Origin of the sequence: Lysinibacillus sp. FSL P4-0201 (assembly GCF_038593425.1) — a bacterium.
In the GTDB taxonomy this organism is placed as follows: Bacteria; Bacillota; Bacilli; order Bacillales_A; family Planococcaceae; genus Lysinibacillus; species Lysinibacillus capsici.
The window spans coordinates 230,687-1,153,432 of sequence record NZ_CP151995.1; the positions used below are offsets into that span (position 1 = coordinate 230,687).

850 protein-coding genes, 17 tRNA genes, 3 rRNA genes, 1 other RNA gene, 5 pseudogenes, 9 riboswitches and 4 other annotated features (2 of these 889 only partly in view) are annotated in these 922,746 nt (G+C 37.3%); of the genes and pseudogenes, 674 read left to right on the top strand and 202 right to left on the bottom strand.

Annotated features, from left to right (window positions below; genetic code table 11):
• A protein-coding gene (locus tag MKY76_RS01110) for a sensor domain-containing diguanylate cyclase (protein WP_257962155.1) crosses the window boundary here: on the top strand, positions 1 to 365 show its 3' portion. The gene continues 1,204 nt to the left of window position 1, outside the view; only the last 365 of its 1,569 coding nucleotides appear in the window; the start codon falls outside the window, past its left edge; the stop codon is at positions 363 to 365.
• A gap of 340 nt (positions 366 to 705) precedes the next feature.
• Here MKY76_RS01110 and MKY76_RS01115 read toward each other — a convergent pair whose 3' ends face one another.
• The gene (locus tag MKY76_RS01115) at positions 706 to 1,062 is read right to left on the bottom strand and encodes a helix-turn-helix domain-containing protein (RefSeq protein WP_048390751.1); all 357 of its coding nucleotides are present in this window, start codon (positions 1,060 to 1,062) and stop codon (positions 706 to 708) included.
• A gap of 125 nt (positions 1,063 to 1,187) precedes the next feature.
• Here MKY76_RS01115 and MKY76_RS01120 point away from each other — a divergent pair, with 125 nt between their 5' ends.
• Entirely contained in the window at positions 1,188 to 1,814 is a 627-nt protein-coding gene (locus MKY76_RS01120) for a nitroreductase family protein (RefSeq protein ID WP_342557268.1), read from the top strand.
• 307 nt (positions 1,815 to 2,121) lie between these two features.
• Positions 2,122 to 6,489 (top strand): S-layer homology domain-containing protein, encoded by a 4,368-nt coding sequence (locus MKY76_RS01125; RefSeq protein ID WP_342557269.1) that lies wholly within the window; start codon positions 2,122 to 2,124, stop codon positions 6,487 to 6,489.
• 350 nt (positions 6,490 to 6,839) lie between these two features.
• On the opposite strand, the gene MKY76_RS01130 is transcribed toward MKY76_RS01125, so the two are convergent.
• From MKY76_RS01130 to MKY76_RS01150, 5 genes are all read right to left on the bottom strand, one after another.
• Complete coding sequence (locus MKY76_RS01130; RefSeq protein ID WP_319839821.1) at positions 6,840 to 7,640, bottom strand: alpha/beta hydrolase-fold protein; 801 nt, start codon at positions 7,638 to 7,640, stop codon at positions 6,840 to 6,842.
• Positions 7,637 to 8,635 carry an ABC transporter substrate-binding protein gene (locus MKY76_RS01135; protein WP_342557270.1) on the bottom strand — a complete coding sequence of 333 codons (999 nt, stop codon included), beginning with the start codon at positions 8,633 to 8,635 and terminating at the stop codon, positions 7,637 to 7,639. Before MKY76_RS01135 ends, MKY76_RS01130 begins: the two co-directional genes overlap by 4 nt.
• Positions 8,636 to 8,680: 45 nt before the next feature.
• A complete protein-coding gene (locus MKY76_RS01140) occupies positions 8,681 to 9,865 on the bottom strand; it encodes a helix-turn-helix domain-containing protein (RefSeq protein WP_342557271.1) in 1,185 nt (394 codons plus the stop codon).
• A 32-nt stretch (positions 9,866 to 9,897) separates the two neighbouring features.
• Positions 9,898 to 11,532, bottom strand: a complete 1,635-nt coding sequence (locus MKY76_RS01145) for a helix-turn-helix domain-containing protein (RefSeq protein ID WP_342557272.1) — start codon at positions 11,530 to 11,532, stop codon at positions 9,898 to 9,900.
• Positions 11,533 to 11,629: 97 nt separating this feature from the next.
• Positions 11,630 to 12,586 (bottom strand): ABC transporter substrate-binding protein, encoded by a 957-nt coding sequence (locus MKY76_RS01150; RefSeq protein WP_181574624.1) that lies wholly within the window; start codon positions 12,584 to 12,586, stop codon positions 11,630 to 11,632.
• Between the two features lie 382 nt (positions 12,587 to 12,968).
• On the opposite strand from MKY76_RS01150, the gene MKY76_RS01155 reads away from it, so the two are divergent.
• Together MKY76_RS01155 and MKY76_RS01160 are read left to right on the top strand one after the other, a co-directional pair.
• Complete coding sequence (locus MKY76_RS01155; RefSeq protein ID WP_342557273.1) at positions 12,969 to 13,181, top strand: MFS transporter; 213 nt, start codon at positions 12,969 to 12,971, stop codon at positions 13,179 to 13,181.
• A gap of 97 nt (positions 13,182 to 13,278) precedes the next feature.
• Positions 13,279 to 13,440: pseudogene (locus MKY76_RS01160) on the top strand (helix-turn-helix domain-containing protein); the annotation flags it as partial.
• A gap of 38 nt (positions 13,441 to 13,478) precedes the next feature.
• On the opposite strand, the gene MKY76_RS01165 reads toward MKY76_RS01160, so the two are convergent.
• A complete protein-coding gene (locus tag MKY76_RS01165; RefSeq protein ID WP_342557274.1) occupies positions 13,479 to 14,435 on the bottom strand; it encodes an ABC transporter substrate-binding protein in 957 nt (318 codons plus the stop codon).
• Positions 14,436 to 14,534: 99 nt separating this feature from the next.
• Between MKY76_RS01165 and MKY76_RS01170 the strand changes: the two genes are divergently transcribed.
• The 4 genes from MKY76_RS01170 (at position 14,535) to MKY76_RS01185 (ending at position 19,247) form a co-directional block, all read left to right on the top strand.
• The gene (locus MKY76_RS01170) at positions 14,535 to 16,100 is read left to right on the top strand and encodes an AraC family transcriptional regulator (protein WP_342557275.1); all 1,566 of its coding nucleotides are present in this window, start codon (positions 14,535 to 14,537) and stop codon (positions 16,098 to 16,100) included.
• A gap of 101 nt (positions 16,101 to 16,201) precedes the next feature.
• Positions 16,202 to 17,146: an ABC transporter substrate-binding protein gene (locus MKY76_RS01175; protein WP_048390736.1), complete on the top strand. Its 945-nt coding sequence runs from the start codon at positions 16,202 to 16,204 to the stop codon at positions 17,144 to 17,146.
• A 177-nt stretch (positions 17,147 to 17,323) separates the two neighbouring features.
• Positions 17,324 to 18,466, top strand: a complete 1,143-nt coding sequence (locus MKY76_RS01180) for an AraC family transcriptional regulator (protein ID WP_342557276.1) — start codon at positions 17,324 to 17,326, stop codon at positions 18,464 to 18,466.
• On the top strand, positions 18,438 to 19,247 hold the full coding sequence (locus tag MKY76_RS01185; protein ID WP_342557277.1) for an iron-siderophore ABC transporter substrate-binding protein: 810 nt from the start codon (positions 18,438 to 18,440) through the stop codon (positions 19,245 to 19,247). Before MKY76_RS01180 ends, MKY76_RS01185 begins: the two co-directional genes overlap by 29 nt.
• Positions 19,248 to 19,432: 185 nt before the next feature.
• Here the strand turns inward: MKY76_RS01185 and MKY76_RS01190 are convergent, their stop codons facing one another.
• Positions 19,433 to 20,710: a hypothetical protein gene (locus MKY76_RS01190; protein ID WP_257962143.1), complete on the bottom strand. Its 1,278-nt coding sequence runs from the start codon at positions 20,708 to 20,710 to the stop codon at positions 19,433 to 19,435.
• Positions 20,711 to 21,391: 681 nt separating this feature from the next.
• Entirely contained in the window at positions 21,392 to 21,577 is a 186-nt protein-coding gene (locus MKY76_RS01195) for a hypothetical protein (RefSeq protein ID WP_342557278.1), read from the bottom strand.
• An 809-nt stretch (positions 21,578 to 22,386) separates the two neighbouring features.
• On the opposite strand from MKY76_RS01195, the gene MKY76_RS01200 reads away from it, so the two are divergent.
• Positions 22,387 to 23,547 carry a response regulator gene (locus MKY76_RS01200; protein WP_342557279.1) on the top strand — a complete coding sequence of 387 codons (1,161 nt, stop codon included), beginning with the start codon at positions 22,387 to 22,389 and terminating at the stop codon, positions 23,545 to 23,547.
• A 58-nt stretch (positions 23,548 to 23,605) separates the two neighbouring features.
• On the opposite strand, the gene MKY76_RS01205 is transcribed toward MKY76_RS01200, so the two are convergent.
• On the bottom strand, positions 23,606 to 25,237 hold the full coding sequence (locus MKY76_RS01205) for an S-layer protein (RefSeq protein WP_342557280.1): 1,632 nt from the start codon (positions 25,235 to 25,237) through the stop codon (positions 23,606 to 23,608).
• Between the two features lie 255 nt (positions 25,238 to 25,492).
• On the opposite strand from MKY76_RS01205, the gene MKY76_RS01210 reads away from it, so the two are divergent.
• The 3 genes from MKY76_RS01210 to thiC all read left to right on the top strand — a co-directional run bounded on the left by MKY76_RS01210 (position 25,493) and on the right by thiC (position 30,726).
• On the top strand, positions 25,493 to 27,592 hold the full coding sequence (locus MKY76_RS01210) for a methyl-accepting chemotaxis protein (RefSeq protein ID WP_342557281.1): 2,100 nt from the start codon (positions 25,493 to 25,495) through the stop codon (positions 27,590 to 27,592).
• A 110-nt stretch (positions 27,593 to 27,702) separates the two neighbouring features.
• Positions 27,703 to 28,632: an AEC family transporter gene (locus tag MKY76_RS01215; RefSeq protein WP_112117077.1), complete on the top strand. Its 930-nt coding sequence runs from the start codon at positions 27,703 to 27,705 to the stop codon at positions 28,630 to 28,632.
• A 60-nt stretch (positions 28,633 to 28,692) separates the two neighbouring features.
• A riboswitch (TPP riboswitch) is annotated at positions 28,693 to 28,807 on the top strand.
• Positions 28,808 to 28,947: 140 nt separating this feature from the next.
• Complete coding sequence (gene thiC, locus MKY76_RS01220) at positions 28,948 to 30,726, top strand: phosphomethylpyrimidine synthase ThiC (RefSeq protein ID WP_004233811.1); 1,779 nt, start codon at positions 28,948 to 28,950, stop codon at positions 30,724 to 30,726.
• Positions 30,727 to 30,849: 123 nt separating this feature from the next.
• Here thiC and MKY76_RS01225 read toward each other — a convergent pair whose 3' ends face one another.
• Positions 30,850 to 32,355: a catalase gene (locus MKY76_RS01225; protein ID WP_048390717.1), complete on the bottom strand. Its 1,506-nt coding sequence runs from the start codon at positions 32,353 to 32,355 to the stop codon at positions 30,850 to 30,852.
• A gap of 296 nt (positions 32,356 to 32,651) precedes the next feature.
• A complete protein-coding gene (locus MKY76_RS01230; RefSeq protein WP_048390716.1) occupies positions 32,652 to 34,106 on the bottom strand; it encodes a response regulator transcription factor in 1,455 nt (484 codons plus the stop codon).
• A gap of 281 nt (positions 34,107 to 34,387) precedes the next feature.
• Here MKY76_RS01230 and hutH point away from each other — a divergent pair, with 281 nt between their 5' ends.
• The 30 genes from hutH to MKY76_RS01380 all read left to right on the top strand — a co-directional run bounded on the left by hutH (position 34,388) and on the right by MKY76_RS01380 (position 53,669).
• Complete coding sequence (gene hutH / locus MKY76_RS01235) at positions 34,388 to 35,902, top strand: histidine ammonia-lyase (protein ID WP_269897473.1); 1,515 nt, start codon at positions 34,388 to 34,390, stop codon at positions 35,900 to 35,902.
• Between the two features lie 165 nt (positions 35,903 to 36,067).
• The gene (gene hutU, locus MKY76_RS01240; RefSeq protein WP_342557282.1) at positions 36,068 to 37,738 is read left to right on the top strand and encodes a urocanate hydratase; all 1,671 of its coding nucleotides are present in this window, start codon (positions 36,068 to 36,070) and stop codon (positions 37,736 to 37,738) included.
• On the top strand, positions 37,735 to 39,012 hold the full coding sequence (gene hutI / locus MKY76_RS01245; protein ID WP_257962136.1) for an imidazolonepropionase: 1,278 nt from the start codon (positions 37,735 to 37,737) through the stop codon (positions 39,010 to 39,012). The genes hutU and hutI overlap by 4 nt, the downstream gene beginning before the upstream one ends.
• Positions 39,013 to 39,164: 152 nt before the next feature.
• Positions 39,165 to 39,965, top strand: a complete 801-nt coding sequence (locus MKY76_RS01250) for an NUDIX domain-containing protein (protein ID WP_048390712.1) — start codon at positions 39,165 to 39,167, stop codon at positions 39,963 to 39,965.
• An 80-nt stretch (positions 39,966 to 40,045) separates the two neighbouring features.
• Positions 40,046 to 40,600 carry an isochorismatase family cysteine hydrolase gene (locus MKY76_RS01255; RefSeq protein ID WP_342557283.1) on the top strand — a complete coding sequence of 185 codons (555 nt, stop codon included), beginning with the start codon at positions 40,046 to 40,048 and terminating at the stop codon, positions 40,598 to 40,600.
• 19 nt (positions 40,601 to 40,619) lie between these two features.
• Entirely contained in the window at positions 40,620 to 42,077 is a 1,458-nt protein-coding gene (locus MKY76_RS01260) for a nicotinate phosphoribosyltransferase (RefSeq protein ID WP_048390708.1), read from the top strand.
• A 25-nt stretch (positions 42,078 to 42,102) separates the two neighbouring features.
• Complete coding sequence (gene nadD / locus MKY76_RS01265; protein ID WP_048390705.1) at positions 42,103 to 42,717, top strand: nicotinate-nucleotide adenylyltransferase; 615 nt, start codon at positions 42,103 to 42,105, stop codon at positions 42,715 to 42,717.
• Between the two features lie 169 nt (positions 42,718 to 42,886).
• Positions 42,887 to 44,740 (top strand): SLC13 family permease, encoded by a 1,854-nt coding sequence (locus tag MKY76_RS01270; protein ID WP_048390703.1) that lies wholly within the window; start codon positions 42,887 to 42,889, stop codon positions 44,738 to 44,740.
• A 388-nt stretch (positions 44,741 to 45,128) separates the two neighbouring features.
• Positions 45,129 to 46,680 (top strand): 16S ribosomal RNA (locus tag MKY76_RS01275).
• 182 nt (positions 46,681 to 46,862) lie between these two features.
• Positions 46,863 to 49,790 (top strand): 23S ribosomal RNA (locus MKY76_RS01280).
• A gap of 70 nt (positions 49,791 to 49,860) precedes the next feature.
• Positions 49,861 to 49,976: ribosomal RNA gene (rrf, locus tag MKY76_RS01285) — 5S ribosomal RNA — on the top strand.
• Together the 16S, 23S and 5S rRNA genes with 17 tRNA genes alongside form the textbook arrangement of a ribosomal RNA operon.
• A gap of 11 nt (positions 49,977 to 49,987) precedes the next feature.
• Positions 49,988 to 50,063, top strand: a tRNA-Val gene (locus MKY76_RS01290).
• A gap of 4 nt (positions 50,064 to 50,067) precedes the next feature.
• Positions 50,068 to 50,143: transfer RNA gene (locus MKY76_RS01295), tRNA-Asp, on the top strand.
• 8 nt (positions 50,144 to 50,151) lie between these two features.
• Positions 50,152 to 50,227, top strand: a tRNA-Thr gene (locus MKY76_RS01300).
• Positions 50,228 to 50,234: 7 nt separating this feature from the next.
• A tRNA-Tyr gene (locus tag MKY76_RS01305) sits at positions 50,235 to 50,318 on the top strand.
• A 4-nt stretch (positions 50,319 to 50,322) separates the two neighbouring features.
• Positions 50,323 to 50,396: transfer RNA gene (locus MKY76_RS01310), tRNA-Trp, on the top strand.
• 48 nt (positions 50,397 to 50,444) lie between these two features.
• Positions 50,445 to 50,520 (top strand) — tRNA-His (locus MKY76_RS01315).
• Positions 50,521 to 50,529: 9 nt separating this feature from the next.
• A tRNA-Gln gene (locus MKY76_RS01320) sits at positions 50,530 to 50,604 on the top strand.
• A 13-nt stretch (positions 50,605 to 50,617) separates the two neighbouring features.
• Positions 50,618 to 50,690, top strand: a tRNA-Lys gene (locus MKY76_RS01325).
• Between the two features lie 18 nt (positions 50,691 to 50,708).
• Positions 50,709 to 50,785: transfer RNA gene (locus MKY76_RS01330), tRNA-Arg, on the top strand.
• A gap of 15 nt (positions 50,786 to 50,800) precedes the next feature.
• A tRNA-Pro gene (locus tag MKY76_RS01335) sits at positions 50,801 to 50,877 on the top strand.
• Positions 50,878 to 50,892: 15 nt separating this feature from the next.
• Positions 50,893 to 50,968, top strand: a tRNA-Ala gene (locus MKY76_RS01340).
• A gap of 13 nt (positions 50,969 to 50,981) precedes the next feature.
• Positions 50,982 to 51,074: transfer RNA gene (locus tag MKY76_RS01345), tRNA-Ser, on the top strand.
• A 6-nt stretch (positions 51,075 to 51,080) separates the two neighbouring features.
• Positions 51,081 to 51,156 (top strand) — tRNA-Phe (locus MKY76_RS01350).
• A gap of 5 nt (positions 51,157 to 51,161) precedes the next feature.
• Positions 51,162 to 51,235: transfer RNA gene (locus MKY76_RS01355), tRNA-Gly, on the top strand.
• 4 nt (positions 51,236 to 51,239) lie between these two features.
• Positions 51,240 to 51,313: transfer RNA gene (locus MKY76_RS01360), tRNA-Ile, on the top strand.
• Positions 51,314 to 51,319: 6 nt separating this feature from the next.
• Positions 51,320 to 51,396: transfer RNA gene (locus tag MKY76_RS01365), tRNA-Asn, on the top strand.
• Between the two features lies 1 nt (position 51,397).
• Positions 51,398 to 51,469: transfer RNA gene (locus tag MKY76_RS01370), tRNA-Glu, on the top strand.
• A gap of 570 nt (positions 51,470 to 52,039) precedes the next feature.
• Positions 52,040 to 53,086 carry a nitric oxide synthase oxygenase gene (locus tag MKY76_RS01375; RefSeq protein ID WP_342557284.1) on the top strand — a complete coding sequence of 349 codons (1,047 nt, stop codon included), beginning with the start codon at positions 52,040 to 52,042 and terminating at the stop codon, positions 53,084 to 53,086.
• Between the two features lie 49 nt (positions 53,087 to 53,135).
• Positions 53,136 to 53,669 carry a hypothetical protein gene (locus tag MKY76_RS01380; protein ID WP_342557285.1) on the top strand — a complete coding sequence of 178 codons (534 nt, stop codon included), beginning with the start codon at positions 53,136 to 53,138 and terminating at the stop codon, positions 53,667 to 53,669.
• Between the two features lie 61 nt (positions 53,670 to 53,730).
• On the opposite strand, the gene MKY76_RS01385 is transcribed toward MKY76_RS01380, so the two are convergent.
• Positions 53,731 to 54,939, bottom strand: a complete 1,209-nt coding sequence (locus MKY76_RS01385) for an MFS transporter (protein WP_048391934.1) — start codon at positions 54,937 to 54,939, stop codon at positions 53,731 to 53,733.
• A 178-nt stretch (positions 54,940 to 55,117) separates the two neighbouring features.
• Positions 55,118 to 55,294, top strand: a riboswitch (Lysine riboswitch).
• An 81-nt stretch (positions 55,295 to 55,375) separates the two neighbouring features.
• Between MKY76_RS01385 and MKY76_RS01390 the strand changes: the two genes are divergently transcribed.
• From MKY76_RS01390 to MKY76_RS01410, 5 genes are all read left to right on the top strand, one after another.
• Complete coding sequence (locus MKY76_RS01390) at positions 55,376 to 56,839, top strand: amino acid permease (RefSeq protein WP_054548681.1); 1,464 nt, start codon at positions 55,376 to 55,378, stop codon at positions 56,837 to 56,839.
• A 150-nt stretch (positions 56,840 to 56,989) separates the two neighbouring features.
• A complete protein-coding gene (locus MKY76_RS01395) occupies positions 56,990 to 57,682 on the top strand; it encodes a response regulator transcription factor (RefSeq protein WP_342557286.1) in 693 nt (230 codons plus the stop codon).
• A 6-nt stretch (positions 57,683 to 57,688) separates the two neighbouring features.
• On the top strand, positions 57,689 to 58,624 hold the full coding sequence (locus tag MKY76_RS01400) for a sensor histidine kinase (protein WP_342557287.1): 936 nt from the start codon (positions 57,689 to 57,691) through the stop codon (positions 58,622 to 58,624).
• A 130-nt stretch (positions 58,625 to 58,754) separates the two neighbouring features.
• On the top strand, positions 58,755 to 59,678 hold the full coding sequence (locus tag MKY76_RS01405; RefSeq protein WP_257962268.1) for an ABC transporter ATP-binding protein: 924 nt from the start codon (positions 58,755 to 58,757) through the stop codon (positions 59,676 to 59,678).
• Complete coding sequence (locus MKY76_RS01410) at positions 59,671 to 60,360, top strand: ABC transporter permease (protein ID WP_048391929.1); 690 nt, start codon at positions 59,671 to 59,673, stop codon at positions 60,358 to 60,360. The genes MKY76_RS01405 and MKY76_RS01410 overlap by 8 nt, the downstream gene beginning before the upstream one ends.
• Positions 60,361 to 60,407: 47 nt before the next feature.
• Here the strand turns inward: MKY76_RS01410 and MKY76_RS01415 are convergent, their stop codons facing one another.
• Positions 60,408 to 61,673 (bottom strand): Nramp family divalent metal transporter, encoded by a 1,266-nt coding sequence (locus MKY76_RS01415; protein WP_257962269.1) that lies wholly within the window; start codon positions 61,671 to 61,673, stop codon positions 60,408 to 60,410.
• 222 nt (positions 61,674 to 61,895) lie between these two features.
• On the opposite strand from MKY76_RS01415, the gene MKY76_RS01420 reads away from it, so the two are divergent.
• The 13 genes from MKY76_RS01420 to MKY76_RS01480 all read left to right on the top strand — a co-directional run bounded on the left by MKY76_RS01420 (position 61,896) and on the right by MKY76_RS01480 (position 82,344).
• Positions 61,896 to 64,439, top strand: coding sequence for a LuxR C-terminal-related transcriptional regulator (locus MKY76_RS01420; protein ID WP_342557288.1), 2,544 nt, complete (start codon positions 61,896 to 61,898; stop codon positions 64,437 to 64,439).
• Positions 64,440 to 64,465: 26 nt separating this feature from the next.
• The gene (locus MKY76_RS01425) at positions 64,466 to 66,982 is read left to right on the top strand and encodes a LuxR C-terminal-related transcriptional regulator (RefSeq protein ID WP_342557289.1); all 2,517 of its coding nucleotides are present in this window, start codon (positions 64,466 to 64,468) and stop codon (positions 66,980 to 66,982) included.
• 194 nt (positions 66,983 to 67,176) lie between these two features.
• Positions 67,177 to 69,996 (top strand): InlB B-repeat-containing protein, encoded by a 2,820-nt coding sequence (locus tag MKY76_RS01430; RefSeq protein WP_342557290.1) that lies wholly within the window; start codon positions 67,177 to 67,179, stop codon positions 69,994 to 69,996.
• Positions 69,997 to 70,146: 150 nt separating this feature from the next.
• Positions 70,147 to 73,167: a leucine-rich repeat protein gene (locus MKY76_RS01435; protein WP_342557291.1), complete on the top strand. Its 3,021-nt coding sequence runs from the start codon at positions 70,147 to 70,149 to the stop codon at positions 73,165 to 73,167.
• Positions 73,168 to 73,261: 94 nt separating this feature from the next.
• Entirely contained in the window at positions 73,262 to 73,546 is a 285-nt protein-coding gene (locus tag MKY76_RS01440) for a hypothetical protein (protein ID WP_048391923.1), read from the top strand.
• Between the two features lie 118 nt (positions 73,547 to 73,664).
• Positions 73,665 to 74,360, top strand: coding sequence for a response regulator transcription factor (locus MKY76_RS01445; RefSeq protein ID WP_342557292.1), 696 nt, complete (start codon positions 73,665 to 73,667; stop codon positions 74,358 to 74,360).
• The gene (locus MKY76_RS01450; RefSeq protein ID WP_342557293.1) at positions 74,350 to 75,645 is read left to right on the top strand and encodes a HAMP domain-containing sensor histidine kinase; all 1,296 of its coding nucleotides are present in this window, start codon (positions 74,350 to 74,352) and stop codon (positions 75,643 to 75,645) included. Before MKY76_RS01445 ends, MKY76_RS01450 begins: the two co-directional genes overlap by 11 nt.
• On the top strand, positions 75,642 to 76,313 hold the full coding sequence (locus tag MKY76_RS01455) for a PepSY domain-containing protein (protein ID WP_342557294.1): 672 nt from the start codon (positions 75,642 to 75,644) through the stop codon (positions 76,311 to 76,313). The genes MKY76_RS01450 and MKY76_RS01455 overlap by 4 nt, the downstream gene beginning before the upstream one ends.
• Before the next feature lie 90 nt (positions 76,314 to 76,403).
• Entirely contained in the window at positions 76,404 to 76,928 is a 525-nt protein-coding gene (locus tag MKY76_RS01460; RefSeq protein ID WP_054548692.1) for a PepSY domain-containing protein, read from the top strand.
• 212 nt (positions 76,929 to 77,140) lie between these two features.
• Positions 77,141 to 77,290, top strand: a riboswitch (cyclic di-AMP (ydaO/yuaA leader).
• Positions 77,291 to 77,408: 118 nt separating this feature from the next.
• Positions 77,409 to 79,232 (top strand): APC family permease, encoded by a 1,824-nt coding sequence (locus tag MKY76_RS01465; RefSeq protein ID WP_342557295.1) that lies wholly within the window; start codon positions 77,409 to 77,411, stop codon positions 79,230 to 79,232.
• Positions 79,233 to 79,396: 164 nt separating this feature from the next.
• Positions 79,397 to 79,498: riboswitch (purine riboswitch) on the top strand.
• Between the two features lie 135 nt (positions 79,499 to 79,633).
• Entirely contained in the window at positions 79,634 to 80,218 is a 585-nt protein-coding gene (locus MKY76_RS01470) for a xanthine phosphoribosyltransferase (protein WP_048391917.1), read from the top strand.
• The gene (locus MKY76_RS01475) at positions 80,218 to 81,516 is read left to right on the top strand and encodes a nucleobase:cation symporter-2 family protein (RefSeq protein WP_288582794.1); all 1,299 of its coding nucleotides are present in this window, start codon (positions 80,218 to 80,220) and stop codon (positions 81,514 to 81,516) included. Before MKY76_RS01470 ends, MKY76_RS01475 begins: the two co-directional genes overlap by 1 nt.
• A gap of 306 nt (positions 81,517 to 81,822) precedes the next feature.
• Positions 81,823 to 82,344, top strand: a complete 522-nt coding sequence (locus tag MKY76_RS01480; protein ID WP_048391915.1) for a DUF2179 domain-containing protein — start codon at positions 81,823 to 81,825, stop codon at positions 82,342 to 82,344.
• Between the two features lie 43 nt (positions 82,345 to 82,387).
• Here MKY76_RS01480 and MKY76_RS01485 read toward each other — a convergent pair whose 3' ends face one another.
• Positions 82,388 to 83,674 carry a DUF2252 family protein gene (locus MKY76_RS01485; protein WP_342557296.1) on the bottom strand — a complete coding sequence of 429 codons (1,287 nt, stop codon included), beginning with the start codon at positions 83,672 to 83,674 and terminating at the stop codon, positions 82,388 to 82,390.
• A gap of 181 nt (positions 83,675 to 83,855) precedes the next feature.
• Between MKY76_RS01485 and MKY76_RS01490 the strand changes: the two genes are divergently transcribed.
• Complete coding sequence (locus tag MKY76_RS01490; RefSeq protein WP_048391911.1) at positions 83,856 to 84,425, top strand: YitT family protein; 570 nt, start codon at positions 83,856 to 83,858, stop codon at positions 84,423 to 84,425.
• A 33-nt stretch (positions 84,426 to 84,458) separates the two neighbouring features.
• Here the strand turns inward: MKY76_RS01490 and MKY76_RS01495 are convergent, their stop codons facing one another.
• From MKY76_RS01495 to MKY76_RS01510, 4 genes are all read right to left on the bottom strand, one after another.
• Positions 84,459 to 85,355 carry a DMT family transporter gene (locus tag MKY76_RS01495; RefSeq protein WP_112117095.1) on the bottom strand — a complete coding sequence of 299 codons (897 nt, stop codon included), beginning with the start codon at positions 85,353 to 85,355 and terminating at the stop codon, positions 84,459 to 84,461.
• A 103-nt stretch (positions 85,356 to 85,458) separates the two neighbouring features.
• Positions 85,459 to 86,619: a PucR family transcriptional regulator gene (locus MKY76_RS01500; RefSeq protein WP_342557297.1), complete on the bottom strand. Its 1,161-nt coding sequence runs from the start codon at positions 86,617 to 86,619 to the stop codon at positions 85,459 to 85,461.
• A gap of 161 nt (positions 86,620 to 86,780) precedes the next feature.
• A complete protein-coding gene (locus tag MKY76_RS01505) occupies positions 86,781 to 88,199 on the bottom strand; it encodes an amidase (protein ID WP_342557298.1) in 1,419 nt (472 codons plus the stop codon).
• A complete protein-coding gene (locus tag MKY76_RS01510; RefSeq protein ID WP_009373346.1) occupies positions 88,189 to 88,374 on the bottom strand; it encodes a hypothetical protein in 186 nt (61 codons plus the stop codon). The genes MKY76_RS01505 and MKY76_RS01510 overlap by 11 nt, the downstream gene beginning before the upstream one ends.
• Positions 88,375 to 88,669: 295 nt before the next feature.
• Here MKY76_RS01510 and MKY76_RS01515 point away from each other — a divergent pair, with 295 nt between their 5' ends.
• The 4 genes from MKY76_RS01515 to MKY76_RS01530 all read left to right on the top strand — a co-directional run bounded on the left by MKY76_RS01515 (position 88,670) and on the right by MKY76_RS01530 (position 92,701).
• Complete coding sequence (locus tag MKY76_RS01515) at positions 88,670 to 89,551, top strand: EAL domain-containing protein (RefSeq protein WP_066038379.1); 882 nt, start codon at positions 88,670 to 88,672, stop codon at positions 89,549 to 89,551.
• Positions 89,529 to 90,479, top strand: coding sequence for a GGDEF domain-containing protein (locus tag MKY76_RS01520; protein WP_112117098.1), 951 nt, complete (start codon positions 89,529 to 89,531; stop codon positions 90,477 to 90,479). Before MKY76_RS01515 ends, MKY76_RS01520 begins: the two co-directional genes overlap by 23 nt.
• A gap of 88 nt (positions 90,480 to 90,567) precedes the next feature.
• Positions 90,568 to 91,011, top strand: coding sequence for a hypothetical protein (locus tag MKY76_RS01525; protein WP_131522400.1), 444 nt, complete (start codon positions 90,568 to 90,570; stop codon positions 91,009 to 91,011).
• 295 nt (positions 91,012 to 91,306) lie between these two features.
• Entirely contained in the window at positions 91,307 to 92,701 is a 1,395-nt protein-coding gene (locus MKY76_RS01530; RefSeq protein WP_342557299.1) for an L-cystine transporter, read from the top strand.
• 47 nt (positions 92,702 to 92,748) lie between these two features.
• Here MKY76_RS01530 and MKY76_RS01535 read toward each other — a convergent pair whose 3' ends face one another.
• From MKY76_RS01535 to MKY76_RS01545, 3 genes are all read right to left on the bottom strand, one after another.
• Positions 92,749 to 93,063 (bottom strand): hypothetical protein, encoded by a 315-nt coding sequence (locus tag MKY76_RS01535; RefSeq protein ID WP_112117099.1) that lies wholly within the window; start codon positions 93,061 to 93,063, stop codon positions 92,749 to 92,751.
• Between the two features lie 100 nt (positions 93,064 to 93,163).
• Positions 93,164 to 93,718, bottom strand: a complete 555-nt coding sequence (locus MKY76_RS01540; RefSeq protein ID WP_066038383.1) for a DUF1273 domain-containing protein — start codon at positions 93,716 to 93,718, stop codon at positions 93,164 to 93,166.
• A 207-nt stretch (positions 93,719 to 93,925) separates the two neighbouring features.
• Positions 93,926 to 95,071 (bottom strand): DUF418 domain-containing protein, encoded by a 1,146-nt coding sequence (locus tag MKY76_RS01545; protein ID WP_048391895.1) that lies wholly within the window; start codon positions 95,069 to 95,071, stop codon positions 93,926 to 93,928.
• A gap of 103 nt (positions 95,072 to 95,174) precedes the next feature.
• Here MKY76_RS01545 and MKY76_RS01550 point away from each other — a divergent pair, with 103 nt between their 5' ends.
• Both MKY76_RS01550 and MKY76_RS01555 read left to right on the top strand, forming a co-directional pair.
• Entirely contained in the window at positions 95,175 to 95,876 is a 702-nt protein-coding gene (locus MKY76_RS01550; protein WP_048391893.1) for a response regulator transcription factor, read from the top strand.
• Positions 95,873 to 97,516, top strand: coding sequence for a HAMP domain-containing sensor histidine kinase (locus MKY76_RS01555; RefSeq protein ID WP_257962283.1), 1,644 nt, complete (start codon positions 95,873 to 95,875; stop codon positions 97,514 to 97,516). Before MKY76_RS01550 ends, MKY76_RS01555 begins: the two co-directional genes overlap by 4 nt.
• Before the next feature lie 106 nt (positions 97,517 to 97,622).
• On the opposite strand, the gene MKY76_RS01560 is transcribed toward MKY76_RS01555, so the two are convergent.
• Positions 97,623 to 98,534 carry a TetR/AcrR family transcriptional regulator gene (locus tag MKY76_RS01560; protein WP_066038385.1) on the bottom strand — a complete coding sequence of 304 codons (912 nt, stop codon included), beginning with the start codon at positions 98,532 to 98,534 and terminating at the stop codon, positions 97,623 to 97,625.
• A gap of 157 nt (positions 98,535 to 98,691) precedes the next feature.
• On the opposite strand from MKY76_RS01560, the gene MKY76_RS01565 reads away from it, so the two are divergent.
• The 12 genes and pseudogenes from MKY76_RS01565 to MKY76_RS01620 all read left to right on the top strand — a co-directional run bounded on the left by MKY76_RS01565 (position 98,692) and on the right by MKY76_RS01620 (position 114,284).
• A complete protein-coding gene (locus MKY76_RS01565) occupies positions 98,692 to 100,206 on the top strand; it encodes a DHA2 family efflux MFS transporter permease subunit (RefSeq protein ID WP_342557300.1) in 1,515 nt (504 codons plus the stop codon).
• A 159-nt stretch (positions 100,207 to 100,365) separates the two neighbouring features.
• The gene (locus tag MKY76_RS01570) at positions 100,366 to 101,385 is read left to right on the top strand and encodes a serine hydrolase domain-containing protein (protein ID WP_048391885.1); all 1,020 of its coding nucleotides are present in this window, start codon (positions 100,366 to 100,368) and stop codon (positions 101,383 to 101,385) included.
• A gap of 17 nt (positions 101,386 to 101,402) precedes the next feature.
• Positions 101,403 to 102,689, top strand: a complete 1,287-nt coding sequence (locus MKY76_RS01575; RefSeq protein ID WP_342557301.1) for an extracellular solute-binding protein — start codon at positions 101,403 to 101,405, stop codon at positions 102,687 to 102,689.
• A 92-nt stretch (positions 102,690 to 102,781) separates the two neighbouring features.
• On the top strand, positions 102,782 to 103,729 hold the full coding sequence (locus MKY76_RS01580; protein ID WP_103117330.1) for a sugar ABC transporter permease: 948 nt from the start codon (positions 102,782 to 102,784) through the stop codon (positions 103,727 to 103,729).
• A gap of 12 nt (positions 103,730 to 103,741) precedes the next feature.
• Positions 103,742 to 104,569: a carbohydrate ABC transporter permease gene (locus tag MKY76_RS01585; RefSeq protein WP_048391881.1), complete on the top strand. Its 828-nt coding sequence runs from the start codon at positions 103,742 to 103,744 to the stop codon at positions 104,567 to 104,569.
• Positions 104,556 to 105,554: pseudogene (locus MKY76_RS01590) on the top strand (BadF/BadG/BcrA/BcrD ATPase family protein). The gene MKY76_RS01585 and the pseudogene MKY76_RS01590 overlap by 14 nt, the downstream one beginning before the upstream one ends.
• A 20-nt stretch (positions 105,555 to 105,574) precedes the next feature.
• On the top strand, positions 105,575 to 106,480 hold the full coding sequence (murQ, locus tag MKY76_RS01595; protein WP_048391877.1) for an N-acetylmuramic acid 6-phosphate etherase: 906 nt from the start codon (positions 105,575 to 105,577) through the stop codon (positions 106,478 to 106,480).
• A gap of 51 nt (positions 106,481 to 106,531) precedes the next feature.
• Complete coding sequence (locus MKY76_RS01600) at positions 106,532 to 107,419, top strand: MurR/RpiR family transcriptional regulator (RefSeq protein WP_181574627.1); 888 nt, start codon at positions 106,532 to 106,534, stop codon at positions 107,417 to 107,419.
• Positions 107,420 to 107,729: 310 nt separating this feature from the next.
• Positions 107,730 to 108,236 (top strand): tail fiber protein, encoded by a 507-nt coding sequence (locus MKY76_RS01605; RefSeq protein WP_342557302.1) that lies wholly within the window; start codon positions 107,730 to 107,732, stop codon positions 108,234 to 108,236.
• A 12-nt stretch (positions 108,237 to 108,248) separates the two neighbouring features.
• Positions 108,249 to 108,749: a tail fiber protein gene (locus tag MKY76_RS01610; RefSeq protein ID WP_112117105.1), complete on the top strand. Its 501-nt coding sequence runs from the start codon at positions 108,249 to 108,251 to the stop codon at positions 108,747 to 108,749.
• A gap of 18 nt (positions 108,750 to 108,767) precedes the next feature.
• Positions 108,768 to 109,292, top strand: a complete 525-nt coding sequence (locus MKY76_RS01615) for a tail fiber protein (protein ID WP_342557303.1) — start codon at positions 108,768 to 108,770, stop codon at positions 109,290 to 109,292.
• Positions 109,293 to 109,337: 45 nt separating this feature from the next.
• Positions 109,338 to 114,284: an S-layer homology domain-containing protein gene (locus tag MKY76_RS01620; RefSeq protein ID WP_342557304.1), complete on the top strand. Its 4,947-nt coding sequence runs from the start codon at positions 109,338 to 109,340 to the stop codon at positions 114,282 to 114,284.
• 175 nt (positions 114,285 to 114,459) lie between these two features.
• Here MKY76_RS01620 and ugpC read toward each other — a convergent pair whose 3' ends face one another.
• From ugpC to MKY76_RS01635, 3 genes are all read right to left on the bottom strand, one after another.
• Positions 114,460 to 115,542: a sn-glycerol-3-phosphate ABC transporter ATP-binding protein UgpC gene (gene ugpC / locus MKY76_RS01625; RefSeq protein ID WP_066038392.1), complete on the bottom strand. Its 1,083-nt coding sequence runs from the start codon at positions 115,540 to 115,542 to the stop codon at positions 114,460 to 114,462.
• A gap of 106 nt (positions 115,543 to 115,648) precedes the next feature.
• Positions 115,649 to 116,512: a helix-turn-helix domain-containing protein gene (locus MKY76_RS01630; protein ID WP_342557305.1), complete on the bottom strand. Its 864-nt coding sequence runs from the start codon at positions 116,510 to 116,512 to the stop codon at positions 115,649 to 115,651.
• 136 nt (positions 116,513 to 116,648) lie between these two features.
• Positions 116,649 to 118,835, bottom strand: a complete 2,187-nt coding sequence (locus tag MKY76_RS01635) for an MMPL family transporter (protein WP_342557306.1) — start codon at positions 118,833 to 118,835, stop codon at positions 116,649 to 116,651.
• A 123-nt stretch (positions 118,836 to 118,958) separates the two neighbouring features.
• Here MKY76_RS01635 and MKY76_RS01640 point away from each other — a divergent pair, with 123 nt between their 5' ends.
• From MKY76_RS01640 to MKY76_RS01665, 6 genes are all read left to right on the top strand, one after another.
• Positions 118,959 to 119,579: a TetR/AcrR family transcriptional regulator gene (locus tag MKY76_RS01640; RefSeq protein WP_016993441.1), complete on the top strand. Its 621-nt coding sequence runs from the start codon at positions 118,959 to 118,961 to the stop codon at positions 119,577 to 119,579.
• A 184-nt stretch (positions 119,580 to 119,763) separates the two neighbouring features.
• Positions 119,764 to 120,060 carry a cupin domain-containing protein gene (locus tag MKY76_RS01645; RefSeq protein WP_112117109.1) on the top strand — a complete coding sequence of 99 codons (297 nt, stop codon included), beginning with the start codon at positions 119,764 to 119,766 and terminating at the stop codon, positions 120,058 to 120,060.
• Positions 120,061 to 120,382: 322 nt separating this feature from the next.
• The gene (locus MKY76_RS01650) at positions 120,383 to 120,514 is read left to right on the top strand and encodes a hypothetical protein (RefSeq protein WP_255349861.1); all 132 of its coding nucleotides are present in this window, start codon (positions 120,383 to 120,385) and stop codon (positions 120,512 to 120,514) included.
• Between the two features lie 83 nt (positions 120,515 to 120,597).
• Positions 120,598 to 121,026 carry a DUF1641 domain-containing protein gene (locus MKY76_RS01655; protein ID WP_004227758.1) on the top strand — a complete coding sequence of 143 codons (429 nt, stop codon included), beginning with the start codon at positions 120,598 to 120,600 and terminating at the stop codon, positions 121,024 to 121,026.
• Between the two features lie 45 nt (positions 121,027 to 121,071).
• Complete coding sequence (locus tag MKY76_RS01660; protein ID WP_004227760.1) at positions 121,072 to 122,256, top strand: NAD(P)/FAD-dependent oxidoreductase; 1,185 nt, start codon at positions 121,072 to 121,074, stop codon at positions 122,254 to 122,256.
• A 132-nt stretch (positions 122,257 to 122,388) separates the two neighbouring features.
• A complete protein-coding gene (locus MKY76_RS01665) occupies positions 122,389 to 123,348 on the top strand; it encodes a methyl-accepting chemotaxis protein (protein ID WP_342557307.1) in 960 nt (319 codons plus the stop codon).
• A gap of 95 nt (positions 123,349 to 123,443) precedes the next feature.
• On the opposite strand, the pseudogene MKY76_RS01670 reads toward MKY76_RS01665, so the two are convergent.
• Positions 123,444 to 124,939: pseudogene (locus MKY76_RS01670) on the bottom strand (alanine/glycine:cation symporter family protein).
• 99 nt (positions 124,940 to 125,038) lie between these two features.
• Positions 125,039 to 126,643 carry a M20/M25/M40 family metallo-hydrolase gene (locus MKY76_RS01675; RefSeq protein WP_342557308.1) on the bottom strand — a complete coding sequence of 535 codons (1,605 nt, stop codon included), beginning with the start codon at positions 126,641 to 126,643 and terminating at the stop codon, positions 125,039 to 125,041.
• A 436-nt stretch (positions 126,644 to 127,079) separates the two neighbouring features.
• Between MKY76_RS01675 and MKY76_RS01680 the strand changes: the two genes are divergently transcribed.
• Positions 127,080 to 127,808, top strand: a complete 729-nt coding sequence (locus tag MKY76_RS01680) for an IclR family transcriptional regulator (protein ID WP_066038399.1) — start codon at positions 127,080 to 127,082, stop codon at positions 127,806 to 127,808.
• Between the two features lie 81 nt (positions 127,809 to 127,889).
• On the opposite strand, the gene MKY76_RS01685 is transcribed toward MKY76_RS01680, so the two are convergent.
• Together MKY76_RS01685 and MKY76_RS01690 are read right to left on the bottom strand one after the other, a co-directional pair.
• Positions 127,890 to 129,134, bottom strand: a complete 1,245-nt coding sequence (locus tag MKY76_RS01685) for an MFS transporter (RefSeq protein WP_342557309.1) — start codon at positions 129,132 to 129,134, stop codon at positions 127,890 to 127,892.
• A 66-nt stretch (positions 129,135 to 129,200) separates the two neighbouring features.
• Positions 129,201 to 129,465: a binding site (T-box leader), on the bottom strand.
• 52 nt (positions 129,466 to 129,517) lie between these two features.
• Positions 129,518 to 130,141 carry an alpha/beta hydrolase gene (locus tag MKY76_RS01690; RefSeq protein ID WP_048393179.1) on the bottom strand — a complete coding sequence of 208 codons (624 nt, stop codon included), beginning with the start codon at positions 130,139 to 130,141 and terminating at the stop codon, positions 129,518 to 129,520.
• 64 nt (positions 130,142 to 130,205) lie between these two features.
• Between MKY76_RS01690 and MKY76_RS01695 the strand changes: the two genes are divergently transcribed.
• Entirely contained in the window at positions 130,206 to 131,174 is a 969-nt protein-coding gene (locus MKY76_RS01695) for a zinc-binding dehydrogenase (RefSeq protein ID WP_103117341.1), read from the top strand.
• 47 nt (positions 131,175 to 131,221) lie between these two features.
• On the opposite strand, the gene MKY76_RS01700 is transcribed toward MKY76_RS01695, so the two are convergent.
• On the bottom strand, positions 131,222 to 132,028 hold the full coding sequence (locus MKY76_RS01700) for an EcsC family protein (protein ID WP_054549038.1): 807 nt from the start codon (positions 132,026 to 132,028) through the stop codon (positions 131,222 to 131,224).
• A gap of 105 nt (positions 132,029 to 132,133) precedes the next feature.
• On the bottom strand, positions 132,134 to 133,495 hold the full coding sequence (locus MKY76_RS01705) for a PLP-dependent aminotransferase family protein (protein ID WP_342557883.1): 1,362 nt from the start codon (positions 133,493 to 133,495) through the stop codon (positions 132,134 to 132,136).
• A gap of 98 nt (positions 133,496 to 133,593) precedes the next feature.
• Here MKY76_RS01705 and MKY76_RS01710 point away from each other — a divergent pair, with 98 nt between their 5' ends.
• Both MKY76_RS01710 and MKY76_RS01715 read left to right on the top strand, forming a co-directional pair.
• Positions 133,594 to 134,181: a GNAT family protein gene (locus tag MKY76_RS01710; protein ID WP_342557310.1), complete on the top strand. Its 588-nt coding sequence runs from the start codon at positions 133,594 to 133,596 to the stop codon at positions 134,179 to 134,181.
• A gap of 115 nt (positions 134,182 to 134,296) precedes the next feature.
• Complete coding sequence (locus MKY76_RS01715) at positions 134,297 to 135,469, top strand: ATP-grasp domain-containing protein (RefSeq protein WP_016991600.1); 1,173 nt, start codon at positions 134,297 to 134,299, stop codon at positions 135,467 to 135,469.
• Here the strand turns inward: MKY76_RS01715 and MKY76_RS01720 are convergent.
• The 4 genes from MKY76_RS01720 to MKY76_RS01735 form a co-directional block, all read right to left on the bottom strand.
• Positions 135,466 to 136,173 carry an ABC transporter permease gene (locus MKY76_RS01720; RefSeq protein ID WP_048393188.1) on the bottom strand — a complete coding sequence of 236 codons (708 nt, stop codon included), beginning with the start codon at positions 136,171 to 136,173 and terminating at the stop codon, positions 135,466 to 135,468. The two genes, MKY76_RS01715 and MKY76_RS01720, sit on opposite strands and share 4 nt — an antisense overlap.
• On the bottom strand, positions 136,170 to 137,018 hold the full coding sequence (locus MKY76_RS01725; RefSeq protein ID WP_048393190.1) for an ABC transporter ATP-binding protein: 849 nt from the start codon (positions 137,016 to 137,018) through the stop codon (positions 136,170 to 136,172). The genes MKY76_RS01720 and MKY76_RS01725 overlap by 4 nt, the downstream gene beginning before the upstream one ends.
• A 145-nt stretch (positions 137,019 to 137,163) precedes the next feature.
• Positions 137,164 to 138,120: a LytTR family transcriptional regulator DNA-binding domain-containing protein gene (locus tag MKY76_RS01730; RefSeq protein ID WP_054549040.1), complete on the bottom strand. Its 957-nt coding sequence runs from the start codon at positions 138,118 to 138,120 to the stop codon at positions 137,164 to 137,166.
• 11 nt (positions 138,121 to 138,131) lie between these two features.
• Positions 138,132 to 138,710 (bottom strand): dienelactone hydrolase family protein, encoded by a 579-nt coding sequence (locus MKY76_RS01735; RefSeq protein ID WP_054549041.1) that lies wholly within the window; start codon positions 138,708 to 138,710, stop codon positions 138,132 to 138,134.
• 297 nt (positions 138,711 to 139,007) lie between these two features.
• Here MKY76_RS01735 and MKY76_RS01740 point away from each other — a divergent pair, with 297 nt between their 5' ends.
• The 3 genes from MKY76_RS01740 to MKY76_RS01750 all read left to right on the top strand — a co-directional run bounded on the left by MKY76_RS01740 (position 139,008) and on the right by MKY76_RS01750 (position 142,789).
• Complete coding sequence (locus MKY76_RS01740) at positions 139,008 to 140,057, top strand: NAD(P)/FAD-dependent oxidoreductase (protein ID WP_342557311.1); 1,050 nt, start codon at positions 139,008 to 139,010, stop codon at positions 140,055 to 140,057.
• Positions 140,058 to 140,477: 420 nt separating this feature from the next.
• A complete protein-coding gene (locus tag MKY76_RS01745) occupies positions 140,478 to 141,992 on the top strand; it encodes an SNF2-related protein (RefSeq protein WP_342557312.1) in 1,515 nt (504 codons plus the stop codon).
• Positions 141,993 to 142,009: 17 nt separating this feature from the next.
• Positions 142,010 to 142,789 (top strand): YqhG family protein, encoded by a 780-nt coding sequence (locus MKY76_RS01750; RefSeq protein ID WP_112117119.1) that lies wholly within the window; start codon positions 142,010 to 142,012, stop codon positions 142,787 to 142,789.
• A gap of 40 nt (positions 142,790 to 142,829) precedes the next feature.
• Here MKY76_RS01750 and MKY76_RS01755 read toward each other — a convergent pair whose 3' ends face one another.
• Complete coding sequence (locus tag MKY76_RS01755; protein WP_048393202.1) at positions 142,830 to 143,150, bottom strand: metalloregulator ArsR/SmtB family transcription factor; 321 nt, start codon at positions 143,148 to 143,150, stop codon at positions 142,830 to 142,832.
• Complete coding sequence (locus MKY76_RS01760; protein WP_048393204.1) at positions 143,150 to 143,572, bottom strand: SRPBCC domain-containing protein; 423 nt, start codon at positions 143,570 to 143,572, stop codon at positions 143,150 to 143,152. Before MKY76_RS01760 ends, MKY76_RS01755 begins: the two co-directional genes overlap by 1 nt.
• A 192-nt stretch (positions 143,573 to 143,764) precedes the next feature.
• Here MKY76_RS01760 and MKY76_RS01765 point away from each other — a divergent pair, with 192 nt between their 5' ends.
• On the top strand, positions 143,765 to 144,403 hold the full coding sequence (locus tag MKY76_RS01765) for a LysE family translocator (RefSeq protein ID WP_066038411.1): 639 nt from the start codon (positions 143,765 to 143,767) through the stop codon (positions 144,401 to 144,403).
• 276 nt (positions 144,404 to 144,679) lie between these two features.
• Here the strand turns inward: MKY76_RS01765 and MKY76_RS01770 are convergent, their stop codons facing one another.
• Together MKY76_RS01770 and MKY76_RS01775 are read right to left on the bottom strand one after the other, a co-directional pair.
• Positions 144,680 to 145,081 carry a hypothetical protein gene (locus MKY76_RS01770; protein ID WP_342557313.1) on the bottom strand — a complete coding sequence of 134 codons (402 nt, stop codon included), beginning with the start codon at positions 145,079 to 145,081 and terminating at the stop codon, positions 144,680 to 144,682.
• 65 nt (positions 145,082 to 145,146) lie between these two features.
• A complete protein-coding gene (locus MKY76_RS01775; protein WP_315059253.1) occupies positions 145,147 to 145,362 on the bottom strand; it encodes a hypothetical protein in 216 nt (71 codons plus the stop codon).
• 241 nt (positions 145,363 to 145,603) lie between these two features.
• Between MKY76_RS01775 and MKY76_RS01780 the strand changes: the two genes are divergently transcribed.
• From MKY76_RS01780 to ytxJ, 5 genes are all read left to right on the top strand, one after another.
• A complete protein-coding gene (locus MKY76_RS01780) occupies positions 145,604 to 146,512 on the top strand; it encodes a LysR family transcriptional regulator (protein ID WP_342557314.1) in 909 nt (302 codons plus the stop codon).
• Positions 146,513 to 146,595: 83 nt separating this feature from the next.
• On the top strand, positions 146,596 to 147,303 hold the full coding sequence (locus tag MKY76_RS01785; protein WP_004229828.1) for a CoA transferase subunit A: 708 nt from the start codon (positions 146,596 to 146,598) through the stop codon (positions 147,301 to 147,303).
• Positions 147,300 to 147,941, top strand: coding sequence for a 3-oxoacid CoA-transferase subunit B (locus MKY76_RS01790; RefSeq protein ID WP_269897438.1), 642 nt, complete (start codon positions 147,300 to 147,302; stop codon positions 147,939 to 147,941). The genes MKY76_RS01785 and MKY76_RS01790 overlap by 4 nt, the downstream gene beginning before the upstream one ends.
• A 70-nt stretch (positions 147,942 to 148,011) precedes the next feature.
• The gene (locus MKY76_RS01795; protein WP_054549048.1) at positions 148,012 to 148,425 is read left to right on the top strand and encodes a VOC family protein; all 414 of its coding nucleotides are present in this window, start codon (positions 148,012 to 148,014) and stop codon (positions 148,423 to 148,425) included.
• 96 nt (positions 148,426 to 148,521) lie between these two features.
• On the top strand, positions 148,522 to 148,866 hold the full coding sequence (gene ytxJ / locus MKY76_RS01800; RefSeq protein ID WP_066038413.1) for a bacillithiol system redox-active protein YtxJ: 345 nt from the start codon (positions 148,522 to 148,524) through the stop codon (positions 148,864 to 148,866).
• Between the two features lie 22 nt (positions 148,867 to 148,888).
• On the opposite strand, the gene MKY76_RS01805 is transcribed toward ytxJ, so the two are convergent.
• Both MKY76_RS01805 and MKY76_RS01810 read right to left on the bottom strand, forming a co-directional pair.
• Positions 148,889 to 149,353 carry a hypothetical protein gene (locus MKY76_RS01805; protein ID WP_232735603.1) on the bottom strand — a complete coding sequence of 155 codons (465 nt, stop codon included), beginning with the start codon at positions 149,351 to 149,353 and terminating at the stop codon, positions 148,889 to 148,891.
• A 575-nt stretch (positions 149,354 to 149,928) separates the two neighbouring features.
• Positions 149,929 to 150,534 carry a stalk domain-containing protein gene (locus tag MKY76_RS01810; protein WP_342557315.1) on the bottom strand — a complete coding sequence of 202 codons (606 nt, stop codon included), beginning with the start codon at positions 150,532 to 150,534 and terminating at the stop codon, positions 149,929 to 149,931.
• 327 nt (positions 150,535 to 150,861) lie between these two features.
• Between MKY76_RS01810 and MKY76_RS01815 the strand changes: the two genes are divergently transcribed.
• The 3 genes from MKY76_RS01815 to MKY76_RS01825 all read left to right on the top strand — a co-directional run bounded on the left by MKY76_RS01815 (position 150,862) and on the right by MKY76_RS01825 (position 151,702).
• A complete protein-coding gene (locus tag MKY76_RS01815) occupies positions 150,862 to 151,143 on the top strand; it encodes an HTH domain-containing protein (RefSeq protein WP_342557316.1) in 282 nt (93 codons plus the stop codon).
• On the top strand, positions 151,133 to 151,324 hold the full coding sequence (locus MKY76_RS01820; RefSeq protein WP_305193759.1) for a hypothetical protein: 192 nt from the start codon (positions 151,133 to 151,135) through the stop codon (positions 151,322 to 151,324). Before MKY76_RS01815 ends, MKY76_RS01820 begins: the two co-directional genes overlap by 11 nt.
• Positions 151,325 to 151,534: 210 nt before the next feature.
• Positions 151,535 to 151,702 carry a hypothetical protein gene (locus MKY76_RS01825; protein ID WP_181574629.1) on the top strand — a complete coding sequence of 56 codons (168 nt, stop codon included), beginning with the start codon at positions 151,535 to 151,537 and terminating at the stop codon, positions 151,700 to 151,702.
• 352 nt (positions 151,703 to 152,054) lie between these two features.
• Here MKY76_RS01825 and MKY76_RS01830 read toward each other — a convergent pair whose 3' ends face one another.
• From MKY76_RS01830 to MKY76_RS01845, 4 genes are all read right to left on the bottom strand, one after another.
• Positions 152,055 to 153,245, bottom strand: coding sequence for a site-specific integrase (locus MKY76_RS01830; RefSeq protein WP_341385424.1), 1,191 nt, complete (start codon positions 153,243 to 153,245; stop codon positions 152,055 to 152,057).
• Between the two features lie 76 nt (positions 153,246 to 153,321).
• Positions 153,322 to 153,732, bottom strand: a complete 411-nt coding sequence (locus MKY76_RS01835; protein WP_322611461.1) for an ImmA/IrrE family metallo-endopeptidase — start codon at positions 153,730 to 153,732, stop codon at positions 153,322 to 153,324.
• 22 nt (positions 153,733 to 153,754) lie between these two features.
• Positions 153,755 to 154,174: a helix-turn-helix transcriptional regulator gene (locus MKY76_RS01840; RefSeq protein ID WP_342557317.1), complete on the bottom strand. Its 420-nt coding sequence runs from the start codon at positions 154,172 to 154,174 to the stop codon at positions 153,755 to 153,757.
• A gap of 497 nt (positions 154,175 to 154,671) precedes the next feature.
• A complete protein-coding gene (locus MKY76_RS01845) occupies positions 154,672 to 154,896 on the bottom strand; it encodes a hypothetical protein (RefSeq protein ID WP_112117128.1) in 225 nt (74 codons plus the stop codon).
• Positions 154,897 to 154,956: 60 nt separating this feature from the next.
• On the opposite strand from MKY76_RS01845, the gene MKY76_RS01850 reads away from it, so the two are divergent.
• The 4 genes from MKY76_RS01850 (at position 154,957) to MKY76_RS01865 (ending at position 156,366) form a co-directional block, all read left to right on the top strand.
• Positions 154,957 to 155,673 carry an ORF6C domain-containing protein gene (locus MKY76_RS01850; protein WP_112117129.1) on the top strand — a complete coding sequence of 239 codons (717 nt, stop codon included), beginning with the start codon at positions 154,957 to 154,959 and terminating at the stop codon, positions 155,671 to 155,673.
• Between the two features lie 16 nt (positions 155,674 to 155,689).
• A complete protein-coding gene (locus tag MKY76_RS01855) occupies positions 155,690 to 155,881 on the top strand; it encodes a helix-turn-helix transcriptional regulator (RefSeq protein WP_112117130.1) in 192 nt (63 codons plus the stop codon).
• A gap of 10 nt (positions 155,882 to 155,891) precedes the next feature.
• Positions 155,892 to 156,077, top strand: coding sequence for a helix-turn-helix domain-containing protein (locus tag MKY76_RS01860; protein WP_328025084.1), 186 nt, complete (start codon positions 155,892 to 155,894; stop codon positions 156,075 to 156,077).
• A gap of 73 nt (positions 156,078 to 156,150) precedes the next feature.
• The gene (locus MKY76_RS01865; protein ID WP_342557318.1) at positions 156,151 to 156,366 is read left to right on the top strand and encodes a hypothetical protein; all 216 of its coding nucleotides are present in this window, start codon (positions 156,151 to 156,153) and stop codon (positions 156,364 to 156,366) included.
• A 238-nt stretch (positions 156,367 to 156,604) separates the two neighbouring features.
• Here the strand turns inward: MKY76_RS01865 and MKY76_RS01870 are convergent, their stop codons facing one another.
• Positions 156,605 to 156,952, bottom strand: a complete 348-nt coding sequence (locus MKY76_RS01870; RefSeq protein WP_342557319.1) for a hypothetical protein — start codon at positions 156,950 to 156,952, stop codon at positions 156,605 to 156,607.
• A 58-nt stretch (positions 156,953 to 157,010) separates the two neighbouring features.
• Between MKY76_RS01870 and MKY76_RS01875 the strand changes: the two genes are divergently transcribed.
• The 25 genes from MKY76_RS01875 (at position 157,011) to MKY76_RS01995 (ending at position 170,879) form a co-directional block, all read left to right on the top strand.
• Entirely contained in the window at positions 157,011 to 157,271 is a 261-nt protein-coding gene (locus MKY76_RS01875) for a hypothetical protein (protein WP_342557320.1), read from the top strand.
• 13 nt (positions 157,272 to 157,284) lie between these two features.
• A complete protein-coding gene (locus MKY76_RS01880) occupies positions 157,285 to 157,491 on the top strand; it encodes a hypothetical protein (protein WP_342557321.1) in 207 nt (68 codons plus the stop codon).
• 16 nt (positions 157,492 to 157,507) lie between these two features.
• The gene (locus MKY76_RS01885) at positions 157,508 to 157,837 is read left to right on the top strand and encodes a hypothetical protein (RefSeq protein WP_342557322.1); all 330 of its coding nucleotides are present in this window, start codon (positions 157,508 to 157,510) and stop codon (positions 157,835 to 157,837) included.
• A complete protein-coding gene (locus MKY76_RS01890) occupies positions 157,837 to 158,067 on the top strand; it encodes a hypothetical protein (protein ID WP_112116255.1) in 231 nt (76 codons plus the stop codon). The genes MKY76_RS01885 and MKY76_RS01890 overlap by 1 nt, the downstream gene beginning before the upstream one ends.
• 86 nt (positions 158,068 to 158,153) lie before the next feature.
• Entirely contained in the window at positions 158,154 to 158,684 is a 531-nt protein-coding gene (locus tag MKY76_RS01895; RefSeq protein ID WP_342557323.1) for an HNH endonuclease signature motif containing protein, read from the top strand.
• Positions 158,681 to 158,953, top strand: a complete 273-nt coding sequence (locus MKY76_RS01900; protein WP_342557324.1) for an AbrB/MazE/SpoVT family DNA-binding domain-containing protein — start codon at positions 158,681 to 158,683, stop codon at positions 158,951 to 158,953. Before MKY76_RS01895 ends, MKY76_RS01900 begins: the two co-directional genes overlap by 4 nt.
• Before the next feature lie 9 nt (positions 158,954 to 158,962).
• A complete protein-coding gene (locus MKY76_RS01905; protein ID WP_320938877.1) occupies positions 158,963 to 159,091 on the top strand; it encodes a hypothetical protein in 129 nt (42 codons plus the stop codon).
• Between the two features lie 80 nt (positions 159,092 to 159,171).
• On the top strand, positions 159,172 to 160,095 hold the full coding sequence (locus MKY76_RS01910; RefSeq protein ID WP_342557325.1) for an AAA family ATPase: 924 nt from the start codon (positions 159,172 to 159,174) through the stop codon (positions 160,093 to 160,095).
• A gap of 2 nt (positions 160,096 to 160,097) precedes the next feature.
• On the top strand, positions 160,098 to 160,685 hold the full coding sequence (locus MKY76_RS01915) for a hypothetical protein (RefSeq protein WP_342557326.1): 588 nt from the start codon (positions 160,098 to 160,100) through the stop codon (positions 160,683 to 160,685).
• The gene (locus MKY76_RS01920; RefSeq protein ID WP_342557327.1) at positions 160,682 to 160,876 is read left to right on the top strand and encodes a hypothetical protein; all 195 of its coding nucleotides are present in this window, start codon (positions 160,682 to 160,684) and stop codon (positions 160,874 to 160,876) included. Before MKY76_RS01915 ends, MKY76_RS01920 begins: the two co-directional genes overlap by 4 nt.
• A 2-nt stretch (positions 160,877 to 160,878) precedes the next feature.
• Entirely contained in the window at positions 160,879 to 161,757 is an 879-nt protein-coding gene (locus MKY76_RS01925) for a RecT family recombinase (RefSeq protein ID WP_342557328.1), read from the top strand.
• A 141-nt stretch (positions 161,758 to 161,898) separates the two neighbouring features.
• Positions 161,899 to 162,099, top strand: a complete 201-nt coding sequence (locus tag MKY76_RS01930; protein ID WP_066036999.1) for a hypothetical protein — start codon at positions 161,899 to 161,901, stop codon at positions 162,097 to 162,099.
• Between the two features lie 15 nt (positions 162,100 to 162,114).
• Positions 162,115 to 162,858 carry an MBL fold metallo-hydrolase gene (locus MKY76_RS01935; protein ID WP_342557329.1) on the top strand — a complete coding sequence of 248 codons (744 nt, stop codon included), beginning with the start codon at positions 162,115 to 162,117 and terminating at the stop codon, positions 162,856 to 162,858.
• A complete protein-coding gene (locus tag MKY76_RS01940) occupies positions 162,858 to 163,082 on the top strand; it encodes a hypothetical protein (protein ID WP_342557330.1) in 225 nt (74 codons plus the stop codon). The genes MKY76_RS01935 and MKY76_RS01940 overlap by 1 nt, the downstream gene beginning before the upstream one ends.
• 15 nt (positions 163,083 to 163,097) lie before the next feature.
• Entirely contained in the window at positions 163,098 to 163,874 is a 777-nt protein-coding gene (locus MKY76_RS01945; protein ID WP_342557331.1) for a replication protein, read from the top strand.
• Positions 163,852 to 165,132: a DnaB-like helicase C-terminal domain-containing protein gene (locus MKY76_RS01950; RefSeq protein WP_342557332.1), complete on the top strand. Its 1,281-nt coding sequence runs from the start codon at positions 163,852 to 163,854 to the stop codon at positions 165,130 to 165,132. The genes MKY76_RS01945 and MKY76_RS01950 overlap by 23 nt, the downstream gene beginning before the upstream one ends.
• Before the next feature lie 39 nt (positions 165,133 to 165,171).
• Positions 165,172 to 165,768, top strand: a complete 597-nt coding sequence (locus tag MKY76_RS01955) for a hypothetical protein (protein WP_342557333.1) — start codon at positions 165,172 to 165,174, stop codon at positions 165,766 to 165,768.
• A 28-nt stretch (positions 165,769 to 165,796) separates the two neighbouring features.
• A complete protein-coding gene (locus tag MKY76_RS01960) occupies positions 165,797 to 166,375 on the top strand; it encodes a hypothetical protein (RefSeq protein ID WP_342557334.1) in 579 nt (192 codons plus the stop codon).
• Positions 166,368 to 166,811, top strand: a complete 444-nt coding sequence (locus MKY76_RS01965; RefSeq protein WP_342557335.1) for a hypothetical protein — start codon at positions 166,368 to 166,370, stop codon at positions 166,809 to 166,811. Before MKY76_RS01960 ends, MKY76_RS01965 begins: the two co-directional genes overlap by 8 nt.
• Positions 166,812 to 166,868: 57 nt before the next feature.
• On the top strand, positions 166,869 to 167,309 hold the full coding sequence (locus tag MKY76_RS01970) for an ArpU family phage packaging/lysis transcriptional regulator (RefSeq protein WP_233436288.1): 441 nt from the start codon (positions 166,869 to 166,871) through the stop codon (positions 167,307 to 167,309).
• Between the two features lie 406 nt (positions 167,310 to 167,715).
• Positions 167,716 to 167,958, top strand: a complete 243-nt coding sequence (locus MKY76_RS01975) for a hypothetical protein (protein WP_342557336.1) — start codon at positions 167,716 to 167,718, stop codon at positions 167,956 to 167,958.
• Positions 167,959 to 168,013: 55 nt separating this feature from the next.
• Positions 168,014 to 168,238 carry a hypothetical protein gene (locus MKY76_RS01980; protein ID WP_342557337.1) on the top strand — a complete coding sequence of 75 codons (225 nt, stop codon included), beginning with the start codon at positions 168,014 to 168,016 and terminating at the stop codon, positions 168,236 to 168,238.
• 145 nt (positions 168,239 to 168,383) lie between these two features.
• A complete protein-coding gene (locus MKY76_RS01985; protein WP_131522512.1) occupies positions 168,384 to 168,896 on the top strand; it encodes a hypothetical protein in 513 nt (170 codons plus the stop codon).
• Positions 168,880 to 170,709, top strand: coding sequence for a phage terminase large subunit family protein (locus tag MKY76_RS01990; RefSeq protein ID WP_342557338.1), 1,830 nt, complete (start codon positions 168,880 to 168,882; stop codon positions 170,707 to 170,709). Before MKY76_RS01985 ends, MKY76_RS01990 begins: the two co-directional genes overlap by 17 nt.
• A 2-nt stretch (positions 170,710 to 170,711) precedes the next feature.
• Positions 170,712 to 170,879, top strand: coding sequence for a hypothetical protein (locus MKY76_RS01995; RefSeq protein WP_322612132.1), 168 nt, complete (start codon positions 170,712 to 170,714; stop codon positions 170,877 to 170,879).
• Here MKY76_RS01995 and MKY76_RS02000 read toward each other — a convergent pair.
• On the bottom strand, positions 170,872 to 171,216 hold the full coding sequence (locus MKY76_RS02000) for a hypothetical protein (RefSeq protein ID WP_131522514.1): 345 nt from the start codon (positions 171,214 to 171,216) through the stop codon (positions 170,872 to 170,874). The two genes, MKY76_RS01995 and MKY76_RS02000, sit on opposite strands and share 8 nt — an antisense overlap.
• Before the next feature lie 59 nt (positions 171,217 to 171,275).
• On the opposite strand from MKY76_RS02000, the gene MKY76_RS02005 reads away from it, so the two are divergent.
• From MKY76_RS02005 to MKY76_RS02150, 30 genes are all read left to right on the top strand, one after another.
• Positions 171,276 to 171,491 carry a peptidylprolyl isomerase gene (locus MKY76_RS02005; protein ID WP_313871612.1) on the top strand — a complete coding sequence of 72 codons (216 nt, stop codon included), beginning with the start codon at positions 171,276 to 171,278 and terminating at the stop codon, positions 171,489 to 171,491.
• A gap of 8 nt (positions 171,492 to 171,499) precedes the next feature.
• Entirely contained in the window at positions 171,500 to 172,999 is a 1,500-nt protein-coding gene (locus tag MKY76_RS02010) for a phage portal protein (protein ID WP_322612131.1), read from the top strand.
• Entirely contained in the window at positions 172,971 to 173,570 is a 600-nt protein-coding gene (locus tag MKY76_RS02015) for an HK97 family phage prohead protease (RefSeq protein WP_139111226.1), read from the top strand. Before MKY76_RS02010 ends, MKY76_RS02015 begins: the two co-directional genes overlap by 29 nt.
• Positions 173,570 to 175,021, top strand: coding sequence for a hypothetical protein (locus tag MKY76_RS02020; RefSeq protein WP_342557339.1), 1,452 nt, complete (start codon positions 173,570 to 173,572; stop codon positions 175,019 to 175,021). Before MKY76_RS02015 ends, MKY76_RS02020 begins: the two co-directional genes overlap by 1 nt.
• 18 nt (positions 175,022 to 175,039) lie before the next feature.
• Entirely contained in the window at positions 175,040 to 175,366 is a 327-nt protein-coding gene (locus MKY76_RS02025; RefSeq protein ID WP_320938711.1) for a DUF2190 family protein, read from the top strand.
• Positions 175,367 to 175,379: 13 nt separating this feature from the next.
• Positions 175,380 to 175,580, top strand: coding sequence for a hypothetical protein (locus MKY76_RS02030; protein ID WP_342557340.1), 201 nt, complete (start codon positions 175,380 to 175,382; stop codon positions 175,578 to 175,580).
• Entirely contained in the window at positions 175,564 to 175,887 is a 324-nt protein-coding gene (locus tag MKY76_RS02035; protein WP_342557341.1) for a hypothetical protein, read from the top strand. The genes MKY76_RS02030 and MKY76_RS02035 overlap by 17 nt, the downstream gene beginning before the upstream one ends.
• Positions 175,888 to 175,889: 2 nt before the next feature.
• Entirely contained in the window at positions 175,890 to 176,450 is a 561-nt protein-coding gene (locus MKY76_RS02040) for a phage tail protein (RefSeq protein WP_193767452.1), read from the top strand.
• Complete coding sequence (locus MKY76_RS02045) at positions 176,451 to 176,948, top strand: hypothetical protein (RefSeq protein WP_342557342.1); 498 nt, start codon at positions 176,451 to 176,453, stop codon at positions 176,946 to 176,948.
• Position 176,949: 1 nt separating this feature from the next.
• Entirely contained in the window at positions 176,950 to 177,306 is a 357-nt protein-coding gene (locus tag MKY76_RS02050; protein WP_342557343.1) for a hypothetical protein, read from the top strand.
• Complete coding sequence (locus MKY76_RS02055) at positions 177,306 to 178,733, top strand: phage tail sheath family protein (protein WP_342557344.1); 1,428 nt, start codon at positions 177,306 to 177,308, stop codon at positions 178,731 to 178,733. The genes MKY76_RS02050 and MKY76_RS02055 overlap by 1 nt, the downstream gene beginning before the upstream one ends.
• A 12-nt stretch (positions 178,734 to 178,745) precedes the next feature.
• A complete protein-coding gene (locus MKY76_RS02060) occupies positions 178,746 to 179,261 on the top strand; it encodes a phage major tail tube protein (protein ID WP_342557345.1) in 516 nt (171 codons plus the stop codon).
• A 14-nt stretch (positions 179,262 to 179,275) separates the two neighbouring features.
• Positions 179,276 to 179,611 (top strand): phage tail assembly protein, encoded by a 336-nt coding sequence (locus tag MKY76_RS02065; RefSeq protein ID WP_342557346.1) that lies wholly within the window; start codon positions 179,276 to 179,278, stop codon positions 179,609 to 179,611.
• Positions 179,612 to 179,777: 166 nt separating this feature from the next.
• The gene (locus MKY76_RS02070) at positions 179,778 to 182,231 is read left to right on the top strand and encodes a phage tail tape measure protein (protein ID WP_342557347.1); all 2,454 of its coding nucleotides are present in this window, start codon (positions 179,778 to 179,780) and stop codon (positions 182,229 to 182,231) included.
• On the top strand, positions 182,224 to 182,448 hold the full coding sequence (locus MKY76_RS02075) for a tail protein X (protein WP_342557348.1): 225 nt from the start codon (positions 182,224 to 182,226) through the stop codon (positions 182,446 to 182,448). Before MKY76_RS02070 ends, MKY76_RS02075 begins: the two co-directional genes overlap by 8 nt.
• A gap of 6 nt (positions 182,449 to 182,454) precedes the next feature.
• The gene (locus MKY76_RS02080) at positions 182,455 to 183,465 is read left to right on the top strand and encodes a late control protein (protein ID WP_342557349.1); all 1,011 of its coding nucleotides are present in this window, start codon (positions 182,455 to 182,457) and stop codon (positions 183,463 to 183,465) included.
• Entirely contained in the window at positions 183,462 to 183,920 is a 459-nt protein-coding gene (locus MKY76_RS02085) for a phage baseplate assembly protein V (protein ID WP_342557350.1), read from the top strand. The genes MKY76_RS02080 and MKY76_RS02085 overlap by 4 nt, the downstream gene beginning before the upstream one ends.
• Positions 183,921 to 183,930: 10 nt before the next feature.
• Positions 183,931 to 184,224, top strand: coding sequence for a PAAR domain-containing protein (locus MKY76_RS02090; RefSeq protein ID WP_342557351.1), 294 nt, complete (start codon positions 183,931 to 183,933; stop codon positions 184,222 to 184,224).
• 13 nt (positions 184,225 to 184,237) lie between these two features.
• Positions 184,238 to 184,627 (top strand): phage tail protein, encoded by a 390-nt coding sequence (locus MKY76_RS02095; RefSeq protein WP_342557352.1) that lies wholly within the window; start codon positions 184,238 to 184,240, stop codon positions 184,625 to 184,627.
• Entirely contained in the window at positions 184,624 to 184,950 is a 327-nt protein-coding gene (locus MKY76_RS02100) for a hypothetical protein (protein ID WP_342557353.1), read from the top strand. Before MKY76_RS02095 ends, MKY76_RS02100 begins: the two co-directional genes overlap by 4 nt.
• Positions 184,947 to 186,068 carry a baseplate J/gp47 family protein gene (locus MKY76_RS02105; RefSeq protein ID WP_342557354.1) on the top strand — a complete coding sequence of 374 codons (1,122 nt, stop codon included), beginning with the start codon at positions 184,947 to 184,949 and terminating at the stop codon, positions 186,066 to 186,068. Before MKY76_RS02100 ends, MKY76_RS02105 begins: the two co-directional genes overlap by 4 nt.
• A complete protein-coding gene (locus tag MKY76_RS02110; RefSeq protein WP_342557355.1) occupies positions 186,061 to 186,762 on the top strand; it encodes a phage tail protein I in 702 nt (233 codons plus the stop codon). The genes MKY76_RS02105 and MKY76_RS02110 overlap by 8 nt, the downstream gene beginning before the upstream one ends.
• The gene (locus tag MKY76_RS02115) at positions 186,756 to 187,058 is read left to right on the top strand and encodes a hypothetical protein (RefSeq protein WP_342557356.1); all 303 of its coding nucleotides are present in this window, start codon (positions 186,756 to 186,758) and stop codon (positions 187,056 to 187,058) included. Before MKY76_RS02110 ends, MKY76_RS02115 begins: the two co-directional genes overlap by 7 nt.
• Positions 187,055 to 187,699, top strand: a complete 645-nt coding sequence (locus tag MKY76_RS02120; RefSeq protein ID WP_342557357.1) for an integrase — start codon at positions 187,055 to 187,057, stop codon at positions 187,697 to 187,699. The genes MKY76_RS02115 and MKY76_RS02120 overlap by 4 nt, the downstream gene beginning before the upstream one ends.
• A gap of 2 nt (positions 187,700 to 187,701) precedes the next feature.
• A complete protein-coding gene (locus MKY76_RS02125; RefSeq protein WP_342557358.1) occupies positions 187,702 to 190,164 on the top strand; it encodes a sialidase family protein in 2,463 nt (820 codons plus the stop codon).
• Complete coding sequence (locus MKY76_RS02130) at positions 190,164 to 190,385, top strand: hypothetical protein (protein ID WP_342557359.1); 222 nt, start codon at positions 190,164 to 190,166, stop codon at positions 190,383 to 190,385. The genes MKY76_RS02125 and MKY76_RS02130 overlap by 1 nt, the downstream gene beginning before the upstream one ends.
• Complete coding sequence (locus MKY76_RS02135; protein ID WP_066037055.1) at positions 190,385 to 190,540, top strand: XkdX family protein; 156 nt, start codon at positions 190,385 to 190,387, stop codon at positions 190,538 to 190,540. The genes MKY76_RS02130 and MKY76_RS02135 overlap by 1 nt, the downstream gene beginning before the upstream one ends.
• 64 nt (positions 190,541 to 190,604) lie before the next feature.
• Complete coding sequence (locus MKY76_RS02140) at positions 190,605 to 190,805, top strand: hemolysin XhlA family protein (protein ID WP_112116168.1); 201 nt, start codon at positions 190,605 to 190,607, stop codon at positions 190,803 to 190,805.
• A gap of 1 nt (position 190,806) precedes the next feature.
• On the top strand, positions 190,807 to 191,064 hold the full coding sequence (locus MKY76_RS02145; protein ID WP_322823699.1) for a phage holin: 258 nt from the start codon (positions 190,807 to 190,809) through the stop codon (positions 191,062 to 191,064).
• The gene (locus MKY76_RS02150) at positions 191,061 to 191,747 is read left to right on the top strand and encodes a M15 family metallopeptidase (protein ID WP_342557360.1); all 687 of its coding nucleotides are present in this window, start codon (positions 191,061 to 191,063) and stop codon (positions 191,745 to 191,747) included. Before MKY76_RS02145 ends, MKY76_RS02150 begins: the two co-directional genes overlap by 4 nt.
• A 39-nt stretch (positions 191,748 to 191,786) precedes the next feature.
• On the opposite strand, the gene MKY76_RS02155 is transcribed toward MKY76_RS02150, so the two are convergent.
• From MKY76_RS02155 to MKY76_RS02165, 3 genes are all read right to left on the bottom strand, one after another.
• Complete coding sequence (locus MKY76_RS02155) at positions 191,787 to 192,950, bottom strand: Ger(x)C family spore germination protein (protein WP_322606252.1); 1,164 nt, start codon at positions 192,948 to 192,950, stop codon at positions 191,787 to 191,789.
• Positions 192,951 to 193,099: 149 nt separating this feature from the next.
• Entirely contained in the window at positions 193,100 to 193,705 is a 606-nt protein-coding gene (locus tag MKY76_RS02160; RefSeq protein WP_112117177.1) for a DUF3862 domain-containing protein, read from the bottom strand.
• Positions 193,706 to 193,795: 90 nt separating this feature from the next.
• Positions 193,796 to 194,005, bottom strand: coding sequence for a helix-turn-helix transcriptional regulator (locus MKY76_RS02165; RefSeq protein WP_112117178.1), 210 nt, complete (start codon positions 194,003 to 194,005; stop codon positions 193,796 to 193,798).
• 167 nt (positions 194,006 to 194,172) lie between these two features.
• Here MKY76_RS02165 and MKY76_RS02170 point away from each other — a divergent pair, with 167 nt between their 5' ends.
• The gene (locus tag MKY76_RS02170) at positions 194,173 to 195,063 is read left to right on the top strand and encodes a helix-turn-helix domain-containing protein (protein WP_112117179.1); all 891 of its coding nucleotides are present in this window, start codon (positions 194,173 to 194,175) and stop codon (positions 195,061 to 195,063) included.
• A 156-nt stretch (positions 195,064 to 195,219) separates the two neighbouring features.
• Here the strand turns inward: MKY76_RS02170 and ssrS are convergent.
• Positions 195,220 to 195,412, bottom strand: a non-coding RNA gene (gene ssrS / locus MKY76_RS02175) — 6S RNA.
• A 247-nt stretch (positions 195,413 to 195,659) separates the two neighbouring features.
• On the opposite strand from ssrS, the gene MKY76_RS02180 reads away from it, so the two are divergent.
• The gene (locus MKY76_RS02180) at positions 195,660 to 195,998 is read left to right on the top strand and encodes a zinc ribbon domain-containing protein YjdM (protein ID WP_342557361.1); all 339 of its coding nucleotides are present in this window, start codon (positions 195,660 to 195,662) and stop codon (positions 195,996 to 195,998) included.
• 52 nt (positions 195,999 to 196,050) lie between these two features.
• Here MKY76_RS02180 and MKY76_RS02185 read toward each other — a convergent pair whose 3' ends face one another.
• On the bottom strand, positions 196,051 to 196,563 hold the full coding sequence (locus MKY76_RS02185) for a zf-HC2 domain-containing protein (protein ID WP_048393231.1): 513 nt from the start codon (positions 196,561 to 196,563) through the stop codon (positions 196,051 to 196,053).
• 103 nt (positions 196,564 to 196,666) lie between these two features.
• The gene (locus tag MKY76_RS02190; RefSeq protein ID WP_081010946.1) at positions 196,667 to 197,305 is read right to left on the bottom strand and encodes a YfbR-like 5'-deoxynucleotidase; all 639 of its coding nucleotides are present in this window, start codon (positions 197,303 to 197,305) and stop codon (positions 196,667 to 196,669) included.
• Between the two features lie 172 nt (positions 197,306 to 197,477).
• Here MKY76_RS02190 and MKY76_RS02195 point away from each other — a divergent pair, with 172 nt between their 5' ends.
• Positions 197,478 to 197,918 carry a hypothetical protein gene (locus MKY76_RS02195; protein WP_112117181.1) on the top strand — a complete coding sequence of 147 codons (441 nt, stop codon included), beginning with the start codon at positions 197,478 to 197,480 and terminating at the stop codon, positions 197,916 to 197,918.
• 417 nt (positions 197,919 to 198,335) lie between these two features.
• Here MKY76_RS02195 and MKY76_RS02200 read toward each other — a convergent pair whose 3' ends face one another.
• From MKY76_RS02200 to MKY76_RS02220, 5 genes are all read right to left on the bottom strand, one after another.
• A complete protein-coding gene (locus tag MKY76_RS02200; RefSeq protein WP_342557362.1) occupies positions 198,336 to 200,177 on the bottom strand; it encodes an ABC transporter permease in 1,842 nt (613 codons plus the stop codon).
• On the bottom strand, positions 200,167 to 200,928 hold the full coding sequence (locus MKY76_RS02205) for an ABC transporter ATP-binding protein (protein WP_342557363.1): 762 nt from the start codon (positions 200,926 to 200,928) through the stop codon (positions 200,167 to 200,169). The genes MKY76_RS02200 and MKY76_RS02205 overlap by 11 nt, the downstream gene beginning before the upstream one ends.
• 103 nt (positions 200,929 to 201,031) lie before the next feature.
• Positions 201,032 to 202,018, bottom strand: coding sequence for a HAMP domain-containing sensor histidine kinase (locus tag MKY76_RS02210; RefSeq protein WP_342557364.1), 987 nt, complete (start codon positions 202,016 to 202,018; stop codon positions 201,032 to 201,034).
• Positions 202,015 to 202,704: a response regulator transcription factor gene (locus tag MKY76_RS02215; protein ID WP_259949243.1), complete on the bottom strand. Its 690-nt coding sequence runs from the start codon at positions 202,702 to 202,704 to the stop codon at positions 202,015 to 202,017. The genes MKY76_RS02210 and MKY76_RS02215 overlap by 4 nt, the downstream gene beginning before the upstream one ends.
• 120 nt (positions 202,705 to 202,824) lie before the next feature.
• Positions 202,825 to 205,692: an ATP-binding protein gene (locus MKY76_RS02220; RefSeq protein WP_342557365.1), complete on the bottom strand. Its 2,868-nt coding sequence runs from the start codon at positions 205,690 to 205,692 to the stop codon at positions 202,825 to 202,827.
• A gap of 458 nt (positions 205,693 to 206,150) precedes the next feature.
• Between MKY76_RS02220 and MKY76_RS02225 the strand changes: the two genes are divergently transcribed.
• On the top strand, positions 206,151 to 207,167 hold the full coding sequence (locus MKY76_RS02225) for a GGDEF domain-containing protein (RefSeq protein ID WP_342557366.1): 1,017 nt from the start codon (positions 206,151 to 206,153) through the stop codon (positions 207,165 to 207,167).
• Positions 207,168 to 207,211: 44 nt separating this feature from the next.
• On the opposite strand, the gene MKY76_RS02230 is transcribed toward MKY76_RS02225, so the two are convergent.
• A complete protein-coding gene (locus MKY76_RS02230) occupies positions 207,212 to 208,381 on the bottom strand; it encodes a response regulator (RefSeq protein ID WP_066038420.1) in 1,170 nt (389 codons plus the stop codon).
• Positions 208,382 to 208,417: 36 nt separating this feature from the next.
• Entirely contained in the window at positions 208,418 to 208,603 is a 186-nt protein-coding gene (locus MKY76_RS02235) for a putative motility protein (RefSeq protein WP_257961692.1), read from the bottom strand.
• A gap of 298 nt (positions 208,604 to 208,901) precedes the next feature.
• On the opposite strand from MKY76_RS02235, the gene MKY76_RS02240 reads away from it, so the two are divergent.
• The 8 genes from MKY76_RS02240 (at position 208,902) to nhaC (ending at position 217,759) form a co-directional block, all read left to right on the top strand.
• On the top strand, positions 208,902 to 209,666 hold the full coding sequence (locus MKY76_RS02240) for a 3D domain-containing protein (RefSeq protein WP_257961691.1): 765 nt from the start codon (positions 208,902 to 208,904) through the stop codon (positions 209,664 to 209,666).
• A gap of 161 nt (positions 209,667 to 209,827) precedes the next feature.
• Positions 209,828 to 210,379: a superoxide dismutase family protein gene (locus tag MKY76_RS02245; protein ID WP_054549059.1), complete on the top strand. Its 552-nt coding sequence runs from the start codon at positions 209,828 to 209,830 to the stop codon at positions 210,377 to 210,379.
• A 279-nt stretch (positions 210,380 to 210,658) separates the two neighbouring features.
• Positions 210,659 to 211,648 carry a TAXI family TRAP transporter solute-binding subunit gene (locus MKY76_RS02250; protein ID WP_048393251.1) on the top strand — a complete coding sequence of 330 codons (990 nt, stop codon included), beginning with the start codon at positions 210,659 to 210,661 and terminating at the stop codon, positions 211,646 to 211,648.
• 124 nt (positions 211,649 to 211,772) lie between these two features.
• Positions 211,773 to 212,288, top strand: coding sequence for a DUF1850 domain-containing protein (locus tag MKY76_RS02255; protein ID WP_257961690.1), 516 nt, complete (start codon positions 211,773 to 211,775; stop codon positions 212,286 to 212,288).
• On the top strand, positions 212,285 to 214,327 hold the full coding sequence (locus MKY76_RS02260) for a TRAP transporter permease (protein ID WP_257961689.1): 2,043 nt from the start codon (positions 212,285 to 212,287) through the stop codon (positions 214,325 to 214,327). The genes MKY76_RS02255 and MKY76_RS02260 overlap by 4 nt, the downstream gene beginning before the upstream one ends.
• 248 nt (positions 214,328 to 214,575) lie before the next feature.
• On the top strand, positions 214,576 to 214,719 hold the full coding sequence (locus tag MKY76_RS02265) for a hypothetical protein (RefSeq protein ID WP_167444843.1): 144 nt from the start codon (positions 214,576 to 214,578) through the stop codon (positions 214,717 to 214,719).
• Between the two features lie 204 nt (positions 214,720 to 214,923).
• A complete protein-coding gene (locus MKY76_RS02270) occupies positions 214,924 to 216,033 on the top strand; it encodes an amidohydrolase (RefSeq protein WP_257961688.1) in 1,110 nt (369 codons plus the stop codon).
• Between the two features lie 277 nt (positions 216,034 to 216,310).
• Positions 216,311 to 217,759: a Na+/H+ antiporter NhaC gene (gene nhaC / locus MKY76_RS02275; RefSeq protein WP_048393453.1), complete on the top strand. Its 1,449-nt coding sequence runs from the start codon at positions 216,311 to 216,313 to the stop codon at positions 217,757 to 217,759.
• A gap of 55 nt (positions 217,760 to 217,814) precedes the next feature.
• On the opposite strand, the gene MKY76_RS02280 is transcribed toward nhaC, so the two are convergent.
• Entirely contained in the window at positions 217,815 to 219,056 is a 1,242-nt protein-coding gene (locus tag MKY76_RS02280; protein WP_319839869.1) for a hypothetical protein, read from the bottom strand.
• Positions 219,057 to 219,136: 80 nt separating this feature from the next.
• Between MKY76_RS02280 and MKY76_RS02285 the strand changes: the two genes are divergently transcribed.
• Together MKY76_RS02285 and MKY76_RS02290 are read left to right on the top strand one after the other, a co-directional pair.
• On the top strand, positions 219,137 to 220,249 hold the full coding sequence (locus MKY76_RS02285; RefSeq protein WP_342557367.1) for a dipeptide epimerase: 1,113 nt from the start codon (positions 219,137 to 219,139) through the stop codon (positions 220,247 to 220,249).
• Between the two features lie 11 nt (positions 220,250 to 220,260).
• Entirely contained in the window at positions 220,261 to 220,944 is a 684-nt protein-coding gene (locus MKY76_RS02290) for a GNAT family N-acetyltransferase (protein WP_342557368.1), read from the top strand.
• 61 nt (positions 220,945 to 221,005) lie between these two features.
• Here the strand turns inward: MKY76_RS02290 and MKY76_RS02295 are convergent, their stop codons facing one another.
• Complete coding sequence (locus MKY76_RS02295; RefSeq protein ID WP_004229768.1) at positions 221,006 to 221,716, bottom strand: Fe-S oxidoreductase; 711 nt, start codon at positions 221,714 to 221,716, stop codon at positions 221,006 to 221,008.
• A 119-nt stretch (positions 221,717 to 221,835) separates the two neighbouring features.
• On the opposite strand from MKY76_RS02295, the gene MKY76_RS02300 reads away from it, so the two are divergent.
• The gene (locus MKY76_RS02300) at positions 221,836 to 222,267 is read left to right on the top strand and encodes a DUF4395 domain-containing protein (protein ID WP_048393265.1); all 432 of its coding nucleotides are present in this window, start codon (positions 221,836 to 221,838) and stop codon (positions 222,265 to 222,267) included.
• Between the two features lie 260 nt (positions 222,268 to 222,527).
• On the opposite strand, the gene MKY76_RS02305 is transcribed toward MKY76_RS02300, so the two are convergent.
• The 3 genes from MKY76_RS02305 to MKY76_RS02315 all read right to left on the bottom strand — a co-directional run bounded on the left by MKY76_RS02305 (position 222,528) and on the right by MKY76_RS02315 (position 225,637).
• Positions 222,528 to 223,490, bottom strand: a complete 963-nt coding sequence (locus tag MKY76_RS02305) for a multidrug resistance efflux transporter family protein (RefSeq protein WP_342557369.1) — start codon at positions 223,488 to 223,490, stop codon at positions 222,528 to 222,530.
• A gap of 176 nt (positions 223,491 to 223,666) precedes the next feature.
• A complete protein-coding gene (gene pepT, locus MKY76_RS02310) occupies positions 223,667 to 224,896 on the bottom strand; it encodes a peptidase T (protein WP_315059314.1) in 1,230 nt (409 codons plus the stop codon).
• 90 nt (positions 224,897 to 224,986) lie between these two features.
• The gene (locus MKY76_RS02315) at positions 224,987 to 225,637 is read right to left on the bottom strand and encodes a lysoplasmalogenase (RefSeq protein WP_279493753.1); all 651 of its coding nucleotides are present in this window, start codon (positions 225,635 to 225,637) and stop codon (positions 224,987 to 224,989) included.
• A 132-nt stretch (positions 225,638 to 225,769) separates the two neighbouring features.
• Here MKY76_RS02315 and MKY76_RS02320 point away from each other — a divergent pair, with 132 nt between their 5' ends.
• Complete coding sequence (locus MKY76_RS02320; RefSeq protein WP_112117199.1) at positions 225,770 to 227,449, top strand: tripartite tricarboxylate transporter TctB family protein; 1,680 nt, start codon at positions 225,770 to 225,772, stop codon at positions 227,447 to 227,449.
• A gap of 41 nt (positions 227,450 to 227,490) precedes the next feature.
• Here the strand turns inward: MKY76_RS02320 and MKY76_RS02325 are convergent, their stop codons facing one another.
• Both MKY76_RS02325 and chrR read right to left on the bottom strand, forming a co-directional pair.
• Positions 227,491 to 227,916: a hypothetical protein gene (locus tag MKY76_RS02325; RefSeq protein ID WP_269897425.1), complete on the bottom strand. Its 426-nt coding sequence runs from the start codon at positions 227,914 to 227,916 to the stop codon at positions 227,491 to 227,493.
• A 204-nt stretch (positions 227,917 to 228,120) separates the two neighbouring features.
• Complete coding sequence (chrR, locus tag MKY76_RS02330) at positions 228,121 to 228,852, bottom strand: class II chromate reductase ChrR (protein ID WP_342557370.1); 732 nt, start codon at positions 228,850 to 228,852, stop codon at positions 228,121 to 228,123.
• A 368-nt stretch (positions 228,853 to 229,220) separates the two neighbouring features.
• Here chrR and MKY76_RS02335 point away from each other — a divergent pair, with 368 nt between their 5' ends.
• Entirely contained in the window at positions 229,221 to 230,744 is a 1,524-nt protein-coding gene (locus MKY76_RS02335; RefSeq protein ID WP_048393275.1) for a succinate CoA transferase, read from the top strand.
• 73 nt (positions 230,745 to 230,817) lie between these two features.
• On the opposite strand, the gene MKY76_RS02340 is transcribed toward MKY76_RS02335, so the two are convergent.
• On the bottom strand, positions 230,818 to 232,299 hold the full coding sequence (locus tag MKY76_RS02340) for a DASS family sodium-coupled anion symporter (RefSeq protein WP_048393276.1): 1,482 nt from the start codon (positions 232,297 to 232,299) through the stop codon (positions 230,818 to 230,820).
• A gap of 195 nt (positions 232,300 to 232,494) precedes the next feature.
• On the bottom strand, positions 232,495 to 233,127 hold the full coding sequence (locus MKY76_RS02345) for a glycerol-3-phosphate acyltransferase (RefSeq protein ID WP_342557371.1): 633 nt from the start codon (positions 233,125 to 233,127) through the stop codon (positions 232,495 to 232,497).
• Positions 233,128 to 233,282: 155 nt separating this feature from the next.
• Positions 233,283 to 233,396: riboswitch (SAM riboswitch) on the top strand.
• A gap of 116 nt (positions 233,397 to 233,512) precedes the next feature.
• Between MKY76_RS02345 and MKY76_RS02350 the strand changes: the two genes are divergently transcribed.
• The 3 genes from MKY76_RS02350 (at position 233,513) to MKY76_RS02360 (ending at position 236,977) form a co-directional block, all read left to right on the top strand.
• A complete protein-coding gene (locus MKY76_RS02350) occupies positions 233,513 to 234,814 on the top strand; it encodes an O-acetylhomoserine aminocarboxypropyltransferase/cysteine synthase family protein (RefSeq protein WP_048393279.1) in 1,302 nt (433 codons plus the stop codon).
• A gap of 332 nt (positions 234,815 to 235,146) precedes the next feature.
• A complete protein-coding gene (locus MKY76_RS02355) occupies positions 235,147 to 235,530 on the top strand; it encodes a hypothetical protein (RefSeq protein ID WP_048393282.1) in 384 nt (127 codons plus the stop codon).
• A gap of 460 nt (positions 235,531 to 235,990) precedes the next feature.
• A complete protein-coding gene (locus MKY76_RS02360) occupies positions 235,991 to 236,977 on the top strand; it encodes a homoserine dehydrogenase (RefSeq protein ID WP_066038433.1) in 987 nt (328 codons plus the stop codon).
• A 59-nt stretch (positions 236,978 to 237,036) separates the two neighbouring features.
• On the opposite strand, the gene MKY76_RS02365 is transcribed toward MKY76_RS02360, so the two are convergent.
• Complete coding sequence (locus MKY76_RS02365; protein ID WP_004229745.1) at positions 237,037 to 237,267, bottom strand: hypothetical protein; 231 nt, start codon at positions 237,265 to 237,267, stop codon at positions 237,037 to 237,039.
• A 157-nt stretch (positions 237,268 to 237,424) separates the two neighbouring features.
• On the opposite strand from MKY76_RS02365, the gene MKY76_RS02370 reads away from it, so the two are divergent.
• From MKY76_RS02370 to MKY76_RS02385, 4 genes are all read left to right on the top strand, one after another.
• Entirely contained in the window at positions 237,425 to 238,288 is an 864-nt protein-coding gene (locus MKY76_RS02370; protein WP_269897420.1) for an EamA family transporter, read from the top strand.
• A 76-nt stretch (positions 238,289 to 238,364) separates the two neighbouring features.
• The gene (locus tag MKY76_RS02375) at positions 238,365 to 239,057 is read left to right on the top strand and encodes a response regulator transcription factor (protein WP_048393287.1); all 693 of its coding nucleotides are present in this window, start codon (positions 238,365 to 238,367) and stop codon (positions 239,055 to 239,057) included.
• Positions 239,035 to 239,190 (top strand): hypothetical protein, encoded by a 156-nt coding sequence (locus MKY76_RS02380; protein WP_155483369.1) that lies wholly within the window; start codon positions 239,035 to 239,037, stop codon positions 239,188 to 239,190. The genes MKY76_RS02375 and MKY76_RS02380 overlap by 23 nt, the downstream gene beginning before the upstream one ends.
• A 16-nt stretch (positions 239,191 to 239,206) precedes the next feature.
• The gene (locus MKY76_RS02385; protein WP_342557372.1) at positions 239,207 to 241,417 is read left to right on the top strand and encodes a HAMP domain-containing sensor histidine kinase; all 2,211 of its coding nucleotides are present in this window, start codon (positions 239,207 to 239,209) and stop codon (positions 241,415 to 241,417) included.
• Between the two features lie 36 nt (positions 241,418 to 241,453).
• On the opposite strand, the gene MKY76_RS02390 is transcribed toward MKY76_RS02385, so the two are convergent.
• Positions 241,454 to 242,602, bottom strand: coding sequence for an acyl-CoA dehydrogenase family protein (locus MKY76_RS02390; protein ID WP_048393289.1), 1,149 nt, complete (start codon positions 242,600 to 242,602; stop codon positions 241,454 to 241,456).
• Positions 242,603 to 242,897: 295 nt separating this feature from the next.
• Between MKY76_RS02390 and MKY76_RS02395 the strand changes: the two genes are divergently transcribed.
• The 4 genes from MKY76_RS02395 (at position 242,898) to MKY76_RS02410 (ending at position 247,683) form a co-directional block, all read left to right on the top strand.
• On the top strand, positions 242,898 to 243,977 hold the full coding sequence (locus MKY76_RS02395) for a metallophosphoesterase (RefSeq protein WP_257961675.1): 1,080 nt from the start codon (positions 242,898 to 242,900) through the stop codon (positions 243,975 to 243,977).
• Between the two features lie 107 nt (positions 243,978 to 244,084).
• Positions 244,085 to 244,918, top strand: coding sequence for an undecaprenyl-diphosphate phosphatase (locus MKY76_RS02400; protein WP_048393460.1), 834 nt, complete (start codon positions 244,085 to 244,087; stop codon positions 244,916 to 244,918).
• Between the two features lie 294 nt (positions 244,919 to 245,212).
• Positions 245,213 to 246,505, top strand: a complete 1,293-nt coding sequence (locus MKY76_RS02405; protein WP_342557373.1) for a globin-coupled sensor protein — start codon at positions 245,213 to 245,215, stop codon at positions 246,503 to 246,505.
• Between the two features lie 215 nt (positions 246,506 to 246,720).
• Positions 246,721 to 247,683 carry a D-glycerate dehydrogenase gene (locus MKY76_RS02410; protein ID WP_112117207.1) on the top strand — a complete coding sequence of 321 codons (963 nt, stop codon included), beginning with the start codon at positions 246,721 to 246,723 and terminating at the stop codon, positions 247,681 to 247,683.
• A 38-nt stretch (positions 247,684 to 247,721) separates the two neighbouring features.
• Here the strand turns inward: MKY76_RS02410 and MKY76_RS02415 are convergent, their stop codons facing one another.
• Positions 247,722 to 248,522 carry a TIGR00266 family protein gene (locus MKY76_RS02415; protein ID WP_004229711.1) on the bottom strand — a complete coding sequence of 267 codons (801 nt, stop codon included), beginning with the start codon at positions 248,520 to 248,522 and terminating at the stop codon, positions 247,722 to 247,724.
• 579 nt (positions 248,523 to 249,101) lie between these two features.
• Here MKY76_RS02415 and MKY76_RS02420 point away from each other — a divergent pair.
• The 4 genes from MKY76_RS02420 to MKY76_RS02435 all read left to right on the top strand — a co-directional run bounded on the left by MKY76_RS02420 (position 249,102) and on the right by MKY76_RS02435 (position 255,209).
• Positions 249,102 to 250,580 carry an aldehyde dehydrogenase family protein gene (locus MKY76_RS02420; RefSeq protein ID WP_342557374.1) on the top strand — a complete coding sequence of 493 codons (1,479 nt, stop codon included), beginning with the start codon at positions 249,102 to 249,104 and terminating at the stop codon, positions 250,578 to 250,580.
• Between the two features lie 26 nt (positions 250,581 to 250,606).
• On the top strand, positions 250,607 to 251,779 hold the full coding sequence (locus MKY76_RS02425) for a saccharopine dehydrogenase C-terminal domain-containing protein (protein ID WP_048393296.1): 1,173 nt from the start codon (positions 250,607 to 250,609) through the stop codon (positions 251,777 to 251,779).
• Positions 251,780 to 251,788: 9 nt separating this feature from the next.
• Positions 251,789 to 252,982: an acyl-CoA dehydrogenase family protein gene (locus tag MKY76_RS02430; protein ID WP_342557375.1), complete on the top strand. Its 1,194-nt coding sequence runs from the start codon at positions 251,789 to 251,791 to the stop codon at positions 252,980 to 252,982.
• A gap of 127 nt (positions 252,983 to 253,109) precedes the next feature.
• The gene (locus MKY76_RS02435; RefSeq protein WP_257961674.1) at positions 253,110 to 255,209 is read left to right on the top strand and encodes a beta-propeller domain-containing protein; all 2,100 of its coding nucleotides are present in this window, start codon (positions 253,110 to 253,112) and stop codon (positions 255,207 to 255,209) included.
• A gap of 427 nt (positions 255,210 to 255,636) precedes the next feature.
• Here MKY76_RS02435 and MKY76_RS02440 read toward each other — a convergent pair whose 3' ends face one another.
• Entirely contained in the window at positions 255,637 to 257,046 is a 1,410-nt protein-coding gene (locus MKY76_RS02440) for a polysaccharide deacetylase family protein (RefSeq protein WP_048393300.1), read from the bottom strand.
• Positions 257,047 to 257,385: 339 nt separating this feature from the next.
• Here MKY76_RS02440 and MKY76_RS02445 point away from each other — a divergent pair, with 339 nt between their 5' ends.
• Positions 257,386 to 258,138, top strand: coding sequence for a threonine/serine exporter family protein (locus tag MKY76_RS02445; protein WP_066038236.1), 753 nt, complete (start codon positions 257,386 to 257,388; stop codon positions 258,136 to 258,138).
• A 21-nt stretch (positions 258,139 to 258,159) separates the two neighbouring features.
• The gene (locus tag MKY76_RS02450; protein WP_175400783.1) at positions 258,160 to 258,627 is read left to right on the top strand and encodes a threonine/serine exporter family protein; all 468 of its coding nucleotides are present in this window, start codon (positions 258,160 to 258,162) and stop codon (positions 258,625 to 258,627) included.
• 46 nt (positions 258,628 to 258,673) lie between these two features.
• Here the strand turns inward: MKY76_RS02450 and MKY76_RS02455 are convergent, their stop codons facing one another.
• A complete protein-coding gene (locus tag MKY76_RS02455; protein WP_342557376.1) occupies positions 258,674 to 260,695 on the bottom strand; it encodes an EAL domain-containing protein in 2,022 nt (673 codons plus the stop codon).
• A 186-nt stretch (positions 260,696 to 260,881) separates the two neighbouring features.
• On the opposite strand from MKY76_RS02455, the gene MKY76_RS02460 reads away from it, so the two are divergent.
• The 4 genes from MKY76_RS02460 (at position 260,882) to MKY76_RS02475 (ending at position 266,614) form a co-directional block, all read left to right on the top strand.
• Positions 260,882 to 261,778, top strand: a complete 897-nt coding sequence (locus MKY76_RS02460) for an EamA family transporter (RefSeq protein ID WP_048393305.1) — start codon at positions 260,882 to 260,884, stop codon at positions 261,776 to 261,778.
• Between the two features lie 66 nt (positions 261,779 to 261,844).
• Positions 261,845 to 263,566: an ABC transporter ATP-binding protein gene (locus MKY76_RS02465; protein WP_048393307.1), complete on the top strand. Its 1,722-nt coding sequence runs from the start codon at positions 261,845 to 261,847 to the stop codon at positions 263,564 to 263,566.
• A complete protein-coding gene (locus tag MKY76_RS02470; RefSeq protein ID WP_066038238.1) occupies positions 263,566 to 265,398 on the top strand; it encodes an ABC transporter ATP-binding protein in 1,833 nt (610 codons plus the stop codon). Before MKY76_RS02465 ends, MKY76_RS02470 begins: the two co-directional genes overlap by 1 nt.
• 346 nt (positions 265,399 to 265,744) lie before the next feature.
• Entirely contained in the window at positions 265,745 to 266,614 is an 870-nt protein-coding gene (locus MKY76_RS02475) for a GNAT family N-acetyltransferase (RefSeq protein WP_233436290.1), read from the top strand.
• 266 nt (positions 266,615 to 266,880) lie between these two features.
• Here MKY76_RS02475 and helD read toward each other — a convergent pair whose 3' ends face one another.
• On the bottom strand, positions 266,881 to 269,106 hold the full coding sequence (gene helD, locus MKY76_RS02480; protein WP_048393309.1) for an RNA polymerase recycling motor HelD: 2,226 nt from the start codon (positions 269,104 to 269,106) through the stop codon (positions 266,881 to 266,883).
• A 157-nt stretch (positions 269,107 to 269,263) separates the two neighbouring features.
• On the opposite strand from helD, the gene MKY76_RS02485 reads away from it, so the two are divergent.
• Positions 269,264 to 269,980: a glycerophosphodiester phosphodiesterase gene (locus tag MKY76_RS02485; protein ID WP_115674303.1), complete on the top strand. Its 717-nt coding sequence runs from the start codon at positions 269,264 to 269,266 to the stop codon at positions 269,978 to 269,980.
• A 91-nt stretch (positions 269,981 to 270,071) separates the two neighbouring features.
• Here MKY76_RS02485 and MKY76_RS02490 read toward each other — a convergent pair whose 3' ends face one another.
• Positions 270,072 to 271,094 (bottom strand): DUF2804 domain-containing protein, encoded by a 1,023-nt coding sequence (locus MKY76_RS02490; RefSeq protein WP_054549082.1) that lies wholly within the window; start codon positions 271,092 to 271,094, stop codon positions 270,072 to 270,074.
• Between the two features lie 182 nt (positions 271,095 to 271,276).
• Between MKY76_RS02490 and MKY76_RS02495 the strand changes: the two genes are divergently transcribed.
• The gene (locus MKY76_RS02495; RefSeq protein WP_004229655.1) at positions 271,277 to 271,771 is read left to right on the top strand and encodes an amidase domain-containing protein; all 495 of its coding nucleotides are present in this window, start codon (positions 271,277 to 271,279) and stop codon (positions 271,769 to 271,771) included.
• Between the two features lie 97 nt (positions 271,772 to 271,868).
• The gene (locus tag MKY76_RS02500) at positions 271,869 to 272,441 is read left to right on the top strand and encodes a nitroreductase (protein ID WP_066038240.1); all 573 of its coding nucleotides are present in this window, start codon (positions 271,869 to 271,871) and stop codon (positions 272,439 to 272,441) included.
• A 57-nt stretch (positions 272,442 to 272,498) separates the two neighbouring features.
• Here the strand turns inward: MKY76_RS02500 and MKY76_RS02505 are convergent, their stop codons facing one another.
• The 3 genes from MKY76_RS02505 to MKY76_RS02515 form a co-directional block, all read right to left on the bottom strand.
• Positions 272,499 to 273,881 (bottom strand): dipeptidase, encoded by a 1,383-nt coding sequence (locus tag MKY76_RS02505; RefSeq protein WP_054549083.1) that lies wholly within the window; start codon positions 273,879 to 273,881, stop codon positions 272,499 to 272,501.
• Positions 273,882 to 274,158: 277 nt separating this feature from the next.
• A complete protein-coding gene (locus tag MKY76_RS02510) occupies positions 274,159 to 274,902 on the bottom strand; it encodes a glucose 1-dehydrogenase (protein ID WP_048393318.1) in 744 nt (247 codons plus the stop codon).
• Positions 274,903 to 274,922: 20 nt separating this feature from the next.
• The gene (locus MKY76_RS02515; RefSeq protein WP_048393320.1) at positions 274,923 to 275,678 is read right to left on the bottom strand and encodes a glucose 1-dehydrogenase; all 756 of its coding nucleotides are present in this window, start codon (positions 275,676 to 275,678) and stop codon (positions 274,923 to 274,925) included.
• A 192-nt stretch (positions 275,679 to 275,870) separates the two neighbouring features.
• Here MKY76_RS02515 and MKY76_RS02520 point away from each other — a divergent pair, with 192 nt between their 5' ends.
• A complete protein-coding gene (locus tag MKY76_RS02520) occupies positions 275,871 to 277,001 on the top strand; it encodes a LuxR C-terminal-related transcriptional regulator (protein WP_342557377.1) in 1,131 nt (376 codons plus the stop codon).
• A 292-nt stretch (positions 277,002 to 277,293) separates the two neighbouring features.
• Positions 277,294 to 277,842, top strand: coding sequence for an RNA polymerase sigma factor (locus MKY76_RS02525; RefSeq protein WP_036078118.1), 549 nt, complete (start codon positions 277,294 to 277,296; stop codon positions 277,840 to 277,842).
• 106 nt (positions 277,843 to 277,948) lie between these two features.
• Here MKY76_RS02525 and MKY76_RS02530 read toward each other — a convergent pair whose 3' ends face one another.
• The 5 genes from MKY76_RS02530 to MKY76_RS02550 form a co-directional block, all read right to left on the bottom strand.
• On the bottom strand, positions 277,949 to 278,395 hold the full coding sequence (locus MKY76_RS02530) for a MarR family transcriptional regulator (RefSeq protein ID WP_009371643.1): 447 nt from the start codon (positions 278,393 to 278,395) through the stop codon (positions 277,949 to 277,951).
• A gap of 23 nt (positions 278,396 to 278,418) precedes the next feature.
• Complete coding sequence (gene spx / locus MKY76_RS02535; RefSeq protein WP_004225558.1) at positions 278,419 to 278,823, bottom strand: transcriptional regulator Spx; 405 nt, start codon at positions 278,821 to 278,823, stop codon at positions 278,419 to 278,421.
• Between the two features lie 438 nt (positions 278,824 to 279,261).
• Positions 279,262 to 280,833 carry an ABC-F family ATP-binding cassette domain-containing protein gene (locus MKY76_RS02540; protein ID WP_342557378.1) on the bottom strand — a complete coding sequence of 524 codons (1,572 nt, stop codon included), beginning with the start codon at positions 280,831 to 280,833 and terminating at the stop codon, positions 279,262 to 279,264.
• A gap of 34 nt (positions 280,834 to 280,867) precedes the next feature.
• Complete coding sequence (locus MKY76_RS02545) at positions 280,868 to 281,053, bottom strand: SE1832 family protein (RefSeq protein WP_004225556.1); 186 nt, start codon at positions 281,051 to 281,053, stop codon at positions 280,868 to 280,870.
• Between the two features lie 192 nt (positions 281,054 to 281,245).
• Positions 281,246 to 282,292 carry a CMP-N-acetylneuraminic acid synthetase gene (locus MKY76_RS02550; RefSeq protein ID WP_066037048.1) on the bottom strand — a complete coding sequence of 349 codons (1,047 nt, stop codon included), beginning with the start codon at positions 282,290 to 282,292 and terminating at the stop codon, positions 281,246 to 281,248.
• Positions 282,293 to 282,608: 316 nt separating this feature from the next.
• On the opposite strand from MKY76_RS02550, the gene MKY76_RS02555 reads away from it, so the two are divergent.
• The 5 genes from MKY76_RS02555 (at position 282,609) to MKY76_RS02575 (ending at position 289,998) form a co-directional block, all read left to right on the top strand.
• The gene (locus MKY76_RS02555) at positions 282,609 to 283,439 is read left to right on the top strand and encodes an oxidoreductase (protein WP_342557379.1); all 831 of its coding nucleotides are present in this window, start codon (positions 282,609 to 282,611) and stop codon (positions 283,437 to 283,439) included.
• A gap of 128 nt (positions 283,440 to 283,567) precedes the next feature.
• Entirely contained in the window at positions 283,568 to 284,122 is a 555-nt protein-coding gene (locus tag MKY76_RS02560; RefSeq protein WP_054549088.1) for an NADPH-dependent FMN reductase, read from the top strand.
• 112 nt (positions 284,123 to 284,234) lie between these two features.
• A complete protein-coding gene (locus MKY76_RS02565; RefSeq protein WP_342557380.1) occupies positions 284,235 to 288,017 on the top strand; it encodes an AAA domain-containing protein in 3,783 nt (1,260 codons plus the stop codon).
• Between the two features lies 1 nt (position 288,018).
• The gene (locus tag MKY76_RS02570; RefSeq protein WP_054549090.1) at positions 288,019 to 288,771 is read left to right on the top strand and encodes a hypothetical protein; all 753 of its coding nucleotides are present in this window, start codon (positions 288,019 to 288,021) and stop codon (positions 288,769 to 288,771) included.
• 156 nt (positions 288,772 to 288,927) lie between these two features.
• A complete protein-coding gene (locus MKY76_RS02575) occupies positions 288,928 to 289,998 on the top strand; it encodes a glycosyltransferase (RefSeq protein ID WP_054549091.1) in 1,071 nt (356 codons plus the stop codon).
• Positions 289,999 to 290,233: 235 nt separating this feature from the next.
• Here the strand turns inward: MKY76_RS02575 and MKY76_RS02580 are convergent, their stop codons facing one another.
• Positions 290,234 to 292,423, bottom strand: coding sequence for a DNA topoisomerase III (locus tag MKY76_RS02580; RefSeq protein ID WP_342557381.1), 2,190 nt, complete (start codon positions 292,421 to 292,423; stop codon positions 290,234 to 290,236).
• Between the two features lie 234 nt (positions 292,424 to 292,657).
• On the opposite strand from MKY76_RS02580, the gene MKY76_RS02585 reads away from it, so the two are divergent.
• From MKY76_RS02585 to MKY76_RS02675, 19 genes are all read left to right on the top strand, one after another.
• Positions 292,658 to 293,527: a MurR/RpiR family transcriptional regulator gene (locus tag MKY76_RS02585; protein WP_004225544.1), complete on the top strand. Its 870-nt coding sequence runs from the start codon at positions 292,658 to 292,660 to the stop codon at positions 293,525 to 293,527.
• A gap of 5 nt (positions 293,528 to 293,532) precedes the next feature.
• The gene (locus tag MKY76_RS02590; RefSeq protein WP_115674310.1) at positions 293,533 to 294,648 is read left to right on the top strand and encodes a M20 peptidase aminoacylase family protein; all 1,116 of its coding nucleotides are present in this window, start codon (positions 293,533 to 293,535) and stop codon (positions 294,646 to 294,648) included.
• Between the two features lie 23 nt (positions 294,649 to 294,671).
• A complete protein-coding gene (locus tag MKY76_RS02595; RefSeq protein WP_342557382.1) occupies positions 294,672 to 295,484 on the top strand; it encodes a GNAT family N-acetyltransferase in 813 nt (270 codons plus the stop codon).
• Between the two features lies 1 nt (position 295,485).
• Positions 295,486 to 296,592, top strand: a complete 1,107-nt coding sequence (gene menC / locus MKY76_RS02600) for an o-succinylbenzoate synthase (RefSeq protein ID WP_342557383.1) — start codon at positions 295,486 to 295,488, stop codon at positions 296,590 to 296,592.
• A gap of 39 nt (positions 296,593 to 296,631) precedes the next feature.
• Positions 296,632 to 297,684: a membrane protein gene (locus MKY76_RS02605; RefSeq protein WP_004225538.1), complete on the top strand. Its 1,053-nt coding sequence runs from the start codon at positions 296,632 to 296,634 to the stop codon at positions 297,682 to 297,684.
• A 305-nt stretch (positions 297,685 to 297,989) separates the two neighbouring features.
• A complete protein-coding gene (locus MKY76_RS02610) occupies positions 297,990 to 298,607 on the top strand; it encodes a TetR/AcrR family transcriptional regulator (protein WP_036078131.1) in 618 nt (205 codons plus the stop codon).
• A 120-nt stretch (positions 298,608 to 298,727) separates the two neighbouring features.
• Complete coding sequence (locus tag MKY76_RS02615; RefSeq protein WP_036078132.1) at positions 298,728 to 299,870, top strand: acyl-CoA dehydrogenase; 1,143 nt, start codon at positions 298,728 to 298,730, stop codon at positions 299,868 to 299,870.
• Between the two features lie 43 nt (positions 299,871 to 299,913).
• Positions 299,914 to 301,548 (top strand): AMP-binding protein, encoded by a 1,635-nt coding sequence (locus tag MKY76_RS02620; protein WP_342557384.1) that lies wholly within the window; start codon positions 299,914 to 299,916, stop codon positions 301,546 to 301,548.
• Between the two features lie 15 nt (positions 301,549 to 301,563).
• A complete protein-coding gene (locus MKY76_RS02625; RefSeq protein WP_342557385.1) occupies positions 301,564 to 302,922 on the top strand; it encodes an acetyl-CoA carboxylase biotin carboxylase subunit in 1,359 nt (452 codons plus the stop codon).
• Between the two features lie 66 nt (positions 302,923 to 302,988).
• Complete coding sequence (locus MKY76_RS02630; protein ID WP_004225532.1) at positions 302,989 to 303,201, top strand: acetyl-CoA carboxylase biotin carboxyl carrier protein subunit; 213 nt, start codon at positions 302,989 to 302,991, stop codon at positions 303,199 to 303,201.
• Positions 303,202 to 303,215: 14 nt separating this feature from the next.
• Positions 303,216 to 304,133, top strand: a complete 918-nt coding sequence (locus MKY76_RS02635; protein ID WP_342557386.1) for a hydroxymethylglutaryl-CoA lyase — start codon at positions 303,216 to 303,218, stop codon at positions 304,131 to 304,133.
• Positions 304,130 to 304,912 carry an enoyl-CoA hydratase gene (locus tag MKY76_RS02640; RefSeq protein ID WP_066037037.1) on the top strand — a complete coding sequence of 261 codons (783 nt, stop codon included), beginning with the start codon at positions 304,130 to 304,132 and terminating at the stop codon, positions 304,910 to 304,912. Before MKY76_RS02635 ends, MKY76_RS02640 begins: the two co-directional genes overlap by 4 nt.
• A gap of 57 nt (positions 304,913 to 304,969) precedes the next feature.
• Positions 304,970 to 306,508, top strand: coding sequence for an acyl-CoA carboxylase subunit beta (locus MKY76_RS02645; protein WP_004225528.1), 1,539 nt, complete (start codon positions 304,970 to 304,972; stop codon positions 306,506 to 306,508).
• Positions 306,509 to 306,553: 45 nt separating this feature from the next.
• Complete coding sequence (locus MKY76_RS02650; protein WP_103117379.1) at positions 306,554 to 307,207, top strand: VanZ family protein; 654 nt, start codon at positions 306,554 to 306,556, stop codon at positions 307,205 to 307,207.
• Positions 307,208 to 307,533: 326 nt separating this feature from the next.
• Positions 307,534 to 308,259: a hypothetical protein gene (locus tag MKY76_RS02655; protein ID WP_313871062.1), complete on the top strand. Its 726-nt coding sequence runs from the start codon at positions 307,534 to 307,536 to the stop codon at positions 308,257 to 308,259.
• A 24-nt stretch (positions 308,260 to 308,283) separates the two neighbouring features.
• Positions 308,284 to 308,778 carry a Cys-tRNA(Pro) deacylase gene (gene ybaK, locus MKY76_RS02660; protein ID WP_313871063.1) on the top strand — a complete coding sequence of 165 codons (495 nt, stop codon included), beginning with the start codon at positions 308,284 to 308,286 and terminating at the stop codon, positions 308,776 to 308,778.
• A 119-nt stretch (positions 308,779 to 308,897) separates the two neighbouring features.
• Positions 308,898 to 309,533 carry a YitT family protein gene (locus MKY76_RS02665; protein ID WP_009371629.1) on the top strand — a complete coding sequence of 212 codons (636 nt, stop codon included), beginning with the start codon at positions 308,898 to 308,900 and terminating at the stop codon, positions 309,531 to 309,533.
• A gap of 101 nt (positions 309,534 to 309,634) precedes the next feature.
• Positions 309,635 to 310,711 (top strand): nucleotide kinase, encoded by a 1,077-nt coding sequence (locus MKY76_RS02670; RefSeq protein ID WP_112117226.1) that lies wholly within the window; start codon positions 309,635 to 309,637, stop codon positions 310,709 to 310,711.
• A 58-nt stretch (positions 310,712 to 310,769) separates the two neighbouring features.
• Positions 310,770 to 311,969, top strand: a complete 1,200-nt coding sequence (locus tag MKY76_RS02675; protein WP_016992223.1) for a glycine C-acetyltransferase — start codon at positions 310,770 to 310,772, stop codon at positions 311,967 to 311,969.
• A gap of 131 nt (positions 311,970 to 312,100) precedes the next feature.
• On the opposite strand, the gene MKY76_RS02680 is transcribed toward MKY76_RS02675, so the two are convergent.
• From MKY76_RS02680 to MKY76_RS02705, 6 genes are all read right to left on the bottom strand, one after another.
• Positions 312,101 to 313,297 carry a CoA transferase gene (locus MKY76_RS02680; protein WP_328012784.1) on the bottom strand — a complete coding sequence of 399 codons (1,197 nt, stop codon included), beginning with the start codon at positions 313,295 to 313,297 and terminating at the stop codon, positions 312,101 to 312,103.
• Entirely contained in the window at positions 313,294 to 314,454 is a 1,161-nt protein-coding gene (locus tag MKY76_RS02685) for an alpha-hydroxy acid oxidase (RefSeq protein WP_103117385.1), read from the bottom strand. The genes MKY76_RS02680 and MKY76_RS02685 overlap by 4 nt, the downstream gene beginning before the upstream one ends.
• A gap of 14 nt (positions 314,455 to 314,468) precedes the next feature.
• Positions 314,469 to 315,248 (bottom strand): enoyl-CoA hydratase-related protein, encoded by a 780-nt coding sequence (locus MKY76_RS02690; protein ID WP_048393368.1) that lies wholly within the window; start codon positions 315,246 to 315,248, stop codon positions 314,469 to 314,471.
• Between the two features lie 13 nt (positions 315,249 to 315,261).
• The gene (locus tag MKY76_RS02695; protein WP_048393370.1) at positions 315,262 to 315,933 is read right to left on the bottom strand and encodes a methionine ABC transporter permease; all 672 of its coding nucleotides are present in this window, start codon (positions 315,931 to 315,933) and stop codon (positions 315,262 to 315,264) included.
• Positions 315,926 to 316,951, bottom strand: coding sequence for an ATP-binding cassette domain-containing protein (locus MKY76_RS02700; protein ID WP_115674319.1), 1,026 nt, complete (start codon positions 316,949 to 316,951; stop codon positions 315,926 to 315,928). Before MKY76_RS02700 ends, MKY76_RS02695 begins: the two co-directional genes overlap by 8 nt.
• Positions 316,952 to 317,058: 107 nt before the next feature.
• Positions 317,059 to 317,889 (bottom strand): MetQ/NlpA family ABC transporter substrate-binding protein, encoded by an 831-nt coding sequence (locus tag MKY76_RS02705; protein ID WP_342557387.1) that lies wholly within the window; start codon positions 317,887 to 317,889, stop codon positions 317,059 to 317,061.
• A gap of 88 nt (positions 317,890 to 317,977) precedes the next feature.
• A riboswitch (SAM riboswitch) is annotated at positions 317,978 to 318,082 on the bottom strand.
• Positions 318,083 to 318,204: 122 nt separating this feature from the next.
• On the opposite strand from MKY76_RS02705, the gene MKY76_RS02710 reads away from it, so the two are divergent.
• Complete coding sequence (locus tag MKY76_RS02710; RefSeq protein WP_112117230.1) at positions 318,205 to 318,708, top strand: PPC domain-containing DNA-binding protein; 504 nt, start codon at positions 318,205 to 318,207, stop codon at positions 318,706 to 318,708.
• Positions 318,709 to 318,750: 42 nt separating this feature from the next.
• On the opposite strand, the gene MKY76_RS02715 is transcribed toward MKY76_RS02710, so the two are convergent.
• Positions 318,751 to 319,920: a pyridoxal phosphate-dependent aminotransferase gene (locus MKY76_RS02715; RefSeq protein ID WP_342557388.1), complete on the bottom strand. Its 1,170-nt coding sequence runs from the start codon at positions 319,918 to 319,920 to the stop codon at positions 318,751 to 318,753.
• A gap of 96 nt (positions 319,921 to 320,016) precedes the next feature.
• Here MKY76_RS02715 and MKY76_RS02720 point away from each other — a divergent pair, with 96 nt between their 5' ends.
• Positions 320,017 to 320,811: a carbon-nitrogen family hydrolase gene (locus tag MKY76_RS02720; RefSeq protein WP_342557389.1), complete on the top strand. Its 795-nt coding sequence runs from the start codon at positions 320,017 to 320,019 to the stop codon at positions 320,809 to 320,811.
• A gap of 52 nt (positions 320,812 to 320,863) precedes the next feature.
• Here the strand turns inward: MKY76_RS02720 and MKY76_RS02725 are convergent, their stop codons facing one another.
• Entirely contained in the window at positions 320,864 to 322,432 is a 1,569-nt protein-coding gene (locus MKY76_RS02725) for a PucR family transcriptional regulator ligand-binding domain-containing protein (protein WP_112117289.1), read from the bottom strand.
• Positions 322,433 to 322,665: 233 nt separating this feature from the next.
• Between MKY76_RS02725 and MKY76_RS02730 the strand changes: the two genes are divergently transcribed.
• The 14 genes from MKY76_RS02730 to MKY76_RS02795 all read left to right on the top strand — a co-directional run bounded on the left by MKY76_RS02730 (position 322,666) and on the right by MKY76_RS02795 (position 338,968).
• A complete protein-coding gene (locus MKY76_RS02730) occupies positions 322,666 to 324,078 on the top strand; it encodes an amino acid permease (protein ID WP_112117290.1) in 1,413 nt (470 codons plus the stop codon).
• Between the two features lie 24 nt (positions 324,079 to 324,102).
• Complete coding sequence (locus MKY76_RS02735; protein WP_305193571.1) at positions 324,103 to 325,632, top strand: CoA-acylating methylmalonate-semialdehyde dehydrogenase; 1,530 nt, start codon at positions 324,103 to 324,105, stop codon at positions 325,630 to 325,632.
• Positions 325,633 to 325,656: 24 nt separating this feature from the next.
• Positions 325,657 to 327,009, top strand: a complete 1,353-nt coding sequence (locus tag MKY76_RS02740; RefSeq protein WP_066037025.1) for an aspartate aminotransferase family protein — start codon at positions 325,657 to 325,659, stop codon at positions 327,007 to 327,009.
• Between the two features lie 482 nt (positions 327,010 to 327,491).
• Positions 327,492 to 329,075 carry a glutathione ABC transporter substrate-binding protein gene (locus MKY76_RS02745; protein WP_103117391.1) on the top strand — a complete coding sequence of 528 codons (1,584 nt, stop codon included), beginning with the start codon at positions 327,492 to 327,494 and terminating at the stop codon, positions 329,073 to 329,075.
• Between the two features lie 66 nt (positions 329,076 to 329,141).
• Complete coding sequence (nikB, locus tag MKY76_RS02750; protein WP_054549113.1) at positions 329,142 to 330,065, top strand: nickel ABC transporter permease; 924 nt, start codon at positions 329,142 to 329,144, stop codon at positions 330,063 to 330,065.
• A 13-nt stretch (positions 330,066 to 330,078) separates the two neighbouring features.
• Positions 330,079 to 330,975 carry an ABC transporter permease subunit gene (locus MKY76_RS02755; RefSeq protein WP_048393395.1) on the top strand — a complete coding sequence of 299 codons (897 nt, stop codon included), beginning with the start codon at positions 330,079 to 330,081 and terminating at the stop codon, positions 330,973 to 330,975.
• A gap of 11 nt (positions 330,976 to 330,986) precedes the next feature.
• Positions 330,987 to 331,979, top strand: a complete 993-nt coding sequence (locus MKY76_RS02760; RefSeq protein ID WP_342557390.1) for an ABC transporter ATP-binding protein — start codon at positions 330,987 to 330,989, stop codon at positions 331,977 to 331,979.
• Entirely contained in the window at positions 331,972 to 332,937 is a 966-nt protein-coding gene (locus MKY76_RS02765; RefSeq protein WP_342557391.1) for a dipeptide ABC transporter ATP-binding protein, read from the top strand. The genes MKY76_RS02760 and MKY76_RS02765 overlap by 8 nt, the downstream gene beginning before the upstream one ends.
• An 18-nt stretch (positions 332,938 to 332,955) precedes the next feature.
• Positions 332,956 to 333,834 (top strand): sugar phosphate isomerase/epimerase, encoded by an 879-nt coding sequence (locus tag MKY76_RS02770; protein ID WP_342557392.1) that lies wholly within the window; start codon positions 332,956 to 332,958, stop codon positions 333,832 to 333,834.
• A gap of 13 nt (positions 333,835 to 333,847) precedes the next feature.
• Positions 333,848 to 334,906 (top strand): Gfo/Idh/MocA family oxidoreductase, encoded by a 1,059-nt coding sequence (locus MKY76_RS02775; RefSeq protein ID WP_326141437.1) that lies wholly within the window; start codon positions 333,848 to 333,850, stop codon positions 334,904 to 334,906.
• Between the two features lies 1 nt (position 334,907).
• Positions 334,908 to 335,789: a sugar phosphate isomerase/epimerase family protein gene (locus MKY76_RS02780; protein WP_103117394.1), complete on the top strand. Its 882-nt coding sequence runs from the start codon at positions 334,908 to 334,910 to the stop codon at positions 335,787 to 335,789.
• A gap of 14 nt (positions 335,790 to 335,803) precedes the next feature.
• On the top strand, positions 335,804 to 336,955 hold the full coding sequence (locus MKY76_RS02785) for an ROK family transcriptional regulator (protein WP_054549117.1): 1,152 nt from the start codon (positions 335,804 to 335,806) through the stop codon (positions 336,953 to 336,955).
• Between the two features lie 18 nt (positions 336,956 to 336,973).
• Entirely contained in the window at positions 336,974 to 337,975 is a 1,002-nt protein-coding gene (locus tag MKY76_RS02790; RefSeq protein ID WP_342557393.1) for an asparaginase, read from the top strand.
• 12 nt (positions 337,976 to 337,987) lie between these two features.
• A complete protein-coding gene (locus tag MKY76_RS02795) occupies positions 337,988 to 338,968 on the top strand; it encodes a BadF/BadG/BcrA/BcrD ATPase family protein (protein ID WP_048393411.1) in 981 nt (326 codons plus the stop codon).
• 56 nt (positions 338,969 to 339,024) lie between these two features.
• Here the strand turns inward: MKY76_RS02795 and MKY76_RS02800 are convergent, their stop codons facing one another.
• Positions 339,025 to 340,191, bottom strand: coding sequence for an FtsW/RodA/SpoVE family cell cycle protein (locus MKY76_RS02800; RefSeq protein ID WP_342557394.1), 1,167 nt, complete (start codon positions 340,189 to 340,191; stop codon positions 339,025 to 339,027).
• Positions 340,192 to 340,434: 243 nt separating this feature from the next.
• Here MKY76_RS02800 and MKY76_RS02805 point away from each other — a divergent pair, with 243 nt between their 5' ends.
• The 3 genes from MKY76_RS02805 to MKY76_RS02815 all read left to right on the top strand — a co-directional run bounded on the left by MKY76_RS02805 (position 340,435) and on the right by MKY76_RS02815 (position 345,219).
• Positions 340,435 to 342,105, top strand: coding sequence for a methyl-accepting chemotaxis protein (locus tag MKY76_RS02805; protein WP_342557395.1), 1,671 nt, complete (start codon positions 340,435 to 340,437; stop codon positions 342,103 to 342,105).
• A gap of 352 nt (positions 342,106 to 342,457) precedes the next feature.
• Positions 342,458 to 343,411 carry an L-threonine 3-dehydrogenase gene (locus MKY76_RS02810; RefSeq protein ID WP_342557396.1) on the top strand — a complete coding sequence of 318 codons (954 nt, stop codon included), beginning with the start codon at positions 342,458 to 342,460 and terminating at the stop codon, positions 343,409 to 343,411.
• 188 nt (positions 343,412 to 343,599) lie between these two features.
• A complete protein-coding gene (locus tag MKY76_RS02815) occupies positions 343,600 to 345,219 on the top strand; it encodes a long-chain fatty acid--CoA ligase (protein ID WP_066037065.1) in 1,620 nt (539 codons plus the stop codon).
• 43 nt (positions 345,220 to 345,262) lie between these two features.
• Here MKY76_RS02815 and trpB read toward each other — a convergent pair whose 3' ends face one another.
• A complete protein-coding gene (gene trpB, locus MKY76_RS02820) occupies positions 345,263 to 346,426 on the bottom strand; it encodes a tryptophan synthase subunit beta (RefSeq protein ID WP_048393416.1) in 1,164 nt (387 codons plus the stop codon).
• Positions 346,427 to 346,484: 58 nt separating this feature from the next.
• Positions 346,485 to 346,684 (bottom strand) — a binding site (T-box leader).
• 68 nt (positions 346,685 to 346,752) lie between these two features.
• Positions 346,753 to 347,235 (bottom strand): QueT transporter family protein, encoded by a 483-nt coding sequence (locus MKY76_RS02825; protein WP_048393417.1) that lies wholly within the window; start codon positions 347,233 to 347,235, stop codon positions 346,753 to 346,755.
• A gap of 6 nt (positions 347,236 to 347,241) precedes the next feature.
• Positions 347,242 to 347,286, bottom strand: a riboswitch (PreQ1 riboswitch).
• Between the two features lie 321 nt (positions 347,287 to 347,607).
• On the opposite strand from MKY76_RS02825, the gene MKY76_RS02830 reads away from it, so the two are divergent.
• The 3 genes from MKY76_RS02830 to MKY76_RS02840 all read left to right on the top strand — a co-directional run bounded on the left by MKY76_RS02830 (position 347,608) and on the right by MKY76_RS02840 (position 350,530).
• Positions 347,608 to 348,630 (top strand): ABC transporter substrate-binding protein, encoded by a 1,023-nt coding sequence (locus tag MKY76_RS02830; RefSeq protein ID WP_342557397.1) that lies wholly within the window; start codon positions 347,608 to 347,610, stop codon positions 348,628 to 348,630.
• Positions 348,631 to 348,714: 84 nt separating this feature from the next.
• Positions 348,715 to 349,743: an ABC transporter permease gene (locus MKY76_RS02835; protein WP_009371612.1), complete on the top strand. Its 1,029-nt coding sequence runs from the start codon at positions 348,715 to 348,717 to the stop codon at positions 349,741 to 349,743.
• Positions 349,736 to 350,530, top strand: coding sequence for an ABC transporter ATP-binding protein (locus tag MKY76_RS02840; RefSeq protein WP_004225432.1), 795 nt, complete (start codon positions 349,736 to 349,738; stop codon positions 350,528 to 350,530). Before MKY76_RS02835 ends, MKY76_RS02840 begins: the two co-directional genes overlap by 8 nt.
• A gap of 519 nt (positions 350,531 to 351,049) precedes the next feature.
• Here the strand turns inward: MKY76_RS02840 and ilvA are convergent.
• Positions 351,050 to 352,312: a threonine ammonia-lyase IlvA gene (ilvA, locus tag MKY76_RS02845; RefSeq protein WP_048393422.1), complete on the bottom strand. Its 1,263-nt coding sequence runs from the start codon at positions 352,310 to 352,312 to the stop codon at positions 351,050 to 351,052.
• A gap of 289 nt (positions 352,313 to 352,601) precedes the next feature.
• On the opposite strand from ilvA, the gene MKY76_RS02850 reads away from it, so the two are divergent.
• Positions 352,602 to 353,345 carry a TerC family protein gene (locus MKY76_RS02850; RefSeq protein WP_004225430.1) on the top strand — a complete coding sequence of 248 codons (744 nt, stop codon included), beginning with the start codon at positions 352,602 to 352,604 and terminating at the stop codon, positions 353,343 to 353,345.
• 41 nt (positions 353,346 to 353,386) lie between these two features.
• Here MKY76_RS02850 and bshB2 read toward each other — a convergent pair whose 3' ends face one another.
• The 3 genes from bshB2 to MKY76_RS02865 all read right to left on the bottom strand — a co-directional run bounded on the left by bshB2 (position 353,387) and on the right by MKY76_RS02865 (position 355,280).
• Positions 353,387 to 354,076 (bottom strand): bacillithiol biosynthesis deacetylase BshB2, encoded by a 690-nt coding sequence (gene bshB2 / locus MKY76_RS02855; RefSeq protein WP_103117403.1) that lies wholly within the window; start codon positions 354,074 to 354,076, stop codon positions 353,387 to 353,389.
• 13 nt (positions 354,077 to 354,089) lie between these two features.
• The gene (locus MKY76_RS02860) at positions 354,090 to 354,440 is read right to left on the bottom strand and encodes a YojF family protein (protein WP_004225428.1); all 351 of its coding nucleotides are present in this window, start codon (positions 354,438 to 354,440) and stop codon (positions 354,090 to 354,092) included.
• A gap of 558 nt (positions 354,441 to 354,998) precedes the next feature.
• Complete coding sequence (locus MKY76_RS02865) at positions 354,999 to 355,280, bottom strand: hypothetical protein (protein ID WP_048393429.1); 282 nt, start codon at positions 355,278 to 355,280, stop codon at positions 354,999 to 355,001.
• A 196-nt stretch (positions 355,281 to 355,476) separates the two neighbouring features.
• Between MKY76_RS02865 and MKY76_RS02870 the strand changes: the two genes are divergently transcribed.
• The gene (locus MKY76_RS02870; protein ID WP_004227610.1) at positions 355,477 to 356,025 is read left to right on the top strand and encodes an acyl-CoA thioesterase; all 549 of its coding nucleotides are present in this window, start codon (positions 355,477 to 355,479) and stop codon (positions 356,023 to 356,025) included.
• A 45-nt stretch (positions 356,026 to 356,070) separates the two neighbouring features.
• On the opposite strand, the gene thiD is transcribed toward MKY76_RS02870, so the two are convergent.
• Positions 356,071 to 356,901 carry a bifunctional hydroxymethylpyrimidine kinase/phosphomethylpyrimidine kinase gene (gene thiD / locus MKY76_RS02875; protein ID WP_315059431.1) on the bottom strand — a complete coding sequence of 277 codons (831 nt, stop codon included), beginning with the start codon at positions 356,899 to 356,901 and terminating at the stop codon, positions 356,071 to 356,073.
• A gap of 175 nt (positions 356,902 to 357,076) precedes the next feature.
• Here thiD and MKY76_RS02880 point away from each other — a divergent pair, with 175 nt between their 5' ends.
• From MKY76_RS02880 to MKY76_RS02900, 5 genes are all read left to right on the top strand, one after another.
• Complete coding sequence (locus MKY76_RS02880) at positions 357,077 to 357,754, top strand: uracil-DNA glycosylase (RefSeq protein WP_054548579.1); 678 nt, start codon at positions 357,077 to 357,079, stop codon at positions 357,752 to 357,754.
• Positions 357,755 to 357,829: 75 nt separating this feature from the next.
• A complete protein-coding gene (locus MKY76_RS02885; protein ID WP_048393435.1) occupies positions 357,830 to 358,006 on the top strand; it encodes a hypothetical protein in 177 nt (58 codons plus the stop codon).
• The gene (locus tag MKY76_RS02890) at positions 358,006 to 358,272 is read left to right on the top strand and encodes a YwdI family protein (RefSeq protein ID WP_048393438.1); all 267 of its coding nucleotides are present in this window, start codon (positions 358,006 to 358,008) and stop codon (positions 358,270 to 358,272) included. The genes MKY76_RS02885 and MKY76_RS02890 overlap by 1 nt, the downstream gene beginning before the upstream one ends.
• A 26-nt stretch (positions 358,273 to 358,298) precedes the next feature.
• Complete coding sequence (locus MKY76_RS02895) at positions 358,299 to 358,679, top strand: DUF423 domain-containing protein (RefSeq protein ID WP_103117406.1); 381 nt, start codon at positions 358,299 to 358,301, stop codon at positions 358,677 to 358,679.
• 163 nt (positions 358,680 to 358,842) lie between these two features.
• Complete coding sequence (locus MKY76_RS02900) at positions 358,843 to 360,018, top strand: M20 family metallopeptidase (protein WP_103117407.1); 1,176 nt, start codon at positions 358,843 to 358,845, stop codon at positions 360,016 to 360,018.
• A gap of 82 nt (positions 360,019 to 360,100) precedes the next feature.
• Here the strand turns inward: MKY76_RS02900 and gerQ are convergent, their stop codons facing one another.
• Both gerQ and MKY76_RS02910 read right to left on the bottom strand, forming a co-directional pair.
• On the bottom strand, positions 360,101 to 360,436 hold the full coding sequence (gene gerQ / locus MKY76_RS02905; protein ID WP_004227629.1) for a spore coat protein GerQ: 336 nt from the start codon (positions 360,434 to 360,436) through the stop codon (positions 360,101 to 360,103).
• A 22-nt stretch (positions 360,437 to 360,458) separates the two neighbouring features.
• Positions 360,459 to 360,884: a cell wall hydrolase gene (locus MKY76_RS02910; RefSeq protein ID WP_004227631.1), complete on the bottom strand. Its 426-nt coding sequence runs from the start codon at positions 360,882 to 360,884 to the stop codon at positions 360,459 to 360,461.
• A gap of 245 nt (positions 360,885 to 361,129) precedes the next feature.
• Here MKY76_RS02910 and MKY76_RS02915 point away from each other — a divergent pair, with 245 nt between their 5' ends.
• Together MKY76_RS02915 and MKY76_RS02920 are read left to right on the top strand one after the other, a co-directional pair.
• Positions 361,130 to 361,300 (top strand): hypothetical protein, encoded by a 171-nt coding sequence (locus tag MKY76_RS02915; RefSeq protein WP_004227634.1) that lies wholly within the window; start codon positions 361,130 to 361,132, stop codon positions 361,298 to 361,300.
• A gap of 236 nt (positions 361,301 to 361,536) precedes the next feature.
• A complete protein-coding gene (locus MKY76_RS02920; protein ID WP_004227636.1) occupies positions 361,537 to 361,719 on the top strand; it encodes a hypothetical protein in 183 nt (60 codons plus the stop codon).
• Positions 361,720 to 361,762: 43 nt separating this feature from the next.
• Here the strand turns inward: MKY76_RS02920 and hemQ are convergent, their stop codons facing one another.
• A complete protein-coding gene (hemQ, locus tag MKY76_RS02925; RefSeq protein WP_004227638.1) occupies positions 361,763 to 362,512 on the bottom strand; it encodes a hydrogen peroxide-dependent heme synthase in 750 nt (249 codons plus the stop codon).
• 156 nt (positions 362,513 to 362,668) lie between these two features.
• On the opposite strand from hemQ, the gene MKY76_RS02930 reads away from it, so the two are divergent.
• A complete protein-coding gene (locus tag MKY76_RS02930; protein ID WP_054548577.1) occupies positions 362,669 to 363,502 on the top strand; it encodes a lipoate--protein ligase family protein in 834 nt (277 codons plus the stop codon).
• A 36-nt stretch (positions 363,503 to 363,538) separates the two neighbouring features.
• Here the strand turns inward: MKY76_RS02930 and MKY76_RS02935 are convergent, their stop codons facing one another.
• Positions 363,539 to 364,189 carry an RsfA family transcriptional regulator gene (locus MKY76_RS02935; protein WP_004227650.1) on the bottom strand — a complete coding sequence of 217 codons (651 nt, stop codon included), beginning with the start codon at positions 364,187 to 364,189 and terminating at the stop codon, positions 363,539 to 363,541.
• A gap of 235 nt (positions 364,190 to 364,424) precedes the next feature.
• On the opposite strand from MKY76_RS02935, the gene MKY76_RS02940 reads away from it, so the two are divergent.
• The 3 genes from MKY76_RS02940 (at position 364,425) to MKY76_RS02950 (ending at position 371,958) form a co-directional block, all read left to right on the top strand.
• A complete protein-coding gene (locus MKY76_RS02940) occupies positions 364,425 to 364,649 on the top strand; it encodes a DUF1450 domain-containing protein (RefSeq protein ID WP_004227652.1) in 225 nt (74 codons plus the stop codon).
• A 202-nt stretch (positions 364,650 to 364,851) separates the two neighbouring features.
• On the top strand, positions 364,852 to 366,159 hold the full coding sequence (locus MKY76_RS02945; RefSeq protein ID WP_175400723.1) for an HD domain-containing protein: 1,308 nt from the start codon (positions 364,852 to 364,854) through the stop codon (positions 366,157 to 366,159).
• A 369-nt stretch (positions 366,160 to 366,528) separates the two neighbouring features.
• A complete protein-coding gene (locus MKY76_RS02950) occupies positions 366,529 to 371,958 on the top strand; it encodes a collagen binding domain-containing protein (protein WP_342557398.1) in 5,430 nt (1,809 codons plus the stop codon).
• Positions 371,959 to 372,013: 55 nt separating this feature from the next.
• Here the strand turns inward: MKY76_RS02950 and MKY76_RS02955 are convergent, their stop codons facing one another.
• The gene (locus MKY76_RS02955) at positions 372,014 to 372,682 is read right to left on the bottom strand and encodes a class A sortase (protein WP_054548575.1); all 669 of its coding nucleotides are present in this window, start codon (positions 372,680 to 372,682) and stop codon (positions 372,014 to 372,016) included.
• A gap of 121 nt (positions 372,683 to 372,803) precedes the next feature.
• Positions 372,804 to 372,989 carry a 2-hydroxymuconate tautomerase gene (locus MKY76_RS02960; protein WP_004231516.1) on the bottom strand — a complete coding sequence of 62 codons (186 nt, stop codon included), beginning with the start codon at positions 372,987 to 372,989 and terminating at the stop codon, positions 372,804 to 372,806.
• Positions 372,990 to 373,155: 166 nt separating this feature from the next.
• Here MKY76_RS02960 and MKY76_RS02965 point away from each other — a divergent pair, with 166 nt between their 5' ends.
• On the top strand, positions 373,156 to 373,674 hold the full coding sequence (locus tag MKY76_RS02965) for a YwhD family protein (protein WP_004231517.1): 519 nt from the start codon (positions 373,156 to 373,158) through the stop codon (positions 373,672 to 373,674).
• A 348-nt stretch (positions 373,675 to 374,022) separates the two neighbouring features.
• Here MKY76_RS02965 and MKY76_RS02970 read toward each other — a convergent pair whose 3' ends face one another.
• Positions 374,023 to 376,077, bottom strand: a complete 2,055-nt coding sequence (locus MKY76_RS02970) for a PBP1A family penicillin-binding protein (RefSeq protein ID WP_103117410.1) — start codon at positions 376,075 to 376,077, stop codon at positions 374,023 to 374,025.
• A gap of 301 nt (positions 376,078 to 376,378) precedes the next feature.
• Between MKY76_RS02970 and speB the strand changes: the two genes are divergently transcribed.
• The 21 genes from speB to MKY76_RS03075 all read left to right on the top strand — a co-directional run bounded on the left by speB (position 376,379) and on the right by MKY76_RS03075 (position 403,114).
• On the top strand, positions 376,379 to 377,251 hold the full coding sequence (speB, locus tag MKY76_RS02975; protein WP_342557399.1) for an agmatinase: 873 nt from the start codon (positions 376,379 to 376,381) through the stop codon (positions 377,249 to 377,251).
• Between the two features lie 164 nt (positions 377,252 to 377,415).
• Positions 377,416 to 377,691: a hypothetical protein gene (locus tag MKY76_RS02980; RefSeq protein WP_342557400.1), complete on the top strand. Its 276-nt coding sequence runs from the start codon at positions 377,416 to 377,418 to the stop codon at positions 377,689 to 377,691.
• Between the two features lie 24 nt (positions 377,692 to 377,715).
• Positions 377,716 to 378,348 (top strand): membrane protein insertase YidC, encoded by a 633-nt coding sequence (gene yidC, locus MKY76_RS02985; protein WP_305193510.1) that lies wholly within the window; start codon positions 377,716 to 377,718, stop codon positions 378,346 to 378,348.
• A 157-nt stretch (positions 378,349 to 378,505) separates the two neighbouring features.
• Entirely contained in the window at positions 378,506 to 378,937 is a 432-nt protein-coding gene (locus MKY76_RS02990; RefSeq protein WP_048393761.1) for a DUF1934 domain-containing protein, read from the top strand.
• The gene (gene argS, locus MKY76_RS02995; protein WP_342557884.1) at positions 378,937 to 380,604 is read left to right on the top strand and encodes an arginine--tRNA ligase; all 1,668 of its coding nucleotides are present in this window, start codon (positions 378,937 to 378,939) and stop codon (positions 380,602 to 380,604) included. Before MKY76_RS02990 ends, argS begins: the two co-directional genes overlap by 1 nt.
• A gap of 232 nt (positions 380,605 to 380,836) precedes the next feature.
• A complete protein-coding gene (locus MKY76_RS03000; protein WP_066037054.1) occupies positions 380,837 to 381,226 on the top strand; it encodes a MerR family transcriptional regulator in 390 nt (129 codons plus the stop codon).
• Complete coding sequence (locus MKY76_RS03005) at positions 381,219 to 382,721, top strand: long-chain-fatty-acid--CoA ligase (RefSeq protein WP_342557401.1); 1,503 nt, start codon at positions 381,219 to 381,221, stop codon at positions 382,719 to 382,721. The genes MKY76_RS03000 and MKY76_RS03005 overlap by 8 nt, the downstream gene beginning before the upstream one ends.
• Before the next feature lies 1 nt (position 382,722).
• The gene (locus MKY76_RS03010; RefSeq protein ID WP_342557402.1) at positions 382,723 to 384,390 is read left to right on the top strand and encodes an acyl-CoA dehydrogenase family protein; all 1,668 of its coding nucleotides are present in this window, start codon (positions 382,723 to 382,725) and stop codon (positions 384,388 to 384,390) included.
• 57 nt (positions 384,391 to 384,447) lie between these two features.
• A riboswitch (cobalamin riboswitch) is annotated at positions 384,448 to 384,631 on the top strand.
• A gap of 136 nt (positions 384,632 to 384,767) precedes the next feature.
• Positions 384,768 to 385,736: an ABC transporter substrate-binding protein gene (locus MKY76_RS03015; protein WP_066036949.1), complete on the top strand. Its 969-nt coding sequence runs from the start codon at positions 384,768 to 384,770 to the stop codon at positions 385,734 to 385,736.
• Positions 385,733 to 386,734 (top strand): iron ABC transporter permease, encoded by a 1,002-nt coding sequence (locus MKY76_RS03020; protein ID WP_066036948.1) that lies wholly within the window; start codon positions 385,733 to 385,735, stop codon positions 386,732 to 386,734. The genes MKY76_RS03015 and MKY76_RS03020 overlap by 4 nt, the downstream gene beginning before the upstream one ends.
• Complete coding sequence (locus MKY76_RS03025; protein WP_103117414.1) at positions 386,731 to 388,191, top strand: adenosylcobinamide amidohydrolase; 1,461 nt, start codon at positions 386,731 to 386,733, stop codon at positions 388,189 to 388,191. Before MKY76_RS03020 ends, MKY76_RS03025 begins: the two co-directional genes overlap by 4 nt.
• A 12-nt stretch (positions 388,192 to 388,203) precedes the next feature.
• Positions 388,204 to 388,767, top strand: coding sequence for a cob(I)yrinic acid a,c-diamide adenosyltransferase (locus MKY76_RS03030; protein ID WP_004231536.1), 564 nt, complete (start codon positions 388,204 to 388,206; stop codon positions 388,765 to 388,767).
• A 359-nt stretch (positions 388,768 to 389,126) separates the two neighbouring features.
• A complete protein-coding gene (locus tag MKY76_RS03035) occupies positions 389,127 to 391,358 on the top strand; it encodes a heterodisulfide reductase-related iron-sulfur binding cluster (protein ID WP_319839901.1) in 2,232 nt (743 codons plus the stop codon).
• Between the two features lie 195 nt (positions 391,359 to 391,553).
• Complete coding sequence (locus tag MKY76_RS03040) at positions 391,554 to 392,759, top strand: acetyl-CoA C-acetyltransferase (RefSeq protein ID WP_259949438.1); 1,206 nt, start codon at positions 391,554 to 391,556, stop codon at positions 392,757 to 392,759.
• Positions 392,759 to 393,610: a 3-hydroxybutyryl-CoA dehydrogenase gene (locus tag MKY76_RS03045; RefSeq protein ID WP_004269435.1), complete on the top strand. Its 852-nt coding sequence runs from the start codon at positions 392,759 to 392,761 to the stop codon at positions 393,608 to 393,610. The genes MKY76_RS03040 and MKY76_RS03045 overlap by 1 nt, the downstream gene beginning before the upstream one ends.
• A gap of 59 nt (positions 393,611 to 393,669) precedes the next feature.
• Entirely contained in the window at positions 393,670 to 394,806 is a 1,137-nt protein-coding gene (locus MKY76_RS03050; protein WP_342557403.1) for an acyl-CoA dehydrogenase, read from the top strand.
• Between the two features lie 167 nt (positions 394,807 to 394,973).
• Positions 394,974 to 396,110, top strand: a complete 1,137-nt coding sequence (locus tag MKY76_RS03055) for an acyl-CoA dehydrogenase (RefSeq protein WP_016993589.1) — start codon at positions 394,974 to 394,976, stop codon at positions 396,108 to 396,110.
• 3 nt (positions 396,111 to 396,113) lie between these two features.
• The gene (locus MKY76_RS03060; protein ID WP_048393737.1) at positions 396,114 to 396,746 is read left to right on the top strand and encodes a TetR/AcrR family transcriptional regulator; all 633 of its coding nucleotides are present in this window, start codon (positions 396,114 to 396,116) and stop codon (positions 396,744 to 396,746) included.
• Between the two features lie 90 nt (positions 396,747 to 396,836).
• Positions 396,837 to 400,085: a fused isobutyryl-CoA mutase/GTPase IcmF gene (gene icmF / locus MKY76_RS03065; protein WP_342557404.1), complete on the top strand. Its 3,249-nt coding sequence runs from the start codon at positions 396,837 to 396,839 to the stop codon at positions 400,083 to 400,085.
• Between the two features lie 449 nt (positions 400,086 to 400,534).
• Positions 400,535 to 401,077, top strand: coding sequence for a DNA-directed RNA polymerase subunit delta (gene rpoE / locus MKY76_RS03070; RefSeq protein ID WP_103117419.1), 543 nt, complete (start codon positions 400,535 to 400,537; stop codon positions 401,075 to 401,077).
• 444 nt (positions 401,078 to 401,521) lie between these two features.
• On the top strand, positions 401,522 to 403,114 hold the full coding sequence (locus MKY76_RS03075; RefSeq protein ID WP_103117420.1) for a CTP synthase: 1,593 nt from the start codon (positions 401,522 to 401,524) through the stop codon (positions 403,112 to 403,114).
• A 51-nt stretch (positions 403,115 to 403,165) separates the two neighbouring features.
• On the opposite strand, the gene MKY76_RS03080 is transcribed toward MKY76_RS03075, so the two are convergent.
• Positions 403,166 to 403,696 (bottom strand): DUF2529 family protein, encoded by a 531-nt coding sequence (locus MKY76_RS03080; RefSeq protein WP_054548562.1) that lies wholly within the window; start codon positions 403,694 to 403,696, stop codon positions 403,166 to 403,168.
• Between the two features lie 153 nt (positions 403,697 to 403,849).
• On the opposite strand from MKY76_RS03080, the gene MKY76_RS03085 reads away from it, so the two are divergent.
• The 48 genes and pseudogenes from MKY76_RS03085 to MKY76_RS03320 all read left to right on the top strand — a co-directional run bounded on the left by MKY76_RS03085 (position 403,850) and on the right by MKY76_RS03320 (position 449,153).
• Entirely contained in the window at positions 403,850 to 404,209 is a 360-nt protein-coding gene (locus tag MKY76_RS03085; protein WP_004269444.1) for a response regulator, read from the top strand.
• A 294-nt stretch (positions 404,210 to 404,503) separates the two neighbouring features.
• Complete coding sequence (locus MKY76_RS03090) at positions 404,504 to 405,358, top strand: class II fructose-bisphosphate aldolase (protein ID WP_004269446.1); 855 nt, start codon at positions 404,504 to 404,506, stop codon at positions 405,356 to 405,358.
• A gap of 149 nt (positions 405,359 to 405,507) precedes the next feature.
• On the top strand, positions 405,508 to 406,158 hold the full coding sequence (fsa, locus tag MKY76_RS03095; protein ID WP_004269447.1) for a fructose-6-phosphate aldolase: 651 nt from the start codon (positions 405,508 to 405,510) through the stop codon (positions 406,156 to 406,158).
• A 62-nt stretch (positions 406,159 to 406,220) separates the two neighbouring features.
• The gene (locus MKY76_RS03100; RefSeq protein WP_048395599.1) at positions 406,221 to 407,507 is read left to right on the top strand and encodes a UDP-N-acetylglucosamine 1-carboxyvinyltransferase; all 1,287 of its coding nucleotides are present in this window, start codon (positions 406,221 to 406,223) and stop codon (positions 407,505 to 407,507) included.
• Between the two features lie 94 nt (positions 407,508 to 407,601).
• A complete protein-coding gene (gene glpX, locus MKY76_RS03105) occupies positions 407,602 to 408,558 on the top strand; it encodes a class II fructose-bisphosphatase (protein WP_004269449.1) in 957 nt (318 codons plus the stop codon).
• Between the two features lie 223 nt (positions 408,559 to 408,781).
• Positions 408,782 to 410,065 carry a transcription termination factor Rho gene (rho, locus tag MKY76_RS03110; RefSeq protein ID WP_016992739.1) on the top strand — a complete coding sequence of 428 codons (1,284 nt, stop codon included), beginning with the start codon at positions 408,782 to 408,784 and terminating at the stop codon, positions 410,063 to 410,065.
• 134 nt (positions 410,066 to 410,199) lie between these two features.
• Positions 410,200 to 412,101 (top strand): helix-turn-helix domain-containing protein, encoded by a 1,902-nt coding sequence (locus MKY76_RS03115; RefSeq protein ID WP_342557405.1) that lies wholly within the window; start codon positions 410,200 to 410,202, stop codon positions 412,099 to 412,101.
• A 76-nt stretch (positions 412,102 to 412,177) separates the two neighbouring features.
• Positions 412,178 to 413,886: pseudogene (locus MKY76_RS03120) on the top strand (ABC transporter ATP-binding protein).
• A gap of 37 nt (positions 413,887 to 413,923) precedes the next feature.
• Complete coding sequence (locus tag MKY76_RS03125) at positions 413,924 to 414,718, top strand: ABC transporter ATP-binding protein (RefSeq protein WP_048395606.1); 795 nt, start codon at positions 413,924 to 413,926, stop codon at positions 414,716 to 414,718.
• A gap of 32 nt (positions 414,719 to 414,750) precedes the next feature.
• Positions 414,751 to 415,803 carry an iron ABC transporter permease gene (locus MKY76_RS03130; RefSeq protein WP_054548709.1) on the top strand — a complete coding sequence of 351 codons (1,053 nt, stop codon included), beginning with the start codon at positions 414,751 to 414,753 and terminating at the stop codon, positions 415,801 to 415,803.
• Positions 415,800 to 416,834, top strand: a complete 1,035-nt coding sequence (locus MKY76_RS03135) for an iron ABC transporter permease (protein ID WP_009371943.1) — start codon at positions 415,800 to 415,802, stop codon at positions 416,832 to 416,834. Before MKY76_RS03130 ends, MKY76_RS03135 begins: the two co-directional genes overlap by 4 nt.
• Before the next feature lie 123 nt (positions 416,835 to 416,957).
• Complete coding sequence (locus MKY76_RS03140) at positions 416,958 to 418,007, top strand: NAD(P)/FAD-dependent oxidoreductase (protein ID WP_054548733.1); 1,050 nt, start codon at positions 416,958 to 416,960, stop codon at positions 418,005 to 418,007.
• Between the two features lie 203 nt (positions 418,008 to 418,210).
• Positions 418,211 to 418,414, top strand: coding sequence for a 50S ribosomal protein L31 (gene rpmE, locus MKY76_RS03145; protein ID WP_004269457.1), 204 nt, complete (start codon positions 418,211 to 418,213; stop codon positions 418,412 to 418,414).
• A gap of 116 nt (positions 418,415 to 418,530) precedes the next feature.
• On the top strand, positions 418,531 to 419,103 hold the full coding sequence (locus MKY76_RS03150) for a thymidine kinase (protein ID WP_048395608.1): 573 nt from the start codon (positions 418,531 to 418,533) through the stop codon (positions 419,101 to 419,103).
• A 173-nt stretch (positions 419,104 to 419,276) separates the two neighbouring features.
• Positions 419,277 to 420,353, top strand: coding sequence for a peptide chain release factor 1 (prfA, locus tag MKY76_RS03155; protein ID WP_342557406.1), 1,077 nt, complete (start codon positions 419,277 to 419,279; stop codon positions 420,351 to 420,353).
• A complete protein-coding gene (prmC, locus tag MKY76_RS03160) occupies positions 420,340 to 421,200 on the top strand; it encodes a peptide chain release factor N(5)-glutamine methyltransferase (RefSeq protein WP_342557407.1) in 861 nt (286 codons plus the stop codon). The genes prfA and prmC overlap by 14 nt, the downstream gene beginning before the upstream one ends.
• Before the next feature lie 44 nt (positions 421,201 to 421,244).
• Positions 421,245 to 421,838 carry a stage II sporulation protein R gene (locus MKY76_RS03165; protein ID WP_342557408.1) on the top strand — a complete coding sequence of 198 codons (594 nt, stop codon included), beginning with the start codon at positions 421,245 to 421,247 and terminating at the stop codon, positions 421,836 to 421,838.
• A gap of 101 nt (positions 421,839 to 421,939) precedes the next feature.
• The gene (locus MKY76_RS03170) at positions 421,940 to 422,974 is read left to right on the top strand and encodes an L-threonylcarbamoyladenylate synthase (protein ID WP_048395614.1); all 1,035 of its coding nucleotides are present in this window, start codon (positions 421,940 to 421,942) and stop codon (positions 422,972 to 422,974) included.
• Positions 422,975 to 423,143: 169 nt separating this feature from the next.
• On the top strand, positions 423,144 to 423,641 hold the full coding sequence (locus MKY76_RS03175) for a manganese efflux pump (RefSeq protein WP_048395616.1): 498 nt from the start codon (positions 423,144 to 423,146) through the stop codon (positions 423,639 to 423,641).
• Between the two features lie 22 nt (positions 423,642 to 423,663).
• A complete protein-coding gene (locus MKY76_RS03180) occupies positions 423,664 to 424,104 on the top strand; it encodes a low molecular weight protein arginine phosphatase (RefSeq protein WP_054548714.1) in 441 nt (146 codons plus the stop codon).
• 8 nt (positions 424,105 to 424,112) lie between these two features.
• Entirely contained in the window at positions 424,113 to 425,396 is a 1,284-nt protein-coding gene (locus MKY76_RS03185; protein WP_004269465.1) for a HAMP domain-containing methyl-accepting chemotaxis protein, read from the top strand.
• 328 nt (positions 425,397 to 425,724) lie between these two features.
• On the top strand, positions 425,725 to 426,162 hold the full coding sequence (rpiB, locus tag MKY76_RS03190) for a ribose 5-phosphate isomerase B (RefSeq protein WP_004269466.1): 438 nt from the start codon (positions 425,725 to 425,727) through the stop codon (positions 426,160 to 426,162).
• 86 nt (positions 426,163 to 426,248) lie between these two features.
• The gene (locus MKY76_RS03195) at positions 426,249 to 426,791 is read left to right on the top strand and encodes a TIGR01440 family protein (protein ID WP_315062391.1); all 543 of its coding nucleotides are present in this window, start codon (positions 426,249 to 426,251) and stop codon (positions 426,789 to 426,791) included.
• Positions 426,792 to 426,849: 58 nt separating this feature from the next.
• Positions 426,850 to 428,091, top strand: coding sequence for a serine hydroxymethyltransferase (gene glyA, locus MKY76_RS03200; RefSeq protein WP_048395620.1), 1,242 nt, complete (start codon positions 426,850 to 426,852; stop codon positions 428,089 to 428,091).
• A gap of 285 nt (positions 428,092 to 428,376) precedes the next feature.
• On the top strand, positions 428,377 to 430,533 hold the full coding sequence (locus MKY76_RS03205; RefSeq protein WP_342557409.1) for an EAL domain-containing protein: 2,157 nt from the start codon (positions 428,377 to 428,379) through the stop codon (positions 430,531 to 430,533).
• 124 nt (positions 430,534 to 430,657) lie between these two features.
• A complete protein-coding gene (upp, locus tag MKY76_RS03210; protein ID WP_004269470.1) occupies positions 430,658 to 431,287 on the top strand; it encodes a uracil phosphoribosyltransferase in 630 nt (209 codons plus the stop codon).
• 157 nt (positions 431,288 to 431,444) lie between these two features.
• Positions 431,445 to 432,566, top strand: a complete 1,122-nt coding sequence (gene wecB, locus MKY76_RS03215; RefSeq protein ID WP_004269471.1) for a UDP-N-acetylglucosamine 2-epimerase (non-hydrolyzing) — start codon at positions 431,445 to 431,447, stop codon at positions 432,564 to 432,566.
• A gap of 537 nt (positions 432,567 to 433,103) precedes the next feature.
• Complete coding sequence (locus tag MKY76_RS03220) at positions 433,104 to 433,475, top strand: ATP synthase subunit I (RefSeq protein ID WP_004269472.1); 372 nt, start codon at positions 433,104 to 433,106, stop codon at positions 433,473 to 433,475.
• Between the two features lie 36 nt (positions 433,476 to 433,511).
• Entirely contained in the window at positions 433,512 to 434,222 is a 711-nt protein-coding gene (atpB, locus tag MKY76_RS03225) for a F0F1 ATP synthase subunit A (protein ID WP_004269473.1), read from the top strand.
• Positions 434,223 to 434,285: 63 nt separating this feature from the next.
• A complete protein-coding gene (gene atpE / locus MKY76_RS03230) occupies positions 434,286 to 434,510 on the top strand; it encodes a F0F1 ATP synthase subunit C (RefSeq protein WP_004269474.1) in 225 nt (74 codons plus the stop codon).
• Between the two features lie 172 nt (positions 434,511 to 434,682).
• Positions 434,683 to 435,204, top strand: a complete 522-nt coding sequence (gene atpF / locus MKY76_RS03235; RefSeq protein ID WP_016992759.1) for a F0F1 ATP synthase subunit B — start codon at positions 434,683 to 434,685, stop codon at positions 435,202 to 435,204.
• Positions 435,201 to 435,737 (top strand): F0F1 ATP synthase subunit delta, encoded by a 537-nt coding sequence (locus tag MKY76_RS03240; protein WP_036076089.1) that lies wholly within the window; start codon positions 435,201 to 435,203, stop codon positions 435,735 to 435,737. Before atpF ends, MKY76_RS03240 begins: the two co-directional genes overlap by 4 nt.
• A 28-nt stretch (positions 435,738 to 435,765) precedes the next feature.
• Positions 435,766 to 437,274: a F0F1 ATP synthase subunit alpha gene (atpA, locus tag MKY76_RS03245; protein ID WP_004269477.1), complete on the top strand. Its 1,509-nt coding sequence runs from the start codon at positions 435,766 to 435,768 to the stop codon at positions 437,272 to 437,274.
• Positions 437,275 to 437,321: 47 nt separating this feature from the next.
• Positions 437,322 to 438,179: an ATP synthase F1 subunit gamma gene (atpG, locus tag MKY76_RS03250; RefSeq protein WP_004269478.1), complete on the top strand. Its 858-nt coding sequence runs from the start codon at positions 437,322 to 437,324 to the stop codon at positions 438,177 to 438,179.
• A 51-nt stretch (positions 438,180 to 438,230) separates the two neighbouring features.
• On the top strand, positions 438,231 to 439,646 hold the full coding sequence (atpD, locus tag MKY76_RS03255; protein WP_004269479.1) for a F0F1 ATP synthase subunit beta: 1,416 nt from the start codon (positions 438,231 to 438,233) through the stop codon (positions 439,644 to 439,646).
• 24 nt (positions 439,647 to 439,670) lie between these two features.
• Positions 439,671 to 440,078, top strand: coding sequence for a F0F1 ATP synthase subunit epsilon (locus MKY76_RS03260; RefSeq protein WP_004269480.1), 408 nt, complete (start codon positions 439,671 to 439,673; stop codon positions 440,076 to 440,078).
• Between the two features lie 81 nt (positions 440,079 to 440,159).
• Positions 440,160 to 440,399, top strand: a complete 240-nt coding sequence (locus tag MKY76_RS03265) for a DUF1146 family protein (RefSeq protein ID WP_004269481.1) — start codon at positions 440,160 to 440,162, stop codon at positions 440,397 to 440,399.
• 463 nt (positions 440,400 to 440,862) lie between these two features.
• Entirely contained in the window at positions 440,863 to 442,173 is a 1,311-nt protein-coding gene (murA, locus tag MKY76_RS03270) for a UDP-N-acetylglucosamine 1-carboxyvinyltransferase (protein ID WP_048395622.1), read from the top strand.
• Positions 442,174 to 442,254: 81 nt separating this feature from the next.
• Positions 442,255 to 443,193 (top strand): stage II sporulation protein D, encoded by a 939-nt coding sequence (gene spoIID, locus MKY76_RS03275; RefSeq protein WP_048395630.1) that lies wholly within the window; start codon positions 442,255 to 442,257, stop codon positions 443,191 to 443,193.
• A 37-nt stretch (positions 443,194 to 443,230) separates the two neighbouring features.
• Positions 443,231 to 443,908: a M23 family metallopeptidase gene (locus MKY76_RS03280; protein WP_048395635.1), complete on the top strand. Its 678-nt coding sequence runs from the start codon at positions 443,231 to 443,233 to the stop codon at positions 443,906 to 443,908.
• Between the two features lie 156 nt (positions 443,909 to 444,064).
• Positions 444,065 to 444,325, top strand: a complete 261-nt coding sequence (locus MKY76_RS03285; protein ID WP_004269485.1) for a sporulation transcriptional regulator SpoIIID — start codon at positions 444,065 to 444,067, stop codon at positions 444,323 to 444,325.
• Positions 444,326 to 444,534: 209 nt separating this feature from the next.
• Positions 444,535 to 445,530, top strand: a complete 996-nt coding sequence (locus MKY76_RS03290; RefSeq protein ID WP_004269486.1) for a rod shape-determining protein — start codon at positions 444,535 to 444,537, stop codon at positions 445,528 to 445,530.
• A 21-nt stretch (positions 445,531 to 445,551) separates the two neighbouring features.
• A complete protein-coding gene (locus MKY76_RS03295; RefSeq protein ID WP_066036934.1) occupies positions 445,552 to 446,385 on the top strand; it encodes a flagellar hook-basal body protein in 834 nt (277 codons plus the stop codon).
• Positions 446,386 to 446,409: 24 nt separating this feature from the next.
• Positions 446,410 to 447,249, top strand: coding sequence for a flagellar hook-basal body protein (locus MKY76_RS03300; protein ID WP_048395638.1), 840 nt, complete (start codon positions 446,410 to 446,412; stop codon positions 447,247 to 447,249).
• A 47-nt stretch (positions 447,250 to 447,296) separates the two neighbouring features.
• Entirely contained in the window at positions 447,297 to 447,587 is a 291-nt protein-coding gene (locus tag MKY76_RS03305; protein ID WP_004269489.1) for a DNA-directed RNA polymerase subunit beta, read from the top strand.
• Between the two features lie 56 nt (positions 447,588 to 447,643).
• A complete protein-coding gene (gene fabZ, locus MKY76_RS03310) occupies positions 447,644 to 448,087 on the top strand; it encodes a 3-hydroxyacyl-ACP dehydratase FabZ (RefSeq protein ID WP_016991806.1) in 444 nt (147 codons plus the stop codon).
• 147 nt (positions 448,088 to 448,234) lie between these two features.
• Positions 448,235 to 448,618, top strand: a complete 384-nt coding sequence (locus MKY76_RS03315; protein WP_048395640.1) for a hypothetical protein — start codon at positions 448,235 to 448,237, stop codon at positions 448,616 to 448,618.
• A 109-nt stretch (positions 448,619 to 448,727) separates the two neighbouring features.
• A complete protein-coding gene (locus tag MKY76_RS03320; RefSeq protein WP_048395642.1) occupies positions 448,728 to 449,153 on the top strand; it encodes a hypothetical protein in 426 nt (141 codons plus the stop codon).
• A 276-nt stretch (positions 449,154 to 449,429) separates the two neighbouring features.
• On the opposite strand, the gene MKY76_RS03325 is transcribed toward MKY76_RS03320, so the two are convergent.
• Positions 449,430 to 449,855, bottom strand: a complete 426-nt coding sequence (locus MKY76_RS03325) for a YwpF family protein (protein ID WP_131520802.1) — start codon at positions 449,853 to 449,855, stop codon at positions 449,430 to 449,432.
• 297 nt (positions 449,856 to 450,152) lie between these two features.
• Between MKY76_RS03325 and ssb the strand changes: the two genes are divergently transcribed.
• Complete coding sequence (gene ssb / locus MKY76_RS03330; RefSeq protein ID WP_048395646.1) at positions 450,153 to 450,551, top strand: single-stranded DNA-binding protein; 399 nt, start codon at positions 450,153 to 450,155, stop codon at positions 450,549 to 450,551.
• A gap of 245 nt (positions 450,552 to 450,796) precedes the next feature.
• Here ssb and MKY76_RS03335 read toward each other — a convergent pair whose 3' ends face one another.
• Both MKY76_RS03335 and MKY76_RS03340 read right to left on the bottom strand, forming a co-directional pair.
• Positions 450,797 to 453,559: a DEAD/DEAH box helicase gene (locus tag MKY76_RS03335; RefSeq protein WP_342557410.1), complete on the bottom strand. Its 2,763-nt coding sequence runs from the start codon at positions 453,557 to 453,559 to the stop codon at positions 450,797 to 450,799.
• A complete protein-coding gene (locus MKY76_RS03340) occupies positions 453,556 to 455,130 on the bottom strand; it encodes a hypothetical protein (RefSeq protein WP_342557411.1) in 1,575 nt (524 codons plus the stop codon). Before MKY76_RS03340 ends, MKY76_RS03335 begins: the two co-directional genes overlap by 4 nt.
• A 204-nt stretch (positions 455,131 to 455,334) precedes the next feature.
• On the opposite strand from MKY76_RS03340, the gene MKY76_RS03345 reads away from it, so the two are divergent.
• Both MKY76_RS03345 and MKY76_RS03350 read left to right on the top strand, forming a co-directional pair.
• On the top strand, positions 455,335 to 455,811 hold the full coding sequence (locus tag MKY76_RS03345; protein ID WP_004269498.1) for an IDEAL domain-containing protein: 477 nt from the start codon (positions 455,335 to 455,337) through the stop codon (positions 455,809 to 455,811).
• A 172-nt stretch (positions 455,812 to 455,983) separates the two neighbouring features.
• Positions 455,984 to 456,814: a flagellin gene (locus MKY76_RS03350; RefSeq protein ID WP_342557412.1), complete on the top strand. Its 831-nt coding sequence runs from the start codon at positions 455,984 to 455,986 to the stop codon at positions 456,812 to 456,814.
• Between the two features lie 40 nt (positions 456,815 to 456,854).
• On the opposite strand, the gene csaB is transcribed toward MKY76_RS03350, so the two are convergent.
• The 5 genes from csaB to MKY76_RS03375 all read right to left on the bottom strand — a co-directional run bounded on the left by csaB (position 456,855) and on the right by MKY76_RS03375 (position 464,354).
• Positions 456,855 to 457,934 (bottom strand): polysaccharide pyruvyl transferase CsaB, encoded by a 1,080-nt coding sequence (csaB, locus tag MKY76_RS03355; protein ID WP_103117433.1) that lies wholly within the window; start codon positions 457,932 to 457,934, stop codon positions 456,855 to 456,857.
• Positions 457,934 to 459,847 carry a DUF5693 family protein gene (locus MKY76_RS03360; RefSeq protein WP_342557413.1) on the bottom strand — a complete coding sequence of 638 codons (1,914 nt, stop codon included), beginning with the start codon at positions 459,845 to 459,847 and terminating at the stop codon, positions 457,934 to 457,936. The genes csaB and MKY76_RS03360 overlap by 1 nt, the downstream gene beginning before the upstream one ends.
• Before the next feature lie 20 nt (positions 459,848 to 459,867).
• On the bottom strand, positions 459,868 to 461,424 hold the full coding sequence (locus MKY76_RS03365; protein WP_319839915.1) for a polysaccharide biosynthesis protein: 1,557 nt from the start codon (positions 461,422 to 461,424) through the stop codon (positions 459,868 to 459,870).
• On the bottom strand, positions 461,421 to 462,161 hold the full coding sequence (locus tag MKY76_RS03370) for a WecB/TagA/CpsF family glycosyltransferase (RefSeq protein WP_233436295.1): 741 nt from the start codon (positions 462,159 to 462,161) through the stop codon (positions 461,421 to 461,423). Before MKY76_RS03370 ends, MKY76_RS03365 begins: the two co-directional genes overlap by 4 nt.
• Before the next feature lie 342 nt (positions 462,162 to 462,503).
• On the bottom strand, positions 462,504 to 464,354 hold the full coding sequence (locus tag MKY76_RS03375; RefSeq protein ID WP_342557414.1) for an S-layer homology domain-containing protein: 1,851 nt from the start codon (positions 464,352 to 464,354) through the stop codon (positions 462,504 to 462,506).
• A gap of 632 nt (positions 464,355 to 464,986) precedes the next feature.
• Between MKY76_RS03375 and MKY76_RS03380 the strand changes: the two genes are divergently transcribed.
• From MKY76_RS03380 to MKY76_RS03390, 3 genes are all read left to right on the top strand, one after another.
• The gene (locus MKY76_RS03380) at positions 464,987 to 468,667 is read left to right on the top strand and encodes an S-layer homology domain-containing protein (protein ID WP_342557415.1); all 3,681 of its coding nucleotides are present in this window, start codon (positions 464,987 to 464,989) and stop codon (positions 468,665 to 468,667) included.
• Positions 468,668 to 469,316: 649 nt separating this feature from the next.
• The gene (locus tag MKY76_RS03385; RefSeq protein WP_342557416.1) at positions 469,317 to 471,209 is read left to right on the top strand and encodes a stalk domain-containing protein; all 1,893 of its coding nucleotides are present in this window, start codon (positions 469,317 to 469,319) and stop codon (positions 471,207 to 471,209) included.
• A 66-nt stretch (positions 471,210 to 471,275) separates the two neighbouring features.
• Positions 471,276 to 473,768: an S-layer homology domain-containing protein gene (locus tag MKY76_RS03390; protein WP_342557417.1), complete on the top strand. Its 2,493-nt coding sequence runs from the start codon at positions 471,276 to 471,278 to the stop codon at positions 473,766 to 473,768.
• A gap of 87 nt (positions 473,769 to 473,855) precedes the next feature.
• Here the strand turns inward: MKY76_RS03390 and MKY76_RS03395 are convergent, their stop codons facing one another.
• The gene (locus MKY76_RS03395) at positions 473,856 to 475,115 is read right to left on the bottom strand and encodes an HlyD family secretion protein (RefSeq protein WP_342557418.1); all 1,260 of its coding nucleotides are present in this window, start codon (positions 475,113 to 475,115) and stop codon (positions 473,856 to 473,858) included.
• Positions 475,112 to 475,789 carry a hypothetical protein gene (locus MKY76_RS03400; RefSeq protein WP_342557419.1) on the bottom strand — a complete coding sequence of 226 codons (678 nt, stop codon included), beginning with the start codon at positions 475,787 to 475,789 and terminating at the stop codon, positions 475,112 to 475,114. Before MKY76_RS03400 ends, MKY76_RS03395 begins: the two co-directional genes overlap by 4 nt.
• A gap of 347 nt (positions 475,790 to 476,136) precedes the next feature.
• Here MKY76_RS03400 and MKY76_RS03405 point away from each other — a divergent pair, with 347 nt between their 5' ends.
• The 4 genes from MKY76_RS03405 to MKY76_RS03420 all read left to right on the top strand — a co-directional run bounded on the left by MKY76_RS03405 (position 476,137) and on the right by MKY76_RS03420 (position 484,692).
• The gene (locus MKY76_RS03405) at positions 476,137 to 480,135 is read left to right on the top strand and encodes a cell wall-binding protein (RefSeq protein WP_342557420.1); all 3,999 of its coding nucleotides are present in this window, start codon (positions 476,137 to 476,139) and stop codon (positions 480,133 to 480,135) included.
• A gap of 200 nt (positions 480,136 to 480,335) precedes the next feature.
• Positions 480,336 to 481,403, top strand: coding sequence for an S-layer homology domain-containing protein (locus tag MKY76_RS03410; RefSeq protein ID WP_342557421.1), 1,068 nt, complete (start codon positions 480,336 to 480,338; stop codon positions 481,401 to 481,403).
• Positions 481,404 to 481,624: 221 nt separating this feature from the next.
• A complete protein-coding gene (locus MKY76_RS03415; protein WP_009371892.1) occupies positions 481,625 to 482,536 on the top strand; it encodes a C40 family peptidase in 912 nt (303 codons plus the stop codon).
• Between the two features lie 233 nt (positions 482,537 to 482,769).
• Complete coding sequence (locus tag MKY76_RS03420) at positions 482,770 to 484,692, top strand: N-acetylmuramoyl-L-alanine amidase (RefSeq protein ID WP_257961596.1); 1,923 nt, start codon at positions 482,770 to 482,772, stop codon at positions 484,690 to 484,692.
• A gap of 415 nt (positions 484,693 to 485,107) precedes the next feature.
• Here MKY76_RS03420 and MKY76_RS03425 read toward each other — a convergent pair whose 3' ends face one another.
• Both MKY76_RS03425 and pruA read right to left on the bottom strand, forming a co-directional pair.
• Positions 485,108 to 487,069, bottom strand: coding sequence for an S-layer homology domain-containing protein (locus MKY76_RS03425; protein WP_342557422.1), 1,962 nt, complete (start codon positions 487,067 to 487,069; stop codon positions 485,108 to 485,110).
• 278 nt (positions 487,070 to 487,347) lie between these two features.
• Positions 487,348 to 488,892 carry an L-glutamate gamma-semialdehyde dehydrogenase gene (pruA, locus tag MKY76_RS03430; RefSeq protein ID WP_066036915.1) on the bottom strand — a complete coding sequence of 515 codons (1,545 nt, stop codon included), beginning with the start codon at positions 488,890 to 488,892 and terminating at the stop codon, positions 487,348 to 487,350.
• Between the two features lie 179 nt (positions 488,893 to 489,071).
• On the opposite strand from pruA, the gene MKY76_RS03435 reads away from it, so the two are divergent.
• Positions 489,072 to 490,409, top strand: coding sequence for a helix-turn-helix domain-containing protein (locus tag MKY76_RS03435; RefSeq protein WP_342557423.1), 1,338 nt, complete (start codon positions 489,072 to 489,074; stop codon positions 490,407 to 490,409).
• Between the two features lie 103 nt (positions 490,410 to 490,512).
• On the opposite strand, the gene MKY76_RS03440 is transcribed toward MKY76_RS03435, so the two are convergent.
• Positions 490,513 to 491,487, bottom strand: coding sequence for a proline dehydrogenase family protein (locus tag MKY76_RS03440; RefSeq protein ID WP_036074906.1), 975 nt, complete (start codon positions 491,485 to 491,487; stop codon positions 490,513 to 490,515).
• Between the two features lie 565 nt (positions 491,488 to 492,052).
• On the opposite strand from MKY76_RS03440, the gene MKY76_RS03445 reads away from it, so the two are divergent.
• Positions 492,053 to 492,652: a TetR/AcrR family transcriptional regulator gene (locus MKY76_RS03445; protein ID WP_112117361.1), complete on the top strand. Its 600-nt coding sequence runs from the start codon at positions 492,053 to 492,055 to the stop codon at positions 492,650 to 492,652.
• A 38-nt stretch (positions 492,653 to 492,690) separates the two neighbouring features.
• Here MKY76_RS03445 and MKY76_RS03450 read toward each other — a convergent pair whose 3' ends face one another.
• Together MKY76_RS03450 and brnQ are read right to left on the bottom strand one after the other, a co-directional pair.
• Complete coding sequence (locus tag MKY76_RS03450) at positions 492,691 to 494,058, bottom strand: S41 family peptidase (RefSeq protein WP_319839933.1); 1,368 nt, start codon at positions 494,056 to 494,058, stop codon at positions 492,691 to 492,693.
• Positions 494,059 to 494,239: 181 nt separating this feature from the next.
• Positions 494,240 to 495,559, bottom strand: coding sequence for a branched-chain amino acid transport system II carrier protein (brnQ, locus tag MKY76_RS03455; RefSeq protein WP_112117363.1), 1,320 nt, complete (start codon positions 495,557 to 495,559; stop codon positions 494,240 to 494,242).
• A gap of 250 nt (positions 495,560 to 495,809) precedes the next feature.
• On the opposite strand from brnQ, the gene MKY76_RS03460 reads away from it, so the two are divergent.
• On the top strand, positions 495,810 to 496,703 hold the full coding sequence (locus MKY76_RS03460; protein ID WP_342557424.1) for a LysM peptidoglycan-binding domain-containing protein: 894 nt from the start codon (positions 495,810 to 495,812) through the stop codon (positions 496,701 to 496,703).
• Positions 496,704 to 496,788: 85 nt separating this feature from the next.
• Here MKY76_RS03460 and MKY76_RS03465 read toward each other — a convergent pair whose 3' ends face one another.
• Together MKY76_RS03465 and secA2 are read right to left on the bottom strand one after the other, a co-directional pair.
• A complete protein-coding gene (locus MKY76_RS03465) occupies positions 496,789 to 497,685 on the bottom strand; it encodes an accessory Sec system S-layer assembly protein (protein WP_103117450.1) in 897 nt (298 codons plus the stop codon).
• Positions 497,685 to 500,048 (bottom strand): accessory Sec system translocase SecA2, encoded by a 2,364-nt coding sequence (gene secA2 / locus MKY76_RS03470; RefSeq protein WP_269897332.1) that lies wholly within the window; start codon positions 500,046 to 500,048, stop codon positions 497,685 to 497,687. Before secA2 ends, MKY76_RS03465 begins: the two co-directional genes overlap by 1 nt.
• 225 nt (positions 500,049 to 500,273) lie before the next feature.
• Here secA2 and MKY76_RS03475 point away from each other — a divergent pair, with 225 nt between their 5' ends.
• Positions 500,274 to 501,341 carry an MraY family glycosyltransferase gene (locus tag MKY76_RS03475; protein WP_004230902.1) on the top strand — a complete coding sequence of 356 codons (1,068 nt, stop codon included), beginning with the start codon at positions 500,274 to 500,276 and terminating at the stop codon, positions 501,339 to 501,341.
• 238 nt (positions 501,342 to 501,579) lie between these two features.
• On the opposite strand, the gene MKY76_RS03480 is transcribed toward MKY76_RS03475, so the two are convergent.
• Entirely contained in the window at positions 501,580 to 502,635 is a 1,056-nt protein-coding gene (locus MKY76_RS03480) for an LCP family protein (protein ID WP_103117452.1), read from the bottom strand.
• A gap of 147 nt (positions 502,636 to 502,782) precedes the next feature.
• Positions 502,783 to 503,418, bottom strand: a complete 636-nt coding sequence (locus tag MKY76_RS03485) for a YigZ family protein (protein WP_103117453.1) — start codon at positions 503,416 to 503,418, stop codon at positions 502,783 to 502,785.
• Between the two features lie 165 nt (positions 503,419 to 503,583).
• On the opposite strand from MKY76_RS03485, the gene MKY76_RS03490 reads away from it, so the two are divergent.
• The 40 genes from MKY76_RS03490 to prfB all read left to right on the top strand — a co-directional run bounded on the left by MKY76_RS03490 (position 503,584) and on the right by prfB (position 542,539).
• Positions 503,584 to 504,732, top strand: coding sequence for a sensor histidine kinase (locus MKY76_RS03490; RefSeq protein WP_048392088.1), 1,149 nt, complete (start codon positions 503,584 to 503,586; stop codon positions 504,730 to 504,732).
• A gap of 35 nt (positions 504,733 to 504,767) precedes the next feature.
• Positions 504,768 to 505,442, top strand: coding sequence for a response regulator transcription factor (locus MKY76_RS03495; RefSeq protein WP_004227590.1), 675 nt, complete (start codon positions 504,768 to 504,770; stop codon positions 505,440 to 505,442).
• Positions 505,443 to 505,727: 285 nt separating this feature from the next.
• Entirely contained in the window at positions 505,728 to 506,273 is a 546-nt protein-coding gene (locus MKY76_RS03500; RefSeq protein WP_004227588.1) for a DUF3225 domain-containing protein, read from the top strand.
• A gap of 268 nt (positions 506,274 to 506,541) precedes the next feature.
• Positions 506,542 to 507,384 (top strand): DegV family protein, encoded by an 843-nt coding sequence (locus tag MKY76_RS03505; protein WP_048392086.1) that lies wholly within the window; start codon positions 506,542 to 506,544, stop codon positions 507,382 to 507,384.
• Positions 507,385 to 507,428: 44 nt separating this feature from the next.
• Positions 507,429 to 508,817 carry a DEAD/DEAH box helicase family protein gene (locus MKY76_RS03510; RefSeq protein ID WP_342557425.1) on the top strand — a complete coding sequence of 463 codons (1,389 nt, stop codon included), beginning with the start codon at positions 507,429 to 507,431 and terminating at the stop codon, positions 508,815 to 508,817.
• Positions 508,810 to 509,400 carry a ComF family protein gene (locus tag MKY76_RS03515; protein WP_342557426.1) on the top strand — a complete coding sequence of 197 codons (591 nt, stop codon included), beginning with the start codon at positions 508,810 to 508,812 and terminating at the stop codon, positions 509,398 to 509,400. Before MKY76_RS03510 ends, MKY76_RS03515 begins: the two co-directional genes overlap by 8 nt.
• Positions 509,401 to 509,478: 78 nt before the next feature.
• Positions 509,479 to 509,892: a TIGR03826 family flagellar region protein gene (locus MKY76_RS03520; RefSeq protein ID WP_066036322.1), complete on the top strand. Its 414-nt coding sequence runs from the start codon at positions 509,479 to 509,481 to the stop codon at positions 509,890 to 509,892.
• Positions 509,893 to 510,013: 121 nt separating this feature from the next.
• Complete coding sequence (flgM, locus tag MKY76_RS03525) at positions 510,014 to 510,274, top strand: flagellar biosynthesis anti-sigma factor FlgM (RefSeq protein WP_115674238.1); 261 nt, start codon at positions 510,014 to 510,016, stop codon at positions 510,272 to 510,274.
• A 27-nt stretch (positions 510,275 to 510,301) separates the two neighbouring features.
• Positions 510,302 to 510,802 carry a flagellar protein FlgN gene (locus MKY76_RS03530; RefSeq protein ID WP_115674239.1) on the top strand — a complete coding sequence of 167 codons (501 nt, stop codon included), beginning with the start codon at positions 510,302 to 510,304 and terminating at the stop codon, positions 510,800 to 510,802.
• A 14-nt stretch (positions 510,803 to 510,816) separates the two neighbouring features.
• Positions 510,817 to 512,409, top strand: a complete 1,593-nt coding sequence (gene flgK, locus MKY76_RS03535) for a flagellar hook-associated protein FlgK (RefSeq protein WP_103117457.1) — start codon at positions 510,817 to 510,819, stop codon at positions 512,407 to 512,409.
• Positions 512,410 to 512,463: 54 nt separating this feature from the next.
• On the top strand, positions 512,464 to 513,378 hold the full coding sequence (gene flgL, locus MKY76_RS03540; RefSeq protein WP_342557427.1) for a flagellar hook-associated protein FlgL: 915 nt from the start codon (positions 512,464 to 512,466) through the stop codon (positions 513,376 to 513,378).
• A 57-nt stretch (positions 513,379 to 513,435) separates the two neighbouring features.
• Positions 513,436 to 513,999, top strand: a complete 564-nt coding sequence (locus MKY76_RS03545; RefSeq protein ID WP_342557428.1) for a DUF6470 family protein — start codon at positions 513,436 to 513,438, stop codon at positions 513,997 to 513,999.
• A gap of 16 nt (positions 514,000 to 514,015) precedes the next feature.
• Positions 514,016 to 514,459, top strand: a complete 444-nt coding sequence (gene fliW / locus MKY76_RS03550) for a flagellar assembly protein FliW (RefSeq protein WP_342557429.1) — start codon at positions 514,016 to 514,018, stop codon at positions 514,457 to 514,459.
• A complete protein-coding gene (gene csrA / locus MKY76_RS03555; protein ID WP_103117461.1) occupies positions 514,459 to 514,677 on the top strand; it encodes a carbon storage regulator CsrA in 219 nt (72 codons plus the stop codon). Before fliW ends, csrA begins: the two co-directional genes overlap by 1 nt.
• A 179-nt stretch (positions 514,678 to 514,856) precedes the next feature.
• Positions 514,857 to 515,669, top strand: coding sequence for a flagellin Hag (hag, locus tag MKY76_RS03560; RefSeq protein ID WP_103117462.1), 813 nt, complete (start codon positions 514,857 to 514,859; stop codon positions 515,667 to 515,669).
• Positions 515,670 to 515,753: 84 nt separating this feature from the next.
• The gene (locus tag MKY76_RS03565) at positions 515,754 to 517,445 is read left to right on the top strand and encodes a 6-hydroxymethylpterin diphosphokinase MptE-like protein (RefSeq protein ID WP_103117463.1); all 1,692 of its coding nucleotides are present in this window, start codon (positions 515,754 to 515,756) and stop codon (positions 517,443 to 517,445) included.
• Complete coding sequence (locus MKY76_RS03570) at positions 517,445 to 517,789, top strand: hypothetical protein (protein ID WP_103117464.1); 345 nt, start codon at positions 517,445 to 517,447, stop codon at positions 517,787 to 517,789. The genes MKY76_RS03565 and MKY76_RS03570 overlap by 1 nt, the downstream gene beginning before the upstream one ends.
• 1 nt (position 517,790) lies before the next feature.
• Positions 517,791 to 518,990 (top strand): 6-hydroxymethylpterin diphosphokinase MptE-like protein, encoded by a 1,200-nt coding sequence (locus MKY76_RS03575; RefSeq protein WP_342557430.1) that lies wholly within the window; start codon positions 517,791 to 517,793, stop codon positions 518,988 to 518,990.
• Entirely contained in the window at positions 518,987 to 519,985 is a 999-nt protein-coding gene (locus tag MKY76_RS03580) for an NAD-dependent 4,6-dehydratase LegB (RefSeq protein ID WP_342557431.1), read from the top strand. The genes MKY76_RS03575 and MKY76_RS03580 overlap by 4 nt, the downstream gene beginning before the upstream one ends.
• Complete coding sequence (locus tag MKY76_RS03585; RefSeq protein WP_103117467.1) at positions 519,982 to 521,136, top strand: LegC family aminotransferase; 1,155 nt, start codon at positions 519,982 to 519,984, stop codon at positions 521,134 to 521,136. The genes MKY76_RS03580 and MKY76_RS03585 overlap by 4 nt, the downstream gene beginning before the upstream one ends.
• Before the next feature lies 1 nt (position 521,137).
• Positions 521,138 to 522,265 carry a UDP-N-acetylglucosamine 2-epimerase gene (gene neuC / locus MKY76_RS03590; protein WP_342557432.1) on the top strand — a complete coding sequence of 376 codons (1,128 nt, stop codon included), beginning with the start codon at positions 521,138 to 521,140 and terminating at the stop codon, positions 522,263 to 522,265.
• The gene (gene neuB / locus MKY76_RS03595; RefSeq protein WP_103117469.1) at positions 522,262 to 523,341 is read left to right on the top strand and encodes an N-acetylneuraminate synthase; all 1,080 of its coding nucleotides are present in this window, start codon (positions 522,262 to 522,264) and stop codon (positions 523,339 to 523,341) included. Before neuC ends, neuB begins: the two co-directional genes overlap by 4 nt.
• Positions 523,334 to 523,957, top strand: a complete 624-nt coding sequence (locus tag MKY76_RS03600; RefSeq protein ID WP_342557433.1) for an acetyltransferase — start codon at positions 523,334 to 523,336, stop codon at positions 523,955 to 523,957. Before neuB ends, MKY76_RS03600 begins: the two co-directional genes overlap by 8 nt.
• A gap of 5 nt (positions 523,958 to 523,962) precedes the next feature.
• Positions 523,963 to 525,006 (top strand): nucleotidyltransferase family protein, encoded by a 1,044-nt coding sequence (locus MKY76_RS03605; protein WP_103117471.1) that lies wholly within the window; start codon positions 523,963 to 523,965, stop codon positions 525,004 to 525,006.
• Between the two features lie 27 nt (positions 525,007 to 525,033).
• On the top strand, positions 525,034 to 525,720 hold the full coding sequence (locus tag MKY76_RS03610) for an acylneuraminate cytidylyltransferase family protein (protein ID WP_233732408.1): 687 nt from the start codon (positions 525,034 to 525,036) through the stop codon (positions 525,718 to 525,720).
• A 6-nt stretch (positions 525,721 to 525,726) separates the two neighbouring features.
• Positions 525,727 to 526,512 (top strand): SDR family oxidoreductase, encoded by a 786-nt coding sequence (locus MKY76_RS03615; RefSeq protein WP_342557434.1) that lies wholly within the window; start codon positions 525,727 to 525,729, stop codon positions 526,510 to 526,512.
• Positions 526,506 to 527,447, top strand: coding sequence for a Gfo/Idh/MocA family oxidoreductase (locus tag MKY76_RS03620; RefSeq protein WP_342557435.1), 942 nt, complete (start codon positions 526,506 to 526,508; stop codon positions 527,445 to 527,447). The genes MKY76_RS03615 and MKY76_RS03620 overlap by 7 nt, the downstream gene beginning before the upstream one ends.
• Positions 527,448 to 527,451: 4 nt before the next feature.
• Positions 527,452 to 528,276, top strand: coding sequence for an SDR family oxidoreductase (locus MKY76_RS03625; RefSeq protein ID WP_342557436.1), 825 nt, complete (start codon positions 527,452 to 527,454; stop codon positions 528,274 to 528,276).
• Between the two features lie 90 nt (positions 528,277 to 528,366).
• On the top strand, positions 528,367 to 530,139 hold the full coding sequence (locus tag MKY76_RS03630) for a DUF1858 domain-containing protein (RefSeq protein ID WP_342557437.1): 1,773 nt from the start codon (positions 528,367 to 528,369) through the stop codon (positions 530,137 to 530,139).
• A gap of 10 nt (positions 530,140 to 530,149) precedes the next feature.
• Positions 530,150 to 531,586: an alkaline phosphatase family protein gene (locus MKY76_RS03635; protein ID WP_342557438.1), complete on the top strand. Its 1,437-nt coding sequence runs from the start codon at positions 530,150 to 530,152 to the stop codon at positions 531,584 to 531,586.
• 305 nt (positions 531,587 to 531,891) lie between these two features.
• Positions 531,892 to 532,557 carry a class I SAM-dependent methyltransferase gene (locus tag MKY76_RS03640; protein WP_103117478.1) on the top strand — a complete coding sequence of 222 codons (666 nt, stop codon included), beginning with the start codon at positions 531,892 to 531,894 and terminating at the stop codon, positions 532,555 to 532,557.
• A gap of 245 nt (positions 532,558 to 532,802) precedes the next feature.
• The gene (locus MKY76_RS03645; RefSeq protein WP_103117479.1) at positions 532,803 to 533,180 is read left to right on the top strand and encodes a flagellar protein FlaG; all 378 of its coding nucleotides are present in this window, start codon (positions 532,803 to 532,805) and stop codon (positions 533,178 to 533,180) included.
• 21 nt (positions 533,181 to 533,201) lie between these two features.
• The gene (gene fliD / locus MKY76_RS03650; RefSeq protein WP_342557439.1) at positions 533,202 to 535,565 is read left to right on the top strand and encodes a flagellar filament capping protein FliD; all 2,364 of its coding nucleotides are present in this window, start codon (positions 533,202 to 533,204) and stop codon (positions 535,563 to 535,565) included.
• A gap of 39 nt (positions 535,566 to 535,604) precedes the next feature.
• Positions 535,605 to 535,964 carry a flagellar protein FliT gene (locus MKY76_RS03655; protein ID WP_103117481.1) on the top strand — a complete coding sequence of 120 codons (360 nt, stop codon included), beginning with the start codon at positions 535,605 to 535,607 and terminating at the stop codon, positions 535,962 to 535,964.
• Between the two features lie 203 nt (positions 535,965 to 536,167).
• Positions 536,168 to 536,578 (top strand): flagellar export chaperone FliS, encoded by a 411-nt coding sequence (gene fliS, locus MKY76_RS03660; protein ID WP_048392059.1) that lies wholly within the window; start codon positions 536,168 to 536,170, stop codon positions 536,576 to 536,578.
• 181 nt (positions 536,579 to 536,759) lie between these two features.
• Positions 536,760 to 537,143, top strand: coding sequence for a PilZ domain-containing protein (locus MKY76_RS03665; protein WP_048392058.1), 384 nt, complete (start codon positions 536,760 to 536,762; stop codon positions 537,141 to 537,143).
• A gap of 91 nt (positions 537,144 to 537,234) precedes the next feature.
• Positions 537,235 to 537,786, top strand: a complete 552-nt coding sequence (raiA, locus tag MKY76_RS03670; RefSeq protein ID WP_004227537.1) for a ribosome-associated translation inhibitor RaiA — start codon at positions 537,235 to 537,237, stop codon at positions 537,784 to 537,786.
• A 144-nt stretch (positions 537,787 to 537,930) separates the two neighbouring features.
• Entirely contained in the window at positions 537,931 to 540,441 is a 2,511-nt protein-coding gene (gene secA, locus MKY76_RS03675; RefSeq protein WP_054549768.1) for a preprotein translocase subunit SecA, read from the top strand.
• Positions 540,442 to 540,769: 328 nt separating this feature from the next.
• On the top strand, positions 540,770 to 541,312 hold the full coding sequence (locus tag MKY76_RS03680; RefSeq protein WP_048392056.1) for a competence protein ComK: 543 nt from the start codon (positions 540,770 to 540,772) through the stop codon (positions 541,310 to 541,312).
• Positions 541,313 to 541,437: 125 nt separating this feature from the next.
• Positions 541,438 to 542,539 (top strand): peptide chain release factor 2 gene (prfB, locus tag MKY76_RS03685; RefSeq protein WP_100069623.1). Its coding sequence is split into 2 segments (ribosomal slippage): positions 541,438 to 541,509 and positions 541,511 to 542,539, totalling 1,101 coding nucleotides; the frame shifts between segments, so codons are not numbered across the junction.
• A 43-nt stretch (positions 542,540 to 542,582) separates the two neighbouring features.
• Here the strand turns inward: prfB and MKY76_RS03690 are convergent.
• On the bottom strand, positions 542,583 to 543,092 hold the full coding sequence (locus tag MKY76_RS03690) for a competence protein ComK (protein ID WP_048392055.1): 510 nt from the start codon (positions 543,090 to 543,092) through the stop codon (positions 542,583 to 542,585).
• A gap of 227 nt (positions 543,093 to 543,319) precedes the next feature.
• On the opposite strand from MKY76_RS03690, the gene MKY76_RS03695 reads away from it, so the two are divergent.
• The 12 genes from MKY76_RS03695 (at position 543,320) to MKY76_RS03750 (ending at position 558,544) form a co-directional block, all read left to right on the top strand.
• Positions 543,320 to 543,568 (top strand): IDEAL domain-containing protein, encoded by a 249-nt coding sequence (locus MKY76_RS03695; protein WP_048392054.1) that lies wholly within the window; start codon positions 543,320 to 543,322, stop codon positions 543,566 to 543,568.
• Between the two features lie 429 nt (positions 543,569 to 543,997).
• Positions 543,998 to 545,977 (top strand): excinuclease ABC subunit UvrB, encoded by a 1,980-nt coding sequence (gene uvrB / locus MKY76_RS03700; protein WP_342557440.1) that lies wholly within the window; start codon positions 543,998 to 544,000, stop codon positions 545,975 to 545,977.
• A gap of 7 nt (positions 545,978 to 545,984) precedes the next feature.
• A complete protein-coding gene (gene uvrA / locus MKY76_RS03705) occupies positions 545,985 to 548,852 on the top strand; it encodes an excinuclease ABC subunit UvrA (RefSeq protein ID WP_112117403.1) in 2,868 nt (955 codons plus the stop codon).
• Positions 548,853 to 549,135: 283 nt separating this feature from the next.
• Positions 549,136 to 550,323 (top strand): DUF4097 family beta strand repeat-containing protein, encoded by a 1,188-nt coding sequence (locus tag MKY76_RS03710; protein ID WP_066036284.1) that lies wholly within the window; start codon positions 549,136 to 549,138, stop codon positions 550,321 to 550,323.
• A gap of 241 nt (positions 550,324 to 550,564) precedes the next feature.
• The gene (ftsE, locus tag MKY76_RS03715; RefSeq protein WP_016991524.1) at positions 550,565 to 551,251 is read left to right on the top strand and encodes a cell division ATP-binding protein FtsE; all 687 of its coding nucleotides are present in this window, start codon (positions 550,565 to 550,567) and stop codon (positions 551,249 to 551,251) included.
• Positions 551,241 to 552,125: a permease-like cell division protein FtsX gene (gene ftsX / locus MKY76_RS03720; RefSeq protein WP_004227513.1), complete on the top strand. Its 885-nt coding sequence runs from the start codon at positions 551,241 to 551,243 to the stop codon at positions 552,123 to 552,125. The genes ftsE and ftsX overlap by 11 nt, the downstream gene beginning before the upstream one ends.
• A gap of 53 nt (positions 552,126 to 552,178) precedes the next feature.
• Positions 552,179 to 553,486 carry a M23 family metallopeptidase gene (locus MKY76_RS03725; protein WP_048392050.1) on the top strand — a complete coding sequence of 436 codons (1,308 nt, stop codon included), beginning with the start codon at positions 552,179 to 552,181 and terminating at the stop codon, positions 553,484 to 553,486.
• A 653-nt stretch (positions 553,487 to 554,139) separates the two neighbouring features.
• Positions 554,140 to 554,772 carry a hypothetical protein gene (locus MKY76_RS03730; protein WP_342557441.1) on the top strand — a complete coding sequence of 211 codons (633 nt, stop codon included), beginning with the start codon at positions 554,140 to 554,142 and terminating at the stop codon, positions 554,770 to 554,772.
• A complete protein-coding gene (locus MKY76_RS03735; protein ID WP_048392048.1) occupies positions 554,769 to 555,356 on the top strand; it encodes a redoxin domain-containing protein in 588 nt (195 codons plus the stop codon). Before MKY76_RS03730 ends, MKY76_RS03735 begins: the two co-directional genes overlap by 4 nt.
• 220 nt (positions 555,357 to 555,576) lie before the next feature.
• Positions 555,577 to 557,019: a S41 family peptidase gene (locus MKY76_RS03740; protein WP_048392047.1), complete on the top strand. Its 1,443-nt coding sequence runs from the start codon at positions 555,577 to 555,579 to the stop codon at positions 557,017 to 557,019.
• Positions 557,020 to 557,141: 122 nt separating this feature from the next.
• Positions 557,142 to 558,323 (top strand): PDZ domain-containing protein, encoded by a 1,182-nt coding sequence (locus MKY76_RS03745; RefSeq protein WP_342557442.1) that lies wholly within the window; start codon positions 557,142 to 557,144, stop codon positions 558,321 to 558,323.
• Positions 558,323 to 558,544, top strand: coding sequence for a DUF2198 family protein (locus MKY76_RS03750; protein ID WP_004227503.1), 222 nt, complete (start codon positions 558,323 to 558,325; stop codon positions 558,542 to 558,544). Before MKY76_RS03745 ends, MKY76_RS03750 begins: the two co-directional genes overlap by 1 nt.
• Positions 558,545 to 558,578: 34 nt before the next feature.
• On the opposite strand, the gene MKY76_RS03755 is transcribed toward MKY76_RS03750, so the two are convergent.
• A complete protein-coding gene (locus tag MKY76_RS03755) occupies positions 558,579 to 558,905 on the bottom strand; it encodes an AzlD domain-containing protein (RefSeq protein ID WP_048392045.1) in 327 nt (108 codons plus the stop codon).
• A complete protein-coding gene (locus MKY76_RS03760) occupies positions 558,902 to 559,636 on the bottom strand; it encodes an AzlC family ABC transporter permease (RefSeq protein ID WP_115673846.1) in 735 nt (244 codons plus the stop codon). The genes MKY76_RS03755 and MKY76_RS03760 overlap by 4 nt, the downstream gene beginning before the upstream one ends.
• Before the next feature lie 124 nt (positions 559,637 to 559,760).
• Here MKY76_RS03760 and MKY76_RS03765 point away from each other — a divergent pair, with 124 nt between their 5' ends.
• From MKY76_RS03765 to MKY76_RS03800, 8 genes are all read left to right on the top strand, one after another.
• A complete protein-coding gene (locus tag MKY76_RS03765) occupies positions 559,761 to 560,312 on the top strand; it encodes an XRE family transcriptional regulator (protein WP_048392043.1) in 552 nt (183 codons plus the stop codon).
• A gap of 11 nt (positions 560,313 to 560,323) precedes the next feature.
• Positions 560,324 to 560,962 (top strand): TVP38/TMEM64 family protein, encoded by a 639-nt coding sequence (locus MKY76_RS03770; protein ID WP_004227497.1) that lies wholly within the window; start codon positions 560,324 to 560,326, stop codon positions 560,960 to 560,962.
• 326 nt (positions 560,963 to 561,288) lie between these two features.
• Positions 561,289 to 564,798, top strand: coding sequence for a helicase-exonuclease AddAB subunit AddB (addB, locus tag MKY76_RS03775; RefSeq protein ID WP_342557443.1), 3,510 nt, complete (start codon positions 561,289 to 561,291; stop codon positions 564,796 to 564,798).
• Between the two features lies 1 nt (position 564,799).
• Positions 564,800 to 568,516, top strand: a complete 3,717-nt coding sequence (gene addA / locus MKY76_RS03780) for a helicase-exonuclease AddAB subunit AddA (RefSeq protein WP_257961523.1) — start codon at positions 564,800 to 564,802, stop codon at positions 568,514 to 568,516.
• A gap of 82 nt (positions 568,517 to 568,598) precedes the next feature.
• Entirely contained in the window at positions 568,599 to 569,765 is a 1,167-nt protein-coding gene (locus MKY76_RS03785; RefSeq protein ID WP_048392039.1) for a DUF418 domain-containing protein, read from the top strand.
• A gap of 124 nt (positions 569,766 to 569,889) precedes the next feature.
• Positions 569,890 to 570,792, top strand: coding sequence for a fumarylacetoacetate hydrolase family protein (locus tag MKY76_RS03790; protein ID WP_048392038.1), 903 nt, complete (start codon positions 569,890 to 569,892; stop codon positions 570,790 to 570,792).
• Between the two features lie 200 nt (positions 570,793 to 570,992).
• Positions 570,993 to 571,361 carry a YisL family protein gene (locus tag MKY76_RS03795; RefSeq protein WP_342557444.1) on the top strand — a complete coding sequence of 123 codons (369 nt, stop codon included), beginning with the start codon at positions 570,993 to 570,995 and terminating at the stop codon, positions 571,359 to 571,361.
• Between the two features lie 184 nt (positions 571,362 to 571,545).
• Positions 571,546 to 573,012, top strand: coding sequence for an alpha-amylase family glycosyl hydrolase (locus tag MKY76_RS03800; protein ID WP_103117489.1), 1,467 nt, complete (start codon positions 571,546 to 571,548; stop codon positions 573,010 to 573,012).
• Between the two features lie 50 nt (positions 573,013 to 573,062).
• On the opposite strand, the gene MKY76_RS03805 is transcribed toward MKY76_RS03800, so the two are convergent.
• Together MKY76_RS03805 and MKY76_RS03810 are read right to left on the bottom strand one after the other, a co-directional pair.
• Positions 573,063 to 573,920: a DegV family protein gene (locus MKY76_RS03805; RefSeq protein ID WP_036076685.1), complete on the bottom strand. Its 858-nt coding sequence runs from the start codon at positions 573,918 to 573,920 to the stop codon at positions 573,063 to 573,065.
• Positions 573,921 to 574,062: 142 nt separating this feature from the next.
• A complete protein-coding gene (locus MKY76_RS03810; RefSeq protein ID WP_066036276.1) occupies positions 574,063 to 574,872 on the bottom strand; it encodes a Cof-type HAD-IIB family hydrolase in 810 nt (269 codons plus the stop codon).
• A gap of 121 nt (positions 574,873 to 574,993) precedes the next feature.
• Between MKY76_RS03810 and MKY76_RS03815 the strand changes: the two genes are divergently transcribed.
• Both MKY76_RS03815 and MKY76_RS03820 read left to right on the top strand, forming a co-directional pair.
• Positions 574,994 to 575,758: a prolyl oligopeptidase family serine peptidase gene (locus tag MKY76_RS03815; protein WP_066036275.1), complete on the top strand. Its 765-nt coding sequence runs from the start codon at positions 574,994 to 574,996 to the stop codon at positions 575,756 to 575,758.
• A 53-nt stretch (positions 575,759 to 575,811) separates the two neighbouring features.
• Positions 575,812 to 576,120 (top strand): metal-sulfur cluster assembly factor, encoded by a 309-nt coding sequence (locus MKY76_RS03820; RefSeq protein ID WP_004227477.1) that lies wholly within the window; start codon positions 575,812 to 575,814, stop codon positions 576,118 to 576,120.
• 60 nt (positions 576,121 to 576,180) lie between these two features.
• Here the strand turns inward: MKY76_RS03820 and MKY76_RS03825 are convergent, their stop codons facing one another.
• Positions 576,181 to 576,867 carry a Crp/Fnr family transcriptional regulator gene (locus MKY76_RS03825; protein ID WP_342557445.1) on the bottom strand — a complete coding sequence of 229 codons (687 nt, stop codon included), beginning with the start codon at positions 576,865 to 576,867 and terminating at the stop codon, positions 576,181 to 576,183.
• Positions 576,868 to 577,136: 269 nt separating this feature from the next.
• Between MKY76_RS03825 and MKY76_RS03830 the strand changes: the two genes are divergently transcribed.
• Complete coding sequence (locus MKY76_RS03830) at positions 577,137 to 579,263, top strand: AAA family ATPase (protein WP_342557446.1); 2,127 nt, start codon at positions 577,137 to 577,139, stop codon at positions 579,261 to 579,263.
• Between the two features lie 49 nt (positions 579,264 to 579,312).
• Here the strand turns inward: MKY76_RS03830 and MKY76_RS03835 are convergent, their stop codons facing one another.
• Complete coding sequence (locus MKY76_RS03835; protein ID WP_004227469.1) at positions 579,313 to 579,507, bottom strand: YjzD family protein; 195 nt, start codon at positions 579,505 to 579,507, stop codon at positions 579,313 to 579,315.
• A gap of 465 nt (positions 579,508 to 579,972) precedes the next feature.
• Between MKY76_RS03835 and MKY76_RS03840 the strand changes: the two genes are divergently transcribed.
• The 3 genes from MKY76_RS03840 (at position 579,973) to MKY76_RS03850 (ending at position 582,511) form a co-directional block, all read left to right on the top strand.
• Positions 579,973 to 580,911, top strand: coding sequence for a beta-ketoacyl-ACP synthase III (locus MKY76_RS03840; RefSeq protein WP_048392032.1), 939 nt, complete (start codon positions 579,973 to 579,975; stop codon positions 580,909 to 580,911).
• 30 nt (positions 580,912 to 580,941) lie between these two features.
• The gene (gene fabF, locus MKY76_RS03845) at positions 580,942 to 582,183 is read left to right on the top strand and encodes a beta-ketoacyl-ACP synthase II (protein WP_048392031.1); all 1,242 of its coding nucleotides are present in this window, start codon (positions 580,942 to 580,944) and stop codon (positions 582,181 to 582,183) included.
• Positions 582,184 to 582,289: 106 nt separating this feature from the next.
• Positions 582,290 to 582,511: a hypothetical protein gene (locus MKY76_RS03850; RefSeq protein WP_016994330.1), complete on the top strand. Its 222-nt coding sequence runs from the start codon at positions 582,290 to 582,292 to the stop codon at positions 582,509 to 582,511.
• Positions 582,512 to 582,513: 2 nt separating this feature from the next.
• Here the strand turns inward: MKY76_RS03850 and trpS are convergent, their stop codons facing one another.
• Positions 582,514 to 583,503 carry a tryptophan--tRNA ligase gene (gene trpS, locus MKY76_RS03855; protein WP_048392030.1) on the bottom strand — a complete coding sequence of 330 codons (990 nt, stop codon included), beginning with the start codon at positions 583,501 to 583,503 and terminating at the stop codon, positions 582,514 to 582,516.
• A gap of 116 nt (positions 583,504 to 583,619) precedes the next feature.
• Positions 583,620 to 583,841 (bottom strand) — a binding site (T-box leader).
• 490 nt (positions 583,842 to 584,331) lie between these two features.
• Between trpS and spxA the strand changes: the two genes are divergently transcribed.
• The 4 genes from spxA to pepF all read left to right on the top strand — a co-directional run bounded on the left by spxA (position 584,332) and on the right by pepF (position 589,010).
• Complete coding sequence (gene spxA / locus MKY76_RS03860) at positions 584,332 to 584,727, top strand: transcriptional regulator SpxA (protein WP_025116803.1); 396 nt, start codon at positions 584,332 to 584,334, stop codon at positions 584,725 to 584,727.
• A 433-nt stretch (positions 584,728 to 585,160) separates the two neighbouring features.
• Positions 585,161 to 585,829 (top strand): adaptor protein MecA, encoded by a 669-nt coding sequence (mecA, locus tag MKY76_RS03865; RefSeq protein ID WP_004227456.1) that lies wholly within the window; start codon positions 585,161 to 585,163, stop codon positions 585,827 to 585,829.
• Positions 585,830 to 586,022: 193 nt separating this feature from the next.
• The gene (locus MKY76_RS03870) at positions 586,023 to 587,141 is read left to right on the top strand and encodes a competence protein CoiA family protein (RefSeq protein WP_103117493.1); all 1,119 of its coding nucleotides are present in this window, start codon (positions 586,023 to 586,025) and stop codon (positions 587,139 to 587,141) included.
• Positions 587,142 to 587,192: 51 nt separating this feature from the next.
• Positions 587,193 to 589,010 carry an oligoendopeptidase F gene (gene pepF, locus MKY76_RS03875; protein ID WP_103117494.1) on the top strand — a complete coding sequence of 606 codons (1,818 nt, stop codon included), beginning with the start codon at positions 587,193 to 587,195 and terminating at the stop codon, positions 589,008 to 589,010.
• A 391-nt stretch (positions 589,011 to 589,401) separates the two neighbouring features.
• Here pepF and MKY76_RS03880 read toward each other — a convergent pair whose 3' ends face one another.
• From MKY76_RS03880 to MKY76_RS03895, 4 genes are all read right to left on the bottom strand, one after another.
• Positions 589,402 to 590,211, bottom strand: a complete 810-nt coding sequence (locus MKY76_RS03880) for a DsbA family protein (protein ID WP_004227450.1) — start codon at positions 590,209 to 590,211, stop codon at positions 589,402 to 589,404.
• On the bottom strand, positions 590,204 to 590,611 hold the full coding sequence (locus tag MKY76_RS03885; RefSeq protein ID WP_004227447.1) for a hemoglobin: 408 nt from the start codon (positions 590,609 to 590,611) through the stop codon (positions 590,204 to 590,206). Before MKY76_RS03885 ends, MKY76_RS03880 begins: the two co-directional genes overlap by 8 nt.
• A gap of 220 nt (positions 590,612 to 590,831) precedes the next feature.
• Positions 590,832 to 591,590, bottom strand: coding sequence for a lytic transglycosylase domain-containing protein (locus MKY76_RS03890; RefSeq protein ID WP_048392027.1), 759 nt, complete (start codon positions 591,588 to 591,590; stop codon positions 590,832 to 590,834).
• A gap of 29 nt (positions 591,591 to 591,619) precedes the next feature.
• Entirely contained in the window at positions 591,620 to 592,207 is a 588-nt protein-coding gene (locus MKY76_RS03895; RefSeq protein ID WP_103117496.1) for a CYTH domain-containing protein, read from the bottom strand.
• Between the two features lie 126 nt (positions 592,208 to 592,333).
• Here MKY76_RS03895 and MKY76_RS03900 point away from each other — a divergent pair, with 126 nt between their 5' ends.
• The 6 genes from MKY76_RS03900 (at position 592,334) to MKY76_RS03925 (ending at position 597,396) form a co-directional block, all read left to right on the top strand.
• Positions 592,334 to 592,717, top strand: a complete 384-nt coding sequence (locus tag MKY76_RS03900; RefSeq protein ID WP_004227440.1) for a hypothetical protein — start codon at positions 592,334 to 592,336, stop codon at positions 592,715 to 592,717.
• 56 nt (positions 592,718 to 592,773) lie between these two features.
• Positions 592,774 to 593,445: a GTP pyrophosphokinase family protein gene (locus MKY76_RS03905; protein WP_004227437.1), complete on the top strand. Its 672-nt coding sequence runs from the start codon at positions 592,774 to 592,776 to the stop codon at positions 593,443 to 593,445.
• Positions 593,442 to 594,236 (top strand): NAD kinase, encoded by a 795-nt coding sequence (locus MKY76_RS03910; protein WP_004227435.1) that lies wholly within the window; start codon positions 593,442 to 593,444, stop codon positions 594,234 to 594,236. Before MKY76_RS03905 ends, MKY76_RS03910 begins: the two co-directional genes overlap by 4 nt.
• Positions 594,211 to 595,146 carry an RluA family pseudouridine synthase gene (locus tag MKY76_RS03915; protein WP_342557447.1) on the top strand — a complete coding sequence of 312 codons (936 nt, stop codon included), beginning with the start codon at positions 594,211 to 594,213 and terminating at the stop codon, positions 595,144 to 595,146. Before MKY76_RS03910 ends, MKY76_RS03915 begins: the two co-directional genes overlap by 26 nt.
• A gap of 418 nt (positions 595,147 to 595,564) precedes the next feature.
• Entirely contained in the window at positions 595,565 to 596,941 is a 1,377-nt protein-coding gene (gene mgtE / locus MKY76_RS03920) for a magnesium transporter (protein ID WP_048392024.1), read from the top strand.
• A 53-nt stretch (positions 596,942 to 596,994) separates the two neighbouring features.
• Entirely contained in the window at positions 596,995 to 597,396 is a 402-nt protein-coding gene (locus tag MKY76_RS03925) for a hypothetical protein (protein WP_257961533.1), read from the top strand.
• Between the two features lie 63 nt (positions 597,397 to 597,459).
• On the opposite strand, the gene MKY76_RS03930 is transcribed toward MKY76_RS03925, so the two are convergent.
• A complete protein-coding gene (locus MKY76_RS03930; RefSeq protein WP_004230953.1) occupies positions 597,460 to 597,984 on the bottom strand; it encodes a CotY/CotZ family spore coat protein in 525 nt (174 codons plus the stop codon).
• 133 nt (positions 597,985 to 598,117) lie between these two features.
• Between MKY76_RS03930 and MKY76_RS03935 the strand changes: the two genes are divergently transcribed.
• From MKY76_RS03935 to MKY76_RS03960, 6 genes are all read left to right on the top strand, one after another.
• Positions 598,118 to 598,522, top strand: a complete 405-nt coding sequence (locus MKY76_RS03935; protein ID WP_257961534.1) for a YhcN/YlaJ family sporulation lipoprotein — start codon at positions 598,118 to 598,120, stop codon at positions 598,520 to 598,522.
• Complete coding sequence (gene spoVAC, locus MKY76_RS03940) at positions 598,523 to 598,978, top strand: stage V sporulation protein AC (protein ID WP_016994343.1); 456 nt, start codon at positions 598,523 to 598,525, stop codon at positions 598,976 to 598,978.
• Positions 598,972 to 599,967 carry a stage V sporulation protein AD gene (locus MKY76_RS03945; RefSeq protein ID WP_036076668.1) on the top strand — a complete coding sequence of 332 codons (996 nt, stop codon included), beginning with the start codon at positions 598,972 to 598,974 and terminating at the stop codon, positions 599,965 to 599,967. Before spoVAC ends, MKY76_RS03945 begins: the two co-directional genes overlap by 7 nt.
• 10 nt (positions 599,968 to 599,977) lie before the next feature.
• On the top strand, positions 599,978 to 600,343 hold the full coding sequence (gene spoVAE, locus MKY76_RS03950) for a stage V sporulation protein AE (RefSeq protein ID WP_016994345.1): 366 nt from the start codon (positions 599,978 to 599,980) through the stop codon (positions 600,341 to 600,343).
• Positions 600,344 to 600,408: 65 nt separating this feature from the next.
• Positions 600,409 to 600,579, top strand: coding sequence for a YjcZ family sporulation protein (locus MKY76_RS03955; protein WP_009374137.1), 171 nt, complete (start codon positions 600,409 to 600,411; stop codon positions 600,577 to 600,579).
• A gap of 130 nt (positions 600,580 to 600,709) precedes the next feature.
• The gene (locus tag MKY76_RS03960; protein ID WP_004230969.1) at positions 600,710 to 600,958 is read left to right on the top strand and encodes a stage VI sporulation protein F; all 249 of its coding nucleotides are present in this window, start codon (positions 600,710 to 600,712) and stop codon (positions 600,956 to 600,958) included.
• Between the two features lie 120 nt (positions 600,959 to 601,078).
• Here the strand turns inward: MKY76_RS03960 and MKY76_RS03965 are convergent, their stop codons facing one another.
• The 3 genes from MKY76_RS03965 to MKY76_RS03975 all read right to left on the bottom strand — a co-directional run bounded on the left by MKY76_RS03965 (position 601,079) and on the right by MKY76_RS03975 (position 602,829).
• On the bottom strand, positions 601,079 to 601,507 hold the full coding sequence (locus MKY76_RS03965) for a GNAT family N-acetyltransferase (RefSeq protein ID WP_026023480.1): 429 nt from the start codon (positions 601,505 to 601,507) through the stop codon (positions 601,079 to 601,081).
• A 3-nt stretch (positions 601,508 to 601,510) separates the two neighbouring features.
• On the bottom strand, positions 601,511 to 602,026 hold the full coding sequence (locus tag MKY76_RS03970; protein WP_036076666.1) for a YjcG family protein: 516 nt from the start codon (positions 602,024 to 602,026) through the stop codon (positions 601,511 to 601,513).
• Positions 602,027 to 602,109: 83 nt separating this feature from the next.
• Positions 602,110 to 602,829, bottom strand: a complete 720-nt coding sequence (locus MKY76_RS03975) for an alpha/beta hydrolase-fold protein (protein ID WP_054549789.1) — start codon at positions 602,827 to 602,829, stop codon at positions 602,110 to 602,112.
• 113 nt (positions 602,830 to 602,942) lie between these two features.
• Between MKY76_RS03975 and MKY76_RS03980 the strand changes: the two genes are divergently transcribed.
• A complete protein-coding gene (locus MKY76_RS03980; protein WP_054549790.1) occupies positions 602,943 to 603,524 on the top strand; it encodes a phosphatidylglycerophosphatase A in 582 nt (193 codons plus the stop codon).
• 60 nt (positions 603,525 to 603,584) lie between these two features.
• Here MKY76_RS03980 and MKY76_RS03985 read toward each other — a convergent pair whose 3' ends face one another.
• The 3 genes from MKY76_RS03985 to MKY76_RS03995 are packed head-to-tail and all read right to left on the bottom strand — an operon-like array spanning position 603,585 to position 608,349.
• Positions 603,585 to 605,396, bottom strand: coding sequence for an ABC transporter substrate-binding protein (locus MKY76_RS03985; protein WP_054549791.1), 1,812 nt, complete (start codon positions 605,394 to 605,396; stop codon positions 603,585 to 603,587).
• A gap of 12 nt (positions 605,397 to 605,408) precedes the next feature.
• Positions 605,409 to 606,905 (bottom strand): ABC transporter permease, encoded by a 1,497-nt coding sequence (locus MKY76_RS03990; RefSeq protein ID WP_048392016.1) that lies wholly within the window; start codon positions 606,903 to 606,905, stop codon positions 605,409 to 605,411.
• 13 nt (positions 606,906 to 606,918) lie between these two features.
• Complete coding sequence (locus MKY76_RS03995) at positions 606,919 to 608,349, bottom strand: ABC transporter permease (RefSeq protein ID WP_054549793.1); 1,431 nt, start codon at positions 608,347 to 608,349, stop codon at positions 606,919 to 606,921.
• A 121-nt stretch (positions 608,350 to 608,470) separates the two neighbouring features.
• On the opposite strand from MKY76_RS03995, the gene MKY76_RS04000 reads away from it, so the two are divergent.
• Both MKY76_RS04000 and MKY76_RS04005 read left to right on the top strand, forming a co-directional pair.
• Positions 608,471 to 610,210: an ABC transporter ATP-binding protein gene (locus MKY76_RS04000; protein WP_054549794.1), complete on the top strand. Its 1,740-nt coding sequence runs from the start codon at positions 608,471 to 608,473 to the stop codon at positions 610,208 to 610,210.
• A 133-nt stretch (positions 610,211 to 610,343) separates the two neighbouring features.
• Positions 610,344 to 610,964: a thermonuclease family protein gene (locus MKY76_RS04005; RefSeq protein ID WP_342557448.1), complete on the top strand. Its 621-nt coding sequence runs from the start codon at positions 610,344 to 610,346 to the stop codon at positions 610,962 to 610,964.
• A gap of 556 nt (positions 610,965 to 611,520) precedes the next feature.
• Here MKY76_RS04005 and MKY76_RS04010 read toward each other — a convergent pair.
• The gene (locus tag MKY76_RS04010; protein WP_054549796.1) at positions 611,521 to 612,396 is read right to left on the bottom strand and encodes a glycine betaine ABC transporter substrate-binding protein; all 876 of its coding nucleotides are present in this window, start codon (positions 612,394 to 612,396) and stop codon (positions 611,521 to 611,523) included.
• A gap of 219 nt (positions 612,397 to 612,615) precedes the next feature.
• On the opposite strand from MKY76_RS04010, the gene MKY76_RS04015 reads away from it, so the two are divergent.
• From MKY76_RS04015 to ssuE, 8 genes are all read left to right on the top strand, one after another.
• Complete coding sequence (locus MKY76_RS04015; RefSeq protein ID WP_048392011.1) at positions 612,616 to 613,188, top strand: manganese efflux pump; 573 nt, start codon at positions 612,616 to 612,618, stop codon at positions 613,186 to 613,188.
• 311 nt (positions 613,189 to 613,499) lie between these two features.
• Positions 613,500 to 614,027 carry a YceI family protein gene (locus MKY76_RS04020; RefSeq protein ID WP_004224534.1) on the top strand — a complete coding sequence of 176 codons (528 nt, stop codon included), beginning with the start codon at positions 613,500 to 613,502 and terminating at the stop codon, positions 614,025 to 614,027.
• A 186-nt stretch (positions 614,028 to 614,213) separates the two neighbouring features.
• The gene (locus MKY76_RS04025; RefSeq protein WP_048392010.1) at positions 614,214 to 615,155 is read left to right on the top strand and encodes an NAD-dependent epimerase/dehydratase family protein; all 942 of its coding nucleotides are present in this window, start codon (positions 614,214 to 614,216) and stop codon (positions 615,153 to 615,155) included.
• Positions 615,156 to 615,249: 94 nt separating this feature from the next.
• Positions 615,250 to 616,527 (top strand): ATP-binding protein, encoded by a 1,278-nt coding sequence (locus tag MKY76_RS04030; protein ID WP_066036265.1) that lies wholly within the window; start codon positions 615,250 to 615,252, stop codon positions 616,525 to 616,527.
• Positions 616,524 to 617,099: an RloB family protein gene (locus tag MKY76_RS04035; RefSeq protein ID WP_048392008.1), complete on the top strand. Its 576-nt coding sequence runs from the start codon at positions 616,524 to 616,526 to the stop codon at positions 617,097 to 617,099. Before MKY76_RS04030 ends, MKY76_RS04035 begins: the two co-directional genes overlap by 4 nt.
• 126 nt (positions 617,100 to 617,225) lie before the next feature.
• Positions 617,226 to 619,307, top strand: coding sequence for a catalase (locus MKY76_RS04040; protein WP_167444833.1), 2,082 nt, complete (start codon positions 617,226 to 617,228; stop codon positions 619,305 to 619,307).
• Positions 619,308 to 619,509: 202 nt separating this feature from the next.
• On the top strand, positions 619,510 to 620,847 hold the full coding sequence (gene lpdA / locus MKY76_RS04045) for a dihydrolipoyl dehydrogenase (RefSeq protein WP_313871342.1): 1,338 nt from the start codon (positions 619,510 to 619,512) through the stop codon (positions 620,845 to 620,847).
• A 162-nt stretch (positions 620,848 to 621,009) separates the two neighbouring features.
• Entirely contained in the window at positions 621,010 to 621,543 is a 534-nt protein-coding gene (gene ssuE / locus MKY76_RS04050) for an NADPH-dependent FMN reductase (protein WP_048392005.1), read from the top strand.
• Positions 621,544 to 621,589: 46 nt separating this feature from the next.
• On the opposite strand, the gene MKY76_RS04055 is transcribed toward ssuE, so the two are convergent.
• Entirely contained in the window at positions 621,590 to 621,745 is a 156-nt protein-coding gene (locus MKY76_RS04055) for a hypothetical protein (protein ID WP_004224556.1), read from the bottom strand.
• A gap of 210 nt (positions 621,746 to 621,955) precedes the next feature.
• Here MKY76_RS04055 and MKY76_RS04060 point away from each other — a divergent pair, with 210 nt between their 5' ends.
• The 7 genes from MKY76_RS04060 to MKY76_RS04090 all read left to right on the top strand — a co-directional run bounded on the left by MKY76_RS04060 (position 621,956) and on the right by MKY76_RS04090 (position 633,744).
• Positions 621,956 to 623,344 carry an aldehyde dehydrogenase gene (locus MKY76_RS04060; protein ID WP_342557449.1) on the top strand — a complete coding sequence of 463 codons (1,389 nt, stop codon included), beginning with the start codon at positions 621,956 to 621,958 and terminating at the stop codon, positions 623,342 to 623,344.
• Positions 623,345 to 623,662: 318 nt separating this feature from the next.
• Positions 623,663 to 625,129 carry a UDP-N-acetylmuramoyl-L-alanyl-D-glutamate--2,6-diaminopimelate ligase gene (locus tag MKY76_RS04065; protein WP_048392003.1) on the top strand — a complete coding sequence of 489 codons (1,467 nt, stop codon included), beginning with the start codon at positions 623,663 to 623,665 and terminating at the stop codon, positions 625,127 to 625,129.
• 135 nt (positions 625,130 to 625,264) lie between these two features.
• Entirely contained in the window at positions 625,265 to 626,842 is a 1,578-nt protein-coding gene (locus tag MKY76_RS04070) for a peptide chain release factor 3 (RefSeq protein ID WP_048392002.1), read from the top strand.
• Between the two features lie 195 nt (positions 626,843 to 627,037).
• Positions 627,038 to 630,091 (top strand): efflux RND transporter permease subunit, encoded by a 3,054-nt coding sequence (locus MKY76_RS04075; RefSeq protein ID WP_342557450.1) that lies wholly within the window; start codon positions 627,038 to 627,040, stop codon positions 630,089 to 630,091.
• Positions 630,092 to 630,110: 19 nt separating this feature from the next.
• On the top strand, positions 630,111 to 631,196 hold the full coding sequence (locus MKY76_RS04080; RefSeq protein WP_269898988.1) for an SDR family oxidoreductase: 1,086 nt from the start codon (positions 630,111 to 630,113) through the stop codon (positions 631,194 to 631,196).
• A 325-nt stretch (positions 631,197 to 631,521) separates the two neighbouring features.
• On the top strand, positions 631,522 to 632,277 hold the full coding sequence (locus MKY76_RS04085; RefSeq protein ID WP_048391999.1) for a TerC family protein: 756 nt from the start codon (positions 631,522 to 631,524) through the stop codon (positions 632,275 to 632,277).
• A gap of 111 nt (positions 632,278 to 632,388) precedes the next feature.
• Positions 632,389 to 633,744 carry a potassium transporter TrkG gene (locus tag MKY76_RS04090; protein ID WP_036075771.1) on the top strand — a complete coding sequence of 452 codons (1,356 nt, stop codon included), beginning with the start codon at positions 632,389 to 632,391 and terminating at the stop codon, positions 633,742 to 633,744.
• A gap of 341 nt (positions 633,745 to 634,085) precedes the next feature.
• On the opposite strand, the gene MKY76_RS04095 is transcribed toward MKY76_RS04090, so the two are convergent.
• A complete protein-coding gene (locus tag MKY76_RS04095) occupies positions 634,086 to 635,825 on the bottom strand; it encodes a radical SAM protein (RefSeq protein WP_048391998.1) in 1,740 nt (579 codons plus the stop codon).
• 260 nt (positions 635,826 to 636,085) lie between these two features.
• Here MKY76_RS04095 and MKY76_RS04100 point away from each other — a divergent pair, with 260 nt between their 5' ends.
• Positions 636,086 to 637,504 carry an ATP-binding protein gene (locus MKY76_RS04100; protein ID WP_231595608.1) on the top strand — a complete coding sequence of 473 codons (1,419 nt, stop codon included), beginning with the start codon at positions 636,086 to 636,088 and terminating at the stop codon, positions 637,502 to 637,504.
• Between the two features lie 122 nt (positions 637,505 to 637,626).
• On the top strand, positions 637,627 to 638,073 hold the full coding sequence (locus MKY76_RS04105) for a MarR family transcriptional regulator (protein WP_004224579.1): 447 nt from the start codon (positions 637,627 to 637,629) through the stop codon (positions 638,071 to 638,073).
• Positions 638,074 to 638,157: 84 nt separating this feature from the next.
• Here MKY76_RS04105 and MKY76_RS04110 read toward each other — a convergent pair whose 3' ends face one another.
• The 3 genes from MKY76_RS04110 to MKY76_RS04120 all read right to left on the bottom strand — a co-directional run bounded on the left by MKY76_RS04110 (position 638,158) and on the right by MKY76_RS04120 (position 639,797).
• A complete protein-coding gene (locus MKY76_RS04110) occupies positions 638,158 to 638,850 on the bottom strand; it encodes a hypothetical protein (protein ID WP_257961544.1) in 693 nt (230 codons plus the stop codon).
• A gap of 61 nt (positions 638,851 to 638,911) precedes the next feature.
• A complete protein-coding gene (locus tag MKY76_RS04115) occupies positions 638,912 to 639,529 on the bottom strand; it encodes a type II CAAX endopeptidase family protein (protein ID WP_004224581.1) in 618 nt (205 codons plus the stop codon).
• Positions 639,530 to 639,608: 79 nt separating this feature from the next.
• Entirely contained in the window at positions 639,609 to 639,797 is a 189-nt protein-coding gene (locus tag MKY76_RS04120) for a DUF2187 family protein (protein ID WP_004224583.1), read from the bottom strand.
• Between the two features lie 123 nt (positions 639,798 to 639,920).
• Here MKY76_RS04120 and MKY76_RS04125 point away from each other — a divergent pair, with 123 nt between their 5' ends.
• From MKY76_RS04125 to MKY76_RS04135, 3 genes are all read left to right on the top strand, one after another.
• The gene (locus MKY76_RS04125) at positions 639,921 to 640,109 is read left to right on the top strand and encodes a hypothetical protein (protein ID WP_048391995.1); all 189 of its coding nucleotides are present in this window, start codon (positions 639,921 to 639,923) and stop codon (positions 640,107 to 640,109) included.
• A 92-nt stretch (positions 640,110 to 640,201) separates the two neighbouring features.
• On the top strand, positions 640,202 to 640,378 hold the full coding sequence (locus MKY76_RS04130; protein WP_004224595.1) for an aspartyl-phosphate phosphatase Spo0E family protein: 177 nt from the start codon (positions 640,202 to 640,204) through the stop codon (positions 640,376 to 640,378).
• Between the two features lie 300 nt (positions 640,379 to 640,678).
• On the top strand, positions 640,679 to 641,545 hold the full coding sequence (locus tag MKY76_RS04135) for an NAD(P)-dependent oxidoreductase (RefSeq protein ID WP_048391994.1): 867 nt from the start codon (positions 640,679 to 640,681) through the stop codon (positions 641,543 to 641,545).
• Between the two features lie 68 nt (positions 641,546 to 641,613).
• Here the strand turns inward: MKY76_RS04135 and MKY76_RS04140 are convergent, their stop codons facing one another.
• Positions 641,614 to 642,006 carry a DoxX family protein gene (locus tag MKY76_RS04140; protein WP_048391993.1) on the bottom strand — a complete coding sequence of 131 codons (393 nt, stop codon included), beginning with the start codon at positions 642,004 to 642,006 and terminating at the stop codon, positions 641,614 to 641,616.
• A 158-nt stretch (positions 642,007 to 642,164) separates the two neighbouring features.
• Between MKY76_RS04140 and MKY76_RS04145 the strand changes: the two genes are divergently transcribed.
• From MKY76_RS04145 to MKY76_RS04170, 6 genes are all read left to right on the top strand, one after another.
• A complete protein-coding gene (locus MKY76_RS04145; RefSeq protein ID WP_016992449.1) occupies positions 642,165 to 642,485 on the top strand; it encodes a helix-turn-helix domain-containing protein in 321 nt (106 codons plus the stop codon).
• 203 nt (positions 642,486 to 642,688) lie between these two features.
• Positions 642,689 to 644,011 carry an MFS transporter gene (locus MKY76_RS04150; protein ID WP_342557451.1) on the top strand — a complete coding sequence of 441 codons (1,323 nt, stop codon included), beginning with the start codon at positions 642,689 to 642,691 and terminating at the stop codon, positions 644,009 to 644,011.
• A gap of 65 nt (positions 644,012 to 644,076) precedes the next feature.
• Positions 644,077 to 644,979, top strand: coding sequence for a chemotaxis protein (locus MKY76_RS04155; RefSeq protein WP_048391990.1), 903 nt, complete (start codon positions 644,077 to 644,079; stop codon positions 644,977 to 644,979).
• Positions 644,980 to 645,144: 165 nt separating this feature from the next.
• Positions 645,145 to 646,692 (top strand): Ppx/GppA family phosphatase, encoded by a 1,548-nt coding sequence (locus tag MKY76_RS04160; protein WP_257961545.1) that lies wholly within the window; start codon positions 645,145 to 645,147, stop codon positions 646,690 to 646,692.
• Positions 646,689 to 648,845, top strand: a complete 2,157-nt coding sequence (locus tag MKY76_RS04165; protein WP_048391988.1) for an RNA degradosome polyphosphate kinase — start codon at positions 646,689 to 646,691, stop codon at positions 648,843 to 648,845. Before MKY76_RS04160 ends, MKY76_RS04165 begins: the two co-directional genes overlap by 4 nt.
• Before the next feature lie 29 nt (positions 648,846 to 648,874).
• Positions 648,875 to 650,881, top strand: a complete 2,007-nt coding sequence (locus MKY76_RS04170; RefSeq protein WP_342557452.1) for an EAL domain-containing protein — start codon at positions 648,875 to 648,877, stop codon at positions 650,879 to 650,881.
• Positions 650,882 to 650,927: 46 nt separating this feature from the next.
• On the opposite strand, the gene MKY76_RS04175 is transcribed toward MKY76_RS04170, so the two are convergent.
• Positions 650,928 to 651,539, bottom strand: coding sequence for a TetR/AcrR family transcriptional regulator (locus tag MKY76_RS04175; RefSeq protein ID WP_342557453.1), 612 nt, complete (start codon positions 651,537 to 651,539; stop codon positions 650,928 to 650,930).
• Between the two features lie 235 nt (positions 651,540 to 651,774).
• Here MKY76_RS04175 and MKY76_RS04180 point away from each other — a divergent pair, with 235 nt between their 5' ends.
• The 17 genes from MKY76_RS04180 to MKY76_RS04260 all read left to right on the top strand — a co-directional run bounded on the left by MKY76_RS04180 (position 651,775) and on the right by MKY76_RS04260 (position 672,375).
• Positions 651,775 to 652,668, top strand: coding sequence for an NAD(P)-dependent oxidoreductase (locus MKY76_RS04180; RefSeq protein WP_112117429.1), 894 nt, complete (start codon positions 651,775 to 651,777; stop codon positions 652,666 to 652,668).
• 15 nt (positions 652,669 to 652,683) lie between these two features.
• Positions 652,684 to 654,204, top strand: coding sequence for a CoA-acylating methylmalonate-semialdehyde dehydrogenase (locus tag MKY76_RS04185; RefSeq protein ID WP_115673823.1), 1,521 nt, complete (start codon positions 652,684 to 652,686; stop codon positions 654,202 to 654,204).
• A gap of 63 nt (positions 654,205 to 654,267) precedes the next feature.
• Positions 654,268 to 655,584 (top strand): Na+/H+ antiporter NhaC family protein, encoded by a 1,317-nt coding sequence (locus MKY76_RS04190; protein ID WP_054549811.1) that lies wholly within the window; start codon positions 654,268 to 654,270, stop codon positions 655,582 to 655,584.
• A gap of 12 nt (positions 655,585 to 655,596) precedes the next feature.
• Positions 655,597 to 656,358, top strand: a complete 762-nt coding sequence (locus MKY76_RS04195; RefSeq protein WP_342557454.1) for a 3-hydroxybutyrate dehydrogenase — start codon at positions 655,597 to 655,599, stop codon at positions 656,356 to 656,358.
• Between the two features lie 15 nt (positions 656,359 to 656,373).
• The gene (locus MKY76_RS04200; RefSeq protein ID WP_269898984.1) at positions 656,374 to 657,558 is read left to right on the top strand and encodes an iron-containing alcohol dehydrogenase; all 1,185 of its coding nucleotides are present in this window, start codon (positions 656,374 to 656,376) and stop codon (positions 657,556 to 657,558) included.
• 151 nt (positions 657,559 to 657,709) lie between these two features.
• Positions 657,710 to 658,477: a 2,4-dienoyl-CoA reductase gene (fadH, locus tag MKY76_RS04205; protein WP_066037225.1), complete on the top strand. Its 768-nt coding sequence runs from the start codon at positions 657,710 to 657,712 to the stop codon at positions 658,475 to 658,477.
• Positions 658,478 to 658,540: 63 nt separating this feature from the next.
• Positions 658,541 to 658,780 carry a hypothetical protein gene (locus MKY76_RS04210; protein WP_048391979.1) on the top strand — a complete coding sequence of 80 codons (240 nt, stop codon included), beginning with the start codon at positions 658,541 to 658,543 and terminating at the stop codon, positions 658,778 to 658,780.
• A 197-nt stretch (positions 658,781 to 658,977) separates the two neighbouring features.
• Positions 658,978 to 659,418 (top strand): cyclic-di-AMP-binding protein CbpB, encoded by a 441-nt coding sequence (gene cbpB, locus MKY76_RS04215; RefSeq protein ID WP_342557455.1) that lies wholly within the window; start codon positions 658,978 to 658,980, stop codon positions 659,416 to 659,418.
• Between the two features lie 68 nt (positions 659,419 to 659,486).
• The gene (locus tag MKY76_RS04220; RefSeq protein ID WP_048391978.1) at positions 659,487 to 660,374 is read left to right on the top strand and encodes a LysR family transcriptional regulator; all 888 of its coding nucleotides are present in this window, start codon (positions 659,487 to 659,489) and stop codon (positions 660,372 to 660,374) included.
• Positions 660,375 to 660,535: 161 nt separating this feature from the next.
• On the top strand, positions 660,536 to 662,929 hold the full coding sequence (locus MKY76_RS04225; protein ID WP_342557456.1) for a hypothetical protein: 2,394 nt from the start codon (positions 660,536 to 660,538) through the stop codon (positions 662,927 to 662,929).
• A complete protein-coding gene (locus MKY76_RS04230) occupies positions 662,929 to 663,864 on the top strand; it encodes an ABC transporter ATP-binding protein (RefSeq protein WP_048391976.1) in 936 nt (311 codons plus the stop codon). The genes MKY76_RS04225 and MKY76_RS04230 overlap by 1 nt, the downstream gene beginning before the upstream one ends.
• Entirely contained in the window at positions 663,861 to 664,706 is an 846-nt protein-coding gene (locus tag MKY76_RS04235) for an ABC transporter permease (RefSeq protein WP_066037223.1), read from the top strand. Before MKY76_RS04230 ends, MKY76_RS04235 begins: the two co-directional genes overlap by 4 nt.
• A 12-nt stretch (positions 664,707 to 664,718) precedes the next feature.
• Complete coding sequence (locus MKY76_RS04240) at positions 664,719 to 666,164, top strand: hypothetical protein (RefSeq protein WP_342557457.1); 1,446 nt, start codon at positions 664,719 to 664,721, stop codon at positions 666,162 to 666,164.
• 11 nt (positions 666,165 to 666,175) lie between these two features.
• The gene (locus MKY76_RS04245; RefSeq protein WP_048391973.1) at positions 666,176 to 667,171 is read left to right on the top strand and encodes a MoxR family ATPase; all 996 of its coding nucleotides are present in this window, start codon (positions 666,176 to 666,178) and stop codon (positions 667,169 to 667,171) included.
• Positions 667,168 to 668,043, top strand: a complete 876-nt coding sequence (locus tag MKY76_RS04250) for a DUF58 domain-containing protein (protein ID WP_048391972.1) — start codon at positions 667,168 to 667,170, stop codon at positions 668,041 to 668,043. The genes MKY76_RS04245 and MKY76_RS04250 overlap by 4 nt, the downstream gene beginning before the upstream one ends.
• An 11-nt stretch (positions 668,044 to 668,054) precedes the next feature.
• Positions 668,055 to 669,800, top strand: coding sequence for a BatA and WFA domain-containing protein (locus tag MKY76_RS04255; protein ID WP_342557458.1), 1,746 nt, complete (start codon positions 668,055 to 668,057; stop codon positions 669,798 to 669,800).
• Entirely contained in the window at positions 669,784 to 672,375 is a 2,592-nt protein-coding gene (locus MKY76_RS04260; RefSeq protein WP_342557459.1) for a VWA domain-containing protein, read from the top strand. Before MKY76_RS04255 ends, MKY76_RS04260 begins: the two co-directional genes overlap by 17 nt.
• A gap of 187 nt (positions 672,376 to 672,562) precedes the next feature.
• Here MKY76_RS04260 and thiW read toward each other — a convergent pair whose 3' ends face one another.
• From thiW to MKY76_RS04295, 7 genes are all read right to left on the bottom strand, one after another.
• Positions 672,563 to 673,063 carry an energy coupling factor transporter S component ThiW gene (gene thiW / locus MKY76_RS04265; RefSeq protein ID WP_342557460.1) on the bottom strand — a complete coding sequence of 167 codons (501 nt, stop codon included), beginning with the start codon at positions 673,061 to 673,063 and terminating at the stop codon, positions 672,563 to 672,565.
• A gap of 93 nt (positions 673,064 to 673,156) precedes the next feature.
• A riboswitch (TPP riboswitch) is annotated at positions 673,157 to 673,264 on the bottom strand.
• A gap of 66 nt (positions 673,265 to 673,330) precedes the next feature.
• Complete coding sequence (locus MKY76_RS04270; RefSeq protein ID WP_048391968.1) at positions 673,331 to 674,527, bottom strand: MFS transporter; 1,197 nt, start codon at positions 674,525 to 674,527, stop codon at positions 673,331 to 673,333.
• Positions 674,528 to 675,018: 491 nt separating this feature from the next.
• On the bottom strand, positions 675,019 to 676,092 hold the full coding sequence (locus MKY76_RS04275; protein ID WP_054549818.1) for an ABC transporter substrate-binding protein: 1,074 nt from the start codon (positions 676,090 to 676,092) through the stop codon (positions 675,019 to 675,021).
• A complete protein-coding gene (locus MKY76_RS04280; protein WP_048391966.1) occupies positions 676,089 to 676,886 on the bottom strand; it encodes an ABC transporter permease in 798 nt (265 codons plus the stop codon). The genes MKY76_RS04275 and MKY76_RS04280 overlap by 4 nt, the downstream gene beginning before the upstream one ends.
• Positions 676,883 to 677,692, bottom strand: coding sequence for an ABC transporter permease (locus MKY76_RS04285; RefSeq protein WP_048391965.1), 810 nt, complete (start codon positions 677,690 to 677,692; stop codon positions 676,883 to 676,885). The genes MKY76_RS04280 and MKY76_RS04285 overlap by 4 nt, the downstream gene beginning before the upstream one ends.
• A complete protein-coding gene (locus MKY76_RS04290) occupies positions 677,682 to 678,788 on the bottom strand; it encodes an ABC transporter ATP-binding protein (protein ID WP_048391964.1) in 1,107 nt (368 codons plus the stop codon). The genes MKY76_RS04285 and MKY76_RS04290 overlap by 11 nt, the downstream gene beginning before the upstream one ends.
• 17 nt (positions 678,789 to 678,805) lie before the next feature.
• Positions 678,806 to 679,348: an XRE family transcriptional regulator gene (locus MKY76_RS04295; RefSeq protein WP_004224674.1), complete on the bottom strand. Its 543-nt coding sequence runs from the start codon at positions 679,346 to 679,348 to the stop codon at positions 678,806 to 678,808.
• A 406-nt stretch (positions 679,349 to 679,754) separates the two neighbouring features.
• Here MKY76_RS04295 and MKY76_RS04300 point away from each other — a divergent pair, with 406 nt between their 5' ends.
• From MKY76_RS04300 to MKY76_RS04335, 8 genes are all read left to right on the top strand, one after another.
• Entirely contained in the window at positions 679,755 to 680,297 is a 543-nt protein-coding gene (locus MKY76_RS04300; protein WP_004224676.1) for a peroxiredoxin, read from the top strand.
• A gap of 149 nt (positions 680,298 to 680,446) precedes the next feature.
• A complete protein-coding gene (locus tag MKY76_RS04305) occupies positions 680,447 to 680,902 on the top strand; it encodes a redoxin domain-containing protein (RefSeq protein WP_004224678.1) in 456 nt (151 codons plus the stop codon).
• Positions 680,903 to 681,043: 141 nt separating this feature from the next.
• Complete coding sequence (locus MKY76_RS04310; protein ID WP_004224679.1) at positions 681,044 to 681,706, top strand: TrkA family potassium uptake protein; 663 nt, start codon at positions 681,044 to 681,046, stop codon at positions 681,704 to 681,706.
• A gap of 6 nt (positions 681,707 to 681,712) precedes the next feature.
• Complete coding sequence (locus MKY76_RS04315; RefSeq protein ID WP_342557461.1) at positions 681,713 to 682,192, top strand: hypothetical protein; 480 nt, start codon at positions 681,713 to 681,715, stop codon at positions 682,190 to 682,192.
• 132 nt (positions 682,193 to 682,324) lie between these two features.
• On the top strand, positions 682,325 to 683,428 hold the full coding sequence (locus MKY76_RS04320; RefSeq protein WP_342557462.1) for a GNAT family N-acetyltransferase: 1,104 nt from the start codon (positions 682,325 to 682,327) through the stop codon (positions 683,426 to 683,428).
• Between the two features lie 17 nt (positions 683,429 to 683,445).
• On the top strand, positions 683,446 to 683,592 hold the full coding sequence (locus tag MKY76_RS04325) for a hypothetical protein (protein WP_175400735.1): 147 nt from the start codon (positions 683,446 to 683,448) through the stop codon (positions 683,590 to 683,592).
• On the top strand, positions 683,564 to 684,079 hold the full coding sequence (locus tag MKY76_RS04330) for a GNAT family N-acetyltransferase (RefSeq protein WP_313871369.1): 516 nt from the start codon (positions 683,564 to 683,566) through the stop codon (positions 684,077 to 684,079). The genes MKY76_RS04325 and MKY76_RS04330 overlap by 29 nt, the downstream gene beginning before the upstream one ends.
• Complete coding sequence (locus tag MKY76_RS04335) at positions 684,076 to 685,056, top strand: LD-carboxypeptidase (RefSeq protein ID WP_313871371.1); 981 nt, start codon at positions 684,076 to 684,078, stop codon at positions 685,054 to 685,056. Before MKY76_RS04330 ends, MKY76_RS04335 begins: the two co-directional genes overlap by 4 nt.
• Before the next feature lie 37 nt (positions 685,057 to 685,093).
• On the opposite strand, the pseudogene MKY76_RS04340 reads toward MKY76_RS04335, so the two are convergent.
• The 3 genes and pseudogenes from MKY76_RS04340 to MKY76_RS04350 form a co-directional block, all read right to left on the bottom strand.
• Positions 685,094 to 685,636, bottom strand: a pseudogene (locus MKY76_RS04340) (GNAT family protein).
• A gap of 96 nt (positions 685,637 to 685,732) precedes the next feature.
• Positions 685,733 to 685,936 (bottom strand): hypothetical protein, encoded by a 204-nt coding sequence (locus tag MKY76_RS04345; RefSeq protein WP_004224696.1) that lies wholly within the window; start codon positions 685,934 to 685,936, stop codon positions 685,733 to 685,735.
• A gap of 176 nt (positions 685,937 to 686,112) precedes the next feature.
• Positions 686,113 to 687,375, bottom strand: coding sequence for a dicarboxylate/amino acid:cation symporter (locus MKY76_RS04350; protein WP_048391960.1), 1,263 nt, complete (start codon positions 687,373 to 687,375; stop codon positions 686,113 to 686,115).
• 395 nt (positions 687,376 to 687,770) lie between these two features.
• Between MKY76_RS04350 and MKY76_RS04355 the strand changes: the two genes are divergently transcribed.
• Positions 687,771 to 689,372 carry a sensor histidine kinase gene (locus tag MKY76_RS04355; RefSeq protein ID WP_342557463.1) on the top strand — a complete coding sequence of 534 codons (1,602 nt, stop codon included), beginning with the start codon at positions 687,771 to 687,773 and terminating at the stop codon, positions 689,370 to 689,372.
• Positions 689,373 to 690,080, top strand: a complete 708-nt coding sequence (locus tag MKY76_RS04360) for a response regulator (protein WP_048391959.1) — start codon at positions 689,373 to 689,375, stop codon at positions 690,078 to 690,080.
• A 366-nt stretch (positions 690,081 to 690,446) separates the two neighbouring features.
• On the opposite strand, the gene MKY76_RS04365 is transcribed toward MKY76_RS04360, so the two are convergent.
• Positions 690,447 to 691,694, bottom strand: a complete 1,248-nt coding sequence (locus tag MKY76_RS04365; protein ID WP_054549827.1) for an MFS transporter — start codon at positions 691,692 to 691,694, stop codon at positions 690,447 to 690,449.
• A 538-nt stretch (positions 691,695 to 692,232) separates the two neighbouring features.
• Here MKY76_RS04365 and MKY76_RS04370 point away from each other — a divergent pair.
• On the top strand, positions 692,233 to 693,801 hold the full coding sequence (locus MKY76_RS04370) for a family 10 glycosylhydrolase (protein WP_054549828.1): 1,569 nt from the start codon (positions 692,233 to 692,235) through the stop codon (positions 693,799 to 693,801).
• Positions 693,802 to 693,862: 61 nt separating this feature from the next.
• Here the strand turns inward: MKY76_RS04370 and MKY76_RS04375 are convergent, their stop codons facing one another.
• On the bottom strand, positions 693,863 to 696,952 hold the full coding sequence (locus tag MKY76_RS04375; protein ID WP_103117526.1) for an efflux RND transporter permease subunit: 3,090 nt from the start codon (positions 696,950 to 696,952) through the stop codon (positions 693,863 to 693,865).
• Positions 696,953 to 697,051: 99 nt separating this feature from the next.
• Here MKY76_RS04375 and MKY76_RS04380 point away from each other — a divergent pair, with 99 nt between their 5' ends.
• A complete protein-coding gene (locus MKY76_RS04380; RefSeq protein WP_269898969.1) occupies positions 697,052 to 697,885 on the top strand; it encodes a TetR/AcrR family transcriptional regulator in 834 nt (277 codons plus the stop codon).
• Positions 697,886 to 697,931: 46 nt separating this feature from the next.
• Here MKY76_RS04380 and MKY76_RS04385 read toward each other — a convergent pair whose 3' ends face one another.
• The 3 genes from MKY76_RS04385 to MKY76_RS04395 all read right to left on the bottom strand — a co-directional run bounded on the left by MKY76_RS04385 (position 697,932) and on the right by MKY76_RS04395 (position 700,891).
• Entirely contained in the window at positions 697,932 to 698,720 is a 789-nt protein-coding gene (locus MKY76_RS04385) for a protein kinase (RefSeq protein ID WP_115673813.1), read from the bottom strand.
• 288 nt (positions 698,721 to 699,008) lie between these two features.
• Positions 699,009 to 700,676 carry a ribonuclease J1 gene (gene rnjA / locus MKY76_RS04390; RefSeq protein WP_004224711.1) on the bottom strand — a complete coding sequence of 556 codons (1,668 nt, stop codon included), beginning with the start codon at positions 700,674 to 700,676 and terminating at the stop codon, positions 699,009 to 699,011.
• Positions 700,677 to 700,681: 5 nt separating this feature from the next.
• Positions 700,682 to 700,891, bottom strand: a complete 210-nt coding sequence (locus MKY76_RS04395) for a DNA-directed RNA polymerase subunit epsilon (protein ID WP_004224712.1) — start codon at positions 700,889 to 700,891, stop codon at positions 700,682 to 700,684.
• Between the two features lie 436 nt (positions 700,892 to 701,327).
• Between MKY76_RS04395 and MKY76_RS04400 the strand changes: the two genes are divergently transcribed.
• Positions 701,328 to 702,098 carry a Cof-type HAD-IIB family hydrolase gene (locus tag MKY76_RS04400; RefSeq protein ID WP_054549831.1) on the top strand — a complete coding sequence of 257 codons (771 nt, stop codon included), beginning with the start codon at positions 701,328 to 701,330 and terminating at the stop codon, positions 702,096 to 702,098.
• Positions 702,099 to 702,156: 58 nt separating this feature from the next.
• Here MKY76_RS04400 and MKY76_RS04405 read toward each other — a convergent pair whose 3' ends face one another.
• Positions 702,157 to 702,918 (bottom strand): DeoR/GlpR family DNA-binding transcription regulator, encoded by a 762-nt coding sequence (locus MKY76_RS04405; protein ID WP_048391953.1) that lies wholly within the window; start codon positions 702,916 to 702,918, stop codon positions 702,157 to 702,159.
• Positions 702,919 to 703,064: 146 nt separating this feature from the next.
• Between MKY76_RS04405 and MKY76_RS04410 the strand changes: the two genes are divergently transcribed.
• The 5 genes from MKY76_RS04410 to phnX are packed head-to-tail and all read left to right on the top strand — an operon-like array spanning position 703,065 to position 708,340.
• Positions 703,065 to 703,817 carry an ABC transporter ATP-binding protein gene (locus MKY76_RS04410; RefSeq protein WP_112117444.1) on the top strand — a complete coding sequence of 251 codons (753 nt, stop codon included), beginning with the start codon at positions 703,065 to 703,067 and terminating at the stop codon, positions 703,815 to 703,817.
• The gene (locus MKY76_RS04415; protein WP_342557464.1) at positions 703,810 to 705,441 is read left to right on the top strand and encodes an ABC transporter permease subunit; all 1,632 of its coding nucleotides are present in this window, start codon (positions 703,810 to 703,812) and stop codon (positions 705,439 to 705,441) included. The genes MKY76_RS04410 and MKY76_RS04415 overlap by 8 nt, the downstream gene beginning before the upstream one ends.
• Positions 705,438 to 706,424: an extracellular solute-binding protein gene (locus MKY76_RS04420; protein ID WP_131521663.1), complete on the top strand. Its 987-nt coding sequence runs from the start codon at positions 705,438 to 705,440 to the stop codon at positions 706,422 to 706,424. Before MKY76_RS04415 ends, MKY76_RS04420 begins: the two co-directional genes overlap by 4 nt.
• A gap of 13 nt (positions 706,425 to 706,437) precedes the next feature.
• Complete coding sequence (gene phnW / locus MKY76_RS04425) at positions 706,438 to 707,538, top strand: 2-aminoethylphosphonate--pyruvate transaminase (protein ID WP_342557465.1); 1,101 nt, start codon at positions 706,438 to 706,440, stop codon at positions 707,536 to 707,538.
• On the top strand, positions 707,528 to 708,340 hold the full coding sequence (phnX, locus tag MKY76_RS04430; RefSeq protein ID WP_342557466.1) for a phosphonoacetaldehyde hydrolase: 813 nt from the start codon (positions 707,528 to 707,530) through the stop codon (positions 708,338 to 708,340). The genes phnW and phnX overlap by 11 nt, the downstream gene beginning before the upstream one ends.
• Before the next feature lie 40 nt (positions 708,341 to 708,380).
• Here phnX and def (MKY76_RS04435) read toward each other — a convergent pair whose 3' ends face one another.
• The gene (gene def / locus MKY76_RS04435) at positions 708,381 to 708,938 is read right to left on the bottom strand and encodes a peptide deformylase (RefSeq protein ID WP_048391947.1); all 558 of its coding nucleotides are present in this window, start codon (positions 708,936 to 708,938) and stop codon (positions 708,381 to 708,383) included.
• Between the two features lie 394 nt (positions 708,939 to 709,332).
• Here def (MKY76_RS04435) and pdhA point away from each other — a divergent pair, with 394 nt between their 5' ends.
• The 5 genes from pdhA (at position 709,333) to MKY76_RS04460 (ending at position 715,303) form a co-directional block, all read left to right on the top strand.
• Entirely contained in the window at positions 709,333 to 710,448 is a 1,116-nt protein-coding gene (gene pdhA, locus MKY76_RS04440; protein WP_004224731.1) for a pyruvate dehydrogenase (acetyl-transferring) E1 component subunit alpha, read from the top strand.
• 3 nt (positions 710,449 to 710,451) lie between these two features.
• A complete protein-coding gene (locus MKY76_RS04445) occupies positions 710,452 to 711,429 on the top strand; it encodes an alpha-ketoacid dehydrogenase subunit beta (RefSeq protein ID WP_004224734.1) in 978 nt (325 codons plus the stop codon).
• Positions 711,430 to 711,476: 47 nt separating this feature from the next.
• On the top strand, positions 711,477 to 712,826 hold the full coding sequence (locus MKY76_RS04450; RefSeq protein WP_048391944.1) for a dihydrolipoamide acetyltransferase family protein: 1,350 nt from the start codon (positions 711,477 to 711,479) through the stop codon (positions 712,824 to 712,826).
• A gap of 5 nt (positions 712,827 to 712,831) precedes the next feature.
• Positions 712,832 to 714,247: a dihydrolipoyl dehydrogenase gene (gene lpdA / locus MKY76_RS04455; protein WP_004224738.1), complete on the top strand. Its 1,416-nt coding sequence runs from the start codon at positions 712,832 to 712,834 to the stop codon at positions 714,245 to 714,247.
• A gap of 273 nt (positions 714,248 to 714,520) precedes the next feature.
• Positions 714,521 to 715,303, top strand: coding sequence for an SDR family oxidoreductase (locus tag MKY76_RS04460; RefSeq protein ID WP_048391943.1), 783 nt, complete (start codon positions 714,521 to 714,523; stop codon positions 715,301 to 715,303).
• 52 nt (positions 715,304 to 715,355) lie between these two features.
• Here MKY76_RS04460 and MKY76_RS04465 read toward each other — a convergent pair whose 3' ends face one another.
• The 5 genes from MKY76_RS04465 to MKY76_RS04485 form a co-directional block, all read right to left on the bottom strand.
• Positions 715,356 to 716,882, bottom strand: coding sequence for a tripartite tricarboxylate transporter permease (locus MKY76_RS04465; protein ID WP_342557467.1), 1,527 nt, complete (start codon positions 716,880 to 716,882; stop codon positions 715,356 to 715,358).
• Positions 716,883 to 716,897: 15 nt separating this feature from the next.
• Positions 716,898 to 717,374: a tripartite tricarboxylate transporter TctB family protein gene (locus MKY76_RS04470; RefSeq protein ID WP_054549838.1), complete on the bottom strand. Its 477-nt coding sequence runs from the start codon at positions 717,372 to 717,374 to the stop codon at positions 716,898 to 716,900.
• Positions 717,375 to 717,466: 92 nt separating this feature from the next.
• Positions 717,467 to 718,486: a tripartite tricarboxylate transporter substrate binding protein gene (locus MKY76_RS04475; protein ID WP_342557468.1), complete on the bottom strand. Its 1,020-nt coding sequence runs from the start codon at positions 718,484 to 718,486 to the stop codon at positions 717,467 to 717,469.
• A 125-nt stretch (positions 718,487 to 718,611) separates the two neighbouring features.
• Complete coding sequence (locus tag MKY76_RS04480; RefSeq protein WP_066037204.1) at positions 718,612 to 719,301, bottom strand: response regulator; 690 nt, start codon at positions 719,299 to 719,301, stop codon at positions 718,612 to 718,614.
• On the bottom strand, positions 719,288 to 720,946 hold the full coding sequence (locus MKY76_RS04485) for a sensor histidine kinase (RefSeq protein ID WP_342557469.1): 1,659 nt from the start codon (positions 720,944 to 720,946) through the stop codon (positions 719,288 to 719,290). The genes MKY76_RS04480 and MKY76_RS04485 overlap by 14 nt, the downstream gene beginning before the upstream one ends.
• Before the next feature lie 291 nt (positions 720,947 to 721,237).
• Between MKY76_RS04485 and MKY76_RS04490 the strand changes: the two genes are divergently transcribed.
• Both MKY76_RS04490 and MKY76_RS04495 read left to right on the top strand, forming a co-directional pair.
• A complete protein-coding gene (locus MKY76_RS04490; protein WP_257961568.1) occupies positions 721,238 to 721,684 on the top strand; it encodes a CidA/LrgA family protein in 447 nt (148 codons plus the stop codon).
• Entirely contained in the window at positions 721,677 to 722,354 is a 678-nt protein-coding gene (locus tag MKY76_RS04495; RefSeq protein ID WP_257961569.1) for an LrgB family protein, read from the top strand. The genes MKY76_RS04490 and MKY76_RS04495 overlap by 8 nt, the downstream gene beginning before the upstream one ends.
• A 233-nt stretch (positions 722,355 to 722,587) precedes the next feature.
• On the opposite strand, the gene MKY76_RS04500 is transcribed toward MKY76_RS04495, so the two are convergent.
• On the bottom strand, positions 722,588 to 724,057 hold the full coding sequence (locus MKY76_RS04500) for an aminotransferase class I/II-fold pyridoxal phosphate-dependent enzyme (RefSeq protein WP_004224764.1): 1,470 nt from the start codon (positions 724,055 to 724,057) through the stop codon (positions 722,588 to 722,590).
• Between the two features lie 145 nt (positions 724,058 to 724,202).
• Here MKY76_RS04500 and MKY76_RS04505 point away from each other — a divergent pair, with 145 nt between their 5' ends.
• Together MKY76_RS04505 and MKY76_RS04510 are read left to right on the top strand one after the other, a co-directional pair.
• On the top strand, positions 724,203 to 725,162 hold the full coding sequence (locus MKY76_RS04505) for a nitronate monooxygenase family protein (protein WP_048394725.1): 960 nt from the start codon (positions 724,203 to 724,205) through the stop codon (positions 725,160 to 725,162).
• A gap of 20 nt (positions 725,163 to 725,182) precedes the next feature.
• The gene (locus MKY76_RS04510) at positions 725,183 to 725,470 is read left to right on the top strand and encodes a UPF0223 family protein (protein WP_054549842.1); all 288 of its coding nucleotides are present in this window, start codon (positions 725,183 to 725,185) and stop codon (positions 725,468 to 725,470) included.
• 102 nt (positions 725,471 to 725,572) lie between these two features.
• Here the strand turns inward: MKY76_RS04510 and MKY76_RS04515 are convergent, their stop codons facing one another.
• Complete coding sequence (locus tag MKY76_RS04515; RefSeq protein ID WP_342557470.1) at positions 725,573 to 726,199, bottom strand: DUF1054 domain-containing protein; 627 nt, start codon at positions 726,197 to 726,199, stop codon at positions 725,573 to 725,575.
• Positions 726,200 to 726,325: 126 nt separating this feature from the next.
• Between MKY76_RS04515 and MKY76_RS04520 the strand changes: the two genes are divergently transcribed.
• Both MKY76_RS04520 and MKY76_RS04525 read left to right on the top strand, forming a co-directional pair.
• A complete protein-coding gene (locus tag MKY76_RS04520) occupies positions 726,326 to 726,523 on the top strand; it encodes a hypothetical protein (protein ID WP_004224768.1) in 198 nt (65 codons plus the stop codon).
• A gap of 212 nt (positions 726,524 to 726,735) precedes the next feature.
• Positions 726,736 to 727,530: an inositol monophosphatase family protein gene (locus MKY76_RS04525; protein WP_342557471.1), complete on the top strand. Its 795-nt coding sequence runs from the start codon at positions 726,736 to 726,738 to the stop codon at positions 727,528 to 727,530.
• A gap of 42 nt (positions 727,531 to 727,572) precedes the next feature.
• Here MKY76_RS04525 and MKY76_RS04530 read toward each other — a convergent pair whose 3' ends face one another.
• Positions 727,573 to 727,758: a DUF5325 family protein gene (locus MKY76_RS04530; protein WP_004224770.1), complete on the bottom strand. Its 186-nt coding sequence runs from the start codon at positions 727,756 to 727,758 to the stop codon at positions 727,573 to 727,575.
• 138 nt (positions 727,759 to 727,896) lie between these two features.
• Between MKY76_RS04530 and typA the strand changes: the two genes are divergently transcribed.
• The 5 genes from typA (at position 727,897) to MKY76_RS04555 (ending at position 732,933) form a co-directional block, all read left to right on the top strand.
• On the top strand, positions 727,897 to 729,741 hold the full coding sequence (gene typA, locus MKY76_RS04535; RefSeq protein WP_054549845.1) for a translational GTPase TypA: 1,845 nt from the start codon (positions 727,897 to 727,899) through the stop codon (positions 729,739 to 729,741).
• 30 nt (positions 729,742 to 729,771) lie between these two features.
• The gene (locus MKY76_RS04540; RefSeq protein ID WP_004224772.1) at positions 729,772 to 730,170 is read left to right on the top strand and encodes a YlaH-like family protein; all 399 of its coding nucleotides are present in this window, start codon (positions 729,772 to 729,774) and stop codon (positions 730,168 to 730,170) included.
• Between the two features lie 214 nt (positions 730,171 to 730,384).
• Complete coding sequence (locus MKY76_RS04545; protein WP_048394717.1) at positions 730,385 to 731,377, top strand: ABC transporter substrate-binding protein; 993 nt, start codon at positions 730,385 to 730,387, stop codon at positions 731,375 to 731,377.
• 1 nt (position 731,378) lies between these two features.
• Complete coding sequence (locus MKY76_RS04550) at positions 731,379 to 732,146, top strand: ABC transporter ATP-binding protein (protein WP_048394715.1); 768 nt, start codon at positions 731,379 to 731,381, stop codon at positions 732,144 to 732,146.
• Positions 732,139 to 732,933: an ABC transporter permease gene (locus MKY76_RS04555; protein ID WP_082148175.1), complete on the top strand. Its 795-nt coding sequence runs from the start codon at positions 732,139 to 732,141 to the stop codon at positions 732,931 to 732,933. Before MKY76_RS04550 ends, MKY76_RS04555 begins: the two co-directional genes overlap by 8 nt.
• A 54-nt stretch (positions 732,934 to 732,987) precedes the next feature.
• Here MKY76_RS04555 and MKY76_RS04560 read toward each other — a convergent pair whose 3' ends face one another.
• Positions 732,988 to 733,191, bottom strand: a complete 204-nt coding sequence (locus tag MKY76_RS04560) for a YlaI family protein (RefSeq protein ID WP_048394712.1) — start codon at positions 733,189 to 733,191, stop codon at positions 732,988 to 732,990.
• 11 nt (positions 733,192 to 733,202) lie between these two features.
• Positions 733,203 to 733,703 (bottom strand): peptidyl-prolyl cis-trans isomerase, encoded by a 501-nt coding sequence (locus MKY76_RS04565; protein WP_342557472.1) that lies wholly within the window; start codon positions 733,701 to 733,703, stop codon positions 733,203 to 733,205.
• 182 nt (positions 733,704 to 733,885) lie between these two features.
• On the opposite strand from MKY76_RS04565, the gene MKY76_RS04570 reads away from it, so the two are divergent.
• From MKY76_RS04570 to MKY76_RS04590, 5 genes are all read left to right on the top strand, one after another.
• On the top strand, positions 733,886 to 734,167 hold the full coding sequence (locus MKY76_RS04570) for a YlaN family protein (protein ID WP_004224778.1): 282 nt from the start codon (positions 733,886 to 733,888) through the stop codon (positions 734,165 to 734,167).
• Positions 734,168 to 734,227: 60 nt separating this feature from the next.
• Positions 734,228 to 735,409 carry an FtsW/RodA/SpoVE family cell cycle protein gene (locus MKY76_RS04575; RefSeq protein WP_048394707.1) on the top strand — a complete coding sequence of 394 codons (1,182 nt, stop codon included), beginning with the start codon at positions 734,228 to 734,230 and terminating at the stop codon, positions 735,407 to 735,409.
• A gap of 12 nt (positions 735,410 to 735,421) precedes the next feature.
• Positions 735,422 to 738,856: a pyruvate carboxylase gene (gene pyc / locus MKY76_RS04580; protein ID WP_048394705.1), complete on the top strand. Its 3,435-nt coding sequence runs from the start codon at positions 735,422 to 735,424 to the stop codon at positions 738,854 to 738,856.
• 135 nt (positions 738,857 to 738,991) lie between these two features.
• The gene (locus tag MKY76_RS04585) at positions 738,992 to 739,612 is read left to right on the top strand and encodes a TetR/AcrR family transcriptional regulator (RefSeq protein WP_342557473.1); all 621 of its coding nucleotides are present in this window, start codon (positions 738,992 to 738,994) and stop codon (positions 739,610 to 739,612) included.
• A complete protein-coding gene (locus MKY76_RS04590; protein ID WP_342557474.1) occupies positions 739,605 to 739,793 on the top strand; it encodes a hypothetical protein in 189 nt (62 codons plus the stop codon). Before MKY76_RS04585 ends, MKY76_RS04590 begins: the two co-directional genes overlap by 8 nt.
• A 62-nt stretch (positions 739,794 to 739,855) precedes the next feature.
• On the opposite strand, the gene MKY76_RS04595 is transcribed toward MKY76_RS04590, so the two are convergent.
• Positions 739,856 to 740,779 (bottom strand): heme A synthase, encoded by a 924-nt coding sequence (locus MKY76_RS04595; RefSeq protein ID WP_048394700.1) that lies wholly within the window; start codon positions 740,777 to 740,779, stop codon positions 739,856 to 739,858.
• A 336-nt stretch (positions 740,780 to 741,115) separates the two neighbouring features.
• Here MKY76_RS04595 and cyoE point away from each other — a divergent pair, with 336 nt between their 5' ends.
• The 7 genes from cyoE (at position 741,116) to MKY76_RS04630 (ending at position 747,722) form a co-directional block, all read left to right on the top strand.
• On the top strand, positions 741,116 to 742,033 hold the full coding sequence (cyoE, locus tag MKY76_RS04600; RefSeq protein WP_048394698.1) for a heme o synthase: 918 nt from the start codon (positions 741,116 to 741,118) through the stop codon (positions 742,031 to 742,033).
• Positions 742,034 to 742,132: 99 nt separating this feature from the next.
• A complete protein-coding gene (gene coxB, locus MKY76_RS04605) occupies positions 742,133 to 743,221 on the top strand; it encodes a cytochrome c oxidase subunit II (protein ID WP_048394696.1) in 1,089 nt (362 codons plus the stop codon).
• 40 nt (positions 743,222 to 743,261) lie between these two features.
• Positions 743,262 to 745,145 (top strand): cytochrome c oxidase subunit I, encoded by a 1,884-nt coding sequence (gene ctaD / locus MKY76_RS04610; protein WP_004224787.1) that lies wholly within the window; start codon positions 743,262 to 743,264, stop codon positions 745,143 to 745,145.
• A complete protein-coding gene (locus MKY76_RS04615) occupies positions 745,145 to 745,771 on the top strand; it encodes a cytochrome c oxidase subunit 3 (RefSeq protein ID WP_004224788.1) in 627 nt (208 codons plus the stop codon). Before ctaD ends, MKY76_RS04615 begins: the two co-directional genes overlap by 1 nt.
• Positions 745,771 to 746,115, top strand: a complete 345-nt coding sequence (locus MKY76_RS04620) for a cytochrome C oxidase subunit IV family protein (protein WP_004224789.1) — start codon at positions 745,771 to 745,773, stop codon at positions 746,113 to 746,115. The genes MKY76_RS04615 and MKY76_RS04620 overlap by 1 nt, the downstream gene beginning before the upstream one ends.
• A 181-nt stretch (positions 746,116 to 746,296) precedes the next feature.
• Positions 746,297 to 747,220 carry a cytochrome c oxidase assembly factor CtaG gene (gene ctaG, locus MKY76_RS04625; RefSeq protein ID WP_342557475.1) on the top strand — a complete coding sequence of 308 codons (924 nt, stop codon included), beginning with the start codon at positions 746,297 to 746,299 and terminating at the stop codon, positions 747,218 to 747,220.
• 40 nt (positions 747,221 to 747,260) lie between these two features.
• On the top strand, positions 747,261 to 747,722 hold the full coding sequence (locus MKY76_RS04630; RefSeq protein ID WP_016992774.1) for a DUF420 domain-containing protein: 462 nt from the start codon (positions 747,261 to 747,263) through the stop codon (positions 747,720 to 747,722).
• Positions 747,723 to 747,736: 14 nt separating this feature from the next.
• On the opposite strand, the gene ytvI is transcribed toward MKY76_RS04630, so the two are convergent.
• Together ytvI and MKY76_RS04640 are read right to left on the bottom strand one after the other, a co-directional pair.
• Positions 747,737 to 748,798 (bottom strand): sporulation integral membrane protein YtvI, encoded by a 1,062-nt coding sequence (gene ytvI, locus MKY76_RS04635; RefSeq protein ID WP_103117536.1) that lies wholly within the window; start codon positions 748,796 to 748,798, stop codon positions 747,737 to 747,739.
• A gap of 146 nt (positions 748,799 to 748,944) precedes the next feature.
• On the bottom strand, positions 748,945 to 749,346 hold the full coding sequence (locus MKY76_RS04640; RefSeq protein WP_004224795.1) for a YugN family protein: 402 nt from the start codon (positions 749,344 to 749,346) through the stop codon (positions 748,945 to 748,947).
• Positions 749,347 to 749,493: 147 nt separating this feature from the next.
• Here MKY76_RS04640 and MKY76_RS04645 point away from each other — a divergent pair, with 147 nt between their 5' ends.
• Together MKY76_RS04645 and MKY76_RS04650 are read left to right on the top strand one after the other, a co-directional pair.
• Positions 749,494 to 750,648 carry a CAP domain-containing protein gene (locus tag MKY76_RS04645; protein WP_048394693.1) on the top strand — a complete coding sequence of 385 codons (1,155 nt, stop codon included), beginning with the start codon at positions 749,494 to 749,496 and terminating at the stop codon, positions 750,646 to 750,648.
• Positions 750,649 to 750,799: 151 nt separating this feature from the next.
• Positions 750,800 to 752,272: a UDP-N-acetylmuramoyl-L-alanyl-D-glutamate--2,6-diaminopimelate ligase gene (locus tag MKY76_RS04650; protein WP_342557476.1), complete on the top strand. Its 1,473-nt coding sequence runs from the start codon at positions 750,800 to 750,802 to the stop codon at positions 752,270 to 752,272.
• Here the strand turns inward: MKY76_RS04650 and MKY76_RS04655 are convergent.
• Positions 752,253 to 752,753, bottom strand: a complete 501-nt coding sequence (locus MKY76_RS04655) for a PaaI family thioesterase (protein ID WP_048394688.1) — start codon at positions 752,751 to 752,753, stop codon at positions 752,253 to 752,255. The two genes, MKY76_RS04650 and MKY76_RS04655, sit on opposite strands and share 20 nt — an antisense overlap.
• An 87-nt stretch (positions 752,754 to 752,840) precedes the next feature.
• Between MKY76_RS04655 and MKY76_RS04660 the strand changes: the two genes are divergently transcribed.
• The gene (locus MKY76_RS04660; protein ID WP_004224800.1) at positions 752,841 to 753,287 is read left to right on the top strand and encodes a YlbF family regulator; all 447 of its coding nucleotides are present in this window, start codon (positions 752,841 to 752,843) and stop codon (positions 753,285 to 753,287) included.
• 104 nt (positions 753,288 to 753,391) lie between these two features.
• Entirely contained in the window at positions 753,392 to 754,444 is a 1,053-nt protein-coding gene (locus MKY76_RS04665; RefSeq protein WP_103117538.1) for a tartrate dehydrogenase, read from the top strand.
• A gap of 90 nt (positions 754,445 to 754,534) precedes the next feature.
• Here MKY76_RS04665 and MKY76_RS04670 read toward each other — a convergent pair whose 3' ends face one another.
• Positions 754,535 to 755,446, bottom strand: coding sequence for a glycerophosphodiester phosphodiesterase (locus MKY76_RS04670; RefSeq protein WP_048394685.1), 912 nt, complete (start codon positions 755,444 to 755,446; stop codon positions 754,535 to 754,537).
• 400 nt (positions 755,447 to 755,846) lie between these two features.
• Between MKY76_RS04670 and MKY76_RS04675 the strand changes: the two genes are divergently transcribed.
• A complete protein-coding gene (locus MKY76_RS04675; RefSeq protein ID WP_004224806.1) occupies positions 755,847 to 756,119 on the top strand; it encodes a YlbG family protein in 273 nt (90 codons plus the stop codon).
• A 2-nt stretch (positions 756,120 to 756,121) separates the two neighbouring features.
• Here MKY76_RS04675 and MKY76_RS04680 read toward each other — a convergent pair whose 3' ends face one another.
• Positions 756,122 to 756,511: a hypothetical protein gene (locus MKY76_RS04680; protein ID WP_036077099.1), complete on the bottom strand. Its 390-nt coding sequence runs from the start codon at positions 756,509 to 756,511 to the stop codon at positions 756,122 to 756,124.
• 56 nt (positions 756,512 to 756,567) lie between these two features.
• On the opposite strand from MKY76_RS04680, the gene MKY76_RS04685 reads away from it, so the two are divergent.
• The 3 genes from MKY76_RS04685 (at position 756,568) to coaD (ending at position 759,120) form a co-directional block, all read left to right on the top strand.
• Complete coding sequence (locus tag MKY76_RS04685) at positions 756,568 to 757,989, top strand: hypothetical protein (RefSeq protein WP_048394682.1); 1,422 nt, start codon at positions 756,568 to 756,570, stop codon at positions 757,987 to 757,989.
• A 71-nt stretch (positions 757,990 to 758,060) separates the two neighbouring features.
• Positions 758,061 to 758,627 carry a 16S rRNA (guanine(966)-N(2))-methyltransferase RsmD gene (gene rsmD / locus MKY76_RS04690; protein ID WP_048394681.1) on the top strand — a complete coding sequence of 189 codons (567 nt, stop codon included), beginning with the start codon at positions 758,061 to 758,063 and terminating at the stop codon, positions 758,625 to 758,627.
• A 1-nt stretch (position 758,628) separates the two neighbouring features.
• Positions 758,629 to 759,120 (top strand): pantetheine-phosphate adenylyltransferase, encoded by a 492-nt coding sequence (coaD, locus tag MKY76_RS04695; protein WP_004224812.1) that lies wholly within the window; start codon positions 758,629 to 758,631, stop codon positions 759,118 to 759,120.
• Between the two features lie 58 nt (positions 759,121 to 759,178).
• Here coaD and MKY76_RS04700 read toward each other — a convergent pair whose 3' ends face one another.
• Positions 759,179 to 760,078, bottom strand: a complete 900-nt coding sequence (locus MKY76_RS04700; protein WP_231595723.1) for a hypothetical protein — start codon at positions 760,076 to 760,078, stop codon at positions 759,179 to 759,181.
• A 118-nt stretch (positions 760,079 to 760,196) separates the two neighbouring features.
• Between MKY76_RS04700 and MKY76_RS04705 the strand changes: the two genes are divergently transcribed.
• Positions 760,197 to 761,243 carry a SepM family pheromone-processing serine protease gene (locus MKY76_RS04705; protein WP_048394679.1) on the top strand — a complete coding sequence of 349 codons (1,047 nt, stop codon included), beginning with the start codon at positions 760,197 to 760,199 and terminating at the stop codon, positions 761,241 to 761,243.
• A gap of 44 nt (positions 761,244 to 761,287) precedes the next feature.
• Here MKY76_RS04705 and MKY76_RS04710 read toward each other — a convergent pair whose 3' ends face one another.
• Positions 761,288 to 762,499 carry a nucleotidyltransferase gene (locus tag MKY76_RS04710; protein WP_103117539.1) on the bottom strand — a complete coding sequence of 404 codons (1,212 nt, stop codon included), beginning with the start codon at positions 762,497 to 762,499 and terminating at the stop codon, positions 761,288 to 761,290.
• 167 nt (positions 762,500 to 762,666) lie between these two features.
• Between MKY76_RS04710 and MKY76_RS04715 the strand changes: the two genes are divergently transcribed.
• The 31 genes from MKY76_RS04715 to ileS all read left to right on the top strand — a co-directional run bounded on the left by MKY76_RS04715 (position 762,667) and on the right by ileS (position 793,090).
• Positions 762,667 to 763,200 (top strand): YceD family protein, encoded by a 534-nt coding sequence (locus tag MKY76_RS04715; RefSeq protein ID WP_004224818.1) that lies wholly within the window; start codon positions 762,667 to 762,669, stop codon positions 763,198 to 763,200.
• Between the two features lie 24 nt (positions 763,201 to 763,224).
• Positions 763,225 to 763,398 (top strand): 50S ribosomal protein L32, encoded by a 174-nt coding sequence (gene rpmF / locus MKY76_RS04720; protein WP_004224819.1) that lies wholly within the window; start codon positions 763,225 to 763,227, stop codon positions 763,396 to 763,398.
• Between the two features lie 163 nt (positions 763,399 to 763,561).
• On the top strand, positions 763,562 to 764,329 hold the full coding sequence (locus tag MKY76_RS04725; protein WP_016992547.1) for an enoyl-CoA hydratase/isomerase family protein: 768 nt from the start codon (positions 763,562 to 763,564) through the stop codon (positions 764,327 to 764,329).
• 111 nt (positions 764,330 to 764,440) lie between these two features.
• Positions 764,441 to 764,818: a transcriptional regulator gene (locus MKY76_RS04730; RefSeq protein ID WP_004224822.1), complete on the top strand. Its 378-nt coding sequence runs from the start codon at positions 764,441 to 764,443 to the stop codon at positions 764,816 to 764,818.
• A gap of 377 nt (positions 764,819 to 765,195) precedes the next feature.
• Positions 765,196 to 766,098 carry a 2-dehydropantoate 2-reductase gene (locus tag MKY76_RS04735; protein ID WP_342557477.1) on the top strand — a complete coding sequence of 301 codons (903 nt, stop codon included), beginning with the start codon at positions 765,196 to 765,198 and terminating at the stop codon, positions 766,096 to 766,098.
• The gene (locus MKY76_RS04740; RefSeq protein ID WP_328023693.1) at positions 766,095 to 766,490 is read left to right on the top strand and encodes a DUF3397 domain-containing protein; all 396 of its coding nucleotides are present in this window, start codon (positions 766,095 to 766,097) and stop codon (positions 766,488 to 766,490) included. The genes MKY76_RS04735 and MKY76_RS04740 overlap by 4 nt, the downstream gene beginning before the upstream one ends.
• Before the next feature lie 398 nt (positions 766,491 to 766,888).
• On the top strand, positions 766,889 to 768,505 hold the full coding sequence (gene bshC / locus MKY76_RS04745) for a bacillithiol biosynthesis cysteine-adding enzyme BshC (protein WP_048394671.1): 1,617 nt from the start codon (positions 766,889 to 766,891) through the stop codon (positions 768,503 to 768,505).
• Positions 768,506 to 768,759: 254 nt separating this feature from the next.
• A complete protein-coding gene (mraZ, locus tag MKY76_RS04750) occupies positions 768,760 to 769,191 on the top strand; it encodes a division/cell wall cluster transcriptional repressor MraZ (protein WP_004224832.1) in 432 nt (143 codons plus the stop codon).
• 62 nt (positions 769,192 to 769,253) lie between these two features.
• Positions 769,254 to 770,204 carry a 16S rRNA (cytosine(1402)-N(4))-methyltransferase RsmH gene (rsmH, locus tag MKY76_RS04755; protein ID WP_048394669.1) on the top strand — a complete coding sequence of 317 codons (951 nt, stop codon included), beginning with the start codon at positions 769,254 to 769,256 and terminating at the stop codon, positions 770,202 to 770,204.
• A complete protein-coding gene (ftsL, locus tag MKY76_RS04760) occupies positions 770,205 to 770,576 on the top strand; it encodes a cell division protein FtsL (protein ID WP_004224836.1) in 372 nt (123 codons plus the stop codon). It begins immediately after the preceding gene.
• Complete coding sequence (locus MKY76_RS04765) at positions 770,573 to 772,795, top strand: penicillin-binding protein (RefSeq protein ID WP_328023690.1); 2,223 nt, start codon at positions 770,573 to 770,575, stop codon at positions 772,793 to 772,795. Before ftsL ends, MKY76_RS04765 begins: the two co-directional genes overlap by 4 nt.
• A 57-nt stretch (positions 772,796 to 772,852) precedes the next feature.
• Entirely contained in the window at positions 772,853 to 774,769 is a 1,917-nt protein-coding gene (locus tag MKY76_RS04770; RefSeq protein ID WP_048394665.1) for a stage V sporulation protein D, read from the top strand.
• 125 nt (positions 774,770 to 774,894) lie between these two features.
• Positions 774,895 to 775,866, top strand: coding sequence for a phospho-N-acetylmuramoyl-pentapeptide-transferase (gene mraY, locus MKY76_RS04775; protein WP_048394663.1), 972 nt, complete (start codon positions 774,895 to 774,897; stop codon positions 775,864 to 775,866).
• Positions 775,866 to 777,215 carry a UDP-N-acetylmuramoyl-L-alanine--D-glutamate ligase gene (gene murD, locus MKY76_RS04780; protein ID WP_048394660.1) on the top strand — a complete coding sequence of 450 codons (1,350 nt, stop codon included), beginning with the start codon at positions 775,866 to 775,868 and terminating at the stop codon, positions 777,213 to 777,215. Before mraY ends, murD begins: the two co-directional genes overlap by 1 nt.
• Before the next feature lie 40 nt (positions 777,216 to 777,255).
• Positions 777,256 to 778,335 carry a putative lipid II flippase FtsW gene (gene ftsW, locus MKY76_RS04785; protein WP_048394659.1) on the top strand — a complete coding sequence of 360 codons (1,080 nt, stop codon included), beginning with the start codon at positions 777,256 to 777,258 and terminating at the stop codon, positions 778,333 to 778,335.
• Positions 778,336 to 778,356: 21 nt separating this feature from the next.
• Positions 778,357 to 779,190, top strand: coding sequence for a cell division protein FtsQ/DivIB (locus MKY76_RS04790; RefSeq protein WP_048394656.1), 834 nt, complete (start codon positions 778,357 to 778,359; stop codon positions 779,188 to 779,190).
• Positions 779,168 to 779,896, top strand: a complete 729-nt coding sequence (locus MKY76_RS04795; RefSeq protein WP_048394654.1) for a DUF881 domain-containing protein — start codon at positions 779,168 to 779,170, stop codon at positions 779,894 to 779,896. Before MKY76_RS04790 ends, MKY76_RS04795 begins: the two co-directional genes overlap by 23 nt.
• Before the next feature lie 123 nt (positions 779,897 to 780,019).
• Positions 780,020 to 780,739, top strand: a complete 720-nt coding sequence (locus MKY76_RS04800; protein ID WP_036077135.1) for a DUF881 domain-containing protein — start codon at positions 780,020 to 780,022, stop codon at positions 780,737 to 780,739.
• 3 nt (positions 780,740 to 780,742) lie between these two features.
• Complete coding sequence (locus MKY76_RS04805; RefSeq protein ID WP_048394651.1) at positions 780,743 to 781,114, top strand: small basic family protein; 372 nt, start codon at positions 780,743 to 780,745, stop codon at positions 781,112 to 781,114.
• A 95-nt stretch (positions 781,115 to 781,209) separates the two neighbouring features.
• A complete protein-coding gene (gene ftsA, locus MKY76_RS04810) occupies positions 781,210 to 782,493 on the top strand; it encodes a cell division protein FtsA (RefSeq protein WP_342557478.1) in 1,284 nt (427 codons plus the stop codon).
• Positions 782,494 to 782,546: 53 nt separating this feature from the next.
• Entirely contained in the window at positions 782,547 to 783,704 is a 1,158-nt protein-coding gene (gene ftsZ, locus MKY76_RS04815) for a cell division protein FtsZ (protein WP_004224858.1), read from the top strand.
• Between the two features lie 182 nt (positions 783,705 to 783,886).
• The gene (locus MKY76_RS04820) at positions 783,887 to 784,720 is read left to right on the top strand and encodes a sigma-E processing peptidase SpoIIGA (protein ID WP_054549862.1); all 834 of its coding nucleotides are present in this window, start codon (positions 783,887 to 783,889) and stop codon (positions 784,718 to 784,720) included.
• A 13-nt stretch (positions 784,721 to 784,733) separates the two neighbouring features.
• A complete protein-coding gene (sigE, locus tag MKY76_RS04825) occupies positions 784,734 to 785,441 on the top strand; it encodes an RNA polymerase sporulation sigma factor SigE (protein ID WP_009373518.1) in 708 nt (235 codons plus the stop codon).
• A 114-nt stretch (positions 785,442 to 785,555) separates the two neighbouring features.
• The gene (gene sigG / locus MKY76_RS04830) at positions 785,556 to 786,329 is read left to right on the top strand and encodes an RNA polymerase sporulation sigma factor SigG (RefSeq protein WP_004227313.1); all 774 of its coding nucleotides are present in this window, start codon (positions 785,556 to 785,558) and stop codon (positions 786,327 to 786,329) included.
• Between the two features lie 131 nt (positions 786,330 to 786,460).
• Positions 786,461 to 786,703: a YlmC/YmxH family sporulation protein gene (locus MKY76_RS04835; RefSeq protein ID WP_225340754.1), complete on the top strand. Its 243-nt coding sequence runs from the start codon at positions 786,461 to 786,463 to the stop codon at positions 786,701 to 786,703.
• Between the two features lie 119 nt (positions 786,704 to 786,822).
• Positions 786,823 to 787,527 carry a YggS family pyridoxal phosphate-dependent enzyme gene (locus tag MKY76_RS04840; protein ID WP_054549893.1) on the top strand — a complete coding sequence of 235 codons (705 nt, stop codon included), beginning with the start codon at positions 786,823 to 786,825 and terminating at the stop codon, positions 787,525 to 787,527.
• Positions 787,511 to 788,008 carry a cell division protein SepF gene (locus MKY76_RS04845; RefSeq protein WP_004227319.1) on the top strand — a complete coding sequence of 166 codons (498 nt, stop codon included), beginning with the start codon at positions 787,511 to 787,513 and terminating at the stop codon, positions 788,006 to 788,008. Before MKY76_RS04840 ends, MKY76_RS04845 begins: the two co-directional genes overlap by 17 nt.
• 20 nt (positions 788,009 to 788,028) lie before the next feature.
• The gene (locus MKY76_RS04850; RefSeq protein WP_004227322.1) at positions 788,029 to 788,310 is read left to right on the top strand and encodes a YggT family protein; all 282 of its coding nucleotides are present in this window, start codon (positions 788,029 to 788,031) and stop codon (positions 788,308 to 788,310) included.
• A 170-nt stretch (positions 788,311 to 788,480) separates the two neighbouring features.
• A complete protein-coding gene (locus tag MKY76_RS04855) occupies positions 788,481 to 789,269 on the top strand; it encodes an RNA-binding protein (protein WP_342557479.1) in 789 nt (262 codons plus the stop codon).
• 95 nt (positions 789,270 to 789,364) lie between these two features.
• Positions 789,365 to 789,889: a DivIVA domain-containing protein gene (locus tag MKY76_RS04860; RefSeq protein ID WP_004227329.1), complete on the top strand. Its 525-nt coding sequence runs from the start codon at positions 789,365 to 789,367 to the stop codon at positions 789,887 to 789,889.
• A gap of 96 nt (positions 789,890 to 789,985) precedes the next feature.
• Positions 789,986 to 790,209 (top strand) — a binding site (T-box leader).
• Positions 790,210 to 790,321: 112 nt separating this feature from the next.
• Positions 790,322 to 793,090, top strand: coding sequence for an isoleucine--tRNA ligase (gene ileS / locus MKY76_RS04865; RefSeq protein ID WP_103117547.1), 2,769 nt, complete (start codon positions 790,322 to 790,324; stop codon positions 793,088 to 793,090).
• A gap of 99 nt (positions 793,091 to 793,189) precedes the next feature.
• Here the strand turns inward: ileS and MKY76_RS04870 are convergent, their stop codons facing one another.
• Complete coding sequence (locus MKY76_RS04870; RefSeq protein WP_342557480.1) at positions 793,190 to 794,395, bottom strand: AraC family transcriptional regulator; 1,206 nt, start codon at positions 794,393 to 794,395, stop codon at positions 793,190 to 793,192.
• Positions 794,396 to 794,597: 202 nt separating this feature from the next.
• On the opposite strand from MKY76_RS04870, the gene MKY76_RS04875 reads away from it, so the two are divergent.
• The 14 genes from MKY76_RS04875 (at position 794,598) to pyrE (ending at position 809,855) form a co-directional block, all read left to right on the top strand.
• The gene (locus MKY76_RS04875) at positions 794,598 to 794,933 is read left to right on the top strand and encodes a hypothetical protein (protein WP_048394642.1); all 336 of its coding nucleotides are present in this window, start codon (positions 794,598 to 794,600) and stop codon (positions 794,931 to 794,933) included.
• 24 nt (positions 794,934 to 794,957) lie between these two features.
• Entirely contained in the window at positions 794,958 to 796,526 is a 1,569-nt protein-coding gene (locus MKY76_RS04880) for a cation acetate symporter (protein WP_004227344.1), read from the top strand.
• A 165-nt stretch (positions 796,527 to 796,691) separates the two neighbouring features.
• Positions 796,692 to 797,171 carry a signal peptidase II gene (lspA, locus tag MKY76_RS04885; protein WP_004227346.1) on the top strand — a complete coding sequence of 160 codons (480 nt, stop codon included), beginning with the start codon at positions 796,692 to 796,694 and terminating at the stop codon, positions 797,169 to 797,171.
• Positions 797,168 to 798,079 carry an RluA family pseudouridine synthase gene (locus MKY76_RS04890; RefSeq protein WP_054549866.1) on the top strand — a complete coding sequence of 304 codons (912 nt, stop codon included), beginning with the start codon at positions 797,168 to 797,170 and terminating at the stop codon, positions 798,077 to 798,079. The genes lspA and MKY76_RS04890 overlap by 4 nt, the downstream gene beginning before the upstream one ends.
• Positions 798,080 to 798,319: 240 nt before the next feature.
• The gene (gene pyrR, locus MKY76_RS04895) at positions 798,320 to 798,868 is read left to right on the top strand and encodes a bifunctional pyr operon transcriptional regulator/uracil phosphoribosyltransferase PyrR (protein WP_103117550.1); all 549 of its coding nucleotides are present in this window, start codon (positions 798,320 to 798,322) and stop codon (positions 798,866 to 798,868) included.
• 14 nt (positions 798,869 to 798,882) lie between these two features.
• Complete coding sequence (locus tag MKY76_RS04900) at positions 798,883 to 800,193, top strand: solute carrier family 23 protein (protein ID WP_054549867.1); 1,311 nt, start codon at positions 798,883 to 798,885, stop codon at positions 800,191 to 800,193.
• A 194-nt stretch (positions 800,194 to 800,387) separates the two neighbouring features.
• Positions 800,388 to 801,266: an aspartate carbamoyltransferase catalytic subunit gene (locus MKY76_RS04905; RefSeq protein ID WP_048394636.1), complete on the top strand. Its 879-nt coding sequence runs from the start codon at positions 800,388 to 800,390 to the stop codon at positions 801,264 to 801,266.
• Position 801,267: 1 nt separating this feature from the next.
• Complete coding sequence (locus MKY76_RS04910; RefSeq protein WP_342557481.1) at positions 801,268 to 802,545, top strand: dihydroorotase; 1,278 nt, start codon at positions 801,268 to 801,270, stop codon at positions 802,543 to 802,545.
• The gene (gene carA, locus MKY76_RS04915) at positions 802,545 to 803,645 is read left to right on the top strand and encodes a glutamine-hydrolyzing carbamoyl-phosphate synthase small subunit (RefSeq protein ID WP_016994256.1); all 1,101 of its coding nucleotides are present in this window, start codon (positions 802,545 to 802,547) and stop codon (positions 803,643 to 803,645) included. The genes MKY76_RS04910 and carA overlap by 1 nt, the downstream gene beginning before the upstream one ends.
• Entirely contained in the window at positions 803,638 to 806,835 is a 3,198-nt protein-coding gene (gene carB, locus MKY76_RS04920; protein WP_112117463.1) for a carbamoyl-phosphate synthase large subunit, read from the top strand. Before carA ends, carB begins: the two co-directional genes overlap by 8 nt.
• A 1-nt stretch (position 806,836) precedes the next feature.
• Positions 806,837 to 807,610, top strand: a complete 774-nt coding sequence (locus MKY76_RS04925) for a dihydroorotate dehydrogenase electron transfer subunit (protein ID WP_004227355.1) — start codon at positions 806,837 to 806,839, stop codon at positions 807,608 to 807,610.
• On the top strand, positions 807,607 to 808,518 hold the full coding sequence (locus MKY76_RS04930; protein ID WP_048394627.1) for a dihydroorotate dehydrogenase: 912 nt from the start codon (positions 807,607 to 807,609) through the stop codon (positions 808,516 to 808,518). Before MKY76_RS04925 ends, MKY76_RS04930 begins: the two co-directional genes overlap by 4 nt.
• Positions 808,518 to 809,222 (top strand): orotidine-5'-phosphate decarboxylase, encoded by a 705-nt coding sequence (gene pyrF / locus MKY76_RS04935; RefSeq protein WP_103117553.1) that lies wholly within the window; start codon positions 808,518 to 808,520, stop codon positions 809,220 to 809,222. The genes MKY76_RS04930 and pyrF overlap by 1 nt, the downstream gene beginning before the upstream one ends.
• 3 nt (positions 809,223 to 809,225) lie before the next feature.
• The gene (pyrE, locus tag MKY76_RS04940; RefSeq protein WP_103117554.1) at positions 809,226 to 809,855 is read left to right on the top strand and encodes an orotate phosphoribosyltransferase; all 630 of its coding nucleotides are present in this window, start codon (positions 809,226 to 809,228) and stop codon (positions 809,853 to 809,855) included.
• A 77-nt stretch (positions 809,856 to 809,932) separates the two neighbouring features.
• Here the strand turns inward: pyrE and MKY76_RS04945 are convergent, their stop codons facing one another.
• The gene (locus MKY76_RS04945) at positions 809,933 to 810,721 is read right to left on the bottom strand and encodes an MBL fold metallo-hydrolase (RefSeq protein WP_103117555.1); all 789 of its coding nucleotides are present in this window, start codon (positions 810,719 to 810,721) and stop codon (positions 809,933 to 809,935) included.
• A 748-nt stretch (positions 810,722 to 811,469) separates the two neighbouring features.
• Here MKY76_RS04945 and MKY76_RS04950 point away from each other — a divergent pair.
• The 5 genes from MKY76_RS04950 to MKY76_RS04970 are packed head-to-tail and all read left to right on the top strand — an operon-like array spanning position 811,470 to position 817,154.
• Positions 811,470 to 812,483 carry an ABC transporter ATP-binding protein gene (locus tag MKY76_RS04950; RefSeq protein ID WP_103117556.1) on the top strand — a complete coding sequence of 338 codons (1,014 nt, stop codon included), beginning with the start codon at positions 811,470 to 811,472 and terminating at the stop codon, positions 812,481 to 812,483.
• Positions 812,480 to 813,415: an ATP-binding cassette domain-containing protein gene (locus tag MKY76_RS04955; protein ID WP_115673211.1), complete on the top strand. Its 936-nt coding sequence runs from the start codon at positions 812,480 to 812,482 to the stop codon at positions 813,413 to 813,415. Before MKY76_RS04950 ends, MKY76_RS04955 begins: the two co-directional genes overlap by 4 nt.
• Position 813,416: 1 nt before the next feature.
• Positions 813,417 to 814,379 (top strand): oligopeptide ABC transporter permease, encoded by a 963-nt coding sequence (gene opp4B / locus MKY76_RS04960; RefSeq protein ID WP_004227362.1) that lies wholly within the window; start codon positions 813,417 to 813,419, stop codon positions 814,377 to 814,379.
• A gap of 35 nt (positions 814,380 to 814,414) precedes the next feature.
• The gene (locus tag MKY76_RS04965) at positions 814,415 to 815,314 is read left to right on the top strand and encodes an ABC transporter permease (RefSeq protein WP_103117558.1); all 900 of its coding nucleotides are present in this window, start codon (positions 814,415 to 814,417) and stop codon (positions 815,312 to 815,314) included.
• A gap of 16 nt (positions 815,315 to 815,330) precedes the next feature.
• On the top strand, positions 815,331 to 817,154 hold the full coding sequence (locus MKY76_RS04970) for an oligopeptide ABC transporter substrate-binding protein (protein WP_103117559.1): 1,824 nt from the start codon (positions 815,331 to 815,333) through the stop codon (positions 817,152 to 817,154).
• A 271-nt stretch (positions 817,155 to 817,425) separates the two neighbouring features.
• Here MKY76_RS04970 and MKY76_RS04975 read toward each other — a convergent pair whose 3' ends face one another.
• The 7 genes from MKY76_RS04975 to MKY76_RS05005 form a co-directional block, all read right to left on the bottom strand.
• The gene (locus MKY76_RS04975; RefSeq protein WP_054549873.1) at positions 817,426 to 818,352 is read right to left on the bottom strand and encodes an ATP-binding cassette domain-containing protein; all 927 of its coding nucleotides are present in this window, start codon (positions 818,350 to 818,352) and stop codon (positions 817,426 to 817,428) included.
• Complete coding sequence (locus tag MKY76_RS04980; RefSeq protein ID WP_048395385.1) at positions 818,345 to 819,400, bottom strand: ABC transporter ATP-binding protein; 1,056 nt, start codon at positions 819,398 to 819,400, stop codon at positions 818,345 to 818,347. The genes MKY76_RS04975 and MKY76_RS04980 overlap by 8 nt, the downstream gene beginning before the upstream one ends.
• A 13-nt stretch (positions 819,401 to 819,413) precedes the next feature.
• A complete protein-coding gene (locus MKY76_RS04985; protein WP_048395384.1) occupies positions 819,414 to 820,334 on the bottom strand; it encodes an ABC transporter permease in 921 nt (306 codons plus the stop codon).
• Positions 820,334 to 821,263, bottom strand: a complete 930-nt coding sequence (locus MKY76_RS04990) for an ABC transporter permease (protein ID WP_004227372.1) — start codon at positions 821,261 to 821,263, stop codon at positions 820,334 to 820,336. Before MKY76_RS04990 ends, MKY76_RS04985 begins: the two co-directional genes overlap by 1 nt.
• Positions 821,264 to 821,395: 132 nt before the next feature.
• Positions 821,396 to 823,057, bottom strand: coding sequence for a peptide ABC transporter substrate-binding protein (locus tag MKY76_RS04995; RefSeq protein WP_048395383.1), 1,662 nt, complete (start codon positions 823,055 to 823,057; stop codon positions 821,396 to 821,398).
• A 907-nt stretch (positions 823,058 to 823,964) separates the two neighbouring features.
• On the bottom strand, positions 823,965 to 825,650 hold the full coding sequence (locus tag MKY76_RS05000; protein ID WP_315055222.1) for a HAMP domain-containing methyl-accepting chemotaxis protein: 1,686 nt from the start codon (positions 825,648 to 825,650) through the stop codon (positions 823,965 to 823,967).
• Between the two features lie 253 nt (positions 825,651 to 825,903).
• On the bottom strand, positions 825,904 to 827,601 hold the full coding sequence (locus tag MKY76_RS05005) for an NFACT RNA binding domain-containing protein (protein ID WP_103117561.1): 1,698 nt from the start codon (positions 827,599 to 827,601) through the stop codon (positions 825,904 to 825,906).
• A 258-nt stretch (positions 827,602 to 827,859) separates the two neighbouring features.
• Between MKY76_RS05005 and MKY76_RS05010 the strand changes: the two genes are divergently transcribed.
• The 15 genes from MKY76_RS05010 (at position 827,860) to spoVM (ending at position 842,281) form a co-directional block, all read left to right on the top strand.
• Positions 827,860 to 828,735 carry a YicC/YloC family endoribonuclease gene (locus tag MKY76_RS05010; RefSeq protein ID WP_103117562.1) on the top strand — a complete coding sequence of 292 codons (876 nt, stop codon included), beginning with the start codon at positions 827,860 to 827,862 and terminating at the stop codon, positions 828,733 to 828,735.
• A 43-nt stretch (positions 828,736 to 828,778) separates the two neighbouring features.
• The gene (gene gmk, locus MKY76_RS05015) at positions 828,779 to 829,396 is read left to right on the top strand and encodes a guanylate kinase (protein WP_004227379.1); all 618 of its coding nucleotides are present in this window, start codon (positions 828,779 to 828,781) and stop codon (positions 829,394 to 829,396) included.
• Positions 829,397 to 829,400: 4 nt separating this feature from the next.
• The gene (rpoZ, locus tag MKY76_RS05020) at positions 829,401 to 829,628 is read left to right on the top strand and encodes a DNA-directed RNA polymerase subunit omega (RefSeq protein ID WP_004227380.1); all 228 of its coding nucleotides are present in this window, start codon (positions 829,401 to 829,403) and stop codon (positions 829,626 to 829,628) included.
• Positions 829,629 to 829,762: 134 nt separating this feature from the next.
• Positions 829,763 to 830,767, top strand: coding sequence for a bifunctional phosphopantothenoylcysteine decarboxylase/phosphopantothenate--cysteine ligase CoaBC (gene coaBC / locus MKY76_RS05025; protein WP_048395374.1), 1,005 nt, complete (start codon positions 829,763 to 829,765; stop codon positions 830,765 to 830,767).
• Positions 830,764 to 833,175, top strand: a complete 2,412-nt coding sequence (priA, locus tag MKY76_RS05030) for a primosomal protein N' (protein ID WP_257961586.1) — start codon at positions 830,764 to 830,766, stop codon at positions 833,173 to 833,175. The genes coaBC and priA overlap by 4 nt, the downstream gene beginning before the upstream one ends.
• An 84-nt stretch (positions 833,176 to 833,259) precedes the next feature.
• Positions 833,260 to 833,754 (top strand): peptide deformylase, encoded by a 495-nt coding sequence (gene def / locus MKY76_RS05035; RefSeq protein WP_004227388.1) that lies wholly within the window; start codon positions 833,260 to 833,262, stop codon positions 833,752 to 833,754.
• A 1-nt stretch (position 833,755) separates the two neighbouring features.
• Positions 833,756 to 834,697, top strand: coding sequence for a methionyl-tRNA formyltransferase (fmt, locus tag MKY76_RS05040; RefSeq protein ID WP_103117565.1), 942 nt, complete (start codon positions 833,756 to 833,758; stop codon positions 834,695 to 834,697).
• Positions 834,694 to 836,055, top strand: a complete 1,362-nt coding sequence (rsmB, locus tag MKY76_RS05045) for a 16S rRNA (cytosine(967)-C(5))-methyltransferase RsmB (RefSeq protein ID WP_257961587.1) — start codon at positions 834,694 to 834,696, stop codon at positions 836,053 to 836,055. The genes fmt and rsmB overlap by 4 nt, the downstream gene beginning before the upstream one ends.
• On the top strand, positions 836,055 to 837,197 hold the full coding sequence (rlmN, locus tag MKY76_RS05050; protein ID WP_342557482.1) for a 23S rRNA (adenine(2503)-C(2))-methyltransferase RlmN: 1,143 nt from the start codon (positions 836,055 to 836,057) through the stop codon (positions 837,195 to 837,197). Before rsmB ends, rlmN begins: the two co-directional genes overlap by 1 nt.
• Before the next feature lie 6 nt (positions 837,198 to 837,203).
• Positions 837,204 to 837,953 (top strand): Stp1/IreP family PP2C-type Ser/Thr phosphatase, encoded by a 750-nt coding sequence (locus MKY76_RS05055; RefSeq protein ID WP_342557483.1) that lies wholly within the window; start codon positions 837,204 to 837,206, stop codon positions 837,951 to 837,953.
• A 2-nt stretch (positions 837,954 to 837,955) separates the two neighbouring features.
• On the top strand, positions 837,956 to 839,944 hold the full coding sequence (gene pknB, locus MKY76_RS05060) for a Stk1 family PASTA domain-containing Ser/Thr kinase (protein ID WP_103117567.1): 1,989 nt from the start codon (positions 837,956 to 837,958) through the stop codon (positions 839,942 to 839,944).
• Positions 839,945 to 839,955: 11 nt separating this feature from the next.
• Entirely contained in the window at positions 839,956 to 840,840 is an 885-nt protein-coding gene (gene rsgA / locus MKY76_RS05065; protein WP_048395362.1) for a ribosome small subunit-dependent GTPase A, read from the top strand.
• Positions 840,841 to 840,842: 2 nt separating this feature from the next.
• A complete protein-coding gene (gene rpe / locus MKY76_RS05070; protein WP_342557885.1) occupies positions 840,843 to 841,511 on the top strand; it encodes a ribulose-phosphate 3-epimerase in 669 nt (222 codons plus the stop codon).
• A complete protein-coding gene (locus MKY76_RS05075) occupies positions 841,508 to 842,161 on the top strand; it encodes a thiamine diphosphokinase (protein ID WP_048395359.1) in 654 nt (217 codons plus the stop codon). Before rpe ends, MKY76_RS05075 begins: the two co-directional genes overlap by 4 nt.
• Positions 842,162 to 842,179: 18 nt before the next feature.
• Entirely contained in the window at positions 842,180 to 842,281 is a 102-nt protein-coding gene (gene spoVM, locus MKY76_RS05080) for a stage V sporulation protein SpoVM (protein WP_099805045.1), read from the top strand.
• 92 nt (positions 842,282 to 842,373) lie between these two features.
• On the opposite strand, the gene rpmB is transcribed toward spoVM, so the two are convergent.
• Positions 842,374 to 842,562 (bottom strand): 50S ribosomal protein L28, encoded by a 189-nt coding sequence (rpmB, locus tag MKY76_RS05085; RefSeq protein WP_004227417.1) that lies wholly within the window; start codon positions 842,560 to 842,562, stop codon positions 842,374 to 842,376.
• A gap of 186 nt (positions 842,563 to 842,748) precedes the next feature.
• The gene (locus MKY76_RS05090; RefSeq protein WP_048395357.1) at positions 842,749 to 843,492 is read right to left on the bottom strand and encodes an IclR family transcriptional regulator; all 744 of its coding nucleotides are present in this window, start codon (positions 843,490 to 843,492) and stop codon (positions 842,749 to 842,751) included.
• 305 nt (positions 843,493 to 843,797) lie between these two features.
• On the opposite strand from MKY76_RS05090, the gene MKY76_RS05095 reads away from it, so the two are divergent.
• From MKY76_RS05095 to MKY76_RS05485, 79 genes are all read left to right on the top strand, one after another.
• Positions 843,798 to 844,670: an arginine deiminase family protein gene (locus MKY76_RS05095; RefSeq protein ID WP_054549885.1), complete on the top strand. Its 873-nt coding sequence runs from the start codon at positions 843,798 to 843,800 to the stop codon at positions 844,668 to 844,670.
• Positions 844,671 to 844,684: 14 nt separating this feature from the next.
• Positions 844,685 to 845,446 carry an arginine deiminase family protein gene (locus MKY76_RS05100; RefSeq protein WP_342557484.1) on the top strand — a complete coding sequence of 254 codons (762 nt, stop codon included), beginning with the start codon at positions 844,685 to 844,687 and terminating at the stop codon, positions 845,444 to 845,446.
• Positions 845,447 to 845,556: 110 nt separating this feature from the next.
• Complete coding sequence (locus MKY76_RS05105) at positions 845,557 to 846,984, top strand: amino acid permease (protein ID WP_066037828.1); 1,428 nt, start codon at positions 845,557 to 845,559, stop codon at positions 846,982 to 846,984.
• Between the two features lie 24 nt (positions 846,985 to 847,008).
• Positions 847,009 to 848,613, top strand: a complete 1,605-nt coding sequence (locus MKY76_RS05110; RefSeq protein WP_103117570.1) for a M20/M25/M40 family metallo-hydrolase — start codon at positions 847,009 to 847,011, stop codon at positions 848,611 to 848,613.
• Positions 848,614 to 848,781: 168 nt separating this feature from the next.
• A complete protein-coding gene (locus tag MKY76_RS05115; RefSeq protein ID WP_342557485.1) occupies positions 848,782 to 849,990 on the top strand; it encodes a diguanylate cyclase in 1,209 nt (402 codons plus the stop codon).
• Positions 849,991 to 850,098: 108 nt separating this feature from the next.
• Positions 850,099 to 850,458: an Asp23/Gls24 family envelope stress response protein gene (locus MKY76_RS05120; protein WP_004269431.1), complete on the top strand. Its 360-nt coding sequence runs from the start codon at positions 850,099 to 850,101 to the stop codon at positions 850,456 to 850,458.
• Positions 850,459 to 850,476: 18 nt separating this feature from the next.
• On the top strand, positions 850,477 to 852,126 hold the full coding sequence (locus MKY76_RS05125) for a DAK2 domain-containing protein (RefSeq protein WP_342557486.1): 1,650 nt from the start codon (positions 850,477 to 850,479) through the stop codon (positions 852,124 to 852,126).
• Between the two features lie 351 nt (positions 852,127 to 852,477).
• Positions 852,478 to 853,140: an L-serine ammonia-lyase, iron-sulfur-dependent subunit beta gene (gene sdaAB, locus MKY76_RS05130; protein WP_048391657.1), complete on the top strand. Its 663-nt coding sequence runs from the start codon at positions 852,478 to 852,480 to the stop codon at positions 853,138 to 853,140.
• Between the two features lie 14 nt (positions 853,141 to 853,154).
• Positions 853,155 to 854,063 (top strand): L-serine ammonia-lyase, iron-sulfur-dependent, subunit alpha, encoded by a 909-nt coding sequence (gene sdaAA / locus MKY76_RS05135; RefSeq protein ID WP_004269428.1) that lies wholly within the window; start codon positions 853,155 to 853,157, stop codon positions 854,061 to 854,063.
• A gap of 160 nt (positions 854,064 to 854,223) precedes the next feature.
• Positions 854,224 to 855,084 carry a LysR family transcriptional regulator gene (locus MKY76_RS05140; RefSeq protein WP_066037825.1) on the top strand — a complete coding sequence of 287 codons (861 nt, stop codon included), beginning with the start codon at positions 854,224 to 854,226 and terminating at the stop codon, positions 855,082 to 855,084.
• 296 nt (positions 855,085 to 855,380) lie between these two features.
• Entirely contained in the window at positions 855,381 to 856,784 is a 1,404-nt protein-coding gene (locus MKY76_RS05145; RefSeq protein WP_112117478.1) for an AbgT family transporter, read from the top strand.
• A 12-nt stretch (positions 856,785 to 856,796) separates the two neighbouring features.
• Entirely contained in the window at positions 856,797 to 857,948 is a 1,152-nt protein-coding gene (locus MKY76_RS05150; RefSeq protein ID WP_054550501.1) for an amidohydrolase, read from the top strand.
• 34 nt (positions 857,949 to 857,982) lie between these two features.
• Positions 857,983 to 859,086 carry a dipeptide epimerase gene (locus tag MKY76_RS05155; RefSeq protein WP_342557487.1) on the top strand — a complete coding sequence of 368 codons (1,104 nt, stop codon included), beginning with the start codon at positions 857,983 to 857,985 and terminating at the stop codon, positions 859,084 to 859,086.
• A 133-nt stretch (positions 859,087 to 859,219) separates the two neighbouring features.
• Positions 859,220 to 861,265, top strand: a complete 2,046-nt coding sequence (gene recG, locus MKY76_RS05160) for an ATP-dependent DNA helicase RecG (RefSeq protein ID WP_048391653.1) — start codon at positions 859,220 to 859,222, stop codon at positions 861,263 to 861,265.
• Positions 861,266 to 861,397: 132 nt separating this feature from the next.
• On the top strand, positions 861,398 to 861,970 hold the full coding sequence (fapR, locus tag MKY76_RS05165) for a transcription factor FapR (protein WP_004269421.1): 573 nt from the start codon (positions 861,398 to 861,400) through the stop codon (positions 861,968 to 861,970).
• Positions 861,971 to 861,972: 2 nt separating this feature from the next.
• A complete protein-coding gene (plsX, locus tag MKY76_RS05170) occupies positions 861,973 to 862,965 on the top strand; it encodes a phosphate acyltransferase PlsX (protein WP_112117480.1) in 993 nt (330 codons plus the stop codon).
• 18 nt (positions 862,966 to 862,983) lie between these two features.
• Positions 862,984 to 863,937: an ACP S-malonyltransferase gene (gene fabD, locus MKY76_RS05175; RefSeq protein WP_342557488.1), complete on the top strand. Its 954-nt coding sequence runs from the start codon at positions 862,984 to 862,986 to the stop codon at positions 863,935 to 863,937.
• Entirely contained in the window at positions 863,930 to 864,676 is a 747-nt protein-coding gene (gene fabG / locus MKY76_RS05180; protein WP_004269418.1) for a 3-oxoacyl-[acyl-carrier-protein] reductase, read from the top strand. The genes fabD and fabG overlap by 8 nt, the downstream gene beginning before the upstream one ends.
• A 58-nt stretch (positions 864,677 to 864,734) precedes the next feature.
• Positions 864,735 to 864,971, top strand: a complete 237-nt coding sequence (acpP, locus tag MKY76_RS05185) for an acyl carrier protein (RefSeq protein ID WP_009371143.1) — start codon at positions 864,735 to 864,737, stop codon at positions 864,969 to 864,971.
• Positions 864,972 to 865,359: 388 nt separating this feature from the next.
• Positions 865,360 to 866,124 carry a ribonuclease III gene (rnc, locus tag MKY76_RS05190; protein ID WP_012293239.1) on the top strand — a complete coding sequence of 255 codons (765 nt, stop codon included), beginning with the start codon at positions 865,360 to 865,362 and terminating at the stop codon, positions 866,122 to 866,124.
• A 3-nt stretch (positions 866,125 to 866,127) separates the two neighbouring features.
• Complete coding sequence (smc, locus tag MKY76_RS05195; RefSeq protein WP_112117481.1) at positions 866,128 to 869,709, top strand: chromosome segregation protein SMC; 3,582 nt, start codon at positions 866,128 to 866,130, stop codon at positions 869,707 to 869,709.
• Entirely contained in the window at positions 869,706 to 870,983 is a 1,278-nt protein-coding gene (gene ftsY, locus MKY76_RS05200) for a signal recognition particle-docking protein FtsY (RefSeq protein WP_257961818.1), read from the top strand. The genes smc and ftsY overlap by 4 nt, the downstream gene beginning before the upstream one ends.
• Before the next feature lie 295 nt (positions 870,984 to 871,278).
• Positions 871,279 to 871,614, top strand: coding sequence for a putative DNA-binding protein (locus tag MKY76_RS05205; RefSeq protein WP_048391643.1), 336 nt, complete (start codon positions 871,279 to 871,281; stop codon positions 871,612 to 871,614).
• Between the two features lie 12 nt (positions 871,615 to 871,626).
• Entirely contained in the window at positions 871,627 to 872,985 is a 1,359-nt protein-coding gene (gene ffh / locus MKY76_RS05210; RefSeq protein WP_048391641.1) for a signal recognition particle protein, read from the top strand.
• A gap of 94 nt (positions 872,986 to 873,079) precedes the next feature.
• A complete protein-coding gene (gene rpsP / locus MKY76_RS05215) occupies positions 873,080 to 873,352 on the top strand; it encodes a 30S ribosomal protein S16 (RefSeq protein ID WP_004269411.1) in 273 nt (90 codons plus the stop codon).
• Positions 873,353 to 873,367: 15 nt separating this feature from the next.
• Complete coding sequence (locus MKY76_RS05220) at positions 873,368 to 873,601, top strand: KH domain-containing protein (RefSeq protein ID WP_004269410.1); 234 nt, start codon at positions 873,368 to 873,370, stop codon at positions 873,599 to 873,601.
• Between the two features lie 371 nt (positions 873,602 to 873,972).
• Positions 873,973 to 874,488 (top strand): ribosome maturation factor RimM, encoded by a 516-nt coding sequence (gene rimM, locus MKY76_RS05225; protein WP_054550508.1) that lies wholly within the window; start codon positions 873,973 to 873,975, stop codon positions 874,486 to 874,488.
• Positions 874,488 to 875,225: a tRNA (guanosine(37)-N1)-methyltransferase TrmD gene (gene trmD / locus MKY76_RS05230; protein WP_066037837.1), complete on the top strand. Its 738-nt coding sequence runs from the start codon at positions 874,488 to 874,490 to the stop codon at positions 875,223 to 875,225. Before rimM ends, trmD begins: the two co-directional genes overlap by 1 nt.
• A gap of 116 nt (positions 875,226 to 875,341) precedes the next feature.
• Positions 875,342 to 875,686, top strand: a complete 345-nt coding sequence (rplS, locus tag MKY76_RS05235) for a 50S ribosomal protein L19 (protein ID WP_004269407.1) — start codon at positions 875,342 to 875,344, stop codon at positions 875,684 to 875,686.
• A gap of 105 nt (positions 875,687 to 875,791) precedes the next feature.
• The gene (gene lepB, locus MKY76_RS05240; RefSeq protein WP_048391637.1) at positions 875,792 to 876,361 is read left to right on the top strand and encodes a signal peptidase I; all 570 of its coding nucleotides are present in this window, start codon (positions 875,792 to 875,794) and stop codon (positions 876,359 to 876,361) included.
• Positions 876,362 to 876,418: 57 nt separating this feature from the next.
• Complete coding sequence (gene ylqF, locus MKY76_RS05245; protein ID WP_048391635.1) at positions 876,419 to 877,294, top strand: ribosome biogenesis GTPase YlqF; 876 nt, start codon at positions 876,419 to 876,421, stop codon at positions 877,292 to 877,294.
• Between the two features lie 164 nt (positions 877,295 to 877,458).
• A complete protein-coding gene (locus tag MKY76_RS05250) occupies positions 877,459 to 878,220 on the top strand; it encodes a ribonuclease HII (RefSeq protein ID WP_328012301.1) in 762 nt (253 codons plus the stop codon).
• A 56-nt stretch (positions 878,221 to 878,276) separates the two neighbouring features.
• Entirely contained in the window at positions 878,277 to 880,166 is a 1,890-nt protein-coding gene (locus MKY76_RS05255; protein ID WP_103117576.1) for a hypothetical protein, read from the top strand.
• Positions 880,163 to 880,465: an EscU/YscU/HrcU family type III secretion system export apparatus switch protein gene (locus MKY76_RS05260; protein ID WP_048391628.1), complete on the top strand. Its 303-nt coding sequence runs from the start codon at positions 880,163 to 880,165 to the stop codon at positions 880,463 to 880,465. The genes MKY76_RS05255 and MKY76_RS05260 overlap by 4 nt, the downstream gene beginning before the upstream one ends.
• A 162-nt stretch (positions 880,466 to 880,627) precedes the next feature.
• Positions 880,628 to 881,788 carry an ADP-forming succinate--CoA ligase subunit beta gene (gene sucC, locus MKY76_RS05265; protein WP_036080495.1) on the top strand — a complete coding sequence of 387 codons (1,161 nt, stop codon included), beginning with the start codon at positions 880,628 to 880,630 and terminating at the stop codon, positions 881,786 to 881,788.
• A gap of 17 nt (positions 881,789 to 881,805) precedes the next feature.
• Positions 881,806 to 882,708, top strand: a complete 903-nt coding sequence (gene sucD / locus MKY76_RS05270; protein WP_004229280.1) for a succinate--CoA ligase subunit alpha — start codon at positions 881,806 to 881,808, stop codon at positions 882,706 to 882,708.
• 198 nt (positions 882,709 to 882,906) lie between these two features.
• Complete coding sequence (dprA, locus tag MKY76_RS05275) at positions 882,907 to 883,803, top strand: DNA-processing protein DprA (RefSeq protein ID WP_103117577.1); 897 nt, start codon at positions 882,907 to 882,909, stop codon at positions 883,801 to 883,803.
• A 91-nt stretch (positions 883,804 to 883,894) separates the two neighbouring features.
• Complete coding sequence (gene topA / locus MKY76_RS05280; protein WP_016994084.1) at positions 883,895 to 885,973, top strand: type I DNA topoisomerase; 2,079 nt, start codon at positions 883,895 to 883,897, stop codon at positions 885,971 to 885,973.
• 19 nt (positions 885,974 to 885,992) lie between these two features.
• Complete coding sequence (gene trmFO / locus MKY76_RS05285) at positions 885,993 to 887,306, top strand: FADH(2)-oxidizing methylenetetrahydrofolate--tRNA-(uracil(54)-C(5))-methyltransferase TrmFO (protein ID WP_016994086.1); 1,314 nt, start codon at positions 885,993 to 885,995, stop codon at positions 887,304 to 887,306.
• A 287-nt stretch (positions 887,307 to 887,593) separates the two neighbouring features.
• The gene (xerC, locus tag MKY76_RS05290; RefSeq protein WP_004229272.1) at positions 887,594 to 888,493 is read left to right on the top strand and encodes a tyrosine recombinase XerC; all 900 of its coding nucleotides are present in this window, start codon (positions 887,594 to 887,596) and stop codon (positions 888,491 to 888,493) included.
• A gap of 21 nt (positions 888,494 to 888,514) precedes the next feature.
• Positions 888,515 to 889,060 carry an ATP-dependent protease subunit HslV gene (gene hslV, locus MKY76_RS05295; protein WP_004229270.1) on the top strand — a complete coding sequence of 182 codons (546 nt, stop codon included), beginning with the start codon at positions 888,515 to 888,517 and terminating at the stop codon, positions 889,058 to 889,060.
• Positions 889,060 to 890,460 (top strand): ATP-dependent protease ATPase subunit HslU, encoded by a 1,401-nt coding sequence (hslU, locus tag MKY76_RS05300; RefSeq protein WP_103117578.1) that lies wholly within the window; start codon positions 889,060 to 889,062, stop codon positions 890,458 to 890,460. Before hslV ends, hslU begins: the two co-directional genes overlap by 1 nt.
• Before the next feature lie 87 nt (positions 890,461 to 890,547).
• Entirely contained in the window at positions 890,548 to 891,327 is a 780-nt protein-coding gene (gene codY, locus MKY76_RS05305) for a GTP-sensing pleiotropic transcriptional regulator CodY (protein ID WP_342557489.1), read from the top strand.
• Positions 891,328 to 892,237: 910 nt separating this feature from the next.
• The gene (gene flgB, locus MKY76_RS05310) at positions 892,238 to 892,630 is read left to right on the top strand and encodes a flagellar basal body rod protein FlgB (RefSeq protein WP_048391621.1); all 393 of its coding nucleotides are present in this window, start codon (positions 892,238 to 892,240) and stop codon (positions 892,628 to 892,630) included.
• A gap of 3 nt (positions 892,631 to 892,633) precedes the next feature.
• Complete coding sequence (gene flgC / locus MKY76_RS05315) at positions 892,634 to 893,095, top strand: flagellar basal body rod protein FlgC (RefSeq protein ID WP_054550512.1); 462 nt, start codon at positions 892,634 to 892,636, stop codon at positions 893,093 to 893,095.
• 26 nt (positions 893,096 to 893,121) lie between these two features.
• Positions 893,122 to 893,427: a flagellar hook-basal body complex protein FliE gene (fliE, locus tag MKY76_RS05320; RefSeq protein WP_004269303.1), complete on the top strand. Its 306-nt coding sequence runs from the start codon at positions 893,122 to 893,124 to the stop codon at positions 893,425 to 893,427.
• Positions 893,428 to 893,547: 120 nt separating this feature from the next.
• A complete protein-coding gene (fliF, locus tag MKY76_RS05325; RefSeq protein WP_048391617.1) occupies positions 893,548 to 895,143 on the top strand; it encodes a flagellar basal-body MS-ring/collar protein FliF in 1,596 nt (531 codons plus the stop codon).
• 15 nt (positions 895,144 to 895,158) lie between these two features.
• Entirely contained in the window at positions 895,159 to 896,172 is a 1,014-nt protein-coding gene (gene fliG / locus MKY76_RS05330; protein WP_008180783.1) for a flagellar motor switch protein FliG, read from the top strand.
• Entirely contained in the window at positions 896,165 to 896,953 is a 789-nt protein-coding gene (gene fliH / locus MKY76_RS05335) for a flagellar assembly protein FliH (protein WP_112117488.1), read from the top strand. The genes fliG and fliH overlap by 8 nt, the downstream gene beginning before the upstream one ends.
• 5 nt (positions 896,954 to 896,958) lie before the next feature.
• Complete coding sequence (fliI, locus tag MKY76_RS05340) at positions 896,959 to 898,284, top strand: flagellar protein export ATPase FliI (protein WP_054550948.1); 1,326 nt, start codon at positions 896,959 to 896,961, stop codon at positions 898,282 to 898,284.
• A complete protein-coding gene (gene fliJ, locus MKY76_RS05345) occupies positions 898,285 to 898,734 on the top strand; it encodes a flagellar export protein FliJ (RefSeq protein WP_103117580.1) in 450 nt (149 codons plus the stop codon).
• 4 nt (positions 898,735 to 898,738) lie between these two features.
• The gene (locus tag MKY76_RS05350; protein WP_009371153.1) at positions 898,739 to 899,347 is read left to right on the top strand and encodes a hypothetical protein; all 609 of its coding nucleotides are present in this window, start codon (positions 898,739 to 898,741) and stop codon (positions 899,345 to 899,347) included.
• Positions 899,348 to 899,373: 26 nt separating this feature from the next.
• On the top strand, positions 899,374 to 900,642 hold the full coding sequence (locus MKY76_RS05355; RefSeq protein ID WP_103117581.1) for a flagellar hook-length control protein FliK: 1,269 nt from the start codon (positions 899,374 to 899,376) through the stop codon (positions 900,640 to 900,642).
• Between the two features lie 2 nt (positions 900,643 to 900,644).
• A complete protein-coding gene (gene flgD, locus MKY76_RS05360; RefSeq protein ID WP_103117582.1) occupies positions 900,645 to 901,337 on the top strand; it encodes a flagellar hook assembly protein FlgD in 693 nt (230 codons plus the stop codon).
• 15 nt (positions 901,338 to 901,352) lie between these two features.
• Entirely contained in the window at positions 901,353 to 901,721 is a 369-nt protein-coding gene (locus MKY76_RS05365; protein ID WP_048391604.1) for a TIGR02530 family flagellar biosynthesis protein, read from the top strand.
• 86 nt (positions 901,722 to 901,807) lie between these two features.
• Positions 901,808 to 902,776, top strand: a complete 969-nt coding sequence (gene flgG / locus MKY76_RS05370; protein ID WP_103117583.1) for a flagellar basal body rod protein FlgG — start codon at positions 901,808 to 901,810, stop codon at positions 902,774 to 902,776.
• Positions 902,777 to 902,869: 93 nt separating this feature from the next.
• Positions 902,870 to 903,091, top strand: a complete 222-nt coding sequence (locus MKY76_RS05375; RefSeq protein WP_048391601.1) for a flagellar FlbD family protein — start codon at positions 902,870 to 902,872, stop codon at positions 903,089 to 903,091.
• A complete protein-coding gene (fliL, locus tag MKY76_RS05380; RefSeq protein WP_004269291.1) occupies positions 903,081 to 903,509 on the top strand; it encodes a flagellar basal body-associated protein FliL in 429 nt (142 codons plus the stop codon). The genes MKY76_RS05375 and fliL overlap by 11 nt, the downstream gene beginning before the upstream one ends.
• Before the next feature lie 31 nt (positions 903,510 to 903,540).
• On the top strand, positions 903,541 to 904,536 hold the full coding sequence (gene fliM, locus MKY76_RS05385; RefSeq protein ID WP_004269290.1) for a flagellar motor switch protein FliM: 996 nt from the start codon (positions 903,541 to 903,543) through the stop codon (positions 904,534 to 904,536).
• Positions 904,529 to 905,752 (top strand): flagellar motor switch phosphatase FliY, encoded by a 1,224-nt coding sequence (gene fliY / locus MKY76_RS05390; protein ID WP_048391599.1) that lies wholly within the window; start codon positions 904,529 to 904,531, stop codon positions 905,750 to 905,752. The genes fliM and fliY overlap by 8 nt, the downstream gene beginning before the upstream one ends.
• A 21-nt stretch (positions 905,753 to 905,773) precedes the next feature.
• Positions 905,774 to 906,136, top strand: coding sequence for a response regulator (locus MKY76_RS05395; protein WP_004269288.1), 363 nt, complete (start codon positions 905,774 to 905,776; stop codon positions 906,134 to 906,136).
• 4 nt (positions 906,137 to 906,140) lie between these two features.
• Entirely contained in the window at positions 906,141 to 906,824 is a 684-nt protein-coding gene (locus tag MKY76_RS05400) for a flagellar biosynthetic protein FliO (protein ID WP_009371154.1), read from the top strand.
• On the top strand, positions 906,821 to 907,486 hold the full coding sequence (gene fliP / locus MKY76_RS05405; RefSeq protein ID WP_342557490.1) for a flagellar type III secretion system pore protein FliP: 666 nt from the start codon (positions 906,821 to 906,823) through the stop codon (positions 907,484 to 907,486). The genes MKY76_RS05400 and fliP overlap by 4 nt, the downstream gene beginning before the upstream one ends.
• Before the next feature lie 13 nt (positions 907,487 to 907,499).
• Complete coding sequence (gene fliQ / locus MKY76_RS05410; RefSeq protein ID WP_004269285.1) at positions 907,500 to 907,769, top strand: flagellar biosynthesis protein FliQ; 270 nt, start codon at positions 907,500 to 907,502, stop codon at positions 907,767 to 907,769.
• Positions 907,770 to 907,773: 4 nt separating this feature from the next.
• A complete protein-coding gene (gene fliR, locus MKY76_RS05415) occupies positions 907,774 to 908,547 on the top strand; it encodes a flagellar biosynthetic protein FliR (protein WP_048391595.1) in 774 nt (257 codons plus the stop codon).
• A gap of 1 nt (position 908,548) precedes the next feature.
• Positions 908,549 to 909,637, top strand: coding sequence for a flagellar biosynthesis protein FlhB (flhB, locus tag MKY76_RS05420; protein WP_048391594.1), 1,089 nt, complete (start codon positions 908,549 to 908,551; stop codon positions 909,635 to 909,637).
• A gap of 23 nt (positions 909,638 to 909,660) precedes the next feature.
• The gene (gene flhA, locus MKY76_RS05425) at positions 909,661 to 911,694 is read left to right on the top strand and encodes a flagellar biosynthesis protein FlhA (RefSeq protein WP_036080453.1); all 2,034 of its coding nucleotides are present in this window, start codon (positions 909,661 to 909,663) and stop codon (positions 911,692 to 911,694) included.
• Positions 911,691 to 912,887: a flagellar biosynthesis protein FlhF gene (gene flhF, locus MKY76_RS05430; protein ID WP_342557491.1), complete on the top strand. Its 1,197-nt coding sequence runs from the start codon at positions 911,691 to 911,693 to the stop codon at positions 912,885 to 912,887. Before flhA ends, flhF begins: the two co-directional genes overlap by 4 nt.
• Positions 912,884 to 913,759, top strand: a complete 876-nt coding sequence (locus tag MKY76_RS05435) for a MinD/ParA family protein (protein WP_054550521.1) — start codon at positions 912,884 to 912,886, stop codon at positions 913,757 to 913,759. The genes flhF and MKY76_RS05435 overlap by 4 nt, the downstream gene beginning before the upstream one ends.
• A complete protein-coding gene (locus MKY76_RS05440) occupies positions 913,760 to 914,914 on the top strand; it encodes a chemotaxis response regulator protein-glutamate methylesterase (RefSeq protein ID WP_081011047.1) in 1,155 nt (384 codons plus the stop codon).
• Between the two features lie 15 nt (positions 914,915 to 914,929).
• Positions 914,930 to 917,002 (top strand): chemotaxis protein CheA, encoded by a 2,073-nt coding sequence (locus MKY76_RS05445; RefSeq protein WP_048391586.1) that lies wholly within the window; start codon positions 914,930 to 914,932, stop codon positions 917,000 to 917,002.
• 27 nt (positions 917,003 to 917,029) lie between these two features.
• Complete coding sequence (locus MKY76_RS05450; RefSeq protein WP_004269272.1) at positions 917,030 to 917,476, top strand: chemotaxis protein CheW; 447 nt, start codon at positions 917,030 to 917,032, stop codon at positions 917,474 to 917,476.
• Positions 917,477 to 917,485: 9 nt separating this feature from the next.
• On the top strand, positions 917,486 to 918,118 hold the full coding sequence (locus MKY76_RS05455) for a chemotaxis protein CheC (protein WP_342557492.1): 633 nt from the start codon (positions 917,486 to 917,488) through the stop codon (positions 918,116 to 918,118).
• Position 918,119: 1 nt separating this feature from the next.
• The gene (locus tag MKY76_RS05460) at positions 918,120 to 918,623 is read left to right on the top strand and encodes a chemotaxis protein CheD (protein ID WP_004269269.1); all 504 of its coding nucleotides are present in this window, start codon (positions 918,120 to 918,122) and stop codon (positions 918,621 to 918,623) included.
• Positions 918,623 to 918,994, top strand: coding sequence for a hypothetical protein (locus MKY76_RS05465; RefSeq protein ID WP_048391584.1), 372 nt, complete (start codon positions 918,623 to 918,625; stop codon positions 918,992 to 918,994). Before MKY76_RS05460 ends, MKY76_RS05465 begins: the two co-directional genes overlap by 1 nt.
• 371 nt (positions 918,995 to 919,365) lie before the next feature.
• Positions 919,366 to 919,767 carry a nucleoside deaminase gene (locus MKY76_RS05470; protein ID WP_257961809.1) on the top strand — a complete coding sequence of 134 codons (402 nt, stop codon included), beginning with the start codon at positions 919,366 to 919,368 and terminating at the stop codon, positions 919,765 to 919,767.
• A 22-nt stretch (positions 919,768 to 919,789) separates the two neighbouring features.
• Positions 919,790 to 921,013: an amidohydrolase gene (locus MKY76_RS05475; protein WP_328016473.1), complete on the top strand. Its 1,224-nt coding sequence runs from the start codon at positions 919,790 to 919,792 to the stop codon at positions 921,011 to 921,013.
• Positions 921,014 to 921,041: 28 nt separating this feature from the next.
• The gene (locus MKY76_RS05480) at positions 921,042 to 922,265 is read left to right on the top strand and encodes an amidohydrolase (RefSeq protein WP_328012281.1); all 1,224 of its coding nucleotides are present in this window, start codon (positions 921,042 to 921,044) and stop codon (positions 922,263 to 922,265) included.
• A gap of 435 nt (positions 922,266 to 922,700) precedes the next feature.
• Positions 922,701 to 922,746, top strand: partial view of a FliA/WhiG family RNA polymerase sigma factor gene (locus MKY76_RS05485; protein WP_036080567.1) — the 5' end (the start) only. The gene runs 725 nt beyond the window's last position; the window shows 46 of its 771 coding nt (coding positions 1-46); it begins with the start codon at positions 922,701 to 922,703; its stop codon lies off the right edge, out of view.

Consider the following 922,746-nt stretch of genomic DNA (forward strand, 5'->3'; position numbering starts at 1 on the left):
AAAGTGTGAATGATACATATGGACATGCAGTAGGTGATAAAGTTTTACAATTTTTGGCTAGACAAATGGAATCAGTAGCTCGTGAAGGCGATGTATGTTGCCGTTACGGTGGCGAGGAATTTGTCATACTTCTGCCGAACACGACGATAGAGGAAGCCACACTAGTCGCAGAACAATTACGAAAAACTTTGGCCGATACGGTCAGTCCATGTGGGAGACCAATAACATTATCTGCAGGAATAGCTGCCTATCCAGCAATGGCACATACAACTGAAGCGCTAATTGAAGCGGCTGATGACGCACTTTACCTTGCGAAACAAGAAGGGCGAAATCAGGTAAAAGTTGGAGTCTCAAAAAAGGAATAAAAAAATATAACAAAAGAGCTTACAACCCTAATTTTTGGGGTAATGATTAATGCAAACATCATTTGGGCAAGCTGTATATAAGTCATCAGCCACATGACTTTTAAATTATGTTCAAATGATATGTAACTCGGGCCACATCTCTTGATCGACTTGACAAGACGTAAGGTTATCCCCCTTTCCCTTATGACACCCCAAGTACGACTAGATGTATGCCTATATATCGTCAAAAGCCAAGCGAGCACCGATGCTCCTTGGCTTTTTAGCATTTTGTGGAATATTCTAACAGAGTAAAAAGCTGTGGTTTTAATAGTGATTAGTACAAAGAGCCTTTAAGGAAAACTTAGCTTTCCTTTTGATGACAACAAATTTGTTGCTCCTTGGCAATTCCCTTTAAACGTGCATAATCATTTCCCCATGTACACATCGTATTTAAAACGGGGATAAATGACTCTCCTAAATCTGTTAAGCTATATTCTACTTTTGGTGGTACTTCTTTAAATATTTCTCTCCGAACAAGTCCGTCTCTTTCTAACTGCTTCAATTGATCGGTTAGAACTTTTTGCGTAATTCCGGGTATTAATTCATAAAACTCTTTCGTCCTTACTGATTGTTGACTCAAGAAAAATAGTATTAAACCTTTCCATTTGCCACCTGCAATATCCATAAAAATATTGATTCCTGTATTATAGTTAACCATGTGCTTCCTCTCCTAAATAGGCACAAAAAAGTGGCTATACCACTTTTTTGTGCGTTATTTTCTTATTTATTATTGCTTACTATAATTAGAGGCGCAATACAATAAAAACTTAGGAGTTGTTCATAATGAATGTAAAAGATATTTTAGAAAAAAGACGTTCAGTTAGACATTATGATTCAAATTATAAAATTAGTTCAGAAACATTGACTGCCTTAGTTGAAAGTGCAAGTAAGTCGCCTAACGGGAATAATATTCAAGCAACGCGATACTTAATAATCGAGGATGCGAACTTAAGAAATTTATTACTACCTATAGCTTTTAATCAGCAGCAAATAGTAGAAGCTTCAACGTTAATCGTCATGTTGGGCGACTATCAGGCATTTAACAAAGGTAATATTATTAAAATTCATGAGGAGGGGTACCAGGCAGGTTATTTTGATGAATCATTAAGAGACTATCTTGCGAATGCTGCAATAAATTATTATGAAAGTAAGACAAAAGAAGATCTAAAGTTAGAGTTAACTAGAGATGTAAGTCTTGCCTCAATGTCCTTAGTTTTGTTAGAGAATGAAGCTGGTTTTGACACAATTACGATGTCAGGCTACGATTCTAAGAAATTGAAAGAGATCTTAAATATTTCTGATAGGTATCTAGATGTTATGCTGATTGCTATTGGTAAAGGTATAAAAGCAGGTCATAAGACTGTTAGGCATAATGTAAACAAGGTAATTTATAAAAATGAAATAATTTAGTGTTTTTAAACTAACCGAACTTTTAAAAGTCCAAAATTAATATCTAATAAAGAGAAGCCAATTATAAATCTATTTTTAATGACTTCTTTTTTATGTATTGCAAACTATGAATTTTTAAATATTCAGTGATGGAAAGCTTATGGACTCGCATAGTAAAGAAATCGTATTTTAGTCTCTAACTCTAGAAGAAATTTACCCTACTATTTTAGATTTATCTATGAAGGTTCACTAGTCTTTGGTCGATATAAAGGATATGAGCAAATGATAGTTGTACATATCAAAATACATAAACGAAAGGAAGAGTGGAATGGATAAATCTAAAATCCAAAAAGTAAATAAAGCCTTGATTGCAACAGTATTTGCTTCAAGTGGGATTGCTGCAGTAGTATCGCCACCAAAAGCAGCAGCGGCTACTTCTCCCTTTACGGATATTAACCAATACTCGGATAATTATAATGAAATATTAAAACTATATTCTCAGGGCGTAATGAGTGGTTTTGCGGATAATACTTTCCGTCCTGATGTCAGTGTAACTCGTGGAGAGGCAGCGAAAATGCTGGCAACTGCGTTAAAATTGGATACAAAAAATATCCAAGATCCTTACTATAAGGATGTTCCAAAGGGCAATCAATATTATAAATACGTAGCAGCATTGCAAAATGCAGGTATTATGTCGGGCTATTCAAATGGCATGTTTATGCCGAATGAAGTGTTGACTAGAGGGGAACTAGCCAAAATGGTTGTAGTTGGATTCCATCTAGAGGTATCCCCTACGTACAATAATATTTTCAAAGATGTGAATAGCAAAACAAACAATGCCATCTATATTCAAACTTTAATCGATTTGAATATTACAAAGGGCACAACTCCTGTTACATTTTCTCCATTTGATCCTGTTACTCGCGGACAGTTTGCTTCGTTTGTAGTGGGTTCACAAGAGAAGAAAAATAATGAAACATCTTACAAAATCACAAATGTGGATGATGACGCAGTTTATATAAATGGCCAGTCATATACAATTCCAGAGAGTCTTGCTCATATTTTTAACGAATATAATGCTCCGGTGTTAAAAGGTGCATTCATTGAGGGAGATTTATCGAGTAAGGGAATTCGCTCCATTTCAAAATTGACCCTTAATGCAAGTGGGACAAGCACACGTTCTCTAGATTTTGATGGAAATTATGGTTCTTTTGGTGCAACGATTGTAGTAAATGGTAATTATATAGAATTCTCGAATATGACGCTGACAGGGACAATGTTTGTCAACGAAACCGTTCGCCCACCATTGCATTTAGGGGCTACTTACAATCAACCATTAGCTCTTGGTCGTGTGGCAAGTAACAATATTTCATTTATTAATTGGTCAAACCCAGATAACAATAAAGGCGATGATTCGTCAAATAACAATTCGAACGATCTTCAAAATTGGACAAAACCAAATACTGAAAATGACAAGCCATTTGTTAACTGGTCTAAAGAAAAAGAGGAAATGAAAAATGTTGAGAAGTATTTAGAATTCTATAACAGCAGTGTATCTCGGCTAGTAGTTTCTCAAACTGGTACAAAAATTGAAACAAATACAAAACTACCACGTGTAGACATCATTGGGAATGTCCGAGAGTTTGAAATTCAAGGCAATATTGGCACGTTAAATTTAAATACTGAAACAAAGCTTACAATTTATGGTTCAGGAAATATCGATTGGATCAATTACAATAGCTACACAGATCTAGAGCTGTATATTGATGGACGAATTGGCACATTATTTGTTGATAATTCATATGGCAAAATTGATATTGGAGATTATACGTATATTGATAAGGTCATCTTACCTAAGGATGGATCACCAAATAATATCTTCGACGATTTCCTCGATGATAAAGATAATATAGGCATTATTACTGATCCAGATGGCAAACCAATTGATAAAGAGGAAAATGAGAATCAAAATCCTGATGATAAAACAAAACCAATCATTAGTATTACGAATGTAAAAGTCCTAAATGGCAGCGAAATTCAAGCAGATTTCACTTCTGATGAAGTCGGTACGTACTATTATATTGTGCGTGAAAAGGGCGCAGAGGCACCAAATAAAAGTGAAATGGTTAACCGTCTCTCAAATAAGAACGTAGCCCATGGAACTGCGGCAGCCATCAAAGGAACAAACTCAATTAAGGTTTCTAATTTAGGTGAGAAAAAAGAATATGTTATCTACATCATGGTTGTGGATGGCTCGAAAAATGCATCGGACATAGTTTCTCAAGAGTTCCAAATGAAAGATGCCTCACCACCAGTAGTGAAATCCCTCCAAGTTACGCCATTACATGGAGGAACACGTGCTGAATTTACTTTTACAGCCAGTGAACCAGGAGACTATTACTATTATATACGTAAGAAAACAACAGCAACTGATCCAACAACGGCTGACATCGTTGCTAACTCTACAGGAAAAGGCCAAGCAAAAGCTGATGAACTTGGCATAAAAGGCATTCTAACGGGATTAGATGCAGAAACAGAATATCAGCTTTACGTTGTGATGAAAGATAATTCAGGTAACTTTTCGATAGACCCTCCTGCGGTAAAAGATTTTAAAACTGGTGCGCTTGATAGTGTTCATCCATATGTAGAACAAGGAAAGTTAGTAAGGAAAAGCAATAATCAGTTTGAACTTACTGTTAGTGAAGCATTAGATCCAGAAAGTGCGAACGATATTAACAATTATTTATTAACGGGTACAGTTATTGTTAACGTAACTGGAGAAAAAGGAATCAAACCATCAGCTGTAGAGTATAAAGCAGGAGATAAAAAAGTTTTATTAACAATACCATCTGATACGGGGTTTGTTAATGGTGATACGTTGCGTGTAACAGTATTACCAGGTGTTAAAGATTTAGCGGATAATGCGTTTGAAAATACTGGCACAGTGAAGCCAGGTGACCCGGTTCGTAACTATGCTGAGTATAAACATGAAGACACTGTGGAACCAAAGATAACAATAAAAGATCCAGTGAATAAAGCGGATGAATCTGATGGTTTCCGTAGAGCTGAAATCGAATTTGAGCCTAATAAAGCGGGAACGTATTACTATATGATACTACCTAATACAGTAATAGATAATGGCGAAACGAAGACCTTCCAACAATATTTAACAGATCATAAAATTACTGAACGAGATTTCATTAATGAATTTGCAGGTGACACTGGTAAATCTGGTTATTTCCAAATTGGTGGAAAAGATATATATATTCAACGTGGCTCAGGGACAGCAGATTTAGAAACAGCTACGCAAAAATTCCCTGTATCTGTGGAACAAAATAAACTCGATCCGTTTAATAGCTATTCTATTTACATGGTACTAAGAGATCGTGGAGGAGAACTTTCTAAAATCGCAGGTCCTAAGACAGTATTCGAAGATACTAAGGCACCTTTAATTCGTAATTTAGAGATTAAGCCAAAAGAGAATGATGATACAAAAGCAACTATTAGCTTTGAGACAAATGAAACAGCAAAAGTTCATTACTGGTTTGTGGAAAAAAGAATTAAAGATAAGGATGGTATATTAATTGATAATCCTGATGCTAATTTAACCGCTCCAGCAGATGAAAAATATTTAGAAACAAAACTCAAAAGTAGTCCATCTGTTGAAAAGATTGGAAAAGGTCTGTCAGGGACGGTTGATGCCAGAGGCGTTACTTTAAAGCCACATACTGAATATGTGGTTTATGTTGGAGCAGAGGACACTCCTGGTAATTTTACAATCTATAAGGCGAATGATTCATATAATGACCATGATAGAACATCAGGTGGTTTGATGAAGCAGAATTTCTATTCGGATGGTACACCTCCTAAGATTGGGATGGTATCGCCTGTGGGCAAGGATCCAAATTCGAAACCGAATGATCCAAAACTAAAGCCAACCTATTATCCTGGTCTAATTTACCGTAACAGTGATGATACGTTTACTATCACATCAAGTGAAACTATCATGCGTGAAGTCGATGGTAAATCAACGATCGTAAGTACAGGGGATACAGTTAGTGTTGAGCTAGATAAGATTCTAACGATTACTGATAGTAGTGGTAAAGATGTAACTGATAAATATGAGCCTGTAAAATATACAGTAGGTTCAGATTCTACCCAAAATAGCCAACTTATTATTAAAGCAATAGATCCAATTGATGCAAACCAAACTATTACAGTGACAATGAAAGATGAAACTAAAGACTTTGTTATCTCTGACTATAAGGATAAGGCACATAAATTTATTAATATTGGTGAATACAAGTACAGAAAATTAGAATCAGCATTCCTTCATATACGACTACAACCAAATGCTAAACAAGTGGAGGCTATGTTCGATTTAAAATCTTCTGTTGGTCAAGAGTATGAACCTGGTGAAGTTTTAAAGTACTATTATTTATCAGAATCAAAATTAAATGACGAAACTGATATTAATAAACGCACACCAGCCGATGTAATTAATATCGTTACTAAGAGCACTGATACTAGTTTGGCTAAAGGTATCGGAATTGTTGAAACTGATGGAGGGCGTACTAAAGCAATATTGGAACATTCAGTTGGATTTGTTGATGGGGACTGGCTGACGATAGTATTAGAAGATAAGTATGGTAACTTGAAAAAGATATATGCTAAAGTTGGTTATGTATCACCATAAAAACCAACCATCATAAATGAAAAGCCTCGTAAAAGTTAGTTATAAACCTAACCTTTACGGGGCTTTTTTTTTTTTAAGCAATATAGACCAATGAGTTCTAGCGGTCCAATTTTATTTAGATGGAAATAAACCATCAAGGAAGGCATCTGAGTAGCAAGAGTCTATAGGTGAATGGGCTAGCCGTAACAAAAGCGAGTATAGAGATTTTATTAAAGTCCTATACAATATATTCTACTGACTAAAAAATAACTGTACTCAATACCTGAACGAAGACAAGCATCCAAATTCTTAGACTTTTTAAGAATGGAAGGCTATAGGAAACCCTCTTGATAATTTTCCCCTTTAGACTTTTACGTATCCAAAAACCGAGGAAGGCGGCCAAGCATACAATGCAGGACGCTCACGTGGTCCTCCTCATTAAACTTCACATAATTAGTATGAATGTTTTGGTCGCTTAAACGCTTCAGTCGTTCAGCCGCTAGATCAGCTCCCTCTAACATATCTGGCAACTCGTTAGCACCTATTGTGAGTAAGAGATTAATAGCATGCTGACCGTTCCAATCATCAAAACATCTGTCTATTACTTTTAGTACGGCATTGTCAGCCCACCAAACAGAGGGACTGCCAGCTACAATGTGACTGAATAAGTGAGGTTTTGCACATAAAGCATATAGTGTGAAAAGACCGCCTAAGGAATGGCCAACAATCGCTTGCTTCTTTTTATTGATAGGCCATTCCTTTGCTATAGCAGGCATGAGCTCATGTTCAATAAAATCTAAGAACTCATTAGCTTTGCCGTTTGGAGGCCAAGGCGTTCCATCTGGACGTGGTGGCAGATGTTCTTTGTTAACAGGTAGTGTAAAATCGAGACAGCGTCGCTCCATATCAAAAGGTTCCTTTGAGGGATAACCGATGCCAATAACAAGAATAGGATCATAGCCTTTTGGTTTACGTGTTTGTAATTTCACTGCCTCTGCAAGTGTCGGAAAAAGGGCGTCCCCATCTAAGGCGTAGATGACCGTATAACCATCTGCTGGTGGTTCATCTGTTGGGCTTGCAATTAAAATGCGATAATCTAGCTGTTGACGAGATGTCATGGCAACTTCAAAGTAGTTTTCTGATGTATAAGGTTTCTTTGTCATTGTTATCATGGCGCTAAAAACTCCAATACATCTTCTATCACTTTTCCTTGAGCATGAATACCGCCATTTAGCCAGTAATCCGCGGATGTCTCAAATACTAGATTGTTTTTGAAGGCTACTGTACTTTGCCAAATTTTACTGTTCTTCAACTCATTTAAAAATTCATCCCCAAGATTACCATCATTGATTAGGAAAATATAATCGGCATCCAGTTCAGGTAGAATCTCCAATGATACTTCGAAGGCACCATTTTTCACGTAGCTGCTTTGTTCAAATCCTAATTCATGTGTTAAGACATACCCACTAAAATACTCATCTGTCATGAAAAACATACCTTTTGCATTAAAGCGAATTAAAGCAATTTTTTTACCCTCTGTTATAGAGGATAGCTTTGTTTTTGCTACATCTACTTTTTCTTGATAATCCTGTATGGCTTGCTCAGCCTTGTCTGTTTCATCAAGTAGTTGCCCTAAAACTTTAATAGAGCCTTCTAAATCACTTGCAGCATTATTAAAAACATAGGTTGGTGCGATTTTTGCATATTTTTCATAGGTGCCATTTTCCATATAAAATGAATTGTGCAAAATAATTAAGTCTGGTTTATCTGCCATAATGGCTTCGGCTGATGGGGGACCGCTTGCAAAGCTAATTTCTGGTATACCCTGTAGCTGATCTTGTAAATAAAGCTGTGGCTTAACACCATTAGACCATTGCATAGTAGGCTTGATACCAAGAGCTAGTAATGAATCCTCCATGACAGGTGCAAAAATTTTAGTAGGCTTAGCTGGTAGTGTTACCTCATTACCAACCTCATCTTTTAGTGTTAACGGATAAATACTTTGCTCCTTTGTACTTTCTGAGGATGCCTGCGTTTCTACCTGTTCCACTTTATTGCTTGATTGGGTATTGCAGGCGGAAAGTATGCCGATAGTTAGCAAAAACATCGCTGATAAATAGGCAGATTTTATAATTGTATGACATTGAATAGGACAATTTTGTTTCATTGTTCATCAAAGTCTCCTTCCAGTGATAATAATTCTCAAATGGAATTATAAATCACTGTCTGATACGTTACCATGGACGGGGACAGGAAAAGGATTTGGATTTTTTCCGGTTAGCATAAGTAACATTTCATCTAGCATTCGGTTTATAGCAATAGCTGAGTATTCGAACCAAGGATTCGAAGGTAAAACATAGACATGTCCATTTTTTACAGCACGGAGCTCTTTCCAACGATCAAGGTATTGTAGAGTAAGCCAATAATTTCGGGTTGGTGAATCGGGACAAATGATAAATAGCAAACGGTCAGGATCTATATTTACTAGCTGATCAAGTGTAATATGCTCATTATATGTTTGTTGGTGAGTATCGACAGAGCGAAGCTGTAAATCTGTATACAGTACATCCTGAATCCCTTTATTACAATACATAAATAATTGATCACCGCATAAACGAAGAACAGCAAACGTATCATTTTCAGCAACTTGATTAATTTCTAATCTCGCCTGTAATACCTTTTGTTCATATGTTTGAATGAAGTGCTCACCTACGCTTTGCTTTTTAACAGCTACAGCTATTTCTCTCAGCTGTGTTCGCCAATCCTTCGCTTGTATAAAGACACTTTTGATGCCAATAGTTTGAAGCCAATTAAGCATGGAGAGGGAGGGTTCCTCTTGAAAAATATGAATATCTGGCTTAGCGGAGGCTAATTTTTTGAAGTTATCCTCTGATTCTGTATCAAATATATTAACATGCACGGGAATTTTCTCTTGATAATGATTGTAATAATAAGGACTCCATTTAGCATTCAGCGGAGCCGCAACTGGTATGATACCAAGCGCTAATAAATTTCCAGTAGCGGAGACGGAAAAAGTAGAAATACGCTGGCGAGCCATCTCACTAAAAGCAGAAGGTGAAATACCAACTTCCTTTTTAAATTTTCGGCTAAAATAAAATTCGTCACTGTAACCTACTTTTCTAGCAATCTCACGAAGTAATAAATCGGTATCACGCAGTAATTGCTTGGCATGTCCGATACGTAGCGCCGTTAAATAATCTGTGGCACTTTGACCGAATGCCTTTTTAAATGCCTCTCCAAAGTAACTGGAACTCAGACCCGAAATGAGTGCTAGATGCTTAATCGTGAGAGGTTGATGATGGTTTTTAGCAATATAATCTCGAATATCCTTTAATGATATTTGAGTTGTTGTATCTGTTATACTTCCCTTTTTCATATAAATGTCACCCCTTATTATAAGTATGAGAATTACTTGGCAGTAACCAATAGTTTTGGTAATGCACCGAGTAACTTCTCTCTTGTAAAGGCATCTCCGTAATTCCACTTTGTTGCATTCACTAAATAAGCATGGTTAGTTTGTACAGCAGGGAGTCCTTTCCACATATCGCTATTAATCAATTCCATCGTAGCCATTTGCGATTCGGGTTTATCAGAAACCAACATAAAGATCCGGTCACCAGCATACTGAGGTAAGTGATCTATTGGTATTTCTCTATACCCTTCGCCTGCTTGAAGTAGCTTTTTGACTTGTGGGTGAGGCTGAAAACCATCTGGATGAAAAAGGGCAGGGGATAGACCTGTACAGCCCATAATAAAAAGGCGTTTGCCATGATCAAAAGTCAAAACAGATGCTGTTTCGCCAGGCTCTATCACTGTTTGTAGCTGCTGCCACATAGTATTTTCTTGGATTTTAAAATATTCTAGCCAATCTTCTGCACGCTGTTGTTGGCTAAGCCACTGCCCTAATAAAAGAACGCGTTCCTCCAATGAATCCCAGGAATTTAGGGTAACTGTTGGTGCAATAGAAGATAGTGCTTGATATTGCTGCTCGTCATTATTTGTAAAGATAATTAAATCAGGGTTCAGCTTCGAAGATTTTTCAAGATTGATTGGAAAGGCAACATCTTGAATATAAGGAACATGGTTTTTATAGAAGGATTTACTAATAGAGTTTTTGTCACCACCTATTGGCTGCACATCAAAAATCAACATATCCCCAAACGTTTCTCCATGATAAATAACACGATGCGGTGAACGAGGAATGGCTACCTCGTGTCCTGTCCAATCTTTTACAACAGTTTTTTGTTTATATTGTCGTGCAAACTGTTTTGGAGGTATTCCAATTACCTGTCGGAAGCGGCGATTAAAATAATATTCATCATCAAATCCCACTTGCTGCGCAATATCTTTTAATGGCTCATTTGTTTGTAGTAATAATTCCTTGGCATTTGTAAGACGTAAATCTGTAATATAATCAAGCGGTTTCTTCCCAGTTAAGGTTTGGAAGATCGTACTATATTGCCATTGAGCTATACGAGCGAGTTCCGCTAGCTTTTTCACTGTTAAAGGCTGTTGAAAATAGTTATGTATATAGTCGATAGTTTCTTCAACCGCCTTTGTCATTGTCAACTGGTAGTTCATATGAAGCTGATGTTCAAATAATAAATTTAAGAGTTCATACAAGACTCCTTGTTGTTTAAGAAAATCCAATTTAGGATTTAAATTATACAGATCTTCGCTAAGACGAATTAATCGTGTATAAGGATAAATTGTATATTCCACTTCATCAGAAAAAATAGATCCTAGATGTGGGGAAGGGTGCTTATGTTTTAGCTGAAAGGCTGAAAAGGCAATTTTATAGAAACGGTAACCATGATTTATATCCGATAAATCAATCATAGAATGGGGCTGAACAAGAAAAATTTTTCCTTTCGTCACCAAATAGGGTATATCATCAATCGTTAATGTCCCACAGCCATTTGTAAAAAGTATCATCGTATGATGAGAAGTCGAGATAAACGGATAGCTCTGCGAAATACAGTCAATATCTTCTAAATGAAATAGTAAATCATTGTTAATAGAAGCTGATTTATTGTCTTCCATCTGTTCACTTCCTTAGTAAATGAAAATGATTATCAATTAACTGTATTGTATAAAAAGTAAAGAGACATTTCAACAAAGATGAAATGTCTCTTGTTAGTTATTTTTTTAACATAGTAGGTAATTGTGATAACAGCCATTCTCTTGTTGAGGCATCGCTATCACTTTTTTCAATATCAAATGTGTAGACATGACCGTTCTTCACTGCCGGTAGGTTCTTCCAAATTGGACTTTCCATCATTTCTTTTGTCGATTGTTTTGCTTCATCATCGACTGGTGTGAGGATGAAAATTCGATCACCAGCATATTCAGGAAGAAGTTCTGTGGAGATTTCAGCAAAGCCTGTTCCATCATCAAGAATTTTTTGTATGTTGTCGCCAGGCTTAAGCACATTTGAATCATATAAAACTTGAGAAAGTCCAGCACGTGCCATGACAAATAATCGATCTCCTGGATAATATGTTAAAACCGATGCCGTTTCATCTGGTTTAATGATGTCATCAGCTACAAGCGACTCCCACATTTTATCCGCTTTTTCTGTATAAGCATCCATCCATTGAGTTGCTTCTTCTTTTTTATTAAGTATATCGCCCAGCTCTGTTAAACGTTGGTTTAAGGGTGCAAAAGTATCAAACACGATAGTAGGGGCGATTTTAGAAAGCTGTGAATATGTTTTTTCATCTGAAGTACCAATAATGATAAGATCAGGCTTTAATGACAATGTTTTTTCCACATTAATAGGAAAACCAACGTCCTCCACATCTTTTACGCGATCTTCCCAAGCGTAATTTGTAATCCAAGAGAAGCCAGCACCAACTGTTTTGATATTCAATGCAAGTAAATCACCGTATCCTTCTCCATGATAAACCACTCTCTCAGGATCTACAGGAATTTCAACCTCATGACCTAAATAATCCTTATAAACACGAGTGGTTGATGCTGATGTTGTTGTCTCTTCCTTCTTCGTTTCTTCATTGGTAGAACCACAAGCAGCTAGTATGATACTAACCAGTAATAATAGGCTATAAATGAGCATATGTCGCTTTAATTTTTTCATGTCTCTTCCTCCGTAAATGATAATCATTATCGATATAGGCTAGCATAAATTAGTCAATGGCCTAGAACAATGGATAAAATGAAAAAGGGCCATTAAGGTTTATCCAAAAATCTAACTGTAACCTTAAAATAAAATCCGTTTTACCGTATAAGTATCCTTCCATTGGTGGAGAATGGACCTTTCATTGGACTAAGATTCGTGTGTAATGAAAGGGGGTAAAAAATGAAAAATTGTTGGATGTTTGTCATAACAGGAATGCTATTAATTGTTACAACTACGGGATTTGGTCACATGGCATATGGAGTTATATTGCCGTTTATGCAGGAGGGAATGAATTTCACGACCACTCAATCTGGTTACTTAGTTAGGGTTAATAGGACTGGTGTTTGTTGCAAATTTCTGGTGGGCTGCCATCACACTATTCCTTGCAGGTGCTGGGAGTGCACTTGTCTATACGCCACTACTATCGATAGCCATTAACCTGTTTCCTAAGAAACGAGGTACTGTCATGGGACTGTTAATGAGTGGAGCCGGGATAGGAATGCTTTTATCAGGTTTGATGGTACCTTTCTTGCTTCATCAACTTCTGAGTTAGGTTGGAGAGGAGCATGGCTAATTTTCGCGGTTTTGACACTAATCGTCGTATTGTTAGTGTTTTGTACAATTAAGCAACCAAGTTCTATACAGAAAAACAACGTTTGGAGAAGGCATGTTATTTGTTACAAATTGGAACAATGAATATTATGGAAGTAGCGAATGCTGTTGGGTATTCTAATCCGAGTCATTTTGCAGAGGTTTTTAAGGAGAAATATGGGCTGAATCCGCGAGACTTTGTCAGATACAGATCACAATAAAACCCTTCAGCTTTTGGACAAAGCTGAAGGGACTTTTTTTACTTCACTATGCTATCCAATACATTTTGAATAATTTGGCGATTGGCAATAGCACCTGAATATAACCAGCTCGAACTTGAATCGAATTCATAAACATGACCATCTTTAATGGCAGGTATATTAGCTAGCAGAGGATCGCTTAGCAATTCAGAGCTACCTGCACTATCACTGTTAATAACAAAAAGATAGTCAGCATCTATTTGAACGAATTTTTCTAAAGAAACTTGCGACCAATCACCAGCAGCAGAAGCTGACATCTCTTTCACAAGGCTTGGAGTTTGTAACCCAAGATCCTCATAAAGAACAACACCGCTAGAAGCTGTGTCACTTACCATATAGATTGAATTATTGATATTCCAGATCACAGTGGCTAAAGGCTTCCCGACTTTGTTGTGAATTTCTTCTTTTGCTTCTTTAGCGAATTGATCATAATCTGCTAGAACTTCCTTTGCCTTATCTGTTTGACCAAAAATTTCGCCCATTTTTAATAGTTTATTGCGCCAATTATTATCCTCCGTTCCCATCACATACGTAGGTGCAATTTTGCTATATTGCTTATATTTTTCACCTTCAGCAATTTCAGGAGAACCGATTACAATTAAATCTGGATTAAAGCTTGTCACAGCTTCATAGGGAAGATCGAATTCAATTGTTGGAATATCCTTTAATGAATCCTGGAGATAGTCTTGGATAGAAGTCCCACCCTTTACGGACCATTGTGCAACGGGCTTTAAACCTAATGCTACAAGGTGATCTTCTAGATAAGGAGCTATGATGCGTTGGGGATTTTTAGGAATGGTCACTTCATGTGCTATTGAATCTGTTAATACTCGATTGGAGTTTTCTTCCTTTGCCTTCTCTATTGTGGAAGAAGATTGAGTTCCGCATGCAGTCAAAAGGATGGAAATAATTAAAATGCCAGTTAAAAAGGCATTCTTTTTTATAAATTTTTTCAAAGCTATAAGCCTCCTATTTCAATTGATTTCTATCATTCTATTTCATTATAATGAAAATGATAATCAATATCAATTTGATGTTTAGGAGATAGAACTAAAATGTACAAAGACAATCAGTTACTGTCCCATCTTTTTTATCAACCTATACAAATAGTGAAATTAAATGAAATGTTAAGTGACAAAGAAACACAATTCATCTACCCATTTATGGTCATAGTATATGAGGGATATATAGAGTGTACACTTCAAGGTAGGCATATTAGGCTTAGTTCAAATTCTGTTATGCTTTTAGATAATACGGACGATTTTCATCTTCTAGAAACATGTGAAAGCAGAGGAATCATCATTCAATATCGTGTTTATGGCTACAAAACTGATCGTTTATTGCAAGCTTCTATCTTAATTGAGCAAGGCTCCTATCGACTGATGAAATTAGCTAAAGAAGTAGAAAAAGAAGCAAACATTGAGAGCAATAATCCGTTTCGTTTACAAAAATTATTTGGTGAAATGCTAGAAGTGCTATACAGCCTTTTACGTGATAAAAATCAAAAAAAAGAAGAACTATGGATTGATAAAGTACTTCATTATATTCATCTACATTTCCGTGAAGAATTAACAAGAGAGCAGATGGCCAAAAAAGCACAAGTAAGTCCAGAGCATTTTTCTCGGACGTTTCATAAGCACACAGGCTATACATATAGTGAATATTTAACATGGCTAAGAATACGAGAATCACAGAAAAGGCTATTGTTTACAATGCCTAAGTTAGATGAGCTTGCCGAGGAAGTTGGCTACAATGAGGGAACTTATTTAAGTCGGAAATTTAAAGAAAAAGTAGGTGTATCACCAACAGTCTATTATCAGAAATCGAAGCGTGTCCTTGCACTCAATACCAATCATACAGCATGCTTACTAGCTCTTGGTATTACGCCGGTGTTGGGTGTATACTCTCCATTTCTAGAGGGTATCAAGCCTGTCCCTAATACGCATAAACTAAAAGGCTATGAGTATGATATTGCTTCAAATTATCAGGCAATCACCGAAGCGTGTCCTGATATCATTATTAACTACAGTGGTGGTGATGAAAAACCATTATTACTGTCAGTAGCTCCTATATTCGAGCTACCATGTAGAGAATTAAGCTGGCGAGAGCAATTTGGGTTGATTGCCCATATCGTTGATAGACAAGAAGTATGTAAGAGCTGGCTCCAGCAATATGATGAACAGATAGCTCAGTGTAACGATATTCTTGACCAACAACATGGAGCAAGAGGGACTGCTATTGTTTGGGAAATAGGTAGTCATCAGGCATATTGTTTAAATAGTAGTCATGGAAGAGGGAGTCATATACTGTACGAAGATTTGGGCTTTAGTCGACCAGCTGCGATTGTCACACGAAATATTGAACAAACAGGTTACTTAACAGTAGATATTGAAGATATTGCTTATTTTCAAGCTGATTATATATTCGTCACTGCTCTTCCTACAAAAGATTTTGGAAAAGAGCATCTCTTGAGGGTATTACATTCGGAAAAATGGCAATCACTTACAGCGGTTCAAAAGAAACAGGTGTACTTTTTGAATCAGTATGAATTATTTTATGGCTATGACCCATTATCTACAGCTATGCAATTACAAAAATTAATGGAAGTATTAACATCATAAATATACAGAGCAACAAATTACTTTCATACATAGACAGTTATTTTACAATCTTCTACAATTGGTGAGAATGATTATCAATTGGTATGTATGGAGGGAAAAAATTGCTGACACAAAATAGAAAATTCATAGCGCCACTATTTCTTTTAATATTACTTCTGTTAACGGCTTGTGGAGAAAAGGAGAAAAATTCTAGTCCGACTACAGTGCAAGATACAAAAGAAGCAGAGGCAAAAACTGTTCAGACGACAAATGGTGAGGTTGTTATTCCGACTAGTCCTCAGCGTATTGTAGCAGAGGAGTATATTGCAAGTTTGCTTGTATTAGATGTGAAACCTGTGGGAGCTCCTGGGTTGGCACTTGAAAACTATTATTTAAAGGATGCATTAAAAGATGTAGAAGAAATCGGTGACTATGGGAAACCGTCGATTGAAAAGATTATCGCGCTCAAACCTGACTTGATTATTACTGGCAATGGGGAAAATTATGATGCTTTAAGTAAAATTGCTCCTACAGTTGTCATTCCCTATGGTGAATTAAAGGATGCGCACGAAGAACTTACTTATTTCGGTGAGTTGCTTGGCAAAGAGCAAGAAGCTAAGGATTGGCTGGCGCAATATGATCAAAAGATTGCCGATGCCAAAGCACAGGTAGATGCGATTATTCCAAAGGATGCAAGCTTCTCTATTATGGAGGACGCAGGCAAAACGTATTATGCATATGGTGATAATTTTGGACGTGGTGGGCAACCAGTCTATCAGGCACTTGGTCGCAAACCACCTGCTAAAGTAGCAGATGAAATGATGGAAAAGCAGTGGGCTGAAATTTCCGAAGAGGTGCTGGCAGATTATGCAGGAGACTACATTATTTTGACTTCAGATGATCGTACAGTTGAAGATTTTAAGAAAGATCCAATATGGGGTAGCTTGCCAGCAGTAAAAAATGATCATCTTTATGTTTGGCCTGAGGAGCGTTCATGGTATTATGACCCAACAGCCGTGTTGGCTCAGGTAGAGGAATTAACAAACTGGCTCACGAATAAAAAATAAGCTAAATAATTAAATGCTAGTACAACATACTAAACAAGATTAAATGAAATTCCATAAAATCACTCAGGCATTGGATTGTTTGAGTGATTTTTCTATGCTTATACAGGTTTATATTGAGAATGATTATCAATTATAATAAACTTGTAGGTAGTGAAGAATTGGAAGGAATGATGTAGGATGCTACCAAAAGAAGAGTTTCTATTTCTTTGGAATCACGCAACGATCAAAGTGCTCGATATAAGATATGAGCTATTCAAACCTGAGGAAATCGGAAAATCATATAAATTGCCTGCAAATATGTTTCTTTATGCCACAGGTGGTGGTGCGGAAGTTCAAATCGATTTAATAAACTATACACTAGAGGGCTTTCATCTTATTCACGGAGGAAAGGGCACCAAACTACAAATAATGGCTACAGACAAAGGCTTTGAATATTTTTTAATATTTTATCGAGCTTCCATTCCTTTAACCTCAAATAAAATGATAGCAAGGGCGTTACAAACAAATAATCCTTTCAACTATCAATACAGTCTTATTCCTAACTCACCTATTACAATGTTTGAAAAAATATATTTTATGTATAAGAAGTGGGAAAATGCCAATAGCCTCAGCAAATTTACTGTTAAATCGCTTTTCTATCAATTATTAAATGAAATTTTCATGCAGTTAGATCAGGACAGTGTCGACATTCAAAAACTAAATGTCTCTAGTCAAATTAAAGCCTATCTAGAGCAAAATTATGCACAGCCATTGACCTTAGAATCCATTGCGAGGGCATTGCGCTATAGTCCATCTCATTTATCCATTCAATTCAAGCAACAATTAGGTTGCAGCCCGATTGAATATTTAATTAAGCTACGTATTGAAAAAGCTTCTATTTTGCTTGAGAAGACAAATGCTAGCTTACGCGATATCGCTATGGGTGTGGGCTATAGTGATGTCTATTATTTTAGTAGACTTTTCAAAAAGAGAGTAGGCGTTTCTCCTACAAAATTCCGTCAAAAGCAAAAAGTAAGTGATCTGATAAAAGATAGTCCTTCAATGTCTGAAAGATACTCCATTGTCGATTGGAGCTTCCAAGATTATATTGAGAATGGTTATCAATATAATGAAAGGAAGTATGAACCAATGAATAAAAGAGGTTTATCAGCTTTTACAACACTCTTTCTATGTCTGACGCTTTTATTAAGTGCTTGCAGTAGTGGGGCCATCAACCAGTACACAGGGCGGGGAAAAACAAGCCTCTACCACTCAAACAGTAAGCGAATCACAAACAAAAACTGTCTCTACTATGAAAGGAGACGTAGAAATACCTGTTAACCCTGAGCGAGTAGTGGTGATGTATTATACAGGTGATGTACTAGCATTTGATGTGACACCAGTGGGTTCTTCTAAAATACAAGAGGGAGCAGCATTTGAGGAAGAATTAAAAACAGTTGAAAGTTTAGGTGAATGGTTTGAACCAAATGTCGAGGCGGTAATCCAATTAAAACCTGATGTCATCATTATCCCAAGTAAGAATGAGCTTTACGATCAAATGGAGAAAATTGCACCTACTGTCATGATCGATTTCTCAACCTCACTAGATGAACGTTTAACAAAGATTGGTGAAGTACTTGGGAAAGAGAAAGAAGCAAAAGAGCTTTTAGCTAATTTCTATACAAAAGTGGAGGATAGCCAAGAGAAGCTAGAAGAGGCAGGTATTTCAGATAGAACGGTTAGTATTATGGAAGGCGGCAAAGGAAAAATGTCTGTTGTAACAAGCTATACCTTTGGACGTGGTTCTCAAGTTATTTATGAGTATTTAGGAATAAAAGCACCAGATATTATTCAAAAGAAAATAGATGATAAAAACAACACCAATGAGGCAATCGATGTTTCTTTAGAAGTATTAACAGATTATGCAGGAGATTATGTGTTCCGCTCATCTTATGAAGGAATGGTAGATTTAACAGATCATCCAGTTTGGGCTAATATTCCTGCCATTAAAGAAGGAAGGCTTATCGAAATGGATTTTGGTTTTTGTTACTACAACGACATTTATTCATTATCAAAACAGCTAGATTTCATTGTGGATCAACTAGTTGCTACAACTAAATAAGTTAAAAAATGGATGGTTTACCCCATAAATGTTTATTGATACATAACATTTATGGAGCGGTTATATTTTTATTTACGATGAGATAAATTTGATTATTTGACTTCGAAGTGCACTTGTAATAATAGAGATTATTTTTCAAAAAGAAAGCACTAAAGAAACCAACATTGTTTCTTTAGTGCTTTAATTTAATTTCTTATGATTTGGAACGTGCCAGGAGTAGTAGTTTGGATAATATGACGATTTCCACTGATGATAAAGTCAGCTGGAACTTGCTTGCCAAAACCATTTGAGCGATTGAAGGAAGAATTGGCTGGTAAGCCTTCTATAATGATTTCCATATTAGCATCAAAAGTTACTGGTTCCTTGTTTAATGTTGCTATAAGTGTAATGCGATTGCCCCTTTTTGTAACTTGAATGTCCATCACCCCTTCATCTTCATTGACAAGTGTATAAAGTGGAGGAATGATAATGGTCATTTTGTCTTTTGTTGTTAGAATAAAACGTTCCGTGTCATTTTCTGATGCGGCTACATTAATTTTGGCTTTATAGATATTTTTATTTTTTGTCATAGCTGTAGTTTTCCCTGGGACAGCTGCTGCATCAGATAAAACAGGTGTTTTAGGGATGTTATCTTTTGTAGGAAGTGTGTGTTTTCCTTGTACAAAATCCACTAAAGTCCATACATTTGGGACGAGTTGCTGCTGAACAGGTGTTAATGCTTCAAAAGAAGTTTTGACTGCCTGCACATCCTGAGCTGTCGATGTTTTTGGTGATAAAGCTGCAATAGCGTTTTCAACTTCTTTAGCTGCTGCCTTATCCTTTACAACCAACTGTTCTGCATCAAGTAATTGTTGCTCAATACCTACAGGTAAAGAAATATTTGAAAACCTACGTAATGCATTAAGCTCTGCTCGGGCATTGGCTACATCTTTATGGAACGAGAGACGAGATGAATTAATCAATTGAATTTTATTAACCACCTTGTCAACAGATGTATTTGGCGCGATATAGGAAGTTAGAATTTTTTGCGCAGATGCACTTACAAAGGTTTTTTGCGCTGCATTCAGGGTATTATACCAATCTTTTGTTTCAATAACATTTTGATAATAATTAGAGGACGTAGAATCCACAGAATACAATTTCTCTTCAATTTGTGCTGCAAGCTTACGATAAGCAATTCTTGTCTGCTGATGTGCTGACAATGTGGAGTAGTTCGTAACATACTGTTTTTCTGTTTCCGTTAAAGCATTGTAAGCCTTCAAAGCTGCCTCTAAATTTGTTTGGAAAGTAGAAGTTGTATTGTTAATGTTGTTAATTAGTTGTACAACATTTGCCACGTTAGCATTGTAGCTAGCGAGTATGTAGGCTGGCTTTAAAATTTCGGTAGCCGATGCTGGTGCGCTGTAAAGAAGGGAGGGAACTGCCACTAAAGACAGTAATACTAATTTTTTTTTATTTTTCATATGATGAGAAACCTCCTATTTCCATAATAATGATAGATAAAATTGGCCTCGGTTCGCAGAGGTTTATCCAATATATGGTGTTGTTTTAATTTTATCATAGCCTAGGATATTTTTAAGCATTTTTAGATGAATAGGTAGATAGTTGATAGTTTTTTGCCTATCTTTCGACTCTAAGTGAAATACTCATTGTGACTTATTGAAACAAATCGTACAGCGAGTTTCATTAAGGGCTTAGAGGATGATAGCTTCAAACCAAATGCATCCTTAACACAAGCCAAGCAGTTGTGGTGATGAACCGTATGTTTGAGAGCGGGTGTGTGAGGAGGCCACAAATTCTCACGTTTATTTTATCAAGATGTGACAGAACAGCTTTCAAAATATTAAATATTAGTGGCAAGAGGTGCTTGTTAATGTTTAGAAATTGTTGAGGAGGTTATGTTAATTTTTTATTGTTGTGATTATTGTGAGAATCATAGCGTACAATTTGAAGAAGAACTAGATATGCTATTATCTAGTTCTTTTATTTTTTAATAAGGGATTGCTAAATTTATGAACGATATCTACAAGTAAGTTATGTTGGTATGGTGGCTGTTTTATTGAATTACTTAACTTGTTCAGGATTTGTTTAGAAAAGTGTAGTAAGCTATTATTTGTAATCTTGTCAATGTCTTAAATCTTAAATTAACCGAGAAAGACTTGGCTTTTTTGTAAGCCTAGTCTTTTTTGGTTACTAAAAATGAATATTATTCTAATTTCAAAAAATGAGCCTCCTTCTTGTAATGGTAAAATGCCATGCTGAATTGCATTTTCCACAAGAGTTTGTATCGACAATGGAGGAACAAACAGATCAATGGTTTGAATTCGCATATTTTCCTTCTCAATTCAGGTAGGAATAAAAATAGAAAAACTAAGCATACTGCTAATTGAGTTCCTTTAGAAAAGTTTGTGGTGCGTTCCATTGTCAGTAAATCTCCTAAAATTATTTCTCTATTAAAGCCACCTTGTATATAGTGATTGGAGCATGAATGCCATAATAATGTCGCTTTCGGTGGTATTTAGCGTAAAATAATATGTAACAGGTCTTTTTATAGGAGCATCCTTCTCATTCTCTAACGTTAAATCTCCCAATCCTCCAACTAATTTACCATTTATATAAAGCTCATAGGGGGATAAGCCCTCAGGTATTGTAACGCCATACATATGTATGTTCTTTTACAATCTTTAAACATAAGAACCATACTGAAGTTCTTCTTGATTTTGAATATACTGATCCCAAGATTCATGTTAATTTGTATAGAATTTATTTTGTGTATTTGGTTTTACACCTTCTGAAGTAAGGAGCAGTTAAGGATATAATTCCCATTTCTTTTGTAGCTTAATTTTAAAATCATGATTAGTATCATTTTCTCTTAAATCAATAGACCCTTGTGTTGCAGCAACTTCTTCTGCAGTATTGGTGAAATCCATCCAAGTAAAACGTAGAAGTGTAAGAAAGCAAAAAACAATCCAGCAACGAGAAGTATGGTAAATTTTTTGAGAATATTTTCTTTTTTATCATAAACAATAAATTTCGATAAATACGCTCTATTCTCCTTCAATAGTAACAGTATCCCTATCAATTCTTTCGGAAAATAAACGATAATAATACAAGGAATAGTTTCTAAGGAGGAGAATGTATGAGAATCGTGCTAGTAGATGATGAATATTTACCATTAACGAGACTAAAAAACTTGCTTGAAAAAAGTAATGTCTCGGGAATTGAAATAGTTGGAGAATACACAGATTCTCTAGAATTACTTAAAGATATAGAGATCCTACAACCAAATGTTGTATTTTTAGATATTGTCATGCCTGATATGGACGGCTTAGCATTGGGCGAAAAGATTCAAGAAAAAATACCTGATGTTGAAATTGTTTTTACTACAGGTTTTGATCAGTATGCTATTGATGCATTTAATCTACATGCTATTGACTATCTATTAAAACCTATACAAATTGCACGTTTAGAAAAAACTTTAGAACGGCTAGAGCAAATCAAGAACAAAGTAAAAGAAATTAAACCTAGACTAACAGTAATCAAGCTTTTTGGTGGCCTTCATGTTGTTTTACCAAATGGTCAGTCACAACCGATTAAATGGCGAACTTCCAAAGCTAAAGAACTGTTTGCTTACATGCTAGAGCATAAAAATGAAATGATTTTCCGTGATACGCTTCTAGAGTTATTTTGGCCAGAGTCTGATATTGATAAAGCATCAAAACAACTTTATACAGCCATTTATACCATACGGAAAACATTAAAAAACTATGGGGTTGAGGGCGTGAAAATTTCAAGTCCATTGCTAAGTTCTGGCTACAAACTAGTAGTTGAAAATATTGTAGTGGATGTAGAACTATGGCTATCTCGCTTAAAATCATTACCTCCAATACAGCAGACAACAGTCGATGAACATGAACAAGTATTCCGGATGTATACGGGTGATTATTTAGGAGACTGTGATTATTTATGGGCGGAAAGTGAAAGAGAACGTTTAAGGAGACTGTGGTTGCACTATGCTCAGCAACTAAGCGAATTTTACATAAGAAATGAAAGTTACAATGCTGCTATAAAGGTGCAGGAAAAAGTGCAAGAACTATATGCTGATGCAGAAGATAACTATTTTACTTTAATGAAGCTTTATGAGCTACTGAGTAATTCAGCTGCCGTTGAGGAGCAATACTGGCTGTTAAAAAAGATGCTTCAAGAGCACTTGGCAGTGGAACCAAGAGAGGAGATTGAGGTTTGGTATCGTAGGTGGAAGCAGGCAAATGCTATAATACAAGTAGATGCTTTTAACTAGATAGTTTTTTAAACAGGACTCTGTAGCTTTCAGAGTCCTGTTTTTAACTTCAAACAGCCTAATTTTTACCTGGCTTATACTGTCCCGTGTAGGTAGAAATCGCACTATTTAATTGATCTACCGCATATGACACATCCGATTGAGTCGAATTGCTATTAACTAAAAGTGATTCAGCGTGTGAAACGGCTGAGTTAAAAATATACCACTCATTGTATGTTGTCCAATTAGTAGTTGATGGTATACCTATCCCATTTTCTGAAACCATCACGTACATATCTTTTGCATGATTTACAAGTGATTGTAGATAAGTTTTATCAACATATTGTCCACTATTTCCAGGTTTATAGGCATTCTTATAAGTCCAAATAGCATTATTTAAATTATTGATAGCGTTGGCAATATCTGCTTGAGTTGCATAATAATTATTTACGACTGCTTGAGCAGATGAAACAGCAGAATCAATTGCATTTTTCTCTGATTGAGTAGTCCATTGAGAATTATATGGAATATTCGATCCATCCCAAGACACTGTAACATATTGAATAGAATTAATTAAAGACTGTAGTGATGCCTTATCACCGTAGCCATACTTTGTGCCATTCTTTTGTGCAGCCTGGTAGACTACCAGTGCATTTTTATATTGAATGATGGCGTTCTTCACTTGTTCTTGAGAGGCGCTATTATTGTTCGCTACAGCTCTTGCAGTCACTACAGCAGAATCAAATACTGCACGGTCTGTATGTGTTGTCCATTTATCCGTATTTAATATATCATAGCCGTTTACAGATACTTGTACATATGGCGGGGATGCAATTAGTGCATTAAGTTCTTTTTTATCAATGACAGGGAGCGTTACTGAGATACGGCTATCGTTCACCTGTACATTATTTACTAGATGCCCTGAATCTAAAGCTACTTTAGCTCCACCTTTTACAACGATTTGCTCAATTTTACCTTCTCCATAAAGGTTGAAATCTTTTGTTACATCAATTGTAAGTTTTTCAATATTAGCCATTGCTCCAAAGGATTCTACTTTGCCTACTACCTCTACTTTGGAAAGAAGTTGATCAGACGATACGTTGACTTTAGTACGGGCTAAATTGATGTTTGATGATTTCATATCGATTAAAGTAACGTATAGCCAACTTACCTTTTTCGTTACAATTGGTTTTAGTGTAATTGTTTCACTTACTACTACATCATCAAGTGTAACAGCTTTTTTTACTCTGTTTGTAATGATAAGCTGACCATCCACACTAACGTTTTGAACTTTTACATAGTCCGCGTTAACAGTGAGGTCTCCAGAGATTTGTGCGTTACCTCCATCAAAATAAACAGATTTTTTGCTGGTACCTGCTTTGTTTAATATTAATGCTGTAATGTCGGTAATTTGTCCGTTTTTCACTACAATAGTTGCTCGGGCATTGGATAATGCTGTTTTATTTGATGTATTGAATAGGGGCTTTAATGCAGATTGAATTCTAAATGTACCGTTAGATGTTATCACAGTATCTTTTGTTATATTTTTGATCGTTACGGATTCACCTATCACCTTTTTGGCTGCTGCCACCTGTGTCTCATATAAATTTGATTGTATTTGAGATGTTGTGGCACTTGCCGTAGACATTGGTAATACTAGTGTCGCTGTAATAGCCGTGACCATTAATGTTGATAGCGCTTTATTTTTCAATTTAAGTCACTCCAATCATTCTATTTAATAGTTAATATATCATATTTTTCTATAATTTAGAATTAGAAGAGGATGTTTTACTATGAATCTCCATTCAAATAAGTCATTAGTCCTTTATATTGAAAAATAAATGTTTGGTGAAGTATCGGTATTTTTCTCTATAATTCTGTAAATTTTCTACTTTATTCGCTAAATATTTTATTGTGATACAATCCTCCATCCATTATTATTAGTATAAAAGTGGGGGTGTTAGTTATGAAAAAATCAAGAGGAATTGCCTTAAAACTTTCTTCCCTTATAATAGGATTATTTCTTATTTTATTTTTATCCTATACTGTCATAACGGGGATTATTATAAAAAAGCAAAGTGTTGAAGACGCAGAGCATGGAACATTACAATCGGCTGAATCTTCTGCAGCTATTATGAGTGAAAGATTTAAGAAAGCCAATACGACATTACAAACAACAAAGCGTATCATAGAAAGCATGGAGAAGAATAATACGTTGTCTACCAAGGGTGTCATAGACGTAATGGAAAACAATTTAGCTAGCAATAATGACATTCTTGGAGTAGGAGCAATCTTTGAGCAAGATTCTATTATTTTAGAACCAACTGAAGCTGCTTTAGTAGATACTAAAAAACGTTTTATCCCTTATTTAAGTAAGAACGGAAATGATATCTCGACTGCTCTAATCGAAGGTATTGATGATAAGAGTATTTCAGAATGGTATTGGGTACCAAAAGAAGAGAGACGTGCAGTTTTGACAGAGCCCTATGATTATAATGTAAACGGCCAATCCGTATTAATGACAACCATTTCAGTGCCATTAATCAATGCTTCCGGGACATTTTTCGGTGTATTGACTGCCGATGTATCAATAGATTTTTTAAATGATTTAACAAAATCGAATGCCCCAGAAGGCGGTTATGCGGCAATTATTACGAATAAAGGTGTGCTAACAGCTAACAGTTTTGGTGATGAGCTAGTTGGGCGCAATATGCAAGAGGATCCTACTTGGACAAGTATTAGTAAGACAATAGAAAATGGTGAACTAACAAGTATGTACGTTGACTCTAATCAACTGAAGGAAAAGGCCTATAATGTTTTTGCTCCAATGATTTTAGAGGGTATTGACGAAACATGGACTGTTCAAGTCGTGTTAGCTGAATCAAAGATTCTAGAAACATATAATCATGTATTTGTATTTACGATTATTGCCTCCATTATTATGGTGGTTTTGATGACAGCTGCAAGTGTGTTATTCATCTATAAACAATTAAAACCACTTAAATTTTTACGTGCATCGATTGAAACTGCAGCCGAAGGGGATTTAACACAAAAGGTAGAAGAGCGATATATTAAGCCTGATGAAATTGGTGCAGTTGCTGTGGCCTATAATAATATGTTAGATAAAACCAATAGTGCGATTCAAACTGTACTAAATTCCACGAGGTTATTGAACCAATCTTCTAATCAGGTAAATGAGGCATTTAATGAGGTAGTTGCTTCTAGTCAGGAGGTTTCCGTAGCTATCAACGAGATTGCACAAGGAGCTTCGAAGCAATCAGAGGATACAGAAGAAACAAATTATCGAATGATGGATTTATCAGATCAGATTGATGCTATTACGGCTCTTTCTAATGAAATGGATGAGCTATCTCATAAAACAGGTGTAACAACGGAAAAAGGATTGCATGAGGTTGAAAGTTTAAGAGAACGTAATATGGAGACAAATGAAATGAATGGGCGTATCCAGCAGCAAATGGAATCATTAGCTTCTAATATTGCCAATATTAATCAGATTATTGCTTCGATTCAAAGCATTACCGAGCAGACTAATCTGCTAGCTTTAAATGCAAGTATTGAGGCTGCACGTGCTGGTGAACATGGTAAAGGATTTGCTGTAGTTGCAGAGGAAGTTAGAAAGCTAGCAGAACAATCTAAGAATGAAACAGAAATTATTAAGAGTACAGTAGAAAGTATTCTTGAAAATTCTCAGCAGACGGTTGCTGTGATTGCATCTAATGCAGATTTAATGCAATCTCAAAATGAGTCCGTACAAAGCACGCAACTAGCATTTAAAGATAGCAGTGACTTGTCGGGTTCAATTGCAAATTCTATTAGTGAATTAATGAATAAACTATCTAGCATGTTAGAGCATAAAAATCAGGCAATCATGGCTATCCAAAGTATTTCGGCTATTTCAGAGCAAACAGCAGCCTCTGCGGAACAAGTAAGTGCTTCTGCAATGGATCAACAAGTAGAATTACAAAAAGTAGCAGAGTCTATTCAAAATATGAACGATATTTCAAACGAGCTACAAGAAGTTGTAAACCGATTTAAGCTTGCTTAAAAAGAAAGGCTGCCTTCAATATAGAGGCAGTCTTCTTTATGGTGAAAGCCGGAGAAATTGACCTAGAAGGAATTCAACACTACTATTAACACTGGAAGGGGGACATTGATATGATGTATCTCGGAATGATTTTCTTTCAAATTGTTGTACCTATTTTAGTGTTACTTGTAATAGGCGCTATACTACAAAAGAAATTTCGCTTTAATTTAAAAGCATTGTCTCAGCTTATTACATATTGCTTTATGCCAGCAGCTGTTTTTGTAAATTTATATGAAACACATGTGGAATTAACTGTACTGGGAGAGGTCGGATTATTTATTGTACTCTTTATCGGTAGTCAAATGATACTCAGTCACTTTATGGCAAAAGTGTTAGGTTTAGCTAGAACAGAGGCAGCTGTCTTTAAAAATAGTGTTGTGCTCATTAACTCGGGTAATTACGGTATTCCAGTGGCTCAAATGATATTTGCGACGCAACCTATTGGAGTAGCCATTCAGGTCATGCTCGTAATCTTTCAAAATATGACTACGTATACATATGGTTTATACAATTTAATTTCTTCTACAAAGTCAGGTATGACAATCATCAAGGATTTCTTTAAAATGCCTATTATTCATGCGCTGATTATAGGTGTCGCTATGAATTATTTTGATATCGGTATTCCACAGTTTATCAAAATACCAGTAGAACATGTGGCAGATGGATTTATTGCTGTGGCTCTAATTACTTTAGGTGCGCAATTATCACAACTAGAGATGAAATCAATGTTTAATAAAACCGTCTTTATCAGCTGTTTGACGCGACTAATTATTGGACCATCTGTTGCATTGGCCATTATTTATATATTGGGATTAGATGGAGTCGTCGCACAATCACTGTTTATAGCTAGTGCTTTTCCAACATCCCGCAATAGTTCTAGTCTAGCATTGGAATATGATGTAGAATCAGCAACAGCCGCGCAAGCTGTTTTATTTTCAACCATTGTAAGCTGTATAACTGTAACCATTGTGATCTATTTTGCAGAAGTATTATTTACCTAGTAAGATAAAAAATAACTTCCATCTCTTAGTATTATCTGCTACACTAGCATCAAACTAAATAGTATTAACTAGGGGAGTCTGATGAGTCAGGCTGAGAGGGAAACGCTACGAAGTTTCTTGACCCTTTGGACCTGATCTGGCTCATACCAGCGTGGGAAAGTTAAGAAGCTATTGCAGAGTATGCAATCAATAGACCTTTACATTCGTGGCCGGATCCAAATAATTATTTTGGATTCGGCCTTTATTTTTTGGATTGTTGGGGTGAGCTAGAATCGGTCCTTATATCAAAATAAATTTAAGGGAGAGAAGTAGCTCATGTCAGCAATTAGTGAAAAGAATATTACCATTATGTCCAGCTTTGAAGGAAGCAAAAAAGTATATGTGGAAGGATCACGCCCAGATATTCTAGTACCTATGCGAGAAATTGCATTAAGTCCGACAACAGGCAGTTTTGGAAATGAAGAAAATGCTCCTATTCGAGTATATGATACAAGTGGGCCCTATACAGATCCAGCCTACCAAGTAGATATTACGAAAGGTTTACCTGCCTTACGAAATGCATGGATTCAAGAGCGAGGAGATGTAGAAGCATATGAGGGACGCTCCATTAAACCGGAGGATAATGGCTTTCGTCATGTTGATGACCCGCGTATTCAAGAAAATGTCTTCCCTGAGTTGGCGAGAAAGCCTTTGCGTGCTAAAAAAGGTAAAAATGTGACACAGCTTCACTATGCACGAAAGGGAATTATAACGCCTGAAATGGAGTTTGTAGCGATTCGTGAAAATATGAATCCTGAATTTGTACGTTCAGAAATTGCAGCTGGGCGTGCTATAATGCCTTCTAATATTAATCACCCTGAGGCAGAGCCAATGATTATTGGACGTAATTTTCATGTAAAGATCAATGCGAATATCGGGAATTCTGCTGTATCTTCTTCCATTGCAGAAGAAGTTGAGAAAATGACCTGGGCAACTCGATGGGGCGCAGATAATATTATGGATTTATCGACTGGTAAACATATTCATACAACTAGAGAATGGATTATTCGAAATGCGGCAGTGCCAGTGGGAACAGTGCCAATTTATCAGGCTTTAGAAAAGGTAAATGGTGTAGCAGAGGATTTAACGTGGGAGGTTTATCGTGATACTCTCATTGAACAAGCTGAGCAGGGTGTGGATTACTTCACCATTCATGCAGGTGTCCTTTTACGCTATGTACCACTAACAGCAAATCGTGTGACAGGTATTGTATCTCGAGGTGGCTCTATAATGGCACAGTGGTGTTTATATCATCATCAAGAGAATTTCCTGTATACACATTTTGAGGAAATCTGTGAAATTATGAAAGCCTATGATGTTGCTTTTTCCTTAGGTGATGGTTTACGCCCAGGCTCAATTGCAGATGCCAATGATGAGGCACAATTTGCAGAGCTTGAAACACTAGGCGAGCTAACACAGATTGCTTGGCAGCATGATGTTCAGGTAATGGTTGAGGGACCAGGTCATGTACCAATGCATCTGATTAAAGAAAACATGGACAAGCAATTAGAGGTTTGTAAGGAAGCGCCCTTCTATACATTAGGACCACTCACAACAGATATTGCTCCAGGTTATGACCACATTACATCAGCCATTGGGGCAGCCATGATTGGCTGGTTTGGTACAGCGATGCTTTGTTATGTGACACCGAAAGAGCATCTTGGTTTACCGAATCGCGAGGATGTTCGTGTGGGCGTTATCACTTATAAAATTGCTGCACATGCTGCTGATTTAGCAAAAGGTCATCCAGGTGCACAACAACGAGACGATGCACTGTCTAAAGCGCGCTTTGAGTTCCGTTGGCGTGATCAATTCAATCTGTCACTAGATCCCGAGCGTGCAGTGGAATATCATGATGAGACACTGCCAGCAGAGGGAGCAAAAACAGCACACTTTTGTTCTATGTGTGGGCCTAAATTCTGTAGCATGAGAATTTCACAGGATATTCGTAATTATGCGAAAGATAAGGATTTGAATACGACTGAAGCGATCCATCAAGGTATGAAAGAAAAGGCTGAGGAGTTTAAAAAAGCAGGCAGTCAAATTTACCAATAATGAAAGAAAAGGCTTATGTCAAAAAAATAGACATAGGCCTTTTCTTAATAAAAAAACTCCATGTGAATAGTGGATTCACATGGAGTAAAAGTTGGATTTGGATATCAATAATAAAGTGGAATATTAAACGTTTGTTGGTTGTTTTACATATGGATTTGTAAGGTCCATACCTTCTAAGGAAAGACCCATCGCTTTAGCGACACCTTCACCATATGCTGGGTCAGCTAGATAGCAGTGAAGGATGTGACGGCGTTTGATGAATTCTTCAACAGAAGCCATATCGTTCGCGGTATTTTCAAATAAGCGTTGCTGCTCTTCCGAAGTCAATAGACGGAATAGTTTACCTGGTTGTTCAAAGTAATTATTATCGTCTTCACGGAAATCATGAATACCTGCATGACCATCAATACGTAATTCAGGCTCTTTATGGTCTAAATTATGCTCCCACTCACCATAGCTATTTGGTTCATAGCTTAATGTCGAACCAAGATTGCCATCAAAGCGCATTGCTCCATCTCGGTGGAAAGTACGGAATGGACATTTTGGTGCGTTGACAGGAAGCATATAGTGGTTTACACCAAGACGATAGCGTTGGGCATCCGCATATGCAAAGATACGACCTTGTAACATTTTATCTGGTGAGAAGCTGATGCCAGGAACAATGTTAGATGGTGCGAATGCAGCTTGTTCAACTTCTGCAAAGTAGTTGTCTGGATTTTTGTTTAACTCGAATTCACCTACAGGAATTAATGGGAAGTCTTTTTTATACCATACCTTTGTTAAATCAAATGGGTTGTATGGTAGCTCACGAGCTTGTTCCTCTGTCATTACCTGAATGTACATTTTCCATTTAGGGAAATCGCCTTTTTCAATTGCTTCATATAAATCACGTTGTGAAGATTCGCGGTCTTGACCAATAATCTCATTAGCCTCGGCACCAGTTAAGTTCTTAATGCCTTGCTCTGTACGGAAGTGGAATTTAACCCAAACACGTTCATTATTAGCATTGATAAAGCTATACGTATGAGAACCAAATCCGTGCATATTACGGTAACCAGCTGGAATACCACGGTCAGACATAACAATTGTCACTTGGTGAAGTGCTTCAGGTAATGAAGTCCAGAAATCCCAGTTAGAGTTGGCATTTTTCATATTTGTACGTGGGTCACGTTTTACCACATGGTTTAAATCTGTAAAGTGTAACGGGTCGCGGAAGAAGAATACAGGTGTATTGTTCCCTACTAAATCCCAGTTTCCATCTTCTGTATAGAATTTAAGGGCGAAGCCACGAATATCTCGCTCTGCATCTGCTGCACCACGCTCACCCGCTACTGTAGAGAAACGTGCGAACATTTCAGTTTTCTTGCCGATCTCGGAGAAGATTTTCGCTTTAGTATATTGTGAAATATCATGCGTTACAGTAAAAGTACCAAATGCACCTGAGCCCTTTGCGTGCATACGACGTTCTGGAATTACTTCACGGTTGAAATTTGCTAGTTTTTCAACTAACCATACATCCTGAAGTAAAAGTGGGCCACGTGGACCTGCTGACATAGAGTCATGGTTACTTACTACTGGAGCACCACCTGCTGTTGTAAAGCGACGGCTACGATCATTTGCGTTTGTCATATTAGTTTACCTCCTGAAAAAAATGTGAGTCAAACTCTTCGTCTATAACTATAACAAATATAAAATAGAATTGCTAGTACATTATAATAATTATCGTTAAAGAATTTTTATATTTAAGTATAAACTATAAATATATGCGCTAGACATAGGGTTTATACATAGTTTTTAACTTAAATTTATTTTATTTAATCTCAATTTTATAGATAATTGTCATATTAAGATCAAGATAATGACATCATGATAAAATCTTTATTGAAAATATAATCAACTAATTGAAAATTATTTTAATCAATCTTTTAATTTTTTCTATATCGGTTAGGCGTAATACCAATTTGTTGCTTAAATAATTTTATGAAATAATTTGGGTCATCAAAACCGTTTAAATGAGCGATTTCGCTAATAGCAAAATCTGTTTCTCGCAGCATTTTTGTGGCATGATGAATTCTTACTTGCTGTAAATAGCGCTTAAATGGCAAGCCTTGTTTTCTTGAGAAAATTGTACTTAAATAATTGGGGCTTATTCCAAGCTTATGAGCGACAAAGGGAAGAGACAGTGCGCTATCTTTAAATTGTTGATCAATTATTTCTATAGCTAGTTCAACATAATCAGCTCGTTTCTCTATTCGAGCTTCCCTTGCTAACTCAATTAATGTCTGCGTGAAAGAAATAATCCCATTGAGTATCGTATAAAATATAGGATGCTCAATGATTAAATGAAATAGCTGACGGTAGTGTTGTTCGATAACCGCTTTTTCATGTAATTTATATTTCAGCATAAAGCGTCTAATTTGTGCTAAGACACTCGTCAAATGAATGCGTAAATCGTCTTGCTCATAATATATGCCTTCATTAGAAAGCCGATATAAAAATGTTTTAACGGCCTCTAGGTTTCCATCTTCCAAACTACTTATTAGTAATTGTTGCTCTTCTGGTGTCAGTAAGGGATCAAAGGGCTGAGTTTCATATTGTTTGCTCGCATAAAAAATATGGCCAAAGCCCTCATAAAAACTTTGATGTAGTGCACGCTTTGTTAATGTATACATAGTTTTAATGGTTGTAGGTGTTCCATCATATATGCCGATATTTAAAGAACTATTACTAATCAAACGCCATTCCTTCATAAGTGTACGTACATCTTTTTCCACAATCCTTATATCATTTGTTTGAAAAAGACATACGATTCTATTAGATAGAGGGTAGGTTTTCATATGAAAGTGAATCGGTGTTTGTTGAAGCCAATTGTAAAGCTTATTGAAGGTTTCAGTATGCTCGGGTTCAATCATTGTGAAATGTAATGTTGTCTCAATTGAACTTGATTTATTATCTAAAAATAATTGATTATAAAAGGAATCGTTTGTAGTCTCTTGAGCATCTTCTGTAATCTGTGGTGTGCGAAGAGAAATGGTTGTGAGTTTTTTCTTTAATAGCTCTAAATCAATAGGCTTCACAAAAAGATGAGCCACTTGTAAATCAATTGCCTTCAAAGCATTTTTAAATAATGGCTCAGTTGTCATTGCTAAAATGGCACCAGAAAGCTTTTGTATATCGCGATAAAGAGCTGCTAAGCGATTATTAGGAAATATATCGATATTTAACAGTATGGCATCAGGTTCAAATTGTCTAATGCTATGAGACACCTCTGAAATACTTGTACACATTTCAATAAAAACATCTCCAGGGAAATATGTATGTAAAAACCACTTTATTCCTGCTAGATCGGTTGGATCGCGATCAATTAATAACAGCTTCATACCATCAGCCCTTCTTAAAATATTCTAGTTTCATATAAAAGTACGGTTATATTAATAAAAATAACATAGTAATCTGAAAAAAGTCTTGTTTTCTCTATTAAAATTCTCTATATTCTGAAAAAGGTAGTTAGTACAATGTAAATAGAGTAATTGATCATCAGCAGAAGCCAACTTTTGTTATGAAAACGCTTAAAAAGTTTGAGACTGATGTTTTCATATTACGAAAATATGAATGAAGATAATTTATTTACATAGCCATATAGGGAATAGGGGGATGTCATGTGAAGTCAATCATCGAGCTTGATGGCAATACATTAACAAGACAACAAATAGAGGAAATCGTGAAGGGGCAAGCAACAGTTGCACTTGCTACAGAGAGTTTGGAACGTATTCGTTTAAGTAGAGAGCGTATCGAAAAGCGTTTAGCTGAAGGCCAAACAATTTATGGTGTGAATACAGGGTTTGGTAAACTCAGCAATATAAAAATTGAAGAAGAAGACATTGAGCTATTGCAGCTAAATTTATTACGATCAGATGCAACCGGTGTTGGTGAACCATTCCCAACAGATGTTGTACGTGCAATGATGGTGCTACGTGCCAATGCTTTGGCCAGAGGATTTTCTGGCATTCGTGAGGAAACTGTCCAACTATTATTGAATCTTATTAATAAAGGTGTTCATCCAATTGTTCCGTCACAAGGTTCAGTAGGAGCGAGTGGTGATTTAGCGCCTTTATCACATTTGGCATTAGTGTTAGTGGGAGAAGGAAAGGCTGAGTTTAACGGAGAAATCATGAGTGGTAGTGACGCGCTAAAGCAAGCAGGATTAACCCCTGTTAGACTTCAAGCTAAAGAGGGGCTAGCATTAGTTAACGGTACACAAGCTATGACGGGTATAGGTGTATTAACGGTCAATGAAGCTGAACGAATCGGTCTTGCAGCGGATATGGCTGCTAGCTTAACACTGGAAGCTTTAAAGGGCATTACCTCGGCATTTGATCCAGCACTTTTAGCAGTAAGACCACATCCAGAGTTAGAACTAGTGGGCGGGCGTATTCGTAAGTGGCTCGATGGCAGTAAACGTGTGACAAAGCAGGGTGAAATTCGCATGCAGGATGCTTATTCACTACGTTGTATACCGCAAGTACATGGTGCTTCTTGGCAGTCATTTTTCTACGCACAGGACCGTGTTCAAACTGAAATGAATGCAACAACTGATAATCCAATCGTTTTAGAAAGCGGGGAGGTTTTATCGGGTGGGCATTTCCATGGACAGCCAATAGCCTTGGCAATGGACTTTTTGAAAATAGGTGTATGTGAGTGGGCCAATATTTCAGAACGACGTACAGAACGTATGGTAAACCCTCAACTTAATGAAGGGCTGCCACCGTTTCTAGCAACAAACCCTGGGATTGAATGTGGGCTTATGATTGCTCAATATACAGCAGCCTCTATTGTCTCAGAAAATAAAGTTTTAGCACATCCTTCGAGTGTGGATTCTATTCCTACATCAGGTAACCAAGAGGATCATGTAAGTATGGGAACAACTTCGGCACGTCAAGTACGTCAGATTGTTCACAACGCTGCTCGCGTTATAGCTATCGAATTGATTTGTGCATCACAGGCTATTCATTTAGACAAGGCAGAAGAGCAATTATCTCCTACTACAAGTAAATTCTTAAAGAAAGTGCGAGAATTTTGCCCACCATTATTAGCCGATCAACCAATTGGCGATGAAATTGAAGCATTGGCGAAATATTTACTATCAAGTAATGATTTAGTAAATGAGTATGTGTAAATTAGTTTAAATTTTGATATGAAAGAGCAAAGGCGTCGCTCGGTTATACACCGAGTAGCCTCTGCTTTGAAAATATTTATATGTATTCAAGTCTGAATATTCAGTTATTAATAGCTTTAGACAGCAACATTCACATTTTTTTATAGGAAAAGGAGCGTGTTTTTAATGGTATTTAAGACAGATATTCGTGCACCACGTGGAAATGAACTAACATGTAAGGGATGGACACAGGAAGCAGCAATGCGTATGTTAATGAACAATCTTGACCCAGAGGTGGCAGAGAATCCAGATGAACTGATAGTTTATGGGGGTATTGGTAAGGCTGCTCGTAACTGGGAAAGCTATGAACAAATCATTGCATCTTTGAAAGAATTAGAGAATGATGAGACTCTATTAATCCAATCTGGAAAGCCAGTAGCTGTATTCCGTACACATGAGCATTCCCCTCGAGTGTTGATTGCCAACTCAAACCTTGTACCAGCATGGGCAAATTGGGATCACTTTTATGAATTAGAAGAAAGAGACTTAATGATGTATGGCCAAATGACTGCTGGGAGTTGGATTTATATTGGTGCTCAAGGAATTTTACAAGGAACTTATCTGTCCTTTGTAGAAGCAGGCAAAAAGGTATTTGGCACTGCTGATTTACGTGGTAAGTTCATCCTTACAGGTGGTATGGGCGGTATGAGTGGTGCACAGCCATTAGCAGGGAAAATGGCTGGTGCTGTAATCTTAGTCGTTGAAGTTGAACGTGCTCGCATTGAACGTAAAATCAAAGAAGGTTACTGTGATTATATTGTAGAAACTGTAGATGAAGCAATTGCATTAGTTAATAAATTACGTGACCAAAATGAGCCAGCATCTATTGGCCTTGTTGGTAACTGTGCTGATGTTAATCGTGAGTTGTTGAATCGTGGAATTATTCCAGATTTTGTGACAGACCAAACATCTGCACATGATCCGATTAATGGTTATGTACCTAATGGTATGACCTTTGAAGAAGCGCTAAAACTTCGCAAAGAGGATGTAAAAACATATGAGCGTAAAGCAAAAGAAACAATGGCAGAGCATGTTCGTACAATGCTAGAGTTCCAAGAGGCAGGCGCAGAAGTATTTGATTATGGGAATAACATTCGTGCCTATGCCAAAGAAATGGGTGTGACAAATGCCTTTGATTTCCCAGGCTTTGTACCAGCGTATATTCGTCCGTTATTCTGTGAAGGAAAGGGCCCATTCCGTTGGGCGGCGCTTTCAGGAAACCCTGAGGATATATATAAAACAGATGCACTGGCAAAAGAGATGTTTGCTGAAGATGAGGGTCTAGTCAATTGGATTGATATGGCACAAAAAATGGTGAAATGGCAAGGGCTACCTGCACGCATTTGCTGGTTGGGTTATGGTGATCGTCATCGTTTTGCATTAAAGGTCAATGAAATGGTTGCAAATGGTGAATTATCAGCACCAATTGTCTTTGGTCGCGATCACTTAGATTCAGGTTCTGTAGCATCACCAAATCGTGAAACAGAAGGGATGCTAGATGGTTCGGATGCGGTATCGGATTGGCCACTTTTAAATGCTCTTGTTAATACTGCGAGTGGTGCAAGCTGGGTAAGCGTACACCATGGTGGTGGTGTAGGAATGGGTTATTCACAGCATGCAGGTCAAGTCTTAGTAGCAGATGGATCAGAGCTTGCCGCTGAAAAAATTGCACGTGTATTAGTTTCAGACCCTGGAATGGGCGTTGCTCGTCATGCTGATGCAGGCTACGATATTGCTATCAATACAGCAAAAAACAAAGGTGTCCATATACCAATGTTAAAGGGTGATGTGAAGTGACCATTCTAATAAAAAATGCAAATGAAGTAATTACCTTGAAAAGTAATGTACAAGGACCACGTACAAAAGAACAAATGCAGGAAATTGCAGTAATAGAATATGGCAGTGTTCTAATTGAAGAAGAGCGTATTGTAGCAGTAGGAGCGTATGAGCAACTAGAAGCTGACTTCCCAGAATTAATAAAGAAGGCAGAAACGATTGATGCTACTGGTAAGATTGTTATGCCTGGCTTAGTGGATTGTCATACACATTTGGTGCATGGTGGAACACGCGAGCAAGAGTTTAATATGAGATTAAATGGTTCTACCTATATGGAAATCATGAATGCAGGCGGTGGCATTCATGCTACAACAAAGCGTACACGAGAAACAAGCTTTGATGAATTATATGTAAAAACGATGCAGCATTTAGATGTATTTTTAAAGCATGGTGTAACAACAGTTGAAGCAAAATCAGGGTATGGCTTAGACTGGGAAACGGAAAAGAAACAGCTAGAGGTCGCAAAAGAATTACAAGCTGCACATCATATTGATGTCATTAGCACGTTTATGGGAGCCCATGCAGTTCCTCGTGATTATAAGGGGCGTGAGGATGAATTTGTGGATGTGGTGGTCAATGAGATGCTGCCAAAAGTAGCAGAACTAGAGCTGGCTGAATTTAATGATGTATTTTGTGAAAAAGGCGTCTTTACACCCGAACAATCCCGACGCATTTTAGAGGCTGGAAAAGCACTAGGCTTAACCCCAAAAATACATGCGGATGAAATCGAACCTTATCAAGGCGCCGAGCTGGCTGCGGAAGTAGAGGCCATTTCTGCGGAGCATTTGTTAGTTGCTTCTGATAAAGGAATTCGAAAAATGGCTGAAGCGGGTACAATTGCTGTATTGCTGCCAGGTACTGCATTCTTTTTACGTGCACCTTTTGCAAGAGGGCGTCTAATGATTGACGAGGGAGTGCCTGTGGCGATATCAACAGACTTTAACCCTGGGTCATCCCCAACAATGAGCCTACCCTTCATTATGAATTTAGCTTGCATGCATATGGGTATGACATTGGAGGAAGTATTAACGGCAACAACAATTAATGCAGCATATGCCCTAAATCGAGGCGAGCAAATTGGTTCCCTTGAAGCACATAAAAAAGCTGACGTACTTATCCTTGATGTTGCTAATTACAAGCAACTGCAATATTTCTACGGCATGAATCATACACATACAGTAATCAAAAATGGGCAAGTTGTTGTACAAAACGGAATTCTGCTGAAAGATCTATAATAATAATGGGCATAAATAAGGCGGAGTAGCTTTATTTATGCTTTTTTTATAAATTAGTTGCAAATGCTTTGATGAAAGATTATAATTCTAATAAATAGTAATTATCGAATTACAAATTACCTGAACCTTGTAATTATAGAAGGGGTTATACAATGACAAAATTTCGTACCGAAGAAGAAGTGCTTGCACATTATGATTCTTCAAAATATCAAACACCTGATGGATATACCGCAGATATTGCTATTTTTACAATTACCTCAGAGAAAACAGAGGAAAAAGCACCGCCAAACATGACGCTAAAGATTATGTTAATTAAGCGTGCTACTAGGGATGCTGAAGGAAATCCCAATATTGAAGGAGGAAAATGGGCACTTCCTGGGGGCTTTGTAGATGCAAATCAAAAAGAAACTGCCTTTATCGCAGCAAAGAGAGAATTAAAAGAAGAAACAAATGTAGAAGGTTTACATGTTCAACATTTTGGTGTTTATGATGAGATCGATCGAGATCCACGTGGTTGGATGATTTCAAATGCATTTTATGCCATTGTTCCTGAGACATATATTGAGCAACGTCAAGCGAATGATGATGCAGACGATGTAGAACTGTTTGATATAGAAAGTGTATTTACGCTTCCATTAGCTTTCGATCACCGAAAAATCATTTCCGATGCGTTGCATTTTATTAAAAGGGATATGATTCAGACAACTGTTGCTAAAAACTTTTTACCACAAGAGTTTACATTATCAGAATTGCAACGAGTACTTCTAACAGTTGGAGAAGATCCACGAATCTCTAACGATTCCGTATTCTTTACAAAAGCACCTAAATTACCATTTATCGAAAAAGCATTGGATGAAGAAGGAAAACCAAAGAAAACAAAAAGAAATTCGTTCCGGCCTTCCCAGCTCTATACATTTAATGATTTCGAAATGGTAGAGTCTATATATCATTAGGAAAGATCCGTCTTTCCTGATTATTTTAAAGAAAGTAATTTGTAATTTAAGTATTACTAATTAAAAACTGGAGTGATGAAATGATGAAAAAGAGTGCATTAATTAATATTGATTATACAGTGGATTTCGTAGCAACGGATGGGGCTCTTACTTGCGGAGAGCCTGGGCAATTGCTCGAACGTGCAAATGTTGATTTAACAAAGGAGTTTATTAAGAGGGGGGATTTTACAGTATTTGCGATAGATGTTCATGAAAAGGGAGATGTTTATCATCCAGAAACAAAGCTATTCCCACCTCATAATATTCGTCATACAGAAGGTAGAGAGTTATATGGTGCATTAAACTCATTATATGAAGAAAATAAAGACCAAGATTTCGTCTATTACATTGATAAAACGCGTTATTCTGCTTTTGCAGGAACAGATTTAGAATTGAAATTGCGTGAAAGAGGAATTGCTGAGCTGCATTTAATCGGCGTTTGTACAGATATTTGTGTTCTTCATACAGCAGTAGATGCTTATAATAAAGGGTTCGATATCGTCATTCATAAAAATGCTGTCGCCTCCTTTAATGAAGCAGGACATGAGTGGGCGTTAAATCATTTCGAGCATACTCTAGGTGCCACTATTATTTGACATGAATGGAGGGGAAAATATGAAATATGTAGATGATAGTTTCATGTTACACACGGATCTATACCAAATTAATATGGTTCAAACTTATTGGCAAGATGGTGTTCATCAACGTAAAGCTGTTTTCGAACTATATTTTAGAAAGCTTCCATTTGGCAATGGCTATGGAGTTTTCGCTGGATTGAAAAAAGTGATTGAGTTTATTAATAACTTTGGTTTCTCTCAAAGCGATATTCAATATTTACGAGAAGAGGGGAAGTATCCCGAGGAATTTCTTGAATACCTAAAAGAACTTAAATTTACAGGGACAATTAAGGGGATGAGAGAGGGAGAATTGGTCTTTGCAAACGAGCCTATCCTGCGAATTGAAGCACCATTAGCAGAGGCTCAATTAATTGAAACGCCGTTGTTAAATATCGTTAATTACCAAACACTGATTGCGACAAAAGCTTCACGTATCAAACAAGTGACGGGTGAGGATGTTGTAATGGAATTTGGAACCCGCCGCGCACATGAATTTGATGCTGCTATTTGGGGAACTCGTGCTGCTTATATAGGTGGATTCTCTGCAACAAGCAATGTAAGAGCAGGAAAATTATTTGGTATTCCTGTGTCAGGAACACATGCCCATGCGATGATTCAAACCTATCGAGATGAATATACTGCGTTTAAAAAATACGCAGCAGCCCATAAAGACTGTGTTTTCCTAGTAGATACTTATGACACACTACGTTCTGGTGTTCCTAATGCTATCCGCGTAGCGAAGGAGCTAGGGAATCAAATTAATTTTATTGGTATCCGTTTAGACAGTGGAGATTTAGCCTATCTCTCAAAACAGGCAAGGAAAATGCTAGATGATGCAGGATTTACTGCAACTAAAATTATGGCTTCGAATGATTTAGATGAATATACAATTATGCATTTAAAGTCACAAGGGGCGCAAATTGATGCTTGGGGAATCGGAACTAAGCTGATTACAGCCTATGATCAAGCAGCTCTTGGTGGAGTATACAAATTAGTTTCGATAGAAAACGAAAGTGGAGAACTAGTTGATACCATTAAAATTTCAGCAAATCCTGAGAAAGTGACTACACCTGGACGTAAACGTGTTTACCGTATTATTAATGCGGAGAATGGTCATGCTGAAGGAGATTATATTGCGTTAGATAATGAAAATATACAGCAAGAAGAAAGATTGAAAATGTTCCACCCTATTCATACGTATATTAGTAAATTTGTTACAAATTTTACGGCGAAAGAGTTACATGAAAGTATTATAGAAAATGGAAATATTGTTTATGAGGAGCCAACTATTCAAGAAATACAAAAATATGTACAGGAAAACTTACATTTATTGTGGTGTGAGTATAAACGAACAATGAATCCTGAAGAATATCCAGTCGATTTAAGTCAAGTATGTTGGGACAATAAAATGGCAAGCATACAGGCAATAAAAGAAAAGGTTTCACAACGTATTTAAAAGTAACTGCTAGGAGGTAGATACGATGGCGAGAATAGGTATTTATGGTTCATCATTTGATCCCATTACCAATGTCCATCTTTGGACAGCAAGCACTGTAGCACATCGGTGTAAGTTAGATAAGGTTATTTTTTTGCCTTGTTCAAATAAACGCAAAGATAAAACCATCAAAACAGCTGATACACATCGTTGGAATATGCTTCAGTTAGCTATTGCTAAGGATGATCGTTTTATCGCAGATTCCTATGAGATGGATCAAGAAGGCTGGAATATCTACACATATGACACTATGAAATACTTTAGAGAGAAGAACCCAGAGGATGAGGTGCATTTTATTATGGGTGCTGATTTACTAGTGGATATTGGTGCAGGTTTATGGAAAAAGGGCGACGCATTAGTAGCGGAGAATAAATTTATTGTAATGGCACGACATGGCATTGATATGCTATCAACCATTAGTCGTTCTCCGATTTTAAGAAATAATGATGATGGAAGATTTCATCTTATAGATAAAGGGCTAGCGATGGAAATTAGCTCTACCTATATTCGAGAAGAATTTGCAATGGGAGGAGAACCGAGATACCTCTTGCCTACTGCTTGTTACAACTATATTAAAGAACATCATCTTTACCAAAAATAAAATAGTGAAGCTATCATTATAAGTGTGGATGACTACCACACTTATTTTAATTTTGAAAAGATGGTGAATTTTATCATATAGAGCTCAGGGTAAGCTATAATAAAAATAGTAATGAAGTACAATTTTTTGCTGTCAATTTTTAATAATGATTAATGTTAGAAAGGAATTCATGAATGTGCAGCTTACATTAACATTTCTTATTTTAGGAGCAACAATTTTCGCATTTGTGACCAATAAAATACGAGCAGATCTTGTAGCAATTGTGTCACTATTAGCATTTGTCATTATGGATATTTTGACGCCCGCGGAGGCATTAGCTGGTTTTTCAAACTCTGTAGTTTTAATGATTGCAGGGTTATTTGTCGTGGGTGCAGGGATTTTACGTACGGGCCTGGCAGGCATGGCGGGGCAACTCTTACTAAAATGGTCAGGCAATAGTGAGCTGAAGTTATTTGTGCTACTGCTTATTATTGTAGGGTCGGTTGGTGCATTTATGAGTAATACGGGTACTGTCGCCTTAATGATGCCAATCGTTGTAAGTATAGCAATAAGTATGAAAGTCAGCCCTTCTAAATTTCTACTACCACTCTCCTATGTAGCAAGTCTTTCTGGTCTGATGACACTGATTGCGTCCCCAACCAATTTAATTGTCAGTCAGTTATTGGTTGATCGAGGCTATAACAAACTTGGCTTTTTTGAAGTAACTCCTATTGGTATCGTGGGGATGATTGCTGGCATTTCCTATTTAGTACTTGTAAGAAATATTTTATTACCAAAGGATCAAAACCGTACACAGACTAATGAAGGCTATAAACTTTCACCGAAAAAAATTATTAAACAATATGATTTAAATAATCGTCTATTTAAAATCTCCGTTCCTGAGGAGTCACCTATTATTGAAACATCGTTAGCGGAATTAAAACTACCAGCTAAGTATATGCTTTGTATGATGAAAATTCATCGGAAATCACAGGAGGGCATTAATTTACTACCGATGACTTATCAAGAAATGGCAGGACCAACTAGTGTCATTCATGCCAAGGATGAGTTATATGTTCAAGGAGAAATAGAGGATATTCGGCGTTTTGTTGAGGATTATCATCTTGAGATGCAAGGATTAGTTGAAGGAGAAGCCGATGAATTAGTATCGAAGCATCTGGGTATTGCAGAGGTATTGCTTACCCCAAATTCGAGCTTTATCAATGAAACGGTTAGTTCCCTTGGGTTCCGGGAAAAATACAATCTAAATATCATTGGTATTAATCGTAAGGGTGGTTACAAGCTTCAGGATATGGTGTCTCACAAATTAAAATTTGGGGACGCAATATTAGTACAGGGAGCATGGGATGAAATTCTTTTGTTAGCAAGAGAAACGCAAGATGTCGTGGTTGTAGGACAGCCGAAAGAACACGCAAGTGTGGCAGCAGCTACAGGCAAAGCTGGAATTGCGGGGATTATTATGTTATTCATGATTATTTTGATGGCATTTGAAGTTTTCCCTGCTGTCATTTCTGTGATGATTGGTGCTGTACTTATGATTTTAACAGGCTGCTTGAGAAACATGGAAGATGCCTATAGCAATATGAATTTTGAAAGTATTGTGTTAGTGGCTGCCATGTTACCAATGGCGACAGCGTTAGAAAAAACAGGGGGCATGACCATTTTATCTGATGGTATTATTAATGCTTTAGGTGGTTTCGGACCATACGGTGTACTCATAGGAGTTTATATTTTGACAGCTATTTTCGGTCAATTTATTAGTAATACGGCAACTGCTGTATTGTTTGCACCCATTGCAATGAGTGCAGCCATTGCAATGGAGGTTAGTCCCACAACATTTATGATTGCAGTCGCAGTTGCAGCAAGTATGGCATTTGCTACGCCAATTGCTTCCCCTACGAATGCACTGGTAATGACGGCGGGGGGCTATAAATTTATGGATTTCGTAAGAATAGGGGTTCCGTTACAGCTTGTTATGTTTATTGTGATGATGATAGCCATCCCGTTCTTTTTCCCATTTTAAAAACTCGGTTTCTTTACCGAGTTTTTTGTTTTTTAAAAGATCTATTATTTTTTTGTAGGAAATTATGATAAAATTATTTTCTAGTTCATGGTCTAATATTGAACTAGCTTGTGAATAGATTTTATAGTTATTAATATAGGAAGTTTTACTCTGGTAATAAAAATAATAAAGTTTTTTATTAAAAAGTGTTGACCTTTTAAAAATAAGGGTGTAGTATTATACAAGTCGCCAGGGTGACACGCTAAAATAAAGCAAAACATGAACCTTGAAAACTGAACAAGCAAAACGTAATCAATAAAGTTTTAAGTAGCTAGTTTTGCTAGTGAACAAAACAAAAATTTTGGACATCAAACATGATGCCAGCAAAATTTGAGCTAATCAAATTTCTTTTATGGAGAGTTTGATCCTGGCTCAGGACGAACGCTGGCGGCGTGCCTAATACATGCAAGTCGAGCGAACAGAAAAGGAGCTTGCTCCTTTGACGTTAGCGGCGGACGGGTGAGTAACACGTGGGCAACCTACCCTATAGTTTGGGATAACTCCGGGAAACCGGGGCTAATACCGAATAATCTCTTTTGCTTCATGGTGAAAGACTGAAAGACGGTTTCGGCTGTCGCTATAGGATGGGCCCGCGGCGCATTAGCTAGTTGGTGAGGTAACGGCTCACCAAGGCGACGATGCGTAGCCGACCTGAGAGGGTGATCGGCCACACTGGGACTGAGACACGGCCCAGACTCCTACGGGAGGCAGCAGTAGGGAATCTTCCACAATGGGCGAAAGCCTGATGGAGCAACGCCGCGTGAGTGAAGAAGGTTTTCGGATCGTAAAACTCTGTTGTAAGGGAAGAACAAGTACAGTAGTAACTGGCTGTACCTTGACGGTACCTTATTAGAAAGCCACGGCTAACTACGTGCCAGCAGCCGCGGTAATACGTAGGTGGCAAGCGTTGTCCGGAATTATTGGGCGTAAAGCGCGCGCAGGCGGTCCTTTAAGTCTGATGTGAAAGCCCACGGCTCAACCGTGGAGGGTCATTGGAAACTGGGGGACTTGAGTGCAGAAGAGGAAAGTGGAATTCCAAGTGTAGCGGTGAAATGCGTAGAGATTTGGAGGAACACCAGTGGCGAAGGCGACTTTCTGGTCTGTAACTGACGCTGAGGCGCGAAAGCGTGGGGAGCAAACAGGATTAGATACCCTGGTAGTCCACGCCGTAAACGATGAGTGCTAAGTGTTAGGGGGTTTCCGCCCCTTAGTGCTGCAGCTAACGCATTAAGCACTCCGCCTGGGGAGTACGGTCGCAAGACTGAAACTCAAAGGAATTGACGGGGGCCCGCACAAGCGGTGGAGCATGTGGTTTAATTCGAAGCAACGCGAAGAACCTTACCAGGTCTTGACATCCCGTTGACCACTGTAGAGATATAGTTTCCCCTTCGGGGGCAACGGTGACAGGTGGTGCATGGTTGTCGTCAGCTCGTGTCGTGAGATGTTGGGTTAAGTCCCGCAACGAGCGCAACCCTTGATCTTAGTTGCCATCATTTAGTTGGGCACTCTAAGGTGACTGCCGGTGACAAACCGGAGGAAGGTGGGGATGACGTCAAATCATCATGCCCCTTATGACCTGGGCTACACACGTGCTACAATGGACGATACAAACGGTTGCCAACTCGCGAGAGGGAGCTAATCCGATAAAGTCGTTCTCAGTTCGGATTGTAGGCTGCAACTCGCCTACATGAAGCCGGAATCGCTAGTAATCGCGGATCAGCATGCCGCGGTGAATACGTTCCCGGGCCTTGTACACACCGCCCGTCACACCACGAGAGTTTGTAACACCCGAAGTCGGTGAGGTAACCTTTTGGAGCCAGCCGCCGAAGGTGGGATAGATGATTGGGGTGAAGTCGTAACAAGGTAGCCGTATCGGAAGGTGCGGCTGGATCACCTCCTTTCTAAGGATTATTTCGGAATACAAACCTTGGGTTTGTAAGATTACGTTTTGCGTTCAGTTTTGAAGGTTCATTCTATCTGAATGAAACACTTCAAAACTTGTTCTTTGAAAACTGGATAAAACGACATTGAAATTGTAACAAACACATTTATTTTTTAAGTTTTTTTATAGGCTTAATAACTTGGTTAAGTTATTAAGGGCGCACGGCGAATGCCTTGGCACTAGGAGCCGAAGAAGGACGGCACTAACACCGATATGCTTCGGGGAGCTGTAAGTGAGCTTTGATCCGGAGATTTCCGAATGGGGGAACCCACTACGTTTAATCGCGTAGTATCTTGACGTGAATACATAGCGTCTTGAAGGCAGACCCAGGGAACTGAAACATCTAAGTACCTGGAGGAAGAGAAAGAAAAATCGATTCCCTGAGTAGCGGCGAGCGAAACGGGAAGAGCCCAAACCAAGAGGCTTGCCTCTTGGGGTTGTAGGACACTCTATACGGAGTTACAAAAGAGCGAGTTAGATGAAGCGACTTGGAAAGGTCCGCCAGAGCAGGTAAAAGCCCTGTAGTCGAAAGTTCGTTCTCTCCTGAGTGGATCCTGAGTACGGCGGAACACGTGAAATTCCGTCGGAATCCGGGAGGACCATCTCCCAAGGCTAAATACTACCTAGTGACCGATAGTGAACCAGTACCGTGAGGGAAAGGTGAAAAGCACCCCGGAAGGGGAGTGAAAGAGATCCTGAAACCGTGTGCCTACAAGTAGTTAGAGCCCGTTAATGGGTGATAGCGTGCCTTTTGTAGAATGAACCGGCGAGTTACGATTACGTGCAAGGTTAAGCTTTAGAAGGCGGAGCCGCAGCGAAAGCGAGTCTGAATAGGGCGAAATAGTACGTGGTCGTAGACCCGAAACCAGGTGATCTACCCATGTCCAGGGTGAAGGTGAGGTAACACTTACTGGAGGCCCGAACCCACGCACGTTGAAAAGTGCGGGGATGAGGTGTGGGTAGCGGAGAAATTCCAATCGAACTTGGAGATAGCTGGTTCTCTCCGAAATAGCTTTAGGGCTAGCCTCGTGATGAGAATACTGGAGGTAGAGCACTGTTTGGACTAGGGGGCCATCCCGGTTTACCGAATTCAGACAAACTCCGAATGCCAGATATTTATACACGGGAGTCAGACTGCGAGTGATAAGATCCGTAGTCAAAAGGGAAACAGCCCAGACCACCAGCTAAGGTCCCAAAGTAATCGTTAAGTGGAAAAGGATGTGGCGTTGCACAGACAACCAGGATGTTGGCTTAGAAGCAGCCATCATTTAAAGAGTGCGTAATAGCTCACTGGTCGAGTGACGCTGCGCCGAAAATGTATCGGGGCTAAACGATTCACCGAAGCTGTGGATTGACATCTACGATGTCAGTGGTAGGAGAGCGTTCTAAGTGCGTTGAAGTCAGATCGGAAGGACTGGTGGAGCGCTTAGAAGTGAGAATGCCGGTATGAGTAGCGAAAGACGGGTGAGAATCCCGTCCACCGTATGACTAAGGTTTCCTGAGGAAGGCTCGTCCGCTCAGGGTTAGTCGGGACCTAAGCCGAGGCCGATAGGCGTAGGCGATGGACAACAGGTTGATATTCCTGTACCACCTCCTCACCGTTTGAGAAATGGGGGGACGCAGTAGGATAGGGTAAGCGCGCCGTTGGTTGTGCGCGTCCAAGCAGTAAGGCGTGTGTGTAGGCAAATCCGCACACTGTAACGTTGAGCTGTGATGGCGAGTCCGTATGGACGAAGTTCCTGATTTCACACTGCCAAGAAAAGCCTCTATCGAGGTGAGAGGTGCCCGTACCGCAAACCGACACAGGTAGTCGAGGAGAGAATCCTAAGGTGTGCGAGAGAACTCTCGTTAAGGAACTCGGCAAAATGACCCCGTAACTTCGGGAGAAGGGGTGCTCTTGAGCGTGCAAGCGCATGAGAGCCGCAGTGAATAGGCCCAGGCGACTGTTTAGCAAAAACACAGGTCTCTGCAAAACCGTAAGGTGACGTATAGGGGCTGACGCCTGCCCGGTGCTGGAAGGTTAAGAGGAGTGGTTAGCGCAAGCGAAGCTGCGAATTGAAGCCCCAGTAAACGGCGGCCGTAACTATAACGGTCCTAAGGTAGCGAAATTCCTTGTCGGGTAAGTTCCGACCCGCACGAAAGGCGTAACGATCTGGGCACTGTCTCAACGAGAGACTCGGTGAAATTATAGTACCTGTGAAGATGCAGGTTACCCGCGACAGGACGGAAAGACCCCGTGGAGCTTTACTGTAGCCTGATATTGAATTTTGGTACAACTTGTACAGGATAGGTAGGAGCCAGAGATCTCGGAGCGCCAGCTTCGAAGGAGGCGTCGGTGGGATACTACCCTGGTTGTATTGAAATTCTAACCCATGCCCCTTAGCGGGGCAGGAGACAGTGTCAGGCGGACAGTTTGACTGGGGCGGTCGCCTCCTAAAAGGTAACGGAGGCGCCCAAAGGTTCCCTCAGAATGGTTGGAAATCATTCGTAGAGTGTAAAGGCACAAGGGAGCTTGACTGCGAGACCTACAAGTCGAGCAGGGTCGAAAGACGGGCTTAGTGATCCGGTGGTTCCGCATGGAAGGGCCATCGCTCAACGGATAAAAGCTACCCCGGGGATAACAGGCTTATCTCCCCCAAGAGTCCACATCGACGGGGAGGTTTGGCACCTCGATGTCGGCTCATCGCATCCTGGGGCTGTAGTCGGTCCCAAGGGTTGGGCTGTTCGCCCATTAAAGCGGTACGCGAGCTGGGTTCAGAACGTCGTGAGACAGTTCGGTCCCTATCCGTCGTGGGCGTAGGAAATTTGAGAGGAGCTGTCCTTAGTACGAGAGGACCGGGATGGACACACCGCTGGTGTACCAGTTGTCTTGCCAAAGGCATCGCTGGGTAGCTATGTGTGGACGGGATAAGTGCTGAAAGCATCTAAGCATGAAGCCCCCCTCAAGATGAGATTTCCCATTACGCAAGTAAGTAAGATCCCTCAAAGACGATGAGGTAGATAGGTTCGAGGTGGAAGTGTGGTGACACATGGAGCTGACGAATACTAATCGATCGAGGACTTAACCAAAAAAGTTTGAAACATTCAATGTATCGTTTATCCAGTTTTGAAAGAGCAAATCTTTCAATTAAATACAAAGTCTAGTGATGATGGCAAAGAGGTCACACCCGTTCCCATACCGAACACGGAAGTTAAGCTCTTTAGCGCCGATGGTAGTTGGGGGCTTCCCCCTGTGAGAGTAGGACGTCGCTTCGCTTATTTTTTGTGGAGGATTAGCTCAGCTGGGAGAGCACCTGCCTTACAAGCAGGGGGTCGGCGGTTCGAGCCCGTCATCCTCCACCATTTTGGTCCCGTGGTGTAGCGGTTAACATGCCTGCCTGTCACGCAGGAGATCGCCGGTTCGATCCCGGTCGGGACCGCCATTATTATTGCCGGTGTAGCTCAGTTGGTAGAGCAACTGACTTGTAATCAGTAGGTCGTGGGTTCGACTCCTATCGCCGGCACCATTCCCTTGGAGGGGTAGCGAAGTGGCTAAACGCGGCGGACTGTAAATCCGCTCCTTAGGGTTCGGCGGTTCGAATCCGTCCCCCTCCACCATTTTAGGGGCATAGTTCAACGGTAGAATAGAGGTCTCCAAAACCTTTGGTGTGGGTTCGATTCCTACTGCCCCTGCCAGGTATTGAGGTACTCGTTCATAATACAGCTAATATAATCTATATAGTGGCGATTGTGGCGAAGTGGTTAACGCATCGGATTGTGGTTCCGACATTCGTGGGTTCGATTCCCATCAGTCGCCCCATTTTAAAATTGGGGTATAGCCAGGCGGTAAGGCAACGGATTTTGATTCCGTCATGCCTAGGTTCGAATCCTAGTACCCCAGCCATTTTTAATTTCACGAGCCATTAGCTCAGTTGGTAGAGCATCTGACTTTTAATCAGAGGGTCGAAGGTTCGAGTCCTTCATGGCTCATCATTTTTTAATTAACATGCGCCCGTAGCTCAATTGGATAGAGCGTCTGACTACGGATCAGAAGGTTATGGGTTCGACTCCTGTCGGGCGCGCCAATAAAATCATGTTTACGGAATGTAGCTCAGCTTGGTAGAGCACTTGGTTTGGGACCAAGGGGTCGTAGGTTCGAATCCTGTCATTCCGACCATCTTTCATGATAAATGGGGCCTTAGCTCAGCTGGGAGAGCGCCTGCCTTGCACGCAGGAGGTCAGCGGTTCGATCCCGCTAGGCTCCACCATTGTAATATTTTTGGAGGTATACCCAAGTCTGGCTGAAGGGATCGGTCTTGAAAACCGACAGGCGGGTAACACCGCGCGGGGGTTCGAATCCCTCTACCTCCTCCATTTTTCGGGTCAGTAGCTCAGTTGGTAGAGCATTAGATTGAAGCTCTAAGTGTCGGCGGTTCGATTCCGTCCTGACCCACCATTATTGCGGGTGTAGTTTAATGGTAAAACCTCAGCCTTCCAAGCTGATGTCGTGAGTTCGATTCTCATCACCCGCTCCAAAATGGGCCTATAGCTCAGCTGGTTAGAGCGCACGCCTGATAAGCGTGAGGTCGATGGTTCGAGTCCATTTAGGCCCATATTATTCCGAAGTAGCTCAGTTGGTAGTAGCACCTGACTGTTAATCAGGTTGTCGCAGGTTCGAGTCCTGCCTTCGGAGCCACGGCCCGTTGGTCAAGTGGTTAAGACACCGCCCTTTCACGGCGGTAACACGGGTTCGAATCCCGTACGGGTCATCAAGCATGTAGCACAGATGTGTGTTACATGCTTTTTTCTATTCTCCTGTTCGTTAAACGATAAAAGATAATGCAATAGCAGAAAAAGATCTATTTGCAAGGTGAGGGACTGAATTTCATTCCCCTAGCATCTTACTATGGGCTCCTATAAACCGTTTCACTTACCACGTACACTTCCATGGTCAATACTTTTGTGAAGGCTGCTTGACTTCTCTAGTATAGCGATACAGGCGAAATCCTGCCCAGAGAATTTGTGAAACTGGTTCTGCTCTATGCGAAAGCGAAGCACCAGCAGCAAGTAAGTAGCCCAGAACGAATAGCTTTTTCACCATTTACAAAAATTCTATTGATTTCTTTGTTCTACAACCCCCTGAAAAAGGCTACATGACTACTGTAGCCTTTTTATAATAATTAATATCTTTCTCCCTTACATTCTCTTACGAAAGAGAGTCTATAGAGTAAATATGAACAAACTATTTCATATATAAAATATGTATGTTTTTTCAATTACTATTTTCATGGTGCTTGTTGTTTTGTTCCTCTAATATGAGGATAAGTGGAGGAATCGATATGAATATACAGGAGATACAGCAATTTTTAAGTCTATATCAGACAGAACAAAATGAATCAGAACTTTGGTTAAAGAATAGATTACAGGCAGTTAAGGATGCAGGTGAATATCACCCAACAACAGAGGAGCTAGTTTTTGGCGCACGGGTGGCATGGCGAAATAGCAATAAGTGTATTGGACGTCTGTTTTGGCAGTCACTGCATGTGGTAGATGCACGTGATGTTTTAGATGAAAAGGCTATTTTTCAAAAATTACTAGAACATATTGATTATGCGACAAATCATGGGAAAATTCGTCCAACTATAACAGTGTTTGCTTCAGATAGAGTACGGATTTGGAATCATCAACTAATTCGTTATGCAGGCTATGAAACAGATGCAGGCATTATTGGAGATTCACAGTCCATTAAATTTACAAAAGTGTGTGAGTCGTTAGGATGGAGAGGTAAAGGAACTGATTTTGATGTATTACCACTCGTTATACAGGTGGATAATCGTGCTCCTCAAATGTTTGTAATTCCTGAAGAAAATATAGTAGAGGTCTCAATCCGTCATCCAGAGTCAATCGATATGGAGAAATTAGGAATGAAGTGGTATGCCGTACCTATTATTTCGAGTATGCGTTTTCAAATGGCTGGAATTGATTTTCAAGCAGCTCCATTTAACGGCTGGTATATGGGAACAGAGATTGGTGCACGAAATTTAGCAGATCATGATCGTTATAATATGTTACCTGCAATTGCAGAGATTTTTAATCTTGATACAACCAAACAAGCGTCTCTTTGGCGTGATCGTGCTTTAGTAGAACTTAATATTGCTGTTCTTCACTCATTTAAAGAAGATGGTGTGAGCATTGTTGATCATCATACAGCAGCTCAGCAGTTTAAATTGTTTGAGGAGGCAGAAAAATCAACAGGAAGAGAAGTTACAGGCAACTGGACATGGTTAATCCCACCACTTTCCCCTGCCACAACTCATATATTCCATAAACCCTATGTAAATATTTATCATACACCAAATTATTTTTATCAAAAACCATGCTATTAGTGTAAAAGAATTGTTTACTTTCGATACTTTTGATGAGAGAGGGCTTACTATGTTAGATCAGCAAATTCCCAATATCCCATGGAGACAATTGACGACACCTTATGGTAGAGGTACAGCCATTCCTAAGCTGATAGAACAGGAGCAATACACACAGCTAGCTGAATTAATTGAACATCAAGGAACACTGTGGCAGGTGACACCATGGGTTTTGCTTGTCCTGCTAAAAAAGCTTACTCGTAAAAAATTAGAGGCTGTCTCCTTACAAGAGGTACAGTTATATTTAGCTGTGGCACATGCTATTACCAAGGATTATCTCGACCCAGTCAATACTGTTAAAAATATGCAGGAGCTATTAGACGTCAACTATTTGTGGATAGAAAATGAGGATAATGATGAACAGGAGTGGGAGAAAGAAACGCCAAAGGGCTATGAGGAGCAAGCTTTTGTAGGCTATTACTATTATAGTTATATGCTTTTACAAGAGGCTGTTCCTATTTTTTCTACTATAACAGCTCGTCATAATGAAGCATCAGAATGCCTTGCTGAATTGCTAACATTACTCCGCAATCCGACAATTAAGTAATGTTTAAACACTATAGAAATAGAGCAGATGGAGGAATCTAATCCACCTGCTTTATTTAATTTTAATGCACATACTCATCCTTAGAGGCTCTCATTGAGCAAAAGAAGAGTAACATTGCTACAACGACAAAGAGCCATCCCGCAATATTCCAGCCACCAAATAAATCATGCAAGTAGCCAAAAAGAATAGGACCGATTGCGGCAAATAAATAACCCAAAGATTGTGCAAAGCCTGATAAATCTGCTGCTTCAAATGCAGTACGAGTCCGGAGAGTGAAGAACATCATTGCTAGGGCGAATGAAGAACCACCTGCTAACCCTAGAAGAACCATCCACAGTACCCCAAGACTTGTCCATTCCATGACAACCCCAACAAAGCCTACTAAATAGAAGGATGTAAACATCAATACAAGTGGGCGTTGAGAAGTCATTTTACCAGCAATAATAGGCACTGCTAAGGCCATTGGTACTTGTGAGAATTGCATGATTGAAAACATCCAGCCAGCTTTATCAGGTGCTAAACCTTGAGCAATATAGATCTCAGGTATCCAAGCTGCTGTTGTGTAGAATAATAAAGATTGTAAACCCATTGCCCCTGTGACAGCCCAAGTAACAGGTGATTTCCATAAAGGTGTACTGGTCTTCTTAGATGTAGTAACTGGTTCCGGTTTATTTGATTTTAGTTGAGGTATCCAAATTAAGATTGTAATTAGAACGAGTATGAGTGCAATGGAAAGTGCACCTTGCCAGCCTAACGATGAATTAGCTATCGGATAGCTAATACCAGCACCAAGGCCAGCAGTAAAATTCATGGACATGGTGAAAAACGCCATTAATAAACCCACATGATAGGGAAATTTCAACTTCAGTAATCCTGGAATTAGTACATTTCCAAAAGAAATGGCTACGCCAATTAACACAGTACCCAATAGAAGTAATTCTGTAGTACCAAGTGAACGTAGGACAATTCCTAAAGCCAAGAGAAAAGTGGATAAAAATAATGTTAGCTCAAGCCCTAGTTTGCGTGCTACAACTGGTGCAAATGGAGATATAACAGCAAAAGCCAGCAATGGTATCGTTGTTAGAAAGCCTGCCAAAACATTAGATATTCCAAGATCTTCACGGATAAAGGATATAATTGGGCCAACAACAGTTAGTGGCATTCGTAATGTAGAGGCTATAAAGATAACTCCAAAGACTAAAAGTAAGGTTGTTCCTTTCCAGCTAATTTTTTTACTTGGAAAACTAGTGGAATGATCATTTGTAGTCAAAATAAAATCCCCCCTAATAATAACCATTCTAATTGAACTACTATAACACTTTATCACACTATTAAAAATAGTAGAAGATTCATAAAATACAGAACATTTGTGGTTGTATTGAAATGTCTATGGTCTTATGTTAGTATAATAAACATCATAAATTTAATAATTATATGCCTCATGTTTGTATTGAGGTAGAGGTCGCGATATTTATAAGTATGCTAATTGAAATGACAAGCATTGATGAAATTAGTTGAAAGGAAATATTGCCGAAGTGTGAGGGGACTTGAAAACCTCATGCTGGGGCTGTCTCCGAAAGGAACAGAACTGTCACGTTTGCACAACGTGTTGAGCTATCATGTAGGAAAACTGAGGATTAACGTAGCCATCACAGTGTATATGTGATGGCATTTTTTTGCCTCATAAATAGGAAGGAAGCTATATCGTGAGTGAAATAAAAGTAAATCAGCTCGGACATAAAGCGCCGAAGCTGAAAAAAGAATTAAAAAGCCGTCATATTACAATGATTTCTTTAGGCGGTACAATTGGTACGGGGCTATTTTTAGCCAGTGGAGGTGCAATTGCTCAGGCAGGGCCTGGAGGAGCATTGCTTGCCTATGCTTTAATCGGTATTATGGTGTATTTTTTAATGACAAGCTTAGGGGAAATGGCTGCCTATATGCCATCCTCAGGTTCATTTAGTACGTATGCAACCAAATTTGTAGATCCTGCTTTGGGCTTTGCATTAGGCTGGAACTACTGGTATAACTGGGCAATCACCATTGCTGCCGAAATTGCTGCTGTGTCATTAATTATGAAATATTGGTTCCCAGATAGCTCATCAGCACTTTGGACAGTATTATTTATTGCTGTTGTATTGACGTTTAATTTACTATCCGTAAAAAGTTATGGTGAAAGTGAATATTGGTTTGCCATGATTAAAGTAGCAACGGTTATTGTTTTTATTATCATTAGCTTACTAATGATTTTTGGTATTTTAGGTGGGCAGGCTCCTGTAGGTTTCACTAATTTCTTTGTTAGTGATGGGCCATTCCATGGTGGCTTCCTTGCTACATTTGGTATTTTCCTAGCTGCAGGATTTTCATTCCAAGGGACAGAATTACTAGGAATTACAGCTGGTGAAACAGATGATCCTGGTAAAAATATTCCGAAGGCTGTTAAATCTGTATTTTGGCGTATTCTTTTGTTCTATATTTTAGCGATTGGTGCAATTGGGATGTTAATTCCATTTACAGACGAACGTTTATTATCAGAAGATATCGCAGTATCACCGTTTACACTAGTGTTTGACCGCCTAGGTATTGCCTTTGCTGCTTCATTAATGAATGCCATTATTTTAACGGCTATGCTGTCAGCAGGAAATTCAGGACTATATGCATCTTCTCGTATGTTATGGCAATTAGCAGTGGATGGACATGCACCTAAATTTTTTGCAAAGCTAAGTCGTAGAGGTATTCCGATTTATGCACTTATGGCAACATTAGCTGTAGGCTGCTTAGCATTTTTGGCATCCTTCTTTGGCGATGGAGTGGTTTATATCTGGCTATTAAATGCTTCTGGAATGTCTGGCTTTATTGCATGGCTAGGTATTGCGTTTAGTCATTATCGTTTCCGCCGAGCGTTTGATGCACAAGGCTTAGATCCAAAGTTATTACCTTATAAAGCCAAATTATATCCGTTTGGACCATTATTTGCTTTTACAGTTTGTATGATCGTAGTCATTGGACAAAATTACACAGCCTTTACAGGCGATAAGATTGATTGGTACGGTATCCTTGTTTCGTATATTGGGATTCCATTATTTTTAGCATTATGGTTTGGCTATAAATTAAAGCACAAAACAAAAATGCTTCCACTTGAAGATTGTGATTTAAAAGTTGAAGATTAAATAATAGAGCTGTTCTATAAACCAAAGAGTGATGGTTTATGGAGCAGCTCTTTTTTCAACACTCATAAACAAATCTCTAATGATACATCATAAATATGGTAATGTAATATACATATGGAAATTGGGTTTTGATAGGAGAGGTGCATCATAGTGCAAAAGCATATTTTACTTGTAGAAGACGATGAAGCCATTCGTGAAATGGTTTCTAATTACTTAACGATGGAAGGTTTCCATGTCACAACAGTGACTAATGGCGAAGAGGCATTACAAAATTGTTTGCAAAATATCTTTGATTTGGTCATCTTAGATATTATGATACCTAAATTAAATGGATTGGAAGTATTAAAGATTATTAGAGAGCAGGCAGCACTTCCTATCATTATTATGTCTGCAAAAGACAGTGATGTTGATAAAGCATTGGGCTTAGGATTAGGGGCAGATGATTATATTGCTAAACCCTTTTCTATGCTGGAATTTTCAGCACGTGTAAAGGCTGTTATCAGAAGAGCTACGAAATACTCTAGTCAAGCTGAACAAAAGCAAGAGGTCCTTGAAATTGATAATTTAAAGATAGATATCGTTAATTTCTCAATAACAAAGAGCGGACAAGAGATAAAGCTGACATCAAAGGAATTTTCCATTTTAAAATTGTTTGTGACAAATCGTCACAGAGTTTTTACCAAAGAGCAAATTTATCAGACGATATGGAAAGATGCCTATTATGGAGATGAAAATATTATAAATGTACATATCAGAAGACTCCGTGAAAAAATAGAAGATGATCCGTCACATCCTCACTATATTAAAACCCTATGGGGAATCGGCTATAAATTTGAAGGGTAAAAATATATGATATTTCTATTATTATTAATCATTGTATTGCTAATCGGCATTCTTATTTTTCAATGGAAAATCAAGAAGGAACAAGAACGTGCTATCCAATATATTCATCGAAAACTACACGTAATTGTGAATGAACAGATGTATGAAAAGATTCTAGTAACAACTACAAATTCAGAAATTCAACAGTTACTTATTACACTGAATACTTTGCTAGATCAACATCAAAAAATTCAGGCTACACATCGTAAAATGGAAAATTCCATGAAAAAGATGTTGGCCAATATTTCACATGATCTTAAAACGCCTTTAACCGTTGTACTTGGCTATATTGAAATGCTTCAACTTCAAAACGGGATTAGTGACGAGGAACAGCAACGTTTACTTACGGGTGTACATGCTAAAACATTAGAAGTATTAAAAATTATTCATACATTTTTTGACTTGGCAAAATTAGAGGCTGGGGACACAGATTATCCAATCACTAAAATCAATGTCAGTGAAATATGCCGAAAAAATGTTTTGTCTTTTTACGATTTGGTTACTTCATTGGGATTAGATATTAAAATTGATATCCCTGAAAGCTCCATATATGCACTTGGTAATGAAGAAGCATTAAATAGAGTGCTAAACAATCTACTGTCTAATGCTATTGCATATGGAGCAGATGGCAATGTAATTGGAATTACTATAAGAAACGATGAAGCCAATATTGATATTGATGTGTGGGATTGTGGCAAGGGCATTGATGAATACCATATCGATCGCGTTTTTGAAAGGATGTATACACTTGAGGATTCTCGAAATAAATCTTTCCAAGGTAGCGGTCTGGGACTAACGATTACAAAGCGGCTTGTAGAAATAATGAATGGCTCGATCCGTTTATCGAGTATTCCCTATGAAAAAACTATTTTTACGATTTCGTTAAAGCGAATGATGTATTGAATCCATTATGCTTGTAGAGCTTTAATGCTTTGCAGGCTTTTTTACTTAAGAAATTTGTAAGAATGCAGTAATAAAATAGAGAGTTTCATTTTTTATAATGAAACTAGTCACAATTGAGGGAGAGAATTACATGACATACATTGTAAAAACAAATCAGCTTACGAAAGTGTACGATGGAAAGGAAGTTGTTTCTGCTGTCAATATGAACGTTAAGAAAGGTGAGATTTATGGATTTTTAGGTCCTAATGGTGCGGGTAAAACGACTGTTATGAAGATGCTAACTAATCTTACGAAACCTACAAGTGGGGATGTAGAAATTTTGGGGGCGAAATTGACGGACAAATCCTATGAAATACTAAAAAGAATGGGGACAATTATTGAATATCCTATTTTTTATGAAAAATTAACGGCTAGAGAGACCCTGGAATTACATTGTGAATACATGGGTTATTATGATAAGAAAGAAATTGCACATGTTCTTAATTTAGTAAAGTTATCGAATACAGAGAATAAGCAGGTTAAAGATTTTTCTCTGGGGATGAAGCAAAGATTAGGCATCGCAAGGGCCATTATTACAAAGCCAGAGTTACTTATATTAGACGAACCAATTAATGGATTGGACCCAGTAGGGATAAAGGAGTTAAGAGAGCTTTTCAAGATGCTTTGTAAGGAGTACGGCATAACTATTATTATCTCTAGTCATATTCTAGCTGAAATAGAACAATTGGTCGATACAATAGGTGTTATTAAGAATGGAAGGCTTATCACTGAGGTAGCAATGGATACTATTAATCGTGATCAGGTCAATTATACGGAAGTGATCGTAAGTGATGGGAAAAAGGCAGCGTTTATTATTGAAACCGAATTAAACATTACGAATTTTAAGCTGATGGATGATAACTCTATACGTATATACGACTCAACAGTATCCCAACAAAGCCTATCGAGAGCATTAATTGAACATGACGTTGAGATTGAAGAGATTAGTAAAAAAACTAGTTCATTAGAGGATTATTTCTTAAAGCTAATCAATGGAGGTGTTGTCCATGCTTAATTTAATGCGTTTAGAAATGAAAAAATTTCATTTAGGTTCATATGTTAAAGGAGCCATTATCGCTAATTTTGTTATTCTTGGTTTTTTGTTTATGATTTTATTTATTTCTAAAGTGGAAGGAGATCCAGGGCTTGAAAATTATGAGGTTGCATTCAGTGTTATTGATTCATTTGTAAGAGCAGTTTTTATGATTTTTGCTTCTACGTTAATAGCTAAGTTAATCATCGGAGAATATAAATTTAAAACCATTACATTAGCCTTTATGTATCCTATAAGTAGAAAGAAATTAATGGTCGCAAAGCTTGCTATTGTCATGCTATTTACTTTCAGTATGATCATTATCTCCAATGCTCTTATTACAACCATTTTTTGTATCATAAGCGATCGATATGAATTAATTCCTGATGTACTATCTAGTTCTTTAATTATCCAGCAAATACCTTCTGTATTGATGAATGCGATTGCTGCCTCAGGTATAGCTTTAATCCCATTGTATTTCGGGATGAGAAAATACTCTATACCGACAACTATCATTTCATCTATTATAATTGTGTCTGTAACTTCGTCAAATTCAGGTAACTTTACTTTAAACGATATTATTATTATTCCAATTACTTTAGCAATCGTGGGTCTTGGTATTGCTTATTTAGCCATTAGAAATATCGAAAAGGTGGATGTTTAATCAAAAAGATACCAGGTGCTCATTGCTATAGAGTACCTGGCTTTTTGTTATCCAAAAATTGTTTCCCACAGTAAGTAAATATTTAACGTAACAACAACGACTACGACAAACCAACCTAAAACAGTTGTAATACGGTGATTAACTAGGCTTCCCATAATGTCTCGTTTACTTGTAAACATAACAAGAGGGACAAGTGCAAAGGCAATACCAAATGATAAAACAACTTGACTAAGAACGAGAGCATAGGTAGCATTCACACCAGAGGCAATGATTGCAAGTGGTGGCACCATGGTAATCGCTCTACGTAAATAAAGAGGTATTTTTCTTTGAATGAAGCCTTGCATCACTACGTCACCAGCTAAAGTCCCTACAGAGGAGCTAGCAAGCCCTGCAATAAGTAAACCAAGACCAAAGGAAATGGCAGCCATTGGGCCGAGCGCAACTTTTAAGCCATTATAGGCAACATCTAAATCTTCAACTACAACACCTTGGGTATGGAATACGGCTGCGGCAATGATGAGCATGCTCATATTGATGGCACCAGCAATAATCATAGCGATGATAATATCGATAAATTCAAAACGGAAAATACGTTTTTTTTCTGCCTCATTTCGACCAATAATACGACTTTGAGTTAAAGAAGAATGTAAGTAAATAGCATGAGGCATAACGGTTGCACCTAAAATACCTGTTGCTAATAATAGTGAATCTACACCTTCAAATTGTGGTGTGAACATGCCAATCGCCACATCGCCCCATGCTGGCTGCGCTAAAAATGTTTGGAAGGCAAATGCCAATACAACAATTAAAACCATTCCAGAAATACCTGCTTCAAAGGCTCTAAATCCTCTTCTTTGCAACTCTAAAATAGCGAATGAACCTACTGCTGTAATCAATGCGGCGGGAAGCATTGGGATATTAAAAAGTAAATAAAGCCCTAATGCTGCTCCGATAAATTCCGCGAGGTCTGTGGCAATGATGACCAATTCTGCCTGTATCCATAAAAAGATAGATGTTTTTTTAGAAAAATGCTCGCGTGCGACTTCAGGTAAATTTTTTCCTGTCGCAATCCCAAGCTTGGCAGACAGGGACTGAATTAACACGGCCATTAAATTAGAAAAGGCTATAACCCAAAGTAGCAGGTAGCCGTATTGAGAGCCTGCTGTAATATTTGTAGCAAAATTGCCAGGATCAATATAGGCGACTGCTGCAATGAAAGCAGGTCCTAAAAATGGCAAGAATCTTCGCCAACCTTTTATATCTCCATCTAAAACCGCCTCTGCAGACGATTTTGTGACTCGTTTGTAAACCATATTGTTCCCTCGTTTCAAAAAGTATCATCAGTGAAATAAAGTTTCCTATAGGAAAATAAGATATTAGTATTCTAACGCTAGGAATAAAAAAAGTGAAGTAGTTTGCTTTATCCTTCTAAAATAAGTATGCTCTTTTGGATGAAGTGAATGAGTAGAAAAATTAAATTGCAGGAAAAATTCGAAATTTATAGAACTAATGAAATGTAGAAGGGAGACAAGGTGATGGATATGGTATGGGTAAAATCAAAAGTAACAATTCCACGTACAGTGCCAAATGTATTAGAGAGGAAGAAATTATTTTCTATTTTATCTAACAATCGAATGAAGAAACTAACCATTATACGGTCAGCCGCAGGATACGGAAAGACGACTCTTTTAAGTCTGTGGTTGAAGCATATTGATGAATCGGTAGCATGGTTTACTATCGATCAGAATGACAATGATCCTGTGAGATTTTTAAAGTACTTAATACATACATTATCTTTTAGCATATTGAATGTAGAACAAAAGTTAAACAATATACTAGATGAAACACCACCTTTTGAAACAATTATAGATACACTGTTAAACGATTTGGATACATATAAAGAAAATATTCATATTGTTTTTGATAATTTTCAAGAAATCCACAACCCTCAAATTCATCAAATTATCAATCGACTTATTGAATATTTACCAGCCAATGCACGGATCTATATAACTACACGAACTAATTTAGAACTTCCACTAGCAAAATGGCGTGTAAAAGGTTGGATACTAGAAGTCGGGACGGGTCAATTATGTTTTGATTTAGAAGAGCTACAATCTTTCTTTAATTCTGTTACTAATGATGAACAGAAGGATGCGCTGAAGCCTTTATTAAAGACTACAGGGGGCTGGATAGCAGGTATCCAACTGATAAAGCTATCAACAGGAGGAATGATAGGTAATCTTAGTAGTGAAGAAATTTTAGCCAAAGCTAGTTCATATATACATGAGTACTTCATGCAAGAAATTCTTTTAATATTACCTCATGAATTGCAAGATTTTCTACTAAGAACTTCCATTTTAAACTACTTAGATCCGAGTGTTTGTGCATCCATCACGAACGGATTAGATAGTTTAACTACATTCTCAGAGCTGGAGAAAAATTGTTTGTTTATCGAACAAGTACAAGCTCATCCACCCGTTTATCGTTACCAAACTTTATTTAGGCATGCCCTACAGGTAGAATTTCAAAGGCAATATTCCTATGAAATGATTACCTCTATTTATTACGAAGCAGCCACTAATTTATGCCAAAGAGAAGACTATGTAGCGGCAATTGAGCTTGCTTTAAATGGCGAATTATACAAGCTTGCACATGAATGGATTCAAAAATATTTAGTCGAAATATTTGCCGAGGGACATACTCTATTATTCGGGCAGTGGATACAGAAATTAAGGAATGCTCAGTTTCCAGTAGATATTAATATGCTTGTCTTATATATTACTACTCTGTTTTCAACCCATGAAATTGATCAGGCGAATAAAATCATAGAGGAACTACTATTTAAACAAAATAAATGGAAATGGATGGATGGTTTTCAGTTCATTGCTGTATCAAAAATCTTTGAAATTATGAATGCTTATATTGGTTATATCAAGGATGGAAATCTTGAAAAAGCAAAAGTAGGTTTACAAACACGCGTAAATGTAAGAAAGAATAAATCATCTTTATATCATATATCCTTAAAATATAATCAATTTGAGCCTAGAATTTTACGTACGTTTGTAGGAGCAAGAGGAAAATTCTTATCAGTAGAAAAAATGGATGAATTGATTCACGTGTTGAATGAAAGTGAAATAAGGGAGCGAAATATTACAGGGGTTACCTATGGGTTACTAGCCGAAATTTTGTATGAGATAAATGATTTAGATAGAGCAAGTAAAGAGCTACAGATCGGTTTACAATACGGTTTACGTTTTCAAGATCCAGGATTATTTATACCAATGTACTTGTTAAAGGCTCGTATTTATATGACTAAAAAACAATTCGAAGAAGCTCATATGTTATTGATTGAAGCTATGAAGGAAACCGATAAACCTTATTGGGTCGGTATGCTTTATATTATGAAAGCACAATCTTATTTATTGGAAGGGAATATTTCATATGCGCAACAGGAATTTTTTAAAGTTACAGATTTTATGAATTATAGAATTGCATCAAGAAATCCCTTTTATTTATTAGTTCAAGGTAAAATCCTATATGCTAAAAATCAACTGGAGGAAGCATTGCAAACTGCTATTCGTTTAAAAGAAGGGGCAACTCAGGAAAAGCAAATCGTTACGCTTATTGAAGCAGGTCTGCTAGAAGCCATTTGTCATTTTTCACTTGGTAAAGAGGATTTTGCTTTAACAGTATTACACGCTACCCTTGAACATGGAGTGTCCTATGGATATTACCGCACATTTATAGAGGAGGATACTATCTGGCCATTACTTAATAAATACTGGCGTCTACGTCAGCATAGTAAGGGAGATACATTTAAGTCAGTGCCATTAGCCTATGTAAATAAACTATTGCAGAATGACAGCTCAGAAGATGAGTTTTTCGCTAACTTTACTGCAAGAGAAAAAGATGTTCTGCAATTACTCGCAGAAGGTGCTTCTAATAAGGAGATTGCACAACAATTGCAGCTGACAGAGGGAACAATTCGTATATATTTAACAGGAATTTATAGTAAAATAGGTGTGAAATCTCGCACGAAGGCCATTTTATGGGCAAAAGAATGGCTAGGCTTTTAAAGTTGTTAAAGAGAAGGGAGGTCTACATGATGCCAAATATTTTAGTAGCCTCAAAAACAACAGTCCCTCAAACGGGCAAGCAAATTATTGAGCGAGAACGATTAAATGCCATTCTACACCAGTCAACAGCAAAACTTATAGTAGTACAAGCGCCAGCAGGGTATGGTAAAACCACTTTGTTAAGTAGTTGGTTTCAGCAACTTGAAACGACAGTTGCATGGTATACAGTGGACCAAACAGACAATGATCCCATTCGTTATTGGAAGTATTTAATTCACGCTATTGGTCATTCCTTGCAGCCTGAAGCTGCCTCACGGATTGATTCTATACTCCATGCTCAACCACAGTTACCATTAGAGTTTTTAGTGGACTCTCTCTTATATGAATTATCGCTATCTACTAAAAAGATTCATATTATGATTGATGATTATCATCATATTCATAATGTTGCTATCCATCAAGCGATGACTCGACTAATTGATTTCTTACCTGAAAATTGCTTTATTTATTTGACTAGTAGATCAACTATTTCATTACCTATTGCAAAGTGGAGATTAAACCATTGCTTGCTTGAAATTGGTTTAGAGCAACTTCTTTTTACATATGAAGAGACAATAAAATTTTATAAAAATTTAAATAATAAGCTGGATGTAAAGGCACTTCAAAGGGTTTTTGAGATAACGGAGGGCTGGCCAACAGGGTTGCAATTAACTAATTTAGCAGGTTTCCACAATGTAGACAAAGAGTTTAGAGAAAGTAATTTATATGTGTTCCAATATTTAATGAGTGAGGTTTTTTCAAAACTAGCACCACCCCTACAAATCTTTCTTCTTTATACTTCACTTTTGGAACAATTAACCGCTGATACATGTAATGTCCTAACAAACCGTACTGATGCTCAAGTAGTCTTATTAGAGCTTGATCAACAAGGATTATTTATTAGCAGAGTAGAAGCAAAAGAGCAGGTTTTTCGATATCACAATTTATTTAGAGAAGCATTGCGCCAAGAATTGAGCAATCGTTTTACTCAGCAGGATATTTTGTATTTATATGAAAAGGCAGCTGTAGCTTTATATAATAATGGGAATTTTTTATCTGCTATAGAGCTTGCTTTAAGCGGCAACGTATTTATGTATGCTGAACAATGGATTCAGGAGCATCTTGTAACATTTCTTTCCTGTGGTCATTCAACATCCTATGTAAAATGGATTGATACATTTTTGTCTAATGGCTATGAGGTACACCCAGAGTTGATGGTAATGTATGCCTATACACTCGCAGCATTACACAATTTAGAAGATGCTTATCGGACGATACTAGACCTAGAACAAAAGCATAGGTCCAATCAATGGATGAATAAAAGTGAGTATGCATCTGCTGTCGATGATTTTCTAGGTGTGAAAGCCTATGTCTTTGTCATGAAAAACGGAGATCTTTCTCAAGCTGGGGAATATATTCGACAAAGACTGGAGAGAAATCCAGTCGGGTCCAAATGGGACGCAATATTTATACAATATAATCAATCAGAGCCTATGTTGTTTAGAACAAATATCGGGTCTCGAGGAAAGTTACTTTCAGATGAACAGGCTATGTCTTATTTTGCTAAGTTTAGAACAGGGAAATTTAAAAACTTAAGTATGACGGGCTATAGCTATGGCGTGCGTGCAGAAAAATTATATGAGTGGAACCAATTTGCTGAGCTATCAACAGAATTAGAGGAAGCTATACGTTCTGGACATCAATTTCAAGATGCAGGATTGTTAGTACCGATGTATATTCTTAAAAGTAAAATAGCCGTGTTAGAACAGCAATATATAGTTGCTCAAGGGGTTTTAGATCATGCAATTGAAGCTGTCAATGAACGCCAGTGGATTGATAGTATAAGAGTAATGAAGGCACTATTATTTTTACGTGAAGACAATGTTGTCCAAGCAGAACAGGAGTTAGCTAAGGTCAAAGTAGGTAAGGATTTTCCATTTTATTTGCTAGTAAAAGCACGTTATTTACTCATGGAAGGACATCTACTAGCAGCGCAGCAATTGATTATAAAGGTGCAATCACAGGCGCAACAACAAGAACAGCTATCTACTCGTATAGAAGCGACAATTTTATTAGCCATATGTTTGGTTGAGCAAGGACAAGCAGATGAGGCGTTAGAAAAATTACATCAAGCCTTGAAATTAGCCGAACCATATCAATATATCAGAACCTTTATAGATGAGCCTCAAACATATGCTTTATTAAAAAAATATGCCGCTATTCGAAAGCAATCTTTTGAAATGGAGTGGAGGGAGGTTTCCATGAGCTACGTTGAGCACTTGCTCCAATGTGTTCAAAAGTATAAGCAAATTTCACCATTGGCGTCCCTTACAACTCGTGAACAGGAAATATTTTTATTATTATCAGAAGGTGCTTCAAATAAAGAAATAGCCGAGCAATTATTTTTATCTGAAGGTACCATACGTGTCTATCTATCGGGGATTTATAGTAAGTTAGGTGTTAAAAATCGAGCGCAGGCAATATTATCAAAACAATCCAAATAAAGCAAACCGCTATCAATTTTTTGATAGCGGTTTGTTTATAGTTAGTGAAAAATTAACATTCCTCAATAGTAGAAGTAAATTGATTTTTTTATGATAAAGAAGAGTGTTTTCCTTATATAGAAGCATTATCGAAAGGATTCACAAAGGAAGGGGACTATGTTGAAGCTGAAAATTTACAGAAGGAGAGAGGATGAATGAAGAAAAACATTACCATTATACTTATGGTATTACTGCTCTTTTTCCAATGGGGGCAACCCCTGACCTATGCGAATGAACAAAATGACATAGAAGAAAAAGTTCAAGAAGCAGGTGGAAATGAAGTAGATAATAAGAGTGAAGTTGAAGATCATGAGGAAATAGATAGCAATCGTCATTTAACCAATTTCAATACAAGCGAATTTGAGATACAACCAAATAGCACCGGTGTAACGATTATAAAATATTTAGGCGCGGGGGGACCTGTGATTATTCCTGAAATTATTGGAGGGAAGCCCGTAACAATTATAGGAAATCTCGCGTTTTACGACTCTAAACTAACAGAAATAGTGATTCCTGAAAGTGTAATAACGATAGGTGATTGGGCTTTTGCAGATAATCTGCTGAGCACGGTGGTGATTCCCGATAGTGTGACGGATATAGGACGTTGGACATTCCACAACAATAAATTAACAAGCGTGGCCATTTCAAAAAGCATCACTACCATAGGATATCAAGCATTTTATGGTAATCAGCTAGTACATGTAGATATACCTGATGGTGTTACTGATATAGAGCATCAGGCGTTTTTTGGAAATCGAATAACAACTGTAAATATTCCTGATAGTGTAACAAAAATAGGTACCCGAGCTTTTACAAGCAATCGGATAACTAATATAAAGATTCCAAATAGCGTAACAAGTATAGGAGATGAGGCATTTGCCTATAATCAGTTAATTAATGTGGAACTTCCAAACAGTATATCAAGTATAGGAAATAATGTATTTGAAAGTAATAAGATAACAACTGTAAACATTCCAAATAGTGTTACAAGTATAGGGAAGGGAGCATTTCAAGCTAATTACTTAACAAATATAGAACTTCCAAATAGTCTTCTTAGTATAGGAAATCTGGCATTTTATAATAATCAGTTAAAAAGTATAGTCATTCCTAATAATGTTACAAGTATAGGGGATTGGGCATTTGGACAAAATCGTCTTACATCTATAGAGCTTCCAGATAGTCTTCTTAGTATAGGAAATCTGGCATTTAATGATAATCAATTATCGAATGTTTCTTTCCCAAACAGTTTAAAGAGCATTGGGGATAGGGCATTTGAAATTAATCGGTTACAATGGGTTCAATTTAATAGCCCATTAATGTCAGGAGCAAATACATTTATCAGCCAAGGTGTTACTTTTGAAGGTTGGTACCAGGATTTATCATGGGTAACACAATGGGATGGGAATGTAACACAGCCATTAAGAATTTATGCCAAGGGAAATGTACAACAGTACACAGTTACATTTGAAACAAATACTGATACCACCATAGAGGTACAGAAAGTACTGGCTGGAGAAAAGGCGGTAGTCCCAGATGCTCCAGTGAAAGCAGGTTTTACATTTGGTGGTTGGTATAAGGATGAAGAATTGAATATACCCTGGAGCTTTGATACAGATGTGATAACAGAGAATATAATCTTGTATGCCAAATGGGAAAAGATAGCCACTCAATATACGGTGAATTTTGAAACAAATGGAGGAAGTACAGTAGTATCACAGAAGGTAACTGAAGATACCTTGGCAACAAAGCCAGCGGACCCAACAAAAGCTGGCTATGAGTTTGCAGGTTGGTATATGGATCCCGCATTCAGTACACCATGGAATTTTGCAACGGATAAGGTAACCGAAAATACAACCTTGTATGCCAAATGGGAAAAGATAGCCACACAATATACGGTGAATTTTGAAACAAATGGAGGAAGTACAGTAGTATCACAGAAGGTAACGGAAGACACCTTAGCAATAAAGCCAGCAAACCCAATAAAGGCAGGCTATGAATTTGCAGGTTGGTATATGGATCCCGCATTCAATACACCATGGAATTTTGCAACGGATAAGGTAACCGAAAATACAACCTTGTATGCCAAATGGGAAAAGGTAGCCACGCAATATACGTTGGATTTTGAAACAAATGGAGGAAGTACAGTAGTATCACAGAAGGTAACGGAAGACACCTTAGCAATAAAGCCAGTAAATCCCACAAAGGCTGGCTATATATTTACAGGCTGGTATAAGGATATTAATCTCACAATACCATGGGATTTTTCCAAAGATGTAGTGAAGGCCAATCTTACATTATATGCCCATTGGGTAACAGGCGGTTCAACGGGTGGTGGAGGAAGTATATCTCCGAATCCAGCCCCAATACCGGAGCCTACCATACCTATAAAACCACAGCCTAAACCTGAAGAGCCAACTGATCCACAGCCAACAGAGTCAGCACCCCAACAAGAGTCAGATATCATCTTCTCAGATATTTCTCAAGAACATTGGGCATGGACGATGATTCAGGAGATGGCAAGACAGGGCATTATTACAGGCTATCAAGATGGCACCTTCAAGCCAAATGCACCAATTCAGCGCCAGCATGTTGCCCTGATGTTAACCAGAGCGTTAGAGCTAGAACCGAAAAAAGAGACGTTTATATTTAATGATATTCCTGAAAGTCATCTCTATTTTGAGGTAATTAAACAAGTGCAACAAGCAGGACTGTTTGATGGCATAGATGGAAACTTCCACCCAAAATCTAATATGACACGTTCACAAATGGCAAAAGTATTGGTCGAGGCTTTAACCTTAACAGCCCATAAGAAAGAAACATTTAATGATGTATCTGCTGCTCATTGGGCATACAATTATATTGCTATTCTTGCGTCAAACGGTATCACAATAGGTGATCAAGGTAATTTTAGACCTAATGATCCTGTTACACGGGCAGAATTCGCAATCTTTTTATATAGAGCCCTCTCTCAATAAGAATAAATCCCATCACTGGTGTGATAAGACTACCAATGATGGGATTTTTGTATTTACCTAAAAATAATTAACATTCCTCAATAGTAGGAGTAAATAATTACCTTTAAGATGAAGAAGAATTATTTCATTTTTAAAGAAAGGAGAGACTATATGAAAGCAAAATGTGTTAGATATGGAATATGGTTTACACTATTTATCTTCCTTATGTTATTGAAAATCCCTTTTACTTTTGCTAATGAAGCTGATTATGATGTGGAAGATAGTCCTGATGGATCGATAACTATAAAGACATACACAGGTACTGGCGGAGATATGGTAATTCCTCATCAAATACAAGGGAAAATAGTTACAGGGATAGACCCTTGGGTGTTTACTAATAAAAAGCTGACAAGCCTCACAATACCAGAAACATTAACAACAATTGGTGCATATGCCTTTTATCAAAATCAGTTAACAAGTGTGACACTGCCAAGTAATCTAACGAACATTAGTGATGGTGTATTTTCCTTAAACCAACTAACAAATGTGATACTTCCAAATAATCTAAGTAGTATCGGAAATTATGCATTTTCCGGAAATTTGCTAGAAAGCGTAGATATACCTAATAGTGTTATTAGTATAGGAGATCACGCATTTTCAACGAATGATATTGTCAATGTGAAAATCCCAGAGGGTGTAAAAATAATAGGGTCAAATGCATTTGCAAGGAATGATATTGAAAGTTTAGAGATACCAGAAAGTGTGAAAAGCATTGGAGATGAAGCCTTTTCAAATAATTACCTAAAGGAAATCATTATATATTCTAAAGATGTTGAAATAGGTGATGATGCTTTTATAGGGCATAGTCCTAACCTTGTTATTTATGCTCCAGAGAATTCTTCTGCAAAAGAGTATGCAGATAGGTTGAATATAAACTTTCAAGGTATAAATTCTCCAGATCCTGTCAATGAAGCGGATTATGAGTGGACAAAAAATAGGGATGGGTCAGTAACGATTAGAGATTACATAGGTACTGATATGGCAATAACCATTCCAAGTCAGCTAGATGGCAGGGTAGTAACAGCAATAGGTAGTGGAGCATTTGGTGAAAAAGGTCTTACGCAGGTAATTATACCAGACAGTGTAACAAGCATTGGAGATGTGGCATTTGCAGAAAATCAATTAACGTATGTGAAACTACCAAATAACCTTAAAAAGATAGGTGAAGGTGTATTCTTTACAAATAAACTTACTGCTATAGAAATACCAGATCAAGTTACTCAAATTGGCTCATATGCATTTTTAGATAATGCACTTGCTACAGTTAAGCTGCCAAATCAACTTAAGACAATTGGGGATTTCGCATTTATGGAGAACCAATTAACAAACATTGAGTTACCAACAACTTTGGAGACTATAGGAGAATGGGCGTTTTCAGATAATCACATAACCTCTTTAGTAATACCTACTAGTGTCGTAAGTATAGGAGCGTATGCATTTGCTACCAATAAACTTTCAAATGTAACGATTCCCTCAAGTATAACAAGTATAGCGGAAAGTGTATTTCTCGATAATCAGCTTACAAGTATAGAGATTCCTAGTAGTGTAACGAATATTGGTAGATGGGCATTTGGCGAGAATAGACTTAGTAGTTTAGAAATTCCTAAAAATGTAATGACTGTAGAGGATAATGCCTTTAATGACAATAATCTTAAACATGTGAAAATATTATCGGATGCAACGATTCTTTTAGAAGATATTTTTAATGCAAATCCAAGTAATTTAATTATTTATGGTCATGATGCATCGACTGCTCAAGCCTATGCCAATCAAAATAATCACCAGTTCGAGTTACTTACTTATCGAATTATCTATCATGGAAATGGCTCTGAACAAGGAAATCCACCAGTAGATATGAATATGTATCCAAGAAATACTCCCGCAACGATCTTAGATAATATAGGATCTTTAGAAAAAACTGGCTATACATTTGATGGTTGGAACAGCACTAACGTGGGAGATGGTATAGATTATACGGTCAATAGCATTGTTGATATTGAAGAATCCAATCTTGCCTTGTATGCGAAATGGAAAGCAAATTCATATGTTGTCACATTTAATACAAATGGGGGGACAGCAATCAATCCTATTACAGTAATTTATGAGACACTAGTAAGTAAACCAGTAATCCCTATAAAACCAGGGTATACATTTTTAGGCTGGTATAAGGATGCTCAATTCACCACACCATGGAATTTTACAACGGATATGATAACCCAAAATACAACCTTGTATGCAAAATGGGAAAACGTCGTCGCACAGTATACGGTGGATTTCGAAACAAATGGAGGAAGTGCAGTAGCATCACAGAAGGTAACTAAAGATACCTTAGCAACAAATCCAGTAAATCCAACAAAGGCAGGCTATACATTTACAGGCTGGTATAAGGATATTGAACTGACGATACCATGGAATTTTTCTAAAGATGTAGTGAAGTCCAATACCACCTTATATGCCCATTGGGTAAAAGACGGTTCATCGGGTGGTGGAGGAAGTATATCTCCGAATCCATCCCCAATACCAGAGCCAACCATACCTGAAAAACAAGAACCTAAACCTGAAGAACAAAAACCTAAACCTGAAGAACCAATTGATCCACAACCAACAGAGCCAGATATCATCTTCTCAGATATTTCTCAAGGACATTGGGCCTGGGCGATGATTCAGGAGATGGCAAAGCAGGGCATTATTACAGGCTATCAAGATGGCACCTTCAAGCCAAATGCACCAATTCAGCGCCAGCATGCTGCCCTGATATTAACAAGAGCATTAGCGCTAGAACCGAAAAAAGATGCGCGCGAATTTAACGATATACCTAAAAGCCATCTCTATTTTGGGGTAATCGATCAGGTGCAACAAGCAGGTCTGTTTGAAGGGGTAGATGGGAACTTCCAGCCAACTACGAATTTGACACGTGCTCAAATGGCAAAAGTATTAGTTCTTGCCTTTAATTTAACTTCATCGAATAAAGATACTTTCGAGGATGTGCCAAAAACACACTGGGCACACAACTTTATCGCTATACTTGCAGGAAATGGGATCACAATTGGAGATAATGGCAACTTTAGACCAAATGATCCTGTAACACGTGCGGAGTTTGTAGCATTTTTGTATAGAGCTTTGCATCAATAATTACCTCACCAATGGCTATCCATAAAGCTTTTGGTGAGATTTTTTTGTTCAAATTATTAACATTACTCAATAGTGCGTAAGGATGTAAATTATTATGCTAATAGAAAAGGAAGTGTTTCTATTGAAAATCGTTCGTCTTGCCTTCTTCATATTATTCTTAAGTTTAGCTTTTGTATCGATTAAACTTTCAATTAAAACGGATGAAAGGAATTATGATTGGCGTAATAACTCTGATGGTACAGTGACAATTATTCATTATAATGGTCCACATATTGAGTTTCCCTTTCCAAGCCGTTTAAATGGCAAAAAAGTTGCTAAAGTAAGCTCAGGAATTTTTGAGAAAAGGGATATTTACAGCTTTTTACCGAAAGTTTATTAGTTAAAGACGTACCCTGTGTCAAAAAAAGAAATGTATTGTCTTTCTCATCATTTTCTAATTAGACTTTCACCACTTGTATCGTATACGATGAAAAGAAAAGGCGAAGGACGGATTCGACATGACACATCGAATTTTAATTATAGAAGATGAAGAGAATATTGCGAGAGTGCTACAACTGGAGCTTCAATTTGAAGGATATGAGGCAGCAATGGCACATACAGGAGCAGAAGGCTTACTACAATACCGTGAGCAACAATGGGATTTAATTTTACTTGATATCATGCTACCTGAGATGAGCGGTATTGATGTGCTAAAGCGTATTCGTGCAACAGAATCCCAAACACCTGTTATCATGCTAACTGCTAAAAGTGAAGTAGAGGATAAGGTAAAGGGCTTGGATTTAGGAGCCAATGATTACGTGACAAAGCCTTTTGAAATTGAGGAGCTACTGGCACGAATTCGCAATGCATTACGGTTTTCGCAGAAGGTAAATCCAAAGCAAGTTGCACTTACATTTGGCCATTTATCGATAAACGAGCAAACAAGAGAAGTTGTATATTTTGATAAGGAAATTCAGCTGACACCTCGTGAGTATGATTTGTTGTTCTATTTACTAAAGCATCCAAAACAAGTACTGACAAGGGAGCAAATATTAGAGGCTGTATGGGGCTATGATTATTATGGGGATACAAATGTTGTGGATGTTTATATACGTTATGTACGGCAAAAGCTTGAGGCTGCTAATCCAACTCCTCTTATCCAGACAATTCGAGGTGTTGGATATGTGCTAAAGGAACATAGTTATGAGACTTAAAACAAAAATTCATCTACTAACAACATTGCTTATGCTAGTTATTATAGTGGCAACAAATAGTGGAATTTATTTGTTGTATGAGAAATTTGCCTATGATACGGAATATAATCAGCTCCAGTCACGGGCAAATGAGTTAAGCTCTACACTGAGTCAGTTAAATGCACAAACCAACCTACAGCAAGTATTAAGAGCTTATATGCCAACAGATGGTGCTGTTTATATTTATGATGGTGAACGCTTGAAAACAAAGGTTCAAGCTTCTCTTGAAATGCAAGAAGTCCCTGCCATTACCTTCACTATGCCTGCTATTTGGATCGACGGAACGGTGGTGGACATAACCTTACAGCAATCTATGGAAGAAGTAGAACGGACATTAGATTTGTTAAAGGTCATCTTAGTTGTTGTATCTTTTGTTGCAACGATTCCAATTTTCCTAGCGAGCTTGGTACTTGGGCGACTTATTTTATTACCGCTAGAACGTTTAAATGAGACCATGCACAAAAGTGCATCTACTGGGAAATATGAAAAAATAGATACTACAGAAAAAGGTGGGGACGAGTTAATAAACATTAACCGCACTTTTAATATAATGATGGAGAAGCTTGAACAGCATTATCAAAAGCAACAAGAATTTGTATCAAATGCCTCTCACGAGTTAAAAACTCCTATAACTGTCATTGAAAGTTATGCAAAACTACTCCTAAGAAGGGGTTTTGATAATCGTGAGGTTGCTCAGGAATCCTTACAAGCCATTGCCAATGAATCATCTCGTATGCATGAAATGGTGTTGCAATTGCTAGAGCTAGCTAAAAACAAAGAGCAATTGGACGTTCATTTCGAACAACTAGAGCTTGCCCCTTTCTTAAATAAAGTAGCTTCACAAATGGAACAGGCTTATCATCGAACATTTAGAATTGATGCGCAGATACCAAAATTTATTTATAGTGATGAAAAAATATTGAAGCAACTACTTTTTATTTTGCTGGATAATGCTAGGAAATATAGTGAGGATGAAGTACGTATTCAAGCCACTGAAACAACCAACCATGTACGTATTACCATCCAAGATTTTGGTATTGGTATTCCAGTCGAGCATATTCCTCATTTGTTTGAGCGTTTCTATCGTGTAACAGAGGATCGTAATCGTAAAACAGGTGGTTCAGGGCTAGGGCTAGCAATTGCACATGAACTGGCACAACAATTAAGTATAACGATAGATGTGAAAAGTAAGCTAGGGGAAGGCTCAAGCTTTACTTTATGTATACCAAAGGAGGGACAGCAATGAAAAAGTGGATGTTAGTAATTGTTGTTATTATCCTTCTTTGTAGTGGAGTAATTTGGTTTGTTCAACATCGTTATTTTTACGTTCAACCTCTTAGTGAAGCGCAGGCTATTCGGCATATTGAGACTATCTACAATGGTCATGTTACACAGGTTGAAAAACAAGGAAATACCTTTGAAATGCTTTTTACGCGTGACGATGTCAAGTATGCAGCTATACTCGATGTTACGACACAACAGGTGACTGATCTAATCCTGAAAGAAGGACATAGTAAATTACTATTAACAGAAAAGCAGATCAGACAAATGGTTAAAAAGGAATATGGAGATGTAGAAAGCGTTATGCTTACAGACTCCATTTACACTGTACGTGTTGAAAATGAGGAAATTCAAAAGGATTTAACGTTTGATGGTTATACTGGCGAACTACTGGCTGAGAAAAAGGTTGAGCCACAAGAACAACCTATCGAAGAGCCTATTATTACTGAGCAACAGGCCATTCAAATAGCCCTTAAGCAATTAAAGGGTGAAGTGGATTCAGTTGATTTTGAAGAAACCTCAGAGGGTGGTTACTATTTAATTGAGATTGAAACGCAGGAGGACGAAGCTACATTTCAAATTCATGCTGTTTCAGGAAAAGTACTGTCTGTAACATGGGATGACGATCATTAAATCATTCTCATGAAATTCTAATGTTCCTCTTATAGTTCTATCATCTTCACTTGGTAAGCTAAGTTTAGATAAAACAAAGGAGAGATGAACATGAAAAAAATGATCATGATTCCAGCACTAGTAATTACACTGGGAGTGGGTGCAGCGATTGGCTCGACGACTTTATTATCAGGAAATGCCCAAGAAAAAAAGGTCTTATCCATGCAGGAAATTGAGAAGAAAGCTCTAGCGGTAGTGGATGGTACAGTTGCCAATATCGAATTTGACCAAAATCAGTTTAGCTCTATTTATGAAGTAGAGGTGTATACAGATACAGAAGAATATGATTTAAAATTTGATGCTTATAGTGGAAAATTACTCAAGCAGAAAAAGGAACGTCTAGATGACGATGATTGGGATGATCATATTCCTGCTACGACTGCTACAACAAAAATAATTACAAAAGAGCAGGCTATCAAGACAGCCCAAACAAAAGCAAAGGGTAAAGTGACAAAAATTAAGCTTGATGATGGTGTATATGAAATTGAACTGAAAGACGGTCAATATGAATACGAAGTAGATGTGGATGCAGTCTCTGGGAACATTATCGACTTTGAACAAGGCTTTGATGACTAATATAATGAGCTGTCTTGAAGGTAGAATATACCTTTAAGGCAGTTTTTATTGTTTATATTGTGGGTATTGACTAGGTATTCAGGAAATTTTCTTTAAGAAGCGATTATTTATATGTTCAAAAAAGCCTATGCTTTTACTCAAAAAAGAGAAAAATTTTCTTCTTTACTTTTTCAATTAGCAGGCGTAATATGACATCATTATAAAAGTTTCAAATTTCTAAATCGCTGAAGCAACTAAACGCGGGGGAACCAATTTTGATGGATGGCATAGCCATTCTTGGGGTGAATCTCTTCCTTGTGGAGGAGTAGGGCTACTCAGGCCCGAATCCGACAGCTAACCTCGTAAGCGTTAAGAGCAGAAAAGTGGAGCTTGGCAGACGGATGAGCGTCTACAAGTCTTATTTAGTGATGACTTGTAGGCGTTTTTTGATGTAATTTAGAAAGGCGAAACACATTCTATGAAACTAGAAGGTGTTTATCAATGAAATCCTCATTCAAACGTTATGTAATCGGCAAACCATTAAGATCCGATGCGTTAGGGGAACAAAAGCTCAGTAAAACAAAGGCACTGGCCATATTATCGTCAGATGCATTGTCATCAGTAGCCTATGGACCAGAACAAATTTTAATTGTCCTAATGACGGTAGGTACAATGGCGTTTTGGTATTCTTTACCTATTGCCGCTGGAGTGGTTATTCTACTCGTGGCACTGATTTTATCCTATCGTCAAGTTATCTTCGCCTATCCACATGGGGGAGGCGCCTATGTCGTATCACGAGAAAATTTAGGCGTGAATGCAGGTCTTGTTGCAGGGGGTTCTTTGCTTGTTGATTATATTTTAACGGTAGCAGTAAGTGTGTCGGCCGGGACAGATGCCATTACATCTGCATTTCCAAGTCTTCATGCTTATAATGTACCCATTACTATTATATTTGTGATTTTCTTAACGATTTTAAACTTGCGAGGTGTAACAGAGTCAGCCTCTATCTTGGCGTACCCAGTTTATCTATTTGTAGGCGTTATGCTGTTGCTAATCGGGATTGGGCTCTATAATGTGGCAACTGGACAGGTGCCTGCAGAGCTACATCCAAAGATTGGCACACCAGTGGCAGGGATTAGCCTATTTATTTTATTAAAGGCATTTGCTTCAGGAAGCTCAGCGTTAACAGGAGTAGAGGCTATTTCTAACGCCATACCTAATTTTAGAAATCCTGCTCCAAATAATGCTGCTAAAACGCTTTTAGCAATGGGTGCCATTTTAGCCGTTTTATTCATCGGGATTGTTAGTCTAGCTTATTTTTATGGCGTTGCACCAACAGCAGAAGCAACAGTCGTTTCCCAACTAGCAGAAGCTAGTGTTGGTCGGAATTTTCTTTATTATATTGTACAGGGCACAACGGCAATGATTTTAGTACTTGCCGCAAACACAGGATATTCAGCATTTCCCTTGCTTGCTGTAAATTTATCGAAGGATGGTTTTATCCCACGAATCTTCCAAATTCGTGGGGACCGTCTTGGCTATTCAAATGGTATTTTAATGCTAGGTATTGCAGCCATTTTTTTAATTATACTTTTTGACGGGGCCACAGAGCATTTAATTCCGCTCTATGCAGTAGGCGTATTTATTCCCTTTACATTAGCGCAAACGGGAATGATGAGAAAATGGTGGCGCGAAAAACCTAAAGGCTGGGTAGCAAGATTTACAATCAATACAATTGGAGCTGCTATCTCTTTCATCGTGGCAATGATGTTTTTTGTGACAAAAATGCCTCAAGTATGGCCAGTGTTTATCTTTTTACCAATTATTATTTTTGTATTCCATCGCATTAAGCAACATTATCAAGCTGTTGGAGAACAGTTAAGATTAAATCATGAGGAACTGGCTACTATTGAGGGGAATGTTTTTATTGTGCCAGTAGCTGGTATAACAAAGGTGGTTGAAAACTCTCTACATTATGCCAAATCACTTAAGGTTGATAAAGTGATAGCCTTTTACGTAGCTTTCGATCAAGCAGATGCAAAAGCTTTTGAAGAGAAGTGGAACGTTTGGCAACCTGATGTACGATTAGTTACCTACTATTCACCATATCGCAGCATTACACAGCCATTAATTAAATTTATTGATAAAGTAGAACATCAATGTACGAAGACAGGTCATAAAGTAACAGTTGTTATCCCTCAATTCTTGCCGAAAAAAGGATGGCATCATATGCTACACAACCAATCGAGTCTTCTCATTCGTACATCACTGTTATTTCACAGAAATGTCGTCATTATGACAGTACCGTTCCATTTATCAAAATAATGCTAGCAAGCTAGAAAATAGTCTGTTATAATCAGTACGTTGATTGAAAACACGAACGTTTACAATTAAAAAGTTCCGAAATACCATTAAATTCCGAAAAATTAAACTTTTTTTGGTGAGAGATAGTAGCCCTTACCGAATAAAGTGATAAATTGGTTATTCTGATAGTTTCATACAAATCCACTCATATAATAGCGAGAATAGGGCTCGCAAGTTTCTACCGATTTACCGTAAATGAATCGACTATGGGTAGCAATGCTTTTAGAGAACTTCAATTTTAATGATGTTTTCTATTCATTTCGACGTTTTTGCGCTGAATGCTTTGCTCCACTCGTAGCAGAATGGAATCAAAGTATTCAGCGTTTTTTTATAATTTTTTACGAAAGAAGGATATGAAAGAAATGAAGTTATTACAAGACAAAATTATGCAAGAGGGTAAAGTATTATCTTCATCCGTATTAAAAGTTGATTCATTTTTAAACCATCAAATTGATCCGATGCTAATGAAGGAAATTGGTCATGAATTTGCAAATCGTTTCTCTGATCAAGTGATTACAAAGATTTTAACAATAGAATCTTCAGGTATTGCCCCATCCGTGATGTTAGGCTTAGAAATTGGCGCGCCTGTCGTATTTGCTCGTAAACGTAAATCATTAACTCTTTCAGATAACCTTTATTCTTCAAAGGTACATTCATTCACAAAAAATGAAACAAATGAGATCTCTGTCTCACGTAATTTCTTAAGCGAAGATGACAATATTTTAATTGTAGATGATTTCTTAGCCAATGGTGAGGCTGTCAAAGGCTTACTTGATATTGCTGCACAAGCGGGTGCGAATGTTGTGGGAGTTGGAATTGTTATTGAAAAGGGCTTCCAAGATGGCGGAAAATTATTGCGTGAGCAAGGTGTTCGCGTTGAGTCATTAGCAATTGTAGATTCTCTTGAAGATGGCAAAGTAACATTTGCTACGGAGGCTCGCGCGTAATGAATACCTTTAAATCGACTGCGCTAGCGATTCAACATTTACTTGCAATGTATGCTGGAGCCATCTTAGTGCCACTGATTATCGGGGGGGCAATTGGCTTCGATTCAACACAAATGACGTATTTAGTAGCGATTGATATTATGATGTGCGGGATCGCTACACTTTTACAGGTTTATTCAGGTAAATTCATTGGTATTGGCTTACCTGTAGTACTTGGCTGTACATTCACAGCGGTAAGTCCAATTATTGCGATTGGTACAAACCCAGAGCAGGGTATTACGGACATTTATGGTTCTATTATTGCCTCTGGTGTAATTGTAATGATAATTGCGGGCTTCTTCGGCAAGCTTGTGAAATTCTTCCCACCAGTCGTAACAGGGTCAGTTGTTTCAATTATCGGTATTTCCTTATTACCAGTAGCATTAAACAATATGGCAGGTGGACAAGGTGCTGAGGATTTTGCCTCTGCTTCTAATGTAGCTTTAGCCTTTATTACATTGGTTGTCATTTTAGTCGTTTATCGCTTTTCTACGGGCTTTGTTCGTGCTATTTCTATTTTAATAGGATTAGTAGTAGGTACTGTTTTAGGTGCCTTCATGGACAAGGTGGATTTCACCCCAGTTGCAGATGCTAATGTATTTCACATGGTACAACCTTTCTACTTTGGCATGCCAACATTTGATGTAACGGCGATTATTACCATGACACTTGTAGCAATGGTATCTTTAGTAGAATCATCTGGTGTCTATTTTGCGCTAAGTGATATTTGTAATAAAAAATTAGATTCAAAAGATTTGGCTCGTGGCTACCGTTCAGAAGGTCTAGCTTCAGTAATCGGTGGTATTTTCAATGCCTTCCCATACACAACATTCTCACAAAACGTGGGATTAACGCGTATGTCTGGCGTAAAAGACCGTAAAGTCATTTACATCACAGGTGGTTTACTAGTAGCACTTGGCTTCCTACCAAAAATCGCAGCATTAACAACGATTATTCCAACGTCTGTACTAGGTGCGGCAATGCTTGCGATGTTCGGTATGGTGATTACACAAGGTATGGGAATGCTTGTACCTGTTATGAATGAATCAGCGGAAAACGCAATGATTGCTGCGATTGCAGTAAGTTTAGGTGTCGGTGTATCAGTGGTTCCTGGCATTTTTGATGCACTGCCAACAAGCGTTTCAATCTTAACGTCAAATGGTATTGTTTGTGGTTCAGTCACAGCGATTATCCTAAATATTTTATTCAACATGATTGGGCCAAAGCATAAAAAAGACCCGATGCACGGGGAAGTATAAAAAGATAATTAAATAATATTCATCTAAATATTTTACATATTTTCATGAAAAGAAAGTGTCACCTACTTTTATCTATTGATTTAGATTTGAGGGGGTGTCACTTTTTTGTTGTTATGGATTGTATGTTTTAAACTATAGATTATGATTTTAGTTAAAATTTGTTCCGTTAAAATAACTTTAGACTGTCATAAGAAATGTTTAACATTAGACTAAAAGGGAATTTAAAATAGAGTTGTTGAAATCGCATGTAACTCTCTCTTTCAACATATACTTATATAAAACTACTCTCAGAAAGGTCTAGCACAAATGCAAAGTATTGTTTTAATTTTAATCCTACAATTAGTATATGTACCTTTTTTAACATTACGAACAATATTTTTGGTAAAGAATATCACATTTCTTGCAGCGATATTTGGTATGCTGGAGATGTTGGTGTATGTATTTGGCCTTTCACTCGTTTTCAGTGGGAAGCAAAGTATGTTATCTATGGTTGTCTATGCAGTTGGGTTTGGATTAGGTATATTTTTAGGAGCAAAAATAGAACGAAAGCTAGCGATAGGCTATGTTTATACAACCATTAATACGCAAAATAAGAATGAAGAGCTTGTGAAATTTCTTCGCCACGAAGGGTTTGCAGTCACGATTTATATAGGAGAAGGGCGAGATAGTAACCGCTATAAATATGAGATCTTAACGAAGAGGAATCGTGAAGGAGAGCTCTTTCAAATAGTAGAGCAATTTGAGCCGAATGCGTTTATTATCTCGTATGAGCCTAAATCATTTAAGGGCGGCTTTTTACTTGCTCGTATGAAGGCCAAGCAAAAATAATATTCAATATGAGAGGACCTTCGCTAAAAGTGAAGGTCCCTTTTTACATTTTTGTTTCAACCCAGTTTTTGAATAAGTCATAATCTGTATAGACGGTTTCTTTGTAACTCATTGCTTGTAAAATTGTATGTTCTATAAATACATTCCGTTCTTTACCGATCGCTTTTAAAATCTCCTCCTCGCTGTGATAGGTAAAAACATGAGAATAATCGATGTCAGCTCGTGCATGTATTTTAGCGGCAATTTTCCCCATAAGTGATGTTGTTGTAAAGTAATCCTCTACATCCTTATAGTTTTTAGGCTTAATCTTCTTTTTATAAGGAGAACGTTCTCGAATATAAAATTCCTGACCATTCATTGTAATAAAGGCTAAATGTGGATCCTCTAAGTGGTGCATGGCTTTTTGAGTTCCAACTACTCGTGCTCCTTGGTGCTCATAATGAGCCCAAAACAGATCCTGATAGGGAAGAAAGTAGGCAGGAATGGCTGTGCGTACTTCTTTCATTTCTAACACTAAATTTTCAACCCCTGATGCACCCTTTTCATCTTCCACTAAAATATAGTAACGTTTTAAACCGATTGAAGCTGTACCAGAGCCATACTTATAAGCTATGTCCCTAATTTTATATGTAGAAAGTGCGTTTGAAATGGCACTGTATTCCTCAGCAGTGACTGGTTGAATTTCTTCATTCCATAAGAAAGCACGCTCGCCGTCTTCATTGAGATACGTAATATCCTGTAAAAAATGGGATCGTTGGCGTTTCTCAAGCTTTTTCAATAACCTCTTTGCGGGTCCTTTGGTATTGTTCTTTGTGAAAATGAGTGTTAGAGGATCATCCTGTTTACGCTCAAATCGTTTTAGTTGATTGATATAACTATTAAGAAAATGTTGAATAGCCGTTTCTTGGGTTGTCTTATGTAAGCCTTGTTCTTCTAAATAAAGTGCAATACTAATACTCATACGAATAATATCGTATAAATATGAACCGACATAGCCCTCATCGAAATCATTGACATCAAAAACAATGGAGCCAGCTTCATTTTGAAAAGCACCGAAGTTATCCATATGCATGTCACCTTGAATCCAAGTCGGTTTTCTATCAGGAGTATGGAAGATTGAAGCGGATTTTGTCATATCAAAATAAAAGAGATAGGCACTTCCACGGAAAAAGCGAAAAGGACTTTCAAGCATTTTACGGTATTTCTCCAAGCGCTGTACCTCTGTTAAGCGCATTCGTTGACCATCAAACTCTTCAAAGATTGTTTCCAATTGTTCTTGTCTTAAAAAAGTTCTAGTATGTTTAACTTGTTCCAATAAAGCATGCTCCATATCATAATCCCCTTTGTTAATTTAAAATTTATCTGTATATACGGAAATAAATTGAATAAGTTTCGAAGAAATTTAGCAAATACACTCGATAAAAATGGCTAATCATCTAAGGTTATTTCATAACATGTTCAATAACCTATTTTCATACTATAAGACATGCATAGACACGGAGGGGGGTTGTATGTATTTCTTTACAAAAAGTCTAGTCATTATAATAGGAAGTATTTCATTGTCGTTAGGAATAAACTTATTTTTAACGCCCTATGAAATTTTAGATGGGGGAGTAGTAGGGTTAGCGCTAATTTTACATTATTTATATAAGCTCCAAATTGGTTTAATGATTATTATCATTAGTATTCCAATTTTTATTATTGCGTGGTTTAAATATAAAACCTATTTTTACAATAGTATACATGGCTTACTAACGTCTTCCTTCATTATCGATTTTTTAAAGCCTGTCCGCAATCTTGTGCAAATTGATGCGCTCTATAGTGCCATTCTTGGAGGAATACTTGTAGGCTTTGGTATTGGTCTAATGCTGCGATTTCAGACAAGCACAGGGGGGACTGACTTGATAGCACAATTTATCTGTGATAAAACGGGTATCAATGTTGGGATATTAATATTTTTTATTGATTCCATCGTGATTGTTATAGGCGGCTTCCTCCTATCAACCTCGACCTTGCTATTATCTATAATTACAGTGCTAGTTGTGGGGATTACGACAAGCATTATTACTAGTCGAGTTTAATAAACATAAAAAAAGTTCCAGTATAAACTGAAACTATTTGGGGATCTGATTATCGAGTGCTTTCATTAGCTTCTTTTTTGGATGTGCGGGTTTCACTTCGGCAATTAGTATAGCTAGTAAAATAAGGACGGCACCAACGACCATACGGCTTGTTAGCATTTCATGCAAGAAGATAACGGATAAAACCATGCCGAAAAAAGATTCCGTTGATAGTATAATCGCAGCCTTTGTGGCAGTTGTATATTGATTGGCCACATTCTGGAAAAGATAAGCTATTGTCGTAGAAAAAATCCCTAAATAAACAAGCGAGTAAATTGCCTCTTTTTCAAGCGACGTAGGAATTTCACCTTGACTAATGACAACGAGAACACCTATAAAGGATGCTGTGAGAAACTGAATAATAGTTAGAGCAATGGCATCTTCTTTTTGAACAAAAAGGTTTGTACAAAAGATATCAAAGGCAAAAGCAACAGCACAAGCTAATGATAGGGCATCACCTATATTCATTGTCAATGAGCCTTGTAATGATAAAAAGCCAATGCCCACAATTGCCATTATCGAACCAATGATTTCGTAGCCATCGATACGCCGTTTATAAACTGCATATGCTATTAAAGGAACAATAATGACATTAACTGCGGTTAAAAAGGCATTTTTAGATGGTGTTGTATATTGCAGTCCGACTGTTTGAAGGGCAAACGCTATATACAAAATCGTACCTAATAAAGCTCCCTTCCAAATCACTGATCTCGAAGCCTTTTTTAAGCGGGCGCCAAATAAAACGGTTAATATGATTGAAGCTAATAAAAATCTGCCAGCCATTACTTGATAAGCTGTTAAATATTCTAGAGCAATGGCCGTTACAACAAATCCACTACCCCACACGATTGCAGTAACTAATAACATGCCATCAGCTATGTAAGTTTTCATGTGTTCTTCCTCCTAACTTCAATAGAATAGCATAAGAGAGAAGAAAAGAATTTGATTTTATTTCTAAATATTCAGGCGTTTTTTTGTACTTATTCCAAAGCGATTAGTCACTGTTCATTTTGCTATGTAATAAGTACAATTTAACGGCTGCAGCTAGGCGTTCATAAAAAACATAATCATTATCTATGGGTGCTACTAGCTGACGTATTTTAGCCATACGATAGCGAATTGTATTTGGATGACAGAATTGTGCTACAGCAACTTCCTTAATATTTCCTTTTTTAATGATATAAGTTATGGCGGTCTCCATTAAGTCTGGATCAGCCTTATCATCAAGTAAAGGGGCTAAAAAGGAGGTAACATAGTCCATAGCGAATGTTGCATCTTTACGGTATAACTCGATTAATAAACAATTAGACGCGAGATTCTTATAATGACAGCTAGGGAGCATATCGATTTCAGCGAAAATATTGGCAAAAAAAGCTTCGCGTAATGCCATTGGGAATCCAGTCTGGGTATCATTACAACTGCTATAGCCGAAAGTGATTGTATCAGTGGGTATGGCATATAATGCTAGCCATTCATGTAAAACCCTTTCAAATTGGAATTGCTGAGATGGATGTGTCATGATGATAAATAGACTTTTTTTATAAGAACAAATCATACCCGATTTTAATAGTGGCTCCAACGAGTAAAAGGGCTGCATCCAGTTCGGATGGATTGTGTCACCAACTCGTAAATTTGCTATAAATACATATCTTTCAAAGGGCTTATTGAGCTGTTGTAAAATGGATTTGATTTGCTCCTGTGTTACATCTTCCTCCATTAACCTTCGTAAAATCGTCTCTAAAAAGTAGGAATAATCCTGTGTCTTAGCATAAGCCATTGTTTCTAAAATGATTTTTTCAAAAAACTCATCTCCACCAAAGCGCAATATAGGGAAATTATGCTGCTCTGCATACGACAAAACTTCTTCAGGTAATTCCTTAAAAATAACAGGCTTATAGGCTAAAGCACTCGCCCCAAGCTCAATTAGATTTTTAACAGCATTGAATAAATACTCAGGCTTTTGCTTTGCAAATAATAAACTACTTAACACAACACTGTTGGGGGTAAAGATAGTATCCCTGACATGGTGGATATCAGGTGAAAATTCAAAGTCTAATATTTCTACATTTTGAACAGCTTTATTTAAGCCGTTGTGACCAGCAATAACAGTGAAGTCTTTTGTAATAGGTAGTTGTAAAAATTTTTCTACATTCATGAATGGATCATTGCCTTTCCTGTAGTAAGCTTCTAGCTTCTATTATAAAATTACTTGTTCATAAAAAACCATTACTATGAATGCTAGCAGGTTTCCCCCACAAAAAAATCTGCTCATTCAGTGGTATACCGTGAAGTGAGCAGATTTCTAGTGCTTATCGTTTAGATATTAGCAAAAATATTTGGTTTTCTATTTCTCTGTGGATTTGCTTGCTCAACAGCATAGCCTACATTTAAAATGCGTCCTTCTTTAAAGGCTGGGCCAATAATTTGTAGACCTATTGGTAAGTTTCCTTTAAAGCCACAAGGAACCGAGAGGGCAGGTAAGCCTGTTAAGTTACTAGGGCCTGTAAAGCGGATAATATTATCAATTAAATCTACTTTTTGACCGTTTAACTCTGCAAAATCATCCCCAATTGTACTAGCTATAACAGGTAGGGTAGGGGAAATGAGCACATCTACCTTATTAAAAATCTCTGTAAACTCCTGCTTGATTTGACGACGTACCTGCTGAGCCTGCAAGTAATCGACTGCAGAAGGCAACTCACCAAGCTCAAATAGCAGACGAATATCGTCACCAAAATCTTGTGGTCTCTTTTGTAAATCTGAATGGTGTATAGCTGCTGCCTCTGAAAGAGACGTCACAAGCTCTGCCCATTCTGCATATTGTAGGGAAGGAATACGCACCACTTCTACTTTAGCGCCTGAATCCACTAAGCTTTGAATACTTGCTCTAACAGCCTTCTCTACATCAGCATCAACATTATTAAAGAAATATTCTTCATTGATACCAATCACTAGATCTTTGATATTGCCAGTAAGCTGCTTTTCATAGTTGTCTACTGGAACATTCACGCAAGTAGGGTCTCGATGATCAAAACCAGCAATGACTTCGAGCAAGCCCGCTGCATCCTTAACTGTCTTTGTCATCGGACCAATATGGTCTAAGCTCCATGCTAGCGGGTAGCAGCCGTATTTACTTACACGACCGTGTGTAGGTTTTAAACCTACAATGCCGCAAGCAGACGATGGAATTCGAATAGAGCCTGCTGTATCTGTCCCTAGTGAAGCAACACTTGCTCCAGCTGCAACAGCCGCACCAGAGCCTCCACTTGAACCACCAGGAATTTTATCTAAGTCCCATGGGTTACGAACAGGGCCGTAATGAGGGTTGTTATTGGTAATTCCCCATGCATATTCATGCATACTTAATTTCCCAGTGAAAATAACACCAGCATCACGTAGCTTTTCAACCACTGTCGCATCATAATCAGAAACGAAGTCCTTATGAATTTTTGAGGACATCGTTGTTATTTTATCTTTAAAATACAAGTTGTCCTTTAAGGCCATAGGTATCCCATGATACATACCCTTATAATGACCTTGGAGAATCTCCTGTTCAACTTCTTTTGCCCTTGCTAAGGCTTCTTCCCGATAAAAAGCCATATAGGAATTAATTTTAGGCTGACTTTCCTCAGCAAAATCTAAAATAGCTTTCGTTAATTCCACGGGAGATAGCGACTTTGATGCAAGTAAAGGTGCCAACTCTTCAACAGATTTTAAATGTAAATCAGTTGTCAATGTGATCACCTCCAGGAATACTACGTACGGCGATGTCTGCATCATCGATCGCAATACCTTCTAAATTGCTGCGAAGTGACTGCATACCTTCCCAGCGTGTTTTTAATAGTTCAAGGTGTTCAGGTTTCGGTGTAATTCCTTTGTTCTCCAATAATTGTTGAATAGACAAGCTCATTAACAGGATCCTCCCTTGAATAATTTTTATCTAAATAGGTTTTCCTATTAAGACCAATACAGTAAAAACACAAAAAAATATAATAGGTAATATAAACCTATTATTACAATCATACACTAATATCATTTTATATCAAATAAATTATTTGTAATAGTTTTAATATTGTGAAATATTAACTAGAAAAGAGTTTTGTTAAAACCTATTACTGGAACTTGCTCTTTTTACATTCGATTCACAGTCTGTTTACAATCAAAGCGTACAATGAACCATAATAACCAATTGAAGAGGTGCAGGGATGGAGTCTGTAGTGGGACAAAGTATAAAAACAAGTAATATATTTTCTTTTTTTAAATATTTATATGGTCAGCATCAAAGTAGTTCGTTATATATGAAACGTTTAAAGGCATTGAAACAAATTATTCAACATAACGATTTACATACATACTTTCAACCTATTGTAGATTTACAGTCACAGCAAACAATAGGATTTGAAGCCTTAAATCGACCATTACCCTCAACATTATTTAACAGTGTGGACCAGTTTTACGAGTTTGTAGGACAAACAGATTGCGTTTTTTTATTTGAATGTTTTTGTAGAAATCTTTCCTTGAAACGTTTCAAGGAACGTTTACACAAAGACTTGGTGAATAAAAACTTTTTAGTGTTCCTTAATATACATCCGAATGTTTTATTAGATAAAAAATATCACAGTGGCGAAACACTACAATTATTGAAGGAGCTTGGAATCAAACCTCAGCAAGTGGTTTTTGAACTAACTGAGCGAAGTGCAGTAATAGATTTTGTGGAGTTTGAACGTGTATTATCGCATTATCGATCACAGGGCTATCGCATTGCCGTAGATGATGTAGGATCAGGTTATAATAGTTTAAAAACGCTCATCTATTTAAAGCCGGAATTTATTAAGCTAGACCGTTCATTAATTCAATTCATAGACCAAAATAGTGAACAACAGCAGCTCGTCACATTGTTAATGAAATATGCTGAACAAGCCAATACTAAAATCATCGCTGAAGGGATTGAAAGACAAGAAGAGCTTGATTATCTCCATCGTATTGGCATTCATTATGCACAGGGATATGCGATAGGAAAGCCTGCAAAGGAAATATATATGGGGAAAATAAGGGTGGGTGACCATGAAGATAGGGGAAGTCATTGAGAAAGTTCCATGTATTGATGAATTTGTGAAAAATAAAGAATTAGATGTACTTTTTACAAGTAATCCATCGTTGCGTAGCGTTGTTGTTGTGCGTGATGAAAAACCAATTGGACATATTACACGCACACATTTCTATCAAAAAATCGGTACTCGGTATGGCTATCATTTATTAATGGAACGTCAAAATCAGCTGATGATAAAGAAAAATCCTTTAATCGTTGATCGTAATACACCGATCACAGAGGTTAGTACATTAGCTATGGCTAGACCTCCTGAGGATTTATATGATGATGTCATCGTTACGAAAAACAATCTTTATTATGGCATGGTTAGTATTCGAGAGTTATTGTTAAAGCTCGTTGATACACAAGTAGCCATTGCAAGCTTCCTGAATCCATTAAGTAGTCTTCCAGGCAATAAATTAATCGATGAAAAATTAGAAGAAGCATTACAGCTATCGCAATATAGTTTAATCTATTTTGATTTAGATCACTTTAAATCCTACAATGACACATATGGCTTTAATAAAGGCGATAAAATTTTACGGTATTTAACAGAAATACTAAAAAGACATATCTGCGGCGTAGAGGATTTTTTAGGACATATTGGTGGAGATGATTTTGTAGCCATTCTACCTTATTACGAGGTAGAAAAGATGTGTCAAAAAATTATTGATGACTTTGATGCCAACATACTTAGTTTTTACGAGTTAGAGGATCTAGCATATGTTCAGGTAGCTAATAGATCTGGCGAACTGGAACCTTTAACATGCACATCTTTATCTATTGCCGTTATTACGAATGAATATCAGTATTTTGACTCTGTGGAACAATTATCCAATGCGGTAACACATGTAAAAAAGCAGTGTAAAAAAATAGCTGGTAGTTGTTACCTCATTAATAAACAACAAAATTATTTTGTTCATTAGCAAACTATGTTAGATTTGTGGAACTAATATGTAAAATATATGAAAATTTAAATAAAATTGATATATATTTTGGTTACAGGAGGTTTAGATGGATTCAAGAAGACTGCACATTTGGCAACCCGTCACTTGCTTAGAAAGAGCCCAAATCATTAATGCCACATTGAATTATACAGATCGAGGGCTCTGCTTAACATTAATAGATCGAAACAATACAGAAGTTGATATTATCTATGATAAGATGTCTCCTATTCAAGATTATGTTTGGTCTTTTCGCTATACTGGAGAAATCCCACGATCTGATTTAGTAGACATGGTCACTGAAGCCATGACCCAAGAACAATCTAAAAATTCTTCAGCAGAATGGTTTTATAAAATGAGCAATTCAGATTATATAGAATGGTTTGATCAACTCCCGTGGATTGGAAGCAAAGAAATTCCTACCGTAGAACATCATATCTACTGCTATAATGACGGTGTGTTTGACATCATTAGTGACTACGAACCAAGATTTGTAATTAGAAATAATGCTTAAAAGGCTGCCCCTGCACTGTTAAAAACTAACAGTATAGGGGCAGTTACTCATTTGTCACCAAATGTAGTGGCATTGATTAAAATAGCTATACATTTACAAACATTTTTTATGAGCTTTTCCGTGATTAATCCATTGCCAGAGGATGATTGTTACGCCATTTTTCGGGGTATAATCCTTAGCAAGAAAGCATTTTGTTATAGGAATTTATTAATCTTAATAAAACATACTTGAATTATAGGGATTATAGGTATATAATTCGATTACATTATTATAAAACATCTTAGGAGGCATTCCATTGTCGAATTTACAAATCATTCTTAACGTAGCAGTGTTACTTGTGTTCGTTGGAATTTTATATGTTATGAATAAAAAGCACGTTAAGTTTTCTAATCGTGTTTTTGCCGGTTTAGGCTTAGGGATTGTACTTGGTCTTGGACTTCATTTTATTTATGGTCTCGATTCTGAAGTATTAGCCAAAACAACATCTTGGTACAATATTATCGGTACTGGGTATGTTAAACTGCTCCAAATGGTAGCAATGCCATTAGTATTTATCTCCATTTTAATTGCATTTACTAAAATGAAGATTGGTAAAAATTTCGGAAAAATGGCAGCACTTATTTTAGCCATTTTAATCGGTACAACAGCCGTTTCGGCAGCTGTAGGTATTCTTTCTGCAACAGTCTTTGATTTAGATGCAACACAAATTTTACAAGGTGACGCAGAAACTGCACGTGGTCAATACCTTGAAGAAAAAACAACGGGCTTAGCAGCTCCTGATTTACCAACACAAATTATTGAGTTATTCCCAGCAAATCCGTTCCTTGATTTAACGGGTGCTCGTTCTACTTCAACGATTGCGGTTGTAATTTTCTCAGCATTCCTTGGTTTTGCTTATTTACGTGTGGCACGTAAGGATGAGGGAACAGCAGCTACAATTAAAAAAGGCTTGGATGCCATCTATGCCCTTGTAATGGGTGTTGTAACAATTGTATTACGCTTAACGCCATATGGAATTCTAGCGATTATGGCTCGTACGGTAGCAACATCTGATTTTGGAGCTATCTATAATTTAGGTAAGTTTGTTATTGCTTCTTATGTAGCTCTATTTATTGTTTTAATTGTACACTTATTAATCATTACAATAAGTGGTTTAAATCCATTTACGTATTTGAAAAAATCGGCAGAAACATTATTATTCGCCTTTACATCACGTTCTAGTGCTGGTACTTTACCGATGAATATTAAAACGCAAACAGGTCGTCTTGGAGTATCTGAGGGGATTGCAAACTTCTCAGGCTCATTCGGATTATCAATCGGTCAAAATGGTTGTGCAGGTGTATATCCTGCGATGTTAGCCATTATGATTGCACCAACAGTCGGCATTAATCCACTTGACCCTGTGTTCATTATTACAGTTATTGCAGTAGTAGCAGTTAGCTCATTTGGTGTAGCTGGTGTTGGTGGTGGTGCAACATTTGCAGCTATCCTTGTATTATCAGCACTTGATTTACCAATTGCTCTAGCAGGTGTATTAATCTCTGTTGAGCCTTTAATTGATATGGGTCGTACAGCGTTAAATGTAAGTGGTTCAATGACTGCTGGTGTTACAACAGCGCGTATTACTAAAGAATTAGATACAGAAATGTATAATAATAAAGAATTAGGTGCTCAAGTAGCAGACCTATAAGATCAAAAAAGCCCCGTTAAAGTTTTAACTTTAACGGGGCTTCAGCTTTATACGATTTTTACATAAAAATCTTTACCGTTGATTAATTCGGATATCTCAATATTATAATTTTGTTTATAGTACTCATAAATATTGTAGGCTAAACCGGAGTGTCCATTCAAATAGGTTCCCTTTTTAATCTCTTTACGTGGATTATGGAAATCAAAATATAAGCGTGAATCATGACTCATTGTATTTAAAATAGCAAGAAATTCTTGTTCTTCAATATGAATTCCCCGTGTATACCGACATTCTCTACGATACGTATCATGTGACACATTTACGGGAGAAGCTTCAAGAATCATTTCAATATGTTTATTCAAATGATGACAGCTCCTTTCAAATTATAGGTAAAAACCATAAGAACAATCAGCTTTTATTACTTCTAGTATATAATTGTCAGAAAATTATATCAATATTTTTCTACCAGTTTTGCTGTTGAATTTCTTCAGCTATTAATTGTAAGTCATAGGCAGTTACTGTTAAAAGATTATAATCATGGGACTCCATATATTTTTCTGCAAGCCGTTTGATATATTTGGGTGAACCCTCATTTTCTTCATCATAAATTAATAAAAGTCCATCTGTATTTTGGATAATAAATTTGTCCTTCTCAATAAATTGCCAAGGAGCTTCATAGGGTTTTTTGGTCACGCTTGTGACAAAATCAGCTTGGGCAATTAATGCTTGATACTTTTCTTTTTTATGATCTTGCCAATTTTTCTCTTGCTCTAAAAAAGGTGTGATCACGGCGTATTTTAAAAGTGGGAATTCTTTTTTTAACATTAAAACAACTTCAGCACTCCAAGTTTCTACGCCCTGCTGACCGCTGATAATAACCCATTCGAGTCCTTCATCAAGCAGTGTACGTAGATGAGCTTCCAGTGCTTTCTTTATGATGACAATACCAGGATGTTTATCATTAAAGATACCAAGCTCATGTGGTTTATAGCCAGTAATCATAATACGATGTAACAACAAAATACCCCCTAGGCTGTATAGTTGTAATACTAGTATACAGCAAGGAGGCAAATGAAATCGATATTGTCTATGAAAAGGCAAATAGTGTTAAAATTACTGCTACAGCTGCACAAATGCCTAAAAACCACCATGAGTCTGTAAAGTCTTCTTTTGTGTCACTATTCATAAAAAATATTCCTTTCTAATTTGCTTGTTTGAGGGGTTTTATTTTACTTGACCAGTCCAAGACCAATTTGTCCATATTCGTAAAATTGTTTCAAATGGACCACGTTTAAATTTCTTTAAATAGGCAAGGCTGAAAACACATTGCAGGCTATAAACAACGATTCCGAAAAGGATTCCGCCAAAGACCCCTAATTTGCCATATAAGCCAAGGCCATAGCCATAAAAAACAGTTGTACAAATGATGGTTTGTAGTAAATAATTGGTTAGTGATAGTTTGCCAACGCTCTCAAATGCAGGAGCCAGTAGTTGAACTGGACGGGTGTTATAAATGTATGCTGCGAGGCAAACATAGCCAATCGCTAATAACTGGGAGCCGCCCATTAATAAAATAGAAGAAAATGCACTTTTACTTTCTATAAAACTTACACTTTTACATACGAGTCCTATAGGTACAAGGAGAGCACCTAGCTTATACCATTTCATTTCCTTATTCATCTCCACGAAGGCTTGCTTCTTAGCAAGCGCCATCCCAAACAGGAATAGTGGTGCGTAGAACATAGGTGCAAAAATTAATATAATGAAAATAAATGAAGAATCATCCATTCCTGGTACTTCGGCATTAGCTCTAAAATCAAAAATTTCTAAGTAGCTGCCGTTAGCGTAAACATCATCCGCTTGCTCGATGTATGTGTCTATCTCTTTTTGTTCTTTTTTAGACGTTTCCATAGAGCCGTATGTTAACGCCGTAGTTAGTACAAATAGGATACCAGCCCAAATAAATAAAGTTTTTGGTTTACGATTAATAAATGGGATTAAAAATAACATCATACAACCATAAGAAAATAGAATATCGCCTTCCCACAATAAAATAGAATGTAATAAGCCAAGGGCAATTAATCCTGTTGCACGACGTAAAATAGACCAACGGCTTTTATTCTTTTTTCTGCGGATGGATTCAATTAATTTAATAAGTGAGAAGCCGAATAAAATAGTGAAGATGGGCATAAAAGAGCCTTCAATCACAACTTTTACAAAATATAAAGCCCCGTTATCTAAGGTAGAAAGATTTTTTAATTCATCTTTGCCATACATCCCGAATTGGAAGATTAGCAAATTTGCCATTAAGATGCCAAATAAACTAAATCCACGCATTGTATCAATGAAAGTAACACGATTAGTTGTCATTGCGTTTTATCTCCTTAATTGGTTATCTTATACATATAATAAATAGGGAAGCTTATGGTGAAATAATGACTACCTTAAAGTAATCTTAAAAGTAGGTGAGGAAATGCAGGAAGCATCAATTTTAGTGTTAGAGGATGAACGTGCCATTGCTGAAATGATTGAAATCATTTTAAGAAAAGAAGGAATTAACAATATTACCTTATGTAATACAATTGAAGAAGCAAAAGATGAAATGAATACTAAAACATTTGATTTTTATCTATTAGATATCATGCTACCAGATGGAAGTGGGTTGGATATTGCGAATAGTATTCGAGAAAAAAGTGATGCCCCTATTTTTTATTTAACCGCAAAAAGTAGTGATGCAGATAAGCTTCGTGGTTTTATGAATGGTGCAGATGATTATATTACAAAACCATTTAACCCCTTAGAGCTTGTAGCAAGAGTAAAGGTGCAGCTAGTCCGTTATATGAAGAAAAAAGGCGTACCAGAAAATCACATATTTACTTGCAGCCGTTTTACATTTGACATTGATGCAGCAGAAATTGAGGTAGACGGTGTAAAGGAAATAATCAGTGGTCGCTTGTTTCATTTATTAAAATATTTATGTGACAATGCAGGGCAAGTGTTATCAAAAGAGCAAATATACGAACGTGTATGGGGTGATTGTTTATTTGATGATAATACAGTGATGGTACATATAAGAAAGCTGCGAGAAAAAATAGAAAAAAATCCTGGAAAACCGACATGCATTATTACTGTCAGAGGCATTGGCTATAAGCTTGTTGGGGACATTTCTTCATGAAGCCTGCAGGAAAATTAACACTCCGCTTTGTTTCGTATTTCATCATATTCTATCTATTGATCATTTCAGGTTTTATTATGAGTTTGGTGTTTTTTGCTATTTTTATCAATGACCGTGTTGGTGACAACATTCATGTGATGAGCTCCTTTGAAATCGAAGATGATGCAGTTGTAGAGCAAGGGAAGACAGTTAAAATTGCTGATTATTTAGTGAAGAGAGCTGAAGAAAATGTTGGACAGCTTTATTTATTTGATCCAACCATGAAGATTGTTGATTATACAGGAGATACATGTGGTCTATGTGGAAAGTCAGATAGTGAAATATTGGCATTGCAGCAACCAGGTATGCATACATGGGAATTGCCAAATTACTACTTATTATTTCTTCCAACTACTCCTGTGCAACCACTTTTTGAGGATGCGCTTGAAAACTGGACAGCGACAGGGGACATTTCAGCTGTAACACGGCAACGTCTAAAAGAAAATAAAGCTAGTGTTGAAATTTATGACGAGCAATGGAATCGGATTGAGGTCATAGGCGAACGTTATGAGAAGCTAAATAAGCCACAATTACTAGAGGAAAAATACGATATTTTCGAGCATGCGGAGCTGAAGCAAAGTACAGCCTTAGCCAACGATAGGACATTTGTTGTAAGAATGCCTAATCCATCGTATAAGCCATTTGAAGAGCCTTTTAATAAGGCAATGGTACTGTTTGTTTCTATCTTCTTTGGGGGACATATTATTTTGCTGTTGGGCGTTATTTTCTTATCTATTAGTATTTCACGTCAATTCGTGCGACCACTTGTCTATGTGATATCGCGCATTGAGCGACTTACCCAATTCGATTACAGTGAGATTAGTGACAAAAAAATCCATCATAAAAAGACAGGTAAGTTGAAAAGAAAATTTAAACTGTTCCAACCTGTAGAAGAGTCACTCAATCACTTATCAGAGCGACTTGATTCAAATGAAAGGCAAATCAAGCATGCAGAGCAATTACGGGAGGAGTGGATAACAGGTTTATCGCATGATTTAAAGACCCCGTTAAGCTCAATTTACGGTTATTCAACGATGTTGGCATCGGAGGATTATGAGTGGACAAAGGATGAGATGCGTATTTTTGCACAGACCATGCAGGAAAAGGCAACCTATATGGATGCACTTATTCAGGATTTGACGTATACGTATCAATTAAAAAATAAAGCCATACAGCTAGAGAAAGTGGTACTGCCGCTAGCAACATGGCTACCACAATTTGCAGACGAACAGGTGTGTGTGAAGGTGTATGGTGATGTGTTGTTACAAGCGGATGAGCTTTTACTCAAGCGAATAATGGATAATTTAATTACCAATGCGAAAAAATATACTCCTGAAGGCACGAAGGTAATTGTGGAAGCACAACATACTGGTAAAGAAGTAATGCTTACCATTGCTGATCAAGGACCCGGTATTCCACAGGAGGAGCTCGATAATCTATTCGAACGCTATTATCGAGGTACGAATACAACAGACGATATAACAGGAACAGGGCTAGGACTAGCCATAACGAAGCAGCTCATTGATTTACACAATGGCACAATTAGTGTCCGTTCAGGTCAGGATGGGACAATCTTTGTGCTAAAATTTCAATGTCATTAAGGTGAATCTCTGAGCTTTCTTAAGACTGTACAAAGGTCTGTCATAGAACTTAATTTCATTCAACAGAGTAAAGAGGTATCAAAGTGTTCATTTGATACCTCTTTTTTTATTTATTTTTCGTACATCGTTCAGCGGGCTGTTCAATTTTTACGTAACGCCATAAGTTATTGGCGATGTCACGGGCCTCTGCGATATGTTCTGTGCCGACGAAAGCCTTACGGAAAGGTGTAAGAAGTGATTCGATGATAAAAAGCTTTGGTTTTTCTTTCTGCAATTCTTCTAATAAGAATTGTGCATACTCCAAACCTTCCATTGTTTCGTTATTCGATAATCCCTTTGTAAATCCTTGTAGTTGTTCAATAACCATTCCTTTTGTAACCGTTTTATAGTTCACGACATTTTGAATGGTATTGATCATTTCAACACTTACGATAATCTCTTTTGACTCAAGCATAGTGGGTATAATTACGCTAATATTGCGCAATGCTACACGTACAATAGCTTCTCGATTGATATATTTATAATCGGCAATAAAGACAGCGCGTAGAGTGAGGTTAATCATTCCAAGTGTTTGAACAGCACATTCATAGCTAATAGGGCTGATCTCTTCTCCAAAGACTTGTACTAGACGATTGGCGAGCCATTCTAGCTCTTGTAAATGGTAATTAATAATAATTTTTTTTAGTTCTTTATCCCTTGATTGGAAGATGGATTCGAATATCTGTACTAAATTATGTTCACGATTGACATACATGAGAACAGCTACTTGCTGCGTCAATACCTCTAAATCTGTAGGGTCTTTGCCATAAATGAGCTCATGGCGACGATTACTAGCTTCTTCGCGACCTTCATCTAAGATGGCGATTAAGCATTCATTTTTCGAAGTAAAATGATTATAAAATGTACCTTTAGAGATTTTAGCGGCATTGATGATGTCATTAATTGATGTATCTAGAAAGCCTTTTTCAATAAAAAGTTCACGTGCTGCTGTTATAATTTGTCTTTTTCTTTTGTTCATAACCTCACCTTTTTTATAATATTATACTCTTATTCTACACTTGGAATGCTTTTATATCAACGTTTATAAAAAATATAAACTTATTTGTTGAAAAAAGTAGACTACGAGTATAAAATAAGTTTTATCGTAAAACACAAGAAAGAATTGAGGGATATAAATGAATAGTGAGCAAACAATGAAAAAGCCCCCTTATGGCATGATAGCTATTCTATTTGTGGGTGCTTTTGTTGCTTTTCTAAATAACACATTGTTGAATGTGGCATTACCAACAATCATGAAAGATTTTGGGATCACCTATTCAAAAGTACAGTGGTTAGCAACAGGGTATATGCTTGTGAGCGGTATTCTAGTGCCTGCTTCAGCATTCTTTGTGACACGCTTTAAAAATAGACATTTATTTATTACAGCGATGTCTATCTTTACAATTGGTACAATTATGGCAGGTTTCGCTCCTAATTTTGGCGTGCTGCTAGCAGGTCGTATGGTGCAAGCAGCCGGAGCTTCTAGTATGTCACCACTTTTAATGAACGTTATGCTAACAAGCTTCCCGAAAGAAAAGCGTGGGGCAGCAATGGGGATCTTTGGTTTAGTTATGATTATGGCGCCAGCAATTGGTCCTACATTATCAGGGTATATTGTGGAGCATCATGATTGGCGTATGCTTTTCCAAATGATTATTCCATTTGCTTTAATTAGTTTATTATTTGGTGTTTGGAAATTAAGAAACGTGATGGAGACACGTGAAGTTCACTTAGATTTCCTTTCAGTACTTTTATCAACAGTTGCATTTGGTGGTATTTTATACGGCTTTAGTACAGCAGGAGATAAAGGTTGGTCAAGTCCATGGGTATATGGCACAATTACAATTGGCTTCATCGCTTTAATTATTTTCGTTGTTAAACAGTTGAAAATGGATGAGCCATTACTGGAACTACGTATCTATAAATATCCAATGTTTGCTTTAGGGTCTATTATCTCAGTTATTGTCTCTATGGCAATGTTCTCAGGGATGATTTTAACACCAGCATATGTACAGTCTATCCGTGGTATCGAACCATTTGAAGCAGGCTTAATGATGCTTCCAGGAGCACTTGTCATGGGGATTATGTCACCAATCACTGGTAAGCTTTTCGATAAATTTGGTCCACGTGTGTTAGCCATTATTGGATTAACGATTACAACAATCGCAACTTTCGGTTTAACAAAGTTAGAAATTGATTCAAGCTACACATATATCGTATCGATGTATACAATTCGTATGTTCGGTATGTCGATGGTCATGATGCCTATTATGACAAACGGTTTAAATCAACTACCGCAAATGATGAATCCACATGGTACAGCGATTAACAATACATTACAGCAGGTATCAGGAGCAATCGGTAGTGCGATCCTTGTAACATTTATGAATAATCGTACAAAAGTTAAAGCGGAAGAATTAATTGCAGAAGCCAAAGCGAATGCTGCACAATCAGGAGCAGCGCCTACAGCAGAGCAAATGCAACAAATGCAAGATCAGATTATGCAAACCGCCTTATTAGATGGTATTACGCATTCCTTCTTAATTGCAGCTGGTATAACAGTGATTGCAGTGGTACTTGCATTCTTCTTGAAACGCGTAAAAGTTGAAAGCGCAGCAGCGTCAATGGATTTAAAAAAACCAACTAAATAATCAAAGTAGCCCTAGCCAGTAAATATTTACTGGCTAGGGCTTTTTTTATTGAGTACACATGAAAAAAAATTTTAGGATTGGTGTTATTTTTCATCATTTTATTTTATATGATAATACTAATTTACAGAAAATTTAGATATTTAATAGTGGGGTGCTTCCTTGGTAGATGCATATATAACTGGCTTAGTGAAAGAACAGAAAATTCCAGGTGCTGTATTAATTGTTCAGCAGCAAGAAAGAAGGCTATTTTCATGCAATTATGGAGCCTATACTGCTGAGGATGGCAGCGAGCAAGCTATTTTAAGTAATACGTTGTTTGATTTAGCCTCCTTAACAAAAGTTGTCGCAACACTCCCAGCTATTTTACTCCTGATGAGTCGAAATCAAGTTTATATAACAGATCCAGTCCAAACCTATTTGCCTGATTTTAATTATCCTCTTATTACAATCCAGCATTTATTGCAGCATTGCTCAGGATTGCCAGCAGATTTAACACCTGTAGTTAAAAGACATCATAAGCGTGACATCCTGCAGGAGGTACTGGCAAGTGATGTAGTATGGCAGCCAAATGAACAAGTGCAATATAGTGATTTAGGTATGATTATTATAGGAAAGGTGATTGAGGAAGTTACTGGCATTTCATTAAAAAGTTTTGTAGAGCAAGAGGTTTTTAAGCCATGGGGCATGCATCATACATGTTTTCAACTGCCTGTGCATACAAGAAGGCTTGCTGCATCTACAGAAATGGTGGCAGGTCAATTTGTACAGGGAATAGTCCATGATGAGAAAGCTTTATTACTAGATGGTATTGCTGGTAGTGCAGGTTTATTTTCATGTGTAGAGGATTTAGCAAAGTATGCGGAAATTTGGTTGGGGATCAAGCAACAAAGTGTAATTCCATATGAATGGTTAGAGCTTGCCTATACGAAAACTTTTAAAACGAGGGGACTTGGGTTTGAAGTATGGGGAGGAGATGAAGCATCATTTTGTTTTGGTAGGAGGTGGAGCAAGGGCTCATTTGGTCATACAGGATTTACAGGCACGAGTATTTGGATGGACCCTGTAAAAAAGGCATTTGTCATTTTACTAACGAATGCTGTGCATTATGGGAGAAATACAAACATGGGAAGGATTAGAGAGAAGCTTCATACGATGATTTATGAAAAATTACTGATATGAAGGGTGGATCTGCTGGTATGAGACAAAAGAGTAAATGGTTATTGTTGCTTCTTTTATTACTGGTTGTGGGTTTGGTAGGCTGTAACACGAACGAGAAAATAACGACCTCAACAACACCTGATAATGAAGAGAAATCGAAAACTGAAGAGGTTTCGCTAACAATAGGGAGTTGGCGCACAGAAGATGTTGCCAAGTATGAAAAAGTGATTGCTTTATTCAATGAACAACATCCTGAAATACATGTTTCATTTAACCCAACTAAAAATACTGAATATAATACAGTCCTCAATACGGCATTACAGGCTGGAGAGGGTCCAGATATTTTTCACTTACGTCCTTATGCAGCTGGATTGAAGCTTGCGGAGGCAGGTTATGTTGAGAAAATAAACGGTTTAAATGGATTGAATGTATTTCCTGAAGAAGCATTACAGGCTTCTCGTGATGACCAAGGGAATCAGTACGGTGTACCAATTAACTTAAGCTCTACACAATTTTTCTATAATAAGAAGATTTTTAAAAATAATAATCTTGAAATTCCTACTACATGGGATGAATTCATAGCATTAAATGACCAATTATTAGAAAAGGGTATTACACCAATTGCAATGGGTACAAAAGAAGGCTGGCTATTATCGTTGCTACACGGTATTGTCGGTCCTGCTGTTTATGAGGGCAATGACTTTTACCAAGCAGTGCTCGCAGGAGAAAAGGATTTTACAGATCCGAAGTTTATTGAATCCATTCAAGTAATGAATGACTTGAAAAAGTATTTTCCTGTCAATTCAGAAGGCTTAGGAATGGATGATATCCGTACTTTGTTTGCACTAGAAGACGCGGCAATGTTTCCGTTAGGTAGCTGGGAAATTCCTGTTGTATTAGAAATGAATCCAGATTTAGATTTAGGTTATTTTCCTATTCCATCTAAAGAGAGTAATACAACAGTGACGACTTGGGTTGATGGCTCATTTGCGATCAATGCTAATTCGAAAAATAAAGAAGCAGCTAAAGTATTTTTAGAATTTTTAACAACTAAGGAGTTTGGCGATTTGTTTGTAAAAGAGTTTTCTATGATCAGCGCTATTCCAGGTATTACCTCTGACGATGCATTGTTAAATGCTATTAGTCATTCGACTGCGAATGAAGCAACGCCATATATGTGGGTAACTAATTTTACTGGTGGGGACCCAACAACAAAGAGCTTGCTTGAAAGTGAGCTACAAGGCATGTATTTAGGTCAAGTAACGCCTGAAGAGGTTGCCACAAAAGTACAGGAAAACGCTAAAACTTGGTTTACGCCATTTTAAAAATAATGAAAGTATCAAGTCAGTAGACCCCTGAAGTGCTATAAGGAGTTTAGGGGTCTTGTTGTTTCATGATTAGTAAAAGGAGGCTGCTCATGATAAGAGAATATACAGCTCCATCAGTAAGAAGGAGGAAATCGAGAGTAAGGTGGACTATCCATCTTTTCCCTATTCCTGCACTAATAATCTATGGGTTGTTTGTGCTTTATCCGATAATAGCGGCATTATCCTATAGTTTTTTTGAATGGAAAGGGATGGCTCGTGGTGATTTTATCGGTTTCCAAAATTTTGTGACGCTTTTTACGACAGAACCCTATGGCTCCATGTTTTGGAATGCCTTTAAACATAATGTCCTTTATTTTGTTGTGCAAATGATTGTTATGAATGGATTAGCCTTCTTTCTTGCCTTTATTATTTATCAAAAAATTAAAGGTGCAGAGTTTTTTAAGGCTGCTTTCTTTCTACCGCGATTATTATCAGTGATTGTTGTAGGTTTCTTATGGAAGCTCATTCTAAATCCGAATTTTGGTACTTTAAATGTCATTTTGGAGAAATTAGGTCTTGAAACTTTACAAAAGGCTTGGCTTGGTGATCCCAACACGGCGTTAATCGCCATTATTTTAGTCAATTGTTGGTTTGGATTAGGTTTTGGTGTCTTAATTTTTCTTGCTGGCTTTCAAGGGATCCCAAGTGAGTTAGTCGAAGCTGCAAAGTTAGATGGCGCTAAGGGTTTTACTTTATTGCGTACGATTTACTTGCCTTTAATGGTGCCATCAATTATGATCATGGGCATTTTAACATTTATCCAGTCATTTGAAGCATTTGAATTAGTATATGCAATGCAGGGCTCCATGGGAGAGCCGTACTATTCTACAGATACGTTAGCTGTGTTTTTCTATCGTTTAGCATTTGGTAGCTCTACCGCTTCTGGGGCAACAGCTATTGGGTTGGGTTCGGCGTTAGCTACAGTACTATTCTTATTTATATTAGTTTGTACCACGCTATTTTTACGCTTTGCCAATAAAAAGAATGTTCAAATGTAAGGGGTGATTATAGTGAAGCAAGGCGCTATTTGGGTTCGACCATTTTATTATCTTGTGGTGTTTACGGTGGCGACCATTAGTTTATATCCAATTTTGTTAATGATTTTATCTTCATTTAAAAAGAGCGTGGATATCTATAAAAATCCATTGGGTTTACCGACTAGCTTTAGCTTAGATACTTATCGTACATTATTAGCAAAAATTCCATTTACCACATACTTTCTAAACAGTCTATTTGTCAGTATTGTATCTGTGATACTAATAGTGGTTGTTTGTTCACTGGCTGCATTTTATATTGCTCGCTTTAAATTTTCTTGGAATCATGCATTGTTCTTTATTTTTTTATTAGGGATGATGATTCCTATAAAATTGGGGATTGTCCCGCTCTTTATATTAATGCGTGATTTAGGACTGATAAATTCCTTATGGTCTTTAATTTTGATGAACATGGCGACAGGTATTCCATTATCCATGCTGATCTTAACTGGCTTTTTTAAAACAATGCCTTATGAATTAGAGGAAGCAGCCCGTATAGATGGGGCGGGGAACTTAAGAGTTCTTTGGCATGTAATGTTACCGTTAATGAGACCTGCCCTTGGAACAGTGGTTATTATTAATTTTATTGCTTCATGGAATGATTTCTTCTTCCCACTTATTTTTATTACAGAAAAAATGAAACGGACGATACCTGTTGGAATGATGTCACTTTTTGGTGAGCATTCGGCAGATTGGGGCTCTCTTTTTGCAGGTTTAACATTAGCTTCATTACCAATGATCCTATTATTCTTTATTGCCTCAAAGCAATTTATGGAGGGGCTGACGGCTGGTGCCATTAAATAGGCAATACATTATTGGGGTCGATGGTGGTGGGACGAGAACTCGTGCAGTGATTGGGACAAGAAAAGGGGAAGTGCTGGCTTTTGTTGAAGGAGCTGGAACGAATATAAAATCAACGCCACCTGACGAGGTAAGGCTACATATTATCAAGCTCCTTGCCACGTTACTACAAAAGATAGATGCAACAAATAATGATATTGCTGCGGTGTGCTTATGTGTGGCAGGGGGCGATCGCCAGTTAGATAAAGAACGCTGGGAGCAATGGATTAGCTTCCTTTTCCCTGCTAGCTCCTGTAAGATAACCATCACCAATGATGCGGTAGCGGCACTTACTAGCGGCACATTTACACAGCAAGGGCTCGTTGTGATAGCAGGAACGGGTTCCATCGTATATGCAGTTGGAAAAAATCATCAAGTTAGTCGTGTTGGAGGATGAGGTTATTTATTAGGAGATGAGGGCAGTGGCTACTATATTGGGCAAGAGGCATTGCGATTGATTACGCGACATTATGATGCTATTGGCGTGAATGAGGATCTGTTTACAGCGACTATTATGGAGCAGCTAGCATTAAAGAATCCTACTGAAATTATTACGCATGTTTATGAGCATCCACAGCCACGTGTACTCATAGCCTCCGTAGCTCGTGTGGTGTTGCGTTTAGCAGAGCAAAATAATGATAGGGCACAAAAAATTATTGAACACGCTGCTCATCATTTAACTCATTTCATCCAAATAATGTTGAAAAAAGAGCCTCAGCTAAAAGGTGACTCTATTGTCCTATGTGGAGGTTTATTCGAAAATTTTTATTTTGTTCAATGCTTTCGAGAAAAATTACAGCTTGCTAAAATACCTAATCGACTAATACAACCAGAGGTGCCACCTGTTATAGGAGCTTTCGTTAATGGACTTCTCAGTGAAGGAATTCCAATCACAGAGGCTTTACAACGAAAGGTAAAAGGAACTTGGATGAGTATCCATGAAAAATAGTGTGGAGGGATTTGATTTCAATGGAACGAATGACAAAACTGACGACTGAAGGCTATCATCCAGATACGACAAATCTAGATTTAATGTCCACTATTGAAATTGTAAAGCTGATGAATGAAGAGGATAAAAAAGTACCATTAGCCATAGCAAAGGTTTTACCTGAAATCGAGCAGGCTGTCACAGCTGTTGTGGATGCACTAAAGAATGGCGGTAGATTATTTTATGTTGGTGCAGGGACAAGTGGGCGAATTGGTTTGCTAGATGCCGTAGAATGTCCACCTACATTTAGTACATCACCAAAGCTTGTGCAGGCAATATTGGCTGGAGGAGCAGATGCAGTAATGATTGCCATAGAAGGTGCAGAAGATGATCTTTCATTAGGAGAGGTTGAACTACAGAAACAACAGCTAACAAACCGAGATGTAGTGATAGGGATTGCAGCAAGCGGTCGAACGCCTTTTGTCAAAGGAGCATTAAATTATGCTCAACAACTAGGGGCAAAAACAATCAGCTTAGTGAGCAACGCTCATTCTATTATTAGTAAGCATGCAGATATTGCAATAGAGGTGATTACAGGACCAGAAATTTTAACAGGTTCTACAAGACTAAAGGCTGCAACAGCTCATAAACAAATATTAAATATGATTACAACGACAACCATGATTAAGCTTGGAAAGGTCTATAAAAATTTAATGGTGGACGTTCATGCTAGTAATTTTAAATTGCGAGAGAGAGCCAAACAAATCGTCTGTGAGGTAACGGGAGTTTCTTATAATCAGGCTGAAAGTGTTCTGGAGCAAAACAATTATCAAGTAAAGCTCGCGATAGTGGTGCTACTGACGAATACAACGATTGAAGAGGCGACGGAATTACTTGCTCAATCAGAAGGGCATGTGCGGAGAGCGGTGTCTCTAAAGAAATATTGATGAAGGAGGTACATGGATAACTTCCTTTTATCTAGAGATGGAGCTGGAAAAATGGAAAAAATAAATGCGGGTTTAATTATGCTTGCTGAAATGTGCGAAAAGCTTCCACTCTCCGAAAAAAAGGTGGCAAGCTATATATTAGCACACCCAACACAGGCAATAAAAATGACAGCGGTTGAACTAGGAGAGGCAAGTCAAACAAGTAGTGCCGCAGTTATTCGGCTGTGTAAATCGTTAAATATTAGTGGTGTTCAAGAGCTGAAATTGCGCATTGCTGGTGATTTACAACATGCTAAAGTTGAAGATCGAGATATTGAGGCGAATGAAGCGCTGCCATCGATTGTAGAGAAGGTAACGATGCAAAGTAGTGAAATTTTGACACAAACAGCTAATTTAATAAATATTGCTGAATTAGAGCGTGCCATAACGGCCTTATCACAAGCTGATAAAATTATATTTTTTGGAGTGGGTGCATCAGGTATAGCAGCAATGGATGCAGATCAAAAATTTTTACGAATCAATAAAAATAGTAGGGCATTTGTGGATTTGCATTTAGGAGCTACAGCCGTTGTCAATACACAGAAGGGGGATGTGGTAGTAGGTATCTCCTTCTCCGGAGAAACGCATGAAGTGGCTAAAATCCTTGAAATAGCTAGCCAAACACCAGCCACTACAATCAGTTTAACGCGCTATGGTAGTTCACTAGTGTCTAGCCTAGCAGACATTTGTTTATATGTATCTCCCAATGTTGAAGCAACTTTTAGAAGTGGTGCCACTTCCTCACGTCTAGCGCAGTTACTTGTCATTGATATTTTATTTATGGGGGTAGTGACGAGTGCCTATGAGCAAACAGTGGATCATTTAGATGAAACACGTTCAGTTATTCAAAGGTTGCATAAAAAAGTGGCTAAAAGAAAAAATAAAATAAAAACATATTAGTGTTAGTATGTTCAGACTGTAGACAAAAGCTATCGAGAAGTTTTCTCTCGATAGCTTTTGACATTTTTATTCTCGGAAATAAAAACGAATTCTGGTATTAGGTATTTAGTTTAGTACTTTTATAGATGTAATATCATTACCCACTTTTCTCTCTTAAATCTTTCTTATAAGCAACAACATTGTATTGATATTTTGGATTAAATGGTTGGTGAGTTAGTCCGTTTTGGAAAAAATATATTTTTTAACCTAATTTTAACCTTGTTATTGTAATGTGCTAGGTAAAGCAATATTTTGTAAGGAGGTTTTAAGAATGGAACAATATGTTGGAGAAATTCGATTATTTGCTGGTGATTATGCCCCAGACGGCTGGGCTCTTTGTAATGGTCAACTATTATCTATTTCCGAAAATGAAATACTTTTTTCTTTGATTGGCACAACCTACGGGGGAGATGGTCAATCAACCTTTGCATTACCAAATTTTCAAGGCAGGGTTATAGTACATCAAGGACAGAATCCAACTACTGGTACTACCTTTGTCAATGGTCAGATGGGAGGGGCGGAAACCGTCACTTTAATCTCTTCACAGCTTCCTGCACATACACATCAGGTAAAAGCTTCTTCTCTTGATGGCACAACCCCTAGTCCAGAAAATGCAGTTTGGGCAAAAAATATACAATATTCGACACAACCACCAAATGGCACAATGAATGCCGCCATTGTTTCAAGTGTGGGAGGAAACGCTTCTCATAACAATGTAATGCCGTTTTTAACAATTAGTTACATTATTGCTCTTTACGGTATGTATCCAACAGAATAGGGGGTATGAAGGATGAGTGAACAATATGTAGGTGAAATACGATTATTTAGCTTTGGGACAGTTCCAAGCGGATGGGCGCGATGTGATGGACAAATATTACAAATTAATACAAACCAAGCGCTGTATTCAATTTTAGGAGCAACTTATGGTGGTAATGGCTCTACGACATTTGCATTACCTGACTTAAGGGGAAGAGTCCCAGTTCATGTAAGCAGTAGTATCACACGTGGACAAAAAGCAGGAGAAGAGGTACATGTATTAACAATTAATGAGATGCCAACTCATACACATATTGTTAATGGTAGTTCAGAAAGTGCTACGTTGAAAGTGGCTACTGGAAATGTGTGGGGTACATCTGCTAATAATATTTATTCTGTCAATCAACCAAATACTAATATGAACACGCAAGCATTGTCAACATCAGGAAATTCGCAGTCACATCAAAATATGCAGCCATACAGTGTCGCTAATTACTGCATAGCTCTAGTAGGAATTTATCCATCAAGAAATTAGAAAAAAGGGGTGGGCAAAGTGTCAGAAGCATATATAGGAGAAATTAGAATATTTGGCGGTAATTTTGCACCAAAAGACTGGGCTTTGTGCGATGGCCAGATAATAAACATTGCCTCGAATAGTGCACTATACGCTATTTTGGGTAACAGATATGGGGGAGATGGAAAAACAACGTTTGCATTACCAAATTTAAATGGAAGAGCAGCTATTCATCAAGGAACAGGTGTAGGATTAACGCCTAGAATTATAGGCAGTACGGGCGGTGCATCCTCTGTAACACTGTTGGAAAATGAGATACCTAGCCATAACCATCAAGCGAATTGTAACAATATTCAAACAACTAATAATGAGCCAACGGGTGCAATATGGACAGATCAGCAAGGGAAAGGCAGCATCCCTGTTTATACACCTCAAGTAAATAAACCAATGAATCTAATGACCGTTAATGCTGTTGGAGGAGGTCAACCACATAATAATATGCAGCCATATTTAGGACTGAACTTTATTATTTGTTTATATGGGGAATGGCCTCCTAAGAGTTAACGATTCATTAAATGAAGGGTGTGAAACCAAGAAGGAGAATATAGAATGGGAAAAAAGATATTAACCATAACCTTGTGTTTGCTGTTAATCGCTTATAGTCAAATGGTAGGAATAGGGTTCGTGTCACCTTTAAAAGTGGAGGCGGCTGCATGCGATTCGCCAGATTTTCCAAGTTGTATACAGGATTTAACTCAAGCTTCGTGGAAAGATGACACAAATAATGGCTTTGTAGTAAGCGGTATTCCTGGTGATAATGGTATTGATTTATTCACGTATAGCAAAGAATCACCATTACCAGCTGGTTATTATTTTGATGCAAATGAAAAATCACCACCAAAATCAATTAGAGTTTCTGCTGGAGAAAGCTTTGCAGGTGGCATCTTCGATTTAAAATCATTAACAATCAATACGATTAATAAACACGACGAAAATGATGCATTGTCCTTATCAATTCAAGGGTATGATGGGGCCGGAAACCCGAAAGGAAATCCTGTAACTTTTAAGACAGTTGCAAATCATGATCCTATATATAACATTCCTATTAATATAGAAGGTATTAACTCATTTGTCATTACTGCGAGTGTACAATATATACCTACTGTACAGGCGGGACTATGGGATTTAACGTTTACCCAATTTACGATTGATATCCCAAATAATAATCCGCCAACAATTACAAATGGTGCTATAACTCCTTCAAATATTACTACCTCAGGCGTACAGCTGGACTGGGCTAAAGCATCTGATGATATATCAACTCAAGGAGATTTAGAATATCAAGTATATCAATCTAGTAGTAACAATATTGATACGGTTAGTACCATAGAATTGAATGGGACACCGTTAGGCGGCTATACCAAAGATAGTAACTCCTTTAATGTTACAGGCCTTGCTGCCAATACTACCTATTATTTTAATATCATTGTCAAAGATACCAATGGCAATAAGAGTGCATATATAATGCAGGAGGTAACAATCCCTGCATTAAATAAACCACCGACATCCAGTAATGGAACCGAAAATGTAAACGAGGGTCAAGTGTATACATTTAATAGTACTTCTTTTGCTTTTTCAGATGAAGATGCAGGAGATACTTTGCAAGAGATTCAAATCTCTACTATCCCAAATAGCGGACAGCTCTTTCTTGATAACAACAATAATCAGCAATTTGATGGTGGGGAAGCGATTACAAATGGTATGACAATCAGTAAGGCTAATTTAGATGCAGGTAATTTAAAATATATTACAGAAAATGGATCTTCTTCATCTTTTACATTTAAGGTAAGCGATGGTATTGATTTTAGTACTGTCTATACGATGAGTCTAGTCGTCAATGCACGTCCAGCAGTGACAATTTCAACAAATAAACCTAGTCCAACAAATAGCCTTCCAATTTTTATAGCTATTGTTTTCAGTGGGTCAGTGACAGGCTTTACGATTGGGGATATAGAGGTTACAAATGGAAATGTGACAGCGCTATCAGGAATTGGTAACACGTATACAGCCCTAGTATCACCTATTACAGATGGAGCTGTGAAAATCAAAATTCCTGAAAAGGTTGTTGCAACTAGTGGAGGTGCTTTAAATAAAGCATCAAATGAATTACAAATATTCTATGATAGTACACCACCTACTGATATTGAGATCAATAATACTACTGTACAAGAAAAGAAACCCATTGGTACAACAGTTGGAGCATTGGCGGCAGTGGATACAGGAAGCTCACAAACATTCACGTATTCATTACAGTCTGGAGATACAAGCTTCTTTACGATTGATGGGAATGTATTAAAGACAAAGGCAATGTTTGAATTCGATACGAAAAATAGTTATAAGATTACGATAAGAGTAACTGATGAGGCTGGTAATACGTTGGATAAGGAGTTTACAATCCAGATTACTAAAAATCATGCACCATCAGGTTCCATCATTGTTAACGGTGGACAAATCTCGACAAGTTCTATAAATGTTACCTTAAATTTGACGGCAACAGATTTAGAAGGAGAAGCGATAGAAATGCGCTTTTCGAATGATGGTATTACTTGGTCCAGTTGGGAGTCAAAAATATCTACGAAAAGTTGGACTTTATCCCATGGAGAAGGTAGTAAAACAGTTTATATGCAACTAAGGGATACTGCTGGCAATATATCAAATACATTCTCAGATACAATTGTTCTAGATACAACTCCACCAGTCATAACAGGGGTTACAAATAACGGTGTTTATAACACTGATGTAACGATTAGTTTTAATGAAGGAACTGCTACCCTGAATGGAGCAACCTTTTCAAGTGGAACTACAGTAAGTACATCTGGAAATTATACTTTGGTAGCAACAGATAGTGCAGGGAATACCACAACCATTACATTTGTGATTGATAAAGCTCTGCCAAAAGCTGTAGAGGTAGAGATCAAATCGAATAATCTGGATCCTACAAAGGCTAAGGTAGGAGATACGATCACCTTAACAATGAAAACAGATAAAAATATACAAGCACCTATAATTACCATTTCGGGGAAAGCTGCTATTGTAACAGGGGCATCCACAAACTGGCAGGCAACATATGTTATAGATAATGGTGATTTAGAGGGAACAGCACCTTTTACAATTAACTTTAAAGATCTGTTAGGTAATTCGGCAATAGAGGTAACGGACGTAACTGATGGAAGCTATGTCATTGTCGATAGCGTAAAGCCAACAGTAAAAAAGGTGACAATGGCTTCAAATAATGCTAACCCAACAGTTGCTAAGGTAGACGATGTAATCACAATCGACTTTGAGACAAGTGAGGACATTCAATCACCGAATGTATCAATCCTAGGACAAACAGCAAATGTCAATGATAAAGGTGATGGGGATGCTAAAACATGGCAAGCAAGCTATACGTTAAAGTCCACAGACTCAGATGGACCTATCAGTTTTACAATTGATTTTCAAGATATAGCAGGGAATGAGGGCTTACAGGTAACAGAGATTTCATCAGGGACAATTGTGATATTTGATAAAATTTCTCCTGAAATAACAACCTATTTCCCAGCGCATCAGGCAATTAATGTACAGCCTGCAGATAATCTTGTATTAACATTTGATGAAAAGGTCTTACCTGTAACTAGTAAAAATATTGTCATAAGAAATGCTGCAGATAACCAAATTGTCGAAACTATTGCTGTTACACAAGCAAATGTTTCTATCACTAATGAAACTGTGATAGTAAATCCTACATTGGATTTAGCCCATAATACTACTTACAGCATTCAAATTGACGCAGGTGCATTTACTGATGTAGCAGGTAATGCGTATAAAGGTATTACTAATAATACTTCCTGGAATTTTACGACTAGTGCACTGCAAACATATACGGTTACGTATGACAGTAACGGGTCTGATGGGGGGATAGTACCAACAGATTCAAAGCAGTATAAAAATCAGGACACTATTACAGTGCTGGGCAATACAGGTAATTTAATGAAAGCAGGCTATACATTTGTAGGATGGAATACGAAGGCTGATGGAAAAGGTGTTACTTATAAAATTGGGCAAACGATTCAAATGGGGAAAGGGAATTTGATATTGTATGCTTTGTGGTCTAAAAACAATGTACCAGGAGATGGAGGATCATCAACGCCTAGTCCTACACCAACACCTGATCCTGTTGCACCAAGTAATCAGCTAAAGATAAATGTTGTAGATCAAAGTATGCCAGATGATGTGCTCCTCCAAACCGTGTTAACACGTGTATTGAGTAACGGTAGCTTTCAAGATACAGTAAACTTTACAGTTGCAAATGCAAACGAGTTTCTTCGGATATTAGGGAATAAGGAAGATAAAAGATCTCGACTTGTGATCCCTAATATGGAACCTCCAGCAAGTGAAACAAAGGTGATACTTGATAGAGATGCTGCTAAGCGATTAATAGAGGGCAAATCACATTTTAGTATAGCTATGGGAATGGTTAAAATAGATGTTCCTTTTACTTCAATGAGTGATTTCAATGAAGACATTTTCTTCCGAATTGTACCGATTAAGGATGCATTGCGGCAAAAAGCTATTGAGGATCGGGCTAAACAAGCTGAAATAGTTTTACAACAGGGTAATGGCGCTAATGTAAAACTCGTTGGTCTGCCAATATCTATCGACACAAATCTACAAAACCGTCAAGTAACATTGCTACTACCATTACCAGCGAATCTCACATCAGCTCAACGAGAAAATATGATGGTCTATGTAGAGCATAGTAATGGAACAGTTGAAATAATACGTGGGCGTTTTGCAGAATTTACGAGAGGGCAAACAGGTATAGTCTTTGATGTAGAGCACTTTTCTACATTTTCTCTACTTTATGTAGAACAAGCGGAGGAAGAAGTGCCACCAGAGAAAGAACCAATAGAGGTAGACAGCACATTTGCTTCCTATATTCACGGCTATACAGATGGCACTTTCCGTCCGAATGTAAATGTCACTCGTGCCCAAATGGCAGCAATGTTGGCAAGAAACCTAAGTGACAATCATGTACCAGAAGCGTCTAACCTATTTTATGCAGATACAGCTACTTCATGGGCAAAAAACGATATTGAATATATTCGTACAGAAGGAATTATGCAAGGACGTCATGATCGTTCATTCGGGCCGAATGAAATGATTACTAGAGCCCAAATGGCGGTTATTGCTGTGAGATGGATTGATAAACAATGTGTAGAAGGGGCTACAGATACCTCGTATTGCGAAATAAATACAAGTGGAGAAACATATCGTGATGTGGCGGTCACACATTGGGCAGCAAAAGAAATCAATCGCATAAGTGCGATAGGTATAATGGTTGGCTCAGGCAATGGTGAATTTAGACCTGAAGAAAAACTAACACGTGCACAGGCAGTAAAGGTACTGAATCGAATCTTTAATCGTCCAATACCAACTGAGGACACAGAACAAATCTTCAAGGATATACCTAAAGAGCATTGGGCTTACTTTGAGATTCAAGCCGCGGCAAAATAAGATTAATAGAATAAGCACGCTAGGTGGATAATGCCTAGCGTGCTTTTAATTCGTTTGAAGAAATCAATTAACTTATTTAAATTACCAGATGTAGAAGTTTGAACATAATTCGATTGCCATCAATAGTATATACAGCTGGCTTTCTCTTCCCGAACTCATGGATTCGAAGCAGGCTTTAAAGACGTTCCTCTGTTTGAGGGTCGAAGAAATGGATCTTTTCTTCCTTCATAAATAGGAAAACCTTGTCGGATGGATGAAAATTGTTATCAGCCTGTACTCGAGCAATAAAATTCTGATTTACTAAAGAACAATAGAGATAAGTTTCTGCTCCTAGTAATTCTGCAACATCAATCGTTGCAGTGAAAGTGTAAGGGGAAATAACATCAGTCATTTGTAAATCCTCAGGTCGTATACCCATAATAATCTCTTTCCCTAAATAATTTTTTTCCTTTAACAATGGTAAATGCATGGATGGGATAGGGAAGCTTTGCTCGCCTAAAAGGATCTCGGTATCTGTTAGACGACAGTGGAAGAGGTTCATGGATGGTGAACCAATAAAGCCTGCCACAAACATGTTAAGTGGTGTATTATATACTTCTTTAGGTGTCCCAATTTGTTGTATAAGGCCATCCTTCATCACTACCAGACGGGTAGCCATCGTCATAGCCTCTGTTTGGTCATGTGTGACATAGATCGTTGTCGTTTGAATTCGTTGATGGAGCTTCTGGATTTCTGCTCGCATTTGTACACGTAATTTGGCATCCAAATTAGAAAGAGGCTCATCCATTAAAAATACCTTAGCATCTCTGACAATTGCTCTTCCCAGTGCTACACGCTGACGTTGTCCACCAGATAGAGCTTTTGGTTTTCTTTTTAAATAATCCTCTAATCCTAAAATCTTAGCAGCTTCTTTAACACGACGATCTATTTCCTTTTTATCAACCTTTCGTAGCTTTAAGCTAAATGCCATATTATCATAGACTGTCATATGTGGATATAAAGCATAGCTTTGAAATACCATTGCAATGCTACGATCTTTTGATTCCACATCATTCATGAAAACATCGTCAATGTATAGTTCTCCCTTTGATATATCCTCTAAGCCAGCAATCATACGTAAAGTTGTGGTCTTACCACATCCAGAAGGGCCTACAAACACAATGAATTCTTTATCATGGATATGCAAATTAAAATCAGTTACGGCCTGGATATTTTTATCGTAAATCTTATAGATATGCTCTAACCGTAATTCCGCCATACATACTGCACCCCTTTACAAGTCATATTTTCATTGTAAATGACTTTAGAATAGAGTGATATGGAAAGCTTGCACAGTGTTGAAGGCATAATTTGTGCAGTTGGTCTTAAAGTGATTCTAAGAAAATAATTGCGAGATAAACTTCTAGCCGATGGGAAAATTGCCGAATATCCTTTTGCGTCATTTGTTGAAATTTTTCTAAGCGATTTTGTAAGGTATTACGGTGCATATACATTTTTTTAGAGGCTAATGTAATGTTTCCATCGCATTCAATCAATTTCTTAATTGTATGGAGTAATTCTGGCTGAGAAGTGGCTTTTTTTAGGATAGAGGAGATAAAAATTTCTTTCTCTTGATAGGCTAGATGCTGCGTTATATAAGGCACTAAAAGCTCTTGCTGTGTGAGTACATGCTTTGGTGTATAAGTCCAAATGGATGGTAGAAGGTGAACATACCAGTTAAATCGTTCCTTGGTCGTGATGATGTTGAGTATAATATCAGAAACAAAAATTTTAAAATGAGTCTCTAAGTCTGCCATTATGGGATTAGCATAATGAGTCAAATCTAAAAACTCCTCATTGTAGTCGATACATTCGATTATGACAAATAATTGTGGCTGAAGCGATAGCAGTATAATATCCTTTCCAAGTAAAGCTTCGAAGACTGAACGCAATAATGTAGGTGTTGTAAAGTCTTTATCAAAATGAAGAAATAACAAACGATGCATAGGAAGATTAGTTGGAGCAATATCTGTTTTATCTGTAAAATAATCAAGCCAAATCATATCATTGTTATCGTATAAGACAGTGGGGCCTGAGAATATTCGCAATAGCTCATATTCATTTTGTGTCATTGTGTGTATGGGAATTTCGTAAAGCTGATTGTCAAAATTAAATACATAATTTCCATCAGTTTTACCTGAGAAGGGGCTTAATAATGGGAAACGTTGCTGTAATTTTTGAAGATCCATACATGCCACTCCTTATTTAATGTAATAAGGTTAATTTACTATAATTATATGATGAAATGCTTATAGTATTAATATAAAAAAACACGGACATGAGCATGCATGACAATCACACCTAGCTAATGTCCGTGTTATCTATTTAGGCATCTTTTTTAAATAACTTACCTGGCCAGAAAGCATATTTACCTAGTACTGTTGTGATGGCTGGTACAAGTAATGGCCTTACAATAAATGTATCGAGCAATACACCAATGGCTGTCACAACACCAAATTGAACAAGCACTTGAATCGGTAATGTTGCCAGTACCGCAAATGTACCTGCTAGGATGAGTCCAGCAGATGTAATAACGCTTCCTGTTCGGACAACACCTTCTTCTACAGCTGATAAATGGTCAGTGGTTTTACGCTTTTTCCAAATCTCTGAGATCATAAAGATATTATAATCCTCTCCGAGAGCTACTAAGAACACAAAAGCATACAATGGAATAGCTCCAGAAATTGCTTCGGCCCCCATGATATGATGTAAGATTAACCATCCAGCGCCTAATGCCCCAAAATAAGAAATAATAACAGTTGCTAATAGATAAACAGTTGCTGTAATAGAACGTAAATAGACAAATAATAATAATGCGATTAAGGCAATCATGGTTGGCATGATTACTGTTTCATCTCGCTTAGTTATTTGTTGTGTATCATATTGACTAGCTGTTTCTCCACCAAGCCAAACATGTTTTTCAGCGTTGTTGAGACCTTGTGCCTCTAGTATTTTAATAACCTCTTTTTGTAGTTCAGGAATATGAGCTAATGACTCCTGTGCATAAGGGTTGGCATTGAAATTGAGTTCATACAAGTGTATATTCTTATTTTTTTCGCCAATTTGTACATCTGCCACACTATCAATATAAGAGATAGCTTCAAGTTGTTGCTGGATATTAATATCAGTACCCTCTGTGTCTATTACTAATTGAACAGGTGCTAGTTCTCCAGGCGAAAAATTCTCTTCTATTAATGTAAACCCTTCTCTAGACGGCATATCTTTTGGGAAGGATGAAAGCAAATCAAATGTATATTGAATTCGCGGAACAAATGCCGCCAACCCTCCAAGTAAGATTACAGTTACAGCGATAACGACCCAAGGTTTATGGGTAACAAAATGACCAATTTTATGACTAACCTTATGTGAAGGCTTATGCTGTTTCTTGCCCTTTTTATTGGCCATTTCCTCCGTTCGAGGAGTGAAGGGGAAGAACGCTACTCGCCCAATAAGGACAAGAATTGCTGGTAGGACAACAAGTGCTGCGACTCCCATGACAAGCACACCAAAACTAAATGGTACGGCAAAGCGTTGAAATGCGCCATAATGGGCAAGACTAAGGGTCGCTAAACCTATAACTACTGTTAGGGCACTCATTAAAATAGCACCACCCGATTCTTTAACAGCTAGCTTCATTGCGACCGTCTTATCCTCAACATCAAAGAGTATTTCTCTATATTTTGAAATTAAAAATAAACAATAGTCAGTACCTGCACCAAATAGTAAAACAGTCATAATGGAGACTGCCTGTGAATCTTTATCTATCCATCCCTGTTCAGCAAAAAAACCAAGTGTCGGGCTAATCACACCATAGGCAAGCCCTACAACAATTAAAGGAATAATAGCTAGCAATGGAGAACGATAAATAATAATAAGTAATACTAAAACGAGTAATACAGTTGCGATCAATAGCTTCACATCTGCTTGTGAAAATAAACTGACAGCATCAGTGGCAATTCCCACTGGTCCAGAATAGCGCACATGGAGTGCATCGCTTGATAATTTATCATCTAATTGGACTTGATAGCCTTCCATTATTTTTGTCAGCTTCTCTAAACTATCCTGTAGCATATCTGTTGCGACACCTTTTTCAAAAAACACAGGTGTAACAATTGTTGTACCATTTTCAGAAGCGGAAGCCATTAAAGCCTGAGGTGGCATTTGATCAAATGGTGGAACCATTGTTTGATGGGCTAAGGGCTTTGCTTGCAGCTCGTTGTATACACCTTGTATAGCCGAAAAATCATCAGGTGTTAAGCCATTTTCACGATGCCACACCAACAATAGAGGTGTTCCAGCATCATTAGGAAATTGCTCTGCAATAATGGACGCAGCTTGCTCAGACATTTCGGTATTAGGTAAGTTTTTGCCTGACTCACTTTCTATACTATTGATTTGTGGCCAAGCAAATGAGAATACAACTACTAATAGCACCCAAAAAGCTAGTGCTAATAATCTTCCCTTTTTACTTGCAACCATTGAGCCCCATTGCTCAAGTGGATGTTTTTTCATCAAAAGACCCCCATTCATGTAAGTGATTTAATTATATATACTAGAAGGTTAATTAATCAATCCATAAATATTAATATGTTATAATATGTGTAAAAAGAATGCTTAATTAAGGAGGCGAACTTGTTGAAACAATCACCGCGTGTTCTCGGGAGACCTCGCCATGATGAAAATGCGAAACCTACAAAAGATATTGTCCTTGAAACGGCCACAAGACTTTTTATTAAAGAGGGCTACAAAAATATTTCAATGGATGATGTAGCAAAGGCTTGTAACGTAACAAAGGCGACTGTCTATTACTACTACCCAACTAAAGGGGATTTATATACATCTGCTTTAATCGCTATGATGGATCGTATCAAGCTATCTATTCTACAAATTTTAGAGCAGCCTAAACCATTTAAAGAACGACTCGAACAGCTCGTTGAGGTTCATTTATCAGCCACTATCGATATTGATATGAAAAATTTTATGAAAGAGGCTACCATTAATTTATCGGAATCGCAGCTGAGACAAGTTCAAGCATCCGAAAATGGTATGTATCAAACAATAGAGCAGGCTATGCAAAAAGAGATGGAAAAGGGCACAATTCGAAAAGGAAATGCAAAGTTTTTCGCTCATAACTTTATGGCATTGATGACTGTAGGGTATTTTAAAGATGGGGATGGTAAAACTTTGCTAGGCTCAGTAGATGTGACGGCAAAGGAAGTAACAAATTTCTTCTGGCTTTCTGTTGAAAAACGTTAACACAAAATAGGTTTGTAAGAGGAGCTATCTCATTCATTTGGGATACTTCTTTTTTAGTGATGTAAGTCACAGACAATTAGAGTGATCCTTCATTATAGTGGGGGGTGTGGCCTAAAAAGTAGTGGAACATCGTAAATCAAAAGAACCTATAATAGCATAAAAACAGTGTAATGGAGGAATGACAATGACAATTATACCAATCCAAGCAATGCTAGAAGAAAAGACAAAACATATTGGTAAATTAGGGAGTATCGCTGGTGCAGATATTTTGAACATTCAATTGCGTGCAGGTGAAAAAATTCCTGAGCATCGTGCGGACAATGAAGTGCTAATTATTGTTCAATTTGGTGAAGTTCGCTTTATTGTTGAAGGTGTGGAAGAAATTTTAACACAAGATACAATTTTAACTTTAAAACCATCTGAAAAGCACAGCTTAGAAGCAGTTACAGACGTTCGTGTTATTGTCATTAAACTAAATTAAAATAAAGAAAAGCTCCTATATTCTAAAATCTGCTTTGTTAGCCAAGAGTGACACATTTCTATTGACACTAACAAAAAAGATTTAGCGTCCTTATTGAATATTACTAGAGAAATCTAAAGCCGTCGTTTATCTGCTCTCCAAAGAGAAGGGGATATAGAGATGACAGGAAAAGGAATTATCAATAAAAATTATGATGCGTTGGAAAATTTATTATAGCAAGACAGTTAATAGCTGATGAAATCAATGAATTTTGAAAAGATTGTCGAAATTGTGATATAGCTCATTGAAATAATGTACAAACAGTCTTATAATGAAGGTTGTAATGTCACCAAGACAAGATAAGGATGGTATTATGATGCGCTTTTTGCGATTTAAAGTAAACATTGTAATAACAAGTCATACGAATCGCTATCCAGCCCTTGTGACTGGTGATTGTGTAAGATATACGCTGTAACGACTGTTAAGTTTTACCTTAATGGTCTTTTTTACATGTAAGCAATAAAAAATAGTACTAGTGATGGCAAAGGAGAGTTCAAAATGTCAGAAACGAATAACCAAACACAGGCTGAACAAGTAACTGTGAGTAAAGAGCAATTAGATGTACTAGATCAATTATTAAAGCCTGAAGTTCAAGAATCACTAACAACTTTAGTTGAGCAATTACCAAAGTTAACTGAAATGATGACATTATTAACGAAATCATATGAGTTTGCTCAAGCTGTTGCAACAGACGAAGTGCTTAAAAACGATACTGTTGGAGCAGTAACAGAAATCGCTGGTCCTGTAGTGGGCTCTGCGAAAAACCTTGCAGCAACTGCAATTGAAGCGAAAGACCGTGCATCTGAAAGCCATGAGGTGATTGGTTTATTCGGTCTTGTGAAAATGTTAAAAGACCCTCAAGTTCAAAATGTTTTCCGTTTTGTTAATGCTTTCTTACAAGTAAGCTCAGAACGCAAAGCCAAATAAGACTCAAGGTAAATTCAATTCGTAAGGACGGAGGATTAATTAATCATGTCAAAAGAAATCGTCATCTTAGGTGCAGGTTACGCTGGCGTTTTAACTGCATTAACAGCACGTAAGTATCTATCAGCTGATGAAGCTAAAATTACTGTAGTAAACCAATTCCCAACACACCAAATTATCACTGAGCTTCACCGTTTAGCTGGTGGTACAATTGCAGAAGGTGCTGTTGCATTACCACTTAAAAAAATCTTTAAAGGTTTAGATATCGACCTACACATTGCGAAAGTATCAAAATTTAATGTAGATACTAAAAAAGTTGATTTAGATAATGGTTATACATTAACTTATGACACACTTGTAGTATCTTTAGGTAGCCAAACTGGATTCTTTGGTATCCCAGGATTAGAAGAAAACTCTATGGTTCTTAAATCAGTAAATGATGCCAATAAAATCAACAAACATATTGAAGACCGCATTAAAGCATATGCACAATCTAAAGATGAAGCAGATGCAACAATCGTTATTGGTGGTGGCGGTTTAACAGGTGTTGAGCTTGTTGGTGAAATCGTGGACAACTTCCCGAAAATCGCTGCAAAACATGGTGTTAATTTTGCTGATCTTAAAATTAAACTTGTTGAAGCTGGTCCAAAAATCTTGCCAGTTCTTCCAGATACACTTATCCAACGCGCTACTGAAAGCTTAACTAAACGTGGCGTAGAATTTATTACAGGTACACCAGTAACAGGTGTTGACGGCAACGTTATTTCTTTAAAAGACCGTGAACCAATTGTTGCAAATACACTTGTTTGGACAGGTGGGGTAGCTCCACTTCCAATCGTAGGCGAATCAGGTCTAGCTGCTGATCGTGGAAAAGCAACTATTAATGAATTCTTACAATCTACGTCTCACGAAGATGTCTTTGTTATTGGTGATGCATCTGTTGCACTACCAGCTGATGGAGGTCGTCCACTATACGCTCCAACAGCACAAGTTGCATGGCAAATGGGTGAATGTGCTGGTTATAATGTATTTGCACAATACAAAAACCAAGACATGAAAGCATTCTCAGCTGTAAACTCTGGCACACTTGCAAGCTTAGGTCGTAAAGATGCTGTTGCTACAATTGGTGCGAGCAACACAGAGCTTAAAGGCCTTCCTGCAACATTAATGAAAGAAGCTTCTAATATTCGTTACTTAACACATATTAAAGCTTTATTTGGTTTAGCCTATTAAAAAACAAAACACTCACTACTATCACGCTATGTCGTTGTTAGTAGTGAGTGTTTGTTTTTTTCTAAAGATGTATATTAATTACTTTAAATCCAGTAAAATAAATACATATTCAATATTCTATTTTCTGAGGTGATGGCTGTGTTAACAATGTTCCAATCAAAAAAAGTAGATATAGAGCAATTTAAGGCTAAAATTGATGAACTGAATGCAAAGCTGGATAAGAAAGATCATGAATTTCAAATTTTTTTAAATGAGTTACATAAGGAAATCATTGAAACTATTGAACAACATAACAAGGTAAATGACCAGCATACTATTTTAGGAGAAATGGTCGCAGATATTGTAGGAGAGTTTAATAAAGTTGAGGATAGCACAATTCACTCCAATAAAATTTCTGACAATGCCCTAGATAAAGGAAATTTATTAATCTCTTCCTCGGATCAAATGATGACATTATCGGTTGAAAGCAAGCAGGCTGTTCAGGAAGTAGAGCATTTGATTGATGCGTTGGGAGAGCAGTCTCAAAAAACGTCTTTAAGCATGAGTAATTTAAGTGAGCGCTCAAAGCAAATAGCTGAAATTGTAAATGTTATTGGAGAAATATCAAATCAAACCAATTTACTAGCTTTGAATGCATCTATTGAGGCAGCAAGAGCAGGGGAGCATGGTAAAGGCTTTTCGGTTGTTGCCGAGGAAGTTCGCAAATTAGCTGAAAATACGAAAACAAGCACAGAAGATATTGCTAATTTAACAAAGAAAATCGAAGAACAAATTGGACTTGCTTACGAGGATAATAAAAATAACATGCAGCTAGTAACGGAAGGCATTGATAAAAGTGCTAAAACATCAGTAAAAATTGATCAATTACTGCACATTATGACAAATGTTCAAACGGGAATAAATGAGCTATTAGCTTCAATTAAAGATCAGAGGCTATCAAACGAAGATGTTATACATAAATTTAATAGGACGACAGCCTTATTCGATGAAACAAATCGCGTTCTAACAAGCCATATTGATGAATCAGAAATTGTAACAAAGAAATTATTAGAGGCAGTTGATCAAGTAAAGCATTTCCCTACTGAAAGATAGAGATTTTAACTCCCTTCTATGGAAATTTAAAAAGCAAGAACCCTGCATAGCAGCAACTTTTCAACTTCTTAGTGACTACTACAGGGTTCATTTAATTATTTCAAGTCGCCAACTTTTTCTTTTAATGCGGCTAATTGATCTGGATAGTTTTTTTCAGTTATTTCATTCCACAATTCAGCATCTTTAATTCCACATCTTTCGGGAATAAAGACTGGGTCAAGCCCCAACTTCTTTTGCTCTTCATAATCTCTTAATGTAGCTATACCTGGCTTTGTTAATAAAATAATAGCAATTAGGTTAACCATGCAAGTGTACCTACACCGATATCAGCAAGATTCCAAGCAGTTGATGAGGAACGAATCGTTCCAAAAAAGATAGAGATAACTAGTAGTACTTTTACGACAATAGCAATAGTAGCAAAGTTTTTATTGTTTCTAAATAAGTAAGCAACATTACTTTCTGTGTATACCCCAAAAGCAAGCATAGTAGTTATTGCAAAGAAAAATACAGCGATAGCAATAAAAGGACTTCCTAAACCAGGAATGAATGAGTTAATTGCTTCTTGTGCAAATGCAGTACCTGCTTCAACTCCTGGTAGATTCTCAACTAAAAATCCCCCATTAGGATGGGCAATATTGTAACTGCCTGTGGAGATGATCATAATGGCTGTAGCTGTACAAACAAGTAGTGTATCTACATAGACCGAGAATGCTTGGACAAGCCCTTGTTTAGCAGGATGAGATACTTCTGCGGTACCAGCTGCCTGTGCCCCAGTACCTTGACCTGCTTCATTTGAATAAGCCCCTCTTTTTACTCCCCACATAATTGCATTTCCAAAAACAGCACCGAATGCAGCATTTAAATTAAAGGCAGAGCTGAAAATTAAAGCAAATATTGCAGGTACTTCTTTTATATTGATCAATAAAATAATGAATGCAAGAAGTATGTAAGCTGTTGCCATAAACGGTACAGCATATTCAGCAACTTTTCCAACCCTTTTAATACCGCCAAAAATAGCAAATCCAAATATTGCAGAAACAATAATACCTGTAATTATTGGTGAAATCCCGAAGGCATTTTTTGTTGAATCAGCAATATTAAAGGCTTGAACACCTGAACCAGTGAAACCAGTTGCTATAATTGTAGCGATAGCAAATAGTATAGCAAATGGCTTATTTTTTAACCCTTTCTCAATATAATATGCTGGCCCTCCACGATACTCTCCAGCGATTTCTTGTTTCCAAACCTGGGCTAACGAGGACTCAATATAGGCAGCACCAGCTCCTAAAAAGGCTATGACCCACATCCAAAAGATAGCCCCTGGTCCTCCAAAATAAATTGCAGTAGCTACACCAGCTATATTCCCAATTCCGACACGTCCACCCAATGCCATTGCAAAGCTTTGAAAAGATGAAACGCCATTTGCCGAAGTTTTTCTATTAAATAATTGTTTAATCATATCTTTGAAGAGACGCAGCTGTGGAAACCTCATAATAAGCGAAAAGTAAACGCCAGCTCCTAAGCAAAGATAAACTAAAGCGTTACTCCAGATAATCCCTGCTATTTTACCTGTTAAAGCGGCAAAATCCATATAACAACCTCTTTCTATTTTGTACTTGTCATCTTAGATTATTAGGTAACAATTTAAATGAGAGGATATGAAAGCTATTTTGAATGAAGTTTCTTTTATTTAAAATAAACTTTTAATCAATGTATCAATCATAATAGGCATCTCTTTAAACGCACTATCCACATGCAATCGTTCTGTTTTTTGATGGGCATCCTTTCCAAATGGACCGACATTTAAGACAGGACCTTGTAATGCCGCCATCTCTTTGAATGGAATATGATACGTATCGCCCCATACAGGTGTGTTCCGTTCAAATGCTAGCCACTCATTGGATGCATCTGAATAATTGACATAGCTTAAATCACAGATTCCGTTAAAGTAGTGGATCTGCTCCACCTCAATATCAAATGTTTGAGCTGTTTGCTTCATTAATTCAATCGACTGTTTCACTAATGGATGGTTGGATGAATTAATGGCTGGATAGTAAGGTGGTGCATATAACAGAACTGTGGCAGGTGCTAATTCCTGACAGCGAATCATGAGCTGATCCACAATACGAATGGATTTTTCACGATCATCCCATGCAGGATGCTGCTGAACCTGGTGCTTAATCGCTTGTACTTCCTCAGCTCCTAACTTATGGATCGCATGCTCCAATAATGCCTCATAGCGTAAGACCTTTACCTTGCCCACACCCTGAACATTTTCGCGTGTACAAATGTCCTGATAGTGCGCATTGCAAGCAGCCATTGCCTGTAACGCAACTTCCTCAAAAATAGCCATCACCTCAGCCGCTGTACGTTTTAACAAAAAGACATTGTAAAGTGCCGCCGCACGGTATGGTGTTTGTGTAGAATACTCCATTTTTAAATCTTTTAATTGTAGAGAGACGGGTAGTGGTGTGCTTTCGCCTAAATCTATTTCACGGAAAAGGGGATTCCACTCCATATGCTGTGTCATATAGGAAGCGATAAAGGGAGCCGTCATCCCTTTTAATGGCTCACCGACATGTGTCTCTTTTCCGTAGAACAAAGCAGCAGGCATAATTTTACCAATTGTACCTGAATAAATATATTCATTCGTATCCGAAGGCCCTTGTGAAAACGATGGCTCACTATTTAAAAATAATTTATAGGTTAAGCCATGCTGTTCCCGCAGTCTCACCAGTTCCACAACAGCCGCTCTCATACCAGCAGAGTTGACTTCCTCATCAGGGACCGTTGTTAAAATCAAATTAATCGGCCATTGCTCAAAGCTTGCCTTTTCGATCAACTGCATGTGTAAGGCAAGACCCATTTTCATATCCATTGTGCCGCGTCCAAATAAATAATTCCCAGACGCCAAATCAATGCGAGCTGCCTCTGGTAAATCTTTTAGGTATTTAGGTTCCATTAGCTTTTTCGTTAGTTCTTCTGGAGAAAAGGCTAACGGCTCTAGTTCACCATATTCCTCTGTATGCACGGTATCGAAGTGACTGATTAACACAACGGTTTCAGTTGCGGTTGGATGCTTATAGAAGGCTGTCACTGCATTTCTGCCAAGTCCTGCATCATGTAATTCAATCAAGTCTGGGTGCTTTTCAAAATATGGAAGCGTTAACAATTTATCTTTTAGTCGAAAGGCAAATGTATTTTCACCCTCCGTTAATGTACGGCTTTCCCAGCTCACAAGTTCACATAATAGGGCACGTAGTTTTTCGGGTGTATCCCACATAAAAGTATTCATGATTTTTTCTCCTTTTATAGAAAAGTTTTTTATTTTCAAGATGATATAAATAGATAATTAGTAGAGAAATACATATTTTTACCGTTATATATTTTTCACTATATGAAATTAAATCTACATAGTGGAATATAAATTCATCGTAAATGCAAAACAACAAATTGTCAATTTGAATTTTTATGAATACTCGTAATTTTCTGCGCTAATTGAGTGGAACTATGTATATATTTCATGTAGCATCTATTTATATGCATAAAAATTAGTTAAAATAAAATGAAACTACATTTAAAAGCAGGGCTACATGTAAAAAATTGAAGGTACATAAAAATTTGATAATTTGCATGAATTTTAATTTCATAATGATCCTAGTTAAAGCTAAATGGATCTATAAAAACCTTAAGATAGTGATTATATGGGGAAATGAAAGGGAGTAATTGTAATGATTCAATCAATCGAAAGAGCAATGTTAGTTATAAATATACTGGCGAAGCATCCGAAGCGTTTTTTTACTGTGCAAGAAATTTTTAATGAAACAGACTTGCCTACTAGCACAATATACAGATTATTATATACATTAGAAAGTTTTGATTTAGTAGAGAGAAATGAGAATAAAAAAGAATTTCGATTGGGGTATACATGGCTGCAACTTGGCATGAAAATGTATCATGAGACGGATATTAGAGAAAAAGCGCATCCTCTATTAGAAAACCTTGCATATAATGTTCGAGAAACAATCTATTTAAGTATTGCTAAACAGTTTGCATCCATTATTATTGATCGAATTGATAGTCCTAAAAATGTCCGTATTATTGATATGATTGGTGAAAAAATTCCATATCCTATAGGAGCTCCCAATAAAGTATTACTTGCGTTTTCTAAAAGCGATGTACAGCAACAATTTTTCCAACAACTTGAGGAGCCTGAGAAAGAAAAATTGATAGAGAGCCTCAATGATGTAAGAGAAAAAGGCTTTGCCATAAGCGTTGGAGAAAAAACAAAGGGGACAGTATCCATAGCAGCACCTATATTTGATTCAAATAAACAAACAATTGCAGCCATTAGTGCAGAGTGCTTTGAATATGATACAGATGCTGAAAAATTAGAAAGTATAACACAGGAAGTCCTTAAAACTGCACAGCAGCTATCCTTTGAATTAGGGTATATATAAAATTGCTTATTTCGATAAAAAACCATCTAGTGTCAGTAATTAGTAGACATTAGATGGTTAATTTTTATATGAAAAGTGAGATTACTGTTGCTTGCTACTTATCAACCTTTTATAATAGTGGCTTTTCGAAGGTTTTATATTTAGCCATAGTAGAATGACAGCTACAAATGCCATCATAAAGGATGCACTAATGACAACTGAGCGTATAGTAATCCATTCAGCGAAAATCCCAAAAATAGTAGTAAAAATAATAATAAAAAGTGCTTCAAAAAATCCATAAATACTTCCTATACGACCCATGCTCTCAGAGGGAATATTATTTTGATAAAATGTATAAAATCCTGTATTCGCAAAGGCAGTTGCAAAGGATAATACAAAGCAACCTATAGCAGCTATAAGAAAGGAAAAGGATGAGGTAAATATTAAATAGCCCAGTGCTGTTACGAGAGACCCCATACCTATTAACCAAGAAGTTGGTATTTTTTCAACAATAACAGAGTTGGTTAGCGAGCCAAATAAAACACCTACCCCTGCGATACTGACTAAAATCCCATATTCTCCTTCGGATAAAGCTAATATCTGTGTTGCAAAGGCAGCCTCCAAAGAATCAGTAGCTGTCATCAAGATGATGATAGCACTAAACAACAAATAGACTACCATAACATAGGAATTTTTTAAGCTAAAGCGTATGACCATTTGCCAATCCAGAAGCAATACTCGAAAAAGGGATGCTTTTTCTGTATGATTAATAAATTTTTCAAGGGCTTCAATGTTCGGCATTTTGAACGTTATACAGGCTGATAGAAATAAAGCAATCGCGTTTAAATATATGGCCATATAGGGTGTTCCGACTGTGAACAAGAAACCTGCGATTGCTGGTCCAGTTAGAAATGCACCAGAGTCGAGTAAGCTGCGTAATGCATTAAAACGTTTCCTTTGTTCGACAGGAATTAACTTAGTGATATAAGTCATAGATGTCGGCTGATACATAGAGCTAGCTACTGTAATGAGAAAAACAAGGACATACATCCACAAGAGGCTAGAAAAGCAGGGGAGTATGACAATGAGTATAGATTGAACCAAATTTAGAAAAATCATTAGCTTTTTCTTATTAAAACGATCGATTAGGCTTCCTGACCAAAAATTAGTGAACAAGGAAGAGATCGCTCTTACAATATATAATCCAGAGACAGCCAGAGCAGATTCTGTGAGGTTTAACACAATTAAATTTAAGGCGATAAAATAAATCCATTCGCCAACACTTGAAACACCAATACTACATAATAGGATGGCAGGATAACGCCAGCTTTCTAAAGCTTTTCTCATATAAATTCCTCCTTAAGCAAAGTGACGATTTGCAAAATAAAAAACCCCACCTCCAAGACGATTAGTCTTAGGGACGAGGTTGTAGAATTTATATACTCACGTGGTGCCACCCTAGTTCACTATTATGTCACCATAATAGCCTTTTCAGTACGGCATAGAGCCTATGCTTATACTGTAACTCTATAACGGGAGTTCCCGTCGCACCATCATTCAAACAAAATCCAATGCGCTACTCCGAGGCTTGTTTCAATAATTCGTTCTTACTCGTTTTCAGCAATCCGAGCTCTCTGGGAAGAACAGCCTTATTTACTCTTCTCTTCAATGTATTTTTGCTAGTGTAGCATATGTACACGATTTTGGTAAATAGTACTATAAAAATATTACTAATTATTTTGTAGGAAGATTTTTAATTGTGTTATCAGCGATTGGCAGTGCTGTATGGATAAAACAGCATTCAAAGGAATTTCAAGTGAATGATTAAGGTCCTCAAAAACAGCAAGCTGAAGGGTAGCAAGTTGCGCTAGCTTCTCCTGTGAATAATGAGGGTCCGCTGTACCAATTGCCAAAAATGCATGTTTGTCTAATAGATTTGTCATTGTATGTTGAAGAGAAAGTAATGGGGTGAAAAGTACATAACGAGCAGGAATAGAAGGAGTCTGCTGCATATAATAATCGACAATAGGCATAGTACCTAAAGATTTTCCTAGATAAACGACTTCTCTATAAGGCTTTGATTGCAAGCTATTTTCTACAATAGGGTTGGCAACACGATAGACCATTTTTGATATGGCTTGGGAGTCCTGTTCGAATTGCTGTTGCTCAAATGTATAATTGATTTGGACGACATCATAGCCAAGTTCTAACAGTAATGCCGTAGAATAATAAAGTATAGGTTTATCATAGGTATAGCCCGTGCCAGAGAGCATAAAACATACCTTATCGCTTGTTCCATCAAAAAAATTGTAGGATATACCATTGTACATGGCGTGCTTAGGTTTGATTTTCATGAATATTCCTCCATCATTTCTATATATAGTATATAATTTTACCATAGCAAGGAGGGAGAAATTTATGAAGGCTATTATTATCAATGAATTTGGTACATCGGATGTTTTAACTTTTATTGATTGTCCAAAACCGACTATTTCTGAGGGTGAAGTCTTAATAAGGACAACCCATACAAGCGTAAATTTTGCAGATATTAAAAATCGCACAGGTAATAAAGCTAAAGCAAATTTTCCGATGGTTCTTGGTTTAGATGTTGCAGGGGTAATTGAAGAAGTTTTTAATGATAGCAGTGGTTTTCAAAAGGGTGACCAAGTTATCGCATTCCCGAAAAACGGTGCTTATGCAGAATTTGTAGTAGCAAAGGAACAACTAGTTTTTAAAATTCCTAGTGGGGTACCAATCGAGAAGGTAGCAGCTGTACCGACAGTTTTATTTTTATCATATATGTTAACACATCAAATAGCGGCCATTGGTCAGCAGGATGCCGTCTTAATTCATGCTGCTTCTGGTGGGGTAGGGACAATGCTTGTCCAAATGGCCAAAAGGCTCGGAGCTAAACAGATTATAGGTACGGTGAGTAATTTAGAAAAAGCCCCAATTGTTTATCAGCTTGGTGCGGATCATGTACTTACATATGATCAATTTAGTACAAATGTCAATGAACTTACAAAGGGTCAGGGTGTTGATATTGTGTACGATTCTATTGCAGGAGCCATCACCGAGGAGAGTTTAACTTGTTTAGCGCCTTATGGCACGCTTGTCCAATTCGGGAATAGTGGAGGAAGAGCAGGAAATATAAAAACAGCAGATTTACATAATAGCTGCCGCAATATAAAAGGATTTAGCTTAGGTACGACAAGAGCTTTGAAGCCAGAACTGTTACAACAGGTGGCGCAGGATATTTTCTCTTTAGTAAACGAAGACAGTTTTCAGGTGCCAATTGCTAAAATATTTGCCTTAGAGGAAATGAAAAAGGCTCATGAATTTATGGAAAGTCGTCAGCACCAAGGAAAAATACTTATTAAAATATAAAGCACAAAAAAGATGACACCCATATTTGGAGTGTCATCTTTTGTCGATCAACAATCTAGTTCAGTAAGTTTTTCATAAATACGTCTTTTACGATAAAGCATAATACCAGTTTCGGCTACATCCTGAATCATGCCTTTATTAGCATAGGCTCCAAAAACCATCCCTGCAATAGGGATCATTTGAAACAGCTTTTTCCAGCCTAGCTGATCACGATATGTGTAAAATACCTCCTGCCATCCTTGAAGCTGAGAAATCATGTTATCTGAAGCTTTTTTTGAGCTATTTATAGTAGAAAGCTCCTGTAAGATTGCTTCTTTACCAACAATATCAGCAGAGGTAAATTGTAGACATTTTACAATAAAAATACGTTCCATTTTATCGTTCGGATCATAGCCATGAATAATTGCTATTTCTTGCAAAGTTTTTAGTGCAGTCCCTAAAATCATTGGAATATCAATAGCTAAAGTAAAGATGCCTCCAAAGCCAGTAGAGGCTCCTTGTACAGTAGCAAATTTCACACGTTCATTTTGTAATTTGTCACTGAGGGAGATCATGTCCTCTAAAGGAATCTGACCAATATCAGATATAGTTATAATATGCTGAGTGGAAGAATGGTCACGAATTTTTTGTATCATGGCTTGTTCATTGATTAAATACTTTCCACCAGACTGAATATAATTGCCTAGTTCATCTACCAATAAAGCAATTTTATTTTGGAGAAAGGCAGGTGTCATTTTATCTAATAATTTAAATGGTATTCTCCCTAATTTCTCCCAAAACCATAAATCTTTTTGATCTTTTTCCCACACTTGAATCTCTTGTAAATGCTGCTCTAATAACTCTCGATTCTCCATTATTGTCTTATCCCCTTATGTGTCCATTTAACTTTAAATACGAAAAAAACTATATAAAGTTTCGCTTTATTTAAATGAGATTTCGACAAACTAATGAATCACATGCTATTGCCAAACGGACGCAAGGAGTGCAATTCCTTCATTTATTTGCTGAAGTGTCAGTCCACCATACCCTATAATGATCATGGTTTCATTTGTTCCATTCTGATAGGAGGTAGAGCATGGATAGACTTGAACCCCTACCTCTTGAGCAAGCTGAATCGCTCTACTCTCGGTGAGATGTTGTGGTAGCTTGATGACTATATGAAGTCCGGATTTTTCACCGATTACTTGAAATTCATTTGAAAAATGTGAAGAGATGGCGGTCAATAATGCTTGTTGTTTTTTACGATAGATTGTTCGCATTTTTGCCAAATGCTTATCGAATAGACCTTGTGCAAGAAAGTCTGCTAAGACAAGTTGGTCTACTTTGGAGACAACCGATTTTTGCTCAGAATGAAAAGTCATAAACGGCACTACTAAAGACTTTGGAAGGATCATATAACTAATGCGTAAGGATGGAAGTAATGTTTTTGAAAATGTTCCGAAATAAATGACACGCTGAAGCTGATCCATTTTTGCTAAAGACGGGATTGGTAGCCCCTTATAACGAAATTCGGAATCATAATCATCTTCAATAATAAGCCCCGCGTTCGAGTTAGCCCATTGTAACAATGCCACTCTTCTTTCTATGGTCATAATCATGCCTAATGGAAATTGATGAGCAGGTGTTGTGTATAACATGTGAATTGGTTTTGCAGGGAGTGTAACCCCTGAATAGTCCACAGGAATCGCCTCTGTGGACAATCCACATTGCTGTAAAACGGCACGCACTCTTTTAAATCCTGGCTCCTCTAACCCAACGCGTATCGCAGACCCAAGAAAATGACAAAGAGCCTGAAGCTGGCTTTGTGTACCACTGTATATAAATACCTGTGAAGCATCACAGCTAACCCCACGAGAACGCTCTACATAGCGGGCAATCTCTGTGCGTAAAGTTGTCTCTCCCTCCCAAGGGCTTGTTGATAAGTTGTTACTATTAAAATGCTTTTTTATAAGCTTGTGCCAAGCAGCATAGGGAAAAGCCTCGTTATCCACATGTCCATTTGTAAAATCAAATTGTATACTGTTAGGGATATTGTTACTTGGAACAGATACATGCCGGGGTACTTGCTGTAGCCAATCAAATTCAAAGGGCGCAATAAAATAACCAGAACGCTCTTTACTATAAATATAGCCTTCTGCGAGTAACTGCTCATAGGCTTCCTTTATGGTGTGTACACTCACATTCAATGTTAGGGCGAGAGCTCGTTTAGAAGGCAGTTGTTCATGAGCAAGTAATTTTTTAGTAATAATCTTATGCTTTATTTCTTCATAGATTTGAATGTATTTCGCTAGATTGCCTGTAAATATAATGGAGAGCTCCAGATAATTTCCTCCTCCTCTGGTATGGTTGATTTTTTAGTAATTGGTTATATATATCATATCAATTTTACCGTTAAATAAGTAAAAAGGAGTGAAGTGTAATGGAATTTATAACATTAGAAAATGAAGTGGTTAAACTAAAGCCTTTAGAATTGAGCGATTTACCAGGAATTTTAGAGACAGGAAGTTATCCAGAAATTTGGTCACATATGTCCACAACCATAGAAAAAAAGGAAGATGTGAATAAATTTGTGGAAAACGCATTAAAGGCAAAAAACGAAAAAACAGAATTTCCATTTGTGATTGTGGGTAAACAATCAGGGGACATTATCGGGTCTACACGTTTTATGGATATTGATGACAAGCATCAGCGATTAGAAATTGGCTATACATGGCTAACACCCGCATACTGGCGTACAGCTATTAATACTAATTGTAAGTATTTGCTATTACGATACTCTTTTGAGCATCTTCATTTACAACGTGTACAAATAAAAACGGATCATGAAAATATTCGTTCTCAAAAGGCAATTGAGCGAATTGGTGCTACAAAAGAGGGAATATTGCGTAACCATATGATTCGCAAAGATGGGACAACTAGGCATACCGTTATGTATAGCATTACAATAGAAGAATGGCCACAGGTGAAAAAGCATTTAGAAAGTCTATTAGTGCAATTGGGATGTTAATAGGTATAAAAAGGGATTTATATAACCCGTAAAACCCTTTTTTCTTATAAAAAGTGTCAAAAAATAAAGGGGAGGGTAGAGTAGAGTACCGAAAAATTGAAAGAGGGTAATCTACTTGAAACCTAAATACACGTTAAGACAAATTTATGGTGATAATGCTGTGTATACACCAAGAACACCGTATAGCGATAATCCGTGGATGATGGATGATCCTCATAAGCTAGATGCTTTAACCTCAAGAGAAGTTGCTATTGCTGATATCCCCGTGCTAGTACATCGAGCAACACAAACAGAAAAGGCGCAAGAGCTTCATCAATTAGCAGGATTACCATGGGTAGAACAGCCTTATAGTTATGAGACTCAAGAGGAATATCTGGCACAGATCCAAACTTGGTGTAAGGAAGGGAAGACCATTGTATGTCAATATATACACGACCTGGAGCATATGGATCGTCAATGTTATTGGATGGATGCGGAGAAATTTAATGAGTTGAATACAAAAGCTTATATTGATCATTTAATCGATAGTAAATATGTGCCAAGTCGTCTAAATGTGGAGACGTATAGACTTTCAGATGCCATTAAAAATTGGCAGCCCCCTGTAGTATTAAAGCCTGGTGATGATTCGCCAACCTCGGGAGGATATGGCGTTACCATTTGTCATAATAAAGATGAATTGACGGAAGGTTTACGACAATTTCGCATGACAGGAACTGAAAGTATAATTATTGAGGAGCTTTTACAGACAAAGGACAACTATAGCTGTCAATTTGTTTACTCAGAGGAGCTAGGGATTCAATACTTAGGAGCTTCCCAGCAAATTACGGATGATAACGGCATTTACGAAGGGAATATCATTGTAGATAAAGTACCCGAAAAAGTAATTGAAGTAGGAAAGCATATTATGGAACGTGGCGTTGAGGAAGGCTTTGTCGGTGTGGCAGGCTTTGATTTAATTGTCACGGAAGCTGGTGATGTTCAAGCAATAGACTTAAATTTCCGCCAAAATGGTTCAACCTCAATGCTGATGTTTCATGATGCTTTAGGAAAGCCCATCAATAAATTTAGCTCCTATTCATCACAAAGCCCACAACAGAATGATCATTTCTATCAAACAATTAAGAAATATATAGAAAAGGGTATGTTATTTCCTTTATCTTTCTATGATGGTGATTATTTTGAGGAGTCCGTCCCTTCAAGATTTGTCGGTGTATGGTATGCAGATACGTTAGAGGAAATTGAAAAACGGGAGAAGGAATTATTACCTGAAGAAAAGAATGGTCTTTAATCGACCATTCTTTTTTTATAGATAATTGCTGCGAAAATCCAAGAAAGAAGAGACCATACAATTATCGTAATCATAGGAATGAGAACATCTGCCATAGAATACTTACCTTCTAACGCCTCTGCTAAAAGTAATAACTGTGAGCTTGGTAGCCATTCAGCTAATTTTAAGATTGGGTATGCCGAAGATAGAGCTAAGGCCAGAGGACCAAATGAGAAGATCACCATTACAGGCAGCACAATAATAGATGCTTCCATAATAGATTTAGCAAATAAACCACATATTGTACCTAGAGCAATATAAAACACAGCAGAAAGCAATAATGCAATTGCTAAGATAAAAAGGTTTGCAGGTTCGTAGCCAACTAGAAAAATAGCCATTGTTACAGATACAATTGTAACAATTAGAACAAACAGGCTTTTACCAATTAAAATATCTCCAAGTGAGGCAGGGGAGAGCATAAGACTGCGAAGAGTGTTTTTTTCCTTTTCTTCTGCAATTAAACTACATTGTACGTAAGTAGTCACTATGGAAAATGTCATGTTAATTGGTAGAAAATACATGCTAATAGTATTTGCACCTAATTGATTATATAAAAACGCCATTATAAGTGGTAGTAATACCATAGTTGATACGGCATAGTTCCGTGAGAATTCCTTATAATCCTTCATCAATATAGCTTGAATACGTGTCATTGAAATATTCATACTAAATCACTCCCTGTTATTTGCATAAAAATGTCACCTAGTGTTGGCTCGTTTGTATAGATACGTGTAACTTGATCGGATTGCATCCATTGCAATAACTTCTCTGCATCTTGAGAACCATTTTCTATAATTTCCTGTTCACCATTTTTAAGCTCTACTGTAATAGTGTCAGAGCCAAATTCTTTTTTTAGATCTTTTGGAGCGCCGATTGCTCGGATCTTCCCTTTATGCAGGAAAGCAACACGATCACAAAGTATTTCTGCTTCGCTCATATCGTGTGTTGTTAAAAAAATTGTTGTACCCATAGCATTTAATTTTCGTAAGCCATTATATATATGTTGGGTATTTACTGGGTCCAAAGCAGAAGTCGGCTCATCTAAAAATAATAATTCGGGCTTGTGCATAATTGCACGAGCAAGTGTAACACGTTGAATCATTCCTTTGGAAAGCTGACTGATCTTTTTCTTACGTTCTGCATATAAATTGACAAAGTCCAAAGCTTCTTTTACAGCAGATTGAGATAGCTGATATAAATTACTATAAAGTATTAAATTTTCTTCAATTGATAGTCTCGTATACAAGCCACTATTATCTGTTAAAATACCAAAACGTTTACGATTTTGACTTTGCTTCATTTCAGATGCATGCTGCCCAAATAATAGAACATTACCAGCCGATTTATCTGTTTGTGCGGTTAATATTTTAATTGTAGTAGTTTTACCAGAACCACTTGGGCCAAGAAAGCCGAATATTTCCCCTTTTTTAATGGTAAAGGAAACATCCTGTAATGCTGTTTCATTATTAAAAATTTTTTTCAAATGTTGCACATCAATCACTGCGTTCATGTGTAACCTCCTGTTTGTTGTTGATGTCTACACTATAAACAACAAGGGTAAGGCTCACAGTAAAAATCATGTGAATGGCAGAAAAAGGACCTTTAATGGAATATTATTAAAGGTGACAGGAGTCGATTATTTCCTGGGAAATCTACTAAATTCCGAGTATTTCCTTTAAAGTTGCCAATTTATTTTTCGACAGTGGAACAACTGTCTTTTCTGTACTGTTGAGTGCTAAGCTATAGCTATTGCGTGTCCAAGTAATAATCTCTCGAACCTTTTGTAGGTTCACAATATAAGAACGATGGCTTCTAAAAAAGCCGAATGGTGTCAATTTTTGCTCTAACTCATTTAGCGATAGAGTACATGGATAAGCTTCACCTGCTACATAAATAGATACTTCTCCTTCAACACTTTCAATATAATCAATTTCGGGTGGATTAAATAAAATAATCTTTTCATTTTTCTTTGTTGGGATTTTATCTAGTCGAATTGGTGCATCTTCAAGAGGCTTTGGAGCTTGCTCAAGGCTACCCTCTTTTACGTCTAAAGTATGTAAGTCTGCCCCATCTAATCGATGTATAGTTGTACTTGCAACCATTAAGTCTTCTAGATTATTTGATAACAAAATGATAATTTTATGCTCTTTTGCAAGATTTTTTAATAACTGTTGGATAGTTTGCTTTGAAAATTCATCTATATTTTGAAAAGGTTCTTCTAAAATTTGAATAGATGCCGGATGTAGGTACATATTCAATAGTTTTAATCGCTGTTTTTCACTATTAGAAAGCTTACTAATTCTATTGTTTTTTTGTTCAGTAAGTTTAAAAAGCTTCAATATGTTCTCTGTTTCATTAGTTGGGCGGTTAAAAAGCTTTAAAATGAACTGGATATACTCGCGCGCTGTGAGTCGCTCATATAACGAGCTTTCACGAAAAGAAGTACACGTATCATCTCGTTTCATAAACCATTGCATTAATGTATGTATTTTGGAAACATCTGTATAGATGCCTATAATCGTGCCAGGTTGTAGAGAAAGATGGAAGCTTGGATAAATAACATTGCCTGCTTCAATATATGGATCAACCTGAATATCAATATTTTGTTCCACGTTTATTCCTCCTATAGCTTGCTAGCTTGTAAAAAGTATTGAATGTCGTTGAGTGCTTGCGAGTGGCTCAACTGACAGTAGTTTGAGTTAGAGGCATCCATAAAGCCATGTAAGCCTTGAAATTGTTTGATTTGAACATTCGGTATGTTTACAAGAGTATCCTTCAATGATTGAATATCAAAACTATCTTCATGGCTAGGTAAAACAACCAAAGTTGGACAAGATGGAATGTTATCAAGGTATTGGCGGATCCGTGAGCCATATACACAAATGACACGGTGTAGGGGGAGTGTAGTTAATCTCCAGGCTAAAGTTGCACCTACACTATATCCAATTAATATTACCTCGTTGTAGTTTTCACAAGCCTCCAATATTTTTGGTGAAAGCAACTCAAGAGGAGCATCAAAGCCAACTGTCTGTAAGAAAAAGTCATAGGCTTGTTTTTCCTGGTCATATGGAAAGGAAAGCCCTTCTGGATAAAGTGAAATAAGGGAAACGGCAGTGTCCTCATCGCTGTATATTTGTATTTGTTCTTCAATAAAATGATTAACTCCATAGATTTCATGTAATATAAAAATTTTTCTTTTCATTGTGCCCTCGATCTTTTTTCCAATAGTGTATCAAAAAGTAAGTAAAACGTATAATCTGCTTTTAGAATGAATAGTGCAAAAGCATAATGATGAAAATTTTTATGGACAAATACATAAATTTAATATCATGATTTGTTATAATTTTATTTGATAATGATTATCATTATCGTATAATGGAGTTAAGGAGGATTTTCCAAAGCAATATTTACATTTAGACATTTACGATTGAGCTGTTATGCAGTATGAGCTAGTCCAATTGTTGAGATAGTAATGACCAAATGAAAGGTGTGTTAGGAATTGTTAGAACAAGAATTGTATGATGTAACCATTATTGGTGGTGGGCCAGCGGGTTTATATTCAAGCTTTTATTGTGGTTTACGTGAAATGAAAACCAAGCTAATTGAATCACAACCACAGCTAGGTGGTAAAATTCATGTTTATCCAGAGAAAATGATTTGGGATGTGGGAGGTGTAACGCCTATATCAGGGGGGCAACTAATTAAACAATTAGTTGAGCAAGCCTTAACCTTTAATCCTTCTATTTATACAAATGAAAAAGTGCTGTCCATTGCTAAAAATGAAGATGGTATATTTGTCATCGCAGCAGAGTCAGGGAATATTCATTATTCCAAAACAGTTATCGTTGCTATTGGTGGTGGCATCCTAAATCCTCAAAAAATTGAAATTAAGGGGGCTGAACGCTTTGAAGTATCTAATTTAAATTACACAATTAAATCCTATGAAAAATTTAAAGATAAGGCAGTTATTATTTCTGGTGGTGGTAACACAGCGGTAGACTGGGCATTAGAATTAACGGAGGTAGCATCCAAGGTCTATTTAACTTATCGAAAAGATACATTGTCTGCACATGAGGCTCAAATTACAGAGCTTGCAAATAGTTCGATCGAATGCCATTTCAATTCTGAAATTACTAAGCTGATTGCAGACGATCAAGCAGGAATGATTAAAGCTATTGCTTTAACAAATCATGAGACTGGGACTGTAACAGAAATTCCTATTGATGAAGTTGTTATTAGTCATGGGTATGTGCGTGATAAAGAATTGTTAGATAATAGTCCATTAGCCATTGAGCGCAAAAATGATTATTTTATCGCTGGTACGATTAATAGTGAATCATCGATCCCAGGCCTTTATGCTGCGGGTGATATTTTGAGCCATGATGGTAAAATTCATTTAATTGCAGCAGCCTTTCATGATGCACTTCATGCAGTGAATAGTGCGAAGAAGTATATTCAACCTGATGCTTCTGAGGGAGGTATTGTTTCTTCACATAATGACATTTTCAAACAACGTAATCGTAAGCTATTACAGGAAAGTTTAAAATAATCAATTTTAGGAGCACTAATATATTGTTGGTGTTCCTTTCTTTTTGTCTTGATGTATATTTTAGAAGAAATACTTCTGATGGACTATCAATATAAAAAAGAAAACATAACGCTGATTATGGAGTATATATAAGAAAATTATACAGAGAATATGATTGTCATGGATATGGCGAAACATTTTAATAAAGAGTCTATCTATTAGAGAAAAAAATGTTCGTCAACTCAAAAAATCTAAAATGTACCTGAGAAACTCTCATTTATCATTAAAGAATTTGCTGAAAAATCTCCAAAACAATTCCGTAAATATATGAATTAACAAATACCTAATGAAAAAATAACTTTCATTAGGTGTTTTTCATCTAGAAATAACATAGCTTTTCCTTTTTTGGACACCCTAAACTAGAAAAAATGACATGGGGTGATGATCATGAAAATAGAAAGGTCGTCCGAGTGGGAAGAGGGCTTTATCGATCGATTAAATCATCTTGAAAAATGGGATAGCTGGACATTGTACAAGATGAACTATGATATTGTGAAAATGAAACTAATTCCTGATTTTACAGGATTGCAGGCTACAAAGTACTTACCTAATTTACAACCTTTGAAACACCAGTTAGAAGCAGCTGAAACAGTTATTGAACGTATGAATGGGAAAGCTATTTTAGCTGATGAGGTGGGGCTAGGTAAAACAATAGAAGCGGGCTTAATCTTAAAGGAATACCTTATTCGAGGTCTTGTGAAAAGAGCATTAATTTTAGCACCTGCTTCTTTAATTAATCAGTGGATTGAAGAGTTAAATATAAAATTTCATATTCCTGCCGTCGCATATAAAAAAAATTGCCCGATAGAGCGCTATGATGTCCTTATTATGAGTATGGATACGGCAAAAAAGAGTCCACATAGAGAGCGCATTTATGAGCAGGATTATGACATGATAATTATTGATGAGGCACATAAATTAAAAAATAATAAAACACAAATTTACGAGTTTGTACAAGGCTTAAAGAAAAAATTCTGCTTATTATTAACTGCCACACCTATTCAAAATGATATCTTTGAATTGTATTATTTAATCTCCTTATTAAAGCCTGGGCATCTTGGTAACTATGATGCCTTCCAATCGGCTTTCTCTGCTAGCAAGCATGATTTAGAACATGATGATTATTTAAAAGAGTTGGTTAATCAGGTAATGGTAAGAAATCGTAGGGAAGATACGGGGATTGATTGGACAAATCGTCGTGTTCAAATTGTACCGATTACATTTACGGACGAAGAAAGAGAAGTTTACGAAATGCTTGGCAACCTTCAAAACACAGGGTCATTTTCATTAATTACGTTGCAAAAAGAAATGTGTAGTAGCAAGGAAGCTACGGCATTAACATTAACGAATATGCTAGATGATCATGTACAACCACAAGAAATAGAAGCAATTATTACTAAATTAATGACCTTGGAAGTGAATTCAAAGGCGGAAAAGACTTTGGAAATTGTTAAACAAGCAAATGACAAGGTTATTATTTTTACAGAATATCGTGCTACGCAAATTTATTTGCAATGGTACTTACATTCTAATAGCATATCAAGTGTGCTATTTAATGGTAAGTTTAATAAAAGTAAACGAGATTATATGAAGCACCTATTTAAAGAAAGAGCACAGGTGCTCATCGCTACCGAGGCAGGTGGAGAGGGGATAAATCTTCAATTTTGTCATCATGTAATCAACTATGATCTACCTTGGAATCCAATGAAGCTAGAGCAACGTATTGGTCGTGTCCATCGTTTGGGACAGGAGCATGATGTCCATATTTATAATCTTGCCATTGAACATACAATTGAAGAGAAAATCTTGGAATTGCTTCATACAAAAATTGATGTGTTCGAGAAGGTGGTTGGCGATTTAGATGCCATTTTAACAAACTTTAAAGAATCTGTATAAGGTAGGGAGGTGCAGCTATGTATCCACAGCAAGTTCACCACTATTTAAAGGAATTTTTTATGGAGAATGACTGTGCAATTTTAGGAGAAGAGAATCATTATCTAACCGTTCAATTAACGATAGACATAGATAAAAGAATTATGAATAGGCCATTTTATTGGCAATATGTTGAAGCAACGAATAGCGAACCAAATCCAGCGCAAGTAACCTTTATTACAAATCAAACAGCAATGGCTGGTAATTTATTTGGGGAAGCTATTCATTACGGCTCTCCACGTTTAAATCAGATATTTTTAGCTACAAGGGAACTAGGAGCTTATGTTCAGTTGTTTGAAAAAGTGGATCGTGATATGGGGCAGGTTATTTTAACACCCTGGTTAGGTGTTAACTTTAAAGTTTCGTATTGCTGTGATCGTACAAAAGAAATGCTTTACTCATTTGGCATTAATTTATTGACGGGCGTCATCAAGGAGGGTTTTCATGAAAGGATTTGTTCTTCGGACTTTAACATAGAACCTGAAGAAAATGTATTTCATGTGCAATATATTATTAAGCCTGCCAGAGCACTGGAAAGATTGAAAGCTACAATTGAGTCAATTATTGAGCAGGATGACCATTCCTGGGCAACGGAAGCACAAAAACGATGGCAACGTGATCAACGTGTATTGGATTATTTTTATGAGGATATAGAGGATAAACCAGAGTGTTATGAAATTGAAAAAAAAGCATTAGAGGAGCAATATGAAGCAAAAATTAAAATAGAAGTCATTAATGGGGGATTATTTTATCTCTTTTAAATGAGGAGCTGTCTGACAAAAAGACAGCTCTTTTTCTGCTTTAATGATCTTCAACCATGCTTTGAAGCTGAGCCAATTTATTATCCCAAAATAAATGAAAGTATTGGAGCCAATCTTCAATCTCCTTTAAACGCTCCCTATGCAACGTATAGATTTTTTCACGACCTTTTTTTTGAGCAGAGATTAGCTCCGCCTGTTCCAATATTTTTAAATGCTTTACAACAGCCGTTCGACTAATCGTAAAATGCTCGGAAATATTGGAAATAGGTCTGTCACTTGCTGCAAGGAGCTGTAAAACACTTCTTCTTGTGGGATCAGCAATTGCTTGAAAAACATCATACTTTATGGCTGCTTCAGTCATTAGAATTCAGCAGCCTCTTTTAATTTATGATTAATAATCATTGTCCATCCGTTATCCATATTAGTACGTACGGCTTCAGTAGCAGTGTTTGCTTTAGGAATAATATGTGAAGCTTCCTTCCAGCCACCATGTGTTAAAGTAAATTCAGTATGCTCGCCTACTTCTTTTAACTCAAAAGTTACGAACCAGCCATCTTGATCCCAAGCAAATCGTAGAAAGTGCGGTGCATCTACACGTTCTACTTTACAGGGTGATGGGCCGAACGGTGATTGAATAGTGAATTCGTATCCTTCGATAGGTTGAAAATCATTTGGCATAAACCAAGCAGCTATTTTGTCAGCTGTTGCGACAGTCTCCCAAACTTTTTCGATAGGGGCATTTAATGTAATTGTTTTGACAATATCCTGTAATTTTTCAGTCATGTTCTATTACTCCTTTTTCAACGTTATTAAGTCCACTAGCAGAGGAATCTGTATAAAATATAACCATAAGGTGTTATGAATATATAACACCCTACGGTTATATGTCAACGGAAAAATTTTGTATCTTTCTGTTGGACTTGGCGTATGTTACAATTACTTTTATAATTTTCTGACAGAAAGGGTGGGCGTAATATGGTCAATATATCTGTATTCTTAGTTATGTGCATTTTACTTATTATTTTACCTGGCCCTGATACAGCAATTGCAACAAAAAACACACTGACTGTAAGTAGAAAGGGCGGTTTACAAACAATCATAGGTTCTTGTTGCGGTTTATTAATTCATACTTGTGCGGCTGTTATTGGACTTTCGGCGATTATTGTAAAATCCGCCTATATATTTGCTGTTTTAAAATATGTTGGTGCGGTTTATTTATGTTATTTAGGAATCAAGACCTTGTGGACACTTCGAACAATTCGAACACAATCTCCAGTTGTAGACGATGTAGGAAGTATAGAACACAAATATTCCCACCAATCTTGCTTTAAACAAGGGTTTCTCACAAATGTGACAAATCCAAAGGTCGCAGTATTTTTCCTAACATTTCTCCCTCAATTTGTAGATGGAAATAGTGGAACATTTTTTCCTTTTTTAATAATGGGTCTAATTTACACAGCATTAACAATGCTATGGTTTATCTTCTACGTGTACCTTTTAGATCGAATTAGTGCATTTATGAAAAAGCCATCAACTAAGGCAGTAATTGAAGGATTAACAGGTGCAATATTAATTGCATTTGGCATTAAATTAGCATTAGAAAAAGCTCACTAAAAAATACACCACCTTATTAGAGTTATTTTTTACTATAAAGGTGGTGTATTTTTTGTTGGCACTTAATAAGATAAGGTCATTTCTCTTTGAAAAATTTTTATTTAAGTTGGCTTATATTTGTCAGTAGAAGGTTTTTAAGTCTTTCTTGTAAAAATTTTTTCTTTTCTGCACGCTTTTTATAGAGAGAAAAAGATTTTATAACAAATAAAGCTACTAGTATGATGACAATCAATGAAATAAATGAAAATAACATCGTAAAATCCTCTATCCAATTAGTTACATAGAAAGTTCGTTAGTAACAAAAATCTTATTCGTAATAACAAACGTTAATAATATATTTAAAGCAATTAATTTTGGTATGCCTTGTTGCTGAATAATAATGTGAGAAAACTTTAAATTAGCTATACGGTTAGCTAATGTATACTCCTCGGCTCCTGTTACTTGTCTACCATCGGGTGTACACCCTAAAACAAAATGCCCAGCATAAGAATTCTTGAGCACATAGGGATGCATGGATTGATAATAAACTTCCATGATCGTATCTGCTTCAATCATATAATGATGAGTTACTAGGAATTTTTTTAATGCGCCTTTTAGGTCAATGGCAATGGCAGTATCAGCTAGAATTGTCCGGAAATAAACAGGCACGATGTTGGCATGTTTAATATAAGGTTTCACTTCAATGCAAATTTCACCAGAATGTTGTACAAATAGCTGAACAATTGCTTGATGAATTCCATCTGTTAAAGTGACATGGTATTTCCGAAGTGAGCACTTTTAAAGAAAATACTGTCATCAGCAATATAGCCAACAGCAATATGACGATTCTCAATATGTAGCGATTTAGCTTTCACTCCTAAAACTTCCTCACAGTTCTTTAATTCATAAACATGTTGCTGAAATGTAAGACCTAAATAATGCCTATTAACTATTCGATTTTCAAGCAATTGCTTCAACATCTGTTACATCTCCAATCTTTGATAAATTATGACAATATTTATAATTGATTGTAGGTCATATAACTCTCAAAAAACTCTCCAAAAGTCGAAAAGATAAGTATAATGGCAGGGGTGAAAATATCTAAATTTTATAGTTCAACACATTGCAAAGGATTAAAAAGAAAGGATGGAGAATTTATTGCTAAAGGGTAGTACTTGTAGATGCTTTTATAACAAATACGAATAAATGGAGAAGATAGTGATGGAATTAAGAGATTTAAAAGCCTTTATGGCTGTTGTTGAGCATAGGAGTTTTACAAAGGCTGCACATGATTCCTTTGTATCTCAGCCTTCATTAAGCAAAAGTATCAAAAAATTAGAAGCATCATTACAAGTTGAATTGTTGAACAGATCAACGCGTAATGTAGAACTTACTGACGCAGGTAGTATTGTTTATCATCAAGGACAAAAAATAATGCATGCTGTCCAAGAACTACATATTTTGCTAGACGATTTATTAAATATTAAGACAGGTGCTATCAAATTAGGAATTCCACCTTTAATTGGAACATTATTTTTCCCAGAAATCGCTAGGGGATTTCATCAGCTATATCCTGAAGTACATTTAGCGCTTATCGAACGTGGTGCAAAAATGGTAGAAATGCTAGTTGAAAATGGTGATGTTGATATGGGCATCGTTGTATTACCAGTAGATGAAAGGAAGTTTGCTGTTCAATCCTTTATAGAAGACCAGTTTTATGTCTTTATGAATGAATCTCACCCCTATGCACACCAGAAATCCATAGCTTTACAAGATTTAAAAAATGAAACGTTCATTATCTTTGCAGAGGAGTTCACGCTTCACGACTATATAATTAAATCCTGTGAAAGTGTTGGCTTTACACCTACAATCGGCTATAAAAGTTCACAGTGGGACTTGATTGTAGAGTTAGTATCCTCCAATCTAGGGGTTACATTGTTACCCCATTCCATTGCAGCTAAGCAAACAAATACCAATGTGAAAATAATTCCATTAGATGATTTTGAAATGCCGTGGCGTTTAGGGATTATTACGAAGAAAAATACCTATCAATCTTATGCATTAAAACAGTTACTTGAAATGATAGGTAGGAATGGGGAAAAAAGATTTATTCCATATAAGAATAAGTAGTATTCTAATTAATTCCTTTACTTGTAAAATAGCAATGATGTAGAATTTTCCTTAATAAACGAGCAATTTAGGGAGGTTTCGAGATGGGGAATGGCAAGGTATGGAGTTCGTTTGAAGAGGCGATTGCGGATATTAAGGATGGAGATACATTAGCTGTAGGTGGCTTCGGGCTATGTGGTATACCCGAAAAATCAATCGCAGCATTAGTGCAACAGGGAACAAAGGATTTAACCGTTGTCAGTAACAACTGTGGTGTAGATGACTGGGGATTGGGTCTACTATTAGCAAACAAGCAAATAAAAAAAATGGTTGCTTCTTATGTAGGAGAAAATAAGATTTTTGAACAACAATTTTTAAGTGGTGAGCTAGAAGTAGAGTTGACACCGCAAGGAACTCTTGCAGAACGTTTGCGTGCAGGTGGAGCGGGAATTCCTGGTTTTTACACAGCTACAGGGGTTGGCACACCAATTGCTGAAGGAAAAGAAGTGAAGGTTTTTGATGGCAAAGAATATATATTGGAAGAAGGTATCGTTGCTGACTTTGCGCTGGTCAAAGCATGGAAAGCCGATAAGCTAGGAAATTTAGTTTACAGAAAAACATCACGCAATTTTAATCCATTAGCTGCTATGTCAGGGAAAATTACAATAGCTGAAGTGGAGGAAATTGTAGAAGTAGGCGAGCTAGATCCTGATCATATTCATACACCAGGGGTTTTTGTACAACGTGTATTATTAGGTGAAAATTATGAGAAGCGTATTGAGCGTTTAACGGTGAAGAAGGGGGAAGCATGATGGATACAAGACAAAAAATTGTTAACCGAGCAGTAAAAGAAATAGCCAACGGTATGAATGTCAATTTAGGCATAGGTATTCCAACACTTGTGGCGAATGCGATCCCAACCGATTATGACGTACTCTTACAATCCGAAAACGGTCTTCTCGGTATTGGTCCTTATCCAGTAGAAGATGCAATAGATCCTGATTTAATCAATGCAGGTAAAGAGACAGTTACGGCAGTTCCAGGGGCATCCTTCTTTGACAGTGCAGAATCATTTGCGATGATTCGAGGTGGACATATTGACCTTGCCATCTTAGGAGGTATGGAGGTATCTGAAACAGGAGACCTTGCTAACTGGATGATTCCGGGGAAAATGGTGAAGGGCATGGGTGGGGCAATGGACCTTGTCGTTGGCGCAAAGAGAGTGATTGTCGTCATGGAGCATGTGAATAAAAATGGTGAATCTAAAATAAAAAAACAATGTGAACTGCCACTAACGGGTAAAGGTGTGGTACATCGATTAATTACAGATTTGGCTGTATTTGATTTTACGAAAGAGGGCATGCAACTGATAGAATTAGCAGATGGTGTTTCTTTAGAGGAAGTAAAAGAGAAAACAGCTGCTTCTTTTAGCGTTGCTCTTATCCAATAACTTCAGACTTAGGACTGTTTCCAGCGTTATGGTCTCATTTTACAATAGTCTAAAAGGGGATTTCATAACAATGGAACAGCAATGGACAAATGAATTAGCAGTCGCTCAGGTGCGTGTGGCAAGACCAACCGATCAGCTAAAGGAAGTAGAACGATTTTACTGTGAAGGTGTCGGATTAAAGAAAATTGGTTCGTTTACAGAACATCGTGGCTATAATGGTTTAATGATTGGTCTTCCAGATGCAGGTTATCACTTAGAATTTACTGAGCATAGTGACGGTAGCCCTTGTCCAGCACCAAGTAAGGACAATCTTCTCGTACTTTATATCCCAAACAGAGATACCATTCGTCATATTGCCGAACGTCTTGCGCTCATGGGATATCCCGAAGTTGAGCCTGAAAATCCATATTGGGCTGAGAAAGGGGTAACCATTGAAGACCCTGATGGCTGGCGTCTAGTATTCATGAATACGGAAGGCATTTAAATAGAAAATTTTAAGCACGAGCACGTATGTAGTCTCGTGTTTTTTTGTAACCTAAAATACCCCTTGTAGTATATAATCTGTTTAGGGGGTTACTAAATGCAACGAATAACGACATTAAACAAATGGTGCGAGGTTTTAGAGCAATCGAAGTTCAAACCTTGTCTTGTGTTAAAAATTAGCATGACATGTATAAGTAGTATTTCAGCATTAAAGGAATATAAAGAATTACAAACGGAATTGCCTAAATATCTTGTCATTGTACAAATGGATCGGGTAATTTCAAATGCTATTGCCTGTGATCTTCAAGTGAAGCACGAATCTCCTCAACTAATAATCCTGCAGGGTGGGAAAGGAATTTGGCAAGCAACTCACTACAAAATAAAGCACTCTCTTTTGGAAAACGCTATAGAACAATATGTAAAAAAAGATACTCCACAATAGGCTATGGGGTATCTTTATGTGATTAATCTTCTAAAGCCTCATCTTCATGATAATTTGTAGCGCTAGACTCGATATCGACCTGTAGATAATTGGCCCAGTCTATTTTGTGAAAATCCTCTTCACTAAAATAAATATTCAAAACCTCGGTCATTGTTTTGTCCCCATCAGGTTCAGTGAGAGGAGCATACCAAGTAATAGCAGGTGTCTTCACATTTTTTAATTTGGACAAATCAGCGAAAATTTTAGTAGAATCCTTTAGCATCTGGCTTTTCGATCCTTCTGTTACATCTGTATCTTGAATGGAAATTGTGACAACACCGTCTTTTGATTCATCCACAGAAAATTCGTTTTTCACAATAGCGCCTACAATATCTTCAACATTCGTATTTTGATCGACTGCCACTTCCTTTGGTTCAGCGCTCTTTCCACAAGCTACTAACAGTAGTGAAGTAAAAACCAATAGATAAATTATTTTCTTCAATGTCATAACCTCCCTTGTTACTCCATCTATGCGCAAAATGGGAGGGAATTATACAAAATACAAGAAGGTTGTCCTTACTTTTTATGAATGGTTAGGAAGTGATTGAATAAGGAGAAGAGGAGAGTAGGTTGAATATAAAAAGCACCTTAACCTAAATAGCTAAGGTGCTGTATCAATCATGTATAAAAAGCCGAATTCTGAAGTTGTCAGATGAAAACAGATTTTGAATTTCTTTAAACAATTTGGAGTAGATCCTACAAAAGAAGCCGAAGTTTGGAGAGCAATCCCCAATAAGGATGGATATGATACTTATAGTGCAGATTATCATTTATAGGTTTTATAGAGGGTACAGATGATATAGATTGGATTCATATAGGAGAAGCTCTTTTGGACTTGCCAATCATGATGGAGATTTGCCAAGTCCCATGATTCCAAGTACTTTCTCAAAACCAATAGTAGAATTAGCTGTAAGGATAACAATGCCTAATTTGGAGATTTAATGTGAAAAAATTTTGTTTATAATTTAAACCATGAAAGCCCAGGTACTCAATTAAGTTTGAGCCTGGGCTTTTTTGCGTTTATTATTTTTGAATCTTTACATCATTAAAACGATAGGATTCCCAACCTGCATTTAATACAACGTTAATTTTATCTGTAGATACTGGTTTGAAAAATATCACTGAACTCTCTGTTACTCCAGGTTCAATGTAACTCGCTGCTTTTGCTACGTCCTTATCATAGTATCTGGCAAAGTTAAAATCAAAGTCATATTCATATTGTTTTCCGTTAGCGATAATCTTAGAGAGACTATCCCCAGTCATAGCTTCTTTTTTTGAGTTATTTATATATGTTACAAAAACTTTAAGTGAATCTGCATCTTGGGTAATTTTATCAACTTTAACTGTAATATTACCAATTGTTTGTGTTAATCCATTCTGAGTGTTAGTTGTTCCAGTGGCATTAGATGTAACAGCATACGTTTTAGTTTTGTTATCGTAAGTCACTTTTCCCCCAAAAAGGTCTGAAACAGCATTTAAAGGTACATATGCTTGATTATTAATTACCTGCACATCGATAGATTGTTTTTTGCCATCAAAAGTAAAATTGTATTTAGTTGCAGCGTAAGCACCCATACTAAAAGTTAAAAGTAAAATTAATACACTAAATAATACTGTTGTTTTTTTCAAATTAAATTCCCCCTTTTTTAACTATAATAGGAAATTTAATGAGATTTGTACATAATAAAAAACAGACAACCAATATTAGTTATCTGTAACTTAAAACTTGCGTCCATCCTCTAAAACGAAATGAGCCTCATATTTTGCATCTAAAGCGTTTGCAATCTCCTCTAATTCATTTTCACTAAAATTAGCAACTTATAAAACATTTGAATCAGTAGCAGACATGGACACAGCAGTTGAGGAACACATTGCGGCTCATTACTATGATTTAACAGAATCAGAACGTGCCATCGTTTTCAAACTTGCTTCTCAGAACATCCAGGGGCTTGTCATTTGAAAGCTGCCACAATTGCAGCAGCATTGGAGATCAGCACAAAGACAGTTTATCGGGCTATTTCAAAACTGGAATCGTTAGGGATCGTTAAGAAAGAAACCACTGTAAAAAGCAAAGGTGGACAAGGAGCAGCATCTACATTATTTGCCTTACAATGTCCCAGCGTGGAAATGCTGAAAAGCCTTGTGAGAGTAAGGTTGAAGCGCAACAATCTGAAAACCAATCATCTAAATCTTTTAAGTTCTAAACAAGCAAATAATATTAGGAGTCTTGGTAAATGAATTAGCTTTGCAAGCTGAAAAGAAAAAGGCATACATGAACGAGTACCAAGTAATGCTACACGATTTCATGCACTCGATGCCAATACAAGATGAATTAAAAGATCAACTTCACAAATGTATCTTGGCTACAAAAATGAACGATATACGTGATTTTGTGAACGGTGTCATTAACTATCAATAGTACATTAAGAGCTGTATTTGTAGGGGCGTTTAACAAAGCTGTAGAACGTTCTAGTATGAAGGTGACTAATTCATCATCTATAGAAGAAACAGCAGATAGAGAGCGTCCAGTACTTTTTATAATTGGCTGAATGAGCGTGATAATCAAACAGAAATATGTAGTAGACCAAACTTAGAAAACTGGCTGGAATGGTGAAAGGGGAAATAGAATATGACTCATTTTGAATATATGGAACTGCAGGGGCATTTAGCAATTTTTGATTTGGAAGATCAATATGAGGAAATGAAATTTAAGAAGGAATCCACAAATGTTAATAAGCCTGTTGATAAAAAAATGTATATTGAGCCTCGCATGAGAGTGTATATTGTGCGGAGATAAACAAGTGTTTAATTTTAATTACCAATAATTATAATGGTTTAACCTCAATTTAACCCCATTGGCTATTTTGGGAAAAAAGCACCTTAACCAATTTGGCTAAGATGCTGTAGAAACCTTGATATAACACTATTTAAGTAAAAGCCGCGTATGCCGTAGTTATTATAGAAAGTTTTAAACCACCACTCCTCAAATGAGTTGTTACACGAAAATTATTTATAAATAATAGCAATAAATGCCGTTAATAAAAGCTTTCTGAAAAGTATTTATCATTAATTATCGTTGATTACAATTATTTATAAACAATTTTAACACCAGTTTAACACCAATATAGCACCAGTTATTTTAACTGGTATTAAGATTGTTTTTTTACTTTAAAGAAGTTATCTAATTTGTCAGCAGCTGCACGATCGGCAGATTTAAAAGCATGTCCATAAGTGTTCATTGTCACTGAAATATCAGCGTGTCCCAAACGTTCACTAATAATTTTAGCATGCACACCTTGTGCGATTAATAATGATGCTGAAGTATGTCTCAAATCATGTAACCTAATGTACTTAAAGTTATGCCCATCGATAAAATTTTTCCAATGTTTAGAAGGGCTTGTTGGATATAAATGAGTACCATCAAATGAATGGAATAGCCATTCTCTATCTTGTTCTATCCATTTACCACCTTTTTTCAATTTTTCTTTTGCCCAATGTATACGATATGCTTTTAATTCTTCCATAACTGACTCAGGTAATGTCACATAACGTTTAGATTTTTTGGTTTTAGTAGCTTTGATATGTGGACCTTGTTTAGTCAAAACAATAGATTGGTGAATGTATATCTGTTGATTCTCAAAATCTACGTCTTTCCACTCTAAACCTAACAATTCTCCTTTCCGTAATCCGGCAGCTAGTGCTAAAGTGAACATCATTTTCCATAGTTCAGGTTCACTTTGTAACATATACATTAATGTTTCAATCTCATCTTCTTCATAAATTTGCATTTCTTTATCAACATCATCAGTATCGCTTGGACGAGGCTTTTCAACTCCATCCATAGGGTTGTTAGATAAAACATTCCACTTCACAGCATACTTAAATATGCTTTTTAATGTTCTATACACATCTTGTTTACTATGATAGGTTACTGGCTCATCTTTGCCATCATATCTTTTCATATCTCTCACAACGGACATAAGATGGAATGCGTTGATTTGATCCATTGGCATATGGCCAATAATAGGATTTATATGAAGTTCTAATTTCCGCTGATGATTCCCATAAGTGGTTAAAGCAAGAGTTGAGGCAAAATCCTTTTCCCATTGTTCTGCAAAATCTTTAAAAAGGATTTTTTCTACCTTTACATAATTTCCTGACAAAACTTCATTTTTGAATTTTAGATACTCTCGATCTAAAAATTCCTTTAACTGCTTTGGAGTCATTTTTTCTTCTATAGTAATAGTTTTTGTCTCACGTGGATACCTACCTTTTGCATCTTTAGGTAAATAAACAGTGAAACGATATGAATTTTCTCCACGTTTTACGATACTTGCCATTTAAAATTTCTCCTTTCGATTTAACTTTCAGATATGCTCTAACTAATCACCACCTTTAATAGAATGCATGTTCTGTTTAGGGTAAAAAATTTTTAAGAAATTGTTCTGGTATTCCGTATGTATTTATTGCTTCTTCATAAGTAATAGGATTGTCATTATCAGAAAATAGTAATTCAACAGCAAATAGATTGGCTTCCGTTTCATATTTATCTGTTGAAAAAAATGTGTTTGCTTTTAAAAAAGCCATGTTGTGCTCAGGATGTTGGATAACGTGACCGAGTTCATGAGCACAAGTTAGCATTTGTTTTTCATAGGATAAATTCTTATTTATATGGATAATAAAGGTTCTGTATAAATTACTGAAATAACCCCACGAACTCCCTAAATCTTCATATACAATCGTTATATCCATAGCCTTGGCAATTTTAAAAGGATTAGATGTGCCGTACTTTTTTATTAATTGTTTAATCAATTTATTTGTATCCATAACATCACGCCTTATCTACTTATCAATACTTTTTAGGAGTGAATTTTTTCTTGGCAAGTCTCTTATGCAATCTCAAAGCATTTCTCAATGAGGTAATGTATAGTTCCCTGTCCTCTTGATCCATTTCATCTAATACTCGACCATCGAATGATGCAAGACCGAGTTCACTTTCCGCACTGTTAAGGATTCGCTCCAGATCTCTTTCGATATCACGTTCATCTTTTTCTGTTAAATCGTAGTAACGTTTTTTATCTGTGCGACCAAGTAAGTAGTCAACAGATACATCAAAATAATCTGCCACCATTTCTAACTTATCTGTACCAGGGGTAGATGTATTCCATCTTCTGATTTGACCATTAGAAATGCCAATATTTCTTTCAACCTCAGCAAAATTAGTTTTTTTCTCGTCACATAAAAGTTTTATTCTTTCAACTAAACCCATTAGTATCAGCCTTTCATGAGCTTATGAAGAAAATATAATAACTTTTAAGTCATTTTAGTTTGACAAATAACTTTTGTGCTATTATACTGTGTTCATAAGCTAAGTTATTCGCTTTAAGACAATAGAAAAGACAACCTATATAAAATCATTTTATCGTTGGGGAACGGTTCAAAATGTTGATTTAACAGGCTTTTTAAAGTCTTATTTAGCTATGCACAAATAATAGCATATAAGTTATTTTAGGTCAATGTCTATAGTCAATTTAGCTAATAATTTAGCTTATATAATAATCAAAGCGCTGTGATACCGAGCCGACGACGGTATGAATTTTTAATAAAGTGAGGTGAGAAGGATTGAGTAAGAAAAAAGAAACCCCTGCATTAGCAGAGGTTAAAGAATTAAGAAAGTTCATCAATGTGAACGATGTAAACGAACACCTAAAGCAAGGATGGAAACTACTTGCAGTCCATCCTCATGGTAACAACTTTTACTATTTACTATTCAAGTGATTCTCTTTCTTTTCTTTGCTGCTCAATTTCACTGTTGATGTAGTCAGCTTCAACGGCGGATTGAGGATAACCTAGAGAATAAACGAATGCAGGGCTGTTATCTTTGATTCCTGGAAGAACCGATAACAAAACCCAGTTTTTATTAAGTAATTCATTTACTTCATGGAAATCAGTTACTTCAATTGTTTTTGTTATTTCAGTAAATGTAGTCATGATATCACCTACCTTTCAGAAATAGTTTAACAGAAAGGTAATCGTAGGGAGGGAAACAATTTGAATTTAACAGTCATTCAACTACGTGGTAAACGTGTTTTAACAACAGCACAGCTTGCAGAAAATTATGAAGCTGAAGAAAAATTAGTTCAGCAAAATTTCAACAATAATAAGGAACGGTATAAAGAAGGTAAACATTTCATTTTGCTACAAGGTGAAGAATTGAAAGCCTTCAAACACGACTTCGAAAATTTAGGAGTGGTTAAAAAGAACACATCCTCGCTCTACCTATGGACAGAAAAAGGTGCGTGGCTTCACGCTAAGTCATTAAATACAGATAGAGCGTGGGAGGCTTATGAATTGCTTGTGGACGAGTATTACAAAGTGATTGAGCAACCGCAATACAATAGTTTAGAACTCGCATTAAAAGCAGCACTTGAACATGAACAGGCTATCAAAGAAATCAAAACAGATGTGGACTACCTAAAAGGCAATATGCGGATAGATGGTCTACAACAACAAGAAATCCAACAAGCTGCCAAACAATCTATTGTACAAGCTTTAGGCGGTAAAGATTCAATAGCTTACCAAGAAATTAGCAAAAAAGTGTTCTCTGCATTTTGGAATGAGTTCAAGCAATATTTTAAAGTTCCAAGGTACGGAGATATACCAAAAGTGAAGCATGAGGAAGCGTTAAGATTTATCAGCCTATGGCGTCCATCCACATCATTACAGATGGAGATTGACAGTTGCAATAGCCAAATGGCTTTTGAGTGAGAAAGGAAGTGTAAGTATGCCAGAAACAATGGAAGCACGCAGAAGAATCCTTGAATACAAGGAAAGTAAAAACATGACCTATGAACAACTAGGGTTAATGGTCAACAAAACACCTGTGTATGTACAGGAAGTTTTAACAGGTAAGAAAACAGGTCCGCGTGCTAATGAGTTGGTACTTAAAATCATACAAGTTTTTGGGATTAGGTGAGGTGAAGCATGTGGAAAAACTCACTATGTCGGTAGATGAAGTTGCAAGTGAATTGGGCGTTAGTAAAACAACTATTTACACTATGGCGCGCGAAAAAGAAATTCCTCATACAAAAGTGAGAGGAAGAATTTTGTTTCACAGACCTACAATTGAGCATTGGTTAATCACTAATACAGAAGGCGGTGAAACCAAATGAACACAACCAACCTAAAATGGCTAGCAATGTCGGATGAGGACAAGCAATTGATGTTGAGAAAGTTGGCGAAGAAATGCGGTTTAGCAAAAAACTCTTTAAGCAACATGCGCCTCTAAGTGTCAAAAAGGCATTAGGAAACCACGTAGATGTATTGGATGGTATGGAAGTGATATTTCCAGTCGCAGGTTCGAGATTTGGAGAAATACCTTTTTATGTGGTTAATGATAAAAACTATTTTTTAGATCCTGTGGACAAAGATTGGTGCGAGGTGAAACCAAATGAAAATTAAACCAGTTCCAGTCGTATTAGTCGGTGAAGCATTAAAGAAAGCAGTATCAGCACGTCAAAAGTAAATCTATCAAACAAAGTAAATATATCAAACTATTTGGAGGTTGATTGAGTGGGAACAAAAATTATGCCTACTGAAACAATGCAATGTAAATGCAACGTGTGCAGTAAAGAATTTCACATACCAGAAGCTAAATACTGCACACGCTGTGGGACAAAACTGGAACTAAATACGGTTACTAAAACGGAATTTCATCCTCTTCACTAATCTTAAATCCAGTTTGTTTAACCATTTCAACTGTTGCATACCGTACTTCAATTAATTGTTCTTGATTGAAAAGAGATGGTGAAGCGCATTTTGGACAATATGCAGCATCTGGTTCTAGAACGAACTCATCTTCACCTTCAAAATCATGTTCTGGTAGTTCATTGATATCTTCAATGAAAGATAATGTTCCAGTACATTCATTACGAATAGGTGAACCACATCGAGTGCAATAAATGTGATCTTCAGTTAAATCAGTAATTTCATGATTGCATCTCAAACAATTTTTTAAGTATTTATTTTCATGTGTTTCTATAGCCATATTAACACCACCTTTCTACCAATAGTTTAACAGAAAGGAAATATAAGGAGGAATAAAAATGAAACTACAACCTGCAGCTGAGATGAAAAAAGTAACTATCAGTAACTTTGACAAATTAAAGGCTGACGCATTGCAAAGTGATGATTTTAAAAACCTTATTAAAGGCATTGAAAATCAAGCTGAGAAAGGTCTTTGTGAGTATACGTATTACCAAAATACCAATAAGCAAATCGTTGCTATTTTCCAACAGACATTACAAGAAAATGGCTATATAGCTAACAAACACTTATCAGGTTTAGGTCTAACTATTAAATGGTAGGGGTGTGATTTAGTTGTTTGAGGACTTATTCAGAGCAGCCGCAGCTAAAGCTATTGAAATGGCTGTAAATGAAGGACATTTGATTAAGGAAGATGGCATTATCTTAAATCCAAATACTATCAATCTTGTAAATGAAATCGAAGAAATGAACCGCCAACATTTGATCGATATGGCTCTTGCTAATAATGATCGTGAGCTGTTCATGAAAATAACTAGTTGAAAGGATGGTGCCTTTAATGGACAAGGTAAAGGTTAGTCGTGATGTTGCAGATGCTCTAGATCATGTTACTAGAACTTTTAGTAATGAAGCGATTATTTATGCTCATGTGACAAAACCAGAAGGATGGTTGTTAGACGAGAATCAAGCACTAAACCGTATCAGTTTAGATATGCTAATTCGCGCATTATACATCGGTTATGAAGTAAATGAAACACCAGTTGAACGATTCAATTACTTCTATGACAAGTATTCTCAATCTGACATTTTGTTTGAAAAATACTTTTTAAGTGGCATGTTAGCTGTTGCTAAGTGGTTTGATCTACCAGTGAAAGGGCGTGAAGAATAATGCGAAACACATTAGGTGATTTAAACAATCATTTATTTGCACAACTGGAACGTTTGAGTGATGAAGATCTAGCTGGCGACAAATTAACAGAGGAAATCGAAAGGGCAAAAGCTGTTACCAGTGTAGCAAATCAAATAATCTCTAACGGTTCCATAGTATTGCAAGCTCAGAAATTTTATACAGAGTACAAGTCAAAAGATCTTCAAAAACCAAAAATGTTGGAAGGGTGAGGTTATTGCGTCATACCTGGACACATGAGCAAAAAGAATTCTTACGTAAGCATTATCCATCAAATAGTCAAAGAGATCTGCTGTTTTTGCTCAATCAAGAATTTCAATTAAATATCAACATGAATCAATTAAAAGCTTGTTTGACAAATCATAACATTAAAAGTGGTCGTACAGGACAATTTGAAAAAGGTAGTACACCTGTTAATAAAGGTACAAAAGGGCTTTACAACGTGGGAGGCAATCGCACTTCTTTCAAAAAAGGGGATACGCCAAAGAATTATAAACCTGTAGGTACTGAGCGTATTGACCGTGACGGTTACGTATTAATTAAAGTTTCTGACTCAGGTACTTGGCATGAAAGATGGAGACATAAACACAAGGTGGTATGGGAAAAGGCAAATGGTCCAATACCAAAAGGTCATGTTCTAATTTTTCTTGATCAAAACAAACTTAATATTTCACTAGAAAATTTACAGTTAATTACTCGAGCGCAGCTAGCAAGGATGAATCAAAATAAATTATTTCATCTAGATCCTGAACTTACTAAGACAGGTGTTGTAATTGCAAATATCTATACAAAAATGGGCGCTCTTAATCGAAAGGAGAAAACAAAATGAAAGCAACAGGAATTGTTCGTAGAATCGATGATTTAGGACGTGTGGTTATCCCAAAGGAAATTCGTAGAACTTTGGAAATTGCAGAAGGGGATCCATTAGAAATTTTTACAGACCGTGACGGTGGAGTAATTCTAAAAAAATACAAGCCTAATATGGCGTGTGCGGTTACTGGTGAAGTCTCAGATGACAATTTCGTTTTACTAGGCGGCAAGCTCATTTTAAGCCCCGAAGAAGCTAAAAAATTAATCACTGAAATTGAGTTGAAGTAGGTGAAAAAAATGAATGATTGTCTTTTAGAAGTCCTGGGCGATTATTTCGTAAAACACGACCTGGCCAATAAAGGTTGGGAGTTTCATGAATTTGTTGCCGAATGGCAGCTTGGCACTATTGTTATGGACAAAAAATAAAGAGCCCATACCGCTAGAACGGTTCAGGCTCAGATACAAGTCTTTTCAAAGACATTATAACACGAAATGAGGTAAAAAATGTGGAAATAAAATTCAATCAATTAACCTTACAGAATTTCAAAAGCCACAAGGATCTAGTAGTTAAGTTTGGCGACATGACTAAGATCCTCGCAGATAATGCAAAAGGTAAAAGCTCCATTGGTGAAGCTGTTACATGGCTATTATACGGCTTTGGTTTATTAGGTGGCAAATTAGAACCATCACCAAAAACGTATCAGGCAGATAATACGCTGGTAACACTACATTTAAGCGTTGATGGAGAAGATTTACTACTGAGTCGCGAAATCGATAAAGGGAGCAATAAATTCTATGTTAATGAAGTTCCCTCAAAGGCTACCGAATATAAAGAGGTTGTAGAGAAACTATTTGACAAACATTTATTTTTGTCATTGTTTAATCCAAATTACTTTTTCACATTTAATTGGAAACAGCAGCGTCAAATGATCTTAAAATACACGACTGCACCTGCAAATAAAGAGGTATTAAAAGAGCTGCCTAAGCCACAATCAGACAAGTTATCAGTATTGGTTAAAAAGCACTCTTTGAGAGATTTGGGAGAGATTCACAAAAAAAATAAGAGCAAATTAAACGAACAATATATCGAAGCTAGGAGTCGTACAAAAACGTTGCAAGAACAATTAGAGCAACAGGCACCAACAGTTCCATTAGACTCACTAAATGTGGAATTAGAGCAGCTTGTTAAAGAACGAAATGCTATAGAAGCTGTGACTGATAAAGCACAAGAAACAAATGGCCGAATAAACATACTTCATAGCAAAATTCATACTTTGACAACTGAGCGTGATCATATCAAAGAAACCTTTAATAAGCTAAAAAACGAACCTATACAAGATACTTGTCGTGTTTGTCACCAAACGTTACAAGATGAAGCTATTGGTGCTGTAGAGGCAGAAAAAGAGCAGAGCAACGTATTCAACAAGTAAAGTTGAAATTCCAAGAAGTTGTAGATGAACGAAAAGAATTAGAAGAAGAACTTAAAACACTTGAATACGTGGACGTATCTGAGCAATTGGAAAAAGCGCGGTCACTTCAAGAAAAGATTAATCCTATAGAGTACGAGATTTCAAAGCATAAGCAGTATAAGCGCTTAGAGGAACAAGTTATTGCTGCAGAAGCCAATGAAAAAGAAACGCTTGAATTACTTAATGAGTCCATTTTTATCTTGGATGCTATTAAAGATTTCGAAGCAAAAGAAGCAGAATTACAAGTCAAGAAAGTGCAAGACTTATTCACAAATCTAACAATTAAATTGTTTGAAGAATTGAAAACAAAGGATGAAGAAAACGCGACTTTTGTTGTCCAAATGGATGGAATAGATTATTCACATTTATCATTTAGCGAAAAAACAAGGGCAGGTCTTGAAGTACGTGATGTACTCTCAACGCAAAGTGGGGTAATTGCACCATGCTTTGTAGACAATGGTGAAACAATTACTAAATTCCAAGAACCAAATGGACAACTCATAATCAGCCAAGTTGTTGCAGGTAAAGAATTGGAGGTCATTTCTGAATGAACGTTAAAGAAATCACAGTCAATTATACGTATTTAAAAAAACTTCCAGACTTTGAAAATATACGAGTCGAAGCAGGTATCACAATTACCGTAGAGCCTGGCCAAGATGTCGATGAGCTTTACAGCAAAGCATATGCAAGTATGAAAAAACAGGTCAAGAATGGCCTAAATAAATTTACGGAGGCACGTTAATTATGAACAGAAACCTACCTACTTTAACACCTGAAATTACAGAAGCTTTTCAACCTGCAGTATTGCAGGTTATTCGAAACTCAATTGCTCCAACAGCCAATGATCAAGAATTTCTATTATTCGCTCACAAGGCGGCATCATATGGCTTAGATCCATTCAAAAATGAAATCTTCTTTATTAAATATGGTAGCCAAGCACGTATACAGTTTGCAGCTGAGGCTTATCTTTCAAAAGCGCGTGAACAAGAGGGCTTTATCCCACCTGATACACAAATGGTGCATGAAAACGATGAATTTAAAATCGCTATGAATAAAGAAACAAAGCAAATGGAAGTGATTCAACACGAAATCGGCTTCCCACGTGGAAAGATTATTGGTGCCTATTCAGTTGCTTACCGAGAAGGCTATCCACCTGTAACAGTAATTATGGACATTGAGGAAGTTGCTCATATGTTCTCAGGTCAAAATAAAGACAACTGGAACAAGTGGACAAGTGACATGTTTGGTAAGCATGTTCAGCAACGCGCCTTGAAAAAGCAATACGGTTTGTCATTCGAGGATGTAACGATTTCCCAAAATGATGTACCTCAACCTGCTACGCAAACACGCAGGGATATTACACCTACCCAGGAGCAAATAGAGGCACCTATTGGACAGCCTGTATTAACTCGCTCAGAAGAATTACTCAAGGAAGTCAAAGCAAAATTTAAACAACTTGGTATTACAACGAAAAAGGCTATGCAAGAATACCTGGATAAAAATGCACCAGGCATTGATCCTACAACAGCTACGGAATCAGAACTAGTTGGCTTAATTGAGCTACTAAATATGAATATCGAAATGCTAGCTTCACAGTCAAACGATGCCGATTTACTAGAGTAAAAACTATGAAACTACCACAAATAATAGTTTATGAGAGAAATAAGGATTGTAAGCTGTGTGGGCGAGAAATGAATGAAAATGAATACAACTTGTACCGTGGGCGAGAAATATGCTCACGGTGCCATAAGGAGTTGAAAAAACGTGCTGGACAAGGGTGATGTATTGATTGCACATACAAGTAATGCTTCATTAGGACTCACTAAAGATGCTGAGTACATAGTGACGTCCATTGGTAAACGATGGGTATTCGGCGTGTTAAATGACAATAACCAAAGTGTACAGTTCACAATGTATCCTGATTCTGATGGAGATTCATACAAAGATTTTTTTATAAAAAAATAGATTAGGAGGTATTGCATGAAAGTTGACATCTTAGCAAGTGGTTCAAGTGGCAACTGTATTGCTTTAACAACCAATGAAACTACCATTCTGATCGATGCAGGCATTGCTAAAACGAAAATAGAGAAACGTCTACTGGAAGTAGGTATAACACCTAATAACGTTAAAGGTATCTTTGTTACACATGCACATAGCGATCATATTAAAGGTCTGCCATTGGCCAATAAATACAAAATCCCTGTGTATGCTGGTGAACGTGAGTGGAAAAACATCACTACTGTTGAAGATGAATTAATTAGGCCAATTGGTGTTGGTGGTATTTTCGGTTGTGGCCAATTCATAGTAAGCCATTTTAATGTTCATCACGATGCAATCGATCCGAGAGGGTACGTTGTATGGAATTTAGATAATTTTAAAGTATCTATTTGCTTAGACACTGGCCTGGTTGATAAAAGCATGTTGAACGCCATGAGGCATAGTGACATTTACATCATTGAAGCCAACCATGAGCCACGAATGGTTGAAGCTTCTGATTACCCTAACAGCGTTAAGGCGCGAATATTGAGTCATGTTGGCCACTTATCAAATGAACAAACGGCAAAAGCCCTCAGAGAGCTTGTAGTGGGCAAAGGGGAACGAATCTATCTTACACATTTAAGTAGCAAGAACAACCTCCCTACGCTTGCGGAAATGACCGTTAAAAGGGAGTTATTAAAAAAGGGATACCAAGCAGGCAATCACTACAAATTGGAGGTCATTTAATGCATCCTTATGAATTAATTTTAACTGCTATGTTGAGATTACAAATTGAAAACATAGAGCTAAAAAGGCAATTAGAGTCCATTCAATCTAAAAGTATTACTGGATCAGTTGCGGATCGCATTGATGATTGGTTAAACAGACCATACACAGGTAGTAGTCGCAAAGATATTGAGGAATTTTCAAAGGAACTCATTGAATACATGAGCAGCCAATTGAAAGCATGAATAGGGTGAGTGATCATGGCAAGTCCACAACTCAAGAATGGGCATACACGGATTGCCAATGAAATCTTCGATCATATCATGAAGACTAATCTCAATGGCACACAATTCCGTCTGGTCTTGGCCATTTGGAGATATACGTATGGTTTTCAGAGGAAAACCAATGAAATGTCTATAAGCTTTTTAGCGAAAGTAGTCAATGTTAACAGAACACAATTAAATAGAGAATTAGTAACGCTGATTGATAGAAACATAATCTCAGTAATTGGGATTGGTTCAAAAGGAGCGAGAATCATGGGATTTAATAAAAATTATAAAGAGTGGGATGAACAGCTGCCGTCTAAAGAGGTAGATCCTGAAATCCCTGATCAAACTAAACAAATAAAAAAACCAAAATATGATGAAGAAAATACTTATTACAAAATGGCCGTCTACTTTCATGAGAAAGTTTCTGCAGTTGCAAATGAGGCTGGCATATCTCATTTAATCAAGAAATCCAATATGCAGTCTTGGGCTGATGATATGCGAAAGCTAATTGAAATAGATCAAGTGGATAAGCACTTGGCCAAACAAGTCATGGATTGGGTAACGCAGGATTCTTTTTGGCGCACCAATGTTTTATCAGCAAAAAAACTTAGAGATAAGTTTGTAGAACTAGCAATAAAAATGAATGCTGATAAGAAACCTGTTCAACCGAAACAAAAGCCTCAATATGATCCGAGAGATAAAGAAATAGAGTTCCAACGTTGGTTACAAGATGGGAATGATCCAAATGACTTTGATTGGAGCAACTGATTACGAACTTGATGCGGAAAAATCGGTGCTAGGCGCAATCTTTCTTGAACCAAGTGTGATCGATGACATTGTTTTTCTTGAATCAAGGGACTTCATTAGTGCGCGTCACCAACAGATTTATAGAGTAATGAAATGGCTAGATAATAAAAATCAGCCTATCGATATTACTACTGTTACTGAGCTGTACATGCAGCATAACAAAATGGATGAGGTAAGCATTTCTTATTTAGCGGAATTAGCCGTTTCCTGTCCTACTGCTGCAAATGTCGTGTCATATGCCAATATTGTTCGTTCAAGGGCAATCAGGCGACGTGGAACAGATATAGGGCAAAAAATTATGAATCTAGTACATGAAGATTTTGAGACTGACGATGATTATTTTGCTGAAATTGAAAGACTAGCCTCAGAAGTAAGGCCCGAAGATGATGGCAAGATGCAAAGTTTAAAAGAGTCACGTCATGGATATTTTGCACATCTTTTAAAACGAGCTGAATTTATACCTACTGGATTTAAACACTACGATAAGTGGGCGCATGGTCTATGGAGAGGTTGGTTGTTCGTTAGTGCTGGACGTCCTAGTGTTGGTAAAACAGCAATGCTTCTCCAAAGAATTATGGGTGTGGCCAAGAGTGGTCCAGTATTAATTTGGTCACAAGAAATGGACAAGTACCAATTGTTTGATCGGATGATTTCAAATTCAACAGGCATTCAATATGGCCGCATAAAAAATAAGGACTTAAAGCCTGATGAATTAGGCGTCATTGAGTTTGCTTATAAAGAGTTAGAAAAGTTACCAATCTTTGTCCAGGATTCATCAGGTGTAACAATCGAGGAAGTAAGGGCTACAGCAAGGCGTTTTAAAAAGCGATATGGACAAATTGCAATGATTGCGGTGGATTATCTGCAGATTATGAAGATTCCCCAACGTAAAAATGAGACCAGAGCGCAGGCTATTGGAAATGTAACCACTACTGCCAAGCAAATAGCGCGTGATATGAATTGTTGCTTCATGATGTTATCGCAAATGACTAGGGAAAGTGACAATGTTAAAAAGCCGCAGCTATCACATCTAAAAGAATCATCTTCCATCGAGCAGGACGCTGATGTTGTGGAATTTTTATGGCACGATCCGGCTGACAAAATGCCGCAAGGGAAAGTCATTCAACAGTTTTTTGCCAAAGGGCGAGACATAGGCATAAATGAGTTTAAATTGCTTTTCATGGGGTGGAAACAGAAGTTTATTGAACTGGATAAATAGTAGGAAATGATTTGTTTAGATTGAAATGGAGGAGTAAATATGAAAATTGAAATTAATGTTCAAGATGCACATTTAAAAGCAGAGGAAATTCAAGAAAACCATGTAACGAGTATTATTGAAGGATTCTTTGGAGTGCTAGGAGTCGCAAAACAGAACGAAAATAATAGCAGTGTTTTTAAGCCGAAAAATAAACCCTTAATAAATCTTGGTGAAGCTCCACCTGATTATGTTCCATTTCAAAATGTTAAAACTTCTGCAGTTGTAGTTCCTCCAAAAATTGAAAAAGAAAAGAATCAGCAAATATCGAAGGTGCTACCAAAGGTAAATGGTGAACGTACTCTTACTACTCCAATTAGTGAAATGGCCAAAATTAATTGTGTTTCTGAAAGTGAATCACTTAACTTTGGGACCAAAGAGTTTGAGGATGGACAAATCAAGTACCAATGTAAATATTGGTGTGATTGTGGACACACAGGGAAACGTTGGGTATCTAGAAGTGCTGTGTATGCACACTGTCATGAATGCAACTCGAAACTTATTGTAGAACCTGCAACTCCAGAATTCCGAGAAGATGGTCTTCCTGTACAGGATAGTTTTAATAATTTTTTCATCGCACGTGAAGTGGAGGGTGAATGATACAAAATAAAAGGTTTGGAGGATCGTTATGAGATTCATAGGCTTAGATCCATCAACTAAAACAGGATTTGTTGCACTAGATGAAAGTGGCCAGGTGCTTAGAGCAAAAGAATTAACTGGCGTAGGTGATAAAGATCCTTTCCGAATGATTACCCTTATTGACGAGGTTATGGCCCATATGCGAAAGGGAGACATCATTACAATTGAGGGATTTGGTTTTGCAACGCAGCAGGGCATCCAGCTTGGCGGCATTGGTTGGGGTATGCGAATGTCTCTAACTAGACGAGGCTTTAAATACTATGAAGTGGCACCTAATGCTGTAAAAAAATTTGTAGGTGTAACAGGCTTCACAGGCGAAGTTGGGGATAAAAAGCGCCTTACTGGTCCAGAAAAGAAAAAAGTCGTTATGAAAGCTGTAACAGATCATTTTGGCTTCTCACATAAAAGCGACAACGTTGTCGATGCATATATCTTAGCTCAAATTGCAAGAATCATGTACCAGTTTAATAGACCTGATTTTATTGGTTGTCCTGTCTATCAAGCAGAGGTAGTTAAATCAATATTAGGAAACAAAACAATTGAAATGGAGAGTGTGAAGAATGGCTAAAGTTGAATTAAATGTCCTTTTTAAAAAAATACAAAAGGATGATAAAAAAGAAGTTTTAGAGTTTCATATCCTGGGTGATGATGTTCAATATAAATCTGAATTAATTGGTATGGCAGGCAGCATTGTAATACTTGAACTAGGTGATGTTAAATTATCTGCAGAGATGAAATCAATTCAGCGTGATAGCAAGAAAGTCGTGTTGAAATTTGAAGCCAAAGGCGATAGTGAGGAAAAGACTATCAAACTATATCCAAAAGCAGGCTTTAATGTGAAGCTTTCACTTGAACAAAGCCAAATGAGCATTGAAGAATTTGAGGAACAGCATGAGGGTATTGAATATCAGGTTGATGGAGATGGTAGCGTATCAGTAGCGCCTGATCAGATGACCATTGAAGATGTCAATGAGACAAAAAATGATGATGATTTACTAGATTGATACTAATTGCCCTGGTAGATGCCAGGGTATCTTTCTTGTAGAAGGGGGAAATCTGTTTTGGATTTTGAATTGCCTGAATTAGATAGAAAAGCAACGCAAGCAGCTGTCGAGCGAGAATTAGAAAAATACCGCATTTTTAAACATTTAACTTTTGAAGAAAAAGAAGCAGCTACAACATCACATATTAATGACATTGGTGGAGGGAAAGGCAATTTAACAAGTGACCAAACAGGCTCAGTGGCCATTTACAACGTTGATGAAAAGAGTATAAGACGTAAATATTGTGAGCGTATAGAACGTGCTGTAAAAAGGCTGCCACCAATGGAAAGATTCTTGATTGAAACAAGATACATGGCTGATGATGCCGAATACTTAACAGATATGAAAGTCTATTGTTTTAAATTTCAACCGCCTATTTCTGCCACTACTTACGATAAAATTCGTTGGAAAGCTTTCTACAAATTAGCCCTGGATCTAAACATCGCTCGCACTATGTAGAAAAAAAGTAGAAAAATAATAGAAAAAAAGTAGAAAAATAAAATGAAAATATTAGCAATTAAAAATGAAGCATTTGGTTTTATTCATGTTAAATTAATAACATCGGGAATTGATTAAGGGAAACCTTAGTTGATTCCTTTTTCATTTCCATAGTGTTGACTATACGCTAATTAGCATACACCTTCACTATACGCTAATTAGCATACAGTAGTGTCGCTAATTAGCATACAGTACTATACGCTAATTAGCATACACCTAAACGAGTTTCTTCTATATATGCAAAATCTCTAAAGAAAACAATAAAGAAAACAATAAAGAAAACTAACTAGCAAATACATTTTGCTAGGAAGGATTCTATCTAATTATTGATAAAAGAAATGAGGATATTTGAAAGGAGGGAAACCTATTGAAAGAAAAGTCCTGGAAAGAGTTTATAGATAGTGGATTCTTGTGGTGGATAAATATGATTTTGCATACATTTGGTTGGGCTATAGTTGTCGAGATTGAAGGTGATGAAATCAATAGAGTTTATCCAGCAAGAGTAAGATATAGAGGTTTTGCTGAGAAGGATAATTCAAATGGCTATATCAATGTGTCCGAATATATCAAGAGAAATGCAGATGATATTTTAAAAGAATCAAAGGAGTAAGTCTATCCTTTATAGGTGGGCTTTTTATTATGCATTAAAAGGTGGTGAGAAGATCATGACCATGATGGTATACATGACACTAGCGTTGGACTTAATCATACGTGCACTCATTGTAATGTTGTTGATTGCTGGTATTGTTCATGCAGTTGTTTCTATTGGAGAGAAAAAGAAAGCAGTTAATGAGCTCACTGTTATATCTAAACGGCTGCACATTCTTATGGACATTCCTATTAAGAAGGCTAGAGAGTTCATGAAGGGTAATGATAGTCATAAAGAGTAACACATGAACCATCATAAACCCAGTGATACCAAGGATTTGGGTCCTTCTTGGGAGGGAGGGGTTATGCGGGGCTAGCGACGCCCGCGGCTTGCCTATTTTTATTTTAAAATTTTTACTTCGGAACTTCGGAATTGAGGTGAACAAATTGGACGGTTTTAAAGAGGAAAAAGGACGAGTGCTTATTCGTACAAATAAGCTTTGTGAACTGATTGAAATCAGCGACAGAACACTAACGGATTGGAAAAGGCAAGGGCTAACACAGCATAGTCGTGGCTGGTGGGATCTGCAACATGTTCTAAAATGGCGAGGCGAAATTTATAACGGTGATTCCGAAACGAGTAAGTCTGTAAATCTACAACAAAAAAAGCTAGAAGCAGAGGTTGCATTCAAAGAATCACAAACAGAGCTTGCACGTATCAAAATGGATATTGCTGAGGGGAAATACATCGAGAAGGAAATTGTTGAAGCTGAACTTACTCGCTTTTTCTTGGTATTTAAAAAATCAGCCATGATGTTGCCTCGAAAATTAATTGGTTTTATCACTGGCTATTTAGATCCTATGGAATTGCGAAAAGTTGAAAAGCAAATTTCAGAGCTTATAAATGATGCATTGAATCAAATGAGTGTGGATGGTGTTTATAATGCCAAGAAAAAGTAAAAATAAATTACCAACCTACTTAAAAAATGCATTACGCCATTTAAAGCCTCCCGAGAATTTGACTGTTAGCCAATGGGCTGAAAAATATAGAAAATTAGATCCAAAAACAAGTGCGATTCCTGGTCCATGGCGAAATGAAATGACACCTTATTTAGTTGAGATTATGGATGAATTTAATAATGCGGAGACAGAAGAAATTGTCTTTATTAAACCAACACAGGTCGGTGGAACAGAAGTTTTATTAAATGTTTTAGGTTATGTAGTAATGCAGGATCCTAATCCAGCCATGGTTGTTTATCCGACTGATGATTTAGCCGAATCTGTATCAGAAAATCGTATTCAACCAATGTTTCAATTATCAGGTGAACTTAAAAGCAAATTCAAAAAAAATGAATCAAGTCGGTTGGAACTACAGTTTGACGGAATGTATCTATCTTTGACAGGCGCTAATTCGCCAGCGTCTCTATCTTCAAAAGCCATGCGGTATTTACTACTGGATGAAGTAGATAAGTATCCTGGTGCTTCTAAAAAAGAAGCCGATCCAATTAAGTTGGCACGTGAACGTACTAAAACTTTTTCAAACAGTAAAGTTTTTATCACATCTACACCAACTATTAGAACTGGCCATATTGCAAAAGCAAAAGATACAGCGGATGTAGTAAAGCATTTCTTTTTACCTTGCTGTCATTGTGGAGAAATGATTGAGCTTAAATTTAAACAAATAAAATGGCCAAAAGAAGAAGGTATGAGTGAAATTGATCGTGCTGAATTCGCCCATTATGTATGCCAAGAATGTGGCTGCATCATTACTGATCAGCACAAAATTCAAATGTTGAGGTTAGGGAAATGGGAAACAGTAGAACAGCGTACTAAATTTCCTCGTAAAGTTGCATATTGGATGAATACTTTGTACTCTCCATTTGTAACATTTGGAGCCATTGCAAAAGAATTTTTAACATCAAAGGATGATCCTGAAGCATTTCAAAACTTCGTCAATTCCTGGTTAGCAGAAGTTTGGGAAGATACCAAATTAAAAACTAATGCAGATATGGTTAGGGAACGACAAACTGATATTCCTGAATTCACAGTCCCAGAATGGGCCGAACTATTAACTGCAGGTGTTGATGTTCAGGAAACAAGTTTATACTATACAATTCGAGCTTGGGGAAAATATATGACTTCTCAATTAGTAGCGAAGGGTCAAGTATCAAGTTTCACTGATATTGAAAACATCATGAATGCAGAATTTTATAAAGAGAATGGCGAAAGAATGATAGTAAATGCAGCTGGAATTGATTCAGGAGACCAAACCGATGAGGTCTATGATTTCTGTGCGCGAAATAGTGAATGGGCTATCCCAATCAAAGGTGTTGGTGATGGACTTCATCACTTCCGCATTAGTATGGTCAATCGAACAACATCATCAGCACATGGTATGCAGTTAATTCTTATTGATGGTGGTAAATATAAAGACATGATTGCATCACGTATGAAAAAGAAAAACGGTACTGGATCATGGATGGTTTATAAAGGCATTGATGATGACTATGCAGAACAAGTGACAGCTGAACATAAAATTAATGAAAAACGAAGTGGCCGAACCGTTTCTATATGGGTTAAGAAAACGTCCCATGCAGATAACCACTATCTCGATTGTGAGGTCTATGATTTTGCTATGGCGGATGTTTTAGGCGTTAGGACGTTGCATTTATTGCAACAGGAATCACCAGTTGAAGACAATGTAAATTCTGATGCTGAAGAATTTAATAATGATTGGTTGGATGGTAAGAAAAAATGGTTGGGGGGGAATTAATAATGAATAAAGAAAATGCCCCTGTTGTAACAGAGGCTCAAAAAAGAGAAGTAAAACTTGCTTTATTTGCTAATAATACGGCAAACGAACTTTTAAAATATAAACTCACAAAAGAAGAATTAAGTTTATTTTTAAAGAGACTACAAATAGTAGATGTGTCAATTAAATAACTAATAGATGCTTAAGGTCGAAATACATTTTTTCTAACTCTTTTAAAAAATTTGTTGGGTGTTGAAAATCATGGTTTCCTTCAAGGGACCATAAAAATTCTCTACTAAATTGGTTGAATTGATAACAGTAATATTCGAATTCTGGAATTTTAAATTCATCTTTATTTTGAAAATAGTAAGCCTGTGCATTTTTAATGCTTTGTGAAGCCAAATTAATGAACTGTGTTGAAACAACTTTGTCTGAATGTTTTTCGTATCCTTCTAATGCATCTTTAGAAAACATCAAACACTCATTAGCAGATTGTATAAGAAATTCTTTATTTAATAACTTTGACATATGTAATCACCTCACTTTCAAAGTGATTATAACAAATTTTGGGAAGGAGTTGAGAGGCTATGAGTATTCTAGAGCAATTACAACAAGTAAATAATGCGATAGCTGCCATTGAAATAGGTGGCCAGGAATATCAAATCGGTTCAAGACGGTTGAAGCGTGCTGATTTATCCTTGCTTTATCAGCGACAAAAGGAATTACAAGGGCAGTTAGAAGCTGAAAAGTCTGATGGTTTTGGCTTGGCCAACACATCTGTTGCTATATTTGATCGAAGGTAGGTGTGCAAATGAATTGGTTAGACCGAACAATTGCCTGGTTATCTCCTGAATCAGCATATAAACGTTTGGATTATCGAAAAGCTGTTAATGACATGCGTTCGTATGACGCAGCAGGTGATGATCATTTAAACGCAGGGTGGCGAGCTGTAAATGCAAAAGCTGAATCTACTGATGGAATGTATCGCGATACAATTCGAGCGAGAAGCCGTGATTTAGAACGAAATAGCGACATTTTAGAAAGTGTTGTCCTAGCATTTGAACGAAATGTCGTTGGTGGAGGCTTTAAGTTGCAAGCGAAAACTGAAAATGAAGATTTGAATACAGCTATAGAATCATTATTCAAATTGTGGTGCCGTCCTAAAAATTGTGATGTCACACAACAACAGAGTTTTTCAGAAATATGTCAAATGCTTGTGCGACGCCAAAAGGTAGATGGTGGGATTATTGTAGTTTTGAGATATATTGATGATGGTGTTGTACCTTTATCATTGCAAATCTATGAGGTAGATGATTTAGATACAATGATTCCTACAACTACGACAAAAAAGATTGTGAATGGTATTGAATACAATGCCTATAATCGGCCAGTTGCCTATTATCTAAAAAAATATGATGCATATGGAAACTATATCGGTACATCTGAGCGAATTGACGCTAAAGATGTGCTTTTTTTATTCAAGAAAAAACGTCCTAGTCAGTTACGGGAAATGAGTGAATTATCGTCTACGCTCCCACGTGTACGCGACATGAATCAATTTATGGAAGCTGTATCTGTAAAAGAACGTGTTGCAGCATTGTTAGCGGTGTTAATTAAGAGAATGACACCTAGTGGTGGAGCTCTTGGACGAGGAAATGGTCAACCCGATAAACGGACTGGATATGCAGGAAAAATGCTTAGTCCAGGGATGATGATGGAATTAAATCCAGGGGACGATGTTCATGTTGTTCAGCCTCCAGCACAGGCTGCTAACTCAGCCGAATTTATTCGTTTACAACAGCGCCTTTCAGGTTCGGCTCAAGGCATTTCCTATGAAGTTGCAGCGCGTGATATGTCACAAGTCAACTATTCATCAGCGCGCCAAGGGCTATTAGAGGACCAAAAAACGTATTTAATGCAGCAACAATATTTAATCGATCATTTTTTTATCCCTGTCTATGAGGCGTTCATTGAATCAGCTGTTTTGGCTGGAAAGATCAGTATTAAAGACTTTCATACAAAAAAAGAGAGCTACCTACAGCATGAATGGATTGCACCAGGTATGAAATGGATTGATCCCCTTAAAGAAGCAAATGCAAATAAAATAGCGCTGGAAACAAATCAAACGACACTTGCAGAGATTGCAGGCAATACGGGGAACGATTGGCGTGAAATCATTGATCAGCGTGCACGTGAAATCGAATATATGAAAGAAAAGGGGGTGATAAATAGTGAATCCGCAACAAAATCCGAAGAAATCGACAAACTCATTGAGGAAACAGATGACGAAAAACCAGAAGATGAATCGTGATTTATCCTTTGATATTCGCTCATTAGATGACGATAAACGGACATTTGAGCTGTCTTTTTCATCAGAAGAACCATATCAACGTTGGTTTGGTCCTGAAATTCTCTCACATGAACCAGGTGCAATTGATTTAAGTCGATTAAATGAAATTGGCGTTCTTTTATATAACCATAATCGTGATAAAGTAATTGGCCGTATTGATAAAGCGTGGACAAAGGATAATCGAGCTTATGCGCAAGTTACCTTTGATGAAGATGATGAATCAGATGTGATTTATCAAAAAGTAAAATCTCAAACTCTTAAAGCTGTATCAGTCGGTTATCAAGTTGAATCATGGGAAGAAGTGGCACCTGGTAAAACTTCTGCAAATGGTCGCCACGTGGGACCATGTAGCGTTGCTTTGAAATGGCAGCCATATGAAATTAGTATCGTTTCTGTGCCAGCTGATGCATCAGTAGGAGTAGGTCGAGATATGGAAGATGAATTTGAGCAAGAAATACAAGAAAAAGGCGACTATTCGTATTATGAACGCCAAATTTTACTTAATGAAAACCTATTTGGAGGGATAAAATAATGAATTTATTACAAATGTTAGCACGCCAAAAGGCGATTGTTGATGCTGCAAAAGCAGAGGGAAATCGTGCATTATCAGTTGAAGAAAAGCGAGAATTTGATGAATTACAAAGTAAAATTGATGCTCTCCGTGCACAAGGTGATCCAAATGAGCCAACACCAGCACCAGTAGATAACTCGGAGCGTGCACTTGCTGCCGAACGTCAACGTGCATTTGAAATTACATCACTTTGCCGAGATTTTGGTTTAAACGCTGAGGAATATATTAAAGATGGCCATTCAATTGACCAAGTTCGTCAATTCATATTGGAAAAGCAAATTAAAGATCGTGCGCCACAACCTTCAGGTATTCAAATGGGGAAAGATGAGCGTGATAAATTCCGTGATGCAGCTGCAGATGGACTAGCTTTACGTGTTGGAATGAACGTTGAAAAGCCGAATGATGGCGCTGGAGAATTACGTAATTTATCATTACGTGAATTAGCAAAAGAATCACTGATTATTGAAGGTGTAAATAACGCTTATCGATTAAGTGATGATGAACTTTTACGTCAACATTTAACACCAACGTCTCTATTTACAAATATTATCGATCAAACAGCTCGTAATGTATTCCAACAAGCATATACAGACGCAGCTACAACATACCAACATTGGACACGTCGTGGAACATTAACCGATTTCCGTCCTACTAAAACATATCAAGTTGGTACTGCAGGGGAACTATTGTTAGTGTCAGAAAATGGCGAATTAAAACATGATGACCCTAATGGCGTTGAAGGTCCAACTCGTCAATTATTAACTTATGGCCGTCAATTCTCCATGTCACGTCAAGCATTTATTAATGATGATGTAAGTTTCATTGAAACTAAACCAGCCCTATATGCTCAATCAGCACGACTTGGTATTAACCGTTTGGTATATCAAACTCTAGCTAAAAATCCAGCTATTTGGGATGGTAAGACACTCTTCCATGCGGATCATAAAAATGTTATGGCCACAGGCGGAGCCCCATCAGTTGATACATTATCACAAGCACGCCAATTATTAAGAAAACAAACAGCAGCTGGTGGAGATGTGAAATTGAATATCCCTGCACGTTTCATGTTGGTACCAACTTCACTTGAAACAAAGGCTGGTCAATTAATTGGTTCAACTGTGGATCCATCTCAAGCAAACCCAAATATCCCTAACCCATTCTACAATCAATTTACAATTGTTTCAGATGCGGAGCTTGATGATGCTAGTGCAAATGGTGAATTAGAGTGGTATGTAACGTCTGATAAATTACGTTCACCAATCCAAGTCGATTTCCTAAATGGGAAAGATATGCCGACGATTGTAATGAAACAAGCACCAGCTGGCCAACTAGGTTTCCTATGGGACATTTATATGGATTATGGTGTAACAGTCGTAGATTATCAAACAGTAGTTAAAAACAACGGTAAATAAGGAAGGGGTTAAGACAAAATGGCGCAAGCAAAATATGTACAACGTGGCGAAACAATTGATTTTATTAATAACACTAGTGCGGACATTGTAGCAGGCGAAGTTATCTCCTTATCCAACCGCATTGGTGTTGCGGCTACTGCAATTCCTGTGGGTACAAAAGGAGCTATTAATGTAATGGGTGTGTATGATTTACCTGCTCTTACTACAGAAGCATTAACGGTTGGTCAAACTGTTTATTTTAAAGATGGTAAGGTACAAGCTACCGAAACAGATGCTACACCTGCAGGTTGGGTTATTGAGCCAAAATCACAAGCTGGAACTATTGCTCGAGTAAAAATCGATTAGTGGAGGTAATGATATGGCCATTATTTTAGAGTCAATCACTCATGTGTGGTTCGCTGGACGAATGATTCCACCAGGTGAAGTTTTTTCAGCAGATGATGCCTTTGCTACTAAATTAATCGAGGGTGGTTCTGCAAAAGTAGCAAATGCAGTAGATAGTAAGGATGAACAACCAAAAGGTCGCCGCGTGAAAAAAGTAGATGATGATCATGAATAAAACCTTTAAAGATTTCTTATTACAAGATGTAAATAATGTATTTGCTAATCAAGATGAATTTGCTGAGAAGGCGATTGTCGAAGGTGTAGAAATGGATATAGTGCTAGATACTGACATGATTTCTCCAGCTGATAAGAAATACCAAGTTGCGGCTTATGATGTCGTATTCCATGTTGCAAGCTCATATTTCGAAGAAATTCCACAAGCTGAAAAGTTGATGAATTTCAATGGTCGTGACTACATGATTGAAAGTGTGAGCAACGATATGGGTATGTTAAAAATTACATTATCAAGGAATAACTCATGAGCATGCGTGTGGTAATTGATGAGTCAGAATTACAAAGTGTTCGGCAACGATTAGGTGAACTGCAACACAAAGCACCAAATGTTATTGCCAATGCTTTAAATCGATCAGTATCTAACATCAAAGCCAATGTTCCCAAGGAAGTTCGAAAAGATTATCACGCTAAAGCAGCAGATATTAAAGCAACTCTTAAAGTTTTTAAAGCCAGTGCCTCTAAATTACAAGCTGAAGTAAAATCAAGTGGTAAAACATTAGGCCTGGATAAGTTTAAAGTTTCACCTAAGACGGTTAATCCCAAACGTAAAAGCCAACTTAAAGTTGCTGTCAAGAAAGGTGGAACCAAGCAAATTTTAGGCGCATTTATTGCTAATATAAATGGGACAAAAGTGTTTAAAAGAGATGGGATCGGTCGATTGCCAATTAGTCGTTTAATGGGTCCATCTGTACCACAAATGATTGGTAACGAATCTACAGTTAATAAGATTAATCAAGATGCTTATATAACGTATGAAACTCGTACTAATCATGAAATTAATCGCTTGTTAAGTAGATTGGGGGCTAATTAGTTGTCAACAGCATTAGATTTAATGGATGGGTTAGTTGAACGTTTAAACGATATATTAGAAGATTTCCCGATAAAACTAGCAGATTCTACACCAATAAAATTCAATATTTATCGGCATAAAGTGCCTGAACAATTGAATAATCGAGTGAAGATCAAAGGATCAAAGGAAACGCAGGAAGATGTGTTTCCTTTTTGTGTGGTTAAAATCGACACTTTTTCAAAAGAAGAAAATGTTTCAAATCAAGAAACTACTGTAAATGTATTTATTGGTGTCAAAAATGACGGATACGAAGGTCAAGGTTATGACGATGTACTATCTTGCATGCAACATATTTGGAATGATCTAAATAAAAACCCTGTTGTAGCGAGTTTTTTCAAAATCAAGTATGAGCTCGATTGCGCTTTGAATGACGATGATGCTGAAACACATCCATACTACTATGGAATAATGCGTCTACGCTTTGAAAGCCCATCAATGCAATTTGTAGGAGGGTATTAACGTGGCGAACGAACGAATTAAAGAAGAAGCGAAAGCAACCACTGAACAAGTTGCTGAAGCAATTGAATCAGCTTTACCAACAGCAGCTGAAGAAAAGATTGCAATTCATAAAGAAAAAGTTTCACAAAAAATATACGTGGGTCCCAATTTATTAGGGCTACCCAAATATACAGTGGTTGAATCTATTAAGGTCCAACACATTCAATCTTTTATTAAAGAGTGTCCAGAAATCGAAAAACTGTTTATTGTGATTGAAAAAATGGCAGAAACAGAGGTACGTATAATGCAAAAAGGAACTTTGGAACATCGCTATTACAATAAAGTTGCTGAATTCAAATTTGGAAAGGATGATCAATAATGGCTGGATATAAACATGGTGCCTATACCTACGAACTACCAACTTCAATCGTTCCACCTGTTGAATCAACTGCAGGTCTAACTGTAGTTTTTGGTACAGCACCAATTCATCTATTAGATAATCCATCAGAAGCTGTAAATAAAGTTGTCATGGCCTATACGTATGGTGAGGCAGTAAAAAAGATGGGTTACAGTTCTGATTTTGATAAATATACAATCTGTGAAGCCATCAGCTCACACTTTGCATTATTTGCTGTTTCACCATTAGTGATGGTCAATGTGCTTGATCCAAAAAAGCATAGTGTAGAAGGTGAAGAAAATATACAGATTTCAAAGGGTGAAGGTGTTTTCTCGTCAGATGGGATCCTAAAACCATCAGTTGTTGTTAAAAGTGCTGATAAATCAATTACGTATGAAGCATCCAAGTACGAATTAGAATTTGATGATGATGGTAAACTTCACATTTATACAGATGTGGCTACAGAAATCACTGTCGAGTTCAAACGATTAGATGCAACATTAGTTACTGCATCGGATGTGGTAGGTGGTGTGTCGCTAGATGGTTCATACAAAGGCTTGGAGCTAGTCAATAAAGTGTTTCCACGTGTGTTATTAGTTCCTGGTATTTTAATTGCACCGAAGTATTCGACCAATCCACTGGTAGCAGCTGTTATGAAAGCAAAGGCAGCAAGTGTTAATGGTCTATATCAGACAATAGCAATTGTAGATGTACCAACATCTGAAGTGCGAGATTACACGCAAGTCCCAGAGTATAAAAATTCAAAAAATCTTGCTGATAAAAATATGTTAGTTTGTTGGCCAAAATGTTCATTGGGAGGAAAGCAGTATCACAAATCAACGCAAATGGCTAGTTTGGCCAACTTGGTAGATGCTTCGAATGAAGGGTATCCATATCACGAACCATCAAATAATAATTTGCAAATGGATGCAGCTGTTTTAGAAGATGGTACAGAGATTTTGTTAGATTTAGAACAAGCTAACTATTTGAACGGACAAGGTATTGTTACATCACTTAATTTCGTTGGTGGTTGGAAACTTTGGGGACATCGTACAAGTTGCTATCCAGCTAATACGGATCCAAAAGACGCGTTTATTTCTGTTAGACGTGTATTTATTTATGAACAAAACCAATTCATAAATACGTATTGGCAGAAGGTAGATAAACCAGGAAACAAAAAGCTTATTGATAATATTGTTGATAGTACGAATATCGATCTAAATGGCAAAGCAGCACGGCAGTTCATCTTAGGCGGTCGAATTGAATTCTTGCGTGAAGAAAATCCACTCACGGATTTAATTGATGGTACCTATGCATTTCATTTATTTATTACACCAGCCACACCTGCTCGCGAATTAAAAGGTTTGTTTGAATTTGATCCAGCGTATTTTGAAACGCTATTTGCATAGGGGGGATAATCGTTGAAAAAGACAGATCAGATATTAACTAACTTTACTGCTTGGGAAGATGCTGTTAATTGGTTAGGTGTAGTTGATGTGGAATTACCAAACTTTGAAGCTTTGACCGAGACAATAAAAGGTGCTGGTATATATGGTGAATCTTCAGCTCCTGTTATTGGCCATTTTGGTTCACAAACAACCAAATTAACTTGGCGTACATTATCAGTCGAAGCTACGAAATTAGCAGAACCAAAGGTACATGCATTAGACTTTCGAGGAAATCAACAGCTTTTTGATCCGTTAAAAGGGTACATCAATCAAGAAGTTGTAGTTAAAACACGCTGTGTTCCTCTCAACTTTACACCAGGTAAATTTGCGGTTGCTTCTTCAACAGAAACAGCTAACGAATTTGAAGTACATTACATCAAAATTATGATTGATGGTAAAACGACTCTTGAATTTGATAAATTTAATGGCGTTTACAAAGTAAATGGCAAAGACATGATGGAAGAAGTACGAAAAAACTTAGGATTATAGGGGGATAAGAAATTATGGAAACAACTAATGTAGAAGTGGTAGACAACAAAGCTTTAGAAACACGTATTGATTTAAAACGGCCTATTGTTTTTGAGGATGAGACCATCTCTCAAATTAATTTAGATTTTGAAAGTTTAACAGGGGAAGATATTGAGAAAGCTGAAGCTCAATTTAACGCGGAAAATCCACAAAACTCAATGATTATGGTAAAAGAAATGTCTAAACCATTTTTAGCAATCGTAGCATCAAAGGCAGCTAAAGTTAATGTGGCTTTAATTCGTAAATTATCAGCTCCAGATTATGCGAAAGTAACGACTCGTTGCTCGCTTTTTTTATTAGGTGGCAAATAGCCAAAGAACCAGCTGAAAGTATTCGACTGATGTGTCTTTATTGCGCTGTGCGTAGTGAAACATCAGTCGATTTTTATTTGAAGTTAAGTATTCGAAGGTTATTCAGCTGGTATGAAACAATAAAATCAACTGATAAAAATCAGTCTACGAATTGAGGTGAAAGTTAGTGTCAGGTAGAGTGTTTGATATTGCATTTCGGCTTGGAGCTGAACTAACGAGTAGCTTTTCTAGTACGTTTAACAATGCTAATGGCATGATGAAAATGTTAGGAGGTGCCGCAGCTGCTCTTGGTGGTGCGGCTGCTCTTACTAATGCTGTTTCGCAAGTGGCTGATATGAGCCAAGAATTGGCGAATTTATCAGCTCAAACAGGTTTAATTGGTGACGATTTCGAAGATCTAAAAGGAACTGCAGAGAATCTATTTCGCAATAACTACGGAGATTCCTTTGAAGAAGTTACGGATGCACTCGCTAAGGTTAAGCAGAACATGCATGAATTAAGTGATGCGGATTTAGAGCAATTTACTGGTGAGGCTTTATCATTTGCCAAAACTTTTGACGAGGATATAAATGAAGTAACCAGGGCTGCTAACAATATGATGAGTAGCTTTGGTGTTAATTCAGCAACCGCAATGGACCTTTTTGCAGCAGGAGCGCAAAGAGGTCTTAATTTTTCTGATGAAATGTTAGATAACGTGGCCGAATATGCACCGTTGTTTGGAGAAATGGGCTATAGTGCTGACGAATATTTTGGAATCATGGAAAGAGGGGCCAAGGCAGGTGTTTACAATTTAGATTATGTAAACGATGTAATGAAAGAGTTCCAAATACGCGTTAAGGACGGCTCGAAATCAACAGACGAAACATTTTCAGCCATGAGTAAATCAACATTTGATCTATGGGAATCTTTCAACCGAGGCGAAGCAAGCGTAGCTGATGTTGCAAGTGCGGTGACAAAAGAACTCCAGGGCATGGATGACCAGGTTACAGCAAACCAATTAGCTGTGGCGCTTTTCGGGACAAAATGGGAAGATTTAGAGTCTACAGCTATGTATGCCATGCTAGGATCTACTGATGCCATGGAAAATTTCGAGGGTGCTATGGAAACAGTAAATCAAATACAGTTTAGTTCTTTTAATGCGGCCATCCGAGGGATAGGTCGTATTTTATTTATGGACTTGGTGTATCCAATAGGAGATGCTGTGCTTCCATATCTCAATATGTTCGCTCAATACTTAAAGGACAGGCTACCTACTGCTGTATCAAGGCTCAAAATGGTGCTCACTGTTATAGGACCGATTGTATTAGGTTTAGTTGGTGCATTTGCGGCTTATAAAGTAGGTTTATCAGCTGTTGTTGCGTATCAAAAGATATATAACGGCATTCAAAAAGCAAGTACTGCTTTAATGGCTGCACATCGTACAGCTATGTTGGCCTCTACTTTCGCAGGTGGAGGATTTAAAGGAATGCTTGCAGCTGTATCCAGTGGAATGCGTGCGTTTAATGCAGCTATGTTAGCGAATCCTATTGTGCTTATCGTTGCAGGATTAGCCGCATTAGGCGCTGGTTTATATTTTGCTTATCAGAAGTCGGAAACATTTAGAAACGCCATATCGCCATTGCTAGCCCTGTTAAAAGAGACGTTCATAAATGGTGTATCTGCTATAGGTTCAACTGTCATGAGCTACCTTCCAGTAATTATGGAGGCTTTTTCATCTTTAGGTGATGCCATAATGACTATAGCTACTGCCGCGATACCTATTTTATCTACAATAATCCAAAGTGTTTTTCCGATTATTGTTTCTATCATTCAATCAGCCGTACCATTAATAGCTACTCTCATCCAAGGGATAGCAATGATCTTTACTAATGTAGCAGTTCCAGCCATTCAAGCAATTCTAACGGTGGTACAATATGTTTTTCCGTATGTCCAAATGATAATTCAAAATGCTATAGCAATCGTAAATGGAATTATACAAGCAGGGATGGCCCTTTTGCGTGGCGATTGGGATGGTGCCTGGAGTGCAATTCTATCAACTGCACAAACAATAATGAATAATATCATTTCATTCTTTCAAGGAATCAATCTCTTTGATGTAGGAAAATCAATTGTTAGTGGATTAATAAACGGTATTAAATCAATGGGTGGTGCTGTTTTAGGAGCTATTGGTGATTTAGTGCCTGCACCAATAAAGGGAGCTGCTAGCAAACTATTAGGAAAGTTACCTGGGTTCGCTGAAGGTGGTATTGTCGGAAATCCAACATTAGCTTGGATTGGTGAGGGTGGAGATACAGAGTCTATCATCCCATGGAATAATAGTGATCGATCTAAAGATTTGTGGTTACAAACTGGCCAAGCGCTAGGTATGTTGAACAATGATGGAATGCTTGCGGATCTGCAAAAACAAACTGCTCCAGATGCATCGATTATAGATCCAAAACAGGTAGCTAACACTAATAATGGCGGAGGAATTGTCTTACACTATGCTCCGCAATACAGTGTCCAACGACCAGAGGATTTAGATCAGGTGAAACAACATGCTGATACAGATAAAGACGACTTAGAAGCACGTCTAGCTGATATTAAACGTAACGAAAGGAGGAAATCGTTTGGTGACTAGCACGAACACATACACAACTATTTCAGGTGATGAGTGGGATGGAATTTGTTTCAAACATTATGGTGAAAATGGTGAGATGTTATTAGATAAAGTCATGTATGCGAATCCTTCACATATGAAAACAGTAGTTTTTTCGGCAGGCATTGTACTTAACATGCCTGCTTTTAATTTTGAGGAAAAACAAAGTGTAGATGATCTACCACCTTGGATGAGGTGATTTCTAATGACAAATACAAGACGTGCCATTGCTAATATTTCGTACATGGGCGTAAATATTACACAAGATATTGCCCCCTATTTGAAGTCCTTCACATTTAATGACAACGAAGGTGAAAGTGACGATATTTCAATTGATCTTGAAGATCGTGAACGAAAGTGGCAGGGGCCGTGGCTACCACAAAAAGGCGACAAAATTAGTGCTTCAATAGAATTGCGTAATTGGTACAAGGAAGGTGCAACGGCCAAGTTAAATTGTGGCACGTTTTTTGTCGATGAGGTCAGTTTTAAAGGACCACCTGACAGTGTTTCGATTAAGGCTTTATCTGTCCCTTTTACCAAAGGTGGTAAGGATACAAAGAAAACAAAAGCCTGGGAGAATACGACACTACAAAACATATTAACAGACGTTGCAAAAGAAGCAGGCTTGAAATTGGTATATGATGCACCAACATTCTTGTATGATCGTGTGGAACAAGATAAAAAAACACCACTTGCGTTTGCAAAGTCTATAGCAAAGCGCGAAGGACTAGCAACGAAGGTCACAAAAGAGCAGCTAGTTGTTTATGATGAACTACAGTATGAAAAGAAAGTTGAAGTGCGGACGATTACACGTGGTGAAAGTGATGTAATAAGCTATGACTTCAAGGTAACAGCTGCTGAAGAACAATATTCAAAAGTAGAATTGTCGTACTTCGATAGTAAAACAAAGAAAAATATCAAGTATACGTATAATGTTCCTGGTGTAAAAGATGGTCCTACTTTAAAAGTTAACAAGCGAGCTAAAAATATTGACGAAGCAAAACGTTGGGCGCAAAAAGAAGCACGCAACAAAAACAAAGGATCTAAAAGTGGAAAAATTACGTTGATGGGTCATGAAAAGATGGTTCAAGGTGTAACTGTAAACATTAAGAACTTTGGAGCCTTTGACGGTAAATATTTCATTGAATCCTCAAGCCATAACGTCACAGGTGGTTATACAACAAACATCAACTTACGGGAGGTGCTTAGTTATTGAGTAAAGGTGGAATGGAAAATACACCATTTGAAGCCATTCGTAAAGGGCTTGTTTCTTCCGTAAATCGTGAAAATTGTACAGCACAAGTTTATTTTCCTGATATGGACGAAAAAGTGTCATTCGATTTGCCAGTTATGCAAAAAAACACTCTAAATACGAAATATTACTGGATGCCTGAACCAAATGAACAAGTTATTTGTGCATTTTTTGCTAATGGTTCACAGGAAGGTGTAGTCCTTGGGGCTATTTATTCAGAAGCAGATACAGTTCCCAAGGAATTTTTAGAATCAGATGATTGTGATGGTATTCTTTTTTCGGATGGTACTTTGATACGTTACGATGTTAAAAATCATAAATTAACAATTGACGTTAAAGGTGAAATTGAAGTAACTGCAGAGAAAGCTATACGCATAAAATCAGGCAAAGAACGTGGTCATAAAATCTACTTAAACTAGAGGTGAGTATATGCCAGAGGCAATTAGATATGGTGATAAATGCAAAGGACATGACGATTGGGGTTCAAGACCAAATGATGAGGCATCGTCTGATGTGTTTATTAATAATTTAGGAGCACATCGCAAAGGTGATCATTGGGTTACTCATTGTAATAGTGTACCTGAATGTCATGATTCTGTAGCAGCAGAGGGTAGTCCTGATGTGTATGTAAATGGCAAGCCACTTTGTCGTGTTGATGATCCTGTAGCGTGTGGCTCGAAAATGGGTGCTACACATAGTCCAGACGTGATCATAAATGGTTAGGGAGTGATGAAATATGATTGCCGTTTGGGGCGATGTAGTATTCACAGTATCCGAGAAGAAAATCAATACATTTGATGATTTTAAACGTACTGAAACAGCACGTTGGTCAAAGCATGACATCCATGGACAAAAACAAAAATCTGAATTTATTGGATTGGAAGCAGGCAAAGTTTCGTTTACAATGCACTTTTCAGCCTTTCATGGGGTTAATCCCATTGTTGAATTAGATAAATTCATTAAATATGTCAGAAGTGGCGAGGCACATACATTAATAATTGGTACAAAACGTGTTGGCGTTGGCAAATGGTACATGCCTGGGACAGATCAATCTTGGGATCATATTGATAATCGAGGGAACATTTTAACAGCAGGTTTAAATGTAACAATGGAGGAATATGTATGACGCGACAATATACGTTAACTTATAATCCATCAGTTATAAACTTTCGTCCTGAAAGTGTGCTGGAAGAAATATTTCAAAATATCAATACAATTTTAGGAACGTACAAATTCAGCGTGCCTTTGTTTCGAGGGTTTGGTCTTGAAGCCGAATTCATCGATAAACCTATGAGTATTTTACACCCACTTTTTGTACGTGAAGTGGTGGAAACTGTAGAAAAATATGAACCACGTGTCATTGTAGAAGAAGTAAAAATGACAGCTGAAATAGATGGCATAGCTTATCCAATTATTATTTTTAGCTTAAAAAATGGGGTGAATGTATGACGCAAGTTGTATTGCCTGAAATTAATTTTTTAGAAACAGATGCCCAAAAATTGGTCACAGATATTATATCAACTTATGAAAATTTAGAAGGTAGAAAACTTGCACAAGCCGATCCATTGAGGCTTATTTTTTTATCCTGTGCATCTGTGATTACCAAACAAAATGTGGCGATAAATGACGCAGCAAAGCAGAATCTACTTTATTATGCACGTGGCAATGTCTTAAAACATAAAGGAGCTGAATTTGATACACCTATTTTAGAAGCAACTGCAGCTACTACAACATTACGTATGCATCTATCAGCACCACTTTCATCATCAAGAATTATTAAAGCAGGGGAATTATTAGCTACTTCTAATGAAGGGGCTATTTTTTTTGTGTCAACGCATGATGCTGTTATTGAAACAACCGATCTGTTTGTTGATATAAATTTGAAATGTACCGTTGTTGGGCCTGAAGGTAATGATTTTATTATTGGAGAAATCAATAGCTTAGTGAAGCCTCTACCGTATATAGATAGGGTTGAAAATATAACAGTTTCAGCAGGCGGAGCTTATGAAGAAGATGAGGAATCATATCGAAATCGTATTTTTTTGGCACCTGAAAAACTTTCTAACGCTGGACCAACAGGCGCATATGAATATTATGCAAGATCTGCCTCTCCTTTAATAAGTGATATTTATGTAGATTCGCCATCAGAAGGACATGTCCATATTAGTGTGCTACTGCAAGGTGGAACTTTACCTACAGAAGAAGTTATTAATGCTGTACATGAAAAAGTGAATGATCGAACAGTACGGCCATTGACTGATTTTGTAACAGTTGGTGCTCCAGAAACAAATACTTATGTTTTAGATGTCAGTTATTTCATTGAAACAAATGCAGTTGATAAAACTCTCATTCATCAAAAAATAGAGAAGGCTATTGATGAATATGAGAAATGGCAATCTTCTAAAATTGGCCGTGACATTAATCCTTCCAAGTTAATTAGCGACTGTATTAAAGCTGGTGCAAAACGTGTAGATGTAAAATCACCTATATTTACAGTCATCAATAAAGGACAAGTGGCGATATGTAGTCAAAGGAATGTAGTGTTTGGTGGTGTAGAGGATGATTGAGTTAAAACAAAATACACTTTTACGTGAAATTCCTGATAATTTGTTGTTCGATGAAAAGGTTGTAAATTTTGCGAAAGCATTACAACAGCCATTGGATCAAATGATAGATTGGGCATTTAAAATTAACTATACATTACATTTAGACAAATTAGATGATGCAGTGTTAGATCATTTGTTGTGGGAAAAACACATTGGCTGGAATGAAGGATTGTCGTTGGCTGCTACACGTCAACAAAAAATTAACCTTATACAAACAGCCGTTAGTACTCACAGACGCAAGGGGACACCTGCAGCAATCGAACAGGTCCTTGAGGCGTTAAATTTGCCTGGTGATGTGATTGAATGGTTTCAATACGAAGGAGAACCATTTCACTTTAAAGTTGAAGTAACTACCACAAACATTACAAGTAAAACTTTATTATTACTTAGGCAACTAGTAAACGAATATAAAAACACAAGATCATGGCTCGACTTTGTGGCTGTAAAGTTGCCCAAAAATGAGTATATCGAACTTGATTCTGATCAGTATCACTACCCTATATACTTGCCGATATGTGGGACGTTTCATTGCGAAGGTGTACCTGGTGCAGCTACTGATAAAGCACTTGAAATGAAGTCAGAGAATTACACATATCCAGTCTATCTGCCGATATGTGGGGAAATTCATACAAATGAGGTGATAGATTTATGGTAACGAAGATTGTCATTGATCGTACATTACAATTTTTAAAAGAAATGGCCAAACAAGCTGTAGTTACAATAGATGGACAAGATAGCATTGTGTCTTTCCATTCACAAGAAATTATAAAGGATACAGTAAAAACTTATGTTTATATAGAAAATGGTCATGGCCAAGTAACTGCAGCAAAGCTAGTTGATGCACAAGGTATTGAATTAGATCGATATACTACCTCAATTGAACCGAGTGAGGATGGTTTAATGATAGTCTTTACACTGTCAGTCACATTGAAAGGAGAGCTACAAGCATGAGTTTGATAGTCTCAAATAAATATGAGTTGATTCACTGGCGAGATCGTATTTGGAAAATAGGTCCTGATGGCAAATTAATACCGCAACGGGATGAAAATAATCAGATCATCAACAATCCACTTACTGGTCAACCCGAATATGAATATATTGAAGATGGAACACGTGTAAATGCGAAGCGCCTAAATCATATGGATAAAGGCATCTATTCAGCTCATGATTATATTGTAGAGCTCAAAGCAACCATCAGACGTATGCAGATCCAAATGGAACTTGATGGCCGAGTGCCAGGTAACAGTGGGACGTTCGCAGACACTTTGGATGGCAGTTCAAACAAAATCATCTTGGATAAAGCCTTAACAGACATTATTGAGGCTGTTGAAATAGGTACAACTACTTTAAAAGTGGCCAGTGTAGAAGGATTTACAGCTTTCACACAGGTCACTATTTTTGATGATTTAGCAAAAGAGGACGTTTTGGTTACAGCAATTGGTACAGGTACAATTACGGTACGAGCCCTTAAAAATGCGTATAAAAAAGGAGCTAAAGTGGCTCGTAGTAATGTGGCAATCGATACCATAAATGCTGAAATGGGCGTTGGCGATTGGCAGACATATAATGTCGAATTAGTGGAGGTGGTTTAAGAATGGCACAGCATTATTATGACAAGTTTACGGTTATTAATCAGTGGGTTATTAATGCAAGTTTTGTAGGAACATCTAGTGTAACTAACGGATACCCGTCTTATAATCACAGTAACGGCTCATTTTACTCAACTGGAACATACGAGTATTATTCGTGGGGTAGTTTACCCGTAGGTGTAGCGCTTTATAGTAGTGCAAACGGTTCTAACACTATATCAAGATATACGTTTACTTCTGCTAGTAGTGTGGACCATCATGAGTTAAGGTCTGCACAAGTACCCGCAAAAGGCTCGTTAGTACAATCTAACATCGTTGCAGAAGATGGCACATATCCGGCAAACGGACGCCATACTGACGGTTTTTGGTATGTAAAAGGTTCGGCAGTTGGGCCATTGCCACCGGGTATGATTACAGATCAACCTTACACAATCGCAACTAATGGCGGCCGTAAATTAATTCGTTTAGCTAACGGGAAATATGTCGCCGTCGTTAGAAGTAGCGCAAGCGAGTTTGTGTTGTACATTAGAGATACTGAAACGTCCGGTTGGAGATTATTACACAAAGCTTCGATAGCTGGTACAGATGTTGCTTTAGCACCAATGAATAATGATGTATTTATGATTTATTCGTATAGCGGAAATACCATAGGTTATAGGAAACTCAGCACCGAAACAGGGAACGTACTAAATAACGGGCCAATAGAAATTGGTTTAACAGCAGTTGGTAACGTTTCAGTAGAGATCGATCCATCGACAGGTAAAATACATGTAGCATACGCAGCCAAAACATCGGCTAGACCAAATTCTTTTAATATTCGATACTCAACTAGTTCCAATGGCCAAACATGGAGCGCAGCGACGGAAGTAAGTATTTATAACGCCACGGGTGCGGGTGTTTCCGATCCGTCTATTGTACTCAAAAAAGACGGGAAACCCTTGATAGTATGCGCGTTAATAAATGGCTCAACCGTTAATTCAATCCAAACATATAGACTAGAAAGTGCATGGCAAGCTACCATGATTTACACGGGCGGTGTGCATACTCAAACACAGCCATCGGCAGTAGTTGATAAAGATGGAATCATTCATGTCACATGGAGTGGTAGGGCGGCCGAATCACCAACCGTCAACAATATATTTTATCAAAAAAGTTTAGATGCTAGTGGAACAACGTGGACAACTCCATTAAAGCTAACAGCAAGCGCAGACAAGCACAGCACATTTGCCTCTATAACCGTAGACAAACAAAATAGACTGTATATTTTATTTCACACTTTGCTTAATTCGCCAGATATTTACTATGATGTTGTGATGTTCAAAAACACAGGAGGAGAGTGGATCGGGCCTACCGTGGTTGCGGAAGGTACAAAAGGAAATAGAACATATCCTTCGACGTTGTTCGATCCGTTTTTCGGTGGTTCTTTCCAAAGTATCCCGCCTACTATTTATACTTCGCCTACGGCGGACGTGGGAGTTTACTTTATGGGCGATTATTCTACTAATAACGCGCCTACTATTACCGTTACATCACCGGGGAATAATCAAACGTTGTACGAAAACGACACAATTAACATCTCAGGCGATGCGTATGATGCGGACAAAGATCAATCAGTAACAGTTTTCTACCAAATTAATGGGGAGCAAAGAAAGGTTTTAGCAACCAATGTCAGTCAGACACAGATTACTTTATCTAAGCAGCTCACATTTAAAGATGGCAAGTTGTTTGATGGTGAAACGGTACTTACTGGCACACTTACTGAAGGTGTACCACATACCTTGAAGGTTTGGGCAGTAGATAGTGAAAATGGCCAGTCTGCAACTATTGAACGTACATTTTATGTCGTGCCTAACCGAGCTCCTTTACTATCTGTTGATGCGGTTGTACCTGCAGGAGTTGTCGATGCAGACAAATTTAAAATTAGTGGTACTTCATCTGATCCAGATGCAAACGCGAATGTTAAAGTAACCAAAAAAGTGAACGCAAATAATCCTGTTGAAATCTATAACGGACCAGGTGGTCCTTGGGAGTTTGATGTATCACTTGCTGAACTTGTAGTAGGTGACAATACCATCGTTATTGAAGTAATAGACAACTATGGTGCTAAGACAAGTAAAACAATAAAGCTTAAAAAGAATGAAGTGAAAACGCCTATTTTGCATGCTGTGGCGAGGTACAAGATTACACCTCCTGCTGGATCTGCAAAGGGCGTTTTGTTATTTGTCGAACGTGATGAGGACATGGATCTTAAAGTTGAGTTATCCATGACATTAGCTGGTGAGCAAGAACAGTATGAAACGCTAACGGCCAATAATACGGCTCCTATGCCTACAAACGGCATCGTTGAAGATACTTTTTATTTTGAGACGACAGAGCCGAAAGACAACATCATTTTGAAAATCTCTACAACACGGCCAGATGCAACGGTAAATCACAAAATCCATCTAATATCGGGGGCGGTTGAATAATGGCTATGGAATATAAGCAGCGTGAATCTGATGGCTCTATGGGTCAGCCTGTAAAGGTTGGAACAGGTTTAAAGTTAGATGAACAAGTATCGTCACTTGGTGAGCAGTTGGCCCAGGAGAAGATTAAGGGCATTCAAAAGGATCTTCTTATAAATAGCCTTGGTCAAACAGTTACACAATTGAAACTAGAAATGTTGGCCATGAAAGGGGGTGACCTATAATGCAATTCTGGCAAATCGCTTTTATGTATAAATGGGTTACTGCAGCGCAATTACGATTAGCAGTAAAAACAGATGCAAATCCTTTTGGTGAAATCACACCGAAGCAGTACAAAGAAATTACAGGGCAAGATTTCGAGACGCAAGCAGAGGCTTAGCGTTATTTTTTATGCCTTTCACAGTCTTGTGAAGGGCTTTTATATTGATTTCCGAGGTGAACTAATGGATGAACAACGTATTGGGAAGTTAGAACATGATATGACTGATGTGAAAACTCGCTTAGCCGTAGCTGAATCAAATATCAGGGAAATTAGAGAAGATATTGGTGGAATCAAAGATAATACAACTTGGATTTTAAGATTAGTTATTGGTGGACTAGTGGGAGCATTGTTGACCTTTATTATAAAAGGAGGAATGATTTAGTATGAAAATTAACTGGAAAGTACGTTTACATCATAAGCCATTTTTAGTGGGAGCATTCTCATTGTTACTGTTATTAATTCAACAAATTGCGGCTTTATTTGGCTTTGATACTACGATTTACAATGAGCAAGTAACAGATATTTTTAACACTGTGCTTGCTTTATTAGTTTTATTTGGTGTCGTGAGTGATCCAACAACGCCAGGGCTAAATGATAGCGAAAGAGCTATGAGATACAGCCGAAAGGATGATGATAAATGAGTACAAGCGTAACTCAAACATGCAGAGATTTAAGTGAATTAACTGCAGCTGCTCAAACTGCATGTCGCCTATTATTCCAGGAATGTTACAAAGCTGGAATCGTGGACATTTTTATCACAGAGACATATCGCAGTCAAGCACGCCAAAATTACTTACATGAGCAAGGCCGTACAAGGTTATTTGATGATGCAGGAAATAAATTATATAAAGTTACATGGACTTTATTAAGCAATCACACATCACGTAGAGCGTGGGATATTGCCGTAGCTCCACCTCGCGATTTATATGATAAATCTACATTGTCAAGGGTCGGCGCAATCGCCAAAAGGTTAGGAATCACATGGGGAGGGTATTGGCCTGCTGGACAATATGATGCCCCTCATTTCGAGATTCCTACATCATGGAAGATGCCAAAAGGGTACAAGTTGGAAGGACAAGTAATTGTTCCATCTAATAGCAAATTAAAAGTACAACTATTTGTTGAAGATAAACCAAAAGAAAAGGATGATGATGTTATGAAATTTACAAATCCAACAACTGAAAATGCAGTACGTGATTATATTAAACAATCAGTTGATAAAAAACTGGTCGATAAGTCTTGGTTGGAGAAATTCGATAATGGAAGCATGACAAGTGGTGATTTTGAAGGATTGAAGATTATCATTTCACAACGTAGTGCTTAATAGTAAAAGCCCATTACCAATTAAGGTAACGGGCTTTTGTTATTCTTCAATTGTCTCATCAAAAGTTTTTCTTCCTGGATTAATTTTATTAACATGAACATTTATTTTACTTATTGAATCTTCCGTTAAAGGTATTTTTCCATTATGCTCGATTTTTTTCCACACCTTCACATTACTTCTGTATAGATATTCTGATAAACGATATACATCAGCATCTAATTTTAGACCTTCTTGATAAGTTTCTTTAACTTCTTTTTCTATTTGTTGTGCGATATTTTTTCTCACTTCATCCGTAGTAATCTTTCCTTTGAATCCATTGAGTGTTCCTTGTATTTTGATATCAATTTCAAATTCAACTTGATCGTTTTTTTTAACAATGGGCTTAACTTCGAGATTTAATTTATCTAAATCAACGGTTAGATAATCTCTTTCATCACCTACTAATTTAAAAGTGACTTCTCCCCGAATCGTATCTTCATTCATCCATTGATTACCTCTTGCTAAGGAATCTGTAATAAAACCTTTAACCCCATTTTTTGTGAGAATACCTATGCCAGAAAAAGTAGTTTCCTCCATTAATTCTTCATCATTTTCCCAATTTTTCTTCATTGTCACATAAGGTATAGCAATCTCATGGTTTGGTTCATTTAAACCAATAATTAATTCCCTTAAATTTATAGGTTGAACAAATGATAATTGTTTAGTAGTACTAATTGGATTACTTAATTTTGAAGCTGTCAAAGAATTTCGCAAAATTGGTGTTACAAGCATTAAGTCATTAATAGGGTCCTTTGTGCAATAAACCCAAATATGATATCTTGTTTCTCGAAAACGAATAAAAGTATCAATAACAGGAATGCTTCGTTCATTTTCCATGGCACGTTCTGATAAGATTAGGTATCTCATATGTCCCCAAAAGATCTCTTGATCAGATGAACGGTACAATTTATAAATCGCTTCTTCGATTGTTTTACCTTCAGCATACCCGACTTCAGCAGGTTCAACATCACCACCAGATTGCTCTGATCTAGCTACATCAGCAAAATTGATAATTTGTAAGTAGACTTTATATTTATCATCTTCAAAATCAACTCCTACAGCATTGATATAGTACATCCTTTGAGGTTCAGTTACATCCCAACAGCCTGAGAGGAATAAAGTGATTAAAATAAGTGGAAAAATGGATTTGTAATTTCTGTTCATTTTTTCACCTTCTTTTTTGTTGTTGTTTGTTAAGTATGCGCATGATAGATTTGATCTAAACAAATAAAGGATCTCTTCTAAATCTAGAAGAGATCCAAGGGTACTTCAGTGGTAGAAAGAAAAAACCACTCAAATGAGTGGCTTTATTTTTATTCTAATCCTAATTGAGTTTTGTTCATCAATTTTCCGCCCTGGAACATTAAAGATGCATTACCACCTAATGATTTACCATTATAGCTATACATAACTACATCTCCAGATTCAGATACAACCGCACCTTCACCACCAAGAATCTCAAATACTTGTTCTTTAGTCATGCCATTTTCTAACTTGTTAAATTGCTCAAGAGTAATTTCAATATCCGATGTCTCCACACCAAATTGAGATTTGTTGATTAGTTTGCCACCTTGGAACATCATAGTAGAAGATGCCATGACACCATCAGTTTCAAATTCATACATGACTGTGTGGTGAGGTTCACCAGCTGATCCCGTTTCAGACATTATTTTACCTTCAGCACCCACAATTTTTACTACTTCTTCATACGTCATGCCATCTTTAATTTGTTTGAACTTTTCCTCAGTTAATTTGCCATCTTCTTTAGTAGCTGGTGCTGATGTCTCTTGCTTAGAATCAGTAGAAGTTTCAGCAACTGGTTTTTCATCTTTTGTTGACTCATCCTTTGTAGTAGTTTCTCCACAACCTGCTAGTCCAAGACTTAATACTAACGCTACACTAAATACTATTTTTTTCATTTGTAAATTCCTCCCTCTTTATTTCCATTTTAGGGAATCAGGAGACAAATGTACATATAAAAAAACAGACAACCATGTTAGTTATCTGCTTTATATTTTACGACCATCTTCTAATACAAAATTTGCTTCGTATTTAACTCCCAATACTTCTGCAATTAGGTTTAATTCTTTCTCGTTGAAATTGTCTCGTTTTAATTTGTTGGAAATGTTGGGTTGAGAAGTACCCATTTTTTCAGCTAGCTCGGAAAGCGTTAAGTCTTTTTCTACCATAAGCATCTTTATTTTTTTAGCCATCCCCATATGAACACCTTCTTTCGTTTATTCTTCTTATAACTATAATACACCAAATGATAATTAAAAATAAATAAAATATCACTAAAAAATTATAAAATACTTTACATTATAATTTTTTCGGTATATATTATCATTAATTAGTTATAAAAAATAATGAAAGTGAGGTGGAAACGATGGCGTTTGAATACTTAGCAACTTATAAAACATTTGAATCAGTAGCAGACATGGACACAGCAGTTGAGGAACACATTGCGGCTCATTACTATGATTTAACAGAATCAGAACGTGCCATCGTTTTCAAACTTGCTTCTCATAGCTTAGAGCATCCAGGAGCCTGTCATTTGAAAGCTGCCACAATTGCTGCAGCATTGGAGATCAGCACAAAGACAGTTTATCGGAGCGTTAAAAAGTTAGAGGAATTAGGCATCATCGAAAAAGTACCAGGAACGAAATTAAACGGTATTAAAGGGGCTAGTATTTATCGCATTTTACCTTATGTCCCATCGAGCGTGTCCCAACGAGATACAGCCAATGAAGCTAGTAATGACACGGTTTGCCCTCCACAATCTGAAAACCAACCATCTAGTTCTTTTAATCTTTTAAGTTCTAAACAAGCAAATAATATTATGAGTCTTGGCAATGAATTAGCTTTGCAAGCTGAAAAGAAAAAGGAGTACATGAACGAGTACCAAGTGATGCTATTTGATTTTATGCACTCACTGCCTATGAGAGATGATTTAAAAGATCAACTTCACAAATGCATATTAGCAACAAAAATGAACGATATACGTGATTTTGTGAACGCTAAGGACGTTTTAGCTAACACTATTAGCGACATTGTGAACGGTACATTAACTATCACTAGTACATTAAGAGCTGTATTTGTTGGGGCGTTTAACAAGGCTGTAGAGCGTTCTAATAAGAAGGTGACTAATTCATCATCTATAGAAGAAAAGGCAGATAGAGAGCGTCCTGTCCCTTTCTATAACTGGTTACATGAGCGTGACAAGTACCCACAATCTGTGGGTAGTAGACCAACGATTGAAAATTGGCTGGAATGGTAAAAGACCACCCATAATTGAGTGGTCTGTGCTATTATTTATCATTAATTATCGTGAATTTTAACACCAATTTAACACCAAGTGAGGTTTTTGCAATATTGTTAAATGGTTATTAAACTTTCATAAGTAGCTCTAAACCCTCGGTACATCTAAGTTAGAGTAAAAGCCGCGTATGCCGTAGTTATTATAGAAAGTTTTAAACCACCACTCCTCAAAGTGGGTGTTCGCAGAAGTTTTCCTGCTTATCCTCATGCACCGTAGTGTGAGGCCCGTCATTCCAACTCCAATAATAAAACTCCCTTTTACAGCTTAAAGGTTAAAACTTAATATTATACGAACAATGCAGCCTTTATGGATATAATAAAGCATGATCGATAAACATGCAAGTAAGATGATAATGGCAAATTAGTCAATGGGCAAGTGTTCCAAATAGCGTTATAAACATCTTGTACTACCTTCAAAAAGGTGCTGATGTTTCATATTTTTTTCACAAATGCGAACGGAAAATACGAACAACCTTTGCTAAATAAGGTCGACTATGTAAAGATAGGAGCATAAAGAGGATTTTCTTAGTAAAAATGTAAAAGGAGGAAGCAGAAATGGCAGCTTATCCAAATTGTCCAAAATGTCATTCAGAATATACATATGAGGATGGAGCAAATTATGTATGTCCAGAATGTGCGCATGAATGGAGTATGGACGCAACTGAACAGGAATCAGATACACTTATTGTAAAAGACGCAAATGGTAATCTGTTAGCTGACGGCGATTCAGTTACTGTTATTAAGGATTTAAAGGTGAAGGGCAGTTCTTCAACTTTAAAAATTGGGACAAAGGTAAAAAGTATTCGTCTAGTGGAAGGCGATCATAATATCGACTGTAAAATTGATGGCTTTGGTGCCATGAAATTAAAGTCAGAATTTGTGAAAAAGGCCTAACAAACAAAATGCACCTCAACTTTGGTAAAAAAGTTCAAAGGTGCTTTTTTGTTTATTGAAAAACCCTACGTAATAGAATGGCAAAAGCTGCGCCAATTAAAGCGAAAATGGTATGTAAAAGTGCGATGTAGCCAGCTCCAATCACAAGCGCCCCTATTTCAGTTAAAGAAAAGATTGTAATATAGAGCTCGTTATTAAGATTATTAATGATAGCCCAAACGAATACAGGCAAAGAGCTTATGATAAAAACAATCCAGATATTTTTATAGAAAAGGTAAGAAAGACAGCCGAAAAGAGCATATGAGATGACAAAGCCCTTTTGATTGCCAAGTAAGGACGAGTTAATGGCAAACATAAAGGATAATACAATAAATATGATATGAAAAAAGGAAACTGTTCTTTTCATGGGTAAGTATGCGTTCTGAGTTGATGAATTAGCTACAAGCTGCTGACATTGCTGACAAGTTGTTAGATGCTGTTCGACAAATTCTATTGTTGATGCTTGAAGCAGTTGTTTTTTATAAAGAGGTATTAAATCTTCTATAATCGAGCATTCCTGTGACAATACTTTCCCTCCATTCAATCTCTCCTCATTATACGACTTTTTACGGAAAATAAAAAAAGCCTTCCGTGAATTTTTCAATCGGAAAACTTGTACATGCACTCTATTAGTTTGATGTTAATACTTCATTTGTTAATGCTTGAATATCGATATGTGTTTTTTCCTTTACTGCGTCCTTTAAAATTTCTGTACGGAAATAATGGACGGTCGCTTCAAGTGGAATTGCCAACAGTTTTGAAAGGGCTGATTGATACATATAGACAAATTCTTTGTCAGTATTACCACGCTTTAATTCTGCGAAAGCCTCATAAAACTGGTCGAGTTTATCCGCAAATTCAAGTAGCCGACCCTCTAAAGTCTGATCCTTTCCTTCTTTCATCCGTTCAAAGAAAATAGCCTGAAATTCTTGAGGGATTTCATTGATAATGAATTTTTCCATCATCTTTTCTTCCACATGTGCGAGCATTTGCTTTAACTCTGGGCTAGCATGTTTTACTGGTGTCTTAATGTCACCAATAAACACTTCCGCAAAGTCATGATTGATTGTCTTTTCATATAAAGATTTCCAATCAACTGTTGCACCGTGCATTTCTTCTAACGTTGCGAAAAACATCGCATATTGTGACACTTTCCAAGAATGGGCTGCCACGTTGTGCTCTTCAAATTTGAAGCGACCTGGGCAACGAATAATACGCTCTAAATCATTAAGGCTTGTAAAAAATTGGTGAATACCTATAAAAATCACTCCTTTTTGTTCTATAAGTGCATGTTACTATAAACAATACCCTCTTTATACGTTTTTCAAACAATTTAACAATGATTCAGGCTGTGTTTACAAAGGATTCACAATTGCTGATAAAGTAAATTCAGCTTGAATGCTATAATGAAGGGGACTGATGAAAAGGGGAGTACACAGTATGTTTTCCATTTATACACTTCTTCTTTATATACATATTTTAAGTGCTATTCTTTCGATTGGGCCTTTGTTCGTTGTGCTAACCATTGTAAAAAAAATGCGCATAGCTTCCATGGATGACATGCCACCATATATAGAAGCCTTTAAGGGGTCCATTACGCTGGTCAAACATTCAGGGCATGTACTAGTAGCCTCTGGTATTTTGTTAATGTGGCATGCGGGCTATCATTGGAATACCTCGTGGATTGTATTAACCTTCCTCGTGATGTTTGCATCGATCGTATTTCTAGCAAGGGCGTTTAAACCGACGTTGCGTACTTTTAACACACCAGCATTTAATCATCTACAATTTGTTTCACTGTTGCATCGTAAAACCTGGATGTATATAGTATTATTGCTTATTATGCTATGGCTGATGGTAGCAAAGCCCGTTCTTTGGTAAAAAAGATAATGTCATCTGCAGAAAAAGACCTTTTCACAAGGCTGAGGTTGATTTGCGTTCCGCCAGTGTCCTTTCCAGGGGGCGTCCGATGAGCCGCTTCACTCACTTACGTTCGCTCCAAGGTCTCATCTGCGACGCTAAATCCCCTAGGAGTGACGCTGGCTTCTATCCAATCAACCATTCTACAGAAGTGTTTTTTCCTTAGCAGCAGTAGCGATCAAATAGCCCATTATTTGAATTAGGGCTTTTATTTTCAATGAGGAGAAGAGATGAGTGACGACACTCCTCACTAAGATGAGTAGTTAACACCTTCACTTTATTTGAAAAACTTTGTTAAAAGCTTTTCATAAAGATTCTATTAATTGGTTTGTTTTACAACACTATGAAAAAATCGCACCCCTTAAGGAGTGCGATTTTTTAGCTTACTAAGCGTTTAAAATAACTTTTTCGAATTAATACATAGCTAATGAGGAAAAGCACAAAGAAACAACAAGAGCTAGCCATGGAAACTTGTAAAAATGCTGTAGAAACCATTGTTTGTATAGCCAAAAGTGTAATTAGCAAGAGTGTAATAGCTATGGTGAATGGTACAAAAATAAGAATCGCCAATTCTTTAGTGATAATGGTAGCTAATTCATTTCTAGAAAGTCCTAACTTACGTATACCAATATACTTTTCCTTCTCTTGTTGTAATGTTGTTTGTAAATAGAAGTACAATATACTCATGGCTGCACTTAAGAAAATTAGACTTAACATGGAGCCGATAAAGAACATGACACTTTTAACAAACATCTCTGTGTTATATAAATCAATTTTGGATGTTACATAACGTTCTCCAGGTAAAGAGGGTAAGACACTGGTAATAGCTCTTGCCAAATCTGTATGAGCTGTCCAATCTTCCAGTTCATAGATATACGTTTTATATACAGGGTAGTCAATGGTTTTGTAAATGTCATCAGGTACAATGAAATAACTTTGTTGGAAGCCGGTAGATAGCAGATTTTGCTCATGGGTGCTGGCTAGTTTGAAAGATGTTATATACAGATCGCTGGCATTATTTGTTGTAGGCGCTACATCTCGACTGCCAGCGACGGCAATAAATTCATCTTTACTTAGTTTGTTGTCCTGATGCTGGATCAGGTTATAATCCGATAACGCCATATAGCCAATGCGTTGATCTTCGTTTGATTTAAATTCAATAAAATACCTCTCAGCTTGAACAGTTGATAAAGTATCTTCAAGATAATCAAGATCATCCTTTACCATGTTGTCATCAGCTTTTGGATCAGCAATATATTGAAAGCTATATGGATAATTTTCTTCACTAGTCTTTTTTACATTGTAATAAGAGCTAAATAAAATACTTGTACATAGAAAGACACCGCTTAATAGGATAGTAATTAGAAACAGCATATTTGCATGTGATTTCATTTTTGCATTTAAATTGGACGCCAAAAGCATATTTGTTTTTTGAAGATAGACAGGAGACTTTTCATATATTTTTAAAAACAAACGAAATCCTTGTGTAATAACTAAATAAATCGTACTAAGAATGCTAATAAAAAATAATAGATAATAAAGGACACTTAAAGTGTCTACAATGGAATGCTCGATTTTTAGCAAGTAAGCTAAAGTGGCAGACATCAAAATACTTAGTATTAATAACCCATAATGAGGCTTAATAGATTTCTCGATAACTATATCGCTTTTTAAAAGTTGGATAGACGCTTCTTTATTAATGAACCTCGTAACAACTGTCGATATTACAACAAATAAAATCAGAAATAATCCTATGGTTATGCTGATTGCTTGAAGAGGGATGTACATACCAAATGTTTCTGCCTTTAAAATGACTTTTGCACCCATTAAGAAAAGAGGTGTAATAACAAGGCCGAGAACGATAGCCGCCAGAATAGCTAAAATGCCAATCAACAGATTTTCACGGAAGACCAGCTTACGAATCTGCTTCATGGAAGCCCCAGTAATCATAAATATTCCTAAGGTCTTGGTCTTCTTACGTAAAAATGCTGTGATTGAATAGGTAATGTAAATAAAAGAGAATAAATAAACGAGCATACTAGCTAGCATTAAAGAAATTCCAAGTGTAGAGTTTGGATCTAGGCTTTTCAGATTTGGATGAAAGACGATAACAGAAAATAGAAAGAAAATAATAATAGAAAACATACTACTCAAGAAGTAAGAAACATACGTCCATTTGTCACGTAAAATATTTTGAATCACAATATGATTAAAGCTCATGCTGTCCACCACCTAGAAAAGCAAGCGTGTCCATAATTTCCTGATAAAAATGCTTGCGGTTGTTGCCTCGATGTATTTCGTTATATAATTTCCCATCTTTAATAAAAATAATGCGATTGGCAAAGCTTGCTACATAAGGATCATGTGTCACCATGAGAATAGCCGTATCAAGCTCTTGATTAATTGAGGAAAATAAGTTCATGACATCATTGACAGCCTTTGAATCCAAGTTTCCAGTAGGCTCGTCTGCTAACAATAAACTTGGCCCATGTATAACGGCACGAGCGATAGCTACTCGTTGTTTTTGTCCACCTGAAATTTCATAAATACGTTTGGACAATAGTTCCTCGATACCAAGAAATTGAGCGACATCCTTTAAACGTTGAAGCATTTTTGAAGCAGGTATGCTATCTAATGTTAATGGCAATAAAATATTTTCTTTCACTGTTAATGTATGCACAAGATTAAAATCCTGAAATACAAAACCTAGTTCAGAGCGTCTAAATTTGGCGAGCTCCTCATCATTTAATGCGTAAGGATTATGATTGTTTATGAAGATATCGCCAGCGGTAGGACGATCAATAGTGGATACACTATTTAAAAATGTTGTTTTCCCACTACCTGAAGGTCCCATGAAAGCTACAAATTCCTGTTGCTGTAGCTGAAAATCGATACCGTTTAACGCTTTATAGGTGATCTCACCGATGTATTCCTTGTGCAAATTGGTTACTTGTAGTATTGTGTTCCCCAAATTAAAACAACTCCTTTATGCTCATTAGATAACTTTAGTATAGAAAAGGAGCGGCACATAACCTATTTCTCTTGATGACGTGAAGATGACAACTTTGTCATCTTCATTTTTTAAGACTATTTGAAAAATTAATGGAAAAAGTAGTGACATGCTCAGAAGATTGTAAAGTGAAGGGGTGCTCTAGTGTAGTTAAAATCTTTTTCACTAAATATAAGCCTATACCTGTTGCTTCACCACTCGTTCGCCCCTTCATACCTGTATAAAATAAATCAAAGACTCGTGCTATTTCACTAGTAGGGATCGTCTCACCAAGATTTTTTATGTGCAAAGCCGTGTTGTCATAATGGATATGAATGGTGCTTGCCATTTCACTATATTTAATGGCGTTATTTAATACTTGATAAAGTACAATTTTTAACCACTTTCGATCTGAATAAATGATTTGGTCTTCAGCGAACGTCAGCTTTGGAAAAACTTCTCTTATGATAAAGAAATCCTTCAAATCATTGATGACTTCTTGCACGAGTCCTTTTAAAATAATAGGTTCAATTTTTAAATCAGCTACTAAATGAGATGTGCGCTCATACGTTAATAACTGATTGAGGGTAAATGTCAATTTATTGCACTCTTTATTGATGGTATACCATTGCTGCAATTCGTCAGTGGTCTTGTTGGGTGTAGCTTGAACGATTAATTGAATAACAGATAAAGGTGTCTTCATTTGATGTGCAAAATGTGATAGAACTAGTTGCTTCTCATGTGCTTGTTCTTCCAATCTTTGCTGTTGGGTTAAAAATAAATACTGTATTTGCCTTAGTTTTTCACTATAGTATTGCTCAATAGCTGCACGTGGTTCAAATAAATGAAGATCATCCTGTGTGTTGATATTTTTTTGTAAATGATGATAAAACTTTCTTCTTCGATAATAACGACCAAGCAGCCACAGAATAAATAGAAAGCTGACAAGAAAAATAAAGTAGGCATAGTGTGAGGATAGGTCATCTAATACATTAATTATCCAAGGTAATAGGAGGAAGCTTATGCTATAGAGAATAATGATACTAAGATGATCTCGAAAGAATAGCTTCATTCACTTTCCTCCACTAATTGATATCCAAGACCACGGATCGTTTTAATCTCAAGTTTAGAGTGTACGGCTTCCAATTTTCTACGTAATCGACCAATATTCACAGACAAAGTATTTTCCTCAACAAAGGTTTCATCATCCCAAATAGCACTTAAAAGCTTTTGACGCGGCACTACATTAGGGTAAGCTTCGAATAATAACTTACTAAGCTGCATTTCTTTTAGCGTTAACAGGCTCTCTTTGGCTTTTGTTTGAAGACGAACTGTATCTGGATTTAATGTAGTATTGGCTATAGTTATGGTTGTTGTCTCGGTAAAAGCATATTCACCATAGGTACGCCGAAGTAGTCCATTTACTTTTGCCATGAGGACATCCAATGAAAAGGGCTTTGTGATAAAATCATCGGCACCATTTTCAATTCCATATACTTGATCAATATCATTTACTCTGGCAGAGACAATGATGATGGGACATGTTGAGAGTTGACGGATTTTCCGTGACCAAAAATAGCCATCGTAAGTCGGGAGATTGATATCCATAATGACCAGGTGTGGTTGTATAGTATTAAATTCTTCAATAATGTGTGGAAATTGTTGTACAGTAAAACATTCAAACTGATACTTAGCTAAGTGCTCGACAATCAGTGAAGCTATATTTGCATCGTCTTCTATTATGTATATTTTGTACATACCTATCGATCCTTCCTTTATTCTATATGTATACTGTACCCTCATTTCGAAAAATCTATATGTAATTGGAAACTTGAGAAAAGAGTCACTACAAAAATGGCGTTGTAATGACTCCGGTTTTTAATCTTTAGGTATATGGAAAGTAACATTTGTACCTTGGTTTATAGTACTTTGAATTTGTAATTGTTGGCCATAAATTCTTTTAAGTCGTAGATTTGTATTTCTTATCCCTATACCTATACCAGAGCTTGTCCCATTGTAATCTTCTTGCAATTCCTCTAATAGAGTGGGGCTAATTCCCACACCATCATCTATTACGCTAATGGATACATAAGTTGTGAAATCTTTAATACGAATACAAACAGTACCGCCTTCTTCTTTCTTTAATATACCGTGTCGAATGGCATTTTCAACTAACGTTTGTAAAGAAATTGGAGGAATTTCAATTTGTATCGTTTCATCAATATCCCATTCAATCTGAATTAATTCTCCAAATCGCTGCTGTTTAATGTAAAGATACGAACGAACTAAATCGAGCTCATGCTGTAGTGGTACTACTCTTTGAAGATTTCTGACATCGAAGCTGGCATGTAAATATTCACCAAAGTGATGCATTAAATCGATCATTCTATCTGTATCAATCGTACTAAGTGAGGCAATGGTATTAAGTGTATTAAATAAGAAGTGTGGTTGGATTTGAGATTGCAGCCAAGCACTTTCTAAATGTAGACGTTGTTGAATACTATATTTTAAATCAATTAAAGCTCGACTTCTTACTTTTAGCTCTAATGCATTAATAGGTTTTGTTACATAATCATTAGCACCATAGGCAAAGCCTGTATAAACATCTTCAGGGTGCTTTCTTATCGTCAATAATAAGATAGGTAATTCCAGCAATGAGTATTGTTTTCGTATTTTTTGAATTACAGCATAGCCTGAAATATACGGAAGCATTGCATCAACAATTACTAAATCCCATGATTCTTGCCGAATCAGAGCTAGAGCTTTCTCACTGGTTGTAACAGTAGTAATTTCGTATTCAGAGATCGAAAATATACTTTTCATCGTTGCTAAATTCATAGGGTCATCATCAATCATTAAGATCCTGAAATGCTTATCTGACACCATGGATAACTCTTGTTCATTTGTGGATAGCTGAGTTTTAGCTTGTGCATTAAAGGTTGCGTATTCCTTATTTTGTCTACTTTCATCTGCAAGAGGTAATGTAAAATAAACATTCGATCCTTTGTTAGGAATAGATTGTATATTTAACGTACCTCCATGTAATTCAATCAGTTTTTTTGAAATAAGTAGGCCAATACCAATGCCTTCATCATATTCTTGGCCCTGTTCATAGGGCGAATACAAAAGACTTTGTACAAAATTGTCCATGCCTTGTCCAGTATCACGAATGTGGATAATAGCCATATGCTGTTCTTCACGAGCAATAATTTCTATAGAGCCTTCACCTGTATACTTTAGGGCATTATGCAAAATGTTAAATAGGATTTGAATAAGGCGATTTTCGTCGGCTAATACATTTGGGAAACTTGGAGGTACTAAAGATACCATATGTATTTGTTTACCATTTGCAATAAAGCGGAGGATATCGAAAACTCCATAAACAGCACCTTGAAGATTTACACTTTGTGTATGGAGATGTAAATCTCCTTCTTTTAAACGAGTAAAATCCAGTATGTTGTTTAACGTAAAGGACATACTTCTACCTATATCGATAAGGTGTTTAAGATTTTTTTCATCTTCAGTAACAAGTTTGTTATGTGGGTTGTCATAAATGGATTGACCTAGGGTAATCATCCTATTCATTGGACTCCAAAGTTTTTCTGCATTACTTGTAAGGAATTCATCTTTTAAAGCATCCTCGTGTTGTAGTTTAGTCACTAATTTTTGAATTTGCTGAGAGTTCTCATGAAAACGTTTGAACCAATAGCTAGAAAAACCAAGCATGATAAATAAATAATCGAATGGATAAACGGGAATATCGAATACGTAAACAGATTTAATGAAACCCCATATAATACCATTTGTGGTGCCGATAGCTGTTAGTGCAATAAAAGCAGAGCTCCTTTTTTGGTTTTCTAAATACTCTCTAAGAGCCAGTACCACTACGTAAAGAAAGGATACTAGATAAAGTACGAAGAAAATATTCTTCGTAGGTATCAGCCATGTCATTGGTAAAACAATCGTGAGTATTGCATTTAAAACATAACAAGCAAAAATCCATTGAAATGTTTTAGTGTTGTGATATTTGACTAAGAGGACTCTCATAAACTGAACAAAGAAAAAGGAGGCTCCTAGAAAAATAATAGTAGAAAGCTTATAGGACCATACATAATTCAGATGCAACCAATCCAGTAGGGAGCGATCAAACGTAATTAATTCATCTGCTAAAGGCAAAAGAAAGCCAAATGTGAAAAGTAAAACGATAGATTTTCGATAGATGAACAAATATACAAGTATGCTAAAAAGAGAGAATATGATTAGCATAACTACAATAGTTGAAAGAGATAGCCCTACAATTAATTGATGATGCGTCATCGCTGACGCAGTGCCAAATAAAATCCTTTTATTAATAATAGGACTTGTAGGTGTATCAAAATTAGATACATGAAGTATGAGATTAATTTCAGATTGTGTATTAGTAAAATAAACAGTATAAGGTGCAGCTTGACCTTCATGGTCTTCTGCATTATCTGCTACTTTGCCTGATTTTCCTACTAGCTTTCCATTTATATATAAGGTTGATGCAGTTGAGATAGCAGGTATACGAATGGCATATCGATCATTATCTAAATTGTTTGGTAGCAGAATTTTTAACTGATAAGTGCCATAGGGTTGAGTCGTTCGCTCATCTTTTGACGCAGGAATATTTTGGGTATTATACGTATTGCTATGACTCTCTTTGTTACCCCCCTTATTTTCAGAATTCACAAATTGTCCAGGATAATAAATCCATCCTCCATCCAAGGAAATAACTTCTTCTTCCGATGTAGTCAAATTGTTTATGTGGACCACACCATCTTTGGCACTAGGTTGATGTGTAGAGGGGAGGAAATAGTTTAACCATAATAACCTTAGAAAAGTAAGGACTATAAAAATGGCAATTATAATAAGTAGATGTTGGGTAGAAGCTTTTCTCAACACAGCAATTTTTCCCTCCTAATAATCTCTATCTACCATGCCACGAAATTGGAAAAAAGAAAATATAATGGATAATAAAAGAATGCTTTAAGCCTATATAAATAGAACAATTTGGAGTTAGTAGTACTATCGATTTTTTCCTTTTAAATTGAAGGAGGAAAAAATCATTAGTGTTTAAGTTTTCTTTAAGAGGTTTGACGTATGATGATTGAATAAGTATATATCAAAATTTAAACATAGATAAGATTAACGAAAAAACATCTCAATGGGAGAAATGATCTATTGTGGGTAAATTCAAGTTAAAGTTATCGTTTCTTATTATTAGTATGACAACTATTGTTGTCCTCATGACATCTAGTATTAGTATTTGGAGTAGCTATCGTAATTTCAATGAAATTTTGAAGGAACATAAAACAAATATACAAGAAACTTATGTAATGGAAGTCTCGACAATTACGGAAAGCTATTTACAAGATGCTAAGACAGATGACCATTCATTAAAGCTGTATACGCAACAAATGGTTGATACTTTACTTGATGAAAGAATAGTGTCCTTCAATTTGTTTTTTAAAAAAGTCCTAGGCCCAATCATAATAGTTATAGCGACTATAATGGGATTTGCTATTTGGTTTGCTATTAAAATTACACAGCCTCTCAAAGAGCTATCGAAAAGAATTGAAGTAGATGAAGGAGCACAAGGGATTGAGGAAATTGCTGATTGGTATGATGAGGTAAAATTATTGAAAAAGAATATTCAAAATATGATGATCTGTTCGGAAAGTAAAATCAATGACTTAACAGAGCAGTTGAACTTAGATTCATTAACAGGGATTCTTAATCGCAGAAGAATGGATCAAATTTTACACAAATTAATTATTGATAAGGTTCCTCATGCCATTATCTTAATAGATCTAGATGATTTTAAAAGTATAAATGATACATATGGTCATACTGTAGGAGATGAAGTTTTAAAAGCCTTTGCGATTACTATGCAGAGCAGTGTCGGGGAACTGGGGTTATGCTTTAGATTTGGCGGCGAAGAATTTATGGTCATCTTACCTTCGATGAATATAGAGGATGCAGTCCAACTAGCGGAAAGTCTCCGAATTAAACAAGCTTTACAAGAAACTGTGTGTGGAAGACCTGTGACAATGTCTGCTGGAATTACGGCTTTTACACCAAATGTCCAAAGTCCCAATCAACTGATAGAAATTGCAGATCATGCTTTGTATAAGGCTAAAAAATCTGGAAGAAACTGTTTATGTGTTGTAAGTAATATGAGACAAATGATTGTTAAATAATTAAACTATATAAGCATGCTAGCACTGGACGCTAGCATGTTTTTTCATGTCCTTAGGGGTAAACGCTTGTTTTCATGCTCTTTTTCATGTGCATGTAAGACGTTTTGAAAAAGTTCTGTGGTTTCCTGAGATGGTGACACATTTAATTCTGTTAATAGAAGGCTATTAAAAGAATGGTATATTTTTATAGCTTCTGCGCGATTTCCAATTTCAGTATAATGTTGGATTAATTGTTGCACGATTTTGTCGGAATACGGATTAAACTCTAAAGCAAATAACAATGAACGCTCTCTGTTTTTAAGGTTCTGATTTTTAGAGTAATAAAGTATCAATTCATCAAGTAGTTGACTAAATTGTTTATTCATCAAATTTGCTTTACTAGTAGTCCATGCATAGTCCATTGTTGCCATAAATTCACCATGGTAATTTTGGATGAGTTCCTCAGCTTTTTCAATATTTAATCGTCCTGTTTCAGCTTTGGTATTTAAGATATCCTCCAAATCAAAGGCATCACATTGAAAATCGTTTAGTTTCAAAATATAGCAGCCATTTGCATATTCAATGACATCCGTGTAGCCATAAGATGAAAGTGTTGTACGTAAGTAGGAGACAGTAGTATGCAATTGTACTCTGGCTTTTTTTACATCCGTATCACTCCAAAGTGAATCTAAAATGTTATCACGAGGTACGGGCATATGAAGCTGTAAAAATAGAAAGGCAAACAATTCTTTGCTTTTAATTGTTCTCCAATGAATTACTTTTTCATCAAAAGAAACGACAAACTCTCCAAAGCATCTGATTTGAAGCATAGGCTTTTGATGCGTTCGAGTTTTCTCCGATGATAGATTTTTTTGGAATAGCTTTTGTATTCTGTTAATGGTTATCTCTAAACGAGATTTTGAAACTGGCTTTAATAAATAATCAAGTGATTGTACATCAAATGCCTGAACAGCATAGTCTCGATAGGCAGTTACGAAAATGATACAGATATTTTTATCCCATGTTTTTAACAGTTGTGCTACTTCTAATCCGCTCATACCTGGCATTTCAACGTCTAAAAATGCTACTTGAAAGTCTAAGGTAGGTCCTTCTTTCAATACATCCTTTGCAGTAGTAAAAGTTCGAATGACCTCTATGTTATCAAATTCATTTAAATGTTTTTTCATACTAACCAGAGCTAATGGCTCATCGTCCACGATAATTACCCGAATCACATAAGGAACCTCCTTTCGATAAATATGGCTGTATGATCAGATTGAGATATCTATTATGGATCCTTTATATGGGTGAGTAGGAGCTGTTTGTTGCTGAGGTAGTTCTTTCAGTAATTCAATTGCTGTAGTTGTGTTTAAACTAAGAGCATTTTGCATGACACTCATCTGTACTGTTTGTTGGAGTTCCATCAGCTGGGATGACATAAGTGAATTTACTTCCATTTTTAAATTCCCTCCTTTTCTTTTTTTATCGGCTAAATATAGCAAATATCTAATATAAAAAAGACCTAAACAGACCTACTAAATTATAGTTTATACGCAATAAATTGATTAAATTACTAAAAAATTAATTGAAATTGTATATTTTTCCGTTTTTATAGTAATAATTCCTAATATCAGGCAGCTAGTCCTGAGTTATTAATTTGCAAACTTATGGTTGCTTACATAATAGAGCTTTTAACTCTAGTGTGCTAGCAACAGATTTGCAACAAATAATAAAATGATGGAGGTATTACTAAACATGAAGAAAAGAGCATTAGCTTTAGCGGTAGTATTGACATTTGGTGTGAGTCTCTATGCTAGTCCTTCCTTTGCTAAGGACAAATCGCCAGGCAATTTACTATGGGCACTCCCGCAAATTTATAATTTAACAGTAGGTGAGTTCCAGCAATTAAATGAAAAGGATTCATTATGGTTTTACCCAGAGCAAGACTTAGTGAAAGACACGTCAAAAGCAGAAGAACCATTGGGGGATGAATATGTCATCAAAGGTGGGGATACTTTATTTTCAATAGCTCGTATTAATAATGTAACTGTAGATGATTTGAAGAAATGGAATCACCTTGCGTCAGATTTGATTTTAGCTGGTGAATCGATAGCTATTAAAGCTTCAGCTGCAAAACCAAAACCAAAAACTTCCGGGGGGATTGCAACAGCTACTAAGCCTGCTGCACCTGCCAAAACAAAACCAGCAAGTGCTCCAGCAACTGTCTCTGGTAAAACATTAACAATGCGTGCGACTGCGTATACAGCCTATTGTGAAGGCTGTTCAGGAATTACAGCAAATGGAACAGATATAAGGTCTAATCCTAATTTAAAGGTAATCGCTGTAGATCCACGGGTTATTCCACTCGGTACGAAGGTTTGGGTGGAAGGTTATGGTGAAGCAATCGCTGCTGATACAGGGGGAGCTATTAAAGGAAATAAAATCGATGTATTTATTCCTACTGAAGGACAAGCACTTCAGTGGGGTGTCAAAACAGTAACGGTAAAAATCTTAAATTAATTATGAAAGGGGTTTCTCGAACTTTGGGAAATCCCTTTTATTTTGGTTGAGTTTCCTATTCAGGCTCAAATGATATAGGAGCCATTATAGAATCGTAAATGATTAATTGTGCATAAGTACTGAAGAAATTGGAAATCATCAGAAAGAGAGGAGGTATTTTTATGAAAAAAATAAGCTTAATGAGTCTTTCTTTACTAATTTTTGTTGCGGGTTGCAGTTTTTTTGATAAGAAAGAGGAGAAAGTAGCTGTCAATGCATCTACCCCTTTAACAGCTACTGCAAAAGTAATTGGTGCAAATAATGAAAGCTATGGCAATGCATATCTTCAAGAGGAAGATAATGGGGTTATGATGACGCTCGCATTAACAGGCTTACCACCAGGCACACATGGTATCCATATTCATGAAGTAGGAAAGTGTGAACCACCTAAATTTGAATCAGCTGGTGCCCACTTTAATCCAACAAACAAGGAACATGGTAAATTAAATCCTAATGGTTATCATTTAGGGGACTTACCAAATTTGGAAATTGGTGAAGATGGCAATGTGGATCTTAATTTTTTAGCTGAGGGGTTAACTTTACAAAAAGATCAACCAAATTCGCTATTAGATAGTGATGGAAGTGCTATTGTCATTCATGAATCAGCGGATGATTATAAAACAGATCCTGCTGGTAATTCAGGAGCTAGAATAGCCTGTGGAGCCATTCAATAGAATAAAATGCATGACTGTATCTGTTTATTTCAGATGCAGTTTTTTTATATTCTATTCAGTTAGAATGTCTATTTTATTTTTTTAGAAAAGTAAATTAGGAGTTTATTTCAAATATAAAAGGGGTAATTAAATAAAGCTATAGTAATGTAAATTAATGGATTTAAAGTGGTTTTGTATAATTATAAAAGTCTGAATTTACTATAAATTAATTGACATTATTATACTAAGTTTGATAATTTTAAATAGATTCTTAAAAATAACCAAAGGGGGAAGGTTACTATGAGGAAGAAACAATTTAATTTATTAATGCTATTAAGTATCCTTGCGCTTATGATTTTAGCTGCATGTGGATCAGATAGTGGAAGTGGTTCGAAGGACACTGGAGATGACTCCGAATCAACTGAAAAACCTAAGTTTTTAAGTTTACTAACAGGTGGCACACAAGGTACTTACTATGCTCTTGGAGGTACATTTGCTGATTTAATAACTACTGATACAGGCATTAAAACAACTGCTGAAGTATCTCAGGCATCTGCTGCCAATATGACTGCTTTACAAGAAGGAAAAGGTGAAATTGCATTTGTTCAAACAGATATTGCTTATTATGCTACTGAAGGTAAGCTGATGTTTGATGGCAATAAAATTGATACAATTTCAGCTTTAGGTGCGCTTTATCCAGAAACGGTTCAACTCGTTACAACTGAAGCTTCGGGTATTAAAACGTATGCAGATTTAAAAGGTAAAAAAGTATCAGTGGGTGCTCCAGGCTCGGGTACTTACGCAAATGCTGAACAATTACTTGAAATCAATGGCTTAACGATGGATGATATCAAGGCACAAAACCTTGATTTTGGTGAATCAACAGATGGTCTTCAATCAGGTCAAATTGATGCAGCATTTATTACAGCAGGTACGCCAACAGGTGCTGTTGAAGCATTAAATGCTACAACGAAAGTGAATATTATCGGTTTAGATGCGGGTAAAGCAGATGAAATAATTGCTAAATACCCTTACTATGCAAAAGACACAGTAAAAGCTGGTACTTATGGTATTGCAAACGATGTGGAGACAGTTTCAGTTCTAGCTATGCTAGCGGTGAAAAAGGATCTTCCGGAAGATGTTGTTTATTCAATGACAAAAGCTATTTATGATAACACGGGTAAAATTTCCCATGCAAAAGGGGAATTCATAAAAGCAGAAACAGGTTTAGATGGTATTAGTATTGACATTCATCCAGGTGCACAAAAATACTTTAATGAAAAGAAATAGTGTGAATAGTGCTTGAAACTTTCTAAAAAATACGAAGGGGCTCGTTGCATAAAGCTTCGAGTCTCTTTCTTACTGTAGGATATAGGTTTAGGCGAATAGCTTTTAAAGTGGGGGAATAGGTCGAATGCAACAGAGAAAATTCATCATAACAGTTCTTTTAAGTATCTGTATATGTATTGTCATATTTCTTCCTCTTCAAAAGGTGTTCACCTTTACAGAGACGCGTATAGCCCATCCTAAAGTGCACTACATACCCATTTCAGTTGAGCAAACCTTTCAAATAAGATACACCCACTCCATACATAAGTCAGATGTATTGGAATCCTATCAATATATAAAAGGTAATCGTATTGAAATGCTTGAAATGGAATATGAAGACTTAGCTATTGGCATGCCAAGCTATGCAGAGGAACATCAAACACTTATTCAACGGAACGGTAAATATGTTCTCCGATTTAACAATAGTGCCATACTTGATAATTTTACGATCTATATAGGTGATTTAGATTTAGATCTGGTATTCAATTATGCAGATGAAGAATATGATTTAAAAAAAGATTTACAGAGGGGTAAATCCTATTTATTTGAAATTAAGCGATTGTCACTTTACGAACAGTGGAAAGGAGTAAGGATGAAATGACAACACAGGAAAAATCAAGGAAAGAAGAAAAAGTAGAAGAATTTGAGCAAATCTCTGCTGAAGAGCAACAAGCCATACTTGAAAAATATGATATAGAATCCAATGTAAGAACAATCTCAGGTGTAATGAAGCATGTTATTTTCTTTGGCCTTTTAGCATTTTCGCTATTCCAACTTTACACAGCTATTTTTGGGCAATTTCCTGCTCAAATTCAACGTACCATCCACTTAGGCTTTGGTTTGACATTAATTTTCTTATTATTCCCAGCAAGAAAAAAAGCACCCAAGCATAAAATAGCCTGGTTCGATTATATTTTAGCATTACTAGCTATTGCAGTAGGTTCATATTGGTCTATGAACTATACAGAACTTGTGAATCGCAATGGCTCCATTACGCAGGTAGACTTTATTGTTGGGCTAATAGCTGTTGTACTAGTACTTGAGGCTGCTCGACGTGCTGTAGGGTTGCCTATTACAATTATTGCAATTGCTTTCTTGATTTACGCTTACTATGGCCCGTATTTCCCGGCATTTATGGCGCATAGAGGACAGGATTTGGAGAGTATCGTCAACCTCATGTACTTTACAACTGATGGGATATTCGGCACACCAATTAGTGTATCAGCCACATTTATTTTTGTATTTTTACTATTCGGGGCATTTCTTGTGAAAACAGGGGTTGGCCAGTATTTTAACGATCTAGCAGTTGCACTAGCTGGAAAATTAATTGGCGGTCCTGCGAAGGTAGCTGTATTCTCAAGTGCACTTCAAGGTACAATTTCTGGAAGCTCTGTAGCTAACGTAGTAACGTCAGGCTCTTATACAATTCCAATGATGAAAAAACTAGGCTATCGAAAAGAGTTTGCTGGTGCAGTGGAAGCAGCTGCATCGACAGGTGGTCAACTTATGCCACCGATTATGGGTGCTGCTGCCTTCCTAATGGTTGAATTTATTGGTCGAGGGATTACGTATTGGGATATAGCAAAAGCGGCAGCTATTCCTGCTCTTTTATATTTTACAGGTATTTGGATTATGACACATTTCGAAGCAAAAAGAGTTGGTCTAAAAGGTCTGCGAGACGATCAAATGCCAAATCGTCAAGAGGTATTTAAGAAGATTTACCTTCTCTTACCGATTGTAGCGATTATCATATTAATGCTAACGGGTACACCAGTTATGCATGCGGCATTATATGGAATTATTATATCAATTGGTGTGGCTATGTTTAATAAAGAAACGCGTCTTAAACCAAAAGATGTGATTGATGCATTGGTGGAAGGTGCTCGAACTGCATTAGGTGTAGTTGCAGCTACTGCTTGTGCTGGGATTATTGTGGGTGTCGTTGTAAAAACAGGATTAGGTTTAAGTTTAGCAAATAGCTTAGTAGCTTTAGCTGGTGGTAGTATTATTTTGACACTTATTTTTGTTATGATAGCTTCGCTTATTCTTGGAATGGGTGCACCAACAACAGCAAACTATGTGATAACATCGACAATTGCTGCACCAGCAATTGTGGCTTTATTATCTCCAAATACACCACAAGAATTAGTGCCAGTAGTTGTATTACTATCTGCTCATTTCTTTGTGTTCTATTTCGGTATTATTGCTGATATTACACCACCTGTAGCACTGGCGGCGTTTGCGGCATCAGGTATTTCTGGTGGTGACCCTATCAAAACGGGTGTGAATTCAGCGAAACTTGCGATTGCGGCATTTATTATACCGTATATGATTGTTTTCTCTCCAGCATTATTAATGATTGATACAACCATTCCGCAAATTATTTGGGTAGTATTCACTGCTATCACTGGAATGGTGGCAATGGGTGCTGGTGTGATCGGCTACTGGTATCGTAAACTTTTCTGGTATGAAAGAATTATTATGATTGCTGCGGGGCTATTACTTATCTATCCTGAAAAATTCTCGGATTGGACTGGTTTAGGAATATTTATTGTGATGTTTGTGATCCAATTTTTGTCCCATAAAAAAGGAAATCATCACGATAATACGAAGGAAAAAATGGGAGCTTCAGTATCTTAAATACTTGACTTGCATATAAATCTGCTCAATTAATAACTGGCTAAATATTAGTACAGATGTTAATGAGCAGCTTTTTGTTTTTTAAAGGTAAAATTTTTTAGTAATCATAAGAATCAATGGTATTTTTAATCTGATTTTGAGATAGGTTTTATAGTTATAATGCATAATGTATATAATTTATTGCAATTTACTAAAAATCTATTGTATAATCCTTTTATCAGAAAATTCAATTAATAAGGAGTGGTACAATGGGGAAGTTGTTAAATTCAAAGTTTGAAACGTATTTAATGGATCAAGAATTCGATTTACGTGAAGAAGAAGAGAAAAATGAGGAGCAAATGGTGAATATTCAGTATGAAGAGTATCCAGAAGGGTTTTTTACAAGTTTATAATGAAAATTTGATGGGCTATGTTGAAAGTATACTAACTTTTAGCATAGCCCATTGTATATTATACCTCTATTGATAAATGACTTTTCCAGTGCATATGAATGTAATATATGATTAAAATAAGTGTATTAGGTCTGAAGACATATGTACTTTTCTGAAAAAGATTCATGTATAATGGGAAACAAAAATGCGTATAGAGGTGTAGTTATGTCGAAAGCTTTAACAGTAGAAGAAACGATTTATCAATGGTTTGATCATTTTCATCAACATCCCGAAGTAAGTTGGAAAGAGTTTGAGACTACTAAAAAAATTGCTTCCATACTGGATGAATTGCATGTTAGTTATCGTTTATTAGGTGATATACCAGGATTAATAGCTGAAATTGGGACTGGTAATGAAATTGTTGCAGTACGTGCTGATATTGATGCCTTATGGCAGGAAGTTGATGGGAAGTGGCAAGCAAATCATTCGTGTGGACATGATGCGAATATCTCCATGGTTCTTGGTGCATTATTACTACTGAAAGATCGCACCTTACAACATCGTATTCGTTTCATCTTCCAACCTGCTGAAGAACTAGGAAATGGCGCATGTGCAACGTTTGATAGAGGCGCGGTTGATGGAGTATCACATTTATTTGGTGTACATTTAAGACCAATAGAAGAATTACCACTTGGCAAAGTTTCGCCTGCGATTCATCATGGCGCTGCTTATTTTTTAGAGGGATCTATTCAAGGTATAGATGCACATGGTGCTAGACCACATCAAGGTAAAAATGCCATTGATGTTATTATGGCCGTGCAACAAATGCTACACAGTATTCATTTATCACCATTTGAACCACATTCTGCTAAGTTAACAAAAATCATTGCGGATGGTGGTAGTACAAATATTATTCCAGGTAATGCTAGTTTCTCAATGGATGTTCGCGCACAGCATAATCAACAACTTGAATTGCTGCGCAGTAAAATTGAATCTGGCCTGAAATCAATACAGCAACAATTTGAAATTGATATGAGTTGGAAGTGGATAGATTTCACACCAGGTGCTGAAGTTTCCCCAACTGCTGCGAACATGGCAAAGAATGCCATCATTGAGGCTTTGGGAGAAGGGCATTTAGCAGATGAAATAACTACACCAGGTAGTGATGATTTCCATTTCTATACAGTTAAAAAGCCAGAATTAAAAGCGGCAATGATTGGAATTGGTGCAAATTTAACACCAGGATTACACCACCCTAAAATGACATTTGATCGTAGTGCCTTAATTGATGCTGCGAAAGTACTTGCATGTGTATTAGAAAAAAAGCCTGAATAAAAAAATATTAAAAGCTATATGAAAAAATGTAACTTTTTTTTCATATAGCTTTTTTGCATGAACATTTTTAATGATGCATGGATATTCAAGGTTTGCATTGTTTTTTATTGCTACTTGAAAGCGTTTTATTACGCTAAAATAAAGGGATTTGCTAGGGAAGCATAAATTTTTTGCGTTGACTTTTAATTTTTTGAATATTAAGCTAAAAAACGTAAAAAATTATTTGCGTCTTGAAAAAACCGAAAAGGGATTTGGTGCAAAAAAAGGGGATGGAAAAATGAAAAAGGATATTAATGCGGGCTGGGCACTACTAACTTTTGCAATTATGATTATTACTATGTTGATTACAGTAGTTGTTTTAGAGCAAAGTCCTCACGTACCTCTTCTTGTTGGCACAACTGTAGCAGCAATTGTTGCCAAAATGCATGGATATAAATGGGCAGAAATTGAAGAGATGATGTATAAAGGGATACGTCTGGCATTACCTGCCATTGTTATTATTATTTTAGTAGGTTTGACAATTGGGGCATGGATTGGCGGCGGTGTCGTAGCAACAATGATTTTCTACGGTCTAAAGTTAATTTCTCCAGCGTGGTTCCTTGTGACAATCATGTTGTTATGTTCAATTGTGTCATTAGCTATTGGTAGTTCATGGTCTACAATGGCTACAATTGGTGTCGCGGGTATGGGTATTGGTTTAAGTATGGGTATTCCAGCGGCTATGATTGCTGGTGCTGTTATTTCGGGTTCATACTTTGGAGATAAGATGTCACCATTATCAGATACAACAAATCTAGCAGCAGGATTAACTGGTACAGATCTGTTTGCACATATTAAGCATATGCTTTATACAACGATTCCAGCGTTGATTATTTCACTTGTTGTTTTTGGATTCATGGGTAGAAAATTTGCAGAAGTTTCAATGCAATCTGAAGAAATATTAACAACTTTAAAAGTGATGGAAGAAAGCTTCGTTATTTCTCCTTTACTATTACTTGTTCCTGTGGGAGTTATTGTATTAGTAGCTAAGAAAGTACCAGCAATTCCAGCTTTAATTATAGGGATTGTTTCAGGTTTCTTACTACAGATTTTTGTACAAGGTGGTTCAGCTGCAAGTGCTGTACAAGCATTACAGGCAGGCTTTGAAATCTCAACAGGTAATCACATGGTGGATGATTTATTTAACCGTGGTGGTCTAGACTCGATGATGAATACGGTTTCAATGACGATTGTAGCGATGACATTTGGTGGTATTTTAGAGTATTCAGGAATGTTAAAGGCATTGATGAATGTAATTGTGAAGTTTGCTAAATCTACAGGAAGTCTTATTGCTTCAACGATTGCAGCTTGTGTAACAACCAACGCAACATGTTCTGAGCAATATATCTCAATTGTTGTTCCTTCACGTATGTTCGCGGGTGTCTATCAACAACGTGGTTTACATTCTAAAAACCTCTCTCGTGCATTAGAGGATGGGGGAACATTAACATCTGTTTTCTTCCCTTGGAATACTTGTGGTGTGTTTATTTTAGCTACTTTAGGTGTAAGTGCAATGGAATATGCACCTTATGCAATTCTTAACTTTACTGTACCGATTATTTCTATTATCTATGGATATATTGGATTTGCTATTGTTAAATTAACGCCAGAAGAAATAGCAGAAGCTGAGAAGCGTAAAAAGGCGCAAGAAGCTGAAAATACGGATAATTTGGTAATGGTTGACTAAAATAAAAATTCTCGTAGATTCATGTGTATCTACGAGAATTCTTTTATGAGGCAGTTTAGTAAGTTGCAAAATTCAATTGATAAATTTTACGAGGACGTCCTTGTTGATGGGTCATTTCTTCACCAACAATATTTACATAGCCATTATCAACTAATTTTTTAATAATACGCTCTGTAGTACGTCGTGTTACTTGGAGGTATTCAGAAAGATTTTGAGATGTAAATTGAGCTGACTGTCGTTCGTTACTGAAATTGATTATTTTAGAAATATTTAATGGACTTAAACTTGTAAGCTTAGCCATTTGTAAAACATAAGGATCATCGGTTTTTAAAGAAATTTTACCTTCTGTATTAGGGAAAGGCCCTAATAAGTTTTTATGTTCATCAAGAATATAAATCTCAAAAGGTTTAGTAAACGTTAAAGCATGCTGAGCATTTTGTGTGGCCTCCAAAATGGAATAGCCATAGCCAAATGCTAGCTTAAAAGGTTGTTCAACTTGCTGTATGAGCTGCTCTAAGTTTTCCTTTTCGAGAGCATTTTGAAGATGTCCAGCAGTTGTGTATAGCTCAAAGGAATGCGTTGAAATTTGCTTAAAAGTTGAAAAGGTAGCTTTCGCAATTTGACTTAAAACAGTTGATTCAATGGAAGTATTTTTAGGGATTTCTAAGAGACCCACTACAGCCTTGAAAGCTTCTGACTTGGTTAATAGTGATTTTGATTTTGTTTCTTCAAGGCATTGAATAATAGATTTGGTAGCATCTAACATACGCATTGACGGTATTTGAAGTGCTTGTAATTCATCAAATACACTATGAATACTTGTAATGACAAAATCAATACTTTTTGAATTCCACAGGGCGATATGGCGTTTTAAAATATTCTCAGTTGGTTCAGTAATCGAAATATGCTGAACATGTGGCTTTTGACCATGAAATTCTATTTCTGCTAAAACATTATCAACGAATGCAGGATTCATTACATCAATGGATATCCTGTCGATAGCTACAGCATGTTTGGCTACTAATGATAACAATGTTGTAGAAATGGTTGTTTCATCTTGCTTAATATAATTCCAAGGTATTGGAACTTCTGAAAGTAATGTTTGTGTGTGTAGATAAGGTAACGTTCCTCCAAATAATATTGCATCACACGGTTTTATTTGCTTCATTAAAGTAGGCGCTTCAGAGGGGTGGCTGTAAAGATAAAATTCTAATTGAATATCGGTTATGTTTTGTGCGATACTAATAATACGTTTCATAAATGCTTTTGAACATATAATCGCTATTTTGGTAGACATGGACATCACTCCTTTTCTATTTTTTTAAACATTTAGCGACGTATTAGCGACAACTTTAACGACGAAGGAGACTGATTAAGATGAAAATTAAACAAGTAGAAATTTTTGCTATACATTTACCGCTAATTGATCCATTCATCATTAGTTATGCTACATATGATACAATGCCTTCCATTATTTTAAAAGTAACTGCCGATACAGGTGTGGTAGGGTATGGTGAAGCTGTTCCTGATGAACATGTAACAGGTGAATCATGGGAAAGTACATATGCTGTACTAAAACATCAGCTAGTCCCAGCTATTATTGGGGAAAGTCCAATGGCCTTTGAAAAGCTACACGATAAAATGAATAAAGTTGTGAAAGATGTACCAGCAGCAAAAGCAGCGATCGATATTGCTTGCTTCGATATTGCTGGAAAAGCCTTAGGGGTGCCTGTATACCAACTTTTAGGTGGACGTTATCATGAAAAATTCCCAATCACACATGTACTAAGCATTGGAACACCTGAAGCAATGGCAGAAGAGGCAGCTAATCGAGTAGAAATGGGCTATCACTCTTTTAAAATGAAGGTAGGTACAGAGGTACTTCGTGATGTAGCCCGTATAAAAGCGGTACGTGAGCGAGTAGGCGAAGACATTGCTATTCGAGTGGATGTAAATCAAGGTTGGGGTAATGCAGCCACTACTTTACAAGGTTTACGTGCTATGAAAGATTTAAATATCGATTGGCTAGAGCAACCTGTCGATAGCGAAGACATTGATGGAATGGTGGAAATTAAATCAAAGTCTGATGTGACATTAATGATTGATGAAGGACTACGAGGCGTACGTGAAATGCGTGAAATTATAGCCAAGCGTGCAGCAGATAAAGTAAATATTAAATTAATGAAGTGTGGTGGCATCTATCCTGCTATGAAGCTTGCTGTTATGGCGGAAATGGCAGGAATTGAATGTCAAGTTGGTTCCATGGTAGAGTCGTCAGTTGGTTCTGCTGCAGGCTTCCATGTAGCATTTTCTAAGAAGATTATGACGAGTGTAGAACTAACGGGTCCATTAAAATTCTCAAAGGATGTTGGGAACTTACATTATGATGTACCATTTATTTGCTTAAATGAAAAACCGGGATTAGGTTTAGATGTAGATGAAGCTGTCATCCAGGAATTATGTAAGTTTTCAACTGTTGTCACAGCCTAAGGAGGCGTAATATGGAAATTATCTATGATGGTATGCTTGGTGAGACACCGTTTTTTGTTATAAAATTAACACTCCAACATTTACAACAAATTGAAGAGCTACAAGTTGAGGTTTATGAAGCTTTAGCAGACCAAAGTATCCTACAACCCTTAAGCACAGAGGAATTTGAGTATATTTTAAATGGTCATGGAATGATGATAGGTGCTTATGTAGGGGAAGAATTAATCGCCTTTCGTGCACTGTTAAACCCGCCAATTGATGAAGAACACCTTGGCTATGATTGTGGGATTGCAGGAAACGAATTTCAACGTGTTTTATATCAGGAAATATCGAATGTTTCACCAAAATATCGAGGTTACGGATTACAGAAAACATTAGCTACAGTAGTGATGGAAAATATCGATTTAGAAAAATACGATTATGTTTGCTCCACTGTAAAGCCATATAATATTCCGAGCTTAAAGGATAAATTCTCGCAAGACCTCGTTATTAAAGGATTAAAAATTAAATATGTAGATAAGCTTCGTTATATTTTTTATAAAGACTTACGACAAGAGATGTCCCCGAATTTTACTGAAAAACAAGTGATATCGATGGGAGACACAACTGCGCAACAGCAACTTTTAAAACAAGGTTTCCTTGGCACGTCTATGTTTGAAGAAAACAACGATTGGTTTGTAGTATACGAAAAATAAAGCACAAAGCCTTACCATTCACATGAATTTGTGGAAGGTAAGGCTTTTTTAAAAGGCTCTATTATTTTTTCATTGGGCAAAAACCACAAGCCATTAAACCTGGGATATCTTTAGAAAAACAGCATGATTTTCTTACAGGAACGTTGACTAAATTAGTCGGGCTAAGACCACCTGTATATTGTGCCCACCAAGATTTATTGGAGAAGCGTGCCCATGTTTTTGGGTCCTCTAAAGCCTCAATATCCTCCATGGCTTGATCGGCTAAGCCAGGATTAGATAATAATATATGATAATGCCATAGCAAATAGCCGAAGAAATTTTCCCAAATGGTAAGGGGGGAGATGGAGGTTACTTTACGAAGCTGTTGGACAATGACATGGCCATCGTAAAGAATTTTCTCAATAACAGCTTGGCGTTCATCTTCCTCAACGTAGCGCCAATCATTTGGATTAGCAAACATGGCAACAGTAAAGCTATTAAATTCCTTTGCAGCATCAAAACGCAATTCAAGTGGCTTACCATCCCATACTTCGTCATAAGCGGCAAGCATATAAAATTGCATAGCAAAAAACATTCCATAGCGGCGTGCAAAGTGAGAAATAGCGGCTGTTTCTGTTGCTGCATCTGTTATACCCATCATAAGGTTTAAAAAATCAGGATGGTAAAAGTCTTTATGTATATCAGCTAAAGTAAATAAAGTCCGCTTAGGTTCAGTTGTATAAATACTGTAAGAGTTTAATTGTTGAACTTGATCCATTGTTAAAGCTGGCATAGTTATCCTCTTTTCCTTTGAACATCTGTTAACTTCATTATAAAGTAATCATTTTTGCTTCACAAATGGAATATCATGTAGTAAAATACATTAAACATATCAGAAAGGTAGGTTTTAGGGTGTCGCAACTTCATACAATTCCAAGACCACTTGTTAGACTGAACCAGTGGACTATTCTTCTGAGTGTCATTTTATCATGGGTAACAGGAATTACCTGGATATTAGTAATTCCACTAGCTGCAAATTTACTAGGTATTTTATGCAACTATAACCCGATACTTCGTGTAGGGAAGCTCTTTTTAACAAAGGCTCCATCTACATATATACCAGAGGATGCTCAGCAGCAAAAATTTAATTCAAGTATTGCTAGCCTTTGTTTAGCAGCTGGTTTATTAGGTTATCTGTTACATTGGCAGGTTGTTGGTCATATCTTTACTGGCCTGGTTGCAATTGCATCATCCATCGCAATAGCAGGCTTTTGTATAGGCTGTTTTTTACATTTTCAGTTGAAGCAATGGCAGTACCGACGCTCATTAAAAAAATCTTTTTGAAAAAGTAAAAAAATTATTAGATTATGATTGACATTTTAATTGATAATGATTATCATTATCGTATAAAGATTATTCCTCGTCTACAATACAGTGTAGAGAGGATGAACTTTAGCTACTTTTCTCCAGAAGTTTGCTAGTTCATGATTACGCTCCTAAAACCCCCCTCATTTTTTGGGAACGTGAAAATCTCAGACGACTTATTCTAAATTTAGAATAGAGTCGTCTTTTTTTTGTAAAAAAACAGCCCATAAAATGGACTGCTAAGAAGTTGTGTTTTGTTGCACAGCATTCTTTTTCCCGATAATCATTGTATAGTAACTATGTAATAGCATACCAACAATGATAACTCCGAGACCTGTAAGTGCAATAGGGTTAGGGAAGGCAATTCCTAATAGTAATACCTCACCTATAATAACGAAAAGAATTTCTGTTGACTGAGTTGCTTCCACAGCAGCTAGCTTGCCTTGATGGTCTCTTACGCGATCCGTTGCTATGAAAAATAAAACTGTTGCTATAACGCCTGAGCTAATTCCAACAAGCAATGATTGAAACATTTGACTTGCTGAGGGAAGTCCTACTGTAAGAACGGCATAAATAGCTATGATGATCCATGCTGGCATTGAAGCAATGGTCATTCCTAACACCCGCTGAAAAGTATCGATTCGGCCCCCACAAACTTCCATCATTTTACGATTGCCGAGAGGATAAGCAAAAGCTGCAACGATGACAGGTAAAATACCAAGCATTAAACTTCTAAACGATACTGATTGTGCATGAGGTATTTGTATAAGCAAAATACCTACTAAAATGACGCATGAAATAAGCAAGGATATGAAAGGTATTTTTTGTCGCACTGTTTTACCAGCAATGATCGATACAAAAAGAGGAGCTAATAATACACCAGCAACGATTGTAAACTGCCATGTACCTGAAACCAACCAACCTGGACCAAAAGCAGCAGCAAATGTTAATGGCGCGTAAAATAAAACAAATCCAACAAAGCTCCAAAGTAGCCATGCTATAGGCTGTGCTTTTATTTCACCAGAAAGCTGTGAAAAGCCCTTACGATAAAAGACAATGATAAGCAAGAAAGGGAGCATAAAAAAATAGCGTAATGATGCACTCCATAGCCAACTACCACCTTGCATTTCCATTGCGTGATTTAAAATAAATGTTACGGCAAAGAAAAGGGAAGCTAAAATACCTAATGCAATTTCTTTCATAAACATCACCTCAATTTGAGTTTATAACCTCAAACCCTTTATGTAATTTGAAAATTCAGTAATTATGGCTGAAAAAATTACGAAGAGAGGAAAAACCTCTCTTCGTAGCTATGAAAATTTTTCATGATTCCTTAGGTAAATGCGTATAGAAATAAGCTCACTCAAAATTAAAACTATTATTTTGCTTGCTGTTCAAAAAGCTGAACGATTTCTATGATAACTTGAGTTGCTTTTTCCATTGTTTCAGCGGATACATATTCGAATTTGCCATGCATGTTTTCGCCACCAGCGAAAATATTTGGTGTCGGTAGGCCCATATAAGATAATTGTGAGCCATCTGTACCGCCACGAATTGGCAGGGTATTCGGTGTAATATCTAATTTTTCCATTGCAGTACGTGCAATGTCAACAATTTCTTTTACAGGCTCAATTTTTTCACCCATATTGTAGTATTGATCTTCAATGGTAATACTCAGTGCATGCTCACCAAATTGTGCTTGAATTTTAGCTGCAGCATCACGCATTAATTGTTTTTTCTCTTCAAACTTTTGGCGATCATGGTCACGCACGATATAAGATAGCTCAGTATGCTCAAGAGCCCCTTTAAAGTTCATTAAATGAATGAAACCTTCATAACCTTCTGTCTTTTCAGGAACTGCGTCAGCAGGCATTTCATTTTGGAAAGCAATAGCCATTGTAATAGCATTCACCATTTTATTTTTTGCTGAACCAGGATGGACGCTAGTGCCTTTTGTAATTACTTTTACGCCAGCGGCATTGAAGCTCTCGAATTGTAGTTCGCCAAGTGGTCCACCATCCATAGTATAGGCATAGTCTGCACCGAAAGCGGCGACATCAAATTTATGTGGTCCACGACCGATTTCTTCATCTGGCGTGAAGGCTACACGGATTTTACCATGCTTAATAGTAGGATTTTTAATGAGGTACTCCATTGCCGTCATAATTTCAGCAATCCCTGCCTTATCGTCAGCGCCTAATAAAGTAGTACCATCTGTTGTAATAAGTGTTTGGCCTACATAGTTTTTAAGCTCTGGGAAGTCAGTCGGAGACATAATTAAGTTTTCGTTTAACTGAATATCTCCACCATCATAATTATCTACACGCTGTGGCTTCACATTTGTGCCTGTATAGTCAGTAGCTGTATCAACATGGGCTAAAAAGCCGATAGTTGGTACTTCTTTTTCTGTATTAGCTTCTAATGAGGCAAATAAATAGCCATTTTCATCTAATGTAATGTCTGTTAAACCAATTTCTGCAAGTTCGTCTTTTAAAACATGTAATAGGTCAAATTGTTTTTGTGTAGAAGGAGTTGTTTCGCTTGTGAAGTCTGATTGTGTATCAATTTTTGCATAGCGTATTAATCGCTCAATTACTTGTTCTTTCATAAGTATGGCCTCCTAATGTATATATGTTAAAATTCTTTGTGCTTTTACAAAGCCGATTCTAGGCGCAATTATGTCTTGGCATAATCGATATTATTGTAACACTTTACTTCGGATTTCGGAATATTGAAGGATACTTAAAGCAATAAGTAATTGGGCGCTATAATAAGTCAGCATGATAATTTCATGAGAAAATGCTAGTGGCATGACAAATTTGTTAATAGCTAAATAAGAATCAGATGCAATAAATAATATTGCACCACTTGTTGCCAGAGTAGATCCAGTTTTAATAGCTGTCCATCCCATTGTGAGTATCACAGAAATGTAGGCGATTACTGCAATACCAAGTATGGTTTCACCTGTTTTAAAGACAGATCCCGCAATCCATATAGCCATACTTGCTCCATAGAGTAATAATAGTATTTTAGCCCAAGTTGGTACATGCCGCTCATTTGCAGTAGAGAAAGCAAAAATATAAAAGATATGCCCAATAAGAAAGCTAGTTAGACCGATTAAAAACCACTGCAATGTATAGTCTCCAATCATGCAAAATACAAGCCCAGCAATAATCAAAAGTTGGTATTTTTTAATATGTAATGGCTTCTGAATCGCAGCTAAAATAATGATGAGCAACATTGGAATCACTTTAAAGATGAGTTTTAAACTTTCAGCAATATGGGAAAAGAGAAAAATATAATAAAGACCCAATAAAATAATGACACTGATTAATAATTTTTTTAACAAATTTTTCAGCTCCTTTCCTTTTGAAATTCAATATTTATGGTAGAATTCCTTTCTGTACAACGTATGTATGAAACTTTTTTAGTATGTAACCGTAAAGTAAGTAGTGAGAAAGAAGAAGAGAGGATGAACCAAATGACTAAGCTACTGATAGCTTCAGCAGTCATTGCATTGATCGCAAGTGTGCTAGTGACACCGCTTATTACGAAGAAGCGAGAAGATGGACAATCGAAAAAGGTAATAGGATACTTTTTTATTGGAGTCTTTGTACTAGGGTTTTTAGCCACAGGGATTACGTTATATGTAACAAAAATTGATGTAAATTGGCTTGTTTTTTGGCCTGCTATTATTTTATTAACGTTAGTGGGTGCTCTGCTAGCAAGTGGTATCGAAAGGAAAATAAAAGGTGTTTTATTTTTAGCAAGTCTAGGTGTAGCTGTGTATGTTTTATCAGCACCTTTATGGAATGCTAATGAAAAATTTAAGTCATCCGAAATGAAGGAAGAAGTTGAAATAAAACCATTCGATGAGACACAAACACCTGCAAGTGTACCACCGAAATTTGCTCGCAATAAAATGAAGAAGGCTTTCGGTCAAGTGCCAAATACGAGCTACTATGAATTAGGACGCTTACAAATTCAAAAAGTGAAGGGCGAATATGTTTATATCGCACCAGTTGAATTTTCTGGATTCTTTAAATGGATGAACGGTGGTACAACACCTGGTTACTTCATAATGAGTGCTACAGATTCTGCGGATAATCCTAAATTTATAAAAGAGGAAATGAAATATGTACCTTCCGCATATTTAAATGCTAATTTAGAACGTCATATTCGTTTACAACACCCATTCCTTATTTTTTATGGTGATGTACAGCTGGAAGTAGATGATGAAGGAAAGCCATACTATATTCGCTCATATGGGGAATTTATTTCTGCGCGTAATGGCTTTGATGTAAAAGGAATTGTCTTGGTTGATGCGCTGACGGGGAAATCAGAGGTCATTAAACTGGATCAAATACCTGAATTTATTGATGGTGCTGTATCACCAGAGACAGTAAGTTTACAAAACAGTTATTTCGGTAATTATGTACATGGTTTTTGGAATAGTATGTTTGGTAAAAAGGATGTAAAGATTCCTTCTGATGAAGGAACAGAATCGAATGTTAGCCCGATTTTCGATGAGAAGGGTGATATGTATTACTTTACAGATTTTACAAGTCCTAAAGAAGGTGTAGATTCAATGTTAGGCTATTCACTAACAAACGCACGAACAGGGGATGCAACATACTATACAGGGAATCAAGACTCAAGTTATATGGATTCACAAGGTAATTTACAAATAATAGAGAAGAAATTTATTGAGAAAAAGTGGAGTGGCGAAATGCCAGTGTTGTATAACTTTTATGGAGAAGCGAGCTGGCTGACAGCGGTGCTAGATTCCAATGGTTTCTTACAAAACTATTTTATTGTTTCTGCAGCCAATCCTGAAATTTCCGTTTACGCTACTACTCCTAAGGAGGCATTGAAATTATATAAAACAGCCTTAAGTCGAGGAGGAAATACTGTAGATGGTAGCTCAAGTGCTGAGGAAAAACAAATAAGTGGTAAGGTATTACGTGTATATAAAGAACGTCTAGGCGATTTTACAACTGTATCTTTCTTATTAAACAATGGTGAAAATTATTTAGTGAGTGCCGAAACAGAACCTTTAGCAATTTATTTACAGGAGGGTGATGAGGTAATACTCACTTATGGAGATACAGGAGAGCAGTTCCTACCAGTTCGCTCTCTTATAATTAGAGGACTACAATAAAAGAACAAAAGACGATCTTGTTATTACGAAGATCGTCTTTTTTATGTAGCTTGCCCTTGAACATAGGTAAGCATCTTTTCTCTATGGTTCATAAATAGTCTTTTTGCATGATCATTTAGTGTAAAGATTTCTTGTATATACCCCTGTAACAATTTATCTTCATATTCAAAAGCGTGGCTTTGAGTGTTTTCTAAAATATAGGATAATAAAAGAGCATGCAAGACAACTACTTCTAAATTCTGTGTATTCGTAACGAATTTTAAATTGAGTATAGTAGTATGAGAAACGAACTGATTGACATAATCAATGGGTTTTTTATATACTTTCAAATCAATATGTGGCTCGAGTCTTTTTCTTAATTGGGTGCATTCATTATTTAAGTCTTCAATTTTTAAGAATAAACCTCTTACACTTCTCTTATGCTGTTGTTCTAAGGTGCGAGCAAGATGTTTATTGATATTGGACATTGTTTCTAAAACTCCTTTCTTTAATAGGTATCATTTATTAATATGAATGGAATAGCTGGAAAAGGAAAGAGTCTTTTCGTTTAATTTAAGGTTAGATTTATAGAAGTAATTGTGGCAATATCCCTAGATTGAATATATATAGGTAATATTTTTATGTAAAAAATGGAATTATTATCATACGATAGTAACTCCATTCTCGTTAATTTATTTCCAATTAAACCCTTTAGTTGCTAAAAACTCTTTGATATGCGGACGTCGTTGTTCAATTAAAAAATCAGCCATCTGTTTTGTCCAGTTATCAATTTTTCTGTTAGACGAACGGCTGTTATAATATATTTCCATTTCCTCGTTGTAGGCTGGTAAAAGTTCTTCATATTTTTCAACACTGTATTCATTTTCATGTAATACAGCAGATACAGGTAAACGAGGTTTTACCTCATTGCGACGTGCAGGAACGCCGATTGTTAGCCCGAATAATGGGAAAACATGGTCAGGCAGATTAAATAATTCACTGATTTCAGAAGGTTTATTGCGTACACCTCCAATATAGCAAATGCCATAACCCATTGACTCTGCCGCAATAACAAAATTCTGTGCAAACAATGATACATCTGCTACCCCGACAAGGACATTTTCAGCTGAATCAGCTACAATATCCACTCCTTCTAGTTTCCCAGCCATTTGAAGTCGCTTGAAATCTACGCAAAAAACAAATGCCCCACCTGAAGTTTCATATTGACGTGGATTACCAGAGAGTAAGCCTAATTTTTCCTTTTTATCTGCATCTGTTACCCATATTACACTATAGGCTTGCACAAAATGTGATGTTGCAGCCATTTGTGCTGTTCCAATTAAATCTTCAATGATTTCTTTTGAAATCGGTTCTCCATCATAGATGCGTACCGAGGAATGGCTACGTAATAGTTCTTTAACCATTAAAAACTCTCTCCTTTGTGTCTGTTCTATACCTTGAGCATAGCACGCTTTTCTAGCAAAATCGAATAATGAGGAACAAAAAGTTATTTATAAATAATTTATAAATGACGAAATTATCTCGTAAAGTAAAATATTTCATTTGATATAGATTAAATATTCTAAATAGTATAAAATTATAGAAGCGACTGTTTATTTGGTTGTGCTACCAAAAAATTACATGATCTTTATTCACAAATGTTTAGACAGCATTAGCTATTAGGTAATGAAATCCTCCTGGAATAAAGATACATTCTCTGACGGATGTCACAGATTTACTGGAACCAAATATGCAAGTTGAACAAAAATAAAGTGGAATGGAGGAATAGGGAATGGAAGAAAAGTTAGCGAAAAAGCTTCGTCATGAACAATTACGAAGCAAGGTTGTAACAGCAGAAGAAGCAGCTTCTTGGATTAAGGATGGCATGGTATTAGGGATGAGTGGATTCACACGTGCTGGTGATGTAAAGGTTGTACCTCTTGCACTTGTAGAGAAAGCAAAAAAAGAGGATTTTCAAGTAGATGTCTTTACAGGTGCCTCACTTGGACCTGAGGTAGACCAATATTTAGCAGAAGCAGGGGTCATACGTAAGCGCGGTCCTTTCCAAGCAGATGCTGGCATTCGTAATAAAATCAATAGCGGTGATATCACATTTGTCGATGCCCATCTTTCCCATAATGCTGAGCTTGTTCGTCAAGGCATTATTGGACCAATTGATTTTGCGATCATAGAAGCGGCTGCTATTACAGAAGAAGGCTTATTAATTCCTACAACTTCAGTTGGTAACTCTCCTATTTTTGTGCAAGAAGCAGACCAAGTCATCATTGAATTAAACGTAGCACAGCTTGATGCATTAGAAGGTATACATGATATTTATGTACCTGCACAACAAGGAAAACGTGATCCAATTCCTTTACAGAATGTCTCTGATCGTCTTGGTATAATTGGAATTCCACTAGATTTAGATAAAGTAAAAGGCATCGTCATTTCGGATATATTAGATGCGCCATCAACGATTGTCCCTGCAGATGAAGAGACAGATGTTATGGCTAATCACTTATTAAATTTCCTACGTGAAGAGATTAAAGTAGGTCGCTTAACAACAAGTTTGCGTCCAATTCAATCTGGGGTAGGTTCAGTAGCAAATGCTGTATTGCTAGGCTTTAAAGACTCTGAGTTTGAGAACTTAGAAGTTTATTCAGAAGTTCTCCAAGATGCAGTATTTGAATTAATGGATGCAGGGAAAGTGAATTTTGCATCTGCTACTTCTATTACCCTTTCTGAGCAAGTAGGAAACCGTGTTTATGGGAATTTTGAAAAATATGCTGATAAATTAGTGTTGCGCCCTCAAGAAATTTCAAATCAGCCTGAAATTATTCGTCGACTCGGATTAATTTCAGTGAATACGGCATTGGAATTAGATATTTACGGCAATGTGAATTCCACACATGTTTCTGGTACAAAGATGATGAATGGTATCGGAGGGTCTGGTGACTTTGCTCGTAATGCACGTTTAGGAATTTTTGTAACAAAGTCTTATGCTAAGGGTGGAGATATTTCGAGTATTGTCCCAATGGTCTCACATGTGGATCATACGGAGCATGATGTTGATGTCATTGTAACTGAACAGGGCGTAGCAGATTTACGAGGACTTGCTCCAAAAGAACGAGTGGGACTTATCATTGATAATTGTGCACATCCTGATTATAGGGAGCAGCTGTGGCAGTACTTTAATGATGCCAATGAGGCAACGGGTGGACATCACACACCACATGACCTAGAAAAAGCACTATCATGGCACGTTAACTATGCGAAAAACGGTACGATGAAGGATCCTGCTTTTACGAAACAATAGTCTTATCTTAAAAGCCTTGAAGGACAGATAGTCTGTTTCTTCAAGGCTTTTACGTTTTAATTTAATGAAAGTTCTATAATAATCCAATCCATTTCCAATAAGTTGCAGAGAACAAAAGTACGAGAAGGAAACCGATAATGGTTAATGGAATTCCAGATTTCAAGAAATCCTTTGTTGTAAAGGAGCCTGTACCATAGGCAAGCATGTTTTGTGGTGCACTAATTGGTAATAGGAAGCCAAAGCTTATGACGAATTGTTGCACAATAACAAAACCAACTTGATCAACATTAGCCGTTAATGTGGAGGCTAAAACGATAAACACAGGTATAAGTGCTGAGGCTAAGCTAGTTGCGCTTGCAAAACCTAAATGAATCAAAATGTTAAATAAAGTTACGAGTGCGATGGTTGCTAGTAAAGGCATAGTATCTAGCCCAAGTGAACCAAAAACTTTATCTGATAACCATGCAGCACCTTGCGTATTTAGTAAAATGGTTCCTAACATAATGCCTACCGCAAAGACGATAATTGTCCCCCATGGAATATGAGGCTCAACTTCCTTCCATGAATACACACCGATTTTAGGCATTAATAGAATCGCGATAGCAATAATTGTGACTGTTGTCGTATCAAATGGATGTAGCTTCCCTTCAGTTGCCCAGAAAAATAGTAAAACTACGGATGTAATGATTAAACGAATTTCAGGAGCCTTTAATGGGCCAAGCTCTGCAAGCTGTTTTTTGATGACCTCTTTACCACCTTCGATATTGCTAGTCTCAGGTTTAATTAAAGCAATCATAATGAAAAATAAAAAGATCGACATAATAATTGAGAAGGGGGCTGCATAAAGTAGCCAAGCACCCCATGAAATATCCACATTAAATTGCTCTTGGATAAAGTTTAAAGCCACCATATTTTGAGCTGCTGCAGTTTTAATACCAATATTCCAAATGGAAACGGCTTGTACCGAAGTAATAACTAATAAGGCAGCAAGCCGACTATCACGTGGTAAACCAAATGCTGCCACCATTCCAAGCAAAATCGGTACTACTGCGCCAGCTCGTGCTGTAGCAGAAGGTACAAAAAATGCGAGGACGATAGAGACTAAAATAGCGCCAAATACGATAGCTTTTGTTTTCGTTCCTACCAGTGAAAGAATCCAAAGTGCAAGTCGTTTATGTAGATTAGTAATTTGCATTGCTGCGGCTAGAAAAAGAGCTGCTGCTACTAAAGCAACGGCAGAATTACTAAAGCCACTTAAAGATAATTTTAATGCGCTAGCTGTTCCTAGCTCTGTAGTTGGATTATCCATTGACGGAGCGAGTCCTAGTAAAACAGTTACTAGTGCAATGATCATGGCCGAGCTCACAGGATATGAAACGGCCTCTGTAACCCAAAGGATGACTGCAAAAGCTAAAATGGCTAAAGCTCGTTGCCCAGCTATAGGTAAATCACCATTGTTAGGTAAAAAGGTAATAATGATTAGTAACGCGAATGCCAAGCCAATCCATAGTGGCTTTAAATTAAGTTTTGTAGCTGCTTGCTTTGGTGAAGACATATTTTCTCATCCTTTCTACGATAAAAATGACGATTATTATCCATAACATCGGCCTGTATAATGTTTTATTGAGATAAGAATATGTCTATTTTATTGTAGAAAAAAATCTATGTGAAAATGGTGTTTTTTACAGCAATATGAGTAGATAAAGAGAAAAAATACGGTCACAAAAAATACAAAAATATCCATTAAATATTATTCCTTTTTCTTAAAGGCAGAAGTTACTTTAGGCTCTGTTCCATTGACTAATCGTTTAATATTTTCGAGGTGCAGGATGATGGCTATGCCAAAAAAAAGAAGAGCTATAATGGTTGGGCCAATGCCAGGAATCCATAAATAAGTTGCTGTACAAAACACGAGATAAAATTCTAGAACACCTACAATTAAATAATTTGTTGCAAAGGATAAAATAACAAATAAAATAAGTGCAAATAAACCAATCTTCCAATCAACAGCAAGTAAAATACCAATGATGGAGGCCGTTCCTTTCCCGCCGTTGAAGCCCATGTAGAAGGGGAAATTATGACCTAAAATAACCCCAGCAGCCATAATATAAGTAAGCAGCCAAATTTGTTCTTCTGTTAAATGAATAGCGTCCGCTAGATAAAAATGTGCACCTATAATAGCGACAACGCCTTTGCCTATATCGATGAGGGCTACTAAAACGCCATACTTCCAGCCAAGGGAAAGAGTGGCATTAGAGGCACCAGCATTACCGTGGCCAGCCTTTTTTAAATCAACCCCCGATAAAAATTGAGCCACTTTAGAGCCGTGAATACAGCCTATTATATAGCCAATCATAAGAAAAATGATCACGGCCTTTACCATAAAAATACTCCTCTCGAAATTTTTTCTAAAATAGTGTATGCGTTCATATTACGTATAAGAGCAGACAGAAGTTTCGGAAAAAATAAAATTTACATGTTGACAGAAAAAAACTCTATGTTTATACTGTGTAACAACGATGGAAATTGAATCTCATACTCTTATCAAGAGCGGCGGAGGGATAGGCCCTATGATGCCCGGCAACCAGTAAGCAATGAGCTTACTAAGGTGCTAATTCCTACAGATTCTTACTTGGATCTGGCAGATAAGGGGAGGAAAACTTGCAACCGCAACCCTCTTCTTAGCTGAAGAGGGTTTTTGTTTTCTACAGAAAAATCCTCCTCATCTCCGGTACCATCGTAAAAAAATAACCATTTGGAGGTACACAATGACAAATTTTAAACCAGAAACATTGCTGTTGCATGGTGGTCAAGAGCCAGACCCAGTGACGGGATCTCGCACAGTTCCAGTCTATCGCTCAACTGCTTTCGTATTTAAAGACACTGCTCATGCGCAACGTCTTTTTGCCTTAGAGGAAGCAGGGAACATTTACACACGAATTACCAATCCAACAGTTGATGTGTTTGAAAAACGTGTGGCTTTATTGGAAGGTGGAACAGCAGCAGTAGCACTTTCATCTGGTGCAGCAGCTATCGCATTTTCCATTTTAAATCTAGCTGGAGCTGGTGATGAGATAGTAGCAGCTAGTTCTTTATATGGTGGTACGTATAATTTATTCGCTAACACATTACCAAACTATGGTATTAAAACAATTTTTGTAGATGAAACAAACCCAGAGAATTTCAAAGCAGCGATTACTGATAAAACAAAAGCTGTTTTTGCAGAGGTTTATGGTAATCCAAGTTTAAAGGTTTTAGATATTGAGGCAGTAGCTAAAATTGCACATGATAATGGTCTACCATTAATTATTGACAGCACGTTCGCTTCTCCTTACGGTTCTACACCTATTGAATACGGCGCAGATGTTGTAGTTCATTCAGCAACTAAATGGATAGGAGGTCATGGTACAACTTTAGGGGGCGTTGTTGTAGACGCTGGTAAGTTTGATTGGACTAGCGGTCGATTCCCTGGTTTTACTGAACCAGATGCCTCTTACCATGGTCTACGTTATGGAATTGATACAGCTTCTGCTGCCTTTGCTACAAAGCTACGTGTACAACTATTACGTGATTTTGGTCCAACATTAAGTGCTGATGCTGCTTTTAATTTATTGCAAGGGTTAGAAACGCTTCATCTGCGTATCCCTAAACACAATGAAAATGCATTGGCAGTGGCTGAGTATTTACAAAACCACCCATTTGTGGAGTATGTAAATTATAATGGCCTAGAAGATTTTCCGACACATGAGTTAGCAAAAAAATATTTAAGAAATGGCTTCGGTTCAGTGCTTACATTTGGCATAAAGGGTGGACGAGAAGCTGGGCGAAAGCTTATTGATAGCGTGAAATTATTTTCACATGTAGCAAATGTAGGTGATGCAAAGTCATTAATTATTCATCCAGCTTCCACTACTCATCAGCAACTATCAGCAGACGAATTAGTTCAAGCTGGTGTAACCGAGTCGCTCATTCGCTTATCCATCGGTTTAGAGGCAGTAGAGGATATTATTGCTGATTTAGATCAAGCCATTACACAGGCTACAACAACTGAACAAACAGTAGAAGCTTAAAGTTTAAAGAAAATGGTAAGATGTTGTGACGTTAACGTATTTTCTCATTCGATTAGCCTCATTTGGTAATGCGTTAAACGTTGCTACATCAATCTATTACTGCACCCGTTAATTATCAGAACCTTATAAAAAACAATACCAAGTAATTTTATATGTATTATTGACTTTGTTAAATCCATGTTATATACTAGGAAATAAGTTAACAGTACGAAAATTTTTTTAAAAAAGGTAAATGTTTTCATAAGTGCTCCCCCACTTTTGAATATATAGAAGAGTAGTTGCCTAGCCAGTGACTACTCTTCCCAAAAACTGATGATAAAGGAGTGTTTAAAATGGGTAACATCTATAGTGCGCAAAACATTGTATCCTATCTAATATATGAGCTAAATGAAGGGCATGTATTTGTCAACAATAAATCCATTCAACACCTTCTTACATCAGTCGAAAGAAAATGGCAGGAAGTATTTGGTCATACAGCATTTCAAGAACATGTTTTTACTGAAAAGGACTTTACTGTAAAGGAAGTATTTGAGGCATATGAACAGTACGGTGTGAGCCATATCTCACTTCCTGCGACAGAGTTTTACTTGAAGTATGGTACATTTCAATTAGTGGAACGTACGTATGCAATACCAAATTTTACAGAAGAAGAGATTAGTCTTGTTCAACAAGCTTTAGCACAATATCGTTATCAATTGCTTTCAAAAGCAAGTTAAAACCCCCTCATATTTTTAAGCTCATTCTCTGCTGCTACAGGGAATGAGTTTTTTCTTTAAAGGGATTGTTATGAGTGTCTGAGCATACATATATATAATAGAAGAAAGACATTCATATATTGAAATGTAAATAGTCAATATTTGTTCAAATCTTATAGATTGATTAATAAAACGTATAATAAAGGGAATGAAACCGATTTCTTTTGCACATCTAGAGAAAACAAATGTCCTTCCTAGAAAGATTTTTCTTGTGCAAAGCGTGTATTTGCGTTACAATTTTCTTTAAGTTAAATTTTGAATTATTTGAATTTGTATGTGTCCTAACACATATAGAAATAGCGAAACTCATACAAAGAGAGTTGGCTAAAGACTGCGGTGGGTGTCAAATTGTCATGACACAACCCCATGGAAAATTAGCTTTAATGAAACTGCGGAATGTAAGTTGGAGGGAATAACAAGAATGGCAACTATAAAGGCAGCGATTTTAGGATTTGGAACGGTAGGTCAGGGGATTTACCATATTTTAAATGAAAAACGAGAAGAGCTAAAAAATAAATTAGGTATTGAATTAGAGGTAGCGAAGATTTTAGTGACAGATGCTAGTCGTGAACGTGTACCAGGTACAGCACATTTAATGACAACAAGTATGGATGAAGTCTTAGCAGAGCCAGGTATGCAGGTAGTGTTTGAAGCGATTGTGAACGAAGAACCTGCATACAGTTATTTAAAGCGAGCGGTGGAACATAAATGTCATGTTATTACTGCCAATAAAGTGATGTTTGCCAAACGAGGTTTGGAGTTGCAGGATCTTGCAAAAGCTAATGGCGTTTTTGTAGGCTATGAGGCTACTACTGCTGGTGGCGTACCTGTTATAAAAACAATGAAAAATATCTTACTTGTAAATGATGTAAGTCGTATACAAGGTGTCTTAAATGGCACATGTAATTATATTTTAACAAAAATGCGAGCACAGGGCTGGTCGTTCGAAACAGCTTTAAAAGAGGCACAAGGCTTAGGTTATGCCGAAGCAGATCCATATAATGATATATCTGGGCAGGATGCATTTAAAAAATTAATGATATTAAGTGCCTTAGCTTTTGGTGAGCAGCCTGACTGGTCAGATGTAGAGGTAATTGGGATCGATAGTATCTCTGCTGAACAAGTTCATGAAGCATGTGAAAAGGGTCTTCGTTACCGCCATGTTGCTGAAGTGGAAAAACTAGCTGACGGTAAGATTATTGCAAAAGTAGGTCCTCAACTAGTTGATAAAGAGCATCCACTTTATCCAGTCGATGATGTGTTCAATGCGGTGGCATTAGAGACTAACTATATTGGTACATTAACATTAATCGGTCCTGGAGCAGGGATGTATCCAACAGCAAGTGTCATGGTAGAAGATTATGCTGAAATCATTGGGAAAAGAGCAGGATTTGTTGTGACAATCTAATAAAAGCTTTAAAAAAGGCCCGCCATTCAACAATGTTCAATTGTATGAATGGTGGGCTTTTAGTCTTCATCTTTGACGTCTATGTCCTCTGGAATAGGAGTAGCACGCCAAATTTCAATTTCCTCTTTTATACGTTCCAATTGTTTAAAATAAGTGCTGAATTGTCCACTATTGATTAAAATTTGTTGGCCATCGTAAACAGAACGGATGCGTCCTTCGTAAATTAGACGCATTACTTGATCCTCAGGCATACCAAGATCAATAGCTGTCTCTTCAATTGATTTGTACATACGATTCGCTCCTTTTACTGTTTTTATTATAACGTCCATTCATGAGAAAACATACTATATTGGAATTAAAAGAAAAGTAAAAATGATAATTGTTTGATTTTGGATAAATATGTATGATTAGTATGGAGAAAGATGTGAAGCGGGGATGAGCTGAAAAATGTTAAATTCATTGTTTGTATTACTAGCAGCTATTCTATGGGGAATGACAGGTACTGCCCAGACATATTTGGATGAAGAGGTATCTCCAATAGCTGTAGCCACGATTCGATCTGCAATTGGTGGCAGTTTATTATTAGCTATTACGATTATAATGAGGAAAATTAATTTTTTAAGGTGGTCATGGAAATGGACAATTTTAGCTGCGGCTAGTATTGCGTTTTTCCAAGGTCTTTTCTTCTCATCCATTCGTCTAACAGGTATAGCCATTGGAACTGTTGCTACTATTGGTAGTGCACCAGTGTTTTCTGGTGTATTAGAGTGGCTAGTATGGAAAACACGTCCCACAGCAGTATGGGGACTTGCTACATTGATGGCCATTATCGGATGTCTTTTATTGTTTATGAATAATGGAGAGGAGTCTGTTCACGTTGGCGGATTCACATTAGCGCTTTGTGCAGGTTTATCCTTTGCATTTTACACAAACATAAGTAAAAAATTAATGGCACAAGAAGAAGCGTTACCCGCAGTTGCTATGACATTCTCCATTTGCGCTTTGTTTTTACTGCCGTTTTCTATACAAGGTGGATTTTCCTGGTTAGTAAATGTGCACAACTTATGGACAATGTTATTTATGGGGATTATGTGTACAAGCGTAGCGTATTTCCTGTTTTTAAGTGGACTACAAAAAATTAGTTCATCCACAGCTGTAACACTTTCATTAGCAGAACCATTGACTGCTGCAATTCTTGGTGTGTTTTTAATTGGAGAACACTTAAGTATAGTTTCCTGGCTTGGAGTAGCGATGCTTTTAGGTGGCATTGTTGTTTTAACATTGGGTGGGAGAAAAAAGCTAAAACCTTAAGAAATTCTTCATTTTTATAATAGCTGGTTTTTAAGATTTAAAAGATACACTTATATTTGAGAGCGAGGTGTATATCATGACGAAATTAACAGTTCTTGTTACAGATGACGATCAAGATATTCGTGATGGTATTGAAATCTATTTAAAAAATGAAGGCTATCATGTCATTAAAGCAGCAGATGGCTTAGATGCATTAAAAAAGCTAGAGAACAATGAAGTACATTTAATAATTTTAGATATCATGATGCCAAATATGGATGGAATTACAGCAACCTTTAAAATTAGGGAAGAGCGCAATATTCCCATTATCATGCTGAGTGCAAAGGCGGAGGATGGCGATAAGATTCATGGATTATCGGTTGGAGCAGATGATTATGTAACAAAGCCATTTCATCCATTAGAGCTGTTGGCACGTGTAAAATCCCAGCTGCGCCGTTATGTTCAGCTAGGAACGTATAGTGAGGGAGCTACAAAAGTGGAAATAGACGGACTTATTCTTGATGAAGAGGCAAAAGAGGTTGTACTAGAAGGAGAACCAGTTCGACTAACCCCGATAGAATATAAAATTACAGAACTATTAATGAAAAATGCAGGGCGTGTGTTTTCGATTCGTGAAATTTATGAACGTGTTTGGAATGAGGAAGCTTATAATGCTGAAAATATTGTAGCTGTTCACATTCGGAAAATACGTGAGAAAATTGAAGCTGATCCGAAAAATCCACGCTATCTAAAGGTGGTATGGGGCGTTGGCTATAAAATGGAAAAATAAATTAGAGAAGTATATGACTATTGCTGGATTTATTGCAGGTGTTATTGGGCTTATCTATTTTGGAATTTATGCCTATCAAATCGTCGATTCTCGCTCCTCAGAGGTTTTACAATTATTAGAAAGAATTTTTTAGAGGAGTGTAAAAAGGGATGATAAAAAAATGGAAATCTCTTCTCGTATTAATGTGTTTAATCTGGACAATTTTCGGAGTCTTTACTTTTTATAATGTGGGCTATCAGTATATTGGTAAATCATATTTTGATTCGGAAAATTTCCAACATGAAATCGATAATTTCACGGCAGAACTAGGACCGTTAGTAATTAATGTACCAAATGCAGAGGAATTGAAAAATAAAATTGAGATTACTCAAACTGAAATAGAAGATCATCGTAATTATTATGGTACATTAGGACAGCAAATCGATAACATTAAGGCACAATACGAACAACGCATTCAGGAAGCTATAGATGCCAATGCAACAGAATTAAAGACAAAGCTAGTGTCTGAACGTGATAATAAAATTAAAGATATTACAGCAAATTTTGAAGATGATGAGCATGTAAGAAAAAAGATTCTTGCTGAAAAGGAAGCCCTCATTGATAAATATATTAAAGCAGCAAAAGGTGAATCCAAAAACTTTGGAAAAAACTATGACTATTGGTCTTATGAGTTGACTAATACAGAAACTGGTAAAACGTACCGTGCAGGTGATGTTACCGAAAGTAGTGCCTATAAAATTAAGTATACTGATCGAAAACCGCTATATGCATGGAATATCAGTGAGAATTTAAGAGATATTTTTTACAATACCGAAACATACGTAAATGTAGATGATCTTTACGAAACAGCTGAATATACAGGTGTAATAGCTATTTCAAAAAAAGCAGCAATGTCAGAAGATGTTATACAGGGAGGGTATCAACAATTTCAACAGTTTCAACGCAATCAATATACTCATTACTTTATTTGGCTCACAAGTATTTTAATGGCCGTCTTTGTATGGAGGGGGCGTAAAGACTTATTACAGATAGTTACGAGTATGAAGGAAAAAGATCTTTTAACAAAGTATAAAATCGATGTACAAATTATTCTTTTGTTAATAACGAGCCTTATGTATTTCATTTCAGCCCAGGTTGTTTTTGAATCTATTGAATATAATTCTGTTTATAATTATAATTATGTCCGTTTTATACTCGATATTGGCTTTAAAATACTTGTTTTAATGGTAATTGGTAGTGCTTTCTTCGTGCAATTAATTTGGTTGTATACAAGAGTAAATACTTTGAAAAAGCTAGAGGAAAATGTGAAATCGAGCTATTTATGGTCACTTGGGGATTCGTTGACTGACTTATTTATTAATCGTTCGATCGCATTACATTCAATTGTAATGCTAGCCGCAGCCTTCTTTGGAGGTGGTAGCCTTGTTGCTACCATGATAGGAGGCGGAGCTTTTCCAGTCCTTGTACTTGGCATTTGTATGTTTATAGGATTTCCTGCTATGATTGTTTTCCTATCAAGAATGGGTTATTTAAACCGTATTATGAAAGATACGAAGGATATGGCTGAAGGACGTTTAAATCGTGATGTAAAGGTAAAAGGTAAATCTCCGCTTTCAGGTCATGCAGAAAACCTCAATCATTTACGAGAAGGTGTGCGTACGTCCATGCATGAGCAGGCGAAAAGTGAGCGGTTAAAAACAGAGCTGATTACAAATGTGAGTCATGATTTACGTACTCCTTTAACCTCTATAATTACGTATACCGATTTACTGAAGAAGCCAAATATTACAGAGGAAGAACGGAAACAATACATCCATATACTAGATAAAAAGTCTGAGCGTTTAAAAGTGCTGATTGAAGACCTTTTTGAAGTATCGAAAATGGCTAGTGGTAATATTGAACTTCACCGCAGTCGAGTAGATTTAACACAGCTTATCCAACAAGCTGTAGGGGAGCATAAAGAGGATTTAACACAGTCACAACTAGATTTACGAATGACCATGCCTCATGATCCAATCTTTGCATATGTGGATGGTCAAAAATGGTGGAGACTTATTGATAATTTAATTGTCAATGTTTTGAAGTATGCGCTAGAGGGAACGCGTGTTTATGTGACATTTAAGCGTACGGCAGATGGCGATGCTGAATTTACGGTGAAAAATGTAGCAAAGTATGAAATTAGTGAAGATGCTGAGGAATTATTTGAACGCTTTAAACGTGCAGATGCCTCACGTCATACAGAGGGCTCAGGGCTTGGATTAGCCATTGCACAATCCATTGTCGATTTACATGGAGCAAGAATGAGCATTGATGTAGATGGTGATTTATTTAAAGTAATCGTTCGAATTCCAGCAGTTTAATGGTAAAAAGGCGGCAAACTTCTGCCGCCTTTTTTATTATAGGCCTAAATTTTTGGCGATAATAACCTTCATGACTTCATTAGTACCAGCATAGATCGACATAACAGGTATATCTCTATATCTTCTAGCAATCTTATATTCCTCCATATAGCCATAGCCACCATGCAATTGCATACATTGCGTAGCAAGGTCACGTGCATTTTCGGTAATCCAGTATTTTGCCATAGAAACTTTTGTCACAACATCATTGCCTGCAATATGCTCTTCAATCAATGATTCCAAAAAGGATTTACCAAGCTCGATTTTAGTAGCCATTTCAGCTATTTTAAATTGTGTATTTTGGAAGTCACCAATTGTTTTGCCAAAAGCCTGACGTGATTTCACATAGTCTAGCGTTAGTGTAAGCATATCCTCAGCGGCTGTTTGTGCGGCAATCGCTACTGCTAATCGCTCTTGCTGCAGTTTTTCCATCATATAATGAAAGCCCTTGCCTTCTTCGCCAAGTAGATTTTGAACAGGCACTCGACAATCTTCAAAATAGAGTTCAGCTGTATCTTGGGCATGCATACCAACTTTTTCGAGCTGTCTTCCTTTTGTAAAGCCAGGTGTGCCCTCTTCAATAACAAGTAGGCTAATACCACGATGTTTTTTATCAGCCTGAGGATTTGTTTTTACTGCGACAACCGCTAAGTTTGTATGGATGCCATTTGTTATAAAGGTTTTTTGACCATTTACAATATAATGGTCCCCATCGCGAATGGCTGACGTTTTGATATTAGCCAAGTCTGAACCTGTGCCAGGCTCCGTCATTGCAATAGCTGTTATATAGTCGCCTGTGACACATTTTGGTAGCCATCGAGATTTTTGTTCGTGTGTCCCATATGCTTCGATATACGGGACAACAATATCATTATGCAGGCCAACCCCGATAAGACTTGAGCCTATACGTTCAAGTTCTTCTTGTATAATGACGCCAAAGCTGAAATCCAAGCCTAGCCCGCCATATTGTTCTTCTACTTGTGGACAAAGATAACCCATATCACCAAGCTTACGCCAAAAAGAAAGCGGAATAAGATGATCTTTTTCCCACTGTGCATAATGCGGTTCAGCTTCTTCAGCTAAAAACTTACGAAAGGTTTTGCGAAATAATTCATGCTCTGTTGTTTCAAATTTATAACGTGTCATTTGAAATAGCACCCCTTTTTCTTCGTAAATACGCGAATTTGCTCGTTCACCTACTATGTTACTGGAAGGAATGTGAAAATAAAAGTAGCGTTTAGTATGTAAATGACGAAAATGTCATCTATATACAGTGAAATGTCATGTAAAACGAGAGTAACGAATGAAATGAAAAGGTAAACTTAAATTTGGACAAGTTCCTACTTTCTTTAGAAGATTATTCAAGTGCTTTAAGCAATATGATTGATAAGTATAATGGTATAATCAATTAAATTATAGAAAGAAAGTAGAGGACTTGGTTATGCCAAAAGTAATCGGCGCTGTTCTTTTAATTAGTATTTATAGTGCTTTGACTTTCTATTTAGGGTGGGGAGTAAAGCAGTGGCTTGTAGCAATGGGGTGGTTTCGTTTTCCAGTATTATTTTGGATCGTGCTGTATATGGTTGCTTTTAGTATTATAATCGGAAGATTACACGAGTCATTACGTGTGTTTTCTGTAATCAGTAATTATTGGATGTTTATCTTTGAATATGGCTTATTGCTATGTTTAGTTGCACAATTCATTATTTTGCTTACACCTTTTAAAAACGTGCAAATAATAGGTAGTATAGCAGTAGCTATCCTATTCTTGTTAAGTATCATTGGCTCCTATTTAGCCTACTCTCCAGTTGTTCGTCATTTAGAAATAACTGTTGATAAACAAGATAGTGACTTAAACACACTAAGAGCTGTTGTAGCATCTGATTTTCACTTAGGTGTTTTATCCCATAAACGACATTTACAACGTTTTGTCAGCTTAGCTAATGAAGCACAACCAGATATCGTGTTGTTAGCTGGGGATATTGTGGACGATGACCCTAAATGGTTTGTTCAAGAGGGTATGGCAGATGTCATGAAACAATTAACATCTACATATGGAACATATGGTATATTAGGTAACCATGAATATTATGGCAAAAAAATTCCTGAATTTATTAAGGAAATGGAAAATGCCAATGTGAAAATGCTCCTAGATGAAACAATTCTTATAGAAGATGCGTTTATATTAACAGGGCAAGAGGACAGAACGAATAAAGAAAGAAAACCACTTGAGGTGCTAAAGCCTTCTGCTAATTTACCATGGCTTGTAATGAATCATACACCTGACGATTTAAACACGCCTTCCCAAATGGGCGTTGATTTACATATGTCTGGTCATACACACAAGGGACAGCTGTGGCCGAATCAGTATATAACAGCTCGTGTATTTGAACTGGATTATGGTTATAAGTTGAAGGAACAGATGCATACACTTGTTTCATCAGGCTATGGCTTCTGGGGCCCACCGATGCGAATTGGCAGTAGATCAGAGCTTTGGGTAGTAGATATAACATTTAAATAGTATGTGATAATCTAACAATCGGCTTCTTAGGTGAAAAGGCAGTAGTATATAAAAACTTAGTATTTTATAATAAGTGGGTATTTGATTAAAAAAGGTAAGGTGACATGGTGGAAATTATAGAGTTATTAAAAGCATTAATATTAGGCTTTGTCGAGGGTATGACAGAATTTGCACCAGTATCTTCTACGGGACATATGATTATCGTGGATGATATGTGGTTAAAGACTGAGGAGTTTTTAGGGAAATATCCTGCCAACACATTTAAAATTGTTGTACAACTTGGTTCCATATTAGCGGTTATCGTAGTTATGTGGAAACGTATGCTAAGCTTAGTTGGTTTATATAAAATTGAAGGTCAAGCTAAGTCCATAAATGGCCGCTTTAACTTATTGCATGTTATTGTTGGTATGCTACCAGCAGTTGTCTTAGGTTTTGCATTCAAGGATTTTATTGACGACCATCTTTTTAAAGTAGAGCATGTTGTTTATGCACTAGTGGCAGGAGCAATTCTGATGATTGCTGCAGATAAGTTGGCACCGAGAAAACCAAAAGTTGATTCTTTAGATAAGATTTCTTATGGTTTAGCATTTAAGGTAGGACTTGTACAATGCCTATCACTATGGCCAGGTTTTTCTCGTTCAGGTGCAACGATTTCGGGTGGGGTACTATTTGGTATGAGTCACCGTGTTGCAGCCGATTTTACATTCATTATGGCTGTGCCAATCATGGCAGGAGCTAGCCTCGTATCCGTTTTGAAAAACTGGGATACTTTATCAATGGACTATTTTGGCTTTTATGCTGTAGGATTCATTAGTTCGTTCGTCTTTGCATTATTGTCCATTAAGTTTTTCTTAGCGCTTATTTCAAAGGTAAAATTAATGCCTTTTGCCATTTATCGTTTAGTTTTAGCAGCAGTTCTTTGCGTTATCATTTTCATGTAAACAATAAGTCACGCTTCTTCTTCAAGAAGCAGTGGCTTTTTTTGCGTTAAGATTATTGAATCATATATCCATTTTTTCAATAAATTGATAGAAAATGAGTATAAAGAATCATGTTAAAGCATAAATTAATAGCGAATTATAATAATATTAGACAACATTTACCTACATATTGTTCATTTAGATGTTTTGAGATTATAATTGATACATAAAGTGTCTAATTATTTGTTGTTTTTTTATAAAAAGTAGGAATATAGACTTATTAAGATATATGATTAAATATATGAGGTGGAGAAAATGTTTCAACTTATCAATAGATCTAAGAAAAATACAATTGAAATAAGAAATGAAACAACAATCGGTATTTTTATAGAAGATCCAGACCGTTTACTACAATTAAATCTTGTAGGGTTAAGTGTGCATGATCTTCAGCTGATTAATAGTTTAAAACCATATGTAGAAAGAAATGTAGTAGAAGTGGTAGCGGCATTTTATCATGCAATAGAAAGTGTTCCTGCCTTACAAAAGGTTATTCAATCACATAGCTCCAGCGAACGTTTACGACAGACATTACGTCACCATATTATTGAAATGTTTGAGGGGAGAATAGATGAAGCCTTTTTAGAAAAGCGAAGACGTGTGGCCAAAATGCATGTAAAGATTAATTTATATCCGAAGTGGTATTTAGCTGCTTTTCAAATACTTGAGAAATCACTTCGCAAAATAGTCTATGAACTACGATTACCAAAGGGCGAAGAAGAGAAGTTTTGTGATGCTATCAGTAAAATATGTAATTTTGAACAACAAATCGTTTTAGAAGAATACGATAGCTATGCAAGTATACTAATTGAAACACAACGCAATAATGTTAGGGACCATGTAAAGGATGTTATCGGCGGAGTTTCTACACAATTAGAGGTTCAATCACAAACTACAACTGAAACAGTAACAGAACTTGTATATAGCGCAAAGCGTGTCAACGCTTCTTTGAAGGAAAGTATGTATGAAGCAGAATCAATGCAAAAAGTGTCTAATGAAGGCTATACTAAAATAATATCTATTAATGAACAAACAGGGAAGATTCATCATAAGACCGTTGAAATGGCAAATATGGTGGAGCAATTAGATGCATCCTCTTCGAAAATAAATGCCGTTGTAGAAATTGTGAAAAGTATTTCTGGGCAAACAAATTTACTTGCGTTAAACTCTGCAATTGAGGCGGCACGTGCCGGTGAGCATGGTAAAGGCTTTGCAGTTGTTGCAAACGAAGTACGCAAGCTTGCGGATCAAACGAAAAGCTCTGTTGAACAGATTGCTGAGTTAATCATGACGTCAAATGGTATCACAACACAAGTTGTACAAGCAATTCAGAACATACAGGAGCTTGTAAATAGTAGTATCGAACGTAATGCTGAATCCCTAAAAGCTTTTGATGCGATTTCGGGTTCTGTAGAAGTTTCGATCTCAAATTTCCAAAAAGTCGATAATCAAGTATCTGAATTAGCTACTATTATTGAATCGATTGGTGAATCTTCGGAAGAATTAGCGAGGGTGGCTAATCGCTTAAATACAACAATAAGAGAGTTTTAAAAGAAATATAGCTATGCATACTATCTATGCATAGTTTTTTAGTATGTGAATTAGGATAAAAGGTCTTATTTTATGGATAAATCAACTAAGAGGCTGATGAATTAGCTAATAGCAAATTTTATAGAAAGAGGAAGATTACAAAACCCTAGAAAATGCTTGTTTTAAGTGTTACGCTATAGGCGAATTAGGGAATTGAGTAGAGGGGTGTTTGGAGCATGAAAAAGAAATTATTTATAACACGTAAGTTTCCTACACATATTGTTGAACTGCTACAGGAGTTTTATGAAATCTCACAATGGGATGAGGAAGAAGTTGTGATTCCACGTGAAAAATTGCTCGCAGCTGTCGCTGACTGTGAGGTACTGTGGGTAACGATAGCTGACCAAGTAGATGAAGAATTACTTTCGCATGCACCCAACTTAAAATTAGTGACGAATTTAGCAGTTGGATATAATAATATCGATGTGAAGGCTTTAAAAAAACGAGGCATTATGGCGACAAATACGCCTGGAGTTTTAACTAATACAACTGCGGATTTAGTATTTGGCTTACTGCTTGCAACTGCTCGTAGAATTCCAGAAAGTGAAAGATATTTACGTGAGGGCAAATGGAAAAGCTGGTATCCAATGCAACTGGTTGGCAAGGATGTTTCAGGAGCCACAATTGGCATTATTGGCATGGGGAGAATTGGCCAAGCTGTTGCTAGAAGAGCAAAAGGGTTTGATATGAAAATCTTGTATAATAATCGCAGACGTCGTCATGAAGCAGAAGAAATGTATGGTTTCCAGTATGTTTCGCTGGAGGATCTATTAAAGCAATCTGATTTTGTTGTGATTATGACACCTTATAATAGTGATACGGAAGGACTCATTGGTGCAAAGGAACTTGCTTTGATGAAAGAAGATGCGGTATTAATTAATGCCTCACGTGGTGGAATTATTGATGAGGATGCGCTATACGATGTTCTTAAAAATGGGAAGCTTTGGGCTGCAGGACTAGATGTGTTTGAACAAGAGCCGATTGCGATGGATCATCCCTTATTAACACTTCCAAATGTAGTAGCTCTGCCACATATCGGTAGCGCGTCATTAGAAACGAGAACGGCTATGCTAATGTTAAATGTAAAAGCTTTGACTGCTTATGGACAAGGCAAGGCAATATCCAATCGAATTGATTAAAAAGAGGAGCATATCGGTGAAAGATATGCTCCATTTTTTTATCTATTGAATAAATCGAATAAGCCGCCGATACCGCCTTCACCTTTAGATTGACCGCCTCCACCTTGCGAAATAGGTGCAGCTGCAAAGACACGACTGGCTAAACGGCTAAATGGTAATGATTGTACCCACACTGTTCCAGGACCACGTAATGTAGCAAAGAAGATTCCTTCGCCTCCAAACAGGGCTGTTTTTACGCCTCCAACCATTTCAATATCGTAATCCACATTGGATGTCATTGCTACAAGACATCCTGTATCCACACGTAAAACTTCACCCGGTTGTAATGTTTTTTCATGAATGGCTCCTCCTGCATGAACAAATGCCATGCCGTCACCTTCTAGCTTTTGCATAATGAAGCCTTCACCACCGAAGAAGCCTACTCCAATTTTTTTCTGAAATTCAACGCCAACAGAGACCCCTTTAGCAGCAGCTAAGAATGCATCTTTTTGACAGATAATTTTACCGTTTAATTGGCTTAAATCCATCGGAATAATCTTCCCTGGGTATGGTGATGCGAAATAAACATGCTTCTTACCTGAGCCAACGTTTGTGAATGTTGTCATGAATAAACTCTCACCTGTTATTAGGCGTTTTCCGGCACCTAATAATTTACCCATTAGACCACTTTGTGAGCCACCTCGTGAGCCGTCACCAAAAATAGTTTCCATATGGATCGAATCATCCATCATCATTAACGCTCCTGCTTCTGCAACAACTGTTTCCTGAGGGTCAAGCTCAACTTGCACATATTGCATGTCGTCACCAAATAACTTGTAGTCAATTTCATGATTATTCATAAAGGGATTCCTCCAAAAATAAATTTAATGATATTGTATACGATTATAGGTTACATTGGTTTCAATAGAAAATTAAATATTTTAGAAAAAAAGGGAATTAGTTAGAAAATGTCGAATATAAAAAACTAGAATGTGTATTATTTATTTTCATTTAACTAAGGGTATTGTGAATATACATAACCTTAAGAGGCTTCTAAATTTAGAAGTCATCCTCTATATTGAGGTAAGGAAGTTAAGTGGAAATAAAGCCTCTGGCAGTTGTCACCGATTATTATTGAAATGCTAGTATTACAAGGTGTGGTGTATATTGAAAATTCGGAATTTTGACATATTTTATCTCCGCTCACTCCAAGATTCCTAATGAGACATTTTTTCTTTTGGTGGGGAGCAACTATTGATGTATGGAGATAAAGCCACTGGTAGCTGTCACGAATAGTGAAACGTGTAAGCACATTCCACTGCTCGGACGCAATTATTCCAAGGCGAAATAGATTCTGGTTAAATTCATAGACTTATACCTATGGAATACGACTGGTACAACAGCTGAGGCATCATAGAGTATTTCAGGGGGTGTATGTAGTGGAGATTAAAAACTATATCGGTGGTAAATGGATCACACATTCACATTTACAAAGTATAGCAGTGACGAACCCTGCAAACGGTGAGCAGCTTGCTACCATTCCACGCTCTACTTCGAATGAGGTAGACGAGGCTGTAGCTGTTGCTAAACAAGCACAAAAGAGCTGGGCACTTATACCAGCACCAAAACGTGCAGATTATTTATATGCCATCGGTCAAAAAATGAAAGAGAAAAAAGAACATTTGGCGACCGTTTTAACAAAAGAAATGGGCAAGGTCATTGAAGAGGCTAGAGGAGAAGTCCAAGAAGGAATTGATATGGCATACTATATGGCTGGTGAAGGACGTAGATTGTTTGGTGAAACAACACCGTCTGAGCTTGCCAATAAATTTGCTATGAGTGTAAGGGCACCTATAGGCGTTGTAGCACTCATTACACCTTGGAATTTCCCTGTTGCTATCGCCACATGGAAGTCATTTCCTGCCATTGTTGCAGGGAATACATTCATTTGGAAACCGTCTAATGAGACTCCAATGATGGCCTATGAAATGGGTAAAATCTTTGAGGAAGTAGGCTTACCAGATGGTGTCGCTAATATCGTATTTGGTACAGGACCTACAGTAGGCACAGCATTAATTGAACATCCTGACGTCAAGGTTATTTCTTTTACAGGTTCTACAACAACGGGCAGTAAAGTAGCTGAGCTTGGCGGGAAGCATTTGAAAAAGGTTTCTTTAGAGATGGGTGGCAAAAATGCTGTTATTGTCATGAATGATGCTGATTTACAGCTAGCTACAGAAGGGATTTTATGGAGCGCATTTGGTACTGCTGGGCAAAGGTGTACAGCATGTAGTCGAGTCATTGTGCATAAAGATGTAAAAGAACAATTAGAGAAACGTCTCTTAGATGAAATGCAAAAGCTCACAATTGGGGATGGTCTAGATGATGGAGTAAAAATCGGGCCAGTGATTAATAAAGCAGCATTGGAAAAAATTAATCACTATGTACAAATAGGTAAACAAGAGGGTGCTACATTATTAGCAGGTGGCAGGATACTAAATGAACCACCTTATGATAAAGGGTTCTATTATGAGCCAACATTGTTTACAAATGTGAAGCCTGACATGATTATTGCTCAAGAAGAAATCTTTGGTCCAGTCGTATCTCTAATTGAAGTGGCAAGTTTGGAAGAAGCAATTGAAGTAAATAATGGTGTGAAATTTGGCTTATCTAGCTCAATATTCTCCCAAGATGTCAATACAATTTTCCGCGCACAACGTGATTTAGATACAGGTATTGTTTATGTAAATGCTGGCACAACAGGTGCTGAAATCCATTTGCCATTCGGAGGTACTAAAGGGACAGGAAATGGACACCGTGATTCAGGTGTAGCAGCCCTAGATGTATACACAGAGTGGAAGAGTATTTATGTAGACTACAGCGGTAAATTACAAAGAGCACAAATCGATACAGAGTAACAGATCAACGAAAGGGGATGTTCTTGATGAAAGTTGTTGTATTAGGTGCAGGTTTAATGGGGAAAGAGGTAGCTCGTGATTTAATAAAAAACGATAAAGTGGAGCGTGTGTATTTAGGTGATATCGATGTAAAAGTTGCACAGGACTTTGTAGATACGCTAGATACAAATAAGGTAGAAGTGGTAGAGCTACACGCAGAACGTGACGATTCATTAATGAGTGTTATTTCGAAGGGGGATGTTGCCGTCAATGCATTGTTTTATTCGTTCAATGAACGAGTAGCAAGAGCAGCTATTGAGGCAGGCGTCCATTCCGTTGATTTAGGTGGTCATATCGGTGGCGTTACAGAGAAGATATTAGATTTACATGAGGAAGCAAAGGCAAAAGGTGTTACAATCATTCCTGACCTAGGTGTTGCTCCCGGCATGATCAATATTCTAGCGGGCTATGGTGCTTCAAAATTAGACGAAGTAGAATCTATTAAACTATTTGTTGGTGGTATTCCAACTGAGCCAAAGCCTCCGCTTCATTATACACGCGTATTTTCTTTAGATGGCGTTTTCGATCATTATACTGAGCCTTCAAAAACGATTCAGAAGGGCAAGCTTGAAGAAGTTCCATCCCTATCAGGCGTTGAACCTATTTATTTTGATGATTTCGGTGTGCTTGAGGCATTTTATACATCTGGTGGTATCTCCACATTGTATAAGACATTCCCGAATGTCCGCACATTAGAATATAAAACCATCCGTTATAAAGGCCATGCTGAGAAATTTAAACTTTTAGCAGACTTAGGCTTCCTTGATTCTGCGAATAAGGTAGAAGTGGATAATCAAGAAGTGCCTGTTCGTGCAGTCGTACGAGAGGCACTCAAAAAGAAGCTTGAATTGGGCTCAAAACCTGATGCTGTATTGTTACGTGTTATTGTAGCAGGTGAAAAGGCCCAACAGCAGGTGACATATGAATATGAAATGGTTGTACGTAAAGATATGACAATTAATGAAACAGCGATGGCCCGTGCTACGGCAAATACGATTTCAGTTGTTGCTCAGATGATTGGTGCCGGTGCTATTACAGAGCATGGTGTATTCCCGCCTGAAGCAATCGTGCCAGGTGATACGTATATTGAAGAGATGGCTAAACGAGGTGTGGTCATTAAAGAGACATCACATAAGTCTGCTATGATTGTGAAATGGTAGGTGCTGACCATGAACTTTGAAATGTCCACTGAGCAGGAAATGCTAAGGAAAACAGTAAGACAGTTTGTTGATGAAGAAATCATTCCCTATATTGCTAAATGGGATGCTGAAGGTGGCTTTGATGCTAAAATTTGGTCCAGACTTGCTGAGCTTGGCTTAATGGGTGTTTGTGTTCCTGAACAATACGGAGGTAGTGGCATGGATTATAATGCACTTGCTATCGTATGTGAGGAGCTTGAACGGGGAGATACGGCATTTCGCACAGCCGTATCTGTTCATACAGGTTTAAATAGCATGACCTTAATGCAGTGGGGGACTGAAGAGCAAAAGCAGCGATACCTTGTTCCGCAAGCTAAAGGTGTACGGATTGGAGCTTTTGGTCTCACAGAACCAGGGGCTGGGTCTGATGTAGCTGCCATGTCAACAACTGCCGTCCGTGATGGAGATCATTATATCCTCAATGGGCAAAAAACGTGGATCTCCTTATGTGATATTGCAGACCACTTTATCGTATTTGCCTATACAGACAAATCAAAAAAACATCATGGAATTAGTGCGTTTATTGTAGAACGTTCCATGGCTGGCTTTACATCTAAAGCGATAAAAGGAAAATATGGTATTCGTGCTGGTAATACAGGTGAGCTCTTTTTTGAAGATTTACGTGTGCCAATTGAAAACCGACTTGGTGAAGAGGGCGAGGGTTTCAAAATTGCCATGTCTGCGCTAGATAATGGTCGATTTACAGTAGCAGCAGGTGCTGTTGGTTTGATCCAAGCTTGCATAGAGGCTAGTGTGAAATACTGTCATGAACGAGAGACATTTGGTAAACCTATTGGTGAGCATCAGCTTGTCGGACGAATGATTGCTAATATGGAAGCAGGCTATCAAATGAGTCGTCTCCTTGTCTATCGTGTTGGAGAATTGAAAAATAAAGGTGATCGAAATACTCGAGAGACATCATTGGCAAAATGGCAGTCTTGTGATTTTGCGAATAAGGCTGCGGATGATGCGGTCCAGATTCATGGAGCCTATGGCTATTCAGACGAGTATCCAGTTGCCCGTTATTTAAGAAACTCCAAAGCACCAGTCATTTATGAAGGGACTCGCGAAATTCATACTATTATGCAGGCAGATTATGTATTGGGAAGACGACAAGATAAGCCATTAAAAAATATGTTGCCTAAATGGCCATTTGAAGAATAGACGAGAGGGAAGTGTTTCCCTCTCGTTTTTTATTGTGCCTCAACTTACTTAGAAAATTTCAGAAAAATGTAACTTTCCTCTTTTTTACTAGTCTAATTAATAAACAAGTATATGAAGGAGAGGAAAAATGATGAAAAGTAAATGGTTCGCAATTATGCTGATTATCGTTCTAGCTATCGTGCCTGGAATTTTTACATTGATAGTGAATACAGATGTGACGGCAAAGGCGGCTAGCGCAAGTATGGCAACACAAAACTGGCAAGCATCTTTTTCAGTTGCTTTAAAGAAAAACAAAATAACTGAGGAATATGTCTATATCACTACGGAAAAAGGAAGCAAAGTACCTGCAACAATTGAATTGTTGGAAGATCAAAAAACGATAGTGGTGAAAAAGTTAGCACCAGGTAATTATCAATTGCATGTAAAAAAGGAGGCCTTTGCACAAGGCGGACTGAATGTAGCTTCACAGACAATTCCATTTACAATTATCGAGACATTAACAGCCGTTAAATCGGAGAAAGAGTTACAGCAGTATTTTAAAAAGTTGTTAACAACTCAAAGAGTAGAAATTAGAGAAGAAGAGAGCTTACAAAGTACAGCAAGTGAAGATAAAGCAACAGCTAATAATGAGTCTACAACTAATAATCAAGTAGAGGGGGTAGAAGAGGGAGACATTGTAGTGGTAAAAGATGGCTTTATTTACACTGCAAAAGATCAGAGCATTACAGTGGTGAATGCTAAAGATCCTAAGAATTTAAAGATGGCTACAAGTATCAAATTAAAACATTCCCAATATATTTCTAAGCTTGCCCTATATGACAATCTATTAATTGCCATCGGGGATCAATATATTGAAAAAGCAGGCACAGCTATGGTAACAGCCTCAATTTATGATATTTCAAATCCAAGTAATCCAAAGCATGTACGTGATGTTGGGCAAGAAGGCTTCTTGCAGGATATTCGCATAACGAATGACACATTATATTTAATCGGTAATATGTATCCAAATTACTGGATGCTACAAGAAGACAATAAAACCGATTTAAAGCCTAAAACATTTGATAGTATGGCAGGAACAGAGTACCAAAGTCTGCCTTTGGAAAAAATCTCAATCTTACCAAATACGATGGATGGTACCTATAGTTTAATTACAGCTGTCGATTTAAAAAATGGAGCTAAGACAACGGCCAATACGAAAGGGTACTTAGGTGGAAGTAGTGGTCTTTATATGTCAGAGAAAGCCCTGTATTTAACGACACCAATGTATGAAAGTAGTATTGATGTTTCATCAGAAAAGCGCGTCATGGATATGATTTGGTTACCGAGGTCAGCCGACACTCAAATTTTCAAGTGGAATGTAGATGGAACGACTTTGAACTTTGTCGGAAGTACGGAAGTAAAGGGAACTGTGTTAAATCAGTATTCAATGGATGAATATAAGGGGAACTTCCGGATCTTTACAACAGAAGGTAATACGTGGAATGAGAAAAGTACTTCCTATAACCATCTCTTTATTTTGGATGAACATTTAAAACCGCTTGGTGCAGTAAAAGATATGGCGCCTGGAGAAAAGATATATTCAGCTAGATTTATGGGAGAAAAAGCATATGTGGTGACATTTAAACAAGTGGATCCACTATTTGTCATTGATGTAGCGAATCCGAAAAAGCCTGCTGTACTAGGGGAATTGAAGATTCCTGGCTTCAGTAATTACCTACATCCATTAGATGATACGCATTTAATTGGTATTGGTTATGATACGGAGCAACGCTATGATTCGTATACGAAACGTAATTTTACTGTGACAACCAATATGAAGATGTCCCTATTCGATGTATCAGACTTCCGAAATCCGAAAGAACAATCAACCGTAAAAATTGGTGGGAAAGGTTCTTCCTCTGAAGTGCAATACAATCCTAAAGCGCTATTCCGCAATAAGGAATACAACTATTTTGGCTTCCCTGTAGTACTGTATGAGGCAGGTAAGGGAGACGAAGTTGTCTATCAAGGTCAAGGTGCTCAAATTTATGAAATTACTGCAGAGAAAGGGATAGTATTGAAAGGAAATATAATCAATCGTAATAATAATGAGTCCTATGAAAATGGGGAGCAAGTTGTACAACGTGTTGTCTATATAGATGATACGCTGTATACAATAGCGCGTAACGAGATAAAAAGCTATCAGTTAAATGACTTCAAGCCTTTAGATACATTAACAATAAAATAATAAGAAAAACAAAACAGTCAATTGAAAGGTATCAAGTAGCCTTTACTCCAATCCTGTATCTTTAGCAACGGTTTTCAAATATAGTGAAGGTGTTCATTATTCTTTATGAAGAGGTGTTGTCACCCATCATCCTCTGATAATGGGCTATTTGATCACTATGCTACTATGAAAAAGTAAAGACAATTGGCAGAATGGTTGATTGGAGTGGAGCCAGCGTCACTCCTAGGGGATTTAGCGTCACAGATGAGACCCTGGATGAACGTAGGTGAGTGAAGCGGCTCATCGGACGCCCTGGAAAGGACGCTGGCGGAACAGAAGTCAACCTCTCGCCTTGCAAAGTTGCTTTTTCTGCCGTTGACATCATCTTTTTCAACCAAAAAGAAAGTCCAATGAATATGGAGAAATTCATTGGACTTTTTGTTTATTACTATTGTCGATATGGCAGTATCTCGGATACAGTCACAAATTCATAGCCCTGCTCTTGTAAATAGGCAAGAACAGCGTCAAGTCCGTCTGCAGTGGATTGATGAATATCATGCATTAAGACAATGGCATTATTGTGTAAATTATTTTTTACGTGTGGCAATAGCTGCTGTGCATTTCGATGTTTCCAATCCAATGTATCAATTGTCCATAGCACAACAGGGATAGGAATCTCGGCATTAATTGTGTCATTAGTTGCACCGTATGGTGGTCTAAAAACTGTGGCACCTTGATTGATTGCCTTCTCAATTTCAGTGGCAGTCGTGTTATATTCTTTCATCACTTGTTCCTGCGTAAGCTTTGTTAAGACAGGGTGGTTCCACGAATGGTTTCCAATTTCATGACCGCGCGCAAGAACATCTTTTACGATGTCAGGATAGTATTGTACACGACTACCGAGCATGAAGAAAGTAGCCTTTGCGTGATACTTATCAAGAATATTTAAAATTTGCTCCGTGACTTTTGGATGTGGACCATCATCAAATGTTAAAGCAATACGTTTTTTATTCGGATCACCAGTTGGTGGTGGATTAATTGGTTTTACATTTTCCATTGCGATTTGAAATTCGGAGGCTAACAAAGGGTTAATAAGCGAAAGGGGTAGTTTCACTATTGGGGTACCTGCTGCTCCACTAGCAATCTCATATTCATCGAAATAGATTTGTAATGAATCATCAACAATAGCAAAGCGATTGAAGTTAGACCATTTTGGTTCGGTAGCTTTTAATAGTTCATCGTTGAAAAGCTCATCCTTTAATTGGAGGTTTTTTTGCAAATCTTTTCGGACGTTTACAGCCAACGTAGATAAGTTATTCTCATCATTTTGTAAGAGCGTTTGGATCGTAATTTGTTCGCCCGTTTCGTTGTTAATGAAGAATGTTTTTGTGGAGACCTCGTGATTGGCTCCACCTACATATAGCATTTTTGTTAGCACAAAGGAATAGTAATGCTCTCGGTACGGAAAAGTTTCTAGACTAATATTTAATTCACCCATAGCATCTGTATCTTTATTTTTCTTCATCGATGTTAGATAGTTTTCTTTTGAATCCGATATGTATTGTAATACGGCATCATTAAAAACCTCGTTATCTGTTTGTGGGTAATGTATAGCAAATGGTGTTCGTTTGTCATTTGAAACGTCTGTAACAATACGTATGCCTGGAAACGCAGAACTTTCGGTCGATAAATGACTATTCACCGATTCCGTCTCGGATTCTTTTGAAGCACTAATCTTTTGAAACTTAAAGTCATCCTTTGAAAGGATAATAAAAAGTATAATAGTTGTTAAGGTCACAATAAGGCTAAGTAATAAGAAATCAATTATTGGACCGCGTCTTTTTCTACGTTCCTGCATGGTTTTGGATACGCTCCCCTCTTTTTTTATTTTCTATACAATCAGACGTGCCAGTCATTAAAAAAGTTATACAAATCTAGAATCTTTTTATGTAATTTTGTGGAAAATTATTAAGATCACTTTTTCTTCAAAAATCAGCGAATTAATTGTAGTTGTACTTCTATTTAAGAGGTTGTAAAATACCTACTAAAATAGAAAAAACACATGCGTAATATTAGTGTAACTGTAAAAATAAATTGAAAGATAATCCATTGCTTAAGAAAAAAATTTTCAGTTGAGTTTTTATTGGCAGTTCGTTAATATTGGCAAGGAACCTTTTGAAGGAGGCAGATAGCTGCAATGGTCTTACAAGATGCGGATAATGAACTTACGATTGACTGTTTGTTGCTTGCAGGACGCATTATGATTGAAAGTGGTGCCGAAACATACCGTGTTGAGGATACGATGCTGCGTATGGCACATTCTCAAAATATGCCAAATGCTCAATGTTATGCCACACCAACGGGCATCATTTTTTCGTTAGGCAAGACACAGCCAACAAGAATTACATCAATTCCCAGTAGGGTTACAGATTTGCAAAAAATCGCCTTGGTAAATTCAGTATCTCGTAGACTCACATCTCAAATCATAACATTAGAAGAAGCTTATGACGAGTTAAAGTCGATACAAAAAACAAATTATTTTTTACCAACTTATTTGCAAGTTTTGGCAGCTGCGCTTGCTAGTGGTTGTTTCCTTATTATGTTTAAGGGTGGATGGTCGGATTTTCCGATAGCTTTTTTGGCAGGCGGGCTCGGTTTCCTAGTACTGGTAATCATTAATCATTTAACAAGGGTAAAGTTTTTTTCTGAATTTACTGCATCACTCGTCCTCGGCTTTGTTGCCTTCTTTGCAGTAAAGTATGGTTATGGTACTGAACTTGATAAAATTATTATTAGTTCCGTCATGCCACTAGTACCAGGTATTTTGATTACAAATGCTGTACGTGATTTAATGGCAGGTCATTTTATGTCAGGGATGGCAAAGGGAGCAGAGGCCTTTTTAACAGCCTTTGCTATTGGTGCAGCAATCGCCGTCACACTAGGATATTAGGAGGCGGATAATATGCAGATGATGGACATTATTATACAATTAATAGTTAGTTTTTTTGCGACAGCTGGGATTGCCATTATTTTTAATGTTCCTAGAAAAACACTACTTCATTGCGGACTCGTTGGGGTAATTGGCTGGATTATATACTATGTTCTAACAGAGCAAGGCATGGATGTTGTCAAAGCTTCTTTCTTCGGCTCATTTGTCATTGCCATCGTTGCTCATTTATATGCCCGACGCTTTAAAATACCCATGATTATTTTTATTGTTGGGGGAATTATACCATTAGTACCAGGGGGCATGGCTTATAATGCAATGAGAAATGTGGTAGAAGATGATTACTTACAAGGCTTGCAATATGGCTTAAAGGCATTTTTAATTACAGGTGCTATTGTTATTGGACTAGTTTTTGCAGAAGTAATTATCCAACTCATATTCCGCTCAGTTCGTTCCAGTAAAGTAAAATTACAAAAGGTTTATAAAAAATAGAAGGAGACTGCGTGCAAAATAAACGCAGCCTCCTTCTTCATTATTGTTATTTTGTCAGTAATAGTTCAATCTCTTCAGGTGTAACAGGTTTACTAATATAATAGCCCTGAATGGCATCGCAGCCGTAAGTGATTAATAGATCTGCTTGTTCAGCTGTTTCTACACCTTCAGCGACCACTTTCAATTCCATGGATTTACCTAGTTGTACCATACCATTCATAAGCTTTTGGCTCTTTTCGGATTTCAAGAGTGAATTTGTAAACGTTTGATCGATTTTTAATGTACTTATTGGTAAAATTTGCATATATCTAAATGAGCCGTAGCCAGTACCGAAATCATCTAATACAAAAGAAATGCCTTCGTTTTCAAGCTTACGCATTTGCTGTGCAATAGACGTTGCGGCTTCAGCTTCTAAAGCAAATTTTTCAGTAATCTCAATTTGTAATAGGTTCGCTGGACAACCTGTTTTTGTAATCATTTCAAGTATAGATTTTGCCATATTCTTATCACGGAATTCGCGTACAGAAGAGTTAATAGATACTTTTAAATCATAGCCAGCCTTTTTCCAAAGTAATGCTTGTTCACATGCCTTTTCCAGCATGAAGGACCCAATATTATTAATTAGACCTGTTTCTTCAGCGATAGGAATTAACTCATCAGGCGTTACGACACCTATTACCTCATCTTCCCAACGTACAAGTGCTTCAACAGCAGTAACTTTTCCAGAATACACATCGATTTGTGGTTGATAGAGTACCTTCAAGTTCTTTTGGTCAAGTGCTTGGAGTAAGCGCTTTTCAATTAATGCTTTACGATTTAAAGCTTTATGTGTTGCTGTTGATAAAGAAACAATTTTATCTCCGCCAGCCTCACGGACTGTTGAAATAGTAGCGATGGATGCCTTCATAAGCTGAGAGAATGTTGATTGATCCTCAGGATATCTAGTTATGCCACCACTAATAGAAATTGGTACAGCAATATTGCCGCTATAAATCGGATGTTGTTGTAAGTAAGATAAAAAGCCTTGAATAAACCATTCACTTAAAGGCGTAATGACAACAAAATCATTTTCATTTATACGAGCCATCGTGCTATCTTGGAAATACATTTTTATACGATTTGTAAATTCAACAATAAGGCTTTGATCGATTTGTTGATCATGTAATTCTTTAAGTGTATAAAATTTATCAATACTTAGATAAACAAATGAAAAGTGTCTCTCATCGTCAATCATATTGGTGATTACTTTTTCAAGTCGATGTGCATTCATCAAACCAGTTTCTGTATCGATGTAAGCAATTTTTTCAAGTTGGTGTTGAATCGTTTTTGATTTAGTTACATCCTTTTCAATTAGGATAAACTGTTGTTCATTTGTTTCAAGATTAACGAGGGGAATAGCCGTTAGTAGCACCCAATAGGATTGCCCCGTTTTTGTAATTTTTTCAACTTCTCCTTGCCATGTATGACCATTATTTAAATTACGCCAGATCGTATGTGTTATTTTTTCACTCAGTTCATTATCAGGGAACAGTTGCCAAAAGGTTTTGCCGATAACACGCTTTGGTGTCCATTGGCTTGTTTTTAGAAATTCATTATTACATTCCAAGATAAATCCATCGTGATCGAGTGTAACGGTCATAAAGGTTGCATCTAAACCTTGCTTAAGGTTTACAAAGGTATTGCATTGAGAGATAGCCTGCGTCATTAATTCTGGGAGCATAAAAATCAATAGAATAAAACGTTCTCCCTCATCTGTAAAAGGTTTAGCTAGCAGAGCTGTTGTTATTTCTGCATTTGAAGTTGTGTGTACTTGAATTTTTTCTAGATACGTACTGTCCTCATTTTGTAAAATAGATTGAAGTGTTTCGACAGGAAGCTGACGCAGTAGATTTTCGTGTATAGATGGAGTAGTATTTCCTTTAATATCATTAGCTGATAAGCCAATCAGATGTTCAGCACTCTTTCCCCAGACTGTTGCTTGTCCATCTTGATTAATGATAATTGCAGGAAAAGGAAGTGAATTTAAATAATGTTCATCAATCGTAAATGATTTATGCATATGACTCATGATTATTCGATCTCCTTGGGTAATCAATATATACTAATATTATAGATAATAATCGGGAATTAGTCATTATGAATATATTTGTAAATATTTGATAGTAAAATTTAATAGGACTTTTCTAGTGAAATATAAGAAATGATTTGAAGAAAAGTAACAATTTTTAGTACGTATATAGGAAGCAGGATTGGTATGAAACGTTTAAAAGGAATAATATTTATCGTCTCGGGTGCTATGTTATGGGGAGCAACTGGCCCTTTAATGGAGTGGTTGCTTAATCATACACCTTTGACTGTATCCTTTATGTTAACAATCCGTTTATCGGTTGCAGGTATATTACTACTTACATATTTATTGTTAACAGGAAAAAATATTTTTGGAATTTGGCAGCACAAGCTATGGGGGAGGCAACTCATAGTTTTTGGTATTGCAGGTATGCTTGGTGTCCAATTTACATTTGTTGCTGCAATTAATGAAAGTAATGCTGTGCTTGCTACCTTACTACAGTTTTTAGCGCCAATATTTGTTGTCGCGTATGTCTCTCTTAGTTTAAAGAAATGGCCACCAAAATATCAAGTGTTAGGTATTATTGGTACCCTTATAGGGTTATTTCTGTTACTAACGAATGCATCATTTGAAAGTTTACTTATTAGTCCAAAAGCCTTGTTATGGGGAATAGGAGTAGGCTTAACATTTGCATTTTACACCTTGTATCCTGCACGCTTAATGAAGGAGTGGAGTGTGCTTTTAGTAGTGGGCTGGGGGATGCTGGTGGGTGGCTTCACTTTGGGCTTAGTAAGCCGTGTTTGGCAGCAGTCCACTCAATGGGTTGTTCTAGTAGATTTTAAAATTTTAATGTTATTAGTTGCTTTAATATTTTTTGGAACAGTAGCTTTTATATTGTTTTTAAGTAGTATGAAATACATTACGGCAGTTGAAACGAGCATTCTTTCTAGTATTGAACCATTAACAGCAATGGTGATCTCTGTTATTATTTTCGGTACTTCTTTAGGTTTTTGGCAATTAATAGGAGTATTCGTTATGCTTGTTTGTGTAACCTGGCTTTCTATAGCAGGAGAAAAAGCATAAATATACTATAGTGTTAGTAGTTTTTAACTATCATTAAATTTTATCTACCAACAAGGGGGAAAGAATATGAAAGAAGTTTTTTCCTATGTAAAGCCATATAAATGGACAGCTATTTTTGCTTTATGTTTAATGCTTTTAGAGTTATTTGTAGAGCTTGTGCAGCCACTCATTATGGCAAAAATAATCGACGAGGGAGTAAGGGCACAAAATCAAGGAATGGTTTTGCAATGGGGGGCTGTTTTACTTGGGCTATCTTTTGTTGCCTTTCTGGCGGGCGTTATCAATTCTTATTTTTCTTCACATACAGCTCAAAGCTTTTCATATGATCTTCGAAATGCCCTGTTTGATAGGATTCAATCCTTTACGCTAGCAACCTATCAAAAATTCTCCACTGCATCGCTTATTACTCGATTAACAAATGATGTTACACAGGTACAAACGGTGCTGTTTATGAGCTTACGTATTATGCTTCGAGCGCCACTTGCTGTGATAGGAAGCATTATTATGGCTTTTGTCGTAAATCCGAAATTAGCTTTATTTTTAGTTATTGGTGCACCGATCATTTTTATTTTTCTTCTTTTTATGGTGGCAAAAGGTGTGACTTATTTTGGGCGTGTACAAAAGAGGGTCGATCGTTTAAACAGAGTTTTACAGGAGAATTTACAGGCGATACGATTAGTAAAGGCTTACTTAAGAGGGGCATATGAGGCTACACGCTTTGATGAAGTTGCATCACGGTTAAAGGTTGATACTGTGAAGGCCTTACGCATAATGGAATATATTATGCCGGTTCTTTTGTTCATTATGAATATGAGCCTGCTCGCAGTTTTATGGTTTGGTACAAAACAAATTGCTACAGGAACAACGCCACTTGGTGATATTGTGGCTATTGTGAATTATGCAATGCGTATGACAGGCTCATTTTCAATGTTCGCTTTTATTATTATCTTCTACGCACGTGCAAAGGCATCTGCAGAACGTATGGCAGAAATCCTTTCCGTTGAAAATGAGGTTGAAGATACATCTCTTTTAGAAGAAGTAGGTCATGCCACACAATATGGAGAATTAACCTTTGACCATGTTAGTTTTACTTATCCAGGAGGAGATGTTCCTGTTCTGTCAGATGTGAGCTTTCAAGTTAAGTCTGGCGAGAAACTAGCGATCATGGGGGCAACTGGCGCAGGAAAATCAACATTATTACAGCTCATTCCTCGGTTCTATGAAGTAACGCAAGGCAGAATACTTGTGGAAGGTCAGGATGTGCAACATTGGGATTTACAAGAGTTGCGGGAAGTGATTGGCTATGTCCCCCAGCAGTCATTGTTATTTACAGGAAGTATTGCAGATAATGTGCGTTGGGGAGATACACAGGCTGAAATGGATGCTGTATTACAGGCTACAATGCAGGCGCAAATTCATGCATCTGTTGAAGATTTTCCAAATGGTTATGATACCAAGGTTGGGCAAAAGGGTGTCAATTTATCTGGGGGGCAAAAACAGAGGTTATCTATAGCTAGAGCTCTTTTGAGAAAGGGACATATTTTAATGCTTGATGATAGTACTAGTGCTTTAGATGTGAAAACTGAACAGTCTTTGTGGGCGGCACTGAGTGAAGAAAAAGCAACGATGCTTGTTGTTACACAAAAAATACGTACAGCTAAAGGTGCAGATCGCATTTTACTGATTGATGCTGGAAAAGTAGTTGCTTATGGCACACATGAAGAGCTTTTAGAGACTTCCTCGCTTTATAAAAAAATAGCTATCTCTCAACAGGAGGTGGAGGATTAATGGGATTTTTCCAGAAACCTTTTGGCTATGAACCGCTTTTGACAAAAGATGATCTGAAACAGGGTGTGAAGAAAAAGAAGGGGCCACGTGCAGCTGATTGGAGAAGTACATTGCTGCGGTTATGGAAAATTGTCGACGAACAACGTGCACTGCTTATTGTGGTGCTCTTATTAGTGATGATTAGCTCCATATTAGCTTTAGTTGGTCCTTATGTAATCGGTCAAATGATTGATCACTATGTTATGCATGGCGAGCTTTCAGGCTTAGATAAAGGGATTGGCTTATTAATTGGTATTTATGTGTTATTAGCCGTTTCACTTTTCCTACAAAACTATTGGATGATTGGCATCGCCCAGCAAACGATCTATAGATTAAGGACAAGTGTATTCACTCATTTTCAAAGACTGCCAGTGGCATTCTTTGATCGTCGTCAGCATGGAGAATTGATGAGTAGAATGACGAATGATATTGAAGCTGTCAGCTCAACATTGAACAGTTCCTTTATTCAGGTATTTTCAAGTGTTCTTACGCTTGGTGGAACCGTCATTATTATGCTCAGTTTAAGCCCATTGCTGACAGTTCTGACGATGATCATTATTCCACTGATGTTTTGGGCGATGCGATGGATTACACGTCGTACAGCACCACTATTTAAAGAACAGCAGGTAGCTATTGGCGCCTTAAACGGGATGATCGAAGAAACAATTTCAGGACAGCGGATTGTGAAGGCATTTTCACAAGAGGAGCGAATGAAAGCAGAATTTCGTGAAAAAAGTTTGCGCTTAAAAAGAACTGGTTTTTGGGCACAGACATACTCAGGTTATATTCCTAAAGTTATGAACTTCTTAAATAATATGAGCTTTACCATTGTAGCAGGTGTAGGAGGAGTTCTTGCGTTATATGGACATGTATCGATAGGGGTAATTGTTATATTCACTGAATATGCCCGACAATTTACACGTCCTTTAAATGATTTAGCAAACCAGTTTAATACAGTACTGTCAGCCATTGCTGGTGCAGAACGTGTATTTTCCTTGCTTGATGAACAACCAGAGGCAGAAAATGTGTCAGCACAAAAGCATCAGCTATTGGGACATGTAACGTTTAAGCAGGTGTACTTCAAATATGAACTAGAAGAAGAGGGGTACACACTAAAAAATGTAGACTTTAAAGTGGAACCTGGTCAAACGGTAGCCCTTGTTGGTGCAACTGGGGCTGGTAAAACGACAATCCTTCAACTTATTGCAAGATTTTATGACGTCTCAAAGGGAGAGGTATTATTTGATGGTATAAATGTACAGCAAATTGATCGACAATCCCTTCGTTCACAAATGGCCTTTGTCTTACAGGATCCATTTTTGTTTGAGGCTTCTGTTCGCGAGAATATCCGATATGGTAGACTGGATGCGAGTGATGCAGAGATTGAGGAAGCGGCCAAGCAAGCTAATGCACATGAATTCATTATGAAACTAAAGGATGGGTATGATACTATTCTTGCAGCGGATGGACGTGAGATTTCCCAAGGCCAAAAGCAATTACTTTCTATAGCAAGGGCACTTATTGCTGATCCGAAAATTTTACTATTGGATGAAGCGACAAGCAGTATCGATACTGTGACAGAACTGGCGATACAAGAGGCACTCGATACGTTAATGCAAGGGCGCACGAGCTTTGTGATCGCGCATCGTTTAAATACTGTCCATAATGCCGATATGGTCTTAGTGATGCAAAAGGGGGAATTAGTGGAGGCTGGACCTCAGCAAAAGCTAATCGAATCAGGTGGTCTTTATGCACAAATGCTGCATTCATCCTCACACCATCTTGAGGAATAGATGGAAAAAGAGCAATTTCATTTGAAGTTGCTCTTTTTTATTGAATTAAAATGTTATTAATTTGAATAAATGGTATAATTATTATATAACATTATTAAAATATGAAGCAGTAGATAGTTTAAAAGTAATGGGTTGTGAAAGAATAAATATCTCTATTTTAGAAAAATTAGTATATTATTTCTAGTAAATTTCAGTCATTTTACTGAATTTTTATAGTATAAATCCTTTTATTTTTCTAATATTTGAAGTAAAATTCTGATTAATAGCGGGTATTAATATATTTTGTTGCCAGCTTATTTTCATTCTTGCTACAATAGGGCAATAGTCTGTTACAGGAACGGAGTAAATGATGAATATTTCAGTGATGACAGTGTCTTTTCCATTAGATGGAGAAACATTGAAAGAAGTAAAGTTATTATGTGAAGAAGCAACAGTTCAAGATTATCGAGTCTATGAAACCATTATGAATGTACCTATGGCTAGCTCTTTCGAGAATAAAGGCTTCATGGTACTAGCGTATGAGGATGATAAGGATTTATTAGTTGGTGCTGCTAGTGCTATCGACTTAATGGGACTTCATACATATGAGTGGTCATTAGTGGTGACACCTGCATATCGACAAAAGGGTATTGGAACTGCCTTAGTTGAGGGTATACAAGTAGGGCTAAAAGAAAGAGGGGCAGAGGGGCAATTAGCTGTAGTAATTGATGGTTCCCCTTATGGGCATACATTTATTGAAAACAAAGGGTTTACCTATAGTTTTTCAGAAACGACCCTAGAAACAAAAGCAGAGCCCGTTACATTACGAAGTGATATAAATATTCAAGCCTATAACGGAGAGCAAGCTGAACTGATTACTATTTATTGTGAGGCTTTTGGAGATCTACCCGAAGAATCAGAAGAGCTTATTGCTTTTAATACATCAACAAATGGAAGAGAGCTTTGGGTTGCTTACAGAGATGGTGCAGTTGTTGGCACAGTGACTACAGCTAAGGAAAATGAAATCCAGTGGGTAACTGCACTTGCTGTACATCCAAATTGTGAAGGACAAGGTATTGGGACAGCCCTTCTTTCCTTTTCAAAGGATTATGCGAGTAAGGTTGGTGCAGCGTTTGTCATGCTAGATGTAGAAGTAGACAATAAAAAAGCACTTTCTGTCTATGAAAAAGCAGGCTTTATGAAAGCACAGCAAATTGATTATTATGTAAAACAATAGAAAAAGGGGTGATGAGAGGTATTTAATATCAACTCATCGCCCTTTTTTATCATAATCACCTACTATCTTCATATAATATTAATAAGCTTTAAGAAAGGAGTCGTGATCATGCGCATGCCAGCATTGCCAAAGAAGAAGTCTCCTCCGAAGGAAGCCCCTAATTCATGGTGGAAAGTTGTGAAAGCTTATTTATCCAAAGGGAAGTTTTATAAATTACCCCCAAGAAATTAATGATGCAAAGAAAAAAGTCGCCTTTTAGCGACTTTTTAATTTTCTAATAAAAATGTCTTTTTGGATGGACCGATTAAGTATAGCTCGTGCATGGCTCGTGTAAGAGCTACATAAAGTAGCTTTCGGTCAATTGGTGTATCGTAAAATGGTGTATCGTAGGCAGCTACAATGACAGCATCAAATTCAAGTCCCTTAGCTAAGTGACTTGGCACAACAAGTAACATTTCTTGATTAATAGATTCATTTTCCGTTAGTAGTTGTGAAGCAATATCATTGTCTTTTAATGCCTGTTGCATAGTAATGGCTTCTGCAGTAGTTTTGCAAATTAAAGCGATGGATCGATGGCCATTTTGACGAATAGCTTCAAAAATCTCTTTAACTTTAAAGGCATCGAATTGCTCTGCTTGAATAAAACTTGGTACTTTACCGTGACGCACAACGGGTTCTACTAAAGGTAGCTGTTCATTCATTTGCGCTAGAATTTGATTCGCGACTTCCATAATTTCAATTGTTGTTCGATAGCTTTTTTGCAAAGTGCGGAAGCTTGCACGAGGAAATAAGCTTTGGACAGGCTCCCAGGCTGTTAATGAGCGATAGCTATGGATACCTTGTGCTAAATCACCGACCATAGTAAACATATCTGTATCAAGACCTGCTTTTAAAGCAGCAAGCTGAAATAAACTGTAATCTTGGACCTCATCGATAAAGACAACACGCATCTTCCATTCATCTGCAATGCCTTTTAAACGTGCTTGTAAATAGTATAGTGCAGCTAAATCTTCGAGTGCCCATTGTTCTTTACGATGTGCCTGCAAAAATTGTTGCTGTTCAAGGTAATGCCATTCAGGGGCGAGTTCTGCTAATAATTCTGCATCGGTGAGAAGGGTACGATAGAGTGTTTTAATATTATGTTTGGGAAAGCGACGCATATAAGCTGATGCCGTTGTCTTCGTTTCTTTTTCAATGGCAGGAATTCGTTCATCACGCTCATCAATGAATTTTGTGACAACACGTCGCCGTTTTTCATCATCTCGAATTCCATTTAAGGCTTTACCCAATGCTTCATCATACTTTTTATGGAGTGTAGCTAAAACAGCCTGTTTTTTTTGACGTACATGGCTTGCTAAGACCTTTTTAATATGTTCAAGTCGCTTTTCGATAGGCATATATGAGAATTCATATAAAAACAGCTTCTTCAGGTGGGAAGCACGCATGATACAGTATTTTTCAATATAGACATCTTCGAATTGCTCTGCGATCTTTTGTTCCAGCTTTTGTACGTAGCGTTCGATGACATCACGATAGTAAAGTGAACCTTTCATTTCAGCAATCCAGGCAGTAGGCTGACTGCCTCCAGCAACGAGCAATTCTAATTGTTCATTTGGATTTTGAAGCTTAAGCTTTAATTTAGTGGCAGAAAGAACGTAGTCTGTAAAAGTAGTTTGGCATATTTTATCGACGCCAAGCTCTGGTAAAACATCGCCTATATAATCAATAAATAACTTATTCGGTGCTAAAATCATGAGCTGCTCAGGATTAAAATGTTCACCCATTGTATAAAGGAAATAGGATATTCTGTGTAGAGCAATGGTTGTTTTTCCACTACCAGCAGCACCTTGCACAATAATTGGTTGACGAAGATGTGCTCGAATAATTTCATTTTGTTCCTTTTGAATGGTTGAAACAATTTCAGTTAGACGGACATCAGCTTTTCCAGCTAATGCTTCTTGTAGTAGTTCATCATTTGTTGTTAGATCAATATCTCGTATATCGAGTAATTCGCCATTTTCGATCTTGTATTGCCTTTTAGCAAAGAGATGTCCTTTATGAACTTCACCACGGACATCGTACTCCATGTCACCAAGACGTCCATCATAATAAACATTAGCTACGGGTGAGCGCCAGTCAACAATAATGGGCTCATGGGTTTCACGATGAAATAGTGATGTTTTCCCAATATAAAGGAATTCTTCTGGGTCACCGGTTTTTTGGAAATGGATTCTAGCGAAATAGGGCTTCTTGCGAACGGCCTCTAGACCTTCTTTTTGATTACGTGCCATTTCAAAAAATCTGGCATTTGTTAAGATATTTAAATAACTTAAACTCGAATCTAAGTAATCAAGATCGGCCATAGATTTGCGGATATTTTCTTGAGCAGATTTTAAATCTCGTTGTGATTCGTCTAATATTTGTTGCATATAGCCTTGGGTATACGCTAACCGCTCTACTTCAGCCTGAAAATCTGGATGTTGTACAGTCATTTTTTAGCACCTCCTAGGTACTTACAATTTCAAAGTAGATTATCATACTACTATATATAATATTTACCAGCAAGTGAAAGCTAAAATGTTAATTATGCTACTATTACATGGGGCTGGAAGGTTTTTCTTTGAATAATAATAGAGGAGGTTATTGAATTTGGACATATTTGCACATAGAGGTGTTTCGATAAACTATCCAGAAAATACGATGGCTGCCTTTCAAGCAGCATCAAAGCTTCCTATAGCAGGGATAGAGCTAGACGTTCATTTAACCGCAGATAAAGAGGTAGTGGTGATTCATGATGAGACCATTGATCGTACCTCCAATGGCTCAGGCTATGTAAAAGATTTTACATTACAACAATTACGTACATTTGATTTTGGCTCGTGGTTTTCACGGGAGTTCGGAGATGAAGTAATTCCTACCTTAGGGGAAGTGTTGGAGTTATTTGCAGGTACCAATCACCGTATCAATATTGAACTGAAAACAGACATTATTGCATATGAAGGAATCGAAGCGCTCGTGCTCAAAGAAGTAGCAGCACAGCAAATGACAGAGCGGGTGATCATTTCATCTTTCAATCATGAATCATTGCAAACAATATCAAAAATAGCGCCTTATATAGAAAGTGCAGCATTGTTTGCAGAGGTGCTGGTGGATTTCCCAACTTACATTGCTCTTATACCAGCTAAGGCGTTACATGTAAGTTTGCCAACTTCCTTCCGTAAATCAGTTAAACTAGCTCTCGCTGAAGGTGCAACTGTACGTGTGTATACCGTCAATGAACAACGCGATGCTCGAAGTTTACAACAGCTCGGTGTACAGGCGATATTTACAGATGATCCAGAAAAAATATTAAGAGCCCTTAGTTAGAGCAAAAGTGGACAGTTAGGAGACAAAAGCTTCCGTGGAATCATTTGCATTTTCAAAATACCCACGGAAAGCAACGTCTTCTAGAGGGTTTTTACCATTTTGCACGATGTTCCTCAATACATCCGAGCATTTGTTGAATAACCAGTGTTTCACCATTGTCGAGTAAAATAGAACCGTCGTAATAGCCAAATAGTTGATGTACCTCTGATTTAACTAGTTTGGCATTCGTTTGGGCTATACGCTCAAAAAAGGGTGAAAAGGTTAAGGAGACCTGATTAGAAAATTTTGTTTTCACTTTCCAACGCTGCATATAATCTTCAGAATCATATTGAAATAATAAATCCTCATGTATTTTTGTCATTTTACCATCAACAAAAACAGCATTTTCAGTCATGCCTGTGCCATCTGTCCATTTACCTCCTAAATTAAGTCCGATGCGTCGTCCACGTACTCGTTGAGAGGCCATTCCCCAATTCCATAATGCTTCACGTGGCCATACACCTCGTCCATAATCCAACACAGCAAAATTCTCCTCAGCTGAGAAATTAAAACGCCGAGTACCAATTGTGACAACACCTGATGTTGGCAATATGTGATGCTTGCCTGTGAACTGAAATGTTTTGCGATTCCAAGGAATGACTACATTTAAGGTTTCGTCCGCTGGTGGGTGCTGAATGATAAGCTTTGCTCGTAAAACATCTCCGTCAAAGTTTGGTATGGAAACAGATAGATGTGTTTCATTTTGTATATATAATAAATCAATCATCATTTCACTATTTTTAAATGAAACAGATTCTAAAACCTGTGTAGGCATTTTTAGTTTACCACCAAAGGGGATTGTGATCGTTTTTTCAAAATAGCGCTGTGTTTCATATTCAAGGAAATAAACGAAGCAGACTGCTGCGTAATCTAGATGACTAATCGTAGCTGAAAACAAGATTTCATCACCGTAGACACACCAATAGTTCCATTTCTTTTTGCGCATGAGATGGCCGCTTAAATTGCTATTAATAAGTGGTTTGCGTGCAAATCCGATGGCTGCTGGATTTAAATTACCTTTTTTATCGCATAAAAGAGTTGGCTGTAAAATCTCTTTTTCAGCATGCTGCCTCACATTCAACATCCCTTCTGGTCATAAAATAAAATCGACATATCTTTAATCCTTATTGTAGCAAAAATGTTCTTGAAATTGGAAAGGAACATGCTGAATATAATGGATTTCAATAAGAATTATGAGGAAGGACCTAACTAATAGAAATGCTTAAATAGACATATGATGGCATGAGGAGGTTATGTATGGCAAAAATGTATAATAGGCAGGCTGCAGTTCAATATGCTAATTTGTGGTGGAACAGACGCAATCCTGCCTTTCCAAATTTTGATGTAGATTGCACGAACTATATATCTCAGTGTTTACTTGCAGGAGGGGCACCGATGCGAGGTGCACCAAGTAGAGAGAAAGGCTGGTGGATTCAGCAAGGGAATTGGAGCTTTAGCTGGTCTGTTGCCCATTCATTACGATGGTATTTAGAAGGATCTACAACAGGATTGAAGGGTAGACGTGTTCAATATGCAGAGGAACTAGAGCTTGGAGATGTCATTTTTTATGATTTTCAAGGGAATGGTAGAATTGACCACTCCGTTATTGTTACAAGTATTCAAAATGGTATTCCTTATGTGAATGCCCACACCTCAGATAGTATTAATCGACCTTATTTTTACGAGGATTCCACCGCCTATACGCCAAGCATGACCTACTTTTTCTATCATATAGATGACAGCTTTGCTTAGGAACAGGTAGTTTTAAAGCATACAAATATATGATAATGTGAAAGATAGAAGAGATAAACTCTAATATGTTGTCTTATGGTAGAAGGAGAATTGATATATGAGCGAACAAATTTTATCTGTTAGAGATGCAATTATTCAACGTCGTTCCATTAAAAAGTTTAATGGCCAGCCTGTAGAGCGTGAGGATTTAATGGCTATTATTGACGATGCAGTATGGGCTCCCAATCATGGTAATCGTGAGCCGTGGCGATTAGTTGTTGCCTGTGGAAAGGAATTAACAAATCTTCACCAGCTATTACGTGACTTAACAATTCCTAAATGGCAGGAGTTTTCAAGCGAAGATTTAGCGAAGCAGATGTTGAAATTTACATTACCAGGTGGCTATGCCTTTGTTATCGTTCCAGAGGATGCGCGTCAAAAAGAACGTTTAGAAGATTATGCAGCAGCAAGTACATTTATTCAAAACATGCAGTTACTGGCATGGGATAAAGGCATAGGCTCTTGCTGGAAAACACCAGGCTTCCTAGATAACCCAAAATTCCGTGAAGCTTTAAAGGTACAGCCAGGTGAGCGTGTCATTGCTATGCTACAAGTTGGTTATTTTGATGAAGTGCCAAAAGGCAAAGAGCGCAAACAAGCAGCTGATATCGTTACGATTTTTGGTGAGTAATCAAACAAAAAAATCCCTTCACTTTGACAGTGAGGGGAATTTTTAATTAATCGATATTTATTTTTGTAATCCTGAAACCTCATATAAATAATCACTAAGAACACGTAAGCCTTTATCAAAGTTTTCTAAATGGAAGTGTTCATTTGGTGCATGGAAGTTTTCACTTGATAGACCGAAGCCCATTAGCACTACAGGTAAATCTAAAATTTCATCAAACGCAGCGACGATAGGGATGGATCCACCGCCACGTGTGTATGCTGTTGGTACATTATACACTTTTTCATAGGAGCGTCCAGCAGCCTGGATAAATGGATGATCGAAAGGCGTTAGGAATGGACGGCCTTTATCGAATTCAGAAATGTTGATTTCCACACCAGCAGGTTTGTGCTTTTCAACATGTGCTTTTAAAAGTGCTACAATTTCATCGGGCTCTTGATTTGGTACAAGACGGCATGTGATTTTAGCGCCAGCTTCAGCGGGCAGCACTGTTTTGATGCCTTCACCTGAGAAACCACCAAATACACCGTTAACCTCTAGGGTTGGGCGGGCCCAAGTACGTTCTAAATAAGAATACCCTTGTTCACCGAATAATTCTTTTACGCCAACTTCCTGTTTAACAGACTCTTCATCGAAGCCAAGCGCAAGATAAGCCTCACGTTCCTCTTCTGTTAATGGCAACACTTTGTCGTAGAAACCTTCAACTTGAATCGTACCATGCTCATCACGGAAGGATGCTAAAATTTCAGCTAATGCGTGAATAGCATTTTGTACGCCACCACCATAAAGACCGGAGTGTAAATCTCCCTTAGCTCCACGCACATCAATTTGAATGCCCGTTAAGCCCCGTAAACCATAGCATACCGCAGGTTTCCCAGGACCATAAAGACCTGTATCGGAAATTAAAATTAAATCTGCCGCTAGTTTTTCTTTATATTGTTCAACATAGGCAGGTAGATGTGGACTACCAATTTCTTCTTCACCTTCATAAATGAACTTAACATTGACAGGTAATGTCCCTGTTGTAGCAAACAATGCCTCAATCATTTTTAAGTGCATAAAGACTTGTCCTTTATCATCACTCGCACCACGAGCAAATAATTTATTGTCTCGAATTGTAGGATTAAAAGGCTCACTGTCCCATAAATTTAATGGATCAACAGGTTGAACATCATAATGACCATAAAATAAAATAGTTGGTTTACCCTCTGCATGTAGCCAGTCTGCATAAACAACAGGGTGCCCAGCTGTTTGTGTAATGGAGATATTTTCAAGATTTAGTTTTTCAAACGCACTGGCTAGCCATTCAGCTGCATGTTGAATATCCTCTTTATGCTCGGATAAAGAACTGATACTTGGAATTCGTAAAAATTCATTCAATTCATTTAAATGTGCCTCACGGTGTTCTGCAAAATAAGCATCAATTTGCTGTAAATTAGTCATTAAGCATCCCTCTTTCTAATATTTCGATAATAGAAATAGTATAGCACAATTTACTTTTAGGAATCTTAAATTGTCTTGAAAGATTACACATAGCACCTACAAAATAAACCACAAGAGCTAAATAGCAATTGTGGTTGAGTCTTACTTGAGTGGATTATAAATTCTTCATTTTTCAGTGAAGGGTTCAGATACAACAGTCAGATCGCTTCGCACTTTTAACGGCTAGAATAGCATCATTAAATGCACTAGCTTTCAGGCGAGTCTATTCAAAGCCTCATTAGTGAGCAGTATAACCACCATCAACAAGAAGCGTTGTACCATTAACAAAGCTTGCGTCATCGCTTGCTAAAAAGAGAACGGCCTTAGCGATTTCTTCTGGTTTACCAAGTCGACCTTGTGGGTGAAGGGATGCTAAATATTCTTTCTTCTGAGCATCGACCTCAGCTAATAGAGGAGTGTCGATATAGCCAGGACACACCGCATTTACACGAATACCCTGTTTAGCGTAAGCAGTACATAGGTTTTGTGTTAATAATTTAACGCCACCTTTTGCAGATGAGTAGGCTGTAGGGTTTGGTAAGGCAACGAAGCTATGAATTGAACCAGCGTTAACAATGACGCCACCTGTTCCTTGGGCAAGGAATTGTTCAATGGCATATTTATCCGATAGAAATACACCTGATAAATTAATATCAATTGTTCTTTTCCATTTTTCAAAAGAAAGCTCGTGTGCTGGTGCATCGTCAGCTACGCCTGCATTTGCATACATAATATCAAGTTTACCGTATTTAGTAACGGTTTCCTTTATCATGTTTTGAATGTCCGCTTCATTTGTTACGTCTGTTTTTACGAAGAGTGTATCAAAACCATTGTTATTTAATTCTTCAGAAACGCTTTGTCCACGATCAGAAAAATCGGCAATAACGACTTTAGCGCCTTCTTCTACAAAGAGACGAACTGTGGCTTCACCGATACCACTAGCCCCACCTGTAACAATTGCTACTTTATCTTTTAGTTTCATATAAATGACCACCTTTAATGTTATTTTGCTGTTGCTCCGCCATCAATAACGAATTCTGCACCTGTTGAAAAGGAAGATTCATCAGAAGCTAAAAACAATACAGTTTGCGCTACTTCCTTTACAGAGCCTAAACGTCCTAATGGGAATAAGTTTTTGCCTAATTCATCTTTTGAGCTTCCTGTTGTTGCTGATGCATAGTCTGCCATACCTGTATCAATGTAGCCAGGATGAATGGAGTTGACACGTACGCCGTATGGAGCATACTCCATAGCAGCATCTTTTGTCATAATGCGAACAGCCCCTTTACTAGCGCCGTATAATACGTGACCAGCAGCACCTGTTAAGCCTGCAATAGAGGAAGCATTAATAACAGAACCATTATGTTGTTTAGCCATAAGCGGCATAATATGTTTCATGCCTAAGAACACACCTGTCACATTGATGGACATTAAGCGGTTCCAGTCAGAAAGCTCGATTTCTGCAAGGGGTTTTATGATATAGATACCTGCATTATTGAAAAGAATATCCACTTTCTTAAATGTTTTTATTGATTCATCTGCAACCTTTTTCCAGTCTTCTTCATTACTAACATCGTGGCGGATAAATACTGCCTCACCGCCGATAGTTTGAATATCACGGACTGTATCGTTCCCAGATTGTTCATTTATATCAGTAATAACTATTTTTGCTCCCTCTTTAGCAAATAATAGTGCAGTTTCTTTACCGATTCCTGTACCTCCACCTGTAATAATGGCCACTTTGTTTTCTAATCTCATTTCAAGCACGCACCTTTCATTATTTCTGGTTATATGGTTGCCTTAGGATTCAAAAGTATTCGCATTGTTTAGCGATACCTTCATCTTACTCCTTTCAATTTGAAATACTATCCTATAAGATGCTGTATAATATAGTGAGTGAATATCCTCCATTTATAGGGGTATTTTTAGTGTGAAGGAGAAGAATTTCCTATGACGCATCCATTTCAATCAATTGAAGAAGTAACACTTCAAGAGTTTGTGTTGTTTATTAAAATCCATCATCAGCAAATTGAAGAGAATACAATTATTTATCTTAATCTAGAACCTTCTATAACTGGGGCAGATCGAAAAAGAACAGCAATGCTATTAGATTCATTTTTGCGTTTAATGACACATGCAAATATCGAGGAATTAAATAATGATGATAAGTATTTTTTTAACACATGGCTTCAATCACAGTTGTCCATTATTGATAGGAAGAGCTTTAATTTATTTCAATTAATATTTGAGAAATCGTTGATTACTTTTATGATTCAACAGAAGAGTAGTCGAACGAACGCCATCTTCATGTATGTATTATCGACATTTACGTTACTTGTAGAGCTTTATTATGACTGTGAGGGAGATAACCAAACTAGTAACATAGCTAGCGAAAATCAGAAAATTAGGCACTTACAATTATTAGATAGGCTTGATAAATTGCTTATTAGTTCCTCAGGTTATCAGGATTTAGCGCTGATTTTAAAAAAATGTGAAGAGTATTTTAGTTATAAAAGATGTGTATTTTACGCATATGTCCCATGGTCCAATCAATTTTATGGAGTTATTGGCGCAGAGCTGCCTAAGGTGCAAAGCATGAAAGGGGAGTTGACTGGGGAAAACACGATACTTAGTTCAAGAAAGCCCATTTATTTAAAAAATCCTAAAAATTACGTGAAAGAAGAGCATATCCAATTATTTAATTTATCCTCGATTATTTTTATTCCCATTTTGCGTCAAGAGCAATTATTTGGATGGCTAACATTTGATCAGCTAGGGGAGGAGTTTGATTGTACAAAGGAAGAATTAACACTCCTTGAGGAAGTAGGGAAGCGTTTAGGTTTATTTTTATCACGTAAGGGGGAGAAGGTAGAGAAGAATACAGTGCTTCATTTAACTGAAAGGGAATCGATGATACTTGGCCTGCTTGCCGAAGGATATGATAATAAAAAAATTGCTGGTTTATTATTTTTAAGTGAGCATACAGTCAGGGATTATGTAAGCAGTCTTATGACAAAGCTCAAAGCAAAGAATCGAACACAGGTCGTTGCCTCAGCCTTTCGTCTAGGACTGTTAAGCTAAAACACCCAATGCACTTCTATTAGGAGTGCATTTTTGTTTCTTCAAATGCTAATTAATATTCTGACAATAAATACTATTAAAAATATAGTTTAAATAATAGGTAACTATTGTCATCAAAAGCTTTTTTGGAGGGAAAGCAGTATAGTAGTAAAACAATTTTTACGAATATTACAAGTGAAAGCGATTAAGCTTACACGATTGTAATGAAATTGAAAGCCAATGCGATAGAGTGTAATACATTATTTTGCGAGAATGTGTATAGAAGCAAGAACAAGAAGCGGAGGCATACACAATGAATGAAAAATTAGAAGGCGTATACGAGGAATACAATCGTTATATATATCATTTATGTTTAAAACTAACTCGCAATAATATAGAAGCTGAAGATTTAATGCAAGAAGTTTGGGTTAAGGTTGTACGCTATGAAGATAGCGTGGCCGAAGTAGAGCATATTAAAGCTTGGCTGACAACTATTACAATGAATACATTTAGAGATCGCTATCGTAAAAAAGTACGACGTAGCAAATATATGATGAATCAACCTGAAACATTAGACGTGCCGATTCTAGATTTGGTTCCCAATAACGATATTTCTACAGAAGAAAAAATTGAAAAGGACATTGTAACAAAACTAGTCCAGGATAAAATGGAGCAATTAGATGCTATTTATAGAAAGACTTTATGGTATTTCTACATAGACCAATACTCACTTGCAGAAATCTCTACAATTATGAAAGTTTCCATTGGTACTGTGAAATCTCGTTTATTCCGTGCAAAGGCTCGATTAAAAGAAATGCTCATGTCAGATACAGCTATTGTGGAATCTGTGCTACCAGCGTAATAAAGCAGATTGGTCGCACATCACAGTACTTAGACGGAAGTATTTGGTCGACTAATCAAAAAAGATGCATTCGCAAACAGTTGCAAATGCATCTTTTTATTGTGCTTTAATCTGGTCGATTTGTCTCCACATCCAATAAACATTTAGAGAAAATAGTTCGTAAGGTTTGCAGTTCCTCCGCTGTTAGCATACCAAACATATTATTAATGATTTCGCTCACTTGTTGACGAGATTCTTTTAATATGTTTTCACCGTCAGCCGTAATGACTAGTTGAGAAGCACGGCGGTCTGTGGCATGCTGTGTTTTTTCAATAAAGCCACCATTTATCAGCTTGGTTGTTAAAACAGTGACACCACCAGTAGTTACTTTTAACCGCTCAGCAATAGCAGAAGGGCGTTTTGGACCCTCCTGCGATAAGTAGTCTAAAATTAAAATATGGGATTTTGAAAAGCCGAGTACATTATGATTATTCCACTCGTTTGCCCACTTACGCTCAATAGATGAAACGACTTCAAACAACGAGGTAATGGCTTTTTGTTTTTCTTGGTCCATAGAAGGTCATCTCCAAAACTGTTTTAACTTTCTTGTGCCAATCTTGTCATCGCATTTAATTCGTAAGCACGTACTTTACGTGGGATAAAACGACGGATGTCCATCTCATTGTAACCAACTTGAATACGTTTTTCATCTATTATAATAGGGCTACGCAACATTCTTGGGTGTGCCTGAATGATAGCAAATAGCTCTTGAATAGAAAGTTGGTCGATGTCGATATTTAAGTTTTTAAAGTCATTTGAGTTTGTTGCAATGATTTCATCTGTGCCATCTTCAGTCATACTTAGAATTTCTTTGAATTCTGCAAGTGTAAGTGGATGAGATGTAATACGTTTTTCTTTATATTCTATATTGTGATCTTTTAACCATTTAAGTGCTTTTCTGGATGAAGAACAGCTCGCTTGTGAGTAAATTGTAACTGTCATTCTTCATTCCTCGCTTTCTTTTTTAGATTATATTTTACAAATAGCTTATTAGTAAGTTAATAGTTTATATATATATCTTACTAGTAAGCTATATATAAATCAATAGTTAATTGAAAAAATTTCTCAATCGAATTATTATTTTTTCAGTTATATTAAAATATACGAAGATAAGCGTAAAAAGTTTCGTTTATTCAGCTTACAATGATGTAAGTTTATGTTAACTCTATAGAAAATGTCTTTTTAAGCTATAAAGTCCATGTTGAATTCATAGGAACTACTAGAATTCTAAGTTGTCTCGTAGGAGAGAGTTAGTTGGAAGTAGGGGTAAAATTGTTAGTCCACTGATTATAGTATGTTTAAATGAGGCTATTTATACATAGAAGTTAAAAAAATTTAAAAGAGCAGCCCCATAACATGTTGGAGCTGCCCTTGAAATAATTAGTCTTGGCCTTGTTGTCCAGAAGTAAACCAATCTTGAACATTCCAGACTTTTGTTACGAGTCCTTCATAGAAATCAGGTTCGTGACTTACTAGCACAATGGTACCTTTAAATTCTTTCATGGCACGTTTTAATTCATTTTTTGCATCTACATCTAAATGGTTTGTCGGTTCATCGAAGAGAAGCCAGTTAGCTTCCTCCATCATTAATTTACATAAACGCACTTTAGCTTGCTCGCCACCAGATAAAGAATTAAGCGGACGTGTAATATGGTCAGTTTTTAGGCCAGCTCTTGCTAAAGCTGCACGTACTTGGGCTTGTTCCATAGAAGGGAATGCATTCCAAACATCATCAATTGGCGTGATTTTCTCAGCTTTTACTTCCTGTTCAAAATAGGAAGGATATAGGTAGTCACCACGGACTACTTTCCCACCAAGTGCATTAATTTTACCTAACATTGTTTTTAATAATGTGGATTTACCAACACCATTCATACCGACTAAAGCAATTTTTTCTCCTCGTTCAATCGCAAAAGAAAGTGGAGGAAGTAATGGCTTGTCTTTATCGTAACCAATCACTAAGTTCTCAGCCTCTACAACATAGCGGCTAGATGAACGGGCTTCTTTAAAACCGAATTCTGGTTTTACAGCTGTTTCTGGGCGATCAATTCGCTCTAAACGATCAAGTTGCTTAGCGCGTGATTTTGCACGACCAGTAGTGGAGTAACGAGCCTTGTTTTTGGCTATAAAATCTTCTTGCTTCTTGATGAACTCCTGTTGCTTTTCATAGGCTTCAATATGCTGACGTTTATTGATTTCAGCAAGTTCAAGGAATTTTTCGTATGTTGCAGTATAACGAGTTAATTTAGAAAATTCCAATTGGAAGATGACATCCACTGTTTCGTTCATAAATTCTGTATCATGTGAGATTAGAAGGAAAGCATATGGATAGTTCTTTAAATAAATTTTCAACCAAGTAATATGTTCCTCATCAAGATAGTTCGTCGGCTCATCTAATAAAAGTACTTTTGGCTTTTCTAATAAAAGCTTAGCGAGTAGTACTTTTGTGCGTTGTCCACCAGAAAGAGCAGCTACATCACGTTCTAAGCCAATGGCATCCAGGCCAAGTCCACGTGCCACCTCTTCAATTTTCATATCTAATGAATAAAAATCTCCTGCATCTAATGCATCCTGCACTTCTGCCATTTGTTCTAAAAGTACTTCTAATTCTTCAGGCGTTGCGTCTGCCATCTTGCCTGTAATTTCATTCAGTTCTTCTTCTTTTTTATATAATGGTAAAAAGGCATCGCTTAACACTTCACGCATTGTTCTACCAGCCGTTAGTACGGTATGTTGGTCTAGATAACCATAGTGTGTACCAGGCAGCCACTCAACTTTTCCTGTATCGTGGATCGTTTGACCTGTAATGATGCTCATTAATGTAGACTTACCGACACCATTAGCCCCTACGAGTCCAATATGATCACCTTCCACTAAGCGAAACGATACATCTTTAAAGAGTGTACGATCACCGAAAGAATGACCTAAATTTTCTACTGTTAATATTGCCATATCTGTTCCTCCAACTATCTTTCTTGTTTACATTTTATAGTTCTGCAAGCTGCTTGTTAAGTTCTGCTAATTGAGCTTCCATATTCGCAAGACGTTGCTCTGCCTTAGCTACCTGATCGTTGTGTCCAGTAGACTCCAACTTTTCTATATCACCTTGTAAATTCATATAGTCCATTTTTAACTCTCTAATTTGGTATTCAATATCACTTTTTGTTGGCATGATGACTACTCCTTTTGAGAATATTTTTATAGTGAATGCGTGTAAAAGCGATGGAGGTTTTACTAATCCCCCACCGCTTATTCTTTAAAATCAATCGGGTACCTGTTGAATATACTGATGTCCCAACTTCTATAAGAGGAGTTGGAGTGAAAAATTCTTATATATTGTATCATAATCATCTTGGAAGTAGCACTAAGTAGAAGCGATATTATGACGATCATAAGCAAAATCTAAGAGTAATGCTTGGAGTGTTTCATTATTACCAGCAAGATTGAGCTGTCGCTGTTTTCTCACTGCTCGTTCACTGCGGGCTTCGTGTAAAAGAAATTCCATGACAGCATTTTGTATTTGTGATTGCTTCATTTTACGACCAAGTCCTAGATGGATAAAGCCGTTGTGCTCGCGAGGGAAGGCGTGTAAAAGCTCAGCTTCAGTTTGTGCAAGTGTAATGCATGGTACACCATATGAGGCAATTTTATAAGGTGTATAGTTAGCATTACAAATAATGACATCTGCTTTAGGTAGTAGTTTGAGGAGTGCATTTTTATCTCGAAGAATGGCAGTATTGCGACGACTAAGTACCATCATTTGCAAGTCATCCGTTGCATGGCGATAGCTGTCGTCAATCATAACTGTAATTTGTAGTGGTATTTGTAGTTGAGTTAGGTGTCGAAGTGTTCGATACGTTAAATTATGCTCGTCCCCATCCTCAAAAGCGACAACGATATGAGGCGGATTTTCAGGTGTTTTACTATCAGGTATATTATCGAAATGTTGATAGGCATCTGGAAGAGCAAAAACAAAGCTTCCACCAATATAATGCGATGGTAAATAATCTTTCACTTCTTGATAGAGTGCTAGTAATACACAATCACAGGCTTGGCCACCTTCACCAAAATCATCAAAATGAATAATTGTTTTGCAGAAAGGTCGTAATTCCTCTACTTGCCAGCCTTCAGAGTTTCGCCCATCTCTAACAATTAAATCAGGTTGAAGTCCTTTGATTTGCTTAGGTAATTCGTTAAAGTGATCAAATAGAATAGGAGTAACTCCTTCATTCATTAAAATTTGGATTCCGTCATTTGAAGGAGTCTTTACAAAGATAAAAACCTTCTCATTCGAAAGTAGTTTAGCTAATGTTGAAACCCGTTCAAAAGGATACAGCCCTTTATCAATACAGCTTTCAATAATGAAAACAATCGTTTTTTTTGGTTCAATTGCGTGTGTTTCGTTTTGCAAATGTATCCCATCCTTTCCTCTGTCTCTTTAAATTATGGCGAAGAAAGAGCAAGTATGTGTAAAATTTAGGATTTGATCATGAATGTCTCTAGCGGTTTCTTCTAGAATAGCTATCTTTAATCAGTTTTAATCATCAAAAAAATGGTCGATATATATAGAAAGGCGAATTGTAGGAATATACATAACAATTGGAAGGTCTTTATCTTGGTTCGAAAAATCCCTCTACAAATGGAGATGATGGGATGTTTTTTAAATCCGATGTGTCAAGATAAGCGTAATTGATATACTATCAATAAGTAGAAGGACGGGAGAAAAAATGAGTATGCGTGCAGCGATTGTTGTAGGGGCGACTGGTTTAACCGGCTCCGCTCTAGTTGAACAATTATGTGAAAATGATGAGTATATTTCAGTAACAGTTATTGCACGAAGAAAGCTAACTTATACGCATCCAAAGTTAGAAGTGAAAATTCGTGATTTTGATAGAATAGAAGAAAATGATATAGGATTTGCTCATGAATTGTATTGTTGCTTAGGTACAACCATTAAAAAGGCAGGCTCTCGTGAAATGTTTGAAAAGGTAGATTTTGAATACCCGTTAGCAATTGCCTCTTTAGCAAAAAAACGGGGAATCCCTCATTTTCTTGTGATTACTGCAATGGGAGCTAATGAAAAATCTCCATTTTACTATAATCGAGTTAAAGGCAAACTTGAGCGTGATTTAGAGGAACTAGGCTTACAAAGGCTTTCCATTATTCGCCCATCACTCTTAGTAGGGAACCGTGATGAATTTCGATTAGGAGAAAAGGCAGGAGAAAAATTATTAAAGCTTGTACAGCCTTTATTAATTGGACCTTTAAAACGTTCTAGAGCAATTGAAGCCACACAAGTGGCAAAGGCTATGATTATCATTGCCCTATATGGTAAACAACAGCCAGTCACTATTTATCCATCAGATGAGTTAGCAACATTAGAGTATCCGGAAGTACCAGAAGAGGACATTTCAAGAGAGATATTATTTAATTGGGATAAGCTGAATGAAGGCGAGAAAGTTAATCGTGAGGTTGTCATTAATCGAGATAAATATAAGCTTGAGGAAACGGTCATTGATAAGGAAGTCCATTTCCGACAACGTGATCAGGATAATTAATTTAGGGATTAAATTTGTCGTTCCGTCTAAAGACTGAATTTATATCAATTGTCATGACAATCCTTTCCGAGCCACTTTTCATTTGTTACAATATTATTGTAGAAGATGAATGTGGAGGCAAAGTAAAGATGAAAATTTTACTCGTAGATGGCACGATGTTTGGTCGTAAAACTGGTGCTATTTTAGAGCAAGTAGAGCAATATATTAAAGAATTAGATGCTAGTTTCGAGTTAGAAATGATGCATTTTAGTCAATATAAGCATCAAATTGTGGATGGTTCTCCATTAAATGATGATATGAAAAAAATGATTCAACAATTTGAGGAGGCAGACGCTTACATTATTGCAACGCCTATTTTCCAAGCGTCTATTCCAGGCGTTTTGAAAAATGCCTTTGACTTCTTACACCCTAAAACAATGCGCTATAAGCCCGTATCCATTGTTGCAAATGGAGGCACATATCAGCATCACCTTGTAGTCGAAAATCAGCTAAAACCTATTTTAGACTACTTCCGAGCGCTTGTTACGCCAAACTATGTGTATACACATACATCACATTTCGATGCAAATAATACTATTGTAGATGCAGACGTTCATAGTCGTTTACGTGAATTAGCTCGTGTATTTGTTCAATACTGTGAAATGAGCAAGAACTTGCCCAAAGAAACAATTGACCAACATTAAGATAGCCCTTGTACGGTGGTAAGAAATCACTGTGCAGGGGATTTTTCTTTGTAAGTATTGTTTTAGTATGTGATAAAATAAAACTTTAGTGACTCAGGAAGGAGGGCTGCTCATGCAGGACATCGCTTTACTAGAAAAACAACGCTGTAATCTTATTTTGACCAATAAGGCGAAGGAAGCGGTAGAGGAATGCTCAGCAAACGAGCATGCCTTTTTTGCGTTACAAAGATCTTTTACCGTCTATATTGAAAAACGAAAAGCAAAAACAGTTGGTGAAACCTTTTTATCCATCTATTTTAATGCGGAGGACAATGAAAAATTAAGCGATATTCTTACTGAGAAAACGGTTATTATGGATTGTGTGCTAAAGGTGGAAGGATTACTGGCAACCAATATTCGATTTGTCCATATGCGTGGACCTATTAACACAAATCGTCGCTTAGCAGCCGCATTACAATTTGTGACGAAGCCTAATAATGGAGCAGGTATTCCACTTGAGCTTCACACCAAAATAAGACAGCTACCGATTGCAGAGGAACGTACAGAGTATGTAAAAAAACGTATAGCCAGCTGGGAAGGCTATTTAAAAATACAAGAACGAGATGCAACCATTGATGATATTCATACAGAATTTAAGCAAAGCTATTTCAATGAAGATTTTACACGCTTAACCATTGTATGTCCCTACATAAAGAGTAAAGAATGGAAAAAGCTAGAGGGGTTAAGTGTTAGCATTCAAGGAATTCGAGGCGAGATAGGACAGGTTATTAAGGCTAATGCAGGAAAGCAAACGGTAGAAATTGATGTAAAGCCTTTTATACAGGATTTGGCTCGCAAGGACCAGCTGAATCTTCGTTCCAAACAAGCGAGCTTTAGTAATTTTGCAACATTAAGCCAAATTCGACGACTACGTAATGGTTTTACAAAGCTAGAAAAGGGTGAGGCAGTAAACCCTAATTTAGAAACCATACTGTTTGAGCGGCGTCCTGTAGTTCGGGCATCTAAGCTACGCGAAGATATTGAGTTTCATAATAATTTAAATGAATATCAACGACGAGCCGTTTTAGGTGCACTATCTGTTGAGGATTTGTATGTCATTCAGGGTCCACCTGGTACGGGGAAAACAACTGTCATTTCAGAGATTTGTCAGCAAAATGTTAAAGCAGGCTTAAAAACACTTGTTGCCTCACAGTCTAATTTAGCTGTAGATAATGCATTAGGACGCTTACTGTCCAATCAAGAAATTCGAATTTTACGCTATGGTAGAACGGAAAGTATTGAGGAAGAGGGTAAAAAATTCATAGAGGAAAATGTTGCGCTTCAATGGCGTGAGCAGACACTTGCTGCGATTGAAGAAGCAATTACAATATTTCCAGAACGTCAGCAAGAGCTAGAAGCAAACCTTGTAAAAGCAAAAGATGAGCTAGAGAAATTAGAGCAATGGCTAGAGCAATTAACACAGGAAATTGCTGCAAAAGAGCAGGCAGCTATGGAAGAACCCATTTTACAGCAAGAGATTCAAGCATTAAAAAAAGAATTGAAGGCGGCTAAAACAGAGCAACAAACATGTGAGACTCAAAAAGAGCATTATGAAAAACAGCTCGCACAAATTGAGCCAATTGTACAGCAGCTTGAACAGACACTTGCTGATTACCCTTCAGTCGAGCAACTACAGCGTACGATTGAGGAAACTACTGAAAAAGTGAAACATCTAGAGGCTGCTGCTCAATATAAAGAACTACAAGAACAAAAGCACCAGTTAACACAGCAATTTGAAGAGATACAGCAGAAATATGAAATCGAAAGTAATCGTCTAGTAATCATGAAGGAAGCGCAAAAATATATATACACCTTAACCTCATTTGAGCTTATTCAGCGTTTTTTACAACATTATCAAATTCGCCCTTCTCATGTACTTTCGCAACAAATAGGTCGCTTGCAGTATTTAGAGGATGCGAAAGATTTAGAGGCATGGTCAACGATTAATGCTCGTTTACAAAAAGCAATTGTGAAGCTAGAGGCTTTGGTTACGCATGAAGTCAAGGAGCGTGCCCTTGCTAAAAGTAGACTACAACCAGTACAATCGTTTTCTTTGCAAAACCTTACTGGTGTATTTGCACAATTAAACACGGCTTTTCAAGATGGTCAAGCACCAGCAAGTGATGTTATTGAAAGTTATTTGCTCGGGCTATATATGCGTCGTGATTTTGTTTGGCAAAAGGGAATAGCACTAAAGCAACAGCAAGAGCATAAAGATCAGGAATACGAAACTTTTCGTAAAAATCTAGTAACTTTAATTCATCAGGAGTGTGCAATAACTAGCTTCGATGTGCAAAGTTACCAGCGGCAGCTCCAACCATTTATACAGCATACTGAGCGGTTACAACAATTAGCAAACGCCTTTCAAATTACTGAAGAACCAGAAGAATCTGTAGAATATTTAAAAATTCTTGCCTCACAAGCTAGAGAGTCTCTTCTACAAGCAAAGCAGCAACTGGAGGCAGTGGAACAGGCTAAAGTACAACTCATTCCTAAACAAGCCTCTTTACAGACTGTCCAAACAAACTTGCAGGAAGTAGAACAGCAGCTAACGCTTATAGAAGAACAAATAAAAGATATTAATATAGCAGGATTGAAGAAAGAAAAGCAACTAGCTACCTATACCAAGCTCTTACAATCTATGCCAGAACGAACGGCTGAAGAGGTGAAGGAAGCTATTCAAACTGCAAAGCAAGCAATCGAAGCATTCCAACGTCAGGAAAAACAGCTACCTCTTCACAAAAAACTACAAGAACAATGGCGTGAAAAATTACAAAACGCAACAGAGTATGATTTAGATGAAATTCGAAAATTGTATGTGCGTCATGCGAACGTTATTGGTACAACATGCGTAGCTTCTGCCAGTAAGGAGTTTATGGAAAATTATCCGACCTTTGATGTGGTTATTATTGATGAAGTTTCAAAGGCAACACCACCAGAATTGCTCTTACCAATGCTAAAGGGGAAGAAAGTTATTTTAGTAGGTGATCATCATCAGCTACCACCATTACTTGGGGATGATACGCTGGAGGAAACATTAAAGGCAATGCTAGAAGAAAATCCAAACTTTGAAGGCGCACAGGAATTAAAAAATCTGTTGCGTGAATCATTATTTGAGCGTTTATTTAATAATTTGCCACCAACACATAAGCAAATGCTAGCATTGCAATACCGCATGCATGAGAAAATCATGCAAAGTATCACACCGTTTTATGCGGAAGAAGAAAATGGCTTGCAATGTGGCTTACCAGATTCGGATGCAGCAAGAGATCATGGCTTAGAAGGGCAGTTTATAAAACGTGATGACCATTTACTGTGGATTGATATTCCAACAGAAAAACCTTATTTAGAGGAGCAAGTAAAAGGGGGAACGAGTCGTTTTAATGAAGGAGAATTGCTCACAATTAGACGTATTTTACTAGATCTCAATGAAGCTGTGAAGGCAGCAAAAGAAGCAGGCCGTATGCCGCAGGATGCTCAAAAAAGCGTTGGTGTCATCAGTTTCTATGGTGAGCAGGTAAAGAAAATTAATCGCCTTCTTCAGCAAGAATTACAGCTACCACATCTGCAATTTAGAACAGGGACTGTTGATAAATTCCAAGGGATGGAAATGGATGTCATTTTAGTGAGCATGGTTCGTAATACACCTAAAGGCGGGGATATTGGCTTTGCCAGAGATTATCGTCGATTAAATGTCGCGCTATCTCGTGCCCGTGAGTTACTACTGCTTGTTGGAAGTGCAGAAATGTTTGCAAAACGTGCAAAACATCAAGAGACAAGAGAGATGTATGCGAATTTGTTAAAAACAGTAAAATCCTACGATGGCTTACGTAATCATGAAGGATTGGTGATATAGATTGTCAAAATTACAACAACGACTAATGCGTGAGCTTCAGCAGAATCGTAATATTAAGATTGTCAAAACGGCTGAATGGTGTATTCCCATTCGAACAGTTGATGTGACCTATGAGCCTGTTCGTCGTTCAACAATGGATGTCTTAATGACAATGCTTCTGCTTAGTATTCAAGAGGCGGATTTTAGCAACGCACAGGAATTGAGCGAGTTATTGCTTGTAGACCCGTTATTTATTGAAGACTTGGTTTCTTTAATGATTCGAGTAAACCTTGTGAGGAATGAAGATGATTTCTATAGGCTAACTGAAAAAGGACAGAGGCAGCTAGAAAGAGGTATTTTTGAAGAAGAACTAGAGAAAGAAACCTCTACGCTTTACTTTAGTCCTTGCCATCAATCGTTTCTTACTATCGATACGAGGAATGATGAATATGATGAATTGCCAGAGCTTTATCGTTATATTGACAAAGAGGCAGAACAACAGGAACAATTTGAGGAGTCCATGGTGATTGCAGCTTTGCAGGAAGCGGATCAAGAAGAGGAAGGTAGCTCTCAGAAAGTCATCGCAAAAATTGTTCAAACAGAAGCTCAACAAATTAATGATAGCCCATGTTTAGAGTTTGTTCTTTATGATAAGGAACAGGATATAGTATTTGTACGAGTATGGAATACATTACTCAATCAATGGGATCATCATTTAGAGCAACAGCTTACAGACAAAGAACAATTAACATGGCGTGAGCAATATTTATCTTGATTCAATAGGATTTCAATTGCTAGAAAAAACGAACGTAAATCGCGTTCGTCTTTTTTGTTTTACATTATAAATTTACAGAGTTAGGTGATAATCGAAAAATTTTTTCGATAAAATACTACATTAGCATAAATTAAACCATTGCTAAGGAGGGGACAGATGTTAACGATTAGTTTATGTATGATTGTTAGAAATGCACAATGTACGATTGAAAGATGCTTAGATTCGGTTCAGCACCTCGTGGATGAGATTAATATTATTGATACTGGTTCAACTGATCGTACAAAAGAGATTGTTCAAAATTTTACCTCTCGAATTTATGACTTTTCCTGGTGTAATCATTTTGCCAAAGCACGAAATTTTTCATTTCAGCAGGCAACAAAAGACTATATTTTATGGCTTGATGCTGATGATATTATGACAAAGGAAAATCAGCACAAGTTCAGCCAACTAAAGCAAACATTATTTCCTTCTATTGATGCTGTAACAATGGATTATTATTTGACGCTTGATTGTGATGGGGAAGTGGAGTGTAGTGAACGAAAGTTTCGTCTAGTAAAAAGGGCGAATCATTTTCAATGGGAGGGTGCTGTTCATGAGAATTTAAAGGTGTCAGGGCAGCTCTTTCATAGTGATATAGCTGTCACACATTTACCGTTAACGAAAGATATTCATCGCAATATAAATATTTATGAGGGATTAATAAAGAATGGACATTCTCTTTCAGCAATTGAGAAATTTCATTATGCCAATGAACTAAAATTGCATCACCGTTACCTAGAAGCTATTAATCAATACAACCTATTTTTGGATAGCAACTTAGGCACTACAGATAATCGCATTGAGGCTTGTTTACATGTAGGGGAATGCTATCGACGTTTACATGATGATCAACAAGCACAGCAAGCTGTTTTGCAATCTTTCTTATATGATCGACCAAAGCCAGAAGCATGTTGCCGAATGGGCCAATTTTTTATGGAGCAATTAAAACATAAAGAGGCTATTTACTGGTATTCTCAAGCCTTGCAACAAGCTCCTGCCGATACAATGACTATCCAAAAGCGTGCTTATTCAACATGGATTCCTCATTTACAATTAAGCCTTTTATACAGGGAGTTACGGTTATTTGAAAATGCCTATCAGCATAATCTAGAGGCACAAAAATGGAAACCGAATCATCAGGAAATAATCAATAATGGGAAATATTTACTTAGTCAATTAAAGATATAAATCTTTCTTATGGAAAAGGTACATCAATAAACAAGACATAAATAGCTTGGCCAATTAACACAGAGACACCTACAACAACCGTCATAAAAATTACATTACGTGGCCTAAAATTTTTTGCTTCCATTAAAAACCTCCCTCGATATAGAATATTCAGTCAATTCAAGATATGTTTAGATGGGGTGAGTATGCATAATAAAAGAGCAAATTCACATATAGAGTGAATTTGCCCTTTTAATTAATCGAACTTTAACCCCTTCAATGCTTCAGCAAGTGCATTGTTCACAGGCTCCTCGTTGTTTTGCTGCTTTAAGTACTTTTGTACGGAGCGCTTGTCGACCTTGCCTCCGCCTTCTTTTTTACGTCTTGCTTCAAAGGCTGATAATTTTTCACGATAGCCACATTTACAAACAAAAATTTGACCATCGCCTTCTCCGCGAAGCTCTAATTTTTTATGACATTGTGGACAACGTGCATTTGTGGTACGTGAGACATTTTTCCGATGACCACATTCGCGATCTTGGCAGACAAGCATTTTTCCTTTCTTGCCATTCACTTCAAGCATTGGTTTACCGCAATCAGGACATGATTTGGTAGAGATATTATCATGCTTATACTTTTTGTCACTACCCTTAATCTCTGTAACAATTTCCTTTGTGTAATTTTTCATCTCGCTAATAAATACATCTTTTTTTAGCTTGCCCTTTGCAATAAGTTCAAGCTTTTGCTCCCAATCTGCTGTCAGGGCAGGAGATTTTAATTCCTCTGGCACTAGGTCGAGTAGTTGACGACCTTTAGAGGTAATATAAATATCTTTGCCACCACGTTTTTCTATTAAGAATGAATTGAAAAGCTTTTCAATAATATCTGCACGTGTAGCGACTGTGCCAAGACCACCCGTAGATTTTAATGTGTCGGCTAATTTTTTATCATTCGTTGCCATATATTTTGTTGGGTTTTCCATGGCTGATAAAAGAGTAGCTTCATTAAATCGAGCAGGTGGCTTTGTTTGACCAGAAGTTTGGGCAATAAGCTTTACTTTTAACATATCGCCCTTATCAATGCGTGGTAGTATTTGTTCCTTTACGTCATCTGCTGTGTCCTCATCATCAAAGCGATGCTCATAAACTTCCTTCCAGCCAGATGATAAAATCGTTTTTCCACGAGCAATAAAGCTTTCATCGCCAATTTTTGCACGCAGTGTTAGTTGTTCATATTCAAAAGCAGGCAGTAGAACAGCTAGGAAACGCTTTACAACAAGATCATAAATTTTACGTTCCTTATCTGTGAAAGCTGAATAATTTACATAGCCCTCTGTTGGAATAATCGCATGATGATCTGATACTTTACTATCATCGACAAAGGCCTTTGTTGGCTTGATTGGTTTAGTAAGCAGTTTATTGGCGATGGAGCGATATTCACCAATACCACAGGCCTTTAAGCGTTCTGGTAGTGTAGCAACGATATCCTGTGAAATAAAGCGAGAATCCGTACGTGGATAAGTTAACACTTTATGTTGCTCATAGAGTTTTTGCATGATATTCAATGTTTCTTTCGCTGAGTAGCCGAAGATTTTATTGGCATCTCGCTGCAATTCAGTTAAATCATAAAGACCAGGTGCAAATGATTTTTTAGGTTTCTTTTCAATGTCCGCAACGATGGCATTGTTATTTCCTATTTTTTTCACCAGTGTATTGATTGTATCTTTATCAAAGCTACGACTATTACCATTTTGGTCTTGCCATGTAAGCTTTAAGTTATCAGTTGTTTGCGCTTCAATACCATAATAAGTTTGTGCCTTAAAGTTTTTAATTTCATCTTCACGTGCAGCAATTATTGCTACTGTTGGTGTTTGTACACGTCCGCAATTCAACTGTGCGTTAAAGCGGGTAGTTAAAGCACGAGTAGCATTAAGCCCGATATACCAATCTGCCTCTGAGCGAGCTACAGCAGAGGCATAGAGATTATCATATGCATTGCCTGGCTTTAGATTGGCAAACCCATCTTTTATTGCCTTATCTGTAACAGAGGAAATCCATAAGCGTTTCAAAGGCTTTTTAATTTTCACTTTATCAAGTATCCAGCGTGCTACTAATTCACCTTCACGTCCAGCATCTGTAGCAATGATGATTTCATTAACATCATTACGTGTAAGCTGACTTTTGACTGCATTAAATTGCTTTCCAGTTTGCTTTATAACCGTTAATTTTAAGCGTTCAGGTAACATGGGGAGATCTTCAAGATTCCATGTTTTATATTTCACATCATAGCTTTCTGGGTCAGCCAGTGTTACAAGATGTCCAAGCGCCCAAGTCACAATATATTTATCTCCTTCAAGGAAGCCATTTCCTTTTTTATTACACTTCAGCACACGTGCAATATCACGTGCTACAGAAGGTTTTTCAGCAATTACTACGCTCTTTGCCATTGTTAACACCCTTTCATAGTTCCATGGTTTTAAATATAGCATAGGTTGAGTGGGTTCGCAGTTTAACTGAAGCGAATTTATTAAATGTCGGAGGATGATTTAGGCAGGTAACAGTTAAGAAAGTATAAATTTCAGAAAAAATATTGAATTCTGAAAATTATTATGTTAGTCTAGTGTACATGAAAATGAAGTAATGGCTTCATAGTATAAATAAAAAAAGGATGAGCTTCTTTTATGAGAGATCAAACAATTCAGCAAATGATTCAAGAGAAATATCAAGAGTTGTCTAAAAGTCAACAAAAGGTAGCTACATTCATATTAAAAAATTTACAGACAGTAGGAATCCACTCTGCTTCATATGTAGGGGAAAAGGCCGGAGTAAGTGAAACGACAGTTATCCGTTTTTGTTACGCATTAGGCTTATCTGGTTATGCACAATTGCAACGTCAGGTAACCATGCATTTATTTAATGAAGGGAATGCAAGTAGTTTGCAGAATTATTTGCAATCGAAGCAAGCTCTTTTTGAAAATCCACGTTTTTATGTAAAGACGATGGAAAAGGATGCATCTCGCATTTTAAATATGGCTAAAAACATTAACGAGGAAGACTTTAATCGAGCTTCAGTATTGCTCCATGAGAAGAAAAAAATATATATTGCAGGGAATGGCTCTTCCCATTTAGCTGCACAGTGGCTTCATTTTACATTAAATCTTTTGCGACCGAATGTTGTTTTATTAAATTTTGAAACAAGTGAGGTCATACGTGCTATTCAAGAGATTGATGAAAATAGTGTAGTAATTATTTTATCATTCCACCGTTACTTTAAAGAGCCGATCCAATTTGCAGCCGAATTACAAGAAAAAAAATGTGAGATTATTGGCATAACCGATTCTCAAATTGCACCTATTACTCAATATGCAACTATCACCTTTGTGAATGAACAACAACAAGAAGTTTCAACAATTGATGCTATGCCAGCACTCATAGCATTTTTAAATACACTAATAGCAGGAATGACTGCTCAAGATCATGACTATTATGAAAATCAGCGCGTAAAATATGACGATTTTCAAAATAGCTTTTTAGCAAACCGATGGAGTTGACTAATATGAACCAAATTTTACAAGAGTTACAGCCACTTCTTACAGATATTTTTAAACATTTACATGAACATCCAGAAGTTAGTTGGCAAGAGCACAATACAACTCAATATATAGCAAATTTATTAAGAGAGGCCCAAATGGAGCCACACCTTTTTGAAGATATGACAGGACTTTATGTTGATATAGGGGAGGGAACACCTAGAGTAGGGTTCCGCACTGATATAGATGCACTTTGGCAGGAGGTTAATGGTGTCTTTCAAGCTAACCATTCTTGTGGACATGATGGTCATATGACGATGGCTATTGGAACTGCATTGCTGTTAAAGGACATGGAGCATTTACTGTCAGGTGCTGTACGCATACTATTTCAGCCTGCTGAGGAAAAGGCCCAAGGAGCACGTGCATTTGTCGAAAAAGGTATTATAGATGATTTAGATTATTTATTTGGTGTTCATGTTCGCCCATTAAAGGAATTACAGGATGGGTCATATGCGCCAGCGTTATACCACGGAGCAGCAAAGCTTTTTACAGGGACCATTATTGGGGAAGAGGCACATGGCTCAAGACCAGAACTTGGCGTTAATGCAATTGAGGTTGGAGCAGCTATTGTCGAAGGTCTTCAAAAAATTTGGACTGATCCAACTATCTCTGCCTCTGTCAAAATGACACAGTTTAATGCGGGAGGCACCTCTACAAATATTATTCCTGGTAAAGCAACCTTTAGCATTGATGCAAGGGCCCAAACAAATGAAGTGATGCAGGTAATCACAGAGGGGGTGGAGCGTGTAAAAGCCTCTGTTGAAGCGATGTATGGTGCCAAGATTACCTTACAGGTAGATGCTCATATAGTGGCAGCATTGGTGAATGATGAAGCCTTACAACATATGAAGGCAGCTATTATTGATGTAGTTGGGGAAAAGGCTTGCGCTCCATCAGTTGTTACACCAGGAGGGGAGGATTTTCATTTTTATACCTATGAACGTCCGAAGCTTAAAGCTACAATGCTTGGATTAGGCTGTGGGGTTACTCCTGGCTTACATCATCCGCAAATGACCTTTAATCAAGACCGGCTGTTAGTAGGAGTAAATATTATTACAAGGGCTATTTTGAGAGCATTATAAAGATATAGAAAGAAGAGATAGCTATGATAGAGATAAGAGAAATCAAAACAATAGAACAACTTGAGCAGGTTCAGCAATTAGAGTTGAATGTATGGGGAATGTCTGCTATTCCTCTCCATCAAACGCTGACAGCAGTGAAAAATGGGGGCATCGTTGTAGGTGCCTATCAAGAAGATAAATTAGTCGGATTTAGTTATGGTTTTGCGGGTTTTCGAGAAGGAAAAAGCTATCTATGCTCTCATATGCTAGGGATTGATGAAAAATATCGATCACTAGGCATAGGAGAAAAGTTAAAGTACGAACAGCGAGCTATTGCTATTGAACGTGGCTATGACTTAATGGTATGGACATTTGACCCTCTTGAAACCCGAAATGCTTATCTTAATTTATCTAAATTAAAGGGTATTTGCTATACCTATATAGAAAATTGCTACGGTGAAATGCAGGATGGTTTCAATAAAGGGCTACCCTCTGATCGATTTGAGGTGAGCTGGCATTTAACTTCAGATTATGTGGTGAACGACATTACAATAGAAGTAGCGGATGCAAAACCAGTGGCAAGCTGTGAACTTACAAAGCAGGGCTTATTATGTTTAAAAATGACTGAAAATTTTGAATTTGTAGAAGAGTTGTATACGCTACCTGTTCCTAAGGACTTTCAAGCCTTAAAAGCACAAAATCCTAGCTTAGCATTGGATTGGCGTTTCAAAACAAGAACTATACTAAAGCAACTATTTTCAGCAGGGTATGTAGCAATTTCACTGCAACAACGAGAATGCTATAACGAATATGTTTTAGTGAAAAAAGCAGCTTTAAATTTGGAAGGAGCATTTTAATATGAAAATTACAGAAATCACAATACGACAATTGAAGATGAAATTAAAAGCACCGTTTACAACAAGCTTTGGCACGTTTGATGAGAGGGACTTTTTAGTCCTCGAGGCAAAAGATGAGACAGGCTTAATTGGTTGGGGAGAATCAGTTGCCTTTCATTCACCTTGGTACAATGAAGAAACACTTCAAACAAACTGGCATATGCTTGAAGACTTCCTCATTCCTCTTATTTTAAATAAAGAGATTCATCACCCCGATGAAGTGAGTCAATTATTTGAGCCGATTCGCAAAAATAATATGGCGAAATCGACGATAGAAGGAGCTATTTGGGATATATATGCACAGCAAACTGGCCAATCTCTAGCAACAGCACTTGGTGGTAAAAAGGATAAAATTGAAGTAGGTATTAGTATCGGCATACAAAATTCAATCGAGGAGTTAGTTACATTAGTTCACGGCTATGTAAAGGAAGGCTATAAGCGCATGAAAATCAAAATAAAACCGGGCTGGGATATAGAGGTTATGCGTACATTAAGGGAAACATTTCCTGATGTAGCCTTTATGGCGGATGCCAATTCAGCCTATCGTCTAGAGGATACTGAGACATTGAAACAACTTGATGCATTTAACTTAACAATGATTGAGCAACCATTGGCTTCAGATGACATTATCGACCATGCTTCATTACAAAAATTAATGGAAACACCAATTTGTTTGGACGAAAGTATCCATTCGTTAGAAGATGCACGAAAGGCTATAGAACTAGGGAGCACCAAAATTATAAACATAAAAATTGGTCGTGTTGGTGGCCTAACAGAAGCAAAAAAAATACATGATTATTGTGAGACACATAACATCCCAGTATGGTGCGGCGGCATGTTGGAATCTGGTATTGGTCGTGCGCACAATGTAGCCTTAACAACTTTGTCAAATTTTATATTACCGGGAGATACTGCTGGCTCTAATCGATATTGGGAAAAGGATATTATCGAACCAGAAGTAGTTGTAAAAGATGGTTATATTGAAGTACCACAACAAGTAGGAATTGGTTATGAAATAAATAGGGAAACGGTTAATTCCTTCACAGTCGCACAGAAAACATATCAATAAATAGACTTAAATTTCTTATATTAGAATAGTAGGTGGGCTATGAAAAAAAGTTGGCAGATAGGTGGAGCATTTGTAGGCTTAATTGTTGGAGCAGGGTTTGCATCGGGTCAGGAAATAATGCAGTACTTTACTAGCTTTGGCTTGTACAGTATGGTAGGTGCCATTGTTGCTACCCTTGCCTTCGCATTTTTAGGAATGAGTTTAGCTCAATTAGGAACAGATTTACAAACAACATCACATAAAGAGGTGATCTATCATATAGGAGGGCGATATGTTGGCATTATTTTAGATATCGTTATCACGTTTTTCTTATTTGGCGTTGCTGTTGTCATGTTTGCTGGATCAGGCTCAACATTTCATCAGATGTTTGGCATCAATCCAGTAGTTGGTAGTATTTTTATGGTTGTTATAACTATACTAACCTTACTATTAAATGTTAATAATATTATTAATTTAATAGCATTGGTTACCCCTTATTTAATGGGTATCATTTTTATTATTTTGATTTATTCTATCTTTACGATGGATATATCTATTGCAGAGCAAAATACTTTAGCGAAAGCACAATCATCTGCAGCATCTAATTGGTTAATGGGAGCGTTACTTTATGTTTCCTATAATATCGCTGCTGGTGCAGCAATGTTAATTGTAATGGGTGGAACAGTAAAGGACCGCAAAGTTGCTGGCAGAGGTGGACTACTTGGCGGTTTAATGCTTGGTATCTTAATTGTATTAATCAATATAGCCATGTTTGCTAAAATAAATGTTATTGATGGAGTAGCAATGCCAACATTAGAATTAGCAAAACAAATTCACCCTATAGTAGGTGTCTTAATGTCTATTGCTTTATTAGGCATGATGTACAATACTGCGGTGGGGATGTTCTATTCATTTACAGTTCGATTTATTGCGCCAGACCATCAATATTTTAAAGTAGCTATTGTAGTTATAGGATTAATAGGTTTTGCTGCAAGCCTAGTAGGATTTACTACATTAGTTGGTAAAGTCTATTCAACAATGGGCTACTTAGGTTTCGCCTTAATTGTTGCTGTTATTATTTCGTGGCTACGTAAACTACCAAAAACTTTATAAAGTAAAAATTTCCCTTTTGTGAACGTAAGGGAAATTTTTTTGTTTTTTTGTGATGAAAGCAAGATATATATCATACAGTTAATTTGTGTTTGCGAAATCTATCCATGCTGTTTTAAGTAAAAATTATGCTCGAAACTATAGAAAAAAGCTATTCGGTGCTAGACACCAATTTTTGAGAATGTTATATTTGTATTGTCATAGTATTTTTATAATTAGGAAAAAATAGAATACTTTATGGGTTTAATGGTTTTTCCTGATTATAAGGAGTGATGAAGTATAGAGCTAGATGAAGGATGATAGGGCCTATGGTAAAGAAAACGTTAAAACAAAGAATTGTAGACGCTTCAGTTGAATTGTTTCAACAAGATGGTTATCACAATGTAACCGTGGATCGTATTGTGGAATATATTGGGGCATCAAAGGGTGGATTTTATCATAATTTTAAATCAAAAGATGAACTGTTGTATGAAATTCATGATGTCTTTATTTCATATGTCATTCAACAATCGCAAGCTGCATATGACAAATTCGATACACCCATCACACGTTTGTGTGCCATGCTGCAAACACTGACACAAGTATTTGATATGTATCAAGCACATATTACGATTTTTTATGAAGAAAGTCGTTCACTCTCAGATGAATATAGTGACATCATCCATAAAAAGCGAGATCACTATCGTGATATTTTACAAAGAGTGATAGCAGAGGGTCAGGAAGCAAAGGTTTTTCGTACCGAATTACCTTGTACAATTGTAACAATGGCAATTGTCGGGATGATTAACTGGACGTACAAATGGTTTAAGCAATCAGGACCATTAACGATGGAGCAAATCACAGATGTTTTTACCGATATGGTATTACGGGCAATTGTGACAGAACAAGCCATGGGAGAAGCGAAGCAATTTATAATAAAGGGGTAGCCAGTAGGAAACACTGGTTTTATTATTTGTTTTTACAAACCGACTAGTCGGTATTACGCTGTAAGCAATTGTTCTTGAGCTACATTTACTATGGCAAATTCAACAATAGGGGGATTAGGGATGAATTTTGAATTAACAAAAGAGCAAGAAATGATTCGAGACATGGTGCGTGATTTTGCTGAGAAGGAGATTAAACCGTATGCTCGTGAGGTTGATGAGACATCAACAATGAGAATAGAGAGCTTCAAGAAAATGGCAGAACTAGGCTTATTGGGTATCCCGTTTCCTGAGGAATATGGTGGATCAGGTGGTGATACGGTGTCCTACGCTTTAGCTGTAGAGGAGATTGGTCGAGCATGTGGGGGCACAGGGTTAAGCTATGCAGCTGCTGTTAGCTTAGGAGCCTCACCAATTTACAACTTCGGCACAGAGGAGCAAAAGCAAGAGTGGCTAGTTCCATTAGCTAAGGGTGAGACATTAGGATCATTCGGTTTAACAGAGCCAAATGCAGGTTCAGATGCAGGGGGCACACGTACTACAGCTGTTATTGATGGTGATGACTACATTATTAACGGAGAGAAATGCTGGATCACTAATGCAGGATATGCTCGACAAATTATTGTAACGGCGGTAACAGGTAAACGTGAGGATGGTAAAAAGATTATTTCTTCTATTATTGTGCCAACAAACACACCAGGCGTAACAATCAACTGTAATTATGACAAAATGGGTGTACGTGGCTCCAATACATGTGAAATTGTGTTAGAAAATGTCCGTGTCCCAAGAACAAATCTATTAGGGGATGAAAAACGTGGCTTTAGCCAGTTTTTAAATACATTGGATGGTGGTCGTATTTCCATCGCTGCTCTTTCTGTTGGAATTGCCCAGGCTGCTTATGAAAAGGCACTAAAATTCGCGAAGGAACGTGAGCAATTTGGTGCACCTATTTCGAAGCTACAAGCGATCCAATTTAAATTAGCGGATATGGCGATGGAAATAGAGCTTGCTCGTACGTTAGTACATAAAGCGGCATGGTTAAAAGATCAAAAGAAGCCATTTGGCAAAGAAGCTGCAATGGCTAAACTATTTGCTTCTGAAATGGGCTTCCGTACATGTAATCAAGCAATCCAAATTCATGGTGGTTCTGGATATATGAAAGAATATGATGTAGAACGTCATTTACGTGACATTAAATTAATGGAAATCGGTGAAGGAACATCTGAAATTCAACGTCTTGTTATTTCTCGTCTAATTGGCTGTTAATCATCATCAGTTAAGTTAAATAGCATAAATAAGGGGGATCTTCATGGCAGAACTTGTGTATCAAACAATTGGTCAATTGCTAGATGAACAATCAAAAAAGTACCCGCAAAATGAAGCATTAGTCTATGCTGACAGAAATTTACGCATGACTTATGAACAGCTAAATCGTCAAGCACGATACGTAGCGAGAGGTTTAATGGCTCTAGGAATTGAAAAGGGAGACCATATCGCAGTATGGACGACGAATGTTCCTGAGTGGGTACAGCTTCAATTTGGTACAGGGAAGATGGGTGCTCCAATTGTAACGGTAAATACGAATTACCGTGCAAGTGAGTTGGAGTATTTGTTGAAGCAATCTGATGCTAAAACGATTTTTCTAATTGAAAATTATCGAGACCATTCTTTTATCAATACACTGCAAGAGTTATGTCCAGAGCTTGAACATTGTGAACCAGGTAATTTGCAATCAAAGCGACTACCTCTATTAAAAAATGTTATTTTAATCGGTGAAAATAAATACCCTGGCGTACTTAATTGGTCAGATGTTTTAACTGCTGCCGAGCAAGTAACCGAGGAACAGTTAGATCAGAGAGAACAATCTCTTCATTATGATGATGTCATTAATATTCAATATACTTCTGGTACAACAGGTTTTCCTAAGGGAGTCATGCTAACGCATTTTAACTTAGTCAACAATGCTGTTAACATTGCAGAATGTATGCGTTTAACGGCAGAGGATCGCCTATGTATCCCAGTCCCATTCTTCCATTGCTTTGGTTGTGTCATAGGAACATTAGCCATTACAACAAGTGGTGGAACAATGGTACCAGTACAGGAGTTCTCACCTGAAGAGGTACTTAGAACCGTTCAACAAGAGAAATGCACTGCATTACATGGCGTGCCAACGATGTTCATTAGTGAACTGAATTTATCGAATTTTGCATCTTTCGATCTTTCAACTTTACGTACAGGAGTCATGGCAGGATCAAACTGTCCAATTGAGGTTATGAAAGCGGTCATTGAGAAGATGGGCATGAAAGATATAACAATATGCTACGGTCAAACAGAATCATCACCTGTTATTACACAGACAAGAACGGATGACCCGCTAGTGTTAAAGGTGGAGACGGTTGGCCGCGCTTTACCTAACCTAGAAGTAAAGATTGTTGTTCCTGGAACTACCGAGGAAGCTCCGACAAATGAACAGGGAGAGCTATGTACGAGGGGCTATCATGTGATGAAGGGCTATTATAAAAACCAGGAGGAAACAGATCTGGCGATTGACGAGGATGGTTGGTTGCATACAGGTGATTTAGCAACGATGGATGAAGCAGGTTATGTCCGTGTAACAGGTCGTTTAAAGGATATGATTATCCGTGGTGGCGAAAACCTATATCCTCGTGAAATTGAGGAGTTCCTTTATACACATCCGAAAATTTCAGATGTTCAGGTTGCAGGTGTCCCTGATCCTGTTTATGGCGAGGAGGCGGCAGCTTGGATTGTTTTAAAAGAAGGAGAGCAGGCCACATCGGAAGAAATCCGAGATTATTGTCGGGATAAAATTTCAAGACATAAAATTCCACGACATATTTTCTTTATTGATAACTACCCAATGACTGCATCTGGAAAAGTTCAAAAATATAAATTACGAGAAGATTTCGTTATGACCGTAAAGTAAGGAGGGGCAGTGGATATGTTCAACAAGGTATTAATTGCAAATCGTGGGGAAATTGCTAGACGTGTGATCAGAACATGCAAGCGCCTAAATATTCATACGGTTGCTATCTATTCAGAGGCAGATGCTGAAAGCTTACATGTGAAAGATGCAGATGAGGCTTTCTGTGTAGGGAAGCCACCTGTTGCACAGAGCTATTTAAACATCGACCGCATTCTTGAAATTGCACTAGAAAGTGGCGCAGAGGCTATTCATCCTGGCTATGGTTTACTATCAGAGAATGCAAATTTTGCGAAACGTTGTACAGAGGCAGGTTTAGTGTTTATCGGGCCAAGTGCTGATGTGATCGCTTCAATGGGCAGTAAATTAGAGGCTCGTAAAACAATGAAAGCTGCTAGTGTACCGATTGTAGAGGGTGTAGAAGCGCCAGTGAAGGATGTAGAAGAAGCCACTGCCATAGCGGAGCGTTTAGGCTATCCGATTATGTTAAAGGCATCGGCAGGCGGTGGCGGTATCGGTATGCAGCTAGTTGAAAATGCTGAGGAACTAGCCAAAGCTTTTGAGGGCAATCAAAAGCGTGCACAATCATTCTTTGGTGATGGCACGATGTATATGGAGCGATTCATTGCTAACCCTCACCATGTCGAAGTGCAAATTATTGCTGATCATCAAGGTAATGTCGTTCCATTATTTGAACGAGAATGCTCTATTCAACGAAGAAATCAAAAAGTAGTAGAAGAAGCACCATCACCGTTTATCTCACAAGAGACAAGAGAAAAAATGCTAGAAGCGTCAATTAAGGCGGCGAAGCATATTGGTTATGTCAATGCTGGAACAATCGAATACTTGGTTGATGAAGATCAAAACTTTTATTTTTTAGAAATGAATACAAGACTACAGGTAGAGCATCCCGTTACCGAGGAAATTACGAAGCTTGATTTAGTAGAAGAGCAATTAAAAATTGCGGCAAAACAACCTCTTACGTTTACTAGAGAAAGTATTACTAAAGAGGGGCACGCGATTGAAGTGCGCATATACGCTGAAAATCCTTCGACGTTTTTCCCGTCTCCAGGTACTATTACGACTCTTGAATTACCGACAGGTGAAGGCATTCGACATGAGTGTGGTGTAGAGTCTGGTTCAGTGGTAACACCATTCTATGATCCAATGATTAGTAAATTGGTGGTGTGGGGGGAAACAAGAGAAATTGCCTGCGAAAGATTAGCACAAGCGCTAAAGGCGTATAAAGTGGAGGGGATTCAAACGAATATCCCGATGCTGTTAAAAACCGTCACACATGAGCAATTTTTAAAAGGCTATACGACGACAAAATTTGTAGAGCAATATTATTTACCGCAATTAGCAGAAACAAAATAACAATTATCATGTATTCGTGCTTCTATAGAGGGACGAATACATGATAAAAAATAGGAGTGAATGATTATGGCAACAGTAAAAGCAAGCATGGCAGGAACAGTATGGAAAATCGTCGTAACAGAGGGTGAGAAAGTGACAGCAGGTCAAGATGTAGCTATTTTAGAATCGATGAAAATGGAAATTCCAATTGCAGCAGAAGAGGATGGCGTAGTGACGAAAATCATTGCCAATGAGGGAGACTTCATTAACGTTGATGATGATATTTTAGAAATTGAATAAGAGGAGGCTTGTTTATGCAGCTACCTAAGCAAGTCGCAATCAAAGAAGTTGGTCCCCGTGATGGCTTACAAAATGAAAAAACGCATATTTCAACAGCTGATAAAGTGCAATTAGTAAATTTATTAGGTCAAACAGGATTAAATTATATTGAAGTGACATCTTTTGTGCATCCCAAATGGATTCCTCAATTGGCAGATGCAGTCGAGGTTCTGCAAGCCATTAAAAGACATAAGGATATTACCTATGCGGCACTTGTACCCAATATGAGGGGCTTAGAACGCGCATTACAGGCTGAAGTAGATGAAGTAAGTATTTTTATGTCTGCTAGCGAAAGCCATAACCAAAGTAATATTAATAAAACCATAGAAGATACATTTCCCATATTAGAGGAAGTTGTAGTAGGAGCTCAGGCTGCAAAAAAACATGTTCGAGGTTATATCTCAACGGTTATTGGTTGTCCCTATGAGGGGTATATACACCCTGACAAGGTATTACGAGTAACGGAAAAATTATTGGAGATGGGTGTGACTGAAATATCGCTTGGTGACACAATTGGTGTTGGTGTACCGACGCAGGTTGAGTTTCTTTTAGAGGAATTGCTAAAAAGGTATCCTGCTGAAAAATTTGCCATGCATTTTCATGATACACGTGGGACAGCATTAGCCAATATTATGAAGTCCTTAGAGATGGGTATTACCAATTTTGATAGTGCGCTTGGTGGGCTAGGGGGCTGCCCATATGCGAAAGGTGCCTCAGGTAATGTACCCACAGAAGATTTATTGTATTTATTCGATGAGATGGGCATTGAAACAGGCGTAGATCGACAAAAGGTGCTAGAGGCAGCACTCTTTATTGAAGAGAAGTTAGGCAAAGCGGTTGCATCAAAGCAAATGGCTATTGTCCGCAATGAAAGGAGTGCAAATCAAGGATGACACAACTCGTTCGATTTGAATTACTAGAGGGTAGTATTGGACTTATTACTCTTTCAAGACCAGAAGCTGCTAACGCTATGTCGGTTCAATTACTGCATGAGCTGTCTGACACACTTGATCAAATCAATGGTGATCCAGCAGTGCGTGTAGTCCTTCTAACAGGTGCAGGCGAAAAGGCATTTTGTGCAGGTGCTGATTTAAAGGAACGTAAAGGAATGTCTGATCGACAAGTGAAGCAGATCGTGCAACTGATTGGTGCCACTGTGGCAAAAGTTGAAACGCTTGCACAGCCTGTCATTGCTGTCCTAAATGGTGTTGCCTTTGGTGGAGGCTTGGAGTTGGCACTAGCTTGTGATTTACGAATTGCGGCTACACATGTAAAGCTTGGCTTAACAGAAACATCACTCGGTATTATTCCAGGAGCTGGGGGAACACAGCGACTTCCACGTCTAATTGGTCTTGGTAAAGCAAAGGAATTAATTTATACAGCACGTAGGCTCAGTGCTAAAGAAGCTGAAAAGTATGGCATTATCGAGTATGTTTATGAAGGACATGAGGTATTAGATAAGGCACAACAGCTTGCACTGGAAATGGCAAAAAATGCACCACTCTCTCTAGTGCAAGCCAAAGTTGCGATCAATCAAGGTGTTGAGGTAGATTTAGCTACCGGGTTAAAAATTGAATCACTTGCATATAGTGCACTGATCCCAACAGAAGACCGATTAGAGGGCTTACTTGCCTTCCAAGAGAAGCGAGCGCCACAATATTCAGGGAAATAAAACGCCAAGAAAGAAATAATTTTGGTGTAATCGATTGGGCAAAGGGAGGAAATAAACATGAGCAATATCTCGACAGAAAATACACCACCTACAATGAAAGATAAAATTTTAGCAGGTGGATTACCAAAATATCATGACAAAAATGCACAACAAGGCAAGCTATTTGTACGTGAGCGTCTTGAACTATTACTGGATGATGGTCTTCAATCAGAGGATGGGCTCTATGCGAACTGTTTAGCAGGGGATTTACCAGCAGATGGCGTTATCACTGGTATTGGTAAAATCCATGGTCGCACAGTTTGTGTGCTAGCGAACGATTCAACGATTAAAGCTGGTTCTTGGGGAAAACGCACGGTTGAAAAAATGATTCGCATTCAAGAAACCGCTGAAAAGTTGAATTGTCCATTACTTTATTTAGTGGATTCTGCGGGTGCGCGTATTACAGATCAGCTTGAAATGTTCCCGGGACGCCGAGGTGCAGGACGCATTTTCTACAATCAAGTCAAACTGTCAGGAAAAGTTCCGCAAATTTGCTTATTATTTGGTCCTTCCGCAGCGGGTGGCGCCTATATTCCTGCATTTTGCGATATTGTGGTGATGGTAGAAGGGAATGCTTCTATGTATTTAGGATCTCCTCGAATGGCCGAAATGGTTATTGGTGAAAAAGTAGATTTAGAAACAATGGGTGGCGCAAAAATGCACTGTTCCGTTTCTGGTTGTGGAGATGTGCTTGTTAAATCCGAACAGGAGGCTATTACTTATGCGCGCAAATATTTAGGATATTTCCCGAATAACTATGCAGAGCGTAGCAAGGTAGAGGCTCCTAAACCACCAGCTTCATTTGATAAATCTATTGAAGAATTAATTCCTCAAAATCAAAATGTACCATTTGATATGTATAAGCTAATTGATCGTATTATTGATGAAGATTCGTTTTGTGAGGTTAAGAAATTATTTGCACCAGAATTAATTACAGGCCTTGCACGAATTAATGGACAATCCGTTGGGATCATCGCTAACCAACCACGTGTTAAGGGAGGCGTGCTATTCCACGATTCTGCTGATAAAGCGGCGAAATTTATTTCACTTTGTGATGCATTCAATATCCCACTGTTATTCCTAGCAGACGTTCCAGGCTTTATGATTGGTACTCAGGTAGAAAAAGCAGGAATCATTCGTCATGGTGCTAAAATGATTTTTGCCATGAGTGAGGCAACTGTTCCTAAGCTAACGGTCATTGTGCGTAAAGCGTATGGTGCAGGATTATATGCAATGGCTGGCCCTGCGTTTGAACCAGACTGCTGTATTGCCTTATCAAATGCACAAATTGCCGTAATGGGACCAGAAGCTGCTGTCAATGCCGTCTATGCCAATAAAATTGCAGAACTTCCAAAAGAAGAGCAAGCAAGCTTCATTGCCGAGAAACGTAAAGAATATCAAGAGGAAATTGATGTGTATCGCTTAGCTTCAGAGCTTATCATTGATGATGTGATTGAGCCTAATGAGCTGCGTAAGGTACTAGAAAATCGCTTAGAACTTTATATGTCAAAATACTTATTATTCTCACAACGTAAGCATGGGGTAAACCCAGTTTAAACATACTTATTAAAAGGCTGTCTCTGCTGGTAGGAGACAGCCTTTTTGGATGATAATTTTTTCAGCTACTTGCAAGCTATAGTTGAGCATATTAAAATATGGGAAGGAATAAAAGGGAAGTGGGTGTTAAGCTTGTCTAAAAACAACATAGCGGATGTTCAAAATAATGCCAAGCTCCCATTACCATATCGGGATGTCATTGATACATATCATTTGCCGCTAAAGATCGCAGGTTGGATTTTATTTAGTATCTATTCATTTATGGCTTTTTATAAATTGGTTATTGATCGCTTAGTAGATGTAGTCGTCATTTTATTAAAGGGAGATTACTCTATAGGTGACTTAGGATTGTTTGATTATAGTAGCTGGCGATTAACTACTAATTTTATTCCCTTCGAAACGATTCTCCGTTATATAAACTACTCTCAATATTTTAATTGGGAAATTATAATCGTTAACTTACTTGGCAACTTATTAATTTTTACTCCCATGGGCTTTTTACTGCCATTGCTATCGAAGAAATTCCGAAAAGCGTGGGTTATTATTTGTTTAGGCTTTATTTCTAGTCTTGCTGTTGAAACCGTTCAATTTATTTTTACCGTTGGTTCTGCGGATATTGATGATTTAATTTTGAATACAATTGGTGCATGGCTTGGTTACTTAGCCTATAAAGGGATATTGATTAGACCCAAAAAATAAGAAAAGCAGTCCAGTATGAAGGGCTGTTTTTTTACGTTGATTAACACTATTTGTGCAGTGTATATGGTAATAAATTTTATTGAAAAGGATATGGAGCTAATAAATGAATATGAAAACATTAATTAGATGAGATTCTTTATACCTATTTTTGAAAATAATTAGTATCTCTTTAGGAGGTTAGTAGTAATTAGTGCTTGAATTTAATAGTGAAAATTCCGATAATGAGTGTACAGAAACTATTAAAATGGTATAGATAGAGTGTGAGGAAGAATGTTCATATCTATTAACTTATTAGCATATGTAGATAGAAGGACGAGGTGAAAACTATGAAAATATCAAATTTAATGGAACAAGAAAGAATTTCATCCCAGCATAATCGTAAAAAAATACTTCAGCGTAAAGAGGCAGGAGATGCCTATAGAAAAAATGCGATGTATTTTCAGCCAAAGAAAAACCCATTATTGATTGAACTTGAAAATTTATTATTAGGACGTACTGACCAAGATTTGTATGACCAGCAGCAAGAAGAGTCAAAAGAAGTAACTCCTCAGCAGAAAGCCATTATGGAAGATTTACAGCAAACAGAAAAGAATGTACGGGCACATGAGCAAACCTATAAAGTAGGAATGAATGATAACGCTGATCCCTCGAATATATCCGATTCAGAACTAGGTGACACACTGCACATTTTAGAGCAGGTACGTAATGCAGCATTGTCATCAGCAGAGCCTTCTCCTCAAGATTTACGTGTGGCGCAAAGCGTTGATGCTCAAATACAGCATATGTTAAATAATTCAAATGTTGACGAGGTTGCCACAAATGAAAGCGAACCATCTTTTGTACGTGACATCATTGAAGTGAAGGTTCCTGAACGTTACTCGAAGGAATTGAAATTGGACCCATTTGCAGATACAATTTTCGGTAAGAACTATGAGACTGCATTCAAGTTAGGAGCATTTAAACAGGCATCGGAAAGATATGCGGCTCACGTTCAAATGACGAAAAATGGCTATCGTCCAGACAAGGATTCTATGTTCTCTTTGATAGCCTGATGCTGTAGATAGGAGATTGTTGACATGGCAAAGGCAAAGCACGCGAAAACGAATGCGATTCGTTTATTAGAACAACAAAAAATTCATTTTGATGTGATGGAATATGAAACAGGGGACGGTCAAGTTGATGGTGTTTCTGTAGCTGAGAAAATAGGACAGCCTGTTGCTCGGGTATTTAAAACATTAGTAGCAAAAGCAAGTGCACAAAGGTTATTTGTATTTGTTATTCCAGTGGCTGAAGAGCTGGACTTAAAAGCAGCCGCGAAGGTAGTTGGGGAAAAGAAAATTGAAATGTTAGCGGTAAAAGATCTACTTAGCCATACTGGTTATGTTCGTGGTGGATGTTCACCAGTAGGGATGAAGAAGTTATATCCAACGGTCATCGATATATCTGCTCAAGAACAAGGTAGTATAATTGTTAGTGCTGGGAAAATTGGTATGCAAATTCATGTACAAATAGAAGATTTGAAGAATATAACAAAGGCACAACTTGCCTCAATTACAACTACCCATGAGTGAGAGAATGGGTAGTTTTTTATGTGGTAAGAAAAACGGTTTAGTTTAAGCACTATAGCTTAATTTTGGTTGAAAGTATGATAAAGTAATAGCAATATTATTCATAGAGAGAAGGATAAGGAATGCGTAGAATAATGGGGTGGCGTTGGACCTTTTTTATTGGTGGCTTAATGGTGATGTCACTTGGCATCACGATGTCGATAAAGGGAAAAATCGTTGGCACAAGCCCATGGGATGTTTTACATGTAGGTCTCTTTCAAAATTTTGGGTTAAGTATCGGCACATGGTCTATTGTAACAGGACTCTTTATAGTTGCTTCAACATCCATTGTATTACGTCAATGGCCAAAGATAGGTACTTGGCTCAATATGCTGCTAATCGGCTCGTTCATTGATGTATTTAACTGGCTGTTGCCCTCAACGGATGTATATGGCTTACAAATTACATATTTTATTATTGGCTTATTTGTTTTGAGCTTTGGCTGTGGGATGTATATTGCACCGAATATGGGCGCAGGACCAAGGGATACCTTAATGATGATACTTGTTGAAAAATTTGGCGGATCTATTAAGACAGCAAGAATGGGAATTGAAGTACTTGTAACCATTGTTGGCTGGCTTCTAGGAGGACCAGTTGGAGTAGGGACGGTATTGATCGCCTTAACCTCAGGCTATATTGTGCAATATTCATTACCGTATTGTCGTAAAATCTTGATGAAATGTATTGGAAATATGGAAGGCATGAAGCCATTCTATTAAACCAAGAAGCTACTTATATCTGTAAAGGATAGAAGTAGCTTTTCATTTTTTTTAGCGTTCTTTCATATAATGCAGGGCACAAGCTAAAGGAGGAACGACATTTGAACGGAAATGTAACGTATTATTTTGGACACGCATTGACTGGCCAAGGTGTGAAGCATTTATATAAAGAAATGATGGAAGAGGCGTCTCTCGTTTATTTTTTGCAAGGGCCTGCCACATTTAAAGGTTCAGAACTGTTAAAAGAACTAGGATACTTCTATGTGAAACAGGGCTTTGCTGTCGAGTGGTTTAAGCATGCTTTATTAGAGGAGGTTGTTGAGGCCGTTTATATAAAAGGCTGTAACAGACTTTTTGTATGGGCATCTGAGTGGAATATCGAGCCAACTTTACTCGGTACAAAGCATCGTGTCATGTCTTTCTATGAATGCTTAGAAGACATACAGCTTAAAAAGGTTGGAGAACAGCTTGCAGAGGCGATGCAAGAGCGTGCAACATGGCGTGAAAAATGCATAGCGAAACTGGATCAAGCAATCAAGCTACATGATGACTGGGAGGTTATCACACAAAGCTGTATGAACTGGCAGGCATTAAATGAACAGGTGGAAAATTTAAAGTCGGAAGTGTTCCAATCTATTATTCTGAATAAAACAGGTATGCGGACACATCGTTTACTGGGAACGCTAACTCCTAGAGGTGCGGAAAATACAGTGGATAGTATCACCAAAAGTATCACGACTCGCTTCATGATTAAAGGTAAGCCAGGTACAGGCAAATCTTCACTAATGAAAAGCTTAGCCGATGAAGCAAATGCAAGAGGGCTTGATGCACAAATTGTTTGGTGTGGCTTAGATGCGGGATCTGTAGATATGGTCATTATCCCAGAGCTTAATTTCTGTATTTTTGATAGCACAGAGCCTCATATCTTTGATCCAGAGGATGGTAGGTTAGGGGATAAGATATTTGATATTGGTCAACATTGTGAGCTGTCAGAGGAAGCAGAAACTGCGATCGAGGCAGTGCGAGCACAATACAAAGAAGCTATACAGGATGCGATGGGCCATTCCAAACGATATGCAGAAGCTGAATATACCGTTCGTCGTTTATTAGATAATTGTCTATCGGCTTCTTTATGGCGCGAAAAAACAGCGCCACTATTCGAAAGATTAACAAAGTAATGTAGCTAATGGCTTGCATGTGCTAAACTAGGAGCGAGAACAGTTTTCCTAGGAAAGGATGATACGCTTGTCAAAAGTATTGAATGCATTTTTAGATGAAAACCTACAAGCCTTACATGAACAAGGCTTATACAATGAAATCGATCCAGTAGAGGGAGCAAATGGCCCAATTATTCAGGTCCGTGGCAAAAATCTTGTTAACTTATCCTCTAACAACTATCTTGGTTTAGCAACAAATGAAGAATTAAAGCGTATTGCCAAAGAGACAATTGATAAATACGGTGTTGGAGCAGGTGCTGTTCGTACAATCAACGGGACACTTGACTTGCACGTAAAATTAGAAGAAAAGCTTGCTGAATTTAAAGGAACAGAAGCGGCTATTTCTTATCAATCTGGATTTAATTGTAATATGGCAGCTATTTCGGCTGTAATGGATAAAAATGATGCCATTCTATCTGATCAATTAAACCATGCCTCTATTATTGATGGATGTCGCTTATCAAAGGCAAAAATCATCGCGTTTAATCACTCTGATATGGAGGATTTACGTGCAAAGGCAAAGGCAGCAAAGGAATCAGGTTTATACAATAAAATCATGGTTATCACAGATGGTGTCTTCTCAATGGATGGTGATATTGCTAAATTACCTGAAATTGTGGAAATAGCTAAAGAGTTTGATTTAATCACGTATGTGGATGATGCACATGGTTCGGGTGTAACAGGTAAAGGAAAAGGAACTGTGAAGCATTTTGGATTAGAAAAAGAAATTGATTTCCAAATTGGTACATTATCAAAAGCCATTGGTGTAGTAGGTGGCTATGTAGCAGGTAAGAAAAATTTAATTGATTGGCTAAAAGTTCGCTCACGCCCATTCCTATTCTCAACAGCATTACCACCAGGTGATGTAGCCGCTATTACAGCAGCCGTGCAAATGCTGATTGATTCAACAGAGCTACACGATAAGCTGTGGGATAATGGAAATTATTTAAAAGCGGGGCTTGAGAAGCTTGGCTTTAATATTGGTGCGTCTGAGACACCAATTACTCCATGCATCATTGGGGATGAAAAGTTAACACAGGAATTTTCAAAACGTTTATTTGAAGAAGGCGTTTATGCAAAATCAATTGTCTTCCCAACAGTTCCAAAAGGTACAGGTCGCGTTCGGAATATGCCAACAGCGGCACATACAAAAGAAATGCTTGATGATGCAATTGCGATTTACGAGAAGGTTGGTCGTGAATTAGGCGTTATTCAATAAGAAAAAGCTTCCTCATGGATGGGGAAGCCTTTTTTTGCATGATAGAAAGGAAAAAGTGAAGGATAGAATCGAAAAAGTGACCGATAGAAGCTTAAATCTAATTGATAGCGATCTAAAAATAGACAATTTCTTTATTTTGACCCAATTATTTTGCCTGCCTTGAGCTGTTGAATAGCCTGATCAGAAATATTTAATGCCTGTAAAATTTCTTCATTATGTTGTCCTAAAGTGGGTGCTGCACTTGTTAGCTGTCCAGGCGTTTGTGAAAACTTAGCTGGGAAGCCCAATGTTCTCATTGGTCCAGCAGTCGGATGCTCATAGGACAGTACCATGCCACGCTCTAGTATATGAGGGTCATTCAATGTTTGGTCATAAGAATAGATTGGACTAGATGGTACACCATGCTTATCTAATAGTTCGAGCCAGTAGATAGCCTTATGCTTAATTAGCTCGCTTTCAATTTCTGCTTCCAGCTCCCTCACATGTTGGGCACGTGAATAGTTGGTAGCAAAGAGAGGATTGTCTAACCAATCAGGTCGATTGACAACCTTTGCCGCAAAAATCTCCCATAGCTTTTGATTGCCAGCACCTACTAGAATATAGTCATCCTGCGTTTTGAAACCTTGATAGGGCGCAGACACACGATGGGCGGTTCCTGTTCGCTCAGGTAACTCACCCTTTCCGAAGTAAGCAGCGGCCTCCCAAACAGTCCACGCAAGACCTGACTCCACTAAGGACACATCAATATATTGACCTTCACCACTACGAAGCTTATAAATATAGGCCATTAAAATCGATTGTAAGGCTGTTTGTGCAGCAGCAATATCATTCACCGCAAAGCCAACTTTTACAGGTCGTCCATCTGCTTCACCTGTCATATGCATTAAGCCACTCAGACCCTGAGCCATAATATCATAGCCACCCTTTTGACTATAAGGACCTGTTTGACCATAACCAGAAATAGAGCAGTAAATTAGGCCAGGATTGATGGCTTTTAATGTGTCATAATCAATACCAAGCTTTTTCGTGACACCTGGTCGATAATTTTCCACAAGTACATCAACAGATTGAATCAATTCTTTAAATAAAGTCAGTCCATCAGTCGTTTTTAAATTGATGCAGACACCTTTTTTATTACGATTAACCATCATATACATATGACTTTCTTCATTAACGAATGGACCCATTGTACGGGTATCGTCTCCATTTGGATATTTTTCAATTTTGATAACTTCTGCACCCATATCTGCTAATACCATGGTGCAATAGGGACCTGCTAAGACTTGTGATAAATCGATAACCTTTAATCCTTGTAATGCTTGTTTCATTTACCCTCAGTCCCATCCTGTTTGACTAATGTGATGTTGCGTAATCCTTTGACAGAGGTAGCACCGGCTAATGCGATAGAAACCTTTAATTCATCATAAAGATTGGTCATCACCTTTTCGACACCTTGTTGTCCCTCAAGGGCTAGTCCATAGACGAAAGGACGTCCAATTGCAACGGCATTCGCACCTAAAGCAAGTGCTTTTAAGGCATCCATGCCACGATATACACCACTATCTAATATAATAGGAATTTGTCCATTCACAACTTTCACAATAGCAGGAAGGGCATCAAGTGAACCAATCACACCATCTAATTGACGGCCACCATGGTTTGATACAATAATGCCATCAATACCATTGTCGATAGCATGTTTTGCATCTTCAGGATGTAAAATTCCCTTCAATAATATAGGAAGGTTGGTGCGTTTTTTTAGCTCTCGAACATGTTCCCAATTAAGTGTTGGGTGGAAGACATTTTGCAAGACACCTTGTACGTAGGACTCGAATGAATCATCAGGTAAAGTGGCTGTAAAAACGGGATCATTCATATAATTTCCTCTTGCATAGCCTAGCTTCAATGGTGAAAATTGATTGCGTACATCTTCTTCACGCCAGCCTAGCATTACGGTGTCGACAGTTAAAACGATCGCTTCAAATCCAGCTTCCTCCGCACGTGCAGCCATGCTAAAAGCAATTTCTTCATTAGTAGACCAATATAATTGAAACCATTTTGTTGCAGAAGGCGCAGCTTGAGCAACTTCTTCAAGAGCAAAAGTGGACACAGTGCTTTGTATATAAGGGATATTTAAAAACTGGGCGGCACGTGCAACGGCAAGCTCACCTTCATCGTGAACCATTCCGTTCATGCCCACAGGAGCAAAAAGCAAAGGAGTTGGATATGTTTTACCAAACAAATGAACCGATGTATCAACGTTTGACACATCATTTAAAAATCGGGGAACAATGGAATACTTCTCAAAAGCTGCACGATTATTGCGCAGTGTTTGTTCACCGCCAGCACCTGAACGGATGTAGCCAAAAGGGCCAGCTTCGATTTTTTCCGCTACGGCCTTTTCTAAATCTGCAAAGCAAATGGGGAAGGGGGCTTGTGCAGTTATATTTTTTAAGAGTAGATCGCCATCAGTTATGTTTGTCATCGTTACTACCTCACTTATTTATTGAAAATAGGCTTTCTTTTATTTAAAAAGGCTTGAATACCTTCGTTATAATCGTCTGAACTAAATGAATCCAAAACTAACTGTGCCAGCTCATCGTTTTCTTCAATTTCACCATCAACAATTGCTTGGATAATTTTTTTGATGCCTGCGTTTGCAATGGATGATTTACTTAATAAATGTTCAGCGAATTGCAATGTCGCCTCATCAATTTCCTCTGGTTCGTGTAGGGCCGTGATTAAACCAATATTTTTTCCTTCTTCAGCTGTAAAAATAGTAGCTGTGTACAAAATTTCCTTTGCCTTAGCGACACCAACAATATTGATGAGACGTTTCGTGCTTTCTAAATTATAGACAATACCTATGTTTGCAGCGGTAATGCCTAGCTTACTCTTAGGCGTTGCTATTCTAAAATCACAAGCATTTGCTAACTCTAAGCCACCACCAATTGCTAAGCCCTGAATCATAGCAATTGTCGGGTGTGGAAATTTATAGAGAGCATCGATCGCCTTTAGAGCCAATTCATTATAGGCTTTAGCATTGTCTGTAGCATAACGAACATCTAAAAACTCGCTAATATCTGCACCGGAAGAAAAGGCTACTTCATTGACACCGCGAACAATTAAAAGTTTGATGGAAGAATCTATACGGAGCAGCTCTAGTTGGTCTACTATGGCTTGAAACATTGCCCTTGATAAAGAATTCCGTTTATCCGGGCGGTTTAATACTAACGTTGCAATATAGCCATTTTTCTCTACATAAATTTCGTTTGTCATCTTCATTCTCCTCTTAATCTTTTTTCAACTTCGCGGCGAAGCGGTTACCAATGGATTGAATGCTCTGCACAAGGATGATTAAGATAAAGACAGTTGCATACATCACATCAACCTCATAGCGCAAATGACCATAACGATAGGCAAGGTCACCTAAACCGCCAGCACCAACCATTCCTGCCATTGCTGTTGCACCAATTAATCCTATTGTGGCAATTGTTAAGCCTAAAATAATAGATGGTCGCGCTTCACGTAATAGGACATGCCAAATGATATGGCGACGTTTAATACCCATGGCTGTGTAGGCTTCTACTACTCCGGAATCCACTTCTAAAAGCGCAGATTCCATCAGCCGTGCAATATAAGGAGCTGTGTAAACAACTAGTGGAACGATTACACCTTTAACACCAATTGTTGTACCTACAATTAACTTGGTAAAAGGTAAGATGAAGAATAACAAAATGATAAATGGAACAGAGCGAACAATATTGATAAATAGATTAAAAAACTGATAGAAAAATTTATTTTCAAAGGATTGTCCTGGTCGTGTTAAAACGATTAATAACCCTAATGGAATGCCAATCAGAATGGAGAAAAATAATGAAATTCCGACCATTTGAAATGTTTCGATAATTGCTTTGCCAATAACATCTGACCAGTCTGTAAAGAAGCTTTGGATACTACTCATTGAACGCACCTCCTAATTCTTCCACTGCCACGCCATTTTCTGAAAAATACGTTAACGCCTTTTGGACAATCTGCGTTTCGCCATGTAAATGCACCACAATATTGCCGACAATACCGTTTTTTAATTCAATAATATTAGCTGTTAAAATATTTGGTTGCACATCATATACCTTAGTGACTTCTGCTAATAATGGCTTACCAGTACTTTCACCAAGGAATGTTAAACGGATTACACTTCCTGAAACATTTAATTGCTCAATAAGAGAAGGGGATAAATTACGTTGTGAAATTGTATTCAAAAACTTTCGCGTTGTAGGGTGCTTCGGTTTCGCAAAAAGTTCAATCGCTGTGCCAAATTCCACAACTTTCCCTGATTCTAGAACAGAAACCTCATCGCAAATTTTTTGAATTACATTCATTTCATGTGTGATGAGCAGAATCGTAATGCCTAATTCACGATTAATTTTTAACAACAATTCAAGAATGGCTTCCGTTGTCTCAGGATCAAGTGCACTTGTTGCTTCGTCACTAAGTAAAATCTCTGGTTCCTGTGCTAAGGCACGTGCAATAGCCACACGCTGTTTTTGACCACCTGAAAGTTGATTTGGGTAACTATCTAGTTTATCTGTTAAACCGACAATTTCAGCATACTTAGCTACTCGGTTTTTTACTTCCGCCTCTTTATAGCCTAGTAGCTTTAAGGGAACTGCAATATTATTGTAAACTGTTGCTGTTTTTAAGAGATTAAAGTGCTGGAAGATCATCCCGATTTTTTGGCGTGTTTGACGTAATTCGTGAAGAGAAAGGGTCGTAATGTCTACATTGTCTATCACTACTTTTCCTGCTGTAGGACGTTCTAGTAGATTAACGCAACGAATGAGTGTACTTTTACCAGCACCACTATAGCCGATTACACCATGAATTTGTCCCCTTTTTACGTGAAGGTTGATGCCATCCACAGCTTTTATGATGCCTTTTTTCGATTTAAATTCTTTTGAGATATTTTGTAATTGAATCATGCGATTGTTTGCTCCTTTCTCAACCTTCTAAAAAGCAAGAATCTGCTCGTCTTCCCATTGGGGAATTTCAGCAGATTCTTCGGCTTTATAGAAGCTTTCTGAACATATTACCAGCTAGGGATTACAGAACCTTTGAATTCCTCTTCGATGAATTGACGCACTTCGTCAGATTGGTAAGCCTCAACGAACTTTTTAATTGTTGGATCATTTTCATTTTCAGCACGTACAACAATATAGTTCACGTATGGAGAATCAGTAGATTCCAATAAAATAGAGTCATCTTTAGGGTTAATGCCAGCCTCTAGTGCAAAGTTTGTATTAATAGCTGCTACATCTACTTCACTAAGTTGTTTAGGAATTTGAGCTGCCTCTAATTCAATGAATTTTAAATTCTTTTTGTTTTCTTCTACATCACGGATCGAGGCTGTTAAGTCTGCACCCTCTTTTAACTTAATATAGCCAGCTTCCTGTAAAACAAAGAGGGCACGTGCTCCATTCGTTGGGTCATTTGGTAAGCCAAACGTTGCACCGTCAGGAATGTCATCAAAGGATTTATATTTTTCTGAGTAGATACCCATTGGATTTAAAATCGTCTTGCCCACTGGTACTAAATCTGTATCATGGTCTTTATTAAATGTATCTAGGAAAGGCTCGTGTTGATAGCTGTTCGCATCAAGATCACCTTCAGCTAAGGATGTATTAGGTAAAACATAGTCAGAAAATGATTTTAGTTCTACTTCTAGCCCATTTTCTTTTGCTACTTTAGCGGCTACTTCTGCAATTTCTTCGTGTGGACCAGAAGTGACGCCTACAACGATTTTCTTTTCATCAATTCCTTCAGCTTGGCTTTTACTATCTTCTTTAGAGCCACAGCCTGCTAAAGCTGCTACTAATGTTAAACTTGCTAAACCTACTAAAAATTTATTTTTCTTTTTCATGAAAATACCTCCAAGATTGTTTTTATCGGTTTTTTGAAAATAAAAAAACTCTCTTACAAATTAAGAGAGGCTCATGAAAAGATGTCCTCTCTTATCTATCAAACGAAGATCGTTTGCAGGATTTAGCACCTTCCTATAAAAAGGAGGTTGCCGAGCTTCATAGGGCCAGTCCCTCAGCTACTCTTGATAAGAGATTTATAATATTTTTTTGTAATTCCGATAGAACTAATATAATTTATAGGGTATAGTAAGTCAATAAATAATTTTTAAATTTTTTATATAATTATAATATTTCGACGCAAAAGAGGGATAACAATGTCTGTAAGAGTTAATTATGGTATAGGTTCATTTGGTAAGGTTATTAGTGCTCGTTTTCTAACGGGAACAGATATCATTGAAGGGATTGAAGCGCTTTGCGAAGAGAATAGCATAGAGTCAGCAACAATTGTAAGCTGTATTGGCAGCTTTCAAAAAAGCAGCTTTGTTTATTTAGTGCCAGATGCAACAGCTCAAATTCAAGTTCGTTTTAGTGATGTGATTGAAAAAGAGGGACCATTAGAATTTATTCAAGGTTCAGGTGTGGTGTGTAAGCGAGATGGTGGATATGAGACACATTTCCATGGTTCTATGAGCGATCAATGGGGTGTTGTATCAGGTGGGCATTTAATAAAAGGGGGCAACCCTGTTATTACTGCTGACATCGTGTTGGCAGAGGTACAAGGGATTCAACATATTCGAAAATGGGATGATGAAACAGGTCATGTTCAATTTTATCCATTAGAAAATGGTTTAGGGCAACCAAGGAAAATTGAAAAATAGTAATAATCCTGTAGCTAGGGATAGCTACAGGATACGGCGTCATTATCTTTTAAACAATTGTAATTGCTCGATTCTATGGATTGCTTCATGTAAGCGCTCCTCACTAACCAGCAATCCTACGCGTACATAGCCTTCACCATATTGACCGAAGCCATTACCTGCTGCTACAGCGATATCAGCTTTTTCGAGCAAAAGATCAGCAAACTGTTCACTTGTATAGCCTAGTGGTACAGGGAGCCATGCGAAGAAGGAGCCTTTTGGAGCCGTAACATGCCAGCCAATTCTTCGAGCTTCTTCAATGAGTACATTGCGGCGACGCTCATAAGTAGCTCGTAGTTCATCCGCACATTGTTGGGAAGCCGTCAGTGCTACTGCTGCGGCTTGTTGAATGGCAGGGAATTGACTACAAAACAGATGATCCTGAATTAGATTAATAGCAGCAATAATCTCGGCATTCCCTACAGCGAAGCCTATACGCCAGCCAGCCATATTATAGGTTTTCGATAATGTATACATTTCAACTCCTACTTCTTTTGCACCCTTTGCTTGAAGGAAGCTAACTGGTTTATTACCGTCAAATCCTATTGCCCCATAAGCAAAATCATGTGATACGATAATATTGTGCTCCTTCGCAAAGCGAATGGTCTCTTCAAAAAACGCAAGTGATGCTGTACCACCTGTAGGGTTGTTCGGGTAATTTAAGTAAAGAAGCTTTGCTTTTTCTTTCACTTCATCAGGTAATGCATGATAATCAGGTAAGAAATCATTTTCAGCAAAAAGGGGCATTACTTCAAAATTGACGTCTCCTAGTACAACACCTGATAGGTAATCTGGATAGCCAGGATCTGGTAAGAGCATCGTGTCACCAGGGTTTAACACAGCTAAAGGTAGCTCAACTAGACCAATTTTTGTTCCACCAAGAATCGCTACCTCTGTATCTGGATTTAGTTCTACCTGATATTCACGTAGATAAAAGTCCGCAGCAGCTTGGCGTAATTCAGCGAGACCTCTAAAAGGTGAATATTTGTGGTTTTGAGGATTTTCAGCTGCTTCCTGTAATGCTTGAATGATGTGAATAGGCGTTGGCTGATCGGGATTTCCTTGCCCAAGGTTAATGACATCACGCCCTTCTTCTAGAGCCAAGTTTACTTTTTGAACGAGTGCTGCAAAAAATTGAGTGGGTAGTTGCTGTAGTTTTTTAGAGAATTCCATGCATGATCACCTTTTTCAGAATATAATAATTATTATTGAAGAATATGAAGCAAATAGTATTACTTTTTCTGTTAATTGTCTAGAGGAGGAATAGAGATGAAAATCGGTTGTATTCAATTAAATGTTGGCTTTGGCAAAGTTGAAGAAAATTTTGAACGTGCCGAGGATAAGATTCGTGAAGCTGCAAAAAATAGGGCAGAAATCATAGTGTTACCTGAAATGTGGAATACAGGCTATGCTTTAGAGAAACTGCCTGAGCTAGCAGATATCAATGGTGAGCGGACAAAGACCTTTTTGGCTAAACTTGCTAAGGAACTTGATGTACATATTGTAGGGGGCTCTGTTTCAACAAAGAAAGGCGATAAATTTTATAATACGATGTATACCTTTGATCGTAATGGAGAACTTGTTGGGGAATATAGCAAGGCACATCTTTTCCGTTTAATGGACGAGCATCTTTACTTGGAAGCAGGGGATGAAATGAATCGTTTTGCTTTAGATGATATTGAAGCTGCTGGTGTCATTTGCTATGATATTCGCTTCCCAGAATGGTTACGTGCACATGCATTACAAGGAGCAAAGGTATTATTTGTACCAGCGCAGTGGCCAACTCCAAGGATTGACCATTGGAAAACGTTGCTACAGGCTCGTGCAATTGAAAATCAATGCTTTGTCATTGCAGTAAATCGTATTTCGAAAAAGGTAGAAAATTTTAATGGGCAGTCTATGATTATTCAGCCTTGGGGAGAAGTATTATGGGTAGGTGCTGAGGACGAGGAAGTAGCAGTGATCGATGTAGACTTTTCTATTGTCGATGAAGTACGTGGAAGAATTCCTGTTTACGATGATCGTAGACCTGGATTGTATCACGATGTAGTTGTGAAAGGGTAATAAAGGGCACGCTTAGGAGGGGAGTTAACCTTTTAAGCGTGCCAACTTTTTTCTAGCTCTTATCCTCGATTAATGAATTGGCTAGTAGCATAAATTCAAGTGTAATGCGGTTATGCCCGTTCATAAAATTTTTACCAAGTAAACTTTCAAGCTTTTTTAAGCGGTGATAGAGTGTTTGACGAACAATAAACAATTGATTCGCTGTTTGCTGTTTAGAGCCATTTGTTTGTAAATACACCTGCAATGTTTCGAGAAGCTTACTATTATATTTTTCATCGTATTCAATAACGGGCTGTAAATAGTCGTAAATCACTTCCTGTAAATCCACCTGCATTTGTAATTTATAGATTAAATGATATAAATGCAGATCATCATAAAAGAACGAGGACGTTTGTACTTTTCGACAAATATATAAGGTTTCCAGTGCAGTTTGATAGCTTTTAGGAATTTCATCCACATCACAAACGACCTTCCCAATAGCTATCTGATAACCTTGTGCCTGCTGCTTTTTATAAAATTCAGTTTTGACCAAAGAGGAAAACATGTTGTTTAACATATCACGAATGGCTTTACTATCTTTTGTATGCAGTAAAATAAAAATAACATAGCTTTTTCTTTCAAATAAAAATGGAATAAAGCCATGTTGCTCAAAGAGATTACGATAATAAAGCTTACTATAGACTACATCCTCCTGTGCCTTTGTCAACGTATTAGGAGAAGCCAAAATAAAGACAGTGCCACTGGATTGTGTATAGTTAGTATAATGTGTAACGATAAATTTATAGATTTCCTCCTTAGATAGTTTTTGATCAATCCAATCAGCTAAAATCGAAGCATCCTCAATATTCTTTTTTTCCTCAATATAGAACTCTCGCATTAAAAGCTGTGCCAACGCTGTTGCCGTGCGATCTAATATTAATAATTCAAATTCGGAGAAAAGCCCATCTTCTCGATAAATTGATAAATCAGCATAATGTTGATCAAATAGAAAAATAGGCTCATGTTTAAATTGCTGAGACGATGTATTCAATGTTAGGAATTGCTGCCGCTTTTTATGAGCCATATTCGGGAAAAAGACAGGTTCTCTTCCCTTAATGGAAAACATAATTTGTATTTTCAATTCATTAAACATATTTTGTAAAATATCGTCCGTATTTTGTCCCAATACTGCATTTTTGTTCAATGTTTGTGAGTAAGCTTCTAGTGAAGAAATCAATAGATATTGCTGATTGATAATTTGACTATGTAAATCCTGTGTAATACGAACAAAAGGAACTGCTTCATGGAAAACAATAATAGGAAACTGGTGGCGGTTGGCAAGTGTTAAAATCGCTTCAGGTACTGCTTGAATAGAGGTGCCATATTCAATACAAAGGGCTGCACAATTTTTTTGAATGATGGCTTCTATAAAGGATACAAAGTCCTCAATACTATGTTGGAGACTAAGCCCTGTAGTTAATACTAACTCTTCACCAACTAAAAAATTATCAACATGTATGATTTCTAGTACATGTGCCCATTTAACGCTCCTTGTTAATCCCTCATGACCTGCAACTACCTCTGCATTTTGAAAATATTTATTCTGTAAAACGTCTAGTACTTTTAGTTGAAATGGGCTCATTTTTGCCCCTCCTTTTGACATGCGTGTCAGTGGTTAGAATTCAATAATTTCTGCTTGGTGCTGAGAATTTACTCATAAAATCGTTTAAAAATTATTTTAAGAATATTTAGTCTATTTTACATTATGTATAAAACAAAAGTATAGAATTTTACAGTTTGTCTATTACTTCAACGTTATGAAAGATGTAAGATTTTTGTAAGCGATCAAGCAATCTACTAAAAGAGGTGACAGATATGGGGCAACAAACGCATTTACAAAGAGGATTAAAGAAGCGGCATATGACGATGATTGCGATTGCCGGTGTAATCGGTGCTGGACTATTTATGGGGAGTGGCTCGGTCATTAACCTAGCTGGTCCAGGGGCAATTTTATCGTATATATTTGCAGGAATTATCGTTGTATTAGTTATGCGTATGCTAGGTGAGATGGCGGCAGTCAATCCAACGAGTGGATCGTTTGCTCACTATGCACATGAAGCCATTGGTCCGTGGGCAGGTTTTATGATTGGATGGTTGTACTGGTTTTTCTGGGTGATTGCCATTGCTTTAGAGGCAACAGCAGCAGCTGCCATTATTCAATATTGGTACGATGGGATTCCTTTATGGCTTTTAAGTCTGTTATTAACTGTAGCACTTACATTAACAAATGTTCTTTCTGTCAAAGCTTTTGGTGAGTTTGAGTATTGGTTCTCTCTTATTAAGGTTGCAAGTATAGTCGTTTTTCTAGGTCTTGGTGCTTTTATTATCTTTGGTATTGCTCCAAACTTTAATGCTGTTGGTATGACCAATTTAGTTGAACAGGGTGGTTTTTTGCCAAATGGTTTTGGCGCTGTTCTAATGGGTGTCGTTATCGTTATTTTTTCATTTATGGGGACAGAAATCGTTGCGATTGCTGCTGGTGAATCGGATGAACCGTTAGCCGCTGTCACAAAAGCTACCAATTCTATTACTTGGCGTATTTTAATTTTCTATGTAGGCTCTATTGCAGTTGTAGTGACGCTATTGCCTTGGCATTCCTCAGATATTTTAACAAGTCCTTATGTAGCGGTACTTGATTATATTGGTATTCCTGCAGCCGCACAAATTATGAATTTTGTTGTTTTAACAGCTGTATTATCATGCCTAAATTCAGCACTATATGCTACATCAAGAATGGTATTTTCTTTAGCGGAAAAAGGAGAAGCACCAAAGGCATTTTTAAAATTAAATAAAAATGGTGCACCTGTTAATGCCATACTTGCCGCAACATTTTTCTCATATATTGCGGTCATTATGAACTATGTGTCGCCAGATAAAGTATTTATGTTTTTATTAAGTTCTTGTAGTGCTATTACGTTGATTCTTTATTTAATCATTGCCTTTTCACAGTTAAGAATGCGACGGAAGATTGAGCAAGAAAATCCAGAGCTATTAAAGGTGAAAATGTGGCTATTTCCATATTTAACATATTTAACAATAGTAGCAACAACAGCATTACTCATTGCGATGTTCTTTATAGAGTCTATGCGCTCACAAATTTTATTTACATGCGTTATTGTGGCCATTGTGATGCTTTTCTATATGCTGACTCAAAAGAAAAAGGTGATCAAACAAGCCGATGAATCAAGTTCCCTTTTCACAAAAGACAAGTTTGATTTTGAACAATAAGACGAAAAAAAGGAGTGGTCAATTATGACAGTTCAACAAGAAATGAAAACGCTAACACATTTTATCAAAGGAGAAGAGGTAGCAGGTACAAGTAACAGATTCTCTGAAGTATATAATCCGTCAACAGGTGAGGTTATTGCAAGAGTACCCCTTGCTTCAAGAGCCGAAGTAAAGCATGCTATTCAGTTAGCTAAGGAAGCCTTTCCAGCATGGAAAAAAACATCAATTGGGAAGCGGGTAGAAGTGCTACATCGTTTCCGTCAGCTGTTAGTAGAAAGACAGGAAGAACTTATCAATGTGATTTGCCAAGAGAGTGGAAAAACTAAGGAAGATGCGAAAGGTGAAATTGTTCGTGGTATTGAATCTGTGGATATGGCGATCAGTGCCCCTCAAATGCTAAAAGGAGAGTATTCCGTCAATGTAGGTGGAAATATTAATGCTTTTTCTGCCAAATCGCCTCTTGGTGTAGTAGCAACCATTGCACCATTTAATTTCCCTGTTATGGTACCACTGGCTATTACAAGTATGGCTGTTGCGGTAGGAAATGCAGTTATTCTAAAGCCATCTGAACGTGTACCTATTTCAGCATTATATTTGAGCCAATTATGGAAAGAGGCAGGTCTACCAGACGGTATTTGGACAGTGGTTAATGGAGATAAAGAGGCAGTCGATGAACTATTAGAAAATAAAGAGATTCAAGCAATTTCATTTGTTGGCTCAACGCCTGTTGCTGAATATATCTATCAAACTGGGACAAAGCACAATAAACGAGTCGCTGCATTTGGTGGTGGAAAGAACTTTATGATTGTTATGCCTGATGCCAATTTAGAACAGACAGCAAATGCCTTTTTAGGAGCAGCATATGGCGCAGCATCTCAGCGTTGCATGGCTATTTCTGGTGCACTCGTTGTAGGGAAGGATACGGAGCAACGATTTACGGAAATATTGAAAAATAAAATTTCCGAACTAAAGGTAGGGCCTTATACAGAGCAAGACGTCGATTTTGGTCCTGTTATCACTAAACAATCAAAGGAAACGATTATACGTTATATCGATGGGGCAGTCAGTGAAGGAGCGAATCTTGTCATCGACGGAAGAAATCCAAAAGTATGTGAATCGTCAAATGGTTTTTATCTTGGTCCTACATTACTTAATCATGTCACACCAGAAATGACGATTTTCAAAGAGGAGGTCTTTGGTCCTGCACGTATTGTAGTAGGGGTTGATTCACTACAAGAGGCTATTGATTTAATAAATGATCATGAGCTTGGCAATGGTGTCACAATGTTTACAAGCAGTGGTGCGGCAGCGCGTAAATTCCAAGAAGAAATAGAGGTGGGTATGGTAGGGGTAAATGTGCCAATCCCAATTCCAGTTGGCTATCATAACTTTGGTGGGTGGAAACGCTCTAAGTTTGGTGAAGGGCATATGTTTGGTCCAGATCAGGCGAGGTTCTTTACAAAGGCAAAAACGATTTCTGAACGTTGGCCCGATGAGACAGAGGATACAGCAAGCTCCTTTGCGTTCCCAAGTAATAACGATGCGAAAAACTAAAATAATAATGAGGGGTGTTTGGCGATGACGCAGATCAATCTTAAAAGTGATGTATTAGCAAAGGATGAGCAATATGTATGGCATTCGATGAAACCCTATAATCCACAAGCCACGTATGTAGTAGAGAAATCTGATGGTGCAAGAATTACTGATACAGATGGTGTGGAATATATTGATGCGATGGCTGGGCTATGGTGTGTCAATGTTGGCTATGGTCGTAAAGAATTAGCGGATGCAGCCCATGAACAAATGATGAAAAATGCTTATGCACCTTTATCTCAGGGACATTTACCAGCCGTGGAACTAGCCGAAAAACTTAATGAAATGCTTGGTGGAGATTATGTTATTTTCTTCTCTAACAGTGGTTCAGAAGCGAATGAAACAGCTTTTAAAATAGCTCGACAATACCATCAGCAAAAAGGACAAAGCTCGCGCTATAAAATCGTCTCTCGCTACCGTGCTTATCATGGGAATTCCTTCGGTGCATTAGCGGCAACAGGGCAGGCGGAGCGTAAATATAAATATGAGCCTCTATCACCTGGCTTTATCCATGTTGCACCACCTGATCAATATCGTGAGCATGAAAGTGAGACTATTGCGCCATTAGATTTAGCGAGTGTAAAGGCCGTAGACAAAACGATGACATGGGAGCTGAGCGATACAATTGCAGCAATGATCTTAGAGCCTATTATTACAGGTGGGGGTGTCATTATGCCTCCAGAAAACTATTTAAAAGGAATTGAAGAAGTATGCAAAAAACACGGCGCTTTAATGATTGTGGATGAGGTTATTTGTGGCTTTGGTCGTACAGGGAAGCCATTTGGATTTATGAATTATGGTGTAAAGCCTGATATTATTACAATGGCCAAAGGAATTACAAGTGCCTATTTACCATTATCAGCTACAGCGGTAAAGCGTGAAATATATGAGGCGTTTACTGGATCAGATGCATACGGCTATTTCCGCCATGTAAATACATTCGGTGGCTCACCGGTGGCATGTGCAGTCGCATTAAAAAATATTGAGATTCTTGAGCAAGAGGCTTTATTTGACCGTTCCAAGGAAATTGGTGCAGCAACACTAAAAACACTGCAACAAGAATTACAGCCTCACCCAAATGTAGGAGATGTACGAGGCAAAGGCTTATTGATTGGAATTGAATTAGTGGTAGATAAAGTTTCGAAAGAACCTTTACCTGTGGAGAAAGTGAATGCTGTCATTGCAGCATGTAAAGGGCAAGGGGTCATCATTGGGAAAAATGGAGCTACTGTAGCAGGGTTTAATAATGTCTTAACGTTATCACCACCACTTAATATTGCACAAGAAGATCTTGACCGCATACTAAATGTGGTTGTGAATAGTATAAATACGCTATAGCAACTATTCATGTAGGTTCTAAAAGCCATGTAATAAGGGCTTTTAGAACTTTTATTATTGGCCTTTGAGGCAACAAAAATTCTAGGGATAATTATTATAGTTCTATAAAAATAATTATAAAATTCTGAAATTTATTTAAAAAATAGTGGAAATAATAGATTTCATAGTTTATAGTTGTTAAAAAATAATTAATTTTCTGATAATAAAAATGTCCTGAGAGGGAATATTTTTTTAATCATTTATTTTCAGCAGTGGAATAAATACACCTTGTATTTTGAACTATACTTTCTGATTAAAAGCAATTGTGATAGTTGAGGGAGCAATTTTTCCTGAATTGAATTGTCTAATCGTAAGAAAATATAGTTTATTTTTTGCCTACTTATTTTCATCAGTGGAGAAAATAAATATTTTTTGGTAATTATATTTCTTAATTTAAGTTTTAAGAAATATTCTTATAGATTTTTACAAAGGGAGTAGATGAGATGAATTATGTTAAAAAATTGGTTTTTGTAATTCTATGTACGTTGCTTTTAGCAGCATGCGCAGAGAAAGACAATTCTAACGCATCAAATACTGGGGACAAGTCTACTACAGATTCAGGTACAGCTAGTTCAAAAAATGAACTTGTTATCGCTGTAAATGAAAACTTTATTTCAATGGATCCACATAACACAGGGGATACGAATTCGAGTTCTGTACAGGAGACAATGCTAGAAGGATTGTTAGGCTTTAATGCAGATGGTCAAATTATTAAGGTTCTAGCAGATGACTATTCAATTAGTGAAGACGCGCTAGTCTATACATTCAAACTTAAAGAAGGGGTTACTTTCCATGACGGGGAGCAGTTTAATGCTGAAGCTGTAAAGGTCAACATTGAACGAATCATGAATGATGAAAGCTTACGTTTATATTCTCGTGGTTTTAGCTTAATCAGCGATGTTGAAATCCTAGGCGACTATGAAATTAAAGTTACTTTAAAAGAACCATATGGACCAATGATTACACGTTTCGGAGTTGCCAAAATGATTAGTCCAAAAATGATTAAAGAAAATTCAGCAGACATACCTAAAAAACCTGTTGGTACAGGACCATATAAATTTGTTGAATGGGTACAAGGAGACCATTTAACAATTGAAAACTTTGATGGCTATTGGGATGGTGGAGAACGTGTTGCTAAAATCACCTATAAACCAGTGCCAGAAAACGGCTCGCGCGTAGCGATGCTAAAAGCGGGCGATGCTCAGGTTATCTATCCAGTGCCAGCACAAAATATTGATGAGCTTTCTAATAGTAAAGATGTAGAGGTAAATAAGGTTCCTTCTACAATTGCACATTACGTTTCATTAAATACCTATAAAAAACCTTTGGATGATATTAAAGTTCGACAAGCCTTTAACTACGCCGTGGACAAGGATGCTTATTTAAAAGTGGTGAATGCAGGGCTTGGTTTACCATTAGACTCTATTATTCCTTCCAAAACCGTTTATTATAAGCAGCAAAAAATGTATGAACACAATATTGAAAAGGCAAAAGAATTATTGGCTGAGGCAGGCTATCCAGATGGTTTCGATATTGAAATCTGGGGGAACACGAACTCGGATACGATGAAGGGTATGCAGTTTATTCAACAACAGTTAGGTCAAATCGGTGTAAAAGTAGAAATTAAATCGATGGAAGAAGGAACTTTATCAGACGAAATCTATGGTGCACAAACACCAGATGATGCGAAATTACAAATGTGGTATGTGAGTTGGTCAGCGTATGCTTCGGATATAACGAATGCAACAAAGCCTCTTTTCCATAGCGTATCATTCCCACCGAATGGTGCAAATACAGCTTACTATCATAACACGGAGGCAGATCAATTAATGGATGAAGCTAACTCCATTTCAGATGTAGATCGCCAAGCTGAATTATATGAAAAATTACAGGAAATCGTTTATCAAGATACACCTTGGATTTTCTTAGGGGTAGATGAAGTTGTATATGGTGTACGTTCAAATGTGAGCGGTGTGCTAGTAAACCCTACAGGTGGGCTTGATGTGAAGAATGCCAAAGTGGAGTAATGAACAGTAAAAGGAATTGATGCTCGTCAATTCCTTTTCCATAAAAATAGAAAGGAGGAAGGCCACATGTGGAAGTATATAGCAAGAAGAACTGTTGAAATGATACCGATATTAATTGTCATTTCTATATTAACATTCTTATTTATTCATTTCATACCAGGTGACCCTGCAAGATTAGTAGCTGGTAAGGATGCCACGCTAGAAGATGTTGAAAATGTACGCCATGAGTTAGGTTTAGATAAACCCATTCTTAAACAATACATGGATTATATGAAAAATCTTGTGACGGGTGAGCTTGGAACATCTTTAACAACAGGACTACCTGTCATAGATATGTTTAAAACAAGGTTTATGCCTTCTCTTCATCTTACTTTCCTTTCCATGTTTTGGGCTACATTAATGGGTTTGGTGATTGGTGTTCTTTCTGCCATCAATAAAAACAAATGGCCTGATTATTTTGGTATGGTAACGGCTGTTTCTGGCATCTCAATTCCAGGATTTTGGTTGGGCTTATTATTAATTCAATTATTTTCAGTGCAGCTAGGGCTATTTCCGACAGGTGGATTAGATGGCTTTTCTAGTTATATTTTGCCCTCCTTGACTTTAGGGGCTGGCATTATGTCAATGATTGCGCGATTTACTCGTTCTTCCATGCTTGAAACGTTACAAGCAGATTTTATAAGAACAGGGAGAGCAAAAGGATTGAAAGAACACTCCGTTATTGTTACCCATGCTTTAAGAAATTCCTTGATTTCTGTGGTAACAGTAGCAGGTCTGCAATTCGGATTTCTCTTAGGAGGATCGGTGGTAGTGGAGACAGTCTTTAGTTTTCCAGGAATGGGACGACTTTTAATTGATTCGATTGCCTTTCGAGATTATCCCGTCATTCAGTCTGCACTGCTGTTATTTGCATTTGAATTTATTTTAGTAAATTTAATCGTTGATGTGCTTTATACCGTGTTAAATCCAAAAATCCAATTAAATTCTTAAGGGAGGGAACAAAATGACTTCACCAACTACTGTGCAAAATAGCCAAGTGCAAAATACACAAAGAAAATACTCTCCTCTTAAAGAATTTTGGAAGTCTTTTAAAAAACAAAAGGCTGCTTTGGTAGCAAGTATCTTTATAGGATTGTTAATTGTAATCGCTATTATTGGCCCTTATATCGCACCTTACGATCCTTTTGAACCGAATTATAATGCTTTATTAGAGGGACCAAGTGCAAGTCATTTGGCAGGAACGGACGAGTATGGTCGAGATATTTTTAGTCGTTTAATAGTAGGCGCAAAAATATCCTTAATGGTGAGTTTCAGTGCCGTATTTTTAGGCTTAATACTAGGAACTATTTTAGGTTTAATTAGCGGTTACTTCGGTGGGTGGGTTGACAAAATCATCATGCGTAGCTGTGATGTGTTGTTTTCATTCCCTGATTTATTATTAGCGATTGCCATTGTAGCCTTATTGGGCCCTGGTATTAATAATGTCATCATTGCTGTGATGATCTTTAGTGTGCCATCTTTTGCTCGTTTAGTCAGAGGTGCTACATTGAATGCGAAGGAGAATGTCTATGTAGAAGCAGCACAATCTATGGGAGCATCGCATGTTAGAGTGCTGTGGAAACATATTTTCCCTGAAACAATTAGTGAGTTAATCATTTTTGTCACAATGCGTATAGGGACAGCCATTTTAGCAGCTTCTGGTTTAAGTTTTTTAGGCTTAGGTGCAAGCCCTGAAATGCCTGAGTGGGGAGTAATGCTAAGTAGTGGGCGCGACTATTTAGGGACATCTTCGCATGTAGTCATCATGCCAGGTATTGCCATATTTTTAACCGTACTAGCATTTAACTTAATAGGTGATGGATTACGAGATGTGTTAGATCCAAAAATAAAAAATAATTAAGGAGAATGCCTATGCCAGAACATGTATTGCGAGTAATTGACTTAGAAACGTCCTTTACGCGTGATAATAAGGAAATCAAAATTTTAAGAGGTGTCAATTTTTCCATCCGTAAAGGAGAGATAGTAGGCTTAGTGGGAGAATCGGGCAGTGGAAAAAGCTTAACATCGTTATCCATCATGCAATTATTTCACGGTACTACAGGCAAAATCGTCAATGGCTCTATACATTTTAATGGACATGACTTGACGAAAATGTCCGAATCAGAAATTCGGAAGATTCGTGGCAAGCAAATGGCCATGATTTTTCAAGAGCCCATGACTTCTTTAAATCCTGTCTTAAAAATAGGCAAGCAGTTAATGGAAGCAATTGAGATGCATTTGAAGCTGCCGAAAAACGAAAGTAAGCATCATGCAATCCAAATGTTAAAAAGCGTGGGCATAGGAAGAGCCGAGGAAATCATTTATGAATATCCACATCAGCTCTCAGGAGGAATGCGCCAACGGGTAATGATTGCAATGGCTATGGCCTGCCACCCTAATTTACTTATTGCCGACGAACCAACCACTGCGCTTGATGTCACGATACAAGCTCAAATTTTAGAGCTAATGAAAAAGCTAAAGGAAGAAAATGAGACAGCTATTTTATTAATTACACATGATTTAGGTGTTGTGGCAGAAATGTGCGATAAGGTAGTGGTCATGTATGCAGGGCAGGTTGTAGAGGAAGCAGATGTCTTTGAATTATTTGCTAGCCCCAAGCATCCCTATACAAAAGGTTTAATTGCATCTGTACCGAAAATTGGTGATAACAAAGAAGTATTAGATTCTATCAATGGTCAAGTACCATCCCCACAAAATATGCCGAATGGTTGTAAATTTGCTCCACGTTGTAATCAAGCGATGTCTATATGCCATCAGGAGAGTCCACCGACAGTAAAAATTTCGGCTACACGCCAATGTAGCTGCTGGCTATATGTGAAAAAGGATGTGGAAGTAAATGCCTAACAGTATATTAAAAGTGGAGAATTTAAAAAAGAGCTTTCAAATAGCCGGAGGGTTATTTCAAAAAAAGCAATATGTTAACGCAGTTATAGATGTCTCCTTTGAAATAGAAGAAGGTACGACATTTAGTTTAGTTGGGGAAAGTGGTTGTGGGAAATCTACTACGGGCAGATTAATTACTAGATTAATAGAACCAACGAATGGAAGTATCGTTGTGGATGAGAAAGAAGTAGCTACTGCAAAGCCATCTGAATTAAGGCACTTAAGGCAAACTGTTCAAATGATTTTTCAAGACCCATATGCCTCATTGAATCCAAGAATGAAGGTCAAGGAGCTTGTTGGAGAGCCTTTAGAAATTCATACAAAACTTTCGAAAGCAGAGCGTGAAAAACTAGTGCTTGAAATGCTGGAAGTCGTTGGATTAAATGCTGAACATGCTGATCGCTATGCACATGAGTTCAGTGGTGGACAAAGACAGCGTTTGGGTATTGCCCGTGCTTTAATAACAAAGCCAAAATTAATTATTGCTGATGAGCCTGTGTCTGCGTTAGATGTATCTATACAATCACAAATATTGAATCTATTAAAGCAATTGCAGCAAGAATATAAAATATCTTATCTCTTTATTTCTCACGATTTAAGTGTTGTAGAACATATTAGCCATTATATTGGGGTTATGTATTTAGGATCCATTGTAGAAATTGGGCGTAAAGAAACCATATTTAATGAACCAAAGCATCCCTATACACAAGCGCTCATTGCTTCCGTACCGATTGCAGACCCAACATTACGAAAAAAGAAGATCGTTTTAACTGGTGATATTCCAAATCCTAAAAATCCGCCGAGTGGTTGTACCTTCCACACAAGGTGCCCCTTTGCATCAGATATATGTAAGCAAGTTATACCAGAAATGAGGAAAATTAACGAAGAGCAAAGTGTTGCATGTCACTTTGTTAACTAATGGAGAGGATGTTTATAAATGAAAATAGGGTTAAGCACATATAGCATGGTTAAAAAAATGAGACAGGGAGAGATGGATGTACTAGATGTTTTACAATGGGTAGCAGACAACGGTGGTCAGCATGTAGAATTAGTGCCCTATGAATTTACGGTTGTAGATAACTATGAACTTGCAACTGAAATTAAAGATAAAGCAGCAGAGCTAGGATTAGAGTTATCCGCCTATTCGTTACCAGCTAACTTTATTCAGGATACGGAGGAAGCTTTTTTAGAAGAAGTTGAACGTTTAAAGAAACATATTGATGTAGTACATCATATGGGTATTCACATTATGCGCCATGACGTTACTCACTTTACCTTACCAAAGGAGCAAACATCCATTCATTATTACAACGAGCATTTTGAAGAAATGGTTAGAGGCTGTCAGTTAATTGCAGATTACGCGAAACAATTTAATATTACGACAACGATTGAAAATCATGGCTTTAATGTTCAAACAAGTGATCGTGTACAACAATTAATTCATGCGGTAAACAGAGACAACTTTAAAACAACTTTAGATATCGGTAATTTTTTATGTATTGATGAAGAGCCTCTCATTGGTGTTATGAAAAACATTCCTTATGCTGCTACAGTGCATTTCAAAGATTTTTATATTCGTCCTTATTATGAAAATCCAGGTGAGGGCGAGTGGTTCCGTACAGTTCATAACAACTACATCAGAGGTGCTATTGTCGGGCATGGTGATATAAATATTCGAGAAATTATTAAACTCGTAAAAGGCAGTGGATATGATGGCTATCTTACTATTGAGTTTGAAGGGATGGAAGATTGCCAAGTTGGTTCAAAAATAGGGATGGATAATGTACGTCGTTTATGGAATGAATGCAAGCTCTAAAGGGGGAAAGCACATGGATAAATTAAAAGTTTGTGTCATTGGCACAGGTTCTATTTCAGATTTTCACTTAGGTTCCTATACGAATAATCCATACGTTGAATTATATGGCGTGTATGATGCTTCCATTGAACGAGGCAAAGCAAAAGCAGCCCAATTTGGAGCAACACATGTTTTTTCTTCAAAAGAAGAGCTATTCGCAGATAAAAATGTGGAGGCTGTCAGTATTTGTACATGGAATAATACGCATGCAGAATTAGCGATTTTTGCTTTGGAAAATGACTTACATGTTCTAATAGAAAAGCCGCTATCTATGACTTATGCAGAGGCTCTAAATATCCAAAAGGTTGCAGAAAAGCATCAGAAAGTATTTCAAGTGGGCTATGTAAGACGATTTGCAACAAATACCAAAGTACTGAAAAGCTTCATCGACGATAACAAATTGGGCAATATTTATTATGCCAAAGCTTCCTGCCTAAGAAGATTAGGGAATCCAGGAGGCTGGTTTGCCGAAATTGATAAGTCTGGCGGCGGACCTTTAATTGATCTAGGGGTACATGTAATTGATATATGCTGGTACTTAATGGGTAGACCAAAGGTGAAACGTATAACAGGTCATACTTACAATCAATTAGGAAATCGAAATCATATAGAAAATTTATCCTTCTACAAGGCTGCAGACTATGATGCAACGAAAAACACAGTAGAAGACTTAGCAAATGCCCTCATTACATTTGAGAATGGAGCATCGCTAATGGTAGACGTTTCCTATACACTACATGCTTTAAAAGATGAAATAAGTATTAAGCTATATGGCACGAACGGTGGAGCAGAGCTAGAGCCTGAATTAAAAATTGTAAGTGAAGAGCATAATACGATTTTAAATATTCATCCTCAAATTAACGATCTAACTTTTGATTTTGCAACTGCCTTTCAAAATGAAATTAATTCATTTGTTGATTGTTGCCTTCATCATTATGATTCAGTTGCACCTGTGGAGGATGGGGTAGAAATTATGAAAATCTTAGAAGGTATTTATATTTCTGCAACTGAAGGAAAGGAGGTTGTTTATTAAAATGGTGAAATTGGATAATAAAATCGGTGTGATAGTAGACAGCTTTCGTTTACCTATTCGTGAAGGTTTGTTAAAGGCGAAAGAAGTTGGGGCACAGGGGGTACAAATGTATGCCGTTTCAGGTGAGTTGGACCCCGATAACCTAAATGCTGAACAAAGAGCAGAATTGAAGGCGTATATTTTAGGGTTAGGTCTAGAAATCTCCGCCTTATGTGGAGATTTAGGAGGACATGGCTTCCAAGATAAAGCAGAAAATGCCTGGAAAATCAAGAAATCGAAAGAAATACTGCAATTAGCCAAGGACCTAGGAACATCCATTGTTACAACCCATATCGGTATTATTCCTGAAGATGAAAATGACCCAATCTATCAAACAATGCTGGAAGCTTGTGAAGAATTAGGACAATATGCTACATCATTAGATGCTTATTTTGCGATTGAAACAGGGCCAGAAACGAGTAAAACATTAAAAGAGTTTTTAGATAAGCTATCAACGAACGGTGTATCGGTTAATTTTGATCCAGCCAATATGGTGATGGTAACAAAAGATGATCCTGTAGCTGGAGTCAAACTATTAAAGAAATATATTGTACATACACATGTAAAGGATGGTATTCAACTGCAGTCAACGAATCCTAAAGATGTGTACGGGTACTTAGGATACGATTCTGGAACATCTCATGATAAAATAGAAGAAATGGTGGAAAATGGAGAGTTTTTCAGAGAACTTCCATTAGGTCATGGAGATGTCAATTTCGAGCTTTATTTTTCAGCTTTACAAGAAATCGGATACAATGGCTATTTAACTATTGAACGAGAAGTGAGATCAAATCCCGAAAAAGACATCAAAGAAGCTGTACAATTCATAGAAAAGTTTAAATAGGGGTTGAATCTAATTTGAAAAAGCAAGATCAAGTACAAATGCGAAGACAAAATAAATATATTGTGCTTGACGCAATAAGGCAGATGGCGCCAATTTCAAGAATTCAATTATCAAAATATACAAAAATGAGCCCTACAACCATTACGCGTATTGTGCAAGAACTAGAAGCTGAAGGCTTTATTCTTGAAGGGGTATCGGAAGAAACAGCCATTGGTAGACGTCCTACGTTAATTCATATGCGCGAAGATGCTTTATATACGATTGGTATAGAAATTGACTGTTTTACTATTCGAATAGGTATATTAGATTTCTTAGGGAAGCTTATTGCCTTTCAGGAAGTCAAATGTAGCATCAAGCATCAATACGAAGAAGCTATATATCTACTTAAACGATCTATAGAAAATATCATGACAGAATATCAGATTGCTCAGGATAAATTACTAGGCATTGGGATAGGAATTCCAGGAGTAATCAATAACGAGGAAGGAATTATCGTTTCCTCTGAGCAATTGAAGTGGGAAAACTGCCATATAAGAGAAGATTTAAATGGTGTTTTTGGTTGTGAAGTCATCGTAGATAATGAATTAAAAATGCAAATCATTGCTGAAATTGGTGATATCTATACCCCACAGTATTCAAATTGTATTTTAGTGGGAATTGGAACGGGAATAGGAGCATCCATATTATTAAATGGAGAAGTGTATCGTGGCATTCAAAATAAAGCTGGAGAAATAAGTCATATAACGATTAATCCCTTTGGTGAAATGTGTCACTGTGGTAAAAGAGGATGCTTATCGATGTATGTTTCTGAAGTTACGCTGTTAAAAAGAACACCTAAAAATCTTAATATTCAATCAATAGAAGAGATTTTGCAGTGTGTTGATCAAGGTGAGCAATGGGCAATCGATATTCAACAAGATGTAGCTACTTTTCTAGCTATAGCCATCAATAATCTAGTTTGTTTATACGAACCAGAGGCTGTCATCGTCAGTGGAGAAATTATTGAGCACAATGTGACATTTCAAAAACTACTTAGTGAAAAGTGTAAACAGTATATATGGAAGGAATTACAACCCTACTTTGATTTGCAGTTTTCCAATCAATTAAAAGAAGGGGTAGTTAAAGGAGCGGCATTACAAGCACAAAAGCAGTTGCTGTCTGTTTAAAGAAAGGTTGGTTGATTCGTGGCTTACTCAGAATTTTTAAAGGAGTATCGGTCAGGATTAATGGAAAATGTGCATTATGGACAAATGAGTGCTGTGAATCTAACGAAGGAAGAATTCGTCTCTGTAGGTCAAGACTATGAGCCTGTGTATTTTCGTTCTGCAGCAAAACCATTTCAAGCCATTCCCATTTTTATGACTGATTTTATAGAAAAATACGGGATTACTTCAAATGAAAGTGCATTATTTCTGGCTTCGCAAAGAGGCGAAATTTATCATCAAGAGGCATTAGTCTCTTTGCTGGAAAAACTCCCTATTAATGAAAATGATTTAATTTGTGCAGCATCCTATCCATTAAATGAGGAACCTAAAACACAGTATATTCAACAGGGATTTGAAAAGAGGAAACTCTTTCATAATTGCGCGGGCAAGCATTTAGGATTTTTAACTGCATGTTTAGCAAATGGTTATGCTGTCAAGCAATATTGTCATCCAGAACATCCACTGCAACAGATGATAAAAAAATATATTGCTTATTTAGGTGAATATGAAATAGAGAGAATTCGTACAGGGATTGATGGCTGTGGTGCGCCTGTCTTTGCGATTCCGCTAAAAAACATGGCCATTGCCTATTTAAAGTTAGCACGACCAGAATTGATTGATGATGAACTAATTCGTGAAGCAGTAATAAAACTTACAGCAGTAATGAATCAAGAGAGTCATATCATTGCAGCGCAAAACTTTATTTGTACAGCATTATTAAAGGACCCTAATATTGTGGCGAAGGGCGGAGCACAGGGTGTATACTGTTTTGCTCTAAGAAATGAAGGAGTAAGTTTTGCCTTGAAAATTATGAATGGCTCCGAAAGTCCGTGGCCCAATGTAATTGCTTCTGTATTGGAACAAATGCAGTATACAAATCAAGAAACAATTGAGCGTATTAAAGCATTGTCTCCTGCATTTGTGCGTAATGATGCAGGGGTAGAGGTAGGAGAAATTGTATCTACAATTAAAATTGTATAGAGGTGAAGGCACTTGCATGTTTTGGCAATAGATGGCGGTGGAACGAAAACGATTGCAACAATCTCAACATGTCATGGGCAAATTATGGCGCTAGCAGAAACAGGCAAAAGTAATCCCACATCCATGAGCTTCGAGCATTTTACAGAGACGATAACAGAATTAATAAATAATTTAAAAAGACAACAGCCTCACGAATTTCAACACATTACAAAGTGCCATGCTGGCCTGTCTGGTGTAACAGAAAATAATAATGAGAAAATTACCTATGCATTATTAACCTCGCTTTTACCGAAAGACTGTCAACTATCACTATCGAATGATGGAATGAACGCGCTGTATGCGGGAACCTTGGGGCAGCCAGGCATTGTACAAATTTCTGGTACGGGTGCGATTACACTCAGTATAGATGCATCTGGAAGAATTGAGCGTACAGCAGGATGGGGTTATATTTTTGATGATGAGGGCAGTGGCTATGATATTGGCATTCGCACATTAAAAGCGGTATTTAAAGCATTCGACAAAAGAGGTCCTGAAACGCTTCTAACAGCAGCGGTATTAGAATATTTTCGATTACAATCCGTTCCGCAGATAATTGAAGTGGTATATGGCGAAGGACATCCGCGGGATACCATATCACCTTTAAGTAAGGTTGCAATTGAATGCGCTAAACGTGGTGATGGAGAAGCCAATACAATTATTGATCAAGTGTGCCATGTTTTTTATCAAAGTATAGACGCTTGTTACAAAAAAAACCCGTTTGCACATAAGCAAGTCAAAGTAGTGCTAGCTGGTGGCGTTTTTAATGAATTGGAGCTATTTACTAAAAAATTAATCGCTATTGATAAAAAGAATAGTAATCAGTATGACTTCGTGGGTGCTTATAGCTTACCGGTAGGTGGTGCCGCTTTAGCTGCTTTAAGATTACCATATAATGAGGCAAAGCTATTTATCGATCAATATAATGCAAGTATGAAGAAGTTTTTAACGAATTAATCCCCCTTAACTTAGCAAGTAGAGAATAGCATATACATGTCTCTACTTGCATTTTGTCAGTCTCCTACTTTAAACATATACCCCTTATATGAATTATGAATGATCAAGACGATTCCGATAAGCATAAAATTGGATAATAACGAACTTCCACCATAGCTTAAAAAGGGTAGGGTGACACCTGTGACAGGTAAAAGCCCAATGGTCATGCCGATATTTTGAGTAATTTGAAAGGCTAGTAAGCTTGAAATACCTGCCCCCATTAAAGTCATAAAGGGATCTCGCGCTACTACCGTAATAACGACAATACGATAGATAACAAAAAAAAGTAGCGCGATTACAAATGCTCCTCCAATAAAACCTAGCTCTTCTGCAATAGCAGAGAATATAAAATCGGTATGTTTTTCTGGTACATAGACATTGTTATGTAGATAGCCCTTGCCCACAAATTCTCCTGACCCGATAGCCATAAAGCCTTGGCGTACTTGAAAAGAAGAATCTGTATATTCATAAGGCTGAAGCCATCCATAAATTCTAGAAATCTGATGTCCTGATAGAGCACCTAAAACCTTCTCTGTAAAAAATTCATTAAATCTGACATAGAGCACTACCAGCGTACTGATGATAACTAGAGGAACAGTCGTAAATACGACAAGAAGCTTTCTATGAATACCTGAAAAGAAAATCATCGGTAAAATCATTGCCATATACAACATGACCATACCTGTATCGGGTTGTCTATAAACAAGTAGCGTAGGAGGAAGGACAATTAGCCCGATTTTTATAAGTAACCAAAAATCTGCTAGATAGGAGGGGCGGACATTTTTCTCTTGATGAGCAATAATGACCTTACTCACAACTATTAAAAAAGCAAACTTTAAAAATTCCGAGGGTTGGAGAGAACCTAAAAACGGGATTTGATACCATGATTTTGCCTGATTGATCGTTCGAGCAATGCTTTCAGGAGCAACAATAAGACCAGCCGTTAAAGCAACTATTAGGAAGTAAAATGGCCATCCAATCTTCTTCAACTGTTCAATATCAAGCAAGGATATTCCAAGCATGATGGTTAATCCGATGACATAAAATAAAAACTGTTTGATAATAAAGGAGCTTGCATACTGTTCAAAATTTACACTACTAGAATGGACAAAAAGGCAACTAATAGCGCCGAGTAAAAGAAGACTTATTACTAAACTCCAATCTAACTTCTTGAATTGCGTCAAATGTAACACCTCCATTCTCTAGTATGAACGCTTACAATGTATGGAAGGTTGCGAATGTTTTTCTAAAAATAGTATGAATAAGTAGCGATAATCTGGCTAATTTAGCGAGTTAAATTACCTAAATAAAACTAAATGATGGGTATAAATTCTTAATATTTCGATTAAAATTTACAAAAATATAACACTGGCTTTATATCTCTATACTATCATTATTGGTAAGAGTTGGAGGAGGAGCCAAGGATCATGCATTTTTTCCGTTTCATTAAGGTGAAGGACAAGTTACTTGTACTCATGATTGTTTGTGTATTATCGAATGTATTGCTAGGTGTATTCAGTGTAGATTATTTAAGGAAAATGTCGTGGCATGCAAGTGAGAGTTACACACAGGGACTTGTCCCAATTGGATGGCTAAATGAGCTAGAAGAATCACAGCGTCGATTAGATTTTATAGTAGATTCGAAGGGTGACGATAAAGAAATGACAGCCATTTTACAAAACATGGCGCAGCCTTTAGATCATCTAGATAGCCAAGAAATTGACAAGAAGATGAGTCATCAAATTAAGAAGTATAAGTCATTGCTTAAGAAGCAGGAAGAAGCCATTGAGAACTTTAAGCAATTGAACCATGGTGAGCTAGATCAGTTTTATGTGCAAACATTTTTACCAATTAGTCAGGAGAGTCATGCATTATTAGAAGACACGCAAAATTATTTGGTTCAACGAGCAAAAGACCAACAGCAGGCTTATCAAAAAGATGTACAATTTGGCTACTGGTTACTAGGTGGCGTATGCTTAGCGGTTGTCTTGCTTGTTATCCTTATCGGCTTTATTGCAACGAAGGCAGTCAATGTGCCAACCCGTCAACTAAAGTCATTATTAAAACGAGCAGAACAAGGTGATTTCACTGCCAATGCAAGTTATGTAGCTCATGATGAGCTTGGTGAAGTAGTTCTGTCATACAATCAAATGGTAACAGAGGTGAAACGACTACTACATACTGTCACAGACAGTGCTTATGAAGTAGAAGAAATGACAGGCAAATTGCAGAAATCCTCTGAGCAATCATCAACAACGACATTAAAAATAGCGAAGGATGTACAATCTATTTCAGAGTCAATTTCTGCTTCTTCTAGTAAACTAGCTTCGAATACTGCTTCCTTAGAGGAGGTTTTAAATGATGTACAGGTTATTTTAGAAAAGGTTCAGGTTGTAGAAAGTTTTGCACAAAAAACGGCCAGAGATGCAGAAAGTGGAACTGAAATTGTACAGGCTAATTTAACACAAATGCAAGCTATTAAGCAGGCGGTTGAAAAATCTAATACAGCTATCTTTAATTTAGTAGAGCGGGCTGCATCGATTGATCAAATGATTGAAGTAATAGAAAGAATAACAGCGCAAACTAATTTACTGGCTTTAAACGCTTCCATTGAAGCCGCTAGAGCAGGAGAGCATGGTAAAGGCTTTGCAGTAGTGGCTAATGAGGTTCGTAAGCTTGCAGAGCAAACTGTTCAATCGACACAAACGATTACATCCATTGTACAAAACATCCATCTAGATTCGAGTTATGCGGTACAAATGATGGAAGGGGTTTTAGTAGCGACTGAAAAAGGTGTAGCTGTTACAGGACAAACTGCGTCAAGTTTTGATCAAATTTTAGAAAAAGTACATACTATTAAGCCATATATTATGGAAGTATCTGCTACGGTTCAAGAGATTGCCAATCACACGCAGAAGGTAAGTGAGGATGCGGGTATGCTGACAGCCTTATCCGATACGAATGCCGTGTCTACTAAGCATGTTGCTACGTTAACAGCTGATCAATTAAAAGCTCAGCAACAGTTCCATAATTATATTAAGGAATTGCGCAAAGTATCAAAAGTTTTGCAAATAGCTGTCAAACGTTTTTCGATATAATTTAATATTAAAGAATAATATTCAAAAAGGGTCTTCTTTGCAAAAAATAGCAAAGAAGATTCTTTTTTTTGCATGGTTACAAAACTAGCTTATGAAAGTGTAAATGATTTGTGTTTTTGAGATGTACAAATGTGTTTTGTATATTTTTGTAGCACAATATTTTTCTTGTTCTCATATACTGTGAATAAGGGATTGTATGTTCTTTGTAAGGAATATTATTAATATAATTGTTGTATTTTCAAAACGAACACATTATAATGAATTTCATTGAAAGTGTTATTAAATCAATGTTTATTAATGTATTTTTGTACTTTCAGAAAGTACAATTGTTCACATGTGGAGGTTTTGGGAAATGAAAAAGATTATTGTTACTGGAGCACTTGGTCAAATTGGTTCTGAGCTAGTAGAAAAACTTCGTGGTATTTATGGAGAGGACAATATACTTGCTACAGACATTAGAAAGCTTGAACATACTAAGGGCCCATTTGAAATATTGGACGTGACAGATGGACAAAGAATGCATGATTTAGCAAAGGACTTCGGTGCAGATACGATGATGCATTTAGCAGCATTATTATCAGCTACAGCAGAGAGAAATCCATTGTTAGCTTGGAATTTAAATATGGGTGGATTAATGAATGCGTTAGAAGTTTCACGTGAGTTAAATATGCAATTTTTCACGCCAAGCTCAATTGGTGCGTTTGGTCCGTCTACACCTAAGGAAGATACACCACAGGATACTTTGCAAAGACCAACAACTATGTATGGGGTAAATAAGGTAGCGGGTGAGTTATTATGCGATTATTACTTTAATCGTTTTGGTGTTGATACACGCGGAGTACGCTTCCCGGGGCTAATTTCTTATGTAACACCTCCAGGTGGTGGTACAACAGATTATGCTGTAGAAATTTTCTATGAAGCCATCGAACAAGGCAAATATACATCGTATATTCAGGAAGGTACATTTATGGATATGATGTACATGCCAGATGCCTTACAAGCTATTGTAGATTTAATGGAAGCAGACGGTAGTAAGCTTATTCATCGCAATGCTTTTAATATTACAGCCATGAGCTTCGAACCTTCGCAAATCGCGGCTGAAATCAAGAAACACTTACCAAATTTCACAATGAGCTATCAGGTAGATCCTGTTCGTCAAGCCATTGCAGATAGCTGGCCAAACTCTTTAAATATTGAAGCGGCTCAAAAAGAGTGGGGCTTCAAAGCAGAATATGATTTAGCTAAAATGACGGTAGATATGTTAGAAAAATTGAAAATTAAACTGCATAAAAAAGCAATTTCATAATAGATAGGCAACGGGTGAAGACTAGACTTCATCCGTTTTTTTATATATAAAAGAAAATTATTGGAATATATAGATTAAATTATGAAATTAAAATATAATAATATTCGGAATATTAATAGTATTCAGTTAAATTGATGCTATGATAATTTCACAAGGGGAAATTCACAAATGAAGGGATGATGGGTTTTATGATGCAAGCACCATTAGTTTTAACTAGTTTTTTTAAACGAGCAGAGAGCTATTTTGCAAGAAAATCAATTATTTCACGGACAAGCCCACACAAAATACATCGTTTAACATATGGGCAGTGGGCAAAAAGAACGCGTCGTTTAGCAGATGCCCTTACGAAGCTTGGGATGACAAGAGGAACAAAAGTCGGCTCCTTTGCGTGGAATCAGCATCGACATTTAGAAGCTTATTTTGCTGTGCCTTGCTCAGGGGCAATCTTACACATGGTAAATATTCGTTTATCAGAAGAGCATTTGATCTATATTATTAATCATGCAGAAGATGAGATTTTAATGGTCGATGTAGATTTATTACCGATCATTGAAAATATTGCGCCAAAACTTGAGACAGTGAAACATTATATCATTATGACGGATGAACCAGCTTTGCCAAAGACTACATTACAAAATGTTTTATCCTATGAGGACATATTAGCTACTGCTGATGAAGAATTTCAATTTCCAGAGGATATTGATGAAGAAGCACCTGCCGGTATGTGCTATACAAGCGCCACAACAGGGAATCCAAAGGGGGTTGTCTATTCCCATCGGGGTTTAGTACTACACAGTATCATGCTGAGTATGTCTGACTCTATGGGAATTGCGGAAAGAGATGTCGTGATGCCGATTGTACCCATGTTTCATGCAAATGCATGGGGCTTGCCTTTTGCTAGTGTCAATGTGGGTGCTACACAAGTTCTACCAGGTCCGCAATTTACTTCAGCATTAATAATGGATTTAATCGAACAAGAAAAGGTTACATTAACTGCTGGTGTTCCAACCATTTGGATAGGTGCCTTACAGGAACAGGAAAAGAAAGAACGAGATATTAGTTCTTTAAGAGCGATATGCTGTGGTGGATCGGCTTCACCAACTCGACTCATTCGGACATTTGAAGAAAAATATGGAATTCCTTATATTGTTGTCTATGGCATGACGGAAACTACACCAATCGTGGCATTGTCTAATTATATGTCATGGATGGAAGATTGGCCGATTGAAAAACGTATTGAAGCTCGAGCGATGCAAGGGATGACAATGGCAGGTATCGAATCTAGTATTATTAATGAGGCGGGGGAGGTACCTTGGGATGGCGAAACAATGGGGGAATTACGTTTAAAAGGCCCATGGATTTCCAACGAATACTATCGTGATGAGCGAACAGCAGATGCTTATCGAGATGGTTGGTTATATACTGGTGATATTGCTGTACGAACAGCAGATGGCTTTATTAAAATTACGGACCGTACGAAGGATCTTATTAAATCAGGTGGGGAATGGATTTCCTCTGTTGATTTGGAAAATGCGCTGATGACTCATGATGCCGTTTTAGAAGCGGCTGTCATTGCCATGCCCCATGCTAAATGGCAGGAGCGTCCATTAGCTTGTGTTGTATTGAAAGAGGGACAATCAGTAACTGAACCAGAGCTTCTTGCTTTTTTAGAAAATCAATTTGCCAAGTGGTGGGTACCAGATGCAGTCGTCTTTCTAGAAGAAATTCCAAAGACATCTGTCGGAAAATTCCTGAAAGCGAAGCTGCGAGATAATGTAGCAGAAATTTATCCTAAATCATTGGTATAGGTAAAAGAGCGATTTCCGTAAATGGAAGTCGCTCTTTTTTGAGTTATTTAGTTAGCATGTGGAAGACTTGTTCAACGTCTTTATCGCCACGACCAGAGATATTAATAATAATGCTTTCCTCAGATGATAAAGTTGGTGCTAATTTTAGAGCATGTGCGACTGCATGTGAGCTTTCAAGAGCAGGAATAATACCTTCAACCTTAGAAAGTACTTGGAAGGCATCTAAAACTTCTTCATTTGTCACGGTCACATATTCAGCACGACCGATTGTTTTCAAATGGCTATGCTCAGGCCCCGCACCTGGATAATCTAAACCAGCTGCTATTGAATAGGTAGGGAGTGGGTTGCCTTCTGCGTCCTGAAGTACTAAACATTTGAAGCCGTGTAGCTCTCCTGGTGTTCCTTCGTTTAAGGTAGCAGCTTTGTCTGGCTCTATTCCAATAAGACGAACATCTTCGTCTGCAATATAATCAGCAAATGCCCCAATGGCATTACTACCGCCTCCTACACAGGCAAGAACAGCTGTCGGCAGCTTTCCTTCCTTTTCTAAAATCTGTTCACGACTTTCGCGGCTAATCACTGATTGAAAATGTTTAACCATTGATGGGAAGGGGTGTGGTCCAACTGCTGAGCCTAATAAATAGAAGGTTGTTTCATAGTTTTCTACTAAGTCAGCGAATGCCTCATCTACTGCATCCTTTAAGCGTCCTTGCCCTTTATCGACAGCTACAACTTTCGCTCCGAGAAGTTCCATGCGAAATACGTTCAATGCCTGACGTTTTGTATCTTCCAAGCCCATATAAATCGTGCAATCCATTCCAAACATGGCACACGCTGTAGCTGTTGCTACACCATGTTGACCTGCCCCTGTTTCGGCAATCACGCGATTTGCTCCCATACGTTTAGCTAGTAAAATTTGTCCTAATACATTATTGATTTTATGGGAGCCTGTGTGGTTAAGGTCTTCACGTTTTAAATAAATTTTTGCGCCACCTAATTGCTTTGTTAAATTCTCTGCAAAATAAAGAGGGGATTTACGACCGACATATTCACGGAAATAGTAATCTAATTCTTGCTTAAAATCATCATCCTCTTTATACTTTTGAAAATTCTCATCTAGTCTATTTAAAACATTTTGAAGCTCCTTTGGAACAAAGCTTCCACCAAATTCACCGAAATATCCCTTTTTTTCTACTACTGTACTCATCTTAACTCGACTCCTCTATGCTAATTTTTCCAAAAAAAAAGCCACTCCAATCCCTCATAAAAAGGACGAGTAACCGTGGTGCCACCTTCATTCGCAATTTTTGCGCGCTTTCCTGCTCCGGTAACGGGGAGCGAAACGGCCTTACATTTGATAAGGCTGCTCTGAAGTCCATTCACAAGTCTGTACTACTGGTTTGCACCAACCACCAGCTCTCTAAAAGTAACAATGCTTGCTACTACTCTTCTTCCTTGCATTTATTAGAAAGAATTGTAGAGTATTTTCAGAATAGTGTCAAGAAAAAAGACGAATCTAAAAAGATCCGTCAGTTAAATCAAATTTTTAAAGTGAAGGCGTTTGTTTAAAACATACATAATCGGTGCACCTACAGCTAATACAACAAATTCACCCGCCGCGACTGTTAGCCAAGTCCAGAAAAATGGCAACTCTAAAGCCAAGTTCAGCTCAAAGGCAATGATAAACATAGTACATGTAAAGAGCAATGTATTAATAATTAAACGTGCCCAAATATTTTTGACAAATTTACAGATTAAAATAAACAGGCCAAGAGTAATCATTGAATGACCTACACCAAAAACTAAATCGTAAATGCCAAGTGGTGAAAAGAGATTAGAGATCAATACACCAATAATAATCCCTACGGCAAAGCGTGGATTAAAGGCCACTAAATGGTTAAACATCTCAGATACTCGGAACTGTACCTCTGTAAAACCAAATGGGGCAACAAGCATGGTTACAGCTATATATAGAGCCGCAATGATACCACTTGCTGCTAAAAATTTTATCTTCATATTCATTTCTCCTTAGTTTTTTTTCGTGGGATGGTTACGAACCACGGTGCTTTCACACAAGTAAATATTCTATAATAGATATCTAGTAGAAGTCAAATGTCAGACTTTGTCTATAATGTCCTATCGTCGCAAAATTGTCATAAATATTTTTTACTATGTTGAAAAAAGAAATCGATTAACTAAAACAGCGTAGTTTAGCGGTTTAAAGCGCCAAATTAAATGAAAAACTAAAATATTTTGTCACTTTTAAAAGTCAGAACATTCATAATGTTGTTGACGGAGCTCGATAATAACGATAATATAGCGATACATTCACACTTTGTTTGGATAAAGTGCGATAGATATTCGAGAATATAATCGGGGGGATTATTTGTGAAAAGCAATGTAAAGAAGTTGTCATTCCTTCTTTTTGGATTAGTGTTGCTTCTTGCTGCTTGTGGTAGCGGTGGCTCAGGTACAGCAGATTCAAAAGGAAATGAAAAAAACAATGCAAGTGAGAGCGGAAATGCAGACGATAAAACATATAAAATCGGGATTACTCAAATTGTTGAGCATCCATCGTTAAACGCAGCAACGGAAGGCTTTAAAAAAGCAATTGAAGATGCTGGCTTAAAAGTTGACTACGATCCACAAATTGCACAGGGAGATAATAGCCTTAACACAACGATTGCTAACAATCTAGTAAGTGCAAACGTAGATTTAATTTTTGCAAACTCTACACCTTCTGCACAAGCCGCTGCAACAGCAACAAGTGATATTCCAATTATTTTTACATCTGTTACAGATGCTGTTGGTGCACAGCTAATTGACTCAATGGAGAAGCCAGGGAAAAATATTACAGGCACAATCGATTTACATCCAGAAACGATTTCTAAAACTGTAGCATTCCTAAAAGAGCTTGGTGCGAAAAAAGTAGGGATGGTCTACAATGCGGGTGAGCAAAACTCTGTTGCTCAAGTTTCAGAAGTGAAAAAGGTTATGGACGAACAAGGTTTAGCGGTGGTAGAAGCATCAGCATCCACTTCAGCGGATGTAAAGCAAGCGACAGAATCTCTAATTGGTAAAGTAGATGCTTTCTATATTATTACTGATAACACAGTTGTTTCTGCATTAGAATCGGTAATTGATGTTGCCAATACGAATAAATTACCATTAATCGTAGGAGAATTAGATTCTGTGGCACGTGGTGGTTTAGCTGCTTATGGTTTTGAATATTTCGATATCGGTTATGAAGCAGGTCAAATGGTTGTGAAAATTTTAAAAGGTGAAGCGACACCTGCCGATACACCAGCACAATACCCACAAAATCTGAAATTATTAATCAATAAAAAAGTTGCAGATGATTTAGGCATCGAAATTAAAGATTCTTGGGGTGCCGAAATTCTAGAACAGTAAAACGAAGCGGGGTGCATTATCCCCGCTTTATCTTCATTTTACAAGTGATATAAATAATAAAGAGATTTAGGAGATGATTCAACGATGTTTTTAGCATTATTTGGCGCAGTGGAGCAAGGAATCATCTATGCAATTATGGCACTTGGTGTATATTTAACATTTCGGGTGTTAGATTTTCCGGATTTAACGGTTGATGGAAGCTTTGTAACAGGGGCGGCAACTGCAGCAACAATGGTTTTGCTTGGCTACCACCCAATCTTAGCGACTTTAGTGGCAATTGTTGCTGGATTTATTGCTGGATGTATGACAGGAATTCTTCACACGAAAGGAAAGATTAATCCGTTATTATCAGGAATTTTAATGATGATTGCTTTATATTCGATTAATCTACGTATCATGGGGTTAACTGCAGAAAATACGATAGGTCGCCCGAATATTCCACTACTAAACTCTGAAACAATCTTTTCAAAGTTTCAATCTTTTTGGAGTAATTTAGGGATCGATGATGCTATCAATAACCTATTAAAAAGCATAGGCTTTCAGCATGTACCAGGTACATGGAGTGTGCTGATTGTTGTATTAATCATCACGATTTTAATTAAGTTAATAGCAGACTGGTTCTTAAAGACAGAGGTTGGGCTAGCTATCCGAGCAACTGGTGATAATAAACGAATGATTCGCAGCTTCTCTGCAAATACAGACACACTTATCATTTTGGGGCTAGGTCTTTCCAATGCGCTTGTCGCATTTTCTGGAGCTTTAATCGCACAATACTCGAAGTTCTCTGATGTTAGTATGGGGATTGGTATGATTGTGATCGGTCTCGCATCCGTTATTATTGGTGAAGCTATTTTTGGGACTAAAACTATTATCCGTACAACGTTTGCAGTTATTGCAGGAGCCATCATTTATCGTATTATATTAGCTTTAGCATTACGTGTAGATTTCCTTGATTCAGGAGACATGAAATTAATTACAGCGATTATCGTTATTTTGGCGCTGATCTTACCGCAATTTATTAATAAGAGTAAAGAACGTAAACGTAAAGCTAAACGTGCTGCAGAACTTTCACAAGTAAAAAAAGTAGAGCAGGGAGGTAATGGCCTTGCTTAAATTACATGGTATTAATAAGGTATTTAATGAAGGAACACCTGATGAGAAGATTGCACTTGCGGAGATAAACCTACATTTAAAGCCCGGTGATTTTGTGACAATTATAGGTAGTAATGGTGCAGGTAAATCAACGATGATGAATATGATTTCAGGTGCTTTAACACCCGATTTCGGTACAGTATTGATTGATGGTAATGATGTGACAAGTTTGCCTGAATATAAACGCTCTCAATACATTGGGCGTGTCTTCCAGGACCCAATGGCAGGAACTGCACCTACGATGACAATTGAAGAAAATCTAGCATTAGCATACTCTCGAAATAAGCATAGAGGACTACGCAATGGTGTGGACAAAAAGCGTCGTGAATTTTTTAAAGAATCGCTAGAGATGCTTGGTTTGAATCTTGAGAATCGTCTTTCTGCTAAGGTAGGTTTACTTTCAGGTGGGGAACGTCAAGCTTTGTCGCTCTTAATGGCTACCTTCACAAAGCCATCTATTTTATTGCTGGATGAGCATACGGCTGCACTTGATCCATCACGTGCAGAGTTAATTACCCGTATTACGAAGTACTTAGTGGAAAAAGATAATTTAACGACATTAATGGTAACGCACAATATGCAGCAAGCATTAGATTTAGGGAATCGTCTTATTATGATGGATAAAGGCCAGATCATTTTAGAAGTTGGTGAAGATCGCAAACATGAATTAACAATCCCTGATTTAATGTCCGAGTTTGAACGTATTCGTGGGGAAAAAATGAATTCGGACCGTGCTCTATTAGGTTAATATCGAAACGCTCATACACTTGTATGGGTGTTTTTCATAGTGTAAAAAATTTCATCAATAGTGTTTTTATGAATGGTGTAAATGAATGACCGTTGCAGGTTCCCTAATTTCACGTGTGGGGGATGCCGATCTATCTTATGGGAGTCTAGTAGCCTTCCAATCCAGCACATTAATTTAGCAAAGGTCCTCACTACTCTTTATGGAGGGGCGTTGTCACACATCGTTTTTCCGCATTGTTAGTATGATAGAAAATGAAAGGACACAGTTTCAAAAGGGTTGATTGGAGAGGAGTTGCCCCTTAGGGGATTTAGCGGCTCATCAGACGCCACCTGGACGCTGGCGGAACAGATATCAATCCCTCGCCTTGCAGAATGTCTCTTTCCGCAGACGATATTATTTTTTCAACATCATATAAAACGCTCATGCACTAGTTGAATAATTTTATTTAGGGAAATTAAACGATCGATAAACTTTATCGCATAAAAAAGCCTCACTTTCAGAGAAGTGAGGCTCTTCATTTTAAACGAGTAAGCCAAATAGTTGAATATCGTTGTTTACTTCTTTGTATTTGAAGCCGAATTCATCCATTCGGGCAAGTAGTCCTTCATATTCAGCACGATCACCTAACTCAATGCCGACTAGTGCAGGGCCACTTTCTTTATTATTTTTCTTGGTATATTCAAAGGTAGTAATGTCATCGTTTGGTCCAAGTACACTAGTGAGGAATTGACGTAATGCCCCGGCACGCTGAGGGAAGCTGACGATGAAGTAGTAAAGTAAGCCTTCGTGTATAAGTGATTTTTCTTTAATCTCCTGCATTCGTCCAATGTCATTATTCCCACCACTGATGATGACAACGACTGACTTACCTTTAATTTCTTCTTTATAAAAATCAAGAGCTGCCACTGATAATGCTCCTGCAGGCTCAGCGATAATCGCATGTTTATTATATAGATCTAGAATGGTCGTACATACCTTGCCTTCAGGTACAAGAACAATATCATCTAAATAGCGACGGCAAACATCATAAGTATGATGACCGACGCATTTTACTGCAGCACCATCAACGAATTTATCAATCCAATCAAGAGCAACTGCGCCACCTTCAGCAAAGGCAGCCTTCATACTACCAGCACCAGCAGGCTCCACACCAATAATTTTACTAGCTGGAGAGAGATTTTTAATGTAGGCAGACACGCCTGACATTAAGCCACCACCGCCAATACTTCCGAATACGTAGTCGATTGGCTCCTCCATATCATTCATAATTTCTACCGCTACCGTTCCTTGACCAGCAATGACATCAAAATCATCAAATGGATGAATGAAGATTTTACCATGCTCTTCACAATAGCTCAACGCGCTTTCAGCAGAATCATCGAATGTATCTCCTGCTAAAATAATTTCCACATATTCACGTCCAAACATACGTACTTGGTCTATTTTTTGCTTCGGTGTTGTTTGTGGCATAAAAATGCTTGCTTGAATTTTTAATTGGGCACAGGCATAAGCTACACCTTGTGCATGATTGCCTGCACTTGCACAGACAACCCCAGCATCGCGCGCTTCATCCTCGATTTTTTTAATTTTATAATAGGCACCACGAAGCTTGAATGAGCGTACATGCTGTAAATCTTCGCGTTTAATATAAATATTAGCTCCGTATTTCTCGGATAAATAGTCGTTTTTTTGTAGTGGTGTGTGCACAACTACATCTTTTAAAAAATGATGTGCAATCAGGACATTCTCCACTTGCACGGTTCTAGTATCAGCAACTTCCATAGTATTCATCCTCCGTTATACGTTTAAAACATTTATCTATGATAGCACACTTTATTTGCTTTTTGTGATTAATTTTTAGTAAATTCTAAATTTTCCGTGTCTATTTTATGATGTAAGCGTTTTATCTTGATATAGCTAATTATTTTATAAAGAAGCAATGTCTCAGACCTAGAATTAGCTCAATTTAAGGGGAGAAAATCTGTTGTTTCAATTCTAAAAAATACTACTCTCATAACAAAAATGGTCAAGCATATACTAGATTAGCTTAGGACAAGTAGGAGGGTATGTAGTGGAAATCATTCAAGGAATTTTATCAACATATTGGAAGTTTTTTGATTTGGCGATGTGGCAAGAAGTACTAATGGACCCTGTCTCCTGGGGACTAATATCCTCATTAATTATTATAGAAGGTTTGCTGTCGGCAGATAATGCACTGGTATTAGCGGTACTAGTGAAACATTTACCAGATAAACAGCGAAAACGGGCATTAATGTATGGTATGCTAGGTGCCTATTTTTTTAGATTTTTATTTATTGGCATAGGTGTTTATCTAGTAGAATTTTGGTTTATTAAAGTATTAGGTGCTTTGTATTTAGGTTGGCTTTGTGTAGCTCATTTCCTTCACATAGGGAATGAGGATAGTGTAAAAGAGGTAAAGAGGTCAGGATGGATGGTGCGTCTTTTCGGCACGTTTTGGGCAACTGTCATTTCTGTTGAGCTAATGGATATTGCTTTTTCAATTGATTCAATCTTTGCTGCGTTTGCGATATCAGATCAGGTCTGGGTGCTTTTAATTGGAGGGATGTTAGGAATATTAATGATGAGGACGATTGCAGGTGTATTTTTAATCATCATTGAAAAAATACCAGAACTTGAAGCAACAGCCTTCATAATTATAGGTGTCATCGGCTTAAAAATGTTAGTAAGTGTTTTTAATATCCACATCCCTCATTATTTATTCTTCCTTTTCTTAGTGATTGCTTTTTCCATCACAATCATTGTGCATATGATGAAGAGAGTAAGAGCTGCCTAATTAAAAAGTACTGTTCTCCAAAAATGAGAACAGTACTTTATTTATTTTACATATTTATCTGGGTCAACAATATAGAACTTTTCAACATTAAGCCAGCTCTCGCTCATTGGTTCGCCGTCATCAATACGTTTTTCAGTCTCCTGCATCATCCAACCAGTCTGAGACGCATGGGCTTGTAATGCTTTTAATTTGTCCATTCGCATTTCCCGAATATCATAGACCACATGTGGTTCACCATTTTTTTCAATCGTATCATTGGCGAAGGCACAACCGAATATTTGTGGACGAGCAGCCTTTGGCATACGACGTACAGCTTCAATTACAGCACGTGCTGTTGCTTCATGGTCTGGGTGGACAGCAAAGCCAGGTAAAAATGTGAAAATTAAAGAAGGCATTAGTTCTTCGATTAGCCCTTCCATTAATTTTACCATTTTCTCATCATCTTCAAATTCAATTGTTTTATCACGTAGACCAAGCATGCGTAAATCTTGAATACCCATCGCCTCTGCCGCTGTAACCAATTCCTTACGACGGATTTCAGGTAAAGACTCGCGTGTAGCAAAGGGTGGATTACCTAAATTACGTCCCATTTCGCCTAATGTTAAACAGGCATATGTAACAGGTGTATTCATTTTCTTTGTATAGTAGGCGATGGTCCCCGCAACTGAGAAAGCCTCATCATCTGGGTGAGGGTACACAATTAAAATATGACGTTGTGGTTGTAAATTCAAATAGTCGTCCCCCTTAGTAAGTAAATGGCGTTTCACTAATTTCAAGCGCAATCGCCAATTTTCCAGAGTAGTCTAGTCCAGCCATTAATAAACGGCCTAAATCATCTAATTCAAAATGTGTAATGCCTTGAGCATAAACCCAGCCATGAGGTAATTTTAAACCCACACGATGAGGTGCATTATCTACAACCTTAGCAAGCTCATAGTTAATTTTAGCATTGCGAATAAAAGCACCTGCATTAAAAAACTGTTCATCATAGTGTGCTGCATAAGATCCGTTTGTCGTCTCAAGATGAATATAAACGTCTTTGTTGGCGAAAGAATTCAGCAATTTTTGCAACGTCTCTACTTGTACTTCTTGCATCTTAACACTCCTCTCGATCATTTCTCCTTTAAGTATAGTAAAAAAAATTCGCAAAGGGAAATTGATTGCTTTGATAAAAAAATTGATGATTTATATTTACAAACCTTAGCGCCATTTTGTCCAAATTTTTGAGAGTGTGAAAATGAATCCTAGCATCCAGAGAAATAAATCATCATCTCTAAACCTATGACAAGTTCTTAAGCAATATTCTTGAAAAAATTATTGTAATGTATCAATATAGGGAGTGTGAAAATAAATATGTACAAACTGTGTCGTTTCGCATTGTATCCGTTTTCACATCTGAAAAGATATTGCAACCATGACTTCTTCCTAATTTGTGTGTGTAGACAGCTCCACCTGTTGAAGGTAGTATTATTTCAGAAATAATGAATTCTATCTTGGTACAATAGATGACGTTCCTTGAACAGGTTATGCAAGGTAGCTGTGAAAAAGGGAAGAAAAATGAAGCTCATTATCATAGTATAATAAAAACCGCGACTCTCTTTATGACGGAGAGTCGCGGTTTTTTATTGAAAATTAATGTAGGCTATGTATTTGTTAGTATCGATTGAGCTTTCGTTCTATTGTATCTAAACGATTATTAACATTTTGTAATTGTTTAAACATTTGCTTCATATAAAGATTTTGATCTTGGGTTTCAGTAGTTTTGGCTTGTGCCAATTCTTCCTCCTCCTGCAGAGCCAATATTGTGGCAAGGGTGGATAATGAGTAACCAAGTGTTAATATTATGGAGGCAATTACTTCAACTTTTGAAGAGGTGATTTCTCCAGCTAGTAAACCTGATTCTTCCGTTAAGTCTTCTACCTTGTTTTTTTTCATTTTTTCCCCTCCCATACAGCTAATATATGGGGTATGAGGCATTAACGTATCTTGTCCAATTTTAATCTTTATCGGATAAATACTCATCATTAAATAATTGTTTAGTATTTGTAATTTTCTAATAATTACATTGATTTTTCCATTTAAATATAGCATTATAGTAGGAATAAACAAGACGTTTAGAGGGGGAATTAGAGTGAATAAGGACTTTAAATATTGTAAGGAATCAAGAGTGATGCGTACAAGTCGTGTATTTCCAAACGATGTAAATAATCATAATACATTATTTGGCGGACGATTGATGAGCGATATTGATCAAGTTGCTTCCATTTCAGCTGCAAAGCATAGCAGAAGAGATTGTGTTACAGCCTCAACTGATTCAGTCGATTTCCTACATCCCATTCGCCCAACAGATTCGGTTTATTTCGAATCCTATGTAACTTGGACGGGAAGGTCTTCTATGGAGGTTTTTGTTAAAGTCATTTCTGAAAACTTGAAAACTGGGGAGAGAAAGGTGGCAGCGACTGCATTATTAACTTTCGTGGCATTGGATGAAAATAACAAACCAGCACTGGTCCCACGAGTAATACCTGAAACAGTAGAAGAGACAAAATTGCATGAAACAGCTTCAGAACGAGCGAAGGCCCGTGCTGAACGTAAAAAGGAAAGTAAAGCATTAGCGCAATTTATATCTATGAATGATCCATGGGATTATCGGCTAGAAATGATGGAGAATTATATGTAAAAAAAGAGGGATGTCTCAAATGACTTTGAGACATCCCTTTCATTCTTATATTTCTGTTACTGTTACGTGTGGAGCACCAAAGCGTGATTTCGCTCCATGCATGACAGGACCTACATATTCATTTAGCGCCCAGCCATGTGCAATAGCTGCCGATACAAACTCTTTTGCTTCAATGACAGAATCTTTAATAGTAAGACCATTCGCAAGATTCGCTGTGACAGAGGCAGCAAAAGTACAGCCTGCACCGTGGTTATTTGTAGATGCAACTTTTTCAGATTCTAATAAGTAGAATGTTTCACCATCAAAGAATAAGTCTATTGCTTTTTCAGTAGCTAGGGCTTTTCCACCTTTTATGACAACAGCTTTAGCTCCTAGTTCATGGATTTTACGAGCAGCAATCTTCATGTCGTCAATGTTTTTTGGTGTACCTGTGCCAGCTAATTGTCCAGCTTCAAACAGGTTTGGTGTTGTTACCGCTGCTAGTGGTAAAAGATGCTGAATCATGGCATCTGTGTTACCTGGATTCAGTACTTCATCGTCACCTTTACATACCATAACAGGATCGATGACAACATTTTTAGTCCCTGAATTTGCAATAGCCTTTCCAGCAATACGAATAATTTCTTCTGTTGAGAGCATTCCTGTCTTAATGGCATCAATTCCTGTGGAAAGTGCTGTGTCAATTTGTTTTTGTAGTAAATCAGTTGGCAAAGGTGTGACGTTATGTGTCCAGCCGTTAGGGTCCATTGTTACGACAACTGTTAATGCCACCATCCCATATGTATCGTGCTCTTGGAATGTTTTAAGGTCAGCTTGCATTCCTGCACCGCCTGATGTATCTGAACCAGCAATTGTTAATGTTTTTTTTAGAGTCATGTAAAGGATCTCCTTTATCGTTAAGAGTTATAAAATTAACATCTAGTATAGTCCGATTCTGATTCTATAAAAATAGCCAGAATACTATATTTTTATATGGTCAGTTTCAACTGATGCTTGAATTCATCTTTAATTTTTTGTACCGTTGTAAGAAGAGAAAGGGGCTTAAAGAACGATGAAACAAGTATTCCCGAATGATTGGCAAGAAGTACTCAAAGAAGAATTAGAAAAACCATATTATCAAAAACTACGTCAATTTGTCGCAAATGAATATTCGACACAAACTATTTATCCACCAATCAATGATGTGATGAACGCATTCTATACAACAGCATATCATGATGTGAAGGTTGTTATTTTGGGACAAGACCCTTATCATGGGCCTAATCAAGCGCATGGGCTAAGCTTTTCTGTTAAACCAGGTATTCCACATCCTCCTAGCTTACGGAATATGTTTCAAGAGCTACAGGATGATTTAGGCTGTCCAATTCCTCAAAATGGAACGCTAACAAAGTGGGCTGAACAGGGTGTTATGCTATTAAATACGGTGCTTACAGTTCGAGCAGGACAAGCGAATTCCCATAAAGAACGAGGGTGGGAGCAATTTACCGATGCTGTTATCGATCTATTAGCTGCAAGGGAAGAACCACTAATTTTTGTATTGTGGGGCAAACCAGCGCAACGCAAAAAGCAATTAATCCGAAAATATAAAACGCCACATGTCATACTCGAAGCGCCACACCCAAGTCCATTAAGTGCTTATCGAGGATTCTTTGGTAGTAAACCTTATTCAAAGATAAATCAACAATTAGTGGAGTGGGGCAAGCAGCCGATTGATTGGTGTTTAGAATAGATTGGCACAAATCGTTTGCTTTATACGCTTTAGCAATCATGTTACATTTAATATAGAAGAAAGTGAGGGACATTGATGAAGGTGAATTGTTTTAAGTGTCAATTTTTTAAAGTAACCTGGGACCCTCAAAACCCACGAGCATGTGCAGCTTATGGCTTTAAAACAAAGCAAATACCATCCGTTGTTGTGAAGCAATCCTCGGGTGTAGATTGTTTAAAATTCGTACCAAAAGTAGAAAGTGGGAGAATGTAATGATTTCTTATCAGGCCGTTATACAGCAACTTGAAAAACAATTATCTTACGCAAAAAATGCGGGAAATGATCAGCAAATTCGTGAGGCACTTACAGCCATTCGAGCATTATGTGATGTGGTGTTAGATTCTTCAAGTGATGCACCATCTATCACTCCTCATAAGCATGTACCGCAAATGCTTGTATCAGAGTCAAAACCATCCACTTTATATACAGCAAAGATTGAAGAAGATGGAGCCAATGGCGATTCCATTTTTGATTTTTAATCCATTTTAAAGGTAGGGTAACGAAAATGAAAAGATTTATCGTGACAGGTGCTCTTCATGGCCTATTAGCAGTAGCATTCGGTGCATTTGGTGCACATGCTTTAAAGGAAATTTTAGATGAATATAGTCAAGGTATTTGGGAAACGGCTGTTCAATATCAAATGTTTCACGCTACAGGATTACTAATCATTGGTCTGTTAATGAGCTCTAAACTATTAGGTGAAGTGAAACAATTAAATCTAGCAGGTATTTTCTTTAACCTTGGTATTGTTTTCTTTTCTGGGAGCTTATATGTTCTGGCGATAAGTGGTATTAAAGTATTAGGAGCTATTACACCAATTGGTGGCGTACTATTTTTAGCTGGATGGCTACTTATTATTTTAACTGCTCTCAAGCATGCTCGCTAATTTTAAGCTGACTCTCTTACATTATTTGTAGGGGGGTTTTTCTTTGTTATGAGTCATCTTTCAAAGATAGGGATTTAAATCCTATCCATTTTGTAAGAATTTATAGTACACTACTAATATTACTTGCAATATTTCGAAAATACCAAAAGTGAGGTTACGTAGTATGGAAAAACTATTTACATTACTGGATGCTAACTATAATGAGATGGTAGGGATTCGTCGCCATTTACATGAATACCCTGAATTATCCTTTGAAGAAGTCGAAACGCCATCCTATATAGCTACTTTTCATAGAGAATTGGGTCATGTGGTTCGAGAAGGAGTGGGAGGACGTGGCGTCGTAGCGATATTACGTGGCGGAAAGCCGGGCAAAACGGTGGCTTTACGAGCTGACTTCGATGCATTAGCGATTCAAGAGGAAAATGATGTACCTTACAAATCTAAAATAGCTGGAAAAATGCATGCATGTGGACATGATGGACATACAGCTACATTGCTTGGGCTAGCTAAGGCATTAAATGCGATGAGGGACCAAATTGAAGGCAATGTCGTATTTATTCATCAGCATGCAGAGGAAGTGGCTCCAGGTGGAGCTAAGCCGATGATTGAGGATGGTTGTTTAGAAGGTGTAGATGTTATTTTTGGTACACATTTATGGGCACCTACACCATTAGGAGAAATATTAGTGAAAGACGGAGCCATCATGGCTGCAGCGGATAAAGTAGAAATAACGGTACAAGGAAAGGGTGGTCATGGCGCAGAGCCTCATCATTCTATTGATGCAGTTACCCTAGCCTCCCAATTTGTCGTTAATGCTCAACAGCTTGTTTCAAGACGAATTGACCCATTGAAATCAGCTGTTTTAACAATCGGTCATTTTGAGGCAATTAATCCGTTTAACGTTATAGCTGATCGGGTAGTTTTAGCGGGGACAATTCGTACATTTGAAGAAGAAGTACGCATACAAATGGAACAAGAGTTAGAAGCAGTATTAAATGCGACTTGTTTGGCATTTGGGGCAAGTTACGAATATCGTTACACAAGGGGTTATCCACCTGTTTATAACCATCAGAGAGAAACCGAGTTTTTGGCACAATTGGCATCGACTGTACCAGGGGTAGATCAAGTAATAACATGTCCGCCATTTATGATTGGGGAAGATTTTGCGTATTATTTAGAAAAAGTACCAGGCACATTTTTCTTCACAGGAGCTAAAAAGCCAGAATGGGAAACGGCTTATCCGCATCATCATGCACGCTTTGATTTTGATGAACGTGCCATGCTAATTGCAGCAAAAACCTTAGGTAAAGCAACCTTAACGTATTTAAAAGAAAATTGAACATAGCGAATGATAAAAATCCGCATACGCCCATCGACTTTTGGTCAGTGAGTGTATTGCGGATTTTTACTTAGAGATAGAATTATGGATTTTGATTAAAGTAAGCCATTTCCTCATCATACTCAGCAAAATCGAAATAAATCATAGGGAAAAGAAAACGATGATTAGACTTAAGCTCACGAATAATGACATGATCTCGACCAGCTGCTTCTACCACACCACGAACAGTTTTTGTGTTTTTTCCCTGCTCTACTGCGTGCTCAAAAGAAAAATGGAAGGTAGCTGGTTTTCCACGGTTCAAACGCAAAATATTTTCTATATAGGACTCCTCACGGCCAGGTGGTCGTCCGCTCGGAAGTGTGACTGGAGGAGGAGTCATTTGTTGTTGCGTTGTTGGTGTCCAATAATAAGGCATCATCAATTATCAACCTACTTTCTTTTTAAATTTGAGGACAATCTTGTTCAGTTGGCGAGAAAAAACAATGGGATTTGAACCTGCCAGTATTCCATTGGCCATACCATTGTGCAGGACAATCACCTGCTGGCATGAAAAACCACAAAGAGCGGGTAGCTGGATGAAATCTTTCACCCTGAATCACCCTTTTAGCTAACCGGATATCTTGATCACGTGCTCTTTGATAAAAATAACCCTTTTGTGTTGCCTCAAAGCCTCCCGGACGCTGATAAACCATTTGTTCAATTGTTCGAATATCACCAAAATCTAAACAATCACCTCTTACACGATTAACGCCAACATTCCCAACCATCAGCATGCCTAACTCTCCTTCGCCTTCTGCTTCGGCACGCATTAGTCTTGCAAGTAGGGCTGTCTGTGCATCATTCGTCTTAATAACAGCGATTTTCATACCTCCTCGCAGACAGTATATGCACGAAGGTATAGTAGTCATGTTCAATTTTATTAAGAAAGACAATCACATATTAAAGTTACTATGCATATAGTAGTAATAACGACAAGTACGTAGAAAATACTTCAAATCCTGCAAGGCCCGATAGTTTTTATAGCAAAAAGGGTAAATAGAAAAAAATAGATTTAGGGGAACGTGAGATCAATGAATTGCATGTGTATCTAATACATGTGAGGTGATGGCTTATGGAAATTGGCGTTTGGTTTGGGATCTTATTAAGTGCAGTACTGGCCTTTCTATTAGGGGAGTTTTATGGACAGCCGCTCCACTGGTATCTCTTTATTGTTATTATAGTGATTGGTTTTTTTATTCAAACGGTTATCTTAATTTTAAAAGTAAAGAACGAGAGCTCTTAATGAGGTATATAGAAGAAACGTGTTGAGGTTAAGAAAGTGTCATCGCTAAAAGATGGCACTTTTTTATATTGTGAGTAAAAGGGTGGAAAGCAGGGCATCAGGAAAAATGCCTTTACAATGCTTGTTTTAGCTGAAATCCAATAAGACATAATTATTCTTGCCTAGTAAGTATATTAAAAATATAGCGTGACATACTAAAATTGACTTTATTTTTGCTTTTATGAAGGAGCGTTTCCATGCGTATTTTTAGTATGTTTGTAGCGATCATCATCAGCGCTTTTCTGGCAGTTGGAATAGCAGAATATTATCATCAACCATATAATTGGTATTTAGTTTTTCTTATGATTCTAACTGGGATTTTTATTCATATTATTATTTTAATATTCGAATCTGAGAATGCAGAAGAAAACGAAATTTAAAAATGCGAGTCCGTCAATATGGACTCGCATTTTTAATTAGATATTAAACAGTTAAGAATTTAACCAATTTATCTTTATCAAGAAGGTTTCCGACGAAAAATTCCCCGAATTCGCCATAGCGTGCTGACACTTCGTCAAAGCGCATTTCATATACTAATTTTTTGAATTGCAGTACGTCATCAGCAAATAAAGTTACGCCCCATTCGTGATCATCGAAGCCTACAGAGCCAGTGATAATTTGTTTTACTTTACCAGCATAGCCGCGACCAATCATTCCATGTGAACGCATTAATGATTTACGCTCATCCATTGATAGCATGTACCAGTTGTCGTTCCCTTGACGGCGTTTATCCATTGGATAGAAGCATACATATTTAGCGCGCGGAAGTTCAGGATATAGACGCGCACGTACATGTGGATTTTGGTAAGGATCTTCATTTGACTCGCCAGCTAAATAGTTTGAAAGCTCTACCACAGATACATAAGAATATGTAGGAATTGTAAAATCTGCAATAGCTAATTTATTGAATTCTGCTTCAAGCTCTTGTAACTCATCCATTGTTTCACGCAATGTCATAATCATAAAGTCAGCTTTTTGACCAACGATTGCATAGAAAGCATGAGCACCTGTTTTAGCTACGTCTGCTTCGTTCAGTTTTTCTAAATAAGCAATAAATTCCTCTACTGCTGCTTGACGTTCCTCAGCAGAAACAAGTTTCCAAGATGCCCAATCAATTGAGCGGAAATCATGTAAAGCGTACCAACCATCTAACGTAATTGCTGCTTCATTCATTATTGAAAACACTCCTTTATAAGTGAATACCATTCAAAAATTAGTTTATCATAGTTTGTACAAAAACCCTAAGTTCATGATAGTAATTCACGAATTTGACACCATCTAAAGATCATGTATTCTAAAGAGAAGAGATGTAATAAGAGGAGTACCAAAATGAAACATATTTTACAACAGCCAATTTGGCGTTATTATGATCAATCCATTAGTGCGAAGCAAAGATCACCGCTTGAATCTTTTGCGACGGACGATACATTGTGCCAATTAGTTGGCCAATTGATGTCTCCTCCAACAATTCGTACATGGGTTCATGAGGCATCTGTTGTGCTAGGTATTCAAGACCATCGGTTACCTTATGTTCAGCAAGGTATGGAATTACTAGAATCTAGAGGCTATCATCCTATTGTTCGTAATTCTGGTGGACTAGCGGTTGTGCTAGATGAAGGGATTCTTAATATTTCCATTGTATTGTCTGAACAAAAAGAGTCGCTCAGTATAAACGATGGCTATGATGTGATGGTGGACCTTGTGAAGGGATTGTTCCCAGAAGTAGCTGAAAAAATTGAGGCTTATGAAATAGTGGGCTCTTATTGCCCAGGTTCTTATGATTTAAGTATTGATGGGAAAAAATTTGCTGGTATTTCACAAAGACGCTTACGTCAAGGGGTGGCAGTGCAAATTTATTTATGTATTGAGGGGAGTGGCTCACAGCGCGCGGCACTTATCCGTGACTTTTATGAAGAGAGCTTGCAACAAGAGGAAACAAAATTCGCTTACCCTCAAATCGTGCCAGAAGTCATGGCTTCGCTATCGGAGCTTATAGACCCTCATTTAACAGTAGAAGCGGTTGTTATTCGTCTACAGCAACTACTTAATCAGTGGGCCGAGGAAGTACGTCCACAGTCCTTTTATGACGAAGAATTAACGTTGTATGGTTTTTATTTACAGCGGGTTTTTGAGCGCAACACCAAAATGCTTGAACGTAAGTAAGCTAGTTGATTATATGAAACAGAAAAAGCGATGCGGCTAATTTAGCGCATCGCCATTTTCTGGTTGATAAATAGAACTGCTAGTTACAAGATTTCCGTTCTTCTCCATTTTAAAAACAGGCGCAATTCGCTCTTCCTCTTCATCAAGCGTAACAAGACGTCTAGCACGATTCATAATTTGAACAAATTGCTCGTAATCTTTGCGAATCGCTCGATTTTCCTCTTCTAGTTTTGTAATGGTTTTCTCTAGTTTTTTATTTTTCTCAGATGTTACATGTACAAGTTGTCGCCATTTTGAAGATTCATTTCCTACTTCACCAGAATGCTGTAAACGTAGTAAATAAGCTATGACAATATCAAGAGAAAGGGCAGATAGCGGAATTGATTTTCCTTCTGCAGCACTATTATTTACGGTAAACATACTAGAAGCACGGCGTCTTGCTGGCGCTCCCAACACTCGCATTCTCTCTTTTCTTTCCTTTTTAGCTTCTGCTAATTGTTCCTCGTATTCTTTACGAACAACGGCATTCCAACGAAAACCACAGGCTGCCGCAGTACGATTTAATGCATCGCCTGCTTCCTCAAAGGCATTAAGCTGTGTGCTTCCTTCTGTTACATGACGGATTACAGCCTCTGCTAGTAATTCATCGTTTTCTTTTAACCAAGCATCTTGTCTTACTTTACTCATATTAAAATCCTCCCACCTTTATCTGGAACTTGTTATTTAAGACTAGCATGACCAATCTTTTAACCTTTTATTCATCTATGTAGAAGGAATTATGCTTGAATAGAAGGGGAAAAGTACGATACAATACCCGATGTAGGTTTGCGCACATGCTGCATACTTAAATATGTGAAGGTCATGTGTGCAATAGAGCGAGATTATGTTTGAAAAATACTATATAGAAAGGGTTGTTGACAAAATGGCAAACGAATTTAAAGTTTGCGATGAATGTCAGGCCGTTAACTTAAAAACGTTAATTCCAAAATTAAAGGAAATCGATCCTGATGCAACCATCGAAATTGGCTGTCATTCTTACTGTGGTCCAGGACGCAAAAAGACATTTACCTTTGTAAATAGCCGACCTGTTGCTGCATTAACAGAAGATGAACTAATGGAAAAGGTTTTAGCAAAATTAAAAAAGTAAAACTAAAAGCTATCTCTACTTGGGGGATAGTTTTTGTTTTGCTTTTTTATATGTTGAGAAAATTAGACCAATATAAATATAAAAATAATGATAAAGGTAATCGAAATAGGTTGTTAATATCTATAGAAAAATGGCAATAAGTATGCTAGTCCTAGATTTATCGCATATAATAGAACTATAACAAAATGGGGGTGCTATCCAAATGACATATGCAAACGCTAAATTAGAAGAAGAAAAGGTATTTAAAGATCCAGTACACCGTTATGTACATGTTCGAGATCAAGTGATATGGGATTTAGTGGGTACAAGAGAATTTCAGCGTTTACGTAGAATTCGTCAACTAGGTACCACATTTTTAGTATTTCATGGAGCAGAGCATAGTCGCTTTAGTCATTCTCTGGGGGTTTACGAAATTGTACGTCGCATAGTAGATGATATCTTTGTAGGGCGTCCAGATTGGGATGAAAGTGAAAGATTATTAGTGTTATGTGCAGCCCTTTTACATGATTTAGGTCATGGCCCATTTTCCCATGCCTTTGAAAATGTATTTGAGCTTGATCATGAATATTTTACAAGGCAAATTTTGTTGGGAGATACGGAAGTAAATGCGATTTTAAAAAAAGTGGCAGCTGATTTTCCTGAAAAGGTATCCCAAGTAATTGAAAAGACATATCCAAATAAGCAAGTAATTAGTTTAATTTCGAGCCAAATTGATGCAGATCGTATGGATTACTTACAACGTGATGCTTATTTTACAGGTGTAAGCTACGGTCATTTTGATATGGAACGGATTTTAAGAGTAATGCGTCCAAGAAAAAACCAAGTAGTAATCAAAGCAACAGGCATGCATGCGGTGGAAGACTATATAATGAGTCGCTATCAAATGTACTTACAAATTTATTTCCATCCTGTTTCACGAAGTGCAGAGGTAATTTTAAATAATATATTAAAAAGAGTAAAACAATTAAGCTTAGCGGGCTATACATTTAAGCATGAGCCTACTCATTTCCTAGCATTTTTCCGAAATGTTATTACATTAGAGGATTATCTTGCGTTAGACGAGAGTATACTTTTTACATATTTTCAGTTATGGATGCAAGAGGAGGATGCCATTCTAAGTGATTTAAGCCGCCGCTTTGTGAATCGTAAGCTATTTCAATACATTGATTTAGACCCTGGAGTAGAGCTCAATAAATATCAAAAACTCCAAGAGCTTTTCAAAAAGGCAGGATTAGACCCCGATTATTATCTTGTACATGATACAACAGCAGATCTGCCATATGATTTTTATAGACCAGGAGAGGAAGAAGTGCGTGTACCAATTTTTTTAGAAATGAAAAATGGTGAGCTACGGGAGCTTTCACGTGAATCCATTATTGTGGATGCTATCTCAGGGCGTATGAAACGAGATCATAAAATCTATTTCCCATTAGATATCTTAGAGGACGATTCAACAAACTCAACTGTAAAAAAACAAATATTAATGTTATTAAGGAAAGACAATAAATAAATATAAATTTTAAAAATAATAAAGCAGTAAACACGTTCCAGGGGGATGTTGTTTACTGCTTTATTATTTTTAGATAATTGTTTAGAAACTGTTAAGTTGAATTAGATATAATTAATCAATAATTTTGAAATGGAGGTGGTGCCCATTGATTGTTGTGATACAAAAGTGCCGTGAAGATATGTGGAAACATTTGTGAATAATTCTAATGACCTATATTAAGATAATGGTTGAATTTTATTTGCGATGTTTCTATAAAAATTAAAGGAGAGAGTGTGACCTATTGTTTGTTCATTCCTTTCCTAAACCTGAAAGGATCAATCTTGTAGCAAACAGTATCAGGTATCTCTCTAACTAAAAAAGGAGAGAAACATGAAAAAATTAAACATAGCGATAATTATATTGCTACTTGTATTTCAAACAGTACTTTCACCAATTTCAGTGTTTGCCGACGAGAGTCAACCACCTGTGACTCCTCAAAATGAATCTAGCGAAAATACTGTGATTGATTCTAATGGAGAAGTAGGAAACCAAAATACTACAAGTGAAATACCAAGTGAAGATGCTGCTGAAGTGACAACTCCAGAAGATGAAACAAAATCAGAAGAGCAAACAGAAGGACAGCCAGAAGAGCAGCCAGAAGAACAACCAGAAGAACAGCAAGAAGGACAGCCAGAAGAACAACAAGAAGAAGAGCAGCTAGAAAACCAGCCACAGTTAATAATGCCATTAGGTGCGCCAGTAGGTTACCCTGTTGAAAATATGCAAGCAGATGTGACGATGTCATTTAGTGGCTTAAAGCTCTTTTCACAAGGTGGAGCATTAATTACAAATGCTACAGATTTAGCAAATTATTCAGGGCCAAAACCGAAAAAGGGTGATGTAGTATATCTAAACTACACATTCTCTTTGGATCCAACAATTGATTATGGAATAGGTTCTACGTTCACATTCCAATTACCTGCCAATATGATTGAAGAGTACACAGCAGGTTCTTTTAATCAATCAAGAACATTAACAGATACTGGTGATTGGTTAGCCTATTCGTCAAGCTATAACAGTGCTACAAAAACAGTAACAGTCACAATAGATAGTGAATTAGAACAAGGGCAATCAGGTAGTATGAACTTTGAGTTTATGGCGAAATTTGATAATTTTGCTGATGAAAGTGAACTTGAACAATCATTAATAATCCCTGTGCTTGGAGGAGCAGATGTTCAACTAGACTTTGAATTTGCACCTACAGGTAGTGGGCAATTACTAACTAAAAATGCTGGTTCTATTACACGTGATGCAAGTGGTGAAGTAACGATTCCATGGACAGTTTGGGTGAATACTGGTGGGCAAAAACTTGAAAGTGCAAGTTTGAATGATGTACCAGATACAAAGCATGAGCTGGCAGGAAATATTACAGTTGAGCGATATAAAATAGGTTTGAGTGGATTTAATCCAAACAGCCCAGGTGCTGTAGACGATACAAGCAATGAAACCTCATTCCCTATCTCATTGACAGATGGATACTATGCATACAAAGTAACATATAACACTGTTGTAACAGCAGATCCAACTGCATCAAGTATGCCCTATACAAACGTAGCTACTTTGACAGGGACAAATATCCCTGCTAACACAACAGCCAATGGAACACAAACTGTACAGTATGGACCAAGCTTAGATAAAACAAGAAGTGGCGATAAATATAATTCGACATGGACAATCAAGTATAACTGGCTAGGTCAAAAAATACCTGCTGATAAAGCGAAACTAACAGATACACTAACAGGCTCGTCGCCAACAACTGGTAAGCATAAAATTGATTACAGTAGTTTTGAAGTATATCGTGTAACTTTATCGAATGACGGTCAAACGGAGCAATCTTCAATTCTGTTAAGTGAAGGTCAAGATTATAGCTTCGATTCACAAAATAATTATAATTTTATAATCAACTTTGATCATTCAACAAATACTACAGGTCCAGCTGGTGAGGTGACATCAGCGTTTAAAGTTGTCTATGATACAGAGCTGGAAGATGAATTTGTTACAGATGCAAATACGGGCACGATTACAAATACTGTAACAAGAGGAGATAGTGGTTCAGACACAGCAACTCTAGACCTGGCTTCAAACATCTTTAATAAAGCACGCGGGGCAATTGACTATGTAAACAAAACAATTACATGGACTTTAACCATTAATGCTGAGAAAGATTTGAAAAACTTTGTAATAGAAGATGACTTTACAACCACAAATAAAGCTGGAGAAACGTTAAAACACACTTTAACACCATGGAACGGTACTGACTTCTATGAGGTTACTGGTGCAAATGGTTTAACGTACACGATTACAGATAAGGGGGGGAGTGCCCCAACTATAGGCAACGAAGGTTTTAAAATGGAATTTTCAAGTGACATTCCAAAAGACCGCACAGTTACTATTCGATACAAAACAAAGTACGATATTAAGCCAAACGGAGGTGTAGCAACCGCGTATATTAATACGGCTGATGCAACATGGGATGGCGCAATAGATTCTCATAACCAAGCATTAGATAGAACTGCTAATTATACGCCAGATTCTACTTCTCCAACAAACAATAATGGCTACAAAAAAGTTGTCGTAGATAACCAGACACAAGAGTTTTCTTGGCGTATTGGGGTTAATATCAATAAACAAGATATAAATAGTGCTACCTTAACAGATACATTAGGTGCGGGTCATTATATTCCTGTTCCGGATGGTCAAACATTAAAAGATCAAATTACCATATCTAAGCTAAACTTAACAACAGAAGAGGGAACAAAAAATGGTACATTAGATCCTGCTAAATGGACTGTTACAGAAACACTAACAGATAACAAGGTTACAGGTTTTGAAATTACGTTTATTAACCTAGATCCAATTACTGATAACAACGAAGCGTATTTAATTGAATACAAAACAAAAGATGCTGACGATATTTTTGGTCAAAACTCAACTAATGCTCCAAGAGATTACACAAATACAGCGACTCTAGATACTCCACACAATGGAAGCTATAATTATAGTGCAACAGCAAAAATTAGTAATCTTGCAAATGAGTTAATTAAAAAAACAGCGACACCTGTTCCAGCCAGCGATATTATTAATTGGGCAGTTACAGTAAATGCTTCTAATTCAAAATTAGGAAATATTACATTAACAGACAAACCATCAAGTAACCAAAAAATATTAACAAATACGTTCAAGAAACAAGAGATTAAACTAAATGCAAATGGGACTTCTCAAAATATAGGATCCCCTATTACTGTGGATGCTAGCGAAATTGTCTTAAATCAAGATGGTAGTTTTAGTCTTAATTTGGGAGAATTAAATGGCAAAGGTTATGTTGTTACGTATTCCACATTCTTTATGGGGGATGGTAACGCGGGTGAAACAATTTCTAATAGTGCCTCTATTGGTTACGCTGGAGCAACAGCTGCAGGTACAAGTGACCACGGTGGCGATAGCAAAACATTTAAATATAGCTCATCTGATACAAGTGCATCAGGTGTTAAGGGTACATTGCAATTAAAAAAATATAAAGTAAATCCTTTAACAGGTAAACGTGAAGAGTTTGCTGGTGTTAAGTTTGAATTATGGAATAAAAATAACACAATCAAACTTGATGAAGGAACAACAGATGCAGATGGCACATTGACATTTGAACAAGTGCGTTACGGAAAGTATACGTTAAGAGAGGAATCACCAGCGGGCTATATTGCGATTGCGCCAATCACGATTACAATGGGAGCAAATATAGATATTACTCCAGGTGTGGATGGTAAAGCATATGTTATTGATAACATTGAGGATGTTAATTTAACAAATGCCTGTCCAGCATTCACATTAACAGTGAAAGACATTGATGGTAATGCTATTGCTAATAAAAATGTTAAATTAATTGATAGCAACGGCAACGCAAAATACACGGGTACAACAAATGCTGCAGGGCAAGTATCAGATATTAAGCGACCTGGTACAGGTGGTAAAGAAGTCCAAGCAGGCGTGTATACATTAGTGGACGAAAATGACATTCCTTTAGGTACTGTTACCGTTAAATATGGTACTGGAGAATGCCAAGATACAGTCCAACCTACAAATTCATGTCCTAACTTTAAAATTACTGTAAAAAATGAGAATGGAAATCCACGTCCAAATGTATCAGTTACACTTAAAGATCTAAGTAATACTATTATAGCTACTGGCACAACAAATAGTGATGGTCAATTCATCATTGATAAAACAACTCCAGCAGGAAAATATAAGCTATATGAGGGTACCCAGTATTTAGGTGAAGTAAATGTTACGTATCACAATGATAATTGCCAAAGTGAATTACAGTTAGCACCAAAATGTGAAACGTTTGAATTAACTGTCTATGATGTTGATGGTAATTTAGTTGCAGATGGTACTTCAGTAACGGTTAAAAATAAAGATACAGGTAACATTATAGCTACAAAAACTACAAAAGACGGTGTAATTGAATTAAGTGATTTAGAGCCAGGTGTTTACACAGTTGTAGTTGATGGAGAAGAAATTGATGAGTTTGAAAGCAATATCGATTGTAAAGCGAGCGTTCAACCAACACCAAAATGTGAAAACTTCACAGTAATAATCAAAGATAATACTGGCATCATCAAGCCAGGTAACGATGTCATTATTAAAGATAAATCTGGAAAAGTAATCTCAATAAATAAGGATAAAGATGGAAATTTAACATTTGTATCTAAAACAACTCCTGCGGGTAAATATGATGTATATGATAAAAATATTTACTTAGGTGAGATAGAAGTTTCTTATGCGAGTGTTCCTTGTGAAATTACATTATCAATTGCACCAGTTTGTCCAGCCTTTACATTGACAATTAACAATATGTTTGGTCAACCACGTGTAGGCGTAAAAGTAACAATAACAGGTGAAGATGGTATACAGGTTGAAGATAATGGTTCAACAGAGTTTATAACAGATAGTAAGGGTCAAATTACGATCAATAATTCAATTATTAAGCCAGGTAAGTATATTGTAAGGGAGAATGGTAAGACAATTATTGGTACAGTTATCGTGGGTAATACATGCGAGGCTAAAATTCAGCCAAGTCTACCAGTAACACCTCCTACAACTAATCCAGGAAATCCAGATCCAGACCCAGAAAAACCAGTGGATCCGAACAAACCGAATCCAGATCCAGAGAAACCAGTGGATCCGAACAAACCGAATCCAGATCCAGAGAAACCAGTGGATCCCAACAAACCAAATCCAGATCCAGAGAAACCAGTGGATCCGAACAAACCAAATCCAGATCCAGAAAAACCAGTGGATCCGAACAAACCAAATCCAGATCCAGAAAAACCGGTGGATCCGAATAAACCAAATCCAGATCCAGAGAATCCTGTAGAACCAAACAAACCAAATACAGATTCAAACAATTCGGCCAATCCTGGAAAAACTGAGGGATCTAAACCTTCTGTTCAAGGTGTCATTGATCAAGGGAAAAACTTACCGCCTTATAATCCAACTAAAGCTACAAAAGATACACTAGATGCTTATAAGGATTTCTTGAATAAATATAGTCAATTAACTAAAGAGGAACAGGAAGCTGTTGCAGAATCACTTGATATTAACAAAATTAAATCGGATGCAAAACGATTAGAAGCTCAATTAAAAGCACAAGGTAAATTACCTCAGACAGATGGTGCCGATCAAACAGCCCTAATGCTGATTGGAGTAGCACTTATTCTTGGTGCATTATACTTCTTACGTCGCCGCAACGCTGAAGTTAAATAATTACTTAAAAGAAGAAGCCCCTAAGACTCTTAAATCTTAGGGGCTTCACCTATTTCTAAAATGCCTCTGATAGCTTTTCAGGTGCTTTATCAAATGGATATTGTTGAACAAAATCAGCTTGTATGGCAAGACGCTTTGATCCATTATCAGCACATGTAATGAGTGTTAAAACAGTTTTATTTGGAATATCATCGATTACATAAATATCTGTTGCCGCAATGACTTTCTTAGAAGCTAAATGATATTCATAAATATTGGTTAAATCCGTTACATAGACTGTATCTCCTATACTTGCTTTATATAGAGGACTAAATAAGATATCCTTTTCTTCAAAATAATGTCCTGCTAAGGCGTAATTTCCCTGCCCGAGGCTTTGATTTGGCTTCATGGTACCTGCCCCTACGGCAAGTGCAGCATTTCCAACACCTTTGACAATCGGAAGTTGCATGTCAACACTTGGTATGGCGATACTACCAATTATGGGCATTTTATTGGCCTTTGTTTGAGCCTTTAATACCTCAGCTATGGACAGCGATTGTACATCCTCAAATACATAATCTGCATTAACCTGATTATTCTTTTCAATCTCTTCTACACTGATTTCAGTAGTATTTAATTGATGGCTTAAATGGGCAATGATCGCATTTTGAATGGGGCTGATAAATACAAGTATTAGGCCAAGGACGAGCATAGTGATGAGCAATATTATCTTCAGTTTATTCATGTCGTAGATCACATCCTTGTTTTTGAAATAGAAGGTTTTATTCCAGCAAAAGATGGTTAACTTATGACCATTTCAAAAAAATGGATAGAGCGTTAAGATGCTTGCTCTATCCAACTTACTATTATTTGTCGCTAAAACGAACGCCTGCAACGCCGTAATGGTTTTTAGACATTTCTTCAATAAAAACTGTTACATTTTCTGCAGGTGCATTAACTGTGCGAGATACTGCTTCTGTTACTTCTTTTACAAGAGCACGTTTTTGTTCCTCTGTACGACCTTCAAGCATTTTCACTGTTACGTATGGCATAATATTGCCTCCTTTATAGAATAATGTTGTATAGTTAGTTTATAAGAAAGTATAAACTTCTTACTTGCGTTGAGGCATATACGCAATGGCGAAAATAGTGATTGTTTCGATAAAATATGCGTTGATATGCTTTCCTTTATAATAGCAGAATGGAGGATATTTAAGTATGACAAATGAAGAAAAACCAAAACAAAAAATGGGTTTTACCATTATAAAAAACGATCCAACAGATGGACATAAAGGGTTTGGTATCGGTTCGCTTTCATTAGAGAATGTATCGCCTGTAATAGTGGACGTAGAAGAGGGGACGGCTTCTGTTGAAATTGGTGCCATGCATGCAAGAAGTGACGTAGAGCGTGGTATTAAATTTACAATGGACCGTGCTGATTCAGAGGGCGGGAAACCGTATTGGCTCGTGTGGGTGACGATAGACCATAAAGAAAATGGGCCATATTATGCAGGAGTTACAGCCTGTGAGATGGTTGTAAATCGTGAAAAACGACGTGGCTATAAAATTCTAGCTGATCATGTAAATAAAATGGATAAATCCATGAAACGTCATATTATTGTAGAGCATATGGATGCACCGTCTAAAAAAGTGTTAGCTTCTTTCCTTAAACAACTTAATCCAGAATTGTGGGAACGTAGTGAGGAGCAATTGCGTCAAGACTTATTTGTCGAATAGACTCGTAATGATTGAACAATCTGTGACATTTTGCAATCGCTTTCGATATTAGGTTGAAAGTGTGTTTGAAACAAAGTACACTTGATGCAGAGCTTACATTTTAGTAAGCTAGGACACTTGGTATCGCGAATGTGATGAGCGCTATGCGGCATTTGAACAACCCAAGCCAAATGCCCCATGATGCTCATACTTCGCGGACCATAAAAAAAGAAAAGCTTTCTGTTCCCACGGACACGTCTCCGGGGAAGAGAAAGCTTTTCTTATTTTTAGTATATCAGTTACTTTGTCGAGAGCCTTCATAGCTAAAAACGTATTAGGATTAAAAAGGTTTCCGAAATTATCTTGTTTTTAGTCCTTAAATATAGAGAATGGTAGCATATTCCAAAATTCTCCCCATGTATTACTGTCGAGAATATCGAAGTTTGTACATTTTTCAGTAGGTACATCCTTCGACTCTACATAGACTAGACGTTGTTTAGGACAAGCGTCAGTCGCTAATTTACCTGTTTCAATATCAATGACAACGCCCTCTACACCTTTAGGTTTTTTGAAATCCTCATTTTTTGTACCTTTGTTGACAGTTTCCATAAAGTCAATCCAGATTTGCTTTGTTGCAGCAGTATCTTCCTTCGTGGTAAGGTTTTTACCCTGATCATAGCCATTCCATACACCAGCAGTTAGTTTTGGAGTAAAACCAATTAACCATTGATCACTATTCGTAGAACCTGATTTAGCAGCATATGTGTGTGTCATACGTGAACGAATACTGATTCCTGTAGCGGGTGAATAGTCACTGAAAACAGGATCAAAAATACCTGTCATCATTTCTGTTAAGATGTATGCATTTTCTTTAGAAATGGCTGTTTCAGCTTTGCTTGCTACATCTTTGTTTTCATAAATAACATCTCCATGTGCATTTTTAATGGATACAATGGTTGTTGGTGTTGTTTGCTGTCCTTGCGACGCCAAAATATTATATGCATTTGTCATTTCGTATAATGTCGTTTCAATCGTTCCTAGTGCAATGGATAAATTATCCTTCGCACCAATTCCTACATTAAAACGGTTTGCCATATCATGAAACTCTTTGAAGCCAATGTCCTCTAAGGTTTTTACTGCGTAAATATTATCTGAGATAGCAATAGCTTGTGCCATCGTCATATCATGATCTGCAAATTGACCGTTGACGTTTTTAGGTGCATAAGTGCCACGCCCATTATCATACGTAAAAGTTGTTTCACCCACATCTAAAAAAGTTAGTGGCGTGTAACCATTTTCTAGCGCCGCTGCATATAAGATCGGCTTAATAGTAGAGCCTGGTTGACGTTTGGCTTGTGTAACTCGGTTAAATGAGCTTACTGAATAATCACGACCACCGACTAGTGCAGTGACAGCTCCTGTTTTAGATTCCATACTTACAAACGCAGATTGCAGATCATTGGCAGGCATATTTTTGGCTACTGCTTCTTCAGCTGCTTTTTGATGCTCCAGATTAAGCGTTGTTTGAATTGTCCAGCCACCTTCACTAATATCAAGGTTTTTTGATTTTAAGATTTCACTGGCTTCTTGCCAAGCCACATCCAGGAAATAAGGGGCAACAGATTTGGTTGCAACCCAGCTATCATTTTTTAAGACGAGCTGTTCATTTTCAGCACGCGTTTTTTCTTCTTGTGTAATGGCACCTTGGTCTGCCATAAGTTTTAAAATAACTTGTTGACGATTGGTAGCCTTATCTAAATTGGCAATTGGTGAGTAAATACTTGGTCCTTTTGGTACGCCTGTTAGCATTGCTGCTTCAGCAAGCGTTAAATCACTGGCAGATTTTCCGAAATAAAAACGACTTGCAGCCTCTACTCCATACATGCCATGACCGTAATATACCGTATTCAAATAGCCCTCTAGTATTTCGTCCTTGTCATAAAAAACTTCTAATCTATAAGCATACAGGGCTTCGTTTAATTTACGTGTCCAAGACTTTTCATGGGAAAGATAAAGGTTACGAGCATATTGTTGCGTAATGGTACTAGCTCCTTGAACCTTACCACCAGCTTTAATGTCCACTAAAATGGCACCAGCAATACGTGAATAGTCGAAACCGCCATGTTGATAGAAATCTTTATCTTCAACAGCAACAACTGCTTCCTTTAAATAAGGTGACATCTCATCGAGGCCGACCCAATATCGTCGTTGATTTGTAAAGTGATCCCCAATTTGGTTCTCATTTTCATCTAAGAAAATAGAAGCCTTTGGTACGGTTAAAGGCGGTGCACCAGCCACTTGAACATAGATGCGGAGTGCGACAAACGCTACGACAATTGCAGATGTAAAGGCCACGAATAACGTAAGGCTTTTGCGTGTGCGCTTTACACGTTGTTGCTTTCGATGATAGCTTTTTCGTTTCATCCGACTTCACCTCGTTTTCTCACAACTTCGAACTTAGCTTTAGTATGTGTTCGAACATTCATCTTTAATCGAAATTCTAACTAAAAACTATTGCACTTTATTCAAAAACATCTATACTTTTTTTGTACTACTTGAAATGCTGGCATTCGACAAAAAAATCGCACCTTGTAGATTTTAATCGAAATTTGCTAGACGTTCCAATAATGTATACGAGGATAAAAGGATACAGGTTTCATTACAATCCTGTAAGCCATAATAGAAGAAGACAAAAAATGATGATTAATTATATGGAGGGCTAGCAATGAGATTTGATGAAGCTTATTCAGGAAATGTTTTTATAAAAAGTCATCCTACATATGACGACGCACAGGCAGTAATTTATGGTATGCCAATGGATTGGACAGTAAGTTACCGTCCAGGATCACGTTTCGGTCCACAGCGTATCCGTGAGGTATCCATTGGTCTTGAAGAGTACAGTCCATATCTAGATCGTGAGCTTGAGGAAGTAAAGTACTTTGATGCAGGGGATATTCCACTACCTTTCGGTAATGCACAGCGTTCTTTAGATGAAATTGAGAAATATATAGAGAAATTATTAGCGGATGGCAAGATTCCTGTCGGCATGGGTGGCGAGCATCTAGTGTCTTGGCCAGTAATGAAGGCTGTATCAGCTAAATATGATGATCTTGCTATTATTCACTTTGATGCACATACAGATTTACGTGTGGAATATGAGGGAGAGCCACTTTCGCACTCTACACCAATCCGTAAAATTGCGGAACATATAGGACCTAAAAATGTCTATTCATTTGGAATTCGTTCAGGTATGAAAGAGGAATTTGAATGGGCAAAGGAAAACGGCATGCACATTTCAAAATTTGAAGTGCTTGAACCGTTAAAAGAGGTCCTACCAACACTAGCTGGACGCAATGTGTATGTAACAATTGATATCGATGTTTTAGATCCAGCACACGCACCAGGCACTGGTACAGTAGACTGTGGTGGTATTACTTCGAAAGAATTACTCGCTTCCATCCATGCTATTGCAGCAAGTGGTGTAAATGTAGTAGGTTTCGACCTAGTTGAAGTAGCACCGATCTACGATTCTTCAGAAATGACAGCAAACACAGCATCAAAATTATTACGGGAAATGATTTTAGGCTGGGTAAAATAAATAAGATTGGTTGAATGGGGTTTAGCTATGAGCTAGCCCCATTTTATATTTTTGAAATGAAGAATGAGCCTTAGCATAAAATTGAAACTTATTTTACTTTGTAGCGTAGATAAGTTAGGTAAAATGTATGTTTCTTCAATTTTAATAAAGGGAGGAGGAGTATTATGATTTGGTCACTTCTCATGAATGATTTATTCATTTTTTTCAGTACAATGGAATACTTTTGGCTATTAGCATCTTTGGTTTTAACTGTATTAAGTGTTCATTTGCATCTGTATCTCGTCAATAAAATAACCGTTCAAGATGTGAAAGACGAGGAGTTTGAAGTTGACTATACTATCACGAATACTTGGACTCCACCTATGCTAACGTGGTTTGTTCTGTGTATTAGAATGTCCGAAGACAATGAGGAAGAAAGTGTATCTCCTAGTTTGATTTAAAATTTAAAACTAGGAGGACAACCATTGTTAACATTTTTAGCACAACCTATTATTACCCTCATTCATTTCATCCATTCTTTTACAGGTAGCTACGCACTTAGTGTCATTGGTATTACGATTGCAGTCAGATTAATTCTTATGCCGTTATTTATTCGATCGGCAAAACACCAAAAGCACTCAAAAGAATTAATGACTACCATTAAGCCTGAATTAGATGCGCTTACAGATAAATATAAGAATAGTCAAAGCGAATCTGAAAAAAGAATGGTACAGCAACAAATCCAAGAGCTAACTTCAGATTCATTGAAAAGCTCTTTACTAGGTTGTTTACCAATCATTATTCAATTACCGATATTATTTTCACTGTACTACGCGATTAAGCTAGATTCAGTGATTGCCAGTGAAAATTTCCTTTGGATGAATTTAGGGACGATTGATATTGGGGTTTCGATGATTGCTTGTTTGATTTATTTCATTCAAAGTTGTATAGCCCTAGAGAAAAGTCAACCATTAAATATGAAGATAATGGTATTTATTAATCCTCTCATGATCCTCATTTTTAGTCTGTTCAATCCAGCGATTATCCCGATCTATTGGACTGTTAGTGCTTTATTGTTAATAGTTCAACAATTGATTATAAAAAAATGGTATAGATAAAATGAAATTCTCTCTTTCCGTTATTGGAAGGAGAGGGTTTTTATTTTCTCGAATAAACTTGTTGAGGGAGCTTTACATCACTTCTATCTTGAAAAACCATAAGTATTCATCCTATAATAAAAAGGTTATAGTAAAAGACTAAAAAGGGGCATCCGTTATGGCGAACGAAGTAAGATCGCATGTGAACATAAAGCTCATTTCTACCATTCGTCCAAGTGATGGGGAGTCCGAAAGTTATGAAATGTGGCTCAAAGGGCAGCTACTTGAAAAGGCAGGAAGCTTGTATTTGAAATATGATGAGGTGCAGGAGGATAAAATCGTTCGCACAACGATGAAGTTAGGTCATGAGAAGGCACTAATTATGCGTGCTGGAGCGGTTAATATGCGATTACCGCTGAACATAATCGAACAACAAAAAGGGCATTATGAAAGTGAGTTCGGTTCTATGCCCCTCGTGATTGATACGAAAAATATGACGTTTACAAAACTGGCAACAAGCGGAGATTTCCATGTACAGTACGATTTACTAATGGGTGGGCAATCCGTTGGCAACTATACATTAGATATTACATTTACGGAGGTACAATGATGAACGCAGTAGAACAAGTACAACAGGCTATTAAAGCAGCGATCGTGCAGGCTGTTGAAAAAGCTGGTCTAGTTGAGGCTGGCACAGAATTATCGATTCACCTAGAAACACCAAAGGATAAAGCAAATGGTGACTATGCAACAAACATTGCGATGCAATTAACGAAGTTAGCTAAAAAGCCACCACGTGCTATCGCCGAAGCTATTTTAGAAAATCTTGATCCATCAGGCACTGATATTGAAAAGATTGATATTGCTGGCCCAGGCTTCATGAATATCACAGTGCGTAAAGATTTCCTAACAGAGGTAGTGACACAGGTGCTTGAGCAAGGTACGGACTATGGCCGCTCAAATGCAGGTGCTGGGGAAAAGATTCAAGTGGAGTTCGTTTCAGCAAATCCTACTGGAGATCTTCACCTAGGTCATGCTCGTGGCGCTTCTGTTGGTGATTCCTTATGTAATGTGTTGGATATGGCTGGTTACAGTGTCTCTCGTGAATATTATATTAATGATGCAGGTAATCAAATTAATAACTTAGCTTATTCATTAGAAGCTCGTTATAAACAAGCATTAGGAATGGAAGCTGAAATGCCAGAAGACGGCTATCATGGGCAAGATATTATTGATATTGCGGGTAAATTAGCAAAAGAGCATGGGGATGCAATTTTAGCAAAATCAGATGATGAGCGTTTTGCCTTCTTCCGTCAGCACGGTTTAGCTTTAGAATTAGATAAATTAAAAACAGACCTAGCAAACTTCCGTGTAAATTTTGATGTCTGGTATTCTGAAACGTCTCTATATGAAAACGGGAAAATCGAAGTAGCTTTAGATAAATTAAAAGCTAATGGACATGTGTTTGAAGAGGATGGTGCTACTTGGTTCCGCTCTACAACATTTGGTGATGATAAAGATCGTGTGCTAATTAAAAATGATGGGTCATTCACGTATTTAACACCAGATATTGCTTATCACGAAGACAAAATTGTCCGTGGCTTCGATAAATTAATCAATATTTGGGGAGCTGATCATCACGGATATATTCCACGTATGAAAGCAGCGATTCAAGCACTTGGTTATGATCGAGATACGTTAGAAGTGGAAGTTATTCAAATGGTTCAGCTTTATAAAAACGGTGAAAAATTCAAGATGTCTAAGCGTACAGGGAATGCAGTAACTATGCGTGAGCTTGTAGAAGAGGTTGGTCTTGACGCAGTTCGTTACTTCTTTGTAAAAACAGCTGGCGATTCTCATATGGACTTTGATCTTGACCTTGCAGTATCACAATCTAATGAAAACCCTGTGTACTATGCACAATATGCGCATGCACGTATTTCATCTATTTTACGTTCAGCAAATGAACAAGGCTTTGCTGCTACAACAGAACATCTCAATTTATTAACAGCAGAAAAGGAAATTGATTTACTGAAAAAGATTGGTGATTTCCCGAAAGTGGTAGCGGAAGCAGCGAAACACCGCACACCGCACCGTATCGCAAGCTATATTCAAGAAACAGCAGCTGCATTCCACAGCTTCTATAATGCAGAAAAAGTATTAGATGCTTCAAATAAAGAGTTAACAGAGGCTCGTTTAGCATTAATTACGGCTGTCCGCACAACAATTGCGAACGCATTACGTTTAATCGGCGTATCTGCACCTGAAAAAATGTAATTAAACTTTAGGCTCCTAACATGAAAAGTGTTAGGGGCTTTTTTTAATGGATAGAAGGCTGAATATGAGAGATAAAGTTCCGAATGTGTTGGATAGAAAGACAAAAGAAACGGATAAACCGTGGGAAATTAGCTGTCCCAAACTTTATTTTTCTGTTAATTCCGAAAATTTTGTTGAAGTTTACGTTAACGTCAATGGTATACTGTTGCCAATTAGGAAAGGGGAGATGGTTTTGAAGACGATTCAGGAGGTAGCAAAGGAGTTTAATGTGTCTACGCGGACAATACGTTATTATGAGGAACTTGGGCTTCTTTGCCCCCATCGTTCATCTACCAACCAACGAACCTTTTCCAAAAAAGAATTGGCGAAACTCAAGCTTATTTTCAGAGGCAAGCGGTACGGATTTTCTTTAGAGGAAATCAAAGAGATGGTTTTACTATTTGATTTTGATCGCTCAGGAATTCAGCAATTAGAGCGAACGGTTGAATACGGGGAACAAAAAATTCAAGAGATTGACAGTAAAATAGCTGAGCTGACGCAGATGAAGCATGAGTTACAACAAATGCATGGCATGTTTAGCGAAAAATTAGCGACTTTAAAGGGAGAGATGCAAGATGAATAGTTCCAATTTATTAGCACGTAATGCCCGTAAGTATCCGAAAAATGAAGCCGTTATTTGTCATGGCAGAAGAGTAACCTACCAAGATTTAGATAAGCAGGTGACATGTTTTAGTCATGCTTTACTAGAGCAGGGAGTAAAGCAGGGGGATAAGGTTTTAATTTTTATGCCAAACGTTTTAGAGTTTGTTGTCAGTTACTTTGCTATTCAGCGTATTGGAGCGATCGTTGTGCCAGTCAATGCGAAGTTTACATTGCAAGAAGTAGAGTACGTGGCGCAGCATGCCGAGGCGAAGGCAATTGTCGTACATGAGGCTATTTTTGCAGCAGTTGAACAGCTAGCCGGTATTCCGTTAAAAATTAAAACAGGTCAAGAAAAAGTGGGATGGCATCAGTATGAATCAATGCTTCAAAATGCTAGTACACAAACAATTGATTGTCAGTTACAAGAGGATGACCCTTCCACGATTTTATATACATCTGGCACGACAGGAAAACCAAAGGGTGTGTTATTTAGCTACCGTAATATTTTAACAGTGGCGCAAATGATAGCTGTTGAAATGGAGGTAAAGCCTGAGAGCCGTATTTTGCTTATGATGCCATTAACACACTCTGCACCATTACATTTATTTTTAATGGCGGGTGTATTGGTAGGCTCAACAAATGTATTAACACCAACTTTTACACCCGATTTATTCATTGATTCCATTGAAAAGGAGAAAACAACACATTTCTTTGGTGCACCTGTTGCTTATTTATTAACGGCACAACTGCCAAGGCTACATTCGGCAGATTTGTCTTCTATGAAATGGTGGGTCTATGGTGGGGCACCGTTATCTCAAAGTGAGGTTCGGTTCATTCAGCAGGCATTCCGCACAAATAATTTGACTTGTGTATATGGATTAACAGAGGCAGGTCCAAGTGGCTCATTATTATTTGGCAAGGAGCATGAAGCAAAGGCAGGAAGTATTGGTCAGCGGGCGCCACTTGGTACAGAGTTGCGTATTGTGAATGACAGTGGAGAAGATGTAAATGTAGGCGAAGTGGGGGAAATTGTCTTGTTGGGTGAGGGCAACATGCTTGGCTACTATAAGGATGAAGTAGCTACTAATGAAGCCTTTATTGATGGTTGGTTAAAAACCGGAGATCTAGCTCGCAAGGATGAAGATGGTTTTATTTGGATCGTAGATCGTAAAAAGGATGTCATTATTTCGGGAGGTGTCAACATTTATCCGAAAGAAATTGAAGATTGTTTATTGAGCTTTGAAGGTATATTCGAGGTTGCGGTAATTGGTGTACCACATCCGCAATGGGGGGAAACTGTAAAGGCGGTGTATTCTGCTAAACAAGACATCCATGAGGAAGCTTTGAAAGCTTATTTAGAGGAGCATCTTGCAAAGTTTAAAATACCACGTATTTTTGAAAAAGTAGAAGCGCTACCACGCAATGCATCAGGCAAAATATTAAAACAAAATTTAAAGGGGCAAGAGGTGAGATAGCATGAAAGTATTACAACAAGAAGCAATGCGTACTACGAACTTTTTTACTGAAGATGACACGCTTCAAAAAATAGTGAAAATGATGTTAGATAAAGAGTTTTTATCCTATGCCCAACGAGAGTTAACAGATTTTGGTGAGCTATGTGCAGGTGATATTGATGCGAGGGCAAAGCATACAGATCGACAGGGTGAGCCTCGCCTTCAAAGATATGATGCCTATGGTGAAGAGATATCAGAGGTTTGGGTTAATGATGGCTATAAAAAAACGATTGAAGAGACATATAATACTGGGATTGTAGGTTATGTACACAAGCATATTCCGCAGCTAGGACACAAGGGGAATTATGTTTATAGCTTTGCACAAGGTTATTTGCTATCACATGCAGAGCCCGGTTTTTATTGTCCAGTAACATTGACAATGGCAACTGCCTATCTATTAGATCATTATGCAGATGAAGAGGTAAAGCAGCGTTTTTTACCACATGTGTGTGCAACAGGTGACACAGATTTATATGAAGGTGCGACCTTTTTAACAGAACGTCAAGGGGGCTCTGACGTAGGTGCAAATGTGGTGGAGGCGAGAAAGGATGGCACTGCTTATCGTCTATATGGTGAAAAATATTTTGCATCCAATGCGGGCATGTGTGGTGTAGCGATGGTATTAGCACGACTAGAAGGTGCTCCAGCAGGTTCCAAAGGCTTAACATTGTTTGCAGTTCCTTGGCGCAAAGAAGATGGAACAACAAATCATTTACGTATTCGCCGACTGAAAGATAAGCTAGGCGTTCGGGCAGTTCCCTCTGGTGAGGTAGAATTTGATGGTGCACTTGCCTATGTTGTAGGGGAGCAAAATAAAGGGATTTATTATATGCTAGAAGCACTAAATCTCTCTAGAATTTGTAATGCAGTCGCTTCAATTGGTATTATGCGTCGCGGCTTCTTAGAGGCAAAACATTATGTAAGCAATCGACATGCATTTGGCAAGCCCTTAACACAGTACCCTATGATTCAGGATACTTTAGGGAAATTTGCAGCTAAGTTGCACGTGGAAGTAGCGACAGTTTTTGATCTTATCCAATTATACGATAAAGTGACAAGTGGACAGGGAACTCAGCAAGATCTTATTATGAATCGTTTATATATTGCCATTATGAAAAAGGAAACAGCAGAGCAAGCTGTTCATTATGCTAGTGAGGCAATTGAATTACACGGAGGTAATGGCTATATAGAAGACTTTGTAACGCCCCGCTTATTAAGAGACGCCCAAGTGTTAACGGTGTGGGAGGGTACGGCTAATATTTTGGCCTTAGAACTCATTCGTTTAGTAGATAAGTTTCATGCTCATGAACTGTTTGTACAGGAGATGGAGGAACGATTAGACAAATTAGCTGACAGCTCACTAGTACAAATCGTTAAAGAACAATTGGCGAATATGTCTGTGAAACTGCAAATTTTTAGCGCTTTAGACGAGGCAACGAAAACTTTTGAAGCTAAGGGTATGGCGGAAAAAATGGCTCACCTTTATGAAAGTGTCATAGCGGTTGAGTGGGCACATAAATTTGGTGGGAAATATGAAAAACTAGCGGACGTTTATTTAGAACAGACATGGTCATTAAGAGAAATGGGTGCTCAAATGAAAACAGTCCAATACTTTTCTGAAATTGTATAATGGCCGGGGAGTCGTCTTGAATGGAGGCGACTTTTTTCATTTTCATGTATAATGAAATCAACTGAATATTATAAAGGTTCTTTACTTAAGTAAAGTGAAAAGGGAAATCGGTGTAATTCCGATGCGGTCCCGCCACTGTAAGTGTGAGTTTTTTCAAATGATGCCACTGAAGATTTCGGGAAGGCTTGAAAAATCGCAAGTAGCACTAGCCAGGAGACCTGCCTTTATAACGACATGACAACCTACGAGGATAGGGTGGTGGATTTTGTATCAGTTTTTTTGGTGCGATTTTGCCCCCTCATCGATCAAAGATGAGGGGTTTTATTTTGATGTAGAATAAAGCGAAATGTTGCACGGATCAACGAAGGAGGATTCACATGAAGAAATTTTGGAAAATAGGATTATCAGCATTTTTAGCAGTAGGCTTGCTAGCTGCTTGTGGGCAGGAAGCAAAAGATAACAAGCCATCTAACGAGCAACAAACACAGCAAGAAACAGCACAGGTGGATGAAGCAACATTCCCAATGACGATAACAGATGCCCTTGGTAAGGACATTACACTTGAAGCACCTCCTGAGAAAATTGTTTCACTTATTCCAAGTAATACTGAAATCCTTTTTGGACTAGGTTTAAATGATGAAATAGTTGGTGTTACGGACAACGACGATTATCCGCCAGAGGCAGCTGAGAAGGATAAGGTTGGCGGTATGGAATACGATATTGAAAAAATTATTGCCTTAAAACCAGATATCGTTTTTTCACACGAATCTAGCATGTCTCTTTCAGAAGAGGCTATTGCACAGCTTGAATCAGCAGGTTTGAAAGTATTTGTTGTAAAAAATGCACAAGACTTTAATGAAACATATACAACAATTGAGCAACTTGGACGTGCTACAGGGAAATTACCAGAGGCAGAAAAAATTGTCGCTAATATGAAGGCAAAAGTAGAAGAAGTTTTGTCTAAAGTCAAGGATGTTGAACCCAAAAAAGTGTTAGTTGAAGCATCAGATGAGCCAGATATTTATACAGCTGGCAATGGTACATTTATGAACGCTATGCTTGAAATGATCAATGCAGAGAATGTAGCTGTAGATGGCGATAATTGGTATAAAATTGATGCAGAACAAATTATCGCAAAAAATCCAGATGTCATCGTGGTGACATATCATTATGTACCAGATATTTTAACGAAAATACCAAAACGTGCGGGCTTTGATACGATTAATGCCGTAAAAAATAATGCGATTGTGCAGGTAGATGAAAGTACGACAAGTCGTCAAGGGCCACGTTTAGCTGAAGGTCTAGAAGAATTAGCAAAAGCAATCTATCCTGAGGTATTTAAGTGAAAAAAATAGCACTAGCCTATACATTAACATGTACGCTTCTTCTTATTAGCATCTGGTGTGGCGTAGCGATAGGCTCGGTTCATATTCCATTAGAAGTATTGTGGAATAAGGCGGTTGATGAAACAGCCGCCAATATCTTTTGGAAAATTCGTTTGCCTCGCGTGTTATTAGCGGGACTAGTAGGCGCATCTCTAGCTATTGCTGGAGCAGCTTTCCAAGGTTTATTAAAAAATCCATTAGCAGATCCATATACACTAGGGGTTTCATCAGGGGCTTCTGTTGGTGCTGTTTTAACGATCTTTTTTAGTATTTCTATACCTGTTGTCGGTTTGTATGCGCTGCCAATCTTCAGTATGATTGGTGCTATCATTACGATGGTAGTTGTTATGAGCTTTGCTAGACTCGTAGACCGCTCATTAAAAATGGAAACGTTGATATTAACAGGTGTTATTTTTAGTTCTTTTTTAGGTTCCCTTATTTCATTAATGATTGCCTTATCTGGTGAAGAATTACGTCAGGTAATAGGCTGGCTACTTGGTTCTGTTTCGATGCGTGGTTGGCCATATGTCCAAATGATCATTCCTTTTGTGATTGTTGGTTCAATTATGCTATGGACACAAAGACGAGAATTAAATGTCTTGTTGTATGGTGAAGAGCGAGCAAAACATTTAGGTGTTAATGTAAAGCGCAGTAAATATTTGATATTAGCAGGTGGCTCCATGTTAACTGGAGCGGCTGTAGCGGTTTCTGGCACAATTGGCTTTGTAGGATTAGTGGTGCCGCATATGACAAGGATGATTTGGGGTTCTGATCATCGCCACTTATTACCATTATCTTTTTTCAATGGTGCAACATTACTCATTATTTGCGACTTAGTAGCACGAACAATCATTGTGCCAAGAGAGCTACCAATTGGTGTTATTACGGCATTTATTGGAGCACCTGTTTTCTCCTATATTTTTTATAAGCAGCGAAGAAGCAAGGGGGTACGGGCATGATTGTTGTTGAACATCTATCAGGTGGCTATGAAGATGTACCAATCGTCAGGGACATTAGTTTTACTGTTGAAAAAGGAAAAATTCTTGGCATTCTAGGGCCGAATGGTAGCGGGAAATCCACATTATTAAAAGTAATGAGTGGTATTTTACCAGCTACTGCTGGAACCGTTTCGATTGATGGACAAAATATTCTTTCTTATAATGCTCGTGCTTTGGCGAAAAAAATGGCTGTATTACCACAGCTTCATGCAAATGCTTTCTCGAACAGTGTGAGAGAGGCAGTTTCACTGGGGCGCTACCCGCATCAAACAGGCTTTTTCTCGAGTTGGTCTGCACAAGATGAGAAGGCAGTTCAACATGCAATGCTTCAAACAGGTGTAAAGCGATATGAGCATACACCGATGGAATTTTTATCTGGCGGTGAACAACAAAGAGCTTTTGTTGCACAGGCATTAGCTCAAACAGCTGAAATCTTACTGCTGGATGAACCAACGAATCATCTTGATATTGCACACCAACGTCAAATTTTAGATATGGTTCGGAAGGAAGCCATGGAGTGTGGTTTAACAGTCGTTATGGTACTACACGATATGAATTTAGCCTCACTTTATTGTGATGAATTATTGCTGATGGAAAGCGGACAAATGAGAGCACTTGGTGCACCACATGAAGTATTAATTGCCTCCCAAATTGAAGAAGTTTATCAAGCACGGGTGACTACATATGCTCACCCTGAAATACCAAAACCTCAAATTACAATGATGCCCGCAGCTACAGACTATCAGCAGCGAGCTGTCATCAAAAAAGAGCACTTTACGATAACTGAACAATATATCCAACTTCAATCAGAGCTTCCTCTGAAGACCGTATCTTCTGCAGTTCATAACCCAGGTATTGGCTGGCATAATTGCTTATTAAATCGCTCAGTTCCTGGTGATTATGTCATTAGCGATGTGAAACGAGAAGTTAAAGAATTTTTGAAAAGGGAAAATTTTTCATCTACAAATACTGTTGTTATGCTAACAGCAGTACCAACAGCTCTAGTGGCCATCAATGAATTTTCAGCACCTTTTGGCAGTATAATCGTAGCTGTAACAGCTGGCGTAGGCAATGCAGTTGATGTATCTCGAGTACATGAAAGACAAGATGATCCATATATTGGTACTATTAATACATGGGTTATCGTTAATGGTTGTTTATCGGAAGAGGCATTTTTTCAGGCATTGATGACAGCAACTGAGGCAAAAACAAAGGCGTTGCAATCAGAAAATATTCGTGATGAGCGGAGTGGAACAATTGCAACAGGTACTGCTACAGATAGTCTGTTAATTGCTGCAACTCAAAAAGGAGAAGAAATGCTGTATGGTGGCCCAATTACGGAAGTTGGTAAAATGATTGCAAAGGGTGTCTATGAAACAACAGTTCAGGCGATTAGGAATTATAAAAACCAGTTTTAGGAGATGAGAGAAATGAAGCTTTACACGAAAACAGGCGATACGGGGAAAACAAGTCTTATTGGAGGACGGGTTGATAAAGATAGTTTACGTGTGGAAACATATGGGGCAATTGATGAATTAAATTCCTTTATTGGGAAGGCTGTAAGTGAATTAGATCAAGCGCTTTTCAAGGATATTTTAACAGACCTAGAGACAATTCAGCATGAGTTGTTCGATGCTGGTGGAGACCTTGCTAATGTGATGAAAGAACGTCATTATAAATTAACAGAGCAACCGATTGAAGTACTTGAAGCTCGTATAGATGCTTTATCAGACGAAGCGCCACCTTTACAACGTTTTATTTTACCAGGAGGTGCACCAGCAGCGGCAACTTTACACATTGCACGCACGGTTGCACGTCGAGCAGAGCGTGAAATGGTGACACTTATGAAAGAAGTTGAAGATGTACCAAAGGTTGTACAAAAATATTTAAATCGCTTATCGGATTATTTATTTGCAGCTGCACGTGTTGTAAATGCTCGCTTAAACGTAGCAGATGTTGAATATATTCGCAGTGGGAATGTTTTTAAAAAATAAAGTTTGATTTAAAAAATGTTTTTGTACAAAAAATGAATTTCCAGATGTTAAGCTACGGGGCTGTATAGATTTGTATGCAATTTAGCAGATGTTCAAAAGTCTACTGAATATGCGACATCCCCCTAAGTATAATAGTTAAGGAAAGTAAAAATTGCTACTTTGAAAAATTCAGGGTGGCTTTTTTTCTTGTAAAATGTAAGAATATAAAATTATCAGAAATATTTCCGTTTTATGTTGACTGAATGCTCACTCATTTATTAGAATAGGAATATAATGATAAAGTGAAGTACATTTCTGTTTGAACTAGCAAATTCGTCACAAAGAGAGAAAATTACGACAAACTAAAGGGGGGACCAACCATGAGTCCATTATTAATTGCTAACATTGTCTTAACAGTCGTGGTTGTGCTTTATGCAGTAGGATTGTTCTTCTACCTGTTGAAAACACGCTATAAGTATGTGCAATTGGGGAAAAAGGTTGAGTTTGATGAAAGTGTTAAAGAACGACTTCGTTATATTATGGTCAATGTATTTGGTCAAAATAAGCTATTAAAGGATCCAAAGAGTGGTTTAATACATGTTATGTTTTTCTATGGATTTTTGATGGTACAGTTAGGGGCCATTGATTTAATTTGGAAAGGACTAGCACCAGAGTCACATCTGCCACTAGGCATTTTCTATGGTGTCTTTACATTCTTCCAAGAACTGGTGGTTTTAATGATTTTAGTCGCGGTAGTGTGGGCATTTTACCGCCGCTATGTTGAAAAGCTAGTGCGTCTAAAACGAGGATGGAAAAACGGCCTTGTATTAATTTTCATTGGTGGGTTAATGGTATCTACATTAATCGCTAATGGTATGGGATTAATTTGGCATGGTGAGGGATTAACTTATACGGAGCCAGTTGCTTCAAGTATTGCTGCTATTTTTGGCTTCCTACCTACATCAGTTGCCGCTGGTGTGTTTTATGTAATGTGGTGGGCACACCTTTTAATTCTATTAACATTCCTGGTATACGTACCGCAGTCTAAACATTTCCACTTAATTGTCAGTCCACTTAATGTTTACATGAATCGTTTAGATCGTACGGGTACATTAACACCAATTGATTTTGAGGCCTTGGAAGAAGCTGGAGAAAATGCTGAAAGCGAAGAGGATATGCCTTCTATTGGGGTAGGACGCATACAGGACTTCACACAAAAGCAAATGCTTGATCTATATTCTTGTGTAGAATGCGGACGTTGTACAAACATGTGTCCCGCAACAGGAACAGGAAAAATGCTGTCTCCTATGGATTTAATCGTAAAATTGCGTGACCATTTAACATTTACGGGCGCAGTCGTAACAAAACAAAAACCATGGGTGCCTTATCAATTCTTTGCCAATACAAAGGGTAACCAGCTTGCAATTGCAGCTGGTGCTGAAGGTGCTGTAATTGAGGATATCTACAGCCCATCTTTAATTGGCGATGTCATTACAGAAGAGGAAATTTGGGCTTGTACGACATGTCGTAACTGTGAGGATCAATGCCCTGTAATGAATGAGCATGTTGATAAAATTATTGATCTACGTCGTTATCTAACAATGACTGAAGGGAAAGTAAATCCTGATGCTCAACGTGCAATGACGAATATCGAACGACAAGGTAATCCTTGGGGCTTAAACCGCAAGGAAAAAGAAAATTGGCGTGATCTAGATCCAACAATCCAAATTCCAACTGTAAAAGAGCTGAAAAAATCTGGCGAGGAAATGGAGTATTTATTCTGGGTTGGTTCGATGGGAGCTTTCGACAACCGCTCTCAAAAAATCGCTTTAGCATTCTGTCGTCTATTAAACGAGGCTGGTGTGAAGTTTGCAATCTTAGGTAATAAAGAGAAAAACTCTGGGGATACACCTCGTCGTTTAGGGAATGAATTCTTATTCCAAGAGCTAGCTACAGCAAATATTGATGAGTTTGAGAAAAATGACGTGAAGAAAATTGTAACAATCGATCCTCATGCCTACAATATCTTTAAAAATGAATATCAAGACTTTGGCTGGAAAGGTGAAGTGTATCATCACACTGAGTTATTAAATCAGTTGATTGAGGAAAATCGTCTAGCGCTAAACTATGAGGTTCATGAAACGATTGTTTTCCATGATTCCTGTTATTTAGGCCGCTACAATGATGTGTACGATGCCCCACGTGAGATCCTTCGAGGAATCCCTGGCGTGAAGCTTGTTGAAATGGAACGTAACCGCGAAACAGCGATGTGCTGTGGAGCTGGTGGTGGATTAATGTGGATGGAAGAGCATGTAGGAAATCGCATTAACGTAGCGCGAACAGAACAGGCTCTTGCAACAAATGCATCAGTTATTTCATCAGGCTGTCCTTACTGCCTAACAATGCTAGAGGATGGTACAAAGGCTAAAGAGGTTGAAGACTCTATTGGAACATTTGATGTTGCAGAATTACTAGAACGTTCTGTGTTCGGAGAAAAAGTAAAGGCAGTTAATCCTTCTTCCGAAGAAACAGAAGAAACATACGAAGAAGTGGTAGCGTCTATAGAAAATATTCAACAAGACGAGAATACGGAAGCGAACGCAGAAAAATGATTGCTATTGCAGAAATATTTTAGTTATCTGAAAAATATAAATTGCACAATAAAAAATTGTTTTGTAGAATAAGATTAAATGGGAATGGGAGTTGAGATAGTAAACTCCCATTTTTCCTCGATAGAAGTCGAGCGAGCGTTCAGTCAATAATGCTTTGCATTTCATCGAGAACGTAAAACAAAAGGGGTGTTTTACTTGAATAGAGCTGTAATTTTAGCAGGAGCAAGAACTGCGTTTGGTAAATTTGGAGGTTCATTATCAGCATTACATGCAAGTGATTTAGGTGCGATTGCCATTAAAGGGGCATTAGAGAAGGCAAAGCTTGCACCTGAGCAAGTGGATGAGGTAATTTTAGGTTCTGTTTTACAAGGGGGACAGGGGCAAATTCCTTCTCGACAGGCTGCGCTGAAGGCCAATTTACCAACAGCAGTAAAAACAGAAACAATCAATAAAGTTTGTGCTTCAGGGATGCGTGCGGTGACATTAGCAGATCAATTGATTCGTTTAGGGGACGAAGAAGTGATTATTGCGGGTGGCATGGAATCTATGTCCAATGCACCATATTATCTTCTGAATGGTCGAAATGGTTTGCGTATGGGAGATTCTACAATGGTAGATGGCATGCTATATGACGGCTTAACATGTGCTTTCGATAAAGCAAGACCACATATGGGTAGCTATGGTAATGCAACAGCTAAAGAGTTCTCGCTAAGCCGAGAAGAACAGGACACTTGGTCAGTACGCAGTCATGAACGGGCGTTAGCCGCAATTGAAAAAGGTTACTTTGCTGAAGAAATCGTACCAGTGGAGATTCCTCAACGAAAAGGTGCACCACTTATTGTAGATACAGATGAGGCACCAAGAGCAGGGACGTCTTTGGAAGTACTGGCGAAGCTAAAACCAGCCTTTGACAAGGATGGCACGATTACAGCAGGTAATGCACCTGGGGTTAACGACGGTGCATGTGCACTTGTCGTTATGAGTGAAGAACGTGCAAAACGTGAAGGTAGAGAACCATTGGCAATAATCATTGGTCACGAAGAACTTGCGCTTGAGCCAGAAAACTTCCCGCAAACACCAGGTCTTGTTATTAATAAATTACTGAAAAAGACTAACAAATCATTAGCAGATATTGATTTAATTGAAATCAATGAAGCCTTTGCAGCGGTAGCTTTAGTCAGCAAGCAGTTGGCAGATTTAGATGCAGAAAAAGTGAATGTTAATGGCGGTGCAGTTGCTTTAGGTCATCCGATTGGGGCATCTGGTGCACGTATAATATTAACACTTGCACAGGAATTGAAGCGTCGTGGCGGTGGCATTGGCATTGCCGCAATTTGTTCAGGCGGCGGCCAAGGTGATGCAATTATGATTGAAGTACCAAAAACAGGGGGACTGAACTAATGGGAATTCAAAAGGTAATGGTCATTGGTGCAGGGCAAATGGGCTCTGGTATTGCCCAAGTTTGTGCACAAGCAGGCTTTGATGTGAAATTGAACGATATCAAACAAGAATTTTTCGAGCGTGGATTAGGGGTTATTACGAAAAATTTATCACGTGATGTAGAAAAGGGTCGTAAAACTGAAGATGAGAAGGCTGCTGTTCTAAGTCGAATTAGTATGTCGCTAGATTTACAAGATGCTAGTGATGTAGATATTATCATTGAAGCAGCTGTGGAAAATATGGAAATTAAGCAATCCATCTTTAAGCAACTTGATGGCATTGCGCCAGCACATGCTATTTTAGCTACGAATACATCTTCACTGCCTATTACAGAAATTGCAGCAGTAACAAAGCGTCCAGAGCAAGTAATTGGTATGCATTTTATGAACCCTGTACCAGTTATGAAACTTGTTGAAATCATTCGAGGCTTAGCAACAACAGATGAAGTGTACAAAGCTGTCGAAGAGATGACGGTTAAATTATCGAAAACACCAGTAGAAGTGAATGATTTCCCAGGATTTATTTCAAATCGAATCCTACTACCGATGATTAATGAAGCGATTTATGCACTTTACGAAGGTGTGGCAACAAAAGAAGCAATTGATGATGTGATGAAGCTTGGTATGAATCATCCGATGGGGCCATTAACATTGGCAGACTTCATTGGTTTAGATACTTGTCTTTACATCATGGAAATTTTACATGAGGGTCTGGGAGACAGTAAATATCGCCCTTGCCCACTGCTACGTAAATACGTTGCAGCTGGCTGGTTAGGTAAGAAATCAGGAAGAGGTTTTTACGTTTACGAATAATCCTATGGGGATGGGGTTATTTAGATGTTTCGGGACAACTTAGAGGGGTGACATTATAGATGCATTTGCAATTTACAGATGAGCAAATTATGATGCGCGATATGGTTCGTCAATTTGCTCAGGAAAAAATTCAACCATGGGTGGAGCGAATGGAAGCGGGAGAATTTCCACGTGAGCTTCTACAGCACATGGGTGAACTTGGCTTAATGGGGATTACGACTCCAGAAGACTTAGGTGGCTCTGGTATGGATTTTACATCTTATATTATTGCGATTAATGAACTATCAAAAGTAAGCGCTGTAATGGGTGTTATTTTATCCGTCCATACTTCAGTTGGAACGAATCCAATTATTTACTTTGGGAATGACGAACAAAAGAAACGTTATGTACCAAAGCTTGCAACAGGCGAATATTTAGGCGCATTTTGTTTAACAGAACCAAGTGCAGGCTCAGACGCTGGTTCTTTACAGTCAAAGGCAGTGCGTGATGGCGATGAATATGTGATTAACGGCTCCAAAGTATTTATTACAAATGGTGGAGAAGCTGATGTGTATATTGTATTCGCATCTACTAACCCAGCTGAAAAAACAAAGGGTATCTCAGCATTTATTGTTGAAAAGGGAACACCTGGTTTAATCATCGGAAAAGATGAGCATAAGATGGGCTTACACGGCTCACGTACAGTTCAGCTGACATTCGATAATTGTCGCATTCCAGCCGACAACCTACTTGGGGAAGAGGGAGAAGGCTTTAAAATTGCGATGGCCAATTTAGATGTTGGACGAATCGGCATTGCGGCACAGGCGTTAGGAATTGCTGAGGCGGCACTAGAGGCGTCTACTGCTTATGCTAAAGAACGCATTCAATTTGGTAAGCCGATCGCCGCACAACAAGGTGTTGGCTTTAAGCTTGCGGATATGGCAACGGCTGTTGAATCTGCAAAACTGTTAGTCTATCGTGCAGCCGATTTACGTGCAAAAGGTTTACCATGTGGAGCAGAAGCTTCAATGGCTAAACTTTTCTCATCACGAACAGCGGTACAAACGGCAATAGAGGCTGTTCAAATATTTGGCGGCTACGGCTATACGGAAGATTATCCAGTAGAGCGCTATTTCCGTGATGCAAAGGTGACAGAAATCTATGAAGGTACAAGTGAAATTCAACGACTAGTCATTAGTAAACATTTACTGAAATAAAGCCTGATATTGCGAATGGTACATAGTGATGGGAACCGTTCAAGAGTGAGGGAAAAACGTTTATAAAGGGTGTAGAACTGCTCTGAAATAAGGCAAACACGCTCAATCCAACCTAACAATAATCAGGTAACACAAAACAGAGTCTAACTAAAAAGGGGAAATGGACAATGAACTTTCAGTTAACAGAAGAGCATGAACAATTACGTGAAATGATTCGTGATTTTGCTATAAATGAAGTGGCGCCAACAGCTGCTGAACGTGACGAAAATGAAGAATTTGACCGTGCGATTTTCGACAAAATGGCGGAGCTTGGGCTTACTGGTATTCCATGGCCTGAGGAATATGGTGGTGCAGGATTTGATTACCTTGCATATGTCATAGCTGTTGAGGAACTTTCACGTGTTTGTGCTTCGACTGGTGTAACTTTATCTGCACATACTTCACTGGCAGGTTGGCCACTTTACAAGTTCGGTACAGAAGAACAAAAACAAAAATACCTTCGTCCAATGGCTGAAGGCAAACATATTGGTGCATATGGTTTAACAGAACCTGGCTCTGGCTCTGATGCGGGTGGCATGAAAACTTATGCAAAACGTGATGGCGATGATTATATTTTAAATGGCTCAAAAATCTTTATTACGAACGGTGGAGTAGCAGATACATATATTGTATTTGCAGTAACAGACCCAGAAGCAAAACATGGCACATCCGCATTTATCGTGGAAGCTGGATTTGAAGGTTTCTCTGTAGGGAAGAAAGAAAAGAAATTAGGAATTCGTTCATCTCCAACAACAGAGATTATTTTTGATAACTGTCGTGTTCCAAAGGAAAATCTATTAGGGGCTGAAGGGGAAGGCTTTAAGATTGCCATGACGACACTAGATGGTGGACGTAATGGTATTGCGGCTCAAGCAGTAGGAATTGCACAAGGAGCACTCGATGCAGCAGTTGACTATGCCAAAGAACGTGTGCAATTTGGTAAACCGATCACTGCAAATCAAGGCATTTCCTTTAAATTAGCCGATATGGCAACTCAAATTGAGGCTTCTCGACTTCTTACATACCAAGCGGCATGGTTAGAATCTAATAACCTACCATATGGTAAGGCATCTGCAATGGCGAAATTAATGGCTGGCGATACAGCAATGAGTGTAACGACAGAGGCGGTTCAAGTTTTTGGTGGCTATGGTTATACAAAAGATTACCCTGTAGAGCGCTTTATGCGTGATGCTAAAATTACACAAATTTACGAAGGTACGCAGGAGATTCAACGTCTTGTTATCTCGCGTATGCTAACGAAATAATTGATGACTGATAAAGATAAAAGGCCCCAAGTACAGTCAACCGTAAAAGATGAAAATCTAATCGCCATTCGTCGTGAACAAATGATTCAAGGAGCTATTAAGCTATTTAAAGAAAAAGGCTTTCACCGTGCCACGACGAGAGAAATTGCAAAAGCTGCTGGCTTTAGTATCGGTACTTTGTATGAATACATCCGAACGAAGGAAGATGTTCTATACCTTGTTTGTGACAGTATCTATCACCATGCAATGGAGCGTCTTTCAAGTTATGAGATTAAAGCAGGAACTATTGATGAGTTAAAAGAAATGATTCGGGAATACTTCCTGCAAATCGATAGTATGGTTGATGAGCTAACAATCATGTATCAAGAAACAAAATCATTGTCAAAAGAAGCACAACGCTATGTTTTTAGTAAAGAGTTTGAAATGGTTGCCACATTTGAACGCTTGTTACAGCGATGTGTCCAGTCTGGCGAACTAACTATGACAGAGAAGCAAATCCATTTAGCAGCCAATAACTTAGTTGTTTCAGGACAAAGCTGGGCGTTTCGCAAATGGGCTTTACATCGTCAGCATTCAATAGACGAATTCATTGACATGCAAATCACCTTGTTCATTTCAGGCATAAAGGGGTTTTAATATTTGTAAGGGGTTTGTCGGCAATTGCATATAGCGATATTGCAATGCCGGCTTTTTTTATTCAATAAGGGGAGAAAGTGGGGATTTCATATGACAAAGGTAGAAGTATATCGTCCAAAAAATCACGTACGTTTTGTGACAGCATCGAGTCTTTTTGATGGACATGATGCTTCAGTCAATATTATGCGACGCATTTTACAATCGAGCGGTGTAGAAGTAATCCATTTAGGTCATAATCGTTCTGTTGAAGAAGTCGTGAATGCTGCGATACAAGAAGATGCACAAGGGATTGCGGTTTCTTCTTATCAAGGCGGACATATGGAATACTTTAAATATATGTATGATTTACTGCGTGAAAAAGGAGCACCACATATTAAAATTTATGGCGGTGGTGGAGGAGTTATTTTACCTCGTGAAATTAAAGAGCTTCATACGTATGGCATTGCAGGGATATTCTCACCAGAGGATGGCCGTGTTTTAGGGCTACAGGGAATGATTAATGAACAAATTAAAGGTACAGATTTTCCTACTGCAACAGGTAATTATTTAGAGAAATTAAAGTCTTTAACGACAGAGACGCCTGAAATTTTAGCCAATCTAATAACAGCAGCTGAGTCAAATGACGATGAAGCTACGAAAGAAATGCTAGCAGAGGCAAGAAAGCTTTCAAAAGGTACGCCAGTAATGGGGATTACGGGAACAGGTGGTGCAGGGAAATCATCCTTAACGGATGAACTGATTCGCCGCTTCCTAAAAGAATTCCCAGATAAACGTGTAGCCATTCTATCAGTCGATCCAACAAAGCAAAAAACGGGTGGAGCATTGCTTGGGGATCGTATTCGCATGAACGCTATTTTTAATAACCGTGTTTATATGCGTAGTTTAGCAACACGTGGCTCACGTACAGAATTATCTGCATCAATTGGTGATGTGCTAGATGTAGTACGTGTAGCAGGTTATGACTTAATCATCGTAGAAACAAGTGGAATCGGTCAAGGTGATGCCGAAATTACTAAATACACGGATCTATCTATGTATGTCATGACAAGCGAATTCGGTGCACCTACACAACTTGAGAAAATTGATATGATTGACTTTGCAGATGTTATTGCGATCAATAAATTTGAGCGAAAAGGCTCAGAGGACGCCCTTCGACAAGTACAAAAACAATATCAACGTTCCCGCGAGCTTTGGGATGAATCACTTGATAACATGCCAGTCTACGGTACAATAGCTAGCCAATTTAATGATAAAGGCACAAATGCGTTATTCGCCGCCCTCGTTAAAATAATTAACGAAAAAACAGGTTTTAATTGGGAAACAAGCTATGAGCAATTTGCGAAAACGCAAAAGCAAGATGTTATCATTCCAAACGATCGCCGTTATTATTTACGTGAGATTACGGACACTGTCCGTGGCTATCATAAAAAAACTGAGCAGCAGGTGGCATTTGCTCGTCGACTATTCCAATTAGAAGGTGCTATTGCAGCTGTCCAAGAAAAAGCTCCAGATGATGTGCTTGTGGCATCGCTTACTTCTTTAGCAGAAGGTGTTAGAGATGAATTAACAGCAGAATCCAAGCGTATATTGGATAATTGGCAGGCATTAAAAGAAGCGTATGCTGGCGATGAGTTTGTGACTAAAGTTCGCGATAAAGAAATTCGTACCATCTTAAAAACAACTAGTCTTTCTGGCACGAAAATTTCAAAAGTAGCATTACCGAAGTTTGAAGACTATGGGGAAATCTTGCGTTGGGTTTATAAAGAAAATGTTCCTGGCGAATTCCCATATACGGCGGGTGTATTCCAATTCAAACGTGAGGGTGAAGATCCGAAGCGTCAATTTGCTGGCGAGGGAACACCAGAACGTACAAATAAACGATTCCATTATTTATCAAAAGATGATGATGCAAAACGTTTATCTACAGCTTTTGATTCTGTAACCTTGTATGGGGAAGACCCAGATTACCGTCCAGATATTTACGGTAAGGTTGGAGAATCAGGTGTATCGATCTGTACACTAGAAGATATGAAAAAACTTTACGCAGGCTTTGATTTATGTGCACCGTCTACATCTGTATCAATGACTATTAATGGACCAGCACCTATTATTTTAGCAATGTTTATGAATACAGCAATCGATCAACAAGTTCAATTACGTGAGCAAGAGCTAGGACGAACTTTGACAGTTGAAGAGTTTACCGAGACACGTGAAAAAACATTGCAAGTCGTACGTGGAACAGTACAAGCTGATATTTTAAAAGAAGATCAGGGCCAGAATACATGCATTTTCTCAACAGAGTTTGCTTTGCGTATGATGGGCGATATTCAGCAATACTTTATAGACCATAAAGTACGTAACTATTATTCTGTTTCCATTTCTGGTTATCATATTGCGGAAGCTGGAGCAAACCCAATTTCCCAATTAGCCTTCACCTTAGCTAATGGCTTTACGTATGTAGAGTATTATTTAAGTCGTGGCATGAATATCAATGACTTTGCACCAAATTTATCATTCTTCTTCTCAAATGGACTAGATCCAGAGTATACAGTAATCGGCCGTGTGGCACGACGTATTTGGGCTATTGTAATGCGTGATAAATACGGTGCTAATGAGCGCGCTCAAAAGCTAAAGTATCACATTCAAACGTCTGGGCGTAGTTTACACGCACAAGAGATTGATTTTAATGATATTCGTACAACATTACAGGCTTTAATGGCATTACAAGATAACTGTAATTCATTGCATACAAACGCCTACGATGAGGCCATTACTACACCTACGGAGGAATCTGTAAGACGTGCTATGGCAATTCAAATGATTATTACAAAAGAGCATGGTTTAGCAAAAAATGAAAACCCACTACAAGGCGCGTTTATTGTTGAAGAATTAACAGATCTTGTGGAAGAAGCGGTTCTTGAAGAGTTTGATCGTATTAATGATCGTGGCGGTGTGTTAGGTGCTATGGAAACACAATACCAACGTGGTAAAATTCAAGAAGAATCTATGTACTACGAAATGTTAAAACATTCAGGGGAGTTACCAATCATTGGTGTTAATACTTACTTGAACCCAAATCCACCTTCAGATGCTGATATAGATAATATGGAAATCGCACGTGCATCGACAGAAGAAAAAGAGACACAAATTCGTAATTTACAAGCTTTTTGGAAAGCCCATGAAGAGGAAAGTGAAGCTGCGATTGCACGTCTACAAGAAGTGGCTGTCAATAATGGTAATATTTTTGCTGAGCTGATGGAGTCAGTAAAAGTAGCAAGTTTAGGACAAATTACAAAAGCTTTATATGAAGTTGGCGGACAATATCGTCGTAATATGTAAGCAAGGTTGATCAAAACTTCTTGTTTTCTATTCAAGTATCATGCTTCTCTAATTTCTAGTGTCTAGTCTTAAGATTAGGCACTTCTTTTTATTTTCGTTATAATAGAAATGTAAAAAAAGGGGAGGCGCAGTAGAGGATGAAATCAGCTATTCACTACATAATTATATTAGCTTTAGTATTGGGAGCCTTTTTCCTGTATAATAAGCAAATTGGCGCTATTCCTTTACTACTATTATCTGTCTATTTGTTTTATCTTGGAATAAAAAAAATGCGTAATATAAAAAACAGTAATTGAAGCTAGCAAAGGGGCTAAAACTTTGTATATAATGGGTATTATGCTTATTGTATGGAAAGAACCTTTTGCGTGGCCTTTTTTGCTGCGCTTGGAGAATAAAGCACCATGTAATTTTAAAACGTCCATTGTGATGAGGGAAAGGAAGTGCACGAATTGAATTTTCGTGAAATGACAAAGGAACAATTAACAGAAGAATCGTTAATTAACTTAGCTTATGCAATTTTAAATGAAAAACGTGCCTCAGTGTCTTTTAATGATTTATTAAAATTAATTCAAGAGCTTGTGGGCTATAGTGATGCAGAAATGAAATCCCGTCTGTTACAATTTTATACAGATATCAATATTGATGGTCGCTTCTTATATAATCAAGAAGCAGGCTGGGGCTTACGTGAATGGTTTAAAGTTGAGCAAATCGAAGAAGAAACAGCTCCTTCTGTTAAGACTCAAAAGAAAAAATCTAAAGCTGCCTTTGATGATGAAGATCTTGATGAAGATGTAGACTTAGATGAAGAAGATATCGACTTTGATGAAGACTTTGAAGAGTTCATTGATGAAGAAGAACTTGATGAAGAAGATGATGAAAAAGAAGATATCGACTTTGACGATGAAGAACTAGAAGAAATTGATGAAGAAATCGATGAAGAGTTTATTGATGAAGAGGAAGAAGAATTTGAGGAAGAAGAGGAAGAGATCTAATACAGTACACTTAGAATTTTCTTTCTTTTAAGCTAGAAGCAAAAAATCTTGACTTCTATCACGGTTACGTTTAATCTTTTACTTGGGCTCCTTAAAAGAAGGAGAAAGACCGTGTATATAATACGCTCCCCCTGCAAACCTATGCAGGAGGAGCGTTTTTTTGTTTTTAACTTTAATCATTTTAGTTCTCCCATACTTTTAATACCGATATGAATATAAATGTTTTTAATTATTCATGATGTATAGTAAACGGTGACTGAAAAGTTATTAGAGTTTTATGGTTTAAAGGAAAGTGGAAAAGAGATAGAACCGATTACAGCTTCGAATCGACTACATTTTGTAGACATTCTCGGCTTTTCTTTTTTTAGGGTATTAGAATGTAAATGGTTCTGATCCCCCCTAAACGCACTAATATTTTAGAACATCATAAGGAGGAATTTATTCATGACGAAGTATATTTTTGTAACAGGTGGGGTTGTATCATCACTTGGAAAAGGGATTGTTGCAGCATCTTTAGGCCGTTTATTAAAAAATCGTGGGTTAGAAGTGACGATTCAAAAATTTGACCCATATATCAATATTGACCCAGGTACGATGAGTCCTTATCAACATGGTGAGGTTTTTGTAACAGATGATGGTGCTGAGGCTGATTTAGACTTAGGACACTATGAACGTTTTATTGATATTAACCTAGGGAAACATTCTACAGTAACTTCAGGTCGTGTTTACCAATCTGTATTACAGAAAGAACGTCGTGGAGATTATAATGGTGGAACAGTCCAAGTAATTCCTCATATTACAAACGAAATCAAAGATCGTATCCAACGTGCTGGTCGTGAAACAAATGCAGATGTTGTGATCACAGAGGTTGGTGGAACAGTAGGTGATATTGAATCATTGCCATTCCTAGAAGCCATTCGCCAAATGAAAACAAATTTAGGGCATAACAATGTAATGTATATTCACTGTACACTTATTCCTTATATTAAAGCAGCTGGTGAACTTAAAACAAAACCTACACAGCATTCTGTTAAAGAATTACGCTCTTTAGGTATTCAGCCAAATATTATCGTAGTTCGTACTGAACAAGAAGTACCACAAGAGATGAAAGAGAAATTAGCATTATTCTGTGATGTTCAACCACATGAAATTATTGAATCTCGTGATGCTGAGCATTTATATGAAGTACCATTAAACCTACATGCGCAAGATATAGATGATATCGTTTTGAATCATTTTGGTATGGAAGCTCCAGAAGCAGATATGGAAGAATGGCGTGACCTTGTAGAAAAAGTGAAGAACTTACCAAATAAAAGAAAGGTAGCATTAGTAGGGAAATACGTAGAACTACAAGATGCTTACATTTCTGTAGTTGAGGCATTAAAGCATGCTGGATATGCATTTAATTCTGATATTGAAATTGACTGGATTAATGCAGAACACGTTGATGCTAACAATGTGGCCTCGCTATTAAAAGGTGCTGACGCTATTTTAGTACCAGGCGGCTTTGGTGATCGTGGTGTTGAAGGTAAAATCTTAGCAACACAATATGCACGTGAAAATAATGTTCCTTTCCTAGGCATTTGTTTAGGTATGCAATTAGCAACAGTAGAATTTGCACGTAATGTACTTGGCCTAAAAGGTGCTCATTCTACAGAGCTTGATGCAAATACGGAGTATCCAATTATCGACTTCTTACCAGATCAAAATGATACTGTAGATATCGGTGGTACTTTACGTTTAGGTTTATACCCATGTAAATTAAAGGATGGTTCAAAAGCTAGCCAAGCCTATGGTAAAGAGCTTGTTTATGAGCGTCATCGTCACCGCTATGAATTTAACAATGAATATCGTGAGGCAATGGAAGCAGCTGGCCTTGTCTTCTCAGGTACAAGTCCTGATGGCAAATTGGTTGAAATTATTGAGCTACCAGAAAACAACTTCTTTGTAGCATGTCAATTCCACCCAGAGCTAGTGTCACGTCCAAATCGTCCACAACCATTGTTCCGCGATTTTATCGGCTCAACATTTAAATAATCAAAAAGAGTTGTCTCGTGATATACGAGACAACTCTTTTTAATTTGATGACTACAATTCTTCTTCATCCAACCCAAGCATTTCATCATAAGCAATTTTGACAGCTTCATATACAAAGAGTCCTGCAAGTGCATGTGGTACAACAATACGTTGACCTAGATCATTTGGTATTAAACCGCCTTTAATGCGTGTAGAAACATACGTATAGGCTAAATCAGCAAGAGGGTTATCTACACTAGCTGCTTCACTAGCTATAGCAGCAAAGGGAATAAATTGCGTATTTAATTTTTGTGCTAAGACGAGTGCTTCTTCATCATATGCACTACGAGTAAAAATGCAAACCCGATCAGCTTCTGTTAAGCTTGTGTCTGTAGTCCAAGGTGCTAACTTGCTAAAGGGTTCGACTGCTTGAAGTGCATTTAATGCCACAACCTGCATTTCTCCAAAGCAAGCAAAATAGACATTTCCTTCGCCGATTGCGGCTTGTGCTAATAACCTTGCTGTTTCCTCGATAGCATCTTCTTCATTTTGTATAATTCTTTGTAATAATCCACTTAATTGTGTTGTTAGAATTTTTGACATGTTCCCACCTCTATTCATATTATAGGGGGTAAAAGGTAGAAAGCAAAAGCAGATAATTTATAATACTAGAAGGTATTAAGCTGAAAAAGGAGAATTATACATAATAAAGAAAGTTTTTGTGTAAGAATAAAACTAAAAAGGGCGGAATGCGATGTGAAACGATTACTAATTGTCGATGATCAGCAGGGAATTCGTTTACTTTTAAATGAAGTGCTGAAAAAGGAAGGATATATTACATATTTAGCAGCGAATGGTTCAGAGGCATTAAAGTATGCAGACGAACAAGAGATGGATTGTGTTTTACTGGACATGAAAATTCCAGGAATGGATGGTATTGAAATTTTGAGACGTTTAAAAAAGAAGTTTCCGAAGCTGCCTGTTTTTATGATGACAGCATACGGAGAATTGGATGTTGTGCAAGAAGCGTTAGAATTAGGAGCCATTCGTTACTTTACAAAACCGTTTGATATTTTCGAAGTGCGTGATGAAGTAAATAAAGCTTTACAAGTTTAAAAAGCAGGCAGTGGACACACGGCCTGTTTTTTTATGTTGATTAATAGCTCCTGCTTTTCAGGTGCGAGGACTTCGTTGCGTTACACTTCGCTTTCGGGTAGAAAATAATAGCCCCTGCTTTTCAGGGGCTATGACTTCGTTACGTAACACTTCACTTCGTCACCCCTGCCGCTACGTTACACTCCGCTTTCGGGTAGAAAATAATAGCCCCTGCTTTTCAGGGGCTATTATTTTTGCTATGATTGAGGAGCATGTTTATGTAGAAAGAATAGTCCTATGAGGAGGATTTTTAGTATGGCATTAGTATCTATGAAAGAGATGTTAATTAAAGCAAAAGCAGAAGGTTATGCTGTTGGTCAATTCAACATTAATAACCTTGAATGGACTCAAGCAATTTTACAAGCAGCTGAAGAAGAAAAGTCTCCAGTGATTCTTGGTGTTTCTGAAGGTGCAGGTAAATATATGGGCGGATTTATTTCTGTTGTTCATATGGTAAAAGGTTTAATGGAATCTTACGGTACTACAGTTCCTGTAGCAATTCACCTTGACCATGGTTCTAGCTTTGCAAAATGTAAAGAAGCAATTGATGCAGGCTTTACTTCCGTGATGATTGATGCATCACATCACCCATTCGAGGAAAATGTGAAAATTACTTCAGAAGTAGTAGAATACGCACATGCTAAAGGCGTTTCTGTGGAAGCAGAATTAGGAACTGTTGGTGGAGATGAAGATGGCGTAATCGGTGGTATTATTTACGCTGATCCAGAAGAATGTCGCAAAATGGTTGAACTAACTGACATTGACTGCTTAGCGCCAGCACTTGGCTCTGTACATGGTCCTTACAAAGGAGAGCCAAACTTAGGCTTTAAAGAAATGGAGGAAATCTCTAAATTGGCAGACCTTCCACTTGTTTTACATGGTGGTACAGGTATCCCAACAAAAGATATCCAACGTTCTATTTCGTTAGGTACGGCTAAAATTAACGTCAATACTGAAAATCAAATTGAAGCAACAAAAGTAATTCGTGAAATTCTGGACAACGACAAAGTTGTTTACGACCCACGTAAATTCCTTGGTCCAGCACGTGAAGCCATCAAAGCTACGGTTATTGGTAAAATTCGTGAATTTGGAAGTGCACAAAAAGCATAATTTTTGCATTTAATATGTTACAAAAGCATAGATAAATACACATAATAAGAGAAGTGTTGATGCTTTCAATCGACCTTCTCTTGTTTTTGAAATAAAGAAATTTTGGAAAATATTTAATAATATAAGAAAAATGATCAGGAGGAAATAATATGAAATTTTTCATTGATACAGCAAACTTTGAAGAGATTAAAGAGGCACATGCATGGGGTATTTTATCAGGAGTAACGACAAACCCATCGTTAGTGGCTAAAGAAGAGAATGTTTCTTTCCATGATCGTCTTCGCGAAATCGCTGAGCTTGTTGATGGCTCTGTAAGTGGGGAAGTTATTGCACTTGATGCAGAAGGTATGATTAAAGAAGGTTTGGAATTAGCTGCGATTGCGCCAAACATCACAGTAAAGCTTCCTATGACACCAGCTGGATTAGAGGCATGTCGATTCTTTGCAAACAAAGGAATTAAAACAAACGTGACATTAATTTTTAGTGCTAACCAAGCATTAATGGCTGCGCGTGCAGGTGCTACATACGTATCACCATTTATCGGCCGTTTAGATGACATTGGTCAAAATGGTGTTGAGTTAATTGAAACAATTGCAGATATTTTTACAATCCATAATATCGATACACAAATTATCGCTGCCTCTGTCCGTCACCCGCAACACGTTACAGCAGCGGCTTTAGCAGGTGCACATATTTCAACTACTCCGTTTAAAGTATTAAAGCAACTTTTCCACCATCCATTAACTGAAAAAGGAATTGAAGGATTTTTAGCGGATTGGAATAAGAGAAAAGGCGAATAATAAGATTATAAAGTGTGCAAATTGCAAAAATACTACTTTCCAATCATGAGGGAGAACGCAAAATGGATGTTTATAAAATTACTGGCGAAAATCGTCTACAAGGTACAATTAAAGTTAGTGGCGCAAAAAATAGTGCAGTCGCCTTAATTCCTGCATCAATTTTGGCGAACTCTCCAGTGACTATTGGAGGGATACCCGAAATTTCAGATGCTTGGACGTTAAAGGCTCTATTAGAGGAAATTGGTGGAGAAGTTTCATTTGAGAATGGGAAAATGACAATCGACCCAACAGAGATGATTGCATTGCCCTTACCAAACGGCAACGTTAAAAAGTTACGTGCTTCTTATTATTTAATGGGGGCTATGCTTGGACGTTTCAAAAAAGCAGTTATTGGTTTACCTGGAGGCTGTTTTTTAGGACCTCGACCTATTGATCAACATATAAAGGGCTTTGAGGCTTTAGGAGCTAAAATTACTAATGAACACGGAGCCATTTATTTACGTGCAGATGAATTGATAGGGGCAAAAATTTATTTAGATGTGGCAAGTGTTGGGGCTACGATTAATATCATGCTTGCTGCTGTCCTTGCTAAGGGACGTACTGTCATTGAAAATGCTGCAAAAGAACCTGAGATAATTGATGTGGCGACACTTCTGACAAATATGGGTGCCAATATTAAAGGTGCAGGTACAAGTGTCATTCGTATCGAAGGCGTAGAAGAGCTACATGGTACTGAACATACGATTATACCTGATCGCATTGAGGCCTCTACATTTTTGATTATGGCTGCAGCAGTTGGTGATGGTATAACAATCGATAACGTTATTCCACTTCACTTAGAAGCAATTATCGCCAAGCTTCGTGAAATGGGTGTGAAAATTGAGATTGGTGAAGAAAGTATTTATGTACCAAAAACAGACCTCTCAACATTACAGGCAGTGGATGTCAAAACATTGGTATACCCTGGATTCCCAACGGATATTCAACAACCGCTTGCCGTGTTAATGTCACAAGCATTCGGTTCCTCAAAAGTAACAGATACTATTTACACAGCTCGTTTCAAGCATATTGATGAGCTTCGTCGTATGAATGCAGATGCTCGTGTAGAAGGAAACACAGCAATTATTAAAGGGCCGAGTAGATTACATGGCTCCACTGTCACAGCTACAGATCTTCGTGCTGGAGCAGCTTTAGTATTAGCTGGACTCTTAGCAGAAGGAGAAACTGAGATTCAGGATATCTATCATATCGAACGTGGCTATAGCTCACTTATTGAGAAATTACGTGATTTAGGCGCTGATATTCGACGTGAAACAATTGTGGCACGTGTAGCTGAGACAAAGGAATAATGAGAGCTAAAAGTTTTCAACCAATTATGTTACAATAGAGGTAATTTGAATGTTTTGGCACGAAAAGGTGCCCATAACGGGAGGCAAAGCAACAATGGAACGTAGTTTATCGATGGAAGTAGTACGAGTAACAGAAGCAGCAGCAATCGCATCCGGGAAATGGATGGGGCGCGGTTTGAAAATTGAGGCAGACGATGCAGCAACAACAGCGATGCGCAAAATGTTCGATACAATTCCAATGCATGCTACAGTAGTAATTGGTGAAGGCGAAATGGATGAAGCACCAATGCTTTATATTGGTGAAGAACTTGGTTTACGAAATGGTGGTCCTAAAGTAGATATTGCAGTAGATCCTTTAGAAGGTACAAACATCGTAGCAAAAGGTACAAATGGTGCTATGACAGTTCTTGCTATTGCAGATAAAGGGAATCTGTTAAATGCACCAGATATGTACATGGAGAAAATTGCTGTAGGACCAGAAGCGGCGGGCAAAGTGGATATCAATGCTTCCGTCACTTATAACTTATTACAAGTAGCAAAAGCTAAAAATAAAGATATTTCTGATGTTGTAGCTACTCTTTTAGATCGACCACGTCACCAAGCGATTGTTGATGAAATTCGTGAGGCTGGTGCACGTATTAAATTTATCCAAGATGGCGATGTTGGTGCAGCAATCAATACGGCTTTTGATGAAACAGGCATTGATATTATGTTTGGAACAGGTGGTGCACCTGAGGGTGTTATAGCAGCAGTAGCTTTAAAATGCCTTGGTGGTGACTTCCAAGCAAAACTAGTACCAGAAGATGAAGAGCAATTAGAACGCTGCACAAAAATGGGTGTGGATGTTGAAAAAGTTCTTTATTTAGATGACCTAGTAAAAGGTGACGATGCTATTTTTGCAGCGACAGCAGTAACAGATTGCGAGCTTTTAAAGGGTGTTCAATATAAAGGTGCTTATGCCTTAACTCATTCAGTAGTTATGCGTGCTAAATCTGGTACGGTTCGCTTTGTTGAAGGCCGTCACGCTCTTGAGAAAAAACCTAGATATTAATGTTATTTTCTTCTAAAATATACCTAGTACATCTATTGTGCTAGGTACCTTCTTCTTTAAATAACCATCCCATATTTTTAAGGCAATGTTTAGTTATATGGTGGAAGTATTTCAATAGATATTATTACAGGCAACCATATAAGCGTTAGCAGAGCCAATCGTAAACTTCAATGATAACCCCATTAAATTGAATTATATTTTGAAAAAGACTGGAGTTGTGCATATGTCTGCATTGACAATCGCTCAATTAGAAAACATGACGTTAAAAGAGCTTTACGCCCTTGCACGCCAATATAAAATTTCTTATTATAGCAAGCTAACGAAAAAAGAATTGATATTTGCTATTTTGAAAACGCGTTCAGAGCAAGAGGGCTATTTCTTTATGGAAGGCGTACTAGAAATTGTTTCGCAAGAGGGCTTCGGCTTCCTTCGACCAATCAACTACTCACCAAGTAAAGAAGATATTTATATTTCTGCATCCCAAATCCGTCGCTTTGATTTGCGTAATGGGGACAAGGTGTCAGGAAAGGTGCGTCCACCGAAGGAAAATGAGCGCTATTATGGCCTATTACAAGTAGATGCTGTCAATGGCGAAGATCCTGAAGTAGCGAAAGAACGAGTTCATTTCCCAGCACTAACACCTTTATATCCAAATCGACAAATTAAACTAGAAACAACACAACGCAATTTATCCACACGTATAATGGATTTAGTGGCACCAGTAGGCTTTGGACAACGTGGATTAATTGTAGCTCCGCCAAAGGCAGGGAAAACGTCTTTATTAAAAGAGATTGCGAACGCTATTACAACCAATCATCCGCAAGCGGAGTTAATTGTCCTATTGATTGATGAACGACCTGAGGAAGTGACAGATATTGAACGTTCTGTCAATGCAGATGTTGTCAGCTCAACATTTGATGAAGTACCTGAGAACCACGTCAAAGTGGCTGAAATAGTATTAGAACGCGCACGACGTTTAGTGGAACATAAACGTGATGTAATTATTTTAATGGACTCTATTACACGTTTAGCTCGTGCTTATAACTTAGTAATTCCACCAAGTGGACGTACACTATCTGGTGGTATTGATCCTGCTGCATTCCATAGACCGAAACGTTTCTTTGGTTCGGCTCGTAATATTGAAGAAGGCGGTAGTTTAACAATTTTAGCGACGGCTTTAGTAGATACAGGTTCTCGTATGGATGAAGTTATCTATGAAGAATTTAAGGGAACAGGGAACTTAGAGCTTCATCTTGATCGTCAGTTAGCGGAACGCCGTATATTCCCTGCGCTTGACATTCGTCGTTCAGGTACACGTAAAGAAGAGCTTCTTCTGGAACCAGAACAACTTGAAAAGCTATGGGCAATTCGTAAAACGTTTTCTGATGCACCTGATTTTGCAGAGCGCTTCCTGAAAAAAATACGTACAACAAAATCAAATGAAGAATTTTTTGAAAAGCTAAACGAAGATATGAAAAAAGCAACAAAGGGTAAGGGACTTTTATAAAGGGCATCACCATTGACAATTAAATTGTCAGTGGTGATTTTTTTTTGTATATGTTTATTTTATAAATGTATATTGAAATTGATAATCATTATCAATATAATGGTAAGTAAATATGTGTTCTGAAGGAGACGAAGATGAATTATGATGCCTATATGCTTCTTTGGCAAAATGCATTTATCCAGTTGAAGCAAATCGATTACATAAATAAATCAGACATTCATGTGTCAAAGGTTTTAACATATAGCTCGTTTCTTATTGTCACAGCAGGCGGTGCACAGATTGTCATTGATGATCAATCTTATCATGTGCAGCGCTTCAGTATTTTTCATCTAGGTAAATCTCAATCTCTTCACATTAGGGCACAGCAGAGTATTAGCTATTTTCTCATTAGCTATAAAGGAGATGTCATGTACAAAGATGCCTTTATGCAGCATTTGCACATGCACTATCAACCATTCCAAACACATTTCTCTTGTGTACCCGCAAATCCGATAGTCATTCACAGCATCCTTCAGGATATGTATAGCAAATGGCAATCTGGCTCTATACAAGAGCATTTATCTGTAAGGGCATCCTTCTATGAGCTTATCTATCATGTCTTTCGAGAATTAGCAGAAGGACAAGGGAAACCACATGAAATTGATAAGGCAGAAGCCGCACGATTATTTATAAAGCAACATATTCATCAACCATTATCTATCCAGACATTAGCAGATATGCTTCAGATTAGTACACGACATTTATTACGCATTTTTAAAGCTCGTTATAAAATAGGTCCACAAATATATTTACAACAATTGAGAATAGAGCAGGCTAAGCAGTATTTATTAACCAATCAATATGGCATAAAAGAAATTGCCATATCTCTTGGATTTGAAGATGAATATTATTTTAGCCGTGCTTTTAAAAAAGCAACAAAACTGGCTCCAAGTAGCTTTAGGCTGAAATATACATCTAATATGTCCGAAATTACCATTACAAATGAGAATCATTTTCAATACAATAATAATCAGCTCGCGCAAGCAAAACGATTTGAGAATGGAGAAAATGAAATCATGATGACGAAGATGATTCACCATATAAAGCTACCTTTTTTATTAAGCCTGTTCGTTTTACTGGCAGCGTGTAATGAAGAGACAAGCCAATCTAAGGTTGATGAACCAACTTCGCCCGAGAAGGCAGAGACTAGAACCGTAACAGATGATAGTGGACGCGAAGTAGAAATTCCAATGCAGGCAGAGAGAGTCGTAACTGATTGGTATCTGGGGCAAATTTTAGCGTTAGAGGTTGTACCAGTTGGAGGCGTAACGGCTAACCTTGATTATGCTGCTTTCTTAAAACAACACTATAAGGATGGTGAAATTACGAATATTGGTACAGATGGTAAGGTGTCATTAGAAAAAGTTTTAGAGTTAAAGCCAGACTTGATTATTACTTGGAATATTGAAGATGTAGCGAAATATGAAAAAATTGCTCCAACAATTGTCTTTGCTGAAGATGCACATCAATCAGCGATTGAGGAGATTAAGGCAATGGGGAATTACTTAGGAAGACAAGAAGAGGCTGAGGCCTTTACAAAAGAATTTGAAGATCGGATCGCAAAAGCTAAAGAAAAAATCTTGGATGTGATTCCAAAAGGATCTACATTTACTATTTATGAAATGTTTGAAAAAAATGCAACGATTATAGGGAAATCTAGTGTATCGGGCGGTAGAGCACTCTATCAAATTTTAGGGATGCAGCCTCAAGAAAAGGTGCAGGAGCTGTTTGACACAAAGGAAGGAAATAATGGACGCTATGAGATTTCCTATGAGGTAGTAGGTAACTATGTAGGTGACTATAACTTCATGATTAATTTCTTTAACAAAGATGGCCAGTTGCCAGCAACATGGACAAACTTAGATGTCGTTAAAAGTAATCAAGTATTAGAGCTTCCATCTGAATATTATTTTGCTTCTGATCCGCTTTCTGGCTTACACCAAGCTGAAGAACTAGCTGACAAAATAGTTGAATTTACAAAGGCTCATCAACAATAACTGAGATAACAGGAGAGCTATTGTAGATAGCTCATTTATAGATACGTAAAACGAGATCACGATAGGAGGCTACACCATGTTATTACGGCGATTTTTTTCATATTATAAGCCCTATAAAGGCTTATTTATTTTAGATTTTAGCTGTGCCATATTAGTGGCACTAATAGAGCTTGCGTTTCCAATTGTTTTAAATAAAGTAATTGATGATATTCTGCCAGATGGGGAATTGAAATGGATTATTATGGCTAGTTTATTGCTGTTTGGATTATATATTTTTAACTCCATTCTTCATTTTATCGTTTCATATTGGGGACATATGCTGGGCATTAATATTGAGAATCCTTCAGCCATGTACAAAAGCTATCCTTTAGATATTTTGATAACAACAAAACAGGGCATCTTGTTTCTCGTTTAACAAATGATTTGATGGATATTGGTGAACTTGCTCACCATGGTCCAGAGGATATCTTTATTGCAGCGATGACGATTATTGGAACATTTGGTGTCATGTACTATATTGATCCAACCTTTACGATTCTTATTTTCTTACTTGTTCCGATTATCTTAATCTTAACCATTATTTTCGGGAAATTAATGTCCAAGGCATTCCGTCAAATGTTTGGAGATATTGCAGATTTTAATGCACGTGTTGAAAACAATGTAAGTGGTATTCGTGTTGTACAAGCTTTTACAAATGAAGATCATGAGATTAAACGCTTTAAAGTAAATAATGAAAGATTCCGTATGACAAAGCTGTTTTCCTATAAAGTAATGGCTTGGAATGAAGCTATTTCAGGCATACTCACGAAGGTATTATCACTCTTTACTTTATTTGTTGGGGCTTATTTTGTATTAAATGGGCATTTAACAAATGGCGATTTTATCGCATTTATTTTACTTTCAGGTATTCTCTTAGGCCCAATTAACAAAATCAATATGTTTATAGAAAGCTATCCGAAGGGCATGGCAGGATTTAGGCGCTATATTGAATTCCTCGAAACGGAGCCCGAAATTGCGGACCGTCCAGAAGCGAAAACAATCGATGAAATTGATGGTGAAATTACTTTTTCTAATGTATCGTTTGGCTACGCTGCCAATAATCATGCCTTACATCAAATTAATTTAAAGGTACGTCCTGGTGAAACGGTTGCCTTAGTAGGCCCTTCAGGTGCAGGGAAATCTACCATCTGTAGCCTATTGCCACGTTTTTATGAGGTGAATGAGGGTTCCATTAAGATTGATGGTGTTGATATACGAGATTTTAAACTACAATCTTTACGTTCGCATATCGGGATTGTCCAGCAAGATGTCTTTTTATTCGATGGTACCATTCGTGAAAACATAGCCTATGGTGATTTAAATGCCAGTGAAGAAGATATTTGGTATGCCGCACAACGAGCACAACTGACAGATGTAATTAATGCTTTACCAGAAGGCATGGATACTCTCATAGGTGAACGGGGTGTCAAATTATCAGGTGGACAAAAACAAAGATTATCAATTGCGCGTATTTTCTTGAAAAATCCAAAAATCTTAATACTAGATGAAGCAACATCTGCATTGGATACAGAAACAGAACAAGCTATCCAGCAAGCCTTAAACGAGCTTTCTATCGGTCGTACTACATTAGTGATTGCCCACCGTTTAGCAACGATTAAGGATGCAGACAGAATTGTTGTGGTATCGAAAAAGGGCATTATTGAAGAAGGCACACATGAGCAATTAATGGAACGCCAAAATGCTTACTATGGCTTGTATACAGCCCAATTTGGTTTACAAATTTAAAAGTAATAGCATTCTCAAAAGTGAAAGGAAGTTAAAGATGTCAGTACTTGAAATAGATCATGTTGCGATTGGTTACTCTTCAGCGCTCATCGTCAATGATTTAAGTGTGGAGATTCCGAAAGGGGAGATCTCCACGATTATTGGTCCAAATGGTTGTGGCAAGTCTACTTTATTAAAGGCTGTAGCACGTGTATTACGCACACAAAATGGAGCTGTCTATTTAGATGGCAAAGCTATACATCAATTAAAAACAAAAGAAGTGGCCAAAAGAATGGCTATTTTACCTCAAACAGCAACAGCACCAGGAGGATTAACGGTTTTTGAACTGGTATCCTATGGTCGTTTTCCTCATCAAGTAGGGTTTGGTACATTGCAAAAGGAAGACTATGAATATATCCATTGGGCTATTGATGTTACGGGGCTAAGAGAATTTAGTGATCGACCAATCGAAGCATTATCAGGTGGTCAGCGTCAGAGAGTATGGATTGCTATGGCATTGGCGCAAGGCACGGATATTTTAGTACTGGATGAACCAACAACTTATTTAGATTTAGCACATCAGCTCGATATTTTATTGTTGCTACAAAAATTAAATAAGGAAGAAGGACGAACAATTATCATGGTTTTACATGATTTAAACCATGCATCACGGTTCTCTCATTTTATGATGGCCATGAGAGACGGCAATTTAATGGTGAATGGCAGTCCAAAAGAAGTGATGACAAAAGAAAATTTACAAAGGGTATTTAATATCGATGCAGAAATGGCTGTATGTCCCTATAGTGAAAATCCAATCTGCCTATCTTATCAGTTGTACGATATGAAAAAATAAAAGCTAGTTGGAAGTTATGAGGAGGAAATAAAATGACTACGTCGACAGGAGTAGGGGAGCTCCACGATTTAGAAGAGCTACAGAAGCGATCTCATCCGATCCGTGGAGTAGTGGCTTTAATCGTAGGAGTAATTGGATTAATAGTTGCCATTGGCTTATCAATTTCTTTTGGTGCAGCAGATATTTCATTGGGTACTGTTTGGACAGCAGTTACCCATTTTTCACCAGAATTAACAACACATCAAATTATCCATGATATTCGCTTACCACGGGTACTTGGAGCAGCATTAGTCGGTGCAAGCTTTGCGGTAGCGGGTGCGATTATGCAGGGGATGACACGTAACCCTTTAGCAGACTCAGGGTTATTAGGCTTGAACTCAGGAGCTGCCTTTATGTTAGCCGTATGTTTTGCCTTCTTCCCTGGGTTGCCTTATATGTATTTAATTTTATGGTCCTTTGTAGGTGCAGGTCTTGGTGTGGCCATCGTTTATGGTATTGGCTCGCTTTCTAAAGGTGGCTTAACACCTATGCGACTAGTTTTAGCAGGAGCTGCTGTTAGTGCGTTACTTGGGGCGCTGGGAGAAGGAATTGCTCTTTATTTTCGTATCGGACAAGACCTCGCATTTTGGTATGCGGGTGGGGTTTCAGGCACAAAATGGAGCCATCTACAAATCTTATCTCCATGGATACTTGTTGCGATGATAGGAGCTCTTATCCTATCACGCTCCATCACCGTACTGAGCTTAGGTGAAGAAATCGCAGTCGGGCTAGGGCAACGTACTGCTGTGGTAAAAGTATGGGGAATGATCATTGTTTTAGTTTTAGCGGGTGCAGCAGTTTCTGTTGTCGGTGCGGTTGGTTTTGTAGGGTTAATTATCCCTCATTTAACCAGATACATAGTTGGTCATGATTATCGCTGGATCATCGCTTGTTCCTTGGTATATGGAGCATTGCTTGTTGTGTTAGCTGATTTAGTAGCACGTGTTATTAATCCACCTTATGAAACACCCATTGGTGCGCTCATAGCCTTTATTGGAGTACCATTCTTCCTTTATTTAGCTCGAAAAGGAGGGAAAGAACTATGAGTAACAGCTATTTAACACCAAGTCAGCTAAAGGCGAAAAGGAAACATTTTTCCATCCTTGCTACGCTCATTGTGTTAATTGTTATTACCTTTGTCATAAGTATGAATACAGGTGTCATTAAACTGACACCAATGGAGGTTCTTCGGACTCTTTTTGGTCAAGGTGATGCACAACAGCAGCTTATCTTATATGAATTCAGACTTCCAAGAATTGTGATTGCTGTATTAGTAGGTATGGGGTTAGCTATATCAGGCGCTATTTTACAGGGCATTTCTAAAAATGCCTTAGCAGACCCAGGAATCTTAGGGATTAATGCAGGAGCAGGACTAGCGGTTATGCTCTATGTGTCATTTTTTCCAACTACGAAAGCAGCACCTGTTTATTTACTGCCTATACTGGCTTTTGTAGGAGCAGGTTTGACAGCTGTACTGATTTATTCACTTTCTTATCGACGCCATGAGGGGATTACACCAATGCGTTTAATCTTAACTGGGGTAGCTGTGGCAGCAGGGATTAGCTCGGCTATGATTGTGCTAACACTACGTCTATCGCCAGAGAATTATCAATTTGTAGCAACATGGCTAGCGGGTAGCATTTGGGGCTCAAATTGGAGATTTGTTCTGTCGTTATTACCATGGTTAGTTATCTTATTGCCATTCGTCTATTCAAAATCACGTGTATTAAACATATTGAATTTAGGTGAATTAACAGCAGTAGGACTAGGTGCTTCGATAGAAAAAGAGCGACGCTGGTTGTTGGCTGCTGCTGTTGGTTTGGCTGGAGCTAGTGTTTCAGTAAGTGGTGGAATTGGTTTCGTTGGCCTTGTTGCGCCACACTTAGCTCGACAGCTTGTTGGGGCTAAACACCAGTTTTTATTGCCAACCGCAGCATTATTAGGAGGTTTCTTAGTGTTAATGGCTGATACAATCGGTCGTTCCATTTTAGAACCTTCAGAAATTCCAGCAGGGATTGTGGTAGCAGTTTTAGGAGCACCTTATTTCTTGTATTTACTAGCACGATTAAAAGAGTAAATAGCACTCTTTCCTTTGTGTGTGAATAGTATTGCCATGAGGGGAAAGAATAGACGGTTATTAGATTAATTCTTGTCAAATAATTTACGTTTGAATAGATTAGAAGGGGATGGAGAAGAGGAAATGTCAGAGGAACTATATGATGTAACGATTGTTGGCGGTGGTCCAGCAGGGCTTTATACTGCCTTTTATAGTGGAATGCGAGATTTAAAAACGAAAATTATCGAGTATAGCTCACAACTTGGTGGTCGTATGTTAATATATCCTGAAAAAATGATTTGGGATGTAGGTGGAGTAACACCTATTTTAGGTGGTCAGCTTATTAAACAACTTGTGGAGCAAGCTGAAACCTTTGATCCAACGATTGTCTTAAATCAAAAAGTGGAAAAGTTAGATAAGCAACAGGATGGAACATTTATTTTAACATCCTCTACAGGAGAAAAGCATTATTCCAAAACGGTTATTTTAGCAGTAGGCTATGGCGTCCTTTCTATGCAAAAGCTTGAAATTGAAGGAGCGGATCGCTACGAAGTAACGAATTTACATTATACAGTTCAGGAATTAGAAATCTTCCGAGACAAGCATGTGTTGATTTCAGGTGGTGGTAATTCTGCGGTTGATTGGGCTAATGAGCTAGAGTCAATTGCCGCAAGCGTCACGATTGTTCATCGGCGAGATGATTTTGGTGGACATGAAAAAAATGTCTTACGTATGAAAGAATCCTTAGTTCATGTAAAAACGCCCTATGAAGTGGTTCAATTGCATGGGGACGGTGATTTAATTCAATATGTATCCATTGTCAATAAAGATACCGATGAATTGGAACGAGTAAAGGTAGATGCTGTCATTGTAAATCATGGTTTAAAATGCGATTACGGTGCGCTTGAAGAATGGGGATTAAATATTCAGGATGGCGTAGCAATTGTTAATGAGAATCGGGAAACGAACGTAGCGGGTATCTATGGAGCTGGTGATTTTATTGATCATCCTAGTAAAGTTAGATTAATAGCTGGTGCATTTACTGATGGAATACTAGCTTTAAATAGTGCAAAATTATACTTGGAGCCAGATGCACCGAAAGTAGCCTATGTATCTTCACATAATATTCGCTTTAAAGAACGAAATGAGAAAATTGGGTTAGTAGACAATGATTATCGTGAAGTTCGCGGTTAGGTATTAGGGATGGTTTGCTTTTAATATTTTTTACTTGAAAATGATAAAATGTCTATGCTATACTTCAAAAGTATGCAACGTGTACATATGTAGCTGACGTTCCACTTCGACACAACTTTTGTAGTCGACATATTCGGGCTATGTAAGGTACAGTTCGATAATACTCTGTTCCAGATGGTTCAGGGCGAGAGGAGAAAACGAATATGAAACAAGGAATTCATCCAGACTACAAAGAAGCAACAGTAACTTGCTCTTGTGGGAACACTTTCAAAACTGGTTCAGTAAAAGAAAACATCGTTGTCGAGTTCTGCAACGAATGTCACCCATTCTACACTGGCCGTCAAAAATTCGCGTCTGCTGATGGTCGCGTGGATCGTTTCAACAAAAAATACGGTCTTAAAAACTAATGTTAGTTTAATACCTGCCAAGCATGCGCTTGGCAGGTATTTTTTTCAGTAAATAATACACGTTGATGCAAGTCTTTTCAAAATCCAGATTGACACAAAGAAAGGGAGAAGACAAAATGGCACAGCTATATTTTAAACATGGTGCAATGAATAGTGGGAAGTCAATAGAAATTCTAAAAGTTGCCCATAATTATGAAGAACAACAAAAACCTGTAATGATGTTTACTTCAGGTCTAGATACACGTGATGAGGTGGGCTTCGTTTCCAGTCGAGTAGGTTTACGACAACAAGCCATTCCTGTTTATGAAGATACAAATATTTTTGAAATAGTGAAAACTAATGCTGTCAAACCTTATTGTGTGCTTGTGGATGAAGTTCAATTTCTAAAAAAAGCACATGTTTTACAGCTAGCTAACATTGTGGATAAATTGGACATTCCCGTAATGGGCTTTGGTTTAAAAAATGATTTTCAAAATGAGCTATTTGAAGGTAGCCAGTACATGCTTACATATGCAGATAAAATTGAGGAAATGAAAACAATTTGCTGGTTCTGTCATAAAAAAGCAACAATGAATTTGCGAGTAGATGAAAGTGGAAAGCCAGTTTACACAGGAGATCAAATTCAAATCGGTGGCAATGATTCGTATTATCCTGTTTGCCGAAAATGTCATGCAAATCCACCGCTTTAAAGCTAAGTAGCTTGTTAAAGCGCTAAGAAAAAGTAGCATACATGTGAAAATTTCCTTATACTAAGTAGTGGAAATAAGAAATGAAAAAACCATTACGCCTTAGCGTAATTTTGATGAAAGCGGCTTCTCTGTAAAAAAGGAGCAATTTAAAAAACTAAATAGAGGTGAAATCCATGTTTGATCGATTACAAGCAGTGGAAGATCGTTATGAAAGGCTTACTGAGCTTTTGAGCGATCCGGATATTGTTAATGATAGTAAGAAATTACGCGAATATTCTAAGGAACAATCAGATATCCAAGAGACAGTAGATACTTATCGTGAATATAAAAGTGTTAAAGAACAGCTAGTAGATACACGAGAAATGTTAGATAGCGAAAAAGATCCTGATATGCACGAAATGGTAAAGGAAGAATTTAACCTTTTAAAAGCACAGCAGGAAGAGCTAGAAGAGCAATTACGTATTTTATTAATTCCAAAAGATCCGAATGATAATAAAAACGTTATTATGGAAATCCGTGGGGCAGCTGGTGGTGACGAGGCTAATATTTTTGCAGGTGACTTGTTCCGTATGTATTCTCGCTATGCAGAAACGCAAGGCTGGAAAATTGATATTATGGAAGCTACACCAAACCCAATGGGCGGCTATAAAGAGGTAATCTTTATGATTAATGGACAAGGAGCCTATTCAAAATTCAAATTTGAAAATGGCGCACACCGTGTACAACGTGTCCCTGCTACAGAATCACAAGGCCGAATTCATACATCAACAGCAACAGTTGCTTGCTTACCTGAGGTTGAGGAAGTAGATGTTGAAATCCATGAAAAAGATATCCGTGTAGATACATTCGCATCTTCTGGTGCGGGTGGTCAATCTGTAAATACAACAATGTCTGCTGTTCGTATGACCCATTTACCGACAGGTGTTGTGGTTTCGATGCAGGATGAACGTTCACAAATTAAAAACCGTGAAAAAGCAATGAAAATTCTTCGTGCTCGTGTTGCAGATATGTATATGCAGGAAGCGCAAAAAGAGATTGATGCCACACGTAAATCAGCTGTTGGATCTGGTGACCGCTCTGAGCGAATTCGCACATACAATTATCCACAAAACCGCGTAACCGACCACCGTATCGGCTTAACGATTCAAAAGCTAGATCAAATCGTTGAAGGCAGACTAGACGAGATTATCGATGCTCTTATTTTAGAAGAACAAGCATCGAAGTTAGAGCGTTTAAATGATGACTTATAAAAATGTGATGGAGGCCCTTGAGTGGGCTTCTTCTTTTTTAATGGATAATGGTTGTGAACAAACAGCAGCGCGGATTGTTATGCAACATGTGCTTGGTACTAGTTATGGAGAAGTTATGTTGCATTTGCAAGATGAATTAACAGCAGCGCAGCAAATGAGATTTAATGAGCTCTTAGAAGAACATGTCAATGGACGCCCTGTCCAATACTGTGTTGGGTATGAGGAGTTTTATGGCCGTTCATTCTTAGTCGATGAATCTGTCTTAATACCACGACCTGAAACAGAGGAATTGGTGCTTGGAACAATTAATCGACTACCTAAATTATTTACAAAGCAAACATTGAAGCTGGCTGATATCGGTACAGGTAGTGGAGCCATTGCTATTTCAATGAAGCTGGAATGCCCAGCATTAACGGTCATAGCTACCGATTTATCAGAAGCTGCACTAGCAACTGCTCAAAAAAATGCAAAGCAATTAGAGGCAGATATTGATTTTAGATTGGGAGATTTAGCTGCTCCCCTTGCAGGAGAAAAATTTGATATTGTTTTATCGAACCCACCGTATATCGCATTTGATGAGGCACAAGCAATGTCAAGCGTTGTGCTAGAGCATGAGCCGCATAGTGCCCTCTTTGCCGAGGAAGATGGTCTTATTTTATATAGAAAATTAGCCGAACAATTACCAGCTTATATGAATAGGCCAGCGTTGATTGGATTAGAAATCGGTTATACACAGGGGGAGAAAGTAGCCAAATTCTTTCAAGATAGTTTTCCACAGGCGACAGTTTCAGTAGAAAAAGATATTAACGGTAAACCTCGAATGATTTTTTGTGAGCTACATGTATAAAGTTTCTTATTCTTGCCAACAATGTTGAGCAAGGAGGGATTTTTATGTTGAACGAATACAAGATTATTAGATTACCTAAACAAAATATCTTTCTAGCTTTTGCTAGACTAGTATTAATTGCGATTGTTTTACAGTTATGTGTTTTATATATTCCAACATTAGTAGGTTTGGCGAAGGAATCTTCCGGTGATGTGCAAGAAAAAGATTTTCGTATACGTGTTATTGCAAACAGTAATACTGCACAAGATCAGCTAGAGAAACAGCAGCTTGTCCAAGATTTAAAGCCATACTTTCTACAAGTGGGTACGGCTGGATTTGCTGGGAATGAGCAAATTCTTTCGTTAAAACAACAAATTGAAGCTGAACTGAGCGAAAATTATCCACAATTGGATGCACAGGTTGTTGTTGGGGATAATTTATTCCCACCAAAAAGACAAGGTGCTGTACTTTATCCACAAAATGTCTATCAATCGATTGTTGTAAAGATTGGTGATGCCCGTGGAGATAACTGGTGGTGCAGTATTTTCCCATCGATATGTGAGCCTGATAAAGAAGAGGTAAAAGAAGAAGTAGAAGTAGAAGAAAAAGAACAAGTTACATTCTTTATATGGGAATGGATTAAAGGACTTTTTGAATGAATTGTGCACAAATTCAGACAACTTATACACATTTTTTATTAAGTTATAAACAATATGTGGATAATTCAGTAAAAACGAATAATTGAAGGTAGGTATTAATCATGAAAACTGTTTGTAAGGTTGTGGACAGTAATGTGAATAGTCAGATTAATTATACACAAGCTGTGGATATCTTAAATGCAGGAGAGGTAGTCGCATTTCCAACAGAGACGGTTTATGGCTTAGGAGCGATTGCCACAAATGATCTGGCAGTTAAAAAGATATTTGAAGCAAAAGGTCGACCTTCAGATAATCCTTTAATTGTCCACGTTGGTACAAAAGAGGAAGTAGCGATCTATATCGAACATATTTCTGACATAGCTAAACAATGCATGGATTTATTTTGGCCAGGACCATTAACACTGGTGATGCCAGCGAAGCCAGATGTATTAGCTAAAAGTGTCACAGCTGGGTTATCAACAGTTGGCATTCGAATGCCTGATCATCCAGTAGCGCTCGCCTTACTACAACAGCTCCAAAAACCGCTTGCTGCACCGAGCGCTAATCGTAGTGGAAAGCCAAGTCCTACAGAAGCCGTTCATGTTTTAGATGATTTAGAAGGGTACATACCTTATATTTTAGATGGAGGTTCTACAGGCATAGGGCTTGAGTCTACTGTACTAGATTTGACACATGAACCTCCAGTAATTTTACGTCCAGGTGGCATTACGAAGGAAATGCTTGAGGCTAAGATTGGTCCAGTGATTCAACCAACTAAAATAGAACAGAAGCTAGACGCAACGCCTAAGGCACCAGGAATGAAATATACGCATTATGCACCAAATGCTCCCGTGTATTTAATAGATTGTGATGTTGAGAAAGTCAACGAAGCTGTTCTGCATTTACAGAGACAAGGACATAGTGTAGCACTACTTGCACCTGAGAACTTTGAAGAAATTAAAGTGGATTTTTACTTCTCTATTGGTGAAGCAGGAAGTAAAGAAGAAATGGGTGCGGCCTTATATAATGCACTTAGAGCATGTGATAAAACTACCGCTACCGTAATATTAGCAACAACTACTTCAATAGAAGGAGTAGGTGCAGCTATTATGAATAGACTTGAAAAAGCCTCTGGAGGTAAATGGTATTCATTGTAAATAATAATAGAACAATTATAGGCAAAAGACATTGAAAAACCACATGTTTTTTGTCTTTTTTTGTCCAATTATTATATGTTAAAAATGAAAAACAATAGTAAACAGTTATGATAATAATGTATTTTCGAGCATAAAATGATAAAATATTAGGGAGCGAAGGAGTGCGTTCTTGCAGGGAATTCTTGCAGGTATATTAACGTCTGTTGATGTGATTGGTCTATATGTTTTGCTGCCAAATGTTAGATATCGATTATTTTTATCATTATGGACGGCTGCATTACATATGCTTTTTCCTTTATTAGGGTTTGAATTAGGAAGCTATTTAGTTCGATTTCTATTAGAATGGGGACAATGGATTTCAAGTATTTTATTATTTTGTATCGGGATGCATTTATTATTATTTTCGCACAGAGATGAAAAAGTAACGATTTCACCTGTACTTTTAGCAGTGACTGCAAGCCTAGACACCTTTTCAGTTAGTGTTTCTTTTGGTATGCTTAACTTAGAAAAGACGATTTTTATTATGAGTGCAGGCTTAAGTGCATTAATTTGTGCTTATGGGTCATTAGTTATAGCACGTAGGAGCCAAGTCTTTTTTGGCAATAAAATTCAAATCATTGCTGGCATTATATTTATAATCATGAGTATTCTAGCTATTCAACAATAGATAAAATTGGAGAGTGATAAGTGTGAAAATATTATTTGTTTGTACAGGCAATACTTGTCGCAGTCCGATGGCAGAAGCTATTTTAAAACATAAACAAATAAACAATGTAGAAGTGCGCTCAGCGGGTATTTATGCGATGCCTAATGCACAAATGTCAGCACATGCACAACAAGTGTTAAATGAAGCCCAAATGTCCCATCAACATTTTGCGACGCAATTATCACAAGCTGAAATGGCATGGGCAGACTTAGTTTTAACGATGACGACTGCTCACAAAGATACCGTCATTTCCAATTATCCAGAAGCTGAGCATAAAGTATTTACATTGAAAGAGTATACAAATGAGGGCAGTTTAGAAAATGTAGTGGATCCTTATGGTGGTAATAGAGCAATTTATGAAGCAACATTTGCAGAATTAAAAGAACTGGTTGATCAATTAATACAAAAACTAGAAAAGAATTGAGGGGTCCTATGAAAAAACAATTTGGTTTACGCCTAAAGTTGGTGTTATTTGTTAGTGTTCTTGCACTAATCACCTACAGTGTCAGTTTTATATTCATTGAGTTTTTACAACCTACCTTCTTCCCTGACACAAATCGAAAAGTTTTTGAAGTGATTACGTATGCGTTAGGCATAACTTGGTCAGGGATATTAGCTGCCTTTTTAAGTGTAATCCTCATCAAGCCGTTACAGCAGCTTGAACATTCAGCAACACTTGTGGCAGAAGGAAAAATAGGACAGGATGTACAAATGCCTAATACAAATGATGAGATTCGATCTGTTGCAGAGGCATTCCAACAAATGGTGTTAAACTTGCGTCAAATGGTGGAAAGTATTGATCATAACTTCCAACAAACGAATCAATCGATTATCCAGCTTTCAGATGAAGCAGGAGTGGCAACAAGAAAGGCAGAAGGCATTGCATCTACCGTAAAGCATATTTCTACAGGAGCAGAAGCATCTGCAACTGCTGTACAAGATACTGCTGAAGCGATTGAAGATGTAAGAACGCTTGCAACAGAGGTAAATAGTAGGGCAGAAGCATCAGCATCACAAACTAAAGAGATTCTACATAATTTATCGACAACAACAAAAGCCATTGAAACATTAGTGAATAGTATTCAACAAATTGCGACAGGCAATAATGAGGCATTAAAAAGCATTCATGCGCTAGAAGAGAATGCTGGACAGGTAGAACGAATAATTAGCTTAGTTGGTGACATTGCAGCACAAACCAATCTGTTGGCACTAAACGCCTCTATAGAAGCTGCTCGTGCAGGAGAACATGGAAAAGGCTTTGCAGTAGTAGCTGAAGAAGTCCGTGGTTTGGCTGATGAAAGTGCAAAAGCAGTGCAAGGAATTACAGCTTTAATTCAAACCATGCAGCAAAACGTAGAGGTAGTTGTGAAACAAATGAACGAACAAGTTGCCTTTGCAACAAAGGAAGCCGATCGAGTGTCTGAAACAACGACAGCAGTAGAAAATATGGCTTCGAATGTACATGAAATGGCAACATCAATTGTTGAGATTTCTTCTTTAATTGAACAGCAAATGCATAATATTGAAACGACAGCTCGACAATCACAGGAAGTTGCTGCCATTGCGGAACAAACGTCAGCAGGTGCACAGGAAGTTCGTAGTGCTGCTGAAGAGCAAGCCTATGCAATTGAACAAGTCGAGCATCTGGCTCAAAGTTTGAAAAAGCAATCGGAAGCATTGCATAAAATGATCCAACAATTTGATAGACAAGCATAGTCCTGAAGGTTATACATAAATCCCATGAAAAATCGGATTTATGTATAACCTTTTTTATTAAAGGACAATTTATGTCCACTGTAAGTAAAAAGCTAAAAAAACTTCAGTAGATGGAATATTACAACAAAAGACCATTATCCGAACTTATTAACATGATATTCACATTATCCACAAAAAAATAAGTTTAAAAGTGAATAATTTTATGTTAACATACAATTAATGTTCGTCTTTCGGGAAAAATCAACGTAAAAACATAAGAAAAATCGTGTTATTCTTCAGAAAGAAGTGGTACACTAAGGTTGACTATAATTCGAAAAGAGGGAACCCAGTGAGAATAGCAATTTCTTCTGATCACGGAGGCAATAACTTACGTCGTGAGATTATGCAGCTATTAGATGAACTTCAAATTAGCTACGAAGATTTTGGTCCACAATCTGCGGATTCAGTAGACTATCCAGACTATGCAAAACCTGTATCTGAGGGTGTTGCTAACGGAGAATTTGATAAAGGCATTTTAATTTGTGGCACAGGAATTGGTATGTCCATTGCCGCTAATAAGGTCAAGGGTATACGTTGTGCATTAGTACATGATGTATTTAGTGCCAAGGCAACGCGTTGCCATAATGATTCAAATATTTTAGCAATGGGCGAACGTGTAATTGGCCCTGGCCTTGCACGTGAAATCGTACAAGCATGGCTAGAAACCGATTTTGAAGGTGGCCGCCATGTACGCCGTATTGAAAAAATTACTGAACTAGAGCAATAATAGTTTTGTTATTCCATATATGGCATTCGTATAGGATGTCATATATGGCATGATTTTAATGGATATAGATGAAGGAGCTGAGCTTAATGGTTGTAAAACAAATACGAACACATTTGACTCAGTTACTCAGTGAATTTGAAGAGCAAGTAACATTACGACCCCATACAATTTTTGTAATAGGGTGCTCTACATCTGAAGTGATTGGTCAGAAAATTGGCACAGCGGGAGCATTGGAGATAGCAGAAGCCATTTTTGAGCCGTTACAAGAATTTGCAGCAAAGCATCAATTGCTTTTAGCATTCCAAGGTTGTGAGCATATAAATCGCGCCATTACTATGGAAGCATCCACAGCTGAAAAATTTGGCTATGATCCAGTAGCGGTTGTTCCAGTACGTACGGCAGGCGGCTCAATGTCAGCATATGCCTATACGCAATTTGATAATCCAGTGATTGTTGAAACAATACAGGCACATGCAGGTATTGATATTGGACAAACATTAATCGGTATGCATTTGAAAGCAGTAGCTGTACCTGTTCGAACATCGGTAAAAATGGTAGGAGAAGCTGTTGTGACGATTGCAACAACACGTCCTAAGCTAATTGGCGGAGAACGTGCAGTATATAAATAATTACCACCCTATTTAGTGGTAGAGATGAATAACGATACTTTAGGAGGCTTTTTCAAACATGGCATATGAAAAATTAGCAGTACAAGACAAAGCAGTACTAGATGGAATTCTTGCAGAAAAAACACGTCAGCAAGCAAATATTGAATTGATTGCATCAGAAAACTTTGTATCCGAAGCAGTGATGGAAGCGCAAGGATCAGTACTGACAAATAAATACGCTGAAGGTTATCCTGGTAAACGCTATTATGGTGGCTGTGAGCATGTAGACGTAGTAGAAGACATTGCACGTGATCGTGTAAAAGAACTCTTCGGAGCAGAATATGCAAATGTGCAACCACACTCAGGTGCACAAGCAAACATGGCTGTTTACCATACGATTCTAGAACCAGGTGACACAGTTCTGGGTATGAACCTTTCACATGGTGGTCACTTAACACATGGTTCTCCAGTAAACTTCTCTGGTATTCTATATAATTTTGTAGAGTATGGTGTAACACAAGATACACAAGTGATTGATTATGAAGATGTACGACAAAAGGCTTTAGAGCATAAACCGAAACTGATTGTTGCTGGTGCATCTGCTTATCCACGTGAAATTGACTTCTCTAAATTCCGTGAAATTGCAGACGAAGTCGGAGCCTATTTCATGGTGGATATGGCACACATTGCTGGACTTGTAGCTGCTGGCGAACATCAATCACCAGTGCCATATGCTGATTTTGTTACATCAACTACACATAAAACATTACGTGGACCACGTGGTGGATTAATTCTTGCTTCAAAAGAATGGGAGCAAAAACTAAATAAATCTGTATTCCCAGGCATTCAAGGTGGCCCATTAATGCATGTTATTGCTGCAAAAGCTGTAGCATTTGGAGAAGCTTTACAACCAGAATTTAAAGACTATGCAAAACAAATTAAAGCCAATGCAAAGGCATTAGCAGAAGTATTAATTGCTGAGGGTGTTGAAATTGTTTCTGGTGGTACAGATAACCATTTATTACTGCTAAATGTTAAATCTCTTGGTTTAACAGGTAAAGTAGCAGAGCACGCACTAGATGAAGTAGGTATTACAACAAATAAAAATACAATCCCTTACGATACTGAATCTCCATTTGTCACTTCTGGAATTCGTATTGGTACTCCAGCGGTCACTTCTCGTGGCTTTAAAGAGGAAGATATGAAAGAAGTAGGAGCAATTATAGCAGCTGTTCTTAAAAGCCCTGAAGATGAGGCAGTTAAAGCAGATGCAAAAGATCGTGTGAAGGCATTAACTGATAAGCATCCACTATATGTATAATCAATAGAATAATAGCTGTATTTAAAGTACAAAATTTACTTTAAATACAGCTTTTTATTTTGGAAATGGAGGATTAAACTGTAAAAAACATCTTTTTTCTAATAAAGTAGAATAATCCTCTTATTTTTGAATAAATTTACATAAAAACGGTATAAAGGGATATATTATAGTAGGCAGAGGACAGATAGTGTCCTAGAAAAGAAGTTTTTTTTAATAAAAGTGAAAATTTAATTAAATTTTATGTACAATGGAAATGAGATGAAGTGATAGAAAAGGAGGGGTTGGATGGTCACTAAATCGTTAAACACAGATTATGATGTATTATTAAACAGCATTCGCAAATTAGGTAATAATTCGAAAGAAAGCTACGTTATTTTTGATGCGACGAAGCATCATTACATAGTAGAGTGTAATGATTCTTTTTGTATGCTTACTAATGCTGCACGTTCACAAATTCTAAATACTGATTATTTTTCATGGCTATCAATGGACGAAAAAATGACAACCATTGAAATGATTAAAGAAAAAATACATAACGGCATAATGGTGCAGGCGAAGCTATATCATAATGGCATCGATAAACCTCCCTTTTGGGCAGAAATACAAGCATTACCTTTTTGCAATGAGGCAAATGTAACCCAATTTGTTTTAGTATTTGTGAAGGATGTTACATATTATCATACGGAAGACTTCTTAATGCGTTTAGAAAATGATATGTACAGGGCAATTGAGAAGGAGTTTACTTTTGAGCAAAAGATGAAGCTTATTTGTCAAGGCCTCGATGAATTTTTCATGCCAAATATTGCAAGTATGGTGCTTATAAAAACAGAAGTAAACCAATTACAAGTTTTCATAGGAGATAATCAAACAGAGAGCGTACCAAAATGTTGTACAAACAATGATTTCTTTAATAAGGTCATGCAATCAGAAACGTCTACTTTCATAGAAAATTTAGATGAAGTGAATATTCCTAAAGAACATAAGCAATATGCTTCGCTAGCTAAAAAGCCGCATGGATGGTTTATCCCTATACGTAATCAACAGCGGCAAGTAATAGGTGTTTTCTCGATATTTAGCCAAAAAACACAAAGTGACCAAATGCTTAAAAGTATGTTTCGAAAAATGGGTGCTCTTGTTGCATTGGCTTATTCATATGCAAGGACGCAGAAAAAAATTTGGGATTTAGCCTATACAGACATTACAACAGGTCTGCCTAATCGTCACAGCTTTGTTAATACGATTGAAAGGGAAGTCCAGCAGGGGCAAAGCGGCTTTATTAAAATATTAAAACCTAGTGAATTTCATCAAGTAGTTGAATTATATGGCCGTGAAATTGGTGATGAACTTTTAAGACAACTTGCCAAACGTCTTGAGCAAGACAAGTCAGAAAGTAATGAGTATGTTGCTAGATTCACTAGCTCTAGTTTGATTATGACTACAATGTCACTTCATGAAGATTTGAATGATTATGAGATGAGAATAAAAGAAACGATTCGCCAGCCTTTTATTATAGGAGGAAAGCAAATCTATATTACATTAAAAACAGGCATTGCTTCCTATAATGATGACATAAATATTAATGATGCGATTCGTTTTGCAGATAATGCGTTATCCTTTGCAATCGATAGGCCAGGCACACATACTGAAATATTTACAACAGAGAAAAATGATGTGCTTGTACAGAAGATGACGGTTTTAAATCATTTGTCAGAAGCCATCAAAAATAAAGAAATAACAGTCCACTTACAGCCTAAAGTAGATTTACGCAATGGGGAAATTCAAAGTATTGAAGCACTTGCAAGATGGATTTCTCCAAAATTGGGTTTTGTTTCGCCAGCAGTCTTTATTCCAGTAGCTGAGAGTGCTGGTAAGGTTCGAGAAATTGATGTGCTTATTTTAGAGACGGTACTCTCATGGCTTTCAGAACGACAACGCCTGGGAAGGAAATTAGTGAAAATAGCTGTCAATATTTCACCTGACCATTTTTACTACACGCACTTTGTTCAGGATACACTGAAACTTGTGCGGAAGTACAATATTGACCCTAGCTATATTATCTTAGAGGTGACAGAAAATATTGGTTTAGTAGATTTCCAATCAGCCTATAAGATCATTCAAGAGCTGAAGAGCTATGGCTTTAAAACATCCGTAGATGATTTTGGAACAGGCTTTTCTTCATTAAGCTATTTACAACAACTACCGTTTGCTGAACTAAAGATTGATCGTAGCTTCATCAATGCTATTGAAGATCCAGCAACACTTGCTATTGTTCGCTCTATCATTCAGTTAGCATTAAATTTAGGGATGATTTCAGTGGCAGAGGGTATAGAGACAGAGGAACAGGTTGAGATTCTACGTGCGCTAGGATGCACAGTAGGACAAGGATACTTCTATTTCAAGCCAATGCCAATTGAACAATTAGATATAATCCTTGATCAATAACTTAGTTTTGACAAAAGGATAGATGATAAATGGAGTTGTCCTAAATTTATTTTTGAGACGACTCCTTTTTTCTGTTATACTAGTTGAGATAAAAATGAATCCGAACGGTGAGGAGAGAATCCCTTTGAGCAAAGTCTATGTATTTGATCATCCACTAATCCAACACAAATTAACTTATATTCGCGACAAGAATACAGGAACAAAAGAATTTCGTGAGCTAGTAGACGAAGTGGCAACACTAATGGCATTTGAAATTACACGTGATATGCCAGTAGAGGAAATTGAAATTGAAACACCTGTAACAATTGCAAAAACAAAAGTACTTTCTGGTAAAAAACTTGCAATCGTACCGATTTTACGTGCAGGTATCGGTATGGTAGATGGCGTATTAAAGCTTATCCCTGCTGCAAAAGTTGGTCATATTGGTCTTTACCGTGATCCAGAAACATTAAAACCAGTTGAATATTACGCAAAACTTCCTGCAGATGTTGAAGAACGTGATTTCATCATTGTAGATCCAATGCTTGCAACTGGTGGTTCTGCAGTGGAGGCAATTCATTCACTGAAAAAACGTGGAGCTAAAAACATTAAATTCATGTGCTTAATCGCTGCACCAGAGGGTGTGAAAGCTATTCAAGAAGAACATTCGGATGTAGATATTTACATTGCTGCACTTGATGAAAAATTAAATGACCATGGTTATATTGTACCTGGCTTAGGTGATGCCGGAGACCGTCTATTCGGTACAAAATAAAAATCCATACATGAAATTTCCTCATTTAGGAAACTAATAATTTGTGAAAGCGTCCTTCAAATTGAAGGGCGTTTCATAGTATGTGTAGGTAAGTAATCCCTCATCAACAGGAGATTAATCTTACTATACAATAACAAAAAGGACGGTGCAGATCGTTTTGACAAAGAAATGGAAAGTAATGACGATTTTTGGTACAAGACCAGAAGCAATTAAAATGGCTCCTCTTGTTTTGGAGTTACAAAAGTATCCTAAGCAAATAGAATCTATTGTAACTGTAACAGCACAGCATCGCCAAATGCTCGATCAAGTATTAGAGACGTTTAGTATTACACCAAACTATGACTTAAATATAATGAAGGATCGCCAAACATTAATTGATGTAACGACAAACGCATTACAGGGTTTAGATAAAGTAATGAAGGAAGCACAACCAGATATCGTTTTGGTACATGGTGATACAGCAACGACTTTCATTGCAAGCCTCGCTGCGTTCTATAACCAAATTGCTATAGGACATGTAGAAGCGGGACTTCGAACATGGAACAAATATTCACCATATCCAGAGGAAATGAATCGCCAACTAACAGGCGTGATGGCAGATTTACATTTTGCGCCAACTGAAGTATCTAAAAAGAATCTTTTAGATGAGAACAAAAATCCAGCGACGATTTTTGTTACAGGTAATACAGCAATAGACGCATTAGCAACAACAGTCAGTGAACACTACACGCATCCTGTATTAGATAAAATTGGCGAGGATCGCATGATTTTATTAACGGCACATCGTCGTGAAAATCTTGGTGAACCAATGCGCCATATGTTTAAAGCGATCACCAGAATACTCGCAGAACATGAGGATGTTCAAGTTGTTTATCCAGTTCATATGAATCCGGCTGTAAGAGAAATTGCTAATGAAATTTTAGGGAATAATAAACGAGTGCATTTAATTGAGCCTCTTGAAGTATTTGATTTCCATAACTTTGCGGCTAATTCATATATGATCTTAACGGATTCAGGCGGTGTACAAGAAGAGGCACCTTCATTAGGAAAGCCAGTGCTTGTTCTTAGAGATACGACAGAACGTCCAGAGGGGATTGCAGCAGGAACATTAAAGCTAGCAGGAACAGAAGAGGAAACAATTTACGCCTTAGCAAAGGAATTACTAACAGATAATAATGCCTATGAAGCAATGGCTAAAGCATCAAATCCATATGGAGATGGACATGCATCTAAGCGTATTGTTGAAGCATTGCTAGGATTTTTGCAAAAAACTAATTAAAATACTATATTTTATATTAAAAATAAGTCTAATGTACCTGTTGAAATGGGTAAGCTAATTTACGAGCATAATCTTGTCGTAAATTAGCTTTTTTTATGCGTGAGAAGGTTGAGAAATTTTGAAACTATGAAATTTCATACACAAATTTGTCAACAATTTGACAAGAGTATAGAGGCTGTGAAGTTTTTCTCCTTTACCAATTGACTTCAAATATCACCTATTGTATGCTTACAAAGGGTAAGAATGATAAGGGTTTCTGTTCATAAATAGGACGTTGAAACACTTGTTATATCAACTTTCTACTAAATTGACAGTTCAAAATAAGACTGTCGATTTGCAACGTTTTGTGCGTTTCGGTTTTTACCGAGTCGGTAAGGGGTGTAAGTTATTTTTTTGGGCATTTACACCTGTAATTGAAATGACTCTCCCATTACTATTCCGCTGTGAGTAGTGCTTTTCACTGCTCTTTTCTGATTTCACATAGTGGTCAGCAAACGTTTTCATTACTCGAAAAAATGATTCAGGAGATTACAACCAATGCTAGATTTGCATCACATTTTTGCTGTGCAGAAGAGGGCGTTATTTTTTTTGCTTGCACTCTGCGCATTAGGCTGGGGATTTACCCCCTATCAAACTGTTTTTGCGGGCATCGCAGTCGGTGCATTCTTTGGTACGTATAATTTTTGGATTTTAGTTCGGCGTATGGAGAAGTTTGACAGATCCATTAGTGAAGGGAAGAAAATAGGCTCACTTGGTACAGCGCTTCGCTTTGGATCAGGTGTTGCGGCAGTCGCAATAGCCATTTCGTTGCCAAACTATTTTCACTTAATTAGCACGGTTATAGGGCTAATGATTCCGTACGTTTTTCTCTTTGTCGAGAGAATTGTGTCACATGTAAGGAACCGCTAATGTGCTTTAAATTAGAAAGAGAGGTGAAAAATAACAATGAATCATGAAGCTCCGTTACTAGAAGTCGGTTTTTTAACATTTAACTTATCAACAGTTATGATGTTACTAGTTGCAGCAATTATCGTATTTTTAATTGCCTTTATTTCAACTAGAAGCCTAAAGTTAAAACCTACTGGTATGCAAAACTTTATGGAATGGATTATGGATTTCGTTAAGAATATCATTAAAAGCAACATGGATTGGAAAACTGGTGGTCGATTCCACGTTCTAGGTATCACACTAATTATGTTTATCGCAGTATCTAACTTACTAGGTCTTCCTTTCTCAATTGTCTATGGGCATGAGCTATGGTGGAAATCACCAACAGCTGACCCTACAGTAACGATGACATTAGCAGCAATGATATTAGTCTTAACGCATTTCTATGGTGTAAAAATGAAGGGTACAGGTCATTATGTTGGTACGTTCTTCAAACCAATGTCATTCATGTTCCCACTTAAAATAGTAGAAGAATTTGCAAACACATTAACATTAGGTTTACGTCTTTACGGTAACATTTACGCGGGTGAGATTTTACTTGGCTTACTTGCAGGTTTAGCATCATCAGGTGCTGTGGGATTCATCGGGGCAATCGTTCCAATGATGGCATGGCAAGGTTTCTCAATTTTCATCGGCTTTATCCAAGCCTTTATCTTCACAATGTTAACAATGGTTTACATGGCTCATAAAGTGAGCGATGACCATTAATATAAAGCATATACCCTATGCTTGAACAACAAAAACAAACAATTCCAAGGAGGAAATTTTCAAATGACAGGTTCATTAGGTTTATTAGCAGCAGCAATCGCAATCGGTTTAGGTGCACTTGGTGCAGGTATTGGTAACGGTCTTATTGTATCAAAAACAGTAGAAGGTATCGCTCGTCAACCAGAAGCTCGTGGCGTTCTTCAAACTACAATGTTCATCGGGGTTGCATTAGTTGAGGCCTTACCGATCATCGCAGTAGTAGTAGCATTCATCGTAATGAACAAATAATTCAGTTGAACACTGAATTTTACTAGTGGCGAAGCAGGATTCTCCAGATGAAACTTCGCCCTTCATTTTGGAACTGATAAAAGCTATGTGTAAATATAGCTTTTTAAAATAGGTAGTTTTTTAGTCATTAAATTATGTTGAAGTTAAAGCTCTTGAAGGGAGTGAAACAATCGTGTTTTTAGATAATCTTGTACTAGGTGCAGGCGGTGCTTCGTTAAATAGTGGAGATATCATCGCAACATTAGTTATTTTCATCGTATTAATGTTACTACTTAAGAAATTCGCTTGGGGTCCACTTATGGGCATTATGCAACAACGTGAAGAATTAGTAGCGAGTGAAATCGAAGCAGCTGAAAAAGCGCGCAAAGAATCGCACCAATTTTTAGAAGAACAAAAGAGCCTTCTTAAGGAAGCTCGTACAGAAGCACAATCGATTGTTGAAGGCGCTAAGAAGCAAGGCGAATTACAAAAAGAAGAAATTCTTACTGTAGCTCGTAATGAAGCAAATCGCTTAAAAGAATCGGCTTTACGTGAAATTGAGTCTGAAAAAGAAAAAGCTATTGCAGCTGTACGTGATGAAGTCGTTTCATTATCTGTACTTGCAGCATCTAAAGTCCTTAGCAAAGAGATTTCTGAGGCAGACAACCGTGCTCTAATTGAAGAGACGATTGCGAAGGCAGGGGAAGCTCGATGAGTAATTCAACTGTAGCAAAACGTTACGCTCAAGCGCTTTTTGAATTGGCGCAACAAAAAAATATTCTTACTGAAGTAGGAGCAGACTTAAGTGAACTAACAAAAGTAGTAAAAGAATCGCCTGATTTTTTAACGCTTTTAAATGCACCTAAGTTCTCCGTTGAACGAAAAAAACAAATGGTAGCTGATATCTTTAATGGTGCAACACCAGAAGTTTTACACACTGTTCAACTTCTAGTTGAGAAAAAACGTGTAAACGAGATGACACAAATTGCTAAGGCATATGCTGAACTTGCTGCGCAAGCACAAGGCACTGCAGATGCAACAGTATTTTCAACACGTGCACTTTCTGCAGAAGAAAGCGCTAATATTTCAGCAGCGTTCGCGAAACTTGTTGGAAAACAATCATTAAATATTACAAACGAAGTTGATCCATCTTTACTTGGTGGTATTCGTGTTCAAATCGGTAACCATATTTATGATAGCTCAGTAGCTAATAAACTAGAGCGTCTAAAACGTGAATTAATCGGTTAATAATTTAGAAATGTGAGAGGTGACATACATGGGCATCAAGGCTGAAGAAATCAGCAGTCTGATTAAACAACAGATTGAGAATTATGAATCTGAACTTAAAGTAAGCGAAGTTGGTACAGTTATCCGTATTGGTGACGGTATTGCTCTTGCTCATGGCCTCGACAACGCCATGGCTGGAGAACTACTAGAGTTCTCTAATGGTGTTATGGGTATGGCTCAAAACCTAGAAGAAGGTAACGTTGGTATCGTAATCTTAGGTCCATACACTGACATCAAAGAAGGCGATGAAGTTCGTCGTACAGGTCGTATCATGGAAGTACCAGTTGGTGAAGAACTAATTGGTCGTGTTGTAAACCCACTTGGACAACCAGTGGATGGACAAGGTCCTATCAACACTACAAAATCTCGTCCAATCGAAAGTCCAGCTTTCGGTGTAATGGCTCGTAAATCAGTACACGAACCACTACAAACTGGTATTAAAGCGATTGACGCATTAGTACCAATCGGTCGTGGTCAACGTGAGTTAATCATCGGTGACCGTCAAACTGGTAAAACATCTGTAGCTATCGATACAATTCTTAACCAAAATGACCAAAATATGATTTGTATCTACGTAGCAATCGGTCAAAAAGAATCTACTGTACGTGGTGTTGTAGAAACTCTTCGTAAACATGGCGCTTTAGATTACACAATCGTTGTGACAGCTTCTGCTTCTCAACCAGCTCCATTATTATTCTTAGCACCATTTGCTGGTGTATCTATGGCTGAAGAATTCATGTTACAAGGTAAACACGTATTAATCGTGTATGATGATCTTTCTAAACAAGCATCAGCTTACCGTGAACTTTCACTTCTTCTTCGCCGTCCTCCAGGTCGTGAAGCATATCCTGGTGACGTTTTCTACTTACACAGCCGCTTACTTGAACGTGCTGCGAAGTTAAATGAAACATATCAAAATGGTTCAATTACAGCTCTTCCATTCGTTGAGACACAAGCTGGGGATATCTCTGCATACATCCCAACTAACGTAATCTCAATCACTGATGGACAAATCTTCTTACAATCTGACTTATTCAACTCAGGTGTACGTCCAGCGATTAACGCCGGTCTTTCTGTATCACGTGTAGGTGGATCTGCTCAAATTAAAGCGATGAAAAAGGTTGCGGGTACACTTCGTCTTGACTTAGCTGCATTCCGTGAGCTTGAATCATTTGCTCAATTTGGTTCAGATTTAGATAAAGTAACACTTGCTAAACTGGAGCGTGGTAAACGTACGGTTGAAGTTCTTAAACAAGACCTTAACAAACCACTAAAAGTTGAAAAACAAGTTGCAATCCTTTACGCATTAACTAAAGGTCATTTAGATGATATTCCAGTACAAGATATCGTTCGCTTCGAATCAGAATTCTTAAGCTGGTTAGATTCAAACCACACAAACGTTTTAGATCATGTTCGTACTACTAAAGAGCTTGCTCCTGATGCGGATTATGAAGCAGCAATCAATGCATTCAAAAAAACTTTCGCTAAATCAGAATAAGTCTTAGCTAGTCACTTGATTAAAAAACAGAAGGTGGTGAAATACCAGTGGTAAACTTACGCGAAATTAAAGGTCGTATTACTTCAACAAAGAGTACGAAGCAAATTACAAAAGCAATGCAGATGGTTTCTTCTTCTAAGTTACGTCGTGCAGAGCAAAATGCTAAAGCTTACGTTCCTTACATGGAAAAAATTCAGGACGTAGTAGGCGCGATCGCTTCAGGGACAAAAGACAGCGGACATCCAATGTTAACTGCTCGTCCTGTTAAGAAAACGGCTTACTTAGTCATTGGTTCTGACCGTGGTCTTGCAGGTGCTTACAATTCAAGTATCCTACGTCAAGTACAACGTACGATTAACGAGCGTCATAAATCAAAAGACGAATACGTTATTTTAGCAGTAGGTCGTGTTGTTCGTGACTACTTTGTGAAACGTGATCATAATGTCATCAGTAATGTTGTCGGTCTACCTGACCAACCAACATTTGCTGATATTAAAGAAATCGCTCGTAATGCTGTTGGTATGTTCATTGATGGTACGTATGACGAACTTTATATGTACTATAATCACTTTGTCAGCGCTATTGCTAGCGAAGTGACAGAGAAAAAACTTCTTCCATTAACAGATATTGCCCCTGCAAGCGGTACTGCTTCTTATGAATTCGAGCCATCTGGTGAAGCAATTCTAGAAGTGTTACTTCCACAATATGCGGAAAGCTTAGTTTATGGCGCATTATTAGATGGAAAAGCAAGTGAACATGCTTCTCGTATGACGGCTATGAAAAATGCAACAGATAATGCAACTGATCTTATTTCAGACCTTTCTTTGCAATATAACCGTGCACGTCAAGCGGCGATTACACAAGAAATTACAGAAATCGTTGGTGGAGCTGCAGCCTTAGAATAGGCAAGCAGCTTCCCAATGTCGTATAAGAATACGATAGGAGGGTACACAGTAATGAATAAAGGACATGTTATTCAAGTAATGGGTCCAGTTGTTGACGTTAAATTCGACAATGGCCAATTACCAGCAATCTATAACGCTTTAACAGTTAAGATTGAACGTCCTAATGAAGAACCAACAATTCTTGCATTAGAAGTTGCGCTTCATTTAGGTGATGATTCTGTTCGTACAATTGCGATGTCATCTACTGATGGCTTACAACGTGGAGCAGAAGTAACAGACTTAGGAAAAGCTATCTCAGTACCAGTTGGTGAAGTTACACTAGGTCGTGTATTCAACGTACTTGGAGAAGTAATTGACTTAGGTGAAGAGATTCCAGCAGACGCACGTCGTGATTCAATTCACCGTGAAGCACCAACTTTCGAGAATCTTTCAACTACAGTTGAAATTCTTGAAACAGGTATCAAAGTAGTAGACTTACTTGCACCATATATCAAAGGTGGTAAAATCGGTCTATTCGGTGGTGCCGGTGTAGGTAAAACTGTATTAATCCAAGAATTAATCAACAATATCGCACAAGAGCACTCTGGTATCTCTGTATTCGCTGGTGTAGGTGAGCGTACTCGTGAAGGGAACGACTTATTCTTCGAAATGAGCGATTCAGGCGTTATCAAGCAAACAGCGATGGTATTCGGTCAAATGAACGAGCCACCTGGTGCACGTATGCGTGTTGCTTTAACTGGTCTTACAATGGCGGAATACTTCCGTGATGAGCAAGGTCAAGACGTACTTTTATTCATCGACAATATCTTCCGTTTCACACAAGCAGGTTCTGAGGTTTCTGCCCTATTAGGTCGTATGCCTTCTGCGGTAGGTTACCAACCAACACTTGCAACTGAAATGGGTAAACTACAAGAGCGTATCACATCTACGAACAAAGGATCTGTAACTTCTATTCAAGCGATTTATGTACCAGCCGATGACTATACTGACCCGGCTCCAGCTACAACTTTCGCCCACTTAGATGCAACAACTAACCTTGAGCGTAAATTATCTGAAATGGGTATCTACCCTGCGGTTGACCCATTAGCTTCGACTTCTCGTGCATTATCACCTGAAATCGTAGGCGCTGAGCACTACGCAATTGCTACTGGTGTACAACGTACAATCCAACGTTACCGTGAATTACAAGATATCATTGCAATCTTAGGTATGGATGAGTTATCTGATGAAGATAAACAAACAGTAGAACGTGCTCGTCGTATTCAATTCTTCTTATCACAAAACTTCCACGTAGCGGAACAATTCACTGGTCAAAAAGGTTCTTATGTACCTGTAAAAGAAACTGTTCGTTCATTCAAGGAAATCCTTGATGGCAAATGGGATCACCTACCAGAAGATGCTTTCCGTCTAGTTGGTTCAATTGATGAAGTAGTTGAAAAAGCGAAAAGCATGGGCGTAGAGGTTTAATACTAGGGACGAGGAGGAAAAAATATGAAGACAGTTCTAGTCAATATTGTCACTCCCGACGGCCCAGTATACGATTCTGAAGTATCAATGGTAATCGCTAAAACAACTTCAGGAGAAATCGGTGTTCTTGCAGGCCATATTCCAATGGTTGCTCCACTTGCAATTGGTGCAGTGAAGCTTAAAAAAGAAAACGGTTCGACTGATATTGTTGCAGTAAGCGGTGGTTTCATTGAAGTTCGTCCAGAAAAAATCTCAATTTTAGCGCCGTCTGCTGAAATTGCTGAAAGCATCGATGTTCAACGTGCTAAAGAAGCCGTTAAACGTGCTGAAGGACGTCTTCAAAGTAAACAAGACAACATTGATTTCAAACGTGCTGACCTAGCATTAAAACGTGCGTTGAATCGTATCAACGTTCATGAGGGTAATATCTAATTCATTTTTAACGGGCAGATATCGCATCTGCCCGTTTTTTAAGGTGAATAAACATATTGAAGGAGAAATGGAGGATGCTACATGGAAATATATGAAGCGATCGGACAAGAAGCTTTATTGGGTATTTTGTCTCACCTATTTTTTATTGCTATTACTTTTTACGCATTACAAGCTTTTATGATCGAAAAATTATTTAAAAAGAATCGAGTTTTTCAAATTCAGCTCATTTATATTTTACTTAGTATTGCGATAGGCTCAGCAGTATCTAATTTCTTTCTTCAAATATCTAGCTGGTCAGGCAAACTTCCTTATTTATTTTAAAGAATTCGTAGCTTTCTTTCATAAATTTAGAGGTCTACATACTTCAAAGGACTTTATAATACCATTTGTGTGGCCCTTTGAACTATGTAAAAAGACGCTAATACATTAAATTCTTATGAATTTTACGCTATTAGCTACCAAGATACCCATTGATAAATGTACGATAATAGGGCCTGCCACTTCATTTTTTATAGAAAAAAGTGAAAAGTTGTTTTTTATTCATATATCTTTGGGTATGTATTAGAAGCGAACGGGTTATTGGTCATTCACAAAAAAAATTTAGCAGCGTACAATAAATAAATAGCAAAAAATCTAATAATGGCTTAAAATAGTGATTTGGACGCTTGAACGAGCGTTAGAAAAGTTGTACTATAGAGTTGTTTGTTTACTGATTATGACATTATACTTCTTTATTAAAATAAAAATTTGGTAGGTTAATAGATTGAATTCGGAGGGACATAGGGTGGATAAAATAATAGTGACTGGCGGCCAAAAACTACAGGGGAAAGTACGTGTAGAGGGCGCAAAAAATGCAGTGTTACCAATCCTTGCAGCAGCTTTACTTGCTTCAAAAGGAGAAAATGTAATTAAAGAAGTCCCTAATTTAGCAGACGTCTTTACAATAAATGAAGTACTTAAAAGTTTAAACGCAGCAGTTACATATATACCTGAAGATAATGCCGTATATATAGATGCAACAAAAGAACTTTCAAGTGAAGCTCAATTTGAATTTGTTAGTAAAATGCGTGCATCTATTTTAGTAATGGGATCTCTACTTGCTCGTAATGGCTATGCTCGTGTAGCACTTCCTGGAGGCTGTGCAATTGGATCACGTCCGATTGAATTACACTTAAAAGGCTTTGAAGCAATGGGTGCAAAAATTTCATTTGGCCATGGCTATGTTGAGGCGAAGACAGAGGGTCGCTTAAAAGGGGCTAATGTGTATTTGGATTTCCCAAGTGTTGGGGCAACTGAAAATATTATGACAGCTGCATCTTTAGCTGAAGGGACAACTGTAATTGAAAATGCAGCGAAAGAGCCTGAAATCGTGGATCTTGCAAACTTTATTAATAGTATGGGTGGCCGTGTAATCGGTGCGGGGACAAATACGATTCGTATAGAAGGAGTCGATACATTATATGGAGTAGAGCATCATATTATTCCTGACCGTATTGAAGCTGGTACATTTATGGTGGCAGCAGCTATTACGAGAGGAGATGTGGTGATTGAAAACGCAGTTCCTGAGCATATGACTGCTTTAATAGCTAAAATGCGTGAGATGGGCGTAGAAATTACTGAGTTGGATGAAGGAATCCGTGTACGAGTTCCTAAAACACTAAAAGCAGTTGATATCAAAACAATGCCACATCCTGGTTTCCCAACAGATATGCAATCACAAATGATGGCGTTAATGCTTACTGCTGAAGGTACGAGTATTATTACAGAAACGGTATTCGAAAACCGTTTTATGCATGTTGAGGAATTCCGTCGCATGAATGCTGGTGCTAAAATAGAGGGACGTTCTGTGTTTATCGAGGGGCCTGTGGATCTTCAGGGAGCTGAGGTAATGGCAACGGATTTACGAGCTGCGGCTGCATTAATTTTAGCGGGTCTTGTATCAGAAGGAATGACACGTGTCACAAAACTTCATCATTTAGATCGTGGTTATGTTGATTTCCATGGAAAATTAGCATCTCTTGGTGCTAATATTGAACGTATTACAGAAGAAGTAGTGACAATTGAAGATGTAACAGTTGAATTGCCTACAAACTAAATAGATTTTAAAACCCTTTGCTTTTTATGCAGAGGGTTTTTGTTTTCTCATAACTACAAGAAATCTAGCATATTATTCCTTATGAAAAAATGGATGATTAGTATAGGTGTCATTTGCTTGATTGGGGCATTATATATGCTTCCTATAGTAGGGTTTAGTGAAAGACAAGAGGCTATCATACCTCAAACTAGTGATAAGAATGCTTGTGAAATATTTATAGAAGTGGAGGGGCAAGAAGAAAAAATCCCTTTGGAAACGTATATTACAGGGGTAGTTGCTGCAGAAATGCCCGTTTCTTTTAAAAAAGAGGCACTGAAGGCACAAGCTATTGCAGCACGCACATATGCGTTGAAAACGACAAATTACGGAAAAATTGCGATCGCCCCAACTGTGGCAAAACAAGTCTTCTATGATGAAGAACAAAGAAAGGCGAATTGGGCTAGCAATTTCCTGGGAAATGAAAAGAAAATTGTCGAAGCTATCAATGAAACACAAGGACAAGTTATTCTTTATAATAATGAATTGATTACAGCCATGTTTCATTCAACAAGCAATGGTAAAACAGAAAGTGCTTATGGATATGGTGGAAATGATATTCCATATTTGCAAAGTGTTGCAAGTATATCTGATCAAACATCTCCTAAGTTTGAGGCTGAGCAAGAATGGACTTTAGCTCAATGGAATAAGCTCTGGCCTATACAATGGCAACCTAGTGATTTTAATCGTATCCAGTTATTTTATAATGATTCTGGACGAGTAGAACGTTTACAGCTAGGGAATAACGTCTGGACAGGGAGAGAGGTAAGAACGCTCCTTGGTATACCATCAACTGATTTCACAATCATCTTTAATGCCAATAAAAGAAAAGTTCAAGTGAAAACTCAAGGTTATGGGCATGGAGTGGGCATGAGTCAATATGGAGCTGAGGCAATGGCAAATGAAGGGAAAACAGCTGCCGAAATTTTACACTATTATTATCAAGATATTGAAATAAAAAAAATAGATGCATGTTTAAAATAACTTCTAGTTGTTCACACTGCAACTAGAGGTGATGAAAATGAGAGAGGATAAAAATAACAAAGCTTCTCAAAACCAAGATCCAAATCAAAAGGAAAATGGCCAATTACAAAAGAAACCGTGGTTTTGGCCAGTAGTTTACACAGGTGGTGCACTTGTTCTAGCAGGATTGTTATTTGGTTACAATAGTCTCGTATCAAAAGTAGAAGAGGCTCCTTTACCAGATTTAGCTGAAGTAGATCCAGGTCCTGTAGTGGAAACTAATGCACGAACTGAAAACATGAAGTATCCATTCAAAGAAGAGAATTTTAGTAAAGTACAAGTCTTACAAGAATTTTACGAGTTAGAGGCAAATGAAGAGTCTCGTGAAAATGCACTAATGGTATTTAATCAAACATTTACTACATCTTCAGGAATCTCTATTGCTATGAATGGTGAAGAGTTTGAAGTACTAGCTGCTATGAGTGGTAAAGTACTAGAGGTAAAACTAGACGCATTTACAGGCAATAAGATCGTGATCGAGCATCCAAATGGTATGCAGACACATTATAGCTCTGTGAAGGATATCGCTGTTAAAGAAGGCGATGAGGTTACACAAGGTCAAGCATTAGGAAAAGCGACTGACAACGAGTGGAATCAAGCGGCTGGCGTCCACATGCATTTCGAAATTCTTGAAAACGGAAAATATATCAATCCGAAAAAATTACTAGCTTTTTAATGAGAAAAGCTAGTAACGCATAAAAAGTCAGCATTTTATCAAGAAAATGCAAAACGTGTTCTGAATAGCTTTGTCCTCACATAAGGTGAAGAAATGCGCAAATGTGCATCTGATTGCCAAAGCATTTTGTGAAATTGTGTGGAAAGGACGAAGAACGTGCATGAGCACATTCGGAAGCGCTGCATACGCCTCGGTGAATTACTGATTGAGACGCGTGAGACTGTGCGTGTCCTCGCGAAAATGACTGGTTATTCAAAAAGTACGGTGCACAAGGATTTAACAGAGCGATTACCAACAATTCATGAAGGATTAGCTGACCAAGTGAAAGAAATACTCGCCTACCATAAGGCCGTACGTCATATTCGCGGAGGAGAAGCAACGAAAAACAAGTGGAAAGAAAGAGCGAGTCAAGAATGATTCGTTCTTTTTTGTTGTGTTGGACAAGCATAAGTGATGATTTTCTAAGAATAGTAATTCTATATTATAGCCGTTCACTGCCTAAAAAGAAAACAGTCTTATTCACTAAATTTAGGTGAAATTACCAATAGAATATGATAAAATATTCTAGATAAAGAGATAAAATGAACGTTATGTAGTTGGAACTGGCGGGAAGGAGAAATTATAAAATGTTTTCGAAAGATATTGGCATTGACTTAGGGACTGCGAACGTATTAATCCACGTTAAGGGGAAAGGGATCGTCCTCAATGAACCATCTGTTGTGGCGATCGATAAAAAGACAAATAAAGTATTAGCGGTTGGGGAAGAAGCCCGCCAAATGGTAGGGAGAACGCCAGGTAATATCACAGCTATTCGTCCACTAAGAGACGGAGTCATTGCAGATTTTGATGTGACAGAGGCGATGTTAAGACATTTCATCAATAAATTAAACGTAAAAGGATTTTTGGCGAAGCCACGCATATTAATTTGTTGTCCAACGAATATTACAAGTGTTGAACAAAAGGCAATTCGTGAAGCTGCTGAAAAATCCGGTGGTAAAAAAGTATATTTAGAGGAAGAGCCAAAAGTTGCAGCAATAGGTGCTGGAATGGATATTTTCCAACCAAGTGGAAATATGGTAGTCGATATCGGGGGCGGAACGACAGATATCGCAGTTCTATCAATGGGTGATATCGTAACAAGTGAATCCATTAAAGTAGCAGGCGATGTGTTTGATAACGATATTTTGCAATATATTAAAAAAGAATATAAATTGCTGATTGGAGAACGTACTGCAGAGGCAATCAAAATGACAATTGGTACAGTTTTCAAAGGTAGTCGCAATGATACAATGGATATTCGTGGCCGTGATATGGTAACAGGTTTACCACGTACAATTACAATTGAGTCTGAAGAAATTGAACGTGCACTACATGAGTCAGTAGCCATGATTGTCCAGTCAGCTAAAAATGTCTTAGAAAAAACACCACCTGAACTATCAGCCGATATCATTGATCGTGGAGTGATTATAACTGGTGGTGGTGCATTGTTACATGGAATGGACCAGCTATTAATAGAAGAGTTGAAGGTACCTGTTTTCATTGCAGAGAGACCTATGGATTGTGTAGCCATTGGTACAGGTATCATGCTTGAAAATATTGATCGTGTGCCAGCATCCTTATAAAAATAAAATGAGGTGATTTCTTTGTTTAAAGGATTTTATACAGTTGCAACAGGTATGATCACGCAACAAAGAAGAACAGAATTACTTACCAATAATTTATCAAATGCGAATACGCCAGGATTTAAGGCAGATCAATCTACGATTCGCTCATTCCCAGATATGCTAATGTCTAGCATTGGAAAAACAAATGCTCCTGCTCACCAACAAGCCGGCGCTGAATATATGAGTCAAGTAGGAGCTTTAAATACAGGGACATATTTACAAGAAACATTGCCAAATTACATACAAGGCCAAATCTATAACACTGATTTTACAACAGATATGGCATTGATTAATGGAAACTTACCACAAAATGAAGATGGGGTTATGGGTTCAATTTTCTTCCGACTAGAACATCCTGCTGGTGGTGAGGCTTACACACGTAATGGTAATTTCACGTTAGATGGGCAAGGCTATTTAGTTAATGGTCAAGGATTATATGTACTAAATGATGCTGGGCAACGTATCCAGCTACCAAATGATGATTTCCGATTAGATGAAAGTGGCGCTATCTTTGTAAATAATCAACAAGTAGCTCGTGTTGGTGTATCATTTGCTGCAAACCCGAACATGCTACAAAAACAAGATAATGGCCTTATTCGTACAGAAAATGGTGAGAACTTGCCAACAGCTTATGGAGCGAATGGTGTTTCCTTTACACTACGTCAAAACTTTTTAGAAGGGTCAAACGTAGATTCTGGTCGCACAATGACAGATTTAATGACTGCCTACCGTGCATTTGAAGCAAATCAAAAAGTATTACAAGCTTATGATCGTAGCATGGAAAAGGCTGTAAATGAAATCGGAAAAATTTAATGGGCGAACAGGAGGCTTTTATCAATGCTACGTACAATGATTACAGCTACAAACACAATGGGGCAATTACAAAACAAACTGGATACCATTAGTAATAACATTGCTAACAGTAATACAACGGGCTATAAAACAAAGGAAGCATCCTTTAATGAATTACTTTATCAGCAATTTAATAATGATAAGCAGGATCGCGCAGAACGACAAACACCTGTTGGTATTCGCTATGGATCTGGCGCAATGATTGGGCAAATTAAATCCAATGAAAAGCAAGGTTCATTACAAACAACTAATCGTGATTTAGACTTAGCTTTCACAAAAGCGAAACAATATTTCAATATTTTGATGCCAGATGGTGAAAATGGAACTGAAACAGTGTATACTCGACAAGGTGACTTTTATTTATCTCCATTGAATAATGGAACAGTTATGCTTGTAACAGCAGAGGGTTATCCAGTAGCTAATGCTGCAGGACAAGCTATTACATTACCAGACACGGTTCAAAAGTTTGCTGTTCGAGATGGTGGCGTATTAGAAGCATCTTATCCAAATGGGGATATTATTCGTACGGATTTAGCTGTAACAGAATTCCAAAAGCCGCAATTAATGGAGCATGTTGCCGGTTCTTATATGGGATTACCTAATAATTTAGCTGAACTTGGCTATACGCAGGCAGAAGTTTTGACAGAGCTTGTGGGAGCCAACCGTCAGCAAATTGGCATGCAAAGTGGTACACTAGAAATGTCCAATGTTAACCTCTCGAAAGAAATGACAGAACTCATTCAAACACAACGTTCTTATCAATTCAACGCAAGAGCGGTGACATTAGCAGATCAAATGCTAGGACTAATTAATGGCATTCGATAGGAAGTTATCCAAAAACGCATAGTAAGGAATGAAGAGGAGTACAATCTATGACAAACGATTCACGTCGACGTTCTGTGCCGACACAAGAAACCGATACGCAACCGCAACCAGAAAAGAAAGAACGCCGCTCGACTGGAGAGCAACGCGAGGTTCGATGGGTGCAAATCCGACTGATTCCGATTTGGTTACGCATTGTAATTGTTCTCATTTTAGTCGTTGTTGCCGCAGCATTAGGCGCAATGTTTGGCTTTAGCGTTATTGGAGAAGGCAATGCTATGGATATTTTTAAACGAGAAACATGGCAGCATATATTTGATATTATGAATGGTAAAGAATAACATTATTCTTTACCTTACTTTGTGTATACATACTTAATTTTTGAGGGGGAAATGACATGTTAACTGCAGAACAAATTCAAGCAATTTTACCACACCGCTATCCTTTTTTATTCGTCGATCGCATCATTGAATTAGAAGAAGGGAAACGTGCAGTAGGATTAAAAAACGTTTCAATTAACGAAGATTTTTTTAATGGGCACTTCCCAGGTTATCCAGTTATGCCAGGTGTGTTAATTGTGGAAGCTTTAGCTCAAGTAGGTGGAGTGGCTTTATTAAATGCTGAAGAATTTAAGGGTCGTTTAGCGTTTTTAACGGGTGTTGATAATTGTCGTTTCAAGCGTCAAGTCGTACCTGGCGACCAACTTAAATTGGAAGTAGAATTTGTAAAACTTCGTGGCGCAATGGGTAAAGGTCATGGTGTAGCAACTGTAGATGGAGAACTTGTATGTGAAGCCGATATTCTATTTGCAATTGGGCCTGAACAGCCTAAACAAGCTTAATTTGCATTTGTAGACCAAAAGATATAAAATAGATAAAGTCAAGTCAAAAATTGATTAGTAGGTTCTTAAATTGCGATGGTAAATAAGCGATTGTGAATTGAAATAGATGTAATTTTTAGGTTTTACAAACGTAGGAGGATTATTAAGATGTATAAGGAATTGTCTTCAGGTATTAAAATTAGCATTACTCGTTCGATTTCAACATCTTTTGAAACATACTTAGCAAGTATTGGTTGGGATGAAGAGCGCTTTTCCATGGAAGACTTCATTGCAAACTGGCAGACTTATTTTCAGGAGAATGCCGCGTGGATCGAAAAAATCCCTGCTGATACATTGATGAGCGCACAGTTTCATGAAGAAATGGCACAAAAAATCGATGAGGTTATTGCCAAAATTTTAAATGAAGAACCAACAGCACAGCAAGTCGAAACAATCGAGGCATTGCAAAAAGAGCTAGGCACAAACTATAGCTACGACTGTAAAGCAGAGGCAGCATATATTGAACAGTTATTAAAAGAAAAACAAAAATAGTTTGTACAAAAATCGGATAGTTCCCTCCTTTCTCGGGCAATCTATGTAGGATCACAAATACAGTAGATGTATTTGATGACATAGTACCCAAGAAAGGAGGTTTTTTACTATGTGGAAAATGTCATTTTTAACCATCATTCTTGCAACTGCATTCCTTGGAGGTTGTAACTGGGGAAATAATGCAGTAGAAGATCACCCTGTTCGAGAAGTCGAGAATGACGTACGTCGAGGAGTCGACGATGTCGAGGACGCATTAGATCCGAATAATCGTGACGATGCATACGATCGCAATAATGTAAATGGGAATGGTGTAGATCGAGGTACTGTTAACGATAATACAACATTACCAGAAGCAACAACACCTGGTTCAAATGCCGATATCAACAGCACAAACGGCTATGACAACACACCAAATGCAAACGGTGTAAATGGTGTTGAACGTAATGACAACATGAACGGTAACAATAATAATGATGTTGTCGACGATAAAGTAAACAACACTGAAAAATACCGTGATGGTATGAATAACCGATAACATAAAAAGAGTGTTTCCTCTGCGGAAAACACTCTTTTTTATACCCATGTAAGCGGGAAATGCCAGAAGCAGAATACTCATGAAGAGTAACTAATCACTAATCAAGCATGGCCCTGAGAAAATTCCTATACTCCTATAATGACAAAACGAACATTTCCAACAGCCTTAAAGGCCCCCCTCATAGCAACCACCAAATGAAACCCTCCTTTTTCAAATTGTATTGTACAAAAAAATTACTGCTTGTCCAATAAAAAAACGATGCAAAAATTCGCATCGTCAGTCATTTTTTAATTTTGGTCGCTTTTTCATATCTTGTGTAAAGCGATCCAGTAAATCCTCTAAAGAAACACCCTCAGCAAGTAGCTCGGAAAGTAATTGTTCTGCATATTTTGATCGTTTAATTTTAAGCGTACCTTTTAATAGGACTGAAACATGGTCACCGATTTCTTCAACAGTATGTACGATCACCTGAAAAGGAGCGGGTTCATTATCTGGAAATGAAATAACTGCACGTACATTGAAGACGGTAGCATTTGCTAAGAGCTCATCAAAGGTTGAGCGATATTGTTTTTCCATAAACAATTCAAGTACCCAAGATTGATGGCTATTTTCCTGATTAATAATGATGCCATCGATTAAAGGGAATGGTTGCACGCCATCTTTCGTGACAAGGTCAAAGGAAAGCATTTTAAAGGTTTTCAATATGTATATTCCTCCTAAGTCTGTCATTCTTTTAGTATAACACATGAGGCAGCAGTTGTTTGTGATGCGCACTTGTGACGGTTTTTCAAAAACTGCGAAATTGCAGATTTCATGAAATAGCATTTGCCATTACAGCCTAAAGCATTCAGCTAGAAAATTAAAAAAAAATAGAAAAATAAAAATGCCAATTTACCTAATTTATGCACAAAAACTGAAGGAAATTAACAATATCGATTTTTGCGAATGCCGGAATCATTTTGTAAGATGAGAGCAATCAAAAGCAAAGGAGGTGAATGAATGAATCAAGTCGGATTGGTTGGAAGGTTTACAAAAGACCCGGTGTTACGTTACTTATCTGGAAATCGTATGCAGACCCATTTCTCACTAGCCATTAATCGTAATTTTAAAAACAATCAAGGGGAAGTAGATACAGATTTTGTTTTCTGTACAGCTTGGGGAAGGCTTGCAGAGAATATCGTTAAATATTGTGGAAAAGGTTCATTAATCGGTGCCACTGGCCGTATTCAAACAAGGTCATTTGTAAATGAGGAAAGCACAAAGATTTTTATGACAGAGATAGTGGTTGAGGATGTTAGATTTTATCAACTTAAACAAAGAGATAGTGACGAAGCAGTTACTGTACCGGCACAGCCACCGAATGAACAGGAACACTTAAAGGATTTTGTTTTACCTTAGCAAGTATAGTTTACATACGGGGCAAGAGTACTTTCATTGTCTGATCCGCCATTCTCCTTATATTTCTTGCACCGTAACAAACAGAAAGGAATGATGTGTAACACTATAATAAACATTGCTGAAGACCGCACAGCAATGGAATTTTCAACACAACTAAATACGAATTATGAAGTAAGTAGGGAAAAGAAGTAGCAAGTTCCACTAAAAGAGCGCCAAGAACTATTTGCTCTTGGCGCATCTCATTATTATATATCTAATGTTATTAAATCGCGGAGTTCTTGATCTTCTAACTCGGTCAACCACTGGCTTGATTGAATAAGCTCTTCGGATAATGCAGATTTCTGCACCAGCATCTTATCAATTTTTTCCTCGATCGTGCCAATTGTCACAAATTTATGGACCTGCACAAATTGTGTCTGTCCGATGCGATATGCTCGATCTGTTGCTTGGTTTTCAACAGCAGGATTCCACCAGCGATCTGCATGTAAAACATGATTAGCTGCTGTTAAATTAAGTCCTGTTCCACCAGCTTTCAAAGAAAGGATAAATATAGGGAAATCTCCTGCCTGGAAAGCCTCTACTAAGCGGTCTCGCTGCTGCTTAGGCATGGCACCAGTTAAAAACGGTGCATCTACATTATATATTTCACTAAAGCAATGTTGTAGCAATTGTCCCATTCCAATATATTGTGTAAAGATGAGACATTGCTCGCCATTGTCCACAATCTCAGCTGCCATTTGTACAATGCGCTCTAGCTTAGTCGAACGTGCAAGCATTGTTTCGGCATCCTCGAAAGGTTCCTTTAAATATAAGGCAGGATGATTACATAGTTGCTTTAATTTACTGAGCATCTTTAAGACGCGACCCTTTTTTTGAAAGCCTGTTAACTGCTCCAACTGATCAAGCGTCTCTAAAATATAGCCCTCATAGAGTGAAGCTTGCTCTGTTGTTAATGGACAATATTCATTCGATTCTAGCTTATCTGGTAAGTTAAGCTGTAAATGTGGATCTCGCTTTGTACGACGCAATAAGAATGGCTGAATTTTAGCTCGAAGCTTCTGCTTATGCGACTCTGATTCGTCTCGTTCAATAGGCAAAATAAATTCTTCATTGAAGCGACCAAAACTACCTAGATAGCCCTTATGAATGAAATCAAAAATAGCCCATAACTCAGATAAACGATTTTCTACAGGTGTCCCAGTAAGAGCTATGTGATGGTCACCTAGCAATTTACGAATGGCTTTCGATTGTAATGTTTGCATATTTTTTATGTTTTGTGCTTCATCAAGTACTACCGTTGCCCATTCGATATCCTGTAAAAATTCAGTATCCTGTGACACAGTACCATAGGTTGATAAAATGACATGTGGCCTTTCTGCTGTCACTAGCTTTTTAAATTCTTCATCCTTTGCTCGATTTGCTTGATAATGTGTATGCACAATCAGGGACGGGGCAAATCGAGCAAGTTCTTTTTGCCAGTTCCCAAGTACTGAAGTGGGACAAATAATGATGGATGGCTTTGTGTAAGTTGATGACTCATAAATATGGAGCAAATAGGTAATCAATTGAACCGTTTTTCCAAGTCCCATATCATCAGCTAGACATGCACCGAAACCTTGTTGGCGCATAAAGACTAACCATTCAAAGCCTTCTAATTGATAAGGGCGTAATTCGGTTTGTAGGGACAATGGAATCGAGACGGCAGGTAAGCCTTTCTTCTCCAAAAGTTGCTCCATGTATGCTTTTAATGATTGTTGTATTTCCAATGCAAAGATTGGATCATCTCTCAGTGCATCATCTGCATCTTCTTCCTCAAGAGGGGCAGACAGGTCTTCTGGTAACTCCCTAAATAATAATTCTCGAACAGTCCAACTTTCATCTTCTGCCTGTTGCATCAATTCACGCATTTCTTGCATCCAATTAGCATCTACTCGGAACCATTCAGTACCAATACGAATAAATTCACGTTTCTCATCCACAAGTTTTTTAAATTGCTCAGCTGAAATCGTTTGTCCGTTCATAGAAAACTGCCATTTAAACGTTAAAATATCATCTAAACCTGCTACCTTCCTTGTGGAAACATTACTAGTTGTAACACGTACTCGGATTTTGGATTGTTTTAAATCCTTTAGCCATGCTGGCAGTACAACATCAAAACCAAGTGCCTGCAATCTAGCAAGGTCCTCCCGTAAAAAAGAGCGAACTTCTAAATCTTCCAGTGTCACACGAATAAAGATATCACTATTGATCGTATCGATGGATAGAAGTTCTACAATTTGCTGTTGTTGCTGTGTAATTTCAGTCGCAAACATACGCCACTTTGTAGGTAGTGCCTCTTCAATAGGTAAGGATTGTTTACGAATAGCAGGTGTCCAGTAGTTTTTCGTTGTAGTAGTGCTTAGCACCGTTTCTAATAACCATACATCGGCATCTTCTTCTGGCTCACTTAACCGTAAAGAAACGGAAACAGCTCCAGCTTGACGAGCTTGATCCAATGGCCAGCCTCCACGTAGGAAAAAGGGTAATAACTTTGGTAAATCAGCTAGTATTAGCCCAACCTGTGAAAGCTTCTGCTGTACAGCTGTTTCCAATAATGCTGAATCTATATGATCAATAGGGAAAGTTAATGATGAAAAATCATCTGCAATCACAGCATGTGACCAAAGTGATGGCTCTTGCCAGTATGCTTGTAATGCGTAAACTTTTTTTAACCATTCTATACTTTCTTCATTTGCACCACTCCAATTGATGAAAGGGTGCTGGAAGCTTGTTGAAAAAATATCGAGTAACTCAGCTGTAGAAACTTCAATTGTAAAATCAGCTCGATTTGTTAATAATCCATAAACGTTTGCCTCATAAGTAAAGAATAGCGAAGAAATTAATGTATCAACATCGATTGTTGTACCATTTGCAGTAAAACCCTGCAACGTAAAATATCCTTCCCGAGCTACTTCAATACGGAGCTGTTGTGTTTTGGAAAAAGGGGAAGGAGCATTTATTGTCATCATACTAAGTTTCCTTTCTCAATTTCTTCTTGTAACGCACGTAGTCGTTTATATTCTGCACGAATGGTTTGCATATATGTTTCAAAATAAGCTGCTTTACCAGCTCGCTTTGCAGCGCTACGCATACTTTTCCAAATACGCACAGCCTGTTTATAATTTAAGCGTGATTTTTGCGTAATTTCAGCCATTGCATAGACATGATATAAAGGTAAAACAGTTGCAGGTTCAACCTGTAATACATCCTTTAATCCACACATTTCTAAGTAAGAGAGGGATGATGGGTTTAGTTGATGCAGAGCTGCCCATTCCCGATAGCGACCTTTTTTAATTAAAAAACTTGAGAACGGCTGTAGTCCATACACACCAAAGGCACTATACAGCGTTGCTTCCTCTTCCTCCGAAAGCTGAATCTCGTCAAATAAAAGTTGGAATTGCCTTACGTATTGGGCACGCTGAACGACTGGAACGACCTCCTGTAGAAACACTTCAGTCAAAGGTAAAATTGCTCGTAAAATGACTGCTAATGAATTGGACTCTCCAGCACGTTGTGCAAAAGTAGCTAGTTCAAACAAATCCTGCATTTGTGGTAAATCAACCTGTGCCAACTTTTCAAGCAGTAAATCCTCTTTCTGTAATAGCACATAAAATAATAATTTTAGTGATTGTAGAGAAATTTCTGCTGAAGAGTGAACAAGATTATTTATAAATGCCAATTCCTGTTCACGACGAGGCTTCTCATAAAAAAGTACTGCCCATAGTAGCATATATAGACGAAGGCGATTGGCAAAAAGTCCTTGTCTTTCTAATAAAAATTCTCTTACTAGCTCTTGGATGGCATCATAAAATGGATCTGTTGCAAATAGTCGTGATCGATTAGAAAGCTCTGTAAGAATGCTCTCAAAAGATTGCGTGCTTTGTTCGATAAAATATATCATATAAGGTGAATCTAACGAATGTCCAGGTGTTTCATTTAAATGTCGCCATATCGAATTAAAAATGGCTAGCTCCATATAGAGCTTATAAAGAGGTTGCCATTCACGCTCAAAGGGCATATGTCGACGAAGACGCTCCAAAGCATCGGTTCTTACAGCGGAAAGCCCATAGCCTTCTAGTATGCGCCCAGGTGGTAATAATCGTTTCATCACCTCATCCACCATCATCGACCAGCTTTGTGGGCTGCGTTCATCTGCTAAAGATTTTAATTGAACAGATTTTTGTGCACGCCAAGCACTCGACCAATTTTGAACCGAATCAAAATATTGGTAGAGAGCGAGTAAAGCACCTATTTGATGTCGACACCATTTTGCTTGAGGACAGCTACAATGTAGCTCTTCCTTTGAAAAATCAATTTCAACAGAAGCGGGTCTGACATCTTGAACACTTGCATATAATATAGAACTTGCTCCATTAAATCGTTCAAAAACAATGGACTTATTCCTTACTGAAAAGACAGCACGGCGCACTAGTTCCTCATCTTCGGTAGAGGAAGGATGTAACCCTTGTTCAGCTTCTTTTAATTTTGTCAGCACAAATGCTTGATGTTCCTTAGCTAATTGCGATATAGACAATGCCATAACCTCACTCCCTTCATCATGTATGGCTATAGTTAACATTGTTAATTGTAAAAAGGAAAAAAAGACTGTCCTTCCATTATACGATTAAAATGCAGTAATGATAAGCTGAATGATCAGAAAGAAAAAAATGAGTTAAAGATAGTTAACAAGGCTTTTGATTTGTGTTAAAATCTGAATAATCAGATAACTAGGGAGGGATGAAGGATGATGCAAGTTCAATACATGAAGCCGTTTTACACAAAAGTTACTGGAGATAAATTACGTCTCGTATTTGCTTATCAATATTTCTCTATTTTAAAAGAGAATGAGATTTTCCATTTCATTCCCATAGAAGGTAAAGAGATGATCATCAACATGAAGACACAGCAGATTGAAAATTTATCTGAGGTTTTTGTTTTCCAAAAAGGAAATCGCTTTATTCGGTTACCACTTTATCAACTATTGCTTATTACTAATGTTCATGAGCATCTAGCACCAATACTTGAAAGCGCTACACCAAAGCAACAAATTCCGATGGTTTCTACTGTGACGGTTGGTGAAATTGATCAGCTTATTGCAGAGTTAGAGGAGAAAAATTTGGATCATTTGATTGATCAGGCATTACTAGAGAATGATAAAGAACTCTTTTTCGAATTGCTACAGCAAAAGAGCCATCAACTTGGGGGTTTCAAAATTGAATAGATGGAATGTCCAGTAAGCACCTACTTATCATAAATGACAAGCAGGTGCTTTTATTATGTAGTTAATCAACTATAAAATGTTAAAAACACATAAAAAATTAGAAACCATTTCCAGTATTAAGGTCAATAGATGAGATGTTGGACCGATATAAAAACAAGAAGGTGGTGAAATCATGCTTGGTAAGTGGTCAGCAACAGGGATGGCAATCCTGAATAATATGAATCGTCATTATGGGGCGATGAGTAAAGCCATGCTACGAATTTCTTCCGGATATCGAATTAATAGTGCAGCAGACGATCCAGCTGGACTGGCGATTTCTGAAAAAATGCGTGCTCAAATTCGTGGCTTGAATATGGCAGCTAAGAATATACAGGATGGTATTTCGCTTGTGCAGACGGCAGAGGGGGCACTGAATGAGACACATGCCATGATTCAGCGTATGCGTGAGCTAGCAGTGGAGGCAGCCAATGATACATTAACAGATGATGATCGTAAAAAATTAGATTTGGAATTTCAAGAATTAAAAAAGGAAATCCAGCGCACATCAACCGATACAGAATTTAATACAAAGACATTACTTAATGGGGATTATGAAACAAATGGCATCAAGATTCAAGCAGGCGCCAATGCAGGACAGAGTATAGAATTATTTATCAATGGGATGGGGTCCGAGGCACTTGGGTTGAAGGATACTTCTATTGCTACTCGTGAGGATGCGGAAAAAGCTATGTCTTCAATGGATGAAGCCTTAAAACATGTTTCCAATGAGCGCTCACGTCTTGGTGCCTATCAGAACCGCTTGGAACATGCCTATAATGCTAATGTGAACACGGCAGAGAATTTACAAGCAGCAGAGTCTCGTATTCGAGATGCAGATATCGCAAAAGAGATGATGAATATGGTGAAGGCGCAAATTTTAATGCAAGCAGGTCAATATGTTTTAGCCATGCATATGCAACAGGCCCAGTCCATTTTAAAATTATTAGAAGTAGGAAAAAAATGATGAATTTCAATTAACATTGAAATTCATCATTTTTTAATGTTTATTTTGACAAAGCATCAATTGCTAATTTAGCAGTTGCAGTTGCTTCATCTTGCAATGGGATGACGGCCTGGCGCATTTTTTCTTGAACAGTTGTATAGGATTCAAGAATTGCTACAGCTTGTTCAAACAATGTTACACCATTCCAATCATCAACCTCGACATGACCGATGACAGGCTGATCAACGATATCAGCAAACGCATCAATTTTCGGATCATACGAAATGGCAATAAACGGTGTCGCATAGATTGCCGAGAAAATTAAGGAGTGCAGTCGCATACCTATTAATAGTTGAGATTGACCAATCACTGTGATTTTTTCCTCAATAGATAAATCAGCAGGAGCAATCAAGCTCTTTTCCTTCATAAGTGCTGCTACTTCCTGTGAAGTAATAAAATCATGCTCACCATGCATAGGCAGGAAAACGATTTGCTCACCCTGACGTACTAATTCATCTAGGCTGTGTGCAATTTTTTCCTTGTAGGCAACAGCGGATGGCCAATCTCGAACGCTTACAGAGATATAGCTATCGGCTGACAAAGAGACATTTTCTAGCCACTCACAATGAAAGTCATTACCGTTAAGTCCCATAACAGGATCTGGTACGATCTTTGTTTCTTTTCGCACACCGATCTCTGTTAAAAGAGCTAGAGAGGCTCTATCTCTGACTGTTATTTGTTCGACCTTATTAAAAACTGTACGAACAATAAATTTACTAAGCGGGTGATTGATTGGACCCATACCTTGGGCGTAAACAAATACTGGCTTCTTCAACCATTTTGCGATTTGAATAACGCCCGCATAGTAAGGAATCGTTTTCATGCCTGTTTGATCCTGCATGAGACTACCGCCACCACTAATCAGTCCATCTGCTGTTTTAAGTAATTGACGAATTTCTTTCATTTTCCAACGGTTAATGGCTTTGACACCATATGTTTGCTCAGTAGCTGCTGGATTATTAGATAATACCGTGATCTCTATATCACTTTGCCACTTTTTTAAAGATTGGATAATGGACAGTAGAATGGCATCATCTCCGACATTATCAAATCCATAATAGCCAGATAAAACAACGTGCATTATGACCACCTCGCGATTGCCTTAGAAACCCAACGATAACCGATTTTGAAGATTAGGATAAACACAAGTCCTACTACAAGACCTAGAGATACACTGTATAGTGTACGTAATACAGAAACAGCTACTGGGATGTGTAGGTGAGTAAATGTATTCATGATGGATAAGAAACCAATAACACCTGGTACTAGGAGAATACTTCCCCATTTGCGATTAATACCCATTACATATAACGCTAAAATGAAGAATGGGAAACCAATTAAAAATTCCTTTGTTCTTGGTCGAACATACAATGTATTTTCTAGCCATTGTCTAAAGGCTAATTCCATATCACTTACAGAGCCAGAGTTACCTGTTCGGCTAATGTAAAATAATCCGACACCTGCCAACACAACGAGTAGTAACACATGCCAATATTTTAATTCTTTATTTAACAATGTTACCGTATTTGATAAAGAGTTCTTAATGTTTTGTTCAGCTAGTCGGTTTATCTCAATCACTGTAAATAGTAAAACACCCATAATTGGAATAAGATAAACAAGCTTAACCCCTTTAAATACAGCAAAGCCTGTCATAAAGGCATTACCATTCAATAAGCCAATGACAATAACAATGCCAATTACACTAATTGCTACTGCCTTTAAGTATTGGATCAATATGTTAGACACCTTCGTAGAACCTTGCGCTGATTTGATGACTGCATAGGTTGGTGCAAGGACTGCAATAATGAGTGCAAATGCTTGTAAAAATAGAGTACTTTTCAGGATAAAGTACGCAATTGCTAGTACAGCCATAAAGCCAGCTGCCGCGATACGAAGAGGCATCCATTTTACTAATTCTGAAATGATAAAGGTAAATAAAATACCTGCTACTAATACGGTTGCTGTGACCCAAGCTGGCACTACTACTTTATCAAATAGCTTTGGTTCACCTGCTTTGAAATGATCTGGCATTGTGTCATGCACACCATTTAAATAATCAATCGTTTCTTCTACATTTTCTTTGGCATTACCTGTTGTTTTAATATGATAGAAAATAGAGCGAATATTACGCTCTTTGACAGCTCGTGTTGTACGGTCAATACTTGCATTTAGCTTTAATTTAGTCTCTCTATTGACATTGATGCTATGCAAACGAATCATATTATAATCCGTCATTTGAGCGATTTTACTTTCGCCTTTAAGTGGGTTACTTTCAATTGTGTAGAAGTAATAGCCAGCATCATTTAATTTTTCAACTAATTGATTGCCGTCTTCTTGTCCAAAACCAATAGCTTCATCACCTTGACCAAGTAAGCGTCCTGCTGAAGCCTCTTTTAAATCGACTAATTGATTGACCAACTTTTCATTAGCTACTTCATTATCCGCATTTTCCACTTTAAAGATGTGAGCTAGTCCATGCTTACTAATCTTGTCAATAGCAGGCTGATCATAGCCAATTGGAGTTTTTAAATCAAAATTGTGGTTAGAAGCAGGAAGGAAATAGAAAGCTTCTTCTCCTATTTGTACTTCCTCTGGTTCAACGCTCTCCATAATCAGTTTTTGGTAGCTTTCGTTTTCAGGCACTCGAATATAATAGCCGCTATTAGTGATATCAACAGCATCTTTATAAGGTGTAAACAATAATTGGGCTGCTAACTCACTTTCTTTATAAACAGTAATTAAGTTTTGCTTTTCCATTTCCTTTAATGTTAAGGGCTCTAGACTCACAGTATTCAGCCCAGCATCCTTTAAGGAGGAAAGAATTTCATCCATTGTTAGGTCGCTATTTTTTTCTGCGGTTTGTATTTCATCATAGGGAATAACAATCTCATAAGCATCATTCGATTGCTCCGCATTCCACCTCTTCATGATACCTGTAGAGGAAACGACGAGTAAAAGAACAATGATTCCCCAAAGCCATTTCTGTTTTGACATAAGTGTCCTACCTCTCTTATTTATGAAAATCTTTTTCCGATAACAGGGATTTTCTTTAAATCTTGTTTATGAATAGCTTTCATCAGCCATAGTAGAAGGAAGTAAAGAGCTCCACCAACTACGATTGCGACAGTTAGATAGCCCATTGCCGACATTCTTGACCAATGTGTAAAGTCAAGCCAAAGTGTTGGTAATCCAACTGCTGCTCCCATTACAATTGAAGACACAATCATTTTCACCGTATCTTTTCCAAGGACAGTAAAGCGAATCGTACGATAAATTAAGACAGAATTCACAATAAATAACACAAAATACACTAGCAAAGTTGCATAGGCAGCACCATCTAAACCAAATGCTTGAATAAGGAAGATGTTAGAAAACACCTTAAGGACAACACCGCTCAAAATAATGAGAGCTCCTGTTTTGGCAGCATTCATGCCCTGTAGAATACCTGTTCCTAGCAAAGTCAGTGATGTAAAGACAGAGCTTAGATTGATGATGGCTAACATTAAGCTTCCCTCTAAGTCTTTAAAAAGAGCTAGATTTAAAGGCAAGGTTAAGGCTAGTAGCCCAATCGCAGCTGGCCATGAAATAAGATGTGTCATACGATGAGTTTGCTCAATAATAGTGCGTGTTTCATCCAATTTACGCTCAGCTAGCTTCGTTGTAATTAACGGCACAAGCGGCAAGATAATCGAAGAAGCAAAAACAGTCGTAATTTGAACTAATGTAAGTCCTCGACCATAAATACCATAAAGGTAGCTAATTTCACTTGCATCTGCACCAGCACTTCTTAAGCCATATGTAACCGTAAAGGAATCTACAAAGTTAAAGAGTGCCATTGTCACAGAACCGATCGCAATGGGAATAGAAATCTTTAAAATGGTTTTACTGTATTTAGAGAAATCCTTACCAGAATATTTCTCCTTACTCGTCACTTTTACCGAAGAACGGAAATATTTAAAGAGTAAATAGAAAAGTGAACCGAGGGCTCCTAATACAGAGCCTGCCATAATTCCACCAGCTACGATATCATTTGAATAATCCATTGCTACTAGGAAATACGCAACAATTAAAATTAATGCAACACGTACTAACTGCTCAATCACTTGAGAGATGGCAGTAGGTCGCATATCCCCAAAACCTTGGAAAAATCCACGATAGACAGCCATATAAGGAGCTACCAGTAATGTAAGGGCAACAATAATTAAGGCAATCTCTGTTGAAGGCCCACCAAGTGCATTCGCTATCTGCTCTGAAAAGCCGTAAATGATTGTAAAACTAATGACGCCAAAGGATAATGCAAGGATTCTTGCAGTCACATAAATTTTCTTAATTTTGGCAGTATCATGACTCGTCCTAGCTTCGGCTATTAGCTTAGAAATAGCGATAGGGATACCCGCAACGGATAAATAAAGTGCTACCATATAAACAGGATAGACAAGACTAAAAATACCAAGTACTTCATCACCAGCAATATTTTGAAGTGGTATACGGAAGATACTTCCGATTACTTTGGAAAGTAAGGTGGCAATCGTCAGGATGAGTGTGCTTTTAACAAATGTTGACTGACTCATTTTGTTTTGCCCTGACCTTTAAATTTTAATGCAAATACCTTTAAAGCAAAGCGAGGGAGTACAAGCATTCTTCCAAACCGACTTGGCTGGCGTAACAGTCGATAGAGCCATTCAAGATTTAACTTTTGCCAGAGTACTGGTGCACGTTTTACAGTACCAGCGATGACATCGAAGGAGCCACCTACACCGATAAATACACCCTTTGAAAATTTATCAAGGTTTTCTGTTATCCATTTTTCCTGTCTTGGTACTCCTAATGCCACAAATACAAGATCAGGCTGTAAAGTTGCAATTTCTTTTGCAAAATCATTATTATTCCAGTCGAAGTAGCCATCATGATAGCCAACGACATCAACGTTTGGATAGTTCTTATGAATATTGGCAACCGTCTTTTCGATGGTTTCCTTTTGAGCACCTAGTAAATAGATTTTAAAATGCTTTTGCTGACCAACCTCTAACAGACGTACCATCGTATCATAGCCAGTTACGCGCTCTGGAAGTGAATCTCCAAGGATTTGTGCAGCCTTAACGACACCAATGCCATCTGCACAAATGTATGTTGCCTGCTTTAAGTAATTCATGACAGTTGGATTTTCATTTGCCTGCATGACAACTTCAGGATTGGCTGTCACAACGAAAGTTTTTTCTTGCTGTTCAATACGATTAACGAGTAAATCAACAAACCCTTGCTGACCAATATGTAAAAAGGGTACGCCCATAATCGTTACATGCCTCATATAGTGTTCAAACCTTTCTGTAATTCCATTTTCACTGCAATCTATCATACCACAAAAGCAATATTGACAGGAAATTTTCGATAATGGTTTTAACGGGGACTAAGTAGGGTATAGCGCTGATAACTGAACGAATTTTAAAAGGTACAGTACTCGTCCTATTAACCTTTTTAGGACACTATTTTGACGTAGAATTTACTAAATTTTAGGGGGATAGTATGAAAATTATATCCTAAAATTTCGAGTTTCTTCTATTATATAGCGCTTTCATCTCGGTGATAAAAAATGACTAACAAAAAGAATGCGAATTATCTTCGCACTCTTCTTTTGCGCATCCTATTAAAATCATTTTTTTACAATATAATCGCCATGTACCCAACCCGTTTTTCCGTTGTAAAGCACCTGATACCAGGCACCATTTTTTATAAACTCACCTTTATCGTCTACAACACCGATAATAAAGCCATTCGGTTTAACAGTACCTAAAATAGCACTTGTCGTAGATGGTTCACTTCGAACATTAAGTGTAATGTTCATATTAACAATTTGTAAGCCATTTTCAAGACTCACATAATCATCAATCACCCAGCCCTCTTGTCCATTGACACTTACTTTCAACCAACCACCATTTTCACCAAGAACTTTAAAGGAGGTATCCTTTGGCAAATTCGTAATAATCGAAGCATTATCTGCTGTATTTGGATACGTTCTCATATTGAGATTAATCGTCGTTTTACCAGTTGCTCCAGCTAACCCTAAATCCAATGCGTATTGCTTCGATGGACTCGGTAATGAAGGAGCGGAAGATTGACTTTGATAGGCAGGCACATCAAACACTAGGTTTGTTGTCGTATGAGCACCAATTAATTCATAAATATCATAGATCTTTTTCGCTTGAATGACGGCCCACATCACATGTGTTGCATACTGGTGGACTGTTGGATTATCAGGATTCCAACGCATTTTATAGAGCGTATCCTGCCCCCTGCTAATATACTGATCCTTTACAAATTGGGCACCGCCGATAATGGCATCCTGAACAGTAAACCAGCCATTTGTATAAGCGCGCTCCGCACCATACTTATTAGCATCGGCATCTATAGCGCCAATACCGTAAGCATTGTAGGTTGTCTTAATAGCAGTTAATTTATCCCGATTTTCTGGTGTTGCTACCATTGGCTTGCCATTTGTATCTAAGCCAACCTCGATCCCTTTAATTAGTGCAGAACCACCATTGGCTGTTTCATGCAAGGCATGCGAGACTAAATAAATAGCATTGATTTTATTGTCTACACCAGCTTGAATGAAGGCATCCGCTGTACCTGCTAAGCTTCCTTTATTGGCAAGTACTTTATCATTTAGCTCTTTTGCACTCAGATTATTGACAACAGTAGATAATTTTAGGAATTGATAATAAGATGGGCTATCCTGCATAAAGCTTTTTGGGTGTACATAGTATGACACTAGTGCCTCGCTAGCCGTGAAAATGCCAGCACCATCGACCTTTGGATTATTCATTGTTTGTTTACTCACTACAGAGGAGTAATCATGTGAGTAATTCGTCGTCATATATTGCTTACCACCTGTCCCAGGCGCCTCTAGATGGATTAAACGATAGAGCACGGTAGCTGCCTCAGCACGAGTTGTTTGAGCAAGAGGTGCAAATTGATTATTTGGCTTCCCAACAAGTAGTCCTGTTGTGACGACAGCTTGTACATCTGCATAGGCCCATTTGGCAATGCGCGCATTATCACTAAAAGCAATAGGGGAGGAAGATGTATTGATGTTTTGATAAGTAAGAGCTCTTTTTAACATAGCCGCCATTTCCTGACGATTAATGTGATTATTCGGATGGAACTTACCTTGCTCGTCACCTTTAATTAACCCGTGATAGCTTGCTTGCTCGACTACTCCGTAATACCAGTCACCTTTTTTAACATCTGTAAAGGTTGCCTGACTAGAAGCTGCTGGTAAGTTCAGTGTTCTAACAAGAAAGGCTGCAAATTCAGCACGAGTGACAGCATCATTCGGACGATATTGGCCGAATTCATCACCCTTCATTAAATCGTTGGTAATAAGATAGTTCATTTCATGGTAGGCCCAGTGCTTCGAAATATCTTCTGCTGAAGCGGTAGTTGGCGCAAGATATAACATGCCTGCTAGCACGGCCCCGTAAAGAGGAAATTTACGTTTCATTTTTTAAGCTCCCTTCAATAGCTGATATGTTCTATCAAACTATCAAAAGTGTAGCATAAAAAGTGGCAATCTATTATTACAACATGGGGACAGATAGATTTAGCTTTTTACTTAATAAAGAAGAAACTCATAAAGTTGGTGGGGAAGAGGCGGAATTCGCTAAGAAACGCCTTCTATATTTCGGTTTCTTTACAATTATAACTAAAATATTACGGGAGTCTTTAATTTTTGACAATTTAGTAACCATTCCAGAAAATGCTTGGTTATTATTGAGAGTAAGGTATAATAGGTAACGGAACTATATGTTACCAATCCAAATGAGGATATAATTAGTTGTAATTTTAATGGTTTCTACTAAATACCATATTAGGTATGGTAAAAAAATCTTATATAACTAAATTTATGTCCCAATGCTTGAATTTCGGAAAAGATAGTGTTATATTATTGTAGAAAGTGAATAAACTTACTAGAATGGTATTCTACTACGCTTTTTCTAGTAAATTTACTAACAAATTTGCTTTAGTTTTGTATTATTCAAGAAAGCTATAATACATACATTTAGGTAACTAGGCGGTACTATAGTTTTCGTTGGATTAATATCAATTTAAGGAATTTTAGGGAGGAATACATTAATGGCAAAGCAAAACAAAGGCCGTAAGTTCTTCGCGGCATCAGCAACAGCTGCATTAGTTGCATCGGCAATCGTACCTGTAGCATCTGCTGCACAAGTAAACGACTATAACAAAATCTCTGGATACGCTAAAGAAGCAGTTCAATCTTTAGTTGACGCTGGCGTAATCCAAGGTGATACTAACGGGAACTTCAACCCACTTAACACAGTAACTCGTGCACAAGCTGCAGAAATCTTCACAAAAGCTTTAGAATTAGAAGCTAACGGAGATGTAAACTTCAAAGACGTGAAAGCTGGCGCTTGGTACTACAACTCAATCGCTGCTGTTGTAGCTAACGGCATTTTTGAAGGTGTTAGTGCAACTGAATTTGCACCAAACAAATCTTTAACTCGTTCTGAAGCTGCTAAAATTTTAGTAGAAGCATTCGGTTTAGAAGGTGAAGCAGATCTTAGCGAATTTGCTGACGCTTCTCAAGTAAAACCTTGGGCTAAAAAATACTTAGAAATCGCAGTAGCTAACGGCATTTTCGAAGGTACTGATGCAAACAAACTTAACCCTAACAACTCAATCACTCGTCAAGACTTTGCACTAGTGTTCAAACGTACAGTTGACAAAGTTGAAGGTGAAACTCCAGAAGAAGCAGCATTTGTTAAAGCTATCAACAACACAACTGTTGAAGTAACATTCGAAGAAGAAGTTACTAACGTTCAAGCACTTAACTTCAAAATCGAAGGTTTAGAAATTAAAAATGCTTCTGTTAAACAAACAAACAAAAAAGTTGTTGTATTAACTACTGAAGCTCAAACAGCTGATAAAGAGTATGTTTTAACTCTTGACGGCGAAACAATCGGTGGCTTTAAAGGTGTGGCTGCTGTAGTTCCAACTAAAGTTGAACTAGTATCTTCTGCAGTTCAAGGTAAACTTGGTCAAGAAGTAAAACTTCAAGCTAAAGTAACTGTTGCTGAAGGTCAATCTAAAGCAGGTATTCCTGTTACTTTCAACGTACCTGGAGACAACAATGATGCTGTTGTTCCTACAATCGTAGGTGAAGCAGTAACAAATGAAGAGGGTATCGCTACTTATTCTTATACTCGTTATAAAGAAGGTAGAGATGATGTAACTGTTTATGCAACTGGAGATCGTTCTAAATTTGCATATGGTTATGTATTCTGGGGCGTAGATACAATTCTATCAATTGAAGAAGTAACTACAGGTGCTACAATTAACAATGGCGCTAACAAAACTTACAAAGTTACTTACAAAAACCCTAAAACTGGTAAACCAGAAGCAGGTAAAACATTCAACGTTGGATTCGCTGAAAACATGGATGTAACTTCTGATAAAGTTGCAAATGCTTCAGTTAATGGTGTGAAAGCATTACAATTAAGCAATGGAACTGCTTTAGACGCTGCGCAAATTACAACAGACTCTAAAGGTGAAGCTACATTCACTGTTTCAGGTACAAATGCTTCTGTAACTCCAATCGTATTTGATTTACATGATACTAAAAATAATACATCAAATAAAAAATACAGCACATCAGCTTTACAAGTATCAGCTACAAAAGTAACATTCGCAGCTGTTCAAGCAGAATATACTCTTGAGTTAACTCGTGAGGGTGGCGAAGTAGCAGCAATTGGTCAAACTAACGGCCGTGAATATAAAGTTATTGTAAAAGATAAAGCTGGTAACTTAGCTAAAAATGAAATCGTTAATGTTGCATTCAATGAAGATAAAGATCGCGTAATTTCAACAGTTACAAATGCTAAATTTGTTGATGCAGATAATGATGTATTCTACACGGGAGATAAAGCAAAACAAATCTCTGTAAAAACAAATGATAAAGGTGAAGCTACATTTGTTATCGGTTCTGATACAGTAAATGATTATGCAACACCTATTGCTTGGATTGATATTAACACTTCTGATGCAAAACAAGGTGATCTTGATGAAGGTGAACCAAAAGCAGTTGCACCGATTTCTTACTTCCAAGCAGCATACCTTGATGGTTCAGCTATCAAAGCTTACAAACAATCAGATCTAACTAAAGCTGTAACTAAGTTTGATGGTTCTGAAACTGCAGTATTTGCAGCAGAATTAGTAAACCAAAGCGGCAAAAAAATGAATGGTACTTCTATTAAGAAAGCAACTTATACAGTTTACAATACTGGTGCTAATGATATTAAAGTAGATAACCAAGTTATCTCACCAAATCGTAGCTATACAGTAACTTATGAAGCTTCTTTATCTTCTACAGGAACTGTTATTACACCTGCTAAGAATTTAGAAGTAACTTCAGTTGATGGTAAAACAACTTCTGTTAAAGTAATTGCTACAGGTATTGCTATCAATACAGATGGTAAAGACTATGCATTTACAGCTAAAGAAGCTACTGCTACATTTACAGCTACATCTGAAGTACCAGCTTCATATACTGGAGTAGTTGCAGAATTCAATTCATATGATTCTGGTAAAAACAACAATACAATTACATTTGCTGGTAAAAACCCAGTGAAATATGCTGGTGAATCTGGTAAAACATACAAGTACTTCGGAGCTAATGGTAATGAAGTATTTAGCGAAGTAGCATTTGAAGCACTATTAAGACAATATGTTGGTAACAGCAAAGTTACATTATCTTACAGTGTAGATGGCGATACAAAAACATTTAAAGTAATTACTGTAGATTCTACTGCACCTGTAGCTGATCGAATTGTAGAGAATACGTCTCCTACAGCTGTAAATAGCGCTCCAACTGCTAAAGCAGTACCTGCGCAAACAATTCAAGTTGGTGCTACACCTTTAACGTTCACTACATCTGATTTAGCTACGGATGAGAATGGCGATCCATTAACTATCTTATCTGCTTATACTTCTAATCCAACAATTGCAACAGCTGCATTAGTTGGACCAGCTAATACATCAATCACGGTTACTCCAGTAGCTAATGGTACAACTACTGTAACAGCTGTAGTAGCAGATGACAAAAATGCAACAACTACTGTAACATTTAATGTAACTGTAACTCCTACAGTTTATACAAGTGTGATTTCTAATGGTAACCCTGTAATTCCTTATGCTGCTGCAACACCAACAAAAGCTAAGGCAACTTTACCAACATTTACAACAGTAGCAGTTGGTGGTAACTTAGAAATTACTGATGAAACAGGCACACCATATAATGTTGCTTTAACAGCTGGTCAAACTCCAGCACAAGTAGTAGCTGCAATTAATACATTTGCTTCTACTTATGGTGTTAAAGTCAATGCTTCAGTAGTAAATGAAAAAGTTGAATTAGTATCTGTAGGTACTGGTACTACTGCAACTCTTAATGTTGATGGAGATTCTACTTTAGAATTCGTAGCAGGTACACAATTTGCTACTGCTCAAGCAACAATTGTAGCAGGTGCAGCAGGTACAGCTACTCCAGCTAAATATGGATTTAAAGTAGCATCAGGTGTAGCAACTGGTAAAACAGTAGATTATACAATTACTCTTGGTTCAGCAACTGCAACTATTTCAGTTCCTGGTGCTGCAACTGTAAGTCAAGTTGTAACAGCTCTACAAGCTGCTAACTTAACAGGCTATACTGTAACTGCAAATGGTGATGTTATTGAAATTACACAAGCAGTTCCAGCAGCAACTTCTGATAAGTTAGTTGTTAAAACTGTAGAACAATAAGAATATAAGAATATTCCACAATATATGAATATATATTGAAGGGTTTTTATAAAAATATAAAGTTCTATGCGAGAGAAATCTTGCATAGAACTTTTTTTATAGGTTTTATATGACAATAATGACAAATGGTTATTAAAATTACTATAAAATTAATTTAATGATATAAAACAATGTTTAATTAAATAATTAATAATGAAATCGTTATAAGAATACTCTTTCTCATAGTTTTTTGTTCCTATATTTAAAATCTTGCTTACAATAAAAATAGGAATTTCTTTTAAAAAGAATTTAAAATTTTTGGTAACCTTTTATTTAAAAATAAGTCTACTTAATAGGATGGTTGATAGATTAATATGTATTCGCAATTAACTCCATCCATAGAGTAAGTAGAATTAAATTAAAAATAAAATATTATACATTAAAACTCGGTGTAATAGATGGTATTAAAAGGATTTATTAGGCAATAAAGAATTTTGTAGAAAATATTCACAGAATTATGGAAGTCTTTTTTGTATTATATGAAGCTTTCGAAGGAGAAAGGCTAGCACTCTAGTACCGAATTCTACTCTTTTCGATATAAATCCCACATTTTAGGGGTTTTTCGTGTTAAGATGATAAAGACTATTGTAAGAGGAAAAAGGAGATTAAGATGTTTAAGAAACTTAGGACTACATGTATTGTATCAGCAGTTGCGTTGGCTACGATTTTGCCAGGACAAGCGTCTGCATTAGCGACTAGTAACAATGGAATTCAGATAAAAAACAATGTTTCGATTACGATTAATGGAGAGACGATTCAAGTCAATGATCCTATTTTAAATAAATCGGATTTCTTATTATTACCAATGCGTGCATTATATGAAGCGGTTGGCGCAAGTGTGGATTGGGATAAGGAAACATTGACTGCATCGGCGATTCGCAATGGTAAGATGGTTGATTTAACGATCGATTCGATGACTGCTTTAATAGACGGAGAAGAGGTTGCAATGGATGTTGCGCCATTTATGTATAAGGATCGTACTTATATGCCATTACGTTTCGTCAGCGAAAACTTTGATGGTATTGTTAATTGGGATGAGGCTACCCAATCGGTAGATATTACATTATCAGATGAATCAACAGCACCACCGCAGGAAGATCCATATATCTTACATATCAATAACAAACGTATTGTCATGAAAGATCCGATTGTTTCAAAAGATGGAAGAACCTATTTACCTGCTAGCTATATTTATGATTATTTAGATGATTCATCTGGTACTTGGCAACCTGATGGTTCCTTTGAATTGTTAATTGGTGGGATGAGCTTTATTTTTAATGATAACAGCAATCAGGCTTTGGTTAACAATGAAGCAGTGACAATGATCGAAAAGCCATTTATACAAAAAGGCAAAATGTATATTCCTACCAAGTTTCTTGTGGATGCATTAGGCGGAAATTTACGCTATATCACAGAGAAAAAAGAAATGTATATTTATGTTTACCGTTATATGTTCACAAGCCCCTTCCTAGATAAATCATTTGGTTCTACTTCCTATCCAGAAGCTGTTCCTTCTGCTCGTGTAGAAGGAGATCGTGATTTATTTATTAGTGATAATCCAGAAACGTTAACACGTAAGCTTGTGCCACTGAACAATGCGACACTTGCCCAATATGATGTGAAACCAACAGCGGCAACAAATAAGCATCGTATCTTTGGCTGGCATTACAACACATTAGGTACAGATGTCAATCTTGGGATTACCGTTCAAAACAAGTCTACGACAGAAAGCATTAAAGTCACTGACTCGAAAGGCATTAACCAAAAAACAGGTAATAGCTGGGTAGGTCATGATCTTGGCTTGACGATTGCGGATGCTGTTTTAAATAACAAGCTTCAAAAATCGGACAGCAGTGGTATTGTCATTGCACCAGGTGAAACAAAGGTCATCGAAACATATGAACTAAACTATGATTATATTATTGGCTTTTTACATGATTTAGATATTCAAGCGGTTAATGGTGGAAAGCCAGAATATACGATTCGCACAGTACTTACTAAGGATAATAGTGATTTAACAACAATTCAATCTGAGCAGGTGGCAGTTGATCAGTATGCTAAACACCCTAGAGGTGCATGGTCTAGTGCGTCAATTCTAGCAGAACTACCAGCGTACACAGTAGATTCTCCTGAGGTAGGCTACAATATTTCTAACGGTCGTACTGACCACTTACAAACGGCTGAAAATTCAATGTCGCAAATTAATGGCTCAGTAGGAAATCCGGGACATTTTGGTGTGAATTATAAAGTATCCATTCCTGTTGTCAATCCAACAGGCTCTACAAAAACGATTAAGCTGAAGTTGGCTGGTCGAGGAGGATTATACAGCGGAGCGATTAAGGTGAATGGCAAAGTGTATTTAGTGCCTTCTTTAAGAGTAGGGGCAGAGTATGTTGAATTACCAGATTTCAAGATGAAGGGTTCAAAAGATACGATTGAATTAGAACTAATGCATGCTGGTGGTGTGAATCTTCCAGTAGCGATTTATGTAGAAACAAAATAAAAAAGTCACTGGCACGGGTCATGTGACATGGTACGTGCCATACTTTGAATTAATTCGGAGTGAAAAATGGCAAGAAAACTAATAACGATTATTGTAGTCCTATTCATGCTTACACTAACAGTTAGCCCCATCAATGGACAAGCTGCTGGTTTAGGCAATAAAGTCAGTGAAGTTAAAACAGAAGTTTCACCACAGGTAATACATTCACAGCAAAACTATACGTCAGGTTCGATACGTCAGTTTGTAAATGTTTTAGATGTCAATTTAAATAATACATATACAAAACTAGAAATAGGTATGCCAAATCCTATTAATTCATTAAAAACAACATCAGCGATGGCCAAGCAAAACACATATGATGGGCATCGTGTTGTTGGGGCTGTCAATGCCTCTTACTTTTTAGGAAATGGTATGCCTGCGAACTTGTTAGCAGAAAACAATGAAATTGTGAACTATGGTATTTTGGGAGATACATATGATAGCCCAACACAAAAGCCAGTTGCATTTGGTTTATCGAAATCAGGAAAAGCGATTGCAGATTATTATTCTACGAATCTAACTTTCCAAGTGAATGGCAAAAGCTATCCTATTGATCTTATTAATAGTGAACGAGGAACAAATAAAAACGTTTTATATACACCTGAAAAAAAATCAACAGGGACAAATACATGGGGGGTAGAACTCGTTGTGTCGGGCGCTAGCCAAGATACAAGTACCTTGCATTTTGGTGATCAGTTCTCAGGTACAGTATCTCATGTAACAGCTTACGGAGCAGAAGGTAACTCTTCTGTACCAGCAGATGGCTTTGTTATCTCTGTCCAAAATAAAGAGTTAGCCGCTGAATTAAGTAGCATTACAGCAGGTACAAGCGTGGATGTCAGCTTATCAATCGATCAAAAATGGATGGATGCACAGTTCATCTTAGCTGCTGGACCAATGCTTGTGCGTAACGGCAAAGTGGATATTTCTATGCCAACGAATTCAGGGTTTGCTTCTACACGTAGTCCACGTACAGCAGTAGCTATAGATGCTACAGGTACAAAGGTATCTCTTGTAACTATTGATGGTCGCATAAGTGGTCATAGTAATGGTGTTAATTTATCAGATTTAGCTGCTCATTTAATTTCAGTGGGTGCTTCTTCGGCTATTAACCTAGACGGAGGCGGCTCTACAGCAATGGTGGCGCGTAACCCAGGAGGTTATTTCGCCAACCTAGTGAATAGACCGTCAGAGGGTAGTGAACGTCGTGTATCTGCCATTTTACAGGTAGTGAATACAGCGCCACCAGGGAAAGTAAAATCAATTACGTTAAGTAGTGTTGGTCAGGTAATGAAAGGTTCTTCTGTAGATATGCAGGTTGTAAGTGCCTATGATCAATACTTGAATCCAATGACCATCAACCCAGCAAATATGAACTGGACAGTTGAAGGTAATATCGGCAAAATGGATGGTGCAACCTTCACAGCAACACAAAAGGGTGAAGGGAAAATTATTGGAGAGTATGAAGGAATTCGTACGTCTACAGCTGTGAAAGTAGTAGATCTAGCAGAAAAACCTATTGTACTAGATAGCTTTGATAATACGTCATCTTGGATAACAGAAGTGGCGAAAGCTAATGCTTCATTAGCAAGCTCTAAAGAGTATGCAAGACAGGGAACGGCTAGCTTACAATTAAACTATGATTTCACAACAGCAGGTACAGGTACAAAAGCAGCCTATATGGTTGCGAAAACACCAATTGCTATTTCAGGGCAGCCTAAAAATATCGGTCTTTGGGTATTTGGCGATGCTGGTAAGCATTGGCTAAGAGGCGTTGTCATTGATGGTGCTGGAGCTAAGCATACAATTGATTTTACAAGCCAGGGTGGTTTAGACTGGAGCGGTTGGAAGTACGTGACGGCGAATATTCCGAGTGACTTACCACAGCCATTGAAATTCGAGCGTTTGTATGTTGCTCAGCCAACAGCATCTCTTCAGAAGAAAGGACAGCTGTATTTCGATCAATTACAAGCCGTTTATAAAGATAATCATGAGGAATTAGTTTATACAGATGTAACAAAAGGACATTGGGCATTTTCCGAAATCCAAAGTCTATACGATCAATCCCTTATTAAAGGATACTCAAATGGAACGTTCAAACCAGAGGCATCCATTACACGTGCTGAGGCAGCTACGATCATTGCCAGAGCTTTAAATCTAACTACAACGAAGGATTCTAGCTTTAAAGATGTGAGTAAGAGCCATTATGCATACAGTGCCATTGCCGCAGTTGAGCAGGCTGGCATTATTAAAGGGCAAGAGGCAGGGAAGTTTAATCCAAACGGACAGCTTTCACGTGCAGAAATGTCTGCCATTTTAACAAGGGCCTATAAATTAACGGGTACAAGCAAAGTAAGCTTCTCTGATGTGAAATCAACACATTGGGCATACAGCCATATCCAAGCACTTGTGGCAAATGATTTAACTGGCGGCTTCCCAGATAACACATTTAGACCAGATGCACAAATTACACGTGCGCAATTTGCAAGCTTCTTAAATAGATGTTTATCATTAAAATAAAAATGACGAATCCCCTGTAGTAATCTACAGGGGATTTCTTTTGTAAAAAAAACCGCCTTGTCCATAAAAAGACGAGGCGGATTTAGGTTAGAAAACGATATATTTCACATATTGCTTCCAAGTTAGCTCTTTAAAATGGCTCCAATGAATTTTCTCAACAGGTAATGTTCTGAAGGTATAGGCTTCGAGATTACGTTTCTCATTCGAGAGCATTGGCGTACCTTCATCAAGATAATCCATAAAAATAGCTGACTTAGCCGTTTTAAATTGTACATTGACATCAATTAGCTGAATTTTACCGTCCTGATTGATGATATACAGCTTTTTGTTCCCTTTTTTAGCTGTGGCTAGCCACGATTTATCGACTTTATAGGAATCGAATGCTTCGTTGACAATAATAGAGGCTTTGCCAGTTGTCGAAAATGGAATGTCCTCGAGTGGGGCATCTTGCTGTAAGGTCACTTCATAATTAGTTGGTTGTGGCAAGGCAGCCGTTTTGGCTAACTCATTTGCCCAAACTGTCTGATCGTCAGTAGCAATCGTTTGTTTTTCTAATACGATGCCAGATAGATCATCCTTGACATGTTTCACCTCGAAATCTACAGTTTGCCCTTCCTCCACCTTTTGCCATTCCTTTTCTGATAAATAGGCATACATTGCTTTTTCATTCGAATAGATTTCAAAAGTTAGCGCACCAGCTTCTTCCTTAATTGCTGCCATAACACCATCAATAGGGCTGACAATACCCTGACGAGATTGAATTTGTGTAATTTGGGCTTCAAGTAACGCAATTTGACGATTCGTTTCGGCAATATGTCGGTTTAACAGCGCAACTGCTGTCGAAGCTGAATTTTGTTGAGCAAGCTCTAATTTTAACGTTACAGATAGCATATCATTGATTTGATCCGTATTAATGGAACTTTTTGGGTTAGAGTCGTCTCCATATTCATCCTCAATTTGATCGAGTGCATCCTCTAAATCTTGTAATTCGGTTTCATAGGCCGTACGTTCAGATTCAAGCTTTGTTAACTCCTCATCCACCTCATCTGTTTTATAGGTAGCGAGTACATCATTCATCATCACTTCCTGGCCACGCTTTACATTCACAGCTGATAAGCTAGTTGCATCCGCAGTAATTGTGTATGTCTCAGCAGGTGCTACAATGGTATCTTTATGAACACGCTCTGTATTCGTGCCGATATAAGCTTTTTGAAATTCATCGATAAAGTAGGATCGTGTCACGTTGCTATTATCTTTAAAGACAAAATAAGCATTTATGCCGATTACTAGCATTGCTAACACGATGGTCGTAGTTGTCCATGGTCTTGTTTTGATAAATGCCATCATCCTAACCCCCTAGCAATCCATTCTTTAATTGGTAGTACACTAATCAAACCAACAAATATGGCCATAAATAGCTGTACACCAATCAATTTGACTACTAACATTTTTCTACTAGCCTCTTCCTCCCATTTTGATAGGAAGAGATACTGTACAATAATGATTAAAACAGTTGTTACCGTCAATTGATTGAGGGTAAATAACACGAAATCTGTTTCAATCACCTGTAAGGCAGCAGGAGCTAACGAGAAGAAAGAAAACATGGTTGTATAGCCTACTGCGTAGAAAACAGCAAAGAGGATTGCTTTTTCAATTAATAGAAAGGCTACAACATAAAGCTGTACTCTTTTTATCCAAGTATAAGGAATGTCCGTTAATAGATGTAAAAGATAGGTAACACCATAATAGTGGAAGCAAAAATAGACGATTGCCCATAAAACGGCACCAAGCATCGAAAGTATACGTGCTACATAGTATTCATTTTGTAAATCCTTTGCGAATAAGGACGTTAAATTTTCTGTCCCCATTCCCCAATATTCGCGAGCAGCAAACAACAGGATGAAAAGAATGAACATCGTTAGGACTCTTTTTTTATATCCGATGACCTCGCCTTCCTCTACGATGCTAGTAAAGTAGGTAGGATTTTTTAAGCTATGCCAGAACTTATAATGGTAAAACATAAAACAGCGTCCTTTCTTCCAAAATAGGATATCAAAGTTGTAGTATACACCTTGTAAAGATATTATGACATATGAAAATAGCTGTTTTTTTCCAATAAATTCATTGAAAAAACATAATCTCTTATTATATGTCAATTGGTGAAAACCTTATATAACACCATTGTATAGTATAATTGAAATAACTTCCTGTTTTTCTAGCTAGTAATTTAGAAAAATTACTTTTGATATGTCTCATTTTGTAAATATATTAGAATGGCTTGAAATCAAGCAATTTTTACCGATACTAAAGTCATAAATTCTAAATGAAAATGAACACAATCATTTTCCTATACATAAACGATGAAAGGGTGGTTCGATTGAATCGAAAATTGACAGCAGGGGTCATAACGGGTCTTTTATTGGCACCTACGGCTATAGCGAACGCACAGGAAAATGATGCACAATCCCGCGTCTCAACACAAACAGAGCAAGTTACCTATATGAATGAAGTAGCAGCTGCCACTTCAAGAGAGCAGCTTATTGCTCAATATGCTAAGTTATCGGAGAATTCATCTGCTGACGAAATGGTCATTGCAAAAGGGGATTTAGCAACTCTAAGTGAGCCAGAATTTCATAAAGATGAAATTGACTTTATTAATGCAAAGTATAACTATGTTGAGGAGCAACGTAGGCTATTAAGTGAATTACAGCTAATAGGGAATGAAATGAATGGAATAGCCTATACAAGTAAATCATTTATTAAAAATGTCTCAGATTTAGAAAAAAAATATACTGAATTTTTAAATGTAGGCTTACAAAATAAGAAAAGTTATTTCACTGTCCAAAAGGAATTTGAAACAGCTGTCACAGCAGCACTTGTTAATAATGCAAAAAGTATTGCCTCCACAGTTCGTGGCACAGCGTTGCAATATGGCTATGATGATGTAGCACGCAATGTTTATTTTAAAGGCAAGGGAATGGATATTGATAAATTAACTAAATTAAAAAATGATGCAGCAAAAGCAGAATCTGTCACTACAGAATTAGATCAGTTAGTTGAGTTATTGGAGAAATCTACGGATTATTCAGCTATTTCACCTGGAATGAATAGCTTTACGGCAAATTATAATGCGCTAACAGCAGAGCAAAAGAAAGTGGTCGAAGCTTATAATCCAAAAGATGATAAAATCACACCTTTTAAGAAGTATAAGGATGCCTTGTCAGGTTTATCTGCTGTAGAAAAAGTGACTTCCAGCATTGCACAGTTAAAAGGTAAAAAGCCAGAAGATTTCACCTCAGCCTCAAGCTTTATTAGTACTGTGGCTGCTGTTGAGAAAGCCTACAATAGTCTGGATGCTACCTCCAAACAATTATTAAAAACGGAATATGAAAGTATTTCACAATATCTTAAGGCAGCAAATATTTCGAAAAGCATTTCAGGACTGCGTGTTTCCAAAGAAGATGTATATCGTACAACAGTCAAAGACATAAAAGCGGAATACGATCTCTTAACGGAAGGTAAAGGTTTTGTTAAAAACATAGGAGACCTAGATCTGGCGTTAGCAAATATTGCATATGCAGAGGATATTGAAGGAAAGATTAAAGCCATTAATGTTGTAGAAGAAGCTAATAAAGTAGCTGCTATTAAAGCTGCACGTGAAGCCTATAATAACCCTTCAGGCACGAATATCAATGCGTCCAATGTAAAAAAAATCGTCAATAATCTAGCAGAGCTCACAGCGTGGGAGAAAAATTTAGGTGCTGCCTTAAAGGTAGATAAGTTAATTGATAGCCTTGATCCAACTGCAAAAAACTTTGAAAGTAAGACGCTTTCAGCTTGGACAGCCTATAACAAGCTAAGTGAAAATGATAAAAAGTTAGTGCAAGGTGCTACAAAACTAACACTGTTTCAAAAATACGCTGAAATATCAAAAAAAATTGCTACATTAAAGCCTACTGCTGACTACAGTACACAGCTTGCCTCGTTGAAAAATCTAGTAGATCAATTAGATGCAACAGGTAGTGGCTATGAAATGGCTCTTAATAATTTGAAAACAAAGCTAACAGAAGAATTAAAGGCTTTGACAGATGAAGAAACAGCCGTAGAACAAGTTACAGAAAAAATTACGAATCTTGGAGCATCCACTAATGTAGCAATTGAAGAAATACTGGCTGCACGCTCAGCTTACAATGCGTTATCACCAACAGCTAAAAAGCGTGTAACAAATATTAAAGTGTTAACAGATTTAGAGAAATCCTATAAATCAGTTGTTAATGTTATCTCTCAATTTGAAAAATTGGATCCTTCCTCTAAAAGCTATATTTCTAAAGCAAAGTCAGCTTATACGGCTTATGCGAAGCTAGATGATAAAAATAAAATATTTGTCCAAAATTATAAAGATTTAAAAGATGTAATTCCTGCAATTGACGTAATGGTGCAAATTAGTGCATTAAGCCCTTCTAAAAAAACGTATAAAGATGATGTGGTAAAAGCACAAGAAGCGTTTAATAAATTGGGTGAATCTCTTAAGGCAAAGGTAGTAAACAGCCAGGACCTAACAAACGCACAAGGCTATATCAATTCGGCCAAAGCATTTGATGACCGTATTATAGCCTTAGCAAATGAAGGCCCTGACACATTTGTCAAAAAGGTAGCCGAACTTACATTAGAATATAAAGCAATGGATAAGAACGCACAGAAGCTAGTGGAGCAAGCCAAAATGTTAAGCTCCTACGAAAAGGATAACAAGGCGGTAATCAAGGTTATCCAAATGATTGATGCCTTAAATCCAACAAATAAGGATTATACAAAAAAGGTTCTTGATGCACGTAAAGCCTATAATGCACTTGATCAAGTTTCCCAAAAGCGAGTGACAAACTATGCTAATCTCACTGCTGTAGAGGATGTTGCTTCCTTGATTGGTCTCATTGCCTCATTAAAGCCAACAAGTAAAACTTTCTATCAAGATATGAAAACAGCGCGTGAGCTTTATGATGCCTTGCCAGCAGAGAAGCAGCAAGCGATCGTAAACTATGATGCACTGGTAGCAGCAGAAAATGAACAGGGATTAGCACAGAGTGTAGTCGAGCTAATTAAATTAACAGAAGTGCAAGATGCTGACTATTTAACGAAGCTGATGAATGCACGTGTAGCATACGATAAGCTGTCATCTGACCAAAAGAAATTAGTGACGAATATTAAAGATTTAACAACACGTGAAAAAGCAGTGAAACCAATTTTAAGTGTGATGGTTCAAATTAATGAACTAGAGCCAGAATCAACAAACTTTGTTAGTAAGGTAAACTCAGCACGTAAAGCGTATGATAAATTATCGAAAGATCAAAAAAAATACATCGATAATATTAATATTCTCTTAAAATTTGAGCCTGTCTCTAATGTGATGGAATTGATTAGTAAACTTAAATCTTCAAGTAACACATTCCTTCAAGATACATCACGAGCACGCTCACTTTACGATGCACTACCTGACGATATGAAGCAATATGTGACAAACTACTACTTATTGCAAGCAGCGGAGTCTAGTATTTTAGGGGCTGGTAATGTCATGCAAATGATTGATGACTTACCATCCATTGATCCAAAGCAATATGTGAAACGTATTCAAGAAATCCGTGCTGCTTACAATGCTTTACCAAAGGATCAGCAAAGGGCTGTTCAAAATTATAAAGTGCTACAAGATCAGGAAAAGCTAATAAAGCCTGTAATGAGTATTGTAGAAGATATAGACCGATTGCTAACGGCAAAAGATATGAATAGCCAATACCAAAAGATTTTAAAAGCCTATGATAAGCTCAATGCGGATCAACGTCGCTATGTTTATAACGACCAGCTATTGCTTTCGCTAGATAATGTTATAAAGGTTTATAATAATATTGCTAAATTGAATCCAAAGGATAAATATTACTTTGGCATGGTGGAAGCGGCGCGTAAAGAATATGATAGTTTGAATACGACAGATAAACAACGTATCTCCAATTATGCTCTTTTACTCGAAGCAGAGAAAAGTTTAGCTGATGTGAAGAAGGTTGTGGAGATCATAGCGGGACTGTCTCCAAGCTCTTCAACGTATATTGAAGATGTGGCGAATGCCGTTGCTGCCTATAAGGCATTGGACTCTAAAATTAAAGGACAGGTCATTAATGAGGATGTCTTAAAGCAGGCTGAAAAAGATGTGGCTGCCGTTCTCAAAGTTGTTCAAGCGATTGGAAATATTGATCCAGACAGCTCCTCATTCGAGAAAAAAGTGTTAGCTGCTCAAAAAGATTATAGTAATTTGTCAATTGAGCAACAGGGCTTAGTGTATAATTACCGCATTCTAGAAGACTATCTTAAAATGATTCAATAGTATGATAAAAAAGGAGTTTTCCCAATCAATATAACGGGAAAACTCCTTTTATAAGTAAGAAAAAATGAATCCTAATATTAATTTCCAAAAAAGTGAAACTATATCATCTGAAATTCGTATCTTATAGTATAAATGGTCGCTTTGACTGGGAGGTACCATTTCATACATTTTCATTTTGCCAACGTGAGGAGGTCGCCCTGTTGAAAAAATTATTGAGTATAATGGTACTTTCAATAGCTGCAACCGTAGGAAGTTTAACTAGTTTTAGTCAAGTAGAAGCAGCGTCTGCTAAGGTAGTAGATGTGACAAATTCATACTGGGCAAATGCCTCGATTCAACATATGCTCACAAAACAATATATGACTACATACAAAGACAACACTTTTAAGCCAGAGCAAGCTATTACAAGGGCAGAGGCTGCTGCTGCCATTGCTCGCTCTCTTCAAACAAACATTGACATTGAGAACCCTGTAAAATTCAAGGATGTTCCTACAACACATCCATATTACAAGGAAATTTGCCAGCTTGTTAAACTGGGAGTTATTCAAAAAAGTGATGCCTTTCATCCAGAAGAGCCTTTAAAGCGTATGCAGGTGGCAAAAATGCTAGCACTAGCTTACCAAATTAAAGTAGATGGCAAAAATAATAGCCAGTTTGCGGATATTACGCGTACGCATTGGGCAAAAGACTATATTGAATCCTTAGCAGATATCGGCATTATTGGTGGAGTGGATGCTAAGCATTTTGCTCCTGACCAATTGGTAACACGTGCACAGTTTGCTGTATTTGTTGAGCGAAGCATGGCTTTTCAGCAAAAAATTAAGGCATTGGAAGTAGCCTATGACTATCTAGCAAAGGATTATATCCCAACTGTAAACCTTTCTTCTGAGTGGTCAAAAAAGGTGATTGAATTAATTAATGTTGAAAGACAGAAGAATAAGCTAGAACCTGTTGCTTATGATTCGGAACTGACACAAATTGCCATTATTAAAGCACAGGACATGGTAAATCGCCATTATTTTGAACACGTTTCTCCATATTATGGGGCACCCTGGGATTTAGCGACATTATTTGATTACAACTATACAAGTTTTGGAGAGAATATTGCTAGAAATATTAAAACACCTGAAATTGCTGTTAAGGCATGGATGGCTTCACCTAGCCATCGAGATAATATTTTAAAAGAGCACTATACGAACACAGGTGTTGCAATAGCACAGGATAACAAAGGAAATTACTATTGGGTCCAAATGTTCTCTAGTCAATAAGTTGTTGTGTAACAAAGAATCGCTAATATTACAGAAATGTTACGAAAGTTCCAAATAACGATAAAAAAATCCCCTTTTTAACGCTGGAAATACCACCAAACGTTGGTATTACAGCGTTTTTTTGCTGTCTAAAACCGTTACACAATTGAAAAATAACATTCGCCTCTTTTGTGATAGTCTATGTATAGGCAAAAAAGTTTTGAGAGGGGTATAACAAAAGTATGAATAAGAAATGGTTATTACCGATTTTTGCATCATTTATGTTATTTTCAACTACTAATATTAATACTGCTGAAGCAGCGTCTAAAGCAGATTTAACTGATACAGCTTCTAAATATTTAGGTGTTCCATATAAATACGGCGGTACAACAACAAGCGGTTTTGATTGCTCTGGCTTTACTTCTAAAGTATTTTCAGACTTAGGCATTCAATTAAACCGTACGTCAGGATCTCAATATCAACAAGGTACTGCAGTTGCCAAGAGTGATCTTCAAGTTGGCGATTTAGTATTTTTCAATACAAGTGGTAGTGGTATTTCACATGTGGGGATATACATAGGTGATGGTAAAATGATCCACTCTCAAACTGGTCAAGGTGTAAGCTACTCAAATGTTAATGACCCATATTATTGGGGCGATCGTTATGTAGGTGCTAAACGTGTAGCAACATTTGATGCTCAACAACAGGCTGAAGTAAAACAAGCAGCTATTGACTTTTCCGTATATGCTTCTCGTGCAGAGGTAGCAGTACAAATTGCAAAAGCTTTAAACTTAGATACATCTGATACTACTACTAGTTTCGTAGATGTAAAACCTACATATGCTCATGCAGGTGCTATTGCAGCTGTAGCAAAATTAGGTATCTTTGAAGGCGATGCAAATGGTAAATTCAACCCGTCTTCACCAATTACGCGTGCACAAATTGCTAAAGTATTAGTGCTAGCATTTGGTCTTGAAAATAATGGTGGAAGTGTAGCATTTAGTGATGTGCCTCAAAAGAGCTGGGCTAATGAATATGTTTCTACTCTAGCGTCAAATGGCATTACAAATGGTGACGGAGACGGTAGCTTCGGTTCCGATGAATTATTAAAAATCGAACAATTAAAAGTTTTTATTGAAAGAATTCAACAATAAGTTCATAAAGTTAACACTTTAATTGTGTCATAGATTGCAAGAAATGATCTTTTGAATAGCGTATAATGGAAGAAGGGTTTGCAATAGCAGACTCTTCTATTTTTATGATAATTTTGTAGGAAAGGATGTGAATTGGAAAATTAAATTTTAACAGTTCTATTGTATGATGCTTTATTTAGCTAATTTTGTTAAAATGGACACGTTAAGAGAACAAGAAGGGAGGAAATAAGACATTGAACATCAAAAAAATTAGTCTTATCTTGTGCGTCTTATTCATTTCGGCTTCTATGTTTACGATACATAGTGCAAGTGTCAGTGCAGCTAACAATTCAAATATAACATTTGAAGATGTTACTAAAAATCACCCAGCCTATGAAGAAATCAATTATTTAGTAAATTTGGGGGTAATTCAAGGTTACTTTGTGAATGGTAAGAGAGTCTTTGGCCCAAATAATAGTGTTACAAGAGGACAAGCAGCTAAAATGGTTGTTGTTGCCTCTGGTAATAAACCATTAGTTGTAAATAAATCTAGCTTTTCAGATGTTACAGTTGGCACTGAAATGTCAGGTTATATAGAACGTGCTGTACAGCTAGGATTTTTCGACAAAAATATAAAAGGTCAATTCTTACCAAATAAGCCTCTAACTCGTGGAGAAATGAGTTATGTATTAACAAAGGCTTTTAATTTAGATACTAGTGAGTATGAGGGGATCGACTCTCCTTTTACTGATGTAGGAATTACACATGAATATGTGAAATACATCAATACCATCTATTATAATGGCATTACAAACGGAACAGGTAATACGTATTTACCGAATAGCACTGTAACACGTTCTCAATTCTCATTATTCGTTGCACGTGCAAACAGTGAAAAATATCGATTAGAGCTTCCAGTAAAAGGTGTACAAGTTCCAGATACATCACAAGTCATTGGCTTAGTGAAGGTCACTACAGATGGGTTAAACATCCGTAAGACAAAAGATTCTACTTCAAGCACGAACATTGTAGGCAAAGTCAATACAGGCGGTAAATTATCAGTCTACGCTGTTGAAAGTAATTGGCTAAAGGTTACTTATAAAGGCGCATATGCCTATATCTATAAGCAATATGCAGAATTTGTAGATGCAGATGGCAATGCGTTAGGAACAGTCGAAAAAGAAGTAACGACAAAAAATGCTGTCAATTTATATGTGAAGCCTACATCTTCTGCAAAAGTCATTTCATCGATTAAAGCGAACGAAAAACTTCCTGTTTACAAAACAATTGGTGGCTACTACTTAACACAAGTAAATGGTTTACCAGGTTATATTGTAGCGAATAGCACTACGGATATTGTGGAAGAAGAAAAGCCAAATCCAAACCCAAATCCAGATCCAACACCACCAGCTTCTGGTGATGTGCTAGGTAGAGTAACGGTTGCTAATTTAAATGTTCGCAGTCAAAGTAACTCTACATCAGCCGTGTTATTTAAGCTGAATAAAGGAGAGTATGTCCAAGTTAATAACATTAGTGGTTACTGGGCAGAAATCACCTATAATGGCCAATCAGGCTATGTTCACAAGTCTTATTTGAAACTACTAAATCAAACAGCTAAACCTTTACAAAATCGTATTATCATCCTAGACCCAGGTCATGGTGGTAAAGATCCAGGTACAGTAAAGGGCTCTGCTTCTGAAAAGAACATTACATTAAAAGTCAGCACACAAGTGAAACAATTACTAGAGAATGCTGGTGCAAAAGTTTATATGACACGTACTGGTGATACGTATCCATCCTTACAAGATCGCGTAGACTTTACTCAAGCAAACTATGGTGAAATTTTTGTAAGTGTTCATGTCAACTCTGCTGCTAATACGTCAGCGTCTGGTACTGAAACATATTATGCAATATCTACAGGAGATATGTATCAGGAAGACATTGATTTAGCGACATATGTTAATAATCAAATTGTCAACAATTTAAATATGAAAAATCGTGGTGTCAAGCAAGAGCAATACTACGTAATTCGTAATATGGTGATCCCTTCTATTCTAGTAGAACTTGGTTTCTTAACGAATGCAGAGGATAACAGTAAAATGACAAATGATCAATACGTTAAATTATTTGCAGAATCTATTTATAATGGTATTTTGCAATACTATAAAAAACAATAATTGATTAAGAGACGATTCCAAAGGTGTACTAGCCTTTGGGATCGTTTTTCTTATTCTCTATATACCCACATAAGAAAAAGACAAACTAATTGATAAAAATGGCTATAAAATTTTTCTAATCATACAAATAAAAGCTAATTAGATTGCTTGCTAGCTAGTATGAAAGATAAGAAAAAGACACTTATGCACATGGGTGATTGGAGAGGAGCCAACATCACTCCTGATTGAGCGTCACAGAGGAGAGCCTAGAGCGAACGTAAGTAAGTGAATCTGCTCATCGGACGTCCCCTGGAAAGGTCGCTGGCGGAACGGAAATCAACCTCCTGCCTTATAAAAAGGCCTTTTTGCCAGTGACTTTATCTTTTTTCAACAACAGTAAATGGCTGTCTCATTTATTAAGAGACAGCCATTTACGTTATTTCACGGTATTAATGAATTTAATATAATCCTTACTTATATAACCAGGTTCAGTGTTTAGTTTATCTGAAACAATTTGATACCAACCATTTGAGCTTGTATCTGTAACGATGACAGGCATATTACTTTTACTAAATGTAAAAAGTGGACTTTGACTTGTTGATGCATCTGCACGAACATTTAGTCCAGCAGTTGTTGTGAGAGCGATTTTATAGGGATTATTTGCATCTTTAAAGCCTAAAGCTTTTTCTGCACGATAGTAATGTCCTGCAATTTTTGCCCCCCAGAATGGATCTGAAGCGTATTTTACGTTGAAGCCGATAGCCTTAGAACCAACAACTGCGCCATTTGTATAACGTCCACCTGGCGTAATATAATTTGGCTGAAGGAATTTTTCTACTAGCTCATTAATATTGGCTTCCACACTATCAAACTTCTTGTTTAGTGGATTTGTATCATAGACATATAAGCCAAATAGATTGTTTAGATTTTGAGCGTGATCACTCATACCATAGGCACTCTCATGCTGTGCTAGGGATAAAATAAGCATAGCATTGATATGAGAATTGGCTTCCACTTCTTTTAATACAGAGCCTAAACCAAGTAGTTTACTTTTAGTTGTGGCATTTTTATAAATCGAAGCACCTGAGCTTTCAACCTCTGCTAATTTTCCCACTATATATTGATCTAGCTCATCTGCTGTATATTGAGTTGCTGCACGAGCTGGTAAGAACTGATAGTAGTTATAGGCTTCTCCCTTTGAGGAACCATCAGCATTGGTAAAGTTGATGCCATCCCAGCTAAAGTATTTCTCACCCTGCTTCATAAAGCTAGGTGCCTTGCCATACACGTAACTAGCAGAATATTTATTAGTTTTATAATCATATAAAGTATGTTTTATTTCACCGTACTCATTTGTGTAATAAGAACGGCCTTTCACTAAAGCAGAAGGAATTAAGGTAACGTCAGCCTGTTTTAAATAGCCAGTATGACCAGCTAAGCGTACTTTTACTTGTGTGGCATCACTACCTAGATACTCCATTTCTGTATTACCCGCAACTGCGATTTGATCCTTAATCGTTTCAGAATTTAGAGCAACATAATTAGTCGTTACAACATAACCTGAAGTCATTTTAATAATTTTATCATTTTGAGTAATCACTAAGGAACTAGTCGTCATCGCCTTTTCAGCTGCTTCAAAGCTAGTAAAGGTTTGTTTGTCTACCAAGTTACCATTGGAAACTTCTTTGACGATATATGCGGTAGTATTACCAGTATTATTGTTGTTCCCATTATTATTAGTATTACTGGTATTTTCGGAGTTACCATTGTTTTCATTTTTACCAGCGTCAAGCTGATCAGCAAGAAGTATTAATCGTAGAATAAATGTCGATGCCTCACCAATTGTGGCATTGTCTCTTGGTAAAAACATGCCATTGGAGCTTCCTTTAATAAGTCCTAATTGTGCACCGATTGCAACATCCTCACGGAAATCTTTAAAAATAGTTGTATTGTCTTTGAAGGTAATAGAAGAAGTACCTTTTGGTATTTTTAAATAATCAACTGCTCTGATTAGCATCACTGCCATATGCTCTCTTGAAATACGGTCATCTGGCTTAAATGAGCCATCCGTATAACCAGTAATAATTCCAGCAGTTGCGGCAAGCTTAATTTCATTTGCAAATAAATATGTGTCTGACACATCTGTAAACGTTATCTCGTTCTTTGTGTCCAAATTTAATGCTTTTGCTATGTATGTGGCGAATTCACCGCGTGTAACCGTAGCATTTGGACGATAGCTTCCATTTGCATCCTTTAGTAATGCATCTTTCTGAATTAAATAGCGTAGACCACTTTCATGCATATGTCCTGATAGCTCGTCTGCATAGACAGATTGAGGCTGCCAAATGACTAGACTAACAAGCATCATGAGCAACATAAAAATTGATAGTTTTTTCATAGTTTTACCCTCCTAAACTGATATCATTTTAACAAAGTTATACAATCAAGATAAGGGTCAAATGTTAGAAATGCCATAAAATATACCAGCGTTTTATAGGCAATAAGTATGCTTTTATAATTTGGTGTGAAAGTTAGTTTTAAATAGGGGAAGGAAAGTGAACCAAAATTCACATGAGTTTCTTCTATATATATATATGTCATTTGTGTCACCCCCAAAAAATAATGCCGTACATTGCTTACTAAGAAACAATGTACGGCATTTTATTGAAGTAAAAATTAAAGCATTTCTGAAGTTGTTTTTGCTTGCATATGCAGTTGTAGGTAGTCTGGGCCACCTGCTTTTGAATCTGTACCTGACATGTTGAAGCCACCAAATGGTTGGTAACCTACGATAGCACCTGTACAGCCACGGTTGAAGTAAAGGTTTCCTACATGGAATTCTTCACGTGCTTTTTCTAGGTTCATACGGTTTGTTGTGATAACAGCGCCTGTTAAACCGTATTCTGTATCGTTTGCAATTTCAATCGCATGGTCGAAATCTTTTGCTTTTGCAATGGCTACCACTGGTCCGAAGATTTCTTCCTTCATAATACGAGCAGAAGGATCTACGTCCGCAAATACAGTTGGTTGTACGAAGTAGCCGACTGAATCGTCTGCTGTACCACCAGCTACTAAACGACCTTCGCCTTTACCGATTTCGATGTACTCTGTAATTTTATTGAATGCTGCTTGGTCAATAACTGTTGCCATGAAGTTGCTGTAATCAGTTGGGTCACCCACTGTTAAAGCGTTTGTTAACTCTTCTACGCGATTTACCACTTGCTCATATACATCTTCTACGATGACAGCACGAGAACATGCTGAACATTTTTGACCTGAGAAACCAAATGCTGATTTCACGATGGATTGTGCAGCTAATTCTAAATCTGCTTCTTTATCCACTACGATTGTATCTTTACCGCCCATTTCAGCGATGACACGTTTAATCCAAATTTGGCCTTCGTTTAATACAGATGCACGTTGGTTGATACGTAAGCCAACATCACGTGAACCTGTGAAGCTGATGAAGCGTGTTTTTGGATGATCGACTAAGTAGTCACCTACTTCAGCGCCAGAACCTGGTACGAAGTTCACCGCACCTGCTGGAAGACCAGCTTCTTCTAATACTTCGATAAATTTATACGCTACAACTGGCGTTGTAGAAGCTGGTTTTAATAACACTGTATTCCCTGTTACTAAAGCAGCTACTGTTGTACCAGCCATGATTGCAAATGGGAAGTTCCAAGGAGAAATGACAATACCGATTCCTAATGGAATGTAGTCATAACGATTGTATTCACCTGGACGGCTTTCGACTGGCTGACCGTTTTTAATGCGTAGCATTTGGCGACCATAGTATTCCATGAAGTCGATTGCTTCCGCTGTATCTGCATCAGCCTCTGCCCATGGTTTCCCGGCTTCTTTTGTTAATAAAGCTGAGAATTCATGTTTACGACGACGAACGATTGCTGCCGCTTTGAAAAGAACGTCCGCACGAATGGCTGGATCAACTTTTTTCCATGTTTTGAATGTTTCATCTGCCGCTTGCATCGCTTTTTCAGCTAAATCTTTGCTTGCTTTCGAAACGCGACCAATGACTTCTGTTTTCTTTGCAGGATTGTACGAAACGATTTTATCTTCTGTTGTAATGCGCTCGCCACCAATAATTAGTGGGTAGTCTTGACCTAAGTAACCTTCAACTTTATTTAAAGCCTCTACATAAGCATTGTAGTTTGCCTCTTGTGAAAAATCTGTGAATGGTTCGTGTTTGTATGGAATCATGTCAGTTTCCTCCCAGGTATAAGTAGTGCCAAATGATTATGCACCTTTTAAGTTTGTGTTAATTATATAATGCAATATAATTTGGCATTAATCAACTCAAATTTTAAAACTTTTTTAATTTTTGCATCTGCTTTTCATATTGGTGTTAGAATAAGCTTAATGGACTACAGGAGGACAAAATGGATAACAATGTACTACTAAGTATTTATAAATACGTCATTGAAAAAGGCGATATGGGAATTTGCGTTGTAGACACAGAGGGCAAATTGCTTATATACAATAAAAAAATGAGAGAATTAGAAGGCGTTAATGAGGATGAATTTGAGGAGAGGCGAGCCTTAGAGATTATTGATTTTGAAATCGAAAAAAGCGATATTTATAAGGTCCTCAGCTCTGAAACGCCAGTGCACAATATAAAAAAAACGTATTGGAATAAAAAAAATCAAGAAGTGACCTACATAAGCAATATTTATCCGTTGCACTATGAAGGCTCTTTAATAGGCGCTGTGGAATTTGCCCGAGATATTACACAGCTTGAATACATGATGTATCAGCCATTGAGAAGGTATGGCGCTCCATTGACATTTGACATCATCACGGCTGTATCACCAGTCATGAAGGATGTCATTGAAAAAGCAAAAATTGTGGCACTAAGTAGAATGCCTGTTGTGTTAATAGGGGAATCAGGTACTGGGATTGATATGGTTGCAGAGGGAATACATCATGATCTAAAGGTACAAAATGATATGTTTATTGCTTTAATTTGCCGTCGAGATGAGAAAACGGTATTAAAACAATTTGAAAAATATATTGTGGAAAAGGAGAAAATAACCTTCTTTGCTGAGCGCATTGAATATTTATCTTTAGAAGCACAAGAAAAGATTGTTGAACTTTTTAATAAACATCCTAATCATCAGCATGTTTTAATTGCTAGTGTTGGCAAAGATCCAATTGATTTGATTCAAAAGCATGAGCTATCCAAAAAGCTTTACAGACTTTTTTCAGGTATTACGATTTATGTACCTCCTTTACGAGAAAGAAAAGAAGATATTATGCCCTTTATCGATGATTATTTCAAAAGACATCGTGATAGCTTTGGCTCATCTATTCACGGGCTTTCAGAAGAAGTACGAGATACCTTTTTAAAATATGATTGGCCAGGAAATTTAAAGGAATTAGAAGTCCTGCTGGATGAAATAACATCATTAATCACCAATGAAACGATAGTTGAATCACATATGCTACCAGTGCATTTCAAATGGAAAATCCAAAGCTCTTGTGAGGAGACGGAAAAAGAGGTTTCTACGAGTGACTTGTTTGTCATTAAAAATCAACAGGATATTCGACCATTAGATGTCTATATGAAAGAGGTAGAGGAGTACTATATTTCGAAGGCGTTGGACTTTCATCAAGGCAATATCTCCAAAACGGCTGCTGCGTTGGGGATTCGGCGACAAAGTTTACAGTATCGAGTTAAAAACTATAAGCTCAATAAAAAAAGCGAAAACATTGATTAACAATGTTTTCGCTTTTTTGGATAGTTTCCCGAAAGTGAGGGATACAACGATCTAACTGAAGGATAAAAACACAAAACTGATGGATAGCTTCAAGTTTGTATAATTATTTTCCTTTTTTCGAGAGGCGACCAAGTGCAAATGCTGCTGCTCCTAAGCCAATTGCCATGTTCGTTTTTTTGTTAAACACTTGTTTTGTCACAAGTGCAACATTTTGTGGACGCTCAGCTAAACGACGCATAAAGTAACCGTACCAGTCATTACCGAATGGTAGGTATGTGCAGAAATTATAACCTTCACGAGCAAGGTCTAGCTGCATTTCTTTACGGAAACCATATAGCATTTGGAATTCGAATTTTTCATTTGGAATATTATGTTGCTTCACAAATTGTTTTACATGGTTGATCACATTATGATCGTGTGTCGCAATCGAAGTAAATTTACCATGTAGCAAATGATATTCAATTAGTTTTAAGTAATTATGGTCAATATCAGTTTTAGATTGATAAGCCACATTTTCAGGTTCTTTATAAGCACCTTTTACAATACGTAAGCGGAAGTTTTTATATTTCTCAATATTTTCCTCTGATTCGAAGAAGTAAGCTTGAATAACTGTCCCTACGTTATCATACTCTTTGTGTAATTCCTCTAATAATTCAAAAGAGCTATGTAAACGCTCGTAGTTTTCCATATCGAAATTCACGAAAATATTATATTGATGTGCAAGAGCTACGATTTCTTTTAAGTTTTCATAGCAAAATGCGTAATCAATATCTAAACCTAATTGTGAAGGTTTAAGAGAGATGTGTGCATCAAGCTGTTCATCATGAATAGCTTGTACAACAGCTAAAATGTTATTTTTGGCAGCAGTTGCCTCTGATTTTTCGTAGACGAACTCGCCTAGATTATCGACTGTACAAGAAATATTGGCCTTGTTTAATTCTTTAATCGATTGCACAACTTCTGGTAAACTTGTGCCAGCAACAACACTTTGGGCACCCATTTTTAAACCATATTTTTGTGCAGCGCTGTTTAATAATTTGTTCTCTGATAAGTAAATGAAAAAGTCACGTAATACCATCATATGCCTCCAAAAATGAAAATTTTAAATTCTTGGCGATTATAACACTTTTTTTGAAAAGTAAAATGGTTTGATTTTCAGAAAAAATTTTTTCAAAGCTAGTTAGTGAGATAAAACTATTGCAGTTATTGACTTATTCATGAAAAAAATTTAAATTAAAAAATTTTTTCAAAAAAAAAGGACTTTTCAAAATAAAAGATTTGCTTTATGTTAATTAGTATATGTCTAAATTTGCGAATATGTATAATATTGGACTTTTCGAGAGTGGTTTACTTGAATGGCATGATAGTATTTCAGAATTATTGATAGTTTAATATAATTTATTAGTGGGTATTCTTAGAAGTGATTCTTAGATATCCACTTTTTCATTTTTTAATTTAAATATCATATTAATAGTAGTTTATAGTAAAAAAAAACAGGGTGTATTATAATAAAATGGTATATAATCAAGATTAAATTATGTACGTTTTGTGAATTTATAGTTACTTTTGATTTAGAATAGTGTGTCTATATAAGCAATACAAAAGGAAATATGACTACTCTAAACTAAGATAAGGTGGAAAGTATGGCAAGAGGCAGAAAATTTAATTCAAATGGCGAACAAAGTAAACAACTATTACTTGAAAAAGCGATAGAGCTATTTTCTGATAAAGGTTATCATCACACAAAAATTAGTGACATTGTAAAGGCTGCCAATGTAACTCAGCCTACTTTTTATCTCTATTTTAAAAGCAAGGATGCCCTTTATAACGATTTGAATGCGCAATTTCAAAGCGGATTCTTGGCAGTAATGAATAATAAGTCAACTGACATTATTGAATATGGATTACAGGGTTTTATCACGCTCTTAGAGCAAAAGTTATTGAACTTGTTCGTATACATAATTGAAAATCCTGAATTAACAAAAATAGGTTTTATTGAATCCAAGCAAGCACATTTGGTGAAAAACCAAATGACACAGCAATTGATCCACCTTATTTATCTGCATGATTGTGACAAAGATCTACAATTGTATAGTGTGGATATAAAAATCATGATAGATAGTTTAGTAGGCTCAATAGAAAGACTCATCATTACGAATTTGCTAGAAGAAAAAAGGTTACCTGCAGAACTTGCAAATGATATTGTACAATTATATTTTTGGAAAACCAAAGAAGTGATATAAAAAACTGCCATCGATACTTATTATCGATGACAGTTTTTTTAATTGCTTATTCTTATATGCTGATAGTAGCCTTTTTGATCTTTGCTCTTCGGGTGAATAAGTAGCATATATTCCTGATTTGGTGAAAAAGCACTCTTAGGTGTAACAGTTAATGTTCGACCTTCAATTTTAACTGCTACGGGTACTTCCTTAGCTCCTAAAGCAGCCAGTTGAATGTTACTTTTAGCAATTTGAGAAGTAAGCCCAGCAGGAATTTTTACTGTAAATTTTTGTGTATCAGCTATATTTTTTACCGTGGAAAGTTGTTTATATTTAGGATATTTCTCCTTCAATGCATCATAATGTGCCTGGAAAATAGGTGCTGTTGTGGTTTGAACATTTGGCTTAACGCCTACTTCATGAATAGTATGACCCGCAGGACCTGTAAATTTACCAACTGTAAGCTTTAAATAGCTACCATCCTGTAATGTGTAAAAGCCTTGCATAGCGCCTTTCCCATAGGTTGTTTCTCCGTATAAAATAGCAGCTTTCTGGTCTTTCAATGATGCGGAAAGCATTTCAGAAGCACTGGCACTATAGCGGTTTACAAGAATACGGGTATCTTTAGGAAACTTTGTATCTTGTTGAACTGCTGGGATGGTATAAGAGTTATGTGCTTCTTCTAATAAATACGCAACTTTAGCAGATTGGAATAATCCTGTTAGTTCTTCAGCTGTTGTCACATAACCTCCACCATTATTTTGTAAATCTAAGATGAACGATGTTGCACCACGTTTTTTTAAGTCTATCAGCGCATTTTTAACAAGCTGTGCACCATCCTCTGAAAAGGAAGCCAACGAAATATAGCCCACATTTCCAAATAGCAGGTCAGTTTGTACATTTGGTAATGTGAATTTTTTACGTGTAATAGTTTTGGTAGTTTTTGAACTGTCACTATTCTTTAATGTAACCTCCACCTTAGTCCCTTCATTACCGATTAAAAGGGAAGAGGCCTCTTGTGTAGAACGCCCGATAATGGATTCACCATCAACGCCAATAATGATATCTCCAGCCTGAACACCAGCCTCAAAAGCACCACTGCCTTCGATTACTTGTAAAATATGAATTCCATCTTCGTGTTCTTCAATCACCACACCTATACCTATAGTAGATAGGTTGATGCTATTCATATAATTTTCAAATTCTTGCTTAGTGAAGTAGGTTGAGTAAGGATCAAGCATATCCATGATTTCTGAGATGGATGTAGCCTTCTCTAAGTTTCCATTAATTGTTCCAACGTAAGTATCTTTCACAATCTCCTTAATTTCCTTGATAAGCTGTTGATCATTTTCAGCAGCGTGAGTAGTTGTAAAAGGGAGAAGGAAGAAGCCTAGAACAAATACGAATGACCATATTAACTTTTTCATTGGACACCTCTTTTCTAGAACTCAAAATAGAATGTATCATTATTAGGTATTAAATGGATGGTTACATTATGCAATTGAGTATCTGATTTTTATTATACATGAAGCCATCGCTATAGTGGTGGACTTATATGAGGTAGAAAAAGAATCTACTTGTCGCTATGGGCAAGTAGATTCTTGTAAATTATTTTTTTATCAATTTATGAATAATAAAACCAATTGATGCGCCAACAATTGCTGGTAAAAGCCATCCTAAATTTTGCTCATACATTGGCAATGCTTTCAGGATAGTTTCATAAGGTGTAATTTCAACTTTCATTTGTTTTAAGCCATCATATAGACTGACAAGGAAAGTTGGAACGAGCGCTAAAATATAAACAATTTGTCCACCTTTAAAGAAATGATCAGCTAGTGACAAGACCATCAATACCATAGCTAAAGGATAAATGATTAATAGTACAGGTAGTGATGCACTAATTATTGTTGAAAGCCCCACATTTGTAATAGCTGTACTAAAAATAGTGAAGACAACTAAAAACGTTTTATATGAAATTTGAGGGAATAGCTTATGGAAAAATTGTGCATTAGCAGTTAATAAACCAACAGCTGTGGATATACAAGCTAGTAAAATAGTCGCAGACAAAATAATACTTCCAAGGCTTCCAAAGAGCACCTCAGCTGATTTTGCAATAATATTTCCGCCATTATCAGAAATACCGATTGCATTGATACTTGTATTACCAATATGCCCTAGAGAGATATAGACAAAGGATAAACCTATTGCAGCAACGACCCCCGCAAAAATCGTTGTTTTTACTTGTTTTCTCGTATCTTTCATACCCATATCACGCAAGGCCTGTAAAATGACGATACCAAAAACAAGAGCACTTAGAACGTCCATCGTTAAGTAACCTTGTACAAAGCCTTCAGCTAAAGGTGACACTTTATAGTTACCTACGGCTTCTCCTGGTTCTCCCATAGGAGAGATAAAACTTTTAACAGCAAGCAATAAAATAACAAAAAGCAGGGCAGGTGTTAAAATTTTACCTACACGATCAACGAGCTTCGAAGGATTAATAGATAAATATAGAATTAACGTGAAAAACAAGATAGATGTGATAAAAAGTGGTGCCCAATGATCACTCATACCTTCAGAGAGAAATGGCGCAATGCCTATTTCATAGGACACAGATCCAGTACGTGGTACAGCAAAGAACGGTCCAATTGCTAAGTAGACAATGGAGGTGAAAATCACCCCAAAAGCAGGACTAACACGGTTAGCGAGAAGTTGTAAATCGCCTCCTGCTTTGGCAACAGCAACAATCGCTAATAGTGGAAGACCAACACCTGTTATAAGGAAACCAATCATGGCTACAGTGATGTTTTCACCTGCTTGTTGGCCTAATAATGGTGGGAAAATAATATTACCAGCACCCAAGAACAAGGCAAATAGTAGTAATCCTACTGCTAAATTTCCTTTGATGAAATGCAAGATGTTTTTCATAAGTATAATAACTCCTTTAAGATTGAAAAGCTAAAACTTTCTAAAAATTTTAAATACAGAAGTGTATATTATCATAGGAACACTAATCTTGCAATGAAAATAGTATTTCAATATAGTCGGATTTCGTCGTATTCTATAAGTTTCCTATAATGTTTGAAAAATAGTCAGTTTTTCCGATTTTTCATGCAATAGTTATCTAGTATGATAGACACACAAGGGAATATTCTAGCACGAACGGAGGCACTTTGGTATGCAAAAGACAAAAAAATGGAGAATTCTTGTTCTAAGTACTTTAGCAACTTCATTTTTAGCATTACAAACAGCGGAAGCAGCAACATATACTGTACAAAAAGGAGATACTTTAACGAAAATCGCCCAAAATCATCAAGTCACGATTGGGGATATTATGAAGTGGAATAATCTATCGAAAGATACGATTTTTGTAGCTCAAAAGCTTGAGATTCAAAAACAATCAACGAATGAGGGAGTAAAGCCCGCAACTCCATCAACTTCTGGAAAACCAGCATCTAGTTCTCATACAGTAGCAAAGGGTGACACCTTATCAAAAATTGCAAAGCTATATAATGTGACAATTAAGGATATAATGGATTGGAATAAGCTTGAAAGAGACACGATTTTTGTTGGACAAGTACTGAAGCTTTCTTCAGCTGCAGTGATACCCGATGGTGATACTATACATAATAATGTGACTTCAGGTACGGGCACTCCATCAAAAGTAACTGCGAAAGATCCTACAGCTAATGGACAAGCGATTTATAACAAAACCGTTGAAGTTGCCAATACATTGGTTGGAACACCCTATCTATACGGTGGAAATACACCTGTAGGGCTTGATTGCAGTGGCTTTATTTTTTATGCCTTTAATCAAGGTGGTTTAAAAATAGGAAGAGCAAGCAGTGAGGGCTATTTTTACGGTAATACTACCCATGTAGAAAATCCAGTACCTGGCGATTTAGTGTTCTTTGAGAATACGTATAAAGAAGGTATTTCTCATATGGGAATTTATCTCGGAGATAATAAATTCATTCATGCGGGTACAGATGGTGTAGAAGTTTCGGATGTTACGTACTCTTACTGGTCTTCTAAATTAGTAGCCTATAAACGTTTTGATAGTGTGAAATAAAAAGTAGCGATTTTTGCCTAGGCAAAAATCGCTTTTTGTTTTAACAAAACCCCCCCTTTCTACTAAGAGAGAAAGGGGGATTAGGTTATTGTGTTACACGAGCTGTCCAACGAGAAAGGTCGGCGTCTTTAGCATCAACAAGCTCTGCTGGGAAAATAAATGTCCAAGGCTTTGTGGAGTTTGGCTGGACAGTTAAGATTGGATCCATTTTAAAGGAACCTTTGGCAATTTGTTTACCTGTAGCATCGACAATTTCTAATGGTAATTGTTCTAGATTGATTGCTTTATTATGTCCATTACGAATAAAGATAGAAACGTTTAAATTACCATTGTCAGCTAGTTTGGCCTGTAAACCTGTGAAATTCACTTCTGTCTCACCTAGCTTTGGTAGTGTTTTAACGATTTTCTCAAGTTCTTCTTTTTGTTCTGCTGGTAACTGTTTTTCCCATGATGGATCTAATTCTAATTGATGACCGCGAAGGGAAACAAGATTAAAGGCAATTTTCCAGCCATCTTCAGGAACTTCATCTACTTTAATTGTAGACTCTTCAAATTCAAATACCCATGGACGAGCACTTTCTGCTGGGATTGTACCAAGTGCTTTAAAATCGAATTTTTTAGATGCAACAAGCTCATCATTTTTATCCATAATGAAAAGCTCAATTTCACCTAGCTCAATAGCTTGAGGTAGAGAGGAACGGAAAAATGCACGAACTAACCATTTTCCACCTCGACCTTCTTCAATACTAATTGAAGAAAGCGATAATTGATTTGGTTTCAACGGCTCTAGCTCATTCGCTAGGAAGTTAAAAATGTATTTTTGCTCTTGTGGGACATCCCATTCAGGATGGAATGATAACTTTGTTTCCACATCGCGATTATCACCTGTATTTTTCGTTGTATTCCCTAGTAAATCTTTTGAGTCAATTGTGTTTTCCTGAACAACTTTATCTGATTTTTTAAAAAATGAAAATAAGCCCATTATTGTTCCTCCTGTTGTGCCTCAACTGTTTTCATGAAGCCTGTAATTTCTATAATAATAGAACGACGTAATTCTTGGAAATTTTTACCGAATAATTCTAGCCCTTCACGTTGGTAAATTCGCATTGGATCTTCTTGCTGATAATGACGTAGACCGATTCCTTCTTTTAAATGCGTCATGGCCTCTAAATGCTTAATCCAGCCGCTATCAATATGGCTAAGCATAATTTGAGGAAGTACTTCTATGACTCTTTCGTTTTCAGCGAATGTCTCCATGCGATCAAGCAGTTCTTGTTCAGAAGGTTGAATTTCAGCAAGAATTTGTTTTGTTTTTCCTATTTCTCGGTTGATTGAAACAGGTGTGATGAATAATGAGTTAAGCGCATTCTCCATTTGTTCGTAATCCCATTCAATTGGAGATACATCTTCTGGCGCGGCGTCATGAACAGCAAAATCAACCGTTTCACGTAGCATTTTCTTCAGTTCACCCATTAAATCCTCGCCAGCTAAAATTTTGTCGCGAAGTCCATAAAGAACGGTACGTTGGTCATTGATAACATCGTCTAATTTTAGGTTATATTCCCGCATGCCATATTGGGAACCTTCAACAATTCGTTGTGTTCGGTCAATAAGCTCTTGAACCTCTTTATTTTGAATAATACCCTGATCATCTACAATCATTTTTGCAGAGAATTTTTCTACTTCTTCTTTTGCGTAACGGCGGAACATATCATCTTCAATAGAGAGAATGAAGCGACTTTCGCCTACATCACCTTGACGGCCTGAACGCCCACGTAGCTGATTGTCTACACGACGGCTTTCATGCTTTTCTGTCCCAATTACATATAAACCACCAAGCTCGTGTACATCCTCACCTAACATGATATCCGTTCCACGACCTGCCATGTTTGTCGCTACTGTAATACGACCTTTTTGACCTGCTTGTGAAATAAGTTCAACTTCTTGTTCAACTGTTTTTGCATTAAGTAATTGGAATGTTAATTTTTCCTTTTTCAGATAGTCAGCTACAGTTTCAGACTGTAAAATTGATGTTGTCCCAATTAAAATTGGCTGGCCTTTTTCATGACGTTTTTTAACCTCTGCTGTAACATACTTATATTTTGCTTCCTGTGTGTTAAAAATAAGATCAGGCTGATCAATACGCTGACGCGGACGGTTTGTTGGGATTTGCACAACTTCCATGCCGTACACTTCGCGAATTTCTTTTTCCTGTGTTTTCGCTGTACCCGTCATCCCGGAAAGCTTTGGATACATACGGAAATAGTTTTGAATTGTGACCTGGGCCATTGATTTATTTTCATCTGTAATCGTTACGCCTTCTTTAGCTTCAATCGCTTGATGTAAGCCATCAGAAAGTGAACGACCTTCTAAAATACGACCTGTAAACATATCAACAAGCTCGATTTTGTCTTCTTTGACAATGTAATCAACATCGCGCTTAAACATAACATGTGCACGTACTGCTTGAATTACGTAATGGAAGAGTGTTTGGTGTTCTAAGTCATATAAATTATCGATATTGAAGGCAGCCTCTACCTTTTCAATACCTTTATCCGTTAGAGAAGTAGCCTTTGTTTCATCGTCAAAGTCATAATCTTCATCTTTCTTGAATCGTTTCGCTAACATAGCAGCAATTCGGTGTAATTCTTCGTTGGAAGGCATTTTACCTGCGATAATTAAAGGTGTTTTAGCTTCGTCGATTAATACACTATCCACTTCATCAATAATGGCGAAGTGATAAGGACGTTGCACTTTATCTGCAAGGCTATAAGCCATATTATCGCGTAAATAATCGAAACCAAACTCAGTACCAACACCATATGTAATATCGGCATTATAAGCTTCTTTTTTCGCATCAGCTTCCATCATCGGTACATTTAAACCAACAGTTAAGCCAAGGAAACGATGAATTTGACCGACTAGCTCATAGTCACGCTTTGCTAGGTAATCATTAACTGTGATGACATGAACACCTTTACCTTCTAATGCACGTACATAAGAGGGAAGGGAGGCAACTAGAGTTTTACCTTCACCTGTTGGCATTTCAGCAATATTACCTTCTGTTAATACTAGACCACCGATAAGTTGCACATCAAAATGACGCATTCCTAATACACGCTTTGAGGCTTCGCGTACAACAGCAAATGCGTCTGGGATGATTGATGTAATAGGCTCACCTTGTTCTAATTGATTTTTGAAAATAAAAGTCATTTCTCTTAATTCAGCATCTGACTTATCAACATACTTTTCTTCAAGATTATTAATTTGATCTACTATTTTGTAGTAGCGTTTTAATTGACGAGCACTTGTTTGCTCTTTGTTACTTTTGAAAATTGAGAACATGAAATATACGCTCCTTTAATGTTGTCTACATGCTAGACACACCATTATTCTATCAAATTTTACTTATGGTGACTACAATTGACTGTATAGGAATCTATTAATGCTAAAATGTACAAAATATTTGTGAAATCGTGGAAAATGTTTAGAAAAAGTATATTTCAATGCTTGTTCATGCTATAATCAATTTGGATTTCAATGTAGATTATATATTTGAGGAGGAGAGACATGCTTTACGTGTCTTTAATAGCAGCGTTCGTTGCATCCATTTTGTTAACTCCATTAGTGAAACGTTTAGCGTTTAGAATAGGTGCTGTTGACGCACCAAACTATCGAAAAGTACATGCTCGAATTATGCCAAGACTTGGCGGTTTAGCCATTTTCCTTGCCTTTATTATTGGCGTGACGATTTTATACTCATTCTTAGTTCATACAAAACATGGTAGTAACGAGGCATTATTAGCTATCATTATTGGTGCTTGTATAATCGTAATCACAGGTGTTATTGATGATATGCGTGAGATTTCTGCAAAAGCAAAAATGCTTGGTCAGCTAGTTGCTGCACTGATTGTTGTTTTTGTAGGTGGTATTGAAATTGAAATGGTTAATCTACCGTTCTTAGGTACATTAGACTTTGGTTTATTGAGTATTCCATTAACGATCATTTGGATCATCGGTATTACGAATGCCATTAATTTAATTGACGGCCTAGATGGTCTAGCTGCAGGTGTTTCTACGATTGCACTGATTACATTAGCTGTCATGGCATTTATCATGAGCAATGTGTTTGTTTTAGCGTTAGCAGCCATTTTAGCTGTAGCTTCACTTGGTTTCTTATTTTATAATTTCCACCCAGCAAAAATCTTTATGGGTGATACAGGGGCATTGTTCCTAGGATTTATGATCTCTGTGTTAGCGTTACTTGGTTTTAAAAATATTACATTCGTAGCTTTAATCATCCCAATTATTATCCTTGGTGTTCCGATTTCGGATACATTCTTTGCCATTGTTCGTCGTGTCCGCATGAAGAAGAAATGGTCTGACCCAGATAAATCACATTTACACCATCGATTACTCGATATGGGCTTTACACATCGACAAACAGTCCTAATTATCTACGGAATTGCAGTAATGTTTGGATTAGCAGCTATCATTTTCTCTATGGCAAAGGTTTGGGGAGCTATATTACTTGTAGCGGTCATCCTAACAGCTATTGAAATCTTTGTAGAGGTCATTGGATTGGCTGGTAAAAACTATAAACCATTATTAAATTTTGTACGGATATTTAGTAAATAAAATATAAGCAATCATACAATTTGTATGATTGCTTTTTTGTTGTTAAATAGGGTTACTATTAAAGTTAGACACTGAGAAACTCTTTTAAACCGATTATATATAGGGAATGGAATAGAAGGTAAACTTAAATAAGCTTGTTTATCGATTACTAGGAGGGGTAAATGAAAAGGGTAGTCAATCAATGGAGAAGTCATATAAAAAGACCATAGACAAGTTGTTTGTCTATGGTCTGAAAGCTCTATTCAGTAACTGAATTGTCATCGCTACTAGCAGCACTATCTGTTCCTGTATTGCCACTTGTTAGACTTGATGATTGTTCATTTAGGCCAAGATGGTTTTTGAAAATCTCCTTTGTTTCTTCAACAGAATCTTGATTTAACTGGTAATAATAAATACCAGTAGATGTATCATCCGTGCCATCTAATGTTAAGGAATCGATACGTGGTGCGCCTTTTGATAAATAAGATAAGAAGGACTTCATTTCAGTGAATGTCATATCTGTTTTCATATTATCACCAAGAGCTTTAATGACATCATCATATTTCGTAACGGACTTAACAGAAGCGACTTTTTTAATAATCGCAGATAGAATTTCCTGTTGACGTTTACCACGCTCAATATCATTATCTTGTTTACGTGTTCTTGCGAGTGCAAGTGCCTCACTACCATTTAAATGTTGTAAGCCTGGCTGTAAGTTAATTGTAAACTTATCGAACTCATCTAATTCATGCAATGCATATGGTACTTCAGCTTCAATACCACCTAATGCATCTACAACATCTATGAATGCATTAAAGTTCATGCGTACATAATAGTCAATAGGAATATCAAATAGTTCTTCTACAGTTTCGATCGTAGTAAGTGTTCCACCCATAGCGTGTGCATGAGTAATTTTATCTTTATAACCTACTTTAGGAATATAAACGTAAGAATCACGAGGAATGCTTAGCATTTTAATTGTATGAGTTTTGTTATTTAATGTAGCTAAAACGAGTGCATCGGAGCGTGAATGATCCGAACCTTGCCCTCGATTGTCACTATCATCAACACCTACAAATAAAATAGAGACATTGTCTTGTACAGGCTCTACTTTCTCTACACGTTGCGTTGAAACCTCTCGACCTTCTAACTCCTCATATGCTGAGTCTGCAGCATGCTCTACCTGTTTTGTAAGGTAAACAGCATAAGCCGTTACACAAATTACCAAGCTGGCAACTAATAGTAGTGTAACTTTTATAATTAATGAAGCTTTAGAAGACCTCTTTTTAGTCGGACTAACAGATCTTTTTTTCATAATAGATATATTCTCCTCTAATTATTGGGAATAATAATGCGATAAAGCTAACTTTTATTCAATTTTAACTAAGCAATTGTGTGGACAATAAAATAGCTTAACAAAAAAATTATACTATGCATATTTAGTTTCGACAATTAAAACTATTTAATTGACAATAAATTCTACAAATTGAGCATCTTCGAAAGTGATGGTAGCCTGTCCATTTGTCATTTCTGTTATCCAACTTCGGAACTGTTCTTCTTCCTCTTTTAGCACAGAAACAATGATTTCAACACCCTCCAAATAACGTATTTCCTCTAAAGAATATGATGAACTTCTTATTTCATTTTCGACTTTTCCTAGCCATGTATAATCAATAGCTACTTTCATGACATGATGCAATTTACGTTCAACTATCTGTGCAGCAGTTAATCCCTCTGTAGTTGCTTTTCCATAAGCACGAATAAGGCCACCACCACCGAGCTTAATGCCTCCAAAATAGCGGGTCACAACAACGACCGTATCTTTTAACCCTTGTTTTTTTAAGACCTCTAACATAGGGACGCCTGCAGTACCACTAGGTTCCCCATCATCATTTGCCTTTTGAATATGATCATGCTCTCCAATAATATATGCAGAGCAGTTATGTGTTGCATTATGATGCAATTTTTTTATACCATCTATAAAAGAAATTGCATCCTCTTCCGTTTCTGCACGTTCTATATAAGTGAGAAAGCGAGATTTGGAAATGACAATTTCGCTTTCACCATATCCTTTTACTGTTAAATAGTTTTCTCTCATTCGTATCAATCTCCTTTTAACTAGAGTTCTATTCTATAATTTTCATGAAGAAAAAGCATTAAATTTTAGCATGGTAATGCTATAATAGGTGTAGACTATGGAATATGTGATTTTAGTCTATTAAATTAGTAAGTAATCATAAGACATTAGACTGGGGAGTATACTATGTTTTCAAATGATACCTTCGATTTAAAGTCGCTTGATGACATTTTTAATCGAATGTTAGATACAATCATGAGCTCAAAGGATGATATCTTTATTATAAGTGAACAAAGCCGCAGAAGCTTTGAAGATATGCAAAAAGAGCTTGAAATTGTTCGAAAACAAATATCAATCGTAATTGATGATGGCGATGCATTGGAAAAAAGTACGCAGCTTGCTAAGCAACGACTTGTGCTAGTGAGTAAAGCTTTTGATAATTATACCGAAGAACAAGTTAGAGAAGCCTATGAAACTGCACATGATTTTCAAGTAAAGCTCTCCGTTATTAGAACACAAGAAAAACAGCTACGGGATAAAAGAGATGATCTAGAGAGAAGATTAAGAGGATTACTCGATACGATTGAACGTGCTGATCATATTGTTAATCAGGTAAATGTCGTTTTGAATTACTTAACTTCAGATTTAAGAAATGTTGGTTTAGCCCTTGAACAAGCAAAAATGAAACAGGATTTTGGGATACGTATTATTGCAGCTCAAGAGGAAGAGCGTAAGCGTTTATCAAGAGAGATTCATGATGGACCTGCTCAAATGCTTGCAAATGTCCTTATGCGCACTGATTTAATAGATAGAACGTATCGTGAAAAAGGTATTGAAAAGGCTTTGGCTGAAATTGCCGATTTAAAGAAAACGGTGCGTAATGCTTTATCTGAGGTGCGACGTATTATTTATGATCTACGACCAATGGCACTTGATGATTTGGGAATTATTCCGACATTAAAGAAGTATTTATCGACAGTGACTGAATATAATCCAGGTGTTGAAATTCATTTCCAATCGAGAAGTACAGAAAAACGTATACCTTCAAATTATGAAGTATCCATTTTCCGATTAGTACAAGAATGTGTAACCAACGCCATGAAGCATGGAAAGTGTAAAGACATTTGGGTAAAGCTTGAATGGTTAAAAGATGCCGTCAACATTGTTGTAAAAGATGATGGCATAGGCTTCGACCCACAAGTAGTGAAAGATCATTCCTTTGGGATTTTAGGAATGAAAGAACGTATTGAAATTTTAAATGGTACAATCACCATTACGAGTGAAATCAATCGAGGGACAACGGTGTTATTTAAAATACCGTTAGAAGTAGAATGATGTAACTGTCGCAGAAATCTAGGGGGTAAAGACAAATGACAAAGATTATTATTGTAGACGATCACCAGCTATTCCGCGAAGGAGTAAAACGCATTTTAGATTTTGAAGATACGTTTGATGTAGTAGCAGAAGGTGACGATGGTACAGATGTTGTTACGTTATACGCTGAAAACGAACCAGATGTTGTACTTATGGATATTAACATGCCAGGCAAAAATGGAGTAGAAGCAACGGCAGAGTTAATTACTGAATTTCCAGATGCAAAAGTGATTATGCTGTCTATACATGACGATGAAACATATGTTACGCATGCATTAAAATCAGGTGCTCTTGGCTATATGTTAAAAGAGATGGATGCAGATGAAATCGTTGAGGCGATTAAAGTTGTTGCCAACGGCGGTTCTTATTTACACCCAAAAGTAACGAAAAACCTAGTAGCAGAATTCAAGCGACTTTCAGAACATGAAAATAAAGGAAACTTCCATCAAACTGAAATTCGTCGTCCATTCCATTTGCTAACTAAGCGTGAATGTGAAGTATTACAATTATTAACAGATGGTCAATCAAACCGTACAATCGGTGAGACACTGTTTATCTCTGAAAAAACAGTTAAAAACCACGTATCAAGTATTCTACAAAAAATGAATGTTAATGACCGTACACAAGCAGTTGTAACAGCCATTAAAAATGGCTGGGTTGAAGTACGTTAATTGCTAAAACTGTTTTTAAAAGCTACTTTTTATTGAAGTAGTTTTTAAAACAGTTTTTTATTGTTTTTTGGTAATAATTTGTATTGGGCTTACATGATGAAGAACAGGTCATTCACAATTTTGTAACATTACTAATCATTAGTATGAATATGATAACTAGCAATTCATGCAACATTTTACAGCCTAATGCGTCATAAGGAAGATGTAGCACTTAAATGTTGAAAATGCACAACAAAATTCCTACGAAAGCATTTATATGCTACAATATGCGCGGGAGGTTTTTTGATGTTAAAGAAAAGTTTTCTAGCAGTTCTAATCTTATTAGTGTTAACTGCCTGTGGTAATAAAGATGAGAAGATGAGTGATGAAGAACGAGATAAAGTAATAGAGGATGGTACAGTTGGCTTTGAAATGATGGGTGGAAACGTAGAAAAGGCTGATAATGTACCAGCGGAAGATGAAAAGGCAATTTTAGCATCTTTTGATGAGTATATTGCTGCATTAAATGCTGAAGAAATTGATCGTTATATGAATACAATCTCGAAAAATCCCAAGGGTTTTAAATACGATGAAGAAAAAACATATGCATCAGAAGTATTTGATCAATTTGATATTAAGCGTGAAGTAGAAAATGTAACAATTGCAAAGTATGAATCAGAAGAGGCGCAAGTATTTGCCAACATGAAAATGCACTCACTTCAGCTTGAGACAAATGTCGAACATGAAAGTGCAGGACGTCAGGTAACAGTCTTTGTGAAAGAGGACAATGATTGGAAAGTAACAAGTGTCTTTTATATTGGTGACGACTCACAGTCAAGTACAGGAAATTAACAGAAGCTATCTTCATTCAACATAACAATTGAGTGAAGATATGCCTATTTATACATAGACAATGAATGTGAAATGGAAGCTAGCTTACTAGCACGACTCTAGAAGGGCGAGAACGGGAATCCGACGTTCGTCATTCATTTCACATTCATTTCTTTTTGTTTTCCGTCATTTATGCAAAAGCGAAGCGCCAGCAATAACAACACAACAACAACAATTGCACCAAGTAGAAATAGATTGTAAACTAAAAATTATAGGAGAGTGGACATGGATGAGGACGGCAATCGTAACAGATAGTACTGCATATATTACAGCTGAGGAACGTGCACGCTTAAACATTCACATGATACCTTTAAGTGTTAATATCTCAGGTCAATTATTTGCAGAAGAAGTAGATATCACAGCATCTGAATTTTATGATAAGGTGCGTGGAGCTAAAGAATTTCCTAAAACAACACAACCTCCAATTGGAGAATTTGTTGCTCTTTTTGATGAGCTAGCAAAGGATTACGATGAGATAATTTCTATCCATTTATCGAGTGGTATTAGTGGAACATACCAAGGTGCAGTGCAGGCCGGTGAAATGGTGGAAGGTATTAATGTTTATGCCTTTGACAGTGAAATATCCTGTGCTGTTCAAGGCTTTTACGTATTAAGAGCAGCGGAGATGGCGAAAGAGGGCCATTCAGCAAAAGACATACTTGCAGCATTAGCGGACATGCAACAGTCTATTCGTGCTTACTTCATCGTAGACGACTTAGCACATTTACAACGTGGTGGGCGTTTATCTTCTGCAGCTGCATTAATCGGTGGCTTATTACAAGTAAAGCCTGTTTTACATTTTGTGGATAAGGTAATTGTACCTTTCGAAAAAATCCGAACACGTAAAAAGGCATTAAAGCGTGCGGAAGAATTGCTAGCAGAGGATGCAAAAAAGTATGCAGCGATGGACGCTGTTGTCATTCACGGAAATTGCCCTGCTGAAGCCCAAGAATGGCTAGAGCAATTAGCCGCAACGTACCCAAACGTAAACTTTAAATTGAGCTATTTTGGTCCTGTTATTGGTACTCATTTGGGTGAAGGGTCAATGGGATTAGGATGGACAAAAAAATAACGAATTGTGAGAAGTCTCTACAGCAAAAGTAGAGGCTTTTTTCTGTGAAAGGGGAGGTTTTAATGAGATATAGGGGTTGGTTGATGCCCCCAGCATTACGTGATTTTCATGAAGGGCGCATTTGGTTAAAAGAACATTCGCCATTTTCATCTGAAGATATTGAGAAAGCAATAAAGCGAAAATACGTCAGTATAATAGAAGGAATTCAAATAAAGCCAGCTATTAAATGCAATCGTTGTCACAATACAGACCCGCACTTATTCACAAAATTCGATTGCTCAAAATGTCAGCAACAATGTGTGTACTGCCGACACTGTATTAAAATGGGGAGAGTAAGTAGCTGTACAAAATTGATGATTTGGACAGGTCCCAAGACGATTAAAATTAACAAGCATTCATTAAAATGGGCAGGGCAATACACCGAACTCCAGCAACAGGCTGCTAATGAAACCTTGGCAAGTGTGAAAGCAAAACGCTCCCATTTAATTCATGCAGTTTGCGGTGCAGGCAAAACAGAGCTGCTTTTTCCTACTGTCTATGATGCATTAAAGAGAGGGCTACGTGTTTGTATCGCTACACCACGGACAGATGTAGTGTTAGAACTGTATCCACGCTTTCAAGAGGCTTTTCCTGATACAGTTATTCATGCTTTATACGGTGGAGCACCTCACCAAAAGGGCTATGCGCAGTTTATTATAGCAACGACGCATCAGCTCTACCGATTTGACAAGGCATTTGATGTCATTATTGTAGATGAGGCAGATGCTTTTCCTTATACATTTGATGAAACTTTACAAAGAGCAGTAGATAAGGCTAAAAAGGAAAATGCTCCTCTGGTATTTGTGACAGCAACCCCATCAGCATCATTACTCCATACCTTCCAACAAGAAAGCTACTCTTTTATTCCAAAACGCTATCATAATCATCCATTACCAGTCCCACAAGTTCGTTCTTTATGGAGCTATAATAAATGCTTTAAGCGAGGTAAAATCCCTAAAAGGTTAAAAAAGTGGGTGGAGGAGCGCTTACGCCAAAAGGAACCCTTTTTACTATTTTTCCCGACAATTGACTTAATGAAACGTGCAACTCCTCTTTTTCAAGGGTTAAATGAAGACATACTAGCTGTGCATGCAGCTGACCCAGAGCGGAAGCTGAAGGTGTTAAAGCTACGAAATAAAGCAGTTCCGGGCTTATTAACCACTACGATATTAGAAAGAGGCATTACAATCAGCAATGTACAGGTGGCTGTTATAGGGGCAGAGTCATTGATTTTTACTGCCAATGCTCTCATTCAGATTGCAGGTCGAGTTGGGCGAGATGTTCAATTTCCTGATGGAGACGTCCTATTCTTTCATCACGGTATTACGGCAGAGATGGATGAGGCATGTGCAAAAATTCATTTTTTTAATAAGAAGGGATTTCTGAATGAATAAAATAGAACCTCGTTGTTTAATATGCGCACAGCCGTTAAAAATAACTATTTCCTGGAAAATGATTCTAACCAAGCAATTCTCGCCGACTATATGTGAAAGATGCGCCGCTCGTTTTGTACCTTCACAATCTGCTACATCCCTTTATCAATATAATGAGGCGATGAAGGATTACTTACACCAGCTAAAGTTTCTTCAAGATGTGGCTCTTGCCAAGGTATTTCGACAGGAGCTCTATGATCGTCTCAATAAAGAAAAAGCAATTATTCTCCCCATTCCAATGCATCCTCTCAAGCAACAGGAGCGTACTTTCTCGCATACTGATGAACTATTAAAAGCGGCTCATATTCCCTTTATTCAATTATTAGAAAAGACAACGACAGAAACGCAAAGCTCCAAAAATAGAGAGCAGCGAATACAGGCAGCTCCACTTTTTTGCTTAAAGGAGGGAGCACAAGTTGAACATAAAAATTATCTTCTTTTTGACGATATAAAAACTACAGGGACAACTCTACAGCATGCTACAACTGTTTTAATGCAGGCGGGTGCTAAAAATGTCCAATACTTCACATTAATTGAAGGATGAAAATACCAATGCATTATGTATAATAGTTAATGAGACAGCATTCGTAGATAAATTTGCTAGAAAGAGGAGGAAAGGCCAATGGCAGAGGTTCGTAATTGTCCGAAATGTAATGAGTTTTTTAATTATACAGGAGTCCGAGAAGTGTGTCATAAGTGTGCACAATCAGAGGAGGAGCTTTATCAAATCGTTTATCGTTTCTTACGTAAACGTGAAAACCGTGCGGCAACAGTAGAACGTATTGTGGAAGCCACGGGAGCGGCAGAGGAGCTATTGTATAAATGGGTTCGTAAGGGTCGCCTGCAGCCAGCCATGTTCCCTAACCTTGGCTATCCATGTGATAACTGTGGTCATCTGACAACAACCGGTAAACTTTGTGCAAAATGCCAGGATGAATTAAAGGCAGACTTACGTACATTTGAAGCAGCTAAGGAATTCCGCGACAGTGTAGAGCAGCGTGATCGTGTAACCTATCACTCAGAGCGTAAACGTTAATTACTCCAAGTGTGTTAATTTTAAACAAAATTAGCACACTTTTTTCTATGTGAAAACTTAACATTATGTGAGACAATCCGAAATAATAGTAAGATAGGATTTAGAGATGGGGGGTATTGAAATGAAAATTACATCTTATGGTATTAATGCAGTTAACGCCTATAAAAACCAAGTGCGCAATGTGAAATCAGACGCAAACAAAGCATCTTTTGCTGATAAAATTGAAATTTCCAAGGCTGCACAGGAAATGCAGGGTGTTTCAACATACAGTACAGAGCGAGCGGAACATGTTCAACAGTTAAAAAAGGATATCGCTTCTGGTGAATACAAAGTAGATGCACGTAAAGTGGCAGAGGATATGCTGAAATATTATCGTTTCTAGGGAATAGCAGAAAGGGTGTATAACGATATGTCTGTAGAAGCAATTAGTTCTACACTAACAATGCTAGAGAGAATGCATAAAAGCTTACTTGAACTAGCCTATAAAAAAACAGAAATCATTAAAGCTGGCGATATCGAAGCTCTAGACCAATTGCTCAAGGATGAACAGGCGCATGTAGCAGCCATCGATAAGCTCGAGCAACAGCGTCAGAAACAGGTAACGGACTACCTTGAAGCAAATGGACTTGCTTCAGCTGACAAAACAACTGTCGCGGATGTCATCGAGGCTGCTGACCAACAAGCTGACAAAGCAACACTCTCAGCAGTTCGCGAACGTTTAATGCAAATTATTAATGACCTACGAAAACAAAATGATTTAAATCAAAAACTCGTTTTCCAATCACTACAAATTGTTAACTTAACACTAGACGCCGTAAGACCTCGCACAGAGCAAATCAACTACTCTAGCAACGAGGTTCTCGGCACAAACAATATAGCTAAAAAATCATATTTCGATTCACAAGCATAAAAGGAGGAAGAAACATGCGCTCAACATTTATGGGCTTAGAAGCTAGTAAACGCGGCCTCTTTGTACAACAAACAGCGTTATATACAACAGGACATAATATTTCTAATGCAAATACTCTAGGCTATTCTCGCCAACGAGTAAACATGCAAGCAACACCAGGCTTTCCAACGGCTGGGTTAAATCAACCTACTTATCCAGGGCACCTTGGTACAGGGGTTGAAGCAAGTTCGATCCAGCGTATACGCAGTGAATTTATTGATCGCCAATATCGTCAAGAAACGAATAAATTTGGCTATTGGGAATCTAGAACAAATGCTATTGCACAAATGGAAGATGTCATGAATGAACCTTCGGAATTTGGCTTAGATAAAGCTTTTGAACAGTTTTGGAAGGGACTCGAAGATGTTGGGACAAAACCAGCAGACGCAGCTTCACGTCAAGTAGCTATTAGACGTGCTGAGCACTTAGCCGAATCTTTTAATTATCTTGATAAACAATTAAAAATGATTCAGGGCAATCTTGGAAATGAACTTAATGTTTCGACCACTCAAATTAATACCATCCTAAAACAGATTGCAGCTGTTAATAAACAGATTCAAGAGGTTGAACCTAGTGGACATGTACCAAATGATTTATATGATGTTCGTGATACTTTAGTTGACAAATTAAATGAATATATCCCAGTATCGATTGAACGTATTCCTTCAGGTGGTTTAGCATCAGAGGTTGCAGAGGGAAGCTTAAAAATTACATTTAAAGGGACAGATGGTGTTGTCAGAGATCTAGTAAATGGCAAAGACTTTGCTCAATTTACAGCAATGGGTACCACTGGTACTAAAGTGACAGGCGACGATATTACAAATTCGTTCTCTGAATTACGATTAACAGGATTGGAATCTTTAGATGCGCATGAAGCAGGTGCTGTCACTAGTACACAAGCAGCTATTAAACAGCAAGACTTTGAAGCATCAAAAGGAAAATTACTATCATTAATTAATTCATATGGTTATCAAAGTGCGGGTGGCGATATTAAAGGATATTATCCAGAGACATTAGAAAAATTAGATCAATTAGCCAATGCATTTATTAAAGAATTCAACGCGCAGCACGCAAAAGGTTATACTCTTGAAGAGAAAGATGCAAATGGAAACATCATTAATGCTTCTGTTGCAGGGGGCGTATTCTTTGAAGGAACTGGTGCTGGTGGAATCAAAGTTAATGAAAATATATCTAAAAATCCGAACCTTTTAGCCGCATCATCTGACCCAACAGAAGAAGGAAATGGTAAGAATGCTTACGAACTTGCAAATATGCAACATAAATTATATGCAGATATAGATAACGCAAGTTTACAATCTTTTTATCAAGCAATGGTCGGAAAAGTTGGTGTAGATGGTGAAGAAGCTTTACGTTTAGCCGCTACGTCTGAATCCCAACGCCTAATGGTATCTAATAGTCGCGATGCTGTAAGTGCTGTTTCTCTAGATGAAGAAATGACAAATATGATTACGTTCCAACAGGCATACAATGCAAATGCACGTATGATTACGGTTGTCGATGAAACATTGGATAAAATCATTAATGGTATGGGGCGAGTAGGTCTTTAACAAAAAAATATAGAGACATTTCTCTTAGACATACAAGAAGGAGGGTTTTTCAGAATGCGTGTAACACAATCTATGCTTTCAAATAACATGCTACGCAATTTAAATAACAGCTACGGTAAAATGTCAAAGCTCCAAGATCAAATAAACTCTGGTTCAAAAATTACTCGTCCATCAGATGACCCAGTAATAGCAGTAAAAGGAATGGGTTATCGCCGAGATTTAGCTAAAGTAGAACAATATACTCGTAATATGATTACAGCAAGTAGCTGGTTAGATTCGACGGATGAATCACTTAATCAGGTTGGTGAGCAAATGAAACGAGTTCGCGAACTTGTTATTCAAGCAGCTAATGATACAAACACACCTGAAGAACGCGAAAAAATTAAAGGCGAAATTGACCAAATTCGCCAACAATTACAAGATGTAGGGAATACTAATATTGGTGGTAGTTACATATTTAGTGGAACCAATACAAACCAGCCTCTGTTTATACCTGGGGGAAGTGGTAAAGTAATTGATCCTACTATAAACAATAACTCTGTGAATATTGAGATATATGATGGTATTCAAATCCCAGTTAATACACCTGGAAAAGATTTGTTTAAGAATATAGATGATATGATGGGGAAAATTTCTGACTTATTAAATGACCCAACAAAAACAGGTGCGGAAATTGGAGATTTGCTTGGTGGCGTATCGTCCTCCAGTACAAATGATGATATCTTAACAATGCACAATAAAGTTCTAGAGGCACAAGCTGATATAGGTGCCCGTCAAAATCGTGTTGAGATGATGGAAAATCGTCTAGGTATCCGAGAAGTTAATGTTACAAAACAACTAAGAGATAATGAGTCTGTCGATTATTCAAAAGCTATTACCGAAATGGTGACACATGAATCAATTCATCAGGCTGCACTTTCAGTAGGTTCTAAAATTATTCAACAAACACTAGTGGACTTTATTCGCTAATATAATTAAGGCGTTTGAACATTTTGTTCAGACGCTTTTCTTAAAGGAGAAATGTTAATGAGACTCCCTCAAATCCAAATACGGACAACAGATGCAAAAATAGATCTGCACATTGCAAAACCACGACAGCATATTGAGCAGCCTAAAGCTACACAGCATATCAAACAGCCTTCTGCTATTTTAGATATAAATACAACAAGAAGTGTTTTGAAGATTGACTCTTCACAGGCAAGAAGAGATATAGGGATGATTGGCCCTTTGGAATCCAGTAAGAATTATGCTGAAAAGGGTAAAAAAGAGGCATTAAAAGGTATGGCACGTAGAGCAAGAGAGGGTAGACAAATGATGGATAGTGCTGGTAAAGATCAAGGTGGTTCTATAATTCGAAATATTGCAAAACAAAATCATGGCCCACATCGTACTCCGTTCAATATTAAATTTGTCCCTTCAATAGGTTCTGTAAAAATCGACTATTCGCCTGGCACAACTGATGTCAATATTCAGCGTAGGGAACCAATAATCGACACAAAAGTGAACAAACCAATTCACGAATACACACCAGGGAAAGTAACTGGTACAATGGTACAAAGACCAGATGTTGACATTGATGTCATCGTTTAAAGGAGTGCAGGAAAATATGAAAATAGCTACTAAATTTTTAGGAGAAGTCGAGATTGGTGAACAAGATATTCTGACGTTTGAACATGGCTTATTAGGTTTAGAAGATGAAAGAGAGTTCGTCTTACTTCCAATCGATGCTGACTTACCACTTGCATTGTTACAATCTGTTCAGCATGTGGAAATAGGCTTTGTAGTTGCCTATCCTTTTGCATTCAAACAAGATTATAGTTTTGACATTAGTGAAGAAGATCGTGAGCATTTACAAATTGTAAAGGAAGAGAATGTTCTTACATATGCCATTGTTACAATGAAGGAAACATTCCAAGACTCAACGATTAACTTGTTAGCACCCGTTATTTTAAATATAGAAAAAAAACGCGGGAAGCAAATCGTACTCCAAGATAATAAAGCCTTTCCTCTACGTTACCCAATGCAACCATTGGAAGGAAGTGCGAAATAATGTTAGTACTCTCACGTAAAAAAGATGAATCGATTATGATAGGCGATCAAATCGAAATTAAAATATTAGCTGTCGAAGGTGACCAAATTAAACTTGGTATAGTCGCACCCAAAACAGTTAAAGTACATCGCTCAGAAGTTTTTGAAGCAATTCAAGCTCAAAATAAGGAAGCGCTTGCTTCATCTTCAAGTTTTTTAGAACATCTGAAGAAAAAATAAAATAATAGCTACCCAAATCTACATAAAAAATAAAAAAATTTTAAATAAACTATTAAACTTTTCCAACTACTAAACGATATATAGATTGTAGGGAAAGGGAGGTACATACATACAACCCAAACCGACAATATTCCACACGGACGTGGAGTAAAAAACAAACATTCAAGGAGGAATTCCAAATGAGAATTCAACACAACATTTCTGCTTTAAACACACACCGTAACCTAGCTTTTAACAACACTGAAGCTTCAAAAAACCTTGAGAAGTTATCTTCTGGTTACAAAATCAACCGTGCTGGTGATGACGCTGCTGGTTTAGCAATCTCTGAAAAAATGCGCGGACAAATCCGTGGTCTTGATATGGCAACTAAAAACGCTCAAGACTCAATCTCTTTAATCCAAACTGCTGAGGGTGCACTTAACGAAACACACTCTATCCTACAACGTATGCGTGAATTAGCAGTTCAATCTGCAAACGATACAAACGTATCTTCAGATCGTACAGCGTTACAGGATGAAATTGATGCACTTGCTACTGAAATCACTCGTATTTCAACAGATACTGAATTTAACACGCAAAAGCTTTTAAATGGATCATTTAAATCTAAAGTATTCCATATTGGGGCTAACTCAGGTCAAAATTTGAAAATTACAATTGGTAATATGGGTGCGACATCATTAGGTGTAGCATCAATTGATATTACTAAACAATCAAGTGCAGATGCTGCAATTACAACAATTAATACTGCATTAGAAACTGTCTCAACACAACGTTCTAAATTAGGTGCTGTCCAAAATCGTTTAGAGCACACAATTAATAACTTAGGTGCAACATCTGAAAACTTAACAGCTGCTGAATCACGTATCCGTGATACAGATATGGCGAAAGAAATGATGGGCTTCACTAAGAATAATATCTTAATGCAAGCTGCACAATCTATGCTAGCTCAAGCAAACCAACAGCCACAAGGTGTTCTACAATTATTACAATAATTTTTTAAAAGAAAAAGTCCTTTTTTAAAGGGCTTTTTCTTTATTTTTTGATATAAAAGTCGATATAAGAAAAGAGGTGACAACATGAGCGAAATTATAAATTACATAGTATCAAAAACTGGAATTAACACTGTGGAAGTAAACGGATATTTACTGCATAGTAAATATGATCCTATCAAAGAAGCAGATCGAATTGTCGAAAAAGAATTTAAAGAAAACTTTGTACATATTTTATTTGGTAATGGTTTAGGCTATATTTCAAACGCATTAAAAGCAAAATTAAAGGATAAAGGTGAATTACTTATAGTAGAGCCTTTTAAAGAGTTTTTAGGATCTAAAAATGAAGATATTCTTTTTATTGAACAAAGAGAGGATATTAACAATAAAATAAACTATTTATTACATGATAATAGACGAGACATAAAAGTTATTTGTAGCCCTAATTATGATAAAATTGCTCCGGAAGCATATAAAGAGTTATTAAAAAATATTAAAGATATACAAAGTTTAAATATAATTGAAGAAAACACATTAAGATTAGCAAGTGAAAATTGGCAAGAAAATTATATAAAAAACTTATTGTATGCCTCACAGGATGCTTCGATAAGCGAATTGTACAGGGCTTATAATTGCCCTGTTATAATAGCATCTGGTGGTCCGTCATTAACAAAGCAACTACCACTATTAAAAAAAATCAAAAATAGTGTTATTTTAATTGCTTCAGGCTCCACTATTAATTCTTTATTGAAAGAAAATATTGAACCTGATTATATTGTTACAATTGACGGGTCAGAGGCTAATTATAAACATTTTAACCAAATAACATCACATAAAGCATCTCTATTATATAGTCTAAGTAGTAATTATAAAATTCAACATGAGTATAAAGGGAAAAGATATGCGTTTCTACCTCTTGTCAATAATCAAGTTGAGAAACGAATAAAAGAAGAGTTAAATTTAACGTTACCACATATTGCAGGGGGAGGTTCAGTTTCAACCTTTGCTTTTACAATTGCAATGTATATAACAACAGGACCTATTGCCTTAATCGGACAAGATTTAGCCTATACCGAAAATTTAACACATGCTAATAATAATAAAAATCAAAAATCCGTTGATGATTCTTATTTTAAAAAACGAAATGCTTTTCAAGTAGAAGGATACTTCGATGACTTAGTTATGACAGATTATGTTTTTTATTCAATGAAGAATTCTTTTGAACAAATACACAAAAAAATTAAGCATTCAGCATCGATTTTTAATTGTACAGAAGGGGGGGTTAAAATAAAGGGTTTCAAACAAATATCTTTTAAGAATTTCGCAGATAATTATGTAGAAGCAAATGATATTTTTAAAGTTAATTCAGAAAAATCAACAAGTAAAGAGCGGTTAAATAGTCTTTTTATGATGCTAAATGATGAAATAAAGAAATATGAACAATTAGAATCTTTATGTTCAGAAGCAATTATTACACTAAAAAAGGATAAAAATAAATTAATTTTTAGTAATAATACATTAAAAAAATTAGATAAAATTGATAATAAAAGTAAGGAAATTTTAAATGATGTTCTTATGAATGATATTATTAAACCAATCACGATGGATGTAATGAGGAGTTTTAAAGAAAAAGAAAATGAAACCCCAAAAGAAAAGTTTGAGCGTAGTTATAATCAAAACATGTTGCTATATTCACAGTTGTTAAAAGCTACGAAAATATCTAAAAAATTTACATTGGAAGCAGTTTCTACAATTAAAACTGAAATAGGTGAATTATAATGAATGAAGTATTCGACGTAATAGAAAGTTATAATGAATACATTGTGAGAATACCCCAGGGAGCAATTTATATTGCTAATTGTTTACGAGAAGATAAACTAAATGAAGCACTATTAACAATTAAAGATTTCTCAGAAGGAGTTATTTGGTTATCCGATGCTTCTAATTTACTTGAAAAGAATAATATAGACGTTAGTTTAAGTATTGGGGAAATTCACAATTTTTTAAATGAAATTAATGAAGGGCTAGAAAAGCACGATTTTTTGTTAGTTGCTGACTTATTTGAATACGAAATTGCTCCATTCTTTAAAGAATTGAAGATGATTGAAGGAATGAATCAGTAAAGTGCGGTGGGAAGTAACTTTATCCAAAAGTGGTGAAAATACACTTCTTTTAAATGGGATTCAAATTTATAGCCAATATCGACCAGTAGAAGGAGCAAAGCGGTTTATACAAGCTGAGTACGACTCTAATGCTGGTAGCTATTTGTTGATTGGGCTAGGGCTAGGACATCATCTACAAGCATTATTAGAATGTGTAAACGGAAAAGAAATAATTGTTTACTATTTTTCAGAAAGTGAATTACAACTATTTAAAAAGTATAATGTGACTAACTGGTGGAAAAAGAAAAACATACATCTAGTAAATAAAATAAACTCATTATCTCTAAATAATGATGTGCAAATAATACTGCCTAATGTTTGGTTAAAAGCTATTGGACAAGAACATCCATTATTTTCAATTCTTGAGGTCATTAAAATTCAACAGATTTCCTATAAAAGGAATAGAGAACTGCTAAGAGAGAACTTTAATAAAAATATAATGCTAGGTGATTTTACAATTCAAACAAAAAAACAAACAAAAATTGCATGTTTAGTAGCAGCAGGACCATCATTAAATGAGACTGTTTTTTGGTTGAAAAAATATCAAAATGACATAGATATATATGTAGTAAGTACAGCATTAAAAACTTTGCTTGCTCATGATGTATATCCAAAAGCTGTAGTAATATCTGATGCTAATGAAATAACATTACAACATTTTGAAAAAACAGGCTATAAAGGACAATTATATTATTTATGTACAGCGAATTATCAAAGTATAATTCATCATAAAGGTCCTCGTTACATTTTATATCAAAAAGGGTATGAATTAGCTGAGAAACATGTAAAAAACGTGCCTCTAATTGATACGGGAGGTTCTGTAGGTACTGTAACCTTTAGCTTAGTAGAGCAACTAGGTTATGAAAAGATTGTATTATTCGGACAAGATTTGGGGTTTTATGGACAACATACACATGCCAATTTCGCTACTTCTAATAGATTTTTCACTAATGAATTTTCTGTTAGAGAAGAACAAGCAAATGATGGTAGTATCATTTATACTAGACCAATGTTTCAAGTTTTTAAGCACTGGTACGATCAAAAGATGACTACGACAAAATTAAAAGTATTTAATACAGCCAGAAAAGGTGCAAAGATAAAAAATGTTCCTCTTATAGATGAACTACAATTTCAGCATTTAGTAAATGGAGATAATTTATGAAAAAAATTTTAGTAACCGGAGCAGATGGCTTTATCGGCTCACATTTAACCGAAACATTAGTACGACAAGGCTATGATGTTCGTGCATTTGTTTACTACAATTCATTTAATTCATGGGGCTGGTTAGATCAGTCTTCAACGGAAATTAAATCATCATTGGATGTGTTTGCTGGAGATATTCGTGATCCGTATGGTGTGAAAGAAGCTATGAAAGGCTGTACGCATGTCCTTAACTTAGCAGCACTAATTGCAATTCCGTATTCCTACCACTCACCTGCAACTTATGTAGATACAAATGTGACAGGGACGTTAAACGTAGTACAAGCAGCGAAAGAGTTAGGCGTAGAAAAGGTAGTACATACATCTACAAGTGAAGTATATGGAACGGCATTATATGTACCAATCGATGAAGAGCATCCGTTACAAGGACAATCACCTTATTCTGCATCAAAAATAGGCGCTGATCAAATGGCATTGTCATTTTATCGTTCATTTGATACACCTGTATCTGTTATTCGTCCGTTTAATACATATGGACCTCGCCAATCTGCTCGCGCGGTTATCCCGACAATTATTAGTCAGTTAGCAAATGGCAAAAAGAATATTAAACTTGGAGCTATAAGTCCTACACGTGATTTTAACTATGTAAAAGATACTGTTAATGGTTTTATATCTGTAATGAATTCTGCTAATTCAATCGGTGAAGTCATTAATATCGGATCAAATTACGAAGTTTCTATTGGTGAAACTGCGCAAATGATTGCAGAAATTATGGGTGTAGATTTAACAATCGAAACTGATGAGCAACGTCTACGTCCTGAAAAAAGTGAAGTGGAACGTCTTTGGGCAGAGAACGAAAAGGCGAAGGAACTACTTGGATGGGAACCACAATATGGTGGTAAAGAGGGCTTCCATAGAGGACTTGAAGAAACAATAGAATGGTTTACAAATCCTAAGAACTTATCTCAATATAAGGCAGATGTTTATAATATATGAATAATCAATGGGTTGAATTTTCAGATAATGTAAAGCGGTATTACGGAAAAGACTTTGTACCTTTACATGAGCCTACATTCAATGAAAAAGAAGTAGAATATGTGACGGATTGTATCAAAACAGGTTGGGTTTCCTCAGTTGGAGCTTATGTCAATCGTTTAGAGGAAGACCTCGCTAAATTTGTCGGCGTTAAACGTGCTGTTGCTGTTGTAAATGGTACTGCTGCATTACATATTGCATTAAAAGTTGCCGGGGTAAAAGCGGAAGACGAAGTGTTAATGCCTTCCCTTACTTTTATTGCAACAGCCAATGCTGTGTCATATTTGGGGGCAGTACCTCATTTTATTGATGTATCCTTTCATACTTTAGGTGTGGATGCAGATAAATTACAAATCTACCTAGAGCAAATTGGAACAACAAAAAACAACCAGCTTTATAATAGAGAGACAGGAAGACGTATATCTGCGCTTGTACCAATGCACACATTCGGTCATGCGGTTGATATAGAAGGTTTGCTTAAAGTATGTGATATGTATAATGTTACGCTTGTGGAAGATGCAGCAGAATCATTGGGTACTTATTATAAAGGAAAACATACGGGTAGCTTTGGAAAAGTAAGTGCCATTAGCTTTAACGGCAATAAAATTATGACAACGGGCGGTGGCGGTGCGATTGTAACAGATGACGATGCGATAGCTGATTATGCAAAACATTTAACAACGACAGCTAAAATTCCACATAGTTGGGCGTATGAGCACGATGAAATTGGATTTAATTACCGCATGCCGAATTTAAATGCAGCATTAGGTTGTGCGCAGTTAGAAAAAATGCCAACGTTTATTCAACAAAAACGAGAATTAACAAAACACTATGAGCGATGGCTAAGTAATTTAGAAGGCGTCCATTTATTTAAAGAGCCTGCAAATACTAGAAGCAATTATTGGTTACAAACTATTCTCCTAGATGAACAGATTAATCGTGATGAGGTATTGAGTTTTTTAAATGAGCGAGGTGTAATGAGCCGTCCGATTTGGAAACCGATGCACCATTTAGCAATTTATCAAAACTGTCCGAAATCCGATTTAAATGTGACAGAACAGTTGAATAGAAGCGTTGTCAATATTCCTAGCACACCAATAAGTGAGGGATAACATGAAACGTAAAATTTGTATTGTGACTGGTACTAGAGCCGAGTACGGTTTACTATTCAATCTTGCTAAGAAGTTACAACAAGATGAAGAATTTGATTTGCAGATGGTTGTAACGGGCATGCATTTATCTCCAGAATTTGGAAGCACTTATAAAGAAATTGAGAATGATGGTTTTTTTATTAATGAAAAGATAGAAATTCTTTTATCTGCTGACTCATCTACTGGCATTGTGAAATCGATTGGACTTGCCGCAATTAGTTTTGCGGATGCATTTAATCGTTTACAACCAGATTTACTGATCATTTTAGGTGATCGGTTTGAAATGCTAGCAGCTGCTCAAACAGCACTTATTATGCAAATCCCTATTGCCCATATACATGGTGGGGAATGTACTTTTGGTGCGTATGATGATGCGATTCGTCATTCCATTACAAAAATGGCTAACTGGCACTTTACAAGTACAGAATCTCATCGTAAACGTGTTATTCAATTGGGCGAATCTCCAGAACGTGTCTTTAATGTCGGAGCACTTGGCATAGAAAATATTGTGAGTTTAAATCTAATGACGCGTAAGGAACTATTTCAAAATCTTCAACTGGATGAGCAACATCCTATGTTTTTAATTACTTATCATCCTGAAACGAATGGTCATATTAATGGAATCTATGAATTATTAAAGACATTGGAACATTATTCTGATGTTAATTTAGTATTTACAAAATCAAATGCTGATAATGGTGGAAGGTTAATTAATGAAGCTATTCAACAATTCATATTAAAACATAAAAATGCTAAAATATTCGATTCACTTGGTCAATTAAAGTACTTAAGTGCAGTGAAGAATGCGGATGTTGTCATTGGGAATTCTTCGAGTGGATTAATAGAAGTTCCTTATTTAGAGACTCCTACTGTTAATTGTGGAAACCGTCAGGAAGGGCGAGAGCATCCCAATTCAGTATTTAATACAAATATGGATGCTGATAATATTTATCATACGATTGAAGTGGCTAGAAAGTTTAGCAATAAGTATGAACATATATTTGGTGATGGCAAAGTATCGGAAAAAATAATGACAGTATTACGCAGCTTACCTTCATTTTCTATTCAAAAGGGGTTTTATGATTTATGAACAAAAAAACATATATCATCGCTGAAGCAGGTGTCAATCATAATGGGTCATTAAAAATGGCAAAAGAGCTTGTGATGGTCGCAAAAGAAGCAGGAGCTGACGCGGTAAAATTTCAAACATTTAAAGCTGAAAACTTAGTAACAAAGCAAGCACTGCAAGCTGCTTATCAAGTTGAAAATTTAGGTGAGGCTTCATCTCAATTTGCGATGTTGAAGAAATTAGAATTAACTTATGAGGAATTTATTGAACTGCAAGCATTTTGTCAATCAGAGCAAATAGAATTTCTTTCGACACCTTTTGACTTTGAAAGTGTCGATTTTTTGCTAGATGAACTTGCTATTGCAACGGCTAAAATCCCTTCAGGTGAATTAACCAACGCACCATTTATTCATTATATAGCCACAAAACAAAAACCAATAATTTTATCTACTGGAATGGCAACTGTCGAAGAGTTACATGAGGCATTAGCATTTATAGCTTATGGCTTAGTAAAATCAAAGGAACCTGTTACGATAGAGCGTGTAAATAACTTTTATACGACTGAAGAAGCGAAAGAAGCGTTAAAAAATTATGTTACTTTGTTACATTGTACAACGCAATATCCGGCGCCAGTTGATTCCATTAATTTAAAAGCAATGATTGAAATGGAAAGAAACTTTCAACTACCGATTGGCTTATCAGACCATTCAGAAGGAATCCATATTCCATTAGTAGCAGTAGGTATGGGAGCAACTGTATTAGAGAAACATTTTACGTTAGATAAAACGTTAGAAGGGCCAGATCATATAGCCTCTTTAAATCCTGATGAACTTTATTCCATGATAAAAGGAATTAGAGAAGTAGAACAGGCATTAGGAGATGGCATAAAAAGTCCCACACCTATAGAACTTCAAAATCGCATTCCAGCACGGAAAAGCATAGTTGCTAAACAAACGATACAAGCTGGTGAAAAATTCTCTGTTAGCAATTTAACTGTAAAAAGACCTGGAGATGGTATGCAACCATCTAAATACTGGTCTCTTATCGGTGAAACTGCATCAAGATCATATGAAGAGGATGAGCTAATTAATGAATAAGCCGATTATTATGATTGGGAATGGTGGACATGCTTCCGTATTAACTGAAATGTTATTGGCACAGAAGGAAACGATTATCGGATTTACTGTACCTACTGCAGAAGAGAATGCTTTTGGTTTAACTTATTTAGGATCAGATGAGGTAATAGAAGCATATAGTCCATCTGACATTGAACTAGTACTCGCCATAGGAACAATTAAGCCATCACCATTACGAGAAAAAATATTTACAAAGTTTACGCAAAAAAAGTATCGTTTTAAATCTGTCATTCATCCTTCAGCCATTATTGCTCCTTCCGTTCAATTAGGACAAGGAGTTCAAATAATGGCTGGTGCTATTATTCAAACTAATGCGAAAATTGCCGATAATAATATTATAAACACTGGTTCATTGATTGACCATGATTGTAGGATTGAGTCTCACGTACATATTGCACCAGGAACTAAAATCTCAGGCAATGTCCATATACGAAAAGGAACTCATATAGGTATAGGAGCAACAATTTTACAGGGGATTGAGATAGGGGAAAGCTGTTTAATTGGTGCGGGTGCTGTGGTCATCAAAAATATAGCCAATCATATGAAAGCAATTGGTGTACCTGCTAAGGAAGTGTGACTTATATGAAACAAATGGAAAAAATTATTGTTAATCAGAAGCAAACATTATTAGATACTATGAGGATTATTGATAAATCTTCTTTACAGTTTGCGGTAGTAGTAGATGAAGAGCAACGATTACTTGGTACTGTTACAGACGGTGATATTCGTCGCGGTATTTTACGAGGAGAAGGTCTAGAGGTACCAATAACTTCTATAATGAATGCTACCCCAATTAGTTTGAAATTTGGACAAAAAACATATAAATATAAGCAATTTATGCATTTGAAAAAACTAAAGCAGTTACCGATAGTCGATGAATCAAATAAAATTGTAGATGTGTTGTTTATGGATAAGCTAAATGTATCCCCAAATAAAAATAAAGTAGTTTTAATGCTTGGTGGTTTAGGTACTAGGTTACGTCCCCTGACAAATGATATTCCTAAACCGATGTTAAAAATAGGGAATAAACCTATTTTAGAAAATATCATTGAAGGATTTAAACAATATGGATATACAAATTTTATTTTTTCCGTAAACTATAGAAAGGAAGTCATACAGAATTATTTTCAAAATGGTGAAGCTTTCGATGTACAGATTGAGTATATTGAAGAAGAAAAAAGAATGGGAACTGCAGGTGCGCTATCTTTACTTAAACACAGATTAAAAGAACCATTTTTTGTAATGAATGGGGATTTACTTACCCAGATAAATTTTGAACAACTTATGGATTTTCATATAGAGCAACAATCTATTGCAACGATGTGTGTAAGAGAATATGAGTTTCAAATTCCATATGGCGTTATTGAAACTTTAGATACGCAATTAGTGAGCATAAAAGAAAAACCTCTTCATCGAAGTTTTGTAAATGCAGGAATCTATGTGTTAAGTCCTGAAACGTTGAATTACATTCCTAGTGATGAATTTTATGACATGCCAACACTATTTGAGAAATTAATTGATATAGAGAAGAAAACATCAGTCTTCCCTATTCATGAATATTGGATAGATATAGGTCAGATAGAAGATTTTAATAGAGCGAAAAGTTATTATAGTGAAAAGAGATGAAGAAAGATGGTAGGGGAAGAAAAAGTAATGGCTTTAATACCAGCAAGAGGCGGAAGTAAATCTATTCCTCGTAAAAATATTGTTAATCTTTACGGTAAGCCACTTATAGCTTGGACAATCGAGACTGCTTTAAATACTCCTGAAATTGATAAAGTAATTGTTTCTACAGATGATTTAGAAATTGCTAAAGTAGCTTCTGAGTATGGAGCTGAGGTGCAAATGCGCCCAACAGAACTAGCTACCGACACTTCTCTAGTCATTGATACTATGCATTACGTAATAAATGAATTACATCAAGAACAAGACTATTACACATACATCGTATTATTAGAAGCTACTGCACCTTTTAGAACAGTAGAAGATATAAGTAATTGTATAAAAAAAATATATGAAGAATCGCTTGATTCTGTAGCAACATTTAAAGAAGCAGAGTTAAATCCTAATAGAGCATGGAAAATAAAGGATGGTGTTCCAGCTTCGTTTATTGATGGAGTTATCCCATGGTTACCTCGCCAACAGTTACCAGAAGCATATCAGCTAAACGGAGCAGTTTATGTAACAAAAATAGAGGCATTGTTAAAATCAAAGAGAGAAATTATGATAGGGAAAATCGGAGCTGTAACTATGCCTAAAGAACGTTCAATAGATATAGATGATAAGATTGATCTTTTAGTAGCAGAATTATTATTAAAAAACAATTTGAAAAGTAGGTAAGTGTTTATGAGTATTTTATTAAAGGAACTATTTGATTTATCAGGGAAAACAGCCTTAATTACCGGCGGAGCAGGTTATTTAGGAACAGAAATGTGTGAAGCTTTAGCTGAACAAGGAGCTAACATTTATATTGCCAGTAGAGATGTGAATAAATGCCGAATTTTAGCTGATAAATTAGCTGCTAAATATCCAAATCAAAATTTCAGTGCGATGAAATTAGATTTAATGAATAAAAATTCGATTGCAGAGACAGTTAGTAAAATTGATAAATTAGACATTTTAATCAATAATGCTTGGTCCGGAAATAAAAATTCTTTTGAATCAATTTCAAATGAGGATTGGGAATATGATATTGATATGAGTCTAAATTCAGTTTTTAGACTTGTAAAAGCAACACAACATTTATTAAAGCAATCTCAAGGCGTTATTTTAAATACTGCTTCAATGTATGGTCATGTAGCACCAGATTATAGAATGTATAATAATGAGAAATATACAAATCCTCCAAGTTATGGGGCAGCTAAAGCAGCAGTAATACAGTTTAGTAAGTATTTATCTAGCTTTTTAGCTCCTTATCATATTCGAGTAAACTGCATTAGCCCTGGCCCATTTCCTTTTCCAGAAACACAAAAAGATGAAGAGTTTATACGCCGACTAGGGGAAAAAAATCCAATGAACCGTATTGGACAACCTTATGAGCTTAAAGGTGTAGTGGCATTATTATGCTCTGATGCATCCTCATATATTACGGGACAAAATATTTGTGTAGATGGTGGCTGGGGAGTATGGTGAAAAAAATAGGATTAATTGGCTTAACTGAAAATAACGGACATCCATATTCTTGGGGATCTATTATTAACGGGTATAACGATAACGCATTAAGTGATGCAAATTGGGATGTTATTTATAACTATGTTAAAAAGAGGGACATCTCTGAATTAGGTTTTCCCAACGTTAAAATTACTCATGTATGGACTCAAGATGATGCTATTAGCAATAAATTAGCAAATGCGATTTGCGCAGACATTGTTGTTGAAAATTACACCGATATGATCGGAGAAGTTGATGCAGTAATCATTGCTCGAGATGATTATGAACAACATTTAGTAATGGCTAAACCATTTTTAGAAGCAGGAATGAAAGTTTTAATAGATAAGCCTTTAACAATGGAAATGTCAGAGTTATTGTTTTTTAAAGAATACCTTTATAAAGGACAATTAATGTCAGTTGCAGGATTAAGATTTGCAATGGAACTTGATGAGATAAGAGCCAATATTAACACGTTTGGTAAACTAAAAGTGATTCAATCATCAGTTATCAACGAATGGGAAAAATATGGTATACATATTATAGACGGGGTTTTAGGATTAATAGATGAAAAGCCAAAATCGATTGAATATATTCCTAGTAATGCTGAAATATATATAGTTACCTTTGATAGTGGATTAGTCTGGACAATTAATATACTTGAAAATACACAAAAAACTTTTAATATAGAAGTTTGGGGAGAATCGAAAAGATCTAGCGTCGAAATTGATGATAATTTTTCTATGTTTAGACGAATGCTTTATCGATTTGTAAAGTTAATAGATGAAAATGAAATACTTTATAATCCTGAAAATACTTTGATATCAATTGCACTATTAATAGCCGGAAAGCAATCGCGTCAAGAGAATAGAAAAATTACATTGGATGAGCTTTATCATTGCTTAGGAATAGAAGGGTAATATAATGAAAAAAGAATTTAAAAAGCTTTTTGATTTGCAAGGTAAAAATGCTATTGTAACAGGCGGTGCAGGGATTTTAGGTAGCCATTTTTGTATGGGGCTAGCTGATGCTGGTGCAAATGTAGCAGTAGTAGATATAAATATTGAAAAGGCTAATGAACTTGCAAGTATAATTGAAAAAGATTATGGAGTAAAAGCACTAGCTATTTATTGTGATTTGACATCTGAACAATCAGTAAAAGAAATGGTTAATAAGGTTGTTAGTGAGTTTAAGACAATTGATATACTTCATAATAATGCAGCGGGGAAATCTAGTAACTTAGAGGCTTTTTTTGCCCCATTTGAAGAATATGAATTGAACCAATGGAAAGAAATTATGAGCACGAATTTAGATGGTATGTTCCTTGTAGCAAAATATGTAGGGAAAATAATGAAGCAACAAAAAAATGGAGGCTCTATTATTCAAACTGCTTCTATTTATGGAGTAGTTGCTCCAGATAATCGTATTTATGAAGGTTCTTTTTATTTAGATCGTCAAATTAATACTCCAGCCATCTATTCAGCATCCAAAGGTGGCGTGGTTGCATTAACTAAGTATCTTTCTACTTATTGGGCGAAAGAAAAAATACGTGTAAATACAATAACCCCTGGTGGAGTGGAAAGTGGCCAAAACGAAATTTTTAAACAAAATTATTCACATCGTATTCCTTTAGGTCGAATGGCACGAGCTGACGAGATGGTTGGAGCGTTAATCTATTTAGCTTCAGATGCTTCGAGTTATGTAACTGGACATAATATTATAGTTGATGGCGGCTTAAGTGCTTGGTAATTTCATTAAAAACGTTTTTTTAGAATAATATAATTTTAGTTGCTAAAATGTAAATACTATAGTAATTGAATTAAAAAAGAGGGTGAAATAATGCTTAAGTTAGGATCAATTGATGAATTTAAATCAAAAATCAATGAGGTATCTATAAAAAACGAGAAGTATTATTTAATAAATGAAGATAGTACTTTTAAATTATTATCACGAAAATGTCCGCATCAGGGAACGTATGTAACATACTGTGATAATAAATTTATTTGTCCAGCACATGGTTGGAAATTTGGATTAGAGGGTAACTGCGAAAATGTGGTAAATAAACAGCTTACTAATTATAAAGTACTTGAACAAAATGGAGAGTTGTTTGTAAGTATAGATAGTAAGGCACATATACAGACTCAGAAAAGGTTTAAAGCAGACCCAACTTTTAAGCTTTACTCACATGCAAGTTTAGAAATTGAATATAACGGGTTCAATTTATTATGTGATCCATGGTTAGATGGACCAGCTTTTATGGGGGCGTGGTTACAGTATCCCCCTAGCTCTATCAGTGCCAAGCACCTAAATCCACATGCGATTTGGATTTCACATGAACACTCTGATCATTTTCATGAACCTACTTTAAGAAAAATAAATAAACTTACACCTGTATATATTCCTGCTTTTCCTAATAAACGAATGGAAGATAAATTAAGAAATTTAGGTTTTTTAAATGTTATAAGTATGCCTTTTGGAGTTCCAATTAAGTTGAATGAAGACATAACAATTACAGTTTATGAGCCTGCTAGCTTATGGAATGATGCGATGGTGCTGTTTGAAATTGGAGATATGCGCTTCCTAAATTTAAATGATGCAGGTATTAACCATGATTTAGCTTCAAAAATAGGTCCAGTACATATTATTGCGACTAGTTTTTCACCAGGTGCATCAGGTTATCCATTAACTTGGAGTAATATGGATGATGAAAGAAAAGTGGATATTTTAAAAAATAGTAAAAAAGGTATTCTTATTATGTTAGAACAAGCAATGAAGATTTACGGGGCGCAGTATTTAATACCTTTTGCTAGTCATTTTGTTTTATGGCACGAATCACATGAAGATTATAAGACAAAGTTATTGCAAAATAAAAATAATGTTCAAGATGTAGTTGACTATTTTGTTAATACAGATATTAACGTTGTAGATATTTTACCTGGCGGCGTATGGTATCCATTACGAAATAAAATTAATAATATTTCGATTCCTACTGTAGAAGAAGCTATTAAAAAAGCAAGAAGAGAAACCTACTTTAGTAAGGTTCACCCTGATATGAATAGTATAATAAGCAAAGTAGAATTAGAGCATTATTTCTTGAATCTGAATAATATTCCAGAAATGATTTTTTGTGAAGATCTTACTTGTTTGATAAATATAAAGAAAAACGATGAGATTAAATTTAAACTTTTATTTGAAATAAAAAATGGTGAATTAAAAATTATTGAAAAAGTAGAAATGCCTAATCTAACAATGACAATTCCTGAAAATATATTGAAATTTATAGTTGAGAATAATGAATCGTGGGATGAGGCTACAATAGGATATTGGTGCGAGTTTAGCAGAGATCCAGATATATACCATGCAGATTTTTGGAGAATTTTACAAGCGCCTTATTATAAAAAGAATCCTCAAATTATCGGCCATGATAACGTCTCAATTGCTGAATTATTAGAACAAAAAGGTGAGCAAGCAGAGAGAGTTTTAAGTAGGTACGGTATGCACTGTATAGGCTGCTCTGGCTCTATTTCTGAAACAATACAGCAAGGTGCTCGAGCCCATGGCATAGAGGAAAATAAGATTATTAGACTAATTCAAGAATTGAATAGAATATAGGTGAATAAGTATGGAATTATTAGTAATAGGTATTGATGGTGTTTCTCCCAATTTATTATTTGATTATATTGAAGATTATCCTAATTTGAAGAAGTTGTATGAAGATGGTTCTGGGGGCTCATATAATGGATATGTTTATGGATATGGGTCACATGATAACTGGATTTCAATGTATACCGGTGTATCCCCGAAAGTACACGGGACTATAAAAGGACTGTACAATGGAAAAAAGTATCCGAAACCAGAATATTATTGTAATAAAAAACCTTTGTGGGAAATTTTGAACTATAATGGTTACAGCGTGGGATTTTGGAAGGGTCTAGCTACAACACCTCCTGTTAAGATAGATGGTTTTATGGTTAGTGGTGAAGCTGTATCTGAACATAAAGAAGTAAAAGAAGATTATATGAGTTTCAACCCTATAGTTTGTGAAAAAGATTTAAATATTATAAGTAATTATTACGGTGACATTTCAAATATTCCTTATCCAAAGACACCTGAACAGTTAGGAACTAGTTGGGAAGAATTGTTTGAAAACCCGAATATAATTGAAAATTATTTAACACCTGACTATTTTAAAGAAGGTTTAGAGTATTTTAAAGAAGTATTACATAATTCGTATATTAATATTGAAAACGCTTTCCAAAAAAAACCAACTGATGTATTTTGGTTTTATGATTTGACTTTTGACTATATAGGTCATTTTCAAATGCATGATGAAAACCATGAAATTATGAGAAAAGCACTTATTTATGTAGATGAATTTGTTGGGAAATTAGTAAAATTAATGTCACCTAAAAATATTTTATTTCTTTCAGATCATGGACAGCGGGCAATTGTGGATTTTTTTCCAAATTGTTCAAAAGAAGTGAGAAAAAATGCATTTGGTCTTTCTGATAATTGTGTTATTACAGAAAATCATATTATTATGAAAGGCAGAAATCCTGGCTTTTTATCTGCATTACATGACCTAAAAGGGGTAATGATTTGGTCTGGCGAAAAAATTTTAAAGGGGATAGAAACTGATGAAATGAGAACATTAGATGTATATCCTACAATATTAGAATTATTAAATATTACTATACCTAAAGATAGGGAAGGCTATATTATTCCTTTGGTAAACAAGGACATAGTAAATAAAAATTATGAATATCCAAAAAAACCAAATGTAAAAAAGGTTCTATTTATCCAAACGATTCCCGTAAATGAATTTAATGGTTTTTTAAATGAATATTATTATGAGAATCGATTTACGCAAATAGATGTTGCTATTGATATTCGTTATGAACAAGTATTTAAAGTCAATTATCAAGTGAATGAAATTATTAACGTTGATAATCTAATGTCAGTAGATTATTCAAAGTATGATAAAGTTTTTGCGATTTTATCAGATAAAAGTCAAAAATATCAAATCATTATACATGAAAATGCAAGCTATGGTTTGTAAATGATTTTAGTTGTTGTTAAATAAAACTAATCTAAATTAATTTTAAAATCAGGTTAATAAAATAAACACTACTGAATCGTTTAAAAAAGCTCCATTTTTTTTTTTGAGAATTTATTTTATAAATAGTATTATCTCCTCTATTGCTAGTAAAAAAAGAGCTTTTAATAGAAAAGAGGATATCACTGTAACTAACAGTGATATCCTCTTTTCTAAGATAACATTTGAAAGTATATTTTCTCAAGCTCGACCATAGGATGACAACTATCAAAGCAAGAAATTACAGATAAAGAGAATGGAGAATTTTAATGAGTTACATAAATAAACAATATTGGGAAGAATTTTATAAAGATAGAGTTGATTTAACTGAATCATCAACCTTCAGTGAGTTTATATTAAAGAAAAAAGAAAAGAATCTTAAAAATACAATTCTTGTTGATTTAGGATGTGGAACTGGGAAAGATACTTTTTATTTTGCTAAAAATGGTTTTGAAGTAATTGGCATTGATGGTTCTGAAGAAGTGATTAAAATCAATAATAATATAATGAATAAACATTTTGTTACTAATAACAATATATATTTTGCCTGTGTTGATTTAAGTGATATTAATGAAGTTCAAAAATTAATGAACAAATTTAATGAAATTTCGATAACACAAGGAAAAAGAATTTTATTTTATACTAGGTTTTTCTTACATGCTATTTCAGAGGAAACTGAAAATTTAATTTTAGAAAGTATTCTTAATAATATTCAAATGCCATGTGAAATAGTAGCGGAGTTTAGAACTAAAGAAGATGAGGAGTTAGACAAAGTTTTTGATGACCATTATAGAAGATATATAGATACAGATATGCTTCTTACCAAATTAATAAAACTTGGATTTTCAATTGAAGAATTTTCAAAAGGAAGAGGATATTCTATTTATAAAAATGAAAATCCATATTTAGCAAGAATTATTTTTAATAAGAACTAGGCAATATAGTTAAGGATTAATAGTACTCAAAGATACTATATTGATTTAATTAAGCAATATAATGGTATTGGTAAATATGTTTAAATAGCTTCTTGATTAATGATTTTCATTAACAAGAAGCTATTATTTTGATCATTTTAGAATTCGTCCAAATGAATTGTTAAAAAAGTGAAAAATACAGAATTTTTGCCGATACTATACAAAGAATTAATCGCTTGTAATAGATTCAAGGAGGAAGAAAAAACATGCGTATTTCAGCAAACTCTAATGTAGATACAATGACTGAAATGAAGACTACTTCAACTACTAAAAATGCAGTTGAGCAAGTAGTAAAGCAAGGAAGCAATACTACCAACATCTCTAAAGAGCAGTTGAAACCAATGGATAATAGTGAAGAAACAAAGGTGAAAGTCCAAGAAGCGGTTAAAGCTTTAAACGAAATGTTAGAAGTAACTCATAATGCATCGAAGTTTATGTATCACGAAGGATTAGAGCGTTATTACGTAACTGTGGTGAATAAAGATACAGAAGAAGTAGTAAAGGAAATTCCACCAAGAAAGTTGTTAGATGCATTTTATGAAATGAAAAAAATGCTTGGAATGATTATTGATGAAAAAATTTAAAATATTTAAGGAGGATTTAAAATGGTAATGAGAATTGGGGGCTTAGCCTCAGGTATGGATATTGATAGTCTAGTAGAAAAGTTAATGCAGGCGGAGCGTATGCCTCTAAATAAAGCTTTCCAACAAAAGCAAACGTTACAGTGGCAACGTGATTCGTACCGAAGTGTAAATGCCAAACTAAAAACATTTGATACATTTTTATTTGATAAAATGATTCTTTCAGGCAAAATGAATCAAAAAACTGCAACCTCTTCCAATGAAAGTTTAGTATCGGTAAAAGCAAATCCAGGTGCAACGGGCAATATTACAATTGGAGGTGTTTCCCAACTAGCTTCTGCAGCACAAGCTGTAGGTAGTCAGACTAAATTCAATGGTAGCTCAAAGTTAAATGAGTTAGAGCTAAGTGATCCAAACCTAAAATCGATTTCTATTAAATCAATTGGTGCTGATGGCCGTTTAGCGTCAGAGGCAACAAAAATAGAATTTAATGGAGATATGACAATAAATGATTTAGTGAAAAAAATTAATAGTAGTGGTGCAGGAGTCACAGCATTATTTGAAGGTGGAAAACTTTCTCTAAGTGCTAAAAATACGGGCAGTGAAAAAAGTGGCCAAGGTGAAATTGTTGTTACAGAAGGCTTAGAAGTCTTTAATAAGCTAGGATTTTCAACGGCTGATAATAAGCTTGCTAGTAATGGTAAAAATGCAATGTTTGAAGTGAATGGTATTTTAACAGAACGTTCATCTAATACTTTTACAATATCTGGTTATGAAATGACTTTGAAGCAAACGTTTAACGCAGGAACAGTGGCTGCTGGTCAAAAAACTGCTACAGAAACCGAATACAATAACGCGGTTGCAGCTCAACCACAGCTCAATCAAAACTATATTAATGCGATAAAACAATTTTTTAACGTAGATATTACAGATTTGGGAAATTTTGATGAAAAAAATTATACGAGTCAATTTAAACTTAATGCAGAAACAGCATATAAGACAGCATTTGCTAAGCCAACTTTAACAGATGATCAACAAGCTCTTTTCAATGGATTTAGTAATAAAAAAGCGTTAGCTAAATTAACAAATGATGATATTACAACAATTCAGACGAAGACATTAGAAGAATTAAAAGAAGATGATCGTTTTAAAAGTTTTAATGAGGCTGACTTAAAAAGTTTAAAAGAAAATGTTACTGATATTTCTGCTATTCGCGAACGTGCTATTGTAGACACTAGTGAACAAGCCTATAAAACAGTGAGCAAATCATTAATTGCAGATGATACTATAGTTAACTTTTTTAAAGATAATAAAGGAAAAAGCCTTAGCGAATTAAAACAAGCAATTAACAGTGAAACAGACGAAGATTTAAAGAAAAAGTTAAAAGGTATTTCTGATAGTAATCTCACATCTTTAAAAGACTTAGCAGAGATGGAATCTATTAATGGTGGCACACCTCAAGCAGCTAATCGATTAGAAGAACTTTCAACAATAGCAAAGAATCAAGTAGAATATGAGGCTGAATTAAAACAATTTAATGCGGCTAAACAAGCTTACCAAGCAGGCAACCAGCGTGTGGCTGATGCAAAACAAGCATGGGATAATGCTCAAAAAGTCAATGTACCAACAGGTGATACTACTGTAGCTCCTGTTACAATGCAAGCTTCTACCAATACAAGTGCCGCAAAAGAACAAATCAAGGAGTTTGTTGAAAAATATAATGAAATGATTGATGAGTTCAATAAGTTACTTAAAGAAACTAAATACCGCGATTATGCTCCACTTACTGATGAACAACGTAAAGAAATGTCTGAAAGCGAACAGAAACTTTGGGATGAAAAAGCAAAAAGTGGTTTATTACGCAGTGATTCAATTTTACGAGATGGTATGTCAAAAATGCGGTCAACATTCTTGGGCTCTGTTGGAGGGCTAGGAGATAAGTTAATGGATTCATTAGCTGAAATTGGTATTACAACTTCAAATGATGTTAAAGAAGGCGGTAAACTAGTCATTAATGAGTCTAAGCTTGATGCTGCATTAGCAAAAGACCCTGACCAAGTTTACAAGTTATTTTCTCAAAATGGAAAAGTGACAGAAACGACGGATGAAAATGGCCGTAAAATAACAGAGGATAGTCGAGGAATTGCATATCGTTTGCGTGATGCAATGAAAGATATGACGGCTAAAATTGAGAAAAAAGCAGGTAAAGAAGGAGCAACAGAACAGACTTATAGTTTAGGTAAGCAAATTGTTAATTCTGACGAACGTATTACTAAATTACAAGCTAAATTAAAGGACATCGAAGCTCGTTACTGGAAACAATTCACAGCTATGGAGCAAGCAATCAATAAAGCTAACTCACAATCAAGTATGTTCATGCAAGGTTAGAGTTCTGGAGGGCATCTAAATAGCAAGATAGGAGAATTTATGCAACTAATAAATCAACTATTGCAAGTATCAGCTAATTTATTCAAACTTTTAGGCGACATCCCAATAGGTGAAAATCGTGATGACTATATAGACAACATCAATACTATGTTGGACAAGCGAGGAGCGATTATCGAAAGTTTGGTTCAGGAAGGTTTTCATTTTGATGAGCAGAACCGAATTCATCGGACATTACTTGAATTAGATAATGGCATTAAAGAACGATTAACATCTGTAATGAGTGCCGTCAAGCAGGACATGGCAAACCTACAAAAAACGAAGAAAAGTGAACAGCAATATTATAATCCTTACTCGAATGTTCGCGTAATGGATGGCATGTATTATGACAAAAAAAATTAATTGTTTATCTTCATTCAACGTGGTGGAAATCGCTAGCTGAATGAAGATAAAGCATTGGCAGATGTTATAGATTTTTTTAAAGGAGTGAATTGTGAGCATACAATTCAAAATCCAGACAAATTTACGCTGAGACGTAAATAGCTTTTCTTCGGAAAATGATTTAAACTAGTAAATAAGTAACCTTTCAAAGGAGTTGTCCTTTATTGGCAGCAAATTTAACAGCACAAAACGCATATAAACAAAATAGTGTGACTACAGCTTCACCTGGCGAATTGACATTAATGCTTTATAATGGATGCTTAAAATTCTTGCATAAGGCGAAACAAGCTATCCAAGATAAAAATATTCAAGAGAAAAATACAAACATTCAAAAAGCTCAGGCGATTATTAGTGAACTGATGTCTACACTCAATATGGATATTGAGATTTCGAAACAAATGCTACCTCTTTATGAATATATGAATCATCGTTTAGTAGAAGCCAACATTCAAAATGATGTAGCCATTATTGAGGAAGTGGAAGGATTTGTGACGGAATTTCGCGATACGTGGAAGGAAGTAATTCGCATTAATCGACAACAGCAATTTGGTCAGGGAAACAGCGGACAAATTTAGACACAATTAGAGACCATCGAAAGAGATGGTCTCTTTTTTGTTAAACCGTTATTATCATGAAATAGTCATAAATTAGGCTATTCAACGGTAAAATATGTTACTTATTCCCTGTGGCTGTTAGTTGGGCATCATGGCATAATCAAAGCAATAAACATGTTTAAAAGAGTACTGGGGTGGGAATATGATCTTTAAGCGTCAAGAAGGTTTCCGATTTAAATTTAAGGAGCCTATTCAAATAACTTTTGCTATTTATGAGAATGGGAAGGTCAATCATGGACAAACGGCTATGGCTGACTTGTTGGATATAAGCCCACGTGGATTAAAGATGTTTACGGAAGTGGATTTAGGTATAAACCCTCCTCCATTAGATATCCATTTTGTGCTTGATACACAAGAAGTTCGCGCTTATGGAGAAGTGATTTGGAGTCGTCCATTTGGGAGCGGCAAGCAATACGGCATCTATTTCAATAATCAAGGACCCGTGGAAGATTTGATTGTTGAAGAACTAAAGCTTCGACGAAAAAAGGAAGCAGCAGAAGCGAAAAAACAAAATAATAATTTATAAAAATTTTTGTAAAAAAAAGAATGATTTTAGAGGAATTTCACACACTTGTGTAGAAATAGGATAGTATAGCAGTTATAAAGGAGGAGTTTACATGTTAAACTTTAACATTCGTGGTGAAAATATTGAGGTAACTCCAGCTATTCGAGAGTATGTTGAGAACAAAATCGATAAAGTTGAACGCTATTTTAACGAAGATGTTAATGCCAACGCTAATGTCAATTTAAAGGTTTACAATGACAAACAAACTAAAGTGGAAGTTACTATTCCAATGAAGAATCTAACTCTTCGTGCTGAAGAGCGTCATAATGATATGTATGCTGCTGTTGATCTAATTGTTGATAAATTAGAGCGTCAGATCCGCAAGCATAAAACAAAAGTAAACCGTAAATTCCGCGAGCGTGAAGGTGCAGGCCTTTATTTTGCTACTACTCAAGCAGCCGCTGATGCTGTGTCAGAGGAAGAAGAATACTCAATTGTTCGTACAAAGCAATTTGATTTAAAACCTATGGATCAAGAAGAGGCAGTTCTACAAATGAATATGCTTGGACATGATTTCTATGTCTTTACAGATGCTGAATCGAACGGCACAAATATTGTATATAAACGTAAAGATGGAAAATATGGCTTAATTGAAACTACTTAAAACTTCATGATGACAAAGGCTCTCGCGATGGCGAGGGCCTTTTTTTGGTATGACAATCATATGTAGACGGGGTGACAGTTTGCATGAAACTGTTACACAATGGTAAAATGAAAGTTGAATCTATATAGGAAGTGAAAAACATTCATGGCAAACCTATTAAATAAATTATTTGATTTCAATAAACGTGAGCTAAAAAAACTAGAAAAAATCGCTGACCAAGTTGAGAGATTCGCTTCTCAAATGGAACAGCTTTCAGATGATCAACTACAAGCGAAAACAGATGAATTTAAAAAGCGCTATGCTGAGGGTGAGCATTTAGAGTCGATTCGTGCCGAAGCGTTTGCTGTTTGTCGAGAAGCGGCAAAACGTGTATTAGAGATGTACCCATTCCGCGTTCAAATCATGGGGGCAGCCGCTCTTGATGAAGGGAATATTGCGGAGATGAAAACCGGGGAAGGTAAAACTTTAACAGCGACAATGGCTGTTTATTTAAATGCCATCACTGGTAAAGGTGTACATGTTGTAACAGTCAACGAATACCTAGCGAGTCGTGATGCTGCTGAAATGGGACAACTTTATAATTTCTTAGGCTTATCTGTTGGGCTTAATTTAAATAGCCTTTCAAAAGATGAAAAACGTACTGCTTATGAGGCAGATATTACGTATAGTACAAACAATGAGCTAGGATTTGACTACTTACGTGATAACATGGTGCTTTACAAAGAGGAACGTGTACAACGTCCATTGCACTATGCTGTCATTGATGAGGTGGACTCGATCTTAATTGATGAAGCGCGTACGCCATTAATTATTTCGGGTCAAGCTGGGAAATCAGCACAGCTTTATAAACAATCAAATGCGTTTGTACGTATGTTAAATGCGGAAACGGATTATACGTATGAAGAATCCACAAAAGGTGTTACGTTAACAGATGCAGGTGTGGAAAAGGCAGAAAAAGCATTTGGCATCGATAATCTATTTGATTTGACACATGTTCGTTTAAATCATGCGATCAATCAATCATTAAAGGCGCATGTAAGTATGCATAACGATGTCGATTATGTTGTGCAGGATGGCGAAATTGTGATCGTTGATGGCTTTACTGGTCGTTTGATGAAGGGTCGTCGTTATTCTGATGGCTTACACCAAGCAATTGAAGCTAAAGAAGGCGTTGAGATTCAAAATGAATCGATGACTATGGCGACAATTACCTTCCAAAACTACTTCCGTATGTATCAAAAGCTTGCAGGGATGACAGGTACAGCAAAAACAGAGGAAGAGGAATTCCGTAATATTTACAATATGAATGTTGTTGCTATTCCGACGAATAAACCGATTGCTCGTGATGATCGTGCTGACTTGATTTTTGCAACGATGGAAGGGAAATATAAAGCAGTTGCTGCTGATATCGCAGAGCGTCATAGAGCTGGTCAACCTGTTCTTGTTGGTACAGTTGCTATTGAAACGTCTGAGATTATTTCTAAATTATTGGATAAACATAAAATTCCTCATAATGTATTAAATGCGAAAAATCATGAACGTGAAGCTGAAATCATTGCGAACGCTGGTACAAAGGGTGCAGTGACAATTGCAACAAACATGGCTGGACGTGGTACCGATATTAAACCTGGCGAAGGAGTACTCGAAATTGGCGGTTTAGCGGTAATCGGTACAGAACGACATGAATCACGTCGTATTGATAATCAGCTTCGTGGACGTTCTGGTCGTCAAGGGAATCCAGGGGTTACACAATTCTACCTATCCTTAGAGGATGATTTAATGCGTCGTTTTGGCTCTGATAATATGAAGTCGATGATGATGCGCTTAGGTATGGATGATTCCCAGCCATTGCAATCTAAAGTTGTGTCGAGAGCTGTAGAATCAGCGCAGAAACGTGTCGAAGGTAATAACTTTGATGCGCGTAAACGCTTATTACAATATGACGATGTACTACGTCAGCAACGTGAGATTATTTATAAAGAGCGTTATGATGTACTAGAAACAGAAAATATGCGTGTGCTTGTTGAGTCTATGATTCAAGAAACAATCGATAATGTTGTTAGCCTGTATACTCAAGGTGAACAGAAGGATTGGAACCTAAAGGCTATTGAAGACTTTGTAGCGGCTAATCTTTTAGAGGAAGGTCAACTTAAAGTATCTGATTTCCAAGGCAAGTCTGCTGAAGATATTAATCAGCTAATCTCTGATGCTGTTCATGTTCGTTATGATGAAAAAGAGGCAGAACTGACACCAGAGCGTATGCGTGAGTTTGAAAAGGTTATTTTATTACGATCAATCGATACAAAATGGATTGATCATATTGATGCAATGGATCAACTACGTCAAGGTATCCATCTGCGTGCTTATGGTCAAAACGATCCTCTTCGTGAATATCAACAAGAAGGCTTTGCGATGTTTGAGGATATGGTAGCCTCTATTCGCGAGGATGTTGCGAAATATGCGATGAAAGCAGAAATCCGCAATAATCTGGAGCGTGAAGAGGTGGCAAAGGGTCAGGCTGTTAATCCAAAAGAAGAAGGTGGCGCTGCGCCGAAAAAGCAACCAGTACGTAAAGCTGAAAACATTGGCCGTAATGATTTGTGTCCATGTGGTAGCGGCAAGAAATTTAAAAACTGTCATGGCACAGCTCAATAATATCTAGGTGAAAAAATCATTTTAACTACGTGTTAAAATGATTTTTTCTTTTTAAAATTACTCAAAAATGAAGAAATTTTAGTATAAAAAGTCAGAATTTATAGACAATTGAAAAATATGGGTATACAATAGCTGTAATAATAGGTATATAGTACAAGTTAATTATCCTGTTATTATCCTGAATTTTTGATGGTGATACTAAGTCTTAAGGAGGATCGGAATTTTCAAGCAATCTTACTCATTGAAAATAGCGGGAATGTACGCATAATTGTATATTCCTTTTTATTTTGACTGGAAGCAACATAAAATGTATAAAGGGGGACTATAGATGCATAAAAAAGATATTATGAATAGTGAAACAATGATGTATATGCCTGTGTATGATTCCTTTGGAAATTTATGTACGCAGGTGTATGAGAAAAATAATGAGTATATATCTACGTTACCACCAACGAAATTATTGGACTTTAATCTGCGTTATTTTGGTTCTAGTTTAAGAGGAGCGTTCGATGGTTCGAAAATGATCCTAGGCAAGCTTAATAAAAATCCTATCGTCGTGCACGAACGTTGTAATATTTTATGGTTCCCTAGTAGGTCTCCTTTACATCCTGACTGTATCTGGTTCGCTGTTCATCATATAGATGACTATGTCGCTGTGGATAAAAAGAGGACAAAGGTTACTTTTATGAATGGCAAGGAATTTATTGTGGATGTCAGTGTCAACGCGTTAGAGTCTCGGATTCAAAGAGCTTTTTTATTAAAATATAGACTAGAGAAACGAACAAAATATTTACTTGTTCAGTATGACCGTGTGAAAGTATTTCAACGTCTTGCCAAGAATATGTTTGAGGACGAGACGCAGGATAGTTGACTTAATTCCACAAAACATCTGCTAGATAGTATGTTTTCGTTTCTAAAAACGTTATAATAAAAAGATACGGAGCTTTATGATTAAAGTGTTAGCTCCATGACTAACGTTCGGAGGATTTAACGATGATTGAATTAGCAGATGTACGCAATGTGTTAGACACTACAGCCAAAAAATTGGCGGACTTTAGGGGGTCTCTTTGACTTAGAGAACAAAGAGGCACGTATTCAGGAGCTAGATGAAATGATGCTAGAGCCAGGCTTTTGGGATGATCAGCAAGGTGCTCAGGTGATTATCAATGAAGGAAATGGCTTAAAAGCGATTGTCAATGAATATAAAGATTTAGTGGAAACACATGAAAATTTAGATATGACACTGGAACTTTTGCGTGAAGAACCAGACGAAGAATTACAAGAAGAACTAGGCAAAGAACTAGCAGAATTCCAACAAAAGATGGCTGATTTTGAGCTTCAATTACTGCTAAGTGGCCCATACGATCAAAACAATGCCATTTTAGAGCTGCATCCTGGTGCTGGTGGTACGGAGTCACAGGACTGGGGTTCAATGCTATTACGTATGTATACACGATGGGCTGAGAAGCGTGGATTTAAAGTGGAAACAGTGGACTATCTACCAGGAGATGAAGCTGGGATTAAATCTGTAACATTGTCGATTAAAGGTCACAATGCTTTCGGTTATTTACAAGCGGAAAAGGGTGTGCATCGTCTAGTACGCATTTCTCCATTCGATTCGTCTGGCCGCCGTCATACGTCCTTCGTTTCCTGTGATGTTATGCCAGAGTTTGACGACAATATAGAAATCGATATTCGTACAGAGGATTTAAAAATTGATACGTATCGTGCAACAGGTGCAGGTGGTCAGCATATTAATACGACAGATTCTGCCGTTCGTATTACGCATATTCCTACTGGTACGATCGTACAATGTCAAGCTGAGCGCTCCCAGATTAAAAACCGTGAAAAAGCGATGACGATGTTAAAAGGGAAGCTATATCAACTAGAACTTGATAAACAGCAGGCACAATTAGATGAAATACGCGGTGAGCAAAAAGAAATAGGCTGGGGCTCCCAAATTCGTTCGTATGTCTTCCACCCATACTCGATGGTGAAGGATCATCGTACAAATGAAGAAACAGGTAATGTGGGTGCTGTGATGGATGGCGATTTAGATCCATTTATTAATGCCTATTTACGTTCAAAAATAAATTAATACCCAGATTCCCCAAGAGTGAGATGCTCTTGGGGAATTTTTGTTAAAAGGGTGGATGATAGGGTGCATCTTGGCTCAGCTGTTTTCGTTCATTCATGTAATATTTATACAGCATAGATGCGTTAAGAAATTGTTTACTAATGGAAGCATAACGAATAGGTAGTTCGATTTGTTTATCATTTTTTAACGTTACAATACACCCCAATTCACTAGGAGTAATATTAATAATTGCATGAAGCCCTATCCATATATTGTGAATGGAGCTGGGTGAATAAGTTGGCAAAAAAATACAGGGATAACCATAATCAAAGGCCACGACGATTGGTAGCTTGTGTTGATTGCCGAAAAAACGTTTAGCAGATTGTTTTGCGGCTTCGTAAGTTGATCCTAATGAGAGACAGGATTTTCGAAGGACATGCATCGGTTTGCGTGTAACAATCAGCTCATTATGCTTATCAATCACGTGCGTGAAGACTTTGGAGTCATGCTGAATAGGTTGCAGCAAATAAGTATTGAATGAAATTAAGTAGCCGTTTACAAAGTTAGTTGTCATATAGGGAGTGCCTCCTTTTTTCTAGTTATAACGGTAGTGTAAAACAGAATATGACTTTCTTAAATTAAATGAAATAGTTGAAAATCGTTCAGAAAAGCACGAAATGCCTAGAGAATTTGCTCTAAATATCAATTGATTAATAGCTAATCCAAGATATTTTCGAATCGTAAGCATTGCTTTTTAATTTCAATTTTCATATAATTTAGAAAAGGATCGAGGTGAGATCGTTGGATAAATATTATTCGTATACAGATTTTCTGAAAGCCGTTGGTCAGTCGAAAAAAGTTGATGAGGCAGAGAAATTATTAAACGAGATTTATTTAGATTTATTTTTAAATCGTATCCAGCGTATGCATCGGCAAGAGCAGCTCATGGTTCTGATAGATAGAGCACTCGATGAAAAAGATGAAAACGCATTTTATCAATACGCATCCGAACTAACTTCCTTACACCAAACAGAAGATGAATCATGTTGACGAACCCGCTCTCCATATCTATTGGAGAGTGGGATTTTTTTGCTTTTGAAAATAGTTGCAGAGGATGTGAAGATTGTATGTTTTGGTTAGAAGAAGTGATCTTGCTTATAGAATGGGGAAAGTCATTTAAAAAGTTTGAGACGCTGTTTATAAAAAAGTGAGAGTCGCTCTAAAAGTACATAGCCCGGCTCCTGAGAGAGTGTGAGCTGCACATAAAGCAAAACAGGAAATCTCATCCATAAATAAAGCTTGAAAACTTGATAAAACGGCTATTATAAGAGTAACAAGTTAAATTGACTGTATTGTTATGTAATAAAAATTTTAGAGATGAAAAAAATTTTTACAAACATTCGTTCGTTAAATGTTCGAAATTTTAATATTGCTATGCTAAAATATATGTACAAATTGGAAGAAAGGACGGGGACATGAGTGCAAACATTTGATTTACAAGCGCCATATCAGCCTAACGGGGATCAGCCACAGGCCATTGCGGAATTAGTGGAGGGTGTGAAAGCAGGCAAACGTCATCAAACATTGCTTGGTGCTACTGGAACAGGTAAGACGTTTACCATTTCGAATGTCATCCAGCAAGTCAAAAAACCAACACTAATTATGGCACACAATAAAACACTAGCTGGCCAGTTGTATAGTGAATTTAAAGAGTTCTTCCCAAATAACGCCGTTGAATATTTTGTCAGCTACTATGATTACTACCAACCAGAAGCTTATGTACCGCAGACAGATACCTATATAGAAAAAGACTCTAGCATTAACGATGAAATTGATAAGCTGCGTCACTCTGCTACTTCTGCATTGTTTGAGCGTGAGGATGTCATTATTATTGCATCTGTGTCCTGTATCTATGGTTTAGGTTCTCCGGAAGAATATCGAGAAATGGTTGTTTCCATTCGTACGGGTATGGAAATTGAACGTAATCAGCTACTGCGCAAGCTTGTAGACGTTCAGTATGAGCGAAATGATGTTAGTTTTACTCGCGGAACATTTCGGGTACGTGGAGATGTAGTGGAAATCTTCCCAGCCTCTCGTGATGAGCATTGTATTCGTGTGGAATTTTTTGGGGATGAAATCGATCGCATTCGTGAGGTAGATGCACTAACGGGAGAGATTTTATCGGATCGAGAGCATGTTGCTATTTTCCCTGCATCTCACTTCGTTACACGAGAAGAGAAAATGCGTAAAGCGATTGAAAACATTGAAAAAGAATTAGAGGAACGACTTGCATTATTACGTGCAGAAGATAAATTACTAGAGGCACAGCGTTTAGAACAGCGTACACGCTATGATTTAGAGATGATGCGTGAAATGGGCTTTTGCTCTGGGATTGAAAACTATTCACGTCATTTAACATTGCGTGAAGCAGGTGCTACTCCATATACTTTGCTAGATTATTTCCCCGAAGACTTTTTACTTGTGGTTGATGAAAGTCACGTAACACTTCCACAGGTTCGAGGAATGTACAATGGTGACCAAGCACGTAAAGGAGTGCTCGTAGAACATGGCTTCCGATTGCCGTCTGCTCTAGATAACCGTCCATTACGTTTTGAAGAGTATGAAAACCGCGTACATCAAGCGATTTATGTATCAGCCACACCAGGTCCTTATGAACTGGAGCATACACCAGAAATGGTAGAGCAAATTATCCGTCCAACTGGATTATTAGATCCATTAATTGATGTACGTCCTATTGAAGGTCAAATTGATAATTTAATTGATGAAATACAAGATCGAATTGCGCGTGATGAGCGAGTTTTAGTGACAACGCTAACGAAGAAAATGTCTGAGGATTTAACGGCTTACCTGAAGGAAATGGGCTTAAAAGTTGAATACTTACATTCAGAAATTAAGACACTAGAACGTATTGAAATTATCCGTGAGCTACGCAAAGGAACGTATGATGTGCTAATAGGTATTAATCTATTGCGTGAAGGTCTTGATATCCCTGAAGTGTCCCTTGTGGCAATTTTAGATGCTGATAAAGAAGGGTTTTTACGTTCAGAGCGTTCATTGATTCAAACCATTGGTCGTGCTGCTCGAAACGCGAATGGTCATGTCATTATGTATGCAGACCATGTAACAGACTCGATGAAAAAGGCGATTGATGAAACGCAACGTCGTCGTGCGTTACAAATGGCTTATAACGAGGAGCATGGCATAACACCTCAAACGATCATTAAGAAAATCCCAGATGTGATTCGCGCAACACAAGTAGCAGAAGAAGTGGAATCCTATGTAACAAAGGCAACAAAAGGCAAAAAGCTGACAAAGGCGGAAAGAGAACAGCTCTTAGCTTCCCTAGAAGTCGAAATGAAGGAAGCAGCAAAAGCGCTTGATTTTGAACGTGCGGCTGAGTTACGAGATACAATATTTGAATTGAAGGTAGAAGGGTGAATGACTTGTGAAAAATACTGAAATTGTCGTGCAAGGTGCACGTGCTCATAATTTAAAAAATATCAATGTCACAATTCCACGTGACCAATTAGTCGTTTTAACAGGATTATCAGGCTCTGGAAAGTCTTCTCTAGCATTTGACACAATTTATGCGGAGGGCCAACGTCGTTATGTTGAGTCCCTCTCCGCCTATGCCCGCCAATTTCTTGGACAAATGGATAAACCAGATGTCGATGCAATAGAAGGCTTGTCGCCTGCTATTTCCATTGACCAAAAAACAACTAGTCGTAACCCGCGATCTACTGTCGGTACGGTAACGGAAATCTATGATTACCTACGTTTACTTTATGCACGCATTGGTAAACCGATTTGTCCAAATCATGGCATAGAAATCACTTCCCAAACGATTGAGCAAATGGTGGATCGTTTATTAACCTATCCTGAGAGAACTAAGATGCAGCTCCTTGCACCAATGGTCTCTGGACGTAAGGGTACCCATGTTAAACTACTAGAAGATTTAAAAAAGCAGGGGTTTGTTCGTGTACGAATTGATGGGGAATTGCGTGATTTAGATGATGCTATCGAACTTGATAAAAATAAAAAGCATTCCATCGAAGTAGTAGTGGACCGTGTTGTTATGAAGGAAGGGATTGCTGCTCGTCTGAGTGATTCTTTAGAAACGGCTTTACGCCTGGCAGATGGACGTGTGCTTGTCGATGTGATGGAACATGAAGAGTTATTATTTAGTGAGCATCATGCCTGCCCATTATGTGGTTTTTCTATTGGTGAGTTAGAGCCTCGTATGTTTTCATTTAATAGTCCGTTTGGTGCTTGTCCAAGCTGTGATGGCTTAGGTTCAACACAAGAGGTAGATTTAGATTTAGTGGTGCCTGATTGGGATCGTTCCTTGTTAGAGCATGCCATCGCACCATGGGAACCAACAAGTTCGCAGTACTACCCACAATTACTAAAAGCTGTATGTGATCATTACGATATTCCAATGGACGTGCCTGTAAAGGATTTGCCAAAGGAAAAGATGGACAAGGTTTTATATGGCTCTGGAAAAGATAAGATACACTTCCATTATGAAAATGAGTTTGGCAATGTGCGAGATCAAATGATCGAATTCGAGGGTGTGGTGCGCAATGTTGAGCGTCGTTTTAAAGAGACGACATCCGATTATGTTCGTGAGCAGATGGAAAAATACATGGCACAGCAGGCTTGCCCTTCATGTAAAGGGTATCGTTTAAAGCCTGAGACGCTAGCAGTGAAAGTAGCTGATAAACATATCGGTGAGGTCACACAATATTCAATTCAGGAAGCAGACACTTTCTTTAAAGAGCTTGATCTCACTGAAAAGGATATGCAAATTGCTCGATTAGTTTTACGAGAAATCGAAGAACGATTGGGCTTCCTTGTGAATGTTGGTTTAGACTATTTAACATTGAGTCGTGCAGCAGGTACATTATCTGGTGGAGAGGCACAACGTATTCGCCTTGCTACACAAATTGGTTCACGATTAACGGGAGTCCTCTATATTTTAGATGAGCCTTCGATTGGTTTGCATCAGCGAGATAATGATCGACTGATTAGCACATTACAAAATATGCGTGACATTGGAAATACGCTGATTGTGGTAGAGCATGATGAAGATACGATGCTTGCTGCAGATTATCTCATCGATGTAGGACCTGGAGCAGGCGTCCATGGCGGTCAAATTGTGGCAGCAGGTACACCACAGGAAGTTATGAATAATGAAAAATCCTTAACTGGACAATATTTAAGTGGTAGAAAGTTTATTCCTTTACCAATTGAAAGACGCCAACCAAATGGCCGAAAGCTCTCCATTAAAGGTGCCAAGGAAAATAATTTACGCAATGTTAAAGTAGATGTTCCATTAGGCTTATTTGTAGCAGTGACAGGTGTGTCTGGTTCAGGGAAATCTACACTGATAAATGAAATTTTATATAAATCTTTGGCACAGAAGCTGAATCGTTCAAAGGTTAAGCCTGGCGAGCATAAAGAAGTGACAGGTATCGATGAGCTTGAAAAAGTAATCGATATTGATCAATCGCCAATTGGGCGTACACCTCGTTCAAACCCAGCAACTTATACAGGTGTTTTTGATGATATTCGCGATGTTTTCGCAGCAACAAATGAAGCAAAGGTACGAGGCTATAAAAAAGGACGCTTTAGTTTTAATGTCAAGGGCGGTCGTTGTGAAGCATGTCGTGGTGACGGCATTATTAAAATTGAAATGCATTTCCTTCCAGATGTTTATGTACCATGTGAAGTATGTCACGGCAAACGTTATAACCGTGAAACACTTGAAGTGAAGTATAAAGATAAGAGTATTGCTGATATTCTCGATATGACAATTGAAAATGCAGTAGTGTTCTTTGAAAATATTCCAAAGATCCAGCGTAAGCTACAAACGATTGTTGATGTGGGGTTGGGTTATATGAAATTAGGGCAACCAGCCACAACCTTATCGGGCGGTGAGGCGCAGCGTGTAAAACTAGCCTCTGAATTACATCGACGCTCCACAGGGAAATCCTTCTATATTTTAGATGAACCTACGACAGGATTACATGCCGATGATATTGCTCGTTTACTTGTCGTTTTACAGCGTCTTGTTGAAAACGGTGATTCGGTATTAGTTATTGAGCATAACTTGGATGTGATTAAAACAGCTGATTATATCATTGACTTAGGTCCAGAAGGCGGAGACAAAGGTGGTACGATTGTTGCAACTGGTACACCTGAAGAGGTAGTAGAAGTAGCAGGCTCCTATACAGGCAAATACTTAAAACCAATTCTGGAACGTGATCGTATGAGAATGGATGCATTGCTAGCAGAAGCTACTAAGTCTTAAGGGTTTTACATTCGAACGGAAATGATTAATCTGGATTGAAAGGTGATCTTAAATTGGGGAAAGTCGCTCAATCCAGATTGAAAATGATTCGAAATGTGAAGAACCCACTCAAACAGAGGCCGGAAGAGATCCAACTAATCTAAAAAACGAGCAATAAAATCTTCAGAGGTAAAAGCCTGACGTTGTTGAAATGAAAAGACCCAATTTATTCAATTTTGCAGTGAAACTTTTCACATGATGAATCGTATAAATAGTATAACGAACTGAGGGAGGCTATTTATTTATGCAAAATGAACGTCAACGAATTTTAGAACTTGTAGAAAAAGGAACAATTTCGGCACAAGAGGCGATTACATTATTAGAAGCATTAGAGCAACCTGGCAAGTCTACTCAACATGTTATGAATGATGTGTCGAAAGAGACGCAATCCTTTTCAAATGAAAAAGAGCCATTATTTGAAGAAAAATCAAAAGATGGTGACAAGAAAAAAGATGATTTTATGAAATACTTCCAAGATGAAATGCAGGATTTTCGTAAGGATTTAACGCAAATCGGTTCTCTTTTTATGGATATGATGAATACGGCTGTTAAAAAGGTAAAGGAATTTGATGTAGCTTCTCCATTTGGAGATAAAATTGAATTTACCCATACAGAAGAAGTGGCTGCTGCCAATGTGGACAATATTATTGTTGAATTACCGAATGGTAACTTCTCATTGGAATCCAGTGAAGGAGAAACTATTCAGGTGATTTGCAAGGTAAAGGCACCTTTGATGAACGAAAGTGAAGAAGAAACTCGTAATCACTTCTTAGAGCAATTTGTTGTGAAAGAGGAAGCACAATCACTTCGTATTTTGAGCCAATTAAAGCTTGTTCAAGTCAATGTGAAGGTGCTAGTACCAAAGGATAAACTTGAAAAATTATCTGTTCGTCTAATGAATGGTAGTGTTTCATTACAGGATACAGAATTTGAAGAATTAAAAGTGAAAACGTTAAACGGTGCCATTAAAGGTACGAAATTTAATTTTGGAAAAGCTGAAGTGGATTCTTCTAATGGTTCCATTGAATTAACGAATGTTCGAGGCAAGGATTTAGAGGCTGAAACATTGAATGGGCGTGTTTATTTGGATGGTGCATTGGATGAAGTTGAAGCTAAGTCTGTCAATGGACATGTAGTCGTAACAACATGCTCGACAAATTCTTCTAAAATTAAAGCTCAAACAGTTGCTGGAGCAGTGGAATTATATGTCCCACGAACAATTTCATTGAGCGGTAAAGTCGTAACGAATTTCGGTAAAGTGGATGTGGGTATCCAGGATGTTTCTAAAATGGAGTCACAAGATCAATTCTTATCCAAAGTAGTCCGTTTCGACAAAGAAGTTGAAAATGCGAATCGCCTATTTATAGAAGGTGAATCGAAAACTGGTGCTGTTTTAGTGCGCTACACAACAACAGATGAACAACAAATTTAACAGTAGAAGCATTCAAGGTAAAGCTTGAATGCTTTTTCTTTTCAAACAGGATTCGACCTAGCACATAGAGGAGAATCTTGTTTTATTTTTGTCATATTTTTAAGGATAATGGCAAGGAAAGAATGAAATAGAAGGAACTGCCACGGATTGAAATGAAACTGTAATAAAAAAACAGAAATAGAGTGCTATAATAGTAAAAGAAATACCTCTTACATAGATGAGAGTTTTAGGTGGTTTAATCATGATAGAAATGAAAAATGTGACAAAGAAATACCCAAACGGTGTTGTTGCGACAAATGGTATTTCCGTTAATATAAAGCAAGGCGAATTTGTGTATGTAGTTGGCCCAAGTGGGGCAGGGAAATCCACATTTATTAAATTGATGTACCGTGAAGAAAAAGCAACATCAGGACAAATAATTGTAAATGGTATTGATTTAGCAACTTTAAAGAATAAGAAGGTCCCTTTTTTGCGCCGTCAACTTGGTGTAGTTTTCCAAGATTTCAAATTGCTACCTCGTTTGAATGTCTATGAGAATGTAGCGTTTGCGCTTGAAGTAATAGAGGAAAAGCCAGATGAAATCCGACGTCGGGTTATGGAAGTGCTAGAACTAGTTGGATTGAAACATAAAGCAAGAATGTTTCCAAATGAACTTTCAGGAGGAGAGCAGCAACGAGTATCGATTGCTCGTTCAATAGTCAATGTCCCAAAAGTGGTGATTGCAGATGAACCTACAGGGAATCTTGACCCTGAAACATCATGGGAAATTATGAATTTATTTGAGGAAATTAATGCACGTGGGACAACGATTGTAATGGCAACCCACAACCGTGAAATTGTAAATACGATTCGACGTCGTGTTATTGCAATTGAAGGCGGCTTAATTGTCCGTGATGAACACGGAGGTGAATACGGCTATGAAATTTAGTACAGTAAAGCGCCACTTCCGGGAAAGTATCAAATCACTTGGTCGAAATAGCTGGATGACCATTGCCTCTGTCAGTGCCGTTACCGTTACGCTCATTCTAGTAGGTGTTTTTGCGCTTATTATGATGAATTTAAATAAAGTAGCAACGGATTTAGAAAATGATGTCGAAATTAAAGTGTTAATTGATGAAACAGCAGATGAAGCTGCTGAAAAAGCACTCATCGAAAAAGTCAAAAAATTGCCTGGTGTCTCGGAGATGACGTATTCCACTAAGGAAGATGAGTTAACCAAGCTAGTAAAAGACTTCGGTGATGATTTTAAACTATTTGAACAAAGTAACCCTTTACGTAACGTTATTTATGTAAAAGCTGCTGATCCACAGCAAACAGCAAAAGTTGCGAAAACCATTGATAAATATGAGTATACATATGATGTAATGTATGGCGAAGGAAAAGTTGAAAAACTATTTAACTTCTTAAATATTAGTCGTAATGTAGGAATCGTACTTATTTTAGGGTTATTATTTACGGCAATTTTCTTAATTTCGAATACAATTCGTATAACGATTATAGCTCGACGTGATGAAATAGAAATTATGAAACTTGTAGGGGCTACAAATTCATTCGTGCGTATCCCATTCTTATTAGAAGGTATGTGGCTTGGAATTTTAGGTTCAATTATTCCGATTGCGGTTGTGACGACCCTTTACCACAATATATATAAAATTATTGCACCACGTTTACAAGGAGAGCTTGTTCAATTACTAGATTTTTCTCCACTTGTGTATCAGGTAAGCGGTCTTCTGTTACTCATTGGTGTACTGATCGGTATTTGGGGAAGTTTCATGTCAGTACGTAAGTTTTTAAAAATTTAGTCACAACGGATATTTGTGAAAAAGAAAAGAATAGTCGAAGGGGAGTTCAATCGGTGAAAAGTAAGGCGAAAAACATATTAAAAACACTTGCAGCAGCATCTGCTCTAATTCTTTTTATCCAAACTCCATCAGCATATGCAACAAGTTTATCGGATTTAAAAGAAGAAAAGAAACAAGTTGAAACAAAGAAGAATCAGTTAAATTCATCTATCAGCAATAAATCAAATGCAATTACAGCTAATCAAGAAAAGCAACAACAAATCTTAGATCAAATTCAAGCATTGAACGCTGAAATCGACAAAACTAATAGTAATATTAAAAAAGTACAAGCAGATATTCGGGCAACAAATGAGGAAATTAAAAAGTTAGAAGCTTCTATTGAAGAGCTTTTGCATAAAATTGAAGAGCGCGATTTATTGTTACAAGAACGTGCACGTGCCATTCAAGCTGGGGGCTCTGTAAGTTATTTAGATGTTTTGCTAGGCTCTAATAGTTTTGTAGACTTTATTGATCGTTTCTCTGCAGTTAATGCATTATTGGAAGCGGATCGTCAAATTATTCAAGATCAAAAAGATGATAAACAAAAATTAGAAGAGCAAAAGCAAAGTGTAGAAGAGAAACGTAAAAACCTAGAAGGTAAAAAAGCTGAGCTTGAACGATTAAAAGCATCATTAGACAGTCAAAAAACTGAGAAAAATAAACTAGTAGACCAATTAGAAAAAGAGCAAGAAAAGCTGAAATCAGAAAAGGTATTACTTGAAAAAGAATACTCAGAGGCTTTGGAAGTAAGTCAGGAATTGCAAGATCAAATTATTGCTGAACAAAATCGTTTGGCTGAAATTGCACGTCAGCAAGAGGCAAAACGTAAAGCAGCCGCCGCGGCCGCGGCAGCAGCTGCTGCTAACAATGGTGGCGGATCATCTGGTGGTACAGTCCATGCGCCTCAATCAAACGGAACTTGGATAAAACCAACGAATGGTCGCTTAACATCACCATATGGTTGGCGAAATCTTGGAGCAGGTCCTGAATTCCATTATGGTGTCGACCTTGCAAATGCAACGGGAACACCAATATGGGCAGCAGCAGATGGCGTTGTTTCTTACGCAGCACCACTTAGTTCGTATGGTAATGTTGTCATTGTAACGCACTCTATCGATGGACAAATTTACACAACCGTTTATGCACATTTAAGTGCATTTAATGTTAGTGTAGGACAAGAAGTAACACAAGGTCAGCAAATTGCAGCCATGGGTAGTACAGGTCGCTCTACTGGCCCACACTTACACTTTGAAGTGCATATTGGTCCTTGGAAAGGACAAGCAGTCGGCAGTGTAAATCCACTGAAATATATCCCATTGTAAACATAAAAGCTATACACTAGCGTTTTCTAGTGTATAGCTTTTAATATTTCATCGAATGTTTCACCATTCACCAACTTATAGGTTTGCCCATTAATAGCCAATAAGCCATTTTTGCAGAACAGTATTTTTAATGTATGGTCAAAATAAGTAAGATCCAATTGAAAGACAACATCAGCTTTTTTGTTATTTAATAAGGTTCTTTTTAATTCCAAAGTACTTAAGTCTAAACGCAAACATCTAATCGTGGATTTTCACGATTGATAATGGCAAAGCTTTTATTGGTACCATTGTCAACTTCCTAAATCGTTATCTTATTTACTATTTCTAGAAGATCTTTATTAAGTAAAAAATCTTGTAGTAAATTCTTTGTTTGATACTCTGAGTACAGCATCAGAACACTAATACTAAGACAAATAGCAGCAATCCATAGTATAAGTCGCTTTGAAAGCATAACTCCTCCCCTTTTCTCATTTTACGAAATATTCCATTGAAAGTTTCATCGCTATTATAAGATTCTAAATAATGTTATGATGAATATATACTTAGTGGGGTATTTTCATTGTTGTTATTTCTGAAGATTTTCTTAAAACAGTGTGAAATAGTCTTTTTTTAAAAAGGTTCTATGCTATGCTTTCGGAGGAGGATTCGTTGAATTGATAAATACAGAGTGGTACTCAATCCGAACATTAACTTTACCAGCTACTGCAGTCGCTTTACTTATTACTTTTTTTATTGTGTGGCTTATCTTGCGCTTACAATTTTCTAAAAAGTGGTCTGAGCTATATAGTGATGCCATTTTCACCTTTATTATTGTTTGGAAGTTAAGTTTGCTTGGAACAGATTTCAAAACTGTAGTAAACAATCCAATTACATTGCTTTATTTTAATGGCGGAACAATGGGTGTTCTTCTCGGTGTCATTGTAGCATCTTTGCAAATATGGAGAAAGCGACAGAGTCTACAGCTTGAGGAACAAGAGATGATAGCTGGTAGCTGGGCTATTATTCTAACGCAATCCATTTATCAAATGCTTGCTGTGCTATTTAATGACAACAATATATCGAGTGAAGTTATAACATTAGCTGTGCTAAGTGTAGTCACGCTCGTCATATTATGGAGATTAGTAGCGGTGAAACAAGCTCTCATACTCTATACAATTAGCTATTTGATAGTGGCTATCTTCCAGCCGCTTGGTATAGGGCAAACAGCTGTGGCTGTCAGTGTAATACTACTTTGTTTGGGCTTAACTATTCAGCATGAACGAATCAATGTGGGAGGTAAGAAATGAAAAAAAATATTGGACTGCTGATCGTTGTGCTATTAGTGGTTGCGATGATTGGTACATATGTAAAACAACAAATTGACGAAGAACGTGCTATTGATAAATCGGCTCTAGGTAAGGATATGGAGGAGCTAGAAACTGGCTTAAGCAAAGGCGATATACCGCCTGATTTCACCTTAACAAGCTTAGACGGGGAAGATATCACGTTAAGCGATCTTCGTGGAAAAAAAGTCGTTTTAAATTTCTGGGCAACATGGTGCCCACCTTGTAAGGCGGAAATGCCTCATATGCAAAGCTTCTATGATGAGTATGCAAAAGAGAAAAACGTTGAAATTATAGCGGTCAATTTAACAGAAGCCGAACGTGATGTGACCGCTGATGCCAAAGTGGACACAGTGATGACATTTAGAGATAGCTTTGAGCTAACGTTCCCTATTTTATTGGACCCTGACAATGAAGCTGGCTTGAATTATCAAGTCATCACGATTCCAACCACTTATTTTATTGATTCCAAGGGCCTCATTCAACGCGCCATCAGAGGACCAATGGACGTGGATATGTTAAATGATTATGTAGATGCACTAGATTGATTCATAAAAAATCTGCTCGTTTTCTATAGTGGAAACAAGCAGATTTTTTTATTTTTCATAAGTCAAGGTGAATACTCGCGGGAACCAAGGTATATCCATGCGAATCAACAGCCAACATCCATGTGTAAAGTGAAATATTCTCTCTTAACAAATTTGAAAGGTAATTTTGTATGTTTGAAAAAATAGAGTCATACAGTAAAAGAGACGGAGGAGGGAAGATTTGCGCAAATTAACAGCCGGTGTCGGAGTCCTACTTAGTAGTTTGGTGGTGGGCAGTGGTATTTACTTTGATTGGTTTAATATTGGCGATAAAAAGGAGCCTGTTACGGAGGTTGATACTATTGGTGAGGCTATGACAATCATTGAAGAAAAATCAGTATACAGTACAAAAAAGGATGAATTAGTGGAAGGGGCTCTTCGTGGGATGGCTGATGCCATTAAAGATCCTTATAGTACGTATTACTCCAAGGAAGAGGCTGAGCAACATCGGCAAATGCTAGCTGAGGAACGAGTAGGCATCGGTATTGAACTAACCGAAAATAAAGGGAAGTTTATTGTTGTGTCACCTGTTCGCTCATCACCAGCAGAGAAAGCAGGCATGCGTTCACTCGATGAAATTGTACAAGTTGATGGGGTACGGATTGATGGGAAAACGATGAGTGAATTAATGCATTTAATTCAAGGTGAAAAGGGAACGAAAGTAACCATTGTTGTCTATCGTCCAAGTGAAGATAAGCATATTAAGATGACGATGGAGCGTGCAGCAATTTCCAATAAAACGGTAACTAGTGAGGTAGTGAAGGTAGAAGATACAGCTATTGGCTATGTAGTGATCTCATTATTCGGTGAAAAAACCGCCAATGAATGGGTGGCAGAAACGAGTAAATTACTTCGTAAAGATGTGGAAGGAATTGTGATCGATGTACGGGATAATCCAGGTGGTTATTTACATAGCGTCGCAGCGCTACTGAGCACAGTATTGGACAATGGCAAAGTATTTGCATATATGCAAAATGCGGAAGGTGCTATGGAACCATTAAAAACGCAAACAAAAGGCTTTGATGAAAAATATATAGAAACGATGAATAAAATTCCAATTGTTGTATTGCAAAATCAAGGTAGTGCATCTGCTAGTGAAGTATTGAGCGGAGCTTTAAAAGGCTGGGGACGCGCTTCACTTGTTGGGGTTAAGAGCTTTGGAAAAGGGACTGTACAAGAATCTTGGGAGCTTTCCAATGGCGGCGAGCTTAAATTATCAACCAACAAATGGCTAACACCAAAACGTGAATGGATTCATGGGCAGGGCATTGAAGCTAGTTTAATGATTGAGCAAAATGAATTATTTGCTTTTCAACTTCATCCACTAACAGGTAAGTTTAAAGTGGGTGATATGAGTGAAGAGATTTCCTATTCACAAAACGCCTTGCAGAAACTAGGCTATCAAATCGATCGTTTAGATGGCTATATGGATGAAACGACCGCAGAGGCCGTTAATCTTTATCGTAAACAGAAAAAATTAAAGCTAGCAGAAGATGAATTTTATATGGACACGACTTTCTTTAATAGTTTAAACGAAACGTTAAAGGATTTTAAAGCCGATCGTCAAAATGACCAACAATTCCAAATGGCCACTAGTTTTTTACTGCATACGATTGACCAATAAAACTCGCAGACAGAACAAAAATACCATAATACAAAGCTTTCTATGAGTTTGTACTACGCAAGCGTGTAGTCCTTTGATACAATAAATTCATAGTATTCAAGATAGAAATGGCGGGTGTTCGTATGGTTAGTGAGATATTAATAGAAATTGTAACAGCGATTGGCCGCTTTTTACTCAACCCATTACTGTATATAGTCATATTATTTGCTATTATTTTAGGTTATCGTCGAGTAAAACAGGAGCGTAAATATTTTAATAGACGTATTATTTGGGGCTGGACGGAGCTAATCGGACAATGGAAAGATGGGTGGCTCTATGCACTAATTATTTCTATCATTAGTATTGGAGCAGGTCTAACTGTCCCAAAGGAATTTTTAATCATTTTAACGGCAGTTTCTATAGTAGCACTTATCTTGTTTGTCATGAATGCAATGTCGCCTATTTTGACAATGGGGATTGCCACACTTGCCATATGGGGTATGTCCTATTACAATTGGTCATTTTCCTGGTGGAAAATTTCAGTAGAGGATGTCCATTTAGAGAGTGGCGCAATTGTGACAATTACCATTCTTGCGGGCCTTTGTGTTATTGCAGAAGGGCTATTAATTCGACGTATGGCGATGAAGGTTACAACACCTTGTATTGAGAAAACGAAGCGGGGTATGCAGGCAATTGTCTATCGGTCAAAAAATGTATGGGTATTACCTATTTTCTTTGTTATTCCTGGTGATGCGATCTCGGCTATATTCCCATATTGGCCACAGTTTACGTTAGGTCATAATAGCTTTGCACTTGTGTTATTTCCACTTGTCATTGGCTTTACTAAACTGACAAGAAAGGAATTACCAGCTTATATGTATCCAAAAATTGGCCGACCTGTCTTTTTACTAGGACTGCTTATTTTAATAGGAGGATTGGCTGCATATTTTGAGCCAGTGATCGGCTTCATTACACTTGCTGTTGGTGTAATTATCCGCATTATAATTGCTATCTACTTTGTACAACAGGAAAAAACAGATCATTATGCAGTTGCGCCAAGTACGAAGGGTGCTATTATTGCAGCCGTTCTTCCTGATTCACCTGCTGAGAAGATGGGCTTACTTGCAGGAGAATGTATCCGCAAAGTAAATGGTGTGTCAATTTTTACAGAAAATGAGTTATATGAAGCACTGCAATTAAATGCAGCTCATTGTCGTCTAGAGGTTTTAGACCGAAACAATGAATTACGTTTAACACAACATGTGATTTATAGCAATGATCATTACCGTATTGGATTATTATTAGCTGAGCCGAGGGAAGTATAATGGACGTTTTTGGGAAAATGATGCTAGCATTATTCATACCAGCTTTATTGGTATTACTATTCACTAGAATTACCTATAACCGCTATGTTGCATTATTATTAGCCATTGCACTTATTGCTGCCTCTGTATATGCAGGCTATACATCCCCACCTATTATTTTCGTTATCGATGCATTTTCATTAACAGTAGGCTTTTGGCTAGCAAGTAAAATGAATAAATAAGGAAAGGTCAGTCCAGGCAATAGGACTGACCTTTTTACATGAAAAATCGCACTGCTGCCATAATGATTACTCCTGCAACTACTGTAATCGATAAGCTTTTTGTGACAAGGGCAATAATAAGAGTAGGAACAAATGTAATAAAGACTGGCCAATCAAGTGTCACTACTTTGCCGCTTTCAGTATCTATTAAATTTTCAATGACAAGAGCACTTAATATACAAACAGGAATAAAACTAAGCCATTTTAGCACAACATCAGGTAGTGTTACACTACGCACAAAAATAAATGGAATCACACGCGGTAGCCATGTTACAAGTGCGCAGCCGATAATAAGCCAGACCATATAAGAAGTTGTTGTCATTTATCTGTCACCACCCCAATTGTTGCGACAATCACGGTTGCCAGTAGCACAGCCACATGTGAAGGGACTACATAAGAAAGACCGTACATAATAACCGCCATATAGCCAATTAACTTGATATAATGCATGATTTTACTTTTACCAACACTGCTCAATTGCAAAACTAAAAGTGCAATAAACATGGCAACCAAGGCAAAATCTAAACCCCATTTTTCAGGATTTGCTACCCACTGTCCTAAAAAGGCACCCGTAACACAGGAAAGAATCCAGAAGATATAGGCTGTTATATTTAACCCATCCATCCATTTACCATATAATTTACCTGTTTGCATTTGCTTTGTGACTGCTACACCAAAGGTTTCATCCGTTAATAATGTACCAAAGCCAACATTTCTAAGCATGGAGTAGCGCGTAAAGTGAGGTGCTAATGTTAAACTCATTAATAAATGGCGTAGATTCACTACGAAAATGGTTACAATGATAGCAGAGGCAGGGCTACTTGTTAAAAGAAGTGCACAAAAAATAAATTGTGCAGAACCTGCGTAAATCAGTATCGTTAATAGCGCGATTTCAAGGACAGATAACCCTGAAGCGGAACCTACAACCCCAAATGCAAGTCCTATACTAATATAACCGAGTAATGTAGGCACGCAATCTTTCACGCCTTGTAAAAAACTGTCATTGGAAGAGCTTGTTGTGTCATCATGTTGAAGCTCTGTTGTACTTGTCATAAATAGGTCATCCTTTCTTGATAATTTCCATGTATACTATTGATGGAATTGTTTGATAGTTCTTGATGTTTATTAAAGTATACATATGTCTGATAAAATAAACAATAGAAATTGGTGAGTAAAGATGGAACAAATGAGTCGAAATTTAGCATTTCAATTAAAGAAAATTAGACAGCAACGTCATTTAAGTCTCGATGATGTGGCCAAAGCGACAGGTGTCAGTAAAGCACAGCTTGCACAAATCGAAAAAGGGGAGGCCAATCCAACTGTTTCAACAATTTGGAAAATTGCAGCGGGTATGCGTATGTCATTCTCTTCATTATTACAGCCGCCAACTGCCCATTACATGCGTTATAGCAGTAAAGATGTACCACATGTAGATGAGGATGAGGGACGCTATCGTGTTTACTCCATAATTCCGTATAATCCAGAGCGAGGCTGGGAGTTTTATAAGGTTGAAATGGAGCCAGGGGCAGTTAGTAGGAGTGAAGCCCATACAGAAGGGGTAGAGGAAACTGTAATGGTTATTAAAGGACAAGCAGTTATTTCTGCTGGAGACATGCATGAATTACTAGATGAAGGGGATACACTAGTATTCTCAGGGCATCAACCCCATGAATATCGCAATACTTCAGAAGGGTTAACAATTTTTCATTTAATTTTACAGTATAAATAGAGGTGTCGATATTGAATGAATGGTTTACTGTAGAAAATATTGAACAGGTTGCGGCACAGTATCGAACGTTCGGCCCAATCATTGGTTTACTGCTCCCGTTTTTAGAGGCGTTTTTACCATTCCTACCATTAGTCGTATTCGTTGTGGCGAATGCCAGTGCATTCGGCTTATGGCTAGGATTTCTATTATCTTGGCTAGGCTCTGTAGCTGGCTCCTATGCGGTTTTCTTACTTGTGCGTCATTTTGGCAAACATCCAAGATTACAATTTTTAACAGGTAGTAAAAAAGTACAGAAGCTTATTAAATGGGTGGATATGAATGGCATCAGCCCTCTTTTTGTCCTCCTCTGCTTCCCTTTTACACCATCTGTGATTGTCAATATTGTAGCGGGATTGTCACATATCCATAAAAAATTTTACTTAATCGTTTTGCTTGCAGGAAAGTTTGTCATGATTTTAGGTATGAGTGTATTGGGCTATGATTTAAAATCGCTCTTGACAAGCCCAGTGAGATTGATAATTGCAGCTGTGGCCATTGTTATTTTATGGTGGGTTGGGAAGTTGATAGAGAAGCGTTTGAATGCCCGTGTAGAAAGAGATTTAAAGCAAGCGCGAAATTTGACGAAAAAGCAGGACCACCATGCCAGTTAAGTAAATAAACTGTAGCCTCTTTCATTATGTGAAGAGGCTGCTTTTTTGTGTAATAAATTAACCTTTTTATAGGTAGGTGAAGGTTGATAGATAGTATTTACTAGTTTTTTTCGATAGAATTTAAGATAGATGATTTATGTTGTTTTTAGTAGGCTGGGAAAACTGCTCCACCATAGATGAGAAGCGATCAATAGTCTGGAGAAGCCGCTCCAAAATAGATAAGAAGTAATCAATTCAGCGAAAGAATCGCTCAAATAAAAGTACAAATTTTTATTTCATTAAAAGAGACACCCGCAACAGCAAGTTAATGAGGAGGGGGAAAGTAAATGACATTGCGTATTGTTTCAGGACGTTCGGGAACAGGGAAATCCGCATTTATTCATCAGGAAATTGTTGAGCAATTAAAGACAGATCCATTGGGACATCCAATTTTCATTATAGTGCCTGACCAAATGTCTTATTCTACGGAATATGAGCTGACAAATAAGCATGGTTTACAAGGCTTGATTCGAGCACAGGTGATGACGTTTAAACGTTTAGCATGGTTGGTTTTACAGGAAACAGGAGGTATTGCTCGTAAAGAAGTGAATGGCTATGGGTATCGAATGCTTATACGTAAACTTTTGGAGGAACAAAAAAGCGAGTTTTCCTTATTTCGACAAGCAGCAGGAAAACGTGGCTTTACGGAGGAAATTGAAACCCTTTTAAGAGAATTTAGTCGCTATAGCGTCAATAGCTCAGTCTTGGCAGAGGTAACGGAATCGTTAAAGGCAATAGATGCACCTAATACATTGCAGGCGAAAGCGAATGATTTACATGTCGTTTTGCAGGCATTGGAGGAACGACTTGGTACGACCTATGTTGACAGCGAGGGCTATTATCCGATTTTAACGGAGCAACTGAAGTATGCAGAAACGATGAAGCAAGCGACCATCTATATTGATGGTTTCACCGCCTTCACTGTGCGAGAGTTAGAACTGGTTCGTGAATTGTTAAAGGTGACGAAGCAAGTAACTGTCGTCCTTCCCTTTGATCATATGGATGAAGCCTTTGATGAACAAGCTTTATTCCATGAAGCAGCGTTAACGAATCAACGTCTTCATGATATAGCAAAAGAAGAGGGCATTGATGTTGAATTACCATTACATTTTTATAAGACTCAAAGATTTCATTCTAAAGATTTACAGCATGTGGAGGCAAAGTTTGCTGATTTGGAGTCTCAAACGATAAAAACTTCAGGAGATGTAACCGTGCTTGAAGCATCAAATCGTCGAGCAGAGATACATGCGATTGCCCGGGAAATAACAAAACTGACAAGAGAAGACGGTTTTCGCTATCAGGATATCGTACTTTTGTACAGACAAGCAGATCTCTACGATCCACTTATTACAAGTATTTTCCAACAATATGAAATTCCTATTTTTACAAATACAAAAAAGACAATGCTACATCATCCATTAATAGAGCTAAGTCGTTCAGCCTTGGAGGTTATGACCTCTAATTGGAAATATGAGCCAGTTTTTCGTAGTGTCAAAACCGATTTGTTTTTCCCATTACAAGCTGAGCTAACAATTTGGCGTGAGCGAGCAGATCGATTAGAAAATTATTGCTTGGCACAAGGCATCTATGGTGAACGATGGTTTGAGGAGGCACGTTGGTTTTATAAAAAATATCGAGGTCTAGAATTCCATTCGCGTGTACAAACAGATGAAGAGCGTGCAATGCAGGCAGAAATCGAGGCCATTCGGGATGAAATTCGCCAACCTCTAAAACTTTTACAAGACAAGCTTGATAGCGCCAAGAATGGCAGAGATATTGCGACTGCTTTATTTGAACTTATAGAGTCATTACAGGTATATGATAAACTGCAAGCCATGAAAGATCGTGAGCTAGAGCGAGGTGACGCATTAGCTGCAAGTGAACATGAACAAGCTTGGAATGAATGGATTGCTGTTCTTGACCAATTCGTTTATATGTTTGGAGAGCAGGAGATGTCTGTAGAGCAAGCAGCCAAAATTCTTGATGAAGGCTTTGATACATTAGAATTTTCAAGAATTCCGCCAACCCTTGATGAAGTAATGGTGGCTACTGTTGATTTAGCTCGTTTATCCAATATCAAAGTCGCTTTTGTAATAGGAATGAATGATGGTGTTTATCCAACTCGGATGGAGTATGAGGGCTTGTTGTCAGATATCGAACGTGAATGGTTTAGTCAAATTGGCTATGAGCTTGCTCCTACCTCTACTAATCGTTTATTACAGGAAAATTTCTTGTTCTATCGCGCTATTACAACGCCATCTAACAAATTGTATATGACCTATCCTACGGCGGATGAGGAAGGCAAGGCACTTCTAGCCTCACTTTATATTAAGAAAATAATAGGAAATGACAAAAAGGCTGGCTTATTAAGTGGTGTTTCGATAGAACGAGTGGTAGTCGATCCGATTGAATTACTAGATGGGGATGTTTTACCATATTTACGCCATCCAAGGACTGCATTGGCACATCTAATGGTACAGCTACGTCAAGCTGAACATAGCCGTGAACTAGCGCCAGAATGGCTAGCTTTACAAAGATTTTATAAACAAGATCCGTATTGGGCACTCATTTTCGACCGCGTACTTTATCCAATTACCCATAAAAATGAGGCTGAGCCACTTGAAACCTATATTACACAGGAATTATATGGTCAGAAGCTAACATCCAGTGTGTCGCGAATTGAGAAATACTTCAGATGTCCTTTTTCTCATTTCACTACGTATGGCCTACGTCTTGAAGAACGAGCTGAGTATCGTCTAGAAACGTTTGCAATGGGTGACTTATTCCATGAGGCATTAAAGTGGATTACAGAGGAAACACATCGTCAGCAATTATCTTGGATTCGTTTAACAACAAGGCAAATTAAACAATTAGCACGTCAAGCAGTAGAACAAATTGTTCCAGTTTTTTCCCATCAAATCCTATTATCCAGTGCCCGCTATCGCTATATTCAGCGTAAGCTAATTCGAATTGTTGAGCGTACAATGACAGCACTGACACAGCATGCAAATGTATCACACTTCAAACCAATTGCAATTGAGGCATCGTTTGGTCCTGGACAACATGAACAGCTACCACCATTAGAGATTGATTTGACTGGTGGTAAGAAAATGTTTATGCGTGGACGTATTGATAGAGTGGATAGTGCAACGATAGATGACCGCTCTTATTTGCGGATTGTCGACTATAAATCCTCAGCTCGTGACCTTGATTTAAATGAGGTTTATTACGGATTATCCTTACAGGTCCTAACGTATTTAGATGTGGCAATGGAAAATAGTTCTTACTGGCTCTCAGGTGAAGCAGAGCCAGCAGGGGTACTGTATGTCCATGTTCATAATCCGATGCTGAAGCTGGATAAAGATTTGACGGACAGTGAAATAGAAGAGGATCGTTTAAAGCAGTATAAAATGAAAGGTTTGCTATCTGAAAATGCTGAAGCGATTTTATCGATGGACGAGCAATTGGAGGAAAGTAGCGGACATTCAAAAATCATTCCTGTCTATATGAAAAAAGATGGGACACCGTCTGAGTCACAATCGCGTATAGTTCCTGTCAATGATATGAAAAAGTTGCAGCATTTTGTTCGTCGTAAACATCAGGAGGCAGGGAATGGTATCTTATCTGGTGATACGGCCATTAGCCCCTATAAATTAAAAGCCAAAACGGCATGTGATTATTGTCAATTTGCTGCGGTTTGCCAATTTGATCCATCAGATGGTAAACAAAACTATCGTCAATTAATGCAAGCAAAGCCGAATGATATTGTCGATAAAATTCGGAAGGAGATAGAATAGCATGGTACAAACAATTCCTGTTAAGCCAGTAGATGTCACATGGACAGACGATCAGTGGAAGGCCATTTATGCTAGCGGTCAAGATACACTCGTTTCGGCTGCAGCAGGGTCGGGGAAAACAGCGGTTCTGATCAATCGTATGATTGAAAAAGTCATTGCTACTGAAAACCCGATCAATGTAGATGAACTATTGGTAGTGACCTTTACAAATGCCTCAGCCGCTGAAATGCGCCATCGTATGTCTGAGGCATTAGAAAAGGCGATAGCAGAAAATCCAACATCTAATCATTTAAGACGGCAGCTAAGTCTTGTGAATAAAGCACAAATTTCTACGCTACATTCATTCTGTTTAGCAATTGTGAAGCAATATGCGTACTTACTTGATATAGACCCAGGCTTCCGTATTGCCAATGAAGCAGAAATAGCATTATTGCGAGATGATGTTTTAGCAGAAGTTTTAGAAGATGCATACGATGCTGAGGATGAGGCTCACGTACAAGCCATCTATCGTCTTGTCGATAGCTTTACCTCAGATCGTGATGATCAAGCCATCGAAACGCTGATTAGTAAACTTTATGATACCTCTCGTGTCCATGCAGAGCCTCAAAAATGGCTTTGGAGCCTGCCGAAAGCATATGAATTAGCTGAGGAAGTGACAATCGATGATTTAGAGCTATCTCAATACGTCAAATTAACCGTACGTCATAGCCTGGAAGAGGCTTTTATGCTAATTTCTGAAATGCGCACAATTACATTACAACCAGATGGACCTGCACCCTATGCAGAAACGGCAGAGGTAGATTTTGCTATGATTCAGGAAGGGATACGCATTAGTCAAAGTGGGACATGGCAGGAGCTATTTGATTATTTTGCAACGGTTAAATGGTCTACCTTAAAGCGGGTATCGAAGGATGCACTGGTTAATGTAGAGCTACAGGAGCTTGCGAAGAAAAAACGAGAAGCAGCCAAAAAAATGATGAATAAAATCAAGGAGACATATTTTGTTCGTACGCCTGCACGGCTACTTGAGGAAATAAGGTTAATGGCACCGACCATTACTACGCTAGTTGACTTGACCACTACATTTAGTGAACAATTTCGACTAGCCAAGTTAGAACGGGGAATCATTGACTTTTCAGATTTAGAGCATTATGCACTTCAAATTTTAACGGTAGAGATAGATGGTGCACTTCATCCATCACCGGTTGCACTAGATATGAAAAAGCGTTTTAAAGAAGTACTTGTGGATGAATATCAGGATACCAATATGCTACAGGAAACCATCTTACAGCTTGTTAAAACGGGTGAAGAACAAGATGGCAACCTTTTTATGGTTGGGGATGTTAAACAAAGTATATACCGTTTCCGATTAGCTGAGCCAAAGCTTTTTATGAGAAAATATAGTGAATACTTGGAGTCACCTGATGTAACGGGGATGCGAATTGATTTAAACGCTAACTTCCGAAGTCGAAAAGAAGTATTAAATGCTACAAACTATGTTTTTGCACAAATTATGGGTGAGCGTGTCGGTGAGATTTCGTATGATGACAATGCGTCACTAAAGCCTGCTGCGCCCTATGATGATAAAGAAATACCTGTTGAGCTGGTCGTATTGCATCCACCACAGGAAGAGGAAACACCAGAAGAACTGGAAGAACTAAGCAATGAGGCAACGGAGCTAGAGGAATTAAAAAAATCACAATACGAGGCACGATTTATTATCGATCGTATACGTCAAATGATGGAAGATGGAACAACCGTATACGATACAAAAACAAAAACAGAGCGACCATTAAAGTATAGTGATATTGTGATTTTAATGCGCTCGATGACATGGTCAACAGACTTAGTAGAGGAATTTAAGCTGGCAGGGATTCCACTCTATGCAGAATCATCTAAAGGCTATTTTGACGCACTCGAAGTAATGATTATGTTAAATGTCCTGAAGGTAGTCGATAATCCCTATCAGGATATCCCCTTAGCCTCTGTACTGCGCGCACCGTTTGTTGGTTTAACGGAAAATGAGCTGGCGAAAATTCGTTTAGCCGATCAAAAGGTACCTTTTTATGATGCTTTACGACAATTTATTCGTAGTGAAGGACATGGTGTGCAAACCACTACATTTGAGAAGTTGCAACGCTTTATGCTAGCCTTTGAAAATTGGCGTGATTTAGCACGTCGTGGATCATTATCAGATTTAATTTGGAAAATTTATTTAGATACACATTATTATGAAATGGTTGGGGCAATGCCGAATGGCAAACAGCGTCAAGCAAATCTACGCGTATTACATGATCGTGCATTAATGTATGAAAAAACAGCATTTCGTGGGCTATTCCGTTTTTTACGCTTTATTGATCGTATGCGTACGCGTGGCGATGATTTAGGTACGGCCAAATCAATTGGCGAAAAGGATGATGTAGTACGTCTGGTGACAATACACTCTTCCAAGGGGTTAGAATATCCAGTCGTCTTTGTGGCAGGAATGGGACGTCCGTTTAATAAAATGGATTTTCATCAACCCTATTTGTTTGATCAAGATTTTGGACTAGCTGTTAAGGCCATTGATCCCGAAAATCGTATCACCTATACATCGTTACCGTTTTTAGCATTGAAGGAGAAAAAAGAACTGGAGATGCGTGCAGAAGAAATGCGTGTCTTATATGTTGCGATGACTCGTGCGAAGGAGCGTTTGATTTTAGTAGGCTCAGTGAAGAACTGGGAGAAAACACGCGACAACTGGCAGGACGCACAAAGTTTACCAATGGATGCACCGCTTCAAGAATATTTACGTGCAAGAGCTAACAGCTATTTGGACTGGGTTGGCCCAGCAGTAGCAAGACATGCAGATTTTGCAGTAGTAGCAAGCACATCTTATAAAGAAGTGGAGGATCAATCACATTGGTGGGTTCAAGCCATCGATACAAAGCATTATTCATATGAGATAGAGGCGATGGGCGATGAAGTACAGCAAGTGCTTGCGATGCAAGAGGATGAGGACTTGCTGGCTGAAATCACTACCCGCTTTCAAGCGCAGTATGTCTATCAAAAATCTACAAGAAAGCGCTCCAAAACATCTGTTAGTGAAATAAAGCGATTAGAAAATTTACAGCGCCAGGAGGAACCTGAATTTTATTTTGCCTCTCCTATCACGCAAAAGGCTTCGTCCATTGCACCTCGACCCGCTTTTTTACAGGAGCAACAGCTAACTGGTGCTGAAATTGGTACAGCTGTGCACACAGTGATGCAGCATGTTCCTCAATATGGCTTTAGTCATATCGATGCTGTAAGGGACTTTGTGGAGGATTTAGTGGCAAGACAGCTTTTAACAGAGGCGGAGGGCAAAGTAGTTCCGCAAGCGAAAATTTATCGTTTTTTTGAGACAGAAATAGGGCAACGCTTTCAACGCGCAAGGCAGATACGTAGAGAAATGCCGTTTACAATTAGTAGAATCGATGAAGATGGTGATGCTCAAATTGTGCAAGGGATCATTGACTGCCTATTTGAGGATGAATACGGTAATTGGGTCTTGTTGGATTATAAAACGGATCGTATACAATCTCATTTTGCGCAGGAGCCAGCCTTGTCAAAGGAAATACTAGGTCGTTATGCCGTACAGCTTCGTGTTTATAGCGAAGCCATTGAATCCATCTTACACATCAAGGTGAACGATAAAGTATTATTTTTATTCGATAATGAACAGACCATACACGCATAAAGAACTTGTTACGGGCAAAGTGGGGCAAAGTTTTTTCTTGCCCTGCTTTCACCATAGCTGCTAGTAAAGAGGAGGCTATTTTGTGGAGTTAAAACCAACAATGTTGCAGGAACGAATAGCAACATTAGATATTTTACGAGGTATTAGTTTAGTAGGTATCTTACTTGTAAATATGTATACCTTTTATTTGCCAATGCCGCATATTGATTTGGCATCATGGTTTACAACCCCATCAGATATTGTTTGGCAGAAAAATATAGATATTTATGTGCAAGGCAGCTTTTACCCGCTTTTTGCCATGCTATTTGGTTATGGGCTAGCCATGCAGTGGCAAAAGGCTCAAAGTCGTCAACAAAACTTTTATACGCTAGGGCTTCGTAGACTGTCCATTCTGTTTGCTTTTGGTTTTATCCATGCTGTGCTAATTTGGTGGGGCGACATATTAATGATGTATGCATTTTGTGGCGTTTTCTTAGTGCTTTTACTACGATTGAGTCCCATCTGGCTATTAGCGAGTGCTTTGATTATTAATGGCTTGATGCAAGCTTTTATGCTCTTTGTAGTAGGGATTGTAAATTTTAATACAAAAGTAGATGATTACTTAGATATCGTTTCAGTAGAGAAGGCCATCACGGCTTATGGGACAGGAAACTGGGTAGATGCCTTTTTGCAACGCTTAACAGATTTATCAACGCAGGCAGGCATCGAGATGTGGTTTGTCGCACTGTTCACGATTTTACCGTATATGTTAATAGGGGCCGCTGCCTCTAAATGGCATTTAGTAGAACGGGCTAAAGAATTGAAGTGGCTCTGGCTGACGTTTGCAATTGCTGGATTGGTCATCGGTATTGGTATAAAAAGCTTATCTATTATGTTTACAAGAACATATTTACTAGATTATTTAAAGGTATACATAGGGGGCCCAGTTCTATCGGTGGGCTATATTGGGGTCATTGTGTTACTCTGCTTAGTGCCAATAATGCCAAAACTACTTAGTCCTTTTGCTAAAATCGGACGCATGTCATTAACGATGTATATTCTTCAATCTATTATAGGTACTTGTTTATTCTACCAATTTGGCTTTGGCTGGTATGGTAAAGTAAGTGTAGAAACAGGGGTATTAATTGCTGTCGGCATTATTGTTGTGCAAATGATCATAGCAGAAATCTGGTTATCTAAGTGGAAACAAGGACCGTTAGAAACAATATGGCGTAAATTAACATATAAGCAAAAAGTAGAAGTGCGTTAATATATTCCTCTTCACATGCATATTTTATGAAGATATAACAACTTATAAAAATGTTGTCGCAAAAATGAGGTAATTTCTATCATATTGTTGTATTATGTAGAAAAAAGAAGGAGCTCTTTCAATCATGAAAATTTTATCATTCAAATTAGGTGGACATGTAAGCTTTGGACCAAAAGTAAAAAAAGAAGAAGCGGTATGGGATGTACTCGCTATTCAAAGTGAACTTCAAGTTCTCCCTTCTTTTTCAAGTTCAATCGTGGATGGCATTGCTTTAGGCTTTGATTTTGTGGAACAGATTCGTAAATTAGTAGAAGCAGCAGAAAAATCAGATAATGCTAATAGTTTTAAACGTGAATTTACAGAGATCGAATGGCTTTCACCAATTCCACGTACACCTAAAAATATTATGTGTATTGGTAAAAACTATGATGAACATGCAAAGGAAATGGGTGCAGAGGCAGCACCAACGGATTTAATGGTATTCACAAAATCACCAACTGCAATTGCTGCAGATGGACAAACAATTTCCATACATGCAGATCTTTCTTCAAAAATGGATTATGAAGGTGAGCTAGCTATCGTTATTGGTAAACGAGGCAAAAACATTCCTAAAAACTTAGCGTTTGATTATGTATTTGGTTATACTATTGCCAATGATGTAACAGCTCGTGATTTACAAGAGAAACATAAACAATTCTTCTTGGGTAAAAGCTTGGACGGTACTTGCCCTCTTGGACCATACCTTGTGACAAAGGATGAGATCCCAAATCCACAAGACTTAACAGTAGTGACAAAGGTCAATGATGAAGTACGTCAAAATGGCTCTACGAAAGATATGATGTTCTCTGTTGAAACGTTAGTATCCATCCTATCTCAGCATGTAACATTAGAGCCAGGAGATGTGATTTTAACAGGTACGCCAGCTGGTGTTGGCAAAGGGATGAACCCGCCACAATTCTTAAAAGCTGGAGATACAGTAAAAGTGTCTATTCAAGGAATTGGTACTTTAGTCAACCATTTTGAATAATGATGATATCAATCCGCGTGAGTCTATACTCCGCGGATTTTTTACTGCTTTAAGGCATAGTAACAGATGTAAAAACTATGACATGCAAGGATTCCAAGTTTTAAATGATGTAAATTATGTGAACACTATTGTAATATTTGAAACCCTTTCCATCGCATGGTAGGATAGAGTTTGATAGAAAAAGAATGAGGGGGACAAACATGAGTTTTTTAACTAGCCAAACGCATTTGCATATTACTACGTGGGTAGTAGGTATTGTCATCTTTTTAATTGCGGCACTAATGGGCAAGCAATCAAAAGGCATACATATGACATTACGTCTGTTTTATGTACTAATAATCATCACAGGTGGGGCATTATTTATCGAGGCAATGGACTATGGTAAAGGTATGCTTTACGGATTTAAGTTCTTAGGTGGCATACTTGTAATTGGCATGATGGAAATGGTATTAGTACGTCAAAAGAAAAATAAACCAACAGCTATGTTTTGGATTTTATTTGCAGTATTCCTATTAATCACTTTGTTCCTAGGATTTAAACTGCCAATGGGTCAAGATTTCTTAGCATAATGATTTAAAAGTCGTGAAGTAGTTGCTTCACGGCTTTTATTTTGTAAACGAAAACGGAAGACGGAATTGACACCTTTTTGTCGTAATTCATTTCGCTTTTACGCAAAATCTTTGGAAAAGATAGCGACGTGACAGAGTTATTTGGTAAAATGACGTTGATTGGTTTGAAAGAGAGGGAATAACAGTGAAATTTAAGAAGTGGATAAGTGCGACGGCTGCATCACTTTTATTAGCAACTTCATTAGTAAGTACTATACCAGTAGCACATGCGGATGAATCAGCGACTAGAACAATAGCAGAAGAAAGCATCTATGATTTACTCGTTGACCGTTTCTTTAATGGCTCGGGCACAAACGATTTTGATACAAATACGCAGGACCCTTCGAAATTTGCGGGGGGCGATTTTACAGGTTTACAGGATAAACTGAAATTTATCGGTGAGATGGGCTATACAATTGTTTCCATTGGGCCTATTTTTTCTACAGAGAAGTATGATGGATCAATGCCCACAAGCTATACTACAATAGAACGTCATTTTGGAACAACGGAAGAATTCCAAAGTACTGTAGAGGCCTACAAAGCTAAAAATATGTCCATTATGGTGGATTTTCCACTTACAAATGTGAGTCCAAATCATGAGTGGGCAAAGGATGCATCGAAAGCGGATTGGATTGCATCTACCAATAATGGACAAGTACAGTGGGATTTATCGAATAAGGATGTGCAAGAAGCACTTATTCAAGCAGTAACTGAATTTGTTTCTACATATGACATCGGTGGTATTCGTTTAACAAATATCGCAGGGGCTGATACAGCGTTTATCAATGCAGTAATAGCTGCATTAAAAGAGACAAAAACATCACTTTATGTGATAGCAAATGAAGAAAGCGATGCTGACTTTGATGCAACTTTCTCACCTGTAACGGCAGATATCTATCGTAATATATTTAAAAACGTGGATATGGATTCTTCTAAATTAATGGAACCCTTCGCAGGAGAAAAACCGACACAAATTATGGTGGATTCACTTGAAACTCATCGTTTTACATTTGACTCTGCTAATGAAAATATGTTCCCACCTACCCGCTTAAAAATGGCGATGGGTGCTTTATTTATGCTACCAGGAATTCCTGTCGTACAATACGGGACAGAAATTGCTATGAATGGGGAAGCAAAACCAGATACACACCAGCTTTATAACTTTAAAACAGACGAGGAACTGATAGATTATATTAAAAATGTTCAATCTTTACGTAATCAATCAGCTACTTTACGTAATGGTGATTTTGAAGTCATTACAAATGAAAATGGCCTTCTTGTCTTTACACGTTCTTCTGACGAAGAAAAGTGGGTAATCATGGTTAATAATACTGGTAAAACACAACGCGTCGACTTAACACCTGAACAACTTGGTGAAGGGAAAATGCTGAACGGTATTTTACATGAGGAAAAAGTTCGCATAAATGAAAAAGAAGTCTATCCTGTTATTTTAGACCGAGAAATGGTTGAAATTTATCAAGTTCGCAATGATGAAGGCTTAAACACTCCTTATATGGTGGCTCTTGGCTTAGTATGGGTGATCTTTATTGGCTTTGTTGTCATCATCATTAAACGAGGGAAAGTTCGTCGTCAGGAGCAAGACGTCCAATAATAATAACACGACAAAAAAGCATGCCAGGAGCCATCCTAGCATGCTTTTTATTAGCCTTCAAAGCTTTTATTTGTGAAGAAAATTGCAATAGTCCCAGGTCCGACATGTGAGCCGATCGCGGAACCTATCATGGTAATTTGCACAGCTTGAGGTGAAAAACGCTCCTGGATAGAGGCTTTTGCTTCATTCGCAAAGGCAGCGTCGTCACTATGGCTAATACCTACGATTTTATTTGTAAAGCTGCCACCACGCTCCTGCATTAAATCTAACATACGATTAAGTGCTTTTTTTCGACCGCGTGACTTTTCAATCGGTACAAGTTTGCCATCTTCTACATTTAAAATAGGCTTAATACTAAGAAGGCCACCTAAAAATGCACTAGCTTTTGATACACGACCACCTTTTGCAAGGTAATCTAAGTCTTCTACAGTAAATAAATGCTCGACCTGAGGTGCAAGGGTGTTTATTTTAGAGGCCATGTCTTCTAAGGATACTCCTATATTTCGCAGTCGTACAGCTTCTTCCACGACAAGGCCATGGCCTAGTGATGCGCATTTAGAGTCGATAATGACTAGTTTTAAGGAAGGATACTGCTCAAGTACCTGATTGCGAATCATTTGAGCAGTACTATATGTGCCTGATAATTCTGATGAAAAAGCGATATAAATACCTTCTTCATCATTTTTGGCTAGCTCCTCAAAATGCTTCAAAAAGAGCTCAGGTGACACTTGTGATGTTTTTGGCTGAGCACCTTGGCGTATTGCATCATAGATCTCTTTGGAATCAATTGAAATCACATCTTCATATTCTTTGTTGTTCAATTGCACTCGTAAAGGGAGTAGCACGACATCATTTTCTTCATAGTAAGATTTTGGTAGATCACATCCACTATCCGTAAAAATCTTCATTCTCTTGTCCCCCTAATTTCAACTTACTTTTAAAGCTTTTTAACTTTATTCAGTAGATACTCACTTTAGATAAATGGAAGGGGTACCACTGAATAAAGTTAAACTGGTAAAAATGGAATGTTAACTTGAACTTACTACTTAACTATGATAATTTCAAGCGTTCAATGAGTATTTTTGCAATTCCATCATCATTATTCGTTGTCGTAATTTCATTGGCAATGTTTTTAAGACTTGAAATACCGTTCCCCATCGCTACACCAAGTCCAGCATATTCGATCATTTCTAAATCATTGTCTTCATCACCAAATGCGATGATGCGCTCACGAGGAATACCTAAATCTTTTGCCACATGTGCAATACCCACAGCTTTATTTAAGCCGCGACGCACAATTTCAATAATATGAAGTGGCGCGCCCCATCGACGATGTTCAATGACTTCTGCGTGCACAGCCTGCAAATGATCACGTATAATAACTGAATTCGCTTCATTTGCCTGAATTAATAAACTTGTGGGATTATCCAGGAGGTGTGTGTATAAATCCCCAAGTGTAATTTTTGGATTACCCATATTAAAAATATTTAAAATACGATCGTCTTCTGTGTGGACATAAATATCATCTTTTACCTCAGCGATAATATTTTCGTATTCATAACTGTTAATAGAATCAACAACATCATGTACGACACTTAAATCAATTGGTGTGTGCATATGTTGCCAAGAGACATTTTTAGGATGATGCACATATGCGCCATTAAAATTAACAATGGGTGTAGTGAGCCCAAGTTCATGATAATAAAGATCGCTTGCACGGTATGGACGTCCTGTCGCAATCATCACTTGATGCCCTTGTTCCTTAGCCTGCAATAATGTTTTTTTCGTTTTTGCAGAAATTTGCTGTTGATCTGTTAATAAAGTTCCATCTAAGTCTAATACGATTAAATGCGGTTTCATAGCTCGTTGCCCCTTTCCTATAGTTTGAATAGTATCTCTTTGTCTTACATTCGTCAAAATTTTGTCACAGTGAAAAAAGTTTGCTAACATAAAGATGAGAGAATAGTTGGGAGTGACAATAATGTTTGTAGAAAAAGAAGTGTGGGGAAATATTCCTTTATTACATATACATACAGACAATATGAATGAAGAAACCCCGGTAGTCATTTTTTTGCATGGCTTTATGAGTGCAAAAGAACATAACTTACACTATGCATACCAATTGGTGCATAAAGGGGTGCGTGTCCTATTGCCAGATGCAAAATTTCATGGTGAGCGTAGCGAAGGCCTAACGGAAATGCAAATGAATTTAAATTTTTGGGACATTGTTTTAAATTCTATTCATGAAGTACAACAATTATATGATGAATTAAAGAATAAAAATTTATTAGCTAGTCATAAAATTGGCATAGGAGGCACTTCAATGGGTGGCATCGTGACATCAGGCTGTCTGAAACTTTATGATTGGATACAAACAGCTGCAATATGCATGGGTGCACCTGGTTTTATAAAATTGGGTGAATACCAATTGCAACAATTTGCTAAAAGCGGAGTTAACTGGCCGATGTCAGAGGAAGACGTTGAAAAAATTAATGAAGCCCTTGCTAAATATGATGTCAGTTTAACACCAGAAAAATTCGCGGGCCGCCCTGTATTCTTTTGGCATGGAGAATTAGATAAAACAGTTCCTTTTCACGAAACGTATAAATTTTATGAAACATTACGGGAATACTATGAAGCAAACCCTGAATATTTAAAGTTCATGGTTAACAAACGGGCTGGACATGCTGTACCACGTGACGGTATGCTAGCAGCCACAGCATGGCTTGCACAGCATTTGGCATAACAGGGTGCATCTGCTATGATAAGGTTAACACTATGATGGAAGGAGAAATACGAATGGATCAGGATATGAAAGATAGCATGTTAGGTGCTTTAGAAAACGTAATTGATCCTGAGCTTGGCATTGATATTGTCAACTTAGGTTTAGTATATGATGTGGAATTAGATGATGAAGGTGTTGCAACTGTTACGATGACGCTAACATCTATGGGCTGCCCACTTGGTCCAGTCATTGTGGATCAAGTGAATACTGCGTTAGGTGAACTTCCAGAAGTGAAAAGTACAAATGTTAATATTGTATGGAATCCACCTTGGTCGAAAGATAAAATGTCACGCTATGCCAAAATGGCATTGGGCGTACGTTAAAATGGCTTATTTAAAACCCTGCTTATTGAAAAATAAGCAGGGTTTTTGCTTGTAACGAAACTAATCGATACGGCATATTTGTAATGGACAATTTTCACAGGCAATTTCATTTTTTAAAAATTGTAAATCATGAATGGTAATAAATCCTTTATCAAAAGTGATAATCTCATGTTTTTTTAAATCATTCAGCATACGATTAATCATTTCCCGACTTGTCGCACACAAATTTGCAATTTCTGTATTTGTTAGCTGAAAATTAATAAAAATCGAGTCATTTTCTACAGGTTTACCATACGTATTGGACAGCCGAATGAGCGTTGAAAATAGAGCACCTTTTTTACCGTTTAACACTAAATCGCGCAAACGACTCTGATGCTTTAAGTTTTCTGTTTGTAGCCACTTCATGTATTCCACCATAACTGTCGGCTGCTCTTCTAGTAAATGCTCCAAAGATTTACGACTCAAAACATACAACGTAGAGGGTTCTAAAACTTTGGCAGTCATCGAATTATAGACGAGATTACAAAATAACGAACCTTCTCCTATTATGCTGTCAGGGCCACAAATACGAATGGTTAATTCCTTACCCGTCTCGGATTCTTGGCTAATCGAAATAACACCTGATTGGATGTAATAAATTTCTTTTGCCCGTTCACCCTCTAGAAAAATTTTATTTCCTTTATTCACTTTGATAAAAACACCGTGGTTTTGAAAAAGATCTTTAATTTTTTCAAACATATTATCCATTAAAACCATATCTCCAACACATCGCTTTCTTTTTGTAATAAATGGCGATTATTACAAAAGGATAGTGGATTTCGATACTAAAACATAGAAACATACCATTATTATAACGTAAACTTCCATAATAAGTGAAAAAATTTTAGGGCGATTTCTTTGCTAAGCATTGTCGAGTGATGTAAAATAAAGTTAGTCAAAAAAGGTCAAACTTTTTTTCTAATGAATAAGAATGGGTATATAAATAATGAGAAATATGAATAAAAGGAGTGCTAGCTATGCAATTTCAACAAACAGACAATAAAAAACCATTAGAACAATTTGGACGCAATTTAATTGAAGAAGTAAAAAACGGCAAGATGGATCCTGTTATCGGGCGTGATGAAGAAATTCGAAATGTAATTCGTATTCTAACACGTAAAACAAAAAATAATCCTGTATTAATCGGTGAACCGGGAGTTGGTAAAACCGCAATTGTGGAAGGTTTAGCACAGCGTATTGTTAAAGGTGATGTACCAGAAGGCTTGAAAGAATGTGTATTATATGAATTAGATATGAGTGCGTTAATCGCTGGTGCAAGTTATCGTGGACAATTTGAAGAACGCTTAAAAGGTGTGCTAAAAGAAGTAAAAGAATCAGAAGGACAAATCATTCTATTTATTGATGAAATTCATACGATCGTAGGTGCAGGAAAAACAGATGGCGCTATGGATGCAGGAAATATGCTAAAACCTATGCTAGCACGTGGTGAATTACACTGTATTGGTGCTACTACCTTAGACGAATATCGTATGTACATTGAAAAGGATCCTGCCTTAGAACGTCGATTCCAGCAAGTACTAGTACGTGAGCCATCTATAGAGGATACGGTATCCATTTTACGTGGTTTAAAGGAACGCTTTGAATTACATCACGCAGTACGTATTCATGACAGAGCAATTGTTGCGGCAGCAGAACTATCCAATCGCTATATTACAGAACGATTTTTACCTGATAAGGCCATTGATTTAATTGATGAGGCTTGTGCAATGATTCGTACAGAAATTGATTCAATGCCACAGGAATTAGACGCAGTCACACGTCGTATTATGCAGCTTGAAATTGAGGAACAGGCATTGCGTAAGGAAAAGGACGAGGCAAGTAAAAAACGTCTGGAGCAATTACGCGAAGAATTAACTAAGTTAAAAGAATCATCTAAGGGCATGCGACAACAATGGGAAGCAGAAAAAGAAAAACTACACGATATTCAGAAAAAACGTGAAACATTGGATAAATATCGTCGTGATCTAGATGAGGCAGAAAGTAAATATGATCTAAATAAAGCTGCTGAATTACGTCATGGTAAAATTCCAACACTTGAAAAAGACATTCAGGTACTTGAAAAGGAATTAGAGAACGGTGCAGAATCTCGTATTTTACGTGAAGAGGTAACAGCAGATGAAATCGCTGCAATTGTTTCACGTTGGACAGGAATCCCTGTAACAAAATTAGTAGAGGGTGAGCGTGAAAAACTATTACGTTTAAAGGATACATTACATGAACGTGTGGTTGGACAAGATACAGCAGTTCAATTAGTGACAGAAGCGGTATGGCGTGCACGTGCAGGTATCAAAGATCCACACCGACCTATTGGTAGCTTTTTATTTTTAGGTCCAACTGGTGTAGGTAAAACAGAACTTGCCAAGGCACTTGCTGCACAGTTATTTGATTCAGAAGATCACTTTATTCGGATTGATATGAGTGAATACATGGAGAAACATAGTGTGTCTCGACTTGTTGGGGCTCCTCCAGGCTATGTGGGCTATGAGGAAGGTGGACAACTAACGGAAGCAGTTCGCCGAAATCCTTATTCTGTGGTGCTACTAGACGAGATTGAAAAAGCTCATCCTGATGTGGCGAACATTTTATTGCAAATTTTAGATGATGGGCGCATTACAGATAGTCAGGGACGAATGGTGAATTTTACAAATACAGTAGTCATTTTAACTTCGAATATCGGATCAAGTTATTTAATGGAGGCAAAGGAAAATGATGCGGCTGTGGAGGACTTAGTCATGTCAGCCCTACGACAACATTTTAAACCTGAGCTATTAAACAGAATGGATGATATCATCTTCTTCCATGCATTATCTACTAAACATTTTACTGCGATTGCCTGGAAGTATGTGGAGCAATTGATTAAACGTGTCGCAGAGCAAGAAATTACTTTATCTGTCGAGCAAGAAGTCATTGATTGGGTAGTAGAGCAAGGTGCAGATGCCCAATTTGGAGCAAGACCACTAAAACGCTTTGTACAGCGACATATCGAAACAGCCGTTGCTAAAGAACTATTACGCGGAGAAGTTTTACCAGAGGAGACGTTGCATGTGAAAATGCATGAGGGTCAATGTGTTGTGGAAAAATAACAGAAAAAACCTGTTCGGCATGAAGCTGAACAGGTTTTTTCTAGCTGAATTAATGATGGTCTGCAGCTTCTGGTGTAGGGTCGTTTGGAATGATTGCTCCAATAATAAAGATAAGGATGGAGAATACAACAGAAACGATTGCCCCAGTTTTGAAATCAAATGGTACACCAAGTACAGAGCTGACTACGTAGTTTAACATAGAAACTAGTAGGAATGACCATATGAACGTTACGATATATTGCATTAATTTCACCTCAACCGAACTTTTTTCATCATAAGGTTTTACTCATATTCATTATCATATCATAACATAAATCAAAAAAAAATGAACCATTTATGTGAAACATGGCGATTTTGTCACAACAAATATGAGATTTAGTATTTTATGTTTAGTAATGTAAAGTATTTAGGAACAGCTCTGAAATAGGGGAATGCGCTCCTAAGCGGGTGAAAAGTGCTCCAAAAGGGAAGAACACCGCTCATACATGATGCAAGGTGCTTTGAAAAATAATGAACAAGCTCAACAAAGTACGATAGATAAAGCTCTAAACAGAATAACCTCATTCCATAAAATTCTTCACTTCTTTATTCAAAGAACACTACCCTCAGCCGCATAAATTTTAAATCATCTTGCGTCATTCCTTTTATATGCGTTATAATTATGACCAGTTACTAATAATTGATAGTAAGAAAGCTGAGGGGTTGCTATATGAACGCTGGTATTATAGGAATAGGCAAATATGTTCCTGAGAAGGTCGTTACAAATTTTGATTTGGAAAAAATCATGGATACTTCTGATGAATGGATTCGTACTCGAACAGGCATTGAAGAACGTCATTTTGCGGCAGATGATCAGGAAACTTCAGATTTGGCAGTAGCTGCTGCAAAAGAAGCTATTGCAAATGCGGGTATTACGCCTGAGGAAATTGGTTTAATTCTTGTAGCAACTGTCACACAGGATCAAACTTTTCCAAGTGTAGCTTGTATGATTCAGGAACAAATCGGAGCAGTAAATGCTGCAGCAATGGATCAAGCAGCAGCATGTGCAGGATTTATATATAGTTTAGTGACAGCAAAGCACTTTGTTGAGGCAAATGCTTATAAATATGTCTTAGTAGTAGGTGTTGAAAAGCTGTCGAAAGTCGTTGATTGGGAAGATCGCAATACAGCTGTATTATTTGGCGATGGTGCCAGTGCAGCTATCATTGGGCAAGTCTCTGAAGGTAGAGGTATTCTATCCTTTGAACTTGGTGCAGATGGTACAGGCGGAAAGAATCTTTATTTAACGAAGCAAGATACAATTGCGATGAATGGTCGTGAAGTGTTTAAATTTGCTGTTCGACAAATGGGTGAATCGGCTGTTAATGTATTAGAGAAAGCGGGATTAACAAAAGAAGACGTTGATTTCCTAGTGCCACATCAGGCAAATATACGTATTATGGAATCTGCACGTGAGCGTTTAGAGCTACCACCAGAAAAAATGTCAAAAACGATTCATAAATACGGAAATACTTCAGCAGCATCTATTGGTATTTCCTTGGTAGATGAGCTCGAAGCAGGTAAGATTAAAGAGGATGATTTATTAGTCCTTGTAGGTTTTGGTGGCGGCTTAACATGGGGTGCCGTAGCCATGAGATGGGGAAAATAAGTAGGAAAAATGCTTGAGGGGAGTAAGACAATGAGTAAAAGACGAGTAGTAATTACAGGAATTGGCGCAGTTACACCACTAGGAAATAGCATCGAAGAAACATGGGCAAACATTAAAGCTGGTAAATCTGGCATTGGTGAGCTGACACGTTTAAATAAAGATCTTTTTGCCGCAAAAATCGCCGCAGAAGTAAAGGACTTTGATATTGAAAAATACATTGATCGTAAAGAAGCACGTAAAATGGATCGCTTCACACAATACGCTTTAGCGGCTTCTATTATGGCAATGGAAGATGCACAGCTAACAATTGATGAAGAGCTAGCTCCACGTGCAGGTGTATGGATTGGTTCTGGTATCGGTGGGATGGAAACATATGAACAACAATTTTTAACATTCCAAGAGCGTGGCGCAAGACGTGTTAGTCCTTTCTTTATCCCAATGATGATTCCTGATATGGCATCGGGCCAAGTCTCTATTCACTTTGGTGCAAAGGGGATTAATTCTTGTTCTGTAACGGCATGTGCTTCAGGCACAAACTCTATTGGTGATGCCTTTAAAGTAATTGAGCGTGGAGATGCTGATGTTATGATTTCTGGTGGTGCTGAATCACCAATCGTAACAATGGCGGTTGCAGGTTTTTGTGCCAATACAGCACTATCATTAAATCAAGATCCACAAGCTGCATGTCGCCCATTCGATAAAAACCGAGATGGCTTTATTATCGGAGAAGGAGCGGGTATTGTCATTTTAGAAGAATATGAACATGCAAAAGCTCGTGGTGCCAAAATCTATGCTGAAGTTTTAGGTTATGGTGCAACTGGGGATGCGCATCACATTACGGCTCCAGCTCCAGAGGGTGAAGGTGCAGCACGTGCGATGACGCAAGCATTAACAGATGGTGGCGTAGAGCCATCACAAGTTGATTATATTAATGCCCATGGTACAAGTACGCCTTATAACGATTTATTCGAAACACAAGCTGTGAAAACTGCTTTTGGTGATCATGCGTATAACCTTGCAATGAGCTCAACAAAATCTATGACGGGTCACTTATTAGGAGCAGCAGGTGGTGTGGAAGCTATTTTCACAGCATTAGCCCTTAAAGAAGGGATTTTACCACCTACAATCAATTTAAAAGATCCTGATCCTGAATGTGATTTAGATTATGTTCCAAACGAAGCAAGAGAAGCAAATATTCAATATGCAATGAGTAATTCTCTTGGTTTTGGTGGTCATAATGCAAGTCTCCTATTCAAAAAATATGAAGCATAATAGATAAACATAAAAAAACGTCAGCCAAATTTAAATGGCTGACGTCTTTTTTTATAGTTTTGTGAATAAATGATAAGTAAGAAGAAATAGAAAGGATGCCATTACTATGTTTCGTCTCTTTTTATTTTTAGTAAGTTATGGCTTAATGATCCTCTCTGTAGGGAATCTCATATTGTATTTAAATTACCGCACACTAGGTTATTCATGGAAGGTTGTTTTCAAATTTATTTTTCAAACAACAGAATTTTATATGGCGGTAGGAGCCTGTATCATCATCTGCGCAGTTGTGCTTGATTTGGGCTTTGATCGATCCTCAGACAAGCCGTAAGTTTAGCGACGTGCGCGACCAAGACCCATAGCATCTTCCATACGTTTTAATGTAGCACTAGCAATCGCATTCGCCTTTTCAGCACCTTCATCTAGAATGACATCTAATTCTGATGATTCTACTAGATGATAGAATTTCTCTTGAATAGGTGTTAGGTGTTCAATTACTGCTGTTGCTACACCCTGCTTGAATCCACCATAACCAATTCCCTCATATTTTTTGACTAAATCTTCAACGGCTACCCCTGAAATAGCTGATTCGATTGTCAATAAATTTGAAACACCTGGTTTATTTTCCACATCAAATGCAACGATGCCGTCAGAGTCAGTTACAGCTGATTTAATTTTTTTCTCAATGTCTTTCGCAGTATCTAATAAGCGAATTGTCGCTTTCGTATTTGGATCTGATTTACTCATTTTCTTTGTTGGCTCTTGTAAGGATTTAATGCGTGCGCCAGCTTTAGGTAATTGAATTTCCGGAATTGTTAAAACATCGCCAAAGCGTTTGTTAAAGCGTTCTGCAAGGTCACGAGTTAGCTCAATATGCTGCTTCTGATCATCGCCGACAGGGACAATATTTGTGTTATAAAGTAGAATGTCTGCAGCCATTAGCGGTGGATATGTTAAAAGAGCAGCAGATACGCTTTCCTTACCATGTGATTTATCTTTGAATTGTGTCATACGTTCTAGCTCACCGATAGACGCAACACATTGTAACATCCATCCTGCCTGAGCATGCGCTGGCACCTCTGATTGAATAAATAATGTCGATTTTTTAGGGTCAATGCCAGTAGCAATGTAGGTAGCAGCAAGCTTACGAATACTTTCTCGTAATTCTTTAGGATCTTGTGCAACAGTGATGGCATGTTGATCAACGATACAATAAATAGCGTTTCCTTCATCTTGTAGTGCCGGGAACTGCTTGAATGCTCCTAAATAGTTCCCTAATGTTACGATACCTGTAGGCTGTACGCCAGAAAAAATAGTTGTCATTAAAAAATTCCTCCTCGAATTCAATTGCTGTAACTTGTGTCACAGCGTTGTCTTCACCTTTCAACTTGGTGATGAAGACAAAAAAACATCATGCGTCCTCATTAGATTTTTTCTAATGAAGGGACGAATGATGTTTGAATCCGCGGTACCACCCAGCTTGCCTAAAAAGGCCACTCAGCTTCGTAACGTGAAGGGACGAGCTTTGCTAATAGCTTCAAGTAGCGTTCACAAAGCTAACTCGGAAGTCCATTCCACATGCATCCACGATCTGTTTACAGCAACCACAGACTCTCTATACGTGAATTAGCATATGTACTACTCTTCGTCAGCGTTTTTCTCAATTTAAATTGTTCAAATTGATTTGATTGCAAAGAATTATATTATAAAGATTCCTTTGTGTAAAGTCAGACTTTTGACGGTGTTTTTTTTCTAGAAAAAATTATATGCTTTTTTTGTTATGTAATTTTGTTATAAATTTATAATTTTTTATTAAAAAATTGTTTGGATGTACACATGGGATTGACAATTTTCTCGATTATTTTTCTTAAATGAGAACAACTGAGATATCTGTTTAGATGTTTAAAATGCTTTAAAAATGGGAATGGTAGTAGTAGCACATAAGTTTGAAGAAAATACATCATATTTGAAAGCTGTATGAATAGACAGAATATTTATGGATAGGTTCAGATTTTTTTATTGGAACTATATTCAAATACAGCTGAGTACTGTATAATGGTACTGTGTATTTTACATTACATTAATTCTAATTTAACACATTGGTTCTGGTTTATAGATAATGATTTTTAAATGAAAGGATGTGTCAGAATGATCGTAACCCTATTTACATCACCAAGTTGTACCTCTTGTCGTAAAGCAAAAGCTTGGTTAGAGGAGCACGAAATTCCATATACAGAACGTAATATATTTTCTGAACCGCTTAGCATAAGTGAAATAAAAAAAATTTTACGAATGACAGAAGATGGAACTGATGAAATCATTTCCACTCGTTCTAAAATATTCCAAAAATTAAATGTGGATGTTGAAAGCTTACCATTACAACGTTTATATGAATTAATTCAGGAATATCCTGGCTTACTACGTAGACCAATCATTTTAGATGAAAAACGTCTGCAGGTTGGCTACAATGAAGATGAAATTCGTCGTTTCTTACCTCGAAAAGTTCGAGCATATCAATTACAAGAAGCGCAACGAATGGTGAATTAAACCTTTCTATTCTGAATAATATATGTAATAGATGTTACAGATGTGGAATACATGTTGTGACATCTTTTTTTTATGTTTTACTTCTGTAAAACCTTCTATATGAAGTATAATAATTAATAGGGAAAAGTCATATATTTCCGTAAAAGTATGTTAAACTTGATTTAAGTTAAATAGTTTACTACAATTTCAATAATTCAAATATCTTCTGTGAAACGGTGTATATCCTTTTCATTTTATGACAGAACAGCATACAATAGAGTTAGAGACAACTGTGAACACAAAAATTCATGTTTACGGTTACTCGATGGTTTTACTGTAGTGTGGTCAAAGGTTGAAAAACAAATGCAGTATGAAGGTTAAAAACAAAGAATAAAAGCATACTAATGAAACAAACTGTTTTTCGACATATGACAGTGAAGGGAGATGAGGTCTAGTGGACATCGAACGTGTAAATGAAAATACACTCAAGCTCTTTATTACGTACAATGATATAGAGGATCGCGGCTATAGTCGTGAAGAAATTTGGTACAATCGAGCAAAGGGTGAACAACTTTTTTGGGATATGATTGATGAAGTAAACACGGAGGATTATTTTGATGTAGAGGGTCCGATTTGGATTCATATCAATGCATCTGAAGTAGGCTTAGAAATCATTGTCACACGTGCACATATTTTAAAAGACGGTGAAACATTAGATGGTCATTCGAATTTTGATGAACACAAAGATATGTTTGCACCATTCGATGAAGTTGGAGAGGATCTTCTTAGCCAACTAACTCAATTTGGTGACATGGATGAGTCAGAATTATTTATGGATACAGACATTTATGTTTATAAATTTAAAGATATTGATGAGTTAATCCCTGTCGCAAAACGAATGACAGACGAATTAGTGGATTCCTCATTATTCAAATATGAAAATTGGTACTATCTAGTTGTTGATTTCGGAAACGCAGATGAGGATTTAAATCGTCATGATAGAAATGCAGTTATCAAGGAATTTTTAACACCATCCAATTTTACAATTCATCGTCTAGAGGAGTACGGTGAAAAGATTATGGAATTCAATTGCTTTGAAACAGTTCGAAAATACTTTGCATAGGCAATGAAATACTAATTATTTTAGACTGTAGTGAAACTCGTAAATGAATCGAGTTTCGCTACAGTCCTTTTTTATGTTTTCAGCATCAAAGAGCTTGAATAAGAGCGCATTTTTAAAATTTCAAGAAAAAGGTGCTTTATTTTTGTTAGTGAAAATCCATTCTATTATAGTTGGCTAAAAAGGAGCTGATACTATGCTGATTGCCTATAACAATCAACAGCAACTATTTCTCCCATATCAATATACGAGGAAAGCTTTACAGCGATATAGGCGGCAAATGAAATTTTATTGCCCTCAATGTTTAGAACAAGTTCAATTGAAAATAGGTAACTATAATATTCCCCACTTTGCTCACTTCACAAAAAATCAATGTTCACAGCTGTTCGCAGAAGGTGAATCTAAAATACATTTACAAGGTAAAGTGCAATTATATGAGTGGCTCCAAAAGCATGGACATCAGGTGAAACTAGAACCATATTTAAAGGAGGTTTCTCAGCGCCCAGATTTGCTTGTTACACTCGATAAGGAGCAGTTTGCAGTTGAATTTCAATGTAGTACTATCTCTCATGAAAAATGGCACCAACGAACAATGGGCTATGAAAGAAACGATATACAAGCAATTTGGCTTTTTCAAACTCCACAAGGCAAAGAAGCTGTCAACGGCATCAGAAAAATTAGAATCTCTCCACTGCTGCAAAAGGCGTTTATAACGACAACGGATTTACCATATTTATTGACGTACAACCCGGTGACAGCCCAGTTTGTTTATTGGACGAATCTTCTTCATGTTCATGGGCATACTTTCATAGGTAAAGTACAGAAAATTTCGGTCGATCTACAACATTTCCCTTTTTATAGACCTCAACGTATTACCCCAGAAGAATTTCAACGCTATTGGCAGCTCTATAAACAGACTTGTAGGCAATTTGCGCATAGTCGTCTTTTACATAGCAAGAAGGGGGCACAAGATCCATTTTTACGTAATTGCTATGAATTAAATCTTTCTCTTACTGCTCTGCCACCATACATTGGTATTCCAGTGAAAGAAGGAGCAGCTATCCCTTTGTTTACGAGCGAGTGGCAAATAATGCTGTTTTATTTTAGTAAACAATTAGGACGTCTTCCATTTGAATTAACAAAGGGGCAGATGGAAAACTTTTTATGTAAGCATCAGCTGGAAGTAACCGAACAAGCACTCAGGGCTATTCAAAATTATGGGTATCTTCTTAAGCGTATGCATCATGAGGATGGTTTACTAGATAATTGTGAGCAAGTCTATGTACATTTATTTGCAATTGCCACAATATACTGAGAAAATATGAGAGTAAAAGGAAAAAAGCACATATAAAGGGGGCTGGCATATATGGCTAGTAACAGTAATCAGGTTTTGGTTCGAAAAGAAGTACCAGAAGAATTAACATGGCGCTTAGAAGACATCTTTGCAACAGATGCAGCTTGGGAAGAGGAATTGAAGGAGGTTGCAGAGCTTGCTAAACAAGCACCTAGCTATGCAGGTACTTTAAATAATGGGGCAGAGGCATTATTAGCAGCTTTACAGTATCATGATCATATATATGAACGTGCAATGAAGCTCTACACATATGCTCATATGCGCTATGATCAAGATACTACAAATAGCTTTTATCAAGATATGAACAGCCGTATTCAAACATTGGCAACGAGTATCTCAGCTGGCCTTTCCTATTTAACGCCAGAAATTCTGTCATTAAGTGAAGAAACGATTGAACGCTACTTAACAGAAAATCAAGACCTAGAACTATATAAGCAATCTTTAAAAGAAATTACAATGGCACGTCCACATGTATTACCAGCCGAACAGGAGGCATTGCTAGCGCAAATGTCTGAGGTGACAGGTACAGCTTCGAATACATTCAGCATGTTAAACAATGCCGATATGGTATTCCCTCATGTGAAAAATGAAGAGGGAGAAGAAGTACAACTTACGCATGGTAATTATATCAAGTTTTTAGAGAGCAAGGATCGCTCTGTACGTGAAGGCGCATTTAAGGCTATGTACGAAACATACGGCAAGTTTAAAAATACGTTCTCGGCTACGCTAACTGGTAATGTAAAGAAGCATAATGTAAGTGCTCGAATTCGTCATTATGAATCTGCACGCCACGCTGCCATGTCTAATAACTTCATTCCTGAAAATGTCTATGATCAGCTGGTGGAAACAATTCATAAGCATTTACCAGCTATGCAACGTTATATTTCGTTGCGTAAGAAATTATTGGGTGTAGACGAATTGCATATGTGGGATTTATTTGCGCCACTAGTTAAAGAGGTGGAAATGAAGGTCTCTTATGATGAAGCGAAAGATATTTTAGTAAAGGCTTTAGCTCCATTAGGGGAGGAATATCAAAGCATCGTTCAAAATGGACTGGATAACCGCTGGGTCGATGTTTTAGAGAATAAAGGGAAGCGTAGTGGAGCCTATTCTTCAGGCGCCTATGGTACGAATCCGTATATTTTAATGAATTGGCAGGATAATGTGAACAATCTATTTACATTAGCACATGAATTTGGCCATAGTGTTCATAGTTATTATTCACGTAACAACCAGCCTTTTGTTTATGGAGACTACTCTATTTTTGTGGCAGAGGTCGCTTCTACTTGCAATGAAGAGTTATTAAATGACTATTTACTGAAAACAATTGATGATCCACAACAAAAAATATACTTATTAAACCATTGGCTAGATGGCTTCAGAAGTACGGTATTCAGACAAACAATGTTTGCAGAGTTCGAACACCTTATTCATCAGATGGATAAGAACGGTGAATCCTTGACAGCAGATCGTTTAACAGAAGTTTACTATGAATTAAACAAAAAGTACTTCGGTGATGATATGGTGGTTGATGAGGAAATAGGCTTAGAATGGGCTCGTATTCCACACTTCTACTATAATTACTATGTTTATCAGTATGCGACTGGTAAATCAGCCGCTACAGCATTGAGTAAACAAATTTTAGAGGAGGGTGCACCAGCTGTAGAACGTTATATTAATAACTTCTTAAAAGCGGGATGCTCTGATTTCCCTATTGAGGTATTAAAGGCAGCAGGCGTTGATATGAACGTAGCTAAGCCAATTGAAGATGCATGTAAAGTATTTGAAGAACGTTTAAATGAATTAGAAAAATTATTGTTAAATAACTAATTAATTGGGCTATAGGAATGTTCCTATAGCCCAATTATTTTTATTAACAGCATAAATTAAAAGGAAAGAATAATGTTTTTTTTTGATTTCTAAATAGTTTAAAAGTGTGCATCTTGGAAAAATACTGTTTGTAATCGCTTTCTATTTGACAAATTTGTGAATCTAGTATTGGTTTCATTGCTAAATATATTATTCCATGATAGAGTAATTCTTGTGAAATAAATCACAAAACAAACATACACCCCTTTGTTTGAACGTGAACATTTCTCCCATCCCCTTTGTGAAAAAGAAGCGTCTCTATCGGTCGAGGATAGAGGCGCTTCTTTGTATTTTGCGTTATCTTGAAAAAGGGACTCCATCATGATGATTGGAGTCCCTTTTGTTTATTTTATTATTTAAGACGCCATAACGTAGCGTGAGTAGTCTGGATTCGTTCGATCTTTTGTTGCAGCATGCGTTTCTTTAGTTCACGCTCTGCTGCTTGCTCTGTTAATGAATAGATAAAAGCTATTTCATTTGTAGAAAGAGTATGGAATTTAGAAAATAAGTCCTCTATTGATGGTAAAGGCTGACGGACAAGCTGTTCGTTCAGCATTTCTTGTAAAATATGTTCATAAACTTCATAGGAATAGCTACCACTAACTTTTAGTCCCTCATCTTCAATACATTCATTGAAAAATACGATACTTGGTACTTCATCTACTTCCATTTCGCGTTTAATATATAAATCGCATTGGAAAGCACGTGCTGCCTCTTTTGAACCAAAGTCAACAGTAAACTCATTCATATCGAGTTGAACATCCTCAGCTATTTTTAAAAGCGTTGCATAGGAGTTTACATCTTGATGACTTAATAATACGTATTCTTGTAGTTTCGACAAATAACGCGCACCTGCACGTTTCCCCTGTAATTCAGCTGCTTTAATAGCGATAGAAGGTAAAACAGGGTGATTAATATCAAGTTCGATTCCTGAAATACAGCCTTTGACACGTTTACTTAAGCAATTTAAAGAAGTAAGTTCTGTACTTAAAACAAAGCGCCATGTGAAGTAATGGTTGTATTCAAGCTGTAATTTACGAAGAGTTGCTTGCATACTGAAAGCTTCAGGGCAAAGTGGATCTACGAAAATATACAATTCAATTGGCTTGTTTGCAGTAGAAATCGTTGGCGTTGGCTCTTGCAACATTTGAATATTATTCACGTAACAATTCCCCCTCATCGTCATTTGGCGTATTAACCATGTGATGAGCTGTTAATACTAAACGTTGATAATAAGTTTCACGGAACTTCCCTTCCAAACCTACCTCATCCATTGCTTCTGACATACACTCTAGCCAAGCTTGAGCGCGGTCAGGTGTAATAGGAAAATTCATGTGACGTGCACGCATCATCGGATGACCATGCTCCTCAGTAAAAAGATTTGGCCCTCCTAAATACTGTGTTTGAAATTGAATTTGTTTACGGGCTGTTTCTGTTAAATCCTTTGGAAAGATTGGAATAAGATCAGGATGCTGAGCAACTCTTTTATAGAACGCATGAATGAGTTCTGACAGTTTTTCAGCTCCCAGCTCCTCATAAGGAACAGTGTATTTTCGACTCATAAGTTATATGCTCCTTTAATTCTTTATATCGTAAAGTACCATATTGTATACTTCATCCTCATCAAATTGTGAAATTCTTGTGACTACCTTCATTCTATCAACGTCTTTTCGTTAACACAAACAAAGAGCTCTTTCGAATTGCTGTTCGCTACAAAAGCACAAATTTCACCACTATGGGTGAAATTTGTTGGAAATGACATAGATAGCAGGAAAGATGCGATTACACTGTAAAGTAATTCATCACTTTTTTGACATAATTCTGTGTTTCTTTGAAAGGAGGGATTCCTCCATATTTCGTAACACGAGATGCGCCAGCATTATAAGCTGCTAATGCTAGTGAAGGGTCATTATTAAACTTATCTAGCATTTGACGCAAATATTTTGCACCAGCCATAATATTCTGCTCTGGATCAAAAGCGTTAGTCACACCCAAATATTGTGCTGTTTTGGGCATGAGTTGCATTAAACCTTGCGCACCCGCATGGCTTACTACAGTTGGATTAAAATTAGATTCTTGTTTAATAACCGCTGCAATAAGCTTCGCGGGTATCTGATAAGTAGCGGCTGCTTTTTCAATAATGGCAGTATACTCATTTGATCCTGCTAGTGAATTAGCATATGCTGTAGAGCCTATTACATCGTCTGAAACATAGGAATCAAGTTTGTTATTAGCATATGTGTTTGCTAAAGCTTGTTTGACTGATTCAGGTATAAACACAGCATTAGACCCTTTGTAAAGTAATGATTCTAATGGACTTTGCTCCAAAGTAGCTAATTCTTTGACGAAATTTGAATTATTTGCTGTTCCTGTAGCAAGCAAGCTTGATAATTTAGCATTACTTGCTGTCGAAGTTTCTCCTAATAATTCGTTAATCATATCAGAAAAAATAGACTCATTGTCTGTGGGTGAACTTTCGCTTGATCCAAGTGTTTGCAAAGCCCGAATTTCTAGTAAAGATTTGAATGATTGAATATCCAAGGAGTCAGACACCTTCCTTTTTTCTACTTTTATAAATTTTGTGCTTTTAGTGCCTTCATAAAACGAGCAATTTTTTTATCAGTTGGTTGCTTATCAATACCATATTTTTGTAAAAATTCGTCGAAAATTATATTTCCTTTTATTGCATCTTTTGCTTCATATTCTACCTCATAATCGTCACGCTGCAAATAGAAAGAATGATCAAAAACGAGAAGTCCCTCTTTGTAAGGAATTTCGACACGATCTGTAGTGAGAGAACCAAATACATGCAATTGTTCTAAAGGAATGTGATGAAGAGCTAATCTTTTAGCTACCTCTTGAGCATAAAATCCTTTGCCATCTAACATTTGTTGCGCCTCTATTGCTGTTATTTCATCCGTCGTTTCAAGGTGAGCATGCTCGGCGTTTTTTTCTTTGAGCGTACATTCGAAATAATCACCAATTTGTCTAATACGAAGACCACTTTGTAGGTTGCGAATTGCTTGATTAGGTGTGTCAAAATAATGATTTGTTTGACGATGAATAGCATTTTGGCTAATGTGGAACTCTTGTAATAATTGCTCGTATTGTTGTTTTGTTAATAGATTTTTAAATTCAATTTCAATTTCTTGTGTCATTTATAGTCACCTATTTATTTTTTATTTTTCATCCGTTGTTTCGCTCGAATTAATATTTACACACTGCAACTATTTACCCTGTGTGCTAAAATAAGAGGAAGAGTACAACGAAAAGGGGAACCGCATGTGCGTAAAATTTATACAATAGATACATCGAATTTTGAACAAGATCAACTTCATTTTAGTTTAAACGACAATGAAGTAAATTTACAGTTAAAACCTGCTGGACAACTCATTGCAGATTCAGATGATTTTGCATTCATTTATTTACTTGATGCAGGTGAAGACTATCATTACTTGCGTTTTCCACCGAGTAGTTGGGAGAATCTTGTACATATTTTACAAAAAGGGAAAAATCCATTGCTACGAATAGGTGAAGAAGTGATTGAGCTGACAAATTTCTACGAGGAATTGGAAATGCTCGTGTATAATATTGAAGGAAATTACAATTATGGGGCAGAATTTGTCCAGGCAGTGGAACAACACTTCAAGGCTATTCTTGCTGAATAGAAAGACAAAACGAACAGACGGTGGTGTTCGATACCGATTGTCGGGAGGTTTTTACAATGGGACAATGGGAAATTTTTTTAAGTCCTTATAAACAAGCAGTAGACGAATTAAAAGTAAAATTAAAGGGCATGCGTTCGCAATTTGGTATTGTTAATGCCAATTCGCCAATTGAATTTGTTACAGGACGTGTCAAGCCTTTAGCAAGTATATATGACAAAACGTTAGAAAAAGGACTAGCTTTTGAGCCTTCTAAACAACTTGGTGATGAACTTGGTGATATTGCTGGCCTTCGGATTATGTGTCAATTTGTTGATGATATTTCAACGGTAACTGAGCTAATTCGTCAGCGAAAAGATATGCGTGTAGTGGAAGAACGCGATTATATTACACATAATAAGCCTAGTGGTTATCGCTCCTACCATATGATAGTGGAGTATCCTGTTGAAACAATTCAAGGAAAAAAAGTAGTATTAGCGGAAATACAAATCCGTACACTAGCCATGAATTTCTGGGCTTCAATAGAGCATTCTTTAAATTATAAATATAAGGGCATGTTCCCAGAAGAGATTAAGAATCGCTTGCAAAGTGCTGCCGAGGCAGCATTTCGGTTGGATGAGGAAATGTCATCCATTCGTAGTGAAATTCAAGAGGCACAGGCCTACTTTAGCGAATATAAAGAAGCATCGAATCCTAATTTACTAACGGAGAAGGAGCGTGACGCACAATGAAATTTTCGATTCAATCACGTAGAGATGCACAATCCAACGAGCTGATGGAACTTGCTAAAACCTATTTACAGGATTTTGGCTTGACCTATGATGAAGAGACGCCAGAAATTGTTGTTTCGATTGGAGGAGATGGCACACTATTGCATGCCTTTCATCGATACTCCCATTTATTAGATCAGGTAGCCTTCGTTGGTATTCATACAGGGCATTTAGGATTTTATGCGGATTGGAAACCATCTGAATTAGAAAAATTAGTTTTGTCCATTGCTAAGAAGGATTTTAATGTTGTGGAATATCCACTGCTGGAAGTAAGGGTAGAGCATCATAATGCCGAATCAAATACGTATCTTGCTTTAAACGAAGCAACCGTCAAATCGCCAGATGTTACACTTGTGATGGATGTAGAGTTAAATGGCAATCAATTTGAGCGTTTCCGTGGTGATGGTCTTTGTGTATCCACTCCCTCGGGTAGTACGGCTTATAATAAAGCTCTAGGTGGAGCCATCATACATCCTACACTAGCGGCACTCCAAGTCACTGAAATTGCCTCAATTAATAACCGCGTTTTCAGGACAGTAGGATCGCCATTAATCTTACCAGCACACCATCATTGTGTATTGCGTCCTGTAAATGAACAAAATTTTAATATGACTGTTGATCACTTGCAAATTACTCAAGGTGATGTCAAAGCCATAGCGTTTAATGTAGCAAATGAAAGAGTACGTTTTGCCCGTTTCCGACCATTCCCATTTTGGGAGCGAGTGCATGAATCATTTGTTGCAAATGAATAACGTGGATACAAGATTTACATTACAATTTGAGGCAAAGAAAAATGGCCAATTATTACGAGAGGCTCTTCAAGAGTGGCGTATTTCTAAGCGAGCTCTAACAGCTATTAAGTTTGATGGTGGCATGTTGACTGTGAATGATGTCGAACGTAATGTGAGACATATCCTGCAAGTTGGAGATTGTGTGAAAGTAACGTTTCCTCCTGAAGAAAAAAGTGAAGGGCTTGCTATCGAGCATGGAGATTTGTCCATTGTATACGAAGATGATGCCATCTTAGTGCTCAACAAACCAGCTCATCAAAGTACGATACCCTCACGAGAGCATCCAACCAACAGCATTGCAAATTTAGTTTGTGGCTATTTTCAGCAACAAGGATTGGCCTCTACGGCTCATATTGTTACAAGGCTAGACCGAGATACATCAGGTTTACTATGCATAGCTAAGCATGCTCATATTCATCATTTAACAGGGCTTGCTCAGCGTAATAGAGAGATTTCAAGACAATATGAAGCCATTGTACATGGACATGTCGAACAAAACTTTCAATCGATTATAGCTCCGATTGGTCGTAAAGAAGCTAGTATTATTGAAAGAGAAGTACGAGAAGATGGACAATATGCACATACGGATGTAAAGGTTCTGAAGCGTTTTTCACTGGGTGCTGAACCAATGACACATGTACGACTTCAATTGCATACAGGGCGTACACATCAAATTCGCGTGCACATGTCACATCTTGGACACCCACTTGTGGGGGATGACCTTTATGGTGGTAGTCGTCTTCAGATTGATCGACAAGCATTACATTGTGTATCTTTAAGTATGGAACATCCTTTAACAAGTGTGCCATTACACTTTACAAGTATGCTAAATGAAGACATGCAAAGATTACTGAAGGAATCTTCAGCATAAATTTTTGATAAAAGGAGGTGTTCGCGCAAACGAGCATCTCCTTATCATTTTTTGAATTAGGTTAAACTGCGTATTTTTTCACGAGGGAGATTCTTAATATCATAGGTTGTATGGGAGGTGAAAATTGGATGTATTGTTTATCTGCGCGTCAACAACAACTATCTTGGAGTTTGGCTAGAGAAGTAGATTATTTTTTACACCTTATTCATAACAAAGTGACAAAGGTAAGGTATAGTAAAATAGAATCGTCATGATTTTAGGCGTAATATTGAATTTTATAAAAATCTGCCCAATTGCTCATAAATATAACTTAAAAAAGAGTTTGCAGAAAAGGTACATTACACTCTATTATATAGAAGGTAGATTTACGGCAGCATTGCCCGTAAAATGATTGAAAGCTCGGAAGGAGGGGACAAGCATGATAGAGGAAAGAAATGAAAAGGATGATGTGCAATTTGATGAGGCACATCTACGAGAAATGCTGGAAGCACATAATATTGACGCATTCCGTGATGAGTTTTTAGAACTTCATCCATATGATCAGGCAACGTTTTATGAAAAGGTGGAACCTGATATAAGGAAAATCATCTATTCGTTCTTGTCTCCGACAGAAATGGCTGATATTTTTGAGGCAATCGATATTGAAGATGATGAGTATAAAGCATATCTTGCTGAAATGGATCCATCCTACGGTGCAGAAATGCTATCTCATATGTATGCGGATGATGCGGCAGATGTCTTAAATGAACTGGATACAGCACAGCGCGAAAGCTATTTAGAAATGATGGATGAAGAAGCGGCAGAAGATATTAATGAGCTACTAAGCTACGATGAATATACTGCTGGCTCTATCATGACCACTGAATATGTCGCTATACCAGAAAATTCAACAGTTCGTTCAGCTATGGCTATTTTGCGTAAAGAGGCACCAGATGCAGAGACCGTTTATTATATTTTTGTTGTGGATGAAGAACATCGTCTAACGGGTGTTATATCGTTACGTGACTTAATCATTGCTGACGAGGATACACTTATTCGGTCAATTATGAATGAACGTGTCGTGATGGTACATGTAGGCGATGACCAAGAAGAAGTTGCGCAAATTATGAAGGATTATAATTTTTTAGCGACACCTGTTATTGATGATAAAGGAGAATTACTTGGTATTATCACGGTTGACGATATTATTGATGTTATTGATGAAGAGGCTTCTGAGGATTACTCTAAATTAGCTGGTATTTCGGATATGGATAAATTTGATGTAACACCATTCCAAGCAGCTAAAAAACGTTTGCCATGGCTAGTAGTTCTACTGTTTCTAGGTATGTTAACAGCTAACCTAATGGGGCAATTTGAGGATACTTTAGATAAGGTTGCCTTACTAGCGGTCTTTATTCCATTAATTTCAGGAACTTCAGGTAATAGCGGAACACAGGCATTGGCCGTGGCCATTCGAGGGATTGCAACAGGTGATGTAGAAGAACATAGTAAATTGAAGTTACTATTACGTGAAGCAGGTACTGGCTTAATGTCAGGCATTGTTTGTGGATTAATTGTTATTGGGATCGTTTATTTTTGGAAACATGAACTTGTCCTAGGTATGTTAGTAGGGGCAGCGCTTTGTGGTTCTATTTTAGTGGCAACATTAGCTGGTTCATTTATTCCATTGTTAATGCATCGACTAAAAATTGACCCTGCTGTTGCATCTGGACCCTTTATTACTACATTAAATGATATTACAAGTATTTTAATTTATTTGGGCTTAGCGACAGTTTTCTTAAGCCAAATAGGCTAAGAACCAATTTGCTTACTTTCGCATATTGTATGGAAAAAAGGGAAGTGAGTAAAGTGGATCAAGAACCACGCTTGTTTATAAAATCACCATCATATTTTTTAAATATTTCTAAGGTGTTACATGAACTTGATTTGGATGAGAGTACATCTGTCTATGTAAAGGACACTATGTTCGATGAGCAAATAGTTGAAGAAAAAAATGAGGCAGTGGATGAAGTACAAATAGATCCTTATTTACTGAAACAGCTCCAGTTTTTAGAAAAACCATTTCGTCAGAGAGCCTATCAGCCATTATTAGTTTGTTTAAAGGATGGTAGAAAATTAACTGGGACAGCTTCAGATGTACAGAATGATTCTTTAATGCTCACATCATTAGAATTAAAAATACAGGAAATTATTCATTTTGAAGATATACAGCAAATACTTTGGCGAGGAAGAAAATTGCCAACTTTATAAAAAAAGTGTACAGCAGAGGATGCTGTACACTTTTTTTATGTGTGTGTGTCAAAGGTGAAAGAATTAGTCACAAATCCCTAAGTCAACATCAGCGATACATTGTACAGCGCAGAAGCAAGATAAATCCACAGTAATACAGCTATCTGTTGAGCTCCAGTCATCTACTTTACAGATTTTCTTCATGTTGATACAACAACCATCTTTGCTTAGTAAGTCTACTGTACTTTCACTAGAGTCAAATGTACATAATGGCTCTAAAACACGTAAAGTAGCACAGCATTCATCAAACATATCTTCTACGCGGAAGAATACGGATGTACAAATACAAGGATCTGCTGTTGGAGAGTTAAAGAATGCTTTGAAAGGAGTACCATCTTTTGTAATTAACATGAAAACACGTGTATCTGCTTGTGAGCGTGCAGGACTAACAATCCCGCCTAGTGGCTCTAAGAAACAGTTTGCTGTACATGGAGAACACTCATCTCGCACCGCTTGATTTTGAATATCTAAAATAGCGCGAACTACGTCACAAACGCAGCCTGCTGAATGGATTGGTCCAATAGGATTTGTTGGCTTACCACAACCCATATTGTCACCCCCTTTCCTTGTTACTACTTCTACAATATGTACTTTTGAAAACTGGACTCGGGCTTTTGTGTATTTCTTTGAATGAATAGTTTTTTTATGTGTGGAGAAACTGTAAAGAAAAGGAGGGTAAAACTTGAGGCTACTAGGAATGACGTTACCTCTCTTAGTTGTTTTATCGCTGTTAAATGGTTGTGCTGAAAAGGAAAAATTTATCGTCTATGGGTCTACACAAAATGAAAGTGAAGTCGAAGCCCTTATAAAAGAAGAAGACTATGTTGATCGTTCAACGGTTATCCAATATGACGATAGTATGCTTGTTGCAGTACAAATTAAACCATGGGAGAAGTGGAAAAAAACTAAGTTAGAGAAAAAGTTGCAAAAGAAATTTGAAAAGAAATATCCAAACAAGGATGTGTTTGTCTCCGCTGATTACAAAATTTTTTATGAAGCCAATAAAATAAAAAAGGATCAGATGGAAGATACTAAATTAAGCGATAAAATTACAGAACTAAAAGAGCTTGCAAAGGAGGAGACATAAATGGAAAAAGAGCAATATCAACAGTTAGAGCAAAATGTTACACCAAAGCCCCCTTATTTAAAGAATGTAGCAAAGGCCTTTTTCGTTGGCGGTTTTATTTGTGCAATTGGTCAAGCTGTGTCTCTTTTTTATATTATTTTCTTCAATTTTACAGAGGCGACAGCAGGAAATCCAACTGTTGCAACAGTGGTGTTTTTTTCCATGATTTTAACAGGTCTTGGCCTTTATAAAAGAATTGGTCAATTTGCTGGGGCTGGATCGGCAGTACCAGTAACAGGCTTTGGTAATGCTGTTGTTTCGGCAGCTATTGAGCATCGTTCTGAAGGGTTAGTATTGGGAGTCGGCGGAAATTTATTTAAATTAGCAGGATCGGTTGTATTATTTGGTGTAGTGTCTGCATTTTTTGTAGCACTCATTAAGTATATCCTCGTAACGATAGGAGTGGTTTCATGGTAATTTTATTTCAAACGAAGCCCTCTCTTTTAGCTGGTGGAGTGGTAGCGGGTCCTTTAGAGAATCGGAGTGTTTTTAGTCAGTATTTTGACTCCGTTTATGATGATGAACGTTGGCAAATGAAAACAAATGAACAGGGTCATCGTAAAATGATCGAAGAGGCCTGTGAATATGCTATGAAAAAAATGGGTGTACAAAAAGGTGATATCGATTATTTGATGGGCGGAGATTTAGTCAATCAAATGACACCGACTAATTTTGCTGCTAGAGATTTAGAAATTCCTTTTATTGGACTATTTTCTGCATGTGCCACTTCCGTTTCTTCAGTAATTATTGCATGCCTATTAACAGAGTTAGGTGCTGCTAATTTTTCATTAGCAGGTGCCTCTAGTCAACATAATGCAATTGAACGCCAGTTTCGTTACCCGATCAATTATGGAGCACAAAAACCACAAACAGCTCAATGGACTGTAACTGCTGCTGGTTATGCGCTAATTGGGAAACATCGCGAGGAGTATCCATCTATAGAAGCAGCAACAATTGGCAAATCCGTTGACTATGGTATGGATGATCCTTTCCATATGGGTGCAGCAATGGCACCTGCAGCTTTTCAGACGATTCAATCACATTTACAACAGAGAAACCAAAAAATTTATCATTATGATTTAATTTTAACAGGCGATTTGGGCCAGCTTGGCTTAAAGCTATTAAAAGGAATGCTTGTGGAAAATGGCGTGAAAAATGAAGAGCTCACGTTATTACGTGATGCAGGTGCTGAATTTTATGGACAGGATGAAGCATTCCAATCTGGTGCAAGTGGTGCAGGCTGTTCGGCAGCTGTTTTTTTTAGTTATGTTATTCAACAAATGCGTGCAGGGAGCTATAAGCGAGTATTACTAGTAGCAACGGGGGCGCTATTATCCCCGCTATCCTATCAGCAAGGTGAGACGATTCCATGTACGGCACATGCGATAGAAATTACGATGAAATGAGGCAAAAAACATGGTTATGACTTTTATATTTGCATTTATTGTTGGAGGCATTATTTGCGTCATAGGCCAATTATTAATGGACGTTGGCAATTTAACACCAGCACATACATTAAGTACGTTAGTGGTTGTAGGCGCTATATTGGATGGTATGGGCTTATATGAGCCATTAATTAATTTTGCTGGAGCAGGGGCGACAGTACCCATTACATCCTTCGGGAATTCATTAACACATGGTGCTCTGGCAGAGGCAGAAAAACATGGACTTGTAGGCGTATTAACAGGCATGTTCGAGGTAACAAGCTCAGGAATCAGTGCTGCTATTGTGTTCGGCTTTATTGGTGCATTAATATTTAGACCAAAAGGAAATATTGACTAGACGAATACCCCTCCCATTTTTACGACCGAAACATATTATAGGTTGTAGAAGGGAGGGGTGCTTTTATGGGATACCAAGGCTGGGGCTCACAACCGTATGGAAATAACGTTGGTGGGTGGAACAATAGCTACTGCGGAGGTTACTCTGGAGGCAACAACTATGGTTATGGTTCTACATTTGTTCTAATTGTTGTACTATTCATTTTATTAATTATTGTTGGCGCTACTTACATCTAATTTGATGAACATAATAAAGGCTTTAGCTTTTATTTAGGAAATTCTAAATAAGGTTAAGGCCTCCACCATTTGCGAAATGTTTCGTGCAAGAAGCAAGGTCATATTGAGTTTTAATGATAGGAGGGAAAACATGCATCGCTCGTTTTTTAATTCGATTGAGCAAAAAACAGGTGTATCGATGGATGAAATCTTCGCATTAGCCAATGCCATTCAACATGCGGATTTTACCAGTGAAAAACAAGTAAGAAAAATTGTACGACGAGTTGCTAAAATATCTAACAGATCGATTACGCAAGAGTTAGAAGATAAATTAGTACAATCTATTATTCAAGATGGCGCATCACTAGATTTCGATAAAATCACTAGAATGATGAAGTAGCGCATGGCATATCTACTTGGCAATGCAGCTTGTTACGATAGAGTAGATAAATGGTGGCAAGCGAATTCGTCTCATAAAAAAGGGGTGTTACGACATTATAAATATCGTAACACCCTTTCATTAAATGTTCTTCTCCATAGCACGGTGTGGAATACCTGCATCCATAAACTCGGGTGAGGTAACTGTAAAGCCTAGCTTTTCGTAGAAGGGAATAGCATAGCTTTGTGCATGAAGTTTTAAGGTTTTTTTATTAATGGAAATAGCGTGCTTCTCCATTTCCTTCATGATTAATGCGCCTAACTTTTTGCCACGTTGGGATTGTAAAATACAAACACGCTCAATTTTAGCTGTATTGTTGTCAATACTGCGTAAACGTGCTGCTCCAACAGGCTCATCGTTATCATACATAATAAAATGTGTTGCAGTTGCATCTTCAGCATCACATTCTAGATGAAGCGGAACACCTTGCTCTTCAACAAATACTTTTTTGCGAATAGCAAAGGCATCATCGTGTTCTTGCTTTGTTTCAACAATTTTAACGGTATACAACAATCACTCAGCTCCAGACAAACGGAATGTTTCGTATGTTGTCCATGAACCATCTTCTAATTGATATAAAAGATGAATGCGATCAATTGTATCTTTTTCATCAACGCCTGTCATGCGTAATTGACCAAAAATGTCATCATGCTCTGAGTCTGTCATTTTTTGAGCGATTGTAATATGTGGAACAAATACATGTTTCATTTCACCATGAGGGATTTTTTCTTGAAGCTCATGTTGGAATGCTGCTAATTGTTCTGTTGGTTCAATGCGGAAGTAAATCGCATTTGTTGTAGGGAAAAACGAACTAATGCGAGATGCATGAATGTTTAAAGGTGCATATTTGGCAGCAAGTTCATCTAATTGCTTGACGATGGTTTGAATCTCTTCTTCAGACGCATCGAAGCTGTCCTTTAATGTCATATGCGGTGTAATCTTTGCATAATGAGGATCGTATCGTTTACGATAAGTATTCGCTAAATCTTGCAATTTTTTTGATGGAAATGCCACAATACCGTACTTCATAGACCATTACCTCCCGAAAATAAACAATTTTTCTAATTAAGTATAACAGAAATTTCAGTTTTCGTAATTTGAATCGCTTCATATTAATTGAAATTTTCAATTAATGCACGTCGAAGATCTGGTTTCCAATATTTCCATGTATGATTACCATCGAACTCGTCATAAAATGTAGTAAACCCTTTATTTATCATGAGATCATGCAATTGACGATTAGGTGTTAAAAAATCTTTGATGGTTTTATCCATTGTCACAACCTGATCCTCGCCTTTGCCTACGATATGGTAAATAGAAATAGATCCTGGATCTTTAAAATTTTCCACGGCCTTTAATACATCAGCATCTACATAAGGTGATTGTAGGATGACTTTGCCAAAGATGCTTGGATACTTTAAAGCAGCCATTAAGGAAGCAGTGGCAGCCATAGAGTCACCAATCACTCCACGACTCATACCCATTTGGTAAGTGGCATACTCCTGATCTAAATAAGGCACTAGCTCATGTGCTAAAAAGCGAAGATAGGCTTCATGTTGCTCACCGCTCGGGATATATTTATGACGTCGATCTTTTATGTCTTTGTAAGGAACAAATGCAATAATTAAATTTTCGATTTCATAGTCATCAATCAGTTCATCAGCTAGCTTTGTAATACCACCAAGTTGGAAATAATCTTTACCGTCTGATGCGATTAAAATGTTGTATTTATATAGTGGAGAATAATTTGCAGGAACATAAATATAGAGCTGTAATTCTTCCTGTAATGACTCACTGTAAAATGTTAAATCCTGTACTGTTCCCTTATCCAATGATGACACTCCTTCTTGTGTTTGTAACAAAATTGTACCATATTACGTAAGTAAAGGTATAATAGGTTGGGCTAGCATTATACTAGCAATAAAAATCGAAATGAGGGTTAAATATGCATAATAAAAGTATTCGTGTGCACTCTGACGAAGTAGCAAAGGCAGCTCAAGCCGCGTTAATTCGTAGAGGTGTAGCGATAGAGGATATCGCGCAAATTGTTTACGAAATGCAAAAAACCTATAATGAAGGTTTAACACTAGAGCATTGTGTTCATTCTGTTGAACGTGTATTACGTAAGCGAGAAGTGCAACATGCTTTATTAGTAGGGATTGAATTAGATGAATTAGCAGAGAAAAAATTATTATCTTCACCACTACAACAAATTATCGAATCAGATGAAGGTCTATTTGGTGTAGACGAAACAATTGCACTAGGATCTGTATTTACATATGGCAGCATTGCCGTTACTACTTTTGGTCATTTAGACAAGCAGAAAATAGGGATTATTAAAAAACTGGATACAGAACCCGGACATCATGTCAACACGTTCTTAGATGATTTGGTTGGTAGTATAGCAGCGTCAGCAGCTTCCCGTATTGCACATCGTATGCGTGACCTAGAAGAAGAAGGCGAAACATTCGCTGATATCGAACCTGAAGAGCTAGGACCAAAACCAAAATCACATAATGAAATTTAAAATGAGTTTCTTCTATATAAAAGTGAGCCTTCTCAAATTTTGAGAAGGCTCTAATTTGTATTACTTTTTATCGTTATATGCTTTTACCAATTCTTTTACTTTTTCGCTATCTGCTTCAAGTTTTAAACCAGTATCAATTAATGGAGAGACTGTGGATACAGCTGGTTTTTTATTGCCTTGATAATAGCTAATGAATTCATCTTGGTTAATAGAGTATAGAATTGCTTTACGTAAATCTGCTGAATCAGAAACCGCACGGCCAGATGTATTCATTTGTAGGTAAGACACAGCATTACTATCTGCCGTATTTAATGTTAATTTAGCATCTGATTTGACAATATCCAGTTTCGTTTCTGGTACTGTTTGCAGAACATGAATTTCACCATTACGTAATGCAGATAGGGCACTATCAACATCAGAGATAAAACGGACATTGATTTTAGCAATTTTTGGCTCATATTCGCTACCAGCTCGATAAGCAGGATTTTTCACAAACTGTGCTTCATAATCATTTTTCTTCACTAAAATGTAAGGACCACTTGCATATAACTGGTTATTGAATGTAGCTGAACCTTCCGTTACAGTAGCTTGATCACCATAGGCAATGTCCTTGTCAGGGTTGTAGTTAGCCACATCATACGTATTAACACTTGTTACTTGTTTTTCAGATACGATACCACCAGATTGGTGTGCTAAATAGTTTAATACTTGTGGGAAAGGTGTAGGTGTTGTAATTTTAACAACTTGGTATGCACCTGCTGCATTATTAACAGCACCTTTATCTTTTGCTAATTGCGCTACAGAAGCAGGTAGGTTTTGTGATAATGCTTCTAAAACGGATTGCTCAGAGCCTGCTACTTTTTTATTTTGTAATTCAGTTAAATCAGAAACGATTTCGACTGTTTCAATGTTTTCATGAATGCTGTAAGTACGATGATCTGGTACTGAATTAGCGTCTTTCGCACGGTTTAATGAAAAGACTACATCTTCAGCTGACACTAATTCACCTGAATCAACAGCTGCACCATCTTTCACTGCTGCAAAATTGATATCATCTCGTAAAATGAAGTAATATTCTTGATTCCCTTCAGCCATTACATGGTTGTAAGATAATGAACCATCTGACACAACTTCATCTGTGTCTGTTAAGTTAACAAGACGAACATACATATTCGTGTTTAATGTGTTGATTGAACCATCATTCCCTTTGATTGGGTCTAGTGAAGTAAGAGAATTGATTGTTTGGTGTAAAATTAAAGGTTCTGTTGTATTTTTAGATGTATCATTAAATTCTATTTTTTCCCAAACTTGTGCTCGAGATTTTGGTAAAAGTACTGTTTTAGGGTTTACAAGTTCAGAGTAGATACCTTGATACTTATTGGAAATATATAAAGGCGCAATATAAGCTTCATCGAATACTAATAATTGTTCTAAATCTTTATATTTAGCTGCTGCTTCTTCACCAGTCAATGTACTCGCTTCATCAATCAATGCATCTAGTTTTGAATCTGCCACCACACTGTAGTCACCGCCAGTTTTAAATAAACCACGAACAGCATAGTCTGGGTTCCCTGTAACTGTCGTCCAGCTTGAAAGAGCAAGATCATAATTACCTGCTTCTTTTTGAGCAGAGAAAGAACCGTAATCAGGTTGAATATTTAGCTTTACATCAAAACCATTTTTCACTAATTGGTCACGCACAATATTCATATCTTCTTCAGAAGCTGCCATCCCTAATACTTCAATGGCAACCTTGCCATTGCTCTTGTCACTATCTTTTGAATCTTTACTGCCTTCTACGTCAGTTTTTGTTTGTACACAGCCAGCCAAAGCTAGTACTGCAACGAATAAAAATACAAGTAATTTCTTCATAGTTACCTCCGATTAATTTGTTTTTGGATCTAAAGCATCTCGTAAACCATCTCCTAAGAAGTTAAAGGAGAGGACAAGAAGCATAATACAAAGACCTGGGAAAATCGCGACATATGAATGTGTTTCCAGGTACGTACTACCAACTTTTAAAATATTGCCCCATTCAGGAATGTGTGGCTCAATACCTAGCCCTAAAAAACTTAAACTACTTGTGGAAATAACAGCTCCACCAATCGTTAATGTTGCTTTCACAATCATTGGTGCTAAAGAATTGGGGACAATGTGCTTGAAAATAATAGCTGCATCAGATGCACCTAAAGCTCTAGCCGATTCTACAAACTCATAATTAGCAAGCTGCATAACATTTGCCCGCATTGTACGGGCATAGGTTGGAATTGCTCCAACACTAAGTGCAATAATAAGATTCACAGTATTAGCACCAAATGCGGCGATAATAGCAATGGCTAACAATATCCCAGGAATGGCATATAAAATATCGAGACTTCGCATGATGATATTATCAGTGGATTTACCATAATAGCCTGAAAATGCTCCTAATGCGCCACCAATAACTGCGGGGATAATCGTGGAGAAAAATCCGACGATTAATGATATTTGTGCCCCAAACACAATACGAGAAAATAAATCTCGACCATAATTATCTGTACCTAGTGGATATTCTAATGTCGGTGTTTGTAGCAATGCTCCATAATTATTTTCAGTAGCGAAATCATAGTCGAAAGTCCAAGAACTTGTAACGGATAACGAGAACATGAAAATAATGAAGAATAAGCCGAATACAGCCATTGTATTGCGTAAAATCTTCTCCCATATTTTTTGCCATTTCTCAATAGAAGATGGATTTGCCCTTCGAGCCTTTTGGATAAGGCTATATCCTAGTAAAGTCGCAAATAGATTACCAGTGAAGGTCGCCAATAATAGGACAATACCTGGAATGAGCATCCATTTAGGTGCCTCAGTTGCTGTGACATATTTCGTACATAAAATGGCCATCACGATATAGAGAAGCGAGAGTACTAAGAAAACGCCCATTGCCAGTACAAAGGTATCTGTGACATATGGCTTAAATAAATTCAATGCTGCAATACCTAAGATGAATAGCTGTGTTATAAAGGCATAGGCAGCAAAAGTATATTCAGCAGTCTTTCTTTTTGACACAAGCATAAATGCAAAGGATGTCGAAAAAATATTGCCTGACAGTATCGTTATTAAAAGAGGATAGCCAAACATTCGAGTATTTTTTTGAATGTCACCATACGTTGCTAAATCCTTTTTAATTCGTAAATTGACGAAGGCAACATATGCCGTAGTGATGACATAAATAACAAAAAGAAGCAGAACCACTGGTCGCCAGCTATTGCTGGAAAAATTATAGCTATAGGCTAGAAATAGTAAAGAAAACAGTAAGGAAAAGACAAAAGTAAAATGAGAATTGACATATTCCTGTGTAATCTTCAAGAGTAGTTTGACATGTAAGATGTTTTTCACAGGTGATCCTCCTTTAAGACTTCTTCATTTTCGAGCGAATGCGTGGATCAAAAAAGGCATACATGATATCAATGAATAAATTGACAATCGAAATGGTGATGGCAATATAAACAACGCCCCCAAGAATTGCCGGAATATCAGGGATAAATTGTTTATCGACGATATAGCTACCTATACCACTAATGTTGAATACCTTTTCTGTTACAGATGCGCCTCCCAACATACCTCCAAAAAGAAGTCCAATCACCGTAATAATCGGAATCATAGCATTGCGAATGGCATGTTTTGAAATCACTTTGAATTCATTTAAGCCCTTAGCTTTTGCTGTAATAATGTAATCCTCATGAATCACCTCAAGCATACTTGACCTTGTCATCCTAGCAATAGAAGCCGTAATGGATGTTCCTAAGACGACAATTGGCATGATAAGCGAGAGCCAATTATGAGGGTTATAGGTAGCTGGAAACCATTGTAGCTTTAGAGCAAATGTCAAAATAAAAATTAAACCTTGCCAAAAGCTTGGGATGGATAGACCAATTAAAGCAATGAACATAAATGTATAATCCAAATATGAATTTGGACGAACAGCTGAAATAATTCCAACTGGTATGGCAATAGCAATAGCCATTAGCAACGACAATACGGCAATTTCAAGAGTGACAGGAAATTTTGTAGCAATGCTATGTGTGATATCTTCTTTACCTGCAAAGGATGTACCTAAATCAAATGTAAATAGACCAGATAATGCGTTCCATAGCTGTGATAAATAAGGTTGATCCAAACCATGAATGCGATTAAAGTTTTCTATTTGCACAGGTGTTGCTTCAACTCCGAGTAGGTTTCTTGCTGGATCAAAAGGTGATAAATATAAAATGGTAAACACTAATGTAGCCACTCCAACAATCACAATGAAGCTTTGTAAAATACGTTCAATGATAAATTGCAGAAATGGATTCGCAAATAAGATAAGTACTACATAAAATAAAACAGCTGGTAGAAAGGTAAGAGCCACAAAACGTTTGTTAGTTAGTTGCTGATTAAAAAATTGGGCATAGGATAGTTGTTGTATGTCCTCTTTTTGTAAATCCTGATCCACTTGCTGTTGAAGCTTCCTTTGAGCTAAGTGCTTGGCTGTGAACTGAATTTGTGACTCCAATACAGCCTCTTTAAAAAATGTAGCTTTTGCTATTTCTTGTTGCTCAAATTCCTTTTGCCACTGGGCAACCAATCCATGCTCTATATAGTACTGACTACGCAATGCAAAAGCCTGATCATAAGTGTTTGAAAGTTTCCTTTTCCGATAGATAAAGTATGTAAAAGGGTGAACTAAAATACTAAAAAGAAAAAGAAGTAGATGATAAGGCTTTTGATGCATTAGTTTTTGATAAACCGTAGAAAAGAAAATAAATTTCTCTGGTTTTAAATGATTTTTTGAAGTAACCATGCATTTCCTCCAAACGTAAATAAAATATTCAGTATTATATTGTATAATTCCTATCAGTATTGTAAAGTATGGATTATACTTGAAAGTAAGTCAATCACAAATTTTAAAAAGGATGGGTCGAATGAGTGAAAAGCTTTTAGAAATCAATAATCTTCGCGTATCCTTTATCACAGGGGAGACAGAATTTGAAGCCGTTAAGGACGTTAACTTCCATCTAAATAAAGGTGAAACACTAGGAATTGTGGGAGAGTCTGGGAGCGGGAAAAGTGTAACGGCTCGCTCCATTATGCGTTTATTACCATCGCCACCTTCATTTTTGAAATCTGGCTCAATTGTGTTTAAAGGGCAAGAACTCACTGAATTTAGTGAAAAACAAATGGAAGGGATACGTGGACAAGATATTAGTATGATTTTCCAAGATCCGATGACATCCACAAACCCTACTATTCGAATAGGTGATCAAGTGGCTGAAAGTTTAATCAAGCATCAGTCAATGTCAAAAAACGAAGCCTATCAACAAACAATAGAATTATTAAAACTGGTTGGTATTAGAGACGCAGAAGAACGGTATCGACAATACCCTCATGAATTTTCAGGTGGTATGCGTCAACGGGTAATGATTGCTATGGCGCTTGCTTGTAATCCCTCACTGCTTATTGCAGATGAGCCAACAACAGCACTGGACGTTACTATTCAAGCTCAAATCCTAAAATTGATGCGCGATATGCAAAAGAAAATGGGAACGTCTATTATTTTAATTACACACGATTTAGGCGTTGTTGCAGGTATGTGTGATCGCATCATAGTGATGAAAGAAGGAGAAATAGTTGAACAGGGCACAACAGAAGAAATTTTTGCAAATGCCCAGCATCCGTATACCCAGAAATTATTGAATGCCTTACCAAAACTGCATGAGAAAAAGCAGCCAAAAGAGATTGCTACTATTCAGCCAGGTATCGATCGACATAAACCGTTAATCGAAGTGACCCATCTATCCAAAGAATTTCCATTAGGTCGTGGTCAAACGTTGAAAGCAGTGAATGATTTATCGTTCTATATATATCCTGGTGAAACATTGGGCTTGGTTGGTGAATCTGGTTCAGGTAAATCGACTACAGGTAGGACGATTCTTCAACTTCATCAGCCTACAAATGGAGAGGTTCTATATCAAGGAATACCTGTAACGAGGCTATCGAAAAAACAGCTAAAGGCAATGCGTCGCCATATGCAAATTATTTTCCAAGACCCCTATTCATCGTTAAATCCTCGCAGAAAAATCTTAGATATTATTGGCGAGGCTCTTGATATTCATGGTCTGGTGAAGACACATGTGGAGAGGCGACAACGGGTAGAGGAATTGCTTGAACTTGTTGGTTTGAAAAAAGAGCATGCCATGCGTTATCCTCATGAATTTTCGGGAGGTCAGCGTCAACGAATTGGTATTGCGAGAGCATTAGCGGTTGAGCCAAACTTTATTGTTTGTGATGAACCCTTATCGGCACTGGATGTTTCCATTCAAAGGCAGATTGTTGATTTATTAAAAGAATTACAACAAAAGCTTGGGCTGACGTATTTATTTATTGCCCATGATTTATCCATGGTGAAGCACATCAGTGATCGTGTAGCTGTCATGTATGGTGGAAAGATTGTAGAACTGGCAGAAAGTGAAGAGCTATACGCTAACCCACAACATCCATATACACGTGCATTACTACGTTCTATTCCTATTCCAGATCCTGCAATTGAGAAGCAGAAATATACTGATGCTGATCATGCAGAAGACGTGAAAATACGTTATGAGGTAGAAAATAGTCAGTTAGTAGAGGTTTTACCAAATCACTGGGTAGCAGTGACAATATGATAGCTTGAATGTAGTAGCTTGATATTTTACAATAGAAACATCGTGAAACTTGTTGTCTTTCTGATGATGAGGTGCACAACTTATACGAATCGTAAGTATAAGCAATGATGATTAGTTGTGAGGGGCCTACTACATGAAAATTCAAGATATAAAAACATTAATAACAAGTGGTACGATTATTTTGGCTGTAGCATTGTACATGATATTTGGCAGATCACCTGCGGAAGATCAAAGTACTAAATCAGTTACAGATCAGCAAGGTACTATTACCATTGAACAAGTGGAAGGAAAAACAGGTAATAAACGCTTTGAGATAGACTATATTAAAGCATATGATGGGGATACGATTCAGGCGACAATTAATGGTGAGAAACGAAAAATTCGTCTATTAATGGTGGATACTCCTGAAATGAATTACAATAAAGGTGGCGCTCAGCCATATGCGGAAGAAGCAAAAGAGTATACGATCAATTTATTGGAAAAGGCTAAGAAAATTGAAGCGGTCTATGATGTTGGACCAGAAACAGACAATTATGATCGCCTTCTAGCCTACGTGTTTGTAGATAATGTCTTATTGCAGGAATCTTTATTAAACGAAGGGCTTGCAGTTGTACGTTATATTCATAAACCAAACAATACATTTGAAGATGCATTTAGAGCTATTCAACAAAAAGCTCAGGATGCAAAATTAAATATTTGGTCACATGAGGATTACTTCCAAAAAGATGGTTTTCACCCTGAAGTAGTTCAATAATCTATAAATCCATTACTATACGCTTTTAAGTTTAATTTTAGCTAGGAAGCTGCTTCCAGTATCTTACTGGTAGCAGCTTCCTATTTTAAATTCCCTTTGCAAAAGCTTTTGGCATGAGAGGGTGATTCCCTTTTCTAGGGTCGTCTCTCTGTATATAATGCACTCATGATATTGGTCGTAAAAATCTACTGTAGAGGTTCAGCACACGGTAGCGGAAAGCGATTGCACAAAGGAAAGCAAGATACCAGCAACGTTTTGTTTACTTAACAGTGGAAGACGGCTACTGATAAATGAAAAAATCATTTTTATTAATGTTGACAATCAATATGATAATGATTATCATTATCATATAAAGAATATTCCTTGTTCTACAATACAGTGTAGAGAGGATGAACTTTAGCTACTTTTCTCCAGAAGTTTGCTAGTTCATGATTACGCTCCTGAAACCCCCCTCATTTTTGGGAACGTTAAAAATTGTAGACGGCTCATTCTATTATAGAATGAGCCGTCTACAGTCTGAATCTATTTACTAATGAGTAGTAAATGGGTTCTCTTTTTATGCTTGTACATCTTTCGTCCATTCGGCTACTTTATCTTGATTATTGGCAATCCATTTTTTCGCAGCATCTGTGGCACTCATGCCTTCCATTATATCAAACATTACACTTTCTATATCTTCAGCACTCCAGTTGAAACGGTCAAGGACGCTATAGGCTTCAGGGGCATCCTCTTTTAAACCATTCCGCGCAAAAGTGCCAATATATTCTTCGTCTCCATATAAACCTTTGGGGTCATCTAAGTACTTTAAATCATAGGCATTAAAGATCCAGTGTGGTGACCAGCCTGTGATGATGATTTCTTCATTATTAGAGATAGCTTGACTGAGGGCTGCGGTCATTGCACCAGCAGACGAGGTCAATACATTCCAACCTTCCAGATTCTTATATTCCTTATAGGCATTTTCTGTCGTAGCCATCATATTAGCTCCTGGTTCAATGCCTGTAATGGTTTGATTAGCTTGGTTTGTTAAATCTTCAATAGAATCGACATCCATATAACTTGGTACAACCAAACCAATCTTAGCACCAGTTAGGTTTTCTCCTAAGTTCTCTATCTTATTGTTGTATTTTTCTACTTGTGGAGCATGTGTTTGTGGCAACCAAGCAGATACCATACCATCGACCTCTCCGTTTGCAAGTGCTTCCCACATGATCCCATTGTCTAAAGGTGTCACTGTTACCTTATATCCTAAATCTTCTAGTACTTGTCCTACTACATGTGTAGATGCAACTTCAGTATCCCATTCAACATATGCTAAATTAATTTCACCTTTATCAGTATTCTTTGTGTCCTCATTTTCTGAACCACATGCAGTTAACACAATAAGGCATATAAATGCTATTCCTATTTTCAATAACTTGATGAGTTTCATATTACATCTCCTTTCTATTATTTCTTACATAAAAATAAAAATATTAACAAGTAACAACTTAATTTTATAAACAAGTTGTCACTTTTGTCAAATTGATGGTTTAGTCACACCGTGCTAAAAAGATGAAACATAATCAACTAACTTATTTGAGCCCATTAATTTTTTTATTGTTGTCATACGATAGGTGAAAATGGAGACGGAGATTTGAGGAGGCTTAGTATGCATTGGATTACAATTATTCTAATAGGAATCGCTGCGAATTTAGATAACTTGGGGATTGGTCTAGCCTATGGAGTTAAACAAGTTAAAATTCCAATTTTATCAAATGCTGTGATTGCTGTTATGTCGATGATTGTCACATATGTCGCAGTAACAGCTGGTAGCACAGTTGTTGAGTATATTTCACCGCATACTGCCAATTTACTAGGGAGTTTACTACTGTGTGTGATTGGTATATGGACTTTGATGTCCAATAATTTTTCTAATCAGCGGATAGCAGGAAATCCCGAATTATTTGATGAAGATAAAAATCTAGTAATCTCAACAAGAGAAGCAATGGCACTTGGCTTTGTCTTGTCAGCAAACTGTTTAGCAGGGGGGATTGCAATAGGCGCAAATGGCATCTCAGCCCTTTGGACAGTCATTTCCATCGGCGTATTTTCCTTTATCACAGTTGGAGTAGGAAGTAGATGTGGCTCTTTACTAGCAAAAACGTTTATTGGCAAGCATTCTACAGCAATCTCAGGATGGCTACTTATCATGATTGGTATTTTTGAGGTTTTTGCAAAATAATATATTGCTGCGGCTAAATATCACCAAATATTGGTGATATTCTTTTTATTACATAGAGAGGGATACGATGGCTCGACTTTTTTTTTTATGTTTTAAAAATTTATTTTTAATTACTTGACGTAACTAAATTATTAATATATAGTAGGTTACAGAAAGTAATTAAAAACTTTTCAGAAGCTAAGATGTAAACAAATAAGTAACTACAAATGTTTATCCTATCCAATTTTGGGTAACATAAAAGATGTAGTTACTTCATATTTTAAAATATATCTCGAAATCGAGATAAAATCAACCAATTGGAGGAATTTATAATGGCAAAATGGAACATTGATTTAGGACACTCAGCAATTAACTTTCAAGTAAAACACATGATGGTATCAAAAGTTAAGGGTGTATTTGACAGTTACTCAGCTGATATTGAGGCAGCAGATCTTGCAGATTTAACAACTGCTAACATTAGTTTTACAATCGATCCAGCAAGTATTAATACACGTAGCGAAGATCGCGATAATCATTTAAAAGCAGCAGATTTCTTTGATGCCGAAAAATATCCAACGATTACGTTTAAATCTACAAATATTGCTAAAAAAGCAGGCGATGAATATGCAGTAACTGGTGATTTAACAATTAAAGACGTTACAAAATCAGTAACATTTGATACAGAATTTAATGGAAAAGGCACAAATCCATGGGGTCAAGAAGTATACGGCTTTGAAGCTGAAACAACAATTAATCGTGAAGACTTTGGTCTAACTTGGAATGCGGCATTAGAAACTGGTGGAGTCCTTGTTGGGAAAGATATTAAAGTAACGGTTGAATTAGAAATTAATCCAGCTTAAAAATAGATAGCTAGGGCATGTTTGAAGTAATCTTCAAACATGCTTTTTATATAGCTCAAAATAGATACTTGTGAATGAAGAAATCTAGTAAAAAGAATTTGAGAAAAATTTCCAGTAAATAAGTTTCTTGCATATTTTTAGTAATTACTGCATATAAATCATCATATTGTTTTTGGGGGCGATAGGATGAATGTATTAGTGACAGGTGGCTATGGTTTTATTGGCAGTGCAGTAGGTAGGCGCTTTTTTGAAGAAGGTGCAACGGTTTATATTATTGATAATTTAAGTACGGGGCATTTACGGAATGTTGACTTCGAGCATAAATCCTATCTTTTAAATGTTGAGGATGAGGTTTGCGAGCATCTCTTTAAGGAAATAAACTTTGATGTGGTCGTCCATTGTGCAGCGCAAACGAGCGTGCAGCAATCTATCCAGGAGCCAGTAAAGGATATTTTGACAAATATAGTTGGGCTTAGCCAAATGCTTTTTTTATCATCCAAGTATAAGGTACAGCACTTTGTCTTTGCCTCCTCAGCAGCTGTTTACGGGGATAGTCACTATCCTCCATTAGAGGAATCAGATGTCTGTGAACCAATATCTATGTACGGATTAAACAAGAGCATTGGCGAAACCTACTGTGAGAAATGGCAAAAAGATTATCGTTTGCCCGTTCTTATCTATAGATTTGCCAATGTTTTCGGGCCAAGACAGCAAATGCAAGGTGAAGCAGCTGTGATTCCAAGTATGTTAAAAAGCAGTATGGCAGGTAAACCATTTACAATTTATGGTGATGGTGAACAAACACGTGATTTTATTTATGTAGACGATATTGCTGATGCTATTTACGCAGGTGTATCTGCACGTTTACAAGGCACGTATAATGTATCCACTAATGAGGCTTGGTCAATTCACCAGGTCATCTTACTGCTCCAACACTTAAACCATCCACTTGAAATTCAATATGCCCCAGCACGAGAAGGAGATATTGAGCATTCATTTTTAAATAATGATAAATTAGCCAATGCAATTGGTTGGAAGCCTAAAATATCTTTTGCAGAAGGCATTGAACGTACATTGCATGCGCTACAAAATGAATCATTAGCAGAAATTCAACAAAAAAGTGGATAAAGTAAAAAGACATATTACATTGAGTAATATGTCTTTTTCTATGTCTATAGTATAATAATTCATTAAAGAAATGGTTGTGGACGGAGGCTTACATATGCTTGTAGATTTTAGAGTAAAGAATTGTTTAAGTTATAAAGATGATACGTTGTTTTCAATGGTAGCTGGAAGTCGCCTACGAAAATGGAAGGATACCCATACAATTCAGTTTGATACACTTCGTCTTGTAAAAAGCGCATTTATTTTTGGTCCAAATGGAAGCGGAAAATCTAATCTGTTTACGGCTATTAAAGTATTACGTTCCTTGCTTTTTAATTTTGAAAACTTAAATAATGTAAAGCAATTACGTCTACCCTATCAACCGTTTAAGTTAGGAAGTCAGCAAGACAAACCAACAGAGTTTATGATATCGCTTTTTTTGGACGGAGCTTTATATGATTATGAAATTCAGTATAATGCTTCTCAAGTTCTCTATGAACGTCTTGTGAAAACGAACAAGTCACTGAAGGAAGAATTATTTGTCAGACAATGGGATGGTACAGAATATTCTTATGAGACATTTCAAACAGCTTCACAGGAATTGACAAAATATACACGTAATAATACAGCCTTTCTATCCGTATTACATGTTTTTAATGATCCAGACGCTTTAAAGATATTCGATTGGTTTTTACATAAAATTCTTTTCCTAGATGAAGCAAATCGGTTATCAAGTCATCCTCTTATTCGTAAACTTGAAGAGGAGCCCTTTAAAAAGGAAGTGATCAAACTGCTAAAAATTGCAGACCTCTCCATTCAAGATGTCACGGCTAGACGTGTGGAACGCAGAGAGAAAAATACAATTGGCTATGAGTTTGATTCGCCTGAGGTGATACAAGAAGTAGATATTGATCTACATTATTTATCATTTGATGAAGCAGGTGCACCGATAGGGACAAAAACAATTAATTGGACAATGGATTCTAAGGGCACAGTGCGAATGCTACATTTAGCCTGTGTGATGGTGGATGCTTATAATAAAGGAAAAACCATTTTTATAGACGAATTCGACACAGCCTTCCATGTATCGATTTGTGAGTTTTTAATGGCTATTATGAATAGCAAACGCAATAGCAGTAATCAATTTGTTGTGACAAGTCATGAAATAGAATTACTTGATCAGCCACTACGCGCCGATCAAATTTGGTTTGTTAATAAAAGCTTTAAAAATGAATCGGAACTATACTCCTTATTTGATTTTGCAGATTTACAAAGGAAACGTGGAGATCTTTCTTATGCGAAACGCTATATGAAAGGGGAATTTGGTGCAACGCCTGTCATTAATGAGTATTTATCTGAACAATACTTAGAAGAAGCGGAGGTATCTGAGCAGTGAGAGTACGTCAACAAGGGAGCCGAACACTGCGTAAAACTATTTTAATTTATTGTGAAGGTGAAACAGAACGCATCTATTTTGAACAAATGCGTATTTTAAAGCGCTCTAAGATGGTTAGCGTCAAGATAAAAAACGTTAAACGTTCAGCGATTAAGCTTGCCCAACATGCTTATCGAGATTCCAGCTACCAATACTTTGATGAAGTTTGGATTGTTTTTGATAAGGATGATCTAACCGAAAAGCAACTAGAGGAAGTAAATCAATTTTGTGAGGAAAAAAATATTCATATTGCCTATACAAATGAAGCATTTGAATTGTGGTTACTCTTGCATTTTGAGGAAGTTGATAGTACAGAAAAGTACCCTCGTGCTGTCCTTAATGACAAAATGGAACAGCACCTTGGTGTGAGTCGTTATTTCCGACATAAGGCTGATGAATCCCTCATAGCCCCCATTGCATTACGACATGAGTTAGCGATTAAAAATTGCACAGATATGATGGCACTTCGAGAGACAGAGAGCCGTGACAACCCATACTGTAACATACATGAAATGATACGATACATATTTTAAGATTGAGCAGGTTTTCTATTAACAAATAGAAGCCTGTTTTTTATCTTTACATAATGCTTTGTCGGAATGAAGGTATGTTTCTTTTTCCGAAACATATAGTGTATATGGAGCGAAATTAGTACATGTATGAAAGGGGATTGTGTGGATAACTCAAAGTCGAATCAATCCAAAAATGGAGAAGGAAACCCAAAGGATCATCAATTAGAGCCGTTTCGTGTCGAGAATGAGGGTACGAAAATGACAACGAATCAGGGACTAAGGGTGTCCAATGATGAGGATTCGTTAAAGGCAGGTGTTCGTGGTCCGACAATTATGGAGGATTTTCATCTTAGAGAAAAAATTACCCATTTTGATCATGAACGTATTCCAGAGCGTGTTGTACATGCCAGAGGTTTTGCAGCACATGGCGAGTTTGAATTATATGAATCCATGTCGGAATATACGAAGGCAAAATTTTTGCAGGATCCGAAAAAGAAGACACCTGTGTTTGTCAGATTTTCGACAGTGGTAGGGAGCTTAGGTTCAATGGACACAGCTCGTGATGTACGTGGGTTTGCAACAAAATTTTATACGGATGAGGGGAATTATGATTTAGTTGGTAATAATATCCCTGTATTTTTTATTCAGGACGCCATTAAGTTTCCCGATTTAATTCATGCCGTAAAGCCCGAGCCTCATAATGAAATGCCACAAGCAGCCTCCGCACACGATACTTTTTGGGATTTTGTAGCCAGTAATCAGGAAATTGCACATATGATAATGTGGGTAATGTCTGACCGTGCCATTCCGCGAAGCTTTCGTATGATGGAAGGTTTCGGTGTGCATACATTCCGTTTCGTCAATGACAAGGGAAGATCAAGATTTGTGAAATTCCACTGGAAGCCTGTGTTAGGAGTGCATTCTCTTGTTTGGGATGAAGCACAAATAATTGCAGGGAAGGATCCAGATTTTCAACGGAGAGATTTATGGGAAGCCATCGAAATTGGAGATTATCCAGAGTTTGAGTTAGGCATACAGATACTAGAACCTGAAGATGAATTTAAATTTGATTTTGATATTTTAGATGCGACAAAGCTTTGGCCAGAGGAATTAGTACCTGTGAAGAAAATTGGAAAGATGACCTTAAATCGCAATGTGGATAATGTCTTTGCTGAAACAGAGCAAGTTGCCTTTCATCCAGGTAATGTTGTACCTGGCATAGATTTTACGAATGATCCTCTACTACAAGGTCGATTGTTTTCCTATTTAGATACACAATTGATTCGATTAGGTGGACCAAATTTTGCAGAAATCCCTATTAATCGCCCGATTTGCCCAGTGCATAACAATCAACGTAATGGCTTTAGTCGACAGACCATTAATTTAGGCAGGGTAAGCTATCATAAAAATTCATTAGCAAATAATACACCAGCTACCTCTACTGCAAGAGAAGGCGGATATGTTCATTATGAAGAAAAGGTTGAAGGAAGAATCACGAGAGCGCGTAGTAAATCCTTTGACGATCACTTTTCACAAGCAAGGCTATTTTGGAACAGCATGTCTCCACCTGAAAAACAACACATTATCGATGCCTTTAGCTTCGAAGTAGGAAAAGTGAAAAGTAAATCTGTTCGACAGCAAGTAGTGGATATGTTTGTTCATGTGGATAAAGTAATGGCTACCACAGTGGCAGACAACGTTGGTGTTAATCGACCTAATGGCGAGCAGTCTAAAGTAACGGCCTCTTCACCTGCACTGAGTCAAGCCAATACTGTTAAATTACCCTATACGTTGAAAGTAGGCGTCTTAATTGGTGATGGCTTTGATGCAAATGAAGTCGGGGAAGTATTGAAATATTTAACAAGACAAGGTGTGCGCTATAGCATAATCTCTGATCGACTAGGTGTGGTAATAGGGAATAATGGTGTGCAATTAACGGCTACTGACACATTTATTACAACCGATGCTGTATTATTTGACTCATTATATGTTGTTGGAGTAAAGGCAAGTAATCAGGCGAAATTCAATACTTATATCGTCAATTATATAAATGAAGCATATCGTCACTTTAAGCCTATAGGATTTGCTGCAACTGGCACAACCTTCTTCAATATGTCGAATGCCAATGTAGGGCCAGGAATCGTTTTAGCTACAGGTAATAAAGATTTTCCGAAAAAGTTTGTAGCTGCCATTGCCCAGCAACGATTTTGGCAACGAAATATTTATTAAAAAGATCAATGAGCGTCGAATACTCATGAAAGAGAAGCAAATACCCGCGGAGAGAAAGCCTTATACCTGCGAAAGAGAAACGAATGCTCATAAACGTATACAAATAAGTCAAAAGGCCTTTCATTGTAATGAAAGGCTTTTACTATGTCTGTCATTGCATTCAAAATTTGCAAATGATATGGTGGTACATGAGGTGAAAATTATGGAAAATTTTGATATTGCTATTATTGGAGCCGGACCAGGTGGCTATGTGGCTGCCATACATGCAGCCAAGAATGGCAAAAAAGTAGCACTCATCGAACGAGATAAATTGGGAGGAGCCTGCTATAATGTTGGCTGCATTCCATCAAAGATTTTATTGGAGCATAGTAAACTTGTGCAGGAAATAAAAAGAGGGAATAGCTGGGGAATAGAAGTGCCTAAAGTGGAAATTAATTTTCCTCGACTAATGCAACGGAAAGATACAATTATTCATGAACTACTAACAAACATTGAGCACTATATTATCAATAATCATATAACTTTATATCGTGGTGAAGCTTCAGTCGTAAAGGACTTAACGATAACTATCGGGAATGAGACGATAATGGCATCAGATATAATTTTAGCGACAGGTAGTAAACCCTTTGTTCCACGATTCGAAGGGTTAGAGACATCCACCTACCATACGACGGACACATTTTTTGAGATAGACAAGCTTCCAGCACAGCTAACAATCATTGGCGGGGGCGTAATTGCCATTGAAATGGCGTTTAGTTTAGCACCACTTGGTACAAAGGTAACAGTGCTTAATCATAGCGAGGATATTTTACAAACGGAAGAGGCGGAAGCAAGACCGTTGATTCGAGAAAAGATGAAGAAATTTGGTATTGAACTTGTGACAGATTTTCATTTTGAAAAATTTGAAGGTAATATCATTCATACATCTAAAGGATCTTATACATATGAAAACCTTTTATTTGCTACTGGACGTCGTCCCAATATAGAAATTGCTGAGCAACTAGGATTAGCTTTTGATGGTCGATTAATCGCTGTTAATGAGCATTTTGAAACAAGCCTGCCGAATATTTATGCGATAGGTGACTTAGTGGGTGGTTATCAACTTGCACATTCTGCCAGTGCTGAAGGAATTTACGTTGTCGATTATATTGTAGGAAATCAACCAATACCAATTGATCAAACAAGCATTCCACGTTGTGTTTATACAAACCCTGAAATTGCTACATTTGGTTTACTAGAAGAGCAAGTCAAGGCACCGTACATTGTAACGAAAATGCCACTACAAACAAACCCAAAGGCATTAATGGAGGGGAATACTGAAGGCTTTGTCAAGCTAATTTCATCTAAGGATAATGGGCAAATTTTAGGGGCTTGTGTAGTAGCTGATGGTGCAACAGAAATACTTAATGCACTATTAGCAACAAAAAATGCTGGTGGTACAGCTCGAACACTTGCACATATGATTTTTCCACATCCTACTGTATCGGAGCATATTGGAGATGTGGCTAAAGCTGTGTTTGGGAAAGCAATACACCAATAAAAAGCTGTTGACATTCTAGAAATTTATGTTAAATTAATTTTATAAGAATACTAGGAATTTAAGTTAACTAGACATCTAGAGGCTTCTATTTTACAAAACGGTGTTTCATCGATTTGTAGGATAGGGGCCTTTTTTATAACATTGCTAAAAGGAGTGGGCAAGATGACAAAAGCAGTCATTATTAATGGAAGTAATTCGAAAAATTCTAGAGTTACCGCCATTCATGAAAAGGTGGAGAATCATTTTATTGCACAAGGAGTAGAGGTTCACTCAAATTATATACATGAGCTCCCAGCTACAGATTTATTAACAGCGAATTTTTCTAGTAAGCAAATACAGTCTGAAAATGAGCATGTTAAGGAAGCAGATTTTATTGTCATCCTTACACCAATTTATAAAGCATCCTATACAGGTATTTTGAAGACTTACTTGGATCTACTACCGCAAAAAGCCTTGCTCGATAAGGCTATACTCCCCATTGCTGTAGGAGGTTCGATTAGTCATTTGTTGGCATTGGAATATGCATTAAAGCCAGTATTAGCTGTACTAGGAGCCACTTCCATTACCAATTCTGTTTACATTGTAGATAAACAAATTATACGTTTGGAAGAGGGCGGCTTTGCGATAGAAGAAGAGGCTATCAGTAGACTTGAAGCACAATTAAATCAGTTGCAGCAAGCATTCATTGTTAATTAGAATAAATAAAAACGCATTATAGGGGCATCCTATAATGCGTTATTTTTTAATTTCCTTCTGGATTTTCTTCATTCTCCACAGGTATTGTAGAGAGATATAAGAAAGCCTCATCTTGCAATAGCAATATTTTTTCTTCACAAATTCCATGCGATAATGGTCCAGAAAAAATGGACTCCCACCATGTTCCTGTTGTTGTTGTCATTCATCTACGCCCCCGTTTCGGTTTTAATATGTAGTTGTATATTTCCCGAGATGAAAAAACTAAAACATTTCATTTCACATATTGCTATTTCACCCCCTCGATGTAGAAAGAGGATTTTTGCCTCTCGATGTTGTATCGTATAGACAAAGATAGTTTGTTTCAAAATGAAAAAACTATGTATGCCATTTTAAAAAAAGGGGTGCTTTATTGATGAATTTTACGTCAAAAGATGTGGAAAATATGATTACAGAGCAACGTCAATTTTATTTTTCACGTGCTACAAAAAGTGTGAAATTTAGAAAAGAGCAATTAAAGAAATTAAAAACTTCAATTTTGAAATATGAGAAGGAAATATTAAATGCGCTTTACTTAGACCTTCGTAAAAGTGAATTTGAAGCGTATGCAACAGAAATTGGCATTGTATTAGATAGTATTTCATATATGGTAAAACATGTAGAAGAATGGATGGAACCAGAAGCAGTCAAAACACCAATACAATATCAAATGGGCAAGAGCTTTATTGTTCGTGAGCCCTATGGCGTAACGTTAATTATTGGGCCATTTAATTATCCATTCCAACTTGTAATGGAGCCACTGATTGGCGCCATAGTTGGAGGAAACACAGCAATCGTCAAACCATCAGAAACCTCTGTACACACAGCAGTCATTGTGAAAAAAATCATTGAGGAAACATTCCCGTCTTCATATATACGTGTCGTGGAAGGCGAAAAGGAAGAGGTTACGGCTCTTATTCATGCTTCCTTCGATTATATCTTTTTTACAGGTAGTGTAGCCGTTGGTAAAGTAGTAGCAAAAGCTGCTGCAGAACGTTTGACACCAGTTGCGTTAGAGCTTGGTGGCAAAAGTCCAGCAATTGTCGATCAAACAGCAAATCTAGAGGTAGCAGCAAAGCGGATTGTGTGGGGTAAATTTACTAATACTGGACAGACATGTGTGGCCCCTGATTATCTGCTTGTACACAAAGACGTTTATGACCGTTTTATGAAAATATTAAAAGAAACAATCCGTTCGTTTTATGGCAAAAATCCTTTAAAAAGCCCTGATTATGGACGTATCGTTAATTTAAAACAATTTGATCGTTTACAGCAAATAATTGTGGACGAACGTGATGCCATTACATATGGTGGACGAATAGATCGGGATGATTTATATATTGAACCTACAATAGTTGAATATGTAAAATGGACAAGTCCATCCATGCAGGAAGAACTATTTGGTCCTATCTTACCTGTTATGATGTATAATGATTTGCCACTTGCCATTCATCAAATCCGGCAATTACCAAAGCCCTTAGCGGCATACTTCTTCTCAGAACATGAAAAAGCCATGCAATACTTTTTAGAAGAATTACCATTTGGTGGGGGATGTATTAACGACACCATCACACATGTTGGAAATTTACATTTACCATTTGGTGGTGTAGGTCCATCAGGTGTGAAAGCATACCATGGCAAAGCGAGCTTTGAAAACTTTACTCACCCGAAATCTATCTTGAAGAAATCTTCCAAGCTGGAGACAAATGTGTTGTTCCCGCCATATAAACAGAAAGTGAAAATTGTGCGCTCAATTATGAAATAGTTTAACAATGGAGGTATCTTCTTGATGCCTCCATTGTAACTATAAGCTTACCATGCATAGACAAGTGTTCTCTAAATAACCTTTTCTCGTTATGTCGAAAAATGCCGATTGGTGATTATAAATGAAAATTTGAAGAAAACATGATTTTTTCCTCAAATGAAAGCGGTTTCGTTGAAAAAACACTAGAGAGGCATTTTATTTATCATGAAATAAGTAGTAAAATAAGTTCAATAGAACGTGGGGGATTTCATATTGTCGTTTTTTGTCGATTATTAAGAATGATGACATGAGTGTAGAGATTGATTGGAGGATTATGAAATGTATGCAGAGGAATTGTTAAGCGCATTACCTTTGAAAAAAATAATTGGCGTGCTGCCAGATCAGGTTAGCGATATCGTAGTAGATTCAAGAAGTGTGCAACCAAATAGCATGTTTGTTTGTATCAAAGGGTATACAGTAGATGGGCATGATTATGCGCAAAAGGCTGTAGATGGTGGCGCAACAATTGTTGTGACGGAGCGAGAATTACCGCTAGGAGAGACAATCGCACAAGTGATTGTGAAAGATACAGATCGTGCAGTAGGTTTACTAGCTGCAAAGTTCTTTGATTATCCTTCAAAGGACATAACGATGATTGGTGTAACGGGAACGAATGGTAAAACATCCGTAACAGGAATTATTCAAAATATAATGCATGGTATGGGCGAGAAATCGGCTTTATCAGGCACAATTGGCTTTAATTTAAATGGAATTTTATATGAATCAGCTAATACAACGAGTGATGCGTTATCGACACAACAAATGATTTTCCGTGCAAAAATGGAAGGCTGTCGATTAATGACAATGGAAGTTTCATCACACGGGTTAGCACTTGGACGTTTAGCAGGTGTTGATTATGATATCGCTATTTTTACGAATCTAACGCACGATCATCTTGATTTCCATGGTACGATGGAGGAATATGGCCATGCAAAAGGCTTATTATTTTCCCAACTTGGACAAGATTTAGAAAAAAATAAATTTGTTGTGTTGAATGCAGACGATGCTTGGTCAGAGAGATATGCTGCAATGACACCATTTCCAGTGTGGACATATGGTTTAAAAAATGAAAATGCTGATTTCCGCGCCATTAACTGTGAATATCACGACTATATGACATCATTTGACGTGGAAATGCCTGAAGGAATTTATCGTGTAAAAATGAATTTGCTTGGGGAATTTAATATTTATAATGTATTGGCAGCCATGATTGCGTTTTATGGTAGGGGCTATTCAATGGAGTCCATTATTGAACAAATCGAGCAACTACCGCCAGTCAAGGGTCGTATGGAGAAAGTATGTTCAGATCTACCTGTGCAAATTTTTATTGATTATGCCCATACTCCAGATGCAATTGAAAAGGCAATTCAAGCAGCGCAACCTTATAAAAAGGGCAAGTTGATTTTCTTAGTTGGAACAGGTGGCAATCGTGATAAATCAAAGCGTCCTGCCATGGCTGAAAAAGCGTCTGCTGCGGAATATGTTATTTTAACGACAGATGATCCACGCTATGAAGACTACGATAGTATTACAGGCGATCTTGCTAAAGGTATGCTTCATGATAATTATGCTTGTATTGGAGATCGTGCAGAGGCAGTGCGCCATGCGATTGAAATTGCTGAACCAGGTGACATGATTATTTTTGCTGGTAAAGGCCATGAGGATTATCAAATTATCGAAAATACCAAATTTCCACATAGTGATGCAGAAATTGCGATAGAAGCAGGCCGATTAAAATTCGTGTGATGAAAGCTGAATTCTTAGGAAACCCTTTTAGTTGTAACTAAAGGGTTTTCTTTTTTGAGATTTCATGTAAAAAGGTTGTACGAAAGGCAAGTCTTCTTTTATTATTATTAAGTATGAAAAAAGGAGAATGACGAGATGAATTCAAATTTAGAACAAGATATACTATCGCGTCGTACTTTTGCCATTATCAGTCACCCTGATGCTGGGAAAACGACGATTACAGAAAAGCTTTTACTTTTTGGTGGTGCCATTCGTGATGCAGGTACAGTAAAAGGTAAAAAAACAGGTAAATTTGCAACATCGGACTGGATGGAGATCGAAAAACAACGTGGGATTTCGGTTACTTCATCTGTCATGCAATTCGATTATAACGGCTCTCGTGTGAATATTTTGGATACCCCTGGTCACCAAGATTTCTCGGAAGACACATATCGTACATTGATGGCTGTAGATAGTGCCGTCATGGTAGTGGATGCTGCCAAAGGGATCGAGGCACAGACTTTAAAGCTATTTAAGGTTTGTAAAATGCGTGGTATTCCTATTTTTACATTTATTAATAAGTTAGACCGTCAAGGGAAAGAGCCGCTTGAATTGATCGAAGAGCTTGAAGAGGTATTAGGTATCAATGCATATCCTATGAACTGGCCAATCGGTATGGGTAAAGAGTTCCTTGGTATTTATGATCGTTACAATAAACGCATTGAGCAATTCCGTACAGATGAAGCGGAACGTTTCTTACCAATTGACGACAATGGGGAGCTTGCTGTGGAGCATCCAATGAAGGTGACTTCTTATTATTCACAAGCAATGGACGATATTTTACTTTTAGATGAAGCGGGAAATGCATATTCTGAGGAAAAAATTCGTCGTGGGGAATTAACACCTGTATTCTTTGGTTCAGCATTAACGAACTTTGGTGTTCAAACTTTCCTCGAAACCTATTTACAATTCGCGCCGACGCCGCAGCCAAGAATTACTGAAGATGAGCAGTTTATTGATCCTGTGGAGCATGATGAGTTTTCAGGTTTTATTTTCAAGATTCAGGCCAATATGAATCCAGCACACCGTGATCGTATTGCCTTTGTACGTATTGTTTCTGGTAAATTTGAACGTGGAATGAATATGACGTTATCTCGTACAGGGAAGTCATTTAAAGTCACACAATCTACACAGTTCCTTGCAGACGATCGTGAGACAGTAGATGAAGCAGTTGCTGGTGATATTATTGGTTTGTACGATACAGGAACATACCAAATTGGAGACACTGTTGTAGGTGGCAAGAAAACATTCCAATTTGAAAAATTACCACAGTTTACACCAGAATTATTCGTCCGTGTCACGGCGAAGAACGTTATGAAATCAAAGCAATTCCATAAAGGGATTTTACAATTAGTGCAAGAGGGTGCTATTCAATACTATAAAACGCTGCATACAGAGGAAGTTATACTTGGAGCAGTTGGTCAATTACAATTTGAAGTATTTGAACATCGTATGAAAAATGAATACAATGTGGAAGTAAAAATGGAGCCAATTGGTTCGAAAATCGCACGCTGGATTGAAAATGAAGAGGATGTCAAAGAATCAATGTCATCAGGTCGATCAATGCTTGTAAAAGACCGTTTTGACAATCTTGTTTTCCTATTTGAAAATGAGTTCGCTATGCGTTGGTTTGCAGATAAAAACGAAAACATTAAACTTTATAGCCTTTTATAATTATAAAACACGAATCGACAATTTTGCGATTCGTGTTTTTTTGCAAGGAAAAATGACACTGTTTGTAGAATATATACATTATTAGGAAATATAAGTTTCCTTAGAGATAGTATCTCAATAACAGGAGCTTATTTATAAAATAATCTCCTTTTCGGCTATCATAGAAAGGAAGAGGTAGAAAAGGAGTTTGTTTATATGAATATTAGTCATTTTTCTATTAAAAGACCTGTCTTTACGATTGTTACTATGCTTTTTGTCATCATACTAGGCGGTGTATCTTTATTAAAAATACCGATTACGTTAATTCCAGAGTTAAATCCTCCTATTGGAGTGGTTGTCACCTCTTATCCTGGGGCAAGCCCGACGGAGGTAAATGAAAAGATAACGAAGCCATTAGAGGCTACACTTGCCACCTTACCTGGTATCAAAAAAATCCAGTCAACCTCCCAGGAAGGCTCCAATTTAATTGTGCTTGAGTTCAACTGGTCCACAAATATGGATGTTGTCCAACTTGATATTTTACAGCGAATTGATATGACCCCATTGCCTAATGATGCTGGCAAGCCTAGTTTCCTAAAATTTGATCCGTCTCAATTTCCTATTATTCAGCTGTCTTTACGTGCGGAAAATAATCAAGTAGATGTACGTGTATTAGCAGAGCACTTAGAGAAGGAACTGCTACGGACAGAGGGTGTTGCCAGTGTGAATGTTTCTGGCAAATTGATTGATGAAATCCAAATAGTATTGGATGAAGCAAAGCTAGTTGAAAAAGGCTTGACTCAGACAGACGTGATGCAAATAGTTCAAGCGAATAATGTGTCTCTTCCTGGTGAGCCTGTTTCAACAGATGATGGCAAAATGCTAACAACACGTATAGTTAGCACATTATCTTCTCCGGAAAGTATTGCCAATTTAATTGTTTCGGTGGACCCTTTAACGGGCAAATCATTAACCATTGGTGATCTTGCAACCGTTGAGAGGACAGAACAACAATCTATTACCACAACACGAGCAAATGAGCATCCAGCAGTTCTTATGTCTGTATTACAGGAATCTGGTGCAAATACGGCAGAGGTTTCTAAGGATTTCCAGAAGGCCTTAGAGACATTACTAAAGAAAGATCAGTATAAAGGTATCACAGCAGATATTTTAATTGATCAAGGTAATTATGTGGATTTAGCGATTAGTAATATTGGCTCTTCCCTACTCTTAGGTGGATTATTTGCGATGTTCATCCTATTTGTTTTTTTACGTAGTGTAAAGAGTCCGATCATTATTGGTATTGCGATTCCTTACTCCGTTATTGTCACATTTGTTTTGATGTTTTTTGCGAATTTTTCCCTCAATATTATGACATTAGGTGCTCTGGCACTTGGAATTGGTATGCTTGTGGATAATGCCATAGTCGTTATTGAGAATATAGAAAGACATCTAGGACTAGAAAAGGACCCGATAACTGCAGCAAAGGAAGGAACAAAGGAAGTAGCCCTTGCCATTACAGCTTCCACTTTAACCACAATAGCAGTATTCATTCCTGTTATGTTCATCGAAGGATTGATTGGTCAAATATTTACAGAGTTTGCCTTAACAATCTCATTCAGCTTAATTGCATCTTTAGTAGTTGCGCTTACAGTCGTTCCGATGCTAGCAAGTCGACTTTTAAAAATGAAAAACAATAATTTTTATGTACAACGCAGTAAATCACGTTTTTATAGGCATTACAAGGCGTCAATTGTATGGGTACTAAAGCATCGAATGCTTATACTGCTTTTTACAGTGGTTTGCTTTAGTCTTTCTTTGTTTGGACTGACTAGAATAGGTACTGAATTTTTACCGCCTACAGATGAGGGATTCACCTCTATAAGTGTCAATCTTGAAAAAGGTGTCGCTGTATCAGAAACAGAAAAGATTGTTAAGCAAATTGAGGAACGTTTAAAGCAGGAAAAGGATGTAGATGTGTATGTTAGTTTAATTGGCGGTACACAACAATCCCAAGCACGTGGACAAACTAGCGCCAACCAAGCTGAGATATATGTAAAGCTTGTCCCATTAGCAGAAAGGCAACGTTCCATTTTTAAATTTGTAGAAGAGCTAGAACAAGATATACAGGGAGAGCTTGAAGAGCAAGCTGAAATTACATTTAATGTATCGACAGCTACAGGATCGTCACCACACACCTTAACATTCCGTTTAACAGATTCCGATGAACAGAGGCTACAGCAAACTGTTAAGAAAGTGCAGCAGGAACTACTAGCGATTCAGCAAGTGACAAATGTCTCTACGGATTTAGATAATACTGTTCAAGAGATTCAAATTGAGGTTAATCGTGAAAAAGCAAAAGACTATGGTTTTGCTCCAGCACAAATCGCTCAAACTGTAAATCAAATGACAAAAGGTCAATTAACGTCCCAATTGATTACTGATGACGGTGCAGTATTACCTGTTTATACAGGTTTTGGGCAGTCATTTAATACGAGTATAGATGCTTTAAAAGCCATGCAGCTGCGTTCGCCAGCAGGATTATTTGTAAAGTTAGAGGAAGTGGCTACCGTTTCTATACAAGAGGGGCCGATATCCATTCGTCGTTCTGATCAAGCAGCAGCAGTGGCCTTTTTTGTAGATTATGAAACAAAGGAATCGTTGGGAGGAATCTCTGCAAAAGTAGATAAAGCATTAGAACAAGTTAATTTACCATCTACTACTCAAGTTGTGTTCAGTGGGGACAGAGAGCTCTATGATAGTGCAATTGATGATATGTTACTAGCTGTGATGCTAGCCATCGTGCTTGTATATATTGTGATGGCAGCTCAATTTGAGTCATTTAAATATCCGTTTGTTATCATGTTTACTGTCCCATTAATGATCATTGGTGTGGCGATAGCTATGTTCCTAACAAATACTTTAATTGGTGTAACCTCAGTTATCGGTATCCTAGTACTAGTAGGAATAGTCGTAAATAACGGTATTGTGCTGGTAGATTATATTAATCAGCAAAAGGCAATGGGCATGCCAGCTTATGAGGCAATTTTACTTGCTACCCAAGATCGGCTTCGTCCAATTTTAATGACAGCCTTAACAACTATTTTAGGGCTATTACCACTCGCACTGGGCATTGGAGAAGGGACCGAGATGAATCAGCCAATGGGGATTGCTGTTATCGGAGGGCTTATGACCTCAACTTTACTGACGCTGTATATTGTACCGATCATTTACAGTTTAATGGATAAAGATACAAGAAAGATGCACTAGGTTCAAGGGGGAATGGGAGATGAAGGTTCATTTTTTTACAGGTTTTCCTGGTTTCATTTCGAGTCAACTAATTCGAGCATTATTTCAAAAGAAACAAGCACAACAAGTAATTACCATCGTATTGGCTGGTGAAACCATAAAGGCACATAAAGAAAAAAACAAAATATTAGAGGATTTTCCTGACTGTTCGATTCGAATTGTGGAAGGCGATATTACACTACCAAACCTTGGATTAGAAAATCAAATCATCAAAGAAATTGTACCGCAAATTGAAGTGCTTTGGCATTTAGCTGCTATCTATGATTTAGCTGTACCACGTGATATTGCCTGGAAGGTAAATGTTCATGGTACAACAATGGTTAATGATTTTGTTCGCACCTTACCAAATATACAGCGCTATATGTATTTCAGCACTGCCTATGTGGCTGGTACACGTGAGGGCATACTGCGTGAAAATGAATTAATTCGACCAAGAGCATTTAAAAACCACTATGAGGAAACAAAATATGAGGCTGAGCACCGAGTAGAAGATTTAAAATCAGAAATACCATTGACAATAATTAGACCTGGAATTGTTCGTGGTCATTCCCAAACTGGTGAAACCATTAAATTTGATGGTCCTTATTTCTTCTTAAACTTAGTTGAACGTTTAAAGGGTTTACCTTTTATTCCGTACATTGGTCAAACTTCATCGACAATTAATGTAGTGCCAGTTGATTATATTATAAATGCTTCTACTTTTCTGGTTAGTGAACAGAGTGCAGAAGGGAAGACACTTCATTTAACTGATCCTAATCCTCACCCTGTACAGGAGGTATACCGTACAATGGTGAAACTAGTTACAAATTCTTATCCAAAAGGACGTTTACCATTTACATTGGCTAAGCTTTCATTGCAGATTCCATTTATTCGAAAAAAATTAGGTGTCGAACAAGAAACATTAGATTATTTAACATGGAATGCTTCATTTGATACGACTGAAGCACATCATATCTTACAAAAAGGTGGTATTACATGTCCTGATTTTATACAGACGATGCCAAAAATGATTGAGTTTTATTTAGCACATAAGGAAGAGAAGAGCTATCAAATTCAGATTAAGTAACGAAAAAAACATATAGATATTTTTGTCAGTTGTAAATGATAGTGCTATAATATTTGAAAGAAGATACCTTCGACAATTTGTCAAAGGAGAGTAGCTAACAGGTAATTAACTTTCCCTGGTTTCACATTCGTCAAGACATGGTACAACCATCGGGTGTGATAGTGAATGGCTCTATACGTATGACGTGTAGATTGAAGTACCATAAATAGAAAGGGTACGAATTTACTTAGCGAGACCTTTGCCTGAATTAGGGCAGGGGTTTTTTTCTTTTATACTTGAATGACAGGGTCATTGAGGGTATAGAGAGCTTAGAGGAGGCACTAGAATGGAAGCGATTTTATTACAATATGGCTGGGTGTTAATTGTCCTTGTTGTATTAGAGGGATTACTAGCAGCTGATAACGCGGTAGTAATGGCTGTTATGGTGAAGCATTTACCACAAGAGCAGCAAAAAAAGGCATTATTTTATGGACTATTTGGAGCATTGATATTCCGATTCTCCGCATTATTTGTTATTACAGTTTTAGTGAATTATTGGCAAATACAAGCGGTCGGTGCAGCTTATCTATTATTTATGTCTGCGAAAAATATATATGATTTACGAAAACATAAAGATGAAGAAGAAGCAGCAACCGAAAATGGTGGAAAAAAGGGTTCGGGTTTCTGGTTAACAGTACTAAAAGTAGAGGCTGCCGATATAGCATTTGCTATTGATTCGATGCTAGCAGCCGTTGCAATTGCTGTAACTTTGCCACACTTAGGTGAATTTGATATTGGTGGCATCAATGGCGGTCAGTTCATTGTGATGCTCCTTGGTGGATTTATTGGTGTCATTATGATGCGGTTTGCTGCCCAATGGTTTGTAAAAATATTAAATGATTACCCTTCACTTGAAACAGCGGCATTTCTAATCGTTGGCTGGGTAGGTGTGAAGTTAGTTGTCTTAACATTGGCTCATGAGAAGGTGGGAATATTGCCTAAAGAATTTCCACATTCCACGGCATGGGAGTTAACATTCTGGATTGTCCTAATAGGTATTGCTTTTGTCGGCTATTTAGTCGGTGTAAGAAAGAAAAAATAAGTAGATGAACGTTGGAGGAATAGTTATCACTATTCCTCTTTCTTTTTTTATGTATTTTTTCTATACTATAATCTATCTAGTTGGGCATCATATGTGGGAGGAGTTGTTAAAGTGCCTTGGAAAAAATCATCAAATAAACTAGTCACACCATTTCAGGTACTTGTTTCTTATTATTTTATAGCGATAGCGATTTCCTTCCTGTTATTACGGCTTCCAGGCGTTCATCAAGAAGGTGTAAAAGTCTCTTTTTTAGATAGCTTGTTTACAGCAGTAAGTGCAGTAAGTGTTACTGGGTTAACAACCATTAATATTTCGGAAACCTATACTACCTTTGGGCTTGTAATGATTCTTGTTATTTTACAGTTAGGCGCCATTGGTATTATGTCACTTGGTACCTTTGTGTGGCTGCTTGTTGGGAAAAAAATAGGCATGCGTGAGCGTCAGTTAATCATGATTGATCATAACCAGTACAGTGTCTCTGGCGTTGTTAAATTAATCCGCGAAATTTTAAAAATTTTATTTGGCATTGAATTAACGGGTACCATTATTTTAACGCTACATTTTACCAATTATTTTGATACGTTAGAAGAAGCCTTTTTACATGGAATTTTTGCCTCTATTTCTGCTACGACAAATGGAGGATTCGATATAACGGGAATGAGCTTACTCCCATTCCATGATGATTATTTTGTACAGATGGTTACCATGGTACTGATTGTATTAGGTGCTATCGGATTTCCGGTATTAATTGAATTGAAGACTTTTTTGCTTAATCGACGCGAGAATTTCCGTTTTAGTTTATTTACTAAAATCACTACTTCAACATACGCTATTTTATTTATAGTTGGTGCGCTTGTCATTTTACTCCTTGAATCATTCCATTCTTTTAAGGAAATGTCTTGGCATGAGGCATTATTTTCAGCAATGTTCCATTCTGTATCAACGAGATCAGCTGGATTGACTACTTACGATGTCACGACTTTTAGTGAAGCTACAGATATATTCATGAGCTTCCTGATGTTCATTGGCTCTTCCCCAAGCTCAGTTGGTGGAGGTATTCGTACCACAACTTTTGCCTTGGCCATTTTATTCTTAATTACTTTTGCTAGAGGAAGAGAGGATATCCAAGTATTTGGACGAGAAATTCATTTGATTGATGTCTTCCGATCATTTGTTGTAATTTTATTAGCCTTTTTCATGGTATTAGTTGCAACCCTTATCTTGCTTATAACAGAGCCACAAGCATCTCTTATTCAAATTATTTTTGAAATTACTTCAGCGTTCGGTACATGTGGTATGTCGTTAGGCATAACATCTGATTTATCAGTGGTTGGTAAAATCATTATCATTATTTTAATGTTTATTGGTCGAGTTGGATTAATATCATTCCTTTATACTCTTGGGGGTGGCGGAAGAGGAAAGAAATCAGGCTTCCACTATCCGAAGGAACGCGTAATTATTGGTTAAATTTTTAAAGTATGTGAGGCATTAAGTAAGGAGTAATTCCTTCGTAAACCTCATATAAAAGTAAAAATTATTATCTTGTCATAAAATATTCAAAAAATTTAAACTTTTATTTCCTGATTAGATAGATTGTTTTTTGGGTATTTTTTACAAAGTTTTATCAATCTTTGTTTAAGGAATTTGACCTATATTGGTAAGGCTGGCTATGAGTACTTAACTAACCGAACAATGAAGCGCAGAAGGAATAAATTTAGCAGTCTTTATTGTTACTATGAGGATTTAAGAATCGTTTAAGTAATAAAAAAAGCTAGTCCTGATAGTTATGACAGGACTAGCGTTTCTTATTAGTTAGAGTAGATTGTTGCAAAGTAAGGTGCTTGACCATGTCGGAAATAGGTTAACAGATAGCCATTTTTTTGTACAATTTTGCCATTTGCAAACTCTTGGTAATCAAGAGCATGAGGGATAATCAAGGTATGCTTAAACAACTCTTTTTCAGTTAACTTAAAGTTAGCAAATTCCTCGCCTGCGATAGCTGGATCTTCTCGTAAAGCGTGATAAAGGGCTTTTTGTTGCTCTTCTGTAGGACGCTCATTCCACCATAGCTTCCGTGGTTGGAACTGCTGAGCCATTAAGTAATCAAGCTGCATTAAACTCTGAACAATGTTTAAATTCACATCATCAATCGTTTCTAAAAACATTAATAAACGACGGAATAAATCCTCTAGCTGATGGCCAATACGAGACCAACCTTTTGTTTCCCAATATGTTCCGAAGTTTTGGAAGAAATCAAATGGTGTATCAAAGACCTCTGTAACCAAGTATTCAATCGTATGATCCATACGGTGATCATTCCAATACTTTTCAAGAACATCCTCTGCATGCTTAATGCGGACGATATCATCAAATGTTAGAACATTATTTGAAAAGATTTCGTAAGGAGATAGATCAACATAGGTATAGCCAAACTTCTCGGCTTCTAATCGAAGTCCTGTGCCGCGTAAAAGTTTCAAAAATCCAAGCTGTAATTCCTCTGGCCGCATTGCAAAGACATCATTAAATGTTTGACGAAAACTAGCGTAATCTTCCTCTGGTAAACCAGCAATTAAATCTAAATGTTGATCTATTTTTCCGCCATCTTTCACCATAGTAACTGTTCGCTTTAGTTTTTCAAAGTTTTGACGACGTTTTACGAGAGTATTTGTTAAATCGTTCGTAGATTGAACACCTATTTCGAATCGGAACAAACCTTTTGGTGCATTATCATTTAAGAATTGAATGACTTCAGGGCGCATTATATCAGCCGTGATTTCAAACTGGAATACAACACCTGGTTTGTGTTCATCAATTAAAAATTGGAACATTTCCATTGCGTAGCTACGACTGATGTTGAAGGTGCGATCCACAAATTTAATTGTTCGAGCTCCGTTATCCATTAAGAAACGAATATCCTCTTTTATTTTTTCACGGTTAAAGTATCGGACGCCAACTTCAATAGAAGATAAACAAAATTGGCAGCTAAATGGGCAGCCTCGGCTTGTTTCGATATATTGAATTCGCTTACCTAGATAGGGAAGGTCCTCCTCAAAACGAAAAGGACTTGGTAATTCGCGCAAATCAATTTTAGGTGGCATAGCGTGAATCTTGACTTTCTCGTCCTCTAAATAACAAATACCAGGAACATCTTCTAACAATATTTCACCGTGGAAATAGCGCAGTAATTGTTTAAATGAAGTTTCTCCTTCACCCATCACAATGAAGTCTACCTCAGGTATTCGACGTAACCAATGGTGACAATCATAAGAAACCTCAGGTCCCCCGAGCAGAATTTTAACATTTGGACAGACAGTTTTTAACATCTTGATAACGTGAATTGTTTCTTCGATGTTCCAGATATAGCAACTAAATCCAACGATATCAGGTTTTTTTTGGAATAAATCTGATACAATATTAAAAGCAGGGTCTTTAATAGTATACTCTGCTATAATTGGATTAAACTCCGGTAAAGCTGCGCCTTTTAAATAGCGCAATGCTAAATTTGTGTGAATATACTTTGCATTCAAAGTAGTTAAAATAGTATTCATGCAATAATCTTCCTTTCAACATCCTATTGTATCAGTCAAGTATCTGACATACAATATAATTCTTTTTACCTATTTATTTTGTGAACGGTTCGTGAAATAATTTAAAATACTTAAATTTACTAAATTTTGTAATAATAGAATCGTGCTGTCATAAAGTATAGTAAAGGCTCAAAATTCGATTTTAGAGGTTTTTTACTCTTTTGAAAGGTTCGGTGAGAAAGTTGAAGCAAAATGATATTAATCAATGTTTTGGAAATCTTATGAAAAGTACTTCGTCACCAACACTTATACTCAATAAAGCAGGGAAAATTTTAAACGTCAATGAGGCTGCTATCAATCTTTTCAATCTTAATTTAACCTATATTGGCTATTTAGCTATGGACGAGCCATCTAATTTTAAATGGACTAAGTTCGTCAAACAGTTACAAAATGATTTACGTTCAGAGGAAATTTTCAATATTCGCACAGTTGGAAATGACTACGAAATGTTATCTTTTAAATGCTTTTATGATCCTAATACAGAGGAAATTGTTGCGCAAATTTCAACATTAAATGATGATGTTGCCCATAAATTATATGTTAGCCAAGCACATGAGAGAGCGCAATCTTTTAATGCCTACGATTACTTACCTTATGCTGTTATTGTTAGTGACGCTAGTGGTATTATTCTTGGGCTAAATAAATATGCGGAAATGTTTCTGAAAGTTGAAAATTCGCAGCTTCTTCATAAAGCGCATCAGCATATATTTGATTCATTTACATTGAAAAAGGGGCAAATTACAACCTACCTTTCTAAGTTAATGGGTGAAAAACATGCAAGCATTCATGTAGTCGATGAAACACAAGTAAGCAGAACTTGCTATTATGAAATTTCAAGTATTTTTGATGAATACAATAATATTATTGTCACTGTGATTAATGATGAAACAGAGAAAAAGCAACTTCAACATAAAGTTGAGCATCAGCAAGCATTAAACGTTGTGGGACAGATGGCAGCGAGTATTGCACATGAAATTCGTAACCCATTAACTTCTTTAAAGGGTTTTACTGAATTACTAAAATTAAATGCTGATGATGAATCACGCATGTATCTCTCTGTTATTGACAGTGAGCTTCAACGGATGGAACAGATCTTATCCGAATTATTAGTATTGTCTAAGCCAACAACGATGAAAGTGGAATTATTAGAACTGGATCATATTGTAAAGCAAGTCATTGAGTTTATGCTACCAGATGCACTCATGAAAAATATTATGATTCAGTATATTTCAACCTCTAATCAAGTCTATATTGGCGGCAACGAGAATCGACTAAAGCAAGTGCTGATGAATTTAATTAAAAATGCAATGGAATCCATGAATAATGGTGGTACGATTACCGTCGAAATGGCAACAAATGACTGTGCGATTGTCGAACTTATGATAAAAGATGAAGGTGTTGGCATGGACAGCACGACACTTCAAAACCTATTCCAGCCTTTTTACACGACAAAATCAACAGGGACAGGACTGGGCCTTGCTTTCGTGAAAAAGGTGATTGAAGAACATGAAGGAGTAATTGGCGTTAGTAGTGAACTACAGAAGGGGACATGCTTCCATCTGCAGTTTCCAATTTACACATTCAATCAGATGGATACAATGGAAGTATCCACAAAAGATTCTGCTTATTTAGTAACATAAAGAAAGTAAAAATGGTTGCATAATGAACAACAAAACCTTCTAAATCATATATTGCTTTTGACAATGCTTTTCTAATGTCGCTATAATGTCATGTATAAAGAGCGAAGTGAGAGGAAAAGAATATGCCGTCAGAAGATCTAAAACAATCTTTAAAATTATATATTGTATTATCACGTGCACTAAAAGCAATTAATGAAACAACACATCAATTATTTCAGGATAATGGTTTAAACCCAACTGAATTTGCTGTTCTAGAACTTCTCTATCATAAAGGAAGACAGCCATTACAGCAAATTGGCAATAAAATTTTGTTAGCCAGTGGGTCTATTACGTATGTCATTGATAAGCTAGAGAAGAGAGGTTACTTATTACGAGTATCTTGTCCTGCTGATCGTCGTGTTACGTATGCAGAAATCACCCCTGAAGGTGAAGCTTTTATGGGAGAGCTGTTCCCAAAACACGAACAGCATTTGCATGAATTAATGAGTGTACTATCCCCAGAAGAAAAAGAGCAAGCTATTACGTTATTGAAGAAAATTGGCCTTTCTATCAAAGACCTATCTTATTAAAAAAGTTGTCTCATTGATTTGAGACAACTTTTTTGTGATCAAATAGAAGGACGATAGACTATGTCTATCGTCCTTAGCATTTTATTATTTTTTAGATATAGTTGCTGCCATATTAAGCATAGCATCTGTTAAATCTTGTTCATCATTATCATGAATAGTTAATTTTGTAATGAGACCATCTTTCTCAAGGACAACCCCAATTACTTTCTCAGTGTCGAAGTCCACAACATAACCCTCGATATTTTGAACATCTTTAAATGCTGTTAATTCCTCAGCAGTTAGAGCTACTGTTTCACCCACTGCGTTCATATAATCTTGCATAGTTGTTTTTACTTCTTCAAAGCTCGATTGTGAAGCTTCAATTGTTTCAATACGCATAAACACTTCGTCATCATCATTGGACACTAACATGTCTTTACCAGGCTCTTCTTGTGTCAGTGTAAAACCAGGAAGCTGTTGTAGTTTATAGCTTTGATCAACACTTGCTGATTCAGTTGCCTTTTCAGTTTTATCTACACCTTTTTGGACGTATTTTACATCTTGTTGAGGCTGTTTAGAAGCATCCTCTGTATTTGTATCATTTGATGCAGGTGTATCTTCTTCTTCCTCATTTGATTCACCTGCTGTATCATCTCCAGATGGTTTTTGATCGGCAGCAGTATTTGATGGCTCATTTTGTTGAGCATCTGAATCCCCTGTTTTATCAGATGTATTACACCCTACAACTAATACGGCTGTTAGTAATAATGCAAGAATAGAAACTAATTTTTTTTGCATAAAAAACCCTCCTTTTCTAAATTAAACGTTAGTAAAGATAAAATGTTTCCAAATATTAATGTTATGATGTTAACGGCAACACTAAAAATAATAATAGTACAAAAACGACATGAGCTACAATAACAAGTGGCATACTTTTACGCCATTCATATAAGAAGCCCCAAATAATGCTTGTTACCAATGCAGCAATGACACCAAGCATAAATCCGCTAAGGGCAATTGATACAGCACATAATACTGCGGTAACTATGACAGCCAGCGGTGGGCGCATAAAACGTTTTAATTGTTGTTGGATATAACCACGCCAAAATAATTCTTCACCTATGGCAACGATAAATACGAGTAAAACATAGTGCCAAATATTTTGTGGTCCGTAGCTTGCTAAAAATTTTTGAACGGATTGTACTAAGTTATTATTAATATATGGAGCGAGCCAGTAACCAAAGCGAATAATACCATATGTGATGGTACCGTATCCAATACCAAAGAGTAAAAATTGCCAAGTAGGTAATTGATCTTCAATGGAGCCAGCTAAGATGGCAATGGCAATACATACTAGTAGAGTGAATGCATACATGTACCAAAATACAGCTTGGTTAGCAAAGGTAAAAGCAAGCATACCATAAACGAATAATAAAGAAAGGAGAAATAGTATTGTTTGTTTCGAATTTGTTAGCATATTCGACCTCCATACCTTAATCTTATCAAAAAAATAGTCCCTTATCATCTATTAAGACAAATAGGGACTATTCAGACTATTAAGCTTCATTAGTATATAAAATTTTATATCGTTTATGATTGACGACCGTTTTTTCTTCAATTTCAAGGGAATCAAAATTCTCCATATATGTTAAGTTAACGATCACCGAATTTTCATTTACCTTTTCTACAATACCTTGGAGACCATTTTTAAACTCGATAATATTTCCAACTTCAGCTATTTTCACAGACAGTCAGCTCCTTCATCGACTAATAATATACAGTTTGCATGAAAAATTGGTAAACGTAAAGCTTTTTTTAAATAATTCATAATTTATTACACAAATGAGGCAAAGAGAGGAATAAAGTTCATGGAAAAATACGAAAATATGCTTAAACAATTACAAAATGGGGAAAGAGAAAGTATTGAAATTCAAAAGGAAGAATTTTACGAATTTCGTGAAATTCTTGTAAAACACCCATTATTTAAACATTATAGAGGTGAGGCCAAGCAAAATGGGCGAATTATCTATACTTATACTGAAACACCAAGAAGTTAATTTGTCGAACATTGTCGTAAGTTAATGCTGTAAGAAATGAAATATAAATGTATAATAATGGTATGATTATTTGTGTGTGGAGGGTTGTATGAATGGTCAATCTACTCTTGAAACAAATGGAACAAACTCGTGAGATGATGATTCGCTCAGGTGTAGAAAACGGGTTACAAAATGCAAAAACCATTCAACTGAGTCGCAGATTAGATCAGTTAATGAATACTTATTATAGACAGATGGCATTTGAAGAAGAAAAAGATCAAGAAGACTAAAAAAGATTGTTCCAGTATTCAGAGTAAAAAACATTTTAACATATATGTTTAAAATGCATTTCAATGGGGAATAACTTACTATGAACACAGCAACATTCTCATTTCCCCCTTTAGAGCAGTGATCCCCCAATCACTTGCTCTCTTTTTTTTGCTTATTCGGTATATATGCCCTACATATAAATTTTAGTACAAGTTGTGGGAAGAGTTTGAATTATTTCATTCCTTCACCTAAACTGAAAAGATATAGAGTTGGACTCTCACGGAGAGTACAGAAATTCTAGAACAAAGGAGCATGTACATATGACAAAGAAACGTATCGCATTTATTGGAACTGGAGTAATGGGTGCTAGTATTATTAAGCATTTACTAAAAAATGGTCATGAAGTAACCGTCTATACTCGTACGCAAGAAAAGGCAGAGCCTCTTGTTGCCTTAGGGGCGTCATGGGCAAGCTCACCTGCTGAAGCATTTAAAAATCATGAAATTGCCTTTACAATGGTTGGCTATCCTTCCGATGTAGAGGAAGTATACTTTGGGGAAAATGGCCTCTTCCAAACAGCAGAACAAGGCAATATTGTCATTGATATGACGACTTCAGAGCCATCTTTAGCAAAGAAAATTTATATGTATGCTCAATCTATCGGTGTAGAGGCTTTAGACGCCCCTGTTTCAGGTGGGGATATTGGTGCTCAAAATGGCACTTTGTCTATCATGATTGGTGGCGATCAGGTCACATACGACAAGGTATTGCCAATTATGAAGCAATTTGGAGAAAATATAATTTATCAGGGTGAAGCAGGAGCTGGTCAGCATGCAAAGATGTGCAATCAAATTGTTATTGCCTCTGGTATGATTGGCGTGTGTGAATCACTAGCTTATGGACTAAAGGCAGGATTAGATTTACCTACCGTTTTACAATCGATCTCTTCAGGTGCAGCAGGTTCATGGTCTTTAAGCAATTTAGCCCCACGTATGATAAAAGAAGATTTTGCACCAGGCTTTTATATTAAACATTTTGTAAAGGATATGAAAATAGCTTTAGACGAGTCAAACAAAATGGGCATAACATTACCAGGACTTGCATTAGCCTATGAAATGTATGAGAAATTAATCGCAGCAGGCTATGGTGATAATGGTACACAAGCACTCTTAAAGTATTATAAATAATTCGCGATGGGATTCTGAATAGGAAACCTGAAGGCTCCTTAAATGGGAGACCTTCAGGTTTTTTTGTTTTACTCTTTCCCGAAAAGTTGAGAATCCAGTGAGAAGCTGGATGCGCCTGCGAGAGTAAAGTAAAGAGCTATTGCACCTAAAGCTAAATCTAATTCATAACCAGCCAATCCATCTGCCCCGATAAAGCCGATGCTAAGTTTTGCTGTAAAGATCGCCACAATCATTGTAATGGTTAATAAAGCACCAAATATTCTTGTTGCTAAACCTAAAATAATTGCAATTCCACCAACTAATTCAATAATTGCCACGATATACGCCATAAATCCTGGTATACCTAGGCTATCAAAGAAGTCAGCTGTATAGCTAATGCCACCTTGAAATTTTTGAAAACCATGCACTGCAAAAATAACGCCTAGAACGATACGTAAAATTGTTGAACCAATATTTTGCATAATAAAGTAACTCCTTATCTTTTTTTGCTTACAATTCGTAACTTAGTTTATTTTTAAAAACAACTTTTGTCAAGTAACTTAATGTATTTTTAGAACAAGTTTTTTTAAAAAGTGATATACTGTTAAATAGGAACTAATATACAAAGGGGGGAAGTCATTTGGATCAAAAAAATATTTGTCCGCGATTTGAAAAAGCACTCATGATATTAAATCATCGTTGGAATACACTACTTATTTATCAGCTATTAGATGGTCCGCAAAGGTATTCGACCATTAAAAATCAGTTGAATATTAGTAGTCGTGTATTAACAGAACGTTTAAAGGAGTTAGAGACTGAGCAAATAGTGCTACGTACAGTAATTCCATCAACACCAGTTGTCATTGAGTATGAACTAACGGAAAAGGGTTATGCTATTGCACCTGTGCTAAAAGCGATTGAGCAATGGTCCTCTGAATGGGTAACCATAGATATAGAATGATAAAAAGGTATTCAAGCGAGGGGCTTGAATACCTTTTTTGGTTTTACACAGAAAATAAGCGTTCAATTATCGACCATTTGGCAGTTATTTTTCAGTGAATTTACTGTTATATTGTAAATAATATTAATTTTCTTTAAAAAAAGGTATTTTTTATTTCAGAGAGAAATTAATTGTTTATTATAGAGAATGGAGAGGAGGGTTTTATGAAGAAGAGTACAGCTATAGACGTACAACATCGAAGTCAATTAGCCATTTATTTATCATTACCGATACTTTCATGGGCATTTTATGATTTTGCGAATACAATTTTTTCTTCAAATATAAATACAATATTTTTTCCCTTTTACATGGATGAGGTTTTAGGAACAAATGAAGTCATGCAACAAGTTGCGAGCACCTTTATATCTTATGCAAATGCCATTGCAAGCTTGTTGCTCGTTATCTTTTCACCCCTTTTCGGTGTGTGGATTGATAACACAGGTTATAAAAAGAGATTTATTGTATGGTTTGCATCCATATCTATTCTATTTACATTTATGATGGGAATATTTGCTAATGTACAAACCACTGTCAATTACTCTGGTGTGCCTCTTAGTTTATTTTTGGTAGTTGCAAGTTTTGTCATAGCAAAATTTTTTTTTAATTCAAGTTTATTATTTTACGATTCTATGATGGGTGATCTAGGGACAAAAGAAGAGATGCCACTCATTTCAGGGTATGGTGTTGCAATCGGGTATCTTGGTACACTTTTTGGATTACTTGTTTACTTGTATGTTGGTAACAGCGATTTTCATCGAGCGTTTATCCCAACAGCCATTCTGTATCTACTCTTTTCATTGCCATTATTCTTAATTAATAAAGATACACCGATCCCAAAGTCCCAACGAAAGTCCTTAAAGTTTTTAGATGGTTATAAAGAAATCATTCAAACATTTAAAGATATGAAGCAATATAAAGCAATCTTTACCTTTATGATTGCTTATTTCTTTCTAAATGATGCCATTGCTACAACGATTGCTATGATGGCTGTTTATGCGACAACGATTGTTGGCTTTAGTTCTGGACAATTTATCGTACTTTATTTGGTCTCTACTGTCTCAACAATCATTGGGTCACTTGCCTTTGGGTATATTACGAAATCAATAGGCGCTAAACGTGCCATTACAATTGTTGCACTTATTATGATTGTTGCTTTGGTATTCGCTGTTTTTGCTTCAGCACAATGGATGTTCTGGCTTGCTGGTAGTCTATTTGGTATATCACTTGGCTCAATGTGGGTGACATCTCGGACATATATTATAGAATTATCACCGAACGAAAAACGTGGACAATTTTTTGGGTTGTTTGCTTTTTCAGGTAAAGTATCCTCCATTATTGGTCCAGCTATATATGGAACTGTTACATTATGGATGAAGGATTATGGTACTATTGCTAGTCGTGTAGCATTATCAACGTTGATCGTTATGACTGTCGTTGGTCTATTGGTACATCTAAAAGTTAATGATAAAAATGGAAATAGCAAGTAGGAGAAATGTATTGCCTATGATACAATTGAATTATAAACAGATGTAGAGAAAGGAGCGGGGTTGCATTGGAACATAAAGGAATATTATTAGAAAGTGGCACAAATGAGCTAGAGATTGTTGAATTTGAAGTAGCAAACAATAAGTTTGGCATCAATGTTATTAAAGTAAAAGAAATTATTCAACCGATCCCAGTAACGTTTATCCCACACGCGCACCCGCATGTAGAAGGAATCATTCAATTACGAGGTGAGGTATTACCTGTTGTAGATATGCTACGAGTATTAGGAATTCAAGGTGCTGAGCGTAATCCACAACAAAAATATATTGTCGCAGAATTTAATAAACAACGTGTCGTTTTCCATGTAGATAATGTAACACAAATTCATCGTATTTCTTGGAATCAAATCGAAAAGCCTTCAGATATGTATCAAGGGGGTACATCACAAGTAATTGGTGTGATTAAACAGAATGAGCAAATGATTCTATTACTAGATTTCGAAAGAATTATGGTGGATATCAATCCTGCATCAGGAATTAGTGTGGAATCTGTTAAAAAGCTCGGTAAACGTGAGCGATCTGGAAAGCGAATTTTAATTGCAGAAGATTCACCGTTATTACGTAAATTACTGTTTGATACTATGAGTGAAGCTGGTTATGACAATGTTGAATTCTTTGAAAATGGCCGCGATGCTTATGAATACTTAGAGGGAATTGCAAAGAGTGGTAGTGACATAGCAGAGCATATTCAATTGGTGGTAACGGATATTGAAATGCCACAAATGGATGGCCATCATTTAACACGAAAAATCAAAGAGCATCCCGATCTTCAAAAGCTTCCTGTTATCATTTTTTCAAGTCTAATTACAGATGACCTTCGTCATAAAGGTGATCAAGTAGGGGCTGAGGATCAAATAAGTAAGCCAGAAATTGCAGAGCTCATTTTACGTGTTGACCAACTTATTCTGTAATCACCATGGCTTACATGATACTTCTCAATTTTAATAATGGGTATCCTGCAAGTATAAATAAATGAAAGTAAAGTCGGATGCCTTAATTAAGAGGGTCCGATTTTTTTGTATATGTCCAAATATTATGAACAAAATAAATGGTAGATGCTTGAAGGATGTGATTATTTGAATGAATTAAAAACAGCTATTATTGATATCGGCTCCAATACTATACGATTAGTATTATATCAATATGATAATGAAGAGGGACTTCGTGAGCTTGGAAATATTAAGACGGTAGCACGTTTGCGTACATATTTACAGCCCTCAGGAGAGATGTCTGATGAAGGTATTCAAGTGTTATCAGAAACTTTATTAACATTTAAAGCCATGCTTGAGGATTTTGAAGTAACAGATGTAAAAGCTGCTGCGACTGCGGCTATTCGACAAGCCACTAATCGAGACAAAATTATAGAGGAAATGAAAGAACGGACTGGTATCCAAATAGAGCTTTTATCAGAAGAGGAAGAGGCCTATTTTGGCTACGTTGCTGTTGCTTATTCCATGGGTACGAAATCGGCCGTAACAATCGATATCGGTGGTGGTAGTACCGAAATTACGCTGTTTGAAAATAAAGAAATTCAGCAATCACATAGTTTCCCTTTTGGGACAGTTTCTTTAAAGCAACGTTTTGTAAAAGGTGACATTATCAATAGTAGTGAGAAAAAAGAGCTTCTTGCCTTTGTCAAAGAGCAGTTCCAAACACTCCCTTGGATAAAAAATGTTGCTCTACCTATTATCGCAATTGGTGGTAGTGCGCGGAATATTGCTCAAATACATCAACAAAAGCATGATTACCCTATTGCCAGCGTACATGGTTATGAAATGACAAAGGAAAATTTGGATGATTTAAGCTTATTTTTAGGGCAATTAAGCTTTCAGGAATTGAAACAATTGGATGGTCTCTCATCTGACCGCGCAGATATCATTGTTCCTGCATTAGAGGTATTTAGAGTGTTGATGGAGGTAGTTAGTAGTGAGACCTTCCAACTGACAAAGCGAGGGTTACGTGAGGGACTCATTATTCAACGGATTTTGCAAACAGATACACAGGCGTTTGATAAATATAATGTATTTGAAGGAAATGCTAGAAGATTAGCACGTCAGTATGGTCGGAGTGAAGTGGAAGTAGATTATTTAATGCATTTAGCAGACCAACTGTATCGTGAATGTTGTCATTTAGGCTACTTGCAATATCATCCAGAAGATTTGCATTTATTAGCAAAAGCGGCGAAGGTTTTTAATATAGGAGAGTATATCGAATTAAGCTCTTCAAGCCAACATACTTTTTATTTAATTGCGAATCAATCCATTGATGGTTTAAATCATTTAGAACGAGTAAAACTAGCACTTCTTGCCTCCTATAAAAATAAAGATTATTTCGAACGATTTGCTGCTCCATTTGCTACATGGATGAGTCGGGAGGAACATCGTAAAATAAGAGATTTCGGAGCGTTATTAAAATTTGTCTATGCATTAAATGTTTCAAAACGCAATATAGTACATGCTATTGAAATGCACACCGAAGAAGATCATGTTCAGCTTAATATTTATGTAAAAAAGAATGCTGCGGCTGAAAAGTATCAAGCCAATCGACATAGAAAGCATTTAGAACGTGCATTAAAAATCCCAATGAAGATCAATTTTATTGAAGAAGGGTGGAACAATGGATGACAACTGAAGTAACGAAAAACGAGCTACATGGGGAAGAGTTTTCCGAAAACTACAATCTATTGTTAGAGGAAATTGCAAAGCCTCAATATTATAATAATCGTGAATTAAGCTGGCTTGCCTTTAATGAACGCGTGCTAGAGGAAGCAGAGGATATTAATAATCCTCTGCTTGAGCGTTTAAAATTTTTAGCTATATTTAGTTCCAATCTAGATGAATTTTTTATGGTTCGTGTTGCAGGCTTACAGGACCAGGTACGTGCTGGTTTTCATAAGCCCGAAAACAAATCTGGCTTAACGCCAAAGGAACAGTTGGCCAAAATAGCAGAACGCACACAAGCATTAGTGCGTCGACAAACTGAGGTGTATAGACATTTAATCTATGATTTACTACCTCAACATAATGTACATATTGCGGACATGAAAGATTTAAATAGCAAGCAAAAATCATTTATCAATGAAATGTTTGCAGAAACTATCTTCCCTGTTTTAACCCCTGTTGCAGTGGATGCATATCGTCCTTTCCCAACTTTGCTTGGTAAAACTTTGAATTTACTAGTGCTGTTAGAGCAGGATGAGTCAGATCTTGAAAGTCGTGAAAAAGTGGCGATTGTCCAGGTTCCATCTGTGTTAGATCGCTATATAAAAGTACCGTCCGAAGAAGGTAAGACAGTTGTAGTTTTATTGGAGGATGTGATAGTAGCGCATATTGAAAAGCTGTTTTATGGCTATAGCGTAAAATCAGCACAAGCCTTCCGCTTAACAAGAAATGCAGATTTAACTATCCATGAAGAAGGGGCTCGAGATCTTCTCGTGGAGATCGAAAAAGAGCTGAAAAAGCGAAAGTGGGGAGTAGGAAGCCGTTTAGAAGTTCGAGTTGGAGAAATGAACGAGGAAGTGCTGCAATACTTACTAGATGAATTCGAAATAGAAGAATCGGATGTATTCCATATTGATGGTCCTTTGGATTTAACGTTTATGTTCTCTTTTGTGAAAGGTATTTCAGTAGGTCGTGAGCATTTAGAATATGAAAGCTTTATCCCACAGCCACCTTTAGATTTACAGTCTGACGAAAATATTTTTGAAAAAGCACTTCAACAGGATATATTTTTCCATCATCCATATGAATCTTTTGCCCCTATTGTTGATTTTATTTCTGAGGCCGCTGTCAACCCAAATGTGTTGGCTATAAAACAGACATTATATCGAGTAAGCGGGAATTCACCGATTATTCAAGCGTTAAAGCTTGCCGCTGAAAACGGTAAACAAGTAACGGTATTAGTGGAGCTAAAGGCTCGCTTCGATGAAGAAAACAATGTGCACTGGGCAAAACAATTAGAACAAGCAGGTTGTCTTGTGATCTATGGGATGAATAATTTAAAAACGCACTCAAAAATCACGCTAGTCGTTAGTCGTCGTAACGGCAAAATTGAACGTTTTGTCCATTTGGGTACAGGAAATTATAATGATGCTACTGCAAAAATTTATACGGATATGGGCATAATAACGACAGATAAAGAGTTTGGCATTGATGCGACAAATTTCTTTAACTACTTAAGTGGCTATACAGAAAAGCCTACCTTTAATCATTTAGTCGTTGCACCATTTGATATACGCGATGAGTTTATTCGGTTAATGGATGAGGAAATTGCCTGTCATAAAAAATATGGAAATGGTTTTATTCGTGCAAAAATGAATTCATTGACAGACAAAGATTTAATGATGAAGCTTTATGAGGCATCGATTGCGGGTGTAAAGGTCGAGCTTATTATTCGTGGTATATGCTGTATTAGACCAGGAATCCCAGGTATTAGTGAGAACATTACTGTAACAAGTATTGTTGGTCGTTTCCTTGAACATTCTCGTATTTATTGGTTCCATCATAATGGGGAAAATAAAGTATATTTATCCTCTGCAGATATGATGACACGCAATATGATTAAACGTGTAGAAATTTTATTCCCTGTATATGCAAGTGAAGCAAAAACTCGTATTATTGACATAATGAATGCACAATTAATGGATACTGCCAAAGCCCGTATTCAAGACTCTAATGGTAAGTATCATTATAAAGAGTTTGATCGTAGCGAAGATCCATTAAATAGCCAGGAAATTTTCTTGAAGGATGCATTAAAGCCTACGCTTGACGAAGAATAGAGCAAACACGCTACTTAGTGAGGGATAGAATGAAAAAATGTAGAGAAAATGTAGCGCCATTTGCAGAATATCAACAGCTCATGCAACTGAATCCATTTGATGCAATCATTTGTTTGAGACAAGTTGATAAGACAGTGTTTGAGGTCGTTGAATTTAATGAAAAGCTATCGTCAATGATTGAGCTGCAGGATATAACAGCCAAAAACGCTGAGAACTTTTTTACTAAGCAATGCTGGCTGCAATTGTCGGGATTTCTAATTGAAGAAATCAATAAACAGCATACTCTAAAATTAGGTAACGGTCTTCAAGAGAAAACATTTATGCTTCATGTTCAGCACTTTTCTGAATCAATAGTTGCCATTATTCTTCGAGCAACATCATTTGAAGAAAATCCCTATTTACAGTTCATTGAACAACATATAAGTCCAGTGTTAACGACAGATTTACAAGGTCGAATAATTCATCAAAATATTGCTGCTACTGCTACACTATCAAGAGAGCAGCACAGTCTAATTGGACTAGATATTTTTTCATTACTCGAAAGTAAATATCTCAATGAGTTTAAACTATTATTTACCAAAACAATCGAAGGTTCAGCGTTTGGCATGCCTAAATGCTTATTGAAAGGTGATTTACTAAGCAAAGAGCCCTTTTATTTAAGAACGCATCCAACCTATTATAATGGTGAAGTTGTGGGTGTCCACCTATTTGTTAAAGATGCTAATTCATTTATGAATGATCATGAAGCATTCTATTACCTAGCACTAATGGATGAATTAACAGGTATTTGGAATCGAAAAGCTTTTAAGGAGCATTGGCTACAGCATTTAAATGATAAAAAGCAAGAGCATAAACAAGCCGCTCTTATTTTAGTTGACATTGACCGTTTTAAAAAGTTTAATGAATCCCTTGGCGAGAGCAAAGGAGATGATTTAATGCGTATGTTTAGTCATAGGTTACGGGAGCTTTGCTATTCAAAGTGTTCGCTATATCGATATAATAGTGATGAGTTTATTTTTGTGCTAAAAGATGCAACCATCCAAAAAATTGAACGAACTGCAAACTTGATTATGGACGTATTAAAACAGCCATTTATGATAGATGGACAGGAATATTTTATTAGCGTATCGATTGGGATTTCACTTAGCCCAGCAGATGGTAAAGATATCGAGACACTTGTACGGAAAGCAGATAAAGCTTTATTTTCTGTTAAAGAACATGGTCGTTCACATTATCGCTACTACCGTGAAGATATGACGGCCATTTTTCCAAACGAAGCATTAATGGAGGCACATTTACGTCGAGCAATTGAATTTAATGAGCTAAGTCTCCATCTACAACCGCAAATGGATTTAGCAAATAATAGCATCAATAGCTTTGAAGCATTATTACGATGGAATAACCGTAAATTTGGTTTTGTATCACCAGCACAATTTATTCCTATTGCGGAAGCCTCAGGGTTGATTATTGAAATCGGTGATTGGATTATTGATGAGGTATGTCGTTACCAAAAAGAATGGCAAACAAAAGGATATCGTCCTGTGCGGATTGCAGTCAATATATCCCCAAAACAGTTTAGAAAAGAAAATTTTGCCCGAAAAATTAAAACAGCTTTAAAGAAATATGGTGTACCGCCTGAATTATTAGAAGTAGAAATTACCGAAAGTTCCATGACAAATGTACATGAAACATTTTCGATTCTTACAGAACTGAAGCAATTAGGTGTTTATGTGTCTGTGGATGACTTTGGGACAGGCTATTCCTCATTAAGTTATCTCAAGCGTTATCCGATTGATATTATTAAAATTGATCAGTCATTTATTGCAGATATAGCGAAGGATGACAAAAATGAAGCCATCATAAAAGCCATTATTTCGATGTCTCATAATTTAGGATTAGAGGTCATTGCTGAGGGAATTGAAGAACCAATACAAGTTGATTTTCTCAAACGCCATCGTTGTCAAAAAGGGCAAGGCTATTTGTATAATAAACCATTACCAGTTGAAACGATTGTACAACAATATTTTGTAAGCTAGAAAACGGGTAGCACTTTCATCACAAAATAGATGAAGTGCTACTTTTTTATTTGCCGTTTTTAAGACCGTTTAAGACAATTGCTGTGAATTGCGCCATCTCAGAGGCTAGGTCAAAGTCTTCACTATGTATCAACCAATCATAGACATTGGCACGCATACAGCGCTGAATAAGTGTTTGTATGGTAGCAGCAGAAACATCTTGTCTAAATTCCCCATGTTGAATTCCTTCCTCGATATATGTATTCATTATCTGAAAAATCTTACGTTGTGGATTGATTAAATAATGATCCTGTTCTACTTGGTTTGTCATAGCAACCGTATATACTGTACGTAATAAATCCTTTCCCACAATATTGGTTAAATATCTCATTTGCTCTTGATACACTAAGAGTATTTTTTCACTTGCTGGTAATGTGGGATCAATATTTTTTTCAACTGTACGATAAAAATTATCAAGCTCCTTAAATTTTTCTAAAATAACATCATATTTAGATGGGAAATGTGTATAAAATGTACCCTTTGAAACATTACATGCCTTTGTAATTTGTTCAACAGAAACATGTTCATAACCATGCTTGTTAAATAAATCTAAAGAAGTTTTCAATAATTTTTCACGTGTTTCTAATGCCTTTTTCTGTCTGCTTGTGAGTGTTTCCATTGGTAGCTAATACCTCCTATATAAAATATTGTAAAATATCTTTTGTAAAAAATATTCTGAAAATATTAATTTTTTAATTGACGAGATGGATTTCGATTGATTATGATTTAAATGACCGAAGTCAATGACTGCGGTCAATGATGTTATCTCGTTACTAATGTTACTTTAAAAAATGAAAGTTGGCTAGTATCTCATCAAGTTTTCTGTTGTATTTTCAAGGAATGGGGAGGTCACAATGAAGAAAAAATTGGGTTTTATTGGCTTAGGGAATATGGGTTTACCGATGGCTATTAACTTATTAAGAGCAGATTATCAGGTATATGGTTTCGATACGAATGCGGAAGCAATGGAACAATTCGCAGCAGCAGGTGGTTTCGGCCTTGAGACAGCTATGGATATTGCGAAACAATGTGATGTTATTATGACAAGCTTGCCTACCCCTCAGGTTGTAGAATTGGTTTATCGATCAGAGCAAGGAATTTTACAACATGCAAAGAAAGGGTGCCTACTGATTGATTTTAGTACTGTTAATCCCGAATTGAACGATACGTTACATACAGAAGCTATAGCTTTGGGATTACGTTATTTGGGAGCGCCTGTCAGTGGGGGTGTCATAGGGGCTATCAATGCGACATTAACTATTATGGTTGGTGGTGGCACAGATGATTATATAAGTGCTAGTGAAATATTCAGAATAGTCGGTAAAAATATTTATCATTTGGGCACATCTTCAAGTATAGGAACGCGAATTAAATTACTCAATAACTTAATGATTGGCTTTTACACAGAGGCAGTCGCTGAAACGATTGTACTTGGCGAAAAAATGGGTATTCAGGCAGACACGCTCTATGAAGTATTAAATAATAGTTATGGGCAAAGCCGTATTTATGAACGTAATTATTTGGAATATATGAAAAATGATAATTATGAGCCGGGCTTTTCGACAAATCTACTATTAAAAGATTTGAAGTTAGCTAAGGAAATGGCGGATGAAGCAGGCGTATCGCTACGAATAGGCGAAAAGTTAGTGGATCTTTATAGTGAAATTGCTCAGCAGGGCTATGGAGAAAAAGATATGTCTGCAGCTTATTTAAGTTTAAAAGAAAAATGTAAACTAGAACAATTTTAAGAGGAGGAAATGGATATGACAACGACACAAGAGGTTAAAACATTAACACATTTTATTGGTGGCAAATTGGTTGAAGGAAAAAGTGGCCGATTCGGTTCGGTATTTAACCCAACAACAGGTGAAGTCATTGCTAAGGTACCCCTTGCAACAGTAGAGGAAACACAAGATGCAATCGAGCAAGCTCAAGCAGCATTTCCGGCTTGGCGTGATACATCAGTGGCTAAGCGTGCAGAAATTGTATTAAAGTTCCGTAACCTTATCACTGAAAATATGGAAGAGCTATTACAAATCATTTGTACTGAAAGCGGTAAAACGATTGAAGATGCCAAAGGTGAGATTACACGAGGACTTGAATCTGTTGACTTAGCCATTGGTGCGCCACATTTAATGAAAGGAGAATACTCCGTAAATGTTGGAGGTCAAATAAATGCTTATTCTGCAAAATATCCATTAGGGGTTGTGGCAGCAATTTCTCCATTTAATTTCCCCATCATGGTGCCTCTAGCACAAACGAGTATGGCCATTGCTGTAGGAAATGCGGTTATTTTAAAGGCATCTGAGCGTGTGCCAATGACTTCATTATATGTTAGTGAGCTTTGGAAGAAGGCGGGATTGCCTGATGGTATTTGGACAGTAATCAATGGTGATAAAGATGCGGTCAATGAACTTTTAGAAAACCCAGCTGTGCAAGCGATTTCATTTGTTGGATCAACACCAGTAGCTAAATATATTTATGAAACAGGATCAAAGTACGGTAAACGTGTCACGGCTCTTGGTGGTGGTAAAAACAATATGGTCGTGATGCCAGATGCGGATCTTGAACAGGTTGCTAATGCCTTTATTGGTGCAGCTTATGGAGCAGCATCCCAACGTTGCATGGCAATATCTACTATCATGCCTGTAGGAAAGGATACTGCTGATCGCCTAGTGGATATTCTTAAGGAAAAAATTTCTAATCTGAAAGTAGGCCCATATACAAACCCTGATTCAGATTTTGGCCCTGTTATTTCTCAGCAATCAAAAGAAGCAATTCTTACTGCAATTAATCGAGGGGAAGCCGAAGGAGCTTCAGTAATTTGTGACGGACGAGAACTTGATATTGTCAAAGAGTCTAAAGGGTTTTATGTAGGGCCTACATTATTAGATCATGTAAAGCCAGGCATGGAAGTTTACGAGCAAGAAATATTTGGTCCAGCTCGCAATGTTGTTCGTGTAGATTCCTTAGAGGAAGCTATTACACTTATCAATAAGCATGAGCTAGGTAATGGTGTCACAATCTTTACGAATGATGGATTAGCAGCTCGAAAATTTACAACAGAAATTGATGTTGGCATGGTTGGTGTCAATGTACCAATTCCAATTCCTGTTGGCTACCATAACTTTGCAGGCTTTAAAGGATCTCGTTTTGGTGAGGGGCATATGTTTGGCCCAGATCAAGCACGATTCTTTACAAAAACTAAGACAATTTCAGAGCGTTGGATGGCTGGCAATGCCTCCTCAGCATCCACGTTTGCATTCCCAAGCAATAACGACTAATAAAACCTAGAGCTGTAGAGTTATACTGCTCTTTTTCTAAAAAAGGGGATGGGTGGGGTGTAAATGTTAGAGTATATTGGTCTTTTTGGTAGTTTAGCATTATTAGTTTATTTAACAATGAAGGGTGTAAATCTACTTATTTCAGCACCGTTAACTGCGCTGTTAGCAGCCTTAACAAACGGTCTTGCATTTTTTCCTCAAACAGCTGATAAAGATCAGGCCAACTTTCTAACGAGCTATATGGATGGGTTCACAGGATTTGTTGGTTCATGGTATTTAATGTTCATGGCGGGCGCCATTTTCGGCAAAGTCATGGAGGATACAGGCGCTGCAGATAGTGTCTCTAAATGGATTGTAGAAAAAATAGGGGTGAAATATGCCACATATGCTGTAGTTTTAGCTGCAGCAGTACTCACATATGGTGGTGTTTCAGTTTTTATCGTAGCCTTTTCAGTTTATCCAATGGCTATTAGTTTATTTAAACAAGCGAACTTTCCACGACGTTTTATTCCTGCTGCACTGGGCCTAGGTTCTGTCACATTTACGATGACATCAGCAGGCTCACCTGAGATTCAAAATTGGATACCAATTCCATATCTTGGTACAACTCCATATGCAGGTTGGCAAGTTAGTATTGTCGTGGCTATTTTTATGGCCGTTGGTGGCTCGCTTTGGCTGAATTGGATGATTAAACGCGCTGTTAACAATGGGGAAATTTTCATTGAGCGCTCCACCGATCCAGTAGCTGATGAAACAAGAAAGCTTCCGAGTCCCCTTTTGAGTCTCATACCATTATTAGTTGTTTTAGTCATTTCTTATATTTTCCATGATTCACTTGGAACCTCTGCTTTAATTGTAGCTTTAACTAGTGGCTGTATCGTTGCTTATTTAGTGAGTTACAAATATGCAAAGTCAGTTGGCGCAACATTAGCAGCAGGTGCAATGGGTGCTATTATTGCCATTGCAAATACGGCGGCTGTTGTCGGCTTTGGTGGGGTAGTAAAAGCAACACCATCCTTTGTTGCAACTGTTGATGTAATGACCAATATCCCTGGCAGTCCGCTGATTGGAGGAGCCTTAGCAATTGCGGTTATTGCTGGTTTAACAGGTTCAGCATCAGGGGGACAAACAATTGCTATGCCCTTACTAGCACCGCATTATATCGAGATGGGTGTAGATACAGAGGCGTTGCATCGGACAATCGCTATAGCATCTGGTTCCCTAGATTCATTGCCGCACGGAGGATATGTTGTGACAACCATCAATTCAGTATGTAATGAAAAGCATAAGGATGCATATATGCCATTTGGAGCTTTGACGGTTATTATCCCTATCATAGGTACAATACTTGCAATCATATTATTCTCATTAGGGATGTAGGAGGGATGAAGTATGCAAGGAAAAACGGTTTTTATTACAGGGGCAGCTCGTGGTATTGGTCTTGCTATGGCACAAGCATTTGCTGAGCAAGGGGCTAATGTTGTGATATCAGATAAAAATGAACAGCTTCTTGAGGAAGCCGTCGCACAATACCCCTCTTTAACTTCCTATATATGTGATGTGACAGAAGAACAAGCCATAAGAGAAGCCATTGATTTTACGATTAATAAATTCTCAACATTAGATATTTTAATCAATAATGCAGGATTTCAACATGTGTCGCTTATAGAGGATTTTAAGACAGAAATTTTTGAGTCAATGCAAAAAGTGATGGTCGTTGCTCCCTTTGTGGCGATGAAGTATGCGTTACCACATATGAAGAAAAATCAATTTGGTCGTATTATCAATATGGCCTCCATCAATGGCGTCATTGGGTTTGCTGGGAAGGCGGGATATAATGCAGCAAAGCATGGTGTGATTGGGCTTACTAAGGTAACGGCACTAGAGGTGGCGACAGAGGGAATTACGGTAAATGCTATTTGTCCAGGGTATGTTAACACGGAATTAGTACGTAATCAGTTTATGGATTTAGCACAGACACGGGGTATTCAAGTGGAAGAAGTTCTTGAACAAGTGTTATATCCACTTGTACCGCAAAAACGTTTACTTGATGTCTCTGAAATTACAGGACTTGCTTTATATTTAGCAAGTGATGTAGCAAAGGGGTTAACCGGCCAGGCCATTCTATTAGATGGTGGCTATACAGCTCAATAGCTTAGGAGGGAAAATATGATTCAAACAAAAACCATCTTTACTGTCCATTCACCAGGAACGATTGTATATGGTCGAGATTCATTTGAAGAAGTGGGAGAGTATGCGAAAAAACTAGGTTCAAAGGCATTAATTATTAGTGATCCAATTATGGACAGTTTAGGCTTTATCAAGAAATGCCATACACTGTTAAAGACCCAAGGGATAGACGTCGTTTCATATATAGGGGTGACAACCGAGCCAGATGATACGTATGTAACAGAGGGATTGCAGCTTTTGCAGAAAGAAAACTGTGATATCATTATTTCTGTTGGTGGTGGTAGCTGTATTGATACGGCGAAGGCGATTGCAGTAGTGGCTACAAATGGCGGCTACATAGGAGATTATATGAAAATGGCAAAGGTTGCAGCTGAAGCACCTATTCCACACATTGCGATACCAACAACAGCAGGTACAGGCTCTGAAGCAACAGATGCCACTGTTATTACCAATACAAAAAGTGATGTGAAAATGATGATTAAGCAACCAGCTTTTATGCCCACTATAGCGATTGTTGATCCTATTTTAACCATTACCTCACCTCCAGCAATTACCGCAGCAACTGGAATAGATGCATTGAGCCATGCCATTGAGAGCTATTTATCACGTTTAGCTCATCCTTATTCGAATGTGCTCGCCTTATCTGCTATGGAATTAATTGTGAATAACATCATAAGGGTTTATGAATATGGAGATGATGTTGATGCTAGGGAAGCGATGTCATTGGGTTCGATGCAGGCAGGGCTGTCATTTTCTAATGCTTCTGTTGCCCTTGTACATGGAATGTCCCGTCCGATTGGGGCACTTTTCCACGTACCGCATGGCATCTCCAATGCGATGCTTTTACCAGCTGTACTAGATTATTCAAAAGACGCTTGTATAGATCGATTGGCAGATTTAGGACAATTTTTTAATAAAACAAAAGAACGTCTATCGCAAGAGGAGCTTGCTCAGCTTGCTATTATGTCCATTAAAGATATGTGTAAGTATATGAAAATTGGCAATTTAAAGCAGTGGGGAATCGAGGAGCATGCTTATTATCAGGCCATTCCTAAAATGGCTGAGGATGCACTTGCAAGTGGGAGTCCTGGTAACAATCCGAAGATACCAACTTTAGAAGAGTTAATGGAGCTATATAAAATTGCCTATACGTATGAGTTTTAATGATATTGGAGAGCTATTCATTGAATGAATGGCTCTTTTATATTTTTTCAGAAAATAAACTCGCATTCTATAGAATTAATATGACATATTCGAGAATATATAGTAAACTTTTAGTGAATCACCATTCATTTTTAACAAAGGGGGAAATGGAATGTTGCAAGGGAAGACGATTATTATTACGGGTGGATCAAGTGGTATGGGGCTGTATATGGCAAAGCAGTTCGTAACTGAGGGAGCTAATGTTGTCATAACAGGTCGTAACGAAGAACGATTAGCAGAGGCAAAGAAATTTATAGCGGAGGCTGGTCCCTCTATTGAGACATTCCAAATGGATGTACGTGTACCTGAGCATGCTGAGGCTATGCTCGAATTTGCTATTGAAAAATTTGGTCAAGTGGATGGGCTTGTGAATAATGCAGCGGGTAACTTTATTGTACGTGCAGAGGATTTATCACCGAATGGCTGGAAGGCTGTCGTAGATATTGTATTAAATGGTACATTCTATTGCTCTTCAGCAGTAGGCAAGTATTGGATTGAGAATAAGATCAAAGGGTCTATATTAAATATGGTAGCGACGTATGCTTGGAATGCAGGAGCAGGTGTGATCCATTCAGCTGCAGCAAAAGCAGGGGTACTATCATTGACGAGAACGCTAGCTGTTGAGTGGGGGAAACAGTATGGGATTCGGGTTAATGCTATTGCACCAGGTCCGATCGAGCGTACTGGTGGAGCCGATAAGCTTTGGGAATCAGAAGCAGCGGCAGCTCGTACACTAGATTCTGTTCCACTAGGCCGTATAGGAACACCAGAAGAAATTGCTGATTTAGCTACATTTATGATGTCTAACAAAGCAAGTTATATGAATGGAGAATGTGTAACTTTGGATGGTGGGCAGTGGCTCAATCAATATCCATTCTAAAAATCTTTGCATAACGAATAGCTGGGTTGACGCATACTAAGGGTAAAGAAAGGAGTTTTGCCGATGGGTATGTGGTTAATACCAGCAATTATTGCCATTGTGATCATTTCTGCTATTTCGTTTGTTTATACGTTAAAAATAGCTAAAATGACTTCTGAACGGAAATCTGAAAATGATACCCCTATTTCAGAAACAGTTGAAGAATATGCAACGATGTTGAACCCAATTGTTTGGGTCTATGCAATTTTTTTGCTTTTTTTAGGGATCATGATTTTTTACTACTGGAGTAAGGCGGGCTATTAGTTAAGAACCATCTTCATTCGGTCACGAAAAACTTGACTGGATGAAGATATTCTAAGTTTTTGCTGTAAAGGCTAAAATAATTCATTGTTCATGAAAAACTCTTCTCGGCCTGGTCATGGTCATACATAGAAAAGTTGTGATATGATGAAAGGGAAGGACTGTTCTACACAGTGAGGACAGAAAAGGAGAAGAAGTTCATGATTTCAACTAACAGCAAAGACTTATTAGCAATGCCAATTAGTGATTTTATCATTTCCTCTGAAAAAGTTGCGCATGTACAAAGTGGAAATAGTGCGGAACATGCACTCCTTGTACTAACACGTACAGGGTACTCGTCCATACCTGTATTAGATATGAAATATCGACTTCAAGGTTTACTTAGCATGAAAATGATTACCGAATCGATTCTTGGACTTGAGCATATTGAATATGAAAAGCTACCTGATATTAAGGTTGACTCTATTATGGAAAAAGAGATCGCTGTATTGAAGCTGACGGATACTTTCCAGCGTGCTTTGGATTTAGTTATTAACCACGCCTTTTTATGTGTAGTGGACGAAGATGGTACATTCGCAGGGATATTAACAAGACGTGTTATTTTAAAGCAATTGAAAAAATATATTTATCAAAAAGAGTAGTAGCTTAAGAGGGAACTCAGATGAAAATCATGAGGCCCTCTTTGCTTGTATTGGAGGTTTACAGATTGATGGCAACAGAGGCAGAAATTTTAAAAATCTTAGCTGAAGAACGCAATATGCGGAAAGCAGCAGAACGTCTATTTTTATCCCAACCAGCCCTTTCACAACGATTGCAAACGATTGAGAAAGACTGGGGTGCACAATTATTTATTCGTTCACAAAAAGGTTTAACAGCAACACCTGCTGGTGAACAAGTTATTGCTTATGCAAAGGAAATGCTAGCCAAAAAGGAAGAAATATTTGAAACGATTCAATCCTTAACGACAAAGGTAAACGGGACATTGAAAATTGCTTGTGCTTCCATTGTTGGTCAGAACTGGCTACCAAAAATCTTGAAGGAGTTTGTGTCAAAATATCCAGAGGCTAAAATATCACTGATGACGGGCTGGAGTTCTGAAATTGTGAAGGCTCTTTACGAGGGCGAGGCCCATGTAGGCATTGTACGAGGCCAAGTTGACTGGAAAGGAGAAAAGATCCACCTTTTCAGAGATACTCTTTATTTAGTGGACAAAGAGGTTAAAACAATTGAAGATGTGTTAAAAACAGACCGTCCATTTATTCAATATAAGAGTGATTCCAACTATTATCAAGAAATTCAGCAATGGTGGCAGCAGCATTTTGCCTCGAATCCAAGAAAACAAATTTTAGTGGATCAAATTGAAATTTGCAAGCAAATGGCATTAAATGGTATCGGTTATGCAATCTTGCCTTCTATTACGTTAAATGACCACGATGCCATTCACAAAATCCCTCTATCAAATGATGAAAAAGAGTTTGGTCTTACACGCGATACTTGGCTAATTGGTTATGAATCCTCTTTTGAATTAAGACAAGTAGAGGCGTTTGTGGAAGTAGTGCAGGATCATGCACGGTGTTTGTTTGATTATACTAAATAGAAAATCAGGCAGCTCCAGGTTGTTTTGGAGTTGCCTTTTTGCATTGTAGAATTCTTAAGAGTTTATGAATATTAATGAAGATAACATAAGAAATGGAACAAAATGCAATATAAATCGTATAATTATGTAACCATCTATTTACATAAAAAGGGGTTGAGCTTTTGAAAAAGACAAAATGGACGGCACTGACCTTACTAGTCATGCTGGTAATGAGCTTTATCTTGCCTACAACTCAGGCAAGTGCTGCTGCTACGCTAGAGGTGAAAGCAACAGCGGGTATTTCTGGTAAAGCGAAATATCAATCAGTAGTACCACTCCAAGTTACAGTGAAAAATAATGGAGCTGACTTCTCAGGAGATATGGCGATTAATTCATCAAATTCTTATGAGGCAGCTTCAGCACTTGTCGTTCCAATTGATATAGCAGCAGGAGAGGAAAAGACATTTACTTTCTATCTTGATGGTTTAGCTGACTATAGTTATTCGGACACCGATTTATTTGCTTTTTATGAGGGAAGCATTGAAAAAGGAAAAAAGATTGCCTATAAGGGAACTAAACGTCTGCAATCAAATTTTTTAGACCCCTCATCAACATTCATTTATACATTAACAGATAAAAGTGATCGACTTTCAGCACTATTACGTTTATCAACATTTGTAGCTCAAAGTAATGTGGAAGTATTTAATATCAATCAATTAAAAGATTATACACTTCCAGAAGATTCGCAGGGACTTGCGATGGCCAATGTCATTGTTGTAGATGAAGTGGCTATTGCTGATTTAACACCGAAACAACAAGAAGCATTACTAAAATGGGTACAGGATGGTGGTACCTTACTTCTAGGTGCTGCTGACCAAATTAATGCTACAGCAGGGGTTTTTAAAGAGTATTTACCTTTGTCATTATCACAAGAAATGACTGCGATTTCTGCAGAAGCTTTAACTAAATTGTCAGGAGGCGGTATTTTTACACAGCCGATTTCAGTTTACTCAGCTACTAGTAGTGAAGGAAGTTTACCTGTATTAACAGAAAATAATGAAGTGTTAGCAGCAAAGAAAAAAGTGGGTAGCGGGGAAGTGATTCAAACAACCTTCTCTTTAGGTGATCAACCACTTGCTTCTATGGACGGCTACGGAGCACTTTTAGCCAAAGTGATAAATATTCAAAGTATTTCACAGCAAGGAATGATGAGACAGGGACAATCTCCTCTCGATCAAATATCTTATGAACTTCGTAACATTAATGAACTATTTCCATCATTCGAAGTATCAGTGAGCTATATGCTAATTGTCATTATTCTTTATATTTTAATAATCGGGCCAATTCTTTATTTTGTCTTGAAAAAAGCGGACAAGCGTGAGCATGCATGGTGGATAATACCGTCTATCTCTGTTGTTCTTTCCATTGTTCTCTTTATTGTCGGAGCGAAGGATCGTATTGTTCAGCCACAAGTTCAACAATCTGCATTCTATAAAGTAAATGAAGACAATAGTGTAAATGGCTATTATGTAGAGTCCATTCTAACGAATCGCAGTGGGGACTTTGTGGTCAATGCTGACCAAAATACAACTGCCGTTGCATTAAGAAATTATAATAACTTCACAGGCACGATGGGACCATTACATGAATCTTCTTATATAAAAGAAAATGCTAGCGGTTCAACACTAACATTACGTGATTTAAGCTACTGGTCTGTGCAATCCTTTGGTGGAAAAACATCAGCACAAAATATCGGGAAGATGGATATAGATATAACACTGAAAAATGAAAAACTAACAGGAACAGTTAAAAATAATTTCCCGTTTGCATTAAAAGATGTCACATTAATCTCTGGTGTGAAAGAAGTAAAACTAGGTGATATTGAAGCAAATGGAACATTACAGGTAAATAAGGAACTGAAAACAACGGTTCTTCAAAAACCATCTATTTTCAATAATTATAATTATAGTTACCCATCGAAAAAGGATGAGGTAAACCCAATGCGGATTGAACGAATGAAAACTTTAGCATTGCCGCTTGTCGAAAAGGATAACCAGCCAATACTTACAGCTTGGACAGATCAAGCTGTGGTAGGTGTTGAATTAGAAACAAGTGCCAATATGTCACCGATTACGATGCTTGTTCAACCATTTAAAGGAAAAGTTGAGCTAACAGGTCCATTTACAATGAAGCGTAATAACTTCTCGTATTCAGTAGAGCCACTATCAGCAAATGGCTATTATGAAAAGATCGAGGAAGAATTGAATAAATGGTACCTATCTGAAGGGTTGTACGAAGTAACGATGACCATGCCAGATCAATTCATGGATGCCGTTGAATCACTTAATGAGCTGACAATTTCTAATAAGGATGTTTCACGTATGCAGCTATCCATTTGGAATAATGAAACGAATATATATGAGCCTTTAGTCGATACAAAGCAAGTGTTTACAGACAAGGTTTCAACATACTTTAATCAAGATGGGGAGCTTCGAATTGAAATCAAATATGGTCCCGATCCATCAGGAGAACAAACGAAGTTACCAGACATAGAGCTGAAAGGAGTGGCAAAATAATGATTGAAATTCGTGATTTAACGAAACGATACGGCTCCTTTACAGCATTAGATCATTTAAACTTATCTTTAGAAGAAGGCGTTGTATTTGGATTTGTTGGCGCAAATGGAGCAGGGAAATCAACGACATTCTCTATTTTAGCTACACTATTGTCACCGACTTCAGGAGATGCTCTGATAAATGGCAAAAGTGTTGTGAAGGAACCAAAAGAAGTTCGAAAGCAAATTGGTTATATGCCCGATTTCTTTGGTGTTTATGATCAGTTAAAAGTAGATGAATATTTAGATTTTTATGGAGCGAGCTACGGTATCCAATTAGCAGAGCGTCAAGTGTTAATTCCACAACTATTAGAACTAGTGAATTTAACAAGTAAACGCTATGAATATGTTGATTTATTATCACGTGGTATGAAGCAACGCTTATGTTTAGCTCGTGCACTCATCCATGATCCAAAGGTACTGATTCTAGATGAACCTGCATCAGGACTAGATCCGCGTGCTCGTGTGGAAATGCGAGATATTTTACGGAATTTAAAGTCTATGGGAAAAACAATTTTAATTTCGTCGCATATTTTACCTGAACTTGCTGAGATGTGTGATGAAATCGGTGTTATTGATAATGGTAAATTAATTGCACATGGAAATGTAGCCGCGATTCAGGCCCAGCTACAAGGAGAAAAGCGTATTGTGTTGAAAGTGACAGATCAATTGGATGCAGTACGAGCGTTTTTAGAGGAAGATCCTCATATTTCATCAATTGATGTCATTGAAAATCGTTTAGAAATAGCCTTTAACTATCGAGGAACAAATGCTGAGCAGGTGGCATTGCTAAAAAAAGCTATGCTTACAGATTTACCAATCTATGCATTAAGTGAAGAAGAGAAGGATTTAGAGGATGTCTTTATGGCGATTACGAAGGGAGCGGACAATCAATGATGGAAAGATTTTATAATCCAGTACTTGTTAAAGAATTGAAGTTACGCTTCCGTTCTTTTAAAAGCTTTTCAGGTTTAATGTTTTATTTAGCGGTACTGTGTATTTTCATTGCAGGGTTTTTATTGCTTACAACTGAATTTACTGGCAGAGGCTTCTTTAAACCAGAGACAAGCTTTATGATGTTTGCTGTGCTAACCATCTTGCAAATGGCATTAGTTCTTTTCATTACACCAAGTTTGACTGCTGGTGCTATCAGTAGTGAGCGCGAAAAGCAAACATTAAATATTTTATTAACAACGACACAAAGTTCTACACAAATTGTTATTGGAAAATTACTATCCTCCGTAGCATTTCTAGTATTGATGCTGGTAGCGGGATTACCACTATACAGTCTAGTGTTTCTATTCGGTGGTGTGTCGCCTTCACAGCTTATTTCTATATTTTTATTTTATTTAGTCACTGTAGTAGCAATAGGTAGTATAGGCGTGATGTTTTCTACGATTACTAAGAGAACTATTGTTGCCATGATTGCCACATACGGCTCAATCATTTTCTTAGGAGGTATTACAGCATTCTTCTTCTTTTTAACAATGGCCTTTCATCAAATGGGCAATGCCATTGGAACAGGTGCCTCCTTTATGACCTATTTTTGGGCATCTATTAATCCAGGTGCCTTGATGCTGACACTTATTTCTCCAGAGATGGGGGATGCATTAGCAGAGCTGTCGGGTGTAGAACTACCTGTATGGATTACTTATTTAATTGCTTATGTATTCATCATTGTGCTTTGTTTAACGATTGCGATTAAAAAATTGCGTGCCAACATGAAAAGTAACCGATGAGGAGGAATTGGTATGGAGCGTCGTAAGCAATTACGAAAATATATTCAGCGTGCAAAATCGAGATTAACTCTTGAAAGAAGCATTCCCATTGCACAATACGGTTTGTTTTTGGCATTGCTTTCGAGTGCTTCTCTCGTACTTATTTCCCGACTATTTGTCTGGCCATATTATCGCCAAATAGCGTTAGGAGCCTTTATTACCGTTATTATTTCAACCATTGCTTATATTTGGTGGAAACGGGTCAAAGAGAAAGAGGCATTGCATAAACTGGATCATTATTTCTCACATAATGAATTAGTGACAGCTTTATCATTTAAAGATGATCAGGATCCTCTTGTTCAATCATTATTATCGAAAGCTATCCAAAATGCTGAAAAAGCTTTCGCAGACTTTAAGGCTCGAAAGAAAAATCTATTTCGTCCAAAGGCGTTTATCGGTTTATTTATTACAACAGTTGTACTAGCCATTCTTTATATGTTCCCAGCAGCTACGCAAATTGAAGCAATAGAGGTTGAAAAGGAGCAAGCAGTTATCGAAGATATGAAGAAGGAAGTTGCTGAATTAGAGAAGAAGGCGGAAACAAAAGAAGTAAAGGAGCAATTGCAAGAACTTCAAAATACTTTAAAAGAGGCTGAAACAGCAGAAGAAGCTTTACGAGAAGTTGTCAAAAAGCAAAAGGAGCTAGCATTAAAGGAGCAGCAATTAAAGGATAAACAAACGGCTAGTCAAGATGGCACAACAGAAGGCCAAGGATTATCGAAGGAAGAGGTTGAGCAGCTAAAAGAGCTTGCCCAAATGCAGCAAGGGCTCACAGAAAATGCAAATGCCACACAAACTGCTATGAGTAAACTTGGTAAACCAGCAAGTAACTCCTTACAAAATGCAATTGCGAGTGCCAATAATGCCAGCAGCCACAATCAAAACAGTCAACAGTCATCTGGTAATTCCCAACCTAGTAATCAACAAAGCCAGGCTAGTCAAAATAATGCTCAAAGTGGTTCTCAACAGCAAAATGGTAGTAGCCAGAGCAATGGTCAAGGACAGGGCCAAGGCCAAGGACAGGGCCAAGGCCAAGGACAGGGACAAGGCCAAGGACAGGGACAAGGCCAAGGACAGGGTCAAGGTCAGGGACAAGGACAGGGCCAAGGTCAAGGTCAAGGTCAGGGACAAGGTGGTCAAGGAGCAGGAAGTGGCCAAGGCGGTCGGAATTTGCTAACGACACCGAATCGAATAGGTGGGGCAAGTGAGACATCAGTAGATGGTGGCGCATTAGGAGATGGTTCCCATGTATCTGAGCAACAAGGAAATGGTCCGATAACAAAAGGTTCTATTCGACCTTATGAAGAAGTAATTGGCTCTTATAAAGACAGCTATTTAGAGAGTTCAGAGCGCTTACAATTACCGAAGGATTTACAAAATGTCGTGCAATCTTATTTCACGTCAATTGAGTCGCAGTAGGAGGAAAAGAAATGGCCTTTACAGAGCAACAGTATGTAGATATGAGTACGAAATTACAACAAGTTAAAGAAGAAATCCATCGCTTCATTGTTGGACAGGAAGAAGCAATTGATTATACCCTGTATGCAGTATTAGCGGATGGTCATGCATTGTTAGAAGGTTTACCTGGTTTAGGAAAAACGATGTTAATTCGTACCATTTCAGAGGTACTGGATCTGTCGTTTTCACGTATTCAATTTACACCAGATCTTATGCCAGCAGATATAACAGGTACGAGCATGATTGAACGTACACCCGATGGGAAGCAGCAATTTACCTTTCAACCTGGGCCAATCTTTAGTCAAATGGTATTGGCTGATGAGATAAATCGCGCAACACCCAAAACCCAAAGTGCCTTGTTGGAAGCAATGGGAGAAAAAACGGTAACCATATTAGGGGATACAAAAAAAATGGCGAGACCATTTTTCGTGCTGGCAACTCAAAACCCTATTGAAATGGAAGGAACATACCCATTACCAGAAGCACAGATGGACCGTTTCCTTTGTAAAATTCTTGTACCCTATCCAGAAAAAAGCGAACTTATGGAAATTATGAAGCGAACGACAGGTGCCCAGGAAATTGGTTTACAGAAACAGATGGATACGGATGCTCTCATTCAAGCTCAGCAAATGGTTAAGGAAGTGATGGTTGCTGATGAAATGCTAGAGTATGCAACTGATCTAGTAGTGGCTACGCATCCTGAGAGAACAGATGCGCTTGATGAGGTTAAACAATATGCAATGTATGGCAGTGGTCCACGTGGTTTGCAGAGCTTAATCAAATTGGCAAAGGCAAGAGCTTTAATGAATGGTCGTTTTCATGTTTCTGTAGCGGATATTAAATCTGTTGCTAAACCTGTTTTACGTCATCGCATGCTGTTGAATTATGAAGGGGAGGCTTCAGGAAAAACAGCAGACGATGTGATTGATGTTATTTTAGAAAAAGTTCAGCAAGGTATTAGCAAGTGACAGCAAAATACTTATTGCCCGAAGACTGGTTAGCGAAAATCAGTCGCTTTCAAGTAGCGACGGCCTCCAAACTACGCGGGCAACATAAGGGCTCGCACCGTTCTCAACGCTTCGGGGCATCCCTTGATTTCTCGGATTTTCGAGAATACCATTTAGGAGATGATGTACGCCAAGTGGATTGGAACGTCTTTGCTCGTACAGATAAATACTTTATTAAAAGGTTTTTAGATGAGCAAGAGATGCGTGTACATATTCTACTAGATGCTACCAAATCAATGGGGCAACATGCTAAGTGGTTATTTGCTCGTCAAATTGTGGCCTCCCTCGGTCTGATGGTATTAGGTCGAGATGATCGTCTATCCTTTTCTTTTGTCCAAGATGAAGTGAAGCCACCATTTCGACGGAAGGGTACCATGTATCGCCGAGCTTTTTTACAGCTAGTAACAGATATAGAGGAAGCTAATTACTCTAATCGTTTTGCCAAGGATGCACTTAAAGCTTTACCTAAAGATAGTACCGTATTATTCATTGTTACAGATGGATTAGAGCCAATTGAGGAATGGGAACAGCTATTAAAAAGGATACCACGCTATGCTGGAGATGTTCGCATTTTGCAAATTGTAACGCAAGAAGAACTGTCACCAAATTATTCGGGTGATGTACGTCTCCTTGATCGTGAAACAGGTAATGATGTGAATGTGACGATGTCCTCTAAAGTATTAGAGTCCTACCATGCAAGACGCATACTACATGAAGAAGAATTTGAAGCCATTTGCCGTCGCTTTGGTGTTCGAAAATTACAATTGAAAGTGGAAGATGGATTGCAACATGCGATTTTCCAGCAATTATTAAAAGCACATTGGATTAGGTGAGGTGAGCCGTATTGGGCTTTAGTCAAATTATATTTAGCTGGACGGCCATCATCCCGGTCATTGTCCTACTTTATTATTTCTTTCGAAAAAAATATACAGATCAAACAGTTTCTTCGACGCTTTTTTGGTCGGAGATTATGCAGGAAACGCGAGTATCGCCTTATTTAAAGCATTTACAAAAAAATGCCCTACTATATTTACAGCTTCTTGCTTTACTGCTACTTGTTTTGGCATTGATGAATCCTTATATAAAAAAATCAACCATTGTTGGTGCACAAACCATATTTATTGTAGATACTTCAGCCACAATGCTGGCAGGTAAAGAGCAATCAACCTTTGACGCTCATAAACAGGAAATGCTGAACTTGATGAATGAATTGAATGGTCGACCTGTCACATTAATTACAACTGGTGCTGCACCAAAAGCTGTTTTACAGCAAGAAACAAACACGAGTGAAATAAAAAAAGCTATTCAAGATTTACAAGTAACCTATGAAACTGCTGAAATGAATAAGGCGCTGGATGTAGCACAGGCATTTGTGGGCGACACACCGACTTCTATCTATGTTTTTACAGATACACTTGATAAAAAGCAATTACCGATGGACAAGGATTCTGTGAAATGGCTAGTAAGAGGTGCTACAAAAGACTTAACAAATATCGCTATCACCCGCTTTGCTGCTACGACAGATGGGCAAGCTACGCTGGCACTTGTACAACTCCATAATGATACAAATACCGAGCAAAAGGTAACGCTCGCATTGAATAATGCAGAGGGTGAGGAGCTGGTAGCAGAAAGTGTCGTTGTGCCTCCAAATGAAGCCATTACGAAAACATTTAAAGATTTGCCTTTAGCAAAATCCATGACAGCTATTATTGATGCAAAAGATGATTATGACATAGACAATCAACAAACAGTTTTACTACAAACGACTACGTCAAAAATTATTGTTGATCAAGGCTTGCATCAACTGATACAAAAAGGTTTTCAAACAGTTAGTAGTGGCGTAAAAATCGTCCCTTCCTTGCAAGTCGCTGACAATCAAGATGCTACCATAATCACAAACCAATCAGCCTTATTGGAAAAGATGGACAATCCCCTCGTATTATTTGGTCGTGATGATGCAGAAAAAGTAGATGTGAATGGGACGGTAAGCACTAGAAGTGATGCATTATTTGCCTTTAGTGAACTAAAGGATGTTTATGTTAGTGCTGTTTATCCTGGCTTTGCGGACTATGAAACGATTGCTTCTGTTGGAGAAGAGCCGTTCATCCAACGCTCCCCTAAAGGAGATATCGTTGTTTTATCCGATATTGCTGATACAGATTGGCCTTTACATCCATCATTCCCACTATTTCTATGGAGTACAGAGCAGCAGCTAACAGAATCAGTTGGGTCACTTGGGATTTTTTCACCCAATGAACAACGTGCAGTTGCTTTAGCGCAAGGAGACTGGAATGTTTATTCGCAAGAAGACGAGTTTCTTTCGTCTGTTACGAAGGGGATGCTAACTGCGCCCAAACAGCCAGGCATTTATATGGTACGTTCAAATAATGAGGAAAAACAATTGATTGTGCAATTGCAAGCACAAGAACGTGTCATTGAACAAGGAACAAGTTTTACATTAGGTGATATTTCAGACAATGGAAAGGAAGAAGTGTCGATGACCTCTTTCGTGCCTTGGCTAATTGTAATTATTTTACTATTGCTTGTTTCAGAGTGGGAGGTGCAACGACGTCGTGGATTTACGAATTGATATGCCGTTAGTATTGTTGTTACTCCTTCCATTATTCTTGTATTTTGGATGGACATACTTTCATGAGCGGCAGCGACTTAAAAGAAGTCATATTGTTGTACTTACTATTCGCATAGTGGCAGCAGGCTGTTTAGTTTTTGCACTCGCAGGTCCATATCTATTATTACCAATAAAAGAAGAACAAATTGTTTATTTAGTAGACCGTTCTGCTTCTATGAATGGTACGGAAGATGAGATGGTTCAGTTTATACAGGAGAGCCTCCAATCAAAAAAAGAACCACAGCTTGCGGGCATTTATTCATTTTCCTCTACTTTACAAACAGAAGCCATTTTATCTAAAACATTAAAGGAAGTACCGAAACTAACTGAAATTAAAGCTACTGATCAAACAAATATAGAACAAAGTCTACAGCTTGCTTCAGGGATTATAGATCCTAAAAAAGCAACTCGTCTTGTGCTATTAACAGATGGTAATGAGACAAAGGGCGATGCTTTAGAATTTGCTACGAAGTTGAAAGGCTCTAATATTAGTGTGGATATTAAGCCTTTTAGTCAACCAGTTGTCAATGATGTATCACTAAAAAGCTTTGTATCCCCTCAAGTTGCTTACGTTGGAGAGCAACAACAATTAGTGACAGACATACATGCAACATCAGCAGGCCAAGGCGAGCTATTACTATATGAAAATGATGAGCTTATTCATCGAGAGGCAGTGGAGCTGACTGAAGGCACGAATGTGTTTACCTATAAACATGCAGCAACAGCTGAACTTGTAAAATATGAAGCCGTTGTTCAAGTTGGTCAGGATGCCATTTTTGAAAACAATAAGTTAACTAGTGTCACAATGGTTCAAAGTGAACCACATTTATTAATCGTTAATGGTTATGAAACAGCTTCACCCATCGGAGCAGCACTTGGTAGTCAATCCATTGCCTATGATGTTATAGCACCTAAAAGTTTACCAAATGAACTTTCCAGCTATTTGCAATATAATGCTATTATTTTCGACAATGTGCCAGGTCATTTAGTGGGTGAAGCAAAAATGAGTGTTATTGAGCAAGCAGTCAAAAACTTTGGGGTTGGTTTTACAATGGTGGGTGGAGAAAATAGTTTTGGTCTAGGCGGCTATTTTAAAACACCGATTGAAACCTTATTGCCAGTGGAAATGGAAATTAAGGGCAAGGAGCAATTACCTTCCTTAGGATTAGTGATTGTACTTGACCGTTCTGGCAGTATGCAAGGCTCGAAGCTTGAGCTTGCTAAGGAAGCAGCGGCACGTTCTGTTGAGATGTTGCGAGACGAGGATACATTAGGATTCATCGCCTTTGATGATCGTCCTTGGGAGATTATAGAGACAGGGCCTCTTAACAGTAAAGAAGAGGCTGTGGATACTATTTTATCAGTAACACCTGGTGGGGGAACAGAAATCTATAGTTCATTAGCTAAAGCCTACGAGAACCTTGCTGATTTAAAGCTCCAACGTAAGCATATTATCCTCTTAACAGATGGGCAGTCACAGGCAGGGAACTATGAGGATTTAATTGGTGAAGGGAAAGAAGAGGGTATAACCTTATCGACAGTAGCGATTGGACAAGATGCCGATGCGAACTTATTAGAAGCGCTTAGTGACATGGGCAGTGGACGTTTCTATGATGTGATAGATGAGCAAACCATTCCTTCTATTTTATCTCGAGAAACAGCTATGATTTCCCGCACCTATATTGAGGACAATCCATTCTATCCGGCAATTTATAATGCAGCAGGATGGAACTCACTGTTTGCTAATGGTGTCCCACAAATGAATGCATATATTGGGACAACGGCAAAACAGGGGGCTACTGTTGTAGCAGAAAGCGAGAAAGAAGATCCTGTGTTAGCGCAGTGGCAATATGGTCTTGGTAAAACATTTGCCTTTACATCTGATTCAACGGGTAAATGGACTGGAGATTGGGCAAGATGGCAGAATTGGGGAGCATTTTGGCAAACACTTATTTCTCAAATGCTACCAAGCTACAATGATGTAGCCTATGATGTAAGATTGGAAGCAGATGGTTCCTTTATGATTACAGACCCTACAAATGAAGCCGCATTTTTAGATATTGTAGCGGTAAATGAAGCAGGGGAGGAGCTAGAAACACAACTTGAAACCATTTCCGCATCTCAAGTTCGAGCTGTAGTACAAGCTGAACCTGGATTAATTTTCTTCCGTATAGCAGATGAAAAGCAGGCCATTTATCAGGCAGGGCTAAGTGTTCCTTATAGTGCTGAATACGAACTACTCCCTGTAAATAACCAACTGATAGAAGAGTTAACTCAACGAACAGGAGGCACTGTTTTAAAGGAACCACAAGATGTCTTCCGTGACTTTACGACAAAAGGAGCAGATCGGCAAAATATTGTCACATGGCTACTCTTAGCGAGTATACTTCTTTTCTTTATTGATATTACCATAAGACGTTTTGGTTGGAATTTCCTAACGAATGCGAAGAAAAAAGAGCCGCTGGTTGAGGAAAAAACTATACCAGAAGACACGAATGTAGCACAGTTGTTAAAAGGCATGAAAAAACGATCTTAAATATAGAGGAAGCAGTGCAAACTCGAATAGTTTTGCACTGCTTTTTATATTCCCTGAAATAAAGAGTTATCCCCTTTGTAAAGAGGGTAAGAATTATCTAAAAAGTAGGCTCTTTGCTCATAAAGAGAAGAAAAGCGATCCAAATTGGACTACCCCAGCTCAATGAATGCTCATAATTCAATTTCTCTCAATAAAGAGAAGAATTAAACCTCTTTACTAGCTCTGTTTTACGCAAGCTACTCGCAACCATTACACCTAAAATAGCACCGATCGTACTTGATGTTAAAAAGGCTGGTAGGAAGAAGAATACTGCTACAGATGTTCCCATGAATAATTTTGCATAAGGGACGGCAATAAGTGAAGCCAGAATGCCCGTTCCGATAACTTCTCCGATACCAGCTAACCACATTTTATTGCTATATTTATAGGCAAGGGCAGCACAGAACGCACCGATGATACTACCAGGGATAGCTAGTAGAGAGCCTGTTCCAGTAAGGATACGAATGATGGCAGTGACAAAGGCAACTATAACTGTTGGTACGGGTCCAAGTATAATGGCTCCTATCACATTAATAGCATGCTGAACGGGGTAAGCACGTGCGATTCCTGTTGGGATGGATACGAAAGTAGAGCCTGCAACAGCAACGGCTACTAATAAAGCCATGACTGTTAATTTACGAATTGACATAAAGTTCACTCCTATTTGGTAAAGTTCGTGAGGAAAAATAAAAAGGCCACCCCCTTTAAACAATAGGAAGCGGCCTTGTGTGTATAGTGACAACAGCAAGTAGCGCCACTTCCCTCCGCTAGTGTGAACTAGATCAGGTTCAAAGGGTCCGTATATTACCATATACGTCTCAGCCTTTTAAAGACTCCCCTAGTGGTTAAAATCATTCAATTTTGTGAATCAACAATAATGTAACATACTGCAAAAAATAGTCAATGATTTTTCAGACTATTTTGTATCGGGATGCATTAAATGAGGTGCTTTTTTCACTGTCCAGATGAGCGCTAGGAAGAAACATGCTAATAATATGATAGAACCGAAAATATATGGGCTATTCATATTCCAGTCAAATAATAAACCTGCCAAAGCGGGTCCAATCATATTTCCGAGGCTCATATAGGCATTATTCAAGCCCGCAGCAAATCCCTGCTCTTTCTCTGCAAGCTTTGAGATGAGTGTATTAACAGCTGGACGAATTAATGTCGTTGCTGTAGAGAAAATTGTTGCTACAACTAAAATAAGGGCAAAGCCAGAAACAAATAATATTAAGAAAATAGCAACGGATGCAATAAATAAATTTACTAGTACTACTTTCATTTCACCATAACGATTGAACAGTGGTGTAATAATAAACATTTGTACTACTACTCCAAAAGCACCACCAACAACTAATATAATCGCTATATCTACAGGTGTGTAATTAAACTTTTCTGTCACAAATAATGACAATGTCGTTTGGAAATTTGCAATTCCAAACGAGAACACCAGCATAATTATGAGCATAACAAAATAAGGCATATGTATGGAACGAGCCATTTGCTTCGCCAGATTGTCTTGCTTTTGTTTCTGTTGAGCAGTGTTTGGTTTGGTAGAAGGTAATAAAAAGTAAGATAAAATAGATGCTACAATGGCTGCAGCTCCAGCTGTGAAAAATGGGAAATGTAAGCTTACCTTTGCTAAAAAGCCACCAATACCAGGTCCAATCATAAAGCCAAGAGACATAGCGGCACCCAACATCCCCATACCTTTCCCACGTTCTTCATAGGTTGTGACGTCAGCGACAAAAGCCATAATAGGAGGTGCAACAAATGCGGAACCTAGACCACCTAAAAATCGTGCTAAAAAGAGCATCCATACATCTGTAGCAAGGCCAAATCCGATTTGTGCAAGACCTGTTACGATAAGACCGAAAATAATTAAATTTTTTCGTCCGTACTGATCTGAAAGATTCCCAGCAATAGGAGAAAATACGAATTGAGCTAAGGCGAACGTTGCGATTAGCATACCTAGAACTTGTCCTGCTGCACCAAATATTTTTAAATACTCTGGCATGACAGGAATAATAATGCCAATACTCCCCATTGCGATAAACATATTAAACATTAAAATATACAAAGCCGCCTTATTGGACTTCTGCTGGGTCATCGAATGAACCCCCTTTTTGTAATCAAATATAGTACAGTCTATCATAAAGAATTATTGCTTGGCTAATAGTTAAGATTATAGTACTGGTTCTATATTTAGAATGGTTTTCCACAAAAGTTTTTATCCACGCACCTATGCATGATGAAATAATACATTTTAGTCATAAAAGTTGAGGGAAAAGAAGCTATGGAAGGATAAATTAGTAAAGCAACAACAATTGAGGGACTTCTCTTATAAAGGGAGAATTAAAAATTTGGAGAGTCTGTCTGTAATGGCATAAAGCATGGCTATAAATTGTAGCGATGTTGAGCGTTAGAAGTTATGGACTATCAAAAATACACTAATGTGAGAATCTATTAAAATTTAGATAAAATATTTTATAAATATAATAATGCAAATAGTCGATTGAAAATGTTCTTAGTTTAATAAACAGTTAGATAAGCAGAGAAAAAAACTAGCGAATTGGTGTGAAAACCAATTCGCTAGTTTAATTATCTGATACTCATTTTAAATTCTAAAAATAATTCGTTGTATTTCCCTAAATAATCAGGTCCTAAATTTTTGTAGACCTCTAATGTATCGCGTTGTTCTTCAGAAGGATAGTAGCGTTCGTCAGAAACAACTTCTTCGTCCATTAAGTCCATAGCGGCAATATTAGGAGTAGAATAGCCTACAAAATCAGCATTTTGAGCACCTGATTCAGCACTTAGCATGAAGTTAATAAAGGCGTGGGCACCATCAATATTTTTTGATGTTTTTGGGATGACCATATTATCAAACCATAAGTTTGAGCCTTCCTCAGGTACAGCAAAGTCTAACTCTTCATTTTCATACATCATATCAGCTGCTTGGCCAGACCATGTAAGGGCAACAGTTGCCTCATTATTGATCATTAACGGTGTGATTTCATCTCCAATGATCGCTTTAACATTTGGTGCAAGTGTAATTAATTTGTCAGTAGCTTCACGAAGTTCCTGATCATCTAGTGAATTCAGAGAATAGCCAAGACTGTTTAAGCCCATCCCAATGACTTCACGCGCACCATCTACTAAAAAGACTTTTCGCTTTAAAGAAGGGTCCCATAAATCGTCCCAAGAGGAGAAGTCTAAGTCTCCAACAAGGCTTGGATTGTAGACAATACCTACTGTTCCCCAAAAATAAGGGACAGAATATTTATTGTTAGCATCGAATGGTAAATCTAAAAAGTAAGGATCAATATTTTTTAAATTAGGGATTTTCGTTTTATCTAAAGGAATTAATAATTTTTCTTCCTTCATCTTCTCAATCATATATTCAGAAGGGACAGCAATATCGTAAGCTGTTCCGCCTTGCTGAATCTTTGTCATCATAGCTTCATTGGAATCGAATGTTTCATAGATGACATGAATGCCTGTTTCTTTTTCAAATTCTTTTAACAAATCAGGATCAATATATTCTCCCCAGTTAAAGATGGTTAACGTGTCTTTTCCACTTTTACCGCCTCCCGCACTTAAGGCATCAGCCGCATAGAATAAAAGGGCTGAAACGACAAGGATGGCGATGGTAGCTTGAATTAGTGACTTCATCGATGCCCCTCCATTCTTTTACTCGTACGACTTGTCATGAAATAATAACCAACAACAACTAAAACCGTAACAAAGAATACTAATCCAGAAATTGCATTCACCGTTAGAGAAATTCCTGCGCGGGCCATTGAATAAATTTCTACGGATAAAGTACTAAAGCCATTACCTGTTACAAAGAATGTCACGGCAAAATCATCTAATGAATACGTAAGGGCAAGGAAGAAGCCTGCAAAAATACCTGGCTGAATATAAGGAAGAATGACACGCATCATAACGTCCTTTTTCGTTGCCCCTAAATCTAATGCTGCATCGATTAATGAGTTATTCATTTCTAGTAGCTTTGGTAAAACCATTAATACAACAATCGGTACACTAAATGCAACATGGGCTAGTAAAACAGATGCAAAGCCCAGTTTAATGCCTACCATTGTAAATAAAATTAAGAAGCTAGCCCCGATAATTACGTCTGGGCTGACGATTAAGACATTGTTTAAGGATAATAAAGTATTACGCATTTTAGAATCCTTAACCGTCACAATTCCAATTGCTCCTAGCGTACCAATAATAGTAGAAATGAGAGCAGAAAGTAATGCCACGATGACCGTATTTATTAATATAACAAGAAGACGCGAATCTTCAAAAACAGCTTGATAATGCTCCAAAGTAAAGGATTCAAAATTATTCATGGAGCCGCCACTATTAAACGAGTAAAAGATTAAATAGAAAATTGGAGCATAGAGAACGATAAAAACAATTGTTAAATAGACTTTGGCTGAAGCAGATAGTTTGTTCATCGTACGCGACCTCCTTTATCCTTTTGTCCCGTAATTAGCATGATAATCACCATGAATAAAATTAAGAATACAGCAATAGTGGAACCCATACCCCAGTTTTGCGTCACAAGGAATTGCTGTTCAATCGCTGTGCCTAGAGTAATGACACGGTTCCCTGCAATTAAGCGAGTAATCATGAACAGGGATAGGGCAGGGATAAAGACAACTTGAATACCCGATTTAACGCCATCCATTGTCAATGGTAAAACAACACGACGGAAGGTTGTAAAAGCCGAAGCACCCAAATCCCGTGCTGCATAAATGAGCGTTGGGTTTAAACGATCTAAAGAATTGAAGATCGGTAAAATCATAAATGGAATAAAAATATAGACCGACACAAAGACAAAGCTAATATCGGTAAAGAGCATTTGCTTTGGATCGAAGCCAAATACTTCGATAAATGCATTAATAGGCCCGTATAACCCAAAGATGCCGATAAAGGCATATGTTTTTAACAAAAGATTAATCCATGAAGGAATAATAATAAGTAGAAGCCAAAGTTGTTTATGCTTAGTCTTCGTTAAAAAATAAGCAGTTGGGTATGAAATTAATAGTGTAAAGAATGTAATTAAAAATGCATACCAAAACGAGCTCAAAGTCATCTTTAAGTAAACAGAAGAAAAGAACGCTTTATAGTTATCGAGCGTAAAGTTGCCATGTAAATCAAGCAGGGAATAATAGACAACGAGTGCAATTGGCGCGATAACGAAAAAGGCAATCCATAACACATATGGAAATAACGCTGATTTTGATGTTTTAGTTTGCATCTTCATCGTCTCCATACGATTCTAATCGTTTATCAAACTCTTCCTCTGTTTCGTTTAAGCGCATTACGTGAATCGCCTCAGGATCAAAGTCTAAGCCAATCTCAGTCCCTACTTCTGCTTTCTTCAATGAATGGACTAGCCACTCATTACCATCTTTATCGTATGTGGATAATTCATAATGTACCCCTCGGAATAATTGTGTATCCACTTTTACCACAAGTTTGCCTTTATCAATCGTTGTCATTTCTAAATCTTCTGGTCGAATGACAATGTCTATTTTTTCATTTGGCTTCATCCCTTGGTCGACACATTCAAAAACTTTGCCAGCAAATTCAACCTTGAAATCCTCAATCATCACGCCGGGTACAATATTGGATTCACCAATAAAGTCAGCAACAAAGCGGTTAATCGGTTCATCATAAATATCCACTGGTGTACCTGACTGCTGAATTTGTCCTTCACTTAAGACAAAAATTTCATCACTCATGGCAAGTGCTTCTTCTTGATCATGTGTAACAAAGACAAATGTTTTACCAAGACGTTGCTGTAATTCACGTAGCTCATATTGCATTTCTGTACGTAGCTTTAAGTCTAAAGCTGAAAGTGGCTCATCCAGTAAAATTACTTCAGGGTCATTGACAATGGCACGTGCAATCGCGACTCGTTGTCGTTGTCCACCAGACATTTCAGATATTTCGCGGTTACCATAGCCTGCCAAATTGACAAACTTTAAGGCTTCAGCTACACGCTCTTTTATGTCCTTTTCAGGAAGCTTTTTAATACGTAGGCCAAATGCGACATTTTCAAACACATTTAAATGAGGGAACAGCGCATAATCTTGAAAAACAGTATTAACTTGACGTTCATTGGCAGGAACTGCATTAATCTTTTTATCATGGAAAAATATATTTCCTGTTGTAGGTTCCGTAAATCCTGCAATAATTCGTAAAATGGTTGTTTTACCACAACCTGATGGACCAAGGAGTGTATAAAATTTCCCTTTTTCAAGCTCCAAATTGATATTTTTTAAAACGACGGTACCGTCGCTATATGACTTTGAAACATTTTCAAAGCGGATAATTGAATTGGTTGTCATGGATGCGCCTCCTTAAGCTATAAATAAGAATCTGTTGCGACAAGTAAAATTTTTGTTTCATCATCATGTGCATTAAAAATCTGATGATGGTCTGTCGCGTCATAATAAAGTGCGTTACCTTCACTTGCGATATACTGTTCATTCCCTAAAACGAGACGAATACGACCTTTAACAACATAAATAAATGTTTCAGAAAGCGAAGGCTCAAACTGTTTAAACTCGCCATCTGCTGCAAAGGTTAAGAAAATGGGTTCCATCTCTTTTTCATTCGAAGTAGGAATCAGCCATTGAATTTCATATTTTTTTTCTTCATCTGTATAGGTAGATTGATCTTCCTCTGTATAAACAACCTTCTGTTCAGGTGATTCATCATCAAAAAAGTCTTTGGGTCTTGACCCTAATACTTCTAAGATTGAAAATAATGTTTCAATTGAAGGTGAGTTTAGATCACGTTCTAATTGGGAAATATAACCTTTGCTTAAATCTGTACGTTCTCCAAGTTCCTCTTGGGTAAGACCTTTTTTTAAACGAAGCGCTTTAATTTTTGCTCCTATTTGCATCTTTTCCCTCCTAAGAGAAGTTTAGCAATGATAAACTTTCGAAATATGAAGTTTACTTTAACGAAACTTTTAGTTTACTAAAACCATTACAATTATACATAATAATAAAAAATTTGCAATCGTTTTTCGTGAAAAAAATAGCTGTAAAATGTTAAAAAATAGGGTATAAATGAAAGTGAGAAAAATTTTGAATAGAGTAGAATATTATTGTCAAAAATAGCTTGTAGATAGACAATAGCAATAATTCCAGTTATGGATTTGACGAATTTTTGTCAATCCATTTTAATCATCCAAACGGGCGGAGTTTACTTGTTTGAAAAACTGCGGTTACTCTGCTATCGTAGAAGACGAGTTCGCTAGTGCGAATGGAATATATAAACTACATATTTATTCGGAGGGATTTATTATGGCAGAACGCATGGTAGGTAAACAAGCACCTGACTTTACAATGGAAGCAGTACTTTCAGACAAATCGTTTGGTAAAGTATCATTAGAAGATATTAAAGCACAAGATAAATGGACAGTTCTTTTCTTCTATCCAATGGACTTTACATTTGTATGTCCAACTGAAATCACTGCAATGAGCGATCGTTATGACGAGTTCGAAGACTTAGATGCAGAAGTAATCGGTGTTTCTACTGACACAATCCATACACACTTAGCATGGATTAACACAGACCGTACGCAAAATGGTCTTGGTGAATTAAAATACCCATTAGCTGCTGATACAAACCATCAAGTATCTAAAGAATATGGTGTATTAATTGAAGAAGAAGGTATCGCATTACGTGGTTTATTCATCATCAACCCAGAAGGCGAATTAAAATACCAAACAGTGTTTGATAACAACATCGGCCGTGATGTTGATGAAACACTACGTGTACTTCAAGCACTACAAACTGGTGGTCTTTGCCCAGCTAACTGGCGTCCAGGCCAAGCAACTCTATAATCTAAATAGAGTCGAATCATTATGCGAAAAATTAAAAGTCCCCACGACAAGCTTGTGGGGACTTTTAACTGAATTTTTGTTTTGGGAAAGAGTTTTTATACCGTTATCTAAATATTTGAAGACAAACGATCTTTTAGAGGAGGATTTTTATGAAACTTCGTGAACAAATGCCTGAATTAGTTGGCGCAACGACTTGGTTAAATGGTGAAGTAACTAAAGCAGAATTAGTAGGCAAAAAACCAACATTAATCCACTTCTGGTCAGTAAGCTGTCATTTATGTAAAGAAGCAATGCCAGATGTGAACAATTTCCGCGATCAATATAAAGATGAATTAAACGTTGTAGCAGTACATATGCCACGTTCTGAGGCAGATACTGATTTAGACACAATTAAAGCAGTAGCAGCAGAGCATGATATTGTGCAACCAATCTTTGTAGATAGTGAAATGAAGCTAACAGATGCTTTTGAAAACCAATATGTTCCAGCATATTTTGTGTTCGATAAAGATGGTCAGCTGCGTCATATGCAAGCTGGTGGTAGTGGTATGAAAATGCTAGAAAAGCGTGTAAACCGCGTGCTAGATGAGATGCGTAACGCTGAATAATAACGATATGTTGAAGACGGGGATTAAGGTCCTCGTCTTTTTTGTTGTCCACCATTGACGAATTGGCTCTTGTTTTGACAATACATATCGCAGAGAATAGGCTACAATGGTGGTATAGTAGTTTTCGGAGGGATTTTTATGATGAAAAAAGAGTTTGCAGTCATAGGGCTTGGACGTTTTGGAGGCAGTATTGTTCGTGAATTAATGAGTCAGGGCGCACAGGTAATGGCAATTGATCATTCTTCAGAGCGTGTAGATGAGTTTGCTTCCATTGCTACACAAGCTGTTATTGCAGATTCAACCGATGAATCGGTGTTGAATTCATTAGGTATTCGTAATTTTGAGCACGTGATTGTAGCAATTGGGGAAGATATTCAAGCAAGTATATTAACAACAATCATTTTAAAGGAAATTGGTGTTGAGCAAATTACAGTAAAAGCTCAAAACGATTACCATGAAAAGGTTTTACGTAAAATTGGCGCAGATTTCGTCGTCCATCCTGAGCGAGATATGGGTATTCGTATTGCTAATAATATGTTGTCGAATACTGTTCTAGATTATTTAGAGCTATCAGATGAACACTCCATTATGGAATTAAAGGCTAATGATGCGATTGCTGGCTATTCCATTATGGATTTAGATATTCGCGCTAAATATGGCATCAATATTGTAGGAATTAAGCGTGGGGCTGATATTATCGTATCTCCACAGGCGAGTGACAAGATTTTATTAGGAGATATTATGCTTGTTATAGGCGCTGATGTTGATATAAATCGCTTTGTTAAAAAGGCCTTGAATGGGTAAGAGCAAATGACGAAACGCAGATGGAGACTTGTTATATTCGCTGGTATTTTATTAGTCGGTGCTTTTATTATGCAAAACAGAGAAAAAAGTGAAGATGAAGCTATTTCTCTTGTTCTAAATCATGCCACAGAAATTGACGACATTGAATTATTCCAAGGAGATCAATCACTATTTCATGCTACAGGCGATGAAGCACAAGACTTTATTGAGAAATATCCTTTAAGTCATGTAAGGAAGCTTTCCAAAAAGGAAAGAACTATTTTTGAAGAAAAGCCTGTATATCATATCGTTTATAAAATGCAGGATAAGCCTCTTTATGAGGTAGAAATATTAAAAGTGGCTATTAGTTCTGAACTTGATGAAGAGTTACAGCAAATGGTTTTTCGTGTGGATGATGCACAATATTTGGTTTATTGGGCAAAAGAGAAAAAGGTACTCGAACAATCGACCAACACGCAACGATTACTTGAACAATACGGGCAATAATGCAGGTAGTGATACAGCAATTCATGCTGGTCACTACTTTTTTATTCTATTTTTAAGAAAAATTGGAAAAAATATTTGATTTCATCGAGAGAGTTAGATTAAACTTTGACATAAAGAAGGGGGCTAGATGTAATGAAAATCATGTCAACTAATTGTGTAATCGAACAATTACAACCAGAGCATTTTACAGATATACAAAAACTCTACTCTAATAAACAAGTTCGAACTTATCTCGGTGGTGTTCCATCAAACAGCTATATAGAAGCATCTTTTAAAGGCATGCTAGAAGCGCCATTCCCTAATACATATTTATATATTACTTTAAAGGAGACAGGTGAATTTATAGGTCTTGTCTCAATCGATGAATACCATGATAAGGAGTTATATGAGCTTTCCTATCAATTTTTACCTCAGTTTTGGGGGAAGGGGTTAGCTTTTGAAGTGCTAACGCAGGTAATTCAGGATGGTTTGAATTATCTGAATATAGAATCTATTGTGGCAGAAACACAAACAGCGAACAAGGCATCATGTCGCTTGCTCGAAAAATTAGGAATGAAGAATGTACAGATGTTAGAAAGATTTGGGCAGGAACAAGCTGTCTATGAATTAAGTAAAAATATTCAACCGATAAGACAAATCATTGCCCTATCAGGTGGTGGGTTTTCTCAGCAGAACCCTTCATTTATCGATGAGTATATTTTACGACAAACTCAGAAAAATGAACGAGTTAAAATTTGTTTTATTCCCACAGCAAGTAATGATGCACAAGGGTATATCGAGAAGTTTTATACAGCATTCCATCATTGTGATGCAACCCATATCTTGCAAAAAGATATGCATGATAGAAGCATTCGAGAAAAAGTACTAGCGCAGCATATTATCTATGTGGGTGGAGGGAATACAGGTTATCTTCTTGAAAAGTGGCGAGAATATGGTTTTGATAAATTGTTAAAGGAAGCTTATCAAAAAGGGATTATATTAGCTGGCATCAGTGCTGGGGCAATGTGTTGGTTTGAAAAATGCTATAGTGAAAATACATATGATGATTTTGAGGAATGGAATGGCTTAGGACTATTATCAGGTACCTATTGTCCCCATTATAATGATCAAGAGAGAAGGAGGGCATTTGATCGCTGGATAGAAAATCATCCCACATTACAAGAATACACACTCATAGATACTGAGACACTCCATTTTAGGGATGAAAAGCTAGTAGCTAAAATTCAAACCTACTAGAAGGGACGAAGAAAAGTATGAGAATTCCAGCAAAACTAACACTGGGTGATGAGATACTTTGGTGGCAAGGTCCATATAAATACAAAAGAATTGAGGATTCAGGTGACTATATTTTAGAAGGAGAGCGTGTTCAACATGATCATACGAGAAGCAACCCGACATGACAGTGAACGAATTATAGCTGTTATGGCAAATGCAGAGGCATCAAATTTTATGTTATTTGGACCAGGTGAGCGCAATTTAGCACCTAAGCCATTTGGGGAGTATATAGATAAGCTATATCATAGTCACCACTCAGCTTTGTTCATAGCTGAAATGGATGAGCAGGTTGTGGCGTACTTAATTGTACAAGGCAATGAGCCGTCAAGAATTGCTCACCGTGCTTATCTTGTCATAGGCATACATAGTGACTATAGAGGAAGAAAAATTGGAACAGCTTTATTTCAACAAGTAGAAAATTGGGCAATAGTGAATGGTGTACATCGTCTAGAATTAACCGTCATGGAAAATAATGAGGCTGGTGTTGCTTTGTATAAGAAAATGGGCTTTGATATCGAAGGAATGAAGCGGGCTTCGCTGTATGTAGATGGACAATATATTAATGAATACTACATGTCAAAACTATTGATTGGGAAAGGAACTACCGTATGACTTCAAAAATGAACATCGGCATTTATTCCCCGTCCTCCCCAGCAACGGTGACGGCTTTGGAACGATATGAACGTGCTAAAGCATTTCTCGAGAATAAAAATTTTCAAATCGTGACAGGTTCTCTAACTGGTAAAACTGATTATTATCGTTCAGGTTCGCCAAAAGAAAGAGCAGAAGAATTGAATGAGTTATTACGTAATCCAAATGTGGATATGATTATGTCTACGATAGGGGGCACCAATGCCAATAGTATGCTACCTTATATTGATTATGAGGCTTTTCGTCAACATCCCAAATTGGTCGTAGGTTATTCAGATGCAACGGCCGTTCTACTGGCACTTTATGCAAAGACGGGAATCTCAACTTTTTATGGTCCAGCCCTCGTACCTTCCTTTGGCGAGTTTGAACCATTGGTAAATGATACCTTCAAATTTTTTGAGCATTATTTCTTTAAGCCTCAAGCATTACCATACGAAATTCCAATGCCTTCTTATTGGTCGGATGAACCTGTTAATTGGCTAGAGAAGACAGTGGATAAAAAACTCAAGAAGAATGAATGGTTAGCGATTCAGGATGGGGTTGCTGAAGGAAGGTTAATTGGCGGGAATGCCAATGCCATGTATGGATTTATTGGTACGCCGTATTTCCCTAAAATTGTGGAAGGTGATATTTTATTAGTGGAGGACTGCTTAAAAAATGCTGCTGTTGTTGAAAAGAATTTTGCAATGCTAAAATTGCATGGTGTCTTTAACAAAGTTAGTGGGATTATTTTGGGGAAACATGAATGCTACGATGATTTAGGAACGGATCGACAGCCATATCATATTCTACTTGAACAGTTGGATGGAATAAAGATTCCTATATTAGCAGAGGTGGATATTTGTCATACACATCCTATGCATCCAATTGCGATAGGCAAACGAGTAAGGATAGATGCCACAGCTAAGAAGATATACTGTTTGGAAAGATGGTTGTAATGATAAAGCCTTGCAAATCGTAGCAAGGCTTTATTTTCTAGAGGTTCCTATAATCATCATCAGTGATAGCGTACATTTTTACATTTTGGTATTGTCCCTTAACAAGCATACTTTTCCGTAATAACCCTTCAAACTGCATACCTGACTTCTCCATAACCTTTTGTGAGCCAATGTTTTCTTCAAAGCATCGTGCTTGGATACGTACTAAATCTAATTCATTAAAACCGAAGTCAATGAGTTTTTTTGTTGCTTCTGTTGTGTACCCTTTATTCTAAAAATCCTCAGAAAGCACATAGCCAATTTCCGCGTATTTATGGGTGTCATTAATCGTCACAAAATCAATCGTTCCAATAATTGTGCCTGCATATTCAATACCCCATAACATCAAATTGCCTTGCTGATAGCCATTAAAAATTAATGCCATAAAAGCCTTTGTATCCTCTAAACTCGTGTGTGCTTGCCATGTCACATAACGCGCCACATTTTCACTGGAAGAGTAGTCATACATTGCTTCTAAATCCCCATGTGTAATTGGTCTTAATAGTAACCTTTCCGTTTTCATAATTGGTATTTTACTCATGATTTACCCCCTTTAACAAATAGTATATAAAAAAGTCGACCCATAATTATGAATTAGGTCGACTTTTTATATTTATTCATTTTTGCAGCGATCACATTATGGATAGCGCTTATCTGTTGCAGAGGAATCCTTAGTTTTGGTTTTATGTTGTTCATCTTTCACTTTTTCATTCAATTCTTCGACAGGTATTGGATCTACTGTTTTCATGTCCTCGTGTTTATCAAAAATGCTTTCTTTATCTGTATCCAATACATCAGGGTTATTCGTATTACGTGTTTTTGCCTGTTTTTTATCATTCATTCACTATCACCTCTTACTATTAACTTTCACTTTTTTACTAGAGTGTAAACATTTTATTTTGGGTGATAGTGTAAGCTAATTGTTTGTTGTCAGCGTCAATCCATAAGGACATAGCTTTTACTCGAATGATAATGAGTATAGTGAAACAGAGATGGCTATCATTTCTACCATTTTTGTTAGGAAGATATAGTGGTCTTTCCCTGAAGTGCACGTTCTTCCATAGCTGTGTCAAACTCTTTTTCAGATTTTGACACGACAACACAAGCAACGCCATTACCAATTAAATTTGTAACAGCTCGAGCCTCAGACATAAAGCGATCTACACCGATTAACAGCGCTATTCCTTCCACTGGTATCATTGGGAAGGCAGCCAAAGTTGCTGCTAATGTAATAAATCCTGAGCCTGTTACACCTGCTGCACCTTTAGAAGTAATCATTAAAATTCCGAGCAGTGTAATGATTTGAATCCAAGTTAGTTCCATTCCATATGCTTGTGCGATAAACAATGCAGCCATGGACAGGTAGATGGAAGTCCCATCTAGATTGAAGGAGTACCCGGTAGGAACGACTAAACCTACAACCTGCTTCGAGCAACCATAGTTCTCAAGCTTACGCATCATAGATGGCAGAGCTGATTCAGAAGAGGAAGTCCCAATTACTAAGAAAATCTCATCTTTGATATAAGCGATAAATTTAAAGATGTTGAATCCAAAGAACTTTGCAATGGCACCTAAAATAAAGACAACAAATAAAAACATTGTTATATATACGGCAGCCATTAATAAACCTAGATTACCTAAAGATTTTAAACCAAAATTTCCAATTGTATAGGCCATTGCACCAAAAGCTCCGATTGGTGATATTTTCATAACCATACTTACAATCTTGAAGAATATCTCTGCTACTTGCTCAAAGAATGTGATGACTGGTTTTGCGGGTGCACCGATTGAGGCAGCTGCTAAGCCAAATAAAACAGCAGAGAATAGGACTGGTAATAATTGACCAGTTGCCAATGCACCAACTACATTTTCTGGAATAATACTAGAAATGAAGGCACCCAAGCCTTGCTCAGATTCAGCTGCAGCAGTTGTATATTTTGAAATATCAGCATCAGATGCACCTGATGTATCCAAGCCCGTACCAGGACTTACGATTAAAGCAACAGCAATTCCGATTGCTAATGCAATTGTGGAAACTATTTCGAAGTAAAGCAATGCCTTACCTCCGATTTTCCCGACCTTTTTCATATCTCCCATACTGCCGATTCCAATAACAACTGTTAGGAAAATAATGGGAGCAATTAACATTTTAATTAATTTGATGAATAAATCTGCTAAGATTTTCAAGCTGGCACCGAACTCGGGGAAAATGGCTCCGACAATAATCCCAAGTATGATAGCCACTATAACCTGAACAGTCAAATTTTTCAGTAACTTCATTTTTTGCTACCTCTTTTCTAAATTTTCTCTTTGATATCGCTTTCACTAAAAGTATCATAGCGAATATTTCTTTAAAAAAGAGATTTAGAAAATAAGAAACATATCGTTCATTAAGTACATTTACTTACATTTACATATAAATATAGTAATATCAATAACTATCTCTGTTATGGTACGCTATAGTTAATTAATTATTGTTATAATACAAAAACATAGAGTGATAATTAAGTTCTTTTTAAATTATCAGTTTATAATATTGTTCATTAAATTCAATATTTTCTGCTACTTATATAGATTAAATATGTTGTCAAAAGATTTTTTTGCAGATAATCTTAAAACTAAATATGTGTGCCACTGATTATGAGAATGCAAATTTGAAAGGAAGGAATTTTTTAATGATGAAAATGCCTGTGAACGGCAAAATACTGTTAGTGACATTTTTAATCATTGCACTCTCCTTTTTACTAGGTGGTATTTTTTTACTCGGTAACCTATTATCTGAACAGGAAAAAGATTTTGGACAGCGAGCAATGCTTGTGGCAAGAACTGTATCAAATGTACCAGAGCTTAGTGTACATCTGGAAAATGCCAATATAAAAGAATCTGCAAAAAATATTAATAAAATTGTAGATGGCATTAGAGTGATTCATAAGGCCGAGTATATTGTTGTAATGAATATGGAGCGTATTAAACTATCACACCCAGTAAGTAAGGAAATAGGAAAACGCAGTGAGTCGCAGGATTTAAACGCCGCATTTAGTGAACATTATTATGTATCAAAGGCACGTGGAGAATCGGGTGTTATGATACGGGCTTTCGTGCCAATTATTAATGATAAAAGGGAACAAGTGGGCATTGTAGTCGTTGGCTATTCATTACCAGATTTTCTGGAAATGTTACAAAGTTATGAGCGAGAAATTATGATAACTATTGTTATATCACTGATTTTTAGTATTTTCGGTGCCTATACACTAGGACGACATATAAAAAAACAAATGTTTGGGCTTGAACCTCATGAAATTGCAAAAATGTATGTGGAAAGAACAGAAACCTTTAATGCCATGCATGAGGGAATAATAGCGGTAGATAAGGAAATGAATATCACCATTTTTAATGAAAAAGCGGCCGATATTTTAGGTGTTACTAGGAAAATAGAGGACTGTATTGGACAAAAGATTTATGACGTTTTGCCTGATACCCGTCTGCCTGAAATTGTTGAAACAGCAACACCTGTTTATGATCAAGAGCTTTACATTAATCATCATAGTATCTTAAGTAATCGTGTACCTATTATTGTGAATGGAGAGCTAGTTGGTGCAGTTGCTATGTTTAAAGATTTAACAGCTGTGAAAAAGCTTGCGGAGGAAGTAACAGGTGTAAAGGCCTTTGTTCAAGCATTACGTGTACAAACCCATGAGCATAAAAATAAGATTCATACGATTGCGGGACTACTGCAATTGGGACATACAAAGCAAGCACTTGAATATGTTACTGTTACTACTGAAAATGAAGCCTCATTAACGAAATTTTTAAATGAACGCTTTCATAATGAAAATATTTCAGGTTTGTTATTAAGTAAAGTAAGTTATGGAAAAGAACTGGGTATCGAGGTTGAAATTGATCGGAAAAGTCATTTTAAACGCTTTCCACCTCTATTAGATCATCATGATTTTGTTGTGTTGTTTGGCAATTTAATTGAAAATGCTTTTGAGGCATTAAATGTACTTTCTAAGGAAGATAAATATGTAGCCATCTCTGTAGACGAGCATGATGGCGTCTTAGCGATTGCAGTTACCGATAACGGGATTGGCATGACTAAAGAGGTGCAGGAGCGTATGTTTGAAAATGGATTTTCGTCAAAGGCTAGTGAAAATCGAGGCATTGGCTTGTATTTAGTCTATGAAATTGTAAGAAAAGGCAATGGAGATATTGAAGTAACAAGTGAATTTATGAAAGGAACAAGTTTCTTAATTTTATTTGAGTTAGGAGAAGTATAGATGGATGTAATAAATGTCTTATTGATTGAAGATGATCCAATGGTACGAGAAGTGAACAGACAATTTATTGAACAAATCAAAGGTTTTTCATTAGTTGGCTATGCTAGCAATGGAATTGAGGGAATTCAAAAAATTAAACAATTAACCCCAGAGCTTGTCTTTATGGACATTTTTATGCCAGAGCAGGATGGCATTATTACGTTAGGGAAAATACGAGAAGAGCATCTTCATGTTGATGTTATTGCTGTAACAGCTGCGAATGATATGCCCACTGTGCAGCGAATATTACACTTAGGTGTCTATGATTATATTATGAAGCCCTTTACGTTTGAGCGGATTGAGCAGACTTTAAAAAATTATCAAAGCTATAGAAGGAAAATAAGCGGCATGCAAGATTTAACTCAGCATGATGTCGATCATTTAATGCAACAACGTCTTCCTGAACAAATTGTAGTAGAAACAACAGGAATGGATGCCATTCTTATAGAAGAACTCCCAAAAGGGTTTAATCGAGCTACCTTAGATAAGGTACTTGCATATATAAAAAAAAGTGGCGAGGCAGTATCAGCGGAGGAGGTATCTGCTTATATAGGTACAGCACGTGTTACAGCTAGACGCTATCTAGACTTTTTAGAAAAGCAGAAACTATTAAAAGTAGATATACAATATGGAAACGTAGGACGTCCTATTCATCGTTATTATATTTAGTTCAATTAGATTAAAGTCCGTATTTTAATAAGTTATGGTGAAAAATGTACAGATAAATTCTAAGCGTCCTATTTCCTAATACATATCTTTAAATTCCTTTAAGGGCAACATCTAAAATTTTTGGATACCGAAGTTGTTGCGTATTGGAAGAGATCTTCATGACCATTTAAATTTTAAATAATTACAATTCAGATATTGTGGGAAGCAAGATGCTAAAGCACAAAAAATTATTCCCAAGACATAAATTAAGATGGAAAAAGCCCTGCATAAAGCAAGGCTTTTTTAGCGTCAACGTTGTTTGAGATTGTGTATAGGCTAAATTTAAATGTTATTTTTTTTATTAACAATTTTCTTGAAATAAAATCTTCACTTTTTTTCTAGCGAGTCAACATGCTCAGCAGTAGGTTTACCAGCTTTTAATAAGACTTTACTGCCCAGAAGGAAAAATCCTTGGATGAAGAGTAATAATCCTGTACCGATGAGTAGCCACTCAATAGCAATAATATCAGCTATTGGCCCGAAAATTAGCATTCCTAAAGGCATCATAGAGGTAGATATCATACTAAGAATGCCAAATACTCTTCCCATATAGTCACTTTCCACTTTTTCTTGTAATAACACCGTTGCAGGTGTATTAAAGATTGGCATGGCTATGCCAGTAATGGCCATGATTCCGAGATACAACCAAAAAATAGGAATGACGCCGAGAGCTATTGTACAAAGACCAAATAACAAAGCAGATAATGTCATTGTATGCACTTTATTTTTAAAGCCACCCCATGTTGCGATTGCGATACCACCGATTAACATCCCAATGGCAAAGGCCATTTCGATGGCAGTCAAACGCCATACATCATTGCCAAAAGTTCGTGTAACTTGTAAAGGCGTTAAAAAGGCAGCAGGTGCAGCAAGCAGCATGAAAAAGGCAAAGAACAAGAATAATTGTTTCAAGAAAGCATGCTCTTTAATATAGATGAAGCCTTGTTTCATATCACTAAAATAGCCTGTTGTTTGTGGCTGATTAGCTTTTGCATGTGCAGGGATATGCAGAAATAATAAGAAGATAGCGATGGCAATAGCCGCTGTTGTCACATCAATAAAGAAAATGGATTCAATAGAAGCCATCGTTAATAATGCACCACTTGCCATAGGTGCAAGAATCATGATGAAGGCTTGAATACTACTATTTGCACCATTAACCTTCATTAAATGCTCTTCAGGAACAAATTGTGGCAAAATTGCGCCCACTGCTGGTGTTTGAATACCTGCACCAACTGCGCGTACGGCTGATATAACAAATAGTAGCCAGAGCTCATCATAGCCGATTAAAAATAAAATAGCTAGAATTAGCGTAGATAAGGCAATCATTCCATCTGCTAAAATAATAAGCCATTTACGGTTATAGCGATCTGCCCAGACACCAGCAATAGGTGCTAAGAAGAAGGTTGGTAAAAAGCCACAAATGATCGCGATGGTCATCATGCTGCCTGATTGTGTTGTAAGTGTGATATACCATGTAATGGCATATTGCACAAGAGCAGAGCCAAAAAGTGAAATCGTTTGACTACTTAAAAAAAGTATTGTGTTACGTTTCCAATGTTCCAATTTCGTCATCCCTTTCTAACAGTAGTGCCTGTGTGGAAAGTAAAAGACAACACAAAAAAAGAGGGGAGTAGAAGTCCCCTCTTTTCCAGTATTCCTAAAACAGACTAGACCTAATTCCATTTCCCTTGCACAGCAGGCAAAGTGTACACATATTTAATTAATAAGGTGAAATCGTAGTCTAATTGAAGCTGTCATTTGGAATACCCTCCGTTCTATATAAGTTGTGTTGATTGTAGCATAAAGTTCATCGATGCGTAAAGAATGAATTAAGCAAAAACTAGGTTGAATTTAAAAATTTGGAAATTGTAAAATGAATCTCATAAAATGAAACGCCATGCATCTATATTTATCGATTTCTTTAAAGGAAAAGTACTATACATTGTCTTTTCAGTAGTTTTTTTATACATATTTTGAAACTATCGAGAACGTTTGTTAGAGATGAAACTTATTATCTGCTTGCATTGTTTCCGATAAAGTTGCTTCGGAGACGTGCATATAGCGAGTACTTGTCATATACTAAAATAGAAAAATAGCAAATGGAGGAAATATGAGAAAGAAAAATAGTAAATGGAAGATCTTAACTTTAGTCGCGATGATTTTTGTGTTATGCCTATCGACAATCCCTACAAAGACTGCCATGGCAAGCACGACACAGCCAAAAAGGGAGATGAGGGCTGTCTGGATTTCAACCGTTCTTAATCTTGATATGAAAGCAGGTATGACGAAGGAGCAGTACACGGCTTGGACACGCCAAACTTTGGATCAACTAAAAGCCAATAAATTCAATACTGTTATTTATCAAGTAAGACCAACAAATGATGCAATGTATGCCTCTGATTTAGCGCCATGGTCATCTTACATAACAGGCAAAAAGCAAGGCACGAATCCAGGCTACGATCCTCTTGCGATCATGATAGAGGAAAGTCATAAACGGGGTATGGAGCTACATGCATGGATGAATCCTTATCGTGTAACAATGTCTGGACAAAAACTGACAGACCTTGCTGCTGATAATGTGGCTAGAACACATCCAAATTGGGTTATCAAATACGGTAAGCAATATTATTTAAATCCTGGTTTACCAGAAGTACAAGACTATTTAGTTGAAGTAGTAAGAGAGCTAGTAGCCAATTATGATATTGACGCAGTGCATATGGATGATTATTTTTATCCATATAAAGTTGCTAATGAAGTTTTTCCAGATCAAGCAGCTTTTAAAAACTATGGTGCTTCCTTCAAAAAGGTGGAGGATTGGCGACGAGATAATGTCAACCGTCTTGTAGAAAATCTTTACACGGCCATTAAAGACACAAAGCCATATGTTCAATTTGGTATTTCACCATTTGGTGTATGGCGCAATAAATCGCTAGATAAAACAGGAAGCGATACAAGGGCTGGTGTTAATAATTACGATGATTTATATGCAGACGTCAGAACATGGATTCAAAATGGCACAATTGATTACATTACACCACAAATTTATTGGTCAAGAACATTATCTGTTGCGAAATATGGAACGCTGCTAGATTGGTGGAGCCATGAAGTGCAAACCTACGCAACAACACACCCTGTACATCTATACATTGGGCTTGCTGATTACAAAGTTGGCAATGATAGTGATGCAGCATGGAAAAATAAAATGGAGCTACCTAGTCAAATACTAGCGAATCGTTCGGAAAAGGTAGCGGCTGAGGGGCAAATGCATTTCTCCTTGAGAAGCTTTCAAAACAATAAACTAGGCTATGCAACGATTGTTAGTCAACAATTATATAATTACACAGCACTGACACCAGAAACAACTTGGGATGATGACACAGTGCCGAACGTGCCGACTTTTGTGCAAGTGACAAAGGAAGCGGCAGGTCGTAAGATAGAGATTATAGACGAAAATGAAACACAACCACGCAAGTATGTCATTTATCGTTTTACAGGAAACAAAGAAGGCTCTTATGATGACCCTCGAAATATAGTGGATGTTGTTTATAATATGGATGGATTCACTAAATTTGTGGACAAGTCAGCTCTTGCTAAGCATAGCTATACATACGGCATTAAGGCTGTATCAAATACAGGTGTGGAAAGCAAGGAAGTTTTTGTAGTAATAGAAAATCAATAAAAAGCTTAGGATAAAAAATAACCACTCGCGCAAAGATTGCATGAGTGGTTGTTTTTTTTTATTAATTTTCTTCAATATCTTTACGGTTTTTCTTTAACATTTTAGATAGCATTTCATAAACAATTGGTACAACAACGAGTGTTAATAGGGTAGAAGATAATAAACCGCCAATTACAGTAATAGCTAAGTCTTTGGAAATTAACCCACTACCGCCAGTACCAAGTGCCATTGGAATCATAGCTCCAATTGTAGCGATGGCTGTCATCAGGATAGGACGTAAACGTGTTGCTCCTGCTTCAAGGATCGCTTCACGCATGGCAAGACCATCATGTTCCATATGAATGATACGGTCAACTAATACGATGGCATTTGTTACGACGATACCAATCAACATCAATAGACCCATCATGACAGATACAGAAATAGTCTGCCCTGTAACGAATAAACCAATAAATGCACCAATTACTGCGAATGGTAGTGAGAAAAGAATAGCGAATGGAGCTAAACCTTCTCCGAATGTTACCACTAGAATGAAGTAAACAATGGCAATGGCTGCTAACATCGCAATACCAAGCTTAGTGAATGTTTCTTGCATATCTGCAGCAACACCAGCAACACCAAGTGTTACACCTTTTTGTAAATCTAATTTATCAATTTTTTTATCAGCAGCAGTAGTGGCTTTTGAAATATCGTCACCGATAATCGTACCAGATACTGTTGCGAAATATTCACCTTTTGAACGAGATAATGAGTTAAGTGTTGTACCTTCCTCAACATCTACTAATTCTCCGATAGTCATTGTTGTACCTAATGCTGTTTTAATTTCAGTGGCTAAGACATCATCAAGTGAAGTCGCAGCTGCTTTAGCATCGCGTTGAACGATGACATCGATATCTTTACCATCGTTTTTCACGGTAGTTAATACTTCTTGCGATGTATTTGAATTTAATGCCATCACGATTTGAGCTGTCGTTAACCCGTATTGAAGGACATTTTTTTGTTCAACTTTTAGCACATGCTCTACGTATGGATCTTCATTATCAGATTTAATATCTTCTAAGCCATCCACTTCTTTTAGAGCACCCTCTACTTGTTTCACAGCATCTCGAAGTTTATCTAAATCATCACTATACAGTGTATAGCTGACTTCGTTTGATGACATCGACATAGAAGTGAAGTTTTGAGACTTCCATTCTCCTGATTGCCCGATGTTAAATACATAGTCTTCAACCTCATCACGAGCTTTAGGGAAGTCTTCCATATCCGGATCAAAGATAAGGTACATTAAGGCACCGCCAGCACCTCCACCCATCATCATTGCTGATGGATCGACATTCTTCGCATCTGTAATGGAAACTTGTAAAATATCAACATCTTTACGTTTCATTAATTCTTTTTCTACTTTTTCAACATTTGCTGCCGTTTCGTCAGCCAGCTCTCCCGTTGCAGGCGTATACGTTAAGTACATAACTTTTTCTTCTTGTGAGCCCATAAAACTAAAACCAATAAGTGGTGTTAATGCAAGAGAACCAACAAGTAAAAGAATCGCAAGGACAGATGTAATAATTTTGTGATTTAATACTTTTTCTAAGACACCTTTGTACCAGGTAGCAAGTTTACCAACTTCTTTATGTTGGCTTTCAGTCTTCTCACCGTATAACTTTTTACGGAATAAGAAGTGAGATAAAGCAGGTACGATTGTGATCGCAACTAATAACGATGCACCTAATGCAAATGTCATTGTAAGGGCAAATGGCATGAATAATTCGCCTACCATACCACCTACGAAAATAAGAGGAGCGAATACAGCGACCGTTACCAATGTTGAAGAAAGAATGGGTTTGAACATTTCAATTGTTGCTTCGCGAATTAGGGCACGACCTGTAAGTTTTTCTTGTTTTAAGTGAATTCGTCGGTAAATATTTTCTACAACTACGATTGAGTCATCGATAACACGACCGATTGCGACGGTAATCGCGCCGAGGGTCATGATGTTTAATGTAATATCCATCCAGTTTAATAGGAGTAATGCCATAAAGATAGAAACTGGGATAGAAATAATTGAAATAATCGTTGATTTGAAATCACGTAAGAATAGTAAAATGATTAATACGGCAATTGCGCCACCAAAGACTGCTTTTTCGATCATTGTAAATACAGAATCTTCAATTGGGGCACCTTGGTCAAGAGAGATCTCTACGTTTAAGCCATCTAATCGTTTTTCCTCATCCTTCATAAGGTCTTTTACGGCATTAACAACTGTTACCGTATTCGCATCTTGGCCTTTTACGATTTGAATAGCAATGGCATCTTGACCATTTGTACGTGAAACAGATTGCACTTTACCTTCTACTTCAATTTTTGCAATATCACCTAGACGAACGAAAGGTGAAGGATTTGTAGCTGAAGGTGTAACTGGAATTAATAAGTCTTTCAGTTCATCCACTGATTTTACCTTACCATCTACTGAAACGGCTTGTTCCCCGACAGTAAATTGATATAAACCAAGTGACAGTGACATATCACTTGCCTGAATCATTTGTTTAACAGTTTCCTCTGTTAAACCAAGTGCTGCCATTTTTTCTTCATCGTATTTAAACGATACTTGTTCAATATGCTGACCTGTGATGGTAGCAGATGCAACACCATCAATCTTTTCGATTTTAGGCAGTAAAACTTCTTCTACTGTTGAAGTTAAATCAACAATATCTTCCTTAGAGCTACTTACAGATAAAGCGACTACGGGCATCATGTTCATGCTGATTGCCATAATAGTAGGCTCTTGAGCACCTTCAGGTAGTTTAAGATTATCTAAAGCTGCTTCTAATTGACGTTTTTTCTCATCCATATCAATTCCATAGTCGTATTCCACTTGAACTTGTGCTACGTTGGAAGAGGAAGTTGAGTAAACAGCCTTCACATCTTCTAAACTTTCTATGGATTTTTCGAACGGAATGGAAAGTTCATTCATGACTTGTTCAGGCGTTGCGCCAGGATATACGCCCATGACAATTAAATACGGGATCGAAATATCAGGTATCGATTCCATTTTCATCCTTGTACCCGAATAAATACCAGAGACAGTGATGATAATTGTTAATAACCACACTGCCAATTTGTTCTTTAATACGAAATTAACTAAACCTTTCACCTTCACACCTACCCTTTATTGACTATCTAAATTCAATTATTTATACTAATGACTAATCGGTCATTTGTCAACGAAATGCATTAGGAGAGAGTTAAAAATATGTTAAAAAAGCAATTAATTATGGAGAAAGCGTTAGAACTGTTTTCTGAACAGGGTTTTGAAGCTACGTCAGTACAACAAATTACAGAACGCTGCGGGATTTCTAAAGGTGCATTTTATTTATCCTTCAAAACCAAAGATGAGCTTGTTATATCTATGGTTGATTACTATTTACAGCAGTTTATTACAGATGTTGACCAAGTAGTCAGAGGAACGTATAGCAAAGAAACTGTTTTGGTTGAATTTTATAAAAGTATTTTTCAAGCATTCAAAGACCATTCTGCATCTGCACGTGTATTCTTTAATGAAAAGGTCTTTTTAACAAAAAAAGAGCTATTTCATAAAATAACAGCGTATGAAGCAGAAATGTCGAAATCAATTCTCTATATGCTTGAGCAGCTTTATCAGGATCAATTAAAAGAAATGAAATATGATGTAATGTACTGCATAAAAGGATTTATGAAGAGCTATGCTGAGCTTTTTATTTTTTCAGATATGCCACTTGATTTAGAGCAATTAGCTAAATCTTTAGCAGAAAAGACAGATATTATTGCCCATCATACAACCATTCCATTTATTACAGCAGATCTTGTGCCGTTTATTGCAAAGCCGTGTGAGGAAGACGTGTCAAAAGATGCTTTACTACAATTATTGGAGCAAAATATAAATCATACTGAGGATTCTATAGAAAAAGAATCCATTGAGTTGTTAAAGCAAGAAATAGAAAATCCTACTTATGGTAAAGCAATCATTAAGGGGCTAATTGAAAATCTACGTTTAGACCCAGCGTATCATTGGATTGCATATGTAACTGCAAAATACTTTAATATTTGAACTCTAGGATAGAATTGTTCACGTTTGGCGGTGAACAATTCTATTTTTAATGGTTTTTATCTATGAATGGGGGCATAGATTGCAAGGCCTCTAACGCACTTGCAAAGGGTTCTTGAATCCATAATAGGCGCTCAAGAAAATCTTGGACTTTGATTGGTAATTTTAATTCCTGCTGCCAAGCTTTCTCTTTTTTCTTGCTTGGCTTGTAGTCTGAGTATAGTAAAAATAATAAAAAATGGCCGACAAAATAAAGATCACTAATATGATTTTCGGCACGTTTTGGATTTTCAATCGTAGAGATATCGATTTGCTTTTGATAAGTGGTAGCTAGACCAAAGTCAATAATATGCAATTGCTGACCCACTAACAATATATTCGGAATCCGTAAATCGCGATGTACAATACCATAATTGTGTAACTGTACAATTTGCTCTAATAATTGCTTTGTAATAGCAAGGGATTGAGCAATTGTAAATTTGGTACCATTCTGAAAAATAAGCTCCTCAAAAGTTTGCCCATTGACATAGTCCATGATAAAAAATGGGCTGTCTGAAATTGTTCCTGCTGAATGGATGGTAGGAACATAGGGTAGTGAAAGTTGCTGGAGTATGTGAATTTCTTGTTGAAATTTATGAATGGTTTTCTGGTGGTGACGATGTTTGGGTCGCAAGCATTTTAAAACAAATAGACTTGCTGACGAGCAATCTTCAATTAAATACGTACGACCATATGAGCCATAGCCAAGGAATTTTTTAAAAGAAAAATCGGGATGTTCGGCTATGTAAAGTTCTACAGCCTGGTCAAAACTTTTTTCGGAAATTCGTTTCCACCACATTAGCTACTAAAGAAACTCATAGAGCTGAAAAAACTGCGTGAGCTTTTACGAGAGCCACGCTTATAATGCTTGTGACCATAATAATTATGTCGCTTTGAATATCTACTACGGCTACTTGATGAAGAATAATGGCGTTTGGATTTACTATTGAGTAAGGAATGAAGAATTTTATCTAGCATAAAAACGCTCCTTTTTGATGTTGTTATTACTATATACGCAAAAATAAAAAGGAGGTTTCAAAAATAAAAAAGAAACTATGTAAATTTTACATAGTTTCTTTTTACGAGGTTAAACCTCCATAATAATCGGTAAGATCATTGGACGACGTTTTGTTTTTTCGAATAGATAAGGTCCCAATACGTCTGTAATTTCATTTTTCAATTCTGTCCATTGAGGAGTTTTGCTTTGAATTGTTTCATTCAGATGACGGTTTAGCATTTTTTGTGCCTCGTTGATCATCGTACCTGATTCACGCATATAGACAAATCCACGTGAGATGATGTCAGGGCCAGAAACAATTTTTTGGTTTTCCATATCAACACTTACAACTACAATCACTAAACCTTCTTCAGAAAGAATACGGCGATCACGTAACACGATATTACCGATATCGCCAATACCATTGCCATCAATGTAAACATCTCCTGAAGGAATACGCCCAGCTACATGTGCTTCATTGGCACTTAGTGCTAGAACATCACCATTTTCCATAACAAATGTATTGTCTAGTGGAACATCGCAATCTTCAGCTAAATGTGTATGCATTTTTAACATACGGAATTCACCATGGATAGGCATAAAGAACTTAGGCTTCATTAAACGAAGCATCAGTTTTTGTTCTTCTTGAGATCCGTGACCAGATGTATGAATGTTGTTTAATGCACCATGAATGACTTCTGCACCTGCACGGAACAATAAATTAATGATTTTATTAACACTCACGGTATTACCTGGTACTGGTGAAGAAGAAAAGATAACTGTATCGCCAGGCTGTATTTGAATCTGACGATGTGTCCCGTTGGCAATACGTGACAAGGCAGCCATTGGTTCACCTTGAGAGCCTGTACATAAAATCATCACTTCGTTTGCAGGAAGTCGATTGATGCTTTGAGCATCAATAAATGTATCCTTTGGAGCAGTAATGTAACCTAGCTCACGACCAATCGTAATAGCATTGTCCATTGAGCGACCAAAGACAGCAATCTTTCTTCCGTATTTTACGGCTGCGTCTGTGGCTTGCTGTAAACGGTGAATATTTGATGCAAAGGTAGCAAAAATAATACGGCTATCCACCTTACGGAAAATCTCGTCGATACTTTTTCCAACTGTGCGCTCTGACATTGTGAAATTAGGCTTTTCAGCGTTAGTACTATCAGATAGTAAGCAAAGCACGCCATCACGTCCGATTTCAGCCATCTTTGTTAGGTTGGCTGGTTCACCCACTGGTGTAAAGTCAAATTTAAAGTCACCTGTGTGAACGATATTACCAGGTGGTGTTTTAACAACAATTCCATAAGCATCAGGAATACTATGTGTTGTTCTAAAGAAGCTAACAGATGTTTTTCTGAATTTAATAACATCCTCTTCTTTAATTTCAATGAGTTTTGTTGTACGTAGCAAGCCATGTTCTTCTAATTTATTACGTAATAAGCCAAGTGCAAGCTTACCGCCATAGACAGGGATATTTACTTGACGTAAAAGGTATGGAATACCACCAATATGATCCTCATGCCCATGGGTAATAAACAGTCCTTTGATTTTATCGACATTACGTACTAAGTACGTGTAATCAGGAATAACATAGTCAATGCCGAGTAAGTCGTCTTCTGGAAATTTTATACCGGCGTCAATTAAGATAATTTCATCTTGAAATTGAACGCCATAAGTGTTTTTGCCGATTTCGCCCAGTCCGCCGAGCGCGAAAACAGCTGCTTGGTCATTTTTAACAAACTTCATGTTTGTTAAATTTCCTCCAAGACGAAGTTCGGGCTTGCTTGTTCGTACTCTAAGTAGTTACCCTCAAGCAGTTGAATGAACTCGATGTTATAGTTTCGGTCTTTTAGCTTTTCACGTACTTCACGTTCTGAAGTAGCTTCTAGGTATAGACTTTTAGTATTTTCGCGAACTGGAATCTCATTTGCATTTTCTTGATAATAAACTTTGTAAATCATAGTTTGCTCTCCTTTAATTGCGTACAATTTTCTTGCACCTTTGACTACTACCACACACGTGCTACAAGAAAACAACGAATTTCTTTTATTGAAGAAATGTACGTTTGTAATACTTGTATCTCAATGCTTCAGATGTGCACTATGTTATAAAATTGTATAGGAAGTAGTGAGACAGTGGTTGCGTATAGCCAAATAAATGCATTTCCTTTATATTATCACGCACTTCCTCTAAAATAAAGAAAAGCCCTTCAAATAATGAAGGGCAAATGTTAGGCAATTGATTTTTTTCCGAGTACGCCGCGAAGTTGCTTCAATAATTTTCGTTTGAGTTTCTTCAGCATGGCACATCACTCCTTAGGATCATTATAATTAAAATTATTGTCTATGTAAAGTCATTTAGCTTGAAAGGATAATATTTATGGAAAGGGTTAATAGAATGAACAAAATTTTATTTTTTGATGTCGATGGTACTCTCTATAACAGTGAAAAAAAGTTACCTTCATCTGCAAAAGAGGCACTTTTGACAGCACGACGTAATGGTTATGAATTGGCGATTGCTACTGGTCGAGCACCATTTATGATTGAGTCATTGCTAGAAGAATTAGAGATCGATACGTATGTTACCTTCAATGGTCAATATGTTGTCTATAAAGGTGAGGTTGTCTATACAAATGGTATTGCGAAAGATGAACTAGCTAAAATTATTGCCTTTGGTGAGGCGCGTAACGAACCGGTAGTGTTTTTAGATGATAAACGGATGATTGCCTCAGTTGGCGATCATCGTATGGTAGCTGAAAGCTTAGATACTCTTAAATATCCGTATCCAGAATTAGACTCATCTTATTATATGCAGAACAATGTATATCAAACACTTATTTTTATGGAAGAAAAAGATGAACCTTTATATAATGAAACATTCCCAAATGTTCAATTTGTACGTTGGCATCGTTATTCTTGTGATATTTTGCCAAAGGGAGGTTCGAAGGCTGCTGGTATTGAAAAGGTGCTTGAAAAAATGGGCATCACTTTACAAGATGCCTTTGCTTTTGGCGATGGCATAAATGATATTGAGATGCTACAGGCAGTTGGGACAAGTGTTGCTATGGGAAATGGCCATGAGCGAGTGAAGGCAGTCGCTCATCATATTGCAGACCATGTAGACGAGGATGGTCTCTCAAAAATAATGCGTAAGCTCTCCATTATATAAAAATGAAAAACAACTAGTTGTGAAATTTACAACTAGTTGTTTTTTATTGATTAATGGTCTATGCCATATTGACGGTTTTTATTTGAACACCTTTTTCCGAAAAATGTTGAATCGTCTTTTTGGATAGTGCGTCATCTGTGATAATGACATCTACGTCATCCACTGGACAAACTTGAATCGCTACATCTTTATTAAATTTTGAGGAATCTGTAGCTACGTAGACTTTTTGAGAGATGGAAATAATTTGCTTTCTAGTAATCGCTTCATCCAAGCTAAAATCAGATATGCCTTTTTCAATTGAAACGCCACTAGCGCAAATAAAAGCTTTATTGATATTAAGATGCTCGAAGCGAAATAAAAATTCATTTGATGTCACTGATTTTTCAGAATGGCGTACTTTACCCCCAAGCAGTATAACCTCAATGTTAGAGCCGATTAGATCAAATGCTACAGGTAGTGAATTTGTCACCACTGTTAGTTTTTCCTTGTCCAATAAAAATGGTGTCATTTGATAGGTGGTTGTTCCACTATCAATAAAAATACATTCCCCATCTTGAACGAGCGAAGCACATGCTTTGGCAATGGCGATTTTCTCTGTTAACTGTTCGTGAAGTCGGTGATCAATTAGTCCTTCTACTGGCTCAATATATTTAACGCCCCCATAAAATTTTTCAATTTTTTTGTCTTGCATCAACTGTTGGACATCACGACGGATCGTTTCCATTGAAACGTTAAACTCTTTTGTAAGTGTTACTAATTTTACTACCTTATGTTGACGTATAAACTGCAAAATTTGGTGTTGCCTTTCTATCATATACATTTCATCACCTCTACTAGATATTTACTCAAAATAACCATAACTTTGTCAACAGTTGGTCAGAATTTACTCAACATTTACACAAATAAGCATTTTCCTTTACAAATAGTCTCTATACTGAAGCTAAGAACTGAGTGAGGTGACCCAATTTGTTAGAGCTAAAAAATATCTCAAAAAGCTATAAAAATAAAAAAGTTTTAGTAGATATCAATGTAACCGTCGAATCAGGTGAGATTATTTCTTTGCTAGGACCGAGTGGCTGCGGTAAAACTACTTTGCTTAATATCATTTTAGGACTTGTAGATCCAACTGCTGGCCAGCTTGTCTACAATGGACAAGATATTTCCAAGCAATCAATGCAAGAAAGAGGATTTAATATAGTGTTTCAGGATTTTGCGTTATTTCCTCATTTAAATGCATACGACAATATCATTTATGGATTAAAAAATAAAAACGTGAAAATGTCCAAAGAGGAGATACAAGAATACATTGATTTTTTAGAGCTAGCTCCTCATTTGCATAAGAAGATTCATGAATTGTCTGGTGGGCAAAAACAACGCGTTTCCATTGCAAGAACACTCGTGATGCAACCTAAAATTCTATTATTAGACGAACCACTAAGTGCACTAGATGGCGTTATAAAGGAATCTATAAAGGAACGTATTAAATCCATCGCCCGTGAATTTAATTTGACGACGATTATCGTGACACATGATCCGGAAGAAGCCCTTACCTTATCGGATAAAGTCATCATTATTAATGAAGGTACAGTTGCTCAATTTGGCACACCTCATGAAATTGTTACAGCGCCAAAAAATAAATTTGTAGAAGATTTTATCTTAAGGCAGCTTCATATTAAGCGACATAACATCTATCAATTGTTTGGAGAAACATATGCTTAAAACGAATAAAATAATGAAATTAATTTTTCTACCGATTCTACTATTTTTTCTATTCTTTTTAATTGTGCCATTGCTTTATATGTTTTGGCAGTCATTCAAAATAGGCAATGTCGTTACCACTCAAAATTATATAGAAGCTTTACGGAATATCGAAATTCGTGAAGCTTTTACGAATAGTTTTAAAGTTTCTTTTGTAGCATCAGTGATTACAACCATTTTAGCCTTTTGGTTGGCCTATGCTGTTCATTTTACTACGATGCATCGCCATACAAAAAAGCTAGTTCAAATTGGAATTACCTTGCCGATGCTACTGCCAACCATCACCTATGGCTTTGTATTGATTTATACATTTGGGAATCAAGGAATTCTAACAAAATTAGTGGGGCAGCCTCTTTTTACAATCTATGGGTATAACGGCTTGGTGATCGGTTACGTCTTATACACATTACCAGTTGCCTTTATATTAATGCAAAACTCCATGCAATATATCGATAAACGTTTTTTACTTGTTTCAATATTAATGCATGATCAGCCAATGCGTCGTTTTTATCATACCGTATACCGTCCTATGGTTGGGACAATTGGCGGGGCATTTATTTTAACATTTGTTTTAAGCTTCACTGACTTTGGAATCCCTGCATCGGTTGGTGGCAATTACAGGGTAATAGCTACTGAACTCTACCAAGCTATGTTAGGTTCCATTGTGCATTTTGAACGTGGAGCAGTCATTTCAGTGTTAATGCTAGTACCTGCTGTATTAGGTGTTGTCATGCTAACGATTTTAGAGCGCTTCAATTTTCAATATAAACAGGTTGGGCAAAGTGAACTTGTAAAGCATCGTTTACGAGACACGCTATTTACAATTTATTCAATTCTCTGTGTAACAGCTGTATGTATTATTTTTTTAACCATGTTTATTGTGCCTTTTACCAAAGGCTATCCGTACGATTTCAGCTTTACATTAGAGCATGTTCAAAATGTACTCGCAGAGAAAGATTTAACAAAGGTTTACATCAATTCTCTCATCGTAGCGGTTCTAACAGCAATATTAGGTGTGGGCATAACATTTATGTCGGCGCTTCTTAATACAAGGACACCATTAAAGGGAAGAAAAAGCTTAGATGTAACTTCTATGATGACAAATACAGTTCCAGGTATGGTACTTGGATTATCCTACTTATTTTTCTTTAATGGAAGTTCTTTAAAGGGTACTTTTCTTATCGTTATCGCATGTAATATCGTGCATTTTTTTTCGACACCTTATTTAATGGCGAAAAATTCATTGCAAAAAATGGATCCTACGTGGGAAGTGACAGCTGAGCTGTTAAAGGATTCGTGGTTAAAAACCGTGATACGAATTATTTTACCGAATATTAGGCCAACGATTTATCAAATGTTTAGCTACTATTTTTTAAATGCGATGGTTACAGTCAGCGGTGTTATTTTTCTTGTCAGCACAAAGACAATGCTTGTATCGACAAGGATAAAAGAGCTACAGCATTTCGCAAAGTACACCGATATTTTTGTTTTATCGATATTCATTTTATGTACAAACCTCATTGTGAAATTAGGTTGTGATTATATAGCAGCACATAAAGAAAAAACGGAGGAGATTACAAAATGAAGAAGTCAACAGGCATGATGTTAGGGACAGTAAGTGCAGCAGCAGTCGTTTTAGCTGCATGTGGAGGAGTAGCAGCAGATTCCAAAGAGCAAGTCATCATTTATTCAAATGCTGATGATGAAGCTATTGAAGTGATGGAAACTACATTAGATGATAAAGGCTATAAAGGTAAGTATTTAATCCAGTCGTTTGGTACTTCTGAGTTAGGTGGCAAAATGATGGCGGAAGGGACAGATATTGAAGCAGATGTTGTAACAATGGCTTCTTATTTTATAGAAAGTGCACAAACCTCAAAATCCATGTTTGTGGATATTTCCTCAGACTTAAAGCCTCTTGATGGGAGTGTTACGTATGCATTACCGATTTTAGGCAATGTAGGCTCTATCTTTATTAATACAGAGGTATTACAACAAAAGGGGCTATCTATTCCGAAATCCATTAAAGATTTGACAGACCCTGCTTATAAGGATTTAGTGTCATTCCCAAACATTATGGACTCCTCAACAGGGTGGCTTCTAGTACAAGCTATTATAAAGGAATATGGTGAAGAGGAAGGGAAAAAAGTTCTAGCAGAGTTAATTAAAAATGCAGGACCACATATTGAAAGTTCAGGCTCTGGCCCTATTAAAAAGGTGAAAACAGGAGAAGTTGCTGCCGGCTTTGGTTTACGTATCCAAGCTATTGATGCCAAAAACGAAGGGTTACCGATTGATTATATTGACCCGACAGAAGGAAATTTCACTTTAACGGAATCTGTAGCTGTTGTAGATAAAGAAGGTGAGGAAGCATTAGCAAAAGAAATTGCAAAGGTAATTGCAACAGAGGCTCGTGATGGTCTTCTAGAGCAATATCCTGTAGCTCTATATGAAGGTGAACAAGTAAAGGACGAGCACGTTCCTACCTATTTGAAAAAATGGGATACTACCTTAACCGTAGATTTATTAGAAAAACACCAAGCCTTCTTTAAAGAAGCACAGCGATAAGGAGTTATAGCAGATGAGTAACTATAAATTATTGACGCCAGGTCCATTGACAACAACTGAAGCAGTGAAACGAGAAATGTTAAAAGATCGTTGTACATGGGATGACGATTATAAAAATGTGACACAAGTGATTCGTAAGCAACTCTTAAAATTAGCAAAAGTTGAGGAAGCTGATTACACTACGGTACTAATGCAAGGAAGTGGAAGCTTTGTAGTAGAGTCTGTACTAACAACAGCAATTGGTGAAAATGATAAGGTGCTGATACTAACAAATGGTGCTTATGGTGAAAGAATTGTTGAAATGGCTAAAGCCTTAAAGTTACAGCATGTTGTTTATAGTGCTCCTTATGATGAACAGCCCTCCTTGTTAGAAGTTCAATCCTTTCTTGAAAGAGATAGGAGTATTACTCATGTAGCTCTCGTACATTGTGAGACGACTACTGGTATTTTAAATCCTATTAAAGAAATTGGGGAAGTTGTTCATTCGTTCAACAAAACGTTTATTGTGGATGCCATGAGTAGCTTTGGAGGCGTACCAATGGATTTATCAAGCTTGCATATTGATTTTTGTATTAGTAGTGCCAATAAATGTATTCAGGGTGTCCCAGGCTTTGGTTTTGTTATCGCGAATACAAGAGCACTGGAAAAATGTAAGGGACAAGCTCGAAGTGTTGCATTAGATTTGCATAGTCAGTGGGAAGTAATGAAGCAAGATGGGAAATGGCGTTTCACATCGCCTACACATGTAGTGGCAGCTTTTGCGAAGGCGCTTGAAGAGTTGAATGAAGAAGGCGGAATTCATGCCCGCTACAAACGCTATGCGTATAATAATCAACTACTTCGCTCTCGCTTGTCGGTGCTGGGATTTAAAGCGTATATTTCGGAGGAGCTTCAATCACCAATTATCACAACATTTTTATTCCCGTATAAAGAGTTTTCTTTTGAGCATTTTTATCAAGAAATAAAAAATGCAGGTTTCGTTATCTATCCAGGTAAGCTGACGGATGTCGATACATTCCGTATTGGCAATATTGGTGATATTCATGAGGAAGATATTCTTGCATTATGTGAAATCATTGAAAATTATATGGTGGTGAAAAACAATGAAAATTGAGACGGTTATTTTGGACTGGGCAGGCACAGCAGTTGACTTTGGTTGTTTTGCCCCCGTTAATGTTTTTTTAACAATTTTTGAAGATGCTGGTGTAATAGTTACACTGGAAGAGGCTCGTAAACCAATGGGGATGCTGAAAATTGATCATATCCGCACCATGCTAGAAATGCCAAGAATTAAAGCAGAATGGCATCGTGTACATGGACAATCCTTTACTGAAAAGGATGTACATGTATTGTATAATCATTTTGAAACAAAATTAATGGAGTCTTTGGCGACCTATACAGATCCTATCCAGCACGTGAAAACAACAGTACAGCAATTAAGAGATGCAGGTATTCGAATAGGCTCTACAACTGGCTATACAGATGCAATGATGGAAGTAGTGACAAAGCATGCTGCTGACAAGGGCTATCAACCTGATTTTCTTGTAACACCAACACAGGTTGGTGATAAAGGGCGACCATATCCATATATGATTTTTAAAAATATGGAGGCATTAGGTTCGCAAGCGACGAAGCAAGTTGTGAAGGTTGGCGATACAACATCAGATATAAAGGAAGCCTTGAATGCAGGTGTTTGGGCTGTTGGCGTTATTATTGGAAGCTCAGAAATGGGACTATCCGAAGAAGAATTCAATGCCCTATCTTCAGAAGAACAGCAACAAATCATAGAGAAAACAAAATGTGTTTTTGAAGAATCTGGCGCTCATTTTACAATTGAAACAATGGCAGAGTTGCCAGCATTAATTGAAACGATCAATGCTCGGTTAAATATGGATAGACAATTAGAATATAAATAATAATTAACCTCGGCAGAAGTAAAAACTGCCGAGGTTGTTTTTAGTCGCGCTCATATGGGATTGAATCTGGTATTTCCGCAAATGGATTCTTTTCATTAATACGGTCATAAAACATAATGCCATTTAGATGATCTAATTCATGCTGAAAGGCAATAGCTGGCAAGCCCTTAAGGCGCATTTTTTTCTCTTCACCATCAATTGTTTTAAATTTTACTGTGATGCGTGCATGGCGAGGTACATACCCAGGAATATTACGGTCAACAGAAAGACATCCTTCTCCTGCTGATAGGTATGTGTTTTCAACAGAATGGCTAACGATCTTTGGATTTATGGCTACAAAGCTTAATTGTTCACCAGCCTCATCTTTTAAATGAAGAGCAAACATACGCTGTAAGCTATTTACCTGATTGGCAGCCAAACCAATGCCACTACGCAAATTATATTTTTCTGCCATTTCAGGATCTTGGCTGTTGATTAAATATTGAAGCATATCCTCAGCAAGCTTTCTTGTTTCTTCAGTTAAAGGGAATTTAACTTCCTCTGCTTTTGTGCGTAAAGTCGGATGACCTTCGCGGATAATATCATCCATTAAAATCATAATAGTAATCTTCCTTTCAACTTTGTAGTGCTTACTAATAAGTATACATCACGTTTTCGTACAATCCCATGAAAAAAGTCCTTATTTGAATATACTCAAAAAATTTTTCTAATGCTATTAGATTTTCGAGAATGGGGTATTCTACTAGGGGAAAACCTGTTGGAAAACGTAAGAGTTGTATGGTGTGAGTAAGGTGTTGTAATACAGAATTTGAATATTAGTAATACAGTATAGGACAGCAGTGTTTGATTGTTATTCTAGAAAAAATCTTTGTATATAGCAGTGATAGATGATTGACCGACAGTATTTTATTCAGTATACTGAGTGTCAAGAATAAGTTGTACTAGTTAAAAAGGTGATTTATTTTAATACAGCTGAAAGGGAGATGTGACAAATGAGCAAGAAAAACAATAATATTTTTGATGCTAAACAAACGCTAACTGAAATCGAAGATAAGTTTGAAATGTTTCAAATTTTGAATGAAGAAGGCGAAATTATAAATAAAGAGGCAGATCCGAAATTATCAGATGAGGAACTAGTTGAGTTAATGACACGTATGGTTTACACACGTATTTTAGATCAACGTTCAATCTCATTAAATCGTCAAGGACGTTTAGGCTTCTATGCACCGACTGCTGGTCAAGAAGCTTCACAACTTGCTTCTCACTTTGCATTAGAACAAGAAGATTGGATTTTACCAGGTTACCGTGATGTACCTCAAATTGTATGGCATGGCTTACCTCTTGAAAAAGCATTTTTATTCTCACGTGGTCACTTCATGGGGAATCAGGTTCCTGAAGGTGTAAACGTTTTAGCTCCACAAATTATTATTGGAGCACAATATATTCAAGCTGCTGGGGTAGCACTTGGTATTAAAAAACGCGGGAAAAAAGCTGTTGCAGTAACTTATACTGGTGACGGTGGTTCTTCTCAGGGAGACTTCTATGAAGGCATTAACTTTGCAGGTGCATTTAAATCTCCAGCAATCTTCATCGTACAAAATAACCAATATGCAATCTCAACACCTCGTGAATTGCAAACAGCTGCTAAAACAATTGCACAAAAAGGTGTAGCAGCAGGATTACCAAGTATTTTAGTAGATGGAATGGATGCGCTTGCAGTTTATGTAGCAACTCGTGATGCTCGTGAGCGCGCGGTTAATGGTGAAGGCCCAACATTAATTGAAACAATGTGTTACCGTTATGGACCTCATACAATGGCTGGGGATGACCCAACTCGTTACCGTACTTCTGATACAGATAATGAATGGGCTCAAAAAGATCCTCTAGTTCGCTTCCGTAAATACCTAGAAGCAAAAGGTATATGGGATGAGAAAAAAGAAGAAGCAGTTATTGAGCGAGCAAAAGAAGAAATTAAAGAAGCAATCAAAAAAGCAGATGCTGCTCCAAAACAAAAAGTAACAGAATTAATGGAAAATATGTATAAAGGCGAAATGCCATCTAATCTAAAAGAACAGTATGAAATCTATAAAGAGAAGGAGTCGAAATAACCTATGGCACAAATGACGATGATTCAAGCAATTACAGATGCACTTCGCACAGAATTAAAGAATGATGAAAACGTTCTTGTATTCGGGGAAGATGTAGGTGTCAACGGTGGGGTATTCCGCGCGACAGAAGGCCTACAAAAAGAATTTGGGGTTGACCGCGTATTTGATACACCATTAGCAGAATCAGGTATTGGTGGCTTAGCAGTTGGCCTTTCTCTTCAAGGATTCCGTCCAGTTCCTGAAATTCAATTCTTTGGTTTCGTTTATGAAGTTATGGATTCAATTAGTGGCCAGCTAGCACGTATGAGCTACCGTAGTGGTGGCGTCTACAATGCTCCAGTAACAATCCGTTCACCATTTGGTGGTGGTGTGCACACACCTGAAATGCACTCAGATAGCTTAGAAAGCTTAATGACAGCACAACCAGGATTAACAGTTGTTGTTCCATCAACACCATATGATGCAAAAGGTTTACTTATTTCTTCTATTCGTAATGACAACCCAGTTATTTTCTTAGAGCATTTAAAGCTATACCGTTCATTCCGTGAAGAAGTGCCTGAGGAAGCATACGAAATTCCACTAGGAAAAGCGGATGTAAAACGTGAAGGCACTGATTTAACAATTGTTGCTTACGGTTTAATGGTTCATGAAAGCTTAAAGGCTGCAGAAGAACTTGAAAAAGAAGGACATTCTGTAGAAGTAATTGACTTACGTACAATTCAACCAATCGATGTGGAAACAATTATCGCATCTGTTGAAAAAACAGGTCGTGCAATCGTTGTCCAAGAAGCTCAAAAACAAGCAGGTATCGCTGCGAACGTAGTAGCAGAAATTACAGAGCGTGCAATTCTAAGCTTAGAGGCTCCTGTTCTTCGTGTGGCTGCACCAGATACTGTGTACCCATTCCCACAAGCTGAAGGTGTTTGGTTACCAAACTACAAAGATGTAATGGAAACAGCGAAAAAAGTTTTAACATTCTAATAAAGCTTCTAAACTTGAACAACAGTAAATAGAAAGGATGGGTACACATGGCATTTGAATTCAGATTACCGGATATTGGCGAGGGTATTCACGAAGGCGAGATTGTGAAATGGTTCGTTAAAGCTGGAGATACAGTAAAAGAAGACGATATTCTTTGTGAAGTACAAAATGATAAAGCAGTAGTAGAAATCCCTTCACCAGTTGAAGGAACAGTAGAGGAAGTTTTAGTAGGAGAAGGAACAGTTGCCGTAGTTGGCGATGTTTTAATCCGATTAGACGCACCTGGCTATGAAGACTTAAAGCTAAAAGGTGACGATCATGCCGAAGCAAAAACAGAGGCACAAGTTCAAGCAACTGCTGAATCTGGTCAGAACGTAGAAAAAGCTCCTACTAAAGAGGAAAAGGCACCAGAAAAAGCTCCTGAAAAAGCTCCAGAAAAAGTGGAGACAGTAGTTGATGAAACAAAACGTGTGATCGCGATGCCTTCTGTACGTAAATTTGCCCGTGATAACGATGTAAATATTCGTGAAGTGAAGGGTACAGGCAAAAACGGTCGAATCCTTAAAGAAGATATTGAAAACTTCTTAAAAGGTGGCGGCACTGTAGAGGCTGAAACTGCAAATATCGAAACATCAGAAGATACAGTTCAACAAGAAACGTCTACACCAGCAGCACCAGTAGTTCTTGAGGGGGATTTCCCAGAGACTCGTGAAAAAATGTCAGGTATTCGAAAAGCGATTGCAAAAGCAATGGTACACTCGAAACAAACGGCTCCTCATGTTACACTAATGGATGAAGTCGATGTAACAGCTCTTGTAGCACATCGTAAAAAATTCAAAGATATCGCTGCCGAAAAAGGTGTTAAATTAACATACTTACCATATGTAGTGAAAGCACTTATTTCAACTTTACGCGAGTTCCCAGAATTTAATCGCTCTTTAGATGATGCAACACAAGAAATTATCCAAAAGCATTACTATAACATTGGTATTGCAGCAGATACTGAAAGAGGCTTACTAGTACCAGTTATTAAGCATGCAGATCGTAAATCTGTATTTGCAGTGTCTAATGAAATTAATGAATTAGCGACAAAAGCCCGTGAAGGTAAACTAGCACCACATGAAATGAAAGGTGCTTCCATGTCCATTACGAATATTGGCTCTGCAGGAGGACAATGGTTTACACCAGTTATTAACCATCCTGAAGTAGCAATTCTAGGTATTGGTCGAATTTCAGAAAAACCTGTAATAAAAAATGGTGAAATTGTAGCCGCACCTGTGTTAGCATTATCATTGAGCTTTGATCATCGTATGATCGATGGAGCCACTGCGCAAAATGCTTTAAATCATTTAAAGCGTTTGTTAAGTGAGCCAGAATTATTATTAATGGAGGCGTAACAAAAATGGTAGTAGGAGATTTCCCAATCGAAACAGATACTCTTGTCATTGGTTCAGGTCCTGGAGGATATGTAGCAGCAATTCGTGCAGCTCAAACTGGCCAAAAAGTAACAATCGTTGAAAAAAATGTACTTGGTGGAGTGTGCTTAAACGTAGGTTGTATCCCATCAAAAGCATTAATTTCAGTAGGTCACCGTTTTGAGCAAGCTAAACATTCAGATGACATGGGAATCATCGCTTCTGATGTGAAATTAGACTTCTCAAAAGCACAAGCATTTAAAGACAGCGTTGTTAAGAAATTAACTGGCGGTGTTGAAGGCTTACTTAAAGGTAACAAAGTTGAAATTGTACAAGGTGAAGCTTATTTCGTTGACGCTCATTCAGTGCGTATCATCAATGGTGAATCTGCTCAAACTTACACATTTAACAATGTCATTATTGCAACAGGTTCTCGTCCAGTTGAAATTCCAACATTCAAATTCACTGATCGTGTATTAAATTCTACTGGTGCACTTTCTCTACAAGAAGTACCTGGTAAATTAGTTGTTATCGGTGGCGGTTATATTGGTACTGAGCTTGGATCAGCTTATGCGAACCTTGGCTCTCAAGTAACAATTATTGAAGGCGGAAAAGATATTTTAGCTGGCTTCGAAAAACAAATGACGCAAATCGTGAAAAAAGGCCTTAAAAAGAAAGGCGTTGAAATTGAAGTTAACGCATCTGCAAAAGGCGTAGAAGAAACTGAAAACGGCGTAGTAGTAACTTATGAAGTAGGCGGAGAAGAGAAAAAAGTTGAAGCTGATTACGTATTAGTTACTGTAGGACGTCGTCCAAATACAGATGAAATGGGCCTTGCTGAAATCGGAGTTGAATTCGGTGAACGTGGTCTAATCAATGTTGACAAACAATGTCGTACAAATATTCCAAACATCTATGCAATCGGTGATATCGTAGCAGGTCCACAACTTGCACATAAAGCATCTTACGAAGGTAAAGTTGCTGCTGAAGCAATTGCGGGTGAAAAATCAGTAGTTGATTATCTTGCTGTGCCAGCTGTGTGTTTCACAGATCCAGAAATGGCGACAGTTGGTTACAACGAAGAACAAGCAAAAGCTGAAGGCATTGAATACACTGCCGCGAAATTCCCATTCGCAGCAAATGGTCGTGCTCTTGCATTAAACCAATCAGAAGGTTTCGTGAAACTTGTTGCTCGTAAAGAGGACGGCTTATTAATTGGTGCTCAAATCGTAGGTGCTGGTGCATCTGATATGATCGCTGAAATGGGCTTAGCAATTGAAGGCGGCATGACTGCTGAGGATATCGCATTAACAATTCACGCTCACCCAACATTAGGTGAAATTACAATGGAAACTGCTGAAGTATTACTTGGCAACCCAATCCACATTGTAGCGAAAAAATAATTTGAATAAAGGAGTGTAGATAAAGCGAGACATTTGCTTATCTACACTCTTTTTTTAGCCAATGTTTTATATGAACAATTAATTTTTCTATTAGCTTTTTCCCGTAACAGGCTTGAATGATAATGATAAGTAATAAGTAGCTCCTCATGGAAAATATTCAATTATTATAGCTTTTAAATCGTATTTCTACCTTTTACAAGCTCCTTTGATTATTCTGAATAATCGATAAATGCTATAATGATAGCATTGTAGAAAGTAAGGGAGGATTTAATAATGGAGCTTAATTTAACGGGGAAAGTAGCAATTATAACAGGATCGAGTAAAGGAATTGGCTATTATACAGCCATGCAGCTTGTTAAAGAGGGTGCACAGGTTGTACTTTGCGCTCGTGGTGAAAAACAACTGCAAGTGGCTGCAGGATGCATAAAAAATGAAACAGGCGTAGATGTATTAATTGTTCCAACTGACATTACAAAAGAAAAAGATTGTAAGTATCTCATTGAGCGTACTGTAGAGCATTTTGGACGTGTGGATATTCTTATTAATAATGCTGGTACAGCTTCAGCGAATTCCTTTGAAACGGTGAGTAGTGAGCTGTGGCAGGCAGATTTAGATTTAAAGGTATTTGGAGCTATTCATTGTTCAAAATATGCTGCTCCATATATGCGAAAGGCTGGGGGCGGTGCAATCGTTAATGTGACTGCCGTGATGGCTAAAACTCCACCTGCAAGTTCACTTCCAACTACTGTAAGCCGTGCTGCGGGGCTTGCCTTGACAAAAGCGATGAGCAAGGATTTAGGGAAGGATAATATTCGAGTAAATTCTGTATGTATAGGACTTATTCGTAGTGATCAAATCGAAAAGAAATGGAAAAAGGAAGAACCAAATTTATCGTGGGAAGAATATTCTCGTAAAGTGGGGCAAGCAATTCCGCTGGGTCGTGTAGGTGATACGCAAGAAGCAGCAAACGTTATCACTTTTTTAGTATCTGATGCGGCGAGCTATGTTACAGGTACAGCTGTTAATATTGATGGTGGCTCTGGTCACGCATTATAGAATAGTAAAAATCCACTATACTAATAGAAGTATAGTGGATTTTTAAGAATATTTATCCTTCTTCATTAATAAGAACATTTTTACCACGTATTTTCATAATCAGTGGTATAAGTAACCAAGAAATGGCAACCACTAAAAATAGTAATGATAAAGGCTTTGTTATAAAAATAGAAAAGTCTCCATTCGAAATGGTTAATGCACGGCGCATATTATTTTCAATCATCGGCCCTAGTACTAATGCAAGTACTAATGGAGCTACTGGGTAATCATTTTTAGCAAATAGATAACCAAGTACACCACAAGCTACTAATAAAAATAAATCAAACGTGGCGAATTGTACGGCATAAACTCCAAAAATTGAAATTGCAATAATAATAGGCAATAAATATTTTTTAGGTGTTTCGATGATTTTGGCAAAAATGCGGACCAAAGGCATATTTAATGCTAATAACATTAAATTTCCAATAAACATACTGGCAATTAATCCCCAAGCAACTTGTGGATGTTCATCAAATAATAATGGACCTGGCTGAATATTATACATAATAAGTGCACCCATTAAAATAGCAGTAGTACCTGAGCCGGGAATTCCTAAAGTTAGTAATGGGATCATTGCACCGCCTGATGCAGCATTGTTCGCTGATTCAGGTCCAGCTACACCCGCAATATGACCTTTTCCAAATTGCTCGGGTGTTTTACTGAATTTTTTCTCGGTAATATAAGAAAAGAATGAGGCAAGTGTTGCGCCTGCGCCGGGTAATACGCCGATGAAAAAGCCTAATAAGGATCCGCGAGCAATAGGAACAGCACTATCCTTTAAATCTTGCTTTGTTGGTAATACACGATTAATTTTGGCTAATTGACCATCCTCTTCTTCTTTTTCAAGAATGGTTTTAAATACTTCGCCTAATGCAAATAAACCAACAGCGATGGTTAAAAATTCAATGCCAGAGAACAGCATTGGCTGACCAAATGTAAAACGTTCTATACCTGATACGGCATCAATACCAACTGTTCCGAGCATAAGCCCTAAAACAGTCATAATTAAAGCTTTGGTAATAGAACGTCCTGCTAGGCCACTTACTGCTGCAAGTCCTAATAACATCAAAGAAAAGTATTCTGCGGGTCCAAATTTAAGTGCTAATTTTGACAATGGGTTAGCTAATAATATCAGACCTAGTAGTGCTACAATGCCTGCACAAAATGAGCCAATGGCCGCGATAGAAAGAGCACTTCCAGCACGACCTTGTTTAGCCATTTGATAGCCATCCAATGTTGTCACAACTGATGAGGATTCACCAGGCGTGTTTAATAGAATGGAAGTTGTTGATCCACCATACATGGCCCCATAGTATACCCCTGCAAGTAAAATAATTGAGCTGGTAGCGGCAGCCTCAGTAGGTAGTCCAGCTGTAATGGTTGCTGTAACGGGGATTAATAATGCAACTCCACTCATGGGACCTATACCTGGAAGTACACCAACTGCTGTACCAATTATGACACCAACAAGAGCGAATAAAAGGTTTTGCCATTGAAGGGCAACTGCAAATCCATCAGCTAAAAATTGCAATGTCGACATATGTTCACTCCTGTACTAAAAAATTGGGAAACTAGGCAATGACCCTCCTAGTAAACTTGTAAATAAATAATAGACGCCCAGTGAAAATCCAGCTGCAATAATAATTGAATAAATAAGTTTAGTACGTTCCATTGTTTGGAAACTAATACACAAAAATAAAAATGTTGTTATCATATAGCCAATTTTTTCAAGGAAAAATACATACGCAAGAGCGCTACCTAAAATAATTAAGAACTTTTTGAGCTCTGTTGAAGATATTTTAGAAGAAGTAGTTGGTCCTCCTGTGACTCGCTCTCTCACAGCTTTTTTCCATGATTCATAAAATAATTGAAGACTTAATAAACCTAAAATAATACCTAAACCTAATGGGAAAATTTTGGGACCAACTGTAGACCCATAAGCACTATCAGAAATCTGTGTTGCTTGAAAAATAAACAAAATACTAAGTGCTAAGAGGGTAATGCTAAATGTTTTATCAAATGTATAGCTCAACCGTTTTACACCTCCATTGAAAATAGATAAAGTTACACAAGTAGTTCTATATTTAATGGAAATACTTGTGCCTTTTTTAAAAAAACGATTCGTTATTTTTGCATACCAAGAGCTGTTAGTAGTTCAATGATTATTTTATTTTGACTGTCTAGATAAGCTGTAAATTCTTCCGCATTACGGTATTCTGCTTGCCAGCCATTACGTGTCACCTCAGCTTGCCATTCTTTTGATTCAGACATTGCCTGTAATTTTTCAGACCAATAGGCAATCGCATCTTCACTCATATTTTTTGGACCAAAGATACCACGCCAAATTGTAAACTCCTCATCAATACCGGCTTCTTTAAAAGTAGGAACCTCTGCTAGCTCACCTTCTAAGCGTTCAGAGGAACTGACAGCTAATACACGAACATCTCCGGATTTAACATAAGTAGCAATTGTGGAGGCATCTGTTGCAATTACATCCGCATTGCCACCTAATAATGCTGTAACTGCCTCACCGCCACCGTCATAAGAAACATATTTAATTGTTTTTAAGTCAATCCCCGCTTTATAAGCCGGGATAATTCCTACTAGATGATCCATCGAACCTGGTGCAGACCCACCTGCTAATGTGACATCTTTTGGTGAAGTTTTCATGGCATTTAAAACATCTGCAAGCGTTTGGAAAGGAGAATCCTTTTTAACAACGATTGCGCCATAGTCACGTGTTAATTGTGCTAAAGGTGTAGTATCCTTATAGCCAAATTTACTATTTCCTTCAGCCTTTTCATGATTTATAAGGATCGGTGGTGATTTAACCATTAATATATAATCATTATTGGCTTCCTTTGTAGCAAATGTTGCCATGAAGGCAGCACCACCACCACCTGGCTTATTCTCAACTTGAATCGCCTTATCAATCAACCCAGTATCACTCATTGTTTTTGCTACTGCACGAGCCGTTAAATCCCAGCCACCACCAGCACCTGATGGAGCAACAATGGTAATATTACTTTTCGGATAATCACTGGCATTCTTTCCCTCTGTTTTTTCTTCATTTGATGCTGAACAGCCAACCAAACTAGTAAATAGTAAGCCAGCTACCATTATTTTAGAAATGTTCCTCCACATAAAAATCCCCCTTAAAAATAAAATGGTAGCGCTATCAATTTAGCGCTACCCATACTATAACTTACTTCTCAATTTTGGAAATATTGTGATAATAATGTGGATTAACATCATTTTGTTCATAAAGTTTATGTGGAAATAAAGTATCGTCGTTCAGGACGCCCAACTGTACCATAAGTCAGTTCGGTATAGACCTGCTTTTGTGTAACTAAAAATTCTAAATAACGACGAGCGGTGGAACGGCTGACACCTATATTCTTTCCCAACAGCTCAGCTGTACTACCATTCTCCATTATACTTAAATGGTTGATAACATGATTCATTGTTGTTGGATCTATCCCTTTTGGTAATAATAACGGTGTTTCTTGAGGGGGGGATGAACCTGCTTTTGGCCAAAGGTATTGAATTTTTTCATGTGTAAATTTCTCATTATTTTTCAGTAATAGATGCTTGTAACGGAATTTTTCTATACTCTCTTTTAGCTGTTCGAATGTAAATGGCTTTAAAATGTAATCAGTAACATTTTTCCGATAAGCTTTCTGTACTATATGTGCCTCTGTAGCTGCGGTAATCAAAATAATACTACTTGTTGGGCTCACTTCTTGGATTTTATCAATTAAATCTACTCCCAGTATATCTGGCAAAAAGACATCGAGTAATATAAGGTGTGGTGAAAATGATTGAAGCCAATCTAAAGCTTCTTCTCCCGTACTTGCCCTTGCAATTACTGTAAAGCCTTCAATTTTTTCTAAAAAACGACAATGTACATCTGCTACACGTACATCATCTTCAATTACTAGCACTTCAATATTGTTCATGGATCATAGTCCCCCTTTTGCTAATAGATACGATAAATAGGGCACCTCCTAAATCTCCTTCTTCAAGAGCAAGAGTACCGTTTAAATCTTGGATACTGGAAATGACTTTCCTTAATCCATAGCCTCGATGCTTACTATCTTTCGTAGAAATATTTTCTGAAAATAGCACGTCTAGTTTTTCTTGTGCAAAACCTTGTCCCGAGTCCTCAACCTCAAAGATGATTTCCTCTCCATTATCAAATATAAAAAGCCTAATAATTGGCTGTCGCTCTTTGTTTTTTTCAACCTCTTCAAAAGCATTGGTTAATAAATTTCCAATAATGGAAATAATTAAGCTTTTTTCGATGCTTTCAGGGAATGTTTCTAAATAACTATCCTCATCAAAAATCAACTTGATTTTTAATTCACGTGCACGATTAAAAAATCCGATAATTAAACCATTTAAAAATGGGTCCTTTACACGCTTTGTTATAAATTGGGTTAGAGAAGAATGTCCTTGTACCTCTTTATGAATAATAGATAGTGCTTCATCAGATGCATTTAATTGAATAAGGCCTGATATTGTGTAAAGGACATTATTAAACTCATGTGTTTGAGCACGTAAAGCTTCCGTATATTGCTTTACTTGTGATAATTCGATAGCCATTTGTTCTATTTCTGATTGTAATCGGAAACTTGCAACTGCGCCGACAACTTTACCATTCACCTTCATAGGTACACGGTTAACAATAATTTCATGACCATTAACAATCATCAATTTATCAAGTTGTTTTTCACCCTTCATTAATACGTTAAGCAGATGTGTGTTTGGTATATGCTCTTCTATATTATCGCCCATGATAGAATCTGAATCCGTTAAATGTAAGATTTTCGCGGCAGCATTGTTTAGGGTCGTAATTTCACCTTTCTGATTTACCGTAATAATAGCTTCACGGACTGATTCAATTAAAGTATTTTTTTCTGTTAATAGACTGGCAATTTCACTTGGCTCCAGATTAAAAATTTGCTTTTTAATGTTTCGGGATAAAAAAATAGAGCCGATAATACCAATGCCTAGTGCAATAACCATCGTATAAAAAATATTATCAAGGTATAAAAAATATAAGCGATCTAATTCACTTGTTAAGTAACCAATTGAAACAACACCAATAATCGTTCCATTTGAGTCTAAGATAGGTGCCTTCCCACGAATGGATTGTCCCATTGAACCATTTGCAATGGAAATATAAGACTCACCGTTGATTAATGCTCGGTCATTATCATCTCCGACCATCGATTTACCAATACGGTCTGCGATAGGATGGGTGTAGCGTATGCCATTTTTATCTCCTATTACAACATAAGTAGCTTTTGCAGCAAGCATAATCTCTTTGCTAATTTTTTGCAGGCTTTCGGAAGGGTTATTTGTATGAAACGCTTCAATTACATCACCCCTGCTAGCCGTTGTTTCCGCCAAATATAGTGCCCGGTTTCCAATTTGTGTTTGCAATGCATCAGATATGGTCATATAAAAGAGGATGCCTGCTAAAATAACAATAATAAAAATTAAAAAACTGCTGTAATAGGCAAAGCGGGCTTGGAGTGTTAATGTTTTAAAGATAATAGTGAATCCCACCTTTGTGTTTATTCTAGAAATTTTAGTCATTGATAATACTAGTAATCTTTTGTAATTTTCGATTATATAAAAAAATTTCGAAATTTGCTAGATGATCATTAAAAAAGTGATTTGAAGTGGATAGGCACAATATAAAAAAAGTTGATAAGTCATAATGATAAAAAGTAAAATCATGAAGTTCTTGTAGAATAGGACTTTTAATACTGTTTCATAGAATTGCTTGGATATTTCTGTATTTGATTATTATTTTTCTAAAATTACAATAGACAGAAAATTCCTACAGATGTAGAATGAACGATATAGGGGGTGAAAAGTGGCGAAATGTTGAACGAAAATTTTGCTACGTTGTTGTTAAGAGCTGTTCGGATTATTGTGCAAATCGGTATACTTACTATTTTCTATTACATGGGGGTTGGCATTGTTTCTTATCTGCACATACCTCTTCCAGGAAGCGTCATTGGCTTACTTTTATTAGCACTTTCACTCAATTTTAAAATTATTAAGGTCGAATATATACAAGATGGAGCAGGTTTTTTAATTGGCATCTTAACGTTGTTTTTCATTCCAGCAACTGTAGGTGTTATTGATTATCCAGAGCTCATGTCATTCACGGGTCTGCTCATCATTTTAGCAGTTATTGCTAGTACATTAATCTCTATTTATGTAACAGGATTGCTGACACAACTCATTGAAAAAAGAGAACTGGCCAAAAAAGAAAGCTCAAAGCCTACTGTGGAAGAAGGAAAGGGGGAATTAACTGTTGATTGAAGTAACTGTTGTCCTTAGCACCATCATCATGTTTATTTTATTTACAAAGCTCTATCAACGATTTTCCCATCCTATCATGATTCCCTTGGTCACGACTACGATTGTCAGTGCAGTGATTTTACTTGTATTTGATATTCCATATTCAACTTATATGCAAGGTGGGGAATGGCTTCAGAAAATGCTTGGGCCAGCTGTTGTGGCACTTGCATATCCTCTCTATAATCAACGAGCTATTATTATGAAATATAAGTATTCTATTTTATCAGGACTTCTCATCGGCATGATAACAGGCTTAGTGACAATTTTTGTGTTACTAAAATGGATCGGTGTAGAACCTAGCTGGATGCTGACAGCCTTACCTAAATCGTTAACAACGCCTGTTGGAATGCAGGTGAGCGAAACGATTGGGGGCATTCCTCCTTTAACGGCTGTTTTCGTCATGATTGCAGGGTTTGTAGGGGCCATTATCGGACCGTTAGTCATTAAGTATGGCAAAATTGACTCTGCCGTGAGTAGGGGAGTGGCAGTAGGAAGTGCCTCACATGGGGTAGGTCTTGTGAAATTAAGAGAATATGGGGAACAGGAATTATCAGTTGGTTCCTTATCAATGGGCTTAACGGCTGTTATCGGAGCCTTCTTCTGCCCTTTATTTGTGTATTTATTTTTATAATAGAATGGTGCTTTATAGAAAAAGGAGCTGTCTCAAAAAAGATAAATGGTTATTTCTAGAAGCAATTATTCATTGTGAAAATGAAATGAAAAAAACTTCAGATAATATTCTATTATAGCTATTTTGTAATGAAGAGAATGTTTTCTGGTTGTGTTCAACAAGAAAATATACTCACATCTGTATTTATAAATATAAAAGCTAGCCCTTCATATTGAAGAGCTAGCTTATATTTTTTAGAAAATTGGCTTACGTTCTTTGATAACACGAATTGTTTTTAATGTTGTATCCTCTGGTCCTTGAACGGGTAAACCTGCTTCAATATTCATTTGAATATAATGAATATTTTCTTGAGTAATTATTTCCCCGGGAATAAAAATAGGAATCCCAGGAGGATATACCATAATAAATTCTGCACAAATACAGTTATCTGCTTCTGCAAGAGGAACGACTTCTGTATCTGCATAAAAAGCATCACGCGGAGACATGGCGAGAGCTGGAATTTCTGGAACATTTACCAAAGCCTCTGTTATAGCCGCTTCAGAATCAAATGCTTTAGACATACGAGTTAACGCATTTATTAAAAGATTAATTTCCTTTTTTGTATCTCCTAAAGTCACTAAACATAAGATATTATAAAGGTCAGACAATTCGACTTCAATATTGGCATTATAACGCAACCATTCCTCAGCTCGATGACCAGAAATACCTAAATCTTTCACACTAATCAGAAGTTTTAATGGATCCATATCATAAGTTGCAGAAGAATGTAACTTTTCCTTACCTGCACACTTTAAATGTGGGATTTGATTGATGCGTTTACGAGCATCCTTTGCTAAACGTAATGCATCGTCAATTAAATCGTATCCATGAATGGCTAGCTGACGTCGAGCTGTGTCAAGTGAAGCAAGTAATGGATAGGATGTCGATGTAGTTGTTAACATAGAAAATACAGCTTGTACACGTTTTGCAGAAACAAGACCCTCACGTACATTTAAAATAGACGTTTGTGTCATGGAGCCACCAAGCTTATGAACGCTTGTTGCTGCCATGTCAGCACCTGCTTCCATAGCTGAATATGGAAGGTCATCATGGAATTTTATGTGTACACCATGCGCTTCATCTACTACTACCGGAATATTACGGTCATGAGCAATCTCCACAATACGCTTTAAATCAGCTGTAAAGCCAAAATATGTTGGATTAATAACAAGTACTGCCTTTGTATCTGGGTAAGCATTTAATGCTTTTTCAACAGCTTCAGGGGATATGCCATGAGAAATCCCATATTCGCTGTCAACTTCAGGATGAATAAAAATTGGAATGGCACCAGCGAATACAATCGCCGACATAATAGATTTATGAACATTCCGTGGCACTAGAATTTTATCACCTGGACCGACGACGGTCAGAATCATCGTCATGATGGCGCCACTAGTACCTTGAACGGAAAAGAATGTATGATCAGCACCAAAGGCTTCAGCTGCTAAGTTTTGCGCTTCTTTTATAGCACCCTTTGGTGAATGTAAATCGTCTAGTGGAGCAATATTAATTAAATCAATTGATAAAACGTTGTCGCCGACGAATTCTCGGAAAGCAGGATCCATTCCTTGCCCTTTCTTATGGCCTGGAATATGGAACTGAATGGGATGTCTGTTCCGATGTTTTAATAATACGTCGAACAATGGAGTCTCTAATTGTGACAACGCAGGTACCACCTCACTTTATAATATCTAAGAAAACAAATGAATTATAGCACCTAACGACACGAAAAAATAGGCTTTTCCTAAAAAATAAAAGGATTTTTTTCAGGATACCGAGAAAATAGTATTGAACGAAAGGGGAGGTACTATGAATTGGAATACACGTGTGACGGATCTTTTACAGGTTAAATATCCAATTATTCAAGGGGGATTAGCCTATTTAGCATATGCTGATTTAGCCGCAGCTGTGTCGAATGCTGGTGGTTTAGGGCAAATAACGGCTATGAGTTTACGAGATCCTGAATTATTACGAGCAGAGATCCATAAGGTACGAACATTAACAGATAAACCTTTTGGCGTAAATTTTGCGATTGGCATGCATGGTACAGGCTATGAGGATATGGTGCGCGTTGCAATCGAAGAAGAAGTTCCAGTTGTTACAATGACAGGGGGAAATCCAGCGCCTATATTTAATTTACTGGCAGGCACAGCTATAAAAAAATTAGTCCTTGTAGCTGCTCGTAGACAAGCTCAAAAGGCTGAACAGCTTGGAGCAGATGCTGTAATGGTTGTGGGTCAAGAGGGTGGCGGTCATCTTGGGCGTGATGATGTCGGTACAATGGTTCTTGTTCCCCAGGTGGTTGATAGTGTTAGTATTCCTGTCATTGCTTCAGGTGGAATTGGTGATGGACGCGGCTGGATGGCTGCTCAAGCATTGGGAGCTGAAGGCATTGAAATGGGCACTCGTTTTATAGCAACACGAGAGTGTGTTGATGCTTCTGAGGCTTATAAAGAGGCACTAGTTGCAAGTACTGAAGCAGATACAACCATTATTAAGCGCTCAATTGGTGCGCCGGCTCGTGCATTACGCAATGACTTTACTACAAAGATTTTGGAAATTGAGGAAAAAACACCAACATATGAGGCGTTGAAAGAATATATAAGTGGTTCAGCAAATAAACGCTTTATTTACGATGGTGATAAGGAACAGGGCTTTGGCTGGGCTGGACAAGTGACTGGAATGATTCACGATATCCCAACCGTAGATGACCTTATTAAGAGAATGGTTGCAGAAGCTGAAAGTATACGGTTAAAATGGGGGCAATAACGTAAAGGTGGTTTTGTCGAATGGAATACTCTTATCCGTTTTCAACTGATTGGTCCACAGAGGAGATTGTGGATGTTGTTCAATTCTTTGAGGGAATTGAGAAAGCTTATGAAAAAGGCATCAAGCGTGAAGTTATGCTAGCTAAATATCGACGCTTTAAAGAGATTGTTCCTTCCCAAGCAGAGGAAAAATCAATTTTTCGCGAATTTGAAGAGGCGAGTGGCTACATTAGCTATCCAGTTGTAAAACAAACAAAGGAAGCCGAAGATGGGATGATTATAAAAGTTACCCCAAGAAATGGCCATTAAAAAAAGTGGATGTGAGATCAACTCACATCCACTCTTTATTTTTTGTGTTAAAAAACGACATATTGCATAAACTACATCAATAAAAAACTTTATAAGGTTAGCTTATTTTCCAACAATAATGTTGTAAATAGGAAGTAAGCTGTTAAATGTGTCTTCTGTTAATTGATGTAATTCGCTTGCTGTTAGTTTGGTTGCTTGTTCTTTTGGAATATGACGGCCAATTAAAAACTCACCCTTTTTGACATCTCGTAGGCGAATAAGCATTTCTTCAAGCTTGTCTTCTTTTGCCACTTCGAGAGAAACCGCCTCAGGGGACATATGATCTCCTGACACGATAAAATCATCTGGAAGTTGCTCAATTAAAGATTTATGAGCTAGTAAACGCTCAGCCATAACATTTTTTTGAGGCGCTTCATAAATAATAGCTAAGACGATGAATAAATGTGTGTGCCATAGACCAATCTGAAAGTGAGGCAATGATTTATAACCTCTTTTATAAGGGGCGAAGGCAACCCAACTATCTTTTGGAGGGTTAACAGTTCTTCGAGCATGTTTAGCCACATGCGGGAAGAATTCTTCACCTAATTGGCTAGAGAAAAATGCAGAAAAATCTTCACCTAGCTGATTGAATTTTGGACGTACATGTAAATTTAAAGCATCCATTCTTTGTTCTAAACCGTCTATTGTAAAAACCTTAAAGTCTTTGTTTGTCCACTTTATTTTTGGCAATTTTATTTTACTCCTTTCGTTTTATAAGGTTTATTTTACGCTGAATTTGGGAAAAAATCTTATAACAAGAACTTTATCAAATGAGTAAAGTTTTTGTAAAAAAATTAAAAAAAGGAAGTGTTTTTTATGAAACCATTCGTAAAAATTATACGTAAAGTTGACATTGAAAAGCAATATGAGCACATTTTACAATTAGAATTAGATTATGAATTAGCTTCACTTTTTGCAGCAATGAATGAAAAAAATGACATGGAAATTGAAAAAAGTAAAAAACGTCTGGCAGAAATTCAGATGGAACTTGAAAGTTTGCACGCCTATGCGTAATCAAAATCTAATACCCATTTAAAAAATCACTTGCTGAATATTCCGACAGCAGGTGATTTTTATTGTGACAAAGGGTAAAATAGAAATTATATCATAAGGTAGTACTAGGTTTTATATAGCAAAAGTTGTGAAGTAGTGGGAAAAGGCATCATAAACATACGAGAGCGATTAATATAAAAGGCCTTTTCTTATATTCGAAGGGTGGGTTATGAGTGGATTTACAACAAATTGATAAATTTGCAAAAGATATTATTTTTGAAGCTGGGCGACGTATTCGAGAGGCTTTTTCGTATAATCTAGTAATTGAGACAAAATCAGGTGCAAATGACCTCGTTACCAATATTGATCGAGAGACGGAGTTATTCTTTATTGAGCAAATTAAAGCTTTTGATCCAACCCACAAAATTCTAGGGGAAGAAGGAATGGGCGAACAGGTTAAATCACTAGATGGTGTAGTTTGGATTATTGATCCAATTGATGGAACGATGAATTTTGTTAAACAGCATCGCCATTTTATGATTTCAATCGGTATTTTTGTCGATGGCGTAGGAAAGTTAGGTTACATATTTGATGTCATGCGGGAGGATTTATTTAGTGCCATCGAGGGGCAAGGGGCATGGTATAATGATTCACCATTGCGTAAACTACAGTCTGTTACAATGGAGGAGTCTGTCATTGGCATAAATGCACATTGGGTCGCACCTAATCGACATATTCACCATGAAAAGGTGATAGATATGGTTCGTAAAGTTCGCGGTACACGGTCCTATGGCTCCGCAGCAATGGAAATTGCATTTGTTGTAAGTGGCAAATTAGATGCCTATGTCTCTATGCGTTTAGCACCATGGGATATTGCAGGAGGGACCATCATTGCTCAGGAAGTTGGAGCAGTTGCTACAAATCTACATGGTGAAGGCTTTGATTTCCTTCATCAGGATACATTTATTATTGCTAATCCCGCTATTCATAAAGAATTATTAGAAAAATATATAGTGCCATATGAATAAAAAGGAGCCGTCTATTTATTAGACAGCTCCTTTTTATGTTCTTTAAAGTAATCCTTGCGCACGTAGTTTACGCTTCATTTTAAAGGCTGTCATGAAAATGACACAAGTAGCCACAATACCAGCTATTACACCAAATACATTACTAGCTGCAACAGAGTAGCCGATAGAACACATTGCTAATACAGCTGCCAATGCATAGATGGCCATTACGATTTTTGCACGATTCATAGCCTAGCCTCCTATATAAAAAATTTGTCGATCAAATATATTTTTTAGAATGATGGAAATTCTAATAAGGACATTTCTATCCTTCTTGTGCTATAATATCACAGTTAAACATTCGAAAAAAGAATATGGAGTGGAATAATGACAAACTTACGTCAAGATCTTCGCAATATCGCAATTATCGCCCACGTTGACCATGGTAAAACTACTTTAGTCGACCAATTATTAAAACAATCAGGTACATTCCGTTCAAACGAACATGTTGAAGAACGTGCAATGGACTCTAATGATATTGAACGCGAACGTGGTATTACAATTTTAGCAAAAAATACTGCAGTAAACTATAACGGAACTCGTATTAACATCCTTGATACGCCTGGACACGCCGACTTCGGTGGTGAGGTAGAACGTATTTTAAAAATGGTAGATGGCGTTTTACTAGTTGTCGATGCGTATGAGGGTTGTATGCCGCAAACACGCTTTGTACTGAAAAAAGCGTTGGAACAAAAGTTAACACCGATTGTAGTTGTAAACAAAGTCGATAAAGATTCAGCTCGTCCTTTAGAAGTAGTAGATGAAGTATTAGAATTATTCATCGAGCTAGGCGCTGATGATGATCAATTAGATTTCCCTGTTGTGTATGCATCAGGTGTAAACGGTACAGCTTCTCTTGATGCTGATCCAGCAAAACAAGAAGAAAATATGCAATGTCTATTTGAAAAGGTAATTGAAGCAATTCCTGCACCAGTAGACAACTCAGCAGATCCATTACAATTCCAAGTGGCATTACTTGACTACAATGATTATGTTGGTCGTATTGGGATTGGACGCGTATTCCGCGGAACAATTGAAGTAGGACAACAAGTTGCTTTAATGAAGTTAGATGGGACTGTGAAACAATTCCGTGTAACGAAACTATTTGGTTTCTTTGGTTTAAAACGTGAAGAAATCCAATCAGCAAAAGCTGGTGACTTAATTGCTGTTTCAGGTATGGAAGACATCAACGTTGGGGAAACAGTATGTCCGGTGGAACATCAAGAAGCTTTAACACCATTACGTATAGACGAGCCAACATTACAAATGACTTTCTTAGTGAATAATTCACCGTTTGCAGGTCGTGAAGGGAAATGGGTAACTGCTCGTAAAGTAGAAGAGCGTTTACGTTCACAACTTCAAACGGACGTATCTCTACGTGTAGAAGATACAGATTCACCAGATGCATGGACGGTTTCTGGACGTGGTGAGCTACATTTATCAATTCTTATTGAAAATATGCGCCGTGAAGGCTTTGAACTACAAGTATCAAAACCTCAAGTTATCATTCGTGAAATTGATGGTGTAAAATGTGAACCATTTGAACGTGTACAAATTGATGTTCCAGAAGAAAATGTAGGTTCGGTTATTGAATCGATTGGTACGCGTAAAGGTGAAATGTTGGATATGGTGAACAATGGCAATGGCCAAGTACGTTTAACATTCCTTGTTCCTGCCCGTGGTTTAATTGGATATACAACAGAATTCATGTCTATGACGAAAGGTTTTGGTATCATTAACCATACATTCGATTGTTACCAACCATATATTCCAGGCCGTATTGGTGGCCGTCACCAAGGTGTTCTTGTATCAATGGAAACTGGTAAATCGACAACTTATGGTATGATGCAAGTAGAGGACCGTGGTACACTATTTGTTGAGCCAGGTACTGAAATTTATGAAGGTATGATTGTTGGTGAAAATACACGTGATAATGATATCACTGTAAACATAACAAAAATGAAGCAAAAAACGAATGTTCGTTCTGCGACAAAAGATGCAACAAACGTTATTAAAAAGCCGCGTCTATTAACACTAGAAGAAGCATTAGAGTTCTTAAATGATGATGAGTATTTAGAAATCACTCCAGAATCTATTCGCCTTCGTAAACAAATTCTAGATAAAAATGAACGTGAAAGAATAGCGAAAAAACTAAAAAACGCTGAACAATAATTTTTTGCTTCCACGAAAGGAAGAGGAGTCTTGGATCTGAAGTCCGCTTTATTGGGTGAACTAAATGTTATTCAAGTTGCTGCACAGACAGGTACAGATGAAACAACACGAGTTTATGGGAGAATGGCTGGTATCACTAGATTTTTATATGAAAATTTACCAAGCTATGAAATAGCAGGTTATGTTGTATTTCTTCTTGTATTTGTACTTTCTGCCATTGTCTATAAACTAGGCTTTGCCAAGAAATTAAAGTTATCTCAAAATATTATTATTTATGCGTTCCTATTTTTAGGTTGTATCATGCTTACATTCTTCGCCCTATTCTTACCAATGATTGAAGGTCTGATTGTAGCGGCCTTAATTCTAATTGTCTATAAAACAAGGCTATGGCGTGAAAAAAGAGAAGAGCAACAAGCTACCAATCAATAACAATTACGTACTTTATAATAAGAACTTTTTATCTGTTATAAACAGTCTTAGCGGTTTTAATGCTAAGGCTGTTTTTTTGTATGTTTCCCCTGTAGTCAAACTGAAGAAACACCCGCACTCTACACAAATTAAAAAATGATAGGCACCGAAATCTTCTTATGTGAATAAGTTAATGTCGATAGGCTTATTTTCAACACATCAAGGAGGAAAGGGAATGCGTTGGCTTACAAGAGGTTTATTATTAGGTGTCATTGCTTTGTTACTCCTTTCTTTGACGGCATGTAATAAAGCAGAGCTAGAAAAAGTCAAAGTAGGAGAAGTAACTCGTTCGATTTTCTATGCGCCTCAATATGTAGCACTTGAGAAAGGTTTCTTCGAGGAGGAGGGTCTTTCTGTTGAGCTACAAACGATTGCAGGTGGCGATAAAACGATGACGGCGTTACTGTCAGATGGAATTGATATAGCTTTAGTTGGGTCGGAGACGTCTATTTATGTCACTTTACAAGGTGCAAATGATCCCATTCAAAATTTTGCACAGTTAACACAAACGGATGGTACCTTTTTAGTGGCAAGAGATAAGATAGATAATTTTTCGTGGGATCAATTGAAGGGCTCAACGTTTTTGGGGCAACGTAAAGGTGGAATGCCACAAATGGCAGGTGAATTCGTGCTGAAAAAACATGGCATCGACCCTGTAAATGATTTAACGCTCATTCAAAATATTGATTTTGCCAACATTGCTACTGCTTTTGCATCAGGTACTGGTGACTATGTTCAATTATTTGAACCTACTGCGAGTGTCTTTGAGAAAGAAGGAAAAGGTTATATTGTAGCTTCGTTTGGAACTGAGTCTGGTAATCTTCCTTACACGTCCTTTATGGCTAAAAGTAGTTATTTAAAGGATGAAGCTTCAACTGTTCAAGCCTTTACAAATGCATTGAAACGAGCACAGGATTTTGTGCAAAATGAGAGTGCTGCTGAAGTAGCAAAGATTATTCAACCGTATTTTGAAAATGTAGATATAGAGATAATTGAAACGGTAATTGAGCGATATAAAGCACAAGGCTCTTATGCTACTGACCCAATCCTTGATGAAGGAGAGTGGGATAACTTGCAAACAATTATGGAGGAAGCAGGTGAACTTCCTCAACGAGTGGAGTATGAAAAACTTGTGAACACTACTTTTGCCAAAAAGGCTGCTGAGTAATATGGAATTTTTACAGCTGGAGAATATTCACCATAGTTATTTTTCAAGTACACAGGCAAAGGAAGTATTACGTGATATCAGTTTAGCCATTCATGAAGGAGAGTTTGTTTCGTTTATTGGGCCGAGTGGCTGCGGTAAAACCACATTATTATCAATTATTGCAGGATTATTCCCTGCCACTGAAGGCAATGTTTATATAGATGGTGAAAAGCTATCAGCAAGTAATCAATCAAGCATTGGCTATATGCTTCAGCAGGACTATTTATTTCCTTGGAAGACCATTGAAGAAAACGTCACAATCGGCTTGAAAATAATGGAGAAAAGTCATAAAACACATAAAGTAACGGCCAATGCGTTATTACAGGAAGTAGGATTACCGCATGTGGGGAACAATTACCCTCGAGAATTATCAGGAGGTATGCGGCAACGTGTGGCCCTTGCTCGTACCTTAGCTGTAAATCCTAAAATTTTATTATTAGATGAACCATTTTCAGCGTTAGATTATCAGTCGAAATTAAAGCTTGAGGATTTAGTGGTGGAAACATTAAAAACTTATAAAAAGACTGCTATTCTTGTGACACATGATATTGGTGAAGCAATCGCAATGAGTGAGCGCGTAGTTCTATTTTCTGCAAACCCAGGGGCAGTTCACAAAGTGTTTGAAATACCTAAAGCCCTTAATGAACTATCACCTTTTGATGTAAGACAGCATCCAGCCTATGCAGATATTTTCCAAACTATTTGGAAGGAGCTGGAGAGCCTTGGATAATACATTATTTAAGCAATATCAGCAATTGTTAAAAAAAGAAAAACGCTATGTTCGAATATATCAGCTTATTATTTTACTGCTATTCTTTGGTGGATGGGAGCTGCTTTCAAGATTAGAATGGATTGATCGGTTAATTTTTAGCTCGCCAACTAATGTATGGCATACATTTATTGAGAAAGTCATTGACGGTTCTTTAACATTGCATGTGAGTGTTACATTAATGGAGACAGTTATTGGCTTTTTAGCGGGGACTTTATTAGGAACATTAATAGCTGTTGTCTTGTGGTGGTCCCCGTTACTATCAAAAGTACTCGATCCCTATCTAGTAATTTTAAACGCGATGCCAAAAGTTGCACTTGGTCCGATTTTGATTGTTGCACTCGGCCCAGGTTATTTTTCTATCATAGCTATGGGTGCATTAATATCCATCATTATAACAACGATTGTTGTATATACGGCATTTAAAGGTGTCGATCCGAATTATAGTAAGGTTTTACAAACCTTTGGAGCGACAAGATGGCAAATCTTTCGTGAGGTCATTTTGCCAGCCTCATTTCCTACAATCATTTCGACCTTGAAAGTGAATGTTGGCTTATCATGGGTAGGGGTTATTGTAGGGGAATTTTTAGTAGCTTCAAAAGGACTTGGTTATTTAATTATCTATGGCTTCCAAGTATTTAATTTTAACCTTGTCCTTATGTCACTTCTGATCATTGCCTTTTTTGCTACCATTATGTATCAAGTTGTAGAATTAGTTGAAAAAACGATTATTAAAAATAATGGATAGTATAAAAAAGAGGTGTCTCAAAATAGAGGCACCTCTTTTTAATCTGTTCTTTAGTTAAAATTCTTTATCCATCTGGGGTGAAGTACGATAAAAACGGAAATTTCCTGTTTCCATTCGTGCTACAGTATTTTCCGAAATGCGATCATGACAAATATCGCACATATAAGTATGAATTGGTCGATTTCGCAATTTTTTTGCTAAAGGTAAATTATCATCTAAATTATGAATCGTATCGCAAATAACGCATTTAACGCGCATTGCATTCCCTCCTATTCAGCGCGAATGGCTGATACGTTTTTAATAGGATTGTCAATATTTGAACCGTCTCTTAGTAATACATGGATGGGACCGTCTTCTAAAAGAGGCTTACCGTCTTGGCTATATTTTAAAATAAGTGTATAAGCTTCTTCAATTGTGAAAGGATATTCTTCGCCATTTTTGCAAGTTAAGACGATTTTTGTCGCTTCTGGTTTAATTTCAGCATTCTTCAAGAAATGACTTAATTCGATACCAAATGTACCTGTCTCCATTCCTTTACGGTCAAATTTCCTTTCTGATTTTAATGTAGGTGGGAAAGTTGCTCCTTCCATAATTTCACGTGACCAGTGTGCTCCTACTTCACGCATATATTTGACGTCAGCATCTTCCTCAACATTTTGAGTAGTGAAGTAAGTGTTTAAATCTAATTTACGATCATCGAAAATCCACACAGTAGGATCTAATGTTAGTTGGTATGTGACTGCACCTGTGATAGGAATTATTGTTTCCATAATAGAAATCCTCCTCAAATCTTGTATATCCATGACATAGTATAACGCTAATGCCTAGAGATAATAAAGAAATATAATTCGAATTCTCTATTTTCCAATGAAGACACTTGCATTTTTATCGACTAAAAGATAAACTTTATTAAGATAGAATCGAAGAAATATCAGATAATGGGGGCGTCCTCATGGATACGAAATCACAAACTTCTTTTCAAGAGAAGGCTTTGGAGCTATTAGTTGCTGATGCAGATAAGATTGCTCGCCTTATTCGAGTACAAATGGATCATTTAACAATGCCACAATGCCCTTTATATGAGGAAGTATTAGATACACAAATGTTCGGTCTATCACGTGAAATTGACTTTGCTGTGAAGCTTGGATTGATTGAACGTGAAAAAGGCAAAGAAATTCTCGATTCACTCGAGAAGGAACTTTCTGTACTACACGACGCGTATACAGACAAATAAAAAGAAAAACTCAAACGCTTCTTTGCGCTTTGAGTTTTTTTACTAGAACGAGGTTTTCCAATGAGACAATACTTAAAACGCTATGCACAGAATTTTGATTATCCCTTATTTTTTACGGTCCTATTATTAAGTTTATTTGGATTAATAATGATTTACAGTTCAAGTATGATGGTTGCTATTGTTCAAAAAGGTCAAGCACCTGATTATTTTTATCAAAAGCAAGTGACCAATTTAATGGTGGCATTTCTTGGCTTTATCATTACAGCATTTTTCCCATATAAACATTATGCGAATAAGAATATTATGTTATTGCTAACTGTTGTATTGGTTGTGTTATTTACATGGGTAAAAGTAGCAGGGAATGGGGCAGAAGAAGTAGGCTCTCAAAGTTGGATTGCTATCCCAGGTTTAGGGAATTTTCAACCTTCAGAGTATGCGAAACTATTTATAATTTTATATTTTGCAGCTGCTTTTTATCGAAAAGCGCAAAAATATACGTTTGAAAAGCTACAACCGACTGAAATTTTTTACCCAATTTTTCTATGGATTTTAGTGGTTGCTGGGGTAGCCTTTGAAACAGACTTAGGAGCAGTGATTATTCTATGTGGTATTGCCGTTTCAGTTGTAGCTTCAAGTGGTATTCCATTTAGAACATTTTGGAAATTTTTCGGTGTATTAGGTGCGTTTGGTACAGCTATTCTTGGTATTCTATGGATATTTAAGGGAGAGCTATTAACAGGAAATCGAAAAGGACGGATATTGTCTTACTTAAATCCATTTGAGTATGAGGATGGTAGTGGTCACCAAGTGGTGAATAGTTATTATGCCATTGGCGGAGGCGGCTTAGAAGGGCGGGGCCTTGGTCAATCCATTCAAAAATTAGGATACTTGCCTGAACCACAAACAGATTTTATTATGGCAATCATAATGGAAGAGTTAGGGATATGGGGCGTTTTGATTGTCTTATGTGGCTTGGGATTTATTGTATATAAAGGTTTTTCTATTGCATTGCGGACAAAAGATCCATTGGCACGCATGATTGCGGCTGGTATTGCGAGCTGGATAGGCTGGCAATCATTTATTAATCTTGGGGGTGTAACCGGGTTAATCCCGTTAACCGGTGTAACGTTACCTTTTATAAGCTATGGCGGTACATCTATAATCATTCTATCTTTAGCGATGGGAATATTGATCAATGTTTCTATGTTTGAAAAGGTAGAGAGGAAAAAAACACAATCATAAAGGGGGATACCTATGGAATCAATCAACAAAATTCTCGTAGCCAATCGAGGAGAAATTGCAATTCGTATTTTCCGTGCTTGTACGGAGCTGAATATCCAAACTGTTGCCATCTATTCAAGAGAAGATAGTGGTGCTTTTCATCGCTTTAAAGCAGATGAAGCTTATTTAGTGGGAGCTGGCAAGAAACCAATCGATGCTTATTTAGATATCGAAGGTATTATTGCCATCGCAAAAGATGCAGATGTTGATGCGATTCATCCAGGGTATGGTTTTTTATCAGAAAACGTGGAATTTGCACGTCGCTGTGAGGAAGAGGGCATTGTCTTTATCGGACCAACTTCTCAGCATTTAGATATGTTTGGAGATAAGGTCAAAGCACGTTCTCAAGCCATTGCGGCTGAGATTCCTGTTATTCCTGGTACAGATGGCCCAGTAGCCGATCTAGCAGAGGTAGAGACGTTTGCTAGCAATTATGGCTATCCAGTTATGATTAAGGCAGCACTTGGCGGTGGTGGTCGAGGGATGCGTCTAGTCCATACGCCAGAGGATCTTGCTTCCTCCTATGAAAGAGCAAAATCTGAGGCAAAGGCTGCTTTTGGTTCCGATGAAGTATATGTAGAAAAAGCAATCATAAAACCAAAACACATTGAAGTACAAATTATTGGCGATAAACATGGCAATATTGTGCATTTATATGAGCGTGATTGCTCAATTCAGCGTCGACATCAAAAAGTGGTAGAAATTGCGCCATCTCATTCGATTTCACAAGAGTTAAGAAATCGTATTTGCGATGCTGCTGTGAAATTAATGAAGAATGTCTCGTACATAAATGCAGGGACAGTGGAATTTTTAGTCGCAGGAGACGATTTTTATTTCATCGAGGTAAACCCTCGCATTCAAGTAGAACATACAATTACAGAAATGATTACAGGTGTTGATATCGTCCATGCCCAAATTAAGGTAGCGGCAGGCTATGGACTTCACAGTGAAGAAATTCATATGCCAAAGCAAGAAGATATGCCAATGATTGGCTATGCCATTCAAGCACGTGTGACAACAGAAGACCCTGCAAATGACTTTATGCCAGATACAGGAAAGTTAATGGTTTACCGTTCAAGTGGTGGTTTTGGCGTGCGATTAGATGCTGGGAATGGCTTCCAGGGTGCTGTCGTTACACCATACTATGACTCTTTGTTGGTGAAAATTTCTACTTCGGGTATGAACTTTAAAGAAGCTGCTGCGAAAATGGATCGTAATTTAAAAGAATTCCGTATTCGTGGCGTTAAAACGAATATTCCGTTTTTAAATAATGTGGTGACTCATGAAAAGTTTTTATCAGGGGCCTTTGATACTAGCTTTATTGATACAACACCAGAGCTTTTCGAGTTCCCTGTGCGTAAAGACCGTGGAACAAAGCTGTTAAGCTATATTGGGAATGTGACCTTAAATGGCTTCCCTGGTGTAGAGAAGAAGTCAAAACCTATCTTTGTCCAGCCAAACCAACCTAAAATTGATCCTTTAATTGTACCACCAGCAGGTACAAAGCAGATTTTAGATACACAGGGAGCAGATGGCTTAGTGCAGTGGATTTTAGCACAGGAAGACGTACTACTAACAGATACTACATTCCGCGATGCTCACCAATCCCTGCTTGCAACACGTGTTCGTTCACAGGATATGTATCAAATTGCAGATGCAACAGCTCGCATGATGCATCAGTTATTCTCGCTGGAAATGTGGGGCGGTGCAACATTCGATGTAGCATATCGCTTCTTAAAAGAAGATCCATGGGAGCGGCTAGCGAAACTGCGTGAGCAAGTGCCGAATGTGTTATTCCAGATGTTACTGCGTGGAGCTAATGCTGTTGGTTATACAAACTATCCTGACAATCTAATCCGAGAATTTATCGCTGAATCGGCTTCATCAGGAATTGATGTATTCCGTATTTTCGATAGCTTAAATTGGATTAAAGGCATGGAAGTAGCGATAGATGCTGTGCGTCAATCAGGAAAAATTGCTGAAGCAGCCATCTGTTATACGGGGGATATCCTCGATGACAGTCGTGCGAAATATTCAGTGCAATACTATAAGGATATGGCGAAAGAGCTTGAAGCAGCTGGTGCCCATATTTTAGCGATTAAAGATATGGCTGGTTTATTGAAACCGGAAGCGGCGTACCGTTTAATTTCCGAGTTAAAAGAGACGACAAGTCTGCCAATCCACTTGCATACACATGATACTAGTGGCAATGGAATTTACTTATATGCTAAAGCGATAGAAGCAGGTGTTGATATTATTGATACAGCGCTTGGATCTATGGCAGGTCTAACATCTCAACCAAGTGCAAACTCCTTGTACTATGCAATGAAGGGCGGCAAACGTGAGGTACGAGCGGATATCGATGCATTAGAAAAATTATCGTACTACTGGGAAGATGTTCGTAAATACTATAAAGATTTTGAAAGTGGCATGATCAGCCCGCATTCTGAGATTTACGTACATGAGATGCCTGGTGGTCAGTATAGTAACTTACAGCAACAAGCAAAAGCTGTAGGGCTTGGTGATCGATGGGAAGAAGTGAAACGCATGTATTCCCGTGTAAATCTACTATTTGGTGATATTGTTAAAGTTACACCATCCTCCAAGGTGGTAGGTGATATGGCTTTATTTATGGTGCAAAATGATCTAGACGAAAATACAGTCTTAACAAGAGGGAAAACGATTGACTTCCCAGATTCTGTGATTGAATTCTTCCAAGGTTATCTTGGGCAGCCACATGGCGGGTTCCCAGAGGCATTACAACAAGTAGTGTTAAAAGATCGAGAAGCAATTACAGTTCGTCCAGGAGAATTATTAGAGCCTATTCAATTTGATCAATTAGAGGCTGTGCTAGAGGAAAAGTTAAATCGCCCAGTTACGAAAAAAGATGTACTGGCTTATGCACTTTATCCAAAAGTCTTTGAGGAATATGCGAAAACAGCAGAATCCTTTGGCAATATTTCAGTTCTTGACACACCGACATTCTTATATGGCTTAAAGCTTGGTGAAATTATTGAGGTCGAAATTGAAAAAGGTAAAACATTGATTATTAAACTCGTTTCAATCGGGGAACCACAACACAATGGAACACGTGTCCTTTACTTTGAGCTTAATGGTCAATCGCGTGAATTGGTGATTCAAGATATGACTGTTGAGGTTGATGGCAATTTAGCATTAAAAGCCGATCCAAGCAATCCAAACCAAATCGGTGCTACAATGCCAGGTACTGTGTTGAAAGTTGTTGTTTCTAAAGGTAGTCCTGTTAAACGTGGTGATCATCTGTTAATTACAGAAGCCATGAAAATGGAAACAACTGTCCAAGCACCTAAAGACGGCATTGTAAAAGAGGTATATGCAAGTGCAGGAGATGCTATTTCAACAGGGGATCTATTAATTGAAATTGAATAAATAGTCATGAAAAAAGGTTATTAGATGCTTTTATTAGTATCTACATAACCTTTTTTATTGTGTTTAAGCGATAAATCATATAAAATCTGATTACTTAATCAGAAAAATGTTTGGTTAATCAATCAGGAGAATTCTATGGATAACAATAAAAATACCTTTATTCAGGAAGCAAGAAAGCAGCAAATTATTGAAGCTACGATAGCGACACTTGATGATATAGGCTATGTAAAGGCAAGTTTAGCACAAATCGCTAAACGTGCTTCTATTAGCACAGCATTAATTTCTTATCACTTTGTAGATCGACAAGATTTAATCAACCAAAGTCTGCAAGCACTAATTGAGCAATCCACAACTTTCATTTTGGCAAAAACATATACTGCCAGTGACCCTACAACACAATTAGCAAACTTCATAGAGGCAAGCATTGCTTATCAAGCGACACACCCAAAAGAAAATGCAGCATTATTAGAAATTGTCTTCAACGCTCGGACTGCACATGACATCCCTTACTATAAACTGCCAAATGAAGAGGAAGACCCACTATTGACGGCATTACGTAATATTTTAGGAGATGGTAAAAAACAGGGGACTTTTAGTGTTCGCTCTGTCAATGTAATGGCAAAAGTAATTCAAGGAGCGATTGGTGAATATATGCTTATAGGGGGACCGCTTGCTATTGCGGCAGAGGATTACAGTCTCGAAGTAACAAATATTATATGGACAGCAATGAAAGTAGAGGGGCCAAAAAATGCTTAGAGCGCTATTTAACTGGATGTTAGTCATTGGTTTAATTTTATTAGGAGGCCGTCTCGTAACGCTAATTTGTCGATATTTCGACATTCCTTTTACAACATTTTTTGAAGATTATGCACTGGTATCCATGATTATTTTAATTGTTGGAATTATAGGGACTGAAGCTATGAAGAAACAAAAATAGTCATAGAAAAAAGATTCGACACATCTTTGGTGGCGAATCTTTTTTCTATGACTATTTCTGGGCTATTTCTTTTTCTCATTATAATTACTTCGAGCAACTAGCATGATCATATAGCATAATAAACCGAATAAAAGGGAAATAAATAATGAATGCAGTAAAGCTACCGTTAAATTCAGTTTAGTAAGGACTACTAACATACCTGCAATAACTTGTAAAACTACTATAGTAAAGGCAATTATCCATCCATAGTATATAACACGTTGATGTTTATATTCCTTTACAGCGTGCCAAGTTATGTATGCTATCCAAATGAAAATAATAAGAACAGCTAATCGATGTCCCATTTGCACCCATTCATACATATTATTCGGGGGTGCCAAAGGTGTTTCATTATAGCAAAATGGCCAATCGGGACAAATTAAGCTCGAATCTGTATGTCGAACTAGCGCCCCAGTATAAACGACTAAATAAGAATAAATTGTGACAGCAATTGTATGCCAACGTAACTTTTTACCGATAAATACGTTATCGGCATCAAATTTCCGATCGACTTCAAATACAATCATAGAGAGAAGAAGAACCGCGGCAAAGGAAATCAGAGATATCCCAAAATGAAGTGCTAAGATGAAATCACCTTGCCCCCATAATACTTGAGCTGCTCCAATAAGAGCTTGCGCAATTAAGAAAAACATTGCTAAGAAACCTAATAGTTTTACTTCGCGAATATGTCCGAGCTTACGCCATGTCCAAACAGTTAACACAAGAATTGAGATAGATACAACTCCTGTTACGAGACGATGTGAGAATTCAATAAGGACTTCTGGTGTAATCTCCTTTGGAATAAGAGATCCATTACAATCAGGCCAGTTTCGACCACAGCCTAGGCCACTATCTGTTTTGGTAACGAGAGCCCCACCTAGTAATATAAGGAGCATCCCTACTGTAGCGGCAACAGCAAACCACTTCAAATACCTGTTGTGTTGCATAAAATGAGTCACCTACTTTATCTATCAACATTACAAGAACGTAATGTTTCTGCTACTAGATAATATCGAAAATACGTATAAAAAACAACTTGTAAAGAGAAGGGACTACTAGATGTCGATTCCATTTCACAAATTGTTCATAATTTCGTGCTTTAACCTTCACAATTCATTTTAGAAAATGTTTTACTATAGATATGTTGTTTTTAATTATATTTCTAGACAAAACTAATTTTTACAACTTCATCTAAATTTCACTTAATGTCTAGAAATCAATCGCAAATTTCGCTATAGTTATTGTTAGCGGAATATGCTTACAAAAATGAAAGGAGAGGTATTATGTCAAACGGTCGTACACTGGCGGCTACTAGAAATCCTGGTCCAGAAACAACATCTGTTGTAAAAGATTTCTTAGCACTAATAAAAATTGGAATCGTTAACTCGAATCTTGTCACAACGTTTACAGGGATGTGGCTGGCTTTTCAGTTTACTAGTAGACATTTCTTGCAAGAGCTTGATGTCATATTTTACACCATGCTGGGTGCGGCATTAATCATTGGTGGCTCAGGTGCAATGAATAACTTCATTGATCAGGATATAGATCCCATCATGAAAAGAACTAAGGCAAGACCGACAGTGACAGGCAGATTTAAGCCAAACTTTGTGTTGACCATTGCCCTCTCATTTTTAATTGTAGGTGAAATTTTGTTATTTGCGGCATCGTTTGCAGCCGGCATGTGGGGACTAGTAGGAATATTTGCTTATGTCGTTCTGTATTCAATGTGGTCAAAGAGGAAGCATGTTAGTAACACGGTTGTAGGTAGTATTTCGGGGGCTATTCCTCCTGTTATTGGATTCGCAGCGATTGAGCCTGCCTTAGGTCCAGGAGCACTAGCCTTATTCCTTATCATGTTTGCATGGCAACCACCACATTTCTATGCGCTTGCAATGAAACGGACTGAGGAATATCGTGCAGCTAAAATACCAATGCTACCTGTTGTAAAGGGATTTAAACGTACAAAGTACTCAATGTTATTCTGGATTCTTTTATTATTACCGTTACCTTTCCTTTTAACAGAGCTTGGAATTGGCTTTTTAACTCTTGCTACTGCATTGAACTTGGGTTGGTTAATACTAGCTCTGAAAGGCTTTACAACAAAAGATGATATGAAATGGGCAAATAAAATGTTTATTTATTCGTTGAATCATATGACCATACTATTTGTAGCCATCATAATATTTGCGGTGTTTAGCTAAAGTTAGGGATTCTTTCTTTTTATAAGAATTCATATAGACAGAACTGATGTCCTAGGTACACATGAAAATACAACAAAGAAAGAGGGGTTTAATTAAGCTATGATGAAAGGGCTTAAAAAATGGCGTCTTTTTTCACTTCTAGCAGTGATGATGGTTTTCCTTTCAGGTTGTGGTGAAGATTATCTTTCTACACTAAAACCATCTGGAGAAGTAGGTAAACAACAATTAAATTTATTACTGTTAACTACTGTAATTATGACGCTAGTAGTAGTAATAGTATCTGTTATCTATTTACTTGCATTCCTAAAATACCGTCGTGCACGCGTAGGTGAAAATGTTATCCCTAAGCAAGTAGAGGGTAGTCATACTTTAGAAGTGATTTGGACAGTTATTCCGATTATTTTATTATTAATTATCGCTGTACCAGTTGTTACAACTACTTATAAATTTGCAGATGTTGCTGCAATGGATGAGGTAGATGAAGAAGGGAACAAAACAGCCCTAACAATCAATGTAACGGCAAAATTATACTGGTGGGAATTCGAATATCCTAACCAAGGTATCGTAACGGCTCAAGAGTTAGTGGTACCAACAGGTGAAAAAGTTTACTTTAATTTAAAAGCTGCCGATGTTAAGCACTCATTCTGGATTCCTGCTGTAGGCGGTAAAATGGATACAAACGTGGAAAACTTAAACAAATTCTACTTAGTATTCGATAAAGAATCAAAAGATCTTAAAGATGGCGTATTTTATGGAAAATGTGCTGAATTATGTGGACCTTCACATGCATTAATGGACTTTAAAGTAAAAACATTAAGCCCAGACGCATTTGATGCATGGGTTGATGCAATGAAAGCAACTGAAGGACAAACTGCTGACAAAGCTTCAACAGATCTTGGTGAAGCAACTTTTGCAAATAGCTGCTTAGGCTGTCATGCTATCTCTGGTTCAGGAGCAGGCGGTACACCAGGTCCAAACTTAACTACGTTTGGTGACCGTAACCGTGTTGCTGGTTTCTTAGAGCATAATGAAGAAAGCTTAAAAGCTTGGATTAAAAACCCTGAGGAATTTAAACCAGGTAACTTAATGATGAATGCTGATGGCACTGCGCCTATCTACGGTAATTTATCTGATGAAGAAATTGAAGCTCTTGCAACTTACATCATGGGCTTATCAGTAGAAAAATAATTTTCGTTCTATGTAACAAATTTTGAGGGAGGTAAAAGTTGTGAGCTCATACACACAGAAAAAGGGCTTTGGAGCAGCTGTCTGGGATTACATCACTACTGTTGACCATAAAAAGTTAGCAGTGATGTATTTATTAGCCGGTACATTGTTCTTCGCTATCGCTGGTTTTGAAGCATTATTAATGCGTATTCAATTAATGAAACCAAATAATGATTTCGTATCAGCTGGTTTTTTCAATGAATTATTAACAATGCATGGAACAACAATGTTATTCCTAGCTGCTACGCCACTACTATTCGCATTTATGAACATGCTTGTACCATTACAAATTGGTGCGCGTGACGTTGCATTCCCGTTCCTTAACTCATTAGGGTTCTGGTTATTCTTCCTAGGTGCAGTATTCCTTCACCTGTCATTCTTTATGGGTGGCGCTCCTGATGCGGGCTGGACTTCTTATGCATCATTATCTTTATACTCTCCAGGACATGGTATTGATTTCTATGTTCTTGGTTTACAAATTTCAGGGGCAGGTACATTAATTTCAGGTCTTAACTTTATCGTTACGATTATTACAATGCGTGCTCCAGGTATGACATTTATGCGTATGCCATTATTCACTTGGACTGCTCTTGTATCAAGTGCCTTAATCTTATTCGCATTCCCTCCATTAACAATTGGTTTATTAATGATGTTATTTGACCGTATGTTCGGTGGTAACTTCTTTGACCATACAATGGGTGGTAACACAGTAATTTGGGAACACTTATTCTGGATCTTCGGACACCCAGAGGTTTATATCTTAGTATTACCAGCATTCGGTTTATTCTCTGAGATTATTCCAGCGTTCTCTCGTAAACGTCTATTCGGATACTCTTCAATGGTATTCGCTACAATTTTAATTGGTTTCTTAGGGTTCATGGTTTGGGCTCACCATATGTTTACAGTTGGTCTTGGGCCAACAGCAAACGCAATCTTCGCTGTTGCAACAATGGCAATTGCGGTTCCAACAGGTATGAAAGTATTCAACTGGATCCTAACTATTTGGGGTGGATCTATTAAAGTTACAACACCAATGCTTTATGCACTTGGATTTATCCCGTCATTCGTTGCGGGTGGTGTTACAGGGGTCATGCAAGCATCTGCACCTCTTGACTATCAGTTACATGATTCTTACTTTATCGTTGCTCACTTCCACTACGTAATCGTTGGTGGTATCGTTACAGCATTATTCGGTTCAGCGCACTTCTACTGGCCAATTTTCTTCAACCGTATGTTAAACGAAACGCTTGGTAAAATTACTTTCTGGGTATTCTTTATCGGATTCCATTTAACATTCTTCCTTCAACATTTCTTAGGTTTGATGGGTATGCCACGTCGTGTATTCACTTACATGGAAGGTCAAGGTTGGGATCAATTCAACTATATCTCTACAATCGGTGCATTAATGATGGGTGTAGGGGTTATCTTAATGGTAATCAACTGCTTAATGTCTATTAAGGGCAAACCAGCAGGACGCGACCCATGGGGCGATGGACGTACTTTAGAATGGTCAATTCCACAACCAATTCCATTCTATAATTTCCGTCAAACTCCACTTGTTCGTGGTTTAGATCCATGGTGGATTGAAAAACAAGAAGGTAATAAAGAAGTAACATTTGCTGAGCCACTAGGTGATATCCATATGCCAAATAACTCAGCGATTCCATTCGTTATTTCATTAGGTATGTTTATTGCAGCATTTGGTGCACTTTACAATCCAGACGCAGATAAGCCATGGTCTATTTATGTATTAATCATTGGTTTAGCAATTACATTTGGTGCGATGATTGCTCGTTCTGTTAAAGACGATCATGGTTTCCATTTACACAAAGAAGAAATTCTTGAAATTGAAGAACATCTTTACGGCAAAGGAGGAAATAAATAATGGATTTCAATACTAAATTTACTCCTCATACTTGGCCAGATCATCCTGAACAAGCTACGATGGAAGGTAAAAATAAAGTCGTTGGTTTCTGGATTTTCCTTGCCTGTGAAGTTGTACTTTTCGCAAGTTTATTCGCTACTTATTTAGCGCTTAAGAACAAAGGGCCAGCTGGCATGGAGTTCACAACTCAAGGTTTATTTGAATTACCATTAGCATTTGCTATGACGATGTTATTATTAACATCATCACTAACATCTGTTTATGCAATTTACCATATGCGTAACTTTAACTTTAAAGGTATGCAAACTTGGTTAGCGATTACATTAGCTTTAGGTCTTGGATTCTTAGCACTTGAAATCTATGAGTTCAACCACTATGTGCACCTTGGTTTTACATTTAATCAATCTGCATTCGCAACAGCGTTTTATTCGTTAGTTGGTACACACGGTTTCCACGTAACTTTAGGTCTTGTATGGATTGGTACTTTAATGATCCGTAATGCTAAACGTGGATTAAACCTGTACAATGCACCTAAATTCTTCGTTGCTGCTTTATATTGGCACTTTATCGACGTAGTTTGGGTATTTATCTTTACAGTAGTATACTTGATGGGAGTGATCGGATAATGTCTTCACACGATACACCTATAGTTGCTAAGTCACAGGCACAGTATGAGTATGATCGTCATCATAATGCCGTTCATATGCGTAAACAAGTAATCAACTTTGCGATTATGATTTTCTTCACTTTTATCGCATTCGCAGTAGTTGCAGCTGATTTTTCTAAATACTTAATTATGCCATTCGTATTATTATTGGCTGGCGTTCAAGTTGTACTTCAACTTTATTCTTTCATGCACTTAGAAGATAAAAAAACTCACTTTGGTGGTGTTATTGGTTTCTTCATGTGGATGGGAATTTTAATCGCATTTACATTCTTCTTAGCATTTTTAACAATCATTTGGTGGTAATCACCAAAAAAGCACGTTCGTTATTTAGTACGAACGTGCTTTTCTTATGTTTTGAGGTTATTTAGGTATCCAAAGAGGCAAACACTGTTGAAACTTAACATTTGTTCACCTTTCGTTCATTGCAGTATAGCTGTAAGCGTTTTATAATAGGAGTACTGAAGTTTAAAGGAGTGCGTTCCATATGCCACTTAGTATATTTGGTTTCCAAGCATTGTGGAGCCCGTATTTAATAGGGGTTCTTGTTTTTATAACAATCATCTATTTTTTAGTCACAACAAAGTGGCGTAAAGATTTTAAAGTAAGTGAACCTTTGAAAAAAAGTGAAGCTATTTACTTTGTTTTAGCTATGATTACCATCTATATTATCAAAGGATCTCCGATTGATTTAATGGCTCATATTATGTTTACCATGCACATGGTGCAAATGGCTATTCTGTTATTGCTGGTTCCTATTTTCTTAATTAAAGGGATTCCCTGGTGGGTTTGGAAGGTGGCTATTGAGGCACCTGTAGTTAGAACTTTTTTTAAAGTGCTAACATTACCAGTTGTTGCTGTCTTTGTATTTATCGGTCTATTTTCTTTCTATCATTTACCGTCCATATTGGATTACATTAAATTAAATGAAACATTACATGGTACCTATACATTTGTATTATTTCTATCTGCAGTGTTTATGTACTGGCCATTAATTCAAAATATGCCAAATAGTAATCAAATGAAGCCTTTGCATAAATTGGCGTATATTATTGCTAATGCTGTTTTAATTACACCTGCTTGTGGATTAATCATCTTTGCGCCAAATGCAATGTATGAGACATATACAAATGGTGATGCATGGTTAAAGGCAATGGAGCTTTGTGTACCAGCCTCTACATTGTCAGGATTATCTTTATCTGGACCAGAGCTATTTACAGACATGAAACCAGTTGCAGATCAGCAATTAGGTGGCGTGTTAATGAAAATCCTACAAGAGCTTATTTTTGGTGTACTAATTGGTACGATCTTCACAAGATGGTATCGATCTGAGCAAAAAGATCCGGATAAAATCACTGCTGACGCTTTAGCTGCCCACCAAAAGAAGTGGGAAAGTCAACAGCAACATTAGTTGAAGAATAGAAATTTACTTTGTGTAAGGGGTTTTGACAATGGAATTGCAAATATTGCCTACTATTAGTACATCGTTTATCGTTATTAGTGCGGTACTTGTAGCGATAGGGTGGGGCTTAATTATAAAAAGAAATGTAGAGGGACATAAGAAAGTGATGCTTGCTGCAGGTGTTGCAGCACTTATTTTCTTTATCATCTATGCGTCCCGTACTATCTTTATTGGAAATACAGCTTTTGGCGGTGGAGAAGATTTAAAACCATATTATACCTTCTTCTTGATTTTCCATATTATTTTAGCGACATCTGGAGCTGTGTTTGGTATCGTTAGTATTATTTCAGGTTTGAAAATGAACATTAAATTACACAGACGAATTGGGCCAATTACAAGTATTATTTGGTTCTTTGTTGCCATAACAGGTGTATTAGTTTATTTATTATTGTATATTTTATTTGAGCCTGGTGAAACAACATCAGTAATTAAAGCCATTTTAGGATTTTAAAAAAATCTCCCTCCTTATTTCTGTGCAGGAGGGAGATTTTTTATAGTTGGTTGGAATAGTGAAAGCACTACGACAACCAGTAACGGACCAATTAATATTCCAATAAATCCAAAGATTTTAAAACCAATAAACATGGCAATAAAGGTATTCAAGGAAGAAAGTCCAATTTTATCGCCAATAATTTTTGGCTCAATCATTCGTCGGACTAGAAATTGTCCAATGGTTAGTAAAATTAAGACAGCTGCATATAAATAATCGCCAGCAAAGACCTGATAGATTGCCCATGGGACTAATAAAATAAATGAATCAAGAAAAGGGATAAAGTCTAAAACAACAAGTAAAAGTGCTAACAATATAGGGAATGGTGTTTTTAAAAAATAAAATGCAGCGAATGATATAGCAAAGATCCCTATCCCTACAAGTAATTGAGCTTTCAGAAATCCAAATAAGGCTAGCTTAACACGTTGGCCAATAAAGATAATTTTTTGATGGTAATGAAAAGGAACGGGCGATAATAATTTACGATTAATTGTTGGTAATTCTAAAAGCAACATATACAACACAATCCAATAAACAAATATATCAAAAAGACGTGTGGGAATATATGTTAGTAACGTTGACCAAACATTGACGTTCGTTAAGGATAAAGAAAATTTTTCGATGGATGCTAAAGCTTTTGCAATCATAAATTGAATTTGTGAAACTAGCTCTACAGGTAAATGATAGGTGTAATTGCTGAGCTTTGATTGCATTTGAATCCATAGGGCAGACAATTGATTAAGATAATCAGGTATATCAATAATAAAGGAAGAAAATTGTTTCCAGCTTATATAAAGGATAAGTGTGCATAATAATAAAGATATACTTAGAAAAAACAAAAAAAAGAAGAAGACAACGATTTTCCGTTTTTTTCTAAACCGTTTGCTCATTCGAACGATGATTGGTTCTAACAATAACGCGGTTAAGTAGGCAAGTAAAATTGGTAATGATATGGAGATGGACCAAAGGATCAGTATACCCATTGCAATAACAATAATGGGATGACGAAAAAAAGGACGATTAAAAAATGATAACATTTTTCTCACCTACATCTTGTAATAGATATAGGTAGTATGAGAAAAAAATTTTTTTTTACTCAAAATAAAAAAAGACTGGACCACCAGTCTTTTTACAACCATGAAGCTATTTACGCTTACTTGCCGTCACTTCAATGTACGAAAGATTAGCGTGCGTTAACAGGTTCAAAGTTATTTTTATTTGTAGGCTCGATTGAGAATTGATCTAACTCTAATTTAACCTTTTTTAAGATTTCTTCACATTTTTTTACAAGGTGTGCTGGATAAACCTCGTCATCGCCATATTCAACACCATGCGGATAATAGTATTTACCAAGGACTGGTTTCATTAATGTAAGGATAGCATCGTGTGCACCTACGTCACCAGAAATAGCATATGCGAATACGCGTAGGTAATAACGACCTTCACGAGTATCGAATCGTTTATCGAATGTCATACGCTCGTAATCCCAGCCGCCATCACATTCTAAACCATGTTTTTTCATAATGCTGACAAGTAGCTCTTGATCAGCTGTTAAATTTTCAAGGTTAGTATTTTCAAAATACATGTATAGTCCTCCTTTAGGTTCTCGTACAAAGTATACGCTCATTTTTATAATAGAGCATATTCGACATTGTTGCAATGACAACATTGTGTCAACCCAATTACAATTGATATAATAACTTACAATAATGGTGATGAAAAGGAGTCCTGTATGAAAGCTTTATTCCGCATTTTAATGGTTTGTGGTGCAGTTGCATTAATTGGTTTTATGTTTTTTAATACCCCTAAGGAAAATGAGCCACTAGAAGGCCCAAATACCAATTCGAATATCATACCTCAAACACAGCTAAAGCAGGAACCTGCAATAGGAGCAATGACACGTCCACAAACGGGTATATCCACATTGATAGGAAAAGGCACACAAACTGTTTTAGAACAATATGGGGAGCCTGCAAGAAAAGAGCCGTCTTCATTTGGTTATCAATGGTGGGTCTACAATGAAGACGTTTCAACTTTTTTTATGATTGGTATTGATAATAATATTGTGACACAAATTTACATAGCAGGACAAGAAATTGATGCATTTCCTTTTAAAGTAGGCCAAAAACGTGATGAAATATACAGAATGACGATCATTGATTATGAGGTAGCCGCCACTGTAGGCGAAAATATTTTCATTTTCTCAATGAGTGAAGAAGATATGCAAACAAGGCTGCTTATCAAATTTGATGGTCTTTATGCACAGCTTTACATAGATAGGGAGACAAGTGAGTTGCAAGGGATACGATATACAGACAGTGAAACACTTGTCCTTCATCAGCCATATGAAATGAGCTATCAAGGGGAGCTTGTTAGACGTGCTCCACCTTCCTCTTTCTTACAGCAAGAAATTGATGTGGCTAGCGCTAAACAATTAGACGATTTGCTAAATGTAACAAGAGTCCATCATGATTTACTTCCTTTAGAAATGGATGAATCATTGGAGGAAGCAGCAAGAATGCATAGTGAGGACATGAAGGTGCAAAATTTTTTAGCGCATGAATCTCCAACCTATGGTGATCTAAAAAAACGATTACAGACGCAAAAAATCGAGTATAGTGAAGCGAACGAAAACCTGGCAACTGCTTATTTTGATGCGATTGAAGCCATGCATGGCTGGACAAATTCTCCTGAACATAGAAAAGTTCTTTTGAATGATCGATATACACGCGTTGGTTCTGGCGCCTTTGTAGATTATTATACGCAAATATATCTTGAACCTACTACACAAGAAGTGGGTAGAGAAGAGCAAGATAATGAAGAGACGAAAAATGAAAAACAAGATAGCGAAGAATCTACAGATAAATCAAATCAAACCTTACCATAACAGAAGAATATTCAGATGAAGACAAGCTTTCAACAAACGGGCTTGTCTTCATTTTTTATGTGGAGTTTCTCCTTCTTTTAGGCTTCTACATTTTTCGTCACACCGTTACAAACGCCGTCATATGATAGAGAACTGAAAGGGGGAATGAGGTTTGCAATTAGCAGAGTTATTAAAAGACTGGCCATGTAGCGTGACGGGAGGATCTATACGGACAGAAATTACTGGTGTAGAGGACTATGCACAGGCGGTACAACCTGGTGATATATTTATTGTCCGAAAAGGTAAAAAAACATCGGGAAGTCGGTTTGTCAAAGAGGCATTGGCACGTGGAGCTGCTGCCATCGTTTCAGAAGAAAGTATCTCTTTGCCAATTATAGATAAAGAAATTCCTTTTGTATGGGTTCCAAATACAGCATTATTTTTATCGTATGCAAGTGCGAAGCTTGCTGCTTTTCCAGCAGAAGCTTTAACTGTTATCGCCATTACAGGTACAAATGGAAAGACGACAGTGAGCCATTTTGTTAGTCAGCTTCTAAATGCACTACATAAACATGCAGCAGTTATTGGAACGGTTGGCTTTTTCATCAATGGTGAGAAACAACAAACGGCTTATGAGCAATTAACAACATTGCAAGCTAAAGAATTACACCCCATTCTTAAGCAATGTGTGCGAAAAGGTGTGACCCATGTTGTATTAGAAGCTTCTTCAATGGGGTTGCAGCAGCATAGGCTCGATCATTGTGACATTGACTGTGGTGTATTTTTAAATTTATCAGAAGATCATTTAGAAGATCATGGAGGTTTAGAAGCTTATAAACGTGCCAAGAAACGTTTAGCGGATTTATCAAAAAAGCTAGTATTAAATGGAGATGATAATTTTTGCCGTTCTGTTGGTATTTATGATAAGAAAAAATCTTGCTCATTTGGTTTTGATAATCACAATGATTTACATATTCAAATCGTCAGTGAATCAGTTGGAAAAACCGTACTTTGTTTACAGACTTCCGCGAGTGAGCATATTGTAGAAATTCCTTTTGTCGGTAAATACCATGTGCAAAATGCTGTTGCAGCCTTAATGGCTGTATGGCGCTTAGGTGTCCCTATGGAAGATATAGTTGGACATATGTGGTCGTTAAGGCTACCAGAGGGCAGGCTAGAGAAGATTGAAAATCCATTAGGAATTGATGTTTATGTAGATTATGCCCATACAGCAGAAGCATTGCAAGCAGTATTGCAAACCTTTGATCGCTCTAAAACAATTTACCTTGTCTTCAGTTGTGGAGGAAATCGAGACAAGGCGAAACGCTTTGCAATGGGGGCAGTAGCAAGTAAATATGCTGATGTTATTTATTTAACAACAGATAATCCTCGTGATGAAGATCCTATTGTGATTAATGAAAGTATTATTGCTGGTTTTACAGAGCAACAATATTATGAAATTTATTTAGATCGCAAACTTGCTATCCATCAAGCATTAGCAAAGGCAGAAAAGGGAGACATTGTCCTTGTTGCCGGAAAAGGGCATGAACAAACACAGCAAATTAAAAATCAAAAGTTCCCTTTTTCCGATCAACAATGTATTAAAGACTATTTTGCGAGTTTAATTACGGACGACGCTGAATAACGAAGAAAGATCCTGTAGCAATGGCAAGCCTGCGACCAGTCTCATCTTCAATATCACATTCCATGACAAGCGTTTGGCGTCCCTTATGAACAAAACGACCACGTGCAATCAATTCTTTATTTGTAGTGGTAGCAATATACGATATATTCATGTTCGTAGTAACTACATTATAGCCCTCAGGCACAGAGCGCGAAGCAAGCCCTCCCATAGCGGCATCGGCAATCGTTGCAACAATACCTCCGTGTGGCACCTTTATCGTATTATGGATGACCGGTGTAATAGGGATACGGACCTCACTGACCTCAGGCTCAAATTTACCTACCATATGTAAAGTAGCATTAATATAACGACGGTGAATGCCTTGCTGTTTCTCCCGTAGGCCATTTAAAAGATGTAATAAAACTTCTTCATCTTCCTCGGTACTGTCTTGTAAAATCTCGGCCACTAACTGTTCAACCTGCTCCTTAGATGTTGTCATCATTTGGAAAACCTCTTTCATTAAAATTATCATTAATGTAAAATTACCATAAAATCTGTTATGATGGGAAAGAGATTGGGGGAATTAAAGATGATGATGACCTCTGACTGGGTAATCATTTTGGATGAGGCGGAAGCGCTTTGTGAGATGATTCTTTCCTCAGAACCTGCGATGGCGCTACAACAAGCGTATGAAGCTGTATATAGTGATGCACAAATTGTAGAGGCTATATATGCATTTAATCGCATGAAAGAGCAGTACGAAGATGTACAACGTTTCGGAAAATATCATCCGGACTACCATACAATTATGAAGTCGATTCGCCAACAGAAAAGGGCACTTGACTTAAATGAGAAAGTTTCAGCCTTGAAAATTGCTGAAAACGATTTTCAGGATTTACTGGATGAGATTAGCCTATTAATAGGAAAAACGGTCTCTGAAGCGGTAAAAGTTCCTGTTAGTAATCCATTCTTTGCATCTGGTTCATCTTGCGGAGGTGGATGTGGCTCGGGCGGTTCATGCTCTTGCTCAGCGTAAATAGGATGTGTATATAACATATCTCTTCTAGACTGTAGACAACTCGAAGGCAACTGAGTTAGTTTACAGTCTTTTTTATAATTAAATTCAAGGAGGAAGCATTAATGAAAACTTATCGAATTGCCGTAATACCTGGGGATGGAATAGGAAAAGAGGTTGTGCCAGCTGCAATAAAAGTTCTTGATCAGGCAGCGTTGTTAGATGGACGCTTTCAATTTGAATGGACAACTTTTCCATGGGGCTGTGAATACTATTTAGAGACAGGAAAAATGATGCCTGATAATGGCATTGAGCTGTTAAAACAGTATGACCAAATATTTTTAGGTGCAGTTGGTATGCCTAACTTGGTTCCAGATCATGTATCATTATGGGGCCTTCTCATTAAAATTCGACGTGAGCTACAGCAATCTATTAATGTACGACCTGCAAAGCTACTTCAAGGGTTACCATCACCTTTACGACAACCAAATGATTTTGATTTTATTGTTGTAAGGGAAAATTCTGAAGGGGAGTATGCTGAAAGCGGAGGAAGAATACATAGTGGTCAAGATGAGGTGGCAATCCAAAATGCTGTTTTTACAAGAAAGGGTACAGAACGGGCGATGCGCTATGCATTTGAATTAGCCAAAACACGTAATGGACATGTGACAAGTGCTACAAAATCAAATGGGATTACATATAGCATGCCTTTTTGGGATGAAGTGTTTACTCAAGTAGGAAAAGAATATGAAGAGGTAGGTCAAGCATCTAATCATATTGATGCACTAGCGGCATTTTTAGTGATGAAGCCAGAAAATTTTGATGTTATCGTAGCATCGAATTTATTTGGGGATATTTTGACAGATCTAGGCGGTGCCATTATGGGAAGCATTGGTATTGCACCTGCAGCAAATTTAAACATTGAAGGGCTATATCCATCAATGTTTGAACCTGTCCATGGTTCTGCACCAGATATAGCTGGTCAAGGAATTGCCAATCCTATTGGACAAATTTGGACAGGTAAGATGATGCTCGATTTTCTTGGTTATCAAGATGTGGGAACAAGGATATTGAATGCTATAGAGCAAACATTAGCGCGGGGTATAAAAACGCCTGATTTGGGTGGAGCTGCCACACTACAAGAAGTAACTGATGCAATCATAGATTATTTAACATAAGTATTACTGTAATGGGAAGTAATAATGGATCTAACATTTACATGAAGGGGAAGCACATCAGTTCAGTGTGCTCCCCTTTCATTCCTAATCTTATTTAGACTCTTGAACTTGTAATAACTCAACTGCAATATCCGGACGATCTGTAATAATGCCCTTTGCCCCATTATTGAGTAATTTTTTCATCGTATCTAGGTCATTGATTGTCCAATAGTGGACAGGAATATTAAGGTTGTTTAAAAACTGAATAAATTTAGGAGAATCTAATGCAATAACCCCTGACTTTGGAGGAATTTGAAAAACATCCACTTTAGGGTGATATAAATGTCCAAACTGACTTGAGAAAGAAGCAAATGCTTTTCTGACATCTGATTCACCTGCACCAAGTGCTACTTGATTTTGAGCATATAAATTAAACCGATCTATTTGCTCACCATAAAAGCTTGTCACAACAACACGATGTTCAGCTTGAAGTTCTTCAATTAAGCGCCAAAGTTTAGAAGGCATCAGACTCCCTTCGTACGTATCAGGAGCATCTTTGATATCAATGTTGATTAACATATTTGGATAGGCTTCAAGCAACTCTCGTAAAGTTACGACTTTTAATTTATCCTCTCGATATGGGAAATTTCCTTCTAAATCTTCAAATTGGTAGCCGTGGTTCAAGGCATTGATTTCTGCCAACGTCATATCTGCAATGAGACCATAGCCATCTGTTGTACGTTCAACTGTCTCGTCATGGAAAACAATAATTTCCTCATCTTTTGTTAGGCGAATGTCGATTTCAAAGCCATCGACACCTAGCTGTGCAGCTTTTTCAAATGCAACCATTGTATGTTCTGGTGCTAAAAGAGCTCCGCCACGATGTGCAAGAATTATGGGGCGTTCGAATTGTAATGCTTGTTTACCTTCGCGTTGCTGTGGTTTTGAAATAGCTTTACTGCCTGCCCAAGCCGCTGCACTTGCTGCTGCAATTGCAAGCGCAATTTTTGTTTTCTTACCCATATTCGTCCTCCTTAACAATTATCCTCATATAAAAAGTAGTAGTGAATTCATTGTTTAATCAATAGTAGTAAGTACAGGGCCTACTATTAAAATTAGTTATATAAGTGAATGATGATTTTTTTATGCTGATTTTTGCCATCCTATTTGAAAAACAATCATTATGGAGGTGCAAATGCCTTGTAAAGGGTTCATTTGAGGCATAATCATCTTTCAGCATTCTTCTGTTCCTGTAATGATGCTACAATTGAATTTAATTAAAACAACTGATTCATCTTCACGATGTTCAACGTCGTATGCTTTTCCATTATAACGGAAAATTGAGCGTTCTGTCAGCTAAACTCTGTTGCTATCATTTTCTGGTCTATGGTATTCTTTTATGTAAGAAATGAGGGAATCCACTATGAACGAACGACAAGGGCTAATCGTTTACGTCCATCAATTAAAACATGCGAAGTCACTTCGGAAATATGGTCATGTTCTTTATATTTCTAGAAGGCAAAAATACGTAGTGCTTTACTGCGATCGTGAGGATATTGACATGATGACAACAAAACTACAACGCCTTCCATTTGTGAAAGACGTTGTGGCGTCTTATCGTCCTTTTGTAAAAACTGAATATGAAAATGCAAAACCAGATAAAGCAAAGGAATATGACTACAAAGTAGGTCTATAAACTTATGTTAATGCAGGTATATAGTTATTTAGTCTTAATATACCTATTAAGTATTGATAAAATAGTTTTGATTCCGAAAATATAGATGAGTGCTTTATTTCTACAACTACTGCTTTTCGACCGAGTTGTTCTATTTGTGCTTCAAACATTTTTTGTCGCTGTGTTGGCTGTTCTTCATTGTATGGGATGCCTTCTCGACAAATATAAATAGGCATGAATTTACTTTCGCCGACTGGTTTAAGGGCGACAGCTAAAGAAATCACCTTCTTGTCTTCTTTTGTAGATGTTAGTAAAAAGGCTTGATGAAAACGTTCCTGGTTGGTTTTAATAATTTCGAGTAGCTCGTAAACATCACCATAGCCTTCACCTAATTCTATAAATTGTTGTGGCATAATAATTGCACATCCTTTCCAATATTCATAGTATCATGCTGCGGGAGGTCAAGCACATGAAATTTGCATTAAGCTTTTTTTCTATTTTAGCACTAATCATTACAGGAACTGTATTTTTCCAATACCATGCTTATTCATCTGATTTAGAAACAGGCATAGGGGATTTTCATTATTCTCAGGAAATAGAAATTGTCTATCGCGAAAATAGCTTAGATATTCGTCAACATTTTAAAAACCTACCAAATCAAAAGGTGAAAATTAAATGGCCTGAAAAAGCAACAAACGCTAGTTGCTTTATTGAAAATGAAAAAAGCTGTGATCGTTTATCAGATGAAGTTTCTTACTTTGCAAAAGGGGAGACAAAATCACAATCTGTGTCATACATAATTCCAATTGAGGGTGGCTTAAAAAATAAGATGCTCCTTCAAAATGTTTTTGCTACACTAATAAATGGTGAAGCATCGTATTCAATTGTTTCAATTTCTACAGACAGTAAGGTGAAAGGACAATGGGTTACGGGTTTGCCCCTAGTAGGTCAACAACAACTTGTACTTGTCAATTACACCATGTTTAGAGGAAACGGTACTGTTCAAGATTTATATTGGCAAGCCGGGGAGCTTAAAGCGCAAGAACAGACACCGGTGTTATCAATTTATGCCCAGCAAGAAGTCCCTAATGATTTTCTAAAGTCATTAAAAAATTTACAGCTTCTAAGTGATGAGCATATTGCAATAATTCAAGAAAAAAGTCCAGTAGCAGTTCATGACGAAAGATTGTTATTTTTACCAACACTTACTGCACAAGCTGTAGAGCAAGAAGTAATTTTATCACAAATCAAATCACAATATAATTTTGTAGATTCCCCAGAATGGTTGCCTGAGGTTGTGGCATCCTATTTAATAAGCGATCCAATTGGTGGAGAAAAAACAAAGAAAATCATCAAGACATTAAATGATTACATGACGGATGCTCAACAACAAGCTTGGCAGGAAACATTGAAAAAGCTTGGAGATGAATCGATTTCACCAGATACAATGGACAAGTACTTATCACAGGTATTAGATGCCAAGACATCTTATTTTACATTAAATGCAGCTCAGCAAAATGGAACTTATCCACTTTTATTTGAGGATGCACGTGATGTCTATGTGGATGATACATTGAAGGAAGATGTTCATGTTATTCTCTATGAGGGACAGGTATTGTATACGGCAGATACATTATTGCCTTACCTCGGCTACTCAGCTGCGGAAGGAAAGAATGGCTATTATGTAAATAGTGAGCATCGTACATTCCGTTTCCCTAAAGAGCCTGGATTTTATGTATTCAACCAGCGTAGGTATTCGACTATCTCTGAACCAATCATTAAGATTGCTGATCATTATTATGTAGAAGAAGCTTGGTTACAGCGATTATTCCTAGTTGAACTACAAAAAAAGGATGAGCGTATTCAAGTATTAAAACAAGAGCAACAATAACTTTTGCAGCGGAGGGCCAACCTTTCGCTGCAAAATACTTTATATAGACGAAAGTACGGTGAGAAGCTGATATGAGAGTTGTAGCAGGAGAGCGCAAAGGAATGCCGCTTAAAGCAATAGCAGGAAATACGACAAGGCCTACAACTGACAAAGTAAAGGAGTCCATTTTTAATATAATTGGGCCATTTTTTGATGGAGGTTTAGCGTTAGATCTGTTTGCTGGAAGCGGTGGCTTGGGGATTGAATCATTAAGTAGAGGAGCAGAACGTGCTATTTTTATTGAGAAAGATCCTAAAGCATTCCAGGTACTACAAGAAAATATAAAAAAATGCCGTTATGAAGAATATACAGAGCTTTTTCGTATAGATGCAAAGCGCGCTGTGAAAGCGCTATTAAAGCGTGATATTACATTTAAACTCGTTTTTTTAGATCCACCTTACCATCAGCAGGAATATTATGACCTCGTACAGATTTTGGTCGATAACCGTAAAATACAGCAAGATGGTATTATTTTATGTGAACATGCAAAAGAGATAGGATTACCTCAAAATTTTGGGGAGTTTGTTTTAACAAGACAAGAAACCTATGGCGGAACAATTATTTCTGTTTATCGCTGTACAGAGGAAGAGGGAGAATAAGTTGTCTGAAAAAATTGCTGTAGTTCCTGGAAGTTTTGACCCTGTAACATTCGGCCATTTAGATATAATTAAACGTGCGGCTGATGTGTTTGATATCGTATATGTAGCAGTATTAAACAATTCAGCAAAGAATCCTTTGTTTTCTGTAGAGGAACGTATGGCTTTGATGGCTGAAGTGACAAAAACCTTACCTAATGTTCGTATAGAGAGTTCTTCAGGCTTATTGATTGATTATGCTAAGGAAAAAAAGGCGAAGGCAATTGTTCGTGGCTTACGGGCAGTTTCAGATTTTGAATATGAGATGCAAATTACATCTATGAACCGTTTCCTTGATGAAACAATCGAAACCTTTTTCATCATGACGAAAAATCAATATTCATTCCTTAGTTCTAGTATAGTAAAAGAGGTTGCGAAATACGGTAGTGATGTTAACGAGCTAGTCCCTACATGTGTCGTAAAGGCTTTAAAAGAAAAATATGGTTTTACACAATAAGGATGCAGAGGATGTCAAAAGAACGATGACATCCTCTTTTTGATATTTAGAGCGATTGTTATTTTAGAAAAAATAGAGCATAAATAGTTGGTACAATGATTATGCTAAGGAGGCGGAATTTAATATAAGGTCGTACAGAAAGTTTTGCAGATTTGGCGATAACAAAAATTTGTAAGTGAATACTTATACTTTGCATCGTTAACAAAATCACAACAAGTAAATGGATATAGGGGAGATCTGGAAATGCTGTAACTGTCATTTTAAGACCGTTCGTTACCTCCAGAACAGCTGCTATGGAAAGCTCAATCGTATAGGGGAGCTTTGGTATCAGCTGATCTAAGCCCTGTTGTACAATGGTTTGAATCGTTGTGAAAAAGATGATGGTTGTACCAACTAGTAGAATGGTTGGGGCTGTTTCTTTAATACTTTCCGAAAATGGAGCACTATAGAGTGGTGTGTTGTGTACGGAGATATTAGGTGAATCAGTTTTGCGAAAGAAAAAGTAGCCAGTTACTAGGCAACAAATATTAAACGTATGTAGTAAACATAAAAACAACCATCCAAACGTATTACTGTGTAGTAAATCAAGGCTTACAAAACCTAATACAAAAAGTGGACTAGGTGCATGACAAACAGCTAGCAAGAAATTTGCCTCTTTAGGGTGTAATTGACCACTATTTTTCAAATAAACAATAGTGGTTGCGCCAGTTGGATAGCCTCCAAGAGCACTAATAATATAGGCTTGTACGTATAAAGAAGCCCTTTTTGTTTTGGTACGCATAGGGGCTGTTAAACGCAGAAGCCATTGTGTTAACACAAGATACGGCAATAAGTACGGAAAAAGTGCTTCCATGAAAAGATTTAAGCCTAAATCAGTACCACTGTGAGCGGTTTGTGGGAATAACAAGAGTAAGAGAATTAGAATTACGCAGAGCACTATTTGAATTGTAGCAAACATGTTATCATCTCGTTTCAACTTTTTGTCATTCACATAGGCAAATGCTAAAATCAATATATGTGAGAAAGGCAAAAACATGAACGTATGGTTTTGCAAGCGTCCTAGGAGGTGTTTTCAAGTGAAGAAAAAAATTAGTATTTATGCAGTGTTGATAGTCGTGATTTGTTTTATGATGTTATACCGACTAGACGCGTATATTATGAAACCTGGAAGTGCCTATGATGTCAGTAAATTTGTTACTGTGGATAGTAAAGAGGCAGATAGTGAGGGGTCTTTAAGTTTAATGACAGTTGCTATGCAGCAAGCCACACCTTTTTCGTATTTGTGGGCGAAAGTTCAAAAATATCAAAAGCTAATGGATATTGAACAAGTACGAAATCCTTTAGAGGATGATGAGGAATATAATATTCGACAATTAAAGTTAATGTCTGATTCACAATTTAATGCCAAATATGTAGCCTTCCAAAGAGCAGGGCTAGAGACAAAGGTTCTTTTTAATGGTGTATTCATATTAAACGTTTTAGATGGAGGAGCTTCGGACGGTATTTTAAAAGCTGGTGATGAAATTGTCGAGGTTGATGGACAAAGAATAACTAGCCAGCAAATGCTTGTGGATCTATTAAAACCTAAGCAGCTTGGCGATAAGGTAACCATTCAATTTATACGTAATGAAGAACAACACCAGGAGACTATTACACTACAGGAAATTCCCAACGCCCAAGAACATAGAGCTGGTTTAGGTATTTCTTATACTGAAAGCAAATCGATTGAAACTAATCCGAAAGTGACGATGAAAACAGAGGATATAGGGGGACCTTCTGCTGGACTGATGTTTACACTTGAAATATTAGACCAATTACTTGATGAAGATTTAACAAAAGGCTATGCAATTGCTGGAACAGGTGAAATGCTAATAGATGGATCTGTTGGAAGAATTGGTGGAATAGACTATAAGGTTATTGCCGCTGATCGTGACGGCATGGAAATCTTTTTTGCACCAGATGATGAAATCTCTCAAGAAATGAAAGCGAAGTATCCAGAGCTAGAATCGAATTATGCAACGGCTGTCAAAACGGCCAAAGAGATTAAAACAAAAATGAAAATCGTTCCAGTGAAGAGCGTTGACGATGCTATCAATTATTTAAAGCAACTTCAACCAAAATAATATAAAGGGATGCTAAAAGGACTTTAGCATCCCTTTTGATGTCTTTAGCAACGAATAGGTGGTGTTTGATAATCCTTCGGCAGCGTAAAATCCTTTGTTCCTTGCTCGATACTTAAATTATAAAGCTCTGCTGCATGTATATCGATAGCTAACATCGCATCATTTGTAGCTGCAACTCGACTGATTAAGGGTAATTCTATATTCTTTTTTTGCTGACCTAAATAAGCTTGTCCTGTCGAACTCATACCCAATAGCCGAATAAAAGAGGGCGCGTTAAAACTTTGAAGCTGCTTTTTGGTAAACCCTGTATAGATATGTGTTATCATCCGTTGAAGGCGGGTCCAAGTATAACGCTTAGATTTTATTTTTTCCATAAAGCTATAAAATGTAGAGCTGCTTTTGGCTGCCTTGACAATTGCGTTTTCTATGCCCTCTGTTACTTCTGCATAACGAGTAAGTTCTGAAGGGGTATGTCTTATAATGGTGAACTGTAATAACGGCCAAAATGTTTCCCAGCTTGCAAATTGGTTATACTTTGTATGCCAGTCTGTTAAATAATCAAAAGTAGCTGTAGGAACAACATTTTGTACACTTTGTAAAGAATTTGTAGAGGCAAGGGCTTTACGTATGCCAGTGGCACTGGCGATCGATGCATCTTCCTTTAATGCATCATGATATCCTGCTGCAACGCGAGGAATTGTTAATGGTTTAATGTTGCTGTTAAGTGCCCTCGCTGCTTCAAGATAATGAAAGCCCAATATATTATTTGGTTGTGCAAGATCGATGTATGGAGCAGGGTACATCTGAGAAAGCTGTTCATAGGCGTAATGTAGGCTTTTTGGGTAGCTGGCACCTGTTTTAAGGCTGTCTTTAATGAACAGGTCATATTCTGCACGGTGGCTGTCAATCAGCTCGAAAGTGTTTAGAAAGGGCTGTATAGAGCCGTCTTCACTTCCAAAGGCAAAAGAGTTGCAACCAACAGCACTTAATAAGGAAATGGCACCTTTTGCGAAATCTGTAGCAGGTGCTGTACTATAGACATAAGGCAGTTCAATAACAATATCTACACCGCCAGAAAGCGCCATTTTAGTACGTGTCCATTTATCTACCATGGCAGGTTCTCCACGTTGTAAAAATGTGCCGCTCATAACAGCGATTACGAGATCTGCCTGTGCTGCTTTTTTAGCCTGTTCTAAATGATAAGCATGTCCGTTGTGAAAAGGATTATATTCAACAACAATTCCAACTGCTTGCATGCTTCTCCCCCTTATAATTTGTGTCTTTATTTTAAACTGTTAGGAGTAAATACACTTCTTATAGTATATAATTATAGGTGGGTTTTAAAGTGGTGACAAGAAATTATCTTGACATCTATTTTTACACATTATATAATCAACAGTGTTGTCTCGAGGTGATTAAACGAATGAAATGGTCAATTCATCAATTATCTAAATACCGCCAAAACGGGATGCCAATCGATGCCTTTGTCCAGCTGGATGAAGTGATGGAGCGAAACCAGGATATTCGAGCAATTTCGCCCGTTCATGTAAAAGGGCTATGTACTTTTGGTGCATCGCAAATGACATGTCAGTTAACTGTGACAGCAACGTTAACACTACCATGTGCTCGCACATGGGAGGATGTTGAGTTTCCAATTGAAGTTGAGACAGTTGAAATTTTTAGCTGGATTGACGAAGATAAACGAGGAGACGATGACGGAGACATTCACTATATTGACGGTGAAGTCATCGACATGAAACCGGTTCTTGAGGAATTAGTTTTGCTTGAGGTACCAATGCAAGTGTTCAAGGAAGATTCTGAAGGACAAGTGCATGGTGGTAAAAATTGGTCTTATGCAACAGATGAAGACGTAGAGCTACACAAAAAAGCTGACGAACAAAAAGTGGATCCAAGACTAGCTGCTTTAGCTAAGTATTTTGATCAAACAGACGAATAGACGATCTGTAAGGAGGTGCCATCAATGGCTGTACCATTTAGAAGAACTTCTAAAACTGCAAAAAGAAAGCGTCGTACGCATTTCAAATTATCTGTACCTGGTATGGTAACTTGCCCTAACTGTGGTGAGGCTAAATTATCACACCGTGTTTGCAAAGCTTGCGGACAATACAAAGGTAAAGAAGTAGTAAGCAAATAATACAGTGTTTGCTCACTTAAAAGGCTAGTAGAGAGACCATGGCTCTTTACTAGCCTTTTTGTTTGCTTAAAAAGACGGAATATTTCGTTGATTATGAAGTTCTTTACAATAGTGAAATAATTGTGTGATACAATTTATTCATTGCGACAAAGGGGGTAGTAATATGTCTTATACGATTGACAATCATGATGGCATTATGACGTTTACCATTAACCGTGAAGAGAAACGGAATGCTGTCAATGATGAAGTGATGAACGGTCTTCAAGAAGTCATTACATATATTCGTGGGCATGAAGATGTGCGTTTCTTAGTAGTGACTGGTGCTGGCGATAAATCGTTTTGCTCAGGAGGGGATTTATCTGAGTTTCATTCATTGGAAACAGAGGATGAGGCATTTGGTATGTTAAGTAAGATGGGGAAAATATTATATGACCTTGCTACGCTTCCTGTACCAACTATAGCACTTATAAATGGTACGGCTGTTGGAGGTGGCTGTGAGATTGCAACAGCTTGTGATTTTCGTTTAGTAGCTAGCCATGCGAAATGTGGATTTATTCAAGGAACACTGGCCATTACAAGTGGCTGGGGTGGCGGTACATATTTATTTGAACGAGGTTTGCGTCATGATCGTGCGATGAAGATGCTCGTGGATGCGAAGCCTTACCCTGCGCAATTATTATATGAGATAGGGTGGGCTATGCGTGTTTTTGAAGGCTCAAAAGAAGATGCCTTGAACGATTTTATTGAACATATGCGAAAAATTCATCCTTCTGTTCATAAAGCTTATAAGGAGATTGAGCTTAGAAAGTGGCGTGAACGAAATATGTATGAGCGTGTGATGGAAGAAGTTCGTACCTGTGCAAAGTTGTGGGAAAGTGAAGCGCACCATCAAGCGGTTAATAATTTCTTGACAAAGAAGAATAATAAGTAATGTATAAAGACAGTGTTGAGAGTAAAAACATCATCACTGTCTTTTTTCATGCAATGATTCTATTTTGCTTGCTTTTGCATATAGTAGTAAAAAATGCGAGGGTGATAGATTATGGAATTGAAAAAAAGAAAAGATCAATGGACAAAGGAAGATGATGAAAGACTAGCAGAAATCGTATTGCATAATGTGCAAAATGGCAAAACACAGCTAGAGGCCTTTGAAATGGCGGCCATAGAACTAGGTCGTACAAAACAAGCGTGTGGCTTCCGATGGAATAAAACATTGCGTGGTCAATATAGTCAGTCACTACTAGCTGTGCGAAATCAGCCCCAACAATCTATGCGAAGTCATTTGAAATTAGCGTTGACAAGTTTTGACGAATTAACGGAGGCTTATCAAACGCTTGAAATGAAGCATCGGGAATTGCAAAATGAGCATGAGAAGCTAGTGAAATGGCTTCAGCAAGGTTATTCATTAATGAAAGATTAAAATTATGATTACGTGGTTTTTGGAACATGAATTACATTGCTTTTCTTTTATGGACATAAAACCCTTTCTGTATATCGTCAATAATCAGTCTATCCTGTATAATAAAAGAACCTGCGTAGAAGGTGCCTTAGATGTATTCTAAGGCACCTTATTCTTATAGTTTTATGAAAGTATACTATTCAGAGGTGAAGCATCAGATGGGGGTTTTAAAGTCTGCTGTTATAGGAGGCACGCCAAAAAGTGCGTCACCCTTTTTGATGGTGTGAATAGTATTGTGTTGCTTCAAAGTATCACAGAGTGTTTTGAGTATTTTGGGATAATATGGATGTGGTGACATCGAGGAACATTGATCAGTAAAGTTGGAAAGGGTGTAGACAATGAAAGTAGCGATAATTGGAGCAGGGGCAGTTGGTCAATTAACAGCAAGTTTTTTAGCGGAGTCTGGTGTACCAGTAACGTTGGTTGCCAGAAGGCAGGAACAAGTAATTGAACTAAATGCCAAGAAGTTAACACGTATCAACGTTGATGGGACTAAAACTGTGCAAAGGATTGTTGCTACTACAGATTTGGCTAATCTACCAAAGCAAGATTTACTAGTGATTGCTGTTAAATACGGACATTTGCAAAAGCTCTACAATCAATTAGCCTTATTCTCAAGTGAAATGCCGTTGCTTTTTATGCAAAACGGCTTAGCGCATTTTGAGGAGGCACTACTCTTGCCACAAAAAAATATCGCCTTTGGTTCAGTGACCTTTGGAGCTCAATTGTTGGACTATTCAACGGTTCAACATAGAGGAGTAGGGCTATTTAAAATAGCAATAGAACGAGGAGAACACCAGGCTTTTCAACAGCTACTACAATTACAACGTTCCTTATTTCCTATTGAATTGGCTAGTAATGCAGAGCAAATGCTTTTTGCAAAAGCGGTACTTAATAGCTTAATTAATCCATTGACAGCTGTATTGCAAGTAAAGAACGGAGAGTTAGTGACTAATCAACAAGCATTTTTACTGCTAGAAAATATTTATCGAGAGCTTACGGAAGCTTTTGAAGATATTGAACACACCATATCTTTTAGTGATGTGATAGACTTATGTAGGAAAACGGCCAACAATACTTCATCTATGCTAGCGGATCGTCTGCAGGGGAGAAAAAGTGAAATCGAAACAATTGTTGGTGTCATTCTAAATAAAGCTTTAGCAAACGGTCATAATTTACCTACTTTGCGTACTTTATATCATCAAGTGCTTGCAATAGAGGAGAGCGGTGAAAGAAGTTGAAAGACCTTTTACATATAGTTATTAGTATCATTATTTTTTGTCCAATTGTTCTTTTCGTAATTGTTTATCTGATTGGCAGGAAAGTTAAAATTCGAGGCACACATGCTTTTGGAGCAGCCTCTGATGTTACGACATTGTGCTTGTTTTTTTCTGTTCCGTTAGCTATCGGTGTGCTTTGGTGTGTGAATGTTGGGGCGCTTTTAGTGATCCTTGCGATAATGATGGCCATGATTTTTACATATATTGATTGGCGGACTAAAAAGGAAATAGAAGTAAAGCCGTTATTAAAGAAAATTTGGCGTTTTTTATTCTTAATACTTAGTACAGCTTATCTAGTAATATGTATCGTGGGTGTTATCCAATCCATTATGGAATATTTACAGGTTGTCTAAGCATTTTCTTTTCATGTTGAAGCTTTAAGCGTTAAAATAATAGCATTAAAATAGTTATAAAAATCATTCTGTGGGGATGAGAATATGGATTGCATTCATAAACCTTCGAAACTAGAAGCGTAGTTCAGTGATATGAGGAAGTGAACCAGCGCATGTTTTTTTTCTACCGAAAGCAAAGTTAGGTATAGAAAATATTTCTCGAGGGAGAATGATGGCTTTTAAATCGAAATGTCTGCTGCAACATTGTTGCCTAAAAGCCGCTAATAGATGCCGCGGATTTTTTTGAGCAATTTGAATGTCAAGGCAACATTGAAAGCCTCATGTGCATAGTATGAATGAAATTCAATTTCTTGTTATGAGTAAGGAAATGATTTAGTGAGTAGAGGAGTTTATGTTAAATGAAACTGGAGTCAATCCAAGTACCTATAAAAAATCATGTACTAGCAGATTACTGGTCGCCAAATACTGCCATTCATCAATTTTTTGAGTATGAATACAATGATCAAGCTTTTGAGAAAAGAGCGGAGCATTTAGCGCGAAATTCCCGTGATCAAAAAGAGTTAACAACAATCATCCGTCAATTTATGGAGCCGCTGGGGTTATCCAAAAAAACGAATGAACATTTAGAACAACTAGAGCAAGGAGCTATGGTAATAGTTGGTGGACAACAAGCAGGTATCTTAACAGGCCCTCTTTACTCCGTTCATAAAGCTATTTCAGTTATTGCATTAGCGAAAGAGCAAAGTACGAAGCTTCAACAGCCTGTTATTCCTGTTTTCTGGATAGCTGGAGAAGATCATGACTTAGAAGAAATCAATCACACCTATACGGTACATGGGGAATTGCTGAAAAAAAGAGCTTATGGGGAGCGCTCTAGACGTAAAACGATGGCTTCTGCAACAGCCCTCAACAAAGAGTCGATGACGCAATTAATTAATACAATTATTCGTGATATTGGAGAAACAGAGTATACAGAAACGCTGATTAAGCAATTAGTTGACGCATTGAACAATAGTGAAACATTTACAGATTTCTTTGCCTGTCTAATGAATCAATTATTCAAAGAGGAAGGCTTATTATTAATCGATGCCGCTAACTTTCAATTCCGTCAATTTGAACATAAATATTTTGCTCAAATCATTCAATCCAATGAAGAAATTGCTAGAGTAGTAACGGAAAAGGAGCAAGAGCTTGAACGTGCTGGCTATGGTAAGCCTATTTTAGCAACATATGAAGCCGCCAATTTATTTTACGTAGAAGATGGGGAGCGACATCTTTTAGAAAGAAAAAATGATCTGTTTGTTAATTTAGCGGCAAACCTTAAATTTACACAAGAAGAGCTATTAGAAGTGGCGCATAATCATCCTGAACGTTTAAGTAATAACGTAGTAACTCGCCCATTGATGCAGGAGATGACATTGCCAGTATTAGCGTTTGTTGGAGGTCCAGGAGAGCTAGCTTATTGGGCGACACTGAAAAATGCATTTTCAGTGTTAGATTTACAAATGCCGATTTTTGCTCCGCGCCTACATATAACTATTGTCACTCGTCATGTAGAGCAATTATTACGCGAGCATCAACTAACTGTTACTGACGTATGGGAAGGGAAAGCATTACACCTGAAAGAACGTTTTATTGCAGATGTACAGGACAGTGAAGCCAAACGTCAAATTCAAGCTATGCAGCAGTTGTTAGTAGAAAAATATGAAGAGCTAGCCTCCTATTTAGAGAAACAGCATCTGCAATTAGATAAGATTCTTGAGAAAAATCAAGAAAATCATGCGAAGCAATTTGACTATCTACAGCAAAAAATTGAACAAACTGTATTGGGTAAGCATGAAACGACGATTCGTAAATTTATGACATTGCAAAATGAATTATATCCGAATGATGGTTTCCAAGAGAGATCCTTTAATCCGTATCAATATTTCAATGAGTTTGGACCTATGTTAATTACTGAAATGCTGAAGCAAAATTATAGCATCGGTAAACACCACTATTTACTTTATTTATAAAATTAATAAACAGATACTTTTTACCTAAGTAGTAATTTGATATCCTGTGAATTTGATGAATAATGTCGAGATAAATAGTATTTAAAGAGCTATCCTACCAGGGGTGGCTCTTTTTTTGTATCATTTAGCACATGTCAAAAAAATCCCTAAAGGTCTAATTGCATATTAAGTGATAAAATGTCAAGTTTTTTTTAAAAAAAGTGGAGGAAAGTGGGGGGATGTGGTACATTATTTAATAAAGTGGGGTGAGTAGTATGTTCATGGGAGAATATCAACACTCCGTTGATGCGAAAGGGCGATTAATCGTACCGGCAAAATTTCGTGAAGCTTTAGGCGAAACGTTTGTTGTCACAAGAGGTCTCGATAACTGTCTATTTGGCTATCCTATGAATGAATGGCGAAAACTCGAAGAGAAATTAAAAGGTTTACCAATGACCAAAAAAGATACACGAGCATTTGCGAGGTTTTTCTTTTCTGGAGCAACAGAGGTAGAGATAGACAAGCAGGGGCGTATCAACATCCCAGCTACCCTTATGCAGCATGCGCATCTAGTAAAAGAATGTGTGGTGTTGGGTGTTTCAAATCGAATCGAGATTTGGGCTAAGGATGCTTGGGAAGCTTACTTTAGTGAGTCTGAACAATCTTTTAATGAAATTGCAGAAAATATGATTGGCTTTGATTTTTAACTTGTAATAGGCATTACAACGTGATAGTTGAATGAGGTTAAGGCCTGAGAGGAGCGAGTGGTATGTTCGATCATACAACCGTGTTATTAAAAGAAACTGTTGATGGGTTGAACATAGATCCTGATGGTGTATATGTGGACTGTACACTAGGTGGTGCGGGACACAGTGAATATCTAGTACAACAATTATCAGATAAAGGCCGCTTAATTTGTTTTGATCAAGATATGACGGCTATTGAAAATGCGAAAATTCGATTAGCACCTTATATAGAGCGTGTTACATTTATCCATTCGAATTTCCGTTACTTAAAAGAAGAACTATTAGCTCATGGCATTAAGCAGGTTGATGGTATTTTATATGACTTAGGCGTATCTTCTCCACAATTAGATACACCTGAGAGAGGCTTTAGTTATCACCACGATGCACCACTTGATATGCGTATGGATCAAACTGCAACACTGACAGCATCAGATGTTGTTAATCAATGGGCATACGAAGATCTTGTTCGTATATTTTTCCGTTATGGAGAAGAAAAGTTTTCTAAACAAGTTGCCCGTAAAATTGAAGAGGCTCGAAAAACAGCACCGATTGAAACAACTGGTCAACTTGTAGAATTAATTAAAGAGGGTATTCCAGCAGCGGCACGCCGAAAAGGTGGACATCCGGCAAAGCGCATTTTCCAAGCAATAAGAATTGCTGTTAATGATGAGCTAGGCGCAGCAGAGGATTCATTAGTCGATGCGATTGATATGATTAACGTAGGGGGGCGCATTAGTGTCATTACGTTCCATTCATTGGAGGACCGCCTATGCAAGACAATCTTTAAGGAAGCGTCATCATTACCGGAATTACCGCCAAATTTACCTGTAATTCCTGATGACATGAAGCCAACTTTAAAGCTTATTACGCGAAAGCCTATTATTCCTTCTGATGAAGAATTGGCAGTTAATAATCGTGCGCGTTCAGCGAAGCTTAGAGTGGTGGAGAAAATTAACGACAAAGGGCGTGAGTAAATGGCAGCAGTTCGTGTAAGGCAACAGCACCAACATCAACAAGTGCAACAACCGATAACACCACCTAGTCCACAACCCACTATCATACGTCGTAAAAAAACGAACCAGAAGTTTGAAAAGACAATGCTAATTGTTTTAATTGGCATTATTGCTGTACTAGGAATACTTGTATTAAATAAACAAGCAGCGATTCAAACAACAAGTATAGACATTCAAAAAATCGAATCAGAAGCAGAAGAGATTGCGAAACAGAATGTTGACTTAACGGTTCGTGTAAGTGAACTTTCTACATACGAAAACATATGGAAAAAAGCCAAAGAACTCGGTTTAACTCAAAATGAGAAAAATGTAAAGGTAGTGCCGGGAGAATGAAAAAAAAGAGATTTCGATTCCAATGGGGAGCCTTTCTATTATTAATTTTTTATGGAGGGCTCTTTTTTCTATTATTCACAAGAATGGTGACATTACAGGCTACAGGTGAAGTGGAAGGACAAGAGCTTGCAGCGAGAGCAGCAGCTAAGTATGGTAAGGAAAGTGTAATTACAGCTAATCGTGGGAAAATTTATGATCAAAATGGACAAGTAATTGCAGAGGATACATTGAGTTATCGCATGATTGCCATTGTAAGCGAAAAGGCTACAACAGATCCAAAGAATCCTCGACATGTAGTGGATTCGGAGAAAACGGCAAAAGTACTAGCGAAATATATTCCAGCGATGAAGGAAAAGGAAGACGAGATTGTTAAAAAATTGAACAATCGATATAGAAGTGATGGTGAACCTTTATATCAAGTTGAGTTTGGTAGCGCAGGCCGTGGCATTAGTCACGAGGTCATGAGTAAAATAAAGGAAGAAAAATTACCAGGAATTCTCTTTGTGAGTGACTTAAAACGGTATTATCCAAATGGTGTATTTGCCTCTCATTTAATTGGCTATGCTCTCAAAAAAGATAATGAAGATGGCACGGTTACAACCAAGGGAGAAATGGGTCTAGAATATACGTATGATAAAGAATTAACAGGCGTTAATGGCAAAGTGGAATATGAGACAGATGCTTTCCGCTATTTGCTTCCAAACAGTGAGAAAATGATTACACCTGCAAAAAATGGGGACGACATTTATTTAACACTTGATAAAACAATCCAAAGCTTCTTAGAGGAAGCAATGACAAAGGTTGAACAGGAATATAATCCTGAGTCCATGACCGCGGTAGTAGCAGATCCGAAGACTGGAAAGATTTTAGCAATGTCACAGCGTCCTACATTTAACCCAGAAACACGTGAAAGTCAAAATATGAAGTGGCTGAATGAGGTGATTGAGGAGACAATTGAGCCTGGCTCAACGATGAAAACTTTCACGCTTGCTTCAGCTATCGATACGGGAAAATGGACACCGAATGACTCATTTAAATCAGGATCATATACAGTGTTTGACCGTACGATTCGAGATCACAATAGATATGGTTGGGGTTATATCACTTATTTACAAGGGTTCCAACGCTCTGCCAATACTGCTATGGCCCATTTATTAACAAAGATTGGCGATGATGTATTTATTGATTATCTAGACCGCTTTGGTTTTGGGCACAAAACGGGTATTGATTTACCGAATGAAGCAACAGGTACTATTTTATCGAAGTACCCTATTCAAAGAGTAACAACAACTTACGGCCAAGGTTCTACAGTAACACCTATTCAGTTAATCCAAGCGATGACTGCTATTGCGAATGATGGCAAGATGATGCAACCGTATGTTATCGACCGTATTGTTGATTCTTCTACTGGGAAAATTATTCAAAATCATGAGCCTGTTGAAAAAGGACAGCCGATTAAAGCTGATACAGCGAAACAAGTACGAGAAATCCTAGCTTCAACGTTAACATCAGAATATGGAACAGCTAAGGATTTTATATTGGAGGATTATGAGGTTGCAGGGAAAACGGGTACTGCCCAAATTCCGAAAGCTAGTGGTGGATATCTTTCAAACCAATACCTTTATTCATTTTTAGGTTTGGCTCCTGTAGATGATCCACAGCTAATTGTATATGTCTCAGTGAAAAAACCTAAGCTGAACAATGAGCTTGGATCTGTACCAGTATCAAAAGTCTTTAATCCAGTTATGTTAAATAGCTTAAAGCACCTTAATATCAACCCAGACGATGTTCAACATGTCAATAAAGTCAGTATTCAGGACTTTACAGGTCAAAGTGCTGAAGCGGTTGAAGTAGAATTAGCCAATGATGGTTTACAACCAATTGTTGTTGGTAGTGGTGGTAAAATTATTGAACAATATCCAACGAACACTCAAAAGCTGGTAAAAGGTAGTTTTGTATTTTTAAAGACAGATGGCGAGGTAACATTGCCTGACTTTACGAATTGGTCATTACGTAATTTACTAGTCTTCAAATCTATGACTGGACTAGAGATGGAAATATTCGGCGAAGGTTTTGTAGCAAGTCAAAGCGTTTCAGCTGGAACCGTCATCACTGATAGTTCCCCGATTGTTGTTAAGCTCAAAACACCTGCTGAAAGCTTTGTACAAGACGTTGAAGCTGCCTCTGAGGGTGAAGTTGAAGAAGTAGAGGATGAATAATACTGAATAGAAGTCCACTTTATTTCATACGTTGTAAAAAACAAGGTGTGATGTCGAATGAAGTGGATTTCTATCCATTCTAAAAAGCGTTTACGTATTTTATATGTGTTGTTTATGTGTGTAGCAGTGGCAATTGTTGTTAGGTTGTTCTTTTTGCAAGTGTTAGATCAAAAAGAATTGACTACTAAGGCAGAGGAGAACTGGGACAGGGAAATTCCATTTGCGAATGAACGAGGGCATATAACAGATCGAGATGGAGAGAGTATTGTAACTAATAAGCTAGCGCCTACTTTATATTTCATGCCTTCACAAAGTGATGATATTGAAGGAGCTGCTGAAAAAATTGCCCAGGTTCTAGAAGTGGATAAAGCGAAGCTATTAGAGAAAATGCAAAAAAAAGCGTACTTAGTGAAACTAGCACCTGAAGGCAAAAATATACCTTATGAAAAAGCAGTAGAATTACAAGGCATGCAAATTGAAGGATTGTATAGTGGTGTTGATTATTCTAGGGATTATCCTTATGGCACGCTATTATCTCGATTTTTAGGTTTTACGGGGTATGATGCCCAAGGATTAGCTGGGATTGAATATGAATATGATAAATTTCTGCAGGCTAATTCTTCTGCTATCCGTCTCTTTACAGATGCAAAAGGTAATAATTTGCCTAATGTTTCAAGTGCTTGGAAAGCAGGAGAAGATGGTGCTACGATTGAGCTAACAATTGACGTTGATGTACAGCAAGTCGTAGAGCGCGAAATATCGCAAGCAATGAAGCGCTATGAAGCTGACCAAGCACTAGCGATTGCGATGAATCCAAACACTGGCGAAATTTTGGCATTAGCCTCTTATCCTACTTTCCATCCAGCGGAATATCAATTAGTAGAGCCAGCCATCTACAATCGAAATTTACCTGTATGGATGACGTATGAGCCCGGTTCTACTTTTAAAATTATTACCCTTAGTGCTGCGTTGGAAGAAAACTTAGTGGATTTGGAGCATGAAACCTTTTATGATCCAGGTTATACGATGGTGGCGGGAGCAAAGCTTCGCTGTTGGAAACGTGAAGGACATGGGCATGAAACCTTTTTAGAGGTGGTTGAGAACTCTTGTAACCCAGGCTTTATAGAATTAGGTCAGCGTCTAGGCAATGAGCGATTACTACAATATATTAAAGACTTTGGTTTTGGAAAAAAGACAGGGTCTAATATAGCTGGTGAAGCATCGGGTATTTTATTTTCCAAGGATGCCTTTGGTCCTGTTGAGCAGGCCACCACTTCATTTGGGCAAGGGGTAGCCGTGACACCTATTCAACAAGTTCAAGCAGTAGCTGCTGCCATAAATGGAGGCAAGCTTTATACGCCATATGTTGTGAAAAAGGTATTTAATCCAAATACAGGTGAAGTCATACAAGAAACGCAACCAGTTGTTAAAAATCAGGTAATTCGTGAAGAAACCTCTGCTAAGGTTCGAGGTGCTTTGGAATCAGTAGTAGCGAATGGTTCAGGTCGACAAGCCTTTAGAGATGGACTGCGAATTGGTGGTAAAACTGGAACAGCGCAAAAAGTTGAAAATGGCCGTTATAAAAGTGGAGAATACATCGTATCCTTTATTGGCTTTGCACCAGCAGACAATCCGCAAATTGTTGTCTATGTAGCTGTTGACAATCCGAAAAAGACAACCCAGTTTGGTGGTGTTGTAGCAGCACCTATAGTGGGGCAAATTATTGAGGATGTTGCGCCTTTTGTAGGTATTGAAAAATCGAAGGAACAACTGGAAAAGGATTATCGTTATGGTGACCCAATTACTGTGAAGGTACCGAATTTTATTGGTCAAACAAAGGATGATATTGCCAAGCAATTTTATCCATTCCGTATTGAATGGCATGGAGAAGGGACTAAAATTGGTAATCAATTACCTGAAGTGGATAGTGTTATCAAACAAGATGGTACCATTCATTTATATTTGGAGAACTAAAATAACTTTACCTTTAAAAAATGGGAAAGAACCACTATTATTATGAAGGGTAGTAATAATAAAATGAAAGTTAATGCTTTTTTCTTAAAGAAGAAAGTGAAACAAGATTTAAAGGAGATTTTTCAATGAAACTCGCAACAACACTTACCATTTTAGCTCTTGCTTTTATAGTAACAGTTATCCTGGCACCAATTAGTATTCCACTTCTTCGTCGTCTAAAGTTTGGGCAAAGTATTCGAGAAGAGGGACCAAAATCACATATGAAAAAAGCTGGTACACCAACAATGGGGGGAATCATTTTCTTAATATCCATCCTCGTAACAACTGTTGGTGTAGGTAGCTTTTTAGATTTATTAACGACACAGACCGTAGTACTTTTATTAGTATTAGCAGGATTCGGCTTAATAGGTTTATTAGATGATGGTTTAAAGGTTGTATTTAAAAGAAATTTAGGTTTAACCTCTCTTCAAAAATTGATTGGTCAAATTGTTATTGCTATTCTTGCGTATTTCCTTCTACATGTAGGATCGTTTGATACAACGTTAGCTATTCCATTTACGGAGTGGACTATTGATCTAGATGTATTCTATGTAGCCTTTTTAATTTTTTGGTTAGTAGGCTTCTCCAATGCAGTGAATTTGACAGATGGACTAGACGGGCTAGTGGCGGGTACTGCCTCCATTGCCTTTGCAGCATTTGGTGTTATTGCGCTATTCCAAAGTCAGGCAGATATTGCACTATTTTCGTTTGCTGTAACAGGTGCTTTATTAGGCTTTTTATTATTTAATGCAAATCCTGCAAAGGTATTTATGGGGGATACGGGGTCATTAGCATTAGGTGGAGCATTAGCTATGGTATCTGTCTTAGTAAAAGAAGAATTCTTGCTTTTACTAGTTGGCTTAGTGTTTGTGATCGAAACACTTTCCGTTATTTTGCAGGTAGGTAGCTTTAAGCTGCGAAAAAAGCGTATTTTTAAAATGAGCCCTATTCATCATCATTTTGAATTATCGGGTTGGTCAGAATGGAAAGTAGTGCTTGTCTTCTGGTCAACTGCCTTAGCAGTAGCATTAATTGCAGTCTTATCGGAGGCGTTCTAATGAAAAACTATACAGATTTACAACATAAAAAAGTACTTGTATTAGGTCTAGCAAAAAGTGGTGTGGCCGCTGCTGAAATTTTACATGAGCTTGGTGCATTTGTAACAGTAAATGATTCAAAACCATTTGATGAAAGTCCAGATGCACAAGGGCTCTTACAGAAGGGGATTACAGTTATCTGTGGTCGCCATCCCGAAGATTTACTTGATGAAGGCTTTGAGTTAGTGGTAAAAAATCCAGGTATACCTTATAGCAATCGAATTGTGGCTGATGCCCTTAGTCGAGAGATTCCAGTCTGGACAGAGATTGAGCTAGCTTTTTTAATTAGTGATGCACCATTTATTGGTATAACAGGCTCAAATGGCAAAACAACGACGACAACTTTAATATTCGACATGTTAAGTAACGGAAGTAAAAATCCTTTAATTGCTGGAAATATTGGGACAGTTGCTTGTGGCGTCGCAAAAGAAGCTAATCAAGATGACATCATTGTAACAGAATTGTCTTCTTTCCAATTGATGGGGATTAAAACGTTTAAGCCTAAAATTGCTATTTTGACGAATCTTTATGATGCGCATCTAGACTATCATGGAACATTTAATAACTATGCTGAAGCGAAGTTTGGCGTAACTCGTAATCAAGATGACAGTGATTATTTTATTTATAATGCCGACCAACCGATAGTGGTTGGATATGCAGCACAATCTCATGCACAGAAGATTCCATTCAGTTCGAAGGGGCGTACTGCAAATGGGATTAGTGCAGATGATACAACAATTTATTGGCAAGGTGAACCATACATGGATCGCGCAAACATTGCCTTGCCTGGTAAGCATAATTTAGAAAATATCCTAGCAGCCGTGGCAGCCTGTATTTTAGTTGGCTGTGACAAAGAGAAGATGGAAGAGGTTTTAGCGACATTTGGTGGAGTTAGACACCGTACACAATTCGTACGTGAATGGAACGGTCGAAAGATTTACAACGACTCTAAGGCAACCAATTGCTTAGCGACAAAGAGTGCTTTAGATGCTTTCCAAGCTCCTGTCATTTTACTCGCAGGTGGCTTAGATCGTGGACATTCTTTCGAAGAGCTTCGCCCTTGTATGAGTCATGTAAAGGGTGTTGTTGCGTTTGGAGAAACTGGCTTACGATTTGTAGAATTTGCAAAATCGTGTGGTGTCCAACATACCGTCATTGCTCAAAATGTAGAAGACGCTGTCCAATATGCAGCACCGATGTCTGCAGAAGGAGATGTTATTTTACTATCTCCAGCATGTGCAAGTTGGGATCAATATGACAGCTTTGAAATACGTGGAGATGTTTTTATTGATGCTGTAATGAAGCTGTAATGAGCCTGTAACTATTTTAGAATATACTTGACTTGGAAGGATGGCATTACTGAGAGGTAAAGAAAGCTACTTATTGCTCGTCACAACTTTGATGCTATCAATAATCGGCATTATTTTCGTCTATTCTGCAGGTACCTATTGGAGTGCCGTTCATTATAGTGGAAAAATGCCGTTTTATATGAAGCAAAGCGTATACTTTGTGGTAGCCATTGTCGTATTTTTAATCACGATTCGATTAAATATTTTGAGAGAGCAGTCCTTTTGGAAAATGGCCTATATATTTTCGTTAATTTTACTCGTTCTCGTCCTGATTCCTGGTATAGGATTAGTGCGAAATGGTTCGCAAAGCTGGATTGGTGTAGGTCCATTAACAATACAGCCGGCAGAGCTAACGAAAATTACCGTCATTGTGTACTTGAGCCATATATTAGCCCAACATAAAACGGGCACTCCTGTTGTTAACTGGCGACATGGTTTTATCCTGTTACTTCCTGTTGTTCTTATCATGTTGCAGCCGGATTTTGGCTCAGTATTTATTCTCGTTGTATCTGTGTTTTTATTGTTTTTTGTCGCTGGCTATCCTCTAAAATTATACGCCATGATTATGCTAGCTGGTGTCGCTGGATTAGTAGGTCTCATAGCGACAGCGCCATATCGTCTAAAGCGTATAGAAGCATTTCTTGATCCATGGGCTGATCCCTTGGTTAGTGGGTTCCAAGCGGTGCAATCTTTAATGGCTATCGGTCCAGCAGGGATTTTTGGGCATGGCTTTGGACAAAGCCGACAAAAGTTTCTGTATTTACCAGAGCCTCAAAATGATTTTATTTACGCCATTATTTTAGAAGAAGTCGGATTGATTGGTGGCCTCGTTATTTTAGTGCTTTTTGTACTAACGATCTATGCAGGCTATAGATTTGCTGTACAGGCTAAAAACCGAACGTCCTATTATGCGATTATCGGGCTAGTCACAATGCTTATGGTGCAGGCTTTTCTAAATATAGCCGTAGTAATAGGTTTAGTGCCAGTAACGGGTGTTACATTACCTTTTATTAGCTATGGTGGAACATCTTTAGTAACAATGTGGTTAATAATAGGTATTATTTATCAATTAGCGAAATAAATATAAAGGAGGAGTACTTTTATGGAGAAAGTAATTGATATAGAAGAACGCATACCTACGCTAAAAAAGCGACGAAAAAAGCGTACAAACCGGAAATTTATAGTGCTAATATTACTTTTCTTTATTGTGTTAGCAGTACTCCTTTATTTTCAATCTCCATACAGTAACATCAATAAAATCACTGTCAATGGTGCGAAGCTAGCGAATGACCAATATTATTTGGAGGCAAGTACTCTTGCGCCAGGAAAATCAATGTGGAGTTTCAAAGTGGAAGATATTGAACAGATTTTATTAAAGGATAAATGGGTAAAAGAAGTACAGGTTAACCGTAACTGGTTACAAGGCGTAACAATTGATATTAAAGAATGGAAAAAAGTTGCGTACTTAGCTGGGGATGGGACTTATTATCCTTTGCTAGAAAACGGCAAGCGCTTTGAACAAACGGGAAATGATACACCCATTGATGCACCTGTTTTTATCGGGATAACTGGTGAAAAGACAATTAATAAGCTTGTTGAACAGCTAGCACAATTAAAGCCCGAAGTATTAGCTTTAATTTCTCAGGTTAACACGAATAGTAATGAAGCAAATCCAAATGCAGTCAAGCTTTATATGAATGATGGCTACGAAGTACGTGCTGTTATTCAGACACTAGCGGAAAAGTTAAATTACTACCCCTCTATCGTCGCACAAATTGCTAACTTAGAAAAAGGTGTGATTGATTTAGAGGTCGGTTCATACTATCGTCCTTTTAACGAGGAATACAACAAGATTAGTATTGACATGGAAGTAAATGCAGATGGTGAAATGGTTAACCAGGAAGTGACAGAAGATGAACAACAAGAAGACGAATAGCAAAGGTAGTTTTTTTACTAGAAAACAATTCGAATTACTAATTGTTTGTGTAACAACAGGATTTATCATCGGCTATTCATACAACCAGGCGAAAGATAATCGAGAAGCAGGCACTATTAATTCTGAGCTTTTTGAGCAAGAAGATTCTTATCGTGAGGAGCTAATCACTCAACAAGAGCGCAATAAAGAACTTACGGAAGAACTAAATCATTTACAAGAACAAATTCGGAAGTATGAAAAATCCTTTGCTTCAAACGAAAAGGACTACAAGAAGCTTGTTGAGCAAGCAGAAGATTTACGGCTTTTACTCGGTGAACTAAAGAGTGAGGGGAAGGGCATACGCATAACCCTTCAAGATGGAGACTATGATCCAAAATCCTTAAATCCAAATGACTATATTGTCCATGAAAGTCATGTATTTAAATTGTTAAATGAACTAAAAATTTCAGGCGCGCAAGCTATTGCTATTAATGGACAACGTGTATTAGCGAGTTCTTATATTCGCTGTAATGGCCCAGTAATAACAATTGATGGTACACAACATCCAGCTCCGTTTGTAATCGAAGCGGTTGGTGATTCAGATACATTAATAGCTTCTTTAAACTTAAACGGGGGCGTGGTGGATCAATTATTAAATGACAATATTGTTGTGTCACTTGAAGAAAATCAGAAGCTTACCATGCCAAAAGTAAAAATAGAAAGTTAGGACAAGTTCTATACTTTAAACTTCATGTTTAATTTAGCCTTCAGTTATATAGTCGATTGTAGAAAATTATACAATTCAAAGTCGTATTCTGAGGGGCATACGATACGTCTAGGAGGGGCTATTTTGAAAAGAAATATGTACACCCGAATAACGATCGTGCTATTTATTATCGGTTTGATGATAGCGGTACAATACAATACCATACAAAAACCAGCTGAGCGAGATACACGAGATATTTGGGCAATAAGAGAGGAATTAGCACAAGAAAAACAAAGACATTCCGCACTACTGGCAGAAATTCGCTCACTTCATGAAGTAGTGGATCGCTATGAGCAATCTGAAAAAGTAAATCAGCAAGCAGCTTTAAATGAAACATTAAATCGTTTAAAGCTACAAGCAGGATTAACAGAAGTTATAGGGCCAGGTGTTGTACTTCGAGTTGAACCTGCACCTGAACTGATAGAAATGGGCTATGAAATTAAAGAGATTTCACCCGATTTGTTAACTCAATTATTGAATACCCTTTTTAAGAACAATGCTACTAATGTCTCAATTGATGGTAATCGGGTAGTACAAACAACAGCCATACGGGATATTAATGGTAAGACAACAGTAAACAGTATACCACTGTCTTCGCCTTCATTTGAGATATTTGTTGGGACAAGCGATTATAAAGCAGCACAAAAAATGTATAATTCCTTGCAGGCCTCAACATTTATAGACTCATTTTATTTAGACAATTTTAATTTAGTAATTGAAGAACCAATTGAACAGTTACAAATTCCAGCATTTGATCAGCCGTTGACAAATGATTATTTAGCAGAGGTAAAAAAAGGAGATTAATATATGTGGCTACCATTTTTAGGTTTGGTATTTGGACTTGCCCTTGGCTTGTTAACAAATATACAAATCCCCTCTATGTATGAAAATTATCTGTCAATAGCTGTTTTAGCAGCTTTAGATACATTATTTGGAGGTATTCGTGCTCAATTACAGCAAGTTTACGATGATAAAGTTTTTGTATCAGGATTCTTTTTTAATATAGTTCTAGCAGCAGGATTAGCTTTTATAGGAGTGAATTTGGGGATAGATTTGTATTTAGCAGCGATTTTCGCTTTTGGAGTACGTTTATTCCAAAATATAGCAATTATTAGGCGTATATTACTAACTCGGTTAGATGAGAAACGTCACAAGCGAAAAAAAACTTCCATAGAATGAGAGAAAAATTGACCAAAATACTCGATTTGCTTAGACATTATGCCAAATTTACAATAGAATGAAAACAAGAGCATTTTTCAAGGAGGTGCAGCGAATTGAATCAGCAAGATTTATACATTTCCCTTGATATTGGGTCCTCCTCTGTCAAGGTATTAATAGGTGAAATGAGTGACGGGCAATTACATGTAATTGGCGTCGGAAATGTAAAGTCGAATGGAGTTCGAAAAGGTGCAATTGTTGATATTGATGCAACAGTACAATCTATTCGAAAAGCAATAGAACAGGCCGAACGAATGACTGGTTATCAAATCCATGAAGTCGTTTTAGGCGTTCCAGCTAACCAGACGATGTTACAGCTAGTTAAAGGTGTTGTCGCTGTAAATAGTGAAAATAGAGAAATTACAGATGATGATTTAGACAGAGTGGTAGAATCTGCACAAGTCATGTCAATACCTCCTGAACGTGAATTAGTTAACATCATTCCAAGACAGTTTATTGTGGACAACCTTGATGAAATTAAAGATCCTCGTGGTATGATTGGCATCCGTCTTGAAATGGATGCAACAATGATAACGACATCCAAAACGCTTTTACACAATGTTCTTCGCTGTGTTGAGCGAGCGGGTTTAAGTATACGAGAAATATATTTGCAGCCATTAGCATCAGGCTACTTTGCATTAACAGAAGATGAAAAAAGCCAAGGAACTGCCTTTATTGACTTAGGTGGCGGATCTACAACAATTGCAGTTTTTGAAGAGGGATTATTAACGCATACGGGTGTCATACCAGTTGGTGGTGATCATATAACGAAAGATATTTCAATCGTTTTAAAAACACCAACAGAACAAGCAGAACAAATTAAACACCAGTTTGGACACGCCTTTTATGATGACGCATCAGATGACGAACTCTTTGAAGTGCCTGTCGTGGGTACAGATTCTACTGATCAGTACAGCCAACGTTATATATCGGAGATTATTGGTGCTAGATTAGAAGAATTACTAGAGTTAGTTATAGATGAATTAGCACGTTTAGGTGTTAGAGATTTACCAGGCGGTGTAGTTTTAACTGGTGGTGTTGCAAAGCTTGAGGGGATTGCCCAATTAGCACGTCAAATTCTACAAACGCGTGTTAGAATCTATACACCCGATTATATCGGTGTTAGAGAGCCTTCATTTGCGACGGCAGTTGGACTTATTCGTTACGCCTATTTAGAAGATGATTTTTACGGTAAAAGTACGAATACGCAGCCTGTTGAATATGCAGTTGTAGGGGCTCAACCAGCTATAAGCAAAAAGCAAGAGTATTCTGCACCTTCAGAACCAAAAGAAAGCGTAATTGGGAGAGCAAAAAAATTATTTGATAAGTTTTTTGATTAACTAGAATGCGTAATGAATGATACAGAGTCGAGTTACCGTGGGAGGAAAAAGAGATGTTAGAATTTGATACAAGTGTTGATGAACTTGCAGTAATAAAGGTCATAGGTGTTGGTGGCGGCGGTAACAACGCTGTCAATCGAATGATAGAACATGGTGTACAAGGTGTTGACTTTATCGCAGTTAACACGGATGCTCAGGCATTAAATTTATCCAAAGCGGAAGTAAGGCTACAAATTGGGGCTAAATTAACGCGTGGATTAGGTGCAGGTGCAAATCCAGAAGTAGGAAAAAAAGCTGCTGAAGAGAGCAGAGAACAGCTAGAAGAGGTTTTACGAGGCGCCGATATGGTATTCGTGACTGCTGGTATGGGCGGTGGAACGGGTACTGGGGCAGCTCCAGTGATTGCACAAATTGCACGTGAATTGGGAGCCCTAACAGTAGGTGTTGTCACACGTCCATTTACTTTTGAAGGTCGTAAACGTCAAACACAAGCAATCGGTGGAATTGGCGGTATGAAAGAAGCAGTAGATACACTGATTGTGATACCAAACGACAAGTTACTACAAATAGTTGATAAATCAACACCAATGTTAGAAGCCTTTAGAGAAGCCGATAATGTATTACGTCAAGGTGTACAAGGTATTTCAGATTTAATTGCTACACCTGGTCTTATTAACTTAGACTTTGCAGACGTGAAAACGATTATGTCCAACAAAGGTTCAGCTTTAATGGGAATTGGTATTGCAACAGGTGAAAACAGAGCTTCTGAGGCTGCAAAGAAAGCTATTTCAAGTCCATTGCTTGAATCATCCATTGATGGTGCTAAAGGTGTCCTTATGAACATTACAGGTGGTTCAAATCTTAGCTTATTTGAAGTACAAGAAGCAGCAGATATCGTAGCTTCTGCATCAGATGAAGAGGTAAATATGATTTTCGGTTCTGTAATTAATGAAAATCTTAAAGATGAAATCATTGTTACAGTTATTGCGACAGGCTTCACAGAGGAAGCTTTACAGCAACAACGACCTACAGCAAAACCGACACTTAATATGAACAGACAATCTGCTCCACAGCAACAAGCACCTATTCGTGAACAACGACAAGAAATGCATGTTCAACATGAGCAGCCACGTCAAAATCAGCAAAATTATGCACAGGATGACATGCTTGAGGTTCCGGCATTTTTACGTAACCGCAAAAATCGTGGTTAATTAACTTCTAAAAAGCTCGTATTTTACATATGTAAAATACGAGCTTTTTATATTGTCTGCCATGATGTTCAAATGTGTAAGGAAACCATGTTTTTTGTCAAAACATTTTTAGGAAATGATGCGATTGTTTGACAATATTTGTGGGAGTAACGTGCTAACTTTGTAAGTAGGAGGCGGCTGTTATGTATGGAGAATGGCTGGTGCTCATTAATACGCTTTTTAATCTAGCGATACTCACGTTTACGGCAAGAGTAACAGGAGTCCTTGTAAAAAATTCAAGATTATTAATGAGTTCTATTTGTAGTAGTTTTGTAGCTGTCATTGGCGGTCAAATGCTGTGGACGACAATTCTTAGTTTTATATTGTTAATTGGTATAGCGTTTCACTTTAAGATTCGAAGCTTTCAGAAGCAAGGACCTATTGTGTTAACAGCAACGATCGTTATTGGCGGATTGTTAACAGCACTACAACCTTTTTTAAAAAATCTTTCTTCCACCCATTTCATTATGATTTGCTTTTTGCTTGCAGTTTTAAATCTTATTGCATTTTATAAGCAATGGGGTTTTGTAAAATTAGAACGCTTAAGTGGTCAATTTGTATTTGATACAACTTTAACAATCTTTGGGGCAAAGATACCACTTTCTGCCTTTGTAGATACAGGAAATCAAGCCATTGAGCCATTATCAGGAAAGCCGGTTCATTTTGTTTCCTATACTGCTTTGAGACCACATTTACCTTCAGCGTTCCGGGAATCATTAATGGAATGGCAAGAAACAGATCCGTACAATGTATCTATGTTTTCAGAAGATTATCAGCGTTATATACGATTTATTCATGTCAATACAGTACAGCAGCAAACCGTTGTCCTTGGTTTTCGCTTTGATGAGTGGCATATAAAGGGGGAGCCTTCGCAAGTGAAAATGAATGAATATATCGTATTAACCAAAAAAGCTAAAAATTTTCCACATAGCACAGCAGCAATTTTACATTTTTCAGCGCTTTCAAATAACTCATAGAGGGGGAGAACTATTGCTTCTTAGGCTACTTGCTAGCTTGAAAAAATTATGGAGTAAGTTTCGGAGTCGTGAAACGTACTATATAGGGGGAAATGATTCATTGCCAGTGCCATTAAGTCGAGAAGAAGAAGTTACAGTCATTGCATCCTTTATGAATGGTGATTTACGAGCTAGAGACACACTAATTGAACGTAATTTACGTCTTGTTGTTTATATTGCTAGACGTTTTGATAATACGGGAACGCCAATCGAAGACTTAATCAGTATTGGCTCCATTGGTTTAATAAAAGCAATTGAGACGTTCAATACGGATAAAAATATTAAGCTTGCAACATACGCATCACGCTGTATTGAAAATGAAATTTTAATGCATTTACGAAAAACAAGTCGTATGAAGGGTGAAGTATCCTTAGATGAGCCACTAAATTCTGATGCAGATGGAAATGAATTATTACTGTCAGATATTTTAGGAACAGAAGAGCATATTATTTTAGATAATGTGGAGAAAAAAATTGAACGTCAGCATATGTTCCACGCTATTAATTTACTAGGTGCGCGTGAACGTTATATTATGGAATGTCGCTTTGGTCTCAATGGAAAAGTTGAAATGACACAAAAAGAAGTTGCAGATCATTTAGGCATATCGCAATCATATATTTCCCGTTTAGAAAAGAAAATTATTCAAGATTTACGTGAAAATTTAAATCAACCAATTTCTTAGAAAGGGAAATTTATCCTACCTAAAATTGGTCGCAGCTTTTGTGCATATTCTTGTTTCTCTCGGACAAACTGATGTCACGGTTTAGTCAGAGAATAACATCCGGAGGAATCGAATATGCGAACAAAAGTAGATCTTTGCGGCTTAGATACATCGACTTTGCCAATTCTAAAGCACGAGGAAATGAAGGAACTCTTTATCCGATTACAAGCTGGAGAAACAGAGATTAGAGAAGAGCTTGTGATGTGCAATTTAAGGTTAGTGCTTAGTATTGTCGGTAGATTTGCCTATAGAGGTGAACAGGCAGATGATTTATTTCAAGTAGGCTGTATTGGCCTCATGAAAGCCATTGATCATTTTGATTTAAAGCATAATGTACGATTTTCGACATATGCTGTACCAATGATTATTGGTGAAATTCGTCGCCATCTGCGTGATCATCATGCATTACGTGTATCTCGCTCTCTAAGAGATATAGCTTATAAGGCAATGCAGGCAAAAGAGCAATGGATAACCGATAATTTGCGAGAACCAACGATTGAAGAAATTGCCGAGATGATTGACATGAAAAAGGAAGACGTTTTATTTGCTTTAGATGCCATTCAAGATCCAGTTTCATTACAGGAACCCATTTATTCAGATGGCGGAGATGCTGTTTATATGATGGACCAATTACGTGATGATGATGTATCAGAAGATCAATGGGTTGCCTATGTGTCGGTAAAGGAAAGCTTGCAAAAGCTAGATGAACGTCAGCAAATGATCGTTGCCAAACGATTTTATTATGGAGAGACCCAAACTGAGATTGCCAAAGAACTTGGGATTTCTCAAGCACAAATTTCACGTCTTGAAAAAAATGCAATTGAAACAATGCAAAAAGATTACAAATAAAAAAATGCGCATCGTATAATTCGGTGCGCATTTTATCTTCATTCAATGAACAAATGATACATAAATATAAAGTAACAGCAAAGTTTGATGGTAGTAGAAATGTTTATACGAAAGTAAACAATAGAGGAGGTATGTCATTGCGTTTTTCGATGTTACAACAAAAAGAAGTCATTGAAGCAGGAAATGGACGATTTATAGGCTTTGTCATAGATGCTGAAGTATCAAAAGAAACAGGCTATGTGACAGCATTTTTGATTGCAGAGCCTCGCAAATATCTTGGTTTTTTTAAAGGTGAAGAGTCTGTGAGAAAAGTGTATATGAAGGATGTGCTTGTTGTTGGTAAGGATGTCATTTTAGTCAAAGCCCTTTCCTAAGACATAGGCACATTAAAATTGTGAGAATTGTATGCTGACATAGGTCAGGCTATTCATTGATAAATCAAGCATTGCTTGTTACAATAAAGGAAACTATTGTTGTAAAGTTGGGAAAAACAGTGACAAAAATCTTAACAAATTTAAACAAACTAAATGATTTAATAACAGCAGCAGAAAAAAAAGGGAATCGTGAGGGCGAAAAAGTCCAAATAATTGCCGTGACGAAGGAAGTTTCTGTTGAAAGAACACAAGAAGCAATTGAAGCAGGGCTCACTCATTTAGGAGAAAACAGACCAGAGGGCTTACATCGTAAAATTACTGAGATACATGCTGATGTTCATTGGCATTACATTGGGTCGCTTCAAACACGTAAAGTAAAACAAGTGATTAACAGCATTGATTATTTACACTCCTTAGATCGTTTGAGTTTGGCAGAAGAAATTGAAAAAAGAGCCGAACAACCTGTTAAATGTTTTGTACAAGTAAATATTTCTGGTGAAGAATCAAAACATGGTTTAACTATCGAAGAAGTTTTGCCTTTTGTAGAAGCATTAAAAGGTTTTACTAAGATTCAAGTTGTAGGTTTAATGACTATGGCACCAAACACTGAAAACGAAGCAATTATTCGCTCTGTTTTCAAGCAATTAAAACAATGTCAACAGCAAATAGCCGAGCAAGGATTCGCACACGCACCTTGTACCGAGTTATCAATGGGCATGTCTAATGACTTTGAAATTGCGGTAGAGGAAGGGGCTACTTTTGTTCGAGTCGGAACGGCTCTTGTTGGAAATGAAAGAGGGGAACAGGATGAGCATGAAAAATAAGATTAAAAACTTCTTTTACCTTGAAGAAGAATTAGAAGAAGAAATCACGCAAGCTCCTATTCAGCAACAACAACCCATACAACAACAGCAACCGATTCATTCAGTTAAGCCAAAAAAAATGATGAAAGAACGCAAAGCACCTATTCATGAAATCATGCCACAAAGCACAGCAACTCCTAATAACATTGTCAGTTTGCAGGCAGCTATGAGTTCTAAGGGAGCAAAAGTTGTTTTAATAGAACCGAGAGTTTATGCAGAAGCACAAGATATCGCAGAGCATTTAAAAAATAAACGTGCAACAATTGTCAATTTGCAACGCATCGAAAGAGAACAAGGTAAACGCATTATTGATTTTTTAAGTGGCACAGTCTATGCTCTTGCTGGAGATATTCAACGTATCGGTAAAGATATCTTCCTTTGTACGCCAGATAATGTAGAAGTGACTGGTGAAATTACAAACTTTATTTTAGACGATAATTAATAGCGAGGATTGTAGTTTATATGACTTTTTTTATTATACTTGGTTATGTATCATTAGCATTTAAGATTTACTCATTCATGCTAATTGCATATATCTTAATGTCTTGGGTGCCTGCCGCTCAAAATTCAGCAATTGGTCGCATGCTTGAAAAAGTTTGTGAGCCATATTTAGGGATTTTTAGGAAATTCATTCCGCCTCTTGGTATGATTGATATTTCGCCAATTGTGGCCATCTTTATGCTGAATTTTATAGAAAGAGGGCTTTATATAGTCATTCAGAAAATATATTTTATGTTCGCTTAGAAGTAAATCCTCACGTTTTGGTGGGGATTTTTTATTTATTTTAATTTTCTATGCTACTAAAGCGACTAATAAAAAATTTTAAAACAATGACGTCCAAACGTCATTAATTGGGAATACTAAGTTTCCAACTAACAAAGCAAAATGGAACTAGTGAAAGAGGAGACAACAAGATGGAACACTTAATCCAGCATTTTCGAAAAGATGAACAGCCCTTTATTGAACAGGTAATAAGCTGGCAGCGTGAGGTTGAAGATCGTTATGCGCCTAAGCTGACAGATTTTCTTGATCCAAGACAACGTTTTATTGTGACATCGATTATCGGGCAAAATGATACCCTAAAAACTGCATGCACAGGTTTATTTGAAGAGGCGGAGAGGCAGCGTATGCTTATTTTTCCTACTTACTATGAAGCAATAGAAGAAGACTTTCAGTTAGTGGCCTTTACGATTCAATATCCAGTGAAATTTGTCCAATTACGACATCCTGATGTTTTAGGTGCGTTGCTTTCATTAGGTTTAAACCGTGGGAAATTTGGTGATATTCGTGTAAATGATCAGCAGGTGCAATTCGTTGTAGCTCAAGAGGTAGCAGAATATGTTCGGTTACATTTAACAGGTATTGGTAAAGTTAAGGTGCATATTGAGTCTTTAAAAGAAGCGGATTCCCTTATTGTAAATGAGGAAGAATGGTTGGAGGAATCTTATACAGTATCTTCCATGCGCTTAGATGTAATTATTGCGACTGTATTAAATGTATCACGCCAAAAAGCTCAAGCTTTAATTACTGGGAAAAAAGTTCGTGTAAATTGGACAGAAAGAGATACAGTTGCTTTTGAATTACAAGAGGGAGATATTTTATCGATACGTGGAAGTGGTCGGGTGAAAATTATTATGACTGAAGGCCGAACAAAAAAAGATAAAATCCGTCTTCAAGTCGGTCGATTGGCCCAAAAAAGCTGAAAGTGAAGTAAATTTCATTAATTTTTACTGCTAAGTTGTCGGAACAATTGTATAATAGGAATTACGAATGTACATGTAAAGGAGAGAAGGATTGTATGCCATTATCACCTATTGATATACATAATAAGGAGTTTACAAAAGCCTTCAGAGGTTATGCTGAAGATGAAGTAAATGAATTTTTAGATCAGATTATTAAAGACTATGAAATTCTGCTTCGTGAAAAAAAAGAGGTTGATAAGCAATTAGAGATGGCTTTAGAACAAGCGAGACATTTCAACACCTTAGAAGAAACTTTGCAGAAGTCTATTGTCGTTGCACAAGAAGCGGCTGATGAAGTGAGAAGAAATTCTCAAAAAGAGGCAAAGCTCATTGTAAAAGAAGCTGAAAAAAATGCTGATCGAATTGTCAATGAAGCTTTGACGAAGGCTCGTAAGGTGACGATTGAAATTGATGAGCTTAAAAAGCAATCTAAGGTATTTCGTAATCGTTTCAAGATGCTTGTAGAAGCACAGCTGGATTTACTTAATGCAGATGACTGGGATCATTTGCTGCAATATGATATCGATTTAACAGAAATTCAAGCATCTGTTGAAGAAGCACAGGATTCTGAGGATATTTAACTTTTCTTTTTAATTGCTGTAATTGACAAATGAAACTTGACGCGATTGTTTGAATTTCATATACTTTGTAATAGTAATTATTTTGAATAGATATGCATAAAAGCAGAGACGAAGACAGTATTTGTTAGGCGTTGTTAAGCGATTTGGGGACAGTGAGAGCCCAAACATACAACTAGCATTGAACATCACTTCTGAGCTAAATAACTGAAAAAAGTAGGTTATTTCGTGATGCACGACGTTAAACGTGCTTTTAAGAGGTAGTGCAAATTTTTGTACTACAATTAGGGTGGTACCGCGAGTAGAAGCTTCTCGTCCCTTAGTGGGATTGAGGGCTTTTTTTGTTTGTTTCCGAATCGTTTTAGATAATTTTGCCAATAACTGTCTTATGAGAAAAATGTCTACCTGTTTGTGTAAAATAAAGGAGGAATTTTAATGGTTGAATACAAAGATACTTTATTAATGCCAAAAACAGATTTCCCAATGCGTGGAAATTTACCGGCAAATGAGCCAAAAATGCAAGAAAAATGGAATGGCATGGATATTAACAAATTACAGATGGAGCGTACGGAAGGTCGACCAGAATTTGTTCTACATGATGGTCCTCCCTATGCAAATGGTGATATCCATATAGGCCATGCTCTAAATAAAGTATTGAAGGATATGATTACACGTCATCGCTCCATGACTGGCTACCATGTCAATTATATTCCAGGTTGGGATACACATGGTTTACCAATTGAGCAAGCATTGACTAACAAAGGTGTAAAACGTAAAGAAATGTCAGTAGCAGCATTCCGCCAACTTTGTGAAGAGTATGCTTATGAGCAAATTGACAATCAACGTGCCCAATTCCGCCGTCTAGGCATTCGAGGTGATTGGGAAAATCCATATATTACATTAAAGCCTGAGTTTGAAGCTCGTCAAATTGAAGTATTCGGTAAAATGGCGGAAAAAGGTTATATCTATAAAGGGTTAAAGCCGGTTTATTGGTCTCCTTCTTCTGAATCTGCTTTGGCGGAAGCTGAAATTGAATATAAGGACATCAAATCTCCATCCATTTATGTAAGCTTTGCAATTAAGGATGCGAAGGGTGTTGTTCCAGCAGATGCTAAATTTATCATTTGGACAACAACACCATGGACATTACCAGCAAACTTAGGGATTTCTTTGAATCCTGAATTTATCTATGTAGTAGTTGCAGTGGCTAATAAAAAATTCATCATTGCCAAAGAGTTATTAGAGTCAGTGGCAACTACGCTTGGATGGGTAGACTATGAGGTTGTACAAGAAGTAAAAGGAGAGGCATTAGATCGTATTGTAGCACAACATCCATTCTACGATCGTGAATCGCTTATTATGGTAGGTGAACACGTAACTGCTGAAGCGGGTACAGGTTGTGTTCATACAGCCCCAGGGCATGGTGAAGACGATTATCATATTGGTAAACAGTATGGTTTAGGTATTCTTAGCCCTCTTGATAATAGTGGCTGCTATACAGATGAAGCACCTGGCTTTGAAGGCGTGTTTTATAATGATGCGAATAAACTCGTCACAGAAAAACTAAAAGAAGTAGGAGCGTTAGAAAAGCTTGATTTCTTTACGCACTCCTATCCACATGACTGGCGTACGAAAAAGCCTGTTATTTATCGTGCGACACCACAATGGTTTGCATCTGTTGAAGCATTCCGTGGGGAGTTATTAGAGGCTGTAAAAGCAACAGCATTTACACCAGCTTGGGGAGAAACTCGTCTTTATAATATGATTCGTGATCGTGGAGACTGGGTAATTTCACGTCAACGTGCGTGGGGTGTGCCGATTCCGATTTTCTATGCTGAAAATGGTGAACCTATTATTACACCTGAAACAATTAGTCATGTCTCAGCATTATTCCGTGAGAATGGATCAAATATTTGGTTCCAAAAAACAGCAAAAGAGTTATTACCAGAAGGCTTTACACATCCAGGTAGCCCGAACGGCGAATTTACCAAAGAAAATGATATTATGGATGTATGGTTTGATTCAGGTTCATCACACCAAGGTGTACTAGTAGAACGTGGTATGAAATATCCAGCTGATCTCTATTTAGAGGGCTCTGACCAACATCGTGGTTGGTTTAATTCCTCTCTTATTACATCTGTAGCTATTAACGGCTATGCACCATACAAAGGACTTTTAACACATGGTTTTGTACTTGATGGTGAAGGACGTAAAATGAGTAAATCTTTAGGGAATGTGATTATTCCGCAAAAAGTAATGGATCAGTATGGAGCAGACATACTTCGTTTATGGGTTGCTTCTGTTGACTATACAGCAGATGTCCGCATCTCTATGGATATGTTAAAGCAAGTATCTGAAGTGTATCGTAAAATTCGTAATACTTTCCGTTTCTTACACGGCAATATTGCTGATTTCGATCCTACGAAAGATCGTGTAAGTTATGCTGAGCTTCGTGAAATGGATCAATATGTGTATATGCGCTTACAGGATGTCTTAAAAACTGTGCGTGCTGCCTATGATCGTTATGATTTTGCTGCTGTCTATCATGTAGTCAATAATTTCGTTGCTGTAGAGTTATCTTCATTCTATCTTGATATTGCCAAAGACGTAGTCTATATCGAGGGTCATGACAATAAGGATCGTCGTGCGATGCAAACAGTTATTTATGATACATTGATGACATTAGTAAAAATCATGACACCAATTATCCCACATACAACAGATGAAATGTGGTCTTATCTACATGCTCAAGGTATTGTAGAAGAAGTTTCTGTTCAATTAACAGATTTCCCAGAGGTAGATGTTCAAGCGAATTTTGACAGCCTACGTACAAAATGGGAAAAAATTATTGATGTACGCGATGATATTTTAAAAGCATTAGAGGAAGCACGTAATGCGAAAACAATTGGTAAATCACTTGAAGCAAAAGTCACTGTCTACGCGAAAGAAGATGTTGTCGCATTATTGAACGATGCCAACATTGACTTTGCACAACTTTCCATCGTTTCAGCTTTTGAGGTAGCTGCTATCGAGGAGGCACCTGCTGAAGCTTTAACACTTGAGCATGTTTCCATTGTTGTTGAGAAGGCTACTGGTGAGAAATGTGAGCGTTGCTGGTCAATTTCTGAAACAGTTGGTTCAAATGAAGCACAGCCTACAGTATGTGCTCGCTGTGCAGAAGTTGTAGAAAAGTATTACGTTTAATCTATAAATAACAAGAATCTGCATTTTAATGTAGAGGATGTGCAAGTCTCCTTGTTGGAGGCTTGCTTTTTTCATGGAAGTTTTGCAGATTCTTTTCCATTATTTAAATAAAATTTCTGTCGTATTGCGATAGTCTGTTGGAGAGATCCCTACATATTTTTTAAAAGTTAAACTATAGTAATTTGGTGTATTGAAGCCACAGGAGGAGGAGATTTTTTCTATGGTGTAGTCGTACTTGCGTAAAAAAGGTAAGGTTTTGATAATGCGTGTATAAGCAACATAGTCAACAAAATTGCGACCTGTTTCTTTTTTAAATAGTCTACTAAAATGAGTTGGGCTAAAGTTAATATATTTTGCAACATCACGAATGGTCAGTTGTTCGTCGTAATGCTCTTCAATATACTGAATAGCTTTTTGCAGCTGCTCATGCTTTGTTAAATCTTCGTAATATCGGATGTGTATATTATGGATAGGTGGTTTTCTACGTGCTTTTCTAGCCTGGCTATAGGATTCCTTCACTTGCATAGCATCCTGAAATACACCTCCAACCCCCATAAAAAGATGAATAGAACAATCCCTTTTTAGGGTCTCGATAACCTCTAATAAACAGGCTTCACCCTCAGTCCAATGTTTGAAAGAGTTGTAGTCAGTAGGAATTCGCATGAGAAGTAATAAATAGCGTTCAAAATGTAAAAAGGATAATGAGGCCTTCTCAGCAAAGTGCTGACGAAAAACAGTTGTAATACTACTACTTGCATCGTGTGGGACAGCTTTCTTATTAGCCCCATCAATATAGCCTTGAATTAAAAATACAATATTAGGTATACAGTTTGTCGATAAAAATGAAGCAGATTGTATTATTTCTTGTTCATTGTCAATTTCTCCACGGATCAGGCGTTTTAAAAATGCTTCCCTAAATGGAGAGGTATGTTGTTGGGATACTTGTTGTGATAGCTCAAGCATTGTAAGTGTACTCGCCTTTTTTTCCTGATAGGACGTATACAGCTTTTTTACAATTCGTAAAAATTTTGATTTTTGTAATGGTTTTATGAGAAGTGCAGGTAAAGCTAATTCAATTGCTATACCAGTCGAGTAGGTAAGGTGTTCTGTAACAAACGGGACAATAATACTATTAGGATAATTTCTTTTTAATCGATTAATCTTTACCCAATCAAATAACCGATTGACTTCATAGACAATAATGACCTCATCTTCTGGCTTTGGCACTTTACATTCCTCTAAAGCGTTTGGTAAAACCTCTTTTAACCATTCACTCATTTGCTGCTTGTCAAATGAGCTTTCCATATACCATACCACCTTTAAAATGCTACCAGCCCCCTACGAATAAAAAGATAAAAATATTTTAACTTAAAATAGCAATTTTTTGTACTAATACAGCAATATTTTATATCTATATTGAAGTTGAAATAGAATAGAATAATTGTAGTGAATAATAATTTGAAATTTCAGACAATTATTCACTTACCAAAAAAGGGGGAGTTGGCTTATGGCGGAAGTAGGCAGTCATGATTATGACTATGTAGAAGCAGGAACAATTGATGTGAAAGATCTACCACCTTTAGATGCAACAACAAACAAAATTATGAAAGATGAATTTACAACAGGTTTAGGTTTATCGATATTTTACTTTATTTTGATTTTTAGTATCCCTGTTATGAATTGGTTTGCGCCAGCATTTGCGTTTAAGAAGATCTGGGGTGGTATGACAGTCACATGGTTTGTGACAACGATTGTAATGATGGCTATGGCATTTATTATTGCATATGTTCACACAGCCATGTACGAGAAACGTCTAAAGCAATATGATATAGCAAATAAGTAGTTGGAACAAAGGGGGAAATGTTGAATGATGGAAGCTCTATTAGAACCAAAGATGTTAATGACCATTGCTTTAATGGGAACAATTGTATACATTACGTATTTAACAAAAAGAAATGCAACAGCTTCGGATTTCTTTGTAGGTGGCCGAAGCTTCGGATGGTTTACAAATGGGTCTGCCATTGGTGGGGATTACTTAAGTGCAGCAACATTTCTGGGTATCGCAGGGTTAACATTTCAACTTGGATATGATGGTGCTTATTATGCTTTTTGCTTCTCCATTGGGTTAACATTATTAGCGATTTTTGTGGCAGGTCCTTTAAGACGTTTTGGTGCATTTACCGTTGCAGATTTTTTAGGCTATCGTTTTCATAGTAGACGAGCACGGCTTGTAGCTGTGGCAGTGGTGTTAGCTATTTCAGGCTTTTATGCAGCTCCCCAATTATTAGGTGCTGCACAGATTTTAAGTATGTTTTTCGGTACTTCTTATGAATTCGGCATTATATTTACTTGTGTTGTTATGATTTTTTATGTAGGTATTGGTGGTATGAAAGGAACAACCATCAACCAAGCATTAGAGTTGTGGATTCGTCTTGGTGCGTTTATTGTGATGTTAATTGCAGCAGTTTATGGCGGTTTACATTATGATAAAATTTTAGCAGCCATCCATTCATTTAGCGGTCCAATTACAGGCACTTCACCGTATGCCTTAGATGGCAATGATATCAATTTTGATGGTGCTGCTTGGACAGGCACGGGCTTTTATTTCCCCACGTTCTGGCAAACAATTAGTATGACGATAGGATTAGCGCTAGGAACAATTGGTCTTCCTCATATTTTATTGCGCTTTTATACAAACCCAAGTGCTAAAGCAGCCCGTAAATCTGCACTCATGGCCATTGGAATTGCAAGCGCATTCTTCTTGTTAGCTGTTTATTTAGGTGTTGTAGGTCGATCTATTTTCATTTCTGGGACAGCTAGTGAGGAAGTCATGCGTGATTTAGTGCTGGGTGGGAATAATATGGTCATTCCTACTACAGCCCTTGCACTAGGTGGCAAATGGCTACTTGGATTAGTTATAGCAGGAGCATTTGCAGCTATTTTCTCCAATCTTTCAGGATTGTTTATTACAAGCTCAGGTGCACTAGCTCATGATTTATATGCCAATATCATGAAAAAGGATATTACACAAAAACAACGAGTTATTGCTGGGAAAGTGGCTATTGTATTATTAGGTATTTTATATGGAGCATTGGGTTTACTTGTAAAGGATGCATCTATTGGCCATTTAGTGGCGCTCGCTTTTACTGTCGCTGCAAGTACATTTACCCCAATATTCATTTTAGGTATTTGGTGGAGAGGCATGACAGAAAAAGGAGCCATTGCAGGATTATTAATAGGACTTGGCGTGTCTATGTGGATGATCTTTTTACCAGGAACGTTACCAAGCTTCTTGCAGTTTAAAATTCCAGGTATTGTGACAGTACCTGTGGGCTTCTTATCTGTTATCATCGTGTCATTAATAGATCGCAAAGTTCCTGCTGATGTTAATGACTTCATGAAGCGAGTACATTCAAAAGAGTCTGAAACTGTCTAACCAATAAGTTATGGCTATTTCTATTGCTTAAACGTAATAGGGGTAGCCTTTTTATATTTCTTGAAGAGATTTAGAATCCAGCCATATTTAGATATGATATTAGTTATTGTGAATGGTACTGTTATGGTAGAATAGGTAAGATGTTGAGTGAACGGAGGAATGTCTGTGTATAAATATTATGGATTAGCTGCTTTTGTCGTTTTACTGGATCAATGGACAAAATGGCTGATTGTGAAAAATATGGAATATGCTGAACGCATTGCTGTATGGGACCCATGGTTTGGTATTTTGTCTCATCGAAATAGAGGGGCAGCATGGGGGATGCTAGAGGGGCAAATGTGGTTGTTTAGTATTGTCACAGTTGCTGTTATCTGTGCGATTGTCTATTTTTATCATAAAGAAGCAAAGGGAAAGCCTGTTTTTCAAGTCGGCTTAATGCTCTTGCTTGGTGGTGCAGTAGGAAACTTTATAGACCGTCTATTTAGAGGAGAAGTGGTCGATTTTGTAGATGTTTTAATTCCAATTATTAATTATGATTTTCCTATTTTTAATGTGGCAGATGCTGCATTAACAATAGCGGTTGTCGTGCTGATGATTGGCTTAATTATGGAAGATAAAAAAGAGAAGAAACAGGTGAAACAATGACGCAAGTAACATATACAATCGAAGAACAGCAGCAAGGAGAGCGCATTGATAAAGCACTTTCCAGCTTACAATCTGAGTGGTCACGCACGCAAATTGGGAACTGGATTAGTGAGGGAGTCATTAAAGTAAACGGTGATGCTGTAAAGGCAAAATATAAGGTTAAAGCTGGTGACATCATCGCTATTGATGTACCAGAAGTGGAAGAATTGGATGTTGTCGCAGAAAATTTAGATTTAGATATTGTTTATGAGGATGCAGATGTTCTTGTTGTGAATAAACCAAAGGGTATGGTGGTACATCCAGCACCGGGCCATATGGGAGGTACACTGGTAAATGGCTTAATGTATCATTGTAAAGACTTATCAGGGATTAATGGTGTACTACGACCAGGGATTGTCCATCGTATCGACAAAGATACATCGGGCTTATTGATGGTTGCTAAAAACGATACGGCTCATGAATCATTAGTCAATCAATTAGTGAATAAAACAGTTACTCGTAAATATATTGCTCTTGTCCACGGGCATATTGCACATGATAAGGGGACAATTGATGCACCAATTGGTCGTGACCAAAAAGATCGCCAAAAACAGGCAGTTGTCGATAATGGTAAACATGCTGTCACACATTTCCAAGTTGTTGAACGTTTTGGTGACTATACGCTGGTGGAATGTCGTTTAGAAACGGGACGTACACACCAAATTCGTGTGCATATGAATTATATTGGCTTCCCACTTGTTGGAGATCCAAAATATGGTCCGAAAAAGACAATCGACTTTGGGGGACAAGTTTTACATGCAGCGACTTTAGGATTCGATCATCCTTCATCTGGAGAATACTTGGAGTTTGAAACACCACTTCCAGCTGATTATGAACAATTATTAAATGATTTACGAAATAGGCATTGACGTATACGAAAAGAAAGTCTATACTAACGACAGTGAATGAACAACATAACTAAATATTCACCTTTAATGGCAGTCCAGAGAGGCTGAGAAGGGACATGTGATAGTGTTGTGGAAATTTGTGCTGCAAATTTTTCCAACATGCTTTTTCGACACGTATACAACCCTCTCAGGCTATTCGCCTCGAGAGGTTTTTTTATGGACACATGGCCGATAATAGATTGAAGAGAGGAGGATACGAATATGGCACAAAATGAATTATTAGATGGCCCATCAATGACACGAGCATTAACACGTATTGCCCATGAAATAATTGAACGTAATAAAGGAATCGATGAATGTATTTTAGTTGGCATTAAAACACGAGGTGCCTTTCTAGCCAGACGTTTGGCGCAGCGAATTGAAAAAATTGAAGGTAAACCGATTCGTACAGGGGAACTTGATATTACACTTTACCGAGATGATTTAACAACGAAACATGAAAACGAACAAGCACATGTAGAACAAGTTGATATCGAGTATCAAGTGAAAAATCAAAAAATCATCTTAGTAGATGATGTACTTTATACAGGTCGAACAGTACGTGCAGCTCTAGATGCTGTAATGGATTTAGGAAGACCTGCACAAATTCAACTAGCTGTTCTAGTAGATAGAGGACATCGAGAGCTACCAATTAGAGCAGACTATGTGGGAAAAAACGTTCCAACTTCTGGCTCTGAGCGCATTGTTGTCAATTTAGAAGAAGTAGACGGAGAAGATTGCGTCATTATTTACAAAGAAGACGAACAATAAAGTGAGGAAACAGTATGTCAAATGCAGTTTTAGATATTAAGGATAAACCGACCCCGCTCCAGCTAGTGACATTAAGTTTCCAGCATATGTTTGCGATGTTTGGTTCAACGATTTTAGTACCGCAGTTAGTAGGTCTTAGTCCAGCGATTGCCCTTTTAACAAGCGGAATTGCTACATTATTCTTCCTATTAATTACGAAATTCCAGGTACCAGCTTATTTAGGCTCATCCTTCGCCTTTATTGCACCAATCCTACTTGCTGCAGGTGGTTTAAATGAAGACGGTTCGAGTGTAAACCCAGGCAATGCCATGATCGGTGCTATGGCTGTCGGCATTACGTACGGAATTGTATCCTTAATCATTTGGAAAAGTGGTTATAAGTGGATTATGAAAATCTTGCCACCGATTGTGGTAGGCCCAGTAATTATGGTAATTGGGCTTGGACTTTCTGGTACGGCTGTGAATATGGCAATGAACGTTAATGGAGAGTATAGCTTTTTACACTTCTCAGCTGCTTTAGTTACGGTCTTTACAGCTATCATCTTTACGATTTTCTTTAAAGGAATTTTAAGCACTATGCCAATTTTGATGGGCCTAATTGTAGGTTACATTTACTCCATGATAATTGACATAGTAGACTATACACCGATTGCCAAAGCAAAATTCTTCGCTATGCCTGATTTCTTAATACCGGGTGTGCATTATGAGTTTGAAATAACAACAAAAATTCTACTTATCATGGTACCGATCGTTATTGTAACAATTTCAGAACATATTGGTCATCAACTGGTATTAGGAAAAGTAGTAGATCGGGATTATATTAAAGAGCCAGGACTACACCGTTCGCTACTAGGTGACGGACTTGGCACATTTGTGAGTGCTTTAATCGGAGGCCCTCCGAAAACAACGTATGGTGAGAATATTGGTGTACTAGCCATTACTCGAGTATACAGTATCTACGTTATTGCAGGTGCAGCAGTGGTTGCTATCTTACTATCATTCTTCGGGAAAGCAATGGCCGTAATTGCAACGATTCCAACCGCAGTACTTGGTGGGGTTTCCATCTTACTGTTCGGAATTATCGCAGCAAGTGGCTTACGTATGCTAGTAGATAATCATATTGATTTTGGTAACAGTCGTAACCTAGTAATTGCTTCAGTGATTTTAGTCATTGGTATCGGCGGTGCCAAGTTTGTTATCTCAGAATCATTGAGTGTTGAAGGAATGGCCCTAGCAGCGATTATTGGTGTGCTATTGAATGCGATTCTACCAGGCAAAAAAGAAGCTGATATACCCGTACAATACAATCAAAATAAAGATTCATAGTAGTACCTTTTAATGAATTGTCCAGAGAGGCAAAAAAAGGGAAGTTGTGGACAGGCTGAAGTAGGATGTATGTCTTGCTGTAGTTTGTCACGCCTCCTCATGCCTCGTTGATGACATCAACGGGGCTTTTACTTTATATACAGAGAACGTCATACAAAGACGTTCACGATTCACAACCTAATGGAGGTCACATGATGAAGAACTTATTATCGATGGAACATTTAACAACAGAAGAGATTAACCAAATCCTAGATCTTGCGCAAGCATTTGAAAATGGTGAAACATCATCGTTATCTCGCACTCACAAAGTGGCCAACCTATTCTTTGAACCAAGTACTCGTACAAAAACAAGCTTTGAAATGGCAGAATACAAAATTGGCTGTCATGTTATCCCTTTTGATGCAGGGTTTTCGAGTGTTACAAAAGGGGAAACGATGTACGATACGGTCAAAACATTGGAAATGATTGGTTTAGATGCTGTCATCATTCGAGCGTCAGAAGATGAGTATTACAATGAGCTGCTGAATGGTATCAACGTAGCGATTATTAATGCAGGAGACGGTGCTGGGCAACACCCTTCACAATCCTTATTGGATCTTTATACCATCAAAAAAGAGTTTGGCTATTTCGAAGGGTTGAATGTCACCATTGCAGGAGATATCTCTCATAGTCGAGTAGCGAAATCAAATGCAACAGCATTACAAAATTTAGGGGCAAATGTTCATTTCCTTTGCCCAGAAGAATGGTCTGGCGGTTTTGAAGCGCACCATTCATGGGATAATCTGATCGAAATAAGTGATGTCATTATGTTACTACGTGTGCAACATGAACGTCATAAAGTAAATAAAAGCTTCTCAAAGGAAGGTTACCATCAAGAGTTTGGTTTAACAATTGAACGAGAAAAGCAAATGAAAGAATCGGCCATTATTATGCATCCAGCACCCGTCAATCGTGATGTCGAAATTGCTTCTGAGTTAGTCGAGTGTGATCGCTCTCGAATTTTTGAACAGGTGCGGAACGGTGTTTACACACGGATGGCTATTATGGAAACCATTTTAAAGGGGAGAGAATAACATGACAAAGGTACTTCAAAATGTACAAATGCTAGATGAACAAGGTGAATTGAAGACAGTCAATATTGCAATGGCAGACGGAAAGATTACGGCTATTGGTCAAGATGTGACTGTAGCAGGTGCAGAACTGATTGAAGGACATGGCTTAATCGTAGCACCAGGCTTTATCGATGTTCATACACATTTACGAGAGCCAGGATTTGAGCATAAGGAAACCATTGCAACAGGTTCGGCATCAGCAGCAAAAGGCGGCTTTACGACAATTTGCGCAATGCCTAATACAAAGCCAGTACCTGATTCGGTTGAAAACATGCAACTCATCAATGGGCTCATTAAGGACAGTGCGGTTATTCGAGTACTCCCATATGGTTCCCTAACAAAGGATATATCAGGTGAGGTTCAAACAAATATTGAAGAATTAAAAGCACATGGAGCAGTGGCATTCTCAGATGATGGTGTTGGTATCCAGCTAGCCTCAACGATGTATGAGCAAATGAAAGATGCGGCCCAGCACGATATGGTCGTTGTAGCACATTGTGAGGACAACTCATTAATCTATGATGGTGTGATGCATGAAGGAAAGCGTAATAAAGAGCTAGGCCTCCCAGGAATACCTTCCATTTGTGAATCCGTACAAATTGCACGAGATGTACTACTTGCAGAAGCAGCAGGCGCTCGTTACCATGTTTGTCACGTATCGACGAAGGAATCAGTGCGTGCGGTAAGAGATGCAAAGGCTGCAGGAATCCGTGTCACAGCAGAAGTTTGTCCACATCATTTATTACTAGAAGAGATGGATATTCCATCTGATGATGCTAATTGGAAAATGAATCCACCATTACGCGCAGCGGATGATAAAGATTCTCTACATGCAGCACTACTTGATGGCACAATCGACTGCATTGCAACAGATCATGCGCCACACACAGTAGAAGAAAAATGCTGCGGTATGGTTGGCGCACCATTTGGTATTGTAGGTTTCGAAACAGCTTTCCCACTACTTTATACACAGTTTGTAGAAACAGGAAAGTGGACGTTAAAACAATTAGTTGATTCGATGACAGTGAAAGCAGCTGAGATTTTTGATCTGCCATATGGCACATTAGAAGTGGGTGCTTCAGCGGATATGATTTTAATTGATACTCAAAAAGAACAAACGATTGATGCAGAAGGCTTTGTATCAAAAGGTCGTAATACACCATTCAACGGCTGGGTGGCAAAGGGTTGGCCAGTACTAACGATTTTTGAAGGCAATATCGTATATCAGGAGGCAGAGTAATGAAAAAACGTTTACTAGTTTTAGAAGATGGCACAGTATTTACAGGGACAGCATTTGGTAGCGAGCGCGCTTCACAAGGTGAGGTTGTATTCACAACAGGGATGACGGGTTATCAGGAAACGATTTCAGATCCCTCATTCTATGGACAAATTGTCACTTTAACTTATCCTTTAGTTGGTAATTACGGCATTAACCGTGATGACTTTGAATCGATTACGCCAGCCATTCGTGGATTTGTTGTGCGTGAACTAGCTAAAAATCCTTCAAATTTCCGCTGTGATTTAACTTTAGATGATTATTTGACATCAAAGGATATCCCAGGAATTGAAGGAATTGATACACGAAAATTAACACGTATTATTCGTAGTAAAGGTTCCGTAAAAGCGATTTTGACAGCTGCTGATGAAGAAGTAAATGTGGATGAAATAGTAGCACAATTACAAGCAACGCCAGCCATTACGCACCATGTTCGTGAAGTATCACCAAAAGCGGCCTATCCATCTCCAGGGCGTGGTAAACGAGTTGTCCTAATTGATTATGGAATGAAGCATGGGATTTTACGTGAATTAAACAAACGTGATTGTGATGTGCTAGTAGTACCTTATAATACGTCAGCTGAGGAAATTTTAGCTTGGCATCCAGATGGCATCATGCTGTCAAATGGACCAGGAAATCCTGAAGATGTTCAAGAAGGCATTGAAACAGTACGTAACTTAATTGGAAAAGTGCCAATGTTCGGTATTTGTTTAGGCCATCAAATCTTTTCTTTAGCAAGTGGTGCAAAAGCCTTTAAATTACCGTTTGGACACCGTGGTGGTAACCATCCAGTAAAAGATTTACGTACAGGTCGTACAGATTTAACATCTCAGAACCATGGCTATGCCATCGATATCGAATCATTAAAAGATACAGATTTAGAATTAACACATATCGCGTTAAATGATGGAACATGTGAAGGTGTGCGTCATAAAAAATATCCAATTTTCACAGTGCAATATCACCCAGAAGCATCACCAGGTCCAGAAGATTCAAACCACTTATTTGATGAATTCATCGAAATGATGGAAGTAGAAGCAGGGAAGGGGAAACAACATGCCTAAACGTACAGATATTGAAACTATTTTAGTAATCGGCTCAGGCCCAATTGTTATCGGACAAGCAGCAGAATTTGACTATGCAGGAACACAAGCATGTCTTTCATTAAAAGAAGAGGGCTACCGCGTTATTTTAATCAATTCAAACCCTGCTACAATCATGACAGATACAGAAATTGCAGACAAAGTCTATATTGAGCCAATTTCTCTTGATTTTGTATCGCGTATATTACGTAAAGAACGTCCAGACGCGATTTTACCAACACTTGGTGGTCAAACGGGCCTAAATATGGCGATCGAATTAGACAAATCAGGTATTCTAGATGAGCTTGGAATTGAAATTCTTGGTACTAAATTAGATGCCATCCATAAAGCAGAGGACCGTGATTTATTCCGTAATTTAATGTATGAGCTAGGAGCTCCAGTTCCTGAATCTGATATTATTCATAACTTAGATGAAGCGAAAAGATTTGTTGCGAAAATTGGCTATCCTGTCATTGTTCGACCTGCCTTTACACTTGGCGGTACAGGGGGCGGTATTTGCTACAACGATCAAGACTTAGAAGAAATTGTGACATCGGGTTTAAAATATTCACCTGTAACGCAATGTCTATTAGAGAAATCAATCGCAGGCTATAAAGAAATTGAATACGAAGTAATGCGTGATGCAGCTGACAATGCCATCGTTGTATGTAACATGGAAAACGTTGACCCAGTAGGGATTCATACAGGTGACTCAATCGTTGTTGCACCAACGCAAACATTATCTGATCGCGAAAACCAAATGCTACGTAATATTTCACTCGATATTATTCGCGCATTAAAAATTGAAGGTGGCTGTAACGTACAGCTTGCACTTGATCCATATAGCTTTAATTACTATGTGATTGAAGTAAATCCACGTGTCTCTCGTTCATCTGCATTAGCATCAAAAGCAACAGGTTATCCAATTGCTAAGCTAGCCGCTAAAATTGCAGTAGGCTTAACGTTAGATGAAATTAAAAATCCTGTAACAGGCTCAACATATGCTTGTTTTGAGCCTGCACTGGACTATATCGTAGCAAAAATTCCTCGCTGGCCATTCGATAAATTCGAATCTGCTAAACGTAATCTTGGTACGCAAATGAAAGCTACTGGTGAAGTAATGGCGTTAGGTCGTACTTTTGAGGAAGCTATGCTAAAAGCGGTTCGTTCTCTTGAGACAGGTCAAGTACACTTAGAGTTAAAACATGCTGAAGAAAATTCAGATTCTTGGATTGAAAAACGTATTCGCAAGGCTGGGGATGAACGTCTATTCTTCATCGGTGAAGCTTTACGTCGAGGTGTAACAATTGAACAAATTCATGAATGGTCAGCAATCGATCTATTCTTCTTAAATAAATTTAAAAATATTGTGGATATGGAACAAACGCTTGCTGACAATAAGAATGATAAAGACGTACTACGAACAGCTAAACGTTTAGGCTTTGCAGATAAGAAAATTGCTGAGCTTTGGGAAACAACACCAGAAGAATTGTATGCTTATCGTAAAGAGCATGGTATTATGCCAGTCTATAAAATGGTGGATACATGTGCAGCAGAATTTGAATCAGAAACACCATATTTCTATGGCACTTATGAAGACGAAAATGAATCGATTAAGTCAGAAAAACCTTCTGTGGTGGTACTCGGTTCAGGTCCAATCCGCATTGGCCAAGGGGTAGAATTTGACTACGCCACAGTACACTCAGTATGGGCGATTCAAGAAGCAGGTTATGAAGCGATCATCATTAACTCAAATCCAGAAACAGTGTCAACAGATTTCTCAATTTCCGATAAATTATATTTTGAACCATTAACAATTGAGGATGTTATGCATATTATCGACTTAGAACAACCAATTGGTGTTGTTGTTCAATTCGGTGGTCAAACGGCTATTAACCTTGCTGATAAATTAGCTGCTAATGGTGTGAAAATCTTAGGTACGTCTCTTGAGGATATTGACCGTGCAGAAAACCGCGATAAATTTGAGCAGGCGCTACGTGAATTAGATATTCCACAACCTCAAGGAGAAACAGCGGTTTCTACAGAGGAGGCTCTTGCCATTGGTGAGCGTCTAGGCTTCCCAGTGCTTGTCCGCCCTTCTTATGTACTTGGTGGACGTGCAATGGAAATTGTTTATAACCAAGAAGAATTACAGCACTATATGGAAAACGCGGTAGAGGCATCTCCAGATCATCCAGTATTAGTAGACCGTTACTTAACAGGACAGGAAATTGAAGTAGATGCTATCTGTGACGGTGAGAATGTGTTAATACCAGGAATTATGGAGCATATCGAGCGTGCAGGAGTTCACTCTGGTGACTCAATCTCTGTTTATCCACCGCAAAAATTAACACAGGCACAAAAAGATACATTAGTTGACTATACAACTCGTCTTGCGAAGGGGCTAGGCATCATCGGCTTAATGAACATCCAATATGTCATTTCACAAAACGAAGTATTTGTTATCGAGGTGAACCCACGTTCATCACGTACAGTACCGTTCCTAAGTAAGATTACAAATATCCCAATGGCTAATATTGCAACAAAAGCAATCCTTGGCAAATCCATTGTAGAGCAAGGCTATCCAACAGGCCTAGCAGCTGAGCAAAAAGGCGTATTTGTAAAAGTACCAGTGTTCTCATTCGCTAAATTACGACGTGTAGACATTACATTAGGACCTGAAATGAAATCTACTGGTGAAGTAATGGGGAAAGATGCAACATTAGAAAAAGCTCTTTATAAAGGCTTAGTTGCAGCAGGTATGGAAATACGAACAGAAGGTACAGTATTATTCACTGTGTCTGATAAAGATAAGGAAGAAGCGATTGCATTAGCAAAACGCTTCTCAACAGTAGGCTATCGCATTGTAGCAACTGAAGGTACAGCAAAAGCATTTGAAGCAGCAGGCGTACGAACTGATGTAGTAGGCAAGATTGGGGCGAAAGGACAAACATTGATTGACCTTATCCAAAATGGGGAAGCTCAGCTTGTTGTCAACACTTTAACAAAAGGCAAGCAACCAGCTCGTGACGGCTTCCGAATTCGTCGTGAGTCTGTAGAAAATGGTGTTCCTTGTCTAACATCTTTAGATACAGCAGAAGCAATGGTACGTGTTATCGAATCTATGACATTTACAGCAGAACAAATGCCAAAAGCGGAGGTAGTACACTAATATGATACGTCAAGAGAAAATGACGGTCGTCTCTCAAAAGCAAATTGCGACAAACATTTTCGAACTGACACTTCATGGTGAACTGGTTCAGGAGATGACTCCTGGCCAGTTTGTCCATGTAAAGGTGTCGGATTCACTGGAGCCGCTTTTACGTCGACCAATTAGTATTGCAAATATTGATAAAGACAACAATGAGTTTACAATGATCTATCGTGCTGAGGGGCGTGGTACGAAAGTTCTGGCAACAAATCGAGAAGGTCAGCTGGTCAACGTACTTGGACCAATTGGGAATGGTTTCCCAGTAGAAGCGGTGCAAGAGGGAGGTACTGCACTACTAGTTGGTGGTGGCATTGGTGTCCCTCCATTACATGAGCTAGCCAAGCAATTGAATGCTCGTGGTGTGAAAACAATCCACGTCTTAGGCTTCCAAACAAAAGATGTCTGCTTTTATGAGGATGAATTTAGTGCACTTGGTGAAACGCATTATGTTACGGTGGATGGCTCGAAAGGTACAAAAGGCTTTGTAACAACGGTTTTAGAGTCGCATGCTCCTGAATTTGATGTTTTTTATTCCTGTGGACCTTTACCAATGTTAAGGGCATTAGAAGGCTTTTATCCTGAAAAAGAAGGCTATTTATCATTTGAAGAACGTATGGGCTGTGGTATTGGAGCTTGCTTTGCATGTGTATGCAAAACAACTGATCAGGTTGAAAAAGACTATGTTAAAGTTTGCTCTGATGGTCCAGTTTTCCCGAAAGGAACGGTGGCACTATGAGTCGTTTAACAATTCAAATACCAGGCTTAGATTTAAAAAACCCTATTATGCCAGCCTCAGGTTGCTTTGGTTTTGGTCGTGAATATGCACAGCTTTATGATTTATCTAAACTGGGGGCTATCATGATTAAGGCAACAACGGTCGAAACGCGTGCAGGTAACCCTACGCCACGTGTTGCCGAAACAGCAGCGGGGATGTTAAATGCCATTGGTCTACAAAATCCAGGCATTGAAAAAGTGATGAATGAGGAATTAAAATTTTTAGAGGATTATAATGTGCCCATCATCGCCAATGTTGCTGGAACAGAGACATCAGACTATGTAGAAGTAGCACGCCGTATTTCAACAGCCTCAAATGTTAAAGCGTTGGAGCTGAATATTTCGTGTCCTAATGTGAAATGTGGTGGTATTCAATTTGGAACAGATCCTGCTACTGCACGTGAGCTGGTCAAGGCTGTCAAGGCTGTGTCAGAAGTGCCAGTCTATGTGAAGTTATCACCAAACGTGACGAACATCGTTGATATTGCCCTAGCTGTTGAAGCAGGTGGAGCAGATGGTATTACCATGATTAATACATTGGTTGGTATGCGTTTAGATGAGCGTACAGGTAAGCCAGTCATAGCTAATGGCACAGGTGGACTATCTGGTCCTGCTGTAAAACCTGTAGCAATACGAATGGTTTATGAGGTGTACAAGGCTGTCAATATTCCGATAATTGGTATGGGCGGTGTAACGGAAGCACAGGATGTCATTGATTTTATGTCCGCAGGTGCTTCAGCTGTAGCAGTAGGAACAGCTAACTTTGTTGACCATTTCGTTTGCCCGAACATTATTGAAGAATTACCAGCAAAGCTGGATGCATTAGGTGTAGAACATATAACAGAGATTATTGGAAGGAGCCATCGTTGATGAATACGAAACCTATACTAGCTCTAGATTTTCCAGGAGAAAAAGAAGTATTCGATTTTCTTAAAAAATTCGATGAGCCTCTTTTCGTGAAAATTGGAATGGAATTATATATGCAAGAAGGACCTGATATCGTACGCAAAGTAAAGGATTTAGGTCATGATATTTTCCTTGATTTAAAATTACATGATATCCCAAATACAGTAGGCTCTGCGATGAAGGGGCTAGCAAAATTAGGGGTAGATTTAGTCAATGTCCATGCTGCAGGCGGACGTGCTATGATGGAAGCAGCTCTAGAAGGACTTGAAGCAGGAACACCAACAGGCAAAGAACGTCCTGCACTAATAGCTGTTACTCAATTAACATCCACAACAGAAGAACAAATGCAAGCAGAACAAAAGATTGCTCTTTCATTGCAAGAGTCTGTCCTACACTACGCAGGGCTGACAAAGGAAGCAGGCTTACAAGGTGTTGTTTGCTCTGTCCATGAGGCTAAGGCGATTGCTGAGGTGTGTGGAGATGAATTTCTACGTGTCACACCTGGAATTCGTTTAGCTGGAGGTGCTACACACGATCAAAAACGTATAGCAACACCTGATGGGGCAAAGCGTGATGGTTCATCACTCATCGTTGTTGGCCGTGCTGTAACAGGTGCACAGGATCCAGTAGCAGCATATAAAATCGTAAGTGAATTATGGGAGGCATAAATTATGACATTACAAAATGAAATTGCACACGCTATGTTAAAAGTTGGAGCAGTAGAATTAAATCCTACAGAGCTATTTACATGGGCATCTGGAATTAAATCACCTATTTACTGTGATACACGTTTAACAATTTCCGATCCAATTATTCGTAAACAATTAGCAAATGGTTTAGCCTCTGTCATCAAAGAAAATTTCGGAGCGACAGAAATTGTAGCAGGAACAGCTACAGCAGGTATCCCACATGCGGCATGGGTAAGTGATATTTTAGAATTACCAATGGTTTATGTACGCTCTAAAGCGAAGGAGCATGGCCGTGGTAATCAAATTGAAGGAAAATACGTAGCAGGACAAAAAGTAGTGGTTGTGGAGGATATCGTTTCTACAGGTGGTTCTTCCATTACAGCAGTAGAAGCATTGCGTGCAGCAGGCTGTGAGGTGCTTGGAGTTGTTTGTGTATACACATATAATCTTCCACGCGCTGAACAAGCATTTGATGAGGCTGGCATCCAATACGTATCATTAACAAATTTTGATTATCTGATTGAAGCAGCAAATGAATCCGGCGCTATTAAAGAAGAAGATATTCCATTCTTAAAAGAGTGGCATGGAAAATTAAAAGCTGGAGAGCTGTAATTGCAAACTGTTCCATAGGTCATAGTTGATGATCAATGGAACAGTTTTTTCTTCCTATTAAATAGGAAACAAATAAGTTAAAATTGGATACTAAAGCCATTAAAGTGGTGAATTCCTGTACCAAATCGTACAAGGTTATTTTTACGTAGCATTTTAACTGCCGTTTTCACTTCTAATAAGATAGAAGGATCAACTCCTAGTGTATGATGTGAGCCGAAAATTTTTGTTAGAGAAGATAAGTTAGCGATTCTTTCTAAAGACTGAACTAAGTCCTCTGGGCTAGTTGTCGGGAAAAAGGCATAGATAGGCGCTTGATCATATAGTAAATCTCCCGTGAATAAATAACCATATTTATAATCCAAAATCGCAATATGTCCTGGAGAATGCCCTGGGGTATGTAGTACAGTAAGCTTTCGGTTTCCTATATCGAAAACATCTCCATCTTCTAGAACACCAGAAGGCTGCCCTTGAAAAGGTTGGTAGGTCGATGGATCGAACGCTATTGGTGTAGGTAACGTGATGTTACGGCCAACATCTCTTCTAATCTGGTCGATAGATAGTTTGGGTATTCCATTAATTAGCCAATCTACTTCATCTTTATGAACATAAATATCATCAAACTGCCCATGATTACCAATATGATCCCAATGAACATGAGTTGTAATAACTGTAATAGGCAAAGAAGTTAATTGTAGGATAATTCTATTAATATTATCAATTCCCAAACCTGTATCAATCAGAATCGCACGCTTGTCTCCTAACAATAAAAAGGAATGCACTTTTTCCCAATGTCCATACTCACTTATAGCGAATGTTTCATTGTTTATCTCTTCTACTGTAAACCATACATCATTAATTTTTACCATAACTGACACACCCCTCTTCTATATCCGTAAACTGATACAATATTTGATAATACTATGTTATTGAAAATTTTAACATAAAAACATGTAATTGCCTCATATAATATTCTAAATAGTATTTCTATATTTGAAATTAAAGAAAAAAGTAAACAACTTGAGATATTAAGAAGTATGTAAGGTAACAATAAATTATAATTGTTAAATTATTTTTTTAAAGTAATTTGAAATACTAGCACTTTAAAGTCTAAAATTATTTATTGAAAACAAAAATGAATAAAATATAACTTTTTCATAAAAAGTAATTTTTAATTTTCACTCAAAAATACTGAATTTATTGAATTTTTGTGTATTTAATTTCTGTAAAAAAATATAGTAAGAAATTCTATTTATTATATTTATAAAATATTTATTTGAAGGAAATGTAACTTTGAGAATAAAAAGTAAAATGTTTCTGAAATCGAAATAATAAAATTACTATTTTTTTGAGAGAGACGTATGGTGGAAATTTATATTTTGGTTTGTAATAATTTGAAAAAGGTACTTGCGTTTATACATGTTTTCTAGCTAAAATAATATCACGGTTTAATTTTCAGATAATTCTATCAGTGATTTAATGATTTAAAGTAAAAAAAATATTAAATTCACGCTTATCTAATAGAAAAGGAGAGGATAGGAGAGAAAAGTTAAATATGATTCTGATATAAGTATCAAGTTTTATTTTCAGAATATTGAATAATAGAGGAGAGATTGTTTGAATACAGCAAAATACTTATTAACAATATCTAATTTGACTACAAGTTTTCGAATTAAAGATACATACCACGCTGCTGTAGATGATGTCTCACTTTCGCTAAAAAAAAATGAGGTATTAGCAATAGTTGGAGAATCTGGTTGTGGTAAAAGTACTTTAGCGACTACAATTGTAGGCTTGCATAATGAAGTAAATACAAAGGTATCTGGCGATATTTTTTATAATAACCAAAATTTAGCTAAATTGAATGAACAACAATTTAATAACTTACGTGGAAATGACATAGGATTTATCTTTCAAGACCCACTTTCAGCACTTAATCCTTTAATGAGGATTAATGAACAAATTGAAGAAGGATTAATCTATCATACTAAGCTTACAAAACAACAGCGTGAAGAGAGAGTTTTAGAACTATTAAATCAAGTTGGTATCGCTAACCCAAAACGTGTGGCTAGACAATTTCCACATCAGTTATCTGGTGGTATGCGTCAGCGGGTCATGATTGCTATTGCCTTATCATGTAAGCCTACTATTTTAATTGCAGATGAACCGACAACAGCTTTAGATGTTACGATTCAGGCTCAAATTTTAGATCTATTAAAAACATTGCAGACTGAAACGGAGACAGGCATTATTCTCATTACTCATGATTTAGGTGTTGTAGCAGAGATGGCTGATCGAGTTGTAGTTATGTATGCAGGGGAAGTAGTTGAAGAAGCTCCAGTTCAGGAACTATTCAATAATCCAAGACATCCTTACACTCGTTCGCTATTAAATTCAATTCCACAAACACATAGCGAAAATGAAAGACTAGAAGTCATTAAAGGGATGGTTCCATCTTTAATAAATTTACCTCGAGAAGGTTGTCGTTTTTCAGGACGAATCCCATGGATTGATGCATCTTCACACGAGACAAAACCTCAATTACATGAAATTGCACCAGGGCATTTTGTGAGATGTACCTGCTGGAAACACTTTCATTTTGAAGGTGAAGAAGGGGGCGGGACTGTATGAGCTTTATGCAAATTAAGGATTTAAATGTTCATTATCCAATACGTGGTGGATTTTTTAATACCATTGTTGATCGAGTATATGCAGTAGACGGTGTGACAATGGAGTTTGAAAAAGGGAAAACCTATGGACTAGTAGGGGAATCAGGATCTGGAAAGTCTACTACAGGCAAAGCAATTATAGGTTTAGAAAAAATTACCTCTGGGCAAATCGTTTATGAGGGCGAAAATGTGACAAATCAACAGAGAAAACGTGATTCTGCCTATAACAGAGATATTCAAATGATCTTTCAAGATTCTCATTCGAGTATGAACCCTAGAAAACGCGTTCTTGATATACTAGCAGAGCCAATTCGAAATTTTATGAAGCTTAGTGATCAAGAGGAGCGCAAACGTATTAAAGAGTTGCTTGCAATTGTAGGGATGTCAGAGGACGTTTTACTCAAATATCCCCATGAATTTTCAGGTGGACAAAAGCAGCGACTTGGAATTGCACGAGCGGTTGCATGTAACCCTAAAATGATTATCGCTGATGAACCTGTTTCTGCGTTAGATTTATCTGTACAAGCACAGGTCTTAAATTTTATGAAAGATATCCAAAATGAATATGGTCTTACTTACTTATTCATTTCTCATGATTTAGGTGTTGTTAAACATATGTGTGATTATATTTCTATTATGTATAAAGGACGCTTTGTGGAAACTGGTACAAGACATGATATTTATAAGAATCCTCAGCATATTTACACGAACCGCCTTTTATCAGCCATTCCAAATATCGAACCAGAGACTAGGGATGAGCGTAAATTAATTCGACAAAAAGTAGAGGAAAATTATCAAAAAGAGCAACATAAATATTATGATGAGCATGGAAAAGTCTACCCACTGAAATCCATTTCAGACACACATATGGTTGCAATGTCAGGGGGAATGTGAAATGTGGAAAACAATTGTTAGAAGAGTAATTTTAATGATCCCTCAAATGTTTGTACTAAGTTTAATTATTTTTGTTTTAGCAAAACAAATGCCAGGTGATCCTTTTACAGGGTTAATTACTCCAGAAACTGACCCTGCACGAATCGAAGAACTAAGGATTCAAGCGGGTTACTATGACCCTTGGTATATTCAATATTACCATTGGGTAATCAATGCCTTTCAGGGGGACTTTGGACAAAGCTATACATATAAACTTGCAGTGTCCACATTGATAGGTGAGCGTGCATTAAACACATTCTGGCTCGCTTTGCTTAGCACTATTCTTGTTTATTTAATAGCTATTCCATTAGGAATGATAGCGGGACGTAAACAGGATACTTTGTATGATAAGTCGATTACTTTGTATAGCTTCATAAGTTATGCAATACCTACCTTTGTGTTGGGTTTAATTTTCTTATATATTTTTGGATATCGTTTAATGTGGTTTCCGACAAGTGGAACTGTTGATGTAGGTGTAGAGCCGGGAACGCTCGAGTATTATTGGAATCGCTTGTATCATTTAATTTTACCTGCGATGACATATGCAATACTAGCTACAACTACAATTATTCAGTACTTACGTTCAGAAATTATTGATGCCAAGACACAGGATTATGTTAAAACAGCACGTAGTAAAGGTGTACCAATGAAAATAATCTATAGAAGACATATTTTCCGTAACTCCTTATTACCAATTGCAGCCTTTCTTGGCTTTACAATAACAGGATTATTGGGTGGCTCAATATTCATAGAGACAATTTTTGGCTTCCCAGGTATGGGACAATTATTCATCCATTCTGTAACAAGTCGCGATTATAGTGTTATTACCGCTCTTGTCATGCTTTATGGCTTCTTAGCGTTATTAGGTAGTCTATTGTCAGATATAATTATGAGCATTGTTGATCCACGTATCCGCATAGACTAGCAGCTAAATTGAACGCATAAGGAGAGGTGAATAAAATGGAGCAAAAAAATGATGTAGTGAAAGTTGAAAGTAATCCACCAACAGGAATTCAAGTTGTTATACGTGAATTCAGAAAAGATAAATTAGCATTATTTTCATTTATAGGTATAACTTTACTTATAGTTGTGATATTAATTATGTCTGCTTTTATGAACCAGGATGAGATATTACGAATTAAATTATTAGAGAGATTTACAGAACCTGGTGTTAATGGATATATTTTAGGGGCTGATGAAGCTGGGCGTGATATGTATGGACAGCTTATTATTGGTGCAAAAAATTCTATTTTAATTGCAATTGCAATCACTCTTATTGCAAATGCTTTAGGAATTGCTCTAGGAATAATAATGGGTTACTATGGTGGCTTTATTGATAACCTATTTATGCGTATCATTGATTTTCTTATGACATTACCTACCTTAATGATTATCATTGTTTTGGTCACAATTATTCCTAAATATGGTGTTTTAGAGTTGATTTTGATTTTAAGTGCCTTTCAATGGATCAGTACAGCGCGTCTTGTTCGAAGTAAAGCTCTATCAGAGGGACGAAGAGATTATGTAAATGCATCCAAAACAATGGGGACTAGTGATTTTGCCATTATGTTTAAAGGGATACTACCAAATTTAAGTTCTTTGTTAATAGTAGAGCTAACTTTAAACTTTGCTGGAAATGTTGGTATTGAAACAGGTCTATCATTTTTAGGCTTTGGATTACCACCTTCTACGCCTAGCTTAGGGACATTAGTAAGCTATGCAACAAACCCAATAGTATTATCTACAAAATGGTGGATTTGGTTGCCCGCATCATTATTAATATTAATTTTGATGCTTGGTATAAATTATGTTGGTCAAGCGCTAAGACGTGCGGCTGACGCAAAACAACGATTAGGATAAAGGGGAGGATTTACACATGAAGAAAAATTGGTTATTCTTATCCGTACTTTTTGCATTCATGCTAATTTTAGCAGCGTGCAATGGTGGTGGAGGTAGTGGGTCTGAAAAAGGCACAGAAACAGATAACACTGAAAAGTCTGGTGAAACAGAAAAGTCTGGTGAATCTGAGGCAACTAATGATTCTTTACTTCCAATGGAGGTAACAAATGAAGGAGAAGCAATTCAAGGTGGTACATTACGTGTAGGACTTGTAGCAAGCTCTCCATTCCAAGGGATTTTCAACTATGAGCTTTATGAAGATGCCTATGACTCAGATATTTTAGCTTATATGACAAATTCAATATTTGACGTTGATGGTGACTTCCTTATTACTGATAAGGGCGCTGCAAAATTAGAAGTTGATACTGATGCTAAAACAGCAACAGTCACATTGCAAGGTGATTATAAATGGTCTGATGGTACACCAGTAACAGCAGAAGATTTAATATATCCTTACGAAATTATTGGACATCCTGATTATACAGGTGTACGTTACGATGATGACTTCAGAAATATTGTAGGGGCAGAAGAATATCATAATGGCAAGGCTGATACAATCTCAGGTATTACAAAAGTAGATGATAAATCAATTAAAATTCAATTTAAAAAAGTATCACCTGCAATTTATTATGGTGGGGATGGCTTATGGGGTTATGCAGAACCAAAACATCAATTAGAGTCAATTCCAGTAAAAGATTTACTAGCTTCAGATGCAGTACGAAAAAATCCGGTGACTCTTGGCGCATTTAAACTTGATAAAGTTGTTAATGGTGAATCTGTACAACTTGTAGCTAACGAACATTACTTTAAAGGAAAGCCGAAAGTTGATAAAGTTGTAATCGAAGTTGTTCCACCAACTTCAATTGGTGAGGCGTTAAGAACAGGGAAATATGATCTAGCAACATCTTATCCAACTACTCAATTTGATAGTATTAAATCTTTAGAAAATATTTCTGTACTTGGTCGACCAGAATTGTCTTATTCTTATATCGGCTTTAAGTTAGGAAAGTATGATACAACAGCAAAAGTAAACGTGTTTGATGAAAAATCAAAAATGAACAATGTAGAGTTACGCCAAGCAATTGCGTTCGCAACAGATGTTGAGGGAGTTGCTGAAAAATTCTATCAAGGCTTGCGTGTACGTGGCAACTCTTTAATTCCACCAGTATTCTCATTCTATGATGAAACATTAGAGGGTTACCATTACGATCCAGAAAAAGCGAAAGAGTTATTAGATAAAGCTGGTTTTAAAGATGTTGATGGTGATGGAATTCGTGAAGATAAGGATGGTAAAAAATTCTCAATTCGTTTAGCTTCTATGGCTGGGTCAGAAACGGATGAAGCAATTGTTGAATACTTCCGTCAAAATTGGAAAGAAGTTGGTTTAGATGTACAGTTAACAACTGGACGTCTTATCGAGTTCAATGCATTTTATGATAAAGTACAAGCAGATGATCCGGAGATCGATATGTTTATGGCAGCTTGGAATACAGGAACAAATCCATCTCCAGCGGGCTTATATAGTGTAGGTGCTGAATTCAACTTTAGCCGCTATGTATCACCTGAGTTAACAAAATTATTAGCAGCTATCGACTCCGAAGATGCTATGGATCAAGAAAAACGCTCTAAAGCTTTCCGTGAATGGCAAGAATATATGAGTGATAAAGCAATGGTAGTTCCAACATTCTTCAGAACTGAAGTTATTCCAGTTAATAAACGCGTGAAAAATTACAATGTTGATTATGCAAATCTTACAGAGTTACAAGATATTGAATTAACAGCAGATGCTCCAATAAAATAATAGGTATCAAAGAAGCAGTCTTTCTTGATAGAAGAAAGACTGTTTTTTCAAAACCTATTTAAAGATGCTGTGAAAGAAAGAAAATTAAAGAGGTTATAGAGTAGAAAAGTTAATAAAATTTACTTTAAACATTCAATAACAATTACAAAAGTCTTGTATATATGCCTTTTATTGATAATTACGTTATACAGGTTTAGACTACAGTTAAATGTGGGTATAAATTAAAAAACTCCCATCACAGTTTTTATACTGTCGATAGGAGTTATAGCTTTTAGCGATTAGCAACCCAAGTTTTTACTAGATCAGCAGTACCATAAACATAATGCTGGTCACCTACTTCATGGTAGGTTGCACTTTCGTCAACCTCTGTATGCTTGTACTGAATACGTTGACGGCGCTTCTCTGACATTGGGTCAGGAAGTGGGATAGCTGATAATAAAGATTTTGTATACGGATGAACAGGGTGATTGTAGATATCATCTGCTTTACCGATTTCCATGATTTTACCACGGTACATTACAGCAATACGGTCACTGATGTATTTTACCATAGATAAGTCATGGGCAATGAAAAGATATGTTAAGCCACGTTCTTTTTGTAGTTGTTTTAGTAAGTTAACAACTTGCGCTTGGATAGATACGTCTAGCGCAGAGATTGGCTCATCCGCAATGATAAACTTAGGATCTAAACTTAGTGCACGGGCAATCCCAATACGTTGACGTTGACCACCAGAGAATTCGTGTGCGTAACGATTCGCGTGCTCTTTGTTTAAACCAACAGCTTCAAGTAGCTCTTGAATTTTTGCACGACGTTCTTTTTTATCCTTGTAAAGGCCATGAATATCAAAGGCTTCACCAATGATCTCACCAGCCGTCATACGAGGGTTTAAAGAAGCATAAGGATCTTGGAAAATCATTTGCATTTGACGGTTAAATTTCTTTAACTCATTTTTAGATTTTTTTCCATGGACATTTTCACCATCGAAAACAATCTCGCCACCTGTAATATCATATAAACGAATAATTGAACGACCAGTTGTTGACTTACCACAACCTGATTCACCCACAAGACCAAGTGTTTCACCTTCGTAAACATCGAAGCTGATACCATCTACAGCTTTGATAGGATTACTTGGCGAACCAAAATGCTGCTGTAAATTTTTGATTTCAAGAATTTTTTTCGCACCAGTTTTAGTCATTTTCTTGTGCCTCCTTTGCTAAATACCCTTCAATACGTTTAGCAACCGCATCTGGAAGAGGAATCTTTGGTGCATCAGGATGCAACAACCAAGTCTTTGCAAAATGTGTTTCACTTACTTGGAACATTGGTGGCTCTTGTTCATAATCAATGGCCATAGCATACTCGTTACGAGCTGCAAATGCATCACCCTTAGGTGGATTCGTCAGATCTGGTGGTGAGCCTGGAATCGTACGTAATAGCTCATCAGTATCATTATCTAAATCTGGCATTGAACCAAGTAGACCCCATGTGTAAGGATGCTTTGGATTATAGAAAATATCATTTACAGTACCATATTCAACGATTTGTCCAGCGTACATTACTGCTACACGATCAGCGATATTCGCCACTACACCTAAATCGTGTGTAATGAAAATGATAGATGTTTGCGAGTTTTTCTGAATTTCTTTCATTAATTCTAAAATTTGCGCTTGAATGGTTACGTCTAGAGCTGTTGTCGGCTCATCTGCAATTAATAGCTTAGGATCAGCTGCAAGGGCAATGGCAATAACAACACGTTGACGCATACCACCTGAAAATTCATGTGGGTATTGGTTATAGCGTTTTTCAGGGAAGGGGATACCTACCTGAGTTAAAAGCTCAATCGCACGTTTTTTCGCTTCGTCTTTAGAAACTTTTTTGTGTTGCAAAATTACTTCAGTTATTTGACGTCCGACCTTCATTGTTGGGTTCAAACTTGTCATAGGATCTTGGAAAATCATTGCAATTTCATTTCCGCGTACTTTAGACATTTCTTTATCAGTTAATGGAACTAAATCACGGCCATTAAATAAAATTTGTCCTGACTCATAAATACCAGGTGGCTGGGGAATTAGTTTCATTAATGCATTACTCGTAACACTTTTACCAGAGCCTGATTCACCTACTATAGCGAGTGTTTCACCCTCCTTTAAATCAAAGTTAACACCACGTACAGCATGGACAAGCCCTGCATAAGTTTTAAAGTTAATTCTTAAATCTTTTACTTCTAGAATTGTTTTACTCATTTCGGCCACCTCCTTATTTACGTAGTTTTGGATCTAGAGCGTCACGTAAGCCGTCACCAACTGCGTTAAACGCAAAGATTGTCAGTGAGATAAATACTGCTGGGAAAATCAAGCGCCATGGAGCATTGGCAATAGCTTTATTACCATCAGAGGCCATTGTACCCCAAGAAGCTGTTGGAGCAGGCACCCCAAGACCAAGGTAGCTTAGGAATGATTCGGTGAAAATAGCAGATGGAATTGTTAGCGTCATCGTTACTAAGATTGCACCAAGAGCATTCGGAACTAAGTGTTTAATAATTAAATGGCCTGTACTAGCACCTAATGTACGAGCAGCAAGAACATATTCTTGATTTTTAATAGATAATACTTCACCACGAACGATACGAGCCATATTAATCCATCCAGTGATGGACAGGGCAATAATCATAGGAATTAAACCAGGTTGCATAACAACTAAAAGTACGATTACTACTAGAAGGTAAGGTACAGCTGTTAAAACGTCAGCAATACGCATCATGATGTTATCAACGCGACCGCCTGCTAAGCCTGAAATACTTCCCCATAAAACACCGATAATTAAGTCAATAATCGCTGCAGCAATTCCGATAAAAAGGGAAATACGAGCGCCTTCCCAAATACGAACGAAAATATCACGACCAAGGTCATCCGTTCCAAACCAAAATTGTGCAGATGGTGGTGCGTTGTAAACACCTAGCTGATCACTTGCTTTATATTGAGAAAACATTGGTACGAATGTAGCCATTAAAATAACAATGATTAAAATGATTATCCCAATGATGGCTAATTTGTTATGAGAGAAACGGAGAAATACTTCTTTCCAAAAGGAGACTGATTTATCAGCTAATTTTTCCGTTGCTTCATGATTTCCACCAACAATTTTAAACTTATCTTTTTCAATTTGTTGCTGTGTCATTATTTTTTCGCTCCTTTCAGTTTAATACGCGGATCAATCACACTATATAGAATATCAACGATTAATACCGCAAATAAAAGGATGATGGAATAGAACACCGTCGTACCCATAATTACTGTATAGTCACGGTTTGTAATACTTTGAACAAAGTGCTTACCAAGTCCAGGAATAGCGAAAATTTGCTCAACAATGAAACTACCTGTTACAACACCAGCTGTTAATGGACCAAGGTATGTTACGACTGGCAGAAGGGCATTTCGTAATGTATGACGGAATACGATTGTCCATTTACCAATACCTTTTGCACGAGCCATTTTTACATAATCACTATTGTTTTGTTCAAGCATACTTGAACGTGTTAATTTTGCGATAAAGCCCATATGAGAGAAAGCGATTGCAAGGGCTGGTAAAATACTATAAATAAAGCCCTTCCACCCACTAATAGGGAACCAGCCTAGCTTAAAGGCTAAGAAATACTGCATTAAACCTGCTAATATAAATGAAGGTACTGATATACCGAGCACCGCAAAGGACGTTGCCAAATAATCCGGGAACCTATTATGATATAGCGCGGAAACTACGCCAATTAATACACCGAATCCAACTGCTAATAGCATAGCTTCAATCCCTAATGTTAATGAAACAGGGAAACTTTCAGAAATCATATCATTTGTAGAACGCGCTTTATATTTCATTGACTCACCGAAATTGAATGTGGCCGTATCGATTAAATAATCTTTATATTGAATATACCAAGGGTTATTTAATCCATACGTTTCGTTTAACTTCTCCTCAATTTGAGGTGGGAAATTACGTTCACTCGCGAAAGGACTACCAGGAGCGAGACGCATTAAGAAAAACGTAACCGTTACGATGACGAAAAGCGCGAGAAGTATATACATCAGCCTTTTCAAAATATATTTAATCACATAAAACTCCTCCTTCTATTTGTCAATTTTCAGACAAATATATGCCTTCGTATTTTAAAAAGAGCTGACTCGCGCCGAAGTGGCTACGAGGCAGCTCTTCGCTGTAGAGCTAAATAAGCGAATTATAGTTGATTATTTCTCTACTTTAACCTCTTTAAGAGAGATGTTACCAAGGATGTCTGCCTTCATGTTTTTCACATAATCTTGTACTACAGATAGGTTCGTGTAGTAGTAGATTGGAATAACTGGGAAATCATTCACAGCAATTTTTTCAGCTTGTTTTAAAAGCTCAAGACGTTTAGCAGGATCTGCTTCAACGTTAGATTGATCTAATAATTTTTTGTATTCTGCACTTTCCCAACCAGTATCGTTGTTACCGTTTGCAGCAGTGTCATACATTTCTAAGAATGTATAAGCATCGTTGTAGTCACCAACCCAGCCCATACGGCCAACTTGGTAATCTAATTGGTTAAGTTTTTCTAAATATACTTGCCATTCAGAGTTATCTAGACCTACAGTGATACCTAGGTTTTTAGTCCAGCCCTCTTGAACGTATTGAGCGATAGCAGCGTGTGCTTCACTAGTGTTGTAAGAAAGGTTAATTTTGATATCTGCTGGGTTTGTAATTCCAAGTTCTTTCATACCAGCTTCAAGTGCTGCTTTAGCACCTTCGATATCGTTATCTTTGAAGTAACCACGGTCTTCTTCAAAGCCATGAACTGCGATAGGAACCATGCCTAATGCAGGTTTTTGCTCACCTTTAGTAATGTTGTCAATTAAACCTTGACGATCAACTGCTAAAGCTAACGCTTTACGGATGTTAGCGTTTCCAGTGATTTTATCTTTTGTATTTAGCTTGTACCAGTAAACAGAAGCTTGGTCATTGATATTTAATGAACCATCAGCTTTAAATGCGTCGATTGAATCAAGTGCCACAGATTGGAATGGTGCACCTAAGTAGTCAATTTCTCCAGCTTTGAAGCTTGTTGCAGCAGTTGCTTCAGACTCAACCATACCGATATTAACAGTTTCTAAAGAAACTTTATCAGCATCCCAGTACTCTGGGTTTTTCTTTAATACGATTGTATCATTGTGTCTCCATTCAGCTAATGTGAAAGGACCGTTTGTTACATAGTTTTCACCAGCATCTGCATACCACTCATCATTACCTTCAACTACTTTTTGGTTTAATGGTGCATATGTTTTGAATGCTGTTAATTCTAAGAAGTAAGGTGTTGGGTTTTCTAAAGTTACTACTAATGTTTTTTCGTCTTGTGCTTTAACGCCTACATCATCAGCAGAACCTTCACCATTGTTGTATGCTGCAGCACCTTTAATTGGGTAAAGGATTGAAGCATATTCAGAAAGATTGTCTGGGTTTAATGCCCATTTCCAAGCGTATTCGAAGTCACCAGCTACTACTGGATCTCCGTTTGACCATTTAGCATCACGTAATTTGAACGTGTATGTTTTTAAATCTTCACTAACTTCCCAGCTTTCAGCAGCAGCTGCAACTGGACGAGCGTCTGCATCAAGTGTTGTTAATCCTTCAAAAGTATTTGTTAGAATAACACCAGAAGTTGTATCTGTTGCTAATGCAGGATGAAGAGATGGCGGCTCAGAAGCTACTACTACATTTAATTCGCCACCTGATGAAGTTGTTTCTGAAGAGCCAGAATCTTTTCCTTCGTCTTTAGATTTGTCAGACGAATCTCCACCGAAGCCACATGCAGCAAGTACTAAAGAAAATACTGCAAGGACTGTTAGTAATAAAAACTTTTTGTTTTTATTCATGTGAATCCCCCTTATACAATTTTTAAGCCTTTTGTGAAGCTCCTATTTAATATACCAAAAAAATCATTGTGTACAAAATAAAAAAGATTCGAATTTATATAGTATTATCTGACATTTAGGAGAATAATAAATTTTTCCGATTTATCACGCTAAAGAGGCGAAGTGTATATATATTAAAAATTTGATATTTACTTATTCTGAATATCAAAAATAAAGTAAAAATAAAAAAATGATTTACTATACGGAAAATTCCTATTTTTTTGATAATATTATCGATATTTGAAAAATGAATCAAAAGTCATAGATGTAATACCTTGAGGAATTTGTATAGATTTGTAGAAAATCTATGTAAAACTCAGTGAATTAGATTCTTTTACAGGTAATTTCTTGTAATTTATTATCGCAAAACATGAATATTTTTATCTATTAATGATATATAAGAAACTTGTTTTGTATTTTTCTAGGATTATCCATTTGTGGGGAGGAAAAAGAAAAAAATGAGCATTTGTATGAAAAAAGGTACCCATACTAAGAAAAATTTGGATTTAGTGACAAGCTAGTTTACGAGATTAAGTTTTTTTGAAATAATTTTTGAGCTAGTTGAATATACATGCATATATGCAGTTGGTTACTGTTTTATTCATCAGTTAAAAAATAAAAGGAATGCTTCATTTCGCCTTGTATTCTTCCAAAGAGAACTGTTTAAATCGTATTGTTTTTTTGAGGATGTCATTTGTCTTACTGAAGAGGATTGATAATGCAAATAATTACTAAAAATCTGTTTATTCATCGAATGAAAACGTTAACAATAGCTATTCAGAAGGATATTCTTCCACTTTTTAAGTGGTATACCATGAAAAAATATAAAAAACAGTGCATCCCATTTATAAAATGCACTGTTTTTTATTTAAAGTTTAAATTGATTGATCTGATTCTGTAAATCTAAGGACTTTTCGCTTAGATCTGAGGCAACTTGGTTTACTTGTTGTACTGTTATAGATTGTTCTCTTGTTGCTGAAGCTACAATTTTTGTATTATCCGCGCTAGTTGAAGCACCATGGGCGATTTCTGCAACGGACGCTGCAACCTGTTCAGCGCTAGCTGAAATTTCTTCAGAGGTAGCTGATATATCTTCTATTTGATCTGTCATCGTATTAATTGCTTTCACAATTCCTTCAAAGGCTTGTCCTGCATGTCCGATGATTTTAACGCCCTCTGTGACAGAATGAAGTCCATCAAAGACTGCTTTTTCTACATTATGTGTATCCTGTTGAATATCTAGCGTTAAGGCAACGATTTGGTTGGCTGATTGTTTGGATTCCTCAGCTAACTTACGAACCTCATCTGCTACTACCGCAAATCCTTTACCATGCTCTCCAGCTCTAGCCGCTTCAATTGCTGCATTGAGTGCCAATAAATTTGTTTGATCTGTAATAGCTGTAATAACAGCTGTGATCTGACTAATCTCATCTGATTGCTTACTCAATTTTTGAACAAGATTATTAATCGTTTGTGTTGATTCATGGATGACATTCATTTGTTGCTGAGCTTCTTCTACCGTCTCGTTTCCATTTGTTGCTAATTCTGAAGTTGTTATAGCATTCTGATGTAGTTGTTGAGTTGCCTCAGCTATTCGTTGAACACCTACAGCCGTTTCATCCATAGCGTGTGCGCTTTCGTTAGCTGCAACTGTAGCTGTCACTGCAGCCTCAGCTGTTTCGTTAATCCGTATTGTAATTTCATCAGCAGTGGCAGTAATTTCTTCAGTTGAGGCAGAAAGTTCTTCTACTGAAGCTGTTAAATGCTCTGCATTGTCCTGTATATGCGTTAATAAATTTTTCAGATTCCCCTTCATGGCATTAAAAGCTGCTGAAAGCTGACCAATTTCATCTTTTGATTGATGGGTAATATCTGGATGAATTAATTCTCCATTAGCTACATGGTTTGCAGCCAGAACGACAGATTTTAAAGGGCGTGAGATTGTCCGTTGTATATAGAAAATAAGGAAAATACCTAGAGCGATACCAATAATGATTGCGATAATGGAAATAATTTGAGAATTAAACACGGCCTGTTTAGATTCTTTTGTCACAATATCTAGTTGTTCCTTTTGATAGTTTCCAATTTGATCGGATACATCTTGTATACCTTTATTAGCTTGTTGTACTTCACCATTTACCTTCTGCAAAGCACCTTCTAGATTACCAGCTTCAAATAAAGCTATTGCTTCAGTTGCTGCCTTGTTAAAAGAATCATTATGAACTTTTAATTCCTGTGCATATGTTTCCATTTTAGCTGAATTCGATTTTTCAGTGATTTCTTCTACATGTGTGTCGAGCATATTTGCATATTTTGAGAAACTCTCTTTGTTAGCAGGTTTGTCTTCGATGATGATGGCACGAATGAAAAGACCTTGCATAGCCATTTCGTATTGAATATCATCTGCTAATTCTACAAGGGCAACATGTCCTTCTAATGCATTTTCAATCTTTTTTTCAATGTTTGAAAATAACAGGAACATAATGAACAAAGAAATGATTAATGTGAGAATAATTGCAAAGAAACCAAAGCTTAATTTTTTACCTACAGACATATAGATACGCCCTTTCCTGAATCCTCTATAAAAATTTTTATACTTTAATTTAGCGTTTCTCAGTAGTAGAAGTCAATATACGTTGAAGGAAACAGTGCAGATTATTCATGTGTTTTTATATTGTTATTATAATAAGGAAGATTGTCTGTAAAAATCAATCAAGATAAGGTTGTTTTCATCGTTTTATAGTACGGATTACGTGTACGCGTTATAAAAAGGAAGAAACCGATACAATTTGTATCGGTTTCTTCCTTTATGACTGTTTCTTTAACTGTAAAATGACTGCCTCATCCGGGTCAATATACAGTGTCTTTTGTTCAAAATAGATGACGAAACCAGGTTTGGCACCATTTGGTTTTTTGACCTGTCGTATTTCGGTATAATCTACAGGCACAGAAGAGGATTCTCTGGCCTTAGAAAAATAGGCGGCTAGTGTGGCAGCTTCTCGCAATGTCGTTTCATCGGGTTCACTTGAATGAATGACAACATGAGATCCAGGAATATCTTTTGTGTGTAACCAAATATCAGTCCGCTTTGCTAGTTTAAATGTCAGCATGTCATTTTGTTTATTGTTTTTTCCAACAGAGATTGTTACACCTGTAGAAGAAACATAGCGTTCTGGTTCAGGTTTCGCTTGTTTTTTCTTTTTCTTCGCATGACGTAGTTTTAAGTAACCTTGCTCTGCTAGCTCTTCACGAATTTCCTCAATATCTCCAGGAGAAGCCTGCTGAACTTGCTGTGCAAGCATTTCGAAGTAAGAAATTTCATCAGTAGTTTTTTCTAGCTGCTCTTGAACCATGACCAAGGCATTTTTTGCCTTTGTATATTTTGTGTAATAACTTTGGGCATTTTCAATAGGTGTTTTACGTTCGCTTACTGGAATCGTTATTTCTTCGCCAGTTTCACTATAGTAATTTGTGACAGTAACTTCCTTAACTCCTTTTTCAAAGGCATAGATATTAGCCATTAATAGCTCACCATATAGTTGGAATTGATCGAGCTTGGAGGCACGTTCATAATCCTTTGTTAACTTTTTTGTTTTTAAAGCTAATTTGTCAATCTCATTTTGTAGCCAGCGCTCTAAATCGCCTGCTTGTTGTTTTACACGATCTCGCTCTGCACGGGCAAAGAATACACGATCAAGAAGCTCATGGACATTAGGATAGATTGTTATATCCCCATCATGCAAATGCGTTAATTCGATAGGGGAAAAGTATACTTTCTGATTGAAGAGCACGTACATAGGCTTCATTCCACCGTTCGCAAAGGAGGCCATAAAATCCTTGAAACATACTAGTGTATTTGAAGTCGTCTTCATTCGATACAATAATTCTTCCGCGTGAAGAGGTGAAAAACCAGCTAATTGTTGCACGATCTCTTTAGAGGTTTTTGCTTCAGCGAAAAATGCTGTTAGCTCTTCATCTGTCACTGTTAAAGGATTCCATTTGTTTTGTGTGGGTGGCGCAAAATACGGTTGCCCTGGTAGTACAGTACGGAAGCTATTGACTGAAGGCGGTAGATGTTTTAGGCTGTCAATAATTTTTCCCTGCTCTTGATCAATCAACAGTAGATTACTATGTCTACCCATAATTTCAGCATGTATTTCTCTTACAATTGGATCTCCAATTTCATTTTTACTTTCAATTTCTACTATTATAATGCGATCAAAATCACGCTGTTTTATAGAAGCAATAAAACCACCCTCTATATGCTTACGCAAAAGCATACAAAACATTGGCGGCTCTGCTGGATTTTCAATCACCTGTTCAGTAAGGTGTACACGTGCATAAGAAGAGTGGATGGAAAACAGTAATTTATGATTCTTTCCGTTCGCTCGCACATGTAAAATAACTTCTTGTGCATTGGGTTGATGTATTTTGGTAATCCGACCAGTGACTAGCTGTTGTAGGTCGGCAGTTATTGAATAAGTAAATAAGCCATCAAATGCCATATGAATTCCTCTTTCCAACGATATCAAGCATCTTGGTACTTTCGTATTTTTTCTTTATGTATCTGCATGCACTATTTTTAAGCTCGCAAATACTCTTTTGGTATGTTTATCATAGCATTTTTTAGGTGAATATTAAAATATAGCTTCAATTGTGGTAGAATTAGCTTTTACTTTAACCAAATTTTTTTGGAGAGTCGTCATAATCGACAAAGCTTATGTTATAATAATCCCAGTATGCAAAGAAAGGTGTGACGAACCTTGGTGCGTAGTATGACTGGTTTTGGCAGAGGTGTCACAACAACTAGAGACTTTCAATTAACCGTGGAAATGCGCTCGGTCAACCATCGTTTTTTAGAAATTAATGCAAAATTTCCGAAAGAATGGCTTGAAGCTGAAATTTTTGCAAAGAAACTAATTTCTCAAGCTTTGTCACGCGGCAAAATTGATGTGATGGTATATGTGAAGGACTTAGAGAACGTAGAGCAATCTATTGAGATTAATTGGTCATTAATTGAAGCGTATCGTAAGGCAAAAGAGCAATTAGCAAGTAAAGTACCACTTGAAGAAAAATGGACGATGCAAGAGCTTTTATCGTTAGAGCAGGCCCTTGTGCAGCAAAAGCCTCAGCTTACACCAGAGGATTTACTCAGTGCTGTTGAACAAGCAATTTCACAAGCGATTGAACAGCTCGTACAAATGCGTGAGCGTGAAGGGCAAGAATTACAAGAGGTTGTTGTACAATATAAAGAACAGTTAATGGAGCAAGTCAATCAGATTCGTTTGTGTTCTTCACTTGCTGTTGAAAAATATCGTACACGATTAATAGAGCGAATTAATGAAGTTGCAAACGGCACATTGCTAGAAGATCGTTTACTAGCGGAAGTAGCGATTTTTGCAGAACGAGTAGACATCTCCGAAGAATTAGACAGATTAGATAGTCACTTCAACCAGCTGGAGGAAACATTACTTGAAAAGATTTCGGTTGGGCGTAAATTGGACTTTTTAATGCAGGAAATACATCGCGAGATTAATACGATTGGTTCAAAAAATCAATCTACAGAAGCAGCGGTTGCTGTTGTTCAGGCGAAAACAATTTTAGAAAAGATGCGTGAGCAAGTGCAAAACATCGAATAACTTGCACGTGTCTGTTATAAATTAAGGGAGATATAGAGAATAAATGATAAAAGAACGTGGATTATTAATTGTTCTGTCTGGCCCCTCTGGTGTAGGTAAAGGGACAGTGCGAAAAGAATTATTTTCTCAGCCGAATACGAATTATGAGTATTCCATCTCGATGACAACACGAAATCCTCGCGAAGGTGAAGTAGATGGTGTAGACTATTTTTTCAAGACACGTCATGAATTTGAAGTGTTAATTGAACAAGGTGGCTTATTAGAGCACGCTGAATTTGTCGGTAACTATTATGGAACACCATTAGCTTATGTAAATGAAACACTTGATGCAGGTCGTGATGTATTTTTAGAAATCGAAGTGCAGGGTGCAGCACAAATTCGTAAAAAAGCACCAGATGCCTTATTTATTTTCTTAGCCCCTCCAAGTTTAACGGAATTAAAAGATCGTTTAGTTGGACGTGGGACAGAAACGGAGGATATCATTGCCAAACGAATCGCTACTGCAAGTGAAGAGCTTGAAATGATGAGCTTGTATGATTATGTTGTGGAAAATGATGAAGTGACGAATGCCTGTGATCGTATAAATGCGATTATTAAAGCCGAGCATTGTCGTAGAGAACGTGTTGAAAAAAGATATTTGTCAATGTTGAGAGGAGAATAAAACAATGCTATACCCATCAGTAGACGCTTTAAAAAAGGAAATCGATTCAAAATATTCATTAGTGAGCCTTGCTTCTAAACGTGCTCGCCAAATGCAAGAAGAGCAAGACACAGAACGCTTACACAAGTATGTTTCCCATAAATATGTTGGGAAAGCACTTGAAGAAGTAGCGGCAGGTGTACTTACGAAAGTATCACAGGATGAGTCAACTGTGTATGAGGACGAAATCTAACATCATGTAAAGAGCTTTACTATGTTTACATGCATGCTAGTCTAGTTAGCAGTAGATTTTGATTATACAGAATGCCGAAAGCTCCCAGGGAATCCTTCTTTGGGAGCTTATCATTTGAAAGGACGACACCTAGCATGAATAAAAATATTTTACTTTGTGTTTCAGGCGGGATTGCCGTATATAAAGCTGTGGCACTCGTAAGCAAGCTATCACAAGCAGGAGCCAATGTAAAAGTCATCATGACAGCCTCTGCTAGACAGTTTGTAAATCCATTAAGTTTTCAAGTGATGTCCAAAAATGATGTTTATTTTGACACGTTTGATGAAAAAGATTCAAGTGTGATTGCTCATATAGACTTAGCAGACTGGGCTGATTTAATTTTAGTAGCGCCCGCTACAGCAAATATAATAGGAAAAATGGCCAATGGTATAGCAGATGATATGATCACAACAACCCTGCTTGCTACGACAGCACCTGTATGGATTGCACCAGCCATGAATGTACACATGTACGACCATCCAGCGGTAAAACGTAATTTGGATAGGCTATCAGCTGATGGCTACAAATTTATTGAGCCTTCCGAAGGTTTTTTAGCATGTGGCTATGTCGGGAAGGGCCGTCTAGAGGAGCCAGAAAAAATCACTGCACTTGTTCAAGATTTTTTTTCGGGAAAAACTAAACCACTAACAGATAAAACAGTCATAGTGACTGCGGGTGCCCTACATGTACCATTGGATGAACAGCATGTAATTAGTCCACAGGCAAATGGAGCCATAGGCCGAGCTTTAGCACATGAAGCAAGAATGCTAGGCGCACATGTAATTGAAATAGAAAATTCTAATTTGTTTGATGCTATACAGCAACTGGAGGCTTATAAAATCCAATATCCTCAGGCAATATTGATCCATGCAGCAAATGTGCCGACTATAAAGGAAACGCCGATCATTTCGGTAGAAGGCATAAAAGCGATCACTTTCGGACAAAAAGTGCAAGGAACTCCAATGCTTAATATACTTTCTGAGAGATGGATTGATTTTAGTGAAAAAGCGCAGCTTAACGGACAGTTTTTGGCTACAATTAACCCACAACTTTTTGCTCAGACATTATGGTCATATATTATAAAGGGTGAGGAACAATGAGCTTCTTGATAGCAGAGGTCATTGTAGATGTCTCTACTTACCATGTAGACCGTCCATTTGATTATCAAGTACCTGTAGAATGGATTAGTGTTATCGAGTTAGGAAGTCGTGTTAAAGTGCCATTTGGTCCAAGGAATGTCCTGGGTTTTGTTGTTGGATTGAAGAAAGAAACAGATGTACCGTTAAATAAACTAAAGGCAATCAATCAAATTTTAGATATGGAGCCAGTCCTGACAGAAGAGATGTTGCGAATGGCGAAGTGGTTGAAGAACGATACGATTTGCTATGAAATAGATGCCTTGCAAGTGATGTTACCATCTGCACTTCGAGCCAAGTATGAAAAAATGATTAAGTTACAGCAAGGTCAACAATTACCACTAGAGGTACAGGCTATATTCGGTAAGCGTCAACGAGTAAATTTTAAAGAATTTGAACGAGCAGGTTTACTACCCCTTTTGAAACAATTGGTTGCAGAAAACATTGTTGCAATCGAAAATGTTGTGAAGCAACAGGGAAATGTGAAAGAAATTCGAATGGTTCAAATAACAGCAGACCAACAACTTATTGAACGTGCTTTAGAGCAATCATCCAGAGCAGCTAAACAACGGCTATTACTGCAATGGATGTGCCTACACTTAGGAGAGATTTTTACTCCCCAACAAATTTGTGACGAAGCAAGGGTCTCTATTTCAGTTTTAGAGGCAGTAATTGATAAAGGAGCTGCTCAATTTATTCAAGAGGAAGTATTTCGTGATCCATTTACGAAGGAAGTTTCACGTACACATGCCTTACAATTAACGAGTGAGCAGCAGGTTGCTCTCCAAGCTATTACTACAGCTATGGACCAGCAAATAGCGCAAACCTTTTTATTACATGGTGTAACAGGAAGTGGCAAAACAGAGGTTTATTTGCAGGCTATTCAAAAGGTATTAGAAGAAGGAAAAGAAGCCATTATGTTGGTACCTGAAATCTCTTTAACTCCACAAATGACCGAACGATTCCGCAGTCGCTTTGGTGAGATGGTTGCTGTGATGCATAGTGGATTATCTGTAGGGGAGAAATATGATGAATGGCGTAAAATCCAACAAGGCAAAGTGAAGGTCGTAGTTGGAGCTCGTTCAGCTATTTTTGCTCCTTTTACGAATATAGGGCTTATTATATTGGATGAGGAACATGAATCAACTTATAAGCAAGAAGATTCACCGCGTTATCATGCAAGAGATGTAGCCATCTGGCGTAGCGAATTTTATAACTGTCCTATTATTTTAGGGAGTGCAACACCAGCATTAGAATCATTTGCAAGAGCTAAAAAGGGAGTATATAAGCTACTCTCCTTAAAACACCGTGCTTTACATCAGGCTTTGCCGACTGTTTTTATTGCAGATATGCGTGAAGAACTGAGACAAGGTAATCGTTCGATGTTTTCCCAATCACTGATAGAAGCAATCCGTTTAAGACTTGAGAAAAAAGAACAAATGGTGCTGTTTTTAAACCGTCGTGGCTATTCATCATTTGTACTCTGCCGAGATTGTGGAACAGTTGTCCAATGTCCAAATTGCGATATTTCATTAACCTATCATCGAACAACTGAAAAATTGAAATGTCATTATTGTGGTTACGAGGAACATGTTCCACAAATATGTCCGCAATGTCAAAGTGATCATATTCGTTATTTTGGTACAGGTACACAAAAGGTGGAAGAGGAGCTGTATAAGTTGTTTCCTGAGGCAAGAGTATTACGTATGGATGTAGATACTACGAAGCATAAAGGGGCACATGAAGAAATATTAGAGACATTTGGGGCAGGGCATGCAGATATTTTGCTGGGTACTCAAATGATCGCAAAGGGTCTGGATTTTCCAAATATTACGCTAGTCGGTGTACTTAGTGCTGATACATCCTTACATTTACCTGATTACCGCGCAGCAGAGCGAACATTTCAGCTATTAACACAGGTAAGTGGCCGAGCTGGGAGACATGACAAGCTAGGGGAAGTCATCATTCAAACGTATACACCTGAGCATTACGCAATTGAATTAGCTAAAACACAAGAGTATGAACCATTTTATGAACGTGAGATGTTTTTACGTCGCAGATCAAACTATCCACCTTATTATTTTGTAGCTCTTATTCAATTATCCCATGAAGATGTCATGATGGCTGCTGAATATGCTGGTCGAGTGGCTGATTGGTTACGAGGGAACTTATCGAATCAAGTAGCAATAATAGGACCAACAACTGCGAGTATTGCTCGTCTCCAAAATAGATATCGTTATCAATGTTTGATAAAATATAAAATTGAACCAAATCTAATTCCCGTGTTACAACGTTTACTTGCTATGTATAGAGCAGAGTGGATTAAACAAGGAATATTAATGACGGTAGATTTAGATCCGTCTACTATATAGTTAGCGTGTAATAATAGCACGATTTTTAATAAAAGTATCAATTAGCTAGTGCACTAGCTTTAAAGCAGAAATGAGGAAATAATAATGGCTATAAAAAAAGTAATTGAAAATCCTGCAAAAGTACTATCCACACCGTGTGCTGAAGTGACAGAAATTAATGATGAAATTATTACATTACTTGATGATTTATATGACACTATGGTGGAATATGATGGCGTTGGAATTGCGGCACCACAAATAGACGTAGGGTTACGGGTAGCAATTGTTGAACTAGGTGAAGAACGTGATATTTTAGAAATGATTAATCCAACTGTCGTTGAAACGGACGGAGCAGAAGTAGATATTGAAGGATGCTTGAGCTTTCCAGGGTTATATGGAGAAGTGGAACGTCCTAGTTATGTCAAAATTGAAGCATGTGATCGTGAAGGACGTGTTTATGAATTAGAGGCAGGTGGCTTTGATGCCCGTGCGATTTTACATGAAATTGATCATTTAGATGGTGTGCTTTTCGATTCAAAAATCAAGCGTATTGTCACAGCAGAAGAACTAGAAGAAATGTACGCTGAAGAGGAGGAATAAAATGACATCTATCGTTTTTATGGGGACACCTGACTTCTCCGCACCTATTTTGCGTATGCTACATGATGAAGGATATACTATTAAAGCAGTTGTAACACAACCAGATCGTCCAGTTGGGCGTAAGCGAGTATTAACACCGCCGCCAGTAAAGGCAACGGCTTTGGAACTTGGCTTGCCAATTATTCAACCTGAAAAATTGCGTGGCTCCGAGGAGTTACAGCAGATTCTTGCTTTACAGCCTGATCTAGTAATAACAGCAGCATTTGGACAGATACTACCAAAAGAATTATTAGATGCACCAGCTCTAGGCTGTATTAATGTCCATGCCTCCCTATTACCAAAATATCGTGGAGGGGCTCCGATTCACCAAGCCGTCATGGATGGTGAAAAAGAAACAGGAGTAACAATCATGTATATGGCAGAAAAGCTTGATGCGGGAGATATTATCTCTCAAAAAGCGATCCCTATTGAAGAAGATGATCATACTGGTGGACTTTTTGATAAGCTAAGTATGGTTGGCTGTGAATTACTTAAGGAAACACTTCCTTCTATTATAAATGGTACAAATAACCGTACAGTTCAAGATGAAGCACAAGTTACCTTTGCAAGTAATATTTCAAGGGAACAAGAACGGATTGATTGGACCAACGATGCTATTACTTTATACAATCAAGTGCGCGGTCTTCATCCATGGCCTGTTGCTTATACTACTTTTGAGGATGGTAATTTTAAAATTTGGTGGGCAACGATTGGCAAAAGTAAGCATGAGGCTAATCCAGGTACAGTGGTTGCCATTGATAAAGATCATTTTGAGGTAGCAGCTGGCAACGGGACAACTTTAGCATTATATGATGTGCAACCAGCTGGTAAAAAGCGCATGACCGCAGAGGAATATTTACGTGGGACAGGTTCTAAATTACAGATTGGGGACCAATTTAAATGAGTAAAAAAAGTGTAGTGATTTGGGATGGCAATGTACGAGATGCCGCATTGTCAATTCTATTAGCAGTTGATAAAAATCAGGCTTATAGCAACTTATTGCTAAATGAAACAATTAAACGACATAAAATTGAAGCAAAAGATCGTGCTTTATTGACTGAAATAACGTATGGAACTTTACAGCATAAAATGACACTTGATTATTACTTAGAGCCATTTATTCGTGGTTCAATTGATCATTGGGTTCGCTGGTTATTAAGAATTTCGTTGTATCAAATCCATTATTTAACACGTATCCCTCCACACGCTGCAGTTAACGAAGCAGTAGAAATTGCCAAGCGTCGAGGGCATCGTGGAATCGCTTCTATGGTCAATGGCATATTAAGATCCGTGTTACGCAGTGGAGTCCCTTCAACAGATGACATAGCAGATCCAATTGAGCGCCTTTCAATAGAAACAAGTCATCCAATGTGGTTAGTTCAAAGATTTGTTGATAACTACGGTCTTGAAGTAGCGACTGAAATGTTGCATGAAAATAATAGACCGCCTGTGCAGACTGTGCGTGTTAATACGACAAAAGCAACTGTTCAGCAAGCAATTGCCAAGTTAGAGGCAGAAGGATTAACGGCTAATCAAAGCGACGTTATACCAGAGTGCTTATACATTACAAACGGTCAACCAGCTCGTACAAAAGCCTTCAAAGAAGGTATGATTACTATTCAGGATGAAAGTTCAATGATACCTGCTAATGTGCTAAATCCATCTCCAGGTATGCGTGTCTTGGATATGTGTGCGGCACCTGGTGGAAAAACAACACATATTGCCGAAATAATGAAAAATGAAGGGTCTATTTTAGCAACAGACCTTCATCCACATAAATTAGATTTAATCGACCATAATACAGAGCGTCTAGGGCTTGATATTGTTGAAACAGCCCCAATAGACGGACGGAAAGCACCAGAATTTTTACAAGCAGCGTCTTTTGATGCTATCTTAGTCGATGCACCATGTAGTGGACTAGGAGTTATGCGACGAAAGCCAGATATTAAATATACAAAGCGAGAAGAAGATTTAGAAAGTCTTCAAAAAATCCAATTAGCTTTACTTGATGCAGCAACGAAAGTTTTGAAAACAGATGGTAAGCTTGTATACAGTACGTGTACAGTAGACATACAAGAAAATGAAGGCACTGTGAAAGCCTTTTTAACAGCACATCCAGAAATGGAAGCTATACAACTAGAATCTTTACCAACAAAATTAGCGGAAAAGCAAGCTAATGGCATGCTTCAAGTCTTTCCACAAGACTTTGGCAGTGACGGTTTCTTTGTCGCCGCCTTTCGTAAAAAAGGAGAATCCAACTAATGGTGGATCAAGAGAAATTTAATGAACGTATTAACGATTTAGTAGAAGAAGCAGAAGAAAAGCCCGTTCGACGTGTAAAAAAAGAAAAGCCAAATTTAAAAGAATCCATTTATTCGTTACAACCTCATCAATTAGAAGAATGGCTAAAGGAAAATGGCGAAAAGCCTTTCCGTGCGGCTCAAATTTTTGACTGGCTGTATAATAAACGTGTAAAGACATTTGAAGAAATGTCAAACCTTTCAAAGGGATTACACGAAAAACTAACTGCAAATTTTGCATTATCCACACTATCAACCATTATTAAACAAGAATCTAAAGATGGTACCATTAAATTTTTATTCCAATTACAAGATGGCTATTCAATAGAAACTGTTTTAATGCGCCATGAATATGGAAATTCTGTCTGTGTAACAACACAAGTAGGCTGCCGAATTGGCTGTACGTTTTGTGCATCCACTTTAGGTGGTTTGAAGCGACATTTATTAGCAGGGGAAATTGTGGAGCAAGTTGTCAAAGTGCAGCAAACATTAGATGAATTGGACGAGCGAGTATCTCATATTGTCATTATGGGTATTGGTGAACCTTTCGATAACTATGATGCAATGATGAACTTCTTAAAAGTGATCAATCATGAAAAAGGTTTAAATATCGGAGCACGTCATATCACAGTTTCAACATCGGGTATTGTCCCTAAAATTTACCAGTTTGCAGATGAACAATTACAGATTAACTTTGCCGTTTCTCTGCATGCGCCAAACCAAGAAGCACGTCAAAAGCTAATGCCAATTGCCCGTGCTTATAAATTAGAAGAATTAATGGAAGCTGTGCGATACTATACAAAAAAAACAGGTCGACGAGTGAGTTTCGAGTATGGGCTGATGTCTGGTGAAAATGATTCAGTAGAAATAGCAGAGGAACTATCTGCTTTAATTAAAGGAATTAAATGTCATGTCAACTTAATTCCTGTAAACTATGTACCAGAACGTGATTATGTTCGTACATCTCGTAGTCAAATTTTTGCTTTTGAAAAAACATTAAAGAAAAATGGTATTAACGTAACGATCCGCCGAGAGCAAGGTTCAGATATCGCTGCTGCGTGTGGTCAATTACGTGCACAAGAGAGATCTGAAGAAACGAGGTGACCAGTATTGGAATACACAGTCGAAAGTGATATTGGTTTAAAACGATCCATTAATGAGGACCGTGCTGCATTCTTTAAACGTCCAGATGGGCTTGCACTAGCACTTGTAGCGGATGGCATGGGTGGTCATAATGCTGGTGATGTAGCAAGTGATATGGCAATTAAACAAATGGAATCCTTTTTTTTACAGGCAGACACACATCATTTTGTATCCACAACATCAAAAAAAGAATGGTTATTACAAACAGTTAAGCAATTGAATAAAACAATATATGACTATTCTTTATCACATGAAGACTGTAAAGGAATGGGCACGACATTTATTGCAGTGTTAATCGAAGAACAACATTGCTTCATTGCACATGTGGGGGACAGTCGTGTGTATTATTTCTTTGAAGATGGTGCACAACAAATAACAAAAGATCATTCATATGTGAACGTCTTGGTCGAAAATGGTGAGATAAGCGAAGAAGAGGCTTTGACACATCCAAAGAAAAATTTCATCTTAAAAGCGGTTGGGACAGAGGACACAATCGAACCAGACTTTTATGAAGTAGATTTAGCATCAGAATCGTATTTACTCATTTGTTCAGATGGATTAAGCAATAAACTAACTGTTTATGAAATGGCATCGATAATTACGTATCCAGACTCCATTAAGGAAAAGGGGCGTAAACTTGTAGAATTAGCAAATGCCAGCGGGGGAGAAGACAATATCTCCCTCGTGCTATTAACGAAAAAGGATGAGGAGGTGTAAGAATGCTTGTAGGTAAAAGAATTAGTGACCGTTATAAAATTTTAGAACTCATTGGTGGCGGAGGTATGTCCAATGTTTATTTAGCACACGATATGATCTTAAATCGTGATGTAGCCATTAAAATATTACGCTATGATTTTTCCAATGAGGATGAATTACATCGACGTTTTCAACGTGAGGCACTGTCTGCTACAAGTCTTACACATCCAAATATTGTTAGTGTTTATGATGTAGGTGACGATGGAGATCTACACTATATTGTGATGGAATATGTTCAAGGAAAAACATTAAAGCAGTACATACAAGAATTTGCACCAATTTCTCCTGCTAGAAGTGTGCATATTATGAAGCAATTAACGTCTGCCATTGCTAATGCCCATGAAAATCATATTATCCACCGTGATATTAAACCGCAAAATATATTAATGGATGCGGAAGGTAATGTGAAAATTACGGATTTTGGTATTGCCATGACGTTAAGTGCTACATCATTTACTCAAACAAATTCTGTGCTTGGTACAGTCCATTATTTATCACCAGAGCAAGCTCGCGGCGGTACAGCTACAAACAAATCAGATATTTATGCACTCGGTATCGTGTTATATGAATTATTAACAGGTGAACTTCCATTTTCTGGTGAATCTGCTGTTTCAATAGCACTTAAGCATTTACAAGCCGAAACACCTTCTGTCCGTGCTTTTGATGCAACGATTCCCCAAAGCTTGGAAAATGTAGTATTAAAGGCTACTGCCAAAGATTCATCCCATCGTTATACTACAGTGGAAGAAATGTATGAAGATTTGGAAACCGTACTAACACCATCTAGAATCAACGATCCCAAATTTGTCATACCTGTGGATAATGATGTAACGAGAGCTATTCCCATCATTAAAGAGCAGATGCATAAAAAAGACGAAGATCTAACTAAAACAAGAGTTATTGAACCGATTATGGAAGCTAAAGCACCTTCTCAACCACAACCTAAAAAGCCTGTAGAAAAGCCAGTTCCTGTAAAGGCAAAGAAGAAAAATTGGCCCAAATATGTTGCAGGACTATTCATTGCAGCGGTTGTCATTTTCTTATTCTTTATTTTTGCAAAAGATTTATTTAGCCCGAAAAAAGTGGCTATACCAGATGTAGCAAATTTAACAATAGAGGAAGCGACAAAAAAATTAGAAGCAGATGGATTTGTTGTTGGTGAAGAGCATCAGGAGCGAAATCATGAGGAAATAGAGAAGGGGAAAGTTATTGAAACGGACCCATCAAAAAATTCATTACGTGAAAAAGGCTCAGAGGTAGACTTAATCGTTAGTTTAGGTGTAGAGATGACGACTGTTGATAATTATGTAGGACAAAATTATAGTCAAGTTGAAGCTTTAATAAAAGGAAAGTATAAAGACGTAATAAAAGAGGATGTCCCTTCTAATGAGCCAGAAGGAAGAATTATTGAACAAAGCATACCACCAAATTCTGAGGTAGTAGCGAAAGAAGAAACAATCACGTTTAAAGTTAGCCAAGGAGTTAGAATGGTAAGGGTTGAAAATGTTGTAAATTATACGAAAGCTGATATGGATGACTATGTGAAAAGAGCAGGTCTCAATTGGCGTATATCTCGTGAAGAACATCATGAAACCATCCCAGCTGGCAGTGTAATTTCGCAATTGACAAAAGCGGGTACTATGGTAGAAGAAGGTTCTATGATATCGGTTGTAATAAGTAAAGGGCCAGCAAAACAGCCCGATAAACTACGTGTCATACCTGTAGTCATTGAGTATAAACCTACAGAAGAGGGAATAGCTCAAAATATTCGAATTGAAATTCAAGATAAAAATCATACATTGTCTGAACCTGTTGAAGTATTTGAAATTTTAAGTGATACGCCATACAACATTCAGCTTACAATTGAAGATGGCAAAGATGCGAGTTATAGAATAATTCGTGACTCAGAAATAATTTTAGAAGGCAAAGTTAATTATAATGATGTCGATTAAGGAGGAATTGGATGGCGCAAGGCCAAATAAGAAAAGCATTAAGTGGTTATTATTATGTATTTGATGGACATCAATTGATTCAATGTCGAGGACGTGGGGTATTTCGTAATCGTGGCGAATCCCCACTCGTAGGCGATATTGTAGAGTATACAATGGAAACTGAAGGCTCTGATGGGACAATACAAAAGATTTTTGAGCGTCAAAATGAATTAGTACGTCCGCCAATTGCGAATATTGATCAAGGTATTTTGGTGTTTTCTGTAAAGGAACCGAATTTCAATACCATTTTACTGGATCGTTTTTTAGTTGTGTTAGAATCCTTCCATGTACATCCTATTATTTGTTTAACAAAAATGGATTTGCTAGAAAATGATGAACGTGATGAATTACAAAATTATATAGCAGATTATGAAAGCATGGGCTATACAGTTTTGCAAACATATAAAGATGAAGAAGAATTAGTAGAACGGTTACGTCCTATTTTAAAGGGAAAAACCACCGTTTTAGCTGGCCAATCGGGCGTTGGGAAATCAACTTTGCTTAATACGCTCATTCCAGAGTTGAACTTAAAAACGGGTATTATATCCCAAAGCTTAGGACGGGGTAAACATACTACTCGTCATGTTGAACTGATAGAGGTCTGTGATGGTTTATTAGCAGATACGCCTGGATTTAGTTCCTTTGATTTTGACGAAATTGAGAAAGAAGAATTAGGTGTATGTTTTCCTGAAATGGCTAGAGTAGCGGATGATTGTAAATTTAGAGGTTGCTTACACTTGAAAGAGCCAAAATGTGCAGTAAAGGCAGCAGTAGAAGCAGGGGAAATTCGAGACTACCGCTACAAGCATTATGAACAATTTATGCAAGAAATTATGGATCGAAAGCCGAGGTATTAATGATGATACAAATAGCACCATCAATTTTAGCAGCAAATTTTGCAAAGTTAGGTGAAGAAGTAAAGGAAGTAGAGCAAGCAGGTGCACAACTTATTCATATTGATGTAATGGATGGTCACTTTGTACCGAATATTTCATTTGGTTCTATTGTATTGGATGCTATCCGTCCATTAACGAAGTTACCATTAGATGTGCATTTAATGATAGAAAATCCAGATCAGTATATTGAACAGTTCGCAACAGCTGGAGCAGATTATATTACAGTACATGTAGAAACATGCCGTCATTTACATCGAACAATTCAATTAATCCGTTCTTTTGGTGTAAAAGCGGGTGTCGTATTAAATCCACATACACCGATAGAATCAATTCAACACATTTTAGAAGATATTGATATGGTATTATTAATGACTGTTAATCCTGGATTCGGTGGACAAAAATTTATTCATTCTGTTGTACCTAAAATTGAAGCATTATCAACAATAATTAAGGAGCGAGGCTTAGATATTGCTATTGAAATTGATGGTGGTATTACTGCTGAAACAATTGTGCCATGTGCACAGGCTGGAGCGACAATTTTTGTAGCTGGGTCAGCTATCTATAGTAAAGAAGATCGAACAGCTGCTCTTCAAGAGATTTTACTAGCTGGTGAGGCAGCGATTAAAGGATGACGACAGTCGTTGTTTGTGCAGGTGGTCCAAAAAATGAGCTTTGTTCATTTTCATCGTTTCAGCAACAACAGGATGTTGTGTTTATCGGGGCTGATCGTGGCGCTTTATATTTAATTGAGCAAGGAATTACGCCCCATGCTATTGTTGGTGATTTTGATTCTTTAACGGATGAAGAATATCGACAAGTAATGGCACAAACCAATGATCAACAACGTTTTCAAGAAGAGAAAAATGAAACAGACACGGATTTAGCTTTGCTTAAAGCCTATACGTTTGCACCACAAGAAATTATTTTGACAGGTGTGACGGGTGGGCGTTTAGATCATTACGAGGCAGCTGTTCGTTCTATTTATCGGTTACAAAAAGAGCATCCTCAAATTGAGTTAAAGATAATCAATCATACTAATATGTTGCAATTTTTACTACCAGGTACACATACAATTTATGCAGATGATCGATACCGATACTTGTCTTTTTTTGCTCACGAGGAGCCTATTCAAGGTGTAACATTACGACAAGTAAAATATGAAACAACGAATGAGGAAATTTCCTTAGGAACATCTCGATTTACAAGTAATGAAATAATAGGAACTTCAGGGTCTATATCTTTCTCGCAAGGCATATGTTTAATGATAAGAAGCATAGATTAGCGTAAGGGGGAGAGAGTCCTGAAAGTATATACGTTCCAATTGCCGAAATTCGTGAGTAGTATCACGCGTACGTGTATTAACCTATTTAAAAAAGATAAGAAAGTAAAAAAATCCGACTAGTGTTAGTCGGATTTTTTTACTTTCTTCTAGAATACTAATCAAGAAAAAAATCGATTGCGCTCAATGCGAAATCGATTTTTTAGAAGCAGCGATTAAACGCGCTCGATTTTACCTGATTTTAATGCACGAGCAGAAACCCATACACGTTTTGGTTTACCGTCAACTAAGATACGAACTTTTTGAAGGTTAGCACCCCAAGTACGTTTGTTAGCGTTCATAGCGTGGGAACGGTTGTTACCAGTACGAGCTTTACGTCCAGTGATTACACATTGTTTTGGCATGTTGTATTCCCTCCTTACTGTTGATGCTGAAAGATTATTATTTCAGTTCGGTATTTCACATACCATAATAATTTAACATACGATGGCGTTCAGTGCAACAGTTTTCACATAACCTTTCAAGAAAAAAACCTTTACAGACATAAAACATTTATGAAAAGTAGAGAAGTTTAATGGGGAATAGTTCTCCTATCCTTTTCCTCGATAACCAAGTTTCAGCGATACACGTCTACCAGTATCAACTAATCGCTCAATCAATGTATTAATATGATCTTGAGAGACATTAAAGTTTACAAAACCAATACTGACTGCTCCTATCACTTCACCAAAACCATCTAAAACAGAGACAGCAATGGAGGAAGTACCTGCAGTTCGTTCTCCATGACTTATTGCATAGCCTTGTTGTCGAATTTGGTGAAGCTGCTCCTCTAATTCGGCCATTTCATCTTTAGTTACTAGTTGCTCTAGAATTTCTTTGGATTGTAGCGCTGACATTGAGGCAAGTATGGCCTTATTGGCCGCTCCGATATGCATAGGAATGCGAATACCCAACTGATCATAAATACGAATCGGATTAGCTGCACTGTCTATCCGTTCTATAATAATCGTATCTAATCCAGCTGGTTTACTTAAATAAACGCTTTCTTCAACCTCCCTGGCTAATCGTTCTAACTCAGGTCTGATTTTGCTAATATAATCCATCGTATCATACACCTGTAAGCCAAGTTCCATCCATATGGTTCCAAGCCGATAATATTTAGTCTGTTCATCTTGCTCAATCATCCCTTGTTTAATCATGGCTTTTAAAATTCTATGTAAAGTACTTAGCGGTAAATCGCATTTTGTAGAAAGCTCTGAAATGGACAAGCTACTGTCGTTTGCATCAGCTGCTAAAACCTTGGCAATTGTCATCGCCCGCTCTAATAATTGCATTTGTCCCACCTCCCTTCATCCTATTTTATTTTTATTCTCCATCTACGTCTAGTTCCAATATTCCCGTACAAATCAGAAGTCTAAACAAATGCTTATTTTAATTCACGAAAGCTACAAAAGGATCCTTTAAGAGGCTTCTTTAATAAACGATAGCATTTTTTCCAAGGGTGAACGCAATCTAGATTAAAAGAAAAATAAAAGTTTTCTAAATATATTGACAGTATAGCATAAAACGAATATATTCTTCATATAAACTTTCCTCTTAACGGAAACGTTTTCCACTACACGGAAATGAGGTGAAAGGAATGCATTATTGTTCATCAATGTATGCGCCTTTGAAACATGTTATTGTAAAAGATCCAAAAGATGCTTTCCGAAGCCAGACACATCTTAGTGAGGAATGGAAAACATTTAACTACTTATCTGAGCCTAATTATGAAGAAGCTCTAAGCGAATACGCTGAATTTATTGGGATTCTTGGAAAGTATGTTGAGACTATTGAATATCTGCCTATAGCAGATGAAGTAGGATTAGATTCTCTTTATGCACATGATCCAGTTAAATTCACTCCAAATGGTGCCATAATACTGAAATCAGGCAAAAAATTAAGACAACCAGAAGCAGCAGTATACAAGGACTTTTTACGGCAAAAAGGTATACCAATAATTGGTGAACTTACTGGAGAGGCAGTTTCAGACGGTGGAGATATTGTTTGGCTAGATGATCGAACGCTCGTTGTGGGTAGAGGTTATCGAACAAACGATGAAGCCATTCGTCAGTTAAAGGAAATGACAGCCGATATGGTAGATGAATTTATAGTTGTACAACTACCACATGATCTTGGTGAAGCTGAATGTTTACATTTAATGTCTTTCATAAGTATGGTAGACCGAGATTTAGCTGTTGTGCATTCGCGTTTAATGCCAGTATTTTTCAGACAACTGCTAATTGAGCGTGGCATCCAGCTAGTAGAAGTACCTAAAGATGAATACGATTCGTTAGGCTGTAATGTTTTAGCGCTTGCACCAAGGGTATGTGTGATTCCTCAAGGCAACAAAGAAACAAAGCAACAGCTACTTGATGCTGGAGCAACGGTGTACGAATATAAAGGCGATGAAATTACTGTTAAAGGAACAGGTGGGCCGACTTGCCTAACTTGCCCAGTAGTAAGAGGATAAAGGAGAAGATGAATATGTTTAAAAATGTTATTGTTAAAAATCCAGGTAATAGTTTTGTAAACGGTTTAACAACTAGTGATTTAGGAAAGCCGATTTTAGAAAAATTATTTGAACAACATGAACATTATGTAGAGGCTTTAAAAAAATGCGGTGTAGAAGTTACACAATTACCAGCAAATGAAGCATTTCCAGATTCAACATTTGTAGAGGATACAGCTGTATTAACGGCTGAATTTGCTATTATATCGAATCCTGGAGCAGCAGCTCGTAACCGCGAAATTGAAGAAATCGAACCAGCTGTAAAGCAATTCTATGAAAAAATTTACTATATTAAAGGTTCTGGAACACTTGATGGTGGAGATGTACTACAAGCAGAGAAAAAGTTTTACGTAGGGATCTCAGAACGCACAAATGAAGAAGGTGCTCAGCAATTTAAAGAGATTGTTGAACAAGAAGGTTATGAAGCAACTATTATTCCATTAAAAGAATTCTTCCATTTAAAAACTGGAATTGCCTATGTTGGGGAAAATCGTATGGTGCTAGCTGGTGAATTTGTCGATCATCCTGCATTTGAATCTTACGAAAAAATTGTGATTCCTAAAGAGGATGAATATTCAGCTAACTGTATTCAAGTAAATGATTATATTATTATTCCAGCTGGCTATCCAGAAACAAATCGTAAATTACTAGACCTTGGCTATCAAACAATTGAACTTGATATGTCTGAATTTAGAAAACACGATGGTGGTTTAAGCTGTTTATCATTACGTTTTTAAGTAAATCTAATAATACCCAATCAATTTAAAAGAGAAAATTGATTGGGTACTTTCATTCTTAAAATATCAGAATATTTAATATTTTTACATTATATGGGAAGTAGGGATGGATGTTGAATAAAGGGGATCAGCTTCACAATAATCAATTAAAGCGTTCGATGAAAAGTCGTCACTTGTTAATGCTTTCACTTGGGGGTGTTATTGGAACAGGCTTATTTTTAAATGTAGGCTATACCATTAACCAGGCAGGACCCGGCGGTGCACTGATTGGTTACTTATTTGGTGGCTTAATTTTGTTTATGGTCATGAATTGTCTTGGGGAATTGGCTGTTTACATGCCTGTTACAGGTTCTTTCCAAACATATGCAACACGTTTCATTAGTCCTTCAGCCGGTTTTTCATTAGGTTGGATGTATTTTGTTGGATCTGCTGCCACAGCAGGCGTTGAATTTACGGCTGCAGGTATTTTAATGCAGCATTGGTTTCCAAGTGTACCAATTTGGATATGGTGTGCTGTGTTTATGGTTCTTTTATTTGTCTTAAATGCTTTAACAACGAAGGGCTTTGCTGAAGCAGAGTTCTGGTTTGCTAGTATAAAAGTTGTTGCAGTGATTGCATTTATCATTATTGGTGGAGCAGCAATCTTTGGTTTAATTCCATTAGCAGATCGTCCTACTCCACATCTCACAAATTTAGCACCTTCTGGTTTATTCCCAGCAGGTATTACGATTATTTTTGTCACAATGATGAATGTAATTTTTTCTTATCAGGGATCAGAGCTGGTGGGTATTGCAGCAGGGGAGACCGAGAACCCTGAAAAAAATATTCCTAGAGCGATTCGTACAATTCTATTTAGAATCATCGTTTTCTATATTGCTTCCATTATTGTATTATCGGCAATATTCCCAGCATCAGAGCTTGGGCTTATGGAAAGTCCATTTGTCACGTTAATGAATTTAGCTGGTGTACCATATGCAGCTGGTATCATGAACTTTGTTATTTTGACAGCTATTTTATCAGTCGGTAATTCATGTTTATATGCATCAACACGTTTATTATTTTCCATGTCACAAGAGGGGATGGCGCCCAAGTTATTTGGTCGATTAACGAAAAATAAAGTACCTTTAAATGCGCTTATTTTTACGATGGTATTCTCACTCTTATCTTTATTAACTAGTGTAATGGAAGCTGATGCTGTATTTGTATTACTAATGTCGGTAGCAGGTATATCTGTCACAATTTCATGGATGGGAATATGTGCTTCTCAGTTAATGTTCCGTTATCGCTATGTGAAGTCGGGAGGAAATGTGGCTGATCTAAAATTTAAAACACCACTATTCCCGTTGATTCCAGTATTTTGTATAATCTTTTGTGTTTTAATTTTAGTATTTTTAGCGTTTGATCCAACGCAAAGGATTGGTTTACTATACGGGATTGGCTTCTTTATTGCCTGTATGATTTTTTATCAATTGAAATTAAAGAAAGCGGCGACTGCTGCTACAGATAGCAAAAGTGAAGAAACACTAGAAATTCGTTAATCGTACCTCTAAGGAGAAAAAATCATGAATACTTTTATGTGGGATACACCCGAAAAACTACGTGCCCTATTATGTGAACTTGTGAGCTGGGAAAGCCGAACATTAACGGAGGGTGAAAATAAATTTGCCTTTCGACTAAAAGATAAATTGTTAACGCTTCCATATTTTGAAAAGCACCCAGACTTGATTGAATTACATGATGCAGGACTTGGCAGAAATGCAGTGACAGCCTTCTATAAGCATCCAACCGCAACTGAAACCGTTGTGTTAATCAGTCACTTCGATACCGTGCATACAGAGGAATATGGTGAACTAGAGCCGTTAGCCTTTTCTCCAGAAGAACTAACGAAAAAGCTAATGGAACCTAAATACCTAAAAGATTTACCAGAGGCAGCTCGCATTGATTTGGCGTCTGGGAATTATTTATTTGGACGCGGCACAATGGATATGAAAATGGGTCTTGCCTTACACATGCAGTTGATCGAAAAGGCAAGCTTTGAGCAATGGCCGATTAATTTGATTTTAACAACGGTCCCTGATGAGGAAGTCAACTCTGCTGGTATGAGAGCGGCTGTTGTGGAACTGGTGAGACTGCGGGAACAGCATGGCTTAACCTATAAATTATTTTTAAATAGTGAGCCATCGTTTTCACAAGGGCCTTCGGATACGAATGAATATATTTATTCAGGTACAATTGGTAAAATTATGCCTGCTGCTTTGTTCTACGGAAAAGAGACACATGTCGGTGAGCCATTAAAAGGGATGACGGCTCCCTTTATCGCTTCCTATATGACACAGCATATGGAGTGGAATCCCCTTTTCCGTGAAACAGATTTAGGCGAAAGCACACCACTACCCGTCTCTCTACAATTAAAAGATTTAAAAATGGAGTATTCTACACAAACACCATACCGTGCGGCGGCACTTTACAATGTCTTTTTGTTAAAACGTACAGCGGCTGAGGTGATGGCTATTTTTGAGGAAGTTGCGTTACAGGCAATGGCTGCTTGCAATGCGCACTATCAGGACATTTGTACACGCGAAAATGTTCAGGGTGTGGGCAAGGTAAAGGTCTTACGCTATGAGGCATTATTGGAGCATGCGATCCATAAGTTAGGAGCTGAGGAAGTACAAGCGATTAAGCACCAGGTTCAGCAGCATCCTGCATGGGATGATCGTGAAAAATCCATTCGTATTGTGGATCAGCTCATGATTCGCTGTCAGGAATTAGCACCTGCCACAGTTCTGTTATATGCACCACCTTACTATCCAGCCATTAATTCATCCAACCATCCATTAGTGAAACAGTCGATTGAATTAATGAAGCAAACAGCTCAAACATTTGATATTGAGGTGGAGCAGATCCACTACTTTAACGGAATCTGTGATTTAAGCTATGTCAACTATTCAGATGCATCCAATGAGTGGCTAGCATTTGAACGGAACACACCTGTATGGGGCGATACGTATCATATTCCATTCAAAGAGATGGCAGCATTACAAGGTCCTGTCTTAAATGTCGGTCCATTTGGTAAGGATGCCCATCAAAAAACAGAACGATTGCATGTGGATAGTGCGTTTAAAGAGATGCCTGTTATGATTGACACGCTTATTAAAAGTCTATTTTAGCCAAATAAATTTTTCGATATTTAATTGAATACAATGTAAAAAGTTGATGCTATAAAGGTATCAACTTTTTTATTTATCAGAAAAATTTAGATTGACTTGTATTTTTCGTTATCATGACGATACATATAGGACATTATAATTATTTGAAAGTGGGCATGAGGAGAGAGCATGATGGAAAATCAAGAAAAATTAGCTTTTTCTATTCGCGAAGAAATGGTTCAGTCGAATTTAAAAGGGATGAGAATAGTTGCTTGGACACTCATGTATGTATCAGTCATTATTTCGTTAATACATTATGGAGAGGTATTTTTTGTGAAGGCGGAAAGAGCCATGGTTCCCGTCTATATTGCCATTCATATCGCTATGTTTTATATAGATGTTGCAGTATTATTGTTTATCCGAGAAAAGCGAATTCATATTACTCCTGTTAATATACAGAAGTATGAACGGTTGGTTGTTGTTTATATTTACACAATAATGCTTTTGATTACTGCGATATCGGTATTGGATGTTTACTTTTTCCGTCATGCAGCACTCTATGAGGTTATTTTAATCATTATTTGTACAGTATTCGCGTTACCTTTACGAAAAATTGTCTGGATTATTTTGCTTTCTGCATCAGCCATTATTGTGAGTGCATATATGAGTGCTGGAATATCGAGTGAAAATATAAAAATTATATTACCCATGTCATTATTAATACCTATTGGTGTAATGATTCAATATCAGACCTATAAGGTTCGTAAACAAATCCATACCCAGCATATTTTATTGAATGAGGAAATGACCAAAACGAAGCGACTATCACAATTGTTGGCTATTAAAAATAATGAATTAGCAGAGCAAGCATTAAAAGATTCTTTAACGAATCTACCTAATCGACGTGCATTTAACCAAAAATTGAATAAGATAGGACAGCAACTTTATCAAACACAGCCTTTAACAGTCGTAATGATTGATATTGATTGCTTTAAAAAATTTAATGATTATTATGGTCATTTGCAGGGAGATGCAGCAATTGTCAAAGTCGCATCTCTATTGGAGGAAATTGCAGGGAAGTATAATGCATTTGTTGCCCGTTGGGGTGGCGAGGAATTTGTTATGATAAGCCAGCATACTTATAAGGTTGCTGAACCTGTATGTGAAGAAATCTTAGAGGAAATTCGACAACTTAATATACCGCACCTACAATCTACTATTGCCCAACAAGTTACTGTTAGTATTGGAATGTGTCAAGCTAAAATCGCAAAATATGAGCATTTACAAACATGTTGTGAATTAGCTGACCAAGCGCTATATTTGGCAAAGCAAAACGGACGAAATAACTATTTCTGCAAAATGGCAATTTTTGATGAAGAAGCAAATGCGTCTATTTGAAGTCAGAAAACGTTGCTACGAAGCCCTTCAATACCCCCTTAGGTTGCTTAAATTATAACGAAAGTGTTACAATATAGTTTAGTCAAAAAGAGCCAAGGGGGCATTTCTATGTCAATTGAATTAAACAATGAATTCGGCCAAATTGATATTTCAACAGATGTACTTGCACAAATTGCTGGTGGAGCTGCTGTAGAATGCTACGGTATTGTTGGCATGGCATCTAAACATCAAATTCGTGATGGTCTAACTGATATTTTACGTAAAGAAAACTTCGCAAAAGGTGTTGTAATTCGACAACAGGACGACGATTTACATATAGATATGTACATTATTGTTAGTTACGGGACAAAAATTTCGGAAGTGGCTTATCAAGTACAATCGAAAGTGAAATATACAGTAGATAAAACATTAGGTATGAGCGTAAAATCTGTCAATATCTTTGTACAGGGCGTTCGTGTAGCGAATTAAGAGGAGGAACTAAATCGAATGCAGTCTTTAGACGGTATAAAGTTTGCTGAAATGGTACAAATGGGGGCGCATCACCTATACCAAAATGCAAATTATGTAGATTCATTAAATGTTTTCCCCGTTCCAGATGGTGATACAGGTACAAATATGAACTTATCGATGACATCTGGTGCAAAGGAAACAGAGCATGCTGCTTCAGAGCATATTGGTAAAACAGCACAGGCATTATCAAAAGGCTTGTTAATGGGAGCGCGTGGGAATTCAGGCGTTATTCTATCTCAGTTATTCCGTGGTTTTGGGAAGTTTATTGAGAAGGAGTCAACAATTGATGCAAAGGGCTTTGCTGGAGCATTCCAAGCGGGTGTTGATACGGCATATAAAGCTGTTATGAAGCCAGTAGAAGGAACAATTTTAACGGTGGCACGTGAAGCTGCGAAAAAAGGTGTAGAAGTAGCAGAAACTGAAAACGATATCATTGCCGTAATGGAAGCTTTTACAGCAGAGGCAAAGGCATCGTTGGATCGTACACCTGACCTACTGCCTGTTTTAAAAGAAGTTGGTGTGGTAGATAGTGGTGGTCAAGGCTTACTATTTGTGTATGAAGGATTTTTAGCTTCCTTAAAGGGGGAGGCTCTTCCGGAGAAAAATGATGCGACGCTAGATGATTTAATCAATGCAGAACATCATAGAGCCCAAGATTTCATGAACACTGCTGATATTGAATTTGGTTACTGTACAGAAATAATGGTACGCTTAGAAGAAGGAAAAGAACCTTTTAATGAAGAACAATTCCGTAATGAATTAAATCCTTTAGGTGATTCTTTACTTGTTATTTCAGATGAGGAAATTGCGAAGGTTCATATCCATTCCGAGCAACCAGGTTCTGTTCTATCAATTGGCCAAAAATACGGTAGTCTTATAAAAATTAAAGTTGATAATATGCGTGAGCAGCATTCAGCAATCGTTGGCGAGGAACATAAAGCCCCTACGCCTGCTAAAAAGGTAGAAAAACATCCATATGCTATTGTAACGATTGCTATGGGTGAGGGTGTGGCAGAATTATTGCGCTCTATCGGTGCTTCCTATGTCATTGAAGGCGGTCAAACAATGAATCCTTCAACTGAAGATATCGTGAAGGCTGTACAAGAAATCGGTGCAGAGAAAGTATTAATCTTACCGAATAATAAAAATATAGTGATGGCAGCGGAGCAAGCGGTTGAACTGTTAGAAATTGATGCAGCAGTGGTTCCTACTAAGACGATTCCTCAAGGAATGGCAGCGATTTTAGCGTTTAACCCAGAGGCAGCTGTTGATGTAAATAAAAAAACAATGTCAGAAGCATTTACAAATGTGAAGACAGGTCAAGTTACCTTTGCAGTGCGTGATACATCTATTGATGGTGTTGAAATTCACAAAGATGATTTTATGGCATTGGCAGAAGGAAAAATTGTCCTTTCTACACCAGCACTAAAGGATGCAGCTGAAAAAGTAATTAAGGATTTAGTCAATGAAGATGCTGAGATTGTTACAGTCATTTATGGTGAAGATACAACTGAACAAGCTGCCTCTGAGTTGGTAGCTTTCATAGAAGAGAACTATCCGGATGTAGAAGTTGAATTATTTGATGGTAAACAAGGGTTATATCCATATATTATTTCAGTAGAATAATTACATGCTACTTTGCTATTCCGTAAAGAAAGCAGTGCACAAAACGTGTACTGCTTTTGTTTATGCTACAAAGAGAATGTTGGATTAAATTTATTAAAAACGTACTAAATATGAATCATTCAATGTACGTACCCACAGGATATAAAATTTGGAAATATTGAAATAGCAACTCTTTCATATTTGTGTATATATGGTACGGACAATAAATAAGCATAAATATTTACTATAAATTATAGTAGTGGTAATTTTCTGAAAGTTGATAAATTAAATGCTTTACTTTTATAGTAACTATCAAGCATGATATAAATAAAAATAAATATTATTATACGGATAGAATAGAGGGGTGTTTGTATGAAGTTTACTTCAGTATTTGATATTATTGGACCAGTCATGATTGGGCCTTCCTCCTCTCATACGGCAGGAGCAGCTCGCATCGGGCGTGTTGCAAGGGATTTATTTGGTAGACAACCTAAATGGGCAAAAATTCATTTATATGGATCGTTTGCAGAAACGTATAGAGGGCATGGTACAGATGTTGCGATTGTAGGAGGCTTATTAAATTACGATACATTTGATGATCGTATTAAAACGGCATTTGAAGATGCCAAACAAGCAGGATTAGAATACGAATTCATTCCGGAAACAGCTAATACCGAGCATCCAAATACGGCTCGACTTGTCATTGGAGACGATGAAGGGGAAATGTCAGTAGTCGGTATTTCAATTGGTGGCGGAAAAATTGAAGTCAGTGAAGTCAATGGCTTTAAGTTACGTTTAACTGGTGGTATGCCAGCTATTCTTGTAGTTCATGACGATCGTGCTGGCTGTATTGCCAATGTAGCCAATTGCTTGGCGATGCATGAAGTCAACATTGGGCATATGGAGGTATCACGTATCGAACGTGGTTTAACTGCTTTAATGGTGATTGAAGTTGATCAAAACATTGAGGATAAGGTGCTACAGCAAATATCTTTAATTCCATATATTACAAAGGTCTCAAAAATTAATAACTAAGGAGGTGTCCCGTGATGGACGTTTTATTTCATAATGTTCGTGAACTTGTTGAACGAGCAGAGAAAGAAGATAAATTAATATCAGAAATTATGATTGAACAAGAAATATTGATAACTGGTAGAACGCGTGAAGAAATCATCCAGCAAATGGATCGAAATTTAACAGTGATGGAAGAAGCAATCGAACGTGGATTACAAGGTGTGCAATCAGTAACAGGTTTAACTGGTGGGGATGCCGTATTACTTCAAAATTATATTGCACAAGGAAAGTCACTTTCAGGTGATTTATTATTAGATGCAGTAAGTAAAGCGGTTGCAACTAATGAAGTAAATGCTGCAATGGGAACAATCTGTGCAACACCAACAGCAGGTTCAGCAGGTGTAGTGCCAGGAACACTGTTTGCAGTAAAAAACAAACTAAATCCAACTCGTGAGCAAATGATTCGTTATTTATTTACGTCAGGAGCATTTGGATTTGTGGTAGCCAATAACGCTTCCATTTCTGGGGCTGCTGGTGGTTGTCAAGCAGAGGTTGGTTCAGCTGCAGGTATGGCTGCCGCTGCTATTGTCGAAATGGCTGGAGGTACACCACAGCAATGTTCAGAAGCGTTTGCTATTACATTAAAAAACATGCTAGGTCTTGTTTGTGATCCAGTGGCAGGCTTGGTTGAAGTGCCTTGTGTCAAACGTAATGCAATGGGTGCATCTAACTCCCTAGTAGCGGCGGATATGGCACTTGCTGGTGTAACAAGTCGTATTCCATGTGATGAAGTAATTGGTGCTATGTATCGCATTGGACAATCTATGAGTCCTAATCTTAAAGAGACGGCACGAGGCGGTCTAGCAGCAACACCAACAGGGAAGGCGATCAGTAAAGCCATCCTTGAAAATGGTGGCTTACAAAGCATTAAAGCACTTCAATAAAAATAAGAAACATGCTATCTAAATAGGTAGCATGTTTTTATGTTGGTTGATAACTTACTGGAAAGAAAAAACCTCTTACGTACATAGTCGATTTAAGTATAATTAAATTTTAATAAGGAAATGTATGTATCTTAATTATATAGCAGGGACGTGAATAGAGATGGATTTGCGTAATTTGAAAACATTTCATGTTGTTTCAACTTACCTCAACTTTACAAAAGCGGCTGAAATTCTTAATTATAGCCAGCCTACAATTAGCCAACAGATTAAAGCGTTAGAGGAGGAGTTAGGGCATATCTTAATTAATCGAATGGGTAAGAAAATGTTTCTTTCTCAAGTAGGAAAAATAGTAAAGGAACATACAGATCAATTATTTGGGATTATTGAAGAAATGGAACAGGATCTGAAGAATTTCGAAAAGCCATTTGGTCATTTGACAATCGCTGCACCAGAGTTTTATTGCGGCTATTATTTATCACATATTATCGGCTCGTTTTTAAAACAGTACCCTCAGGTAAACCTAAAACTTCTTTGTGCCAATAGTAAAGAAACAGCCAAACTTGTGAGTTCAAACCAAGCAGATATAGGTTTTGTAGCTGGATCCCCTAGTTACGCTGGTGTAGAGGGGATTTTATTGGAGGAAGAGGATTTAGTATTGGTTGGAAATCCGCTTATTATAAAGGATCGTACTGTGCAGGAAATATTTGATGATTATCCCTTTATAACCTATGGAATGGATGACTGTATTGTCAGTTGCCTGCAAGAAATTAAGTGTAAGCCACAAACAATAGTGGAATTTGGAAGCGAGGAAGCAATTAAGAGAGCAGTAATGGAACAAGTGGGTCTAGCCTTGTTGAGTGATATTATTATTCAAAAAGAGGTAACAAAAGGGAGTCTTCAAGTTCTGTACCGATTCCCTAAAAAGTTACCCACTTATTTAATTTTTCCTCAAAATGCTAAAACATTTAGTAATGTAAGTACATTTATTGATTTAGTTAAAGACACATGGAAAACAATTTAATTAGTTTGTATATCGAAAAGAATGAAAAGAATGTTGCTGCCTGGTGAAATCGCAGGGATGTAACGTTCTTTTTATTTGTAATTTTTTTGATGTATCCCGATGAATTTATATGTAAATTTATCAATAGTAACTATTCAAAATAGTAATTTTTTATTTATTTTTTTATCAATTACAATGAATAAGACGGAAATTTCAAAAAAAGGGGATGGCTTTTTATGTTGGAGAGATATGTTACGTATTGATAGTGGACATAAAAATTTGTTTTTATTCAATGATTCAACTAAGGAGGATGGCGGATGAGTAAATTTATAGCTAATAAAGAAATAGAGCAACAAAAAGGAATTAATGTTTATGTGTTAATCTTTTGTCTTATTGTTATATCATCCATTTTAACGTATTTTATTCCAGCTGGTTCATTTCAACGGGAAGAAGTTAATGGACGTCAAGTGATTCAACCTGGGACATTTAGTTTTACAGATATGAACCCCATTGGCTTTCTGGATATTTTTAGCAGTGTACATTCAGGCATGATGCAAGGAGCAAGTATTATTTTCTTCGTATTGATTGTAGGAGGTACCTTTGGAATACTATCAGCCACAGGGGCATTAGAATCCTTTATCGCCATGCTATCTGTAAAAATGGCAAAACGCGAAATGTTAATAATACCAGTATTAATGTTGTTTTTCGCCTGTGCTGGGTCATTAATGGGGATGTCTGATGAAACGATTGTATATGTAGGGATTCTTGCACCGCTTGCTGTTGCCCTAGGGTTTGATGCAATTACAGGTTTTGCAATTGTTATTCTTGGTGCATCTGTCGGATTTTCGGCAGCTGTTATGAATCCGTTTACAGTAGGAATAGCGCAAGAGATTGCGGGCTTGCCATTATTTTCAGGAATTGCTTTTCGAATTGTCATTTTTGTTGTCTTATACACAGTAGCAACAATATATGTTTATCGCTATGCAAGAAAAGTAAAAAATAATCCTAAACTCGGCTTTTATGGAAATTTTCGCAATGATGAGAGTGATTTCGTACAGGGGAATTCGAAAATGGAAATAAGACATAAGCTTGTTATGGCTACATTTCTTTTGAATTTTATCGTATTGATGTACGGGGTTGTAAAACTAGGTTGGTACATTACTGAAATAGCTGGTTTATTTTTATTGTTTGGTATTTTAATGGGGCTTATTGGCAAATTATCACCTTCGCATATTGCTAATTCATTTATGAAGGGTGCAGGTGATTTAGTTGGTGGCGCTCTTATCATTGGGTTAGCTCAGTCTATTTTAGTGATTTTCAATAACTCAGGATTAATTGATACAATTCTCTTTTACACATCTGCATTGCTTGATTCAGTTCCACCTGCACTAAATGCTGTAGGGATGTTTATCTTCCAGTTATTTTTAAATTTTTTAGTACCATCAGGAAGTGGACAGGCTGCCTTAACGATGCCAATTATGGCACCTTTATCAGATATGATCGGTGTTACAAGACAAACAGCCGTACTTGCCTATCAATTTGGCGATGGTATGTCGAATATTATATTCCCAACAGTAGGTTTTTTAATGGCGGGATTATCAATTGCGGGTATTCCTTGGGGTAAATGGATAAAGTGGATTTTTCCGTTTATGCTTATTCAAGTAACAGTTGCGGTAATATCGCTCATTATTGCACAAGTCATACAATACGGACCTTTCTAAAGGAGATTAACAATGGAAATAATGAATATAAAAAAATTAGCAGAAAAGGCAATAGAGGATCGCCGTCATCTGCACCAATACCCAGAGCTTTCTGGTGAAGAATACGAAACAAGTGAGTTTATTCGCAAAAGACTAGAGGAGTTAGATATAGAAATTCTAGATTATGAACCTCCAGGTGTAGTGGCGTTTATAAAAGGGACAAAGGGAACAAAAACTATTGCATTACGTGCCGATATAGATGCCTTACCTATAAAAGAAGAGGGAGACAAACCGTACATTTCAGACAGGCAAGGTGTTGCTCATATGTGTGGCCATGATGGTCATACAGCGATTTTATTAGCAGTTGCAACATGGATAAGCTTAAATAGAGAGAAAATCGAGCCGAATATCAAGCTTATATTTCAATCAGCAGAGGAAATCACCCCAAGTGGCGCTGATTTATTAATTCAAAAAGGTGTGTTGGAAGATATAGATGCTATTTTTGGCATTCACTTATGGCAAGGTTTAGAGAAAGGGAAGATAGGTTTAACACATGGACCGATGATGGCTTCTATTGATGATTTTGAAATTATAATTCAAGGGTATGGTGGTCATGGTTCGATGCCACATGAAACAATTGATCCTATTTATATAGCTAGCCATTTAATGCAAGCTTTTCAAAGTATCATAAGTAGAAATGTCAATCCTATCGATGCGGGTGTCATTACAGTTGGTAATATACAAGCGGGAACCACTTATAATATTATTCCTGATACGGCAAAATTAACTGGAACGATCAGAGCATTGACACCGAACACTGTAAAAATCATTAAAACGAAAATGGTAAGTTTAACAGAAGGGATTTGCCGAGCATTTGGAGCAGAAGGAAAAATCGATTTTATTTTAGGAACACCTCCGCTCGTCAACGATCCAACACAATCGCGATTTATTGAATCGATTGTACGGGAACAATTCGGAGATACCGCATTTAAGGTAGTCGAACCAGTCATGGGTGGAGAAGATTTTTCTTATTATTTACAACATAAGCCTGGAGCATTTGTTTTTGTAGGTATGGGTGGTGAAAAAAGCCAATATCCACATCATCATCCACGATTTGATCTAGATGAAGATGTTTTCCCTGATGCGATTCAACTATTTATAAATATTATCTTGCAACATAAATAATCAGACTATTTATACGAAAAGGAGTTTTTACATCGTGATAAAAAAGATTGAAGTGTTTGCAGCACGTTTACAATTAAAGGAACCCTTCGTTATTTCTTATGTTCATTTAGATGATATGCCAACTATTCTTACCAGAATCGAGACGGAAGAGGGTGTAGTTGGCTGGGGCGAAGCTGTGCCTGATCAAAATGTGACGGGTGAAACTTGGGAGAGCACGTATCACGTTATTAAACATGAACTAGCGCCATTACTGATTGATGAAGATCCATTTGCAGTAGACCGTATTCATAAAAAGTTTAATGAAAAAATTGATGGAGTCCCTTCAGCAAAAGCCGCATTGGACATTGCACTCTACGATTTGATGGGGAAAATTACTGGTCAACCAGTTTATCAATTAATTGGTGGAAAAGCACATGAGGAATTACAGGTGCCTAGAGTGATTAGCATTAAGAGTCCTGAGGAAATGGCTAAAGATGCAAGTGAATTTGTAAAATCGGGTTTCCGTAATATTAAAATTAAGGTTGGTACAAATGCTGATTTAGATATTGCTCGTATTCGTGCTGTAAGAGAAGCAATAGGTGAGGAGGTGCAACTGCGAGTAGATGCCAATCAAGGTTGGAATAGGATGGAGACACTAAAAGTAATTAGAGAAACTACAACCTGTCATGTAGACTGGTACGAGCAACCTGTAAAAGCACATGATTTAAGAGCGTTAAAAGAAATCAGAGCCCTTTCACCTTGTAGTATTATGGTAGACGAAGGTGTTCATAATATTTATGATTTAGTCGATGTCATAGAAATGCGTGCTGCCGATATGCTAAATATAAAATTAATGAAATCAGGTGGAATCTATCCAGCTCTAGCTCTTGCAAGTCTTGCGGAGGCTGCAGAGATGCCTTGCCAAGTTGGCTCTATGGTTGAATCAGCAATCGGAACAATGGCTGGGGCACACCTAGCCATCAGTAAGTCGATTATCCATACAAATGAGATGGTCGGACCATTAATGTTTGTAAGAGATGTGGCAAATGTTACATACTATAAAGACATCCTGCAGTTAAGCGATAAAGCTGGATTAGGAATAGAAGTTGATGAGCAATATGTGAAAGAAATTACATGTTTCTCCTGTGAGATTAAATAATCAAAAGTGTAACCCTATCAATCATTGGTAGGGTTTTTGCTTATGTGTAGGGTTAGGGAAATAATTTATGGTACATTAGATAGAGAGAGTATAACACTACATAAACAATCAATGAAGGGAGTTGTGGGATAAGATGACTGAATTACATGGACCCGTCAATGAATTAAAAGGCGTCGGGAAAGAAACAGCAGCCCATCTTGAATCACTAGGAATCAATACAATAGCTGATTTATTATGGACGTTCCCACATCGACATGAAGATTTTCGTTTAAAAGATTTAGCGCAAACACCACATAACGAACGGGTTACAGTTGAGTGTAAGGTGGAGCGGGAGCCTACGATTTTATTTTTAGGTCGTAATAAGTCAAGACTCCAAGTAACTGTTTTAGCAGGAAGACATTTAGTAAAAGTCGTATTTTTCAATCAGGGCTATTTAAAGCAAAAGCTTGTACCTGGTTCCATTATTACTGTGACTGGTAAATGGGATCGGGGTAGACAAGTAATCAATGGCACTTCAGTTACATTTGGTCCTAAAACAGATCAAGTTGACTTTGAGCCTGTCTATAGTCTGAAAGGCTTGATCCCCCAAAAAAGATTTCGAAAATATATGCGACAAGTGTTAGATGATTGTGGAGAAGTACTGCCAGAGACCATTCCATATTATTTACAAGAGTCGTATAAGCTTGTTTCAATAAGAGAGGGCTTGGAGGGTATTCATTTTCCACTGGATGCTGGGCATGCTAAACAAGCAAGGAGACGCTTTGCCTATGAGGAGCTATTAAACTTCCAATTGCGTATTCAAGCTTTACGGAAAATAAGGAAGGATAGTGAACACGGTACAGTTATTCAATTTAATGTGCATAAGTTACGAGATTTTATCGCTTCCTTACCCTATGAATTAACGAATGCTCAAAAACGCGTGGTGAATGAAATTTGTAAGGATTTGAAGGAGCCGCATCGAATGAATCGCTTGCTACAAGGGGATGTAGGTTCGGGTAAAACCGTTGTAGCAGCAATAGGGCTATATGCAGCCGTAACAGCAGGTTTTCAAGGAGCCTTAATGGCACCAACTGAAATATTAGCAGAACAGCACTTAGAGAATTTGAAAGAATGGTTCCAACCATTTGGTGTTCGTGTTGCACTCTTATCCGGGTCCACTAAAACAAAAGAGCGACGTGTGATATTAGCTGATTTGGCAAATGGAGATCTTGATATTGTTATTGGTACACATGCACTAATCCAGCCAGATGTTATTTTTCATAAACTTGGCTTTGTCATCACGGATGAACAGCACCGCTTTGGTGTGGAGCAACGACGTATTTTGCGTGATAAAGGGGAGAATCCCGATGTGCTTTTTATGACAGCTACCCCGATACCACGAACATTAGCTATTACTGCATTTGGGGAAATGGACGTATCAATGATTGATGAAATGCCAGCAGGGCGTAAGCAGATTGAAACGCATTGGATGAAGAAAGAACAATTCGGCTCCGTTTTATCTAAGTTAGAATTAGAGCTAGCGGCTGGAAGACAAGCCTATGCGATTTGTCCGCTTATCGAGGAATCCGATAAGCTTGATGTTCAGAATGCTGTGGAAATTTATGAGCAGCTAGCGACTTATTTTAAAGATCGTTACCATGTTGGTTTAATGCATGGGCGTTTATCAGCAGATGAAAAAGATGCGGTTATGCGTGCTTTTAGTGAAGGGACTATTCAAGTTTTAGTTTCTACAACCGTTGTAGAGGTAGGTGTAAATGTACCAAATGCTACCTTTATGCTTGTCTATGATGCTGAACGCTTTGGCCTAGCGCAGCTGCATCAGCTTCGAGGTCGTGTTGGTCGTGGTGAGCACCAATCATACTGTATTTTACTTGCAGATCCTAAGTCTGATGAGGGGAAAGAACGTATGCAATCGATGACAGAAACAAATGATGGTTTCCGTTTAGCTGAAAAAGATCTTGAATTAAGGGGACCAGGAGACTTTTTTGGTAGAAAGCAAAGTGGTTTACCTGATTTTAAAGTAGCTGATTTAGTACATGATTATCGTATATTGGAGACCGCTAGAAAAGATGCCTCAGAGATGCTTGAAACAAAAGAGTTTTGGCAGGATGACGACTATCAATACTTGCGTAAAATGCTAGAAGATACTGGTGTTTTACAAGGAGAGCGCTTCGATTAATCTGAGAAGCTTGTTAGCACAGAAAGAATGTAAGTACTTGATTTCAAAACAAGTCTTGCATTCTTTTTTTATACTCTATATACTGATATTAGTACCAAGTGCTAATAACAACTCAAAAGGTGGCGAATGAAGTTGAGACGAACGAAAAAAGAGCGACAGCGACTACTATCTGAAACGATAGCTGAAAATCCATTCGTCACAGATGAACAGCTAGCAACACAGTTTCAGGTAAGTGTCCAAACAATTCGTTTAGACCGTATGGAATTATCAATACCAGAATTACGCGAGCGAATTAAAGATGTTGCTTCAAAAAACTATGAAAATGAAGTAAAATCTCTCCCGATTGATGAGGTCATTGGGGAGATAGTAGATATTGAATTAGATCATCGAGCACTCTCGATTTTTGATGTACAAGAAGAGCATGTTTTTCAGCGTAATGGCATCGCACGTGGGCATCATTTGTTTGCGCAAGCAAATTCATTAGCGGTTGCAGTAATTGATGACGAACTAGCATTAACCGTACATTCCAATATTACGTTTGTGAAACCTGTACGAGCTGGAAATCGTGTTATTACAAAAGCGATTGTTATCGGACGAGATGAACAAACACATCGAACAAAAGTTGAGGTAACATCTACCGTTAATGGTGAAACCGTTTTTGTTGGTGAGTTTGATATGTACCGCACGAAAGGTAAAGGTGAGTAACAATGAAATTAGCGCTTGATGGAATGGGTGGAGACAATGCACCAAAGTCAGTTGTTGAAGGTGCACTTTTAGCATTAGAGCAAATTCCAAACTTAGAAATTCAACTATATGGTCATCAAGATAAGCTGGAACCATTTTTAAAACAACATGATCGATTAAAGGTTATACATTGTGAGGAAGCAGTAGAAGGAACTGATGATCCTGCCCGTGCTGTTCGTAGAAAAAAGGATTCTTCCATGGCACGTATGATGGATGCAGTAGAAGAGGGTAAAGCAGATGCTTGCCTTTCTGCAGGGAACACAGGGGCCCTGATGGCGGGTGGCCTATTTAAAGTAGGTCGCATTGAGGGAATAGCTAGACCAGCATTAGCTACAACGCTACCAACATTAGACGGTAAAGGGTTTTTAATGCTTGATTTAGGGGCAAATGCAGATGCTCGCCCAGAGCATTTAGTGCAATATGCCATTATGGGTGATATTTATGCTAAAAAGGTTGGAGGTTTGCAAAAACCACGAATTGGCTTATTAAATATCGGTACCGAGGATAAAAAAGGGAATGAATTAACAAAAGCTGCCTTCGAATTATTGAAGGAAGCAGATTTGGATTTTATAGGAAATGTAGAAGCACGTGATTTACTTGAAGGAGTAGCTGATGTTGTTGTAACAGATGGCTTTACAGGAAATATGGTGTTGAAGTCTATTGAAGGGACAGCAGGTGCTTTATTTTCTATGTTAAAAGAGGCCTTTATGTCTTCAACGAAAACGAAAATTTCAGCAGCGCTCATGAAAAATAATTTACGTGACTTGAAAAATAAAATGGACTATACAGAGTATGGTGGCGCAGGATTGTTTGGCTTACAAGCACCTGTTATTAAGGCACATGGATCATCAAATGCGAAAGCGATTTTCAGTGCCATTCGACAAGCCAATACGATGGTAGAGCATACGGTTATTTCGACGATTACGGAGACAGTACGCCACATAGAAATTGATTAAGCAAAGGGGATTATTCAAATGACAAAAATAGCATTTATTTTTCCAGGACAGGGTTCACAAGTAGTTGGAATGGGTCAAGAGTTTGTTGAAAATGCTGCAGAAAGTAAAGCATTTTATGATCGCGCAGATCAAGCTCTTCAATTTGAATTATCTAAATTAATGTTAGAAGGTCCAGCAGAAGAGTTAACACTGACATATCATGCACAGCCAGCGCTACTTACTACTGGTGTAATGGTGGCTGAAAAGTTACGCGCAGCAGGTATTCAACCACACTACGCAGCGGGTCATTCACTTGGAGAGTATGGTGCACTGGTGTTAGCAGGTGTTATGTCATTTGATGATGCCGTGTCAATCGTGTATAAACGAGGTCTTTATATGAATGAAGCTGTGCCAGCAGGTCAAGGCGCAATGGCGGCAATTTTAGGAATGGAACTAGAGGCATTGAACGAGGTAACAGAGCAGGTATCAGCATCAGGTGACTCTGTTCAGGTGGCTAATGTGAATTGTCCAGGACAAATTGTTATTTCGGGCACTAAAGAAGGTGTGGATAAAGCAAGTGTTGCTGCCAAAGAAGCTGGTGCAAAACGAGCAATACCTTTAGTTGTAAGTGGTCCCTTCCACTCTGATTTAATGCGTCCATCTTCAGAGAAACTGCAAGCAGCATTGGCAGAGATTTCTTTATCTGTACCTAAAATCCCTGTAATTGGCAATGTGATGGCGAAGGAATTAAAAGATGTAGCAGCAATACAACAAGAGCTAGTTGAACAGGTATACAGTGCTGTTCAATGGGAAGCTTCTATGCGTGAAATGCTTGCGCAAGGTGTTGACGTCTTTATCGAATGTGGACCTGGTAAAGTATTAAGCGGTCTCTTGAAAAAAATTGATCGCTCTGTTGCAACTTATTGTGTTTATGATGAAGCTTCGTTAGAAGCAGTTTTAGAAGCGTCGAAGGAGTGGTCAATTAATGCGTAAATTAGAAGGAAAAGTAGCTGTTGTAACAGGAGCTTCAAGAGGGATTGGACGTGCTATTGCTTTAAAGCTTGCAGAAGAAGGTGCTAAGGTTGTCGTGAACTATAGCGGCTCTCAGGCAAAAGCAGAAGAAGTAGTAGCGATGATTCAAGAAAACGGTGGGGAAGCAATTGCTGTACAAGCTAGCGTCTCTCAGACAGAAGAAGTGACAGCATTAATGGATGCTGCTGTGAAAACATACGGCTCCCTTGATATTTTAGTGAATAATGCTGGTATTACAAGAGATAACTTGATTATGCGTATGAAAGAAGACGAATGGGACGATGTATTAAATACGAACCTTAAAGGTGTTTTCCTTTGTACAAAAGCGGTCACACGTCAAATGATGAAGCAACGTGCAGGTCGCATTATTAACATTTCTTCCATCGTTGGTGTAGCGGGTAATGCTGGTCAAGCCAACTATGTTGCGGCTAAAGCAGGTGTTATTGGACTAACGAAAACGACGGCAAAGGAATTAGCTTCTCGTAATATTTTAGTTAATGCTATTGCACCAGGTTTTATCGAAACAGAAATGACAGAACAATTGCCAGAGGATATCAAACAAGGTATGCTAACACAGATTCCTCTTGCGAAACTTGGTCAGCCAGAGGATATCGCAAAAGCAGTAGCTTTCCTAGCATCGGAGGACGCAAATTATATGACTGGACAAACGCTTCATATTGATGGCGGTATGGTTATGTAATTTCAATTAGGCATATAAGCTGATTTTTTGTATAATCATTTGAGGGGAGGTGAATCATTTGTCTACAGTATTAGAACGCGTAACAAAAGTAATCGTGGACCGTTTAGGTGTGGAAGAAAGCGAAGTAACGCTTGAAGCTTCTTTCCGTGATGATTTAGGTGCTGACTCATTAGACGTAGTTGAGCTTGTAATGGAGCTTGAAGACGAATTCGATATGGAAATTTCTGATGAAGATGCTGAAAAAATCTCAACAGTAGGTACTGCAATCTCATACATCGAAAGTAAATTAAACTAATTTCGTTAAAACTTTATTTAGTGAAAATAGATCACCTCTAATGGTGTAATGGTCATCGTAATCATACAATGGTTTTATGGTAGCTTGAATAAAGTAGAAATTACTTTTTCTGCATTCCTTGTTTGAAGGAGCAGATTCAATGAATGAAGATGTATTTAAAGGGGACGAAATGGATCGGTTTTCGATCTATTAACGTCCCTTTTTTATATTAAAAATCTAATGACCAGTCAGCTTCAAAATTCTCTCTCATGGGAGATGCATGCTGTATAAAGAGGAATTTTATGAAAAATTTCCAAAACATTGTGTTTAAGCCGAAATACTTTTGCATAAACGCCCTGAAAAAGGTACACTAAAACGGTAGAAACTATTAGGAAGGCAGATTTGTTCAATGGCTATGAAAAGAAAAGGAACTATGCAGAAATCTGGCGTACTTCCTGAAAAAGTACGCAACCAATTTGAGCTGTTACAGCATGAATTAAATATCACATTTATTAATAAAAATTTATTGTATCAAGCATTCACGCATTCATCTTATGTGAATGAGCATCGCCGTAAATTATTTACGGATAATGAGCGTCTTGAATTTTTAGGAGACGCAGTACTTGAACTGTCTGTTTCTAAATATCTTTTTGAGAAATACCCAAATATGAGCGAGGGTGAGTTAACAAAGCTAAGAGCTTCCATTGTATGTGAGCCATCACTAGTGATATTTGCTAACGAGCTAGGCTTTGGACGCTTTGTATTACTTGGAAAAGGTGAGGAATTAACAGGTGGTCGGGAACGTCCAGCGCTGCTTGCAGATGTCTTTGAATCATTTGTAGGTGCACTCTATTTAGATCAAGATTTACAAACGGTCGTGTCATTTTTAGAACGAATCGTGTTCCCAAAAGTAGAAGTCGGTGCTTTTTCGCATGTGATGGATTTTAAAAGTCAATTGCAAGAAATGGTACAGCAAACGAATAATGGACTTCTTCATTATGAGATTATCGATGAAAAAGGCCCAGCACATAATCGTACCTTTGTATCAAGCGTATTATTAAATGGACAAGAGCTTGGTATTGGTCGTGGAAAATCAAAAAAAGAAGCCGAGCAGCAAGCTGCACAATGTGCAATGCGGATGATGCGTGAAGAAGCTGCAAAAGAGGAGGCTTAATAGATGTTCCTAAAACGACTAGAAGTGATTGGCTTTAAATCTTTTGCGGAACGCATTGGAATTGATTTTGTACCTGGTGTTACAGCCGTTGTTGGACCAAATGGCAGTGGAAAAAGTAATGTCACAGATGCGATTCGTTGGGTACTTGGGGAGCAATCGGCAAAGTCGTTACGTGGAGCAAAGATGGAAGATGTTATTTTCGCTGGGAGTGACTCTCGTAAGCCACTCAACTTTGCAGAAGTAACACTTATTTTAGATAATACTGATGAGCAACTTGCTTTTTCTTATACAGAAGTCAGTGTAACAAGACGCGTATACCGTTCAGGTGATAGTGAATATTTATTAAATAACCAACAGTGTCGCCTGAAGGATATTACGGACTTGTTTATGGATTCAGGACTTGGGAAAGAGGCATTTTCAATTATCTCTCAAGGTCGTGTTGATGAAATTTTAAATAGTCGACCTGATGATCGTCGTTCTATTTTTGAAGAGGCAGCTGGCGTTTTAAAGTATAAATTAAGAAAGAAAAAAGCTGAGCATAAGCTTGTTGAGACAGATGAAAATTTGTATCGTGTATTAGACATTCTCCATGAATTAGACAACCGATTAGAGCCGCTTGAAATGCAGGCATCTAGTGCAAGAGATTATGTACAAATGTCTTCTGAGCTAAAGGATTTTGATATTGCAATTCTTGTGCATGATTTTAAAAATTGTGCACAATCTTTGCATGCGCTTAAAGAGGAATTTACGAAGCTTTCTGCAACAGAGCTAGAACAAGCTCAAAATATTTCAATGATTGATAAACAGACCGCCAATATACGTAAGCTATTAAAAGATCTAGATGATTATTTGGATGTTTCGCAGGCTGAGCTTGTCAATGCCACTATGGAGGTAGAGCGTTGGGATGGTCGTAAGGCATTAATGGCTGAAAAACGCCAAAATGCATCGAATCAACTATTACAACTGAATACAACATTACAAGAGGCTAAGGCGGAAGTAGAATTACTCCTGGTTCAAGAACAGGAGAAAAAAGAAGTGTTCTCCGAGAAGCAACAAGCCGTATCAGTATTAAAGCAGAGCATCAAGCAGTTAGAACAATCGTTAAATCGGTCTGTGACAGAAATCGAGGAAGAAATAGAAGACTATAAAAATCGATATATTGATTCATTAAATGAAGAAGCAACAGTCAAGAATGAATTAAAAAATATCGATCAGCAATTAGCTCAACAAAAGGCAATGGCGGCAAAAATGTCCGATCAAACAGATGAAATTGGACAAGAGCTTATGCAAATCATTGCTGAAAAAGAAAAGCTAGTGGTTGAACATGCTTTGACAACCAATGATTTACAGAAAAAATTAGAGCAATATGAAACCTTACAAATACAGTTGAAAAATGTCAATATTTCTTTTAGCGAAAAACAGGATATGTTGTACAAAGCGTATCAACACCAACAACAACTAAAGGCTAGAAAAGATACATTAGCTGAACTCGAAGCTGATTTTTCTGGGTTCTTCCAAGGTGTTAAAGAAGTCTTGCTTGCTCGAGATAAAGGTGATTTACAAGGTATTGAGGGTGCTGTAGCAGAGTTAATCCAAGTTGAAGGAAAGTATTCACAAGCGATTGAAACAGCTTTAGGTGCTGCCTCTCAACATATTGTCACAACCAATGAGCGCCATGCGCAACAGGCTATTCACTGGTTAAAACAAAAACGGGCTGGACGTGCTACTTTTTTACCGAAAACAGTCATGAAATCACGCAAAATTAATCCAGGAACTATTCAGCTAGCAACTGAACATCCTGCCTTTGTTCAAATGGCAGATGCACTCGTCACTTTTAATGAAGACAATCGAACAATTGTTGAAAATCTATTAGGGAATGTCATCGTGGCATCAAATTTAGAAGGCGCAAGTCAAATTGCCCGATTATGTGGTTTCCGATACCGAGTTGTCACACTTGAAGGAGATATTGTTAATGCAGGGGGTTCCTTAACAGGTGGTGCACTGAAACAGCAATCCTCACTCTTTACAAGAAAAGCAGAGTTAGATGATTTAATCATTAAGCTAGAATCGTTACAGGCTTCCATTTATAGTGCTGAACAGGCTGTTGCAGCCGAAAAAGAGAAGCTTGCAGTACTGCGAGATCAAGTAGAGCAATTAAAGCTTGAAGGAGAGCAATTACGAAAAGATGAGATGCAACAGTCAAGTCGTATTCGTGAGCTAGAAGTCGTAGAAAAAAGCTTATCGGCTAGAGTAACCTTTGCTTCAACTGAAACAAAAGATGTAAAAACACGTGAGGAAGCATTGTTAACACAAAAGCAAGCAGCAGAGGAGCGCTTAAATACCCTTGCTGTAGAGCTTGTCGAAATCAATGAAACTGTCGAACAATTAAGTAAGGTAAAGTTACAGGGGGAGACAGAGAAAGATGTCTTACGAGAACAGCTTGCCGAAAAACGTTCACAGCTAGCGGTTATGCAAGAACAAATGTCACAAGTTCAAATTACAACTGCTGAACTGGCACTACAATTAAACAAAGCACAACAAAAAGTTAAAAATATTTCTCAGGAAATAATGTGGCTTCAATCTGATGAATCGACAAATCATTTAAGTGATGAAGAGGTCGAGGAACAGGTTGTGACATGGAAAGCAAGAAGAGATGCCTTACAAGAGACTATTTCTGAAAAGAAAGAGCAGAAAATAGGACAACAACAAGAACTCTCTACATTAGAAGAACAACTCAAGGAACTACAGCGTATTCATAAAGGATACCTTGAAGCAATTCGTGCCAATGAGTTAAAACGTAATCGTGTAGAATTTGAAATGGATAATTTTATCGAACAACTCGAAGAAAATTATCAGTTAACATTCGAAGAGGCTGAGAAAGAAGCTCTGGCAATAGAAGATGAAGAGTTTGTGCGAAGACGTGTTAAATTGTTAAAAAGATCCATTGAAGAGCTAGGACCTGTTAATTTAAGTGCGATTGAGGAATATGATAGAGTACTAGAACGTCATACTTTCTTAACTGAACAACGAGAGGACTTGCTTGCTGCACAGGAAACATTACATGAAGCAATCAAAGAAATGGATGAAGAAATGACGTTGCGCTTTAGTGAAACGTTTTATGCTATTAGAGAGCAATTTAAACGTGTTTTCCGTGAATTGTTTGGCGGGGGGCAAGCTGATTTGGTTTTAATTGACCCACAAAATTTATTGGAAACAGGTATTGAAATTGTTGCACAGCCTCCAGGAAAAAAATTACAGAATTTAAGTTTGCTTTCTGGTGGTGAGCGTGCACTTACGGCCATTGCTTTACTATTCTCCATCTTAAATATTCGACCTGTACCATTTTGTATTCTGGATGAAGTAGAGGCGGCTTTAGATGAAGCGAATGTTGTGCGTTATAGCCAATATTTGAAAAAGTTTAGTCTCGACACACAATTCATTGTGATTACTCATCGTAAAGGAACAATGGAGGGAGCTGATGTCTTGTATGGTATAACAATGCAAGAATCAGGTGTGTCGAAACTTGTATCAGTAAAACTAGAAGATGAACCCGTACTTGCGGAGCAAAGGAGCGAACAAGCATGAGTTTTTTTAAACGTTTAAAAGATAAATTAATGGGTAATCCAGCAGAGGAAGAGAAGTTAGACGCAACCGACAACGAACAGGAATCTGACCATTCGGAGCCAGATTTTAAAGAATCAAACGAACCTGCTGCCATTGAAACCGTTGATCTAAAAGTGTCTGAACAAGATGTAGAATCACCAGAAATGGTGATTGTGAAAGAAGTCGACGTGGAAGCCGAGCCTTCACCTGAAATAGAAGAAGCACAACTAGATGTTCAGGAGCTAGCAGTAGTAGAGGATGAACTACTGGAAGAGAAAAAGCCTTCTGCTTGGTCAATAACACAAAAATTCAAGGCTGGTCTTGAAAAAACACGTAATTCTTTTACATCAAAAGTGAATGACCTTGTTGCACGCTATCGTAAAGTGGATGAGGATTTCTTTGAAGAATTAGAGGACTTACTATTACAGGCTGATGTTGGATTTGAAACAGTCATGGAACTCATGGATAAACTGCGTTATGAAGTGCAACGTAAAAATATTAAAGATACAAATGGCATTCAAGCTGTGATTTCTGAGAAGCTTGTAGAGATTTACGAGCAAGGTGAAGAAGATTTAATTGAACTAACTATGCAGCCAGATGGTGAACTAACTGTTATTCTATTTGTTGGTGTAAATGGTGTTGGGAAAACAACAACGATAGGTAAGCTAGCACACCGTTTAAAGTCTCAAGGGAAAACGGTTGTATTAGCTGCGGGTGATACGTTCCGTGCAGGTGCTATTGATCAATTACAAGTATGGGGAGATCGTGTTGGTTGTGAGGTTATTAAACAATCAGAAGGCTCTGACCCAGCAGCAGTTATGTATGATGCGATTCGTGCAGCAAAAAACAGAAAAGCAGATGTATTGATTTGTGATACAGCTGGACGCTTGCAGAACAAAGTGAACCTAATGAATGAGCTTGAAAAAGTTCATCGTGTTATTTCACGTGAAATTCCAAATGCTCCACATGAAGTATTATTAGCATTAGATGCAACAACTGGCCAAAATGCGCTTGTTCAAGCACAAACATTTAAAGAGGCAACGAATGTGACAGGGATTGTTTTAACAAAGTTAGACGGTACTGCTAAAGGGGGTATTGTTCTTGCTATTCGTAACAAGCTGCACATTCCTGTAAAATTTGTGGGTCTTGGTGAGAAAATGGATGATTTACAGCCATTTGATGCAGAACGATATGTCTATGGACTATTTGCTGATGGTTTGGATAAGGAACTACAAAATAATGATGAAAACAGCTAACAGTGGCTGAATAGTTTTATATTAAATGCCATATATCTCTTTTCTATTCAGAAAGCAGGATGCTTAGTTTGCTTCAGCTTTTGAACAAAATTGGATAAAGTGACACTGACACATAATAGATAAAAACGCTCGATTGTGTATAGGTGAATTGACTTGTTTAAAAGAGTAATACTAGCCAAAGGCAAAAAATGCCTGAAAGCTATAATTTAGGCTTTTAGACAAGGAGATTACCTTGACACAGACGGGCGCTTTTCGTTATGATACAAATGACTAATAGCGGGAGGAGAAACATTCGATGCTACTTGAAAAAACAACACGCATGAACTTTCTCTTCGACTTTTATCAAGCATTATTAACAGATAAGCAAAGAAGTTATATGGAGCTATATTATTTGGATGATAACTCTCTAGGAGAAATCGCTGAATCGTATGGTGTTTCACGCCAAGCTGTTTACGATAATATTCGTCGAACTGAAGCGATGCTTGAGGAATATGAAGAAAAATTATGTTTACTTGAAAAATTTCAACAACGTACCCAAATGCTGTCACAGCTAACACAGGGGATTACAGAAAAAAGTATGACAGCTGAAGAGCAGCTAGCACTTATTGAGCAGCTGAAAGAATGGGATTAGGAGGCGAAAGCAATGGCTTTTGAAGGATTAGCGGAACGACTCCAAGGAACGATCCAAAAGATTAAAGGCAAAGGAAAAGTGTCAGAGCAAGACGTTAAAGAAATGATGCGAGAAGTCCGATTTGCTTTAATCGAGGCGGATGTTAACTTAAAAGTAGTCAAAGAATTCGTGAAAAAGGTAAGTGAACGTGCTGTCGGTGTTGATGTTATGCAAAGTTTAACACCAGGTCAGCAAGTTATTAAAATTGTACAGGATGAACTAACAGAATTAATGGGGGGCGAACAAAGTCCCATTAAGTTTAATACGAAGCCACCCACTGTCATTATGATGGTTGGTCTACAAGGTGCGGGTAAAACGACCACTACAGGTAAATTGGCAAATGTTCTACGAAAAAAATATAATCGTAAACCATTATTAGTTGCCGCTGACGTTTATCGTCCAGCAGCTGTCCAACAATTACAAACATTAGGAAAACAGTTATCACTACCTGTTTTTGCGCTAGGTACTGAGGTATCTCCTGTAGAAATTGCACGTCAGGCAATTGAATTGGCAAAGGAAGAGCATCATGATGTAGTGATTATTGATACAGCTGGTCGACTTCATATCGATGAAGACCTAATGCAAGAGTTAAAGGATATTCGTGCATTAAAAGAGCCAGATGAGGTTTTCCTAGTTGTTGATGCCATGACGGGTCAAGATGCAGTCAATGTAGCAGAAAGCTTTAATGAAGCAATCGGTATTACTGGGGTTGTTTTAACAAAACTTGACGGTGATACGCGTGGTGGTGCTGCATTATCTATCCGTTCTGTGACGCAAAAACCAATTAAATTTGTCGGGATGGGCGAAAAAATGGATGCGCTTGAACCATTCCATCCAGAGCGTATGGCGTCTCGTATATTAGGTATGGGCGATGTTCTGTCCCTTATCGAGAAAGCTCAGGCAAATGTAGATGAAGCCAAGGCAAAAGAATTAGAAGAAAAGTTTAAATCTCAAACATTTACTTTTGATGATTTTGTCGAGCAATTACAGCAAGTCAAGAAAATGGGCCCTCTTGATGAAATTTTAAAAATGCTACCAGGTGCTAACAAAATCAAAGGCTTAGATAATGTAAAAGTTGATGATAAGCAAATGGGGCGTGTAGAGGCCATTATTTACTCGATGACGCCTGCTGAAAAGACCAACCCAGAAATCATTAATGGTAGCCGTAAAAAGCGTATTGCGAAAGGCTCTGGGACATCTATTCAAGAGGTAAATCGTCTCATTAAACAATTCGATGAAATGAAAAAAATGATGAAACAAATGACTGGAATGGCAAGTGGTAAAGGGAAGAAAAAAATGAAATTACCAGGCTTTGATTCATTGTTTAAATAATAATTTTTAGGTGTTAAGAAAAAACCCTTTACAAACAACCTAAACATTGATAATATACTATCTTGTGTGAAACTTATTCGGAGGTGCTATTAAAATGGCAGTTAAAATTCGCTTAAAACGTATGGGAGCTAAAAAATCTCCTTTCTATCGTATCGTAGTTGCAGACGCTCGTTCACCACGTGATGGTCGTCAAATCGAAACAGTTGGTACTTACAACCCACTAACTCAACCAGCTACTGTAAACATTGATGAAGAGAAAGCTCTTAAATGGTTAGCTGACGGTGCAAAACCATCAGATACAGTACGTAACCTGTTCTCAGAACAAGGTATCATGGAAAAATTCCATAACCAAAAATTCAGTAAATAATCGGGGGCGACGTCTTTGAAGCAGCTGATTGAAGCAATCGTTTTACCGTTAGTCGATTATCCAGAAGAAGTTCGTATTGAGACGGATGAAAATGCAAATCGAATTGTTTATAAACTTTTTGTTCATCCAGAGGATAGAGGGAAAGTCATAGGCAAGCAAGGGCGAGTAGCAAAAGCGATTCGTACAATTGTTTATTCAGCGGCAGGTAGTCACCATCAAAAGAAGACCTACGTCGATATATTGGATTAATAGAAAAGATTTTCACGCTCTTGCAACAAGTACTAGTGAGTCCTGATAGGTGTGTTTACATGTCGCTTAGGAGTTCAAAGTGGCCTTTTAGTATAAAGCGTAAAATCTGGACGAAAAAGGAGGGAGCTTGTAGGTTCCTTCCTTTTTTTATCTTTTTTTAACATCAGCATATCGATAACTTCTGTTTAAGTGGAAATTAAAGCTTAAATAAGGAGTATAGATAAAGGATATTGCTTATATTATTGTTGACAAGACAAATGAGTCTTAGCTAAAACTACATTCTTCCAAAGCACATCTGCAAGAACGGAACCTTTTTTGGATGAGCCAGATGCATTGTGAAGATAAGCATGTTTTTTACGAGGTGAAATAGAATGGAATGGTTTAATGTAGGTCGAATTGTCAATACGCACGGTATTCGTGGTGAGGTACGTGTATTATCGACAACAGACTTTGAAGAAGAGCGTTTTGCAGTAGGAAATAAGCTTGCTGCCTTTAAAAAAGACGATAAGAAGCCAACCTGGGTAACGATTGACTCTATGCGTCGTCATAAAAACTTTATTTTATTAACTTTTGAAGGCATGAACAATATCAACTTGGTTGAGCCATTTAAAGAAGGCATGCTGAAAGTGACAAAAGATCAAATGACTGATGATCTTCTTGAAGAAAATGAGTTCTTTTTCCATGAAATAATAGGCTGCACAGTTATTTCTGAAGAGGGCGAGACAATCGGTATAGTAGCAGATATCCTGCAAACAGGGGCAAACGATGTATGGGTAGTGAAAGGGACTAAGAAAGAACACTATATCCCTTATATAGAAGATATCGTGAAAGATATTGATGTTAGGGACAAAAAAATAGTCATTCATGTTATGGAAGGCTTATTATGATGAATATTCATGTATTGAGCCTGTTCCCTGATATGTTTTCAGGTGTTTTTGGTGCATCTATTTTAAAGAAGGCACAAGAAAAGGGAGCTGTAAATTTAGAGGTAACGGATATTCGTACATTTTCAGGGAACAAGCATAATCAGGTTGACGACTATCCATATGGTGGTGGTGCAGGTATGGTATTAAAGCCTGAACCAATGTTTAGTGCAGTAGAGGCTATAACTGCAGGGAAACAGCCACGTATCATATTAATGTGTCCTCAGGGCGAACGATTTACGCAGAAAAAAGCAGAGGAGCTAGCGCAGGAGACAGAGTTAGTGTTCTTATGTGGTCATTATGAAGGCTATGATGAGCGTATACGTCAGCATCTCGTGACAGACGAGATTTCCATTGGCGATTTTGTCTTAACAGGTGGAGAATTAGGCGCTATGACTGTTATTGATAGCGTAGTTAGATTGTTACCAGGTGTCTTAGGACAAGAGGATTCTCATATCCAGGATTCTTTTTCAACAGGTCTCCTTGAGCATCCACATTATACACGTCCTGCGGAGTTCCGTGGCATGAAGGTACCTGATGTTTTATTATCGGGGAATCATGCTAAAATCGAGCAATGGCGAGAGGAACAGTCGCTGAAAAGAACTTTTGAGCGTCGTCCTGACTTACTGGAGCAATACCCATTAACAGACAAGCAAAAATTGTATCTAGAAAAACTAAAAAACAATCGTCTAGATGCTTGATTGCCGAATCTATTTATGATAACATCTAATCTGTACTTCTATGTGGAGTACTGAATTACGGTGTTCCGCTGTGGCATAGATTGCGTGCAAGAGCATCTGTCTAAGGAGAGAAAACAATGTCAAACATTATTGCAGAAATTACAAAATCTCAGCTTCGCTCTGATCTACCAACTTTCCGTCCTGGTGATACTGTTAAGGTACACGTGAAAGTAGTAGAGGGTACTCGTGAACGTATCCAAATTTTCGAAGGTGTAGTAATTAAACGTCGTGGTGGCGGAATTAGCGAAACTTTCACAGTTCGTAAAATTTCTTACGGTGTAGGTGTTGAGCGTACATTCCCTGTACACACACCAAAAATCGCTAACTTAGAAGTTGTACGTCGTGGTAAAGTACGTCGTGCTAAACTTTACTACCTACGTAACCTACGTGGTAAAGCTGCTCGTATTAAAGAAATTCGATAATTATGACTTAAAAGTGAGGGGCTTGTGTTCAAGCCTCTTTTCTTTTTGCTTGTCATCTTTATTCACTATCATCTAAAATGGTGTTAGACAAGGGGGCAATTCTCAATGGAAAAACAAGTGAAAGAAAAAAATGAATTATGGGAATGGACAAAAGCACTATTAATTGCATTTGCGATTGCTGCAGTTATTCGATATTTTTTATTTACACCCATTGCAGTTGATGGAGAGTCCATGATGCCAACCCTTGAAGATGGCGACCGAATGATTGTGAATAAAATTGGTTATAAAATAGGTGAGCCTAAACGTTTTGATATCGTTGTATTTCATGCACCTGAACAAAAAAATTACATAAAGCGTGTAATTGGATTGCCAGGAGATACATTAGAGTATAAGGATGATCAATTGTATATAAATGGTGAGCCAATTGAAGAACCCTATTTAGATGCCTATAAAGCACAAATCACAGAGGGGACTTTAACAGAAGATTTCACCTTAAATGACATTGATGTTTCCTTGGATAGCAATACCATTCCTGAGGGGTATATCTTTGTTATGGGAGATAATCGTCGATATAGTAAAGACAGTCGACATATTGGCCTTGTTAACCAAAAAGAAATTATCGGTAATACTAGTCTGATTTTCTGGCCATTTAGTGATATAAAAATTGTAAAGTAATGTAAGAAAGGGAGAGCATAATCACTCCCTTTTTCTTTTAGTTTAGGAGGTATAGCTGTGACGATACAATGGTTTCCAGGGCATATGGCTAAAGCCCGACGTGAAGTAACTGAAAAATTAAAGCTTGTCGATATTATCTTTGAATTAATAGATGCACGTTTACCGCTATCCTCACGTAATCCGATGATTGACGAAGTCATTAACCAAAAACCTCGTCTTTTGATCTTAAATAAAGCGGATATGGCAGATGAACAAGAAACACGGAAATGGGTAGAGTATTTTGCAAAGCGTGGCCATAAAGCAGTAGCCATTAACTCACTTGAGGGCAAGGGCTTACAGCAAGTCACAAAAGCGGCACAAGATATTTTAAAAGAAAAATTTGATCGCATGAAAGCAAGAGGAATGAAGCCTAGAGCTATTCGTGCCATGATTGTGGGTATTCCAAACGTGGGAAAATCAACATTGATAAATCGATTAGCGAAAAAAAATATCGCTAAAACAGGCAATACACCAGGTGTGACAAAGGCACAGCAATGGATCAAAGTTGGTAAAGAGCTTGAACTATTGGATACACCAGGTATTTTATGGCCAAAGTTTGAGGATCAAGAAGTAGGCTTTAAATTAGCTTTAACTGGTGCTATTAAGGATACTATTACAAATATGGAAGACCTAGCTGTCTATGGATTACGCTTCTTATCTAATCATTACCCAAAGCGTATGGAAGAGCGTTACGGTCTTGAGTTTATCCATGAGGAGTTAGTGGATACTTTTGACCATATTGGTAAGCTGCGTCGTGTATTTGGTCCTGGTGGAGAAATAGATTATGATCAAGTAGCTCAACTAATTGTTCGAGATATCCGTGGATTACAATTAGGTAAACTTACCTTTGATTTTGTGGATGAACAGTTAGAAAAGGAAACTGAACAATTATAAGTATTTAAAACTGTCACACGTTCTTTTGTGACAGTTTTTCTTTTAGGAATACATTTTTTAACCGATAATGACTATAGAGAGGAAAATAGTTTTCAAGTTAAAGAGACTACATAATAACTGAACATGATATAGTTTGAATGAATAGAAGCAAGAAGGAGTACACAATGAAAACCATTAAGGAAATTACAACTGCATTGAAAGCTGCTGAGGAATGGCAAGATTGGATGAAAGAAGTTGCAGCCGATGAAAGAGCAGGTGTACAAAAGGCTTGGCTAACTTGGCAAAAGAGACAAGATAAAAAACATCAATTACTGCAAGATCATCAAAAAAAAGTTACATTTGATTTAAGCTATGGGGGAACAGATACATTTATTGCGGGTGTAGATGAAGCAGGAAGAGGACCACTAGCAGGACCAGTCGTAACGGCAGCAGTAATTTTACCGACAAATTGTGAGGCACTTGTTGGTCTGAATGACTCAAAGCAATTATCGAAGGATAAACGAAACGGCTTTGCAACATTAATTAAAGAGCATGCCATAAGCTATTTTATTCATTTTCAATCTGCCCAACAAATTGATGAACTGAATATATATGAGGCAACAAAACAATCTATGAAGGTAAGTGTTGAATCATTGTCAACGAAGCCGAATGTTGTTTTAGTAGATGCTATGACATTACCTATTACAATTCCTCAAGATTCGATTATAAAAGGAGATGCTAAGAGCTTAGCGATAGCAGCTGCATCCATTTTAGCTAAAACAGCACGGGATGATTATATGGAGCAATTAGACGAGGAATTTCCAATGTATGGCTTTGCGCAACATGCAGGGTATGGGACTAAGCAACATTTAAAAGCGTTAGAAGAATTTGGACCGACTATTCACCATCGTAAATCATTTGAACCAATAAAATCTATGTTTTCATAAAGATAAAAAACGGTAGACAATTACACGAAGGAGTAATTGATGAAAGGAGTATGTATATGACAGCCACATCATTTAATCCAATTCAGATGCAGCAAAATGCAATGACTTCGACAAATCAACCACTTGCTTTAAAACAAGGACAAGTATTTCATGGAACAATTAAGCAATTATATCCAGATCAAATGGCAGAAATACAAGTAGGTAATCAAAAATTTATAGCTAAACTCGAAGTACCATTAAAAGCTGGGGATGCCCATTTCTTTCAGGTAACAGGGACAAATCCACAAACGGAATTGAAAATAGTGACTGGACCGATGGCGCAGGCATCTACACCGAGTCAGCAAATTAATCAGTTATTAGAATCCATGAATTTGCCAAAATCTGCAGAGATGCAGCAATTATTAGGGCATTTTATGAAAGCGCAGCTACCCATTTCTAAAGAGCAAATGCTGCAAGCTGAAATGTGGTTAAAGGCATTGCCAGAGGGTATATCAAAAGTAGATGCTCTACAAACCATTCAAAAAATGATAGAGCTTAAAATGCCTATGATAAACGATGTGTTTCAAGCATTGATGAGTGGTCAAAAGACATCTGGTATGACTGCTATCATGGATAACTTTGCTCAGCTTTTAGCGAAAGATACAACCCTATCTGAGTCATTGAGGCAAAATTTAATGCAACAAGTACAAGCGATTGCTAAGCCCTTTGAAGTAGAAACAGGTAGTGCAGTACTTGCAAGGCTTTTACAAAGTTTAACGAATAGTGCTACGACAATGAATGAAAAAATGCAAGCTTTATCAATGCTAAAAGAGTCGGGGATTCTTCCCCAGCAGGCTACATTGCAAAACTGGTCAAAAATGAATGAAGCAAAAGCCTTTCAGCCAATACAGCAAGCTGGTCAAGTTATTCAAACCATTCTTGCTACAAAGCCAGAAAATGCTAGACAACTGGTGGAACAGCTTAAATCATGGACCGAAAGTCAAAATTTATTAACGAATGAGCAAAAACAGCAAATCAATCAGCTGGTGGATCGTTTTAATCAGCTACCAGTATCAAAACAAACGCTAGATGTTTTTGCTAAACAAATGCAGGATCAGTTATTAAAAGCTTTTACTCAAAATACAGCTGATCGTTTATTTACACAGGATGCCCATACACTTTCTATGAAAGATCATTTGTTATCCCTAATTAAGCAAGAGGCCAATTCTCCTTCACAGAATGAGGCACTCATGCGCAATCTGGTGAAAAATAGTATTAATTCTTCGCAACCATTTATACAGCAAGTTGTGACACAAGCAGAAGCACTAGTACAAAATTCAATGGATAGTAAAGCGATGGAACATGCACTTAAAACGGTGTTGAAAAATTTAGGAATTAGCTACGAGGCTACACTCGGAAACAAGTCGGCTGATTTACACATGATTGCGCATCAGCTAAAGCCACAGCTCCATACATTATTGCAGGAAACTAATATACCACCTCAAATGAAGGAAGCGGCAGAGATGCTTATGACGCGTATGAATGGAATGCAGCTATCTTCAGGAGAAAATGGTCATCAACATCAGCTCATCATGCAAGTTCCACTTGAATTTTTTGGTAAGAAGATGGATGCAACCTTACAATGGAATGGTCGCATGAAAGATAATGGCAAAATTGATGCTAACTATGCACGCGTATTATTTTATTTACAAATGGCATCTATGCAAGAAACAGTGATTGATATGCAGGTTCAAAATAGAGTTGTCACAGTAACGGTCTTTAATGAAAATTCGGAAATTCAATCACTTGCTGAACCGTTGAAGGCTGCTTTAAAAATTGGACTGGCTGAAAAAAATTATCAACTTTCAGGTGTGTTTATTAAACAATTTGATAAAGGGCAAACGGAAAAAGTAGGTCCTGTAGTAGAACAGCGAGAGGAGCAGAGTGGGGTGGATATCCGCGTATGAGCGAAGAAAAACTTACTCGAAAAGAGGCAATTGCGCTTACGTATAAGCTTGGTCAATTTGATAGTCCCACTGTTGTAGCAAAGGGAAAAGGGAAAATTGCTGAGAACATTTTGGCAAGAGCAAATGAGCATAATGTGCCGATTTATGAGGATCCTAACCTTGTGCAGTTACTTGGTCAATTAGATTTAAATGAGTCTATTCCTGAAGAATTATATCAGGCAGTAGCAGAAGTTTTCGCATTTATTTATCGTTTGGATCAGCAACATGCGCAAAAATATAGAAAAAATGAATTATTCTGATTATTTTTACAAGCTGTTTTAGTACACAAAATAGAAAAAAGCGTCATAATAAGAGAGAAAATTCGAACTAAAGACAAAGTGTAGACTTTATCAGAATCTTTCGTTAGAATAGTCTATGTTAGTAAAACAATTCTATGCAAATGTTTGATGGGAGGATGTATTATGAATATCCATGAATATCAAGGGAAAGAGATTCTGAGAAAATATGGTGTAGCTGTACCAAACGGAAAAGTTGCTTTTTCCCCTGATGAAGCAGTAAAAGTAGCGAAGGAACTTGGCTCAAACGTAACAGTAGTCAAGGCGCAAATCCATGCAGGTGGACGCGGTAAAGCAGGCGGTGTCAAAATCGCTAAAAACCTTGACGAGGTGCGCACATACGCAAAAGAGTTATTAGGAAAAATTTTAGTGACTCATCAAACAGGTCCAGAAGGAAAAGAAGTAAAACGTTTGTATATTGAAGAGGGTTCTGATATCCAAAAAGAATACTATTTAAGTCTAGTATTAGACCGTGCCACATCTCGTGTAACAGTGATGGGATCTGAAGAAGGCGGTATGGATATTGAAGAAGTAGCAGAAACAAATCCAGAAAAAATCTTCAAAGAAGTTGTGGATCCTGTAGTTGGATTAACAAGCTTCCAAGCACGTCGTATGGCGTTTAATATGAATATTCCAGCAAACCTTGTAGGGAAAGCTGTTAAATTAATGTTAGGCTTATATCAAGCATTTATCGACAAAGATGCATCAATTGTAGAAATTAATCCACTTGTTGTAACTGGACAAGGCGAAGTAGTAGCATTAGATGCTAAATTCAATTTTGATGCCAATGCATTATATCGACATAAGGATATTGTCGAATTACGCGATTTTGACGAAGAAGATGCAAAAGAAATCGAAGCTTCGAAATATGACCTAAGCTATATTTCATTAGATGGAAATATTGGCTGTATGGTTAACGGTGCTGGTCTTGCAATGGCAACGATGGATACAATTAGTTATTATGGCGGAAGCCCTGCTAACTTCCTAGATGTAGGGGGCGGTGCAACAGCTGAAAAAGTAACAGAGGCTTTCAAAATTATCCTTTCTGATCCAAACGTAAAAGGCATTTTCGTAAACATCTTTGGTGGAATTATGAAGTGTAACATTATTGCTGAGGGTGTTGTAACGGCTGCTAAAGAGATTGGTTTAGCTGTGCCATTAGTTGTACGCTTAGAAGGTACAAATGTTGAACTTGGAAAAGAAATTTTAAATGCATCTGGTTTAAACATCGTTGCAGCGGATTCAATGGCTGACGGTGCACAAAAAATTGTGGGACTAGTAGGCTAAGGAAGGCAGGGAGAACAATGGCTGTATTTATTAACAAAGATACGAAGGTAATTGTACAAGGGATTACGGGCGAAACAGCTCTTTTCCATACGAAGCAAATGCTTGAGTATGGTACTAAAATCGTAGCAGGTGTAACACCAGGTAAAGGTGGACTTGAAATCGAGGGAGTTCCTGTTTTCAATACAGTAGCAGAAGCTGTAGCTGCAACAGGTGCTACAACTTCAGTTATCTATGTACCTGCACCATTTGCGGCAGATGCAATTTTAGAAGCTGTTGATGCTGAATTAGAATTAACAATCTGTATCACAGAGCATATTCCTGTCCTTGATATGGTTAAGGTTAAACGTTATATGGAAGGCAAAAACACTCGCCTAGTAGGTCCAAACTGTCCAGGTGTTATTACAGCTGATGAATGTAAAATTGGTATCATGCCTGGTTATATTCATACAAAAGGCCATGTAGGAGTAGTTTCTCGTTCTGGTACATTAACATATGAAGCAGTACACCAATTAACACAAGCTGGAATTGGTCAAACAACTGCAGTAGGTATTGGTGGAGACCCTGTCAACGGTACAAACTTCATTGATGTACTTGAAGCCTTTAATAATGATCCAGAAACATACGCAGTTGTTATGATTGGTGAAATCGGTGGTACAGCTGAGGAAGAAGCAGCGGCATGGATTAAGGCAAATATGACAAAACCTGTTGTAGGCTTTATTGGTGGACAAACTGCACCTCCTGGCAAACGTATGGGTCACGCTGGTGCTATCATTTCTGGTGGTAAAGGAACAGCAGCTGAGAAAATTAAAGCAATGAACGAAGCTGGTATTGAAGTTGCAGAAACACCTTCTGTAATTGGTGAAACATTGATTAAAGTAATTAAAGAAAAAGGGCTATACGAAAAGTGTAAAACCCATTAAAATGGAAGATGTAGCCATTACGGCTACATCTTTTTCATTATTTATACACTGTTTATCATACTTCATTCAACAATTACCTACTTACTTATGAAGAAATCAACAATTTTGTGGCAGATGTTATAAATAATAATGCAATGTTGTGTTGAAAATTATCATGCGGTCATTTAATTTCTTCTATTATAAAGGGAGGTTTATTGAATGATTCTCGCAGTAGATACGCAGAGATTACTAGCCTTACATTATGTGTACCCATTACCACTACAGAAACTTCAGCAATTGTTGTCCCCTGTGAATATTTTAAGCTCTTTTGAAGACATTCATTATGACGACCTCGCAAAAGTTTTACAAATATCGGCAAAAAAAGCACATCAACTTTCTCAGCGCTTTCGACAAATTATGACAACACCGTTTGAAGAGGCCTATGCACGGGCTAATATTTTCCCCATCCCGTTTTATCATCCCTATTTCCCGGCGCAATTATTTGAAATATCAAGTCCACCTACTGTATTGTATGTGAAAGGTCAATATTCCCTGTTAACAAACAAAAAACAGATAGCTATTATAGGCTCTAGGAAGGCGACAGCGTATTCAAAAAGAGCGATAGACTTAATTGTCCCGCCGCTTATTCAACGTGATTATACGGTTGTTAGTGGGCTTGCAAGAGGTGCAGATACAATGGCACATAGGGCGACTATCGATATGGGCGGTCATACAATAGCTGTGCTTGGACATGGTTTTAATTATCTCTATCCATCAGAAAACCGCATTCTTGCTACGCAAATGGCAGAGAACCAGTTATTAATGACAGAATATCCTCCTTATATGAAGCCTGAAAAATGGCATTTCCCAATGCGTAACCGAATCATTAGTGGTTTATCTCAAGCATTAGTTGTGACAGAAGCGGCATTAAAAAGTGGCACGCTTATTACAACAGAGCTTGCATTAGAGCAAGGAAAAGATGTGTTTGTGGTGCCAGGACCTATAGACGCAACGCAATCAAAAGGGACAAATCAATTGCTTTTTGAAGGAGCAATTCCCATAGTGAATGGTCATCAAATCATTGAAACATTAGACCTCTTTTCTAACAAAAATTGAAAAAAAGTTGCATTATCTTAAAATCTGTTATACATTTTGCAACAGGTAACTTAAAAAATTAGTAATAGACCTCGCTAAGGGGGAGACATAGATGGCGGATTATTTAGTGATTGTAGAATCACCAGCAAAAGCAAAAACAATTGAACGGTATTTAGGAAAGAAATATAAAGTGAAAGCGTCGGTTGGACATGTACGGGATCTTCCACGTAGTCAGATGGGCGTTAGCGCGGAAAATAATTTCGAGCCTAAATATATTACGATACGTGGTAAAGGACCTGTGTTACAGGAATTAAAGTCTGCTGCTAAAAAAGTAAAGAAAGTTTATCTAGCGGCCGATCCAGACCGCGAGGGAGAAGCAATTGCTTGGCACCTTGCGACTGCATTAAATATTGATATTCACTCAGATTGTCGTGTTGTATTTAATGAAATTACTAAAGATGCAATTATAGAGTCTTTTAAAAACCCACGTCCAATTAACATGGATTTAGTAGATGCGCAGCAAACAAGACGTATATTGGATCGACTTGTTGGCTATAACATTAGCCCAATTCTATGGAAAAAGGTAAAAAAAGGTTTATCAGCGGGTCGGGTACAATCTGTAGCACTACGAATGATCATTGATCGTGAAAATGAAATTAAAAACTTCCAACCTGAAGAATATTGGACAATTGAAGGAACGTTTGAAAAGGGAAAAAAATCATTTGATGCCCTTTACTATGGAAATGGTAAAGACAAAATAAAATTAACAAATGAAGCACAAGTAAAGGCAATCTTAAAAGATGTTAAAGGAACAAACTTTGATGTTGTCAATGTAACGAAAAAGGAACGTAAGCGTAATGCTGCACCAGCCTTTACAACATCATCTTTACAGCAAGAAGCTGCACGAAAATTAAATTTCCGTGCTAAGAAGACCATGATGCTAGCTCAGCAATTATACGAAGGTATAGATATTGGAAAAAAAGAGGGGACAGTCGGGTTAATTACTTATATGCGTACCGATTCCACACGTATTTCTGATACGGCAAAAGCAGAAGCGGTTACGTACATTGAGGGTAAATATGGAAAAGAATACATTGCAACAGAAATAAAACAAACAAAGAAAGCTTCAAATGCACAGGATGCGCACGAAGCAATACGTCCAACAAGTACAATGCGGACACCAGATGAATTAAAGGCGGTACTTAGCCGTGATCAGTTACGCTTATATCGCTTAATTTGGGAGCGCTTTATTGCGAGTCAAATGGCACCGGCAGTACTTGATACTGTAGCTGTAGATCTTCAAAATGGTGATGTTTTATTCCGTGCAAATGGCTCACAAGTTAAATTCGCAGGCTTTATGAAACTATATATTGAAGGTACTGATGATCAAACTGAAGAGACGACAAAACTTTTACCTGAGATGGAAATTGGTGATCAAGTAAAATCGCTTGAAATCGAGCCTAAACAACATTTTACACAGCCACCACCACGTTATTCTGAGGCGCGACTTGTTAAAACAATGGAAGAACTAGGAATTGGGCGCCCGTCCACATATGCACCGACCCTCGATACAATTCAGCGCCGTGGCTATGTTGTATTAGATGCTAAACGCTTTATGCCAACAGAGCTAGGAGAGATCGTACACCAACTCGTACTAGAATTTTTCCCAGATATCATAAACATCGAATTCACAGCACAAATGGAACAAGATTTAGATGATATTGAAGAAGGCAATCGACAATGGAAAAAAGTTGTGGAGGAATTTTACAAAGACTTTGAAGTCCATGTAAAACATGCGGATGAAGCTATGGAAAAGGTTGTCATTAAGGATGAGCCTGCAGGAGAAGACTGTGAGCTTTGTGGATCTCCAATGGTCTTTAAGCTTGGACGATATGGCAAATTTATGGCTTGTTCTAATTTCCCGGATTGTAGAAATACAAAAGCGATTATGAAGCCTATTGGTGTGAAATGTCCTTCCTGTGAAACGGGCGAAATTGTGGAGCGAAAAAGTAAAACAAAGCGTCTATTCTATGGTTGCAATCAGTATCCTGAATGTGAATTTGTCTCATGGGACAAGCCGATTAATAGACCATGTCCAAAATGTAGTGCATTATTAGTAGAGAAAAAGATAAAAAAAGGTGTGCAAATTCAATGTACGAAGTGTGACTATGAAGAAGCACCAACTCAATAATAGGAAGATGGTAAGAAACATGACTGAACAAGTAGTAAATGTAATTGGAGCAGGGCTGGCAGGTAGTGAGGCAGCTTGGCAAATTGCTAAGCGGGGTATAAAAGTTAAACTTTATGAAATGCGTCCAGTAAAGCAGACACCAGCGCACCATACTGATAAATTTGCTGAGCTTGTTTGTTCTAACTCATTGCGGGCAAACGGGTTAACAAATGCTGTAGGCGTTATAAAAGAAGAAATGCGTATGTTAGATTCTGTTATCTTAAAGGCAGCAGACCAATGTTCAGTACCTGCTGGAGGTGCCTTAGCAGTAGATCGTCACGAATTTGCAGGGTATGTAACTGAAACTGTGAAAAACCATCCACTTGTGGAGGTTATTCATGAAGAAGTCACAGAAATTCCAGAAGGTATTACAGTTATTGCAACAGGACCATTAACTTCAAAAGCTTTAGCTGAAAAAATTCAAGGTTTAACGGGTTTAGATTATTTATACTTTTACGATGCAGCAGCTCCTATTATCGAAAAAGATAGTATTGATATGAATAAAGTTTATTTAAAATCTCGTTATGATAAAGGGGAAGCGGCTTATTTAAACTGTCCTATGACAAAGGAAGAATTCGATCGTTTCCGCCAAGCATTAATCGAAGCTGAAGTTGTACCATTGAAGGAATTTGAAAAAGAAATTTACTTTGAAGGTTGTATGCCAATTGAAGTCATGGCAGCTCGTGGAGAGAAAACTATGTTATTTGGTCCGATGAAGCCAGTGGGTCTTGAGGATCCTAAAACAGGAAAACGTCCATATGCAGTTGTTCAACTTCGTCAAGACGATGCAGCAGGCACGCTTTACAACATTGTAGGCTTCCAAACGCATTTAAAATGGGGGCCACAAAAGGAAGTGTTACAGCTCATTCCTGGGTTAGAGAATGTAGAAATTGTTCGCTATGGCGTCATGCACAGAAACACCTTCATTAATTCACCGAAAGTTTTAGAAAAAACATATCAACTTCGTGAGCAAAAGAATATTTTCTTTGCAGGTCAGATGACTGGTGTAGAAGGCTATGTTGAATCAGCAGGTAGTGGATTAATTGCAGGAATAAATGCAGCTCGTTTAGCCTTAGGACAAGAGCCGATTATTTTCCCATTCGAAACGGCATTAGGTAGCATGGCGCGTTATATAACAGAAGCACAGTCGAAAAACTTCCAGCCTATGAATGTAAACTTCGGCATCTTCCCTGACTTACCACCTGGTCGTCGTTCTAAGCCAGAGCGTGCGGAAATGCATGCAACACGCGCAATAAGCACAATTCGAAATTTTGTGAATTCACAAACAATTTAATTGCCAAAAGCCTCTAAAAGTTGTTATACTCTTAGAGGCTTTTTCTTTTTGTAGACAAAATGCTTAATTAGACGTATTTTATTATTTTGTATGGAGTTTTTCTCAAAATATAACTATTTACACTTGCTATATTATGAAGATAGGTTTAGTGTCAATATGTATGTTTATTAATGATCAGGAAAACGATACAAACTTGTAAGAGATGACAAAGGATTGTATATCCGTTATATTACAAGTGTCAGTCATTTAAGAAAATTATTAATAAATTATTGGTGGTGAATCTTTCTGTGTTAGTTTCGTCCCAAGATGCACTCGAACAGTTCATGCTTTACATCCAAGTTGAAAAGAACTTCTCTGTTCATACAGTGCGAGAATATGAATCAGACCTGCTAGATTTTTTAACCTTTTTACAAACGGAGGGAATCGATGATTTAGCAAGTGTTGAATATATACATGCACGTCTTTATGTAACAAAGTTGTACGATGAGAAAAGGGCAAGGGCTTCTATTTCAAGGAAAATTTCCTCAATACGCTCCTTTTTTCGCTTTCTAAATAGACAGTACGGATTAGATGACGGAGCCTTTCGTTCGCTTTATCATCCGAAAAAAGAATCACGTTTACCTAATTTTTTCTACGAAGAGGAATTGAAACAGTTATTTGATGCGAATACTGGTGATGATTTGAAATCATTAAGAAATATAGCTATATTAGAGCTGTTATATGCAACAGGTATTCGTGTGAGTGAACTGACTTCAATTCAAGTAGAGGATGTAGATTTTCATTATTCGATTATACGAGTAATGGGCAAAGGTCGAAAAGAACGAATCATTCCATTTGGTCAATTTGCGAGTTTAGCAATGCAGGACTACATAGAGCAAGCTCGTCCACGATTGATGAAAAAAACGAATCATCTGCAGTTGTTTGTCAATATGCGTGGTGGGGAACTTACTCCTAGAGGGGTACGTCATATTTTAAACGAAATGATTGATAAGGCCTCACTCCATACGAAAATTTACCCACACATGCTTCGCCATACTTTTGCTACTCATTTATTGAATAATGGCGCAGATTTACGGACGGTGCAGGAGTTATTAGGTCACTCACATTTATCTTCTACACAAGTTTACACACATGTAACAAAAGAGCATCTTCGTCAAACATATATGAATGCTCATCCAAGGGCATAATAGAGCTAAGGAGGAAGGCAGATGGGACAAATTCATGCAACAACGATATTTGCGGTTCATCATAACGGAGGCTGTGCTATGGCTGGTGATGGTCAAGTAACATTGGGAAATGCAGTTGTGATGAAGGGTACAGCAAGGAAGGTCAGACGTCTGTTTAATGGGCAGGTCCTCGCTGGTTTTGCAGGTTCAGTTGCTGATGCCTTTACACTTTTTGAAATGTTTGAAGGCAAATTAAATGAGTATAACGGTAATTTGCAACGGGCAGCTGTTGAGGTAGCGAAGCAATGGCGTGGTGATAAAATGCTGCGCCAGCTAGAAGCAATGCTACTAGTAATGGATAAAACGACTTTATTACTCGTTTCGGGTACAGGAGAAGTGATTGAACCTGATGATGGCATTTTGGCCATTGGCTCTGGAGGCAATTATGCATTGTCTGCAGGTAGAGCATTAAAAAAATATGCAGGTGAAACAATGACTGCTCGTGAAATAGCTGAAGCGGCATTAGAAACAGCTGCTGAAATCTGTGTATTTACAAATCATAATATTATCGTGGAGGCGCTGAACTAATGACACAAAAAAATTTAACGCCAAGACAAATTACTGAGCATTTAGATCGTTACATTGTTGGGCAGAATGAAGCTAAGCGAGCAGTAGCTATTGCGTTACGAAACCGCTATCGTCGTTCGTTGTTAAATGAAGATATGAAGGCTGAAGTTATTCCGAAAAATATTTTGATGATTGGGCCAACTGGTGTCGGCAAAACAGAAATAGCGAGAAGGATTGCAAAGCTTACTAATGCACCTTTTGTAAAAGTTGAAGCGACAAAGTTTACCGAAGTAGGCTATGTGGGTAGAGATGTTGAATCAATGGTCCGTGACTTGGTAGAAGCTTCTCACCGTCTAGTTAAAGAAGAAATGATGGAGTCTGTCAAGGAACAAGCAGAAGAATTAGCAAATGAAGCAATCGTGAAACTTTTGGTGCCTTCTTTACGTAAAAAACAGGCGATGCAAAATCCGTTTGAAATGCTATTTGGTGGGAAAGAACAACCAACAAATGATGATTCATCAGCAGATGATGGAGAAGTTCGCTCGAAGCGTGCTCAAATTGCCATTGATTTACGCAATGGTAAGTTAGAAAATGAGTGGGTTACTGTAGAGGTAACAGAACAAAATCCATCCATTTTTGATGCGTTACAAGGAACTGGGATGGATATGTCTGCGAATAGTGGTATGCAGGATATGCTCTCTAGTTTAATGCCTAAAAAACAGAAGAAACGCCGTGTGCAAGTAAAAGACGCGCGTCGTATTTTAACAATAGAAGAAGCAAATAAGCTGATAGATGCTGATGAAGTAGCACAGGAAGCCATTAATAGAGCTGAGCAAACAGGTATCGTTTTTATTGACGAAATCGATAAAATTGCTAGTAAAGAAGGAAATACTTCGGCGAATGTCTCCCGTGAAGGAGTTCAACGTGACATTTTACCAATTGTAGAAGGTTCTACGGTTACTACGAAGTATGGTGCAGTGAAAACGGATTATATGCTGTTTGTTGCTGCTGGGGCATTTCATATGTCAAAACCATCAGACCTAATTCCCGAGTTACAAGGCCGTTTTCCAATTCGAGTAGAGCTAGAAAAATTAACAAAACAGGATTTTGTTCGTATTTTACAAGAACCAGATCAATCATTAATTTTGCAATATAAAGCACTTTTAGAGACAGAAGGCGTAGAAATTCATTTCACGACAGATGCTATTGAACGAATTGCTGAGATAGCAACTGAAGTGAATCAGGAAACAGACAATATCGGAGCTCGTCGTTTACACACGATATTAGAACGTTTACTGGAAGAACTATCGTTTGAGGCATCTGAAATTGCGCCTGCTAGTATCCCAATTAATGCGGCGTATGTGGATCAAAAACTTGCGGGAATAGTAAAAAATAAAGATTTGTCACAGTTTATACTGTAAGATAAAGCTGATTAGTATCATTCAATAATAAAAACCTTTAGAATATTTAGTAAATACTCTTCGGATTATTTATAGGAGGAACATATAATGAATTTATTAGAAAAAACACGTAAAATTAACTCGATGCTTCAAGCTTCTGCTGGTAAGCCAGTAAACTTTAAGGAAATGGCCGATACACTAGGCGATATTATCGATAGTAATGTCTATATTTTAAGTCGTAAAGGTAAATTATTAGGTATTTCAATTCACCAACAAATTGAAAATGAACGTATGAAAAAAATGTTCGAAGAGAGACAGTTCCCAGAAGGATACACACATAGCTTATTTACGATCTCTGAAACATCATCAAATTTAGATATTAATAATGAACATACGGCTTTCCCGGTAGAAAATAAAGATTTATTCCAAAATGCTTTAACAACAATTGTACCAATCGTTGGTGGTGGTGAGCGTTTAGGAACATTAATCCTTGCTCGTTTATCTTCACAATTTGAAGATGATGATCTAATTTTAGCTGAGTATGGTGCAACAGTGGTTGGTATGGAAATTTTACGTGAAAAGTCGGAAGAAATTGAAGAAGAAGCCCGTAGCAAAGCTGTCGTGCAAATGGCTATTAATTCACTTTCGTACAGTGAGTTAGAGGCAATTGAACACATTTTCGAAGAACTTGATGGTAATGAAGGCTTACTAGTTGCTTCTAAAATTGCTGATCGAGTGGGTATTACACGCTCAGTGATCGTAAACGCATTACGTAAACTTGAATCAGCAGGTGTCATTGAATCTCGCTCTTTAGGTATGAAAGGTACTTATATTAAAGTACTAAACGATAAATTCTTAAATGCTTTAGCAGAAATTAAAATGAAATAAATACTTCTTTTAAGAAGCTAATGAAAGCGTCTATGGTAAACATAGACGCTTTTTATGTTGTTGAAAAAGACCTTTTAGAAAGGTGAGGGGTGCTTTAGGTTTCGTCATGATCCAATCCAGAGATCGTACAATGAATCCGTTAGTCAAACATAAGGAAAAGTGACTTTTCAGACTAGTGATTGTATTTTTTCTTTTAATGTAGAACGGAGGAGTAGAAGGCTAATTGATTCCCGTGTGAGAAAGGGGAGACCTTAAACAGAGCGATAGTTTTGTACTTTAAACTGAGTGAGAGAGAAGTATAGTGGCAAGCAGGTAGTGTGGAATGAAAGCCGTTTTCATCTTTCATAAAATGTATTGTTTTTCAAAACAATGATAGCGTCTATGGTAAATATAGACGCTTTTGTGTATTTTCGAAATTTTAGGGCATTTGTTTTTTTAGAGAATTAATATAAAAACATGGATTTCGTTGCTTTTATCCTAAAAATGTTCGATAATTTGTCACTACAATTAGCATATAAAAAATGCTGATATGTTACTTTTGAATAATGGTGAATAAACTTATAGTCACTGTATAAAAAATACTCCCATAGTGATTAAACTAGTAAAAAGGGACCTTTATTTAAAAGGATTAAAAAAGGCGATAAACCTCATAAAAAGGCATTTTTCACAATAAAATCGTAAACACTGTCGAAATGGTGTAAAATAACTAGATGATTATTAATCTTTACTGAAGCCTAGAGACGCAAAGGATGGGGAAGTTTTGTCATGGTTGAGAGAGAGAAAAAATAGGGCGTATAGACTATTAAAAAGTGACAAAAGACAATAGACACTAGGTATCATCTTAATTACAATTGTATTATTGGATAAATTAACAAGTACATAGATTTTAAATAAAATGAGGTGAACAGTTTTGAATTTATTTGGAGGAACTATTAGTAGCCTGGAAAATGGACTTTCCTATGCCACTTTAAATCATAAAACAATCGCAAATAATATCGCGAATGTCGATACACCTAATTATAAGGCGAAAAATGTTAGTTTTAAGGATATGTTGGAAGAGCAGAAGAGCATAGCTATTTCTGCATACCGCACTGATAATAGACATTATGATTTCACGTTTCGACAATCTACACCAGGTGTCAATATTGTTGAGAACTTGCGATATAGAAACAATGGCAATGCTGTAGATATGGATGCTGAGCAAGCGAAATTAGCAGAGAATCAAATTTATTATAATGCTCTAATCGATCGTGTTAATGGGAAATTAAACACATTGAATACTGTTATTAAAGGAGGTAAGTAATAGATGTCTATTTTTCATGGGATGAATACCACTGCCTCCGCATTAACAGCGCAGCGTTTACGTATGGACGTTATTTCTTCTAATATGGCTAACATGGATACAACTCGCGCTCGTCAAGTGAATGGGGAATGGGAACCATATCGACGTAAGTCCGTGACGCTGTCAGCTCAAGAAGGACAATTTTCTAATTTTTTGAATATAGCACTAGGTAAAAATGCAAAAAGTGGTGTTGGTAATGGTGTGAAAATTACTCGAATCTCAGAAGATCAAGAAACACCTTTCAAACTTGTATATGACCCAACTCATCCAGATGCGAATGCAGATGGTTATGTAAACATGCCTAACGTCGATCCATTAAAAGAAATGGTTGATTTAATGTCGGCTACTCGTTCTTATGAGGCGAATATAACTGTATTTAATGCGAATAAATCCATGCTTACAAAGGCTTTAGAGATTGGTAAATAAATTTAAGTAGAAAGGAAGATACATACATGGCCATTTCGTCCATTTCGCTAATGACACCTACTCAGGTTGTAAATAACACGAATAAACTGAATGCTACACCTTATGAAGCGCAACAAAGCTTCGCGAACTCGTTAAAAGAAGCAATTGCAAAAGTAAATGATCAACAAATAACTTCTGATAAATTTACTCAGAAGCTAATTAAAGGTGAAGATGTGGAGTTGCATGAAGTGATGATTGCTTCGCAAAAGGCAAGCATTACCCTAAACGCAACAATTGAAGTTCGCAATAAGGTGATTGAAGCTTACCAAGAAATAATGCGCATGAGTGTTTAATTTTATTGTAAAGATAAGAAACCTCTTTTCAATATAAATTAACAACCACAAATCAGAGTGGCTCATTATGTTCGCAAATTATTGATGGCTAGGTTATTCACTATAACCGGAGGATTCATAATGAATGAACGATTGACAAAAATAAAAAACGACACCAGTCAATTTTGGACAAGTCGAAGTAAAAAGCAAAAAATAGTTATGATTGGCTCCGTGGTAGGTGTAATCGCACTAGCAGCAATTGTGACATTTTTTGCTTCCAAAACTACATATGTTCCACTTTATAAAGATTTATCAACACGGGAAATTGGACAGGTAAAGGAAGCGCTAGATTCCCAAGGTGTAACCTATCAAATTGCTCCAGGTGGAACATCTATTTTAGTGCCAGAAGAGCAAGTTGACTCCTTATTAGTGCAATTAGCTTCAGAGGGATATCCACAAACAGGATCAATCGATTACTCATTTGCTAATAGTTCAGGATTTGGTATGACTGATAATGAATTTAACCTATTAAAAAAAGCAGCTACTGAAACTGAAATTGCTAAACTTTTCAAAAATCTGGAAGGTGTAAAAGATGCAAAAGTTATGATTACTGTTCCTGAGGAAGGTGTATTCGTAACGGATGTTCAAGGAGAGGCAACAGCATCTATCGTTTTAAATACTGATCCTGGCTATAAATTTACGGAACAGCAAATAACTACAATGTACAATTTAGTGTCAAAAAGTATTCCGAATTTAAAGACTGAAAATATAGTGATCTCTAACCAATTTTCAGAGTACTTTGATCTGAATGCAGCAACAGCTGATGGTACTTCCACAACAACAGCTGAAGGCCAATTACAAATGAAGAAATTGGTAGAACGAGATCTACAACGTCAAGTACAAAATATGCTTGGAACGTTGATGGGACAAGATAAAGTAATGGTTTCTGTCACAACGGATATTGATTTCAAGAAAGAAAATCGTGAAGAAAATCTTGTGACACCTGTTGATGAAGAAAATATGGAAGGTATTGCCATAAGTGCTCAGCGAATTACAGAGCAATATTCTGGTACAGGAGCAGCTGCCGCTGCTGGAACACCTGAAGCTGAAACAACTACTGATAACTTCACAACTTATAATGAAGGTACAGCAGGAAATGGTGATTACGAACGTACGGAAGAAACGATTAATAATGATGTGAACCGTATACGTAAGGATATTCAAGAAGCTCCTTATAAAATTCAGGATATTGGGATTCAAGTAATTGTTGAACCACCGACAGCAACTGACGCAGCGTCATTACCAGACGGTGTTCGAGAAGATATTGAGAAAATTTTAAGTACAATTGTACGTACAACAATTTCCAAAGACGTAGCAGCAGAACTTACTCAAGAGCAGATCGATGAAAAAGTGGCGGTATCTGTACAACCATTATACGGTAAGGCAACAGAGGTAGCTGATGAAAAACCAATCATTCCATGGTGGGTTTGGGTTATCGGAGGTATCTTGTTAGCTGTTATCTTATTACTAGCATTCTTCATTATCCGTTCACGTAAACGTGCGAAGGAAGAGGAAGAGTTAAGTATCCTAGAAGAACAAGAAGAATTAATGGTTGATGATATTAATGAAGAAATTGAAACGGAAGCTACAATGCGTCGTAAGCAGCTAGAAAAAATGGCCAAAGAAAAGCCAGACGATTTTGCAAAGTTACTGCGTAGTTGGATTGCTGAAGACTAACTAGGAGGTTCGGCTGTGTCCAAGAAAGATAAAGAATTAACCGGAAAACAAAAGGCCGCTCTCTTGTTAATTTCATTAGGGCCTGAAGTTTCAGCTTCTGTCTATAAGCACTTAACAGAGGAAGAAATTGAACGTTTAACATTAGAAATTTCAAGTGTTAAAAAAGTAGAATCAAATGTAAAAGAAGAGATTATTGAAGAATTTCACAATATTGCACTAGCGCAGGACTATATCACACAAGGTGGTATTGGCTATGCAAAAACAGTATTAGAAAAAGCACTTGGCGTAGAACAAGCACAAACAATCATCAATCGACTAACATCTTCATTACAAGTACGCCCGTTTGATTTTGCTAGAAGAGCTGATCCAGCGCAAATTTTTAACTTTATCCAAAATGAACATCCTCAAACAATTGCCCTAATCCTCTCTTATTTAGAGGCAGGGCAAGCAGGGGTTATTTTATCTTCTTTACCACAGGAAGTACAAGCTGACATTGCTAAACGTATAGCGGTCATGGAATCGACTTCACCAGAAGTGATTAGCGAAATTGAATCTGTGTTAGAACGTAAATTATCATCAACCGTTACGCAGGATTATACAGAAACTGGTGGTATTGATGCAGTCGTTGAAGTTTTAAATGGAGTAGATCGACAAACAGAAAAAACAATACTCGATGCACTGGAAATACAAGACCCAGAACTTGCAGAGGAAATCAAAAAACGTATGTTTGTGTTCGAGGATATTGTTACACTCGACAATCGTTCCATTCAGCGTGTTATTCGTGATTGTGAAAACGAAGACTTACTGCTTTCAATGAAGGTATCAAGTGAAGAGGTAAAAGATATTATATTCCGCAATATGTCACAACGTATGGCTGAAACATTTAAAGAAGAAATGGAAATTATGGGACCTGTACGTTTACGTGACGTAGAGGAGGCACAATCTCGAATTGTTGCTGTTATTCGTCGTCTAGAGGATGCTGGAGAGATTATTATTGCTCGTGGTGGAGGAGATGACGTCATTGTCTAGAATCATCCGTTCTATTTACACTAAGTCTGATAGCGATAATGTCAAAGAAATACAAATCCGTGATATGTTTGAAGCGATGGAAGAATACCAAGAGGAAGGACCTCCTCAGCATCAATTAACGTTGGATGAAGTCGTGGCAGAGCGAGATCGTTTACTTACTGAAGCAAGAACTGCTTTGCAAGCTGAACGAGAGATGTTTGAACAGGAAAAGCATAGGCACTATCAAGAGATTGAACATTTAAAGCTAAATTGGGAGGAAGAGAGACCCAATCGTGTTCAAGAAGCTTATGATGAGGGATTTGGACAAGGCTATGAAGATGGCGTGAATAAGGCCACTGATGCAATGGCTCAGTCACTTCAAACAGCGAACGAAATAATGATGTTAGCGAAAGAAAATGCTCAAAAATATATTGAAGATCAAGAAGCGGTAATTTTAGAGTTAGGTTTAACTGCTGCAGAAAGAATTATTGGTACTTCGTTAGAACAGGATAACGAACTATTTGTATCGATTGTGCGTAGAGGGCTGAAAGAAGCTAGAGAAATGAAGGAAATTAAAATTTATGTTTCGCCAGCTTATTATGCTTTAATTACGACCAACCGAGATGAATTAGCAGAAATGTTCCCAATAGACGTACCATTAATGATTTTTGTTAATGAAGATTTGGATAATGAGACAGATTGCTATATTGAAACAAATCATGGAAGAATTATGGTTAGCATCGATGAGCAATTAAATGCACTCAGATTAAAGTTACATGAAATATTAGAGAGTAAGGAATGATCTTGATGAAAGCGGCTCAATTAATTGAACAAATTCCGCATATCCCAACTTTTAAAAAGTTCGGTAGGGTTACTAGAGTTGTTGGCTTAATGATTGAGTCGCAAGGTCCAGATAGTTCTATAGGTGATGTCTGTAAAATTCATGTGGAAACTGTAAATCATGGTCACCAGATTATTTTAGCAGAGGTCGTTGGTTTTAAAGATGAAATAGTCGTCTTGATGCCTTTTACCTCCTTACGTGAAATATCTATTGGCTGCCTTGTTGAAGGAACGGGAGCTCCACTGGAAGTAAAAGTGGGTCCTGAGTTAATCGGCAAAGTATTGGATTCTATGGGGAATCCAATTGATGGCACTCTATTACCTAAAGGTCTCATGACAGTCCCTACAGAACAAGATCCACCAAACCCACTAACTCGTCCACCAATTAATGAAAGGCTTGAAGTGGGAGTCAAGGCTATTGATGGTATGCTAACAGTTGGAAATGGACAACGTGTTGGTATTTTCGCTGGTTCTGGGGTAGGTAAAAGTACTTTACTTGGTATGATCGCAAGAAATACACAAGCAGATTTGAATGTCATTGCGCTAATAGGTGAGCGTGGTCGTGAGGTTCGGGAATTCATCGAACGTGATTTGGGTGCTGAGGGCTTAAGTCGATCGATTGTTGTTGCAGCCACATCTGATCAACCAGCATTAATGCGGATTAAAGGGGCATTTACAGCTACAGCAATCGCCGAATATTTTAGAAATCGAGGCTTAAATGTCATGCTGATGATGGATTCCGTAACACGTGTGGCTATGGCACAACGTGAAATTGGACTTGCCACAGGAGAACCACCAGCACAAAAAGGTTATACGCCTTCTGTTTTTGCGATATTGCCTAAATTACTAGAACGTACAGGCACCAATGAAAAGGGTTCTATAACAGCATTCTATACTGTTTTAGTAGATGGTGACGATATGAATGAACCCATTGCGGATACTGTGCGAGGGATATTAGATGGTCATATTGTATTGGATCGAAATCTTGCCAACAAGGGGCAATATCCAGCCATAAACGTCTTGAAAAGTGTGAGTCGTTTGATGAATCATGTTGCAGAGCCAACTCATAAGAAAGCTGCTGAACGATTAAGAGAACTCTATTATACTTACGACAAATCAGAGGATTTGATCAATATTGGTGCTTATAAAAGAGGAACCTCTAAAGAAATTGATGAAGCAATTCATTATGAACCGCTCATTACTGCTTATCTTAAACAGGGTTACTTAGATAAAGTGACACTAGAACAAAGTGTCAATGAGTTAATAACATTATCGAACGGTGGTGCGAAATAGATGGTCAGTTATGTGTATCGTTTTGAAAAAGTGTTAACCATTCGCGAACAAGAAAAAAACGAAACCGAAATGGCTTATAAGGAATCTGTCCGTTCTTTTGAAGAAATAGCAACAAAATTATATGACTTGCTAAAAAAGAAAGAAGATTTAATTGCATTTCAGCAGGAGCGTTTAATGATAGGTTCATCCATAGATGAAATCCACCATTATAGTCGTTTCATTGATAGTCTCGAAAAAACAATTGCAGATGTACAACAGAAAGTGATACAAGCTCGTGCAAAGATGAATTGGCACGAAGAAAAACTATTAGAAAAAAACTTGGAAGTACGTAAATTTGAAAAAATGAGAGAAAAGGATTTTAAGCATTTCCAACAAGAGCAAGATCGTATAGAAAGCCTTTTTTTAGATGAAATTTCATTACAAACGTATAACAAGAAAGAAATCAGGTGATTTCATGGCAAAGAAAGACAATCGATTAGCAACAGAGTTAGTAGAAGAGCAACCAAAGAAAAAATCTGGGGGCTTTCTTAAGTTTTTTACTTGGATTGTACTGCCGATTATGTTTGTAGTAGCGGTTTTGCTTGTTGTGGCAACATTAATGAATACAAATGTCTTTGATTTAGGAAAAAAGGCAATTGGTAGTTTACCTTTTATCCCCTCAGAAGAACAACAAGCAAAGGATGCTGTCGTTAATAACGACTCTAAAATAGTGAGTTTACAGGCAGAAGTACAAGAAAAAGAAGCAGAGATTACCCAGCTTCAAAAAAAATTAGATTCAACAATAACTGAAAAAGAGAAGCTGCTGACAGAAAAGGAACAGCTTCAATTTGAAATTGAAAAATTAAATCGTGAACAAGATGATGTGAAGCGTGACTTTAACGATATTTTATCAACATTTGATAAGATGTCGCCGAAAGCTGCGGCACCTGTGTTAATCAATATGAGTGATACAGAAGCACTGCGGATTTTAACGAATTTAAAGCCAGATAAATTAGCAGCTATTTTAGAGAAAATGGATGCAAAAGATGCAGCAAAATATACGGAGCTTATGGCTAAACAGTAGGATAATTGAAAGGAGGTGAAAAAATAGTGGATGTAGCGATGATGCAAATGATTAATAAAACAGTACCTACTAAAACTGCAGCAACAAAGTCAACAACAGTTGGTAACGCTGAAGGAAAAATAGGCAGCATTCCCAAGAAAGAAAATTTATCAAATTTTGGTTCTGTTTTTGGGCAAGTATTAACTTCTTCAAATCAAACAACTCAATCATCAAAAACGACTTCATCAAATGAACTTGCGGATTTACAAGCGTTATTAAATGCTGACTCAATGGAGGAAGTACTAGATTTACTCGGGATTTCTCACGATGATGGCTTATTAATGCTTCAACTTGGAGAAGACGGTAAGGCAGTGGCACTGGATGAAATGCTTCATTTAGAAAATATATTAAATGCATTAGGGATTGATGAAGAGCAGCTTCAAAAAATCGTCCAACAGTTACTAGGAGAAGAAAAGGAAGCAAGTGATGTTTGGGAGCTTTTAACATTAGTAGATGCCCAAGCGCCGGTACTACAGGCGAATATAAGCACTGCTTTACAAGGCGAAGGTCAAGTGACACCAAAAGAGGCATCACAACTTCTTCAAGTGTTGAAATTAGTGCAATTAGTAGGGCAAAAGACAGACTTAACAGCATCCCAAGAAGACCTGCTAACGACTGTGAAGAGCCTATTAACGTCATTACAAACGCAGGTAGGAACTTTGCAGGTAACAACAAAGACAACTGTTACATTGCCATTACTAGGCTTCCAGCAAGTTGTTCAGCAAGTCCAAGTAACGAAACAAAGTGATACAAATACAAATGACATGCTTATGCCACAAACTGTACAAACGAAACCAGACACATTTCATGTAACGTTACCAACGGCTAAGCCTGCTCAATCAGAAGCTTTACTAAAAGAAATGCAAGCCATTATCAATCGAGCACAGATTTCGAACGCTCAAGGTATTACACGTTTAACCATAAAATTGTATCCAGAAAATCTAGGTACGGTTCGTATTGAACTTGTACAAAATGATGGTGTCCTTACAGCCCGTTTGCTGGCTTCTACAGCTCATGGACGTGAATTGCTTGATAGTCAAGCACACCAGCTAAAACAGGCATTTGCTCAGCAAAATATACAAGTAGATCGCCTTGATATTGCACAATCATTACAAGATGCCGATCGTCAACAACGTGATCAAAGCTTCTTCAATAATTTCTTTAAACAACAACAGGACGAAGAACAGGATCAAAAAAGTGATGATGAAGATGAAGGAATGTCCTTTAGTGACTATTTAATAAGTGAGGAGGTGTAACAATGGCAGATACTACAACAAAAGTGACAAATACATCCATAACAGATGATCTTTATTACTCAAATTATAGAAAGCCAACGAAGCAAACAGGAAATAGTGAGCTCGGTAAAGACGCCTTTTTACAATTGTTGATTACACAATTACAGCATCAGGATCCTACAAATCCAATGGACGACAGGGAGTTTATTTCTCAAATGGCGCAGTTTTCTTCTTTGGAACAAATGCAAAATATGACAAAGGCAATAGAATCATTATTGTCATCACAGCAACAATCACAAATGATGAACTATGCAACCTTTATTGGCAAGGAAGTCAAATGGCATGAAATAACAGAAGAAAAAGATGAAAAAGGAAATCCTGTGGTAAATGAAGGAACTGGTGTAATTGAATCACTTAAATTTGTAGATGGTAGTGTTGTTTTCAAATTAGTAGATGGAAAAGAAATTTCACCTGGTAATATATCTGGAATTTTAAGTGGAGCTGGCAATCCTAGTTCAAATGGCAATAATAATGTACAAGAATCTCCGTTAGTGCAGGCTAGCCAATTAATTGGAAAGAATGTAACGTATAAAGACGGTGACCAAGAGCTAACAGGACGAATTGTCTCTGTTTCTAATAAAGATGGGGTCATTAATTACGTACTAGACAATGATAAAAAGCTAACAGATAAAGATTTTACAGTTATTAGTGAATAAAGGTGGAGAATAGTGATGGATAAGTTTTCAATTCATCGTGTACCCTTGCATCCATCTATTCGCACAGTACAGCCTAAGCCAATCAATACACAACAATCGTTTAAAGCTCATTTACAGGAAGCGTCTAGACAAGAGCTGAAAGTGAGCAAACATGCACATGAACGTATCATGGAGAGAAAAATTGATATCTCTGAACAAGAATGGCAGGTTGTATCGGATAAGGTATTTGAAGCACACTCAAAAGGTGTCAAACAACCATTAGTCTTGATGGATCAAGCAGCTTTAATTATCAGTGCTAAAAACGCTACGGTAATTACAGCAATGGATCGCACGGAAGCAAAGCAACAGTTATTTACTAATATTGATGGCACAATTGTGCTTTGAAGGCTGGACCTTCTTACGTAAGGAAGCCTTGGTGAGCTGACTGATAGAGGCTCACCCTATATAAAACGAAGGGAGAACGAAAACATATGTTACGTTCTATGTACTCAGGTATTTCAGGTCTTAAAAACTTCCAAACAAAGCTGGATGTAATTGGTAATAATATAGCGAACGTTAATACAATTGGCTTTAAAAAAGGGCGTGTAAATTTTAAAGATTTAATGTCTCAAACGCAGGCAGGTGCATCCGCAGCAACAGCTACGCGAGGAGGAGTGAATCCACAACAAGTTGGTTTAGGTGCCCAATTAGCAGCAATTGATACAATACATGGTGGTGGCTCATTACAAGGGACTGGTCGAGGACTTGACTTAGGGATTGAAGGAGATGGTTTCTTCATGGTCGCCGATGCAAATGGAGCTCCAGACCCTGATAGTGGCTTTATTGATGAAGATGGCTTCAACAATACCCTATTTACTCGTAATGGTGTGTTTTATATGGATAGCAATGGCTATTTAGTTAATGCTGATGGTAAATATCTAGTAGGTGTATCTGCTGGAGATGAAATTGTAATGGAAGCTGATGATGATGGTATTAATCCAGATGAGGCACCAGTTGCCTCAGGTGATGAAGGTGCAAACTTATTCGATGATGATGGGGTATTAACACCTGATGATGGAACTGTTGGTCCAATTCGTATTCCAACAACTGCTAAAGAGATTAGTATAGGAGCAAATGGTACGATTGAATATGTAGACTTAAATGGTAATCGTCAATGGGCAGGACAGCTGATTATGGCTAAATTCCCGAATGCTGGGGGTTTAGCTAAGGTAGGAGGCAACTATTACCAACAAACAGCTAACTCAGGAGCTGCTTATGCACAAGTAGCCACTGTTGCAGGTATGGGTAAAGTAGTACCTGGGACAGTAGAGATGTCAAATGTTGATTTATCAGAAGAGTTTACAGAGATGATCGTTGCACAGCGTGGTTTCCAAGCGAACACACGTATTATTACAACTTCAGATGAAGTGTTACAAGAACTAGTAAACTTAAAACGATAATAAAATAGTCCTTTCAAAACGGACGCTTTAACAAACATATTTTCATATGAGGGAGGGTCGGGCCGGCTCTCATGCTAGACCCGGCCCTAATTCATGATTGAACTAACACGTCTAAATGGCAAAGCATTTACATTAAATGCTTTATACATAGAAACAGTCGAATCATTTCCAGATACGACTATTACATTAACAACTGGAACAAAATTAATTGTTTTAGAGAGTGAAGATGAGGTGCGACAAAAGGTAACTGCCTTTTATAACAATATACAAATACTATCCAACCCGCATCTACGAGGTGAAGAAGATGAAGAATAATAAAATGCTAACAATGATTATTATTTTACTAGTAGCAGTCATTCTGATTGGGGTTATTTTGTTTGTATTGCTTACGCAATTTAATAAACCCACAGGAGCTGTTGAGCCGTCCATTGATGAGATTGTAGAGGCAACAGTGGAGATACCAGAGATCACGACAAATCTTGCAGATAAAAGAGTTGTTCGCTTGTCATTGAAAATTCAAACGACAAGCAAAGATGCTGCTGCAGAATTAACAAAGCGCGTTTTCCAAGTGCAAAATATCGCCATTCAAGAGCTTTCTGAAATGGAGCAAAAGGACTTAGAAGGTAAGCAAGGGAAACAAATATTCCAAAAATCATTAAAAACAAGATTAAATGAGTTGATGCAAGAGGGAGAAGTCCAGGAAGTATATTTTACCTCCTTCATTACTCAATAAAACAGAAACTGCTTGAATTGGAGGTGGGCAAATGGCAGGAGATGTGTTATCTCAATCCGAGATAGATGCGCTGCTTTCCGCTATATCGACAGGGGAAATGTCAGCGGATGACATAAAAAAAGAGGACGAGGGACGTAAGGTTAAAGTTTATGATTTTAAACGAGCACTTCGATTCTCAAAAGATCAAATCCGAAGTTTGACCCGAATACATGAAAATTTCGCACGACTATTGACAACCTTTTTCTCTGCACAGCTTAGAAGCTATGTACAAATTACGGTTGCATCAGTAGACCAAATACCATTTGAAGAGTTTGTTCGTTCCATTCCAAATATGACACTCATTAATGTATTTGAAGTGCCACCATTAGATGGTAATATATTGATGGAAATTAATCCGAATATTGCCTATTCGATGTTAGATCGCCTAATGGGCGGTAGTGGGGCAAGTCATAGTAATGTAGATAACCTAACGGAAATAGAAACAAAAATTATGACAAACCTTTTTGAACGCTCATTCGACAATTTACGCGAAGCATGGGAAAATGTTGCGGAAATTGATCCTATATTAGTGGAACTTGAAGTAAATCCACAATTTTTACAAATGATTTCACCTAATGAAACGGTTGTCGTAATTTCATTAAATACGATAATTGGTGAGACAAGCGGGATGATTAATATTTGTATTCCGCATGTTGTATTGGAGCCAATTGTTCCAAATCTTTCGGTTCGCTATTGGATGCAAACCAATACGAAAGAGATGTCACCAGAGCAAACAAAAATGCTTGAAACACGTGTGAAACAAGCCCAATTACCACTCTCAGTTGAATTAGGATTAACGGACATCACTATTGAAGATTTCCTAACAATGCAAGTTGGGGATGTCATACAGTTAGATCAAAAAATTGAAGCGCCATTACTACTAAAAGTAGGTACATTGCCGAAGTTCACTGTTCAACCAGGTAAAAAGGGCAAAAAATTAGCAATCCAGATTATCGACCCTTTGAAAGGAGGAGACGAAGATGAGTGATGAAATGCTCTCCCAAGAAGAAATTGAAGCGCTATTAAGGGGCGAGACGTTGGGAGATAAAAACAACGACACTGATGCTTCAACAAATGAAGAAATAAATGAGATACGAGTGGAGGATTACCTTGATTCGTTTGCACAAGATGCATTAGGAGAGGTAGGCAATATATCCTTTGGTAGCTCTGCCACAGCTCTTTCAGCGTTATTGGGTCAAAAAGTAGATATTACAACTCCAAGTATTTCGATGATTAATCGTAATAAATTAGAAGAGGAATTTCCTCATCCATATGTAGCTGTACAAGTTGAATATACAATTGGTTTGACAGGTATGAATTTACTTGTTATTAAACAATCTGATGCAGCAATTATCGCAGATTTAATGTTAGGTGGCGATGGATTAAATCCGAAGCCAGACTTAGGTGAAATTCAGCTAAGTGCTGTTCAAGAGGCTATGAATCAAATGATGGGCTCAGCTGCTACATCTATGTCGACGGTCTTCAACAAAAAAGTAGATATTTCTCCACCGACAATTGATTTAATGAACATCTCGCAAGATGAAGGTCGAGAAAATATCCCAGAAGACGATTTGCTGGTGAAAGTTTCATTTAGATTAAGAATTGGTAATTTAATTGATTCGAATTTAATGCAATTATTACCGCTTAAATTTAGTCAAAATATTGTAAAATCATTATTAGGTGAAACAGGAGTGTTTGAGGAACCTGTGGCAGCAACTATTGCACCTGAGGCTCCACCAGTTACACCACCGCCTGTTCAACAGCAAATACCTGTAGCACCACCATCTGAACAACCAGTTTATCAACAGCAGTCAGCACCGATGCAGCAACCGATTTATCAGGAGCCACAACAATTTGCACAACCAGCAAGACCTGCACAACCTGTAAATGTGCAACAAGCGCAGTTTGCTAGCTTCGATACAAATGTAATCTCTCAATCTGAAGCTAGAAATTTAAATATGCTACTTGATATTCCATTGCAAGTTACTGTAGAGTTAGGACGTACGAAACGTTCTGTTAAAGAGATTTTAGAACTATCAAGTGGTTCAATTATTGAACTGGATAAATTAGCGGGAGAGCCGGTTGATATTTTAGTCAATAGTCGTTTAATTGCTAAAGGGGAAGTCGTTGTTATTGACGAAAACTTTGGTGTCCGTATTACAGATGTTTTAAGTCAAGCAGAGCGTTTAAATAATTTAAGATAGTTTCAATTGGAGGAGTTAACCATGTCTAAAAGAATTTTGATTGTAGACGACGCTGCATTTATGCGCATGATGATCAAGGATATTTTATCAAAAAATGGATTTGAAGTTGTTGGAGAGGCAGCAGATGGTTTACAAGCTGTCGAAAAGTACAATGAACTAAAACCAGATTTAGTAACAATGGATATCACAATGCCAGAGATGGACGGTATTGCAGCTCTTAAAGCAATTAAGGGAACAGATCCAAGTGCAACTGTAATCATGTGTTCAGCAATGGGGCAACAAGCAATGGTAATCGATGCGATTCAAGCTGGTGCGAAAGACTTTATCGTAAAACCTTTCCAAGCAGATCGTGTAATTGAAGCGATTCAAAAAGCGCTAGGATGATTGCATGAAAATGTTAAAATCATTTCGTTTAACGATGATTTTCGCATTTCTTGTATCCTTCCTGTTTTTGTACCCGACACCGACTTCTGTCTATGCAGACGCTGATACAAATAGTGTCACGGATTGCATTAAAGACCCAGAAGCTTGTAATGGAGATACGACTGATCCAGCTGCTAAACAAGAAACAACTGTAACAGCAGCTGGAGATATATCTGCATGGGAATACATAAAAATGGTTTTGGCGCTTATTTTTGTTGTAGCTTTATTTTATGGATTGATGAAGTTTTTAAATAAACGAAATTTAAACTTCCAACGTAATCAAATGGTACAAAATTTAGGCGGTTTATCGTTAGGTGCACAAAAGTCAGTTCAGCTTTTACAGGTAGGTAAAACATTGTATTTAGTTGGGGTCGGAGAAGACGTTCAACTTTTACGAGAAATTACAGATCCTGAAGAAGTTGAAGCTCTTTTAGCCCTATATAACGAAAGACAAGAATTTGCAGCAACATCACCGTATATTGCAGAAGTATTTTCTAAGTTTAAGAGAAAAGATAGCGCGAAGGTGCAAAATGAGCAGCAAAAGCAGGATTCATTTGGCAATCTATTCGAAAAAAAGCTATCAGAAATAAAACAGGAGCGTAGTGATGAGATAGAGAGATGGAAGCAGAAGGAGAAGGATGGTAAATGAGTGATTTAATCAATATTTTTTCCAACAGCGATCCAACGAATGTCTCTACATCTGTAAAGCTCTTACTGTTACTAACAGTTTTATCACTTGCACCAAGTATTTTAATTTTAATGACATCCTTTGCTCGTATAGTCATAGTCTTATCATTTGTGCGTACAGCATTGGCAACACAGCAAATGCCACCAAATCAAGTGATCATTGGGCTGGCACTATTTTTAACATTTTTCATCATGGCACCAACCTTTCAAGAGGTCAATAAAGAGGCATTACAACCATTGTTTGCTGAAGAAATTGGTATAGAAGAAGCCTATGACCGTGCTAGTGTGCCATTTAAAGAGTTTATGAGTAAGCATACTAGGCAAAAAGATCTTGATTTATTTTTAACATATAATCAAGCAGAAAAACCAGCATCAGTGGAGGAAATCCCACTGACTATGCTTGTACCTGCCTTTGCTTTAAGCGAAATTAAAACAGCATTTCAAATTGGTTTTATGATTTTTATTCCATTCCTAGTGATCGATATGATTGTCGCAAGTACATTAATGTCGATGGGGATGATGATGTTACCGCCAGTAATGATTTCATTGCCATTTAAAATATTATTATTTGTACTGGTTGATGGCTGGTATCTCGTTATGAAATCGTTACTACAAAGTTTTTAGGGGATGATACAGTATGACAGGTGAGTTGGTTATTTCCATTGCAGAGCGTGCTATAATGATTATCCTTCTAACAAGCGGTCCGCTACTATTAGTTGCTTTAATCTCGGGTTTAGCGGTAAGTATCTTTCAAGCCACAACTTCGATACAAGAGCAAACGTTAGCATTTGTACCAAAAATTATTGCTGTCTTAGTGGCCATCGTATTCTTTGGCCCTTGGATGCTATCTCAAGTTACAAGCTATGCGAGAGACATATTCGAGAATTTAACGCGTTATATAGGGTGAGTACATGAATGAATTAATTCCGCATTTAACGGTTTTCTTATTAGTACTTGTACGTGTCTCAGCCTTTTTTGCTACGGTTCCTTTTTTTTCCTATAGAACCATTCCACCTCAAGTCAAAATTACTCTCGCACTGGTTTTAGCTTGGATGATGTACTATACAATTGATGTTGAGCCATTTGCATTCAATGATGATTACATATTATTAGTGGTGAAAGAAGCACTAGTTGGACTATTACTCGGTCTAATGGGCTATATCATCATGTCCGCAATTCAAATTGCAGGAAGCTTTATCGATTTTCAAATGGGTTTTGCCATTGCTAATATAATTGACCCGCAAACAGGTGCTCAAAGTCCATTAATCGGTCAGTTTTTTAATATGCTAGCACTGCTTTTATTGTTAGCGATTGATGGCCATCATATGATTCTTAATGGAATCTACTACAGCTATCAATTTTTCCCGATGGATCAATTCCCTAGTTTTATGAATGAAAACTTTCCTCAATTTATTATCACAACTTTCACAGCAGTTTTTGCCATAGCATTCCAGATGGCTGCTCCTGTTGTAGCGACCTTATTCTTGGTCGATTTAGCTTTAGGGATCACTGCAAAAACAGTACCGCAATTAAACATATTTGTTGTCGGTTTTCCTATTAAAATTGGTGTTAGTTTTTTAGTATTATTTACAATGATGGCCGTTATGATTCAAGTTATTCAAAAGCTTATTACGATTATGATTTATGGGATGCGTGATTTAATGGCCATTTTAGGTGGTGGATAATATGAGACTACTACTGAATTTAGAGCTACAATTTTTTGCGGGTGAAAAAACAGAAAAGGCAACCCCTAAGAAACGACAGGATGCTCGGAAAAAAGGGCAAGTTGTCAAGAGTCAAGATATTTCTAGTGCCATTGTAATGTTAATGGTATTTATCTTTTTGTTTTTCTTTGCAGGCTCTTTGCGTGACGAGCTATTAGCTTTTTTCAGGCAAACCTTTATTCATAACATACGCATCGAATCACTGACTATTGATAGTGTGATGCACCTATTTACAGAAACTTTGATTCAAATGGCTTTTATCATTGTGCCCATTATGGCAATTGCATTTGTCGGAGCACTTGCAGGTAACTTTTTGCAATTTGGTTTTCTTTTTACGTTAGAGCCAATGAAGTTTGATTTGAAAAAGATGGACCCTATTAAAGGGTTAAAAAAGATATTTTCTGTCAAAGCCATTGTGGAGTTAATAAAGTCTGTTTTAAAGATTGGTTTTATCGGAAGTGTTACAACAATTATTATTTGGTCAAACTTACCAGAAGTTTTGGCGTTATCGTTTAAAAGTCCATGGATGACGCTCATTACGGTAGGGAAGCTTGTTGGTATTATGGGTATAGCAGCTTCTTTAGTATTACTTTGTGTATCCGTTTTAGACTGGATGTATCAAAAACATGAGTATGAAAAAAATCTTAAAATGTCTAAGCAAGATATTAAAGATGAATATAAAAATAGTGAGGGTGACCCCCTAATCAAATCAAAAATCAAACAACGCCAACGTGAGATGGCGATGAGACGTATGATGTCAGAGGTTCCGAGTGCGGATGTAGTTATTACCAATCCTACTCACTATGCAATTGCCCTCAAATATAATGAGGACAGTATGGATGCTCCTCGTGTTATTGCAAAGGGGACAGACTTTATTGCTCAAAAAATTAAACTGATCGCCAAAGAACATGATGTAATAATGGTTGAAAATCGACCTTTAGCACGAGCTATGTATGACCAGGTAGAAATAGGCGATCAGGTACCAGAAGAATTTTTCAAAGCAGTAGCAGAGATACTCGCTTATGTTTACCGTATTAAGCGAAAAATTTAAGGCTTTTTGTAGGAGGGACACAAATGAAAGTTCGCGATATTGGGGTTTTAGGTGCGGTTATTTTAATCGTTGCGATGCTCATCATCCCTCTTCCTCCGTGGATGTTAAGTTTTTTAATTGTCATTAATATTACATTAGGATTAATTGTACTGCTCACAGCAATGAGTATGAAAGAAGCATTGGATTTTTCCATTTTTCCTTCGGTAATTTTACTATTAACTTTGTTCCGATTAGGACTAAGTGTTTCCACTACTCGTGCCATCTTAGCAAATGGAGATGCAGGTTCGGTCGTTGAAACTTTTGGTGATTTCGTAGTTGGAGGAAATATACTTGTTGGTTTAGTCGTCTTCTTAATTTTAGTGTTAATTCAGTTTATTGTAATTACAAAAGGTGCAGAACGAGTAGCAGAAGTAGCGGCACGTTTCACACTTGATGCGATGCCAGGTAAACAAATGAGTATTGATGCTGACTTAAATGCGGGGATTATTTCCGAAAAAGAAGCGCGCGAGCGACGTGAAAAAGTTGCAGGGGAAGCGGACTTTTACGGTGCAATGGATGGTGCCACGAAATTTGTAAAAGGGGATGCCATCGCTTCAATGGTAATGGTTATTATCAATCTATTATTTGGTATCATCATTGGCGTTGTACAAATGGGGCTTCCATTTGCAGAAGCAGCAACACATTTTTCGAAACTAACAGTTGGGGACGGTATTGTATCCCAAATTCCTGCCTTGCTTATTTCGACTGCTACAGGGATTGTCGTAACACGAGCCTCTTCTAAAGGTAGTCTTGGTCAAGACATTACAGGCCAATTATTTGCTCAAGCTAAGCTGCTTTATGTAGCAGGAGGTACCATTGTATTACTAGGGCTATTTACGCCAATACCAAACTGGGTAACGCTGCCAATAGGTCTTTCATTAATTGCGGGAGCTTATATGATGGAACGTAAGAAGCCAGAGGATGAAGAAGAATTACAGGAGATTGAAGAAGAAGTGGCTACTGACGGCATGAAGAGCCCTGAGAATGTTGTGAATTTATTAAATGTGGACCCTATTGAATTCGAATTTGGTTATGGATTAATTCCCTTAGTAGATGCCGCTCAAGGTGGAGATTTATTAGACCGTGTGATCATGATTCGTCGACAGCTTGCTTTGGAGTTAGGTATCGTGATCCCAGTAGTCCGTATTCGAGACAATATTCAGCTTCAACCAAATGAATATCGAATTAAAATAAAGGGGAACGAAATGGCACGAGGCGAACTTTTACTAGATCATTATTTAGCGATGAGCCCTGGAGACGATGATTCTATTGAGGGTATTGATACTGTCGAGCCATCATTTGGATTACCAGCTAAATGGATTACAGAGCAAGTAAAAGAGGATGCGGAAATGTATGGTTATACAGTTGTGGACCCACCAAGTGTGGTGTCAACACATTTAACTGAAATAATTCGAGCAAATGCTCATGAGTTATTAGGCCGTCAAGAGACAAAGCAGTTAATCGATCACTTACGCGAATCCCATCCAATTTTAGTAGAAGAATTAACACCTGCACCTTTATCTACTGGAGAAATCCAAAAGGTACTGGGTAAGCTTCTGCGAGAGAATGTATCAGTGCGTAACTTACCTATTATTTTTGAGACACTTGCAGACTATGCAAAATTAACGAGTGATACAGATATCTTAGCTGAATATGTGCGTCAAGCATTAGCTCGTCAAATTACAGCACAATATGTTGGGGATAGTTCAGTATTAAAGGTGATTACGGTTTCAGGTAAAGTAGAAAAAATGATTGCTGATAGTATCCAACAAACGGATCACGGTAATTATTTAGCTATGGACCCACAAGATTCTCAAACAGTATTAGAAACTATTGCAGCGGAAGTAGAGCGTGTTTCGTTTATGGAGCAATCAGCTATTATATTATGCTCGCCAGCCGTTCGGATGTATTTACGACAACTAACGGAGCGTTATTTCCCACAAATTCCGGTTCTATCTTATAATGAATTGGATGCTTCGGTTGAAATTCAAAGTGTTGGGGTGGTGAATGTTCAATGAAAATGAAAAAGTATTATGCATCATCCATACCAGAGGCGATGAAGCAAGTGCGAGCAGAATTAGGTGAGGACGCAGTCATTTTAAATTCAAAAGTCGTCATCACAAAGAAATTTTTTGGCATGATAAAAAAGAAAAGTTTTGAAGTGGTTGCGGGTATTGATGCAATGGAGCCCCAGCAAGTGGCTTCAGTTCCAACACCAGCTGTACTGCCTGTAGTAAAAAAAGAGAATGCAAGGTTACAAGAGATTACAAATGCTATTCAAGCAAAAATGCATCAGGAACCACCCCTTGATGTAGTAGCAGTACATGAGGACGCTAGCATGTCAGAAGAATTGAGAAAAGAAATTGCTGATTTAAAATCATTAATGCAATCGATGCATAAAAAGACTACCCAAGCTCAATATCCCGATGAACTCTTACCCTTCATTGAATACTTAAGACAGCAAGAGCTAAGTGAAGAGCTCATCACAACGATAGGTGATGAGCTTTTTATGCATTTTAGAGAAGCATCCGAAATAAATTTTTCACAATGTAAATTGATAGCAAAAAATTTATTACGTAAGAAGCTAGAAGTACTTCCAGTCGGAGGATTATCCTACGAAAGAAAATATATAAACATTTTAGGGCCAACAGGGGTTGGTAAGACTACAACTATTGCTAAAATGGCTGCTAGAGCTGTGTTAGAAAAAAAGAAAAAGATTGGCTTTATTACGACAGATACTTATCGGATTGCGGCAATAGAGCAGCTTAAAACATATGCTGGTCTTTTACAAGCTCCTGTAGAAATTGCTTACAATGCAACAGATTTTGAACAAGCAATCCAGAGATTATCACATTTAGATTTGGTTTTTATTGATACAGCTGGTCGAAATTATAAAGAAGTCAAGTATGTTGATGATCTCCAACGCCTCATAAAATTCGATGATCATGCAGAATCTTATTTAGTGCTTGCAATGACAACGAAAGAAAGGGATATGGAGAATATTGTAGATCAATTTAAGCAATTACCAATTCAAAAATTTATTTTTACAAAAATTGATGAAACAAATTCTATTGGCACAATGATCAATTTAATGATTAAATATAATAAAGGACTTGCTTACTATACGAATGGTCAAGAAGTACCAGAAGATATTGAAGAAGCTGATTTAGAAGCAGTACTTAATTTGTTTTTTCAAGGTGAAGAAAAATGAGAGACCAAGCTGAAGCATTACGCTTAAAAATGATGAAACAGCAAGGCGAACTAGGTAGAGCGATTGCAGTTGTAAGTGGCAAAGGTGGAGTAGGTAAAAGTAACTTCACAATGAACTTTGCCATGACTTTAGCCCAAAAGGGAAAAAGAGTTGTCATTGTAGACATGGATATTGGGATGGGGAATATCCATATCTTAATTGGGAAAAATGCTTCTTATAGTTTAAAAGATTACTTAGAAGGAAATAAGCTACTAGATGAGGTAATATTTGAAGGGCCTTACGATTTAAGGTATATTTCAGGTGGATCAGGTATGACGAGTGTACTTGATTGGTCTCATAGTATGTTTGAACGACTTATTCAAGCATTTGAAGAACTTCAAAAAAACTATGATTATATTTTATTTGATATGGGCGCTGGTGCTACTAATTGGTCGTTAGATTTACTCACATCTATTGATGAAATTATCGTCATTTCAACAGCGGAACCTACTTCTATTACAGATGCGTACTCCATGATGAAATATATTCATGTTCGAGATCCAGATAAGCAGTTTTATATTCTCTGTAACCGCGCTTTCAGTAAAGAAGAAGGAGTAGAAACGAATGAACGTTTACAGTTAACAATGAAACGTTTTTTAGACAAAGAAACGATCATTCTTGGTTCATTACCTGAAGACCCTGTTGTGCGTAAGGCAGTGCGCGAGCAAGTGCCATTCTCACTTGCTTATCCAGACGCATTAATATCAAAGACATTGCAACTTATAGTCGTTCGTTTTATGGAGCAACGTGCGGGGGAAATACATGCACATGATCAAACAACGAAAAAATTTTTAACGAAACTTAGAAGTATTTTCTCGAAAGGGCGTGATTAATTGGACTTTTTGCATAAAAGCAAGCTTTTAGTTGTGGATGATTCTGCTTTTATGAGAAAGCTAATTAGTGACTTTTTTGTTGGCAACTCGAAGGTGGAAGTAGTTGGAACAGCTCGAAATGGAAAAGATGCGATCAAAAAGATACAATCGTTGAAGCCAAACGTTGTGACAATGGATATTGAGATGCCTGAAATGAATGGGCTCGATGCTTTAAAAGAAATTATGATACAATGTCCAGTTCCTGTAGTAATGCTCTCAAGTACCACTCAACGTGGGACAGAAAATGCAATTGCTGCAATTGAGGGCGGGGCAGTAGATTTTGTTGCCAAGCCGAGCGGGACCATCTCCCTTGATTTACATAAAATTCAAAATGAACTTGTGCACAAAGTGGAACAAGCTGCAACGGTGCCAATTTCCAAATTGAAAAAACCTTCTGGTAGTAAACGACAACAAGAACAAGTGACAAGGGTGAGTACCGTAATAAAGGAACCACAACAGCATGGACGAACAAATACGTCTACTAATGTTGTTTCTACTAAGGTAGCCGTAACTAAACCAATGGTAGAATGGAGTAAAATAGGAAAGAAGATTGTGTTAATTGGCACATCAACAGGAGGACCTCGCGCACTTCAGGAGGTTGTTACTAAAATTCCTAAGTCTATTCAAGCTCCTATATTAATTGTACAGCATATGCCTGCTGGATTTACTAAATCGCTTGCTAACCGACTTGATCAGCTAAGTGAAATTTCTGTTAAAGAAGCTGAACAGGGCGATATTTTGCAAAATGGAGTAGCTTATATTGCACCAGGTGGATATCATTTAAAACTTAGAAAAGTAGGGACAACTTTTGGCATTGTTCTTGATAATCAAGAAGCACCAAGATCTGGCCACCGACCTTCTGTAGATGTAATGTTCGAAGATGTTAGTCAATATAAAGATTTTGATAAAGTAGCAGTGATTATGACAGGTATGGGTCATGATGGCTCTAATGGTCTAAAAGCATTAAAAAATACTGGCAATGTCATTGCTATTGCAGAATCAGCTGAAACTTGCATTGTATATGGTATGCCAAAAGCAGCAGTAGAAACGCAACTTGTTGATGAAGTTGCAGATGTAGATGATATTGCACAAACAATAATGAAATATTTGCCTTAAAAGGGGTGTCCTCTTATGGAAGTCAATCAATATTTAGAGATGTTTATTGAAGAAAGTAAAGAGCATTTACAAGCGTGTAGTGAACATTTATTAGAATTAGAAAAAAATCCAGACGATTTGGCAATTGTTGGGGAAATATTCCGCTCTGCACACACATTAAAAGGTATGTCTGCCACAATGGGCTTCGAAGATTTAGCAGATTTAACCCATAAAATGGAGAATGTTTTAGATGCCATCCGTAACGAGAAGATTCATGTTACACCTGAAATTTTAGATGTCGTATTTGAATCTGTTGATCATTTAGAAGAAATGGTAATGGATATTGCTAACGGTGGAGATGGTAAGCGTGATGTTTCCTCAACTGTCGCACAACTAAAGCGTATAGAACTAGGTGAGGAAGTAATACCAGAGGTGGTAGCAACGGTTGCTGCACCGGTTGTTGAAAGTGTATTAGAATATGATTCGTTTGAACAAACAGTCATTACACAATCGGCTGAACAAGGCTTTAATGCTTTTGAAATTTCAGTAACATTACGTGAGGATTGCCTTCTTAAGGCAGCACGTGTATTTATGGTGTTTGAGATTTTAGAAAAAGATGGGGATGTCATTAAATCAAGTCCATCTGTTGAAAAGCTAGAAGATGAGCAGTTTGATCAACAATTTTATGTAGCTTTTGTCACAAAAACAACAGCTGAGGATATGCAGAAAAAGCTAATGAAAGTTTCTGAAGTTGATGAGGTTATTGTGACTACAATTGACCAAAGGAAATTTAGTGAAAAAGTATTTGAAGCGCACCAAGAAGTAGCAGCGACTGCAACAGCAGTGGCTGAGGTAGCCGCAATACCAACAAATACGCCTGCTGCTAAAGCCGAGCCTGTTGCAAAACCTGCTAAAGAAGCTACACCTTCCAAGGCTGACAAAAATCATGCACCTGTAGGTAATAAAACAATTCGTGTAAATATTGAACGTCTAGATATTTTAATGAACTTGTTTGAAGAGCTTGTCATTGATCGTGGTCGATTGCAATCTATCTCTACTGAAGTAAATCATGGCGAACTAAATGAAACAGTAGAGCGTATGAGTCGTGTGATGGGTGATTTGCAAACTATTATTTTAACAATGCGAATGGTACCTGTAGAAACAGTTTTCAATCGTTTCCCGAAAATGATTCGTCAGCTATCACGTGATTTAAATAAGAAAATCAACCTTGAAATTATTGGTGCTGAAACCGAACTAGATCGTACAGTAATTGATGAAATTGGAGATCCGCTTGTTCACTTGATTCGTAATTCTGTGGATCATGGCATTGAGAATCCAACTGCTCGTCGTGCAAAAGGCAAGCCTGAAGAAGGAACGGTCGTATTGCGTGCCTATCATAGCGGAAATTACGTCTTTATTGAAATTGAAGACGATGGCGCGGGTATAAATCGAGAAAAAGTATTAGCGAAAGCTATTTCAAAAGGTATTGTTACACAAGAACAATCCTATTCAATGTCTGATAAACAAATTAATGAGCTTATTCTAGCTTCAGGCTTCTCCACTGCAGATGTTATTTCAGATGTATCTGGTCGTGGAGTAGGTTTAGATGTTGTAAAAACAACGATTGAATCACTAGGTGGCAATATTTCAATTGAATCAACACAGGATGTTGGATCCATCTTCTCGATTCAATTACCACTGACATTATCAATTATTTCAGTTATGCTTGTGGAGATTGAAAAGGAAATTTATGCAATTCCACTATCTTCTATTATTGAAACATCTATTATCCGTTCATCAGAGATTATGAATGCGCATAATCAAAAAGTAATCGACTTCCGTGGCAAAGTTGTGCCGTTGGTATTCTTAGAGGAAATCTTTGAGGTACCTCGTCAAGAGCATCAAGATGAAGAATTCCACTCAGTAGTGATCGTCCGTAAAGGTGAAAAACTTGCTGGTTTAGTGGTGGATTCATTCATTGGCCAACAAGAAATTGTCTTGAAGTCTTTAGGAAATTACTTAACAAATATCTTTGCCATTTCAGGAGCAACAATCTTAGGCAATGGTAAAGTAGCCTTAATTGTAGATTGCAACGCATTAATTAAATAAGGTGAATGAATAAGAGAGGTGTAAAGTATGACAAATGCAGTGGAGCAAGAAAGTATTAAAGTAATAGTTTTTCAGTTAGCAGATAAAGAATATGCAATTCCAGTGTCCCATGTTCAAGGAATTGAGAAATTAATGCATATTACTCGTGTACCGAAAACAGCGAAATACGTAAAAGGTGTAATCAATCTACGAGGTGTTGTCACACCAATTGTGGATTTACGTGAACGTTTTGAATTACCTATTTCTGAACATGAAGAAACAACACGCATTATTATTATTTCATTAGAAGATATGGAAGTAGGCTTTGTAGTGGATTCCGCTAACGACGTTATCGATATTCCTGCAAGTGCTATTGAACCGCAACCAGAAGTCGTTGGCTCACTTGAAGAAGAATTTATTTCAGGCGTTGCTAAAGTAGAGAAGCGATTATTAATCTTATTACATTTAGAAAAAGTATTAAATCCACTAAAGTAGGGATCGATAATGACATTTAATCAAAAAATTACATCACTACATTTAGATGTATTAAAGGAGATTGGAAACATCGGTGCTGCGCATGCCGCGACAGCACTTTCCAATTTACTTGGGAAAAAAATTGATATGCGTGTTCCAAAGGTAGAGATGGTGTCCTTTAACGATATGATGGAGTTGGCTGGCGGATCAGAAAACGTAGTTGTTGGCATTTACCTTCGTATTGAAGGTGATGCAGAGGGAAGTATGTTCTTTATTTTACCTATCGAACAAGCAAACCGCTTTATACGTCGGCTTATTTTCGATGAATCTTTTGACTTTAAAAAACGACCTGTTTCAGAGTTAGGTTTATCAGCTATGCAAGAAATGGGTAATATTTTATCGGGCTCCTATTTATCTGCCTTATCGGATTTTACTAATTTAAAAATTTATCCAACTGTGCCAGGTCTAAGTGTTGATATGTTTGGAGCTATAATAAGCATTGGTTTAATAGAATTATCTCATGTCAGTGATAATGTTATTGTGATAAATACATCCATTTTTGAAGAAGGTGTGGAAGACCATGAAACGGTGAGGGGCCATTTCTTCCTACTACCAGATCCTGACTCGTTTGATGCCATTTTTAAAGCATTAGGGGTTTCGTGATATGTTAACCAATAGTAGTGGACAAGTGATTAAAGTGGGAATTGCACAAATGGATGTAGTAAAGCTACCTAACACGATTCGAACTTCTGGTCTTGGTTCATGTGTTGGTGTTATTTTGTATGATGAGTCAAAAAAAATTGCTGGTTTAATCCATGTGATGTTACCAGATTCAAGTTTAGGAAGAGCTGAGTCAATCAATGTCGCGAAATTTGCAGATTCAGGGATTGCTGCAATGATTGATTTACTAAAGTTAGAAGGCGTTCAAAAATTTAAACTCAAGGCAAAAATTGCAGGGGGTGCGCAGATGTTCCAATTTACTTCCGACAAAGATACAATGCGTATTGGTCCCCGCAATGTAGAAGCTGTCAAAAATGAATTAAAGAGGCAGGGCATCCCTTTAGTGGCCGAGGATACTGGTGGAAATAGTGGTAGAACGATTGAATTTAATCCTGCAACGTCGATATTACATATCCGAACAGTTAACCAGGGAGTGAGTGAAATCTAATGTTTGGTTCTATATTTTACAATCTATGGGGAGCATTAATTGCCTTTTCTATTTATTTTTTTAGTACATTTCAAAAACCATTTACGCCTCTGCGAATCCTGATTGGCTCTTTTATTGTAGCAATCATCGCATTTTTTGTAATGTTTATTGTACGTTTTTTAATTGCTTACATCTTGTTTACACCAGAGGAAGATGAGGAAGCAGTTGAAGTCGATAGAGAAGAAAAGGAACTTGAATCAATAGAAGGCGTAAAACAAGAAGTGCCAATAGCTAATTCCACGGTTGAATTTCAAGATGAAAATTCCGAGGAAATTGCACAAGTAGTAAGAACGATGATGAATCGAGAAGAAGATCAACAAGTAAATGCGTAAAAGTAAGAGTCGTGACTAACGACTCTTTTTTATTTTGGCTTTGGAGTTTGTAGTATACGAAAAACTTAAGTGAAATTAATTATTTTTATATTATTCATATATATAGTCCTCATGTTAGCATATTTATACAAAGGAAATAGCTTTAAATCTAAAAACTCCAAAATATAAAAATGTAGCTTGTCCGGGGAATTTATCAACTGAAAAGATATTGATTATGGCACCATTTACTGGTCTTGTAAGAGAAACACCTCAGGCGGCAGTGCTTAGTTTTTCACAGGAGGATGTATTGGCAGTAGCATATTTCCAATAAATGGTCCATTTCAATATATAAAAAGAAAAGAGAATTTCGCTTTTTCTAGGAGGGGAACGACATGAAATCTCATGACTTTATGAAACAAGCACTTGAGTTAGCTAAAGAAAATGAAAGAACAAAACATGGTGCTCCTTTTGGTGCAATTGTAGTTAAAAATGGACAGATTATTGGCTCTGGTGTAAATGAGGTTGCAATCACCAATGATTTGACGAATCATGCAGAGATTCAAGCAATCCGTCAAGCTTGTCACGCACTGAAAACGACCAATTTAGAAGGTTGTGAAATGTATGCAAGTACAGAACCTTGTCCTATGTGTTTGAGTGCCATTTACTATTCTAAAATTTCTACAGTTTATTATTTTAATGCTAATAATCCTAGTCAAGATTATATCTATCATGAACTTTCTTTACCCCATCAGGAGAGGGCCATTCAAATGGTTCATCTAGCTATCAATCTTTAATAAATTTCGGGAGGTTCAATCAATGATACCAACAGCGTATTGGCTAACAAATGTACGATTAGAAACAGGATATCATTACGATAATGGGGTCGTTATAGGAACAAAAACTGCTCTTTTTAATGTACAAGTAGAAAGTGGTGAAATAAACCAAATTCTTAGCGTAGATCAGCCTTTAAAAACTGATTTGCCTAAGCGAGATGCACATGGTTACTTAATGCTCCCTTCTTTTAGAGATATGCATATTCATATAGATAAAACCTATTTTGGTGGACCATGGAAGGCTCCTTCGATTCCCACAGAAGGTCTTATTACAAGATTAAAAGAAGAAGAGATTCTACTGCCAGGATTATTGCCTGTTGCAGAGGAACGAGCAAAAAAATTACTAGATTTGCTTATACATGCAGGATCAACACATATTCGTACGCATTGTAATATTGATCCATTTATTGGGTTGAAAAATTTAGAAGCAGTCTTAAGAGCTAAAGAGGCTTACAAAGATAAAGTTGATTTAGAGGTTGTCGCTTTCCCACAACATGGCCTCTTACGTAGTAAATCCATTTCTTTAGTAAGGGAAGCTTTGCGAAGTGGAGCGTCTCTAGTAGGCGGTGTAGACCCTGCATCGATTGATGAAAATATAGAAAAATCCTTACAAACGGTGATGGAATTAGCGGTAGAAGCTGATGCAAATGTTGATTTGCATATCCATGATCCTGGTCATCTTGGTATTTTTACCTTTAAACGATTAGCTGCATTAACGGAGGAAGCGGGTTGGCATGGCCGAGTGACAATTAGTCATGCCATGGCCTTAGCCGATGTTTCAACTAATGAAGCAAGTGAAGTGGCAGCGTTACTAGCTCATCACGGTATTGACATTACTTCGTCTGTTCCATTGGATCATACCATTCCTATTCCGTTATTAGATCAAAAAGGTGTTCAAATCTCTTTGGGTGAAGATAGTATTACAGATCACTGGTCCCCGTTTGGTATAGGTGACAGCCTAGAAAAACTAGGCACGCTAGCTGAACGCTTTGGCTTAAGTGATGAACGTTCACTTAGTCAAAGTCTAAAGTATATTGCTGGAGGCATAACACCTTTAAACAAGGATGGACAGCCCCAATGGCCGAAAATTGGAGATATGGCGAATGTCGTGTTTGTAGATGCAACTTGCTCCGCAGAAGCAGTTGCAAGAAGAGCAAGAAGAGTGGCGGTGCTCTTTACAGGGAAAATAGTTGCGGGTGAGCTTTAATTTTTGAAGAAGAAAGGATAAATCTGAAATGAATTCTACTTTTTGGTTAACAAATGTACGTCTTGAAACAGATTATCACTTTGAAAACGACACGATTACTAAAACGAACTCGGCTTGTTCTCATCTATTCATTAAAGATGGGAAAATTGCAGAAATAGTTTCTGCTGATAGCCTATTATTAGATGATGATTATCCAAAAAAAGATATGAAACAGCTATTAGCACTACCTTCATTTATAGAAAAACATTGTCATTTGGATAAAACTCTGTTGAGCGACAAATGGCGGGCAGTCACACCAGTGAATAATATTTTTGAACGTTGTGAAATTGAAAAAGAGGTACTTCCAACCTTACATACAACTACGCAACAACGCGCTGAGAAACTACTTAGTCGTTATGTCCAGTTTGGAGTTACACATGTACGTACGCATGTGGATTTATATCCTGAGGTAGGGTTGAAAAATTTAGAAGAGGTTCAAAAAGCTTTACAAAATTTTGAAGGAAAGTTGTCTTATGAAATCGTTGCCTTTCCTCAACATGGTCTATTACGAACAAAGGCAACCAATTTAATAAGGGAGGCTCTACGTTTTGGGGCAGGATTTGTAGGAGGTGTCGATCCAGCTACTGTGGATGGAGATATTGAGGCTTCCTTACAACAAATGGTGGAACTCGCTGTTGAAGGAAACGCAGGGATTGACTTGCATCTGCATGACCCAGATCAATTGGGTACTTTTACAATGAAGAGATTAGCCAAATTAACAAAGGAAGCTGGTTTACAAGGCAAAGTAGCCATTAGCCATGCCTTTGGGCTAGGAGATGTTTCACACTCTGAGGCAGAAGAAATGGCGGACATCTTACGTGATGCAGGTATTACGATTGTGACGAGTGTCCCCCTGCGTAGAAAGTTTCCACCTGTTGGTTTATTACACAGTAAAGGAGTACCCGTTGCAATTGGGTGCGACAATATCTTTGATGTTTGGTCCCCATTTGGTAACGGAGATTTATTAGAACGAGCTGGTCGTTTGGCAAAACGCTCAGGTTGGGGAGATGAACGCTCATTAGCCCAAACCCTTCAATTTATTACAGGGGGAAAAACCCCACTCAATCAATCAGGTGAGCAAACATGGCCAAAAGTGGGAGATAGTGCAAATATGGTGTTTGTGGAGGCTTCTTGCTCTGCTGAAGCAATTGCTCGAAGATCTCTACGTAAGGCAACTATATTCAATGGAAACTTTGTCTCTAGTTCGATTTAAAGCATAATTTATTATAAAGAGTGTTTTTTTTTATTGGGTATTATTGCTCTTTTGTTTAATTTGTTCTTTGCTCTACAGTAGTGCTAAAACTAAATCAAAAGAATTCAGTAGCTTCTTAGTAAAAGCTTAATCATATCCAACTGTATCCAAGTGTCATTACACAATTAGGATACAGTTTTTCTATGTCTTTCAAAAACAAAGGAATATATTAGAGACTAAGAGAAACAAATGAAATTATAGTCGATTCTTGTTATAATATAGGAAAGATGGCAACTGCTTATCGGGCTTTAACGATTCAGGCTCACGTCTAGATTAGCTTAAATGTGGATTTTTATAAAAAACAACTAAGAAATCCTGTTGAATGATAAATTTTAAGAGCGCAAGTAGTCGTTAGTAAACAGGCGTGAAAAAGCGTTTTTTAGAGAGGTGGATTTCATGACACAACCAATTCTGAACGATGAGCAAAAACTGTGGAATCGCT

What these genes read in the sequence shown, in the direction of transcription:
- MKY76_RS01115 (WP_048390751.1), bottom strand. Translation starts at nt 1,062, where the DNA reads ATGGTTAACTATAATACAGGAATCAATATTTTTATGGATATTGCAGGT.
- MKY76_RS01120 (WP_342557268.1), top strand. Translation starts at nt 1,188, where the DNA reads ATGAATGTAAAAGATATTTTAGAAAAAAGACGTTCAGTTAGACATTAT.
- MKY76_RS01125 (WP_342557269.1), top strand. Translation starts at nt 2,122, where the DNA reads ATGGATAAATCTAAAATCCAAAAAGTAAATAAAGCCTTGATTGCAACA.
- MKY76_RS01130 (WP_319839821.1), bottom strand. Translation starts at nt 7,640, where the DNA reads ATGATAACAATGACAAAGAAACCTTATACATCAGAAAACTACTTTGAA.
- MKY76_RS01135 (WP_342557270.1), bottom strand. Translation starts at nt 8,635, where the DNA reads ATGAAACAAAATTGTCCTATTCAATGTCATACAATTATAAAATCTGCC.
- MKY76_RS01140 (WP_342557271.1), bottom strand. Translation starts at nt 9,865, where the DNA reads ATGAAAAAGGGAAGTATAACAGATACAACAACTCAAATATCATTAAAG.
- MKY76_RS01145 (WP_342557272.1), bottom strand. Translation starts at nt 11,532, where the DNA reads ATGGAAGACAATAAATCAGCTTCTATTAACAATGATTTACTATTTCAT.
- MKY76_RS01150 (WP_181574624.1), bottom strand. Translation starts at nt 12,586, where the DNA reads ATGAAAAAATTAAAGCGACATATGCTCATTTATAGCCTATTATTACTG.
- MKY76_RS01170 (WP_342557275.1), top strand. Translation starts at nt 14,535, where the DNA reads ATGTACAAAGACAATCAGTTACTGTCCCATCTTTTTTATCAACCTATA.
- MKY76_RS01180 (WP_342557276.1), top strand. Translation starts at nt 17,324, where the DNA reads ATGCTACCAAAAGAAGAGTTTCTATTTCTTTGGAATCACGCAACGATC.
- MKY76_RS01185 (WP_342557277.1), top strand. Translation starts at nt 18,438, where the DNA reads ATGAAAGGAGACGTAGAAATACCTGTTAACCCTGAGCGAGTAGTGGTG.
- MKY76_RS01190 (WP_257962143.1), bottom strand. Translation starts at nt 20,710, where the DNA reads ATGAAAAATAAAAAAAAATTAGTATTACTGTCTTTAGTGGCAGTTCCC.
- MKY76_RS01195 (WP_342557278.1), bottom strand. Translation starts at nt 21,577, where the DNA reads ATGCGAATTCAAACCATTGATCTGTTTGTTCCTCCATTGTCGATACAA.
- MKY76_RS01200 (WP_342557279.1), top strand. Translation starts at nt 22,387, where the DNA reads ATGAGAATCGTGCTAGTAGATGATGAATATTTACCATTAACGAGACTA.
- MKY76_RS01210 (WP_342557281.1), top strand. Translation starts at nt 25,493, where the DNA reads ATGAAAAAATCAAGAGGAATTGCCTTAAAACTTTCTTCCCTTATAATA.
- MKY76_RS01215 (WP_112117077.1), top strand. Translation starts at nt 27,703, where the DNA reads ATGATGTATCTCGGAATGATTTTCTTTCAAATTGTTGTACCTATTTTA.
- thiC (WP_004233811.1), top strand. Translation starts at nt 28,948, where the DNA reads ATGTCAGCAATTAGTGAAAAGAATATTACCATTATGTCCAGCTTTGAA.
- MKY76_RS01225 (WP_048390717.1), bottom strand. Translation starts at nt 32,355, where the DNA reads ATGACAAACGCAAATGATCGTAGCCGTCGCTTTACAACAGCAGGTGGT.
- MKY76_RS01230 (WP_048390716.1), bottom strand. Translation starts at nt 34,106, where the DNA reads ATGAAGCTGTTATTAATTGATCGCGATCCAACCGATCTAGCAGGAATA.
- hutU (WP_342557282.1), top strand. Translation starts at nt 36,068, where the DNA reads ATGGTATTTAAGACAGATATTCGTGCACCACGTGGAAATGAACTAACA.
- MKY76_RS01250 (WP_048390712.1), top strand. Translation starts at nt 39,165, where the DNA reads ATGACAAAATTTCGTACCGAAGAAGAAGTGCTTGCACATTATGATTCT.
- MKY76_RS01255 (WP_342557283.1), top strand. Translation starts at nt 40,046, where the DNA reads ATGATGAAAAAGAGTGCATTAATTAATATTGATTATACAGTGGATTTC.
- MKY76_RS01260 (WP_048390708.1), top strand. Translation starts at nt 40,620, where the DNA reads ATGAAATATGTAGATGATAGTTTCATGTTACACACGGATCTATACCAA.
- nadD (WP_048390705.1), top strand. Translation starts at nt 42,103, where the DNA reads ATGGCGAGAATAGGTATTTATGGTTCATCATTTGATCCCATTACCAAT.
- MKY76_RS01270 (WP_048390703.1), top strand. Translation starts at nt 42,887, where the DNA reads ATGAATGTGCAGCTTACATTAACATTTCTTATTTTAGGAGCAACAATT.
- MKY76_RS01375 (WP_342557284.1), top strand. Translation starts at nt 52,040, where the DNA reads ATGAATATACAGGAGATACAGCAATTTTTAAGTCTATATCAGACAGAA.
- MKY76_RS01380 (WP_342557285.1), top strand. Translation starts at nt 53,136, where the DNA reads ATGTTAGATCAGCAAATTCCCAATATCCCATGGAGACAATTGACGACA.
- MKY76_RS01400 (WP_342557287.1), top strand. Translation starts at nt 57,689, where the DNA reads ATGATATTTCTATTATTATTAATCATTGTATTGCTAATCGGCATTCTT.
- MKY76_RS01405 (WP_257962268.1), top strand. Translation starts at nt 58,755, where the DNA reads ATGACATACATTGTAAAAACAAATCAGCTTACGAAAGTGTACGATGGA.
- MKY76_RS01410 (WP_048391929.1), top strand. Translation starts at nt 59,671, where the DNA reads ATGCTTAATTTAATGCGTTTAGAAATGAAAAAATTTCATTTAGGTTCA.
- MKY76_RS01415 (WP_257962269.1), bottom strand. Translation starts at nt 61,673, where the DNA reads ATGGTTTACAAACGAGTCACAAAATCGTCTGCAGAGGCGGTTTTAGAT.
- MKY76_RS01420 (WP_342557288.1), top strand. Translation starts at nt 61,896, where the DNA reads ATGGATATGGTATGGGTAAAATCAAAAGTAACAATTCCACGTACAGTG.
- MKY76_RS01425 (WP_342557289.1), top strand. Translation starts at nt 64,466, where the DNA reads ATGATGCCAAATATTTTAGTAGCCTCAAAAACAACAGTCCCTCAAACG.
- MKY76_RS01430 (WP_342557290.1), top strand. Translation starts at nt 67,177, where the DNA reads ATGAAGAAAAACATTACCATTATACTTATGGTATTACTGCTCTTTTTC.
- MKY76_RS01435 (WP_342557291.1), top strand. Translation starts at nt 70,147, where the DNA reads ATGAAAGCAAAATGTGTTAGATATGGAATATGGTTTACACTATTTATC.
- MKY76_RS01440 (WP_048391923.1), top strand. Translation starts at nt 73,262, where the DNA reads ATGCTAATAGAAAAGGAAGTGTTTCTATTGAAAATCGTTCGTCTTGCC.
- MKY76_RS01445 (WP_342557292.1), top strand. Translation starts at nt 73,665, where the DNA reads ATGACACATCGAATTTTAATTATAGAAGATGAAGAGAATATTGCGAGA.
- MKY76_RS01450 (WP_342557293.1), top strand. Translation starts at nt 74,350, where the DNA reads ATGAGACTTAAAACAAAAATTCATCTACTAACAACATTGCTTATGCTA.
- MKY76_RS01455 (WP_342557294.1), top strand. Translation starts at nt 75,642, where the DNA reads ATGAAAAAGTGGATGTTAGTAATTGTTGTTATTATCCTTCTTTGTAGT.
- MKY76_RS01460 (WP_054548692.1), top strand. Translation starts at nt 76,404, where the DNA reads ATGAAAAAAATGATCATGATTCCAGCACTAGTAATTACACTGGGAGTG.
- MKY76_RS01465 (WP_342557295.1), top strand. Translation starts at nt 77,409, where the DNA reads ATGAAATCCTCATTCAAACGTTATGTAATCGGCAAACCATTAAGATCC.
- MKY76_RS01470 (WP_048391917.1), top strand. Translation starts at nt 79,634, where the DNA reads ATGAAGTTATTACAAGACAAAATTATGCAAGAGGGTAAAGTATTATCT.
- MKY76_RS01475 (WP_288582794.1), top strand. Translation starts at nt 80,218, where the DNA reads ATGAATACCTTTAAATCGACTGCGCTAGCGATTCAACATTTACTTGCA.
- MKY76_RS01480 (WP_048391915.1), top strand. Translation starts at nt 81,823, where the DNA reads ATGCAAAGTATTGTTTTAATTTTAATCCTACAATTAGTATATGTACCT.
- MKY76_RS01485 (WP_342557296.1), bottom strand. Translation starts at nt 83,674, where the DNA reads ATGGAGCATGCTTTATTGGAACAAGTTAAACATACTAGAACTTTTTTA.
- MKY76_RS01490 (WP_048391911.1), top strand. Translation starts at nt 83,856, where the DNA reads ATGTATTTCTTTACAAAAAGTCTAGTCATTATAATAGGAAGTATTTCA.
- MKY76_RS01495 (WP_112117095.1), bottom strand. Translation starts at nt 85,355, where the DNA reads ATGAAAACTTACATAGCTGATGGCATGTTATTAGTTACTGCAATCGTG.
- MKY76_RS01500 (WP_342557297.1), bottom strand. Translation starts at nt 86,619, where the DNA reads ATGAATGTAGAAAAATTTTTACAACTACCTATTACAAAAGACTTCACT.
- MKY76_RS01510 (WP_009373346.1), bottom strand. Translation starts at nt 88,374, where the DNA reads ATGAGCTTGTCTATTCAACAATTATTGGAGAACAAAGGAATTACACCG.
- MKY76_RS01515 (WP_066038379.1), top strand. Translation starts at nt 88,670, where the DNA reads ATGGAGTCTGTAGTGGGACAAAGTATAAAAACAAGTAATATATTTTCT.
- MKY76_RS01520 (WP_112117098.1), top strand. Translation starts at nt 89,529, where the DNA reads ATGAAGATAGGGGAAGTCATTGAGAAAGTTCCATGTATTGATGAATTT.
- MKY76_RS01525 (WP_131522400.1), top strand. Translation starts at nt 90,568, where the DNA reads ATGGATTCAAGAAGACTGCACATTTGGCAACCCGTCACTTGCTTAGAA.
- MKY76_RS01545 (WP_048391895.1), bottom strand. Translation starts at nt 95,071, where the DNA reads ATGACAACTAATCGTGTTACTTTCATTGATACAATGCGTGGATTTAGT.
- MKY76_RS01550 (WP_048391893.1), top strand. Translation starts at nt 95,175, where the DNA reads ATGCAGGAAGCATCAATTTTAGTGTTAGAGGATGAACGTGCCATTGCT.
- MKY76_RS01555 (WP_257962283.1), top strand. Translation starts at nt 95,873, where the DNA reads ATGAAGCCTGCAGGAAAATTAACACTCCGCTTTGTTTCGTATTTCATC.
- MKY76_RS01560 (WP_066038385.1), bottom strand. Translation starts at nt 98,534, where the DNA reads ATGAACAAAAGAAAAAGACAAATTATAACAGCAGCACGTGAACTTTTT.
- MKY76_RS01565 (WP_342557300.1), top strand. Translation starts at nt 98,692, where the DNA reads ATGAATAGTGAGCAAACAATGAAAAAGCCCCCTTATGGCATGATAGCT.
- MKY76_RS01575 (WP_342557301.1), top strand. Translation starts at nt 101,403, where the DNA reads ATGAGACAAAAGAGTAAATGGTTATTGTTGCTTCTTTTATTACTGGTT.
- MKY76_RS01580 (WP_103117330.1), top strand. Translation starts at nt 102,782, where the DNA reads ATGATAAGAGAATATACAGCTCCATCAGTAAGAAGGAGGAAATCGAGA.
- murQ (WP_048391877.1), top strand. Translation starts at nt 105,575, where the DNA reads ATGGAACGAATGACAAAACTGACGACTGAAGGCTATCATCCAGATACG.
- MKY76_RS01600 (WP_181574627.1), top strand. Translation starts at nt 106,532, where the DNA reads ATGGAAAAAATAAATGCGGGTTTAATTATGCTTGCTGAAATGTGCGAA.
- MKY76_RS01605 (WP_342557302.1), top strand. Translation starts at nt 107,730, where the DNA reads ATGGAACAATATGTTGGAGAAATTCGATTATTTGCTGGTGATTATGCC.
- MKY76_RS01610 (WP_112117105.1), top strand. Translation starts at nt 108,249, where the DNA reads ATGAGTGAACAATATGTAGGTGAAATACGATTATTTAGCTTTGGGACA.
- MKY76_RS01620 (WP_342557304.1), top strand. Translation starts at nt 109,338, where the DNA reads ATGGGAAAAAAGATATTAACCATAACCTTGTGTTTGCTGTTAATCGCT.
- ugpC (WP_066038392.1), bottom strand. Translation starts at nt 115,542, where the DNA reads ATGGCGGAATTACGGTTAGAGCATATCTATAAGATTTACGATAAAAAT.
- MKY76_RS01630 (WP_342557305.1), bottom strand. Translation starts at nt 116,512, where the DNA reads ATGGATCTTCAAAAATTACAGCAACGTTTCCCATTATTAAGCCCCTTC.
- MKY76_RS01635 (WP_342557306.1), bottom strand. Translation starts at nt 118,835, where the DNA reads ATGAAAAAACATCCACTTGAGCAATGGGGCTCAATGGTTGCAAGTAAA.
- MKY76_RS01645 (WP_112117109.1), top strand. Translation starts at nt 119,764, where the DNA reads ATGACAATTATACCAATCCAAGCAATGCTAGAAGAAAAGACAAAACAT.
- MKY76_RS01650 (WP_255349861.1), top strand. Translation starts at nt 120,383, where the DNA reads ATGTCACCAAGACAAGATAAGGATGGTATTATGATGCGCTTTTTGCGA.
- MKY76_RS01655 (WP_004227758.1), top strand. Translation starts at nt 120,598, where the DNA reads ATGTCAGAAACGAATAACCAAACACAGGCTGAACAAGTAACTGTGAGT.
- MKY76_RS01660 (WP_004227760.1), top strand. Translation starts at nt 121,072, where the DNA reads ATGTCAAAAGAAATCGTCATCTTAGGTGCAGGTTACGCTGGCGTTTTA.
- MKY76_RS01665 (WP_342557307.1), top strand. Translation starts at nt 122,389, where the DNA reads ATGGCTGTGTTAACAATGTTCCAATCAAAAAAAGTAGATATAGAGCAA.
- MKY76_RS01675 (WP_342557308.1), bottom strand. Translation starts at nt 126,643, where the DNA reads ATGAATACTTTTATGTGGGATACACCCGAAAAACTACGTGCCCTATTA.
- MKY76_RS01680 (WP_066038399.1), top strand. Translation starts at nt 127,080, where the DNA reads ATGATTCAATCAATCGAAAGAGCAATGTTAGTTATAAATATACTGGCG.
- MKY76_RS01685 (WP_342557309.1), bottom strand. Translation starts at nt 129,134, where the DNA reads ATGAGAAAAGCTTTAGAAAGCTGGCGTTATCCTGCCATCCTATTATGT.
- MKY76_RS01690 (WP_048393179.1), bottom strand. Translation starts at nt 130,141, where the DNA reads ATGAAAATCAAACCTAAGCACGCCATGTACAATGGTATATCCTACAAT.
- MKY76_RS01695 (WP_103117341.1), top strand. Translation starts at nt 130,206, where the DNA reads ATGAAGGCTATTATTATCAATGAATTTGGTACATCGGATGTTTTAACT.
- MKY76_RS01700 (WP_054549038.1), bottom strand. Translation starts at nt 132,028, where the DNA reads ATGGAGAATCGAGAGTTATTAGAGCAGCATTTACAAGAGATTCAAGTG.
- MKY76_RS01710 (WP_342557310.1), top strand. Translation starts at nt 133,594, where the DNA reads ATGGAATTTATAACATTAGAAAATGAAGTGGTTAAACTAAAGCCTTTA.
- MKY76_RS01720 (WP_048393188.1), bottom strand. Translation starts at nt 136,173, where the DNA reads ATGAATATTTCAATGACACGTATTCAAGCTATATTGATGAAGGATTAT.
- MKY76_RS01725 (WP_048393190.1), bottom strand. Translation starts at nt 137,018, where the DNA reads ATGAACGCAGTGATTGATGTGCAACATTTGAAAAAAATTTTTAATAAT.
- MKY76_RS01735 (WP_054549041.1), bottom strand. Translation starts at nt 138,710, where the DNA reads ATGAAAAGAAAAATTTTTATATTACATGAAATCTATGGAGTTAATCAT.
- MKY76_RS01745 (WP_342557312.1), top strand. Translation starts at nt 140,478, where the DNA reads ATGATCATGAAAATAGAAAGGTCGTCCGAGTGGGAAGAGGGCTTTATC.
- MKY76_RS01750 (WP_112117119.1), top strand. Translation starts at nt 142,010, where the DNA reads ATGTATCCACAGCAAGTTCACCACTATTTAAAGGAATTTTTTATGGAG.
- MKY76_RS01755 (WP_048393202.1), bottom strand. Translation starts at nt 143,150, where the DNA reads ATGACTGAAGCAGCCATAAAGTATGATGTTTTTCAAGCAATTGCTGAT.
- MKY76_RS01760 (WP_048393204.1), bottom strand. Translation starts at nt 143,572, where the DNA reads ATGACTGAAAAATTACAGGATATTGTCAAAACAATTACATTAAATGCC.
- MKY76_RS01765 (WP_066038411.1), top strand. Translation starts at nt 143,765, where the DNA reads ATGGTCAATATATCTGTATTCTTAGTTATGTGCATTTTACTTATTATT.
- MKY76_RS01775 (WP_315059253.1), bottom strand. Translation starts at nt 145,362, where the DNA reads ATGTTGAAGCAATTGCTTGAAAATCGAATAGTTAATAGGCATTATTTA.
- MKY76_RS01780 (WP_342557314.1), top strand. Translation starts at nt 145,604, where the DNA reads ATGGAATTAAGAGATTTAAAAGCCTTTATGGCTGTTGTTGAGCATAGG.
- MKY76_RS01785 (WP_004229828.1), top strand. Translation starts at nt 146,596, where the DNA reads ATGGGGAATGGCAAGGTATGGAGTTCGTTTGAAGAGGCGATTGCGGAT.
- MKY76_RS01790 (WP_269897438.1), top strand. Translation starts at nt 147,300, where the DNA reads ATGATGGATACAAGACAAAAAATTGTTAACCGAGCAGTAAAAGAAATA.
- MKY76_RS01795 (WP_054549048.1), top strand. Translation starts at nt 148,012, where the DNA reads ATGGAACAGCAATGGACAAATGAATTAGCAGTCGCTCAGGTGCGTGTG.
- ytxJ (WP_066038413.1), top strand. Translation starts at nt 148,522, where the DNA reads ATGCAACGAATAACGACATTAAACAAATGGTGCGAGGTTTTAGAGCAA.
- MKY76_RS01805 (WP_232735603.1), bottom strand. Translation starts at nt 149,353, where the DNA reads ATGACATTGAAGAAAATAATTTATCTATTGGTTTTTACTTCACTACTG.
- MKY76_RS01825 (WP_181574629.1), top strand. Translation starts at nt 151,535, where the DNA reads ATGACTCATTTTGAATATATGGAACTGCAGGGGCATTTAGCAATTTTT.
- MKY76_RS01830 (WP_341385424.1), bottom strand. Translation starts at nt 153,245, where the DNA reads ATGGCAAGTATCGTAAAACGTGGAGAAAATTCATATCGTTTCACTGTT.
- MKY76_RS01835 (WP_322611461.1), bottom strand. Translation starts at nt 153,732, where the DNA reads ATGGATACAAATAAATTGATTAAACAATTAATAAAAAAGTACGGCACA.
- MKY76_RS01840 (WP_342557317.1), bottom strand. Translation starts at nt 154,174, where the DNA reads ATGGGTTTAGTTGAAAGAATAAAACTTTTATGTGACGAGAAAAAAACT.
- MKY76_RS01845 (WP_112117128.1), bottom strand. Translation starts at nt 154,896, where the DNA reads ATGACTACATTTACTGAAATAACAAAAACAATTGAAGTAACTGATTTC.
- MKY76_RS01855 (WP_112117130.1), top strand. Translation starts at nt 155,690, where the DNA reads ATGCCAGAAACAATGGAAGCACGCAGAAGAATCCTTGAATACAAGGAA.
- MKY76_RS01865 (WP_342557318.1), top strand. Translation starts at nt 156,151, where the DNA reads ATGCGGTTTAGCAAAAAACTCTTTAAGCAACATGCGCCTCTAAGTGTC.
- MKY76_RS01870 (WP_342557319.1), bottom strand. Translation starts at nt 156,952, where the DNA reads ATGGCTATAGAAACACATGAAAATAAATACTTAAAAAATTGTTTGAGA.
- MKY76_RS01875 (WP_342557320.1), top strand. Translation starts at nt 157,011, where the DNA reads ATGAAACTACAACCTGCAGCTGAGATGAAAAAAGTAACTATCAGTAAC.
- MKY76_RS01885 (WP_342557322.1), top strand. Translation starts at nt 157,508, where the DNA reads ATGGACAAGGTAAAGGTTAGTCGTGATGTTGCAGATGCTCTAGATCAT.
- MKY76_RS01890 (WP_112116255.1), top strand. Translation starts at nt 157,837, where the DNA reads ATGCGAAACACATTAGGTGATTTAAACAATCATTTATTTGCACAACTG.
- MKY76_RS01900 (WP_342557324.1), top strand. Translation starts at nt 158,681, where the DNA reads ATGAAAGCAACAGGAATTGTTCGTAGAATCGATGATTTAGGACGTGTG.
- MKY76_RS01905 (WP_320938877.1), top strand. Translation starts at nt 158,963, where the DNA reads ATGAATGATTGTCTTTTAGAAGTCCTGGGCGATTATTTCGTAAAACAC.
- MKY76_RS01920 (WP_342557327.1), top strand. Translation starts at nt 160,682, where the DNA reads ATGAACGTTAAAGAAATCACAGTCAATTATACGTATTTAAAAAAACTT.
- MKY76_RS01925 (WP_342557328.1), top strand. Translation starts at nt 160,879, where the DNA reads ATGAACAGAAACCTACCTACTTTAACACCTGAAATTACAGAAGCTTTT.
- MKY76_RS01935 (WP_342557329.1), top strand. Translation starts at nt 162,115, where the DNA reads ATGAAAGTTGACATCTTAGCAAGTGGTTCAAGTGGCAACTGTATTGCT.
- MKY76_RS01940 (WP_342557330.1), top strand. Translation starts at nt 162,858, where the DNA reads ATGCATCCTTATGAATTAATTTTAACTGCTATGTTGAGATTACAAATT.
- MKY76_RS01945 (WP_342557331.1), top strand. Translation starts at nt 163,098, where the DNA reads ATGGCAAGTCCACAACTCAAGAATGGGCATACACGGATTGCCAATGAA.
- MKY76_RS01950 (WP_342557332.1), top strand. Translation starts at nt 163,852, where the DNA reads ATGACTTTGATTGGAGCAACTGATTACGAACTTGATGCGGAAAAATCG.
- MKY76_RS01955 (WP_342557333.1), top strand. Translation starts at nt 165,172, where the DNA reads ATGAAAATTGAAATTAATGTTCAAGATGCACATTTAAAAGCAGAGGAA.
- MKY76_RS01960 (WP_342557334.1), top strand. Translation starts at nt 165,797, where the DNA reads ATGAGATTCATAGGCTTAGATCCATCAACTAAAACAGGATTTGTTGCA.
- MKY76_RS01965 (WP_342557335.1), top strand. Translation starts at nt 166,368, where the DNA reads ATGGCTAAAGTTGAATTAAATGTCCTTTTTAAAAAAATACAAAAGGAT.
- MKY76_RS01980 (WP_342557337.1), top strand. Translation starts at nt 168,014, where the DNA reads ATGACCATGATGGTATACATGACACTAGCGTTGGACTTAATCATACGT.
- MKY76_RS01990 (WP_342557338.1), top strand. Translation starts at nt 168,880, where the DNA reads ATGCCAAGAAAAAGTAAAAATAAATTACCAACCTACTTAAAAAATGCA.
- MKY76_RS01995 (WP_322612132.1), top strand. Translation starts at nt 170,712, where the DNA reads ATGAATAAAGAAAATGCCCCTGTTGTAACAGAGGCTCAAAAAAGAGAA.
- MKY76_RS02000 (WP_131522514.1), bottom strand. Translation starts at nt 171,216, where the DNA reads ATGTCAAAGTTATTAAATAAAGAATTTCTTATACAATCTGCTAATGAG.
- MKY76_RS02005 (WP_313871612.1), top strand. Translation starts at nt 171,276, where the DNA reads ATGAGTATTCTAGAGCAATTACAACAAGTAAATAATGCGATAGCTGCC.
- MKY76_RS02010 (WP_322612131.1), top strand. Translation starts at nt 171,500, where the DNA reads ATGAATTGGTTAGACCGAACAATTGCCTGGTTATCTCCTGAATCAGCA.
- MKY76_RS02015 (WP_139111226.1), top strand. Translation starts at nt 172,971, where the DNA reads ATGACGAAAAACCAGAAGATGAATCGTGATTTATCCTTTGATATTCGC.
- MKY76_RS02020 (WP_342557339.1), top strand. Translation starts at nt 173,570, where the DNA reads ATGAATTTATTACAAATGTTAGCACGCCAAAAGGCGATTGTTGATGCT.
- MKY76_RS02025 (WP_320938711.1), top strand. Translation starts at nt 175,040, where the DNA reads ATGGCGCAAGCAAAATATGTACAACGTGGCGAAACAATTGATTTTATT.
- MKY76_RS02030 (WP_342557340.1), top strand. Translation starts at nt 175,380, where the DNA reads ATGGCCATTATTTTAGAGTCAATCACTCATGTGTGGTTCGCTGGACGA.
- MKY76_RS02035 (WP_342557341.1), top strand. Translation starts at nt 175,564, where the DNA reads ATGATGATCATGAATAAAACCTTTAAAGATTTCTTATTACAAGATGTA.
- MKY76_RS02040 (WP_193767452.1), top strand. Translation starts at nt 175,890, where the DNA reads ATGCGTGTGGTAATTGATGAGTCAGAATTACAAAGTGTTCGGCAACGA.
- MKY76_RS02055 (WP_342557344.1), top strand. Translation starts at nt 177,306, where the DNA reads ATGGCTGGATATAAACATGGTGCCTATACCTACGAACTACCAACTTCA.
- MKY76_RS02065 (WP_342557346.1), top strand. Translation starts at nt 179,276, where the DNA reads ATGGAAACAACTAATGTAGAAGTGGTAGACAACAAAGCTTTAGAAACA.
- MKY76_RS02080 (WP_342557349.1), top strand. Translation starts at nt 182,455, where the DNA reads ATGACAAATACAAGACGTGCCATTGCTAATATTTCGTACATGGGCGTA.
- MKY76_RS02090 (WP_342557351.1), top strand. Translation starts at nt 183,931, where the DNA reads ATGCCAGAGGCAATTAGATATGGTGATAAATGCAAAGGACATGACGAT.
- MKY76_RS02095 (WP_342557352.1), top strand. Translation starts at nt 184,238, where the DNA reads ATGATTGCCGTTTGGGGCGATGTAGTATTCACAGTATCCGAGAAGAAA.
- MKY76_RS02100 (WP_342557353.1), top strand. Translation starts at nt 184,624, where the DNA reads ATGACGCGACAATATACGTTAACTTATAATCCATCAGTTATAAACTTT.
- MKY76_RS02105 (WP_342557354.1), top strand. Translation starts at nt 184,947, where the DNA reads ATGACGCAAGTTGTATTGCCTGAAATTAATTTTTTAGAAACAGATGCC.
- MKY76_RS02110 (WP_342557355.1), top strand. Translation starts at nt 186,061, where the DNA reads ATGATTGAGTTAAAACAAAATACACTTTTACGTGAAATTCCTGATAAT.
- MKY76_RS02115 (WP_342557356.1), top strand. Translation starts at nt 186,756, where the DNA reads ATGGTAACGAAGATTGTCATTGATCGTACATTACAATTTTTAAAAGAA.
- MKY76_RS02120 (WP_342557357.1), top strand. Translation starts at nt 187,055, where the DNA reads ATGAGTTTGATAGTCTCAAATAAATATGAGTTGATTCACTGGCGAGAT.
- MKY76_RS02125 (WP_342557358.1), top strand. Translation starts at nt 187,702, where the DNA reads ATGGCACAGCATTATTATGACAAGTTTACGGTTATTAATCAGTGGGTT.
- MKY76_RS02130 (WP_342557359.1), top strand. Translation starts at nt 190,164, where the DNA reads ATGGCTATGGAATATAAGCAGCGTGAATCTGATGGCTCTATGGGTCAG.
- MKY76_RS02135 (WP_066037055.1), top strand. Translation starts at nt 190,385, where the DNA reads ATGCAATTCTGGCAAATCGCTTTTATGTATAAATGGGTTACTGCAGCG.
- MKY76_RS02140 (WP_112116168.1), top strand. Translation starts at nt 190,605, where the DNA reads ATGGATGAACAACGTATTGGGAAGTTAGAACATGATATGACTGATGTG.
- MKY76_RS02145 (WP_322823699.1), top strand. Translation starts at nt 190,807, where the DNA reads ATGAAAATTAACTGGAAAGTACGTTTACATCATAAGCCATTTTTAGTG.
- MKY76_RS02150 (WP_342557360.1), top strand. Translation starts at nt 191,061, where the DNA reads ATGAGTACAAGCGTAACTCAAACATGCAGAGATTTAAGTGAATTAACT.
- MKY76_RS02155 (WP_322606252.1), bottom strand. Translation starts at nt 192,950, where the DNA reads ATGAACAGAAATTACAAATCCATTTTTCCACTTATTTTAATCACTTTA.
- MKY76_RS02160 (WP_112117177.1), bottom strand. Translation starts at nt 193,705, where the DNA reads ATGAAAAAAATAGTATTTAGTGTAGCGTTAGTATTAAGTCTTGGACTA.
- MKY76_RS02165 (WP_112117178.1), bottom strand. Translation starts at nt 194,005, where the DNA reads ATGGGGATGGCTAAAAAAATAAAGATGCTTATGGTAGAAAAAGACTTA.
- MKY76_RS02170 (WP_112117179.1), top strand. Translation starts at nt 194,173, where the DNA reads ATGGCGTTTGAATACTTAGCAACTTATAAAACATTTGAATCAGTAGCA.
- MKY76_RS02180 (WP_342557361.1), top strand. Translation starts at nt 195,660, where the DNA reads ATGGCAGCTTATCCAAATTGTCCAAAATGTCATTCAGAATATACATAT.
- MKY76_RS02195 (WP_112117181.1), top strand. Translation starts at nt 197,478, where the DNA reads ATGTTTTCCATTTATACACTTCTTCTTTATATACATATTTTAAGTGCT.
- MKY76_RS02200 (WP_342557362.1), bottom strand. Translation starts at nt 200,177, where the DNA reads ATGAGCTTTAATCATATTGTGATTCAAAATATTTTACGTGACAAATGG.
- MKY76_RS02210 (WP_342557364.1), bottom strand. Translation starts at nt 202,018, where the DNA reads ATGAAGCTATTCTTTCGAGATCATCTTAGTATCATTATTCTCTATAGC.
- MKY76_RS02215 (WP_259949243.1), bottom strand. Translation starts at nt 202,704, where the DNA reads ATGTACAAAATATACATAATAGAAGACGATGCAAATATAGCTTCACTG.
- MKY76_RS02235 (WP_257961692.1), bottom strand. Translation starts at nt 208,603, where the DNA reads ATGGAAGTAAATTCACTTATGTCATCCCAGCTGATGGAACTCCAACAA.
- MKY76_RS02240 (WP_257961691.1), top strand. Translation starts at nt 208,902, where the DNA reads ATGAAGAAAAGAGCATTAGCTTTAGCGGTAGTATTGACATTTGGTGTG.
- MKY76_RS02245 (WP_054549059.1), top strand. Translation starts at nt 209,828, where the DNA reads ATGAAAAAAATAAGCTTAATGAGTCTTTCTTTACTAATTTTTGTTGCG.
- MKY76_RS02250 (WP_048393251.1), top strand. Translation starts at nt 210,659, where the DNA reads ATGAGGAAGAAACAATTTAATTTATTAATGCTATTAAGTATCCTTGCG.
- MKY76_RS02255 (WP_257961690.1), top strand. Translation starts at nt 211,773, where the DNA reads ATGCAACAGAGAAAATTCATCATAACAGTTCTTTTAAGTATCTGTATA.
- MKY76_RS02260 (WP_257961689.1), top strand. Translation starts at nt 212,285, where the DNA reads ATGACAACACAGGAAAAATCAAGGAAAGAAGAAAAAGTAGAAGAATTT.
- MKY76_RS02265 (WP_167444843.1), top strand. Translation starts at nt 214,576, where the DNA reads ATGGGGAAGTTGTTAAATTCAAAGTTTGAAACGTATTTAATGGATCAA.
- MKY76_RS02270 (WP_257961688.1), top strand. Translation starts at nt 214,924, where the DNA reads ATGTCGAAAGCTTTAACAGTAGAAGAAACGATTTATCAATGGTTTGAT.
- nhaC (WP_048393453.1), top strand. Translation starts at nt 216,311, where the DNA reads ATGAAAAAGGATATTAATGCGGGCTGGGCACTACTAACTTTTGCAATT.
- MKY76_RS02280 (WP_319839869.1), bottom strand. Translation starts at nt 219,056, where the DNA reads ATGTCTACCAAAATAGCGATTATATGTTCAAAAGCATTTATGAAACGT.
- MKY76_RS02285 (WP_342557367.1), top strand. Translation starts at nt 219,137, where the DNA reads ATGAAAATTAAACAAGTAGAAATTTTTGCTATACATTTACCGCTAATT.
- MKY76_RS02290 (WP_342557368.1), top strand. Translation starts at nt 220,261, where the DNA reads ATGGAAATTATCTATGATGGTATGCTTGGTGAGACACCGTTTTTTGTT.
- MKY76_RS02295 (WP_004229768.1), bottom strand. Translation starts at nt 221,716, where the DNA reads ATGCCAGCTTTAACAATGGATCAAGTTCAACAATTAAACTCTTACAGT.
- MKY76_RS02305 (WP_342557369.1), bottom strand. Translation starts at nt 223,490, where the DNA reads ATGAAAGAAATTGCATTAGGTATTTTAGCTTCCCTTTTCTTTGCCGTA.
- pepT (WP_315059314.1), bottom strand. Translation starts at nt 224,896, where the DNA reads ATGAAAGAACAAGTAATTGAGCGATTAATACGCTATGCAAAAATTGAT.
- MKY76_RS02320 (WP_112117199.1), top strand. Translation starts at nt 225,770, where the DNA reads ATGACTAAGCTACTGATAGCTTCAGCAGTCATTGCATTGATCGCAAGT.
- MKY76_RS02325 (WP_269897425.1), bottom strand. Translation starts at nt 227,916, where the DNA reads ATGTCCAATATCAATAAACATCTTGCTCGCACCTTAGAACAACAGCAT.
- chrR (WP_342557370.1), bottom strand. Translation starts at nt 228,852, where the DNA reads ATGGTTAAAGAACTATTACGTAGCCATTCCTCGGTACGCATCTATGAT.
- MKY76_RS02335 (WP_048393275.1), top strand. Translation starts at nt 229,221, where the DNA reads ATGGAAGAAAAGTTAGCGAAAAAGCTTCGTCATGAACAATTACGAAGC.
- MKY76_RS02340 (WP_048393276.1), bottom strand. Translation starts at nt 232,299, where the DNA reads ATGTCTTCACCAAAGCAAGCAGCTACAAAACTTAATTTAAAGCCACTA.
- MKY76_RS02345 (WP_342557371.1), bottom strand. Translation starts at nt 233,127, where the DNA reads ATGGTAAAGGCCGTGATCATTTTTCTTATGATTGGCTATATAATAGGC.
- MKY76_RS02350 (WP_048393279.1), top strand. Translation starts at nt 233,513, where the DNA reads ATGACAAATTTTAAACCAGAAACATTGCTGTTGCATGGTGGTCAAGAG.
- MKY76_RS02355 (WP_048393282.1), top strand. Translation starts at nt 235,147, where the DNA reads ATGGGTAACATCTATAGTGCGCAAAACATTGTATCCTATCTAATATAT.
- MKY76_RS02360 (WP_066038433.1), top strand. Translation starts at nt 235,991, where the DNA reads ATGGCAACTATAAAGGCAGCGATTTTAGGATTTGGAACGGTAGGTCAG.
- MKY76_RS02365 (WP_004229745.1), bottom strand. Translation starts at nt 237,267, where the DNA reads ATGTACAAATCAATTGAAGAGACAGCTATTGATCTTGGTATGCCTGAG.
- MKY76_RS02370 (WP_269897420.1), top strand. Translation starts at nt 237,425, where the DNA reads ATGTTAAATTCATTGTTTGTATTACTAGCAGCTATTCTATGGGGAATG.
- MKY76_RS02375 (WP_048393287.1), top strand. Translation starts at nt 238,365, where the DNA reads ATGACGAAATTAACAGTTCTTGTTACAGATGACGATCAAGATATTCGT.
- MKY76_RS02385 (WP_342557372.1), top strand. Translation starts at nt 239,207, where the DNA reads ATGATAAAAAAATGGAAATCTCTTCTCGTATTAATGTGTTTAATCTGG.
- MKY76_RS02390 (WP_048393289.1), bottom strand. Translation starts at nt 242,602, where the DNA reads ATGACACGTTATAAATTTGAAACAACAGAGCATGAATTATTTCGCAAA.
- MKY76_RS02395 (WP_257961675.1), top strand. Translation starts at nt 242,898, where the DNA reads ATGCCAAAAGTAATCGGCGCTGTTCTTTTAATTAGTATTTATAGTGCT.
- MKY76_RS02405 (WP_342557373.1), top strand. Translation starts at nt 245,213, where the DNA reads ATGTTTCAACTTATCAATAGATCTAAGAAAAATACAATTGAAATAAGA.
- MKY76_RS02410 (WP_112117207.1), top strand. Translation starts at nt 246,721, where the DNA reads ATGAAAAAGAAATTATTTATAACACGTAAGTTTCCTACACATATTGTT.
- MKY76_RS02415 (WP_004229711.1), bottom strand. Translation starts at nt 248,522, where the DNA reads ATGAATAATCATGAAATTGACTACAAGTTATTTGGTGACGACATGCAA.
- MKY76_RS02425 (WP_048393296.1), top strand. Translation starts at nt 250,607, where the DNA reads ATGAAAGTTGTTGTATTAGGTGCAGGTTTAATGGGGAAAGAGGTAGCT.
- MKY76_RS02430 (WP_342557375.1), top strand. Translation starts at nt 251,789, where the DNA reads ATGAACTTTGAAATGTCCACTGAGCAGGAAATGCTAAGGAAAACAGTA.
- MKY76_RS02435 (WP_257961674.1), top strand. Translation starts at nt 253,110, where the DNA reads ATGATGAAAAGTAAATGGTTCGCAATTATGCTGATTATCGTTCTAGCT.
- MKY76_RS02440 (WP_048393300.1), bottom strand. Translation starts at nt 257,046, where the DNA reads ATGCAGGAACGTAGAAAAAGACGCGGTCCAATAATTGATTTCTTATTA.
- MKY76_RS02445 (WP_066038236.1), top strand. Translation starts at nt 257,386, where the DNA reads ATGGTCTTACAAGATGCGGATAATGAACTTACGATTGACTGTTTGTTG.
- MKY76_RS02450 (WP_175400783.1), top strand. Translation starts at nt 258,160, where the DNA reads ATGGACATTATTATACAATTAATAGTTAGTTTTTTTGCGACAGCTGGG.
- MKY76_RS02455 (WP_342557376.1), bottom strand. Translation starts at nt 260,695, where the DNA reads ATGAGTCATATGCATAAATCATTTACGATTGATGAACATTATTTAAAT.
- MKY76_RS02460 (WP_048393305.1), top strand. Translation starts at nt 260,882, where the DNA reads ATGAAACGTTTAAAAGGAATAATATTTATCGTCTCGGGTGCTATGTTA.
- MKY76_RS02465 (WP_048393307.1), top strand. Translation starts at nt 261,845, where the DNA reads ATGAAAGAAGTTTTTTCCTATGTAAAGCCATATAAATGGACAGCTATT.
- MKY76_RS02470 (WP_066038238.1), top strand. Translation starts at nt 263,566, where the DNA reads ATGGGATTTTTCCAGAAACCTTTTGGCTATGAACCGCTTTTGACAAAA.
- MKY76_RS02475 (WP_233436290.1), top strand. Translation starts at nt 265,745, where the DNA reads ATGATGAATATTTCAGTGATGACAGTGTCTTTTCCATTAGATGGAGAA.
- helD (WP_048393309.1), bottom strand. Translation starts at nt 269,106, where the DNA reads ATGACTGTACAACATCCAGATTTTCAGGCTGAAGTAGAGCGGTTAGCG.
- MKY76_RS02495 (WP_004229655.1), top strand. Translation starts at nt 271,277, where the DNA reads ATGGCAAAAATGTATAATAGGCAGGCTGCAGTTCAATATGCTAATTTG.
- MKY76_RS02500 (WP_066038240.1), top strand. Translation starts at nt 271,869, where the DNA reads ATGAGCGAACAAATTTTATCTGTTAGAGATGCAATTATTCAACGTCGT.
- MKY76_RS02505 (WP_054549083.1), bottom strand. Translation starts at nt 273,881, where the DNA reads ATGACTAATTTACAGCAAATTGATGCTTATTTTGCAGAACACCGTGAG.
- MKY76_RS02510 (WP_048393318.1), bottom strand. Translation starts at nt 274,902, where the DNA reads ATGAAACTAAAAGATAAAGTAGCAATTGTTACAGGTGGGGCTAGTGGT.
- MKY76_RS02515 (WP_048393320.1), bottom strand. Translation starts at nt 275,678, where the DNA reads ATGAGATTAGAAAACAAAGTGGCCATTATTACAGGTGGAGGTACAGGA.
- MKY76_RS02520 (WP_342557377.1), top strand. Translation starts at nt 275,871, where the DNA reads ATGACGCATCCATTTCAATCAATTGAAGAAGTAACACTTCAAGAGTTT.
- MKY76_RS02525 (WP_036078118.1), top strand. Translation starts at nt 277,294, where the DNA reads ATGAATGAAAAATTAGAAGGCGTATACGAGGAATACAATCGTTATATA.
- MKY76_RS02530 (WP_009371643.1), bottom strand. Translation starts at nt 278,395, where the DNA reads ATGGACCAAGAAAAACAAAAAGCCATTACCTCGTTGTTTGAAGTCGTT.
- spx (WP_004225558.1), bottom strand. Translation starts at nt 278,823, where the DNA reads ATGACAGTTACAATTTACTCACAAGCGAGCTGTTCTTCATCCAGAAAA.
- MKY76_RS02540 (WP_342557378.1), bottom strand. Translation starts at nt 280,833, where the DNA reads ATGGCAATATTAACAGTAGAAAATTTAGGTCATTCTTTCGGTGATCGT.
- MKY76_RS02545 (WP_004225556.1), bottom strand. Translation starts at nt 281,053, where the DNA reads ATGCCAACAAAAAGTGATATTGAATACCAAATTAGAGAGTTAAAAATG.
- MKY76_RS02555 (WP_342557379.1), top strand. Translation starts at nt 282,609, where the DNA reads ATGAGTATGCGTGCAGCGATTGTTGTAGGGGCGACTGGTTTAACCGGC.
- MKY76_RS02560 (WP_054549088.1), top strand. Translation starts at nt 283,568, where the DNA reads ATGAAAATTTTACTCGTAGATGGCACGATGTTTGGTCGTAAAACTGGT.
- MKY76_RS02565 (WP_342557380.1), top strand. Translation starts at nt 284,235, where the DNA reads ATGCAGGACATCGCTTTACTAGAAAAACAACGCTGTAATCTTATTTTG.
- MKY76_RS02575 (WP_054549091.1), top strand. Translation starts at nt 288,928, where the DNA reads ATGTTAACGATTAGTTTATGTATGATTGTTAGAAATGCACAATGTACG.
- MKY76_RS02580 (WP_342557381.1), bottom strand. Translation starts at nt 292,423, where the DNA reads ATGGCAAAGAGCGTAGTAATTGCTGAAAAACCTTCTGTAGCACGTGAT.
- MKY76_RS02585 (WP_004225544.1), top strand. Translation starts at nt 292,658, where the DNA reads ATGAGAGATCAAACAATTCAGCAAATGATTCAAGAGAAATATCAAGAG.
- MKY76_RS02590 (WP_115674310.1), top strand. Translation starts at nt 293,533, where the DNA reads ATGAACCAAATTTTACAAGAGTTACAGCCACTTCTTACAGATATTTTT.
- MKY76_RS02595 (WP_342557382.1), top strand. Translation starts at nt 294,672, where the DNA reads ATGATAGAGATAAGAGAAATCAAAACAATAGAACAACTTGAGCAGGTT.
- menC (WP_342557383.1), top strand. Translation starts at nt 295,486, where the DNA reads ATGAAAATTACAGAAATCACAATACGACAATTGAAGATGAAATTAAAA.
- MKY76_RS02605 (WP_004225538.1), top strand. Translation starts at nt 296,632, where the DNA reads ATGAAAAAAAGTTGGCAGATAGGTGGAGCATTTGTAGGCTTAATTGTT.
- MKY76_RS02610 (WP_036078131.1), top strand. Translation starts at nt 297,990, where the DNA reads ATGGTAAAGAAAACGTTAAAACAAAGAATTGTAGACGCTTCAGTTGAA.
- MKY76_RS02615 (WP_036078132.1), top strand. Translation starts at nt 298,728, where the DNA reads ATGAATTTTGAATTAACAAAAGAGCAAGAAATGATTCGAGACATGGTG.
- MKY76_RS02620 (WP_342557384.1), top strand. Translation starts at nt 299,914, where the DNA reads ATGGCAGAACTTGTGTATCAAACAATTGGTCAATTGCTAGATGAACAA.
- MKY76_RS02625 (WP_342557385.1), top strand. Translation starts at nt 301,564, where the DNA reads ATGTTCAACAAGGTATTAATTGCAAATCGTGGGGAAATTGCTAGACGT.
- MKY76_RS02630 (WP_004225532.1), top strand. Translation starts at nt 302,989, where the DNA reads ATGGCAACAGTAAAAGCAAGCATGGCAGGAACAGTATGGAAAATCGTC.
- MKY76_RS02635 (WP_342557386.1), top strand. Translation starts at nt 303,216, where the DNA reads ATGCAGCTACCTAAGCAAGTCGCAATCAAAGAAGTTGGTCCCCGTGAT.
- MKY76_RS02640 (WP_066037037.1), top strand. Translation starts at nt 304,130, where the DNA reads ATGACACAACTCGTTCGATTTGAATTACTAGAGGGTAGTATTGGACTT.
- MKY76_RS02645 (WP_004225528.1), top strand. Translation starts at nt 304,970, where the DNA reads ATGAGCAATATCTCGACAGAAAATACACCACCTACAATGAAAGATAAA.
- MKY76_RS02655 (WP_313871062.1), top strand. Translation starts at nt 307,534, where the DNA reads ATGAAAATATCAAATTTAATGGAACAAGAAAGAATTTCATCCCAGCAT.
- ybaK (WP_313871063.1), top strand. Translation starts at nt 308,284, where the DNA reads ATGGCAAAGGCAAAGCACGCGAAAACGAATGCGATTCGTTTATTAGAA.
- MKY76_RS02665 (WP_009371629.1), top strand. Translation starts at nt 308,898, where the DNA reads ATGCGTAGAATAATGGGGTGGCGTTGGACCTTTTTTATTGGTGGCTTA.
- MKY76_RS02675 (WP_016992223.1), top strand. Translation starts at nt 310,770, where the DNA reads ATGATACGCTTGTCAAAAGTATTGAATGCATTTTTAGATGAAAACCTA.
- MKY76_RS02680 (WP_328012784.1), bottom strand. Translation starts at nt 313,297, where the DNA reads ATGAAACAAGCATTACAAGGATTAAAGGTTATCGATTTATCACAAGTC.
- MKY76_RS02685 (WP_103117385.1), bottom strand. Translation starts at nt 314,454, where the DNA reads ATGACAAACATAACTGATGGCGATCTACTCTTAAAAAATATAACTGCA.
- MKY76_RS02690 (WP_048393368.1), bottom strand. Translation starts at nt 315,248, where the DNA reads ATGACAAACGAAATTTATGTAGAGAAAAATGGCTATATTGCAACGTTA.
- MKY76_RS02695 (WP_048393370.1), bottom strand. Translation starts at nt 315,933, where the DNA reads ATGAGTAGTATCCAAAGCTTCTTTACAGACTGGTCAGATGTTATTGGC.
- MKY76_RS02700 (WP_115674319.1), bottom strand. Translation starts at nt 316,951, where the DNA reads ATGATTCAATTACAAAATATCTCAAAAGAATTTAAATCGAAAAAAGGC.
- MKY76_RS02705 (WP_342557387.1), bottom strand. Translation starts at nt 317,889, where the DNA reads ATGAAAAAGAAAAATAAATTTTTAGTAGGTTTAGCAAGTTTAACATTA.
- MKY76_RS02710 (WP_112117230.1), top strand. Translation starts at nt 318,205, where the DNA reads ATGTCTGTAAGAGTTAATTATGGTATAGGTTCATTTGGTAAGGTTATT.
- MKY76_RS02715 (WP_342557388.1), bottom strand. Translation starts at nt 319,920, where the DNA reads ATGGAATTCTCTAAAAAACTACAGCAACTACCCACTCAATTTTTTGCA.
- MKY76_RS02720 (WP_342557389.1), top strand. Translation starts at nt 320,017, where the DNA reads ATGAAAATCGGTTGTATTCAATTAAATGTTGGCTTTGGCAAAGTTGAA.
- MKY76_RS02725 (WP_112117289.1), bottom strand. Translation starts at nt 322,432, where the DNA reads ATGAGCCCATTTCAACTAAAAGTACTAGACGTTTTACAGAATAAATAT.
- MKY76_RS02730 (WP_112117290.1), top strand. Translation starts at nt 322,666, where the DNA reads ATGGGGCAACAAACGCATTTACAAAGAGGATTAAAGAAGCGGCATATG.
- MKY76_RS02735 (WP_305193571.1), top strand. Translation starts at nt 324,103, where the DNA reads ATGACAGTTCAACAAGAAATGAAAACGCTAACACATTTTATCAAAGGA.
- MKY76_RS02740 (WP_066037025.1), top strand. Translation starts at nt 325,657, where the DNA reads ATGACGCAGATCAATCTTAAAAGTGATGTATTAGCAAAGGATGAGCAA.
- MKY76_RS02745 (WP_103117391.1), top strand. Translation starts at nt 327,492, where the DNA reads ATGAATTATGTTAAAAAATTGGTTTTTGTAATTCTATGTACGTTGCTT.
- nikB (WP_054549113.1), top strand. Translation starts at nt 329,142, where the DNA reads ATGTGGAAGTATATAGCAAGAAGAACTGTTGAAATGATACCGATATTA.
- MKY76_RS02755 (WP_048393395.1), top strand. Translation starts at nt 330,079, where the DNA reads ATGACTTCACCAACTACTGTGCAAAATAGCCAAGTGCAAAATACACAA.
- MKY76_RS02760 (WP_342557390.1), top strand. Translation starts at nt 330,987, where the DNA reads ATGCCAGAACATGTATTGCGAGTAATTGACTTAGAAACGTCCTTTACG.
- MKY76_RS02765 (WP_342557391.1), top strand. Translation starts at nt 331,972, where the DNA reads ATGCCTAACAGTATATTAAAAGTGGAGAATTTAAAAAAGAGCTTTCAA.
- MKY76_RS02770 (WP_342557392.1), top strand. Translation starts at nt 332,956, where the DNA reads ATGAAAATAGGGTTAAGCACATATAGCATGGTTAAAAAAATGAGACAG.
- MKY76_RS02775 (WP_326141437.1), top strand. Translation starts at nt 333,848, where the DNA reads ATGGATAAATTAAAAGTTTGTGTCATTGGCACAGGTTCTATTTCAGAT.
- MKY76_RS02780 (WP_103117394.1), top strand. Translation starts at nt 334,908, where the DNA reads ATGGTGAAATTGGATAATAAAATCGGTGTGATAGTAGACAGCTTTCGT.
- MKY76_RS02805 (WP_342557395.1), top strand. Translation starts at nt 340,435, where the DNA reads ATGCATTTTTTCCGTTTCATTAAGGTGAAGGACAAGTTACTTGTACTC.
- MKY76_RS02810 (WP_342557396.1), top strand. Translation starts at nt 342,458, where the DNA reads ATGAAAAAGATTATTGTTACTGGAGCACTTGGTCAAATTGGTTCTGAG.
- MKY76_RS02815 (WP_066037065.1), top strand. Translation starts at nt 343,600, where the DNA reads ATGATGCAAGCACCATTAGTTTTAACTAGTTTTTTTAAACGAGCAGAG.
- trpB (WP_048393416.1), bottom strand. Translation starts at nt 346,426, where the DNA reads ATGAGTACAGTAGTAGAAAAAAAGGGATATTTCGGTGAATTTGGTGGA.
- MKY76_RS02825 (WP_048393417.1), bottom strand. Translation starts at nt 347,235, where the DNA reads ATGAAGATAAAATTTTTAGCAGCAAGTGGTATCATTGCGGCTCTATAT.
- MKY76_RS02835 (WP_009371612.1), top strand. Translation starts at nt 348,715, where the DNA reads ATGTTTTTAGCATTATTTGGCGCAGTGGAGCAAGGAATCATCTATGCA.
- ilvA (WP_048393422.1), bottom strand. Translation starts at nt 352,312, where the DNA reads ATGGAAGTTGCTGATACTAGAACCGTGCAAGTGGAGAATGTCCTGATT.
- MKY76_RS02860 (WP_004225428.1), bottom strand. Translation starts at nt 354,440, where the DNA reads ATGCAAGAAGTACAAGTAGAGACGTTGCAAAAATTGCTGAATTCTTTC.
- MKY76_RS02865 (WP_048393429.1), bottom strand. Translation starts at nt 355,280, where the DNA reads ATGAAAAAAAACAAGGTAGAAGACTTAACGGAAGAATCAGGTTTACTA.
- thiD (WP_315059431.1), bottom strand. Translation starts at nt 356,901, where the DNA reads ATGACTCTAAAAAAAACATTAACAATTGCTGGTTCAGATACATCAGGC.
- MKY76_RS02880 (WP_054548579.1), top strand. Translation starts at nt 357,077, where the DNA reads ATGAAACAAGTATTCCCGAATGATTGGCAAGAAGTACTCAAAGAAGAA.
- MKY76_RS02885 (WP_048393435.1), top strand. Translation starts at nt 357,830, where the DNA reads ATGAAGGTGAATTGTTTTAAGTGTCAATTTTTTAAAGTAACCTGGGAC.
- MKY76_RS02890 (WP_048393438.1), top strand. Translation starts at nt 358,006, where the DNA reads ATGATTTCTTATCAGGCCGTTATACAGCAACTTGAAAAACAATTATCT.
- MKY76_RS02895 (WP_103117406.1), top strand. Translation starts at nt 358,299, where the DNA reads ATGAAAAGATTTATCGTGACAGGTGCTCTTCATGGCCTATTAGCAGTA.
- MKY76_RS02900 (WP_103117407.1), top strand. Translation starts at nt 358,843, where the DNA reads ATGGAAAAACTATTTACATTACTGGATGCTAACTATAATGAGATGGTA.
- gerQ (WP_004227629.1), bottom strand. Translation starts at nt 360,436, where the DNA reads ATGATGCCTTATTATTGGACACCAACAACGCAACAACAAATGACTCCT.
- MKY76_RS02910 (WP_004227631.1), bottom strand. Translation starts at nt 360,884, where the DNA reads ATGAAAATCGCTGTTATTAAGACGAATGATGCACAGACAGCCCTACTT.
- MKY76_RS02915 (WP_004227634.1), top strand. Translation starts at nt 361,130, where the DNA reads ATGGAAATTGGCGTTTGGTTTGGGATCTTATTAAGTGCAGTACTGGCC.
- MKY76_RS02920 (WP_004227636.1), top strand. Translation starts at nt 361,537, where the DNA reads ATGCGTATTTTTAGTATGTTTGTAGCGATCATCATCAGCGCTTTTCTG.
- hemQ (WP_004227638.1), bottom strand. Translation starts at nt 362,512, where the DNA reads ATGAATGAAGCAGCAATTACGTTAGATGGTTGGTACGCTTTACATGAT.
- MKY76_RS02930 (WP_054548577.1), top strand. Translation starts at nt 362,669, where the DNA reads ATGAAACATATTTTACAACAGCCAATTTGGCGTTATTATGATCAATCC.
- MKY76_RS02935 (WP_004227650.1), bottom strand. Translation starts at nt 364,189, where the DNA reads ATGAGTAAAGTAAGACAAGATGCTTGGTTAAAAGAAAACGATGAATTA.
- MKY76_RS02940 (WP_004227652.1), top strand. Translation starts at nt 364,425, where the DNA reads ATGGCAAACGAATTTAAAGTTTGCGATGAATGTCAGGCCGTTAACTTA.
- MKY76_RS02945 (WP_175400723.1), top strand. Translation starts at nt 364,852, where the DNA reads ATGACATATGCAAACGCTAAATTAGAAGAAGAAAAGGTATTTAAAGAT.
- MKY76_RS02950 (WP_342557398.1), top strand. Translation starts at nt 366,529, where the DNA reads ATGAAAAAATTAAACATAGCGATAATTATATTGCTACTTGTATTTCAA.
- MKY76_RS02955 (WP_054548575.1), bottom strand. Translation starts at nt 372,682, where the DNA reads ATGAATAAACTGAAGATAATATTGCTCATCACTATGCTCGTCCTTGGC.
- MKY76_RS02960 (WP_004231516.1), bottom strand. Translation starts at nt 372,989, where the DNA reads ATGCCATACGTAACAGTGAAAATGCTTGAAGGTCGTACAGAGGAACAA.
- MKY76_RS02965 (WP_004231517.1), top strand. Translation starts at nt 373,156, where the DNA reads ATGACAAATGAAGAAAAACCAAAACAAAAAATGGGTTTTACCATTATA.
- MKY76_RS02970 (WP_103117410.1), bottom strand. Translation starts at nt 376,077, where the DNA reads ATGAAACGAAAAAGCTATCATCGAAAGCAACAACGTGTAAAGCGCACA.
- speB (WP_342557399.1), top strand. Translation starts at nt 376,379, where the DNA reads ATGAGATTTGATGAAGCTTATTCAGGAAATGTTTTTATAAAAAGTCAT.
- MKY76_RS02980 (WP_342557400.1), top strand. Translation starts at nt 377,416, where the DNA reads ATGATTTGGTCACTTCTCATGAATGATTTATTCATTTTTTTCAGTACA.
- MKY76_RS02990 (WP_048393761.1), top strand. Translation starts at nt 378,506, where the DNA reads ATGGCGAACGAAGTAAGATCGCATGTGAACATAAAGCTCATTTCTACC.
- argS (WP_342557884.1), top strand. Translation starts at nt 378,937, where the DNA reads ATGAACGCAGTAGAACAAGTACAACAGGCTATTAAAGCAGCGATCGTG.
- MKY76_RS03005 (WP_342557401.1), top strand. Translation starts at nt 381,219, where the DNA reads ATGAATAGTTCCAATTTATTAGCACGTAATGCCCGTAAGTATCCGAAA.
- MKY76_RS03010 (WP_342557402.1), top strand. Translation starts at nt 382,723, where the DNA reads ATGAAAGTATTACAACAAGAAGCAATGCGTACTACGAACTTTTTTACT.
- MKY76_RS03015 (WP_066036949.1), top strand. Translation starts at nt 384,768, where the DNA reads ATGAAGAAATTTTGGAAAATAGGATTATCAGCATTTTTAGCAGTAGGC.
- MKY76_RS03025 (WP_103117414.1), top strand. Translation starts at nt 386,731, where the DNA reads ATGATTGTTGTTGAACATCTATCAGGTGGCTATGAAGATGTACCAATC.
- MKY76_RS03030 (WP_004231536.1), top strand. Translation starts at nt 388,204, where the DNA reads ATGAAGCTTTACACGAAAACAGGCGATACGGGGAAAACAAGTCTTATT.
- MKY76_RS03035 (WP_319839901.1), top strand. Translation starts at nt 389,127, where the DNA reads ATGAGTCCATTATTAATTGCTAACATTGTCTTAACAGTCGTGGTTGTG.
- MKY76_RS03045 (WP_004269435.1), top strand. Translation starts at nt 392,759, where the DNA reads ATGGGAATTCAAAAGGTAATGGTCATTGGTGCAGGGCAAATGGGCTCT.
- MKY76_RS03050 (WP_342557403.1), top strand. Translation starts at nt 393,670, where the DNA reads ATGCATTTGCAATTTACAGATGAGCAAATTATGATGCGCGATATGGTT.
- MKY76_RS03055 (WP_016993589.1), top strand. Translation starts at nt 394,974, where the DNA reads ATGAACTTTCAGTTAACAGAAGAGCATGAACAATTACGTGAAATGATT.
- MKY76_RS03060 (WP_048393737.1), top strand. Translation starts at nt 396,114, where the DNA reads ATGACTGATAAAGATAAAAGGCCCCAAGTACAGTCAACCGTAAAAGAT.
- icmF (WP_342557404.1), top strand. Translation starts at nt 396,837, where the DNA reads ATGACAAAGGTAGAAGTATATCGTCCAAAAAATCACGTACGTTTTGTG.
- MKY76_RS03075 (WP_103117420.1), top strand. Translation starts at nt 401,522, where the DNA reads ATGACGAAGTATATTTTTGTAACAGGTGGGGTTGTATCATCACTTGGA.
- MKY76_RS03080 (WP_054548562.1), bottom strand. Translation starts at nt 403,696, where the DNA reads ATGTCAAAAATTCTAACAACACAATTAAGTGGATTATTACAAAGAATT.
- MKY76_RS03090 (WP_004269446.1), top strand. Translation starts at nt 404,504, where the DNA reads ATGGCATTAGTATCTATGAAAGAGATGTTAATTAAAGCAAAAGCAGAA.
- fsa (WP_004269447.1), top strand. Translation starts at nt 405,508, where the DNA reads ATGAAATTTTTCATTGATACAGCAAACTTTGAAGAGATTAAAGAGGCA.
- MKY76_RS03100 (WP_048395599.1), top strand. Translation starts at nt 406,221, where the DNA reads ATGGATGTTTATAAAATTACTGGCGAAAATCGTCTACAAGGTACAATT.
- glpX (WP_004269449.1), top strand. Translation starts at nt 407,602, where the DNA reads ATGGAACGTAGTTTATCGATGGAAGTAGTACGAGTAACAGAAGCAGCA.
- rho (WP_016992739.1), top strand. Translation starts at nt 408,782, where the DNA reads ATGTCTGCATTGACAATCGCTCAATTAGAAAACATGACGTTAAAAGAG.
- MKY76_RS03115 (WP_342557405.1), top strand. Translation starts at nt 410,200, where the DNA reads ATGAATTATGATGCCTATATGCTTCTTTGGCAAAATGCATTTATCCAG.
- MKY76_RS03125 (WP_048395606.1), top strand. Translation starts at nt 413,924, where the DNA reads ATGTCAGTACTTGAAATAGATCATGTTGCGATTGGTTACTCTTCAGCG.
- MKY76_RS03130 (WP_054548709.1), top strand. Translation starts at nt 414,751, where the DNA reads ATGACTACGTCGACAGGAGTAGGGGAGCTCCACGATTTAGAAGAGCTA.
- MKY76_RS03135 (WP_009371943.1), top strand. Translation starts at nt 415,800, where the DNA reads ATGAGTAACAGCTATTTAACACCAAGTCAGCTAAAGGCGAAAAGGAAA.
- MKY76_RS03140 (WP_054548733.1), top strand. Translation starts at nt 416,958, where the DNA reads ATGTCAGAGGAACTATATGATGTAACGATTGTTGGCGGTGGTCCAGCA.
- rpmE (WP_004269457.1), top strand. Translation starts at nt 418,211, where the DNA reads ATGAAACAAGGAATTCATCCAGACTACAAAGAAGCAACAGTAACTTGC.
- MKY76_RS03150 (WP_048395608.1), top strand. Translation starts at nt 418,531, where the DNA reads ATGGCACAGCTATATTTTAAACATGGTGCAATGAATAGTGGGAAGTCA.
- prfA (WP_342557406.1), top strand. Translation starts at nt 419,277, where the DNA reads ATGTTTGATCGATTACAAGCAGTGGAAGATCGTTATGAAAGGCTTACT.
- prmC (WP_342557407.1), top strand. Translation starts at nt 420,340, where the DNA reads ATGATGACTTATAAAAATGTGATGGAGGCCCTTGAGTGGGCTTCTTCT.
- MKY76_RS03165 (WP_342557408.1), top strand. Translation starts at nt 421,245, where the DNA reads ATGTTGAACGAATACAAGATTATTAGATTACCTAAACAAAATATCTTT.
- MKY76_RS03170 (WP_048395614.1), top strand. Translation starts at nt 421,940, where the DNA reads ATGAAAACTGTTTGTAAGGTTGTGGACAGTAATGTGAATAGTCAGATT.
- MKY76_RS03185 (WP_004269465.1), top strand. Translation starts at nt 424,113, where the DNA reads ATGAAAAAACAATTTGGTTTACGCCTAAAGTTGGTGTTATTTGTTAGT.
- MKY76_RS03195 (WP_315062391.1), top strand. Translation starts at nt 426,249, where the DNA reads ATGGTTGTAAAACAAATACGAACACATTTGACTCAGTTACTCAGTGAA.
- glyA (WP_048395620.1), top strand. Translation starts at nt 426,850, where the DNA reads ATGGCATATGAAAAATTAGCAGTACAAGACAAAGCAGTACTAGATGGA.
- MKY76_RS03205 (WP_342557409.1), top strand. Translation starts at nt 428,377, where the DNA reads ATGGTCACTAAATCGTTAAACACAGATTATGATGTATTATTAAACAGC.
- MKY76_RS03220 (WP_004269472.1), top strand. Translation starts at nt 433,104, where the DNA reads ATGCTAGATTTGCATCACATTTTTGCTGTGCAGAAGAGGGCGTTATTT.
- atpB (WP_004269473.1), top strand. Translation starts at nt 433,512, where the DNA reads ATGAATCATGAAGCTCCGTTACTAGAAGTCGGTTTTTTAACATTTAAC.
- atpE (WP_004269474.1), top strand. Translation starts at nt 434,286, where the DNA reads ATGACAGGTTCATTAGGTTTATTAGCAGCAGCAATCGCAATCGGTTTA.
- MKY76_RS03240 (WP_036076089.1), top strand. Translation starts at nt 435,201, where the DNA reads ATGAGTAATTCAACTGTAGCAAAACGTTACGCTCAAGCGCTTTTTGAA.
- atpA (WP_004269477.1), top strand. Translation starts at nt 435,766, where the DNA reads ATGGGCATCAAGGCTGAAGAAATCAGCAGTCTGATTAAACAACAGATT.
- atpD (WP_004269479.1), top strand. Translation starts at nt 438,231, where the DNA reads ATGAATAAAGGACATGTTATTCAAGTAATGGGTCCAGTTGTTGACGTT.
- MKY76_RS03260 (WP_004269480.1), top strand. Translation starts at nt 439,671, where the DNA reads ATGAAGACAGTTCTAGTCAATATTGTCACTCCCGACGGCCCAGTATAC.
- MKY76_RS03265 (WP_004269481.1), top strand. Translation starts at nt 440,160, where the DNA reads ATGGAAATATATGAAGCGATCGGACAAGAAGCTTTATTGGGTATTTTG.
- spoIID (WP_048395630.1), top strand. Translation starts at nt 442,255, where the DNA reads ATGAAAAAATGGATGATTAGTATAGGTGTCATTTGCTTGATTGGGGCA.
- MKY76_RS03280 (WP_048395635.1), top strand. Translation starts at nt 443,231, where the DNA reads ATGAGAGAGGATAAAAATAACAAAGCTTCTCAAAACCAAGATCCAAAT.
- MKY76_RS03290 (WP_004269486.1), top strand. Translation starts at nt 444,535, where the DNA reads ATGTTTTCGAAAGATATTGGCATTGACTTAGGGACTGCGAACGTATTA.
- MKY76_RS03300 (WP_048395638.1), top strand. Translation starts at nt 446,410, where the DNA reads ATGCTACGTACAATGATTACAGCTACAAACACAATGGGGCAATTACAA.
- MKY76_RS03305 (WP_004269489.1), top strand. Translation starts at nt 447,297, where the DNA reads ATGACAAACGATTCACGTCGACGTTCTGTGCCGACACAAGAAACCGAT.
- fabZ (WP_016991806.1), top strand. Translation starts at nt 447,644, where the DNA reads ATGTTAACTGCAGAACAAATTCAAGCAATTTTACCACACCGCTATCCT.
- MKY76_RS03315 (WP_048395640.1), top strand. Translation starts at nt 448,235, where the DNA reads ATGTATAAGGAATTGTCTTCAGGTATTAAAATTAGCATTACTCGTTCG.
- MKY76_RS03320 (WP_048395642.1), top strand. Translation starts at nt 448,728, where the DNA reads ATGTGGAAAATGTCATTTTTAACCATCATTCTTGCAACTGCATTCCTT.
- ssb (WP_048395646.1), top strand. Translation starts at nt 450,153, where the DNA reads ATGAATCAAGTCGGATTGGTTGGAAGGTTTACAAAAGACCCGGTGTTA.
- MKY76_RS03335 (WP_342557410.1), bottom strand. Translation starts at nt 453,559, where the DNA reads ATGATGACAATAAATGCTCCTTCCCCTTTTTCCAAAACACAACAGCTC.
- MKY76_RS03340 (WP_342557411.1), bottom strand. Translation starts at nt 455,130, where the DNA reads ATGGCATTGTCTATATCGCAATTAGCTAAGGAACATCAAGCATTTGTG.
- MKY76_RS03345 (WP_004269498.1), top strand. Translation starts at nt 455,335, where the DNA reads ATGATGCAAGTTCAATACATGAAGCCGTTTTACACAAAAGTTACTGGA.
- MKY76_RS03350 (WP_342557412.1), top strand. Translation starts at nt 455,984, where the DNA reads ATGCTTGGTAAGTGGTCAGCAACAGGGATGGCAATCCTGAATAATATG.
- csaB (WP_103117433.1), bottom strand. Translation starts at nt 457,934, where the DNA reads ATGCACGTTGTTTTATCTGGCTATTATGGATTTGATAATGTCGGAGAT.
- MKY76_RS03360 (WP_342557413.1), bottom strand. Translation starts at nt 459,847, where the DNA reads ATGTCAAAACAGAAATGGCTTTGGGGAATCATTGTTCTTTTACTCGTC.
- MKY76_RS03365 (WP_319839915.1), bottom strand. Translation starts at nt 461,424, where the DNA reads ATGAGTCAGTCAACATTTGTTAAAAGCACACTCATCCTGACGATTGCC.
- MKY76_RS03370 (WP_233436295.1), bottom strand. Translation starts at nt 462,161, where the DNA reads ATGAGGCATGTAACGATTATGGGCGTACCCTTTTTACATATTGGTCAG.
- MKY76_RS03375 (WP_342557414.1), bottom strand. Translation starts at nt 464,354, where the DNA reads ATGAAACGTAAATTTCCTCTTTACGGGGCCGTGCTAGCAGGCATGTTA.
- MKY76_RS03380 (WP_342557415.1), top strand. Translation starts at nt 464,987, where the DNA reads ATGGCAAAGCAAAACAAAGGCCGTAAGTTCTTCGCGGCATCAGCAACA.
- MKY76_RS03385 (WP_342557416.1), top strand. Translation starts at nt 469,317, where the DNA reads ATGTTTAAGAAACTTAGGACTACATGTATTGTATCAGCAGTTGCGTTG.
- MKY76_RS03390 (WP_342557417.1), top strand. Translation starts at nt 471,276, where the DNA reads ATGGCAAGAAAACTAATAACGATTATTGTAGTCCTATTCATGCTTACA.
- MKY76_RS03395 (WP_342557418.1), bottom strand. Translation starts at nt 475,115, where the DNA reads ATGATGGCATTTATCAAAACAAGACCATGGACAACTACGACCATCGTG.
- MKY76_RS03400 (WP_342557419.1), bottom strand. Translation starts at nt 475,789, where the DNA reads ATGTTTTACCATTATAAGTTCTGGCATAGCTTAAAAAATCCTACCTAC.
- MKY76_RS03415 (WP_009371892.1), top strand. Translation starts at nt 481,625, where the DNA reads ATGAATAAGAAATGGTTATTACCGATTTTTGCATCATTTATGTTATTT.
- MKY76_RS03425 (WP_342557422.1), bottom strand. Translation starts at nt 487,069, where the DNA reads ATGAAAAAACTATCAATTTTTATGTTGCTCATGATGCTTGTTAGTCTA.
- pruA (WP_066036915.1), bottom strand. Translation starts at nt 488,892, where the DNA reads ATGATTCCATACAAACACGAACCATTCACAGATTTTTCACAAGAGGCA.
- MKY76_RS03435 (WP_342557423.1), top strand. Translation starts at nt 489,072, where the DNA reads ATGGATAACAATGTACTACTAAGTATTTATAAATACGTCATTGAAAAA.
- MKY76_RS03440 (WP_036074906.1), bottom strand. Translation starts at nt 491,487, where the DNA reads ATGGTATTACGTGACTTTTTCATTTACTTATCAGAGAACAAATTATTA.
- MKY76_RS03445 (WP_112117361.1), top strand. Translation starts at nt 492,053, where the DNA reads ATGGCAAGAGGCAGAAAATTTAATTCAAATGGCGAACAAAGTAAACAA.
- MKY76_RS03450 (WP_319839933.1), bottom strand. Translation starts at nt 494,058, where the DNA reads ATGAAAAAGTTAATATGGTCATTCGTATTTGTTCTAGGCTTCTTCCTT.
- brnQ (WP_112117363.1), bottom strand. Translation starts at nt 495,559, where the DNA reads ATGAAAAACATCTTGCATTTCATCAAAGGAAATTTAGCAGTAGGATTA.
- MKY76_RS03460 (WP_342557424.1), top strand. Translation starts at nt 495,810, where the DNA reads ATGCAAAAGACAAAAAAATGGAGAATTCTTGTTCTAAGTACTTTAGCA.
- MKY76_RS03465 (WP_103117450.1), bottom strand. Translation starts at nt 497,685, where the DNA reads ATGGGCTTATTTTCATTTTTTAAAAAATCAGATAAAGTTGTTCAGGAA.
- secA2 (WP_269897332.1), bottom strand. Translation starts at nt 500,048, where the DNA reads ATGTTCTCAATTTTCAAAAGTAACAAAGAGCAAACAAGTGCTCGTCAA.
- MKY76_RS03475 (WP_004230902.1), top strand. Translation starts at nt 500,274, where the DNA reads ATGCTTTACGTGTCTTTAATAGCAGCGTTCGTTGCATCCATTTTGTTA.
- MKY76_RS03480 (WP_103117452.1), bottom strand. Translation starts at nt 502,635, where the DNA reads ATGAAAAAAAGATCTGTTAGTCCGACTAAAAAGAGGTCTTCTAAAGCT.
- MKY76_RS03485 (WP_103117453.1), bottom strand. Translation starts at nt 503,418, where the DNA reads ATGAGAGAAAACTATTTAACAGTAAAAGGATATGGTGAAAGCGAAATT.
- MKY76_RS03490 (WP_048392088.1), top strand. Translation starts at nt 503,584, where the DNA reads ATGTTTTCAAATGATACCTTCGATTTAAAGTCGCTTGATGACATTTTT.
- MKY76_RS03495 (WP_004227590.1), top strand. Translation starts at nt 504,768, where the DNA reads ATGACAAAGATTATTATTGTAGACGATCACCAGCTATTCCGCGAAGGA.
- MKY76_RS03500 (WP_004227588.1), top strand. Translation starts at nt 505,728, where the DNA reads ATGTTAAAGAAAAGTTTTCTAGCAGTTCTAATCTTATTAGTGTTAACT.
- MKY76_RS03505 (WP_048392086.1), top strand. Translation starts at nt 506,542, where the DNA reads ATGAGGACGGCAATCGTAACAGATAGTACTGCATATATTACAGCTGAG.
- MKY76_RS03515 (WP_342557426.1), top strand. Translation starts at nt 508,810, where the DNA reads ATGAATAAAATAGAACCTCGTTGTTTAATATGCGCACAGCCGTTAAAA.
- MKY76_RS03520 (WP_066036322.1), top strand. Translation starts at nt 509,479, where the DNA reads ATGGCAGAGGTTCGTAATTGTCCGAAATGTAATGAGTTTTTTAATTAT.
- flgM (WP_115674238.1), top strand. Translation starts at nt 510,014, where the DNA reads ATGAAAATTACATCTTATGGTATTAATGCAGTTAACGCCTATAAAAAC.
- MKY76_RS03530 (WP_115674239.1), top strand. Translation starts at nt 510,302, where the DNA reads ATGTCTGTAGAAGCAATTAGTTCTACACTAACAATGCTAGAGAGAATG.
- flgK (WP_103117457.1), top strand. Translation starts at nt 510,817, where the DNA reads ATGCGCTCAACATTTATGGGCTTAGAAGCTAGTAAACGCGGCCTCTTT.
- flgL (WP_342557427.1), top strand. Translation starts at nt 512,464, where the DNA reads ATGCGTGTAACACAATCTATGCTTTCAAATAACATGCTACGCAATTTA.
- MKY76_RS03545 (WP_342557428.1), top strand. Translation starts at nt 513,436, where the DNA reads ATGAGACTCCCTCAAATCCAAATACGGACAACAGATGCAAAAATAGAT.
- fliW (WP_342557429.1), top strand. Translation starts at nt 514,016, where the DNA reads ATGAAAATAGCTACTAAATTTTTAGGAGAAGTCGAGATTGGTGAACAA.
- csrA (WP_103117461.1), top strand. Translation starts at nt 514,459, where the DNA reads ATGTTAGTACTCTCACGTAAAAAAGATGAATCGATTATGATAGGCGAT.
- hag (WP_103117462.1), top strand. Translation starts at nt 514,857, where the DNA reads ATGAGAATTCAACACAACATTTCTGCTTTAAACACACACCGTAACCTA.
- MKY76_RS03565 (WP_103117463.1), top strand. Translation starts at nt 515,754, where the DNA reads ATGAGCGAAATTATAAATTACATAGTATCAAAAACTGGAATTAACACT.
- MKY76_RS03570 (WP_103117464.1), top strand. Translation starts at nt 517,445, where the DNA reads ATGAATGAAGTATTCGACGTAATAGAAAGTTATAATGAATACATTGTG.
- MKY76_RS03580 (WP_342557431.1), top strand. Translation starts at nt 518,987, where the DNA reads ATGAAAAAAATTTTAGTAACCGGAGCAGATGGCTTTATCGGCTCACAT.
- MKY76_RS03585 (WP_103117467.1), top strand. Translation starts at nt 519,982, where the DNA reads ATGAATAATCAATGGGTTGAATTTTCAGATAATGTAAAGCGGTATTAC.
- neuC (WP_342557432.1), top strand. Translation starts at nt 521,138, where the DNA reads ATGAAACGTAAAATTTGTATTGTGACTGGTACTAGAGCCGAGTACGGT.
- neuB (WP_103117469.1), top strand. Translation starts at nt 522,262, where the DNA reads ATGAACAAAAAAACATATATCATCGCTGAAGCAGGTGTCAATCATAAT.
- MKY76_RS03600 (WP_342557433.1), top strand. Translation starts at nt 523,334, where the DNA reads ATGAATAAGCCGATTATTATGATTGGGAATGGTGGACATGCTTCCGTA.
- MKY76_RS03605 (WP_103117471.1), top strand. Translation starts at nt 523,963, where the DNA reads ATGAAACAAATGGAAAAAATTATTGTTAATCAGAAGCAAACATTATTA.
- MKY76_RS03610 (WP_233732408.1), top strand. Translation starts at nt 525,034, where the DNA reads ATGGCTTTAATACCAGCAAGAGGCGGAAGTAAATCTATTCCTCGTAAA.
- MKY76_RS03615 (WP_342557434.1), top strand. Translation starts at nt 525,727, where the DNA reads ATGAGTATTTTATTAAAGGAACTATTTGATTTATCAGGGAAAACAGCC.
- MKY76_RS03620 (WP_342557435.1), top strand. Translation starts at nt 526,506, where the DNA reads ATGGTGAAAAAAATAGGATTAATTGGCTTAACTGAAAATAACGGACAT.
- MKY76_RS03625 (WP_342557436.1), top strand. Translation starts at nt 527,452, where the DNA reads ATGAAAAAAGAATTTAAAAAGCTTTTTGATTTGCAAGGTAAAAATGCT.
- MKY76_RS03630 (WP_342557437.1), top strand. Translation starts at nt 528,367, where the DNA reads ATGCTTAAGTTAGGATCAATTGATGAATTTAAATCAAAAATCAATGAG.
- MKY76_RS03635 (WP_342557438.1), top strand. Translation starts at nt 530,150, where the DNA reads ATGGAATTATTAGTAATAGGTATTGATGGTGTTTCTCCCAATTTATTA.
- MKY76_RS03640 (WP_103117478.1), top strand. Translation starts at nt 531,892, where the DNA reads ATGAGTTACATAAATAAACAATATTGGGAAGAATTTTATAAAGATAGA.
- MKY76_RS03645 (WP_103117479.1), top strand. Translation starts at nt 532,803, where the DNA reads ATGCGTATTTCAGCAAACTCTAATGTAGATACAATGACTGAAATGAAG.
- fliD (WP_342557439.1), top strand. Translation starts at nt 533,202, where the DNA reads ATGGTAATGAGAATTGGGGGCTTAGCCTCAGGTATGGATATTGATAGT.
- MKY76_RS03655 (WP_103117481.1), top strand. Translation starts at nt 535,605, where the DNA reads ATGCAACTAATAAATCAACTATTGCAAGTATCAGCTAATTTATTCAAA.
- MKY76_RS03665 (WP_048392058.1), top strand. Translation starts at nt 536,760, where the DNA reads ATGATCTTTAAGCGTCAAGAAGGTTTCCGATTTAAATTTAAGGAGCCT.
- raiA (WP_004227537.1), top strand. Translation starts at nt 537,235, where the DNA reads ATGTTAAACTTTAACATTCGTGGTGAAAATATTGAGGTAACTCCAGCT.
- secA (WP_054549768.1), top strand. Translation starts at nt 537,931, where the DNA reads ATGGCAAACCTATTAAATAAATTATTTGATTTCAATAAACGTGAGCTA.
- MKY76_RS03680 (WP_048392056.1), top strand. Translation starts at nt 540,770, where the DNA reads ATGCATAAAAAAGATATTATGAATAGTGAAACAATGATGTATATGCCT.
- MKY76_RS03690 (WP_048392055.1), bottom strand. Translation starts at nt 543,092, where the DNA reads ATGACAACTAACTTTGTAAACGGCTACTTAATTTCATTCAATACTTAT.
- MKY76_RS03710 (WP_066036284.1), top strand. Translation starts at nt 549,136, where the DNA reads ATGCAAAATGAACGTCAACGAATTTTAGAACTTGTAGAAAAAGGAACA.
- ftsE (WP_016991524.1), top strand. Translation starts at nt 550,565, where the DNA reads ATGATAGAAATGAAAAATGTGACAAAGAAATACCCAAACGGTGTTGTT.
- ftsX (WP_004227513.1), top strand. Translation starts at nt 551,241, where the DNA reads ATGAAATTTAGTACAGTAAAGCGCCACTTCCGGGAAAGTATCAAATCA.
- MKY76_RS03735 (WP_048392048.1), top strand. Translation starts at nt 554,769, where the DNA reads ATGAAAAAAAATATTGGACTGCTGATCGTTGTGCTATTAGTGGTTGCG.
- MKY76_RS03745 (WP_342557442.1), top strand. Translation starts at nt 557,142, where the DNA reads ATGGTTAGTGAGATATTAATAGAAATTGTAACAGCGATTGGCCGCTTT.
- MKY76_RS03750 (WP_004227503.1), top strand. Translation starts at nt 558,323, where the DNA reads ATGGACGTTTTTGGGAAAATGATGCTAGCATTATTCATACCAGCTTTA.
- MKY76_RS03755 (WP_048392045.1), bottom strand. Translation starts at nt 558,905, where the DNA reads ATGACAACAACTTCTTATATGGTCTGGCTTATTATCGGCTGCGCACTT.
- MKY76_RS03760 (WP_115673846.1), bottom strand. Translation starts at nt 559,636, where the DNA reads ATGACAAGTACAACAGAGCTTCAACATGATGACACAACAAGCTCTTCC.
- MKY76_RS03765 (WP_048392043.1), top strand. Translation starts at nt 559,761, where the DNA reads ATGGAACAAATGAGTCGAAATTTAGCATTTCAATTAAAGAAAATTAGA.
- addB (WP_342557443.1), top strand. Translation starts at nt 561,289, where the DNA reads ATGACATTGCGTATTGTTTCAGGACGTTCGGGAACAGGGAAATCCGCA.
- addA (WP_257961523.1), top strand. Translation starts at nt 564,800, where the DNA reads ATGGTACAAACAATTCCTGTTAAGCCAGTAGATGTCACATGGACAGAC.
- MKY76_RS03790 (WP_048392038.1), top strand. Translation starts at nt 569,890, where the DNA reads ATGAAAATTTTATCATTCAAATTAGGTGGACATGTAAGCTTTGGACCA.
- MKY76_RS03795 (WP_342557444.1), top strand. Translation starts at nt 570,993, where the DNA reads ATGAGTTTTTTAACTAGCCAAACGCATTTGCATATTACTACGTGGGTA.
- MKY76_RS03805 (WP_036076685.1), bottom strand. Translation starts at nt 573,920, where the DNA reads ATGAAGATTTTTACGGATAGTGGATGTGATCTACCAAAATCTTACTAT.
- MKY76_RS03810 (WP_066036276.1), bottom strand. Translation starts at nt 574,872, where the DNA reads ATGAAACCGCATTTAATCGTATTAGACTTAGATGGAACTTTATTAACA.
- MKY76_RS03815 (WP_066036275.1), top strand. Translation starts at nt 574,994, where the DNA reads ATGTTTGTAGAAAAAGAAGTGTGGGGAAATATTCCTTTATTACATATA.
- MKY76_RS03820 (WP_004227477.1), top strand. Translation starts at nt 575,812, where the DNA reads ATGGATCAGGATATGAAAGATAGCATGTTAGGTGCTTTAGAAAACGTA.
- MKY76_RS03825 (WP_342557445.1), bottom strand. Translation starts at nt 576,867, where the DNA reads ATGGATAATATGTTTGAAAAAATTAAAGATCTTTTTCAAAACCACGGT.
- MKY76_RS03830 (WP_342557446.1), top strand. Translation starts at nt 577,137, where the DNA reads ATGCAATTTCAACAAACAGACAATAAAAAACCATTAGAACAATTTGGA.
- MKY76_RS03835 (WP_004227469.1), bottom strand. Translation starts at nt 579,507, where the DNA reads ATGCAATATATCGTAACGTTCATATGGTCATTCCTACTAGTTTCTATG.
- MKY76_RS03840 (WP_048392032.1), top strand. Translation starts at nt 579,973, where the DNA reads ATGAACGCTGGTATTATAGGAATAGGCAAATATGTTCCTGAGAAGGTC.
- fabF (WP_048392031.1), top strand. Translation starts at nt 580,942, where the DNA reads ATGAGTAAAAGACGAGTAGTAATTACAGGAATTGGCGCAGTTACACCA.
- MKY76_RS03850 (WP_016994330.1), top strand. Translation starts at nt 582,290, where the DNA reads ATGTTTCGTCTCTTTTTATTTTTAGTAAGTTATGGCTTAATGATCCTC.
- trpS (WP_048392030.1), bottom strand. Translation starts at nt 583,503, where the DNA reads ATGACAACTATTTTTTCTGGCGTACAGCCTACAGGTATCGTAACATTA.
- MKY76_RS03870 (WP_103117493.1), top strand. Translation starts at nt 586,023, where the DNA reads ATGCTGATTGCCTATAACAATCAACAGCAACTATTTCTCCCATATCAA.
- pepF (WP_103117494.1), top strand. Translation starts at nt 587,193, where the DNA reads ATGGCTAGTAACAGTAATCAGGTTTTGGTTCGAAAAGAAGTACCAGAA.
- MKY76_RS03885 (WP_004227447.1), bottom strand. Translation starts at nt 590,611, where the DNA reads ATGAGTCGAAAATACACTGTTCCTTATGAGGAGCTGGGAGCTGAAAAA.
- MKY76_RS03895 (WP_103117496.1), bottom strand. Translation starts at nt 592,207, where the DNA reads ATGACACAAGAAATTGAAATTGAATTTAAAAATCTATTAACAAAACAA.
- MKY76_RS03905 (WP_004227437.1), top strand. Translation starts at nt 592,774, where the DNA reads ATGGGACAATGGGAAATTTTTTTAAGTCCTTATAAACAAGCAGTAGAC.
- MKY76_RS03910 (WP_004227435.1), top strand. Translation starts at nt 593,442, where the DNA reads ATGAAATTTTCGATTCAATCACGTAGAGATGCACAATCCAACGAGCTG.
- MKY76_RS03915 (WP_342557447.1), top strand. Translation starts at nt 594,211, where the DNA reads ATGAATCATTTGTTGCAAATGAATAACGTGGATACAAGATTTACATTA.
- mgtE (WP_048392024.1), top strand. Translation starts at nt 595,565, where the DNA reads ATGATAGAGGAAAGAAATGAAAAGGATGATGTGCAATTTGATGAGGCA.
- MKY76_RS03930 (WP_004230953.1), bottom strand. Translation starts at nt 597,984, where the DNA reads ATGGGTTGTGGTAAGCCAACAAATCCTATTGGACCAATCCATTCAGCA.
- spoVAC (WP_016994343.1), top strand. Translation starts at nt 598,523, where the DNA reads ATGGAAAAAGAGCAATATCAACAGTTAGAGCAAAATGTTACACCAAAG.
- MKY76_RS03945 (WP_036076668.1), top strand. Translation starts at nt 598,972, where the DNA reads ATGGTAATTTTATTTCAAACGAAGCCCTCTCTTTTAGCTGGTGGAGTG.
- spoVAE (WP_016994345.1), top strand. Translation starts at nt 599,978, where the DNA reads ATGGTTATGACTTTTATATTTGCATTTATTGTTGGAGGCATTATTTGC.
- MKY76_RS03955 (WP_009374137.1), top strand. Translation starts at nt 600,409, where the DNA reads ATGGGATACCAAGGCTGGGGCTCACAACCGTATGGAAATAACGTTGGT.
- MKY76_RS03960 (WP_004230969.1), top strand. Translation starts at nt 600,710, where the DNA reads ATGCATCGCTCGTTTTTTAATTCGATTGAGCAAAAAACAGGTGTATCG.
- MKY76_RS03970 (WP_036076666.1), bottom strand. Translation starts at nt 602,026, where the DNA reads ATGAAGTACGGTATTGTGGCATTTCCATCAAAAAAATTGCAAGATTTA.
- MKY76_RS03980 (WP_054549790.1), top strand. Translation starts at nt 602,943, where the DNA reads ATGCATAATAAAAGTATTCGTGTGCACTCTGACGAAGTAGCAAAGGCA.
- MKY76_RS03985 (WP_054549791.1), bottom strand. Translation starts at nt 605,396, where the DNA reads ATGAAGAAATTACTTGTATTTTTATTCGTTGCAGTACTAGCTTTGGCT.
- MKY76_RS03995 (WP_054549793.1), bottom strand. Translation starts at nt 608,349, where the DNA reads ATGGTTACTTCAAAAAATCATTTAAAACCAGAGAAATTTATTTTCTTT.
- MKY76_RS04000 (WP_054549794.1), top strand. Translation starts at nt 608,471, where the DNA reads ATGAGTGAAAAGCTTTTAGAAATCAATAATCTTCGCGTATCCTTTATC.
- MKY76_RS04005 (WP_342557448.1), top strand. Translation starts at nt 610,344, where the DNA reads ATGAAAATTCAAGATATAAAAACATTAATAACAAGTGGTACGATTATT.
- MKY76_RS04010 (WP_054549796.1), bottom strand. Translation starts at nt 612,396, where the DNA reads ATGAAACTCATCAAGTTATTGAAAATAGGAATAGCATTTATATGCCTT.
- MKY76_RS04015 (WP_048392011.1), top strand. Translation starts at nt 612,616, where the DNA reads ATGCATTGGATTACAATTATTCTAATAGGAATCGCTGCGAATTTAGAT.
- MKY76_RS04020 (WP_004224534.1), top strand. Translation starts at nt 613,500, where the DNA reads ATGGCAAAATGGAACATTGATTTAGGACACTCAGCAATTAACTTTCAA.
- MKY76_RS04025 (WP_048392010.1), top strand. Translation starts at nt 614,214, where the DNA reads ATGAATGTATTAGTGACAGGTGGCTATGGTTTTATTGGCAGTGCAGTA.
- MKY76_RS04030 (WP_066036265.1), top strand. Translation starts at nt 615,250, where the DNA reads ATGCTTGTAGATTTTAGAGTAAAGAATTGTTTAAGTTATAAAGATGAT.
- MKY76_RS04040 (WP_167444833.1), top strand. Translation starts at nt 617,226, where the DNA reads ATGAAAGGGGATTGTGTGGATAACTCAAAGTCGAATCAATCCAAAAAT.
- lpdA (WP_313871342.1), top strand. Translation starts at nt 619,510, where the DNA reads ATGGAAAATTTTGATATTGCTATTATTGGAGCCGGACCAGGTGGCTAT.
- ssuE (WP_048392005.1), top strand. Translation starts at nt 621,010, where the DNA reads ATGACAAAAGCAGTCATTATTAATGGAAGTAATTCGAAAAATTCTAGA.
- MKY76_RS04055 (WP_004224556.1), bottom strand. Translation starts at nt 621,745, where the DNA reads ATGACAACAACAACAGGAACATGGTGGGAGTCCATTTTTTCTGGACCA.
- MKY76_RS04060 (WP_342557449.1), top strand. Translation starts at nt 621,956, where the DNA reads ATGAATTTTACGTCAAAAGATGTGGAAAATATGATTACAGAGCAACGT.
- MKY76_RS04065 (WP_048392003.1), top strand. Translation starts at nt 623,663, where the DNA reads ATGTATGCAGAGGAATTGTTAAGCGCATTACCTTTGAAAAAAATAATT.
- MKY76_RS04070 (WP_048392002.1), top strand. Translation starts at nt 625,265, where the DNA reads ATGAATTCAAATTTAGAACAAGATATACTATCGCGTCGTACTTTTGCC.
- MKY76_RS04075 (WP_342557450.1), top strand. Translation starts at nt 627,038, where the DNA reads ATGAATATTAGTCATTTTTCTATTAAAAGACCTGTCTTTACGATTGTT.
- MKY76_RS04080 (WP_269898988.1), top strand. Translation starts at nt 630,111, where the DNA reads ATGAAGGTTCATTTTTTTACAGGTTTTCCTGGTTTCATTTCGAGTCAA.
- MKY76_RS04085 (WP_048391999.1), top strand. Translation starts at nt 631,522, where the DNA reads ATGGAAGCGATTTTATTACAATATGGCTGGGTGTTAATTGTCCTTGTT.
- MKY76_RS04095 (WP_048391998.1), bottom strand. Translation starts at nt 635,825, where the DNA reads ATGAATACTATTTTAACTACTTTGAATGCAAAGTATATTCACACAAAT.
- MKY76_RS04100 (WP_231595608.1), top strand. Translation starts at nt 636,086, where the DNA reads ATGAAAAGTACTTCGTCACCAACACTTATACTCAATAAAGCAGGGAAA.
- MKY76_RS04105 (WP_004224579.1), top strand. Translation starts at nt 637,627, where the DNA reads ATGCCGTCAGAAGATCTAAAACAATCTTTAAAATTATATATTGTATTA.
- MKY76_RS04110 (WP_257961544.1), bottom strand. Translation starts at nt 638,850, where the DNA reads ATGCAAAAAAAATTAGTTTCTATTCTTGCATTATTACTAACAGCCGTA.
- MKY76_RS04115 (WP_004224581.1), bottom strand. Translation starts at nt 639,529, where the DNA reads ATGCTAACAAATTCGAAACAAACAATACTATTTCTCCTTTCTTTATTA.
- MKY76_RS04125 (WP_048391995.1), top strand. Translation starts at nt 639,921, where the DNA reads ATGGAAAAATACGAAAATATGCTTAAACAATTACAAAATGGGGAAAGA.
- MKY76_RS04130 (WP_004224595.1), top strand. Translation starts at nt 640,202, where the DNA reads ATGGTCAATCTACTCTTGAAACAAATGGAACAAACTCGTGAGATGATG.
- MKY76_RS04135 (WP_048391994.1), top strand. Translation starts at nt 640,679, where the DNA reads ATGACAAAGAAACGTATCGCATTTATTGGAACTGGAGTAATGGGTGCT.
- MKY76_RS04140 (WP_048391993.1), bottom strand. Translation starts at nt 642,006, where the DNA reads ATGCAAAATATTGGTTCAACAATTTTACGTATCGTTCTAGGCGTTATT.
- MKY76_RS04150 (WP_342557451.1), top strand. Translation starts at nt 642,689, where the DNA reads ATGAAGAAGAGTACAGCTATAGACGTACAACATCGAAGTCAATTAGCC.
- MKY76_RS04165 (WP_048391988.1), top strand. Translation starts at nt 646,689, where the DNA reads ATGACAACTGAAGTAACGAAAAACGAGCTACATGGGGAAGAGTTTTCC.
- MKY76_RS04170 (WP_342557452.1), top strand. Translation starts at nt 648,875, where the DNA reads ATGAAAAAATGTAGAGAAAATGTAGCGCCATTTGCAGAATATCAACAG.
- MKY76_RS04175 (WP_342557453.1), bottom strand. Translation starts at nt 651,539, where the DNA reads ATGGAAACACTCACAAGCAGACAGAAAAAGGCATTAGAAACACGTGAA.
- MKY76_RS04180 (WP_112117429.1), top strand. Translation starts at nt 651,775, where the DNA reads ATGAAGAAAAAATTGGGTTTTATTGGCTTAGGGAATATGGGTTTACCG.
- MKY76_RS04185 (WP_115673823.1), top strand. Translation starts at nt 652,684, where the DNA reads ATGACAACGACACAAGAGGTTAAAACATTAACACATTTTATTGGTGGC.
- MKY76_RS04190 (WP_054549811.1), top strand. Translation starts at nt 654,268, where the DNA reads ATGTTAGAGTATATTGGTCTTTTTGGTAGTTTAGCATTATTAGTTTAT.
- MKY76_RS04195 (WP_342557454.1), top strand. Translation starts at nt 655,597, where the DNA reads ATGCAAGGAAAAACGGTTTTTATTACAGGGGCAGCTCGTGGTATTGGT.
- MKY76_RS04200 (WP_269898984.1), top strand. Translation starts at nt 656,374, where the DNA reads ATGATTCAAACAAAAACCATCTTTACTGTCCATTCACCAGGAACGATT.
- fadH (WP_066037225.1), top strand. Translation starts at nt 657,710, where the DNA reads ATGTTGCAAGGGAAGACGATTATTATTACGGGTGGATCAAGTGGTATG.
- MKY76_RS04210 (WP_048391979.1), top strand. Translation starts at nt 658,541, where the DNA reads ATGGGTATGTGGTTAATACCAGCAATTATTGCCATTGTGATCATTTCT.
- cbpB (WP_342557455.1), top strand. Translation starts at nt 658,978, where the DNA reads ATGATTTCAACTAACAGCAAAGACTTATTAGCAATGCCAATTAGTGAT.
- MKY76_RS04220 (WP_048391978.1), top strand. Translation starts at nt 659,487, where the DNA reads ATGGCAACAGAGGCAGAAATTTTAAAAATCTTAGCTGAAGAACGCAAT.
- MKY76_RS04230 (WP_048391976.1), top strand. Translation starts at nt 662,929, where the DNA reads ATGATTGAAATTCGTGATTTAACGAAACGATACGGCTCCTTTACAGCA.
- MKY76_RS04235 (WP_066037223.1), top strand. Translation starts at nt 663,861, where the DNA reads ATGATGGAAAGATTTTATAATCCAGTACTTGTTAAAGAATTGAAGTTA.
- MKY76_RS04240 (WP_342557457.1), top strand. Translation starts at nt 664,719, where the DNA reads ATGGAGCGTCGTAAGCAATTACGAAAATATATTCAGCGTGCAAAATCG.
- MKY76_RS04245 (WP_048391973.1), top strand. Translation starts at nt 666,176, where the DNA reads ATGGCCTTTACAGAGCAACAGTATGTAGATATGAGTACGAAATTACAA.
- thiW (WP_342557460.1), bottom strand. Translation starts at nt 673,063, where the DNA reads ATGTCAATTCGTAAATTAACAGTCATGGCTTTATTAGTAGCCGTTGCT.
- MKY76_RS04270 (WP_048391968.1), bottom strand. Translation starts at nt 674,527, where the DNA reads ATGACCCAGCAGAAGTCCAATAAGGCGGCTTTGTATATTTTAATGTTT.
- MKY76_RS04275 (WP_054549818.1), bottom strand. Translation starts at nt 676,092, where the DNA reads ATGAAGTCACTAATTCAAGCTACCATCGCCATCCTTGTCGTTTCAGCC.
- MKY76_RS04280 (WP_048391966.1), bottom strand. Translation starts at nt 676,886, where the DNA reads ATGAACAAACTATCTGCTTCAGCCAAAGTCTATTTAACAATTGTTTTT.
- MKY76_RS04285 (WP_048391965.1), bottom strand. Translation starts at nt 677,692, where the DNA reads ATGCAAACTAAAACATCAAAATCAGCGTTATTTCCATATGTGTTATGG.
- MKY76_RS04290 (WP_048391964.1), bottom strand. Translation starts at nt 678,788, where the DNA reads ATGACAACCAATTCAATTATCCGCTTTGAAAATGTTTCAAAGTCATAT.
- MKY76_RS04295 (WP_004224674.1), bottom strand. Translation starts at nt 679,348, where the DNA reads ATGCAAATAGGAGCAAAAATTAAAGCGCTTCGTTTAAAAAAAGGTCTT.
- MKY76_RS04300 (WP_004224676.1), top strand. Translation starts at nt 679,755, where the DNA reads ATGGCAGAACGCATGGTAGGTAAACAAGCACCTGACTTTACAATGGAA.
- MKY76_RS04305 (WP_004224678.1), top strand. Translation starts at nt 680,447, where the DNA reads ATGAAACTTCGTGAACAAATGCCTGAATTAGTTGGCGCAACGACTTGG.
- MKY76_RS04310 (WP_004224679.1), top strand. Translation starts at nt 681,044, where the DNA reads ATGAAAAAAGAGTTTGCAGTCATAGGGCTTGGACGTTTTGGAGGCAGT.
- MKY76_RS04315 (WP_342557461.1), top strand. Translation starts at nt 681,713, where the DNA reads ATGACGAAACGCAGATGGAGACTTGTTATATTCGCTGGTATTTTATTA.
- MKY76_RS04320 (WP_342557462.1), top strand. Translation starts at nt 682,325, where the DNA reads ATGAAAATCATGTCAACTAATTGTGTAATCGAACAATTACAACCAGAG.
- MKY76_RS04325 (WP_175400735.1), top strand. Translation starts at nt 683,446, where the DNA reads ATGAGAATTCCAGCAAAACTAACACTGGGTGATGAGATACTTTGGTGG.
- MKY76_RS04330 (WP_313871369.1), top strand. Translation starts at nt 683,564, where the DNA reads ATGATCATACGAGAAGCAACCCGACATGACAGTGAACGAATTATAGCT.
- MKY76_RS04335 (WP_313871371.1), top strand. Translation starts at nt 684,076, where the DNA reads ATGACTTCAAAAATGAACATCGGCATTTATTCCCCGTCCTCCCCAGCA.
- MKY76_RS04345 (WP_004224696.1), bottom strand. Translation starts at nt 685,936, where the DNA reads ATGAATGATAAAAAACAGGCAAAAACACGTAATACGAATAACCCTGAT.
- MKY76_RS04350 (WP_048391960.1), bottom strand. Translation starts at nt 687,375, where the DNA reads ATGAAGTTACTGAAAAATTTGACTGTTCAGGTTATAGTGGCTATCATA.
- MKY76_RS04355 (WP_342557463.1), top strand. Translation starts at nt 687,771, where the DNA reads ATGATGAAAATGCCTGTGAACGGCAAAATACTGTTAGTGACATTTTTA.
- MKY76_RS04360 (WP_048391959.1), top strand. Translation starts at nt 689,373, where the DNA reads ATGGATGTAATAAATGTCTTATTGATTGAAGATGATCCAATGGTACGA.
- MKY76_RS04365 (WP_054549827.1), bottom strand. Translation starts at nt 691,694, where the DNA reads ATGACGAAATTGGAACATTGGAAACGTAACACAATACTTTTTTTAAGT.
- MKY76_RS04370 (WP_054549828.1), top strand. Translation starts at nt 692,233, where the DNA reads ATGAGAAAGAAAAATAGTAAATGGAAGATCTTAACTTTAGTCGCGATG.
- MKY76_RS04380 (WP_269898969.1), top strand. Translation starts at nt 697,052, where the DNA reads ATGTTAAAAAAGCAATTAATTATGGAGAAAGCGTTAGAACTGTTTTCT.
- MKY76_RS04385 (WP_115673813.1), bottom strand. Translation starts at nt 698,720, where the DNA reads ATGTGGTGGAAACGAATTTCCGAAAAAAGTTTTGACCAGGCTGTAGAA.
- rnjA (WP_004224711.1), bottom strand. Translation starts at nt 700,676, where the DNA reads ATGAAGTTTGTTAAAAATGACCAAGCAGCTGTTTTCGCGCTCGGCGGA.
- MKY76_RS04395 (WP_004224712.1), bottom strand. Translation starts at nt 700,891, where the DNA reads ATGATTTACAAAGTTTATTATCAAGAAAATGCAAATGAGATTCCAGTT.
- MKY76_RS04400 (WP_054549831.1), top strand. Translation starts at nt 701,328, where the DNA reads ATGAACAAAATTTTATTTTTTGATGTCGATGGTACTCTCTATAACAGT.
- MKY76_RS04405 (WP_048391953.1), bottom strand. Translation starts at nt 702,918, where the DNA reads ATGTATATGATAGAAAGGCAACACCAAATTTTGCAGTTTATACGTCAA.
- MKY76_RS04415 (WP_342557464.1), top strand. Translation starts at nt 703,810, where the DNA reads ATGCTTAAAACGAATAAAATAATGAAATTAATTTTTCTACCGATTCTA.
- MKY76_RS04420 (WP_131521663.1), top strand. Translation starts at nt 705,438, where the DNA reads ATGAAGAAGTCAACAGGCATGATGTTAGGGACAGTAAGTGCAGCAGCA.
- phnW (WP_342557465.1), top strand. Translation starts at nt 706,438, where the DNA reads ATGAGTAACTATAAATTATTGACGCCAGGTCCATTGACAACAACTGAA.
- phnX (WP_342557466.1), top strand. Translation starts at nt 707,528, where the DNA reads ATGAAAATTGAGACGGTTATTTTGGACTGGGCAGGCACAGCAGTTGAC.
- def (WP_048391947.1), bottom strand. Translation starts at nt 708,938, where the DNA reads ATGATTTTAATGGATGATATTATCCGCGAAGGTCATCCGACTTTACGC.
- pdhA (WP_004224731.1), top strand. Translation starts at nt 709,333, where the DNA reads ATGAGCAAGAAAAACAATAATATTTTTGATGCTAAACAAACGCTAACT.
- MKY76_RS04445 (WP_004224734.1), top strand. Translation starts at nt 710,452, where the DNA reads ATGGCACAAATGACGATGATTCAAGCAATTACAGATGCACTTCGCACA.
- MKY76_RS04450 (WP_048391944.1), top strand. Translation starts at nt 711,477, where the DNA reads ATGGCATTTGAATTCAGATTACCGGATATTGGCGAGGGTATTCACGAA.
- lpdA (WP_004224738.1), top strand. Translation starts at nt 712,832, where the DNA reads ATGGTAGTAGGAGATTTCCCAATCGAAACAGATACTCTTGTCATTGGT.
- MKY76_RS04460 (WP_048391943.1), top strand. Translation starts at nt 714,521, where the DNA reads ATGGAGCTTAATTTAACGGGGAAAGTAGCAATTATAACAGGATCGAGT.
- MKY76_RS04465 (WP_342557467.1), bottom strand. Translation starts at nt 716,882, where the DNA reads ATGTCGACATTGCAATTTTTAGCTGATGGATTTGCAGTTGCCCTTCAA.
- MKY76_RS04475 (WP_342557468.1), bottom strand. Translation starts at nt 718,486, where the DNA reads ATGTGGAGGAACATTTCTAAAATAATGGTAGCTGGCTTACTATTTACT.
- MKY76_RS04480 (WP_066037204.1), bottom strand. Translation starts at nt 719,301, where the DNA reads ATGAACAATATTGAAGTGCTAGTAATTGAAGATGATGTACGTGTAGCA.
- MKY76_RS04485 (WP_342557469.1), bottom strand. Translation starts at nt 720,946, where the DNA reads ATGACTAAAATTTCTAGAATAAACACAAAGGTGGGATTCACTATTATC.
- MKY76_RS04490 (WP_257961568.1), top strand. Translation starts at nt 721,238, where the DNA reads ATGTTGAACGAAAATTTTGCTACGTTGTTGTTAAGAGCTGTTCGGATT.
- MKY76_RS04505 (WP_048394725.1), top strand. Translation starts at nt 724,203, where the DNA reads ATGAATTGGAATACACGTGTGACGGATCTTTTACAGGTTAAATATCCA.
- MKY76_RS04510 (WP_054549842.1), top strand. Translation starts at nt 725,183, where the DNA reads ATGGAATACTCTTATCCGTTTTCAACTGATTGGTCCACAGAGGAGATT.
- MKY76_RS04520 (WP_004224768.1), top strand. Translation starts at nt 726,326, where the DNA reads ATGAAACCATTCGTAAAAATTATACGTAAAGTTGACATTGAAAAGCAA.
- MKY76_RS04530 (WP_004224770.1), bottom strand. Translation starts at nt 727,758, where the DNA reads ATGAATCGTGCAAAAATCGTAATGGCCATCTATGCATTGGCAGCTGTA.
- typA (WP_054549845.1), top strand. Translation starts at nt 727,897, where the DNA reads ATGACAAACTTACGTCAAGATCTTCGCAATATCGCAATTATCGCCCAC.
- MKY76_RS04545 (WP_048394717.1), top strand. Translation starts at nt 730,385, where the DNA reads ATGCGTTGGCTTACAAGAGGTTTATTATTAGGTGTCATTGCTTTGTTA.
- MKY76_RS04550 (WP_048394715.1), top strand. Translation starts at nt 731,379, where the DNA reads ATGGAATTTTTACAGCTGGAGAATATTCACCATAGTTATTTTTCAAGT.
- MKY76_RS04560 (WP_048394712.1), bottom strand. Translation starts at nt 733,191, where the DNA reads ATGCGCGTTAAATGCGTTATTTGCGATACGATTCATAATTTAGATGAT.
- MKY76_RS04565 (WP_342557472.1), bottom strand. Translation starts at nt 733,703, where the DNA reads ATGGAAACAATAATTCCTATCACAGGTGCAGTCACATACCAACTAACA.
- MKY76_RS04570 (WP_004224778.1), top strand. Translation starts at nt 733,886, where the DNA reads ATGGATACGAAATCACAAACTTCTTTTCAAGAGAAGGCTTTGGAGCTA.
- MKY76_RS04575 (WP_048394707.1), top strand. Translation starts at nt 734,228, where the DNA reads ATGAGACAATACTTAAAACGCTATGCACAGAATTTTGATTATCCCTTA.
- pyc (WP_048394705.1), top strand. Translation starts at nt 735,422, where the DNA reads ATGGAATCAATCAACAAAATTCTCGTAGCCAATCGAGGAGAAATTGCA.
- MKY76_RS04585 (WP_342557473.1), top strand. Translation starts at nt 738,992, where the DNA reads ATGGATAACAATAAAAATACCTTTATTCAGGAAGCAAGAAAGCAGCAA.
- MKY76_RS04590 (WP_342557474.1), top strand. Translation starts at nt 739,605, where the DNA reads ATGCTTAGAGCGCTATTTAACTGGATGTTAGTCATTGGTTTAATTTTA.
- MKY76_RS04595 (WP_048394700.1), bottom strand. Translation starts at nt 740,779, where the DNA reads ATGCAACACAACAGGTATTTGAAGTGGTTTGCTGTTGCCGCTACAGTA.
- cyoE (WP_048394698.1), top strand. Translation starts at nt 741,116, where the DNA reads ATGTCAAACGGTCGTACACTGGCGGCTACTAGAAATCCTGGTCCAGAA.
- coxB (WP_048394696.1), top strand. Translation starts at nt 742,133, where the DNA reads ATGATGAAAGGGCTTAAAAAATGGCGTCTTTTTTCACTTCTAGCAGTG.
- MKY76_RS04615 (WP_004224788.1), top strand. Translation starts at nt 745,145, where the DNA reads ATGGATTTCAATACTAAATTTACTCCTCATACTTGGCCAGATCATCCT.
- MKY76_RS04620 (WP_004224789.1), top strand. Translation starts at nt 745,771, where the DNA reads ATGTCTTCACACGATACACCTATAGTTGCTAAGTCACAGGCACAGTAT.
- ctaG (WP_342557475.1), top strand. Translation starts at nt 746,297, where the DNA reads ATGCCACTTAGTATATTTGGTTTCCAAGCATTGTGGAGCCCGTATTTA.
- MKY76_RS04630 (WP_016992774.1), top strand. Translation starts at nt 747,261, where the DNA reads ATGGAATTGCAAATATTGCCTACTATTAGTACATCGTTTATCGTTATT.
- ytvI (WP_103117536.1), bottom strand. Translation starts at nt 748,798, where the DNA reads ATGTTATCATTTTTTAATCGTCCTTTTTTTCGTCATCCCATTATTGTT.
- MKY76_RS04640 (WP_004224795.1), bottom strand. Translation starts at nt 749,346, where the DNA reads ATGTATTTTGAAAATACTAACCTTGAAAATTTAACAGCTGATCAAGAG.
- MKY76_RS04645 (WP_048394693.1), top strand. Translation starts at nt 749,494, where the DNA reads ATGAAAGCTTTATTCCGCATTTTAATGGTTTGTGGTGCAGTTGCATTA.
- MKY76_RS04655 (WP_048394688.1), bottom strand. Translation starts at nt 752,753, where the DNA reads ATGATGACAACATCTAAGGAGCAGGTTGAACAGTTAGTGGCCGAGATT.
- MKY76_RS04660 (WP_004224800.1), top strand. Translation starts at nt 752,841, where the DNA reads ATGATGATGACCTCTGACTGGGTAATCATTTTGGATGAGGCGGAAGCG.
- MKY76_RS04665 (WP_103117538.1), top strand. Translation starts at nt 753,392, where the DNA reads ATGAAAACTTATCGAATTGCCGTAATACCTGGGGATGGAATAGGAAAA.
- MKY76_RS04670 (WP_048394685.1), bottom strand. Translation starts at nt 755,446, where the DNA reads ATGGGTAAGAAAACAAAAATTGCGCTTGCAATTGCAGCAGCAAGTGCA.
- MKY76_RS04675 (WP_004224806.1), top strand. Translation starts at nt 755,847, where the DNA reads ATGAACGAACGACAAGGGCTAATCGTTTACGTCCATCAATTAAAACAT.
- MKY76_RS04680 (WP_036077099.1), bottom strand. Translation starts at nt 756,511, where the DNA reads ATGCCACAACAATTTATAGAATTAGGTGAAGGCTATGGTGATGTTTAC.
- MKY76_RS04685 (WP_048394682.1), top strand. Translation starts at nt 756,568, where the DNA reads ATGAAATTTGCATTAAGCTTTTTTTCTATTTTAGCACTAATCATTACA.
- rsmD (WP_048394681.1), top strand. Translation starts at nt 758,061, where the DNA reads ATGAGAGTTGTAGCAGGAGAGCGCAAAGGAATGCCGCTTAAAGCAATA.
- MKY76_RS04700 (WP_231595723.1), bottom strand. Translation starts at nt 760,078, where the DNA reads ATGTTTGCTACAATTCAAATAGTGCTCTGCGTAATTCTAATTCTCTTA.
- MKY76_RS04710 (WP_103117539.1), bottom strand. Translation starts at nt 762,499, where the DNA reads ATGCAAGCAGTTGGAATTGTTGTTGAATATAATCCTTTTCACAACGGA.
- MKY76_RS04715 (WP_004224818.1), top strand. Translation starts at nt 762,667, where the DNA reads ATGAAATGGTCAATTCATCAATTATCTAAATACCGCCAAAACGGGATG.
- rpmF (WP_004224819.1), top strand. Translation starts at nt 763,225, where the DNA reads ATGGCTGTACCATTTAGAAGAACTTCTAAAACTGCAAAAAGAAAGCGT.
- MKY76_RS04725 (WP_016992547.1), top strand. Translation starts at nt 763,562, where the DNA reads ATGTCTTATACGATTGACAATCATGATGGCATTATGACGTTTACCATT.
- MKY76_RS04730 (WP_004224822.1), top strand. Translation starts at nt 764,441, where the DNA reads ATGGAATTGAAAAAAAGAAAAGATCAATGGACAAAGGAAGATGATGAA.
- MKY76_RS04735 (WP_342557477.1), top strand. Translation starts at nt 765,196, where the DNA reads ATGAAAGTAGCGATAATTGGAGCAGGGGCAGTTGGTCAATTAACAGCA.
- bshC (WP_048394671.1), top strand. Translation starts at nt 766,889, where the DNA reads ATGAAACTGGAGTCAATCCAAGTACCTATAAAAAATCATGTACTAGCA.
- mraZ (WP_004224832.1), top strand. Translation starts at nt 768,760, where the DNA reads ATGTTCATGGGAGAATATCAACACTCCGTTGATGCGAAAGGGCGATTA.
- rsmH (WP_048394669.1), top strand. Translation starts at nt 769,254, where the DNA reads ATGTTCGATCATACAACCGTGTTATTAAAAGAAACTGTTGATGGGTTG.
- ftsL (WP_004224836.1), top strand. Translation starts at nt 770,205, where the DNA reads ATGGCAGCAGTTCGTGTAAGGCAACAGCACCAACATCAACAAGTGCAA.
- MKY76_RS04765 (WP_328023690.1), top strand. Translation starts at nt 770,573, where the DNA reads ATGAAAAAAAAGAGATTTCGATTCCAATGGGGAGCCTTTCTATTATTA.
- MKY76_RS04770 (WP_048394665.1), top strand. Translation starts at nt 772,853, where the DNA reads ATGAAGTGGATTTCTATCCATTCTAAAAAGCGTTTACGTATTTTATAT.
- mraY (WP_048394663.1), top strand. Translation starts at nt 774,895, where the DNA reads ATGAAACTCGCAACAACACTTACCATTTTAGCTCTTGCTTTTATAGTA.
- murD (WP_048394660.1), top strand. Translation starts at nt 775,866, where the DNA reads ATGAAAAACTATACAGATTTACAACATAAAAAAGTACTTGTATTAGGT.
- ftsW (WP_048394659.1), top strand. Translation starts at nt 777,256, where the DNA reads ATGGCATTACTGAGAGGTAAAGAAAGCTACTTATTGCTCGTCACAACT.
- MKY76_RS04790 (WP_048394656.1), top strand. Translation starts at nt 778,357, where the DNA reads ATGGAGAAAGTAATTGATATAGAAGAACGCATACCTACGCTAAAAAAG.
- MKY76_RS04795 (WP_048394654.1), top strand. Translation starts at nt 779,168, where the DNA reads ATGAACAACAAGAAGACGAATAGCAAAGGTAGTTTTTTTACTAGAAAA.
- MKY76_RS04805 (WP_048394651.1), top strand. Translation starts at nt 780,743, where the DNA reads ATGTGGCTACCATTTTTAGGTTTGGTATTTGGACTTGCCCTTGGCTTG.
- ftsZ (WP_004224858.1), top strand. Translation starts at nt 782,547, where the DNA reads ATGTTAGAATTTGATACAAGTGTTGATGAACTTGCAGTAATAAAGGTC.
- MKY76_RS04820 (WP_054549862.1), top strand. Translation starts at nt 783,887, where the DNA reads ATGTATGGAGAATGGCTGGTGCTCATTAATACGCTTTTTAATCTAGCG.
- sigG (WP_004227313.1), top strand. Translation starts at nt 785,556, where the DNA reads ATGCGAACAAAAGTAGATCTTTGCGGCTTAGATACATCGACTTTGCCA.
- MKY76_RS04835 (WP_225340754.1), top strand. Translation starts at nt 786,461, where the DNA reads ATGTCATTGCGTTTTTCGATGTTACAACAAAAAGAAGTCATTGAAGCA.
- MKY76_RS04845 (WP_004227319.1), top strand. Translation starts at nt 787,511, where the DNA reads ATGAGCATGAAAAATAAGATTAAAAACTTCTTTTACCTTGAAGAAGAA.
- MKY76_RS04850 (WP_004227322.1), top strand. Translation starts at nt 788,029, where the DNA reads ATGACTTTTTTTATTATACTTGGTTATGTATCATTAGCATTTAAGATT.
- MKY76_RS04855 (WP_342557479.1), top strand. Translation starts at nt 788,481, where the DNA reads ATGGAACACTTAATCCAGCATTTTCGAAAAGATGAACAGCCCTTTATT.
- MKY76_RS04860 (WP_004227329.1), top strand. Translation starts at nt 789,365, where the DNA reads ATGCCATTATCACCTATTGATATACATAATAAGGAGTTTACAAAAGCC.
- ileS (WP_103117547.1), top strand. Translation starts at nt 790,322, where the DNA reads ATGGTTGAATACAAAGATACTTTATTAATGCCAAAAACAGATTTCCCA.
- MKY76_RS04870 (WP_342557480.1), bottom strand. Translation starts at nt 794,395, where the DNA reads ATGGAAAGCTCATTTGACAAGCAGCAAATGAGTGAATGGTTAAAAGAG.
- MKY76_RS04875 (WP_048394642.1), top strand. Translation starts at nt 794,598, where the DNA reads ATGGCGGAAGTAGGCAGTCATGATTATGACTATGTAGAAGCAGGAACA.
- MKY76_RS04880 (WP_004227344.1), top strand. Translation starts at nt 794,958, where the DNA reads ATGATGGAAGCTCTATTAGAACCAAAGATGTTAATGACCATTGCTTTA.
- MKY76_RS04890 (WP_054549866.1), top strand. Translation starts at nt 797,168, where the DNA reads ATGACGCAAGTAACATATACAATCGAAGAACAGCAGCAAGGAGAGCGC.
- pyrR (WP_103117550.1), top strand. Translation starts at nt 798,320, where the DNA reads ATGGCACAAAATGAATTATTAGATGGCCCATCAATGACACGAGCATTA.
- MKY76_RS04900 (WP_054549867.1), top strand. Translation starts at nt 798,883, where the DNA reads ATGTCAAATGCAGTTTTAGATATTAAGGATAAACCGACCCCGCTCCAG.
- MKY76_RS04905 (WP_048394636.1), top strand. Translation starts at nt 800,388, where the DNA reads ATGAAGAACTTATTATCGATGGAACATTTAACAACAGAAGAGATTAAC.
- MKY76_RS04910 (WP_342557481.1), top strand. Translation starts at nt 801,268, where the DNA reads ATGACAAAGGTACTTCAAAATGTACAAATGCTAGATGAACAAGGTGAA.
- carA (WP_016994256.1), top strand. Translation starts at nt 802,545, where the DNA reads ATGAAAAAACGTTTACTAGTTTTAGAAGATGGCACAGTATTTACAGGG.
- carB (WP_112117463.1), top strand. Translation starts at nt 803,638, where the DNA reads ATGCCTAAACGTACAGATATTGAAACTATTTTAGTAATCGGCTCAGGC.
- MKY76_RS04925 (WP_004227355.1), top strand. Translation starts at nt 806,837, where the DNA reads ATGATACGTCAAGAGAAAATGACGGTCGTCTCTCAAAAGCAAATTGCG.
- MKY76_RS04930 (WP_048394627.1), top strand. Translation starts at nt 807,607, where the DNA reads ATGAGTCGTTTAACAATTCAAATACCAGGCTTAGATTTAAAAAACCCT.
- pyrF (WP_103117553.1), top strand. Translation starts at nt 808,518, where the DNA reads ATGAATACGAAACCTATACTAGCTCTAGATTTTCCAGGAGAAAAAGAA.
- pyrE (WP_103117554.1), top strand. Translation starts at nt 809,226, where the DNA reads ATGACATTACAAAATGAAATTGCACACGCTATGTTAAAAGTTGGAGCA.
- MKY76_RS04945 (WP_103117555.1), bottom strand. Translation starts at nt 810,721, where the DNA reads ATGGTAAAAATTAATGATGTATGGTTTACAGTAGAAGAGATAAACAAT.
- MKY76_RS04955 (WP_115673211.1), top strand. Translation starts at nt 812,480, where the DNA reads ATGAGCTTTATGCAAATTAAGGATTTAAATGTTCATTATCCAATACGT.
- opp4B (WP_004227362.1), top strand. Translation starts at nt 813,417, where the DNA reads ATGTGGAAAACAATTGTTAGAAGAGTAATTTTAATGATCCCTCAAATG.
- MKY76_RS04965 (WP_103117558.1), top strand. Translation starts at nt 814,415, where the DNA reads ATGGAGCAAAAAAATGATGTAGTGAAAGTTGAAAGTAATCCACCAACA.
- MKY76_RS04970 (WP_103117559.1), top strand. Translation starts at nt 815,331, where the DNA reads ATGAAGAAAAATTGGTTATTCTTATCCGTACTTTTTGCATTCATGCTA.
- MKY76_RS04975 (WP_054549873.1), bottom strand. Translation starts at nt 818,352, where the DNA reads ATGACTAAAACTGGTGCGAAAAAAATTCTTGAAATCAAAAATTTACAG.
- MKY76_RS04980 (WP_048395385.1), bottom strand. Translation starts at nt 819,400, where the DNA reads ATGAGTAAAACAATTCTAGAAGTAAAAGATTTAAGAATTAACTTTAAA.
- MKY76_RS04985 (WP_048395384.1), bottom strand. Translation starts at nt 820,334, where the DNA reads ATGACACAGCAACAAATTGAAAAAGATAAGTTTAAAATTGTTGGTGGA.
- MKY76_RS04995 (WP_048395383.1), bottom strand. Translation starts at nt 823,057, where the DNA reads ATGAATAAAAACAAAAAGTTTTTATTACTAACAGTCCTTGCAGTATTT.
- MKY76_RS05000 (WP_315055222.1), bottom strand. Translation starts at nt 825,650, where the DNA reads ATGTCTGTAGGTAAAAAATTAAGCTTTGGTTTCTTTGCAATTATTCTC.
- MKY76_RS05005 (WP_103117561.1), bottom strand. Translation starts at nt 827,601, where the DNA reads ATGGCATTTGATGGCTTATTTACTTATTCAATAACTGCCGACCTACAA.
- gmk (WP_004227379.1), top strand. Translation starts at nt 828,779, where the DNA reads ATGATAAAAGAACGTGGATTATTAATTGTTCTGTCTGGCCCCTCTGGT.
- rpoZ (WP_004227380.1), top strand. Translation starts at nt 829,401, where the DNA reads ATGCTATACCCATCAGTAGACGCTTTAAAAAAGGAAATCGATTCAAAA.
- coaBC (WP_048395374.1), top strand. Translation starts at nt 829,763, where the DNA reads ATGAATAAAAATATTTTACTTTGTGTTTCAGGCGGGATTGCCGTATAT.
- priA (WP_257961586.1), top strand. Translation starts at nt 830,764, where the DNA reads ATGAGCTTCTTGATAGCAGAGGTCATTGTAGATGTCTCTACTTACCAT.
- def (WP_004227388.1), top strand. Translation starts at nt 833,260, where the DNA reads ATGGCTATAAAAAAAGTAATTGAAAATCCTGCAAAAGTACTATCCACA.
- fmt (WP_103117565.1), top strand. Translation starts at nt 833,756, where the DNA reads ATGACATCTATCGTTTTTATGGGGACACCTGACTTCTCCGCACCTATT.
- rsmB (WP_257961587.1), top strand. Translation starts at nt 834,694, where the DNA reads ATGAGTAAAAAAAGTGTAGTGATTTGGGATGGCAATGTACGAGATGCC.
- rlmN (WP_342557482.1), top strand. Translation starts at nt 836,055, where the DNA reads ATGGTGGATCAAGAGAAATTTAATGAACGTATTAACGATTTAGTAGAA.
- pknB (WP_103117567.1), top strand. Translation starts at nt 837,956, where the DNA reads ATGCTTGTAGGTAAAAGAATTAGTGACCGTTATAAAATTTTAGAACTC.
- rsgA (WP_048395362.1), top strand. Translation starts at nt 839,956, where the DNA reads ATGGCGCAAGGCCAAATAAGAAAAGCATTAAGTGGTTATTATTATGTA.
- rpe (WP_342557885.1), top strand. Translation starts at nt 840,843, where the DNA reads ATGATACAAATAGCACCATCAATTTTAGCAGCAAATTTTGCAAAGTTA.
- MKY76_RS05075 (WP_048395359.1), top strand. Translation starts at nt 841,508, where the DNA reads ATGACGACAGTCGTTGTTTGTGCAGGTGGTCCAAAAAATGAGCTTTGT.
- rpmB (WP_004227417.1), bottom strand. Translation starts at nt 842,562, where the DNA reads ATGCCAAAACAATGTGTAATCACTGGACGTAAAGCTCGTACTGGTAAC.
- MKY76_RS05090 (WP_048395357.1), bottom strand. Translation starts at nt 843,492, where the DNA reads ATGCAATTATTAGAGCGGGCGATGACAATTGCCAAGGTTTTAGCAGCT.
- MKY76_RS05095 (WP_054549885.1), top strand. Translation starts at nt 843,798, where the DNA reads ATGCATTATTGTTCATCAATGTATGCGCCTTTGAAACATGTTATTGTA.
- MKY76_RS05100 (WP_342557484.1), top strand. Translation starts at nt 844,685, where the DNA reads ATGTTTAAAAATGTTATTGTTAAAAATCCAGGTAATAGTTTTGTAAAC.
- MKY76_RS05105 (WP_066037828.1), top strand. Translation starts at nt 845,557, where the DNA reads ATGTTGAATAAAGGGGATCAGCTTCACAATAATCAATTAAAGCGTTCG.
- MKY76_RS05110 (WP_103117570.1), top strand. Translation starts at nt 847,009, where the DNA reads ATGAATACTTTTATGTGGGATACACCCGAAAAACTACGTGCCCTATTA.
- MKY76_RS05115 (WP_342557485.1), top strand. Translation starts at nt 848,782, where the DNA reads ATGATGGAAAATCAAGAAAAATTAGCTTTTTCTATTCGCGAAGAAATG.
- MKY76_RS05120 (WP_004269431.1), top strand. Translation starts at nt 850,099, where the DNA reads ATGTCAATTGAATTAAACAATGAATTCGGCCAAATTGATATTTCAACA.
- MKY76_RS05125 (WP_342557486.1), top strand. Translation starts at nt 850,477, where the DNA reads ATGCAGTCTTTAGACGGTATAAAGTTTGCTGAAATGGTACAAATGGGG.
- sdaAB (WP_048391657.1), top strand. Translation starts at nt 852,478, where the DNA reads ATGAAGTTTACTTCAGTATTTGATATTATTGGACCAGTCATGATTGGG.
- sdaAA (WP_004269428.1), top strand. Translation starts at nt 853,155, where the DNA reads ATGGACGTTTTATTTCATAATGTTCGTGAACTTGTTGAACGAGCAGAG.
- MKY76_RS05140 (WP_066037825.1), top strand. Translation starts at nt 854,224, where the DNA reads ATGGATTTGCGTAATTTGAAAACATTTCATGTTGTTTCAACTTACCTC.
- MKY76_RS05145 (WP_112117478.1), top strand. Translation starts at nt 855,381, where the DNA reads ATGAGTAAATTTATAGCTAATAAAGAAATAGAGCAACAAAAAGGAATT.
- MKY76_RS05150 (WP_054550501.1), top strand. Translation starts at nt 856,797, where the DNA reads ATGGAAATAATGAATATAAAAAAATTAGCAGAAAAGGCAATAGAGGAT.
- recG (WP_048391653.1), top strand. Translation starts at nt 859,220, where the DNA reads ATGACTGAATTACATGGACCCGTCAATGAATTAAAAGGCGTCGGGAAA.
- plsX (WP_112117480.1), top strand. Translation starts at nt 861,973, where the DNA reads ATGAAATTAGCGCTTGATGGAATGGGTGGAGACAATGCACCAAAGTCA.
- fabD (WP_342557488.1), top strand. Translation starts at nt 862,984, where the DNA reads ATGACAAAAATAGCATTTATTTTTCCAGGACAGGGTTCACAAGTAGTT.
- fabG (WP_004269418.1), top strand. Translation starts at nt 863,930, where the DNA reads ATGCGTAAATTAGAAGGAAAAGTAGCTGTTGTAACAGGAGCTTCAAGA.
- rnc (WP_012293239.1), top strand. Translation starts at nt 865,360, where the DNA reads ATGGCTATGAAAAGAAAAGGAACTATGCAGAAATCTGGCGTACTTCCT.
- smc (WP_112117481.1), top strand. Translation starts at nt 866,128, where the DNA reads ATGTTCCTAAAACGACTAGAAGTGATTGGCTTTAAATCTTTTGCGGAA.
- ftsY (WP_257961818.1), top strand. Translation starts at nt 869,706, where the DNA reads ATGAGTTTTTTTAAACGTTTAAAAGATAAATTAATGGGTAATCCAGCA.
- MKY76_RS05205 (WP_048391643.1), top strand. Translation starts at nt 871,279, where the DNA reads ATGCTACTTGAAAAAACAACACGCATGAACTTTCTCTTCGACTTTTAT.
- ffh (WP_048391641.1), top strand. Translation starts at nt 871,627, where the DNA reads ATGGCTTTTGAAGGATTAGCGGAACGACTCCAAGGAACGATCCAAAAG.
- rpsP (WP_004269411.1), top strand. Translation starts at nt 873,080, where the DNA reads ATGGCAGTTAAAATTCGCTTAAAACGTATGGGAGCTAAAAAATCTCCT.
- rimM (WP_054550508.1), top strand. Translation starts at nt 873,973, where the DNA reads ATGGAATGGTTTAATGTAGGTCGAATTGTCAATACGCACGGTATTCGT.
- trmD (WP_066037837.1), top strand. Translation starts at nt 874,488, where the DNA reads ATGAATATTCATGTATTGAGCCTGTTCCCTGATATGTTTTCAGGTGTT.
- rplS (WP_004269407.1), top strand. Translation starts at nt 875,342, where the DNA reads ATGTCAAACATTATTGCAGAAATTACAAAATCTCAGCTTCGCTCTGAT.
- lepB (WP_048391637.1), top strand. Translation starts at nt 875,792, where the DNA reads ATGGAAAAACAAGTGAAAGAAAAAAATGAATTATGGGAATGGACAAAA.
- MKY76_RS05250 (WP_328012301.1), top strand. Translation starts at nt 877,459, where the DNA reads ATGAAAACCATTAAGGAAATTACAACTGCATTGAAAGCTGCTGAGGAA.
- MKY76_RS05255 (WP_103117576.1), top strand. Translation starts at nt 878,277, where the DNA reads ATGACAGCCACATCATTTAATCCAATTCAGATGCAGCAAAATGCAATG.
- MKY76_RS05260 (WP_048391628.1), top strand. Translation starts at nt 880,163, where the DNA reads ATGAGCGAAGAAAAACTTACTCGAAAAGAGGCAATTGCGCTTACGTAT.
- sucC (WP_036080495.1), top strand. Translation starts at nt 880,628, where the DNA reads ATGAATATCCATGAATATCAAGGGAAAGAGATTCTGAGAAAATATGGT.
- sucD (WP_004229280.1), top strand. Translation starts at nt 881,806, where the DNA reads ATGGCTGTATTTATTAACAAAGATACGAAGGTAATTGTACAAGGGATT.
- dprA (WP_103117577.1), top strand. Translation starts at nt 882,907, where the DNA reads ATGATTCTCGCAGTAGATACGCAGAGATTACTAGCCTTACATTATGTG.
- topA (WP_016994084.1), top strand. Translation starts at nt 883,895, where the DNA reads ATGGCGGATTATTTAGTGATTGTAGAATCACCAGCAAAAGCAAAAACA.
- trmFO (WP_016994086.1), top strand. Translation starts at nt 885,993, where the DNA reads ATGACTGAACAAGTAGTAAATGTAATTGGAGCAGGGCTGGCAGGTAGT.
- hslV (WP_004229270.1), top strand. Translation starts at nt 888,515, where the DNA reads ATGGGACAAATTCATGCAACAACGATATTTGCGGTTCATCATAACGGA.
- hslU (WP_103117578.1), top strand. Translation starts at nt 889,060, where the DNA reads ATGACACAAAAAAATTTAACGCCAAGACAAATTACTGAGCATTTAGAT.
- codY (WP_342557489.1), top strand. Translation starts at nt 890,548, where the DNA reads ATGAATTTATTAGAAAAAACACGTAAAATTAACTCGATGCTTCAAGCT.
- flgC (WP_054550512.1), top strand. Translation starts at nt 892,634, where the DNA reads ATGTCTATTTTTCATGGGATGAATACCACTGCCTCCGCATTAACAGCG.
- fliE (WP_004269303.1), top strand. Translation starts at nt 893,122, where the DNA reads ATGGCCATTTCGTCCATTTCGCTAATGACACCTACTCAGGTTGTAAAT.
- fliF (WP_048391617.1), top strand. Translation starts at nt 893,548, where the DNA reads ATGAATGAACGATTGACAAAAATAAAAAACGACACCAGTCAATTTTGG.
- fliI (WP_054550948.1), top strand. Translation starts at nt 896,959, where the DNA reads ATGAAAGCGGCTCAATTAATTGAACAAATTCCGCATATCCCAACTTTT.
- fliJ (WP_103117580.1), top strand. Translation starts at nt 898,285, where the DNA reads ATGGTCAGTTATGTGTATCGTTTTGAAAAAGTGTTAACCATTCGCGAA.
- MKY76_RS05350 (WP_009371153.1), top strand. Translation starts at nt 898,739, where the DNA reads ATGGCAAAGAAAGACAATCGATTAGCAACAGAGTTAGTAGAAGAGCAA.
- flgD (WP_103117582.1), top strand. Translation starts at nt 900,645, where the DNA reads ATGGCAGATACTACAACAAAAGTGACAAATACATCCATAACAGATGAT.
- MKY76_RS05365 (WP_048391604.1), top strand. Translation starts at nt 901,353, where the DNA reads ATGGATAAGTTTTCAATTCATCGTGTACCCTTGCATCCATCTATTCGC.
- flgG (WP_103117583.1), top strand. Translation starts at nt 901,808, where the DNA reads ATGTTACGTTCTATGTACTCAGGTATTTCAGGTCTTAAAAACTTCCAA.
- MKY76_RS05375 (WP_048391601.1), top strand. Translation starts at nt 902,870, where the DNA reads ATGATTGAACTAACACGTCTAAATGGCAAAGCATTTACATTAAATGCT.
- fliL (WP_004269291.1), top strand. Translation starts at nt 903,081, where the DNA reads ATGAAGAATAATAAAATGCTAACAATGATTATTATTTTACTAGTAGCA.
- fliM (WP_004269290.1), top strand. Translation starts at nt 903,541, where the DNA reads ATGGCAGGAGATGTGTTATCTCAATCCGAGATAGATGCGCTGCTTTCC.
- fliY (WP_048391599.1), top strand. Translation starts at nt 904,529, where the DNA reads ATGAGTGATGAAATGCTCTCCCAAGAAGAAATTGAAGCGCTATTAAGG.
- MKY76_RS05395 (WP_004269288.1), top strand. Translation starts at nt 905,774, where the DNA reads ATGTCTAAAAGAATTTTGATTGTAGACGACGCTGCATTTATGCGCATG.
- MKY76_RS05400 (WP_009371154.1), top strand. Translation starts at nt 906,141, where the DNA reads ATGAAAATGTTAAAATCATTTCGTTTAACGATGATTTTCGCATTTCTT.
- fliP (WP_342557490.1), top strand. Translation starts at nt 906,821, where the DNA reads ATGAGTGATTTAATCAATATTTTTTCCAACAGCGATCCAACGAATGTC.
- fliQ (WP_004269285.1), top strand. Translation starts at nt 907,500, where the DNA reads ATGACAGGTGAGTTGGTTATTTCCATTGCAGAGCGTGCTATAATGATT.
- fliR (WP_048391595.1), top strand. Translation starts at nt 907,774, where the DNA reads ATGAATGAATTAATTCCGCATTTAACGGTTTTCTTATTAGTACTTGTA.
- flhB (WP_048391594.1), top strand. Translation starts at nt 908,549, where the DNA reads ATGAGACTACTACTGAATTTAGAGCTACAATTTTTTGCGGGTGAAAAA.
- flhA (WP_036080453.1), top strand. Translation starts at nt 909,661, where the DNA reads ATGAAAGTTCGCGATATTGGGGTTTTAGGTGCGGTTATTTTAATCGTT.
- flhF (WP_342557491.1), top strand. Translation starts at nt 911,691, where the DNA reads ATGAAAATGAAAAAGTATTATGCATCATCCATACCAGAGGCGATGAAG.
- MKY76_RS05435 (WP_054550521.1), top strand. Translation starts at nt 912,884, where the DNA reads ATGAGAGACCAAGCTGAAGCATTACGCTTAAAAATGATGAAACAGCAA.
- MKY76_RS05445 (WP_048391586.1), top strand. Translation starts at nt 914,930, where the DNA reads ATGGAAGTCAATCAATATTTAGAGATGTTTATTGAAGAAAGTAAAGAG.
- MKY76_RS05450 (WP_004269272.1), top strand. Translation starts at nt 917,030, where the DNA reads ATGACAAATGCAGTGGAGCAAGAAAGTATTAAAGTAATAGTTTTTCAG.
- MKY76_RS05455 (WP_342557492.1), top strand. Translation starts at nt 917,486, where the DNA reads ATGACATTTAATCAAAAAATTACATCACTACATTTAGATGTATTAAAG.
- MKY76_RS05460 (WP_004269269.1), top strand. Translation starts at nt 918,120, where the DNA reads ATGTTAACCAATAGTAGTGGACAAGTGATTAAAGTGGGAATTGCACAA.
- MKY76_RS05465 (WP_048391584.1), top strand. Translation starts at nt 918,623, where the DNA reads ATGTTTGGTTCTATATTTTACAATCTATGGGGAGCATTAATTGCCTTT.
- MKY76_RS05470 (WP_257961809.1), top strand. Translation starts at nt 919,366, where the DNA reads ATGAAATCTCATGACTTTATGAAACAAGCACTTGAGTTAGCTAAAGAA.
- MKY76_RS05475 (WP_328016473.1), top strand. Translation starts at nt 919,790, where the DNA reads ATGATACCAACAGCGTATTGGCTAACAAATGTACGATTAGAAACAGGA.
- MKY76_RS05480 (WP_328012281.1), top strand. Translation starts at nt 921,042, where the DNA reads ATGAATTCTACTTTTTGGTTAACAAATGTACGTCTTGAAACAGATTAT.